The organism is Nocardia sp. Root136 (assembly GCF_001427185.1).
In the GTDB taxonomy this organism is placed as follows: Bacteria; Actinomycetota; Actinomycetes; order Mycobacteriales; family Mycobacteriaceae; genus Nocardia; species Nocardia salmonicida.
In genome coordinates this window covers 1-914,284 of record NZ_LMFE01000001.1, presented here as the reverse complement: position 1 = coordinate 914,284, position 914,284 = coordinate 1, and the positions used below count along the sequence as shown (strand labels likewise).

Below are 914,284 nucleotides of genomic sequence, written 5' to 3'. Positions count from 1 at the left end.
GACCGGACCTGGGCCGACGAACTCGTCGGCGACGACGGCACACCGTTCGACATCGCGGCGAAAGCCGAAGTGCTGCGGCGGATGACGGCGCCGGTCGAGCAGTTCATGACCTTCGACGCGGCGGGCCAACATGCCTGGGACAACCGCGATCTCGACCCCGCCCTACACCGCCACGCCTATCTGGAGGTATTGCGCGGTTCCGGCCTTCCCGACACCCAGGCGACGCGCCTCTACGAACGCCTCATCGACCCGCTCACCTGGACTCCGTACCCCGACACCGGCACTGTCCTGAAATCGCTTGCCGCCCAAGAAATCCCGGTCGGCATCGTCAGCAATATCGCCTTCGACATCCGCCCCGCCTTCGCGAAGCACGGCTGGACGGACCTGGTCGGTGCGATGACCCTGTCCTACGAAGTAGGCGCCATCAAACCGAACGCCCAGATCTTCCGTGACGCCACCGACCGCCTCGGCGTCGACCCCGAACGTGTCCTCATGATCGGCGACAGCGCCGAAGCCGACGGCGGCGCCACCTCCCTCGGTGCCCGCTTCGCGCTTGTCGACGCGGTCCCCACCATCGATCGCCCCCGCGCCCTCATCGACGCACTCGCCGAACACGGCATCCGAACTGCCGACTGACCGCATGCGGGCGACTCGTCGATCGATAGTCGTGCCCGGCAACCGACTCCTATGCCCCGGTCGAGACGCCCGCGGACGCTTACAGCCGTGCGAACCAGCGCGAGGCGCAGGTCAGCGTTCGCGGGTGAACCAGGCCCGGGCCGAGGGCCGAATCAGCATCCCCGCGACCGCGGCATTGGCGACGACGCCGACCACGCCCGGCGGCAGCCCGGTGAGAATGCCCGTCGACGACACCAGGCACGCCAGCACCGCGACCGCGATCGCCGCCTTGCGCACCAGATCGCCACCCTGCCGGAACAACAGCACCAGCGGAACCAGCGCGAAGGACGGCAGATACCCGGCGAGCAGCGCGCCGAGCGAGCCGCCCAACGCCACCGTGATCGCGATCAGCACCACACCGACAGCGGTCGCTACCGCGGCGATCAGCCGCGCCCCGCGCACCGTCCCCGGCATGGCTCCCTGCGGGGACGCCTCGTCGTCGTACAGGTCATCGCCGGTTTGCGGCAGGGCGGCGGCATTGCTCATCGGACGTCCTTTCGGGCACATAATCCGAGCACTCACGCTACACAGGCGGGCGCACAGCTCCCCGGCGACCTCGCGAGCAGGTTTGCGCCGGCCCCGACCCGCCGACCACAATGGCCGTCGTCCTGATCTCCTTGCCGCCCGGTTCGGACGGTTTCGTCGCGCCCGGGTAGGGCTGAGTCCGTGCGGCGTCGCTGGACGCGGAAAGCATTGTGCAAGAACGGTTTCGGTGCCGGTCAAGGGTCGCCCGCGCCAGTCGGCGCCTCGGCGGTGCGGACCTGTCGGAGTCCCTCGCTAGGCTGGATGGGTGGCAGATCCCGCGACGTACCGGCCGGCGCCGGGCACGATCCCCGTCGAACCCGGTGTGTACAAGTTCCGGGACGTGCACGGGCGGGTCATCTATGTCGGCAAGGCCAAGAGCCTGCGGAGTCGGCTGAATTCCTACTTCGCCGATGTGTACTCGCTGCATCCGCGTACCAAGCAGATGGTCACCACGGCGGCCGCCGTCGAGTGGACGGTGGTGTCCACCGAGGTGGAGGCGCTGCAGCTCGAATACAACTGGATCAAGGAATTCGATCCTCGGTTCAATGTGCGCTACCGCGACGACAAGACCTACCCGGTGCTCGCGGTGACCCTCAACGAGGAGTATCCGCGGCTGTTCGTCTACCGCGGGGCACGCAAGAAGGGCGTTCGGTACTTCGGCCCCTACGCCCACGCCTGGGCGATCCGCGAGACCCTCGATCTGCTGCTGCGGGTGTTCCCCGCGCGCACCTGCTCCAACGGAGTATTCAAGCGGCACAACCAGATCGGGCGCCCCTGCCTGCTCGGCTACATCGACAAGTGCTCGGCGCCCTGTGTGGGCCGGGTCAGCGCCGACGAGCACCGCCAGATCGTCGAGGACTTCTGCGATTTCCTGTCCGGCAAGACCGACAAGATGGTGCGCGCGCTCGAACGCCGCATGCACGAGGCCGCTGAAGACCTCGACTTCGAGAACGCCGCCCGTCTGCGTGACGACGTACAGGCGCTGCGCCGCGCGCTGGAGAAGCAGGCCGTGGTGCTCGGTACCGGCACCGACGCCGATGTGATCGCCTTCGCCACCGACGAACTCGAAGCCGCGGTCCAGATCTTCCATGTCCGCGACGGACGCGTGCGCGGCCAGCGCGGCTGGGTCGTCGACAAATCCGGCGACGCGCTCGACGTCGCGGAATCGGGCACCGAGATGGCGGCCCTGGTCGAACAGTTCCTCACCCAGTTCTACGGCGAACAGGCCGCCATGGCCGATCAGAACGGCGACGCGGCCATCGTCGTCCCGCGCGAGGTGCTGGTGCCCGAACTGCCCGCCGACGCCGAGGAGATCGGCGAGTGGCTCAGCGAGATGCGCGGCTCGGCGGTCTCGCTGCGCATCCCGCAACGCGGCGACAAGAAGGCGCTCGCCGAGACGGTGCAGCGCAACGCCGCCGAGGCACTGGCCCAGCACAAGCTCCGCCGCGCCGGTGACCTCACCTCGAGATCACAAGCGCTGCAAGACATTCAGGACGCACTCGAACTCGACAGCGCCCCGCTGCGGATCGAATGCGTCGACATCAGCCACGTGCAGGGCACCGACGTGGTCGCCTCGCTGGTGGTCTTCGAAGACGGCCTGGCGCGCAAGTCCGACTACCGCCACTACGCGATCAAGGAGGCCGCGGGCGACGGCCGCTCCGACGATGTCGGCAGCATCGCCGAGGTGACCCGCCGCCGCTTCGCCCGCCTGGCCCGCGACCGCGAACAACCCGTCGAGATCGAACCCGACGAGGTAGACGAACCCGCCTCACGCCCCGGCATCGACCCCACCACGGGCCGCCCGCGCCGCTTCGCCTACCCGCCCAACCTCTACGTCGTCGACGGCGGCGCACCCCAGGTCGCCGCCGCCGCCGAGGTCCTCGACGAACTCGGCATCACCGACGTGGCGGTGATCGGCCTGGCAAAACGCCTCGAAGAGGTATGGGTGCCCGGCGAAGCAGACCCGGTGATCATGCCGCGCAACAGCGAGGCGCTGTTCCTGCTGCAACGCGTGCGCGACGAGGCCCACCGTTTCGCCATCACCTTCCACCGCAGCAAACGCTCCCGTCGGATGACGGCATCGGCACTGGACTCGGTGCCGGGCCTCGGCGAGACGAGGCGAACGGCCCTGGTCACCCACTTCGGCTCGGTCGCCAGGATCAAGGACGCGACTGTCGAGGAAATCACCTCGGTGCCCGGAATCGGAGTATCGACGGCGAAAGCAGTGCTCGCGGCACTCAACAGTCCGTAACCGCGACGGCCGGGATCGCAGGACGCAAGATTGCGTGTGCCGTACGTTGTGTGTCTGCGCCCGATACCCGAACCGGTGCGGGATGATCGAAAGGCACCCAGAAACGGATCCGGTAGGACATGACACGCGTCGAATCAAATAACAATGCGGGGGCGGCACCCGGTCAATCCGGGACGGTCACCGACACACAGCAACCAGTAGAAGTGGTCATCGTGACCGGCTTGTCCGGCGCGGGCCGCGGCACTGCCGCGCGCGTGCTGGAGGATCTCGGCTGGTACGTGACCGACAACCTACCGCCCGAACTGATCGGGCGAATGATCGAACTAGGCGCCGCCGCCGACCCGCCGATCCGTCGGCTCGCGCTGGTCATGGACGTGCGCAGCCGATTCTTCACCGGTGAGCTGTCCGGCGTCACCGAGCAGTTGCGCGGCGCGGGCATCCGCACCAGAGTGCTGTTTCTCGAGGCGTCCGACGATGTGCTGATCCGGCGATTCGGCTTCGCCCGACGCCGTCATCCGCTCCAGAGCGACAGCCCCGACGGGACGCTCTCGGCCGGTCTCACCGCCGAACGAGCCAGGCTGGCCCCGGTCAAGGGCGCCGCCGACCTCGTCATCGACACCACCGAGCTGTCGATCCACCAGCTGCACCGCAAGCTGGAGGAGGCATACGGCGCGGGCGCGCCAGCCGCACTGCAACTGACCGTGCAATCATTCGGCTTCAAGTACGGTGTTCCCCTCGACGCCGACATGGTGTTGGACGTGCGATTCCTACCCAACCCGCATTGGATTCCGGAATTGCGGGAACACACAGGACAGGAGTCGGTGGTCAGCGATTACGTGCTGTCCAGGCCCGGTGCGCGGGACTACCTGCAGACCGGCAAACACCTGGTCGACTTGACGACGACCGGATACCGCCAAGAGGGGAAGCGATACATGACCGTGGCAGTGGGGTGCACCGGCGGCAAACATCGCAGTGTCGCTATCGCCGAGGCACTGGGTGAGCGCATCGGCGCCGATACCGGACACGCGGCGGTGGACGTCGTTCGCGTCGTGCACCGGGATCTGGGGCGCGAATGAGTGGAACCGAAGCCGATCCAGCCGTTGTCGCGTTGGGCGGTGGACATGGGCTGTACGCGACATTGACAGCGGTGCGCAGGCTGACGCGGCGGATCACCGCCGTGGTCACCGTCGCCGACGACGGCGGATCGTCCGGTCGGCTACGCGCCGAGCTCGGCATGCTCCCGCCGGGAGATCTGCGGATGGCCCTCGCGGCGCTGTCCGAGGACGCCGGCGACGTATGGACCACGACGGTGCAGCACCGCTTCGGCGGCACCGGCGCGCTCGCCGGGCACTCGGTGGGCAATCTGATCCTGGCCGGACTCACCGACATCCTCGGTGACCCGGTGGCCGCGCTCGACGAGGTGGGCCGCCTGCTGCGGATCACCGGCCGGGTGCTGCCGATGTCGCCGATTCCGCTCGACATCGAGGCCGAAGTATCGGGCCTCGAGTCGGATCCGCGGATCGGCCGGTGTGTACGCGGTCAGGTTGCGGTGGCGACCACGCCGGGTAAGGTCCGGCGGGTGCGGCTGATTCCGTCCGATCCGCCTGCCAGTCCCGAGGCGACCGCGGCCATCGAAGACGCGGATGTTGTTGTGCTGGGACCTGGTTCGTGGTTCACCAGCGTCATTCCGCATGTCCTCGTGCCGCAATTGCACGCGGCGCTGGTACGCACGGAGGCACGCAAAGTGCTCGTACTGAATCTGGCGGCCGAGCCCGGCGAGACCGCCGGCTTTTCCGCGGAACGTCATCTGCATGTATTGTCCCAGCACGCACCGGATTTCGCGGTCGACGATGTGCTCGTCGACTCGGCGTCGGTGCCCGAGGGGCGGCAACGGGAACATGTGGCAAGAGCCGCCGAACAGTTGCGTGCACGGGTAACGTTCTGCGATGTCGCCGAGCCGGGAACGGATCGGCATCATCCCGGAAAACTTGCCGCCGCACTGGATCAGCTGATCCGGTCGCCGCGGTCGCAACTGGCAGGGCTTCGAGTCGAGGGACGACACAGTGTCTCAGATGTGCGTTCCGGGTCGGTGGGAAAGGAGCGCGTCTCGTGGCGATGACAGCCGAGGTGAAGGACGAGCTGAGCAGGCTCGTGGTATCGCAGGTCAGCTCGCGCAAAGCGGAGCTGTCGGCGTTGCTGCGGTTTGCGGGCGGTCTGCACATCGTGGGGGGAAGGGTGATCGTGGAAGCCGAGGTGGACATGGGGTCCATCGCCCGGCGACTGCGCAGAGAGATTTTCGAGCTGTACGGATACGGCTCCGACGTGCATGTGCTCGGCGCGGGCGGGTTGCGTAAGACCTCCCGCTACGTCGTGCGGGTGTCGAAGGAAGGCGAGGCGCTGGCGCGCCAGACCGGGTTGCTCGACGTGCGCGGACGTCCCGTTCGCGGACTGCCCGCACAGGTGGTCGGCGGCAGCATCGGTGACGCCGAAGCGGCATGGCGTGGCGCGTTTCTCGCGCACGGTTCGCTCACCGAGCCGGGTCGTTCCTCGGCGCTCGAGGTGAGCTGCCCCGGGCCGGAGGCGGCATTGGCGCTGGTCGGCGCGGCGCGCAGGCTCGGCATCACCGCGAAGGCGCGCGAGGTGCGCGGCACGGATCGGGTCGTCGTGCGCGACGGCGAGGCGATCGGCGCCCTGCTCACCCGCATGGGCGCGCAGGACACCCGGCTCACCTGGGAAGAACGGCGGATGCGCCGTGAGGTGCGGGCCACCGCCAACCGGCTCGCCAATTTCGACGACGCGAACCTGCGTCGTTCGGCGCGTGCGGCTGTCGCGGCCGCGGCTCGGGTGGAACGGGCGCTCGAGATCCTCGCCGACGATGTGCCCGAGCATCTCGCCGCGGCGGGCAGGCTGCGGGTGCAGCACCGGCAGGCCTCGCTCGAGGAGCTCGGTCAGCTGGCCGAGCCGCCGATGACCAAAGACGCTGTCGCCGGCCGGATCCGGCGCCTGCTGTCGATGGCCGACCGTCGTGCCAAGGACCTCGGCATCCCCGATACCGAGTCCGCGGTGACAGCGGAACTGCTCGACGACGCGTAATAGGAATATCGACAGACTCCGCACGCCGAAAGGTGTGGCGAATCCGACGATTAAGGCAGAGCGGTCATCGATGACCGCTCTGCCCTCTATTCTGGGGGCTCCGCAGGCCTGAGGCCGGGGAGCTCACAACTCACAGGTGGCTGTCGTGAAAGGCTGGCGCGGCTACTACTGTGGTTACCGTCGGAATGAATCCGCTTGAAAGCTGAGGAGCGATAACGTGACTGTCCGGGTAGGTATCAACGGCTTCGGTCGTATCGGACGTAATTTCTTCCGTGCGGTGGAGGCGCTGAAGGCCGTCGGCGAGACCGATATCGAGATCGTCGCGGTCAACGACCTCACCGACATCAACACCCTCGCTACCCTGCTGAAGTACGACTCGATCCTGGGTCGTCTGCCGCAGGATGTCTCCGTCGAGGGCGACACCATCGTGGTCGGCGAGCAGCGCATCAAGGCGCTCGCGATCAAGGAAGGCCCCTCGGCGCTGCCGTGGGCCGACCTGAACGTCGACGTGGTCGTCGAGTCGACCGGCATCTTCACCGCCGCCGAGAAGGCCAAGGGTCACCTGTCCGCGGGTGCCAAGAAGGTCATCATCTCCGCGCCCGCCACCGGCGACGACATCACCATCGTGATGGGCGTCAACGACGACAAGTACGACGGCAGCCAGAACATCATCTCCAACGCCTCCTGCACCACGAACTGCCTCGGCCCGATCGCCAAGGTGCTCAACGACTCGTTCGGCATCGTGAACGGTCTGATGACCACCATTCACGCCTACACCCAGGACCAGAACCTGCAGGACGCGCCGCACAAGGACCTGCGTCGCGCCCGTGCCGCGGCCCTGAACATCGTGCCCACCGGCACCGGCGCCGCCAAGGCCATCGGCCTGGTGCTGCCCGAGCTGCAGGGCAAGCTCGACGGCTACGCGCTGCGCGTTCCGGTCCCGACCGGCTCGGTCACCGACCTGACCGCGACCCTGGCCAAGCCCGCCACCATCGAGGAGATCAACGCCGCGATGAAGGCCGCCGCCGAGGGCCCGATGAAGGGCATCCTCAAGTACAACGAGGACCCGATCGTCTCCAGCGACATCGTCACCGACCCGCACTCGTCGATCTACGACGCGCCGCTGACCAAGGTCATCGACAACCAGGTCAAGGTCGTCTCCTGGTACGACAACGAGTGGGGCTACTCGAACCGCCTGGCCAACCTGGTCGATCTCGTCGGCAAGTCGCTCTGATCGCGATGACAGTTCAGACACTGCAGGATCTCCTGACCGAGGGTGTCGAGGGCCGGGGCGTGCTCGTGCGCTCCGACCTGAACGTTCCCCTCGACGACAACGGCCAGATCACCGACCCGGGCCGCATCATCGCCTCGGTGCCGACCATCCAGGCGCTGATCGATGCCGGCGCCAAGGTGGTCGTGATGGCGCACCTGGGCCGTCCCAAGGGCGAGCCCGACGCCAAGTTCTCGCTCGCTCCCGTGGCGGCGAAGCTGGCCGAGCTGCTGGGCCGCAACGTCCAGCTGGCCGGTGACGTGGTGGGCTACGACGCGCTCTCGCGCTCGGAAGGCCTCACCGACGGCGACGTGCTGCTGCTCGAGAACGTGCGCTTCGACCCGCGCGAGACCAGCAAGGACGACTCGGAGCGGGCCAAGCTCGCCGCGGCGTTCGTCGAGCTGGTCGGCGACGACGGCGCGTTCGTCTCCGACGGTTTCGGCGTGGTGCACCGCAAGCAGGCATCGGTCTACGACGTGGCACAGGTGCTGCCGCATTACGCGGGCACCCTGGTCGCGGCCGAGGTCGAGGTGCTGCGCAAGCTCACCGAGGACCCGGCCCGTCCGTACGCCGTGGTGCTCGGCGGCTCCAAGGTTTCGGACAAGCTCGCGGTGATCGAGGCACTGGCCCCCAAGGTCGACACCCTGGTGATCGGCGGCGGCATGTGCTTCACCTTCCTTGCCGCGCAAGGACTTCCGGTCGGCGGCTCGCTGCTGCAGACCGAGATGATCGACACCTGCAAGTCGCTGCTCGAGCGCTTCGGCGACGTGCTGCACCTGCCGGTCGACATCGTGGTGGCGGACAAGTTTGCGGCCGACGCCGACACCAAGACCGTCGCCTCGACCGAGATCCCCGACGGCTGGCTCGGCCTCGACATCGGCCCCGAGTCGGTGTCGCGGTTCTCCGCGCTGCTGACCGAGGCCAAGACGGTGTTCTGGAACGGCCCGATGGGCGTGTTCGAGTTCGACGCGTTCGCCGCGGGTACCCGTGGCGTCGCCGAAGCCATCGTGACCGCCACCTCCAAGGGCGCGTTCACCGTGGTCGGCGGTGGAGACTCGGCTGCTGCCGTGCGCTCCCTCGGACTGCCCGACGACGGCTTCTCGCACATCTCCACAGGTGGCGGCGCTTCCCTCGAATACCTGGAAGGCAAAGAGCTGCCCGGTATTTCGGTGCTGGAGGGCTGAGCGATGGCAACACGGAAACCGCTCATCGCGGGCAACTGGAAGATGAACCTCAACCACCTCGAGGCCATCTCCCTGGTGCAGAAGGTGGCGTTCGCGCTGCCGGAGAAGTACTTCGCGAAGGTCGACGTGACGGTGATTCCGCCGTTCACCGATCTGCGCAGTGTGCAGTCGATCGTCGACGGCGACAAGCTGCTGATCACCTACGGTGCGCAGGACGTCTCGGCATACGACTCCGGTGCCTACACCGGTGAGATCAGCGCGGCGATGCTGGCGAAGCTGGGCGCCACCTTCGTGGTGGTCGGGCACTCGGAGCGTCGTCAGTACCACCACGAGGACGACGCGACCGTGCTGGCCAAGGCCAAGCAGGCGCTGAAGTACGAGATCACCCCGATCGTCTGCATCGGTGAGGGTCTCGGCGTCCGGGAGGCGGGTACGCACGTCGAGTACAACCTCGAGCAGCTGCGTGGTTCGCTCAAAGGTCTGACGGCGGAACAGATTTCGCAGGTCGTCATCGCCTACGAGCCGGTCTGGGCCATCGGCACCGGCAAGGTAGCCTCGGCGGGCGACGCGCAGGAAGTGTGCGGCGCGATCCGTGGCGAGCTGGAGAAGCTGGCCTCCCCGGAGATCGCCGCCGGTGTGCGCGTGCTCTACGGCGGCTCGGTGAACGCCAAGAACATCGGCGAGCTGATCCGTCAGCCCGATATCGACGGCGCGCTGGTCGGCGGTGCATCGCTCAAGGGTGACGAGTTCGCCACCCTGTCGGCGATCGCCGCGGGCGGGCCGCTGCCCTGATCGGGTACTGAACGCCGAAGGGCCGGAAACCGTTGGGTTTGCGGCCCTTCGCTTGTCGTGCGCTGCGAGGCTACTGCGCGCGCAGGATGAGGCCGTAGCCGTTGTCGTTGCGCAAGGTCAGAGTGGCCGCGTCGATGGTGGCGGTGGTTCGGCCGTCCAGCGCGCGCAGTACGTTCTGCTCGACCTCCATCACCTCCGGCGGGCACATCATTCTGGTGGTGGCGAGGGCGAAGTTCACCGCGTCGCCGGGGCCGACGCCCGCGGTTCCGGTGATCCGATTGCACCCCGCGAAGCCGTTGACGGTGCCGCCGTCACCGATGGTGATATTCGGGCTCACCTGGTCGAGGGTGGTCGAGCGGATCTGCGCGTCCGGGGTGAGCATGGTGGTGACCACCCAGGTGGTACCGGTCAGGGGCTTGTCGGGGCTCACGATCTTCTTGTCGGTGAGATGGACGGTGACGGACTTGCCCGTCAGCGTGAGCTGATCACCGTCGAGGCGCCAGGTGGGGTCGGATTCCAGGAAGGTGTTCTGCCAGGCGTCGGCGCCGTCACGGCCGTCGGTGCACGCCATCAGGGTGCTCGCCAGCGGCGAGGTGTGCACGATGTGGTTGCTCAGGTCGACGGTGCCGCCCGCGGAGTTGCAGCCGGAGTTCGCCGAGATCCGGCCGTCGGTGAAGGTGAGCGTCATCGGACCGCCGCCCGGGATCTGGTCGCCGACGACCTCGGTGGAGACGTAGGTGCGGTCCATCGGCGTGGCGGTGTCGTCCACCGGTTCCTTGTCGGCTGACCCGCACCCGGCCGCCACGGTGCCGACCAGTGCGAGCAGAACAGCCAGAGGACGAGGTGATATCCGCATGGATCCGATGGTACGGACCACCCCGAACGCCACGGCGCGGTGTTCGGGGTGGTTCGCGAACTCGTTACCTACCCGGCCGCGTCGCCCGAGCAGATGGCGCTCGCGAATTGGCCGCTGGCCTGGTCCTCGGCGATCACTGTGCCGCCGACGGTGATCTTGCAGGAGACCGATCCGCCGTCGGCCCCGGAGAGCACGCTCAGCGAAACGAACTTCACCAGCCCGGTGACCGTGACCTCCTTGGACCACGGCAGCGTCACATCGGATTCCTGTGCGACATCCAGACTTCCGTCGGAATAGGTCACCGTCGAGGTCCCGGTGCCACCGGCCTGATAGGAGACGGTGACCTCCCGGCTGACCTCGTTCTCGATCTCATTGGCAACGGTGCCGACGAGCGCGACACAACCGCCGACGATCAGCAGCAGGACCACCAGGACACCACCGAGCACCCACGGCCATACCTTCTTCTTACGCGGCGGCTGCGGGTAGCCACCCTGCTGGGGGTAGCCACCGCCAGTCGGTTGCTGGCCGTACGGCGGCGGTTGCTGGCCATAGGGCTGCTGCGGATGGCCGGGTGGGACAGTCATGCGGTTTCCTCCGTGTGGTGCGGGCTCTCCGAACGACACGGGAGCTCTGTACTGATCGCTCGAAGGCGGCCAGAAGGTAACACCGCATCGAAAAATGGCGGGGATATTGTCTTGAAGCACAGGGCATCTGGTGGTTCAGGGTGATCGGTCGCAGCAGGCGGTCGCGGCAGCGCACCGTTGTCGCGGCGGAGACTGCGTGCCGGGGCTCGGTGGTCGCCAGGGATATGCTCGACGCGTGGGCACTGTGGCGGCGGAGCGGATCTCGACCTGGGCGCCGTTGCGTTCGCCGGTGTTCAGGGCGCTGTGGATCGCGCAGCTCGTGTCCAATCTGGGCACCTGGATGCAGACGGTCGGCGCGCAGTGGATTCTCGTGGATCAACCGAACGCGGCGGCGCTGGTGTCATTCGTGCAGACCGCGCTCACCCTGCCGGTGATGTTGCTGTCGATTCCGTCCGGAGTGCTGGCCGACCTGGTCGACCGGCGCAGGTTGCTGATCGGCGCGCAGGCGGGCATGGCTCTCGCCTCGCTCACCCTCACCGTGTTCACCGCCACCGGCCACACCACTCCCGCGGTCCTGCTCAGCCTGCTGTTCCTACTCGGCTGTGGGCAGGCGCTCACGGCTCCCGCGTGGCAGGCGATACAGCCCGAGCTGGTGCCGCGCGACCAGATCACGTCGGTGGCGGCGCTGGGCAGTATGAGCGTCAATATCGGTCGAGCCGTCGGGCCCGCGGTGGCTGGGGTGATCGTGTCGATAGCGGGGCCGACCGTGGTGTTCGGGTTCAACACGGTGTCGTTCATCGGCATCGTCGTGGTGCTGCTGGTGTCGAAGTGGCCGACGCGAACGAGCCCGCTGCCCAGTGAACGGCCGCTCGCGGCATTGCAGGCGGGCACCCGGTTCATCCGCGCCGCGCCCGCGATCAGGAGGGTGCTGTTCCGTGCGAGCCTGTTCATCGCCCCCGCCAGCGCGGTGTGGTCGCTGCTGCCGGTGATCGCGCACGACCGCCTCGGACTGTCGTCGTCCGGCTACGGTCTGCTGCTCGGTGCGCTCGGGCTCGGCGCGGTGTGTGGCGCGCTCGGATTGTCGCGCCTGCGGGTCCTGTTCACCCCCACCCAGCGACTCGCGCTCGCCGCGGTCTTGTTCGGCCTCGGCGCGGTCGCGGCCGCGCTGGTCCAGAATGTGGTGCTGGTCCTCGTGCTGCTGGTCGGGGCCGGGCTGGCGTGGCTGCTGGCGATGTCGACGCTGAACTCGACCATGCAGTTGCTCCTGCCCGCCTGGGTCCGCGCCCGCGGTCTGTCGGTGTACATGCTGGTGTTCATGGGTGGGCAGGCGATCGGGTCGCTGCTCTGGGGCCTGGTCGCCGGTGCCTACGGTGCCGTGACGGCGCTGCTGATCGCGGCGGCGATGCTGGCATGCTGCGCCGTGAGCACCCTGTGGTGGCCGATCCGGCACAACGTCGAGGAGATCGACCTCTCCCCGGCGGCGTACTGGCCCGAGCCGCAACTCGTCGTCGAGCCCGAACCCGCGGACGGCCCCGTCCTGGTGATGCGCGGCTACGACGTGCCACCCGGCGACGTCGCCGCCTTCACCGAGTCGATGGCGCTGGTCGGGCGATCCCGGCAGCGTACGGGCGCGATGGAATGGCGGCTCTATCGCGATGTCGGCACCGTCGACCGCTTCGTGGAAGCCTTCGTCGTGCGGTCATGGGCCGAGCACATGCACCAGCATCAGGTGCGTCTGACCGCCCGTGATCGGGAGATAGAACAGGCCGTCGTCGAGTACTCCGCGGGCCCCCAGACGGTCTCACACCTGGTCGCCGTCGAGCCTGGTTAGACCAGTCGGTCCCGCACCACCTAGGATGAACGTCATGTCGCTGTTCCTCGATATCCTCCTTGTGATCACCAGCTTGCTGTTGGTGCTGCTGGTGCTGCTGCACCGCGCCAAGGGCGGCGGCTTGTCCAGCCTCTTCGGTGGCGGCGTGCAGTCGAGCCTGTCGGGCTCCACCGTCGTCGAGAAGAACCTCGACCGGATCACCATCTTCGTCGGCGTTGTCTGGTTCATCGCGATCCTCGGCATCGGCCTCGAGATCAAGTTCGCCTGAGTTCGCTCTACGTTCTGCCCTACCGACCAGCGCACAGCATGTCGGTAGGGTTGTTTCCGCGACCTACGGGGGCGCTGCGCCGGTATCGGTTCTCGACCTAGCCCAGTAGCAGACGCCGTGCGGCGGTCTCGATCGCTGACTCGCTCAGCAGCACAGTGTCCGCGGCGGGACCGAGTGGGACGAAGCTGTCCTCGCTGGTGACTCGGGCGAGCGCTCCACGGTAGCCCGTGTCGATCAGCGCCGCGTAGACCGATTCGGAAACTCCACCGGTGCTCCGGGTTTCATCGGCGACCAACACCTTTCCGGTGGCTTCGGCGTGGTGGATCAGGTCGGCGACCGGTAGCGGATTGAGCCAGCGGAGATCGAGCACCCGTGCGTGAATTCCTTGGGCGGCAAGGCGATTCATCGTGCGCAGACTCATCGGGACGCCGTTGCCGAAGGTGACGATGGTGAGGTCGGTGCCTTCGCCGTAGGCACGGGCATCGCCGATCGGGATGTGGTCGGTGGTGGGGGAGGCCAGCCAGGCTTCGTCTCCGGGGTGGAGATCTTTGGTGTGGTACAGCGCAATCGGCTCTACGAACACGCATACTCGGCCATCGACTCGGGCCGCTGACACGCAGGTGCGCAGCATCGCAGCCGCGTCGTCGGCGCGCGCGGGCACCGCGACGAGGACGCCGGGGATATCGCGCAGCGCCGCGAGGGAATCGTCGTTGTGGAAGTGGCCGCCGAAGCCCTTTTGATAGGCGAGGCCGGCGATGCGCAGGACCATCGGATTGCGGTATTGCCCGTTCGAGAAGAACTGCAGTGTGGCCGCTTCGCCGCGGATCTGATCGGCCGCGTTGTGCACGTAGGCCAGGTACTGGATCTCGGGGATCGGGATGAATCCGGCCAATCCGGTACCGAGCGCGGTGCCGAGGACGGACTGTTCGTCGAGGAGGGTGTCGAAGACCCGGCGCGCTCCGAACCGCTTTCTGAGTCCTTTCGTGACGCCGTAGACGCCGCCCTTGCGTCCGACGTCCTCGCCGAATACCAGGACATCGGGATCCTTGGTGAGGAGTTCACCGAGGGTGTGATTGATCGCCTGCGCCAGTGTCATCCGGAGGTCGGTTGTCCCGGAGGGATCGGGAGGCCGGGGCGACGCTTCACGAGCCCGTTCGTCAGCCGCCGACTGTGGAGAGGGCATCGGCGGACCGAGTCGGGTGACATCGTCGCGGATCGCGGTGGGATGAGTCGGCGCGAGCGGCGCGATCACGGCCGCGGCGGAATCGAGCCGCGCTTCGTGAACCACCTCGTCGGCGGTCTCGCGCACGCGCGCACCGATCCGCTCGTAGCGCTCGAGGAGATCGCCCGCGTCGGCGGCACCCGCCGCGATCAGGTAGCGGGAGGTGCCGAGAAGGGGGTCGCGGGCGAGGTCGGCGGCGATATCGGCCCGACCGCGATAGGCGGACTCGACATCGGATCCCGCGTGGCCACCGAGTCGGACCGTGCGCAGGTGCAGGAATACCGGCACCCGCCAGGTCCGCGCCAGGTGCACCGCGTCTTCGGCGGCACCGAGAACGTCGGGCAGGTCGCAACCGTCGGCGGCGAGGTAGGTGAGCCCCGGCCGCGGGCCGTAGGCCCGTTCGATCCAGTCCGGGGCGGTCGGCACACTGATACCGAGGCCGTTGTCCTCGCAGACGAACACCAGCGGCATTTGCACGCCCTGATGGGCGGCATGCAGGGCGGCATTGACCGCACCGACCGCCGTCGAATGGTTCGCCGACGCATCGCCGAAACTGCACACCACCACCGCGTCAGCGGGCCACGGACACGAAACCCCTTGCTTCGCGGCCCGATCCAGCGCGAAGGCCAACCCCACCGCACGCGGCAGATGCGAAGCGATGGTCGAGGTCTGCGGGATGATCGACGCCGCCGCGCTCCCGATCACCTTGTGCCGACCACCGGAAATCGGATCAGCGGCCGCCGCCACAACCCCGAGCAGCACGTCCCGAATCGGATCCAGCCCCGGAATCTGCTTGCATCGCTGCACGAAAAAGGCCGCCGACCGATAGTGCAACAACGCCGGATCATCGACGCGCGCCGCTGCCGCCACCGCCGCATTCCCCTCATGCCCCGAGGACCCGATGCTGTAGAACCCCTGCCGAGCGGCCCCCAACCGCCGAGCGGCCAGATCGAGATGCCGACTGGCAACCTGCGATTCGAACAATTCGATCCCGAACGCGGCATCGATGGTCTCGATCGGCTCGATCCGGTCGGGCACAGCGAGACTGTCCATCGCGGCCCGAAACGCCCCATCGAGGTCAAGCGAACCCAGTGCCACCGTCACAACTCCTCGCCCGCTGTCGAGTCGACGTCCGAACCGTCGGCATGCCAAGAAAGCTACTGTGATCCTCGATGAACGACGGGCAATTCCCGCCAGAAGCGCGCAACTGCGTTATCCGCTGACGAACATCGATCTCGTAGGTGGAACTCGTGTGTGGGGGGATCCGGGTGCGCGGTAGTGTCCGGTGTTCATGTGGGACGGCGATGGAGGGCATTGACTACGCCAGGTGGGCCGGGAGGTCAGTGGGGGTATCCGCAGCAGCCGTACCCGCCGCAGCCGTACCCGCCGCAGCAGTACGGGCAGCCGCATCTTCCGCCGCAGCAACCGCAGTACCAGCAGCCGCCTGCTCAATTCGGTGCTCCACAACCGAATTACGGTGCGCCACAGCAACTGCCGAGTCCGGTCGCACCACCGGAGAGTGCGGCGGTGCAGGCTTATCTGGCGGCCGTCGCTCACCACATGAATATGGGCGGCCTCCAGGTGAGCCGGAACTGGATCGGCCCGGTGCTTTCCCTGATCGGTATCGGCGCGGTGATCAAGAGTTCGCTGAACCCGATCGAACTGGCCGTCTGTGTCGGCCACGCGGGTGAGATCTCACCCGCGACGGTTGCCGGATTCACCCGGCAGGTAGATGAATTCGCCCGCTCGATCCGCCGCCCCAGCGCATTCGCGGTGAAAGGTAGCGCGTGCGCTGTCGCCGCGTTGATCTCCGACCGAGTACACCCGGCCAGTTTCGGCGCCGTGACCAATAAAGCCATGAGCTACGGCACCGTCGTGGTGCCCGCCGTCATCGACCTGGGCAACCGTCAGATGATGATCGCTCAGAATACTCCCGTGCTGGGATTCGCCATGTGGAGCACCGTGCGCGGTAAGGCCGGTATGTACCTCCCGGATCCGCGCGCGGTCTCGGGCTGACAGTCCCAGGGCACCGAACCGAATCTCACTGTCCCCGTACGACAATCGCCGTGATCATCGTTCGCCCGTCGCGGACGGTGGTGGTGATGAGTTGGGTGTAGAGCAGGTCTTCTGCCGACGTGCCGCCGGGCCGACGTTCGGTCAGATCGAGTTCGTAGTTGTCCGGACCGATCTGGTTGATCTGGGCGCAGTAGGTGGTTCCGCGCGGGACGTGCTCGTCGATGCCGCGCTGAATGGTCGGGGCCGAACCGACGGTGTCGGCCTCGGGCGCCACAAACGACCGCGCCTTTTCACCATCGCGGTCGCTGTAGAACGCGTACTCGAAGCCGAGGATCGCGCCGGGACCGGAGTTGTGGTCACCCGGACCGCGGCCGATGGTCAGGCTGCCGCGCTGTTCGTCGGCGCAGGGCAGTGGTCCAGCCGTCTTCCTGGTCGTCGGCGGGCTGGTGGCGGCGATGAGCACGGCTTCCTCTGGTTCGCTGTCTCGACCTGCCACGACGTAGGAGAGCGCCGCCACGCCGACCGCGATCGTTGCCACCGAACCCAGAACGACGAAGCCGATCCTGCTGCGACCCGTGTTCTGTGGCTCGATCCTCTTGTGCGCCTGGAACTGCGGGGGTGGCGGCGGAATCATCGGCTCCGGATCGGCCGGTCGCCACGAAGTCGGCGCGTACCCCGGCACAATCGCGGCCGGATCAGGCCCGAGTACGTCCAGTGGTGGACCGAACGGTAACCCCGAACTCCCGTCCTCCCGCGGTCCTGTGGAAGCCACCCATCACCCTTTCCCTTCCCATGCCGGCACCTCGCATCCGACCCAAGCGCTACCTCAGCGCACGGGGGCACGGCACCACCACAGGTCGGCAACCCATGATGTTCCCGGTTGGCAACTCGTCCCCCCGCCACACCGATCGCCCGACATTTTAACCAGGCGCTGTCGCGAAACGGCTGGGCGGGAACCGCATGTTTCCGAAAGCGGACCGGTGAGCCTTCCTGCCAGGGTTGCTCTACGCCGCCGCGAGAGCGGGTGGTGAGCGAGCGCCAGGAGGCACAGCATGCGAGGCAGAGTTCCCTTACGGATGCGGGTGTTGTCCGCGCTCAATAGTGGGCCGGATTGGGATTCGATCACGCCGACCGAGATCGTCGAGCTGCGTGGGGCACAGGAGAAGTTGCGTCGGTCCGCCATCGGGACGTTCATCACCGGTAAGCCGGACCGGGGTGCGCGCAGCACCACGCACACGCTCGAACTGCCCGGTCGTACCGTGAATGTTCGGGTGCATCGACCGGTCCGCGAGGGTTCGGGGCTACCCCTGATCGTCGCGTTCCACGGTGGCGGATTCATCAGTGGCGTTCCCGAGCAGGATGATTGGCTGCTCAGCCACCTGGCTGCCGAGTGTCCGGCGGTGGTCGCTTCGGTCGACTATCGGCTCGCGCCGGAGCATCCGATTCCCGCCGCTGTCGAGGATGCCCGCGCCGCGGTGCCGGAACTTGTCGCCCAGGCGGGGCAGTGGGGTGCGGAGGGAACTCGGCTCGCGCTACTCGGCAGTAGCGCGGGCGCGACGCTCGCGGTGTTGACCGGCTTCGAGACGCGTGCGCTACGGACGCAGGTCTTGATCAACCCGCAACTCGATTGGACCGACGGGGTGTTCGACTATCCCTCGTTCACCGAGAACGCGGACAGCCCTACCGCGACACCAGCCAATTGCCGTGCGGTGCAACGTATCGCGCTGCCCGAAGGCTTCGATGCGCGGACGATATCGCCGATGTTCCACGACGACCTCGCCGGTTCGGCCCCCACCCTCATCCTGTCCGCTGGACTGGATCCGCTGGAAGATCAATCGCCCGCCTACGCCGATCGTTTGCGCAAGGCCGGTGCCGAAGTGACGCTGACCCGCTATCCCGAAGCGACAAACGGCTTCTCGAGCATGCAGGGCCTGATCCCGGCCGCCGGACCCGCCCGCTCGGAGATCCTCGACTATCTGCGAAGCCACCTGGCTGTGCGTTCGGGAGTGCGCCGATGACCACCATCAGCGAACAGCCGACTCGAACAACGCGTCTCACGAGCCTGCTTCGGCCGTATCTCGGCAGCTTCGGCGCGGTGGTGATCCTGCAGGTCGTCGGCGCCGTGGCGGGGCTGGCTCCCTTGCTGGCAGTCGTCGAGCTGGGTCGTACCCTGTTGTCGCCCGGCGAGGTCGACCGCGCTCATGTGTGGTTCGTCGTGCTGGCCGGAGCGGTGGGCCTGCTCGTCCGATTGCTGTGTACCGCAGCCTCTTCGGCGATCGGACACCAGCTCGACGATCGAGTCCAGCTGTCGCTGCGGCGGCAGTTGGCCGATCAGCTGGGGCGGGTGCCGATCGGCTGGTTCGCGCGGCATCGCACCGGTGAGCTGGCCAAGATCGTGGGCGACGACGTGAGCGCTGTGCACCCGTTCATCGCTCACGCGCCCGGCGAATTGGTGTCGGCGTTCGTGGTGCCGCTGGTCTCGCTGATCTACCTGTTCACCGTCGACTGGCGGCTCACCCTCATCACCGGGATCCCGGTGGTGCTGGCCATCGCACTGGTCCCCCTGATGATGACCCCGAGTCGGCTACGCGAACAACAGGATTTCGACACCGCGATGGGCGTGATCGCCAGCTCGGTCGTCGAGTTCGTCCAGGGCATCGCGGTGGTGAAGGCCTTCGGCGGGTCCGAGCGCGCTCATCGCAGATTCCGCACCGCCACCGACGATTTCGCTGACATCTTCCTGCGGATGGTGCGTGGTCTGGCGGGTATCGCGGCGGGCATGCAGGTGGCGTTGTCGCCGCCGTTCGTGCTGCTGGTCGTGCTGATCGGCGGTGCGGCGCTGATCACGAACGGTGGGATGGCCCCGGCCGATCTGCTGCCGTTCCTGCTACTGGGCATCGGCCTGACCGCACCGGTGGCGGCACTCGGGCACGGTTTCGACGATCTCCAGGCCGCTGGGCGCGCGGCAGGCCGGATTCGCGATGTTCTCGACGAGGCGCCGCTGCCCGAGCCGACCCAGCCGAGGGCACCGCGGGGGCACCGGCTGGAGCTGCGCGGGGTCCGGTTCGGCTACGACGCCGAACACGAAGTGCTGCGCGGGATCGACCTGGTGCTCGAACCCGGCACCGTGACGGCGCTCGTCGGGCCGTCGGGCAGCGGCAAATCCACCCTGGTCCAGTTGCTGCCGCGGTTCTTCGATCCGGTCGAGGGCACCGTCTCCCTCGGCGGAGTCGACCTGCGCGAACTCGGCAGCCGCGAGCTCTATCGGACGGTCTCGTTCGTCTTCCAGGATGTGCGACTGCTGCGCGCGTCGGTCGCGGACAATATCGCCCTCGCCGTCCCACAGACGGACCGCGACAACGTGATTCGGGCCGCCCGCCTGGCGAATATCCACGACCGCATTCTCGAGTTACCGCACGGGTACGACACGGTGATCGGCGATGACACGGAGTTGTCCGGTGGTGAGGCGCAGCGGATTTCGCTGGCGCGGGCCCTACTCGCCGATGCGCCGGTGTTGGTCCTGGACGAGGCGACCGCCTTCGCCGACCCCCAGACCGAGCAGGCGGTGCGCCAGGCGTTGACATCGCTCGGTCGCGACCGGACCCTCCTCGTGATCGCCCACCGGCTGGAAACGATCGCCGATGCCGACATGGTCGTGATGCTCGACAACGGCACGATTGTCGAACGCGGCCGACCCGCCGATCTGCTTGCCCAACAGGGAAAGTTCGCCGACTTCTGGCACTCGCACCGAACGGTGACCGCGGAATTACAGGGAGACCCACGATGATTCGCATGCTGTTGCGCGTGCTCGGACCCGAATACGCCGGACCGGTCCGGCGCACCGTCGCGCTGATGACCGTGACCGCGGTCGCCGAGGGATTGTCCTACGCGCTGCTGGTTCCCGTGCTGCGGTCGCTGTTCGGCGACGATCCCGCCGGCGCGCGCCCCTGGCTGATCGCACTGGGCATCGCTGTCGCCGTCTACGCGATGCTGCGCTACCGCAGCGACCTCTCCGGTTTCCGCGTGGGGACCACGCTGCTGCGCGGGGTGTACTACCGGCTCGGTGATCATCTGACCCGCCTGCCCATCGGTTGGTACACAGCGGGCCGCGTGGGGGAGGTGTCGGTGCTCGCCAGTCGTGGTGTGCTGCAGGCGTTGAGCGTGCTCGCACACCTGATGGCGCCGCTGATCTCCGCCGCTGTGACGCCGTTGACGATCATCGTCGTGATCTTCGCGTTCAACTGGCAAATGGGCGCGGCCGCCGCTGTCGCTGTGCCGATCGTGGCGGCGATCCAGGTCTGGTCGGGGCGCGCGATGGCGGCCGACGACGCGCAGCGGCACGAACGTGACCACGACGCCGCGCAACGCGTCATCGAATATCTCCAGGCGCAGCCGGTGCTGCGGGCAGGAGGGCGCACCGCGCAACGGTTCGACCTGCTCGACGATTCGCTCCAGGAAGTCGCGCGTACCTCGCGCCGTCGCGCCTTCACAGCGCTGCCCGGAATCCTCGGCCTCTCACTCGCGGTGCAAACAGTGTTCACCGGGCTGCTGGCCCTCGGCACCTACCTCGCCCTCGACGGAAACATCGGTGCCGCAGAAGTTTTGGCAATCCTCGTCCTCGCCGCCCGCTGCGCCGACCCGCTCCTGTCGCTCGCCGATATCGGCGGCCAACTCCGCAGCGCCCGATCGGAACTGGTGCGCCTCGAAGCACTCCTGCGGACCGAAACCCTGCCCGAACCCGCGACTCCGCTCGAGCCGAAAGCCCACGACCTGTCCTTCGATGCCGTCACCTTCCGGCACGGCGGTCGCACGGTACTCGACGATGTATCGCTGACGGTTCCTCGCGGTCAACGGTTGGCCGTGGTCGGGCCGTCCGGAGCGGGCAAAACCACGCTCCTGCAACTGATCGCCCGCTTCTACGACGTCGATGCGGGCACCGTACGCATCGGCGGCGTCGACGTGCGCTCCATCGGCACCGACACGCTGATGGCCCAGTTCGCCATCGTCTTCCAGGACGTCTACCTCTTCGACGGCACGATCGAAGACAACATCCGCCTCGGCCGCCCCGACGCCACCGACGAAGAGGTGAGGACCGCGGCCGGTGCGGCCCGCCTCGACGAGGTGATCGACCGACTCCCCGGCGGCTGGGCAACGAACGTCGGCGAAGGCGGCACAGCGCTGTCCGGCGGTGAGCGCCAACGAGTCTCGATCGCCCGAGCCCTCCTGAAGAACGCCCCGATCGTCTTACTCGACGAGGTGACCTCGGCCCTCGACCCCCTGAACGAGGCAGTAGTCCATGAGGGCATCGAACGCCTGATGGCCGGGCGAACCGTCGTGATGGTGGCCCACCGCCTCCGCACCGTCCGCCGCGCCGACCGCATCGTCTTTCTCGACAACGCCCACATCGCCGAAGACGGCACCCACGACGAACTCCTCCACCGAGCAGGCCGCTACGCCGACTTCTGGGCGAGCTCCCTGACCCCGGTCACCTGAGCTTCCTCGAGTTCGGCTGTTATCGCGGCCAGTCCCCCCAGTCATCGGACAGGATCAGATTGTCGTCGGGCAGCCAGCTCCCCGGCGCGATTCCAGTGCCGCTACCGGGCTCGCCCCACGATGCGAACGGATCGGCGGGGACGAAGTCGGTCTCCGCTGGAGTCGGCTCGGCACCCGGTGGTCTGCTCACCGGGTAGACATCGCCACGGACGGGCTCCCCGAGGTCGCGCGAGTCACCGGTGATCGGTGCTGCGTCGGTCGTGTCAGAAGCGGTGCGGACAGGATCGGGTGGAATAGAACGCTGATTCGGCGGCGCGGGACGGCTTGCCCTCGGTAGCGGTACAAAGGTGACCGGATCAAACTCCGAGAGAGTCGGCGGCGCGGCGGGTCGCCGACGCGGCGTCGGAAGGATTGTCGGCTGGGCGTGGCCCGGTTCTTTGCGGTCGGTTCGCGGCAAGGGATGCTGTGGTGCTGCAACAGATTCAGGGTTGGTGCGGGGCCGAGCTAGTTTGTCAACGACCTGCTGGCGGTCCTCGTGCAGGCGTGGATCGTTGCTCAGCGCCGCCACTGCCGCCCGCATGGTGGTGGCAGCCTCGGTGACTGCTTCGCGGTGTAGTTCGACGATCAACGAAACCACTACCGCCGCAGCGAGATCGGCGCCACTGTCACCCAACTCGATGCTGTGGATTGTGCCGTTCGCACCAGCTTCAAGGCGAAGAGCCCCATCGGCGCTCACTGCCCGGCCCCTCGCGTCGGTGAGCGCCCGTTGGAGCTTCTCGATATGTCCCGAGACCGGGTCGACGTCCTCCATGCGTTGAAACCTTCTATCCGACTTGCCGCTCCGCCGCCGGCATCACAGTGCAGCTTCGTTCGCGTGACCCAGCGGTCAACCGGTCACGTGCTGACTGTATCGGGGCTGGAGCGAGTACGTCGACGCGTTGCGTCCGTTGACATTGCGTGGCCCGGTCCCTGTCGTTACGGTGACGACCGAAGGGAACTACGGGGGAATGGGGAATCATGGCTGGCGCATCGGATTTGGATCTCGATCCGACACGGACACAAGAGCTTGCGACCACACTCGGCAAGGTCGAGGCCGAGATGACCGATGTCTTTACCGGCGAGACCGGCGAAGCCGCTGTGACCTTGCCGGGAACAAAGGTTCCTGACGTGTCGACAGCGGCGATCGGGAAGGTCGTCAAGGCGGCCAAGACGCTGATCGCGGACTATGACGCGCTGTCGAAGGCGACATCTGCTGCGGTCGCCGAATTTCAGAACACGGACACGCAGAACGCGGGCGATATCGCGGCGCAGCAGGCGGCGCTGGCATGACGACGCTGGGCACCGAGGAGCAGAAGTCGGAGGCCGCAGACGCTGAAACCCTGACCGTTGCACAGGTTCTGGCCTGGGAACCCGCCACGCTTGCCGCACGGGGTGACGCGTGGTCCGCCCAGGCGCAGAAGCTGACGGCGTTCGATGACACGCAGTATCGTGCTGTGGACGGCAGCCGGGATTTCTGGACGGGCACTGCGGCGGACGCGATGCGGACAAGGCACGAGGAGATCCGAACTACCACTAGGATTTTCATCACAGCATTGCAGGACGGTGCGACTGCGGCGCATTCGGGTGCGAGCACGCTGGACGCGGCGAAAACTGCTCTGCTGAATGCCGTGAAGTCAGCGGAATCCAATGGGTACGAAGTTGCTGACGACGGTACTGTCAAGATTTCGACGAGTACTCATCAAGCACTGTTGTCGCAATTGCCTGACGCAACGTCCTATTCGGTCGCGGCGGGAGCTCTCCAGGTCGATGCGGATGCGTCGACCACCGCTGTGAAGCAGGCATTGGAGAACGCGGGTGCAGCCGCTTCTTTGGCGCAGACGGCGATCGAGGAAGCCTTCGCCGGACTCCCCGAGAACCCTGACACTGGTGTGGTATTTCAGGTACCGGGTTTGCCTCAGCCGCCCGGGGGATGGAGTTCTGACCCCGCACGACGTATGGCCCAGGAAATTGCATACGGGCATGCGTGGACGAAGCACAATGACGATTTCAAGGGAATGACGCAAGATGATTTGGCAGAGAAGGTCTACCTGATCATCTCTGGCTCACAGATGGAGCGGCTCGGCAAAGACTATAAGGGTGATCCGGTGATGATGAGCTACGACGGTTTCATCGTTATCGTGGATCCGAACACAACCGATCACGGCACCGTCTACAGGCCCAAAGACCCGTTAAGTGAATTTATTCGACTAACTGGTCAAATCGAGGACCCATCCCTTGGTGACGGTAAAGATGGGACGCGCACAGGATCGCAACCTCCTGGCGGTACCGGGGGTACGCAGTCCGGAAAGACTGGTGCCAAGTAAGTGGCCGGGGCTCAATCGAAGGGATCTACGGTGGAATACGACATGGCGGCGCTCAGTCTTCGAGAGCGCGACTTCATCGACGCATCTCTTGCGAGCTGGACGGGGATTTCGACGCGCGCACCGATACCTGTACGCGCGCTCGGATATTCGAATCGAGATCATTTCGATGACGAAGTGGACAGGTTGCGTCGAACTATCTCTGCTGGCGAGAAACTGTCCGAGGTCGACACGGCTCGCGTTTTGTTCCTGAGCGAACTGGCCTTCGGAAGCGACCTATTCGGAGCCGGCGTGGAATTCCGCTTGGTCAGCTCATTTTCCGACGCCGAGGGCATCGCTGTACTTCGGACACTGCAGCGCAAGCTGTACACGCATTCAGGCGCGCGCTCGCTGTTCAATCCCGAGCTTTATGCGCCGCGTGACGATTAGCTGACGGCTATCATGCGTTCGCCGGTCGGGACAACTACGCGCCGCCGAATTCGGTGCGCAAGCACCCGTGACTCGGTCACCTGACTTGAACGAAGCCGGGCCCCGGACACGGGGCCCGGCTTCGTCAGCGGGTTATTCGTCGTCGAGCAGCAGACCCGTCGCTGCGGGTTCGTCGATCACCCAGGTGGTCGACTCGATGCCGACCGCGCCGGCCGACGGGATGTCGTCGGGGGAGGCGCCGTTGACGGCGGCGGCCACCGCGGCGGCCTTGGCTTCGCCGCTGACCACGAGCATCACGTGGCGGGAGCGGTGGATCGTGGGCAGGGTCATCGTGATCCTGGTCGGCGGGGGCTTCGGGCAATTGTGCACGGCGACAACGTATTCCTTGGTTTCCTGCACTGCGGGAGAGTGCGGGAACAGGGAGTCGATGTGGCCTTCGGCGCCCATGCCGAGGACGGTGAGGTCGAACTCGCCGCGTTCGTCGAGTTCGGTGTGCACGAGCTGGGCGTAGGCGGCCGCGGCTTCCTCTGGGGAGCCGTAGGCGCCGTCGGAAGCAGCGATCGGGAAGACGTGCGCCGGGTCGAGCGGGACGAAGTCCAGCAGCGCCTCGCGGGCCTGGAGTTCGTTGCGGTCCTTGTCGCCGTCGGGGACGAAACGCTCGTCGCCCCAGTAGACGTAGAGGGTGGACCAGTCGATGTCGCCGGGGGACTGCCGGACTCGCTCGAGCAGGCGGATGCCGTCGCTGCCACCGGTGAGCGAGACCGACGCGTGGCCGCGTTCGGCCTGGGCGGTGACGATCACATCGACGAAGCGCTCGGCGGCCGCGTCGGCGAGAAACTCGGCGTCGTCGTGGATCTCGATCGTGTTGGCGGGGAATTCGGCACCGAGGTCGTCGTGCACGTCTATGTGGTCACTCATAGGTCACCTTCTCGATTCCGGCGAGCGCCTCGGCGTAGATCTCGTCGGCATCGAGCCGACGCAGTTCCTCGGCGAGACAATCGCGAGTTTCCCGGCGTGCCAGCGCGATCCGCTGGTCGGGTTCGCCGGTGCGGGTCAGCGTTGCCGTCCTTCCTAGTTGCGGGCGTTCGATGGCGATCGAATCGGTGGCGCGCTGGATCTCCACCTTCAACTCCCCGGTCTTGCGGATCACCGGGCAGTGCAGACGGGACGCCAGCCAACCGGCCAGGGTGTCGAGCGCGGGTTCGGAGGCCAGGCCGGACACGGTCACCGAGATGACCGGTTCGAACGGCGGCTCGTCCAGCGCCGCGGCCAGCAGTGCGCGCCAGTAGGTGATGCGGCTCCATGCCAGATCGGTGTCGCCGGTCGCGTAGGAGTCGCGGCGCTTCTTGATCGCGGCCTGTGGATCGCGGGCGTAGGTGGCATCGGTGATGCGGCGCTTGGCCAGCCTGCCCACCGAATCCATCGACGGGAAGTCCGGCGCGCCACGCGGCCACCACGCCACCACCGGGGTGTCGGGCAGCAGGAACGGGGTCACGACGCTGCTCTCGTGGTTCACCAGCGCGCCCTGCAGGCGCAGCACGATCACCTCGGCCGCACCGGCGTCGCCGCCGACGCGGATCTGAGCGTCGAGGCGGGTCTCGGCATCGCGGTCACCGCGGGCCAGAACGATGACGCGGCAGGGATGTTCGCGGCTGGCGTCGTTGGCGGCGTCGATCGCGTCCTCGGCCTCGGAGGAGTCCAGGGTGCACACCACCAGGGTGAGCACCCGGCCCTGGGTGATCACGCCGTTGGTCTCGCGCAACTGCACCATCCGCTTGCCGACATCGACGGTGTTGGTATCGGGCATGTCGACGATCACGGACGCCGCCATTCCCGCCCGCTGCGCGCGAGCATCTCATCGGCCGAGGTGGGACCCCAGGTACCGGCCTCGTAGGGTTCGGGTTTGCCGCCCGCGGCCCAGTGCGCGAGCACGGGATCGAGGATGCGCCAGGACAATTCGACCTCCGCGTTGACCGGGAACAGCGACGGCACGCCGAGCAGCACGTCGAGGATCAGCCGTTCGTAGGCCTCGGGGGAGGACTCGGTGAACGCCTCGCCGTAGCTGAAGTCCATGTTCACGTCGCGCACTTCCATGCCGGAGCCAGGGACTTTGGAGCCGAAGCGCAAGGTGATGCCCTCGTCCGGCTGCACCCGGATGACCAGCGCGTTCTGGCCGAGTTCCTCGGTCATGGTCTGGTCGAAGGGCAGGTGCGGCGCGCGCTTGAACACCACCGCGATCTCGGTCACCCTGCGGCCGAGGCGTTTTCCGGTGCGCAGATAGAACGGCACACCCGCCCAGCGGCGGTTCTCCACGTGCAGGGTGAGCGCGGCGTAGGTCTCGGTCCGCGACTGCGGATCGAAGCCTTCTTCTTGATGCAGGCCGACCACGTGCTCGCTGCCCTGCCAGCCCTCGGTGTACTGCCCGCGCGCGGTGGTCTCGTCCAGCGGCGCGACGAGTTTGGTGGCCGAGAGTGCCTTGATCTTCTCGGTGGTGAGCTGCATCGGCTCGAAGGAGGTCGGCTCCTCCATCGCGGTCAGCGCGAGCAACTGCAACAGGTGGTTCTGGATGACGTCACGCGCGGCGCCGATCCCGTCGTAATAGCCTGCGCGACCGCCCAATCCGATGTCCTCGGCCATGGTGATCTGCACGCTGTCGACGTAGTTGGCATTCCAGATCGGCTCGAACAACTCGTTGGCGAAGCGCAGCGCCAGAATGTTCTGGACCGTTTCCTTGCCGAGATAGTGGTCGATGCGGAAGACCTGCTCTTCGGGAAAGACCCGGTTGACCAGGGCGTTGAGTTCCTTGGCGCTGGTCAGGTCGTGGCCGAACGGCTTCTCGATCACCACGCGCCGCCACGGGGTGTACCCGTCGGGGTCGGGGGTGGCCTGAGCCAGATTGTGCTCGGAGAGCTGATCGAGCACCACGGGGAACATATTCGGCGGAATCGACAGGTAGAAGGCGTAATTGCCGCCGGTGCCGCGGGTCTGATCGAGAGTGTTCAGGGTGTCGGCGAGCGTCGCGAAGGCCGCGTCGTCGTCGAAACTGCCCTGCACGAACCGCACCCCCTCGGCCAGGTGGTCCCAGACCTCCTGGCGGAAAGGAGTGCGCGCGTGCTTCTTCACGGCCTCGAGTACTACCGAGGCGAAGTCTTCGTCGGCGTAGTTGCGCCGAGCGAAGCCGACCAGTGCGAAACCAGGGGGAAGTAACCCCTGGTTCGCCAGGTCATAGATGGCCGGCATCAGCTTCTTGCGGGACAGATCTCCGGTGACACCGAAAATCACCATGCAGCACGGGCCCGCGATGAAGGGGACCCGTTTGTCGCGTTCGTCGCGCAGCGGGTTGTGCCACAGCCCCGCCGCCTGATCCGTCGATGCTGTGCCGGCCATCGTGTTAGTTGCCCTCCGCAGCGACGCCGAGCGCGCCGGTGGTTGCCTCGATCAGTTCGCCCCAGGCACTCTCGAACTTGTCGACGCCTTCGCGCTCGAGCAGCGCGAACACATCGTCGAGATCGATACCGACCGCCGCCAGGTCGGCGAAGACCTGGGCGCCTTCGGCGCCACGGCCGCTGAGCGTGTCGCCCCGCACCTCGCCGTGATCGGCGAACGCCTGCAGGGTCTTCTCCGGCAGGGTGTTGACCGTGTTCGGGCCGACGAGTTCGGTGACGTAGAGGGTGTCGGGGTAATCCGGGTTCTTCACCCCGGTCGATGCCCACAGCGGCCGCTGCCGGTTGCCGCCCTGTGCGGCCAGGTGGTTGTAGGTGGAGGTATGCGCGCCACCGTCGAACACATCCTGGTATTCGGCGTACGCCAGCCGAGCGTTGGCCACACCGGCCTTGCCGCGCAGCGCGAGGGCCTCCGGGGTGCCGATCGCCTCGAGGCGCTTGTCGATCTCGGTGTCCACGCGGGAGACGAAGAACGAAGCGACCGAGTGGATCTTGGCCAGGTCGTGGCCGACGATCTTGGCGTTGCGCAGGCCGTCGAGATAGGCGCCCATCACCGCGCGGTAGCGGGGCACCGAGAAGATCAGCGTCACGTTCACGCTGATGCCCTCACCGATCACCGAGGTGATCGCGGGCAGGCCCGCCTCGGTGGCCGGGATCTTGATGAACAGGTTCTTGCGGTCGACGATCTTCCACAGCTCGATCGCCTGGGCGACGGTCTTGTCGGCGTCGAAGGCGAACCGCGGGTCGACCTCGATCGATACGCGCCCGTCCACGCCACCGGTCGTTTCGAACACCGGCGCGAGCACGTCGCAGGCGGCGCGCACGTCGTCGGTGGTCATCGTGCGGATCGCCGCGTCGGCGTCGGCGCCTTGGGACGCAAGGTCTTTGAGCTGCGCCTCGTAGGCGTGGCCCACACTCAGCGCGGCCTGGAAGATGCTCGGGTTGGTGGTGACGCCGACGACGCCGCGGGTCGCGACCAGTTCGGCGAGGTTGCCGGACTGGATGCGATCACGCGAGAGATCGTCGAGCCACACCGAGACGCCCGCGGCCGAGAGCGCGGCGAGATTCTCGTTCTGTGCCATGGTTCTTACCCCTTCACCTTGTCGGTGGAACGCAGTGCCGCGCGGACGACGGCATCGGGGGTGATACCGAATTCGCGGTACAGAGTCTTGTAGTCGGCCGACGCGCCGAAGTGATCGATGGACACGATTTCGCCCGCGTCACCGACGAATCGGTACCACGGCATCGCGATACCGGCTTCGACCGCGACCCTTGCCCGCACCGACGGGGGCAGCACTTCGTCGCGGTATCCCTGATCCTGCACGTCGAACCACTCCACACACGGCATCGAGACCACACGGGTCGGGATGCCCTGCTCCTCCAGGGTAGTGCGCGCGGCGACCGCGAGGTGGACCTCGGAGCCGGTGCTGATGAGGATCACTTCCGGGGTGCCGGTGGATGCCTCGGCCAGCACGTAGCCGCCCTTCTTGACACCCTCGTAGCTGGTGCCCTCCAGGGTGGGAACGTCCTGGCGGGTCAGCGCCAGTGCGGACGGGCCGTCCTGCTGCGGCGACTCGTACACCGGGAAGTGCGAGGTGTGCTCGTCGGAGTCACGCTCGAGGATCGTGCGCCAGGCGTGGACGGTCTCGTTGGCATCGCCAGGGCGCACGACATTGAGGCCGGGGATCGCGCGCAGCGCGGCCAGGTGCTCGACCGGCTGATGGGTCGGGCCGTCCTCGCCGAGGCCGATGGAATCGTGGGTCCACACGTAGATCGCGGGCACCCGCATCAGCGCGGCCAGGCGGACGGCCGGGCGCATGTAGTCGCTGAACACCAGGAAGGTGCCGCCGTAGGGGCGGGTGGGGCCGTGCAGCGCGATGCCGTTGAGGATCGAGCCCATCGCGTGCTCACGGATACCGAAGTGCAGGGTGCGCCCGTACGGGTTGGCCTTCCACGCACCGGTGGAGATCGACTCGGGGCCGAAGCTCGGCTGGCCGGGCATCGTGGTGTTGTTGGATTCGGCCAGGTCGGCCGAACCGCCCCACAGCTCGGGCAGCTCGTCGGCGACCGCGGCGAGGAACTTGCCCGATGCCTTGCGGGTGGCCATGCCCTTGGGGTCGACCTCGAAGCTCGGCAGCGCCTCGGTCCAGCCCTTGGGCAGGGTGCGGGTCTGCAGGCGATCGAACAGCGCCTTGTTCGACGGGTTGGCCTCGGCCCACTCGTCGAAGCCCTGCTGCCACTGCGCCTGTGCCTGCGCGCCGCGGGCCAGTGCCTTGCGGGTGTGCTCGATGACGGCCGGGTCGACCTGGAAGGACTTCTCCGGGTCGAAGCCGAGCGCCTTCTTCACCGCGGCGACCTCGTCGGGGCCGAGCGCGGCGCCGTGCGCGCCGCCGGTGTTCATCTTGTTCGGGGCCGGGAAGCCGATGATGGTGCGCAGGATGATGATCGAGGGCTTGGACGTCTCGGCCTTGGCCGCGTCCAGGGCCTTCTCGATGGCCACCACGTCTTCGCCGCCTTCGACGATCTGCACCTGCCAGCCGTAGGCCTCGTAGCGCTTGGCCACGTCTTCGGTGAAGGCGATGTCGGTGTCGTCCTCGATGGAGATCTCGTTGTCGTCGTAGATCACCACGAGGTTGCCCAGCTGCTGGGTGCCCGCGATCGAGGAGGCCTCGGCGGTGACGCCCTCCTGCAGGTCGCCGTCGGAGGCGATCGTGTAGATGAAGTGATCGAACGGGCTGGCGCCCTCGGCGGCGTTCGGATCGAACAGCCCGCGCTCACGTCGCGCGGCCATCGCCATGCCGACCGCGGAAGCCAGACCCTGACCCAGCGGGCCGGTGGTGATCTCGACGCCGTCGGTGTGGCGGAACTCGGGGTGACCCGGGGTGAGCGAGCCCCACTGGCGCAGCTGCTCGAGATCGGTCAGCTCCAGGCCGAAACCGGCCAGGTAGAGCTCGATGTAGAGGGTGAGGCTGGAATGCCCACAGGACAGCACGAACCGGTCGCGACCGACCCAGCTCGGGTCCGCGGGGTTGTGGCGCATCGTGCGCTGGAAGAGGGTGTAGGCGACCGGCGCGAGGCTCATCGCGGTGCCGGGGTGCCCGTTGCCCGCCTTCTGCACGGCGTCGGCAGCGAGTACCCGGGCGGTGTCGACGGCCTTGGTGTCGATGTCCGTCCAGTCGCTGGGGTAGTTCCGCTGAGTGAGGGCGCGAATGTCGTCTGTGACTGGCACGACCGTGGTTCTCCTGACCTAGGTTTCGTCGACGGCGATAGCTTGGCTGCGGCGATGATGATCGAAGCGGGTCGCACGCGGCCGGGGTGCGTACCGATGTACAGGAATACCCTAGTGGTGCTGTGACACCGGATCGGCGCGAACCCTGGCAGTGAGTCTAGTGCGGATCGCCGCATACCGGCGGTGTGCGGTGTCGACCGTCGCCGCGACGCACGCGAGGCTCGTCGCGGTGCCGTTCACCTGCGCGTCGATACGGGTTCACCGCCGCGTGGGCCCGGGATACGCGGTCGCGACGAGTAGTGACCGCGCCCACGGTGGCGGGGGTCTGGCGCGGAGCGGCAGGTGAGTGGGTCTACCATCCTCTGTAGTAGTGGCCGCGCCGCAGCCGCGCGCTGCTCGTTCCATTACCGGATGCGAAGCGAAGCACAGCGTGCGAGGAGAAACAGTGCGGATCGGTCACGAGCCGGGTAGTAGCGGTGCGCACGGAACTTCGTCGACGGCCCTGGCCGACCGCCTCGCGGGCGACAGTCTGGCCGCGCGAATCGTGCGCAAGCCCCTTGCCTATATCGCGCTCACCAAGCCACGCGTCATCGAGCTGCTGCTCGTCGCGACCATTCCGACGATGCTGTTGGCCGACCGCGGCACCGTCGACATCCGGCTCATCCTGGTCACCCTGTTCGGTGGCTGGATGGGCGCGGCCAGTGCCAACACCCTCAACTGTGTCGCCGACGCCGACATCGACAAGGTGATGAAGCGGACCGCGCGGCGGCCACTGGCCCGCGATGCGGTGCCCACCTCGCACGCGCTCGTGTTCGGCGTCGCGCTCGGCGCGATCTCCTTCGCCTGGCTGTGGTGGCAGGCCAACCTGCTCAGCGGCGCGCTCGTCGTCGCGACGATCCTGTTCTACGTTTTCGTCTATACCAAGGGCCTCAAGCGCCGGACCTCGCAGAATGTGGTGTGGGGCGGCGCGGCCGGGTGCATGCCCGCTCTGGTCGGCTGGTCCGCGGTGACCGGCGATATCGGCTGGCCCGCACTGGTGCTGTTCGCGGTGATCTTCTTCTGGACGCCGCCGCACACCTGGGCGCTGGCCATGCGCTACAAGGAGGACTACCGCGCGGCCGGTGTGCCGATGCTGCCGGTGGTCGCCACCGAGCAGGTGGTGACCAAGCAGATCGTCATCTACACCTGGTTGACGGTGCTGGCGACGATGGCGTTGGTGCCCGCGACGGGTGTGATCTACGCGGCGGTCGCGCTGGTGGCCGGTGCCTGGTTCCTGCTGATGGCGCACCAGCTCTACTCCGGGGTGCGCCGTGGCGAGTCGGTGAAGCCGCTGAAGTTGTTCCTGCAGTCGAACAACTACCTGGCGGTGGTGTTCTGTGGCCTGGCCGTCGACTCGGTGCTCGGGTGGGACACGGTGGGCAGCCTCGTCGGGCTGTAGGACATTCTTTCGCGACAGTGGCCGGGCAGCGATGCCCGGCCACTGTCGTTTCCGGACCCGGTCACGCTCGTCGGGTCAAGGGCAGTGTCGGGTGAACGTCACCAGCGATGTGCGAGGTGGCCGTCGGGTCGGATCAGGACGGCGGTGCCGGAGGTGGCCGCGTAGGCGGTGAAGGCGTGGCCGTCGGTGTCGACGAGTGTCGTGAACGTGGGGCGGTCGGGGTCGGATGATCGGTCGCCGGGGGCGTCGAACCGGTGGATCTCGACGGTGTGGATGTCGGGATCATCGAGGGATGCGGCGTCCGTCGCAGCGGGCCCGGGCGTCGGGGCGAAACGCAACAGGGTGGCATGCGGGCCACGGAAGAGGTCGAACAGGCGGATCGGTCGGCCGGACTCGTCGTGTAGTGGGGCGTCCGGTGCTCGGTCGCCCGCGACGAGAGGGCCGTGCTCGGTGGGGGAGCGATAGGTGATGCCGAGCTGGCGGGTTTCGGGGCCGCGCCGCATCGCGTCCTCGTCGCCGTCGACGAGTTTGTCGAGGAGTTCAGTGCTCAGGCCGAGGATTCGGGCCGCGACCGTGCGACGTTCGGATTCGTAGGTGTCGAGCGGGGCGGGGTCGCCGCCGAGCGCGGCGGCCAGTTTCCAGCCCAGGTTGTAAGCATCCTGGACCCCGGTGTTCAAGCCCTGGCCGCCGGTGGGCGGGTGGACGTGGGCGGCATCGCCCGCGAGGAGCACCCGGCCGTCGCGGAATCGTCGCGCGAGTCGAATGTTGGGACGCCACACCGTGATCCAGGACAGATCGCTCAGCACCAGACCTGCCTCGGGGCCGTGGCGGTCGGCGAGATCCTGCAGTGTGGCCAGATCGGGGGAGCGGTCGTCGGCCAGCGGGGCGGCGAACTGGAAGCGCCGGGCGCCCGGTAGCGGAGACAGGGCGAAGCCGGTCATCGGCTGGTCGGCCGCGGCGGCGAACCAGTAGCCGTACTCGTGATCGAGGGCGTCGGCGCGGACATCGCCGAGCAGCATCTTGATCGAGTCGTCGGTGCTGCCGTCGAACACGATCCCGAGGCGCTTGCGCACCGCGCTCGCGCCACCGTCGGCACCGACCAGGTAGCTCGCGCGCACCGTCTCCGGTGCGCCGTCGCGGTGCAGTGTCGCCGTGACACCGGTGTCGTCCTGGGTGAAATCGACTAGCGCCGTGCTGAATTCGACCGTCACCCCGAGCTCGGCGAGCCGTGCCCGCAGGATCGCCTCGGTGTCGGACTGGCCGAGCACCCAGGCATTCGGATACGGCACGTCCGGTGTCGGCTCGACCGGTTCGGCCATGCGGCGCTCGCCGACGAAGGCTCCCGCGAAGTAGGCGCGCATCACCGGGAGCTCGCGCCCGGCCGCCAGCACCGCGTCGATGACGCCGAGATCGTCGAAGACCTCCAGGGTGCGCGGTTGCAGGCCGTCCCCGCGCGATCCCTGGAACGGCGAAGCGGCCCGGTCGACGATCCGGACGTCCACGCCGCGCCGAGCGAGGTCGATGGCGAGGGTGAGACCGGTCGGGCCCGCACCGGCGACGAGTACCTGTTCTGACATGGGAAATACCTCCTGAACAAGAACTGAACTGACATTCAGTGAATATGAATTCAGTTTCAGTGTTGGTACCGTGCTTGTCAAGGAGGTGATGTCCGGTGGCGGGCAGCAGGCGCGAGAAATCCGCGGAAACCGAGCAGGCGCTCAAGGACGCCGCCCGGCAGGTCTTCGCCGAACACGGCTACCTGAACGCGAAGATCACCGACATCACCACCGCCGCGGGCCGCGCCGCGGGCTCGTTCTACAACCACTTCGCGAGCAAAGAGGAACTGCTGCAAGCGCTTCTGCGCGATATGGCCGTCGCGAGCGACGAGCGCGCGGCCGATCCCGAGCACAACGGCGACTTCACCGATCCGGCGGCAGTGCGATACCACGTGCGCGGCTACTGGACCTTCGCCCGCGAACACGCCTCGGTCCTGCGCGCGATCGGGCAGGCGGCGCTGGTCAGCCCGGACTTCGCCCGGATCATCGCCGGGTTCGGCGCGGAGCAGCGCGCCGACATCGCCGATCACGTGGCGGACTTCCCGGAACGCGGACTACGCCTACCGGGAACGGTCGACGCCAGCCTGGCCATGATGTTCGCGGCGGTCGACGGGATGTTGCGCATGGTCGAGGACGGTTCGGTGACCCTCGACGACGAGGAGGCGATCGAGTCGATCACCCGCTTCGTGTACCGCGGCCTCACGGGCCGCGACTACTGAACCGAGCGCAGGGCCGGACACCGCAGTGCCCGGCCGGCGTCGGCTAGGGCAGCAGTACGATCGAGCCGGTGGTCTTGCGGTCGGCCAGGTCGCGGTGCGCCTGGGCGGCATCGGCCAACGGATAGGTGGCGCCGATGCGGAGGTTCAGGGTTCCCGCGGCGATCCAGTCGAAGACATCGGTCGCGCGCCAGAGGAATTCGGTGCGATCACGGGTGTAGGCGCCCAGCGACGGGCGGGTGAGCCAGAGGGAACCGGCGGGGTTGAGGCGCTGGGGGTCGAAGGGCGGGACCGCGCCACTGGCTGCGCCGAACAGGGCGAGGGTGCCCCGGACGCGGAGCGAGGCGAGGCTGGCTTCGAACGTGCTGGCGCCGACGCCGTCGTAGACCGCGGCGACGCCGATGCCGTCGGTGAGGTCGCGCACGCGGGCGGCGAGGTCGTCGTCGTAGCGCAGGACCTCGGTGGCGCCCGCTTCGCGTGAGAGCTTTTCCTTGGCGTCGGTGGAGACCGTGGTGATGACCCTGGCGCCCTTCGCGACGGCCATCTGGGTGAGCAGCAGGCCGACGCCGCCCGCGCCCGCGTGGACGAGTACCGGGTCGCCGGGTTCGGGGGAGAACACCGATTCGGTCAGGTAGTGGGCGGTCATGCCCTGCAGGAGGGCAGCGGCCGCGACGGCGGGTTCGACGTCGTCGGGCACCTTCACCGCGACGGCCTCGTCGACGGTGACCAGGTCCGCGTAGCTGCCGGGCGCAGACGCCCAGGCGACTCGGTCGCCGACGGCGAACTCGGTGACGTCCGAGCCGATCGCCACCACGATGCCCGTGCCCTCGGAGCCGGGAAGGTAGGGCGTCGCCTGCGGGTACTGGCCGGTGCGGAAGTAGATGTCGATGTAGTTGACGCCGACGCCCTGGGTCTCGACCAGTAGCTGACCCGGCCCGGCCTGCGGGTCCGGCACCTCGACGTACCGCAGGACCTCGGGACCACCGTGCTCGGAAACCTGAATCGCGCGCATGAGTCCCCTTTCTACACCCCGTGTTCCGGACCACTCGGGGCTGGACTGGAAACTACCTGCCGGTAAACTCACCGCCATGAGTACAACCGCCGCCCCCGAGGCCGTGAAGGTGCCGGCCGAGGTCGAGAAGTCCATCGTGAAGTTCCTCGCCCAGCACGGTGGTTCGGGAACGGCCGTGCTGCAGTACATCGGCAAGCAGGGCGTGCGGATCACCCTGGTCGGCGCCGACGGCATCCTCGGCGACCGGGTGGTCGGCGATATGGCGATCGCGAAGGCGCTCGTCGAGCGCGTCGACGGCCTCGCCGAGACCGACGAGTGGAGCCGTGAGCTCGGCTCGATCGTCACTCCCGCCCCGACGCACTGGGCCAAGATGGCCGGCTGGGTCGCCCGTCAGACCAAGTTCCCGAAGGCGCGTAACTGGAAGTTGCTCGCCGGCGCCTGACGGCCACTGACGAGAAAAGCCCGCGAATCGCACTGCGACGCGGGCTTTTTCGCTGTTCGAGGTGGTCGGATGTCAGCGCGGGGAAGTCTGCGACAAGGCAGGCGCGTCGATCTTCTCGCGCGTACGCAGTGACGCCCACAGTGCGGCGGTCGCCGCGGTGCAGGCCGCGGCCCCACCGACGTGGATGGCGACGAGCGCGGCGGGCACATCGGTGAAGTACTGGACGATGCCGACGAGTGCCTGCGCCAGCACCAGCCCGAGCAGCACGAACAACCGCTTGCGGATGGCCGCCGACATCCCGACGGCGTACAGGCCGAAGGCGAGCCCGATCAGCAGCGCGAGGTAGCCGATCAGCAGCTGCGAGTGCAGGTGCACCAGCGTGACGATCTCGACTTCCAGTCGCTCGACCTGTCGGTCGATGCTCTTGTCGCCGGCATGCGGTCCGGCCGCGGTGACCAGCGTGCCCGCGATGAGCACACCCGCGAGCGCCACGCCGGACAGCGCGGTGAGCCAACGCAGGGGAGCGGGCACCTGGACGGTCTCGATGCCGTCGTCGGGTTCGCTGATCTTGGCGTACAGCACCACCGCGAGCCACACCATCGCCATCGAGGCGAGCAGGTGCACCGCCACGGTCCACCACAGCAGGCCGGTGCGCACGGTGATTCCGCCGATCACGGCCTGCACGACGGTGCCGCCGGGCATCAACCAGGCGTAGACCAGAACTTCCTTGCGCCTGCGCGCCCGGACGACGGCCAGCACGATCAGCGCGGCGCACAGCGTCACCGCGAACGTGAGCAACCGGTTGCCGAACTCCACGGTCTGGTGCAGGACCGGCACTTCCGACACCCCGATGGGGGTGAAGCTGCCGGGGAAGCACTGCGGCCAGGTCGGGCAGCCGAGGCCGGAGGCGGTGACGCGCACGATGGCGCCGGTCACCGAGATGCCCGCCTGGCTCAGGATCACCGCGACGGCGATGAGCCGCTGCACCCGCAGCGAGGGGAGCGGTAGCCGGTCGACGAGGCCAATGAAGGCGCGATACAGCACGTCAGGAATGGTACCGGCCGAGAATTCGGCGCTGATACCAGGGCTACTACAGTGCGTCGTTGGTCACGTCAGTGGAACCGGAAGAGCCGGGTCGCGAGCCACCCGCACACCACGCCCCACACCGCGAGCACCGCCACCCCGAACCAGTCGATCGACCCCGTCAAGGCCGTGTCCAGCGCGAAAGCCAGCGCACCGGACGGGATGAGCCGCGCGATCACGGTCAGCGCGGTGGGCAGGGTGTCGCCCACGAGGACCAGGCTGGCGATGCCGAGCATGATGAACCACAGGATATTGGCCAGCGCGAGCACGACCTCGGCCTTGAGCGTCCCGCCGAGCAGCAGTCCCATCGCCGCGAAGGTGGCCGTGCCGAGGGCGATCACCAGCGCGCCGAGGGCGAGTCCGCCGATACCGGGCCGCCATCCCAGCGCGATGCCGATCGCGCCGAGCAGTATCGCCTGCAGCACCACCACGATCAGCACGGCCGCGCATTTGCCGGCGATCACGCCCCAGCGGGGCAGCGGTGTCGCGCCGAGCCGTTTGAGGGCGCCGTAGCGGCGGTCGAAGCCGACGGCGATGGCCTGGCCGGTGAACGCGGTCGACATCACCGCGGTCATCATCACCATCGGCACTATCCGGTCGACCCGGTGCTCGCCGAGGTCGCCGAACGGCAGCAGGGTGAGCCCGATGAGCAGGGTGATCGGGATGAACATGGTGAGCAGTAGCTGTTCGCCGTTGCGCAACAACAGTTTCAGCTCGAGCCCGGTCTGTGCCGTGAGCATCGCCGCCCGCGTGGCGGGACGCGGGTCGGGCGTGAAGGTGCCGGGCCGGAAACGGCTGGTGGTCTCGCTCATCCGCGCAGGTCCCGTCCGGTCAGTTCGAGGAAGACGTCTTCGAGGCGACGCTGGTCGATGCGGATGTCGGTGGCCAGCACGTCCATCCTGGCGCACCACGCGGTGACCGTGGCCAGCACCTGCGGGTTGATCTCGCCCTCGACGAGATAGGTGCCCGGCGTCGTCTCTCGCGGCGAAAAGCCTTCGGGGAGAGCCGATGTCAGCAAGTTCAGGTCGAGTTTCGGTGGGGCGCAGAACCTCAGCTGGCCTGCCGCGCCATGAGCGGTGACCTCGGCTGGAGTGCCCTGGGCGACGATCTGCCCGTGATCGATGATGACGAGCTGATCGGCGAGCTGTTCGGCCTCGTCCATCATGTGTGTGGTGAGCACGACGCTCACTCCGTCGCGGCGCAGGGCGTCGATCAGTTCCCAGACGATCAGCCTGGCCTGGGCGTCCAGACCGGCGGTGGGTTCGTCGAGGAAGACGATCTCGGGCCTGCCGACCAGCGCGCAAGCGAGTGCGAGCCGCTGTTGCTGACCACCCGACAGACGTCGATAGGGGGTGCGGCGATTGTCCTGCAGTCCCAGTGTCGACAGCAGCCAATCGGGATCGATGGGATCGGCCGAGTAGGCCGCGACCAGATCGAGCATCTCCCCGGCGCGGGCGCCGGGATAGGCGCCGCCGCCCTGGAGCATCACGCCGATGCGCGGACGCAACTGCTCGGAGTCGGCGATCGGGTCGAGGCCGAGGACGCGCACCGTGCCCGCGTCCGGGCGCACGAAGCCTTCGCACATCTCGACGGTGGTGGTCTTGCCCGCGCCGTTGGGGCCGAGCAGAGCGAACACCTGGGCGGGCTCCACGTCGAACCGGAGACCGTCTACTGCGGTGGTCTCGCCGTAGCGCTTGACCACACCGTCGACGCTAACGGCGGGTCCAGGGCGACTTGTCACGACTGCGCCTCGCTGACGCTCGGCTCCGTCGCGCCAAAAGGTGCTGTGCCCTTGGTTCGCTCGCTGCGCTCCCTCACGTTGTCACACGGTAAGCCGTGCCCTCCTGTGACGGAGCCGACACCCCCGCCTGCGCCCGCCATGGCAGCGTGTGCCGGGTGAGCGCGAAGAACAGCGCGAAGCACACGACGGCGGCGAGCGCGGCGCCGATGATCTGGAAGACCTGGAATTCCGCGCCACGCGGCATCACCAACATCGAGACCACCGCCGAGAACGCGACAGCGGGCACGCGGAACACCGGCTGGGTGGCCCACGCGGCCAGCGGCACGATGGCCCAGAGCAGATACCAGGGCTGGACCACCGGAAACAGCAGCACGATCGCCGCGAGCGAGACGCCCATCGCCCCGACCGGATGCAGCCTGCCCATGCTGGTGGCGACGAGCATGCGGACGGTCACGAAGACCGCGACCAAGCCCGCGATCGGGCGGGTGATCGAGAGCAGTGCGGTGGTGTGATCGCCGAGGCCGAGCAGTACGCCGCCGAATCCGGTGACGATTCCGATGATGGTCGGCAGCGACATCCAACTCCGGACGGCGTTGGCGACGCTGAGGGTGTGGACCCAGCCGAAGCCGAGACCACTGGCGAATCCGATGAAAAGCGTTGTCGCCACGGCGATGACGCCCAGCAGCGCGGCGGCCTTCACGATGGCGACGAACGAGCCGCCCCAGCGTCTGGCCAGTGCCATCCCGACGAACCCGAGCGCGATGATGGAGGTGAGTTTGATCGACGACGACAGCGTGATCACCACCGCGCCACCGATCAGCAGCCCGTAGGCGCGGGCATCGAACGGGGGCAGATTCGTGGCCGTCAGCCGGTCGGGTCTGCCGCCCTCGCCGTAGACCGCGCGGAGCATGAGCTCCACACCGGCCAGCATCAGGCCGAGCATGAGCGCGTCGTTGTGCACGCCGCCGACCAGGTGGAACAGCACCAGCGGATTGGCCGCGCCGAGCCACAGCGCACTCACCGGCGCGACCCCGCAGCGCACCGACAACCGCGGCAGCGCCCACACGATCAGCGCCACACCGGCCAGCGCCAGCAGCCGGTGCACCCACACCCCGGCGATGATGTTGTCCCCGGTCAGCTCCGCGATACCGCGCCCGATCCACAGGAACAGCGGACCGTACGGCGCGGGCGTATCACGCCAGATCGTCGGCACGTTGTTGGTCAGCACATTGTCGATCCCGAGCCCGGCGACCGGGCCCTCGGAATAGGGGTCGATGCCGCGCGCGGCGATCTCGCTCTGTGCCAGATAGGAATAGACGTCGTTGCTGAACATAGGCGGCGCCACGGACAGCGGAATGATCCACAGCAGCAGCGTGCGATCCAGCTGCGAGCGGCTCAGGCGGTGCAGTGGCGAACCGGCGAGCCCGCCGATGGCGAAGCGCCCCAACAGCAGCCACGCTCCGATCACCAGCGCGGTGCCGAACATGCACATCGCCAGTGAGCCGGTGTGTGCGCGCGCGAAGATGCCGAGGACGCGAACGCCCGAGACCGGATTCTGATGCACCGGTTGGGCACCGATGCCGAGCGCCGCGATCGCCATGAGCACCGCGCCGGTCGCGCCCATCAGCCGGATCCGGTCCAGTTGCGCGCGTTCGCGCTTGTCGAGCCCGGGGACCTCGGTCTCGTCGCGATGCAGCACCGCGACGGTGTGATCGGGCGCCGACACGTCGAGCCCGAGGGCTCTACGCCCGAACGCCAGTGTCTTGCGCGCCGCGCCCTCCAGTACTGCCACGAGCTCAGAGCCTAGTGGGCACGGGGGCGGGCGCGTCCGACAGTCGTCTCGCGCGGGGTCGCACCGAATTACCTGGGCGCTTGGACGGGGGTCGGCGCGGTCACGGCCGGTGGTCCCTCGAACACCGGCTGCGAGCGCAGCGAGAGCACCGAGGCGATGATCACGGCCACGCAGACCACCACGACCGCGCCGAGCGCCGCCCAGCCGATGCGCTGCGCGGACCGCTGATCGCGGGCCGACAGCCAGCCGGGTACGAACAGGATGCCGAGCGCGCTCAATGTGCCCGCGGCCAGACCGCCCAGGTGACCCCACAGCGAGATCCCCGGGATCGAGAAGCTGATCAGCACATTCACGCCGATGACCACCAACATCGGAGTCGGGCTCTGGCGCAACCGGATCAGCGTCACGGTGACGGCGCCGAACAGGCCGTACACCGCACCGGAGGCGCCCGCGGTCGCCGTCACCGAGTCCGACAGCGCCATCACCGCGGCCGATCCGCCCAGCAGCGAGACCAGGTAGACGCACCCGAACCTGACCCGGCCGAGTACCTGCTCGAGGTCGCGCCCCACGACGTAGAGCGCGAACATATTGACCAGCAGATGGATCGCGCCGTAGTGCAGGAACCCCGACCCGAGCAGTCGCCACCACTCGCCGTCGGCGACCAACAGCGGCACCAGGACGAACTCGCGGAACACCGACGACCCGCGATAGTTGTCCATCGGGCTACCGGCCTGGGCTGCGGTGATCACATAGACCAACACATTGACCGCGATCAACCCGTAGGTCACATACGGAACCGCCGCGCCTGCACGCGCCCCGCCGACGGTCCGCACCGGGCGCACATCCTGCTGCCCCTGCCGCACGCAGTCGACACAGTGCTGCCCGACCGCGGCCGGGCGCAGACATTCAGGACAGGCGGGCCGCCCGCATCGCGTACACGCGAGTCCGGTAGGCCGATCGGGATGACGGACACACGTGGGTGTGAGCGGGTTCGACACCCTGCCATCGTGCCAGACCACGCCCCGAACCCGCCTCGTTCGCCACAGCGCACCTGGACCGTCGATCACTTCCGTTGTGGTGCGAATATCGTCGGCGAGCAACGCCGTGAGAGCGTGGTGAAGCACTCTCCGGCACCGGGTGCGGAGCGGGTGATCGCGGTCGAAGACCTGTGCGATGGGTCACCCGACCACGCGTCGGTGATCGGTCCGTAGGGGCCGCACCTGGGGTTTTGCCGGGCGGGAGAGTGCCCCGATGATCTTCATCGCAGGTCAGGGCACCCTTTGTCAGGTGACCCTTATTAGATTTAAGGAAGTAATTCCGCCACACTGGTGTTGTGAAAACCGTGGGTTTGCGGACAGGCGTGGAAAGTGACGGTCGTAAGACGACCGGCGCTCGGTCGTCCGCTGTCCCCGCGGCGACCGCGCACGAAGGGCAGACCAGGGCGGCCATCGTCCAGTTGCTGCTCGAGCAGGGGCCCATCACCGCGACGGCGATCGGCACCGAACTCGGTCTAGCGCCCGCCGGGGTGCGCAGGCACCTCGACGCGCTCATCGACGCGGGTCAGGCTCGGGCGAGCCGCTCGGCGCCGTGGCAGCAGAAGGGGCGCGGCAGGCCGGCCAAGCAGTACCAGCTCACCGCGGCAGGCCGGGGCAATCTCGGTCACGCCTACGACGATCTGGCCGGGGCGGCGATTCGTCAGCTCGGTGAGATCGGTGGCGACGCCGCGATCGCCGAATTCGCCCGCAAGCGGGTTCGCGTGATCGTCGACGGCATCGAGCCCGTCGCCGACCACACCGCACCGGTGATCGAAGCGAAGGTGGAGGAGATCGCGGAAGCGTTCGCCGAGGCCGGTTTCGCCGCCACCACCCGTCAGGTCGGCGCCGGTGTGCAGATCTGTCAGCACCACTGCCCGGTGGCCCACGTCGCCGAGGAGTTCCCGCAGTTGTGCGCCGCCGAATTGGACGCTTTCCGCGACCTGCTCGGCACCCACGTGCAGCGACTTGCGACGATCGCCAACGGCGATTGCGCCTGCACCACCCACGTACCGCTGGTCGCGGTGCCGAAGATCCCATCCGCCGCACAGCCCGCGGCGGGACGAACGAACGACTCCGGAAGGAGTGCCGAATGACGACCTCGACCGACCAGGTGCAACCGCTCACCCAGGACGAAACCATCGCCTCGCTGGGCACCTACGGCTACGGCTGGTCCGACTCCGATGTGGCAGGCGCCAGTGCCCAACGTGGCCTGTCGGAGGCTGTCGTTCGCGACATCTCGGCCAAGAAGAGCGAAGAGGAGTGGATGCTCGACATGCGCCTCAAGGCGCTGCGCATCTTCGATCGCAAGCCCATGCCGAACTGGGGTTCCAACCTCGACGGCATCGACTTCGACAACATCAAGTACTTCGTGCGCTCGTCCGAGAAGCAGGCCGAGAGCTGGGAAGACCTGCCCGAGGACATCAAGAACACCTACGACAAGCTGGGCATCCCGGAAGCGGAGAAGCAGCGTCTGGTCTCCGGTGTCGCCGCGCAGTACGAGTCCGAGGTCGTCTACCACTCCATCCGCGAGGACCTGGAGCAGCAGGGCGTCATCTTCCTCGACACCGATACGGCGTTGAAGGAGCATCCGGAGATCTTCCACAAGTACTTCGGTTCGGTGATCCCCGCCGGTGACAACAAGTTCTCCGCGCTCAACACCGCGGTGTGGTCGGGTGGCTCGTTCATCTACGTGCCGCCGGGCGTGCACGTCGACATCCCGCTGCAGGCCTACTTCCGGATCAACACCGAGAACATGGGCCAGTTCGAACGGACGCTGATCATCGTCGACGAGGACGCCTACGTCCACTACGTCGAGGGTTGTACAGCCCCGATCTACAAGTCCGACTCGCTGCACTCCGCGGTCGTCGAGATCATCGTGAAGAAGGGCGGCCGCTGCCGCTACACGACCATCCAGAACTGGTCGAACAACGTGTTCAACCTGGTCACCAAGCGCGCCAAGGCCGAAGCGGGCGCCACCATGGAGTGGGTCGACGGCAACATCGGCTCCAAGGTCACCATGAAGTACCCGGCGGTCTGGATGACCGGCGAGCACGCGCACGGCGAGGTCCTCTCCGTCGCGTTCGCCGGCCCCGGCCAGCACCAGGACACCGGCGCCAAGATGCTGCACCTGGCCCCGCACACCTCCTCGACCATCGTGTCGAAGTCGGTGGCGCGTGGCGGCGGTCGCGCGTCGTACCGCGGTCTGGTCCAGATCAACAAGGGCGCCCACGGTTCCAAGTCGACCGTGAAGTGTGACGCGCTGCTGGTCGACACCATCAGCCGCTCCGACACCTACCCCTACGTCGATATCCGCGAGGACGACGTGACGATGGGTCACGAGGCGACCGTCTCCAAGGTCTCCGAGGAGCAGCTGTTCTACCTGATGAGCCGCGGCCTCACCGAGGACGAGGCGATGGCGATGATCGTGCGTGGCTTCGTGGAGCCGATCGCCAAGGAATTGCCGATGGAATACGCATTGGAACTGAACCGGCTCATCGAGCTGCAGATGGAAGGGGCCGTGGGCTGATGTCGACGCTCGAGACGCCGATCCAGAATCCTGGCGCGGGCGCCGCGGTCAACAAGGGCGAGGTCTTCACCTCGTTCGACGTCGACCAGTTCGAGATCCCCTCGGGTCGCGACGAGGCGTGGCGGTTCACCCCGCTGCGTCGGCTGCGCGGCCTGCACGACGGCACCGCCGTCGCCGATGGTCAGGCAGTGGTCGAGGTGAGCGAGGTCGCCGGAGTCACCGTGGAAACGGTGGGCCGCACCGACTCTCGTCTCGGCCAGGCCGGTACCCCCGCCGATCGTGTCGCCGCTCAGGCCTATTCGGGTTTCTCCGAGGCGACCGTGATCACCGTCGGCCCGGAAACCGAGGTGTCGGACCCGGTGACGGTCACCATCACCGGTCCCGGTGAGGGCAAGACCGCCTACGGTCACCTGCAGGTACGCCTGGACAACTTCGCCGTCGCCACCGTGGTCATCGACCAGCGCGGCAGCGGAACCTACGCCGAGAACGTCGAATTCGTGCTCGGTGACAGCGCCAAGCTCACCGTCGTCGCGGTCCAGGAATGGAACGAAGACGCCGTGCACGTCACCGCGCATCACCTGAAGCTCGGCCGTGACGCGAACCTGCGCCACGTGTCGGCCACGCTGGGCGGCGACCTGGTTCGGCTGTCGGGCACCGTGCGCTACGCCGGTCCCGGTGGCGAAGCGGAGCTGTTCGGTCTGTACTTCGCCGACGCGGGCCAGCATTTCGAGCAGCGTCTGCTGGTCGATCACTCCGAGCCCAACTGCAAGTCCAATGTGCTGTACAAGGGTGCGCTGCAAGGCGATCCGTCCTCGCACAAGGGCGACGCTCGCACGGTCTGGATCGGCGATGTGCTGATCCGCGCGGCCGCCGAGGGCACCGACACCTACGAGGCGAACCGCAACCTGGTGCTCACCGACGGCGCGCGCGCCGACTCGGTGCCGAACCTGGAGATCGAGACCGGCGAGATCGCCGGTGCCGGACACGCCAGTGCCACCGGCCGTTTCGACGACGAGCAGCTGTTCTACCTGCGCGCTCGCGGCATTCCCGAAGACGTCGCCCGCCGCCTGGTGGTGCGTGGCTTCTTCTTCGAGATCATCCAGAAGGTCACGGTCCCCGAGGTCCGGGAGCGGCTCGAGGCGGCCATCGAGGCCGAGCTCGCCACTGTCGGTATCTGACACCACTTACTGCAACGAAGGATTCGAATTCGATGACCACCTTGGAAATCAAGGACCTGCACGCCGAGATCACCACCCCCGAGGGTGAGTCGAAGCAGATCCTCAACGGCGTCGACCTGACTGTGAAGTCGGGCGAGACGCACGCCATCATGGGCCCCAACGGCTCGGGCAAGTCCACGCTGTCCTACGTGATCGCGGGCCACCCGAAGTACACCGTCACCCAGGGCACCATCACCCTCGACGGTGAGAACGTCCTGGACATGTCGGTCGACGAGCGCGCCCGCGCCGGCCTGTTCCTGGCCATGCAGTACCCGGTCGAGGTCCCCGGCGTCTCGATGTCGAACTTCCTGCGCACCGCCGCCACCGCCGTCCGCGGCGAGGCCCCCAAGCTGCGCACCTGGGTCAAGGAGGTGAAGGAGTCGATGAAGGAGCTCGATATCGACTCGGCCTTCGCCGACCGCTCGGTGAACGAGGGCTTCTCCGGTGGCGAGAAGAAGCGTCACGAGGTCCTGCAGCTGGGTCTGCTCAAGCCGAAGATCGCGATCCTCGACGAGACCGACTCCGGTCTGGACGTCGACGCGCTGCGCATCGTCTCCGAGGGCGTCAACCGCTACAAGGAGCGTACGGACGGCGGCGTGCTGCTGATCACCCACTACACCCGCATCCTGCGCTACATCAAGCCCGACTTCGTGCATGTGTTCGTCAACGGCAAGATCGTGGCCGAGGGTGGCTCCGAGCTGGCCGACGAACTCGACGCGAACGGGTACGAGCGCTTCACGTCCGCGACCGCTGGAGCCTGATATGACCGCTACGGTGCCCGCCCTCGACGTGGCCCGGATCAGGGCCGACTTCCCGATCCTGCACCGCACGGTGCGGGACGGGAAACCGTTGGTGTACCTGGATTCCGGTGCCACCTCGCAGCGTCCGCTGCAGGTGCTGGACGCCGAGCGCGAGTTCTTGCTCACCCGGAACTCCGCGGTGCACCGCGGTGCGCATCAGCTGGCGGAGGAGGCGACCGACTCCTACGAGCAGGCGCGTGCCGATATCGCCCGCTTCGTCGGCGCGGATCCCGGCGAGATCGTGTTCACCAAGAACGCGACCGAGTCGCTGAACCTGGTGGCCAACGCCTTCGGTGACGACCGGTTCCCCTACAGGGTCGGCCCCGGCGACGAGATCGTCATCACCGAGCTCGAACACCACGCGAATCTCGTTCCGTGGCAGGAGCTCGCGCGCCGCACCGGCGCCACCCTCACGTGGTACGGCATCACCGACGACGGCCGCATCGATCTGGACTCGCTCGAACTGTCGCCCGCGACAAAGGTTCTCGCGTTCAGTCATCAGTCGAACGTGACCGGTGCCGTCGCTCCGGTGGACGAGCTGATCCGCCGGGCGAAGGCTGTCGGTGCGCTCGTCGTGCTCGACGCCTGCCAGTCGGTGCCGCACATGGCGGTGGACTTCCACGAGCTCGGTGTCGACTTCGCCGCGTTCTCCGGTCACAAGATGCTCGGCCCGATGGGCGTGGGCGGACTGTACGGCCGGCGCGCGCTGCTCGAGGAGACGCCGCCGTTCATCACCGGTGGGTCGATGATCGAGACCGTCACCATGGAGAAGACCACCTACGCGCCGCCGCCGCAGCGCTTCGAGGCGGGCACGCCGATGACCTCGCAGGTCGTCGGGCTGGCCGCCGCGGTGCGCTATCTCGAGGAACTCGGCATGGACGCGATCGCGGCCCACGAGCACGCGCTCACCGGCGCCGCGCTCGAGGGTTTGTCCGGTATCGACGGTGTGCGGATCGTCGGGCCGGTCGAGAACGTCGATCGCGGTGGCGCGGTGTCGTTCGTGGTCGACGGGATCCACGCCCACGACGTGGGCCAGATCCTCGACGACCAGGGTGTCGCCATCCGGGTCGGACACCACTGCGCCTGGCCGCTGCACCGCAGGTTCGGTGTCGCCGCCACCGCGCGTGCCTCGTTCGCCGTCTACAACACCCTCGATGAGGTCGACGCACTGGTCGCGGCCGTGCGGAAGGCCAAGACCTTCTTCGGAGTTGCCTAGATCATGCGTATGGAACAGATGTACCAGGAAGTGATCCTGGATCACTACAAGCACCCGCACCACCGCGGGCTGCGGGAACCGTTCGGTGCGCAGGTGCACCACGTGAACCCGACCTGCGGTGACGAAGTGACGATGCGGGTGCAGATCGACGACGCCGGCGAGGTCGCCGACGTCTCCTACGACGGCCAGGGCTGTTCGATCAGCCAGGCCGCCACCTCGATCCTCACCGATCAGGTGATCGGGCTGCCGGTGCAGCAGGCGCTGAAGGTCGTCGACTCGTTCAGCGAGATGATCTCCAGCCGCGGCACCGTCGAAGGCGACGAGGACATGATCGGCGACGGCATCGCCCTCGCCGGTGTCAGCAAATACCCGGCGCGGGTCAAATGCGCGCTGCTGGGGTGGATGGCGTTCAAAGACGCTGTCGTGCAGATCAGTTCGGCCGAGGAAACCAAGGCACCGATGGGAAATGGGGAGTCTGCCACATGAGTGAGAGCACCGATACCGCACAGATCCCGGAAGCCGCGGAGGCAGTCGAGGTCGACAAAGCCGTCGAGGCCGTCGAGGTCGAGTTGACGGCCGAACAGATCCAGCACGTCGAAGACCTCGAAGAGGCGATGCGCGACGTCGTCGACCCCGAACTCGGCATCAATGTCGTCGATCTCGGCCTGGTCTACGGCCTTTCGGTCGACGCGGAGAACATCTGCACCCTCGACATGACGCTCACCTCGGCGGCCTGTCCGCTGACCGACGTCATCGAGGACCAGTCCCGCAACGCGCTGGTGCGCAGCGGTCTGGTCGAGGACCTGAAGATCAACTGGGTCTGGATGCCCCCGTGGGGCCCGGACAAGATCACCGATGACGGCCGCGAACAGCTGCGCGCCCTCGGCTTCACGGTGTAGCACTGTGCTTTTCGGGCCCGGATCCTTGATGGATCCGGGCCCTTGGCGTTTCGGTGTGATCATTCGCCGACAGGTCGAAGTGTGATCTTTCTCGGTTCGGTTGGCCATGACCGGGCGATCAGTGATGATCTTGAAGGTTCCGGACTTTCGGAACTGTTTTCAGAGGAGATCTTTCGAATGAGTTTCATGGGTAAGGCCGGCCTCGCCGTTGCGGCGCTGGGTCTTGCGGCCGGGTCGGTGTTCGGCGCCGGTTCGGCGAGCGCGGCGGGCGACCAGTGGGCATCGATCGCTGTGAGCGACGGCCAGGCGATCTATGGCACCAGCGTCAACCAGGCCGACGTCGAGTCAGCCGAGTCCGCCGCCGTCGCCGACTGCTACTTGGCGGATTGCCAAGCTGTGCTGACCTGGGCAAACGGCTGTGGCGTCTTGGTCGAGAGCAACAAGGCCCTCGCGTGGGCGTCGGGTGCGACTCGGGCAGAGGCCGAGCGCAAGGCCTTCGACCAGCTGTCGACGTGGACGCCGACCGCGGTGCTCGCCAACACCGGCTCGGCGAACCTGAGCGGTGCCCACGTTGTCGACGCGATCTGCACGGTGAACGCGCGCTGATCATCGCGTAGCGAACGGGCCCGAATCCCTCGAAAGGATTCGGGCCCGTTTCGTTGTGTACTAGGCATTTTCAGCTGCGGAGACGGCGTCGATCCACGCGCTGATCATGTCGGCCGTGCCGGCGATGATGGCCTCGAGTTCGACGTCGTCCAACTCGACCGAACGCAAAGCGGTGGCGAAACCGGCGTTGAGCACGACGAAGGCCATCACGTCGATGTCGACGTGCTTGATCGGGCCGATGATCTGGAGGATGTAGAGCTTGATGAGCATCCGCAGGCGGGGTTCGAATTCGGGGATGCCGCTGCCGTGGAACTGCAGATCGGCGACCAGGGCCCGCACGAGCGGCCCGTTCGCGACGAGGATGTCCACGGCCGAGCGGATCAGGTCGACCACGGCATCGCGGGGGGATTGGTTCGCGCTAGCGGTCAGCAGCTGGCTGTAGCGCTCCTCTACCTGCAGAAACAGGCTGTCGTTGAGCTCTTTGACGATCTCGTCGCGATCGTTGAAATACCGGTAGAGCGTGCCGATGCTCATGCCCGCTTCGGTCGCGATCCGATTGGTCGAGGTATTGCCGATCCCGCGGGTGCCGAAAAGATGAGCGGACACCGTGAGAATGCGGGTTCTGGTTTCCTTCGCCCGGTCTTGCTTGGGTCGTTTGCGCTGCTTATCGGCTTGCGGGGGCATTTTCGGACCTCGACGGAAAGAAGAGTAGAAGGTGAGCTGTCGCTCACCCTACAGTCATGATCACAGAGAAACCGAAGTGCGGGTCATCACATGGGCCAACACGACGGAGGCACAACCACTACCGGCGGCGCCGGGGTGTAGAAGGAGGAGTCGACGATGACGATCTCACTGGACGAGACGGCCCTGTGGCAGCCTTTGCGTGATGTGCGGACGATGACCAGCCGATTGGTGGGCCACTTCGTCGACAATGTCGCGACCTGCCGGACGCTACCCGGCGATGTGATCTCCGGCGATGTCACCTCGGTCACCCGGATGTGTCTGGAAATCGTCGGCGGAATGCTGGACGGCCGCGACGAGGAAGTGAAACTGAACCGGCTCGCGGTGGCGGCGGCGGGATGGGCGCGCGAAGGCGTGCCGATCGACACGATCCTGCACGCCTTCCACGAGGGTTTCCGGCTCTCCTTCGACGCGGTCTACGACGAGGTAGCCGACGCCGACCGGGCGAGCCTGATCCACGGCTTCCGGCGGGTGGTCGAGATCTCGGACCTGTTGTGTACCACCGTGACCCGTTCCTATATCCGCGAGCATCGCGAGGCGGTCGGTGAACATCACACGGCCGTGCACACTCTCACCTCGGCGCTGCTGGCCGGTCAGTCGACCGTCACCATGGCGCGCGAGGTCGGCATCACCGTCGCCGACGCGTATTCGGTACTCGCCCTGTCGATCGGGCAGCATCCCGACGAGCTCGATCCGCGCGTGAACGGCGCGGTGGTGGCGCGGCGCAAGCTGCGGCGGGTGCAAACGGCGCTGGCGCACCGGTGTGGTGAGCAGGTGTTGTCACTGCTGTCGGTCGACGGCGGCACCCTGCTGATCCCGGCCGATCTGTTGGTCGACGAGCAGCTCGACGCACTGGTCGAGGTGCTGTCGCGGGCCGCGCACGTCGACGTCACGGCGGCGCTGGTGCCCGCCACCACCGAGGAGATCCCCGACGCGGCACAGCGTGCCCACGAACTGCTGGACATGGTGGAGCGGCTCGACAGCGCCCCCGGCCTCTACCGCTTCGGTGACCTGGCTTTGGAATACCAGCTCACTCGCCCCGGCCCCGGCCGCGCCCGTCTCGGCGAGCTGCTCGCTCCCCTCGACAACCACCCCGAGCTCTACGAAACCCTGCGTGTGCACATCGCCAACAACATGAACCGCCAGCGCACCGCTCGCCTGCTGCACATCCACACCAACACCGTCGATTACCGCCTGCGCCGAGTAGCCCAACTCACCGGCCTCGACCCGGCCCAGTCCTCGGGCCTGTGGCAGCTGCGCTCCTCGATGATCGCCCGCAGCTTCCACACCGGCGCCGGCGACCGATCCACCGTCGCCGAAACCCGAATCCCCCGCCGCCCCGCCCCTCACCCCTACCCCGATCTGGACGGCATCCGCACGGCCTGACCCGACCACTCGAGTGGACAGCGCCTGGTCGCGATCTATGGTTACATAGACCAAAACCAGGAGGGGTGATGGCTGTCGAATCTGTGGAGCAGTTGTGTCAGGTGATCGCGCAGGGTATTTCGCCGAAGTACCTGGCGTTCTGGGGGCACAGCCCACGTCGTGACGGAACGATCGGGTCGAGCAGCCTGAGCCAGTGGTGGCCCGCGACGTTCACCGTCGACGGCGTGGAATTCGCCGGCGCCGAGCACTACATGATGTGGCGCAAGGCGATGCTGTTCGATGATCCGGCCACCGCGGCGAAGATCCTCGGGGCCGGTCATCCGAGCCAGGCGAAGAAGCTCGGCAGGCAGATTCGGAACTTCGACGACAATGTGTGGGAGCGCGCGCGGTTCGACATCGTCGTCGCGGGGAGCGTGGCCAAGTTCGGCCAGGATGACGCGCTGCGGCGATATCTGGTCGGTACCGGCTCGCGAGTGCTCGTCGAAGCCAGTCCGGTGGACCGGATCTGGGGTATCGGGTTGGCCGCCGACGATCCGGGTGCGACAGATCCGCTGCGGTGGCGGGGGCTCAACCTGCTCGGATTCGCGTTGATGCGGGCGAGGGAGGAGTTGCTTCGCCAGTAGGGGTTTCGGTCCGCCGCTACTTGTCGGAGGGCGTTGTTACGCTGTGGCGGACGAGCGGTTCGGGAGGAATCGGGCGTCACGACACGCGAGAACTGTTGTCGCCGAATATGTTTCGGCGCTATGACCGGTTTCGCCGAATGGTTGTCGTCGCGATGCCGGAAAGCTATTTCCGGGGGAGTGGGCGGGCCGTTCATGATGGGTTCGGCTTCGAGGTGCGGAGTCGACATTTCGACGGGGAGAATCTCTGATGTCTGTTGTGGGCAAATATGCCCTCGGTGTGGCTGCCATGTCCGCGGTGGCCGCGTTCACCGTGGTGAACGCGGGGGCTGCTTCCGCGGGGGCCAGCGGTGTGGCGATCGCCGAGGTGCCGGGGTACACGGTGGTGTCGCGCGATGGTGGTTTCCAGGCCGCGGCGGGCGACCTCTATGGGGCGCTGGCCTTGTCGGCGGGCCAGGCCGTGGTGGCCTCGGCGGTGAATTACGGCAGCTGGGCGGCGGCGAGCCAGGCCGCGCTCGATGAGTGCGGTGTGCGCGACTGCCAGGTCGTCGTCGAGTTCCGCAATGCCTGCGGTGCGGTGGCGCAGGGCGCGGACTACCGCTTCGGCTGGGCGTGGGATCACTCCCTGGCCGCGGCCGAGCGCTCGGCGGTGGATGTACTCGGCGTCAGCGCGGCGCCGTTCCCGGATCCGGGCTCGGCCTCGCCGCGTGCGGCGAGCGTCATCCTGTCGGCTTGCACGGCCAACATCTAGGAAATCTCCGAAAGTAGTGGCACGGACCGATGGGGTCCGTGCCACTACTGATTTCAGCGGCGCAGCACCTTCCTGGCGAGCCAGTTGCCGAAGAACTGCACACCCTGCACACCGACGATGATGATCAGCACCGCCACGATCGTGACCTGCCACTGGAACTGCTGATACCCGTAGACGATGGCGAAGTCACCGAGTCCGCCGCCACCCACCGTGCCCGCCATCGCCGAGATATCGACGATCGAGATCACCACGAAGGTATAGCCGAGGATCAACGGCCCCAACGCTTCCGGGATGAGCAGCGTGAGAATGATCCGCAGCGGTCCCGCACCGACCGCACGCGCGGCCTCGATCACGCCGGGATCGACCGTCACCAGGTTCTGCTCCACGATCCGGGCGATCCCGAACGAGGCCGCGACGATCATCACGAACAGCGCTGCCTCGGAGCCGATCGTGGTGCCGACCACCTCCAGGGTGACCGGGCCGAGCGCGGCCAGCAGGATGATGAACGGAATCGGGCGCACCACATTGACGAACACATTGAGCACGAAATAGATCGGCGCGTTCGCCAGCAGTCCACCCTTGCGGGTGGTGTAGAGCGCGGTCCCGAGCATCAGTCCGATCACGCCCGCGACGACGAACGTCACGCCGACCAGGTAGATCGTGGTCCCGATCGCTTCGAACAGCGTGGGCCGCAACTTCTCCCAGTTGGTCTCCATCAGCCCGCCTTCCGTTCCAGGTCGGCGACCACGCGATCCAGCGCGGCATCGGGCCCGTGCAGCGCCAGGGTGACGCTGCCGAACGTCTTGTCCTGCAACGTGCTCACCCCGCCGTAGACGATCTCGAAACGCACGTCGGCGGCGGTAGCGGCGGCCAGTGCCGCCCCGATTCCGCTGTGATCGTCGATGTCGACGGTCACCAATCGGCCGCCGTGCAGCTCCCGCAAGCGATCCAGTTCCGTCGCGTCGGGCCGATTGTGCAGCACCGTCGCCACGAAGGAGCGCGTCGGCGCGGCCTGGGGTGCGGCGAAGACATCGAAGGTGGCGGCCAATTCGACGATCCGGCCTTCGGCGAGCACCGCCACCCGGTCGGCGACCGCGCGGATCACATCCATCTCGTGGGTGATCACCACGATGGTCACCCCGAGTTCGGCGTTGATCTTCTTCAGCAGTCGCAGCACCTCACCGGTGGTTTCCGGGTCCAGCGCGGAGGTGGCCTCGTCGGCCAGCAACAGCGAGGGCGAGGTGGCCAGCGCCCTGGCGATCCCGACACGCTGCTTCTGCCCGCCGGAGAGCTGATCGGGGTAGGCGCGCGCCTTGTCGGTGAGTCCGACGAAGTCGAGCAGCTCGGCCACCCGTGCCTTGCGCTCGGCTCGCTTCCAGCCCGCCACCTTCAGCGGATATTCGATATTGCCCGCGGCAGTGCGTGATCGGAACAAGTTGAACTGCTGGAACACCATGCCGATATCGCGGCGCAGCTTACGCACCGCCGACTCCGGCACCCCGGTGATGGGGGTGCCGGAAATCGTGACGGTGCCCGAAGTCGGCTTGTCCAGCGCGTTGATCAGCCGTACCAGCGTGGACTTGCCCGCCCCGGAATAGCCGATGACGCCGAAGATCTCACCCGGTTCGATCCGCAGATCGATGTTCTCGAGTGCGGTGTGCCGATCGCCGCCGCTGCCGAAAACCTTGGTGACGGAACGAAATTCGACGGCGGCGGGTTGCCCACTCACTTGGTCGTGCGGATGCCCTGCTGCACCCGGTCCAGGATCTGTTCGAGCTCGGCGCCGGGACGGTTCACCGCGACCGCGGTGCCCTTGGTGACCTCGGCGTGGGCGGTGGCCACGGCCGGGTCCTTCCAGATCTCGACCAGCTTCAGATACGTCGGGTCGGTCTTGTCCTCGGCGCGGCTGACGATCACATTGATATACGGCTCCGCCGCCGGATTGTTCGGATCATCTTTGTACAGCGCCGATTTCGGGTCGACGCCCGACCGATCGAGGAAGGTGTTGTTGATCACCGAGCCGTCTACGGAGGGCAGCGACAGCGCGGTCTGGGCGGCGTCGACCGGGGTGACGCGCACCTTGGAGGCCGCCTTGTCGATGTCGGCGGGGGTCGGCTGGACCGAGGTGCCGGTGATCTTCAGCAACCCGGCGGCCTGTAGCACGAACAGCGCACGCGCCTGGTTGGTCGGATCGTTGGGGATCGCGATCTCGCCGCCGGCCGGGATGTCGGCGAGGGCCTTGTGCTTCTTCGAATACAGACCCAGCGGAACGATGTAGGTCGAGCCGATCGGGGTGAGCGTATCCGAGCTCGCGACGTTGTACTGGCCGAGGAACTGCAGATGCTGGAACAGGTTGAGGTCGATCTGTTTCTGCGACAGCGCCGTATTCGGCTGCTTGTAATCGGAGAAGTTGGTGACCTTCAGTGTGATGCCCTGCTCTTTCGCCTTCTGTTCGAAGACCTCGAAAGCCTTGTCCTTGTCGGTGGTGCCGATCCGCACGACCGTGCCCGACTCGTCATCGGAACCGCACGCGGTCAGGGTGAGGGCCGCGGTTGCTATCAGCACTGGGATCGCCAGTGTCCGACGGAATTTCACTTGTACTCCCGAATCGCTCGCAGAAGATGAACTCGGTCATCCAAGCTGTCGGCACTACCCGTCGACAACGGTTTGACTTGCCATGAGCGAAATCCTCGCAAATAATGGGACGCCCGTCTAACTTGCGGACAATGCGAATCCTGCGCCGTGTCCGGCCCCGGGGATCAGCGCAGCGGGTGTTCTATCGAGAGTCTCCCGCGGCGGACGAGGTCGCGTTTGGTGATCGGCGGCAGCGTGGCGTCGTCGTCCGGGGCGGCGGGGTTGGGCCGCACCAGCAGGGTGACGGTCGCGGCGGGCACGAATCCGCTGCTGGTCATCAGCGAGGCCGAGGCGCTGTTGCGGTCCTCGACATCGGTGACGATATGGCGGGCGCCGCGCGCGAACAGCGCCTCCGAACACACGTTCACCAGCCGCCGCGCGATCCCGTGGCCCTGCATATCGGGGGCGACCGCGATCCACTCCAGATACGCCCAGTCGTCGCGATGCTCGAACTCCATCGACCCGAGGACAAAACCGACCACCCGGTCGGAATCCAGGGCCACCCAGCAGGCGTTGTCGGGGCTGTCGAGGTGCTCGGCGACGGCCGTGAGCGACCATGACGTGTACGGCTTGATGGTGGTGTCGAAGACCTGATGGCCGAGGTCGAGGACTTGACGCAGGTGTCCCAATCCCATCGGCACGACAGCGATGGCGGTGTCCATGGTCGCCAGTGTGCCCTACGCGCCCTTGCGGGTCGCGGTCTTGGACGCGGTGGATTTGCTCGTGGCGGCCTTGCGCGGCGCGGCTTTCTTGGCCGCCTTCTTCGCAGCTTTTTTCGCGGGCGCGGCCGGGGCGGCTTCCCGGCGACCGCTGGCCTCGAGACTGCGTTGCAGCGCGGCGACCAGATCCACGACTTCGGCGTCGGCCTGCTCGGCGGGCTCGGTTTCGGCGGCGGGCTCGACCTTGCCGGTGCCGCTGGCAATGGCCTCGTCGAGAAGCTTCTGCAGTTCGATCTGGTATTCGTCGGTGTATTCGGAAGGGTCGAAATCGCCCGACATCGACTCCACGAGAGTTTCGGCCATCTTCAGTTCCTGCGGGCGCGGGGCAGGCGCTTCGTCGAGCGAGGGGAATTCCACGGCGCGTACCTCGTCGGGCCACAGCAGCGTCTGCAGGACCAGCACGCCGTCACGCACGCGTAATGCGGCCAGGCGAGTCTTCTGGCGCAGCGTGAAATGCACGAGCGCGGTCTTGTCGATGCGTTCGAGGGTCGCCGCCAGCAACTGATAGGCCTTCGGCGTCGTGGAATCCGGTTCGAGGTAGTAGCTCTTCTCGAACAGCACCGGGTCGATCTGATCGGACGGCACGAATTCCAGCACCGGAATCTCGTGCTTCTCCGCAGCGGGGAGTTTCGAGAAATCGGCGTCGGTGAGCACGACCTGCTCACCATCCGGCGAGGTATAGGCCTTGTCGATATCGGCGAACTGCACGGAATTGCCGCACACCTGACAGACCCGGTCATATTTGATCCGGCCCCCGTCCTTGGCGTGGACCTGATGGAACCGAATGTCGTGGTCCTCGGTCGCGGTATAAACCTTGACCGGGACATTCACCAGCCCGAAAGCGATCGAGCCCTTCCAGATCGACCTCATGCAACCCATCATTGTCGATAGGTAGCGCGCAGGTGAGAAAGCGCTCCCGAATAGGTGCGGGCCCGTGATCCGGCAGTGTTCGAGATCATCACGTCTGATCCAATCAACGGGTGCGTGTGGAAGTGATTGTTTGCGGGCTCGGTCCGGCGGGCCGAGCTGTTGCTCATCGTGCGCTGGCGGCGGGCCGCGATGTCACGGTGATCGATCCGCACCCGGGTCGGGTGTGGACGCCGACCTATGCGGCATGGGCCGATGAATTGCCCGGGTGGCTCGATCCCGGCGTAGTGGCGGCGACGGTGGACGCGCCGACGGCCTGGGCGGTGGGCGAGCATCGGATCGACCGCGTCTATCAGGTGTTCGATACGGCGGCACTGCAATCGTCGTTGACGTTCGACGGGGCGACCGTGATCGCGGACCGGGTCGTCGAGGTGGAGGCGCGATCGGTGCGGACGGCGGGTGGACTGACCCGTACCGGTCAGGTGGTCGATGCGCGAGGATTGCCTCGGTCGTCGCGCCGGGCGGAGCAGACCGCCTACGGCGTGGTCGTGGCCCGAACGGGACTCGAGCCGACGCTGTTCATGGACTGGCGTCTCGACAACGGCGCCGACCCCGTCGACCCACCGTCGTTCCTGTACGCCATTCCGCTCGGTGCCGACACCGTGCTCCTCGAAGAAACCTGCCTCGCGGGCCGACCAGCGCTCTCGCCGGAGGTGTTGCGGCGCAGACTAGAACATCGGTTACAAGCGCGGGGGATCGCGCTCACGGGAGCAGAACCTGTTGAGCGAGTGCGCTTTCCGGTGCAGGGAGGCAAGCCGGGAGGTGGTCGATTCGGCGCCGCCGGTGGCCTGACCCATCCCGCGACCGGGTACAGCGTCGCCGCCGCACTCGCCGCGGCGGACACCGTGGTCACGGGTGGCACGGTGTGGACTCCGCAAGCGCGGGCCGTAGGTGCCCTGCGTCGCGCGGGATTGCGTGCGCTGCTGGCTCTCCCGCCCCACGAGGTCCCGGTGTTCTTCGAGGTCTTCTTCGGATTGCCCGCTCCTCTCCAGCGCTCCTATCTGTCCGGCCACGGCGACCTTCGCGGCACCCTCGCCGCGATGCGCGCGCTGTTCGCCGACCTGCCTCCGACTCTGCGCCGCACTGTCATGACCTCGGTCGTCGGTGCGGTCGGTCGGTAGTCGAAGCGTGCTGGTGGCCCGGCGCGAAACGGTGTGGCGCAGGCTCCTCGGCGTTCACCGCACTCGGCCGGGACAGCCCCTGCGGCCGCCGGCGGGGCGATCGGGATCGTCGCCGTGGCGCGGTGGTCGAGACCGGTAGCTGACCGGGACGAACAGGGGTGTGACGGAGGCCCGGCGGTACCGCCACGAAGTTGCTACGATCGCTCAGCGAACGCGCCGACCCGCCAACAGGATCGGGCCGACGAGGCGGACCGGCCGGAAGTATTTCCAGCTCCCACACGTCGATGTGCGTGCCGCGCAATTGGCGTGACGAGTTAGGGGACAATCCGGTGTTCGAATTCACCAGGCGGCGCAGCTGCTGGGTGCTCGGCGTTTTCGCGGTGCTCGCGGTGGTGCTCGGCGCGCTGGGAGCCACGCTGTTCGAGCGGGTGGAGGGCGGCGGATACACCGACTCCGGCAGTGAATCCAGCCGCGCGCTCGAGGTGTTGGGTGAGGAGTTCGGGCAGGCGCCGCCGAACCTGCTGTTGCTGGTGGAGACCGAGTCCTCGGTCGAGGACCCCGAATCCACCGCGGCGGCAACGGCACTGGTCGCCAACCTGCAGGAACGCGCCGGCGTCACCGAGGTGATGTCGTACTGGACCTCCCACCAGGCCGCGCTGCGCAGTGTCGACGGCAAGCAGGGTCTGATCGTCGCGAGCGTGCTCGGCAGCGAACGCGAGATCGACGAACGCGTCACCGCCATCTCCGAAGAGCTGACGGGCGAACAGGGATCGTTGCAGGTCAGGGCGGGCGGATTTGCCATGCTCATGCACGAGACGGTGCAGCAGAGCAAGACCGACATCGCCAAGGGCGAGGCCATCGCCTTCCCGCTCACGCTGATCGCGCTGCTGTTCGTCTTCGGCGGTCTGGTCGCCGCGAGCCTGCCGCTGCTCGTCGCGATCGGCACCGTGATCACCACCATGGGCGCGCTGTGGTTGCTCACCCTGTTCACCCCGCTGTCGGTGACCGCCACCAATGTGGCGACGCTGCTGGGCCTCGGTCTGGCCATCGATTACAGCCTGTTGATCGTCAACCGCTACCGCGACGAACTCTCCGAAGGCCGCACCCCGGCCGGTGCGGTGGCCACCACCATGCGTACGGCCGGTCGCACCGTCGCGTTCTCCGCGCTCACCGTCGCGGTGGCGCTGGCCGGGTTGCTGTTCTTCCCGCTGCTGGCTATCCGGTCGATGGGGTACGCGGGCATCGTCGTCGCGGCGCTGGCCGCGCTCGTCTCGCTCACGGTGCTGCCCGCCGCGCTGTTGCTGATCGGCACGCGCATCGACAAAGGTCAGCTCGGCTGGTGGTTCCTGCGCGCCCCGCGCCCCGCACCGGGTGAGGGCGCCTGGCACAAGCTCGCCACCGCCGTGATGCGCAAGCCGATCTCGATCGGACTCGCTGTCACCGCACTGCTGCTCCTGCTCGGCGCGCCGTTCCTCGGCGTGAACCTCGGTTTCCCGGACGAACGCACGCTGCCGGAATCGATGAACTCCCGTCAGGTCACCGAGATCGTGGCGCGCGACTTCGGCGAGAGCGACCAGCACACACTCGTCGCGGTGCTCCCCGACAGCGCGTACAGCGCCGCGGGACTCGACACCATCGCCCGCGATATGTCCGACCTGGACAATGTCCGTCGCGTCGACACCGCCACCGGCAGCTACGCCCAGGGCGGGCTGCTGCTCGAGCCCACCGCGGCGAACTCGCGATTCCGGGTCGAGAAGGCGGTCTACCTGTCGATCGTGTCGAGCACCGGCGACAGTGATGCCCTCGCCGACCTGGTCGAGCAGGTGCGCGCGGTGCGGACGCCGAGCGAACTGCTGGTCGGCGGTGTGGCCGCGGCCAATGCGGACTCGGTCGCGGCCATCGAGAACGAACTGCCGTGGGCGCTCGGCTTCGTGGTGATCATGATGCTGATCGTGCTGTTCGCGCTCACCGGCAGCGTGGTGCTGCCGGTGCTGGCGGTGATCCTCAGCGCGCTGAGCCTGACCGCGACGTTCGGTGCGCTGGTGTGGATCTTCCAGGACGGGCACCTGTCGGGGGTGCTCGGCTTCACCGTCACCGGGGATCTGTCCGCTACGGTCCCGGTGATGTTGTTCGCCGCCGCCTTCGGGCTCGCGATGGACTACCAGGTGTTCCTGCTGTCGCGGATTCGGGAGGAATACGACCGCACCGGCAAGAACGAGACAGCGGTCGCGCTCGGCCTGGAACGGGTCGGGCGCATCGTCACCGCCGCCGCGATCCTCATCTCGCTGGTGTTCCTCGGCTTCCTGGCCTCCGACATCACCTTCATGAAGGCGTTCGGCATCGGCCTGCCGTTGGCGGTGATCGTCGACGCCACCCTCGTGCGCGGGTTCCTGCTGCCCGCCGCGATGAAGGTGCTCGGCGACGCGAACTGGTACGCACCGGAATTCCTGCGTCGCCTGCACGACCGGTGGGGCCTGGACGACAGCGGTGCGGCGCGCTCGCCGAAACGTGAAGTGGTGGTGCGTGATCCGCTCGCCGCCAGGCCGGAGGAGATCGTCGTCGCGGATCCACTCGCGCGGGCGGAGGCGGCGCGGGCGGAAGCGGCCCGAGCCGAGGCCGAGCGTGCCGACGCGGCGCGGGCCGAGGACGGTGCGCGGGAGAACTCGCGGGCGCAGGAGAGTGTTTCGGTCTCGACGGGAAGCCGCGAGACCTCGGTCTGACAACACATCGCAGGGGCGGGCAGCGCGGAATCGCTGCCCGCCCCTGCGCGTTTCAGATGCCGCCGGTGGACAGGAACCCGCCGTCGACTCGCACACAATCACCGGTGATCCACGCGGCCTCGTCGGACACCAGGAAGGCGATGAGCCGGGCCACATCCTCGGGCACGCCGAGTCGCTTCATCGGGTACACGCTCGCGGCCCGCTCCTCGTCGTCGGAGTACAGCGCGTCGGCGAACTTGGTCTTGACCACGCCCGGCGCCACCGCGTTGACACGGATCTTGGGGCCCAGCTGCCAGGCCAGCTCCTCGGTGAGCCGGATCAGCGCCGCCTTCGACGCGCCGTAGGCCGAGATGACCCCCGACGACCGGATACCCGCGACGCTGGCCACGTTCACCACGGCGCCGCCGTGCTCGGCCATCCACGCGCGGTAGGCCTGCTGCACATAGCCGAGCGAGGCCACCACGTTCACATCGAAGATCTTGCTGACGCCACCCAGATCGGCGTCCATCAGCGGACCGTAGACGGGGTTGATGCCGGTGTTGTTGATCAGGATGTCGAGCGAGCCGTACTCGGTGACGGCCCTGGCCACGGCCTCCGCGCGCGCGTCGGCATCGCCCGCGTTGCCGGCGAGAAAGCTCACCTGGCCCTGGTGGCCCAGCGCGCGCAGCTCGGTGGCCGCGGCCTCCAGTGGTTCGGGTTTACGCGCGGTGATCAGCACGTTCGCGCCCCGGCGCATCAGTTCGGCCGCGGTCGCGAGGCCGATGCCGCGACTGGCTCCGGTGACGAGAGCGGTACGGCCAAGGAGATCGGTAGTCATGGCATGAGAGTAACCACGCTCACATCGGGCAGCGCCGGGTGCGGCTTCCTGAGGTGTCGACGGTAAAATAAGTGGTTCTTGCCGATATGCCTTTCCCGTTTGTCTTACTCTGAGGAGAACTCTGTGATCACGGCGACCGACCTGGAGGTCCGGGCCGGAGTCCGCACCCTGCTCTCCGCTCCTGGGCCGGCGCTGCGGGTGCAGTCCGGCGACCGGATCGGACTGGTCGGTCGTAACGGTGCCGGGAAGACCACCACCCTGCGCATCCTCGCGGGTGAGGGTGAGCCGTACGCCGGCAAGATCACGCGTTCCACCGATATCGGCTACCTGCCGCAGGACCCGAAGGAAGGCGATCTCGATGTGATCGCCAAAGACCGGGTGCTCTCGGCGCGCGGGCTCGACATCCTGCTGCGCGATATGGAGAAGGCCCAGGTCGAGATGGCCGAGGTCGCCGACGATGCCGCCCGCGACAAGGCGATTCGCCGGTACGGACGCCTCGAGGACCAGTTCTCCTCGCTCGGCGGCTACGTCGCCGAAAGCGAGGCGGCCCGCATCTGCAACAGCCTCGGCCTGCCCGACCGCGTCCTCGATCAGCAGCTGCGCACCCTCTCCGGTGGTCAGCGTCGCCGCATCGAGCTGGCTCGCATCCTGTTCTCCGCCTCCGACGGCTCGGGCGGGCGCTCCGACCGCATCCTGCTGCTCGACGAGCCGACCAACCACCTCGACGCCGACTCCATCACCTGGCTGCGCGGGTTCCTGCAGAGCCACGACGGCGGCCTGATCGTGATCAGTCACGACGTGGAACTGCTCGGCGACGTGGTCAACAAGGTGTGGTTCCTCGACGCCGTGCGCGGTGAGCCCGACGTCTACAACATGGGCTGGAAGAAGTACCTCGACGCGCGCGCCACCGACGAGCAACGCCGTGTCCGCGAGCGCGCCAATGCCGAGAAGAAGGCGGGTGCGCTGCGTCAGCAGGCCGCCAAGCTCGGCGCGAAGGCCACCAAAGCCGCTGCGGCACACCAGATGGTGCGTCGCGCCGAACGATTGATCAACGACCTCGACGATGTGCGCGTGAGCGACAAGGTCGCCCGCATCCGGTTCCCCGAGCCCGCGGCCTGCAGCAAGACTCCGCTGATGGTGAAGGACCTGACCAAGCTCTACGGTTCGCTCGAGATCTTCACCGGCGTGAACTTCGCCGTCGACAAGGGCAGTCGCGTGGTGGTGCTCGGGCTCAACGGCGCCGGTAAGACGACCATGCTGAAACTGCTCGCCGGTGTCGAGACGCCGACCGCGGGCGGCGTCGAGCAGGGGCGCGGGCTCAAGGTCGGCTACTTCGCCCAGGAGCACGACACTCTCGACGACCAGGCCTCGGTGTGGGAGAACATCCGCCATGCCTCCCCGGACGCGGGGGAGCAGGAGCTGCGCAGCCTGCTCGGCGCGTTCATGTTCACCGGTCCGCAGCTCGACCAGCCGGCAGGCACGCTGTCCGGCGGTGAGAAGACCCGGCTGGCGCTGGCCGGGCTGGTGTCCTCGGCGGCGAACGTGCTGCTGCTCGACGAGCCGACCAACAACCTCGACCCGGTCTCGCGTGAGCAGGTCCTCGAGGCGCTGCGCACCTACGCGGGGGCCGTGGTGCTGGTGACGCACGATCCCGGCGCGGCCGAGGCGCTCAACCCGGAGCGGGTCATCCTGCTTCCTGACGGCACCGAGGACCACTGGTCGGCGGAGTACGCGGAGCTCATCGATCTCGCCTGATCCCTCAGGGCCCGGAGGCGGTAGCGCAGCGTCACCACGCAGGGCCCCGGCGTCAGGCGAAGATCAGACATCGCATAGAGCCGGTGTGTCGCGCATGAATCGCGGTGGCAGGGAGGAACTCGCGGGGATCGCGTGAGTTTGATCACTGTTTCCGTTGATCACCGAGTGTGGAGTGTCTAGCCTGGAGGAAGTGCTCGGCGACTCGGAGGAAGCCATGAGCGACAGTTCCAGACAGGCCGCTAGGTCGGCCAAGGGTAAATCGACGATCGGCAAGGCCGCACTGGGCAAGGGAACCCGGGTCACGGGCAAGTCCCGCGACCGGTTGCAGTCCCAGTTGAAGAAGCAGTACGAGGCGGGCGCGTCCATTCGCTCCCTGGCCAGGTCCACCGGCCGCTCGTACGGCTTCATCCACAATGTGCTGGTCGAGTCACACGTCGAACTGCGTGGGCGCGGCGGCGCCAATCGGCGCAAGAATCCGGCCGACTGAGCGGGGCGTCGTCGACGGAGCCGCTACCAGCCTGCGACGGCTCCGTCGCCGCGGACCAGCAGATTCGCCAGGCTGGCGAACAGCGGCAGTCCCGTCTTGATCTCGAGGTACGCGAACTGCCCCTGCGGGTTCACCTCGAGGAAGTAGTACTCGCCATCGCTGCCGAGGCGGAGGTCGACCACGCCGAAGCTGAGTCCGAGCGCGCCCATCAGGGTCGCGAGGGACTTGCTCACCGAGGCGGGTAGCCGATCCGGTGCGAAGGCGACGGAGGTGTCGAGACGGGAATCGATGCGGCCGACCCCCGACTGTGAATCGATGCGCACACTCCACTCGACACCGTCGACCCACACCACCCGCAGATCGCAGCTGGCCTCCACGTAATCCTGGAACGTGGTCGGCGTCGAACGGATCGAGTCGAGCCGGTTCAACTCGGGTCGGGTGATGATCCTCGTCTCGGAGAACTCGCCACGCCCGGTGCCGGTGCGTTTGTATACCACTGGACCACAACGGGATTCGACGAAACTGCGCGCCTCGTCCGGGTCGTTGGTGATCAGCGTTTCCGGGATCGTGAAACCCGCCCGCTGCGCGGTTTCGAGCTGCACGATCTTGCGCGAGGCGGTGCGCTCGGCGGCCGGATCGTTGACCCAGTACGCCGGGATCGACCACAGCATGCCCTGCAGGAATCCGTCGCACTCGGCCTGGCGGAACTCGTCGTCGGCGGCGCGTACGCCGGTGGGGACTTTGCACGGGTGCGGCCTGCGCCACCACACCGCGCGCACGTCGTCGAGACCGTGGATGTGTGACATCGCGCGGTTGGTGCCCGCTTTGTCGAGCCGGAAACTCCCTGTCTCGGACGGAAAGTCGCGCAAGTCGAGTCGGATCGGGTCGAGGCCGTGGAGTTCTCGCAAGGTCGACGCCAGCGCATCGGCGTGCAGGTCGTCGGTTTCGGAGACGATGAGAACGGCGTCGGTCGCGCCTTCCATGACTTCCGCGCCGTTTCAGTCGAGGCTGTCGCAGTTGATGCCGTCGCGGAAGGTGAACGTCGCTCCGGTGGCACCACCTCGTTCGGCGATGCGCAGTTTCGCCGCCCAGCTGCGGGTGGCGCGGGCCAGCTGCTCGTCGTCCAGCGCCTCCGACGGTTCCGGTGCGAGAGTGATCGGTCGGTCGACCAGATCGACGCGCATCCGTCGGGTGAAATCGGCGGTGGCGCCGGGGCGGATATCGACCCGTACCTGACGTTCACCCGCGCCCACGCGGTCTTCGGTGAGTCGTACGACGTCGTTGCGGTCGAAAGTCCAGGTTCCACCGTCGACGCGCACCGAGATGTCGTGATCGGACTCGGCCACCAGCAATCCGCGCAAGGCGGGGCCCCGATCTCGGGACGACGCGGTAGCGGGGAGGTGGATGGCGTCGGTCATGGGCGCTCACTCCGATCTTTTCTCGTCTGCTCGCGATTTGCCAGAACCCCAAAAGGTGCTTCGGATCATAACGTGAACAGGTGGCCCGCCGAGCGGGTTCGCGAGATTTGCGGAGTGCCGGGCAAACCGCCGAGCGGCGCGTGATCGCCTTGCCGGGAAAGAATTTCGGACAACTCGGATGTTGCAACTGTGTTCTCACGGGCAATCCGGCAGCAAACATATCTGACAACCGGCGGGCGCCCCCGAGTCTGTGCCGGAGGGCGCCCGCCGCGCCGCGTGCGGTCGCTAGAGTCCGAGCAGCTCGGGATTCTCGGCGAGCTCGCGGAAGTGTTCGGCCGGTTTCGCGACGAGCCGACGGGTCGTCAGATCCATCGCGCCCGCCACAACGGTGATCTCTGCGGCGACCGTACCGTCGAGCTTGATGATCTGGTGGTGGAAGCGGAAGACCTTCTCGCCTTCCTTCCAATCGAACACGCAGGTCACCGTGACCTCGTCGCCACCGCGCAGCTCGCGCTTGTACTTGATGGTGGACTCGAGCACCACCGCGCCGACGCCGCTGGCGATGAACTTGTCCTGCGCGATCCCCGCCGCGCGCATCAGCTCCCACCGGGCGTGCTCGCCGTACTGGTGGTAGACGGCGTGATTGAGGTGGCCCTGGGTGTCGAGCTCGTAGCCGCGGACGAGGACCGGTACGGAGAACGTCATACGGCGTATAACCGGCCGCTTCCGACTCGTTGTTCCCGATCGGCGTGCAATCTCGGCCACAGTGCGACCGGGAACCGCATGACGGATCAGCCCCGTTGGGCGTTGCGCTCGGCCCACCAGGCGGGCGCGTCGACGAAGTGGTTGTCGAATTCCTCTTGGGCGGCGACGAATTCGTCATGAGCGGTTTCGCCGCGGAGGAGTCGGTCGAGCAGACGGAAGTACTCGAAGCGTTGCACGCCGGGCATCAGTGCGATCAGGATGCGCGCGCCACTGTCCGGGGTGGCGCCGAACGCGTGCGGCATCTGCCGCGGGACGACTAGCGAGCCGCCCGCGCCGACGGTGAGGATGCGGTCGCCCGCCATGACCTGGAGTTCGCCGTCGGCGACGTAGAACAGCTCGTCGGAGCGAGTGTGGAAGTGCGGGGCGGCGCCATCGGCGCCCTGGGTCATGGTGACTTCGAGCGTGCTGACCGCGCCGTCGCTGGCGTTCGCGTCGGTGAGCAGGCGCATGCGCACGTTCTCGGTACCCAGGGTCTCGGCGTCCCCGGGCAGGCAGAGGGCGATCTCGCGGGTGTTCGTCATGACCATTCCGTTCGTCGGTTGATAGTTCGGTACCGAACTATATCCCAGCGAATAGAATGCTGTCCATGGATGAACGTGAGCCGGATGTGGTCGACGCGATCACGGCGCAGTGGCAGCGGGAGCGACCCGATCTGGAGCTGGAGGCGATGGCGGTCTTCGGCAGACTCGGCAGGCTGATGAACGTGGCCACGGCGCGGATCGAAAGCGTTTTCACCGCACACGGTTTGCAGCGCGGCGAGTTCGATGTGCTTGCGGCACTGCGTCGTTCGGGCGCACCCTTCGAACTCAACCCGTCGGTGCTCGCCGATACCTTGATGCTGTCGCGGGCGGGGATGACCGGGCGTATCGACCGACTCGAAACTGCGGGCCTGGTTCGCCGCGTCGCCGATCGCGAGGATCGACGCGCCGTGCGGGTGGCGCTCACCGATCAGGGCAGGGCGCTCGTCGACACGGTGGTCGTGGCGCACACCGAGAACGAGACGGCGATGCTGGCGGTACTGAAGCCGGCCGATCGTGTCGCCCTGGACCGTATCTCGCGAACCTTGCTCAGCGGTTGGGCGAGCTGACCCGCCGATCCCGGTCGGGGAAATGACCTCCGGAGAATTTCCCGCCGCGCGCAATCGGCGAGGGCTCGACGCGGCCATGGGCTCCTCCATGGCCGCGTCGAGCCTGACTCAGGATTCCTTGCGTCGCACCGAGGCTTCGACGAGATCCAGTACGGCGGAAAGGTTTTCGTTGGTGTGACCCGAGGCGATGCGGGCGATCAACCCGTCGAGGACCAAGTCGAGGTAGCCGAGGAGGACATCGGTGGGGACATCGTCTCGGAGGGCGCCCGCTGCTTTGCGGCGCTCGAGGCGGGCCAGGGTCGCGGCGGTCAGTTCGGCCGAGCGTTGGGTCCAGCCCGCGCGGAATTCGGGGTCGGTGCGGACTCTGCGCGCGATCTCCAGGCGGGTGCCCAGCCAGTTGAATTCCTCCGGGCGGGCGAGCATATCGCGCATCACCTGGACCAGGCCCTGATTGGCGGCGACTTCGGCCATGCGTTCGGCGTCGTCTTTGGCCAGGGCGAAGAACAGGGCGTCCTTGTCGCGGAAATGATGGAAGATCGCGCCGCGGGACAGGCCGATGGCCTCTTCCAGGCGGCGCACGGTGGCGCCGTCGTAGCCGTATTCGGCGAAGCAGCGTCGTGCACCGTCGAGGATCTGGCTGCGGCGGGCGGCGAGGTGGTCGTCGCTGACCTTGGGCATGATTCCTCCAGCTAGCGGATACACGGACCCCCGCCCCGGCGAACCGAGACGGGGGCTGTCGCATTATTCAGGGGGCAAGCGAATGCCCTTGTGGCGCAACACCTTACGGTGTTGCGCCACCGGGTCGAACAATCAGCCGCGGATCATGTTGCGCAGCACGTACTGCAGGATGCCGCCGTTGCGGTAGTAGTCGGCCTCACCGGGGGTGTCGATGCGGACGACCGCGTCGAACTCGGTGACCTTGCCGTCTTCCGCGGTGGCGGTGACCTTGACGGTCTCGGGGGTGACACCCTCGTTGAGGGCGGTGATCCCCGCGATGTCGAAGGTCTCGGTGCCGGTCAGGCCCAGCGAGGCAGCGGACTGCCCGGCCGGGAACTGCAGCGGCACAACGCCCATGCCGATCAGGTTGGAGCGGTGGATGCGCTCGAACGACTCGGTGATGACGGCCTTCACGCCCAGCAGGCTGGTGCCCTTGGCGGCCCAGTCACGCGAGGAGCCCGAACCGTATTCCTTGCCACCGAGCACGACCAGCGGGATGCCCGCGGCCTGGTAGTTCTGCGAGGCGTCGTAGATGAACGCCTGCGGGCCACCGTCCTGGGTGAAGTCGCGGGTGTAACCACCCGAGACGTCGTCGAGCAGCTGGTTGCGCAGCCGGATGTTGGCGAAGGTGCCACGGATCATGACCTCGTGGTTACCGCGACGCGAACCCAGCGAGTTGTAGTCCTTGCGGGCCACACCGTTGGCGTCGAGGTACTGCGCGGCGGGGGTGCCGGGCTTGATCGGGCCCGCCGGGGAGATGTGGTCGGTGGTGACCGAGTCGCCCAGCAGCGCCAGCACGCGAGCGCCGGAGATGTCGGTGACGGGGGAGGGATCCATCGACATGCCGTCGAAGTACGGTGCCTTGCGCACATAGGTCGACTTCTCGTCCCACGCGAAGGTGTCGCCCTCCGGTGTCGCCAGACTCTGCCAACGCTTGTCACCGTCGAAGATGGTGGCGTAGGAGTTGCGGAACATGTCCTGGCTGATCGAGGACTTGATGGTGTCGTCGATCTCCTGGGCCGAGGGCCAGATGTCCTTCAGGAAGACATCGTTGCCGTCGGTGTCCTGGCCGAGCGCGTCGGTCTCGAAGTCGAAGTCCATCGTGCCCGCGAGCGCGTAGGCGATGACCAGTGGCGGGGAGGCCAGGTAGTTCATCTTCACGTCGGGGGAGATGCGACCCTCGAAGTTGCGGTTGCCCGAGAGCACCGCGGTGACCGAGAGGTCGTTGTCGTTGATCGCGGCCGAGATCGCCTCGGGCAGCGGACCGGTGTTACCGATGCAGGTGGTGCAGCCGTAGCCACCGACGAAGAAGCCCAGCTTCTCCAGGTAGGGCCACAGACCGGCCTTCTCGTAGTAGTCGGTGACGACCTGCGAGCCCGGGGCCATGTTGGTCTTCACCCACGGCTTGGTCGCGAGACCCTTCTCCACCGCGTTGCGGGCGAGCAGGGCGGCGCCGAGCATGACCGACGGGTTGGAGGTGTTGGTGCAGGAGGTGATACCCGCGACGACCACCGCGCCGTGATCGAGGACGAACTTGTTGCCGTCCTCGCCGACGACCTCGATCGGCTTGGACGGACGACCCTTGGCACCGTTGGCCGCGGAGTGCGCGGGGGTGTAGGTGTCGTCGGCGGCGCTGGCCGACACCGCGGTCGAGTCCGAGGCCGGGAAGGACTCGTCGACGCCCTCGTCCAGCGCGGTGAGCTCACCCTCGCCGACGTAGTTGACGATGTCGGAGCGGAACGCGTTCTTGGAGTCGCTGAGCAGGATGCGGTCCTGGGGACGCTTCGGGCCCGCGATCGAGGGCACGACGCTGCCCAGATCGAGCTCGAGGTACTCCGAGTACACCGGCTCGCGCTCGGCGTCGTGCCACATGCCCTGTTCCTTGGCGTACGCCTCGACGAGCGCGAGCTGCTCGTCGCTGCGGCCGGTCAGGCGCAGGTAGTTGATGGTCTCCTCGTCGATCGGGAAGATCGCGGCGGTGGAACCGAACTCGGGGCTCATGTTGCCCAGGGTGGCGCGGTTCGCGAGGGGGACCTCGGAGACGCCCTTGCCGTAGAACTCGACGAACTTGCCGACGACGCCGTGCTTACGCAGCTGCTCGGTGACGGTGAGCACCACGTCGGTGGCGGTGACGCCCGGCTTGATCTCACCGGTCAGCTTGAAGCCGACCACGCGCGGGATCAGCATGGAGACGGGCTGGCCGAGCATCGCGGCCTCGGCCTCGATGCCGCCGACGCCCCAGCCCAGCACGCCGAGGCCGTTGACCATGGTGGTGTGTGAGTCGGTGCCGACACAAGTGTCGGGGTAGGCCTGGCCGTTGCGGACCATGACCGTGGGGGCCAGGTACTCGATGTTGACCTGGTGGACGATGCCCATGCCCGGGGGGACGACCTTGAAGTCGTCGAAGGCGCCCTGGCCCCAGCGCAGGAACTGGTAACGCTCGCCGTTGCGCTCGTACTCGAGGTCGACGTTGCGCTCCAGCGCGTCGGCGCGGCCGAAGACGTCGAGGATCACCGAGTGGTCGATGACCATGTCGGCGGGCGAGAGCGGGTTGACCTTGCTCGGATCGCCACCGAGGACGGTGACGGCCTCACGCATGGTGGCGAGGTCGACGATGCAGGGCACGCCGGTGAAGTCCTGCATGATCACGCGCGCGGGGGTGAACTGGATCTCGACGCTCGGCTGTGCCGAGGGGTCCCAGTTCGCGATCTCGCGGATGTGGTCGGCGGTGATGTTCGCGCCGTCCTCGGTGCGCAGCAGGTTCTCTGCCAGCACCTTCAGGGCGTAGGGCAGCTTCTCGGTGCCGGGAACAGCCGAGAGACGGAAGATCTCGTAGGAGTTGCTTCCGACCTCGAGCGTGCCTTTGGCGCCGAAGGTATCAATCTTCGTCACGTCAGCTCCACTCATGTGTGAGGGTGTGCCGCCGGCGGGGCTGTGCCGGCGGCTCGCGTCTTCGGAGGGGGTATCCGGCGCCGTGAGATGCCGAATTCCTCGCCGTACGAGCCTAACAGTACGCTTGTCCTATGAAATACGCGGGGGCCGTCGGTGGTGCCGTGCAGGCGTAGTCGAGCGCCGCGTCGCGTACTGTGCCTGACGAGCGAAGTCGGGGAAGACGCAGTGACGCTCACCTTGGCAGTGTTGGACGCCCGTCGCGACACCGGCGACTGTGGCTCGACAGACCGGATGGAAGATGACCACTTTTGCGCCGATGGCGGCCGAGCTGCCGCCGAACACCGTGCTGAGCAGCGTCGCGTCCGACCTCGCCGACAATCACGTCGCGGCCCCCAAGGGTCAGGATCAGGAGAAACTGGCGGCGATCGTCGCGCAGGCGCGATCCGAGGGGATCCCGCTCAGCGTCGTCATCGTTCCCGGTAATCCCGGCCATGACTCGAGCCTACGTGATCTGGCCACCGAGGTCGGCGAGAGCACGCACGGCACCGTCGCGGTCTTCAGCGACGACTGGCTCGGCACCTACAGCGACACCATCAGCCGGGTTCGGCTCGAGTGGGCCGAGGATTCGGCCAAGTACAAGGGCAACCATCCGGAAGAGGCCGTGCAGGCCTTCGTGGACCGGCTCGAGCAGCCGGAGGGGGTCTCCTGGGGCGCCATCACCGCGGTGTTGATCAGCCTCATGGTGCTGGTGATCGCCGGGCTGTACCTGGTGAAGGTCCGCCGCGGTCCCGATGCGGACGCAACGGCCGTCGTGCCACCACGCGTCGACGCGAGTTCCACCAACTAACTGGTTTCACTCCAGTCACATTTCCAGACCAGCGGTCTGTTTTCTGGGGTAGAAAACTGTCCCGCGTCGCGCAAATTCCGAGCAATCGATGAATTGTTGCCGCGCGCCACTGTGACGGATGTTTCCTTTGGGAACCATGTGTCGTACGGTTGCGATGAACGCGATCGTGAATGCAGTGGTACAGGGGGCATTGGTCGACTCTTGTGGTCGGTGTTTCGGCTGATGCGCCAGTGGCGTATGTCGAGTCGAGATGCTCGGAGGTACCGTGCGGAGTGCGGGCAGGCGGGACGAACCAGGTCTATTACGAATAGCGATCGGTTTGCTGGCGGTGGTGGCAGTGCTGCTCGCCGCGGGACCGGTCGCTGCGGTACCACCCCCTCCACCTAATCCGTCCGACGGTGAGATCGCCGGCGCGGGCGCCCAGGTCGACGCGCGGGTCAGCGAGATCGGCGGGCTGATCAATCGCGTCGCCGCGGCCGATCAGCAGTTGCGCGAACTCGATGACCAACTCGCGGGCAAACGCGAAGCGGTCAACCAGGCGCTCGTCGACCTGCAGACCGCACGCGACGCCGCCGACGCGGCCGCGGCCGCCGTCTCCGACAGCCAGACCCAGCTGGCCGACGCGGGCGTGAAAGTCGGTGTGGCCCGCCAGGATTTCGATCAGGTCGCCACCCAGGCCTACGTGCGCCCCGCCAACAGTTCGGTCGTCACCTACCTCGCCTCCTCGACCCCCGATGCCGCGATGGACCGCGCGCAGGTGCTCGGCATGGTGTCGAAGAACCAGCGACAGGTGCTCGACGGTCTGCGCCGCGCCCAGGTCGCCCAGGCCAATCAGAATTCCGCCGCGCGCCAGGCCAAGGCCGACGCCGATACCGCCGCGGCGGGCGCGGAACAGAAGCGCGACGCCGCCCAGACCGCGGTGAACATCGCGAAATCCGAGTTCGACACCCAGGCCGTGGCCCGCGACACCCTGAGCCGCGACCGCAGCGCCGCCCAATCCGCCCTCGACGTAGCCCGCTCGACCGTCGCGGGGCTCCAGAGCCAACGCGAGATCTTCCTGACCTGGGACGACCAACGTGAAGCCGAGGTGCTCGCCCTGCTGGCCGCGGCCAACGCCGCCGCCTCCCGCGCCGCGGCCGACAAGGCCGCCCGCGACCGTGCCGCCCAGCTCAACGAGGGTCAGCGTCCGCACGCCGACCTCGAGTCGACCCCGGCCTCGCCACGCAAAACCAAGCCGCGCCCGTCACAACCACAGGTCACCGGTTCGGCGGCGATCGAAACCGTGGTCGACCGCGCGATGTCGCAGCTCGGCGTCACCTACGCCTGGGGCGGCGGCGACGAGGACGGACCCACCCTCGGCATCCGTGACGGCGGCACCGGTGACGCCCACGGCGACTTCGAGAAGATCGGCTTCGACTGCTCCGGCCTGATGCTCTACGCCTTCGCCGGTATCGGCGTCTCGCTGCCGCACTACAGCGGCTACCAGTACAACGCGGGCACCCGAGTCGACGTCGAGGATCGCGAACGCGGCGACATGCTGTTCTGGGGCCCCGGCGGCAGCGTGCACGTGGCGATGTATCTGGGCAACGGCAAGATGATCGAGGCCCCTGAATCCGGGGATGTCGTGAAGATTTCCCCGGTCCGTGAAGACGGCATCATGCCGTACGCGGTGCGCATCGTCACCGACTGAGTGCGTATCGTCGCTGGTAGGGGTGAAATCGGTGCGGCGTGCGCCACACCGACCGCCGCGCGTGAGTGCCGTCACGAGGATGACGAATCCCCGTCTAGTACTGGCCGGTTGCGGCGCACCGGGCGATTCAATGGAATAGTTGGTGCCGCACGCACAGGACCAAAGCGAAAGCGGGGATGTTGGTGACTTCGACGGAAGGTGTGAGCGGGCCGAAGCTGGCGAAGGACGCCGGTACGGCTGCGCCGAGCACCCTGGAGCGTGACGTCCAGACTCTCGAGAAGGCGATCTACGAGGTCAAGCGGGTTATCGTCGGTCAGGATCGGCTCGTCGAGAGTTTGCTCGTCGCCGTGCTGGCACGCGGACACGTGCTGCTCGAAGGTGTGCCGGGCGTCGCGAAAACTCTTGCGGTGGAAACCTTCGCCAAGGTCATCGGCGGCTCGTTCTCCCGGGTGCAGTTCACCCCGGACCTCGTGCCCACTGACCTCATCGGTACCCGCATCTACCGGCAGGGCCGCGAAGAGTTCGACACCGAGCTCGGCCCGGTGGTCGCGAACTTCGTGCTCGCCGACGAGATCAACCGCGCACCCGCCAAGGTGCAGTCGGCACTGCTCGAGGTGATGGCCGAGCGCAAGCTGTCGATCGGCGGCAAGACCTACCCGATGCCCGATCCGTTCCTGGTCATGGCGACCCAGAACCCGATCGAGAGCGAAGGCGTGTACCCGCTGCCCGAGGCGCAGCGCGACCGCTTCCTGTTCAAGGTCGTCGTGGACTACCCCTCGGTCGAGGAAGAGCGTGAGATCATCTACCGGATGGGTGTGAGCGCGCCCGAGCCGAACCAGATTCTCGACCCCGAAGACATCATCCGCCTGCAGAAGGTGGCCGCCAACGTCTTCGTGCACCACGCGCTCGTCGACTACGTGGTCCGCGTGATCACCGCGACCCGCACGCCCGCCGACTTCGGCATGGACGATGTGGCGAGCTGGATCTCCTACGGCGCTTCCCCGCGCGCGAGCCTCGGCATCATCGCCGCGGCCCGCTCGGTCGCGCTGATCCGTGGCCGTGACTACGTGGTGCCCCAGGACGTCGTCGAGGTGATCCCGGACGTGCTGCGCCACCGCTTGGTGCTGTCGTACGACGCGCTGGCCGACGAGGTTTCGCCCGAGGACGTCATCAAGCGCGTGCTGCAGACCGTCGGCCTGCCGCAGGTCGCCCCGCAGGCGAACGGTCAGGCTGCCCCGCAGCAGCCGCCGGTGCCCCAGCCGCCCCAGCCCCAGCCTGTGCCGCAGGCGGTGAACGGGCAGCAGTCCCAGCCCGCCGGCTCCGTCGCGCCCCAGTGAGTGCGCCGGAACCCGTTGTCCGCGTGCCCACCTCGTCTCACGCCCCGCCGTCGTTCCGTGCCGGTGAACTGACCGACCCGAAGCTGTCGGCCGCGCTCAAGACCCTCGAGTTGACCGTGCGGCGTCGCCTCGACGGCGTGCTGCACGGTGATCACCAGGGGCTGATCCCCGGTCCGGGTTCGGAACCGGGGGAGGCGCGGCTGTACCAGCCGGGTGACGATGTGCGACAGATGGATTGGTCGGTCACCGCCCGCACCACCCATCCGCACGTGCGGCAGATGATCGCCGACCGCGAGCTGGAGACCTGGCTCGTCGTCGACCTGTCGTCGAGCCTGGACTTCGGTACCGGGCGGGTGCACAAGCGCGATCTCGCGATCGCGGCGGCCGCGGCGATCACCCACCTCACGTCGGGCGGCGGCAACCGGATCGGCGCCGTGGTGGCGACCGGTCAGGACCTGGTTCGCATCCCCGCGCGCAGCGGACGCATGCACGCCCAGACGCTGTTGCGCGGCATCGCGACCACCCCGCACGCCCGCGACGGCGTGCGCGGTGATCTCAAGGCCGGGATCGAGTCGCTGCGCCGTCCGCAACGCAAACGCGGTCTGGCCGTGGTGATCAGCGATTTCCTCGGTGACGTCGACTGGCAGCGCTCCCTGCGCGCGATCTCCGCCCGCCACGACCTGCTGGCCGTGGAAGTGCTCGATCCCCTGGATATCGCGCTGCCCGACGGCGGCGACGTGGTGTTGCACGATCCCGAATCGGGCCGCACCCGCGAGTTCAGCGTGACCCCCACGCTGCGTGCCGATTTCGCGGCCGCGGCCGGAGCCCAGCGTGAGCAGGTGGCGCAGGCGCTGCGCAGCTGCGGCGCGCCGGTGCTCACCCTGCAGACCGATCGGGACTGGATCGCCGACGTGGTCCGGTTCGTGTCCACCCGGCGCCACAGCCTCGGCGCCCCGAGCGGGCGGGTGCCTCGCCAGTGAGTATTTCGCATTTCACGGCCGTTGTCTGGCTCGGTTTCCTCGCGGTCGTCGCCCTGCTCGTGCTCGGCTACGTGCTGGTGCAGCGCGCCCGGCACAAGCGGATGCTGCAGTTCGGCAACATGGCCATCCTGGAGCGAGTCGCCCCGTCGCGACCGAGCCCGATGCGCCATGTCCCGATCGCGTTGATCCTGGCGGGCCTGGTGCTGCTGACGATCGCCGCGGCCGGTCCGACCGCCGTGCAGAAGGTGCCGCGTAATCGCGCGACTGTTGTTCTGGTGATGGATGTTTCGCTGTCGATGGAAGCCACCGACGTGGAGCCGAACAGGTTGCAGGTCGCGCAGAAGGCAGGCAAGGATTTCGTCGACGGTCTGACGCCCGGTATCAACCTCGGTTTCGTCACGTTCGCGGGGACGGCCTCGGTGATGGTGTCGCCGACGACCAATCGCGAGGCAGTCAAGCACTCGATCGACAACATCAAGCTCGCCGAGCGCACCGCCACCGGTGAGGGCGTCCTCACGGCGCTGCAGTCCATCGACACCCTGGCCGCCGTCCTCGGTGGCGCCGAGACGCCACCGCCTGCGCGGGTGGTGCTGATGTCGGACGGCAAGCAGACCGTGCCCGACGACAAGGACGTCGACAACCCGCGGCACGGTTTCACCGCCGCGCGCCTGGCCAAGAACAAGGGCATCCCGGTCTCGACGATCTCCTTCGGCACCGAGTGGGGCACGGTCGAGATTCCGGACTCCGACGGCAAGGGTTCGCAGCGGGTGAAGGTGCCGGTCGACAACGACTCGCTGCGCGAGATCGCCGAGCTGTCCGGCGGCGACTTCTACACCGCGTCGTCGCTGGCCGAACTCACCGCGGTCTACGACACCCTCGAGGAACAGATCGGCTACGAGACCACGCGCGGCGATGCGAGCAGGCCGTGGCTGTTGTTCGGCATGCTGGCCATCGCGGCGGGAGTCGTGGTCAGTTTGCTCTATCGTCAACGTCTGCCCTAGCTCCCACCGCCCCCGCGTTGTGAGCTGTCGCAACGGCGCGACCCTGACGCGGGGCGCACGAATCGGAACAGATAGGTTGAACCCTATGTCGAACGTCACATCCCGGTCGGTCCTGGTCACCGGCGGTAACCGCGGTATCGGTCTCGCTGTCGCGCAGCGCCTGCAGGCCGACGGCCACAAGGTCGCCGTCACCCATCGCGGATCGGGGGTTCCCGAGGGTCTTTTCGGTGTGAAGTGCGATGTCACCGACAGTGATTCGGTCGATCGTGCGTTCACCGAAGTCGAGGAGCACCAGGGTCCGGTCGAGGTGCTGGTCGCCAATGCGGGCATCACCGACGACACCCTGCTGATGCGCATGACCGAGGACCAGTTCGAACGGGTCATCGACGCCAACCTCACCGGCGCGTTCCGCTGTGCCAAGCGGGCCAATCGAGCCATGCTCAAGGGTCGCTGGGGCCGGCTGATCTTCCTCGGCTCGGTGGTCGGAATGGCAGGCCAGGCCGGTCAGCTCAACTACGCTGCGTCCAAGGCCGGCGTCATCGGCATGGCGCGGTCGCTCACTCGGGAGCTGGGCTCGCGTTCGATCACCTCCAACGTGGTCGCCCCGGGCTTCATCGAGACCGATATGACCGCGGACCTGCCCGAAGATCTGAAGACCATGGCGAAGAAGTACATTCCGCTGCAGCGTCTCGGCCAGCCGGAAGACATCGCCGCTGTGGTCAGCTTCCTCGCTTCTGAGGACTCTCGCTATGTCTCCGGTGCAGTCATCCCGGTCGACGGCGGCATGGGCATGGGTCACTGATCCGACAAAGGTGCTGTCGTCCACGTCGACGGCCGCTATTGCATGGGTCACTGATCCGCTAACAGACCGCACCGCGCCACCGACAAGGTGGCAGCAACCCACACTGATTTCAGGAGAACCGAAAACTCATGGGCGGACTGCTCGAAGGCAAGACCATCCTGGTCACCGGCATCATCACCGACTCGTCGATCGCGTTCCACGCGGCCGCGATCGCGCAGGAGCAGGGCGCGAGGGTGATCATCACCGGTATTCCCGACCGCCTGCGGCTCATCGACCGCATCGCCAAGCGGCTGCCGCAGGAAGTGCCGCCTGCCATCGGCCTCGACGTGACCAACGAAGAGGACCTGGCCGCCCTCACCGAGAAGCTGCGTGAGATCGCGCCCGAGGGCGTCGACGGCGTGCTGCACTCGATCGCGTTCGCGCCCCGTTCGATCATGGGCCCCGGCGCGCTGCCGTTCCTCGAGGGCCCCGGCCCCGATGTCTCCAAGTCGTTCGAGATCTCGGCCTGGAGCTACGCCTCGCTGGCTCGCGCCGTGCTTCCCGTGATGAACGAGGGTGGCTCGATCGTCGGCATGGACTTCGATCCGCGCGTGGCCATGCCGTACTACAACTGGATGGGCGTGTCCAAGGCCGCGCTCGAGTCGGTGAACCGTTACGTGGCGCGCGAGGTGGGTGCCGCCAAGAAGATCCGTTCCAACCTGATCGCCGCGGGCCCGATCAAGACCCTCGCCGCCAAGGCCATCGCGGGTACCGCCACCGACGATGCCAAGCAGCTCGTCCAGCTCGACGAGTACTGGGACGGCGCGTCGCCGATCGGCTGGGACGGCAACGACCCGCGCGCGGTCGGCAAGTCGATCGTGGCGTTGCTCTCGGATTGGCTGCCCGCCACCACCGGCTCGATCATCTACGTCGACGGCGGCGCCAGCCACAACATGTGGTTCCCGGAGAACATGTCGCTGAGCTGATGCCGGACGCCCTGCTGCTGCTGTCCTTCGGTGGCCCCGAAGGTCCCGAGGACGTGATCCCCTTCCTGGAGAACGTCACTCGGGGCCGCGGGGTGCCTCCGGAACGCCTCGCCGAGGTCGCGCAGCACTACCTGCATTTCGGCGGGATCTCGCCGATCAACGCGTTGAATCGGCAGATCATCACCGCGCTCGAGGCCGACCTCGCCGATGCCGGGCTGGATCTGCCGGTCTACTTCGGCAATCGCAACTGGCATCCCATGGTCGAGGACACCGTCGCGCGGATGACCGCCGACGGCGTGCGCTCGGCGCTGGTCTTCACCACCTCCGCGTGGGGCGGGTATTCCGGTTGTCGCCAGTACGACGAGGACATCACCCGGGCCCGCGCGGCCGTCGGTGCCGGTGCCCCGGAGCTGGTGAAACTGCGCCAGTACTTCGACCACCCGCTGCTGATCGAGTCCTTCGCCGACGCGATCACCGCTGCGGTGCAACAGATTCCGGCCGATCGGCGCAGCGGCGCGCGCCTGGTTTTCACGGCGCACTCCATTCCCGTCTCCGCCGACACCACGGCGGGCCCACCCGCCGACGGTGGCCGCCTCTACAGCAGGCAGGTCGCGGAAGCCGCCCGATTGTGTGCCGCGGCAACCGGTTTCGCCGAGTACGACGTGGTGTGGCAATCGCGTTCGGGCCCACCGCAGGTGCCGTGGCTCGAACCCGACATCGTCGACCACCTGGATGTGCTGCACGGCAAGGGCATCAACGCGGTGGTGGTGTGCCCGGTCGGTTTCGTCTCCGATCACCTCGAGGTGATCTGGGACCTCGACAACGAAGCGTCGGCCAGGGCCGACGAACTCGGGATGGCTTTCGCCCGCGCGGGGACACCCGGCACCGACCCGCGGTTCTCCCGGATGATCGTCGAATTGATCGCCGAACGGGTGAGCGGCGGTCCGGTGCGTGAACTCGGCGAAGTCCCGGGTTACGGCTGCACCGTCGACGGTGCCCTGTGCGCGCCCGGCTGCTGCGAACTGCCCGCGCGCCCGGCTCGTCGCTGAACACAACCGGATAACCATTCACCGGTAGCCCCCGGTTCGAGGAGTAGCCTTTTCACAGTTGCGCTCGACTGATCGGAGGATTTCCGATGATTTCGACACCGCCGCGCCGCGCCGCCGGGCTCGCCCTGGTGCTGACCGCCGCCGCGCTCGGCCTGACCGGGTGTGGCAACGACTCCGGCTATCAAACCCAGCCCCCACAGCCCACCGAACCCACGATTTCGCAGGCCTCGGTGCAGGATCTCTGCGGCATTCTCGATGGACAGAAGGGCACGTGGAAGGCACTGGGCCCGCCGGTCGCGCGGGTGGCGTTCACCGGCGCGGTGAGGTTGTGGACAGTGAACGACACCGTCGCCAATGCCGCCATCGCCTACAACCGCCGCATCGTCGACACCGTCACCATCCGCACCTGTCCGCAGGTGCGCGACGCCACGCTGAAGTCGCTCGATGTCCCGGATCTGAAGGTCGCCCTCGGCGGATTCTGAACTGGCACTTCCCACTTCGCGTCGGCTCTGCGTTAGCATCGCCCGCAGACCTTCGCCCGGAGGTCTGCGTGACGCTACGGGGAGGGTCCGATGAACTATGCCGAGATGACGATGACCGCACTATCGCGGGGAGGCGGTCTTCTCGCAGGCGATCGCGTCCGCGCGGGCGATGCGGAGGCGGTGCTGGCCCGTCGTGGGGGCGGTAGCAGCGTGAGCGTCGGGGGCGGTGGGGTTCCGGAGTGGGTCTGGTATCTCATCATCGCCGCGATCGTGCTCATCGTGTTGGTCGTAGTGATCCGCGCGTTCAGTGGTTCCTCGAATCAGGCTGCGCCACACCAGATGCCGCCACCGCAGCAGATGGCGCCCCAGCCGTATCCGGCCCAGTATCAGCAGCCCTACCCGCAGCAGCACCCGTCCGGCCCCGGCTACCCGCAGGCCCAATACCCGCCGCAGTATCCGCAGGGTCACTACCCCCAGCCGTATCCGCAACAGCAGCCGATGCCGTACCCACAGCAGCAGGCGTACCCGTACCCACAGCAGATGCCGTACCCACAGCAGCAGCCGTACCGTCGCTGACGAATCGGGGTCCGGCGGGCGCCGCCGGACGTCGGCGAACGCGGTAGGTCTAGCCGTCGCGGCGGGCGGCGGCGTGGACCGCGACGAGGCGGGCCTCACGGATCGTGTTCCACAGCGGGCGCAGCAGGGATTCGTGCGCGCCGATCGCGGTGGCCGAGGTGGGCGAGGACGCCGGTTCGTGCTGAGCGACGGTGAGAATCGCGGCTACGTGATCGGCGGTATCGAGAATCCGCTTGGCGCGCAGCGGGATCGAGTCGGGATAGGCGTGACGTGAGTAGGCCGCGAGCTGAGCTTCGATCTGCTCGCGCGGATCGTCGTCGCCGTTGCCGACCGAGGTGGTGTGCAGTTGCATGAGGGCGTCGGCGGCGTCGCGGACCGATTCGCGCATCGTGTACTCGGCCTCGCCGAGCGACATGTCGTGACCCACGATGCGGGGGAGGTCGACGCCGTAGACGGTCCACTGCAGGGTTTCGTCGTCGTCCCACTGTGGGATCAGGCCGGTGCCCGGCTCGCCGGGAACACCGAGCAGCAGGCCTTCCTCGGCATCGATCGCGTCGGCCGCGAACGCGGTGCCGACAGGCAGCCCGCGCACATCACCCGCCGCGGGCAGGACAAGGCGCAAGTGCGCCCCGGCCGGCGCCATCGCCTCGCGGATCACCTTGAGCAACGGCATGGCGCCGGTGCCCGCTTCGCCACGTGAGGTCCACGGCAGATCGGTGCGTCCGCCGGTGACCGGGTCGCCCGCCGCGATGGTGTGGCGCGGCGCCCAGGCATGCAGTGCCTCCAGCACGTCGTCGGGCGCGCTGGTACCGGCCAGCCAGGAGCCGGCCCACAGCGTCAGCGTGGCACTGGGAGAGCACATAATCATCGAGCATAAAGGTTCCGCGACAATCGCGTGCGCGCACCGAGCTCGTCGATGTTGCCTACGCAGGTCGCGGTATTCGGCGCGAGGACCCGCCTGACCTGCTGTGCGTTCACTCGGGCTCGGTCACGAAGTCGATGAGCCGTTCGACGGCCCCGATGAGCGGGGCTTCCAGATCCCGGAACGAGTCGACCGCATCGTAGACACGGCGCCACCCCTGCTGCGGTGTTCCCCAGCCCAGGCGCGCGCAGATTCCGGTCTTCCAGTCCTCGCCGCGCGGCACCGTCGGCCAGGCGTCGATGCCCAGTGCGGCGGGACGGACCGCCTGCCAGACATCGATGTAGGGATGGCCGGTCACCAGTACATGCGGTCCGAGCCCGGTGGTCAGGTGCGTCTCCTTGGAGCCGGTCACCAGGTGGTCGACCAGCACCCCCACCCGTGCGCCGGGACCCGGTTCGAATTCGGTGAGCCGGGCGCCGAGATTGTCGAGACCCTCCAGGTGCTCGACGACCACGCCCTCCACCCGCAGATCGTGGCCCCACACCCGTTCCACGAGCGCCGCGTCGTGCACGCCCTCCACCCAGATCCGGCTGGTTCGCGCGACCCGCGCGCGCAGGCCGTCGACGCGGGTGGAACCCGACGCCGACCGGGTGGGCTGTTTCGTCGCAGCGGCGGTGGGCTTGGTCAGCGTCACCGGTTTTCCGTCGATCAGGAAGGCCGCTTCCCGCATCGCGAACAACCGCACCGCACCGCGCGCGTCCTCCAGCTTCACGAACTCGCCGTCGTAGCTGCGATCGAAACCGACTACGGCGCCGCAGAATCCGCTCGCCGCGTCCTCCACCACCAGGTCGCGCTCGGCCCGCACTGTCGGCACCGGCTTCTTCTTGGTCCGATCGTGTCCGGAATAGATATCGCCGTAACTGTCTCCTGCACTCACGTCCCGAAACTACCGCGCTCGCAACGTAGTGCGCTGCACCGCCGCACCGGTCGAACCGATCACGCGAGGCCGCCCGCAAACCGGTCATCGGGGCTAGGCTGGCAATGTGGCCGCAATAGTCTGGCTGATCGCGGGCATCGTTCTCGCGGCGGCGGAAATGCTCACCGGGGATCTCACGCTGCTCACGCTGGGCGTGGCCGCACTCGGCACGGCGGGCGTCAGCGCCGCGACCGATCTACCCGTGTGGGGCGACGCGTTGGTGTTCGCCGCGATGGCCGGTGTGCTGTTCGTCGGGGTGCGCCCGCTACTGCGCCGCAAGTTCGGTACCCCGCCACCCACTCCGACGAACGCCGATGCGCTGCCGGGCAAGTCGGCCCTGGTGCTCGAGCAGGTCGCGGAATATTCGGGGCAGGTCAAGCTCGGTGGCGAGGTCTGGACCGCGCGTCCGCTCGACCCGAGTGACGTGTACGAAGCCGGTGTGACTGTCTATGTGATGAAGATCGATGGCGCGACAGCCGTCGTCTGGAAGGGTCCCTAGAACATGGTTGCCTTGATCGTGGCCGCCGTCCTCGTCCTGTTGGTCGTGGTGGTGGTTTTCAAATCGATCGCGCTCGTCCCACAGGCCGAGGCGGCGGTGATCGAACGGCTCGGGCGGTATTCGCGCACCGTGTCCGGTCAGCTGACGTTCCTCGTCCCGTTCGCCGATCGCGTCCGCGCCAAGGTCGACCTGCGCGAGCGGGTCGTGTCGTTCCCGCCGCAGCCGGTGATCACCCAGGACAACCTCACCCTGCAGATCGACTCGGTGGTGTATTTCCAGGTCACCAGCCCGCAGGCCGCCGTCTACGAGATCAGCAACTACATCGCCGCGGTCGAGCAGCTCACCGTCACCACCCTGCGCAACGTGGTCGGTGGCATGACCCTGGAAGAGACGCTGACCTCGCGCGATCAGATCAACAACCAGCTGCGCGGCGTGCTCGACGAGGCCACCGGCCGCTGGGGCCTTCGGGTGGCCCGGGTGGAGCTCAAGTCCATCGATCCGCCGCCGTCGATCCAGGAATCGATGGAGAAGCAGATGAAGGCCGATCGCGAGAAGCGCGCGACGATCCTCACCGCCGAAGGTAACCGCGAAGCGCAGATCAAGACCGCCGAGGGCGCCAAGCAGGCGGCGATCCTGACCGCCGAGGGCGGCAAGCAGTCCTCGATCCTGTCGGCCGAGGGCGAACGCCAGAGCCGCATCCTGCGCGCGCAGGGTGAACGCGCCGCCTCCTACCTGCAGGCGCAGGGTCAGGCGAAGGCGATCGAGAAGGTCTTCGCCGCGATCAAGAACGGCAAGCCGACGCCGGAACTGCTTGCCTACCAATACATGCAGACCCTGCCGATGGTGGCCAAGGGCGACGCGAACAAGGTCTGGCTGGTCCCCAGCGATTTCGGCAAGGCCCTGGAGGGTTTCGCCCAGAACTTCGCCACCAAGGGCGAGGACGGTGTCTTCCGCTACGAGCCGTCCACCGACGAAGCCCCGGTGAAGATCGAGGACGACTCCGACGTAGCCGACTGGTTCGAGACCGCCTCCGACCCGAAGATCGCCGAGGCCGTCCGCGCCGCGGAAGCCACCGCGCGCACCCCCGTCGAAGGTTTCGATATACCGGTGCCGCGCCCGAAGACCTCGGTGGCCAAGTCCGCCGACCCGGAGCTGCCGACCCCACCCCCGATCGCCCCGCAGGAACAGTCGGCGCCGCGCCCCGACGACCCGTACGGTCGCCCCTGGCAGCCGCCCCATCACGGCTGATCCTGTCGGATCCGAGCAGATGATCACGGCCCCGGTGCGGTACCGCACCGGGGCCGCTGCTGTTGTGCGGTAGCGCTACTCAGTGGGGGAGTGGGAGGAGTTCGACGAGGGAGCCTCGGCCGGTGCCGGGCGGGAGGATGGCCAGGGCTTGGCAGGCGATGAGGCCGGCCAGGTGGGGGGTGTGCGCGGGGCCGGTGCTGCGCCAGACGCCGCCGGGGTGTTGTTGGACGCCGACTATGCGGGTGGCTTCGCCTTCCATGACGCCCGCGTCGGAGAGGCGGCCCCACATGGTGGGGCCAGGAGAGCGCAGCGTGAGGGCGTCGACGATGGCCGGACCGACAGCCAGGAGGGCGGCGACGGCGGCGAAGGGGTTGCCGGGTAGGCCGAGGAGGACTCGGCCGTCGGGGAGCTGGGCCACGAGCGTGGAGCCGCCGGGGCGGATCGCGATGCGTTCGACGATGATGCGGGCGCCGAGGTCGGCGAGCAGGGTGCGCAGGTGGTCGGCGGCGCCGCGGCCGGTGGCGCCGACCATCACGACCAGGTCGGCGTGGGATTTCAGGGTGAGCCAGGAGCGCATGAGGTCACGACTGTCGGCGAGGTGCCACAGGCCGGTGCTCTCGATATCGCAGCAGCGCAGGAACTCCGGCAGCACGGGGCCGAGCGAGTCGCGGGTTTCGCCGGGGCCGAGCGGGCCGACGGCACGGATCTCGTCGCCGGTCATCACCACGTCGGCACGCAAAGGTCCACGCACGGTGACGGTTTCGGCCTCGGCGCTGAGCGCTGCCGAAGCCAGCGCCGCCGAGACGCGGGCGCCCGCACGAGCCAATTCGGTTCCACTGCTCCAGTGTTCGCCCTGGCGGCGGGTGTCGTCGCGCACCGGCGCACCGGGCGCTCGCATCACTACCGGCTTACCGGACACGGTCGTGGTCACGATGTGTTCGTCGCGCAGGGTCGCTGTGGTGCCGAGGGGGGTGGCGGCGCCGGTCGCGATCCGCACCGCCTCGCCGGGCGCCAGCACCACCGAGCAGCCACGTCCGGCGTAGCTGACCTGCTGGTGCAGCCGCCACCACGGTCCCGGGCCCGCGACCGCGTAGCCGTCCATGGCGGCGCTGTCCACGCGTGGCAGGGGAGTGCCCGCGGCCAAGGCCATGGCCAGGGTCGCCCCGACCGCCTCGGCCACGGGGCGCTCGCGCACCGCGATCGGTTCGAGGTCCGCGGCTATCTGCGCGCGCACCCGACCCAGCCCACACTGCACTGCCGGAACTACGCCCACCCGTGCGCTCGTCACCACGTCTCGCCTTCCGAGGACCCAACACCGACACTGCGACCTCATGGTGCGCACCAGCGATTGCCTGCGATTTTCTGGGCAGTTGCCTCGCGATGACGTTGTGCTCACGCGAGCGGAGGCCGCTCGGTGCGTAGTTCGGCGTCACGTACCTGCCCGGCGGTCTCGAGTCGCCTGCGGGAGGGGTCCCGGGCGCTCAGACGCCGGGGTGCCGAAGCGACCCGCGTGTTCGGGTGTCGGACAGCTGCGTCGCCGCCGGTGGTGTCCGGGTCACGCCTCGGTGAGGGCGTTCGCGAGTTCGGCGGCACGGTCGGCGATGGCAGTACCCAGTTCGGCGGTGGTCGCGGTGCCGCTCAGGTCCGGTGTGCGGACCGTGCCCGCGGCGAGCACATCGCAGACCGCCCGGTCGACGGCGGCGGCCGCGGCGTGCTCGCCGAGGTGCGACAGCAGCATGGCGCCGGCGAGGATCTGGGCCACCGGGTCGGCGATGCCGAGGCCCGCGATGTCGGGCGCGCTGCCGTGCACGGCCTCGAACATCGACGGTGCGTCCGCCGCGGGGTTGATATTGCCCGAGGGGGCGAGCCCGAGTCCGCCGGTGACGGCCGCGGCGAGGTCGGAGAGGATGTCGCCGAACAGGTTCGAACCGACGATCACGTCGAGGCGGTCGGGGTGGAGCACGATTTCGGCGGCGAGGGCGTCGACGTGCATCTGCCGCGTCTGGACCGCCGGATACTCGGCAGCGATGCGCTCGAAAACGCTGTCCCAGTAGGGCATCGAGTGGATCAGGCCGTTCGACTTCGTCGCCGAGCAGAGCTTTCCCGAGCGTTCGGCGGCACGGTCGAAGGCGTAGCGGATGATCCGTTCGCAGCCGGTCCGGGTGAACACCGATTCCTGCAGGACGAATTCGTCCGGCCTGCCCGGGTTGTGGATGCCGCCGATCTCGGAGTACTCACCCTCGGAGTTCTCGCGCACGATGAGAATGTCGAGGTCCTCGGCAGTGCGGTCGCGCAGTGCCGATTCCGTGCCGGGCAGCAGCCGCACCGGCCGCAGGTTGACGTACTGAGCGAAGGCGCGCCGCAGCGGAATCAGCAAGCCCCACAGCGAGATATGGTCGGGCACCCCGGGGAATCCGACGGCGCCCAACAGGATCGCATCGAACTGCGCGAGCTGCTCGGGCCCATCGGGGGGCATCATCGCCCCGGTCCGCAGATAGTTCTCACAGGACCAGTCGAACTCGGTCCAGCTGATCCCCGGCAGGACCCGGTCGAGCACCTTCACCGCCTCGATCGTCACGTCGACGCCTATTCCGTCACCCGGAATGGTCGCGATCCGGTACGTGCGCACGCTGTCTCCCTAAACCTTGACGCCGATGTATTTGGTCTCGAGGAATTCGTCGATCCCGGTGGTCCCGCCCTCGCGTCCGAGCCCCGATTCCTTCACTCCGCCGAACGGTGCGGCCGGATTGGAGACCACGCCCTGATTCAGGCCGACCATCCCCGTCTCGAGAGCTTCGCAGACGCGCAGCCCGCGTCGCAGGTTCTCGGTGAACACGTACGCGACCAGCCCGTAGGGGGTGTCGTTGGCACGGGTGATCGCTTCGTCCTCGGTGTCGAAGACGCCGATCGCGGCGACCGGACCGAAGATCTCGGTGTGGCACAGCTCCGCGTCGTCGGGCACGTCGGTGAGTACGGTCGCCGGGTAGAACGTGCCCGATCCTTCGATCGCCGTGCCACCCAGCAGCACCTTCGCGCCGCGTCGGCGTGCGTCGGCCACGAGATGCTCGACCTTGGCGACGGCGTCGGCGTCGATGAGCGGCCCCACGACAACGCCCGGCTCGGTGCCGCGGCCCATCGGCAACGCCGCCATCCGTGCGGCCAGTCGTTCGGCGAACTCGTCAGCGATGCCGCGCTGCACCAGAATGCGGTTCGCAGCCGTACATGCCTGGCCGATATTGCGCATCTTGGCGGCCAGCGCGCCCTCGACCGCTTCGTCGAGATCGGCATCGTCGAACACCAGCAGCGGCGCGTTGCCGCCGAGTTCCATGGAGGTGCGCATGACGGTGCGGGCGCACTGTTCCAGCAGGAGTTTCCCGATGGCGGTCGACCCCGTGAAGGAGAGTTTGCGCGAGCGGGGATCGGCGATGATCGGTGTCATCACCGCGCCGGGGTCGGCCGTGGTCACCACATTGACCACACCGGCGGGCACGCCCGACTCGGACAGAATCTCCGCGAGCGCCAGCATCGACAGAGGCGTCTGTTCGGCCGGTTTCACGACGCAGGTGCATCCGGCGGCCAAGGCGGGCGCGATCTTGCGGGCGCCCATGGCCATCGGGAAGTTCCACGGCGTGATGAGCAGGCTCGGCCCCACCGGCTGTTTCGTCACCAGAAACCGTGAGCCCCCCGTCGGCGCGGGCATGTATCCGCCGTCGAGGCGGACGGCTTCCTCGGCGAACCAGCGGAAGAACTCCGCGGCGTAGGCGACTTCGCCGCGCGCCTCTGTCACCGGCTTGCCCATCTCGAGCGTCATGATCAGGGCGAGGCGTTCGGTATCGGCGAGAAGTGCGCGGTGCGCGCGCATCAGGATGTCGCTGCGGGTGCGTGCCGGGGTGTTCGCCCAGTCCGCCTGCGCCTCGGCCGCTGCGGTGAGCGCGTCGAGTCCGTCGGCCGGGGTCGCGTCGGCCACCGCGCACAGCCGCACGCCGGTCGAAGGATCGAGGACGGGCAGCGTGTCGGGGGAGTCGCGCCATCCGCCACCGATGAACAGCCCTTTCGGGACGCTGTCGATCGCGGCGCGTTCGGCGGCGCTCAGGTTGTCGAGCAGCTGTGCGCTGCCCCCGGACTCGTGTGTAAGGAGCCCTCGTTCCTCGCTCATTCGCCTGCCCTGCCTCCCGACGCGGTGGATCAACCATTGCTGTGACCCCTGCCGCCATGTTATGCATATTGTCAACAATCCGACAATAGACAATCTGGGGAGTCCTTGATGACCGAGCTGTCTCCCGTCCTGAAGCAGGCCACGCCCGTTCACGTCGATCACGGCGCAGGCTGCTACCTCTACGACACCGACGGTCGCCGCTACCTGGATTTCACCGCCGGGATCGGCGTCACCAGCACTGGCCACTGCCATCCCACCGTGGTGGCGGCCGCGCAAGCCCAGGTCGCCAAGCTGATCCACGGGCAGTACACGACGGTGCTGCACCGGCCGCTACTCGAACTCACCGAGCGTCTCGGCACCGTGCTGCCCGAGGGGCTGGACACGCTGTTCTTCGCCAACTCCGGCAGCGAGGCGGTCGAGGCGGCGCTGCGCCTGGTCCGCCAGGCCACCGGACGGCCGAACGTGATCGTCTTCCACGGCGGTTTTCACGGCCGTACCGTCGCTGCCGCGACCATGACCACCTCGGGGACCCGGTTCTCGGCGGGCTTCAGCCCGCTGATGTCGGGTGTGCACGTGGCCCCGTTCCCGACCGCTTTCCGCTACGGCTGGAGCGAGGGGGAAGCCACCGACTTCGCCTTGCGTGAGCTCGACTATCTGCTCGCCACCCTCACCTCGCCCGTGGAAACCGCCGCGTTCATCGTCGAACCGGTGCTCGGCGAGGGCGGCTACATCCCCGGCAACACCCGGTTCTTCCAGGGCCTGCGCGAGCGCGCCGACCGGCACGGGATCCTGCTGGTCTTCGACGAGATCCAAACCGGCTTCGGCCGGACCGGAAAGTTCTTCGGCCACCAGCACTTCGACGTGCGCCCCGACGTGATCACCATCGCCAAGGGTCTGGCCAGCGGCTTCCCGCTGTCGGGCATCGCGGCGTCGCGGGAATTGATGGCGAAGGCCTGGCCGGGGTCCCAGGGCGGAACATACGGCGGAAACGCGGTGGCCTGTGCCGCCGCCGTGGCGACTCTCGAGGTCATCCAGACCGAGGGGCTGGTCGACAACGCCGCCATGCGCGGCACGCAGTTGCTCGCCGGTGTCCGGGGGATCGCCACCAAGGCGATCGGTGATGTCCGCGGTCTCGGCCTGCTCGTCGGCGCCGAATTCACCACGGCGACAGGTGAACCCGACACCGCGACCGCGACGGCCGCGCAGAAGTCGGCCGTGGACAAGGGCCTGCTGCTGCTCACCTGCGGCGCGCACATGAATGTCGTACGCATGATCCCGCCGCTGATCGTCACCGACAGCCAAGTCGAGGACGCCCTGGCCATCTGGTCGGAGGTCCTCGCCGAGCTGTAGTCCGCCGTGGTCCCGCTCGGGCATCGAGCGGGACCACGCGCCGACGCAGCTCCGCTCGCACCGCACAGGAAGCAGGATCGATGGCCCGCTACATCAGCATCACCCTCACCAAAGCCGGCGTCACCTGCCGCGCTCGCCTCCTCGACGACGAAGCCCCGCTCACGTGCGCCGCCGTCTGGGATGCGCTGCCCCAGGAGGGCGACGCCTTCCACGCCAAGTACGCCCGCAACGAGGTCTATGCGCTGGTGCCGCGCATCACCGCGGCGCCACATCGCGAGAACCCCACTGTCACTCCGATTCCCGGCGACGTCTGCCTCTTCGACTTCGAACCGTGGGAAATCGGCAACCCCGCCTACGGCTACGAACCCGGCTCCGCCGCCCACCATGCTCAGGGCGCCACCGACCTGGCGCTGTTCTACGGTCGCAACAACCTGCTGATCAACGGCGACCTCGGCTGGGTGCCCGGCAGCGTCTTCGCCTCCATCGAGGACGGCCTCGCGGACTTGGCGGCAGCCTGCAACGGCCTGTGGTTGCGCGGCGTCGAGGGCGAGACGTTGGCTTTCGCCCGCGCATGAACAGACACCGGGGTCGTGCTCGGCACGACCATTCGGCATAGTCGCCGCGACGCCGTCGGCACGATCCGGCGGCGTCGCGGCGACTACCTGATTCAGGAGTTCAGCACGAACTCGGCGTGCCTGGCGACCGCGAGGATCAAATCGTCGGAGTGCCGTGGTCCGACGATCTGCATGCCCACCGGCATCCCGGCGCGCGTCGTGCCGACCGGAATGCTGATGGCGGGCTGCTGCGTCATGTTGAACGGGTAGGTGAACGGGGTCCAGTCGGGCCAGCCGTGGAGCCCGCTGCCCGGCGGCACATCGTGTCCGGCTTCGAACGCGGTGATCGGCATGGTCGGGGTGATCAGCACGTCGTAGGACATGTGGAAGGTGCCCATCGTGATGCCGACCTCGGCGGCGACGTGGCGGGCGTCGAGATAGTCGACGGCGCTGACGGATTCACCACGCGCCCACGCCGCACCCAAACCGGCATCCACCTTCTCGCGGGAGCCGGCCGGGAACTTCGACAGCATGGTCGCCGCACCCGCGGCCCACAGCGTTTCGAAAGCCGCACGCGGGTCGGCGAATCCGGGATCGACCGCGTCGATGGTCAGATCGGCCTCGGCCAGCCGCGCGACCGCGCGCTCGACGATCTCGGCGACCTCGGGGTCGACCTGGGCGTACCCGAGCGTGGCGGAGTAGCCGACCGACAGCCCACGCACATCCCGCTGCATCTGACTGCGGAAGGTCGTGAGGGTGGGCGCCAGCGCCGTCGGGTCCCGCGGATCGGGCAGCGAGAGGATGTCCATCAGCAACGCCGCGTCCTCGACGGTGTGCGTCATCGGTCCGGCGTGCGCGAGAGGGCCGAACGGGCTGGCCGGGTAGAGCGGAATCCGCCCGTGCGTCGGTTTGAAACCGACGATCCCGCAGAACGACGCCGGAATCCGGATGCTGCCACCCCCGTCGGTGCCGACCGACACCGGCGTCATCCCGCCCGCGACCGCTGCCGCGCTGCCCCCGGATGACCCGCCCGCGGTCGTCGTGGGATCGGCGGGATTGCGGGTGATTCCGGTCAGCGGACTGTCGGTGACACCCTTCCAAGCGATCTCCGGCGTGGTCGTCTTCCCGACGAACACCATCCCGTCCTCGCGCAGCCGCGCGGCGACCGGACTGTCCACCGACCATGGCCCGCTCGCGTCGATACAGGTGGAACCGCGCAGGGTCGGCCAGCCCTCGGTCAGAAAGATGTCCTTGATGGATATCGGCACGCCGTCGAGTAACCCGCGCGGATTGCCGGACTGCCAGCGCGCCTCGGAGTCCTTGGCCTGTACCAACGCCCGATCCGGATCGACCAGGCAGAAGGCGTTGAGCGCGCCGTCGCGGGCGGCGATGGCGTCCAGGCAGGCTTGCGTGGCCTCGACGGGGGAGAGCTGCCTGGCCGCGTAGGCCGAGACCAGCTGCACCGCGGTCATCGCGGTGGGATCGGTGGGAAGATCGGGGTCGGGCTGCGTCATGGCGGGGCTCCTTCAGCCGGGCACGTACCCGAGCGTCTTGTCGACAACGTTGTCCAGCGGCAGACCGGCTGCCCACCTGCCGAAATTGTCGGTGAATGCGCGGACGATCTCGGTGCGCCAGCCGTGGAAATCGCCCGAATTGTGTGGCGTGAGCACCACGTTCGGCAGATCCCACAGCGGATGACCGGCGGGCAGCGGCTCCGGGTCCACCACGTCCAGTGCGGCCGCGGCGATCGAACCGTTGCCGAGCGCGGCGACGAGATCGTCGGTAACCACTAGTTCCCCGCGCCCGACATTGACAAACCTCGCATGCGGCTTCATCGCCGCGAACGCGGCGGCGTCGAACATGTGTCTGGTCTCGGCGGTGAGTGGCGCGATCGCGATCACGTAGTCGGCACCGGGCAGTTCGGCATGCAGATCGTCGCTGACAGTGCCGAAATCCGGGTCGCCGGTGCGGGCGCGACGTCCTACCGCGCGCACCGTCATCCCGGTGGCGCGCAACAATCGCGCGATGGTCCGGCCGATCGAACCGGTGCCGACGATCAGCGCCGTCGCCCCGGCCACGCGTTCGGATTCCCGGTGGCGCCACTCGTGCCGCTGCTGCAGCCGGATCGATCCGGGGAGGTCCTTGGCGAACGAGATGATCTGTCCGAGAACGTATTCGGCGATCGCGGTGTCGAAGACATTGCGGGTATTGGTGACCACCACATCGGAGGCGCGCAGTTGCGGAAACATCACCGGGTCTACGCCGACGCCGCCCATGTGCAGCCAGCGCAGGCGATCGGCGCTGGGCCACGCACCGGGTACGGCGCGAGTCTGGAAGTCGTAGACGAACAGCACATCGGCGCCGCGCAGCGCTTCGGCGAGCCCGTCGGCCTCGGTGTAGCGCACGTCGGCGCGCTCGGCAACGGGGGCCATGAGGTCCGATTCGGGCACGCTGTCACGATGTAGGACGGTGACAATCGGCCCGTTTTCCACATTGACACCGTACGATCAGATCGTATGATTGTCAACAATCCGATCGTGTTCGGAGGTCTGCCCGGCTGAGCGCGAGAGGGGCCGCAGTGGAGTTCAGCTTCCCGGACATCGAGGGGCCGGTTGCCCAACGAGGCATCGGCGTGATCGCGCCGTTCGACCTTGCCCTCGAACGGGAATTATGGCGGTGGGCTCCCCTGGAGGTGAGTCTGCACCTGGCCCGCACCCCCTATGAACCGGTGCCGGTGTCGCTGGCCATGGCCGAACTGGTGTCCAATCCGCTGCACCTCACCGCGGCGACGCACGACGTGCTGCACGTGGAGCCGGAAGTCGTGGCCTACCTGTGTACGTCGGGCAGCTTCATCAACGGCCTGGCCTACGAACGGTCTCTGCGGGAAGCGATCTGCCTGGCGGGCGCACCCGACGCGGTGACCACCTCCGGCGCCCTGGTGGAAGCGATCAAGCACCTCAACATCACCCGCATGTCGGTGATCACGCCCTACGACGAGATCCTCACCGGCAAATTGCACGAGTTCCTCGACGAAGCGGGTTGCACCACGATCAAGTCCGATCACCTCGGGCTCGGCGGCGGTATCTGGAAGGTCAACTACCGCACCATCGCCGAGCGGATTCTCGGCGCCGACGACCCCCGCTCCGAAGCGATCTTCGTCAGCTGCACCAACCTGCCGACCTACGACGTGATCGAGCCACTCGAACAGGCACTCGGCAAACCCGTCCTCACCGCCAATCAACTGACCATGTGGGCCTGCCTCGGCCGGATGAAGCTGCCCATGATGGGGCCAGGAAAGTGGCTGGTCAATGTCTTCTGAACGGAGCGAGATGCACACGCCGACAATCGGATTCATCTACCCCGACCACGCCGCCGAAGACGACTACCCCCGCGCGGCGGCCCTGCTCGACGCCGCCTTGCCGGTGGCCCACATCTACGGCACCGATCTGCACGCCGTCCCCGAACTGCTCGATCTGGGCAGCCCGGAGAAGCTGAGCCACGGTGCGGCGCTGCTCGCCCCCGAGGCACCGGCCGTCGTCGTCTGGGCTTGCACCTCGGGCAGTTTCGTCTACGGGCCCGAAGGTGCCCGCGGTCAGGTCGAGCGCCTGGCCGAGGCGGCCGGAGTGCCCGCCTCCAGTACGAGTTTCGCGTTCGTCGAAGCGGCGCGGGCGCTCGGTGTGCGACGGGTGGCCGTCGTCGCGAGTTACCCCGAGGACGTGGCGAAGTTGTTCGTCGAGTTCCTCGCCGACGCGGGGATCGAGGTGGTGTCGATGTCGAGCGCGGGCATCGACACCGCCGCGGAGGTCGGCACCCTCACGCCGGACCAGGTCCTGACCCTGGCCGTCACCAACGACCACCCCGACGCCCAGGCGCTGCTCATCCCGGATACGGCCATGCATACTCTCGAGGTGCTTCCGACACTCGAAGCCGCGCTCGGCAAGCCGGTGCTGACGGCGAACCAGGTCACCATCTGGGAAGGGCTGCGACTGGCCGGGGTCACCCCGTTCGTCCCCGCGCTCGGCGCGTTATTCGCGGAGGGGAGTCGGCATGTCGATCATTGATTTCGAGCCGGTCAACCAGCAGTCCACCGCGGAGATGATCGCCGACCGGCTGCGCGAGGCGATCATGCGCGGTGCGCTCGGCCCCGGCGCCCAACTCGGTGAGGCTGATCTGGCGACCAGTTTCGGCGTCTCCCGCGGACCCGTGCGCGAGGCCATGCAACGCCTCGTCCAGGAGGGCCTGCTGTTCAGCATCCGCAACCGCGGCATCTTCGTCATCGAACTCACCACCGACGACGTCGTCGACATCTACCGCGCCCGCACCGCGCTGGAAGGCGGCGCGCTCGACCTCATCCTCGACGGTCGCCGCGAGATCGCCTATGCCGCACTGCAATCCAGCGTCGCCGCCATGCGACTCGCCGCCGAAGTGGGTGACGCACCCGGTGTCTCCGACGCCGACCAGGCCTTCCACGAAGCCCTCGTCACCGCCGCGAACAGCCCACGCCTCGTCCGCGCCGCCCGCACCCTGCTCATCGAAACTCGCATGTGCCTCGGCGCCCTCCAGACCACCTACCCCGACCTGCGCGAACAAGCCCGCGAACACGTCGAACTCCACGAGGCGATCGGCACCGGTTCACCCGAGCGTGCGCGCGCCCTTCTCGTGGAACACATGGACGACGCGGTTCGCCGCCTGGGCGACCGCTAGCCGGGTGCGCCGGGTGCGCCTCGGGGCAGAATGGACCCGGTACGGACATCCCGACTCGCACCAGGAGTTCTCGTGGACAGCGAACAGCGGACACGCGCGCAGGCTTTTGTCGATCTACATCGCGCGGGTTGCTTCTTGTTGCCGAATGCCTGGGACGCGGGCAGCGCGCGGATGCTCGAGTCGGTGGGATTCCCGGCGATCGCCACCACCAGCGCGGGCGTCGCGTTCTCCTTCGGCCGTCCTGATCACGACTTCTTCACCGAGCACGGTGCGCACGGGCGCGTTGATCGGCCGACGATGATGCGGCGGATCCACGAGATCACCGGTGCCGTGCGGGTGCCGGTCAGCGCCGACCTCGAGGAGGGGTACGGGCCGGACGCGCAGGAAGTGGCGACCACGATCTCCCTCGCGATCGACGCCGGTGCGGCGGGCGGCAATATCGAGGACTTCACCGGCGACCGCACCACCCCGCTGTTCGACGAGGTACACGCGGTGGACCGGGTCCGCGCGGCGCGCGCGGCGGTGGCTGCCAGCGGCGAGCCGTTCGTACTCGTCGGTCGCACCGACGCGCTGCTCGTGGACGCGGGTCTCGACGAGGCGATTCGCCGCGCCAACTCCTACCTCGCCGCGGGTGCCGACTGCGCCTTCGTCCCCGGGGCCGCCGACGCCGCCACTATCGCCACCCTGGTCGAAGCGCTCGACGGCCCACTCAATGTCGTGATGGGACTGACCGGTGGTGCGCTGTCGATGGCCGAGCTCGCCGACCTCGGCGTCCGCCGGGTCACGGTTGGCGGCAGCATCGCCCGCCTGCTCTACCGCCACCTCCTCGACGCGGCGACCGAGCTCGCCGAACACGGCACTTTCACCTACGGCGACACCCAACTCACCCAATCGGCTCTCAACGCCCATTTCGCCGACCGCGCCGGGTGAACGCGCCGTTCGTTCGCGCTCGGTGATCTCGATCAGGAGGTGGGTCGGGCGCCTCGGAGGTCGAGGAGCATGCCGAGGTAACCCAGTTCCTGGCTCTGGGACTGGGCCATCGCGCGAGCGGCCTGTTTCACGGGGCCCGAGGCGAGCAGGGTGTCGGCGGCGCGGGCCATCGTGATTCCGCCCGCGTGGTGGCGGTACATCAGTTGCAGGAAGAGGGTTTCGGCGTCGGCCGCGCGCGCCGCGGCGAGGATGTCGAGGTCGGCGGTGGTCGCCATGCCGGGCATCGTGGTCGGCCCGGTGGTCGAGTGGTGGTGGGTTCGCGCCATCCAGGTCATCGGGACGTCGGCGGTGGGGGCCGCGCCGACGAGTTGGGTCCAGCCGAGCAGGGTGCCGATTTCCACGCGCTGGGTGTCGGCGATCTGGTCGGCCAGTCTGCGTACAGTGGGATCGGCGGCCGGGTCGAGGCGTTCGGTGAGGATGAGCGCCTGCTGGTGGTGGGCGGTCATGTCCTGGACGAATCCCAGCTCTGTCGCGGTGAGAACCGGTGCGGGCGTTGCTGTCTCGGTGACGAAGAGCGGTCGCAGTGCCGCGCCCAGTGCCAGCAGGAACAGCGCGGCCGCACCGGCGAACGCCAGCCTGATCACCCGACCCACGGTCACGACCCGACCGTGGACTGCTGATTCGCGGGCGGTGTGTACACCTCGTTGTCGAGCTGCAACACCATGAACCCGTTGTCGGAGCAGGTGACATAGAGCTGATCGCCCCGCCACTCCGGCGGGGAGAGACACCAGTCCGTGGACAGGTCACCGAACGCGATGTCGCCGGCCCGAGCGGTGAGCACCTGCGCCGGATCGAACAGACCCTCGGCCATCGACCGCAGCGCAGCCGGAGCACTCATCACCGGAATTCCGATGATCGAGGCCAGCGCGTGGGGCGAGTTCCAGATCTCGAGGTTACGGCCGGTGCGGGCAGGCGGATTGAAGTAGGCGATCTCGCGGATCTCGCCGGGATCGCGGACATCGAACACCCGGATACCGGAGGAGACCCAGCCGCAGGCCAGCGCGGTCGGGTTCTCGGGACGGTCGGCGGCGCAGTAGTGCGATTCGTAGGAGAACGCCGAACCACCCATGGAGGAACCGACACCCGCGTCGATATTGTCGGGCAGGTTGATCTCGAGTTTGATCTTCGCGGTGATGCGCGGCGCGCTGTCGTCGGACACGTCGATGAGTTTCACTCCGCCGGAACCGCCCTCGTCGACGGTGAACAGATGGGGCACGCCGTCATAGGTCACGGGCACGCTGTGCTGGGTGGCCCAGCCGTCGGTCCAGAACGTCCGGCCGAGATGCGGCACCTGCGGATTCGGATCGCGTCGCTGGACCGCGCTCACATCGAGCACGGTGAATCCACTGAGCGCGGAGATGTAGAGCCGGTCGCCGTCGGGACTCACACCGAGTCCGTGTGCCTCGATTCCGGTCAGTCCCTGCCAGATCACCCGCGGATTCGCCGGATCGGTGAGATCGATCGCACTGAGGAAACCGGGCACCAGGCCCGAGGCCCAATACGTGCGGCCATCGGGGGAGAAGCCGCCCTCGTGGGTCGTGATCGGCAGCGGCATCAGCAGATTCGAGCCGGTTCCCGGATTGAGCAGACGTGGATGCGCGCAATCGGAGATGTCGTACACCGAGAGGTATCCGGCCCCGATGCCGACCGGCACACCCGTCCCGACGAGCAGTTTTCGAGTGGTGTTGACCTTCAACGTCTCCCAGGTCCCGGCCAGCATCGCGGGTTCGGCGAGGGTCGCGGTCAGTCGCGGATTCGCCGGATCGGAGACATCGAGCACCTGAACGCCCGGGTGTTCGCTCAGCATGTTGCCGGGGAAGAACGTGCCCATGTAGGCGCAGTGTTCGAAACTGGTGGAGGTGATGCCCGCTCCGCGGCCGGCGTAGCCCCCGATCATCGACATATTGCAGCGATAGCCCTGCGTGCTGCGCCCACTGTCTCGGTCACCGGCGGGCACATCGCCCTGCAATCCGGTTTCCGGCAGCGAACCGGGCCCACAGTCGGCGCGCGGCACCGCCGTTCGACCCACATCGAGGAATTCCTGCACCGTGCCGGTCAGGTCGGCGCCGAAATCCGCTGACGCACCCGACGGCAGTCCGAGCGCCACGAGTGCGGTGATCGCGGCCGCTGCCACGTACCGCACCAGCGAATGTCGCCGGTGAATCGACTGCGGCGGGCCCGTCCCGGTGTCGCTCGGCCCGGACGCGGGTTCGGCGTGGGGTCGTGTGTCGGTGTGCGGACCTGGTGGCATCGTTGCCCTCCCCAATCAATGATGCGGACAACGTAACTGGCTCAGACAGTTGTGCCGCATCACGAATAGTAGGCCGTACGAATGGTTGCCGAAGGGTATTTCGGGGAACAGGGGTTTGGGCGGGGCTCGTGCTTCCCTCGGGCCGCCGCCGATACGCTGTACGGTTGCTCTGCACGACAAGCACGTCTGTAAAGGCGGGGAGTTTCCGCGATCGGAGAGGACTCGGATCCATGTCGAACGATGTCGTAGGAAGTTCCGGCGCCGCACCGCCGCCCGGCGGAGAGGTAGCCGGTGGATCGCCGGGCAAGCCCCGGCTGGATCTGCTCATCTTCTGCGCCACCGCGATCGGCGCACTCGCCTTCGTCGCCTGGGGTGTCCTCGACGACGAGGGCCTCGCCTCCGCGGCGAGCACCGCGCAGAAGTGGGTCATCACCAATACCGGCTGGTTGTTCGTGCTCACCGCGACAGCGTTCGTCGTCTTCGTGATCTGGCTGGCAATCAGCCGCTTCGGCCGGATCCCGCTGGGCGCCGACGACGAGAAACCCGAATTCCGCACCGTGTCATGGATCGCGATGATGTTCAGCGCGGGCATGGGTATCGGTCTGATGTTCTGGGGTGTGGCGGAACCGCTGTCGCATTTCGTGAATCCGCCGCCGCACACTGCGGCGCCCGGCTCACCGGCGGCCGCCGAGATCGCCATGGCCACCACACTGTTCCACTGGACACTGCACCCGTGGGCGATCTACGCCGTCACCGGCCTGGCCATCGCCTACGGCACGTTCCGAAAAGGCCGCTCGCAGTTGATCTCCGCGGTGTTCCGGCCGCTGCTCGGCCACCACGCCGACGGAATCGGTGGTCGCGTCATCGACATGATGGCGATCTTCGCGACACTGTTCGGTTCCGCCGCCTCCCTCGGCCTGGGCGCCCTGCAGATCGGCGCGGGCATGGAGTTCAACGGATGGATCGACGGGATCGGCAAGCTCGGTCTGGTGGCGATCATCTCGGCCCTGACCGTCGCCTTCGTCCTGTCGGCGGTCTCCGGGGTGGCACGCGGCATCCAGTGGCTGTCCAACATCAATATGGTGCTGGCCCTGGCTATCGCGGCGTTCGTGTTCATCGCAGGCCCGACGCTGTTCATCCTCAATATGCTGCCGACCTCGATCGGTGACTACATCGAGGCCCTGCCGACCATGGCTTCGCGTACCGGTGCGGGCGACGAGGCGATGCAGGCGTGGCTGTCGAGTTGGACGATCTTCTACTGGGCCTGGTGGATCTCGTGGACGCCGTTCGTCGGCATGTTCATCGCGCGGATCAGCCGCGGCCGCACCATCCGTCAGTTCGTCACCGGCGTGCTGCTGGTGCCGAGCGTGGTCAGTCTGGTGTGGTTCGCGATCTTCGGCGGAGCGGGCATCTTCGAGCAGACGGAGAACGGTGACCTCACCGAACCCGACGGCTCGGTCGACTCCGACTTCGCCCTGTTCCACCTGCTCGACCAATACCCGATCACCTCGGTGACCACGGTCGTCGTGATGATCCTCGTCGCGATCTTCTTCGTCTCCGGCGCCGACGCGGCCTCCATCGTGATGGGCACCCTGTCCGAACGCGGCAGTATCGAACCGTCGAAGTGGGTCGTCATCTTCTGGGGTGCGGCTACCGGCGCTGTCGCCGCGATCATGCTGGCCATCGCCGATTCCGACAATCTCGGCGGAGCGCTCACGGGCCTGCAAGCCTTGACCACGGTGGTGTCACTGCCGTTCCTGGTGGTGATGGTGGCGATGTGCGTGTCGCTGTACAAGGACCTGAGCGATGACCCGCTGATTCTGCGGATGGACCGTGGCATCGAACTGGTCGAGGGCGCCGTCGACCAGGGCACCGAACTGCACGAAGGCGATTTCGCGCTGGTCACCGAACCGGCGGTGGACGAGCCTTCGGCCCTCGACAAGAACGAGCGTCGCATCGTCTCCGACGATCGAGGCTAGGCCGTAGCGTCTGATCTGGCCTGCGCCGAGGACAACTCGGCGCAGGCCAGTCGCATGCGGCCGCGCAGCGCGTCAGCGGATTCGGCGATCGCGGCCTGGGCGCGAACGTATTCGGCTCGGCCGTTGGGGGTTTCGATGCGGACCGGCTCGTAGCCGAAATCGGAAAGGTCGTAGGGACTGGCTCGCATGTCGAGTTCGCGTGCGGTGCAGGCGAGTTCGAAGCAGTCGAGGAGCAGATCGGAGGAGATCAGTGGGGCGAGTTTGAATCCCCACTTGTACAAATCCATGTTGGCGTGCAGGCAGCCGGGCTGTTCCCGTTCCACCTGATCCGCGCGGGTGAGCGGTTCGACATTGCGACCCACCGCCTCCGGGGTGAAGAACCTGAACGCGTCGAAATGTGTGCACCGCAACGACATCGACTCCACCACCTCGTCGGTGCCCGCGTGGCCCAGACGCAGCGGAACCTGCTGGTGGCGCACCTCGTCGGTGCGATAGACCATGGCCCACTCGTGCAGTCCGAAGCACGACAATTGCGCCGGGCGCCGAGCAGTGGCGGTGAGCAGCCTCGAAACGAACTCGATCGTGTCCCGACGCTTGGCGAGATAGGCCGGATCGGCCGTGAACACACCCCTATCGTGCACAAGCTCGTGGTATCCCCGCGCACCCCGGTAATCGCCCGCATCACGCAGCGCGATCCCGAACCCCGGATGCCACCGCCGCAACTGCGCAGGCTTGTTGCCGTAGTACGTGAAGAGAAAGTCCACGACCGGATGGGTGGTTCCTGCCGCACGGCGTTCGAGATAGGGACCGACTAACCGATCGAGCCGATGACGGTGTGCGCGCGCGGCGTCCCGCCACTCGACCGCCGGCAATACCCGCAGGTCGAGAGCGTGGTCGAGATTGTCGCGTGCGCTCACCCAGATATTCTCGCGCACCGTTTCTGCTCGGTGGATTCGCCCTCGATCAGGTGTTGCGGTGGCCACTCCGCTCACCCCACCCTTCTCATGAAGTGAGCGGTCCACCGGCAGCGCGCCAGTCGATCAGGCCACGGCTCATGTTGACCGCTTCGAAGCCGTTCTCGACCAAGAGGTTCGCCGCGCCCGCGGAGCGAAGGCCGCCGGTGCAGAAGGTGATGAGCAGACGGTCCTCGGGGAGGTCCCTACACAGCGTGGGGAGCACCTCGAGCGGCATGTGCACGGCACCGGGGATGTGCACTCGATTCCACTCGAAGTCACGGCGGACGTCCACGATGACCGCGCCCTCCGCGACAAGGCGCACCGCCTCGGCGGCGCTGATCGCCGGGGGTCGGCGTAGGTAATGACGGAAGCTCACGCGCAGCACCTCGCTCCGTGTACGAGAGGGAAGGTGCCCGGCGCGGCATCGAGGCGAGACAGTGGCAGACGCTCCATAACCTTCAGCTTAACTGAAGGTTGTTCAGCGGGGCGGCCTGTCTTGCCGGCGACGCCCTGGTCGTCGGTCAGTCGTCAGGGGAGGCGCGGCGGTTGCGTTTGGTGACGCCGCGCCGCTTCTTCGCGGAGATGCGACGCTCCTTCGCGCCGCGCGAGGGCTTGGTAGCGCGGCGAACGGGTGGCGGGGCGGCTGCGGCGTCACGCAGTAACGAGGCCAGGCGTTCGCGGGCGGCGGCGCGGTTCTGCAGCTGTGCGCGTTGTTCCGACGCGGCGATCGTGAGAACCCCGTTGACCAGGCGGGTGGCCAGGCGCTCGAGCATCCGGGTGCGCAGCCACTCCGGCACCGAGGGCGAGTTCGCGAGGTCGAACGACAGCTCTACTCGGCTGTCGGTGGTGTTGACGTGCTGGCCTCCTGGACCAGACGACCGTGAGAACCGCTCCCGTAACTCGGACGCGGGGATCACCAGCGCCCGAGTGACGGTCAGGTCCTCTGCCATGATTCGACGCCGCTTCTTCCACGCGACACCACACCGGGCGCGCTGACGGGAGCGGCGAGTGATCCGGCGAGCATGTCGATGATCTCGCCCCATGCCCGCGCATCGCCTGCCCGCGCATCCCCGACCTCCGCCGCGCGTTCGTGATCGGCCAGGAGCGCGAAAAGCATGGTGGTCAGCGCCCGCAACCGCCGCACCCGCAACCGCGGTGGCAAGGTGGCGAGTTCCCGGTCGAGGCCCTGCATGATGACGCGCACCGAAGTGCGTTCCGCACTATCGAGATTGGTCGCATCGGAGACGGCCGGATGTGGGTGGATCTGCTCGAGGAATCGCGCGTAATGCCGAATCCCGTGCCGCTCACCGAGCTCGAACATCGGCACCACAAGGGCTTCGAGCAGCCCGTGCAACCCTGGCGGGCGACCCGACCCCGCTTGTTCGGCGAGTAATTCCAGCCGCCGCACCTCCAGCGTCGCCAGCCGGAACTCGACCACCGCTTCGATCAGCCCGTCGCGGGAGCCGAAGTGATACTGGATCGCTGAATTGTTCCGCTGACCTGCGGCAGCGGCGATATCGCGCAGCGGTACCGACCGTCCGTGTTCCGCGATCAGACGCTCCGCCGCGACGATGATGCGTTCCCGCGCTGCTGTCCCTGCCACAGTCCGCACAATAGTCGCTCACCAGCAGGTATGAGAACTTGTACTTGACAATTAAGCGCCAGTTCTTAAAGATTCCTGTGACCGCGACCACACGCGGCCATATCGGAGAGGAGCTTTTCGACATGATCCTGGATACCTTCCGGCTCGACGGTCGCGTTGCCATCGTCACCGGAGCGGGCCGCGGAATCGGCGCGGCCACCGCGCTCGCGCTGGCCGAAGCCGGCGCCGACGTCGCCATCGCCGCCCGCACCACCGAGCAACTCGACGAGGTCGCCGGGAAGATCCGCGCCCTGGGCCGCCGTGCCGTCACCGTGTCGGCGGACCTGTCCGACCTGGCCGCGGTGAAAGCCTTCGCCGACACCGCCGCCGCCGAACTCGGCCGCATCGACATCGTGGTCAACAATGTCGGCGGCACCATGCCCAATACCTTCATGACCACCTCCCCGGAGTTTCTGGAGGAGGCTTTCCGCTTCAATGTGTCCACCGCGCATGCCCTCACCCAGGCCGCGGTGCCGTACCTGCTGGAGTCGGACGGCGCATCGGTCGTCAACATCTCCTCGATGATGGGGCGCACCGCCGGCCGTGGCTTCCTCGCCTACGGCACCGCCAAAGCCGCCCTCGCGCATTGGACCCGGCTGGCCGCCACGGACCTGTCCCCACGCATCCGCGTCAATGCCATCGCGGTCGGTTCGGTACTCACCTCCGCGCTGGATGTCGTGGCGCGGCAACCGGAAATCAAGGCGGCCATGGAAGGCGCGACTCCGCTGGGTCGACTCGGCGAACCCTGGGAAATCGGGGCTGCCATCGTCTACCTCAGTTCACGCGCCGGCGGCTACATCACCGGCAAGATTCTGGAGATCGACGGCGGCATCGAAAGCCCCAATTTCGAACTCGGCCTGCCCGACCTGTGATCCACGCCCACACAAAGGATCTGACATGACCTACCGCGTCATCCAATGGAGCACCGGAAATGTCGGTGCGCGAGCATTGCGTTCCATCATCGCCCGGCCTGAACTGGAACTCGTCGGCGTCTGGGTGTCGAGCTCCGCCAAAGCGGGTAAGGACGCGGGCGAACTCGCCGGGCTGTCTGTCGAAACCGGCATCACCGCCACCACCGATGCCGATGCCCTGGTGGCCATGAAACCCGACTGCATCGTGCACACCGCCATGGCCGACGACCGGCTGATGGAATCGGTCGAGGATCTGAAACGGTTCCTGCGCGCCGGGATCAACGTGGTCTCCAGCAGCCCAGTCTTCCTGCAGTACCCGTACGGAACCCTCCCTGACGAGGCGATCGCCCCGATCATCGCGGCCGCCGAGGAGGGCGGCGCGTCCCTGTGGGTCAACGGCATCGATCCCGGCTGGGCCAACGACTGGCTTCCGCTGCTGCTCTCCAGCGGCTCTGAGCGGATCGACCGCATCATCTGCTCGGAGATCATGGACTACTCCACCTACGACAATCCCAAGGTCGTCTTCGACATCATGGGTTTCGGCAGCGAGCTCGACGCCCTGCCCATGCTGCTGCAACCCGGCGTCCTGACCCTTGCCTGGGGCAGTGTCGTCCGACAGCTCGCCGCTGCTCTCGATATCGAACTCGACTCCGTGACACAACATTTCGAACGGCTACCGGCCACCGAAGAACTCGCCGTGGGCAACCGCACCATCGCGCAGGGCGCCGCGGCGGCGCTGCGCTTCCAGGTGCACGGCATCCGTGCCGATCGCGAGGTCCTGACTCTCGAGCACGTCACCCGCCTGCACCCCGACCTGGCTCCGGATTGGCCACAGCCCACTGGAACGGGTTGCTACCGGGTCGAGATCCAGGGCGAACCGGATTATCAGCTGGACCTACAGCTCTCCAGCAACGGCGACCACGCGCTCGCCGGAGTGGTCGGTACCGCCGCCCGCCTGGTCAGCGCCGTCGCCGCCGTGGTCGAAGCCCGCCCCGGCCTGCTGACCGCCACCGATCTTCCCCTCACCACCGGCCGTGGACTGATGTAGCGGGGCTCGGATCGGTGACTCGCCGCGCCGCAATCTAGAACACGTTATAGTTCGTCTTCTAGAACACGTTATAGGCGGCGGCGATGCGGTCGGCCTCTGCTCGGAAGGTGAGACAAGTGCGGGCCTGGGACGATGCAGCCGATGTCGTGGTCGTCGGATACGGCGGTGCGGGAGTGGTCGCGGCGCTGGCCGCGCGGGAATCCGGCGCCGAGGTCCTGGCCCTGGACCGGTACCTGGGTGGCGGCGCCACGACGCTGTCGGGTGGCATCGTGTACGCGGGCGGCGGCACGTGGGTGCAGCGCGAAGCGGGCATCGATGACGACGTCGACAACATGCTCGCGTACCTGGAGGCCGAGGTCGGCGACGCGGTGAGCGCCTCGACGCTGCGCCGATTCTGCGAACAGTCCGCGGCGATGATCGACTGGCTGACCGAGCACGGCGTGCCCTTCCAGGCGTCGGTGTGCCCGTACAAGACGTCGTACCCCACCGATGACTACTACCTGTACTACTCGGGCAGCGAAAACTCCGGCCGCTACCGGGATCTCGCGAAGCCGCGCCAGCGCGGTCACCGCGTCCACGGCCCCGGTGTGTCGGGCAAAGCGCTGTTCGGGCCGTTGGCCGAGTCGGCGGCCGCGCATGACGTCCGTGTCCGGACCGGCACCAGGGTGGCACGGCTCGTCGTCGAGGAGGGTCGGGTGACCGGCGTCGAGGCGGTCACCATCGACGGTGCGCCCGCGGCGGTACGGCGCCGATTCGCCGCGCTCGCCCGCATCTCGGCGAAACCCGGTGTGTACCACCAGGGTTTGCGCCGGGCGGTGGAAGTGCTGCTGGCCCGGATCGAGCGCAAGTACGGACGGCCGGTCAGGATCCAGGCGAGATCCGGCGTCGTGCTCACCACGGGTGGGTTCATCGCCAATGGCGAGATGGTCGCTCGGCAAGCTCCCGAATATCCGTGGTCGCAAGGACTGCCGCTGGGTAGCGCGGGCGACGACGGCAGCGGCATCACCATGGCGCTCGACATCGGCGCGGCGAGCGGCAAGATGGACGCGCTGTCGACGTGGCGTTTCATCGCCCCGCCCAGCGCCTTCTTCGGCGCTGTCGCGGTGAACTCCCTCGGCAGGCGCATGATCGACGAGTCCCGCTACGGCGCGGCGCTGGGCGCGGCCATCGCCGCCAGTCCGGGCCACCGCGCCTGGTTGCTCATCGACTCCGACCTCGAGGCCGAGGCTCGCAGGCAGATCGGCACGCAGTCGGTGTGGTTCCAGCGCATGCAGACCGAGCGTTTGCTCCGGATCGGGCGCGTCACCGGCAGCACCGTGGAGGAGGTGGCCGCACGTGCCGGGATCGACCAGTCCGCGCTGCGTGAAACCCTCGACGCGCACAACCGGGCTATCGAGCAGGACCGGCCCGATCCGTTGGGCAAGCCCGACGACATCCGTCGTCCGATTCGTACCGGACCGTTCACCCTGCTCGACATCTCGTTCAAGGCGCGGCTGACCTACCCCATGCCGATGCTCACCCTCGGTGGTCTGCTGGTGGACGAGGACACCGGCGCTGTGCGCCTCGAGACCGGGGGAGTCGTTCCGGGACTCTTCGCCGCGGGGCGCGCGGCAGTCGGCATCTGCTCGAACTCCTACGTCAGTGGACTGTCGCTGGCCGACTGCGTCTTCTCCGGGCGGCGGGCGGGCATGCACAGTGCCCCGGCCGCTTCCGTGCAGGTGAACACTCTCGGGTGATGCCGGGCCCGGCGTCGGAGATCACGCGAGCGTCCGATGCGGCGGGCCGTCGGCGCGATCGAGAGCGGTGACGAACGTGCGCACCTGCGCCAAGGCGGCGACAGCTTCCGGGACGGCCAGGTATCCCGCCTGGAAGACGTGCACTTGGCCGGCCCAGACCCGCAGGTCGCAGTGCACACCGATGCGGCGGGCGGTCGCCGCGAGGTGTTCGGCGTCGGCCTGCAGGATCTCGAGGCCGCCGACTTGGATGAGCATCGGCGGAAATCCGGGGACGATCCCGGCCGCGACGTCCAGGCGGGGATCGGCGAGGTCGGCTCCGGCGAGGTACATGCCGATCAGCCGGTGGGCGGTGGTGGCCGAGGCGTACGGGTCACGCAGGGCCGGTTCCTTCGTGGCGGCCAGTCCCATGGTGAGGTCGGCCAACGGCGAGAACAGCACCAGCCCCGACGGTTGTGGAAGTCCCCGGCGGGCGAGCTCGCCGACGAGGGCCAGCGCCAGGTGCCCGCCCGCGGAATCTCCCGCGACGACGATATCGGCGGGTCGATGTCCGCGGGCGAGCAGCCAGAGGTAGCCGCGCACCGCGTCCTGATGCGCTGCGGGGAAGGGGTGTTCGGGTGCGAGCCGGTATCGCAGGGCGAAGACGGGGCGTCCGCAGGCGCGACCCACCCGCGAGATCAGACCGCGGTGGGTGCCCGGCGAACACGAGAAGTACGCACTGCCGTGCAGGTAGTAGACGATCGGTTCCTTCGGTTCGGGTAGTGCGTTCACCCACTCGCCGCGCACCGAGACATCGGCGTCTGCCCGTTCGTGCACGGGAAAGCGTGCCACTGTCCACGACGGCATAACCAGGCGCAGCCCGTGCATCGCCGATCGTCCGATGCGGGTGCCTGCCCGAGTCGCGGGAAGCAGCGAGCCCAATCGGCGCACTGTCAGCAGCATGACCGCGGCCACGGCCCGGCTGGCGCGCGACGGTGTCGCGTCGAGATATCGATCCATGGCGCACATCATGCGCGGACAACGGGGCAACTGACAAGAAGTCATGTCAAAACTTCTCGAGATCCTGTACGTTGCTGACATGACACCATGTCAAATCGAGGACGCGGAGGTATCGCTGACATGCGACGGCCAGTAACAGGGCGGGTCATCGCGGTGACCGGCGGTGCCCGTGGGATCGGAAGGGAGATCGCCGCGCAGCTCGCACGGGCGGGCGCGCGCGTCGCGATCGGCGATATCGACGGATCGGCGGCCCGCACCACCGCCGCCGAACTGGGTGCGCGGGTGCGGGGATTCGACCTCGATGTCGCCGACCGGGCGTCGTCCGCGGCGTTTCTGGCCGCGGCCGAGCAGGGGTGGGGTCCGCTCGATGTGCTCGTCAACAATGCCGGGGTCATGTGGGTCGGCCCGTTCGACCGGGAACCCGAGGCCGTGCGGCGGCGACAGTTCGACGTGAATGTGCACGGCGTCGTCAACGGGGTGACCCTCGCCGCACCGGCCATGCGCGCCCGCGGCGCCGGGCACATCGTCACCGTGGCCTCCGCCGCGTCGAAGCTCGCCCCACCCGGTGAGTCTTCCTATGCCGCGACCAAGCACGCGATTCTCGGCTACCTGACCGGGGTGCGCGCCGAATTGCGCGACAGTGGCGTCGACCTCTCGGTGATCATGCCGACCGTGGTGGACACCGAATTGGCGACGGGCACCGACAACGGCGGGGTGGCATTGCTCCAGCCCGCCGACGTCGCTCGCGCGGTCGTGCGGGTGATCGAGCGCCCCCGATTCGAGGTGACCGTCCCCGGCTACATCGGACCGCTACTGCGCTTGGTCAACGTGCTCCCTGGCTTCCTGCGGGATCGTGTGCTGCTCGCCATGGTGCCGGATCAGGTTGCTGCCGTTCATGATTCGTCGAGCCGGTCCGACTATGAACACCGGGTCTATGACCCTGCCTCCACTCCTACGTCAGGAAATTCGCGATGACGACAACCGATGCTCGCGGCGATGTCCGGCCGATTCCGGAGTTCGCCGGGGTCCACGACGTGTGGCCGCGCGGCGACCGCCTCGAAGCCGTGCGCGAGGCCGCAGGCCGCTATCGCGAGCGGTTCCTCCGACAGGGGCAGGTGCGCGCGATCAAGAGCTTCGACATCGCCGCCGCCCCGTATCCGCAGCGGTTCGCGTTCCAGGGCTATTCGATCGGGCCCAACCCGATGATCTCGATCATCAACCGGATGTTCGTGGTCCAATTCGAGGGATTCGACGGCGCGCTGCGAACACTGGTCTGGGAGCCCACCGTCGCGGCCGGGTCGGGCAAGGCCCCGTTCTACGCGAAGCTGCAGAAACTCTCGCGCACGCTGCGCGCGGACTCGCTGTTCGTCAAGTACTACAACGATCCCGAGGCGGTGCTGCCCCGACTCGGTTTGCGCGGCGAGGATGTCGACTACGTCAGCTTCGACCATCTGCACGTGCAGGACGTCCGCATGATCATGGGTAGCGACCGGACGATCGACGGTGAGGCGGGCCCGCGTGACTCGCTGTTCCCGAACGCGCGGATGCTCGTGCAGCGCAAGGAACTCGGCACGCTGGAATCGGTGCACCCGATGCAGTGGGCATGGTACGTCGACGGCGGCATGGATGGCGTGCCCGCCGAGCGACTGCAAGTCCTCGACGGTGACGTCGAATTGGGTGTCGGGGTCAGCCTGCTGTGGACGCCCGGGCACACCGACGGAAATCACTCGCTGTGTGTGAACACGCCCGACGGCGTCTGGGTGTCTTCGGAGAACGGGATGGCGGCCGACAGCTGGCAACCGGAATTGTCCAAGATTCCCGGGGTCCGGCAGCAGGCCGCGTTCTACGGCCGCGAAGTCGTGCTCAACGCGAATACCCTCGAGGACTCGCTGGATCAGTACGATTCCATGGTCAAGGAGAAGACCATGGCTTCCCGGTCGCCGCGCGATTCGCGCTGGTTGCAGGTTGTGCCGTCGTCGGAATGCGCGAACTGGAAGCGTCAGTGGCCGGTCGTGCCGACCTTCACCCACGGTGGACTCGACTACGGGACGATCACGATACCGCCGCGCGCCACCGTCTGACGCGGTGCTCGCTACCTCGCCCGATTCTGATAAGGGTTCATGTCGGAATCGGGCGCCTGGATAGGATGGAGGCTCCGGAAGTCGGGTAGACGGATGCGGGAGGATTGTGACCGAGACCGAGACCGCGTCGCGCCGTTACGGCGGGCGGGACAAAGCGAGTCGAAGCGCTGAGCGTCGAGCCGCTCTCCTGGCGGCCGGCCTGGAACTCTTCGGCACCATCGGCTATCCGGCGTCCTCGGTGAAGAAGATCTGCGATCGAGCGGGTTTGACCGAACGGTACTTCTACGAGTCCTTCACCCATCGCGAGGCATTGCTGAGCGCGGTCTACGACGGTGAGATCGAACAGGTCCGCACCGCCACCCTGGCGGCGCTGGCGAGCGCTGAACCCGAGCTGGCTCCCCAGGCGCACGCCAGTGTCGAGGCTTTCGTCCGAACCGTGGCCGCGGACCCTCGTCGTGCCCGTGTCATCTTCATCGAGGTCGTCGGCGTCAGTTCCGCACTCGAGGTGCACCGCCGCGCGGTCATGCACGAATTCGCCCAGCTGATAGCCGGTTTCGCCGAAGCCTATTTCCACATTCCCGCCACTGAGCGGCTGGCGATCGCGGCGATGCTGTTCGCCGGCGGCATGACCGAGCTGATGGTGGACTGGACGCTGGCCGACACACCGCTGCCGCTCGACGATCTGATCGACGTCGCCGTGAGCATCCTGATCCACGGCCTCGGAACCCTCGATCCCCTACCCGCCGAACAGTCGTAGTCGAGCACCTTGCGGGACAAGCGAATCCCGCTCAGTCGGCGCGTCCGAATTCCTTGCGATAGTGCTCGGACAGTGCGGGGTAGTAGTCCTCGAAGTTCACCGTGGCCGGGTCGCGGTCGGCCTCGGCGGCGACCAGCCGGTCGAGGTAGTAGTCCCAGCCCGGTCCGACGTTCTCCGCCATGGCGGGGTCGGGCACGATCTGGGCGAAGGTCAGGGTCGTGATGCCGCCTTCCTCGGCGAGATCGAGGCGCAGCTGCCAGTGTTCGGGGTTCTCCCCGTCGTAGGGCATGGAGGTGGTGACCCGCAGCCGGCGCGGGGCGTCGCATTCGTCGATCCGGAATCGCTCGGCGGGCATCTCGTCCTCGAAGAGCATCTGGAACTTCACCTCGCCGGTCGTCGGGTCGCCGGTCCAGGTGCCGAGCCAGCGCGCGAGTCGCTGCGGCTCGGTGACGGCGGCCCAGACGTCCTCGATCGGCGCGCGGAAGGTTCGGGTCCATTCGCAGTAGGTGCCGTCGGCGAGGTCGCGGCGGTGTCCGGTCGCAGTGGGGGTGGTCATGCGGTCTGCTCCTTGTCGGTGCTGGTGGTGCCTCGGCGTTCCCGAGTGGTACGGCGTACTTCGAGGTCGAGACCGTCGAGCGCGTGCTCCGGAATCGGCGGTCGGATCCGCTGCAGCTGCGCCAGATAGTCGTGCAACGGTGCGAGCCCCGCGGGGGCGAGGCGATAGTGGCGTTCGCGACCGTGCTGTTCGGCGCAGACCAGACCGGCATCGGCGAGTATCCGCAGGTGCTTGCTGATCGCCGGCCTGCTGATGGGGTATTCCGCGGCGAGATCGACGACCCGGGCCGGTGCGCCCGCGAGGCGCTCGAGTAGGTCTCGGCGCACGGAGTCGGCCAAAGCCTCGAATACGTCCACCCCTTAATTGGTAACCGATTGGTTACCAATAGTCAAGCGTCGACCTCGGGTGGTGACCGACTGATAGCACAGGACACGGCCCGACCAATGGGTCGAGCCGTGTCCCGGTGTATCTGTGTGTGGACCTGTCACCACGTGTGTCGTGCGCGAGATCGGTTGGCGCAGGTCCTATTCGGCGAGGCGGTGGGTTCCGTCGCGCACGGTGCCGACGAACTCTTCGATCAGGTCCTCCAACGCGACCACGCCGACGGTGTTGCCGCGACTGTCGACCACCCGTCCCAGATGGCTGCTGGTGCGGCGCAACCGGGCCAGCGCTTCGTACAGCGGAGTGCCGGTGCTCACGGTGGGCAGTGGGCGGATGTCGGTGCGGGGGATGACGGTGTCGGGGCCCGCGTTGTCGTCGGCGACCTCGTCGAGGACATCCTTGATGTGCAGGTAGCCCACCAGGGAGCCGTCGGAGGCGGCGACCGGATAGCGGGAGAAGCCGGTTTCGGAGACCGCCGCTTCCACCTCACCGAGGGTGGTTCCGTTGCCGATCAGCGGTACCGATCTGGCTTGGGCCAACGGGACCATCACATCGCCGACGATCTGTTCGGAGGTACCGAGGGCCTGGGTGAGCCTGCGGTGTTCTTCCTCGTCGAGCAGTCCCTCGGAGCGGGATTCGCCGATCATCTCGGCCAGTTCCAGCGTCGAGACCGTGGCGTCGAGCTCGTCCTTGGGCTCGATCCGCAGCATCCGCAGCGTCATGTTCGCGGCGAGGTTGTACAGCGCGATCAGCGGTCGGGCGATCCGCAACCACATCAGGTGGATCGGCACCAGCAGCAGCGCCGACCGTTCCGGGCCCGCGAGGGCGATGTTCTTCGGCACCATCTCGCCGAGCAGGATGTGCAGGATCACCACGATGGTCAGCGCCAGCGTGAAGCCCACCGGATGCAGCAATTGGTCCGGCAGACCGAGCAATTCGAACGGCCGCTCGATCAGGTGCGCGATCGCGGGTTCGCCCACTCGGCCGAGCAGGATCGAGCAGATGGTGATGCCGAGCTGGGCCGCGGCCAGCATGATCGACAGGTTCTCACCTGCTTCGATCACCGTTTGGGCCTTCTTCTTCCCTTGCGCGACAAGGGCTTCGAGGCGGTCGCGGCGGGCCGAGATGAGCGCGAACTCCGCGGCGACGAAGAACGCGTTACCTGCCAGGAGTACGACGGTGAGTAAGATTCCGAACAGGTCACCCATGAGTGTTCTCCCGTGCCGAGAGGTTGGCCGCGTCGACGGGAATCAGCCGAACACGGTCGATACGCCGTCCGTCCATTCGTTCCACGCGGGCGATCCAGCCGCCGCCGGAACCGCGGGATGCGGGCAGTACCACTTCGTCACCGGTCACCGGGATGCGGCCGAGCTGGGCCAGAACCAGCCCGCCGAGGGTCTCGTATTCGCCCTCGGGTGCGTCGTAGCCGGTCGCGCGCGACACCTCGTCGATGCGCATCAGGCCCGAGCAGTCCCAGCCGTCGGAGACCCGGCGCACATCGCGCTCCTCCTCGTCGTGCTCGTCGCGCACGTCGCCGAGGATCTCCTCGATCAGGTCCTCCATGGTCACCATGCCCGCGGTGCCGCCGTATTCGTCGACGACCAGTGCTACCTGCATGCCGTCGGCGCGGACCCGCTCCAGGACTTCGTCACCGTCCAAGCTGGCGGGCACGATCGGCACCGCGACGGCCAGCTTGCTGAGCGGGATCTGCTTGCGCAGTTCGCCCGGATGGGTGAACGCCTGCTTGACGTGCACCACGCCGAGGGTGTTGTCGAGGTCGCCGTCGACCACAGGGAACCGGGAGTAACCGGTGCGCGCGGCGGCGGCGATGAGATCGGCGATGGTGTCGTCGCGGTCCAGCGATTCGACCTTCACCCGTGGCGTCATCAGATCCTCGGCACTGCGCTCACCGAATTCCAGCGAGCGGTCCATCACCTGCGCGGTGCGCTGATCCATCGCGCCGCGCATGGCGGAGGTGCGTACCAGCGAACCGAGTTCCTGGGGCGAGCGGGCCGAGCGCAGTTCCTCGGCAGGTTCGATGCCCAGCCTGCGAACCACCCAGTTGGCGGCGCCGTTGAGAAAACGGATGAGCCATTTGAACAGGGCGGAGAACCCGATCATCGGACCCGCGGTGACCCGGGCCACCATCATCGGCTCGGCGATCGCGATGTTCTTCGGCACCAATTCGCCGTAGATCATCGACAGCGATGTCGCGATGATCAAGGCCAGCGCCAACGAGACACCGTGCGCAGCGCTTTCGCTCAGTCCGATGCCGTCGAGCAGCGGGTCGAGCAGTCGGGCCAGCACGGGTTCGGCGATGTAGCCGGTGATCAGGGTGGTGATGGTGATGCCGAGCTGGGCGCCGGAGAGCTGGAAGGACAGGGTGTGATGAGCCTGTTTCACCAGCCGTGACTGGGTGTCACCTTCGCGCGCGGCCGCTTCGACGGTGCTGCGTTCGAGGGCGGTGAGGGAGAACTCGGCGGCGACGAACAGGGCCGTTCCGAGGGTGAGGGCGACGAAGCCGAGCAGGCTGAGCACGGTCAGAACGACGGACATCCTCAGCACCACCCGAGGGGTGCGACAGGGAAACCGGGAGATCGAACGGACGCTGCGGAAAGGAGGACGCCGGGTTTGTCACCCGGCTCCGTAGAGGAGCCCTCCTGTGTGGCGCCCTTGGACGCGGGTGACAACTGGATCCTTTCGGGGCGGGAGTCGAGCATGTGCCGTGATCGGCTACTCCATAGTAATCGGTGCCCTCCCATGATGTGTCAGCGGCGCGGCCTCGGACACGGCGACGGCGGCCGATCGAGGGTTCGATCGGCCGCCGTCGCGGGGTTCACCAGCCGCTGGGCAGCGGCCGACCTTCGGCGAAGCCTGCCGCGGACTGCACGCCCAGCACGGCTTTGTCGTGGAATTCCGGCAGTGAGCGAGCACCGGCGTAGGTGCAGGAACTGCGCACACCCGAGCAGATGTGGTCGATGAGGTCCTCGACACCGGGGCGCTCGGGATCCAGGCGCATCCGCGAGCTGGAGATGCCCTCCTCGAACAGCGCCTTGCGGGCGCGGTCGAAGCTGCTGTCGGCGGCGGTGCGGGCGGCGACAGCGCGCTTGGACGCCATGCCGAAGCTCTCCTTGTACTTGTTGCCGTCACGGTCCACGCGCAGGTCGCCGGGGGACTCGTAGGTGCCGGCGAACCAGGAACCGATCATCACGTTCGACGCACCCGCGGCCAGCGCGAGGGCCACGTCGCGAGGGTGCCGAACGCCACCGTCTGCCCAGACGTGCACGCCGAGTTCCTGTGCGGCGGCGGCACATTCGGCCACGGCGGAGAACTGCGGGCGACCGACGCCGGTCATCATGCGGGTGGTGCACATGGCGCCGGGACCGACACCGACCTTGATGATGGTCGCGCCCGCCTCCGCCAGATCACGCGTGCCTTCGGCCGAGACCACGTTGCCCGCGACCAGGGGCAGCCCGAGGCCGAGATCGGCGACGGTGCGCAACGATTCGAGCATCTTGGTCTGGTGGCCGTGCGCGGTATCGAGCACGAGCACGTCGGCGCCCGCCTCCGCCAGCGCCTTCGCCTTGGCGGCGACGTCACCGTTGATGCCCACGGCGGCGGCGACGCGCAGCTTGCCCGCTTCGTCGACGGCGGGGGTGTAGATACCCGCGCGGACGGTGCCGGTGCGGGTCATCACGCCGGCGAGCGTGCCGTCGGTGTTGGTGAGCACGGCGAGCCGGGCATGGGCTTCGGCGAGACGGTCGAAGATGTCGCGCGGGGACGCCTCGACGGGCACCTGGACGAAATCGGTGAAGGCGACCTCGCGCAGGCGCGCGAACCGGTCGACATCGGCGCAGGCGGCCTCGGTGACCACACCGACCGGCTTACCGTCCTCGACGACCACGACGGCGCCGTGCGCACGCTTGTGCATCAGCGCCACCGCGTCGGACACCGAGCGATCGGGGTCGAGGGTGACAGGGGTGTCGGCGGTGAGCGAGCGGCTCTTGACGAACGCGATGGTGTCGGCGGCCGCCGGGATCGGCAGGTCCTGGGGGAGCACCACGATGCCGCCGCGGCGGGCGACGGTCTCGGCCATCCGCTTGCCCGCGACCGCGGTCATGTTCGCGACCACGAGGGGGATGGTGGTACCGGACCCGTCGACGCTGGCCAGGTCCACATCGAACCGGGACGCGACCTCGGTCCGGTTCGGGACCAGGAACAGGTCGTCGTAGGTCAGGTCATACGGCGGCTGGGGTCCCGGAAGAAATCGCACTTGATTGATAGTAGCCCTGTGAGCACCGCGGTGGGCAATCTCGGCGATGTGTCAGCGCGCGGGCTCGGCGGCGACCGCCCTGGTCTGACACAGGGCCACGGTCGCCGCGCACATCACGACGACGCAGACACCGACGACGACCAGGCCGAAACCGTTGGTGCGCAGGTGTTCGTTGAGGGCGGTGAGCCCGAGGAACGCGGCGGCCAGCGGTTCGGCGATGGTCGCCGCGGGCAGTGAGGCCGACAGCGGTCCGGCTTGGAACGCGCGCTGTTGCAGGTATACGCCGAGCAGTCCCGCGGCGACCAAAGTCCAGGTCTGCCACCCGCCGAGCACCGCGCCGATCCCGTCGCCGAACAGGGTGACCACGCGGTCGGTGAGTGCGGCGGCCATGCCGAACAGGGCGCCACCGGCGAGACCGAGCGCGAGCGCCTGCCCCGATCGGCTGCTGATCATCAGTCCGGTGACGGTCGCGGCCACGACGACGCCGAGCAGAATCGCCAAGGGCACCAACCACTCTCGGAAGGGCGCGGTGTCCTCGCCCGCGGTCGGATCGCCCACGATCAGGAACAGCACGAGCGCCGTGACGAGGATCAGGGCGATCGTGGCGGCACGCGCGGTGATCCGCTGCCCGTTCAGTCGTGCCGACAGCGGGAGCGCGAACACCAAGGCGCACACCAGAATCGGTTGCACCACCAGCACCGCGCCGAAGGTCAGCGCGAGAACCTGCATCCCGTAACCACCGACATCGCCGACGATTCCGGACCACCACCGTGGGCTGCGGAGCAGACCGCCGACGAGGGACGCGTCTTCGGGCACCGCCGCGGCCGCCCGCTGCTGGGCTACGGCGCCCACCGCGATCAACATGGCCGCGATCAGCGCGCACACGATGGTGGCGATCTCATGGTTCGTCACGGGCTCAGTGTGCGGGATCCGGTCCTGCTGGGCGCTGATCCACGACGGGAAGTCGTGGTGTTCGACGCACCCGGAAACAGACGCGTGGCCGAACCGTAATCGGTTCGGCCACGCGATAACTCAGTTTGCCGTGCGGTTGCGGGTCACGGCGGGAGACGCCGGACGCGCGGCGCGACGACGAGAATTCGTCGGCGTGTCGCCACTGCGGGCGTGTCCACCGGCCCCCGCGGGCTTGCGGCTACGCGACTCGTGTGCCGGACGCTCGCGACGCGGAGCGCCACCACGTCCCGCCTCGGCGGCAGGTGCGCCACCGGTGCGCGGACGACGGGTGCGCCCGCCGCCGGTCGCCGACCGAGTCGGCTGCGCTGGTGCGACCGGGGCAGCCAGTGCGATACCGCTGGGCTTGCGGGCGCCGGTGATCTCCACCAGGTTCCGGTCGCCGGGGCGCACGTCGACACCGTCGGTCCGCACGCCCGCCTTGCGGGTCATCGCGGCGACGTCCTTGCGCTCCTCGTCGGTGACGAGGGTGACCACGACGCCGTCTTCACCGGCGCGCGCGGTGCGGCCCGCGCGGTGCAGGTAGGCCTTGTGCTCGGCGGGCGGGTCGAAGTGCACGACCAGCGAGACGCCGTCGATGTGGATGCCGCGCGCGGCGACATCGGTGGTGACCAGCACCGGCACCGACCCGTCGGCGAAGGCCGCCAGGGTACGCACACGGTTGTTCTGGGCCTTGCCGCCGTGCAGCGAGCCCGCGTCGACTCCGGAGCCGCGCAGCTGCTTGGCCAGGCGGTCGGCGCCGTGCTTGGTGCGCACGAACATGATGGTCAGGCCCTCACGCGCGGCGATCTCGGTGGCCACGGTGCGCTTGATGTTCTTGTCGCGCACGTAGAGCAGGTGGTGGGTCATGGTGCTGACCGACGCCTCGGCGGGCGCGGTCGAGTGGGTCACCGGGTTGTGCATGTAGCGCTTGACCAGCTTGTCCACGTCACCGTCGAGGGTAGCCGAGAACAGCAGTCGCTGGCCCTGCTTGGGGGTGCGGTCGAGCAGCCGGGTGACCTGGGGCAGGAAGCCCATGTCGGCCATGTGGTCGGCCTCGTCGAGCGCGGTGATCGACACGTCCGACAGGTCGGCGTTGCGCTGCTTGATCAGGTCGTCGAGGCGGCCGGGGGTCGCGATGAGCAGGTCGACACCGCGCGCCAGGCGATCGGCCTGACGCTTGATCGGCGCTCCACCGACGACGGAGGCCACGCGCAGGCCCAGCGCGCGGGCTGCCTCTTCGAGGGCCTTCTCGATCTGGGTCGCGAGTTCGCGGGTCGGCACCAGCACGAGACCGCGCGGGCGGCCCGGCTTGGAGGGCGAACCCTGGGCCAGGCGGGTCAGCATCGGCAGGCCGAAGGCCAGGGTCTTGCCCGAGCCGGTCGGGCCGCGGCCGAGCACGTCGCGCCCGGAGAGGGCGTCGCCGATCGTGGCGGCCTGGATGGGGAAGGGCTTGTCGATGCCCGCGTTGCGCAGGGTCTGCACCAGTTCGACGGGCAGGCCGAGTTCGGCGAAGGTCGGTTCGTTGGGCACGGCAGAGTTGGTCAAGGTGGCCTTTCGTTGGGCTGCGAATCGCGCCGAACGATGATCGGCGCCGATTACCCGAATACGCGCCTCGGCGTGAACGGGGTGCGGCCCAGCAGGAAGGACCGGTCTCCCAGGATAGGCGTGTTCGGCCTCGGGTGGGTAAACAGGCTGGTCAGGTCGGCGGTTGTGGCAACCTTTGTTCCGCTGGGAGACGCCGACCGACAGCGTGGTCGGCGCGTCGCGAACGCGGAGCGGCGGTGGTGGTTGATCGCCAGGTCAGCCGTGGAAGAGCCGGTTGAGTTCCTGCAGCCACGGCACCGCGACGGCCAGTGTCGGTACGACCAGAATCGCGGCCGAGCCGAGGTAGGCGGCGGTGGCGACTCTCACGTCTCCGGTGGTGCTCGCGAGCCGCTGGATGCGGATGAGCGTGCTCGGTCCGCCCGCGGCGAGCGCGCCCTGCGGTGCGGTGGACTTGGCACAGGCGATCAGGGCGCGGGCGAGGGGCTTGGGGCCGGTCACCTTCACGGCGGAGTCGTCGGCGAGTAGTTCGATCAGCAGTTTCACCTGGCCGAGCGCGGCCTTGCTGCGGACCACGCGGGGAAACGCCTCGTGGACGGCGGTGAACGCCTCGAGCACCAGGTCGTGGCGTGCGCGCAGATGCGAGCGTTCATGGCTCACGATGGCGGTGACCTCGGAGTCGTCGAGGTTGGTGAGCGTGCCTTCGCTGATCACGACCCGCTGGCGTAGACCAGGCAGGCAGTAGGCGATGGGTTCGGTGGCGGCCAGCACGCGGATATCGGCGGCGCGGCGCACCGGGCCGCTCTGATCGAGCAGGTCGACCAGCATGCGATGGCGGGAACGGCGGCGGCGGGTGTGTATACCGACTCGCACGATCGAGAACATCAGTCGGGCGCCGACCATCAAAGTCAGCGCGAAGACCAGCACATACAGCGTCCACAGGGGCAGACCGAGCGCGTCGATCTCCTGGGTGGGCGAGGTGGTCGGCCTACCGTCGGGGCCGGGGACGAGCAGCAGGCTGGCGATGGCGAGCCCGGATCCGAACGCGCTGAGCACGGCGGCCAAGGCGATCGCCTGCCACAACACCAGTGCCGCGCGCGGGCTGCGGTGCACCCAGGTAGCGCGACTGAGCAGCGCTGGTACCGGCCCTGCGAGAAGCAAGGCGAGACCAGCAAAGACTGCCGCGGTTGCGTTCATCGACTCTGCTCACTGCGTTGTGGGGCCAGGGGCGCTCACTCCATTGTGAGAGCCGCCAGGGAGTCTAGCCGCTGTTTTCGTCGGATTCGAGCTTGGCGAGTGCCTCGCGCAGGGCATCGGCCTCGTCTTTGCCGACCTGCTCCACGAAATGCACCAGTGCCGCAGCCCGACTACCTGCGGCGTCGGCCTGTTGCAAGGCGTCGACCATCAGGCTCGCGACGAGTTCGTCGCGGGTGTGAACCGGTGCGTATCGATGGGCGCGATCGTCGCGTCGCTGCACGACCAGATCTTTCTTCGCCAGTCGTTGGAGCACCGTCATCACCGTGGTGTACGCGAGCTCGCGCCGCGCGGCCAGCGCTTCGTGGACCTGCCGCACCGTCAGTGGCTCATCGGCCGACCACAACTGGTCCATGACCGCTTTTTCGAGTTCGCCGAGACCTGCCATCCCACCGATTTTACGGCCTCAACGACAAACATGCGTACTACAGATTGTCGTAACGGGGTGTTTGCTGTGTGTCATTCGTCATAGTCGGCCGCGCCGTACACATGTCGGGTGCCGATCGGGACGACCATCGGCCGCCCCGAGACCGGATCCGTGAGCACCGTGGCTTCGAGCCCGAACACCTCGGCCAGCAGGTCGGCAGTGACGATGTCGGCCGGTTTGCCCCGCGCGACGATCCTGCCCGCGCGCATGACCACGAGCTCGTCGCTGTAGCGGATGGCGAGGTTGAGATCGTGCAGCACCATCACCACCGTGCGCCCGTACTCGGCGTGCAGCCGGTCGACGAGGTCGAGGACCTCGAGCGAGTGCGCGAGATCGAGGTAGGTGGTGGGTTCGTCGAGCAGCAGGATGTCGGTGCCCTGGGCCAGCGCCATGGAGATCCAGGCCCGCTGACGTTGGCCGCCGGAGAGTTCGTCGAGGGTGCGGTCGGCCAGGTCGGCGATGCCGGTTTGGGCCAGCGCGGCGGCGACCTCGGTCTCGTCGTCGGCCGACCACTGCCGCAACCAGGACTGATGCGGATGACGCCCGCGCGCGACCAGGTCGGCGACCGTGAGCCCCTCGGGCGCGACCGGTGTCTGCGGCAGCATGCCGATCACCCTGGCCACGTCCTTGGTCTTCATCGACGAGATGGCCTTGCCGTCGAGCACCACCTGGCCCTCGCGCGGGCGAAGCAGCCTGCCCAGTGACTTCAACAGTGTCGACTTGCCGCAGCCGTTGGGTCCGATGACGGTGGTGACCACGCCGGGCGCGATGTCGAGGCTGAGCTCGTCGACGATCACCCGTTCGCCGTAGCCGAGGGATACGGCGTCGGCGCCGAGGCGATGGACGGGGCTGGTCATGAGAGCGTGGCCTTCCGATTCATGCGGACGAGCAGGTAGAGCAGGAACGGTCCACCCAGCGCGGCTGTGACGATACCGACCGGTAGGTCGACGGGCAGTAGCGCGCGCGAGACGACGTCGGCGCCCGCGACCAGGGCGGCGCCCGTCAGCGCCGAGGCGATCAGGGGCTCGCCCGCGGTCCGCAGCGCCATTCTCGCGATCTGCGGTGCGGCGAGGGCGACGAATCCGACCGGCCCCACGGCGGCGGTCGCCACCGAGGCAGCCACGACCGACGCGCCGATGAGCAGTGCCTGCTGCGACTGGATCCGCACACCGAGCACCCGGGTCGAGTCCTCGCCGAGGCGCAGCGCGGCCAGCGTGCGCGCCGACACCAGCGACACCGCGGTCACCACCGACAGGGCGATGACAGCGGGCACGACCCTCGACATATCGGCGCCGTTGAGCGAGCCGGTGAGCCAGAGCTGGGCACGGGCGGCATCGGTCAGGCTGGCGCGGGTGAGCAGCCAGCTGATCACCGACAACAGGACCGCGTTCACGCCGATGCCGATGAGCACGAGGCGGAATCCGGTGACGCCGTGTTCACCGCCGCTCCCGCGACCCCAGGCCAGGAGATAGATGACGACCGCGGTCAGCAGGCCGCCGGTCAGCGCGGCGATCGGGGCTCCGACGGTCGCGATCAGCCCGGTGGTCGCACCACCGCTGCCGACCAGCACCGCGACGGCGCCGACGCTCGCGCCGGTGGTGATGCCGAGCACGTCCGGCCCGGCCAGTGGGTTGTGCAGGATCGACTGCATCAGCGCGCCCGACAAGCCGAGCGCGGCCCCGACGACCACGGCTGTCAGCGCACGCGGCAATCGCGATTCGATGATGATGAAGCGCTGCGATCGGGTGCCGCCGCCGCCGAGCACGTCGAGTACGCGACCCAGGGGGATATGGGTATCCCCTACCGCGATGTCCAGGCAGAACAGTACGAACACCGTGACCACCAGCGCCAGCACGATGCCGAACACGACCGGCCGCAGCACCAACGACACCGGCCCGACCCGCAGCGCGGGACGCACCTTGCGCAGCTCGGTCACCGCTCGATCCGTTCGGTCGGCGCGCGCGGGTTCGGCGGCTACCCGGTCGGCGGCCTTGTCCATCTCGACCTCACTCACAGCGACACCAACTTCTTACGACGCACCAGGGCGATGAAGAACGGCGCGCCGATCGCGGCCAACATCACCCCGACCTGGAGTTCGCCGGGCCGTGCGATCACCCGTCCGACGACGTCGGCGACGAGCAGCAGCAGGCCGCCGAGCAGCCCGGAATAAGGGATCAGCCACTTGTTGTCCGGTCCGGTGATGGTCCGCGCCATGTGCGGAACCACCAGCCCCAGAAACGCGATCGGCCCGATCGCCGCGGTCGCCCCGCCGCTGAGCAGCACCACCGCGAACAGGCCGAAGGCCCGCGCCCGAGTGACGTCGACGCCGAGTCCGCGGGCGACATCGTCACCGAGGCTCAGCAGATTCAGGCTGGGTGCCGCGGCCACGGCCATGCCGACGCCGACCACCAGAAACGGCAGCACCTCCCAGAACACTTCCGCTTCGCGCCCGGCCACATTGCCGACCACCCAGAACCGATAGGTATCGAGCGCCGCGTTGTCGAGCACGATGATCGCGTTCGTCATCGCCTGGAGGAAGGCGGTCACCGCCGCGCCGGCCAGGATCAGGCTCAGCGGACTCGCCTTGCCCCCGCCGATCGAGGAGACTCCGAACACGATCACCCCCGCGAACGCCGACCCGGCGAAGGCGAACCAGATGTATTGCGCGGGTGCGGTGAACCCGAACAGGAAGATGCTCAGCGCCGCGAGAAAACCGGCGCCCGCATTCAGTCCTAACAATCCGGCATCAGCGAGCGGATTCCGGGTATACCCCTGGATGAGCGCGCCCGCGACGCCCAACGCCACTCCGGCGAACAGGGCCAATGCGGTGCGCGGCAGACGCAGCTCACGCACGATTTCCTCGGCGGTGGAGCGGGCCGGGCAGTGGAACGGGCCGCCGACGCAGCCGAGGGCGTGTGTGACGGCGTCGAACACCGTGGTGGGTGCGAGCGAGCGGGTGCCGATGGCAATGCTCGCCACCACCGCCACGGTGAGCAAGACAACGAGCAGCAGAAGCCCGGTCAGACGACGACGTCTGACGGTGCCAGGGTGGATCACGGCGACGAACTTCTCCTGCCTCGAAACCGGACATGACTTGTGAAGTCTGGTAAGCCTAACCTATGTTCCGAGACATCATCGTCACGGGAACCAACGTTCGAGGAGGTTCGATGTCCGAGCCCGTCACCACCGCCACTTCCCGCACCACCGCCGCGTTCGACCGCGCCTGTGCCAGGTTGCAATCGCTGCAACCCGAGCATCCGCGCGTGTATGCCGTCGCGGCGATGAGCGGGCAGGGCAAACGGCGATGGTGGCATGTGCCCAACGGGCTCTCGGAGGGCCGCGTCGAACTGATGTACCGACGTCACGCCGCGGAAATGATCAACGACGAGATCGCCGCCGAAGTGGTGGCCACCGCGCTCATCCACGCCGTAGCGGGTCGGGTCACCGCCCTGTTCGTCATGGACGCGCAGGCCTGGGACCCCGGCCGCGACAACCTGTGGATCCACCACGACAACGACGGCGGCATCGACTGGGCGGGGTTGACCGACACCGGGATTCGCGTCGTCGACTGCGATCCCGAACCCGGCGCGGTCGCCTTCCCCTGCGAAGCCGCCATGGCGGTCTGGCTCGCCCACCGCTGTGCCTCCTCGCTGATCCCGTTGCAGTCGGTTCTCACCCGCTGCTCCGGTCTGCCCGCTCGCCGTTTCTGGACCCTGGTCGGTGAATCCATCATCGGCGCAGCGACTTACGTCCCCGATCTGGCGCGCGCCGACGTGTCCGCGGGGGCGCGGCGTGGCCAACTCCTGCTCGGCGCGTTCGAGGAACGCGGCCTCCCGGTTCGCCGCAGCAGTTGCCTGCAGCGCTGACGAGAGCGCTACTCGGACAGGCGATCACCAGGGTTTCATGGTAGGCCGAGGGCTGTCGCCATCATCGGCCATGAGGCGTGGAGGTCGTCCTCCCAATAGCCCCAGGAATGAGTGCCGGTCGGGCGGATGTTGTAGGTGATGTTCGTGCGGCCGAGTTCTCGTGTCCGCTGTGCCAGATTCGCCGTGCAATAGGCCGTCGCGGCTTCGATGCCGCCGCCCACGAGCATCTGATTCGTCAGAATCGACGTCGGGTTCTTGCCGCTGATGTGCACGCGCGGATTCGACAGCGTGTCGTGTGGACCCGGCAATCCGCTGCCCGCGGAGATGTAGATCGGAATATTCGGCAACCGATGGGCTTGCACGTAGGGATCGTGCTCGCGCCATGCGGTGTCGTTATCCGGACCCCACATGTTCTCGGTGTTCCCGCCGCCCATTCGCACCACCAGGGAGACGAAGGCTCGGCCGATCGGATCGCTGGTCATCGCGCAGCCGCTGTAGGCGGAGACGCTGCGGTACAGCTCCGGTGCCTGGATCGCGAGATCGAGGACCGAGGTTCCCGCCATCGAGATGCCGGCCAGGGAATTGACGCCGTTCGTACCGAAGGCCGCGTCGATCACGGGCGGCAGTTCCTCGGTGAGGAACGTCGTCCACATGTTGTTGCCGTTGTTCTCGAGGTTCTTCGCCAGGCCCGCGTCCGGGCGTCGCCAGTCGGTGTAATAACTGAACGCGCCTTCCATCGGGATGACGACATTGACATGCTTGTCGGCGAAGAACCCGCCGGCATCGGTCTGCCCCGGCCAATTGGCCGAATCCTCGCCGCCGCCCGCGCCGTTGAGCAGATACAACGTCGGTGCGGGCGCCGAGGTGTCGCTCGGCCGCAGCACCCGCAACGCGATCGTGCGATCCATCGCGGGGGAGTAGACGCTGATATCGGCGACCCGGTCGGTCTGCGTCCGGCTCACCAACCGCGCGCCGGGGTCGGCCGATGCCGTGGCGTCTACGAAGACGGGCGTCGAGGCGACTGCCACGGCACAGACGGCCGAGATGATCGCGCGGAGCATTACGTTCTTCATCGTGTTGCGAGCCTGTTCGGGTGGTCATTACCGGCGGTATCGGATGTGATGCCGGTAACTTATCTCCCCCGGGGAAGTGTGGCAAGCTGATGTTTCACTCTTCCGGTCCGCGACGCTGTCAATGCTCCTCGGGTCGGCCGCGCCAGATACGGGCCGGAATTCCGCTGACCAGATCCCGGCGCCGCAGCACTTGGATCCGCCACGGGTCGAGGCGAAGTACCTGGAACGACGGGTCGTCGGGTCCCTGCCAGAACTGCGCTGGGTCGTAGCCCGCGCCGGGCGGACTGCCGTGCCGATACAGGTCCCACACATGTGCTCGCTCGCCGGGATCGTCGGTCCATTCGGCGACCGCGTCGACGGCGACGGTGTTCTGTGCCGGGCTCCAATAGGAGAACGTCACGTGCGGATTTCCCGCGATGTGGGCCGCTTTCACCGGGGTGCGGTAGGTCCCGAGCCAACCGACCGGGTGGTCGGCGACGGTTTCCCAGACCGGAATCAGGACGCGCGACCGCGGCCTGCCCAGGTTGTCGACGGTGGTCATGGTCGCGTAGTTGACGGCGCCGACGATGGCGTCGAAATCGGGCTGGAGATCGGCGAAGGCGCGAACGTGGGCGCGGGTGCGGTTGCTCACTGCTGCTCCTCGAGACGTTCGAGCACGACGACCGGAATCGGTTGTGCGGCCGGTCGGGCGTGGTGCCGGTAGACGTCGGTGCGGCGGCCGAGGGTAGTGAGGACGAGGTCGGTGGCGAGGTAGCCGCGGACATGGTCGGTCACCCAGGGATCGGGGCTGTCGGTCACGGTGTGAGTCATGGGTTCACCGTGCGCCGACGGCCTTCGGACGGACTCAGGATCGACTTCGGGCCCGCTCGGCGTGCAGCGTCCGGGGGTCGGCGGTCCGGCCTGCGTCGAGTTCGGTGGCGTACCGGTCGGCGCCGATGTCGGCGACGATGCGTTCCTCGATGCGGTCGACATCCCCGTGTTCGGCCTCGGGTAGTGGAGCGCCGGTGGACCGGCGGAGTGTGTCGGCGGCTCCGAGCAGCTGGGCGGCGTGCGCGGAATACCCTGCGAGCGAACGGGCTCCGGCGAGACCCTCCAGCGCGAGCGCGTGGGCCCGGGGATCGCCGGTGCGCAGAGCGGAGTCGAGTCCGCGGAGATGGCGCTGTTCGGCTTCGTCGGAGTCTCCGGCGAGTTCGGCGGTGAAGCCGAGTTCGGCGAGGATCAGGGCGGCGCCGAAATGCGACCCGGCTCGCAGATGCCAGTCCAGCCAGGTGCCCAGATACTCGCGGGCCGCGGCCAGGTCGCCGCGGCGCCGGGCGACGAGGCCGAGCCCGAGTACCGCGGATTCCTCGCCGACGAGGTGTCCCTGGTCGACCGCCACCCGACGGGCCCGCTCGTGCAGCTCGGCGCTGCGGTCGAGCTCGCCGCGCAGCAATGCGATCCGGCCGAGCGAGGTGAGCCGCTCGCCGACTTCGGTCCACAGGCCGAGTTCTTCGGCGGTGGCCAGCGAGCTCCGGTGGTAGTCGCGGGCGGCATCGAGGTCGCCGGTCACCTCGGCATGGCTGCCGAGCAGGAATCCCGCGATGGCCTGACCCCAGCGATCACCCACCCTCGCGAACAGATCCCGGCTCCGTTCGGCGTGCTCGCACAGTCCGGTCAGGTCGCCGTGGGCGAACGCCTCCCTGGCCAGTGATACCGAGGCCGCCGCGACACCCCAGTCGTCGGCATTGTCGGCGAAGGCATTTCGTAGGGCGGCCGGGTCGTCCATGCCCTGGTGGGCGGCGAATCCGGAGTACACGTGCGCGAGATACCAGCGGGCGCGCAGTTCCGCCGGTGTCGGTCGTTCGGTCACGGTAGGCAGTGTGTCGACGGTGCGGCCGACCCCGACTTCGAGCGCATCGCGCCACAGCAGCGCCACCCGTCGCGCGGCCGGGTCGGTCTCGCCGGGCACCGCGAGGGCGGTTCCCAGCGAACGGATGCCCTCGGCGAGGCGTCCCCGCATCACCCAGTACCAGGCGAGCGCGTTGACCAGCCGCAGCGCATCCACGGATCTGCCAGCGGTACGGGCGGTGTCGAGCGCCCGGCGCAGATCGGCGGATTCGGCGTCGAGCCGCGACAGCCAACGACGCTGGTCTCCGGTGCGCAGGTGCTGGTCGGCGCGTTCGGCGAACGCGAGGTAGTAGGCGAGATGGCGCAGCCGCGTGGCGGATTCCTCGCCGCTGTCGCGCAGCTGTTCGGCACCGTAGGCGGCGATGGATTTCAGCAGGCGGTAGCGCGGGCGGACATCGGCGGCGGGTGTGATGATCAAGGAACGATCGACCAAGCGGGCCAGCAACTCCGCGACCTCGGTACCCGCGATGGCGCCACCCGCGCAGACCTCCTCGGCCGACTCCAGCGTGGCGCCGTCGGCGTGGGACGAAAGTCGCCGCAGCACCGCACGTTCGGGCTCGTCGAGGAGTTCCCAGCTCCAATCGATCACCGCACGCAGGGTGCGCTGCCGATCCGGTGCGTCCCGATAACCGGACGACAGCAGGGTGAAGCGGTCCTCGATCCGGTCGGCGAGGGTATGCACGCCGAGTGCGCGGACCCGGGTCGCCGCCAGTTCCAGTGCCAGCGGGAGGCCGTCGAGACGGGTGACGATGGTGGCGATCGCGGCGGCATTGTCGTCGGTGACAGTGAAGCCGGGTGCGCTCGACCGAGCACGTTCGATGAAAAGCTTTGCGGCAGAAGATGTTTCCGCTGACTCCATGTCGCCCGGGGTGGGAACGGCCAACGGTGTCACGTGCCAGATGTATTCGCCCGCGATGTTCAGCGGCACCTGACTGGTGACCAGCACCCGGAGGTCGGGAGCGGCGGCCAGCAGCCGTGACACCACCGTGGCGGCGGCGTCGGCGACGTGCTCACCGTTGTCCAGCACGAGCAGCAGTTGCTTGCCGCGCACCGCCTCCGCGAGATGAGCGATTTGAGTTCCGTTGTCGGGCAAAGGAAATGGGCTCGAACCCGCGGAATCGTCACGGACTTCGAAGGCGGCCGCCACGACCTCGGTGAGTGTCGTCAGCGCGCTGTCCGGATCGTCTCCGAGGCACAGCCCGGCGAGCTCGACGAACAAGACGCCGTCGCGCGCGGAATGCGCGGTCGCGGTCGCCAACGCGAGACGGGTCTTGCCCACTCCGCCCGGTCCGGTGAGGGTCACCAGCCGTTCGGCGCGGATCAGCGCCTCGATCGCGGCCAGGTCGTCTTCGCGCCCGATGAGCGAGGTCACGGGGACCGGCAGTGCGGGGCGCGGTGTCACGCGTGCCGCGGGTGCGGGCCGAACCGGTGCACCGAGGGACGGATCCTGTTCCAGCACAGCGCGATGCAGGGCGGCGAGCTCGGGGCTCGGGTCGAGACCGAGTTCCTCGGCGAGGTGTTCGCGCAGGCGCCGATAGGAATCCAGGGCCTCGCCGTGTCGGCCCGACCGGTACAGCGCCAGCATGTGGGCCGCGCGCAGCCGTTCGCGCAGCGGATGGAGCGCGGTGAGCTCACCGAGTTCGTCGGCGACCTGATCGTGCTCGCCGAGCGTGATCCGGGCTCGCGCGAGTTCCTCGAGGGCCGTGAGTCGCTGTTCCTCGAGTCGCAGCATCGGTATCCGCGCGAAGTCGTGATCGGCGAGGTCGGACAGCACCTCTCCGCGCCATAAACTCAGTGCGTCAGCGAGAAGCGCTGCGCGAGTAGCAGTATCGTCGGCGGCGCGCGCCTGGTGGAGCAACTGCCGGAATACCTGGGAGTCCACCGCGGCCTCGGCGACCTCGAGGAGATAGCCGGGGGAGCGCGACACCAGCAACTCCCGCCCGCCCGCTTCGGCGTCGCCGAGGACACGGCGCAACTGTGAGGCCCGAGTCTGCAGCGAACCTGCCGGGTTGGCGGGCAACGCCGTACCCCACAGATCCTCGACGAGCCGGTCGGCGGGCACGATCCGACCCGGTTCCACCAACAGCGCGCCGAGCAGGACCCTCACCTTGAGTTCTGGAACCCGGACGACTTGTCCCTCGTCGGTCCAGACCGCCAACGGACCGAGCACTCCGAAACGCATGTCACCCACCCTAAACGGCCCCGGTACGGGTTCGGCGATGCGCGGCATCGGGCTGCGTCGAGCCCCGAAACACGCTGCCGTGGCGACGGCAGCTCGAGGTCGCCTGGAGTCGGCCCGAAGGGTTCCCGAAGTGTGGCCCGGCACTGTCGGTCCCAGTTCGAATCCTCCTCGAAGGGAAACTCCTGATGTCCGCGTTCACCGATATCCCCGAGCGGGCAGGTACCCGCCAATGGCTGGGACTTGCGGTCCTGCTCCTGCCGACGGTGCTGCTGTTCCTCAGCATGACCGTGCTGTTCCTGGCCACCCCCTATATCGCGGCCGACCTGTCGCCCAGTAGCGGCCAGCTGTTGTGGATCAACGACATCTACGGGTTCGTGATGGCGGGGTTCCTCGTCACCATGGGCACCCTCGGTGACCGGCTCGGCCGTCGCAGGCTGCTGCTGGCCGGTGCCGCGCTGTTCGGCGTCGCCTCGGTCCTTGCCGCGTTCGCTCCCGGCCCCGACCTGCTGATCGCGGCGCGTGCGCTGATGGGTCTCGGCGCGGCCGCCGTCATGCCTGCCACGTTGTCGCTGATCACCACGATGTTCCGCGACGACCGGCAGCGCGCCACCGCCATCGGTCTGTGGGCGGCATCGGTGTCGGCCGGTGTGGCGCTGGGCCCACTGCTCGGCGGTCTGCTGCTCGACTCGCTGTGGTGGGGTGCGTCGATGCTGATCGGCGTGCCGGTGATGGCGCTCGTCGTGCTCGCGGTGCCGGTGCTGATTCCGGAATACCGGGCGCCCGAGGCGGGTCGGCTCGACCCGATCAGCGTCGCCTTGTCGCTGGCCGCGCTGCTGCCGTTCGTCTACGGCGTGAAGAAGCTGGCCGAGACCGGATTCGCCGCCGAACCGGTGCTCACCGTGCTCGCCGGTGTGGTGTTCGCGGTGGTCTTCGTGCGCAGGCAGCTGCGACTGTCGGACCCGCTGCTCGATGTGCGGCTGTTCGCGAACCGGACCTTCAGCGGCTCACTCGGCGTGTACATGCTCGCCGCCATCGCGCTGGGCGGGGTGTATCTGCTGTTCACCCAGTACCTGCAGTTGGTCGCCGCGCAGTCGCCGCTGCAGGCCGGACTGTGGATCCTGCCCGCCGCGATCGCGCTGGTCATCGTCTCCACCGTGACCCCGGCCATCGCTCGTCGTGTCCGTCCCGCGTATGTCATCGCCGCGGGGCTCGCGCTGTCGACCGTCGGCTACCTGGCACTCACCCAGGTCGAGAGTGTGGCGGGGTTGCCGCTGCTCATCGTCGGCTTCTACATCCTGTACCCGGGCATCGCCCCGGCCATGGCGTTGATCCCCGGCCTGGTCATCGGTGCGGCACCCGCGGAGAAGGCGGGCGCGGCGTCGGCGGTGGACAGCACCGCCAGCGATCTGGGTGTGGCGCTGGGTGTCGCCCTGCTCGGCAGTATGGGCGCGGCGGTCTACCGCGCCGGAATGTCGGGTGAGGCGGGCGCTGCCGCGGAAACCCTGCCCGGCGCACTGAGTTCGGCCGAGTCCCTGCCCGCCGAGGTCGCCGAGTCCGTCGTGGCCGCGGGCCGGGAGGCGTTCACCAACGGCCTCAACGCCGCGGCCTGGACTGCCGCGGTGCTCTCCGCGGCGGGTGCGGTGCTGGCGGTGGCGCTGCTGCGCCGGATCCCGGCCGGTGCCACGACAGTTCCGGAAACCGAAGAGGGAGTGGATGTCTCGATCGGCGATGGTGTCGCCGAGCGTGGCACCGTCCCCGCCTGACCTCCTGCGGGAGTCCCGGACCAGCGATCCGCAGCGCCTGTCGGTGCTGCGGATCACTGGTGTCAGTTCCGAGTGTGGTTGCACCGCAGTGCATTTCAGTGGCCGCTAGTTTTCGGGAGTGGTGCGACCGGTGACGATCATGAGCAGTTCGGCGGCCGTTCCGCTGACCGTCGTTCCCGTACCGGCCGTCCATCCGGTGTCGGTCGCGGCGAGGGCGTATCCGGTGAGTCGAGTCCGCGCGTGAAACGGTCCCCCCATCGTCCAGACCCGCTCCAGCGACAGCTGCGCCGCCGCTGTCGGCATCACCCGCTCGATTCCGAGCGGGACGGCGATGTCCTGCCCGTGTACCAGCAGATCCATCAGCCGGTCGATCGGTGTGGTGCCGATCGGGATGACTCTGGAGTCGATCGTGGCGTGCAGTTCGGCGAGCAACTCTGCGGTCGATGTTCGATCGGCGAGCCGGACGGCGGTGTCGTGGATGAGACGGTCGGTATTGCCGCGAGCGCGGATCAGGTTCACCACCAGGGAGGCGATCGTGACCCGGGTGGCCAACACGAGATGGGCCACGACGTCGCGAACGCGCCACCCCTCGCACAATGTCTCGGCGTCCCACGCCGATTCGGGCAGCTCGCGCAGCAAGGCGACCAGGGTGGTGCGCTCCTCGGCCACCGCCTGCCAGATCGTGTCGTTCATCGTGTCGTGTCCGGTCATCGTCGAGTCTCCTTCGCGTGGGCGTCGTCGGTACCGTAGGAGTTCCACCGAGGTGGAGGTGCCAGCGAAAGTGACTCACATCACATATCTGACGATCGGCGAGCTAGCCGCCCGCACCGGCGTCGCGGTGCGAACGGTCCGGTACTACTGCGACGCGGGCCTGCTGGATGCGGCGCGCTCGCCCACCGGTCACCGGGTGTTCGAACCCGGTGCGGTCGATCGGCTCGTGCTGTTGCGCCGGTTGCGTTCCTTCGGCATCGGACTCGCGGCGATCGAAGACGTTCTGGACGGCACCCGGTCGATCGCGGAGGTGATCGCCGCCGAACGGGTCGCCGTCGACGACGAGCTCGACGCGCTGAACCGTCGCCGGGCGCTACTGCGCGCCGTCGAATCGGCGGCCCCTGACAGGCACGGCGAACACTTGAATCTGCTTGCCGCCGTGGTCGATCCGCGTGCCGCCCACGACGTGCTCGTCGCGTTCTGGCGCCGCCAACTCGCGCCGCTACCGACCTCGGCCATCGACGGATTCCTCAGCATGAACGTCCCAGAACTGACTGTCGACGCTCACCCCGGACAGCTCATCGCCTACGCGGAACTGATTGCCGCCGTAGTGAATCCAGACGTCGCCACCGCCATGTACGACACCATCCGCCACCGCGGTACCCCCGGAATCCGCGACGAACGCCGCCTACTGTTCGACGTAGCCGATGCCTGCGTGGCCGTCGCGCCTCTCGTCGCCGCAGGCCGCCCGCCCCGGCCCGGTGCGGAACTCGACCACTACGTCGGCATCCACGCCACCGCCCGCGGCCGCCGCGACACCTCGACCTTCCGCCGCCAACTCCTCACCGACGCCGCGGGAGCAGACCGCCGAATCCGCCGATATTGGTATCTGACAACAACTTTCACCGGTTCCGCCGTCACTACCGGCGCCGCCCAGCTCTGGCTCTTCGACGCCCTGACCACCTCGGTGACGCGAAAAGGGGAGGCCGATGGCCGGCCTCCCCTTCCTCGAAGCAGAACTCAGGGAACAACTTCGACGATGTCGCCCGGTTCCAGCCACTCGTAATGCGCCTTCGCGCCTTCCGGGGTCAAACGGATACAGCCGTGGGACTGCTCCTCGGTGGGTCCGATGTGATAGGCGATATCGCCGTTGAAGAAGACCGCGTATTCCATGGGGGCGTTGTGCAGGGTGCTCCAGTGGAACGGCTTCTTGAACGCCACCTTGAACACTCCGGGGGGCGTTTCGTAGCCGGGACGGCCGTGCGACATCGGGCTGGGCCCGAAGGTGACCTTGCCGTTGTCCATCAACCACGCGTTATTGGTCGACAGTTGCAGGCACGCACGCGCTTTCTCGCTGCACGGTGCCACCACGGGCTCCGGCGGCGGCGCGGGAACGATGGCGGGCACGCCGGGCACATCGGGCCCGCCGGGCCACAGTGGTTCGGCCTGTACGGGTGCTGCGACCGCGGCCCCGACCACGGCCACACACATCGCCGCCTGCACGGCCCACCGGGGAATACGACTACTACTCACGAAATCTTGCCTCTCTCGCCGCGCCCACCCCTGGTCGTCGTACGCCCAGAACATGAGCTTTCACCATCGACACAAGCCTCGGAAACATAGGAGGTACAGCGATCATGGAGTATTACGATCGTGTTGAGCAAGCCCTGGGCGCGGCTACCGGCGCGTCACATGCCGAGGATCGATTCGTGGCACCGCGGCGCGGTCTGACGACTCTTCAGTGACGGTGCGCGCCGGGCGTACTCGGTGACCCGGTGGCGTTATTCGCGGACGAATCATCGGCCGCGGAACGGCAGGAACTTGACTACTTAGGTAAGCCTGACCTACTATGATCTCGGCGTACGGATGAGCCGGTGGTCCCGAGGGCTGCGGTCGACTCCGCCATCCTGCCGCGGCGGGCTCCGTTTTCGAGCGGAGCTCGCCGCTACGTCTTACCGGCTGCCGCGCAGGTTTTCGGATGGTGTAAACCGGACCGTATGAGCGAAACGCCCCTGTCCCTGGCCGATGTCACCCCCGAGTTGATGACCAAGGCCAGCGAAGGCACCTTTACCGACCTCATCGGCCTGCGCTACACCGAGGTCACCCCCGACCGGGTGCGCGGTGAATGGACGGTGCGCCCCGAGCTGCACCAGCCCGCCGGTATCCAGAACGGCGGCGTCTACTGCACCATCATCGAAACCCTCGCCAGCGTCGGCGGCGGCGTCTGGTTCGGTGAGCGTGGATCGGTCGTCGGCGTCAACAACAACACCGACTTTTTGCGCGCCGTCCGTGAGGGCGTCCTCACCGGCGAGGCCACCCCGATTCACCGCGGCCGTAGCCAGCAGCTCTGGGTCGTCGTCATCACCGACGCCGACGGTCGCACTGTCGCCCGCGGCCAGGTCCGCCTCCAGAACCTCGCGGCATAGCAGTCCCGTCGAATAGGGGGGAGGTTGCCCGTCAGTCGACGGTCGTGACCCGCCACCCACCACGGCCGAGTACGTCCACGACCAGCGCGCCGATATTCCAGGCGTCGTCGTCGCCGCGGTGGTGTGTGCCTTCGAGAGGGATGTCGGCGATTCGGAGTGCGTGGTCCATGCCCGGGCGGCGACGCAGGTCGTAGGACTCGGCGAACACCTGTTTGGCGTTGGTGTGCTCGGGGCCGAACGGGTACTCGACGCCGGTCGCCGCGCACTGGGTGCGGAACTGCTTGCGGTCGTAGTCGCCCCAGCTCGCCCACGGCCGCGCGCCCGCCGCGAACTCGCTCCCCAGTAGACGGCACGCCTCGCCGAACTCGACACCCTGATCGACCTGCTCCTGGGTGAGCGTGGTGAGCTCGGTGCAGAATTCGCTCACCGTGGACCGGGTCGGCCGCACGATGATCCCGTGTTTGCCCACCCTGGTTCGGGTGGCGAGATCGACCACGGTGACCCCGATCTCGATGATCTCGTTGGTCTGCCCGGCCGGTGGGTCGCCGGCCCAGCAGGTGGCTTCCACATCGACCACGTTGAGCAGGCCGGTCCATTCGTTCATGGATGCGACGGTACGGGCGCGCGATGGTGCATTCCAGCGGATATTCGCGGGGGCGTGGGTCCGGCGGAGCGGGCGCGATTGCCGCTCGGTCGGTGACGCGGCCGCTTCCTGGTCGAGTGATGGGCCCTTCGTTAACATCTCGTTAACCACCTCGGGGTCGTCCCCGGTCGTGCTCGGCGGCGGTCGCCGTGTGGACGCGGGACATGCCAGAATGTCGCTCACCGACCACGACCCGCCGAGGAGAGAACGCATGCGCCTGTCGCCGCACGAGCAGGAACGGTTGCTGCTGAGTTATGCGGCCGAGCTGGCGCGCCGGAGGCAGGCGCGGGGGCTGAAGCTGAACCATCCCGAGTCGATCGCCTTGATCACCGATCATGTGCTCGAGGGGGCGCGGGACGGACGGACCGTGGCGGAACTGATGTCTTCGGGGCGGTCGGTGCTCACCCGTGCGGACGTGATGGACGGGGTGCCCGAGATGATTCACGACGTGCAGGTCGAGGCGACGTTTCCCGATGGGACCAAGCTCGTCACCGTGCACCACCCGATCGGATAGGCGACGCGCATGATTCCCGGTGAATATCTCTGTGCCGAGGGCACGATCGAGTTGAACGCGGGCGCGGTGCGCGTCGAGCTCGAGGTGGTCAATACCGGCGACCGTCCCGTTCAGGTGGGCAGTCATGTGCATTTCCCGCAGTCCAACGCCGCGCTGGAGTTCGACCGCGAGGCCGCCTACGGGCACCGGCTCGATATTCCGGCCGGCACCGCGGTGCGTTTCGAACCCGGTCTGCCGCAGCGGATCTCGCTGGTTCCGCTCGGCGGAACCCGTGAGGTCCATGGCATCAGCATGAACCCGCCGGGGCAGTTGGATGCAGATAATTCACCGCGACGTCCGGAAGAGAGTCGATGACCGAACTGAGCCGTGCCCGCTATGCCGAACTGTTCGGGCCGACCACCGGCGACCGTATTCGCCTGGCCGACACCGACCTGCTCATCGAGATCACCGAAGACCGCAGTGGCGGACCGGGTCTCGCCGGTGAGGAAGCGGTGTTCGGCGGCGGCAAGGTACTGCGCGAGTCGATGGGTCAGTCGCGCGCCACTCGTGCCGACGGCGCCCCCGACACTGTCATCACCGGTGTCGTCATCATCGACCACTGGGGCATCATCAAGGCCGACGTGGGCATCCGCGACGGCCGGATCTGCGGCATCGGCAAGGCCGGTAATCCCGACACGATGTCGGGCGTGCACCGGGACCTGGTCGTCGGTCCGTCGACCGAGATCATCGCGGGTAACGGCCGCATTCTCACGGCGGGTGCCATCGACTGCCACGTCCACTTCATCTGCCCGCAGCTGATGGACGAAGCGCTCGGCGGCGGCATCACCACCCTCATCGGCGGCGGCACCGGCCCCGCCGAGGGTTCCAAGGCCACCACCGTCACGCCGGGCTCCTGGCATCTGGCGCGGATGCTGGAATCATTGGATCACTGGCCGATGAACATCGTGCTGCTCGGCAAGGGCAACACGGTCAGCCACGAATCGATGTGGGAGCAATTGCGCGGCGGCGCATCGGGTTTCAAGCTGCACGAGGACTGGGGTTCCACCCCTGCCGCGATCGATGCCTGCCTCACTGTCGCCGATGCGGCGGGCGTGCAGGTGGCGCTGCACTCGGACACGCTGAACGAGGCGGGCTTCGTCGAGGACACCCTCGCCGCCATCGCGGGCCGCGGCATCCACGCCTACCACACCGAGGGTGCGGGCGGCGGCCACGCGCCCGACATCATCACTGTCGCTTCACATCTGAACGTGCTGCCCAGCTCCACCAACCCCACCAGGCCGCACACCGTCAACACCCTCGACGAGCACCTCGACATGCTGATGGTGTGTCACCACCTGAGTCCGTCGATCCCCGAGGACCTGGCCTTCGCCGAATCACGGATCCGCCCGTCCACCATCGCCGCCGAAGACCTCCTGCACGACCTCGGCGCCATCTCCATGATCGGCTCGGACTCCCAGGCGATGGGCCGCATCGGCGAGGTGGTGATGCGCACCTGGCAGACCGCCCACGTGATGAAGCGCCGCCGCGGCGCCCTGCCCGGCGACGGCGCGGCCGACAATGCCCGCGTGCAGCGCTACATCGCCAAATACACGATCTGCCCGGCGGTTTCGCACGGGCTCGACGACGAGATCGGTTCGATCGAAGTCGGCAAACTCGCCGATCTGGTGCTGTGGGAGCCCGCGTTCTTCGGCGTCCGCCCGCACGCCGTCCTCAAGGGCGGCATGATCGCCTGGGCCGCGATGGGCGACGCCAACGCCTCGATCCCCACCCCGCAGCCGGTACTTCCGCGCCCCATGTTCGGCGCCGCGGCCCCCGCCGCCGCGGCCACCTCGCTGCACTTCGTCTCCGAGCAGGCCATCGACGACGGCCTCGCGAACCGCTTGAACGTGCGCCGAAAGCTGGTGCCGGTCAAGAACGCTCGCCGCGTCACCAAGGCCGACATGCCACACAACGACGCCATGCCCCGCATCGAAGTAGACCCCGACACCTTCACCGTCCGCATCGACGGCGAAGTCTGGGCCGAACAACCCGCCACCGAACTCCCGATGGCCCAGCGCTACTTCCTTTTCTGAACCGGCGCCGGGGTGGGCTAGGCTCGTCGCGATCCGAGCGGGGGTGTCGGCACGCCTTCCGCCGCAGAGCGCCGGGGATCCGGCGGGAGGGGAAAACACAGCATGGACGACCTGAACAACGCCGCCGCGGAGCTCTCGCGCTGGGCGGAGGACCTGGAACAGAAAGCGCAGCGCTACCAGGAGCTGCACGCCAAGATGACCTCGGTGAGCGTCACCGATACCTCGGCCGACGGCCGGATCAGCGTCACCGTGGACGCCAACGGATCGACTACCGCCATCACCCTGGCCGCCGCGGTGCGCGGCATGGATCCCACCGCCGTGGCGACCGAGCTCATGGCCTGCACGCACCGTGCCCAGGCGCGCTTGCGTGACCAGGTCACCGGCTTGGTCCACGAGACGGTAGGCACCGACGAGGCAGGGGAGGCCATCGTCGGCCAGTACAGCGATCGGTTCCCCGACCTCGACCCGACCTCGTCGGCACCGGTCCCGCCGCCGCCCCCGCCCACCGCACCGGCCGCCCCCGCGACGCCGTGGCCGTCCGAGCCCGACGCTCCCGCGACCCGTAAACCCGACCGTGACCGGGTGGTGGCGCCCGAGGAGCCGACCGACGAGGACTTGTTCTACCAGCGCAAATCCTGGTTGCAGTAGCCACCGCGACAACCCGGCACACATCCGAGGGAACCGAACGGGGTCGGGGCGCGTCCAACTAGATCGAGAGCTGCGGACTCGCCCGAGTTCGCCGGAGGAGGGATTCTGCGTGACCAGTCTGGTGAATGTGAATCTGGATGCGATCAGGGCGCAAGCCTGCTCGGTGGACGGCGTGTCCGGCGGGGTCGCCAAGGCGCTCGAGGCGGCCAACTATCTCGCCCATGCCGACGACGGCTACGGCCTGCTCGTGAAGCCGTACGCGGTGAGCACCCTGAACGCGCTCCACGACGAGATCACCGAGGCACTGGCGCAGCTCGAGACCCTCAGCGCGGAGATGCCGGGCAAACTCCGCACCGCCGCCGACACCTTCGAAACATGTGACACCACCAGGGCGGGCGATCTGACGGGCAAGACCGCCGAGATCGAAAGGAACGTCTGACCATGGCCGACGGACCCAACGCGGCGGGCACGTTCCTCAACGAGAATACGATCCTGCCGGGCACGGTGAGCACCTTCGACGACGGCGAGGCACCGAAGAACGACCTGCTCCAAGAAGGCGTCGACTACCGGGACAGCTACTACCAGGAAAACAACTTCCTCTTCAGCAATGTGGGCAAACCGACGGGTGGGGAGGAGCCCGACGCCGGCATCATGAAAGGCACGCTCCAGGGCGACACCTGGGAGAACGGCCTCGGCCTCTACCAGGCGATCACCGGCGACGGAGCGATCATGGACAAGGTCGGCGCCATCTCCAAAGCGGCCGGTACCGCCGGTGATTGGGCGTCGACGGCATCGATGTTCGGCAAGGCGATCAAGGGCACCTCCACGCTGGCGAAGTTCGACCCGTTCAACTTCCTCGGCGCGCAGTTGATGAGCTGGATGCTCGAACACGTCGAACCGGTGCGCAAATCATTGGAATCGATCACCGGCAGCCCGGATATGGTCCAGGCGTATTCGGATTCGTGGAAAGCGATCGCCGAGAGTCTGACGAAGACCGCAGAGGACTGGGCAACCGCGCTCGACAGCGGAATCGGCGAATGGGCGGGCGCCGCTGCCGAGGCCTACGTGGCCGCTGCGACGGAGCTGACGGGCAAGATCGCCGAGAAAGCCGCCGTCGCCGAGGTACTGGCGGAGTGCAACGAGGCTATGAAGGGCATCGTCGAGACGGTGCGGGAGATCGTGGTCGAGATCTTGAGCAATCTCGCCGGCATGCTCGCCGAGATGACCGCGCTGCTGATCGCCTCCGCGGGTACGGCCACCCCCGCACTCATCGCTCGGGCGCTGTTCGACATCTCGATGGCCACCATGACGGTTTCCCAGATGCTGGTGCAACTGTCGCAGGCACTCATCGACACCAAGATGCTGGCCCAGAGCGCGGTGAAGATCATCCGGGGCGTCACCGAGGTCGAGACCGCGAAGTAGCGCCCGGGCTCGCTGCGGAAGCCGGTGTCGGCCCGCGCTCGGTGGCAGACTGCCGATATGACGACCAACGATTGGACCGATGTCGACAGCTATATCGTCACCACCCTCGTGGGTGACGAGGGCGTGCCCGCGCTCACCGCCAACGCCGACGCGGGACTGCCCGCCATCGATGTCTCCCCACCCCAGGGCAAATTGCTGAACCTGTTGGCCCGCACCGCGAAAGCGCGCCGGGTGCTCGAGATCGGCACGCTCGGCGGGTACAGCACCGAGTGGCTGGCGCGCGCGGTCGGCGACGGCGGTCTCGTCGTCACTCTCGAATTCGAACCACGTCACGCGAAGGTCGCGCGGGAGAACCTGGACCGGGCCGGGGTGGGCGATCGGGTCGAGATCCTGGTCGGCGCGGCGCTGGACACCTTGCCCGGCGTCGCCGAGGATCTGACCGAGCCGTTCGATCTGGTCTTCATCGACGCCGACAAGGTCAACAACTCCAACTACGTCCAGTGGGCGCTGCGCCTGACCCATCCGGGCTCGGTGATCATCGTCGACAACGTGGTGCGCGCGGGCGCGGTGGCCGACGAGCAGACCGAGGACCCGAACGCACGGGCCAGCCGCGACCTGATCGAATTGCTCGCCGCCGAACCGAGCGTCGATGCGACCGTCATCCAGACCGTCGGCGCCAAAGGGTGGGACGGTTTCGCCTACGCCGTGGTCACCGGTCCGAATTCCTGATCTTCACCGCCCGGCAATGCGGATGGTCATTGCCGGGCGTCCGGGATTCATGAGGGTGTTGTTCGCTGCCGCTAGCGTGGGAGTGTTCGACTTCAGGAGCCGCCGTCATGGAAATCCGTCATCTCGTCTCGTTCATCGCGCTCGCCGAAGAATTGCATTTCGGGCGCGCGGCGCAACGTCTGCATCTGACCCAGCCGAGCCTGAGCGCCCAGCTACAGAAGCTGGAGAAATCCCTGGAAGTGCAGCTGGTCGCGCGCAACTCGCACGAGGTGCGCCTGACGCCCGCCGGCCGGGAGTTCGAGCTGCAGGCCCGCCAGATCGTCGCCCAGCTCGACCGGGCCGCCAAGGCGGCGAAGGCCACCGCCGCCGGGCGCGCGGGCAGCCTGAACATCGGCTACAACCTGCCCGCCAGCAAACACGTGCTGCCCGAGGCGCTGGCCCAGCTGACCGACCGCCACCCCGGTATCTCGGTGTCGTTGTGGGAGAAGCGAACCGGGCCGCAGCTGGCCGCCCTGGCCGACGGATCCCTCGATCTGGCCATGGTCTACGGCCACCCGAGCACCGCCGATTTCCGGTACCGCCGGCTGCTGCACCGGATCCCGCTGGTGGCGGTGGTCGGCCGACAGCACCGTTGGGCCCACCGCTCGCACGTGCCGTTCGCCGAACTGCGCGATCAGGAGTGCGTGCTGTTCGCGCGTGAGCAGTGCCCGGCGATGTACGACACGATCCTGCGATCGGCGGCGCAGACCCGGATCTCGTTGAACATCACCCATATCGCCGATGATCCCGGCGCCACCGCCCACATCGTGTCGGTGCGCCCACTGGTCGGTTTCGCCTCGCTGCCACGGGCGGTGTCGGCGGGTATGGGCACCGCGAGCACCGACGCGGTGGCACTGAAACTGGTCGATCCGGTCCCGACCCTTGATCTGCACGTGGTGTGGCGGGCCGACGAGCAGAATCCGGCGGTGGCGATGTTTCTGGATTGCCTCGCGTCCACGGCACCTGCCCTGGACGACGACCAGGTCTTGACGGGGTGAGGTCGTCGTTCACTTCAATCCCGATCGCACGAACGCGTTGACGATGTGGCGTTGCAGCACCAGGTACAGCAGCAGCACCGGCAGGCAGGCGAGCCCGGCCAGCGCCATCATCGGCCCCCACTGATCACCTTCGGTGCCCATGAAACTGCGCAGCCCGAGCTGCAGGACACTGTTGGACTGACGCAGGACGACCGCGGGCCAGAAGTACTCGTTCCACGCGTTGATGAACAGCAGAATGCCGAGCGCGGCGAGTGCGGGCCGCAGATTCGGCACCACCACGGTCCACAGGATCGACCACGACGAGCGTCCGTCGATCTTCGCGGCCGCGATGAGTTCCTTCGGGAACGCCGACATGTGCTGGCGCAGCAGCAGTACCGCCAGCGCCGAACACAGCGTCGGCAGCACGACGCCGATCAGGGTGTTGATCAGGCCCAGCTGGTTGAGCAGGATGTAGTTGGGCAGCATCGTCACCTGGAACGGCACCAGCCACACCCCGACGAACGCCAGATACAGCAGGTTCTGCAGCGGGAACGTGTAGATGGCGAACGCGTAGGAGGCCAGCAGCGCGATGAGGAGCTGGCCTGCCGCCGAGAGCACCGCGACAAAGAACGTATTGGCGATCAGACCGGCGATGTCGACCTTCTGCGCCGCGTCGAGGTAGTTGGCCGTCGACAGCGGCCACGGGATCGGGGACAGCGAGGTCACGTCTTCCGGTCTGCGCAGCGACGTCGCGAACAGCCAGTAGATCGGGAACACGCACACCAGTGCCGTCGCGGCGAGCAGTAGATGGCTGCCCGCCCCGCGCAGTCGTTCAATCATCATGGACAGCAACCTTTTCCGAAATCCAGACCAGCAGTGCGGCCACCAGACCGAAGCCGAAGAACAGCAGCACACCGGCCGCGGCGCTCAGACCGGCGTCGAAACTGTGGAAGGCGTAGTCCCAGAGCAGGTAGTAGATATTGGTGGTGGCCTGCGCCGGACCGCCCTGGGTCATCGAGTCGATGAGCGGGAAAGTCAGGGTGGGACTGAGCAATACGGTCGTGAGGACCAGGAACAGCACGGTGGGGGAGAGCAGCGGCAGCGTGATCCAGCGCCGGATCTGACCGGGTGAGGCGCCGTCGACCCTGGCCGCTTCGTCGTAGTCGCCGCTGATTCCGGCCAGCCCCGCCCACACCACGAGCACCGCGAAGCCGATCAGGTGCCAGGCGGTGATCGCGATGATCACGCCCTGCGCGGTCGCGGTCTCGTACACCCAGTTGCGGTCGGAACCGGTGACCTGGGCGAGGAAACCGGTCCCCGGATGCAGCAACCAGCGCCACACCGCGGCCGCCGCGACCGGCGCGACCAGGAACGGCGCGAACACCAGTGCCTGATAGATCGTGCGCGCCCGGCCGGTGACCCGCCTGCTCGCCATCGCGATGACGACCGGCAGGACCACCGTGAACGGCAGCAGACCGAGGATCAGTGTCCCGGTGCGCCCGAGAGCGCCCCAGAACGCCGGAAGATCCAGTAGCCGTTCGTAATTCGCGGTACCGACCGGTGTCATCGGAGCCGTCGGCAGCAGGTTCCACGAGTACGTGGACAGTTGCAGGGCCTGCACCAACGGTTGATAGGTCCACACGACCAGCAGGAACAGCGCCGGACTCAGGTAAAGATACGGCGCGACGAACCGGGCCACCCGGCGTCGGGTGAGTGGGCGGCGCACCGGCTTCGCCGCGACCGGCGGTGTCGGCGAAGCCGGCGCATCGATGACGAACATCTACTTCACCGCCGCCCTGGCGGCGACGATCGCGGCGATCTGCTCGAGCATCTCCGATTCCGGCCGGTCATAGACCGTGGGCGCCGGGGCTGCGTCGATCGCGGTGGCCAGCACCGTCGACGCCATGACGTCGATGCGGCTGTACCCGAATCCGACGAATCCACGGTGCCTGCCCGCCGGTGCCATCGCGTCCACCCGGTAGGCCATCGCGGGACCGATCCACACCGGGATCCCGGCCAGCGCCGACGCGCCGGTGAGGTGGTTGTGTCCGCACAGGATCATCCGGACATCGGTGCCCGCGACGACCTCGGCCAGCTGTTCGGCATCCTTGAGCCGGAGGAAGTCGAGGGTGGCCAGGGGGGAGCGCAGCGGCGGATGGTGCACCACCAGCACGGTGCCGTGCGGGGCAGGGGTGCGCAGAATGCCTGCCAGCCAGGCCAGCTGCTCCGGCTCGAGCTTGCCGTCGTGCTGGAACGGCGTAGTGCTGTCCAGCACGATGATCCGCACTCCCGCGACCTCGACGCACTGATCGTGCGGAAGATCAGGGTCCACGGAGTCGCGGTCGAGCAATTCGACGCCGAAGGCGGTGCGTTCGTCGTGATTGCCCATCGCGTAGACGATCTCGGCGCCGAGGTCGGCCGCGACGGGCTCGACGGCGGCCCGCAGCCGCCGGTAGGCCTCGGGTGATCCGTTGTCGCTGAGATCGCCGGAGAAGATCAGCACGTCGACGCGCTGCCCGAATTCGCGCAGCCGGTCGAGCACTACCGTCAGGTTGGCGGCGGTGTCGACGCCGTGGAGCAGTTCGCCCTCGGGCCGCAGATGGGTGTCGGTGATCTGGACGATCGTGAGTTCGCTCATGACTTCGGCATGAGTTCGGTGCCCGCGGTGCGGGCCGCGGTGAGCGTCGACTGCGGGTCGGCGCCCTGGAACACGACGGCTTCGACGGCGTCCATCATGCCGTCACGCATCTGCAGATAGTTGTTGCCCGGCATGGAAACCCACGGCTCCATGGCGGCCAGCTGCGCCACGTTCGGGCGCAGCAGCGGGTTCTGATCGGCCCATTCCTTCAGCCCACCGGCCTCCTCGAGCAGGCCGGTCCGCAGCGGCAGGTAGCCGATGTTCTGCGCGATCTTCTTGTAGGAATCCTCGCTGGTGAGGTGCTTGATCAGTTCCCACGCGGCCCGCTGCTTGGCCGGATCGTTGGACAGGATGTGCAGGCCCGCACCGGAATTGGTGGGAACGGCCTGCTTGGTGCCGAAGCCGGGCATCGGCGCCGAACGCAGGTCCCACTTGCCCTTGGATCCGGTGACGAAAATGCTCTGCAGCGCGCTGGTTTCGAGCATCATGCCGATCTCGCCGCGGCCGAACGCCTCGTAGCCCTGCTTCTGATTGAGCTTGGGCATGCTGCCGGTGTTCACCAGGTTCTGTGCCATCTTGGTGACCTCGACGGCAGGTGCGTCGGCGAAGGTGAGGGAGTTGCGGTCCTCGGAGATCACGCGACCGCCGTTCGAGCGCACCAGCGACTGGAAGCACCAGTCCTTGGCGGTCTTGGTCAGGCAGTCGATGTAGACCCCGCCCTTGCCGGTGCGGTCGGCGATCGCCTTCGCGGCGGTGGTGACCTCGTCCCAGGTGGTCGGCGGCTTGGCGGGATCGAGACCGGCCTCGGTGAACAGCGAGGCGTTCAGGTACAGCACGGGCGTGGAGAAGACGAACGGAACGCCATAGGTGTGGCCGTCCCAGTCGTCGAGCGTGCGGGCGCGCGGCGCGTACGCGTGGCGGGCGCCGTCGAAGTTCTGCTTCACCGCCGGCGCGCCGACCAGCTGGTCTAGGGGCTTGGCCTTGAGCTGGTTGATGGTGAAGTCCAGATCGGAGAAGCCGAGCTGGGCGACATCGGGCGGAGTGCCTGCCACCATCTGGTTCTGGATGCTGGAGACGGTGTCGGTCGCCGGGTTGGGGCTGTTGCCCTGGGGCTTCTGCGCGGTGACCTTGATATTGGGGTGCTTGGCGCTGAAGTCGGCGATCAGGGCGTTGAACGTGTCGGTCCAGGCGCCGGCAACGCCGTAGCTGTAGGACTCGAACACGATCGAAACCTGCTGGTCGGCAGCCAGTTCGGGGATCTGCGCGGTGGAGGTGGTGTCGGTGGACCCGGTGGTGCCGAGGCCGCAGCCGGTGAGAGCGAGGGCGGTGGTGAGTGCCACGCCCAGCGCGGGCAGTGTGCGTTTCATGATGGAACTCCTCATCGGGGTGGTGCCGAGATCAGGGGACGGGAACAGCGGCCGCGTCGATGGCCGCGTCCGAATGGGGCTGGGGCGCTTGCCACGTGAGCCGCAGGCCGGTATCGGGGTCGAACAGGTGGATGTCGGCGGGGTCGACGCGGCAGGCGATGTCCTCGCCCACCCGGACACCGGCCGGACGTGCCGCGCGCACGCACAGACCGGAGTCGAGGTGCACGAGTTCCTCACTGCCGAGGTTCTCCACCATCCGTACCCGGCCGCGGACATCGGTCGAGGTGTCGTCGATCCGCAGGCGTTCCGGACGGATTCCGGCGACGACGGCGGTGGCGCCGCCGGAATCCTCGGCGATGTCCAGTGCGGCGTCGATGCCGTCGGCCATCACCTTCATGTGGCCGTCGCTCGAGGTGACGACGGCGGGGAACAGGTTCATCGGGGGCGAGCCGAGGAAGCCGGCGACGAAGGTCGAACGCGGGCGGTCGTAGAGCTCCTCGGGGGTACCGCACTGTTCGATGCGGCCCTGGTTGAGCAGTGCGATGCGCGTCGCCATCGTCATCGCCTCGACCTGGTCGTGGGTGACGTAGAGGAAGGTCGCACCGAGGCGCTGGTGCAGCGCGATCAGTTCGGCGCGGGTCGCGCTGCGCAGTTTCGCGTCGAGGTTCGACAGCGGTTCGTCCATCAGGAACGCGCCGGGATCGCGAACCATGGCGCGCGCCAGCGCGACTCGCTGCCGTTGCCCGCCCGACAGCGCGACCGGGCGACGCTCGAGCAGCGCCGAGATCTCCAGCGTCGTCGACACCTCGGCCACCCGCTGCGCGATCTCCGCCCGTGGTCTGCGCCGGGCCCGCAACGGAAACCCGATGTTCTTGGCCACCGAAAGATGCGGATACAGCGCATAGCTCTGGAACACCATCGCCAGATCCCGCCGCTGCGGCGCCGCGTCCGTCACATCGGTGCCACCCACGAGAATCCGCCCCGCGCTCGGCTCCTCCAGCCCGGCGATCATCCGCAACAGCGTGGATTTGCCGCAGCCACTGGGGCCGAGCAACACCATGAATTCACCATCGGCGATGTCGAGACTCACCTCGCGCACCGCGTACTCGGCATCGAACTTCTTCGACACCGCTTCGATCTGCAGTCGTGCCATGCGCCCAGTGTCGAGCCCGCTACGGCGCGCGCGCCGGGGCGATAGTGAACGTCGATCGGTCCAATCGTCTGGGCACTACCGAGACGACTGAACGGCACTGTCAGTGCTGGTTGTCCAGCAGCGCGGATTGCTTCAGCGCAGGCGGACCGGTAGTTCGAGGAGGCCGCGGATGAGGGTGCTGGTCTGCCAGTGGAGGTCGGCGGTGGGGGACAGGGTCAGGTGGGGGAAGCGGTGGAGCAGGGCGGTGAAGGCTATTTCGGCTTCTACGCGAGCCAAGGGGGCGCCGACGCAGAAGTGGATGCCGTGGCCGAAGGCGAGGTGGCCCGCGGTGGGGGTGTCGGTGGCGAGGGTGTCGGGGGCGGGGAAGCGGGCGGGGTCGCGGTTGGCCGCCGAGAGGGCGACGTAGACGATTTCGCCTTCGGGGATCTCGACCCCGCCCAGGGTGACCGGTTCCGCGGTGAAGCGGGCGGTGGACATGTCGACGGGGCCGTCGAAACGCAGGAATTCCTCGACGGCGGCCGGCACCCCGGTGTGGTCGGCGCGCAGGGCCTGCCACTGTTCGGGATTGCGGAGCAGGGCGAGCACCCCGTTGCCGATGAGGTTCACGGTGGTCTCGTGGCCCGCGACCAGCAGCAGGAACGCCATCGACACCAGTTCATGATCGGTGAGCCGATCGCCCTCGTCATCAGCGAGCACCAGCTGGGACAGCAGATCCTCGGCGGGCTCGGACTGCTTGGTGCGCACCAGTTTCGCGAGATAGCCGACCATCGCGGCCGACGCGGCCGGACGCTCGTCCTCCTCGCCCTCACCGACCACGGTGACCAGAGCCTTCGTCCATGCCTGGAAGTCCGCGCGATCCTCGAACGGGACGCCGAGCAGCTCGCAGATCACCGTCACCGGAAGGGGATTGGCGAACTCGCTCATCAGATCGACCTCGTCGCGCTCGCTCATCGCGTCCAGCAGCGACTCGGTGATCTGTTCGATGCGTGGGCGCAGCAACGCTACCTGGCGGCTGGTGAAAGCCTTGTTCACGAGCTTGCGCAGGCGGGTGTGCTCGGGTGGGTCGGTGGCGAGCATATGGCTCAGCAGCGCGACGATGTTCGGGTCCGTCGCCGTGGTGTCGCGCTTGCTGTGCAGGATCGCGTCGATCCGGACGACATCCTTGCGGAATCGCGGGTCGGCGAGCGCGATCTTGGCTTCGGCATAGCCGACGACAACCCAGCGGACGACTTTGTCGGGGAAGCGGACCCGATGCACGGGACCCTCGGCGCGCCACCGGCGGTACTGCGCGTGCGGATCGTCGAAGAAGTCGGCGTCGATGGACTCGACAGGGGCGGAGGCGGTGAGGTCGGCCATCGAATCGACGGTACCCGCGCCGGGCGGGATGCGCGTCGACGTCGGAAACGACAGCACGGAAATCCTTGTGGCAAGCGCGAATCCGTGGTGCAGACCACGTGTCAGGTGGTGTGCGGGTCCGTGCTCGACTCGATCGACGCCAGAAAGCTGTGGAGCAGGTCGGTGACGGCCTGTGGTTGTTCGAGGGAACTCGAATGCCCACACTCGGGGATCGTGTGGAGTTGGGCGTGTGGGATGAGCGAGGCGATCTGGCGGGCATGCGGAACGGGGGTGGCCGCGTCATCGGCGCCGACGATGATCTGGGTGGGGACGGTGATCGCCGCGAGTTCGTCGTCGACGGCGCCGCGTTCGGTGACACCGTGGACGGCGTGGCGCAGACCGACGCGGTCGACCCCGGCCAGGCGACGCGACCACTCGCGGACAACTTCCTTGCCGGTGTCGGAAGCACGGAAGGAGGGGCCGAACATATGAGGGGCCACCCGGCCCGCGATGGGGCGGATGCCGAACCAGCGCAGCGCCCACGCGAGGCGGTGGTATTCGCCGATCTTGGTGGGATCCTCGGCTCGCGCGCCGGTATCGAGGAGGGTCAGCGACCGCAGCAGGTCACCGTGCCTGGCGGCGAGTCGCTGACCGACGAAGCCGCCCATGGACAGTCCCACCCAGTGCACGGGTCCCACGTCGAGAGCGTGGATCACACCCACCGCGTCGGTGGTGAGGGTGTCCATGTCGTAGCCGTCGGCGGTGGGTGGGGTATCGCCCTGACCGCGCCAGTCGAGGGTGACGCAACGATAGTCGCGTCGCAGTACCTCGACTTGGGCGCGAAACATCCAGCCGCCGAACAACAATCCGTGGCCGAAGACCACGGTGGCGGCATCGGGTCGACCCGAGGGAACGCCGGTGTCGGTGACGGCGATCGGAACACCGTCGACGTGGATGATCGGCATGAGATCACTCGCTCCCGGTGCTCAGGCCGCCGCGAGACGCACGTTGCGCATCGTCACCAGCGCTGTGGCACACAGGACTTCGCCGGATTCCTCCACCGAGAACACATCGGCGGCGGCGATCGTGAGCAGCGCGCCGGGCTTGATCACCCGCCCCCGAGCGACCACCGTCGGGCCTTTCGCGGGCGCGAGGATCTTCACGGTGTAGTCGATGGTCATGTTCACCCAGCCGACAGGCAACAGCGTGCCCGCGGCCGAACCTGCGGCGAAATCGGCGAGCGAGCCGAGGACTCCGCCCTGGAAGAAGCCGTCGTGCTGGGTGAGTTCGCGGCGGTGGGGTTGCACGATCTCGACATCGCCGAGCTCGACCTTGCCGAAGTGGAAACCCAGGTGGGCGGCGGCGGGCATGGACAGCACCACGCTGGGAACCAGCTGTGCGAAGTCGGGGTTGGGCGGTGGACCGTCGCTGCTCGTCATGCGGCGAATCCTGCCCGCTGACGCCGCGCGGGAACAGTCGATCGCGGAGATTTCGCCTGCTGTTGGGGGTCTGGAAAGAGTCCGGCCGGGCGGGGCGAGCGAGAGCGGCCTCGTCGCACCGCCCGGCCGAGAGCTCAGCGAGTTCCGGCGTGCAGGACCACTTTGCCGTTGCGACCGGGGGTTTCGGAGACCACGGCGGCCTGGGCGGCCTGATCGAGCGCGAAATCGGCCTGGACATCGAGGCGCAGGGTGCCATCGGCGGCGAGGGTGACGAGTTCGGTGATCAACCGGGCGTAATCGGCGCGGTCGATGTCGGAGCTGCGCTGCTGGCCCCAGAACCCTTTCACCACAGCCTGTTTGAAGATGACGGCACCGGTGTCGATGATCAGCGGCTTGCCCGACAGCGCGCCGAAGGAGATCAGCTCACCGCGCGGGGCGAGCAGCGCCATCAGATCGCCCGCGGCGGGCCCACTGACCTGGTCGACTGCGCGCACGATCGGTTCACCACCGGTGATGTCGGCGCCCTTGGCGAGCCAGCCCACCGACTCGGTATCGAGCACGGGACCGTAGCCGAGCTGTTCGAGCGCCTGCACCGAGGACTGGCCGCGGACCAGGCTCAGTACCCGCACGCCGCGCTCCTTCGCGAACAGGTTGAGCAGTCGACCGACCGCGCCGTTGGCGGCGTTCACCACGATCCACTGACCGGACGTCACCTGCAGGTCGTCGAGCAGCATCAGCGCGCTCAGCGGCATGGCCAGTAGCTGGCAGGCGGTCTCGTCGGGCACGGAATCCGGCATCGGCACCGCCTGTGCGGCGCGGGCGACGAAGGAATCCGCCCAGGCACCACGCACGCCGGCGATCGCTACCCGCTGCCCGACCTGGAGGGTGTCGACGCCGGGGCCGATCGCCTCGACGACACCGGCGGCCTCGGTCCCCGGGATCGCGGGCAGCGGCGGCCGGTAGCCGTACACGCCGCGGATGATCGCCAGATCGTGGTTGTGGATCGGCGACAGCGACATCGCGATCCGCACCTCACCCTCCCCTGGTTCGGGGGTCGGCACCTGCTGTGCGGTGAGCACGTCCTTCGGTTCGCCGAATTCATCGATGACAACTGCCTGCATGTCCGCCTCCGTGGTGGTTGCGAGTCCCTGCCGAGCGTGATCGTGCTCCATTGTGGCACCGTGGCGGTCGTGGGCCGCTCAGGTGGTCGTTTCGGCCCGGCTGTCAATACGCCGCAGGGCTGACAGCGGATCACTCCGGTACGGGGGCGAAAATAGCTCGTACGGTGGACGAATGCGGGCGGTCGGCGTGCGTACGCTCGGTTCATGGCAGACGCACTCGGAACACGCTCGCCCGCAGTGCGATTCGGATCGCGTATCGCCGAGGTCGACATCCTGCGCGGGTTCGCCCTGTTCGGGATTCTGATCACCAATGTGATCGTGGCGACCTCGCTGTGGTCGGTGGTCGGCACTCGCGAGGACCCGGTGCTGCGCTTCGGGGGCACCGCCGGTCTGCTGGTGCGTGCCACCGTCGACGCACTGTTCACCGGGCGGTTCTATCTGCTGTTCGCCTTCCTGTTCGGATACTCGTTCACGCTGCAGATCGCGGCCGCCCACCGCGCGGGGGCTTCGCCGGTAGGGCGGTTGCTCCGACGGTGCGCCGCGCTGATGGTGATCGGTCTCGTACACGTCTACCTGCTGTGGATCGGCGACATCCTCACCCTGTACGCGTTCCTGTGCCTGGTCCTCATCGCGCTGCGTAAATTGCGACCGCGAACGGCGGTGATCGTCGGGGTGGTGCTGTATGTGACCTGGTCGGCATGGAGCTTTCTGCCGGGAGAAAACAGTCTTCTCGCGTTCGGCGACTTCGTCGACCTGCCCGCGATCTCCGCCGACTACACCGACACCTTCGCTTCGACGTTCTCCGCGCAGACCGCCCTCGCGCCGGTCTTCCTGCTGCTGATCTGGTTCAGTCAGGGCGTGCCGAGCCTGGCGATGTTCCTGATCGGCATGGCGGCGGGCAAACGAAACCTGTTCGCGGACCCGGACACACTGCGCCGCTGGGCTCTTCGCGCACTCGTGATCGGCTTCGGCCTCGGATTGCCGATCTCGGCGATGACCTTCGCCGAGACGATGACCTGGTGGCATGCCCCCGCCGTGATCCACGGCCTCCAGATACTGGTGAACCCGGCCATGACGTTCGCCTACGTCGCCGTGATCCTGCTGGCAGCACAGTCCGCCCGCCTCGGCCGCTACACCGCCCTACTCGCCCCGGCCGGGCGCATGGCCGCCACCAACTACATCGGCCAGTCGATCGTGCTGATGCTCGTCTACACCGGCTATGGCCTCGCCCTCGCCGACGACTTCGCCCCACCGGCGGTCATCGCGATCGCCGTGCTCACCTTCGCCGGCCAGCTCTGGCTCAGCGCCTGGTGGCTGAGTCGCCATCCGTACGGGCCGGTGGAATGGGTGCTGCGGGCGGCGACGTACTGGACTGTCCCAGCCTGGCGGAAGTAGTCGGCGAGCGTCAGTCGCCGGCCTGTGCCGGGCGGTGGAATTCGGCCCGCCAGCGGTTGAGCCCCGACGTGTCGGCGCGAGGGACGGATTCCACGCGGACCTGGGTCAGGTCGGGGGCGGTGAACGAGTCGATGTCGGCGCGGGTGAGTGGCCATGGCGGGCCGACGGTGGCGGGGGTCTTGCTGATGTCGGCGATGACGAGCAGGGTCGCGCCGGGGGCCAGGAGGTCCCGGATGCCGGTGATGGCGGGGGCCCGCACGTCCAGGGGTAGGGATTGGACGGTGATCGACTCGATGACCAGGTCGAAGGCGTGGTGCCAGGACGCCGGTGGGTTGAGCAGATCGGCGACCTTGTAGGTGACAGGCGAATGCGGGAACCGGGCGCGGGCGCCGCGGATCGCGCTGGGGGAGACGTCGAAAGCGGTGGTTCGGATCCCTTGAGCGGCAACGAATTCCGCGTCGGTACCGTAGCCGCAGCCGATCACCAGGCCCCTTGCGCACTGGGGGAGGGAGGCGCTGCGCAGCCAGTCGACCAGCAGCGGATTGGGCTCGGCACGGTCCCACGGGACGACCGAGGTCCCCGCCGCGGCCTCGGCGTAGAGCGGTTCGAACCATCCGGTCGGATCGTTCGCGGCCAGTGCCTGAGCGGCGAGGCGACGATCGGCGGACGGCTGCGCGTCGGTCATAGGTCCAGTCTTCACCACCGATGACCACCGTGTCGTCCGACATTCGCCCGACTCGCCCGACGGTGAGTGATCTGGTCGATTGATCACCAAGCCCTGGTGGTGGAAACTTCGGCCGAGTCACCACCGCCAGGGCGCGAAGCCTCAGGGGATCAACACGACTTTGCCTGTGGTGGAACGGGATTCGAGGGCGTGGTGGGCGGCGGCGGCCTCGGCGAGGGGGAATTCGGTCAGTGCGGGGCGGAACAGGCCGGTGCCCGCGGCGGCGAGGGCGCGTTCGGACAGGATGCGCAGGTCACCACCCGCACGCTCGATCATCGGCGGGCCGAGCACGCTGGGGGAGGTGATGCCGCGAGCGGCGGTGTCCACTTGCGTCGGTGCACCGGCGGACCAGCCGAAGACCAGGTGGGTGCCGCCGGGGCCGAGTAGGTCGACGGCTGCGTCGGCGACCGGGCCGTCGACGCCGTCGAAGACCACGGTCGCGGTCCGTCCGCCCAGCTGGGCCAGCACCTTCTCCGGCCAATCCGCCAGCGTGTAGTCGACCGCGATGTCGGCGCCGTTGTCGCGCACCATCGCCACCTTGTCCGGCCCACCGGCCAGACCGACCACCGTCGCGCCGACGGCAGCGGCGTACTGGACCAGCAGCGTGCCGATCCCACCGGCCGCCGCGGTCACCACCGCGACGCTGTCGGCATCGAGTTCGGTGAATTGGAGGATGCCGAGCGTGGTGCGCCCGGTGCCGACCATCGCTACCGCCGCGGAGACGCTCACGCCCTCCGGAATGGCGAGCAGCCGTTCGGCTTCGGTGACAGCGAGCTCGGCGTAGCCACCCGGGGCAGTGCCCAGATGAGCGACCACCCGTGCGCCGAGCAGACTGTCGTCGACGCCCTCGCCTACCCGGTCCACCACCCCGGCGACCTCGCGGCCGGGGACGGTCGGCAGCTCGGGCACCGGGAACGGGCCGGGCTCACCGCGGCGCAACGCGGTGTCGACCAGATGGACACCCGCGGCGGCTACCGCGATGCGCACCTGGCCCGGGCCCGGTTCCGGATCGGGGATCGACTCGTGGCGGAGGTTCTCGGCGGGACCGAATTCGTGGAGCTGGATCGCATGCATGAAATCAGTCTTCAACCTGAACGGTGCTCGAGGTCAAGACCGGTTCGGCGACTCCGGGGCTCGACGGGCCGCGCGGGCGGCGAAGCCGTCGCAGAGCGCCTCGAGGCCGAGGAACAGCAGGTCCTCGGAGGTGAGATCGCTCACCCCCGCGCCTTCCAGTTCGGCCAGCGCCGGCGGCACGGGGAAGGAGGGTGTGCCCTCGAGGAGGTCGCGCAGTCCGTTGGTGTCGTCGGTCGCGGTGCGCTTCTCGGCGAGTAGCGCGCCGCCGACCACGGGCAAGCTGGCGCCGGAGATGTAGTTCCAGACGGAGAACCCCATCGTGGTGGCCTCACGGGCGGTCACGTCGAGTTCGCGCAGGCCCTCGACCAGCCAGGCCAGGCTCGTCAGGCCCTGCGGGCCGAAGCTGTAGCGGGGGACCGCGAAGGTGAGCAGTACCCAGGGGTGCTGCTGGTAGAGCTGCCAATCGACCTCGGCGGCGATGCGCACCCGGTCGCGCCACGTCCACCCCCGACCGGCCGGATCGGGATAGGGGTGGCGGGCGGCGATCTCGTCGGTCATGGCCGCGATGAGTTCGTCCTTGTTCGCCACGTGCCGGTACAGCGACATGGTGCCCACCTCGAGGCGGTCGGCGATGCGGCGCATCGACACCGCGTCGAGTCCGTCGGCGTCGGCGAGGGTGATCGCGGCGTCGACGATCGCGGTGCGGGTGAGCTTCGCCTCGGTCATCCCATGACTCGCTTTCGTAATACAACCTTCATGCGTACACTGTACCCAGCTCCCGCGTACGGCGTACGCACACCGTGGAAGGATGTCGGAAGATGACGAAGCTGGAACCGGCGGTGCCCACCGTAGTCGCCGGTGGACGCCGCGCATGGCTCGGATTGGGCGTGCTGCTGCTGCCGGTGCTGCTGGTGTCGATGGACATCTCGGTTCTCTTCCTCGCCATGCCGACCCTCACGGCCGACCTGGACCCCACTGCCTCCCAGCAGCTCTGGATCCTCGACATCTACGGGTTCATGCTGGCGGGTCTGCTCATCACGATGGGCAACCTCGGCGACCGGATCGGCCGACGCAATATCCTGCTCGTCGGCGCCGCCATCTTCGGCGTCGCGTCGGTGCTCGCCGCGTTCGCGCCCACCGCGCCGGTTCTCATCGCGGCCCGAGTCCTGATGGGCATCGGCGGCGCGACGCTGCTGCCGTCGAGCCTGGCGCTGATCTCCACCCTGTTCCCCGACACCCGGCAACGGGGCACCGCGATCGGCATCTGGACCGCGTTCTTCGCCGGTGGTTCGGCGGTCGGGCCGATCATCGGCGGTGTACTGCTGCACCACTTCTGGTGGGGCTCGGTGTTCCTGATCAACATTCCGGTGCTGGCGATTCTGTTGATCTTCGGGCCGATCCTGCTGCCCGAACATCGCTCCGCCGCGCTGGGGCCGATCGATCTGCCCAGCGTCGCGCTGTCCATCGGCGGCATCCTGCCGTTGATCTACGGGATCAAACACATCGCCGCCGAAGGGCTGGACGCGGTGTCGTTGGTGATCGCCGTGATCGGCGTCGGACTGCTCGTGCTGTTCGTGCGCAGGCAGCGTCATCTCGCCGAACCGCTGCTCGACCTGTCGTTGTTCACTCGGCCGCTGTTCCGGGTGGCGATCGGGGCGAGCATGGCGGGCATGATGTCGCTGGCCGCGCTGAGCTACCTGACCAGCATCTACCTGCAGTCGGTCACCGGTCGCGACCCGTTGGCCGCCGCGCTGCTCGGCGTTCCGATGGCGATCGCGGTGTTCGTGTGCTCGATGAGCGGCGCGCGCCTCGGGATGCGGCTGGGCGTGCGGGCCACCTTCACCCTCGCGCTGATGCTGTCGGCGATCGGCAACCTGATGCTGCTCGGCGTCGGTGTCGACGGCGGCCTCGGCTGGTATATCGCGGGCTCGGTGATCGCCGGTATCGGTTACGGCTTCTCGTTCACACTGGTTTCGGATGTCGCGGTGTCGGCGGTGCCCGTCGAGCGGGCGGGTTCGGCGGTCGGTATCTCCGAAACGAGTTTCGAACTCGGCAACGCGCTCGGTCTCGCCCTGCTCGGCTCGGTGGCAGCGTTGGTGTTCCGCTCCGGCGGGGACTTCGGCGAGACCCTGGGCGACACCCTCCTGCAGTCATCCGGTGACGACGGGCTGATCCACGCGGCCCGCGAATCCTTCGTCAGCGGAATGCACATCGCGACCACCTGTGGCGCGCTGTTGCTGATCGCGATGGCGGTGCTGGCCTGGCGCTCGACCCGCACCGAGACGGCGACCGCCGAGGCGCACTGAATCGGAACGGCGGGTCGAGCACGACCACCGGTCGGAGTGATCACCGCCACGGTGTGCCGTGCTGGTCGGCCTCACCGGGCGGACGTCCAGGTTCGTTGCATAGGATCGTCGGATGCGAAACGAGGGTGCGGCGGGACTGGCGACATTGCTCGCCCTGGCCGATTCGCGCCTGCCCATCGGTGGACACGTGCACTCCGGCGGCGTCGAGGAAGCTGTGTCGTCGGGGTTGCTGCGCGACAAGGCGAGCGTGGAGCTGTATCTGCGGCGCCGGATCTCGACGTCGGGACTCGTCACGGCATCACTGGCCGCCGCGGTGTGTGGCGGGTCGCTCACGCCCGAACGCGCCGAGCTCGAGGCGGATGCTCGCACCCCGTCGCCCGCCGCGCGCACGGCATCGCGCGCGCAGGGCCGTGGGCTGCTCCGCCTGGCCAAACAGCTGTGGCCGCACCATGATTGGGCCGCTGTAGGACCGCGCCCCCATCTGTCGACGGTGTTCGGCATGGTCGGCGCCGCGAGCGAAGCGAGTACCGACCAGCTGGCCGGCGTCGTGGTCTACACGACGCTCACCGGTGCCGCCACCGCCGCGCAACGACTGCTCGCCCTCGATCCCGCCGCCATCGCCGAGAGCACCCTGCGCCTGGCACCGCTGTGCGACCGGATCGCCGCCGAGGCCGCCGCCGGGCTCGCCGCACTGTCGGATCCACTGCAGGACGCGCTCGCCGAACGTCACCTCCACCGCGACATGCCGTTGTTCGCATCCTGACCCCGAACCCCGAGAAGGAGCTCCCATGCCTCCCCATCTGATCGATGGCGAACCGCACGATCACAGCCACGACCGACCCAAGCGCGACCGCGCCGCGGGTGAGGCACTGCGCATCGGCATCGGTGGTCCGGTCGGCTCCGGCAAGACCGCGCTGGTCGCCGCCCTGTGCAGGCAACTGCGCGACGAACTGTCCCTCGCGGTGCTGACCAACGACATCTACACCACCGAGGACGCGGACTTCCTGCGCCGCCACGCCGTGCTGCCCGACGAGCGGATCACCGCCGTGCAGACCGGTGGTTGCCCGCACACCGCCATCCGCGACGACATCACCGCCAACCTCGACGCCATCGACGACCTCGTCGCGGCCAACCCGCCGCTGGATCTGATCCTGGTGGAGTCCGGCGGCGACAACCTCACGGCCACTTTCTCTTCCGGCCTGATCGACGTGCAGATTTTCGTCGTCGACGTGGCCGGTGGCGACAAGGTGCCGCGCAAGGGCGGCCCCGGCGTCACCTTCTCCGACCTGCTCGTGGTGAACAAGACCGACCTCGCCCCGCTGGTCGGCGCCGACCTGGGCGTGATGGAGCGCGACGCCGCCAAGGTGCGCGACGGACGCCCCACCGCGCTGGTCTCGCTGACCGACGACCCGGCCGCCACCCCGGTCCTGGCCTGGGTACGCGAGCAACTGCGGGTCGCCGCCGAACAGGACACGGCCGCCGGCGTTGCGCACTGAACTCAGCATTGTCGCCGCACCGGGCAGACTGCCCCGCATCGACGCGGTCGGCGGCCTGGCCGGGCGGCACACCGGCGTCGACACCGTGCACCTGATCGGTACCGCGGCCACCCCGCTCGGTGGCGACGAACTCGACATCACCATCGTCGTGCGCCCCGGTGCGCGGCTGGTGGTTCGTTCGGTGGCGGCGACGATCGCCCTGCCGGGTGCGGCGACCATGTTGTCGAATGCGCACTGGCGCTTCGAGATCGGCGAAGGCGCCGAACTCGACTTCGATCCGGAACCGACGATCGTGGCCGGAGGCGCACGCCATCACACGGTGACCACGGTGCAGGTGGCACCCGATGCGCGACTGCGGCTGCGGGAGCGGGTGCAAGTGGGCCGCAGTGGCGAGGACGGCGGCGGATGGCGCGGTGACCTGCTGGCCGACATCGGCTCGGTCCCGTTGCTGCGGCACCGGCTCGAACTCGGCGCGGGTGCGTCGACCGATGATCGGCTCACCGCACCACGTGCGCTCGACAGCGAGCTGGTCTATCCGGATGACCGCCCGGTCTGGTCGGGCAGTGTGGACGAGGTTCGGCTCCCGCTGGCCGCGGGTGGTTCACTCGCCACCCGGACGACCAGCCGACTGCGCGCGCTCGCGATCGCCGACGCCTAGCCGGGGAAATGGCGGTGGGAGCCGAGCCGATGGCCCGACTCCCACCACTGGGAATTCGATCAAGCGGAGACGAGCTCGGCTCCCGTATCGACGGCCTCGGGGGCCGCCGCACGCGGCGGTGCCAGGAAACCGCTTGCCGCGCCTACCGCCGCACCGATACCGGCGCCGACCACGGTGATGGGGATCGACACGGCCATGTACGCGGCCATACCACCCAGGATCGGGCCCGCGACCAAGCCGACCGGAAACAGCGGGAGTCCGGCGACGAGCCCGGCCAACGCCCCGCCCGTGCTGGCCATCATCGCGAACGGCATCGCCACGGTGGAACCGACCGCCGCGCCCCTGGCAGCCGAACCCAGGGTCTCGGCAGCGATCCGATCCGAGCGGCTGCGCTCGAGACCGACCGAGTCGAGGAACGTCGCCAGGTTGGCCTCGGTATTGGCCGCGGCGTCGTTGATGTGGATCGAGGTGTCCACCGGCACGAAGTCCGGTACCGGAATCTGCTGGTCACCGAAGCGGAACTGGCCCGGCGGCGGCAGGATCGGCGGCACCGGCGCGACCGCGGTCGGTGCGTGCAGCGGTCCCACCGGGGACAGGTAGTCCATCTCCGGCCCCGTCCGCGACCACTGCAGCGCGCTGCGGGTGTTCGCGGGCATCGGCTGGCCCACGTAGGGGGTGGCGTTGGGCGCCACCGCGTCGAACTCCGGTCCGGCCTGATGCTCGGGCTGTGTCACCGCCGCTTGCGCGGGATCGGCATTCGCGGTGCCCGTGCCGATCAGGGCCATGACCAGGGGGACCGCTCCGGCTGCGACGACCGAACCTACCTTCTGTCGCTGCAAATTCGGCGCCCTGTGTTTCCCCGTCGCCATAGATCACCTTTCATCCTGGGGATTTGGTCACACATATGACCTCCGACATTCGGACCGGTGCTCGAGTCGGATGGGTCCGAAACGTCGGCAACCCGCAATATCGGTACGCGGAAAGGTGACCGGCACGACGAAGGCCGGGTGGTTCGACGGAACCACCCGGCCTACGTCGAGCTTGTGTCAGCCGATCTTGCGCTGTTCGGCGGTGAGCGGTTCGGCGGTGGCGGGCGGCGCGCCCACCTCGGCCGCGAGTTCCCTGGCCTCGGCCTGATCGGCGTTGACCTCTTCGATCGCGAGCCGCGCGAAGATCCACTGTTCGGTCGCCGCCATCTGACCGCGGTTGCGGCCCAGGAACGACACGAACCAACCGATCACCGTGACGATTCGGCTGCGGTAGCCGACCAGGTAGTACAGGTGCAGGGCCAACCAGGCGAGCCAGGCCAGGAACCCGCTGAACTCGAGCTTGCCGATCTGGCAGACGGCGTCGAACCGCGAGATCGTGGCCATCGAGCCCTTGTTGAAGTACTTGAACGGCTTGCGTTCCGCCGGAGTCTGACCACCCAGCCCGGCCTTGATCGCCTTGGCCGCATACACCGAACCCTGGATGGCGCCCTGTGCCTGCCCCGGCACGCCGGGCACCGACATCAGGTCGCCGACCACGAACACGTTCGGATGACCCTTGACGGTGAGGTCGGGCTCCACGATGACGCGCCCCGCCCGGTCGACCTCGGTGCCCTCGGACCGCTCGGCGATCATCTTGCCCAGCGGGCTGGCCTGCACGCCGGCCGACCACACCTTGCACACGGCCTCGATCCGGCGGGTGCTGCCGTCGGCGTCCTTGACGATGACGCCGTGCGCGTCGACATCGGTCACCATGGCGTTGAGCTGGATCTCCACCCCCATCTTCTCGAGCCGCTTGGCCGCCTTGGCACCCAGTTTGGGCCCCATCGGGCCGAGCACCGCGCCAGCGCCCTCGAGCAGGATGACGCGCGCGTCGCGGGGATCGATGGTGCGGAAGGTCCCGTCGAGGGTGCGGTCGGCGAGTTCGGCGATCTGCCCGGCCAATTCCACGCCGGTGGGACCCGCGCCGACGACGATGAAGGTCATCAGCCGGTCGCGCTCTTCCTGGGTGGTCGCCAGCTCCGCCTGTTCGAAGGAGCCGAGGATGCGCGCGCGCAATTCGAGTGCGTCGTCGATGGTCTTCATGCCGGGCGCGTAGGTGGCGAAGTGGTCGTTGCCGAAGTACGACTGCTGGGCGCCGGTGGCGACGATCAGGCTGTCGTAGCCGGTCACGGTGTCGCGGTTGAGTAGTCGCGAGGTGACCTTCTTGTTCGCCAGGTCCACGTCGATGACGTCACCCAGCAGCACCTGCGCGTTCTTCTGCTTGCGCAGCACCAGGCGCGTGGCCGGGGCGATCTCGCCGGTCGAGAGGATGCCGGTGGCCACCTGGTAGAGCAGCGGCTGGAACAGGTGGGTCGACGTCTTGGAGATGAGCGTGATGTCGACATCGGCCCGGCGCAGATGCCGGGTACCGAACAAACCGCCGAACCCGGAACCGATCACCACAACGTGGTGCCGCTTCTCGACAGACTCAGTGCTCATCGTCGCGCTCCTCGACAGACTGGGGTGGGCCCCGCGGTGGTGGTGACAGGGTTAACCGTAGTCGGCTCCGGTTGTGACGTCGCAACAAGAACTCGATCGTGGCGTGTGATGCGGCGTCTCATCACAGACAAGATCGACGATACGGGACGCGCCGAGTCAGCGACCTGCGAGAAGGAGCTCGGCCACTCGGGTGTCGGTCTCGGCGCCGTCGGTGTAGCCGCCCGCTGCGCCGAGTGCGTTCATGATCGAGAGCGTGTACCGCTCGCCCGCCCCGGCGACGCCGACCGAGTTGACCACCCAACCATCGGCTTCGGCCGACCAGCCGTTCTTCAGGCCGGGCCGCATCGACGAACCCGCGCCCCACACTCCCCAGTGCTGATTGGAGTCGACCGCGCGCATCCGGTCGAGCAGGTAGGCGAGATCGTCGGGGTGCATGGTGTCGAGGATGGTGTTCATCAGCCGATCCAGGTCGGCGGCCGTGCACTTCTGGAACGACCAGTCCGGGAACAGCGCGGTCGTGGTCGGCTGCGGGATCAGGCTGACCATGCCGTAGGCGCGGAACGCGTTGTTGTAGGCCATCCGGTCGAAGCCGATGTACTTCTGCCACAGCACGTCGGTGGCGTGGTCGTTGGAGGTGGCCAGCATCGCTTCGATGTTGAAGCGGTCGTCGGGGGACAGGCCGATGGCGCCGACGCGGGCCCGGTTGAGCAGATCGGCGGCGATGGCCAGTTTGATCGTGGAGGCGGTCCAGACCTGGTTCTCGGCGTGTTCGTTGGCGTAGATGCCGCCGGTCTTGCGGTCGCGCAGCACATAGCCGACGGCACCGGGGCGACCGGCTAGATAGGCGTCGGCCCGCGCGATCCGGGAGCTCATGTCGGCGTCGAACCCGGGCACCGACACCTGGGTCAGCGCGGGTGGCGCGGCATAGGCCGGAGCCACGAGTACGGGGACGCCCGGAGTGAGGACGGCGGCGGCGGCGAGGAGACAGGCTGTTGCTGCTACTCGGGAAACGGCACGAGGGGAAGGAGAACGGTCACGCACGATGGACCACACTCGCACACCGAACGCCCGAGCGCACTACTTCACCTCAAATCCGGCCCCCGGCGACAGCGCTGTTGCGGCGCACGGGAATTGCGTGTCAGTGATGCGCGGCGTGCGGTGTGGCGATGGTGCAGCCGTTGAGGCGATGGCAATGCTCGAACGCTTCGCCGTGCCGGTCCAGCGGCCACGAATGCAGTACCTGATCAGGCCCGTAGCGCCGGGAATTGACCAACTCCCAGCGCGCGCCCACTCGGCGGACGACGAAGCCGCCGCCGGGAACCAGGGGAAACACCTGCGCGATCATGAAACGAAACCAGCCTTTCGCCCGCGGCCGTACTGTCCCACCCGAACGGCAACGATCCCACGGTCGGCGTCGAGGGTGCCGCAGGCGTGGCCGGGACGCCTTGGGGTGTGGCGTATTTCACTAGCCCGGTCCAGTGGTGGTGGCGGGGTCGCGCGATTGCGGGTCGGTCGCTGGGCGTATAAACAACGGATGCCGTTGCACCTCCATCGCGCCGAACGCGCCGACGCGCTGGCCGACGGACTGGGGCGTTTGCTGGGGGCGGTGCCCGCCGATCCGTTCGTCGCGGATGTGGTCGCAGTGCCTGCCAAAGGGGTGGAGCGCTGGTTGGCGCAACGGTTGTCGGGTGTGCTCGGTGTGGTGGATGGCGGGCGTGGCCAGGTCGGTGACGGAATAGCCGCGAATATCGCCTTTCCCGCGCCTACCGCGCTGGTGGCCGAGGTGCTGGCCGGTGCGAGCGGGATCGGGCCCGCCGACGATCCGTGGGCCGGTCAGCGACTGGTGTGGACCCTGCTGCGGGTGATCGACGAGATCGCCGACCAGCCGTGGGCCGCGGTGCTGGCGCGTCATCTCGGCCTTCCCGGGACCGATCACCGAGTCGGCAGGCGCTACGCCACCGCCGCCCACCTCGCCGCGTTGTTCGACTCCTACGCGGCCCAACGCCCGCAGGTGCTGCTCGACTGGACCGCGGGCGCGGACACCGACGGTGCGGGCGGGCCGGTGCCCGACGATCTCGCGTGGCAGCCGCAACTGTGGCGCGCGCTGCGTACAGCGGTCGATGCCCCGAGCCCGGCCGAACGACTCGCTGACGCCTGCGCCCGGCTCCGCGCCGCGCCGGACTCGATCGACCTGCCCGAGCGACTCTCCCTTTTCGGCCTGACCAGGCTCCCCGCCGACCAACTGGCCGTCGTCACCGCCCTCGCCACCCACCGCGACGTCCACCTCTGGATGGCGCACCCGAGCCCGGCCATGTGGACCGCGCTCAGTGATGCTCGCGCGGTCGTCGGCGTCGAGGCGAACGACGAGGGGAGGGTCGGGAGTGGAGTGCGTCCGCGCGCCGACGACCACACCGCCGATCTGGTCTCCCACCCCCTGCTGTCGGGACTGGCCCGCGACGTCCGGGAGCTGGAACAGCGCCTGAATCCGTTGTTGGACAGTGACACTCACCTTCCCGGTGAGACAGCCACACACTCGCTGCTCGGTGCCGTACAGACTGCCGTGCGTGCCGACCGCGCCCCCGAACCGGGCGCGTCGCCGGACGGGAGCGTCGAGGTCCACGCGTGTCACGGCCCGGCGCGGCAGGTGGAGGTGCTGCGGGATCTGCTGCTCACGACGTTCGCCGCGGATCCGACGCTCGAGCCGCGCGACGTGCTGATCATGTGCCCGGACGTGGAGGCGTTCGCGCCGCTGGTGCGGGCGGCGTTCGGGCAGCGCGGCACCGGGGTGGACCTGCCGGTCGAGGGTGAACATCCGGCGCACCAGTTGCGGGTGCGGCTTGCCGATCGCGGGCGGGCGGTGACCAACCCGATGCTGGCCGTGGTGATCGAGCTACTCGACCTGGCCGACGGTCGCGTCACGGTGACGCAGGTGCTCGACCTGGCGGCGAGCGAAACCGTGCGCCGCCGTTGCGGGTTCGACGACGACGACATCGAACGGCTGCGCGAGTGGGCGGCCGAGTCGGGCGCGCGGTGGGGGATCGGGCAGCGTCAGCGCGAGGCGTTCGGCCTCGCCGATTTCGCCCAGAACACCCTCAACGCCGCGGTGGACCGCATCCTGCTCGGCGTCACCGCCGACGAATCCGGTGACGACTGGCTCGATCTGGCGCTGCCACTCGACGATGTCGACTCCAACGACGTCGACCTCGCGGGCCGCTTCGCGGAGTTCATCGACCGACTCGCGGTCTGTCTGCGCGACCTGCGCGGCCCCCGCCCGGCCGTCGAATGGACCGCCGTGCTGCTGCGCGCCGTCGAACTGCTCACCGATGTGCCCGACGCGCATTCGTGGATCCGCACCGAAGCGCGCCGCGAGATCGTCGCCGCCACCGAACACGCGGGCGACACCCCGCTGCGCCTGGCCGACGTGGCGGTCCTGCTGACCAGTCGTCTGGCAGGCGGCCCCGGCCGCGCGAACTTCCGCACCGGTGAACTCACCGTGTGCACCCTCGTGCCGATGCGGTCGGTGCCGCACCGCGTGGTGGTGCTGCTCGGCCTCGACGACGACGTCTTCCCGCGGCCCGGCAGTGTCGACGGCGACGACCTGCTGGCCCGCGACCCGCTGGTCGGCGAACGCGACGCGCGCAGCGAGGACCGCCAACTCCTCCTCGACGCCGTCATGGCGGCAGGCGACACCCTGCTGGTCCTGCACACCGGCGCGGACCCGGTCACCGGCGCCGCGCGTCCGCCCGCCGTCCCGGTCGCCGAACTCCTCGACGTGCTCGCCTGCCACGTGGGACCGGCAGCCATGGACGCCGTGCACATCCGTCACCCCCTGCAGGCCTTCGACCGCCGCAATTTCGCCCCCGAGAACCCCCGCAGCTTCGACACCGTCGCCCTGGCCGGTGCGCGCGCCGCCGCCCGCCCGTCACGGCCGCGGCCACCGCTGCTCACCGCGCCGTTGCCGCCCGCTCCCGCCACGGATGTCGCACTGGCGGAACTGATCTCGTTCGCCGAGCATCCGGTGCGCGCGTTCCTGTGGCAGCGGCTCGGCCTGCGGGTGCCCGAGGAATCCGAGGACATCGCCGATCAGCTCCCGATCGAACTCGACGGCCTGGCGAAATGGGACCTCGGCGAACGAATGCTGACCGCCCGCCTCACCGGTGCCGACCCGGCGGGGCTGCGCGCTGCCGAATGGCGTCGGGGAACATTGCCCCCCTTCGGTTTCGGGGCCAAGGTGCTCGACGAAGTGGAGGGCACGGTCGACACTCTCGTCCGTACCGCACTGCCCGACTACGAAGCGGCACCGCGCGCCGTCGACATCGCCATCGACCTCGGCAACGGCCGGACCCTCGCGGGCACCGTGCCCGAGGTCCGTGGGGAAACCCTGGTGCGCACCACCTACTCACGTCTGGCGCCGAAACACCGGCTCGCATCCTGGGTTTCGCTGCTGGCCCTCGCCGCCACCGAAGACCGATCGTGGCAGGCGATCAGTACGGGGCGAGGTCAATTCCGTAGCAGGCCGGTGGCCAGATCGGTGATCACCGCACCCGAAGCGCCTGCCGCACTGGCGATCCTGCGTGACCTGGTCCGGTTGCGCGACGAAGGGCTGTGCGAACCGCTGCCCTGCGCGCCCGCCGCCACCGCCGCCTATGCCGAGCGCCGATTCCGCGGTGACAGCGTGGCCGACGCCCTGCTCGCGGCCGAACACTCCTTCGACGGCGGCCCCAACGGGCCCGACAAGTTCGGTGACCACACCGACCGCTACCTGCGCTATGTGTGGGGCCGCGCACCCCGATTCGCCGGTCTCGCCACCGAACCCAGCCGACCGGGTGAGCCGGAGAGCACCCACTTCGGAGCCCTCGCGCGCCGCTGGTGGGCGCCGCTACTCGCCGCCGAGAGTCAGGGACAGCCGTGACGGGCACCGTATCGGCACCGACCGCGTTCGACGCCACGGGTCCGCTGCCCCAGGGCACCACCGTGCTCGAGGCCAGCGCGGGCACCGGCAAAACGCACGCCATCGTCGGGCTCGCGGTGCGCTACGTCGCCGAGGCGGGTATCGCGATCACCGAATTGCTCCTGGTCACGTTCAGCCGGGCGGCCACCCAGGAACTGCGTGAACGCACCAGGGATCGTTTCGTCACGGTGGCGACCGCACTGGCCGAGCCCGACACCGCACGCCACCACCAGGACGAACTCGTCCGGGCGATGGCCGATGCCGACCCCGCGACCGTGCGGCTGCGCAGGCACCGCTTGCTCACCGCCCTGGCTGATTTCGACGCGGGCACCATCGCCACCACCCACTCGTTCTGTCAGCGGATGCTCGACGAACTCGGTCTGGCCGGTGAACACGATCCGGGCGCCCGGCTGGTCGAATCGGTGGACGAACTCGTCGCCACCGTGGCCGACGACCTGTATCTGGCCCGCTACGCCCGTGACCGCGCCCCCTTCACGGTGCGCGATGCCCATACCCTGGCGCTGGCGGCGGTGCACGACCGCCACGCCGACCTCGCGCCGCGCACCGACGGTGCCGCGGGGGAGCGTGTCGCCTTCGCGAGCGCCGTGCGCGCCGAAACCGAACGCCGCAAACGCCGTGCGGGACTGCGCGATTTCGACGATCTGCTCGTGCTGCTGCACGATGTGCTGGCCGACCCGGACCACGGGCCACGCGCCTGCGCCAGGATCAGGCAGCGGTACCGGGTGGCGCTGGTCGACGAATTCCAGGACACCGATCCCCTGCAGTGGGACATCCTGCGCCTGGCCTTCCACCAGCACGCCACCCTCGTGCTGGTCGGCGACCCGAAGCAGGCCATCTACGCCTTCCGCGGCGCCGAGGTGCTCAGCTATCTCGACGCCGTGGCGCTGGCGGACCGCCGCAGCGAGCTCACCCGCAACTGGCGCAGCGACGCCGGACTGCTGCGCGCCATCGACCACCTGTGTGGCGGTGCGGAATTGGGTCACCCCGAGATCAGCGTGTATCCGGTCACCCCGACCCGCCCGACGACCCGCCTGCACGGTGAACCCGAGACGATCAGTCCGCTGCGACTGCGGGTGCTGCCTCGGACCGGGGCCGGTCCGCGCAATCGGTCGGGGTTCCCGTCGGTGGGCAGACAGCGCGCCAAGGTCGCCGACGACCTGGCCGCCGATATCGTCACCCTGCTCGAATCCGGCACCGCCATCGACGCCAAACCCCTACGCGGCGGGGATCATTCGCTCAGCGAGGTCGGTGACGGCCGGGTGCGCAGGCCGATCGGGCCCGGCGATATCGCGGTGCTGGTCCGCACCCGATCCCAGATCGACGTGGTGCGTGCGGCGTTGGACCGGGTCGGGGTCGCCTCCGTCCTCGCCGGTGGCACCAGTGTCTTCGCGACCGCCGCCGCGACCGACTGGCTGTGGGTGCTGCGTGCCCTGGAACAGCCGCATCGCGGTGACCGGGTGCGCCTGGCCGCGTGCACACCGATCCTCGGCGTGACCGCTGCCGAGATCGACTCGGGCGGTGCCGATCTCGTCGGCCGGGTCTCGACTCAGTTGCGCGACGCCGCGCGATTGTTCGCGCGCGCCGGATTCGCCGCCGTGTTCGACAAGCTCGCCACCGAAACCGATCTCGCGCCGCGCCTGCTCGCGGTGGACAACGGCGAACGCGAACTCACCGATCTGCGCCACCTCGCGCAGCTGCTCGACGAGGTCGCGCTGGCCGAGGGGCTGGGCCTGACCGCGCTCACCCGCTGGCTCGCCGACCGCGTGCGCGACCCGGAGGCCGGCAGTATCAGCGGTCGCAGCCGAAGGCTCGATCGGGACGCGGCGGCCGTGCAGATCGCCACCGTGCACGCCAGCAAGGGCCTCGAATTCCCCATCGTCTACCTGCCTTTCACCTGGGACAGCGCCAAGAATCCCTATCCCGCGACGCTGCTGTTCCACGACGACAACGGCACCAGGGTTCTCGATATCGGCGGCAAGGAGGCCCCCGGCTACGGTGAGCGCCAATTGCGGTGCGAGGCCGAGGAGTCGGGGGAGGAACTGCGGCTGCTGTATGTGGCGCTGACCCGGGCGATGTGCCAGGTCGTCGCGTGGTGGGCCCCCGCGGTGACCACCGGCGCCGCCCCGCTGCACCGCATGATGCTGGGTCGGCGGCCGGGTTCGGCGCAGGTACCGCGCCGGGCGGAGATCCCCGCCGATACCGCTGCGGCGCAGAGGATTTCCGAGTGGGCCGCCTCGGCTACGGACGTGATCTCGGTGACCATGGTCGATCGCCCCGAGGATGTGGCGCCCCGGCGGGTGCGCACCGAGCTGCCGACCGGTGAGCTGGCGGCCGCGGGGTTCACCCGCGCGCTCGACCAGCAGTGGCGGCGCACCTCGTACTCGGCGCTCACCGCCGGCGCGCACGACGCGCCAGGGGTGAACGACGAGGAACCCGAGGACGGCCCGGGTCCTGACGACGAGCCGACCGAGGCGCCGGTCGACGCCCTCACCGGCAGCACGGCCGCTCCGTCGTTGATGAACGATCTGCCCTATGGCGCCGAATTCGGCACGCTGGTCCACGGCGTTCTCGAAACGGTCGATACCTCGGTGCCCGATCTCGCCGCCGAGGTCCACCGACGGTGTGTCGAGGCGGTCGAGCACACGATGGCCGAGCTCGACGTCGACCTCCTGTCGTCAGCGTTGCTCGAAGTCCTGCGCACCCCGGCCGATTTCGGCTCCCTGGCCGCCGTCGCGACCCGGGACCGGCTCAACGAACTGGAATTCGAACTGCCGCTCGGTGGCGGCGATGCCCCCGGTGCGCGCTCGGCGGGGATGCACGCCATCGCCGCGCTGCTGCGCACCCACCTGCCCGCCGACGACGATCTTGCCGGGTACGCCGATCATGTTGCCGCACTGCCCGATACGGTGCTACGCGGCTATCTCACCGGCAGCATCGACGCCGTCCTGCGGGTGCCCGACGGAACGGGTGGGCTCCGCTATCTCATCGTCGACTACAAGACCAACCGGCTCGGCACCGGCGACCTCACCGTCGAGCACTACCGTCGCGACCACATGGTCGCGGAGATGATCCGCTCGCACTATCCGCTGCAGGCGCTGCTGTATGCCGTTGCGCTGCACCGTTATCTGCGCTGGCGGCTGCCGGACTACGATCCCGCCCACCATCTGGGTGGGGCCAGGTATCTGTTCGTGCGCGGCATGATCGGCACGTCGACACCGCCGGGCCACGGTGTTTTCGATTGGTACCCGTCCGCGCGACTCGTTGTCGCGCTGTCGGATCTGCTCGCGGGGCAGCGATGACCTCTATTCAGGTGGCGCAGCGGGGGACCGGGTTGCTGCGGGTGTTCAACGAAGCGGGCGTCCTGTCCGCCGCCGACGTGCACGTGGCGGTGCGGTTGGGTCGGATGGGGCGCGAGGACAGCGAGGACGTGCTGTTCGTGGCGGCCCTGGCCGTGCGCGCGGTGCGCTCCGGATCGGTGTGTCTCGAGCTGGCTCGAATGCGTGAGATCGGCATCGACGCCGACGAAACTCGCGACGGCGCCACGGGAATCGACCCGGCGACCCTGCCGTGGCCGGACATCGATCGGGTGCTCACCGCCCTGCGTCGCAGTCCGCTGATCCGCGGCGGGCAGTCCGGTCCGCTGCGCCCGTTGCGGATCGTCGAAGCCGACGCCGAGGGCGGCGCGCTGCTCTACCTCGACCGGTACTACCAGCAGGAACAGACTCTGCGGCGAGTGCTCACCGAACGCAGTGCCGACCACCCCGCGATCGATACCGAACTCGTGCGCGCACAACTGGATCGGCTCTTCGCCGACCCCCTCGGCGACGGTCCCGACCGGCAACGCTTGGCCGCGGCCCTCGCCGCTACCCACTGGACCACCGTCGTCGCCGGTGGTCCCGGCACCGGCAAAACCCACACCATCGCCCGCATCTTGGCCCTGCTCACCGCCCACCGCGGGGCCTCGCCGAAGTTGCCCGCCCTGCGTATCGCCCTCGCCGCACCCACGGGCAAAGCGGCGGCCCGGCTGCAGGAAGCGGTGCGCGAACAAGCCGCCGTCCTCGGCCTGCCCGAACTCACCGCCTCGACCCTGCACCGTCTGCTGGGCTGGCAACGTGGCCGCACCACCCGATTCCGCCATCACGAACACAACCGCCTGCCCTACGACGTCGTGGTGGTCGACGAGACCTCGATGGTGTCGCTGACGATGATGAGTCACCTGTTCTCGGCCCTGCGCCCTGATACCCGCCTGGTGCTCGTCGGCGATCCCGACCAACTCGCCTCGGTCGACGCGGGTGCGGTGCTGGCCGACCTCGTGGCCGGACCGGTCAGCGGTGCGCCGAACGAGGCGCTGCGTGCGGTGCTGGGTGAGGTCGAGCTGCCCGAGGTGGTCGACCCGAGTTCGGCGGCCTCGGTGCCCGGTGCGCAGGCGCCCTCGCTCACCGACCTCGAACAGCGGCGTCTGCAAGGCGGGATCGTTCGATTGACCAGGGGTAGACGGTTCGGCGGGCGCATCGCCGACCTGGCCGTGGCCGTTCGCGCGGGCGACGCGGACGCGGCGCTGGCCATTCTGCGGGCGGGCGGGGACGATGTGTCGCTGTGCGCCCCCGACGACACCCGCGCTGTCCGGGCGGATGTGACAACCGCAGCCCTCGCCGTCACGGCCGCCGCCGAGGCGGGCGACGCGAGCGGGGCGCTGACCGCGCTGGAGTCGCATCGATTGCTCTGCGCCCATCGTCAGGGCCCCTTCGGCGTGGAACGCTGGGACCGGATGGCCGCCGAGTGGGCCGCGGCCGGTGGCGCGGGACCCGAAGGGCCGCAATCGGTCTGGTACCCGGGCCAGCCGCTGCTGGTCACCGCCAACGACCACGAGGCCCGGATCTACAACGGTGACACCGGCGTCATCATCCGCCGCCCCGACGGCTCGCTGCGCGCGGCCCTGCAACGCGGCAGCGAGCCCTATCTGGTCCACCCGACTCAATTCCCCGCCGTGGTCACGGTTTTCGCCATGACCATCCACCGCAGCCAGGGCAGCCAGTACGACACCGTCTCGGTTGTGCTCCCCGAACCGGAATCCACGCTGCTGACCAGGGAACTCCTCTACACAGCCATCACCAGGGCCCGTACTCACGTCCGCATCATCGGCACCGAGGACTCCATTCGCGCCGCGATCGGCCGCCGCGTTCTGCGAGCGAGCGGCCTGTCCAGAACCGTTGCGCCACAGGAATAGTCGCTGTCGCGCACCGGCCTCGGACGTGTTGCTCGAAGTCGCGGTGCGCGGTCGCCCGTGGTGCGCGACCGCATCCCGATGCGTCAGCGAGCTGAGCTGCGCGACCAGTTCCAGGACCACCACTGGTCGTCGTCGAGGCCGTCGAGGACGGGGGTCTCGATCCGGGTGCGGAGGTTGTCGGGCAGCGGGTCGAGGGCGGGGAGGATATCGGGGGAGAGGTTGCTCAGGTAGTCCGCGTCCAAGCGGCCGCTGGTCTGCCAACGGTCGATATTGCGTTCGGCGACAAGGTGTTCCGGGTTCAGCAGTGCCAAGGCGATGAGGGTGCCGAGTGCGGTGCCGATCGCGGCGCGCGGCACCCAGCTCCAGCGCAGTCGCGCGATGGCGATCAGCACGAGGACGTAGACGAGGCCGACCCAGAGCTCGCACGTCGTCACCAGCAGTCGCAGCACAGTGAACCCGTAGGCCTGCTGATAGGTCCACATCCGGCCGAGCGCGGAGCACACGATCACCAGCGCCAGCACGCTCACCGCGCTCAGCAGGACGCGCAGCGACCGGCGGTCGGCGGCGGTGTCCTGCACCGACCAGTGCAAGACGGCCAGAATCACGGCCAGCGTCAGAATGCTCACCGCCGACAACTGCCAGAACCCGCTGCGCGCGTACTCGGCGTAGGTCAGACCCGCGGTGCGCTGCACGTAATCGTCGCCGCCGAACAGCGCGACGAACTGCGCGCCGACGAACACCGCGAACAGCACGGTCAATGCCCCGACGGGCAGCATCCACTCACTACGTGACCACAGTCGCACCGGCCGCACCGAATCCGCCGCGTGCGCAGGCGGCCCCGCGAGCAGATACAGCGCGGCCAGCACGCCCACCGTGACGACCGCGAACAGGAAGATCCACCGCCACGCCGCCGGACCGTCCACGGTCGGCACGAGCAAGTTCAACAGCTTCGCGAAGGTCGCGTCCGCCCCGCCGAGCAGTGGCACGAACACCACCAGCAACGCGGCGGTCGCGGCTACCGACACCCCGTACCGACGGACACCGGAGGTCCCCGTCGACCGCGACTTCCGCAACCCCGAGAACGCCCACGGCACAGCGCCGAACGACGCCAACGGCACCGCGAACATGTCGTGCACGATGCCACGCACACTGCGCCGTCCCAACACCGCCAACGACCCGGCGACACACGCCGCGATCACACACAGCACGAACAGCCATCCCGCCGCCCGGACCGTCCCCACGCCGAGCAGCACAATCGCCGCCGTCGCCCACCAAGCCCGATCACCGATCGAAACGGAGTGGGAAGCGACCTCGTTCGACGACGTTGCGCGGCCGGCAGGTGCCGTCGCGGCGGACGGGTCGTCGCCAGCCGAAGCCGAATCAGCAGTATTCGCAGCGAGTTTCGCGGACTTCACGCTGTTGTCGGCCCCGCCAACCGTGGGTCGGTCGCTCGTGGGATCGGCCGATCGATCGGTGGGCGTGCGTTCGTCGTTCGTCGCGGCGTTCGCATGCGTGGCATCGTCGCCCGTGCCGGTGTCCACGGTGCGGCCTGACTCGGTACCTTCAGTGGCTGCCGCGGCTCCCTCGGTGTTCGACGCGGCGAGAGCGTCGGATGCTGAAGGTGGCAGTGGCTCAGCAGGTTTCGTGCCAAGACCTTCGGCCGTGGTCGGCACCGCCCCGGGCGGAGTGATCACAGGGGGCTCTCCGGCCGTCGGAGAGGAATGCGATGGGCTCTCCTCGGGCGTTCCGCGCGACCGGGCGCGATAGTCGACCGCGCAGAGGGCCCCGGTGATGGCGACACCCGTGACCAGCCAGCCGATGCCGGGACGGTCGAGCGGGATCACGGTGGCCCCGACGATTCCGGCGAGGGCCGCGGCCGGGAGGACACCGGGTGGGCGCGCTACGCGCTGCCAGCGTGGGGGGACAGGCGGAATGGGCGGTGGCATGGCGATGACCGGCGACATAGTCGACCAAGCGGCGGCTCGTGCGGCGTCGGGCCCCGGATAAACGGTGGTGCGGCTCGCGGCGAGCAGGGTCGCGAACGGCACCGAGTCGGCGGGGCTCTGTGTCGCAGGTGATGTCCCGTCCGGCGCCGTGGTCTTGGTGAGCACAGCAGTCGACTGGGTACCGGGGCTTGTCGCACCGCCACCCACCTGCGGATCGCTCCCGGCATCGGATGAAACACCGGAGTCGGGCACGCTCGGCTTGTTCGCTGGGTCGTTTGCCGACTTCCCGGATCCCGTTGTGCCGCTGCCTGTTGCGGCGCCACCTTCGACGGCGCCGGGAGGCGAAACAGTCGTGGTCGTCTCGGTGCCGTGCTGACCGGTAACGGCCTGTGTAGCGGCATTTCGGCTGTCAGCCGGGATCGGTCCCTCGGCTATCGGCTTGTCGGACATGGGTTTCCCCTCCTGGAGGTGTGCGGATTCGTCCCGGCACCGAGGTGCCGGGAGGGGTGATGTGGATGTAGGGGTCAGTCCGTGGGGAGGACGACGCGCATGCGGGAGCCGGGGTCGGCGACGGCGATGGAGCCGCCGTGTAGGTCGATCACCCAGCGGGCGATGGCCAGGCCGAGGCCGGTGCCGCCGCCGTCGGTGCGCCCGCCACGGGTGAAACGGTCGAAGACGGTGGCGCGCTCGGCTTCCGGAATGCCGGGGCCGTCGTCCTGGATCTCGAGGACGGTTCCCTGGGGTCCGGTCGACGCCGAGACGCGGACCTCACCGCCGGACGGACCGTGCCTGGCCGCGTTGTCGAGCAGGTTGAACAGCACCTGGTGCAGGCGCGCCCGGTCGGCGAACACGGTCGCGCAGGCGGGTTCGATCGAGGTGGTGAACCGGACACCGCGGCCGAGCGCGGCGGTCATCACCTCGGCTTCGGCGATCACCTCCGCCAACAGCGGTGTCAGCGGCAGGATTTCGCGATCCAGCGTGAACGCCCCCGCCTCGATGCTGGACAGGTCGAGGAGTTCGGAGACGAGCAGACCGAGGCGTTCGGTCTGGGCCAGCGCGGTGCGCAGCGTCGCCGGGTCGGGTTCGCTCACCCCGTCGACCAAGTTCTCCAGCACGGCGTGCAGTGCGGTCACCGGGGTGCGCAGCTCATGGGACACATTGGCGATGAGGTCACGACGTTGCCGGTCGGCGGCGGCCAGGTCGGCGGCCATCTGGTTGAACGCCGTCGCCAGCTGACCCACTTCGTCCTGCGAGGTTGCCCGTACGCGAAAGCTGTAGTCGCCCTGAGCCATCCGCCGAGCAGCCGCGGTCATCTCGCGCAGCGGGCGGGTGATCCCGTGCGCGAGGAACTGTGAGGTGAGCAGCGCGATCCCGATCGCGGCCACAGTGGTGCGCGGCGGCAGCCAGCCGATCTTCAGCCGGAAGTACCCGAACGCGACACCGCCCGAACACAACATCAACACGGCCAGTTTGAGCTTGATCGACCGCAGTCGGTCCAGTGGCCGCGGCAGCACGTCGGCGATCCGGTCCATCAACGCCGCGGTGCGTTCCGGCGCCGTCATCGGGCGTCCAGGGCATACCCGACACCGTGCACGGTGCGGATGAGATCGGCGCCGAGCTTGCGTCGCAACGCTTTCACATGCGAATCCACCGCCCGGGTGCCCGCCGCGTCGGACCAGTCCCAGATGTCCTCGAGCAGCCGTTCCCTGGCGAGTACCGCCCGCGGACGTTGCGCGAGTCGCGTCAACAAGTCGAATTCCAGTGGGGTGAGCCGTGCCTCGGTGTCGCCGCGCCACACCCGGCGCTCGGCGAGATCTATGCGCAGATCACCGACGACGATGCTGTTGTCGCCGCGCTCGGCGGCCCGTTCCACGCGCCGCAACAGCGCGTGCACGCGGGCGGCGAGTACCCGCATCGAGAACGGCTTGGTGAGATAGTCGTCGGCGCCGACACCGAGCCCGATGAGCTGGTCGGTCTCGTCGGTGCGCGCGGTGAGCATGAGGACGGGCACCGGGCGCTCGGCCTGAATCCGACGGCACACCTCCAGCCCGTCGAACCCCGGCAACATCACGTCGAGGACCACCAGATCGGGTTCCCCCGCGAGGGCCGCCGCCACCGCGGCGGGCCCGTCGTGTGCCAGGTCGACGGTGAACCCTTCGGCCCGCAACCTGGCAGCCACGGACTCGGCGATCGTCACCTCGTCATCGACCACCAGGATCCGGCGTACCGCCTGTCCTGTCCCGCCCCCACTGTTCTCCATGGTGCGACCCTAGCGAGCGGGTGTGGAGGGTTGCGTCGCCAAATGTGGAGATTCTGTGTGGAGTGCACCGCTGCCGCGGAACCCGAGGCGCTACGGATCCGGGAAGAGACCGGGCAGTTCCATCGCGTAGGCGAGATCGTCGCGGGTGCCGAGGGTGACCAGCAGGACACGGATCATGGTCACCCTGGCCTCGGACGCCAGCGCCGGATCGGGCTCGCTGCCCGGCTCGCTGCCCGCGGTGAGCCGGTAGACGATGTATTCGCACACGTGCAGCGCCGCGTCCAGGTCGAGCGGTGCGGGCACCGGGCGGCCGAGGTCGCCGAAGGTCTTGCGCACCAGATCGCGGATATCGTCGAGCGCGCGTTCGCGGTAGCCCGAGACGACCGAAGCGGGATCGTGCAGCTCGGCGAACAAGGGGCGCAGCATCGGGCCGTGCCCACGGGCCCAGTCCACATACGCGTCGATCAGCCGGATGCCCAGCTGAACCGGCTCGTCGGTCCCGGCGAGTGCCTCACGGATGCCGCCGACGAGGCCGTCGTTGGACGCGTCGAGCACCGCGTGCAGCGGCTCGGACACGTTGCCGAAATAGCGGTAGAAAGTGGGTCTGGCCAGCCCGGCCTCTTCGATGATCTGGGCCACGCTCAACCCGCGCGAGCCGGTGCGCGCGAACACCGCGGCGGTCGCCTCGACGATCCTGGCGCGCACTTCCTCGGCCTGCTCCTGGGTCTGCGGCGGGCGCCCGCGACGTACCGCCGTCGATTCCTCGGTCATCGCACCTCCCTCACCGCTGGTGAACACACCTTGAAAGCTTGACACGAACCCTGGCGCTGGCATTAATCTAACACTAGTGTTCAGTAAATAACCTGAACGTGCGCGACCTGTTCCGCGCGATCCATCTGTTGAGGAGAAGGGCCGACAATGACGACAGCCCCAGAGCTGACCGCCGAACCCACCGCGCTGCCCACCGCGCTGGTCAAGCCCCTGTTCGAACGCGGAGTCGCCGGCGGCGCCCCGTCGGTTCCGGTCTTCGCCCCGGCTACCGGCCACAAGATCGGCGACCTGCCGCAGTCCTCGGTCGCCGATATCGAGCGCGCCTTCGCCGTCGCCAGGCACGCGCAGCGCGACTGGGCCAAGGTGGGCGTCAAGCAGCGCGCCGAGATCGTGCGCCGCTTCCACGACATCGTGCTCGCCGAGCAGGACACCATCCTCGACATCGTGCAGACCGAGACCGGCAAGTCCCGTCCGCACGCCTTCGACGAGATCGCCGACGTGGCGCTGAACGCGCGCTACTACGCCACGGTCGCCCCCAAACTGCTCGCCGAGCGCAAGCCGCGCGGCGTGCTGCCGGTGCTCACCTCGGTCGAGGTGCACAACCGGCCCAAGGGCGTCGTCGCGGTCATCTCGCCGTGGAACTACCCCCTCGCGCTGGCGGCCTCCGACGCGCTGCCCGCCCTGCTCGCGGGCAACGCGGTCATCGCGCGCCCCGACAACCAGACGGCGCTCACCGCCCTGTGGGCCATCGATGCCGCCGAGCGGGCCGGGCTGCCGCGCGGTCTGTGGCAGGCGGTGCTCGGCCGTGGCCGCGAGATCGGCGGCGACGTGATCGCGCGCGCCGACTACGTCGACTACACCGGTTCCAGCGCGACCGGCCGGACCATCGCCCAGCAGGCCGGCGAACGTCTGATCGGCTACTCCCTCGAACTCGGCGGCAAGAACCCGCTGCTCGTGCTGGCCGACGCCGATGTCTCCAAGGCGGCGAAACTGGCTGTGCGCGCGTGCTTCTCGTCGGCCGGTCAGCTCTGCGAGTCGATGGAACGCATCTACGTCGACGCCTCGGTCTACGACCAGTTCGTCGCGGAATTCGTCGGCAACGTCAAGAACATGTCGCTCGGCGGCGAACTCGACTACAGCCGGGACATGGGTTCGCTGACCTTCCAGCGTCAGCTCGACACCGTCAGCGGCCACGTGGACGACGCGGTCGCCAAGGGCGCCAAGGTGCTCGCCGGTGGCCGGGCCCGCCCGGATCTCGGTCCGTACTTCTACGAGCCCACCGTGCTCGCGGACGTCGCGCCCGGCATGACGGTCTTCCGCGAGGAGACCTTCGGCCCGGTCGTCTCGGTGTACAAGGTCGACTCCGACGAGGCCGCCGTCGAGGCAGCCAACGACACCGCCTACGGCCTCAACGCCAGCGTGTGGAGCCGGGACGTGAACCGTGGCAAGGAAGTCGCCGCCCGGATCAACGCCGGTTCGGTGAACGTGAACGAGGGCTTCAGCGCCGCCTGGGGCAGCGTCGACGCGCCCTCGGGTGGTCTCGGCATCTCCGGTCAGGGGCGTCGCCACGGTCCGGAAGGCCTGCTGAAGTACATCGACACCCAGACCATCGCGGTTCAGCGGCTGCTGCCGATCGCGCCGCTGCCCGGAATGTCCGAGCAGATGTGGGCCAAGACGATGACGGTGGTTTTCGGTGTCATGAAGACACTGCGCCAGAAGTAGCCGAACACGAGCAGGGGTAGGTAGCGAGAGATGAAGTTGGAAACGGTCGCAGGCAAGCGGGTTCTCATCACCGGCGCGGCGATGGGGCTCGGGAAGTTGTTCGCCGAGAAGGCCGTTGCCGAAGGCGCCGACGCGGTCGTGCTGTGGGATATCAACGAGCTGGCGCTGCGCGAGACGGCGGCGCAGCTGACCGCCGCGGGCGGCAAGGTGCACCACTATGTGGTGGATGTGTCCTCGCCGGACTCGATCCGCGAGGCGGGCGAGGCGGTGCGCAAGGAAGTCGGCGGCATCGACATCCTCGTCAACAACGCGGGCATCGTGCGTGGCAACACCTACTTCTGGGAAACCGAGAACCGCGCCGACATCGACAAGACGATGGCGATCAACTCGTTGGCCCCGATGTACGTCACCCTGGAGTTCCTGGCAGGCATGGTCGCCGGTGCGGGCCAGGCGCGCGTGCTCAATATCGCGTCGTCGGCCGGTCTGGTCGCCAACCCTCGCATGGCCGTCTACGCGGGGTCGAAGTGGGCGGCGCTGGGCTGGTCGGATTCGGTGCGTCTCGAGCTCGAGCAGGCGGGCCACGACCACGTGAAGGTCACCACGGTCTGTCCGACCTACATCAACACCGGCATGTTCGACGGCGCGAAAGGCATTCTGTTCACGCCGATGCTCGAGCAGCACGAGGTCGTCGACACCTCGTGGTCGGAGATGAAGAAGGGCGGCGCCCTGGTGGTGCTCCCGTGGACCTCGCGGATGAACCGGGCACTGACCGGTCTGCTGCCGATCAAGGTTCGCGACTTCTACCTGAACGCGGTGGGCGTGTACCACTCGATGGATCAGTTCACCGGGCGCAAGTAGGCATTCGGTGCGGGTGCCCCCGTCGACCGGTCGCAAGGCGATCGTTCGACGGGGGCATCGTCGTTTTCGGGTGGTGTGGTGGGGTCGCGATCAGCGAGGATCTCGGGTACCGACGACCACGGTGGCGTAGTACTCCTCGGACTCCGCCACACGGGGTACGAGACCGTGCGCGGTGAGCACCGAGCACGCGATATCGACCTGTCCCGCACCGGTTTCCACCAGCACGGTGCCGCCCGGCGCCAGCCATGCGGCCGCACCCTCGGCGACCCGCCGGAATATATCGAGCCCGTCCTCGCCACCGTCGAGCGCGGCCAGCGGCTCGTGCTCGCGTGCCTCCGGCGGCAGGTCCGCGACCCGGGCACTGGGCACATACGGTGTGTTCGCGAGCAGGATGTCGATGCGCCCGCGCAGGTCACCCGGCAGCGCGTCGAACAGATCGCCGCCGAACACCGGTGCGCTCATCGGCGCGAGATTCTCGCGGGCGCAGGCGACGGCCACGGGGTCGATATCAGCGGCGACGAGCTCGACGTCGCAGCCCCGCGCGGTGAGCTCGGTCGCCGCGCTCAGCCCGAGCGCCCCACAGCCACAACACAGGTCGACCACACAGGCTCGCTTCGTGCCGGGCGCGACACCGTCGACCGCCTGCTCCACCAGGAACGCCGTGCGCTGACGCGGCACGAAAACGCCCGGTCGCACGCCGACCCGCAGTCCCCGGAATTCCACCCAGCCGAGCAGATATTCGAGCGGAGTCCCCGAGACCCGTTGTCCCACCAACGCGTCCAGTCGGCGGGGATCACCTGCCGCCGCCTCGATCAACAGCGTGGCCTCGTCCTCGGCGAACACGCATCCCGCATGCCGCAACGTCACGACCACCTCGGGAAAACCGGAACCGCTCATGCGCCGATTGTTCCTGACCTGGCAAACGAATTTTCACCGCAGGCGGTGGTCGCGGCGCAACGGCTCAGCGCGAAGTGTCCAGTTCGAAGGTGCGGGTCGCGTCGAGGTAGATCCCGCGCTGGGCACTGCGCGCGGGCGGGGGCAACTGGGAAACCAGCTGCTCGAGCGAGGTCATCGCCCCCACCACATGCGTTCCCGCCACGATGAAGTCGGCGACCGCGCGGCGAATGTGGTTCGGGGAGGTCACCACCACCGCGCTGGTCGCACCGAGATCGCGCAGCAGCCTGGTGCTGAACAGCGCGTTCTGCACCGTCGACCCGGCCCGATCCTCCACATGGATCCGATCGCCGGGCAGCCCGCGCGCGGTCAGCCAGCGCCGCATCGCCTCGGCCTCGGAGATACCGTTCTGGGGATTACCGCCGGTCACGATCACCGGGGAGAACGGCGCGGCGATCGCCTGCATCCACGCCGCGGTGAGCCGGTTCTCCAGCTCCGGTCGCAGCGCGCCGTCGGGCAGCAGGCCGTAGCCCAGGACCACGATGCCGGTCTGCGGACCGACCAGCGCCGGCAGCGGGTTGGGCAGGGTGGCGGCGGCAGCGGTCACCGCGTGCAGCACGTGGTTGGTGCGTGCCGCCATGCCCGCGTCGATTCCGCCGAGCCTGGTCAGTGCGTCACCGACCGCGGCCGGATCGCCCGCGTAGTGCGACCAGATCGCCTGGAGGGCGAGCGCGTCGGCATCATGGGGATCGGCGGCGATGAGGGCGCGGAGGTCGGCACGTCCGGCGGCGTCGTCACCGTCGGTGAAATGCCGTTGCGCCGAGTTGTAGAGCGCTGTCACATCGGCTTCCGCGGCGGCTGGGCCCACGGTGACGCCCGTCAATGCGGCGGTCGCCAGGACGGCGGCGGCCAGTTGTTTCCAGTTCCTCGAGATCTTCAAGTCAGTCGCAACCCTTCCCGCGAACGGTTCGGTACGTGCTGGCAGAGCAGAGCTGCCGACACCCTACGGCCGTTCATCCGGCGCCCGGTGGATCTCGACCAGCTTGCGCGCGTCGCGGCCCGGCGGCAGGCTGTCGGCCCGGCGGCGGATAAGGTGACTCACCGTGGATACCGCTTCGCTGACCGGCAAGGAACTCGCCGCCGCCATCAACGCCGACTCGAAGGAGCGCGCGGCCGCGCTCACCGCCGCGGGCACCGCGCCGACGCTGGCGCTGATCGTCGCCAACGACGACCCGGCGAGCGCCTGGTACGTGAACTCCCTGCGCAAGGCCGCCGAACGACTCGGAATCGCCTGCGAGCGCATCGATCTCGGCGCCGACGCGAGCGCCGAGACGATTCGCGCCGAACTGAGCGCGCGCAGCGCCGACCCGGCCACCGATGCGATCATGCTGCAGACCCCGCTGCCGGTCGGCGTGAACCTCGACGACGTGAGTTCCGCGATCGCCGCGACCAAGGATGTCGACGGCGTCAGCCCGCTGTCGCTCGGCCTGCTCGCCTCCGGCCTCGACGGATTCGTCCCCGCCACCTCCGAAGCCGTCGTCGAGCTGCTGAAGCATCACGGCATCGCGCTGCAGGGGCGTCTCGTCACCGTGGTCGGCCGCTCCAATATCGTCGGCAAGCCGCTGGCTCAGCTGCTGCTCGCCGAGAACGCGACCGTCACGGTCGCGCACTCACGCACGGCCGACCTGGCCGCGGTCACCACCCCCGCGGACATCGTGGTCGCCGCGGCGGGCCGGATCGGCCTGGTCACCGGCAAGCACATCGGCGAGGGTGCGGTGGTGATCGACGTGGGCACCAACGAAGCCGAAGACGGCGGCATCGTGGGCGACGTCGACGCGGCGTCGGTCATCGGCAAGGCTGCGGCGCTGAGCCCCGTTCCCGGTGGTGTCGGCCCGGTGACCACCGCGCTGCTTATGCGCCATGTGGTCGTCGCCGCCGAAAAAGCCCGCGCCTGAACACTTTTCGCGATCGACTCGGCACCGCTGAGCACGCTCGGGTCGGTCGACATGGGCCGGTCGGCCGACCAGCCCCGCCACTGAGGGTTCGGCTGCCGTGGTCTCGGGGCGAGAGCGCGCCGAGACCGGCCCGGCCCGGCCTGGCCTGGCCACGCCGCGGTAGACCACAAACCGCTCTGCGCGCCCGGAGAAGACCTTGTCGGTGCCGAGGCCGCGTCGTGAGGCGGGCCTCGTCCGGGTCTAGCGCGGTGCCGCTCCGAACGAGGTGATCAACGTTTTGTTGCCGATCTCGGCGGTCCCCACCAGTTGGGGTGTGTAGGTGCTCGGCGCCGAATCCGGTCGGAACGCGGTGATCTTGACGAGGTATTGATCGGCGAAGGCGCCCGGGGTGATCTCCACGCAGTGCGTGGTGCCCACCGGGGTGGAGTCGATCCCGGCCTGGATGGCAGCCGCGGAGGGCGCGACGGCATCGGAAGCCACGAGGGTCCGCGCCTGATCACCGGACCGCGCCACGTAATAGGCGTATTGGAAGGCCAGGATCGCCGCGATGCCGGACTCGGTGCCGCCCGCGCCGTTGCCCCGGGACATGGCGCCGATCTGTTCGGTGGGGCACTCGGCCGTCACCGGGCTCACCGAACTCGGGGCCAGGGGAGTGCTCGCCGCCGTGGATGTCGGTGCGGGCCCGCGCAGTTGGACGTAGGTGCCGCCGAGAAGGACGGCGCCTGCCACCGAGGCGACCAGCGGTGCGACCCATCGGGGCACGCGCCGTCGCTTGGAGCGATCGATCATCCGCGCGAAGACTTCGTCGTTGCCGTTGTAGTCGGGTGCGGTACGCGAAGGCTCATCCTCGCCACCGTGGTCCTCGGAAGGGGCGTGTGCCGAAAAGGCGTCCGTGTCGGGGTAATCGGGTGCGGGGCGTGGTGGGAAGGTGTCCGTGCCACGGTAAGGGGAGGCCGGGCGCGGTGGGAAGGTGTCCGCACCGCGGTAATCGGACGCGGGGCGCGGTGGGAAGGTGTCCGCACCGCGGTCCTCGGGTGTGGAACGCGAATGCTGAGTCACCGCAGCGCCGTAGCTGGGTGTGGGATGTTCGAGCCTCGCCCACCCCGGGGTCGGCGAGGTGATGATCGGCAGTTGATCGGTGTCGGGTCCGTTGTCGCTCATCGAGAACGGGGTGTCCGGGAGACGGTGACGCGCACCGGGATCGAATTTTCCGCCGACAACGGGCAGCCGATCGGTGACGGTAGCGTCCGCCGGAACGACCCCACTGGTCTCGGCCTCTCGAATGGCGGCCGCCGAGATGACCGGAATACCGGCCGGTGTCGTGGGTCCACCTTCGATGCGATGACGGGCACCGCTCGTCGGCTGCTCGCTCAGCCGACGAGGCCGTGGCGCGCCGAGGTCGCGTGAGCGCCGAATCGGGGTGACAGCAGCGAGCGGAGCACCTGCCGATCCCGGGTCGTGCTGTCGAGCCCCGATCGGTCTGTGCGCATCCGGTCGATCCATCGCCCCACCTTCATCAGGCTCGTCGCCGTCAGGGTATGTCCCGCAACGATTTCGTTACGGGCACGATACTGCCCTGACGGCGCGTTCGCCGAATGCCACGAGGGAAAATGTTTACCAGTGGATATAGACCTCGTCGCCGATGCCGACATTTTCGAAGTACCAGGCGGCGTCGTCGGGGGCGAGGTTGATGCAGCCGTGGCTCACATTGGCGTTGCCCTGCGAGTCCACCGACCACGGCGCCGAGTGCACCATCACGCCACCCCAGGTGAGGCGCACGGCGTATTCACCGTCGACGATGTAGCCCTCCGGGTCGTCGAGCGGAATGCCGATCGTGCGCGAGTCGAACACCACCGCCCGATCCTTCTCGAGCACGCTGAAGGTGCCGGTGGGCGTCTCGAAACCGGGCTTGCCCATCGACGCGGGCATCACCCGCACAACCTGTCCACCCTGGCTCACCGTGAAGGTGTGCGTCGAGAGATTCGCCTCTGCGTACGTGCCACCGCCGTACTGGGTGCGCTGGCCTCCGATCAGATCCGCGGACGCGGCTCCCGACCAGGATGCGGCTAATACTGCCGCCATGATCGCGACGAACAGGAAACGAAATGCGCTCCTCATAAACGCCACCCCTTCACTCACTCGTAGGCGGATTCCAAGTCTAGGCCGCCATGATCAACTCGACCTATCGAAGTGGTAACGGCCGTCGGGTCCACCGGTGTGTCGTCTTGCGTTCACGCAGGTCGGGGCCTCGATGAAACGTTCTCACTTCGAGATCGGTGATGCCGAGCGCCCCGGTTGTGGTACCGGGGCCGGTTCGGCGGTGCGCGCGGCATCGAATTCGGCTCTGGCGGCGGTGATCTCTGCGTGGTGTTCGACCACCCAGGCGCCCATCGCCTGGCTGATCCGCCCCAGATCCGCCCCGAGCGCGGTGATGCCGTATTCCACTCGGGGCGGCATGGTGGGGAACACCTCGCGCCGGACCAGGCCGTCACGTTCCAGGTCGCGCAGTGTGCGGGTGAGCACCTTCTGGGTGATGCCGTCCAGGCGTCTGCGCAGTTCGTTGAAACGCACCGGCCCGCCCGCCTCGCGCAGGCTGCCGAGCACCAGCAGGACCCATTTGTCGGCGAGTACCGACAGCAACTGCCGCGCCGGGCAGTCGCGAAGGAACGCCTCGACCGAACTCTGCTCACCCACGGTATCCATGAGGTACCACGGTATCCGAAAGGTGCCTACTGCCGCTGGGACACCGGTCGGCGCAGACTCGACGGTATGTGGCAGATCGAGCAGAGATCATTCGGCGGACCCGACGTCTTCGAGCGCGTGCAGGCGCCGCGCCCGACGCCGGGTCCGGGGGAGGTGTTGGTGCGGGTCGTGGCGACCAGCGTCAACGCCGCGGACTGGAAGGTGCGCAGCGGCCTGATCCGGAGCCTGGGTGAGCCGCCGCTCGTGCTCGGACTCGATGTGTCCGGCGTGGTCGCGCAGGTGGGCGACGACGCGACGCTGTTCGCGCCGGGAGAAGCGGTGTACGGCATGGTGTTCGGCGGCGCCAACGCGGAATACGTGCTGGCGCAGGAGAGTCGGCTGGCGCGCGTCCCCGTCTCGATCGACCCGGTCCACGCGGCCGCGCTTCCGGTGGCCGGGGTCACCGCCTGGCAGGCACTGGCCTCGGTGCGGTCGGGGGAGCGGGTTCTCGTGCACGCGGCCGCCGGCGGGGTCGGGCATCTGGCAGTGCAGATCGCCGCCCGGCGCGGCGCGTGGATCGCGGCCACCGCGCGCAGCGGCAACCACGCCTATCTCCGTGGACTCGGCGTCACCGAACCGATCGATTACCCGACCACCGACTTCACCACCGCGGTGCGCGAGGTCGACCTGGTGCTGGATCTGATCGGCGGCGACTACACGGATCGGTCGTTGACCGTGCTGAGCGATACCGGTCGGGTGGTGGCCGCCGAAGGTCCGCCGACACATCCCGATTCGCGAGTGCATCGGCTCTATGTCGATCCGACGACCGCCGCGCTCGACGAGCTCGCGGCGGCGGTCGACCGCGGCGAGCTGACCGTCGACATCGCTGAGATCCTGCCGATCACCGAACTCGCCGCCGCGCATCGGCGCAGCGAATCCGGCCGGGTCCGCGGCAAGATCGTGCTCACCGCGGACCGCTGACTCAGCCCCGTACGGCGTGCAGCACGTCGCCGTGCAGGGCGTCGGCGCGGGCCGCGATGGTCTCGACGTGCAGCAGAGCAGCGGCGAAGTGGTCGCCGAGGTCGGCGGGCAGGGACCCGACGTTGATCTCGATATTGAGCTGCGAGCTCATCGCCGCGGCGCGGGCGGCGTCGGCGGCGGCACCGATATCGGTGACCACGTTGGGATTGCCGATCGGCAGCAGTTCGGCCGCCAGGGAGAGGATCTCGTCGGCCTCGTCGACTACGGCGGCCGGTACGCGCGCGGCTTCGACGAGGGCGGCGTTGATCGCCGCGGTGCGGGCGGCGATCTCGGCGTCGGTGTCCTTGGGCAGCTTGTAGGCGGCGCCGACGGCGGTGAACGCGGCGGCGTCGGCATCGGCGAGAGCGAGCGACCTGGCCACCGCGGCATCGGCGGCCAGAATGATCTGGTCGATCACCGGCCGGTTGTCCGCGTCCTTGGCCCGAGTGGTGTAGCGCGCCACCATCGCCACCAGCGCGGCGGCCTGCGCGGCATGCAGCGCGGCCACGGCCCCGCCACCGGGGGCGGGCACTTTCGCGGCCAGCTCCGACAGATAGTGCTCCAAGGTCACCGAACCGAAGGAGGGGGCGATCTGCTGCGGCGACACGGTGGGCTGCGACACGACGGGGTGGCCTTTCGATGCGGCGAGAATTGCGTGGAATCTTCTCCCAACGCTACCGCGTGCCCGCCCACGCACCCCGCTCGACCAGCACCTGCGCCGACAGACCGACCGGTCGGGGTCGGCGCGTCGTCCGGGGCTATGTTGGGTGCATGCGGATCGGATTGAGCATCAACTACACGGACGGTTTCAAGGAGACGGCGGCCGAGGTCGCCGACCTGGAACGCGCCGGCCTCGACATCGTCTTCGTGCCGGAGGCGTACTCGTTCGACGCGGTGAGCGCGCTGGGCTTCCTGGCCGCTCGCACCGAGCGAGTGCAGCTGGCCTCGGGCATCCTGCAGCTCTACACCCGGACCCCCAGCCTCACCGCGATGACCGCGGCGGGCCTGGACTACGTCTCCGACGGCCGGTTCATCCTCGGCATCGGCGCCTCGGGCCCGCAGGTCATCGAGGGCTTCCACGGCGTTCCCTACGACGCCCCGATCGGCCGCACCCGCGAACTGCTCGAAATCTGCCGCACGGTGTGGCGCCGCGAGAAGCTCAACTACCAGGGCAAGTACTACCAGATCCCGCTGCCCGCCGAGCGTGGCACCGGCCTCGGCAAAGAGCTCAAGCTGATCAATCACCCGGTGCGCTCGGACATTCCGGTGCTGCTGGCCGCGCTCGGCCCGAAGAACGTGGAGCTGGCCGCCGAGGTCGCCAACGGCTGGCAGCCGATCTTCTTCCTGCCGGAGAAGGCGAACGACGTGTGGGGCGACGCGCTCGCCGCGGGCAAGGCCAAGCGTGATCCGGCGCTGGGCGAGCTCGACATCTTCGCCGGTCCCGCACTGGCGATCGGTGACAACGTCACCCCGCTGCTCGAGTTCGTGAAGCCGCACCTGGCGCTCTACATCGGCGGCATGGGCGCCAAGGGCAAGAACTTCTATCACACCCTCGCCACCAAGTACGGCTACGGCGAAGCCGCCGATCGCATCCAGGAGCTGTACCTGGCAGGCGACAAGCAGGCCGCCACCCAGGCCGTGCCCGACGAGCTGGTGCGCGACGTGTCGCTGATCGGTCCGGAGAGCTTCGTGAAGGAGCGCATCGCGGCGATGGCCGAGGCGGGCGTCACCACGCTCAATGTCACGCCGATCGCCGAGAACGCGGCAGGACGGGTGAAGCTGATCGAGCAGCTGCGCTCGCTCTGCTGACACCCACCGACGACAAACGCGCCGCCGTCCGGAGATTCCCGGGCGGCGGCGTGTTGTGTTGTGTCAGGACGTGAACGACGCCAACGCGGCATCCAGGGTGGTGTGCATGGCGAACACCTGGTCCAGGCTCGTCATCTTCAGCTGACGACTGGTGGCAGGTCCGTCGGCCACGACCGCGATCGAGGTGGTCTCGCCTGCCCGCTGATGCGCGGCGACCAGCGTCGCCATGCCTGCCGACGCCAGGAACCCGACCGCGGTCAGGTCGATCACCAGCGCCGCCGGTTTCTCGGCCAGGATGGCCTCGATGGTGGTGTCGAGGGCGGGTGCGGTCGCCAGGTCGACCTCGCCGGTCACCGTCAGCACCGTGACGCCGTCGTGTACCGCCGTCGTGGTGGTCATCGTGTCCGTGAGTGGATACGCGTCTCCGGAAGAGTTGGTCACTGTTCAACAACACACAACTTCGCCCGAATACGCAAGCCACCGGGGTGTTCGCCGCTCGATCGCCATGATCGGCCGCGGTCGCGCCGAGGTACTCGACCGCGAGTGTGCGACCGTCGTCGACCTGCTCGGCCAGCGCCTTTAGCGGCAGAACCGCGGTCGGACGTGCGCCGATGGGGCCCGAACCCCGTCGGCAACCGCGCGTCGGGTTCTCAGGCCTCGCCGCCGCCGAGGCCCGACAAACGAACGTGGCGAGCCTCGGACGCGGCGTTGAGGCCGATGATCTCCACCTGCTTGCCCTTGTTCGCGTACTTGGTGGTGATGGCGTCGAGCGCGGCGACGGTGGAGGCGTCCCAGATGTGGCTCTCGGACAGGTCGATCACGATGTTCGCCGGATCGTCGACGTAGTCGAACTGGTAGACGAGATCGTTGCTGGAGGCGAAGAACAGCTCGCCGCGCACCTTGTAGACGCGGATGTCGTCGGCGGTGGGCACCGACACGACCTCGGTGAAGTGCGCGACCCGGTGCGCGAACGCCACCATAGCGGTCAGTACCCCGACGATCACGCCGTAGGCCAGATTGTGCGTGACGACGGTGACGAGCACGGTCACCAGCATCACCGTGGTCTCCGCGACGGGCATGCGCCGCAATGTCTTCGGTGCGATGGAATGCCAATCGAAGGTCCCGACCGACACCATGATCATCACCGCGACCAGCACCGCCATCGGGATCTGCGCCACCAGTCCGCCGAGTCCGACGACCAACCCGAGCAGGAAGACACCGGCCAGGAACGTCGAGATCCGGGTCCGCGCTCCGGAGACCTTGACGTTGATCATGGTCTGGCCGATCATCGCGCACCCGCCCATCCCGCCGAAGAACCCGGTGACGAGATTGGCCACGCCCTGGCCCCAGCCCTCGCGGGTCTTGTCCGAATGCGAATCGGTGATGTCGTCGACGAGCTTGGCCGTCATCAGCGATTCGAGCAGACCGACCAGCGCCATCGCGAGCGCGAACGGCGCGATGATTCGCAGTGTGTCCAGATTCCACGGCACGTCCGGTATCCCGAGCGAGGGCAGGCTCTTCGGCAGCGCGCCCTCGTCACCCACATTCGGGACATCCAAGGACAACGCCATCGTCACCGCGGTGAGCGCCACGATCGCGACGAGCGGCGCCGGCACCGCGGTGGTCAGTTTCGGCAGCAACACCAGAATCGCCAGGCTCGCCGCCAGCATCGGATACACCAGCCAGGGCACCCCGATCAGGTAGGGGAGCTGAGTGAGAAAGACCGAGATGGCCAGCGCGTTGACGAACCCGACCATCACGCTGCGCGGAATGAAGCGCATCAACCTGGCCACCCCGACCACGCTCAGCACGATCTGGAACACCCCTGCCAGCAGCACCGTCGCGATCAGATAGTCGATCCCGTACTCGCGCACCACCGGCGCGATCACCAGCGCCACCGCGCCCGTCGCCGCCGAGATCATCGCGGGCCTGCCGCCGGTGAACGCGATCGTCACCGCCATGGTGAACGAGGCGAACAGCCCCACGCGCGGATCCACCCCGGCGATGATCGAGAACGAGATCGCCTCGGGTATCAGGGCCAGCGCGACGATCAGTCCGCCCAGCACTTCGGTCCGTAGTCGTCTCGGGCTGCGTAGCGCCGCGAGCACCGAGATGTCGTCTCGATGTGATCGAGGTGCCGTCGCGGCCATCCTGAACTCCGTTCCCTGACAGGTGCCGGGTGATCCGGCAATCGCTGACCTCAACTATGCGTCAGGTCGGGGACGTGGCTGGTGTACGAGGGTGTGCAGGGTAGGGGCTGGTGTTATTCCGATGTCGTCGTACTGTGAGGGCGTGAACATCGATGTGACGCCTTTACCGGGAATCGGCGTATGCAAGGACTTTCCGCTGGCGGAGGCGCGTCGCCGGATCGGCGTGATCGAGCATCGTGACGGCTCCGTCGATCTGGTTGTCTCGCGCGCCGGTGACTATGACTCGACGACGTCGATTCCGCTGTCGGACACCGAGATCGGCGTGCTCGCCGGGTTACTCGGCGCCCCGCAGGTGGTGCAGAAGACGCGGGAGACCCACAGCGCGGGCGAGCTGTCGACCAGGCAGTTCGCGATCGACCGCGGCAGCCCCTTCGACGGTCGCCCCCTGCGTGACACCGAGATGCGCACACGTACCAAGGCCTCGGTCGTCGCGGTGGTGCGCGCGGGTGAGGTAACTCCTTCACCGGGGACCGATTTCACCTTCGTCTCCGGTGACCTGGTCGTCGTGATCGGCACCGACGAGGGCCTCGACGCCGCCGGAAGGCTGCTCGGCGCGGGCTGAGAATCCATACGGATAGTAAAGGGCAGGTAAGGTATCCCTAGCTGAGGTTAGGTGATCCCATGAATGTAGAAGTGACGTCCCTGCCGGGAATCGGTGTCCGCAAAGAGTTTTCACTGTCGAAAGTGGACCGCCGCATCGGCATCGTCGACCACCGCGACGGTGGTACCGACCTGATTTTCACCAAGGTCGGCGACCCCGATTCGACCGTCCAGATTCCACTGTCCGCGGTCGAGGCCCGCACGCTGGCGAGCCTGCTCGGCGCACCCCAGTTGGTCGCGCAGCTGCGCGAAGAACATCGCGAACTCGACGGAGTGAGCACGCGATCGATGTTGGTTCCGCCGAATTCGCCGTACGCGTCGCGGCGGCTGGGCGATACCGAGCTGCGGACCAGGACGCGCGCGTCGATCGTGGCGGTCCTGCGCGCGGGGCAGGTCCTGGCCTCGCCGGGACCGGAGTTCGTGTTCGCCAGTGGCGATATGGTCGTCGTGGTCGGCACGAATGCCGGGTTGGACGCCGCCGCTTCGATCCTCACCGACGGCTGAGCCGGTGGAGATCAGTGGAACCGCGCTGGCACTGATCCAGCTGGGGGCTGTGTTCTTCGGGTTGGGCGTACTCGGGCGCATCGCGGCTCGCATCGGCCTCTCGCCGATCCCGCTCTACCTGCTCGGGGGTTTGGTCTTCGGTACCGGCGGGCTGATCGAGCTGCACGAGGTGGAGGACTTCATCCACATCGCCAGCGAGATCGGCGTCGTGCTGCTGCTGTTGTTGCTCGGGTTGGAATACACCGCCGGTGAATTGGTCACCGGCATGCGCAAATCGTGGCCGGCGGGTCTGCTCGACCTGGTGCTCAACGCGACCCCCGGTGTGATCGTGGCGCTGATGCTCGGCCTCGGGCCCACCGGGGCGATCGCGATGGCCGGCGTCACCTACATCTCCTCGTCGGGCATCGTCGCCAAGGTGCTCAACGACCTGGGTCGACTGGGCAACCGGGAGACGCCGACCGTGCTGTCGATCCTGGTGTTCGAGGACCTGGCGATGGCGGTCTATCTGCCGGTGCTCACCGCGGTGCTGGCCGGTGTCGGGTTCGTGGCCGGGATGACCACCGTGGGAATCGCGCTGGTCGCGGTGACGGTGGTGCTCGTCGTCGCGCTGCGCTACGGCAGATATGTCTCGGCGATCGTGGCCAGTGAGGATCGTGAGATCTTCCTGCTCAAGCTGCTCGGTTCGGCGCTGCTGGTGGCGGGTATCGCCTCGGCGGTGCAGGTGTCGGCGGCGGTCGGCGCGTTCCTGCTCGGCATCGCGATCTCGGATTCGACCGCGCACGACGCCACCAAGATCCTCGAACCGCTGCGCGACCTGTTCGCGGCGATGTTCTTCGTGCTGTTCGGTTTGAGCACCGATCCGTCGACGATCCCGCCGGTGCTCGGCTGGGCGGTGTTGCTGGCGGTGGTCACGACGGTCACCAAGATCGCCACCGGGTGGTGGGCGGCCAAACAGGCCGGGGCGTCGCAGCTCGGCCGAGCCCGCGCTGGTACCGCCCTGGTCGCGCGCGGCGAATTCTCGATCGTCATCGCCGGCTTGGCCGTGGCAGCGGGCGCGGTACCCGCCGAATTTGCCGCCCTGGCCACCACGTACGTGCTCCTGATGGCCATCATCGGACCGATCGGTGCCCGTATCGTCGAGCCGGTCATGCGGTTGGTGGTCGGTCGCAAACAGCCGGTGAAGGTGGATCCGCTCGCGGAATGACGGCGCGTCGAGGCCCCCGGTTCGATGCGGGGGCCTTCGTTGTTCTCAAGGCTCGATCAGTCCGGCGCGAATGGCGTACCTGGTCAGGTCGAGCCGGTCGCGCAGGCCCAGTTTCTGCAGGATATTGGCGCGATGCCGGTCGACGGTCTTCGCGCTGATCACCAGCTCGGCGGCGATCTCGCGCGCGGAGTGCCCCTCGGCGATCAGCTTGAGTACTTCCTCCTCACGGGGGGTGAGGATCGTTTCCGGCAGCGCGGAGCCCTGCCGGGCGAGTTGGAGGTAGTCGCGCACGAGGGCGGTGACCGCGCCGGGGTAGAGGAACGATTCACCACGCATCGTCGCCCGGCACGCCTCGATGAGGTCGCGATCGGCCACCGACTTCAGCACGTAGCCGGAGGCGCCGGCCTTGAGCGACTCGAAGAAGTACTGCTCGTTGTCGTACATCGACAGCATCAGGATGCGTACCGGATGGTTGTTCCTGGTGATCTCGCGAGCGGCCTGGATGCCGGTCATTCGCGGCATGGCGATATCGAGGATCACCAGGTCGATGCTGTCGTCGGCGAGCGCGGTAACCGCGTCGAGTCCGTTGGCGGCCTCCGCGACGACGAGCAGGTCCGGCTCGTTGTCCAGGATCATCCGCAGACCGCTGCGCACCAGCGCGTGGTCGTCGGCCAGCAGGATCCGAGTGGGCGCGCTCATGCCGGTACCTCGTCACGAGCCGGGACCGGGATGACCAACTCGACCGCCGTGCCGCCCGACATCGGGGAGGTGATGGTCAAGGTCGCGTCGATCAGCATGGCGCGCTCGCGCATTCCACGGATGCCCGCCCCGTCCTCGACCGCGCCGCCGCGACCGTTGTCGGTGACCTCGAGGATCACGGTGTCCTCGCGTGCCGCGATCAGCAGGGTCACCTCGTCGGCGCCCGCGTGGCGCAACACGTTCGTCAGGCTCTCCTGCGCGACCCGATAGCAGACGAGTTCGATATCGGGGTCGAGGCGACTGATCGCGGGGTCGACCTCTCGACGCACGGAAATGCCTGCCGTGCGGCTGAATTCGTGACACAGCGCGGTGATCGCGCTGTGCAGACCGAGGTCTTCGAGCACATCGGGCCGCAGCCGCGAGGCGATCCCGCGGACCTCGTCCAGACACCCACGCACCGTTTCCTGCGCCGCCTCGACCTCCGCACGCAGCTCGGCGGGCGCCCGGTCCACGACGCGTTTGAGCCGCAACAGCGCCACGGTCAGGCTCTGGCCGATCTCGTCGTGCAGTTCGCGGGCGATGCGCCGACGCTCACCCTCCTGCGCGGCCAGCGCGGTGCCACCGGCCACCGACCGTTCGGCTTCCAAGCGGTCGAGCATCGCGTTGAAGGTCTCGATCAGCTGATGGAAGTCCCCGCTCGCACCGCGCTCGAGGCGGACCGCGCGCCGGGGCGGGTCGACGCGGCGCATGGAGGCGACCAGCTCGTCGAGCGGAGCGAGTGAGGTGCGAAGGGCCACGGCGTTCGCCGTGAGGATCACCGCGAGTCCGATCACCAGCACCGGCACCTCGGTCAGGCGCAGCCGGGCCGACACCGTGGCCGGGGAGAGGGCCAGGATCAGCGTGCCGAGGGTGAAGATCACGCCGTTGAGCAAGCAGATCCGCCAGAACAACGCCGTCACCGGCGTTCGGATTCGCCGCGAGCGTCCTGCTCGCAGCGCTGCGAGACGGTTCATGACACCAGCATGCTGGCGCCCTCACGTTCTGTCCATGGTGCCCAGCACCCATCCCGCACCCGCTAACCCCGCCGGACCGGTCGACGAAATGGGTGTCACGGCCGATAGTGCCCGTGAACTGGGCGAACCAGACTCGGATCAGACGCTTTCGACGAGCCGAGGAAGGACCGCCGGCCATGGATATCGACCGGACGACGATCCCGGGAGCAGGTGTGCTGCACAGCTTCCACACTCGCCACGGCACCCGCTTCGCCCTGCTGACGCACTCGTCGGGAGCGCGACGCCTGCTCGCCTACACGAGTGGCAGCGACGAACCCACGGTCGACATCGAGCTGGAGCCCGACGAAGCCGATCAGGTCGCCGAGCTCATGCATTCGCGGCCGTTCGGTGACCGGCTCACTCGCCTCGAACAACGGCTCGACCTCCTGACCGGACGGAAGGCACACCCGTGAGCACAGTCGAATCCCCCCGGAGCCATGCCATGCGTGCACGCGATATCGCGATGAACCTGCCGACCGTCCGTATCAGCGACCCCGTCGCCCGCGCGGTCCGGCTGATGGTCGTCAACCGGTTGCCGGGTCTGATCGTCGTCGACGAGCTGGACCGGCCGGTGGCGGTCCTGCCCGGAACCCAGGTGCTGCGCTTGGCGATTCCCGCCTCCTACCACGACGACCCGACGCTGGTGCGCACGATCGACGAGGTGCACGCCGACCTGTTCTGGCAGGAACCGGGCAGCCTCACGGTCGGCGACTGTCTGCCCGACGGCGCGAGCAAACCGGTCACCGTCACCCCCGACGCGACCCTGCTGGAAATCGCGATCCTGATGGCGCGCAAGCACAGTCCGCTCATCGCCGTGGTCGACCGCTCGCGCACGTTGCGCGGCGCGATCACCCTGGAACGGTTGCTGACCAGCCTCGCTGTCGTCGGCCCCGGCGACTGAACGCCACGCCGCGCATGGCCGCAGCGCTTGCCGTCGTCATCTTCGTGGTCGCCTTCTTCTTCATCGCCACGGAGAAAGCCGACAAGGTCAAGACCGTACTGATCGCCGCGGGCGCGATGGCCCTGCTCGGCCTGATCCCCGGCGACGAAGTCTTCTATTCCGCCCACGAGGGCATCGACTGGAATGTCATCTTCCTGCTGCTCGGGATGATGATCATCGTCGGTGTCATCAAGCAGACCGGCCTGTTCGACTACCTGGCGATCTGGTCGGCCAAACGCTCGCGGGGCAACCCGTATCGCCTGATGGTGATGCTGATGTTGATCACCGCGGTCGCGTCACCGTTTCTCGACAACGTCACCATCATCATGCTGGTCGCCCCGGTGACGCTGGTGGTGTGCCGACGCCTCGGCCTCGCCGCGCAACCGTTCCTGATCGCCGAGGTGCTCGCGTCCAATATCGGCGGCGCGGCGACGCTGATCGGCGACCCGCCCAACATCATCATCGCCAGCCGGGCCGGGCTCACGTTCAACGACTTCCTCGTGCACATGGCGCCGATCGTGGTGATCACCTTCGTGCTGTTCGTCGCGCTGACCCGGGTGCTGTTCCGCTCGGCGCTGCGCACCGATCCCGCCTCGGTCGACACGGTGATGGCGTTGCAGGAACGACGCGCGATCCGCGATCCGAAACTGCTGGTGCGCTCGATGATCGTGCTCACCGGCGTGGTCGTCGGCTTCTGCCTGCACAGCGTGCTGCATGTCGCGCCGTCGGTGATCGCGCTGGTCGGCGCGGGCATCATGGTGCTGGTCTCCGGCCTCGACATCGGCGACATCCTGCAGGAGGTGGAGTGGCCCACGCTGGTGTTCTTCATGGGCCTGTTCGTGATGGTCGCCGGCCTGGTGCACACCGGGGTGATCGCCACGATCGGCGACGCCGCGATCGGGTGGGTGGGTGACGACTACTTCCTTGCCGCGACCGCCCTGGTCTTCGGTTCGGCGATCCTGGGCGCGTTCGTAGACAACATCCCCTACACCGCGACCATGGCGCCGGTGGTCGAAGACATCGTCGCGGGGGCGCCGGATCCGGCTACCGGCCGATCGCTGTGGTGGGCCTTCGCTTTGGGCGCCGACTTCGGTGGGAACGGCACGGCGGTGGCGGCCAGCGCCAATGTGGTCGCACTCGGGATCGCCGCTCGCGCGGGGCAGCGGATCACCTTCTGGCAGTTCACGAAGTACGGCATCTCGGTCACGATGCTCAGCAGCTTCATCGCCTGGATCTACGTCTGGATCCGCTACTTCTGAGCCGTTGTCCCGCAACGGTTCTCACACGAGACGTACATGCTGAAATCGCTACGCCTGCAGCTGTTCTGCCGGTTGGACCTCGGTGAGTCCACGCAGCGACTCGGGCAACGGGCTCTGGTGCACGACACCGAGACGCTGGGTGGCGCGAGTGAGCGCGACATAGAGTTCGGCGGCGCCCCGTGGTCCGTCGGCGAGGATTCGCTGCGGATCCACGACGAGCACGGCGTCGAACTCGAGGCCTTTCGTCTCCGACGCGGGCACCGTGCCGGGTACACCCGGCGGGCCGATCACGATGCTCGTCCCCTCGCGGCCCGCCTCGCTTCGCACGAATTCCTCGATCGCCGCGGGCAATTCGTCGGCGGTGATCCGGCGGGACCAGGGTGCGACACCGCAGGACCGCACGGAATCCGGCGGTCGGACGTCGGGTGCGAACTCGGCGAGCACATCGGCGGCCACCGCCATGATCTCCGCCGGGGTGCGGTAGTTCACCGTGAGGGAGCGATAGATCCACCGGCCGGGGACGTAGGGCTCCATCATCGTGGCCCACGAGGTCGCGCCCGCCGCCGACCGGCGGTGCGCGAGATCGCCCACGATCGTGAACGAGCGGCTCGGGCAGCGCCGCATCAGCACCCGCCAATCCATCGCCGACAGTTCCTGGGCCTCGTCGACCACCACGTGCCCGTAGGTCCAATCACGGTCCGCCGCGGCACGGTCGGCGAGTTCGCGGGTGTCGCGCTCGAGGAAGCGTTCGGCGAGATCTTCGCCGAAGAGCATGTCCTGGGCGAGCAGATGGTCTTCGTCGTCCATCAGGTCTTCGCGGCTGATGAGAGTGTCCAGAACGCCCGCCGCGTACTCGGCCTCGGCTTTGCGTTCGCGCTCGGCGGAGTCGTCGGCGGCCTTGTCGCGGCCGAGCAGGTCCACCAGTTCGTCGAGCAGCGGCACGTCCGACACCGTCCACGCGCCACCGTCGGCCCGCCAGAGCACCTCGTCCGCACCGGCCGCGCGCAACCGATCGTGCGACGAATACAGCTCGGACAGCACGGTTTCCGGGCGCAGGATCGGCCAGCACCGATCGATCGCCGCGGTGAACTCGTCGGTCTCGGCGAGCTCGCGGAGCAGGTCGGCCCGCAGTTGTTCCCACGCCTCGGTGTCGTCACGAGTCAGCCACCCCTCGCCGATCCGAGCGATCGCGCGTTCGGTGAGGACGTAGGTGATGATCTCGGTGAACACCGCGCGCGCCTCGTTGTGCGGACGGCCGCTCTCTCGCGCTTCCTGTCTGGCCCACTCCGCGGTCGCGGCGTCTATCCGCACCGTCACGTCGGTCAGCGCGATCGTCAGCGGCGCCTCGGGCAGGCGCTGACGATCCGCGATCGTCGCCGCCAGGATGTCCAGGATCGGCAGCGAGCCCTTGAGACGGGCGGCTTCGGGGGCATCCTCCGCGCTCGCGTGCAACCCGGGCACGAGGTCGGCGGTAGTCGCGAACACGACATTCGTCTCGCCCAGCGAGGGCAGTACATGGGCGATGTGGTTCAGGAAGGCCGGGTTCGGGCCTACCACCAGCACACCCTGGCGCTCCATCCGCCTGCGCTGGGTGTAGAGCAGGTAGGCGACGCGGTGCAGGGCCACCACAGTCTTGCCGGTCCCGGGACCGCCCTCGATCACGGTCACGCCGGGATGCTCGAGGCGGATGATCTCGTCCTGTTCGGCCTGGATCGTCGCGACGATATCGCGCATCCCGTCCCCGCGGGGCGCGTCGACGGCGGCGAGCAGGGCGGCGTCCGCGCCGCCCTCGCTCCCGTCCGGTCGGCCGAGCACCTCGTCGGTGAAATCGACCACCTGACGGCCGCGAGTATGGAACTGACGACGCCTGCGCATGCCCTCCGGAGTGGCCGCGGTAGCGACGTAGAACGCGCGCGCCGCGGGGGCCCGCCAGTCCAGCAGCAGCTGTTCGAGCTCGTTCGACTCGTCGAACAGCCCGATCCGGCCGATATAGGAGCGCTCGCCCGATGCCGCGTCGAGTCGGCCGAAACACAGTCCGTTGTCGGCCACGTCGAGGCGCTGTACTTCTTTGCCCAGCGCCCGCACCTCGTTGTCGCGCTCCATGGGGGAGTCGCCCTTGGAGCGCAAGGCCGCGCCGTAGCGGCCCTTCACCCGTGCCCGCTCGGCATCGAGGCGCGAGTACAACCCGGCGACATAGCTCCGCTCGGACCGGCGTTCCTCTTCGTACCCGTGCGCTGACATAGGCCCCTAACTGTACTTTTCCGCTGCGACCGGATGATTGTGCAGCACCCACGGGGCCTTGCCGCAAGTCCCCACATGCGCTATATAGTGAAAGTGGAAAGAGCCCCGGCGATGCCGGGGCTCTCGTCTTGTCCGGGCTTGTCAGCCTTCCTGCACATCTGCCCGTACCTCGTCAGCCCCCACTGCGTCATCGCACCGAGGTGGTGTTCGTGTGGTCGGAGGCGCCCGGCGATCAGGGACTCGCGAATATGATGGGCGGCAAGGTATTCCATTCTCAAGACTCGAAATACCCGGAGCATCTATGTAATTGCGCAATGACATTCGATCAGGGAGATAGTCGAACTGCTCTCTGCGCAGTTGTATTACCGGCTACTTATCGGCGGCACTGGTCTCGCCGAAACGCCGGCCGTTGTCGAGTGCATTCTCGATGAGCTTCGACCTGCCTGATGAGGCGGTGACATGTGCGCAATCGTTCTCCGAAATTGTTACCCGATCTGAATGAAATCTGACTGTAGCAAATCGAAAGATATCCAAAAAATGGGGTCTGAACTGGGTGTATGTCGGATTGTTCGACCGGGTTCGGTTTTGAGTTATCACTGTTTCATGACGATGTGCGCGCAATGCCGGATAGGGGCTGTACGTTTGGGGCTCGAGAGTTTCGCTGGGTTCCATTCAGGTAACGGAGAGGGCGGAAATGGCTACAGTCACGCAGCCGTCGGGGCCGCACACCATGATCTCCCGACGTGATTTCTCCGCAGCGAAAACAGCGATGACGCCGTCGGGTCTGGTGACTCTCGGGTTGATCTTGCTGATTCCCGTATTCATCACGGCGGGGCCGATTCTCGCGTTGGCGTTGATCGCGCGAAATAACGGTGTCGGCTGGTCCGGCGGGGTGCTCTTCGGGGCCATCGCGACCGTCGTCGTCATGTCGGCACTGGCCTCGGTGTGGGCATTCCGCCTCGCGTGGCAGCGCGGTTCCGCCGCCGCGCGGCAGCACTCGTTCGGTTCTTCTCTCGCGCGGTAGGAGGTCGACACATGCAGACGCAACGACAAGCGGCGACGCCGCTCATCGAACCGCCCGCAGCCACCGCTGCGAACGAATGCCGCCGCCTGCGCATCGTCGCCCGGATCGAGTCGCCCGACCTGTGGGACTCGACCGCCGCCCGCCTGCTCGACTGCGCGCGTCGGCGCTGGCAGGGCAGACCCGATATCGCCGATCACCCGGCCCTGCGCCGTTGGTCGCAGATCCAGGACTCCCAGCAACGGCCGGAACAGCCGTGCCTGCGCACGCTGTTCGCCGCCTTCGCCTCGGGTTCGCTGGTCGGCGGTGATCCCTGCGCCGACCTCGCCGCCGCGGTCATGCTCCTGTCGAGCTGCCCCGCCGAAGCGGTTCAGCAGGCCGACCCGCTCAACGATCAGCACACGGTGCGCTTCTCGGTGTTCGCCTACCGCGAAGACGACCTTCCCCTGGCCGAAGACATGATCACCACCGCCGTCAAAACCTGCGGCACTCTGCTGGCTCGTCGCTGCACGATCATGCGCCCCCCGGCTCGTTCCACGGCTCCGCTCGTGGACCATCCGATGCCGGACCAACTGGTCCTCGGCAACCTCGGCAGTACCGCCGCCCGCTGACCCGCTCCAGTTGCGTGACCGATCGGCACACGGTGTCTGATCCTACGTGTGGTCGGTGGCGGACTGCCTCCGCGTCCTGGTGCGTGTCTAGCGAAACTAACAGTGCTGCAGCGTATTTCAATGTGACAGCCGCCGTGAGTTCGGATCGTCGTGCGTGCGGCGAGTCACATCCCGATCGCTTCTCGGCTCGCGGGAAGGCACTTCGGATTGTATGGTTCAGGCAGAGCTGCCCCCGTCGCCGGAGCTGTTGACGACCTGACAGTTCGTGTCAATCTGGTCTGAATCGCCTGTGTATCAACAACATTGACGTTGTGGCTCCGAAGCGACCGCGAGCCGGTCGATCCCGAGGTGTCTCGACTTCGGGTGCCCGGCGAGCCATGAGTTCGCGCCCGGATGCCCCGCGACGACGCGGAAGCCTTTGTCGTGCAGGCGATTACGCCGCACAAAGGTGAACGTCGGCGGTCCACAATTGCTGTGTTGCCCGCCCACAAATCTTGTAAACCATTGTGGTACAGCACAATTGTCGGATCCAAACCTGGAACATGTTGGAATGCTTGACATCTCGAGCTTCCTCCACAAAACTACCCGTCGGTAGCCAGCGAACGGGACGCTCGACCCCGTCGGCTGCGAGAGGTGACTCCCTACGACTGCCCCACCGGAAATGTCCGTAAACCCGTGTCCGGCAGTCGCCGGGGAACCTCTCCGCATCGTGATCACACCAAAGGAGCTCAGCGCTATGGATAATCCCGCGCTACCCGCAGCACAACACTCCGGTGACCAGCACTCAGGCGACCGAGTGGTGGTCATGCCAAGGCCGGCCGGACCGGCCGAGCAACTGGCGCTCGTCACCGAACGGCTGCGGGAACTGCTCATCACCGGTGAAGACTTCGACGCGATCTACACCCACATCCTGGCCGCGCCCGGCAAACGCGTGCGGGCACGGCTCGTCCTGGCCTGCGCCGGCCTGCTGCCCGATGCCATCGATACCGCGGCCCCGCTGCGCGACGCCGTCGACCTCGCCTGCGCGATGGAGATGCTGCACGAATCCTCGCTGGTCCACGACGACATCTGCGACGGCTCGCTGCTGCGCCGTGACGCGCCGTCGGTGCCCGCCGCGTTCGGTGTCCGCACCAGCGCGCGCGCCGGATTTCACCTGGCAGGCGCCGCGATGCAGGTGGTCGCGCGGGTGCTCACCGACAATCCGGAGGCCTTCGCGCGGGTCGGTGAGGCACCCGGCATCACCTACGCGGATCGGCTCTCCGACCTGTCCTACGGCCAGCTCATCGAGACCCTGCCGCCCTCGATCGACGAGCTCGCGCTGCGCCGCCACTACGAACTCGTGGCCGGGGCCAAGACCGGCACCCTGTTCCGGCTGTCCTGCTCCTACGGCGGCACCGCGGGCGGAGTCGATCTCGATCGGCTGCACGCCCTGATGGAGTACGCCGACCAGCTTGCGCTCGCCTTCCAGATCATGGACGACGTCCGCGACATCGAGGGCGGACCCGGCCTCGGCAAGGACGCGGGCGGTGACCTCGAACGCCGCGTGCCGACCTGGCCGGTCATCGAATGGCTCGGCACGCGACCCGGAGCCCGTGAAATGTGGCTGGACGCGGAGATTTCCAGCGCGACCCTGCAAGAAGACCTGGTCGAGAGCGGTGCGACCAAAGCCGCCCGCCTGGTCGCGATGGACGCCACCGAGAAGGCCACCCGCGCCCTCGACGTCTTCCCACCTTCCCTCGCGCGCGACGACCTGCGCGAGCTCCTCGAGCAGGTGATATCCCGATGAACACACCACGCCTTCCCCTCCTGATCCGTGGCCTGCGGCACCTGCGTCGCGCACCGGATCTGGCCGCACTGCGAGCCGCGCGGACACCGCGGGAGCTGGCCGCGCTCGCCCTGATCCCCGCGGGGCGCAACCTCGGAATCGCCGTCACCCTGCTGCCCGCGACGTTGCGCGACGAAGCCACCGCCGCGCTGCTCGCCTGTCGTGTCCTCGACGCGTTCGAAGACCTCAGCGACCGCGCGGTGGCCAGCGGCGCCGTGCTGGCGGCGGCGGATTACCTCAACGGTGTCAGCGACATCCTCCCGACGCCGCTACCCGCGCTCGAGGGCGAGATCCGCGACAGCGAAGCCGTCGATCGGGTACTCGCCGAGCGCATCGCCGACATCAGGGCGCTGCTCACGGCATTGTCCGAGCACGGCCGCGAGCGTGTCGGCCACGTGCTCACCGATGTCGGCCGGGTCATGGCCCGCAATATCGACGCACCACTGACCCGCGTCGCCTACAGCGAGGGCGTGCTCGGCCGGATCACCCACTACGCGTGCGCCCTGGTCGCCGAAGATGTGCTGCCCGAAGCGGATCTGCGCGAGCTCACCGGCTGCGTCGCCGTGATCGCCCAGTCGGCCAACGACCTGCGCGACAACGAGCTCGCGATCTACGGCGCCGCCGACCGCGACGAACTCACGCGGATGGTGATGCTGCGCCAGCTCACCCCCGCCCTCGGTGGCTTCGCGCTACTGGCCAAGCTCGGTCCCGGCACGCCGAGTGTGGGCGCGCGAGCGGCGATGGCGTACATGACGATCACGACCTCGGCATTCCTGTGCCGTGCCGTCGACGCGCCGCCTGCCTTTCGGCGCCCGGTCGCCGCGGCCGCGCTGGCCGCCGCCTCACCGGCGTACTGGACGAAGATGCTCGAGCGGGTGCGCCGCAGCGGCGACGCCGCGATCCATCAAATGCTCGACGCCTCACCGGATTTCACCACCGGCTCGGCTTCGGCGTCGCAGGTGCTCGGTGCGGGCGATCTCGCCTCGACGGAAACCTCGTTGATGCCGTTGATCGTCGACACCACCTTCGCGCTGGTGCACACGCTGCCCGAAGGCCGCTTGACCGGTGAACTCTCCGATTCGGCGATCCGCACCATGATGATCGCCGATCACCTGGCTTTCGGTGCCATGGAGCGGGTGCCGAGCCACGAACCCGACGCGATCCGGGCGCTGGCCACACGGCTGCAGCTCGCCGCTCTCGACAACAGCAGCCACCAGTAATCGAGGAACACCTCCTCGATGATCGTCACTACTAGCGAAGGAGCTCTCCTATGAGCACCGGAACGCCCGTCGCGCCCACAGAGAAACCGCCGTTCAGCCGGCGCGTGTTCAAACTCGAGCACGCATCCAACGTCGGCCCGCTGCTCCACATCGCGTTGTGGATGGGCATGACCTCGGCCGCGCTGTTCATACCAGGCACCTCGACCTGGTACCTCGCGGTACCGCTGATCATCGTGCTCTCGCTGCTGAACCTCTCGCTGACCATCGGCGTGATGCACATGCACACCCATCGCCCGCTGTTCGTGTCCAAGTTCCCCAATCGAGTGGTCGACATCCTGTGCTGCCTGCCCGGTAACCTGACCGCGGCCGAGATGCGCGAGGTGCACGTCCTCAACCATCACCGGTTCAACGACGGTCCGGGTGACGTCACCGCGACCACCGGCTTGGACAAGGGCATCGGTGCCCTCTGGTACTGGGTCCGCTACGGCATGGTCGTCAAGATCCACACGGTGCGTACGGTTTTCGCCGCGAACCCGGCGCCGCGTCGCCGGAAGACGCGCCACCAGTTCATCTTCGACCTGGCCGTGTACGCGGTCGTGATCGGTTCGGTCTGGTACGTCGCGGGCTTCGAGAAGTTCGTGCTCTTCTACTGGGTGCCGTTCCTCATCACCCAGGTCAACGCAGGCTACTTCGCCTGGCTGAGCCACGCCCCCGCGCGCGGATTCACCGACGAGCCGAGCACCTCGCTGAACAACGCTGGCAACATCCTCAACTTCCTGATCTTCAACCAGGGCTACCACAGCGTGCACCACCGCTACCCGGGCATCCACTGGAGCCAGATCCCCGACAAGCTCGACTACATGCGCGACGTGAACCCCGGCGTCATCGTGCCGTATTGGATGGTGGCGCAGTCGGGTTGGCGTCTGGTCGTGCCCGGCGGCTTCCTCAACGAGGGTTACGGCAACAAATGGAAGGCGCGTCTGGAGACGCGTTTGGAGGCGGGCACCGTTCGTTCGCGTTTCCTGCCGTGGTTCGCATGGATCTGATGACACCGCAACAGGTTCGGGGCGTGGTGAAAACCCCCTCGCGGCTCGTCCCGTTCCTGTTCTCCTTCGCCGTCTACGGTGTCGCCGGAATCACGGTGCCGCTGATGCTGCTGTTCGCCGGCGGCTGGTGGTTGCCGAAGACGGTGGACAAGGGACCGCACCTGTCCACGGTTCCGGCGATCGCGATCGACCTCGTGCTGCTCGCGCTGTTCGCGCTGCAGCACTCGGGAATGGCTCGGCCCTCGTTCAAGGCATTCATCACCCGCTGGGTGCCCGAGGCGCTCGAACGGACCGTCTACATCATCGGCGTGTGCCTGGTGATGTGGGTGATCATGCTGGCGTGGCAGCCGGTGCCGCAGGTGCTGTGGTCGGCCGACGGTGCGGTCGGGGTGGCACTCGACACCGGATTCTGGATCGGTTTCGTGCTGGTCTACGCGGCTACCCTGTTGCTGAACCACTTTCACCTGCTCGGCATCAGCCAGGCCTACCGCCAGTACGTGATCCAGGTACCGGACGCGACGGTCGACCGCCTGCAGGTGAACGGCGTCTACAAGCTGGTTCGTCATCCGCTGATGACCGGTTTGCTGGTGTCGTTCTGGTTCGCCAGTGAGTTCACCGTCGGGCATCTGGTGTGGGCTCTCGGGCTGACCGGGTACATCCTGCTCGGAACCTACCTCGAGGAGCGCGATCTCATTGCTCGGTTCGGTGCGTCCTATCGTGCCTACGCCGCGCAGGTGCCCGCGTTCTTCCCGTCCGTGCGCGCCATTTTCGGCCGATCGTCTCGGTAACCGGCACGGCCGGGCCGAGTCTGGAGAGGAATCGTCGTGAACAGTCCCGTTCGAGAACGTACTGAACACAGCTCCACAGCGACCGGCCCGGTCCGTGGCGTGGGTCGGGCCCACGCCAAGGCGATCCTGCTGGGCGAGCACACCGTGGTACACGGCACGCCCGCCATCGCGTTCCCGCTGCCGACCCTGTCGGTGCGGGCCATCGCGCGTCCCGGCACGCCGGGCTCTGTCATCGAGGTTCCCGAAGGACATTTCGGGTTCGTCGCAGGCAACCCGAACGCCGTGGAGAACTCGCTGTCCGGGCCGCGCGTCGCGGTCGAGGAGGCGTTGCGGCGCTGGGGCCTGACCGGTCACATCGCCCATGTGGTGATGGAGTGCGATATTCCACTCGCTCGTGGGCTCGGATCGAGTGCGGCCTGCGCCGGTGCGGCGGTGCGCGCGGTCGCCGACCTGCACGGCCGGACCGTCGATCCGGTCACGCTCTACGAACTCGTGCAGTGCGGTGAACAGGTCGCGCACGGCAGGGCCAGTGGCATCGACGCGAGCGCGGTGCTGGCCGACGGCCCGATCCGGTTCCACGAAGGAACCGCCACCGCACTCGACATCGGTCTCGACGCCGCCCTGGTGATCGCCGATACCGGGGTGCCCGGGTCCACTCAGCACGCGGTCGGGGGAGTACGCCGCACGCTCGAGCGCGATCCGTGCTCCGCACGGCGACTCCTGGCGAGGGCGGACGAGCTGATCAGCGGTGCCGCGGCAGACCTCTCGGCCGGGCACGCCGACTCGCTGGGGCGAGCGATGCTCGACTTCCAGGACCTGCTCGCCGAACTCGGCGTCAGCACCCCGCACATCGACACCCTGGTCGCCGCGGCGCTCGACGCGGGCGCCTACGGCGCCAAACTCACCGGCGCAGGCCTCGGCGGCTGTGTCCTCGCGCTCACCGAGACCGGCGACGCCCGCACCGTCAGCGCCGCATTGCGCCGCGCGGGCGCGGTACAGACCTGGACGGTCCCCACCCGCAGTCTGCGGTCCGGCGCACAGTCCCTATCCGCCTCGACATCGGAACACGGTGCCAACCCATGACTTTCACTCCCGCATCACCCGCGGCCACCGAACGTGGCGCCGTGACCGGGCCGTCCGCCGAGGCTGTCGCGGTCGCGTATCCGAATATCGCCCTGGTGAAGTACTGGGGTAAGCGGGACGAAGAGCTGTTCCTGCCCGTCACGGGCAGCCTGTCGATGACCCTCGATATCTTCCCGACCACCACCTCGGTGCGGCTGATCGACGGACCGGCCGATGTCGTCGAGTTCAACGGTGTCACGGCGACCGGCGCCGCACGCGCCCGCATCGAAAAGTTCCTGGATCTGGTGCGAGCCAAGGCAAATCGTGACGACCGTGCGATGGTGGTCACCGCCAACGCCGGGCCGACCGGCGCCGGTCTGGCCTCCTCGGCGAGCGGGTTCGCGGCGCTGGCCACCGCCGCAGCGGCCGCCTACGCGCTCGACGCCGACCCGCGCGCCCTGTCGCGACTGGCCCGACGCGGCTCCGGTTCCGCCTCGCGCTCGATCTTCGGTGGATTCGTCGTCTGGCATGCCGGCGAGGGGGAAGGCGAAGCGGGGGACCTGAGTTCGTACGCGGAGCCCATCGGCGGTGACGAGCTGGACCCGGCCCTGGTGGTCGCCGTAGTGAACCAGGGCGCGAAGGCCGTCTCGAGCCGTGTCGCGATGCGGCAGACCACCGCCACGTCACCGTTCTATCGCCCATGGGCGGAATCGTCGGTGCTCGATCTGGCGGAGATGCGCAAAGCTGTCGCACGGCAGGATCTTCCCGCGATCGGGGAGATCGCCGAGCGCAATGCCCTCGGCATGCACGCCACCATGCTCACCGCCCGCCCCGGAATCCGTTACCTGTCACCGCATTCGATCGCCATCCTCGACGCGGTACTCGCGCTGCGTGCCGACGGGATCATGGCGTACGCCACGATCGATGCCGGCCCGAATGTCAAAGTGCTGTGCACCCGTGCCGACGCGCCACGGGTCGACGCTGTATTGGACGGCCTCGGCGACTTCGTCACCACCCGGACCGCGCACATCGGTCCCGGCGCGTCCCTGACGGCGCCCGGTGCGGGTGGTGATCGATGACCAGTTGTCGCGCTCCCGGCAAGCTCTTCATCGCCGGTGAATACGCCGTGGTCGAGCCGGGACACCTCGCGGTGCTCACGGCGGTCGATCGCTACGCCACCGCCACGGTGACCGGAGTGGATTCCGGCCAGGACATCACCCTGTATTCGGATCTGGACGGCGGGATCGCCCTGTCCTGCCGTCGTCACGGTGACGAATTGATACCCACTCCCGATGCTGTTGTGCCAGCGGCATTTTCCTACGTTTTCGCGGCGGTTTCGGTAGTGCACCGTCTACTCGTCGAGCGTGCGATCCCCGTATCGTCCTTCCGCCTGAGCGTCACCGCCGACCTCGGCGACGCCGACGGTCGCAAGTTCGGCTTGGGTTCCAGCGCGGCCGTCACGGTGGCCACTGTCGCCGCCCTCGGGCAACACTTCGGCCTCGGCCTCGATCCGATGGATCGCTACCGGCTGGCCATGCTCGCCACCATCGCGGTCAACCCCCGCGCCTCGGGCGGCGACATCGCCGTGAGCACCTGGGGCGGCTGGCTCGCCTACCGGTCCCCGGACCGCGCGCAGGTGGCGGCATCACTGGCCCGCGACGGCGTGGAGGCAACCCTGCGCGCACCGTGGCCAGGCCTGTCGGTTCGCCCGCTGCCCACCCCCACCGAGCTCACCTTGCAGGTCGGCTGGACCGGAAACCCGGCCTCCACGCCTGCCCTGGTCGCCGGCCTCGACGGTGACCGCACCACCTTCCGGGCGCACAGCAACGAGTGCGTCGAACGACTCGTCGTCGCCATCGAGGCCGACGACTCCCAGGCCGTGCGCCTCGAAATCGACAGCGCGCGAACACTGCTCGCCGACCTCGACGCGGTGTCGGGTCTGGGGATCATGACCCCGCGTCTGCACGCGCTGTGCGAGGCGGGCGCCGCGGTCGGCGCTGCCGCGAAACCCTCGGGTGCCGGGGGCGGGGACTGCGGTATCGCGCTCATCGAGCGCACCCGTCCCGGCGCGATCGCCGAACTCACGGGCCGTTGGATCACCGCCGGAATCCGCCCGCTGCCCCTGCGGACCCACCCAGTCGAAGGGGACCATCGATGATCGCCGATCGCAAGGACGACCACGTCCGCCACGCGGTGAACCACCAACGCCAGGCCGCCGGGAGCAGTGACTTCGACTCCGTCACTTTCGTTCACCACGCCCTCGCGGGCATCGACGCCGACGAGGTCTCCCTCGCGGTCGATATCGCTGGAAAGCATTGGGAAACACCACTGTTCGTCAACGCGATGACCGGTGGCAGTACCAAGACCGGCGAGATCAATCGCCAGCTCGCCATCGCCGCCCGCGAGACCGGGATCCCGATCGCCTCCGGATCGATGAGCGCCTACTTCCGTGATCCGTCGGTCGCGGGCACCTATCGCGTGCTGCGGCAGGAGAATCCGCACGGATTCGTGATGGCCAATGTGAACGCGAACGCGACGATCGACCAGGTGCGCAGCGCCGTCGACCTCCTCGAAGCCGACGCGTTGCAGATCCACCTCAACGCCGTGCAGGAAGTGGTCATGCCCGAGGGCGACCGCTCGTTCGGCACGTGGCCGCAGCAGATCGAACGCATCGTCGCGGCTACCGCCGTGCCGGTCTTCGTCAAGGAAGTCGGGTTCGGACTGAGCAGGCAAACCGTCACCTGGCTGCGCGACGCGGGCGTGTCCGTGGCCGACGTGGGCGGGCGCGGCGGTACCAATTTCGCGCGCATCGAGAACGATCGGCGAGTCGGCGGCGACTTCGGGTTCATCGAGAGCTGGGGCCAGTCCACCCCGAACTGCCTGCTCGACTGCGCCGACCTCCCCGGCATCGATATCGCCGCGTCCGGCGGCATCCGCTCGCCACTGGACATCGCGCGCGCACTCGCGTTGGGCGCCAACGCGACCGGTGTCGCCGGTGCGTTCCTGGAAACCCTGGTCAGCCACGACACCGCCGCCCTGGTCGACAAGATCGGGATCTGGCTCGACCAACTGCGCACCATCCTCACTGTGCTCGGCGCCCGCACGCCGGCGGATCTGGTCGGCGCCGACCTGCTCATCACCGGTGAGGTCGCGAGCTTCTGCCAACTTCGCGGTATCGACGCCGCGGCACTTGCCCACCGGAGCCCCTGGTGGCGTGAATCCGAACATCGAGAGGGAGTCACCCATGAATGACATGTCGTACGCGGCGGTGCCGATGCAGTGGGTGGGACCTGTGCGCATTACCGGAAACGTCGTCGACGATGCCGTCGACGTTCCTCTCGCCACCTACGAGACCCCGCTGTGGCCTTCGGTCGGGCGCGGCGCGCGGATCAGCACCCTGGCGGAGAAGGGCATCGTCGCGACGCTGATCGACGAGCGGATGACGCGCTCGATCCTGTTGGAGGCCGACGACGCGTACACCGCCTACACCACGGTCCAGCAGTTAGAAGGCCGCATGGCCGAGCTCCAGGAGGTGGTCTCGGGCAGTAGTCGGTTCGCGCGGCTCATCGACCTGCACCATCAGATCACCGGCAACCTGCTGTTCCTGCGCTTCGAATTCACCACCGGTGACGCGTCGGGCCACAACATGGCGACCCTGGCCAGCGATCACCTGATGGATCACATCCTGTCGACCATGCCCGGTGTGCGCTACGGCTCGATCTCGGGCAACTATTGCACCGACAAGAAGGCCACCGCGGTCAACGGCATCCTGGGTCGCGGTAAGAACGTGATCACCGAACTGATCGTCCCCCGCGAGGTGGTCGAGCAACGGCTGCACACCACCGCAGCGCAGGTGGTGCAGCTCAATATCCGCAAGAACCTGATCGGCACCCTGCTGGCGGGCGGAATCCGTTCCGCCAACGCGCATTACGCCAACATGCTGCTCGCGTTCTATCTGGCCACCGGTCAGGACGCCGCCAATATCGTCGAAGGATCCCAGGGCATCACCCATGCCGAGGATCGCGACGGCGACCTCTACTTCTCGTGCACCCTGCCCAACCTGATCGTGGGCACGGTCGGCAACGGCAAGCACGCGAGTTTCGTCGACGAGAACCTGGAACGCCTCGGCTGCCGTGAAGACCGGCAGCCCGGCGAGAACGCCCGACGCCTCGCGGTGATCGGAGCGGCCACCGTGCTGTGCGGGGAGCTGTCGCTGATGGCGGCACAGACCAATCGCGGTGAATTGATGCGCGCCCATACCCAATTCGAGCGGTCCACCACGAGCAACGGAATCTCACGATGACAACTACGCCGGTCGGTATCCACGACCTTTCGTTCGCCACCACCCATTACGCTCTCGATCACGCCGTCCTCGCCGAGCGACTCGGCGTGGATCGCGACAAGTTCTACCTCGGCATCGGCCAGGAGAAGATGAGCGTCGCCGCCGCCGACGAGGACATCGTCACCATCGCCGCGGCCGCCGCCAAGCCGATCCTGGAACGGCACGGCACCGACAACATCCGCACCGTGCTGCTGGCCACCGAGACCGGCGTCGACCAGTCCAAAGCCGCTGCGCTGTACCTGCATTCGCTGATCGGGCTGCCCAACGCCGCCCGTGTCGTCGAGCTCAAGCAGGCCTGCTACGGCGGCACCGCCGGGCTGCAGTTCGCGGCGGGCCTGATCGCCCGCGACCCGTCGCAGCGGGTGCTGGTCATCGCCGCCGACATCGCCAAGTACGAACTCGACACCCCGGGTGAGCCGACCCAGGGCGCCGCCGCCGTCGCGATGCTGGTCACCGCGGATCCGGCGATCCTGGCACTCGACCCGATCTCGGGCCTCTACAGCGCCGACATCATGGACTTCTGGCGCCCGAACTACCGCACCGAAGCCATCGTGGACGGCAAGACCTCGGTCAACGCCTACCAGAAGGCCGCCCAGGAGGCGTGGACCGACTACCGCCGCCAGGGCGGTCGTGAACTCGGTGAGTTCGCCGCGTTCTGCTACCACCAGCCCTTCACCAAGATGGCCTACAAGGCGCACCGGCACCTGCTCGAGAGCCAGGGCCACACCGCCGATGCCGACGCCATCGAGGCCGCGATCGGCGCCACGACCACCTACAACCGCACGGTCGGCAACAGCTACACCGCCTCGCTCTATCTCGGCTTGGCCTCGCTGCTCGACCACGCCGACGACCTCACCGACAAGGCGCTGGCCATGATCAGCTACGGGTCGGGCAGCGTCGCCGAATTCTTCAGTGGCACCGTGCAGCCCGGCTACCGCGAGCACCTGCGCACCGAGGCGAACCTGGCGGCGATCAGCTCGCGTGAGCTGCTCGGTTACGAGCGCTACCGGGACCTGCACGAGGCCACCTCGCCCAGCGACGGCGCCTACCACGCCATGGTCGAGGAGACTCGCCGCCCGTACCGGCTGGCCGCCGTCTCCGGTCACAAACGCATCTACGAATCCCGCTGAGGTCGCCCCATGAGCAGTAACGACACACGCCACGTCCAGGTCATGATCGTGGGCAGTGGGCTGTCCGGCCTCGGTACCGCCATCCGGCTGAGCCAGCGTGGCCTGTCCGACTTCGTGGTCATCGAGCGGGGCCCCGATGTCGGCGGGACCTGGCGCGACAACACCTACCCGGGTGCGGGCTGCGATGTGCCCTCGCACCTGTACTCGTATTCGTTCGCGCTCAATCCTGATTGGTCCCGGTCGTTCTCGCCCCAGCCGGAGATCGAGCAGTACCTGCGCACCGTGTCCGAACGCTACGGCGTTCGAGACAAGCACATCTTCGACTGCGCGCTGACCGCGGCCCGCTGGAACGATGCCGACCGCCGGTGGGATATCGAGACCAGTAAGGGCACCTTCACCGCCGACTTCATCGTCTCGGCGGCGGGCGTGCTCGCCGAGCCGAAGCTTCCGGATATCAAGGGCATCTCGAGCTTCGAGGGCGAGGTCTTCCACTCCGCGCGCTGGAACCACGACGCCACTCTGACCGGCAAGAAGGTCGCCGTCATCGGCACCGGATCCTCGGCGGTGCAGATCGTCCCGTCGATCGCGCCCGAGGTGGAGCACCTGGACGTGTACCAGCGCACCGCCACCTGGGTGATGCCGCAGATCTCGCGGCCGTACCTGGGGCTGGAACGATTCGCCTTCAAGCGGATTCCGGGTCTGCAACGGTTGATCCGGGCGCTGATCTACATCACGCGTGAGCTGTTCGTGATCACGCAGGTGAAGTACCCGTGGACCGGCATCGTGCTGGAAACGGTCGGGCGATTCAAGATGCGCTTCGAGATCCGGGACCCGGAGCTGCGGCGAAAAGTGCTGCCCCAGCACCGGATCGGCTGTAAGCGCATGCTCGTGTCGAACAAGTTCTACGGCGCGCTCGATCGCGACAACGTCGACGTCGTCACCGACGGCATCGCCGAGGTTCGCAGCGGGTCGATCGTGTCCGAGGACGGCACGGAGCGGGAGGTGGACGCCATCGTGCTCGCCACCGGTTTCCACGTTGCCGATTCGCCGACGTTCAACCTGTACACCGGTCGCGACGGCCGGACCGTGTCCGAGGCGGCCGATGCCGAGGGCTACCAGATGTACAAGGGCACGACCGTCTCGAATTTCCCGAACATCTTCTTCATGCTCGGCGCCAACTCCGGGTTGAACTACACCTCGCTGATCTACATCATCGAATCCCAGATCAACTACATCGTCGACGCGATCACCACGATGGAGCAGCGCAACCTGCAGTCCTTCGAGGTCCGCCTGGACGCGCAGGTCGAATACAACAACAAGCTCCAGCCGAAGATGGCCCGCACCGTGTGGGTCAACGGCGGCTGCACCAGCTGGTTCCTCGACAACCACGGCAACAACTCCGCGCTGTGGCCGGACTTCAGCTTCAAATATCGGCGCATGGTGCGGAAGTTCGACATCGACGCCTACGACACCACCACGAAGACACTGTGACCGCATCGCAGGGGCGCCACACCCGCGTCGCGATCATCGGTGCCGGGTTCGCCGGGTTGGGTGTGGCTATTCGCCTGCGCCAGTTGGGTATCACCGACGTCGTCGTCTTCGAACGCGGCAGTGATGTCGGCGGTACGTGGCGTGACAACACCTATCCCGGCGCCGGGTGCGATGTGCCCTCGCAGCTGTATTCGTATTCGTTCGCCCCCAATCCGGACTGGACGCACTCGTTCTCGACACAGCCGCAGATCCAGCAGTACATCCAGGACGTGGTCGACCGGCACGGGGTCCGCGATGCGGTCGTTCTCGAGTGCGAGGTCACCGACGCGCGGTGGAACGACGCAGGCGCGCGATGGGAGATCCAGACGAGCGGCGGCGCCTACACCGCCGAGATCATGGTGTCGGCGGCCGGCCCGCTGAGTGCCCCGAATCTGCCCGATATCAAGGGCATCAACACTTTTCGTGGTCCGATCTTCCACTCCGCGCGCTGGGATCACGAGTTCGAGCTCACGGGCAAGCGCGTCGCGGTCATCGGCACCGGCGCGTCCGCGATCCAGATCGTGCCGTCGATCGCTGGCGAGGTCGCCCGGCTCGACCTCTATCAGCGCAGCGCGCCGTGGGTGCTGCCGCGCATGGGCCGCAAGTACACCTGGCTGGAGCGGCTGTACTACCGGCGAGTTCCGGGTGCGCAGCGGCTGGCCCGGCTCGGGGTGTACTGGGTGCGTGAGTCTTTCGTGCTCTGGCAGTCCAAGTATCCACCGCTCGCCGACTTCTTCTCGTTCGGTGCGCGGATCAAGATGTGGTCGGTGATCCGGGATCGGGAGCTGCGCCGCAAGCTCACCCCCGGCTACCGTCTCGGGTGCAAGCGCATGCTGATCTCGAACGTCTACTACCCCGCGCTGGCCCGCGACAATGTCGAGGTCGTCGTCGACGGCATCGCCGAGATCCGCGAACAATCGATCGTCGCCGACGACGGCACCGAACGCGAAGTCGACGCCGTCGTGCTGGCCACGGGCTTCCGGATCACCGACTCGCCGACCTACGACCTGATCAGCGGGCGTGACGGGCGCACCCTGTCGGAGGTATTCGGCGCCGAGGGCATCAGCGGGTACAAGGGCACGACCATCGCGAACTTCCCGAATCTGTTCGTGATGATCGGCCCGAACTCCGCGTTGAGCTACACCTCGGCGGTGTTCACCATCGAATCCCAGATCAACTACATCATCGACGCCGTCACGACGATGACGACCGGTGGCCTGCGCAGCGTCGAGGTCCGCGAGGACGTGCAGGCCGCCTACAACCGGGACCTGCAGAAGAAATTCGACGGCACCGTCTGGAACACGGGCGAATGCACCAGCTGGTTCGTCGACGAGAACGGCCACAACGCCACGCTGTGGCCGGATTTCAGCTACCGGTTCCATCGGATGCTGAAGACCTTCGACGTCGAGGCCTACGAGACGTCCCGGTCAGAATGAATTCTGCCGCGAGCTGACGGTCGGCGGCCGCGAGGAGGCCCGCAGCGGGTTCGCGGTGGGGAAGGTGATCGAGGGCAGGGTCACCCACATGCGCACCCGGGTGCCGGTCTCGTCGTGGTCGAAGGTGAGATCCTCGGTGAGTACCCGCATCATCTCCACGCCGCGACCTCGGTAGCCGGGGTCGGTAGGAGTGGGGATCCAGCTGCCGTGGTCGGCGATCTCCAGGACCACCCGGTCGCCGTCGCAGCGGGCCGTGAGACCGACGCGGCCGGGTTCGGTGTCGCGGTAGGCGTGTTCGACGCTGTTGCTGCAGGCCTCGTTGGCCGCGGCGACGAGGTCGGCGGCCAAATCGTGCGGGACCGCGGCGGTGGCGAACCAGCGGTACAGACCACGGCGCACACCGGCCAGTTCGGTCGCGGCAGCGGGAAAGTCGAGGCTCAGCGGCTCCGGGGGCTGCCGGTAGACGACCATGGCGACGTCGTCGTCGTAGCCCGCGGGCGGGCACAGCCGCGACAGCACCGCGTCGGCGACATCGCGGGGGAGTGCGGCACCGGTCTCGCTGAGCACGTCGGCGATCTTGACGAAGCCCTCGGCGATGTCGTACCCGCGCTGTTCGACGAGGCCGTCGGTGAACAGCACCAGGGTGGCGCCCGGTGGGAGCGCCGTGGTGGCTTCCGGCCTGCGTGGGGTATCGAAGGTGGCCAGGGGGACCGCGCGTCCGCCTTCGAGGATGCGGCCCGGTCCGCCGGGCGGTGCGAGGACGGGCGGCATGTGCCCCGCGTTCGAGTAGCGCACCATCCCGCGCTCGGGGTCGAGCACGGCCGCGCACACCGTCGTACACATGGCGCCGGGGATCCGGGAGGCCACGGCGTCGAGTTCGGCGAGCAACTGTGCTGGTCCGGCGCCACGCAGCAGCAGAGCCCTTGCCGCGGTACGCAATTGGCCCATCACCACGGCGGCGGACAGACCACGACCGACGCAGTCGCCGACGACGACGCCGATGGTGCCGTCGCGCAACGGCACCACGTCGTACCAGTCGCCGCCGATCTCGAGCGGCGGCAAGGCGGGTTCGTAGTGCACCGAGAAACGGGGCGGCAGTTCGATCGGCCCGAGCATCGCCCGCTGCAGGGTGAGCGAGGTGGCGCGGGCCTGGTCGAAGTTGCGGGCGCGCTGGAGCGCGACGCTGAGATGACCGACGAGCAGTGAGTACAGAGCCCAGTCGGCGGCGCTGACCGCGCGTGGCGCACCGAAGCGCACCCACAGCGCCGCGTCCCCGGTCTCGCCGAGCGGTGCGACGACCGCGTCGACCCCGCCCTCGTCACCGGTGATGGCCGAGAGCCCACGGGCGGACTGCCTGCGTGAGCGGTCGAGCAGGGCCTGGGTGTCGTCGTCGAGCACGACGGGGCCGTCGGCGCGCGGGCCGCTCTGCCGCATCGGCGCCACGGTGAATTGTGATGCGATACCGATGGTTTCGGGTGTCGGCTCCGCTTCTTTGCTCGACGGTGTCACGCCGCAGGAGTAGACATCGGGGCGTCCGGTCCGGCTCGGCCAGATCGCGACCAGCGCGGTCTCGGCGCCCATGGTCCGGCGCAGTTCGTCGAGTCCGACCGCGAGGACCTCCACCATGCTCGTCGCCGCGCCGACGGCGGTGGCCAGGCGGGAGGCGGCCTGGTCGCGGGCCTGCGCGTCGTGTTCGGCGGTTACATCGCGCACGGTGCCGACGAAGATCCGTTCGTCGTTCTCCTGCTTCACCAGCGAGCTGGCGCTCACCGCCAGCCAGCGTTCGCGGCCGTCGCGATGACGCACCGGCATCACGAATCGTGAAGCCTCCGTGCCGATCTGGGGGTATCCGGCGCGATCGGTCAGAGCCCACGGATGGGGCAGCCGGAACGGCACCTCGGTGGCGCCGTATCCGGTGAGCACCCCGAACGCGGAGTTCACCTCGACGATGGTGCCGTCGTCGTCGGCGACGAAGAACCCGTCCTGCAACGATTCGACCAGCGCGGTGCGAAAGGCGTCGCGGCCCTCGAGATCCTCGGCGCGGGAACGCTGTTGCTCGTAGCGGCGGGTGCCGTCGAGGTAACCGCGGGTGGCGATGTCCAGTGCCGCCATGGTCTGCAGCAGGAATTCCAGTGCTACCTCGGCGCGGCGCGGATCGGCCTGCGTTTCGCTGTCCTGGGCAACAGCGCGGAAGTGATGCTCGGTGAGATCGAGCAGGCTGATGCCTTCGACGAGGGCCCGTCTGCCGAGGTCGTATCCCTCCGAGAGGCCGGCCTGGCCTGGCGCGGCGACGTGGCGGCGCATCGCCGCCGAATAGTCGTCGAGAAATGCGACCAGGACCGCGCTCATCGGCAACCTCTCATCAGCCCGCACGCATTGGTGCGATGTCGGGGCCTCACGGGCACGGCCCGCGGAAACGTGCCGCGAGCACCAGTGCGTCGTCGGTGTCCTTCGCATCGCGAGCGAGCAGATCGCCCGCGATGGCGGTGGCGGTTTTGGCCAAGTCGAGCGATTCCGGGCCGACCGCGACGATTCCGTCGGTCGCCATCAGCAACAGATCGCCGGGGCGGATCGGCAGGGTCTGCGGCTGCAGGTGCGAGGGCAACCGATACCCGACGATGCCGCCGGTGAGCAGCATCGTCGCCCGCAGCTCCGGACCGGCCGGGCCGAGGGTGAGCAAACGCGAATCGACGTTGCCCACGCCGAGCCATTGCAGCGTCTCGCCCGGCTCGATCAGCGCCAATGACACTGCGGCGCCGCGGGTTTCGACCATCGCGCGATGGCAGAGCACCATCAGCACGTCCAGCGGTTCGCCGCAGTTCTCGGTGAGGATGGCCATCGCGCGATCGGCGGCCTCGGCCGCGGGCGCACCGTGACCGAGCCCGTCGAGGACCGCGAACAGCACGCCGGCGCCGGTGTCGAGCACGAGCGCGCGGTCGCCGGAGACGTCCTGGCCGGGCAGAGCCCGGCCGGCCGTCGACCACTCCATGCGCCCGATGATCCCGTCCTCATGCAACGTCGGGTACCCACTTCCACATCTCGATCAACGTCCCGCGGCCCGGGGCGGAATCGATGGTGAGGCGGTCCATCAGTCTGCGCGCGCCGGGCAGCCCGAGTCCGAGTCCGCGGCCGGTGGAATAGCCGTCTTCCAGCGCGCGGGGAATGTCACGGATGCCGGGGCCCTGGTCCTCGGCTTGGATCACGAGCGCGCGGCGACCTTCGCGCAAGTCGATGAGCAACCTGATCTCGCCGCTGCCCGCGTAACTGGTGATGTTGCGGGCGATCTCGGAGATGGCGGTGGAGATCATCGTGCGGTCGGTGAGGGTGAAACCGAGGTCACCGGCCAACTCGCTCCCGGCCTGCCGGGCGGTGACGATGTCCTCGGACACCTTGACCGCGATCGCCACCTGCTCAGCGGCCACTGTCGCGACCGTCTCGTCGCCGCGGGTGCCGATTCAGCCAGGAGAGGCCTTCCTCGAGATCCAGCGCGGTGTGCATGTCTTCGAATGTCAGGCCCAGTTGCACCATGGCGAAGGCCACCTCGGGCTGCAACCCGACGATGACGGTTTCCGCGCCGCGCAACTGGGTCATGTGCGCGATCGTGCGCAACGAGCGCGCGGCGAAGGAATCCATCACGTCGATGGCGGTGACGTCGACGATGATGCCGGTCGCGCGGTAGCGACTGACCTGCTTCATCAGGTCGTCCTGTAACCGCTCGGTGTCGGCATCGGTCAACGCCGACTGCACGGACGCGATCAGGTACGTGCCCTGCTTGAGAATAGGTACCGGCATGGTGGCTTGGTCAGCGCCCGTCCCGCTCGCTCAAGCGTTCGGTGACCCGGGAGACCTCGTACCCGAGTAGACGCTCGGCCTCTTCGATACCGCCCTGCAGGTCGCCGACGGCATTCATCTTGGACAGATCGAGGCCGATGGTCACCAGGGTCAGCGCGATCTCCGAGGACAAGCCGGTGATGATCACGCTGGCGCCCATCAGGCCGGACGCGTCGACGGTCTGCACGAGGTGGTTGGCCACCACGGAGTCGATCGCGGGCACACCGGTGATGTCGATGACGACCACCTTGGCGCGATTGGCGCGGATGGCGCGCAGCAGCTGTTCGGTGAGCTGGCGGGCGCGCTGGGAGTCGAGCACACCGATGATCGGCAGGATGAGCAGCTGCTCGCGCACCTGCAGCACCGGGGTGGACAGCTCGCGGATGGCCTCTTGCTGGCGGCTGATGACGCGCTCGCGCTCCTGCACGAACGACACGGCCACGGTGTTGGCGATGCGGTTGGCGGCCGGTTCGTAGGCGTCGAGCACGCGGTTGAGCAGCTCGAAGTTGGACTGGTACTTCTCGAAGAGGCTGCGCGCCAGCACATCGCGCAGCAGCAGCACGATGCCGATGACCTCGTCGGTCTCGACGCCTCGCGGAATGATGCGCTCGGACAGGTCGCGGGCATAGGCCTGCAGTGCCTCGACGCTACCGGTGACGAGCACCTCGACGTAGTTGTCGTACATCGACGTCGCCTCGGAGAAGATCTCCTCCGGGGTCATCGCGGTCAGCAGTTCGGCCTCGGTGATACGCCGTGCCCACTCTTCCCGCAGCCCGGTGCGGTTCTGCCGCAGATGCTCGACCAACTGCGGGAGCAGGTTGTCGAGCGGTTGCGCCGGCAGCGAATCCGCCGAAAGACTCGTGGACACCTCGGACATGGAAACCCCTGCCCCTTTCGACGACGGACGTTTTCGGTGCGCACAGTGCGCGTTGAGCCTGAGCCTACTCATACCCCCTTCCTGGTGCTGCCCAAACGTGGCGCGCCCGGCTATTCCGGGGCGAACCCGCGTTCCAGTGCGCGCAGCGCCTGATCCAGATACACGGTGAGGTCGGTATCACCGCGCTCGAGCCACGCGTCGAACGCGGCACGCGCGGCGGCCAGGGTGGTGCGCCCGATGGCGAGGGGGATCAGGTCGCCCGCACCCGCCCCGAGGCGGCTCGCGGCGAACTCGCCGACGGCGTGCTCCCACGCGTCGTAGTGTGCCCCCGCGCCCGCCGAGAGGGCGGGGACCCCGGACACCAGCCGCATCCTGGTGCGCAACTCGGGGATGTCCTCGGCGCGATATCTGTTGGCCGCCACCACGATTCGGCGGACCGCCGCCATCATCGGCTCGTCGGCCGGGACGGCGGCGAACGCGGCGCGAAGGTCGTCGACCTCGTTGTCGAACTGGTGCCACAGCACCTCGGCCTTGGTGGGGAAGTAGCGGAAGAAGGTGCGCTCGCTCACCCCGGCCTCGGCGGCGATGCGTTCGACGGTGACGTCGTCGAACCCGTATTCGGCGAACAGCTTCATCGCGATCACCTCCAGCTCGCGACGGGTGGTGCGCGGCGGACGCCCGCGGTGCCCCGACGGCTTCGGAATCGACATCGGTGCGCGCGGCGGCGGGGCGGACATGGATACAGGATAGGGACTCGGGGAGCTTTCGACCTGCACGAGCTATTGATTATGTCAGTGACTGACGTTAATGTTGGCGCCATGTTCGTGGCGCACCTCACATCGCCCGAGGCAGGTGTGCGCGCCGCCGAGGGAGTGATCCTGGTCATTCCGCTCGGTGCGACCGAGCAGCACGGCCCGCATCTGCCCCTGTCGACCGACAGCGATATCGCCTCGGCGGTGTGCCTGCGAGCCGCCGCCGAGCGTCCCGACGTGCTCATCGCGCCCGCCGTGGCCTACGGGGCAAGCGGCGAGCACGCGGGGTTCGCGGGCACCTTGTCGATCGGGCAGGCGGCGCTGGAACTGCTCGTCGTCGAACTGTGTCGCTCCGCGACGGACACGTTCTCACGAATCGTGCTGGTCAACGGGCACGGCGGCAATGTGGAAACGCTGCGCCGAGCCGTCGCCTTGCTGCGGTCGGAGTCGCGCGACGTGCGGGTGTTCTCGCCCGGCTACGGCGGCGACCCGCACGCCGGGCGCACCGAAACCTCGATCCAGCTCGCGCTGAGTCCCGAGCTGGTGCGCACCGAACTGGCCGAGCCGGGGGACTGCCGCCCGCTGGCCGAACTGCTGCCGCTGCTGCGCGCGGGCGGAGTGCGGGCAGCCAGTCCCAATGGAATCCTCGGCGACCCCACCGGATCGAGTGCCGACGAAGGCGCCGATCTGTTGCGGGTCGCCACGACCGCATTGCTGGAAGACCTGCGCCGATGGTGGCCGCAGGATCATGAGGAAGGACCCCGATGAATCCCTGGTTCGAGACCGTTGCCGAGGCGCAACGGCGCGCCCGCAAGCGCCTGCCGAAATCGGTCTACGGCGCGCTGATCGCGGGTTCGGAACGCGGACAGACCATCGAAGACAATCAGACCGCGTTCACCGAACTCGGTTTCGCCCCGCACTGCGCGGGCCCGATCGGCGAACGTGACCAATCGACCACGGTGCTGGGCCAGCAGGTCTCCATGCCGGTGCTGATCTCGCCGACCGGCGTGCAGGCGGTGCATCCCGACGGTGAGGTCGCCGTCGCGCGCGCCGCGGCGGCACGCGGAATCGCCATGGGGCTCAGTTCTTTCGCGAGCAAGCCCGTCGAGGAGGTCATCGCCGCCAACCCGTCGACCCTGTTCCAGCTGTACTGGTGTGGCAACAGAGACCAGATCCTCGAGCGGATGGCCAGGGCGAAGAAGGCGGGCGCGGTGGGCCTGATCCTCACCCTGGACTGGTCCTTCTCGCACGGCCGCGACTGGGGCAGCCCGGTGATCCCGGAATCGCTGAACCTGCGCACGATGATGAAATTCGCGCCGCAGACCCTCGCGCGCCCGCGCTGGCTCGCGACCTACCTGCGCTCGGGCAGCATTCCCGACCTCACCGCACCCAATATGGCGGTCGGCGGCGGCGCGGCGCCCGGGTTCTTCGGCGCCTACGGCGAATGGATGCAGACACCGGCGCCCGACTGGGACGATGTCGCCTGGATCTGCGCGCAATGGGACGGTCCGGTGCTGCTCAAGGGCGTGATGCGGGTGGACGACGCCTTGCGCGCCGTCGACGCGGGCGTCGCGGGCATCTCGGTGTCCAACCACGGCGGCAACAACCTCGACGGGACCCCCGCCGCCATCCGCGCGCTGCCGGTACTCGCCGACGCGGTGGGCGACCAGATCGAGGTGCTCCTCGACGGCGGCATCCGGCGCGGCAGCGATGTCGTGAAGGCGGTGGCGCTCGGTGCGCGTGCGGTGCTGATCGGGCGCGCGTACCTCTGGGGTCTGGCGGCCAACGGTCAGGCCGGTGTCGAGAACGTACTCGACGTCCTGCGCGGCGGCATCGATTCCGCGCTGCTGGGTCTGCGCAAGACCTCGATCACCGACCTGACGCGCGACGACATCGTGATCCCGGCCGGTTTCGAGCGCGCGTTGGGGGTGGGTTCGGGGCAAAACGACTCCGGCAACCGGGATTTCACGACCGACGCAACGGTCGTCAGCGGCGCCGCGTCTCGTTAGTATCGGCGGTTGGGCAGCACCGCCGGAGGGGGATTTCGTGAGTGTGGTTTCGGATATCAAGGGTTCGCGTCGGCGAATCATGATGTCGCGCAGCGTGTCCTACACGCTGCCCGCCGTGGTGGCGGTGGCACTGGTCTCGGCCGGATGTGGCACCGCCACCCCGAAACCGGCACCGCGCGCGGCGTCGGCCACGCTCACGACCACCTCGAAGCCCCCGACGACGACGTCCCGGACGGCCACCACGACCGCGGCCGCCGCCCAACCGGCGTCCGTCGGGGTCTGCGTGGATACGACGACCAACGTCCGGGTGGCCGACGATCAGTGCGACACCGCGAGCGCCAGGTACTCGCGCTTCTGGTACCAGCACACCGATACCTTCGTGTACCCGGCGATCGGCGTCGCCGTCGCGCTGGCGGCGGGCAGTTTCCTGCGCCCGAGCACCGGTGAGGTCTTCGATCGCGGCGCACCGACCAAGGGCGGCACCGTCGCGCGCGGTGGTCTGGGCAAGACCCGCCCCGATTCCTCCGGCGGGGGCGGCGGCAGCGCCGGGTCCTAGTCCTCGCCGGGCGCGGCGGTTTGCAGGCGACCGACCGGGTCGTCGGCCTTCGCGCCGCGGTGATGGTCGACGAGCACGTCGTAGATCTCCGCGAGGGTGGCGAGCTGGTCGCGATCCAACACGTCGATCATGTGTTTGCGCACGCTGCGCACATGCGCGGGCGCGGCCGTGGTGAGTAGTTGTCCGCCGGTCGGGGTCAGCTTGGCCACGGTGCGGCGCTGGTCGTGCGGCATCGTCTCGCGTGAGACCAGGCCGCGCTTCTGCATGCGGGTGATCTGGTGCGAGAGCCTGCTCTGCGACCATTCGAGCGCGCAGGCCAGATCGGCGAAGGTGAGCCGCTGGCCCGGTGCGTCGGCTAGATAGACCATGACGGAATACTCGACATAGCTCAGGTTGGCTGCCCTGCCTGCGTCACGTCCGATCGCCGCGGCGATCAGGTCGCGGGTCCGGACATAGCCCAGCCAGGCACGCATTTCGACATCATCGAGCCACTGTGGATCGGTCACGATCGAGCTCCAGATTCTGAAGGTGCAGGCTTCGGATTGAACGGTGCACTCCCGCCACCGCCCGGGAGAATGGGTAGCACCGTTTGGGTTGAACGTGCAACCTCGATATTGGTTAGGGTCAGTCAGGAACCTCACATAGGGTTGCCTAACCGCCGTGCGGGTGTGGGTGGTCGTTAGGCTGCGGATTGCTTTGTGACCAGCCCTGCCTGGTGCTCCGCAGTGTTGCGGTGCCCGCCCTGCCCGAAGGAGTGCGATCCGTGACCGCGCCGGAGTTCCGCTATTCCGATCTGCTTCCGATCGGCGCCGACGAGACGCCCTACCGCCTGCTCACCAGCGAGGGGGTCAGCACCTTCGAGCACAACGGGCGCACCTTCTTGCAGGTCGAGCCCGAGGCGTTGCGGCTGCTGACCGAGACGGCGATCCACGACATCAGCCACTATCTGCGGCCCGCGCACCTGCGCCAGCTGCGCAAGATCATCGACGACCCCGAGTCCTCGGGCAACGACCGTTTCGTCGCGCTCGACCTGCTCAAGAACCTCAACATCTCCGCCGGCGGCGTGCTGCCGATGTGCCAGGACACCGGCACCGCGATCGTGATGGGCAAGAAGAGCGAGGGCGTGCTCACCGGTGTCGACGACGCCGAATGGCTCAGCCGCGGCATCTTCGACGCCTACACCAAGCTGAACCTGCGCTACTCCCAGCTCGCCCCGATCACCATGTGGGACGAGAAGAACACCGGCACCAACCTGCCCGCCCAGATCGAGCTGTATTCGACCGAGGGCGACGCCGACAACCCGGTGTACAAGTTCCTGTTCATGGCCAAGGGCGGCGGCTCGGCCAACAAGTCGTTCCTGTACCAGGAGACCAAGGCCGTCCTGAACCCCGAGCGCATGCTCGAGTTCCTCGACGAGAAGATCCGCTCGCTGGGCACCGCGGCCTGCCCGCCGTACCACCTCGCGGTGGTCATCGGCGGTACCAGCGCCGAATTCGCCTTGAAGACAGCGAAATACGCCTCGGCGCACTACCTGGACAACCTGCCCACCGAGGGCTCGATCACCGGTCACGCGTTCCGTGACGTCGAGCTCGAGGAAGAGGTCTTCCAGCTCACCCGGGAGTTCGGCATCGGCGCGCAGTTCGGCGGCAAGTACTTCTGCCACGACGTGCGCGTGGTCCGCCTGCCTCGCCACGGCGCGTCCTGCCCCGTCGCGATCGCCGTGTCCTGCTCGGCCGATCGCCAGGCGCTGGCCAAGATCACCAAGGACGGCATCTTCCTGGAGCAGCTGGAAACCGAACCGGCCCAGTACCTTCCGGAGCAGACCGCCGACATCCTCGGTGGCGACGTGGTGAAGATCGATCTCAATCGCCCGATGGACGAGATCCGCGCCGAGTTGTCGAAATACCCGGTGAAGACCCGTCTTTCGCTGACCGGTCCCTTGGTCGTGGCCCGCGACATCGCCCACGCCAAGATCAAGGAACGCCTCGACGCGGGCGAACCCATGCCGCAGTACCTGCGCGACATGGCCGTCTACTACGCGGGCCCGGCCAAGACCCCCGAGGGCTATGCCTCGGGCTCCTTCGGCCCCACCACCGCCGGTCGGATGGACTCCTACGTCGACCAGTTCCAGGCCGCGGGCGGCTCCATGGTCATGCTCGCCAAGGGCAACCGTTCGGCCCAGGTCACCAAGGCGTGCCACGAACACGGCGGCTTCTACCTCGGTTCCATCGGCGGCCCCGCCGCCCGCCTCGCCCTCGACTGCATCAAGAACGTCGAGGTCCTGGAATACGCCGAACTCGGCATGGAAGCCGTCTGGAAGATCGACGTCGAAGACTTCCCCGCGTTCATCGTCGTCGACGACAAGGGCAACGACTTCTTCGCCGAGACCTCCAAGCCCATCGCCCTGCGCGTGCGCACCCGTTCCAAGGAACGCGTGTAGTCATCCGGCTCCGATACCCCGGTATCCGCTGCGGCGGGTGCCGGGGTTTCGTCTGTTTCGCGGGCCCGACGACGCCTGTCACCCCGGTGTAATGTGACGCCCGACATACGGCGGACAGGGGTGCGGATTGGCGAGCGGTTCAGTGCCGAGGGGGCGGGTGACGCGCAGCGCGAAGTTGGGGCAGTTCGCCGCCGGCCAGGCCATGCGGGAAGTCGGGCGGCGGCTGTCGATGATAGGCCGCACCGACGAGGCGCGGGAGGTACTGGCCGAGAGGTCGGCGATGATGAAGGCCCAGCAGATCGTCGCGGTCCTGGGGAGCATGAAGGGCTCGGCGATGAAACTCGGGCAGATGGGGTCGGTGCTCGATCTCGACTTCGTGCCCGAAGCCCATCGAGAGCAGTTTCGTGCCCAGCTCGCGGCCCTGCAGGACCGGGCGCCCGCGATGCCGTTCTCGACGATGCGGCAGGTGCTCGAGGACGATCTCGGTCCCTTGTCTCGGACCTTCGCCGAGTTCGGTGAGACAGCGATCGCGGCGGCGTCGATCGGCCAGGTGCACCGGGCACGACTGCACGACGGGCGTGTCGTCGCGGTCAAGGTGAAGTATCCCGGGGTCGAGCGCGCCGTCCACGCCGATATCAGCAATCTCGAGTTCCTCGCCAAGATGGCGAGAACGGCGCTGCCGAGCTTGGCCGATACGGGCGTGCTGGAGGAGGTCGCCAGCAATCTGCGCAGCGAACTCGACTACGAGCGCGAGGCTCGAACTCAGCATCGGGTCGCGCAGCGCTATAGTGGCCATCCCTTCATCACCGTGCCCGACAGCATCGAGGAATTCTGTACGCACAACGTGCTGGTCACCGAATTCGTCGAGGGGCATCCCTTTTCGCATATCCAGACCCTGCCCGCCGCCGAACGTGACCGGCTCGGTGAACTGATCTATCGCTTCTATATCGCCGGTCTGTTCGCCGACAACGAGTTCTGTGGCGATCCGCATCCGGGCAATGTGCTGTTGGCCGCCGACGGAAAACTCGCCTTCGTCGACTTCGGTCTCTACAAGGAGATGGACCCCGACCACGTCGAATTCGAACGTGATGTCCTGCGGGCAGCCGCGGAAGGCCGGGGCGAGGATCTGTTCGCGGCGTGGGTGGGTAGGGGGATCATCGACCCCGATTCCGCGGTCACCGCGGAGGAGAGTCTGGCCTACGTCTGGGCCGCCACCGGCTGGCACCTGCTCGACGAGGCCGTCACGATCACCCCCGAATTGGCGACCGGCGCACTGCTTCTCGCCATCGATCCGCGCTCGTCGGACTTCCAGGGCATGCACAAACAGCTGCTGCCGCCCGAGCATGTGTTCTCCCGCCGCGCCGACCTGTTCACCTTCGCCACCCTCGGTCAGCTGCGCGCCACCGCCAACTGGCATCAGCTCGCCCGCGAATGGCTCTACGACGAACCTCCGCAGACCGAAACCGGCCGGGTGATCGAGCAGTGGCGCCTCGGTCTCGGCGACCGGTCGGGTCGATAGAATCCGCCTATGAAAACTGTGCTCGGCCGCGCGGCCGACCGGATCCTGGTGACGATGACGGCCGCCGCCGCAGTGACCGCCGTCGGCATCGGCACCGTCGGCGCCCAGCCCGAGCCGCGCGAACAGTTCCAATCGGCAGCGGGCACCGAAGGCCTCGACCCACCGCTCGCCGCCGCCTACACCCTCGCCGAGCAGCAGGCCCATGCCGAGGATGTGCCGCTGTCGATCACCTCCGGCCATCGCACCTACGAGCAGCAGCAATGGCTCTGGCAGGACGGCCTCGCCACCTACGGCAGCCCCGAGGAAGCGCGCCGCTGGGTGCTGCCGCCGGAGGAATCCACCCATGTCTCCGGTCACGCCGTCGATGTCGGCCCGCAGGTGGGGGCGCAGTGGCTCGAGGCCAACGGCAACCGGTGGGGGCTGTGCCGCACCTTCGACAACGAGTGGTGGCATTTCGAGTTGGTCACCGCGCCCGGCACACCGTGTCCGCCCCGGGTACCGGACGCGAGCCAACGCTAGAGCGGAACAGTTCAGCGCAGCGCGCCGAAGAATGTCCGGATGTCGGCGACGTGGGCGACGGGTTCCTCCATCGCGACGAAATGGTTGCCCGGATTTCCCGTCGGCCAGTGGGTGATCTTGTTGCCCCGGTCGGCGAGGGTGCGCATGAGCGGTGAACCGCCACCGTAGACGCCGGTCGGCACCAGGTTCTGGTCGGTGGGCCAACTGAATCCGCCACCGTCGCGCAGTCCGTCGTACATGGGCCAGGACGAGGTGCCGGTGGTCTGGGTGAACCAGTACAGGGCGATGTTGGTCAGCAGGTGGTCGCGCTCGATCACGTCTTCGGCGCGGTCGGCCATGTAGGCGAACTCCTGGAACTTCTGCATCATCCATGCCAGCAGTGCGACCGGCGAATCGTTCCAGCCGAGGGCGAAGGTTTGCGGCGCCGCCCGCAACAGGGCGTGGTGGTCGACGCCGCCGGTCATCCACTGCTGCATTTCCGCCCATTGCGCGCGATCCTCGGCCGACATCGCGGGCACGTCTGCCTCGGTCGGCATGCCGATCCCGCCGTCGAGATGCACGCCGATCACGTGTTCCGGGGCGGCGAGCGCCATCTCCGGCGCGATGTAGGCGCCGAGGTCACCGCCCTGCGCGCCGTAGCGGTCATAGCCGAGGCGGTCCATCAGAGTGGCCCACATCGCGGCGACCCGTGCCGTGGTCATTCCGGTTTCGCGCGGCGCCGCCGAGAAGGCGAAGCCGGGGACGGACGGGATCACCACGTCGAAGGCGAGCGCGGGGTCGAGGCCATGGGCGCGCGGATCGGTGAGTGGGCCGATGGTGCGGGTGAACTCCACGAACGAGTTGGGCCAGCCGTGGGTCAGCAGCAGCGGCACCGCGTCGGGCTCGGGGGAGCGAACGTGCACGAAATGGACGTCGAGGCCGTCGATCTCGGTGATGAACTGGGGAAACGCATTCAGCGCGGCTTCTTGTGCCCGCCAATCGAATTCGTGCACCCAGTACTGGGCGAGCTCGCGCAGGTACTCGGCTGGGATGCCGCGCTCCCAGCCTTCGCCCGGCAGTTGAGCCGCCCAGCGCGCCCTGCTCAGCCGGTCGTGCAGGTCGTCGATCTCGGACTGGGGGATGTCGATGCGGAACGGGCGAATGGTGCTCATCGGTACTCCTCGGTGTCGGTGTGATTCCGACGCTACGAATCATCTAGGACAACTTCGGTCCTAGATATCCGGCAGAATCGAGAACATGACCGACACCGCCGCCCGCCTGCTCCGTTTGCTCTCCCTGTTGCAGATGCCACGGGAGTGGCCCGGCAGCGAACTGGCCGATCGGCTCGGCGTCACCGACCGGACCGTGCGACGCGATGTCGACCGGCTGCGCGAGCTGGGCTACCCGGTGGTCGCGGCGATGGGTGCGGCCGGTGGGTACCGGCTCACCGCAGGTTCGGCGCTGCCGCCGTTGATCCTCGACGCGGACGAGGCGGTCGCGGTGGCTGTCGGGCTGAGAGTCGCTGCGGGACAGGCGGTCGCGGGCATCGAGGACGCCTCGGTACGGGCCTTGACCAAGCTCGAGCAAGTTCTGCCGGCGAAACTGCGCAGACGGGTGCGCGTGGTCGGTTCGGCGGTCACGGTCCGCGCGGGCGAGGGCCCCACCGTCGACCCCGAGGTACTCACCACCCTCGCCGCCGCTGTCACCAACCGAGAACGCCTGCGCTTCACCTACCGTGACGCCACCGGCGCCGAATCCCGCCGCCACACCGAGCCCGCCGGTGTCGTCGCTGCGGGCCGCCGCTGGTACCTCGTCGCCTACGATCTCGACCGCGACGCCTGGCGCAGCTACCGAGCCGACCGCATCGAAACCCCCCACCCCACCGGCGCCCGCACCACCCCCCGCGACCTCCCCGCCGCCGACCCGGCCGACTACGTCGCAGGCCGCCGAACCGACTGGGCCACAACCGAATACCACGTCGACGTCACCATCGAAGCACCACACGGCCGCGTCGCGGGCCGCCTCGGCGAAGAACCGGACACCTTGCACGCCGCCGACGACGCCACGTGCCGCCTCACCGCCACCCGAGACGACGAGCCTGCATGGCTTGCCACCCAGCTGACCACCCTCGGTGTCCCCTTCCACGTACACAATTCGCCAGAACTGGCCGCGAGTATGCGCACCCTCGTGCACCGCCTGACCGCCGCCTTGCCGACCGGGTAACCCGGCCACGATCGCGCCCTCGCCGAGCCGGTCGCAGAGTAGGTTATGGCTATGGCCGAGCAACCCTCGAACCCGCACGACGCCTTCGCGCGCCACATTCTCGGTCGAACGGTCAACGCAGCCTCGGAATTACGCGCTGTCCTGCCCGAACACATTGTGCAGCGGGCGAACTGGAATACCCTTCGTTTGCTCCCGGGTAGTTACGTCTCACCGCAACTGCGGTCGCGTTACAGCGACCTGCCGTTCTCGGTCGAACTCGACGGCGACGACGCCATCATCTACGTGCTGATCGAACACCAGAGCAGCAGCGACCATCTGATGCCGCTGCGACTGATGGAGTACATGGTCAACATCTGGACCCGCTATGTCGACGCATACCCCAAGACGCGAACACTGCCGATTGTCGTTCCGGTGGTGATCCATGCGAGTCCGCGCGGGCATCGATGGGCGGCACCGACGGAGCTTTCGCAACTGTTCGCCGCCTCCGTGCCGCTGCTGGATTCATTGGGTGATGTGGTCCCGCGGATGCGGTTCATTCTCGACGACATGGCGAGCGTCGACCTGGCCGAGCTACAGAAGCGGCCACTGACGCCCGCGGTACGGGTGATGTTGTTCCTTCAGCGCCACGCCTCCGGCAGAACAGACCTGGGGATCACGATGATGCCACTGGTTCCGGACCTGTCCGCCATGGCGGAAAGCCCGGACGGTGACCGTGACCTGCAAGCTGTGGTGACGTACATTATGACTGTCGGCGAAACAGATCCGTCGGACTTCGACCCGCTGATCGAGCGGCTCGAACCGCGGGCGAAGGAGGTCATTGTGACTACCGGGGAGATGCTTCGCGCTGAAGGCGAAGCCAAGGGTGAAGCCAATCTTCTGATCCGACTGCTCGGGCGTAAGTTCGGTGAACTGTCCGAATCGACCATTCGTCAGGTCAGGGCGGCGAGCCCCGGCGAACTGCATCGCTGGGCCGACCAGATTCTTACCGCGTCGACCATCGAGGACACTCTCGCCTGAGTCGTTGCGGCTGCTGCCGAACAGCGAGTTCCTGGCCCGCAGAAATCAGCACCGGCGGATCCGCGGATGCCCGAAATGGAAGTCCTCCCGCCATGGAAGCTGTGACCTCCGCCTTCGATCGGACCGAGATTCTCGACCTACTCGATTTGCTCGCCCAGACCCACGATGTCCTCGAGCGGGCGCGACCGGTCACCCGCGCCTCGTAGGCGGCCGCGTGCCTACGAGGCGGCTCCTGACCGCAGGTGTCACGCGCTCACTGCGCTACGGCACCCGAACGGATCAGGGGCGGGCGGCGAGGGCTTCGACCTCGAACAGCACATCGGGAGTGGCGAGGCTCGCGACGCCGATGAGGGTCTGAGTGGGTGGGGTCGTGCCCCAGTTCGCCTGGACAGCGGCGGCGATGGGGCCGAGTTTGGTGACGTCGTGATGCACGACGTAGGTCCGGAGCTGGACGACGTGGCCGAGGTCGAGGCCGTGGGCGGCCAGTGCGGTGGCGATGTTGCGGAAGGTCTGGTCGACCTGGTCGGTGAAGTCCGGGGAGACGACCGCGCCGTCGGGTCGGGAGCCGTACTGACCCGAGACGAGAATTAGCTCCGTTCCCGCGGGGACGACGGCGGTGTGGCTGTAGCCGAAGGGAATCGGATCGTGCAGGCCGTCGGGGTTGACGACGGTGTGGGTCGGGCGGGGTGCGTGCTCGGTGTTCGTCATGCCGATGAACCTGCCAGGAATACACGACATCCTGTGTCGTGTATTCCTGGCATAGTTTTTCCCATGCGAGCTGACCGGTTGGTCTCCCTGGTGCTCCTGCTGCGTCGCCACGGTCGGCTGTCGGCCGAAACTCTCGCGCGCGAGCTGGAGGTGTCCACCCGCACCGTGCTGCGCGACATCGAGGCGCTGTCCACCGCCGGCGTCCCTGTCTACGCCGAACGCGGCAGGCACGGCGGTTTCGCGTTGCTGCCCGGGTTCCGGACCGAGCTCACCGGGCTGAATCACGACGAGGCGCTGGCGTTGCTGATCGCTGGATCACGGCGTGGCGCACAGGCCTTCGGGCTCGGCTCGGCGCTCGCGTCGGCCATGCTCAAGGTGGTCGACGCGCTGCCCGAGAACTATCGGGAGATCGCGAGCGACGCGGCCGAGCGGTTGCTCATCGACCCGGAGACCGACCTCCTGTCGCGGCGGCTGGACACCGAGGACCTGTCCGACACGATCGTGACCGAGGTCCGGCGCGCAGTGCTCGCCGGACACAAGCTGCGCATCAACTACGCGGCCGTCGGCCATTCCGCCGAATGGCGCACGGTGGACCCGATCGGCCTGGTCACCGTCCGACGCCAGGGCTATCTGCTCGCGACGAGATCCGGCGCGGACCGCACCTACCGACTGTCGCGGATCGTGGCCGCCGAGGAGCTCGACGAACCCGCACAGCGACCGGCCCGGGTCGATCTGGATCAGGCATGGCAGCAACGCAGCGAGCAGTTCCGCGCCGGTGGCGATCTGGTCACCGTGCAGGTTCGGGTGAACCCGACGCGGCGCGAGGAACTGGTCGGCACCGCGCTGGCCGTCCACAGCGAGGAAGCGGACCACGATGGCGTGCTGCGGCTGGAGGTCACCTTCCAGGATTCCAGACATGCTGAGTGGGCGATGTGGCAGCTCGCCACTGACGCGGAGGTGCTGACCCCACCGTGGTTGCGCACTTCTCTGCGCAAGCGTGCCGCCGCGCTCGTCACGTGCTACGAAACGTCATCTGGCAGTTGACGGGCCGCAGGGACCTGCGAGTTCAGCCCACCGATGCCGGTTCGCCGGGCATGCCCTCCAGTGTCAACCCGCCCTCGATGGTGTTGGGAACGCGACGGCGGTTGGGGGAGCCCAGTGCCGTGGTGAGGTCGCCGCCGTCGTGCTCGGCGAGGAGCTCACCGCTGTCCCAGACGAGAAGTGTCGCGCTGACAGTATTCTCGGCGGTGGAATGAGCCAGGTCGTAATGCGCGCAGCCGGGGACGTGGGCGTAGGTGATCCACAGGTCGTAACCGGTCATGAACAGGTCGAGGTCGAATTGCACGCTGAGGCTGAGCAATTCGCTGCGACCGTTGTCGTCGACACCGGCGAAGGCTTCGTCGAGGGCCAGCAGGCGGGGAGCCTGCGGATCGGCCGAGTCGAGCATCACGTGGGCGGCGGCGAAGAGGGGAAGGTGCAGCGAGACCGACTGTTCACCGCCGGAGAGGGCGCTGTGGCGGGCGACGGTGAGTTTGTCCTCGGTGCCGTCGCCGGAGATGAGGGTGAAGGAGAAGACTCGCCAGGTGCGGTAATCGAGGGTGGCGGCGAGGATTTCGGGGTACGAGCGTTCCGGGTGCGCGGTGCGGGCGGCGCGGATCTCGGCCGCGAAATGGGCGCGGACCGAGCCGAGGTCTTCCGAACTGAGGGCGGTGGTGTCGCGGTCGAGGAGTTTGCACATCGAGCGAGCTGACTCCGACAGTCCGTCGGCGAGGATCCAGTGCACGCCGATGGTGTTGCCCGACGACATCCGCCGCTGCTTCATCTCCGCGCCCATGCGGGAGATGAGTTCGCGAGCGTCGGTGGTGCGTTCGTGGATCTGCTGGGCCAGGCCCGTGAGCAGCGCGTCTTCGAGGATGCGGCGTTCGGCGTCGGTGAGCAGTAGTTCCTGGTCACGGCGGGCGGCGTCGATGCGGGCGGCGAAGTCGGCGAGTGCGGCCTGACCGTTCTCGTCGTGGACGGCGACGACGGTGAGCCCGTCGGCGGCGTCCCAGTTCAGGCGGTAGTCGCGACCGGATGCGGTGAGCGCGGCGTCGAATTCCTGGAGTGCGCTGGTCACCGCGGACCGCGTGGACTTGCGACCGGCCTCGGTGGCGCGCACCTGGCTGGTGGCGGTGTCGAGGTCGGCGAACAGGGCCGCCACCTCGTCGGGCAGCACCATCGGGTCGGTTTCCGGGCCCGCGGCGACGATGCGGTACTGCAGCTGTTCCGGGGTGGACCACGCGGCATCGCTGCTGGGCCAACGGTGTTCGACCGAGGCGCCGAGCAGGCTCAGCAGGTCGGGCCGGGCGTAGGGGGCCAGCGAACGCACCTCGCCGAGCACCTCGGTGAGCGCGGTGGCGAGCGCTTCGTTGGCGGTGCGATAGGCGGCCTCGGCGTCGCCGACCGCCTCGATGGCGGCATTGGCGGCCTTGCGCGCGGCCCGCTGTTCGGCCTTGGCGGCCTCGATGGCGCCACGGGCCAGCTCGAGGTCACGGTCGATGTCGGCGGCGCCGGCGCCCAACGCCTCTCGCAGCGTTTCGAGTTTGCGTTGCTGTTCGGTATAGCCGAGCCGGGCCGCCTCGGCCTCTTCGGCGAACGCCTCGGCCAGTGCCCGCGCTTCGTCGTGCCGGTCGGCGCCCTCACGTTCGCGTTCACGTTCCCGCTCGTGCTCGGCGCGCAGGCGGAGCAGTCCGGTGCCGGTGTTCTCGAAATGCCGGATAGCGGCGGCCAGCGCGTCGAGTTCGCGCGCCTCGCGGGGGGTTCGGTGTGCCGCGGCGGCGGCGCGAACCTTCTTGTCCAGGGCCGCGACTTCGGCGACGGCCTGGTCGAGTTCGCGCTCGGCCTGCGTCGCGGCCTCCACACGTGAACGCATCAGACCGGCCGTCTCGGCTACGGCACGCAAAGCGGAGGTCACCGCCGACGGGCGCGGCAGAGCCTTCGCGGCTGCCGACAACGCGGCCAATTGCGCAGTGGCCGAAGCGTCTTCGGCTCGCGCGGCGTCGTGCTCGGCAGCGGCGGCCTCGATCGCCGCCTCGATCTCGGCGAGCCGGGACTCACGCCTGCGGGCTCGCGCGGTCGTCCCTATGAACTCGGCCTCTGGCTTGTGGTGGTGGCCGACGAGAACGCCCTGTCGGAAAGATCCGGCGAGGCCGACCACGACCTGCGGGGTGTCGGCCGTGGTCAGCGCGGTGAGCGTGGCCCCGGTGCACGCTGCGCCGGGGGTCGCCGTGGCGCGCGTCGTCGGGTCCGGGTCGGCGTCGTGGACGGCGATAGAGGCCAGCACGGCGGCGACAGTCTCGGTGGGAACCGTGAGCGCGGCGGAATCCTCTTCGACGACAAGGACATCGGCGAGCGTACGGCCGAGTGGACGCTGGTCGACCGGTAGCGGGAGCAGGAAGTGGTCGGAGTCGATGTCGACGGGCAAGGTCGGGCCGCAAATCCAGCTGTCGAGCAGACCGCCGGACTGCAGCGCCGCTTCGATACCAGCCGCATCCTGCGGGGACACCGAGTCGGCGAAGCGCACCAGCTGCCAGAGTGGAGCACCCGGAAGTCCTTCTCGGACAACGGTTCTGGTGGGGTGCGGTGGGGGAGCGTCGTCGCGCTGGGCGGCGATCTGTGTTCGTTCGGCAGCCAGTGCGTCGAGGCGGGCGGCAGCAGCGCTCGTGCGGGACCGAGCCTCCTGGCGGCGGGTGCGAATCTGTTCCTGCAGCGGCTCGCAGCGCTCGGCCAGAACCTCTGATGCCGAGGGAATGTCGGCCACTCCCGCGCCGGCCAAGGCGGTGTCGAGCGCCTCGAACAAGCCTGCGGCACCTCGGTCGGCCGTGGCGTCGGCCGACCCGCTACGGGCGTCTTCCTCGGGAACACCTTCGAGTTCGGTGACCGGTGCGAAAACCTCGGTGTTGGTGTGCCACCAGGTACGCAGGGCCGCCGCGGATTCGCTGCGGGCCAGGGCAACCGCCGCTTCGGCGTGGGCCACTTCCGCGGCGGCGGAGTCACGCAGTTCGATCGCGCGTTCGGCGAGGCGTTCGGAACGGGTGCGGTCCGCGGCGGCGGTTTCCCACTTGCCCAGTGCCTTTCGAACGGCGCGGACATCGGCGTCGCGCTCTTCGGCGTGGCCGCGGACAACCACGGTGAACTGGTCGCCGCGGCCTTCGGCGCTGGGCGGAGTCCATTCGATGCCTGCTTCTTCGGCGGCGGCGCGGACCGCGTCTTCGCCGCGGACGAGGGCGGCTGCCGCGGTGCGCACCGCTTCGGTGGCCCGGGAGGCTTCTTCGGCGCGGCGTTGCAGGGTATGTGCGGCTTCGGCGGACTTGTCGCGGTGGGCCGCGGCGGAGGTTTCGAGGCGGCGGACGGCGTCGGCCAGGTCGTCGAGTTGCTGTTTGCCCTCGTAGGCGCTGGAGCGTTGGAGGTTCTCGCGGTCGGCGATGGCCTGTTCGTAGGCGTGATCGGCGTTTTCGGCTCTGGTCTCGGCTTCGGTGCGGTCGGTGTCGCGACGGGTGCGCAGGGCCGTCGCGGCGAAGAGCGCGGTGGAGGCGTTGGTGACGGCATCGAGACGGGTACGGAGCTGGTCGACATCGGTTTTCGCCTGTACCGCGAGGTATTTGCGGTACACGTCGACGAAACGGCGGGTGGCGGTGTCGGCCTGGACGAGGCCGTCGAGGGTCCGGCCGACCTCTTCCATATCGCTGAACGAGCGAGCGGCGTCGAGGATCAACTGCTCGTCGAGGGGGCGAAGGCCGTCGGTGAGGGCCTGGGAGAGCCCACGGGGGTCGAGGTTCTTGGCGAGCTGGGGCCTTCGCAGGGTGAGGATCAGGTTGATCAGCTGGTCGTAGCGCTGCACGCCGAGCCCGAACATGCGCGCGTCGATCGCCGCGCGGTACTCGACGGGACGGTCGACGATGGCGTCGCTGCCGATCTGCTCGGCCAGTTGCTTACGGGTGAGCGGACGGTCGTCGGGGCCGATGAGGGAGAAGTCCACCCCGGCGCGGCCGTCGGCGACGAAGTACCAGCGGGTCACCTTGTCCGAGGAGCGGGTGGCGCGCATGCCGATGCCGACGGTGACGGTTTCGGGATCGTCCCAGCTGCCGCGCGCGAACTCCATCCACACATACGAGTAGGCCGACTCCTGCTTGCGGTACAGCAGATTCGACTTCATGGTGCGTTCTTCACCGGCGAACGGGTTCAGCCTGCGCGGTTCGATCCGCCCGTCCAGCACGAACGGGAACAGCACCTCGAGCGCCTTGGTCTTACCGGAACCGTTGGGTCCGCGCAGCACCAGACGGCCGTCGGCGAAACTGAACTCCTGGTCGCGGTAGTCCCACAGGTTGACGATGCCCGCCCGGGTCGGGACGAACCGCACTCCGCCGTGAATGAGTGACATGCTCAGACCCCTGCCTCTCCGGTGCTGCCGTCGGTATCGGCGGCGGTGACGAACAATTCCTCGGCCTTGCGCACTCGCACGGTGACCACCGCGCCCCGATATCTGGCCAGTGCGGGCAACACCAGCAGCCCGTCGTCGACCGGCCGGATCAGCCGCAGCTTGGCGAGCAGCGCGAGCACCTCGGTGGTGAGCCCTCCGACATCGGCCTGCCATTGCGCGGCGAAGGTCGCGCCGTAGCGGTCGGTGAGCGCGATGACCGTGGCGCGTACCCAGGCGTCGTCCAGGAACGGATAGGTGACCGGTTCGGGAGAATCGGTCTCATCGTCATCGAAATCTGTTGCGGCAGTATTTATTTCGATGTCGTCGGCGAGCGGAGCGAACACGCCCGCAGTGGGAATGGACGCATCGAGTTGCTCGAGCAACGTGTTGTCAGGGGTGAGCGCTCCGGGACGACGGGCGACCGGGTTGTCGATGTCGAGAACCGCGTCGGCGATCTCACCGATCAGTAGCAGCGCCACCTGTGCCAGGGTGCCGGTGCCGGGGAAGCGGGTATCGGACAGTCGACCCGAGGTGTCGATCAACGCCACACCCTCGGCCCGGCGTTCGGCCCGCAGGCCGGTGCAGTATTCGACCTCGCCGATCAGCCGGTCCTGGCCCAGTAGCGCCCGCTCGGCGTCCGACAGTTCGTCGAGATAGACGATCGGGCGCTCGACCAGTGCCCGGCGAACCCGGCGGGCCTGATCGGGCGATGCCTGGTCGGCATCATCGGCCAGCAAACCGCGCACGCTGTGCAGGTGTTGGAGTGCTCGCGGCGGCCGGAACAGGGCGAACACCACCGGTCGGTCGATGTCGTAGAGCGCCTCGCCCGCCTCCGGGTCGCTGGCCCAGCCCCCCGCGTCGCCGTCGGCCAAGGTCAGCGCGCCACGCGCGCCGAGCCAGCCGACGGCGTCGACGAAGGCATCGCGATCGGCGGCCCGCTCGGTCGACAGGTCGAGGCCCTCGATCCGGCTCGCGTAATCGGCGACGTGCTCGGCCAATTCCGAGAGGGTGATCTGGTCGCCCGCCCGGCCGAGGGCGGCCAGCGCCAACGACAGGTAGGCGTAGCGGCGACGGTCGAAGACACGATCGTTGACGCTGCGGGCGGGCCGGGCGTCGTCGAGTCGATCGTGGACCGGGTAGAGCCGGGCCGTGGTCTCGGTGACTTCCAGTCGGTAGCCGAACAATTCGGCCAGGTCCTCGCGGAGCTCGGTCGCCCAGCGACGGATCAACGGCAACGCGATCCGATCGGGGTAGACGCGGGTGACCAGGTGATTGGCCAGCATCACCCGCGCCGCCCGCTGATAGCTGTCCAGTGCCAGCGCGTCGATCCGTTGCCGCTTCATCGCGCGACCCCCCGTCGCGCCGAACCGCTGCGCACCTCGAGGCGGCGATTGTTCAGATGCAGCAGCCCCACCGCGGTGCGGATCACCGTCGACCCGTCGCACGGCCGCACCGTCAACGTCACACCGTTGTCGGAACCTGTTGTGCCGTCGACGTTTCCGCTCACCGGCACCCAGGCGGTGGAGGCCGCGTCGAGCAGGCGCAACAGCACCTCCGTCTCGCGCTGATCGAGCACCCGCTCGTGCACATTGCCCTTCGACAGCGAGGCGGCGGCCGCGGCCCGGTCCCGCTGCGCCGCCAGTTGGGCCTCGCGCAACCGCCGCACGCCCGCGTCGTTGCGCGCGATCCGGGCGGGGGCGCCCGCAGTGGGTGCGCGCCCGGTCTCGGCGAGGGTTCGCGAGATCTCCAACGGCGGTGCTTCCCACCAGGAACGGCTGGTCGGGATCAGCTCCGCATCGGGATGTTCCAGTGACAGATGGCGCGGCTTGCCGAGCCCGAACACCGCGTCGTAGAGCGCGTGCGCACCGCCCGCGGTGGGAGTGGCGACGAACCATTCGGCCAGGTGCCGCAACGCCGACTCCCGACTGATGCCGCCACGGCGGGTCTCGGTGACCCGGCGCAACAGCGACAGCACCGCTGCGATCGCGCTCATCGTCGCCTCGCGCAGCCGGTCGGCCTCACACGTTTCCGACGACTCGGTGCCCGCGGCGACGAACCAGGTGCGCAACCCGTCCCACCGCGAACGCCAATCCGCTTCGCGCTCGGCCAGGCTCAGCAACACCCGCTCGTCACACCCGGCCGCGCGACCGATCAACTGCTCGACTCCGGTCTCCTCGACCTCGCCGATCGCCGCGGCCAGGCGCGGCGCGAACCGGGCCAGATCCATGCTGAACTCCCGCATGTGCGCCAGCAACGCGTCCTTGTGCGCGAGAAAGGATTCCGGGGTGATCTCGGTCGTGCGCACCAGATCGCCCAGCGACAGATAGAAATGCGCGGCCCGCGCGGCCATGTCGGTGAGCGCGGCGTCGAGCCTGCGCAGGGTGGTGTAGACCCGCTCGGCATCGCCGTCGCGGTTGGCTGCGGCGAGCGTGCGCAGGTCGGCGAGCAACTCGGGGAGCACGAGCCGCGACAGCGACGCGTCCTCCATGCGGGCCGCGAGCACCCCGGCCACCGCTCGGTAGGCCTGGAAACCGGCCTGCGCGAACTGGTAGACGTAGTGCCGGTTGCGGTACTCGGCCAGCGTCGCCGCCCGGGTGCCGTCGTAGCTGCGTTCGAGCACACCCCAGCGATGCAACTGCTCGAGCAGGGGGCCGATCTCGACCGCGGGCAGTGGGACACCCGCGGCCGCCTCGACCCGGCCGCCCGCCTCGACCCGGGAAATCCACTCCGCGACGTCGTCGGCGTGCAACAACACCACGTAGGCGGCACGAGCGCTGTCGAAGGCGCGCAGCACCCGCAGGTAGTCGGCGCGCTTCTCGGCGGTCGCGAACGAGAACAACCGCAGACGTTCGTCCCACAGGGCGGGTACGGCGCTGGGCAGGCCGTCGGCGGAGTCGGTCACCGTAGACAGGTTAGTGGTGGCCTTCCCGTGCTCCGCCGGACCCGTCCCCGATCGGCGTGGCATCGCCGGGCGAACTCATCCGACATTGAGCGATCGCAGCTGCTCGAGGAACGTTTGGGTGCGCTGATCTCCTGGGTAGCGTTCGATGATCTCCCTGGCCGCCTCGCCCGCGATCCACGCCAGCGACGGCAGCGACTTGCGACCCGCGGAGAACGCCGCGACGCCCTCTTCGACCGCGCGCTCGAGATCGCGGTCGCGCACCGCGACGACAGCCAGGGTCAGCCGAGCCTCGGAGACCCGCATGGGGTTGCGGACCGAACCGTCCGGTCGGGTCGAATCGCTGATCACCTGCCGGGCGTAGCGTTCGGCCAGTCGATCCTGGCCGGCCACTCGGCAGCAGTCCATCGCGTAGAAGTCGAATTTGGTGGCGTCGACGACGAAGTGGTTGTCCAGATCGGCCGGGTGACCCATCCGCGACAGAATCGCCTTGCCCTCGTCGAGCGCGGTCTGCATCGCGCGACGGTCACCGAGTCGAGCCCAGCCCTTGGCGCGCTGCGCGGCCAACTGCACCCCGACACTCGACGACGTGGTACCGGCCATCGCCTTCTCCGAGACATCGATCGCGCCACGAAAGTTGCCCTGTGTCAACGCGAACCACGCCGACATCTCCGCCGCCCACCCGACGATCTCCGGATTGCCCGCTTCCCGACCGAGGGAATCGGCGGCCCGGCGGGTGGCTTCGGCGCCGCCTCTGCGGCCGAGGTCGTAATCGACGCAACCGACCAGCAACGCCACCCAGCCCGCCAGCACGAGGATCTCTCGATGCTGGCTCAGCGTCAGTCTGCCGTCGAGCAGCGAGGTGATCCGGCGCAGCCACGCGGTCCCCTCGGTGTGCAGCGCATGTGGGTCGGCATAGGCGTATTCACAGCACAACCGTTCGGCGGTGATCCGCACCGCGTCCAGTGTGGCGCTGTTGACGTCGGACATCCTGAGTCGTCCGATGAACTCCAAAGTGTCCATACCGGTTGCCGATAACAGCTCGTCATCGCGGTTGGGACGGGACTTCGGGAAGAACGCGGCGGGGACGGTGTCGAACGCGGCCGCGATGATCGGCGCGTAGAACTCGTCAGGTCGCGATTCCCCGGATTCCCAGCGGCGCCAGTTGCGCAGCAAGGTACTGTCCGTCGGCAGGTTGTGGGAGGACTTGGCACGCATCGCGCGAACTGCGTCGCCTTGCGACCACCCCCTCGCGTCACGTTCCGAGCGCATCCGAACAGCCCATACGGGTCGATCATCAGTTGCGGTCACGGCGGTAGTATTCCACCAGTTAACGTTCGGCGTCCCGGATAGGGCATGTAGATGTCATCGGATTGACATCTGCTGCCGGGGGCCGCGAGTGTTCATGATGTAAGCAGGTGCTCGGCATGACAACCGGGTTCCCGCTTTGCAGGAGAGCTTGCAGGGCAACGCAGTACCCCCGCGTGGCGCACCGCGCGACGCGGGGGGACCGGTAAACAACAGGTCCGACAACAGAACAGCGATCCCAATCCAACGGAGGTTCGGGTGGAAGCGTTGATCTATGGATACTTGCGGGACGATTTGGCCGATGGCCAGAGCGACCAATTGGAGGATGCGCTACGCAGCCTCGCGCGCACCGCGGGCATGTGTTTCGCCGCGACGTTCCACGAAGCACCCGCGGGTGACGGTGCGGCGTTCGCCGAACTCACCCAGGAACTGAAGCGGGCCGATGCCCACCACGTGGTGGTGCCGTCACTCGATCACCTTGCGGGCCAGACGATTCCGCGTGACCTGCTGATCGCGAAGCTGGCGCACGAGGCGGCCGCTCAGGTACTGACCCTGGAGCGTTAGCCATGGGATCCGACGCATGCGCCGATCCACCATCTCGGTAGCGGCCGGGCAGGCCTGCCGAGATGCCCGGCAGGCAGAACCGACACCTCGGCGATCCGCCGCGCTGCCGTCGCGGCGTGCACCCGATCGATATCGCAGTCGATGTCGATCGGGGAGTGTCGCCGCTATGAGCCGGGTACCTCGCCGTCGTCGCGGCGGTGTCAGGGTGAAATGCCCGCCCGGAATGGGGATTTCGATGCCGTGAGAGTACTGGGCCGCCGATTCCGATGGTAGGTAGGCCATTCGGGCAGCAGCCTCGGTACGTCCGAACATCACGAACAACCGCGGGCCCGACGAACTCCCGGTGTACGAGGGCTACAGGCCGAAGCTACCCGGACCGCGCCTGCGCAGGTATTTCTCGAATTCCGCCGCGATGGCGTCGCCGTCGATCTTGGACATGGTCTCGTTGAGGTCGATCGCCGCGTCGCCGCGCTCCTCGAGCGAGCGCACGTACTCGCTGATCTCCTCGTCGCCGAGGGTCATCTCGTTGACCGCGGCTTCCCACTCCTCGGCCTGTTTCGGCAGCTCGCCGAGCGGGACCTCGATATCGAGGACGTCTTCGACCCGATGCAGCAGCGCGATGGTCGCCTTCGGGTTCGGCGGTTGCGACACGTAGTGCGGGACCGCGGCCCAGAACGACACCGCGGGCACACCGGCCTTCACACACTGGTCCTGCAACACACCGGTGATCCCGGTCGGGCCCTCGTACCTGGTCTGTTCCAGACTGAACCGCTCGGCGGCCTCGGGACTGTAGGCCGAACCGGTCACCGGCACCGGCCGGGTATGCGGAGTATCGGCCAGCAGCGCGCCGAGGATGACCACGGTCTCCACACCCAGTTGCTCGATGAATTCGAGCAGGTCGTCGCAGAAGCTGCGCCATTTCATATTCGGTTCGATGCCGCGCAGCAGCACCACGTCACGGTCGCTGCCGGGCGGGGAACACACCGACAGCATCGTCGAGGGCCACTGGATCTCCCTGGTCACGCCGTCGACCTGGCGGACCGTCGGCCGGTTCACCTGGTAGTCGTAGTAATCCTCGGAATCGAGCTCGGCCAGCGGCTCGGCATCCCAGATCAACTCCAGATGCTCGATGGCGCCACTGGCGGCATCGCCGGCGTCGTTCCAGCCCTCGAAGGCGGCAACCATGACGGGATTGCGCAAGGTCGGCAGTTCCGTCTCGGGGGTCTCACTGGCATCCACCCGGTCAGCCTAGTGTCTCGTTCGAATTGTTTTGCGGTGACCGACGGTGTTGCGTGTTTCCGCCGCGGACAGTGGCGCAGGCCACTTGATTCACCCACAGTGGTCTTGTTCGTCGGGGGCGCCCTCTAGTCTTGAATCATGTCTGCGTCCTTGCCCACCGGGTTCGATACCACGCTCCTCGATACGCTGCGGCGGCGTGTCGTCATCGGCGACGGCGCGATGGGCACGATGTTGCAGGCCGCGGATCTGTCGCTCGACGACTTCCGTGGCCTAGAGGGTTGCAACGAGATCCTCAACGACACCCGCCCTGACGTGCTCGCCGAGATCCACCGCGCCTACTTCGCCGCAGGCGCGGACGCGGTGGAGACCAACACCTTCGGCTGCAACCTGCCCAACCTCGCCGACTACGACATCCAGGACCGGATTCGGGATCTGGCCGAGCGCGGCACCCGTATCGCCCGCGATGTCGCCGACGAGATGGGTCCCTCGGCCGACGGTACTGCGCGTTATGTCCTGGGCTCGATGGGCCCGGGAACCAAGCTGCCGACCCTGGGTCACGCGCCGTTCGTGTCGCTGCGTGATGCCTACACCGAGGCCGCGCTCGGCATGCTCGACGGCGGCGCCGACGCCATCCTCATCGAGACCTGCCAGGACCTGCTGCAGGTCAAGGCCGCGATCACCGGCAGCCGCCGGGCGATGATCGCCGCCGGTCGCCGGATCCCGATCATCACCCACGTCACCGTGGAGACCACCGGCACGATGCTGGTCGGCAGTGAGATCGGCGCGGCGCTGACCGCGCTGGAACCCCTCGGTATCGACATGATCGGTCTGAACTGCGCGACCGGGCCCGCGGAGATGAGCGAGCACCTGCGGCACCTGTCGCGGCACGCGAACATCCCGGTGTCGGTGATGCCGAACGCCGGTCTGCCGGTGCTCGGGGCCAACGGCGCCGAGTACCCGCTCGACCCCGAAGAGCTCGCCGTCGCGCTGAGCGGGTTCGTCTCCGAGTTCGGGCTGTCGCTGGTCGGTGGTTGCTGTGGCACCACCCCCGAGCACATCCGGCAGGTCGCCGAGGCGGTGCGCGAAGTCGAGAAGACGCTGCCGCCGATCGCCGATCGTCGCCACCCCGAGCACGAGCCTGCCGTGTCGAGCATGTACACCGCTGTCCCGTTCGAGCAGGACGCGTCGATCATGATGATCGGTGAGCGCACGAATGCCAACGGCTCCAAGGCTTTCCGTGACGCGATGCTGGCCGCCGACTGGCAGCGCTGCCTCGAGATCGCCAAGGACCAGACCCGCGACGGCGCGCACATGCTCGACCTGTGCGTCGACTACGTGGGCCGTGACGGCGCCGAGGACATGAACGAGCTGGCTTCGCGGCTGGCGACCGCCTCGACGTTGCCGATCATGCTCGACTCCACCGAAGTGCCGGTGTTGCAGGCCGGTCTGCAACATCTGGGCGGTCGGTGCGCGGTGAACTCGGTGAACTACGAGGACGGCGCCGGCCCGGATTCGCGGTTCCAGCAGATCATGCGCCTGGTCTCCGAGCACGGTGCCGCTGTCGTCGCGTTGACCATCGACGAAGAGGGTCAGGCGCGCACCGCCGATCACAAGGTCGCGATCGCCGAGCGGCTCATCGACGACATCACCGGCAACTGGGGCCTGGCCGAGTCCGACATCATCATCGACACCCTGACCTTCACCCTCGGCACCGGGCAGGAGGAGTCGCGCAAGGATGGTGAGGAGACGATCAAGGCCATCCGCGAGCTCAAGCGCCGCCGCCCGCAGGTGCAGACCACCCTTGGCCTGTCGAATATCTCCTTCGGTCTGAACCCGGCCGCCCGGCAGGTGCTGAACTCGGTGTTCATGCACGAATGTGTGCAGGCGGGTCTGGACTCGGCGATCGTGCATGCCTCGAAGATCCTGCCGATGAGCCGGATCCCCGAGGAGCACCAGCAGGTCGCCCTCGACCTGATCTATGACCGCCGCGGCGAGGACTACGACCCGCTGCAGAAGCTGATGGCGCTGTTCGAGGGTGTCTCGACGGCATCGTCGCGGGCCTCGCGTGCGGAGGAGATGGCCCTGCTGCCGTTGTTCGAGCGTCTCGAGCGGCGCATCGTCGACGGTGAGCGCAACGGTCTGGGCGATGATCTGGACGAGGCGATGCAGACGGTGCCGCCGCTGCAGATCATCAACGAGACGCTGCTGTCGGGCATGAAGACCGTCGGCGAGCTCTTCGGTTCGGGGCAGATGCAGCTGCCGTTCGTGCTGCAGTCGGCCGAGGTGATGAAAACCGCTGTCGCGCACCTGGAACCGCACATGGAAGCCACCGACGACGCGGGCAAGGGCCGCATCGTGCTGGCGACGGTGAAGGGCGATGTCCACGACATCGGCAAGAACCTGGTCGACATCATCTTGTCCAACAACGGCTACGAGGTCGTGAACCTGGGCATCAAGCAGCCGATCGCGACCATCCTCGACGCCGCCCAGGACAAGAAGGCCGACGTGATCGGCATGTCCGGGCTGCTGGTGAAGTCGACGGTGGTGATGAAGGAGAACCTCGGCGAACTCAACACCAAGGGTGTCGCCGAACAGTTCCCGGTGCTGCTCGGTGGCGCCGCGCTGACCCGTTCCTACGTGGAGAACGACCTGACCGAGGTCTACGACGGCGACGTGTACTACGCCCGCGACGCGTTCGAGGGCCTGCGGTTGATGGACGAGATCATGACCGTCAAGCGCGGCGGTGGCCTCGATCCCGACAGCCCCGCGGCGATCGCGGCCAAGGAGAAGGCCGCCGAGCGCAAGGCCCGCCACGAACGGTCCAAGCGGATCGCCGCCGAGCGCAAGGCCGCCGAGGTGCCGATCGTGGTGCCCGAGCGTTCTGATGTCGCCGCGGACCTGCCGGTGCCGACGCCGCCGTTCTGGGGCACACGGGTGGTGAAGGGTCTGCCGCTGGCGGAGTATTCGGGTCTGCTCGACGAGCGGGCGCTGTTCCTGGGCCAGTGGGGTCTGCGTGGTCAGAAGGCCGGCGAAGGGCCGACCTATGAGGACCTGGTGGAGACCGAGGGTCGTCCGCGGTTGCGTGCCTGGCTCGAGCGACTCGCCACCGAGGGAGTGCTCCAGCACGCTGCCTTGGTCTACGGGTATTTCCCCGCGGTGTCCGAAGGCGACGAAGTCATCGTGTTGACCGAGCCGAGTCCTGATGCGCCGGAACGGTATCGGTTCACCTTCCCGCGTCAGCAGCGCGACCGGTTCCTGTGCATCTCGGACTTCATCCGCTCGCGGGAGAAGGCCCGTGAGACCGGACAGGTCGATGTGCTGCCGTTCCAGCTGGTCACGATGGGTCAGCCGATCGCCGACTTCGCGAACGCGCTGTTCGCCGCCGACAACTACCGCGACTACCTCGAGGTGCACGGTGTCGGTGTGCAGCTCACCGAGGCGCTGGCCGAGTACTGGCATCGCCGGGTGCGCGAAGAGCTGACCGTCGACGGCAAGTCCGTGGCGGCCGAGGATCCCGCCGACGTGCAGGACTACTTCAAGCTCGGCTACCGGGGCGCGCGCTACTCCTTCGGTTACGGCGCATGCCCTGACCTGGAGGATCGTGCCAAGCTGGTCGACCTGCTCGACGCGGGCCGGGTCGGGGTGACGCTCTCGGAAGAGCTGCAGTTGCATCCCGAGCAGTCGACGGACGCGTTCGTGCTGCTGCATCCGGAGGCGAAATACTTCAACGCCTGACACACTGCAGGCACGAGATAGAGGCGTCGGCAGATCGGATCGGTCCCGCGGGCCGGTCCGTTTGTCGTTGTGGCGCTTGTGAGTATGGTCACGATGGGGCGCCGGGTCCACGGGCCGGGCTGTCTCGCAACAGGATCGAAGCAGTTCAGCACGTAGAATTCTCGAAAAGTTTCATCCCGCTGTGGCGCGGAGGGCGAGACGACTCAGCGGTAAGCAGGAGGGGCACAGATATGACATCGGATCGGTTGATCGCGGGACGCTATCGACTCACCGACCCGATCGGCACGGGCGCGATGGGGGTCGTGTGGCGCGCCACCGACGTCCGGCTGCGGCGCACCGTCGCGGTGAAGCAGGTTCTGCTCGCGCCCGGTCTCACCGGTACGCAAGCGCTGGAAGGCAAACTGCGCGCGATGCGCGAGGGCCGGATCGCTGCCCGCCTGCACCACCCGAACGCCATCACCGTCTTCGATGTCGCCGAAGAGGACGGCCAGCCGTGGCTGGTCATGGAGTACATGAACGCGCCGAGCCTCGCGGCGAAGCTGGCAGGCGGAGTGACGCTGCCCCCGATCGAGGTGGCGGGGATCGGCGCCCAGGCCGCCGCGGCGCTGTCGGCGGCCCACGACGCCGGGATCATGCACCGCGACGTGAAACCGGCCAACCTGCTCGTCGGCGACGACGGCACGGTCAAGCTCACCGACTTCGGGATCTCGCACGCGACCGGCGACGTCACCGTCACCGCCACGGGGTTCCTCGCGGGCACCCCTGCCTACCTGGCGCCCGAGATCGCCCGCGGCGACAGCCCGAAGCCCGCCGCCGATGTGTTCGCCCTCGGCTCGACGCTGTACGCGGCCTCCGAAGGCGCTCCGCCGTTCGGTGAGGGCGACAACCCCCTGGCTGTGCTGCACGCCGTCGCGCGCGGCGTGGTGCCCGAGCCGAAGAACGCGGGCCCGCTGGCCCCGGTCCTGATGTGGCTGCTGACCGCGTCGGCCGATGATCGGCCGACGATGGCGCAGGCCCGCATCGCGCTGGAAGACGTTGCCGCGGGCCGGGTTCCGGCACTGCCCGCCTCCGCGACGAAGATCCTGCCGGTGGGTGAGGCGGCGACGACCCTGATTCCGCAGCCCGGCGCCCCCGCGAACGGGGGAGCGGCGGCGAAGTCGGGTGCGGCCGCGTTGTTCGGCAGCGGTCTGGCAAGGGCCAAGGCTGCCCGCTCGGCCATCTCGGGCCGAAATTCGACCGGCGCGTCCTCGGGTGCGCCGCAGGCATCGGACGTGAGCGGAACCCCGGCAGCGGGCGCGGTCGCCGACGTAGCGGGCCGACCGGACGGAGCAATCGGCCGAGCGGCGGCAGGCGGGGTCGGGCAGGCAGGCGCGGTGCGGCAGGCAGCGGCAGGCGATCCCGGCCTCGTTCGGCCGCGTGACGCCGCGTTCTCGGCCGCGGACGGTGTCGAACGTGCCGGTGCCCAGGCCCAGTTGCGCGCCATGGCGGCAGCCGGGCCGACGGACGGTTCCGGCCTGCATCCGGCGTTCCCCGTCCCACCGTCGCGCACCGACCGCGCGAACAACAGTCGCGCCGTGCTGCTCTTGGCCGCGGCCGTCGCTGCCTTCACGGTCATGCTCGTCGTGCTGGTGGTCACCCGCGACCGGGGCCGCGAGCCCGATCAGCAGGCACAGACCCCGGCATCGCCGGTCACCGTCACGACGATGGTCGACGGCAAGGTGAGCACCGTCGTCATCGTGCCCGAGCAGGAAACGATCACCGTGTCGGCTCCGCCCGCCGCCGTGCCCGGCGGTGCGACGACCTCCGGCGCGACCCCGACCAGCACCTCGGCAAAGCCCACTCCCACCACGCCGAAACCGACCAGCACGACCGTCACCACCACACCGTTCGGCCCGCCCACCCCGGACCGGATCAACCAGTTCATCGCCGGGTACTACGGCATGCTGCCCGGCAATATCGGCGGGGCGTGGGCGCAACTCGCTCCCGGGTACCAGGCGCAGACCGGCGGGTTCGGACAGTACTCGTCGTTCTGGTCGTCGGTGCGGTCGGTGACTGTCGGCTCGATCACCCCCAGCGGGCCCAACCGCGCGGTCGTCACCCTCACCTACCAGCTCGCCAATGGCACCGTGACCTCGGAGAACCGCTGGATTCAGGTCGCGGGCGACGCGGGCAACCTGCAGATCGCCGGATCGGGCGTCTGAGGCGAACCCGTTACGCTGAACGGGGCTCGGCGACTGCCGGTCACCGGGTGACATGTGATGAGAACGAGGCGAGTGAACAGGTGAGCGCGCGACCGGCCGCGGTGCTGTGGGACATGGACGGCACGCTGCTCGATTCGGAGAAGCTGTGGGACATAGCGGTTCGTGAACTCGCCCGCGAGCACGGCCGTGAGCTGACCGACGAGGTCCGCCACGCCCTGATCGGCGCCTCCGGTCCGAACGCGCTGCGCATGCTCTTCGACGGTATCGGCGTGGTGCCGACGCCGGAGACGATCGTCGAGGCGGGGGAGTTCCTCGAGCGCCGGGTGACCGAGTTGATGCTCGGCCCGATCCCGTGGCGTCCCGGCGCCAAGGACGCGCTGGCGATGGTGCGCGAGGCGGGTATGCGGTGCGCGCTGGTGACCAACACCAAGCGCTCGCTCACCGAATACGGCCTCGACACTCTCGGCCGCGACTACTTCGACACCTCCGTCTGCGGCGACGAGGTGGCGCACGGCAAGCCCGATCCGGCCATCTACCGCCGCGCCGCGCAACTGCTGGGGGTCGACCCGAGTGACTGTGTCGCGATCGAGGATTCGCCGACCGGCTCGCTCGCCGCGCAGGGCGCGGGCTGCGGTCTGATCGTGATTCCGTGCGAGATCGCGGTTCCCGAGGCGCCGGGGCGGGTATTTCGTGAGTCGCTGGTGGGCCTGTCGGTAGCGGATCTGCGCGCCGCACTCCACGCCCGCGTCTGAAAATGATGAGGGCTCACCGTGATAGGGCGTAATAGCCTACCGTGATAAGACCGAAATCTGGGTAGAATCTGTGAAAACTGTTGCCGCACAGTTGAATTCGCACGATTGTGATCTTCCCGGGATATGCCCGATTTGTCGAAACCGCGAGCGCGCGCCCGAATATTCCCGCAAACTGAGTACATGACGGGCACGCGGGGGCTTGACGAAATCGTCGACATCGCACGGTATCCACTCACCGATCTCGGTGGTTCGGGCAGGCAGGCGGCCATCGAGGCGGCTCGTGCCGAGCTGGCCGAGGACGGCTGCACGGTCCTGCGTGAGTTCATCCGGCCGCAGCTGCTGGAGACGCTGCGCACCGAGGGGGAGGCGATCGCACCGCACGCCCACTACAAAGTGGAGCGGGTCAACGCCTACAACATTCCCCTCGACGCCGACCTGCCCGCCGACCATCCGGCGCGGATCGTGCTCGACCGCGGCAATGCCTTCGTGGCCCGCGACCGCATCCCCGCCGAGGCGCTGATCCAGCGTCTCTACACCGATCCGGTGTTCCAGCGGTTCGTCGCCGACTGCTTCGAACTCGACGATCTGCACGAATTCGCCGACCCGCTGGCCGGTTTGTGCCTGAACGTGGTCGAGCCGGGGATGTCGCATCCGTGGCATTTCGACACCAACGAATTCACCGTCAGCATGCTCACGCGCAAGCCCGAAGCCGGCGGCGTGTTCGAGTACTGCCCCAATATCCGCGACCCCTACGCCGAGCATCTCGACGACGTCCGTGCCGTGCTCACCGGTGACGGCGCCCGGCTCATCCGCTCGCTGGAACTGCGCCCCGGCGACCTGCAGCTGTTCAAGGGCCGCTTCTCCCTGCATCGAGTCACCGAGGTGGCTGGTGCGGGGCAACGACATTCGGCGATTTTCGCCTACACGGACCGACCAGGGGTGATCGGCACGGTCGAACGCACCAGACAGTTGTTCGGCCGTGTCCTGCCCGACCATGTGGCCGCCGCGGCCGACGCCGTCCGAGGTGACCGACTGCTCGACTGAGAGGAACCGCCCATGTCCGTTCCGTTGCACACCACCGGCAAAGCATCCTTCGACGACATCTACGAAAGTCCGGATCCGCGAGCATATTTCGAGCGGATGAACGATCTGGACTACCGGATCCCGGAACTGGCAAAGCCGCACTTCGCCGAACAGCTGCGTCAGCTGCGGGCCGCACGACCGGACCGGATTCCGACCGTGCTCGATCTCGGGTGCTCCTACGGGGTGAACGCGGCACTGCTGCGCGCCGACACCACCGTCGACGAATTGGCCGGGCACTACCGCGATCACGCCGACACCGACAAGATCGGGCTGATCGCGGCGGACCGGGAGCGGTTGCGCGGCGATCTCATGCCCGACGTACGCTTCATCGGGATGGACGCCGCACGCCCGGCGCTGACCTACGCCCACGCCGCCGGACTCCTGCACGACTACGTGCACGCCGACCTCGAGGCCACCGAGCCCACCGAGGCGCAGCGGCGTGTGCTGGCCTCCGCCGATCTGGTGATCTCCACTGGATGCGTCGGCTACATCACCGAGAAAACCCTGTCCAGGGTCGCCCAAGCCGATCCGCGCAAGCGACCGTGGATGGCACATTTCGTGTTGCGGATGTTCGATTTCGGTCCCATCGCCGAGGAACTGGCCGCGCTCGGCTATCGCAGCGAGCAGCGTCCCGGTATGTTCCAGCAGCGGAGGTTCGCCTCGGCACAGGAACGCGAACAGGTGCTGGATGCGTTGGCGGCCAAGGGAATCGACACCACCGACCACGAAGCCGAAGGCTGGCTCTACGCCAACCTGTTCCTGTCCCGCCCGCATCCCATCGAGACCTGAGGACTTGGATTGAACCAACCCACGTTCGCCGCCGAAGACACGCTGCCCCGGGTACCGCTGCCGACACTGGATGACAGTTGCGCGCGGTTCCTGCAGTGGTGTCAGCCACTGCTCGGCGCCGAGGAATACGCCACCACCGAGGGCGCGGTAGCCGAGCTGCTGCGCCCCGGTGGGGCGGGGCGCGCCCTGCATGCCGCACTGGCCGAATACGACGCCACCCCCGGCGTCGGCAGCTGGCTCGACGAATTCTGGCCGTCACGGTATCTGGGCCGTCGGGACCGGATCGCGATCAACGCCAACTTCGTGTTCCTGTTCCGTGACGACACCCCCCTCGCGGCGTCGACCGTCGCCGGGCAGGCCGAGCGGGCAGCCGCGATCATCGGCGCGGCTGTCGATTACAAGCTGGCGCTGGACGCGGAGAAGATCCCGCCGGTGACCCAGCGCGGCCAGGCGCTGTCGATGTGGCAGAACAAGTACCTGTTCTCCGAGACCCGGATTCCGGGCGAGATCCAGGACAGCGTCCGCAAGCCCTACAGCTCGGAATGGCCGGGTCCCTCGGACGCGCGCCATATCGCGGTCTTCTACCGCGGCAACATCTTCCGGATGGATGTCGTCGGACCCGACGGTGCGCCGTACGCGTTCGACGACGTGGTCGACGGGCTGCGCGCGGTGATCAAGGGCGGCACCAAGCCCGCCGCGACCGACACCTCGGTCGGGCATCTCACCACGAAAGCCCGTGCGGCATGGGCGCGCAGCCGGGAAGTGCTGCGCACCGAGCCCGCCAACGTCGTGGCGTTCGACGCGGTGGAGACGGCGTTGTTCTCGGTGTGCCTGGAGGACTTCGCGCCCCGCGACGAACTGCACGCCAGCGATCAGCTCCTGCACGGCGACAGCGGCAACCGCTACTTCGACAAGTCGGTGTCGTTCATCGTCTTCGCCGACGGTCAGGCCGGCATCAACGTCGAGCACTGCGGGCTCGACGGCACCACCGTGCTGTCGTTCGTCGACGCGCTGCTCGAGCGGACCACCCAGGACCACGCGGCGACCAGCGGGGCGCAATCGCAGGGGTTGCCCTCGGTGGAGCCGATCGAGTTCGTGCTCGACTCGGCCGCCCGCGCCGACATCGCCGCGGCGGGCGCCGACTTCGCCCGCTTCGCCGCCGACACCGCCACCTCGCTGGTGTCGTTCGACGACTTCGGCACCGGCGAGGCCAAGAAGCTGGGCATCTCACCCGATGCCTTCGCTCAGCTCAGCTACCAGCTCGCCCACCGGCGCAGCAAGGGCCTGACCGGCGCGACCTACGAATCCATCGCCACCCGGCAGTTCCGCAACGGTCGCACCGAGGCCATGCGCGTGGTGACCCCGGAGATGGTGTCGTTCGTCGACGCGATGGTGTCCGCGGAGGCCGACACCGCGACCAGGCTGGCCGCGGCGCGCACCGCCGCGGCCGCCCACGTCGCGCGGGCGAAGGAATGCCAGGCCGGGCAGGCGCCCGAGCAGCACCTGTGGGAACTGGAGTGGATCCAGCGTCGTCGCGGCGAACAGCTCGGGGTCGCTGATGAGCGGATCGCGCTGTTCGACAGCCCCGGCTGGACGACCATGCGCGACGACTACCTCTCGACCAGCTCGGCCCCGTCGAAGTACATCCGCTACTTCGGCTTCGGCTCGACCAGTCCGCGCTGCATCGGCATCGCTTACGTGCTGCTGCCGGATCGGTGGAACATCTACCTGGCCACGCCGAAGTCGGTGGCCGACCAGATGTACGCCTTCGCCGACCACCTGCGCACGGCAGTAGCCGACCTGCGCGAACTGCTCGCCGAACCGGTGTGATCGTTTCCCGGCGTGCCGCACCTCGCGGTGCGCCGGGAAAACCGCTGGGTCGGGTATGAAACAATCTCTACTCGTGAAGAACTTCGAATCCCTGTTCGCCGAGCTGACCGAGCGTGCCCAGACCCGTCCCGAGGGGTCCGGCACCGTGGCCGCGCTGGACGCAGGCGTTCATTTCCAGGGCAAGAAGGTCCTGGAGGAGGCCGGCGAGATCTGGCTGGCCGCCGAGCACGAGAGTGATGAGGCGCTCGCCGAGGAGATCTCCCAGCTGCTGTACTGGGTCCAGGTGATGATGCTGGGTCGTGGGCTGAAGCTCGAGGACGTGTACCGACATCTGTGACGGCTGATCCGTCCTGATCGACACTTCCTCCACTTCCCCCGAAAGGACCCCCATCCCATGTTGCGCGTCGCCGTTCCCAACAAAGGCTCGCTCTCGGAATCCGCCACCTCCATCCTGAGCGAGGCCGGATACCGCAAGCGGACCGATTCGCGTGATCTCACCGTTCTCGACCTCACGAATCAGGTCGAATTCTTCTTCCTGCGTCCCAAAGACATCGCCATCTACGTCGGCTCCGGTGAGCTCGACCTCGGCATCACCGGTCGCGACCTGGCCCTGGACTCCGGCTCCCCGGTCAGCGAGCGGCTCTCGCTCGGTTTCGGCCGCTCCAGCTTCCGCTACGCGGCCCCGGCCGGCGAGGACTGGAAGGTCGAGGATCTGGCGGGCAAGCGCATCGCCACCTCCTACCCGAACCTGGTGCGCGCCGACCTCGCCCGCTTCGGCATCGAGGCCGAGGTGATCCGCCTCGACGGCGCGGTCGAGATCTCGATCCAGCTCGGTGTCGCCGACGCCATCGCCGACGTCGTCGGCTCCGGGCGCACGCTGCGTCAGCACAACCTGGTCGCGTTCGGTGAGTCCCTGTGCGACTCCGAAGGCGTCCTCATCGAGCGCACTGGGTCCGATCGCGACGACCGCGCCCGCAATCAGCTCATCAACCGCATCCAGGGCGTCGTCTTCGCCCAGCAGTACCTGATGCTCGACTACGACTGCCCCAAGTCGCTCTTCGATCAGGCCGTCGCGATCACCCCGGGCCTCGAGTCGCCGACCGTTTCGCCCCTCACCGACCCCGACTGGGTCGCCGTGCGTGCGCTCGTTCCGCGCAAGCAGGGCAACGAACTGATGGACCAGCTGGCCGACCTCGGCGCCAAGGCCATCCTCGCCACCGACATCCGCTCCTGCCGAGCCTTCTGAGCCTGATGAGCTGAAGGGCGGGCCCATCCAGGGCCCGCCCTTTTCTGCATGGCGATCGCGGCACGTAGCTATTCGCCGTAACGGTCGTATGCTTCGAACTCGCCGAAACCGTCGTGCAGCCAGCCCAGGTCACGCCAGGTGCCCGAGCCGTCGAGCGGGCCCTCGTAGACGATTTCCAGATAGCTGCCGGGATGATGATCGTCGAGTCGCAGACGCCGGCCCCGGCTGAACAGGAACAGCGACACGCTGATGTCGGGCCGTCCGTCGATGTACTTCATCCCGAGAACTCCCTCCCACGCCACCTGGAGGGTCGGCCCAGCGGGCGCAGGGCTTCGGATGAAGCACGCGAACCCATCCGGTGTCATCCCGCTGGAGTCGACGATGGTGACCTGCTGGCCGAGATGCGCGGCAAAGGAAGCAGCGAGGAGGTCTATGGTGGAGTCTCCTCCGCCGGAGGGTGAATCGTGCTCTTGGCCGCTGTCGGTCGTCACTGCCAGTTGTTTCCTTCCCAGCTCGCCCGGTCGGGAAATACCACTTCGTCGATATCATCGCGGAGGCGGATCTCGACGTAGTCCGGGTCGTTCGCCCAATTCTTGTCCGCGTTGACAGGTCGCTTCCGAATCCCGGGACGCCCGTCGATCAAACCATAGGCGGTGACGACCGAGCTCTTGTTGCCCGCTTCCGTGATCACCACCGAACCCAGACTGTTCGTCGTGTCCCGCTGGCCCGCACGGAAGTAGATGTCGACCTGGCGGGTATAGGGCTCGCCGGTTATATGGTTCGTTCCGTGGTAGGTCCCGCTGAAGATCCGATCCGGGTTGTTGAGTATGGATGCCTGAACCTCGCGGCTGACCATGTGCTTGTCCCAGGCATGCCCGGGTCGGCCGCCCTCGTACGGGGCAGGCGCGTCGGAGAGCTCGTCGGGTGTGACCTGTCTACGGAAATTCTCGAACCGTTCGCACGCGGCCGGTGTCAGCCCTAGTGGGTCGATGAACCGGAGCGGGTTGGTGGTGTAGGCGTAGGGATTGGGTGCTGGGGACAGACCGAGTGGGTCCGCTGTGAGGTACTGGCCGGTGTCCGGGTTGTAGTACCGGAACATGTTGTAGTGCAACCCGGTTTCGGGGTCGTGGATCTGTCCGGGAAAGCGCAGCGGTGAGCTCGCCTTTCCGCGCCAGGTGGTTCGGCCCCAGAGGTCGGCGCCCGCGGTGGCCGCAGGGTGAGCGGTGCCGGGATCGATCAGTTCGGTCGGGGCGCCGACCAGGTCGGTGATGATCGCGTAGAACTCGCGGTCGATCGCGGCCCCGTCGGTCGACTGTGTGAGTGGGGCGTGCGAACCGGGCTGATAGTGCCAGCGAGTGGTAGCGGCGCGGGTGGCCTGCTCGATGAGATGTAGACCGTCCCAAACGTAGTCGACGCGTTCGAGGACGGCACCGCCGGTCGTCAGCTGCTGTTTGGTGGTGCGGCGGCCGAGGGCGTCGTAGGTGTAGTGCCACCACTGATGGTCAGGGGTCCAGACGTCGGTGAGCTGGTCGAAAGCGTTGTATCGGTAGTGCCAGACGTCGGGTTTGCGAGAAAGCCGGACGGTGGTCTTGCGAATCAGGCGTCCGGCGGGGTCGTAGTGGAAGCGCGTTCGGCCGTCGCGGACGAGGAGGTTGTCGCGATATTCGCGACGGTCGTCGTCGGCAGGTGGGATACGCGACGCAGACGCCTGCGAAGTCCCGGCCGCGGGAGTGGACGAGCTGACGATATTGCTGAGTGCGTCGTAGGCGTAGCGTTCGGTGGGGGCGCCGTCGGTGGACACAGCGGTGACTCGGCCGACCGCGTCGAGACTGTAGTCGCGGTGGACGAGGTCGGTCTGTGCACGGGCGATGGTGTGGGTGGTGAGGTAGCCGTCCGGGCGATAGGTGAATTCGTCGCGGCGGAGCCGGTGCGGTGCGGGCCTGGTGGTCGACCCCGAATCGAACGAAACCGCTTGCGCCGGAAACGCGGTAACCTCCTGGTCGGCCAACTGGCCGAGGCCGGAGTGTCCCCGTGTTATCGCCAGTTCGCCGATCCGCCAGCTGGTCAGGCGCCCCAGGGGGTCGTAGCCGAAGGTGATGTCGTGGCCGCCGGCGCTGAGACGGTCCATGCGACCGACGAAATCGTGGTGCCACCTCGACACCGCGCCCGAGGGCGTGGTTCGCTGGATTCGGTGACCGCGATCATCGTGTTCGAACAGCATCGGCGGTTGGTCGTCGAGTCGCTGCGAGGCGAGACTTCCCGCTGCGTCGTAGGCGAATTCGAGTGCATGGGTGGCGGTCGCACCGACACCGTTGACGGCGGACAGGACACGTCCCGCGGGATCGTGGGTGTAGCGGATCCAGTCGTCGTCGGTGGTGATCTCGGTGACGCGGCCGAGAAGGTCGTGGCGGAAATGGCGAGTCGTGCCGGTGGCGGGAGTGATCGCGGCGAGTCGTCCGGCACGGTCGAGGGTGTATCGGGTGGTCGCCCCGTTGTAGTCGGTTTCCGCGACAAGTCTTCCGGCGCTGTCGTATTCGTAGGTCCAGTGTTGGCCGATCGGGTTGTGAACGGCGATCAGGCGGCGTTCGGTGTCCCAGGTGTACCGGGTGATCGAGCCGTCGGGATCGATGCGGGAGTGCAGGAGATCGAAAGTCCCGTAGGAGAATCGGGTGAGGCCACCGACGCGGTCGGTGTGTGTGAGTGTGTTGCCTTCGCCGTCATAGGTCCACGTTTCGCCGTGGCCGTCGGGATCTGTTCTGCGGAGCAGATTTCCGGTGGGAGTCCAGTCGTAGCGGGTCACCGCACCTAGGGAATCGGTGATCTGGACAGGTCGACCGGCGGCGTCGCGCCGGAAATGGGTTACCGCGCCGTCCGGTTCGGTGACCTGGGCGACGAGACCGGCGGCGTCCACCTCGATGGTGGTTCGGGCGCCGTTGGGTTCGACAACGGTGGCCAGCGCGCCGTTCGGGTGGTAGGTGAATTCGGTGCGATCGTCGTCGGTGGCGCCGACGACGGCAGTGAGGTCGCCGGTGGCCGACCATTCCTGGCGCGAGATCGAACCGTCGGGGGAGGTGATCGTGGTGGGACGGTTGCGCCAGAGATAGTCGATTTCGGTGGAATATCCGTCGGGTCGAATGATTGTCGTCGGATCGCCCGCGCCGTTGTATCGGTACTGGGTGGTTGCTCCATCCGGTCCGGTAATGGTCAGTGGCCTGCGGTCGGCGTTGTAATCGATGTGGGTATGGCCGCCGGCGGGGTCGACGAGATCGCGCAGTTGCAGTTCGCGGTCGAAACCGTGGGAGGTGGTGGCGCCGAGCGAATCGGTGACGGCGGTGAGGCGGCCGGCGCCGTCAGGAAGTTGCCGATAGATGTAGTCACAGTTCAGCATTCCCGCGGTTCCGCGCTGGAAGGCGACTCGACCGAACTCGTCGTAGGAATTGACCATCTGATTGCCGTTGGAGTCGGTCCACGACGTCATCCGGTGTTCGGCGTCGTAGGTGTAGCTGGTCGTTGCTCCCACGGCGTCGGTGACGGCGATCAGATCAGCGTCGGCGTAGGTGAATTCCAGTACCGGCGTGGCGAACTCGCCCAGATCGGGTTCGTCCGAGATCAGCGAGAGTCCGGTGATCCGCGTACGGTCCGAGTCGATGCGGACCCGATATCCGCCCGAGTGTGTGACCTCGACCGGTACCCCATCGGCGTCGTAGTGGAAACGAAGGCGGTTGTGGTGCCGGTCGGTGATGGCCGAGATCGCGTAGTTGCCATGTCGAGCTTCGAGACCGTCGTGTCCCGGCTCGGGTGCGAAGTGCCAGATCACCTCTCGCCGCTGATCCCACACGCGATAGCCGCCGGTGTCGGTGCGGGTCAACGACCATTGCTGCCCTTCGGTGAGCGGCTGCGTCGCAACGCCGACCTCGGAGTGCGGGTAGGCGAGCATCATCGCGTTCTCGCCGATGAAGGTGACACCTGCGTCCTCGACGACGATCCGCGCGTCCAACGTGCTGGACCACGACGGGCCGAACCAGCGACCGAACCGGTAGTTCGAATGGTGTGCCCGCTGCAGCGTCATCGGCAGGACAGCTGGCAGGTCGAGATCTGTTTCAGGAAGCAGGAACTCGCCGGTGCCGATGTCGACGGGGTCTTCGGAACAGGTCTTCTGGTCCGGTGTTCGATCGGATTCCGCACCGGACTCCCGCGCGTGCTCGTGCGCGTCGCGATCGGCATCGGCGCGATCCTGCGCCGTCCGGCGGTCAGGATCAGCGTCGCGGTCCGTTTCGTGATCACGGTCGGGGGTGCGATCTCTGGGGGAGTCGGGGTCGTGATCACGCTCGGGAATTCGCTTGGTGGGTGAGGTGCTGTCCCGGTCGCGATCCGGGGTGCGATCGGTGGGGGAGTCGCGGTCGGTGTGCGTGTCGGGGTCGCGGTCAGGGGTGCGGTCACGGGGAGTGGCCGGATCGTTCGGCCCTCGGTCGGGGGTGCGGTCGGTGTGTTTGGTCGGATCACGGTCGGGCGTACGATCTTTCGGCGCCGGTTCATGCTCGGGGGAGCGTCCGTCAGCGCGGTCGCGGGGTTTGTCCGGGTCGTGGTCCGGTCCTCGGCCGTCGGAATCTGGGCGTGCACGGGATGGCGATTCGGCATCTGCGCGTGTTGGCGTGTGCCCTGGTGTCGACCTGGTCGGGGAATCCGGATGGGGTCCGGCGGCCAGTGGCGAATGCCCGTTCGCGCGTCCGGGAGAGTCGGGCGCCGTGCCTGCGCGCGGAGAGTCGGGCGTCTTGTGGGGTTCGGTGCCTGGATCATGGTGTGGCCGTTGTGGTGTCGAATCGACGCGGGGTGATTGCGGCGGATGGGACGGCCCGGCCGGGGTCGCGCCGGGATGGGTGCGCGCTGGGTGTGCGTCGGGAGTCGGTCGGGGTGCGGGGCCGTTGTCGGGGTTGATGCTGTGGCCGGGTTGCCAGCCTGCGGCAGGTGGCGTGGGGCTCGAGGTCTGTGGCGTCGGATCCGTGCGCACAGTCGGTCGGGAATCGATGTCGGACGGGGCGTCGTTCGTGTGCGGCGCTCGATCAGCGGTGGGGTTCACCCGGTTGTCCGACGCCGAGCCGTCCTCGCGGGATGTTCGGTCGGGATCACTGTGCTGAGTCGGTGCGGTGTGCTGATCCCTGTGCGGTGTCGTGTCGGCATCCGCCTGCGAGCGGGTCGAGTCCCCGTGCGGTGTCGCTGGCGAATTCGGATTCGTGTGGTGAGTCGACGCTGGTTCGGTGCGTTGGTTCGGTGTGTGGTCGGTGTGTTGAGTCGGCGTTGGATCCGTGCGTTGAGTCGGGGTGCGATCGGTGTGCTGATCGGGGGTCGGATCGGTGCGCTGCGTCGGTGTGTGGTCGGTCTGTTGGGTGGGCGTCGGGTCGGTGCGTTGGGTTGGTGTGTGGTCGGTTTGCTGGGTGGGCGTCGGGTCGGTGCGTTGGGTTGGTGTGTGGTCGGTTTGCTGGGTGGGTGTTTGATCCGCGCGTTGGGTGGGCGTCGAGTCGGGGGTCGATGTGCCTGCCGCTTCCGGGCGCGGTTCCGGTCGACTCGTCTGCGGGTCGGCGTCGGGGGTGCGGTCCGGTGCTCGAGTGGGTTCGGGCTGCCGGGTGGGTTCGGGATCGGGTCTGCTGCTGGTGGGTTCGGTGCTCGGTGACGGCTGGTCGCGGTCTGTCCGGGCCGGCGGTTCGGAGTGGCGCGGCTCGGTGTGTTCCGGTGTCGGCGAGTAACCGTCTCCGGTGTCCTCGGCGCGCGGGGTCGGTGCTTCTCGTTGCGATGCACCCTCGACCGGACGCCCTTCCGGCGCCGGCCCTCGATCGGAATCCGGAAGGCCGGCGCCTTGCCGTTCGCCGGTCTGCCCCGTCGGGTCGTTCTGCCTGGTCGGGGTGCCTTGGCCGGTCGGGTCCTGACGGTGCGAGCTCGGGTTGTGCAGGCTCGGACCGGAACCGCCGTCGGGAAGTCGTCGGCCCGCATTGGTGACCTTCTTCAAGGCACTGATGGCGACTTTCGCACTACCCCCACCACCGGTGGCGGCGGTGAGCAGGGCATCGCCGGTGAGCGCACCGACGAACTCGAACGGGTTGGCCCTGGCATCCTTCAGGATCGCGTCGACGGTCGCGCCGGGATCTGCCACGGCGACAACGAGTCCGGTGCCGAGATTGGACAACCCTTCGACGTAATCAGCCGGGTGGGTGATGTTGTAGATGTCGGTCGGGTTCACCTGGCGCACGAACTGCACGAGCCCGGTCAGGCTGGTCAGCAAGCCGGCGTAGAAATTCAGCGCTCCGTGCTCGAGCACACCACCGAGATCGGAGATATTGGCGATCCACCGTTCGCTGAAAGGGGGTTCCTTCGGTGCCTTCTCGGTAGCCGCTGCCAGTGCGCCGTCCGCGATCGACGCACCGTTGTCCCGCTGAATTCGGGCGCCACGCAAGATCTCTCGCGCTTCGTTGCGCAGGGATGTCCAGGTGTCGACCAGCGGATTCTGCGCTTGCTGCTCGCCGGTCAGCGAGTTCCACCAGTTCTTCTGCCGGACTTCCTCGGCGTGGGCGGCCTTCCATCGTTCGATGGCGGTGCCCGCCTTGTCCTGTGCGGTTTTGACCTCGTTCTGCCACGCTTCCATCGCGTCGGCCGCCGCGGTCATGGCATCGCCGCCGTCGAACCAGAGTTTCGGCTGTTTGTCGTAGACCTCGTTGAACGCGTCCGCGCCCTTACCGGTCCAATCGGCAGCGTCGATCTTCTGCAGCGCCTGACCGGTCGACTCGATCGCCGCGGCCATCTTCTTCAATGTCTCTGCGGTGGACCCGATTTCGGACGGCTCGCCCAGGATCAGTTCTTTGGGATCATCGGTCTGGCCGAGTTCCTCCTCTTCGACATCGCCGCCGGTCGCGGAGGCGATGTTGTCGCCCAGATCGTCGAGTGCGTCGTCGACACTGTCCAGCCCGACATACCCGGCCGCGTCGCCGACCACGTCGAGGCCGTCGTCGATGACCTGACCCGCACCCTCGACGAGATCCTCGACACCGTCCTCGATCGCGCTTCCGACTTTGTCGATGAAATCGCCGAGTCCCACGGACTACTGCCCTCCTTGCTGCTCTTTCATGATGTCGGCTGCCTGCTGGGCGGCACCGGTGTTCCAGCCGGGCGATTCACCGCTGACGAGGCCGCTCACCGGGCTGACATTCGCCAGCGCCTGCGGACCGACCGTCTCGACCACCTTCATATTGTTCTGAATGGTCTGGTTGGCGTCCTGAAACGACTTCATGCTGTAGTCCGCGTTGCGGATGTGGTTGAAGGAGTTGTCGGCGAAGGTATCGCCCCAGGAACGCTTGGTGATTTCCTCGTCGGAAAGATGGGGGTTGCCTGCCAAGTGCGTCCACATCTTCTTGAGTGTGCCCTCGGCCTTGGTATCCATTTCGTCGTACCGGCCTGCGGCCAAACCGAGCGTTCGGGCGATCGAGTTGCCCCCTTGGACCAGGGCGCGCACACCCCAGGACCACCGTTCGGTGAACTCCTCGAAGGTCTTCTGCACCGTGTGTTTGCCTGCTTCGAGGGTCGAGAGCGTCAGCAGCGCGAAGCCTCGGCCCATATTGCCCGTCTCGCCGATCCCCAATTCCGACAGCTGACCGATGGTGTCCTCGATACCTTTCGCGGCCTGCTGCAGCACCGCGGGATCGATCTCGAGCTTCGTCATCGCACACCCCTCCCCATTCGTCGATTACCCGGCGACATCCGGCGGAAACGCCATGGGCGCCGAACCCACGATGTCGATCGCGATTCCGGCGGGTTCGGTGCGGGAGTCGACGTATTCCTGTAGTCGACGGCCGAACAGCCAGTGATGGCGGTATTCCCGGTCCGCGTCGATGCCGTTGTCCTGCAGATGACCGCGAGTCACCATGAATCGGGCGTACTCCTCGATGCTGGTGAAGGCGCACAACCAGTCGACGCCGCCCACCTGAGAGAAGAAGACGCGGTCATCTGCCGTCAAGGGAACGAGGAGCGCGGCCTGTCGGAACGCGGCAAGCAGAGCCGCCGGCTGCCCGAATCCCGCATAGAACGCGGCGATTTCAGCGCGTAGACGGTCGCGGCCGTCGCCGTCGGACATCATGTCAACCTCCCCCGCTGTGCCGCAATCGCTTTCATCCGCGACAGACATCCTACGGGCATGATTCTGTCATCGGAAAGCCACGGAAGTCGGGGCGGCTGTACGCCGACTGTTTACTTCGCGGAGAAGCTTTCGAGCGCCTCGCGGATGAAGCACAGGGGGCACACCGGGTCGAACGGAGGCGTCGGCGCGCCGCCGATCACGGGCTGGGCCACGGCAGGCCCTTCGATCGAGTCGGCAGAGGCGATGGTTGGACAACTTGCCATCGCCAGCGTGATCGCTGCGGTGGCAACAACTTTGGACAATGCGCGGATCATTTCTTCTCCTCGGCTGCCGGGTTCTATGGTCGTTGTCGACCGGATTCTACGGGTGCTACCGCAGGACCGGCAGCGATGTTCGCCGGTAGGGTCGATGGACGGGCCTTGCCCGGGGAAGCGGTGCGCCGCCTGCAAGAAGAAGAGGAACGTCGCCTGCAGTAGGCCTGCCTCTCGTACATCATGCAACCGATCATTCGGTCAGCGGCGAGATCCGCTCAGGCTGAACGCAATCGGTGTGCCTTCGCGATTCCGTTGCTACCTTGCGTTTTCTCGATGAGGAACAGCAAGGAGTCACCGTGTCGCAGACACAGCCCGAGCCTCGGCCGGGCAGCGCATTCAGCTGGAACGAAGACTGGTTGGCGACCGTCGTCGGGCTCGTCCTGATCGGCCTGGTGCTGGTCGGAGCGATCCCGGATTGGCTGGTGCCGTGATGGGGGAGGCCAGGACCACGTCGGAAACCGCGGCGTTGCAGGCGAATTCGCGGCCTGCGGTGCGCGACATCGTGGCCGGGATCCTGCTGGTGCTCGCGCTGGGCGCGTTGACGCGGTTCTTCGACACTCATGTTCCGCAGTGGGCCGCGGATACGCCCTTCAAGCGGGTCGCGAAGACGGTCGAGTATCCGGTGTACGCGATCGCGATCGGGTTGATCGGCAATGTGGTGCTGAGCAAGATCGGCTTGCGGGACCGGCTTTCGGCGGGGTTCCGGACCGAGTTCTTCATCAAGACCGGGGTGGTGCTGCTGGGCGCTTCGATCAATCTGAAGATCCTGGTCACGGCGGCCGCGCCGTCGATCGTGCAGGCGCTGGCGTTGATCACCATCGTCTTCGGGTTCACCTGGTGGCTGGGCGGGGTGCTCGGGCTCGACGACAAGCTGCGGGCGCTGCTGTCGTCGGCGGTATCGATCTGCGGGGTGAGCGCGGCCATCGCGGCCGCGGGTGCGGTGCAGGCGCGACGCGAGCAGATCGCCTACGCGGCGTCGCTGGTGATCATCTTCGCGTTGCCCTCGATCTTCCTGTTGCCCTGGCTCGCTGACATTTTCGGGCTCTCCGATGCGGTGGCAGGCGCGTGGATCGGTGGCAACATCGACACCACCGCCGCGGTGGCTGCCGCGGGTGCGCTGGCGGGTGAGCAGTCGTTGCAGATCGCGACGATCGTCAAGACCACTCAGAACGCGCTCATCGGTCTCGTAGCGATCGCTCTCACCGCCTGGTTCGCGTTCCGCGTGGATCGCACCGAGGGCGCCGCCCGTCCGAGTATCGGGGAATTCTGGGCCAGGTTCCCTAAATTCGTGCTCGGATTCATCGCCGCCTCGATCATCGGCACGCTGTATCTGCAGTCGGTCGACAAGAAGACGGGTGCCGCGCACATCGCCGTCATCAACGACCTGCGCACCTGGTTCCTGATCCTGGCTTTCGTCTCCATCGGCCTGGAGTTCTCGCTGCGCGGGTTGCGCGAAGCCGGCTGGCGGCCGATCGTAGTGTTCGGATCGGCGGCGGTCGTGAATCTCGCTGTGGGCCTGGGTCTTTCGGTGCTGCTGTTCCGCGACTTCGCGGTCTGAGTGCCCGCCGCGGGCAGCCTCAGGAATCAGCCCGGCTGCTCGCGGTCGCCTCGGCCTTGATCTGTTCGAACTGCGCGCCCATCCGCGCGGCCAGGGCGGTCGCGGCCGAGAGCGGACGGACCATCACCATCAATTCGTCGATCTTGCCGTCCTCGTCGAGGTGGACGAAATCGCACCCGGTGAGTTGCTTGCCGTCCACGGTGGCCTCGAACACCAGCGCGTGATCGCGCCCCTCGCCGATCTCGCGCACATAGCGGAAGTCTTCGAAGACGCGGATCACCGCACGCAAGATGGCCGCGGTGATGGCCTTGCCTGGATAGGGCTGGAAGGCGACGGGGCTGGTGAAGACCACATTCTCGGCCAGCATTGCCTCGATGGCCGCTTCGTCGCGCGCTTCGACCGCGGTGCGGAAAGGATGCATCTGTCAGCTCCTCTCATATTCAACGAGTTGCATAGGGTGTTCGCAGCTTAACCCGGACAACCGCGCCCATGTGCCGATGCGGGCAGTTCGGTCGTCACACGTCTTCGGGGAGACGTTCGGTCACCAGGTCGGCAGGGACCGGGGCCTGGACCGGCCACCCCGGGTAGGGCGGCGGCGTGCCGCCGTATTCGGGGCACAGGGGTTTGAAGTCGCAGTACTTGCACATCGAATTGCGCGTGGGCGGGAAGTCCCCGGTTCGGCCCGCGTCGATGATGGCTTGCCAGAGCGCGGTGAGGATGCGCTGGAAGCGGTCCAATTCCTCGCGCTCGGGTGTGTAGGTGAGAATGTTCTTGTCGGCCAGATAGATCAGGCGCAGTTGGGCCGGGACGATGTCGCGGGTGCGCAGGATCATCAGCGCGTAGAACTTGAGCTGGAACAGCGCTCGCGCTTCGTGCAGGGGGCCGGGGGAGCGACCGGTCTTGTAGTCGACAACGCGCAGCAGGCCGTTGGGCGCCACGTCGATTCGATCGACGAAACCGCGCAGCGGAATTTCGCCGTCGAGGTCGACCTCGACCCGTTCCTCCAGCGCGTGTGGCTCGAATCGGCGCGGGTCCTCTAGCTCGTAATAGCTCGCGACCAGCTTGCGCACCTCGTCGAACAGCGCCTCCGGGCCGCCCTCGGCGACGAGCTCGTCCACCCCGTCGCGCTCCGCGCGCACACGCTCCCACGCCCCCGGGACCAACTCGGCGGCCCGCGCCGGCTGACGCTCGGCCGCGGGCAACCCGAACAGATCCTCGAGCACCGCGTGCACCACGGTCCCGCGCACCGCCGCTCGCGACGGCGGTTCCGGCACCCGATCGATCGCCCGCAACCGGTACTTCAGCGGACACTGCTTGAAATCGCTTGCCCGCGAAGGAGACAACGCCGGACGCGACCGATGGACCGGCGCGTCGGCGGTGTCGTCGGTCAGGGGCACGGACAAGGGCACGGACATGTTTCGCAGGTTAACCGCACACACCGACACGATCGCGCGGCCGCCGCGAAACAGCTGACCCGTCGATCGCGCGGATCGCCGCGCCTGGCAGGCTGACAGGTCCATTCGAAGAACGGGAGATCAATGACGGCCAGACGAACCGGTCCATTCGCTATCGGGGACCGCGTGCAGCTGACCGACGGTAGGGGACGCCTCTTCACCGTGGTGCTCGAAGAGGGTAAGGAATTCCACACCCATCGCGGCGGCATCAAGCATGACGACCTCATCGGCAACGACGAGGGCACCGTCGTGAAGTCGGTCAACGGCACCCCGTATCTGGCTCTTCGCCCGCTGCTCACCGACTATGTGCTGTCGATGCCGCGTGGCGCCGCGGTGATCTACCCCAAGGACGCCGCCCAGATCGTGCACGAGGGCGATGTGTTCCCGGGTGCGCGGGTGCTGGAAGCCGGCGCCGGTTCGGGTGCGCTGACCTGCTCGCTGCTGCGCGCGGTCGGTCCCGAGGGCGAGGTGATCTCCTACGAGATCCGCGACGACCATGCCGAGCACGCCGTCCGCAATGTGGAGACCTTCTTCGGCGAGCGGCCGGCGAACTGGTCGATCACGATCGCCGACGTGGCCGAGTACGAGGGCCCGCAGGTCGATCGCGTCGTGCTCGACATGCTGGCGCCGTGGGACGCGTTGCCCGCGGTGTCGAAGGCGCTGGTTCCCGGTGGGGTGCTCGTGGTGTACGTCGCCACCGTCACCCAGCTGTCCAAGGTGGTCGAGGCGCTGCGTGAGCAGGAATGCTGGACCGAACCGCGCTCGTGGGAGTCGATGGTGCGTGGCTGGCACGTCGTCGGTCTGGCCGTGCGGCCTGAGCATCGCATGCAGGGCCATACCGCGTTCCTGGTGAGCGCGCGGCGGCTGGCCGAGGGCACCGTTACGCCCAAGCCGCAGCGGCGCCCCTCCAAGGGCTGATCACGCACGGGTGAGCAGGCGCGCGGCCAGCAACGCTGCCGCCGCGCCTGCGAACCAGCGCCAACCGTCCACGGTGAGGCCCCATCGGGTGGCCTGCAGGATCGCGAGCCCCGCCGCGATCACGGCGAACACGGTGGCGGCCGAGCGGACACCGCGCACCGCGGCAACCGGCCCGTCCCACCAGCGCAGGGGAGTGTTCTCCAGGCCGCGCAAGGCGAGGAACAAGGCGCCGGTGAGCGCGGCGGTCGCGGTGAGTTGCACCGTCGTGAGCAGCCAGAACCCGGACTCGGTCGGCGCGGTGCGGTGAACGCCCGCCAGATGGCTGAGCACGAGCACGGTGAGCAGGGCGGGCATGTGCCACAGATAGAGCGTCATAGCCCCGGTGTTGCCGATGACCGTCGCCCACCAGACCCGAGGGCGCGCGGCGAGACGGCGCAACCAGGGCGCTACCGCGACGGCGGCGCAGCACAGCACCACCGCGTGCCCGGCCAGCAGCAGTGACGGCGGCGCCAGATTCGACAGTCGCTGGCCCGGCACGGTGACCATGCTCGTCTCGTACGGTCCGAGCACCACCAGCAGCACATCGGCTGCCAGCACCACGCAGGCCAGCACCGCCGCGGTCCGCCTGGACAGGAGATCGCGCAGATAGCCGATCCCGAGCACCGCGGGCACCAGCCAGACGATCAGATTCAGGTAGCCGAGCTCCATCGGCCCACCGGTGAGCCGCACCGCGTCGACGGCCGCCGTGATCACCACGATAACCGCGACCACAGCGAACATCCGGCGACCACTGGTGACCCGCGCCGCGAGCAACGGCACACACGCCAGTACCGCCAGATACATCCCGAGAAACCACAGCAGCTGCACGCTCGTCACCGCGAGCGGACGCTGCCATCCCGGCGCGAGCACCAGATCGGCCGCCACCAGCAGCATCGCCGAGGCGCCGACGAAGTATCCGAGCGGTCGTACCAGCCGCTGGGTGCGCCGGAAAAGCCAAGCGCCCCACGATGTCCCGGGCCCGAGGCCGCGCGCACCCGCGGCGACCCCCGAGAAGAAGAACAGCGGAAGCACTTGAAGAACCCAGGTGAGCGGCTGCAGCATCGGCAGGTCGGCGAGCACGTTGCCGAAATGCACCTCGGTGCCCGACACCGTCACGGTCAGCATCAGGCAATGGCCCGCGACGACCACCACCAGTGACGAAATGCGCAGCAGGTCCAGGAACCGATCACGATCGGCCGGGGTGTTCGCGGTGACCATCGCGACGCTGGGGACAACACTCATGGCACGACGATCGCAGGAAACCACCCGTGGGCACAGCGCGGAACTACCCGTTCGTCGGGTGGAACTACTCGAGCGTGCGCCCGCACGTCGCGCCGCTCGGAAGTCCTACCCACGGGACGTTCACCGTGAGTGATCTCGGTGGCCTACGCGGCTCGCAGGGCGTCCGCGCTGTCGCGGAGGTGCTTCGCCGTCATCCGGTCGTGCCGATCGATCAGGCGGGCGTGCAGGGAGCCTGCGCGAAGCCGAGCAGCAAGCAGCCGCTGGCGTCGGACAGCTTCCAGGTGCCGCCCTCTTTCTGCCAGGTGACCGGGAACGCGGGTGCGGTGCCGTGGGGGGAGGTGATCGTCACATCGGCGGTGGCGGTGTCACCACTGGTCGCGACGTTGTCGACGGCGAAGGTCAGGGTGTAGCCGGCGAGCATGCCGTTCATCTGATCGATGTTGGACTTGTGAGCGTCGCCGTTGACGATCAGTTTCGCCTTGTCGTCGGTGGATACTCCGGGATCGGCGAACTTGATCAGAGTCGCCTTCAGGGAATCAGCGGTAGGTGCGGCGGCGTTGTCACCCGAAGGTGCCGGAGTTGCCGAAACGCTGGACGGAGCGGCGGCGATACTGGTACTGCTCGTGGTGGCATTCGTCGAGGAATCGTCGGAGTCGCCGCAACCGGTCAGTCCGACGGTGACGGCGAGCGCCGCTGCGGCGGTGGCGACGGCGACACGGATCGTGCGGGGAGGAAGGAGCATGGACAGCAACCTTTCGACTCGTTGGGCGAGTGCCCCGTACGGGGTGTTAGGGGAGCCTAACAGGTGCAAATGTGTGGTTGATGTCGTACCGACCGTACAAGATGTGATCACGACGAAACCATGTCGGAAAGCGAGAACGGACCGCGCCCGGTAGCGTTGATAGACCGGGACTGGGAGGAGCAGCATCATGAGCCCCAACGAGAATTCGGATTCGGCGGCCTGGCGAGAGCTCGAGGCGGTACGCGCCGAGTCGGCTGCTCTTCGCAGGCAACTCGCCGATTCGCCGGATCGCGCACGCGAATTGGAAGCCAGGATCGATTCGCTGACCATCCGCAACGGCAAGTTGATGGACACGCTCAAAGAAGCGCGCCAGCAACTGATCGCTTTGCGGGAAGAAGTCGATCGCCTCGGCCAGCCGCCGAGCGGCTACGGCATCGTCATCCACGCCTACGAGGACCAGACGGTCGACGTCTTCACCTCCGGGCGCAAGATGCGGTTGACCTGCTCGCCCAATATCGACGCTGACGCACTGGAATACGGCCAGACCGTGCGCCTCAACGAGGCGCTCACCGTCGTCGAGGCCGGGAACTTCGACGCCATCGGCGAAATCGGCACGCTGCGTGAGATTCTCGACGACGGCAGACGCGCCCTCGTGGTCGGCCACGCCGACGAAGAGCGGGTGGTGTGGCTGTCGGGTCCGCTGTCCAAGATCGCCGAATACGACGACATGGCCGACCCCGATTCGCCGATTCGCAAACTGCGGCCAGGTGATTCGCTGCTGGTCGATACCAAAGCGGGCTTCGCGTTCGAGCGGGTTCCCAAGGCCGAGGTCGAAGACCTTGTGCTGGAAGAGGTTCCCGACGTCGACTACACCGACATCGGTGGTCTCGGCCGTCAGATCGAGCAGATCCGCGACGCGGTGGAACTGCCGTTCCTGCACAAGGATCTGTTCCGCGAGTACGCGCTCCGCCCGCCCAAGGGTGTGCTGCTCTACGGTCCGCCCGGGTGCGGTAAGACGCTGATCGCCAAGGCGGTGGCCAACTCCCTCGCCAAGAAGATCGCCGAATCGCGTGGTCAGGATGCCAAGGAAGCCAAGTCGTTCTTCCTCAACATCAAGGGCCCCGAGCTGCTCAACAAGTTCGTCGGCGAGACCGAGCGTCACATTCGCATCATCTTCCAGCGGGCGCGCGAGAAGGCCTCCGAGGGCACCCCGGTGATCGTGTTCTTCGACGAGATGGACTCGATCTTCCGCACCCGCGGTTCCGGTGTCTCCTCCGATGTGGAGACCACCGTTGTGCCGCAGCTGCTTTCGGAGATCGACGGTGTGGAGGGGCTCGAGAACGTCATCGTGATCGGCGCGTCCAATCGCGAGGACATGATCGACCCCGCGATCCTGCGGCCGGGCCGTCTCGATGTGAAGATCAAGATCGAGCGTCCCGACGCGGAATCGGCGCAGGACATCTTCTCGAAGTACCTCACCGAGACGCTGCCGCTGCACGAGAGCGATCTGCGCGAGTTCGACGGCGACAAGCAGGCGTGCGTCGAGGCGATGATCGAGAAGGTCGTCGAGCGGATGTACGCCGAGAGCGACGACAACCGGTTCCTGGAGGTCACCTACGCCAACGGTGACAAGGAGGTCCTGTACTTCAAGGACTTCAACTCCGGCGCGATGATCCAGAACATCGTGGACCGGGCGAAGAAGTACGCGATCAAGTCGGTGCTCGACACGGGTAACCCGGGTCTGCGGATCCAGCACCTGTTCGACTCGATCGTCGACGAGTTCGCCGAGAACGAGGACCTGCCCAACACCACCAATCCCGATGACTGGGCCCGGATCTCGGGCAAGAAGGGCGAGCGGATCGTCTACATCCGCACGCTCGTCACGGGCAAGAACGCCTCGGCCAGCCGGGCGATCGACACCGAGTCCAACACCGGTCAGTACCTGTAGTCACGATCTGCGAAGGCCGCGCCCCGGTGGGGCGCGGTTTTCGCGTTTCTGTTCACTTTTTTCGCCGAAACGCTGCGCGACGACAAGTGAATAGGGCACGCTTCACTTGTTCGTTTCACCTGATGAGGACATACGAGGAGCGTTGACATGGCCGGTTCCGCCGCTGAATTGCTGACCGAGATCATCCTGCAGACCATCCAGAACCTGTTCAGTTCGATCAGCGCCGGCTGATCGACCCAGCCCCACGACGAGGGCCGCGTCTCCCGAACCCGGAGACGCGGCCCTCGGTCGTTGATCAGCCCTGTGTGGTGGTCACGGCATTGAAGACCACATCGGCCACGGGGGTGCCGTCGGCGCCGCCACCCGCGACGCCCGCATCGGCGACAGTGGTCAGCGCGTCCAGACCCTCGGTGATCGTGCCGAAGGGCGTGTAGTTCGGGGGCAACTGGGTGTCGCGGTAGACCAGGAAGAACTGGCTGCCATTGGTGGCGGGGCCCGCGTTGGCCATCGCGATGGTGCCCGCCGGGTAGACCGCGCCCGCGAGGTTCTCGTCGCTGAACTTGTAGCCGGGCCCGCCCATGCCGGTGGCGGTGGGGTCGCCGCACTGGAGCACGAAGATGCCCTGGGTGGTGAGCCGGTGGCAGCGGGTGTGGTCGAAGTAGCCCTCGCTCGCGAGGAAGGCGAACGAGTTCACCGTGCGCGGAGCGGCGGCGGCATCGAGCGCGATCGTGACGGTGCCGCAGGTGGTCTCGAGGGTGGCGGTGTGGCTCGCGGCGGTGTCGATGGTGAGCGCCGGTTCGGTGGGCCACTGCTTGCCGTTGGGCTGACCCGCCGCGGCAGGTGCGCAGCCGGGGATCACGGCCTGATGATTCGGTACGGTCTGCGCGGCGGGGGCCAGTGCCACCAGAGCGGCCGCGGCGATGCCGATACCGAAGAGCGCGCGAATGAAGGGTCGGTCCTGCGAAATGCTGGTCACCTTGGCGGGATCTCCTCGAGGGCGGGTGCTACCGGACGATGTACCGCGCATCCTGCCAGCCGCACCGGCCCGCGTGGGGAGAGACCACCGGATCCGGTCCGCTCGTCGTGTGATCGACACAGAATTCCGTGCATTCGGGCCGATCGGCAGGCGATAGGGACTTCGCTAGCGGGCCCGCAATCGCCACAGCGTGGTCGTCTCGGCGGTGCGAGCCGCGGCGAGGGGGTCGTCGCGATCGGTCGCGCGGGGATGACGTGGACGTGTGGTGAGCTTTCCGAGCACATAGAGACCCGAGTCGTCGAGCAGGCGCGGTATGTGGTCGGCCGGGCGCAGGCCGAGTAGTTCGGCGAGGTCGGACAGCACCAGCCAGCCCTCGCCGTGGGGGGTGAGGTGCGCGCGCAGGTCGCGGGCGAACTCGGTGAGCATCGACTGATCCTGGTCGTAGACACCACGTTCCAGGTCCGAGGTCGGCACGCCGGGCAGCCAGGGCGGATTGCACACCACGAGATCGGCGCGGCCGGGCGGGTACAGGGCGGGTCCGGTCACGGCGATCATCCGGCCGAAGCCGAGCCGTTCGGCGTTGTCCTTGGCGCACCGCAACGCCCGCGGGTTGATATCGGTGGCGACGATCTCGGGGACGCCGCGGGAGGCGAGCAGCGCGGCCAGCACGCCGGTGCCGGTGCCGAGATCGAACGCGGTGCGGATCTCGGGATCGAGTGGCGCGTCGGCGACGAGATCGACGTATTCGCTTCGGGTGGGCGAGAATACGCCGTAGCCGGGGTACACGCGCGCTCCGAGCGCGGGCACGTCGACACCCTGCTGTTGCCAGCGATACGCGCTCACCACACCGAGCAGTTCAGTGAAGGTGACCACGCGTTCGGCGTCTGCCGGGCCGTACGCCGCCGTACACGCCGCCGCCACGTCGGGCGCCCGGCGCAGGTCGAGGTCGTAGCCCGGGCCGAGGCGGATCAGCAGACTGCCGAGAATGCCCGCCCGCGTCCGCCTTTTGATCCGTTCGTGCTCGTAGAGCGCGCCGAGATCGCCGGTAGCGGGCTTCTTCGCCGGCTTGCGATCGGCGCGTCGGCCCAGCGCCTGTAACAGTTGGCGACCATTGTTGTAATCGCCCTGCCACAGCAGTGCCTCACCCGCCCTGATGCGGCGATACGCGTGATCGGCCGAGAGTCGGTCGTCGGCGGTGGTGACGAGGCGCGGTGCGGGCGCGCCGTTCTCCGAATGCCAGACGGCGGTGTACTGACTGTGGTCTTCGGTCCATGCGATGGTGGACATGGCTGCTCCCGGTGATCGACGGTACTGGTGACTCGACTACGCCGACGTCGGACGCGACGCCGACTCTCGGTCGGTCGCTACGGCGTCGAAATGCGCGCGACTGCGTCGCCGAGTGCCATGTCGAGCGTCACCACTGCTGCCTTTCCGGGGGAGGGGTCCCTCATTCTGCCGTATCGGCCCAGGCTGACGTCATCTAGGGCGCGGTTCCAGGCCGTACGTGCTAAATTCTGACCATGCGGCCAGAAAATAAGCCGGATGGACAACAGCGCTCGTTCATCGAAGAGGCGCGACGGCGGCAGATCATCGCGTCCACCGTCGAGGTGATCTCCGAGGTCGGGTACAGCAACGCGTCCCTGGCCCGGATCGCCGAGCACGCGGGGATCTCCAAGGGCGTGATCTCCTACCATTTCGACGGCAAGGACGAGCTGATGTCACAGGTCGTGATCCAGCTGTTCGTCTCCGGTGCCGAGTTCATGTCGCCGTTCGTCAGCGCGGCGATCGCCGACGGCTATCGCGCCGTCCTGCACGCCTACCTGTCGTCGAATCTGCAATTCATCGACGACAACAAGAGCTACGTCGCCGCAGTCGGCGACATCGTGGTCAACCTGCGCGGCCCGGACGGTTCGCTGCGATTCGACACCCCCGACGGTGACCGGGAGATGATCGCGCCGCTGGTCTCGGCGCTGGCCGAGGGGCAGCGCGCCGGCGAGTTCGGCGACTTCGACCCGACCGTGCTCGCGCGTCTGATCCGGGACTCGATCGACGGCATCGCGAACCGGGCGGTGCGGGAACCCGATTTCGATGTGCGCCACTACCGCACGCACCTCATCCGGATGTACGACGCGGTGACGAGTAAGGACGACGACCGATGACAACGACAACGGAATCGACGGAACCCGGTGCGACACGGGAGGTTCCGCCCTTCGCGGTGCTCGGTGTCGGCGCGATCGCGCTGGTGTCCGCGATCGGACTGTTCGCCGTGCTCGGGCAGTACGGCTTCTTCGGCGACGAGCTGTACTTCCTCGCGGCGGGCGGGCACCACCTGGCGGTCAGCTACGCAGACCAGGGCCCGCTGCTGCCGCTGATCGCTGCGCTGATGGATTCGATCGCACCCGGTTCGCTGGTGGCGCTGCGACTTCCGGCACTGCTCGTCACGGTGGCGGGCATCGTGCTCGCCGCGGCGATCGCGCGGGAATTCGGCGGCGGACGCGGTGCGCAGCTGATCAGCGCGGCCGCGTACGCGACGTCACCGTTTCTGTTCGTGCAGGGCAGCCAGCTCTCCACCAATGCGATCGACGGGCCGCTGTGGGTACTCATCACCTGGCTGCTCGTGCGCTGGGTCCGGACTCGCGCCGATGTGCTGCTGATCATGGCTGGGGTCGTCACCGCGATCGACATGCAGGTCAAATGGCTCATTCCCTTCTTCTGGATCTGCGTCGGGATCAGCGTGCTCGTCTACGGACCCCGCGATCTGTTGCGCAGGCCCGCACTGTGGATCGGCGCCGCGATCACCGCGGTCGCGATGGTGCCCAGCCTGCTGTGGCAGGCGGCGAACGGGTGGCCGCAGCTCGAGATGGGAGCGGTGGTGAGTGCGGAGCAGGAGGCGATCGGTGGCCGGTTGGCCTTCGTGCCTCTCGCCCTGCTCGCGGCCGGGCTACTCGGCGCGATCCTGCTGGTCTACGGCACGGTGCGGTTGTTCCGCGCCGAATCTCTGCGGCCCTACCGGTTCTTCGGCCTGGTTGTCTTGTTGCTCGTGGTCGCGTTCCTGGCGACCGGTGGGCGGTCGTACTACGCGGTCGGCATCTATCCGGTCGCGATGGCGGCCGGGGCCGTCGGGCTGGTCGAGGCCAGGGTCACCTGGCAGCGGATCGCCGCGGTTCCGGTGATCGGGCTGTCTGTGGTTCTCGCGGCGTTGTCGCTGCCCTGGCAGCCGGAATCCTCGATCCCACCGAGCACCGGTGGCGTGGATCTGCTGCTGCACGGCAAGTTCGGCTGGTCCGACCTGGCCGCGTCGACCGACCTCGCCTACCGGGCGCTGCCCGAGGACGAGCGGGCACGTGTGGTGATCGTCGCCCAATCCTATTGGCAGGCAGGGGCTCTCGACACCTATCGACAGCAGTACGGCTGGCCTGCGGTGTACAGCCCCAATCGCGGGTACGGCTACCTGGGCACACCGCCGGACTCGGCGACGACGATTCTCTACGTCGGCGGGGAGCTCGAGGAACTGCGCGAGAGCTTCGGGTCGGTGACGCCGGTCGGGCGATCCGACGCCCGGCTCGGCTACGAGGGCGCCACCCGTGACGTGACGATCTGGCGGTGCGAACAACCGGTTCGACCCTGGTCGCAGCTGTGGCTCGACCTCCGCACGATGTAGTGCGCGATGACGGGTCAGGATCGGCGAATGCGCCGATAGGTCGGGGTGGCGGCGGCCGCGGCGGCGAGTTCGGCGGCCAGCCACGCGATGTCGGTGTCGCCGAGGCCGCCCAGCGTCAGCCGCAGATGGTCGGTGGCGGGCCGCGCGCCCGCTTCGAACGGTCCGCCGGGCGCGGCCTTGATGCCCGCCGCGGCGAGGCTGATCATGGCGGCGTTCTCGTCGGAGACCGGGAGCCATACATTGATGCCGTCGCCCGCCGCCACGATCACCTCGTGCCGGGCCAGCGCGCGACGCAAATCGGTAGCGCGCCTGCGGTATTCGAGTCGCGCACTCTCGACGGTGGCGCGGGCATCGGGATCCTGGAGCATCGTCGACAGCACGCGCTGGAGTAATCGGCTGGACCACCCCGGCCCGAGCATCCGGCGTTCGACCACCGGATCGAGCAGTGCCGCGGGCCCGCCCGCGACGGCCAGCCGCAGATCGGCGCCGTGGGACTTGGAGTAGGAGCGGATGTAGACACCGCGATCGGGGAAGTGCGCGGCGAGCGAACGCAGCGTGGTGGTGGCGATGCCCGCCGAGTGGTCGTCCTCGATGATCAGCGCAGGCTGCGGGCCGAGTAGAGCGGTCAGCTCGCGCACTCTGGCGGCGTCGAGGGAGGCGCCGGTCGGGTTGTTGGCGCGCGGCTGCAGGATCACCGCGCGCGGTGCGGGGCCGTCGAAGGCGCGGGCGAATTCCTCTGGCCGGAAACCGGATTCGTCGAGACGGACGGCGACCGGGCGCGCGCCGAGGCGGGCGAGCAGATCGAGGAACGGCGGGAAACACGGGTCCTCGACGATCACCGGATCGCCGAAACGCACGTGGGCGGCGAGCAGCCGGTCCACGGCATCCAGGGCGCCGTCGAGGACGGTCAGCCGTTCGCACGGCCACGGCCAGTCCGCGCGCAGCGTGTCGGCGAGCGCGGGCAGCACCGCCTCGCCGAGATAGTGGGCCGACAGGTCGCCCGGCGCGGTATCGCGCGAGAGCGCGTGCAACGCGGCGGCGAGGTCGGGCAGCAGCGCCGGGTCAGGGGTGCCACGCGACAGGTCGATACGAAAGGCCTTGTCGGAGGGCGAGTGCAGGCGCTGATACCGGCCGATCGGCGCCTCCCGCTTCTCCCCGACGAAGGTGCCCGCCCGACCGCGCGCGGTGATCGCGCCGGTCGCGGCCAGCGCCCGCCACGCCTGACTGACGGTGGCGGGGGAGACCCGGAGTTCGCGGGCCACCGCACGCACCGTGGGCAGTCGGGTGCCCGGTGCGAGGTCGCCGGAGCGGATGCGGCGGCCGAGGGCGGCGGCGATTCCGGCGGCGGTTCGCTCGTCGAGGTCCCCGGCGAAATCCGCGGGCAGTGCGGTCGGCGAGGCTTCGGTCATCGACTCATTCTGCGGGTCGTGCGTGGCCGATCCGGGGCGCACCGCCAACGTTTACGGCACCGAAACTGTTTCCGCGCACTTGTAACACAACAGAATCAGTTGAAGGTGCAGTATAACAAAGCATGGGAATCGTCAGAGCGGCGCTCGTCCAGACCAGCTGGACTGGTGACAAAGAATCAATGGTCAAAGTTCACGAGGACTACGCCAGGGCGGCGGCGGCGCAGGGGGCGCAGGTGATCTGCTTCCAGGAGTTGTTCTACGGCCCGTATTTCTGTCAGCTACAGGACGCCAAGTTCTACGAATACGCCGAATCGGTGCCGGGCCCGACCACCGATCGAATCGCCGCCCTGGCCGCCGAATTGAACTTGGTGATCGTGGCGCCGGTGTACGAGCGCGAGATGGACGGGCTGCTCTACAACACCGCGGTGGTGATCGACGCCGATGGTTCCTATCTGGGCAAATACCGCAAACACCACATACCGCAGGTGACCGGCTTCTGGGAGAAGTTTTACTTCCGCCCGGGCAACCTCGGGTGGCCGGTGTTCGACACCGCGGTCGGCAAGGTCGGCGTCTACATCTGCTACGACCGCCATTTCCCGGAGGGCTGGCGGGCGCTCGGCCTCGCGGGCGCGGAAATCGTGTTCAATCCGTCGGCGACGTCGCGAGGGCTTTCCAGTTATCTGTGGAAACTCGAGCAGCCCGCCTCGGCGGTGGCCAACGAGTATTACGTCGGCGCGATCAACCGCGTCGGTATCGAGAGCGAATACGGCGACAACGACTTCTACGGGACGAGCTATTTCGTCGACCCCGAGGGGAAGTTCGTCGGCGAGGTCGCCTCCGATACTTCGCCGGAATTGGTTGTTCGTGATCTCGATATGGATCTGATCAAGATCGTTCGCGAGAGATGGGCGTTCTATCGCGATCGTCGCCCCGATGCCTACGGACCGTTGGTGAACCCCTGATGCGCACTTTCATCCACGGCGGGACGGTGGTGAGCGCCACCGGGTCCCAGCTGCTCGACGTGCTGATCGAAGATGAGACGATTGTCGCTGTCCTGCAACCGGGTTCGACCGCGCTCGGCGCCGATCCGGCCGCCGACGCCGAGACGGTGATCGACGCGACCGGCAAGTACGTGATCCCCGGTGGCGTCGACGGGCACACACACATGCAGCTGCCGTTCGGCGGCACCGAGGCCAGCGATACCTTCGAAACCGGGACAAGGGCCGCGGCCTGGGGCGGCACCACCACGATCGTCGACTTCGCCGTGCAGAAACCGGGCCAGCGGGTGCAGGACACCCTCGCCGAATGGCACGGCAAGGCCGCCGGACAGTGCGCGATCGACTACGGGTTCCATCAGATCATCGGCGATGTCAACGACGAATCCCTCAAAGGGATGAGCGAACTCGTCGACGAAGGCGTCACCAGCTTCAAACTGTTCATGGCCTACCCGGGCGTCTTCTACTCCGACGACGGCCAGATCCTGCGCGCCATGCAGACCGCGGGTGACCTCGGTGCGCTGATGATGATGCACGCGGAGAACGGCATCGCCATCGACGTTCTCGTCGAACAGGCTCTCGCCCGCGGGAACACCTCGCCCTACTTCCACGGCACCAGCCGCCCGTGGCAGATGGAAGAGGAAGCCACCCATCGCGCGATCATGCTGGCGCAGTTGACCGGCGCCCCGCTGTATGTGGTGCACGTATCGGCCAAGCAGGCGATGGAACAGATCGCGACGGCGCGCGACAAGGGCCAGAACGTCTTCGCCGAGACCTGTCCGCAGTATCTGTACCTCTCGCTCGAAGAACAGTTGGGCGCACCGGGTTTCGAGGGCGCCAAATGGGTCTGCTCCACGCCGTTGCGCTCGCGCGCCGAGGGGCATCAGGACGAGCTGTGGCGGTTCATCCGCACCGGTGACGTCACCGCGGTGAGCACCGACCACTGCCCGTTCTGCATGAAGGACCAGAAAGAGCTCGGCGTGGGCGATTTCAGCAAGATCCCGAACGGGATCGGCGGAGTCGAGCACCGGATGGACCTGCTGTTCCAGGGCGTCAAGGACGGGCGGATCTCGCTCGAACGGTGGGTGGAGGTCTGCTGTACCAACCCGGCCCGGATGTTCGGCATGTATCCCCGCAAGGGCGTGATCAGCCCGGGTGCCGACGCCGATGTGGTGATCTACGACCCCCACGGTCACACCAGCATCGGGCTCGGCAAGACCCATCACATGAACATGGATCACTCCGCGTGGGAGGGCTTCGAGATCGACGGACACGTCGACACGGTCCTGTCCCGCGGCCGGGTGATCGTCGACGACGGCGCCTATCACGGTCGCGCCGGGCACGGCCGGTTCGTCCGTCGCGGCCTGTCTCAGAACCTTCTGTAGAAACCAACTGCCGAAACGGAGAGTGCCGATGGACATCGGAGTCGTCCTGCAGTGCACACCACCCTCGTCGCGGGTGATCGAACTGGCCAGAGTGGCCGAGACCCACGGGTTCTCGCATGTGTGGACCTTCGACTCGCACCTGCTCTGGCAGGAGCCCTACGTGATCTACAGCCAGATCCTGGCCGCCACCCGCAAGGTGATCGTCGGTCCCATGGTCACCAATCCGGCCACCCGGGACCAGACGGTGACCGCGTCCGTCTTCGCCACGCTCAACGAGATGTACGGCAACCGCACGATCTGCGGCATCGGGCGCGGCGACTCGGCGGTCCGCACGCTCGGCGACAAGCCGACGACGTTGGCCACCCTGCGTGAATCGGTCGAGGTGATCAGGGAACTCGGCAACGGCCGCAGCGCCCGCGTCGGTGACCTCGAGGTGCGGTTCCCGTGGGCCGCCGATTCGCGGCTCGAGGTGTGGGTGGCCGGATACGGACCGAAGGCCCTCGCGCTCACCGGTCAGGTCGCCGACGGGTTCATCCTGCAACTCGCCGACCCCGACATCACCGCATGGACCATCGGCAAGGTGCGTGCCGCGGCGGCGGCGGCAGGCCGAGATCCACTGTCGGTGAAGATCTGTGTCGCCGCGCCCGCCTATGTCACCGATGGATCGCAGGCCGGACTGGAACACGCCCGCGACCAGTGTCGCTGGTTCGGCGGCATGGTCGGCAACCACGTCGCCGACATCGTCGCGAAATACGGTACGGGCGGCGATGTTCCGGCGGCGCTGACCGACTACATCGCGGGCAGGCAGGGCTACGACTACAACCAGCACGGGCGCGCGGGCAATACCCAGGCCGCCTTCGTACCCGACGAGATCGTGGATCGGTTCTGCCTGATCGGGACCCCCGACGAGCAGCTCGCCAGGTTGTGGGAGCTCGAGAAGCTCGGCGTCGGCCAGTTCGCGGTATATCTGCAGCACGACGCCAAAACGTCGACGCTCGAGGCTTATGGCGAGCAGGTACTGCCGCGGCTGAATCAGCAGGTCACCGCGATCGAAGCGGCCGGTCTGTCGTGATCGCCGATCGCACGCCGGTGTGGGCGTCGAACACCGGCGCGCACGGTATCGCCGGACGATGGCCGGGGGGAGGGCGTCGGTGAGCACGGCGACCATCGATCCGGTGACAGCTGTTGTCCCGCAGCAGATTCGAGCATCCACCCCTGGTCGGACCCGGTTGCTGCGCGCGGTCTACGCGGTGAGCGCGTTCGTCCTCGTGGCGGTGATCTGGGAGCTGGTGAAGGTGCTGGTGCCCGCCGACGGCGTGAGCATCGCGGGCACCCGCGTACTCCCTCGCACCAGCGACGGCGCGCTCCCACACGTCTGGGCGGTGTTCACCGTGCTCGGCGACCCGGACGGCAAGGGCACCGTCGGTGAAACACTGTTGCGCACAGCGATGTTCACGCTGGGTCTGTCCTTGCTGGCGCTGCTGCTCGGCGCTGTGGTCGGCGTGGCACTGGCGGTCGCGATGCAGCGGTTCGGCTGGCTCGAGCGCGGCCTGCTGCCGTATGTGGTGCTCTCGCAGACGGTTCCGCTGATCGCGCTCGCGCCGCTGGTGGTGGCGTGGGGCGGCAAACTGTCCATCGGCGGTGAGCCGTGGCGGCCGTGGATGAGCATCGTGGTGATCGCGGCCTACCTCGCCTTCTTCCCGATCGTTATCGGGATGCTGCGCGGGCTACAGACGCCGTCGGCGGCTTCGGTCGAATTGATGCGCAGCTGCTCGGCCGGTTGGTGGGCGACGTTGACGCGCTTGCGGTTTCCCGCCTCGGTTCCCTCGTTGATTCCGGCACTCCGGCTGGCCGCCGCGGCGGCGGTGATCGGCGCGGTCGTCGCCGAGATCTCGACCGGTACCGCGGGCGGGATCGGGCGCCAGATCATCGTGTTCTCCCAGCAGGCCACCGGCGATGCGGCCCGGCTCTACGCCGCTGTCCTGGCCGCCGCGCTGCTCGGCGTCGTCCTCACCGCCCTGGTCGGACTGGTGGAGCTGGCACTGCGTCGCTACAGCCACCCGCCCGGCACCAGCACATCGAGCGAGGACTGATGAGTGAAGCACCCATGACCACCTCGGGCACCGATCCCGGCTCTGCGGTGTCACCGGTCGCTGCCGCGGTCGAACTGAGAGACCTCGGCAAGACCTTCGCGGCGGGTGCCGTGACAGCACTGTCCGATGTCTCGCTCACTGTCTCGGCGGGCGAATTCGTCTCGCTCATCGGGCCTTCGGGCTGCGGCAAGTCCACCCTGCTGCGGATCATCGCCGACCTCGAGACGCCGAGCAGCGGCGCTGTCACCGTGCACGGCAAGTCCGCGCGCCAGGCCCGGATCGACCAGGACTACGGCATCGCGTTCCAGCAGGCCGGCCTGCTGGAATGGCGCACTGTCGCAGCCAATGTCGAACTGCCCCTCGAACTGCACCGGGTAGCCAAAGCGCGACGCAAGGCACGCAGTGCCGAACTGCTCGCCATGGCCGGGCTCAGCGAATTCGCCGACCGGTACCCGGCCGAACTGTCCGGCGGCATGCAGCAGCGCGTCGCCATCGCCCGCGCGCTGGCCCGCACACCGTCGCTGCTGCTGATGGACGAACCGTTCGGCGCGCTCGACGAGATGACCAGAGAACACATGCAGGGCGAGCTGCTGCGCATCGCGGGGGAGACCGGCGCCGCCGTCGTGTTCGTCACCCACTCGATTCCCGAGGCGGTGTACCTGTCGGACCGGGTGGTTGTGCTGTCCGCGCGACCAGGCCGGATCAGCGACATCGTGTCCACCGGTGGCTGGGATCGACAAGCGGGCAACGATGTTCGCGCGTCCGGTGAGTTCTTCGCCGCTGTCGCCGCGGTGCGCGCGGCACTGCGCGGCGACACGACCGCCGATGGACAGGATCTGCGATGAAGACCTGGCTGCCACCACTAGTAGTCGGTGTTGTCGTCCTGGCGTTGTGGCAGGTGCTCACCGTGGCGGCGGGCGTGCCGTCGTTCCTGCTGCCCGCGCCCAGCGCGATCGCCGCACAGTTCGCCGAGAACGCGGGCCGCATCCTGGATGCTTCCCTGGCCACCGGCACGAACGCGCTGATCGGGTTGGTCGCGGGCACGATCCTCGGCCTGGCCGCCGCCGTCCTCGCGGTGCGGTTCCAGCTGATCGACGGGCTGCTCACGCCGTTGGCCGCAGCCGCCGCCGCGGTGCCGATCGTGGCGCTGGCACCCCTGCTGAACTCGATGTACTCCACGACCACCGAGACACCGCGACGGCTCGTCGTCACCATCGTGGTGTTCTTCCCGGTCTTCGTCAGCACCGCGCGCGGGTTGCGTCAGGTGCCGAAGGTGCAGGCCGACCTGATGAGCTCCTACGCCGCGTCGGGCTGGCAGATCACCCGCACCGTACGGGTGCCCGCCGCGCTGCCACACCTGTTCACGGGTTTGCGGATCGCCGCGCCCGGCGCGGTCATCGCGGCCATCATCGCCGAATACTTCGGCGGCCTGCAGAACGGGCTCGGTAGCCGGATCACCTCCGCCGCCGCCAACACCGCCTATCCGCGGGCGTGGGCCTACGTCGTCGGCGCGATGTGCGTCGGCCTCGTGTTCCTGGCCGCCGTCCTGCTGCTCGAACACCTCACCCGCCGACCCCGAACCCCACTGCTGTCCACGATCCGATGAGGGAGATCCGTCCATGAGCAAGACCGCACTCCGGTTGCGTACCGCGGTGGCGCTGGCCGCTGTGGCCGCTGCCGCGCTGACCGGCTGTAGTACCACCGACAGTGGTTCCGAGACCACCGCCGACGGCCTCACCAAGGTGACCTTGCAGCTGCAATGGTTCAAGCAGGGGCAGTTCGCCGGCTACCTGGCCGCCGTCGACCAGGGGTTCTACAAGGAACAGGGCCTGTCGGTCGAGATCCTCGACGGCGGCACCGACATCGTCCCGCAGACGGTGCTGGCCCAGGGCCAGGCCGACTACGCGGTCGCCTGGGTGCCCAAAGCCCTCGCATCGCGGGAAGCGGGCGCCGGGATCACCGAGATCGCGCAGGTCTTCCAGAAATCGGGCACCAAACAGGTCTCGTTCAAGTCCGAGAATATCGCCGGGCCCGCCGCGCTGCGCGGTAAAACCGTCGGAAACTGGGGCTACGGCAACGAATTCGAGCTCTTCGCCGGGATGACGAAGGCAGGCATCGATCCTGCCAAGGATGTGAAACTGGTCCAGCAGCAGTTCGATATGAACGCCTTCCTCGCCAAGGACATCGCCGCCGCCCAGGCCATGTCCTACAACGAGTACGCCCAGCTGCTCGAAACCAAGAACCCGGCCACCGGAAAGCTCTACACCGCAGACGATTTCACCACCATCGACTGGAACGACGAGGGTGTAGCCATGCTGCAGGACGCCCTGTGGGCCAACACCGAGAAACTGAAGGACAGCGAGTACCAGGATCAGACGGTCAAGTTCCTGGTCGCCTCGCTGAAGGGTTGGGCGTTCTGCCGTGACAACCTCGACAAGTGTCGCGACATCACCGTCGCCGCGGGCGCCACGCTCGGCGCGGGACACCAGCAGTGGCAGATCAACGAGGTGAACAAGCTGATCTGGCCCGCACCCGCGGGCATCGGCGCCATCGACAAGACCGCGTGGGATCGCACGGTCTCGATCGCGAAGAACACCAAGAACGCCGAGGGCGCAACGGTTCTCACCAAGGACCCCGACGCCGACGCCTATTCCACCGAGTACGTCACCAAGGCTCTCGACCAGTTGAAAGCCGCGGGCGTCGACGTCATGGGCGCGAGTTACCAGCCTGCTCAGGTCACCCCGACCGAGGGCGGGAAGTAGCCGCGCGGTGTGCTCACTGCGGGGTCAGCCCGATGACCACGCCGCCCTGCTGCCAGGTCTGGTAGATGTCGGCCTTGGACGGTTCGCCGTCGGCGAGATAGCCGATGCCGTTGAATTTCGCGTTCTGCTTGTTGTCGCGCGCGATCACCGCGAACAGTTCGATGACGTCGCTCTCGTCGGTGTAGACAGTGGCGGTGAAGGTTTCGGGCGCGCCGCCACGCGACACCCGCACTTGTGCGCCGCCCCGCAGATTCTTCACCCAGGGGCGCAGCGCGGTGCCGATCAGCAAGGCGCCGTCGTGCACGGTGTAGGCGATCGGGACGTCGTAGACGGCGCCGGACTTGCGGCCGACCACGTGCAGGGTGGCCAGCCGCTTGCCGACGACGCCGGACAGTACCGGCACCTTCAGCAGGCTGCGGATGAGGGTATTGAGCTTGTTCTGATAGGAGCGGAGAGGTTCAGGACCGGTGGTCGTCGGTGTGCCGTAAGGGTTCTCGGGGGGTGCGGTGTCGCTCATGGTTTCCAGTATCGCCACGTGCGGCCGCGCCCGCACGGCACGTGACTACGCTGCCGATATGACATCTGGGCAGACCGAGATCTGGCACAACCCGCGCTGCACGAAGAGCCGCAATGCCACCGCGCACCTCGACGCGGCCGGGGTGGAGTACACCGTGCGCCGCTACCTCGACGATCCGCCGACGGTCGAGGAGTTGCGGGCGGTGCTGGCGCGCCTCGGCGCCGAGCCGTGGGACATCACGCGCACCGGCGAGCAGATCGCCAAGGATCTCGGGATGGCGCAATGGGGTCGCGCCGAGGCGGATCGGGAGCAGTGGCTGACCGCGCTGGCCCAGCATCCGAAGCTGATCCAGCGCCCGATCGTGCTCACCGCGGACGGTGGCGCGGTGGTTGCTCGCGACGAGGAATCCCTGCGCACGCTGGACTGACCTCGGCGACCGGTGGCCTGCCGTTCGGAAGGCTTGGTGGTCGTCTATCGAGTCAGCGGCGGGGGCCGTCGCCTGCGGTGAGCAGGCCGTCCAGGACGACTCGCGTGTCGGGAACGAAGGGCCACGCCGGATCACGCAGGTGCGCACGCAGTTCGGCATCGGTCCACCACCAGCCGTCCACGATCTCGGACGGCTGGTGGACGATCGGACCGTCGTAGCGGTACTCGTACGCGAACAGGTGGCAGCGCAGTGCGCGGCCCGCCCAGTCGCCGTCCCAGGACGCGGTGGCGCGCAACGGAAGTACCGTGCCCGCGGGGACACCGATGCCGAGTTCCTCGCGCAGTTCGCGGATCGCGGTGTCGGACGGGTGCTCGCCCGCGTCGACCACGCCGCCCGCGAGGCAGTCGTGCATGCCGGCGAAGACGAGTTTGGTGTCGGTGCGCCGATGGACATACACCCGGTCGCCGTCGACAGACCGGACCAGCACGCCCGCGCTGGCGTGCCAGAGTCCCTCGCGGTAGACGGTGCCTCGATCGGCCTCGCCGATCACCAGCCCCTCGGCATCGTAGACGGCGAGCAGTTCGGCCTCCGGATTCGCTGACACCCGCCCGAGGGTAACCGCCGCGAGTGTCCATCCCGCGATTCACCGTTTCCGGCGCTGTGGCTTCACCCCCGGTCGCGGCGCGGCGGCGCGGGCCGCCGCGGTGACCAGCGCCTTCTTCGCGGATTCCTCGGCGGCGAGGGTGCGCCGGATCAGATACTGCTGGCCGCAGGTCCACAGGGCGTTGGTGGCGAAATAGGTGAGCACGACGACCGGCAGGACGGCACCGCCGATCAGCGCACCCGCCGGGAACACCCACAGCGACAGGTTGCGCATGATCGCGGCCGTGCTGTTGTCCCCGACCGCCGGGGTGAGCCGGGCCGTGAAGTGCGTGGCGAGGGCGGCGATCAGCACCAGCGGGACGGCCAGGACGGCCACCGCGACGAAAACCTCACCCGCGCCGCTGAGGGTCGCCGACAGTGGTGCGCCGAACAGCCTGGCATCGAGGAACGCGCGGACTTCGGGTGCGCCGAACAGGTAGTTCGCGGTGGCTTCGTTGAGCTCCACCGGAAGTGGGCTGTCCGTCGAACTGAACGGGCCGACCGCGTAGGTGCCGGTCCGATCGAACGAGCGCAATACATGGAACAGGCCGAGGAAGACGAGTCCCTGGGCGATCAGCGGGACGAATCCGGCGAACATGCTGACGCCGTGTTCGCGATGGAGCAACCGGATCTTCTCGGCCTGGACGCGCGGGTCGTCGCGATGGGTGCGGCGGATGGCGTCCATCTGCGGTTGGAGGGAACGCAGGACTTGCTGGGACCGGGCTTGCCGGAGCGCGGTGCGCACGAGTAGCGCGCGGACGGTGACGACCAGCGCGACCACGGCGAGTAGCCACGCGAGACCACTGGCCGGGCCGAGCGGAATCGCGAAGAGTTGGTGCCAGCACCACAGGACCGCGGACACGGGAAAATAGACGACATCGAGCATGACGGGACGACCTGTCCGTGAAGCGTGCGCGAACGCACGAAAAGGGGAGTGGGATCACGAAATCCGACAGGCGGCGCCGACGGCGCGGCACCTGTCAGTGGTGAACGATCCCCGGTGCTCGTGGACGTGGACGACCGGCGGCATCCGGATTGCTCTGTCGCAGAAAGGAACCGCGCAACCGGCGCTGTGCCGACCGCGGCGGGCCCGCGTACGCGACCCGAACCGGTAGCCGACTGCGGCCGGTGACCGCGACCAGCGCGCACACCATCGCGGCGGCGACAGCACCGAACGCGAGCATGCGCGTGGCCTCACCGCCGGGCGTGGAGATGAGCACGAAGGCGGGCAGCACGCACGCGAGAACCGCGTACGCCATCACCATCGCCCGTGCCTGCATGTCACCGAGCATACCGACGGATGGGGCGAGGGTCGCTGCTATGCCTCGAGCGCGAAGGGTGGGGTGCCGATGCCGGTGACGCGGAGATTGCCCCACGGGTCGCGTTCGGTGAGGTGTGCCGCCGCGGGTTCGCGGCCGGGCAGGACGAGGAAGGCGGATGCTCGCGTCGGTTCGGGCAGGGTGGTGGTCTCGGTGGGATCGAGGCGGCCGTACCAGTGGTAGCGGCCGTCGATCGGGTCGAGGTGGCCGGTGAGGGTGGCGAGGACGGAGTATTCGGCTCCGGGTAGATCGAGGACGGCCGGTCCGGTGTAGTCGTGATCCGGATGCCGGTCGGCGGCGACGGTGATGTCGAAATGGTGGGGTTTCGGGCGGCCATGGCGACGCATGCTCGGCGTCGGGTCGAGCCGACGGTGGTATTCGTGCTGGGTGCTGGCCCGCACTTCGATTCGAGTGCCCGATTGCCGCTGAAGAGCGCGGACCCAGGTGGCGACGAGATCGACTCGGACCGACTGGGCGACCGACGGTTCCTGGACGGCGGGTTCGGCACCGCCGACGAAGAACAGGTTCGGAAAGCCATGGGTCGCGATGCCGCGAAAGGTGACCGGAGCGGGCGACCACGCCACGTCGAGTGTGCGGGCCTCGCGTCCCGTGACCGGCAGTCGGACCCCCTCGGACTGGGCGCCGACGGGACGGTCTGCGGCTTCCGGTGCGAAGTCGGCGCGGAGTCGCCTGGTGGTGTCGGCGGTCAGAATCACCACCCTCGCCTGGGCGGGCTCGTCTTCGACCAGGCGGATCAGCCAGTGGTCCTCGTTCTCGTCGAAAACGAGTTCGTCGACATCGACCAGGCGCCGGGGGACCGGCCGATCCTCGCGATACAGCCACCTGTGCCGCGACGTCCGGCGCTGTCTGCCGACCGGAGATCGCGACCGATCGCCTGCTGAAACCGGTTCGTAGACACATACTCCGGCGATACCGGCCGCCCGCAGCGCGCGCACGATCGCCCCGGATTCGGCGCCGATGACAGCGACGCTCACAGCAGACCCACCGCCCGCCACCGCCTACGTCCGACCGATCCGATCAGCCCGTGCTGACCCAGGAACGTCACCAGTTCCGCCGCCCCGGCCGCTCTGGATTCCCGCGCCCTCGGATTACCCAGTGCGGCTCTGCGTGCCTGTCGACCGTCGAGTCCGGCGCGAATGTACAGATGCCGGTTGGTGACCAGCGAGACGAACAGCGGTCCGGCCACCGCCACGCACAAGCGGATATAGGCCCGCTCACCCGCCGACATCGTCGGCACTCGCCGAGCCAGCGCGTCCCTGGCGAAGCCGATGTGGCGGGCTTCCTCGGTGACGTGGACGCGCATGGCCCGCGCGACGATCGGCTGCAACTGCGGATCGTCGAGCATCCGCCGCTGCAGTGCGTCGAAGATCTCCTCACCGACCAGCGCCGCCACCCACACCATCGGGCCGTGCAGCACGGCGGGCAATGCGGTGATCGCGAGCCGCGCCGCCGGACGCGGCCAATACGGGCGGGCCTCGACCCGCTCGATGAGCTTGCCGAACATCATCATGTGCCTGCACTCGTCGGCCATCTCGGTGAGCGTGTAGTGCGAGGTCGCGGACGTGGGGTCGCCGCGGAGCAGTTCGCGCAGCAGCAGTCGGTTGAGCAGGTTCTCGAACCAGATGCCGACCGAGAGCACATTGGCCAGTTCCTGGCGGGAGAGCTCGCGCTGCTGGTCGGGTGTCATCGCGTCCCACAGATCGGTGCCGTAGAGCGAGACGACGCGCGGGGGCAGGAACAGCTTCGCCGGGTCGAGAGGTTCGGCCCAGTCGATGTCGACCACCGGGTCATAGGATTTTCGCACCGAGCCGATCAGCAGGCGCTGGGCGAAGGAATCGCGCGGGGAGGCGGTAGCGTGGGACATCGCGGGCTCACTCTCGGCGGAACGTGCCACGCTAGGTGTTACAGCGTGTATCACCAAGGTTAGTGGAACGCCGTGTCACGGTCAATATCCGCACGGGTATCGTTGGCACTGTGACTGCACCATCCGCGCACGCCGATCAGACCGCCGCCGACGGTCGCGCCACCCGCTGGCACGGCCACAAAGAGCGCCGCCGCGCGGAGATGATCGATGCCGCCATCGAGGTGATCGAGGAACACGGTCTCGAGATCTCGGTGCAGTTGATCGCCGAACATCTGGCACTGCCTCGACCGGTGGTCTACCGCCATGTCGGTGGCCGGGCCGAACTCGACGCGCTGTCGCGGCAGCGGATCCTGGAACTGCTGCTCGCGGAGCTGCTGCCCGCCCTGCAGTCCGAGGGCTCACTCAAAGAAGCCGTACGCGGCGCCATCGGCACCTATCTCGGCTGGATCGAACGCCACCCGAATCTGCACCGCTTCCTCGGCGACGCGGCACCGCAGGGCGCGCCGAGTCTGAGCGGCGCGGGCCGCGCGGTGGGCGGACAGCTCGCCGATATCTTCGCGGCCACCCTGGCCCGGTTCGGTATCGACCCGGCGCGCGGTCGGCCGATGGCATTCGGCATGGTCGGGCTCGTCGACGGCGTGGTGGCGAGTTGGCGTGCGGAATCGGAACCGGTTCTCACCACCGAGCAGGTGCAGGGCATTCTGACCGAGTCGGTGCTGTCGCTGTTCGAGGGCAATGCGCGCAGTCTCGGTGTTCCGCTGCAACGGGATTCGCTCATCGCCGACCTGCTCATCGCGCCGGACGCGGCTCCGCCGCCCGGCGAGCGCCTGCGCTGACTCAACCGGCCAGCGCGCGATAGGTTCGATTCCACAGCCACTCCACGGGGCCGCGCTCGAATCGGCGCAACCACAGGTGGGCGAAGGTGATGATCGCGGCGGCGACGAGCAGATAGATCGCCACGGTGAACGGCACTCTCGCCGAGTCGGACACCCGTGCCGCCAGGCCGAAACCCCAGCCGTAGCACAGTATTCCGGCGATCAGGTTCTGCAGGATGTAGCAGCTGAGGGCGGTGCGGCCGACCTCGCTCAAGCGGGTGCCCGCGAATCCGACGCGGGGCCTGCGCAGGTAGAACTCGGCGACCGCCGCCAAGATCGCGAGGGCGACGAACGGCGCCGTCCCGTATCGCGTGAAGAAGATGAAGTCGCCACCGCCCACGATGCCGACTCCCAGGTCCAGCGGCGCGGCGACCGCGAACCCGATCACCATGAGCCCGCGGCGAATTCGCGCGCCCTCGGGCCGGAAGACGCCCGCGCGGAACAGCCGCGCGCCGACCAGGAACAGCGCGATCGACATCGGGAACACGAAGATCGTCTCGAGCCGGAAGAGCAGGGCGTGGTCGATACGGAACAGCACCAGATCCCAGAAGGAGCCGTCCGCATAGGGATTCGGGTCCAGCGGTGCCGAGTCGGCCTCTTCGTACTGTGGTGCGAAGGCGAACGCCGCCGCGATCAACGTCAACATCGTCACGTGGACCGATGCGGCGATGATCACCCACCGGCGTTGTGCCCGTTCGCTTGTCGCGAGGATGTACGCCACGGCGAGGCCGGTCAGCGCGTAACCCATCAGTACGTCGAACTCCGCGACGAACAGAAAGTTCAGCAGGCCGTCGAGGAACAGCAGTCCCGCACGGTAGGGGTACTTGCCGGGCCACGGTCGCCCTCCCCGCCGCGCCGACCCCTGCTGGATGGCGAGCCCGATCCCGAACATCACCGTGAGCAGGCCGAGGAATTTGCCCTGCGCGAGTTGCTGGAGCACCCGTTCGGACCACATCCAGGCGTTCTCGGGGGTCGCGCCGAGCTCGTCGAGGTAGCCGACCATGCCCGCCGAATCGGTGAAGATCCAGATATTGGTACCGAGAGTGCCCAGGATAGCGATGCCGCGCAGCACATCCAGCGCGATCATGCGAGCGGGCCCGGGCGCGGCGGGCGCTTCGGTGGCGGGTGCGACGGCGTCGGTCATGCACCGAGTATCAGTGCGACCACCGGCCCTGCGGATCGCTCACGAGGACGATTCCATGGTCCCCCTCTTGGGGGACGTTCCCGGCCTCCCACGGCCCCGCTGGGCGGAGATGCGGGTGCGGGTCGGGCCCGTCGCCTAGGCTCGTCTGCATGCAGCGCATCATCGGAATCGAGGTCGAATACGGCATCTCGACCCCCACGGAGCCGACGGCCAACCCGATCCTCACCTCCACGCAGGCCGTTCTCGCCTATGCCGCCGCCGCGGGATTGCCGCGAGCCAAGCGAACCCGGTGGGACTACGAGGTGGAATCCCCGCTGCGTGACGCGCGTGGATTCGATCTGAGCCGGATGAGCGGGCCCGCCCCGATCATCGACGCCGACGAGGTCGGCGCGGCGAACATGATCCTCACCAACGGCGCCCGGCTCTACGTCGACCACGCCCACCCGGAGTACTCCGCACCCGAGGTCGTGGATCCGCTCGACGCGGTCATCTGGGACAAAGCGGGCGAGCGGGTGATGGAGGCGGCCGCCCGGCATGCCTCGAGCGTGCCAGGCGCACCCCGGCTGCAGCTGTACAAGAACAACGTCGACGGCAAGGGCGCTTCCTACGGCACCCACGAGAACTACCTGATGAGCCGCGACACCCCGTTCAGCCACATCATCGCGGGCCTGACGCCGTTCTTCGTCTCCCGCCAGGTGATCTGTGGTGCCGGCAGGGTCGGCATCGGCCAGTCCGGTGACCACGCCGGTTTCCAGCTGTCCCAGCGCGCCGATTACATCGAGGTCGAGGTCGGCCTCGAGACCACGCTCAAGCGCGGCATCATCAACACCCGCGACGAGCCGCACGCCGACGCCGACAAGTACCGGCGACTGCACGTGATCATCGGCGACGCCAACCTCGCCGAGATGTCGACCTACCTCAAGGTCGGCACCACCGCGCTGGTGCTCGACATGATCGAGGGCGGCGAGGACCTCTCGGAGTTCCAGCTGGCCCGCCCGGTCACCGCCGTACACCAGATCAGCCACGACCCGACGCTGCGCGCCACCGTCGCCCTCGCCGACGGCCGCGAGCTGACCGGCCTTGCGCTGCAACGGCTCTACCACGAGCGGGCCGCCAAGTTCGTCCACCGCGAAGGCAACGACGACCCGCGCGTGCTCGACATCCTCGACAACTGGGCGATGGTCCTCGACCTGCTCGAGCGCGATCCGATGGAGGCCGCGCACCTGCTCGACTGGCCGGCCAAACTGCGCCTGCTCGAGGGTATGCGCACCCGGGAAGGGCTGGGCTGGGCCGCGCCGAAGCTGCACCTGATGGACCTGCAGTACTCCGATGTGCGCCTGGACAAGGGGCTCTACAACCGACTGGTCGCGCGCGGGTCGATGAAGCGGCTCGTCAGCGAGCAGCAGGTGCTCGACGCGATGACCAATCCGCCCACCGACACCCGCGCCTACTTCCGCGGTGAGTGTTTACGCCGGTTCGGCGCCGATATCGCCGCCGCCAGTTGGGATTCGGTGATCTTCGATCTCGGTGGTGATTCGCTGGTGCGGATTCCGACGCTGGAACCCCGCCGGGGCACGAAAGCGCACGTAGGAAAGCTGCTCGACGCCTCGCGCACCGCCGCGGAACTGGTCGAGCAGCTCACCCACTGACGCGTTGCGGGGCACGACCGCGCGACAATACGATCGCTATCGACCACCTTGTCGGATCGGCTCGGTAGGGTTGTGGGACACACACGATCATCGTGATGAGGAAGAGGAGGTCGGCTGCCATGGCACAAGAGCAGACCAAGCGCGCCGGGGGTGGCGACGAGGACGAGGGCCCCGAGGGCGTCGACGCGGCAGGGCAGGAACGCCGCGAAAAGCTCGCGGAGGAAACCGACGACTTGCTCGATGAAATCGATGACGTGCTCGAAGAGAACGCCGAAGACTTCGTGCGGGCATATGTGCAGAAGGGCGGCCAGTGACCCCAGGTGACCCCTTGCGCCTCCACGCGGGGCGGGCTCTCTCCTCGTTCACCGAACATCTCCGCATGCACGCTCCGGACCTGTTGCCCGCCAACAGGTTTCCGGCCTCGGATCTGACCGCGACGAAGGACTTGGCGCCGCACGGCACCACCATCGTCGCGGTCACCTACCGTGGCGGCGTGCTGATCGCGGGCGACCGCAGGGCGACCATGGGCAACCTGCTCGCCAGCCGCGACACCGAGAAGGTGTACATCACCGACACCTTCTCGGCGGCGGGCATCGCGGGCACCGCGGGTATCGCGATCGAGATGGTTCGGCTGTTCGCGGTGGAGCTGGAGTACTACGAGAAGATCGAAGGCGTGCCGCTCACCTTCGACGGTAAAGCCAACAAGCTGTCGAAGATGGTTCGCGACAATCTGCCTGCCGCGATGCAGGGTTTGGCCGCGATCCCGCTGCTGGTCGGTTTCGACGACCAGATCCTCGACCTCGACCGATCCGGTCGCATCGTGTCCTACGACGTGGTCGGCGGGCGCAGCGAGGAGCGGTTCGGCTACACCGCCGTCGGCTCGGGTTCGATGTTCGCGAAGTCGTCGCTGAAGAAGCTCTACCAGCGCGGCATCGATCAGGATCGGGCCCTGCGGATCGCGGTGGAGTCGCTGTTCGACGCCGCCGACGACGACACCGCCACCGGTGGTCCCGACATGCTGCGCGGGATCTTCCCGACAGCGGTGGTGATCGACGCCGACGGTGCGGAAGAGATCGGCGAGGATCGTCTCGCCGAGATCGCCCGCGGTGTGATCGCCGACCGGGAAGCCGCGGAAGAAGGGGGCGCCGTCCGATGACGCTGCCGTATTACGCCTCGGCCGAGCAGATCATGCGCGACAAGACCGAGCTCGCCCGTAAGGGCATCGGTCGCGGTCGCAGCGTGATCGTGCTGGTCTACGCCGACGGCGTGCTGTTCGTCGCCGAGAACCCCTCGGCGACGTTGCACAAGGTCAGTGAGCTCTACGACCGCATCGGATTCTCCGCGGTCGGAAAGTACAACGAGTTCGAGGCCCTGCGCCGCGGCGGCATCCTGCAGGCCGACCTCAAGGGTTACCAGTACGACCGGCGCGATGTCACCGGGCGTGGGCTGGCCAACCTGTACGCGCAGACCCTCGGGTCGATCTTCACCGATCAGCTCAAGCCCTACGAGGTGGAGATCTGCGTCGCCGAGGTGGGGTATCTCGAACAGTCACCGACTTCGGTGCTGTACCGGATCACCTTCGACGGGTCCATCGTCGACGAACGCGAGTACGTCGTCATGGGCGGCACCACCGAGCCGATCCTGACCCAGCTCAAAGCCACCTACAAGCCGGGTCTGTCCCTGGACGACGCGTTGAAGGTGGCGATCGGCGCACTGCTGGCCGGTCAGCCCGAAGCCGACAAGGACAAGCGTCCGCTCGGTGAGGCCTCCCTCGAGGTGGCCACGCTCGAGCAGCAGCGGCCGCGGCGGGCGTTCCGTAGGCTGCAGGGCCCGGCCTTGGAGGCGGCGCTCGCCGCGTCCAAGTCCAAGCCCAAGCCGGTGAAAGAGGCGAAGCTGCCAGAACCCGACGACGACGCGGGGAAATAACCCACCGTCACGATCATGATCGGGCCTGCGAATCACTCCGGTTCGCAGGCCCGATCTCGTCGTGTGCGCGGCGGTCGTTCGCTGTCCGAATCGTTGTGAACACGTATGCGAATGGGATGTCAGGAGCGCCGCGCGGGCACTGGTCATGGCTGTAGTGTCGATAGTGTGCAGCGACGAATCATGGGGATCGAGACCGAGTTCGGTGTGACATGCACCTTCCACGGTCACCGTCGGCTGTCCCCCGACGAGGTAGCCCGGTACTTGTTCCGCCGGGTGGTGTCCTGGGGCCGTAGCTCCAATGTCTTCCTTCGCAACGGTGCCAGGTTGTACCTCGACGTCGGATCGCATCCCGAGTACGCCACCGCCGAATGCGACAGCCTGGTGCAGTTGGTCACCCACGACCGGGCAGGCGAGCGGGTACTGGAAGACCTGCTCATAGACGCCGAACAGCGCCTCGCCGAGGAAGGCATCGGCGGCGACATCTACCTGTTCAAGAACAACACCGACTCCGCGGGCAACTCCTACGGCTGCCACGAGAACTTCCTCGTGGTCCGCGCGGGCGAGTTCTCCCGGATCTCCGATGTGTTGCTCCCGTTCCTGGTCACCCGCCAGCTCATCTGCGGGGCGGGCAAGGTACTGCAGACGCCCAAGGCGGCCACGTTCTGCCTGTCGCAGCGTGCCGAGCACATCTGGGAGGGCGTCTCCTCGGCGACCACTCGCTCGCGCCCGATCATCAATACCCGCGACGAGCCGCATGCCGACGCCGAGAAGTACCGGCGTCTGCATGTGATCGTCGGCGACTCCAACATGGCCGAACCGACCACCATGCTCAAGGTGGGTACGGCCTCGCTGGTACTGGAGATGATCGAGGCGGGGGTGTCGTTCCGCGATTTCGCCCTCGACAACCCGATACGGGCCATTCGCGAGGTCAGCCACGATCTCACCGGCCGTCGTCCCGTGCGCCTGGCCGGCGGGCGTCAGGCCAGCGCCCTCGAGATCCAGCGCGAGTACTACGCCCGCGCGGTCGAGCACCTGCGCAACCGCGACCGCGATCCGCAGGTCGACGCGGTGGTGGATCTGTGGGGTCGCACCCTCGACGCGGTCGAGGCGCAGGACTTCGCCAAGGTCGACACCGAGATCGACTGGGTGATCAAGCGCAAGCTGTTCCAGCGCTACCAGGACCGCTACAGCATGGAGATGTCGGATCCCAAGATCGCCCAGCTGGATCTGGCCTATCACGACATCAAGCGTGGTCGCGGTGTGTTCGACCTGCTCCAGCGCAAGGGTCTGGCCAAGCGGATCACCGAGGACGACGCCGTCGACGCCGCGGTGGACACCCCGCCGCAGACCACGCGGGCCAAGCTGCGCGGTGACTTCATCACCGCCGCGCAGGAGGCGGGCCGCGATTTCACCGTCGACTGGGTGCACCTCAAGCTGAACGATCAGGCGCAGCGCACGGTGCTGTGCAAGGATCCGTTCCGATCGGTCGACGAGCGCGTCGACCGGCTGATCGCCTCGATGTAGGCGAACCCCTCAGACGGGGGGACCACGACGGAACCGGTGGCGCATGGGAGCGATTGCGTAGGCGCCACCGGTTCCCTCGTGTGTAGGGCGGCTCAGTCCGCGGTGACGACCGTCGCGTACGTAGCGTTGAGCCCGGCAATGAACGCGGTGAGCGCCAATTCGAAACTGTCGTCATCGATTTCGTCGGCGATCGCGCGCAGCAGGTGGGCCTGGTTCAGGTGCGGGTACCGGTCGCGGTAGACCTGCACGTCGTCGGCGAACCCGCCGGCGAACGAGCCGACCGTCGAACCCATGACCAGGTAGCGGGTGGCCGCGCCGATCATGGTGGCGTAACGCGGTGGCCAGCCCGCACCGACCAGCCCGCCGTGCACGGCGTCGGCCGCGCGAAGATTCTCGGCGCGGCGCCCCGGGCCCGTTGCCAGGTACGGCACGAAATTCGGGTGGGTGGCCAGTGCCGCGCGATAGCTGCGTGCCCAGTCGGCGAGTGCTCGATCCCAGCTCACCGTGTCGAAGGTCGAGGTGTCGACGAGGCTCATGATGCCGGTGGCGATGTCGTCGAACAGCTCGTCCTTGTTCGGGTAGTGGCCGTAGAGCGAGGCGGCCTGCACGCCGAGTTCGGCGCCCAGCTTGCGCATGGAGACCTCGGCGAGCCCGTCGCGGTCGATCAGGACCAGCGCGGCGTCGCGAATTCGCTCGCGGCTCAACAGCGGTACGCGCGGCCTCGCCATGCGCTCCTCCATCTCTCGTCGGGGAATCGAACGGTATCACCGATGCCGAAAACGACCCTTGATTAACCGAACGGCGTTAGGATACGGTGCCCGAGTAAACCTAACGCCGTTTGGTTCAGGAGTGGTCCCGTGGATTTCCAGCTCACCCCCGCGCAGTCCGACCTGCGCGAACTCGCCCGTACGTGGGTGGACAAGGAAGTCGTGCCGTACGCCGCCCAGTGGGATCGCGACGAATCGGTGGATCCGGCGATCGTCGGCAAGCTCGGCGCGCTGGGCTTCCTCGGCATCGGGATCGCCGAGGAATACGGTGGCTCCGGCGGCGACACCTTCGACTACTGCCTGCTGCTCGAGGAGCTCGGGCGCGGTGACAGCGCGGTGCGCGGCATCGTGTCGGTCTCGCTCGGCCTGTTCGGCAAGTCGATCGCCGCGTACGGCACCGAGGAGCAGAAGCAGCGGTTCCTGCCGGGAATCTGCGCGGGTGAGCAGCTCGGTTGTTTCGCGCTGACCGAACCCGGCACCGGCTCGGACGCGGCGAACCTCGACACCCGTGCGACACATGACGGTTCGGACTGGGTCCTGTCCGGCACCAAGATCTTCATCACCAACGGCACCTGGGCCGATCACGCGCTGGTCTTCGCACGGACCGGCGGCCCCGGGCCCAAGGGCGTCACGGCGTTCGTGGTACCCACGGACGCACCGGGTTTCGGCCGGACCGAGATCAAGGGCAAGCTCGGTCTGCGCGGCCAGGCCACCGCCGAACTCGTCCTCGACGGGGTTCGGGTGCCCGACGCGCTGCGCCTCGGCGAGGAGGGGCAGGGCTTCCGGATCGCGATGTCCGCGCTCGACAAGGGCCGCATCGGGGTCGCGTCCGGGTGTGTCGGGCTGGCGCGGGCCTGCCTCGAAGCCGCGGTGCGTTACGCCGGTGAGCGTGAACAGTTCGGCAAGCCGATCGCCGGCTACCAGTTGGTGCAGGAACTTCTGTCCGATATCGCCGTCGATACCGACGCCGCACGGCTACTGGCCTGGCGTGCTGCCGATCTCGCCGACCGCGGCGAACCTTTCGGCACCGCCGCGTCGATGGCGAAGTTGTTCGCCTCCGAGGCGGCGGTCTCCGCCGCCAACAACGCGATTCAGGTGTTCGGCGGCTACGGCTACATCGATGAATACCCCGTCGCCAAGTACCTGCGCGACGCCCGCGTGCTGACCCTCTACGAGGGCACCACCCAGATCCAGAAACTGCTCATCGGGCGCGCCCTCACCGGCGTGAATGCCATTGTCTGACACAGGAGTACGACCCGTGATCCACCGAACAGCCCTCGTCACCGGGGCGGCCCGCGGCATCGGCGCGGCGACCGCCGCCCGCCTGGCCGACGACGGATTCGCCGTGGCCGTCGTCGATCTCGACGCCGACGCCGCGGTACTGGCCGCCGGGCAGATCAACGCGGCGGGCGGCACCGCGATCGGCATCGGCTGCGACGTCGCCGACGAGGCGCAGGTAGCCGCCGCCGTCGCGCGCACCGTGGCGGACTTCGGCTCGCTCGACGTCCTGGTGAACAACGCGGGCGTGCTGCGCGACAACCTGCTGTTCAAGATGTCGGTCGAGGACTGGGACACCGTCATGGCGGTGCACCTGCGCGGCGCGTTCCTGTGCTGCAAGGCCGCGCAGAAACACATGGTGGACAACGGCGGCGGCGCCATCGTCAACACCTCGAGCGTCTCGGCGCTCGGCACCCGTGGTCAGGCCAACTACGCGGCGGCGAAAGCCGGCATCCAGGGCCTGACCCGCACGCTGGCCATGGAACTCGGCCCGTTCGGGATTCGCGTCAACGCCGTGGCGCCCGGCTTCATCGCCACCGAGATGACCGCGGCCACCGCGGCGCGCAGGGGCATGAGCGCCGAGGAGTTGCAGGCGAAGACCGCCGAGATCACCCCGCTGCGCCGGGTCGGCCTGCCCGCCGACATCGCGAATGTGGTCGCCTTCCTCGCCTCCGACAATGCCGGGTTCGTCACCGGACAGACCGTGTATGTCGACGGCGGACGTCGTCTCTAGATTTCGGAGGACCATCATGCAGAGAACAGTTTTCAACGACGAGCACGAGGCATTCCGCAAGACCGTGCGCGCGTTCATCGAATCGCAGGTCGCACCGGTCTACGACCAGTGGTACGAGGCGGGCATCGTGCCGCGCGAGTTCTACGGCAAGCTGGCCGATCTCGGTGTGTTCGGGATCGAGGTGCCGGAGGAATACGGTGGCGCCGGCATCGAGTCGTTCAAGTTCCAGGCGATCCTGCTGGAGGAAACCACCCGCGCCGGTGTGTCTTTCGGTGGTTCGGGCGTGCACGTGGGCCTGTGCCTGCCGTATCTGAAGAATCTCGCGACCGAAGAACAGAAGCAGCGCTGGCTGCCGGGGTTCGTCTCGGGCGAGATCATGTTCGCGATCGCGATGACCGAGCCCGGCACCGGCTCCGACCTCGCCGGAATGCGGACCACGGCGCAGCTTTCCGAGGACGGCACGCATTACGTGCTCAACGGTTCCAAGACGTTCATCACCGGTGGTGTGCACGCCGATCGGGTGATCGTGTGCGCGCGGACGGCCCCGGCCTCGGAAACCGATCGGCGGCACGGGATCTCGCTGCTCGTCGTCGATACGAACTCGCCGGGATACGCGGTGGGCCGCAAGCTGGACAAGCTGGGTCTGAAGGTGTCCGACACAGCCGAGCTGTCGTTCACCGACGTGCGGGTCCCGGTCTCGGACCTGCTGGGCGAGGCGAACCAGGGTTTCAGCTACCTGGGCCAGAACCTGCCCCAGGAACGGCTCTCGATCGCGCTCGGCGCCTACGCCCAGGCCAAGGCGGCGATCCGGTTCACCCTCGAATACACCAGGGGCCGCAACGTTTTCGGTCAGCCGGTCGCGCAGTTCCAGAACACCAAGTTCGAACTGGCCGCCTGTCAGGCCGAGGTCGACGCGGCCGAGGCGGTCGTCGACCGGGCGCTGGAGGCTCTCGACCGCGATGAGCTCACCGCCGCCGACGCGGCCTCGGCCAAACTGTTCTGCTCCGAGGTGGCCTCGCGGGTCATCGACCGCTGCCTGCAGTTGCACGGTGGCTACGGCTACATCAACGAGTACCCGGTGGCCCGCCTGTACGCCGACAACCGGGTCAACCGGATCTACGGCGGCACCAGCGAGGTGATGAAGATGATCATCGCCAAGGACATGGGCTTGTGACGGGCGCCGCGTATCTGGTCGACGGCGTGCGGACGCCGTTCGGCCGGTACGGGGGCGCGTTGGCCGACGTGCGCCCCGACGACCTTGCCGCGCACGCGATCGCGGCGCTGGTAGCGCGCCTGCCGAGTGTGGATTTCGGCGCCGTCGACGATGTGGTGTTCGGCTGTGTGAACCAGGCGGGTGAGGACAATCGCAATGTCGCGCGGATGGCGGCCCTGCTGGCCGGGTTGCCGGTGACCGTGCCCGGTATCACCGTCAACCGGCTGTGCTCGTCCGGTCTGGACGCCGTGGGCTCCGCGGCCAGGGCGATCCGGTCCGGTGATGCGGACCTGGTGATCGCCGGTGGGGTGGAATCGATGACCCGGTCGCCGTATGTGCTACCGAAAAGTGGTGCGCCATGGGACCGTTCGGCGCAAATAGCCGACACCACGATCGGCTGGCGGTTTGTGAATCCGCGGATGCGCGAGGCGCACGGCACGGACACGATGCCCGAAACCGCCCAGAACATCGCCGACGAGTACGGCATCGCGCGTGCCGATCAGGACGCGTTCGCGTTGCGCTCGCAGCAGCGGGCGGCGCGGGCGATCGACCGGGGCAGGCTGGCGCGCGAGATCACCGCGGTGCCGGTGCCGCGGCGGCGCGGTGAACCGGTGCTCGTCGACCGGGACGAACATCCGCGCGAGACCAGCGCGGAGTCGCTGGCGGCGTTGCGGGCGGTGGTGCCCGGCGGATCGATCACCGCGGGCAATTCCTCGGGGATCAATGACGGCGCCGCCGCTCTGCTCCTGGCCTCCGAGGACGCTGTTCGTCGGTACGGTCTCACCCCGCTGGCACGGGTCGGGGCGGTGGCCGCGGCCGGTGTCGCGCCGCGAACCATGGGTATCGGGCCGGTGCCCGCCGTCGAAAAACTGCTCGCCCGAACAGGTGTGGGAATCGGTGAGATCGATGTCATCGAGCTCAATGAAGCCTTCGCCGCGCAGGCCCTCGCGGTGTTGCGCGGGCTCGGCCTGCCCGACGACGCCGAGCATGTCAATCCCAACGGGGGTGCGATCGCGCTCGGACATCCGCTCGGTGCCAGCGGTGCGCGGCTGGCGCTCACCGCGGCGCTCGAACTCGTCGAACGCGACGCGCGCCACGCGATCGCCACCCTGTGCGTCGGCGTGGGACAAGGCCTCGCTGTCCACCTCCATCGCTTCGAACACTAGGAAGACCGTGAACGCCACTCTGTCCCTGGCGAGCATCCTCGCCGAACCAGCCCGTCGCCGACCGAACCACCTCGCCCTGATCGAAGGCGACACCCGCATCACCTTCGCCGATCTGTGGCGCCAGGCCCGCGAACAAGCAGGCGCCCTGATCGCGCGTGGAGTGAAGCCCGGTGACCGGGTCGGGCTGCTGTGTCCGAACACTGCCGACTTCCCGCGCGCCTACTTCGCCATCCTGGCCGCGGGCGCGACGGTGGTGCCCGTGCATCTGCTGCTCACCGCGCCGGAAATGGAGTACGTGCTGCGCGACAGCGGCGCCTCGTCGCTGATCTGTCATCCGATGGTCGCTGCCACGGGTACCGAAGCCGCTCGCAACGCGGGCATCGATGTGGTGGCGCCCGAAGACCTGGTCGGCGAGGCGATTGCGAACTTCGTCTCCCGTGGTCCCCTCGATACCGCGGTCGTCTTCTACACCAGCGGCACCACCGGAACGCCCAAGGGAGCCGAACTCAGCCATCTCAATATGGTGATGTGCGCGACGGTGAACACGTTCGACGCCAATGAGATCCACCGCGACGACATCGCACTCGGCGCGCTGCCGCTGTTCCACGTGTTCGGGCAGACGGTGTCGATGAACTCGCACTGGCGGGTCGGCGGCACCCTGGTGCTGATGCCGAGATTCGATGCGGTCGCGGCTATTTCGCTGATGGCGGCCGAGCGGGTCAACCTGTTCCACGGTGTGCCCACCATGTATCTGTCGCTGATCGAGGCGGCGGCATCGGCACCGCGATTGCCGGAGCTGAAACTGTGCATCAGCGGTGGCGCCGCACTGCCCGTGGCCGTGCTCGAGGAATTCGAGAGCGTTTTCCACGCGCCGGTGCTCGAGGGATACGGCCTGTCGGAGACCTCGCCGACCGCCGCGGTGAACCAGCCGTGCTTCGGCACCGAAGCGGGCACCGTGGGACATCCGGTGTGGGGAGTCGACGTGGAGATCGCCGATCCCGCGATCGCCGATCGCATCGAGTTGCTGCCCATCGGCGCCGTGGGGGAGGTGGTGGTGCGCGGGCACAACGTGTTCAGCGGCTACACCGGCAGGCCGGAGGCGACCGCGGCGGCCGTGATCGACGGCTGGTTCCGGACCGGCGATCTCGGTACCCGCGACGAAACCGGCCGGGTGCGCATCGTCGACCGGATCAAGGAGATGATCCTGCGCGGTGGCTTCAACGTCTATCCGACCGAGGTGGAAGCGGCCCTCATGCGGCACCCGCACATCGCGCAGGTCGCGGTGATCGGCGTGCCCGACCCGCACTACGGTGAGGAGGTCGTGGCGGTCGTCGTGCCGGACGGCGCGCTGACCGAGCAGGATGTGATCGACTTCGCCAAGGCGCAGGTCGCGAAGTACAAGTACCCGCGCCGCGTCGAATTCGTCACCGAGCTACCGCTCGGTCCCACCCACAAGGTTCTCAAGCGCGAACTGCGCCAACGTTTCGGAGGAGCGGCATGACAACGGATTTCGCCGATTTCGACGCCGTGCGCGCCGCGGTCGGAACCGAACTGGGCCCCAGCGAGTGGGTCACCATCGACCAGCGCCGCATCGACCTGTTCGCCGAAGCCACCGGCGACCACCAGTGGATCCATGTCGACGCCGAACGCGCCGCCGCGGGCGCGTACGGCACCACCATCGCCCACGGGCTGCTCACCCTGTCGCTGATCGTGCCGATGACCCAACAGATCATGAGCGTCAGCGCCGCGAAGGTCGGCATCAACTACGGCTTCGACCGAGTTCGTTTTCTCACGCCTGTTCCCGTCGACAGCCGCATCCGCGCCCATCTCACCCTCACCGAGGTCACCGAAGTTCCCGGCGGCGTCCAGATCCATCGCCACGTCACCGTCGAACTCGAGAACGCGCCCCGCCCGGCGTGTGTGGCCGATTCCATCGCCCGCTTCCTCCTCTGACTAGCGGAGTTCTCCGCTGATGACCCATAGATGGCCGAACGGGTCCTCCACCCGGCCCTGGCGCTTGCCGTAAGGGCGGTTCTCGACGGGGATCACCAACTCGGCGCCGTAGCGCACCATCCGGTGCGCTACGGCGTCCGGGTCGGCAACGGTGAGCTCGAGCAGGACGGGCGAGCCGCCCAGCGATCGGGGATCGGACCACCCCCACTCCTCGACACTCTGCGCCAAGGCGAAGACGACAGCGCCGAGCGTGAGTTCGGCATGGTTCACCACGCCGTGGTCATCGGCGACTCGAAGACGCACCTCGGCTCCGAGGGCTTCGGTGTAGAAGGTGATCGCTGCCTGCGCATCGGAGACCAGCAGCTTGGGGACCAGGTGGTTGTTCATCCCTCCATGCTCACCGAGTGGGGCGTTGTCGGCCTTGTAGATTTCGGCCCTCTTCGTCGAGCCAGTCGGTGGGCGTGGTGTTCATGAGGTCGCGGAAGTCGTGCACGAGGTGGCTCTGGTCGTGGTAGCCCGAATCGGCTGCCACTTGCGCCCAGGTGGCAGCGCCTGTACCCGCACGGCCCACCGCGGACTCCATACGGGCGACGCGCGAGGCGAACTTCGGGGTGATCCCCAGGGAGCGTCGCATCACGTGGCGCAATCGCCGGGGGCTCAGGTGCACCTCGTGCGCGAGATCGTCGATCGAAGCCGTCCCGCTACCGGCTCGGATCAGGTCCAGCGCTCGGTAGGCGTCGTCGGCTCGGGTGTCGGGATCGGTGCGGTACAGCTGGTCGAGGAGCCGGATTCGCAGCAGCGCCTCGCGGTGACCGACGGGACGGTCCGCCAACTCCTCGCACAGCGAGTTCACCCACGGCACAACAGCATCGGCGATGACACCGCCCGCGTCCACCTCGCTCAGCGGCATGCCGATCAGCCTGCGCAAGGCCGCGGCCGACAACTCGACATAGGCCGTCGGCTGCCCCGGCATCAGGGTCGTGACCGGCGTCGCGATCCCGGGCCGCATCAATCCGGCCACCACCGCCTGGGCGTTGAGGGTCCGTCCGTCGTAGTCGACCTCGATCGGGGCGCCGAGGCTCACGACCAACCGCGCGGACAGCGTGGGAACGGCGCGATGGGGACGAGCGCGACCGACGTGCTCGCTGAGCGCCACCACGCCGATGCCCGCGGCACGGCATGTCAGACGTAGGTCCACCGTCACAGTGTCTCATCCACCGACCGGAACTAGCCCTCGGCGAGTATGCGCTCGACGGTGTCGACCTTGGAGTTCAGAGCGTCGGTGACGCCGGGGCGGAGGTCGGCCTTGAGGACCAGACTGCAGCGCGGGGCGGTGGCGAGGATGGCGTCGGTGGCGGCCTTGATCACCGCCATCACCTCGTCCCACTCGCCTTCGATGGTGGTGAACATCGCGTCGGTGCGGTTCGGGAGGCCGGAATCGCGGACCACGCGAACGGCCGCGGCGACAGCTTCGCCGACCGAGCCGTCGGCGTGGGCGGCACCGCTGGGGGCGACGGAGAAGGCGACGAGCATCGTGGGTCCTTTCGATGGGGGCGCTGTCCATGGTCCCCGGCCGCGGCACAACTGTGCGCCGACGCGCGGGGTAGAGGGCGCGACCATTACCCTCTATCGGGTGGCGATATCCAAGGTCGAGCGGCTGATGAATCTGGTCATCGCGCTGCTGTCGACCAGGCAGTTCCTGAGCGCGGAACGTATTCGCGCCAGTGTGGCCGGTTACGAGGACTCCGCGACCGACGAGGCGTTCAGCCGGATGTTCGAGCGCGACAAGAACGAACTGCGCGACTTGGGCATCCCCTTGGAAGTCGGTCCGGTGGGAAGGTTCTCGACACTCGAGGGGTATCGGATCAACCGGGACGCCTACGAGCTGCCCGATATCGACCTGTCCAGCGAGGAAGCCGCAGCGGTCGCCGTCGCGGTGCAGATGTGGGCCTCGCCGGAATTGGCGGGCGCGGCCGAGGGCGCGCTGTTGAAGTTGCGCGCGGCCGGTGTCACCGTCGAGACCGACAACGTCGGGGTGTCGGTTCCCGCGGTGCCCGCGCGCACCCGCGGGTCGGAGCCGGTGTTGCGGGAACTGCTCGCCGCGATCGATGCGGGCCAGGCGGTGCGTTTCGGCCACCACAGTGCCGTCACCGATCCGTTCGTGACCCGCGATGTCGAACCGTGGGGCGTGGTGACCCGGCACGGGCGCTGGTACCTCGTCGGGCACGACCGCGAACGTGACGCCGTTCGCACGTTCCGGCTGTCGCGGATCGGTGGCCAGGTGCGGCCGTACGGTCCGGTCGACGCGGTGCACAAGCCCGCGCACACCGATCTGCGCGCGATCGTCGACCGGGTCACCGGCGATGCCCCCGTCACCGGGTCGGCCACCGTGTGGGTCGCCAAGGGCCGTGGGCGCGAATTGCGCCGCATCGGCACCGAAGTCGAGACCCGCGATCTGGGCGGTCGCCCCGGCTCGGTGCTCGAGGTGCCGGTCCGATCCAGGGACTGGGTGGCCCGGTTGATCACCGGCCTCGGCCCCGATGTCCTCGTTCTCGAACCACCGGAACTGCGCGCCGATGTGATGGACCGGCTACGGTCGGTACTCGACCACACGGAGGTCACGTCGTGAGTTCGCGCCTTTCCCTACGACTTTCGCGCCTGCTGAACATGGTGCCGTACTTACTCGCGCACCCGGGTATCAGCGCGGCCGAGGCCGCCGCGGAACTGGGTGTCACCACCAAACAGCTGATGAGCGACCTCAACCAGCTGTGGATGTGCGGTCTGCCGGGCTACGGCCCCGGCGATCTGATCGACCTGTCGTTCTCCGAGGAGAGCATCGAGGTCACCTTCTCGGCCGGGATCGAACGGCCGCTGCGGTTGACCTCCACCGAGGCCACCGCGCTGCTGGTGGCGCTTCGCTCGATCGTGGAGATGCCGGGCATGGTCGACCCGACCGCCGCGCACGCCGCCATCGCCAAGATCGAATCGGCGATCGCCAGCACCGATGCGGTGGTCGCGGGCAAACCGGTCGAGGTCCCCGTCGAGAAGCCGGTGGTCGCGACCGTGCGCGCGGCGCTGGCCGACGCGCGGGCCCTGCGCCTGGTCTACTACTCCGCCAGCCGCGACGAGGTGTCCGAGCGCATCGTCGACCCGATTCGGGTGGTGCTGGTCGACAACAACAGCTACCTGCAGGCCTGGTGCAGGCAGGCCGAAGGCGTTCGCCTGTTCCGGTTCGATCGGATCGAGGACGCCACCGAACTCGACGAACCGGCCCACCCGCCGAGCCACGCCGCCACCGACGCGGCCGCACTCGACCTGTTCCAGGACGACCCCGACGTGCCGCTGGCCCGGCTGCGGATCCGCGCCGATTACGCGTGGGTGCTCGACCAGTACCCGATGCACCGCATCGAATCGCGCGCCGACGGCAGCATCGAGGCGGGTATGCGCTTCGCCTCGCCGGACTGGATGGCCCGGCTGCTGCTCGGCTTCGGGACCGGCGTCACCGTGCTCGGGCCACCGGAACTGGTGACGGCGGTGCGCTCGCGCGCCGACGCCGCCCTGGCCGCCTACGCGGCCGCCGGACTGGTGGGGGAGACCGAACCCGCGTGAGTCAGCGAGTACTTGTCCTCGGTGCGGGCAGCGTCGGGGTGTTCATCGGCGGTCATCTGGCCGCCGCGGGCATGGACGTGATCTTCGTCGGTCGTCAGCGGATCCTCGACGACATCGCCGAGCACGGCCTGCGCCTGACCGATCTGGACGGCGGTTCGACCGAGGTCGCGCCCGACCGGTTCGGCCTCGCGCTCGAACCGGACGAACCCGAGTTGGCCGACCTGGTCCTGGTGACCGTGAAATCGGCCGACACCGCCGCCGCCGTTCGTGCCGTCGCGGGCCGATTACGCCCCGGCACGCCGGTGGTGAGCCTGCAGAACGGCATCGGCAACGCCAGCGTGATCAGAGAGATCCTGCCGACCAGCATCGCCCTGGCCGGGATGGTGATGTTCAACGTGGTGCACAGCGGTCGCGGGTGTTTCCACCGCGCCAGCGAAGGCGACGTCGCGATCCAGGACGACAAGGTCGTCGACCGCTTCGCCGACGGTTTCCGGGCGGCGGGACTGCCGCTGCGCCGCCACCGCGACCTGCGTCCGGTGCAATGGGCGAAACTGCTGCTCAATCTGAACAACCCGATCAACGCGCTGTCGGGCAGACCATTGCGCGAGGAACTCGCCGAACGCGACTACCGCCGCTGCCTCGCCCTCACGCAGTCCGAAGCCCTCGCCGTGATGAACACTGCGCGAATTCGGCCCGCGCAGCTCACCCCCGTTCCACCCGAGTTGATGGTGCATCTACTGCGTGTTCCCGACTCCGTCTTCCGGCGGGTGTTCGGCCGGGTGCTCGCCATCGACCCGCTCGCGCGCTCGTCGATGGCCGATGACCTGGCACTCGGCCGGCGCACCGAAATCGCATGGCTGTGTGGGGAAATCGTGCGCCTCGGCGAGATGGTGGGACATCCCACGCCGGTCAACCGGAAGTTGACGGAACTGATCAGGATCGCCGAGTCCGGCGATACCGCACGGTTCACCGGAAGCCGGTTGCTCGCCGAGCTGACCGGGGCGGCGGTCGCTGTCGCGGATTGAACGCGTGGCGAACACCGATGCGGCTGGGCGTCCGCCACGGTCCGAACACAGGTAGCATCGGTAATCACCACAGTCTTTGGAGGTATCTGATAATGGGCACGTTCAGCTGGACGCACCTGCTGATCATCGCGTTGCTGTTCGTTCTGCTCTTCGGCGCGAAGCGGCTTCCCGACGCGGCACGCGGTCTGGGCCGCTCGCTGCGCATCTTCAAGAGCGAGGTCGGACAGATGCAGGCGGAGTCGGCGACGTCCGACGCACCGCAGACCACCACGTCCGCCCCCGCGCCGCCGCAGCAGTTGTCCGCGTCCGCCCCGCAGGCGCAGACCCCGATCGTCGAACCGCAGCAGGGCCACAAAACCCTCTGACCTCGGCCATCACCCCGGGACGGATGCCACCGCCCCGGGGCGAAGTGCTGTCTGGTCACAAGTTGCCGCCGAGCATCCGCCGAACCGAGGGTTAGAGGCCACCACCCACCATGCGCATCCCGTTCGATCCCCGGCGCACCAAGCGCAGGACGAATCCCGACGGCACCATGTCGTTGGTCGAGCACCTGCAGGAACTGCGCACACGGCTGCTGCTCGCGCTGGCCGCGATCGCGGTGACCACCCTGATCGGCTTCTTCTGGTACGCGCACACTCTCTTCGGGATGGAGAGCCTGGGCGAAATCCTGCGTGGCCCCTACTGCGCGCTGCCCGCATCGGCGCGGGCGAGCCTGACTCCCGACGGCGCCTGTCGATTGCTCGCTACCGGACCATTCGACCAGTTCATGCTCCGGCTGAAGGTCGGGTTCACCGCCGGTGTGGTGATCGCGACGCCGTTCTGGCTGTATCAGCTGTGGGCGTTCATCACCCCGGGGCTGTACGCCAAGGAGCGCAGGTACGCGGTCGGGTTCGTAGTCACGGGCTCGGTGCTGTTCGTGTCGGGCGCTGTGCTGGCCTATGTGGTTGTCTCACACGCCTTGTCGTTCCTGATGACCATCGGCGACAACGTCCAGATCACCGCGCTCAGCGGTAATCAATACTTCGGGTTCATCATCCAGTTGCTGATCATCTTCGGCGTCAGTTTCGAGACGCCGTTGATCATCATCGGGCTGAACCTGGTCGGGGTGCTGCCCTACACCAAGCTCAAGGCCTGGCGGCGCGGGATGATCTTCGGCCTGTTCGTCTTCGCCGCGATCGTCACCCCGCAGGACCCGTTCTCCATGCTCGCGCTGGCGATCGCGCTGACCGTGCTGTTCGAGTTCGCGGTGCAGTTCGCGCGGTTCAGCGACGCCCGCAAGGCGCGCCGGGAGGCGAAGGAGGGCTGGGGCCCGCTCGACGACGAACAAGCCTCACCGCTGGAGAACCCCGAACCCGTGGCGGCCACCGATCCGGTGGGCGAGCCGGAGAAAACCACGCGCCCGGTGTCGGACTACTCCGATACGCTCTGAGGGGTGACCGACACTCCGGGGCTGCCCAGCGAACTGGCGAAATTCGCCGGTGAAATCTCGTTCGATCTGGACCCCTTCCAGAGCACCGCGTGCGCGGCGTTGGAAGACGGGCACAGCGTGCTCGTGTGCGCCCCCACCGGTGCGGGCAAGACGATCGTCGGTGAGTTCGCCGTACACATGGCGCTCGCCTCGGGCGGAAAGTGCTTCTACACCACGCCGATCAAGGCGCTGTCGAATCAGAAGTTCGCCGATCTCACCGCCCGCTACGGCCGCGACAGTGTCGGCCTGCTCACCGGTGACCAGTCGATCAACCCCGGCGCGCCGGTGGTCGTGATGACCACCGAGGTGCTGCGCAACATGCTCTACGCGTCCTCGGACTCGCTGCACGGACTGTCCTATGTGGTGATGGACGAGGTGCACTACCTGGCCGACCGATTCCGTGGCGCGGTGTGGGAGGAAGTGATCCTGCACCTGCCGCCGGATGTGCGACTGGTGAGCCTGTCGGCGACGGTGTCCAACGCCGAGGAATTCGGCGCGTGGATGGAAACCGTGCGCGGTGACACCGCGGTGGTGGTCGACGAGACCAGGCCGGTGCCGCTGTGGCAGCACGTGATGGTCGGTCGGCGGATGTTCGACCTGTTCGACACCAAGTCCAGCGATCGCAAGGTCGTTGTCGACGAAGACCTCGTACGGTTCATCCGTCAGCGCGAGAGCGCCGACCGGATGCACGGCTACGGCGGGCCGCGCGGTCGTGGCGGTCGCGGTGGCAACTTCCGTCCGCTGCCCCGACCGGATGTCCTCGCTCGCCTCGACGAGGAAAACCTGCTGCCCGCGATCACGTTCATCTTCAGCCGCGCGGGCTGTGACGGCGCGCTGGCCCAGTGCCTGCGCGCCCGGCTCGATCTGAGTCGGCGCGGTGAGACCGAGCAGATCGACGAGATCATCGAGAAGCACACCGGCGATCTGCCCAAGGGCGATCTGGAGGTACTCGGCTTCTGGGAGTGGCGCGAGGCGCTGCACCGCGGCCTCGCCGCCCATCACGCGGGCATGCTGCCCGCGTTCCGGCACACCGTCGAGGAACTGTTCGTCAAGGGGCTGGTGCGCGCGGTGTTCGCCACCGAAACCCTGGCGCTCGGCATCAATATGCCCGCTCGCACCGTGGTCCTCGAGCGCCTGGTGAAGTTCAACGGTGAAACCCACGCCGAGCTCACGCCCGGCGAATACACCCAGCTCACCGGTCGCGCGGGCAGGCGCGGCATCGACGTCGAGGGTCACGCTGTGGTGCTGTGGCAGCCCGAGGTCGACACCAGTGCGGTCGCGGGTCTCGCCTCCACTCGCACCTATCCGCTGCGCAGCTCGTTCCGGCCCGGCTACAACATGTCGATCAACCTGATCGACCGCATGGGCGCCCAGGAGGCTCGAACCCTGCTCGAACGGTCGTTCGCCCAGTTCCAGGCCGACCGGTCGGTGGTGGGGCTCGTCCGTGGCATCGAACGCAACGAGGGCGCGCTGCGCAAGCTGGAGAGTCAGCTCGGTGGCGTCGGCGGCGATTTCATGGAGTACCTGTCGCTGCGCGACCGGATCAAGCAGCGTGAGCGCGATATCCAGCAGCAGGGCCGAGCCGATCGGCGCGGCGCGGCGGTGAAAGCGCTGATCGGTTTGCGTCGCGGCGACGTGGTGTCGATCCCGGTGGGCAAACGTTCCGGGCTCGCGGTGATCCTCGAACCCGACCAGACCCCCGGCGACCCGCGTCCGCTGGTGCTGACCGAGGACCACTGGGCCGGGCGCGTGTCCGCGGCCGATTTCCCGGAGCCCGCCGAAGCGCTGGGGCGGATGGATCTGCCGCGCCGGGTCGACCACCGCACCGCGCGCATTCGCCGCGATCTGGCCTCGGCGTTGCGCGGCACCGGGATCTCGGCTCCGCGCAGGGGCAAGCGCAACGACCGTGTTCGCGGCGGCGAAGATCGTCAACTCTCGACGCTGCGGCGCAGCCTGCGATCCCATCCCGCGCACGATCGTCCCGATCGCGAGCAACTGAGCCGCACCGGCGAGCGGTATTCGCGGCTCGCCCGCGAGACCGAGACGATGCGCCAGAAGGTTGCCGCGACCACGAACTCGCTGGCGCGCACCTTCGACCGGATCGTCGGACTGCTCGAGGAACGCGGGTTCGTCGCCCACGGTGAGGTGACCGCCGACGGCAGGCGACTGGCCCGGATCTATGCCGAAAGCGATCTCGTGGTCGCCGAGGCCTTGCGTCAGGGTCTGTGGCGCGGGCTCGGGCCCGCCGAGCTCGCCGCGGTGGTATCGACGCTGGTCTACGAATCGCGCCAGGAGACCGGCCTGCTGACGCCTGCGGGGCCGACCGATCCGATCCGCCGGGCGATCGCGGCCACCATCGAAGTGTGGTCGGACCTGCGCTCCGACGAGGCGCGACACAAACTTCCGCCCACCCGCGAACCCGATCTGGGGTTCGTCACCGGGGTGTACAAATGGGCGCGCGGTGACGCGTTGGCCGAGGCGTTGCTGGCCAGTGGCGACCAGGGCACCACGATGTCGGCGGGCGATTTCGTGCGGTGGTGCAGGCAGGTGATCGACCTGCTCGATCAGATCCACAACACCGCCGACGACCCCGAGGTCGCGTCCACCGCGGCCAAGGCGGTGCGCGCCGTGCGGCGGGGTGTCGTCGCGGTGGACGCCGCGTAGTCGGGACGTCTGTGATTTGATTTCTTCGCGTACCGACCGTGAGGCGGATGTCGTGCGAATGCGGCAGGCCCGGCGCGGGGGGCTACCGTATGGACTAATAATGCGAGTGGAGGCGAGTGGATGAGCGGCCCTTACGGACCGAACAACCCCGGGGAGGGGAACAACGATCCCACCCAGCACTGGGGGGGTCAGCAGGGGGCCGGTGGCGCCGGTCCCACCCAGCACTGGGGCGGCGCGCAACAGCCGCCGCAACAGGGCGCCCAGCCCACCCAGCAGTGGGGCGATCCGAACCAGCAGCAGCCGCAGCAGCAGTGGGGACAACAGCCCCAGCAGCCGCAGCAGCCGTGGGGTCAGCAGCCGCAGCAGGGTGGCGTGCCGCCGCAGCAACCGACCGGACCGCAGCAGCAGTGGGGTCAGACCCAGCCGCCTCCGCAGGACTGGAACAACCAGGCCGCCAACCCGCAGCAGCAATGGGGACAGCAGCCGCCGCCGCAGCAGCAGTGGGGGCAGCAGCCCGCACCGCAGCAGCAGTGGGGCCAGCAGCCGCAGCAGTCCTCCGGTGGCAAGAGCAAGGGTCTGATCATCGGGCTCGTCATCGCGGGCGTGCTCGTCATCGCCGCGGTCATCGGCCTGCTCCTGGTCGTGTTCTCCTCCGACGAACTCGACAACGTTGCCGTGCAGGACGGTGTCTCGCGCGTGCTGAAGGACTCCTACGGCATCGCCGACGTCTCCGATGTCAGCTGCCCGTCCGGTCAGGCCGTCGAGGTCGACGCGACCTTCACCTGCGACCTGAAGGTCAGCGGTGAGGCGAAGAAGGTCACCGTCAAGATCACCAAGGACGATGGCACCTACGAGGTCGGCCGCCCCAACTAGGCGCTCGCACTACGTTTTCCGGGCCGTCCGCGACTACGCGGGCGGCCCGGTGTCGTCGACCGGGGCGACCGCTGGCTCGCCTCGGCCGGGTCAGTCGGCGTGTGCCGCGGTCAAGGCGGTGACCAGCCGGGTGATCGGGCTCTCGGCGTTGTGCGCGGTAGCCAATGCGAGCAGCCGGTCGGGGTCGACGGGGGTGGCGGGCAATACATCCGGACGCGACAGGATGACATCGGCGTCGCGGACCACCCGCACCACCGGTGCGGCAACCTTCAGATAGTCCTGCGCGGCAACGAGTTTCGCGCGCACACCCTTGGCGATATCGGAACCCGGATCGGCGACGGCGTCCATGAGCGCGTCGAGCGAGCCGAACTTCGTGATCAGTTGGGCGGCGGACTTGTCGCCGATGCCCGCCACACCGGGCAAGCCGTCGGAGGCGTCGCCGCGCAGCGTCGCCATGTCGGCGTAGGCCGGGCCCGCATTCTGTTCGGGCACACCGTATTTCGCCGACAGCTCCGCGGGCCCGAACAGTTCGGCCTTGGCCAGGCCACGGCCGACGTAGAGCACCCGGACCGGTGGGGCGGGCTCGTCGCGCACCAACTGCAGCAGGTCGCGGTCACCGCTGACGACGACAACCGGATCGGTGCGCTCCCTGCTCGCGAGGGTGCCGAGCACATCGTCGGCCTCCAGACCTTCCGCGCCGCCGGTGGCGATGCCCGCCGCGGCCAGCACCTCGAGGATCATCTCGACCTGCGGGGTGAGGGTGTCTGGCACCTCCTCCGCGCCGGGCGCCGCACTGGTGCTCGTGTCGAGCCGATGCGCCTTGTACGAGGGCACGAGGGCCACCCGGAACGGAGGGCGCCAATCGAGATCGAGACCGACGACGAGCCTGCTCGGGCGATGCTTGGTGACCAGCGAGGCCACCATGTCGGTGAATCCGCGCAACGCGTTCACCGAGCGGCCGTCCGCGCCCCTGAGCTTGTCGGGGATGGCGTAATAGGCGCGGAACCAGAGGCTGGCGCCGTCGAGGATCAACAGGGGTCCACGGGTGCTCTCGTCAGCGGTCACCCGCTGATTGTGCCCCGAGCCACCGACACCGTGCCCGTGGCCGTGCCGACGGGCTTCGGTGGCTGGCGTCGGCTCGGGGCGGGTAACGTCGGATCCTATGAGCGCGCACACGGATGCCAGGTTCGCGGCGAAGGTCTACGGTCAGCGTCTGGAGCGGGCGGTCGAGTTGATGCGGGCGGCGCATCTGGACGCCCTGCTGATCACTCCGGGCCCCGACCTGCGCTACCTGATCGGTTCGGCCGCGGACTCCTACGAGCGGCTCACCTGCCTGGTGATCCCGGCCGACGGCTCGACGCCGGCGGTAGTGATCCCGAAACTCGAGTTGGCCTCCCTCAGTGATTCCGCGGCGGGCGAACTCGGCCTACGGGTACTGGACTGGGTCGACGGCGTCGATCCGTACCAACTGGTTCGCTCGATCCTGCATGCCGGTTCCCGTATCGCGGTCGCCGACGCCATGCCCGCCCTGCACCTGATCCCGCTCGCCGAATCGACCACCGGGCTGCCCGCCTCGGCCACACCGGTGCTGCGTGAGTCGCGAATGATCAAGGACGACGCCGAGATCGACGCGCTGCGCCGAGCGGGCGCTGCCATCGACCGCGTGCACGCGCGGATGGGCGAATTCCTGCGGGCGGGTCGCACCGAGGCCGAGGTGAGCGCCGACATCACCGCCGCGATCGTCGAGGAAGGCCATACCGAGGCGGCGTTCGTCATCGTCGGCAGCGGCCCGCACGGCGCCGACCCGCACCACGAGGTATCCGATCGCGTCATCGAACAGGGCGACGTGGTCGTTATCGATATCGGCGGCCCGGTCGAGCCCGGCTACTACTCCGACTCGACCCGCACCTACGTGCTCGGAACCCCGAGCCCGCAGATCGTCGAACAGGTGGCGGTCCTCGAGGCCGCCCAGGCCGCCGCGATGGCGGCGGTGCGGCCCGGGGTGAGCGCGGAGTCCATCGACGCCGCCGCCCGCGCCGTGCTCACCGACGCGGGCCTCGGCGAGGCGTTCATCCACCGCACCGGCCACGGCATCGGCCTGTCGGTGCACGAGGAGCCCTACATCGTGGCGGGCAACGACCTGGTGCTCGAACCGGGCATGGCGTTCAGCATCGAACCCGGCATCTATTTCCGCGGCGAATGGGGCGCGCGGATCGAGGACATCGTGGTCGTCACCGACAACGGTGGGGAGTCGATGAACAACCGGCCGCACGGTCTGACGGTGTTGTAAGCGGCACAGGCTATTTCAGCGTGCTCGACGACAGCACTCGGCGCACCTGGATCGCGACGACGACCCGTGTCGGATTCTCGCGCGGCACCCGGTAGCGCTCGGTGTAGCGGCGCACGGCCTCGGCGACGTCGGCGCTGTCGTCGAGCACCGTGGCCGGTCCTTCGAGGGTGAGCCAGCGCGGCCCCTCGACCTGGCTCACCGCCGCGTAGCCGCCGCGTGCGGCATTGCGCGCCTTCACCGACGCGCCGTCGGTGATCACGCGGGCGATCCCGCTCTCGGGATCCCAGGTGAATCCCACCGCGACCACGTGGGGGGTGCCGTTGGCGCGCAGCGTGGTGAGCGTGGCCAGGTGCCGCTCGGTGACGAACTCGAGTGCGGCGGGGGACAGCTGTGCGGTGGTGGTCGGCATACCGGAAACGGTAGCCGGGCCGACCAGCGGTGACCCCCTCGGGTTTCGGGGCGGGCCGAATCCGACCACCTCGGCCGGATGACAGACTGGCGCCATGGGAATGCAGCAGAACGATGGGCCGGTCCTGGTCCTGGGCGGGCGCAGTGAGATCGGCCTCGAGGTGGCGACCAGGCTGGCACCCGGACGGGTGGTGATCCTGGCGGCTCGTCGCGCCGACGCGTTGGACGCCGAGTCCGAGCAGGTGCGCGCGGCGGGCGCGACCGCCGTACACACCGTGGAATTCGACGCCGACGAGACGGCCACCCACGCGCCGCTGCTCGACAAGCTCGCGGCCGAGCACGGCGGCATCGCGACCGCGGTGCTCGCGTTCGGAGTCCTCGGCGATCAGGACCGTGCCGAACACGACCCGGCGCACGCGGTGGCCGTCGTGCACACCGACTACGTCGCCCAGGTCAGCGTCCTGACCACCCTGGCTGACCTGATGCGCGCGCAGGGCTCCGGGCAGATCGTCGTCTTCGGCTCCATCGCGGGCGTCCGCGTGCGCCGGGCGAACTATGTCTACGGTTCGGCCAAAGCGGGCCTACACGGCTTCGCCAGCGGCCTCGGCGACGCCCTGCACGGCACCGGCGTGCAGCTGCTGCTGGTGCGCTCGGGCTTCGTGATCGGCCGAATGACCACCGGTATGGACCCGGCCCCCATGTCCAGTACCCCCGGCCAGGTCGCCGACGCCGTCGTCCGCGGCCTCGGCAAGGGCGCGACCCGAGTGGTGGTTCCCGGTCGGCTGTCGCTGGCATTCTTCGTGATGGGCCTGATCCCGCAATCCGTCTGGCGCCGGATGCCACGGTGACCGAGACGGAAGCCGCCGGCTGGACCGGCGAGCCGATCATCGTGGCAGGCATCGGCGCCGATGGCTGGTCCGGGCTGGGGCAGACGGCCCGACAGGCGGTCAGCGACTGCGACGTGGTGTTCGGATCCCCGCGTCAATTGGCGCTGCTCCCGGCGAGCGATAGCGAACGTGTGCCGTGGCCGACGCCCCTGTTGCCCGCGCTGCCGGAGTTGTTCGCGCGCAACGCCGATCGACGCATCGGCGTCCTGGCCAGCGGTGATCCCATGTTCTACGGCATCGGTGTCACCCTGGCCCGCCGGTTCGGCCCGGCGGCATTGCGGGTGTTCCCGCAGCCCTCCTCTGCATCGCTGGCGTGCGCCCGGCTCGGGTGGCCACTGGCGGAAACTCCGGTGGTGAGCGTGGTTGCCCGGCCATTGCCCACCATCCTGCCCGAATTGTCCGAAGGCCGGAGGATTCTCGTTCTCAGCGAGGACGAGACCACGCCGAGCAGAATCGCGGAATTACTGCGCGACAACGGGTTCGGCGCCTCGACCGTGACCGTCCTCGAACAACTCGGCGGCCCCGCCGAACACCTGCGCGCCGGTCCCGCGGCCGCGTGGCCGCACCCCGGTGGCGACCCGCTCAACATCGTCGCCATCGACTGCCGTGCCGATCCCGACACGCGCCGCGACACGCGCCTGCCCGGCTTGGCCGACGCCGCCTTCGCCGGTGACGGCCAGCTCACCAAGGCCGAGGTCCGCGCGCTCACCGTCACCGCTCTCGCCCCCACACCGGGGGAAATGCTGTGGGATATCGGCGGCGGCTCGGGCAGCATCGCCATCGAATGGTGTCGCACCCATCCGCTGTGTCGCGCCGTCACGTTCGAACGGCTGCCCACTCGTCGCGAACAAATCGCGACCAATATCGACGCGCTCGGGGTGCCGGGAATAACGATCCGCGGCGAAGTGCGCTCAGAGTTAGCCGAAGAAACGATCACGGCGCCCGACGCCATCTTTCTCGGTGGCGGCCTCACCCAGGACGGCATGTTCGAGCAGTGCTGGCAACGCCTGCGCCCCGGCGGCCGCCTCGTCGCCAACGCGGTCACCGCGGAATCGGAAGCGCTGCTGCTCGACTGGTCTGCCGGGTTCGGCGGGACCCTGCGCAAATTCCAGATCTATCGAGGCGAACAGCTCGGCGGGTTCACCGCCTGGCGACCGCACCTGCCGGTCGCCCAGTGGATTGTCCGAAAACCCGCTGGTCGCCGGAGTATGGACCAATAAGCCCGATCACGATCAGATCACGCGCAGATCACGATGAATCCGTCGTCGCAGGGTCCGCGCGCCGGAAAAGTTTCGGACCGAACGTGTAGAACCGAGGGCTCGGGGGTAGGGTCGTTGCCGTTCCGGGTAATCCCCCGGTTCGTTTTTCCACGATGGAGAGTTACATGAAGTACTCGAAGTTCGATGGCGATGCTGGTGCCGATGATTTCGGAGGGTTGTCCTGAGAGTTCTGATCCTCGGCGGCACCGGTGAAGCCAGGGAGTTGGCGCGCAGAGCGTCCGGCGAGCGTGGACTCGACATAGTGTCCTCCCTCGCGGGTCGGGTCGCCAACCCGCGGCTGCCGGTCGGAGCGGTCCGCGTGGGTGGGTTCGGTGGTGTCGAGGGCCTCCGAACGTGGCTACGCGAGAACGCGATCGACGCTGTCGTGGACGCCACCCATCCCTTCGCCGCGAAAGTGAGCGCGCACGCGGCCACGGCCGCGGCCGACCTGGACATCCCCGCGCTGCATCTGCGCCGCCCGGAGTGGGTGCAGCGGCGCGGCGACCTGTGGACCAGAGTGCCCGATCTCGCGTCGGCGGCCGCGGCTCTGACCGCCCGCGACGAACAGGTGCTGCTGACCATCGGCCGCCAGGGGGTCGGCGCGTTCGTCGGGTGCACGGGGCACGGCTTCGTCATCCGCTCCATCGACGCCCCCGAAGTCCCGCTGCCGCCGCGCTCGAAACTGCTGCTGGCGCGTGGGCCGTTCACTTTCGACGAAGAACTCGTGCTGATGTCGCGGCATCGCATCGATGTGCTGGTCACCAAGAACAGTGGCGGTGAGCAGACCGAGGCGAAGATCTTCGCCGCCCGTACCGCGGGTCTACCGGTGATCATGGTCGACCGGCCGCCGCTGCCCACGGGCGCGGTCACCGTGGCCGAGGTCGGCGACGCCGTCGAGTGGTTGCGCGAGTCCGCCTCGCACCGGGTGCGCTGAACTCGGTCAGTGAGGCTGTGGCGGTGTGAAGATCGTCGGCAACTGGTCGAACCAGTGCAGAACCGCTCGCTCGTAGGCGATGCCGAACTCGAGGGTCGCGCGCTGGTGCGGCGCCAGGGCGGTTTCGTCCTCGTCGAGGTAGCGGTCGAGGCGATCTTGATGAATGTTCTTGTTGGCGGCGATGATTCGATCGCGATGAGCCGGATCCAGGTGTTCGCCGAAGGACAGCGTGAGCAGCAGCGGCACCCGGATGGTCTCGGCGCCCGGATCGCGCCCGATCCACTCGGCGAACGCGTCGCGCCCGATATCGGTGATCCGGTACGGCGTGCGCTCCCTGGCGCCGCGTTCGCCCTTGGTCACCAAGCCCGCCGCGTCCATCGTGGACAGTTCGCGGTAGACCTGGCTCTGTGTGATGGTCCAGAAGTCGCCGATGCGTTGCTGGGCCTGTGTGGCGAGATCCCAGCCCGACTTCGGGCCCTCGTGCAGGAACCCGAGTAGCGAGGCCGCGGTGGAGTTCAGCGGGCGGCGTCGTGTCGCGATATCGGTCAACGGTCAACTCCCTTCGAACTACATTCCTAAGTGGAATGTTACGCCTGAGTGGGCGGTCCACCAATAGTGCCGGTGTTGCGGTGTGTTCGCCGGACCGGGGTGCGGCGATGGTGCTCGCGCGCTGAGCACCACCGCCGCGGTGATCGACCCGTCAGGCTCAGGCCAACGCGAGGTTCACGACGTCACCATCGGCCAGTTCGTAGGACGCCAGGGTATTGGAGTCCTCGAGCTTGACCTCGCTCTCGGTGACGAGCTGCTGCTCGGCCGCCGGAACGCCGGTCTGCTCCTGGATGAGGGCCTTCAGGTCCTTGACGGTCGCCGTGGTGTCGACATCGACCGCGATGGGCTCGCCGTCCAAGCCGTTGACCGTCAAAGTGATGCTGGTCGCGTTCTCGGCGAGGGGAAGCCCGGGCAGACTCGGCAGGCCGGGCAAGCCGGGTGCCGCGGGAGCGGCGGGTGCCGCAGGCGCGGCTGGCGCTTCGGGAGCGGCGGGTGCCGCGGGTGCTGCGGGTGCTGCGGGCGGGGCCGGTGGGGCCGGCTGGGCCGACGCGATCCCGGCGACGGGAACCGCCATGGCGGCGGCGATCAGACCGACCGTCACGCCGCGCCGTAATCGGGTACCGAGGGCGTTCTGTGCGTGGTGCTGAACTCTCATCGTGGTGAATCCTTTCATCGTCCACGGGGGACGCGTTGGGGAATCGAACCAGGAAACGAGCTGTCACACTGTTGTGCTTACGGGCAAGCCCGCGGAACCAGTGTGCCATCGCACGTGCGTCTCGTCTGGCCGTGCAGACCGTGCGGGCCGCCGAGGATCGCGGTGGGTGCGGTCGGCCGTGGGGTCGCCGGAGTGGCCGCCGTGCGGATTCGACGGCCGCTCGGCGCTGGTACCGACCGTGCGGTTTGCTGATTGTCCGGTGCGGACTACCGGCTCTCCACCGACCCGTACCTGCGCGAGGTGAAAACGCGGGTGCCCTCCGGCGTGTCGAAGGTGGTGGTGGTCGAGGATCCGATGATCAGCAAGGTGCGCATGTCCACCTCGTCCGGCTCGAGCTCGCCCAGGGTGGTCACCCGGACCGATTCGGTCGGCCCGCCGACATCGCGGCCGAGCACCACCGGCGTCTGTGGTGGGCGATGTTCGAGCAGCACCTCACGCATGGCGGCGACCTGCCAGCGCCGTTGCGAGGAGGCCGGGTTGTAGATCGCGATGGCCATGTCGGCCGCAGCCACCGCCGAAAGGCGTTGTGCGACAACATCCCACGGCTTGAGCCGGTCCGACAGCGAGATCATCGCGTAGTCGTGCCCGAGCGGGGCGCCGACGCGGCTCGCCACCGCGTTGGCGGCTGTCAGTCCGGGCAGCACCCGCACGGGGACGTCCTTGAACTGCGGCTCGGCCGACACCTCGAGCACGGCCGCCGCCATAGCGAAGACGCCGGGGTCGCCGGAGGAGACGACCGCGACGCGAGCGCCGCGCTTGGCGAGGTCGAGCGCCATCGCGGCCCGCTCGGATTCGACCTTGTTGTCGCTGGCGTGCCTGCGCTGACCGGTCCGCTCGGGCACCCGATTGATGTAGGTGGTGTACCCGACGAGGTCTGTCGCCGCGGCCAACGCGGCGCTGACCTGCGGCGTCGTCCAGTCCGCGGCACCAGGACCGAGACCGACCACCACCACTTCGCCGGGTTCGACATCGGGCGCGGTCGTCGCGCCACTGGACGCTGCGGCCGCATCGTGGGCGGCGGGCCGCTCGTGGGAATTCGCGCCGCGAGCGGGAATCGGAGTGGTGGGTGTCGGACCGGGGACGAGGGTGATCGAGAAGTACGGCACGTCCGCCTCGTCGACGTCGGCCGCGGCGAGTACCCGCTGACGGGTGCTGCTCGCACGTTCAACGTAGTACGCGTCCTTCAGCCGACCGGAATCCGACAGCGCCTGGCGCACACCGGGAAACGTGCGACCCAGCTTCATGATCGCGGCGGCGTCGGTCTCGCGCAGGCGCTCGGTCAGCTCGTCGACGGGCATGGTGCCGGGCAGCACCGTGAGCACCTGCTCGCCCTCCACGAGGGGAGTGCCCAGCGCCGCCGACGCCGCGCTGACCGAGGTGATGCCGGGAACGATCTCGGCATCGAACCGATCGGCCAGCCGCCGGTGCATGTGCATATAGGAGGAGTAGAACAGCGGATCACCGGCGGCGAGCAGGGCGACGGTGCGCCCCGCGTCCAGGTGGGTGGCCAGCCGCGCGGCCGCCTGCTCGTAGAACTCGTCGATCGCGCCCTGATACCCACCGGGATGATCGGTGGTCTCCACCGTCACCGGGTAGACGAGGTGCTCCTCGATCTGCCCCGCGCGCAGGTACGGCGCCGCGATGGCGCGGGAGATGCTGCGCCCGTGCTTGGCGCTGTGGAACGCGACCACATCGGCTTCGGCGATGAGCCGGGCGGCCTTCACCGTCACCAGTTCGGGATCGCCGGGGCCGAGGCCGATACCCCACAATTTGCCGGTGCTGATCTCACTCACTCCTGTTCGCTCGCAATCGCATTCAGTGCCGATGCGGTGATCGCGCTGCCGCCCCGCCTACCGCGCACAGTCAGATATTCGATCCCGCCGAAGTCGATCAGCGCCTGCTTGGATTCGGCGGCCCCGATGAACCCGACCGGAATGCCGATGATCGCGGCGGGTCGCGGCGCACCGGCGTCGAGCATGTCGAGCAGGTGGAACAGGGCGGTCGGTGCGTTGCCGATGGCCACCACCGCACCGTCGAGCTGGTCGCGCAGGAGTTCCAGCGCCGCCACCGAGCGGGTGTTGTCCAGTCGCGCGGCGAGTGCGGGCACCCGAGGATCGGTGAGGTTGCACAGCACCGCGTTGTCGGCGGGTAGGCGCTTGCGGGTCACCCCCGAGGCGACCATATTGGCGTCGCAGATGATCGGCTTACCGGCGTGCAGCGCGGCGCGTGCGGCGGCGACCACGCCGGGGGAGTAGGCGATATCGGGGGCCAGGTCGACCTGCCCGCAGCCGTGGATCATTCGCACCGCTACCCGCTCGACATCGGCGGGGAAACCGGCGAGATCGGCCTCGGCGCGGATCGTCGCGAACGAGCGCCGATAGATCTCGGCCCCGTCGGTGAGGTAGCTGGCACGCACATCGGACATGCCGGTAACCCTAGAACCTGGGTCTGACGTGGTGTCCGGCGGCTCAGGTGCGGGGGCGTTCGAGAATGCGTGACATCACCAGCGAGCTACGGGTGCGCCCGACGCGCGCGTTCTCCCTGATCCGTTCGACAGTCACCTCGATCTCGGCCATGTCGGTGGCCATCACGTGCACGAGCGCGTCGGCCTCACCCGCGATCGTCCACACTCCGACGACCTGCGGAATCGGTTCCAGGGTGCGGCGCAGCTCGGCCGGGGAGATGTTGTCGCGGTAGTAGACCTCGACATACGCCTCGGTCTTCCAGCCGAGCGCGGCCGGGTTGACCTGGGCGGTGAACCCGGTGATCTGCCCGCTCGCGACCATCTTGTCCACCCGTCGCTTCACCGCGGGCGCCGAGAGGCCGACCACCGAACCGATCTCCTGGAACGAGGCGCGGGCGTGGACGAGCAGCTCCGCGAGAATCCGCCGATCGATATCGTCCACGTCGCTCCTTCGCCTTCTCACGCAATGATTCCCCATTCTCGCACTGATATGCGCAACGAAACGGTGTTCCCCGTGCAATGGAACGGCGATTACGGTCGGAGAAACCATCCGCGCAGCCACCAGGAGTCCTGATGACCGCCGCTAGCCCCCTTCGTGTATCTGCGCCGGCGCGGACCGCCTCGCCGCGCCGCTACGTGCTGTGCCGCCCCGACCATTTCGAGGTCACCTACGCGATCAACCCGTGGATGGACCCGGCCGAATCGGTCGACCGGGCCCGCGCACTCGCCCAGTGGGAGATCCTGCGCGCGAGGCTGGAAGCACACGGGCACACGGTGGAAACGGTGCCCGGCGAACCCGGCCTGCCGGATATGGTCTTCGCCGCCAACAGCGGCATCGTGATCGGTGGACACGCGCTCTCGGCACGATTCGCCCACCCCGAACGCGCCGCCGAGGGCCCCGCCTTCCATCAGTGGTTCGCCGCCCGCGAACTGCGCGCACTGGCCGCCGCGGCCGAAACCAACGAGGGAGAGGGCGACTTCGCGTTCGCCGGGCAGCGGATTCTGGCCGGCGTCGGGTTCCGCTGTTCGTTGTCCGCCCACGCGGAGGTGGAGCGGTATTTCGACTTGCCCGTGGTCTCGCTCGAACTGGTCGACCCGCGCTTCTATCACCTCGACACCGCGCTGATGGTTCTCGACGACACCACCGTCGCCTACTACCCGGCCGCGTTCAGCCCCGCCGCTCGCGACCTGCTCACCGCGCTCTACCCGGCCGCGATCCTCGCCGACGACAACGACGCGCTCTGCTTCGGTTTGAACGGACTCAGCGACGGTGAACACGTCTTCCTCGACCCCGGCGCCACCGGGCTCATCGCGCAGCTGCGCGAGCGCGGGTTCGTTCCGGTCCCGGTCGACATGTCCGAACTGCGCAAGGGCGGCGGCGGCGTGAAGTGCTGCGTGCTCGAGCTGCACACCCGCCGCGACACGACCGTGGGTTAGCCGAGCGGACGCGCTCGGCTGGTCGGCGCCGCACATCGGTGGCGAATCCGTTCGTGGAGGTGAATACGCACGCGTAGCGCGGTGGGCACACTCGTACTCGGTGCCGGCGAGCCGCTCGGCCGTTACCTGCAGGGTGGACATGGGAAGCCCTCATAGCGAGAAGGCAAGGGTACGAGAGGTTTCGGGATCGTCGATCGAGTTTCGCTCGGCCGCCGAAGCGGCTCAGGGAGCGGTTGCCGCGTCGTCGACCTCGATGCGATACCCGTGGTCGGTGGCGACGACATCGGTCACGGGTCCGCGCGGGCGACCGCAGCAACGGTCGCATCCGGACCAGTGCTGGCGACCCGCCACGGTGACGGCTTCGGCCGCGACGAGTTCGTTCCGCGCGGGCGGCCGATACTCGGAAGCCTCGGCGGCGGGCCGGACGCGATCGGATTCGATGGCGGCGGCCAGGTCGGCGCGGACATCGGTGCGTGATTTCGCGCAGCCGGGGCGTCCGGCGCAGGCGCTGACCCGCAGCCACGGGGAATTCGCGTCGAAGATCAGCCCCATGGGCGCGAGCACCCGCACCACGGTTTCGGCGGGTCCCTCGTCGAGGTCGGTGATCACCAGGCTGCGCCACGGGGTGACGAAGACGGGCCGTTCGACGGCGGCCAGGAATTCGGTGGTTCTGGCCGACAGGGTGCCCAGCGGTACCCCGGCGCCGAGCGTGACGAGGCCGTTCTCCTGGTCGAGCCAGCCGATCGGAATGTCATGTGTCGCACCGAGTTCGAGCGGTTCGCCGACGGGGGAGCGGTTCAGCGTCTCGACCACCGATTCGACCCCGCCCGGAATCTCGTGCAGTCGCCACTGTCCCGAATCGCTGGTTCCCCGCAGATCGAGGAAGCCGCGCGCCGCGTCGAGCATCACCTCGACCGCCTCGCCCGCGGTGATTCGAAGTCCGGTGTCGGCGCCCGCCAGCAGCAGGGCGAACTCGTTCTCGCCCACCGCGTGGATGCCGATGTCGCCGTGCAGCGTGCTCACATCGCCGCGTCCGTCGTCGAGGGTGAACAGCACTCGCCCCGGCAGCTCCGCCAGCAGCGGGTCGCCGCGCAATCCCGTGTCGAGGTCGACCGCGAGCCCGTGGACGTCGGCGAACCCGCCGACTCGGCCGGACAGCGGTGAGGCCACGATATTGCGTACCCGTTCATGGGTCTCGCTGGGCAGCAGTCCCGCCGCACCCAATCGCAGCGCGAGTTCGGAGGCGTCACGGACCTGGCGCAGCTGAATGTTTCCCCGCGAGGTCAGCTCGAGGTTCCCGTTGCCGAGATCGCGTGCCGCATCGGCCAGCGCCTGCAACTGCGCCGATTCCAACCGTCCGCCCGGCACACGAATTCGCGCCAGTGGCCCGTCGGCAGCCTGATGCAACCGCAGAACCCCTGGACAAGAATCGGGCGCACTCCTGGTCATGATGTTCCAGCCTACGACGCGCCGACTGTGCCCCGAACCTCAACCGTGGTCGAACCACCTTCCCTCCGCCGACCGTCGCTGTCGACCGGCCGTGGCCGGGCTTCGTCGGTGTGACGAGGCCGACTCGCGTGACGGGGCGGTTCGGGGGTATTCGCCTAGGGTGAGTGGCGGATCCTTCGCCAGCCGAGCACTGACAGGAGAGCCGCCACATGCTGCGTGAATTCGTGGACAAGCGTGTCGTTCCCGCACTCGACAGAGCCGCGCAGGCACAGGCGCCCGTGGTGCATCGGTATGTGGGATGGCTGGGCAGTCGCCACCCGGAGGAAGCGCCGGTCGAGATCGTGCAGCGGCTGTCGCGTCAGTACCTGCTGGTCGTCACGGCAAGCGGCGTCGCCGTGGGGCTCACCGCCGCGGTGCCCGGCGTCGGCACCGTGCTCGGTCTGGCGGCGACCGGGGTGGACACCGTCGTGTTCCTCGAGGCGTCGTCGGTGCTGTCCGTCGGCGCCGCCGCGGCGTACGGCCTGGATCCCGACGACTCACGGCAGGCGCATCTGATGTCGAAGGTCGTGCTCGGCGAGGCGGGCACGAAGGTGCTCGACGAGACCGCGGGCCACAAGAAGGGTCAGTGGCTCTCGGTGGTCACCGACCACATTCCCGTGCTGGCGAGCATGCCCGATTCCCCGGCCAAACGATTCATCGTCAACTACCTGGTCAAACGCACCTTGCTGTTGTTCGGCACCCTCGTCCCCGCGGGTATCGGTGCGGTGATCGGTGGCGTCGGCAACAACGCACTCGGTCAACTGGTGATCGCGAACGTGTACCGACATCTCGGCACCGGCTCCCCGGAAATGGTCGCCGCGGGCACCGACCGATAGACGACTTGACCTTCGACTCACTCGAACCCCGATCATGAATCGGTGCCCGACACCGAACTGATCACCATCGGAGCCTTCGCCCGCGCCTGCGGCCTGAGCACCAGCGCCCTGCGCTTCTACGCCGACGCGGGCGTCCTCGCCCCCGTCGTCGTCGACGAGGTCACCGGCTACCGCTACTACGCCCCGGAGCAATCCGCTCCCGCCCGCTTGCTGCGTCACCTGCGCGCTATCGACATGCCGCTGCCCGCCGTGACCGCCCTGCTCGCCGAACCCGACCCCGCCCGCGCGCTCGTCCTCCTCGACGAGCACCTCGTCGACCTGGACCGGCACCAGGGCGAGGTCCGCGCCGCCGCCGCGGCCGCCCTCGGCGCGCTTCTGGCCACCCACGGATCGACGTCCGGAGGCGGGGACGGGCATTGCGACCAGGTCTCGGTGCCGACCGATGATCGAGGCAGTGCTCGATCGCCGCTCGGCACCGCGCAAGGCCTCGAGAGGGGGTCGCCCCGGACGCGCGACGACGTGTGGGTGAGCGGACCGGTGCTGGCGGCGGCGATCGACCAGGTAGGGACAGCTACGGTCGCCGATCCCGATCTGGCGGTCCTCGACACGATCTTGTTCGAGACCGACGGTCAGCAGCTGATCCTCACCGCGACGGACCGCTACCGCCTGGCCACCCGCACCGTCCGCCCCGCCCGGTTCGGTCCCGCGGTCTGGGCCGCGACGGTGGACGCCGAGGACCTCCGTGCGGCCGCGTCCTGGTTGCGTCGCCGGCACTCTGTCGCGATTCGCCCCCATCACGATCGTGTCGAATTCCGCATGGCGACAACAGATTCAGTCGACCGAGGCCGCACCGAAGGAGGTGGCGAGCCGACGACGCGCCACGCCGCCCAGCCGGACGATACCCGACGCTTCTGCCGCCGATCGACCCACGACTTCCCCGACTACCGAGCGATGCTGGCCGCGCTCGCCCCGGTGCGAACCCGAGTCGTGCTCACTCGTGCGGCGCTGCTCGACGCCATGGAACACCTCGACTCGCCCACCGTGGTCCTGCGCACGGCTTCCACGGGCACGGTCTCCCTGACGACCTCGAGCCCGTGGACGGAGCACACCCCGACAGGCACCGCTGCGGCGGGCGACCCTGTCGCGCAGGAGAGTTCGAGCGCTGCGGCCGCTGCGTGCGAGGCATCGGAACGGGGCGCGGTGCGGCACATCCCGCACGCGAGAGCCACCGGCCCCGCCATGACGATCCATTTCGCCGTCACCACCCTCTACCCGGCCGTCGCCACCGCCGTCGGACCCGACGTGATGCTCGACCTCATCGCCCCCGACCAGCCTGTTCTGATCCGCTCGGCCGACGACGGAGACCTGTCGACGTTGGCCATGCCGCGCAAACCCGAACCCACCGAGGGGACGTTCCGATGACCACCGCCGACCCGATCATGACCCGAATCACCCAGGGCGTCAGCGACTTCCGCGCCGGCGACCCCGATCGCGCCCGCGCCGGCCTGCTCGCGGTGTGGGCCGACATCGGCCCCGCCGGTGACCCCCTGCACCGTTGCACCCTCGCCCACTACCTGGCCGACACCTACGACGACCCGGCCGAAGCCCTCGTCTGGGACGTCCGGGCCCTCGACGCCGCCGACACCCTCACCGACACCCGGCTGAACGACCACCATGCGGGCCTCCAGGTCGCCGGCTTCTACCCCTCGCTGCACCTGAACCTCGCCGACAACTTCCGCCGCCTCGGCGCGTTCCCCGCCGCCACCCGACACATCGAAGCGGCCCGCGAACGCCTCGACATCCTCCCGGACGACGACTACGGCGTCCTGATCCGAGGCGCCTGCACGGGGGTCGCGGCGGCGATCGCCGCCGAGGACACCACCCGCCGACCCACTCACTGACACCGGCCTCCATCACGTCGCTGGGCGTGACCGCCGAACACTTCGGCAACGCTCTCGGGCGATGCGCGCGCCACCGCCTGCTGATCAATCGTCCAGCGTCAGGGGGCGGCCTGGAAAGTTGTGGGTGGGGTGGGCCCAGTAGCATCGTCTTGCTCGGCGGGCGTCGAGGAAACCGGTGGAAATCCGGTGCGGTCGCGCCACTGTGAACAGCCAGACCCTCTCCGGCGAGCACCGCAACCCCGATGGGCGCGTAACCCGAGGAAGGTCTCACCCTGTGATCCTGCTGCTGTCCACCTCCGACACCGACCTGCTGAGTGCCCGCGCGAGCGGCGCCGAGTACCGCTGGGGCAATCCCGCCCGGCTGCTGGTCGAGGATCTGCCGGAACTGCTCGACGGCGCGGACCTGGTGATCGTGCGAATCCTCGGCGGCAAGCGCGCGTGGGAAGAGGGCCTCGACGCGATTCGGGCGAGCGGGGTGCCGATGGTGGCGCTCGGCGGCGAGATCGCGCCCGACGCCGAGCTGATGGAATGCTCGACGGTGCCGGTCGGCGTCGCGGCCGACGCGCACAACTACCTCGCCGCGGGCGGGGCCGAGAACCTGCTCCAGCTGCACAACTTCCTGTCCGACACGGTGTTGCTGACCGGCCACGGCTTCGAACCTCCCGCGCAACTGCCCACCTGGGGCGAACTCGACAGGTCCCCGCGGATCCTCGAACCGCACGCCCCGACCGTGGCCGTCGTCTACTACCGCGCCCAGCACCTCGCGGGCAACACCGCCTACATCGAGGCGCTGTGCAAGGCGATCGAGTCCAAAGGCGCACGCCCGCTGCCGGTGTACGCGGCCTCGCTGCGCACCGCCGAACCCGAACTCCTCACCCTGCTCGGCCGTGCCGACGCCCTCGTGGTGACCGTTCTCGCGGCGGGCGGCAGCAAGCCCGCGACCGCCTCGGCCGGTGGTGACGACGAAGCCTGGGACGTGGCCGCGCTCGCCGCCCTCGACGTGCCGATCCTGCAGGGCCTGTGCCTGACCAGCGGCCGCGCGCAGTGGGAGGCCAACGACGACGGCCTGTCGCCGCTCGATGTGGCCACGCAGGTCGCGGTGCCCGAATTCGACGGGCGCATCATCACGGTGCCGTTCTCCTTCAAGGAGTTCGACGCCGACGGGCTGTCCGCCTACGTTCCCGATCCCGAACGCTGCGCGCGCGTGGCGGGGATCGCCGTGCGCCACGCCCGCCTGCGTCACATCCCCGCCGCCGACAAGCGGATCGTGATCATGCTCTCGGCCTATCCCACCAAGCACGCCCGCATCGGCAATGCCGTCGGCCTCGACACCCCCGCGAGCGCGATCCGCCTGCTCACCGAATTGCGCACCGCCGGTTACGATCTCGGCGATATCGACGAGATCCCCGGCCTGGTGGCACGCGACGGCGACGCGCTGATCCACGCGCTCATCGCCGCGGGCGGTCAGGATCCGGAGTGGCTGAGCGCCGAACAGTTGGAAGGCAATCCGATTCGCATCGGCGCCGCCACCTACACCCGGTGGTTCGAGTCGCTGCCCGAGGACCTGCGCGAGGCCGTGGTCGAGGCGTGGGGGCCGCCGCCGGGCGAACTCTACGTCGACCGGTCGGCCGACCCCAAGGGTGAGATCGTCATCGCCGCACTGCGTTTCGGCAATGTGGTGCTGATGGTGCAGCCGCCTCGCGGGTTCGGCGAGAACCCCGTGGCCATCTACCACGACCCCGACCTGCCGCCCAGCCACCACTATCTCGCCGCCTACCGCTGGTTGTCCGCGCCCGACGGTTTCGGCGCCGACGCGATGGTGCACCTGGGCAAGCACGGCAACCTGGAGTGGCTGCCCGGCAAGACTCTCGGCATGTCCGCCTCCTGTGGCACCGACGCGGCGCTGGGCGATCTGCCGCTGATCTATCCCTTTCTGGTCAACGACCCCGGTGAGGGCACCCAGGCCAAGCGCCGTGCCCACGCCACCCTCGTCGATCACCTGATCCCGCCGATGGCGCGTGCCGAGACCTACGGCGACATCTCCCGGCTGGAACAGCTGCTCGACGAGCACGCCAACATCTCCGCCCTCGACCCGGCAAAGCTGCCCGCCATCCGCCAGCAGATCTGGACCCTGATGCGTGCGGCCAAGATGGACCACGACCTCGGCCTCGCCGAACGCCCCGAGGAAGACGTCTTCGACGACATGCTCCTGCATGTCGACGGCTGGCTGTGCGAGATCAAGGATGTCCAGATCCGCGACGGTCTGCACATCCTCGGCCAGGCCCCCGAGGGCGACATGGAACTCGACCTGGTGCTGGCCATGCTGCGTGCCCGCCAGCTGTGGGGCGGGGAACAGAACGTGCCCGGCCTGCGAGAAGCCCTGGGGCTGAGCGAAGCCGGGGACGAATCGCGTGAACGCGTCGACGTGGTGGAAGCCCGCGCGCGCGAACTCCTCGGCGCACTGCAGGCGACGGACTGGTCGGCGGGCGCGGTCGAGACCCTGGTGAAGGACTTCGCCACCGCGATTCTCGCCGGGGGAGTGAGCGACGCGGCCGACGAAGCCGCCCGCCTCGACGCGGTGACGACCGTCCTGCGGTTCGCGGCCACCGAAGTCGTGCCGCGCCTGCGCGAAACCCGCATCGAGATCGCCCGCGTCCTGCACGCCCTCAACGGCGGTTTCATCCCCGCGGGCCCCAGCGGGTCGCCGCTGCGCGGTCTGATCAATGTGCTGCCCACCGGCCGCAACTTCTACTCCGTCGACCCCAAGGCCGTGCCCTCGCGGCTGGCCTGGGAGACCGGTCAGGCGATGGCGGAATCGCTGCTCGCCCGGTATCTGGCCGACCACGGCGAGTACCCGAAGTCGGTCGGTCTGTCGGTGTGGGGCACCTCGGCGATGCGCACCTCCGGCGACGACATCGCCGAAGTCTTCGCCCTGCTCGGTGTTCGGCCGGTGTGGGACGAGGCGAGCCGCCGCGTCACGTCCCTCGAGGTGATCTCGCTCGACGAACTCGCCCGCCCGCGCATCGACGTCACCGTCCGCATCTCCGGCTTCTTCCGCGACGCGTTCCCGCACGTGCTGGCCCTGCTCGACGACGCGGTCCGCCTCGTCGCCGACCTCGACGAGCCCGCCGAGTCGAATTACATTCGCGCGCACGCCCAGTCGGATCTGGCCGAACACGGCGACACCCGCCGCGCCACCACCCGCATCTTCGGTTCCAAGCCCGGCACCTACGGCGCGGGCCTGCTACAGCTCATCGATTCCAAGAGCTGGCGCACCGACGACGACCTCGCGCAGGTCTACACCACCTGGGGCGGCTACGCCTACGGGCGCGACCTCGACGGCGCCCCCGCCGCCGACGACATGCGCACCGCCTACAAGCGCATCGCGGTCGCCGCCAAGAACACCGACACCCGCGAACACGACATCGCCGACTCCGACGACTACTTCCAGTACCACGGCGGCATGGTCGCCACCGTCCGCGCGCTGACCGGCAAGAACCCCGAGGCCTACATCGGCGACTCCACCCGTCCCGACGCCGTGCGCACCCGCACGCTCTCGGAGGAGACCGCCCGCGTCTTCCGCGCCCGCGTGGTGAACCCGCGCTGGCTCGAGGCCATGCGTCGCCACGGCTACAAGGGCGCCTTCGAGATGGCCGCCACGGTCGACTACCTGTTCGGTTACGACGCCACCACCAATGTGGTCGCCGACTGGATGTACGAAAAGCTCTCCGAGAGTTACGTGTTCGACGATGTGAACCGCAAGTTCATGGAGCAGTCCAACCCCTGGGCCCTGCACGGCATCGCCGAACGGCTCCTGGAAGCGGCCGAGCGCAAGCTGTGGGAGCACCCGGAACAGGAAACGCTGGACAAGCTGCGCCAGGTCTACCTGGAAACCGAGGGTGAGCTGGAGTGACCGGACTTGCCGCAAAACTGCAACACGTTCTAGTCTGAGGCATGGTGTGCCGCCGCGATCCCGCCCGGCGCCCGCGGAGGAAAGGGGCACGATGAGTACCTCCCCTGGCTATTTCACGCACGCGGACGGCGTCTACACGCCGATGCGGTACTCGCTGAGCCTGTGGTCGCCCAGCACGCTGTCCGGGCCACCGGTGTGCGGGTTGATGGCGCGCGAAGTGGAAGCGCGCTACTGTTCCGAAGGGTTCGCCCCGGCGCGACTGACCATCGATCTGCACCGTGCGGTGCCCGCCGTGCCGTTGACGGTCGCCAGCGAACTGGTGCGCGACGGGAACCGGGTCCGTTCGGCGACGATCGTCGCGCGCGCCGACGGCGAGATCGTCGCTCGCGGCAGCGCGCTGCTGCTGAAGCGTTCGACCCAGCCGCCGGGCGAGGTCTGGCGCCACGACCGCGCTCGCCCGGTGCCGCCGCCGAACGTGCTCGCCACCATCGACGAGGTGATGCACCTGTTCGGCAGTGACGGGCAGGGCTGGTCGGCGAATATGACCGAACATCAGAACGACACCCGCAAACGCAAGTGGGTACGCAATATCCCCGTGGTCGCGGGGGAGGAGTCGTCGCCGTTCTGCTACGCCGCGATGACCGGCGAGCAGACCAGCCTGGTCACCAACTGGGGCACCGAGGGAATCGGTTTCATCAACACCGATGTGTCGATCACGTTCTCGCGCATGCCCGTCGGCGGCGAGATGGGTATCGAGGCGGAGAGCCACCTCAGCGACGACGGGATCGCGGCGGGTGCCGCGGTGCTCTACGACGAGCAGGGCGCGTTCGGCATCTGCACGACCACCGCGCTCGCCAACGAGCGCAGGCAGATCCGCGGCGACGTCATCGACGAGCTGTCGGAGTCGTTCGTCGCGGAGGCGGTCAGGCAGCCACAAGTCCGGTGAACGCCGTCACGACGGCCTCGCGCACAGTGCGCCGGTCGTCGTGGTGGTAACCCAGCGTGGCAGCGGGCGGCCGGGAGCACCGGCGCCGGCTGGAGGCTCAGGCGGAAATCAAGGTCACGATGAGTTCGTCGGCGATCGACTCCGCCTTCACCATGCCCGTGCCCAGGTACAGGGTTGCCGCACGGGGGCGGCCGTCGGCCAGTGGCACCACCGAGACCGCGTCGACGCGGCGGCCCGTGAGTTCGTCGTACGGTGCCTCGTCGGTGACGTCGAAGGCGGTGTACTTGCCGGAGTTGGCGACGTATTCGATATTGACCGGGTCGACCAGCGGCTCGAACGGGTCCCGCCACGGTGCTCCACCGATGCGCAGTTCCGCGCCGTCGGTACCGGCGTCGAAGAGCAGAGTAGAACCGTTATGGAAGGTGAATTCGATCGGACCCTCGGTGCGGTCGACCTCGTCACCCAGGACATAGAACATCCGGCGGACGGTGACGATGGTCCCGTCGACCGCGGCATTGAGCGCGGTGCGGTCGTACTCATCGGTGTCGGACATAGGTTTTCCTCTGCAGCGGTCGATGCCGGGCGGAGGAACAATCATGTCGCCGCGCGCCCACCGCACGCAACTCGGCCCGGCGTGTTCGTCCCCCGCGCGAGACGGCGCCGCCCCGCTCGTAGAGTGGATCCCATGGTGGACGACGACACCACCGACGCGGTGGAACGCGCGGCCGAGCTGCTGAGCGGTCGCCGCACCGTGGTGATCTCCGGAGCGGGCCTGAGCACCGACAGCGGGATTCCCGACTACCGCGGCCCCGACTCACCGGCGCGCACGCCGATGACCTATCAGCAGTTCGTCGGTGACCCGGTCTTCCGGCAACGGTATTGGGCACGCAACCACATCGGCTGGCGGCGAATGGACGCCGCTCGGCCCAACCCCGGTCATCGTGCCCTCGCGCGGCTGGAACGGGCGGGTGCGGTGTCGGGGGTGATCACCCAGAACGTGGACCTGCTGCACACGAAGGCGGGGGCGCGGCGGGTCATCGATCTGCACGGAACCTACGCGCGAGTGCGGTGCCTGAATTGTGCGAATCTGATCTCGCGAATGACGCTCGCGCAACACCTCGAAGCCGCCAATCCCGGTTTCGCGGAGAATGTTTCGGCGGGGGCGACAGGTATCGAAGTGGCGCCCGACGCGGACGCCGTGGTGACCGATACCGACCGATTCCGGATGGTCGACTGCATGGCGTGTGGCGGAATGCTGAAACCCGACATCGTGTATTTCGGGGAGAACGTTCCGCCCGATCGGGTGGAAGCCGCTTTCGACATGGTCGAACAGGCGCGGGCGATACTGGTGGCCGGTTCCTCACTGACGGTGATGTCGGGCCTGCGGTTCGTGCGGAGAGCCGCGAAAAACGGTGTGCCAGTGGTGATCGTGAATCGCGGGCGCACTCGCGGCGACGAACTGGCCACCCTCCGAATCGACGCGGGGTGTTCGGAAACTCTGTGCGCGCTCGCCGAACTCGGCTGCTGAATTCGCGTCCGCCGAACTGACAGTTCCCAGCGCCGCGGCTCTCGTTTCCCGGTGAAATGATCGATAACTTGATCCCTCGGTGACGGCGGCAAATCAGACGTGGGTAAGCTCGGCGCACCAGTGCATGAAGAGTTCCACCCGCGGCGCAATGTTTTCCTCGCAGCGGGGTTGTCGGCCCTCGTGTGGGCCGAATGATCGACCCCCACTTGCCAGCCGATCAGAACCAGGGCTTCTTCCATGACCGATACCGTCGTTGCCGAATCACGCCTCACGCACCGCCAGACACTCACCATTCTGTCGGGCCTGCTATTGGGGGTGTTCCTCGCCGCGCTCGATCAGAACATCGTCAGCGTCGCGATCGTCCGCATCGCGAACAGTCTCGACGGGTTCGATGAACAGGCATGGGCGACAACGGCATACCTGATCACCGCCACCGTCACCACGCCGCTCTACGGCAAACTCGCCGACATCTACGGGCGTAAACCGTTCTATCTGCTGGCGATAGCCCTGTTCGTGATCGGCTCGGCGGCCTGCTGCTTCGCGACCACCATGTACCAGCTGGCCGGGTGCCGCGCCTTCCAGGGTTTGGGCGCGGGCGGGTTGATGTCGCTGGCGTTCACCATTGTCGGTGACATCGTGCCCCCGCGCGAACGGGTCCGCTACCAGGGGTATTTCCTCATGGTGTTCGGCATCGCGACGGTGCTGGGCCCGGTGGTCGGCGGATTCCTGTCCGATTACGAGAGTCTCGGCGGCATCGAGGGCTGGCGCTGGGTGTTCCTGGTGAACGTGCCGGTCGGGGTGCTGGCGTTCCTCGTGGTCGCGAAGGTGCTCAACGTGGGGCACACACGCCAACAGAGCCGGATCGACTGGTTCGGTGCGATCACGCTCATCGTGGGTGTGGTGCCGCTGCTGATCGTGGCCGAGCAGGGTCGGGTGTGGGGCTGGACCGAGCCGAAATCGCTACTCTGCTACGGCATCTGCGTGGCCGGTCTGCTGCTGTTCGTCCTGGTCGAATTCCTGATGAAGGACTCGGCGCTGATCCCGCTGCGGCTGTTTCGCAGTTCCACGTTCAGCATCGCGATTCTCGGTGGGTTCCTCGTCGGTGTCGCGATGTTCGGCGCGATCACGATGGTGCCGCAGTATCTCCAGGTCGTGCGTGGTTTCTCGCCGACCGAGGCGGGTCTGCTGATGTTGCCGCTGGTGCTCGGGATCATGGTGGGCGCGCAGATATCCGGGCTGATCACGAAAGCCACCGGGCGCTACAAAGTGCTGCCGGTACTCGGCGCGCTGATCCTGGCGATCGGGTGCGCGCTGTTCGCGCGGGTCACCTACAACGGTCCGCTGTGGCAGCCGCTCGCCTTCAGCGCGATCATGGGTTTCGGCCTCGGCTGCTGCATGCAGACGCTGATCATCGCCGCGCAGAACGCCGTCGGGCGCACCGAGATGGGCGTGTCGACCGCGGCGGCCACGTTCTTCCGTCAGCTGGGCGGGACGCTGGGCGTCGCGGTGTTCCTGACGGTGCTGTTCGACCGGTTGCCCGGTTCGATCCTGGAAGCCTTCGGTGGGAGCCTGCCCGCTGGTTTCGACGGGGCGCAGCTCGAGGGGTTGTTGAGCAATACCAGCGGCATCGCCACCCTGCCCGACGAGTTGCGCATCCCGATCCTCGAGGGATTCACCGACTCGATGCACAGCGTGTTCCTGCTCGCCGCCGACCTCGCGGTGGTGGCCTGCCTGGTGCTGGTGTTCATGAAAGAGATTCCGCTGCAAGAGGATCCGGCACCGGAGGAGCACGACGATGCCACCCTGCTGCGTGATGTGAGCCTGCACGACGCGCACGAGATGGCCGGGAAACTGCACCCCGTCTCGAGCGGTCGGGTGATCGCGGGACTGTTGCGCCGCGACGACGCGCGTCCGGTGCCCGCCGCCACGCTCACCCTGATCGACCAGCACGGGCGCCAGGTGGCCCGCGGTAACGGCGACGCCGACGGCGCGTACGTGATCGAGGCGCCGCGACCGGGCAACTATGTGCTCATCGCCGCCGCGGCCGGCCATCAGCCCGAGGCGGTGAGCGTGTCGATCGGCGAGCGCGCCCAGCACGTCGACCTGATGCTGACCGGCGCGGGCGAACTCACCGGGATCGTGCGGTCGGCGCGTCGCGGCGAACCGCTCTGGGGCGCCACAGTCACGCTCACCGATCCCGAGGGCGAGGTGGTGGGCGCGGCGATCACCGGCGAAGACGGTACCTACGTATGCCGCGACGTCGTGAGCGGCACCTACACCCTGGTCGCGGTGGCCGACCACATGCGTCCTTCGGCGGTCGCGCTGACCGTGCCGGAGACGGGTTCGCTACAGCGCGATATCGACCTCGAACCGATGGCGATTCTGCTCGGCTCGGCCTGGGTGGACGGCGAGCGCCCCGTCCCCGACGTACAGATCACCGTGCTGGACTCGGGTGGCGATCCGGCGGCGACGGCGCGCACCGACGAGAAGGGCCGGTATCTGGTCCCCGACCTGCCCGAAGGGGAGTACACCGTCGTCGCGCGCGGATACCCACCCGTCGCGAGTCAGGTCTCGGTGACGCGCGGCGAGATCACGCACGATGTGACGCTGGGATACGACAACGAGGAGTCGATGAACCGCCGGTAGGCGGTCGAGGTCGACGCGGGACGGTCAGGCGGACTCGGCGACCTGCTCGTCGCGGTAGGACTCGGCCAGTTCGGCCAGGGGGATCGAGAGGGCCTCTGCCAGGCCGACGACAGTGCCGAAGGCCGGGGAGGGCAGTCGGCCCGACTCGATCTTGCGCAGCGTCTCCGGTGAGATGCCGGCTCGCAGGGCCACCTCGGCGAGGTCGCGATCGCCGCGTGCGGTGCGAAGGCGGCGGCCGAGACGGCGGCCTGCTTCGACCTGCGCGGGGCTGAGCGGGAGACGGACCATGCGACCGATGGTATGTCCTCGCGAACGGGTTGGCCAAGTTGAGTAGGGATCTCCGTTTCGCCTCGCCCGGGGCGGTGTCGGTGGTAGGTGTCAAGGGAGGATATCGAGGTTCGAAAGGCATGGGAATGACACGACGGTTCGAGGGCAAGGTCGCTTTCGTCACGGGAGCGGCGCGCGGGCAGGGCAGGGCGGAGGCGGTGCGTTTCGCCGAGGAAGGCGCCGACGTGATCGCGATCGACGCGTGCGCGGAGTTCGCCAGCACCAGCTACGCGGGCGCGACGGAGGCGGATCTGGCCGAGACCGTGAAGCTGGTCGAAGCGGCAGGCGGCAAGATCGTCGCGAGCAAGGTCGACGTGCGCGATTTCGACGCGCTCTCGGCGGCGCTGACGGCGGGCATCGAGCAGTTGGGCAGGCTCGATGTGGTGGTGGCCAACGCGGGGATCTGTTCTGCGGCGATGTCGTGGGAGATCACCGCCGAGCAGTGGCGCGAGACCATCGACGTCAACCTCACGGGCGTCTTTCACACCGCGAAAGCCGCTGTGCCACACCTGATCGCGCAGGGCGAGGGCGGTGCGATGGTGTTCACCAGTTCGGTGGCGGGCATCAAGGGCATTCCGTTCACCGGCCACTACGTCGCGACCAAGCACGCGATCACGGGGCTGGCCAAGACGATGGCGAACGAACTCGGCGCACACCGGATCCGGGTGAACACCATCCACCCGGCGGGCGTGGCGACCGGCATGCAGATCAACGAGATGGGGCCACTGTTCGAGGAGTACGGTGCCACCCTCGCGCCCATCTTCATGAACGCGCTCCCCAGCCACATCTGTCAGCCGGAGGAGATCGCGGCGACCGTGGCGTGGTTGTGCTCGCACGAGGCGAGTCAGATCACCGGAGCGCAGATCCCCGTGGACATGGGCAACCTGAACCGCTGAGATTGGTATTTTTATACCGGCGCCGCTAGTGTCGGTATGAAAATACCAATTGGAGGCGTGATGGTGGAGTTGAAATCGCCCGCGGAGATCGAGCGCATGCGGGTGACCGGCCGGTTCGTCGCGGACGTGCTGGCCGGGGTGCGCGACCGCGCGGCGGTCGGGGTGAACCTGCTCGAGCTCGAAGCGTATGTGCGGGAACGGATTCGCGAGCGCGGCGCGGTGTCGTGCTACTGGGACTACTCGCCGTCGTTCGGGCGCGGACCGTTCCGCAATACGGTGTGCCTGGCAGTGAACGATGCTGTGCTGCACGGACTTCCGCACGACTACGTGCTGCGCGACGGAGACCTGCTGACGGCTGACCTGGCCGTGTCGATCGACGGGTGGGTCGCCGACTCGGCGATCTCGTTCATCGTCGGGGGCCCGGCGCCCGCGGACGAGCGCCTGGTGCGAGCTACCGAGGAAGCTCTGGCCGCCGGGATCGCGGCCGCGCAGCCGGACAATCGGATCGGTGACATCTCCGCCGCGATCGCGAATGTCGCACGCGGGTACGGATATCCGGTCAACACCGAGTTCGGTGGGCACGGACTCGGGCGGACGATGCACGAGGATCCGCATATCGCCAACGACGGCAGGGCGGGCCGCGGGTTCCGGCTGCGACCCGGCCTCACCGTGGCGATCGAGCCGTGGTTCGCGGCGAGTACCGCGAAGGTCTACACCGACGCCGACGGATGGACCATCCGCTCCGCCGACGGCTCTCGCTGTGCGCACAGCGAGCACACCATCGCCGTCACCGCCGACGGCCCGCGGATTCTCACCTCGCAGGACTGACCTGCCGTTCCACGCCGGCTATCCGCGTCGGATGTCGACGAAGGCGTTGTCGGTGAGCACCGGAACCGTGGAGTCGGCATCCCGTTCGATCGCGATGGCCACATCGTCGGCGAAGCCGATCGCGGCGAGTTCGCGGCCGGACGCGCAGTCGACGATCGAGGCGCCGACGTCCGCTGTCGCCTGGAATGCGTTTGCCGCCGTGTGTGCTTCGGGGGAGAGTGTGGTGAGACCGCGATCGATCAGCGCGGCGGCGAGCGCACCGGCGCCGAGCCAGTCCTCGAGCGCCGGTCGCACGGTATCGGTGCCCGGCCAGTGCTCGCCCGAGGCGATGATCGCGATCGGTTGATCGCGAGTGCCCCAATGGTGGGCGACGAGCCAGTCGGCGACCGCACTGACATTGCGCAGGCACGCCGCGACGACCGGCGTCCCCTCGACCGCGGCGGCGATGGTGGAGCCGTTGGGCGAGGGCAATACCAGTCGGGAAGTGAACGGTGCCCGCCGGATCGCCGCCGGCGACAACGACCACGGACCGGCCTCGCGCCGTCCGACGGCCAGTTCGGCGGCGTTCTCCTCGGCGAAGACCCGCGCCGAGTCATCACGCCACCGATACGGGAACACCGCGGTACCCGCCGCGGTAGCCACCGACACCGACGTCGTGAACGACAACACATCGATCACCACCAGACATCCGGCCCCCGGTCCGAGCACCGCCGCCCCGGTCCGCCCCCAATCGACCCGAATCCCGAACCCGTCCTGCTGCGCCCACTGCGGTGCCGATCGCACGCTGACCTCCCGATAGCCGAATCCGCTAGTGCACCACGAAGATCGGCATTACGCCACTGCTCGCCGCACGCTGCGCGAAACCCCGATCGATCCGGGTTCTCGGTAGCCTGTCGAGCGAGTGGCTAACGGGCGAAGTACTGGCCCGGCGAGGTGCCGACCGCTCGGCGGAACGCGGCCACGTAGGCACTGGCACTGCGGTAGCCGACCCGGGCGGCGATGCGGGTCACCGGTACACCGTCGGCCAGGGGCGTCAGCGAGGCGGCCAAACGGATCTGGGTCCGCCACTGCGCGAAGGTCATGCCGGTCTCGGCACGGAACGCTCGGGCCAGGGTGCGGGAGCTGGCCGCGGCGTGCGGACCCCAATCTGCGAGGGTGCGGTCGTCGGCCGGATTGTCGAGCAGGGCCTCGGCGACCACGCGAGCTCGTGGGTCGGTCGGCAGCGGTGCGCCGATCGGGATGACGTCGACCGGCTTGCCGGACCGGACGGTCTCCCTGGCCGGTCTGGAGATCGACCCGGTGCTGGCCGTGCGTCTACGCACCCGATTCGCCGGAGATCTGCGGGTGGTGGACGGTGACGCGACAGCGATGCCGTTGCCGGACAAGGAGTTCGACTCGGTCGTGTGCTTCACGATGCTGCATCACGTGCCGTCACCCGCTCAACAGGACGACCTGTTCGCCGAAGCACTGCGGGTATTGCGACCGGGCGGTGTCTTCGCAGGCTCGGACGGCCTCGACAATCGGCTGTTTCGGCTCCAGCACCTGGGTGACACGTGTGTGCCGGTCGCGCCGGATACCCTCGCCGACCGACTGGCATCGGCAGGCTTCACGGGTATCGACGTCGAAACCGGTCGTGCCATGTTCCGTTTCCGGGCCGAGCGGCCCCGCTGACCGGCCATCGGTCGAGGTGTTCAGCGGAGGAAGGAGGGAGTGAGGTCCAGTGCGGCAGGCGGGCGGAGGCGGCGGAGGGTGCCGTCGATGCTGGTGACGTAGAGGGACCAGGCTCCGGTGATGGGATCGGGGGCGAGGCGGGCCGAGGTGGGGCCGATGGGCGGCGGGGTGGGAAGGGGTCCACGCGGGGTGGTCCAGCCGGTGGCGAGGGTGCACCAGGTGCCCGTGGTCGGGTCGACCTGGTAGACGCTGCCGGAATAGTCGCCGGTGACGAAGGCGAGACCGGCGGCGGTGACATCGAGGTCGTCGAGTGCGGGCAGCAGGCCGTCGTTCACGGTGGCGATGGGGGTGGGCCGGTCGGGGGCGTCGAGGGGGACTCGCAGGAGTTGGGAGGTCGCGACGTCCTCGGTGATCACTGCCTGGTGGTCGGGTGCGAGTGCGAGGCCGTTGGGGCGGGGCACGGGGGACCAGGCGAGGGTGAATTCGCCGGTGGCGGGGCGGTAGCGGCTGATGCCGACCGGGGGCCAGGGGACGGAGAGCTGGGAGATGAGCAGGTCGCCGTCGGGAAGCATCAGTAATCCGTTGGGCTGCACCAGATTCGGAAGCAGAACGGTGACTTCGCCGGTGCTGAGGTGGAGTCGGCTCAGGGTGCCGCCGCCGTTCGGTGTGGTGCCGTCGCCGGTGACGAAATAGAGGTCCTCGCCGATCAGCCGCAGCCCGGCCGGGTTGTCCAGGCCGGTGCAGACGGTGGTGACCTGCCCGTCGGCGGCCACGTGCAGGAGCTCGCCGCGAACGATGCCACTGAGGTAGAAGCCGCCGCGGCCGTCGTCTTCGAGATTCTCCAAGCCGCCGAGATCGGCCGCCAGCACCTCGGCGTGCCAGCCGTCGGCGCACGATGGCGCACCGGCCTGTGCGGTACCCATCGGGCCGACCCCGAGGGCGGCGGCAACCGTGACTGCTGTTGCCAGACAACGGGTCCGCCGCCGACGGGTGGTGCGTTCCTTCGATCGACCGCGCATGGTTGAAGCCTACTGGCCGACCGGACGCCAGGCCGGTTCAGTCGGTCGGGGTCGGCACGGCCGTGAGTAGATCGTCAGTGATCGACGCGCGCTCCTCGGCGGTCAGTTCGACGCTGTCGAGTTCGGATTTCCAGTGTGCGAGCCGGTCGCTGTCCTCGGCGATGACGGCGAGTTCGGCGAGGGCGGTGTAGGCGCGAGCCCGGTCGAGCGCGTGCGCGGTGGTGCCGAACCGGCGCAGGCCGGTTTCCAGAACGCGGGTGGCCGCGCGGTCGTCGTTCTTGAAATCGCGCAGGATGCGGGCGTTGTCGAGCACCCGGGCCAGGCCTTCGAGCTCGCGCGAGCCGCCGTACTCGAGTTCCATGGGCTCGTCGCGCTGGATCACGAGGACGGTGTTGCCGACCGGGTCGACCAGGGAGAACCGGGACTGACCCGGACGGAATCGGGTGATCCGCGGACATCCCTTGCTCGGAATCCTGCCGTAGTGCGCGCGCAGTGCGGCCGTGTACTCGGCGTGACGTGCCGCCACGTCGTCGACCATCACCAGCGCGCCCGCGTGCTCCACCGGCAGCTCGATGCCCTTCGGCGCGGGTGCGAAATGCAGCGCGCAGCCGTGTTGTTCGATCGCACCGTAGACATAGGGGCGGGTTTGCTCGTGGGTCACGGTGTAGCCGAGCGCCCGGTAGAACTCGAGGGTGCTCGGCAGGTCTCCGCTCCACAGCAGGGGTACCGCGGTATCGGTCATCGTCGGCCTTTCGCCAGAGAGTCGATTCGCTTCCGAGGCTACGAAGACTTTCGTGCGCGCGCCCATAATCTTTCGACCGGCCCCGCGCCCATTAGGCTGCGGGCATGACTAACCGCCTCGGCGAACTGGCGACCGCGAATTACGTACTCCTCACCACCTTCCGCAAAGACGGCACACCGGTCGGAACGCCGCTGTGGGCTGTAGCCCGCGAGGACAAGCTGTATGTCTGGACGGTCACCGACAGCTGGAAAGTGAAGCGCATCCGGCGCAATCCGGAGGTGACGCTGCAACCGTGCAACGCGCGCGGAGCCGCCCACGGCGCCGTCGTCACCGGGACCGCCCGACTGCTCGACGCCGCCGAAACCGAGCAGGTGCGGTCGGGGGTGCGCCGTAAGTACTGGCTGACCGGCCCGCTGGTGATCCTCGCCAGCAATCTGCGCCGCGGGAAAGCGGGCACGATCGGCATCGAGATCACTCCGGCCTGATCCCGTTCCCGGAATCAGTACCTAGTACTGGCGGTATCGGATACCGTGGGGGTTCACTCGCTCTTCGAGAGGATCCCCATGGCCGAGAAGCGCCGCCGCGCCGTTGTCGTCGCGGGTGCTCGCACCCCCTTCGTGCGCGCGTTCACCGACTTCACCCGCCTCGACAGCATCGCCCTGGCCGGTGCGGCCGTCCAGGGGTTGATCGAGCGGACCGGGATCGCGCCCGGCGAGATCCAGTCGATCGTCTGGGGCGGGGTGGTCCTGCCCAGTCACGCGCCGAATATCGCGCGTGAGATCGCCCTGGACCTGAACCTGGACTTCGGTTGCGAGGGGTACACGGTCACCCGCGCGTGCGCGTCCGGTCTGCAGGCGGTGACCTCGGCGGCCGCGGCGATCGAGCGCGGCGAGTACGACATCATGATCGCGGGCGGTAGCGACTCCACCAGCAATGCCGAGATCAAGCTGCCGCAGAAGGTCGTGCACGCGGTCGCGCCGGTGGCGCTGGGCAAGCCCAAGGCGATGGACTACTTCGACGTGGTCCGTCAGCTCGCGCCGTTCACCGACATCCTGCCGCGTCAGCCGAAGATCTCCGAGCGCACCACCGGCGAGGTGATGGGCGAGTCCGCGGAGAAGATGGCCCGCATCAACGGGATCTCGCGCGCTGATCAGGACGCTTTCGCCGCCCGATCGCACCAGCGTGCCGCGGCCGCGATCGCCTCGGGACGTTTCGATGACGAGGTCGTGCCGGTCACCACCCCGTCGGGCACGCTGATCGACGTCGACGGACTCGTCCGCGCGAACACCAGTATCGAGAAGCTCGCCACCCTGAAGCCGGTGTTCGAGAAGAACGGTACGGTCACCGCAGGCAATGCCAGCCCGCTCACCGACGGTGCGTCGGCGGTGTTGCTGATGAGCGAGGAGAAGGCGCGCGCCCTCGGGTTCACCCCGCAGGCCGCCTTCCGCTCCTGGAGTTTCGTCAGCGTCGACCCCGCCGATCAGGTCCTCATCGGTCCCGCGATCTCGATGCCGCGCGCCCTCGACAAAGCGGGCATGACCCTGGCCGATATCGACCTCGTCGATATCCACGAAGCCTTTGCCGCGCAGACTCTTTCGGTGCTGCGCATGCTCGAGAGCACCGACTGGGCCAAAGCCCGGCTCGATCGTGACGAGCCCGTCGGCTCCGTCGACATCGACAAGCTGAACGTGCACGGCGGCTCGATCTCGCTGGGTCATCCCTTCGGCGCCACCGGTGCCCGCATGGTCACCACCATGGCCAACGAACTGGCCCGCACGGGGAAAGAGACCGCACTGCTGGGGATCTGCGCGGCAGGCGGCATCGGCGCGTCGGCGGTGCTCGAGCGGGTCTGATCAGGTCAGTCGGGCGCACCGGGGCGGGGACGGTGCGCCCGGATGTCCACCGGACGTCCATCGGGGTCCTCGGCCGTCATCGTCCACTGGGTGGGCAGTGTTTCGATCGGGCCGACCGGCAAACCTGCCGCTGCGAGGCGATCATGGACCGCGCGAAGTTCCTCGAGCGTGCCCACGCGCAAACCCCATCCCGCGCGGCCGAGTGGATCGCGATCGGTGCGCGGCGCGGTGGTGGTCTCCACGAGCATCAGGTGGTCGGCGCCGCCGACGTCGACGACGGCGATCCGAGGGTCGGCCGGGGTCGCAGCCCGCTCGAAAGCCGTTGTCGCGCCGAGGAGTTCGGTGTAGTACCGCACGAGCCGATCGAGGTCGGCGGTGGCGAGCGTCAGATGATTGATTCCGAGAAGATCAGGCATGGTCAATCCAGACTAGCGGCGTAGCACGGCCGAATATCGGCTCAGCGCGGCGGCGGCGTCGAGCATGGCGATGCCCTGGGCGGTGAGTCCGGCTCGCCAGTCGGCGAGGGCTTTCGCCAACGCTTCGGTGCTGCCCGCGGCGCGGATCTGTCCGACGACGGTGGCGATGTGGTCGAGGCGGTAGTGGCCGCGGCGCAGGATGTGCGCCAGTTCGGCATCGCGGAGATCGGTGGGGCCGTAGCGGCGATACCCGGTGGCCGGATCGCGGTCGGGGGAGAGGATGCCCGCCGCTTCCCAAGCTCGGAGGGTGGCCGGGGTGATTCGGAGGTGATGGGCGAGTTCGCCGATGGTTCTCGTGCCCGCTGAAGGTGTTGTCTCAGAGCTCGATTCGGCGATCAAGTGGTCGACGGCTCGGTGTACCGAGGTGAGGGTCTCGCGGTCACGCAGGAGCCTGCTGTGCCCGCGGTCGATGATCGTGAGGGCCTTGTCGAGGTCGTCCTCGTGCAGTGCGCGCATGATGTCGCCCGCGGTCGCGTGGCCGTAGGCGGGGATCAGGGTCAGGTAGGTGCGCAGCGCTGTCGCGTGCAGTTCGGTGTAGATCCGATAGCCGGTGGGGGTGCGCTCGGCCGGTGGGAGGCAGCCGTCCTGTTCGTAGTTGCGGACTGCCTGGGTCGAGATCGCGTGCTCGCGGGCTAGGTCGGACGGTCGTAGGGTTCTCACTGTTTTGAGACTTTACGACATAGTGTGCGAAGAGTGCCTGATCAAGTCTCAACCGTTCTTTCAACGATACGATTGATAGATATGAGTCAGAAAATCAGCGACTTCGTCCGCTCGTCCTGTGAACTGCTTGCGCTCGGGGAACCGACGCACAAAGAACCCGGCTTCGCGTCGGTCCGCAACGAACTGTTCGTCGAGTTGGTGGCCAGTGGGTTCCGATCGATAGCTCTCGAAACTGATCGGGTTGCCGCGCTCGCCGTGGACGAGTTCGTTCGAGGCGGCCACGGTGCCTTCGACGAGGTGATGCGAACAGGCTTCTCGCACGAATTCGGCGAACTCGCAGGCAACCGGGAACTGGTCGCTTGGCTGCGCGACCACAACGCGGGCCTCCCCGCCGAAGATCAGGTCGGCTTCTACGGATTCGACGCCGCGATGGAAACGATGAGTGCGCCCAGCCCACGGACCTATCTCGAATTCGCCCGCGACTACCTGGAGCTCGACTTCGACATCAGCGGACCTGCCGGCAGCGACGAGCGATGGAGCCGCGCCGAAGCGGTCCTGGACGCGAACGTCTCGCCCGGTACCACCCCCGAGGCCGAGCGGTTGCGGGTGATCGCCGACGACCTGCTCACCCTTCTCTACACGCGCGCGCCGGAGCGGATCGCCGCCACGTCGCTCGCCGAGTGGCGAAGGGCGGAAGTCCATCTCACCGCCGGACTCGGCTTGCTCCGCTATCACCGGCAGGCGGCTCAGCCGACCGAGGACGGCGTGCGATGGAACAGCCTGGCCGCCTCCCGCGACGCACTCATGGCCCAGAACCTGCTCGACATCCGGTCCATCGAAGCGCGCCGTGGGCCGACCCTGGTGTACTCGCACAACCTGCACCTGCGGCGCAACACCAGCGTCATGCAGATGGGGTCGATGGAGCTCGTCTGGTCCGGTGCGGGGGCGATCGTCGGATCGCTACTGGGGGAGCACTACGGGGTGATCCTCGGCAGTCTGGGACGCAGTGACGGCCTGGAACTCGCCGAACCCGCGCCGGGAACCTTCGAACACACGCTGCAGAACCGCGTCGACACATGGGGTCTGGTCCCGGCGGCGCAAATCGGACCCGGACGAACCCGCACCGACGTCACCCAGGAGCAGGGATACTTCCCGCTGGACACGGACACCGTGGACACGACGGATACGATCCTGCACCTCAGCGTGGGTCGGGCTCCGACACCTGTCAGCTAGCCGAGTGGCGCGGTGACGAACCCACCAATTCCTCCAGGTAGGAGGCGACACCGTCCTCGTCGTTGGTCGGGAGCACCCGGTCGGCCAGCGCGATGACCTCGGGTACCGCGTTGGCCGGGACCAGCGCGGTGCCCGCCCAACTCAGCATGGCGACATCGTTGAGCGCGTCCCCCGCGGCCGCGACCTCCGAGAGGTCGATGCCGTCGAGTGCGCACAATCGGGCCAGCGCGCTGGCCTTCGACACACCCTCCGCCGCCATCTCCATGTACGCCGCACCGGAGTGGGTCAGCTCCACTCCGGTGATCCCCACCGCCACCGCCTTGCGGTACAGCTGCGCGCCGGGTAGTTCGGGATGACGGGCGACGATCTTCACCATCGCCTCGACGCCCGTCGGCAAGGTGTCCGACAATTCCATCTCGTGCGGGTTCCGGTGATGGTCGGTGAACTTGCACAGGGCGGCATAGGCGGGCTCGGCGACGAACCGGGTGGCGCCCACATTGGCGAAGACGACACCGGGAATCAGCGCGCGGATCTGCGCCATCACCGCACCCGCCGCGCCGGTGTCGATCGAGACGGTGTCGATGATCTCCGGTGTGCCGTCGGCGAGGTCGAGCAGCACAGCGCCGTTGGCGCACACCGCTTTACCGCGGAAACCGCACGACTGCGCCAACTCGTGCACCGAATGGCGGGCACGCGCCGTCGCCCACACCACCTCGATGCCCGCGGCCTGCGCACCGGCCATGGCCTCGGCGGTACGCGGCGAGACGGTGCGATCGGAGCGCAGCAAGGTGCCGTCGAGGTCGGTGGCGAACATCCGGATACCAGTCACCCGATCATGCTTTCACGCGCCGACCACGGCGAAGTCGGTCGACCCGATGCGCGCCAGCACCCGCTAGGTGGCCTGGCTCACCGACGACATGTGGAAATCGGGGATACGCAGCGGGGGCATGGCGGTGCGGGTGAACCAGTCCTTCCACTCCCGGGGGAGGGTGATCTCGGTGGCGCCCGCTTCCGACACCCGCCGCAGCAGGTCGAGCGGACTCTCGTTGAAGCGGAAGTTGTTGACCGCACCGGTCACCTGGCCGTCCTCGACGAGGTAGACGCCGTCACGGGTCAATCCCGTGAGCAGCAGCGTGGCGGGGTCGACCTCGCGGATGTACCAGAGGCAGGTGAGCAGCAGGCCGCGTTCGGTGCGCGCGATCATGTCGTCCAGCGACGCGTCGCCGCCGCCGGTGAGCAGCAGGTTCTCGCCGGGAACTGTTGCGGGGGCGGAGAATTCGGCAGCCGTCGCGCGCGGATAGACCAGCGATTCGATGACGCCGTCGCTGATCCAGTCCACCCGCTGCGCGGACAGTCCGTTGTCGAACACCGACAGCGACTCCGACGACGACGGCGTCGCCACGAACGGCCGGTACTCGAGACCGCTCGCATTCGGGTCCGAGAACAGGGTCAGCGCGATGTCGCTGAGCCGCTCACCGACACGCGTGCCACCGGCGCGGGAGAACGCGGTGTGGCCTTCGTGCGCACCACGGCCCTCCATGCTCCACGCCAGATAGATCATCAGATCGGCGACCGCCGACGGCGGCAACAGGGTCTCGTAGCGGCCCGCGGGCAGCTCGATGCGGCGCTTGGACCAGTCGAGGCGCCGCGACAGCTCGGCCAGCAGACCCGGGGTGTCGACGTCGGTGAAGTCGGCGGTGCCGACACCCACCCACGCGCTCGCCAGATCCTTGCCCTCGCCCCGCTTGCCGTTGATCTCCACCGAACCGGTGGGCTGACTGAACCGTCGGCGGATACCGGTCGAGGTGCCCAACCAGGTGGTGTGCACCTGGTGGTGAGCGAAACCGTAGAGGCGATCGGTGCCGTCGAATCCGGTGGACAGCTCGCGCGCCAACCCGGTGAACACCGCGATCTCGGTGGCGCCGGGCGCCTGATCCCAGGTGGCGGTGTCGTCGTCGGTGGGTTCGAGCAGCGGCATCGCGTCGCGGGCGGGGGCCGCCGTGCGAGCGGCCTGCTCGCTGGCGCGTACCACGGCCTCGATCTCAGTGGGGTCGACGCTGGTGGAGCTGATGGAGCCGACCCGCGCGGTGTTCGGGCCGTCACGGAACACCGAGATCACCGCCCAATCCCGCGAGATCGACGAACCGTTGGTGGTCATCGAATTGCCGGCCCACCGCAGCGACGCATCGTGCGCGTCGGTGACGATCACGATCGCCTCGTCGGCTTTCGACGCCGCCAGCGCACGCTCGACCACCGCGCCCGCCGGGAACAGACCCTCGTTCACTGACCGCCCTCCGTCCGGGTATTGAGAATGTTGACCCCGCGCACCAGCACCGACGGGCAGCCGTGGCTCACCGCCGCCACCTGACCGGGCTGTGCCTTACCGCAGTTGAACGCGCCACCGAGCTGCCAGGTGCTCGGTCCGCCGATCGCTTCCATCGACCCCCAGAAATCGGTGGTCGTCGCCTGGTAGGCGACATCGCGCAGTTGCCCGTCCAGTTCGCCGTTGCGAATGCGGAAGAATCGCTGACCGGTGAACTGGAAGTTGTAGCGCTGCATATCGATCGACCAGCTTTTGTCGCCCATGATGTAGATGCCGTCCTGCACCCGCGAGATCAACTCGGCGGTGCTGGTGTCGCGTTCGGGATCGGGCTGCAACGACACGTTCGCCATCCGCTGGATCGGAACATGGTGCGGCGAATCGGCATACGAGCAACCGTTGGAGCGGTCGAGGCCCAGACGTGGGGCGAACACGCGGTCGAGCTGGTAGCCGACCAGGACGCCGTCGCGCACCAGATCCCACTGCTGGCCCGCCACGCCCTCGTCGTCGTAACCGACGGTGCTCAAGCCGTTGACCTGGGTGCGGTCACCGGTGACGTGCATGATCGGCGTGCCGTACCGCAGCGTGCCGAGCTGATCGGGAGTCGCGAACGAGGTACCCGCGTACGCGGATTCGTAGCCGATCGCGCGGTCGTATTCGGTGGCATGGCCGATGGATTCGTGGATCGTCAGCCACAGGTTCGTCGGGTCGATCACCAGATCGGTGGGGCCCGCGACAACGCTGGGCGCCTTCACCTTCTCGGCCAGCCAACCGGGGATCTGGGCGAGTTCGCCCGTCCAGTCCCAGGTTCCGTCGGCACCGGTGACGTATTCCCAGCCGCGACCCGCGGGCGCGGCCAGGGTGCGCATCGTCTCGAACACCCCGGACGCGGAATCGACGGTGACCGCGGCCAACTGGGGGTGCAGGCGCACCCGCTGCTGGGTGATCGACGAACCCGCGGTGTCGGCGTAGAACGTCTGCTCCTTGACCTGCACGACCGAGGCGGTGACATGGTCGACGCCATCGGCGGCCGACAAGCGTTCCGAATAGTCCTGCAGCAGCGCCACTTTGTCGGCCGTCGGCACCGCGAACGGGTCGAGATCGTAGGCCGAGACCCATGAGACGTCGTCATAGCGCGGCTCGTCGGCCAGTTCGACGCGCTCCCGATTCAGCGAACGCAGTGCCCTCGCCACGGTCACCGCGCGGCGCGCGACCTCGGCGGCGATCTCGGGCGTGAGCGCGGCATGGGAGGCGAAACCCCAGGTGCCGTCGACGATCACGCGCACCGCCAGCCCCAGCTCGGTGGAGTCGGTGACGGCTTCGACGCGACCGTCGCGCAACCGGATCGACTGTGACACCAAGCGTTGCACGCGCAGATCGGCATGCTCGGCCCCTGCCGCACGGGCCGCCGACAGCGCGGCTTCGGCCAGGGTAACGAGCCCGAGCGCGCGGAACTCCGCATCCACATCTCTGGAAGTCGTGGTATCCCTCACCGCACCTACGCTAACCGGTGCCACCGACACATGTGCGCCGCAACCGCTTCCGGCGCACCGTCATGTCGGTTGTCGTCGTGACGCGCGGACTCCGGTCATCCCGCGAGCGACGCCGAAAATGCCGTAGGGTCCCCGCCGTGCCGCCATCTGCCCTGCGTGATCGAAAAAGGGAACGAACCCGTCGTGCGATCCTCGTGGCCGCCGTCGAATTGTTCGAGGCCAGAGGGTATGAGGAAACGACCGTCGCCGAGATCGCGGCCGAGGCCGAGGTCGGCACCCGAACCTTCTTCAACTACTTCGCGAGCAAAGAAGATCTGCTCTTCCCCGAGAGCGATGAACGGGTGCGCGCGGCGGTCGCCGCCATCGCCACGCGTCGGCCCGGTGAGCGGCCGGTGGAAGTGTTGCTGCGGGCCCTGCGCGCCGCGGGCGACAATCCCGGCGAACGCCTCGTCGACGACATCAGCTCGCGGGTGGCCGCGCTGCGGGCGCGGGTCTCGCGCACTGTCCCCTCGGTGAGTGGTCGTGCCGCGCACGCGCAATTGGTCGCGCAGCGCGAGATCGCCCATCAGTTGCACCTCGCGTTCCCGCACGAACTCGACGAGGTCGGCGCCGCGGCGCTGGTCGGCGCCGTGGTCGGCGCGGTATCGGGGGCGCTGACCGTACTGTTCCAACAGCCCCAGCACGGCGTCGACGACGGCGAACGCCTGCACCGCAAGATCCACGAGACCACCTCACGGGTCCTGCAGCCCTGGCTGGCCGCCTCCGCGCCGTCGGAGCCGGTGCGCTAACCGAACTGCTGCCACCCCAAGCGGATCACCATCACCACGACGACGACGAGCAACACGATCCGAACGAACTCGGCGCCCTTGGCCAATGCCATCCGCGAACCGATCAGCGCACCGATGACATTGGCCACCGCCATGCCCGCGCCCAGGCCCCACAGGATGTGGCCGGTCGCGCCGAGGAACAGCAGCGCACCCACGTTCGACCCACAGTTGATCACTTTCGCCATCGCCGCCGCCCGCACGAACTCGGTGCCGAGCAGTGTCGCGAAGGTGATGATCAAGAAGGTGCCGGTGCCCGGTCCGAGCAGCCCGTCGTAGAGGCCGATCAGTCCTGATGCGAGGCCGACGACCAGGATCACCTTGCGCCGCGTCGGCGGATGGGTGGCCATCGTCAGGCCGACCGAGGGACGCAAGGTCACGAACACCGCCACGCCCACGAGCACCACCATCACCAGGGGGATGAACAGCTCGCGGTCGATCAGCGAGACCGCCGCCGCGCCGCACGCGGCGGTGATCGCGGCGATCACCGCACCGGGCAGCAGGACCTTCCACTGCATCGGCACCCTGCGCGCGAAGGTCGCCACCGCGGTCGCGGTACCCGCCAGGGCGGCGAGCTTGTTGGTGCCGAGCGCGGTCTGCGGTGCGATGCCGGGGACGACGAGGAACAGCGTCGGCAGAATGATCAGCCCACCGCCGCCGACCACGGCGTCGACCCAGCCCGCCGCCGCGGCGGCCACCAGTAGGACCGTCCAGTCTCCGAGTTGCACGCGTCCAGGCAATCAAGATCACGGCCGGAAAGCCAGCCGGGGCTACGCTGGCCCCGTGCGCCGGTTCAGCCTGTGGCTACGCGGACGACCCATCGTCGCCGACTCGATTCTCGCGGGATTGCTCCTGCTGCTCGACGCCCTCGGGGTGGGCGACGAACGCAACAAGGTCGTCTATCTGTTCTTCTCGGTGATTCTGCCGTTGCCGCTGATCCTGCGCCGGGTGTACCCGCGGGCGGTCTCGGCGGCGCTGCTGGTGTTGTCGCTGCTGAACACCCTGATCGGCTACCTGACCGATGAACACTCCGCCGACCACGTCGCCTTGATCGGCCTCGGGGTGATGCTCTACACGCTCGTCGCCTACGTGGGCCGACGTGAGGGCCTGATCTTCCTCGCCTTCCTCGCGCTCGACATGGCGTTGTCGGTCCTGTTGCTCGACCAGCCACGGGGTGGAGATCTGGCGATGGCCGGGCTCATCTACGCGCTGTGCTGGACGCTGGCCGAGTTCAACGGCGCCCGGCACGCCTACGACTCCGAGGTCGCGGCCCGACTCGCGGTCGCCGACTACGACAAGGAACGTCGCGCGCACGACGCGGTCGCCGCCGAACGCACCCGCATCGCCCGCGAACTCCACGATGTGGTCGCGCACGCGGTGAGCGTGATCATCGTGCAGGCCGACGGCGCCAAATACGCCCTGCGCGAGGACCCCGAAACCGCTGAACGCGCGCTTGCCACCATCGCGGGGACCGGGCGCGAGGCCCTGCGCGAGCTGCGCCGCACCGTCGCGCTGCTGCGCACCGAGCACGCCCCGGAACTGCTGCCCCAACACGGCAGCGCGGGTATCGCGAAGCTGGCCCAGATGATGCGCGAGGCGGGTCTGGCCGTCGACCTCGAACTGACCGGTGAACTCGACGACATCGCCCCCGAGGTGAGCCTCGGGCTGCACCGCATCGTGCAGGAATCGCTCACCAACACCCTGCGCCACGCGGGAACAGAGCCGAAGGCCGTGGTCCGGGTGCAGCGGCGCGACGAGGACATCCTCGTCGAGGTCACCGACAGCGGCGGCGTTCCCGCGCAGGTGAGCCCCGGCGCCGAGATTCCCGGTACCGGGATGGGGCTGGTCGGGATGCGCGAACGAGTCGCGGTGCTGGGAGGCACCTTGAGCGCGGGCAGGCTCGACGACGGCCGGTGGCGGGTGCGGGCCGACCTCCCGCTGCGCACCGAAACGGACTGACCCACTCGCTGCCCCCCCCGTGCGAAATAACGGAGCCGCGCTGCGCGGCGGTGCCGATTAGGGTGGGGCAATGCCGATCAGCGTGCTCGTGGTGGACGATCAGGAACTCATGCGGATGGGCCTGAAAATGGTGCTGGGCGCACACCCCGACATCGAGGTGATCGGCGAAGCGGGCAACGGAGACGAGGCCGTGCGGCGGGCCAGCGAACTGCGCCCCGATGTGGTGCTGATGGATGTGCGGATGCCCGTCGTCGACGGGGTGACCGCCACCGCGCGGATCGTGGCCGCGGGCGAGGGTGTGCGGGTACTCGTGATGACCACCTTCGACCTCGACGAACACGCTCTCGGTGCCCTGCGCGCCGGCGCGAGCGGATTCCTGCTCAAGGACACCCCGCCCGAGGACCTCATCTCGGCCATCCGCAGCGTCGCAGGCGGTGACGCGGTGGTGTCGCCCAAGGTCACCAAGCGTTTGCTGGACCGGCTCGTCGCCGAGGACCCGACGAGTCTGCGCGACCCGAAGATTCTCGACGTCCTCACCGCCCGCGAACGCGAGGTGCTCGAACAGATCGCGGTCGGCCGCTCGAATGCCGAGATCGCCGCGGCGCTGTTCCTGTCGGAGGCGACGGTGAAGACACATGTCGGCCGGGTGCTCACCAAACTCGGCTTGCGCGACCGGGTGCAGGCGGTGGTGCTGGCCTACGAAACCGGGCTCGTCCGGCCCGGTGGCTGAACACGCGGTCCCGCTCGGGAGAAAAATCGGGCGCTCGTGCGTTGACGGGATAGATCGTCCGAAAGGATCGCCATGACCGCCCTGCTGTTCGTCCTCTACCTCGTCGTCGAGATCGCCGCCCTCGTCGGTCTCGCCCAGCTGATCGGCATCGGCTGGGCGCTGGTCGCGCTGGTCGCGGTGTCGGGCGTGGGGTTGGTGCTGCTCGGACGGCAGGGCAGGCGGGTGTTCGACCGGTTCCGGCGGGCCTCACGCGGCGAGGTGACCGCCGAGAGCGCGGTGGCCGACGGCGTGATCGTCGCCACCGGGTCGGTGCTGCTGTTCGTGCCGGGCCTGGTCACCGGACTCGTCGGCCTGCTCGCGCTGTTCCCGCCGACCAGGGCGCTGCTGCGACCGGCGCTGGAGAAGCTCGGTACCCGGCGCTTCGGTCCGTTGCCCTCGTTCGCGCCCTCGCCGTATCGCGGGATGGTGGTCGACGCCGACGGCGATGTGGTGGACGGCACCGTGGTCGGGCAGTGGTACGACGACGGTCACACCGCGGGCCCGCGCGCGCTCGGCCCCGCCTGAATTCGACAAGGCTCCGAGCGACATGCCCGCGCTCGGCGGCGAAGGGTCTACAGTACCGACATGGCCACCGAGCAGATCACCGTCACGGTGAGCGAGGAACTGGCCGACGCGGTGCGTAGAGCGAGCGCCGCTGCCGGACAGTCGATGTCGGACTTCACCACCGCCGCATGGCGGTTGGAACTGATCGCCGTGGAGGCGGGTGGGCACTGTCCCGCCGGGTTCGGCGACGCCGAAGTGCGCGCCGCGCTGTCGCTGCCGACCTGACCCACTCGCCGCCCGGCTGAGACTGTCCCTGCCGAGGTGACGATCCACCGATACGGCAGACTGGGACATCGTGAGTACCCAGTTGCTGATCGGTGGTCGTTTCTACAGTTCCAGTTCCCCGGACGCGACCGCGATGGCGGTCACCGACGGCACCGTGGTGTGGCTGGGCGCTGAAGCGCCTGGACGCGCGATGCATCCCGATGCGGAGATCGTCGACCTCGACGGTGCGTTCGTCGCGCCCGCGTTCGTCGACCCGCATGTGCACGTCACCGCGCTGGGACTGCAGCTGACCGGGCTCGACGTGAGTGGCGCCAAATCTTTGACCGAACTGCTCGAGACGGTCCGCATCCACGCCGCGAATCAGCCGGACGGGGTGATCATCGGCGAGGGTTGGGACGACACCACCTGGCCCGAACAGCGTTCGCCGACGGTCGCCGAACTCGACGAGGCCGCCGGTGCGGGCAGGCTCGTCTACCTGGCGCGCGTCGACGCGCATTCGGCCGTGGCGTCCTCGGCGCTGCTCGACGCGGCTGGCGAGCTCGGCGACGGATATCAGCGCGGCGAACTGTTGCGTGCCGACGCCCACCACCGGGTGCGCACGGTCGCCCTCGCGGAACTCACGCGCGCCCAGCGAGATTCGGCGCGCAAGGCCGCTCTGGACGCGGCGGCCGCACACGGCATCGTCGCTGTCCACGAATGCGCGGGGCCCGATATCTCCGGCCGCGACGACATCCGTGAACTGCTCGCGTTCGAACACGGCGTGGCCGTGCGCGCCTACTGGGGTCAGGCCGTGCGGACCGCGGACGAGGCGCGCGCCCTGATCGCCGAGCTCGGGGTGCACGCGCTCGGCGGCGACCTGTTCGTCGACGGTTCACTCGGCTCGCACACGGCACTGCTGCGCGCGCCCTACGCCGACGCGGCGGGCTGCGGCAAGAGCTTCCTCGACGAAGACACCGTCACCGCGCATCTCCACGCGTGCACCGAGGCCGGCATCCAGGCGGGCTTCCACGCCATCGGCGACGCCGCCATGGATACCGTCGTCGCCGGATTCGCCCGTGTCGCAGCCGAACTCGGCGGTCCGGCGATCGCCGCACGCGGGCACCGGGTGGAGCACGCGGAGATGACCGACGCCGCCGCGATCGAACAGCTCGCCGCGCTCGGCGTGATCGCCTCCGTGCAGCCCGGCTTCGACGCCGCCTGGGGCGGACCCGACGGGATGTACGCGACGCGCCTGGGCGCCGAGCGCGCCGCGGGCCTCAACCCCTTCTCGGCGATGGCGGCGGCGGGCATCTCCCTCGCCATCGGTTCCGACGCACCCGTGACCGCCATGAAACCGTGGGAACAGGTGCGCGCGGCCGTGCACCACCGCACCTCCGGCCACGGACTGTCCCCGCGCGCCGCCTTCGCCGCCGCCACCCGCGGCGCCTGGCGAGCGGGCGGCGTCCGCGACGGCATGGCGGGCACGCTGGTCCCCGGCGCCCCCGCCTCCTACGCCGTCTGGGACGCGGGCGACCTCGTTGTCGCCGCGGCCGCCGATACCGTGCAGCGCTGGTCCACCGACCCCCGCTCCCGGGTCCCCGGGCTCCCACGCCTGGACCCTGGTGCCGAGTTGCCGACCTGCCTGCGCACCGTGCGCGACGGCACCACGATCTACACCGCCTGACCGCCGTCGGCACCGCGCCAGCAACGAATCACGGAGCAGCACACCATGATCGACCCCGCCACGGCCCATCCCGACGCCACGACGTCCGACGTCGCCGACACGGACAAGGGACAGAACTCCACGATGATGCTGCGAATGCTGGTGGCGACGGCGGGTGGGTTGTTGCTGTTCGGCAGCTTCCCGCCCCGCCCGTTCTGGTTCCTCGCGCCGGTCGCCATCGCCCTGCTCACCGTCGCGGTGCGCGGGCCGGGCAAGCTGCGTGGTGGGTTCGGCTACGGGATGCTCGGCGGGCTGGCGTTCTTCGTGCCGCTGCTGCCCTGGACCGGGATCTATGTCGGGCCGGTGCCGTGGCTGGCGCTCTCGACGGTGTGCGCGTTGTACTTCGGACTGTGGGGCGTGCTCGCTCGCTGGTTGAGCGCACTGCCGGGCTGGCCGGTGTGGCTCGCGCTGGCGTGGACCGCGAGCGAGTGGGTCAGGTCGAGTTTCCCGTTCGGCGGATTCCCGTGGGGACGTGTCGCGTTCGGGCAAGCCGATGGTTGGTATCTGCCGCTGGCCGCCTACGGTGGTGCGCCGCTGGTCGGCTTCGCGGTCGCGCTGACCGGCACAGGTCTGGCTGCCCTGTCGCTGCGCCTCGTCGCCTGGGCGCGCACCCCCGCGCCGCGCGCGAGTACCCGCGCCGCGCGCATGGGATTTGCCACCGCCGTGGTGACCGTGGCTATCATGCCCCTGGCCGGAGTGATCCTGCGGCCGACGCTGCCCGACCCGGATGCGGGCACCCGGACGATCACGGTCGCCGCCATCCAGGGCAGTGTGCCGCGGCTCGGGCTCGACTTCAACGCCCAGCGCCGTGCGGTGTTGGACAACCACGTCCGGCGCACCGAGGAACTGGCCGACGCCGTCACCCGCGGACAGGCCGCACGGCCCGACATCGTGATCTGGCCCGAGAACTCCTCCGATATCGATCCACTGCGTAATGCCGACGCCGCCGCGGAGATCACCGAAGCCTCGGTGAAGATCGGCGCCCCGATCCTGGTCGGCGCAGTCCTGGTGAATGGTGACCGCACGACCACCAACTCGGTGATCGTGTGGAACGGCACGGCCGGCCCGGGCGAGCGGCACGACAAGAAGATCATCCAGCCGTTCGGCGAATACCTGCCGATGCGTGGTTTCTTCCGTTTGTTCTCTTCCTATGCTGATCGTGCGGGCTATTTCGTGCCGGGTAACGGTGATGGAACAGTGACGGCCGCCGGTGTTCCGATCGGTGTGGCGACCTGCTACGAGGTCGCTTTCGATCGAGCATTTCGGGAATCTCTCGCCGCGGGCGCCCAACTGCTGACAGTGCCGACCAACAACGCCACGTTCGGTGAGAGCGAGATGACCTATCAGCAACTCGCCATGTCGCGGGTGCGCGCGGTCGAACACGGGCGCGCGCTGGTGGTCGCAGCAACCACGGGAGTCAGTGGGATCATCACCGCTGACGGCGTGCTCAGGCAGCACACCGAGCAGGTCGTCCCCGCCGCGCTGGTGGCTCAGCTACCTTTGCGCGACGCGACGACAATCGCTACCCGAATCGGTGTATGGCCCGAACTGGCGTCCGTTATCCTGTCCGCGATCGGCGTCGGGCTGGTATTTCTTCGACGCCGCCGAGTGAATCCGACGAAGGCTGTGCGGATTTCGGACAATTCTGAATAAGCGGTTTGTTTCAACCCGGGGGAAGCGGCACCAAGTTGCAGCTGCAGGGGCGTAATCCAAAGAGATCAAAATAAATCCATCTCGGTAGCCATCCGGCTGCCGGAGTACTCCGAATCATGGGCGTGGTAAAGCCACGCCCTGGGTCCTCGTGTGCCCGGGCGCTGCTCGGGGAGTTGTGACACAAGGCAGAAACGGAGTGCTTGATGAGTTCTTTGGCCACCGACCACGTCAGCTCGAGCGTCACCGACGAGGACCCGGGCCAACCGTTCGCCCTCTCACCCGGTCAGACAGCACTGTGGTACGCGCAACGGATCCGGCCCGACATCCCGCTCACCATCGCTCACTACGTCGAACTGCGCGGTGATCTCGATGTCGGGAGGCTGCTCTACGCGGTGGAGCGCTACGGCGCGGAATCCCAAGTGGGACATGTCCGCCTACTCGAGATCGACGGCGTACCCCACCAGCGAGTGGATCCGACCTGGCGGCCCGGCTGGGCTCGGCTCGATCTGCGCGGCGAATCCGACCCGCGCGCTGCCGCGCTGGGATGGATGAACTCCCACGCCAGCACCCCGATCGACATGGAGCACGAGCCCCTCACCATCAATGTGGTGTTGCGGGTCGGTGACCGGGAATGGTTCTGGTACGAGCGCGGACACCACATCGTCATCGACGGTTACGGTGCGATGAACGCGCTCTCGCGCACCGCCGAGATCTACACCGCCGTCGGCGAGCAGCGCGAACCGTCGGTGTCACGGGCCGCCGCGCTCGTCGACCTCTACGCCGACGAATCCCGTTACCGGGAGTCCACCCGGTTCCGCGCCGACCGCGAGTACTGGATGGAACAGCTCGCCGGCGTGGGCGAACCGATGACACTGTCGTCGGTCACCGCCGCGGGCGATAGCCACGACGCGGGTCGCCACCGAGCCACCGCGGTGCTCGACACCGACCTCGACACCCTGCTCACCGACGCGATCGCCACCCACGGTTCGGCCAACTCGGCGCTCATCGTCGCCGCACTCGCCGCCTACGTCCGCTCGGTCACCGGTGACCCCGATGTCGTACTGAGTCTGCCGGTTTCGGCCCGTACCACTGTCGCGCTGCGCCGTTCGGCGGGCGTGGTGTCGAACGTGGTGCCGCTGCGGGTCCGGTTCGACGAGCACACCACCGTCGCCGACGTCGTGCGCCAGACCGAACTGCAGATCACCGGCGCGCTGCGGCACCAGCGCTACCGCTCCGACGACATCCGTCGCGACTGCGGCTACTCCCGCGACGCGCGTGGTTTCTTCGGGCCGATGGTCAACATCATGCTGTTCCACGACGAGCTGAAGTTCGACGATATCGCCGGTCAGGTCAACGTTCTCGCCACCGGACCCGTCGAAGACCTCTCGATCAACATCTACAACGGCGACGGCGGCCGCATCCAGCTCGACTTCGAGGCCAACCCGAAGCTCTACGGCGAGTCCGAGAACGCTGCCCACCACTCCCGCTACCTCGACTTCCTCGCGCGCTTCCTCGCTGCCGAACCGACCACCCCCACCTACACGCTCACCGCGATCACCGCCGCGGAGAACGACAGGGTGCTGCGGGAGTGGAACAGCACCGAGATGCCGATGCAGGCCGCGACCCTGGTCTCGCTGTTCGAGGAGCAGGTCCGCCGTAGCCCGCATGCCGTCGGTCTCGAATTCGGTGACCGCACCATCGGATACACCGAACTCGGCGACCGGGTGAACCAGCTGGCGCGCGAACTCATCGCCCGCGGCGCGGGCCCGGAGACCACCGTCGGTGTGTGCCTGCACCGCAGTATCGATCTGGTCGTCGGGATCTACGCGGTGCTCGCGACCGGCGCGGCCTACCTGCCGCTGGATCCCGAGCATCCGGTCGATCGCATCGAAGCGGTGGTGACACAGGCGGATCCGGTGTGTGTACTCACCGCGGATCGCGACGGGGTCCGGCTGCCCGCGGGCACGGTCCGGATCGATCTGGACGCCCTTGACGTGAGCGGCAACGATGTCGCGCCGATCACCGATGCCGACCGTCGCGCGCCCTTGCGGCCCGAGCACCTCGCCTACGTCATCTTCACCTCCGGCTCCACCGGTAAGCCCAAGGGCGTCGGCGTCACGCATGCCGCGATCGTGAACCGGTTGCGCTGGATGCAGGCCGAATACCCCATCGATCACACCGACGCGGTCCTGCAGAAGACCCCGGCCACCTTCGACGTGTCGGTGTGGGAGTTCTTCTGGCCGCTGCAGGTCGGTGCGCGCCTGGTGGTCGCCGCTCCCGAAGGGCATCGCGACCCGGCCTACCTGGCGCGAATCATCACCGAAAGGGCTATCACCACAGCACATTTCGTGCCGTCGATGCTGTCGTTGTTCGTCACCGACCCGCGCGTGCGCGGCGGGGCGGGACTGCGCCGGGTGTTCTGCAGTGGCGAGGCGCTACCGGGCGCCACCGTTCGCGATTTCCATGCCGCGCTGCACGGTCCCGACGGGGGACCGGAACTGCACAATCTCTACGGGCCCACCGAGGCCGCGGTCGACGTCACCTACTGGCCGTGCCCGGCCGACGCCACCACGGTGCCGATCGGTTCGCCGGTGTGGAACACCCAGACCTACGTGCTCGACGCGCATCTGCGACCGGTGCCGCCCGGTGTCGCGGGCGAGTTGTACCTGGCCGGCGTGCAGCTGGCTCGCGGCTACCTCGGCCGCCCCGACCTGAGCGCCGACCGGTTCGTCGCCGATCCGTTCACACCGGGGCAGCGGATGTATCGCACCGGTGACCTGGCGCGCTGGCAGATCGCCGGCGGTGTCCTGGAATACCTGGGCCGCACCGACTTCCAGGTGAAGATCCGCGGACTGCGGATCGAACTCGGCGAGATCGAATCCGCGTTGCTCGCCCAGGACGGGATCGCCCGCGCTGTCTGCGTCGCTCGCGCCGGGCGTACCGGTGACGACGAACTCGTCGCCTACGTGGTCGCCGCGCGGGGCGCCTCGGCGCCGGAGCCCACCGCCCTGCTCTCGACACTGCGCCGCGGCCTGCCGTCCTACATGGTGCCCTCGGCGCTGGTCGTTCTCGACGAACTGCCGTTGAGCGCCAACGGCAAGGTCGACCGCAAAGCGCTGCCCGCGCCGGAGGTGGGCGTGCGGGTCACCGCAGGCGCCGCGGCGCCGCGGACCGAACTGGAATGCGCACTCGCGGAGATCTTCACCGAGGTTCTCGCCTTGGACGGCACCGCGATCGGTGTCGAGGACAGCTTCTTCGACCTCGGCGGCAACTCCCTGGTCGCCGCCCGCGCGGTCGCCAGGATCAACACCACCCTGGACGCGAACCTCACCATCCGGGAAATGTTCGAGTCGCCCAATATCGCCGCGCTGGCCGCCTATATCAGCACCCATCGGCCCGAAACCTCCACGCCGAAACTGGTTCCCGTGCGCAGGCCCGAACTGGTGCCGCTGTCGCTGGCCCAGCAGCGGCTGTGGATCCTCAACCGCTTCGCCGAACACGCCGCCGCCTACAACATGCCCTTGGCCCTGCGGCTCACCGGACATCTCGACCTCGACGCGTTGCGCGCGGGTCTGCGTGACGTCCTGGACCGTCACGAGAGCCTGCGCACCAGTTTCCCCGAGGGCCCCGACGGCCCGTACCAGCTCATCCACCCGGCGGCCGGGGTGGAACCCGAACTCACGCCGGTGGACGTGTCCGCCGCCGAGATTCCCGCGCTGGCAGCGCAGGTGGCGGGGCGCGGTTTCGATCTGCGGACCGAGACACCGCTGCGGGTCGCGCTGTACCAGGTCGGCGCCGAGGATCACCTGCTGCTCGTGGTGCTGCACCACATCAGCGGTGACGGCTGGTCGGTCGCCCCGTTGGCCAGGGATCTGATGGTCGCGGTGTCGGCGCGCGCGGGTGGCGCCGCACCCCAGTGGGCGGCGCTGCCGGTGCAGTACGCCGATTTCGCGATGTGGCAGCGCGAACTGCTCGGTGAGGAAAGCGACCCCGAAGCGCCCATCGCGCGTCAGCTCGTGCACTGGCGCGGCGCGCTGGCCGGGCTGCCTGATCAGCTCGACCTGCCGCTCGATCGGCCGCGGCCGATGCAGCGTGGCACCGGCGGAGACACCGTCGAATTCGTCATCGACGCCGAAACCCGGCGTGCGGCAGCCGAACTCGCGACCGGTCGCGGGGTGAGCATGTTCATGGTGCTGCACGCGGCGCTGGCCACCCTGCTGGCCCGGCTGTGCGCGAGTACCGACGTCACCATCGGTACGCCCATCGCGGGCCGGTCCGATCCGGCGCTGGACGAGCTGGTCGGCATGTTCGTCAACACCCTGGTGTTGCGCACCGACGTGAACCTCGATGCCGGGTTCGACCGCATGCTCGACCTGGTTCGCGAGACCGATCTCGATGCCTTCGCCAACCCCGACGTACCCTTCGAACGACTCGTGGAACTGGTCAACCCCGATCGCTCGACCAGCAGGCATCCACTGTTCCAGGTGATGTTGTCCTACGACCGCACTCCGGAGCTGAGCGTCGAATTGCCCGGTGTCACAGCGGAACTGGTGCCGATCGAGATCGGTGTCGCCAAATTCGATCTTCAGCTCGAGGTGCGCGACAACCACGACGACGGACCACTGCACGCCGAATTCGGTTTCGCCACCGACGTCTTCGATCGCGCCACGGTGGAGGCCATCGCCCGGCGGTTCACCACGCTGCTGGCCGCCGCCGTCGCGACCCCCGACACGGCCGTGGGCGACCTCGACGTGCTCGACCGCCGCGAGATCGCCCGACTGGTTCCGGTGGCCGGTGCGCCCGCCGAACCGGCCTGCACGCTGGCCCGGCTGCTCAGCGACACCGCACAACACCTGCCCGACTCGGTGGCGGTGCGCTACCTCGGCTTCGACACCACCTACCGGGAGCTCGACGAGTGCTCGAACCGGCTGGCGCGCAGCCTGATCGCGCACGGTGCCGCCCCTGAATCGGTGGTGGCCGTCGCGCTGCCGCGCAGCCTCGAGTCGATCATCGCCATCTGGGCGGTCGCCAAAACCGGCGCCGCGTACGTGCCCGTCGATCCCGCCTACCCGACCGAACGCATCGCGCACATGGTCGGCGACTCCGGCGCCACGCTCGGGCTCACCCTGCCCGAACACCTCGCCGCGCTGCCCACCATCACCGGCAAGCACCGGCGGTCACCGGAGTGGATGGTGTTCGGGACGGCCGATTTCGAGGCCGACTGCGCGGTCCGCTCCGCGACCCCGCTGTCCGACGCCGACCGCAGGAATCCGATGCGGGCGGGTCAGCCCGCCTACCTCATCTACACCTCGGGCTCGACCGGCATCCCCAAGGCCGTCGTGGTCACCCACGCGGGTATCGCCTCGCTGGCCAGCGAACAGACCCAGCTGTTCAAGGTGACCGAGCACGCGCGCACCATGCACTTCTCCTCGCCCAGCTTCGATGCCTCGGTGCTCGAACTGCTGCTCGGGTTCGCCGCGGGCGCGACGATCGTGGTCGCCCCGGCCGATCTCTACGGCGGCGCGGAACTGGCCGGTTTCCTGCGCTCGGAACGCATCACCCACGCGTTCATCACCCCCGCCGCGCTGGCCACGGTGCCCGCGGGTGAGTTCCCGGCGCTCGGCACGGTGATCGTCGGCGGCGAGGCCTGCTCGGACGAACTCGTCGACGCCTGGGCCACGAAATACCGGATGCACAACATGTACGGCCCGTCCGAGGCCACCGTCGCGGTCACCGCGAGCGCCGCCATGGTGCCGGGGGAGCCGGTGCCGCTGGGCGCGCCCGTGCGCGGCATGCGGTTGTTCGTCCTCGACGGCAGGATGAACCCGGTGCCGCCGGGGACGCCGGGCGAGCTGTACGTCTCCGGGCCCGGTCTGGCTCGCGGGTACCTCGGCAAGTCGGCACTCACCGCGCAGCGATTCGTCGCCAATCCGCACGGGCGAGTCGGCGAAAGGATGTATCGCACAGGCGATCTCGTGGTCGCCGATAAGACCAGCCGTCTGCGTTTCCTCGGTCGCGCCGACGATCAGATCAAGATCCGTGGCTTCCGCGTCGAACTGCGCGAAATCGACCACGTGCTGCGCGAACACCCGGGTGTGCGGTCGGCGCTGACCATTGTCCACGTCGACGAGCAGGGGCAGCAGCGGCTCGCGTCCTATGTCACCGCCGACGGCCCGGTCGAACCGGCCGCCCTGCTCGACACCGCCCGCGGCAGGCTGCCCGGTTACATGGTGCCCGCCGCGCTGGCGGTGCTCGACGCGATGCCGGTCACCCCGGCGGGAAAACTGGACCGAAAGGCGCTGCCCGCACCGGAATTCGTGGTCAACGGGGGGTCGCGCGCGCCGCGCACACACCTCGAGATGCGGGTGGCCGCGGTGTTCACCGAGATTCTCGGTCGCCCGATCCCCGGCGCCGAGGACAGCTTCTTCGACATCGGCGGCAACTCGCTGCTGGCCACCCGGCTCGCCGCCGCGCTGCACGCCGACTTCGAGGTGGACCTGCCCGTACGCCAGATCTTCGAGGCGCCGACCGTGGCGGGCATCGCCCGGCTGATCACGGAAGCGCCCCGGACGCAGCGGGTGGCGCTGGCGGTACACACCCCGCGCCCGGGACGCATACCACTGTCGTTGCCGCAGCAACGACTGTGGTTCCTGAACCGATTGTCCCCCGAATCCAGCGCCTACAACATCGCATTCGTCTTGCGAATCGGCGGAGATCTGGACGTCGACGCGCTGCGGGGCGCCCTCACCGACCTGGTGGAGCGTCACGAAGTACTGCGCACGGTGTTCCCGGAAGACCTCTCCGGCGCCCAGCAGGTGATCCTGCCGCTCGCGCAGGCGATGCCGGTGATCGAGGTCGTCGACTCCGCACCGGATCGGGCGCAGGCGGCGCTGACCGCGCTGGCACGCCAGGGATTCGACCTCACCCGGCAGACGCCGTTGCGAGTGTCGTTGCAGCGCACCGCATCCGACGAGCACCTGCTCGGCGTCGTCGTGCACCACATCGCCGCCGATGGCTGGTCGCTCGGCCCGCTGACGCGTGATCTCGCCATGGCGTACGTGGCGCGGACCGGCGGCACCGCCTTCGAGCACGCGCCGCTGCCCGTGCAGTACGCCGACTTCAGCCTGTGGCAGCGGGCCGTGCTCGGTGCCGAGGACGATCCGGACAGCATCACCGCCACCCAGCTCGCGTTCTGGCGCGAAACCCTGTCCGAGCTGCCCGACGAGTTGCCGCTGCCGTTCGACCGCCCCCGTCCGGTCGAACCGACGGGGACGGCGGGCACCGTCACCTGCCAGGTTTCGGCGCCGCTGCAACAAGCACTGGCCGAGCTGGCAGGCGATACCGGTGTCAGCCTGTTCATGGTCGTGCGCTCTGCCCTGTCGGTGCTGCTGCGCAGCATCACCGGCGGACGCGACATCCCCATCGGCACTCCGGTCGCCGGGCGTACCGACATCCAGCTCGACGACCTCGTCGGCATGTTCGTCAACACCCTGGTGCTGCGCTCCGACGTCGACCCCGACCGCAGCTTCACCGAACTGCTGCACGCCGACCGCGACAGTGAGCTGGCCGCCCTCGCCCATGCCGATGTGCCGTTCGAACGCGTCGTCGACGCGCTCGGCCGGGAGAGCAGGGCGAGCAACCGGCACCCGCTGTTCCAGGTCGCGTTGAGCATGCAGGACAACCGCACGCCGACGCTGGAACTGCCCGGTCTGCGGCTGGACGCGCGCGAACTCGACATCGCGCTGGCCAAGTTCGACCTGGAACTGCGGGTCGCGCCCGCCGACGAGGACGGGCTGCGGTTCGAGTTCGTCTACGCCGCCGAACTGTTCGACGCCGCCACCATCGACACCCTCGCCGATCGGTTCGTGCAGATCCTCAACCAGGTGACCGCCGACCCGCAGCGGCTCGTGTGCGATCTTGACCCGCTCACCGTGCTCGAACATCGCGATCACGTCCCGGCCCAGGGACCGGCCGCGGTCACGCCGGTCATTCTGGCCGACATTCTCGACGGCGCGGCGACGAAGTATCCGCGTCGGCCCGCGCTGCGCTGGTTCGCCGGGGGCAGTGTCAGCGGGGAAGTGGGTGAGCTCGACTACGCCGAAGTCGCCGACCGGGCACACCGGCTCGGTCGGGCTCTGATCGCTCGCGGGATCGGCACCGGCGACCGCGTGGCGGTCGGTCTGACCCGTTCTCTGGACTGCGCCCTCGCCATCTTCGGCGTCGCGGCCTCGGGTGCGGCGTTCGTCCCCGTCGACCCGCGCTACCCGGCCGACCGGGTGCGGCACATGCTCACCGACTCCGGTGCAGGCGCGGTCATCACCGTGCGCGCCGACGCGGACGCACTGCGCGAGGCCGCGGGCCCGATCGACACCCAGTGGTTGCTGATGGACGACGACGAGCTGAACGCCGAACTGGCGGGCTACGACGGGGTCCGGATCAGCAATGCCGAGCGGATCCGTCCGGTACGCACCGCAGACCTGGCCTATCAGATCTACACATCCGGCTCCACCGGCCTGCCCAAGGGCGTCACCGTCACCCACAGCGGTCTCACGAGCCTCGCTCTCGACCTGCGCGAACGCATGGGTCTCGATCGGTTCTCCAGGACGTTCTTCTTCTCCACGCCCAGTTTCGACGTCTCGGTGCTGGACATGCTCCTTGCCGTCTACTCGGGCGCCGAGATGGTGATCGGCCCGATCGACATCTACGGCGGCGACGAACTCGGGGCCCTGCTCGAACACGAGCAGATCACCCACACCTTCCTGACGCCCGCGGTGCTGGCCTCCATCGATGCCACCCGCCACCCGCTGCCGATGCTGCGCGGTCTGATGGCCGGTGGCGAGGCGGTGCCACCGGACCTGGTGGAGAACTGGGCGCCGGGTCGGCGGTTCGTCAACGCCTACGGGCCGACGGAGTTCACCGTCATCGCCGCGATGTCGGAGCTGCGGGTGGGTGTCCCGGTGGCCATCGGAACGCCGGTGCGCGGTTCTCGGGCTCTCGTGCTCGACGAACGGCTGCGGCCGGTTCTCACCGGAGTGCCGGGTGAGCTCTACATCGGTGGCGCCGGTATCGCCCAGGGCTATCACGAGCGCTACGGCCTGACCGCCGGACGATTCATCGCCGATCCGTTCGGCCCGGCGGGCAGCCGGATGTACCGCACCGGCGACGTGGTGCGCTGGACCGCGGGTGGCGAGATCGACTACCTCGGTCGCAGTGACCATCAGGTCAAGGTGCGCGGTTTCCGGATCGAACTCGGCGAGATCAGCGCCGTGCTCGGCAGCCATCCCGAGGTCCGCTTCGCGCACACCGAGGTGCGCCGGATCGCCGGCGACGATCGGATCGTCGCCTGGATCCAGTTGAACGAGGGCATCGACCCGGCCGAAGTGGCCGGGGTGAAGCGTCATGCGATGGTCCGGCTGGCCGGGCACATGGTTCCGGCCTCGCTGAACCTGATCGATGAGGTGCCGCTCACGCCGGTCGGCAAGCTGGACCGCACCGCACTGCCCGATCCGGAATTCACCGCCACCGCGGGCCGGGCGCCACAGACCGAAGCCGAGCGGACCGTCGCGCGGGTGTTCGAGGATCTGGTCGGGGCGAGCGAGGTCTGCGCCACCGACAGCTTCTTCGATATCGGCGGCAACTCGCTGCTGGCCACCCAGCTGGTGGCCCGCCTGGCCGCGGCCAGCAATGTGCGCCTGGAAGTGCGCACCGTGTTCGCGACGCCGACTGTCGCCGAGCTGGCCGCGCTCATCGAATCCGGACCGTCCGGCGACGAGTACCGGCCGGACCTGGTGCCGCAGCGCCGACCGGAACGGATTCCGCTGTCGGCGGCGCAGCGCAGGCTGTGGTTCCTCAACCGCTTCAACGCGGGCGCCGAGGGCGAGAGCCAATCGTCGGGGGCCTACAACATCCCGGTCGTGCTGCGTCTGCACGGCACGGTCGACCTCGATGCACTCATCGCCGCTTTGCACACGGTGCAACGTCGGCACGAGACGCTGCGCACGGTGTTCCCGGAAAGCTCGGGGGAGCCCGAGCAGTTGGTGCTCGACCCGGCGATCGCCGCCGTCACCCTGTTCCACGCGACGGCCACCGTCGGCGAGGTCGCGACGGCTGTGACCCGTTTCGTCACCCCGGGATTCGACCTGTCGGCCTCGGTGCCGATGCGGGCGGCGCTGATCAGCGTCGACCACACCGGTCAGTCGGCGCCGACCAAGGCCAAGTTCGCCGTCGCCCGGTCGACCGAGCATGTGCTGGTGCTGGTCGTGCACCACATCGCGATGGACGGCTGGTCGCTGGAACCGCTCGCCGCCGAAGTGGCCGCCGCCTACCGTGGCATCCAGATCGGTGAACCGTTCGGCGAACAGATCCCGCAGATCCAGTACGCCGACTACACGCTGTGGCAGCAGGACCTCCTCGGCACCGAGGACGATCCTGATTCGCTGATCAGCAAGCAGCTCGAGCACTGGCGCGGCGTGCTCGACGGCCTGCCCGAACTGCTCACCGTGCCCGCCGATCGGTCGCGCCCGCCGGTGCCCTCCTATCGGGGCGGCACCGTCGACTGCGCGGTCGACGCGGCGACTCACCGGGCGCTGCGCGGCATCGCCACCGCGAACAACGTCAGTATGTTCATGGTGTTGCACGCGGCCCTCGCGGTGCTGCTGCACCGGGTCACCGGCACCGAGGACATCGCCGTCGGCACCGCCAGCGCGGGCCGTGGGCATCCCGCGCTCGACGCGATGATCGGCATGTTCGTCAACACCCTGGTGTTGCGCACCGAGGTGGCCGACGAGCGCGCGTTCATCGACCTGCTGCGCACCGTGCGCGACGGAGACCTCGACGCCTTCGCCAATGCCGACCTGCCCTTCGAACGGCTCGTCGAAGTGGTCAACCCGGCGCGCTCACAGGCACATCACCCGCTGTTCCAGGTGATGCTCTCGGTGCGCAACAGCCCCGTGCGCATGCTGGAACTGCCCGGCCTGCGGATCGAAGCGGTCGACGCCGACGCCGGTATCGCCAAGTTCGACCTGCAGTTCACCTTCACCGAAACCCAGACCGCCGACCGGGTGGGCGACGGCATCAACCTGTCGGTGAACTACGCGGCCGACCTGTTCGACGAGGTCACCGCGCGCAGGCTCGGTGACCGTCTGGTCCGGCTGCTCACCGCCGTGGCCGCCGACCCGAACACCGCGGTCGGCGACCTGGCCTTGCTCGACGCGGTCGAGTGGACCGCGCTGGCGCCGGTGCACGGCACCCGCGCTGAGCAGCCGGTGACACTGCCCGCGGTCTTCGGTGCCGCCGTGGCTCGCTCGCGCGACGGCGTCGCGTTGTGCGCCGGCGACACGGTGGTCACCTACGACGCGCTCGACCGGTGGACCAACCGGCTCGCCCGCGTTCTCATCGATCAGGGCGTCGGGCCGGAAACCCTGGTGGCACTGGGTATTCCGCGTTCGGTGGAATCGGTCGCGACCATGCTCGCCGTCGCCAAGGCGGGCGCCGCGTTCGTGCCCGTCGACCCGAACTACCCGGCACAGCGGATCAGCCACATGCTCACCGATTCCGACGCGGCACTGGGTCTGACGCTGCTCGAGCATCGTGATCGGCTGCCCGCCGACACCCGCTGGCTGGTCCTGGACGATCCGCAGACCAGGGCCACCGTGCTCGGCACCGACGACTCGCCGATCATCGACGCCGAACGCATTCGCCCACTGCGCCTGCACAATCCGGCGTACGTGATCTACACCTCGGGCTCCACCGGGACACCGAAGGGCGTCGTCGTCACCCACGGTGGTCTGTCGAATTTCGCCGCCGAGACCGCCGACCGTTTCGATGTGCGTCCCGGCAGCCGGGTGCTGCACTTCGCCACCCCGAGCTTCGATGCCGCCATGCTCGATATCCTGTTCGCGCTCGGTGGTGCGGCGACGCTGGTGATCTCCCCGGCCGGGGTGGTCGGCGGCGAGGATCTGCGGCAGGTGTTCATCCGGGAACGGATCACCCACGCGTTCGTCACCACCGCCGCGCTCGGCACCGTCGACCCGGCGGGCGTGCATTCCCTTGCCCACGTGCTCACCGGTGGTGAAGCGCTGCCGCCGGAACTGCTCGCCCGCTGGGCGCCGGGGCGCAACTTCTACAACGTGTACGGCCCCACCGAGACGACCATCGTCACGTTGATGCCGCAGGCGATGAACCCGCAGGGTCCGATCACCATCGGTGGGCCGATCCGCGGCGTCGCGGCGACCGTGCTGGACCGGCGCCTGCATCCGACGCCGATCGGCGTCACCGGTGAACTGCAGTTGGCAGGCTCGGCGCTGGCCCGCGGCTACCTGAACCGGCCGGGCCTCACCGCCCAGCGGTTCGTCGCCGATCCCTATGGCGCACCGGGCGAACGGATGTACCGCACGGGCGACCTGGTGCGCTGGCGCAACGGCGCGAAGTCGGCGCTGGACGTGGAGTACGTCGGCCGCACCGACCATCAGGTGAAGGTGCGCGGTTTCCGGATCGAACTCGGCGAGATCGACGTCGCGTTCGCCCGGCACGCCGATGTCGAGCTCGCGCTCACCATCGGTCACACCACGCAGGCCGGGGTCACCGCGCTCGTCTCGTATGTGAAGGCGCGCAACGGGTCCGCGCCCAGCGTGCCCGATCTGCTCGCCCATGTCGCCGGGCACGTGCCGAACTACATGGTCCCGCAGGCGATCATGCTGCTCGACGAGGTCCCGCTGAGCCCGGTCGGCAAGCTCGATCGCGCCCGGCTGCCCGAGCCGGTGTTCACGGCGTCCGGTGGTTACCGCGCGCCCGTGACCGCCGCCGAGAGGGCACTGTGCGCGGTGTTCACCGAGGTGCTCGGGGTGGAGCGGGTCGGCGCGGACGACGGGTTCTTCGAACTCGGCGGCAACTCCTTGCTGGCCACCAAAGTCGTTGCGGCACTGCGTGAACAGGGCTACGAAATGCCTGTCCAGATGATGTTCGGCGACGCCACCCCCTCGGCCATCGCGGCCAAGCTCGACGGCGCCGACCCGGAGGCGGTGATCGAGGCGGCGACCAGCCCGGTGCTGCCCATCCGCCCGTCCACCAGCCCGCACGACACCCCGCTGTTCTGCGTGCACCCGGCGATCGGTCTGGCCTGGTGCTACGCGGGACTGCTCGCTCATCTCGCCCCGCAGCGCCCGGTATACGGCCTGCAGGCCCCGCACGTGTCCGGCGAGGACAGCTTCACCTCGATTCCCGAAGCCGCCGGACACTATGTCGCCCATATCAAGTCGATCCAGCCGCACGGTCCCTACCACCTGCTCGGCTGGTCGCTCGGCGGCCTGATCGCGCAGGAGATCGCGGTGCAACTGCAGGAAGCGGGTGAAGACGTCGCACTGCTCGCGATGATGGACAGCTACCAACTCGGCGATCGCTGGCTCGACACCTCGATGCCCAGCGTCGCCGATATCCTCGGTGAGTTCGGCGCCGACCTGGTCGACGGCGCACCGTTGCCCGCCGACCTCGACCTGCACGAAGCGGCGGATCTGCTACGGGCACAGGCGGGCCCGTTCGCCGCGCTCTCGGTGGACCACCTGCAACGCCTCTACACCGGGTACGCCGACGGCACCGTCATGGCAAACCGGTTCCGGCCGCGCACCTTCGACGGCGATCTCGTGTTCTTCACCGCCACGGCGGACGAGATCAACGCCGCCGATCCGAGCCGGTGTGCCCAAGCCTGGCAGCCGTTCGTCACCGGCAACATCCACAACCACGACCTGCCCTGCAGGCACGCGGCGATGACCACACCGGAATCGCTGGCGGCGATCGGCCCCGTGCTGCATCGCCACCTCGACGCGATCCCGGAGATCACCGTGTGCGGCAGCGGCCAGAAGGAGATGCATCCGTGAGTCTCGCGGTAGAAGTGCGTGGCCTGGCCAAGAGTTACGGCAAGGTGCGCGTCCTGAAAGAAATCGATTTGGAGATCCCGGCGGGCACCGTACTGGGGCTGTTGGGTCCCAACGGCGCGGGCAAGACCACCACCGTGCGGATCGTCACCACGCTGTTGCGACCCGACGCCGGTTCGGTGCGGGTCGCCGGTATCGACGTGCTGGCCGATCCGGCCACCGCGCGCACCAGGATCGGGTTGTCCGGCCAGTACGCGGCGGTCGACGCGAACCTGACCGGTTACGAGAACCTGCGCATGGTGGCTCGCCTGTACGGGATGGGCCGCAAGCAGTCCGTGGCCCGCGTGGAGGAACTGCTCACCGCGTTCGGGCTCGACCACGCGGCGGGCAGGCGGGCGGGCACCTACTCCGGCGGTATGGCACGTCGTCTCGACCTGGCCGGTGCGCTGGTGGCGCGACCGCCGGTGGTGGTGCTCGACGAACCGACCACGGGCCTCGACCCGCGTGGCCGCCTCGACATGTGGCAGGTGATCGGCGATCTCGTCGACGACGGCACCACCGTCCTGCTCACCACCCAATACCTCGAAGAGGCCGACCTGCTCGCCGACCGGATCACCGTCATCGACAAGGGCACCGTCATCGCCCGTGGTTCCGCCGACGAACTCAAGACCTCCATCGGCGGCGACCGGCTCACCGTCACCCTCGCCGCCGGGCAGAGCCCGTGGCCCGCGATGTCGGTGCTGCACCAGGTGGGCGTCGGCGAACCCCTCCACGACCCCGGCAGCGACGAGGTGTCGGTGGTTGTCGGCAACGGGTCACGCACGATGGTCGAAGCGCTGCGACGCCTCGACGACGCCGGGGTCTGCGTCCTCGACGCGACCGTCGTACGCCCGACTCTCGACGATGTCTTCCTGTCGCTCACCGGCACCCCGGCCGAGCCGATCCCCGAACCCGAAACCGACGATGTGCAAGAGGAGGTCCTGTCGTGAGTGCCCCCGAGGTCACGGTGGACGAGTACGAAACCCGCGACCTGCCGGTCCAGTCGACCACCCCGCGGTCGGCAGGCACCGAGGAGATGGAACCACGGGCCCGGTTCGTGCGTGACAGCGCGATCGTCGCCTACCGCAACCTGCTCACCATCCTGCGAGTGCCGACGCTGCTGGTCACCGCCACCATTCAGCCGCTGATGTTCGTGTTCCTGTTCGCCTACATCTTCGGTGCCTCGCTCGGCGGCGATCAGTACCGCGAATTCCTGCTGGCGGGCATCTTCACCCAGACCGTGGCGTTCAATGCCGCGTTCACCACCGTCGGGCTGGCCGGTGACCTGCAGAAGGGCATCATCGACCGGATGCGGACGCTGCCGATGTCGCGGCTGGCGGTGTTGATGGGGCGCACCCTGTCGGACCTGGTCGTCAATATCGTGAGCCTTGGCGTGATGTCGATCTGCGGGTACATCGTGGGCTGGCGCATCCACGGCAGCTTCGGCGACGCCGTGATCGCCTTCTCGATCATCTTGCTGTTCGCGTTCGCGATGTCGTGGGTCGGCGCCCTGACCGGTCTGGTCTCGCCGACGGTGGAAGTGGCCCAGAGCGCGGGCCTGATCTGGCTGTTCCCGCTGACGTTCATCTCCTCGGCGTTCATCTCCGCCGAAACGCTGCCCGGACCACTGCGCGCCATCGCCGAATGGAACCCGATCACCGCGGTCTCGGCAGCGGGTCGCAAGCTCTTCGAGAACGACTCGCCCCCCACCTTCGTCCCGGCGACGGGCTGGGCCGCGGAGAACTGCATCCTCTACGCGATCATCTGCTCGCTGGTCATTCTGGCCATCGCGATGCCGGCCGCCCTCCTGCAGTACCGCAAGGTCGCGAGCCACTGAACAAGCCCTCGAACGCCGAAGGCCGCCTTCCCCGGTGGGGGAGGCGGCCTTCGGCGTTGTGCGGTCGAACCGTCTTACCCGCGGCGGCGGGTCTTCAGGATGTCGAGGCGCTCCTTGAGCAGCTCCTCGAGCTCCTCCTTGCTGCGACGTTCCAGCAACATGTCCCAGTGGGTGCGCGGCGGCTTGACCTTCTTGGTCTCCACGGAGGTGCCCTCCATGAGCTGCCCCTCCTGGCCGTTACGGCACAACCAGGTGGGCGGGATCTCCGCGTCGTCGGCGAACGGGACGTCGAATTCCTCACCGTTGTCGGTGCGGTAGCGGGCGATCCGGCGCGGGGCCAGGTCGTGGTCGCGATCGGTCTCGTAGCTCACCGCTCCGAGCCGACTGCCCCGGAGTACGCGATCTGCCATGTGTGCTCCTGTAATTTTTGGCGGCTTGCGCCGCGGGTTCCTGTGCCTGTCGGCGGCTTGCGCCGCTGTTCTCGGCGCCGAACTCGCCGAGAACAGGTCGTCGTAGTACTACGTCAACGCACGGGAAGTCTGAACTGTTCCATTGTAGTCGTAGGGCTGGACAGGCCGGTCGACCCCCGAATCGCGCGGCGTCGCCTCGACCGACATCGGGTGGGTGCCCGCTCAGCGAGACCTGAACCGGCGAAGACCGGCACGGGCCGATAGGGTTTCCGATCATGTCGCGCAGTCGCCTGCTGTCCTGCCTGTGGTGCGGGCGGGAGATCGTGGATTCGGAGTCGGGTCGGCGTCGCCGCTATTGCCGCCAGTCGTGCCGCCAACGTGCCTATGAACACCGCAGCAGTCTCAAGGGGACCGGGATTCCCGAGGACGCGGTCGTGCTGACCGCGCAGGAAGCCGCGGATCTGGCGGATCGGTGGTTCGCGGCGCGGTGTGCGGCCGAGGACGTGGCGACGGCGGTGGGCGAGGGCGCCTCCCCGGCGGAGTTGGCGCAGCTGAGCGCGACGTTGGTGCAGTTGGCTCGGGAAGCCGAACGGCTCCGCTGAATGTGCGAAACCCCGTGCTTCCCACTGTGATTCGGTGGGGCGACACGGGGCCTCGGCATCGGGCGGGCGACAGCGGCGTCAGGTCGACAATGCCTCGCGCGAACGCAGGTACACGGCCGTGACGCCGCCTGCGACGAACAGCGCGAGGGCCGCTGCGGCGCCGGCGGTCGCGAGGTCGGGGCTGGTGAGGGCCTGTCCGCGCAGCGCCTGCCAGGCCACGAGCGTGAGCAGTCCGAAGTAGCCGAGGACGGCGACCACGAGCAGGGCAGCACGGGTCGTTTCGGTGCGCAACCAGGCGTATCGAGGCGCGAGGGCGACCAGGACGACGGCGAGCAGGAGCAGCACCTGGATGCCGTGCAGGCCGACGAAGTGCGGGATGCGCAGGTCTCCGCCGATGGTGCTCCAGTGGGTGATCGGCATGCCCGCGGCACTGTCACGTGCTGTATCGCCGGGCCGCACCGTGTGACCGGCCACCAATCCCACCACGGTGCCATCGGCCTGGCGGACGAGCTGCGGCCCGGTGAGCCCCATCAGGTACCCGAGTGCCATCCCGGTCACCGCCAGCCACAGCCCCGCCTTCAACGCGATCCTGGTCGGCCGGTCGGCCAGCTTCTGCCAGGAAATGATGACCGCCAGGACGAGATTCGCGAGGAACAATCCGGGCACGCCGGAGGCGAACACCTGCTGCCCGATCTCGTTCACCGGATCAGCGGAGTCGTTGAAATGGCTGAACGTCCCGCGTGCCGCCTGCATCGCGATGAACCCCACATCGACGACGCCGGTGATCGCGAAGACGGTGCCCAGCCACCAGGTGGCACGCCGCCCGCGATGCGGCAGCCGCAGAATCCAGGCCAGGGTCACGCCGTAGAGGGCGAAGGCGAGGCCGAACTTGGCAGGCTTGAGCCACACCGACTCGCCGAGCAGCAGCCGTTCGTCGACCACCATCCCGACGAGCGACACCACGACCAACGCGGCCATGAGCGCGGAATTCACCAGCAGCGGGCCGTGCCAGGGGACGCGGTCGGTGCCCTCACGCGCCGGGTGGAACTCGAGCCGGGACAGGGTGTGGGTGAGATCGATCGTCGCCATGGATCGAAGGTAGAAATCCGGTGCGCCACACCACGTCCCGCTGCGGAACGGTTCGACTCCGATACCGGGGTACGGGTCGTCCCACCCGAGTTCTAGGGGTTGTCTCAGATTCCCATGCGCCAGATCGCGGCATCGACCGCCCGGGGGGAGACGAGCGCGAGTGCCTGCAGAACGCGGGTGTAGGTCGGGTACAGCTCGACCGGGCGAGTCCGGATCGCGGTGGTGATCCAGTCGGCGGCCTCCTCGGCCGACAGCGCCGCCGCGTCGGCGTATTTGCCGGTGGGTGCGATCATCTCCGTGCGGACCAGCGGATAGCCGATCGTGGTGACGTGCACGCCGCGACGCCTGGTCTCCGCGCCGAGGCTGCGTCCGAACGCGCCCAGCGCGGCCTTCGACGCGTGATAGGCGGTGAACAGCGGCATCGACCCGGCGGCCACGCCCCACGTCGCGACATTGATGATGTGCCCGGTGCCCGCGTCGAGCATCGACGGCAGCAGTCCCATCGTGAGCCGCGTCGCCCCGAAGTAGTTCAGCGCCATGGTGCGCTCGTAATCGTGGAACCGGTCGGTGGTGTCGGCGGCGCCTCGGCGGATCGAACGGCCCGCGTTGTTCACCAGCACGTCGACGGTCCCGAACTGCTCGAGCAGGGCCTTGGCCAGTGCGTCGTTCTGCTCGGCGTCGGCGAGGTCGCAGGTGATCATCTCGGCATTCCCGCCGTCGGCGCGGACCGCGTCGCGCACCTCGGCCAGTGGTTCGGCGTTCCTGGCGACGAGAACCACCCGCGCCCCTTCCCGGCCGAGGGCGTGCGCCGCGGCTTTACCGACACCCGAGGAGGCTCCCGTCACCACGACGGTCTTGCCCGCGATCTCCTGCCGCTCACCACGGACCCATCGTGCGAGCATGCCGGGCAGTGCGGGCGGGTTGAGCAGCACCGATTGTGCGACTTCGGCGAACACGGGGGACTCCTGTCGAGTCGAGCGGTGGGGACGAACAGCGAATTTACTTAATAGTAAATTACAAAGTGGCCAATTGAGTGTCAACCGGCGGGGGGTCGAATGGTTGGATGGCTGGGTGAGCACAGCCGGTACCAAGGGCGTCCCGCGCCCCGAGCGTGAACAGCAGATCCTCGACGCGGCTGTCGCCGAAATCGGCCGTGTGGGTTACGCGGGGCTATCCCTCGCCGATGTAGCGCAGCGCGCCGGAGTGTCCAAGCCGCTGGTGTACACCTATTTCCACTCCAAGGACGGGCTCTACATCGCCTGCGTGGACCGGGCGGCGGGTGTGCTGTTCGACGCGATCGAGTCCGCCATCGCCGGGGCCGGTGGTCTCAGCAAGGCCGAACGTACCCTCGACGCGATCTTCGTCGCGCTGGAGCCGCGCCCGCACGACTGGACCGTGCTCTTCGATCGATCCCACCCCGACGACGGACCTGCCGCCGACGCCGTCCGCGCCGCCCGTCGCCGGATCGCCGCCCAGGCCGCCCGCGGTGTCGCCGACGCCATCGGTGCCGTCGAGCTCACCGACCCCACCGACCTTTCCGCGCTGACCGATGTCTGGATGGGCGCGGTGACCTCGCTGGTCCTGTGGTGGTTGCGCCACGCCGATCAGACGGCCGCCCAGATGACCGCCCGCAGCCACCGCCTGATCGGCGCTCTCCTGACGGCCCCACGCTGAACGCGATCCGCACCCCGACTACCGCCGGGGTACGGATTCAGGTGTGCGACAGCCACTTACGAGGCAGCCGTGGTCGCTCCGGCAGGCGGGAGCAATTCCGCGAGCAGTGGGGCCCATTCGTAGCGGCGTTCGGGGAAGCAGCGCTCGAGCAGATCCCGCATGATCGACGGTGCGATGGAGGCGCCGGGAGACGCGCCGAGGAGCCCGGCGATGCTGCCGTCGGCACCGGAGACAAGTTCGGTGCCGAATTCGAGTACTCCGCCGCGTCGACGATCGGGTTTCACCAGCTGGGCGCGCTGCCCGGCCTGGATCAAGGTCCAATCGGCGGGGTCGGCGGTCGGGTAGAAGCGTTGCAGCTGTGCGAACTTGCGTCGGGGTGAGGCCAGCAGTTCGGTGACGAGGTAGCGGACCAGATCGAAGTTCCGCAGGCCGACCGCGAGCAGCGGGACGATATTGTGCGGGCGCAGGGTGGTGAACAGGTCGGTGAGCTTGCCGTGGCGCAGCAGTCGGGTGCTGAATGTCGCGTAGGGACCGAACAGCAACGCGCCCGCGCCGTCGACCTCGCGACGATCCAGATGCGGCACCGACATCGGCGGTGCGCCCAGCGCGGCCTGGCTGTAGACCTTGGCGTGATGCTCGGCGACGACCTCGGGATTGTCGGTCCGCAGGAACTGCGCACCCAGCGGGAACACTCCGTACCCCCGCACCTCCGGCAGCCCGGCCCGCTGCAACAGCCGCAACGCGTATCCGCCCGCGCCGACGAACACGAACCGGGCCCGCACCTGGAATCGCCGTCCACTGTCGAGATCCCGCCCGCGCACGGTCCACAGTCCGTCCTTGCCGCGGGTGAGACCGGTGATCTCACGATGCATCCGCACCGCGTTGCCCGCCGCGCGCATCGTCGACAGCAGCGATCTGGTCAGCGCGCCGAAGTCGACATCGGTGCCCGCGGCGTGCCGGGTGGCCGCCATCGCCTCGTCGTCGGCCCGACCGCGCACGAGCAGCGGTGCCCAGTCGGCGATCACCGCGCGGTCCTCGGTGTACTCCATCTCCGCGAACGCGGGCAGTTCCCGCAGTGTCGCGTAGCGCTGCCGCAGGTAGGCGATGTCGGCCTCGCCGAACACCGCCGTGACATGCGGTGTCGGGGTGAGGAATGTGGCGGGCTCCAGCTCGCCACGGTGAGCCAGCGCGGACCAGAACCGGCGCGAGAGCGCGAACTGGTCGGCGATCACGGCCGCCTTGGCGCCCTCGCTCGGGTCGGGCATGTAGTTGAGCTCGCACATCCCGGAGTGCCCGGTGCCCGCGTTGTTCCACGGATGACTGCTCTCGGCCGCCGGTTCGCCGAGGCGCTCGAACAGCGCGATCGACCAGTCCGGCGCGAGCGTGCTCAGCAGGGCGCCGAGCGTGGCCGACATGATGCCGCCGCCGATCAGCACCGCGTCGAGAATGTCTTCGCCACTGCCGGATTCGGGCCGGAGGGGTGTGGTGTCGTTCATTGTCGAACCTCCCGTGAGCTGTGTTCCTCTATCGTCACGCCGGGAGTAGTAATCCGTCCAACACGGAATTGCCGGGGATATGATCCGGATATGGATGATTCGTCGGAGTCGGGAGCGCAGGCGCTGGCCCCACTTCTTTCCGCCTTCGACGCGGCAGCCGAAGAAGGTCACTTCACCCGGGCCGCCCAGCGTCTCGGCGTGCCGCAGTCCTCACTGAGCCGCCGCGTCAAGACGATGGAGCACCTACTCGGAGTGGCCCTGTTCCAGCCGGTCGGACGCGGCGTCGCGCTCACCCCGCAGGGGCGTGACCTCTACGAACGCACGCGCGGACTGGTGCGCGCACTCGACGACGCGGTACACCGGGTGCGTGCCGACGCCGACCCCGACAGCGGCCTGGTGCGTTTCGGCTTCCCGCTCACGCTGGGTCCGGTCAGCATTCCCTCGCTGCTGGCGCAGTTCCACACCCGCGCGCCGCGGATCCGGCTGCATCTGGTGCAGGCGCACGGCGAGGCGTTGGCCGAGCAGGTCCGCGACGGCAGGCTCGACCTCGCGGTGATGATCCCGCCCCCGTCCGACCTGCCGACGGTCGACCTCGGACGTCAGCGCATCGACCTGCACGTGTCGCGCACGCATCCGCTGGCCAAGCGCACCCACATCGACCTCGCCGAACTGGCCGAGGAGGCGTTCATCGCGAACCCGCCCAGTTATCAGCTGCGCACCCTGCTCGATACCTGGTGTGCCGCAGCGGGTTTCACTCCACGAGTGGTATTCGAGATCACCGAGTTCGAGACTCTGCGCGCCCTGGTCGCGCTCGGGCAGGGGGTCGCGCTCCTGCCTGCCGCGGAGGTCGACAATCCCGACCTGGCGGTGATCCCCATCGATGGCGAACGCGACCGCGAGGTCGGCCTGGTCTCGGGAGACCATGACTCGACGCTCGCGGTCGCGCGGCTTCGGGAATTCTTGATCGCGCGTCGGGCGGCGATCAGTGGGTGAGGATCAGTCCTGGGCGACGCCGGCGTCGATCCCACGCGCGGCGAGCCACGGGTGCGGGTCGATCGGGGCGCCGTAGAGCGAACCGTCCGGCACGTGCACCTCGTAGTGCAGGTGGGGGCCAGTGGAGTTGCCACGGTTACCGACGGTGGCGATGGTGTCACCGGCGTTGACGTGCTGACCGACCTGAACCAGGATGTCGTTCACGTGGCCGAACACGCCGATGGTGCCGTCGTCCTGCTGGACGCGGACCCACAGGCCGAAGCCCGAAGCCGGACCGGCCTCGATCACGGTACCGTCGGTGACGGCGAAGATCGGTGCGCCGATCGGGTCACCGAAGTCGATGCCGTTGTGCGCGGTGCCCCAGCGAGCGCCGTAGTAGGAGGTCAGCCTGCCGCTGACCGGGCGAACGGTCTGCGGGCGCGGCGGCGGCGGGGGAGCGATGAACGGCAGCGGCGGCAGTTCAAGGCCGACCGCTTCGCGGTGCTCTTCCCACGGGATCGGGGCGGAGGCGGGGGTCTCGCCCTGCGGGCCCTGGGCCTCGGCAGGGGTGTACGCGGTGAAGCGGTACGGTGACTGGCCCGTGTTGATGGCCTCGGTGGCATCCGCGGCGATCGTGGTAGTGGGGACAGGGCTCTCGGGCTCACTGAAAGTGGCGACGGAGGTACCCACGAGTGCGGACAAAGCCACCGCACCCGCGACCACGCCTCCCCAACGACCTGCGAAGGCGTCGGAGACTCGAGCAGATAACGGGTTGGTCACGAACATGTTTTAGAACGTAGCTAAACCGTAACCTTCGCGGCGAATCCTGTGGCTGCGATCACGAAGCGGCAAAACCCCAGTTGATCTATAACAATAGCCTAACGATAGCTGGCATCCTCGGACTCACCGGGTGAAATGTCGCTGGTCAAGATCGTTGCCGAAATATCGCATCCCGGGGACACTGATTCAGTGGACGCTAACGGAGTCCGTGCCATCACGGCGTTATCCGACCCCACCCGGCGCGCGATCTTCGAATCGTTGCCGCAGGGTCCCCGCTCGGTGGCCGACCTCGCCACCGCCACCGGAATCACCAGTTCAGCCGCGTCACAGCACCTGCGCGTGCTACGAGAGGCCCACCTGGTCCGCATGCGGCGAGACGGGAACCGGCACCTCTACTCCCTGGACCCCCGCGGCCTCAACGATGCCCGCGACTACCTCGACAAATACTGGCCGAGCGCGCTGGCGGCCCATGCCGCCGCGCTGCGGGACGCGGTCGGTGACGACCCGGCTCAGCCCACTCGGCGGTAGCGCGACCTGCCGGATTCGGCCCAGGCCTGCTTGTCCAGCTGCATGTCGACCGCCGAGATCACCTCGGGCACTCCGATCCGCAGCAAGCCGGGGTCGGGTGAGAGCCCGTCGGGATCGCCGACCTGTCCGGCCCACAGCACCGCGTGCCTGCCGAGCAGGTGTGCGGGCGGGCCGCCCCGGCGCGGCGGTGTCGGACCGAACAGCAGCACGGTGCGGGTGCCGAACGCCGTCGCCAGATGCGCGACACCGGTATCGCCGCTGATCACTAGGGCGGCTTCGGCCACCGTCGCCGCGAGATCGGTGAGGTTCTGCCGCCCCGCGAGGACGCGGTCGTCGGGCAGGCCCGCCTGCGCGGCCACCTGTCGAGCGATGTCGTGTTCGAACGGGTCGCCGGTGAGCACCACGTCGCGGCCGAGCACCAGTAGGTGCCGCACCACCGCGGCGAATCGCTCCGGCGGCCACCGGCGCGCGGGCGCGCCCGCGCCGATGTGGACGACGATGCTGTCGCGGCGGCTGATCGAGGCCACCGGCGGAACCAGCCCGAGGTTGCGTCGATCCGCGTCGATGCCCTCGCCTTCGAGCAGACGGCACCACCGGTCGACCACATGCGCCTCCGGATCCCAGCGCGGACCGGCGAGCTTGGGTAGGGCGGGCGTTCGATGACCGATGATCCGTTCGGCCCCGGTATCGGCCAGCGCTCGTGCGCTGGCGCCGTCGTGGCCGTGCAGGTTCACCGCCAATTCGGGCGCGGGACCATCCCAGATCAAGGCGGCCGGATCGGCGGTGGCGACGAGTTCGTCGACCGAGGAGATCAGGTCGACGATCTGCTCCAACCGATGCGGGGCCGCCAAGACGATCCGCTTCCGTGGTTCGGCCCGGCGCAGGGCACGCAGAGCCGGGACCGCGGAGAGAAGCTCACCGAGGCCCCGAGCTTGCAGCACGAGTACAACCGACACATTCTTCATCTACCCGAGACGGTCGCCGACCAAACTTTTCGCCAGGGCAACGATGTGACGGGCCGGTGCGACGGCCGCGGCGGGCGAGGTACCCGATCGCGACACGATTACAGCCCCAGCTATTTTCCGGAAAACCGGAGCGACCGGGCATAACATCTCGTTATGACGACAAATACCGTGCTAGGGAGCCCGTTGACGGCTCTTGCCAAGAAGACCTGGCAAACAATTCTGGTCACCGGCCTCCTCGCGGTGGTCCTGGGCATCATCGTGCTCGTGTGGCCCGGTCCGTCACTGCTCGTGGCGGGCATTCTGTTCGGTATCTACATGGTTGTCAGCGGCATCTTCCAGCTGATCGCCGCCTTCACTCATCTGCCGAGCACCAGCTTTCGCGTGCTGTCCTTCATCAGCGGTGTGCTGTCGCTGATCATCGGCGTCTTCTGCTTCCGCGACGACCTGACCTCGATCGTGCTGCTCGGGCTGTGGATCGGTATCAGCTGGCTGTTCCGGGGCGTGGCCGTGCTGTTCGCCGCGATCTCGGACCCTGGCGTGCCCGGCCGCGGCTGGCAGATCTTCTACGGCATCATCAGCGCGCTGGCCGGTGTCGTCTTGATCGTGTGGCCGATCTCGTCGCTGTCCACGCTGGTCTGGGTCGTCGGCATCTTCCTGATCATCATCGGTGTCATGGAAGTGATCACCGCCTTCGGTGTCCGCAAGGACGCGCATCTGCTGGACCAGCAGGTGGTCTGAGCCTCCCACGGAAAAGTTCGTCTGAACCGGCCGGTGCCTTCGGGTACCGGCCGTTTTCGTCTGAACTACGCTTCGCACCCATGGAATTCGTTTACAACCTGGTGGTCGTCACCCATCTGCTCGGCATGGCCGCGGTGGTCGGTGGCTACGTCGCGGGGCGCCCGGTGGTGTCGGAGCTGATGGTGTGGGGCGCTCGCGCGCAGCTGATCACCGGCGTGATCCTGGCCGGGATGGCTTCGGGCATCGACTCGCTCGACAAGGAGCCGGATACGGCGAAGCTGGCGGTGAAGCTGGCGGTCGCGGTCGCGGTGGCCGCGTTCGCCGAAATGGGCAGGGGTGATGCGAAGCGGGGCAAGCAGATCGACTGGATGACCGACGCCGCCGGTGGCCTCGCGATCGTGAACGTGCTGGTCGCGGTTCTCTGGACCTGAGCGGGGACAGCGGCATGCGATTTCTCGGCATCCACCACATCGCGATCATCGCGACGGACTACGCCCGCTCCAAGAGTTTCTATACCGAAACCCTCGGCGGCGCCGTCATCGACGAGAACTACCGGGCCGATCGCGATTCGTGGAAACTCGACATCGAGCTGTCCGGCGGAGTTCGCATCGAACTGTTCTCGTTCCCCGACCCGCCTGCCCGTCCGAGCAGGCCGGAGGCGGCGGGCTTGCGGCACCTGGCGCTGGCGGTCGCGAGCGTGCCCGCTGCCCTCGACGAACTGCGGGCACGTGGCGTCCGGACCGAGGAATTGCGCACCGATGAACACACCGGCAAGCAGATGGCCTTCTTCTTCGATCCGGACGACCTGCCGCTCGAGCTGTACGAGGCGTGATCAGTCCGTGGAGCGGGCCCGTCGGGTCAATTCGACCGTTGCCGCGCGCAATTCGCTGATCTCCGACAGCGGCGCGGCGTAGCCGACCCGGGTGCGCGCCACTCCACGGGGGGATTCCACGCGCAGGTCGAGGCCGTAGCGGTCGGCGCGCTCGCAGGTCGCGGCGATGGCGTCGGGGAAGCCGCCCAGCTGCTGGGCCATCGCCAGCAGCGCTTCGGCGTGGTCGGCGTTGAGGTGCGCGATGCCGGGCGCTGCGTGCGCGACGATCGGGTCCGGCTGTGCGGCAAGGTAATCGGCGGCCGAGGCCGAATCCATCCGGCCGTAGCCGCCGACCCAGCGCACCCGTTCGATCCGCAGTACCCAGAGGGTGAAGTCGCTGTAGTCGATGTAGTACTTGGCCGCCGGGATCGCCGCCAGGTGGGCCGCGCGGGCGGCTTCGGCCTCGGCGCCGGTCGGCCGTTCCACGAAACCCGCGAGGGTGATCCTGGTGCCCGCGAGGGGGTCGGCGGGGATGTCGGGCGTGACGATCGCGATGCTGGCGCGCGGATCGGCGGCCAGGTTGCGGCCGTGTTCGGCCAGTCGCGACACGCTCAGAACCGGTGCGCCGTCGAGCAATCCGTAGGTGATGAACGAGGCCCATGGTGCGCCGTCGGCGGTGAGGCTGGCCAGGGTGCCGGTATTGGTGCCGGCCGCGATTGTTCTGGCTTCTTCGGCCGGCGAGGGGCGGGCCTCGTTGGCCAGGGGAGCGGTCGGCAGCGGAATGGCAGGTGCGTCGCCCGGATCGCCGTGGTCGAGAGTCATGGCCACAGCGTATCCACCTGACGCGAGCGGCGGGGTGTGCTCGACAACCAGCTGTGCAGCGCATCGTAGACAGCGTCGTGATTGAGCAGGCTGAAGTGGTTGGCCCCGGGGATGTGCAGGCCGTTGACCGCGTCGAAATCCAGGCGCCTTGTCCGTCCGCGTCCCGACCCGCTGCCGGTGAGAACCATGCCGTCGCCGATGATCACGCCGAGTGGATGCTTCGGGCTGTGGGTGATGGTCGTGGTGACGAAGTAGTGATCGACGCCGGCGAGCAGCGGCACTTCCTTGACCGCCCGTGCGCGCAGGGTGTCCACATCGAGGTCGCGCCAGTCCTCGTCGACCAGCGAACCTTGACGCAGGTCCCGGATGCCCGCGCTACGCCTACGCAACAAGGTGCTCAGCGGCCGGGTCTCGGGCAGTCGGTCCAGTGCGGCCGAGGCGTAATGCACGAACTGTTCGAGCGGCGCACCGTGGTGCGGGGAACCGAGGCAGACGATTTGTCGCACCGATCGCACCCACGCCTCGCCCGACTCCTCGGCCTGATGGCAGGCGCTACGCATGATCAGCCCGCCCATCGAGTGTCCGACCAGGCAGATCTCGTGCACCGGCATCGGCCAGCTGTCGACCAGACGGGTCAGCAGGGCGCTGAGCTGGGCGGCGTTCTCGGAGATGTGCAGGCCGGAATTGAAGCGGACGAAGACCGGTATGTAGCCGAGATCGGCTTCCAGTCGCTCGCCGTAGGTGGGGCGGTGACCCAGGCGCCAGGAGTGTTCGGTCTCCACGAGGCCGTGCAGGAGCACGACCAGCCGGGTCGTCGGCACCGGGACGTGGGCGGCGAACTCTTCGGGCGGAACAGGGACGCCGTCGATGCGAAAGGTCATGGGGGAGGAGAGGATCGGGGTCTCGTCTTCCAGGGTGTCACCGATCAGCCCCTGGATCGCGGCCAGTACGCCCGAGCCCCACACCGTGCGCGACGGCGCGGTGACGCCGGGCAGCGTCACCGCGCTCGCGACCTCGCCGACGACGAATCCGGTGCCGCTGACGGCCGCGTAGATGCCGTCGGTGATGGCGTCGTGCACGATCTTCACCGGAGCCGCCGCCGGTCCGACGCCGAACCGCACCGCCGCGAACACCCGATCGGAGATAGCGCGGTGGATGGCCGCGATCCCGTCGACCGCACCGACGAACTCGTCACCGGCGAGCCGCGTGAGCGCCTGTACTTCGGCCTGGGATTGGGGGAGCTGCTCCGTCACAGTCTTGAGAGTACAACTGTGCACTGAAAGGCGTCAGATCTGGGGGCGGCTTCGAGACCTGCGACGATGCCGAGCCGCCGGGTCTGGGGTGGGTCACAAAGTTAATGCTGATACAGCGATATGCGCATTAATGAATGTAGTCGCGCCAGGATGACTGAGGGGTCGGCTACGCCGACCGGGCTCGGGACGGCGGGAGCCCCGCCGTCCCGGCGATCACGGCCGGTGCATGATCGCGTACCAGAGCGCGCCCATCGTGCCGAGCACGAACAGGGGGGAGATGACCCAGGTCTCGACCCGGTTCCCGGTCCGTTCGATCAGCGGCACCCTGGTACGCAACGGAAACGGCCACAGCAGTCGGCAGCCCCGGTCGGTCAGGCAGTCGCCGAGCAGGTGCGCCAGACACCCGAGGCCCACACAGATCGGGAGCCACACCGGCCGATCGACGATCCAGTGATCGACGGCGAAGGTCCCCGCCGTGGCGAGCACGATCACCGTTCCGTAGGTACGCACACTCTTGCCCGGCGGGCACAGGTGCAGCGAGCGCACCGCCAGCGCGAGGAGGAAGAACACCAGGCCCAGCGTGAACGGCCGCCCGAGATAGTGCTCGCCCGCCCAGGTCGCCGCGACCGCGACGACGACGAACAGCAGCGAATGTGTTCCGTGACGATGCCCGCCCGACGCCCAGGAGATGAAGCGGCACAGGTGATGTGACACCGGGCCGAGCACGTGGGAGATGGTGCCGCTGGGATGATCCGCGTCCGGCAGCAACGCCGCACCCGCGGTGAGCAGCGTGCCCATGATGAGCTCCGCGATGCCGAATCGCGTTGTCTCGCTGTCGAACAGGGGGAAAGCGGCGACGGTGAGTGGTAACGCCGCGGCAGTACCTGCCCAGGCCAGCGCCCCACTCGTCGCATGTGAATGTCCTAGCACCCCGTAACGTTAGAGTACGTCACGACTTCGGCGCATATGCCGTGGACAGCGCCGGAATGCGGGGCCCATCAAGATCGTTGGGGCAGGGGAGCTATCCGACGAGAGTGCCACGATGAACGCTGTCAACGTCCATTCGCGGGGTATCGCTCGAGTTAGTCGCTGCCTCGAGCGGAATGGTTGCCGGGGTGGGTGAGCTGCTGGTTCTATCGCCCGGTGACCGAAACCATCGACGTGCCACGCATAGTCCACGCCTCCCGCGACATCGCGGCGAGCCCCGCCGCGATCTTCGACCTGATCGCCGATCCCGAGCAGCAGCCCCGCTGGGACGGCAACGACAACCTCGCGCAGGCGAGCTCGGGCCAGCGGGTCCGCGCGGTCGGTGACGTGTTCACCACGACGCTGACCAACGGTGCCGACCGTGACAACCACATCGTGGAGTTCGAGGAGGGTCGTCGCATCGCGTGGAATCCGTCCGAGCGTGACAAGACCCCGCCCGGACACCTCTGGCGCTGGGAGCTCGAGCCGATCGACGAGACCCACACCCGGGTGACCCACACCTACGACTGGACCGAACTGCACGACGAGCTGCGTCAGGTGCGGGCCAAGGCCACGACCGCCGACAAGCTGCAGGCGTCGGTGGACCGGCTGGCCGAGCTCGCCGAGTCCTGACGACAGCGAAAACACCCTGCGACGCACAGTGCGTCGCAGGGTGTTTCGCTGTTCGGATCAGGCTGTGACGTCGAACCGGTCCAGGTTGCTCACCTTGGTCCACGCGGCGACGAAGTCGTGCACGAACTTCTCCTTCGCGTCGTCGGTCGCGTAGGCCTCGGCCACCGCTCGCAACTGCGAGTTGGAGCCGAACACCAGATCGACCCGGCTACCGGTCCAGGTGACCGCGCCGGTGGCGCGGTCGCGGCCTTCGTAGACGTTGTCGTCGGTGGCCGACGGCGTCCACTCGGTACCCATGTCGAGGAGGTTGACGAAGAAGTCGTTCGTCAGCGCCCCCGGGGTTTCGGTGAACACACCCAGCGACGAGGACTGGTAGTTCGCGCCGAGCACGCGCAGACCACCGATCAGCACGGTCATCTCCGGCGCGCTGAGCGTGAGCAGGTTCGCCTTGTCGATGAGCAGGAACTCCGCGGGGATCTGCGCGTCCTTGGACACGTAGTTGCGGAACCCGTCGGCCGCGGTCTCGAGCGCGTCGAACGACTCGACGTCGGTCTGGTCCTGGGTCGCGTCGGTGCGGCCCGGCGTGAACGGCACCGTCACCGGGAACCCGGCGGCCTGGGCGGCCTGTTCGACACCGACCGCACCGCCGAGGACGACCAGATCGGCGAACGACACCTGCACGCCGCCGCCGGCGTTGAACGTGTCCTGGATGCCCTCGTAGACCCGCACCACCTGGGCGAGCTCGTCGGGCTGGTTGACCGCCCAGCCCGCCTGCGGCTGCAGCCGGATCCGGCCACCGTTGGCGCCGCCACGCTTGTCGCTGCCACGGAACGACGAGGCAGCCGCCCATGTCGTCGTCACCAGCTGGGCGATGGAAAGGCCCGAGGCCTGGATCTGGCCCTTGAGGGCGGCGATCTCGGCGTCGCCGATGACCGGGCCGTTCTGGGCGGGAACCGGGTCCTGCCAGAGCAGCTCCTCGGACGGCACCAGCGGGCCGAGGTAGCGCACGACGGGGCCCATATCGCGGTGGGTGAGCTTGTACCAGGCGCGTGCGAACGCGTCGGTGAACTCCGCAGGGTTTTCCAGCCAGCGGCGGGTGATCGGCCCGTAGATGGGGTCGAACCGCAGCGACAGGTCGGTGGTCAGCATGACCGGCGCGCGCTTCTTGCCCGCGATGAACGGATCGGGCACGGTGTCGGCGCCCGCGCCGTCCTTCGGGATCCACTGATGCGCGCCCGCCGGGCTCTTCGACAGCTCCCACTCGTACCCGTAGAGGGTTTCGAGGAAGTTGTTGTCCCAGGTGATGGGGGTGCTGTTCCAGATGCCTTCCAGGCCGCTGGTGATCGCGTCCTCGCCGACGCCGGTGCCGAAGCTGCTCTTCCAGCCCAGCCCCTGCAGTTCCAGCGGCGCGGCTTCCGGTTCGACCCCGACCAGGTCCGCGTCACCCGCACCGTGGGTCTTACCGAAGGTGTGCCCGCCCGCGATGAGTGCGGCGGTCTCCTCGTCGTTCATCGCCATCCGGGCGAAGGTCTCGCGGATGTCGACGGCGGCGGCGAGGGGATCCGGATTGCCGTTGGGGCCTTCGGGATTGACGTAGATCAGGCCCATCTGGACCGCGGCGAGCGGACGGTCGAGGTTGCGTTCACCGGTGTAGCGTTCGTCGCCGAGCCAGGTGCGCTCGGGACCCCAGAACACGTCTTCCTCGGGCTCCCACGCGTCGACGCGGCCGCCACCGAACCCGAAGGTCGGCAAACCCATCGACTCGAGCGCGACATTGCCGGTGTAGACGATGAGGTCGGCCCAGGAGAGCTTGCGGCCGTACTTCTTCTTCACCGGCCACAGCAGGCGGCGCGCCTTGTCGAGGCTGGCGTTGTCGGGCCAGCTGTTGAGCGGGGCGAAGCGCTGCAGGCCGGCGCCCGCGCCGCCCCGGCCGTCACCGACCCGGTAGGTGCCCGCGGAGTGCCAGGCCATCCGGATGAAGAACGGGCCGTAGTGGCCGAAGTCGGCGGGCCACCAGGACTGCGAGGTCGTCATGACCTGCTCGATATCGGCCTTCACCGCCGCCAGGTCGAGGGTGGCGAATTCGGCCGCGTAGTCGAAGTCTTCGCCCATCGGGTTCACCGAGGGCGGATTCTTCTGCAGCAGTGTGAGATTGAGCTGGTTCGGCCACCACTCGGCGTTCGCTCCGCGCGCGTCGGTGGAGGCGAACGGACGATGCATGACGGGGCAACCACTGTCACCGGCTTCCGTGTTGGCTTCCGCGATAGGTGGGTGTTCCTCGGGCACGGTGAATCCTTTCAGGAGAGTGATGGTGATGTCGTGCAGTCGGGGCACCTGCCCCAGTAGATGACTTCTGCCTCGTCGACGACGAAACCGCGGTCGTCGAGGGGAGTCAGACAGGGCGCGTCGCCGACGGCGCACTCGACATCGACGATCACCCCACAGGATCGGCACACCAGGTGATGATGGTTGTCACCGACGCGGGTCTCATAGCGCGCGACGGTGCCCATCGGCTGGATCCGCCGGAGCAGTCCGGCGCTGGTGAGTGCCCGCAGTACGTCGTAGACGGCCTGCTGGCTGACGGCCCCGAGGGTGGCTCTGACTCGGCTCAGAATGGTGTCCGTGTCGGCATGCGGATGCTGGTGCACTGCGGTGAGCACCGCCAGGCGTGGCGCGGTGACGCGCAGTGAGGCTGCGCGCAGCATCTGTTCGAAGTCCGATGTGGTGGACACATTCCAAATTATGACTCATTCCAGATTACGAGGGAAGGGTTTTCCGGAATAAGTTGGGATGACATCTCGGGCAATCCACGCAATACTGGCGGGGAGACCGGCTCGGGGAGGCTGGTTCACGATCATGGGGTGGGAACAATGTCGAGTCGTCAGTGGTATGCCGTGTCCGCGATCGCGGCGGCCCTTCTGGTAGGTGGATGCGAGTCGGGGCAGTCCGTCGACGCCGCGCCGACGAGCAGCTCGTCGAAGGCCACCACGACCGTGCGCGCGAGCACTCCCGCGGCGCCGGTACTGAACCGTCGAGGCGAGAACGGTGCGGTGGTCCAGCAGGACGGGCTGGTCGGTGCGGGCAAGCTCGACATCGTCAACGGCAACAGCGACGACTTCGCGGTCGTGGTCACCAACGGCGATCCCAAGAAGCCACAGGCCACTATCTACGTCCAGGGCAATTCCAACGCCACGCTCAACGGTATCGACGGCACCTACTACGTCTATCTGAAGACCGGAAAGGATTGGGACGAGGCGACGCTCGCCTTCACCCGCGAGCGCGAGTTCCAGAAGTTCGACGACCAGTTCGACGGTGACTCCGACTGGGAGATCACGCTGCAACCCTCGATCGGTGGCAATGCCAGCACCAGCGACGTACCCTCCTTCTGAGCGCGAAGGAAGGCGACAGAACTGTGAACTGTGCCAAGGAATGTCCGCTCCGCCTGCGCGTCGACTAGCCTGCCGGGTGTCCGTTCCCCGAACGAAGGTGATTCATAGTGACTTCCGTAGTCGATGTCCCGCCCGTCGATGCCCCTGATACTGCGTCGAAGGTAGGGCACTACTACCGGGTAGAGGGTGTCTACGAGGTCGGCCGCGAGAAGATCCGCGAATACGCTCGCGCGGTCCAGGACTTCCACCCCGCGCACTGGGAGGACGAGGCGGCCGCCGCGCTCGGCTACCCGGGTCTGGTCGCGCCGCTGACGTTCGTGTCCATCCCCGCTATGGCGGCCAACAGGCTGCTGTTCGAAACGGTGGTGGTCGGCTACGACATGTTCGTGCAGACCGAGCAGGTCTTCGAACAGCACAAGCCGATCGTGGCCGGTGACCGCCTCGTTGTCGACGTCGAACTGTCCTCGGTGCGCACGATCGCGGGCAAGGACCTGATCACCGTCACCAACACCTTCGTCGACGAGCTCGGCGAGACCGTCCACATCATGCACACCACTGTCGTGGGCATCACCGGTGACGACGGGGTCGATCCCGCGATCACCGCCGCGGTGGAGAACATCATGGTGCACGGCGTGAGTATCTACAGCGCCGACAAGAACGCCGTCGTGGAGACCACGCTGCGTCCCGAGGGTGAGGTTCCGCTGTCGGTCGAGGGCGGTGCCCGCGTTCCGAACACCACGATGTCGTTCGACGAACTGACCGTCGGCGACGAACTCCCGCTGCGTGATGCCCGCATCTCGCGCGGCGACCTCGTCAACTACGCCGGTGTCTCCGGTGACGTCAACCCGATCCACTGGGACGAGAAGATCGCCGAGCTGGCCGGCCTGCCCGACATCATCGCCCACGGCATGCTGACGATGGGCCTGGGCGCGGGCTTCCTCTCCACCTGGTCCGGGGACCCCGGCGCCGTCACCCGCTACGGCGTTCGCCTGTCGACCTACACGATCGTCGGCAGGGAAGGCGGCCAGGTCGAATACGTCGGCCGCGTGAAGTCGCTGGACCCGGCCACCCGCAGCGCGGTGATCGCCATCGTCGCCAAGTCCGGCGGTCGCAAGATCTTCGGCCTCGCCACCGCGAACCTGCGCTTTCGCTGAACCCGACGCGGTGGACCCGGATTCCTGATCGGGTTCACCGCGGCGCGGCGGCGACCTCGGATCGCGGTGTGGCGTCCGGGATTTCGATCCCGACCGGGTTCACTCGCACCCACGTGCTGTTGACCGCCGAGGTGCCCGACAGCGGGTCGGTGCGGGCGGGGTCGTGCAACAGGTTGACATTGGCGCCCGGCAGTCCCGCCGCGACGGTCCAGCCGACCCCGGGTTCGCGATGCCCCCATCCGTGCGGAATCGCCACCACCCCGGGGCGAATATCGCCGCTGATCTCCACCGGTACCTCGATCGAACCGACGGGGGATTCGATCGTCGCCGGATCGCCGTCGGCAAGACCACGGGCGGCGGCGTCGTCGGGGTGGATGAGCACGGTGCAGCGGTCACGGCCCTTCACCATCGACGGGATGTTGTGCAGCCAGGAGTTGTTGCTGCGCAGGTGGCGCCGTCCGATGAGTTGCAGGTCGTAACCGGGTTCGGGCGTCGCGATCGTCTCGTCGAGGACCGTGCGCACCGCCGCCAGGAAATCCTCGGGCACCAAGTGCGTCTTGCGGTCTCTGGTGCCGATCAGCTCGGGCAGCCGTGGCTGCAACGGGCCGAGGTCGACACCGCCCGGTGTGTCGCGGATCTTGCTGAGCGTCAACCCTTTTCGTCCGCGGCGCAGGACGCCGTAGGGGCCTGTCGCGACGGCCGCCGCCGTCAATCGCAGGGGACTGAGCTGTTCGAACGCGGCGTTGAGCGCGCGTCCGGCGAACCGTCGTCCCGGCAGCGGTACCAGTTCGGTCACCAGCCGGGCCAGGATCTGCCAGTCCTCGAGTCCGTCGGCCGGTGGATCGAAGACCTTGGCGTCGTAGCGGGCGTTGTTGCGCACGCTGAATATCGGGAACAGCAGGCTCAGTTCCTCGCGCTCCAGCGCCGAGACGGGCGGCAGGATGAAGTCGGCGTGCCGGGTCGTCTCGGTGACGTACATATCGACCGCCACGTAGAAATCCAATGATTCCAGCGCGGCGTCGAGCTTGTCCGCCTGCGGAGTCGAGAGCACCGGATTGCCCGCGTAGGTGATCATCGCCTTGATCTGGCCCGGTCCGGGGGTGAGGATCTCCTCGGCGAGGACCGCGACCGGCAGTTCGCTGCGGAACGACTTGTGCGCGCCGGACCGGTCGGTCCACGCGCCGTGGCCCATCGGCAGGTACTTCGCGTAGCGGGCGGCGTCGACGGCCGGGGAAGCGAACATCTGACCGCCTGCCCGATCGAGATTTCCGGTCACCGCGTTGATCGTGTTGACCAGCCAGTGGGTGAGCGTGCCCGTCACCTGCTGGCACACCCCGATGCGGGCGTACAACACCGCGGAGGGCGCCGCCGCGTGGTCACGGGCCAGCCGTCGGATCGTCTCGGCGTCGACGCCGGCCAGCGGCGCCATGCGTTCGGCGGTGGTATCGGCGACCAGGTCGGCGAGCTCGTCCCAGCCGGTGCAGAGCGACCGCACCGCCCGTTCGTCGCACAGTTCCTCGACGATCAGCACGTGCAGCATCCCGAGCAGCAGGTAGATATCGCCGCCGGGACGGACCGCCACGTGCTCGTCCGCCAGCCGGGCCGTCTCGGTGCGGCGCGGGTCGATCACGACCACGGTGCCGCCGCGTGCGCGGACGTTCTTGATCCGCGTCTTCGCGCCGGGCATGGTGGTGATCGACCCGTTGGATACCGCGGGATTGGCGCCGAGCACCACCAGTCGGTCGGTGCGATCGATATCGGTGACCGGCATGAGAACGTTCGAGCCGAACATCCGCCACGCGACGAATTCCTGCGGGAACTGATCGATCGAGGACGCGGAGAAGAAGTTGCGGGTCAGCAGGGCGGTCCGAAGCAGCGCTCCGTACATCACCGAGGAGCTGTGGGCGGCGGGGTTACCGATGTACATCCCGGTGGCGCTGGGGCCGTGCGCGGACCGGACCGCGCGCAAACGCCGGCCGATCTCTCGGAATGCCTCGTCCCAGCCGACGGGCTCGAAGGTGTCGCCGACGCGGCGCATCGGTGTCCGCAGCCGGTCCGGATCGTGGTGCAGACCGCCCATGGCTGTCGCTTTCGGGCAGATGTAGCCCTTCGACAGCACGTCGTCAGGATTGCCTTCGATGCGGGTGACCTGCGAATCCTCGACGGTGACCAGAATTCCGCAGTGTGCCTCGCACAGTGTGCATTGCCGTGCAATCGTCGTGCTGTCCACAGCTTTCCTACTTTCCGCTGAGCCCGGTCCTGCCACGGTAGCGCGACCGGGTGCTCGGCATATCCGTCTACGGTCGGATTTCCGCGCAGCCTGGCGAGCGGGCGTAATATCGTTTGCGATACGAAGGGCCTTCCTTTCCGCTCGGGTGAGGAGCAGATGCGATGCGTTCCATAGTTCGTCTCGGCTTCGCGGCCGCCGCGGTCACGGTCGCCGGGATCGCCGGGCAGGCCACCGCCGCCGCCCAGCCCACCTATTACGACCCCGTCATCACGCCGTGCAGTCACCTGTTCCGCACCCCGCTCGTACCGCCGCGCCCCGGCACCGACGTCTATTGGAGCCCGTTCGGCACCTCGAACATCGTCTGCTTCGACGACGGCACCGGGATGGAGCGCTACTACCAGCGAGACCCATGGGGTCGCTGGCACGACGTGAACGAACTGACCCCCGGTCACTTCTTCTACGTAATCTTCGATTCGTCGGTTCCGGACCACGCGAGCTGGGGCTGAGCGGACCGAGGGACGCGGCCGGCGACATCGTGGTCGCCGACCGCTCGGGGTCAGGCGGAAACTGCCGCGCCCCCGGAGTTCTCGGTCGCCACCGGAGTGGTGACGTCGCCGGGCGATTCGACTGCCTGCCCGGACCGTACGGCGAAGCCGATGAGCCCGGCCAGGACCGCGACCGCGGCGGTCACGTACCAGGCGCGCTGGAAGGCGTCGAGCGTGGCAGCCGGGGTGTTCGGGGTACCGAGTAGGGCGACGAGCACCGCGACGCCGATGGCGAGACCGAGTTGGCGGGCCATGCTCAGGACAGCCGATCCGGTCGCGAAGCGTTGCGGGGGAAGGGTTCCCGCGCCTACCGCGAACGCGGTCGGCAGGGTCAACCCGACGCCGAGGCCGGTGAGCAGCATCCCGCCGAGTAGGCCACCCACGTAGTCCGGTGACAGTTCGGCCGCGCGCGCCCACCACAGGAGCCCGCCGCCGAAGGCGAGCCCGCCTGCCGCGATCACCGGGCCCGAGCCGATTCGGGCGATGAGCTTGCCCGCGGCGACGGCGACGAACGGGACGACCAGTGGGCCGGGCGCGATCGCCAGACCGGTCTGCAAGGCCGACCACCCCCACACGTTCTGCGCCCAGAGCGTGACCGAGAGCAGCATGCCCGCGAACGCGATCTGGAACACCAGCGAGTTCGCCCCCGCGAGCGTGAAATTCGGGACCCGAAGCAGGGCCGGGTCGATGATCGGGCTGTGATGACGGGCTGAGCTCACCGCGAAAACGACACCGAGCGCGATCGCGACGCCGAACCCGGCGAGGACCCCGGCGGAGGTCCAGCCCCACTCGGGACCTTCGACGACGGCCAGGATCAACGATCCGACCGCGCCGATCAGCGCTCCCGCGCCCAACAGATCGGGCAGCGGACCACCCGCCGCGGGCGGGCACGGCAGCTTTCGCACGCCGATCGCGAACGCGGCCGCGCCGATCGGCACGTTCACGAGAAAGACCCAGCGCCAATCGAGTTCGACCAGCAGCCCGCCGAGGACCGGGCCGAGCGCGGCGCCGAGGCCGCCGAACGCGACCCACAGCCGAACCGCGCCGGCGCGCCGCTCCGGTGGCGTCGCGGCGAGTACCAGCGCGAGCGAGGACGGCGTGAGGAGCGCGCATCCCACGGCCTGCACAACGCGGAAAGCGATGAGCGACTCCACGTTCCAGGCCGCCGAGCACAGTGCCGACCCGATCACGAAGATCGCCAGTCCGGTGAGGAACGTGCCGCGGTTACCGCTGCGGTCACCGAGCCGACCGGCCGGAACGAGCAGCGCGGCGAAGACGATGGCATAGAGATTGAGCACCCAGGACAGCTCGGTCAGTCCGGCGCCGAAGTCGGCTGCCATGGCAGGCATGGCGACATTGACGATGAACAGGTCGAGGCTCGACAACAGCACGCCGATGGAGACGATGGCGAGCACCAGGCGTGGATTCGTATCCCGCGACGGGGCAATGGATTTCATGATCGAGCTCTCGTTCAGCCGAGGACGCGGCGGGTCTGACGGGCGGTGGCGAGCAGAACGCCCTCGCCGTCCCAGATATCGGTGTCGTCGACCGACCAGCCGTCCCCGGAACGGACGTTCGCGGCGCGGACCAGCACGGGCGTGTCGCCGGGGTGGGTGAGATCGGCGTGTAGTTGCAGCGACAGGGTGACGGTCGGGACGGCGACCGGCGCGGTGAGCAGCGGGAACAGGCCGGGTGGGAGCGCGTCGGCGAGGACGGCCAGACTCGGCGCGTCGAGGGGCAGCGCGGGGTCGAGTCCGATCCAGGCGCACATCATCGCCTCGTCCGCACCGCTGAGGGGCAACGGACCCGCGGCGGGTCGGATGACGAAATGCGTGCCGACGGGGACGATCTCGGGCGGCAGCTGGAACAGCGCGCAGTCCTGTGGCGCCGCCACGACGGGCGCGGGCCGGGCGCTGTGGGCCGGGATCGCTGTCGCACTGGTCGCGCCGAGAGTGATGGTGGCCGCCGCGACCGGCGCACCGTCCTGTTCGGCGATCACATCCAGAATCGTCGTGCTGCGCCCGACGGTGTGTTCGGTGGCGCGCAGGGTGAACGCGCCGGTCGCCGGTCTGCCGAGGAACCGGACATCGGCGGCGCGCACGGGGTAGTCGCGCGAGCTCGCCTGCTGGGCGACCTCGATCAGCAGCCCGGCGAGCGCGCCGCCGTGTGGGCCCGTCCAGCCGCGCCACGAATCGTCGACCACGGCATGCCACCGCCCGGATTCCGTGGCAGTGAGGGCGAATTGCGCGCCGAGACCCCCAGTGAGTTTCATCATGCAACTCACGATAGATCGGTGAGTTCTTTCATGCAACCGACTATGCTGGGGTCATGCGGCGCACCAGCTTCGAAGACATGAACTGCTCCATGGCCCAGTGCCTGGAGGTGGTCGGGGAGTGGTGGACCTTGCTGATCGTGCGCGACGCCCTCTTCGGCGTGACCCGGTTCGACGACTTCCGTGACCGGCTCGGCATCGCCCGCAATGTGCTCACCCAACGCCTCGAGGGCCTGGTCGAACACGGGATCATGACCAGGGAGCCCTACCAGGACAATCCCGTCCGCTACGACTACCGCCTGACCGCCAAAGGTCGCTCCCTGTGGCAGGTGGTGACCGCGATGCGTCAGTGGGGCGACGAATGGGCTGCCCCGAACGGCGCCCCGGTCGAGGCGCTGCATCGCGGCTGCGGCCACGTCGCCACGATCGAGCCGGTGTGCTCGCACTGCGGGGAGCGGGTCCGGGGCCGCGATCTGAAGCCGGTGGACGGCCCCGGCGCGGGCGACCGGTCCCCGCTGCCCGCGTCGCTACGCGGGTAATACGCGATCTCTCGTTCGTCGGCCCGGCCGAGTCGGCCGAATATCCCTGCGGACGGCCCGTTCCGTGAATTCAGCCGCGTAGGCCGCGCAGGGCGGTCTCCACCACGCGATCGGCGAAGTCGGTGGTCAGTGTGCCCGTGCGCAGTAGCCATCGGTCCATCAGTGGGCCCCAGATCATCGCGATGGCCACGTCGAGGTCGATGTCGGCGGCGATCTGGCCCGCGGTCTGCGCGGCGGCCAGCCGTCGGCGTTTCAGATCGTCGACGGGGCCCTGGAGTCGTTCAACGTAAGTCGCGGCCAGGGCGGTGTCGTGCATGATGGCGCTGGTCAGGCCGCGCAGGGGGAGATCGAAGCGGGGGTCGGCCAGTTCGGCGACGGTGGCGCGCAGGACGAGTTTCAGATCCGCTTCCAGGTCGCCGGTGTCCGGCAGGCCGGGTGTCGCGTCGTCGCCGGTCTCGCTGAGCATCAGGAACGCGTCGAGCAGGACGGCGCCCTTGGACGGCCACCACCGGTAGATCGTCTGCTTGCCGACGCCGGCCCTGGCGGCGATCGCCTCGATGGTCAGCTTGTCGTAGCCGATCTCGCCCGCCAGCTCGAAGGCGGCGGACAGGATCGCGCGCCGAGATCCCTCGTTGCGCCGGGTCGCGTCGGCCGTCGGCCGTGGTGTGGGGTTCACCTGCTGACTCATGGCGCCATCCTAGCAATTGAAGAGACGAGACGTTGCGTCTTGACACGACGGCGAGTCGAGGGCATCCTCGAATCATCAGGCGAGACGCAACGTCTTGTCTAGGCAAGGAGGATCGCCATGACCACCACCGGTACCACCACATCCCGTATCTGGTTCGTCACCGGAGCCAGCCGCGGTCTCGGCCGGGCTTTCGCCGAGGCCGCGCTGGCGGCGGGGGACCGGGTCGCCGCCGCCGCGCGCACCGGATCCGCACTCGACGAACTCGCCGCCGCCCATCCGGGCCGGGTCCTGCCGTTGACACTCGACGTCACCGATCGCGGTGCGGTACACGAGGCCGTCGATGCCGCCGTCGCGCACTTCGGTCGTCTCGACATCGTGGTCAACAACGCGGGCACTCTGTCGATGGGCATGATCGAGGAATTCACCGAAACCGAGGCCCGTGCGCAGATGGAGGTCAACTTCTTCGGCGCGCTCTGGGTGAGCCAGGCGGTGCTTCCGCACCTCCGTGCCCAGCGTGGCGGGCACATCGTGCAGGTCTCCAGCATCGGCGGACTGGCCGGGTTCCCGCTGTCGGGAATGTACGCCGCGAGCAAATTCGCGCTCGAGGGCATGAGCGAGGCCCTGGCGATGGAAGCCGCGGAATTCGGTGCGCGCGTGAGCATTCTGCAACCGGGCGGGTACTGGACCGACCTGTATTCGGCGATGGCGAACACCACACCGATCGAGGCCTACGCTCCGCTGCGCGCACAGTTGGAGGCACAGTGGGCCGAAGGGTCGGTCGACAGCGAACCGGCCCTCGCCGCCGAAGCGCTGCTCAGGCTGGTCGGCGCCGAGGAACCGCCGCTGCGCCTGCTGCTCGGAAACATGGTGTACGACTTGGCCTTCGACCTCGCGCGAGCCAAGATGGCCACCTGGTCGGCATGGGAGCAGACCAGCCGAGCCGCGGAGCGGGCAGTCGCCGCGCCGGGCTCGGCCTAGCCGCTCAGGTGGTGACGGGAGTCCGTGCGGCGCGATCGATCAGGTACTCGACCAGGTGCGTCAGCACCGCCTTGGCCGAGGGCCGATCGCGCGCGTCGCACAGGATCACCGGCGTGTTCGGGTCGAGGTCCAGCGCGTCACGCACCTCGTCGACCGTGTAGCGCGGCGCGCCGTCGAAGCAGTTCACCGCGATCAGGAACGGCAAGCCGCGCCGCTCGAAGAAGTCGACAGCCGCGAACGAGTTGCTCAACCGCCGGGTGTCGGCCAGTACGATCGCGCCGAGGGCGCCACGGCACAGCTCGTCCCACAGGAACCAGAAGCGGTCCTGTCCGGGCGTACCGAACAGGTACAGCACCAGATCCCGGTCGATGGTGATGCGACCGAAGTCCAGCGCGACTGTGGTCGTGTGCTTCTGCTCCACGCCCGACAGATCGTCGACACCGGTGCTGACCTCGGTGATCAGCTCTTCGGTCCGCAGCGGCGCGATCTCGCTGATCGCGCCGACCATGGTGGTCTTGCCGACGCCGAAGCCGCCGGCGATGAGGATTTTGACCGAGGCGGCCATGTGCTGGTCGCCTGCGGACGTCGGGTCAAAGTTTTCGGATGCCATCCAGAACCGCTCGCAATATGTTGAGGTCACCGGCACCGGCCTCGGCCGATACCGGAGCCCGGAAGATGAGGTGGCCCTCGGCGATGAGATCACCGACGAGGATCTTGGTCACCGCCAGAGGCAGTTTCAGCACGGCCGAGACCTCGGCCACCGACTGCGGACGTTTGCACAACTGTGCGATCGTCGTGTACTCGGGTTCTGGTTTGCGCAGGGTGGGGGCGGGATGCACTGCTACCACCACCGTGAGCATGTCCAGGTCGTGCGCCGCACCCATGGTGCGGCCGCGGGTCACCGCGTACGGCCGGACCAGGGGTCCGGCCGCGTCGTCGAACCACGGATCGCCGAGTCGAGTCATTGTCGAAACTTTCTATAGCTGCGCATGCCCGTGCCGCGGCTCCGTCGACAGATAACTGCCGACCCGCTGCACGGTGAGATTCATTTCGTAGGCGACCATGCCGAGATTGGCCGACTCGTTGGCTTGCAGTGCCAGGCAGGCGTTTTCGCCTGCGGAGGTGACGAAGAGCACCGCTCGATCGAGCTCGATCACCGCTTGGCGCACACCGCCACCGTCGAACCGGCTACCCGCGCTGCGCGCGAGACCGTAGAGGGTCGAGGACATGGCTGCGAAGTGTTCGGCATCTTCACGCTTCATCTGCGAGGAGCGTCCGAGCAGCAGTCCGTCGGTGGACAGCACAACCGCGTAGCGGACCCCTGCCAGCCGGTCGACGAGATCGTCGAGTAGCCAGTTGAGATCACCGGGGGAAGAGTTCACCTCAGCCTTCCTGTTCGTCCTGATTCGATGTGGTCTGTTGCTTGCGACCCTGGCGGGTGCCGTTCTCGATCGCGGACATGATGTCGCGCGCCTGTTCTGCGGAGCGGGGACGCTCGGGTGCGCGTGGCGCCTCGGCGGCCGGCTCGGTGAGTTCGGGTGCCAGATTCGTCTGCCTGCTGCGCCGCGGCAGTGCGGGACGGTCGTCGGAGCCGGTGTCGTAGCGCGGGTTCTGCACGGGGGGCGCCTCCGGGGCCGGCGCCATCGGACGCGGGGTCGGCGGGTCGGCGACCAAGGTCGCGACGGGCGCCGGAGCCGCTTCGAGGGCGGCGACCGGTGCCGATGATTCCTGCGGTGCGGGCAGACCACGCCGCAGCGGGCCGGTCGTCGTGGGCGGCGTGCCCGCCGAATCGGCCTCGCCCGCCAGCAACTGCTGGGGGATCAGCACGATGGCACGGATGCCGCCGTAATCGGATTCGCTCAGCCGCACCGACACACCGTGTGCCAGGGCCAGCCGGGCGACCACGAACAGGCCGAGGCGCGAGTCCGAGGACAGCGTGCCGACACCGAAGTCCGGCGGATCGGCCAGCATGGTGTTGTAGCGGACCAGGTCGTCGTCGCTCATGCCCATGCCCTGGTCGGTGATCTCGACGACCACCCCCTTGCCGACGACATTGCCGCCCGCCTCGACCCGCGACTGCGGCGGGGAGAACGCGGTGGCGTTGTCGACGAGCTCGGCGAGCAGGTGCACGAGGTCGGCCACGACGGTGCCGACGACGTTGACGTCGGGCAGCTTGGTGACCCGCACGCGCGCGTAGTCGAGCGTTTCGCCGATGGCGCTGCGCACCACGTCCATCACGGGCACCGGCTGACGCCATTGGCGACCAGGTCGACCGCCGCCGAGGATGATCAGGTTCTCGGCGTTGCGGCGTTCGCGGGTGGCCAGGTGGTCGAGCCGGAACAGCGTCTCCAGCAGTGCCGGATCCTCTTGGCGGCGTTCGGCTTCGTCGAGGATCTCGAGCTGGCGGTGCACCACGATCTGGCTGCGGTGGGCGATATTGAGGAACACCGCGCGCACACCCTCACGCGTGCGGGCCTCGTCGACGGCGGCACCGATCGCCGCCGCGGCGGCGTGCTCGAAGGCCTTGGCGACCTGACCGATCTCGTCGTGCCCGAAGTCCAGGGTCGGGGAGGTATCGCTCGACTCGACCTCGCCGCCATCACGCAGGACGCGCATGGTGGCAGGCAGCTTTTCGTCGGCGAGCTGCAGCGTGGCAGTGCGCAGGCTGCGCAGGCGGCGAATGATTCGATTGGCGAGGACCAGCGCGACCAGGAAGGCGAGCACACTGAGGGCGATGACGCCGCCGCCCGCCGCGGCCGCGGTCGCCTCGGCGCGCTGCGAGGAATCCTTCGCCAGGGTCTGGATGAACCTGTTGTGACCGGTGTAGACATCGAGCAGCGTCCGGTTGACGCTGGCCGCGGCGCTCTGCCATTCGGCGGCGGGCATCGGCAGCGCGGGCGGGGTGGCCGCCTTGGCAGTGCTCGTGGTGACCGCGGGAGTGGAGAAGCGCGCGATGATCGCGTTGTCCATCTGGGTCAGTTGCTGCCACTGCGCAGAGGCGGTCAGCGCGACGACAGCGTTGCGCTCGGCTTCGGGGAGCTCGAAGGTGAGGTTGGCGAGTTCGGTGCGGTAGAAGCCACTCTGGCGGATGAATTCGTCGACCCCGACAGCGAAGTCGCCGTCGGCCGCGACCAATGCCGAACCGAGCGCGTTGCCGCGTGACATGGCCTCGATGATGTTGAGCAGGCGCAAACCCTCACCCACACCGGAGGACACGGTCGCGTCGGGCGCGGCGAGCACGGCGATCTTGGTGCCCTGGACGAACTTGTCGACCACCAGATTGAAGAACATGTAGGCGTCCGTGGCGGGCAGCATGCCCGCGTCGGCGCCGCCGCGCATGGCTTTGAGATACTGCTGGGAGGTGGCGAATTCGGCCTGACTGTCGCCGATATCGGCGCCGTCGACGGCTTGCATCTGCTGCACGATCTGGTTGAGCTTCGCGAACGCGGCGTCCGTACGCGTGCGCGCGGCGGGCAGCGCGGGTGTCACGGTCATGTCGCCGGCGACCAGCGACATCGTGAGGTGGCGCTCGGACTGGATCGACTCGACCATTTCCTGCGTCGAGGGGCCGGCTTGCTGGAGCTCTGTGGCCCACGCCTTGGCCTTGTTGCTCTCGTTGACCAGATAGCCGGCGGTACCGACGCCGACGACCACCAGGGTCAAACTGGGTACGAGAGCAATCGCCAGAATCCGGGTGCGCACACCGAGTCTCGCTAAGAACATCGCCACAACGTAACGGAATCGTTGCAGTGTTGTCGTGTGTGTCTCGGTGAGCGAGACGCGATTTGGTTTGCGCGGGAACGCATTTGCTATATGGGTCGAAGACGAAAAAACGGCGAGCTCACCCCACCGGCTGAGCCGCGATGGCCCAGTCGGCGGGGGCTCGCCGCGACCTGGCAGCGCCGGGAAAGATGCTGCCAGGTCAGGTTTTCGGGGGTGCCGCTACAGGGTGCGGTCGGCGCCCGTTCGCGGTGGCGGCCCGGCCGCCAGCGCCGCGTTCTCCGCCGCGGTCAGCAGCCTGGCGCGCAACACGAATCGCATGCCCTGACCGGCCTCGAGCGAATCCTCGGCGGCCTCACCGCGCGTCACATCGACGGTGAGGTGGGTATCTTTCCAGCATTCGAACTGTGCCGCGCTGATCCAGAATTCGGTGTGCCAGCTGAGTCGGCCGAGCAAAATGTCGGCCTTCTCGATCGGGAACTGCTTGGCCGACAGGCACACCGGTGCGCTGTCGTCGTCGCAGCCATCGCCGGCCTGGCGGAACAGCACCGGGCCGTTGTCCTCGATGAGGCGGCGGAGCAGGGTCTGGGCGCGCTCGGTGATCTCCACACGGTGGATTCGATTCTGCATCAGAACATCCCGAGTCTCGTCGTCGAATAACTGACCAGCAGGTTCTTGGTCTGCTGGTAGTGCCCGAGCATCATCGCGTGGTTCTCCCGGCCGAATCCCGACTTCTTGTAGCCACCGAACGCGGCGTGGGCGGGGTAGGCGTGGTAGCAGTTGGTCCAGACCCGGCCCGCCTTGATGCCGCGGCCGAGTCGATGGGCGGTGTTGATATCGCGGGTCCACACGCCCGCACCGAGACCGTAGAGAGTGCCGTTGGCGATGCGGATCGCTTCGTCGACGGTATCGAAGCGGGTGACCGCGACGACCGGGCCGAAAATCTCCTCCTGGAAGATCCGCATCGTGTTGTCACCCTCGAAGACGGTGGGTTCGATGTAGTACCCACCCGGTAGACCGTCGACCTTGCGTGCTTCCCCTCCAGTGAGCACGCGGGCGCCTTCGGCTCTGCCGATGTCGAAATAGGACAGAATCTTCTCGTACTGGTCGTTGCCGGCCTGTGCGCCGATCATCGTCTCGGTGTCGAGCGGATGACCGGACACGATAGCCTCGGTGCGGGCGATGGCGCGGGCGAGGAACTCGTCGTAGATCGACGAGTGGATCAGCGCGCGCGACGGGCACGTGCACACCTCACCCTGGTTCAGGGCGAACATGACGAACCCCTCGACGCACTTGTCGAGATAGTCGTCGTCGGCGGCCATCACATCGGGTAGGAAGATGTTGGGGCTCTTGCCGCCGAGTTCGAGGGTGACCGGAATGATGTTCTCGCTGGCGTACTGCATGATCAGCCGTCCGGTGGTGGTCTCCCCGGTGAAGGCGATCTTGGCCACGCGCGGGCTCCGCGCCAGCGGTTTGCCCGCCTCGACGCCGAAACCGTTGACCACGTTGAGAACTCCGTCGGGCAGCAGATCGGCGATGAGTTCGACGACGAGCAGCAGCGACGCCGGAGTCTGCTCGGCCGGTTTGATCACCACGCAGTTGCCCGCCGCCAACGCGGGGGCGAGTTTCCAGGCGGCCATCAGGATCGGGAAGTTCCACGGAATGATCTGCCCGACCACGCCGAGCGGTTCGTGGAAGTGATAGGCGACGGTATCGGCGTCGATCTGTGACAGCGATCCCTCTTGGGCGCGAAGCACTCCCGCGAAATAGCGGAAGTGATCGATGGCCAGGGGCAGGTCGGCGGCGAGAGTCTCGCGAACCGGTTTGCCGTTGTCCCAGGTTTCGGCCACCGCCAGCGGTTCGAGACTGTTCTCGATCCGGTCGGCGATCTTGAGCAGGATGTCGGAGCGCTCAGTGACCGAGGTCGCGGCCCAGCGCTCGGTGGCGCGGTGCGCGGCCTCGAGCGCCATGTCGATATCGGCGGCTGTGGAGCGGGCCACCGCGCAGAAGGTCTCACCGTCGACCGGTGAGGTGTTGTCGAAATAGCGGCCTTCGACAGGGGGAGACCAATCACCTCCGATGAAGTTGTCGTATCGGGCGGCATAGCTGACTATGCCGGTGTCCGATCCGGGTTTGCCGTAGATCATGCGCCTCGCTCCTCGCGACCTCTGCGTGGTGCCCCACACTATGGTCGGCGAAGGTTGGTACGAGGTTGGTGACGGTGTTCGCGCAGGTCAGCCTTGGCGTGCGGTGAAAAGTCGGGCCGTAACCACGGCGCGGCGGACGTCGTCTCGCGGCAGTAGCCGCAGGGCATGCTCGTGCACGGCGACATCGCCGGGGCACCGCTGCCCGAACGCGACCGCGTGCTCGGGACGGTCGCTGCCCAGCACGGCATTGCGGATACCGACGTCGAGGTGAGCGCGCCACTGTTCGACGCCGGGCAGATCCGAACCGGGCAGCAGTGGCCCGCGATACAGCCACAGCGCCGAGGTGAGGTCGCCGCCCTCGATGGCCGCCAGCAGATCCACCGCGTCGCAGGACACCTCGCCGGTGAGCATGTAGCGCCGGTTCGTGATCTCGCCGCGGGTGGCGCGGCGCAGGTGCGACACATCGGCTTTGAGCGTGTTCAGCGACACCGCCCGCTCACCGTAGACCGCGGCGTGGAGCTGTTCGGGGGTGTAGCCGTCGGGTTCGAGCGCCAGCAGAGCCAGGATCTCGAGTTGGCGTGGCGGCAGCGGTACCGGGCGTCCGTCGCGTAAAAGTCTTGCCGCGCCCAGGCATTCGAGCCGCACACCCGGCGCGGGCGTCGGTGCTTCCGCACGGAGCATCGTCTCCACGGCGGTGACGAGCGCGCGGACCGAGGTCATCACCATCGGATGCGAGCGTTCCCAGGTCGAGGACAGATCGAGCACACCCACCGTTCGACCGTCGGGGCCGTGGATCGGCGCGGAGTAGCAGACCCAGCCGTGCAACGCGGCGACGAGATGCTCCGCGGAGAACACGGTGACAGCCCGGTCGTCGTGCAGGGCAAGCGATAACCCGTTGGTGCCCATATGACTTTCGTCCCAGACCCCGCCCGGCGCGAAGTTCACCGCTTCCCCTTGGCGGCGCAGCGTACGGTCGCCCGCGGTCCACAAGATGGTGCCCGATTCGTCACTGACGACGGCGAGATAGCCCGATTCCTCGGCCATTCCGCGCAGCTGGCCCGCGAGTTCGGTGACGGGCCTGCGCAGCGGGGATTCCGACCAGCGGTCGCTGATGTCGTTGAATCCGGGCGCGACTTCGGTGGCGGGGTCTACGGTGTGCAGTGAGCGCTGCCAGGATTTGGCGACATCGTTGCGCACGGCGCCGGTGTCGCGGGGCAGGGTCAGTGGGCGTGAGGGTGCCGCCAGACGGTTCCACTGTTTCTCGAGCTCGACGCGGTAGTCCGAGAGCCGTTCGGGCCGGTGTGGGCCGGCGATCGGATTGTCGGGGGCGTCTGGTCGGGCTCGTCCCAGGTCTTCGCCCACGTTCACTCCCTGCTCGTCGGTGACGCACCGTTCCAGCGACGAGAACGGGTGTGGCGCTTACTGTCTATCAGCTGTGCCGCCGCCGTGGGAACGTTTGTGCCGAGGACGGCCAGGTCATCTGTCGCTGACCTGTCGTGTCGGCTTGACGCCGACTATTTGTTCAGAAAGATCCCGGCGATGTCGGCGTTCTTGATCGGAGTGTCGACATTGCGCTGGGTCGCGCACAGCAGGTCGACCTGCACGATCATCGAATCGACCACGGTGCCCGCGGGCTCGTTGTCGTTGCCGGTCTGCTGCTTGATCGCCTTGGTGATGGTGATCCGCTTGGTGTTCGCGTCCTGGTTGACGTAGTCGCGGCAGCTGGTTTCGCCACCCTGGTTGAGTGCCCGCTCGACCTCGGTGCAGCCGGTGGCCAGGGCCGCCAGCACCGCGACGCCCACCGCGACGGCGCCGGTTCGGGTGTTGGCAGCCATGTTTCCTCCTGGAATGGTTCACAGCGCGCGCCTGCGCGTCGGGGACAGCTTAGGTGGTGGTGCTCAGGCGCGGTGGATCCGCAGGGGAACCCGCAGTTCGGCGGCGGTGAGCGAGCCGTGATGGCCGACCATGATCGATTGCAGCGGTTCGGCGCCGGACCGCACGACACCGCCGTCGCCGCCGGCGACCACGACGAGATCGCCGATGCGTGCGGCTGCGTCGCGGGTGAGGATCGGGCCGAACCAGCCCGCGTCGATCGCCTCCTCGCGGGTGCGGACCAGGAACCCGGCGCCGAGCACGCCTCGCCAGGTGTCGGCGACCGCAGTGCGGTCGTCGGTGTAGACGTGGCGGGCGCGCGGTTCACCGCCGAGTGCCAGCACATTGTTCGACAGATGCGGGTGGGTGTCGAAGTCGATGCGCTCGGCGAGTTCGACCATGCCGTGATCGGCGGTGACGACGAGCGCCGAGCGCGCGGGCAGACGGGAGGCGATCTCGGCGGCGATCCGGTCGACATTGGCGAGCTCGAACCGCCACGCGCGGCTGGCGGGTCCGCGGGCGTGGCCGGTGGTGTCGAGCTCCGAATGATAGGTATAGACAAGGGTTTTCGGTGCGGAGGTGAGGGCGGTCAGAACGCCGTCGACGAGATCGCCGACCGAGAAGGCCGTGCGGAATCCGCCGCCGCGCCACCCGGCCAGGGTCAGGCCGGAGCCGTCCTGATAGCTCGGCGCTACCTGCACGGCGGCGATGCCCGCGTCGGTGGCCCGCTCGAAGATGGTGCGGTGCGGCTGAATTCGGTCGGGTGGGAAGGCGGTGAGCGCCTCCACCTTGGGTCCGGCGCCGATGAGTTGCCAGCGCAACGAATTGAACAGGCGCTCCTCGCCGGGCAGCCGCATGCTGTAGCCGACGATGCCGTGCTCGCCCGACGGCAGTCCGGTGCCGAGGGTGGTCAAGCTCGTTGCCGTGGTGCTGGGGAAACCGGCGTCGAGGGTGACCTCGGGCAGGCTCGTCAGGAACGGCGCGGCAGCGGATTCGGCGGCCAGGGCTTGCGCGCCGAGTCCGTCGACGAGCAGGACGCAGACCCGGTCGACATCGAGCTCGAGGCCGAGCCGGTCGGTATCGCCGGGCGCGCCGAGGCAGGTCAGTACCGAAGGGAGTAGATCGGAGAGTGCGGCTGTGCCGTAACGCGGTGTCAGCAGGAGATCGTCGCTCACGCCTGTCCTGTTTCGAATCGGCTGATCAGCCCGTCGCGTAGGACGAACTGCCAGGTGGTTCGCATCGAGCCCCACCGGCTGTTGGTGTAGTCGGCGGTGAGTGCGAGGCCGTCTTCGGAGTCGACTGTGTCCACGACGAGATGTCCGTTGCTGCTGAAGATCTCGGCCTCGGTCCACTGCGCGAGATTGCGTTCGACGCCGTCGTCGGACATCGTGGCGTCCTCGGTGAGCACGCCGTAGAACTGGTCGGTGTCCTGCGCGTTGAGCGCGTCGACGAACGCCTCGATCACGGGATCGAGTTTCGCGGTGCCAGACATCGGGCCTCCTGCTCGAATCGGCTACGCATCGACAAACACGGTCGTACCCACTCTAGGGCAGCGCGCACGCCGGTTCGGCGGAATATCGTCGGTGCGTCAGGCGCGTGGCGGGCCCGGGGTGATCAGCGCGGTGAATGTGTGCATGATCGTGTCGACGAGCTCGGGCGCGTGGGTGCCCATTTGTTCGCTGCGCTTTTCGAGATGACCGTCGAGCCATAGCGACGCCAGTCCGTGGGCCAGCCCCCACCAGGCGACGGCGAGGGTCTCGGCGCGGTCGGCGGGGATGGCGCCGACCGCGACGCATTCGGTGACGGTGTCGACCAGGACGTTGAAGGCGGCGTCACCGGCCACGTGGGCGTCGGGGTGCTTTTCGGGTTGGGACAGTTCGGGGCGGAACATCAGCCGGAACTGGGCGGGGTGATCGCGGGAGAACCGCACGTAGGCCGCACCGAGTTCGGTGAGGGCCGCCAGCGGGTCGGGCGTCGTAGCCCTGGCGGTGGTCATGTAGGAGGCCAACTGTTGGAAGCCGTCGATCGACAGCGCCGAGAGCAGTGCGGCGCGGTCGGCGAAATGGTGATAGGGCGCGCCGCTGCTGACCCCGGCCTCCCTGGCGACGCGGCGCAGGCTCACCGCGGCCAAGCCCTCGCTCTCGATCAGGCGCAGGGAGGCGTCCATCAGCGTGGCGCGCAGGTCGCCGTGGTGGTAACTGGTGCGCTTCACCCTCACGAGGGTAGGCGAGACCCGGGCCGGAATTGGCACTGGACAGGAAATCTATGCAGTGTTTAGATTAATTGAGCATCGCTTAGATGCACGCTCCACCGAATCGACGGAATGGATGACCACCATGACCACTCGGGTACTCGTCACCGGCGCGACAGGTTTCGTCGCCGGCCACTGCATCGCCGAACTCCTCGACCACGGCTACGCCGTCCGCGCCACCGTGCGCGATCTCGCCGCGCACGTCACCCGCGCCCACCTCACCGAGCTCGCGCGCCGCACCGGTGGTGACCTGGAATTCGTCGCGGCCTCCCTCGGCGACGACGCGGGCTGGGCCGCGGCGGTCGCGGGTTGCGACACCGTGCTCCACGTCGCGTCACCGTTCCCCGCCACCCCGCCCGACAACGAGCAGGACCTGATCGAACCCGCGGTACAGGGCACCCTGCGCGTGCTGCGCGCCGCGGCGGCCGCCGGTGTTCGACGCGTCGTGCTGACCTCCTCGGTCGCCGCCGTCGCCTACGGCCACGACGTGGACGAGGTGCGCACCGAGGACGACTGGTCGGTGGTCGACCGCATCCCCGCCTACCAGAAGAGCAAGACCCTCGCCGAGCGGGCGGCCTGGGAGTTCGTCGAATCCCTGCCCGCCGCAACCGGTCTAGAACTGGTGGTGGTCAACCCCGGCATGATCCTCGGCCCGCTGCTCGAAGCCAGGACCAGCACCTCCCACGAACCGGTCCGCCGCCTGCTGGCTCGCGATGTGCCGGGTTCGGTGAAAACCGGCTGGACCCCCGTCGATGTCCGCGATCTCGCCGTCGCACACCGGCTGGCGATGGAAGTACCCGAGGCCGCGGGCAATCGATACATCTGTGCGACCGATCCCCTGTGGATGGGGGAGTTGGCTCGCCTGCTGGCTCGTGACTACGCCGCCGAGGGTTTCCGTGTGCCGACCCGGGTTCTGCCGAACTGGGTGATCCGCCTCGTCGCCGTGTTCGACAAGGGTGTCCGCTTGACGGTGCCGGTCCTCGGTCGCACCGAACACGTCAGCGCCGACAAGGCCCGCCGCGAACTCGGCTGGACCATGCGCCCGATCGAGGACACCGTCCGCGACACCGCCGACAGCCTGATCGCCTTCGGCATCGTCACCGCTCCCGGCCGGCCCGCGAAGTCATCGCATGCCGCAGTCGGAACTCGTTGAGCGGGAAGGGAACGCTCGGCACGCACCTGGTCTGTGCGGGTCAGGTCTGAAGTCAACGCCATTCTTGGCGTTGCAGATCCAGGATGACCGGATGCATCAGGGTCGAGACCTCGGGGTCCACCGCCCGGCGGTCCGGTGGGAACACGGTGGCCGCGGTGAGGGTGGTGTCGTCCAGGGAGCGCAGCGGGCCGGGGGAGCGCAGGGTCGGGGTCGGGGGCGCGGTGGCCGAGGCCAGCACGAAGCCCCAGTCGCCGAAGCTCGGGACGTCCACGTGGTACGGGGTGGTGTGCAGTCCCGCAGAGCGCAGGGTGGCGTCGATGGTCCAGAAGGAGCGCGGGGCGAAGAAGGGCGAACCCGATTGCACCACCATGCGGGCGCCGGGCGCGAGGACATTCGCGGCCATCGCGTAGAACTCCTGCGAGTACAGCTTGGCGACCGAGGTCTGGTCCGGATCGGGCAGGTCGACGATCACCGCGTCGAAAAGACCTGGTGCACTGCGTAACCAGGCGAAGGCGTCGGCGTTGACCACCGTGACGCGTTGGTCGTCGAAGGCGCGGCGGTTGAGATCGGTCAGGCGGTCGTCGGTGCGGGCCAGGTCGATCATCGCCGGATCGAGTTCGACCAGCGTCACCTGCGCGATGTCGGGATAGCGCAGGATCTCGCGCAGCGCGAGGCCGTCGCCGCCGCCGAGCACCAGCACCGCACGGCGCGGGCCGGACAGCACCGGGTGCACCAGCGCCTCGTGGTAGCGGTATTCGTCGATCGAGGAGAACTGGAGTCCGCCGTTGAGGTAGAGCCGGGTGTCGGTGGTGGCGAACGGGGAGAACGATTCGGTGAGCACGATCTGCTGATAGGGAGTGCGCGTCTGCCACACGATCGGGTGGGCGAACAGGGCCTGCTGCGCGGTCGCCTCGAAACGGTCGGCGTAGAGGTAGCTGCCGGTGAGGCCGCAGGCGACCGCGACGGTGGCGGCGATCAGAGTGTGGCGGGCGCCGCGGGTCATCTTGTCGCGGAAGAAGAAGAACGCCAACGCGAGTCCGGCGACGGCGTTCACGACCCCGACCACCAGGCTGCCGCGGATCTGGCCGAACACCGGCAGCAGCAGGAACGGAAAGGCCAATCCGCCCAGGAGCGCACCCACGTAGTCGGCGGCGAACAGGTCGGCGACCGCGCTACTGGCCTCCTGCTCACGGATGTCCTGCAGCAACTCCATCAGCAACGGGATCTCCGCACCGACGAGCATGCCGATCACCGCCGCCGCCAGGACCAGCGTGCCCGTATAGATGTTCAGCCATGCGTAACTGGCGTACAGGGCAGCTACCGACAGCCCGCCCACCACGGCCAGCGCCAACTCCACCGCCACGAAAGCGGCAGCGGCACGAGACCGCAACGGTTTCGCCACCAGCGCGCCGACACCCATCGAACACACCATCACGCTCAAGGTGATCGACGCCTGGGCGGCGGTGTCGCCGATGAGATAGCTGCCGAGGGTGACCAGCGACAGCTCGTACACCAAACCGCATGCCGCGCACACGAAGACGGTCGCCAGCAGCGCCGCCCTGGCCAGGCGGTGCCGTGGCATCAGGTGAGGCTCGCGGCCACCACCAGCGCGACCGCGACATGCGCCGACGCCGTGACCCACACCGCCGGGTGTGGTTCGGGGTCGGCGACGACGGCCCGGAAGTCACCGGGAGTGAGCGCGTCGAGCAGCACGAATGCCACCGCCATCGCGGCCAGTCCGATCACTCCGTAGATCGCGCTCGCCAGCAGGGCCTCGGCGATCTTGCCCTCGGAGGTCCAGATGGCCACGGCCACGATGATCCCGACTCCGAACAGGTTCGAGGCGAGCAGGATCGAGGCATTGCGGTTGCGTTCGATCCAGATCTGGGCGCGCAGGTCGCCCGGGGTGAGCAGGTCGACGACGCCGAAACCGACGGCCATCAACACGATTCCCACCGCGGTATAGGCGAGCGCGGCGCCCGCGTTCGCCGCCAGGTCGGCGAGCATGAGGGTCCTCCTGTGCTGAGCGGACGAGATGAACGCCCGGGTTGTCGGGCGACGATGCGCCCGAATGATCTACTTGCCGCCGTTGTCGCTGCCGCCGCCGCGGTAGTCGCCCGCCGCGGATCCGCTGGTCCAGCCGTAGCCGCTGACGTGGCTGTGATGGCGGCGAGTGCCGTTGGACAAGCTGTCGACGAGGACGAGGGCGCCACCGGCATGCGGTGACACCGCGACGAGATCGTTGTCGAATCGCAGATAGTGGTTGTCACCGGTATTGCGCTTGTCGCGCGGATCGGTGGCTTTCGCGATCGTCGCGGCCACCGCGGCAGGGGTGGCGGCGGCGAGGTAGGCCAGACCGTTGTTCGTCTGGTCGAGTTGTTGCGCCCGCCGGTACTTCTCGGCGACGAACTCGCGCGGATCCTCGTCGTGGGTAACAACGACAACGACGATGACTGCCACGATCACCGCGACCACCGTGACCAGGCTCGCGATGATCCACCGGGTGCGATTCATCGACGCGACCCCCCGAACCCGATGCGCCACAAAGCTGTCGGTGATGCGTTGATGACCGGCCCTCCCCATCGAAAAATCCTGCCGGACTGTATCACCCAGGTCGGCGGACACACCGCATCGAACCGGACAATACGGATTCGCTCAGCGCGGCCGTTGCCACCGCAGGGTGTAGCGCCACATCAGGCGGCGGTGGATCTCGGCGCCGGGAAGGTGTTCGGCGGCGGCGGACCGTATTTCGGCGAGGGTTTCCCGTGGAGCGGCCAGGGTGACATCGGGCCCGCCGTGCGAACGGTGTCGCCACCGATCGAGTCCCCAGATGGCGGGTAAGAGGGGTAGATAGTGGAAGTCGCTGACCGGGTGCATCTTCCACAGACCTACCACTGCGAGGGTGCCGCCCGGAGCGACCAGGTGACGCAGCGCGGTGATGCCGTCGCGCACGGGGACGTGGTGCAGCGTGGCGACGGCGGTGACCACGTCGAAGGTCTGGTCCAGGTCGCGGAAGTCGGCGTGTTCGAGGTGGACGTTGGGTGCGGCGGGGGCGTTGGCGATCACCTGGTCGTCGATGTCGACCCCGAGCACCGCATCGCAGCGGGTCGCGAGTTTGCGGGCGAGTAACCCGTCACCGCAGCCGATATCCAATGCCGTGCGGGCGTTTTCGGGCACCTGCTCTAGGACCCAGGGGTGGTATTGCGTGTTGTGGTTCCAGTAGGGGTCGGTCGGCATGACCGGTCAACGCGCCGGGTCTCGGATGGGTTCCGGAACACTACTGGTCGAGCGCCGCGTGGGCGGACAACCACCCGGCGAACTGGGTGAGGTCGTCGAGCACCACATCGGCCCCCGCGGCCCACAAGCCCTCGGCGTCGTAGGGTCCGGTCGTGACGCCGACGGCCACCACACCGGCGGCCTTGGCGCCGCGCATGTCACCCGCGTGATCGCCGACGAAAACATGGGCGGCCTCTGCCCGCAAGACTTCGGCCTTCCCGGTCGACCACAGATCACCGGCGAGGCGATCGACCTGCCAGCCGAGGTGATCGACGTGCAGTCGCGCGTGCGGCTCGAACTTGCCGGTGACGACCAAGGTCCGCCCACCGCCGGTGCGCACGGCGGCCAGGGCGTCATCGGCCCCGGGCAGCGCGGCGATGTGGCCGACGACGTCCGGGTACAGCTCGCGGTAGCGGGTGACCAGATGGGGGATCAGATCGTCGGGCGCGCCTGCCTCACCCAGCAGTGTGGCCAGCGGCGGACCGAGGTGCTCCGCGAAGTGCGAGCCGTCCATCGGAAGATCGAACTCGCGCGCGAGGGTGTCGATCGCCAGGGCGACGCCCGGACGTGAGTCGATGAGAGTCATGTCCAGGTCGAAGCCGACGGTGAGAGTCACGGTGCCGAGCCTATCGCCGACCGTTCCCAACCCTATCGATCGATGTCCGCACCTGCCCCGAACTGCACTGATTCACGTGGAACCCCGGCTGCACTCGATGCCGAAAACGGTTGGGGGAGTGCGGTGCAGCGAAGCATGATGTGCGTCACGGCATTTCGGACCTACCAGTTGGTAATCGGAAAATCGGCAGGTCATGACCGTATCGAAAGACGCCGAAAGGTGTTGAGCCATCCCGTCGCTCGACCGATGGCAGATAACGCAACGGTGCAGCGACTGCCAATCGGTACGGTGAACTACCTGCGCGGCGCTACCTGACCCGGGCCGCGCCCCGAGGCATCAGCTACTGGCGGCCGCGGTGAACGGCGCGATCGTGGGCACCGACACCGGTCGCGACGGATGCGTCCACACACCCTTGCGCTCCAGAATCGGCAGCACACCTTCGCCGAACCAGTACGCCTCCTCCAGGTGCGGATACCCGGACAGGATGAACTGGTCGATCCCGATCGCGGCGTATTCGAGCAGGCGATCGGCCACCTCGGTGTGCGATCCGACCAGCGCGGTACCCGCGCCGCCGCGCACCAGGCCGACGCCCGCCCAGAGATTCGGGGCGATCTCGAGTCCGTCGGTGCGACCGTTGTGCAGCTGCGCCATGCGTCGCTGCCCCTCGGAATCGCTCTTGGCCAGGTTCGCCTGCACCCGTTCGATCTCGCCGGGGGAGATGCCGTCGAGCAGGCGGTCGGCCTCGGCCCACGCCTCGGCGGCGGTATCGCGGCTGATCACGTGGATGCGCAGGCCGAAGTCGACCGTGCGGCCTTCGATCGCGGCCAGTCCACGGATCCAGTCCAGTTTCTCGGCGACAGCGTCGACGGGTTCACCCCAGGTGAGGTAGGTATCGGAGTAGCGGGCGGCGATCGGTCCGGCCGGACCCGACGAGCCGCCGAAGAACACCGGCGGAATCGGGTCGGGACGAGTGCTCAGGATCGCGTCCTTCACCTGCAGATGCTCGCCGGTGAAGCTGAACGGCTCGGTCCGCGACCACAGCTCTCGCACGATGTGCAGGAACTCGCCGGTGCGCGCGTAGCGCTGGGTCTTGTCCAGGAAGTCGCCGTAGGCCTCCTGTTCGCGCTGCTCACCGCCGGTGACGACATTGAGCAGCAGGCGCCCGGCCGAATGACGCTGGAACGTCGCCGCCATCTGCGCGGCCAGGGTGGGGCTGGTCAGTCCGGGGCGCAGCGCCACCAGGAACTTCAGCGTCTCGCTGGTCTGCACCAGCATGGCGGTGGTCAGCCACGCGTCCTCGCACCAGGCGCCGGTGGGTGTGAGCACGCCCTCGAAACCGTTGTCCTCGGCGGCGGCGGTGAGCTGATTGAGATAGCGCAGCGTCGCGGGACGATCACCGGACATGAAGCTGCCGTGTCCGCCCGCCATCAGGCCGCGCGAGTCGCCGTAGGTGGGAAGGAACCAGTGGAACGACAGTCCGCGTTCGGTCATGTCCGCCTTTTTCGTTGCAGTGATGGGGCCTATCGATGCTGACCGGTGCGCGAGCCCCCGTCACGGATTCCGATCACCGTGCGCGCAACCCACGACACGCCGCGGCGTCACCACACCGAACTAGACGTAACTATGCGAAACACGTAACCTCGATACAGGCTCGGGCGACGGTGCGCGGGTCGGCGACCCTACGAAACGAGTTCCTCAATGACGCGGCATGTCGACGTACTGATCATCGGCGCTGGCCTGTCCGGAATCGGCACGGCCTGTCACCTCACTCGCGAGCAGACCGGACGCAGCTACGCGATCCTCGAGCGCCGCGAGAACATCGGCGGCACCTGGGACCTGTTCAAGTACCCCGGCATCCGCTCGGACTCGGACATGCTCACCTTCGGTTTCGGATTCCGTCCCTGGATCGGCACCAAGGTGCTCGCCGACGGCGCCAGCATCCGTGACTACGTCGAGGACACCGCCAAGGAATACGGCGTCACCGACCACATCAGCTTCGGCCGCAAGGTCGTCACCGCCGACTTCGACCGCGGCACCGCCCTGTGGACCGTGCAGGCTGTGATCGAGGCCACCGGCGAGACCGAGACCTGGACCGCCAACTTCGTCGTCGGCGCCAGCGGCTACTACAACTACGACAAGGGCTACCAGCCCGACTTCCCCGGTCAGGACGACTTCAAGGGTCAGATCGTGCACCCGCAGCACTGGCCGGAGGACTTGGACTACGCGGGCAAGAAGGTCGTCGTCATCGGTTCCGGTGCGACCGCGATCACGCTGATCCCGTCGATGGCCGACACCGCCGCCCACGTCACCATGCTGCAGCGTTCGCCCACCTGGATCCAGGCTCTGCCTTCCGACGACCCGGTCGCCATCGGTTTCAAGAAGTCGCGCGTGCCCGACGCCGTCGCCTACAAGATCGGCCGCGCTCGCAACATCGCCCTGCAGCGCGCCAGCTTCCAGCTCTCGCGCACCAACCCCGAGCTGGCCAAGAAGCTGATGCTGGCCCAGGTGCGCCTGCAGCTCGGCAAGAAAGTGGACCTACGCCACTTCACCCCCAGCTACAACCCGTGGGATCAGCGCCTGTGCGTGGTCCCCAACGGCGATCTGTTCAAGGTGCTCAAGAGCGGCAAGGCCGACATCGTCACCGACCGCATCGCGAAGTTCACCGAGAAGGGCATCCTGACCGAGTCGGGTCAGGAGCTCGAGGCCGACATCATCGTCACCGCCACCGGCCTGAACGTGCAGATGCTCGGCGGCATCACCCTGACCATCGACGGCACCCCGGTGAAGTTCAACGAGACGGTCGCCTACAAGAGCGTCCTGTACTCCGATATCCCGAACTTCCTGATGATCATCGGCTACACCAACGCCTCCTGGACGCTGAAGGCCGACCTCGCCGCCGCCTACCTGTGCCGGGTGCTCAACATCATGCGCGACCGCGGCTACACCACCTTCGAGGTGCACGCGAACCCCGAGGACATCGCCGACGAGTCGCTCATGGGCGGCGCCCTCACCTCGGGCTACATCCAGCGTGGCAACGACGCCATGCCCCGCCAGGGTGCCCGCGGCGCCTGGAAACTGATCAACAACTACTACCGGGACCGCACGCTGATGCACAAGGCGCCGATCGAAGACGGCGTGCTGCAGTTCACCAAGACCGGCACCACCGTCAAGCCCGGCGAGAAGGTCGCCGGAGCGTAGACACCGAACTCGAAAGGCCCGCCACTACGAACCGTGGCGGGCCTTTTCTTTGCCCGCGATCGGCCGGTTTCCTTCACCCGGGCGAACTTTCAGCCGCTCCCGTACTATCGCGATCGAAGACACCGCCCGGGGAGATGAAGGAGGACGGTGTGGGATCTCGCCTACCGGCGACCATCCGTGACGCGGGGACGTGGCTGCGGCGATTCGCCGCGACGACACCAGGTGTGATCGGGGTGGTCCTCGTCGTGACCACGGTGGCCTGTCTGGTTGCCGGATCGACTGTGGGCCAACAGCTCGACGCGAAGATCGTACGTACCGAACAGGTGCTGGATCGGACCGAGCCATTGGCCTTCGCCGCGCAGAGTCTGTATGTGTCGCTCTCGGCCGCCGACGCGGGCGCGGCGACGGCCTTCCTGTCCGGTGGCATCGAATCACCGCAGGTACGAGACACTTACGAGCAGGCACTCGCCGATGCCGCCGCCGCACTGGCGGAAGCGACAGCCGGCGCCGCCGACGCGCAGACCAGGGCGATCGTGGCCCGCATCGCCGCCGACCTGCCGACCTACACCGGCTTGGTCGAGACCGCGCGCGCCAATAATCGTCAGGGCTTTCCGGTGGGGTCGGCGTATCTGCGCCAGGCCTCGGATCTGATGCAGACCTCGCTGCTGCCCAATGCCGAACAACTCAGCAAGGCCCGCTTCGCCGCCGTGCGGGAGGACCAACAGCGCATCGGCACGCTGCCATGGACGAGCATCGTGCTCCTGGTGCTCGTGCTCGCGGTGTGCGCGGTCGGGTCGATCGTGTTGCTGCGCCGGACCAACCGTCTGGTGAACACCGGTATGGCCATGGCGGGGCTGGCCGCCCTGGTGGCGTTGCTGTGGACCGCGGGCGCCACCCTGACCGCCGCGCAACTGCTCGACAACGGCAATTCCGGCGCCGGTGCGCGCGTGGAGAACCTGGCGGGCGCCCGCATCCTGGCCCAACAGGCCCGCACCGACGAAACCCTGGCCCTGATCACCCGAGGCGACATCACCGCCACGGAGAAGGCCTTCCATACCCACAGCGGCGACCTGCGCGGGCGTCTCACCGCAGCCGGTGGCGGCGACTCCGATGCCGAACGCGCGCTGACGAATTGGAGCGCGGGACACAACGCCCAGCGCACCGCCTACGAGAAGGCCGACTATCCCGGTGCGGTCACCCAGGCGATCGGTACCGGCCCCGACAGCTCGGCCACCAGCTTCGCCCGCCTCGACCAGGAACTGCGCGACGACCTCGCCCAGGCGCGCGACGACCTGCGCGACGGCGTCGCCGCCGCGGCAACGTCGTTGACCCTGAGCCCCTTCGGCACCCTGTTCCTGCTCCTGGCCGGGGCAGGCGCGGTGATCTCCGGACTCTGGCCACGACTGAAGGAATTCCTGTGAGGCGCCCCCTGCTGGTCGTGCTCGCCGCGGCCCTCGCGCTGGCCGCGGGCTGCGCCGACGCACCCGAACCGACGACCATCGCCGCCACCGTCGTCGCCCCGCCGCTGCCCGGCGCCGAAGCGATCATCTCGGCCCCGGCCGCCGAAGGCACCGGAACCTGCGATACCGAGGCGACTCTGGCGCCGACGACCCAGCCGCGACCGGGTGCTATGCCGGTGGGATCGGCGATGGCCGCGATCGTGGCCAACGGCAGGCTGCGTGTGGGTGTCGATCAGAACACCTACATGTTCGGGTTCCGCAATCCGTCGACCGGCAGGCTCGAAGGTTTCGATATCGACCTCGCCAGGGAGATCGCGCGCGACCTGTTCGGTGACCCGGACAAGATCGAACTGCGCTCCGTCACCGCGGCCGACCGGATCCCGCTGCTGCAGGAGAAGAAGGTCGACATGATCGTGCGCACCTTCTCGGCGACCTGTGAACGCCGCCGCGAGGTCGACTTCTCCAGCGTGTATTACCGTGCGGCGCAACGTATCGCGGCGCCACACGGCGCGGGCATCACCAACGGCACCGGGCTCGCGGGCAAGCGGGTGTGCGTGGCGAAGGGCACGACCGCGGCCGCACCGCTGTTCACCCTGCCGACGCCCCCGAACGTGCTCGGCGTGACCAACTGGACCGACTGTCTGGTCGCCCTGCAGCAGGGCACCGTCGACGCGATCAGCGGTGACGAGCCCATCCTGGCGGGTCTGGTCGCCCAGGACCGCAATCTCGAGGTCGTCGGCGACCCGATCGGTGCGGGCGCGTACGCGGTCGGCGTGCCGCGCGGCAGTGACGAACTGGTGCGCTTCGTCAACGGCGTGCTCGACCGCGCCCGCAACGACGGCACCTGGCAGCGGATCTACACCCAGCACCTGTCGACCCTCGGCGCCTCGCAGGGCCCACCGGTGCCCCGGTACGTCGGATGACCTGGCCGATACTCGGCGTGCTTGAGATCGATCGTGAACTCACCGGGCGCACAGCGGAACTGGCGAAGGTGACCACGACCTTGCTCGAGCTGGACCGCCATCCCGGCCTGGCACTGGTGCGGCGCTATCCGCCGACGGGGGAGACCGCACGCCGTTGGGCGCCGGTGGAGAAGGCGCTGGGCGAACTCTGGGAAGACCTGGGGCGGGTGCGCGCCATCCTCACCGAAGCCGAGGCGGTGCGGGCCGGGCGCGGCAAGGTCGACGAGCGCGCACGCGGGCGGCTCACGGAGCTGCTGCGTGGCCGCCCACACGAAGTGGCGAGGATCCCGATTCCCCTGGCGCAGCGCGGTCTCACCGGCCCCAGCGAGACCATCGTGACGGTCGGCATCGCCGATTGCCTCGACCGGATGCGCGCCGCGTTCGCCTTCGTTGCCCCCTTCGCCGACGAGATCGCAGCGGTCGACGAGAAAGTGCTGGGCGCGCTCGCCCCCCTGCAACAACGCGTCGAACAGGCGCGCGGCGCACTGGACGCGGCCGGCGAACCACTGGCCACCCTCCTGCGCCGCGCGGGCACCGACCCACTCGGCTTCGGGCCAGGCGAGATCGAGACCGCCCTGGCCTCACTCACCGCCCTGATCGACACCGAATCCGCCCGTCACAGTGACTATCTCGCTGTAGCCGCCGACCTGCCAGGCGCGGTCGCCGCCTTGCGTGCGCGACTGGCCGATCTCGGCGAACTCCAACATCGCGCCGACGACACCGCGACCCAGGCCGAGCACAAGGTCGCGACCGGCGAGCTGCCCGACAGCGGCGAACCGGCCACCAGGCTGGGCGCCGAACTCGACGCTCTCGGCGATGCGCCCGACCGTCCGACGGTCCAACACCTCCTCGCGCTGCGTGTGCGGACGGCCGACGCCACCGAAAAGGCCACGCAGCGAGACGAATTGGCGCGCGGACTGCTCGACCGGCGCGCCGAACTACGCGGCAGACTCACGGCCTACCGCGCCAAGGCCTCTCGGCTCGGCGTGAGCGAGGACCGTGATGTGCTCGCGGCCGACCGGATCGCGGCCGGTCTACTCACCCGAACGCCGTGCGATCTGGCCGCGGTCACCCGGGCGGTCGCGGACTATCGTTCGATCATCGGGGAGAAAGCGGGGCGGACAGCATGACGTGTAGTGAACCGGGGTGCGGCGGCGCGATCGAGGACGGCTACTGCGCACTGTGCGGTACCGCGCCCGTCGCGAGCCCACCACCGGTGCATCAGCCCGAATCCGTGGCCAACGGCCGGTCGGGGCGCACCACGGCGCAACCACGCGGCGGCAACCGTCAGGCGCCACCTCCGCCCGTGCCGGTCCCCGGTGCCTGTGGCGAAACCGATTGTGACGGAACGATCGTCGACGGCTACTGCGACACCTGCGGTACCGCTCCGGCTTCGGTGACAGGCCCGCTGCACAGCCCGTCCGCGTCGACGGTCAGCGCGAGCGGGCGCACCTCGAGTCGCTCGGTGCGAACCCGGTCGGGCTCGGCGCGTTCGGCCGCGCGTGGCCGGCTCGGCGCCGGACTCGTCGAAGTACCGCCGGTCCCGCGCGTCGACCCGGCCACGGCCGTGCTCGCCGATCCCCAGGTGCCCGAATCCGACCGCTTCTGCGGCAAATGCGACAAGCCCGTCGGCCGCGGTCAGGCGGGCGTTCCCGGCCGGACCTCCGGGTTCTGCCCGCACTGCGGCACCCGCTACTCGTTCGTGCCCCGGTTGCGGGCAGGCGATCTCGTCGGCGGCCAGTACGAGGTGGCGGGCGCGCTGGCCCACGGCGGACTCGGCTGGATCTATCTGGCCACCGATCGCGCCGTCAACAAGCGCTGGGTGGTCCTCAAGGGCCTCATCGACACCGGCGACCCCGACGCGCTGGCCGCCGCGCTGGCCGAGCGCCGCTTCCTCGCCGAGGTCGACCACCCCAACATCGTCAAGATTCACAACTTCACCGAACACGCCGACGCCGACGGCGAACCCGTCGGCTACATCGTCATGGCCTATGTCGGCGGCACGTCGCTCAAACAGATCCTGCGCGCCTACCGCGCCGAGACCCAGCGCTATCTGCCGCCCGCCCAGGCGATCGCCTATGTGCTGGAGATGTTGCCCGCCCTCGGCTATCTGCACGCTCGTGGCTGGGCCTACTGCGACTTCAAGCCCGACAATGTGATGCAGACCGAGGAACGCCTCGAACTGATCGACCTCGGCGCGGTCATCGCGATGGACGATCGCACCAGCCCCATCTACGGCACCCTCGGCTACCAGGCGCCCGAGATCGCCGAAACCGGGCCGACGGTGGCCACCGAGATCTACACCGCGGGCCGCACATTGGCCGTGCTGATGATGCGGGTGCCCTCCGTCGACGGCAAGCTCGGTCCGATACCCGGCCCCGACACCGAACCGCTACTGGCCGAACATGATTCGCTGCACCGCTTCCTGCAGCGGTCCACCGACCCCGACCCGCTCGCGCGCTTCGCCTCGATGAGCGAGATGGCCGACCAGCTCACCGGTGTCCTGCGGGAAGTGCTGGCGACCGGCGACGGCATCCCACGTCCGGGCATGTCGAGCCAGTTCGGTCCCGCCCGTGCCGTCTTCGGCATCGACAGCGTCACACCCGAACCCGCCGCCCTCATCACCGGCCTGCCCGCTCCGCTCGTCGACCCCGGCGACAGCGGCGCCGCCCTGCTGGCGACCACCGATGCCGCGACCCCGGCCGAACTCGAGCAGGCGCTCACCGCGGGACTGCGCGCGGTGGTCACCGGAGCGGGCGAGTCGGTCGAGATCCCGCTGCGACTGGTCCGCGCCGAACTCGAAGCAGGCGACGCGGCGGCGGCACTGAACCGGCTCGCCGCCTTGGACGCCGAGCTCGAATTCGACTGGCGCCCGGTCTGGTATCGAGCCCAGGCCGCCCTGCTCACCGGCGACTACTCCGCCGCCGCAGCGGATTTCGAGTCCGTCTACGCCGCGCTGCCCGGTGAGCCCGCCCCGAAACTCGCCTTGGCGGCCGCACTGGAACTCGGCGCCGAGGCCGGCGGCAGCGCGAACGCCTTCGCGCTCAGCCGTGTGTCGGCGCTCTACGACGTGGTCTGGCGGACCGACCACACCTTCCTGTCCGCCGCCTTCGGCGCCGCGCGACTGCGTCGTATCAGCGGTGACCGCACTGGCGCGGTAGCGGTCCTCGACCAAGTCGACCGCACCTCCTCGATGTTCACCGAGGCCCGGGTCTCCGCCGTCGAAACCCTACTGACGCACCGTGATCCGGCCGACCTCGACGAAGCGCTGCTCCGCCGCACCGGCGAGCGCGTCGACCAACTGCGCCTCGACTCGCGCAAACGCACCGCGCAGGTGCGCATGTTCGTCCTCGAGGCGGCACTGAACTGGATCCGGTCGGGACAGCAGCCGAGTACACCAGGCAAGCTGTTGGACGTGGAATTCACCGAGCAGGGCGTGCGGACGGGATTGGAACGATGCTTGCGGACACTGGCGCGCGAGGCCGACGACATGTGGACCCGATTCGTCCTGGTGGACCAGGCGAACTCGGTGCGCCCGAGGACCACCCTGTGACGGCGCCGGGTTGTGCCGATTGCGTGGGCTCGGCACGGGCGGGACACCGCTTCTGCGAAGGCTGCGGTCGCGAACTCGGCGTGCGCAAAGTCGCACTGCCCGTGCATGATCCGGTCGAGGTGCCGCAGTGCTCCACCTGCGGGGAACGCCGCTACGAGGGCGGCTACTGCGTCAAGTGCGGCAGCCCCAAGCCCATGCCCGATCGCTTCGAGGAAGACCTCGGCGCGGTGTATGTCCTCACCGACCGCGGAATCAGCCACTCCCGCAACGAAGACGCGGTCGCGGCCGCGGTACGCGAGGGCGACGGCATCCGGGTGATCGTGGTCAGCGACGGCGTCTCCACCTCCCAGGATCCGCAAGCCGCCTCGGGCAATGCCGCCCGTACCGGCGTCGACGCCGCCTTGGCGGCCTTGGCCGAGGGCAGGCCCGACTCCGACGCCGCGATGGCGGGCTTGGCGGCGGCGACCGCGGCGGTGCGCGGCATGTCACGCACCCCCGAGTACGCGCCGTCGTGCACCTACGTCTCGGCGATCGTGCGCGAGACGAACCTGGGGACCGACATCACCGTCGCCAATGTCGGTGACAGCAGGGCCTTCTGGCTCGCCGCGGGCGATCCCACCGCCTCGCGCCGACTCAGCATCGACGACTCGTGGGCCCAGGCCCTCGTCGACGCGGGCGCCCTCGACGAGACCGCCGCGATGAACGACCCGCGCGCGCACACCCTGCTGCGCTGGCTCGGCGCCGACGGTGGCGAAGCACCGTGGTCGGCGAACTGCCTGCAACGCATGCTCGCCACCGAACCGGGCACGCTGCTGCTGTGCAGCGACGGCCTGTGGAACTACCTGCCCGAGGCGGTCGCGCTCGCCGGCTTCACGGTGGAGACCTCGCCGCAGGCCGCCGCCCGCGCGCTCGCCGACTTCGCCTTGAACAGCGGGGGCAGCGACAACATCACGGTCGCACTGGCTCCGGTGCCCGTCGCCCTATCGCACCAACCAGGAGTGTCATGAGTTCCCCTGAGACAGCCGGTATCTCGATCGCCGTCGACCAGAACGAATTCCTCGCCGAAGGTGTGAGCGTGGTGGACGCGGTGCTGACGGTGACCACCGGCCCCGAACTCGCCGTTGTCGCGACGCCGCCGCCGCGCCTGGAGATCCTGATCATCGACTGTTCGGGCTCGATGGGTAACAAGCGCAAATTCGAGAACGCGCGCAACGCCACCCGCACCGCCCTGGACGAGATCCCCGACGGCACCGCGTTCGCCATCATCGAGGGCACCGAGGCGGCCCGCCTGATCTACCCGACCGACAACACCATGTCCGCGCCCGCCGACCGCGCCCACCGCGGCTCGGCCCGTCGGGCCCTGGATCGGTTGCGACCGGACGGCGGCACCGCGATGGGATCATGGCTGGCGCTGGCCCGCCAGGTCGCCGCCGCGCACCCCGGCGCGCAGGCACACGCGATTCTGCTCACCGACGGCAAGAACGAACACGAGACCCCGCAGGAACTCGCGACCGAACTCGACCGGGCCGAAGGCCTTTTCGTCTGCGACTGTCGCGGTGTCGGCGACGACTGGGTCGCCGAGGAAGTGCGCAAGATCGCCCAGAAATTGTCCGGTGACGCCAATATCGTCGCCGACCCGAAGGACCTGGCCGCGGACTTCGCCGCGATGATGCGCTCGTCGGCCGCCCGGGTGATCCCGGAACTGACCCTCAAGGTCTGGACCCCCGCGGGCGCTCGGGTGCGCATGGTCAAACAGGTCTCGCCGGTGCTCGAGGATCTGACCGGACGTCGCACCGATGCCGGTGCGCAGGTGGGGGAGTACCCGCTGTCGTCGTGGGCCGCCGAGGAACGCGAATACCACGTGCAGATCGAGCTGGAACCGGCCGCGCCGGGCCGGGAGAAACTGGCCGCGCGATTGAGCGTGCTGGCCGGCGCCGAGGTCCTCGGCCAGGGTCTGGTGCGCGCCGTCTGGACCACCGATTCGACCCTGTCGACCCGCATCAGCACCCGCGTCGCCCACTACACCGGGCAGGTCGAACTGGCCCAGGCCGTCCAGGAGGGTTTGGCTGCCCGCCGCAACGGCGATGTCACGACCGCGACCGCGAAACTGCGGCGCGCGGTGGAACTTGCCGCTGCCTCGGGCCACGAATCCACCGCCAAGCTGCTGCGCGGTGTGGTCGAAGTCGAGCACGACGGCACCGTGAAGCTGCGCGGTCAGGTCGCCGCGGCCGACGAACTCGCCCTCGACATCCGCTCGACCAAAACCGCGCGGGTGCGGCCGGAGGGCGGCTGACATGCCGATGTGCGCGGACGGACACCAGTCGCGGTCGACCGACTACTGCGATGTGTGCGGCTCGGCGCTCGGCGCTTTGCCCGCGCCTGACCCGGCAGTGCTGCGCCTGTGCCCCCACTGCCACGCGCCGACCAGCGGGCGCTTCTGCGAAGGATGCGGCCACGATTCCGCCCTTCCGGCACCGCCTGCGACGTCGCGGCCGGGTGATCGACCGGAATCGGCTGTCCCGTCCAGCGGGTTCGACCCGACCATGATCGCTACCGGCGCGCCGCCGGACAGCGGTCGGTCCAGGATGTGGGTCGCGCGGATCTTCGCCGACCGCGAGTTCTACGCGCGTGTCCGAGCCCGCAAGGGACCCGATGCCGAACGTGTCGAATTCCCTGACTTCTATCCCGAACGCCGAATCGCTTTGCGCGGCACCCAGTTCCTGATCGGAAAACGATCGGCTTCGCAGGGAATCGTGCCCGAGATCGATCTCGGCATCGCCCCCGCGGATATCGGAGTCTCGCGCGCGCATGCGATGATCCAGGTCGATCAGGGTGGCGCGCTCACCATCACCGACCTCGGTTCCACCAACGGGACCAGTCTGGACGGCGCCGAATCTCCGATCACCCCACAGCAGGCGATCGCCCTACGCGAAGGCAGCCGGATCCACGTCGGCGGCTGGACCACCATCGCGATCACCTCGGAACCGTAGACGCATCTGTTCACCAAACCGTAGGGTCGGGATCATGACGAAGTTCGACGGGAAGACCTGCCTGATCACCGGTGCCGCCAGCGGCCTCGGCCGCGCCACGGCATTCGCGGCCGCCGCCAAAGGGGCGTCTCTTGTCCTCACCGACATCACCGCCGACGCACTCGCCACCACCGCCGAGGAACTGCGCGCGACCGGCGCGACGGTGCATCTCGCGCACGCGGCCGACGTCAGCGACCATTCCGCGGTCGTCGGACTGGCCGCCCACACCTTCGAGGCCGTCAGCCATGTCGACATCGTCATGAACGTGGCGGGCATCGCCACCTGGGGCACCGTCGACAAGCTCACTCCCCAGCAGTGGCGCCGCACCGTCGATATCAACCTGATGGGCCCGATCCACGTCATCGAGGAGTTCGTGCGCCCGATGATCACCGCGGGGCGCGGCGGTCACCTGGTGAACGTGTCCTCGGCGGCGGGCATCTTCGGCCTACCGTGGCACGCTCCCTACAGCGCCACCAAGTTCGGGCTGCGCGGCATCTCCGAGGTGCTGCGTTTCGACCTGCGCCGCCACAAGATCGGCGTCAGCCTGGTCTGCCCCGGCGCGATGGCCACCCCGATGGCCGACACCATCGACATCGCCGGCGTCGACCGCGACAACGCGGCCCTGCAGAAGGCGATCGGCCTGTTCATGCGCCACGCCGTCACCCCCGACCAGGCCGCCACGGCCGTCGTCAAGGGTGTCGAACGCAACCGCTACTGGGTCTACACCTCCCGCGACATCCAGTTCGCCCACTGGGGCCAGCGCTACTTCCCCTACGGCTACACCCTGGCCATGCGCGGCCTGAACACCGCGATGACCAACTACGCCGAGAAGAACGCCCTGGTCCGCTAGACGAGGTCGCTGGGGTCGGTATTGGCCCCACACAGGATCACGCACACCCGTTCGCCGGGTTCGGGCCGATAGGCCGGGCCCGACCCGATGTCGAGCAGCGCCGCCATCGCGGTGGCCGCGCCGTTCTCGACGACGATGCGGTGTGCGTCCCACAACTGCTTCCTGGCCGCGCGGATCGCCTCGTCGGGCACCAGCAGCGAGCGCACACTCGGGTGCTGGGCCGCGGCCAGGGCCATCGCGGACACGCTCGGCGCACCGAGGGAGTCCGCGGCGATCGAGTCCACCGTGACGTCCACTGGGCGACCTGCTTCGAGCGCGGCGTTCAGCGATCGACAACCCAGAGGTTCGACGGCCACCGTACGAATCCCGAAATGCTGTGCGGCGATCGCTGTTCCGGTGAACAACCCACCGCCACCGACGGCGACGAGCACCGAATCCAGATCGGGTATCCGCGCCTGGATCTCGCGCATCAACGTGCCCGCACCCGCCGCGACGAGTGGATGGTCGTAGGCGTGCGCGGCCAGCGCCCCACTGGTCCGGGCGAACTCCCGGCATGCCGCCAGCGCCTGCTTGTATTCCGGACCGATCAGTCGAACCTCGGCGCCGTAGTCACGAAGTCGACCAATCTTGACCGGGGGAGCGGTCTCGGGCAGAAACACCGTCGCGGGCACCCCCGCTTCGCGCGCCGCCCACGCACACGCCATTCCGGCATTGCCGCCTGAGGCGATCGTCACACCCGCGTCCGGCAACGTCCCCGCAGCGGCGTGCGCGCGCACGAAATTCTGCGCACCGCGCGCCTTGAAAGTGCCGGTGAACTGCAGGAATTCCAGTGCGAACCAGAGTGGGTCCGGCCCTGGTCCAGCGGGTGCGACGGTGAGTGGGCGAACCAGTCCGTCGATGCGCGCCGCGGCGGCTTCGATGTCGGCGAAAGTCGGGGTCACGCTCACGACTATGCCACCGGATCGGCCGCGCCGAACGGGCTGTTGACCGGGTGAATTGTTACGACGGGTTTACGCCGGGACCAGTCTGGGTACATAACAAACCGGTAACAAGCTCGAAGGCGGGATGGCGTGTCGGTCTGGGGACGCGAAATTCCCCAGTGCATCGGCACACGCCCGGCGTGTCAGCAAAGGATGTGCACAGTGAGCGCGAACCTGATGATCGTGGACGACGACGTCCAGATGCGCGGCGACCTGCGTCGCGCGATGGAGGACGAGGGGTATGCCGTAGCCGAGGCAGGCGTGCCCTCCGACGCCCTCGATCGGCTGCGAAACGACGGGCCACCCGATCTGATGATCGTCGACCTGATGCGCGGCGAGGCCGACGGCTTCGACTGCATCAGGGAGATCCGTCGCGACCATGACGTACCGATCATCGTGATCAGTACCCGTTACGACACCCACGACGTGGTCGCGGCCCTGGAGGCGGGGGCCGACGACTTCGTGAGCAAGCCGTTCGAAATCAAGGAGATCACTGCCAGGATGCGCGCGCTCCGCCGTCGCGCCCGCATCACCGCCGATCGCGACACGACCCCCGAGGCCGTCCTCGACGCCGATCCGCACGCGCCGCTGGTGCTGGCGGCCGACGCGGGCGCGGTGCGCCGCGGTACCGAGGAGATCCACCTCACAGTCACCGAATTCCGGTTGCTGTGTGAACTGGCGGAGACCCCCGGTCGGGTGCTGAGTCGATCCGTGCTGCTCGAAAGAGTGTGGGATCAGGGCTTTTTCGGTGACGAGCGGATCGTCGACGTCCACGTGCGACGCCTGCGCACCAAGATCGAACGCGACCCCTCCGACCCGCGCATCGTGGTTACCGTGCGCGGTCTCGGGTATCGCCTCGATGTGCAGTCGTAGTAAACGATTCGTCATACAACCGCAAAGAGCTCGACACAAAGACCGCAAAGTCAGCTGGGCACCTTAGATATATGACAACGTCCACCAAGTCCATCGAGCCGGCCGCTAGGGTGGCGGCCCCTGGTTCGGAACCGAGATTGCGTCATCCACGACTGGGCGACGGCGCTCAGCTGTGGCGGATCGCCCGTGATTCGCAGGTACTCGACGTCAATTCCAGTTATGCGTACCTGTTGTGGTGTCGCGATTTCAGTGCGACCTCCTTGGTCGCCGAGAGTGACGGTCAGCCCGTCGGTTTCGTCATCGGATATGTGCGTCCGGAAGCGCCGGACACGCTGTTCGTCTGGCAGATCGCCGTCGACGCGCAATGCCGAGGCCGCGGCTTGGCCGCCGCCATCCTGCACGCACTGCTCGATTCGGTAGCAGCGGCAGGAATCACCACCCTGGAAACCACGATCTCACCCGGAAACACCGCGTCACATGCGTTGTTCTCCGCGGTGGCCCGGGAACGCGGTGCCGATCTACGCACCGAGGACCTGTTCGAAGAAAACGATTTCCCCGATTCACACGAGGCAGAGCTGCTGTATGTGATTTCACCGGCTCAGCGCCAGGAGGAACGACGATGATCACGACCACCGACACCAGCATTTTCGAGGCTATGGAATCGAACGTGCGGGGATACTGCCGTGACTGGCCGGCCATCTTCAGCACCGCCGAAGGCGCCTGGTTGCGCGACGAGCAAGGCCGCGAATACCTCGACTTCTTCGCAGGCGCCGGCGCGTTGAATTACGGACACAACAACCCGATTCTGAAGAAGGCGCTGCTGGAATATATCGGCAGCAATGGCATCACCCACGGTCTGGATATGTCGACCGTGGCCAAACGCGAACTACTCGAGACCATCCGCGACAATCTGCTGTCGCCGCGTGGCCTCGACTACAAGGTGCAGTTCCCTGGGCCGACCGGCGCGAACGCCGTCGAAGCCGCGCTCAAACTGGCCCGTAAGGTCACCGGGCGCAAGACCATCCTGAGCTTCACCAATGCCTTCCACGGCATGACTCTCGGCGCGCTGTCGGTTACCGGCAACGCCGCCAAGCGGGCCGGCGCCGGTGTGCCGCTCGAGCACTCCACCCCGATGCCCTACGACGGCTACTTCGACAACACCATCGAGGACTTCGGCTGGATGCAGCGCGTCCTCGACGACAGTTCCTCGGGTTTCGATCGCCCCGCCGCGGTGATCGTGGAGACCGTGCAGGGTGAGGGCGGTGTCAACCTGGCCCGTGCCGAGTGGCTGCGCCACCTGGCCGGTCTGTGCGCCGCGCGCGACATCCTGCTCATCGTCGACGACGTGCAGATGGGTTGCGGACGCACCGGCCCCTTCTTCTCGTTCGAGATCGCGGGCATCACCCCCGACATCGTGACGCTGTCCAAATCGATCGGCGGCTACGGCCTGCCGATGGCGCTGGTGCTGCTCAAGCCCGAGCACGACCAGTGGGCCCCCGGTGAGCACAACGGCACCTTCCGCGGCAACAACCCCGCCTTCGTCACCGCGACCGCCGCCCTGCGCGAGTACTGGTCCGACGACAAGCTGGCCCAGCGCACCGCCGAGAACGGCGAATACGTGGCCCGCACGCTGAACGCGGTCGCGCAGCGGCACGAAGGGGTGTCCACCCGTGGTCGCGGCATGGTGCACGGCATCGTCTTCGACGACCCGTCGCAGGCGGGCAAGGTGTGCCGCACCGCGTTCGAACAGGGTCTGCTGGTGGAGACCTCGGGTTCGATGGACGAGGTCGTGAAACTGCTGCCGCCGTTGACACTCGGCAGCGACGAACTCGATCAGGGCCTGTCGGTGCTGGTCTCCTCGATCGACACCGTCTGTGGTGGTGCCGCATGATCGTGCGCACCACAGCGGAGATCACCGGTACCGAACGTGATGTGGCAGGGCCCGGTTGGCGCAGCAAGCGCATCGTGCTCGGCGGCGACAAGGTCGGTTTCTCCTTCCACGAGACCACGATCGAGGCAGGCACCGTTCACAAGTTCCACTACCAGAACCACGTGGAGGCGGTGTGGTTGGTCGAGGGCGAGGGCAGTTTGCACGATTTCGACAACGAGACCGACTACGAGCTGGGCCCGGGCTCGATGTACCTGCTCAACGGTCACGAACGTCACCAGGTGACCGCCCGCACCCAGTTGCGGATGCTCTGTGTTTTCAATCCGCCGGTTACCGGCCGCGAGGTACACGATGAGAACGGGGTGTATCCGCTGATTATCGAGGAGGATGGCGCCAGTGTCTGATCAGCTCGACCGCTACCCGACCCGGTTGTCCGAGCCGGCCCCGCACATCGAGCGCACCGATCCGACGGTGTGGGGCCGGGTCACCTCGCCCGAGCTGACCGGATTCGAGGCGAACGGTTTCGCGACGATCCCCGATCTGCTCACCCCCGACGAGGTGGCCGCGTTCGGCGCCGAGGTCGGCCACCTCGCGTCCGACCCGGTGCTCTACGGCGACGCACGGGTGATCGTGGAACCCGTTGCGGGACAGGTCCGTTCGGTGTTCCAGGTACACCAGCTCAGCAAACCGATCGCCGAGCTGGTCGCCGAATCGCGGATCGCCGGGCTCGCCGAGCAGATCCTCGGTTCGCCGGTGTACCTGCATCAGACCCGGGTGAACTACATGCCCGGTTTCGGCGGTAGCGGTTTCGGCTGGCATTCCGATTTCGAGACCTGGCACGCCGAGGACGGCATGCCGACCCCCCGTGCGGTGAGTCTGTCGATCGCGTTGACCGACAACTACCCGTTCAACGGCAGCCTGATGCTGATGCCCGGTTCACACCGCACCTTCGTGCCGTGCCTGGGCGAAACGCCGAGCGGTCACTATCGGGAGTCGTTGCGCGAGCAGCTAATCGGGGTCCCGACAACGGACGACGTCACGTTCCTGGCCGCCCGCTACGGCATCACCCAGTTCACCGGGCGGGCCGGTTCGGCACTGTTGTTCGACTCCAACATGATGCACGGATCGTCGAACAACATCACCCCGTTCCCGCGCTCGAACATATTCATGGTGTTCAACAGCGTGGAAAACGCCCTGGAGGAGCCCTTCGCGGCCCCCCAACGCCGCCCGCAATACATCGCGGCCCGCGATTTCACGCCGATGCGTGAGGTCGCCCCGGAAGCTGTCGGCGCACTGGCGGACCAGGCAATTTAGGCAGCCACACGGCCGCCGCTCGCGAATCATCGCGGGCGGCGGCTTTGTCGTGCCCGCGACACCTAGGGCAGCTCGGACAGGGCGGTGAGGGAGGCTGCCGCTCGTGGGTCGTCGTGGGCGGCGGTTTTCCACCATCGTTCGGCGGCTGCCCGTTCGCCCTGTTGCAAGAGGAGTGCGCCGAGATCGTAGGCGGCGCCGCTGTGGCCTGCCTGGGCGGCCTGGGTCCACAGGGCGCGGGCCGAATCCTGTTCGCCGCGTTCGTGCATGGCGGTTCCGAGGTCGTGCAGGGCGGCGCCGACGCCTTGGTCGGCCGATCGCGGGGGAGCCACGGGGTAGGCGGGTGCGATGGCGACGTCTGTCGGGGGGTCGAGGTTCGCGGTGTGGGGTGTCGGCTCCGTGGATTCGGACGGCAGATTCGGTTCGGTGGTCCCGGCGGGTGACGTCGGCTCGGCCGCGTCGACGGGTGTGCTGGGTCGGTCGGGTTCGGTTGGGCCCGTGGTGAGCTCGACGACCAGTTCGTTGAAATCGGGTGTGCCGGGTCCGGTGCTGCACCACAGCGTCGACGCTCCGTCGGGGAGCAGGTCGACGACCACGCCGTAATTGCCGGTCCAGGACTGGTGTGTGCCCGACTCCGCCACCCAGACGGGCGTGAGAGTGAACAGTGCGTCGGGTGCGTCGGCGGTCACCGAGATGTCGATGCCGTCGGCGAGCGCTTCGTACCAGATGTCGACGCCCGCCAGCGATCTCCCGTCGAGGTTCACGTGCCCGTCGTGCACGGAGAGCCCCAAGCCGAGGCCCGTCACGTCCTCGGGTGCCATCACCGACAGTGCGCGCAGATGCAGCGCCGTCGTCCCGGCGGGTAGCGCCTCGGCATACATCGGATAGACCGCCGCACCGCACCATTCGATCGGATCGGCGCCCTGATAGCGCTGATCGAGCGGTACCGATTCGCCAGGGCGTTGCGCGCCGGGGTCATTCATCGGTGGCACCCACCCTTTCCACTGTCACACCCCCTCGCGGCGCCAGATGGTCCGCGGTTGCGCGCTACACCGTACTCGCGTCTACGGGCGGCCGTGGCCGATTCACGACAACATCGCCGGTGAATACGAGAGTGCCCCGGTGAGTGCGTCGACCTGGTCCGGATCTGTGTGTCCGGATGTCGGGCAACGGGATTCGCCGGGGCGTGACCCGACTGATCGGGCGTGGCGTCACACCGTCAGACGGCGACCGATTCGCCGATCTCCTCCTCGACCGCGGCAGCCGCGATCGGTGTCGGCGCGTGCCGTGCCTCGTGGCGACCCGCCACCACGACCAGCACCAGACCGACCACCAACCAGGCGAACAACCCGAACAGGCGGGAACCGAACCCGGCCCCACCGTCGAAATAGAGCAGGTCGCGCAGACCTTCGACGAAGTCCGCGCCGTTCCAGAACGAGTGCAGCGCACCGAAGAAGCCGTTCTGGAGTTCGGGTCCGTAGACGCCGCCGGAGGTGGTGAAGTTCAGCATCACGAACAGGGTGATCAGGGCCAGGGTGGTCCAGCGCTTCAGGAACGTGTGCAGGCCGATACCGATCAGGATGATGCCCGAGGCATAGAGCCAGGCGATACCGAACACGCTCGCGAAGTCGCTGTCGATCACGCCGAATACCGGACCCGCCACCAGAACACCGATGAGGCTGACCACCAGCGCCGTCACCACACCGACCGCCGCGCGCACCCGTATGCGCAGCATCGCCCCGGCGGCGCCGATCACGGCGACGCTGCCGTACGCGCCGACGCTCAACGCGACCAGCAGGAAGAAGATGCCCTGACCCGTCGGATCACCGTCGGCCTTGGTCGTCACATCGGTGACCACCAGCGGCACGCCCTGATGATCGGACACCGACCGGAAGGCCAGCTCCGCGGCCATCGCGCTGGTGTCGGAGCTCGCCGTGGCGACGAGCAGTTCCGGCTTGTCGGCGTCGGGCACGTAGGCGCCGATGAGCTCGCGGTTCTGCAGCGCGCTGACCGCGGCCGCGCGGTCGGGCACGGTGACCATGTCGAGGCCGGCGCCGCCCTTGTCCTTCATCGTCTGCGCCAGCACCATCGTCTGCGGGGAGTCGCCGACGACCGCGAGCGCCATATTGTTCGGCTCGGGCTGGTGGAACGCGCCCAGGTAGGCGAAGGCCATGCCGAGGCACATCAGCAGCGGCGTCAGCAGATGTCCGGCGAGGTGGCGGAACTGTGCGCGAGTCATCGAGGAGAATCTCCAAACAGTTGGTAAATGCAACTATGTATGGTTGTATGATACAACTATGAATGCGCGGAGCACAAGAACCCAGGCTGTCGACACCATTCAGCGAGAGCTCACCGCCTTCGCCCGGCGCGCCCGTGGCCGCGCCGCCGAGCTGCATCCCGAGCTGAGCCTGGTCGCCTACAGCATTCTCGACCTGATCCTCGAACGCGACGGTTGTCTGGCTACCGATCTCGCCGAACAGTTCCTGCTCGACAAGTCGACCGTCAGCAGGCAGGTCGGCGCGCTGGAGAAGCTCGGTTACCTCGAACGGGCGGTCGACCCCGGCAATCGGCGCAATCACGTCCTGCACGCCACCCCTGAGGGCCGAATCGTCGCCCTAGAGGCCGAACGCCGACGTCGGGAGGCCTTCCAGGCGCGTTTCGCCGACTGGACGGACGAGGATGTCGCGGCCATGGCCGGTTACCTGACCCGCTACAACCGCGGCGACTGACCAGCCCGGTATTCAGCGCGATCGGTCCGTCGGCGGGCATCCGGCTGGCTATTGCGCGCGTCACCCCGGCCGATGGGCGGTGCCCCGGCAGCGCACGTGAGTCGGTATAGTCGCCGCGGATGAGTAGTGACACCACCCACCCCGTGCAAGAGCGTTCACCACGCCCGATCAATCGAGCATGGTGGCTGGTGCCGGTGCTGCTCACCATTGTCTCGGTCGTCTGCGTCAGGACGCCGATCTGGCCCTTCGAACGCTATTCCGACGGGTTCATCGATCTTCAGGTCTACCGCCTCGGCATCGAGGCGATGCGCGACGGCGCCGACATGTACGGCCAGCTGCCCAAGACCACGATCGGCATCGGTCTGCCCTTCATCTACCCGCCGTTCGCGGCCATCGCGCTGGCGCCGTTCGCGCTGCTGCCGTGGGGCACGGCGAAGATCCTCTACGTCGTGGTGTCGATCGCCGCCGTCGCCTGGACCCTGTACCTGGTTGCCCGCCGCTACCACCCCGACCGCAAGCAGGTCGCCCTGCTCGTCACCGCCTGCGCGCTGCCGCTGGCGATGCTGCTGGAACCGGTCCGCTCGACCATCGACTTCGGTCAGGTCAACCTCTTGCTGATGGTGCTGGTCGCCACCGACTGCCTGCTCCCGAAGACCCGCTACCCCCGCGGCATGCTGATCGGCCTCGCCGCCGCCATCAAGCTCACGCCCGCCGCCTTCGTGCTCTACTTCCTGGTCCGCAAGGATTACAAGGCCGCCGCGACCGCCGCGGCCACCGGCGCGATCGCCACCATCGCCTCGTTCGCTTTCCTGCCCACCGAATCCACCCGCTACTGGTTCGGTGGCCTCGGCAATGTCTCGGGTCTGAGTGGCTCGGCCTTCCATACCAATCAGTCGATCCAGGCCGTCATGGCTCGCCTGCACATCACCGGCCTGCCCTTCGATGTCCTGTGGCTGGTGCTGGGTGCGCTGCTGCTCGTCCTCGTCGTCGCCGCGATGCGCAAGGCTGCCGACGCCCCGGCGATCGCCCTGTCCCTCAACGCGGTCTTCACGCTGCTGCTGTCGCCGATCTCGTGGTCGCACCACTGGGTCTGGATCGCGCCCGCGTTGCTCGCGATGGTCTGCCACGCCCGCACCCTGCCCGTCGCCGGCGCCCGAGGCTGGTACGCCACGGCTGTCGCCGTCGCCGCGGTCTTCGTGATCGCGCCGCACAGCTTCCTGCCCGACGGCGAACACCGTGAGACCTCGTGGACCTGGGATCAACACATCATCGGCGACACGTACGTGTGGTTGGCCGTCGCGCTCGTCGTCTTGTTCCTCGTCACCGGACGTCGGCCCGCGCAGCCTGTGGCCGAGCCCGCGGCGGTCGAGGAACACGTGCGCGTCGCCTGACTATCAGGGGAAACCGGCGGCTCTGTCCCGTGTCGGGTGGTAACCGAGGGCTACCGGGAGCGGATAGGCGGCGATATCGGGGTGTGCGATGTCGGCCAGCTGTCGCAGGCTCGAGTCCAGTCCGGACTGGATGGCGTGACGAAGCACGACCACATCGGCGTCCCGCAATACCTGGCCGTGCAGGCTGGTTCCAAGCGTCGCGCGGGTAACGTCTCGCAGCTGCTCGACTTCCACGGTGAAGGCGACAGCGACCCCGGTTACCCCGCCGCACGTCATCGTCCAACCGAGGGTCGGGCGGTATTCGGTGACGACCAAGCGCACGTCGTGGATCATGTAGAACATCTGAACCTGTGCGGCGAGTTCGCGACCGGCGCCGACTCGATCCGTTGCCGGGCCGGTCCAGGCGTGGAGTTCGGACATCCACGAGACGATGTGCTCCGGCTGGGACAACAAGTCCCACAGCTTTTCCGGTGAAACAGCCAGGGAGACAGTGCCGCTGACGCGCACCTGGTCCAAGCCGTGTGAGGGTGTGGTGTCGGACGTGATCAGTACCTCGCCCTGACGCCTGCGATTACTCCGCTGGGCCATGATCCCCCACTTCATCAAGACCTCGCGTGCGATGCTCGCACGTCGACGCCGAGGAGAAAATGCCGAGCGGTGGGTAGACAGACAGGGTGTTGCAGGTGCCGCGCTGCACCGCCGGTTTCCCGGCTACCACTCCTGAAGGGTTTTCCTTGTCCCGATCGGCGTGCATGAGACGCTAGCCGATCGGGTCGGAATGTCTACCCGGACAGAGGATCTCGCGTGCAACACCATAACGTCAGGGCTTCCTTCGTGGTGAGTCACCATTCCTCCGTGATTCACGCGGGGCGAAGCTGTGCCGCTCAGATGCCGACCGGTCGCCTCAGCTGGTGACGGAGGCTTCGCGCTGGAGTTCCAAGGCGATGTCGATGAGCTGGTCTTCCTGGCCGCCGACGAGTTTGCGTTTGCCCGCTCGGACGAGCATTTCTGCGGCGGAGACGCCGTAGCGTTCGGCTTGGCGTTCGGCGTGCTTGAGGAAGCTGGAGTACACGCCCGCGTAGCCCATCATCAGTGATTGGCGGTCGAGTAGGCATTCCTGGGGCATGGCCGGGCGGACGACGTCTTCGGCGGCATCGGCGATGGCGAAGAAATCGACACCGGTGGTGATGGCGAGTTTGTCGGCGACACCGACGAACGCTTCGACGGGGGTGTTGCCCGCGCCGGCGCCGAAGCGGCGGGTGGACCCGTCGATCTGGGTGGCTCCCGCGCGGACGGCGTAGACGGAGTTGGCCACGGCGAGGCCGAGGTTTTCGTGGCCGTGGAAGCCGACTTGGGCGTCGGTGCCGAGTTCGGTGACGAGGGCGGCGACGCGGTCGGAGACTTGTTCGAGGACCAGCGCGCCGGCGGAGTCGACGATGTAGACGCATTGGCAGCCTGCGTCGGCCATGATCCGAGCCTGTTTCGCGAGGGCTTCGGGGGGTTGGGTGTGCGACATCATGAGGAAGCCGACGGTTTCCAGGCCGAGGTCGCGGGCGTAGCCGAAGTGTTGGATGGAGACGTCGGCTTCGGTGCAGTGGGTGGCGATGCGGCAGATGGAGGCGCCGTTGTCCTGGGAGATCTTGATGTCTTCTTTGACGCCGACGCCGGGCAGCATGAGGAACGCGATTTTGGCGTTCTTGGCTGTGTGGGCGGCGATGGTGATGAGTTCTTGTTCGGGGGTTTTGGAGAATCCGTAGTTGAACGAGGAGCCGCCGAGGCCGTCGCCGTGGGTGACTTCGATGACGGGGACGCCGGCACCGTCTAGGGCGGCGACGATGTCGCGGACTTCGGTGGTGGTGAATTGGTGGCGTTTGTGGTGGGACCCGTCACGCAGGGAGGTGTCGGTAATCCGAATGTCGAGATCGGCAGAGAATGGCATGGTCGAGTCTCCTTACGCCCGGCTCGGCTGCGGCGAGCGCAGGGCCTCGGGGGTGATGGTGTCGAGGGCTGATGAATCGGTCATGATCACACCCGAGTCGACAGGATCTGTTCGGCCATGACTTCGCCGACGCGGGTGGCGGCAGCGGTCATGATGTCGAGGTTGCCCGCGTAGGGCGGCAAAAAGTCGCCTGCGCCTTCGACTTCGACGAACACCGATACCTTCGCCAGCCCACCGGAGACGACGGAGGGTTCGTCGAACTGGGGTTCGTTGAGCAACCGGTAGCCGGGCACGTACTGCTGGATATCGGCGACCATTCGATGGATCGACGCAGCGATCGCATCGTGGTCGGCATCGTCGGGAATGGCGCAGAAGATGGTGTCGCGCATGATCATCGGCGGTTCGGCCGGATTCAAGATGATGATCGCCTTGCCGCGCTGCGCACCACCGATGGTTTCCACGCCACGGCTGGTGGTCTTGGTGAACTCATCGATGTTCGCCCTGGTGCCGGGGCCTGCGGAATTGGACGAAACCGAGGCGACGATCTCGGCGTAGGGCACCGGCACGACGCGGGAGACGGCGGCGACGATCGGGATGGTGGCCTGGCCACCGCAGGTGATCATGTTGACGTTCGGCGCGTCCAGCAGCGAGGCCAGGTTCACCGGCGGCACCACGGCCGGGCCGACCGCGGCGGGGGTGAGGTCGACGGCGCGGATGCCGAGTTCGGCATACCGCGGCGCGGCGGCGCGGTGGACGTAGGCCGAGGTCGCCTCGAACACCATGTCGGGCTTCTCGTCCTGGGCGAGCAGCCAGTCCACACCTTCGGCAGAGGTTTCCAGGCCCAGCCCGCGAGCGCGTTTGAGCCCTTCGCTGTCGGGGTCGATGCCGATCATCCAGCGTGGCTCGATGGCTTCCGAGCGCAGCAGCTTGTAGAGCAGATCGGTGCTGATGTTGCCGGATCCTACGATCGCGGCGGTGACGGAACCGTGGGACACGGTTGGCCTCCTCGAGGAATAGCGGCCGGGCGGGCCGGCGGGGGTGGGGTCGGCTCAGGTGAACGACAAGCGGACAGAGCCGAGTCCGGTGAAGTCGGCGAGGAAATCGTCGCCGGGTCTGGCGTCGATCGCGCGGGTACAGGAGCCGGGCAACACGATGTCACCGGCGGTGAGCCGCACCCCGAAGGTCGCGACCTTGCGGGCCAGCCAGGCGACCGCGATCGTCGGATCGCCGAGGACCGCGTCGCTGCGGCCTTCGGCGACGACCTCACCGTTGCGGGTGAGCACGGCGTCGATCGCGGTGATGTCGATGTCGCCCGGGGCGACTCGCTCCTTGCCGAGAACGAACCCGGCCGAGGACGCGTTGTCGGAAATCGTGTCGGCCAGCCCGATCTTCCAATCGGTGATCCGCGAGTCGATCAGCTCGATCGACGGGGCGTAGGCGACGGTCGCGGCGAGGACATCGGCTTCGGTGCAGTCCTCGCCGGGCAGGTCCGCGCCGAGGATGAACCCGACCTCGACCTCCACCCGGGGAAGCAGGAACGTCGAGGTGTCGACGGGGACGTCCTCGAAGACCTCCATATCGGCGAGCAGGTGACCGTAATCGGGCTCGTCGACGCCCATCATCTGCTGCATCGCCTTCGACGACAGCCCCACCTTGTGCCCGACGACTTTCCCGCCGTCGCCGAGCCTGCGCCGGATATTGAGCAGCTGGACCTCGTACGCGTCCACCACATCGATGCCCGGATACCGGTCGACGATGGGGGACACGGCCACCCGGTCCAGCTCCGCCCGCGCCAGTTCGGCGGCGAGCTCGGCGCGCATGCCGGTTGTCAGCATCCTGGCTCCCTCTTCTCTTCTGGTGATTCCACCCCATGCTCGTGGCCGAGACGGCGCACCGGGGCGGGCTCTCCCGCTGGATGGACAGGAAATTGCGAGGCCCTGCCCGGGATCGCCGCACACGCGGCCACCAGTACGACGGTCATCGCCGCGATGGTCGAGAACACGAGATGTGTTGCGGCCGAAAGTGATTGCGGCGACGGCTCACCCACGTCACCGAGGCGCGCGTTGACGATGGCGCCGAACGCGGCGACCCCCACCGCACTGCCAAGTGACCGCGCGAACAGAGTGGCCGAGGTGACCACGCCGCGTTCGGTCCACTGCGCGCTCGTCTGCGCCGCGATGAGCGTGGGTGTGGCCACCAACCCCATGCCCGCGCCGACCACGAAACACGAGACGGCGACCTGCCACAGCGCCGAGTTCTCGTCGAGGAGCAGCGTCGTCGCCGCGCCGATCGCCGCCACGGTACTACCGAGCACGGCGCAGGTGCGAAAGCCGAAGCGCAGGTACACCTTTCCCGCACGAGCCGCCGCCAAGGGCCAGCCGAGGGTGAGCGCGCCGGTGACGAGCCCCGCGACCAGAGCGCTCGTACCGAGCACGCCCTGATTGAACATCGGCACATAGGTGGTGAACCCGAACAGCAGCGCCCCACCGAGCATGGCCGCGACACAGCTCGCGACCACCACCCGCCGGGTGAACACCCACAACGGCAGAATCGGCTGCGCGGCCCGCGCTTCCACGACCACGAACAGCGCGAGCGACAGCGCGGCGCAACCGAACACCGCGAAGCCGACCGGCGACCCCCACGCCCAGGCGTGCCCACCTTCGAGCAGTCCGAGCACCAGCGCCCCCGCCCCGAGCGTCAACAGCACCGCTCCCGCGTAGTCGATGCGCCGACGACGCCGGGGTACGGACTCGTGGAAGTTGCGGACCAGCATCCACGCGGCGAGCGCGGCCAGCGGCAGGTTGACCAGGAAGATCCACCGCCAGCCGAGGTAGTCGGCGCAGATGCCGCCGAGCAGCGGCCCCGTCACCGACGCCACCGCCCACACCCCGGCCAGATAGCCCTGGACCGTGGCACGTTCGGCCAGCGTGTACAGGTCACCGGCGATGACCATGGTCGTCGGCTGAATAGCGCCGGCGCCGATGCCCTGGACGGCGCGGAACACGATCAGGGCGAGCATGCTGCTCGCCGACCCACACAGTAGGGAGCCGAGCGCGAACACCGCGATGCCGAACAGCATCACCGGCTTGCGACCGAACGTGTCGGCGAGCGCGCCGTAGATCGGCACGGTGACCGCCTGGGCGAGCAGATAGATCGTGAACAGCCACGGGAACAGCGTGAAATCGCCGAGACTGTCGGTGATCGACAGCACCGCGGTCGCCAGGATCGTCGAGTCGAGCGCGACGAGTCCGGTGGCGAGCATCAGCGAGGCCAGCACCGGCCCACGGTCCGAGCCGAATCCGACATCGGATCGCGCGGTATCGGTTGCCACAGCACACCTTTCGCCTCAGAAGCGGATACGGACCTGGTCGGTGCGCGGACGGGCCTGGCAGGCCAGGGCGTAGCCGGCGTCGATGTCCTCCTGATCGAGGATCGCCGCGTTGGTCATGGTCACCTCGCCGTCGACGACGGTGCACGCGCACGAACCGCATTCGCCCTCGCGGCAGGAATAGGGGACATCGAGTCCGTCGGCGAGCATCACGTCGACGAGGGTGCGCGAGCGCGGCCAGCTCAGCGCGTGCACCGTCCCGTCGAGCTCCACCTCCACGCGCGCGGCATCCTCGGCGTCGGTGGGGTCGAGTGGCGTGGGCTCGGCGAAGGGATCACCGGACAGCGAGACGAATACCTCGGTGGTGACGCGCTCGCGCGGCCATCCGGCGCCGGTCAGCGCCTCGGTCACCGCCGACATGAACGGGCCCGGCCCGCACACGAACGACTCGAAGGACGGATACGGCGCGGCGAACTCGGCCAGCTGGGAAGCGGTCGGCAGGCCCTGTAGGGATTCGAGCCAGTGCACCAAGGTGATTCGGCCCGGATATCGCGCGACGAGGTCACGCAGGGCATCAGCGAAGATGACCGATTCCTGGTCGCGATTGGCGTAGAACAGCACCACCCGGCCCGCGCCCTGCGCCAGGGCCGAGCGCAGGATCGACATCACCGGTGTGATGCCGCTGCCCGCCGCCCACAACAGCAGATCGGTGTCGAGGGAGGCCGGCGTGAAGGTTCCTTGCGGTGGCAGCACGTCGAGGGTGTCGCCGACAGAGATGTTGTCGCACAACCAGTTCGAGCCGTAACCGCCGGGCGTGCGTTTGACCGTGACCTGCGGCGGATCGCCCGTGAACGGCGAACTCGCCAGCGAGTAGCAGCGCGCCACCGCCTCGGTCCGCTCGCTCGGGATACGCAGCGTGAGGAACTGGCCAGGCCGATAGGCGAAGCGGTCGGCGACCGCATCGGGCACATCGAACACCAGCGAGCGGGCGTCCTCGGTCTCCTCGATCACCGCTGACACCCGCAGCGTCACAACCCGCGAGCCACGCGGAACGTCGACAGTCGCCCTCGTCACTGGTGTCCTCCTCGATCACAGAACCGGCGTTGCGGAGCAACCGTCGCAGGCCCGACGACATTGCGGAGCCCATGGCTCCCGGTAGCCGGGAGATCGCCGCGCACAGCCCGCTGACCGGGAAGACCAGGGCGGACACGGTGGCCGACGACCCTAGCGTCGGGCTCGTGGACACCAGATATTCCGGGGGCGCCCGATGAACCGCATGCAGAACACCGTCGCGCTGGTCACCGGCGCGGCCGGGGGAATGGGGCGCGCCCATTGCCGTCGGCTGGCCGAGGAAGGCGCCGACATCATCGCCCTCGACATCGAGGCCGCCGCGGACGAATTAGCCCAGACAGCACGGGAAGTCGAGTCGGTGGGCCGCCTGTGCGTCACCGGCGTCGCCGACGTGCGCGATCAGGCGCAGCTCGATGTGGCCGTCGCCGACGGCGTCGCCGCACTGGGCCGCCTCGACGTGATCGTGGCCAACGCCGGCATCTACACCGACCTCGGCCTGTCCTGGGAACTGTCGGACCAGGCCTGGCAGCGCACCATCGACATCAACCTCACCGGCATGTGGCACACCGTGCGGGCGGCCGTTCCGGCTCTGACCGACGGCGGCTCGGTCGTGATCGTGAGCTCCACCAACGGCATCGTCGGCGCGGCCGCGGCCGCGCACTACTCGGCGAGCAAGCACGCCGTGGTCGGCCTCGCCCGCACACTGGCCAATGAACTCGGCCCGCGCGGGATCCGGGTGAACACGGTGCATCCAGGCTCGGTCGCGACGCCGATGATCCTCAATGCCGCCGTGTACGCCAAACTGCGCCCCGACCTGCCGAATCCGACCCGCGAGGACGCGGCGGAGGCGCTCGCCCGCCGCACGATTCTGCCCGTTCCGTGGGTGGATCCGGTCGACATCAGCAATGCCGTGCTCTTCCTCGCATCCGACGAGTCCCGTTACGTGACGGGAATCCAACTCGTGGTGGATGCCGGACTTACTCAGAAGGTGTGACATGGGACGGGTTTCGGGCAAGATCGCGCTGATCACCGGCGCCGCGCGCGGCATCGGCCGCGCACAGGCGATCCGGCTGGCCGAGGAAGGCGCCGACATCGTCGCCGTCGATATCTGCGGGCCGGTCGAGACCGTGGTGTCGCCGGGAGCGACCCACGACGACCTCGCCGAGACCGTGCGCGCGGTCGAGGCGACCGGCGCGCGGATCGTCGCCGCGACCGTCGACGTCCGCGACGGCGCGGCGCTGCGGGCCGCGGTCGACGCCGCGACCGAGCAGCTGGGTGGCCTCGACATCGTCTGCGCCACCGCCGGAATCAGTTCCAGCGGCGGCGCACTGGAACTGACCGAACAGCAGTGGCAGACGATGATCGACGTCAACCTGACCGGCGTGTGGCAGACGTGCAAGGCCGCCACCCCGCACCTGATCGCGCGCGGCGGCGGCGCGATGGTCCTGACAAGCTCTATCGCCGGGCTTCGCGGCTTGGTCGGCGTCGCGCACTACACCGCCGCCAAACACGGGGTGGTGGGACTGATGCGTTCGCTGGCGAAAGAGCTGGCCCCGCACCATGTCCGGGTGAACTCGGTGCATCCGACCAATGTCGACACCCCGATGATCCAGAACGACATGGTGCGCAAGGTGTTCCGGCCCGACCGGGACAACCCCACCCGCGAGGAATTCGCCGAGGCGGCCGTGACGATGAACATGCTGCCCATCCCGTGGGTCGACCCGGTCGACATCGCCAATGCCGCCCTGTTCCTGGCCTCGGACGAGGGCCGCTATATCACCGCGGTGACGTTGCCCATCGACGCGGGCAGCACCCAGCGCTAGCGCACTAGCAACGTTCGTACTGACGCGCGAAGGGCTCCGACTCCGGGGCGACCTCGCGCTCGGATGCCGGGCAGCCGCCGACGAGGACGGCGAGTCTGGGGCCATCGCGCGTCACGATCGTGTAATCGACGACTGCGCCGGGTCGGGCCAGGTAACGAAGGTGCCGGTCGGCGAGTTGCGTTGCCTGCGCGGTGCTGAGTTTCTCACCGACGGGCGGGAATACCGTGACGTCCAGGGTGCGGCCCGCTGCGTCGGGCGGGTCGAGCACCGACACCTCGGTGAGAAACGGCCGCCAGTCCCCGGAAAAGGAGTCTGTCATCCGGTGGATCTTGAACATGGTCGAGTCGCCTCGGTAGTGCGGCGGCAGTAGCTGAGCACCCATGGCGCGCACGACAGACGCGGTCTCGGCTGGTGTGACGCCGTCCTCGCGCCGCACGTCGAGTCGGGATGTGTAGTAGGAGTTGTGGCCGTACGGGTGGTACTGGAACGCATGTGACGCGTCGGTCACTCCAGGAAGGGCCTCGATGGCCGTCTCGATCACCCGGGACCAGCGGTCACTTCGGGCGGGGCATGGACGTGGAAGCGAACGCGGCATACACCTGGACCCGAGTGTCAGCGGCCGATACCGGTGCGGAGATTCGCTCGGCCTGATCGGGCCCTTGCGGAAAGAGCGAACATCCAGTGAGCAGGACTGCCGCCATCATCGACACGATGGTGGGCACGGTGAAGCGCATGACAGTTCATCCTGCCAGCAGTCGGCTGGGGTCAGCCGTGAAGACTGAAATGCGCGGGCTGCCAATGGCGGCCCGCGCATTGTGCTGGTTCAGTGTGCGGTGTCCTTGCGGGTGAGGAAAGCCAGTACGGCCGACTCGAATTCGTTCTTGCGTTCGATCATCGCCCAGTGCCCGCAATTCGGGAACACGTGCAGTTCGGCGCGCGGGATCGTGCGCATCGGGATCAGCGCCATATCGAGGGGGCTCACCCGGTCGTCACGGCCCCAGGTGATCAGCGTGGGCGCCTGCACCTTGTGCAGCATCGCCCACGGTGGTGGGGCGTCGGAGGCTTCCATGGCGCGGACCATCATCGCGAACGCGGCCTTGCTGTACATCCGGCGGGCGCTGTCGAGGGTCGCGGGATCGGTGGCCTGGGTCCAGCGCTGCTCGATCAATTCCTCGGTGACCATCGCCGGGTCGTAGACCATCGAGTGCAGCCACTGGACCAACCGCTCGCGGGTGGGTTCCTCGGTGAACTCCTGCAGCAGCTTGATGCCCTCGCCGGGGCCGGGGCTGAAGAGGTTACGGCCGATGCCGCCGATCGTCACCAGCTTGCCGACCCGCTCCGGATGGGCGATGGCGTAGTTGAGCGCCACGCCGCCGCCCATCGAGTTGCCGATGATGTCGACGCTGTCCAGGCCGAGCGCGTCGACGAACCGGACCACCGCGTCGAGCGCGGTGACCATCGGATGGCCGCCGAAGTCGTCGCTCACCCCGAAGCCGGGGAATTCCAGGACGAGACAACGGAATCGGTCCGCGAAGGTGGCGAGATTGGCGCCGAAGTTGCGCCACCCGGTGACGCCGGGCCCCGATCCGTGCAGGAGCAGCAGCGGTGGGCCTTCGCCCGCCTCGTGGTAGCGCAGGACACCCGCGTCGGTGGTGATCTCGCGCAGCGTGCCCTCGTAGCTCAGGTCGGTCACGCGTGGGTCCCGCCGTCGATGCGGATCTCGGTGCCGGTGATGAAGGCGCCGTCCTCGGAGACGAGCATCGCGATCACGCCCGCCACCGCCGTCGGGTCACCCATGCCCGCGCCGCCGGACTCGCGGTCGGTCGGCAGGACGGGAGACAGCTTGGAGAACAGTGCCCAGTCGGAGTCGGCGGGCACGTATCCCGGAGTGGCGTCGGTGATTCCGGACTTGATGCTGCCGGGCGCGACGCAGACCGCGCGCAGGCCCTTGCCGCCGTACTCGAGGGCGATGGCGTGGGTGAAGGACTGGATGCCGCCCTTGCTCGCCGCGTAGGCCGCCATGTACGGGTGCGCGAACGCGGCCGAGGTGGAGCTGAAGTTCACCACCGTCGCACGCGGGTTGGCCAGCAGCGCGGGCAGCGCCTCGCGGACCACCAGGAAGGTGCCGGTGAGGTTCACCCGGATGATCAGGTTCCACAGGTCGAGGGAGGTCTGTTCGGTGTGCGAGGCGCGCAGGATGCCCGCCGCGTTCACCAGCGAATCCAGTCCGCCGAGGTTCTCCACTGAGGCGCGCACGCCCTCGACCACCGACTGTTCGTCGCCGATATCGATCACCAGGGTGGTGAGCCGATCCGCGGTGCCGCGCTCGGCAGCCTGTGCGCTGGTCGCGGCGAGGCCGTCGGCCGACACGTCGGCGGCGACCACCGTGGCGCCCTCGTCGAGCAGCCGCAGCGCGGTGGCCTGGCCGATGCCCGATGCGGCGCCGGTGACCAGCGTCCGGTGGTTGTCGAGTCTGTTCATGGGGTTCTCTCCTGGTCTGGGTGTCAGCCGAGTCGGCCGGGAACCGGTTCGTGGCGGAGCTGATCGGTCGCCAGCGCGCCTGCGCGGACGGCGTCCTCGATGGAATCGCGCAGGGCGGGGCAGGTGGGGATCCAACTGCTGTGTTCACCGAGCGCCGCGCGCCGAGCGAACTCGGGGCACGCGGACTCGGCGTCGTCGAGCCACTGGATGCTGGTGTGGCTCGGACTGAACTTCTCGGCGAGCACCTTGTTGCCGCAGGAAGCGCATTCGACGGGTTCCATTCTCGCCCGCCTCATCGCTCGCCGGCGGCATGACGCGCGCCGATATAGCCGAACACCATGGCCGGACCGATCGTCGCTCCCGCACCGGCGTAGTCGTTGCCCATCACCGCGGCGGAGGTGTTGCCCGCGGCGTAGAGGCCAGCAATGGGCGAGCCGTCGGCGCGCAGCACCTGGGCGTCGGCGTTGTAGACCAGTCCGCCCTTGGTGCCGAGGTCGCCGATCCGCACCCGCAGCGCGTAGTACGGACCCTTGTCCAGCACATCGAGCGCGGGCGTGGCCAGGGTCGGGTCGCCGTAGTAGTTGTCGTAGGCGCTCACCCCGCGACCGAAGTCCGCGTCGTGCCCGTCGCGGGCGAAACCGTTGAAGCGCCCGACGGTGTCGCGCAGACTGTCGACGGGAACGCCGATCGCCGCGGCCAGTCCCTCGATGTCGGGCGCGGTCTGCATCAGGCCGCTCGTCAGCCAGGAGGACGGGAACTTCTGGCCGGGCACGATACCGCCGATGGGGTAGCGGCTCTTGGCTTTCGCGTCGAAGATCAGCCAGGCCGGATCGTGGCCGCCCTTCAGCTGGGCATGCACGAACGTCACATACGGCGACGCCTCGTTGGTGAACCGCTTACCCGTGTTGTCGACGATGATCGAGCGCGGGATGGAGCGCTCCGACACCAGCACCTGATTGATGCCGTCCGGCCGCTGGAACGAGGGCATCCACCAGGCGTCGTCCATGAGATCGACTGCCGCGCCGACCTGCTCGCCCGCGATGATGCCGTCGCCGGTATTGTCCGTCGACGCCGCGCTGAAATTGTCGCGCCCGCCCTCGGGCAGGTGGTCCTTGCGCATGGTCTGGTTGTACTCGAAACCGCCGGTGGCCAGCAGCACGCCGTCGCGCGCTCTGATCCGGATCTCGCGGCCGTCGCGCTCGGCGAGCACGCCGAGCACCGCGCCCGTGTCGTCGGTGATCAGCGAACGCAACGGGGTGTCGAGCCACAGCGGCACTCCCGCATCGCGTACCGCCAGCCGCAGCCGGGCGATCAGTGCCCGGCCGAGCGTGTCCATGTGCCTGCGCAACACGATCGCCTTGATCGCCCGCAGGCCGGTCAGCAGCGCCGTCCAGCGCGCCCGCCAGGTGCGGGTCACCATATTGAGCTGGACGAAGTCCTTGGAGGTGATGAACAGTCCGGGCGGCGTCGCGAGCGCGGCCGGACGCAGGAGATCCTCGTCCGCGCCGAGCTGTTTGAGATCGACCGGCAGCGGCTCGATGGACCGGCCCGCGGGCCGTCCGCCGGGTGCTTCGGGGTGATAGTCGGAATAGCCGGCGCACCACTGGAATCGCAGGTGCGGGCTGGTCTCGAGGAAGGCCAGCATGCGCGGGCCCTCGTCGATGAACGCGTCGAGGTTCGTCGTCGGCACCCGGTCGCCGACGACGGCGTCGAGATAGGCGCGCACGTCGGCGCGGGAATCGCCGAGGCCCTCGCGCAGCAGCGTCGGGTTGTTGGGCACCCAGATGCCGCCGCCCGAGAGCGCGGTGCTGCCGCCGTAGACCGAGGCCTTCTCGATGACCAGGGTGTCCAGGTCGCGATCGGCGGCGGCGAGCGCGGCGGTGAGCCCGCCCGCGCCGCTGCCGACGACGAGGAAACCGACCTCGTGATCCCAGTGTTGTTCGGTCGCAGTCATGTCCGCCTCGCTCAGCCGACGACCATGTCGTCCTGGGACCAGAACGCGCGCATGCTCACGATGCGGGCGTCCTCGTCGAAGGTCATGACATCGATCGGGTCGAGGGTGAAGGTCTGCTCGCCGAACTTGGTGACCACCCGGAAGCTGAACGCGGCGCTGTCGCCCGCGACGCGGAGGGTGAACAGTTCGGTCGAACGCTCGAGCGGCTCGATGTTCTCGTAGAACTTCGTGATCGCCGCGTGCCCGATATGCGGCTCGGTGCCGACCGGGTCCTCCACCGTCGCGTCCTCGCGGTAGAGGGCGACGACGTCGGCGGCCGTACCGCTGCCGACGGCCTCCACATACTTGCGCACCGTCGCGCGAATGTCGTCCGCTGAAGCCATCGTGTCGCTCCTGAAATGTCGAAAGGGATGAGTCTGTGAACCGAACCACATGCGGTGGCCCGGATGCCCCGGTCTCTCCCGACCAGCGGGAGAGACCGGGAATAGGTCATTCGCCGAGGATGTGCCGAACGGCGAGGTGGCTGAACAGCATGGACGCGCCGATCGGATTGCCGCCGCCGGGGTAGACCTCGCCGCTCACCGCGGCCATGGTGTTGCCCGCGGCGTACAGGCCGGGAATCGGTTCGCCGTCGCGGCCGAGTACCCGCGCCGCGCTGTCGGTGCGCAGACCGCCCTTGGTGCCCAGATCGGAGATGCCGAACGCCGCCGCGTGGTACGGGCCCTTCTCGATGGTCACCAGCGGCGGTTCGCCGTTGGTGAAGGCCCGGTCGTAGGCCTCGTCACCCCGCCCGAAATCGGGATCGACGCCGGTGGGGACCATCGCGTTGAACCGCTCGACGGTGGCCTCCAGGTTCGCCGCGGGCACGCCGATCTTCGCGGCGAGCTCGGCGAGGGTGTCGGCGGTGTGCCACAGCCCCGCCTCGACGTACTTCTCGGTCTCGACCATGGAGACGTTGGTGGCCTTGATCGGGGGCACCTCGCCTTCTTTGTCGTCGTAGATCATCCAGAACGGCAGGGTCAGCCCGCGCTCGCGCATCTGCCGGATGACATCGCGCCCGAGCCGGTCATACGGAGCGGACTCGTTGACGAAGCGATGGCCGTCCTGGTCGACGAAGATGCCGCCGGTGAACCACAGCGCGAACGCCGAACGCCCGTCGGGATGGGTCAGCCCGGGCGACCACCACGCCTGATCCATCAGATCGGTATCGGCGCCCGCCGCGATGCCCGCCTGGTGCGCCCTGCCCTGATTTCCCCAGGGCCCCATCGTGTCCCGTGCCCGGCCCGGCACGCCGTAGTGCTCGCGCAGTGCCTCGTTCTGCTCGAATCCACCCGCCGCGAGAATCACGCCGCGCCGCGCGCGGATCGCGATTCTGGCACCGTCGCGTTCGACGATCGCGCCGGTCACCACCCCGTCCTCGACCACCAGTTCCACCAGCGGCGAATCCAGGTGCAGCCGCGCGTGCGGGTAGCTCGAGATCGCACGCAGCATCCGCCCGATCAGCGCCTGCCCGCCGATCAGCAGGTCCTGCGGGGGAGCGCCGAGCCGGTCGGCGTCGAGCGTTCCGCGCAACGATTCGCGCAGCGGACCCATCTCCGCGGCAGGCAGCGGCGTCGGCATGATGTGGCGCTGACCGTCGAGCCGGGCCTTGGGAGCCTTCCCGAAGTAGTCCGGCCACGGCAGCACCATGAACGCGAAATGGTCGTCGGCTTCGAGGTATTCGATGAGATCGCGACCCCGCCGGACGTAGGTCTGCTGCAACTCGTCCGGGGTGCGGTCGCCGACCACGGCGCGGTAATACGTCAGCGCGTCGTCGATGGTGTCGTCGGTGCCCGCCCGCTCGAGCACCGGGTTGCAGGGAAACCACACTCCGCCGCCGCCCGAGTACGCCGTCGTGCCGCCGAACTTGTCGGTCGCCTCGACCACCGCGACGCTGAGTCCCTCGCGGGCCGCAGTGTAGGCGCCGGCCAGGCCACCGCCCGACCCCGCGACCAGCACATCGACCTCGTCGTTCCAGTCCACCACTGTTTCCTCCTGGTACCACCTCGAATTGCGCTCGACGGTAGGCCCGCCGCCGGTGGCCGTGGGGCCGATCTCCCGATCACCGGGAGGGCATCGATCCGCGAATGTGCCGGTCAGCGGGAAGGGGACCTGCTCGAACGGTGCGCGCGTCCTTAGCGTCGCCGCAGAGAAACCGGTCTCCATCGAAAGGTAGGCACTGTGAACCCCGAGACCCCATCGGCACCAGCGAAAGGCCCGACCGACGTCGACGTGGTCGTCGTCGGTGCGGGCATCGCCGGCCTCTACGCGCTGCACCGCTTCCGCGGCAGCGGCCTCACCGTGCGGGTGTTCGAAGCCGGTGACGGCGTGGGCGGCGTCTGGTACTGGAACCGCTATCCGGGCGCGCGCTGCGATGTCGAGAGCGTCGACTACTCGTACTCCTTCGACGACGCCCTGCAACAGGAATGGAACTGGAGCGAGAAATACGCCACCCAGCCCGAGATCCTTTCCTACCTCGAGCACGTCGCCGATCGCTACGACCTGCGTCGCGACATCGAATTCGGTACCCGTGTCACCGATATCGTGCTCGACGAGCAGACCCTGCGCTGGCAGGTCGCCACCGACACCGGCCGCGCGGTCTCGGCCCGGTTCGTCGTGCTGGCCACCGGCCCGCTGTCGAACGCGAACACCCCGGCCATCGACGGACTCGACACCTTCGCCGGGCAGATCCTGCACACCTCGCACTGGCCGCACGAGGGGGTCGACCTCACCGGCCGCCGGGTCGGCGTGATCGGTACCGGATCCTCCGGCATCCAGACGATCCCGTGCGTGGCCGAGCAGGCACAGCGGTTGCACGTGTTCCAGCGCACCGCCAATTACAGTGTGCCCGCTGGTAATACGCCGCTGACCGAGCAGGATCGAGCGGCGCAGAAGGCGAACTATCCCGAGCGCAGGCGGCTGTCGATGGCCAGCGGCGGCGGTTCGCCGCATCAGGCGCATCCGGATTCCGCGGTCGCGGTGACCGATCGGGAACGGCGCGAGGCCTACGAGAAGCGCTGGGCGCTGGGCGGTGTGCTGTTCAGCAAGACCTTCCCCGACCAGCTCACCACCCTCGCCGCCAACGACACCGCGCGGGAATTCTGGGAGGAGAAGGTGCGGGCCGTGATCGAGGACCCGCGTGTCGCCGATCTGCTCGTTCCGCACGACCACCCCATCGGCACCAAGCGGATCTGCACCGATACGAACTACTACCAGACCTTCAACCGCGACAATGTCGAGCTGGTCGACCTGAAGGCCACGCCGATCACCCGGATCGACGCCGCGGGCGTGCACACCACCGACGCGCACTACCCGCTCGACACCCTGGTGCTAGCGACCGGATTCGACGCGATGACCGGGTCGGTATCGCGGATGAACATCGTCGGCCGGGGTGGCGAGACACTCAACCAGGCGTGGCGGGAAGGGCCGAAAACCTATCTGGGACTGGGGATGACGGGCTTTCCGAACCTGTTCAACCTCACCGGGCCCGGCAGCCCGTCGGTGCTGGCCAATATGGTGCTGCACTCGGAACTGCACGTCGACTGGGTGGCCGAGGCCATCGGCTTCCTCGACGGCAGGGGGGCGGTGGCGCTCGAGGCACGCCGGGACGCGGTGTCGGAGTGGGTGCTCGAATGCGTCGACCGGGCCGCGGGAACGCTGATGACACAGGCGAATTCGTGGTATCTGGGCGCGAATATCGAGGGCAGGCCGCGGGTTTTCATGCCGTTCGTCGGCGGCTTCGGCGTCTACGGGAAGATCATCGCCGAGGTCGCGGCCGCCGGGTACAAGGGTTTCGACGTCATCGAGGCGTGACACACGACGACGGGGTGGTCCGCATGGACCACCCCGTCGTCGTCGGATCAGGACGCGAAGCCGCCGAACCCGCCCTTGTAGAACAGCAGTGGCTCGGCGCCCTCGGTGGCCCGCAGGTCACCGATGCGGGCGAGCACCACGGTGTGGTCGCCCGCATCGTGCTCGAGCTCGACGGTCACCTCGATCTGGGCCAGCGCCCCGGCCAGCGCGGGCGCGCCGTTGCCGGCCCTGTCCCACTCGACACCGGCGAACTTGTCGGCGCCGCTCACCGCGAACTGGCGACACAGCGCGCTCTGGTCCTGCGCCAGGATGTTGATGCACAGGGCGCCCGCCTCGCGCAGCAGCGGCCAGCTGGTCGAACTCTTGGCCGGGCAGAACGACACGTACGGCGGGTCCAGCGACACCGATACCACCGACTGACAGGTGAAGCCGAGCGGTCGCGTGCCGTCGTGGGCGGCGATCACCGCGACGCCGGTCGCGAAGTGACCGAGCACTCTGCGTAGGTCCGCGGGGGCCGGGATACCTGCGTCGACGACGACGTTGTCCGCATTCATAGGGGTCCTTCCGAACGGAATTCGATGTTTCCCAGAATCCGGGAAGATCGGGGCGCGGCTCAAGACGGCCTCCCGGTCAGCGGTTGTTGACGGGTGAATTCCGACAATGCCGGTTGCTAGCATTCAGCAATGGCTACCCCTGACCCCGATACCGGCGTGCCGAATCTGCCGCCGACCAGCTGGGCGGTGCTCGCCATGCTCTCGTACGAGGAGGAGATCTCCGGCTACGACCTGAAGAAATGGGCCGATTGGAGCCTGCGCTACATCTATTGGACCCCGTCCTACAGCCAGATCTATGCCGAGCTGAAGAAGCTCGAGCAGCACGGCTTCGCGAGTTCGCGCCTCGACCCCGACAACACCATGCGCGCCAGGCGGCTCTACCAGATCACCGCGGAGGGTCGGGCCGCGGTGACCACGTGGTGGAACAAGGCGCCCGTCGATCCGTCGGTGCTCAAACACCACGTGCTGCTGCGCGTCATGTTCGGCCATCTCGGGTCCCCGGATCGGCTCAAGCAGATCCTGCACGACCATATCGCCGATGTCGACAAACTCGCGCAACGCGCCGCGATCGATGCCGAGGCCGCGAAATCCGAACCGGGCTGGGCTTATTCGCAGCTGGTACTGCAATGGGCGCAGCGCCATTACGCGACCGAACGCGACCTCGCCCAGCAGTTGATCGATGACATCGACAACGCGGCCACCACATTGGCGGACGCCGAACACGACGACCGCGCCGAATACCCCCATCCGACGCCGGGACGTTGGCGCGAGATCGAGCAGCGTGTGCGCGCGGAAGAACTCGAGCAGCACGACCCGGCAGACTAGGCCGTGTTTCCAGTCCTGGCTCAGATCTTGAAGCGTCCCGCGAAGGCTCGCAAGGGAAGGTCCGCGCTGGTGATGATTCCGGCGGGCGCCGCGACCACCGAGGTGATGGCGTTGAGTGCGGGCAGCCCGGTCACGGTCATGCCGATCGAGGCGAAGTTGCTCGGATCCGACAGGTCGAACCCTTTGCGAGGAAAGATCATGTGCTTGCTGTAGATGTTGGGATCGCCGGTCACCTCAGTGATGTAGCAGCCCTTGATATTCCACGCCGGATCGGTGTGCGGGGTCATTTGCCATTCGAGATGTGATTCCACCCGCGCGACTCCGTCGACCATGCCCTGGTACTTGATGTAGTTGGCGCCCAATGACCCTTTCGGCAGGAAGTACCAGCCGAGATCGACGTCCTCGGTGCAGGCGCCGAGTTCGTACCCGAACCGCACTTCATCGAGTGCGAGGCCGAAGGCATCGGCCATCAGGTAGACGGCGTCGGCGAAGACCGCGGTGTATTTGTGCAGCGATTCCCCGATGGTGGGATCGTCGATCGGGCGCCCGTACCCGACGGCCTTCCAGGTGTCGACCGAGTGGTGACACGAGACGTCGACCGATTCGGTGACGGTGATGTTCTCGATCTCGGAAACATCGGCGGTATGCACGATTCCGAGGATCTGACTCAGTCCCGGATTCATGCCGGTGCCGTAGAAGGTGGCATTGCCGCGCTCGCACGCGGCCGCGATCACCTCGCTGACCTTCCTGCCGGACGGGTGCGGATGGTTGGTGTCGCGGTGGAAGCCGGTGATCCAGTCCGCGGTGGTCACCACATCGATGCCTGCCTCGAGGACTTTCTCGTAGAGGTCCTCGTCGGGAAATACGCCGTGAAAGGTGAGCACGTCGGGTCGTGCGGCGATGATCTGCTCCACCGAGTCGGTGGCGGTTACTCCGATCGGACCGATTCCGACGATCTCCCCGGCGTCGCGTCCGATCTTGTCGGGCGAATAGCAATGCAGTCCGACCAGTTCGAGATCGGGATGCTGTTGGATGCGGCCGATCATCTCGGTGCCGAGATTGCCGGTCGCCACTTGGAATACACGGACTCTGCCGGAGGTGCTCATGATGTGAATCCTTGTGTCGCGGGTCGCTGGTCGAGAGCTGTGGCTGCGCCGTTGTCGGGATAGAACTGGGCGGCCCACGCGCGCAACGCGGTGAACCCGTCGAATTCCTTGCGCGACAACGCTGGTGGGTCGGAATAGCGCTGATGAGCCCAAATGTGGATATCGGCGGCGAACTGCTCGATCACGTAGGCGGCCATCGTCTTGCCGTAGGCGCTGATCTCGGAGCTGTCGTCGCCGGGTTCGCGTCCGATCCAGACGGTGAAGCGGACGTCGCAGGTGGCATCGTCGACCGGTGTCACCGCGGGCATGGTGCGGTTGTCGACCATGCCCCAACTCTTGGTGACCGTGCAGCCAAGGCCCGCGTTGATCGATTCGACTCCGCTGTTGACGTCGTTCTCGGCGATGCCGGCGTCGAAGGCGATGGTGAAGTCCACGAACGACACCGGCCCGGAGAAGTCGTGGCGAGTGAAATTCGGGACGAACGGTGTTTTGTGCACGAACGTGAAGTGGGCGAAGTCGACACCGTTCTCCAGCACGTACTGCGGATGGAGTTCCAGCTGCGGCCGATAGAGCGTCGCGACGGGTACCGGCTGGTAGTAGTCCCGGGCGGTCTTGTCGTCGTCGAAGTCCGCGAAGATGTCGGGCACCTCGAAATAGGGGGCCCGGCCCTGGGTGTCGTACCAGATCCACACCGCCTCGTTGCGTTCCACCACCGGATAGCTGCGGATGCGACGACCCTTGTTCGGATGGCTCTCGTACGGGATGCAGACATTGCGCCCTTCGCGGTTCCATTCCCAGCCGTGGAACGGGCACACCAGATTCTCGCCCTCGACATGCCCGCCGTAGCCGAGGTGGGCGCCCAGATGCTCGCAATAGGCGTCGAATACCGCGATCCGGCCGGAAGTCGAACGCCAGGCGACCATTTCGCGCCCGAAATACTTCATCCGGTGGACGGCGCCTGCGGTGATCTCGGCGCACCACGCCACTTGGAACCAGCCTGTCGGCTCCATGGGCAGGGGTGTTTTGGCCATCGGAATCCTCCAGAGGCACCCGGTGCGTGCCGACGCGGTCATGGGCTGTTCGGTGTGATGCCGACCACAGAACGAAATTAGAATAGAACCCTCTATCAAAAAATACAAGAGGGTTCGGTGAAACTGGAACGGGCAGCTCGGAGCGGCTAGAGTCGAGCCTCGTGACAGAACCGGCGATCGGTGGGCGACGCGCGAACAGGCGTGGTATCGAATCGCGAGACAGCATGATCAAGGCGGCTATCGCGTCGTTGGCGACCGGCGATCCCGCGGCGGTATCGGGCAACCGCATCGCTCGCGATATCGGTGCCACCTGGGGTGTGGTCAAGTACCAGTTCGGTGATATCGACGGCCTGTGGGCCGCGGTGCTGCGCTACACCGCCGACAAGCGCGGCGACCTACCCGCGAATCTGCGGCCGGACGGGACATTGCACGACCGCGTCGCTGCCCTTGTCGACGCCATGGCCGTCGGCCTGCGCACGCCGGAATCACTGGCCATCGAGACGTTGCGCGCCGCGCTACCGCGCGAGCAGGCCGAACTCGAACGCGAGTTCCCGCTCACCGCCGCGGAATTGTCGTCGTGGAAACCGAACTGGGACGATGCGTGTCACCGTGCGTTCGCGGATCTGGGGGTCGACCCGGTCAGGGTGCGGCAGGTGGCCGCGCTGATCCCCGCCGCGATGCGCGGCATCACCTCCGAACGCACGCTCGGCACCTACGGCAACCTCGAGGATGCCCTCGCCGGACTCACCGGCAGCATCGTGGCCTACCTACAGACCTGAGCCAGGCGCGCCCGATCGCGGGTAGCGTCGCACCGAAAAGGAGAGAAATCATGATCGCAGTCATCGCCGAGGTCACCGTCAAAGCCGGTGCGGGTGCGGAGTTCGAAGCCGTCGTCGCCGATCTCATCGAACAGATCAAGGCCAATGAGCCGGGCAATCTGACCTACCAATTGGTGCGTTCGCGCACCGATGCCGAGCACTACCGGTTCTTCGAACTGTATGCCGACGACGCCGCTGTCGAAGCCCACGGCCGGTCGGACCATTTCCGCGCGGCGGGCAAGTTGATGGCTCCCTTGCTGGCGGGTGCGCCGAAGATCGAGTACTTCACCGCGGTCTGAACCCGAACCGCCGCGCCGACGACAGGACCATCAATCCGTCGTGCTGGCGTGTGCCGCGATAATCCGCCAGCCATGCGTATCGTCGTGCAACCAGGAACGGGTGTAACGCATCCTGGCTCCGAAAGGCTCGCCGTTGACGGTCCCCTCGACGGTCCCGAGAAACCAGGTCACCCCGGCACGTCCGTCGGTGAGTACGCTCAACTCTTCCTCGACCAAGGCCGTCATCACCTGCGTCCGGGTGCGGTGAAGCTCGAGGTCATCGGTCTTGGTGTAGGTGTCCGCGCCGAAGGTGAAGATCAACCGGTCATCCAGCAGATGATCCAGCGCCTGCACATCACCAGCAAGTTGTGCTGCCTGCAACCGGCGCTCAGCGTCGCGTAGGTTCTCCATGCGCCTCACCCTGCCAGCCGATGTCGTACTCGCGCCACGATGTTCGCGCTCGGCTGAGACCGTGGCGACCGGCGCGCGAAGTGGCCTCGAAGAATTTCGGGGGTCGGCCGAGGCTAGTGGTTTCGCTCGCCCCGGCCATCGGCGGATCCCGGGAGGTCGAGCACCTCGCGCACCATGGCCCAGATCTCTTTGCGCGCGGACACGGTGGCGGCCAGCGACGGGATGCTGAGGAATCCGTGGAACAGCCCGTTGTAGCGGCGATGCCGGACCGCGACACCGTCGGTCGCTAAGCGCTGGGCGTAGGCGTCGCCTGAGGCGCAGGGTGGGTCGAGTTCAGCGGTGATCACGACGGCGGGCGGTAGACCGGCGAGTGAGTCGGCCCTGGTCGGCACGAGGCGAACGTCGTCGGTACCGTCCGGGGCGTAGTTCTGCCAGTACCACCGCATCGCGCTGGTCGTGTTGTAGTGGCCGGTGCCGAAACGCCGGTAGGACTCGGTCTCGAGATCGTCGTCGATCACCGGATAGATCAGGATCTGCGCCGCGAGCCGCGGACCGCCGCCGTCTCTGGCGGCGATGGCCACGGTGGCCGCGAGATTGCCGCCCGCGCTGTCACCGGCCAGCGCGATCCGCGACGGATCGCCGCCGTAGGCGCCGGCGTTCTCCGCGGCCCACCGCAGCGCCGCGAACATGTCGTCGTGCGCCGCGGGGCCGGGATGCTCCGGTGCGAGCCGGTAGTCGACCGAGATCACCAGCGCGCCGACACCGGCCGCCATCGAGCGGCAGAACTCGTCGTGGCTGTCGAGATCGCAGAACACGAAGCCGCCGCCGTGGGCGAACACGATCACCGGCAGGGCCCCACCATCGTGATGGGGACGGAACACGCGCAGCGGCAGCGGGCCGCCGGGTCCGTCGATCGTGAGGTCGCGTGCTTGGCGCATCTCGGGAAGTCGTTGCAGCGGAGCGCGTCTGGCGCGGATCGCGGCGCGCACATCGGCCGCGGCCATCGTGGCGACATCGGGGAATCCGGCGTCGAGCGTGGCGAGCATGGCCGCGACCTCCGGATCGGGAACCGCACCCGGCCCGGTGGTCGGGAAAGTTCGCACAGTCACTGGTCCTCCTGGTCTTCGGCGACGCGATCGGCGGTCGAGCACGTCGTCGGCCTCACCGTAGGACCGGTCCGGCGCGATCCGAACCGCGTTCTCCCACTGGGCGGAAACACCAGGTCGATGCCCGTCGACTCGGTCGACCGATTGTCGTCGCGGATGCGTCACTTGTTGTTCGGATTTGCGATGGTCGGTGCGCGGTGACCGGTAGTGGCGATGTGGTGGGCGGCGAGGTAGGCGAAGACGATCGCGGGTCCGATGGTGGCGCCGGGTCCGGCATAGGTGTGGCCCATGACCGGTGTCGCGGTGTTGCCCGCGGCGTAGAGGCCTTCGATGACGGTGTGGTCGGCGCGCAGGACTCGGCTGTGTGTGTCGGTGACCAGGCCGCCTTTCGTACCGAGGTCGCCGGGCACCAGACGGGCGGCGTAATAGGGGCCGGTGGCCAAGGCGCCGAGGTTGGGATTGGGATGTTGACGGGGGTCGCCGTAGTAACGGTCGTAGGCGCTGTCGCCTCGACCGAAGTCCTCGTCGACACCGGTGCGGGCGAAGGTGTTGAACCGGTTCACCGTGCCGGTGAGTCGCTCGGCGGGCACGCCGATCTTGTCGGCGAGTTCGCCGATGGTGGCGGCGCGGGCGAGCACACCGGCATCGAACCAACGCCGGGGCAGGGGTTGCCGCGGGGGAAGACCTGCGAACAGGTAGCGGTTGCGGTAGCGCTGGTCGAAGATCAGCCAAGCGGGCAGGTTTTCCGCCGGACCGTCGCCCTGTCCGTGTACTCCGCCGTACATGCGGTGTACGGCATCGACATAGGGCAATGATTCATTCATGAACCGTTGGCCGCGGTCGTTGACGATGAGGCTGCCGGGCAGATTCCGTTCAGCCAGGCAGAACCACGGTTGACGAGGTAACGGGATCGATGGTCCCCACCAGGAGTCGTTCATGAATCCGGTCGCCGCGCCCACAGTGGCACCGGCAGCGATACCGTCGCCGGTGTTGGCGGCGGCGCCGACGGTCCACTCCGAGCCGATGGGTGCGCGCTGATGTAGTTGACGGAGAGCAGAATTGCGTTCGAAGCCGCCACACGCCAAGATCACCCCGGCTCGCGCGGTGATGCGGTGTTCACGGCCGCTACGGCGCACGATCGCGCCGGTGACTCGGTCATCGGCGCGGATCAACTCGAGAAGCGGGGTGTCGAGCAGCAGCGGGACCCCGGCGTCGAGCATCCCTGTCCGCAACATGGCGCTCAACGCCTGGCCGCGAGCGAGTAGGTGACGGCCTCGGACGCGAGCGGTGAGCCAGCGGGCGGCGATTCGGATCGCGTGCCAGGGCGCACGGGGATTGCGCAACCCGAGGTGGATCTGACGGAAGTCGGCCTGGGTGAGCACGAAATTGCGGGGGGCCTTGGAGTAATCGGGTTCGAGGGTGGCCAACTCCGCACCAAGCACTCGGGCGTCGAAGGGGGAAGGTTCTATGGAACGCCCGTGGCTGCGACCACCTTCGGCCTCGGGGTAGTAGTCGCTGTAACCGGGCACCCACCGCATCCGCAGCGGGCTGTGGGCAGTGAGGAAGTCGAATACCTGCGGCCCGTGGTCGATGTAGGCGTCGATCTTGTCCTTGTCGACTGCTGGGCCGATGATGTCGGTCAGATAGGTGCGCGCGGCCTCGAGGTCGTCATCAGGTGCTTCCCGGCGCAGAACGGTATTGCCCGGAATCCAGACGCCACCTCCGGACCTGGCGGTGGATCCGCCCCAGTGGGTGGCCTTTTCGACGACGAGTACTGAAAGCCCCTGGTGGGCGGCGGTGATCGCGGCGGTCATCCCGGCGGCGCCGGAGCCGACCACCAGTACGTCGACGGTGTCGGTATCGCTGTGTTCTGGGTGCATGGCTGGTGTGGATTCCTATCTGTGAAATACATTGGGAGCCAGGGAGATCAAGCCTCGGCGCTACGCCATCGAGGGCCATGAACTGCGGTCAGCGCGGATTCCATACACATCGGCAGCGACGTCGCCGGGTCTTGTGCGTCGCGTAGCCATTGCAGGAGACCGAACTCCGCGGCCGCGAGCATCAGATGCACCAACAGTCCCGGCGTGGGATCGGCCTCGGGATCGCGTGACATCCGGTTGGCGACGAGTTCGACCAACCGGACCCGATGATCGGGCGGGACCAACGTGACCCGCTCCAGCAGGTGCGGTGCTGTCGTGAACGCCGCTCGCCACTGATCGAGCTCTTCGACCGCCATGGACGTCGAGCGCGCCAGGATCGCCCCGGCCAACGCGATATCGGCCGGCTCGTCTCCGGGCCGGGCCTCTAACAGGCCGGCGATACCGGCACCTCCTTCCCGCACCGGTTCGAGCAGCAGATCCTCCTTGCTCCGCACATGCCGGAAATACGTACTCGGCGAAACCCCCGCCTCCGCCGCGATCTGCTCGGTGGTCACCGCCTCGAACCCCGACCGTGCGAACAACCCGTAGGCCGCCCGCTGAATATCGTCGCGAACCCGACGACGTTGCCGATCGCGCAATGACACCGCCCACCACCCTTCGAGAACCGTGCGACAACTATCCGCCGCATCATTGGTGAAAGTATCACTCGATATGACAGTCACTGTCAACATGGTTCTTGGTGTCAATTAGTTGGGCACGAATACGCCCTAACGAGCCTCGGGTTCGAGCGACCGGCCCATGGCCACGTTCTCCCACTGGGCGGAAACACCAGGTCGATGCCCGTCGGCGGCTGCCTACGGTCGGCGGATGGAAGCCACGAAGGTCTACGTGATCGACACCGTAGTGACGAAGCCGGGCCGCGCCAGAGAATTCGTCGACGCCTATCTGCGTGACTACGCGCCGGGCGCGCGGGAACGCGGCATGGTGCTGGAGCGGATCGTGGTGAGTCCGCCGGTGTGGTTCCCGGACGAGTCGAACACGGTCATCGCGAGTTGGGTGCTCGAGGGTGCTCAGGGCTGGTGGGCGATGACCTGGCAGGGGCGTCCCGACGAGTCGGTGCGGCAGTGGTGGGCCGCGGCGGCGGACTTGATCGTCGAACGGACTCGCGCCACCGGTGCGCTCGCCGCCGATGTCGACAGGCTCGGCGATGTTTGAGGTGACGCGGCTGGTGCATCTCTCGCCCGACGTCGCCTCCTGCGCACGTGACCGGTTGATGACCGGGCTGCGTGGAATCGCCGCTCCGGTGGCGCGCCGCGTGTTGGTCCAACCCACGTTGCCGGGAGTCCGCAACGGCGGTGATGTCCTGGTGCACTTGCGCTTCGACGAGTCCGCCGACTGGACGGGGACCACTGCCGAGGTGGACGCGTTGCTGAGCGAGAGCCCGGTGGCCCACGTCGACGGCGTCGAATATCAAGGCGGCACAACGGGTATCGCCGAACCGGATGCCACCGGATCGGTGTACCGGGTCCTGCTGCTACGCGTCGCGCCGGGCACACCGCGCACGACGATCGAGCGCTTCGAAGCGGACCTGCTGCGGATGCCCCGCTATCTCCCGAGCATCCGGTCCTGGCAGTTGAGTCGGGTCACGCGCGGTACCGGATCCTCGCCGTGGACGCATGTCTGGGAACAGGAGTTCATCGACCTGGACGGTCTCACCGGTCCCTATCTGATGCATCCCGTCCACTGGGCACACGTCGACCGATGGTTCGATCCCGAATGTCCCGAAGTGATTGTCCGCGACCGTATCTGCCACAGCTTCTGCGTGAACAGTCCGGCCTGACCCCTCGCGCCGGTCGCCGCCCGAATCCGGGCCGGCGACTCGGCGAGGTGATGGATCAGGCTGTGCGCGGACCACGCTGATCCGCGTACGGACGTGCCGCCGGGCCCACCCCGAGCGGGCGGGGATGCTGCTGCAGCGTCGGATGCACCCGCACCCGGCCGTCGTCGACGTGGCGCCAGATATTGAGCGCGGTCGTGCGCACCGGCGCGCTGAGACGGTGATCGAACAGCATCCGATCCAGCGGCCCGCACACCGACACCGCCGCCACGGCGGCCTCGCCGAGATCGCCGATGGGCGCCGCGATACAGCCGAAGCCCGGCAGTGATTCCTCGCGTTCGACGGCGATTCCGTGCGCGCGCACCTTGTCCAGCTCGGTGTCGAGCTGGGCCTTGGTGGTGATCGAGTAGCGCGTGCGCGCGCCGGCCTGGCCTGCGAGGGCGTCGGCGACGCGGCGCTCGTCGGAGTAGGCCAGGATCGCTTTGCCGACCGCGGTGCAGGCGGCGGGGCGCCTGCCGCCGACCCGGGTGGGCACCACTGCCGACAGTTCGCCGCCGACCTTGTCGAGGTAGACGACGTCGGGGCCGTCCAGCACGGCCAGGTGCACGACGAACCCGGTGACCCGGTGCAACTCGTGCAGGAACGGCATCGCCGCACGGTGCAGACGGTCCTGGTGCACCGCCAGCGAGCCGAGCTCCATCAGCCGGATGCCGAGCTCGTAGTCGCGCCCTTCACGACGTAGCCAGCGCAGCTGCACCAGCCGGTCGAGCATGCGATGCGCCGAGGACCGGGGTAGACCGGTGCGCCGGACGATCTGGGCGAGGGTGAGCCTGCCCGGGCCGTCGAAGGCGTCGAGCAGCAGGGACGCGCGATCGAGGATCGCGCTCGGGGTGGTGGCCTCGGCCTGGATGACCATGAGCTCTCCATTCGGATCTACGAGCTGATGCCCACTCGCATATTTCGATTAGGCATATACCTATTCATACCATCCGTTGTGGTCGTTGTCACATGATTCGGCAGGTCCATATCAAGACGACGGCCCCCGGTCCGAGCGATGAGCTCGGGCCGGGGGCCGTCGTGGGTCGGGCGCGGGGTTACATGGCCGCGAGCGGCTCGCTTCCGGACCAGTCGTGGCCCCAGTAGCTGTCGGCGGTGATCTCCTCTGCGCTGTAGGAGGTCTCGTCGACCCGCATGCCTTCGGTGCCGAACTCGATGTCCCAGCCGCCGGGCGCGCGGACGTAGAACGAGACCATCTTGTCGTTGGTGTGCCTGCCCAGCGTGGACGACACCGAGAAGCCGTCCTTGGTCACCCGGTCCAGCGCCTGACCGACAGCGTCGAGGCTGTCGACCTCCACCATGATGTGCACCAGGCCGGGCGCGCCGCCGTGCGGAGCCGGGCACAGCGCCAGGCTGTGATGGCGTTCGTTGACGCCGAGGAACCGCACCCGCATCGGGCCGTACTCCGGCGGCGCCGGGATCCGGAAGGCGCCACGCGGCAGGAACCCGAGCACGTCGGTGTAGAAATCGAACGCGCCGTTGGGGTCCATCGTCGGCAGCACGACATGGCCGAGGCCCTGTGCGCCGGTGACGAATTTCGCGCCGAACGGCGTCACCACCGGACTGTGGTCGAGCACCGCGCCGTGGAACACCTCGAGGGTGGCGCCGGTCGGGTCCTGGAAGGTGATGACCTCCTCGACCCGGCGCGCGTCGGCCTCCTCGACCGACAGCGGTTTCACCGCGATCCCCGCCGCCGTCACGGCTTCCTGCACGCGGAGCAGGGCCGCGTGGTCGCGCACTTCCCAGCCGATCGTCACGATGGCGTCGCTGTCACCGGGCACGATCGTGATCCGCGCCGCGCGCTCGTCCATGCGCAGATACAGCGCGTTCTCGTCGGGCCCGCTGCCCTGCGCGAAGCCGAGCACCTCGAACGCGAACTTGCGCCAGCGGTCCATGTCGGCGGTCTGGATCTTGACGTAGCCGAGGCCTTTGATGTCTGTCATTTCCGTTGTCCTTCTCGGTATTCGGGTCAGATCATCGAGCGCAGGTTGTCCGCGGGCTCGAGACCGAGGGAGCTGACGGCCGAGGCGTGATACACCGTGCTCGGCACGTGGATGGCGTGGGCGAGGCCGACGTGCGCATCGCGCCAGTAGCGCTGCAGCGGCTTGTCGATCCGCATGGCGTTGCCGCCGGAGCGGGCGAAGATCTGGTCCACGGCGGTGACCGCGCGCCAGGCCGCGCGGACCTGGGTGCGCCGGACCGCGGCCCGCTCGGCGAAGCCGATCTCCTTGCCGGCGTCGACGGCGTCGAAGATCTTGTCGGCGTTCGCGAGGAGTTCCTGGCGCGCGGCGTTGATGTCGGCGGCGGCCTCGCCGATGGCGAACAGCACGTACGGATCGTCCTTGACGGCGGTGCCCTGCGCGCCGACCCGGTCGCGCTGGTAGTCCAGGTGTGCGGCCAGCGCGCCCTCGGCGATGCCGACCACCGCGGAGCTGATGCCCAGCGGGAACATCGTCGACCACGGCATCTTGTACAGCGTCTCGGTGACCCCGTACTCCTTCTGTGCGGTGCCGTCGATGACATGGTCGCCGTTCATCACCCGGTAGTCGGGCACGAACGCGTCCTTGACGATGATGTCCTTGGAGCCAGTTCCCTTGAGGCCCACCACATTCCAGGAGTCCTCGACGATCTGGTAGTCCTGGCGCGGCAGGATCATGTGCAGCATCGTCGGCGGCATGGCCATCTTGCCCTCGGCGTCACCGAGCATGGCGCCCAGGAAGATCCAGTCACAGTGGTCGGTGCCGGAGCTGAACTGCCAGCGGCCGTTGAAGATGTAGCCGCCGTCGACCGGACGGGCGATACCGGTCGGCGCGTAGGGCGAGGCCATCCAGGTGTCGTGGTCGTCGGCCCACACCTCGTCCTGCACCTTCGGGTCGGCGAAGGCCAGCTGCCACGGGTGCACGCCGACGATGCCGGCGATCCAGCCACTGGCCGGGTCGAGCGCGGCGGTAGCCATCACCGTCTCGGCGAACTCGCGCGGGTGCGCCTCGTAGCCGCTGTACTTCTTGGGCTGGAGCAGGCGGATCGGGCCCGCCGTCTTCAGCAGCTGGGCCGTGGCATCGGGCAGCTGCCCGAGACGCTCCGCCTCCGGTGCCTGCTCGCGCAGCTGGTCCGCGATGGCGGCGATATTGTCGAGAACTCTGGTCATCTCCGATGATGCTTTCTGTTCGTGGTGGGGTGAGGGATCAGGACATGGTGTCGATGACGGCGCCGCGGGCGATGTTGTCGGCGACCTCGGCTTCCCAGCTCGTCACCGCGCGGTCGGTATCGATCTCGAACTCGAACCGCTTGGTCATGTCCTCGGTGACGTCGTCGACGTCGACATAGAACTGCTTGTACCAACGGCGCAGCTGATACACCGGGCCGTCTTCCTCCGACAGCAGCGGATTGTCGATGGGCGCCTTGTTCTTCCAGATCTCGACGTCCTGCTCGAAGCCGTACTCGACGCCCTGCGCGAACTGCGCCGCCATCGCGTTCGCGTCCTCGTCGGACATGCCCGCCGGCTTCTTCACCATCGCGCCGTACTGCAACACGAACGAGTTCTCGTCGACCGGGTAGTGGCAGTTGACGAGCACGGTCTCGATGGTCATGCCCTGCGCCTCGCTCCACAGCCAGTCGAGCATGTAGGACGGACCGAAATACGACGCGTCCGAGCGCAGGGTGGAATTCGGGTCGTCGTAGCTGGTGCCGACCGTGATATCCATGCGCGGGGTCGAGCGCATGTACTGGGTGGCGACGTGACCCTCGAAGACGTTCTTGAAATAGCGCGGGAACGAGTAGTGCACGTAGAAGAAGTGCGCCATGTCGACGACGTTGTCGACGATCTCGCGACAGTGCGAGCCCTCGATCAGAATCGAATTCCAGGTCAGGTCGGTCCATTCCGGGGTGCCGTAGCCCTCGATCTCGGGAATGGTCACCTCGTCGGTGGGCTTGCTGCCCTGTGGGTCGTGCCAGACGTAGAGCTGGCCGTTGCGCTCGAGCGTCGGCCAGGTGCGCGTCTTGGCCAGCGGCGGGACCCGGCGCGCGTACGGAATGGCCGTGCACTTGCCGTTGCCGCCCCAGCGCCAGTCGTGGAACGGGCAGGCGATCGAGTCGCCCTTGATGGTGCCGTGGGCCAGGTTGCCGCCCATGTGGCGGCAGTAGCCGTCGAGCACGTGCAGCGCGCCGTCGGATTCGGACTGGAACACCACCAGCATGGTGCCGAAGGCCTTCACCTCGTGCGGGTTGCCGTCGCGGAACGACGAGAGCAGGCCGAGGCAGTGCCAGCCGCGCGCGAAGCGGGTGGGCGCGGCAGCAGCCTCGATCTGTCGGTAGTCGGCGGCGTCGGGTGTTCGGCCGTTCGGCGGGTTCTCCGGCATCGAAACCTCCATGTTCGGACGGAGTGGGGATGAGCTGCGCCGATGGTCGCGCTGTGTGTGGGTGTTCGCGCCGTCGCGTTCCCGGTCAGCGGACATGTTTTCGGCGCGGTCGACCCGGCGTCCCGATGAGTGGGAGCGGAACCGATCACAACGCGCGCGGCGGTCCTACCGTGACGGCATGCTCCTGGAAACCGATGCCATCCGGCTGTTCGCCGAGGCGGCGCGCTCGCACAACCCGGCCTACCGGCTCGCCGATCGGCCGGTGGTGCCGCCGACCTTCCTGCCCGCCGACGGATTCGCCTCCGGCGTGGGGGAGCGGGTCGAGACCGACCACCGGTTCTTCGGTCCGCCGCCCCGCGCGGGTGACCAGCTGACCGCGATTCGCGCGGGAGCCACCACCGACCAGCCCGCCGCCGTCGCCACGGAGTCGCTGACCCGATACTTCGACCGCACCGGCGGTCTGGTCGCCGAGTCGTGGGCAGCGGCGGAAACCTTTGCGGGCGAGCAAGTGTCACCACAGGCCGCGGCCCTGTTGGCGACCTATGCCACCGACTGGCTCGGGGCCGAGGCGATCCGCCGATTCCGCACCAGGTCGGTGCGACCTCTGCCGCCCGGTGACCTCATGTCCTGTTCGGGGCGCGTCACACAGAGCTATGTGCAGGACGGCGAATCGCGCGTCGATGTCGCACTGGCCGGCGCCGATGCCGCGGGCAACGTCGTCGTGCGGGCGTGGGCGACGTTCGCGGTGACCGATGACGCGACCCCGGACCTGGCCGGGCGGCCCGCAAACGGGTAGTCGACTACTCGTGAGGATGTCTCCGGCGGCGGCGACGATGGTGTTCGAACTACCGACACACCACGTCCGCCTGCTGGAAGGGGCATCCGATGACCGCCAACGTGGCTACCGCGTCGACGAACGGTAGCGCGAGCGACACGCTGCGCACCGGATACGACCCGGACTTTCTCGGGCCCAGGGTCGAGGTCCCGGAACTGGATGCCGCGGTCCGCGCTGACGCGGTTCGCCTGGACGGCTCCGACGTCATCGACTACACGCACTTCTCGTTGGCGTTGAGCACGCCGCGACGGTTCGCGTTCTGGGTGGCCTGGAACATCGACGGCGCCGCGATGCGGAAACTTCCCCGCACCGGCATCGACTTCGTCAAAGATCCGCGTATCCCGGCCGAGGTGCAGGTGGGAAACGAACTGTACCAACGGAATCGGCTCGATCGTGGACACCTGGCGCGGCGCGCGGATCTGCTGTGGGGCACCGAGACCGAAGCCGAGCAGGCCAATATCGACTCGTTCTTCTACACCAATATCACCCCGCAGATGGACGACTTCAACCAGAGCAGTCGCGCGGGGGTGTGGGGGCAGCTCGAAGACGCGGTCTTCGCCGACGTCGACATCGACGACCTCAGGGTGAGTGTCTTCGGCGGACCCGCCTTCCGCGCCGACGACCAGGTGCATCGTGGCGTGGCATTGCCGCGGGAGTACTGGAAGGTGATCTGCTTCGTGGCGGGAAACCGGCTGCGGTGCAAGGCGTTTCTCCTGACCCAGCACCTCGACGAACTCGAAGCGCTCGCGCTCGACGAGTTCCGCGTCTTCCAGGTAGCGGTGCCCGAGATCGAACAACGAGCACGCTGCCGATTCCCCGCGGCCCTGCACATCGCCGACACGTTCGTGACCCAGGAGTCGGTCGACCACCGTCGCCCGCTCGAGTCGACGGCCGACATCAGCTGGTAATTCCCACCGGACGCCGAGGACGGCAGGGTCAGGACGTCGCGGCCCGCTGCGCCGCGACGCGCGCCCACACCTGCGGATCGGTGCGCGGGCCGCCCGGCGTGGCTGCGCCGTATCGCTGGATCTGGGCGTTGATGTCCAGCGGCGCGGTCAGCGAGGTGCCCGGCGCGAGTGCGGCCTCGACGTGTTCATCGGGGACCAGCCAACACACCTCGAACTCGATGCCGTCCGGGTCGCGGGCGTAGAGCGCTTTGGTCGACCCGTGGTCACTGGCCCCCGTCAGCGCGTGCGCCGCCGCCAGGCGGTCCCGGACGGCTACGAGCTCGGACAAAGTGTCCACTTCCCACGCGACGTGATAGAGCCCGACCGAGCCCGTGGGCCCGGCCGCGGGTGTCCTGGCCTGGAAGAGCCCGAGGTCGTGGTCGTTGGCCGAGCCAGGGGAGCGCAGAAACGCGCCGCCGGGAAATCCTTCGGGGAGCCGCTCGAATCCGAGCACGTCCTCGTAGAACGCGATACTGCGCGGCAGATCCGCGACGAACAGCACGATGTGGTTGATTCCCGGCATCTCCGGTGGCCTCCTCGATCGAAAGTTCTCGCCTCTTGACAGTCCCACGCCGGTGGCGGCGACACCACTGGATGACCGGTAAGCGGGAGACTTCTTGCCCACCGTCGCCGCCCGCCCCGGGGGAGCGCTGTTCAGTCCGGTGTGGAGCCGGGCAGGTGCGGATCCATCCATCGCAGCATCCGGTCGACCGAATCCGCGCAGTCGCCCTCCGAGCCGGATTCGGCCCACTCGATCAGCGCGGCGAAGGTGGCGGACTGGTAAGCGGTCGCCATGGCCCGGCAGACGGCGGCGGGAGTGCCGGGCAGTCGGCTGGCGAGGTAGCCCGACAGCGTATCGATCCACGGCCGGTAGATCCGGGGAGCGGTCGCGGCCAGCTCGGGTTCCGAGGAGATCAGCCGCAGCCAGCCCGCGGCCAGCTCCTGGATTTGCGGATCGCGGGACACCGATTCGACGATCGCGGTCCGGACGACCACCGCGGGCGGCTCCTCGGGGGCGGCGGCGCCGAGTGCGGATTGCAGACGCTCGGTCGCAGGCGCGACGCCGATCCAGGCGATCTCGGATCGGGACGAGAAGTGCCGCAACAGGGTGCGGGTGCTGATCCCCGTGGCCTCGGCGAGATCGTTCCAGCTGGTGGTGGCGAAGCCGCGGTCGGCCCACAGACGCAGCGCGCCGGCCGACACGGCCCTGGTGTCCAGCACCGAGGGACGGCCGGGGCGGCGGGGCGCTGGCTGGGTCACCACGAAAGCCAAACAGTTTTGGCGAAGTGTGTCAATATCGGTGAGACCTCACCGAAAAACAGGAGAAACAGTATGGATTTCGTCAACTTGTCCGCGATCGTCACCGGCGGTGCGTCGGGTCTCGGCTTGGCGACCGTGCAGGAACTGCACGCCAAGGGCGCCAAGGTCGTCATCGTCGACCTCCCCTCGTCCAACGGTGCGGCCATCGCCAAGGAACTGGGCGAGGGCGCGGCCTTCGCGGCCGCGGACGTGACCGATGAATCGGCGGTTGCCGCGGCACTCGACGTCGCCGAATCGCTCGCGCCGCTGCGGATCGCCGTGAACTGCGCGGGCATCGGCAACGCGATCAAGACCGTCGGCAAGAAGGGCGCGTTCCCGCTCGCCGATTTCACCAAGGTGATCAACGTCAACCTTGTCGGCACGTTCAACGTGATCCGGCTGGCCGCCGAACGCATGGCGGGCACCGACCCGGTCGGTGAGGAGCGGGGCGTGATCATCAACACCGCCTCCGTCGCCGCCTACGACGGCCAGATCGGCCAGGCCGCCTACGCCGCGTCCAAGGGCGGCATCGTCGGCCTGACCCTGCCGATCGCGCGTGACCTGGCGAGCTTCAAGATCCGCGTCGTCACGATCGCGCCCGGACTGTTCCGCACTCCGCTGTTCGAGACGCTGCCGGAGGAGGCGCTGCAGTCCCTCGGCGCGCAGGTGCCGCATCCCTCGCGTCTGGGGCAGCCCACCGAGTTCGCCGCGCTGGCCCGCCACATCGTGGAGAACCCGATGCTCAACGGCGAGACCATCCGCCTCGACGGCGCCATCCGGATGGCGCCGCGCTGAGTCGATCTGTGCGACAACGGCATCCGGCCGGGCAGTGCGCCCGGCCGGATGCCGTTGTCACTCGGCCGCCCCGGTGATATTGCGGGCCATCCCGCCGAAGATGATCGCGTGAAAGGGACTGAGGGACTTCCAATAGAGGTGCCCGGCCAGTCCGTGTGGTTCGAACAGGGCACGCTGACGGTAATGCGCGCCGCCGCCGTCGGCCGGGGTGACCGACAGCTCGAGCCAGCCTCGTCCGGGCACGCGCATCTCCGCGCGCAAGCGCAGCAACCGTCCGCGGTCGAGGTGTTCGACCCGCCACCAGTCCAGCGCCTCGCCCACGTGTAGGCGATGTGGGTCGCGCCTGCCGCGGCGGAGGCCGACGCCGCCGGACAGGCGGTCGATCCACCCGCGCAGTGCCCAGGCCAGCGGGAAGGAGTACCACCCGTGTTCACCGCCGACGGCTTCGACGACGGCCCACAGCGTGGCCGGGTCGGCGGTCGTGTCCCGCTCGCGCACATCGCTGTAGAGCGTGCCGCCGGACCAGTCCGGATCGGTGGGCAGCGGATCGGACGGGGCGTCGGCCAGGCCGGCATCCGACCATCGGGTGGGCACGTCCCGATCGCGAATGCGGTGCAGTGCCAAGCTCACCGCGCCGAGATAGGATGTGAGCCCCTCCGGCGGGTCGGGGATGTGGTCGGCGATGCGGTGCTCCGCGCAGACCACGTCGTTGACAAGCGATTCCATCAGCGGCACGGCGAGTGCCTTCGGTACCGGGGTGACCAGGTTGACCCACTGCGCCGACAGCCACGGCGTGAGTACCGGCACCGGCAGGATCACTCGCCGGGGCAGCCCCGCCGCCACGGCGTAGCCGCGCATCATGCCCTCATAGGTGAGCACATCGGGCCCGCCGATATCGAAGGCGTCGTTGACGGTGTCGGGGAGGTCGGCGGCGCGCACCAGGTAGTGCAGGACATCGCGCACCGCGATGGGCTGGATCCGGCTGCGCACCCAGCGCGGCGTCACCATGACCGGTAGCCGTTCGGTCAGATACCGCAGCATCTCGAAACTGGCAGAGCCCGAACCGATGATCACCGCCGCCCGCAACACCACGGCGGGCGTCGGTGCGTCCAGCAGGATCTGTCCCACCTCCGCACGTGAGGCGAGGTGGCGCGACAACTCCTGGCCGCTGGGCGTGATGCCGCCCAGATACACCGATCTGGTCAGGCCCGCCCGTGTGGATTCGGCCGCGACCAGGCGCGCCGCCTCACGATCCACGTTCTCGAAATCGGCGCGGCCCAGGGAATGGACGAGGTAATAGAGCACTTCCTGTCCGTCCAGCGCGGCACGGACGTCCTCGGCCCGGGTGACGTCGCCGCGCACGACCTCGACCTGTTCCCGCCACGCGGCGTCGACGAGTTTGCCCGGGTCACGGGCCAGCACCCGGACCGTGTGCCCGGCATCGAGCAGTTCCGGAACGAGTCGGCCACCCAGATATCCGGTGGCGCCGAACACTACACAGCGCATAGCGGTTCACTCCTGTCCGACGAGTCACAGCACGGGGTTCGACAAGACATCGACGGCCTCCTCGAGAGAGCTGAGCCGCCGCCCGATCACGACGTCCGTCCAGCCGGGACCGGCGGACATTACCGGACCTTGCCCCGCGATCGCGTGAAGCGCGGCGGGTGCCGCGGTCGCGGGCGTCTGCGACCACAGCACGACGACGGCGGGACGCGTTCGCCGCGACAACGACTGGGCCAGCGCGTCGTCGGGCACATTCGCACCGAGAAGCAGTGCGGCCCTGCCCTTCTCGGCGAGTGCGGCACGCAGAATCTCGAGCGGCAGCACATGGTGTTCGCCCGCGGTACAGGCGAGGACGACCTCCGGCTCTCGACCCGCATCGGTCAAGGGCGGGACACAGCGATGCAGACTGGTCGTGATCGCCCACGACAGCAGATGTTCGACGTCGATGTAGCCGCGGCCCTCCTGCTGACGAGCCACGATGTGCTCGAAGGCGGGTCGGCACAGCTGGTTCCAGGTGGGCACGACGCCGTGATGGGTGATGTGCGCCGCCAGCAGGTCCAGCAGCCGGGAGATGTCCATGTTCTCGGCGGCGATGATCACCGGATCGACCGCGCCGAGCTCCGGCTCGGGGGCGCGCACGGTGCGCGCGGCCTGCGCGGCGCTTCCCGGAGTGGCGCCGGCCCTGACCAATTCGACCATTTTGGTGGCCACGGCCAGGTCGGCACCGGTGTAATGGCGGTGCCGACCTGGCAGATGCCCGCGCGGGCCGAGGTCGTAGCGCTGATTCCAGCTGCGCAGGGTGGCGACCGGAACTCCCAATAGGCGCGCGACGGTGCCGACGGTCAGCTCCGTCGCCGCCTGAGGGCCGTCCGGCGTGGCCGTCATGGCCGGTGAGCACCCCGTTCGAGCACCGGCCGGGTTCTCCCGCGACGCTCGTAGACAGCGCCGGCCAGACACAGCAGTCCCCACGTCGAGGTCACCGCGAGAGTCTTGCCGAGTTCGGGACGGCCCCTCAGCGCGTAGGCGAACACGGCGGTATCGGCGGCGTCCGAGCCGATCCGCACGAAGGCGGCCACGGTGCGCGCACGGGCGCCGGTCGCCATGACCGAGGCGAGCCCGGAGAGCACATCGCGCAGCGCGACAGAGCGGGCCAACGCGCGCAGTTCGGGTTCCTCGCCGGTGCCGAGCCCGCTGGGTCGCAGCAAGATCTCGGGACGGACGGTGACCGCGACGCCGTAGGCCGCGGTCGCGACGCCGAGGATCCGGGAGGGCGTGGTCGGGTTCATCGCGCCACCACCGCATCGAGCTCGGCCGACGAGCGCCGCCGAAGGATCAGTTGCAGCGCATCCAGGTACCCGGAGCGGAAGCCGGCTTCGGAGTAGGCGAGATACAACCGCCACATTCGCTGGAAGACCTCGTCGAAACCCAGTGCGGTGACCTGGGCGTCGGCGGCGGTGAACCGGTCCTGCCACAGTCGCAGGGTGTGCGCGTAGTGCTGTCCCATCGCGCTCCGATCCACCTGTTCCAGGTCGGTGTGGCGCGAGAGCAGTTGCGCCAGTAGTTCTTCCGAGGGGAGGAAGCCGCCGGGGAAGATGTACTTCTGCACCCAGGTGTGGGTCGCGCGGCTGGCCAGCATCCGATCGTGCGGCATGGTGATGACCTGCACCGCGACGTGACCACCCGGCGCGAGCAGTCGCTCGAGCACGGTCAGGTAGTCCGCCAGGTACTCGTAGCCGACGGCTTCGATCATCTCCACCGAGATCACCGCGTCGTAGCTGCCGTCGACATCGCGGTAGTCGCGCAGTTCGATCGTCACGCGGTCGGCGAGGTCGGCCGCGGCCACGCGCTGCTGGGCCAGCACGAGCTGTTGCGCCGAGAGCGTGACGGAGCGGACGGTCGCGCCGCGCTGCGCGGCTCGGATGGCGAGTTCGCCCCAGCCGGTACCGATTTCGAGCACGGAGCTGCCCGGTCCGACGTTCGCGGCGTCGAGCAGGCGGTCGATCTTGGCGTGCTGGGCGGCGGCGAGGTCGTCCCACTCCGGGGCGGGGTCGAGCCGGTCGAACAGCGCCGACGAGTACGTCATGGTCGCGTCGAGGAACGACGCGAAGAAGTCGTTGGACAGGTCGTAGTGGTGCGCGGCATTGCTGCGGGCACCGGCGGGCGTGGCCCTGGTCCGGCTGGGTTGTCCGGGCAGGAAGAGGGGACGCAGTGCTTGCAGCGGCGCGGGGACCAAGGCGCTCAGGTCCGAGGCCAGCACGGTGAGGACTGCCGTCGGGTCCGGTGCCGACCAGTCGCCCGTCATGTACGCCTCGCCGAATCCGATGAGGCCGGTCGCGCCGAGCCGGGTGGCGAACGCGTCCGGGTCGTGCAGGACCATCCGCGGGGCCGTCGGGTCGTCGACGCCGCCGCCGAACATCGTGCCGTCGGGCAGTTCGACCCGCAGCGCGAGCCGTTGCGCGGCCCGGCGGAACAAGGCCGCCGCCACCAGCCGACCGGCGCCGGCGCGGACCCCGCGAGGCACCTCGGCCAGGTGCGGCCATCGGTCGACGAACGCGGTGACGGGCGGCGCACCGCAGGTGGAGATGGTGGTCATGACAGAGCCTCCTGGGAGAGATGCGGTGTGCGTGGCACGATCGGCAGACCCCGATGCCACAGGCGTAGGCCCTGCCATCGGATGCGCGCGGCGATGCGCCAGGTTTCGATCGGGTGCGCGAGAACCGCGCTGGTCACAGTGCGGCGGGTCGCGGGGCGGACGAGGCCGCGGACGGTGGCGTCGAAGGTGGACCGGCCGTCCGGTCCCTCGAGCGATATCGCCAACCGCAGCCGGGTGTCGGGAACCGGGAGACGCAGGCGGTAGCGCCCGGTCACCGGGTTGAACGGCGAGACGTAGAACTCCTTGGCGACCGACGGATTCGGCTCCGGCGAGACGAGATAGCGATGGCGTTCACCGTAGGTGTTGTGCACTTCGGCGAGCACGCACCGCAGGGCGCCGGTGTCGTCGTGGCACCAGAACACGGTGAGCGGATTGAAGACGTAGCCGAAGATCCGCGCGTTGGCGAGCATGAGTATCTGTCCGCCCCGCAGATCGATGCCCTGCTGGGCGAGATGGTCGACGACGTTGTCGCGCAGCGTGGCCGACGGATCACCGAGATGGTCGCGGGCATGGAAGCCGGCGAACGGTCGCAACGGCCAGGGCAGGCTCGGCAGTTCGTCGAGGTCCACGAGCCAGCTGTAGCTGCGATACGCGAACAGGTGCCGCACCGGTTCGCGACGCGAATGGCGGATCACCGTGCGTACCAGCCGGGCTCGGGTCATCGCACCTCCTGCTTGACCGCCGGGGCGTCGGCGGGACGCGGTTGCCACACACCGCCGATGCGTTCGGCCGCGCGCAGCCCCGACAGCGCGCCGTCCTCGTGGAATCCCCACCCGTGGTAGGCGCCGGCGAAGGCCACGGTCTGGTCGCCGATCTCGGACAGCCGCCGTCGGGCGGCCATCGAACGCGGCGTGTACTGCGGGTGTTCGTAGGTCATCGTGGCGACGACCGTGTCCGGCGCCACCCGGTCGTCGTCGCCGAGGGTCACCAGGAACCGGCGATCGACGGTAGCGGGCAGCCGGTGCAGCCGGGTCAGGTCGTAGCTCACGAGCACCCGGTCCGGCGAGGAATCACAGTGCGGCAGTCGGTAGTTCCACGACGCGCGGGCCGCGGTGCGGCGGGGCAGCACGGACTCGTCGGTGTGCAGCACGGTGTGGTTGGTCGAATAGGTCAGTGCGGCGAGGATGTCGGATTCCGCAGCGGTCGGCCGATCCAGCAGCCGTAACGCCTGACCGGGGTGGGTGGCGATCACGGCGGCGTCGAAGTGGTCCACCCGATCGGCGTCGTCGCGCACCTCGACCGAGCCCGCGGCGCGGTGGACGGCCCGCACCGGCACCGCCGTGCGCACCTCCTGTACGCCCTCGGCGACCGCTCGCACATAGGTGGCCGAGCCGCCGGTGACGGTGCGCCAGGTGGGCGAGCCGAACACAGTGAGCATGCCGTGGTGATCGAGGAAGGTGAACAGGTAGCGGGCGGGGTAGCGCAGCGCGAGATCCGGCGGGCACGACCAGACCGCCGCCACCAGGGGAACCAGGAAGTGCGCGGTGAAATAGTCGGAGAAGGCGCCGGCTCGCAGGAATTCGCCCACGGTGCGCAGGTCGTCGCCGTGGTCGATGTCCAGTTCGGCGCGGGCCAGGCGGTGGAAGCGCGTGATCTCGCCGAGCATCCGCAGATAGGAGCCGCGGGTCAGGGACCGCGGCTCCGGGAAGATCCCGCGCAGCCCCTTGGCTCCGGCGTATTCGAGTCCACAGCCGTCACAGCGGATCGACATCGACATGTCCGAGTCCTGCGTGCGCACGCCCAGCTCGCCGAACAAACGCTGCAGGGTCGGGTAGGTGCGGTCGTTGTGCACGATGAAGCCGGAATCCACGCCGAGCCACTCCCCGGTGCCGTCGGCGCGGGAATTCACCCGATGGGTGTGGGCATGGCCGCCGAGGCGAGCATCCGCTTCGTAGAGCACGACTTCACAGGTGCGGGCGAGCACCCAGGCCGCGGTGAGGCCGGCGACCCCACTGCCGATCACGGCCACCCGACGTCGATCACCGGTCATCGCTTGTCGCTTCCCCGGACCGCGACCGGTAGGTCCGGCGAATCGGCGAGGTGTCGTTTCCTGCTGGGCGAGGTGGGGGTCATGACGTCCTCCGGAGTTCGGTCGGCCGGCGGACTGTCCGGCTCACACTTTCGACGCTACCATTGAAACGACGCACAAACGATGCATAGCTTGTCAGTCGATCGATCAGGCAGGGGCGCACGATGACCACTCACCTTCCGAGCTTCATCGACTCCGCACTCGACCGCACCGTCGTCCCCGGCTACAGCCGGATCGGCTTCCAGGTGCGCAGCCGAGGGTGGCCGCCGTTCGCGCCGCAGGCACTGCGGGGCCGGACCGCCATGGTCACCGGTGCGAACTCCGGCATCGGCAAGGCGATCGCCGCCGGTCTGGCCGAACTGGGCGCCGCGGTCATCTTGGTGGTGCGCAATACCGCGCGTGGGATCTCCGCGGCCGCGGAGATCGCCGAGGCTGTTCCCGGCGCCCTCGTCCAGGTGCGGCGATGCGATGTCGCCGACCTGGCGGACGTGCGGGATTTCGCCGCCGATTTCGTCGGCCGGGCCGACCAGGTGGACATACTCGTCCACAACGCGGGAGTCATGCCAACCACCCGCACCGAGAGCCGACAGGGATACGAGCTGTGTGTGGCCACGCACGTCCTGGGACCGCTGCTGCTCACCGAAATGCTCTCACCGGCACTGCAGCGCGCAGGGGACGCGCAGGTGATCCTGATGTCCTCGGGCGGCATGTACGCCCAGGCCGTTCATCCCGACGATCTCGAGTACCGCACCGGCGACTATCGCGGCGCCACCGCTTACGCCCGCTCGAAGCGGATGCAGGTCGCGCTCACGCCGATGCTGGCCGAACGTTATTTCGGAGCGGGCATCGCGGTGCACGGCATGCATCCCGGCTGGGTGAACACTCCGGGTGTCGCCACCTCGCTGCCCAGGTTTCGGGCGCTGACCGGCCCTTTGTTGCGCACGCCCGCCCAGGGTGCCGACACCGCGATCTGGCTCGCCGCCACCGACGGCTTGCCGTCCGGACTGTTCTGGCACGACCGCATGCCGCGGCCCGAGCACTACTCGCGGCGCACCATGGAGTCGGTCGCCGACCGCGATCGGCTGTGGGAGTTCTGCGCGAGTGCGACCGGCGTGACCGCGGGCAAGCCCTGATCGCAGCGCTCGAGGTAACGATGCGACTTCGATGCGATAAAGGGATGGGTCATGGTTGCGGAGGCCGTGCGGAGTGAGGCTCGGTTCGACAGATGAGCGGGCGCTGCCGCGACCTTTGGGATGGGTCGAAGACGGCGGAGGGTGCCTTGATGCAGAATGTGAAGGTGAACGATAGGCCTGAGACGAAGTGTGGGGTGTTGGCTGCTGTGGGACCGATAGCTGTCGCGACACCTGTCCGCGGTTAGTTCGATGTCGGCAGGAAACCGGGGCAGGGTTCACGATGGGACCTGATGAAGACCGTTTCGATGCGGTGGAGCGGCTGCGTCGGAAATGGGAAGAAGCCAAGGCCGCCGAGGACGGTTCCGGTGCGGCCGCGGGCGCTGCATCGAATGTCGTCCGGCTGCCGAGACTGCCGCGACGAGGTCGGGAGAAGGTCGACGAAGCTCGACCTCGGCCGTGGCCCGCGGAGGAAGTCGACGATCCGGCGCCGACCCGACCGGTGACCCGAGCGGAGTTGCAGGGCGAGACGGGTGCGTGGCTGTTCCATGGGGCGGCGCTGTCCGCGGCGCAGGCCGACGAGAACCCCGAGCACGAAGGCAATGTCATAGATTTCGGAGCGTCGCGTCGGAAGCGTACGGGGGCCGATTCTTCGCCCGGGCGTGCTCGGCCGAGGGCGATGCCGCGCAGAATCGGGACCGGCGACAATCCCGGCGGCGAGGCAGACACCGCACCGACGGACCGGCCCGAGCGGTAATCGCGCGGATCAGGCGATCCCCAGCACGCTCTCGGGTGCCGGGGCGAACGTCGACTCGAAATGACGGATGAGGTCGTCCGGGGTGGCGGGGGAGGCTGGGGAGGCGGCGTAGCCGAGGTAGCCGTCGGGGCGCACGACATAGGCCGCGCCGGCGGCACAGTGGTATCGCCGGGCGAAGTCGCCGTCGCTGTCGCGGATGACCGGGAGGATCGTCGGGGCGATGGTGGCCCCCGGACTCGCGACGAGGTAGATGTCGAGATGGTCGTCGGTCAGTTTCCGGAGCAGCCCGGCGTGGCGTTCCATCTCGGTGAGAGTGGCTGTGTCGCAGGTGTTGTCGACGTACCGGAGCAGCGTGTGCCCTGGTCCGGCGAGCAGCGGGAACAGGCGGAAAGGTGACGTCACGCCGTCTCTGGTCAGCCCGGTCGCGTCGGGAGCGCGGCTGCCCGCGAGGGGAGACCGCGCGCCGGTGGGGGATTCGGTGACGATGGGGCTGTCCCGGTAGTCGATCAGCAGCTGCGCCTCGCGCAGCAGAACCCGTTCGGGGTCCGACTCGTCGACGCCGATCCCGTCGCGGGCATGCCGGACGGTGCGGCCGACCACCTCCTCGCCGACCGGCCTGCGCTCGGCGTCGTAGCTGGCCAGCAACGACGGCGCGGCCACCTCGGCGACAGCCAGCGCCAGCTTCCACGCGAGGTTGTGGGCGTCCTGGATACCGGTGTTCATGCCCTGGGCGCCTGTGGGCGGGTGGATGTGGGCGGCATCGCCCGCGACGAAGACCCGTCCCCGACCGTAGGCGTCGACGATGCGATGGCTGATCCGGAAGACCGAGGACCAGCGTAGATGTGAGGCGGTCGTCGGCTCGGGTGAGAGCCGGTCGAGCACCGCCTGGATATCGGCCAGGCTGGGGCCGGGCCCGGTGCCGAGTCCGTGCTCGATCTTGTCGCCGCCGACGGAGGTATCGATCTCGAGTTCCGGGGGCACCCGCATCGACACGCGGTAGCGGTGGTGACCAGGCAGCGGGATGCACACCAGTACGTCGTCGGTGACGCCGTTGTTCTGGTGCATCGACCGCACGTTGTACCCGTGCGGTTGTGACCAGTCCAGCTCGACATCGCCGAGCATGTACTGCTCGTCGAAGGCCGCACCCTCGAACGTCAGACCCAGCGTCTTGCGGACGGTGCTGTGCGCGCCGTCGCAGCCGACCAGATACCGTGCCCGCACCGTGTGCTCGCCCTCGGGTCCGGCGAGCACGGCATCCACACCGTCCTCGTCCTGGGTGAACCCGACGAGCCGGACCCCACGCTCCACGCGCGTGCCCAGCGACTCGAGGTGTCGGCGCAGGATCCGCTCTGTCTCGTACTGGGGCAATCCGAGAAACCCGAAAGGGATCTCGGGTGGCAGCGTCAGATCCATTCGGTCGGCCTCGGCGCCGTTGATGTACACGATCTGACCGCGCATCAGGATCCCGGCGTCGAGGACCTCCCGCAGGACGCCCATCGCCTCGAACACTTCCAGCGTGCGGGGTTGGATGCCCACCGCTTTCGCGTACTGCGGCGGATCGGATTGCGCGTCGACGATCCGGCACCGCACACCGTGTCGGACCACCTCCACGGCGGCCGCCGACCCCACCGGACCTGCGCCGACGATCAGAACATCGGTATCGAACATGCGACATCACCTCGCGCTGGAAGCCCCCGCCTCATGTTGGTCCGCTGATCGTACGCCTGGCGCCGACCCGCGAAATCCCTCGTACGAACGGGTCGCGAGTCCTTCTCGGACGCAGCCGATATCGGCATGTGCTGCGACGATGCACCGAGTGCCATCCAGAGAGGTACTGGTTACCGTACTCGGTGGTATGGTCGCTCGCGCGGTGCCCGCAACGATGCGGGCCAGGGAAGGGCTCGAGCATGGAACATCCGATCGAACGCCGTCGATTCTTGCGGGCGGCCGGAGTGGGCCTGCTTGCCGCGGCGCTGGGGGAGTCGCGGGTCGGCGCGGTCCCCACCGCGCCACCGGGAGTGCGCAGTCCCCTGCTGTTCCACCCCCCGGCGGTCGAGCCGTTCGTCGACGAGATGCCGCGACTGCCCGTGGTGCGGGGCGACCGGCTCGAACTCGTCGCCGAGACCACGACCCACCGGTTCCACCGTGATCTGCCGCCGTCGCCGTCGCTGGGCTACAACGGCATGAGCTATCTGGGCCCGACCGTCGAGCATCCGGCGGGCACCCCGCTGCGCCTGCGTTTCGCGAACAGGATGACCACGCACCCGCTCGCCGCCGATATGGACACCAGCCTGCACGGCGTCGCCGAGAGTTTCCGCACCACACCGCCGTCGTCGCTGCATCTACACGGCGGGGTGACGCCGCCCGACAGCGACGGGCACCCCGAGCAACTCGTCTATCCCGGCGGCGACATCGACCACGACTTCCCGCTGGCGCAGGACACCGGCCACCTCTGGTATCACGACCACGCCATGGGCATCACCCGCGTGAACGTCTACGCCGGGCTGGCCGGAATGCTGTTGCTCCGCGACGAGTTCGACACCGGCGGACCCGACAACCCGCTGGGCCTGCCCGCGGGCGAGTTCGAAGTGCCGCTGGTCCTGCAGGAGAAGCTGTTCACCGCGGACGGGCGCCAATCGGTCCGGTCGACACCGGTGGTGCCCGAAGGCGGCTGGGAAGGTGGAGCCGTCGGCGACATCGGCCTGGTCAACGGCAAGATCTGGCCGTATCTACCGGTCGCGCGTTGCCTCTACCGCTTCCGCGTACTCAACGCCGCGTCGTTCAGCGTATGGAATCTGTTCTTCGGCAACCGGATGCGGTTCTGGGTGATCGGCAACGATCACGGCCTGCTCGACGCGCCGGTCGCGACCCACGAGCTGCGGCTGGCGCCGGGTGAGCGGGTGGATCTGCTGGTGGACTTCGCCGAACTGGCCCCGGGCGAGACCGTCGAACTGCGCAACGACGAGGCGCCGGTGTCCCAGGCCGCGATCCTCGGCGAGGTCGCGATGCCGCGGTTCTGTCAGTTCCGGGTAGAGGATCGGCCCGGCTTCGCGGGCGGCGTGCCGGAACGGTTACGCGGCGGAGCCGGACTGCCGCCGCTGCTGCCGCCGATCGAAACACCGACGGTGATCCGCGATGTCACCGTCAGCCAGCCCTACGAGCTGCGCGTGCCGCCCGCGATCATGTCGCTGAACAATCTCACCTTCAGCAGTCCCGATATCGAGATGCCGCGCCAGGGCGCCGTCGAACAGTGGAACATCATCAACATCACGCCCGATCCGCACCCGATCCACCTGCACCTGGTCACCTTTCGCATTCTCGGCCGGACCCCGCTGCGCACCGTCGACTATCAGCTGGCCCATCCGCAGCCGCCCGTCGGCCAGAAATGGGCGCCGTCGGCCGACGGATTCCTGGCCGGTCCGATGGTGGCGCCGCAGCCGTGGGAGGCGGGCAACAAGGACATCGTGCGGGTCGACGGCGGCACTGTCACCAGCATCATCGTGCGGTTCCCGACCGTGGCGGAACTGGGTTTCGACCCGGACGCGCCGTTCCCGCGCCGGGTCGCGACCGAACGCGTCGGCGCGGATACCCATACCGGTCACCGCGCGCCAGACCACGCCGGTCATCAGCACGACGACCTGCGCGGATACGTGTGGCACTGTCACCTGCTCGACCACGAGGACCACGACATGATGCTGAAGTACCGCATCGTGCCGTGACGGTTCCGTACTTTCAGGTACGGAAAGAGATTCGACATAGTATGGTCGACATCGATCGCAGTCAGCGAGCGGATGTCAGATCAGGAGGCCGACAGTGGTCGATGCCGTCGAATGTCAGGTCGAGCACACCCGCTCCGGGCCGCCGGTGAAGTGCCCCACCGCCTTTCGCTATTGGGAAGCGCGCGACGCCCCGCTGGTGCGTGGGCTCGAGCGCGTCTTCACGACCGTCACCAGGCAGCGGCTGTTTCCCAGCGACGAGCAGGCGAGTGCGCTGTGCGAGGACCTGTTCACCGGTGACCCGGTAGCCGAACGGTTCGTCGCCGAGGTGATGCACGGTGCGATCGGGTCGAAAGCCGGGCGCGCGATGCTGGAGACGGCGCTGGCCGAGGGCATCGATGCGGTGCCGGACGCGCCGGAATCCATGCGCGCGTTGTTCGCCGAGTTCGAGACGGTGCCCGACTGGGTGGTGCCCGAACTGGTGGAACAGGGCGCGGCGATCTGGCGGCGCTGGGGCACCATGCTTTTCAGCTTCGCCGGTGCCGAGACGCTCGAGATGTACACCGAGGCCGCGGTCGCGACGCCACTGTCGCTCGCGGGTGGCTACGCGGGCGACAGCGCCCTGCGCCGGTTCCTGGAGACCACCCGCTTCTGGATCGACGTCTCCGCCCCTGACGCGCTACTCACCCCGGGTTCGCCGGGCCGGGCCACCGCGCTGAAGGTGCGGGTCATGCATGTCTCGGTGCGCGCGAAGGTCGCGGGCCACCCCGAATGGGACCTCGAACGCTGGGGGCTGCCGATCAGCCAGACCTACCAGATGCTCACCCTGTTGGCGGGCAGCGTGACGCCCGGCCTCGGCCTGTGGGCGCTGGGCTATCAGACGACGCCGTCGGAAATCCGTGCGCTGCTGCACTTCCAGAAGTACATGGGTCACCTGCTCGGCGTGCGGGTGCGCTGGTATCCGGAGACGGTCCTCGACGGACTGCGGGTACTGGCGATGACCATCGTGTCGCGGTCCTACGACGCCGGACAGCACGGGACGGAACTGATCGAGTCCTATCCGGCGGCCTTCGCGCCCCGCGACGGCCACCGTGGTCTGACCCTGTGGCGCGAGAAGTACAACTACCGGATCAATTCCGTGTACTCCGCGATGTACATGGCCCCCGGCACCCGCCGTCACTACACCATGCCACCCGCGTTCCCGTGGATCCTCATCCCGATCCTGCGCTTTCCGCTGATCACCGCGATGGAGATCGTGCGCCGGATCTGCCCGCCGTTCGCGCGGGCGCACGAAAAGCTGATGCTCGCCCATCGCGAGAACTGGTATCGAGCCCAGATGCAGGGCCGCACAGCGGCGTTCGACGCCAGCGGCGCCCTGCGCCGATGAACCCACCGAAAGCAGCCATGAATACCGCAGACATCGTCGAAGTGTGGAACGGGCCGGGACGTCGCGACGGCGAACTGACACCGGTCGAGCCGCGCCACAACGGGTTACATCCCTCACCGAGCAAGCTCGCCTTCGAACACTGGTACTTCGACGCGCACCTCGACACCGGCCACGTGGTGATCGGCTTCCTGACCAAACGTCGACCCGAGGACCTGCCGTTGGCCCGGCCCTGGGTGGAGATGATGGTCTACGCCCCCGACGGCACCCGCCGCCAGGTGTCGCGGCGCTATCCGCACTCGGCGACCTCGTTCTCGCCCGACGCCTGCGATGTGCGCGTCGGCGCCAACACCGCGCGCACCGAGTTTCGCGACGACGGCCTTCCGGTCCATCACCTGCGGATGGCCGAGGACGGTCTCGTCTTCGACCTGCGGTTCCACAACGAGGTCCCCAGCTGGATGCCCGGCAAGGGTGAAACCCGTTTCGGCAGTAAGGATTCCTTCGGCTGGATGGTCGCCGCGCCGCGTGCCGCGGTCACCGGCTCGATCGAAATCGACGGCGTGCGACACGAGGTCACCGGACGTGGGTACCACGACCACAACTGGGGCGTCGGCGACATGAAGAAGATCATCGAGCGCTGGCACTGGGGCAGGCTGTACGTCGAGGACTACTCGCTGCTGTTCGCCTCGGTGCTCACCCAGCAGCGCCGAGGTGGACACGAGATCAGCCCGCTGATGCTCGCCCACCATGCCGACATCGTGCTGTCCACCGGCGAGACCGTCCTCACCGAGGGGCCCGCGCGCTTCGACGCCACGGCGGGGCGGAACTACCCCGAATGGGTCGCACTGCAGGTGCCCGGAAAACTCGAACTGCGCCTTGACGTCGAGCGGGTCATCCATGCCCACGACCTGCTCGACGATCTACCGATCGTGCGTTCGCGCCTGGTCAAACCCCTGGTGCACCGCTTGGTCGGGCACCCGGGCTACTTCCGATTCGAGTCGAGCTTCGACCTGACCGTGCACACCGAGAGCGGACCGCAGCGACGCACCGGGACCACGCTGCACGAACTGGTCGCGCTGACATGACCCTCCGCGCCGTGCTCACCCGGCGCGGAACCCGTTGCGGCGCACCCCAGATCAGCGGGGCGATTCGGTGCTGGTGATGAACCGGAAGAACTCGCGGCGCTGATCCTCGGTCGGCACGGGTAGGTTCTGGTTGCCGTGCACGAAGCCGATCCCGGCGAAGCACATCAGCCCCGCGCGCATCTCCGCCTGTTCCGCCGAGAATCCCATATCGACCAGGGTCTTCGACAGGGTGTGGAAGATCCGCTGATCCAGCGCTTTCACCGCCTCGGCCACCTTGGCGTTCGTGCGCGCCCAGTCGCGGACCGCGAGCTCCACCTGCCAGACCCGCTCCCCGGTGAGCAAGGCGCCCATCCGGGCCAATCGCTCCTGCGTCGGCAGTTCGTCGAGGTCGGTGAACCCGCGGGCCGCGTCGTTCTGATCGGCGCACCAGAACTGCGCGGTGGTCTCGAGCAATTGGTCGATACCGTCGAAATGCCAATAGAAGCTACCTTTGGTGACGCCGAGCTCATCGCAGACCTTGGCGATGGTGATGGCGGCGACGCCGTCGCGCAGCAGCACCCCCAGTGCCGCGTCGGTCCAGTCCTCGACGCCGAGCCTGCGCGCCGCCCCCCGCGCGGCCGCCGCTTTGCGTTTGGACACCGGCGCCGTCGGCCGGGTGTTGCCTGGCTCGTCGGTCATGGTCGTCTCCTCTCGGCTCGCGGCTGGAACCATACTTAACCGTACAGTTCAACCTACCAAAAGGTATGGTCGCGTGACGCGGTTCAGTCCGGCCGGATCGCCGTCCAATCACGGATCGCGGCAACGAACTCCTCGGGCGCGTCGGACTCCACGTAGGTTCCGGCTCCCTCCACGATCACCGTCTTGTGTTGGGGGAAGGTCGCTTCCAGGCGATCGCGCTCCTGGGGACGGAAGGCGATGTCGGCGTCACCCCACACGATCAGCGTCGGCAGGTGGGCGAGATCCGCGAGCCCGGCCTCGACCTCGGCGAAGAAGTCCCGGCTGGCGAGGACTCGCCCGGGAAGTACCGCGGAGGCTTGCCGTCGCTCGGGGGTGCCGAGAGCCCGGCGGTAGTGGGTCATCTCGGCTGCGGTCGGCTTCCGCCTTCGGTGGCCGGTGGGGATGAACGCGTTGACGAGGAGGTTGAGCCGCCGAACCAGGAAGCGGACCGCGGGTCCGCCGATGACGCGGGAGAAGGCCTCGAAGTGCAGCACGCCGTTCACCGGCCACGCCCAGGTGTTGGCAAGCACCAGCCGATCGAAGACTCCTGGCCGTCGCTGTGCTACCGCTAGGCCGATCAGGCCGCCCCAGTCCTGCGCGACCAGGGTGACCTGCTCGAGGTCGAGGGCGTCGACGAAAGCGGTGACGACCTCGGCGTGCTCCTCGGGAAGGTAGCGGTAGCCGGCCCTCGGCGTGGACAGCCCGAAACCCGGGTAGTCGAGGGCGACGCACCGGAAGTCGTCGCGCAGCGCGCGGATGACGTCGCGCCAGAGGAACGACCAGGTCGGGTTGCCGTGCAGCAGCAGCAGTACGGGGCCCGACCCCTCATCGACGTAATGCACGGTGTGTCCGTCGATCTCGACGAAACGGCTCTCGAACGGGAACAGTTCGTCGTCGACCCAGGCGGGACGAGCACTCTCGGTGGTATCGGCCATGGCGGGCACCCTCTCGGCTCGGGTCTGCGGTATGCTTGAGAATCTCACGTGCACTGGATAAATTCAAGTAGAAGGATGTCATGCGTAGCTACGGCCAGTACTGTGGGCTCGCCCGATCACTCGAGGTCGTCGGTGACCGGTGGAATCTGCTCATCGTCCGCCAGCTCCTCATGGGTCCCGCCCGCTACCGGGATCTGATCGAGGGGCTCCCCGGCATCGCGACCAACCTGCTCGCCGACCGGCTGCGCGATCTCGAGAGCTCGGGCGTGGTCGAGCGGCGACTGACAGGTCAGGGCAGCGTCGTCGAGTACGCCCTCACACCTTGGGGTGCCGAGCTACGCCAGCCGATCGAGAGCCTGATCCGTTGGTCCACCCCCCTGATGGTGCGCGGCCCCGAGGGCGACGCATTCCGCCCCGAGTGGCTCGCCCTAGCTGTCCCCGCCCTGCTCGACACCCGGGTCGAGGCCCGCCCCTCGGCGACGATCGGCCTCGAGATCGGCGCTCTCTTTCAACTCCGCGCGACCGGCTCCGGCTTCGAGGTCGGCCGGTACGACGGCGGTGACCTCGATGCCACCGTCCGTGCCGACCCTGCCTACATCCTCGGCCTTGCCGCCGGCGCCCTCACTCTCAGCGACGCCCTCGCCCTCGGACTCGTCGAGATCGAAGGCGACGAGTCCGTTGTCCGCGCTGTCTTCGCCGCCTGACTGGGGAGACAGAAACGGCCCGAAGCCAAAGGGCTTCGGGCCGTGCACTGGGGTTGTATCAGTTAACGCGATACACCGCGACGGCCGGTGACCAAACCGACGAGGAACAACAGGATGACCGCGCCGGCGATGCAGGTGAAGAAGCTGAACCACAGTCCGCCGCCGTTGACATCGACACCGAACAGTTTGAGCAGGAACCCGCCGAGCAGTCCGCCGACCACACCGACAACGATGTTGAGCAGGATCCCTTGCTGGGCATCGGTTTTCATGATCTTGCTGGCGATCCATCCGGCGAGTCCGCCGATGATGATCCATCCGAGAATTCCGAGACCGAGCATGGTCTACTCCCATCATCTGTACGTGCCGGCGAGCACCCGGTGCGGGCCCTCGCTCTCCGTGGCGGCATACCCCGGCCTCGTGCGGTCAATCAGGCCGGCGTGAAATGGTGTGTGCCGTGCTATTTCTGGATGGTTCGGGCGAGGATGCCGAGGGTGGCTCGCAGTGCCGCCTCGGGGATGATCGGGAAGATGGCCGCCTCGCGGTAGCGGGGCGCGATCTTGCTCCAGTCGTAGTACGAGGTGACCAGTGTGCCGGTGTCGTCGGCCTCCAGGCGATAGCCGTACAGGTGCTCGATCGGCGGCTTGATGGCGCCCGAGATCGTCCATTCGAGGTGGGCGTCCTGCTCGAATTCGGTGATGATCACCGTCACGTCGTATTTGCCCATCGGCAGGTCGTTGAGCGACTCACGGTCCATGTGCACGACGAACTCGTCGCCGACGCCGGTGACAGGCTTTCCCTCCGCCGATTGCAGCATGCCCGAACTGTCGATCGCTACGTGCCCTTCGGGGGAGCACAGCAGCGTGAAGATTTCCGCGGGTGACGCGGTGATATGCCGCTGGACCTCGAACCGTTCTACCGTCATGACCTCCACCCTCGCACACGGGCGTTCTCGAGGTGTTCACGTCACCGGCGACGATCTCCTCAAAAGGTGCGCGGCCAGGGTGGATCCGACTCCGTGCAGGACGATGCTGCCGAGAACCGTCATGACCATGACGGTCAACACCGGTTCGCCGTACTGCTCGGGCAGCAAGTTGAACGCGAGCAGCCCGAAGATGATCGAGGGGGTACCGCGCGGACCGATCCATCCCAGGAGTAGGACTTCTCGCCGGGGAACCTTCGATCCCAGGAGGGAAATCGCGACGGGCACCATGCGCGCCACCGTGAGTACGGCGACGCAGAACACGATCAATCGCCAGTCGACTTCGCCGGCGAGCGCGACTACGGCGGCGGCGCCGAAGGCGAACCACATCTGGGTGGTGAGCAGGAATCCGACGTCGTCGATCAGTTGATGGCCTTCGGCGAAATTCTCGGACTGACGGCGGAGGTGATGGAACAGGACTCCGCACAGGAACGGGGCGACGAATTCGTTGCCTCCCAGTTCGTGCACCACCGCGAACGTCAGCAGCGGGGCCGCGACGACGACCATCCGCTCGGACTGCGTGGTCATCAGCCCACGCCGTTCGGCCGCGTTGACGGTGGTTCCGAGGACGAAACCGATCGCGACGCCGACCATGATCGCCACGGCGACGGCCCATGCCGCCGAACCGAGGGCTCCGAGCACGGTTTCCGACGGCGCGGTGCCCACGGCGAGGGCCACGCCGAAGAACAGCACCGGCGCCAGGATCCCGTCTTTGTAGCCTGCTTCGATATTCAGTACATCGCGTACCCGCTCGGGCACCCGCTTGTCACGCAGGATCGACGTGGCGGGCGAGAAATCGGTGGGCATCACCACGCAGGCGATCACCAGAAGCAATGCCCATCCGGCGGTGGGGAACAGCCAGGAACCGAGCAGCATGGCCGCGGCGATGCTCAGCGGTAGCGCCACCACCATCATCCGGACAACGACACCGGGATGGCCGCCGAGCAGTCGGCCGCGTGCTTCGGAGGAGTCGATGAACAGCAAGACCGCGAGGATGATCTCGGCGACCTCCAGCGCGGCATGCGCGTCGAGGACTTCGGCAACGTGGTCGTACGACGCGAAACCGACGACGATCCCGGCGGCGACGACCACCATCGGCGCGGTGATGCGGTGCCGCTCGAACCACCCGGCCAGCATCGCCCACACCACGAACGCCGACGACACCGCGAGAATCACTCCGGTCACCAGGACAGCCTGCCAGAACAAAGGGCTTCCACACGGGGCGACACCCGCCGTCGTCGGCGGCTGTCGAGTTAGCCCGATCACTTGCCTTCGCGGCCAGGTCCCCACGATCACAGCCGCAGGGTTCCTGTTTCCTGTTCTTCGTCCTGCACACCGGCTGACAGCCGGACTGCTCAGAGCTGCGATTGCACCTCGGCGGCGATGAGTTCGAGGTGGTCGAGGTCGGCGAGATCGAGGATCTGCAGATAGATCCGGCTCGCGCCGATCTCGCGGTAGCGGGCGATCTTGTCGACGACCTCGTCGGGCGAACCGGCCAGACCGTTTTCCTTCAGCTCGTCGACCTCGCGGCCGATCGCGGCGGCCCGGCGCGCCACCTCGGCGTCGGTGCGCCCGACACAGGCGACCAGGGCGTTGGAGTACACCAGTTCGTCGGTGCGCCCGGCCGTCCGTACCGCGGCGCGCACCCGGTCGAACTGGGCGGCGCTGTCGGCGATCGAGGCGAACGGCATGTTGAACTCGGTGGCGTAGCGGGCCGCCAGGCGCGGGGTGCGGACCTTGCCGTTGCCGCCGATGATCACGGGTACCGGATCCTGCACCGGCTTGGGCAGGGCGGGGGAATCGGTGAGCTGGTAGTGGACGCCGTCGAAGCTGAACGTCGCCCCCGGCTTGGTCTCCCACAGACCGGTGACGATGGCCAGCTGCTCCTCGAGCAGACCGAACCGATTGTCCGGGAACGGAATGCCGTAGGCCGCGTGTTCGGCGGCGAACCAGCCGCTGCCGAGACCGAGTTCGACCCGCCCGCCCGACATCTGATCCACCTGGGCGATCTGGATGGCCAGCGGTCCCGGCAGCCGGAAGGTCGCGGCGGTGACCAGGGTGCCGAGCCGGATCCGGGAGGTGTCCCTGGCCAGCCCGGCCAGGGTGATCCACGCATCGGTGGGGCCGGGCAGGCCCGAGGCATCGCCCATCGCGAGGTAGTGATCGGAACGGAAGAACGCGTCGAAGGCGAGTTCCTCGGCCGCGCGCGCCACCGACAGCAACGTGTCGTAGTCGGCGCCCTGCTGAGGCTCGGTGAAGATGCGGAGGTCCATGATCACCATCGTGCCCGATGCGTGCGGGGTCCGCCCGGGCACCGGGACAGGCACGAAGATCCGCGCATCTCAGCTACGGAAATCGTCGAAGTCGAACCCGGGCGCGACCACGCAGCTGACCAGTACTTCCGCGTCCGCGCAGGGTCGTGCGGCCTGCCAGTGGCCCGCGGGCACGAGCTGCTGGACGTGGTGCCGCTGTTCGATGTCCGGGCCGAGGATCACCCGCTCGGGTGTGCCCGGTGTGTCACCGTCGCCGCCGAGGGACAGCTCCAGCGGCCCGCCCCTGTGCCACATCCAGAGCTCGTCGGAGCGCACCGCGTGCCAGATCGACTGTTCGTCCGGGGGCAGCAGGAACAGGATGCCGGTCGCGGCGACTCGCGGGCCCGGATAGCCCTCGGGCACGAAGGTGTGTGTGCTGCGCCAGGTTTCGCGGAACCAGCCACCTTCGGGATGCGGAAGAAGGTCCAGCGTCGCGGCGGTCGCGGGCCGGTGCAGCAACTCCGTATGGCGACCGGCGGGACCGCGGCGAGCCCAGCGGATGTCACCGACGGCGGAACGGGGAACGGTGTCGCTGGTGGGGGAGACCTCGCGCGGGGTGAGCACGAGAACGGGTGTGGTCGTCGGCACCAGGTCGGCGACCGCGAGCGCGGCCTCGTCGTCATCTGCCCAGCGGATCTGCTCATTGTCGACGTGGAGTCGGTCGCCCGCGCTCAGCCAGGCATCGAGCGTGGTGACGATTGCCGGGCCGGAATCGGTGGGCTTGCTGCCGGTGGAGGTCATAGGTGAGTCCCGTCGGAGTACGTCAGGTGGACATGTCGGTCCTACCATCGGTCGCGGGACGAGCCCGACGCGGTCCGGACCTGCACGTCGCTCAGGGTAGCGGCCGCACGGGTGCATGACGACGTGAGCCGCTGCTGTGGGCGCTCACACGAGATGCCCACAGCAGCAACGTCACTCAGGCGTCGACGGAAACGGTGGCCGACCGCAGATCGGGAAGGCCGAGGTTGTCTCGCAGGGTCGTTCCGGTGTATTCCGTGCGTAGCGCGCCCCGGTCTTGGAGCAGCGGGACCACACGGTCGACGAATTCGTCCAAGCCGGTGGGGACGAGGTGCGAGCCGAGGATGAAACCGTCGGAGCCGTCGTTGTTGACGAATTCGTCGATCTTCTCCGCGACCTGGGCCGGGGTGCCCACGATCGGGCCGCGCTCGAACTGGTCGATCACCGTCTCGCGCAAGGTCAGCTTCTTGGCCTCGGAAACCTCGCGCAGCCGCTTGACCGTGGCGAAGCGATCCTGGTGCAGGAAGGCACGGCCCTGGATGAACGACGGCGCATCGGGATCCGGCTCGATGTCGGGGATCGGCCCCTCGGGGTCGTAGCCGGACAGATCCCGGTTCCAGATCTGTTCGAGCAGGATCAGCGCGGTCTGTCCGGTGACCTGTTCGTTACGGACCGCGTGGTACTTCTCGATCGCCTCGGCTTCGGTGTCGCCGAGGACGAAACTCGCCGACGGCAGGATCTTGATGTCATCGGCCGAGCGCCCGGCCGCCACCGCGCGCGCCTTGATGTCGCGATAGAAGTCCGCGGCCTCGGGAAGCTTGCCGTAAGGGGAGAAGATGGCGTCGGCATTGGCCGCGGCGAAATCGCGGCCCTGCGGCGAGACACCGGCTTGCAAGATCACCGGCCTGCCCTGCGGGCTGCGCGGCACGGTGAAGCGGCCGGAGATGTCGAACTGCCGACCACGAAAGGCGAACGCACCGGCATCGGGTCTGGCCAGGAATCGACCGCTGTCCTTGTCGGCGACGATGTCGTCGACGTTCCACGAATCCCACAGTGCGCGAACCGCATTCAAAGTCTCCTCGGCCCGCACATACCTGTCGGCCGGATCGAGGAAACCGCCGCGGCGGAAGTTCTGTCCGGTGAAGGCGTCGAAGGAGGTGACCACGTTCCAGGCGGCGCGTCCGCCGGAGAGGTGATCGAGGGTGGCGAATTGGCGGGCCAGTTCGTAGGGCTCGTTGAATGTGGCGTTGATGGTGCCCGCGAGGCCGAGGTGCTCGGTGACCGCGGCGATAGCGGCCAGCACGCCGAAGGTGTCGGGACGGCCGATGATGTCCTGGTCGAAGATCTGGCCCGCGCGCTCACGCAGGATGAGACCCTCGGCGAGGAAGAAGAAGTCGAACTTGCCGCGTTCGGCCGTGCGCGCGGTGTGTTCGAAAGAGCTGAAATCGATCTGGCTGCCCGCCTGGGGATGCCACCAGGCGGTGTGGTGGTTCACGCCGCCGAGGTAGGCGCCGAGGATGACCTGCTTGCGGGGTGTACTCATCGGTGGGACCTCACACTCTGGCGTAACGGTTGGGCACGGTGGTCGACAGACCGAGCAGGCCGCGCAGGGAATCCTCGGGGTAGCTGGTGCGGAACACTCCGCGCTGCTGGAGGGCGGGCACGAGTCGGTCCGCGATAGCGGCCAGGTCGTCGACAGCCACACCGGGACGAAGCCGGAACCCGTCGACACCCCGGGCGTCCCAGTCGGTGAGCAGATCGGCGAGTTCCTCGGCGCTGCCGGTGAAAATGGCCGCGTCGGAGGTGAATTCGGCACCGGACTGATCGTTCAGGCGGGCCAAGCGTTGCGCGCCGGTGTCGTCGTCGGTGTCGAGGAAGACGACCAGGTCGGCGTACACCCGCAGTGGTTCGCCCACCCTGGTCGCACCAGCGGTCGCGACCTGTCGCAGGATTTCCGCCGGTCCGTGCTCACGCGTGGGTGTGATGAAGACGAGATCGGCTGCCGCCGCCGCGAATTCGTAGACGCGTGGGGCGTGGGCGAGTGCGGTGACCACCGGCTGACCCTGTGGTGGGCGCGGGGTGATGGAGGGACCGCGGACGTCGAAGAAGCGACTTTCGAAGTCGATGTAGTGCAGCTTGTCGCGGTCGATGAAGCGGCGGGTGGCGACATCGCGGATCTCGGCGTCGTCCTCCCAGCTGTCCCACAGGCGGCGCACCACCTCGACGGCGTCGGTGGCCTCCTCGAACAACGCTTCGGCGTATTCGGGGAGCCTGCCGGTCGCGATGATGTCGGCGAACTCGGCGGGTGTCGGTTCGGTGATCTCGCGCCGCCCGAAGTGCTCGGCTTCCTCGGTACCGGCCGAGACCCTGACCTGCCAGCCCGCGCGGCCGCGGGAGGTGTAGTCGAGGGTGGCGAGCGCGGTGGAGACGTGGAACGGCTCGGTATGGGTGGTCGTCACCGTCGGGATGAGTCCGATGTGGCGGGTGATCGGGGCGAGCGTAGCGGCGATGAGATGGGCGTCGAGCCGGGCGCGGACCTGGTCTACGGCGTTGTCGTCGCGGGCGTGCAGGGGACCGGGGACGCGCAGGCTGTCCTCGATCGTGACGAAATCGAGCAGACCACGCTCCGCGGTGCCGACCAGGTCGGTCCAGTAGCCGGCGCTGAACAATTCGGTGGGCCGCGAGTTCGGTGCTCGCCAGGCGGCCGGGTGCCAGCCCGCGCCGTCGAGCGCGACACCCAGGTGTAGTGGGTTCGGTGCCATCGTCTGCCATTTCTGTGGTTCGGTGAACGGTGCCTGGTGCAACGCTCGATGCCGGGCACCCGCTGCGCGCCGGGTACGAGTGCCGCAGTTGTCTGACGGGCGGCAGCACGATGCCGCTCTCCATCACAGGTGGCCAGCGGGGGTGGCCGGGAGAATGCGAACGGCCGCGGCGACGACGTCAACCGTTGAATTCAGCCCGATCGACGGGAAATAGGCTGTCGCTCCACCCTTTCGTCGAACGCCGCGCACCTGTAGATCCTCGTCACCTGACTTATCTCACCGACGTCTCGCTCTCCCGGAATTTATCTCGGGCAGCAACCCGTCTGCGCAGGTGACACCGGTGAAACCCGGTGTAAGCCGGAGGTGGGTACAGGCTTTCGCTCGTCGGGCGGGTCGATACTTTCGACGTGAAGACAGCGCAGGACAACTCGAGCGAGGAGTTACTCGTTCGAGTGCGTGACTATGCGGAGCAAGTGTTGAGACCCGCCACGTTGTCGACCGACAGGGACGGGGTTCTCGCGGACCGCATCGACGAACTACGCGACCTCGGCCTGCTCAACGATCTGGCGCCGGGCGAATTCGGTGGGCTCGCGATCGACCGCGACACCGGGTACTCCGGTGTCGGTGCTTGCCGCACGGACTCTGCGCGCTGACCCGCTGATCACCACCGAACGGAACCACCGAACATGAGTCTCGAATTCCTCTGGTACATCCCCAATCAGGTCACGCCCGGCCACCGCGGCGAGCCCGTGGCCGCCGACCACAACAGCCTGGACACGCTGACCACGCAGGCGAAGGCGCTGGAGGCGCACGGCTGGAAGGGCGCGCTGCTCGGCACGGGCTGGGGCCGCCCTGACACCCTGACCGTCGCCGCGGCGCTGGCGGCCAGGACCGAGTCCTTCGAGCCGCTCATCGCGATCCGGCCCGGCTATTGGCGCCCGGCGAACTTCGCCTCCGCCGCGGCCACGCTCGACCACCTCTCCGGTGGCCGGGTTCGGGTGAACATCGTCTCCGGCAAGGACGATCTGGCCGCCTATGGCGACAGTGAGGGCGACCAGGCCGACCGCTACGCCCGCACCAAGGAGTTCCTCCAGCTCGTCCGCAAGCTGTGGACCGAGGAGAACGTCACCTACCGCGGCGAGCACTTCCAGGTCACCGACTCCACGGTGGTGCCCCGCATCGAGCAGCGCGGCGAACGCCGTCATCCGACGCTGTACTTCGGCGGCGCCTCGGAGGCGGCGGAACGGGTCGCCGCGACCGAGGCCGACGTCCAGTTGTTCTGGGGTGAGCCGCTGGAAGGGGTGCGTGAGCGCATCGAACGGTTGCGCGCGCTGAGCGCCGAGCTGGGCCGTGAACACGCACCGCTCGAATTCGGCTTGCGCATCACGACTTTCGTCCGCGACACCACCGAGCAGGCGTGGGCCGACGCCGAGGCGAAGGTCGCGGAGATGGCGAAGAACAGCCAGGGCGCCTCGAATCCACACCGCCGCACCGCTGTCGGCCAACAGCGACTGCTCGACCTGGCCGCGCGCGGCGAGGTGCTCGACGACAACCTCTACACCGCGCCGGGCAAATACGGTGGCGGCGGCGCGGGCACCACCTGGTTGGTCGGTTCCGCCGAGGATATCGCCAAGTCGCTGCGCAAGTACCGCGATCTCGGCATCACCCACTTCGTGCTGTCCGACACCCCATATCTGCGCGAGATCGAGCGTCAGGGTTCCCAGCTGCTGCCGTTGCTCGGGGAGTGAGTGCCACCCCTGTCCTGACCGTCGACCCGGTGCGCAGTCGACGGTTCCGGCTCATCGCGGTCTTCGCGGTGACCCAGACCGTCGGCTACGGCGCGATGATCCAGGCGTTCACGGTGCTGCTGGTCCCGATGTCTCAGGCACTGGCGGTCTCACGCACCGAAATCGCCGCCGCTGCCACCATATCCACGCTGATCGGGGCGTTGGCCGCGGTGCCGGTGGGCAATCTGCTCGACCGCTACGGTGGACGGGCCTTGATGACGGCGGGCTCGGCGCTCGGCGTCGGCGCGGTTCTGCTGTGGTCGCAGGCGCAGAGCCTGGCCCAGCTGTACGCGGCATTCACATTGATCGGGTTGGCACTGGCCACCTCCACCTACGAGGCCGCGTTCGCCGTTCTCGTGGTGGCCACCGAACCGGAACACCGGGATTCGGCGATCGTCGCGGTGACCACGGTAGTCGGACTGGCCACCAGCCTGTACTACTTCTTCGCGGGCTGGCTCGAGACGCAACTCGGCTGGCGCACAACACTGGTGGTGCTGGCGATCGGTTTCGCGGTGATCGTGGTACCCGCGCACCTGTGGGCGGTACCGGGCCGGGCGTCGCACACCAGCCGGGTCGCGCAACGCACCGGCGTTCGCCTCGGTGACGCGCTCCGTGACCGCAAATTCTGGCTGCTGGTGGTCTCTTTCGTCGCCCAGAGCGGGTCCACCTCGGCCTTCCTGCTGATGATGGTCACCTACTTCCGCGACATCGGCTATTCGCCCGTGTCCGCCGCCGCCCTCCCGATCGCCGTCGGCGTCACCCAGATCGCAGCCCGACTGGCCCTGGCCCCGTTGGCTCGCCGCTTCGGGATGACCAGCGTGACAGGGGTTTCCTTCGCCCTCCAAGGGGCGGGATTGCTGGCTCTACCGCTGGCAGGCACCTCACTGCCTCTCACGCTGGCCTGCATCGTCGCCTTCAGTACCGGCTACGGCACCAGCGTGATCGCCCGGCCCTCCATCGTCGCCGACAGCTTCGGCGTCCCCCAGTTCGCCGGCATCCTCGCCGTGATGACAGTCCCGATCGCGCTGTCCCGTGCGGGCGCGCCCTTGGCCGCCACCTGGCTCGGTGACTGGCGACTCCTGGTAGCCATCGGGCTCGCCGCCCTCCTTGCCGCTGTCGCGCTGATCCCGCTGTCGCGCACACCTCTGGTCGACCACCCGCTGGTCCCGACCCAGGACGCGGTCACCGGGCCCAACTGCGGCGCGACCCCGTAACAGACTGGTAGCGAAACGGCCGCCCCGCTAGAACGTGAGCGGGGCGGCCGTTGGACTGCGGTGGGGTTGTAAGGGGAGTTTGTAGGTGGTCGACGAGTGCTCACGACACCGAGATGCTCGGTCACCGCCGCGACGCTGCCGAGCAGGACGAGCAGATCGATCCCGGTGTCATCAAGGACAGGTTCGAGTGGAATCCGGACAGGGTCGGTGCCTTCCGATCAGAGCTTCAGGCCGGTGCCGTGGACACCGTGCTCCTCGATGAGGGCGAGCTCGTCGGCGGTGAAGTCGGGGAAGTTCAGTGCGGCGGTGTTGTGGTCGAGCTGGGCCACCGAACTCGCCCCGATCAATGCCGAGGTCACCTCGGGACGGCGCAGCACCCACTGCAACGCCAGCTGGGCCAGCGACTGCCCGCGCGCGGCGGCGATCTTGTTCAGCTCGGCGGTGCGTTGCCGGTAGGTCTCGTCGATGACATCGGGGGACAGGAAGGTGCTGTTCTGCGCGCGAGCGCCCTCGGGGATGGTCTCGAGGTACTTGTCGGTGAGCAACCCCTGGGCCAGCGGCGAGTAGACGATCACGCCGAACCCGTCCTGGGTCGCGGTGTCGAGCAGACCGTTCTGCTCGGGGCGGCGATCGTAGATCGAGTAGCGGGCCTGGTGGATCAGCAGCGGGACACCGGCGGCGCGCAGCTGCTCGGCGATCTCGTGGGTGCGGTCGGGCAGGTAGTTGGAGATACCGACATAGAGCGCCTTGCCCTGCTGTACCGCGCTGACCAGCGCGCCCACGGTCTCCTCCAGCGGGGTGTCGAGGTCGGGGCTGTGGTGGTAGAAGATGTCGACGTAGTCGGTGCCGAGATCGCGCAGGCTGTGCTCGAGGGAGTTCAGGATCGACTTACGCGAGCCGCCGCGCAGGTACGGGCTCGGCCCGATCGCGTTGCCCGCCTTGGTGGACAGCACGATCTCGTCGCGGTACGGCGCGAGGTCCTTGGCGAGCACCCGGCCGAAGTTCTTCTGCGCGCCGCGGTGCGGCGGACCGTAGCGGTCGGCGTTGTCGAAGTGGGTGATGCCCAGATCGAAGGCGTGCAGGATGATCTCGCGCTGCGTGGCGAAGGCGTAGTCGGTGCCGAACTTCTGCCACAGCCCGAAGGAGAAGGCGGGCAGGTCGAGGCCAGATGCACCGGTGCGCCGGTACGGGACCTTCTCGTAGCGGTCTTCCGCGGCGGTGTAGGTGCGGTCGAAGTGGCCGTGGCTCATCAGGTTGGATCTTTCTCTCGGTGGGAGAGGAAATCCCTTCTCCCTCAGTGATGTCCGTGCCTCGGCAGCTGCACCGAGCGGCCGCTCAGACCGACGTCGGCGCTTCGTTCGTGATCGTCGGTTTCCAGCCCAGTTCGGGAGCGATCAGGTGCACGGTGTCGTGCAGGATCTGCTCGTAATCCTCACGGTGGAATTCGTAAGGCAGCTCCAGGCGCAGCTCAGAGGTCTGCGCGAGCACCGGGTCGGCCCGCAGCTGTTCCAGGATCTGCTCCGCGGTGCCGACGATGTCCGGCGCGAACAGAATTCGGCGTTCACCCTGCGGGCCGAGAGTGCGGTCGTGGCGGCTCGCGGCGTAGGCGCGGTAGCGCTCGCGGGTCGCGCGGTCGGCGCTGTCGAACGGCACGATCACGCGTCCGACCGCCACACGGGCGGGTCGAGCCGGGTCGATCAGGCGGCGATAGTCCGAGATCAGAGTGAGCTGGGAGGTGGTGAAATCGTCACTGGCGTCGCCGAAAACGACGTTGCCGCTGAGCAGATTCAGTCCGTTCTCCGCGGTCCAGTGCACGGATCGGATACTCCCGCCGCCGTACCACACACGGTCGGCCAGGCCGGGGCTGTGCGGCTGAAGGCGGGGACGCTGGGTGTTGCCCGGCGAGTGGATGACGGTGTCGGCGTCGCCGAGGTAGGTGCCGCGCAGGTTCTCGAGCAGGCGGGCGACGCGGCCGTAGGACAGGTCGAAGCTGCGCCAGTCGCCGTCGAAGACCAGGTCGCCGATGAGGTCGGCGTGCGGCGGGATTCCCGCGCTGAAGCCGGGTTGCAGCCGACCCTTGGACAGCACATCGGCCAGCGACAGGTCCTCGGCCAGCCGGAACGGGCTCTCGTAGCCGATCGGAATGACCGCGGCGCCCAACTCCACTCGACTGGTGCGCTGGGCGGCGGCGGCCAGGAAGACCGCCGCCGAACCCACGCCGTGCTCGAGGTGACGCTGCCGGATCCACGCACCGTCGAAGCCGAGCCGCTCCCCGAATTCGAACAGTCGCAGCGTGTCCTCCAACCCGGTGTACGGGTCGTCGTCGAGGTAGTTGCCCGGCGTCAGGAACGCCAATGTGCTGATGCGCGGTGCGCTCATGCCTGACGCTCGTAGGGGATCTTCTCTCCTGCCTCGACCGCGATCGGGAGCCGGTTCTCGGCGGGCGGCAGCGGGCAGGTCGCCAGATCGGTGTAGGCGCACGGCAGGTTGACCGCTCGATTGAAGTCGAGCACGACCGTGCCGTCAGCCGCCGGAGTGGAAACCTGCACGATGCGATTGGCGGCGTAGGTGGTGACTCCGGAAGTGGTATCGGTGAACAGCACCGACAGGTCGCCGGGGTTCCTGCCGGGGAAGGCGGTCAGCCGCAACGGCTGACCGTCGATGTCGAACTCGACCTGCCCCGGTGCCTCGTAGACGTGCTCGAGCCCTTCGACCGAGGCGCCGACCGTGGTCGATCGCGGCTGCTCGAACCGAACGTAGCGACCCGTCACCACCCACTTCGGGTCCGGAGCATACGCGGGCGTGCCCCGAAACGCGGTGCGCAACTGGTTGTTCGGGTGCCGAGGACGCACGATGTCGTTGCCGCCACGGCGGGCGACCTCGATCACCGCATCACCCCACACGGCGTTCACCCCGTCGCGCTCGGCGATCACGCCGAACTCGTAACGGCCGCGCACCGGCGTCCCGTCGACAACCAGCTCTTCACCCTCGTCGAGAACCACGACCACACCGTCGACACCGGTGGACCAGGTGCCGGGCGCATCGGTGAACCGCTCCGGGATCTCGGTGAGCCAGTGCAGGTTCGTGATGGCCAGGAATCCGTGCCGGTCGGACAGGCGCGCCTCCTGCTGACGGTGCCATTGCTGCCAGTCGGCCGTGAAAGCGTCTACCTCGGCGACCGGGGTTTCCTGTGTAGCCATGCCATCGATACAACCCGACACCACCGCCGCCGAACAGAATTGCGCTCATCCCGAACGCAAGTCACCGATCAGCGCCCTTCTCGTTTTCGCTCTGTTGCCCGTCGGCGGTCGGAGGACCAGCTCACCTCGTTGAATCGATACCGCGATCGGCAGTCGCGCCGGTGGTCTCCAAGATCGTCGCGGCGACCAGGTGCGGGTCATCGACCATCGGGACATGACCGACACCTGGCAGGATTCGGTAGTGCGCGCCCGGTATGCGTTGCCGGGCGACGGGCCCGTAGATCGCGGCAGGCAGAATTCGATCGTGTTCGGACCAGGCGAGCGTGATCGGGCAGGGGAGTGGGTCGAGCGGCGCGATTTGCTCGTCGGTGCTCAACAGGTCCGCGGTCACCGTGCACTCGAGCAGATCGCGAGCAATGTCGAGGGCGGCTGCGGGGGTGGCGCGGTCGCCCCGAATTGCGATGTCGCGCAGTACGATCCGTCGGACCAGGGATGAACGCAGCCCCAGGGGCGCCAGGGGTCGTGCCAGCTTCGCGAGGGTCAGTCCGTTCGCGATTTTGCCGGTCGAATCGGAATGAGTCGTACTGCCCGAGTCCCAGAACCCGGCCGGGGACAAGGCGCAGACGGTGACAGCACGGCCGCGGCGCGCCAGTTCGATGGCCATCCAGCCGCCCAGGGAGTTGCCGGCGATGTGGACCTGGTCGAGGCCCCTGGCGTCGAGGTCGCGTTCGACGTTGTCCACGAGGTGGGCGCATCGCGCTGGGCGCAGAACCGCGGGCGGCCCGCCGCGATGGCCGAGCGCGGTGGGGCTGATGATCTCGTGATGTGGGGCCAGAAGCGGAACCACCTCGGTCCAGGCGCGTTCGGACATCGTGACGCCGTGCAGGAGTAGTAGTGGGGTGTTGCTGGGCATGGTCGTCCTTCGGATCGGTGAAGAGGCAGCGCACGCGGTCAGCCGACGACCGCTGGGGTGAGGTCTCAGTATTCGGCGGTGTGCCAGGCGGCCGCGTCGGTGTTGCGTGACACCCGACGCAGCAGTGCCACGAGGGTCTGTTGCTCCTGCTCGTCGAGGCCCTCCAGCAACCGACGGTCCCGTTCGACGCGGCTGGGCAGTTCGGCATCGACGAGTTCGCGTCCGGCCGCGGTCAGCTGGAGCAGCACCACCCGGCCGTCCCGTTCGAACGGTAGACGTTCGAGCAGCCCGATTTTCGCCAGCCGGTCGGCGTGTTTGGTGGTCGCGGCGCCGCTGGTCATGGTCCGCGAGGTCACTTCACTGGCGCGTAGTGGGCGCTCGGCGCGGGCGAGGACGCACAGGATCTCGAAGTCGCCGCGGGTGACGCCCCTCGGTGCGAGCGCCCGATCGAGCTGGTGCAGCGCCAGCGAGCTGATCCGGTTGATGCGCCCGAGCACCTCGATCGTCGAGGTGTCCATCTCGGGATAGGTCCGGGCCCATTCGGCTCGGACGCCGTCGACGAAGTCGGGGGAGGTGTCGCCCATGCGCTCATCTTAGGCGACCAGTTTCACATTATTTAAGATATGTTTTACAAGTAAAATACCTTTAGGGTGGAGCCGTGCCTACCGCGACTCCCGACCTGCAGACCTCGACCGCGGCCACGTCTACCCGGCTGCGGCACTCCGGTGGTGCGCTGGCGCACTCGGTCGCCGTCTCCACGTGGCGGCGGGCACTCGAGGTGCGGGCTGCCGACGCGACCGTGGCGGTCTCGATGCGCGTCGGCGCCGCCGCCGCGCTGGTGTTCGTCGGCTGTGGTCTCCTCGATCTGCGCCAGTACGCCGGCTTCGCGGTACTCGGCGCGCTGGCGTCGGCCTTCGCTCGGCACGAGCCGATGGTTCGGGTCGTGGCCAAGGTGAGTCTCGTCGGCGGGCTGCTTGTCGCCTTCGTCGCGGGCGGAGGGCTGCTCGCGCTCGCGCACGTGCCGATCTGGGCTGAGGTCGCGCTGATGTCGGTCGGTGCCGCCGTCGCGGCGATATCGGTGTCGGCCTTCCGGATCACCGGCCCCGGCCCGGTGATTCTCGTCTTCGCGGCCACCGCGGCCGTCGGTTATGTGACTGCGATCGGCGATCTCGCCCGGGTGTGCCTGGCCGCGGCGATCGGTGCCGCGGTGGGACTGCTCGCGCAAGCGGCGCCGCTGCTGGTGCTGCCGCTCGGCCCGGCCCGGCTGGCCGTGGCGCGGGCGCTCTCGGCCGCGGCCGCACTCGATCGCGACGGGTCTGTCGAACCCGCCCGCTTCGCGATCGCCCAGGCTCGGGAGAAGTTGGCGCTCAGCGGTGTTCGCGGAAATGACTCGGGGCACCACCGTGACCTGATCGCGCTGCTCGACGAGGTGGAAACCGCGGTCGACGAGTGGGCGGCGGGGGACCCGGCACGGCTGTTCGAGGTTGCCGGTCACGAGGCCGAACTGCGCAGGATCAAGCGTCGCAGCGCGATCTTCGGCAACGGCGCGACGGTCGAGGTGTCCGCGCTGCCGCGGCCGGAGGGGTTCGTGGCAACGGGTCTGTCCGGACTGCGCTCGCGCATGGTTCTCGGCAATGCGGCGCGCATCGCCCTCGCCTCGGCCGGCGCGGGGTGGTTCGCCGCGGCGGCCGGTCTCGACCATCCGCTGTGGGCGTCGATGGGCGCGATGGCCGCCATGCAGGGCGTCTCGTACGCGCTGACCGTGCAACGGGCGATCCAGCGTCTGCTCGGCAACGTCGGAGGCGCGATCATCGGGGCGCTGCTGATCGCGGCCGGTCTCGGGTACTGGCAGACGGTGGTCATGATCGTGGTTCTGCAGGTGACCGCCGAACTGATGGCCACCCGGAACTACGCACTCACCTCGCTCTCGGTGACACCGATGGCGTTGCTCATGGTCGGCCTCGGGGCACACCTCTCGCCCGATATCGGCGTCAGCCGGATCGTGGACACACTGATCGGCGTCACGGTGGGTGTCGTCGTCGCGGCCGTGACCATCAGTCGCACGGATCGGCAGCACCTGCCGACATCCTTTGCGCAAGCACTACCACGATGACCGTTTCAGCGAGTACCCAGGACCGAGCGAATCTCTTCGACGAACTCGACCACGCGAAGGACCAGGTGCATACCAAGCCCCACCCGTAACCTTGGCTACACGCCGCCGCGCTACTGGCAGTTGAACCGAACACCTGTGTGGCAGTAGAGGATTCAGTGGCAGGGTTCGGTCCGCGCATGCCGCCGGGACGCGGGTGCCGGCGATTCCGAGTTGGGCGCCCACATTGTCGCCGAGCGAAGCCGAGCTGGCCGAGCATCTCGCCCCCGATGCCTGCCACGCCCAGCGGTGGCTGAACAGTCTTCTCACCGAACCGGCCCGCACAATCGCCCGCTGACGCGACTCGGGGGCGCCGGTTGCCCACTGTCGTGGAGCCGACCCGCGCGCGTTCTCCGCCGAAACTGGAACGGATCTTTGCTGAGCATGGGGCCGAGGGCGTCGTCGGACACCTCGAATGCGGCAGCCAGGCCGTCGGCGACGTAGCGGCGTCGGGTGGCTCGTCGGTGCCGCAACTCGGCTCACAGGAATTCAGACCGTGGGTTGCATAATGACGTGGTGCATTCTGGTGATGGTCTGTTCGATCGACGCCTGTCCGACCGCGCGCGGGAAGTGATCCGCCAAGGTGCCGAGATCGCGCTGAACGCGCCGGATGAATGGCTCGACGAGCTCTATGACGCCACGCTGCTCAAGACCAGCCTTCGCGCCATCGCCGGGGATCCGTTGCTGGCCGAGGCGGTCCGGCGCGTCAATCGTGCAAACCTGCTGCACTGGGCATCGGCCAATGTGGCCGATCCGGGGATGCCGGTGCCGATCAACCTCGGCGCCGACCAGATCGCCATCGTTCGCGACCTGGTCCGCCGTGGGTTGAACGAGGCCGCTCTACAGGCATATCGCGTCGGTCAAGACGTCGCCTGGCGACGGTGGATGTCCATCATCTTCATCCTGACGACCGACCCGTTCGAGCTACAGGAGGTCTTCGAGGTTTCCGCCGTGTCGATCGCCGGTTTCGTCGACGGCACCATCGAGGCGATCACCGAGGTCATCGACGACGAGCGGGACGAGCTGGCACGTGGCTCGTATGCCGAACGGCGAGAGATGATCTCGCTCATTCTCGAAGGCGAACCGATCAATGTCGAGCGTGCTTCGATCAGGCTCGGATACCGGCTCGATACGACCCATACCGCCGCCATCGCCTGGAGTGGCATTCCCGGCGCCGAGCTGGAGGAACCGCATCGGGTGACCAGGGCGCTCGCGCAGGCCGCCGGTGCGGCGACGGCACTGAATCTGCTCGCCAGCGCGGCCACCCTGTGGGTGTGGGTGCCGGGCCCCACCCCGCCCGATATCGCGACCCTGACCGATGCGATGGACCATATCCCCGGGGTGCGAATCGCCATCGGCTCGACCGGTCGAAACGTCGCGGGTTTCCGGACGAGTCACCTCGACGCGCAGGCCGCGCACCGAATCCTCGCCCGCCCGCACAGCACGCGGCGTCTGGTCACCTTCGGCGAAGTGCAACTGACCTCGCTGATCACCGAAAACGGTGCTCAGGCCGACCGTTTCATCAAGTACACCCTCGGCGAGCTGGAACATGCCGACAGCGAACTACGCGAATCGGTACTCGTCTACATCAATGAGCAATGCAACGCCACCCGCGCCGCGGCCCGCCTGTTCACCCACCGGAACACGATTCTGCGCAGGCTCGCCCGCGCGGACGAGTTACTGCCTCGTCCCTTGGCGGACAACAGCGTGCACGTCGCGGTCGCGCTGGATGCGCTGTACTGGCGGCAGAGCACGCCACAGCCGATGTGAGCTCGGTACGGATTACTGCGCCGCGCCTACCGGGGTGAGGCGGTGAGTGCCGCGCAGGCCCTTGAGGGTGGCGTCGCGAGGGGTCCCGATCGTGAGATCTGTCGTGCTGCCGATGGCTTCCAGTACCGGCTCGCTGACGAGGACTTCGCCGCCCTCGGCCTGTGCGGTGACGCGCGCCGCCATGGCGACGTTGCGGCCGAACAGATCGTCACCTCGGCGGACCGAGGAACCCATGTGGATGCCGATCCGGACTCTGAAATCGGTGTGGCCGCGCGATGATTCGGCGTCCTTGGTCAGCGCCGCCTGGATGGCGAGTCCGCAGGAGACTGCCCGCTCCGGCGCGGCGAAGGCGATCATGTACCCGTCGCCTTGGTTCTTGACCACATGGCCGGCCTGGTCCTGCACGCAGCGCTCGACGAGACGGTGGTGGCGATCGAGCAGCTTGACCCAGGCGCGGTCGCCGAGTTGTTCGTTGAGTGCGGTCGACTGCTCGATGTCGGAGAACATGATCACCACGTTGCCGTCCGGTGTCAGCCGTGCCAGGTCGGGGCGCTCGACCCGGGCCCAGCCGGCGAGGTCTTCGATGGAGGTCAGCACGGCGGCACGAAAGCCTTTGGCGCGCACCAGGTCCGCGGCCTGCCAGGCCGTCCGTACCGCCTCGCGACCGCCCACCATCAATCGCTGCGTGGTCGTCGACCGACGCGGGGATCTGCGCTTTCGCCGACTGCGGGCAAGCAGGATCGACAGGGTAATCAGGCCGGCGGCCTCACCGGCGGCGACCAGTGCGAGCACGGTGATCACGACTGTGGTCATCGGGCGAACCTCGGCGGAGTAGCGTAGCTGGTCGAACCCTGTAGCGGCTGCGCGCCCGAGCTGGTCACGGCAAAATAGTACACACGCGTTCACTCGAATTCGACACGGTGTGCGCGATGCTTGCCAGCGGTGCGGAGCATGAGGTGGGCGCCTGCGCGGCGTGGGCGGTCGGACTCCTTCTTTCCGTCGAACCCAAGGCTTGTACAGCTGCAATGCCTTTAGTGCGTGAACCCGGGTGCCGGTGGATCCCGCGACTGCGAGGCATGGCGGAGGTCGCGTCCGACGCGACGCGAACTGCGGCCATCGGGTCGATTCGATACCATCTCGGTGTACAGGTGGTGTCCGTGATCGACGACCGTTGATGCATAGTGCACAACGCGGATTCGATTCGGGTGCGAATCGCCATTGGAACGCGGGGTGTCGAGACCGCACGATGGAGCGCAAACACCGGAAAGTAGGAAATGTGCCCATGCCCGACAGCGTCCTGTCGGCCCGGATCGTGACGGTGGGAGGTCGGCCCTCGGTCGACTGTCTTCCCCCCGTGTCAACGATTTCGGGCAAGATCATGAGCCGATTCGTCGTCGACAGCGCACTACCCGCGAGAGTGCCCTTGGCGGCCCTGCGTCGCGATGTCACCGCGATGGTGAAGGCATGCCTGGAGCTGACCGCGCGGCTGTTGACTGGCGCGGACGCTTCGAAACCGTTGGACGATGTGCGTTTCGGCGTCATGGAATGGGCGCAAGAAGGTGTCCCCATCGACGCGATGCTCGAGGCAGTGCACACCGGCACTCAGATGGTGTTCGACCATCTCGTCGCACAAGCCGGGTCCGCCGGGGATCACGTGGCCGTGGCCGACGTGGCGCACGTGTTCGCCGGGCTCTCCAGCCGATTGGCTACCGCGATTTCACAGGCGTACTCGGGGGAGACGCGAGCGGCCGTGGACGACGACGTCGACGCTCTGGCCGCGGCCGTGATGGCCGGGAACGCGACACCGGCCATGGCCCGTGCCTGCGGGGTGCGGCTGGCCGAGAACTACGTCGTCTTCGCCGTGGCGTTCGTGCCACACCAGGAAGAGGCGGAGCCGCACCTGGATCGCCAGATCATCTCCCAGCGAACAGTTCGCCGAGTCAGAGCCGAGGTGTCGCGCCATGGCGGTGACCACGCGTTGATGCAGATGGGAGCCGGCACCGCGACCCTGCTGATTCCGCAGGACCACTTCGACCCCGCAGCGGCAGAGCAGTTCGTCGAGCACCTCGTCGCGGCGGCGCGGACGCGGGTACGTGCCACCTTCGTGTCGGTGGGAATCGGTGGCATTCGCGAAGCGGTCGAGCGCGTGCACGCGGTACTCGACATCATGCGTCGACTGCGCCGAGACGGGCTCGAGCACTTCGAGGGCCTGTCGCTGGAGTATCAGCTGTCCAGGCCGGGCGCGGCGGGGCGGCACCTTGCCGCGACGTTGGACCCACTCGACAAGCATCCGGTGCTGCTGGAGACGTTGAAGGCTTATCTCACGACCCGCTCCACGCGCCTGCGTACGGCGCATGTACTGCACGTACACCCCAACACCGTCGACTATCGGCTGAACAAGATCGCCGAGATCACCGGGTTGGACCCGCTGCACTCCGACGGGCTCTGGCGCCTGCGTTCTGCCCTCGTGGCCCGCATGGTCGGTGTCGGCGAGCAGGAGCCGGTCGAGCGCGGCGACCCCGATCAGCCCGCGCCCGCCGCGCAGGCTTGCTGATCACCTGCGGGTCGGTGCGCTCGGCATAGGCCAGTCCAGCGGTATTCCCAGGATGGCGCCCACCTCGCGGATCGCCGCCATCACCGCGTGGATCCCGTCGAATCCCTGCGCGAAGGCTTCGGTGCGCTCGTCGATACGGAACGGGCACAGGTAGGTCTGGGGGCGATCGGGATCTTGGCGGGGCCGTCCGATCGTGATCACCACCGGCCCCGCGGCCGTGTTGACGGCCCGTGCCCCCAGCTGCGAACCGAACTCTCTGGCCTTCGCCGCGGATCCTGCGGACTCGCCGATACGTAGGGGAGGAGCCTCGGGTTCTCTCGACGGGTCCGCGTCGGTCGGTCGAACTGCCGAGCCGACTCGGGCTGCCGCGTTCGGAATATCGATCAGTGCGGCGTAGATGGCGGCCAACCTGTCCGGGCCGTGGGCTCTGCGCGCTCGGGCACCTTCGACGTGGTAGGTGCACTGCCAGCGTTGCGTCGTGTGGTCCTGGTGGGGATCGGCGATCTCTACGCGCAGCTCCCGTTCGCCGGTTTTGAGGACACTGGCTATCGCTACCTCGTCGAGTGCACTGGTCACAAGATCCTCCTGATGGTCGTCGCTGTTGCGGGTCGCGTGCGATGCCCACCGGAACGGGTTGGTCAACGCTCACAACGCCGACGGAGTTCGCTGTGCCCTGGTACATGGATGGGTGCGAGTCCTCAACCGGCCTCTTCGGACAGTTATCTATCTCACACAAGTGGCATGCTCGCTGGTACGGCTCACAAATGCGCCACTAGTAGCCGCTAATTAGCCATATAACTTCCTCGGTAGCCAACCGTTTTCTGCGAATATTCGGTAGGTTGACCACCGGCACAGAACAAGTTCGACAGGGGGGTCGATGGACGAGTACATGAGCAATACCCCGCGATCGCTCGACGGCGAAGGCGATGATCAGGTAGGACGGATTGTCGAACGCGGCTCGGATTTAGATGTCGAGTCATATGACAGTGAGACCGCTCATCTGCGCGACGTTGTGGATCAATTGGAATATGCGGTACAGGTCTGTTCGCAGGAGCGCATTCCGCTTCCCTTCGTATTGAACGAAGTCGAAAAGGCGCTCGGTGTGGTTCTCGACGATCTCGCCGCCGACTGGCACACCGACCTCCGTCTTCATCTCGTCGATTATGTGACCGCGGCATTCGCGAAGGACCACCTACAGCCACCGCTTACCTGACGACGACCTCGGCAGTCGTACCCACATGGCCGGTTCTCGATCTCAGGCGACACCGTATCCGTCTTCCGGATACGCCGATGACCGCTGGTTACGGGCTCGACGTGCGGCTGCCACGCGGCGAGTCATGATGTCCGGCAACCGCTTTGCGATCTCGGCGTCGTCGCACCATGCACAGCTTCGAAGTTCGTCGTCCTGAAGCGATATCGCCGAGACCTCGTCGGCGGTCAGCACTGTGCCGTCGAAGATCATCATTACTCCGTCATCGGGATATAGGCCTGGCGGAACCCGATCCACCACCAACAGCCGCCCTGGCGAGACGTCGAGGCCGAGTTCTTCGCGGACTTCACGGACAACGGCCGTATAGGGCGATTCGCCGGCCTCCACGACACCGCCCGGAATCTCCCAATAGTCCTTATAGGTCGGTTCGACGAGCAGTACCCGGTTCAACTCGTCGACGAACAACGCACCGGCACCCATCCGTTTGCGTGGGAACTTCGCAATGTCTTCAATTCGTTCGGACTTCATGAGGCACAACACTATCCGCGCTCATTACACGCAGGTTTGCTGTCGAACTCGCCGAAGGTCATGGGCAACGATTTGGGGAAGCGACGTAACCTCGGAACCACGGTGACGATCGAAGCGAGAGTGCGCGCGAAGGGAGAAGCAGATCATGGTCGTGGCAGAGCAGCTTGCTGAGGTTGCCGAACGGTGTGGGGTGACGGTCGCTGTCGCCGAATCGTTGACCGCGGGCAACGTTGCCACGGCGTTGGGAGCCGCACCGGATTCCGCGGTGTGGTTTCGTGGCGGGGTCGTCGCCTATGCCGCAGAGGTCAAACGGCACGTACTCGGGGTTCCTGATGTGCCGGTGGTGTCCGAGACCGCGGCGAGAGCGATGGCCGAGGGAGTGCGATCGCTGATGGACGCGGACATCGCTGTTGCCACCACCGGTGTCGGCGGCCCTGATCCGCAGGACGGCGAGGCTGCCGGTTCTGTGTGGTTCTGTGTGGTTTCGCGCAGCGATGCGCGGGCGAGTCACCGGCAATACGACGGTGATCCGGCGGAAGTTGTCGCTCTATCGGTGCAGTACGCGATCGAGTTGCTGCTATCGATGGCGAAAGCGGTTCACTCGCAAGACATTGACGGCGACCCGCCGTCGGGAGCTGGTACCGGGCCTGAGCTGCAACCCTGAGACCGGCGGAAGTCTGTGGAACCCTTCGGATCTCGGTTTGTCAGCCCGACGCCGAACCACACCCGCGCGAGTGTGGGTGTGGTTCGGGATGGGTCGGCTGTCAGCAGTCGCCGGTGCCCGCGTTTCCGGGAGCGCCGTTGACCAGGCCCGCGCCGCCGCTGCCCGCGGTGCCGCAAGCGCCGAGGGTGCCGTTGCCGGTCTGGGCCCCGCCGTTGCCGCCGTCTCCTCCGGCCCCGCCGGTACCGAGGATTCCGGTGCCGCCGTTGCCGCCGTGCGCGCCAGCGCCGCCGCTGTTGTTCGCGCCCGAGGCGTCGCCGCCGTTGCCCGCCTTGCCGCCCGCGCCGCCGGTATCGACGGCAAGAGCGTCGCCGCCGACGCCGCCGTTGCCGCCGGACGCCCCGTCGGTGCCCGTGGCGCCGGTCGCGCCCGCACCGCCGTTGCCGCCTTCGCCGCCTGCGCCACCGGATCCGCCGTCGGGACCACCGAGTCCGCCGTTTCCGCCGAGCCCGCCCGCACCCAGAACGCCGAGTCCACCACTACCGCCGTTGCCGCCCGCCCCGCCCGCGCCGCCGCCGTAGCCGTCGCCGCCGTTGCCGCCGTGACCACCCGGGCAGTTCTCGGTGCCTTGGCTGCCGTTGCCGCCACTGCCACCGGCAGGCTGCGAGGCGGTGCCGGGAGCGCCATCGGCGCCGTTCACGGTGTTGCAGGCGGCGAATGCGGGCGGTGCCACGGCGATCATGGCGCTGCTGGTCAGGACGAGACCGCCGAACAGTGCGGCGATACAGGTCCGTGCGCTGCGAGTTCTTGGCACAATACTGCTCCCCTATTGTCGAACGCTGCGGCCGATATAGCGAAATCGGCCATCGGGGGCGCGCGCATCATCGATCGGCCGATACGGTCGGAATCAAGGTGAATGCCCAGCGCGTCGCGGCGCATTCACGGGTGATCGCAGTGATCGGGCCGCCGCCAGCTGTAATCCGTTGCTGCCGAGATATTTACGAATGACAGTTTCGGGAGGCGAATATATTCTCGCCTCTGCTGGAGAGCCGAATCGAGCCTACGCTTGTAGTGCGACGTTTACTACTACCCGCGGCACCTGGGCAATTCACGAATTCTGTTTTCGGACAAGAGGAGAAGAAAAAGACTGGTTCTTGCCTGGTGGGCTGGCTAGGGTCCGTGTGCATGAGTGGCGAAGTGATCATCGTGACCGGCCCACCCGCTGCGGGAAAGACGACTGTCGCCCGCCTTCTCGCCGATGCGGCGGGTGCTCCGACGGTGCATCTCGAGACCGACCTGTTCTACCGGTCGATCCGCACAGGATTCGTCCTGCCGTTCCTTCCAGAAGCGCACCGACAGAACGAGGTGGTGATCGAGGCGATCGTCGTGACAGTCGCGGCCTACGCACGCGGCGGCTACGACGTCATCGTCGACGGGATTGTGGGGCCATGGTTCCTGCCACAGTTTCGGGCGCTCGCCGACGACGGTGGGCCGGCCATTTCCTATGTGGTCCTGCGACCTGACTTGGCCACCACGGTGTCTCGCGCGAGGCATCGCGTAGGAGACGAGTTGAAGGATCTGGAAGCGATCAGCGGCTTGCACGGCGCGTTCTCCGACATCGGAGACCTCGAGCAGCACACGATCGACACCGGGGGCCTGGATTCTGCGCAGACTGCCGACCGGGTGAGACGGGTTCTGGCCGACGGCACGCACCGGCTGGCCTGAAGCGAAATTGCTCGATCTGGAGTCGGCAACCACGCCGACATCCTTTTCCTCGATCGATCGACCGTCGCCCGCGCCGTCGCCCGCTTCGCGCAGTCCGATACCGATCGGGCCTGCTGAGACAGCGGCGCGGGAGGCAAGCGCATTCGCTGCCTCGGTCGGCTGAGCCGAACTACGCCTGGATGACCTCGATCCCCACCATCGCGTTGAGTGAGTCGCAACTCGCCCAGGACTGGTTCTGCCCGTACTGCGCGGGGCCGTACTTCCAGTAGACGAACGGCACGGGCCACGCGACACAGGTGAGCTTCACTTGATGCCAGGTCGGCAGCTCGCAGTTTGCCATCCCGCCGGTGTTGAAGACGTTGTACACGTGGCAGTTGGCCTGCCACACCGGTACGTCGGCTTGGGCTACGCCGCCACCGACGAGCGCAGCGGCAGCAGTGGCGGTGACAACAACGGCGCCAGCAGCGAGTCTCTTCGCAGAAAGCATGTCGAACCTCCTGAAATCGATGTTGTCTGAAAAATCGCTAGGTGGTCGAAAGTGTTACTCGACATATCCATGGTGGCGCCTTGGTGTCCGTCTCAATAAGCTAACTATCTGCGCCTTCGATCGACTGTCCTGTCAGTTTTCAACTGGGTCGCGGGCGATTGAAGGTTGTTTGCCACAGCCGTCGACGGAGAACCTGCGTTCGGTACTCGAGATCGACGCACCGCACCTGATGATGCAGACCCACCCCTAGCGGGTCACGAGGGTGATCACCGACGCTGTCGCCGAATTGGGTTGACCAGCAACACTGTTCACCACTACGAGAAGGGCGTCATCATGTCAGGCAATCCGTTGGGTATCTCGCTCGAGCAGGCAGCACAGGAGTTCGTCGATGCGACGTCGCAACCGCCGTTCCTGTACCAACTGACCCCGGAAGAGGGGCGCAAGGCGGTGGATTCGGTTCAGGATTCGCTGATCTCCAAGCCCGAGATCGACGAGGAGTGGGTCACCGTCGAAGGCGGCCCGACCGGCTCGGTGCGGGTGCGGATCGTCAAGCCTCGTGGCTCGACCGAGACGTTGCCCGTCATCGTCTACACCCACGGCGCGGGCTGGGTGTTCGGTGACGCGCACACCCACGACCGGCTGGTGCGCGACCTCGCCGTCGGCGTGCACGCGGCCGTCGTGTTTCCCGAATACGACCGCTCTCCCGAGGTGCGGTATCCGGTGGCCAACGAACAGTCCTACGCCGTCGCGACATGGGTTGCCGCTCATGGCGGTGAGAAGGGGCTCGACCAGTCACGCATCGCGATCGCGGGCGATTCGGTCGGCGGCAATATGGCCATCGCGCTGACCCTGATGGCCAAGGAGCGTGGCGACGTCTCCTTCGTGCAGCAGGTGCTGTTCTACCCGGTCACCGACGCCAATTTCGACACCGGCTCCTACCAGGAGTTCGCGGAAGGCTATTTCCTCACCCGTGAGGGGATGAAGTGGTTCTGGGACCAGTACACCACCAGCGCGGAGGACCGAGCCCAGATCACCGCGTCGCCGTTGCGGGCGAGTACCGAACAGTTGGCCGGACTTCCGCCCGCGCTCGTGATCACCGGCGAAGCCGATGTCCTGCGCGATGAGGGCGAGGCCTTCGCCGCAAAGCTGCGCACGGCAGGCGTAGCGGTGACCCAGGTGCGCTACGGGGCGATCATCCACGATTTCGTGATGGTCAACTCTATGCACGACACTCACGCCGCAAAAGCGGCCGTGGCCCAGGCGATCGCGACCCTGCGCGCCGCGTTCGACATCGCCTAGCCGTCCTCGCAATGGTTCTGCCCAGTGGTTGCACCGGAAGAGACTTCCTGATTTACCGGTGGTCAGCGGAAATTGCCGGTGTCGATCGCCGTTAATCCCGGGTCGCGGTGACATTCGGTCGTATCATCACCGAACTGCTGTAGCGCGGCTCCGGTTCGGCAGTGAATGCGTGTGCCGGTGAATCGTTGGTCGAATCACAGGGGAACAAATGAATTCCACGCGTGGGCACGACCGACATCGGACCACTGAGGATCCCCCGTCGCGCGACACAGCCGCCGACCGCCACCAGGAAAGTTCGGGCGCGCGACGGGGCTGGGAGCCCGCGAAACCTGCGTTTCGGCGTCGGGGGCTGACCTTCGGTGGGGCAGTGGGAGCGTTGGTGCTGGTGTGGTTGTCGCTGACGCCGTCATTACTGCCCAGAGGGCCGCTGTTCCAAGGAATTGTCACCGGCGCCGCGGCGGTGTTCGGATACGGTCTCGGCGTCGCCGTCGCCGCGCTGCTGCGGTGGATGCTGCACCGGCAGCCCAGGCCGACGCGTCCGGCGTTGTGGTGGGGGCTGGGAGTCGTCGCCGGCCTCGGTTCCATTGCCGCCCTCGCCTGGTTCGCGGATTGGCAACGCGACCTGCGTTCGCTCATGGGAGTGAGCGGGCTTTCCTGGCAGGCCTATCCGATCATCGTGGTGATCGCCGTCGTGACGTTCGCGGTGTTGATCGCGGTGGCGAGGGGGTGCTGGGCGTTGTCGCGATGGGTCGGTGGGCTCCTGGGGCGGGTGATGCCCACTCGCGTCGCCGCGGTGCTCGGCGGTGTGCTGGTCGCCGTGGTGGCTGTCCTCGCGGTCAACGGGGTGGTGGCCGACGTCGCGATGTCGCTGCTCAACGAAACGTTCAAGGCCGTCAACGAGAAGAGTGCGCCGGAGACGGAAGAACCTGTCGTCGCGGAGCGCTCCGGCGGTCCCGGCTCGCTGGTGGCGTGGGACTCGCTGGGCAGGCAGGGGCAGATCTTCGTGTCCAACGGGCCGACCGCGCTCGAATTGACCGCATTCAGTGGAAAGCCCGCGCGTGAGCCGATCCGTGTCTATACCGGGTTGGAATCCGCGGAGACCATCAGTGCCGAAGCAGATCTCGCGGTTGCCGAATTGCGACGTGCGGGTGGATTCGAACGCTCGGTCATCGGAATAGGGACCACGACCGGAACCGGGTGGATCAACGAGTCGACTGCCTCGGCCTTGGAGTATGTGGTCGGCGGTGACAGCGCGTTGGTGAGCATGCAGTATTCCTATCTGCCGAGTTGGCTGTCCTTTGTCGTCGACCAGGAACGTGCGCGCCGAGCCGGCCGCGCATTGTTCGAGGCTGTTCACGCCGAGTGGGACACACTGCCGGTCGATCGTCGGCCGAAACTGGTGGTCTTCGGCGAAAGCCTCGGATCCTTCGGTGGTGAAGCGGCGTTCTCCGGTATCCAGGACATGGCGGCCCGCACCGACGGGGTCTTGTTCGTCGGCCCCACCGCCACCAACCCGGTGTGGCGCGACGCCACCGCGCGACGGGACCCGGGTTCCCCGCAATGGCTGCCGATCTACCGCGACGGGAAGACCGTGCGATTCGTCGCCGACGCACCCGACCTCGCCCGTCCCGAACCGGCGTGGGGCTCGCCCAGAGTGGTCTACCTCCAGCACGCCTCCGACCCGATCACCTGGTGGACACCGCAACTGCTGTTTCAGAAACCGGACTGGCTCCACGAGGAACGTGGTCGCGATGTCCTGCCCAGCACCCGCTGGATCCCCGTCGTCACGTTCCTGCAGGTCTCGGCGGACATGGCTGTCTCGGTCGACGTGCCCGACGGACACGGTCATACCTTCCAGGCTGTGATCGCCGATGCCTGGGCCGCGATCCTGGCACCCCCCGACTGGACCGCGACCGACACCGAGCGATTACGAGAGATCCTGCGAGGCACCGAGTGAACACCATCCGATACCGAAGAGGAGAAGGATTCCGATGAACAAATCCGCCGACAAGCCGTCCCTGCTGCGTCGCGTCTCACCGACGCAATGGGTCGCGATCGGAATGAGCATCCTTGCCATCATTTTCGTCTTCGAGAACAGAGGAAAGGTATCTGTCGAGTTCCTGTTGATCACGATCAGTTCCCCGATGTGGCTGATCCTGTTGACGATGTTCATCGTCGGCTGGGTCGCCGGAGTTCTCACCACCCGTCGCGCCCGTCAATGAGTTCTCGCGTGCCGCTGTCGTCGGCGGTACCGGGCGCCGTTCAGTCGGTCGACTCGAGCTGCTGCTTGAGGTTGCGCAGGGTGCGGTGGATGTTCTTGCGCTGGAACTGCACGAAGGTGTCGCCGCCGGTGGCGATCCGGTCGAAGACTTGAACCACCGCGTTCGGCCAGGACTTGCGATCGTCGTGCCAGGTCTCGGTGACCCGGGTACCACCGTCGGCCGCCTCGAATCGGTACTCCCAGGTCGCGATACCCCCGCGAAGCCATGGCCGTCGCACGCCGATCGCCTCGACCCGAAACGCGAACACCTTCCCGGGCACTGCCGCGATCACCACGCAACGGGTCACCCAGCGAGCGAAGCCCCGCTTGTTGAATCCTTCGAATTCCATTCCCACATAGGTGGACTCACGCGCCTGGGTGACCCGTGCTCCGCGGTTCTCCGGACTCCACCGACCCATCAGGGTCGGATCGCTGACTTGCTGATAAACAGACACCGGATCGGCAGCGATGTCGATGCTGTCGAGGACGGTCGTGGTGCGACTCATGGACTCGAACCTATCCGACCGAGCGGGTGCTTCCGACGAGAGCGGGTGTCAGTTCGCTCGAGTTCGATCCTGCGTGGTGAGGTGCTGTGACGTCATGGCCGCGTGAGCTCGGTGACCGTGCCGAGGAAACTGGTGACGTACAACGCGTTCGGGTCCCATCCGGGTCCGGATCCGAACCGTGCCGACGAGGACAAAGGCAGGCCGGCCGCGATCGCGCAGGTCTGGCCGGTGTCCACATCGACCTGCTGAATACTGCCCGCCACGTTCAGTGCCACGTAGACCTTTCCGTCCGGGCCGACGGTCAGATCATCGGCCGAGTTCAGTGGTCCGGCGCCCGGAATCACCGCCTGTCGCGGTGGGCTGTCGGGGGCGGCGTAGTCGACGGCGGCGACCACCGAGGTGGGGTCGAACGTCGTCGAGACGATGAGCCGGTGGCGTTGTCGGTCGAACGCGAGGCCGTTGGTGGAACTCAGCGACGGTGCGTACGGTGTCGCGATGTTGTCACCGGTGACGCGGGTCAGGGTGCCCGCCCCGATGTCCCTGCTGACGACGAAGTCGCCATTCGGCAACTGGGCCAACCCGTTCGGCATCGTCAGGCCGGTGGCCACCGTCGTCACGGTGCCGTTGTCGAGGTGCAGTGCGCCGATCGTGCCGTCGGTGCGGCCGGTGAGTGCGGCGGTGGCAGTGTTGCCCGTTGTGAAATAGGCGGTGTCGCCGACGAGCAGGATGGCGCCGGGGCCGTCGATACCGTCGACAGCGACCGATCGCGCGCCGTCAGCGCCGAGGCGTTGCAGGGAACCGGCCGATCCAGTGGCGGATTGCTCGGCCAGCAGCAGGTTCCCGCGACCGTCGAACCCGAGGTTCTCGAGTACCCCGTAGCCCGCCGCGACGGTGTGGCGAGTCCATTGCGGGCACGAAACCGGTTCGGCGGAAGCCGTATTCGCGACGGGAAGGACGGCGGCTGTCGCGGTGACCGCCATCGCGGCGAGTGCGCGAGACGCGGTGTGGGAGAAGGTCATCGGTTCCTCGGGGTCGAGCCGGTGGCCCGGGTAGCTCTGCCGCCGACGAAGGCGGCGTTGTCGACAAGATCGGCCCCAGCCTATTGGGGTTACCGCGGGAATCGTACGGAAACGGTTCTGGTCCCGTAAGCAGGCAGCAGCGATGCCCGCCCATTCGACGACGGCGCCGATCATGCTCTCGACGCGACCTCACCCGAACAAGAGGTGCGCGCGACGGGACGCCCGGCTAGCAGCCGTTTCCGCTGCGGGGCGTCCCGCCGTGAAGAGTTCCCTACTGCCCTGCTTCGCAGTCGATCCATTCCATGTAACCGCTGCCCGTGACCGGACGCTGACCCTGCCAGGTTCCCCGGTAGGTATAGGCGCCGACGTAGCCGCGGCCGTGCCCGTAGCGGAGCGGACTGTCGACGTCGGCGTCGAAAGCCAGGATCTCCGCACCGGCCGCGTCGCGCACCCGCCAGCGAAGTTGCCGGGGGACCCGCATCGTGCGGCCGAGCGGATCGACCAGTGGGTGCTCCTGATACGACAGAACCGTCATGGCGACATCGTCGTACACGCGCGTTGTTCCGTCGAGGCACCGCACGTACGCGAGCAAGCAGGCGACCGCGCCGGCGGCGCGTACTTCGGTCAGTAGCACCTGGGTCGAGCTGTCGAGGTTGATGATCTGATAGGTGAAGAAGTCGACGGGGAGCTTGCGTCGTGTCGAGAGTGCCTGTGCCGTCAGCGCTTGCGGTGACATGCAACGGGCGTATTCGAACGTGCACAACGTCTGATCGATGGCAATGGTGGCGCCGGTGTTGTCGGTCAGGGTTCCGGTGGCGGTGGCGAGCAGGCTGAGGTGGTCGTAGAGCGGAGTGCGAACGAACCACGAAACCTGTTCCGTCGCTCGGATATCGAGGCTCACCTCGAAATTGTCGTAGTGACCGCGGACGTGGAAGTGGGGAAAGGCGCCGGTGATGCTGAGGTCGCGGCCCCAGTCGAGGCGGGAGCCGTCATCGGCGAAAGAGCAATCACGGCCGGTGTCGTAGGCGCGGTAGTGGTGCTGTCCGTCGGCGGCGGTGGACGACAGGACGGTGGCCGTGTCGCGGGCATCATCGGCGGCGAGGTAGTCGTTGTCGAAGGCCAGCGCACCGGTTGCGCCGATCAAGGTCATCGTGTTCAGGTAGCGGTGGGGGCCGGGTAGCTCGGGGAGGAACACCCCGTAGTGCGTCCATGCCCACCGCCGAGACCCGGCGTGCGGTTTCATCATCTCCGGGGTTTCGAAAGGCATGGTCGACCCCGGAATGCGCGAGTCGATACGCGGCAGGACGGCGTCGAGGATCGGGCGTGCGAGGCGATCGAGTACGCGCGATCGACGGTCGGCGGCGGGAGGCCGCGAAAGTGCCGTGGAGTGTTCCATGAGCGCCATTGCTCCTTTGCTGGACCGCCGGGCTCGCGCCTGTCGGTCCGGGTCACAGGTATGTGTTACTTATGGTCACGTGTACAATTGACTGATTGGTAAATTACGCGCGAGAGGCCGAGCCGTCAAGAGTCCCGCCATCGTTCCGGCCGCGCCGATCGACCTGCTCGTGGCTGTTTGCCCTGGGTAAAGGCGGGTAGACGTATCTCATGAATCAGTCGTTGGTCGCGGTGTGTAGTACCAGGTCATGAGCGGTGATATCGACGGGGTCATCGTGGTGGTTCCGGCCCGTAACGAGGAGCGGCTGCTTCCTCGGTGTCTCGCGGCTCTGGAACGCGCCGTGCGCCGAGTCGATGTGCCGGTTCGGGTGCAGCTCGTGCTCGACGCCTGCACCGATGGCTCGGCACAGGTCGCTTCGACAGCCGAGGTGCTGACGGTCAGCGAGCGCAATGTCGGGGCCGCGCGACGGCGAGGATTCGAGCACGCGGGCGCGGCGTGCGATGCCCGAACCTGGTTTGCGACCACCGACGCCGACTCCGAGGTTGAAGAATCCTGGTTGTCGGCCCAACTCGATTACGCGCGAAGGGGTTTCGAGGTGGTGGCGGGCGTGGTGGCGGTGATGCACTGGGACGCGCACTCGGCGCAGGCCCGACGGATCTACGAGCACGAATACCGTGTGCCGGGGCCGGACGGTCACGGTCATCTCCACGGCGCCGCGCTCGGCTTCCGGGCCGACGCGTACTGGGGAGTCGGAGGTTTCCGCGCGCTGCGCACCGGTGAGGACGTGGATCTGGCCGTTCGGCTGCAAGCCGCCGGGGCCAAAATTGCCTGGGCAGAGGACGTGTGCGTCACCACCTCCGCCCGGCGAAGAGGTCGCGCGCCACACGGATTCGCCGAGCATCTGCGCAGGCTGGGACGTGACGAGCCGCAGGAGGTCTCGTGACGTCCGTGGACGGTTCCGTCGTCGGCCCACGCGCGACTGGCGAGCCGCGGATCGCGGCGGCGATGAAGTCGCTCGCGAGCTCGGGACGGCTGGATCTGCCGTTGCCGGGCTCGGGACGAACTCTCGAGCGATGGCGTGCCCTGGCCGAAATCGCCTATGAGGACACGGTTCTCGGCCGACTGGCCGAGGCACACGCCGATGCCGTGGCGATCATGGCCGAGCTCGGCGGTGGTGGCGTGGACGCGGACTGTCCCGCCGCGCCGTCCGGCGAGATCTGGGGCGTGTGGGCCGCCGAACCGCCTTCCCCTGTCCTGCGAGCACGCACGATGTCCGACGGTTGGGTGCTGGACGGACGCAAGCTGTGGTGCTCAGGTGCGAGCATGTGCACGCACGCACTGGTCACGGCCGTCGCGGACGGGCAGCGAGCGCTGTTCGCGGTGCCACTCGACCGTGCTGTCGCCCAGCCGGTGCCCGAGACCTGGCGTGCGGTCGGAATGAGTGAATCCGACTCCGGTGCTGTCGATTTCGACAACGCCGCGGCCAGGATGGTCGGTGCTCCCGGCGAGTATCTGAGCCGTCCCGGATTCTGGCACGGCGCGATCGGCGTCGCCGCCTGCTGGTACGGCAGCGCGTGCGCGGTCGCCGAAGCGCTGCATCGGCACGCGGCCGCCGGACGCGCCGACGACCATGCGCTCGCCCACCTGGGCGCGGTCACCTCGGCGCTGTCCGCCGCGCGCACCAGCCTTTCCGCCGCCGCGCACGCGATCGACGCCGATCCGCGAGACACCGCCGGTGGGGGTCGAGTCCGGGCCCGGACCGCGCGTGCGGTGGTCGAGCAGGCCGCGACCGAAACCTTGGACCGGGTCGGGCGCGCGCTCGGCGCGGGACCGCTGTGCGGCGACAGCGCCCATGCCCGCCGGGTCGCGGACCTGACCGTGTACCTGCGCCAGAGTCATGCCGAACGCGATCTGGCCGCCCTCGGCCGTGACCAGGCGGAAAAGGAGTTCTCATGGTTACCCGGCCGCTGATCGATACGCAAGGTCCCGGTGCGGACGAAGGTGTCTGGGCGCGGTGGCGGGCGAGTCGACCCGAACTCCCGATCCACGGCTGGCGGCACCTCGTCGTGGTCGCGCCGCATCCCGACGACGAGGTGCTCGGAGCGGGCGGGCTCATCGCGCAGCTGCGATCCGCCGACATCCCGGTCACGCTGATCGCGGTCACCGACGGTGAGGCCTCGCATCCGGGCTCACCCACCCACACCCCTGCCGAGCTGGCCGCTCTGCGTATCGAGGAATCGCAGAACGCGGCCTACGAGCTCGCTACCGGAGCGCCGATGCGGCTCGGTATGCGCGACGGTGGTCTCGCGGAGCAGGAGACCGAGCTCACCGATCTGCTCACCTATGTCCTGTCCCACCTCGGTGGACCAGGAGTGCGGTGCGCGGCCACCTGGCGCCACGACGGTCACCCCGACCACGAAGCCGTCGGCCGCGCCGCCGCCACGGCCTGCGGCAACACCGCGACCGAGCTGCTCGAGTACCCGGTGTGGATGTGGCACTGGGGCAGTCCGGAGCATCCGAGAGTGACCTCGGAGAATGCCCTCGCACTACCGCTGTCGCCGTCGGCGGTCGCGGCCAAGGCTCGGGCGATGGCGCAGCATCGCACTCAGATCCGCCCGCTGTCGGATCATCCGGCGGACCGACCCGTCCTGCCCGCGCATGTCCTCCAGCGCTTCACCGCACCGGACGAGGTCTTCTTCCAGTGAGCGAAACGTCCATGCCGCCGGGCTATTTCGATCGGATGTACGCCCACGACGACGACCCGTGGCGCTTCACCACCCGCTGGTACGAGCAGCGCAAACGTGCGTTGACGATGGCGATGCTGCCGAAGGCACACTATCGAAGAGGGTTCGAGCCCGGCTGCTCCATCGGTGTGCTCACCGAGGAGCTCGCCGGTCGCTGCGATCATCTGGTGTGTACCGATATCGCTGAGCGTGCACTCGACGCCGCGCGATCGCGTCTGGTCAACGCACCGGTGGAGTTCCGGCTGTGGGGTCTGGGGCAGCCGTGGGAGGCAGAGGATTTCGATCTCATCGTCCTGAGTGAAGTCTGCTATTACCTCGACATCGCGAGTCTGCGCGACGTTTTCGAGCAAGCCGTGACGCACCTCGAGCCAGGGGGCACCCTGCTGTGCGCGCACTGGCGCCACGTCGTGGCGGATTACCCGCTGACCGGCGACGACGTCCACGCGATCGCCCACCAGACCGCGGGCCTGTCGGCCTCGGCCCACTACGAGGACGAGGACCTGCTCATCGACGTGTTCGCGGCGTCGACCCGGATCCCACCCTCGGTGGCCGAGGTCGAGGGCCTCGTCTGATCCGGTCGAATTACCGCAGCCGGGCGGGGAATCCCGCGCGGGCAGGGGTGTCGGCGCGATCGGATAGCATCCCCGGTACTACTTTCGGTCCAGCAACCGGCCGGCGGAGTCAGTTCGCGCAGTGGGCGCCTGTGATCGGAGGCTTTCGTGCACACCCTGGGTTCTGTGCTGTCCAGGTGGGGAGGGGTAGGTCTGATGTGGTGCGAGCAGGCGACTCTCGGCTGTGCCGGCGGTGGTTGTGGTGCGCAGTGACGCGTTGAACGCCGATCTCTTCGCGGCCGGGCCCGGATCGCGGCGTCAACTCCACATACTGCTGGTCGAGGACGATCCCGGCGACGCTTTGCTGGTAGAGGAGATGGTCGCGGACCTGTCTCCGCGCCCGCACCTGGATTGGGTACGCACCCTGACCGAGGCAGGCGAGCGCCTACGCACCGACGTCCCCGATTGTGTGCTGCTCGATCTGCATCTCCCCGACGCGGACGGACTCGAGGCGCTGGCCGGGATCCGCGTTCGCAACGACCAGGTCCCTGTCGTGGTGATGACCGGACTCGACCAAGAGCGCACCGGGCTGTTCGCGTTGGCCTCCGGCGCGCAGGACTACCTGGTCAAGGGTCGAGTCGACCCGGAATTGTTCGGGCGCGCAGTGCGTTACGCGATCCAGCGCAAACAGGCCGAACTCACCAGCGCGGCCCTGCAGGCCAGTCAGATGCGGGCGCAGGAGAACTCCCGACTCGAACGCGGACTGTTGCCGACCCCGCTGCTGGGTGCCGACCCCGCGGTCGAGGTGGTGTCGCGGTATCGACCCGGTCGTGACCACTCACTGCTCGGCGGCGACTTCTACGACGTGGTCCAGGACCCGACCGGCATCGTGCACGCCATCATCGGTGACGTCTCCGGCCACGGTCCCGATGCCGCGGCGACCGGGGTCGCCTTACGGCTGGCGTGGCGCACGCTGGTGTTCAGCGGTGTCACCGGTGCCAGGCAACTGAACCTGCTCGAGGAAGTGCTGCTCGCCGAACGCGCCGATCAGCAAACCTTCGCCACCGCAACCAGCTTGGTACTCGACCCGGCGACCCGAGAGGTGTCGGTACGCCGCGCGGGACACCCCGGCATGCTGCGGTGCACCGGTGCCGGACTGAGTTGGATCGAGGTGCCGGGCGGACCGGCCCTCGGTTTCGTCCCGGGCTACGCGCAGTGGCCCGCGCACGAGGTGGCACTCGCGGACGACGCGGGACTGATGCTGTTCACCGATGGCTTGTTCGAAGGACGTGTCGGCGACGGCAGCACCCGCCTCGGCGAAGACGGATTGTTCGAACTGGCACAGACACTGCCCACCGAGCAGCCCGAGACCTTCGTCGACGCGCTGATCGGACAGGTCGCGGAGCTGTCTTCGGCGGCCGGCGGTTTGGATGACGATGTGGCCATCCTGTATTTGCGGTGGAGTGATGCGATGAGGCGGACGACGTGACGAGTAGTACATCAGCCCGGTCCGGGTCGGTCCGCAAGATGACGGCACAGGGCTGGTTCCAGCTAGTGTTCGTGCTGATGATTTTGGTGGTGATCTTCGGTGCCGCGGCGGGCGCGCAGGTCATCGCGCACACCACCCGGGTCACCGATCGTCTGCTCTCCGAAACTCTGCCCGCGGCCACCGAAGCCCATCGGCTGCAGGGTGCGCTGCTGAATCAGGAGACGGGCATCCGCGGCTACGCCATCACCGGCGACCCGCAGTTCCTCGAGCCCTACGACCGAGGACGCCAGGAGCAGACCCGCGCCGCGGACCGCTTGCGGGAGCTGCTCGTCGGCCATCCGGGATTGCTCGCCGACCTCGCCGCGGTCGACCTCGCCGCCCAGCGGTGGCAAGCCGACTTCACCGATCCGGGTACCGGGGCGGTGTCGTCTCGCGCGGGCATCGGTCTCGACGCCGCCACGGGAGCGGTGCGCAGAAAAGCGCTCTTCGACGCCGTGCGCGGGACCTTCGCGGTGCAGAACGACCATCTCACCGCGGTCGTCGACAGCGACTCCGCCGAGCTGGCGAGCGCACGCACCACGCGCAACATCGTGCTCTCGGGCATCGTCGCTGTCTTCCTGCTGACCGGGGTGCTGCTCACCGTTCTGGTCCGGCGACTGGTGGTTCGGCCGCTGGGCTATCTCACCGAGTCGTCGCGGCGGGTGGCCGCGGGGGAGTTCGACGCCCATATCGATGCCGTCGGCCCTTCCGATATCGCGTTGGTGTGCGAGGCGGTGGAGAACATGCGCCACCACATCGTCGCCGAGCTCGACTCCGCACGCGTCCAGGAAGCGGTACTGCTGCGGCAGAAGCAGGATCTCGACGTCCAGGCCGAGGAACTGCGCCGATCCAACACCGAATTGGAGCAGTTCGCCTACGTCGCGTCCCATGATCTGCAGGAGCCGCTGCGCAAGGTGGCCTCGTTCTGCCAGCTGCTCGAGAAGCGCTACGGCGACCAACTCGACGATCGTGGCAAGCAGTACATCGATTTCGCCGTCGACGGCGCCAAACGCATGCAGGTGCTGATCAACGACCTGCTCACCTTCTCCCGCGTCGGCCGGATGTCGGAGGGCACCGAGCCGGTGGGCCTCGATCAGACCCTGGACGAGGCGGTGGCCGCGTTGTCGGCGACCATCGAGGAATCCGAGGCCGTGATCGAGCGCCCGGAGGCGCTGCCGGAGCTCGTCGGGGAACCGACCCTGTTGGCCATGCTGTGGCAGAACCTCATCGGCAACGCCATCAAATTCCGCAAGCCCGACCTGACTCCTGTGGTCCGGGTGACGTGTGCGCCCAGCGCCGACGACGCCGAGGAATGGGAGTTCTCGGTGTCGGACAACGGGATCGGCGTCGCAGCCGAATTCGCGGAGAAGGTCTTCGTCATCTTCCAGCGCCTACATCCGCGAGATGCCTACGGCGGCACCGGGATCGGACTGGCCGTGTGCAAGAAGATCGTGGAATTCCATGGCGGCCGGATCTGGCTCGATACCGACTATCGTGACGGCACCCGCCTGTGCTTCACCCTGCGGGCGGCCGCGCCCGCGACCACCGCTGTATCCATCGAGAACGAGGTATTCGCATGACCGATCCCGGCCAGCCGGTCGACATCCTGCTCGTCGAAGACGACCCCGGCGACGAACTGATGACGCGGGAAGCCTTCGAGGACAACAAGATCGGCAACACGCTGCACGTGGTCAGGGACGGCCAGGAGGCGCTGGACTTCATCTATCGCACCGGCGCGTACGTCGACGCTCCACGGCCGGATCTGATCCTGCTGGACCTGAACCTGCCCAAGTACGACGGCAGGCAGGTGCTGGAGAAGATCAAGGCCGATCCGGAGCTGTCGCACATCCCCGTGGTCGTGCTCACCACATCGGCGGCCGAGGAAGACATTCTGCGCAGTTACAAACTGCACGCGAACGCCTACGTCACCAAGCCGGTGGATCTCGACCAGTTCATCGCCGCGATCAGGCAGATCGATGAGTTCTTCGTGCAGGTCGTGCGGCTCCCGCGAGTGCGGGAGCCGCGACCTCGGACCTAGTGCGCGTTCGGCTCCGCGGCGATCGCCGCTTCCAGGGTGCCGTAGACCGCGAGCAGCTTGTCGAGCCCGGTCAGTTCGATCGGTCGCGCGACCTCGCGGGAGGCGACCACGCGCAGCTGATAGGGCGCGGCCTTGGACACGACCAGCAACGCGCTGAGCCCGGCCGAGCCGAGGAAGCCGACCTGGGTCATATCGACCACCAGCGTCTTGCCGCCCTGCTGTGCCTTCTCCAGCACCGCTTGCAGCTGGGGCGCCGAGGCCATGTCCACCTCACCACGAACGGTAAGGATTTCGAAGTCGTCTTGTGCCCGTGTCTGCACGTCGAGGTCTCGGAAGCCGCCTTCTACACTCACCGAAGGTCTCCCCGGTTGCGATTCGCCACTTTTCTACCTCTTACCTCTAGCTTCGCCGGGTCGGCGAATGTGCGAGCGATTCTTGCCCCAGCAACCTACCCCATCCACTCGGGCCACAAACCGTTGCGCAGCACCGGGGTACCCTGGCTCGGACGTATCCGCCCGGCCGCTGTGAGAGGGCATTCTCACGCCCGGAAGTGGCATACCCGAGTACTGCACGGGTACTGCCAATGGCGCGGGGGTTCTCGCGGATTCGTTGGACGTCGAGATGAAGAGGGAGGCATCAGGTGACGACGCACCCATCTCGGCAGAAGAGCGCCGTGAAGCCGTTCGAGATCGATTTCTCGGCAGACGCCGCGCGATTGGCCGAAGTACGTCACGCGCTGCAGGCGTGGCTGGCGGAGGTGCCGGTCGACCCGAACGCGGCCTACGACATCGTGCTCGCCGTCGGTGAGGCGTGTACCAACGCCGTCGAGCACGGTCACCGTGGCGACGGCGGCACAGTACGCGTTACCGCCGTGCTCACCGAGACCCATGTCCACACCGTCGTGACCGACGGGGGGAGCTGGTTGACACCCGACCCGGACACCGATCAGTCACGTGGACGTGGGATGGGCATCATGCGTGCCCTCAGCAGTGAATTCGAGGTCAGTACATCGGCGGCGGGCACCGTGGTGGACATGCGGTTCGCTCGGGCCTGAGACGCCCTGGACCTACGCAGCGCTCATTCGCGCAGGGTCTGCCTCGGTGGTCGACCGTAGCGGTGGCGGTAGGCCGTGGCGAAGCGGCCGGGATGGGTGAAGCCCCACCGGTAGGCGATGGTCGCGACAGTCTGGCCGTCACCCGGCAGCGCGGCGCCGAGTTGTTCGTGTGCGGCCGCCAGCCGCAGTTGCTGCAGGTACTCGAGCGGCGTCGTGTCCAGATGACGACGAAAGGCCAGCTGCAGGGCGCGCGGAGTGACAAAGGTTGCCGCCGCGATATCGGTGATCGCGATTCTTTCACCCAGATGCGACTCCATATAGGCGATGGCGCGGCGCACGGTGTGGGGGTGAGCGTCGTGCCGATCGGTGGCGTTCGGCTCGTTCTCGGCGGTCGTCGGCATGGTGGCCAGCACCGTCGCGGCGAGATAATCCGAGGCCGCCGTGACGGTGAGCGGGCTGTTCGCTGCGTCGGGGTCGGCGGCGATCTGCTGCAGATGGGTGATCACCCGTCGCAGCCGGTTTCCGGCCGCGACCGTGACCGGACGGTGCCCGTCTACCCGCACTCGTGCCCCGCCGTCGGCGGTGGCGACGCGGTCCAGGACCGCGGGGTCGAACATGGTGATGTCGTAGCGGCTGGTTCGGATGACACCCGAGTAGGGCAGGTCATGCGGGGTGAGCAGGCCTGTCTGCCCGGGGGTGAAGGTGTCGGGGCCGTCATCGTGATAGTTCTCTTCGATCCGGCCGCTGTGCACGGTGACGAGGCAGACCCGGCCCAGCGGGTCGGCGTCGTAGGCCATGTCGAAACCCAGCTCGAGCTGGTCGAAGTTGATCGAACCGAGCACTTCGCGACGGATCCGAGTGCGTACCTGGTGCGGGCCGTGATTGCTGATCTGCACCCTGGTGTAGGCATTGTTGAGGAACTCCTCGGTCACCGCCAGGTCGTCGCTCTCGAAATTCAGGCTCTGCACGACGCTCCCTCCGTGGACACACGATGACAGGGGCACGGCGGAGACGGCGGGGCGCCGGACAACCGCGCCCGATGGCTACTCACCCTCCATATTACCGGCTCGAGAATTGGCGACGCACCCGTTGTTCTGCCCTCGGCGCACCGCGTGTCGCGGGTGCGGCGCCTGGGTCGCCGAGACGAAATACGAAAGCGGGTCACCGCGATTCAGGACCGATTGCGAACAACTGGGTACCAGGACGGCTCCGGAGCCATGCGGTTTGCCGGGCCGCGTGCTGGAATAGGTAGCCGGCCCGATCTTGAGCCCACAGGACTGTTGGCAATGCACTGCTCCATGGTGCTGAAGAATCGAGTCTTTTGAACAATCGTCCCGACGAAACCCGCTCGCCCGCAGCCGACGACCCGGCTGCCGATCTCTGCCGCCGCTTGGATGCCGTCTCGGAATCCGCAGGCCAGGTCATCGTGCTCCATGCTCGCGGGGAGATCGACGCCTATACCCTCCCACGCTGGCGCAGCCTGCTCGAGTCCGCTGTCCCCGAGTCCGCCGAGGGCGGACATCTCGTCGTCGACTTGGACGAGGTCACGTTCCTGTCGGTACGTGCCGTGATGGTCCTCACCGATCTAGCCCAGCATCTGGACCGACGCGGCATCGGAATGCATCTCGCCGACGGGCGTGCTGCCACGACCATCGCGCGCGTGATCGACCTCGCCGGAATGACCGAGTGGATTTCGATCCACCGGGACGTCGCCACGGCCCTCGCCGCTACCGCCGGTCCGCGCTCCGACACCTGATCCTGGTGCTGCTGGGCTCGATCGGCCGAGCACGAACGGAACGCCCCGCACTCTTTCCGAGTGCGGGGCGTTCCGTTCGTGCATGGCGGACAGGGGAGTCCTGGCCGCTGCCGTCAGTGTGTGGCGGGTCAGATCCCAGCGTCGGGGCGCGGGATGTCGCCGCGCCACGCACCGGTCGCGTGACCCTCGCTCTCGATGAACTGCTTGAAGCGCTTCATGTCACCGTTCACTCGGTGCTCGAGCACGCCCAGTTTGTCGGCAGCGGTTTCGACGAAACCCTGTGGGTCGACATCCATCTGCGCCGTGACGCGGGTATGGGTGTCGTCGAGCCGGTGGAATGTGATGACTCCGGCATGGTCGGGTCCGCTGTCGGATTTCCACGCGACTCGCTCGTCCGGGTGCTGTTCGGTGATGGTGGCGTCGAACTCTCGTGTCGACGGGCCGACGTGGATGCGCCAGTGGGTGTGGCGGTCGTCGAGCTGACTGACCTGCTCGACTCCTTCCATGAACTGCGGAAAGGTTTCGAACTGCGTCCACTGGTTGTAGGCCGTACGGATCGGGACGTCTACATCGACAGTTGCGGCTACCGTGCTCAACGGGTACTCCTTCCCCAGCCTGCCTGCGTCTTGCCGTCACAGACTGGATTCGGTCACAGCTGCAAGCCTTCGAAGCCCTGCAACTCGTACAGTGACTGCCTACCCGGGGCCCGAAAGCGCAAACAGGAGTACGGCGCTCAGGCGCGGCTGTTTGGGATGCGGATTTCGAGGTAACACGACGGTGCGGCCGTCGGCCGCGAGCCGTTCACCATATCGTCGAAGGAGGAGTTCATGGACCGCCTGGACATTGTCGCTCAGTGGCGTCGGGACATCGCGATCGCCGATAACGACGGTGACGCCGCCGTACGGCATCTACACGGCGACGTGGCGGCGGTGATCGGGGTCGAGGGGCAGCATGGACTGACCACCGAGAAAGACGAATCCGGTCGACGTACCGGGACTCACGGCGAGGATTGAGACCTCGTCAGTCAGGTCGAAAGCGGTTCAGGCGATGTGTGCGTGAGGCCGACCAGTCGGCGCGCCTCGGGTGGTTGGCGGTTGCCGGGACCGTCGACTGGGTCAGCGTCCGGACGGGACGCGCTGGCCCCGGCAACCGCCCGCCGGCCGGTCAGGAGTTCGGCCATCCCGTCCCCGGCGGCGGTCTGTGGTTCTATCTGCAAACCGGCAGATACCCGAGCACATCGGGTCCAAACCGAATCCACCGGACTTGCCGTCAGGTGGGTGCTAATCGGTAGGCCAGGTCCCGGTCAGAGACTTGTAGCCGGTCGCGCCCGCGCGGTCCACGGCAGCCTTGACCAGGCCGAAGACCGCGCCTTGCAGCGCGGCGGCGAGCAGAACCTCACGCCAGGTGTGGTCGCGGGCAGTCGCCGATGGCGGTTGTTCGCCGCCGGCCACCACACCCCAGACCCGGTTGAACACCGCCCCGGCGGCGATGCCACCGAGCACCCCGACGGCCATGCCGAGGGGTCGATACAGCGTCTTCATGACCGCCGCCGCCGGGCCAGCCACCAGATCAGTGCCGTGGCGGAGATCGCGGCCGCGGCCACCGGAATCGGATTCCGGCGAGCCACTTCAGCCGCCTGCTTGCCACGTTCGGTCACCGGCTCGGGAACCGAGGACTCGACCTTCTCGGCCGCGTGCCGGGTCTTCTCCTTGGCGACGGCCTGCACCTGTTCTGCCTTGTCCCGCGCCTGGTCGGCGGCGGCCAGTGCCTGATATTTCGCGTCGGTCACCCGGTCCTTGGCCGCGTCGGCCGCGTCGTGGACCTTGTCCTTCGCGCGTGCGGGTACGTCCAGCTTGTCGGTCAACTCGGCGACGGTCTCGCCGAGTTCCTGCCGTGCCTGTTCGCGGTCCCGGCGCAGTGCCTCCGGATCGTTGGGCTCGTTCATCGCTTACTCCCGTCCTTGACGATCTCGATGTCTTCCTTGACGCTCTGCATCGCTTCCCTCGGCACCGGCGGCGCGGCTTCGGTGACATTCTTTTTGCCGAGTAGTCCCAGCCCCGCGCCGACCACGACCAGCCCCGCGCCGACGATCAGGGCGGCTGCCCAGTTCGGCAGCACGAGCGCGAGCGCGAAGACAGCGGCGGCGGTGAGGGCGATGCCGCCGTAGAAGGCGACGAGTCCTCCGGCGCCGGCGATTCCGACGCCGCGAGCGATTCCCTTTGTGCGGTCCTGCATCTCGACGCGGGCGAGCGCGATCTCGTCGCGCACCAGGCGGGTGATCTGCTGGGTGGCGTCGTCGACCAGCTCGGCCACCGAGCGATCGGGTGGTCCGGTGTGCGTGTCAGCCATGGCATTACCTCCTTATTCGGGTGAATCTCGCGGGGGGAGGACGGGTTCGTGGTCGGGGTCCTGGCCCTGTTCGATGCGGCGGCCGCGAGCCAGTTCGGCGTCGAATACCGCGCCGAGCAGTACCGCGACATTGCTGAGCCACAGCCACACCAGGAAGACGACGGCACCGGCCAGCGAGCCGTACACCTTGTTGTAGGAACCGAAATCGGCCAGGTAGAGGGTGAAGCCGGCCGAGGCGGCGATCCACACCAGCACCGCGAGCACGCTGCCGGGCGAGAGCCACCGGAATCCCGGCTGTTGCGCGTTGGGCGCGGCCCAATACAGCAGGGCCACTCCGAGACTGACGAGCACGGCGAGTACCGGCCACTTGACGATGTCCCAGATCAGCACGCCGACCGAACCGATGCCGAGCCACTCACCCGCCGCTTCGGCGAAGCGGCCGGTGAACAGCACCCCGACCACGCACACCGCGATCAGCAGCACCATCACCGCGGTCAGCCCGACGCGCAGCGGCAGCGTCTTCCAGATCGGGCGGCCCTCTTCAGTGTCATAGACCGTGTTGGAGGCCCGGATGAAGGCCCCGATATAGCCGGAAGCCGTCCACAGCGCCGTCACCACACCGACGATCGCCAGTGGGCCCGCCAGCGAGCGGGAGCCCTGCAACTCCCGGATGGCGTCGACGAGCAGTTCGGTGCCGGGACCGGGGCCCAGTTGCTCGATGGTCTGTATGAAGGAGTCAGTCGCCGAGGGATCGAGCAGCCCGAGCAATGCGGTGAGTACGATGATGCCGGGAAAAATCGACATCACGCTGTAGTAGGTGAGCGCAGCGGCCCAATCGGTCACATTGTCTTCCATGAACTCGGCCACGGTGCGGCGCAGCACGCCCCACCACGACCGCCACCGCAGCGCCGAAGGGCCCTGCGACCAGTCCTGCGCCACGGGCTCGCGCTCGGCAACACTCTCCGTCATCCAGATATCCTCCTGATCGTCGGCCGCTTACCCGGTATCGGAGAGGTCAAACGGTGGTCCGGTCCGTCCGCGAGTTCGTCTGTGTACCAGCCGGTTTCACAACGAATCGGCACGGCGGTACCTGCTGGATGCCGCACGGTGCCCACCCGCGATTCAGAATCCGACGAGTCCCGAGGCCAGATCCACGGTGTCGATGATCTGTGTGACCTGCTGGCGTGCGTTGGGGCACTGGTCGCGCGTGACAGCGTCGATCGCGTCGCGGTCGCGGGCGACGGCGATATTGATCGCACCGTTGCGCAGTGCCCAGATGTGGACCACACCGTTGAACCTCACGCGAGCGATGGCACTGCCCTGTTGGCGCCAGCTAGCGAGATCGGCCCACAACGTGTCGCACAACTGCGCACCGGCGGCTGGACCGATCACCAGCCCGTTCGCCGTGTCCCCGTTGGTGCCTCGCGATTCGGTAGTCGTCGCGCAGGCAATGACACCCGCCGATATGAGAACGCCCAACAAGGCGCCGCGACCCGCGGGGTGGACGCGACGGCGGGCTCGTCTCATGAGCATCGGGCTCTCTTTCATCCGGGAACACGAGGTGGTTCACCGGTCGAATGCCCGCGTCTCGGGAGCCGAATCGGAGATCGTCCTGCGAGATATCAGGTCGCGGGCTGGGCGCTGTCGTCGGTGCGGCCGCGACGGCTGCCGGTGTAGGCACTTTCGCGCAGCCAGTTCACTGCCTGGGGGATCATCGTGACGTCGGCCGGTCGGTTGAGGATCGGATCGAAGAAGTCGGTGCGGTGTTCGCCGGGCTCGGCTCGCCGCAGGTCGAGTTCGCCGACGATCTCGGGTGGGCGGCCGATCCCATCGGCGACGAGCGAGAATCGGATCACCTGGTCGTCGAGGTGATCGTCGAGGGCTCGCAAGGACGCCGTATTCGGTAGGTCGTCGGGGTCGAGCGGTTCGGCGAACAGCCAGACCGGTGATGCGTCGGCGAATCGGTAGGGCAGGAGGGTGCCGAAACGGGCGCTTGACCAGGCGCGGGCGGGGGTGATGACGAACCGGCCCAGCGTGCTGGTGCCGGTCGTTGCCAGCGCGAAGTCCCAGGGACGCTCGTCGCGATCGAGTACCCGGAACGCCAGGCCGAGCACATCGGGTACCCCGCCGGGACTGCCGACGCCTTTCGACACCCGGGCGATGACCGCTCGGTCGCCGGGACCGAACCACGGCACGTAGTCGCTGGTGGCATGGAACCGGCCCGCGAGGCGGATGCCGCGGGGGTGGAACACCCGTGCGTGCCGAATCCGCGCCCCCGTCTGGAAGGCGGTGCGGACAGCGGTGGTCGGCAGTTCGGCGATACTGTGCCTATCGATCATCGGCGCTGGTCTCCTGTCACGGTGGTGGCGGTGGTCTTTCGCCCGGCGCGGTACGACGAGCCCATAAGGTGCGCCTACCCAGGGAAACGGCGGCCAATCGCTGTTCGCCGGTTCGGCACAACAGTTCGGCGTCGCTCGAGCTACCGCTGTTCCGTGAACGCCCGACGAGACTCCTCGTGCAGGATCGCAAGAAGTTCCTCTTCCAGCGCGACGAATTCCGGGGCGGTGATCGTGGACAACCCCCGCGGCCGCGGCAGGTCGATGCGCAGTTCGTGGCGCACGGTGGCCGGGCGCGCCGACAGGACGATCACCCGGTCCGACAGGTACACCGCCTCACGGACGTCGTGGGTGATCATCAGGACCATCCAGCGGTAGCGCTGCCAGACCTCTTGCAACCACGACTGCATCTCGGTGCGAGTCAGTGAGTCGAGCGCGCCGAAGGGTTCGTCGAGGAGCAACAGTTCACGCTCCTGGACGACGGTCCGCAGCAGTGCGGCTCGCTGTCGCATTCCGCCCGACAGTTGCGACGGGCGGGCGTCCTCGAAACCGGACAGGCCGAAGACCGGGAACAGTTCGCGGGCGCGGCGCCGGGCCTCCGTTTTCGGAACACCCTGTACCCGCAGGCCGAGGATGGTGTTGTCGAGGACGGTTCGCCAGGGGAACAGCAGGTCCTTCTGCGGCATGTAGGCGCAGTGCGCGGCGGTGTCCTCGCCGTCGGCCGCGCGGAAGCCGACGCTGCCGGAGTCGGGGGATTCGAGTCCGGCCAGCATGTTGAACACGGTGCTCTTGCCGCAACCACTCGGCCCGATGACGGTGACGAACTCGCCCGATCGGACGGTGAACGAGACCCCGCCCAGCACCGCGAGGTCCGGGCTGTGCCGACCGGGCTGCGGGAACGACTTGGTGAGGTGGTCGACGACGATGCGGTCGTCCCCGGCGTCAGTCACGTCGGCTCCTGTTCTGCTCGCGCGACCACGGCGCGACGAGGCGTTCGATCACGAACGTCGACAGGTACAGCGTGATGCTCAGCAGCGCCGTGACCAGCACCGCCGCCAAGACCAGGTCGGTGCGGAACGAGTTCTTCTGCAGGCTCATATAGATGCCGAGGCCGACGCTCGCGCCGACATACTCGGCGAACACCGCGCCGACGACCGCGTAGGTGATGCCGATCCGCAGCGCCGTGAAGAACCGCGGCAGCGCGGACGGCAGTCGCACATAACGGAACTCCTGCAGCCGGGAAGCGCCCATACTCCGCAGCAGCGCGCCCGCGTCACGGTCGGCCGCGGCGAAGCCCTCGATCAGGCCGATGGCCATCGGGAAGAAGGTCACCAGCGCGACCACCAGGATCTTCGGCAGGAGACCGAACCCGAACCAGATGATCATCAGCGGCGCGATCGCGACGATCGGCACGGTCTGCGACGCGACGAACAGTGGCACCAACGCACGCCGCAGCCAGGGCGAGAAGTCCACGATCACCGCCAGCACCCACGCCAGCGTCAGCGACACCGCGAACCCGACAAGCGTCACCTGCAAGGTGGCGGCCGCATGCGAGATGATCTCGTCCCGGTGTGCCCAACCCTGCTGGACGACCCGCAGCGGTGACGGCAGCACCTGCGGACGGACACCGCTACTCGTGACGTAGACCTGCCAGATCGCGACGAGCACCGCCACCGTGACCAACGACGGCACCGCCCATCGGATGCCGGCCCAGCGAGCCGTCCCGCCGTCGTCGCCGGTGGGCACCAACGACGACGCGGCTACGGACAGCTCACGGGGTGGCGAGGTACTCATTGGTGAAATAGGTCGACCAGTCGGGTTCGGTGGTCAGCGGCTTTCCATCCGAGCCGGTCAGCAGACCGCCCCGATACAGGAAGCCGGAGTTCGCCGACCATTGCTGCACCGTCTGGGTGCCCACCTTGCCGCCGGCGTCCTTCATGAACTGCGCGGCCAGCATGCGCTGGCTCTCGAAGACCAGCGCCTCATCGTTGAACGCGCCCGGATTGGCATCGATGAGATCCTGGGCGGCCGCGTCCGGATTGTCCGCGGCGAACTGGTATCCGCGTTGCAGCGCCTGCACGAATTTCGCGGCGCGGTCGGGGTTCTCGGCCAGCCAGCCCTCGTTGGCATCGATCACGATCGCGTACGAGTCCGGGAAACCGAAGTCGGTGTACCGGAAGTACCGCATCGGGGTGCCGTGGTGTTCGGCCTCGATCCCTTCCCACGCCAGATACGAGACGGTGAAGTCCGCCTTGCCGGAGTAGACCGCTTCATACGCCGACGAACCCAGCACCACCGAGGTGAAATCGCCGGTGCCGCCGTCGTTGCGGATGACCTGCTGCAGTGCCTCCCGCTCGCCCGGGTCGCCGAAACCGGCGTAGGTCTTGCCGTCGAGGTCCTTCGGCCTGGCCAGGTCGGCGCGGTCGGCACGCACGCCGATGCCCGTGGCCCAGTGCTGCAGCGGGGCGAGCACCGACTTGACCTGCGCACCCGAAGCGCGGGCGAAGGTCGACGAATTGTGGGTGCTGATCCCGAATTCCGCGTTTCCGGCATCGACCATCGTGTCGACCGAGGTGTTGTTGTACGGCAGGACCTGTACATCCAGACCGGCGTCGGCGAAGTAGCCGCGCTGCAACGCGACGTAGAGCCCGACGTGGTTGGTATTCGGCGTCCAGTCCAGCGCGAACCGGATGGTCTGATCGGAACCGCCGCCCGAACCACAGGCGGTGAGCAGCGACAGGGTCGCGACGACGGTTGCCATGACCGCGAGCCCGCGGCGCAGACGCGCGCTCATGCGGCAGGCCAGGGCTGCGGGTGCAGGGCGGTGTCCCAGAACATCAACTCGTAGCGCACAGCGAGGATGAAAGCCTTCTCCATCGCCGCCCGCTCGCGCTCGCTCGCCGACTCGGCAGCGGCGTCGACCAGCGATCGGGCCGTGGCCGCGGACTGCTGGAACTCCGCTGCGCCGTAGGTGGTGACCCACTGGGCGTACGGGTGGGCGGAGTCGGCGGCGATCACCTTCGCGGCGCTCGCGGCCAGGTCGCGCCCCACTTCGGCGTAGATCCAGAAACAGGGCAGCGCGGCCGCCGCGGCGACGGCGTAGGACTCGGTCGCGGCGGCGGCGATCAGGAAGGAGACATAGGCCAGGCAGGTTTGCGAATGCTCCGGCTCGCCCTGCCGCGGAGGCAGCGCGCCACCGGTGAGCATCTGATCGTGCATGGCCGACTCGACAGCGGCGGCGTTCGCGGACGAGGTCGCCCAGAAAGCCGCGGTCTGCGGGTCAGGCGACTTCGCGGCGAGAATCGCCAGCGCCTTCGAGTACCCGGTGAGATACAGCGAATCCTGTTCGATGTACGTGCGGAACACCTCGAGCGGCAAAGTGCCCTCCCCGAGGTGCCGCAGGAATTCCAAGTCGTCGATCGCACCGCGCAGGACCTTGGTCCGGTCCCAGAGGTGATCGGTGAACAAGTCTGTATTCGTGGTGTGGGCGTGCAACACCGTGACATCCCTTCGTCAGCATTACCTGAACAGGTTCGGCGGGTCTGTTCTCAGCCTCGCGGTCGCGAGACACCCCGTGTCAGAACTCGACCGACACTAGCAGCGCCCGCCGACACGCGGGCTCGGCGCGGTTCCGCGTGTAGCCCCGGTCACGGTGGTAGGTGTTCGGCGGCGGACCGGCACCCAGTAACTTGCCTGCCAAGGAGTCCGTCTTTCGCCTCCATCGAACCCGCCGAACGAAGAGAGCTGATCTCAATGTCGACCTCTACCGCGCGTGCGCACATCGGTGTGACCGGCCTGGCCGTGATGGGCAGCAATATTGCCCGTAACTTCGCCAAGCACGGCTACACCGTCGCGCTGCACAACCGTTCCGTCGCCAAAACCGACGCGCTGCTCGCCGAGCACGGCGGCGACGGCGATTTCGTCCGCACCGAGACCGTCGAGGAGTTCGTCGCGGCGCTGGAGAAGCCGCGGCGAGTGTTGATCATGGTCAAGGCGGGCGAGGCGACCGACACCGTCATCGCCGAACTCGCCGACGCGATGGAGCCGGGCGACATCATCATCGACGGCGGCAACGCCCTCTACACCGATACGATTCGCCGCGAGGCCGCCCTGCGGGAACGCGGCCTCAACTTCGTCGGGGCGGGCATCTCGGGCGGTGAGGAGGGCGCGCTCAACGGTCCCGCGATCATGCCGGGCGGACCGAAGGAGTCCTACGAGTCGCTCGGCCCGCTGCTGGAGTCGATCGCCGCGCAGGTCGACGGCACCCCGTGCTGCACCCACATCGGCCCCGACGGTTCCGGGCACTTCGTCAAGATGGTGCACAACGGCATCGAATACGCCGACATGCAGTTGATCGGCGAGGCCTACCACCTGTTCCGCGATGCACTCGGTTTCGACGCCAAGCAGATCGCGGACGTGTTCACGCAGTGGAACTCCGGGGATCTGGAGAGCTACCTGGTCGAGATCACCGCCGAGGTGCTCGCCCAGACCGACGCGAAGACCGGCAAGCCGCTGGTCGATGTCATCGTCGACGCGGCCGAGCAGAAGGGCACCGGCCGCTGGACGGTCAAGTCCGCGCTCGATCTCGGTGTTCCGGTGACCGGTATCGCTGAGGCGGTTTTCGCCAGGGCGCTGTCGGGCTCGCGCGCCCAGCGCAAAGCCGCGGTGGGACTCGCATCGGGCACCCTCGCCGACAAGCCCACCGATGTCGAGCAGTTCACCGAGGACATCCGGCAGGCGCTGTACGCCTCCAAGGTCGTCGCCTACGCACAGGGCTTCGACCAGATCGCCGCGGGCAGCGCCGAGTACGACTGGGATCTGCACCCCGGTGACCTGGCCACGATCTGGCGCGGCGGCTGCATCATCCGCGCCCGCTTCCTGAACCGGATCAAGGACGCCTACGAGCAGGACCCCGCCCTGCCGAGCCTGATCCTGGCACCGTATTTCCGCGAGGCGATCGAGACGGCCATCGACAGCTGGCGGCGCGTGGTCTCCACCGCTACCCTGCTCGGGATTCCGGTCCCGGCGTTCGCGTCCTCGCTGTCCTATTACGACGCACTGCGCGCGGAGCGGCTACCGGCCGCGCTGACCCAGGGCCAGCGCGACTTCTTCGGCGCGCATACCTACGAGCGCGTCGACGCAGAGGGCAAATTCCACACGCTGTGGAGCGGTGACCGCAGCGAAGTGGTCGCGGACTGAGCTCTGACCAGGGTGCGGTGAGGGACTGACGGTGAACCTGTCCTGTACCGCTGCGCGGAGCAACCGCGCAGCGGTACAGGCAGTGGAACTGGATGCCCAAACCGAATTAGGGATTGCACGTCTATTGATTCGCGTGCGGGCAGCGATGTGAAATCTCGACTGCTGAATGAACTAATTGAGACAGTGTTCAGTGGAAATATTTTCCAGAGGATTGCCGACGACCGCTGCGGGTGTGGGAGATAATGCAGTGGTGAGTACCGAGAGCATCCAGACCAACGCTCGCCCGAAGCGTCGCAACGGGCCCCGGCTTCCGCCGGACGAGCGTAGAACGCAGCTGCTCGACGCCGCGCTCCGTGTCGTCGGCGATGCCGGACTCGCGAATTTGACCATGCAGGCGGTTGCCAAGGAGGCCGGCGTGGCCAAGCCGGTGCTGTATGCGATGTATCCCACCGCGCCGGAGCTGATGGCGCACCTGCTGCACCGCGAACACGCACGGGGAATGGGTCAGGTCTCCGCTGCTATGCCGCGTGACCTGCAAGAATCCGACCCTGATCGCGAGTACGTCGCGGCCGTGATGGCGTTTCTCGAATCCGTCGCCGCCGCCCCGACCCGCTGGCGCCTGATCCTGCTGCACAGCGACGGTGCGCCGACCGACTATCGCGAACTGCTCGGCGCTGCCCGCGACAAGCTCCTCGATCAGTGTGTCGATCTGCTGACCGCGGGTTTCGCTGTGCGCGGTGGCCCGCACGAGGTCGATGTCGAATTGATCGCCCACGTCATGCTCGGGTTCACCGAAGTACTGGGACGAATGGTGCTGTCGGATCCGCAACGCTTTCCGCCCGAACGATTACGCCCCACTGTCCGGTCCATGATCCGAACGTTGCCGGACAGGCCGGGAGCCGAATTATCCGGTGATGCGGACAGCGATGCTCAGCCCGATTGAGTGTGAGGTCGAGAAGCCGGTAAATCCGCTCACCGAACACAGGGTGAGCGGATTTACCGGCTGACTAACGCAGTTCGATATCGGCGATAATCAGCACGGGCCAAGCGATTATCTGGCCGATCGCGGAGAACAATCGGTCGAGCCCGTGCAAGTCGCTCAGATGGCTGTCGTGGGTGATCAACCAGATCACACCGATCGCAATATAGGGAATGCCGCCTGCGATTGCCAGGTACATCATCTGACGGATACTGAGCCGGCGTTCCAGTAGCTTTGTCACCATTGTCGTTCTCTATTCCGTTGTCAGGCGATGTCGCCGAGGATCGGCTGCGATTCGATGAGTCCCTCATCGGAGGGAGCGAGGCCGTTCGTCAACACGCGGTCGCGTTGTTTCGCGCGAAGTGCGTGGTGGGCTTGCGACGGGATGTCGTATCCATATTTCTTCTGAGCCTGCCGGGGCGTCGTCGTCACCGGATTGTTCGGCGTCAATTCGAGCAGCACCGGTGCCGCCACCGGCACCGTCGTCGGCGAGATCAGCTGCAGCAGGAGCAATTGCAGCCGAGTATTGAAGCTGACCACTGTCATCGCCGCGCTCAGCCAGGGCAGGACGAGGAGATCGAGAACGCGTCCGGTCGGTAGTCCGGCCATTTCCCGCATCCAGCGCGGCATCGTGGCCAGTGTTCCGCGGCGCAGGAATGCCGCGACGATAATGAACAGTGGTCGCAGCACGAGCGGCATCGGCGGCAGCATCACCTCGGCGTCGAGGAGATGATTCATCGCCTTCTTCGCGATATCGGATCCGATGAGTTGCGGACGCATGCGTTCGAAGTACCGCGCCACGCCTTCGCGTGTACGGGGAACATCTGCTGGATCGCAGGTCTGGAGTTCGGCTGCCCGGGCGCATTCGTGCCAGTATCGGGACTCGTCGTCGGCGCTGAGCCGTCCCGGTCCGTACTTCTCGTAGGCGATCAGCAGGGAGTGCCAGGCGGTGAGGTGAATCCACAACTGTGACTGCGGGTCATTCGCGTCGTAGTACTTCCCGGTCACCGGATCGATTCCCACGGCCTTGGAATGGATCTTGACCAGGATGTCGGCCGCGCTGGCCGTGGACCGACTGTCGGCGAACATCACCATGGCGAAATAGCGCAGCGTGCGGTCGTAGCGAGTGCGGGGGCGGCTGTAGATCGCACCGGTGGTGTCCACGGCCGCGATCAGTGCGGGGTCGAGTTCCTCGATGACGACTGCTCGCTGGAAGCCGATGGTCAACCCGGTCGGGTAACTCCATACCCGCCAGGCGACGGAGTCGGGTCCGAAGAATCCGTAGTCCTCGGCCGGCGTGACCTCCGGTAGCGACAACCATGCGCGTAATGCTGCCATGCGGTTCTCCCCATATTCTTTGCTGTCGGTCGCGAGCTATCAATATAATTACTACTCGCGCGTAGTTTTCAAGTAAGACGATAGCAGTCCGTACCACGGGCCGCTACGGTTCGCGCTGTGTTCTCGACCGAAATTCGGCTGTGAATGCCGAACGGGTGCGCCATTCCTCAACCGGCAGAACATTTTCGGCAGGGGGTCAGGACCGCACGGCACTCATCGCGCGGGCGAGTAGCCACACGCAGATCGCTATACCTATCGCCGCACAGGTCAGTAGCAGGACGGACGTCACGGCGTAGGCGGCCCAGGTAGGCAGCACCTGTTCGAGCCCACGGACGAGGGCCGCCAGGGCGAATATTCCGCCGAGGATCGAGGTGACTGCCGCGATGGTCATGGCGAGCCCGGCGACGAGGTCAGTCGCAGCCGTCCGGCCAGCGCGGTCGCCAGGCGTGCGCTCCGTCGCCGGTATCGGCGCGCGGTAGAGCTGCGCAACGCGTCGGCCAGGAGCGATTCGGTACGGGGAGAAGCGGTTCGGTCGGTCATCGGGCATCCTCTCGATCAGCGCGACAGCGTCGGGGTGCTGACTTCGCTGACGAGCCAGCGGTCGAGGTCCTTGCGCAGCGACATGCTCACCGAGAGCTGTCCGGGAGCGGGCTCGCCCTTGGTGCCGAGGCTGGTGATGGTCTGATTGATGACGGCCACCGCCGTCGCGGACGTCTCGTCGGCGGACTCGATGGCGCAGGTGACGTTGCCGACCGTGGAGACCACCTGCCCCTGAGTGAGCACGTCGCGCAAATCCTTGCTGGTGGCGTCGAATTCGGTCTTCCAGCTGCCGGTGGCGCCTGCCAGCACGGCGGCGAAATAGGTGTCGAGGTCCTTGGCGTCGTAGCGAGCCAGCGTCGGGGCGTAGGTGCAGGCCGCCGCGTGTGCGGAGTCGCGCGCCTGTTCACGGGCGCGGATGCGGTGGTTGTCCACGGCGAGGAAGGAAGCGGCGGCGACAGCGGCGATCGTGATCATCGCGGCTGCCGGGACCACGAAGCGGCGCAGGGTAATTCGCCGAGGTTCCGTGGTCGGCTCGGTGGTCTCGGAGTGCGAGTCGTCGGTGGTCATGGATACGTCCTTCGGCGGTAGGAGTCAGTTGGCGGGCAGGGGGACGGAGAGCTCGTCGCCGGTGACGCCGGGAGGCGGGCCCGATCCGTTGTCGGGTCCGGCGGGGCGCGGCGCGTTGGCCGAGCCACGGACCTGCAGTTCAGGATGGCTGGTGACGCAGTAGTTGTAGAGGCGGCCACGGCCGTCGGAGACCCCGGCGGGGGAGACCGGAATGGTCTCGTACTCGCAGGTGGGACGCGGCCAGATGTCCGCCATGGTGTGAAAGGCGTTGTCGTGGGCCGGGACTCCGAGGGCGACCACACCGGCGCGCAGGGCGGGAAACAGTGCTGTCATGGCCGGGGTACGCAATCGAGCCGCTCGGGTGATGGCGACGAAATTGGTCACCAGGCTGGTCAGCGGGTCGCTGGTCTCGGTGAGCACACCGCCGAGGGTGGCCAGCCTGCCCGGACCGTCGTCGAGAAGTTTGCGCACCTCGTTGTCGGCGGCGTTCATCTGGTCGAACAGCGCGCTCGACCCGCGGACCAGGGTGGCGAGGTCGGGCTGGGCATGCGCGGTGGTGTCGGCGATGACCCGCAGATTGCGAATCAGCTCGGTGGTCTGCGGGAGCAGACCGGTGAGGCCGGTCATCGCCTGGCTGAGACCGCTGATCACAGTGCGTAGCACATCGGGGCCGCCGAGCAGCGCACGATCGAGCTCGTCGACGATCACCGTGAGCCGATCCGGGTTCATCCCGGCGATGAGGGATCCGGTGTTGTCCAGGAACGAGTCGATCGTGACCGGGGTGCTCACCTGGTCGGCAGCCACCGTCGCACCATCGGCCAGGTAGGGTCCCGCGCCGGTGGTCGGCCGGAAGTCGAGATACTGTTCGCCCGCTGCCGAAAGACGCCCGATCGCAACCGGCGTTCCGACGGGAATGGTTGTGGCGCTGTCGATCTCGGCCTCGGCGAGGATGCCGACGCCGTCGAGCACGATCGCGCGTACCGCGCCCACCCGCACCCCGCGCACGGTGACGTTGCTGTGCGGGAGCAGGCCGCCGGAGCTGTGGAGCTGGACCCGCACGGTGTAGGTCGTGTGCAGTGGCCGCACGCCGACGACGTCGACGGCGATGTAGCCGGATCCGATGACGAGCATCCCGATCATGCCGAGCATGGCCCCGGCGGTCTTGTGGCGCTCGGCCCAGCGTGCCAGCCGGACGACGAGGGTGGCGGCGCGCGGGATCATCGATGGCCTCCCTGCAGCCGGCCGAGCACCCGAGCCAGGACCTGGGCGAGGCTGCCGACGAACGCGGTGACGTCGGTGCCGTCGGGCAACCTGCTGCCCTCGGTGTCGGTAAGCGCGCCGATGTCCAGATACGAGATCCGAGCGGCGACAGCCAGACTCGACCCCTGCATCGACGTCCGCGCCACCGGGCCCAGCGTGTTGAGCCTGTCCAGCGTGGTGCCCAAGTTGTCCCCCATCCGAGTGAATCCGGTCATCAATGCCTGCACGCTGTCGAACAGGCTGAGGAATTCGGGACCGGTGGTCGAGGTGAAGTCGCCGAGCGCGGCGGTCACCGTGGACACCTTCGTCGTGAGATCGGTGATGGCGCGGTTGTTCTCGGCGAGCACGGCGATCAGATCGGGGAAGGTGTCGGCCGCCTGACCGAGTTCGGCCTTGCGGGCGCGCAGGGTGGAGGCAAGCCCGTCCAGTCCGTGCAGGACCGAATCGATCTGGCCGGTGCGCTGATTCAACGCGCCCAGCGTCGCGGTGAGTTCGGTGAGCAGGTGCGACAGCTGGGGCCCGCGTCCGCCGACGATCGCGTTCAGTTCCGAGGTGATGCGGGCGACCTGATTCATCGCACCGCCGTCGAGCAGCATCGACATCGCCATCATCAGCTCTTCGACCGACGCGCCCGCCGACGTGTGCTCGCGGTCGATGACATCACCGTCGGCGAGCAATGGAGTCCCTGGCCGGTGTTCCGGCAGCACGATGGCGACGTGGATATCACCCAGCGGGGTCGGTTGCCGCAATTCGGTACGGGTGCCCCGCGGTAGCGCGATATCGCGGCGCACCTCGAGCTCGACATCGGCGAGGAAGTTCGTCGTATCGATTTTGGTGACCACCCCGACGTCGGTGCCGCCGATCTTGACCCTGGCCCGTTCGGGCAGATTGAGCGCGTTGTCGAACACCGCGTGCAAGCGGTAGGACGGCCCGTCGACACCGGGGCGCGGCAACGGGACATTGTCGACGGTGACCGTGCACGAGCACACGCTGAGCGCGGCCAGCGCGGTGACGGTGAGGCGGGCGGCTCTGCTCATTCGGACAGTCCGAGGAGCGCGGCGGTCAGACCGAAGTCCGGACCGAAGTCCATGAGTTTGCCCGTCCGGCAGCCGTCGGCGCGCAACGCGACCCGCGCGCACAACAGCGACAGAGTCTCGTTGTCCAGCAACGATTTATCGGTGAGCAGATGGAGCCGCAGCACCTGCTGGTCGGTGCTGACCGCGCGGGCGAAGTTGTCGGCCATCAGCGGCGTCACATCGACGATCTCGGTGAGGCCGCGTGCGTTGTCGCGCATCTGGCCGGTGATGGTGACCAGACGGCTCACCGCGTCGGTGAGTGGCGCGCGATTCTCGGCCAACACCGTGGAGGTGTTGGCGATGAAGTCGTTGACCTGAGTGAGCACCGCGGCCAAGCCCGGCGCCTGTTCGGCGAGCAGGGCGACGAGCTCGGTGAGTCGGCCGCTGAAGTCGCGGACCGTCTGGTCGTTCCCGGCGATCATCGTGGTGAGCTCGTTGAGTTCGACGATGGTGCGCGAGATCTGGTCGCGATTGGCCAGCGACACCTCGAACGTCGTGGAGAGGGCGTCGAGGGTTTCGCGAATTCGGTCACCGTTGCCGTCGAGCATCGGAAACAGCACCCGGCTGGCCATCGGGCCGTTCGCGTTGTCGCCCTTCAGCGCCTCGCCGAGCTGTTCGAAGTTTCGCAGAATACGATCGAGCTCCACCGGAGTCCTGGTGTGCGCCAAAGGTATATGGGCGCCATCGGCGAGTGCGGGCCCTTCGCCGGTGTAAGTGGGAGTCAATTCGACGTGGCGGTTGGTGATGAGCTGAGGGGAGACCAGGGCGGCCATGACGTTCGCGGGCAGCTCGACGCCCGGCTCGATGGTCATCGCGACCTCGACGAAGGCGCCCTTGGGCTCGATCGCGTCGACTCGCCCGATCGGGACTCCGAGGACCGACACGTCATTGCCGACGAACAGGCCCGCGGCGCCTTCGAAGTCCGCGGTGAGGTGGACGGCATCGGAGCGTAGCGACACCGGGATCGACGAACAGCCCGCGCCGATGCCGGTGACGATCACCAGTGCCAGGCATTGCAGCAACCCGCGCATCAGTTGCACCCTTCTACCGCGTCGGCCAGGCACAGCCAGTTGTCCGGGAACAGCCACGGCATGTAGATGTCGCCGTAGGGTCCCTGGGCGAACGAGTTGTTGAATTGGCGGACCGCCACCGGCATCACCTGATACAGCGCGTCGAGGTGTTCGCGATTCTTTTCCAGACCCTGCGACATGGTGTTCAGGTTGTGGATGAGCGGGCCGAGTCTGCCGCCGTCGTCGATGCCCATGCCCTGCAGGATCTTCGAAGCTGCGGCGATGTTGTCGAGTAGCTCTCTGATCAGATCGCGACGCCGGACGACGGAGTCGCCGATCGCCTGACCATTGGTCAGCAACACCAGCACACTGTTCTGGTTGTCGGAAATCAGCCCGGAGACCTGATCCATGCTGCCCAGCAGCTGATCCACCTCGTCGCGCCGCGAGGCGATCACCTTGGCCAGCGCGCCGACGCTGTCGAGCGCCTGGGCGGTGAGCGCCGGTGAATCGCCCAGCTGGGTGCTCACCGCGTCCAGGCCGGCGCGCAACGCGTTCGGATCGAGTCGTTCGAGATGCTCGAAGGAATTGCGATATTTCGGATCGTTCACGACTTTGGCCAGGTTGTAGGGAACGGTGGTGGCCGACAACGGGATTCGGGAACCAGGCAGGTGCCCCTCGGCCCCCGGATCGAGTTCGACGTGCATCTTGCCGAGAATGGTCGACATCTTGATCGCCGCTTTCGCATCGTGACCCACGGAGAGGTCGGGCCGCACACTCATCGTGACCAGGACACGATCCCGCTCGAGCCGCACGGCGGTGACCGTGCCGACTTCGATCCCGGCCACGTCGACGCTGTTGCCTGTCCGCAGGCCCGCGGCCTGGGCGAATTCCGCGTGGACGGTGTCCTCACCGAGGTGGGCGCGCGAGAGTATCCCGGATCCGAGGACCAGCACGATCACCGTGACCCCCGCCGCGATACCGAGGGCGAAGTACCGGTTGCGGAACGCATCGAGCAGGGTCGTGCGGACAAGGGAGAACAGGAATGTGATCATCGGCAGACCTCCGAGTGTTCGTTGCCGCCGACCTGGGAGAACAGTCCGCGGGGGAACAGCACGCCCCACAACGAGACGTCCAGGCTGCAGACGTAGGTATTGATGTAGGTGCCGTTGCCGCTGATCCGGGCCAGACCGGCCAGGATCAGCGGTAGTTCGATCGCCGACTGGTCCAGCCGCGCACCATTGGACAGCAGCAGGTCGACGCCTTCGCTCGCCTGTCGCTGTGCCTGTGCCATACCCGGTGCGACCCTGGTGATGAGATCGGTGAGTTTCGTCGTCGACTCAGCGATCCCCGTGACCGAATCCTCGAGTACCGCTCCCTGTTCGTACAGCCCGCTGACCAGCGCCCGGGACTGGGTGATCAGCGTCTCCAGCTCACCGCTGCGGTTGGCCAGGCTGGTGATCACATCGCTGAGGTTGGTGATCACCGCACCGAGGATCTCGTCGCGTTCGGAGAAGGTCGCGGCCAGTGCGGCGGCCTGGGTGATCAAGGCCGACAACGACACTCCGTCACCTTGCAGCGCCTGCACCAGGGTTTCCGACAGCGAGTTCACCTCGTCGGGTTGCAGCAGGCTGAACAGTGGTTCGAAACCCGACAGCATGGCGGAGACGTCGAACGACGATTCGGTGCGCTCCAGGGGAATAGAGCCGCCCGCGGGGAGTGGTTCACCCGCCGATTCGCCCACGGCCAGCGCGACGTAGCGCTGTCCGATCAGATTCTGATAGCGGATCATCGCCTTGGTGGTGGTGCTCAGGTGCTGGCGAGACTGCACCGACAGGGTCACCTCGGCGTTGCGGCGGTCGACCAGATCGATCGCGTCGACCCGGCCGACGCGCACTCCGGCGATGCGCACGTCGTCGCCGGTGCGTAAGCCGAGCACATCGGTGAAGGTGGCGCTGTAGCGATGGGTGTCGCCCGGCACCGAACGTTGCAAGGTCGACCAGATCGTGTAGGTCGCGATCATGGACAGCGCGACGAAGACGGCGAGCCCGAAATACGTGTTGCGCGTGCGCATCTCAGTGACCTCCTGAGGACGGCGGTGCGACCGTCACGGTCGCACCGGTGAGCACGGAGCCGAGCAGGAGCTGCTGCGTGGTGTTCGGGCGTTTGCCCAGGAACGCGGCCACCGCGGCGGGGCCGGTCAGCGCGACCGGTCCGGCTCGGCCGGGCGGTGGTGGGGCAGAACGTGCCGGGACGGTGATGCCGGGAATCACCAGACCGGGCAGCGAGAGTCCGGGGATGTTCGGCAGCGCCGGAATATTCGGCAGGGTAGGCAGTGCCGGCATGGTGGGAATCGGCGCGGGCCCCGCGGAGGACAGCCAGCCCGGGATCAGCTGTGCCGGATACGACTGTGGCGCTGGGGAATCCGGGATGCTGCCGGTGTCGCACCGTGGTCCCGCCTGGCTGCCGTAACGCGGGCAATCGGCCGCGGTGTATTGGCGGAACGGGGTGAACGAGACCGTGACGTCCCATTGCATCTGCTTGCTGGGTCCCCAATTGAACACGGTGGCAAGGCGACTCAGGGAATCACCGAGTGCGGTGACGGTTTCGCTCAACGCCGACGGATCCGCCGCGAGCGCGCCGAATGTCTCGTCCAGTCCGACGACGAGCTCCTTGCCCGCGTCCGGGTTCCGGGCGAACAGAGCCTGGGTCGCGTCGGTGGCAGTACCTGCCGAGGTGAGCAGTGCGATCACCTGGTTGCGGCGAACGGTGATCGTGTGCGCCGTCTGCACCGATTTGCCGAGGGCGTCAGCGAGTTCGGGCGCCGACTGGTTCACCGCCGCGGTCGCCGCCCCGAGATCGCCGAGCAGATCACCGATGCCGGGCAGCGCGCGGACCTCGGTGATCCACTGGTCGAGCCGTTCGATCGTGGAACCGGGCATTCGGGTATCACCGTCGAGTGCCTCGGCCAGGGTGGCCAGCACACGGGCGAGTTTGGCGGGCTGGATGCGGTTCAAGACGTCGCGCAACGTGGTCAGCGTGGTCTGCAGGGCCACCGTGGCGCGGCTGGTGTCCTGCTCGACGACGGAACCTGCCCGCAACGGTGTCGCGGCCGGGCCGTTGTCCACGAGTTCGACCGAGGTGACTCCGAAGATGTTGGCCGGCACGACACGGGCCGTCACCGAAGCCGGAATGGCCCCGGCAGCAGCAGGCTCCAGGTCCAGGCCCACCCGCTGGCTCAGCCCTTTCTCGGCGATCTCGACCGCCGACACCGTGCCGACCAGCAGCCCGCGAAAGCGCACGTCGGCGCGAGCAGGCAGGCCGTCGCCGGTACTGGTCATCAGTGCCGTCACCGCGACGGTTTCCTCGAAGTGGCCCGCGTAGCGCAGCCCGAGCAGTGCGACGACGCCGGACAGACTCAGCGCCATCGCCACACCGGCCACGCTCAGCCGCCCGCGCGACCAGCCGCGTCCACTGGGATCCGGATACATTTCAGTCTCCTATCCGGAGATTCGGATACCGGAGTCGACGCCCCAGATCGCTAGTGTGAGAAGCAGATTGAGGAAAACGACGACGATGATCGTCATCTTGATCGCGCGCCCGGCCGCGACTCCGACGCCTTCCGGCCCGCCCGCGGCGATATAGCCGAAGTGGCACTGGATAAAGGTGGCAACGAGCACGAACGCGACCGCCTTGAGGACCGAGTACACGATGTCGCCCGGGTCCAGGAACTGGTGGAAGTAGTGGTCGTAGGTGCCGATGCCGTTGTCCCCCAAAAAGAACGCCGTGACCTTGGTGGCGAGGTAGGCGGTGGCCATTCCGACGCTGTAGAGCGGCAGGATCGCGACCGCGGCGGCCAGCATGCGGGTGGTGATGAGGTAGGGGAGTGGGCGGATCGCCATCGACTCGAGCGCGTCGATCTCCTCGGCGATCCGCATCGAGCCGATCTGGGCGGTGAACCGGCAACCCGCCTGAGCGGCGAAGGCGATGGTGGCCAGCAGTGGGGCCAGCTCTCTGGTGGTGGCGAAGCCGGAGATCGCGCCGGTGAGCGGGCTCATCGTCAGCAGATCCAAGGCGGTATGCGATTCCATTCCCACGGTGATGCCGCCGAAGCCACACAGAATCAGGATCACCCCGACCGTGCCGCCACCGACCACCAGCGCGCCGTTGCCCCAGGTGACGTCGATGATCAATCGCACCACCTCTTTGCGGTAGTGCCGAAGGACGAACGGAATGGCCAGCAACGACTCGACGAAAACGACTCCCTGGTGACCCAATCTCGCGTTCGCCTCGGTGAGCGGGGTGGTCGCGGCCTTGGCAGCGCGCAGCGGACGCAGCAGGGGCGGTAGGTAATTGGTCATCTCAGAGCACCTTGGAAGGGAACACGGTGTTGTAGATCTGGGTGAGCGCGATATTGGCCGCGAACAACACGATCGCCGAACTGACCACCGCGGAGTTCACCGCGTTCGCGACACCGCCCGGGCCGCCTTTGGTGTTCAGGCCGCAATCACAAGCGATGATCGCGGTGAGCGCGCCGAATACCGCTGCCTTCACCAGCGCGACCAGCAGGTCGCTCGCGACGGCGAACGAGGCGAAGGTACTGATGTAGGAACCGGGTGTGCCGTCCTGAATGAAGATGTTGAACAGGTAGCCGGTGGCGAACCCGACGAACACCACGAATCCACACAGCAGAATGCTCACCAGCACCGCGGCGAGCAGGCGCGGCGCGACCAGCCTGCCGATCGGATCGACGCCCATCACCCGCATGGCATCGATCTCCTCGCGGATCGTCCGGGAACCGAGATCGGCGCAGATCGACGAACCGACCGCGCCCGCGATCATCAGGCAGGTGACCAGCGGCGCACCCTGACGGATGATGCCGAGGCCATTGACCGCCCCGATGAAGGTCGTCGCGCCGACCTGGCTCACCAGCGAACCGATCTGGATCGACACGATGGCCGCGATAGGGATGGCGACCAGGAGCGTCGGGGTGGCTGAGACACCTGCCATGAAAGAGCTCTGACGGAGGAATTCCGACAGCGGAAAGCGCCGGTGAACCAGCGCTCGGACCAGCTCAGCGCTGGCTTGCCACGCCATGGTGACCTGTCGGCCCGCGGTCTCGACGGACTGTCGCGGATGGTCGCGCCACCAGTCGAGGCAGAACCGGACAATGAGCTCTAAATCGGTTGTTGCAGTGGATTTATCGTCTATCGATACCATCTCGATCACCCCGTGTTCAATGCGGTCGCCGAGCTGCTCGACCGGATCCGACCCTCTGATCTACACGGATGTATAAACAATTTCTACGCACCCGTAGTCAGCTGTCTGGGACTGTAGCAAGTCGATGCTCCGAACGCCGCCGAATCGATGCATGATCGGGTGGTGAGTGTGCAAATGCTGGATGTGCGGCAACGCGCGTCAACGCTGAGCAGCCCGCCGCGAGCGCGAACGGCCGCGTCGGAGCCGGGAAATGGGCTGGTCCGGGGCCACACTGGAAGTCGTGGACATCGACTCCCCTGGCAACGTCCCGCCTACCACAATGCCGAAGTGGCTGCCTCGGGCAATGGTGCTGGCCCTGGTGTTGTTCGGGCTGTTCCTGCTCGCGAACTGGGCGTTTCACCGACTGACCGGAATCCTGATCATCCTGGTGGTCGCGTTCTTCATCTCCCTGGCGATGGAACCGGCCGTCGCGCTCCTGGTGCGACGTGGTCTCCCGCGCGGGCTCGCCACCGGCCTGGTCTTCGTGGGCACCTTCGCCTGTGTGCTGGCCTTTCTCGCTGCGCTGGTGACGCTGCTGGTAGAGACGGCCACCAACTTGGTCCATGAATCGCCACGCCTGCTCAACGAGGGCGTCGACCGGGTCAATCACATCTTCGGTCAGCACTTCACGATGCACGACCTCAGTCAACGGCTGATGCGCGAGTCCGACCTGCTCGAGAGTTACGCCCACACCGCCGCCGACAATGCCTGGGGCGTGTCGACCACCGTCTTGGGCGGTCTGGTCCAGATCCTGAGCATCGCCCTGTTCAGCGTCTATCTCACCGCGGGCGGTCCGAAGGTGCGGCGCACCGTCTGTTCTCTGCTTCCGCCCTCCCGTCAGCAGACCTTCCTGCACGCCTGGGACCTCGCCATCGACAAAACCGGCGGCTACCTGTATTCACGGGTGCTGCTGGCGATCGTCTCCGCGGTCGCGCACGGGGCGTTCCTGGCATTGCTCCACATCCCCAACCCCATCGCCCTCGGCGTGTGGTTCGGCGTGATCTCCGCGTTCATCCCGACCATCGGCACCTACATCGCCGCGACCGTTCCGGTGTTCGTGGCGCTGACCGTCGATCCGATGGACGCGGTGTGGATCATCTTGTTCGCGATCGTTTACCAGTGGTTACAGGACTATCTGCTACAACCGCGGATCACCGCGCGCACCGTCGACGTCAATGCCGCGGTCGCGCTGTTGGTGGTCCTCGCCGGTGGCGCACTACTCGGAGCAGTCGGTGCGCTACTGGCCATCCCGGCCACCGCGACAGTGCAGGCGTTCCTGTCCGAGTACGTCAAGCACTTCGCGGTGACCGAGGATCCGCGCATCGAACAGACGACCCCGCGCCGCAAACGGACAACGACCGCACCGACCGAGGACTGAACCGCGTCCCGGCAGATGGCTTCGGTCCAAAGCCTCGATCTCGGCGGTCGCAAGCAAATGTGGGTACACCCTCGAGGCATGCCGACCCCCAAAAACGGCAGGTCAACTGGGCGATTTGGTTTCCGACAGCGCGTCGGATAATCTTTTGGCACACCAGCAAGTCCGGGTGGCGGAATGGCAGACGCGCTAGCTTGAGGTGCTAGTGCCCGTATTAGGGCGTGGGGGTTCAAGTCCCCCTCCGGACACAACCAGTACGCCCACGGGTGGGGTCGCTTCGGCGATCACCACCCGTGTTTTGTCTCTATAGGTGAGTTTGAGCCCGAGCTGGCGGTAGACCACATTTTTATCGTCGGGCTCAGCTCGACGCAGGGCCGCGAGCATCCCGCCGAGACCCTCGACCAGATCCCGAATGTCTCGACGGGTCAGCCGCGGATACTGACCGGCAGTTTGCTCCAAGGTCGCGAGCCTGTTCGCCGCGACCTGTCGCTCGGCCTGTGTTTGTCTGGTCCATCCTGCGACAGTGACAGGATCAGCGCCCGCGTCGAGTGCATCGCGGTACCGGGCCAGCTTTCGATCGAAATCGCTGATGAGCCGTCTCGTCGTCTCGAGTTCGGGCGATCGGTTAGGTTGTGCGCCCTCCATAGCTGCCAGCGAGACCTCGATCTGTTCTGGGTTGAAGACCTGAGCTAGCCAGTGGTCGAGGGGTTCGGTCAACTGATCCTCGCGGAGATACACCGACGGTTGGTGGTCGATCTCGTTGGCGATGGCGTACTCGGAGGGATAACGGCAACGATAATGTGGTCTGTCGTGATTCCACGTGCCTTGCATCAAGCGACCACAGGTTTCGTGGGACAACAGACCTTTGTAAGCGTAGGGGTGCTTACGCCGCTGGGTCGCCCGACCTGTGGATTGCGGCCCGCGTGAGGCCAACCGGAGCTGCACCTGGTCGAACACCGATCGATCGATCAGCGGTTCATGCGCGAGCTGATCGGAAAACACCCACTGCGACTTCGGATTCCAGGTGAGTCGTGTCTCGTGGCCCAGGGCGACGTCCTCGACATCGATGAGTGTTTCCTGCTTGCGTTGCCTGTTCCAGACGGCATACCCGGTGTAGCGCGGGTTGGTGAGAATCGCCCGGATGGCACTTTTCGACCACGCGGCCCCTTCGCGGTGGCTGTTGCGTGCACGGTCGTGTGCTGAGGGGCAATCGATCTCGGCGGAGGTGAGCAGCTGCGCGAGGGCGAATACGCCCACGCCAGAAAGGTATTCGCTGAAGATTCGTTGCACGACCGGTGCTGCGATGGGGTCGGGTTCGAGTCGGTGCAATCGTTTGCCGTCGGCAGCTTTGCCCGGATGCGGGTGTGGGCCTGCGTCGGCGAGTCTGTATCCGTAGGGCGGTCGACCGCCGAGGTATCGACCCTCGATCTGCGCTTGTGCTGCCATGGCGGCGCGGACTCTGATCTTGATCCGGTTGCCTTCGCCTTTGGACATGCCACCGAAGACCGACATGATCATGTCGTGGGCTTCGGAGTCCGGGTCGATTTGTCCGCCGACTTCGGGTACCCAGGGTTGGACGCCATAGTGGGCGAAGACGGGGAAGGTCAGTCCGAACTGGTTGCCGTAGAAGGCGGGTTGTGGTTCGCCGATCACGACCGCGTCGAAGCCGCGGTCAGGGTTGCTGAGTAGTTCGAGAAGTCGGCTGGCCTCGGGCCGTCGCTTCCACGGGATCGAGCGAGACTGGCCGATGTCGAAGAACTCGGCGACAACCAGGCCGTGGCGCTCGATCAACGCATTGGCGCGCCCTAAGGGATGTCCCGTAAGTCGTTGAGCTGCAAAGGCAGCCTCGGTTCGCCAGCGCCGCTGAATTCATCGTTGGAGGCTCGCCGTGCCCGCCGGCTGCGACCCAAGATGACGGTGGCTCCGTTGCACTGGGCGTGCGCGAGGAACGCGCGACGCAATTCGTCGGGCTCGACATGCCGTGATCTGTTGCGTGCGCGACGACCTGCCGCTCATGGAGGCAGGGAAGAAGCCAGCGCAGGTCCGGCCCGTGGATCCCCCGGCAACGTTTGCTGCGCGAGCTCGCTTGGGAAATCGGTCGAGCGGGCCCGTGTCGACCCGACGACGTTGCACCGACACCGGCGTGTTCGTGGGGTCCAGCGATCAGGGGCAGGTCAGTCAGCTCTGGGACGCCACCACGGCGGCGGGGCGATGCCGGTGCGATGGGCGGCGACACGAAGGTCGGTTTTGGTGTGCACCGCGTATCCGGCCGCCTCATACTTGCTCTTGACCCGGCGGAGGTAGATATTGACGGTGTTGACCGACAACTCCAGTACTTCCGCGATGCCGCGGGCAGTTTCTCCTGATGCCCACAACGCCAGAACGTCGCGTTCGCGAGGGCTCAGTTCGGGCTCGAACTCGTGAAGGTCTGTGTCCGCTGTCGGAGTGGATCCGCTGACCGTGCCTCCTTGCGCTGCGGTCCAAATGGCGTTGGCGATCACCGCGTCCGCCTCGGACTTATAGACCACGCCCAGCACCCCCGTCCGCGTTGCTTCTCTGACGAGATCTGGCCGTGCTCCCGAGGTGATAACCAGTACTCGGTTGCCGGAATCGTTGAGCCGGGCAACGTTTTGGGCGGGTGTGGAACTATCGCCGAGGAGTAGCGCCAAGATCACCAGATCGAAGACCGAGGGTTCAGCAAGCAGAGCTGGGACCGAACGGTAGTGTGCCACCGTCGCTGTGACGGCGAAGTCGGGCAAGGTCGAGCTCAGACCACGCACCCAGATCGCATGGTCGTCGACAGCGGCAATCTGCAGGTGTTTGCGAGATGCGTTGGGCACGGTGCTCCTGTTCGAACGGCTGTGGAAGGTGCGCCCGTGGGTGGGGCAAACATACTGGCGCGCAGTGTGTTTCGGTGCGCGGTTGCCGCCAAGTTACGTCGACTCGCTGGTGTTTGCTCGATTGAAACAAACACAAAGATCAGGGTTGGTGGCGGAGAGGGTAAGTCGGACCAATTGGTCACTGCCCTTACCGTGCACCGTGCAGTGGACCTGGAGTAGCAGTGCTCAGGGGCGTCGGTTGCCCAAATCACTCGCGGATGACTATGGCTTAGACGACCTACAGAGGTGCAATCACTGTTCTAGGGCTACAGGGCGCGCGGGCTTTGCCCGAGTGGGCTGCGAGCGGGAAGCCAAGCGCGATGCTCGGGTAGCCCGCCGATCAAGCCCGTGAACCGGTAGGCCGGCAGTGCGTCCCGGGTGCGGCTAGACAGCAACGCCTAACCCAAGGATCCTGCGCCATGGCCAATGTGTACGAAGCGCACTAACGATGTCACCTAAAACTGGCTACTGGTGAGATGTGTTGGTGCACAGATAGTTTTGTCTACGGCCTGCGTCGGGCGAGGGTGCCGACGATATCCGGGTGAGTGCAGACGCATCGGCCGAACTACGGGTGTCGAGCGAGTAGCCGTCGCTGGTTGGTGGGATCGAGTTGGTGAATTCAGAGGAGTGCCGTGGAAGACCGTCGTACGAGAGCAGCCGAATACCTGGATCAGATGGTTCGTGAAACACTTCCGACGGCGCCCATCTTGTCGGATGTACTCGCCGGCAGGCTCGAGCAGCAGGATATCGTCTTCATCGCTGTTCGCCACTACGCTGAGATCAGGACTTTCATCGATATCAAACTGCCGAGCCGTATGCGCCTGTGTCCTCTCGAGGCGGCGTCGGCGAAGAAGTTCTTCGCTCACGTCTACTGCGAAGAGCAGGGCGATTTCGTTGCTGGTGCGGATCATGCCAGTCTCTTCGAGCGATTCTGCATCGCGCTCGACATCGGACGCGATGTGCTGGAATCCGAGTTCCAACGCTACTGGCCGAACTATCAGAATCTGTTGAACGAGTCACCTTCGCGGCGGGTCGTTCTGCGAGAGCTCGCGATCTCCTACGCATGGGAGTCGGTCGCGCCTCGAATCGCTGGCCCGCTGACCAAGTCGGTAGCAGCTGTCGTCGATCAAATGAAACTGGCCGGAACCTACCGTGACGCAGCAGAGGAGTATTTCGCAGAGCACATCGAGATCGACGAGTCCCACGGCAAGGAAGCGCTCGAAGCTCTCCTCGACTACGTCGACACCGACGAGGACATGGAGTTCGCCGGGGAGCATATCCGCCGAACCCTCACGACCGAGAACCCCTGGGTCCTTCCGCTGACATGATCGAAACCGGCCTGGGTGACAGGAACTGGGAAATATGGATGGGTTCGCCTCCGAGTATTTGCTTCGCTTCGGGTATTGGGTCATCTTCGGAGCCCTCGCGGCAGAGAGCACGCTGATCGCGGGCTTGGTGATACCGGGAGTGGCTGTTCTAGTCCTGGCAGGCTTTCTGGCTGGCATCGGGGAACTGTCGATCGGATTGGTGCTGTTCTCGGCTGCCGCCGGGGTACTTGTTGGTGACAACGGCGGCTACCTCCTCGGTCGGCACGGGGTGACGCGGATACCCATGGTGCAGAAGATCTTGCAAAACCGTTCGACGCATGCAGACTCGATTCGTGAGGGAATACGTTGGCGATATGTCTTCTTTCAATTCCCGATGCCGTTGAGGGTCGCTCTTCCTATTGTTGCAGGGGCAGTGTCGTTGAGTTTTCGTCGATGGATTGTGCTGGACTTGCTGGCAACTGCCATTTTCGTAACTGTGGTCGGCGGGATCGGTTGCGGTATCGGAATTGCAACAGGTCGCGTCGGTCAGGCTGACGTGGTCTCCAGTTATCTCAACTATGCATTTGCAGTGCTGTTTGTAGTATGGGTATCGGTATTCGGCATGAAGGCTCTGAAGGTATGGAAGTCGGGAAGGTGAAAGAAATGGCCGAACAAATCGGGCCGGTCTCGACTGAATTCCAGCGAACTGTTTTGGTGGCTCCACGCCGCAACAGGAATCTCGTACGAATCACTCGGTTGTCGCTGGGTGAGTCACGTCCTGGTCTTATCTTTATTCCAGGTTTTCTTTCGACAGAATATACGTGGTCGGCAGTGCTGTCGCAGCTGGTCCAGGATTACGACATTCTCTATGTCGAGACGCACGAGAAGACGGCCCGCGGCCATTGGGGTGCTTCTGCCACTGCATTCGAGATCCCCCGAATCGCGGCAGATCTGGGCGAGGCGCTCGCGACTGTCGCTGAAATCGAGACCTGCGGGGCTGTGGCGGCATCGACCGGCGCCAACTTGCTCATCGAAGCCGTCGCGGGAGCGGCACTACCCGAGCCTGCCTGGAGCGTGCTCGTGCTTCCTCACGAACGTGTCCCGTTTCCTGGCTGGGTGAGCTTGACCCGGTGTATGCGTGGATGGATGGTCCAGTTGTTGCAGACGACCATCGTGGCTGTACTCGAATGGAAGCGGCGATTGATCGGCCTGACGAGGAAACAGCGCGGGGCGTTGTATGCAACCCGCAGTGCTGAAGCATTGGTGGTTCGCGCTGCGGCGCTCGAGTGGCGCACGTACCAGCTCGATCTGTCCAAGGTCGAGAAACTCCGCTCGCCGACGCTCGTGGTTGCGGCATCGCAGGATCCGATGCACAGCGTGAACTCGGCGCGCACGATCGCAGGTCGCATCGACGCGACGTTTATCGAAGTCCGCTCCTTCAAAGACGCTCATGATACGCCGCTAGTAGATGGGATTCGTGGGTGGAGATCACAAATACAGGCAGGTGAGCAATGACAGAGAAGAAAATCTTGTCCTATGACGATATCCGAGTATTCGAGTCGGAATATCTCGCTGGCGGGTTCAAAAATGATGATATCCGAATCGACGCGATCGAGATTGACGGCGATTCCCTCAAGGCTAGTTGCTCGATGGTCTCCCATTACATCCCGCCAGATGGAGGATTCCATCTGTCCGTCCCCATTGCCTTCATGGCGGTCGCGCAGATCGTCATCGCCTGGTCGCACATCGAAAATGGGCTGACGAAGAAGGAGTCCGAGGTGTGGTTGACCAGGTTCGACCTGCGGTGCGCCAAGCCTGTCACGAGCACCACCGGAATCTCGATCAGGATCGCGCGAACGGCGAAAAGGGCGATGAACGGCGGGGTGTTCTACCTCGGCAACGTCGATATCGCTGACGGTTCGTTCAAGGGGAAGGCGTCGTTCTTCCTGCCGTTGATTGCTGGGGTGGCAGCGCTGTGAAAAGCTGATGGAGGGAGCGTACCTTTCGTGGACTATCGATATTCTTGTCTTTGTTCGAGGAAAGATTGTGTCCGGCGAGGCTGATTCGACCACGCGTGAGCACGCACTTCCTCGGCGGAAGTCCACGACCAACAGTGGAACTGGCTACCGATCCCCGCAATAACGGCTGATAGAGAGATCGCTAATGAACGCAAACGAGGTTGATTCGGACGTATTTCCGATATTGCTTCGCCAGACACGCGACAGGATCTGGGAAGCTAGCAAACAGGGTCCGTTTTGGCAGCTGGTTACATCGGGCGAGGGACTGAATCCATTCCTCTACGCCCTAGTTCTTCGCGAGTTGTACTTCTGCATCCGGCACGCAACCCAGTCTCTCGGCATCGGAGCAATGCTGTGTCGGACCGGTGAGTCCGAGATCGCGCGCTTCGCGTACCGTCACGCGGCAGACGAAGTCGGCCATGAGCATCTGATCGAGGCTGACCTGGTGGCGTTGGGGACGGAGCCGGGGTTTCTCGACGTTGATCCGCTCCTCGACACCCAAGCTTTCATCGGCTACACGTACTACCTTTCGATGCACCGCGGAGCTCGGTCGCGACTTGGAATGACCTACTGGGCCGAGGGAAGCTACGGCAATTTCGGCTCGCTGCTGACCGCGTTACCCTCTGCTCTGGGGCTGACTCCGAGTCAGTGCACCTTCCTGACCTCACACGCAATCCTCGACGTCGACCACTTCCGAGCGGTCGAGTCGATGATCGACTCGACCTGTACGACTCGGGAGGCGCGGGACTCTGTGATATCTACGCTGGAAACCTCCTTGATACTGTTCGGTCGTGTGCTCGATGGCGTCGCCGAGGTGTTCAGATCGGGTTCCGCAGAGCGCATCTTCCAAAAGACTCCTGGCGCTTTGTAGCCGAAGTCGACCTGGATGGCCGCCGCTTGGTGCCGATGCGAGTGCTGCGGTCATTGTCCCGACGACGTCGCCGTTGTTCAGTGGGTAGTAATCCAGCGGGCCGCCGCTCCACATTCACCGACTGGCGACACATCGCTGCGCGGGGCAGAGGCAGCAGTGTTACGTTGCGTAGAACAGTCAGGGGGCGCTGTGGATCGGCGTCCATCTAGTCGCGGCCGGATGTTGGCCGATGCGCGGAAGGAGCCGGGTCGCGGTGATGTACCAGGCCCGTTTTCGATCGCGCGCCATGACTCGCGCCGATCCGGTCACCACTGGCGGCTGGATCCATCCCCACGGCGGGGCAGTCGGCGGAAAACGTACTGCTCGCGCACGACGTTGCCGTCCACGCTCTGACCGACAATTCGGGTCTTCCACTCGGTGCGGGCAGGTATGTCCATTCTGTCGAGAGGTTGAGCATCGGTACGATGGATGATCCAGCGTGTGGCCTGGCTGGCGACTTCCCGGGGTCGTGCCCCTGACGGTCTTCCTCGCGTGCCAGATCATCAGTCTCGATTCGATAGAAGCCGACTTCAGTGCACGCCTTATCGACCGATTTAAGAATCTTTCGGCTCGAATTATCCCGATCTGCCAGCGCGACAATTGGGAACTTCCTACCTGGTTCGGCTTTGGCGAAGTGCTGCACGTAAGCCTCTGGAATGAGATGGTGCCGAGGTGTCATGCTTCGATTCTCCTGCCCGCGACAAGCAATTTGTCCTTGCGTCCACCGGTCGCTGGGGGTTGCGTGTACCGCCCGGATGCAACTGGCGACGACACCCAGCGTAAGTGTCGTTCTGCTGTTGCAGCTTTCGATGAACATGATGCCGACGACGAGGATGCTGGGGGCCTAGGGACTCGAACCCCGGCCGCCAGAACCCCACGCATCGGTTTGTACGGAAACTCAGATCGCGTAGTCATCGACTACGGCCAAGCGCTCTTCTGGCGACCTGTTCTTTATCACCGCTTCCATCTATGGCACACAATGCCCGCCGGTTGCCGGATGGCTCGCCCGTAGTGTGCACTGTTCCCAGTCGGGAGCTGTTGCCACAGTGGGGGGTACTCCGACCAGACCTCCGGCCTGGAAAAGCTGATCGTCGGCTCACCGGACGCGGAATCCCGAGAGCAGCCGTCCACAGGCAGCGGCGACTGATTCGAAAAGGTCTGTTGCCGAGAGCCATCGCTGCGGGGTTGACCGTCGGTGATGGATTTCTGCTGAGCCCACGTCGATGTAGGCGGTAGGCAAATCCGCGAGGTTCTTCGCGAGTGCGGGCGACACACATTCCGGCTGTCGTTCGTTGGGGTGAGTACTGCGTTCCAGCCGAAAGCGTTCGCCTCACGCGACCAGATAGTGGGCTCCCTGAATTGATGGCTCGAGGGGTGTCATTTCGATGGTCGAGGGACGGGGGTTCGAAAACTTCGAACCCAGCGGGGGCTGGCTCGCCGACTTGCGACAGCTCGCCGACAGCTTCTACCAGACGAGCCTCGCTCACCCGGAGGCCGCAATCCTCACTCTTTTTCGAGTCACCGGCGGGGTTCACGAAATCGAAGCGGTCGAGACGATTCTCGGTATCTTGCGGGCGCCGGGTTCGACGACGCGGACGCGGTGCGCTACTACCACGCCCTGTCCGACACCGTGATCAGCCATTCGTTGATGGCCGCATCATGGGCGGCGCTTGAGCCTGCGCAAGTCGAAGCCGAAACGGCAATGTGGCGCACGATTTACCGCTCAGCTGATGCAAGTCGGTATCCCAATGTCGCTGCTACCGGCGCACACCTGACGCGCATCCAGACCTCGGCATTCCACACCACGCTCGACCTGCTTCTCCAGGGCATCGCTGCAGCGCGGCCAGCGCCCGGCTAGCGTCGACGATCCCCACCTAGCCGTTACCGAGGTCCGGGGTCGGGACACAACCGCGCCCCGGTGCCATCGATTGTGTCGGTGACATCCGGGGCGCGGAAGGGTGGATCAGCCCAGGTCCGGGTGGCCGACCCACTCGATGATCGTCCAGCCCTTCTGCGGGCTGCCCTCGAGGACGACGCGGCCGCCGTTACGCATCGGATCGGTGCCGAGTTTGCTCGTGTCGGCGTTGTCGGCGTTCATCATCGACCAGAACATGATGGTGCCGCCGTGCGAGAAGATCACCGGGTTGGCGCAGTTGCGGCGCTGCACATCGAGCAGTGCCTGATCGACGCGGGCGTCGAACTCGTTGCCGTCGATGGAGCCTGGAATCCGTGCGTTCAGGTCGCCGGAGAGCCACTTGATCGGCGCCTGTAGATATCCGGACATCGCCTGGGCCTCCGGGGTGCCCTCGTACTGGCCTGCCTCGATCTCCCGGAAACCGGGCTGAACGTTGAGGCTCAGGTCCTGCTTGGCGACGGTCGGTGCCGCAGTCTGCTCGGTACGCACCATGTTGGACGCGAAGGCGCAGTCGTAATTCTTGTCGGCCAGCTGGATGGCCAGGTTGTCTGCCTGTGTCCGGCCGCGTGAGGTCAGGTCGGGTCCGGGCACCTTGGTGTCGATCAGGCCGGAGGTGTTACCGAGGGACTCGGCATGGCGCACCAGGGTGATGACCATGTCGCCGCTGCTGCCGGAGCTGCTGCCAGAGCTTCCGAAGTCGATATCGGCGGACGCGACGCCGGTGGTAGCGGTTGTGGCCGCGACCGCCATCACCGCAATGGACAATCGAAGAGATCGGATTCGCATGGGTGGGAATGCCTTTCATCGTGGCGAACGCCCATTCAGGTATGTCGAAGAACCGGAATTTGGGGTGTCGCGTCTCACAGAAGCAGCTATTTGCCCGAATCGAATACGGGCTCTCCCAGTCATCGGGATCTTTCGTGCACTGGACCGCGCGCAGGCGAAACCACCGGTAGCGGAGGTGCGAGCGGTATGTCGACTCACGCGACCCGCTCACCCGGCCGTTTCGATGCCTCCGATCCCGTCAGGCGACCTGGGAGGATCACTCCGTCCCGCTCAGGCGGATCATGGCTGAACTGGCTGCTGGGTGGCGCGACGAGCCTGTCCGGCGGCAGGGCACACAGAGACCCTAGGGACCAAGATGCAAGGCAACTGGTTTCACGGCGCAGCATTCTACCGCTGCCTGCTACTCCGTGAATATGCCGTCGCGAATAATCTCGAACACCCCACCAATGTTCTTCTCAAAGAAGACCTCCTCATCGAACCCCCTCGATGACTTGCTCGCTGAGATCTTCGCAGCCGACCGCGTAGAACGGACGCTGATGCAGTTGGAGACCACACAGTCAGACGTCGGCCATCGTCGGTGGTCGGGTCGACCGGTGATCGAAAGTAGATGCAAATCGGGTGTTCGGCGTGCAAACGTACAGGTGAATTAGTGTGCTCCCCGCACGAGCGGGGCCCCAGCTGATGACAGCGCCCGCCGCGATGGCGAAGTGCTCCCTGCGTGAGCTGGATGAGCCCGTCGACCGGACGTTCGGCGGCTGCCCCCACGGAAACCCCACACTTTTGACCGGATCAATGCAAATTCATGCGAAACGATGAGAGGTGTCGATTCGCGAAAGGTCTTGGTGCTGAGCAATATTAGGCGCTGATGGGTAGTGTCTGGACAACTGGAACCCGCGCCGGAGAGATCGGCAGGTCGAATCCATACGCCAGGGTCGACCGGCGGCCTGACCACCGATAGCCATCTCTAATCGGCGGCCAGCACGAGTGGTGGCACACCACCGGAACCTGGAAAACATTGGGCACTGAGTTCGTCACTCCTCGAGTGACGTCCGCCGGCGCGGGTGGCGGTGGGATCGGTGTGTCGGGTCGTGCGCTCGTGGCGAGACGAGCGGCTGACGTCCTGGCGCGGCCGATCAGCGGGCGTAGGGAATTTGCTGTTCGTTCTGGGCTCAGCGTTGGAGGGCGCGGAGTGCGGGGGCGACCCAGGTCGTGAGGTAGGCGCGCAGCTGCGCACCGTGCCGCGGCGGGCGACCGGGGTCGATGACGAAGGACTGCACGATCCTCAGCATGTGCTCTACGAGTTCATCGAGGCGAGCATCATCGATGCCCGCGCGCCCCCAATCGACTGCGAAGCGTTCGAGAATGGAGCGGCCGAAGGTCAGTGCGGTATCGGAGGTGACACTCGGGGAAAATGCGCCCGCGCGGCCAGGGCTCAACAACAAACCGAGATACCGGTCGGTGGCGAGGCGTTCGAGGGTGTATGCGATCCCTTCGACCACGGCCTCAGCGGGATCGGTGAGGTGGTCCAGATGCGCGGCGAGGACATCGAGAAACCGACCCGTTTCCGCCAGGGCAGTGGCGGTCAGCAAAGCGTCGGCATTGGCGAAATACCGGTACACAGTTTGACGGGTGACACCGAGGTCGCGGGCGATCTCGGCCATGGTGAAATCCCCGCCGCTGCGTTCGATGGCCGCACGGGCGGCGCCGATGATGCGCGCGATGGCTTCGGTGTCATCGGCCGGAGTGGTCCCCGACCAGCCGTGCGTGCGCATCGATTCCTTCCGGGCCGGTGATCGTGTTCTGCCGACCCTATCGTCCGCGCCGAGGTCGGCGGGCGTCCCGTTCCGTCGAAATTGACCATACAGTTTGATAGATATGTATGGTCAACTCATGACCACTCAGATCGAACCCGGCGCCGCCGGGCTGACCGAGGACCTGACCCGCCGCGCCTTGGGCTTGGTGCTCGACCACACCACCGATATGGCGCCCGCTCCGCTACGGGTGCCGCTGCACTACTACAGCGACCCGAAGATCGCCGAGATCGAGCAGACCCAGATCCTGCGCCGCACACCGCTGATGATCGTGCCCTCGGCGCGCATCCCCGCCCCGAACGACTACGTGGTGCGCACCGTGCTCGAAGATTCACTGCTGGTCACCCGCGACCGCGACGGCACCACGCATGTGTTTCTGAACTACTGCCGACACCGCGGCGCGCAACCGGCATGTGGCTCGGGCAACGCCACCCGCTTCACCTGCCCCTATCACGCCTGGACCTACCGCAACACCGGCGAACTGGCCGGGGTCCCCGGCAAAGAGGGCTTCACCGGCATGGACCGCGCCGACTACGGATTGGTCGAGCTACCCAGCCAAGAACGCCACGGGTTCATCTGGGCAGTGCTCTCCGCCGAGGGCTCGATCGACATCGACGCCCACCTCGGTGCGATGGGACCGGAACTGGCGCAGCTGAACTACGCCTCCTACGGTTACCACGACGAGCGGGAATTCACCTCCGAAGTCAGCTGGAAAGGCGCACTCGAGGCCTTCGCCGAGAGCTACCACTTCCCCTTCGTGCACGGCCAGAGCGTGATCGGCCAGAACACCGTGGCCAACACCTCCACCCACGACGCCTTCGGCCGCCATCACCGTATGGGATTCCCGTTCAACTGGATCACCGCGCTCGAGGCCGATCCGAGCGGATCCTGGGACCCGCTGATGAACATGGGCGTCATCTACTGGGTCTACCCGAACCTTGTGCTGGCCAACAGCCCTGTCGGTGTCGAGATCCTGGACATGCTGCCCGCAGGCGCCCCGACCCGCTGTACCGTCCGCCACAGCTGGATGGCCAAGATCCCCGCTACCACCGACGAGCAACGCGCCGTCTACGACGACATCTACGCCCAAGTCCACGCCGCGGTTCGCGACGAGGACTTCGCGATGCTGCCTCAATGCGGCGAAGGAGTTCGCCGCGGCCAGCACGATCACATGATCATCGGCCGCAACGAAATCGGCGTCCAGCACATGATCAAAACCCTCGCCGCCGAACTCGGCATCGCACTGGACTGACAGCGAAACAGGACACCGATGACCACCCAACATCCACCTCGGCCTCCTCAGCTGGACTCACCACTACTTCCGAGGATTTCAGCAGAGCCCAAGTTTGGATCTCCCGCCGCAAGCAGGGCTTGCTGGTCGGCACACGGTCTCCCCGCGGCCAGCGATGCTACGACGATGATCGCGTCCATCGGGTGGCGCTGGTTCAGACCTTCCTGGCCGTAGGAATGTCGAGCAGAACCATCGCTGAGATGATCCCCTGCATGGCGGAGCCCACCCTGAATAGAGCCGGCAAGCCATGACCGCGATGAATCAGGCGCTGATAGTGCGGAGTCCACGGGACGAAACCGGACATGTCGGCCCGCTCACCACTGCGGGGTGCGGTGGCAAGATCCTCCTTCTATCAGCCGACGACCAGGCAGAACGGGTGACCGGCCGGATCCAGCAGCACCCGCCACCGGTCGCCGCCCGGCTGGTGGTCCGGCCTGCCCGCGCCGAACCGCAGCGCCAATTCCTGTCGCCGAGGTCAGTGGTCGGGCGCAACAACGACTCGCGGCGTTGATCGCCACACTGCGAGGCGTGACTCTGGACTGCGCCGATCCCCAGGAAGTGGCTACGCGGGTTGTCGGCATGGTCATCAGGGTTCCTGACCGGTCGCGGCGATGACAATCTCGCGGATGGTGACGTTAGGTGGTTGTCGGTATGCGTAGGCGATGGCTTCGGCGACGGCGTTCGGATCGAGGGCGCCGCCGACGGACTTCTTCCACGCTTCGTAGTCGGTCCTGAACTGCTCGTCGCTGACGTCGGAAAGCAATTCGGTCTCCACCGCGCCCGGGGCGATAGTCACCACGCGCACACCGGAGACGGCGACTTCCTCGCGCAGGTTCTCGGACATGGCGTGCACCGCGAACTTGGTGCCGACGTAGGCGACGCGATTGCGGAAGGTCTTACGGCCTGCGAGGGAACTGACGTTGATGATCGTGCCGGTGCCTCGGGCGATCATGCCGGGCAGGACAGCCCGGGTGCCGTAGAGGAGACCCTTGATGTTCAGATCGATCATCCGGTCCCATTCCTCCACCGGCTGCTCGGCGATCCGGCCGAGCAGCATCGCGCCCGCGTTGTTTACCAGGGCGTCCACCGGCCCGAACCGCTCCTCGGCGTCGCGGACAGCGGACTCGATGGCGGCCCGGTCGGTGACATCGACGCTGCGGCACAACGTGTTCGGCAAGCCCAGCTCTTCCAGCTTCGCCAGGCGGCGAGCCAGCAGCAGCAGTGGATGGCCATCGGCGCACAGCAGCCGGGCGGTGGCGGCGCCGACACCGGAGCTGGCGCCGGTGATGACGATCAGAGGCTTCGGCACGGTGGTCGAGAGTCCTTTCATGGCTCAGCCGGGACGGCTGAGGGGGCGAAGGCTGCCGGGTAGTTGTCGTGCCGAAAGCGGTGCAGTGCTTCGATTTTCTGGTCGAGGGTGGCGTTCATGCCGTAGTAGAGGACCCAGGGCTTGGTCACCATGTGGGTGATGCCGGCAGCTTCGGCTTCGAGGTAGCGGTCGGTGCCCCAGGCATCGGTCAGTGGGGCCAGGATCGAGAAGGTGTCGAAGGGCAGGCCGTGTTCGGTGCGGTAGCGGCGCAGGGTTCCGGCGACCTCGATGGCCTCCTGGACGGTCATGCGGTCGCCGATCCAGCCGTCGTAGCGGGCGGCCCTGCGGAGCGCGAGATCGGTGAGGCCGCCGAACATTACGGGGATCGGCGGTGGGGTCGGGGTCATTTCGAGGCGGGGCGTTGTGTAGTAGCGGCCGCTGAATTCGGTCCAGCCCGGTAACCACAGTTCCCGCATCAGGTCGACCATTTCCTCGGTGCGTTTGCCCCTGCCCGAGAATTCCGCGTTCATCAACTCGAATTCCTCGGCACACCAGCCTGCGCCGAGGCCGAGTTCGACGCGACCGCCGCCGAGGACCGCAGCGGTGGCCACGGCCTTGGCCACGGTGTACGGATCACGCAGGGCCGCAACGTAAACGGTGGTGATGAAGTGCAGGCGACGGGTACAGGCGGCCATGGCGCCGATCAGCACCCACGGGTCGGGCCACTCGGTGAACGGCTCCCAACGGCGTCGACCGTCGTCGGAGTAGGGGTACGGCGTGGCGAGGGTTTCGAAGTTGACGACGTGATCGGGTACGGCGATCCCGGCATACCCGAGTTCGTCTGCGGCCTTCGCGATCTCGACGATTTCGGGGATCTCGACCAGTGCCAGGCTGAGGTAGAACTTCATCACCATCGGACCGGCAGTTTCGTGAGACCGCCGGTGAAGATCTCCTCGCGTTCCCGCAGCGCCGCGGGCTCGACGGCGAGGGTCATGGTGGGGAATCGGGAGACGAGCTGGCCGAAGGCGATCTGGAGTTCGATGCGCGCCAGTGGCGCGCCGATGCAGTAGCGGGCGCCGTAGCCGAACAGGAAGTGCGCGGACTCCTGGCGGGCGATATCGATCTTGTCGGGATCGGTGAAGATCGTCGCATCGTGGTTGGCCGAGGCGATGCCGAGCAGCACCAGGTCACCCTCGCCGACCTGCACGTCGCCGATCTCCAGGTCGGAGCGCGCGTAGCGGGGCATGCTGCTGGCATTGCAGGCGCGCAGCAGTTCCTCGGTGGCGGTGGCGACCAGCGCCGGGTTCTCGTGCAGCTTGCGCCACTGGTCCGGATTCTCCAGCAGCATCAGCACTCCCGCGCCGATCTGCACGGCGGAAGTCTCGTGGCCGGCGAACAGCAGTACCATGGCGTGCATGGCGATCTCGTCGTCGGTGACGTCGTCGACGGCGCACAGTCGCGACACGACGTCGTCACCGGGCTTGCTCCGCTTGTTCTTCACCAACTGCAGGCAATACGAGTACAGCCCGGTGTAGCCCGCCTCCACTGTGGCCTTGTCGCGGACGTGCCCGACCTGCTCGGTCCATTCGCGGAATTCAGCGCGTTCCTCGTAGGGCACCCCGAGCAGCTCACAGATCACCAGCAGTGGCAAGGGCAGCGACAGTGCGGACTGTAGATCGGCCGGAGAACCCTGCTCTTCCATGGCATCGAGGAGTTCGGTGGTGATCTGCTCCACCCGCGGCCGCAGCTCCCGCATGCGCTTGGGTGAGAAGTGCGGTTGCAGCAGCGACCGCATCCGGGCGTGATCGGCGAGCTCGGTGTCGAAATTGCCGATCGGCCCGCCGGAGAACGCCGCCTGACCAAGGCGCGGCGCGGTCTCGGGGGTGCGGTGTGACCGGCCGAGCCGTGGATCGGTGAACAGGTCCCGGACCTGGTTGTATCCGGTGGCGAGCCAGGCGGCGTCGCCGGTGGGCGTGGCGACCTTGGTGACCGACGGGACCGTGGCTCCGGTGACGGGGCAGGTGCCGACTTCGGGGGAGTTCTGCATGACGAGCTCCTTCAGAGGGATGGGTTGGTTTGCGCGGCGTGGGCAGAGCCGATGCCGGTTTCCACGGTTTCGAGAATCGAGAGCCATTGCCGCACAATCTCGTTCGCCTGGTCCGCGCCGAGCCCGCCGGCGGGTGAATGCACCGAGTAGTGCACGCGCTGCACGCCGTCCTGTCGGTAGCCGCCGAGCAGCATGGCCAGATCGAAGGTGCCGAGCCGGGCCATATCGCGCGAGCGGGCGGTCGGCACGTAGCCGCCGAGTTCACCGACGAAGTTGAAATAGAACTTGGGGTTGTTGAAGCTGCTGAACTTCTCGGTGAGATCCGGGTTGTACCAGCGCAGCAGCAGGAAATCCTCGGGGGCCTGCGGGTATCGGTCCATGGCGTGCCGCATGCGGGCGGCGTGGCTGCCCGCGAGCGTGGCAGGCAGCCACGGGTAGTCGTCGGACAGCCACCCGACCGTGCGGCCCAGATCGGTGCCCGGCCGCAGCCGGGCGTAGCGGCCGTGCTTCTGCACCTGGATCGGGCGTGGCACACCGAGCACATCCTCGACGGCCAGCCCGAAAGCGATCAGCATGACGCGGGTGTAGGTCGAGTCGAAGGCCGCGGGTAGCTCCTCGAACAGCCGATCGGCGAGCGCGCCGTCGATCATCGCGTCGATGTAAACCGGTTCCGGAGTGTCCGGCCGGGAGATCCGCGACGGCTCGGGATCGCTGGTGGAGAACCAGTAGTCGAGTTCACCGAGGCGGGTCCTCGAGTACTCCTCGAGGAACGTCGCCCATTCCGAAGTCGTGGTGCTCTCCGGTTCCAGCGCGATATCGTCTGCCCCGGATTCCCATTGGCTGACATAGCTGGCGGCATCGCCCCACACGATCCACAGGGCCACGGCATCACAGGCCACGTGATGCACAGTGAGCAGCAGGATATTCCCATGGGCCGGTCGTGTGCACAGCGCCGCGGTGACAACGCGCCCGGATTCGAGGCCGAGGCGGCCCTCGTTCACCGCGGTCTCGCGGGCGATCAGATCTCCGAATTCCGCGGCGGCGACCTCGCTGATATCGACTGTGCGCACATCGATTCGGGTGTCGTCGATATCGCCACCGGACGCGGGCAGGATCTCCCAGGCCGCGGTCGGGCCGTAGGTGTAGCGGCTGCGCAGCGTCTCATGGGTGTCCATGAGCGCGTTGATCAGGCCGCGCGCGTCGTCCGGGCCCATCGCGGTGGGCACCGGGATCGGCATGGTGATCCCGAACGCCGCCGGACTTTTGTCCCACATCAGGAATCGCTTGGCGGCAGCGGGCAGGCGCCCGGGGCGGAGTGTGGTCATCTCGGCTACTTTCTCGAACTGGATGGTCAGAACGGAGTGGTGTTGAAAGGCCGTCGGGTAGTAGTGAATGCGCGATTCAGGGCCGCGACGGCGCCGGTCGTGAGCTCTTCGACGCCTCCCGCGCGCTCCAGCTCGGCAACGGTGTGCGCCCCGAAATAGGCGGTGGTCAATTCCAGCGGCCCGATCCGGGCATCCGCGCGCGCACCGTCGGCCGCAGGCTCCCAGCGCCCGACCCCGCCGGCGATCTCCAGCGCATAGCTGCCCGCGCTCATCCCCCACGGATCCGCGACCTCGAGCACGCCGTGGAAGTCCGCCGCGAACGCCCGCAGTCCGATGGCCTTGGGCAGGTTGAGGATCCACCCCCACACGCCCGCGTCCACGCCGCGCACGGCGGCGGTGCGCGGGTCCGCCAGCAGCAGCGGCGTTGGATCGTCCAGCGCGGTGTCGAGGTGAATCTCGGCGTATTCACCGTGCCCGAGCAGGCAGCGCAGCAGTTCCCGATGCGCACTGAGGGTGACCGCACAGAAATCCCGGACGACCACGGTGTCGCCGACGAGGTCGTAGATGACATACCCGTCGGGGTGCACGAGGAGGAACGCGTCGTCGCCGAAGCTGCTCGGCCAGAAGAACTCGCTGCGCGCCAGCGCGCCGGGGGTCATCTGCTGCCAGCGGGCGTAGATCCGGCGCAGCTCGCTCAGCGTCTCCGGCAACCCCACCTCCCGCACCGAGGCCGAATCCGGTTCTGCCACCCGTAGTTTCGAATGTCTCCGGTCGATGACCAGATGCCTGGTGTAGGTCGTCACGCCGAGGTAGGCGTAGTTGCCGCCGGGCCCCGGCATGGCCGCGAACACATCCGCGCCGGTCTCGCCGGCGACGGCCATCAGCTCGGCCTGCACTTTGGCGTAGATGCCGCGCTTCTGATGCGTCGTCGCCACCATGCCCTGCGCGCACGCCGCCGCCTCGAGCTGCGCGCCGCCCGGCACCGTGACGGTCGTGCGCATAATGGCCGCGGTCCCCACGATGCGCGGCGCCCGCGGCTCGGTGACGTCCTCGATCACCGCGATGTCCTGGAGCTGGAACTGCTGCTTCCAGGCGTCGAAGTTCTTGGTCTTCACCCCGCCGAATGCCCGTGCATACCGGTCACGGAGTGCGTCCCAATCGGATTCGACCGCCCTGCGGGTGCTGATGCCGTCGATGGTGCGGGCCGCCCAGTCCGCCATCAGTTCCGATGTCATGCGAGAGTTCCTTTCGCCGTGAGGGATTCCGCATCCGCACGCACCTTCGCCAGGGCGGCGAGTAGATCCTCGATATCGCCGCGCTCGCCGAGCAGGACGCTGTGGTGCACGAGCAGGGTGTGGTCGCGGTAGTGATCGGCGCCCGGGTAGGCCCGACCGGCCGCGCGCTCCGCGGCCCGGTTCCAGGAGTGCGCGAACCGCGGCTTGGTCTGCGGGCGCAGCAGCGCGCTGCGGTGCAAGGGATCGCGCGGCGGATAGACCTTGGTGCCCAGTTCCGCGGTGAGCGCGGCGGCAACGGCTTCGACGGGCGCGTCGCAGAAAGTGCCCGGGTGGAACCGGATTCCGTACTCGTATACGGTCCTGCGGTCGACCTGCGCGGGCACGGGAACCGGGGTGAGGCCCGCGATACCGGCCAGGCCTGCCGCTAGTTCCTTGGCGCGGATCTCGCGCTGGGCGTGCTGGTCGTCGAGCCGCCGCAGCTGATCGAGCAGCACGGCGGCGGTCAGTTCCGACATGCAGTAGTTCGCGCCCATGACGGTGCCGAGTTCGACCAGCTCGTACTCCCCGGCGACGGGATCGTGGGAGGTATATCCGCGGGAGTCGGCGCGCAACATCAGCATACGCTCGTACAACTCCGGGCTGTCGGTGATCGCCGCTCCGCCCTCACCCCCGGCGAGGGTCTTCGCCGCGCCCATGCTGAAGACGCCGATATCGCCGAACGTTCCGACAGTCCTTCCGGCCCAATGGGTTCCGTGTGCTTGCGAGCAGTCCTCGACCAGGGCCAGTCCAGCGGAGCGCACCACGTCGACGACTTCGTCGAGGCGCACGGTCGTGCACGCCAGATGCACCGCGATGACCGCCTTGGTGCGCCCGGAGATCGCGGCACGAATGTGTTCGGCAGTGAGACAGCCGGTTTCGGGATCGACATCGACCAGAACCGGAAGCGCACCCACCCGCAGTACCGCCGACGCGGGCGCCACCCAGGTCATGACCGGCACGATCACCTCGTCACCGGGGCCGATACCGAGCGCCTCCAGCGCGATCACCAACGCCCCGGACCCGTGGTCCACGCTGACCCCGTACGCCGCACTGGCATACCGGGCGAAGGCCGCGCCGAAGATCCGCTCCCGTGACTTACCGCCGGTGGGGCTGTACCAACTCACCGACCAGCGGTCCGACCGCAGCGCGGCCACCAGTTCCCGCTCGGTGCGCTCGTCGTACTGCGGCCACCGCGGCCACGCCCTGCCCGCACGCACCGGTGCGCCACCATGAATCGCCAGCATGCGCCCGCCCCCTCACACGCCGACCGCGCGAGCGGGAACGGCCGTCTGCGCGATGACTTCGAGCGCCTCCCGGATCTCGATGAGCGAAACATGCACCAGCGGAAGATCTCCGGTGAGCTCGGGCCTGCCCAGTGCCCGCAGCAGCACGAACGGCACCGCCTCCGGCCGCGCCTCGAGGTAGCCCTTCTTGTTGTCATCGGCCACCACCGCCAGCACATCGGCGACCCGAACGGCTTCGGGCAGAACGGGTTCGACCCCGAGCCCGGTCACGATCTCGTAGTGTGTGCTCACCTCGTCGTCGGAGAGCCACCCTCGCGCATGGGAGATGTGCGCGGCCACCAGCATCCCCAGGGCAATCGCCGTGCCGTGCGGAATACCAGCCGCGCCACGGGCTTTGTGATCGCAGATCTCGATGGCATGGCCGACGGTGTGACCGTATTCCAGGACCAACCCCGAGCCACGCTCGAAAGTATCGTTGCGAGTAACCGCGGACTTCGCGGCAATGCTCGCATCGAGCAACCACAGCAGATTGTTCGGCGTCGCGAAATCATCGCTCGCGATGACCGCCCGCAACTGATCCAGCGCCGCCGGCTGAATCGCCAGGCAATTCTTCGCCATTTCGCACAGCCCGGAACGCAATTCACGCTCGGGCAGCGTGGCGAACAGTCGCACGTCGGTGTAGACGGCCGTCGGCGCATAGAACGTGCCGATGTGATTCTTGCCGACACCGCTGTTGATCGCCTGCTTCAGCGACAGCACCGAGTCCATGGCGGCGATGGTCGTGGTCGGCACATGCACCAGCCGCACCCCACGGAACAGCAGATTCGCCATCAGACCCGCGAGATTGCCCGGTACGCCCCCGCCGAAGGACACCACGATCGAGCGCCGGGTGATGCCCGCCCGCAGCGCCGCCTCCAGGTGATCCGACAGGCACGACAGCGTCTTCATCGATTCGCCGGCGGGGTGTGTGAGGATGATCGACGGGACACTCTTCGACAATCTTTCGATTTCCCTGGCGTGCAATCCGGCCAGTTCATCGTCAGTGACGATGACCAGCTTGTCCGGGCCGAAACTCGCTATCGCATCCGCGATCTCGGCAATACAGTCTTCGCCGAAGTAATAGGGAATCGATTGCTCACCGATAGTGATCGTGCGTGAACGCAGTCCCGCTGTGCCGGAATACGGTGCATTGCTTGCCATTTCCGTGCTCACTCCCGCTGTGGTGCCATTCGCGAATGAATTGACCGGCTTCGATGCCGCATCCGCATTTCAAATATCGAATGTGAGGTCTCGATTTGGCAACCTCTGGGAGACCCCAGTCAGGTGCGCACCCACACGCCGGTACCACCGGCCGGGTGCGTGCTTCGGTGCGGTGCTATCGGCAGGGGTGGTGCGAAACGGCGGCTCGCCTCGAAATCCGGCGCAGCGGCGGCCTATCCTGAGGCGAACGATCTTGGCGGTGAGTACGGACGACGGGAATGTTGGTGACTGACAACGACATCGGCGCGGACGCCGACAAGCTGCGGGCCCCGACGCTGGCCGACTTCGTCCGAGAACGACGTAGCCGCCCCTGCGCCGATCACCCGACCGGCTTGACCCGCAAGCAGCTGGCCGAGGCCACTCATGCCAGCCTCGGCTATTTCGCGAAGATCGAGCAGGGTGAGGCGCTCAATCCCGGTCCGGCCGTGCTGGATTCGCTCGCTTCGGTGCTGAAACTGGAGCTGGCCGAGCGGATTCACCTCTATCACCTCGCCCAGCAGCGGCCGGTGCTGCCGAATCCGCAGGTGCTGCGCCGTGACGACGCCGAGGCGCGGTCGGTGCGCGCCACGCTCGACGCGCTGCTCCCTCATCTGGCGGCCGCCCTCGACGACGGCTGGCGCATCGTCGACTGCAATGCGGCCTTCGACGCCGCCCTGCCCGGCCTGGCCCGCAACGGGCACGTGCTGCGGTGGATGTTCACCGATCCGCGGGCCCGCATCGTCGTCGAGGAATGGGAACGGGAGGCGGGCCTGATGGTCGGCCGCTTCCGCGCCTACGCCGCAGGCGCTCCCGATCGCGAGGACATCGACACTGTGCTGCGCGACCTCGGCGAGCAACCGGACTTCCGGCGATTGTGGGCCGCCGGGCACGTCCACATCGGCCGCCAGGACCCAGATTTCACACTCCGCGATCCCAAGACCGCCACCGTCTTCGATGTCCGCGTGCAGCGCTACCGGGGTACCGCGCCCGGACCGGCGCACCAGCTGTTCATCGGGCTGGTGGAGTCAGGAGCGCAACAGCGAGCGTTAGTGCAATCCGTCCAGAAAACTCCGCAGTAGCGGATTCACCTCGTCCGGATGCGTCAGATTCGGTGTCAGCGACGCCCCGGCGATGGTGTGCACCTCGGTCGGCCTGCCCAGCGCGCGAGCCATCTCATCCATCTCCCCGGCGTCATTGGCCTGATCGGCCATCCCGCGGATGACCAGCGCCGGACACTCGATATCGCCGAGCAGCTCGAGCACCGAATCCCGATTGACCAGACACTCGCCTGCCAACCGGGCGCGCACCCGGTCCGACGCCAGCCATTTGTCCCGCCACGGCTTTTGATCCTCCGCGCCTGCCCCGATCATCAGCGAAGACACCATCTTGACGGTCGGCGCCAACGGCACGTCGCCGGTCCAGGCATCGAATACCTCCCGATATCCGACCTTGCGCCGCGCGGGCATGGCCGCGGCTGTGGACCCGATGACGATCAACCCGTCGACCCGGGAATGCGCCAGCAGGGCCATCCGCAGTGCGGTGAATCCGCCATGCGCGACCCCGCCGACCACGACGTGCTCCAGTCCGAGCGCATCCACCACCGCCCACGCATCCCGCGCCAAATCCCAATAGCTGAACGGAGTTCCGGGGTCTTCGCTAGGCCCGTGCCCCCGCGAGTCGATCGCGATCAGCCGATAGTCCGGCGTCAGCGCCCGCACCTGTGGGGCGAACATCTCCTGATCCATGAACAGGCTGTGTCCCAGCACCACCACTCGCCCGTCGCCCCCGGTATCCGTGTAATGAATCCGCACGCCCCCACTTGTGACAAACGGCATTCGCCCACTCTCCACTCGATCCAGACAACCGTCCCACGCTATCGCACACACGGACGAACGAGACCATGTGCCGCTATGAAAGGCACTACGCTGGAATGGAATTGGTGCGCGTGCTCGCCCCGCGCGACCGGGCGCGCGGGGCGATCCGTACTGCGGCCCGGGATCGAGCGAGGCTTGGGTCCGCGCGGTGTCGGCCGCTCAGGTGCAGACGAGGTTCTTGTAGGCCCCGAGCGTTTCGCGGATCGAGGGCGTGACGAGCAGGTCTCGGTCCAAGGTCGCCCACAGGTACCCGGCATGCGCGGAGAGGTGGATGGGTTCGGTGGCTTTCACGTCGACGGCGAAGTGCAAGCGTCTCGCCGTGGGGCAAAATCTCGTCATACATCGGTGTCGACATCGGTGGATTCACCAACCTTCGTCAGGGTGGAGTGAACGCGTGGGCCTCCACACCATCAGTGGTGACCGCATACTCCATTGTGCTCGGTGCAGGGTTCATTCGGACATGTTCGGCGCCAAATATTTTCGTGCGAACGCACTGAGTTCCTGCGTGACGCTGAGCCCTGCGGCGGGGGTGACTGTCGGGCTGGTTCAGCACCACTTCTCGAGACCGAGGACGGCCTGCGCACCGCGGTGGCGCAGCTGGTCGTCGACTATTACGCGCTGGCATACACCGCCGACGGCGACAAGCCGGCGCTCTCCGTGGCCGTCAACTGATCGAGAGCGGTCGAGACTCGCCGGGACAGTCGCTGTGCGTATTCCTCAGTGGTGTCGCATTTTTCGGCGCCCCGACCCAGCGCATCTGGACAACGATATCCAAGTCGGTCCGTCGCAACCCCCCGAAATCAGGGGGTCTCGATCCATGTCTAAATACCCGTGTTTCACATTAGGCTCACTCGCATGCTAGTGAAACGCTTTGTTGCCCTTGCCATCGCGGTCGCCGCGTTCGGCGCCGCCTCCACCGGACTCGCCATCGCCGTGCCCGAAACACCGACGCAGCCCACCATCAGCCACACCGCCGCAGCCGAACCGGTCGTCCTACAGACCGGCTCGGCCGTAATCGATCTCCTCGCGTATATCGCTGCGGGCTGCATCGGCAGCTGGAGCCCGGCCCCGCCCGCACACTGCGTCTGACATCGACCAGGCGGGCCCGTCGGACGATCCGCGGGCCCGCTCCACTGAACGCACGCTCATGCCGATTATGTGTCGTGCGCTATTGCAGGAATTTTGTGTGCGGGTGCCCTGCGGCGGCTCGTCACGGAGGGGTCGGTGAATCCGGCGAGAAGTTGCTCCGGCGCGATCGCAGGCGGCCGAACCGCGCGCAGGCGATGTAGATTGCATCGCGAGGAACTCCTTCGGAGGCCCGAACGAGTTCGTCGAAGGCTGGCTCGGCCGAAACCTGGAGCCGGTCTGGCAGGGACTGGTCGCCGACGCTCAGCGTGGGCTGTTCCGACTCCGGTAAGCCGCGACGCTGGCCCGGTGTGCGCAGGTTCGGGTGCAGTACTGCTTCGAGCCGTTGCGCGAGAGATCTCGCCGCGATGTCTTGTGTCGGCCTTCGACGTCGGCGCTACCGATCGTCTCGACACGGTGGTTATGGGACGCGGATCAGCAGTGTTCGTATTGACGTACATAAGGCTGCGACTCCGGTAGGACGGTGTATCCGGGTGTCTGGCAGCCGCCGACCACGACCTCGAAAAAGGGGCCCATGGAGTAGGCGGGGCCGTTGGGTGTGTGGATCGTGTAGGCGACCGCCGCGCCGGAGCCTGCCAGATAGGGAAGATGCAGATCGGCGAGTTGTGTGGTCTGCGCGGCGCTGAATTCCGTACCTACGGCAGGGAATACGGTGACGCCCAGTGTGCGGCCTTCAAAAGGCGGGTCGTAGACCGACACCCGAGCGAAGAACGGGATGGGTTGATCGGTCAGGAACCACTGCCACAGGTCGAGTTCGTCATTGGACGGGAAGCGAGGGGTGGGTTCTTGGTGGGGGGTGACGCGATCATGGGGCCATGGATACGACCCGGGGCTCCGTTGCGAATGATTGGTGAACCCGCGCTCCCGCTCATGAACGGTAGATACGGTCCACTGGTTGGACGCCAGTTCGGGGAAGTCCCGGATGATTCGGCGCATTGCCGCGATGGCGCGGTGCGGTTCGCTCTCGGAGCCCGCCCGGATGTCGATAGCGTTGGTGATGCGGTCCGCGAAGCCGCCGCTCGAGTCCCAGTGCACTTCGGTGCCCGCAGCCCATAGTCGCGCCCAGTTGTTTGCGGCGTTCGCTTCCGTGCTCACGTCACGGCCGAACATCCAGTACGCGGAATAGGAGTCCGCCATCCGGTCGATGGTGACCGTTATCGGGTCGCCTTTGAAACGGCGCGGAAGCGGTTGAGCGCCCATGACACTCACCACAGACGCGGCCTCGGCCGGTGTGGCGTCGTCGCGGAGCCGCACGTCGAGTTCGGCGGTGAAATGCCTGCCCTTGTAGTGCTCGAAGCGGTGTGATGCGTCGGTCACCCCTGGAAGGGCCCGGATGGCCGTCTCGATCTTACGTGACCAGCTGTCATGCTCGGCCTGGTCGCGTCCTCGATCGAAATAGCCGCATCCGGTCAGCAGGACAGCCACCATCAGCAACCCGAGGGTGGGCACGGTAGAGCGCATAGCGTTGATCTTGCCAGCAATTGGCGTCACAGCGCTGCCGCCGACGCGCCCCCAGTTCTGTGGCCGGATTGCGAGAGTTTCGACGCAGCTGGGGAATTGCGGTGGCGTAGCGACCGGGGGGGCGAGCGACGGAATGGGACGGCCCGACCCGACGCTCGCCGCGCCTCGCCCACCCTCCCGCCCCAGCTATCTGCAGACTGCCATTGCTCGGTCCAATTTCCTTGGTGAGGTACCTTCCTCCGCGCATCGGGTTCCCTCGTCGATGAGTTCGTCCTGATGCTGGGTGTCCCGGCTGGTATCTGGCTGTTGGTGCGCTCCGTCGATCAGAAGAAATGATCAAGGCCGACGCCCTGTAATGCCGCGACCCGCGCGATCCCGAGGGCTGCGGCACCACCCGACGAGATGCACTCAACTGCCGATGAGCGTGAGTTGTGTTTGATCTCTTGGTCACTGTCACGGAGCCGACACATACAAGGACGGTCGGAGGTAGCACGGCAGGGCATCGACCGCTCAGCTGCTGCGATCATGTAGGCACGATCAGAACTTCTGACAGAAGAGCGAGCCCGTGCAGATCACAGCTGAAAACGCCCCGGCGTTCCTGGACAGGTTCATCACCTTCTACGACGGTGTCATCCTCGGAGTCTCCATCCAAGCCGCACCCGAAGGGCTGGCGACGGTAAGGGTCGATCTCCAGGCGATGGATAGGACTGAACCTGTCCAACGCTCCGACGCACGGCAGTACGGGTGGTGCCACGTCCAGCTGACCGTTTACAAGGCGTACGAATATAGATTTCTGGAGAGCAGGAAATACCCGAATCGAGTGCTCTCCGATGGCATGGCAGTCGCGGCGTCGCCGACAGAATTCGTGCTTGACCTCGACCCAGGTCCCGACGAGTGGAGTCCTACTCAGGTGCATCGTGACGGCGAGTATTCCAAGCAATACGTTCTGGGTGAGCGCTGCGACTACGAGGTGACGAACATCCGATAATGCCGCTGGGCGCGCGGTCACGAATGTCCGCTTCTGCCGATTACCGTTCGGTGCGGAAGGCACTCGGCCGCTGGGCGAGGTCTAAGTGCACCACTGCAGGTGAGTGGCTGGCGGATTGGTGCCCTGCTGTCCCGTATCGGGAAGGCGACGCCGTGTGGGCGGCAGGGCCCCGGCGGCACGGATCGGCTTCCGAAGCAGCTCGGTCCGGCACAGCGAAGTTCGGCGGCAGTAGCGGTGCGCTTTCGGCGGAGCGCGTGATCGATCGTCAGGACGAGCAGGGTGTGGTCGAGATCCCAAAGGACGAATCGCGGAGATTCTGGAGTGCCGAGTCGCCCACGGCTGAGGCCCGGGTCGGTTCACCGCGCTTCGCCGAGGCTCGGGGTCCGCCGCCAGATCAGGGTGAGACCGTCGACAGTGGCGGCGAATTCGGCGGCGGTGGCATCGGCCGAGTTCAGCAGGACGTGGACGCTCATGGTGATCTGGGCTGTCGCGATACGGCGCGGCTCGGGCAAGCTCCACACGGTCGTCGAAGTAGACGTAGAACGACTTCCCGGGCAGAACCGATCTCAGTGCGTCACGGCGTCGGCGGAGCGGTCACCGAAGGGATGTCGCCAGGTGCGTGCGCTCGCACTACGCGGTGTCTTCGCGAGCACGGTCCCCTTCTCCTTCGGTTCGGCCGAAGGACGGAAGGTCCGCCTGCTCGTGCCGGTGCGACGGGCGAGCCGAAGATCGGCCTTGGTCTGACGCAGGCAACAACGTGCCCGACGTTGCGGTGATGTGGTAGCCGAGCAGGCTGAAGTCGTCGCTGAGTGTGTGGGCGGGTCCGCTGTTGCTCAGTACGCCCGCCGTGCCGATCACCACCGCGGCGATGAGCAGGACCAGGCCGAGGAAAACAATCATGACAGTCTCCGAATCCGGTTACACCGGTATGCGTGTGGTGCCGCTCGCCCGCCGGCCGCGTGCGAGTCGAGTCGATGAGCGGACCGACGATCGGGATGCCATAGGTGCACAGCGACCGGCGTCACCGCCCTTCACTGTGTGGGATACCCCGATCCGAGCGGGCGACGCAGCTGCCGGGGCGCGATTGTCGAGATGTCACCGCTGGCGATCGGAAGGCTGGTCCCCGAAAGCNACTGTGTGGGATACCCCGATCCGAGCGGGCGACGCAGCTGCCGGGGCGCGATTGTCGAGATGTCACCGCTGGCGATCGGAAGGCTGGTCCCCGAAAGCCTCACCGCGGGTCCGCGATTCGGGGTGGTACCGGCAGGGTGGGGTCGGCGAACCGCCGCAGCACGGCACGGCGACGACCCGCGCACGTTGCTGCTCACAGCACCGGGCTGGGTGAAGACCGATCTGGGCGGCCCCAGCGCACGCCTGAACATCGACGAGTCCATGCCATGCCATGGGCGCGGGCTCGGAAAGCGCCCCACAGAAACCCCACACTTTTGACCGGAATGAACGCGAATCCATGGGAATCATTGAGAACGGTCGTTTCGTGAAAAAGCCTGGTGCTGAGCACTATTGGGCACTGATGGGTTGGGTCTGGACAATTGGAACCCGCGCCAGGTGGTCGCCGGTTCAAATCCTGTCAGCCCGACAGTGAAAACCCCTCTGATCTGGGCCGGAGGGGGTTTCCTGTGTCTCACGACTTGACGTGTCTTGCACGGTATGTACGTTTATTGCACATGAATTGCTTCAGAGAGCCTGATCGAGGGGCGTGCTGAGTCCGGATTCACGTCTACTGCGGCCAACTCGGTGGCGATGAGGATAGGTGTGCGGGCCGCCACCAGGGCCGATCTTCTCGGGAGATGTCTGCTCGGTCGGGGCGATCTGTGGTGGTTACAGGCCTATGCCGGTGCGGAGGGTCGGCCAGGAACTGTGGAGTGCGTCTTGCCAATACGGCCATGCGTGGGTGCCGAACAAGGTGTAGCGCACGGTCGGTGTCAGGCCGGCGGTGCGCATGATCTTTTCGACGGTGCGGGTGCAGTTGAGTGCGCCTTCCTCGAGGCTGATCGCGCCGAACAGGTCGATCGGGTAGGAGAAGCTCGGGTCGAAGTCGACGTCGGCGGGGCCTGGGGTGCCGCTGCCGACCGACATGTAGACGGCGGTTCCGCGGAGTGCGTCGAGGTGTTTGGTCGGGTCGTGCGCGGCCCATCCCGGGTCCAGTGAACCGCCCCACATGTTGTCGGGATTGCCTCCGCGGTTGTGGACGGCGGCGCGCACCATCGGCTGTCCGACGTCGGAGGTGAGTAGGCAGCCGCTGTAGACACCGATGGCTCGGTAGAGTCCGGGGTTGCGGAAGGCCAGTGTGGCCGCGGCGTGGCCGCCCATCGACAGTCCCGCGATCGCGTTGGTGCCGTTGCCCATCAGTTCTCGGTTGATCAGCGGTGGTAGTTCGCGGGTGAGGAAGTCTTCCCATCGGTTGTGTCCGAGGACGGTGTCGTTGTCGAGCCAGTCGGTGTAGAAGGCGCCGCCACCGCCGATCGGCATGACCACGTTGACGTTCTTGTCGGCGAAGAACCGGGTGACGTCGGTGCGTAGGGTCCAGGTGCTCTGGGTTTGGTCGTCGCTGGCGGCGTTGCCGTCGAGCAGGTACAGGGTTGGGCGTGGGGCTGTGCCGGTGGGGTGCAGGATGTCGAGCCCGACGACGCGGCCCATAGCTGGGGAGTAGACGTAGAGCTGTTCCCAGCGGTCGTTGCGGGTGATGCGGTGGTCCACTGTGGGGGTGGCCGCGGAGGCGACACCGGGTGCGGTGAATGCGGCGACGATGCCGAGGGTGGTGACCAATCCGAGTAGTCGGCGGTGCAGTATGCGGAGTCGAGCAGGTGATGCTGTCATCAGGTCCTCTCGGCCCCGGTCGGTTGCCGGGCCGCAAGGTTAACCGGTGAAATCTCGAATCACGTTACGGTGGAACAGGTTCGGCTGCGGAGCGCAGTCTTCGGCGACGCTGAATGTGACGAGCATCGCCGCAACTTCCGCCCGCGCTCCGAGAAGCCCCCCACCCACACGGCCAGCATCTATCGCATGGTCGCCCACTCACACGGCATGGGCCTGAGCTTCCTGACCATGGCCGACGCCATGCTGCAGACCAACTCGGTTTCCTTTCCCCTGCGCGAGCTGGCGATCTTGCGCATCGGCCAGGTCTACCGAGCGCCCTACGAACTGCACCATCACGAGAAGTTCGCGCGCGGTCGGGCTCAGCGAGGACGCGATCGCCGCTGCTGCCACCGGGGCTGGCGAAGGGCTCCGACCCGAAGAAGCTGCCGTGCTTCGCTGGACCGACACGATCCTCGACGAGCACGCACTCGGCGAGGTGGCTCGGGCAGAGGCGCTAGAACTGTTCAGCGTCACCGAACTAGCCGATCTCGTCCTCGCCGTCGACTTCTACCAACTCGTCTGCAGCGTCCTCAACACCTTCTACGTCACCACCGAGGGCGAATCATAAGGCGCAGCGAGTCCTGAACAACGATGCCCCGAGCTCGAACGTGCTCGGGGCATCAGCAACGCCGATTTGCCCGCCCACGGTTCACCTTGGACCCACAGATACCGCTCGTCGCCTCGACAGAATTGTTCCAGCATGGCGCGCTCGGAGAGCAGCGCTGAAGAATACTCGTCCGCGGTGGGGGCGGTACTGGATGAAATCGGAGTCGAAATGGCATCGGGCACCCATCTGTCCGATCAGTGGCGCTTCATCCTGCTGGGAAACCGAATTCAGCGGAGTTCGGCTTTCACACGGCAAACCAATGGGCGCACAACACAACCAGGCCCTCGCCATTCGATTATTTATCACAGAATGATTGCGCGCCGGATCGGTGGCCGCCACATCCCTCGAGTCCAGGGTCTAACGGATATCAGGTAAGTCTGGGGCGGCACGGCGGCCGCCAAAATCCCGCGGGCCTGGAACCGTGCGAGGTTCAGCGTCAGAGCTGTGTCGGCGAGCACGTATGCGCGCAGGTGCGCGGCGGGCACGAGGTTGACCGCCGGGGCGGCGAGGTCGTGGAGGTGGGTGATCATCGCCGGATCCAAACGGTATCCGCGCGAGATGTCTTCCAGGCTGTTCTTGTGCGGGTATCGAGATTCCACGTTCGATGCGCTGGAGATGGGAGACGCTGATTCTGACCGTAGCTGCAGCCTGATCGCTTTGATGGCGTCTGTTCCGTTGCGGTGGAGTTAGGTCTGGTCGCGAAGTCTTCTTTGCCATAGCGTGGGATACCACGACCCGACGAAATGACGTTGCGGCCATCGGCGCGTCGTCTCCTGTCGGATGGACGGCTGCGCGATATTCAGACCATTGCCATTGAGCAGATTCATGAATGGACCAGGCAGATTGCCGTTATATCCGCGCGACCTGGATAGGAGCAGCTGGTGATCGAGCAGATGAAGGCCGTGCAGTACCGCGAGGTGGGGGCAGCGCCGGAGGTCGTCGAGATCCCGAAGCCTGCTCCCGGACCAGGTCAGGTGTTGCTGCAAGTGACAGCGGCAGGTCTGTGCCACTCGGACGTGTTTGTCATGGGGCTTCAGGCCGAGGAGTTGATGTTCCCGCTTCCGCTCACTCTGGGGCACGAAGGCGTCGGCGCAGTCGTGGAACTCGGCGCGGGAGTCGGGACGGTGAAGGTGGGCGACGAGGTGGCCGTGTACGGACCGTGGGGATGCGGCCGATGCGCGAAATGCGCGGTCGGGAAGGAGAATTACTGTCTGCGCGCGGGTGAACTGGGGATCTTCCCGCCGGGGCTGGGAGCACCCGGGGCCATCGCGGAGTTCTTGATCGTTGACAGTGATCGGCACCTGATCCCGCTCGGTGGTCTCGACCCGGTGCAGGCGGCTCCGCTCACTGACGCGGGGTTGACGCCCTACCACGCGGTCAAGGCGGTATTGCCGACGTTGGTCCCCGGATCGACGGCGGTGGTGATCGGGGCAGGGGGGCTGGGCCACATAGCGATTCAGTTGTTGCGGGCGCTCACAGCCGCTCGTGTCATCGCGCTCGATGTGAGTGACGCGAAGCTGGCCCTGGCCCGTGAGGTGGGTGCGCATGAAGCGCTGCTGTCCGATAACGATGCGCCCGAGCATGTGCGGAGATCGACGGGCGGGAAGGGCGCGGAGGCGGTGTTCGACTTCGTTGGTGCGGAGCCGACGGTCGCCATCGCGGGCAAGTGCGTCGGTGTGGAGGGCAGGGTAATGATCGTCGGAATCGGCGGCGGTAGCCTGCCGGTCGGTTTCGGCTCGCTGCCCTACGACGCGGCGGTCGCCGCACCGTACTGGGGCAGCCGAAGCGAACTGCTGGAGGTGTTCGAGTTGGCTCGGGCGGGCCACATCTCCGTGCACACCGAGACCTATCCCATCGACGACGCTCCCACCGCCTACGAGCATCTTCGCCAGGGAAAGGTGCGGGGCCGCGCTGTGATTCTGCCCCAAGCCTGACAACTCGCCTCGCTTTCTCGGAGGGCTCTGACTGTGGTCCGATAGGACCGAAAGCCATCATTCGTGGCAGCACTGAAGAAGTACTATCGGCGGCTGCCCGGCGCCGCGATCCACCGCTCCATCAACGCGACCCACATCTCCGATACCGGCCAACTCGCACGGTCCGCTTGACATGCCGGACTCGGTGAGCTCTACGATCGAGACCGATGACTGACGGCCATGTGGACGGGCGCACACTGCGGTATCGGCATCGCCGACCCGAATTGCTGGCCGCGGCCACGGAGTACGTGCTCGATCACGGCATCGACGACCTGTCCTTGAGGCCCGTCGCCGCCGCGCTCGGGGTATCGCACGCGACACTGCTGCGTCACTTCAACTCGAAAAACGAGCTTCTGCTGCACATCGGGGAAAAAATCCGCAGCGACTTCGTTCGGTCATGGCAGCAGGACGAGCACTTCAACACCGCGACGTCGGCTGCTGAACTGGTGCGCATGGTGTGGACGAGGTTGTGTGAGCCCAAGGAGCAACGCCAGTTCATTCTGTTGTTCCAACTGGTCGGTCGCGTGGCGCGTGTTCCCGCCGAGGCCGAAGCGCTGGCGCCGTCGTTCGTCGACGACTGGCTGGCTCCGATCGAGGAACGTCTGTGTGCCGATGGTTGGCCTGCGAGCGAGGCGCGAAACGTTGCCACTCTCGTCTTGGGGCAGATACGTGGACTGCAGTTGGACTTGCTTCTGACCGGAGATCGCACTCGTGTCGATGCCGCGTTCGACGCGGCGATCGCGATGATGCACCGCCCTCGGAGGTCTTGACATGGTCGGACCAGGTCCGACGTCGACCTCGGCAGTGATGCCGTACCAATCGGTTTGCCTAACCGATTGGTGCGGCTATGATCGCGCGGTATGCGGATCGACGAATACCGGAGCTTCGACGCACTGGGTCTAGCTGAACTTGTCAAAGCCGGTGAGGTGACGTCCAGCGAACTACTCGACGTCGCCCGGCGACAGGCGGAGACGTCGAACAGTCGCCTCAACTCGATCATCCGATTCATGGACGCCGAGGCGGATCGCCGCGTCACCGAGGAATTGGTCGGCCCCTTCGCCGGTGTCCCGTTTCTGATCAAAGACATCGCGCAGGACTATGCCGGCTTGCCCAGCAGCAACGGGTCTCGCTCGTTGGCACGGATCCCGGCCCTCGAGCACTCGACGGTGGTGCAGAGATGGATCGATGCGGGCCTGGTCATCTTCGGAAAGACCAACACTCCCGAATTCGGCGCCAAAGGCGTCACCGAGCCCGAACTGTTCGGTCCCACCCGCAACCCGTGGAATCTGGATCGATCGCCTGGCGGCTCGTCCGGGGGTTCGGCCGCGGCGGTGGCCGCCGGAATCGTTCCCGTGGCCGGAGCCAATGACGGCGGCGGTTCCATTCGCATCCCCGCTGCCTGCTGTGGACTCGTCGGCCTCAAGCCAGGGCGAGGGCTGCTTCCGTCGGGGCCCGATGTCGGCGAAGCCATGCACGGGGCCGCGGTCCAGGGTGTGGTGTCCCGCTCGGTGCGTGACACCGCCGCGATGCTCGATGTCCTCAAAGGCGGCGAACTCAGCGGTCCCTATCTTCCCGCCGTTCCGGTCGAGACGTTCCTCTCGCAGGTCGGTGCCGAACCGGGGCGGCTGCGAATCGGAGTTTGTGTCTCCTCGGCGATCAACTCCTCGCCTCATCCGGAGGCTCGAGCCGCTGTCGACGCTGCGGTCCAGGTGCTCACCGACCTGCATCACCGAGTCGAGATCCTGGACAGTCCACCGGTCGACGATCGAGCACTGGCCCGGGATTTCCTGCTGACCTGGTTTACCTACCTGGCGTGGGAAGTCGCCGATGCCAAGCGCCGATCTGGTTGCGGCGAAGAAGGTTTCGAATTCGACACCCGCTTGATGGCTGCGTTGGGGCGGGCTTACAGCAGTGTCGAGTACGTCGATGCTGTCATGCGTCGCCATGATCATGCTCGGGCGCTATCGAGCTACTTCGACAGCTATGACCTGCTGCTGACACCGACGCTGGCAGATCTTCCGCCCCGAATCGGCTCGCTCGACACGCAGCGTTCACTGCGCCTGGCCGGAGAGTTGCTTCTGAAGTCGGGGACTGCGGGCCTTCTGCGGCATTCCGCGCTGACCGATCGGCTCATTCACAGCAATCTGAGTTGGACTCCGTACACTCAGTTGGCCAATGTGACGGGACGGCCAGCCCTGTCGCTGCCGCTGCATTGGACTGCGGACAACATTCCGATGGGTGTGCAATTCACCGCGCAATTGGGTGGTGAGGCAATGTTGCTGCGCTTGGCTGCGCAGCTCGAGCAGGCTGCGCCGTGGTTCGACCGACGCCCGATAATGTAGTCGGCAAACACTTCGACGTCCTTCACGCGCTTCGAAACCGGCCAGTACGGTGGCCGCGCGCCGTTTCGAAATGTTCCGTGGGACTTCGAGATATCAGCGAAGTTATCCGCGGCGCCGGAGTCAGCTTGATCTGCGGGTCGGTGTCGAGACGTTGACCGAGCAGGGAGGCGTTGGAGAAGTCCGGCGGCGGTGTCGCACCGGTCCAGCGCAGTTCGGAAGTCAGGGATCAAGTTCAGGCCTGCTACCCCGTGTGCCGGCCGCAGCCTGGCGAGTCAACCGATCTTCGTCAGTCCGAGTAGTGCGGCGGTGAGYCCGTAGTCGGGGCCGAAGTCCTGGACGTTCCCGGTGGTGCGGCAACCATCGGGCCGCATCTGGATCCGCTCACAGAACACACTGACGATCTCGCCCGACAATGCGGTGCCGATCAGCGCCTGATTGCGCATGAACCCTTTCTCCTTGTCCATGGCGCCGTCGATGTTCTCCATGAGCAGCGGCACCACGTCGACGATCTCGATCATCGCGCCCGAGTTGGCACGCAACTGGTTGGTGACCGTGGTCAGNATGGCGCCGTCGATGTTCTCCATGAGCAGCGGCACCACGTCGACGATCTCGATCATCGCGCCCGAGTTGGCACGCAACTGGTTGGTGACCGTGGTCAGGCCCGTCAGCGAGGCGGCCAGTTCTTCCTGATGCCCGGCGAAGGTCGTCGAGGTGTTGTTCAGGAACTGRTTGAGCTGGTCGAGGGTGGCCTGCAGGCCGGGYGCCTGGTCGGCGAGCAGTCCCGACATGGCGGTCACCCGGTCGCTGAAGTCGCGCACGGACTGATCGTTGTCGGCCAGCATCGTCGTGAGCTCGTTGAGCTTGATGATGATGTTGGAGATGGCGTCCTTGTTGTCGACGCCGACCTTCAACGCACCCGAGAGCGCGTCGAGGGTTTCGCGGATCTTCTGGCCGTTGCCGTTGAGCACCGGGTAGAGCACCCGGCCCGACAGCGGGCCGAGACCCTCCTGGCCGGGTTCGGGCTTSARGGCGGCGGCGAACTGGTCGATGGTCTTGATCATCGTGTCCAGCTCGACCGGTGTCCTGGTCCGCGCCTTGGGCAGGTGATCGCCGGACTTCAGCGTCTCACCGCCGGTGAAGGGCGGGCTCACCTCGATGTGRCGGTCGGTGACGATCGARGGCGAGATGATCGCGGCGATCGCGTCYTTCGGGATCTTGACGCCGGCGTCGATGGTCATGTGGACCTCGACGTAGGTGCCCTTGGGCACGATCTTGTCGACCTTGCCCACCGCGAGGCCGAGGACCATGATCTCGTTGCCCTCGTACATGCCCGCGATGTTCTCGAAGTCGGCGGTGATCTCGTCGAGGGTTTCGCGGATCTTCTGGCCGTTGCCGTTGAGCACCGGGTAGAGCACCCGGCCCGACAGCGGGCCGAGACCCTCCTGGCCGGGTTCGGGCTTGAGGGCGGCGGCGAACTGGTCGATGGTCTTGATCATCGTGTCCAGCTCGACCGGTGTCCTGGTCCGCGCCTTGGGCAGGTGATCGCCGGACTTCAGCGTCTCACCGCCGGTGAAGGGCGGGCTCACCTCGATGTGACGGTCGGTGACGATCGAGGGCGAGATGATCGCGGCGATCGCGTCTTTCGGGATCTTGACGCCGGCGTCGATGGTCATGTGGACCTCGACGTAGGTGCCCTTGGGCACGATCTTGTCGACCTTGCCCACCGCGAGGCCGAGGACCATGATCTCGTTGCCCTCGTACATGCCCGCGATGTTCTCGAAGTCGGCGGTGATCTCGGTCGAGCGGCCGAGCCCGTCTTGGGCGGTCAGCGCGGAACAGCTCAGCGTCATTGTCGCGGCGGCGGCCGCCGCGAGAATGCGAAACCGTCTCTTCACGGTGCTGTGTGCAAGCCCCACGGGGTGTTCCTTCCGGCCATTGAAGACACGTACACCTCGGCAGCCGCGTCCACGGGTCACCAAACTGACGAAATAGTCACAGATGATTATTTGATCAGTCAAGTAGGCGGAGGAATTCTCACAACCGTGCGGGCTCTGGCTTGTGATGTCGGCGGATCCCCGCAGGGCTGGGATGTCTTCGCTGTCGTGAACGCTGGCTAGCACTGACGCGCTGCTGCCTCGACCACGGCAGTGAAGGCATCGGCCGCTGTCGTTGCTGCCCGGTCGGGTGCTGGCCCCGCTTCTCGATCGCGCGACCCGGCTCCAGACCCGGCGTACTGGTCGGCGGACACCGAATCATCGGAATGTGGGTTCGCTGAGTACTCGACCCGAGCAGGGCGGGTATCCCGCTCGGGGCGCGGCTGCGGGTGATCTACCTTGGCGGCAACAATTACGGCGCACGTCGGGTACGCGCGGACCCGACGCCGTATGCCTTGGCCATGACGGCCTCGATTACGCTGCGCGGTAACAATCTACGGGCCAGGAACACAGCCGGTGCGTTGCTGCCGACGGCATAGAGCGGCAACGTCTGTTCGGCTTCGACAGCTTCGAGCACAGTGCGGGCGACCTCGTCCGCCGTTGTTCCCTTGGCTTCTTTCGCATCGAGGACGGCGATCGCCGAGGTGAACTGTTCGATGTAGGGGGAGTCGCTGCTGATGTATTTGGTGCGGCGTCCGGATATTCCGGTCGCGATGGAACCTGGTTCGACGGTGGTGATGTCGATTCCGTACGGTTTCAGTTCATACCGTGCGGCTGTTGCGAAGCCCTTGAGGGCTGCCTTGGTTGCGACATAGGACGATCGGTAGGCGAGGGGGAAGCTCGCGAGCATCGACCCGATGTTGACGATCCTGCCGCGACGCTGCTGTCGCATCCCCGGTAGCAGTAACTGAGTCAGTTCGATGGCACCGAAAACGTTGAGCTGGAACAACCTCTGCACCGCATCCATCGGTAGCTCTTCGAGCGGTCCGCATTGGCTCTCACCGGCGTTGTTCACCAAAACGTCGACGGCTAGGTTGTCGAGCGCGTCGATGAACCGGGCGATCGAGCCACGATCGGTGAGATCCAGGTCGCGGTAGTCGACGCCCGGTACGGGATCGGTCACGGTTGAACTGTCGCGGCTTGTCCCGAGCACGCGGTAGCCGCGAGCAACCAAGGCGGTGGCGACGGCCCGTCCTATTCCGGAGGACGCCCCGGTGACGATCGCTGTCTTCATGCCGACCTCCTATCTGCGGGGACGAGCTCGAGCGGAAGACGTTCCAGCCTGCGAATGATGTTGTTGACGGCCCACTTCGGCGTGCCGACCAGCTCGATGCGTTCGACACGATCGGCCAGTGCCCGCAGCATCGACGTGGTTTCGAGCCGTGCCAACGACCGGCCCGCGCAGCCGTGCACACCCCAGCCGAAGCCGAGCTGGCGGGCCGCGTCGCGGGTGATGTCGAAGGACTCGGGCTGATCCCATTCGGCCGGGTCCCGGTTTGCGGAGGCGAAGAGCACCAGTACGCGGCTGCCACCCGGGATTTTCACCCCACCGATGTCGGCGTCGCGCGCGGCCGTGCGTGAGAACGCGCGCAAGGGCGGTTCGATCCGCACGACCTCGTTGACGGCTTGGGGTATCAGGCCCGGATCCGATCGCACGGCCCGCCACTGCGTGGGGTTCTGTGAAAACAGGTAGAGCGCACTCGAGATCGCGCCGATGGTGGTGTCCAGCGACGGGGCCAGGTAGTCGATCATGAGCGCCGGGCACGATTTCTTGTCGATCCTGCCCTCGTCGGCGGCGCGGAAGACGTCGCTGCCCATGCTGTCGTCGAGAACCGATCGATCGCGTGCGACGCGGCGGGCGAAGGCCAGCATCTCCGAGGCCGCCTTCGCCGCGCCGACGGAGTGCCGGTTGATCGGACCCATCGAGTCGAACGTCGCACTGGCCCAGCGCAGCAGTTCCGCGCGCCCGTCGTGCGGCCAGCCGATGAGATCCGGGACGACCGAAAGTGGCAGTGCGGTCGCCAGATCGTCGACCCCGTCGATGCGGTTGTTCGCCAACGCCTTGTCCACGACGCTTTCGGCGAAGCGCTCGATGCTGTCTGTCACTTCCCGGAGTGCCTTGGGCGTCAGCCGGTGTGCGAGAACGGACCGTTTGGTGGCGTGTTCTTCTGCGTCGCTGTTGAGGGTGGTGCCCCGGCCGAGGCGGTTGGCGACGGGGTTCAGCGACACCCCGCAACCCGAGACGAAGGTCGCGTCGTCTCGGAGGACGGCCTTGCACTCGGCGTATCGGGAAATCGCGAAGATGCGCTGGCGCGGTAGCCACACCACCGGGCCGGCCGCGCGCAGCGCCGCATAGTGCGGGTACGGATCGAGGATCGCCTCGGTACTGAAGAGATTCTCGCGATATCGCGGGATAGAAATGTCAACCGCCATGGGAACTCCTGTGCGTGGAAATAGAGGACAGTGCGGGGCAGCTCGGTACGCGAGTGTGTAGGGAGGGGACCGATCGGGAGGTCGCCAGCACGGTTTTGTCCGGTCGCACGATCGCAGCCGTCGCGCGTCCGCGGCGCAGCCATTCGCCGAGCTCGGAGGACGCCGGTACCGCCAGGATCGCGGCGCCGCGTCGGTCGAGTTCGGTCCGCTGCTCGCGGGTGAGCGGGGTGGTCGCGAGGAAGAGGAAGCGTCCGGCGGCGATCTCGTCGACCCGCCTACCGCCGTCGACGACGCAGTTCGGACACAGCGAGCCGGCCAGGCTGCGCGGCTGAATCGCTTGTCGCGTAACGAATATCGACCGGGACAGGCGCGGGGTGGCGCTGTCGGTGACCTTGGATCTGAGGAGGGGAATGTGGCCGAGGAGCGGCACCACCCGCTTGCGGATCACCTGCCCCGCCGCCACCCCACTCGTCATCGCCCGTCCGACGGCGACGGCCAGGCCGATCATGGATGCGACGTGCGGTTCACGTTCGGATTGATAGGTGTCGAGTGCGTCGTCGGGCAGTTCCGCTCTCGAGAAGGCGACCAGTTTCCAGATCAAGTTATGGGCGTCACGCAGGCCCGCCCCCATGCCCTGCCCGATGAACGGCGGAGTGAGATGCGCGGCGTCACCGAGCAGGAAGATCCTGCGGTCACGCCATCGGTCGACTACTTGGGCGCGGAAGGTGTACTCGGTGGACCGGATCAGCGTCAGCTCGGGATCGCTCACCTCGCGCAGCCAGGGGGACACGAGCGGCTCGATGGTGTCGAGCGTGGCGTACTGGTCCGCGGTTTCGTCGTCGCGGAGCCGGAACTCCCAGCGGTAGCGTGACGCGCCGATGCGCATGTACGTCGCGGCGCGTTCGGGATCGCACACCTGGTGGACGCCCTCCCACTGGCTGAGATCGGTGTCGGTGGCGATGTCGACCACCAGCCACCGCTGTTCGAAACCCAGGTCGCGCATCCGCGAACCGATCGACGCGCGCACGGCGCTGTTGGCGCCATCGCAGCCGAGGACGAATTCCGCTGTGACAGCTCGTCGTTCGCCTGTCTCGGCATCGCGGTATCTCACGCGAGCGCGATCACGCAGGTTCGCCACCTCGAGCACTTCGCACCCACCCCGTATCCGCACGCCCTCGGTCGCGGCCACCCTGGACCGCAGCACGCGCTCGAGATCTGGCTGGTCGAACATGTTGGCCTGCGGGAACCCGTGCGGCATCCGGTCGGGGTCGCGGTCGAATTCCGCGAGCGTGGTGATGGCGGAGTCGACCAGCCGAAGGCCGCGGCCGGGGCGGGAGATTCCCGTGAACTCCTCGCCGAGTCCGAGGTCGGCCAGTACGCGGTACACCTCGTCGTCGAGATGCACCGCTCGCGGTTGCGGGTACACCTCGTCCCAGCGATCGACGATCAGGCACTCGATGCCGTACCGCGCCAGCAGTAGTGCGGCTGTCATGCCGGTCGGGCCCGCGCCGACGATCACGACCGGGTAGTGCTCGACCAGGCCTCGATCAGTGTCCATGCCGCACCGTCGTGCGCTGAATGCCGAGGTCGAGCGCGCCGTCCGGGGTCGAGACGGTCAGCTCCACAACATCGCCGTCTTGCAGATAGCGCGGATTCGACGCCTGCTTGTTGAAGAAGATCTTCCACTTGAGCGCGGGCGGTACCAGCGACCCGAGGATCTCGATGGGCTTGGCGGGAGCCTTCAGGGCTGTTCCGCCGGGGGTGCCTGTCAGCAGTAGATCGCCCGCGTCCATGCGCTGGAATCGGGTGAGGGCGCGCAGGGTTTCGAGCGGACTGTAGATCATCTCTGCCGCCGTGCTGTGCTGGCGCACTTCACCATTGACACGCAGCGTCAGGCAGAGGTCGTGGAACCTGTCGAATTCACCCGCCTCGAGCAGCAGCAACACCGGGCCGACCGGTGTGAATGTCGGATACGACTTGCCCTCGTAGAACTGGGTTTTGGGCAGCTGGACGTCGCGGGCGGACACATCGTCGGTGATGACCAACCCCGTGATGAAGTCGCCGATGTTCGAGCTGTCGAGTTCGGTGCCGACGGGCAGCGTCGCGCCGAAAACGAGCCCGATCTCGATTTCGTAGTCCAGCAACCGCACGTGCGCCGGTTTGACGATGTCGTCCTCGGGACCACTGATGGACCCGGACGATTTGCGGAAGAACGTCAGCGGCACGGTCGCCGGGTTCATCCCTGAATCCTTCACGTGCGACACGTAATTGGTCATCTGCGCGACGACCCGACATGGCGTGGTCACGGGGGAGATCAGCGCCAAGTTCTCCACCGACATGGTGTCGCTGCCCCTGCGCGCTGCTTCGATCGCGGCTCGGTGGACCAGGAGCTCGCCCGTGGTCGTGGCGTCGGTGTCGATTCGGACAGCGCCGTCCGGGGTCAGTACCCACCACGCGTCGGTGGTACGCAGCACGGAAATGCTCATGAGTTGGCTACTTTCAGCAGGCCCCGCAAGCGCTGGGCGTCGAATTCGTTGTCTCGGTGCAGCGAAGAGAAGATGGACCGGAGTTCCCGCAGCGATTGGCGGCCCGGTGCTGTGCCGAGGAAGTCCTTGGTCGCAGGCGGGCCCCACTGCGCCAGGCCCGAGGCCGTCATCGGCGCCCAGCCGGGTTCCAGCGAGCTGTCGAACAGGTCGCCGTCGCTGAAGTGCTCGACCAGGAAACCGTCGGGATCGCGCCAGTAGTCGAAGATCTGACTGCCCTGGATATGCCGTCCGATACCCCAGGATCGGCGATACCCGCGTTCGGCGAGGAACTCGCCACCGGCCGCGAGCGCGTCGAGGTCGCACACCTGATACGCCGAATGCACGTATCGATCCGAAGGGCCCAGTGTCATGGCGAGGGTGTGATGGTCGGTGGGCGTGTTCCCGCGATCGCAGCGGATGAAGGCCATCACCGGCCCGCGTTCGCGCTGCCCGTCGTAATACAGGAAGTCGCTGACGATGAGTCCGAGATGCTCCAGATACCAGTTCAGGTTCTCCAGGTAGCGGGTGCGCGCGAGGACGACATGGCCGAGCCGCTCGACCCCGGCAGGCACACGCGGTGGCCGCTGCGTCGCATTGATCCGGGCGGCGGACTCACCGACGTTGAACGGATGGGCACGCTGGCCCGGCAGCTGCGGCAGCCGGCGTGCGCCGGCCACCACGCGCACGGTCTTGCCGCCCGGATCGTGCAAGGTGACGCCGATGCCGCCGATACTCTCGGGCAGTCGCTCCACGCGACGACCCGTCACCTCGGCGAGCCTGAGCACATCGGACTCCTCGCCGGCCAGGAACGCCGCGCCGACGAAGCGGGTGCGAGCACCCTTGCGGATGATCACGCATGCCGTACCCGCCTGCGTGCCGCGCAGGTGGATCTCCTCCGAGGTGCGGTAGGTGACAGAGAACCCGAAGGCCAGCGCGAATGCCTCGGCCTTCAGCAGATCGGGCTTGCGGAACTCGAGCCAGGCGAGGTCGGCAACCTTGATGATCGGATTGCTGATACGGCCGGGGTGCTCGCCCGGCAGTGCACCCTGATCGACGTGCAGGTCGCGATGTGCGTCGCTGCGGACCTCCGACATCTCTCGACTCCTCCTCCATGCGCGGCGACTTTCTGACGATATCGTCACCTATGACTGTATAGTCAGTCAAGGGTTCTGAGGGAGTCGTCAGATTTGAAGGCGATTAAGATCGCGGCAGCTGAAACCACTGCCAGAAGGTGACCAACGAAGATGTCCGCCACAGCGAACAGGCTCGAACGCCGCAAGGCTCTCACCCGCTCGGCGCTGATCGCCGCCGGGCAACGCTTCATCGCCGAGGGCAGGCTCAACGCGCCCATCCTCGAGATAACGCAGGCCGCGGATGTGGGAATGGGCTCGTTCTACAACCACTTCGACAGCAAGGAAGAACTGTTCGTCGCGGCGGTCGACAGCGCGTTGGAGTCGCTGGGCGACTACCTCGACTCACTCACGACCGACCTCGCCGATCCGGCGGAGATCTTCGCCCAGTCCTTCCGGATTGTCGGCCGACTGTTTCGGCTACAGCCTGATCTCAGCCGGGTCCTGATCAACTCCGGCGCCTCGCTGATCGAATCCGAGCACGGCCTCGCGCCTCGCGCCGCACGAGACATCGCCGCCGCGACACAGGCGGGACGCTTCGTGGTCGACGACACCGATCTGGCGATGGCGCTGGTGACCGGATCACTGCTCGGCCTCGGACGCCTGCTGCTACAGCAACCCGATCGCGATTGTGCCGTGACCGTGGACGAGATGACCTTGGGAATACTTGTCGCACTCGGCCTCTCGCGTGACGATGCCCAGGAATTGTGCAGCAGACCAGTGCCGTTGGATGCCGAGACCGCGACCGACGCTCCGAGGTGAAGGACCTGGCGGCGATTACCGCGACTGCCCTAGGCGTAGATGGCGAGGCAGCGCCAGAGAGGATGGAGTCCGAGCGGGCAAACAATGGTTCGGATGGGTCGTGTGCGATGCGGCCGGTCTGTCCATTCGACGAGCCGGGGCAAGGCGAGCTCCCTCCCGAGGGCGCCGGCGGGGGGTCGTCGTCGGTCAGCTGGGGACCGACCAGTCGCCGGTTGTCGAACGAATGGGTGAGTTGCGCGGCACTCATCGCGCTGACGGCAGCCGGGCGACGCCACGACGGATACCCAGGCGGACCAGCACGGGCTCTTGGCTGAGCACTGACGTCGACGTCGACGACTCGACTCGGCGCGGCTCAGCGGTGGGGGACCAGGGCGGGGAAGTGCTCGATCTGTTCTGCGCCAACGGAATTGCCGCCGTCGCACGCAAGTTTCTCGGTCACCGTCAGGACCGCCCGGACGGTGACTGCTGATCGGTGCTGGATGCTGGTTTCGCGACCGGAAGGTACTTGGTCCAGTCGATCCGGGCGAGCATGACGACACCGACGAGGAGCCCGATTTGGACGGCGATACCGTAGGGCGTGGTGAACGATGAGGTGAGGGTTTCGCCGAGACTGCGCTCGGCGACCCCGGCTACGCCGATGTACAGCGAAAAACTCACCAGTCTGCCCACAACGTGCGCGGTGGTGAGCGGAACGAGACGTAGACCCATGAGTCCGGCCGCCTCGAACATCTGCGCTGACGGTAGCGGAGAGAGAAGAAAGATTCCGATCGTGGCGAACCTGCGGCCACGACGACCGGTGAGATAGTCGCTGGCGGCCCGCAGGTTGGCTGTGCGTCGCGGGCTGAGGTGACTGCGGGCGCGACGGGTGGCGGCGGCTAGGACATAACGCCCCGCACCCGAGGCGACGGCCGCACCGAGGACAAGCGGGACCGGATCGAGGTTCCAGTTCAGCCCGAAGAACACCACGAGCAGCGCGTTGGGCGGCCCGAAGGCGGGCAGCAGGTTCACCGTGAACATGACAGCGATTACAAGGAGCAGTTGGGGGACTGTCGTGCTCATGACGGCTCTTTCGTCAGGGTTCTCCAGAACAGAGCCGCCTCAGCGACGGGTGGCGAGTCTACGCAGCCGTTCGTGTTCGAGGACGAACACGGCGATGCTCGCGGTGAAGCTCAATGCGGTGGCGATCGCCCCGAGCGTGGTCCAGCCGCCGAACCCGTACCCGGCTGCCGTCAGTGTCGATGCGAGTCCGACTGTTCCGGTGAAGAAGAGCAGAATTCCGGGAATGTTGTAAGGATCGGCGAGGCTCTCGCCCGGCTTGCTGTGGTAAGCCGAGCTGGAAGTGATATCGCTCACTGTGCTTCCTCCGATGTTGTTGCGTCGGAACGGGATATTTCCGCGGTCCGTCGACAACTGTCTCTCCGCCCCCTGCCCGGTGGTGAGAGGCGTTGGTCCCTGGCGGCTTCGACCAAAGTCATTTGGGAGAAATTGGTACTCCCGATGGTGCCTGTCGGCCCTTACCTCACCGTGGCAGGGAGGGCGAGGGTTGCACTACCGGCAGATCGCCGTGTCACGCGGTTCGGATCGCGGAAGGAGATCGGAAATGTACTGGTACGACCACGATGTCAGTGGCTGGGGATACGCCTGGATGGGCATTGGAATGATCGCTCCCGCCGCCACATCGGGCAGCCCGTCCCCGGCAGTCGCAGTTTCCAGGTGTGGATCGAGACTCTCGAGTCAACATGAGATGTCGGCGGCGTCAACGGTGTGGGTAACCGTTCTCACTGCACCGGCCAGCCCCTCTGGCGGGGAATCCGGTAACGCACTTGGCCCCCAGCCCGTGACAGGCGAAGGTGCGTTCGACACCCATCATTGACGACCGAGGTGCTGGCTGGACTCGATTCCATTGCGGGCGAGCCGCACACCGATTCCTCGATCACGCACCCGATCCCGCAGCTGCCGGTCGTCATAGGCCTTGTCCGCGTGTAGCTTTCCCGGCTTTCGACACCTCGGACCACGCCGGGAGCAGAGCTTCGGCGTCGGGAGTGGTCGCCGCCGGGACTGCCACCGCGATGGGTATGCCCGAACGGCCGGACAGCTTGTGCAGTTTCGAGCCTGACTCGCCCCTATCGACCGGATCCGGCCCGGTCATCGGGCCCCCTTTTTTTGCCCGTGTTTTGCTGGTCGCACCACGGGCGGCGGAGGCCGTCGCAGCCCGGAGCCGCGTGCGGGCACACCCCACCTGCCGCTTCCGCTGGCATTGGGGGACCCATCCGCCACGCGCTCATCGGCGGGCGGATGCTCGGTGGTTCGAGACGCTTGGGCGGGTTCACCGTGCGGGCCGAGACAGCAAGGCCGAGGCGGGGCTGTGTTCGGGAACCAACACCACGGGCCGTTGGCCGTGATGGATCAACTGGGCCGACACCGACTCCCCGAGTAAACGCTCGACCAGCGATGCTAAGCCGTGGCGTGGGGCGCCGATCACGATCATCGCCGCGTCGTTGGCGTCGGCTATCGAGCCCAGCAGATGCGCGGGGTTGCCTCGATGTGCGTGGTAGGACCAGTTGCCGGGCAGTGCGGCCAGCATCGAGCACGCGTACGCGCGTTCGCGCTCGACCACCTCGGCGATCGCGCGGTCCCAATCGGCGGCATCGGGGTCGATGGGCAGGTCGTCGGTATCGATGACGTGGGCGACATGCAGGTACGCGTTGAGCGCGGCAGCCAACCCGATCGCGTAGTCGAGCGCGATATGGCTGGCGTTGTGCCGGTCGAACCCGACCACGACATGGGCCGCCGGGACGGTCGGTCCTGCGGGGCCGTCCACGCGCAATGGCTCTCGCCAGTCCCGGTCACCGGGTTGCCGATGCTGGGATTCGCTCATTGCCTTCTCCTCACCATCCGGCCGATGCCAGTCCGGCTGCGCCCGCTAGGACGGTCAGCGCCAACGTTCCGAACGCGTTTGCCGCGGCGGCTCGATAGCGTTGGCGTTGGATCAGGGACCCGGTCACGTTGACGACGACCGTCGCCCACGGGAACTCCGATGTCCGTCTCGACCGGATCATCCCATCGAGAACGAACCGCGCCACCGCACCGGCACTCCCAGCCAACCCAACCCATAGCACCATCAATTCTGCTCCTCACCGCGCCGCGAGGCCATCCATGTACCCGTGGCGATCCCGACCGCCGTCGCCACCATGCCCGCGATTACCGTGCCGAGGGCGTAGGTGATCGCGGACCATGGGTGATGGCCACGTAGCAGAAGATCGGTGTCGACCGTGAGGGTGCTGTAGGTGGTGAACGAACCGATGACCCCGGTGCCTATGCCCAGGCGAACGCGTTGTCGCCACCCGGAATCCGGCCCCAGCCGGGCCAACGCTTCGAGTAGTCCACCCAGGACGAACGCGCCGAGGGAGTTGATGGCGAACGTGGTCACCGGCCAGTGCCCAGGCACGCGGCGGATCTGTAGCTGGGTGATGTCACCTTTCGCCGATAGCGCTCGTCGGTGGTACCGCTGGGCGGCGTCGGATTCACCTACAACCAACGCTGGAACTCGCTGGCGCGACCACGCGGGCGACTACCACTACACATCTCGAACGCTACTGCGGGGGAGATCGGTGGATCCCACCGCTCGTGCGCTTGGCGTTGCGTCTGATTTCGGTTGTCGCCGAGCCTCGCACTACAAGGCGTGCCGGTTCGAGGCTCGGGCGACAGAACCAGGCTGACGTCGCAGGTCAGGCACGGGTTGGCAGCAACTCCGCGATGAGGGCTTCGACGCGGTTCTTGATCTCGTCGCGGATCGGCCGGACCGAGCCCACGCCCTTGCCCGCGGGGTCTTCCAGGACCCAGTCGCGGTAGCTGACACCGGGGAACGACGGGCAAGTATCCCCGCATCCCATGGTGATCACGACATCGGAGGTTTCCACGGCGTCGTAGGTCAAAATCTTCGGGGTCTGATCGGAGATGTCGATCCCGAGTTCGGCCATCGCCTCGACAGCGGAGGGGTTGATCGTCTCGGCGGGCGCGCTGCCTGCGGATCGGACCTCGATCGAGTCGCCGGCGAGGTGGGTGAGGAATCCGGCGGCCATCTGGGAGCGTCCGGCGTTGTGGACGCAGACGAATAACACGCTGGGCTTGGTGGTCATGTGGGGCAATGCCTTTCAGTTGGCAGGGAGATCGAGTTCGGCGAGCAGGTGGCGGACGCGGGTTTCGATCTCGTCGCGGATGGGGCGGATCGCGGTGATGTCGAGTTCGGCGGGGTCGTCGAGGTTCCATTCCTCGTAGCGGCGGCCGGGGTAGAGGGGGCAGGCGTCGCCGCAGCCCATGGTGATGACCACGTCGGCGGCCTGGATGATCTCTTCGGTCCACGGCTTGGGGAACTCGGTCGTGATGTCGATACCGACCTCGGCCATCGCCGCGAGCGCGGCGGGGTTGATCTCGTCGCCGGGTTCGCTACCGCCGGACCAGGCCACGGCCCGGTCACCGGCGAGGTGGGTGAAGAACCCGAGCGCCATCTGTGAACGCCCGGCGTTGTGGGTGCACAGGAACAGCACGGTCGGGGTGCCGGTGTGGGCTTTGCCTTCGACGCGGGCCAGCGCGTGCAGGCGTTGGCGGGCGAAGCGTTCGGCCAGCAGCGGCAGGTAGTTGATCACGGTCGCGCGTCCGGCGAACTGGTCGTAGGACGAGTACAGGAACCGTTCGATCGTTTCGATGCCGAAGGTGCCGTCGAACTCGCGCTGCAGGTGGGTGGCGGCGGTTTTGAGGGCGAGTTGCTGGTCGATGGTCAGGTCGTGACGGGTGTGGAAGGGGGCGAGAGGGCTGTCGCTCATGTGGGTGTCCGTTGCTAGGCGGGGGTGGTGAGTTCGGTGAGCAGAGTTTCGACGCGGGTGGTGATGTCGTCGCGGACCAGGCGCATGCGTTCGATGCCGTCGATGCCGCGTTCGGAGGGTTCGTCGATGTCCCAGTTGATGATTCGCACACCCTCGACCGGTTCGACGTGGGCTTCACTGCCGAGGGTCACGACCAGGTCGACCGAGCGGAGCAGGGCCGGGTCGATCGGTTTCGGGATTTCGGCGCGGATATCGACGCCGACTTCGAGCAACGATTGCGCTGACAGGGCGTTGACCGAGGTGCCGGGTGTGGTTCCAGCGGAATGGATCTCGACCCGATCCTCGGCGACGGCGCGCATCAAACCGGCGGCCATCTGGGATTTGCCGCCGTTCTTGACGCACACGAACAGCACGGACGGTGTTGAGCTCACCGCGGCGTCACCGCTTCAGTACTGGCGACCGCCGTGGTCGTGGGCCGGAATCGCTTACGCAGCGCGAGGGAGACATAGACCAACCCGACCAGGACCGGGACCTCGATGAGCGGGCCGACGACACCGGCGAGAGCTTGGCCGGAGGTGACGCCGTAGGTGGCGATCGCTACCGCGATAGCGAGTTCGAAGTTGTTGCCCGCAGCGGTGAACGCCAACGTGGTGGTGCGTTCATAGCCCAAGCCCAGGGCCGCGCCCATGGCGTAGCCGCCGCCCCACATGATCGCGAAGTAGGCCAGTAGCGGGATCGCGATGCGGACGACGTCGACCGGATGGGAGGTGATCTGGTCGCCTTGCAGCGCGAACAGGATCACGATGGTGAACAGCAGCCCGTAGAGCGCCCACGGGCCGATCTTGGGCAGGAACTTCGATTCGTACCAGTCGCGGCCCTTGGCGCGTTCGCCGAGGCGGCGGGTCAAGAACCCTGCCAGCAGCGGGATGCCGAGGAAGATCAGGACCGATTTCGCGACCTGCCAGGGGGAGACGTCGATGGTGGTTTGTTCCAGGCCGAGCCAGCCGGGCAGGACCGCGAGGTAGAACCAGCCGAGGACAGCGAACATGAAGACCTGGAACACCGAGTTCAACGCGACGAGGACGGCGGCGGCTTCGCGGTCACCGCAGGCCAGGTCGTTCCAGATGATCACCATCGCGATGCAGCGGGCCAGGCCGACGATGATCAGCCCAGTCCGGTATTCGGGCAGGTCGGGCAGGAACAGCCAGGCCAGGGCGAACATCAGCGCGGGGCCGAGGATCCAGTTCAAGACCAGGGAGCTGATCAGGAGTTTGCGGTCGCCGGTGACCGAGTCGAGGCGGTCGTAGCGGACTTTCGCCAGGACCGGGTACATCATGATCAGCAGTCCGATCGCGATCGGCAGCGAGATGCCGTCGATTTCCACGGAGCTCAGGGCGTCACCGAGGCCGGGGATCATGCGCCCGAGTAGTAGTCCGGCGGCCATCGCGACGCCGATCCAGACCGGTAGGAATCGGTCGAGGGTAGACAGTTTGCCGACGACGGCGGGGTGGTCGGTGGTGGTCGCGCTCATGCGTTGGCTCCCTGGGTGGTGCCGCTCTCGACGAGCAGGACTTCGGAGAGCCGTTGCAGGGCTGCGGGGACGACTCGGTAGTACACCCAGGAGGCGCGGCGTTCGCTGTCGAGCAGCCCGGCTTCGCGCAGCACTTTGAGGTGGTGCGAGATTGTGGGCTGGGTCAGCTCGATCCCGACCGACAGGTCACACACGCAGGCTTCTTGGCTCTCACGCGAGGCGATGGCGCTCAGTAGTCGCAACCGGACGGGATCGGAGAGTGCTTTGAACACGCTCGCGAGTTCGGTGGCGTGGGGTTCGGTCAGGGGCTCGCGCACCAGGGGCGCGGCGGAGCACGCCTGCACGGGCGTCACCACCAACTTCGACTTCGACATACGCCTATATTGACCGATATCGATACAGCGAGACAAGCGAACAGCCGGTGAACACCACAAGGGTGTGATTCCGGCGACGTCCGTCGGTGAGTTGTTACCGACAGGAGCGTCCGGTGCAGGTGATCAGTTCACCGAGGCGGTGGTCGAGGTCGGTGATGATGTCGGCGTGCGCCGCGCGGCCTTGGGGGGTTTTGATGAGGTTGGTGAGTTGGTAGGGGTCGGCCTGCAGGTCGTACAGTTCGTATTCGCGCTGATCGAGGGGGCGTTCTCGGTCGTACCAGCGTACGTAGAGGTACCGGCGGTTGCGCACGGCGCTCCAGGACGGCATGTCGAGTGCGTACATGACGGGGGTATCGGTGCCGGGGATTTGTTCCTGAGCGATTCCGTTGCGGCCGTTGTCGCCGTTGCCACCGTATTCGGCGGCGAAATCGGTGCGCCAGCCGATGGTGTCGCCGGACAGTACGGGGGTCAGGGACCGGCCGTCGACCTGGTCAGGGATGGGGATGTCCGCCCAGTCGTAGAGGGTGGGTGCGAGGTCGATCGACAGGGCCATGGCGTCGCTGCGGCCGGGGCGGATACCGGGGCCGCTGATCGCGAGGGGCACTCGCAGGGATTCTTCGTAGGGGGCCATTTTCTGGGTGAGGCGGTGGGCGCCGAGGCTGTAGCCGTTGTCGGAGGTGAAGATCAGGTAGGTGTTGTCGAGTTCGCCGGTTCGTTCGAGGGTTTCGACGATTCCGGCGACCATTTCGTCGAGTGATTTGAGAGCGCCGAGGCGGTTGGTGTAGTCGATGTCGTTGGTCGCGGCGATGGTCGCGGCCCTCGCGTCGGCGGTGTCGATCAGCCATGAGGGTTTGTCGGACACGTCGGGTTCTTGATAGTTCGGTGACCGCGGGGCGGGGGTGGGCTGGGTGCCGGTCAGGTGGCGGGGTGCGGGCGGGATCGGGAAGTGGGGGGAGGTGGAGGCGGCGTACCAGAAGAACGGCTGCCCGGAGGCGGCGGCGTCTGTGAGGAACCGCTCGGACTTGGCGCGGATCACGTCGGTTTGGTAATCGGCCGGTGCCACACCGTATTTCACGCGGGTCCCGTTTTCGTTGAGGGTGTAGTTGTAGCCGGAGTACAGGAAGTTGTCGACTCCGGCGTTCCAGTCGTCCCAGCCGGGCGGGATGTGGCCGGGGTCGTGTTCGAGGCCGTTGAGGTACTTCCCGGCCATGCCGGTGCGGTATCCGGCGTCGTGCAGGGTAGTGGCGATGGTGTGGGATTCGTTGCCGCCCGCGCGGAAGGCGTCGAAGCCACCGACCTCGCCGGCGTTGGTGAGGACACCGGTGTTGTGCCCGTATTCGCCGGTCAGGATGGAAGCGCGGGCCGCGCAGCAGATCGGCATCGGCGCGAAGCCGTCGGTGAACTCCACGCCGCGGTCACGGATCAGTGCCGCGGTGCGCGGCATCGCCTGCCACACCGGGGTGGTTGCCGCGTCCAGGTCGTCGGCCAGGATCATCACCACGTTCGGCCGCTGGTCTCCGGCCACCGGCGAGGCCGACGCCGTGGAGACGCACCCGGTCACCGTGAGCAGGACCGCGGCCGCCGCGGTCAGGAAACGACGCGACAAGCGACGTGCGCGCATTGAGTTTCTCCTCGAGAGGGGCAACGGGGTGTTGGTTTTCTTCGCGTCCGGCGTGGTGGTTCTCCATCGAGATTAATTCGACGACCAAGCGGACTCGGCACGGCGGCACCGTTCCTCACCGAATTGGCCCCGTACCGGTGTTGTGCCATCTGATGGTCGACTCGGATACCTCTCGCCCTGGCAACACGGCCACGTGCCGGATCTGTACAAACCCGGCATCCGTGGGATAATATTAGGCTAGCCTCACCGAACATCGGGAAGGCTACTTTCATCCCGAGCTTGTCCGGAGAGGCCGCCCGTGTACGTCTGCAACTGTTTCGCGGTGACCGAGGAGGACGTCCGCCGACACATCGCCGACGGCGCGTGCACACCTCGAAGGATCGCCTCGGCGTGCAAAGCGGGCACTGATTGCGGATCGTGCGTGCGCCGTATCCAAGCGCTGCTCGCCCGCACCGCCTTGCACCGCGAGTACGAATCCGGCGCCGAGAACCTCGACGAGGTCGCTTAGGTGTTGGGCTGCTCGATCAGCTGCGCGATATAGAGCGGTTCGCCGAGCTTCTCCACCAGCTCCAATTGCGTATCCAGGTAGTCGATGTGGTGCTCCTCATCAGCGAGGATCGACTCGAAGATATTGGCGGAGGTGATATCTCCCTTGGTGCGCATCACCTCTATCCCACGCCGCAGCCGGTCGATGGCCTCCACTTCGACCTCTCGGTCGGCCTGGAACATCTCGGTCACGGTCTGCCCCACACGAACATGGAACAGCCGCTGATAGTTGGGCAGACCGTCCAGGAACAGGATCCGGTCGGTCAGGAGCTCCGCGTGCTTCATCTCGTCGAAGGACTCGGAGCGGGTGTACTTGGCGAGCTTGGTCCAGCCGAAATTTTCTTGCATCTTCGCGTGCAGGAAGTACTGGTTGATCGCGGTCAACTCCGCAGTCAACTGTTCGTTCAGAAACTCGATCACTTCAGGATCGCCTTGCATGGGCCGAACTCCTTCCGGAAACGAATCGGGGCGATGCGCATCATCGCAGCGCGGCCCGGCGCAGTCCAGTAAGTCCACACTTGGTCGCGGCCGCGCGTTCTCTCCGACACACGCTGTAATCACGCGATTCGCAAGCCCTTTCGATGCTCATCGACCAACCGCGATCTCGAGATCCGAAGTGGGCACGCGATCAACGCGACACCTGTTACCGAGGCAAATTTCCTGGACGAGGCACTAGCCATCAGGGGGCGGTTCAGGCATTGGAGTCGAAGGCACCTGGTATTTCGTAGATCGCGCCGGTGAAGGTGGCGGCGAACAGACGGCCGGCGGAGAAGCCGGTCGTACCGCGACCGTAGGTGACGACGCTGGTCGACGGGGCCGCGGTGCCGAGGACGCAGTACTGGCCGGGTGAGTCGATGCGGACAATGCGGCCAGAGAGGTTGAACGGGACGACGGGGCGATTCTGTGAGTCCAAGGTCAGCCCGTCGGGTGTACCGAAGGTGTCGGTGCCGGACAGGTCCAACAGCGATTGTGGTGCGCCGGGATTCGCGGTGGGTATCCGGCTGACGCCAGGGTTGACGAAAGTGCGTGAGATATAGAGGTATTCGTCGTCGGTGTCGAGCACGGCACCGTTGGCGCTGGGGAACCTCGCCCAGTCCGCCTGCACCGCGCCGTTCGGGCTGACGCGGCCGACGAAGTTTCCGAAGTCGTTGGTGGCGTAGACGGTTCCGTCGGCTGCGACATCCATGCCGTTGGCGGCGCTGAGGCCCGAGGCGAACGGTGTCACCGCACCGGTATCTGGGTCGACCTCGACGATGCCCGCCAGCTGGACCAGGTCGCCGATGACGACCCGGGCGTCCGCGCCGTAACCGACTAGCAGTTTGCCGTCTCGGGTCCAGGCGAGCGCACCGGCGCCGCCGCTGGGCACGGTGGCGATGACTACCGCAGGGGCGCCGGGGGCATCGATCCGCAAGACGTGTCCGCTCACGAGGTCTGTGGCGTACGCGCGGCCCTGCGAATCGACGATGAGACCTTCCACGGCACCCGACACAGCGCCCACCTGCACCGCCGATTGACCGGCGCCCGGGCAGTCGGCGGCAGCTTGCGCGTTCGGTGCGGAGATGGCGGTCGCGGCAATGAACGCCGCTGCTGTGATGGGTAGGACAATTCGATGCAGGGCCTGCACTCGTACCTCGCTACGTCGGGTGGCTCTTTGGTCCGGATGAGGTGGAACTACTTGTCGACCTGCCTGCAGACTTCGGTCACATTTGCCGGGGACAAGGATGGCTGCACAGCGTCGATTGTATTCGTGCGATCCAGGGTTGCCGATCGCCACGCGATCGGCGGAGTCGGAAACTACCGCGACCCGATTATCCGTCACATCGATGCTCGGCCTTCTTCGATGGTCGGTTGTGCAGGCCCGGCCGCACCTTTCTCGCGAGGTGTGCACAAGCGCGACCGGGCGGCACGCGCTCTCTTGCCGGTCCGGCGCGAGGCTGCTTGTGCCACTTGCTAATACGGTCAGGAGGGTCTTACCGAATCTGTTTGCGACTGGGAGTGGCTCCGTGGGACGAGATCTGAAGCATCGAGGGTGGATACTGCCCCGCGACGTGGCGGCGGCGCGTGGGTGCACGGGGAAAGGCTCGCCTCGACCGGGAGCCCGGTCGAGGCGAGCCGAATCGCTCCACGGCCAGATCGGTAGCCCCGCGTGTCGACAGTCAAGACCGGCGTTTCAGGCGCATGGATCGGGCCCCTGATCGAGAAGGCCGAGGGTTCGAGTCCGGCTCGCTTCGGTCGCTGAGTGGGACCCGTGACGCCCAAGCCGCGAGTGTCTATATCGGGAACTGGATTCCTATCAGGTGGGATCCATGAGGGAGTCCCCACCCGCGGCATACGAGGCTCACCGGGCAGTCTGTGTCCAGGTGACAGGCAGTTCGTGGACGCCGTAGATATTCATGTCGGTTCTGAGCTTCACCTCCGCGGCGGGGATGGCTAGTTGGAGCGTCGGGAAGCGGCGGATCAGCCCCGCGAAGCCCGCGCGCATTTCGATGCGGGCCAGCTGGTGGCCGAGGCAGTGGTGGGCGCCGTGGCCGAAAGTGAGGTGGCCGCGGGCATTGCGGTGCACGTCGAGTGTGTCGGGGTCGTCGAAGTGTCGGGGGTCGTGGTTGGCGGCGAGAAGGGAGACGACGACGGTCGAGCCCTTGCCGATGGTCTCGCCGGCCAGTTCGATGTCCTCGGTCGCGTAGCGGTAGAAGATGTCGGCCACCGACAGGTAGCGCATGAGCTCTTCGACGCCGCCGGCCAACAGTTCCGGGTCGGCGCGCAGCGCGGCCAGCTGCTCGGGGTGTTCCAACAGCGCGAAGGTGCCCAATCCGAGCATGTTGGCGGTGGTTTCGTGGCCGGCGAGTAGGAGCAGGAAGGCGACACCGGTCAGTTCGTCGATGGTCAGGTCGTCGTCGCGGGCCAGGTCGGACAGGATGTCCTCGTCAGGGGCCGCGCGTTTGCTCGTGACCAGTTCGGCCAGATACGTGCTCAACGCGATGTAGGCGGCCATCTTCTGTTCGATCGGCTGGTCCTTGACCAGGAACTGGGCGGAGTTGACCTGGAAGGTTTCCCGGTCGGCGTAGGGGACACCGAGCAATTCGCAGATCACCAGCGACGGCACCGGCAATGCGAACACCTTGACGAGGTCGACAGGTGGGGTCAGCTGTGCCATCAGCTCGAGCTGCTGCTCGGCGATGTCACCGATGTGCTCTTCGAGCTCGCGCATCCGCTTCACGGTGAAGGCGCCGACGAGCTTGCGCCGCAACCTGGTGTGGTCGGCGCCGTCCATGGTGATGAACATGCCCGGGATCTGCGGGGACGGTTCGGTGGGGGCGGGCATGCCGGGAATGTCTTCCACCGTGTGCAGTACGCCGATGTCCTGGCGTGAGCTGAATCGGGTGTCGGCCATGAGCTGGCGGACGGCGTCGTAGCCGGTGACGAGCCAGCCCTGGTGTCCGTCGGGGAATACCAGCGGACTGACCGGGCGAACGTCACGCAGGGTGCTGACTGCGCTCGGCGGGTCGAAGGGGCCGGCGTCGCGCTCGATGGGGAGGCCATGCGGGGTGGGGATCGTCATCGAATGTCCTTCGTGTCGAGGAGGTTGGTCAGGCAGCTACGGCGTGCTGAATGATGATGTTGCCGAGGGCATTTCGTGCGATTACGTGCACGGTGTTGTCGGACGATCCGGCGGGAGCGAGCTGGTTGTGCACCGTGCCGCGCTGGGTATCGGCTTCCAGCCGCGCCGCGCTGCCCGGCGCGATTCCCACCGACAGCTCGCCGAGCGAGGTTTCCAGTCGCAGTACGCCATCGGTGGCTTCGACGATGTGAATATCGCCCTTGGCGGTCTTGGCAGTGACCGAATCGGTCGGGCGCTCGATGGTGATGTCGCCGAGGGAGACCTCGAGTTCGCACCGGCCGAGTTCGCCGATGCCGAGCACTCGGCCGACGCCGGTGGTGCTCGTCAGCTGGGAGCCGGTCGGCACTTCGATGGTCACCTCGACCGACGGGTTACCGCCGAACGGGGTGTTGGTGCGCCAGCTCTTGGGCGTGTGCACGGTCAAAGTGCCTGCGGTGAAGTCGATTCGGGTCTGTTCGGCAGCGCGGACGTCGGCCTTCTTCGATGCGTCGGCGGGCCGGACCTCGACGACGGTGTCGGTGCGGTCGGTGGCGATCACGGTGACGTTGCCCGCGAGGACCTCGATGATGACGGCGATCGGGGCGGGGGTCTGGAACGTGGTCATTGTGGTGCTCCTTCGAATGCTGTGTTGCTGACAGGAACTACTGTCGCGGGTCACGCTGATGCGGCACTGACACCGAGCTGACACCGCCGCTGACGCCGCGTCATGCCTGCTCGGAAGCCGAATTTCCAGACGAATTCGGCTCTTTCGTCAGGCAGTGGCAGTGTGCGGTCGGTGGCGACGGCAGAATGGCCGGGTGCAGATCAGGATGCTGGGACCGCTCGAGATCCACACCGATGACGGCGTATCGATCGATGTGCCGGGTGCTCGGTTGCGTGCGTTGCTGGTCGCCCTGGCACTCCAACCTGGCCTCGTCGTCCCCAAAGCGGCACTGGTGGACTGGATCTGGGGTGAGCAGCCGCCCGCCGACGCGGCGAATTCCTTGCAGGCGCTGGTTTCTCGGTTGCGGAAGTTGTTGCCGGAGGGATCCCTCGATGGACAGCCCGGCGGGTACCGGCTGACGGTTCGACCCGGCGCCGTCGACGCCGTGCGGTTCGAACAGCTTGTCGAGCAGGCCCGCGGCGGTGCCGATACCCAACGGGCGCCGCTGCTCCGCGAGGCCGTCGACCTGTGGCGCGGCACGATCATGCAGGACGTCGCCCTGCCCGACAGTGCGGCGTTCGACGCGCTGATCGCCCGGTTCGAGGGGTTGCGCCTGGCCGCGATCGAGGATCGCTACGAGGCCGAGATCCGCCTCGGTGGTGGCCCTGAGCTGGTCGCCGAGCTGACCGAACTGGTCGCCCAGGCCTACCGGCACATCGACGTCGCGACAACCATGCTCGGCACCGACGCCGACCAGCCCAATGTCAGTGCGGTACTACACGATCTGCGCGGCTATCTCGCGGCAGATATCGACGAAGCCCGTGCACAACACACTGCCGCTTTCCACGCGGCATCCGCTGCCGGTCACGCACCCCTGATCGCCCAGATCCTCGTCGGTGTCGCCGCCCTCGCGCTGCGTGCCGATCACGACGAGCAGGCCGCGCGATTGCTCGCGGCCTGCGCGGGAGTTCGCGGGCTGACCGACCGCTCTCACCCGGACATAGCCCGGATCGAGCAGCAGGCGCTCGGTCGCCTCGGGGAGGCACGATTCACCGCAGTGACAAGGCAGGGTGCGCAGGCGAACTGGCATGAATTGGCCACGGCCGCACTCGCTTCCTGAACCTGGCCGAGGAACACCCCATCAAGTCCGCCACCAAAAGTGGATGCCGAATTTGCCAACGCTCTGCTATCACCCGGCACACCGGGCTCCACGCATGCGGCGACCACGCGGCCCGCCTCGCCTCCGGCCTGGTGCACGTTGGAACAGTGGGCGAGTTGGTCCTCTGTGACGCGTCGCTGAATTCTCGACCGGAGTCGAACAGTGCACCTTTCGCGGCTGGGCCCTGCGCCTTGCCGGATACCAGCTGTGCGCCAACATCACTCGGCGGTACATAGGGGTTGGACGCGACACCACCCCGAACAGTTCCTAACCGTGATGGAAGGCACAGCAGGACTCCTCTCCGAAGATTGGAACTGATTCTTCTCAGTCCAACACTTCAAGGCCCGCCACCTCGATGAATGGCAGAACCTGGCCAACATCGAGGGAAAGAACTGGCGTGACGTCGCAGATATGGCGATCGAGAAGTCGTTGACCGCCCCGGACAAGAGCGGCCCGGCCGGTGGCAGCAAGTACTGCTATTCCGGGCAGATCTACCTGGTCAACCATGTCAACGGGCGGATCGAGAAGACCGTTCAACCCACCGTTATCGTGGGCGGGGACGGAACGATCATCACAGCGTATCCAGGAGGCGGGTGCCGTGGCTGACCCCACTGTCGAACAGCTGTCCGAATCGGTAACCACGGCTGGCGCGGACTGGGGAGCGGAGATAGTGAGAGGCCCGCTCGGTCGCTTGCAGATCATCCGCCGCCACGGCGAACTGCTCTATGTGCCCGTGGAATTCGCTGTCACCGACGCCGAGTTGCGGGCCTACTATCGCCGCATCGCCGAAGAAGCTGAGCGGGGTGCGGCACCGGAACCGGCGTGGGAGTGGTGGATGACGCTGATGTCGACGCACCTCGCTGAAGCACTCCACGACCTGGACCGTGAAAAGCGGCCCTGCGTCGTCATCGTCGGTGACACCGGATTCGCCGCCACCCCGGTCTATTCCGATGATTGAGTGAGCCTTCCTCACGTCGTTTGAACTCGGTTGTTGCACTGCGCGAATGACCTAGTGGGCACCCGATCCCGCCCTGCGCAGGCGGGCCGGTCAGTAGAAGACCGGTCCGGGCACGCCACCGCCTGCCGCGACGGCGTCGCCGGTGATGGCGATGCTGCGCGGGGAGGCGAGGAAGGTCACGACATCGGCGACCTCGCTCGCGTCGATCACTCGGCGAATCGAGTTCTTGGCCAGTTGGTCCTCGAGAGTCGCGATATCGACGCCGTCCTGTTCGGCCTGCGTGCGGAGCCGGTCATCGAGCCGTTCGGTGCGGGTGAGTCCGGGATGGACGACCGTGACGTTGACGCCGTGCGGGCCGAGTTCGTCGGCGAGGTTTTTGGTCAGCGCCGACACGCTGACGTTGCGGATGGTCTGGCCGATCGAATTCGCTTGCCGCGCACCCAATCCGCTGATATTGATGATGCGCCCCCACCCCTGCGCGACGAGGTGCGGTGCGACCGCCCGTGCGGTGCGTAGATAGCCGAGCACCTTGATCTCGATCTCGCGTCGCACGATATCGTCGGTGGTGGCCTGCAGATCGGTGTTCGCGCCCGCACTCCACGCGGTGGCCGCGGAGTTCACCAGGATGTCGACACCACCGAGTTCCTCGACTGTCCGCCTGACGAGATGCTGGACTTGCGCGTCGTCGCCGGTGTCGGTCGGTACCGCGATCACGCGCCGCCCCGAATTCCGGCCGATGCTGTCGGCCGCAGCCTGGAGCGGTTGCGGCGAGCGCGCCGCGAGCACGACGTCGACGCCTTCGGCGGTGAGCCCGCGCGCGATGGCGAGCCCGATTCCCTTGCTGGCGCCGGTGACGATCGCGCGCTTTCCCTGCAGTCTCAGATCCACGTGCTCGACGCTAACGACATCGGGCTCGTCGGTGAGCGGTCCAGCTCGAGCTGATCGCAATCCGTTGACCGATGCCGTCGGGTACGGATGCCGCATGACTCCACACATGGTTTCTTGCAAGGCATTTCCGGCGCGTTGAGCGCGAGGCTACGGCTGGTGGTGGATGGGGTCTATCCAATGCACGGCTTCGAATTTCTCGATCGGCTCGATCTGGTTGGAGTCCTGCCGGGCGTCGCCCAGCGCCCGACGATCCAGCGAAACGTTGCTTTCCGCCACAGTGCTGGCGATGCTGCGGCACGGTCCACCCCGGGCTGGTTACTTGCCAGCGATACCGAGTGGCAGCTCGAAGTTCCAGAACAGCAGGTTGGTGTGCGGACCATGACGATTCATGCCGCAGGCCACAGGCCCGCAGCGCGGAGCCAGACTACTCGGTCGGCTGCGCGCCACTACCTCCGACCACCGGTATACCGACTCCCGGGTGATCAGTGCGATCATCGAGCACGCGCCATGCCTGCCCGGCTTGCCGTTGCGACAGGTGAGAGAAGGACCGACATGGCAGAGCACGAGCGAGCCGAGAAGGTCGGCACCGTCATCCCTGACGGTGGTGTCCACCCGTCGATGGGGGTGGAGGAGGAGTTTCTGCTCGTTGATCCCTCGACCGGGCACCCCATCATGTCCAGCCTCGCGGTTGTCGAGGCGGCGGAAAGCTGCGGTGTCCGGCTTCACTTGGAGTACACCCAGTGTCAGGTCGAGACCAACTCGGCGGTGTGCGGGCACACGCACGAACTACGGACGCAGCTGGCCGAGATGCGGTCGGCGGCCGCCGATGCCGCCGCGCAGTGCGGCGCGCAGTTGCTGGCGGTGGGCGTGCCGATGCTCGGTTCGGCCGTGTTGCCGATCACAGACCTTCGTCGGTACCGCACTATAGCGAGCAGGTTCGACGATCTTGCGGGGACGCGGGGAGTCTGCGCCAGCCATGTCCACGTGGGCGTACCCGACCGGGAAACCGCAGTACAGGTCAGCAACTATCTGCGTCCGTGGCTACCGGCGCTGCTGGCGCTGACCGCCAATTCCCCCATCCATGGCGGCGTCGATACCGGGTTCGCGAGCTGGCGGTCGATCATGCTCGCGCGGTGGCCCTGTTCGGGGCCCCCGCCGTGGTTCGCCTCGGTCGAGCACTACGACGCGGTCGTAGAAAAGATGATCGGGAGTGGTGTCATCCTCGATGAGGGGATGATCAATTGGGATGTGCGGCCGTCAGCTCATCTGCCGACCATCGAGGTGCGAGTCAGCGACGTCCCCGCGACTGTCGAGGAGACTGTGCTGCTCGCGACGTTGGTACGTGCGCTGGTGATGACGGCTTTGCGGTCCATAAGCGAGGGTGAGTGCGCCCCGAAAACCACCGCGGCGGCGCTGCACGCGGGGTACTCCATGGCCGCCCGCGAGGGGTTGACCGGGCGCGGGATCGATGTGGCCTCGGACCGCGTGATTGCGGCGCGTGACCTGCTCGGACTGTTGATCTGCCATGTCCGATCCGCCCTGGAAGAACTGGGCGAATACCATGCGGCGGTGACGATGCTGGCCGAGGTCCTGCGCTGTGGTAACGGAGCGAGCCGGCAACGCCGGGCCTTGCACAGCCGCAACAACGTGAGCGATGTGACCGCGATGGCCGCGCGGAGCACCCTGCAGTTCGGCGGGGCCGATCTGTCCAGCGGTGCCGACGTTCACTCCGTGTGGTCGGACAGCCCGAGAGTTGCAGTGATGAGCGAACTGTCCTGAAGCCGACCGACCCACATAAAGCCATCGGAGTGCTGCCTGATGGTCACGGTTCTCGTGTCAACGCCGACAGCTGATCGCGACGACTCAGAATGCTTGTGGGCCGATTCGTTCCACCGCGACGAACACCGACAGTGCCAGCAGCACGATGGTCATCGCGACGTTCGACCATTCGCCGCGGCGTCCGTGCGTGATGGCCGCGCCGGCCATGATCGCCGCGAGGCCGATGGCGGCCGCGGGCACCAGCCAGGTGGCGATGTCGAACACGCCGGGCAGGATCAGGCCGAGTGCACCGGCGACTTCGGCCGCGCCGATGAACTTGATCAGGCCTTCGGGGAATGACTCGGCCCAGCCCATTTTCGGGTCGGCGACGAGCTGTTCTTTGGTTTTGGCGAGTTTCATCGAGCCGGCCATGAGAAACATCGCGGCCAGCAGGCCGGAAACGATCCAGACGACGATATTCATGCCGCGACTCCGGTCTGCAAGGGGCAGCAGGGCGCCGACCCAGGCCTCGACCTGATCGAGTATCAGGTTCGCGCTTTCATCGTACTGCGGCACGGGACGGCAATCGATGGAGTTCTCGAAGGCGGCATGGAATCAATGCCGATTCATGCGAATCGTTGAGAAGCGTCGGTTCGCGAAAGAGTTTGGTGCTGAGCACTGTTGGGCCCTGATGGGTATCCCGGCAGTCACGAAGTGGTCCGGCTCCGACGCGCCGACGCGCGCGATCACGAGATGCTTCCGCGCCCTCCGGATACAGGCGACGAACGCCTCCATGAGATGAGCGTTGCATTCCTTGTGGTCGCCGATCATCAAGCCGGTGAGCCGCGGACGGCCTTTTGCACACCTTTGCGCAGGTGTGGGATGGTGGTGGTGAAAGGATGGACGTGACTGCGACGACGCACTCGACCACCGTCGGCCTCGGGCCGCGCGCACTGGCCAACCGGCGACGCATCGTCGCTGTGGCCGGGGACGAGTTGCTGCGAAATCCCCTGGCGAGTATGGAAGACATCGCCGTCGCCGCGGGGATGGTCCGCCGCACCCTCTACGGTCATTTCCCCACCAGGGAAGCGCTGATCGACGGCATGCTCGACGAGGCCTTCGAACAGGTCGGTCGCGCACTCGACGGTATCGACACCGCGCAACCGCCCGCCCGGGCGACCGCGGATATGGCGGTCGCGCTGTGGGCTGTCGGCGACGAGTTCCAACTGCTGCTGCGTCTGGACGAAGCCGGGTCGCGGGCCCGCATGGCCGACCGGCTCGCGCCCGTCCGCGCCCGGCTGATCACGTTGATAGCGGCTGGTCAAGCCGACGGAACCTTCGCTGGTCACCTTCCGCCCGCAGCGTTGGCCAGGGTACTCACGGCGCTGGTGCTCGAGCTGCTGAAGGCGCACAGCGATGGTGAATGGGGCGATGCCGAAGCCGCGCGTGACGCTGCCCTGGCTTGCCTGATCGCGGTCGGCGTCGACCGTTCCGGTGCCGCGGAGATCGCCCGGTCCGCCGTCGAGGTCGCGCAGCACTGATCGCAGTCGTCGGGCGATCGCTCGTCGAAACGACTTGTCCCCGAATGGATTCAAGGGGTGTTCTCCGGCACGAACCCGGGTGGGTGTGAGTCCCTTCACGAGTTCTTGCACATCGGTGTGCAATAGACGTAGTTTCACAGCTACGTGTAATTGCACGAAGGTGTGAAAATGTCGAAGGAGCGGGATATGACCAGCCAGGTGGCAACTGTGCGCATGGCGTACGCGACCAAGACCTCCACCGGGGGTGCCCCCGTCGATGTGTCCTCGTGGACGCTGCGCGGTGTGGGCGCGATCCGCGTCCTGTACGGCCTCGTCCCGTTGGCCACGCTGATCCTGGGGACCGATGTCGGCACCGGAATGGCCGTGCCTGTCTTCGTCGTGGTCGGCCTGGTGTCCGTCTTGCTCGGCCTGGCCACCGTTGCGCTGACTCCTCGGCTACTGAGCCGCGACGACGCTGTCCTGACCGCCGTCGGCGTCGACGCGATCCTCGTGGTCCTCGGCGTGGCCGCGCTCATGGTGGGCTGGGATCAGTTCACGGTCGCCGCCGCCGCGGTCGTCCTCGGCGGGGTGGTGATCGGGGCGTTGTCCGCGGCGGTCGTCGCGATCGTCACGGCGGTGCGCGAAGCCTGATCCGCTGACGCGGTGTGAAGTGCCCGAGCGGCGCCCCCGGAATTCCGGAGGCGCCGTTCGTGATTGGATGCGGCGTGGTTCCTTGCCAGTGCAGGGCTTCGAGGGTGACGGTGATGTGAACGCTGGATCGTTCGAGGGGAAAACTCGGCGATAATGACGGTTGTGTGACGCACGGTGAACCAGGCGTACGATCTGGTCACGAGTGATAATGCCCCGCATGGAGTCCACCCAGCATCTCGTTGGGAAGCTACAGTGCTGCACAGGTGGCAGGAAATGCCGCGACATCGTATCTGTCGTTAGCGATGCCGAACAAGGTCGAGCAGGATGCGGAGCTCGCGTTGGCGGACATGAACAATACGAACTCTCCATGGGGAAGGTCGCTGGTTATGATCGACGTGGCCGAAAGGTGGCGGGATGCCTCGCAGTTGAAGGGCGTCCGGGATGCGTTGGCCGGTAAGGACGTTGAGAAGTGACCGGAAATTTGGACAGCCTTCGTCCCCGTCCGCTCGAAAACGGCCCGCTCGGCTACTATTGGTTCCTGACCTTCGATCATGCTTCGGAGCTTCATTCGCGGACCGAAGAATGCCAGCAGGCTATCGATCCGGCGTACTTCAAGACAACGCCGATCGACGGCCTTCACCTGACGTTGGATCGAATTTCTCGCCCTTACACGTGCACGTTCGAACAACGTGCTGCTATTGCAGTAGCTGCGCAGAATGCCTGCCGAAACCTGCGGCCGTTCAGCTTTTCCGTTGATCGGTCGACCAACATAGGTGGTGCGATCGGCTTCGTTATCTCACCCGCGGCGCCGGTGACGGAACTTCGTGACGCGCTGCGTGCGGCAACGATCTCCGTTTTGCCGCAGGCGTCGCTGGAAGAATCTATGTCGGATCCCCACGTGACGATCGCATACCCAGTTTTCGAAGGACTGGAAGAAATGGCTGCCGCGGCCGCAGCGACGGCTGGCAGTACTCTCCACGGCTTCGACGTTGTGACCACCGAGGCTGCGCTGGTTTCACTCGAACTTCGGGACAACTCCTACACGTGGGATGTCATCGAACGGGTCGAACTGGGTCGGGGGCAGCCGAAGCCGTTCGGCTGAAGCGGGATTCCCGGTTATGCGCCGTCGACCCTTTTCCGGAGGGTGCCCGATGACCACACGTCGCTGCAGCGCGTGCTGTGCATTCGGAATCCGGTCACCGCACGATGAGGGTCGGCCGGCCCCGACCTGGTCCTTCATGGATCTCGGCGTAAGTCGCTTTGGGGCGAACCGTCCGTCTCGGTCGAGAGCACCACATCCGCGACCGTCGTCAAATGTGGACGGCCGCCGTCGGTGCTCACCTGCTCCAGCACGAGGCGGCTGGTCCGACCGCGCAGATGCAGCGTCGCTATCTGGTTGCCGAAGAAGGGGCCGGTGATCCGACTCCACTCGACCGACACCGGGGGAACGGTGGACACCCGGTTCAGGAGGAAACGCGTCACCCGTTCGGCCGCTCGACTCCACGAGACGCGAAAAATCACCTTCATGGCGGTCGGAACGTAGTTGTGCATCGGCGAACAGGTCAGCTGGTAGACCCGGGATCTCACGGCGTCGGGGAACTGCGCTTGCGCGGCATAGGCGTGGTGAACGTCGCCGGACAGCACGCAGATCGTGGCGGGCGCCCGTCCTGCCGGGCCGCTGCACTGTCCGCGCCCGACGCGGGCGACGAGCCGGGCGAGCCGGTCGAACGAATCTCGGAAGGCGGCCCAATGTTCCAGATCCGCTGAGCGCCGCAATCTTTCGGACCATCCGGCCACACGTCGGCCCCGCACCCCTGAGGCCATACGCTCATTCCACGACTCCAGGTCGTGGAGGGCGCGCGGCAGCAGCCACGGGAGCGAGGTCCCCAACAGCAGGTGGTCGTAATCGCCCTCGGTCTGTTGTTCGATCCACGAGAACTCGGGCTCGGAGACCATCGACCGCGTGCCGCCGCCGAGAATGCGACCGCACCGTGAATCGATGACGAGCAGCCGGGTGGTGCCGAGATCGCGGCGGTACGACCATAGCGCCCCCTTGGCGCCGTCGGCTTCTTCGTCCGCTGCGGATGCGAAATCGCGGAGCAACTCCGCGCAGTCGCCGCCCTCGGATCGGATCCGCTGGTAGAGCTCGTTGTCGGCCAGGGCTGCGGGCGAGAGGTTGCCCAGGTGCTGGTAGATCCAGTACGACGACAACGCGCCCACGATGCGTTCCTCCCACCAGTCGGTGGCCTCGATCTCGTCACGCCACGATCTCGAGGTGTTCCAGTCGTCGATGACGTCGTGGTCGTCGAAGATCATCGATGACGGAACCGTGGACAGCAGCCAGCGCACCTGCGGGTCGGACCATGACTCGGAATAGAGCCACGTGTACTCCTCGAAGTTGCGGATCTGGGCGCCCGGGGGTTGGTCGAGGTCGTGCAACTCGTCGATGCGACGGAGGATCTCCGGGGACAGCTCATCGGCGTAGACCTGGTCGCCGAGCAGTACCAATGCGTCGGGCAGATCTTCGGGTGGGCGTTCCATGACTCGCCGCGCATAGGCGTCGAGAGCGTCGGCGTCGAAGTGGTCGTCGTCCTGCGTCGCCGTCGGTGTGGCGAATCGGCACGAGCCGAAGGCGAGGATCAGATCGGCGTCGCCGCTGAGCGTGCGAATAACGGACGGGTACGGGGCGTCGGGCAGCGGCCAGACGCGCTCCCCATCGAGACCGACCTCGTACCGCGTGACGGAACCGGCCGCCAGTCCGGTAATCAGGACGAGAGCGTAGTGGTGTCCGGCGATGGTCCAGGTGTGTTCGCGGTGGCCGAGGACCTCGACAGTGCACGGTGCCGACGTCTCGACCCAGACGGTGGCGTCGCATTCGCCGACGTGACGCAGCAATGGACCCAGAACCAGCTCGGTCTTACTTTCCGGCAGTCGTGCCATCAGTCCAGACTATGTCGTAAACCGGCTGTCGAGCGGGGCATTCTGCCCCTCATCTCTTGCCGGGCGGATCCGTCGGATCCGATCAACGCTACGACTGCGGTCGGAACGAGGGCAGCCAGTGGTGCGGCTGATTCAGCGCGGTCAGCGGTTGCGGTAGGCGGCGAGGCCACCGAGATCTTCGTTGGCGATGAATACCGAACTCACGTTGAGCAGGGCGTGTTCGACGTGGTCGGGGCAACCCCACGCCGCGTCACCCCAGGAATCAGCGACTTTGATCTCGGCCGGTTCGCTACACCCCGCGGACCCGCCGAGCTCGCAGTGCTCAGGACGCGGCACAGCCGCCAGCGCGGCTGCGGCACTGTGCATTCGGGCGCTGAGTTCGGCGGCCGCCTCGGCGCGCTGCTCGGCCTCGGTACGTAACTGGTGTTCGGTGCGCAGGGCTGTGGCCAGCTCTTCGCGCGCGGCTTCGGCTTGTGCCTCGGCAGCTGCTTTCGCCTGCTCGATGTGATGGCGCTCGATGGCCAGACCCGCGGTGTCGGCGAAGACCCGAGCGAGCGCGAGATCGCTGTCCTGCGGGGAGCGCGGGCTGCGGTGATACATGGCGAAGGTTCCCAGCAGGGTGCTGTCGCGGGCCAGAATCGGCGTCGACCAGCACGCCGCCAACTGCGCGCGCCCGGCCAGCGCCCGGAAGTCGGCCCAGAAGGGATCGGTGCCGATATCGGTCACAATGACCGGTTCGCGCCGATGCGCGGCGGTGCCACACGAGCCAACGCCTTCGCCGGTGGCGATCCCGTCGATGGCTTCGTTGTAGAAGTCGGGCAGGCTCGGCGCGGCACCGTGGCGTAGATGTCGCCCGTCCGGGTCGGCGAGCAGCACCGAGACCAGTACCTGTTCGGGTGCGAGATCCTCGATCGCGCGCGCCATGCCGTCCAGAACCTCGGCCAGGGGCGCTTGGCGGGCGATCTGTTCGACCAAGGCGCGCTGCTCGGCCATCAGCCGGTGCGCGTGTTCGAGTTGGGTGGTCTCCACACCGATCAACCGGATCCCGATCACCGACCCCTCGTCGTCGCGCAGTGGTTCGTAGCTGAAATCGAAGGAGGACCGGACCTTGTGGGCGCGGGCGCCCAGCAGGACCGGAACGGCATGACTGGTGTGGGGTTCACCGGTGCGATAGACCTGATCCAGGACGGCGAGAACACCGTGCTCGATTAGTTCGGGCACCAGCTCGGCGAGCGGAATCCCGGTGTGTGCGGGGTCTTTTCCGATCGCGGCGAAGAACGCAGGGTTGGCCGTGTCGACCAGATGCTGCGGGCCCGCGAGCGAGACGAATACAGCGGTGGACTGCCCGAACAGTTCCCGCAGGTCCTGCTCGCTTGCCGAATCCGGCACGCGGGCATCGGGTTCGGTTCGGTTTCGGGCGGGGGTTGTCACGACGTGCCTCTCGTCTGCGGAAGAGTGGCTTGATCACCCAGCATCGACGAGGCACCACCAGTGCCGAACGCTACCGGGCTTGCCGCAGGGTTGCCAACGGGGTGGTCGCGTGACCAGTCAACAGGTCGTGCGGGATCATCGCGGCCGCCAACCCTATGACGATGCCACCCCCTATTGAGTGTTGCTAAGTACTGGTAGTCGGCGTTACTATCTACTGGTAGTTAGTGTCACTGAGTAGGTAGAGGAGGTGCGTCGTGGGCAAGCAGATGACGGAAATGCTCAAGGGCACGCTCGAGGGCATAGTGCTCGCGATCTTGTCGGTGCGGTCCGCCTATGGCTACGAAATCACCGCGTGGCTGCGTGATCAGGGCTTCTCCGACATCGCCGAGGGCACCATCTACGCCCTGCTCGTCAGGATCGAGAAGCGAGATCTGGTCGACGTGGAGAAGGTTCCGTCGGAGAAGGGGCCGCCGCGCAAGGTGTACACCCTCAACGCCGCGGGCCGGGAATACCTCGACGAGTTCTGGGGGACGTGGAGCTTCCTCGCAGGACGGCTGGAGCAGCTCCGCGAAGGAGGAAAGTAGACATGGTCAAACGTTGGATCGAGAAGGTCACCGGACCGTTCGAGGACAAGCGGCGCTATCGGCAGTACAAGGAACGGGTCAAGCAACTCCCGCCGAGTTATCGCACGACGGTCGAGGCATTGGACCGGTACCTGATGTACCGCGGGGCGATCACGAACGGTGACGTCCTGATGGAAATGGCGGAGGACCTCGCCGATCTGTTCGAGCAGAACGCCGCAGCCGGCGTTCCTGTTCGGGCGATCGTCGGCGAGGACCCGGTGGAGTTTGCGGAGACGTTCCTGGCGAACTACTCCGACGGTCAGTGGATCGACACCGAGCGGCGACGACTGACCGCCGCCATCGAACGCGTCGAGCAGGAAGAAGGGGGGTCGCGCTGATGTCGACACAACCGGCAATTCGCGTGCAGGGCCTGGAGAAGTCCTTCAAGGACTTGCGCGTCTTGCGCGGCGTGGACTTCGACGTGGCGCGGGGCAGCATCTTCGCGCTGCTCGGCTCGAACGGGGCAGGCAAGACAACCGTCGTGAGAATTCTGTCCACGCTGCTCAAAGCCGATGCGGGAGCGGCCGCGGTCTGCGGCTTCGACCTGGCCACGCAGCCGGAGAATGTGCGCGAGTCCATCAGTCTCACCGGCCAGTTCGCCGCCGTCGACGAAATCCTCAGCGGGCGTGAGAATCTCGTGCTGATCGCGCATCTGCGCCGCCTCGACAATCCGGGTGCGATCGCCGATGAGCTGCTCGAGCGGTTCTCGCTGACCGAGGCCGGGGCGCGGAAGGTGGCGACCTATTCGGGCGGCATGCGCCGTCGTCTCGATATCGCCATGAGTCTCATCGGGAACCCGCCGGTCATCTTCCTCGACGAGCCGACGACCGGGCTCGACCCGCAGTCACGGATCGAGGTGTGGAAGACCGTCAAGGGACTCGCCGACAACGGTACGACAGTGCTGCTCACCACGCAGTATCTGGACGAGGCCGAACAACTCGCCGACCGGATCGCGATCCTGCACAAGGGGCGGATCATCGTCAACGGCACTCTCGCCGAACTCAAAGGACTGCTGCCACCCGCGAAGGTCGAATACGTCGAGAAGCAACCGACACTCGAGGACGTCTTCTTCGCCATCGTCGGGGACGACAGCACCGTCGACGTCGACGAGGTCGCAGCGTCGGCGCCGACAAGTAAGGAACAGCGATGAATACCCGATTCTTCGGCGACACCGGCTACCTACTCGGCCGATCCCTGCGCCACATCGCGCGCAGCCCGGACACCATCATCACCACTGCGATCACGCCGATCGCGATGATGCTGCTGTTCGTCTATGTGTTCGGTGGTGCGATCGACTCGGGGTCGGAATCGTATGTGAACTACCTGCTGCCGGGCATCCTGCTCATCACGATCGCATCGGGTATCTCCTACACGGCCTTTCGGCTCTTCCTGGATATGAAGAACGGCATCGTCGAGCGATTCCAGTCGATGCCGATCGCACGGTCGTCGATCCTGTGGGCACACGTGCTGACCTCGCTGGTCGCCAATCTGATCTCGGTGGTGATCGTCGTGGTGGTCGCCGTGCTCATGGGTTTCCGGTCGGGGGCGGGAGTGCTGGCGTGGCTCGCGGTCGCGGGGATCCTGGGGCTGGTGACCTTGGCATTGACGTGGCTGGCAGTCATCCCCGGCCTCACCGCGAAGTCCGTGGACGGTGCGAGCGCGTTCTCCTACCCGCTGGTCTTCCTCCCGTTCATCAGCTCGGCGTTCGTGCCCACCGACAGCATGCCCGGTCCGGTGCAAGCCTTCGCCGAACACCAGCCGGCGACTTCCATCGTCAATACGATCCGGGACCTGTTCACCCAGCAGCCCGTCGGCGCCGGTATCTGGGTCGCACTGGGGTGGTGTGCCGGCATACTCGTCGTCGCCTACTTCGTCGCCACGGCTACCTATCGCCGCAAGGTCTCCTGACCCGCGGGCGGCTGAACGCTCGAGCGATGTCGAAGGAACTGTGCGTCCAACACAATTCGCGGGCCGACGCTCAGAGATTCAGACGTCGATGTGGGAGCCCATGATGACGGTGCGATCGCGGGGTAGGGAGAAGTAGTCGGCGGCGTCGGCAGTGATGTGGGAGGTGGCGATGAACAGTCGTTTGCGCCACGTGGCCATGGTCGGTTGGTCGCCGCGACGGAGTTCGATCTTGGAGACGAAGTAGGAGGCGCGATCGAGGTCGAGTCTTCCTTCTGTCGCCGAGGCCTCGAGATGCCGCAACGCCGCGGGGACATCGGGACGTTCGGCGTAGCCGTAGCGGGCGGTGACGTGGATGATGCCGTCGTCGCCGTGCCCGAGATGGTCGATGGTGAGCCGTTCGGTGAACGGGACACGGGGAACGGGGTCGGTGGCGATGCTCACGATCGCGACATGCTCGTGTCGGACGTGGTTGTTCTCGACATTGGCGCGCATGGCCAGCGGGGTCGTCTTCTTGCCCCGGTTGAGGAAGATCGCGGTGCCGGGAACCTCGACCGTCCTCGGCTGTCCTTCGCGGAGTTCGTCGACGAATTCCTGCAGCGAGCCTTCGCGTTGTTCGCGTGCCGCGGTGACGATGTCGCGGCCGCGTTCCCAGGTGGTCATCACCGTGAACGCGATGACGCCGATGAGTAGCGGGAGCCAGGCACCGTGCACGATTTTGGTGAGGTTCGCCCCGAGGAACAGCAGATCGATACCCAACAGCGGCACCGCACCGAGCGCGAGCAGCCAGAACGGGGTACGCCAACGTGCGCGGGCGACATAGAAGAACAGCAACGTGGTGATGGTGATGGTGCCCGTGACCGCCATCCCGAACGCGTAGGCGAGGGCGTGGGAGCTGCGGAACGCGAAGACCAGGACCAGGACTGAGACCATGAGCAGCCAGTTGATCCACGGGACATAGATCTGACCGATGGTGGATTCGGAGGTGTGCACGATCCGCAGTCGCGGCAGGTAGCCGAGTTGAGCGGCTTGGGAGGCGACGGAGAACGCGCCGGTGATCACGGCCTGAGCGGCGATGACCGTCGCGGCGGTGGCTAGCAGGACCATCGGGAGTCGACCCCAGCCGGGGACGAGTAGGAAGAACGGGCTGGTGATGTTCGCTGGGTCGGACAGGATCAGCGCGCCTTGGCCCATGTAGCTGAGCATGCAGGCCGGGAACACCAGGAACAGCCAACCTCGGGCGATCGGTCGCCGCCCGAAATGACCCATGTCGGCGTAGAGGGCTTCGGCGCCGGTCACCGCGAGGACCACCGCGGCGAGCGCGAAGAACGCGATGTCGAAGTGGCCGAACAGAAATCCCAGCGCGTAGGTCGGTGAGATCGCCTTCAGGATCTCCGGATTGTCACTGATGCCCGCGATCCCGGCTACCCCGATCGCGGTGAACCACGCGATCATCACCGGCCCGAATACCCGTCCGACGACCGCGGTTCCCTTGCGCTGCACCAGGAACAGGATCACGATGATCACCGCGGTGATCGGGATGATGAACTCCTCGAACGAGGGCTCGACGATCTTCAATCCCTCGACCGCCGAGAGCACCGAGATCGCCGGGGTGATCATCGAGTCGCCGAAGAACAACGAGGCACCGAAGATCCCCAGTGCCGCGAGGAAAGCCGCGGTCCGCTTACCGCCCGGCGCGCTCCAGCGCCGCAACAGCGTGATGAGCGCCATGATGCCGCCCTCGCCGTCGTTGTCGGCCCGCATCGCCAGCGTCACATAGGTGATCGTCACGATCACCGTCACCGACCAGAAGATCAGCGAGACGATCCCGAAGACGTTGTTCTGGTTCACCGGCACCGGATGCGGGTCGGCGGGGTTGAACACCGTCTGCAGGGTGTAGATCGGGCTGGTGCCGATGTCACCGAACACCACACCCAGCGCGGCGACGATCGCCGCCAGACGCACGACTTCACGCCCGGTCCCGTGTCCGGTCGGGGCCGATGAGGCGGTGGTCGGTGTTTCGGTCACAGGCCGTCCTTCCGTAGCGAGCACCCGACGGGCGACGCGGTCGTGACGATATCGCCTTCGCCCGCGATTCGATCGTGCGACAAGTGAACTATTCACGATCTTTGCGGATCGACTCAGCCGTCGTGTTCGACGACTCGAACGTCACCTGCCACCACACGACCGGAGTCGGGTCTGGTTTCGAGCTTGTTCGCGCCTACGCAGCACACCGCTATTCGGATTCCAGCCGTCCCAGCGGGTGGGCGGGCGTGAGTACGGTCTGGGCGGTGGTCCAGCCGCTGTGATCGATACCGGCGACGTGACGGAGGTAGGCGAGGGTGACCTGCTGTATCAGCGCGACCTGGTCGGGGTTCTCGTCGGTGGTCTCGCTGACGTGTTCGCCGGAGATACCGCCAAGGAAGTGCTGGCCGCCGAACACGGTGAGCAAGCTCTTGTTCGTCCGGCTCAGCGTGTAAGGGTCGGTCGTCCAGGTCGGCCCGCGGGTGGTCAGCGGGAGGTTGTCGTCGTCGCCGGCGATCACCAGGCCTGGGGCGTTGATGTGCGAGAAGTCCTGGTCGCGCAGCCACGGAAGATGTTCGCGAGCGAAGGCCGTGAGTTCTGTGCCGCCGCGTCCCGCGGTGGCGAGCTGGATGCTGGCCATGACTCGTGGGTCCGAGAGGTCTTCCGCGATCCCGGTTTCCGGGTCGGTGACGCGCAAGCCGACCAGGATTCCCGCGGTCTGCCCACCGAAGGAATTCCCCGCGGCGATGATCCGGTCGTGGTCGACTCGACCGCGCAAACCGGGCACCGATGCCGCCAATACGGAAAGATCGTCGAGAATTCGCTTCATGTCCTGCACACGGTGACGCCACAGTCGCGGCTTGCGCGGATCCTCGGCTGCCAGGGCGAACCGCTTCGAGTCCAAGTGCGTAGCCTGGACGACCACGAATCCGTGCGAGCTCCAGTAGTCGACCAGCGGCCCGTAACCGTCCATGTTGGAGCCGAACCCGTGCGCGAAGAGCACGACCGGTAGGTCATCGCCGGTGACCGGGGCGGAAACCCGCACCTGGAGGTCTTCACCACGGCCGGATATGGGCACCCTGAGCGGTTTGACGGTGACGGTCGGTGTGGGTGCGGGGTCGGCCAGGCCGGTTGCGGGGTGAATGACCATGAGTGACACATTCTTTCGGTTCTGTCACGCGGCGCGCTAGATCGCGGGTGCGTGCTTCGGGCAGGTAGCCGGTGGTGAGCTGCCGGGACTTCCGTCGCGGATGGGTACCTCGACTACGCTAAAACTTGACGTCGGTGTCAGAGGCAAGCGGTTGTGTCATGGATCACGCGAAGGGTTCGAATGCGTATCGGCGAATTGGCTCGCCGGACCGGGGTTTCAGCCCGGGCCCTGCGGTACTACGAACAGCAGAACCTGCTGCGTGCCGAGCGTAGTTCCAGCGGTCAGCGCCAGTACTCCGACACCGCCGTGGATCAGGTACTGCTGATTCAGCAGTTGTATGCCGCGGGCTTGTCCAGTCGAACCATCGGCGAGCTCACGCCGCATCTGGTGAACGGCCGCGCTACCCCCGCCCTACTCGGTCGCCTCGAGGTGGAGCGTGATCACTTGCGCCAGAGCATCATCGAACTGGAGCGCACCGAACAACACCTTGATTCGGTCATCTCGGCTGTCTCGGCCAATGTGAGCACCGGCGCGGTGTGCGGTCGAGAAACCCGGGCACAGGGGTGGAACGGGACCTAGCCGATCCCGCCGTCGGAGAAGTTGGGAGACATGACGAGGACCGAGGGGGCGACCGCGTCGCCGCCTTTGCCGATGATCAGGTCGAGACGGCCGTCGCTGAGATGGTCGAGGGTCGCGTAGTCCTCGGCTGAACGCACCGGATCGGTCAGTGAGAGCACCGCGACGGTGGTCACCAGCCGAATGCGGCGAGTCCGCGCGGCGATGTGGGACAGGATGACCGCGGAGGATGACGAAAGCAGCGCGGATTGTGTCGCTCACCGACGCCGAACGCGTCGTAGCCGATGTCCTCGGCCGATCGGGCCAGTTCGACGACCTCGCGGAAACGGGCCCGTTGGCTCAGCGGCTGCTGGGCGAATCCGGTGCTGTGCTCGGGAACCAGGCCTTTGCCTTTGGAGTAACGAGCACAGTCGGCTCGGTACCGCCGTAGATCTCGACGCGTTCGCGAAGACATTTTGGAGCCGATTGTCGCCGGATGAGCCCGGCACCGAGCACAATTGAGAAGGAGCCACCACCGAGTGGCTCCGACGACACGCGGCTACGCTGCCAGACCGAAGGTTGGTGAATCCACCGATGGCGATACCTATGTACGACGAGGTCCTACCGCGCGGCGAACGCGATGGATTCGGACTACGCGTCGGCGCGATCATCGACCGTGGCGGAGAAGTGTTGCTACTGGAAGTCAACAGCACCGGCCCCATCCGCCTCACCCACAAACTCCCCGGCGCCACGGTGGGACACGGAGAATCAGTCGCCCAGGCGCTCGTGCGGGGAGTCCGCGAGGAAACCGGCCTGACCGTCACCGACATCCGACATCACGTCGGCGACTTCGACTATCTGTCCCCAGCCGGAAAACCGGTGCGACGTCTACACTTCGCCGTCGACGTGAAAGCCACCAGCCCCATCCGCCTCTCGGAGCACGCCGGGTATCTGTGGGTGTCATTGGACCGAGAGCTGTTCGTCACGCCCTCGATCCGCAACATCCTCGGGACATACAAGACTCTCCCTGCCCCCTGAGCGACCGACATCGGACGGCGGGTGCCGGTCAGTGCGCTGAGTGCGGCCACCGCTATCGAGGACCGCGAGCTGTCCTCGATAGCGGCTCCTGGCCGACGGCTCTATTGTCTGGAGTTGGCCCGACTGCCTGCCATCACCTCAGGTGCCGGGCGAAGAACCGGTTCGCCTCCTCGCCGGCATGCTGAGGGACGCCGGTGTGCCCGCCCATATTGGCGTGCAGCGTCTTCTCCTCGGAGCCGAAGGCGTCGAACAGGTCTAGTGCCATTTGCCGGTCGTTTCCTTCGTCGTCCCATTGCAGCAGGACGTGCAGCGGAATGGTGACCTGCCGGGCCTCCTCGAGGATGGCGCGGGGCACGAAACTACCGGCGAACAGGACGGCAGCCGCGATACGCGGCTCGACCACCGCCAGCCGGGTGCCGATGGAGATCACCCCGCCCGAGTAGCCGACCGGGCCGCCGATCTCGGGCAGCGAGAGAAGGGCGTCCAGGGTGGACCGCCATTCCGGCACCGCCTTTTCGACTAGCGGCAGGACGAGCCGGTCGACGATCTCGTCGTCGACCGGCTCACCTGCCGCCACCGCCCGTTGCAGGTCGATGCGGGCCTGATCGGCAGCGGCCGAACGTGGCCGGCCACCGCTGCCGGGGAGCTCGATGGTGGCCACGGCGTAGCCCTCCGCCACGGAGTGCCGGGCCCGGGCCAGCAGTCGCGGGTACGCCGTGCGCAGTCCGAGGGGAGGGGGGCTGACCAGGATCAGCGGCATCGGTGTAGATGCGGATCCCGGCGTCCACAGGATTCCTGGGATCTCGCCGAGGGTGAACTCGCGCTCGAGGATGTCGTCGTCGAGACGCTGTTCGGTAGTGAATTGCATGGTCGTGCCTTTCGGGGAGTGCTGTAGAACGGCGCTCCCGGACGACCTATCGCCCGACCGTGACCCCAAGGGGGAGCACCCATGTCGATACTGCGTTCACGGGTACCACCTCCTCATTCTCCGGCACGGACTCCGGAAAGGTAGCAGTGGTCGCAGTCGTTAGCCAACGGGTTTTTCGATGGCTCCGAGTCGGACGCACTCGACTCAGCAGATGCGGACGTTGGTGACCGAGCGCCCAGCGGCATTTCCGTGTGTTCGGTTTACGTGGTGCCGTCGAGCTCGCGAGTAGACGGCAGACAGGCCTCGGCGATTGTCACGGTGATCGTCTGCGGGATAGGGAAATCCAGCTCTCGACCGGCTCGTCCGTCGTGGCCGTGCCAGATTCCCCCGTAAGGGAGAGTGTCTGCCTGCCACAGCACGACAGTCGGCGCGAAGAACGGAGCGAGCGTGGCAAACGACGCTGCGCCGGGTCCACACCTGCTCGCCGCGCGAAGCGCCCGGGGTAACGACAGTAACCAGTTAGCCGATGGAACAATGAATCCGAAGCCATCTCGTGCAATCGCCCTTGCAGCAATCGCAGTTGAAAGGCTGAAATGTCACACCGGAAACTTGCCAAGATCTCCCTTGCCGCGAGCGCGGTAGTAGCCGCCCTCATCGCCACCAGTGCCCCTGCCGCAGCCTCGAATTACATCCCCGTCGAGCTCCCCATGACCACCACGGGCGCCTACGGCTTCGGCTGCTCCGGCGACGTCTGGGCAGTAGGCAATGTCTACCCCGACGGCGACGTCCCCGGCACCGTAGACCTCCAACTCAAAGGCTGGCTGAAGGTCTTCGGCGTCCCCGCTCCCTGGTGCACCCTGGCCCCCACGGTCCACTGGCGCAACCTCGATACCGGTGCGGCCGGCCAAGCGTCCACCGCACTCGGCGCCTGGCAACCCTTCTTCTGGTCGGCCCCCGTAGTAGGCAACCTCCGCCTCGTAACCGGCCCCGGCCAAGTCGAATTCACCCTCACGACCGACCTTCCTCACACCCCGAGCGTCACGAACTTCCGGGTGTACTGACACGGACCGCGCATACATCCGCCAGGACAAGCGTCGACGGGAGATCTCGGCGACTATCGCCGCCCTTGCGAACAACGCAATGGCGGCCAGGATGCTACGACGGTGGCCTACTCGCGCGCCGAACAGCAACAGCCCGCTCCGATGATCGCGCCGAAGTGTCTTCTTGCCGGTGGAACGGCCTGTGCCGAGATTGCTGACCGATGATGACGACCGGAACCTTCGCTGCGCCGAGGACCGCTCCGCTGACCGACCTGCGGGTGACCCGGGTGATACCACTGTTGTGGCTGCCGAGGACTATCAACTGTGCTCCGGCGGATTCTTGCACCAATCGGTGCGCCGGCTCGTCATGGGCGACGAGCCGAGTGACATCGACGTCGGGAAATTCCTCCGGGTAGCCCGCGAGGGTTTCCGCCAGCAGTCGGTGGGCGGTCTCGGCTATCTCGGTTGTGCGAGGTCCGGGGTGCGGATCGTTCCACAGTGAGATCGCGACGAGCCCGACGCCGCGGCGAGATGCCTCGCCGATCGCGAACTCGACAGCGCGGTGGCTCGCGGGCGAGCCGTCCACGCCGACCAACACCGGCAGGTGTCGTGACTCGGGCGGTTGGGGGCCTGGAATGACGGCCAAGGGGCAGCGCGGTCGGCGGGCCAGCGCGCTACTGACAGAACCGAGCAGGGTGCGCTCGAATACGCCGAGCCCGCGAGCGCCGACGACCAGAAGCTGGGCGTGGCGTGCGCGGCGACGCAACGTCGAGATCGGGGAGGGGCTGACCAGTGAGGTACGCACCGTCAGCGGATACGGTGCCGTCTCGGCGTGCGCGGCCGCTCTCGCCGCGGCCAATGCGGCTTCGCCCGCCTCGCGGAATCCCTGGTGGTGCAGAGTGAACACGCCAAGATGGTCGCCCAGGTCCCAGCCCGAACTCATCGCGTGGACGGCGTGCAGTGGGGCGCCGCGCAGCATCGCGGTGCGCGCCGCCCAACGGACCGCGCTCGATGCCGATTCAGAACCGTCGACCCCCACGACGACGGGGCGGGTGGTGGGTGCGGTCATGGTGTCGGTCTCAATTCCCGGTGGCGGGCCTGGTGATGATGAGCGGGCATTCGGCGCCGTGCAGTACCGCCTGGGCGACAGAGCCCAGAGTCATGCCGGCGAACCCGCGGCGGCCGTGGCTGCCGACGACGATGAGCTGTGCGGTGGCCGCGGCAGTGAGGATCGCCTTGGCGGGCACCTTCTCCGTGACGACGCGCTCGACGGAGACGTCGGGGTACTTCTCGGCGTATCCGGCCAAGCTTTCCGACAGCACCGCTTCGGCCTGGGTCTGCATGGTGGTGCGTGATTCGTAGTGATAGAACTCCGACCAGGTATGGACCGCCACCAGATGTGTGCCCCGCTGGGAGGCCTCGTCGAAGGCGATGGCGATGGCGTCGACACTGCAGGCTGAACCGTCCACGCCGACCACTACCGCGCCGGTGTCGGACACCGTTTCCGGGATCACCGCCACCGGGCATTCGGCGTGACGGGCGAGCGAGGTGCTCACCGAGCCGAGCAGCGTGCGGCGGAATGCGCCCAGCCCACGGCTGCCGACGACAACGAGCCGAGCCGACCTACTGAGGTCGCGCAGCACGGCAACCGCGGAACCGGACACCGCGGCGGTGGAGATGACGGTCTCGGCGATGGGGGTCGGGATCTTCGCGGCCGCTGCCGCAGCAGCGGCGACGATGGATTCACCGTGAGTGCGTAGCTGTTCGGCATCGAAGATAGGCCCGACAAGGCCCGGCCCGTAGTCGACCGGGACATCGATGGCATAGGCGATCTGCAGCGGGGCACGGTGGTGCGCGGAGTACTCGGCAGCCCAGCGTAGGGCGACAAGAGACTGTTGCGAGCCATCGACGCCGACGACGACCGGCTGATTCGGGATCCCAGGAGTGAACATGATGTCGCCTTTCTGTTTTCTCCACTGTGCGCTGGGGTCCTCGGAGCGCAGCAGGGTCGGAGGGCCCGTGCCGAGAGGCACTAGGTCGTCGGAGAGAGCACCCCGACCGGGGACCTGCGGGGGCGAATGGCTCTGGGAGGGTGACGGCGTTGGGAGCAGGGTGAAGACAGAACCGTTCACCCACTCGACAAGGCAGGTTTTGCGATGAAAACCGATACCCCTCTCGATGTCGACACGTCGGCAGATCCCGCGTCGGTGAGCACATTGCTGGCCGACTACCTGCACACCCAGCGCGAGACGATCCTGGATGGTCAGATCACTGTCGAGACGCACGACGATCCGGACTCGGTGTCGGACATGGTGATCGCGTCCAGGCGTGCCCGTAGCGCCCTGAGCGCGCACCGGAGAACCGTTCACACCGAGCCGGAGGTGCGCAGAGTGATCGAGGAACTGCGCTGGTTCGGCATCACTGTCGGCGCGGCCCACGAGCTTCGAACACAGTCGGCGCGATTGCACGCCGCCGTAGATGTGCTGCGTCCGCGCTATGTTCGCGGACCGGTGCCCGCCAGGATCACCGAATACTTCGGGGAGCGAACCAGACTCGCGTGGCTGGCCGCACGCGACCTGCTCGGCTCGCCCAGATTTCCCGCCATGATCGAGGACCTGATGGCCGAAGAACGGTTGCTGCGCAGCGGCATCGTGATGGGGATCGACGACGTCGACAACGCGGTGGTGCTGCGTGCTCTACTCGATCGGGTCAGATCGCGCAGGCGCGCGGTCGAATCCACAGGGGAGGAAGACGCCCGCGACGCCGCGGTCCACGCACTACGCAAAGCGATCCGCCGCACGCGCTACTACCTCGAGAGTGTCCACGATCTCGCTCCGTCGCGCACCGCGCAGGCATGCGACGGCCTGGGTGTCGTGCAGGACCTGCTCGGCGAACACCAGGACGCGGTGGTGGCCAAACATCACCTGATCCAGATCACCAGGGAAGCGGAGAACGCGGGGGAGTCGACGTTCACCTACGGACTGCTGCTGCAACGCGAAATCGACCGGACCACCCGGTATTCGGAGGAACTGCCGTCGGCCTACTGGCGATCGTTGCGCGATGCCAGGGTGATGGCGGACGTGCACGCGAAGGACTGAACGGCTCAGTCCAGCGGTGCTGTCCAGCGCATCTTGGTGCCGCCCTGTGCCTGGGGTGCGATGGTGAATGTGCCGCCCATTTCCGCGGCGCGAGCGGCCAGGTTTGCCAGGCCGCTGCGGCGGGTGGTCGCGGGATCGATGCCGGTCCCGTCGTCGGTGACCTCGATCGAGACCTCATCGCGCACAATGAGTTCCACCCCGACGGTGCTCGCCTTCGCGTGCCGCACGACATTGCTGACGGCCTCGCGCAGAACGGCTTCGACGTGGTCGGACAGTGGCGGTTCGAGCACCGTCACCGGTCCGGCCAGCCGCACGGTGGTGCGCAGGCCGGTCTCGTCGGTCATATCGGTGATGATGTCGTGCAGGCGTTTGCGGTAGGTCGAGGAGTCGGTGGCGGTGTTGCTCTGTAGATCGAAGATCGAGAAACGGATGTCCTGGACGATGGCCTGGATGTCGTCGATGGTCTCGTCGAGACGACCCCGCACTTCGGTTGATCTGGCCCGCTGCATCGTGCCCTGCAGTGACAGCCCGACGGCGAAGAGTCGCTGGATGACGTGATCATGCAGTCCGCGGGCGATCCGGTCGCGGTCGGCGTAGACGTCGAGTTCGCGCATTCGGCGTTGGGTGTCGGCCAGTTGGAGCGCGACGGCCGCCTGGTCGGCGTAGGTGGTCATCAGCGCCTGGTCGATCGCGCTGAGCTGCGCGGCGCCGGCCGGAAACACCGAGGTCAAGACGCCGGTGACCGAGCCGTTCGCGCGTAGGGGCAGGGTGAGGACCGGCCCGAAATTCGCGACCGAGTCGAAGATCGGATTATGGGCGGGCGTATCGGCGGCGACGGTGCGCCCGGACCGGAATGCCTCGGCCGAGTGCGAATCGTCGAGGGGGATGTGCTTGCCGATCAGAGTGTCGGCGTCGACACCGGCGGCGGCGACCACCACGAGTTCGGTGAGTTCGTCCTCGGGGACATCGGGGTCTTCGGGCAGTGCGAGAAACGTGCAGGCCGAACCAGTGAGGGCATGTCCACGCTCAGCGACGAGAGCGAGTACGTCATCGGTTGGACTACCGGCCAGCAACTCGGTGGCCACGTCGCGGATGGCCTCCAGCCATTGCTGGCGAACGCGCGATGCCTCGTAGAGGCGGGCATTCTCGATCGCGATTCCCGCAGCGGCGGCGAGCGCTTGCACCACCACTTCGTCGTCTTCGGTGAATTCCAGACCGCCCGCCTTCTCGGTCAGATACAGATTGCCGAAGACCTCGTTGCGCACCTTGACGGGCACGCCGAGGAACGTCCGCATCGGCGGGTGGTTGGCGGGGAAGCCCACCGAGGACGGGTGATCGGAAAGATTGGACAGCCGAATGGGTTTCGGGTCTGCGATGAGCACGCCGAGCACGCCGTGTCCGCGGGGCAGGTCGCCGATCAGTACCCGGGTGCGGTCGTCGATGCCCTCGTAGACGAATTCGGAGAGTTGGTTGCTCGCTTTGTCGGTTTCTCGGACGCCGAGGGCGCCGTAGCCGGCATCGACGAGTTCGATCGCGGTGTGCACGATGGTGCGCAGGGTGTTGTCCAGATCCAGGCCCGCGGTGATCACGAGCATGGCTTCCATCAGTCGGTCCATCCGGTCGCGGACGTCGACGATCTGGGTGATCCGGTCCTGTACCTCGGCGAGAAGTTCACGTAACCGCAGTTGAGACAGGGTCTCGGTCACCGGAAGCCGACCGCTCGCCCCCGATATGTTGTCCATAGGGCGCATTCTTCCACGTCGGCGTGGGTGGCGACGACAGTCATTCGCGCTGTTCATGACGCAGGTCGGCCGCGATCACCGCGGCCTGGGTCCGGCGCTCGACGCCCAGCTTCGTGAGAAGTCGCGAGACGTAGTTCTTGACAGTCTTCTCGGCGAGGAACATGCGGGCGGCGATCTGCCGGTTGGTCAAGCCCTCGCCCAGCAACGACAGCAACGTGCGTTCCTGGTCGGTCAGTGTCGAGAGCGGGCCGGTCTTCTCCGCGGCCTCCGAGCGGAGCTTGGACATCAGGGCAGCGGCGGCGCGGTTGTCGAGCAGTGACTTGCCCTCGCCGACCTCGCGTACGGCGCTGATCAGCTCCAGGCTCCGTATGTCCTTGACGACATAACCGCTCGCGCCCGCGAGGATGGCGTCGAGCATGGCCTGTTCGTCGGTGAACGAGGTCAGGATCAAACAGCGCAGATCGGGCTCGGCCGAGAGCAGCTCACGGCACAGTTCGATGCCGTTGCCGTCAGGTAGTCGGACGTCGAGCACCACGACATCGGGGCGCAGTGCGGGGATCCGCGCGAGTGCGTGCGAGCACGATCCCGCCTCGCCGATCACCTCGAGGTCGGGTTCGAGGGCGATCAGGTCGCTGACGCCGCGCCGGACGATTTCGTGGTCGTCGACCAGGAATACCTTGATCATCGGTGACTCTTTCTCGCGTCGGTGTGGGACCTTGCTCCCATCATCCGCTGCTTCGGCGGCCGATAGATCACTGTATTGCTCGAGCGGCACCACGATCACCGCGTTGCCTTCGGTAGCTCGGGTCGGGTGGCGGCCAGCTTTGTGGCCCACGCGGTCGCCCGCTCGCGTTCTCCCGGTGTCAGTGGGCCGGTCATGGCGGTGACATGGAAGTCGGCGGGTGCGACGGCGAGCTGGTAGCCCAGGGCCCGCAGCCGTTTGCCGATGCCTTTCGCCGCCGAACCCGGCAGCCACGGGGGATGAGCGACCTTGGTGCCGAACGCGGCGGCCGAGCACGGTGACGAAACGGGCAGGGCGGCGTCGAGCCACTCACGAACGCCGATCTCGGTCTCGATCGGGGCCGTTGTCCGAGTAGCCGCGTCCTGGCGGGTCGTTTCGCGGCTGAGCCCGAAGGCGTGGGTCGGCCCGCCGACGACGAGCAGATCCACCTGTGATGCTCGGTGATTCACCGCCTCGGCGACCGGGCACAGCTGCACCTCGTAGTCGGGGCGAAGACCGTCGGCGATGGCCTCGGCCACCGCGGCGGTATTGCCGAACATGGATTCATAGACGATCAGTGCGCGCATGCCGTTCCCTTTCATCGATGGGTCTTCAGTGGTGACGCGGGGCGTGATGGGTGAGCGGCGGAGCGCCGAGGGTGGCGACAGCGACGGCGAGGATCACGCACACCGGCTGCAGCCAGCTGAATTCCTGTAATACCAACAGCTGCAACAGGATCCAGCCGATCAGCGCGCAGGCGGCGACCATCGCCGTCTGCGAGAGGTCGCGGTCTGCGTGGGCGGCGGTGAGGGCGACGACCGTCATCGGCAGGCCGACGACGAGGGCAAGCATCACCCCGGCCAGGATCGGGCTCTGCCACGGCAGCCGGCTCTCGGCTGTCGGCCCCAGTGTCAGCGCCCCGGTGATGAGGGCGAGCGAACCTGCGAACGCCCACGTCGCCAGGATGCCGGTGATCAGGCACAGGACGGATCGACGAGGGTCGAATCGTCGCAGGTAGGTGGACATCATGGGTAGAGCCTCGCGCGTTCGGGCCGGTCACCGGCAGGGCCGAAGGTCCCGCGCACCAGGGACCCGAGTCCCGATCCGGGGCCGATAGGCCCGGCTCCGCAATGACCTTGTCCCCTGATGCCGTGCGCTGAACCGGACGATCCTTGAATCCGAGAGCGCGACCGGCCCACAGTCGCGACGACGAGAGGATCGACGATGACTGACAACAAGCAGGGGACGAGCGGACGCGGGTCGGTGCTCGCCGCGGTCGACGGTTCGGCGAACTCCTACCAGGCTGCGGCGTGGGCGGCGGCCGAAGCTGCCCTGCATCACCTGCCACTGCACATCCTCACCTCGGGCGCGATTCAGACCGGGTTCGGCCCAGGCATGTCACTGGGCGAGGCGGACCTCGAGTGGCTGCGCGTGGACGCTGAGCGGGTCGTCGGGGAAGCTGAGCGGGTGGCCCGCGCCGCTGTGCCCGATGAAGATCTCGCGATCACCACCGAGGTCAGTTTCGAGTTGGCCGCGCCGATGCTGATCGAACGTTCGCGATCGGCGCGGATGCTGGTGGTCGGCAGCCGTGGGCTCGGCGCGTTCCAGCGCGGACTGCTCGGCTCGGTCAGCCGTGCGGCCGCCCAGCACGCGCATTGCCCGGTGGCGGTGATCCACGGCATCGCCGCGATCGATCCGGTCTCGGCGGGGCAGCCGGTGCTGGTCGGGGTCGATTGCAGCCCCAACAGCGTGCCCGCGATCGAGGTCGCCTTCGACGAGGCGTCACGTCGCAAGGTGGAGCTGGTCGCGGTACACGCGTTCAGCGACGCCAGCGAGCTCGATCTCCCCGCGTTCGGTTGGGAGATGGGCAGGCAATCGGCCGAGGCCGATCTCGCCGAGGCGCTGGCCGGTCACGCCGAGCAGTATCCGGACGTACCCGTGCGACGGATCGTGGTCGCCAATCGCCCGGTCCGCACGCTGGTCGACGAATCGGCGTCGGCGCAGCTGCTGGTGGTCGGCAGCCATGGCAGAGGCGGGTTCTCGAGCATGCTGCTCGGTTCCACGAGCAACGCCCTGCTGCACTCGGTGGAGATCCCGACGATCGTGGTACGCGCCTGAATCCACGTCTGTGTCCGTACCTGGCCGGTGAACTCGCTGGTTATCCAGCTCACATAATTCGCATCTAAGATGCGAATTATCGTAAGTTCAGGTCATGCAGCTCACCCGGTTCACCGACCTCGGACTTCGCGTCGTCATGCGACTCGCGGTGGTCGGCAACGGTGATCGTCCAGGCAGCCGCGAGATCGCCGATGAGTTGGTGGTGTCCTACGCCCACGTCGCGAAGGTGATCACCCGGCTGGCAGAACTCGGCATCGTGGACGCCCGTCGCGGACGCCGCGGCGGCTTGGCCATCACCGAACTCGGGCGCGATGCCTCGGTCGGCTGGCTGGTGCGGCGCCTCGAAGGCGAAGGCGAAGTCGTCGAATGCGAGGGGGCTCACCCGTGCCCGTTACGGACCGGCTGTCTGCTGCGGTCGGCGCTGCGCAACGCTCAGGAAGCCTTCTTCGCGTCCCTGGACACTCTCACCATCGAAGACCTCACCCGAAACCCCACGCGCACAGTGCTACTCGCCCTACCCCGGGTGGGCAGCCCGAGCTACGAGACCGCCGCAACGAATGGAGAATGACATGCTCTCGGTCACCACGAAGGAGACCATCCGCGCAACACTGCCTGCCGTCGGCGCCGCGATCGGCGAGATAACCACCCTCTTCTACGACAAGATGTTCGCGGCCGACCCGGGGCTCGAACGTGACCTGTTCAACCGCGGCAATCAGCAGCAAGGTGACCAACAGAAGGCACTGGCCGGCGCGATCGCCGCCTTCGCCGCGTTGCAGCTCGAACCCGATCAGGCACGGGTCGATCTGATCCTGTCGCGGATCGCGAACAAGCACGCCTCCTTGGGAATTCAGCCCGCGCAGTACCAGATCGTGCACAAGTACCTCTTCGAGGCCATCGTCGAGGTGCTCGGTGACGCCGTCACCGCCGAGGTCGCCGCGGCGTGGGACGAGCTGTACTGGCTGATGGCCGAGACGCTGATCGTGATGGAGCGGGGGCTTTACCGGCGGGCGGGTGTCGTCGACGGTGACGTCTGGCGACAGGCGCGGGTGCGCGAGCGGCGTCAGGAATCCGACGACGCCGTCTCCTTCGTCCTCACTTCGCTGGACGGCGCTCCCTTACCGTCCTTCTCGCCGGGGCAATACCTCTCGGTGGGCGTTCACCTCGAAGACGGCGCGCGCCAGATCCGCCAATACAGCCTTTCCTCGGCACCGGCGGGCGGGGACTGGCGCATCACCGTCAAGCGGGTCGATGCCCATATCCGGCCGGACGGTTCGACCACTCCGGCCGGCGAAGTGTCGAACTTCCTGTACCGCAACGTCTTCGAAGGCGATGTGCTCGATGTGACCACCCCGTTCGGTGATCTCGTGCTCCAGGACGACGACGCACCGCTGCTGCTGATCTCCGCGGGCATCGGATGCACCCCGATCATGGGCATGCTCGGCCATCTCGCCGAGACTGCCGACCGGCGCCCGATCTCGGTGATCCACGCCGATCGCGCGCCGAGCAGCCACGCCCATCGCGCCGAACTGGCCGAGCTCGTCGACCGGCTGCCGTTCGCCGTCATGCACCGCTGGTACGAGGATCTCGGCGCACGGAGTCCCGAGAACGGACTCCGGGAAGGCCGCGCCGACCTCGGTGAGATCACCGTCGCCGAGGGCACCCGCGCATACCTGTGCGGGCCACTGCCCTTCATGCTCGACGTGCGAGAGGTACTGCTGGACAAGGGCGTCGCGTCCGAGAACATCCACTACGAGGTCTTCGGACCGGACCGCTGGGCGCCCGCCCTGACCTAGGGGCGGCCATGTGATCGGTAAGCCGATGGGTCATCGCACGGTGAGGACGTCGGCCAGTGGTCTGCGTGGAGTGGACTCCGGTCGCTGCTCGTCGGGTGCGGTGCCGATCCGGACGACGACCTGGGGTATCCCGGGGTGGCCGATCAAGCTGCTCAGCAGCCGCCTGCCCGAGGTTGTTTCGGTGATATGGGTGAGTGCGCAGGTAGCCATTCCCGACGCCGTGCATTCGAGCAGGACCGCCGAGAGCGCCTCGCCGGTACGCAGCCAGGTCGCGGGCGTCTCGCCGGTCGCGGTGAGCACGGCCAGGCGTGCGTGGTCGTGCATCTCGCCGCGTCGGGCCGAAGGTCCCGGTGTCGGGTACTTCCGAGCCACCCCGACTCGGGCGAGCTCGGACTCCGAGATCAGCGCCGAGGGTGGAACACCTTCGGGTGTGCCCGGATGGCCTGCCCACCAACGCAATTCGGCTTGGTACTCCATGTCGTAGCGACGCAGGGCGTCGGATTGCTCGGACGCGAGGGAGAGTCGGGCGCGCGCGTCCTCGTCGAGGACATCGAGAGTGACCTCATAGGAGGAGATGAGGTCCTCGAGTGCCAGGCGGACCGAACCCCACCCGATCGGTTCGGTCATCGGCAGCCGATCGGAGAATCGGCGTGAGATCGCATCGGCGCGGCGGAAAACACCGATCGGCGGGTCCGGCCACCGCAGGAATTCCAGGGTGGCCAGCAGATCCGGCCGGGTAGGGTCGGGGAACCGGAGGGTGTCGGTGCGCCAGCCCTCGGCCGCGAACGCGGTCCGCACGTGGTGCAGGACCGCGCCGCAGCTGATCATCGACTGACGTCCGTGCGGATCGGCGGCTGTGAGCTGCCGGTCGGTGTCACGAAACAGGTGCAGCCGGGCGCCGTCGAAGACCCACCGCCACGGCTGGGTGTTGTGGACCGACGGCGCGCGACACCCGAGACGGATGGCCGCGCGGATCGTGGGATGGTCAGGGACTACGAGGACTGGTTCGTCGTTCATAGCATCGAGTCTCGTCCTTGCCGGGTGTTTGCCGAGACGGTCTTTGCGCCTGTTCGGCGGGGACCAAATGCCCTCATCGGCGTGTCAGTCGTGGTGTACGACCATCACGGGGCACTCGGCGTGCTGCACGAGCCAGTTGCTGGTCGAGCCGAGCAGCAGACCGCGGAATCCACCCCGTCCGCGACTGCCGACGACCACGAGCTGCGCGGTCTTCGACCATTCGGCCAGCCGTTCGCGGGCCCCGAATACCTCGACTTCACGACGTACGGTGACGTCGGGGAATTGCTCGCTCCAACCGGCCAGCCGTTCGGCCAGTAGGGCGGCCTCGCCGGTCTCGAAGTCGGCGATCGGCAGCGACAGATAGCTGGAGCCGCCGAACTCACCGCGCGAGAGATCACTCCAGGCGTGCACGGCGACCAGTTCGGCGCCGCGTAGCGAAGCTTCGGCGAACGCGGCGCCGATGGCGGGTTCTCCCACGCTGCTGCCGTCGACACCCACGACCACCGGCCCCGTCAGCCGGTCCGGGTCGGGCCCGCGCACGACGACCACGGCCCCGTGCGCGTGCGAGGCCACCGCGAGCAGTGTCGAACCAAGGTGCGCGATCGAGCCTGCCCATGCCGCCGCCCCGACCACGACCAGGTTCGCCTGCGCCGATGCCGCGATGAGAGCACGGGCAGGGTTGGCGTGGGCGAGCTCGGTGGTCACGGTGACCTCCGGTGCGGCCTCTCGCGCGTCGCAGTCGGCCATGGCGATCACCTTCTCGGCAGCGTGCTGGAGATCTTGCATAGTGGCGAAGATGAACGCGTCGTATGCGCTACGCGGAGTTCCCTGCGCGATCGGCCCGGTGCAGTGCACGATGTGCAGCGCGCGCCCGCGATCGGCGGCTGTGCGGGCGGCCCAGCGCACCGCGGCTATCGATCCGGGCGAGCCGTCGGCTCCGACAACGACCGCGGCGTCGGTGTCGCGGTGCGGGGTTTCGCTGTGCTGCGTCATGGGTTCGTGCCTTCCTGACTGGTGCGTTGCGGCGGGGGAGCGATCAGGGATGGACGACAGTGACCGGGGCGCGTTGCAGCTCGAGCGCGTCACCGATCCTGGTCGACCATGCACGCACTGCCTGCCAATCGCGCAAGTCGCCGTAGCGGGCGCCACCGAGCATCCGGTACATCGTCCTGGCCCGCCACGAGACGCCCTCGCGTTCGTACCGGCCGGCGAAGGGGGTGTAGTCGCGTGGACGCAGCGTGCGGATCGCGGCGGCGATCTTGGGCGGGACCTGCCGTCCGACCCAGCGCCCGATCGGTCCGCGCAGTGCGGGGCCGAGTCCCACACTGAACAGCCAGACGTCCTTGTCCACCAAGGTGTTCAGGTTGTTGCGAAGATACGCGGAGGCCTCGGGCAGTAGATCCATGTTATGGATCGCGCTACCGATGACGAGGGTGTCGATACCCGAAAGCTCGGGTGCGTGCTCGATGTCGTGCAGTTCGGCGTGAGCGCCGCGGGCGACGAGATCGTCCCAGACGAACTCGGCGATATCGCGGGTCGAGCCCTGGGCGGTCGCGTACAGAACGGCGATGCGGGGTGTGGGTGTCGTGGTCATGATTTCAGCATCGCGCGACTGCACGGCTGCGGATCAGAGCCGTCATGCCCGCAACGAAGGGACCAATGGCACCGCTGACGGCGGTGGTGACCAACGCGGGACGGGCTGGGACTTTCGGCTCTGCCGGCGGGTAGCGCGACCGGGAAACGATCGAGTGATGACCGACGAGGCTGCCATCTCCATTTCCGGGCTGACGAAATCTTTCGGCCGCACGCGGGCGCTCGACGCACTCGACCTGACCGTTCGCGCCGGCGAGGTGCACGGATTCCTGGGGCCCAACGGCGCGGGGAAGACGACGACTATTCGCGTCCTGCTCGGGTTTATTCGCGCCGATGCGGGGACGGTACGAGTGCTGGGGTGCGATCCGTGGGCCGACGCGGTCGCTGTCCACGCCCGGCTCGCGTATGTACCGGGGGAAGTCACGCTCTGGCCGGGCATCACCGGCGGCGAGACGATTGATCTGCTCGCGAAGCTGCGCGGTGGTATCGATCCGCGTCGGCGTGCCGATCTGCTCGCCCGGTTCGAACTGGACCCGACGGTGAAGGCCCGCGCCTATTCCAAAGGCAACCGGCAGAAGGTCGCCCTGATCGCCGCCCTGGCCTCGGACGCGGAACTGCTGTTGTTCGACGAACCGACCGCAGGCCTGGATCCGTTGAAGGAAGCCGAGTTCCAGCGCTGTGTTCGCGAGCTTGTGGCGCAGGGGCGCACGGTACTGCTGTCGAGCCATCAGCTCGCCGAGGTCGAGGCGCTGTGCGACCGGGTCAGCATCGTCCGCAACGGCCACACCGTCGACAGCGGTTCGCTCGCCGAGCTGCGACACCTACAGACCACCTCGATCAGTGTGGAGACCGATCGGCCCGCCACCGCGCTCGCTGCCGTGCCGGGGGTGCGCGGGCTGACTGTGGACGGCAATCACGCTCGCTTCGACGTCGAGACCGTGCACTTCGACGGCGTGCTGCGCGCACTCGCCGACCTCGGTGTGCTCGCGATGACCAGCACCAAGCCGACCCTCGAGGACATCTTCCTTCGTCATTACGCGGCCGAGCCCGACGCCACGGTCGTTGTGTCGTGAACACCACGACCGCCTCCTCACCGACAGCGGGAGTCGCCACGCTGGCGCGCTTCGCGCTGCGCCGCGAGCGGTTCGCGCTGCCGTGGTGGCTGTTCGGGATCGGTGCCTTGATGGCGTTGCAGTCGGTGAGCAGCCAGAACTTCTACGACTCGCCCGCGAAGCTGGCGCAGTTGCGCGCCACCATGAGCGCTAACGCCGCGGTCGTCGCGATGGGCGGACCGACGAGGTTGCTCGAGACCGTCGGCGGCGAAGTGGTCTTCGAGATCTTCGCCTATCTCGCGGTCGTCGTGGCGTTGATGAACATGTTCGTGATCTGCAGGAACACGCGCTCCGACGAGGAGGCGGGGCGCGCCGAGCTGATCAGGTCGTCCCGGGTGGGACCTCAGGCGTCGGTCGTGGCGGCCCTCGTCGTCGCCGTGGTCGCGAATCTCGGTGCGGCGCTGGTCGTTTTCGTCACCGCAGCGGCGACCGGGCTGCCCGTGGTCGGTTCGGCCCTGGTCGGGGCCGCGGTCGCGGGTCTCGGGTTCACCGTCGCCGCGGCGACGACTGTCGCGGCACAGGTTTTCGAGAATCCGCGCAGCGTCTATGGGGCGATCAGCGCGTCGGTCGCAGTGGCGTATGTGCTGCGCGCGATCGGTGATGTGGGAAACGACGCGATTGCCTGGATCTCGCCGATCGGCTGGGGCCAGCGCACGTACCCCTTCGTCGACGATCGATGGTGGCCGCTGCTGTTGTTCGCCGCGACATCGGCGGTGCTGATCGCGGTGGCGTTCGCGTTGTCGCGGCGGCGGGATCTCGGTGCCGGGCTGTTCGGGTACCGGACAGGTCGCGCCACGGCATCTCGTCTGCTCGGCTCACCTGCCGGTCTCGTGTGGCGCCTGCAACGTGCGACCGTACTCGGTTGGTGTCTCGGGGCTTTCGTGCTCGGTGCCGCCTATGGATCCTTTGCCGACAGTATCGAGCAGTTCATCGCCGACAACCCCGAGATCGCCGCCTACCTGACGGGAAACGCGCGCGACGCGGTCGATTCCTATCTCTCGCTCACGCTGTCGATCATCGCGCTGCTGGCTGCTGCCTACGGGGTGTCGGGTGTGCTGCGCGCACGGTCCGAGGAGAACTCGGGACGGGCGGAGGTGGTGCTGGCGGCACCGGTCGGGCGTGTGCGATGGCTGTCCGGATATCTCGCAGTGGCGATGACCGGCAGTGCTCTCGTACTGGTGGCCGGAGGGTTGGGCGATGGGCTGGCCTACGGCATGACCATCGGCGATCCGCTGCAGTCTGCGCGTCTGGCCGCATCGGCCCTCGGTTATGTCCCCGCGGTGTGGGTGATCGTGGCGGTGACGGCCGCCGCCGTCGGCTGGGTACCACGGCACGCGGGCGCGGTGTCCTGGCTGTTCTACACCTATGTGGCTGTGGCGCTGATCTTTGCCGATGCGTTCGAGCTGCCCGCGTGGTTCGCCACCATTTCCCCCTTGCGCTACACCGCACTCGTCCCGCTGGAGGATGTCGATCCCGTGGTGAGCCTGGCTCTGCTGGCGGTGGTCGCGGGAGCGACCGGAATCGCCTGGGCCGGGTGCCGGCGCCGTGATCTCAGCCGATGAAAGGACACCGCACGCGTACGCCGCCGTGGGTGGCTCGGAAGACATTGCTGTGGTGGTCGTTTCGAGACGTGACGAACACAGATCGAGGAGGTCCCGATGCCCGTCGAAGCGGGAAAGCTGATGTGGCGCCGCTGGATCGTCTTTGTCACCGTCGGGGAGTTTCTGGGCTTCTCGGTGCCGGCGATCGTCGCGGCGTCGATGTGGGATCGCGCCGGATGGTCGGCGACAGTGTCGTTGCTGGTGGCAGGCGTGGGCGAGGGCGTGGTGCTCGGGTGGTTCCAAGCCAGGGCACTTCGCCCCACGCTTCCTGACATTCCCGGCCACGCCTGGGTCGCGGCGACGGCGATCGGCGCATCGGTCGCATGGTCGGTGGCGATGGTGCCGGTGAGCACCGATGGTTTCGCTGGTTGGCCGAGAGCGGTGGCGATAGTGGCGCTGGGTATGAGCGGCGCCGTGGTGGTGACGGCCATCGGGGTGGCTCAGTGGGTGGTCCTGCGTCGACATCTGACCGGAGCCGGCTGGTGGATCGGCGCGACCGCGCTGTCCTGGGCGGCCGGGCTGGTGGCCTTCGTGCTCTTCACCAGCCCCCTGTGGCACCCGGGGCAGCCGACCGCCGAGACAGCCCTGATCGGTATCGCAGGGGGATTGCTGATGGCCTTTGTCATGGCGTGTGTCTCGGGGCGATTCTTGGTGTGGCTTTTGCGCGCACAGGCCGGCCGTGGGCAGTGATTCGACCAGCACGGGGTCACCCGCGGGGAGACTCGCGGGTCGGCTCGTCACAGCCCTGTCGGATAGGTCTCCGGTGCTCTCGCCGCGCTCCAGCGGCCGGTGGGCTCGAGGGGCTCCAGGGCGGTGGTGCGGTCGATGTGGACGATCGCGTCGAACTGGTCGGCGGCGCGGGTGTGGAAGTAGTGGCTCTGCCGCTCGGTGCTGGGGGCGTAGACGACGCCGATGGCCCGCTGCAAGCGCGCCTGCCCGAGCGCACGCGCGGCGGCGTTGCCGGTGTCCATCCGCACCATGAACTCACCGGCGCCGGTGTCGTGCAGCAGTGTCTCCATGCTGGACGGCAGTGCGGGGCGGACGGTTTCGTGGATGGCCGAGCCACCCCACTCCTGTGCGGCGGTGACCGATCCGTAGTAGGTACTGAAGCCGATCGTTGTGCAGTGCGCACCGTGACGTTGCCGCATCAGCTGTCCGATCGTCACCTGGCCTTCGGCGCCCAGTTCGGTGGCTCGAGCGTCGCCGACATGCGAATTGTGGGCCCAGATGACGATTTTCGGAGTCCGACGGCTGCCGTGTAGGTGCTGACGAAGATGCTCACGCAGTGCGTCGAGAGTGTCGGCCATGTGTTCGTCACGAAGATTCCACGACGCGGTGTGGTTGCCGAACATCGTGCGGTAGTACCGCTCGGCGTTGCGGACCGACCACGCGTTGCGCAGGGCATCGAAAAGCTCCTCGGCGGCGATCGGGTCCGCGCCCGTCTCGGTCAATGTCCTGCGCTGGAGTTCGACCAGCTGCGTGACAACCTGGTCTTCGCAAGATCTGCCCGCGCCGAAGGCCGCCCCGTATCCGTAGGCCTGGCCGTCCTCGTTGCTGGTCTGGTCGAAACAGCCGTATCGCGCCTTGGCTCGTCGGGCGGCTCGGAGGTCGGCTCGTTCGAGGTAGCGCACCACTTCGTTCCTGGATCGATGCAGGCTGTAGAGGTCCAGACCGTAGAACCCGGTGGTGGGCTCGTCGGCGCGCACGTGGTCGTCGTTGTGGTCACGCAGCCAGCCGACGAAGTCGCGCACTACCGTATTGCGCCACATCCAGGCGGGGAACCGCTGGAATCCGCGCAGAGCTTCTTCCGCGGTGGTGTCGTTTCCACGCGCATGGACGTAGCGGTTGACGCGCGCTGCGTCAGGCCAGTCGGCCTCCACCGCGACAGCGTCGAATCCCCGCTGCTCGATCAGCCATTTCGTCATCTCGGCACGCGCGGAATAGAACTCGTGCGTTCCATGGGTGCTCTCGCCGATCAACACGATGTTCGCCGTACCGATCAGATCGTCGAGTTCGCTGTGGGAGGGAACGCCCGCGGGTGCGCCGATCGCGCATGTCCGAATCGCACGCACCGGGTCGGTCGCCGATGTCGCGAGCCCGGTCGTCGGGGTGGACATGAGCTTCTGTACCTGGTCGTCGGTGACCTGGGTGAAATCCCAGTACGACGCGCCGACGGCATGAAACGGCGACGGTATCGTCGCGCACACCACTTCATCGACCATCGCGCCGAGTTCCCGGCACGTCGATTCCGGTGCTGCGGGGATCGCGACGACGATGCGCTGAGGTTCTTGCGTTCGAATCGCGTCGATCGCGGCGAACATGCTCGCGCCGGTGGCCAGACCGTCGTCGACGAGGATCACCGTTCGCCCGGTGACCTCGAGCGGGCCTCGGTCATCGCGATAGGCGACCTCTCGTCGTGCGAGCTCGTCTGCTTCGGCGTCGGCCACGGCGCGGACCTGTTCGGAGGTCAGGCGCAGTGCCCGGACGACATCGTCGGCGAGGACTATCCGGCCTCCTGTCGCGAGCGCGCCGAAGGCGAACTCCGGGTTGCCGGGGACGCCCAGCTTGCGCACCACCAGGGCATCCAACGGTGCGTCGAGGGCTGCTGCCACCTCCCAGGCCACCGGAATTCCACCGCGCGGCAGCCCGAGCACGATCACATCATCCTGGTCCCGGTAATGCCCGAGCAGTTCCGCCATGGCCCGTCCGGCCTCTCTGCGATCACGGAAGATCCGGCGGGAATCCTCGCGCAGTGCGATCGGGTTCATTGTTGCCTCGATTCGGTTGCTTGCTGCGTCAGGTGTTCGCTCTCGCCGCACGATGTCGCCGAGAAGCCGAACTGGGCTCGGAGTTGCGCAGGTGGAATGCGATCTGGATGACGCCGTCGCTGCGGTGGGCCGAGATCGGGAGGTAGGAATCGATGATGAGTCGCATGGCTTTCGAGTTGGTCGGCACCACCTCGGCGATGAACCGGTCGAGGCCGCGGGCGCGGCCCAGCGCGGCGAGCCGATAGAGCAGGTCGGTGCCGATGCCGTGGTGTTGTTCGTCGGCGGCGGCGACCATGGCAATCTCCGCGCTGACGCCGTCGTCGAGGACGACGAAATTCGCCACGCCGATGAGATCGTCGTCGATGAAGGCTCCGACAGCGCAGTGCGTGCGATCGTTCGACGCGATCGAGCCGACCACTCGGTCGAGGTTCTTGGGCGGTGGCCCGAAGAACCGGAAGTAGCCGTCGGTGCCCGCTGGATCGGCGTGAAGTTCGAGCACCGCGGCCCGGTCGCTGGGGCGGAGTTTCCGGAAGTCGATGTTCGACGTCGCGGTCGTCATGGCTGCTCGGCCTTCGTCTGCGTGACGGTGACTTTCAGCGCGCCCGTTTCCGCGGCCCGCGCGAAAGTGTCGTAGGCGTCGGCGAATTCGCTCATCTCGAAACGGTGGGTGATCATCGGGGTGGGATCGAGATGCCCGGATCGGATCAGCTCGATCAGGCGCGGGGTCGAGTCGGTATCCACCAGACCGGTGGTGATGGTCAGATCCCGGCTCCACAGGTTCTCGAGATGGAGCGAGGCGGGTGCACCGTGCACCCCGATATTGGCGACGTGACCGCCGGGACGCACGAGATCGACGGCCAGTTCGAAGGTTTCGGGTACACCGACTGCCTCCATTGCCACATCGGCACCCCGACCACCGGTGAGCTCGGCGACCCTGGCGCGCACATCGTCGCGGCCGCTGTTGAGCACCGGCTCGGCACCGAGTTCGCGCGCGGCCGCCAACCGGGTGTCGGCGAGATCGATGACGATGATGCGGCTCGGGCTGTAGAGCCGCGCGGTCATGACCGCGGCCAGGCCGATCGGCCCCGCGCCCACGATGACAACTGTGTCGCCGGGCCGCACCCTGCCGTTGCGCACGCCGACTTCGTAGCTGGTGGGCAGGATATCGGCCAGCATGAGCATCTGCTCGTCGCTGATACCGGGCGGGATCGGGTGGGTCGACATATCGGCGAACGGCACGCGCACCGATTCGGCATGGGTGCCATCGATTTCGTGGCCGAGCAGCCATCCGCCGCCGCCGGTGCACTGCCCGTAGCGGGCCTCGCGGCAGGACGCACAGCTTCCACACGCGGAGATGCACGACACGAGAACGCGATCGCCGACCCGGAGGGTGCGCACAGCGCTGCCGACAGCGGCAACGGTTCCGACGGCCTCGTGACCGAGAATCCGTCCGCGCTCGACCTCGGGCACGTCACCCTGGAGAATGTGTAGGTCGGTCCCGCAAATGGTGGCTGTGTCGACGGTGACGACAGCGTCGGTGCTGTCGAGGATCACCGGATCGGGGACCTCGCGGCGGTGCGGACGTCCTGGGCCGTCGTAGACCATGGCGAACATCGAAGACTCCTTTCGGATCAGAATGCGCTATGACTCATGACCATGCGCTCGGCACGGGTTCGGATGCCCGAGAGCATCTTTCGCTCCATGATCAAGCTGCCCGGTTCGGCGACGAGCCGGGTGAACAACCGTGAGCTCGGCGACGCTCCGGTCAGTGAGATGAGATTGCGGCTGATCAGCCGGGTACCAGCGGGTTCGGGGTAGAGGGTGAATGACCAGACCCAGTTGCCGTCCTCGGAGCTGAACACGAGCGACCGGTCGGTTTCGAGCACTCCGATCCGCATCCGGGGGCCGTTCGTGCCGAGCGCGATCACGTCGCCGAGTGCCGGATGCTGGAATTCGGGCAGGATCTCGTCGGCGCTGTGCATGTCGAGGCCGAGGAGGTTCTCGATCCAGTCGTAGGTATACGCGCCGCCGCGCCCGGGACCGATCTGCACGAGCCACGGCCAGATCGCCGCTGGGTCGGCCGCGACGGTGATCGCCCTAGTTGTTCGAATATCAGGGTTGGAGAGCAATTCGTCGCCGGGCATTGTTCGCTCCGCTTCGTCGCGGGTCGCGCCCCAGGTCGCGATCCGTTTTCGCAGGAGAGCCGAATATCCGAGCGCGAGTCCGGCGACGTAGGTCGCGGTACCGATGGTGAAAGCTGTGGTGTTCTTCATCGCGGGTCCTCGACGGCCGGGTGCGCGACCATGACGGGGCAGTGGGCGTGCTGGACAAGCCAATTGCTGGTCGAACCGAGGACGAGACCGCGCAGCCCACCCCATCCGTGGCTCCCGACGACGACCATTTGCGCCGAATCCGACCAATCCTGCAGGCGGTGGCGCGTCTCGCCGCCGTAAACCCGATGCGTCACAATGACATCCGGGTACTTCTCGTTCCAGCCGGCCAGGCGCTCGGCCAGCAGCGCTTGTTCGGATGTCGTCAGATCCTCGACGGCGAACTCGCCGGCGAATTCACCATAGGACGTGTCATTCCACACGTGGACGGTGACGAGCGGCGCGGTGCGTTCGGACGCTTCGGTGAACGCCGCGGCGATGGCTTGCTCGCTGGTCGGGCTGCCGTCGACTCCGACGACGATCGGCCCGGTATTGCGGGGCAGCGCGCCGTCGCCGGTGTCGTTGACCACCACGATCCGGCCCGAGCCGTGGGCGGTGACGGCCAGCAGCGTCGAACCGAGATGCGCGAGCGTGCCGACATCCGGTGTCGCTCCGAGCGCGACGAGATAGGCATGGTGCGACAGCGCGATCAGCGTTTGCGCCGGGTGGCCCGCGTCGAGTTCGGTCCCGATCACCAGTCCGGGTGCGATGTCGTGAGCCATGCGCTGGGCAGCCGCGAGGACTTCGGTGCCCTGGGTGCGTACTTCGTCGATGACCGACGGTGCGACGACGGCATAGGGATTCACTGCCGCGACGTGCGCCAGATCGAGTCCGTGCACGATCAGGAGGCGGCGGCCCCGGTCGGCAGCCGTCTGCGCGGCCCAGCGAACGGCGATGTCGGCGGCCTCCGATCCATCGGTACCGACGACGACGGCGGATGTCGCGAGCTCGTGCGCGTGGTCGGTGAGATGAGTGCTCATGATGAGTGCCCCAATCGACGTGTACGGTGCGGATACTTCGACGGTAGGAAGCGCCGCGCCGGATGACTGCTGGCGTAGGTCCCCGACCGAAGGGCCGATCGGACACAGTTTCGATATCGACCGCCCACGCCTGTCGGTTGTGCTCGGCACGTGCGAGGCTGGACACCGGCAGCGATCGACGAGCAGACCTTCGGAGCGATCACATGATGCGAGTCTGGCGAGTCCGACGACCCGGTCCCGTCGCGACCGGGCCCCTTCGGATGGGTCGCGAGCCGGTTCCCGTGCCCGAGCCTGGGGAGTTGCTGGTGCGGGTCTTGTCCTGTGGGGTCTGCCGCACCGACCTGCACGTCGTGGAAGGTGATCTGCCTGTGCACCGGCAAGGAGTGACGCCCGGGCACGAAGTGGTCGCCGAGGTGGTTGCCGTTCCGGACGGCTGCACCGATGTCGCGGTGGGTGATCGCGTCGGTGTCGCGTGGCTGCGGCACACGTGTGGTCACTGTCGTTATTGCCGGCGTGGCGCCGAGAATCTCTGTCCGCGCTCGCGCTATACCGGATGGGACGCCGACGGCGGCTATGCCGAATTCGCCACCGTACCTGTCGAATTCGTGCTGCCGTTGCCGACAGGGTACGACGACGAGGAGTTGGCGCCGTTACTGTGCGCCGGCATCATCGGCTATCACGCGCTCGTGCGCGCCGAGGTCCCGGAGGGTGGTGTGCTGGGCATCTACGGCTTCGGCGGTAGTGCCCACATCACCGCGCAGATCGCGATCGCGCGCGGTGCGCGGGTGCATGTGATGACCCGCGGTGTCGCGGCCCGGGAACTGGCGCTCGCTCTCGGTGCCGACTCGGTGCAAGAGGCCGCGGACGCTCCACCTGAACCCTTGGATTCGGCGATCCTGTTCGCGCCCGCCGGCGAATTGGTGCCGCCCGCGCTCGAGGCGCTCGACGGCGGCGGCACACTCGCCGTCGCCGGCATCCACCTCAGCGATATCCCCGCACTGAACTATCAGCGACACCTGTTCCGGGAACGCCAGATTCGTAGTGTCACATCCAATACCCGAGCTCAGGCCCGCGAGTTTCTCGCCCTCGCACAGCAGCACCGGCTGGTCGTGTCGACTCATCGGTACCCGCTCGACCACGCTGACCGCGCACTGTCCGATCTGGCTCAGGGCCGGTTCGATGGGGCAGCGGTCCTCGTGCCATGACGCGCCACTCGTCGAATGACGCGGTGTCGTTGTGTTCTGCCACCGTCATGGTGCCGTGAGTTCCAACCCGGCAGTGTGGTGGGTGCCGCTGTGCCAGGCGCCGAGGGCAACCGCGACGGAATCGGCGAGGGGCCCGGTGGTGTCCACGGTGACCGCTTCGGGCCACGGCACCGCAGTCGCTGCCATGGCATCGGCGATGGCAGAGGTCGCATCCGATTCGTGCGTGCGTCGGTGTCCGATTCTCTGATGCGCCAGATCGGTGGGACAGACGCAATGCAGGGAAACGAGATCGGCCGATACCGCGTCGGCCATCTGAGTGGCGTGTCGGCGATTGTCGGGGTCGATCCAGCTCGCGTCAAGGATCACCGACACCCCTGACGTGAGTAGAACCCTTGCCCGCCAGAGCAATTCGTCGTAGACGCGGGCCCGTCCGGCGGCGCAGTAGCGGCCGGCGCCGAAGCGACCGACCTCCTCGTTCAGCGCTCCGACCCGAGCCAATTCCTTGCGAACGTGGTCGCTGGCGAAGACGACCGCGCCGGTGGCCTCCGACAGTTCCGCCGCGACCGTCGACTTGCCCGTTCCGGGCAGCCCGCCGATCAGGGTGAGCCGTACTGTCGCCCGTTCCAGTCGTCGGGCGGCGATGGACAGGTGTTTGCGTAGTCGCGGGCCTGCTGCGGGCTCGCCTTGTCCGAGGCGGATCAGATCCACCTTCGCCCGGACCGTCGCCCGGTAGGCGATGTAGTGATCGCGCAACGAAGTGGGCGCGGGGTCGCCCGCCGCGCGGAGATAGTCAGCGACCAAGCGATCGCCGAGTTCGGCGTGACCGAGGAAGTCGAAGTCCATGGCCAGGAACGAGATGTCGTCGCACCGGTCGACATAACGCAATCGGTCATCGAAGTCCAGGCAATCGAGCACCCGAAAACCGTCCGGCAGGTCGAAGATGTCTTCGGCGAGCAGATCGCCGTGGCCGTCGACGATGCGGCCATCGTTGATCCTGTTGTCCAGCAATGATGTTCGACCGTCGAGGTAGCGCATTGCCCGGTGATCGATGCGCTCGACCATCGGGAGGTCGACGAGTTCTCCCGAAGCTTCTCGCAACGGGCTGAGCAAGGATCGCCACCGAGCGCGCAGCGCGTCGGCGGAGCCCTCACGGTCGATCTCGGAACTGCGTCGGGCACGGTCGTGGAACCGGACCAGCAGGCTGACCAGGGCGGGCAGATCGACCGGGGGTTCTTCGTCCCCGGCGGTGAGCAGGTTCGACAGTCGTCGGTCCTCGGGCATCCGGCGCATGACCAGGACCGGCTCGGCGGGCCCACCCCCGACGTCGCTGAGGTGCGCGACGCCGAGGTAGACATCCGGCGCCAGCCGCCGGTTCAGTTCCAGCTCACGCGCACAGGCGTCTTCGCGCAACGCTACGGTGCTGAAGTCGAGGAAGTCGGTGCGCAGCGCCTTCTTCACCTTGTACGCGCGATCACCACAGAGCAGTACGACGCCGGAATGTGTCTCGTGTACCCGCGCCGGTACCGGGATGATCACGGCTGTGCTCAGTTCTCCGCGACGAGCGAGGCGCCCGCCGTGGCACCGCCGTCGAGCACGAACTCCGAGCCGGTGGAGAAGGTCGCCTCCGTCACGATGAAGCCGACCATCGCGGCGACCTCGTCGGGCTCACCGAAACGGGGGAGCGGTTGTCCTGCGGCGATACTCGGGTCCATGCCCGCGGTCATCGGGGTGCGGATGGGCCCCGGATGGACCGAGCACACACGAATGCCCGCGTCGCCGAGTTCGATCGCCGCGGCCTTGGTCAATCCGCGCAGTCCCCACTTGCTGGCGACGTAGCCGGAGATTCCGGAATAGCCGATCAGTCCGGCCGTCGAGGAGACGTTGACGATGACGCCGTCACCCGCGGCGCGCAGCCGTGGCGCGGCCAGGTGCATGCCGAGCCAGGAGCCGACCAGATTGACGTCGAGAACGTGGCGGAACTGGCTGGGCGATTCGGTCTCGACGCCGCCGAAGTCGAGGATGCCCGCGTTGTTGACCAGGACCGCGAGTGGTCCGAATGTCGCTTCGGCGTCGTCGAGCACACGGCGCCACTCGTCCTCGTCGGTGACGTCGAGGTGGCGGAAGATCGCTTGCGAGCCGAGCGCGTCGGCAGTGGCCGCGCCGTCGCGCTCGAGCAGATCCGCGACGACGACGCCGGCTCCGGCCTTGGTCAGTGTGCGTGCGACGGCGGCACCGATACCGCGCGCACCGCCGGTGACGACGACGCTGCGGCCATGAAGATCGGACATGATCGAACCTTTCGTAGGGGTGTTCAGGAAACCCGGGAGTTCAGCGATGGTCGGAAGGGTTCGTGGCGAGTGCGTGGTCGAGGAGGACCCGCCGTTCGGCGGCGGCGACGACCCGGCGGGTGTCGGCTATGGCGTCGGGGGTTACCGAGATCGAGGTGATGCCCCACCGCACGAGGTTCTCGGCGAAGGCTGGATGATTCGACGGCGCCTGGCCGCACAGCGAGGACGTCACGCCGAGCCGACGTGCGGTGGCGATGATGTGTGAGATCGCTCCCAGCACGGCGGGATCGGATTCGTCGAAAAGCTCGGCGCACTGCTCGGAGTCACGGTCGACGCCCAACATCAGCTGTGTCAGATCGTTGCTCCCGATGGAGACGCCGTCGATCCCGAGCCCGATGTATTCGGGCAGCCAGTGCACCACCGAAGGCACTTCGGCCATCACCCATCGGTGCAGTCCGCGCTGGTGGCCGAGCGGGCTGGCGTCGATGAGTTCGAGGCAGGCCTCGAGTTCCCACCGGGTACGGACGAAGGGGATCATCACGTGCAAGTTGGGGTGGCGTTGCCGAGCATGGGCCAGCGCGGCCAGCTCCACCGCGAAAAGATCGGGTTCGCGAATGTAGCGATAGCAGCCGCGGTAGCCGATCATCGGATTGTGCTCCACGGGTTCGTAGTGCTCGCCGCCACGCAGAGCGCGGAACTCGTTGCTGCGGAAGTCGGTGGTGCGGTAGACGACGGGACGTGAGCCGAAGGGCTCAGCGATGCGGCACAGCGACTCGCTCATGCGATCGATGAACAGCTGCTGCTCGCCGCGGGCGATGAGGTCGCGGGGGTGGCGCCCGTCCAGTGCTTCGGTCAGCAGGGTTTCCGCCCGGAGCAAGCCGACACCGTCGACGTCGCCGGCGGCGATCAGCGCGGCGCGCTCGGGGGTCGCGAGGTTGACGTAGATCTTGGTCGCGGTGGGTGCCGAGGCAGGGGGCGCCGGTCTCGGGGTGGTGGTCGCCGCGACGTCGTGGCGGCCTGCGGTGACTTCACCGGTGGAGCCGTCGACGGTCACCAGCGTGCCGTCGGTCAGTGTCGTCGTGGCGTCTCGAGCGCCGACGATGCACGGGATCCCGAGTTCTCGGGCCACGATGGCGGCGTGGCAGGTCATGCCGCCACTGTCGGTGACCACCGCGGCCGCCCTGGCCAGGGTGGGTAGCCAGTCCGGGTTGGTCATCGGCGCGACGAGCACCTCACCGTCGCGTAGCAGCGATCCCGTGTCCGGTGTCGCCAGCACTCGCGTGTGTCCTGACGCCGAGCCGGGCGCCGCACCCACGCCTCTGATGAGCACCTCGCGCGCGGAACCGCGGGTACTCGGCGGCTCGGTCGCGCCGGTCGGTGTGGTGATCGGCCGGGCCTGGACGATCCAGAGATCGGTGTGATCGAACGCCCACTCGATGTCTTGCGGGATACCGTGGTGATGGGCGGCGATGGCGAGCGCCGACGCGGCGACAGCGCGGGCCTGCTCGTCGGTCAGCACCGGGGTTCGTGCGTCGGCGTCTGACAGCTCGATCCGCTGATCGCCGTCGGGCCCGGCGACCACAGCGAATTGCTGGTGTCCGCGACGGGTGTGGAGCAGAGTCGGCCCATCGGCGTCGAGCAGATAGGTATCCGGCTCGACCTCGCCGGAGACCACCACCTCACCCTGGCCCCTGGCCGCCTCGACGACCACACGATCCAGTCGCCCTGTCGTCGGATCGGCGGTGAAGGCGACCCCGGAGCGTTCGGCGGCGACCATTCGCTGCACCACCACCGCCATCACCGGTCGCCCGTGCATCCCGCGCCGTGCTCGATAGGTGAGTACCCGCGGGGTGAACAGCGAGGCCCAGCAGTCGATCACCGCGTGTAGCAGCGCGTCGTCGCCGCGCACGTTGGTACGGGTCACGTTCATTCCGGCGAACGAGGCGCTTGCGCCGTCCTCACCGATCGCCGAGGACCGGACCGCGACCGCCACCTCGTCACCCAGCGCGTGATAGGCCGCCAGGACGGGTGCGCGGACTGTGTCGGAGAGTTCGGTGGCGCGGACGAGTGCTCCCATCCGGTCGCACAGTGCGATGACGGCCGCGGCGTCGGCGGTCGATGCCAGGGCCTGGCCGTGCAGCCGGTCCAGTTCGGCGCCCGCGGGGCCGTCGGTCAGTGTGTGCTCGTAGGAGGCCGCGAGGATCACGAACCCCGCTGGGACCGGGAGCCCCGCGGCGACGAGTTCGCCGAGATTGGCGCCCTTGCCACCGGCTCGGTCGGCGTCGGCCAAGCGCAATCCACTGAATTCGGTGACGAATTCACCCATGTCGTATCCCCTCGTTTCCGGCTGGTCGTCGGTTGGTTCCCAGCGTCGTCGGCTCCCGGATCGGTCGATACGGCCGAAGGTCCTGACGGGGTTGGCATTGGTCCTCGCCCGCCGGGCCGTGCGGACGGGTCCGGACCGAATGGCAGGGCCGGACAGGTCCCCGTCGGCGGGGACAACAGCACGACCTCCACGCGGACGACAACGACGTCGATCAGGTAGCGGTTACCGACACAACGAGGTGACGGCGCCGCTCGTGCGAGAGGTTTCACACCGCGTGCGTCGAAGGGGTCCGACCGATCCGATGCCGGTGTCGACGAGCGCGCAGCATCTTGTGCGCGGTGTCGGCCACCAGCAACGCTGGTATCGCGCAGGCCGCGAGCAGCCAGCCCAACGCGGTAGGAGCGGTGCCGCCGAGCAGGCGCGGCAACGGCGGCACCCAGAGAAACACCGCCAGCAAGCCGAGTTCGATCGCCACTGTGTAGAGCAACAGCGGGTTGCCCTTCCACCCGATCGCTCCGACCCACCGCGATTCGCTGCGACAGGCGAAGGCGTTCGCCAACTGGCCGAAGACGATGGCGACGAACAGCGCCCCCGATGCCGAGGCGAGTACTTCGACATCCACCTCGGCACCAGGACTCCAGCCCGCCACCGCGAGTACGGTCAGGAACGCGATCATGCCGATGCCCGCTTCGGCGGGACCGAGAACGCCGAACACTCTGCGTAACAACCGTGGATCGATGAGTGCGCCGATCTTCGCCCGCCCGGACATCGTGCGTCTATTCGGCGGTTCCGCACCGAGTGCCAGCGCGGGCAGCATGTCGGTGCCGATGTCGAGGGCGAGCACCTGCAGGACGGTGAACCCGAGCGGAATGGTGCCGCCGCTGGCCGCCCACAGGGCAAAGGGCGCGAGTTCGGCGACATTGTCGGTGAGGTGATAGGTGAGGAACCGTCGAATATTGGCGAAGGTCGCGCGCCCGAGCCGGACCGCCGCGACGATGGTGCCGAAATGGTCGTCGAGCAAGACCAGATCGGCTGCCTCGCGCGCGACGTCGGTCCCGGATGCGCCCATGGCGATGCCGATGTCGGCGGTGCGCAGGGCAGGACCGTCGTTCACGCCGTCGCCGGTCATCGCGACCACGTGGCCTCGCTGCTGCAGGGCCGCCGCTATCCGCAGCTTCTGCTCGGGCGAGACTCGTGCGATCACCACACCGCCTCGTTCGAGCAGATCTGCCAGCCGCGTGTCGTCGGTGGGCAGGTCCTCGCCCACCACCACGACTCGGTCCGGGCCGAACAGCCCGACCTGCTCGGCGATGGCGGCGGCGGTGCCGGGATGGTCACCGGTCACCATCGCCAGCTCGATTCCAGCGCTGCGACAGGCCGCGATCGCCTCGGCCACGTCCTCGCGCGGCGGGTCCTCGAGCCCGATCACTGCCAGCAGCCGCGCCTTCGGGCGAGCTTGCTCGGCTCGGGCAACGGCGATGACACGTAGACCACGCTCGGTCATTCCGGTGATCTGCGCGGCGAGGGCGTCGCTGTCGTTGTCGTTGTCGCACAGCGCGAGTACCGCTTCCGGTGCGCCCGTGATGTGCTCACCATCGGCATCGATCACCGAGGCGCGACGAGTGTGGGAGTCGAATGGTGTCCGTTGGTCGGGCGGCGGCGGTTCGCCGGCGCCGATGCCCGCGGCGAATACATGCACCGCAACTTCCATCGGGTCGCCGATCGGTGTCCACTTCCCGTCCCGCCGCTGGGCGTGGGCATCGGGCGAACAGCGGGCGGCGGAATCCGCGGCCGTGCGCGCGGCGCGGAGCGCGGCGTCGGTCCCGTGCAGTCTCCTGGCGGGTTCGTATCCCGCGCCGTCCACCGTCACCGAGCCGCACGGTGTCCAGACCTCGACCACCTGCATCTCGTTGCGGGTCAGCGTGCCGGTCTTGTCCGTGCAGATGAAGGTGGTCGCGCCGAGCGTCTCGACCGCTTCGAGCCTGCGGACCAGCGCATGCTCGGTCGCCATCCGCTGTGCGGCGCGCGCGAGCGACAAGGTCACCGTCGGGAGCAGACCTTCGGGGACGAGAGCGACGGTGACTCCGATGGCGAACAGCAGGCTTTCGGTGAGGTCGCGCCCCAGTGCGGCGAAGACGCCGAACGACACCACCCCGACGAGTACCGCGATGAGCGCGACCAGCCGCACCACCCGATGCAGCTGACGGGTCAGCGGGCTCGGCGGCCGGGTTGCCTGCTCGGTGACGGCGGCGAGTGCGGCCAGGCGGGTGGCCGATCCGATCGCACGCACCTCCGCCTCGCCCTGCCCGGTGACTATGTAGGTGCCGGCCAGTACCGGTTCGTTCATCATCCTGGCGATCGGTTCGGCCTCGCCGGTCAGCATCGATTCGTCGGCGGCCAGCTGCCGCGACGCGCGCACCGTCGCGTCGGCGCAGACTCGATCGCCCGGCTCCAGAACCAGCAGGTCACCCACCACCAGGGTGCGCGATTCCACCGTCACGACGTGCCCGTCGCGCCGCACCCGAGCCTGCATCGGGAGTAGCGCGCGCAGGCCCTCGGCGGCGCGGTCGGCCCGGAACTCCTGGACGAACGCGAACACACCGTTGAGCACGACGACGCAGCCGATCGCCACTGCGAGCACCGGCATGCCCGCGACGAGTGCCAGGACGGCGGCGACCCACAGCATCGCGGCGAAGAAATGTGTCAGTTGCGCCGCGAACTGCGCGACGCGGTTCGGCCTGGGTGGCTCGGGCATGGTGTTGGGTCCGTCACGCCGATGCCGCAGGGTCGCTTCGGCGTCGGTCAGTCCCGGCCGGTCGACCGTTATCGCCATAGCGGCCTCCTTTTCGCTGGTCCGGCGGCTGCCATGGCCCAGTCTGTCGAGGCGAACCCGGACGCGGCTACGGCCGAAGTGCCCTGCGAGAGGACAAAAGGACACAACTAGGGGGTGGGCTGAGCCGCCGCCACGGCGACGACCAACGGCACTCGCGGCGGGGTCTGTGGTCCCTGGTCGCGCCCATCGGATCCTTGGTCGAATCGACACACGTTCGATTCGACGAGCAGGAGATGACCATGACCCACCACGACCCGCTGGCTCCGACGGTCCACACCGCCCATGTGTGGTTGCACGCTGTCGCCGAGAGCCTCGACACCGAGGACCGCCGTTTCGCATTGCGCGCACTACGTGCGTGGTTGCACACCGTGCGCGATCGGATCGGGGTCGACAGTTCGGCGCACTTGTCGGCCCAGCTGCCCGAACTGCTTCGCGGCGTCTACTACGAGAACTGGGTACCGAGCCATGTGCCGGTACGGCACGGCTTGCGTGAGTTCCTCGCTCAGTTCGCCAGGGAGGCCGGTGTTGCACCCGCCGAAGTGCCCGCGGTCGTTGCTGCGGTGACCTTCGCGTTGGAGGAGCTGTTCTCGCCGGGCCTGCTCAGCCGTACATTCGCGGCAATGCCGCAGGAGCTGTATCGCCTCTATTACGGGGCGAGTTCGGATATCGCGGGCCGGGTACACCCGGTCGAGGACCTCGACGGCGCCGAAGAATCGGTGCCGGGCGACCTCGTCGCGCGGCTGGAACGCCGGGTTCTGGCCCTGACCGACGCGGTCGCGGCACTCAGCGCGGGCCTGGCACAGCTGCCCACCGACCCTGCCGATGACACGCGGGCCGCCGACGCGGCGCGGCGTGCGCACGACCTGCTGCTGGCGGGCGGTCTGGTCGGCCCGGATCACCGGTCGGCGTGATCGTGGATGAACCGCTCCTGTCGAATGCTGTCAGTGGTTTCCGCGAGTCGAGATGTAAGTCGAGGCGACAACCATCAGCGCGAAGATGATCGCGATCAATACGGCGGCGAGTGGCCAGTTCATTGTTGTTCCTTTCGTGGTCGGCGAATCAGATCGGGCGGTGTCGAAGGCGGTAGGCGAGGGCGCACACGGCGAGTCCGAGCACACCGAATAGCGGCTGGAGCCAGTGGAATCTGCCGATGACAAGCGGTTGTACCGTGACCCAGCCGATCAGCAGCAGACCGCTGGTGAAGGCGATCGGCACCATATGTAGGTCGGCGCGCAGAGTCGCAATGGCGGTGGCCGACATCGGGAGACCGACGATCAGTGCGAGCATGCAGCCCGCGAAGAACGGACTGGCGAACGGGAGGTGCTCGGTCACCTCCGCACCCAGATCGGCACCGCCTCCGGCGAGACCCACGGCACCGGCGAATGCCCACAGCGCCACGAAACCGGACGTGCCGATCAGCGACGTGCGCACTGCGCGATCCGACTTGCGTTCGCTCAATGTGGACATTACTTCCTCCGGAATATGGGCGAGAGGCGGTTCGACAAATGCCTTGCGGCACAACTCGATTGTTGTCGCCGTCCCCCTGTTCAGCCGAGGGTCTGAAAGCCCTTCTCGGGGTGACCAAGGTCTTCCCTGTTCCCCTCGTCGGATATGCGCACGATATCGATATCGGCGGTCAAAGATTCGAGCGTCGCGGGGTCGAAGACATCGGTACCGGGAAGTACGACGGTTGCCGCCGCCGCGGCAACGCCGACCGCGCAGGCGTCCAGCATCCGGTCTCCGCAGCTCAGCCGATACGCGACCGCGGCGACCAGGCTGTCACCCGCGCAGGCGTCGCTGCGCGCCGGTGACGGCAGCCTCGGCGCGGCCAGCTCGTAGTGGGCGCGACTGTCGGAACAGACCGCACCGAGCGCACCGACCGTGGTGATGACGTGCTCGCAAGCGCCACGTTCGAGCAGCAAGGTGTTCACGGCGCGCGCGTCGGCGAAGGTCGTGACGGGATGTCCGAGCAGCGCGCCCGCCTCGGTTCGGTCGAGCCGGAGCAGGAAGACCCGCTCGCGCAACATCGTCGTCAGTTGTGCCCCGGCGATGTCGGCGATGAGCCGCGCGCCGCGGGCGCCGACGGTGCGGGCGACAGCGGCGCTGAAATCCTCACTCAGGCCGGGAGTCGCGCTCCCGGAGAGGACGAAATAATCGCAGCGCCCGGCGATTTCGGCGATCGTATCGAGACAGCGTTGTTGCTCGGTCCTGGTAAGGACCGGGCCGGGCGCCACGATGTGATAGCTGCGCCCCTCGGCGTTGTCCGCGAGCACGAATGCCTCACGGGTGTCTTCGGCGATCTCGATGGATTCGTGCTCCAGCTCCTCGTCATCGAGCAGTCGTTCCAGGCGTGCGCCGGTTTCGCGGCCGCAGGTGTGCACGGCAACGGCCGCGCCGCCGAGTCTCCGAACACAGCGAGCCACGTTGATCCCGCCGCCGCCGCCACGAATCGAGTGCACCTGCGCGCGGGACTTTCCCTCCGGTAGCAGGTGCGCGACGACGAGCGAGAGGTCGACGGTGGGATTGACGGTGAAAGTGGCGATCGGCACCGAACGCGGCGAGACGGGCATGACGTCAGCGTCTCGCGCTCGAGGGGCGCGCTGTCAGAGACACATATGCCCGGACGAGGCCCACGAGCACGAGTGCTTCGGCGCCGAGTACGCAAGTGAGCAGCCCGTTCATGGTTGTCCTTTCGACGCGTCGGTCAGGCTTGGACGGTGACGGCCTGGGCAGAGGAGGCCGCAGCGAGTCGACGTATTCCGGTGATGACGACGACGGTTTCGTTGCCATGGTGCCAGCGTCGCTCGAGACCGGGGCAGGGGAGCAGAGCAATGATGCCTGTGAGAAGGGGACCAAAGGCACCGTCGCCACAGTGGTGACCATTCGCGGTCGGCCCCGGGACTTTCGGCTCTGCAATCGGCGCTTGCCGGGGGGCGACGATCAAGCCATGGCAATCAGTCCCGTACTCGCCCCGGTGCGGGGCCACAGTCTCCCCGGGCCATACCGGATGCTGATCGGAGCCGAGCAGATGACGACTTCCACATTCCAGATCGACGGCATGGTGTCGCGGACGGCCAGGCTGTGGCGGTGCCGACCCTGGAACGCCAATCCGCTCATGCGCTGGCCCGACCGATTGCTGGCTGCGGTGCGCATACTCGTCGCCGTCCTGGTGTTGGTTTCGGTGCCGGTGGCCGGCGCGGTGGGAACGATCACCTACACCGACGACGCCGCTGATATCCGCGCACAGCGAGCGGGTGCCACTGTCGTGACTGCTCTGGTCCTGCAACGCCCCGAGCGCACCCCCGCCCACCTGTACCGCGCGCGGGTGAGCTGGCCGGGCGCCTCCGGCTCGTCGGTTGCCACGGTGACGGTGGTTCGTAAGATCTCCGAAGGCGACCGGATCCCCGTGTGGGTCAACGCCTCCGGTAATCCGATTCCCGATCCGCGAGCACCGTCCGCAGCCGTGATGAGCGGAATAGGTGCCGCCATGGTGATTCTGATCGGCGTGGGGTTCACCGGGCTGTGTCTGATCTTTCTCACGGAATCACTGGTGACCCGGCTCCACTCGATCGCCTGGGACCGGCACATGTCAGCACCGTGATCGGCCGCGGTCACCGCAATTCGGGCTCAGACCAAAGGCACTCTCGCGAGGGCCGCAAGCCCCTGACAACCGCTGGTATCCGAAGCCGATGATCGAACCCCTACCCACATCTGATCCCGCTCTCACATCAGGGTATTTCGGCGGCCGGTGATGGACTATTTGCACTTCCCGTGACCGAGCTTTCGCGCAAGGATCGATTCAGTGGCAGCGCCACAGTCCCATCCGGTGACAAGCTGTCACGACCGTCCACTTCGAGGTCGACTGATGACAGAACTACGTCCCCTGGACATGGGGTTCATGGAGCTGGAGGACACCGATCGCCATATCAGCCTCGGCATCGGTGCCGTGGCGATCATGGCTGGGCCGGTACCGACCCGCTCGGCATTCGACGCGATGCTCGCCGAGGGCGTCGATCGCAATGAACGTCTTCGGCAGCGAGTCCGCCGGTCGCCGCTGGATTTGACCGCGCCGGTGTGGGAGCAAGACCCCGACTTCGCGTTGGCACACCATATTCGCTGGACGGCGCTGCCCGGCGCGGGCGATGAGCCGACGCTGCGTGAGCTCGTCGCGACCGAGCTGGAGGAGAGGCTCGACCGCGACCATCCGCTGTGGCAGTGCGTGGTCGTCGATCGAGTATCCGGAGGCCGCTGGGCGTTGATCGTCAAGGCACATCACAGCATGGTCGACGGTGTCTCGGGGATGAGCTTGTTCGAGCGACTGTGTGATCCGCCCGAAGACAGTGTCTCGAAACGCACTGTCCCGTCCCGCGGTTCAGGCGTCGGCCTTGTCGATCGACTGGTCAGGGGCGTGCGGGACCCGTGGGCGGTGCCGCGCTTCGCCCTGACCATGGCGCGCGGTCTGCTTCCGGTGGTGGGCGCGGCGATCTCGCCGGCACTCTCGTCGTCGTTGAACGGTCCTCTCGGCCGACAGCGCCGGTATGCGATCGCCAGAGCGTCGCTGACAAATGTCCACGCGATCGGCACGAGTTTCGACGTGACCGTCAACGACGTGGTACTGGCCGCTGTCGCGTCGGCCTACCGCACCGTGCTGTCACGGCGTGGCGAGGAGCCGACGGCCGGCAAAGTCCGTGTTCTGGTTCCGGTGTCGGTGCGTGCTCCCGGCGCCGAGGAGATCACCGACAATCGGGTGTCTGCGATGATCCCGTATCTGCCGATCGAGCTGGCCGACCCCATCGAGCGGCTGGCCGCTGTCCACGAACGCATAGCGCGACATCGTGCCAGGGGGGAGGCCGGTGCGCAGAGCTCGCTGCTGGCGATGGCCGAGTGGGTGCCCCATGCCCTGGTCGGGTGGACCTTCCGGCTGGCGGGGCATTTCCCGCAGCGCAGTGTCGCCGCATTGGTGACCAATGTTGTCGGCCCCCGCCGCCGACTGACTTTCCATGGGCGTGAGGTGCTCGAAATCCTGCCGTGTGTCCCCCTCGCGATGCGCCTGCGCACAACTATCGCAGTCCTCAGCTATCGCGACTGCCTCATCTTCGGAATCACCGGCGACTTCGACACCACACCTGATATCGACAGCATCGCCGACGGCATCGAACGCGAGATCGCCGACCTATCGGCACGATCGAGCCGAGCCGACCTCGGCGATTCTCGCTGACTGTCCGGGCCCCGTGCGCCGAGCGTGTCGGATCGCGCGCAACCCGGTTCGGCGCGCTCGTACACATCGGCCGAACCACTGCGCTTCCCCCGTTGAAAGCGACCGGACACCGGAACGACAGGCACGCCCCCGACACCTATCCGACCGCGGTGTGCGGCGCCGCGCCGAGCGGGACTTCCCACGTTTGTCCCGCCTCGAGTACCCGCTCGCTGCCCTCGATGCCGACCCGGATCGGCCCCGCGGTGCTGGGGTGCAGCCGCAACCGCACACCCGTGTGGGTGACCGTAACCGTCAGCGGCTGACCACGGTAGGAGATGGTGAACTCCGCCGCGGGTAGCTCGGCAGGAAGGACCGGGTGCAGTCGCAGCATGTCCTGGCGCGTTTCGATGCCGCAATAGCAGCGCAGCACCATGTCGGCGGTGCCGGCCATCGCGCCGATGTGCACGCCCTCGCGAGTCGTGCCGCCCTGGGTGTCGGCCAGATCGGCGTCCAGGGCGCGGATGAACAGCGACCACGATGCCTTCCGGTCGGTGCGAGCCAGCACCCAGGCGTGCGCGAGGCGGCTGAGCGTCGAACCGTGGCTGGTTCTGGCCAGGTAGTACTCGACGGTACGAGGGATGGATTCCGGAGGAAGGCGATAGTCGAGCCGTTCGAGCACATGACGCAGTTCCTCTGCCGAGAACAGGTAGAACAGCATCAGCACGTCGGCCTGCTTGGACACCTTGTAGCGGTTGGTCGTGTCGCCTTCGGTCTGCAGGATCAGATCGAGTCGTTCGATGTTGCCGTAGCGCGCACGGTAGGAGTCCCAATCGAATTCGTCGAGCTCCTCGTATCCTTCGAACTGGCTCATCACCCCGTCTCGATGGAACGGCACGCGCAGTCGCCGACTGACCCGATCCCAGTGTGCCGGTTCGTCGGACCGCAGTCCCAGCCGATTCCACAGGGGAGCGCAGTCGCCGCCGTCGAGGAGCCCGACCACCTCGCGGGCGCGCGCCAACGTCCACGCGGCTAGGACGTTGGTATAGGCGTTGTTGCGCAGCCCCCGCCCCGGCGATCGCGGATCTCCGTCGTGGTACTCGTCCGGGCCCATGACTCCCTCGATATCGAACCGGTCCGCGCCTGGGTCGTAGACGGCCATCGAGGCGAACGACCGAGCTACCTCGATCACGATCTCGGCGCCGACATCGACGAGGAATCGTTCGTCGCCGGTGCTCTGGTAGTACTGCCAGATGCTGTAGGCCACGGCCAAACCCACATGGCGTTGCCGGGAGGAGTGGTCCGGCATCCATTGCCCGTTGCGGATGTTGAACAGCTCGCTCGGTGCCTCTTCCCGGCCGTCGCTGCCGCTCTGCCACGGAAAGAGGGCACCGTCGAGACCCGCTGCCCGCGCGGCGTCGCGGGCGCGGTCGAGCCGCGCGTAGCGGTAGCGCAGTAGCGCTCGGGTGAGCTCCGGCTGCCGCAACGTCAACATCGGATAGACGAACAGCTCGTCCCAGAAGACGTGTCCCCGATACCCCTCGCCGTGTAGTCCTCTCGCAGGCACACCGACGTCGAGGTCGCTCGCCGAGGTGTGCACCGCCTGCAGGACGTGGAATACGTGAAGGTTGAGTGCGAGGTTGCGGTCGTGGTGGTCGCCGAGGGCGATGGCGAAGCGATCCCACAGCTGCGCCCAGGCCGCGACATGGGCATCACGGAGCTCGGCGACATCCGCGACGCGGGCGATCCGATCCGCGGCGGCGAGCCCGGCGGCGGAGATACCGCGATCCCGGGAGGTGCTCACGGCGGCGACCTTCTCGACGGTGACCGGATTCGCCGGGCCGATCCGGGCGGTGACGACGAATCCCGGGCGGGAACTGTCACCGCGAAATCGGCGCTCGAGGACCGTCGCACCGACCCTGGTCCGCGCGGCCGTGGCGATCGTGAGACCCGACTGTGTGGTAGCTGTTTCGTACAGGACCGTCTCCTCGTCGAGCCTTCGATGATTTCCCGGAACCAGATGGTGTGCGGCCAATGCTCGATCGGCGCCGACGTTGCGGTTGCTCACGCTGCCCTCGATCACGGATTCGACGACCACTTCGCCGTCCCAGTTGTGGGCCTGAATCGTCAGTTCCAGCACCGCGACGTGTGGATCCGCCATGGAGTGGAACCGTCGAGTGGTCACCGTCGTCTGCCTGCCCTGGCTGTCCTCGTACCGGTCGAGGCAGGTGAGGACTCCCGCGCGAAGGTTCAGGTCCTGGTGGTGGCTGACCATTTCCGGTAGGCCTGGTCGAAGGACCGTTCCGTCGGAGTGCCGGACGGTGACGTACGCCCAATTCGGCGCGTTGACGAGGTGTTCGGTCTCGACAACCCGCTCGCCCACCGTCGAGGTCAGCCTGTTGTAGATCCCGGCCAGGTAGGTGCCGGGATAGTGCACCCCGTCGGGCGTAGTTCCCGGTGTGGCGCCGCGGCTGGCCCAGTATCCGTTTCCGGTGGTGCACAACGCTTCTCGCGTGCCCTCCTGAGTCGGGTCGAAGTCGTCATAGATGAGGTTCCAGCCGCCGGAATTCGCTGGTGCCGCTCCACCGCACCAGCGTGTCGAACTCGCGGGGATCGGGTCGGAGTTCGACGAGGTGAGGGCCAGGTCGGACAGATCGGTGACGATGACGTCGGCGCCGACCTTCGCGAGTCCGGCGCCCGCGCCGGTGCGATCGACACCGATGACCAGACCGAACCTGCCCGCGACGGCTGCCTGTACCCCGGCCGTCGCGTCTTCGAGCACCACCGCGTCGATCGGCTCCACCCGGAGCCTGCGCGCGGCCTCGAGAAACATCGCGGGATCGGGTTTACCGGGCAGTGCCTCCTGTAGCGCGTCGTTGCCGTCGACGCGCACGGTGAACGACTCGGCCAGACCTGCGGCGTCGAGCACGGCGGCACAGTTGGAACTCGCGGTGACCAGCGCCGTCGGCACCCGGGCCGCGCGGAGGCGCGCCAGCAGTGCGGCGGCGTCCGGAAAGACACGCACGCCCGATGCGGCGATCTCGGCGGCGAACAGATCCTGCTTGCGCGCGGCGAGTCCGGCCACGGTCAGACTGCTCGGCGCATCCTGCGCCGACCCCTCGGGGACGCTCATACCCCGGGAGCGCAGGAAGGATCGGACTCCGTCACTTCTGCTACGGCCGTCGACGAACCGCCGATAGTCGGCCTCGATATCGAACGCGGGGATCGGGCGGTCGGTCAGCTGAGGTAAGACCTCGTCGAAGAGTCGCTTCCATGCCGCGGCGTGCACGGTCGCGGTGTCGGTGACGACGCCGTCCATGTCGAACACCACCGCGCCGTATCCGTTGGCGGTCCTGCCTGCCGATCTCGGCAGGTTCTCGAGGCGCATCACCCTGCCCGACAGTCACTGGACCCGAGCACCCGAATTCGTTCACCATGCACAGTTCGATCCTGCCTCGACGACACGACGCAGCGGAAGTGCTGCAGGAGGGCTCGCCGATGACCTGAAGTCCCTCCGAACGGGGTCATCGTGCTCTTATCCCGCTCCGGTGCTGCTGAGACCGTGGAAAGACAGACCATCGACGAAGGACGGACACCATGGAGCGCGGACTGCCCGATGACAACACCGTGATGGCGGCGCTGAGGCTGGCCGGGCGCGCCCCGTCCGTGCACAATGTGCAGCCCTGGCGCTGGCGCATCGCCGATGAGAGCATCCACCTCTACCTCGACCCGCGGCGTGCGCTGCCCGCGACCGACCCTGATCAGCGCGACATCGTGCTCAGCTGCGGGGCGGCATTGCATCATCTGTCCGTGGCGCTCACGGCGATGGGGTGGGCGCCGGTTGTTCACCGGATCCCCGACCCCGCCGCCCCGGACCACCTGGCTGCGGTGACTCTGCTGCGGCGCCGACCGACCTCGCTCGACATCGAGATGAGCAAGTCGATCACTGCACGCAGGACCGACCGCCGCCACTACACGTCGTGGCCGGTTCCGCCGGGATACCTGAGTCTGTTCGCCGAGCGGGCGATGGAACTGGGCGCGATCGTGCGACGCATCGACGACCGCGAACGGGTGAAAGCCGCCGCCGCGCACGCGGGCAGCATTCATGCCGATGACGAGTCGTATCGGTTCGAACTCGCGATGTGGTCGGGGCGCCACGGCAGTGCCGACGGCGTCCCCGCCCGCAACGTACCGCCCGCGCATCCGGCGGACGAGTTCCCGCCGAGGACCTTCGCGGCGGCCGAATTCGCCGATCCGGCAAGCGAACCCGATCAAGCCGAATTGCTGGTGCTCGGCACCGGTGCCGACGATCGGCGGTCGAGGCTGCGGGCGGGCGAGGCGCTCAGCAGCATGCTGTTGACGGCAACCGGAATCGGCCTGGCCACCTGCGTGCTCACCGAACCGCTCGAGATCGCGGGACAACGCGCACTCATTCGTCGAGATCTGCTGTTCGGCACCGCTTATCCGCAGGCCATCGTCCGGGTCGGTTGGGCACCGACAAGTGCTGATTTCCCGCCCGAAACGCCCCGTCGACCGATCGCCGACCTGTTGATCCGAGACGCGGAGGATTCCGATGACCGGTGACCCCAGGCCCGACGTCGAGACTGTCCGCGCTGTTTTCGACCGTGCCGCTCGCGCGCCTTCGCTGCACAACAGCCAGCCGTGGCGCTGGCGCTGGGACGGCACCGCCGCGGCGCTCTACGTCGACGCCGGCCGGTTGCTGCCCGCGACGGACATGTTCAATCGGGAAGGCATGCTCGGCTGTGGGGTGATGCTGAACCACGCCGACGTCGCGTGGAACGCCGCGGGGTGGGAGCCTCGCGTCACCACGTTCCCGGAGCCCACGGTTCGCTCCCACGTCGCCTCACTCGAACCTGTGCGCCCGCACGTGCCTTCCGAGCCGGAACTGCTTCTCGCCCAGGCGATCGAACGGCGCTACACCGACCGGACACCGATGGCACCGCCCACAGATCGGCTGGTGACGCAAGAAATACTGGAGTTCCTCGGACACCGATCCGGCACGACCATCATCTTTCTCGACCCGCCTGCCGTGCACGCGCTACGCGGGATCTCCGCGACAACTGCCGGGTTGCGTCGCTACGACCCCCTGTACCAAGCGGAGCTGAGCTGGTGGGCCGCAGCTCCGGATGCGGGCAGGGCCGGCGTGCCCGCCGCCACACTGCCGGCGGCCACCGACCGCTCCCGGGTGCCGGTCGGCCGCGAATTCCCTTCCGGGACTGTAGAACCCGCAGGTGATGGCGATGACGAGGCGATGGTAGCGGTGCTGTCGACGCCGGGAGATTCGGCGGAGGACCTGCTCGACTGCGGGCGTGCGTTGTCGGCGGTACTGCTCGAATGCACCGTGCGCGGTCTGTCCACCTGCACCATCACACATGTCGTGGAACTGCCCTCCGCCCGGGCCGCCGTGGCCGATCTGGTGGGCCTGCGGTACCCGCAAGTTCTTGTGCGCATCGGCACCGCGCGGACAGATCCGCCACCCCGAACCCCACGCCGCCCCCTTGACGACTTTCTCGATATCGGCACAGCCGACCACCCCAACGGAGGAAACAATGAAAATCGATGACGCATTCTCGATCGCCAAAGACGCGCTGACCGTCGAGCGGGTCTACGCGGAGCCGGTGGAGCGCGACGGCACCACCGTCATCGGCGTCGCCGCGGTCTCCGGCGGCGCGGGCGGCGGCGGATCGGACCCCGAAGGTCAGCAGGGTTCGGGAGCGGGCTTCGGGATAGGTGCGAAACCGGTCGGCGCGTTCGTGATTCGCGACGGTCGGGTGCGCTGGCAGCCCGCTGTCGATGTCAACCGGCTGATCGCCGTGGTCGGTGCCGTCGCACTCGCCGCGCTGATCGTCGGGGCTCGCTTCGCGCGCCGGCCCTAGTTCTGTCCGCGGTCCGCCCTACCACTGTCACGGTAGGGCGGACCGATTCTTGTCACCCGCCGACGTGCCTTTGGTACTCCCGAATGGTGGCGCTCGGCCCTGCCCGCGGGTGGCCGTCGGGAGACATAGTGACGGTAACGATCGCAAACGCGCAGTGAGCGTTTCATTCCGAAGGAGACCGCGATGAATTGGTACGACCACGACGTCAATGGTTGGGGATATGCCTGGATGGGCTTCGGGATGCTCCTGTTCTGGGGGCTGTTGCTCGCGGGATTCGTGCTCGCGCTCCGGTACCTGTTCCGGCTCGACACCGATCGAACCGCACATCCGGCGGCTACCGGTGCCGAACACGTGCTGGCGGAGCGCTTCGCACGGGGCGAGATCGATGCGCAGGAATATGCCGACCGGCTGGCGGTCCTGCGTTCGACCGCCCAGCGATAGCCGGCCGACGAGCTCATCGAGGAGACCATGATGCGAACGAACAGAAACGACACCGGAGCGCGACGATGATCGCCGACGTCGCAACACGATGGATGATGGTCGTCGTCGGCGCCGTTGCCGCGATCGGTCTCATCGACGCCGCGACCGGCCGCAATCGGGACCTGGTGGTGGTTTCGGTGCCATCGTGGTGCTGAGTATCGCGCCGTCGCGCAGCGACTTCCGGTCGCCGCACTGCTCGAACGACTCGGACTCGGCGACGCCGTCTCGACCATCGCGGAGCACAGCAACGACGGCACCGAGGGCGTTGACGACGCGATGACCGAGGTGATCACCGAGCTCGACCACATCATCTTCGAAACGCATGGGTTCCTGAGCGGGTATCGTCTCGGCGCCCATGACCACCACACCGTCGGTGACACGATCGGTGCTCCCTGGCGACGATCAGCCGATTCGTTTCGGCCGTCGGCTGCCACCGCACCCGGTCGTCTCGAACGACGAAGGCACCAGATCGGAATACATCAGTCACCTCTGCCGCTGGTTCGCGGCGTCTTCGGCTCGGCAGGGCCTGGTGGTCTCAGGTGCTCGGTGATCCATATCGCCGACAAATAGGACTCCCATTGGGCGAGTTGGCTGCCGGTCGCCCGGCGCCCGGGCGTGGACATGTCGGTGACGCGGTGTTCGCACCGCATGCTCGCGGCCGCGGAACGGTTGTGCGCCAGCACTTGTCGATCTCCGCCGCCGATCAGAAACAGAGTCGGAGCGGTGATTCGGGCCAGCCGAGCACCTGCCAGGTCAGGGCGCCCGCCCCGGACGACAACAGCCTCGATTCTGCTGTGTGGTTCGGAGGCAGCCCACAGGGCCACGGGCGCGTCTGAGCCGAGGCCGAAGTAGCCGACAGGGAGGTCGCGGCACACGGTCGTCCAGAGCCAACGCCGAGCGGCGGTCAATCTGCTGCCGAGAAGGCGGACGTCGAAAATTCTGTCGACGTCGCGTTGTTCGGTCGGCAACAGCAGATCGACGGCTACCGAGGCGAGTCGGTGGCTTGCCAGGGCTTGGGCAAGGACCACGTTGCGTCGGTCGCTTCGTGTACTCCCGCTACCGTGGGCAATGACGACTACTCCGAGTGCCTGCGGTGGCACACGTAGCCGTCCGAGCAAGTCGATCCCTGCCGCGTCGATCGTCACTTCGAGGTCGTACGCGAGAACAGGATCCACGTTGTGAGCGAGAGTCACCGTTTCCTCCTGAGTCCGACAACAGTCAGTCTCGATCCGCGCACGTGGCGGTGAAAAGTGCCACAGGTCGCCAACCCATGAGTCGCACGGCCCTCGAACCCTGGGAACGTGGACGGATGGACGAGTCGGTCGCGGTCACCTGAGCCGACAGGGATTCCCTGGTCTCTGAGGATGCCCGCTCCCGCAGTGACAAACGACCATCCGGGCAGGGGCGCCGGACCCTAGCCCCGACCGCCCGGATCTTGATCGGATCGAGGAGTCCGAAACAACAGCTGAGGAGCCGAACATGAGTAGTCTGCCTGCCCACCGTCACCGCTTGTTTCCCGCGGTGAACGACTGGCTGACCGGGTTCCCGCCGGTCGAGAACCTCCGCCCGCTCTTCGAAGGCCGACTCATCAAGGTCGAGGAGGAGCTCGCTGACAACAAATACCTGCTGCGAGCAGAACTCCCTGGTATCGATCCGGCGAACGACATCGCCGTCACCGTGCGGGAGGGCGTGCTGACCATCACGGCCGAGCGTAGCGAGCGTAAGGAAACCAAGGGACGCACCGAGTTCGGGTACGGCTCGTTCACCCGCTCGATCGCCTTGCCCGCAGGTGCGGCCGAAGACGACATCTCCGCCAAGTACGACCAAGGCATCCTCACCGTCTCGATCCCGGTGACCGAGCCCGAGAAGGCACAAGAACGTCATATCACCGTCGAATCGGGCGGATAAGAGCAGCTCACCCGAGTGGCAGACGAGGGACACGCGTCGTCTCGGGCTCCGGGTGAGAAACGTCCGATCACCCGTTCGTAGCGGGACCGACGGCGAGTGCCACGGCGAGAGAGCGGATCCGATCATGGCGGTGACAAGGAAACCAGCAAGGAGGCACGTCATGCATGCGAAACCAGGCGACTGGCTCGTCATCGAGGGACATACCGTCGGCTGCGCTGTCCGGCGGGGGCTGATCGAGGAGGTCCACTCAGCAGACGGGTCTCCGCCCTATCTGGTGCACTGGACCGATGACGGTCATCGGGCGCTGACCTTTCCCGGACCTGACGCTTATGTGCTCACCGGGTCGGAATTGCGGGCACAGGAGGAGGTCGCGGCCGCGCGGTTCTCCTCGATGCAGCATCAGCCGAGCCATCCGGTCTGAGCGCGGTGAGCTGCGGCCGATCGGCTACCGGAGGAAGATCACTTCGATGAGGACGAAGGCCGCCACCGCGAAGATCAGAGAGGCGAACCACTTCTGTAGCCGGGTGGTGTCGACGTGCTTTCCGTAGCGGCCCGCGACGAGTGATCCGCCGATGGCCGTTGCGGTGAACACTGCGGTGACGCGCCAATCGAGGCTGAGATCGCCGAGGTAGGCCAGGAGTCCGGAGCTCGAATTGGCGGTGACGATCACGAGAGATGTGCCGATCGCCACGGACATCTCGATGCCGAGCAGGAGGACGAGGGCAGGGACGATGAGGAATCCTCCGCCCACGCCGAAGAGTCCGGTCAGGAATCCGACGCCGAGGCCGACCGGAACGGCGCGGGAGGTGCAGCGGCGCCAATCGATGGTGGATCCCTCCACGCGGCAGGCAGTGCCGATTCCCCCCGTGCCGGACATCATTCGAGCTCCGGCGGCGATCATCACCACCGCGAATCCTGCCAGTGTCAGTGGTGCGGGAAGAGCTCGGTTCATCGCACTGCCTGCGAACGCGGCCGGTAGTCCGGTCAGGGCGAACATGCCTGCGACTCGCCACTGCACTCGGCCGGACCGGATTTTGGGGATGGCGCCGAACAGTGCGGAAACGCCGACCACGAGCAGTGACATCGGCACCGCCTGCCCGAGCGGGATCCCGAGTCCGTAGACGAGCCCTGGGACGGCGAGAATCGAACCGCCGCCGCCCAGCAGGCCGAGCAGAATCCCGATGACGGCCCCGAGGACCACGGAGACGAGGATCGTCATCGGCGTCTCCTGCTCAGGTGCTATCGCGGGAATGGATGTGTCGTGGAATTCAGCCGCCGGCGGTGAGTGCGTCGATCGCGGCCTGCAGGCGTCGGCCTGCGTCGTCGGCGATCGCCGCGAGGGCGGGTTCGCCGGTGACCTGCACCAGCAGTTCGGGGTTCATCGCCTCCACCAGGACCGTGCCTTCCTCGGCCGCGCTGTCGCGCACGATCACATTGCAGGGCAGAAGCAATCCGATCTGTCGGTCGACCTCCACGGCCCGATGCGCCAGCGGCGGATTGCAGGCGCCGAGGATCAGATACCGTTCCATGTCCACGTCGAGCTTGGCCTTCATGGTGGCCTTCATGTCGATCTCGGTGAGTACGCCGAATCCTTGTTCCTGCAATGCCGCTCGGGTTCGGGCGACGGCATCCTCGAACGACGTTTCCAGTGTGGTGGACAGTGCCAGGTTCATCGGTGGGTCTCCGTTCTCGTTGGTGTGGATTCCGGGGGTCTAGCGGGTGGTCGGCTGAATTCGGCAGCTGGCGCGTTCGAGGCCGACTTTTTCCATGATCAGGCTGGCGGGGCACCATCCGACCATCGAGTAGAAGACGAGATTGGCGCCGACGAAACCGGTGAGCAGCAGCCACCACGGCGAGAAGACCGCAGCTGAGGCCACGCTCGCCAGCACGATCACGCCGGCCATCAGCGGCACAACTCGTTCTACAGTCCAGCCCTGATGGCGGGGGAGCTTCGGCACGGGCGTTTCCCTTCTCGTGGATCTGTCAGGCCAAGGCGAGGAAAAGCTTCTCGAGCTCGGCCTCGCTCATGGGTTGCTTGCCGTCCGCGGACTCCCCGGTCAGGCATTCGCGCAGTCCGCTGGCGACGATCTTGAAGCCCGCTTTGTCCAACGCGCGCGAGACCGCGGCGAGCTGGGTCACGACGTCTTTGCAGTCGCGCCCGTTCTCGATCATCGAGATCACCCCGGCGAGCTGCCCGTGTGCGCGGCGCAGCCGATTCAGTACCAGCGCGATACTCTCGTCGTTTCCGACCATGACGATTCCTTTCCTGAGGCCTGCCTCCACTATACCCCAGGGGGTATGCAGGGTGGAGTGATCCACGCCATGCATACCCCCATCGCGTCAGCTGTGGGAGAAGCTGATCTTCGGCAGCACGCGGCGCAGCCACGCCGGTGACCACCAGGCGGCGTGCCCTGTCAGTCGCAGGAGTACCGGCAGGAGCATGAGCCGGATGAACACCGCATCGAGCAGCACGGCGACACCGAGGATGATGCCCATCTCCTTGGGTGGCAACGGCTCGGCGAAGGCGAAGGTGAAGAACACCGCCACCATCACCGCCGCGGCGGCGGCGATGATTCGGCCCGAATGCGCCAGCCCCATGACGTGCGCGTGCTCCGGGTCGCCCGATTCCTCGTAGTGCTCCTTGGCCGTCGCGAGCAGGAATACCGTGTAGTCCATCGCGATGGCGAAGATCATCGCGAAGAAGAACACCGGCCCCCAACCGTCCAGGAAGCCCTGCGGGGTGAAGCCGAGCAGGCTCGCGCCGTGTCCGTCCTGGAAGATCAGCTTGGCCACGCCGAACGCCGCCGCGGTCGAGAGCAGGCTCACCACTGTGCCCAAGATCGCGATCAGCGGCGCCTGCAGTGCGACCAGCAGCAACGCGAAGCCGAGCACGAGGATGACGCCGATGACCAACGGCAGATAGTCGTTGAGGGCCTGCTGGAGGTCCAGGTTCTCCGCCGGGGCGCCGCCGACGAGTGCCTGCGAGGGCAGGTCCGCGCGCAGTTGGCCGAGGATCGCGCCCATCGCGTTGTCGGAGGGGTCGACGTTCGGGATCGCCTGCACCATCGCGTAACCGGAGCCGTCCGCGCTGGACGTCGGCGGGGTGACCATGGCGATTCCGTCGGTCGCCCGGGCGGCAGCGGCGGTCGCCTCGGCTTCGGCAGCGGGGGCGATGATCTGCAACATGCCAGGAGCGCCTTCGCCCATCTGGGCCTGGATGAGCTCATAGCCCTGGCGAACCGGTGCGTCGGTCGGCACGACCTGGATCGACGGCATGGCTACCTTCAAGTCCAGCACCGGAATCGACAATGCTGCCAGGATCAGCAGCGAGCCGATGGCGAAGGGCCACGGATGCTTGTGCAGCAGTCTGCCCCAGGACTCGAAGCGCGCCGACCGGTGCTGCTGGCGTTTGGCGTAGGGCAGCGAACCTGCGTTGATCTTGGGCCCGAGCTTGCCCAGCACCGCCGGGAGCAGCGTCAAGGTGGCGGCGAGGACGAACGCGACCGCGAGCATGATGCCGACGGCCATGGTCCGCACCGCGGGCGCGGGCACGAGCAGCACGGCGGACAGGCTCACCAGCACGGTCAGTCCGGACAGGACGACCGCCTTGCCCGCGGTGTCCATCGTCTCGGCGACCGCGGCGCGGGAGTCGCCGGTCTTGCTCAACGCGTCACGGAATCTCGCGACGAGGAACAGGGCGTAATCGATACCGAGAGCCAGGGCGAACATCATGGCGAAGTTCATGGCCCACACCGAGATCGGCGTGGCCGAGTTGAGCAGCACCAGCCCGCCCGCCGACGCGATCAGCCCGGCCAGTGTGAGCAGCAGCGGCAGGCCCGCGGCGACGAGCGAGCCGAACGCGAGCACCATGATCGCCAGCGTCACCGGCCAGGAGAACATCTCCGCCTTGATCATCGCGTCGTGGTTGGCTTTGTTGAAGTCGCTCCACAGCGCGGACGCGCCGGTGGGGTAGACCTCGACCCCGTCCTTCGACAGCGCCGTCAACTGGCCTTTGAGATCGTCGACAGCCTTGACCATTTCGTCGGTGCTCGCGTTCGCACCGGCGATCAGCACTCCGGTGTGGCCGTCCGGGCTGATCGACATCCCGGGCTGCGGCGCGATCACCGCACCGAAGCGGTCGTCGCCCTGGAAGATGGCGGTCGCCTCGGCGAGCACCTGCTGCACCGCGGGATCGGAGACCGTGCCGGTATCGGAGTGCACGACCACTTGCACGGCGGCAGAGGAGTTCCCGCCGAAATGCTGCTGTGCGAGCTCGCGGACCTGAACCGATTCCGACCCGTTGGCCTGCCAGCCGGCGCCGGCCAGCGAACTGAACACGCTCGGAGCGGCGGCGCCGAGGGCGACCAGGGCGATCAACCACACGCCGAAGACCCACTTCGCGTGCGTGGTCATCGTTGCTCCCATGCGGGCCAACGCGCCGCCCGGCTCGGTCGGTGGGGCGGACCCCGGTGCCTGCTTCGTCGTCGGCGTTCGACCGCTGACGACCGCGTTGTTGCTGCTCATGTCACTACTCCTTATACGGGAGGGGGTATATTTCGGGGCGCGCTGGGCCCACGGGAAATGTGGTGAGTCACCGCGTCTGGTCGGTGCTATCCAGTTCGGCGGTTCACGGAACGTCCCCCGCGGGCATGTGGATCACATCGCGCTCGGGCTCAGCGGCCGAGGATGCGAGCGAAGAACCCCGGCTCGTTCGCAGGTGTGGACTCTTTCTTGCAGTCGCAGCGGCGGGACGCGGGGATGGATTTCATGACGCTGCTCACGTGGGACCCGCAGCCGCCCCATGTTGTCTTCTTGCAGTTCGGGCAGGTGACGGGATAACACATGGGGCCTCCTCGGAAATGGGGAATCAGGCAATAATACCCTGGGGGGTATCAACCAGGGGGTGTCGGTGGCCGCAGGCCTCGGGGTTGATGCGTGCTCGAGTGTATACCCCCCGGGGTACTTGCATACCCTAGGGGGTATATGTCACTCTTGTCCACATCAGCAACGAAGAGCCCTTGTTCGGATTGGAGGAAGCGTGATTCTCGAGCAGTACTACATCGAATGCCTGTCCCATGCCTCGTACCTGATCGGTGACAAGAGCACCGGCCGGGCGATCGTCGTCGATCCGCGCCGAGACGTCACCGAATATCTCGAGGACGCCCAGCGGCACGGGCTCACGATCGAGGGGGTGATCAACACCCACTTCCACGCGGACTTCGTCTCCGGCCACCTCGAGCTGCTCGAGGCCACGGGGGCGTGGATCGGTTTCGGTACCGCGGCGGAAACCGACTATCCGATCCGGCGACTCGCGCACGGTGAACATGTCTCGCTCGGTGAGGTCGATCTGGAGGTGCTGTCCACTCCGGGGCATACCTGGGAATCGATCAGCCTGTTGGTGCGCGAAACCGCGTCGGCCCGCCCGACGGCCGTGCTGACCGGCGACTCTCTGTTCATCGGTGACGTGGGTCGACCCGACCTGGTGAACCTCGGCGACGGTTCGACCTCGGACCTCGCGCGTGCCATGTACCGGACCATCCATCAGACACTGCTGAACCTGCCCGACTCGGTGATCGTCATGCCCGCGCACGGTGCGGGCTCCTCGTGCGGGAAGAACCTGTCCACGGAATTGACCTCGACGATCGGTGAGCAGCGGCGAACCAATCCGGCGGTCCAGCCGATGAGTGAGGACTCGTTCGTCGCGCTGATCACCGACGGCCAACCGGCGGTCCCGCAGTACTTCCACGTCGACGCCGCTCTGAACAAACAGAATCGGGCAGTGCTGGATCGTGATCGCAGCATCCCGGCTGTCACGGTGGAACAGTTACTCGGCGAGTTGGATCGCGGTACGCGCGTTCTCGACGCCCGGAGCCCGGACGACTTCGCCGCGGCGCATGTGCGCGGGTCGGTGAATGTCGGTTTCGACGGTCGGTTCGCCGAGACCGGCGGAATGGTCGCCGAGATCGGCGACCGGATCGTGCTGATCACCTATCCCGGCGAGGAACAGGACGCCGCGTTGAGACTGGCGCGAATCGGGTCCGACGAAGCGGTCGGGTATTTCAACGTCGAGCACGACGGCGTCTTCCCCGCCGAACTGACGCATCTGCTTCAGGCTGCACCCAGGACGACTGTCGAGCAGTTGCGCGAGTTGCTCGGCGATGGTGCGGTCACTCTTGTCGATGTCCGCAATCCCGGCGAGCGGGAGTTCGGCGTCATTCCCGAGTCCAGGTCGATTCCGTTGGCGCAGTTGCGTTCTCGGATCGGGGAGCTCCCTACCGGGGTGCCGATTGTCGTGCACTGTGCGGGCGGGTGGCGCTCGAGCGTCGCGGCGTCGTTGCTCCGATCGTCGGGCATCGAGCAGGTCAGCGACCTGATCGGTGGTTACAACGAGTGGGTCGATCACTACGCGGCGGCCTGAATTCGGCGACGCCGACACAATGCCCCCCGTCTGTGGTTTCACCTCGCGGCCCGTGGTCCCGCGGACAGGCACGCGGGATCGGCGAAGACATGGACTCCCGCGTGCGCTGGCGGCGGATCCACACCCGGCGCACGGCGGATTCCGGTCAGCTGCGTCCTCTGACCCCGAGTCGACCACCCGGCCGCCTTGGGATCATCTCCGGCGACATCATCGACAACCCCGGCGCGAGTGTCCTTCAGTCGGACAGGCGCAAAGCCTCCACCGGGCAACTGTCGACCGCCAGCCGCACGTCGTCGAGTTCGGCTTCGGCTACCCGGTCCGTCAGCACCGTCACGGTGCCTTCGTCGTCGACCCGAAAGATGTCGGGCAGCAATGCTTCGCACATGCCGTGGCCCTCGCAACGGGTGCGGTCGGCGGCGATCTTCATGCGGACACCGAGGCGCCGAGGCGTTCGAGTCGGATGGGTAGGCCATCCAGGGGGACAGGGCCGGTCGCCCAGCCCATCGGCGGCGTGTAGTCGGCGGGCACGGTCCAGCGGTAGTGCAACAGCATGCGGTGCATGATCGCCTTGACTGTCATACCGCCGAAATAGAGTCCGATGCATTTGTGCGCGCCGCCACCGAACGGGGCCCAGGTATAGCGGTGAGCCTTGTCCTCGTGCCGTTCGGCCGTGAACCGTTCGGGATCGAACACGTCGGGGTCGTTCCACCAGCGGGCCTGACGCATGGCCGAGTACGAGCCGATCATCACCAAGGTGTCAGCGGGGACGAACTGACCCTGGATCGCGGTATCCCGCACGGTTTCGCGGACCTGCTGCCCGACAGGGGAGTACATCCGCAGAATCTCTTTGAAGACCAGATCCAGGGTCGGCAGCCGGTCCAGATCGGCATAGTCGAGTGACTCCTTGCCCAACGCCTGCGATTCGGCGCGCAGCCGGTCCTGCCATTCGGGATGCAATCCGAGTTGATACCCCATCATCGACACCGCGATCGTGCTGGTGTCGTGCGCGCCGAGCAGGACGAAGATCAGATGGTCGACGATGTCCTGATCGGTGAATGTATGGCCCTCCTCGGACGCGGTGCGGCACAACACGCTGAACAGATCCTCGCCATTTCCCGCGCGTTTGGCAGGCAGTTCGCGACGGCAATAATCCTCCAGCACTGCGCGTCCGCGCAGTCCGCGTGCCCACAGACCGCCGGGCAGATTCGTGCGCACCAGCGCCTGGCCGCCACGTACCGCATCGATGAACGCGCGCTCCAGCCCGGCGGCCTCCGACCCGAGATTCGCCCCCATGAACACTTCCGAGGACAAGCCGAGCAGCAGGCGTTTGGCCGCCGGATAGAGCTGGAAATCGCGATTCGGTGTCCAGTCGCGCATACCGCGCTCGATGGCCGGGCTGGTGATATCGAGATAGCCGACCAACCGCGGCCGGGTGAAGGCCTGCTGCAGAATCCGACGGTGGTAGCGGTGTTCCTCGAAGTCGCGCAGCAGGATGCCGCCGTGGAAGAACGGGCCGATGAAGAAGGTGTAGCCGCGCTGTGCGGAATACACCTTGTCACGGTCGGCGAGTACCTCTTCGGTGGCCTCCGGCCCGGCGACCATGACAACGCGTCGCCCGACGAGTCCGGCCCAGTGCACCGGCCCATACTTGTCGAAACGGCGGCGGGCGAATTCGAGACTGTCGCTCATCGCGGGTATGGCGTGCCCGATGAGCGGCACACCGTAATCGCCCATGATCGGACGTAATCCGCTGCCGGGCAGCGGGTCTGCCAGCGCGCGGGTTTGCGAAGGATATCGTTCGGCGAGAGCGGATACGGCGGATTTGGCCCGTCGGCCCAGGGTCGACATCATGTTCGTTGTCCTCTCGCACCGTTGCGATGTGGTGTGACTTGGAACATACAGGAATCAGTCGTTTCCGTAAACGATTGATTCCTATTTCCTGTGCGGCATACTGAGGGCTGTGACACGGGCAGCGACCGGCATCTATCGCGGCACCTCGGCCGAACAGCGACGCGACGAACGCCGCCAGCGGCTGATGGACGCTGCCCTCGACATCATCGGCACCCAGGGCTGGGCTGCGACCACCGTGCGCGGAGTCTGCGAACAGGCCAAGGTCGGTCCGCGATTCTTCTACGAGAGCTTCGACGACCTCGACGCACTCGCTGCCGCCGTACACGACGAGATCATCGAAACCGCGATCCGCAGCTCATTGGACGCACTCGCCGCCGCACCGGATGACATCGCAGCCAAAACGCGGGCAGCCGTCACCGCCATCCTCGAATCCGTCGTCGACGACCCCCGCCGCGCCCGCATCGCTTTCGCCGAGGCGCACGGCAGCGAAATCCTGATGCGCCGCCGCGCCGCCGCCATGCGCACTATCGCCGACGTCGTCGCCGAACAGGAACGCGCACTGCTCGACCCGCCGGCCGGCAGCGAAACCCTGGTCAGTGCGGTCTCGCTGATGATTACCGGCGGCGCCGCCGAATTGGTCCTGGCCTGGCTCGACGGCGGGATGGATATCAGCCGCGACGAACTGATCAACCTGTGCGTCGAATTCGTGCTGACCTTTGCCGACAACCTGGCCACGATGGCCGCCCGATTGGCGCATTGAATGCGCGCACGGGACGGTGGAGCCTTGGGCTGCTAGGCCCCGGCGCTGGTCAGTTCGGCCCGGGTCGACCGGAGGCGGCAGTGAGGCTACGGACGAGCAAGTCGATGATCGCTCGCTTGCCCGCGTCGTCGCGCTGGTGGGTGAGGAGTCCTTCGATGACGAAGGTGCCGATGGCGGACATGGCGGCGAGGTCGGTCTCGGTGACTCCGGCCGTGCGGAGGTTGTCGGCGAACAGCGCGTCGGCCACCTGGTGGAAACCGGCGTGCCAAACGTCGATGGCGGGGGAGGCCGCTACGCGGGAGTGCACGGTGTTGACGAGCCCGTGCAGCTGTTCCAGCTGGTCGACCACCCACAGCAGCCGCTCGTTCAACGAGAGGCCGTCGATCTCCGCGTAGGTGGCGAGTGCCTCGGCCAGGATGCGGTCGAGGACCGCGATGAGCAACTCGTCCTTGTCCTGGAAGTACCAGTAGATCGTATTGACCGTGACTCCCACGCTTTTGGCGATCCGCGCCGTGGACGCCGATTCGAAGCCGTCATCGATGAACAGGCGCTGCGCGGCGGCGATGATCTCCTCGCGCTTCTCCGCGCGGTCCTGCGGGCGTCGATTCCTTGGCACCTGACCACCCTATCTTGAACATCGCTCAAGAAATCGTTAGGCTTCTTGAGCGACGTTCAAGAGATCACGAGATGAGGCTGGTTCCCATGGACACCGACAACGCGGCCGCCGAGCTGCGACGGCTCGATACCAGCGGCCTGCTTGCCCTGTTCACCACCCTGGAAGCCCCCACGATCGCCGAGATCGACGGCGAGTACACCGCCGCTCTGCTGGCCCAGCCGAACCTGTTCGCGGTGGTGACCGGAAAGGTGGCCGTGGCCAACCCGCTCGGTCCGTGGCTGTGCAAGGCGTTCCGGCCCGTGGATGAGAACGGCGGGCGCGGCTACAACACTTTCGCCGAGTTCGGCCAGGTCCGGCAGCGCTACCCGATGCGCACGCTGTTGGCCCCGTCCCGCTACGACGGTGCTCCGGCCTACACGCTCATCTATCGCGCCTACGCCTCGATGTGTGGGTCGATCAACATGGTGGACGAGGTGCGGCGTGCCGCGCCCGGCGTCTACCTGGGCATGGGCACCTGGGGATTCACCGACGCCCAGCGCCGCGTGCCCCGGCCCTTCCTGCTGACCGGCCCGGTCGGCTCCTACCGCGGCGACATCGGCGAAGCCCGGCACGACTTCGCCCCCGGCCCCCGCGAGCTGCCCGGCCCACCCGCCTGAACACCGCCCACCTGTCTGCCACCATCCGAACGAAGGACCCATGACCACATCTCCCCGCACCGCGCTGATCACCGGCGCGTCCGCCGGCATCGGCGCGACGTTTGCCCACCACCTGGCCGCGAACGGCTATCAACTGCTGCTCGTGGCCCGCCGGGTCGATCGTCTACAGGAGCTCGCCTCACAGCTGACCGAACGCCACGATGTTCGCTGCGAGGTGTTCGCCGCCGACCTCACCGACCCCGCCGCACCCGCCGCGATCGTGGAGTACGCCGACCAGCAGGGCTTGGATGTCGACGTCCTGATCAACAACGCGGGACTGTCGGGCAAGACCGCGTTCGCCGACACCCCATGGGACGCCCTGGCCGACGAGATCCAATTGATGGTGACAGCCCCGACAGAACTCGCCCACCTGGTCATCCCCGGCATGAAGAAGCGACGCTGGGGCCGCATCGTCAACCTGTCCTCGGTCGCCGCGTTCGCTCCACCCGGAGCCAGCCTGCTCTACACCGGCATCAAGTCCTACGTCCTCAACATGTCGCAATCCCTCGACATGGAACTCAAACCCCACGGCGTTCACGTCACGGCCCTGTGCCCCGGCTTGACCCACACCGAATTCCACGACGTCATGGGCACTCGCGACAAAGCCGACCATCTGCCCCGTATCCTCTGGCAGCAGCCCGAAGCCGTCGTCACCGAGGGCTGGGACGCGGTGATGAAAGGCAGACCCGTGTGTGTCCCGGGCATCGTCAACAAGATCTCCGCCGCCGCTATGAAGCCCCTGCCCAACCGCCTGGGCTACCTCATCGGAAAGACCTTCAACCCATTCAAGAACAGCTGACGCCGCTCACTCGCTGTGAGTGACGGCCTGGCCACCTGGCCGACCCCGCGGTGACACGAACTTCCGGTGTACTGACACGGACCGCACGTGCATCCGCCAGGGGCCGACGCCGTCGCACGCTGCTCACCCCGTCGGCTGCCAGGTGTACTCGTATTCGGGGACAGTGAATCCCGCCTCGAAGGTGACGGTGCCGGAACCGGTTCGGTGCCAGCCTCTGCTCTCGTAGAACTTGATGGCGGGTGTGTTCGCGGTGAGGACCTCCAGGTAGACCGGCCGGTCGGGGTAGGTAGCGGCCGACCAGCTCAGGCCCGACTCGATGAGGCCGGTACCGATACCGACGCCGTGCGCATCGGGGTGTGCGTGGAGGTTGTCGAGCAGGACTCTGCCGTCTTCGGTCGGACGGAAATAGGCGAAACCGATGACGGTGGAATCCTTCTCGGCGACGAACACACCCGCGGTGACCGGCTCGGACAACAACGTGCGCCAGCGGGTGGAGTGATCCGAGTCGACCGGGCCGTCGAGGTACTCGTCAGGAAAGATGCCCGCGTAGGCGATGCGCCAACTGGCGGTATGGAGAGCGGCGATGGCCGCAGCGTCGGCGGAGCCACCTGTGCGAATCAGCATACGGTCGAGCATGGTCCATGATCGCCGGCCCGGCGATCATGGACGTGCCGGTCGGACCAGTAGCGCGGTGAGTCGGCGGACGATCGGCAGGACGAGCAGCAGGATGGGGAAGGCGATCGGCCAGGACACCGCCCAGGAGCGCAGCCACAGCACGGCGTTCATGCCGTCACTCATGAGGGTGCTGATCAGGGAGACCAGGCAGGTCATGAGCAGCGAAAGCAGCAGTGGCAGAACCACACCGGCGGCGCGGGCGGGAAGTTTGAAGGAAGACATCGTTGCTCCGTAAACGGCTATCAGGCAACAGCACCACCGGGTGGTGGGCCGGAGCGTTGATTGACGTGAACGCTTACGGCGATGTGAGATCGCGAAGTCGATATTAAACACAGGCCGACGGCGAGCGCAATGGTCAAGACCTGGTGCTCGTTCAGCCCCGCGCAAGGAGTCGTATGTTGCACAGCATGGAGACGCTGTACAGGCAGTTGGCAGGCCAGTTCGCGGAGCGGGTCGCCCACAGCGATTCCGCCACAAGGGAACTCGCCTTCCTCAACGGAGTCGCGTTGAGATTGTGGGTCGAGAACGACGTTGTCCATGCCGAACTCGATTCGCTGCAGGGTGGTCCGGAGTTGTGGATTCTGCGTCCTGGCAGTGATGACATCGACGACTTCGTCGATGCGGTCGCTGACGCTGTCGGCTGCTGAACCGTGGCGTCTGCCCAAGTATCCGGAGGGGCAGAATCGGCAGCCGTCGTCTACCCGGTTTGCTGCGGGGGAGGAGTGAGATCGCGCGGCGGCGGTGTCGGCCGGCCGGGCGAGCGAATCGTGACGCCTGGCCAGGAAACGCCGCGAACTCCACCGGGGCCGCGCGCGACGCGGATTCCTTCGGCGGTGATCCGAGGACGGTAGATGGTTGCGCGGTGACCGAATGCCGGGTCGAGATCGATGGAGTTGAACAGCCCCATTCTCGTCAACCACAGTGACGCGCGAACTACTTCGTCCTCGGTGAGCGATTCGCCTGGCCAACAGACCGATGCCCCGACGACGAAGGCGCCGAGCACCGGTACCGGGTTGTCGAGGAGGTCTTCGTTGTGTGCCCATTTCAGCACCGCCTCGCGCGCAGCCCATTGCCGGTCGGAGCACCCGGGCGTCGTTCGCGCCGTGCTGTCCAACCGCAGCATCGCGGGCTTTTCCATCACGTCACTCCTCATTTTCCGAGCCGAGTGGCTCGTGACTATCGGTGAGCCGACGGTGCCCGGCCGGTTCCCCCGGCCGGGCCCGCTGGCGCGAGCTGTCAGTCCTGCTCGGCGGCGCGCTGGCGCGCTTCGTTGACCGACGCCTCGAGTCGCGCCTTCTCGGCTTCGGCTTCCTTCTCCGCGACCTCGCGCTGAGCATCGGCCTTGTCCTGTTGTGCACGGCCTTCGCGCTGCAACGAGTCGTTGCCCACCACGGCGCCCGCGACCTCCTTGGCCTTGCCCTTCACGCCCTCGACGACGCCCTTGACTCCGGCCTCTACTCCGCTGTCGTTGTCAGACACGACTTTCCCTTCGATCGGCCCAGCACTTCCCCGTGTGACGCGAGCGAAACCCGGGGTCGGCAGCTCCACGGCTGCCGTTTACAAGATAAACATATTTCGGTTTACCTTGTAAACCCTTGTGACGATCACTACGCGACGGGGTGCATTGAAATCAGTCGGAACTTGCCGGTATTCTGGGGTTATAGCGGCGTGCTGGACAGCCAGGGCCGAAGATTTTGACAGGAGCTCAGCCCTGAGCGAGGACACGATCGACTCGGGCGCCGAGCTGCGCGACAACGGTCAACGGGACGGGGGCGCTCGTCGCTCCCCGCGGCTGGATCGCGTCTTGATCCTGGAATCAGCGATTGCACTGATCGATGAGGAAGGCTTGGCGCATCTCACGATGCGCCGTCTGGGCTCGTGGCTCGGCGTCGAGGCCATGGCCCTGTACCGGTACGTTTCCGGGCGGGACGACCTGTTGGCCGGCGTGGTCGATCACCTCGTCGACCAGCTCTACGATCAGAACCTGATGGAGCCCGACGATGAGGGCGGCAGCTGGCAGGGCTACCTGCAGCGCCTCGCGCACGGTGTGCGCCGCGTCGCCATCGAGCATCCCGAGGTCTTCCCGTTGATGGCCGCGAGTCCACCGCAAGCGCCTTGGCTGTGCCCGCCGCTGCGCAGCCTGAACTGGATGGAATCCTTCCTCGAAACCATGCTTCACTATGGCTTCGACGACCGTCAGGCAGTCCAGATCTATCGGTCTTTCGCCACGTTCCTGCTCGGGCACCTCCTTCTCGAGGTAGCGACGATGGGGGTCGAGTTGAGCCCGATCGCCACCGCCGAGCCCGGACAGCACGAATCGTCGGATCTGGCCGACTACCCCCACGTCTATCGCCTGCAGCGCCAACTGGCGGCCAATCGCGCGGCCGACGAGTTCGAAGAATCTCTCGAGGCACTGCTCGATCGGCTCGAAGCGATGCGCCGCGCCCGACAAAGTCCCTGAGCGGCGGCTCGACGATGTCGTGCAATCTTTCGGCGAGATCGAGTAGTTCGTGGGCTTGCTTTGCCGCCCCGGGGATTTGGTGGGTGGGGGCATGGGCGAGCGCTGCCCGCAGTGGTGTCGCAGCTGCGGCCTGCAGGCGGTCGAACAGGTTCTCGGCAGCGGTGGTGTCGTCGCTGTCATCGGGGATCAGTACCGTTCCGCCGCCTTCGCTCAGCTGTGCCAGCGGCGAAATGCTGGCGCAGGACGCGAGTTCCTCGTGTAGTCGGCGCAACCACCCACGAGCCTCGATCTCGCTGAGGTCGGGATCGTCTGGATGTTCGGACGCGGCGGCCAGCGCGAGTACCGCGTAGTACTCACCGATCTCGAATCCGCGGCCCCTGGCCCACGCGGGTGTCGCTGACCCGGCTATCAGAGCTGAGCTCAGTGTTTCGGATTCACCGGTGTGCCCGCTCGCTTCGGTGCGGACGTAACGGAGCTGGTGGTCACCGCCGCGCCGACCCCACCGCGAGCAGCGCGAGGCCGGGCACCAGAACGATCGCGATCAAACTGGCGCGAACGCCGAACTTTCCTGTCACGGCCGTGCTTTCGGACCGCCATGCGAGCAGATCTCGGAGGGTCCTTCTAGAAATCACCATCAATATCCGATCGCCGGAGTGTGAATCCGGAACGAGTGCCGATAATCCTCGCGCAGTCTTACCTCCAGCCGACCTGGGCCGATAGGACGTTTCGTCCAAACCGCCACGGAACGACATGGTCACTTCGGCCAATTCGCGAAGTGGCCTCGGCTACCTCGAGTACCGGCTCGCGCGGGACAGGGCAGCGCTGGACCGCTCGACGTTGTGAAGCGTTGGGGCAGAACATGATCAGTCAACGAGCGCGGAGTGGGAGATCCGGATACCAACTGTCGCAACACAACACACAGATGATTGATGTCGATGTAGCATAACTGGCGAGCGGGGGGCTCGAATCTGGTCCCGCAGTGGCTCCCTTGCTTGTCGCGAAACTGTTCTGCTGCCGTGAAATACACCAATTCGACAGGAGATCGCCATGCCAGAAGCTCGCCCGAACCGCCTGCGTCTGCTCGCCCCCGATCAGGAAGCCGCCGCGTCGGCCGTCGTTTCCGATCTGCTCACCGGGAACACGGCCGGTGTCCCCGACTACTTGGTCGATGACATCGCCGCCGTCCGCGGGCGATGCCGGTTCGCTCAGGTCCAGATTCCCGGCTACGACGGCGATCTGCTCGACGGGATGGCCGCCTGGCCGACCAGCGGTGGCCCCCATCCGCTTGTCGTGCTCCCCGCCGGCTTGGACCCGGCGGGCTGGAAAATGTACTCAGGGGCGCTGATCAGGCTGCTCATGCGCGGCTACGCCGTCGTTGCCTATACCGAGCGCGGCTTGCCCGGTTCCGGTGGTGAGCTGACGGTGGCCGGTCCCGAAGACGTCGCAGACGGCTCGCTGGTCATCGATTGGGCGCTCGAGCACCCGGAAATCCAGGCAGATCCGGAGCGTATCGGCCTGGCGGGCATCTCCTACGGCTCGGGTATCGGCCAGCTGGTCGCCCAGTCCGATCCGCGCGTGAAAGCGGTTGTCGCCCTGAGTACATGGGCCGATCTCGGCGAAGCGTTGTACGACAACCGGACCCGCCACATCCTCGCCGCCGAAGCGCTGGCGGCGATCAGCGAGAACCCCAGCGCCGAACTGGTGAAGGTACTCGAGGACTTCCGGACGAACACCAATATCGACGGTGTGCTGGATTACGCACGACGGCGGTCACCCGCCCACATTCCGGATGAGCGCCGCCCCGTGCCGACCTTCTTCACCAGCTACTGGCACGAGACCATTTTTCCCCAGAACCAGCTGCTGAGCTACTTCGCCGAGTTCCCCGGCCCCAAGCGCCTGGATCTGGCCATCGGAGACCATGGGGCAGTGGAGATCCCGGGCTTGCTGCTCGGTGTGTACACCCGCACCACCGAGGCCGCATACGACTGGCTCGACCACTATCTCAACGGTGTCGACAACGGCATCGATGACGATGGTGTCGTGCACACCGAGACTATGCACAGCTTCACCGTCTCCTCCTCGGTCGGTGTGGAAGATTGGTCGTCCAACCCGATCCGCACCTACCACCTCGCCGCACCTGCGAGCGGATCCGGCGATGGTGCGCTGGTGCTCGACCCGCCCTCTGACTTCAGTCGGAGCGTCCGTTCCGGTGACCCGAATATCCGCGCCGTGAATCAACTGGTCATGGATGGCTTCCGTGAACGGCTGCTCATGCCCGTGCGTCACAAGCTCGCCGAGGTCGACCGATCCGCCGCAGCGGTGTGGACGAGCGCCCCGCTCCCGTCGCCGCATCACATCGCGGGCATCCCGCGAATTCGTTTGACGGTGACTCCCACCACCAAGGCCGCCACCGTCGTCGCCTACCTCTTCGACCTGGACGTGGTCACCGGCAACCTGAAGATCATCACCCATGCCGCGACCACCGTGAGCAACGTCGTACCGGAACATCCCACCGCGGTCGAACTGCGCTTGCAGGCCACGGACTATCGAGTTCCCGCCGACCACCGGCTTGCCGTCATCCTCGCCACCGAGGACCCCTTGTACGCCGGCGAAACCGAACCCGGCACCGTGGTGACACTGTCCGCCTTCCACGGTGCCGCGGCTATCGATATCCCGATAGCCGACTGATAGCTTCGGCGACTGATTGCCCCAGGACAGCGCGGTCTCGGGCAATCAGTCGCCCCGAAGGGCCAAGGAGGAGTTCAGCCCGCGAGCACGAGTTGGTCGTCGGTGGTCTGGGCACGCAGATCCCTGAGCAGTCTGGTGAGTTTGCGAGACACGCTCATCTGGGAGACGCCGAGGCGTTCGGCGATCTCGCCTTGGGTGAGTGTGTCGTAGAACCGCCAGATCAGTAGCTGGCGGTCTTCCGGCGACAACTGTGCCAGCAGGGGCGCGACGGTGATCGTGTCTTCGGTCAGTTGGTAGCGAGGGTCTTCGTCGCCGAAGGTGTCGGCGATAGTCATGCTGGGATCGCCGTCGGTGTCACGGGCTGGGGTGTCGAGGCTTCGCGTCTGGAAGGCGTTGGCCGCCACCAGAGTGCGGGCGACATCGGTGACCGGAACATCGAGTTCGGTCGCGAGCTCTTGGGCGGTGGGGGAGCGATGGAGTCGACGGGTCAACTCTTCGGTCGCTGCCCGGACTTTGCCCTGTAGTTCTTTTTCGCGACGCGGAACGTGCAACGGCCAGATGTGGTCGCGGAAGTGTCTACGCACTTCACCCATGGCGGTGGGGACCGCGAAACCCAGGAACGGTGATCCGCTGGTCACGTCGTAGCGGTCGACAGCCATGACCACGCCGAGCCGCGCGGTCTGGAGCAGATCGTCGAACACTTCACCGCGGCCGGTGTACTTGCGAGCGATGTGCTCGGCGAGCGGGAGGCAGATCTCGATGATCTCCTCACGCAGAGCGTCGTGTTCGGGGCTGCGCGGGTCGGTCAGCGCCAGGTGTACGAACAAGGGTTCGGCGTGTTCGTAGGTGGGGCGGGTGGCGGTGGTGGACATGCGGATCAGCTCCTGATGTTCGTAATGCTCAACGGGGGGAGGTGACTAAAGGCGGTGAAGGCCCGGCATTTTGGAGGACATCGTCATCGCGGCGCCCAGGCCGGCGGCGTCCGGGGAGGCGACGGTCGGCGACTGGGTCGAGGCGGCCAGGCCCAACGGAAGCAACACGCAGGTCGCCAACAGGATGGCTGTGCTGGTCGGGTCCATGCTCGGCGTACTCGGTGCCCGATGACGTGAGTTGGTCATGAGCTCAGGGTTGACCGCCGTGGAGGCGAATAAACCGGAATATGTCGATGATGTTGAGACGGCGACAGTTTCGGAAATCTGGATTGAAACACCCGTCCAATGGGAAGGCGTCAGTTCACGTCTCGCCCCATCCTGCCCGGAGCGTTCGTGCGCGGCTCGGGCATCGGCGAGCGCGAACGTGCTGTCGATCGCGACGCGGACCGTGCCCGCGTCGAGCGGGGCGTCCCGGTTCGGAGCGCTGTGCGCCGTTCGAACGGGCGGCTCCTGGTGTAGTCGATGCACCCGTCGGCAGGCGCCGATCGCGGTCGGACCAACTCGGAATGTCGACGGTCCGATCGAGCTGGCGGGTTGCTGGCGGCGGTGGTGCCGTCGAGATCGGCGTGGCCCGGGTCATCGACGAATACGGCCAGATCCGCGGCGTCGCGTCGATCAGTCAGGGAGCGGGAGCAGGACGATCGACCAGCGGCGATACCTTTAGGTGGTGAAACGGTCACCGGAAACGGATTCCTCGGTCCGGATCATCGACGTCGTGATGGAGATGTTGATGTCGGACGGGTACGACGAGCTGCAGCTCAAGGAGGTTGCTCGTCGGGCCCAGGTTTCGCTCGCGACGGTGTACAAGAAGTTCGCCACCCGTGACGAGCTGATCGTCGCCGCTGTCACCCGCTGGATGGCGATCAACAGTTACGCCGAGCTGGAGCTGCCTGTCGCGGGCGAATCGCTGCGCGACGGGTTGGTCCGCGTCATACGACACGTCTTCGAGCCATGGGAACGCAATCCCAGGATGCTCGAGGCCTACCACCGCGCGCGCCGGGGCATCGGTGGCCGTCAATTGGACGCCCAGGGCGTCAGCGCCGTGCTGCCGGTCGCCGCGATGTTGTTCGAGGGCTACGACGCCGCTTACGTCGAGGACATCGGACTGATCGTCACCAATATGATCTACGCGTTGACCGGGCGATTCGTCGACAAGGAACTCGACGTGACCGAGATCCTGCCCACGCTCGAACGAGCGATCGACCGCTTGACGAGCAATAGCGTGGCTCCGCCGGAGAGCGTCCGCGCGACCGACGGCACGGCAGGCTCGCCGTTCCCGGTGTATCCGTCGCTGGCCGGTCCCTACGGACCGGACCGCTAGATACCAGCTGGTATCTCGGATGCCCGCGCGCATAACCCTACTGACCTGCGGTTGAACGAATTCTGGCACCGCACGTCAATGCACAATCGCTGTGATGTAGATCACAAGTTAGTTGGGTGAGACTGCTGTCACATCGGGAGTAACCGGATTACCGTGTGGTCGGCAGGGGCTCCGAGCGGTCGCATTTCGGGCGCGGGGGCGTACCTGTCGAGATCTTCAGATTCGAAGTTTGGATGGGAAGCCCATGGCCGCACAATTCGTCGATTCCGCGCACTGGAGAGCCCACGCCCGCCGACATCCCTTGCGATATCGCCTGGCCATCGTCGCGCCGAATGCCCTGGAAGTCGTTCGCTACGCCGGGGGCTGGCTCTTCGATCGGACGACCGCCGGGTGGGAGGTGACCGTACTGGTCGACGACCACTCCGACGACCGCCCGTTGCAGATCCTGGGTGCGACAGTCCTCGATATCGAACAGTCGCTGGCCGCACCGAAACACGACACGTGGCCGCATGCTGTGGCGGTACCCACCCAGATGTTCGAGGACTGTCGTGTTCGCGACGGAATTCTGGACTGTCTCGACCACCGTTCGGCCGAGCTGTCGCTGTGGGGCGGTGCTCTTCCGGCCGAACTCGAGGATCGGGTGAGAATCACACACCATCGAGTGAGCCGCGCTGCGCGCGCTTTCAAAGCGTGCGCCTTGGCAACGGCGGGATTCCCCGCCGAAGAAGTCGGCCCCACCGAAGTGTTCCGTGTCAGCGCGCCACGGGCCACTGCTGGATTGGTCCCCACGAGTTGACTATGGCAACGGCCGAGCGTGAGATAGCCGACTGGGCGCGCGGCTACCTCCGCCGGCACCCGATTGCCGCCTTGGAAACGGTCGGCGGCCAATTCGTCCTCGGTATGCGTGCGTTGCGGTTTCTCGCCATCGATGTGGTCACCGGCCGATTCGCGTTCCAGGAGTTCGTCCGACAGGCCGCGTTCATGGCATCGTCAGCGGCCCTGCCGACGATCTTTGTCGCCTTGCCCATCGGGGTGACGCTGTCCATCCAGTTCGGGTTGCTGGCCGGACAGGTCGGCGCCACCTCGCTCGCCGGCGCGGCGAGTGGGCTCGCGGTGATCCGGCAGGGGGCGCCGATGGTCGCGGCGCTGCTGATGGCCTCGGCAGTCGGCTCGGCGATCTGCGCGGATCTCGGCTCGCGCAAGATCCGCGACGAGCTGGACGCCATGGAGATCATGGGCGTTTCGGTGATCCGCCGCCTGGTCGTGCCCCGGCTGGCGGCCGGGGTGCTGATCGGGGTGTCGCTGACGGGAATCGTCTGCTTCGTCGGCTTTCTCGCGGGTTACCTGTTCAATGTCTTCGTCCAAGGCGGGGCACCGGGAAGTTTCGTCGCGACCTTTTCCTCCTTCGCGACAGTGGACGATTTGGTGCTGACCATGATCAAAGCCGTTGTCTACGGAGCGATCGTCGCCGTGGTCGCCTGCGAGAAGGGGTTGACGACCAAGGGCGGACCAGCGGGCGTGGCGAATTCGGTCAACTCGACAGTGGTCTCCTCGATCCTGCTGCTGATGATCGTGAACGTCGCCTTCACCCAGCTGTACATGATCCTGCTGCCACGGCAGGGGTTGTAATGGCCGCGCAGTACTATCCGCCGGGGGTCAGGCCGATCTACCGAGCCGCGGTCCGGCTGGGTTCCGGGGCCATGCGTGTCGGCCACATGGGGACGTTCCTGTTTCGGGCACTGTTCTCGATCCCGGTGATGCTGCGGCACTACCGCAAGGAATTTCTGCGCATCCTGTCCGACATCACCTGGGGCAACGGTTCGATCGTCGTCGGCGGCGGTACCGCGGGCGTCATCATCGTGCTCGGCGCGGCGGGCGGCGCGATCGTGGGCCTGGAGGGCTACAACGCGCTGCACCTGCTCGGCATGGAACCCACCGTCGGGCTGATCGCCTCGACCGCGTCGACCAGGGAATTGGCGCCCATCATGGCCTCGCTGGCCTTCGCCGCCCAGGCGGGCTGCCGGTTCACCGCGCAACTCGGGGCGATGGGGATCGCGGAGGAGATCGAGGCGATGGAAGCGATGGCCATTCGCGCCATTCCCTATCTGGTCAGCACCAGGATTCTGGCGTCGGTGGTCGCGATGTTTCCCCTGTATCTGGTGTGCCTGGCCGCCAATTATCTGGCGGTCGAAGTGGTGGTCGGCCTGTCCGGCGGTCTGTCGGCGGGCACCTATCAGCACTACTTCCAGTTGGTGCTCAACGGCCCCGACATCGTGTACTCGCTGATCAAGGCGATTCTGTTCGTGATCCTCACCTCGACGATCCAGTGCTACTACGGCTTCTACGCCGCAGGCGGCCCCCAGGGCGTCGGCACGGCGGCGGGCCGGGCGATGCGCGCGTCGATCTCGGTGATGATCCTCGTCAATCTGTTGTTGACCGTGGGTCTGTGGGGCATCGGTTCCAGCGCACGGCTGGGAGGGTAGATGTCGGCGACTCTGTTCGAGAAGGACGGGCGTGGTCCAGGCGCCTTCTCGCTGCTGCTGCGTGGCGTGCTGCTCATCGCGCTCGCGGTGGCTGTGGTCACGGCGCTGTTGATGAAGTCGACGGGCCGCTTCGACGCCAAGGTGGAAGTGGTCGCCATGCTGGATCAGCTCGGTGACGGCCTACCTGACCGATCCGACGTGAAGTTCCGTGGTCTGCTGATCGGCACCGTGGCTGCGGTGACGCTCGCCACCGACGGCGGTCCGAATCGGGTCGAGTTGCTGCTCGACCCGGCCTACGCGTCGAGCGTGCCGAGCACGGTCACCGCGCGGGTGGTGCCGAGCAATGTCTTCGCGGTGTCCTCGATCCAGTTGGTGGACAACGGGCCCGGCCCCGCGCTGACCGCCGATACCGAGATCGCCCAGGACCGCAGCCTCGCGACCGTCCAACTCCAGACCGCCCTGACCAAGCTGCGCGAGATCATCGCCGCCACCGGGCGGGTCGGATCCGACAGCACCGTCGGCATGCTCGCCGCGGTGGCGCAGGCCACCGATCGGCGGGGCGGCGACATCGTGCGCGCCGGTGGCCAACTCGACCGGATCACCAGGGATTTCGACGCGCTCCTCACGCCCGACGGTGGTCCGTCGACCCTCGGCGCGATGGCCGAGGCGGTGCACGGCCTGAACGCGGCGGCCCCTGATCTGCTCGATGCCCTGCACTCCGCTGTGCTTCCGCTACGCACGGCCGCCGAACGCGAGGGTGAACTTCTGAACCTGCTCTCGGCGGGCAACAACACCCTGTCCGCGGTGGGCGGCGGCCTGACCCGACATACCGATCAGATCGTCACCGTGACGAATGATCTTGTCCCGGTACTCGATGTGGTGGGCGAGGGGGCCGCCGGCTTCGCGCCGATCGTGGTCCGGATCAAGACGATCTCGGATCTCTGGTTCGCCGAGTTCTGGAACTCCGACACCCAGATGGGCACCGGGAAATTCCAGTTCCGATTGAGCCCACACACCGCCTACACCCGCGCGGACTGTCCTCGATACGGCGAGTTGGCCGCGCCGAGTTGCGCCACCGCGCCGACTGCGATCCCCGAACAGGAGTTGTCGCCCAGCATGAATCCGCGGTCGTATCCGGTGCCCCAGCTGAGTCCGGAGATGCAGGATCTGATCCGCCGGATTCTGGGCGGGGAGGCCAATGCCGCGGAATCGGTACTGGCCCAACTGCTCTCCGACGCTCCACTGCCGTTCGGGGGCGGCCGATGAGCTTTCGTCGTTCACTGATCGGGCTGAGCCTGTTCTTGATCGTGTCCCTCGGACTGATCTGGGTCACCTTTGTCACGCTGCACCGGGGCGTAGACGGCACTGCGAGAACGTATTCCGCGGTCTTCAGCGATGTCACCGGCCTGCGGGTCGGTGACGACGTGCGGATGGCCGGAGTGCGGGTGGGCCGCGTCGACGGGATCGCGCTGGTCGGCAACCGCGCCGAGGTGCGGTTCCGAGTAGAGGAACAACAGAAGGTCTTCGGCAATACGAAGGCCTCGATCACCTATCAGAACGTCATCGGCCAGCGTTACCTCGGCCTGGCGCTGGCCGACTTCGGCGAGCCACAGGAGTTGTCGCCCGGTGGGAAAATCCCGCTCGAACACACCGAACCCTCGTTCGATATCTCGGTGCTGCTCAACGGGTTCGAGCCACTGTTCGGCGGTTTGGATCCACAGCAGGTCGACAATGTGACCGGTGCGCTGATCACCGCGCTCCAGGGCGACAACACCTCGCTGGTCCTGCTGATCGCGCAGATCTCCACCCTCGCCGAGTCCGTCGCGGGGCCGGATCAGGTGCTGGGCGCGGTGATCACGAACCTGAGCCAGGTAGTGGGAGATCTGGCTGCGCACAGCGGCCAGGTGAGCACTCTGCTCACGCAATCACGGTCGATCATCGACGGGCTCTCGCGCCACCGCGACGAGCTGCTTGGGTCGTTGACGACAGTCGCGTCGGTGACCGGTCGCCTCGCTACCGTCGTCGACGACGTGCGGCCACAGCTGAACGAATTCCTCACGCGCGAACCGGGATTCACCAAGCACTTCGAGCAGAACAAGGACAGTTTCGCCTACCTGGGTTTCAACCTGCCCGCCCTGCTGAAGGGGCTGGCCAGGGCGAGCCAGGAAGGGTCCTACCTCAACACCTACCTGTGCAACATGGGTGTGACTTTCCTGCCCGCGCTCGCCACCCTCGTGCCGACCATCGTCGCGCTGGCCTCGCCGACCGGCACCATCCGACAATCACCGATCTGCAGGTGAGGCAATGACATCGAAACATCCGTCGAAGAGCATGCTGGGGCTGATCGCGCTCGGACTGTTGCTCGCCGTCGTCGCCGGGGCGGTGGGATTCAATTCCCTCGGCGTCGGGCAGCAGCGCTACGACGTCGAGTTCGCGCAAGCCGCGGGTCTGCGCGTCGGCGACGGGGTCACCGTCGCCGGCGTCTCGGTCGGCACGGTCTCGGGTCAGCGGCTGGCCGGTGACCGGGTGCTGGTCACCCTGAGCGTCGACCGATCCGCCGCGCTCGGCGCCGACACCCGCGCCGCCATCAAACTGACCACCCTGCTCGGAGCCCGCTACGTCGAACTGACTCCGGCGGGCGAGGGCGAGATCGCCGATCACCGGATCGGGTTGACCCACACCGCCGTTCCCTACGATCTGCAACAAGCACTCGACAACGCCACCGCGACGTTCGAACAGATCGACGCCGGTCGCATCGCTACCTCGCTCGACGCACTGGCCGACCAGCTCGACGGCGTGCCGACAGTATTGCCCGGACTACTGGGCAATCTGCGCTCGCTCGCCGCGCTGCTCGGCAGCCGCCGCAACGAGCTCGGCGCGCTTCTGACGGGCGTGCAACAGCTGACCACCGTGGTCAACGCCCAACAGGGCGACCTTTCGGCCATCGTGACCAAGGGCCGCGACCTGGTCACCGAGATCCTCGCCCGCCGCGGTGCGCTACAGACCCTGATGGATTCCACGCGGCGGCTGGCGGATCAGGTCAGGGTCTTGGTCGTCGAGGACCGGCCGAAGATCGACGAACTGCTGCGCGGTTTCGACGGATTGCTCGGCAGCCTCGCCCGCCACGACGATCTGCTGCGCAACATCCTGCAGATCCTGCCTGTCCCCATCCGCAATTTCGCGAACGCCTCTGGCACTGCCAACGAGGTCGACTTCACCGCGCCGGCCGGGCCGCTGATCGACTCCTGGATGTGCGCGCTGAGCGGTCGAGCCGACCAGGTCGCGCTGGCACCCTACTTCCAGGACTGCAAATGAGAAGACTTGTCACGCTGGTCAGGATCGTGCTGGTACTTGCACTCGGCGCGCTCGCCGGTTGCGCGGGCAGCCCGGACGATACGAATCGGGCCATCACCGTGACGGCCCGATTCGACAACGGCGCCGGACTCTACGTCGGTAATGCCGTCGCCGTCCTCGGGATGCCCGTCGGTGAGGTCACCGCGATCACCCCGCGCGGTTCGCACGTCGAGGTCACTATGCGTGTCGAGGGCGAGGTGCTCATCCCGGCGGACGCGACCGCGGTCACCGTCTCGACCTCGGTACTGACCGATCGCCACGTCGAGTTCACACCGGCCTATCGCGGCGGCGCCACCCTGGCCGATCACGCGCAGCTCGGCCTCGACCGCACGCGAACCCCCATCGATTTCGACCGCTTGCTCGGCGCCGCGGACGGGATGGCCGCGCAGTTGGCGGGCGCGAGTCCCGATACCGGTCCGATCGCGCGGCTGCTCGATGTGTCCGCGCAGATCGCCTCGGGCAGCGGTCCGGAGCTGCGGGCCACCATGAACGAACTCTCCGGCGCACTACGACTCGGCGACGACGAGGGAGCCCGGACCCAGGCGGCGATCACCGACATCGTCGAGCATCTGGCGATCCTGGTTCGCGCCGCGGCCGACAACGATCAAGTGATCCGGGAATTCGGCAGTGCCACAGGTCAATTGAGTGCGGTGCTGGCCGAGCTCGGGATCGGCGCGGGTGACACCGGCGCACAGATCGTGCAGATCATGCAGCAGACCGACGACCTGCTCACTCAGAACAGCGAAAGCCTGAGTTCCACCGTGAACAACGCGACGACGGTGACTCGCGCGCTCGCGGACTACCGCGAGGAGGTCGCCGAGTTCATCGACGTGACGCCGCTGTTGCTGAACAACGCCTACAACGCCATCGATGTCGACTACCGCGGTGTCCGGGTGCACGCTCTGCTGGACAAGGTGTTCTTCGACGGCCAGTTGGTGAAGGAGGTGTGCAACGTTCTCGGGCTGCGCCAACTCGGTTGCAGCACAGGAACATTGCAGGACTTCGGGCCGGACTTCGGTATCACCGACATGCTCGAGGCGATGTCGAGGTTGCCGCGATGAGACAACGATGGTCGTCCGCGTGGACTCTGTTGCTCGCCGGTGCGGTGCTGGCGACCGTGCCCGGCTGCTCGGTGGGCCTGGGTGATCTGCCCTTGCCCGCTCCCGGCGTCGGTGGCGCCAGCTATACGATTCACGCCGGTTTCGCCAATGCGCTGAACCTGCCCGAGCAGGCGAAGGTACGGGTGCTCGGCGCCGACGTCGGCCAGGTCGAGCGGATGTCGGCGCGCGACTACACCGCGGTGGTCACGATGCGCATCCAGCACGGGGTGATCCTGCCGGTGGGTACCAGGGCCGAATTGCGCACCGCGACACCGCTCGGCGATGTCTTCGTCGCGCTCACCCCACCGGACGCCGCCGCGCCCGGGGGGCCGCTTCTCCAGGACGGCGACACCATCGCACTGTCGTCCACCCAGGCCGCGGCCACCATCGAGGAGCTGCTGACGACGGCGTCGCTGCTGGTCAACGGTGGTGTAATCCGGAATTTGACCAACATCGTCAACGGCCTCGGTCAGGCTGTCGGCGACCGCGGCGCGAATCTCGCCGCGCTGCTGGACAGATCGACGAGGGTGGTGCAGGCCCTCGCCGCGCGATCAGCCGATATCCGCACGGCACTCGTCGAGGTCGACGAGCTCACCCGGCAATTGCAGGCTCAGCGTCGCCCGCTCGGCGAGTTGGTCGATGTCGCGGGTCCGGCGCTCACGATCATGACCGACAGTTCCCAGCAGGCGTTGGGGCTGATCCGGCAGGTCGATCAGATCAGTAGGGAACTGGCGAAGTTCCCCGCCATCGACGGGACCGCCGCAGTCGGCATGGTTGCCGATATCAACCGGCTCTCGGCGGGGCTCAATGCGGCGTCGACCGATCCCAATGCCAGTCTGGCGGCGATGAATTCGATCCTCGGGCCGATCATCAAGGTCACCAACGGCACGTCCGCGCACGTGAACGCCGATCTGCAGGACGTGACGATCGGTGCGCTGCCCGACCCGGCGCACCCCGGTGATCCGGGCAGCCGGGTACCGGACGCGAGTGACTGGCAGGCACTCGTCGGCACTCTGACCTACACCTTGCTCAAACTGCAGCAGCGCGTGACGGGAGCGGGGCGATGAACATCCCGGAGCGCACTCGACAGGTGCTCGGCGTGCCCGCTCGCGTAGTCGTCGCGTCGGCCAGGTTCGGCAGCAGGTATCGCTCGCCGCTGTCGAGCGGTGCGCTGCTGGTGACTCTGGTCGTCGGCATCGCGTATCTGATGTTCGGTGCGCTCGGTGTCGATCCGACGGCGGCCACGATGACCGTTCGGGTACACCTCGCGCAGTCCGGTGGGCTGCTGGCCGGGCAGAACGTCACCTTGCGCGGGGTACCGATCGGCGAGGTCGCCTCGATCGAACTGACCTCCACCGGGTTGGTGGCCACCGCGGCGATCGACGCGGATGCGCTGGTGCCCGCCGACGGTGCGGTTCGGGTCGCGAGTCTGTCGTTGGCCGGTGAGCAGTATCTCGACTTCCGACCGGCGAGGGACGATGGTCCTTACCTGACCGACGGCACCGAGATCGAGGTCGAGCGGACCTCGACGCCGGTACCGCTGTGGCAGACCCTCGCCCAGCTGGATACCACGCTCGCACAGGTGGATCCGGCGCGGCTGGCGGTGATCGTCGAGGAACTCGGGGTGAGCGAGCAAGGTCCGCGCAAGCTCGCCGACATCATCGACGGCGGAATCTTCCTCGTCTCTACGTTGGATTCGGTGCTGCCCCAGACGGTGAGCCTCTTGCGAGACAGCCGGACGGTGCTCGCCACCGCCGCCGATGCCGCACCGGGGCTCGGTGAATTCGCCGGCGACGCGTCGGAATTGATGGCGGGCGTCGAGGCGAAGACCGGGGGATTCGTCGATCTGCTCGGCGCGGCCCCGGGAACGCTGGGCGCGCTGGACGCGGTGATGGCGCAGAACTCGCGCGGTGTGGTCGACCTGCTCGGCAACCTCGGCACGGTGGCGGACATGGCCAACTCGAGAGTGCCCGCGCTGCAGGAGTTCTTCTTCCCGACAGAACGCCCCGGATCGACGCTGGGCAACCTCACCGCGGCGTTCCACGACGGGGGCCTCTGGGGGCTGGTCAACCTCTACCCCCGCTATTCCTGTGACTACAACCTGCCGCGGCATTCGCCGTCGCGGCCCGACTTTCCCGAGCCGTACCTCTACACCTACTGCCCGAACGAGGATCCGTCCGTTCTCGTCCGTGGCGCGCGCAACGCGCCACGCCCACCGGGCGCACGTATCCCCGGAGCACCGCCGCCGGGGCAGGCGGCCGACACCCAGGCGATCCCGACTCCACTCGGTCCATGGTCCATCCCGCTCACCTTCGCGGGACCGGAGCTGCCGACACCGGTACCGCGGTGACCGGGCTCAGTGACTCGCACCGCACACCACCACGCAAGGAAGCGCTATGAACGACACAGACACCAAGACCAAGACCGACACTGACACCGACACAGAGATTCTCGAGCCGAAGGCAGCGAAGTCGTCGACGGATCCGGGCGAGACGCCGGTAGCCGATGAGCCCGAGCAGACCGGGCCGACGACCCGGCACCGGCTGGTGGGGATCGCCCGTCGGATCGCCGTGCCCGTCACGGTGTCGGCCGCCGTGGTGGCGCTGCTGGCGGCCGGGTTCTTCGGCTGGAAACTGGACCAGAAGTCCGACACCGATGCCGCCGCCGAAGCCGGGCTCGCGGCGGCGCGGGCCTACGCCGTCACTCTGACCAGCGTGGACTCCAACAACCTCGATCGTGATTTCGCGGCGGTGCTCGACGGGTCGACCGGCGAGTTCAAGGACATGTACACCCGGTCGAGCGGACAACTTCGGCAGTTGCTGTTGGAGAACAAGGCGACCGGCACCGGAACCGTGCTCGACGCCGCGGTGAAATCGAAATCCGAGACCAAGGTCGAAGTGCTGTTGTTCATCGATCAGACGGTGACCAATATCGCCGCCGCCGATCCTCGCGTCGACCACAGCCGGGTCCAGATGACGATGGAACTCGTCGACGGACGCTGGCTGGCCAGCCGGGTCTACCTGCCTTAACTCCCTCCCCCTCGATAGCGCGGTATTCCGTGCTGCCTGGTGGGAATGGGGTTCTCAAAAATGAATATGGTTGTTACCCTCGAAGTACGCGCCTTTGTCGCGGCTTCCCGATCGTCTGGAGTTCTCCGTGACCGATTTCGATACCGTGAACTATTTCACCGACCCGGATCTCATTCCTGATCCACATCCCTATTTCGATCATCTGCGGGCGAAGTGCCCGGTAACCCAGGAACCGCACTACGGTGTGTACGCCGTCACCGGATACGAGGAATCGGCTGAGGTGCTGAAGGATTCGTCGATCTTCTCCTCGGCCGTCGCGGTCGGCGGACCCTTCCCGCCGCTGCCGTTCACGCCGGTCGGCGACGATATCAGTGAGCTGATCGAACAGCACCGGACCGAGTTGCCGATGTATGAGCACATGGTGACGATGGACCCGCCGCAGCACACCTTCGCGCGGTCGGTGTTGAATCGTCTGCTCACACCGGCCCGTTTGAAAGAAAACGAAGAATTCATGTGGCGGCTGGCGGACCAGCAGCTCGACGAATTCGCCGATGCGGGCCATTGTGAATTCCTTTCCCAGTACGCCAAGCCGTTCGCGCTATTGGTCGTCGCGGATATGCTCGGCGTGCCAGAGGTCGATCACCAACAATTCCGTGTCGTGCTCGGCGCGCCCCAGCCGGGCGCCCGACCCGGTGCGATCGACAACGAAGCTCTCTCCAGCAATCCGTTGGCCTGGCTGGACGAGAAATTCGTTTCCTACATCTCGGATCGCCGAAACGAGCCACGCGAGGACGTGCTGACGTCGTTGGCGCTGGCGAAATATCCGGACGGCACCACACCGGAGGTCCTCGACGTGGCGCGGTCGGCGACCTTCTTGTTCGCCGCGGGGCAGGAGACCACGGCCAAAGTGCTGGGTGCCGCGGTGCGGTTCATGGGCGATCACCCTGACGTGCAGCAGCGATTGCGCGAGGATCGCAGCTTGATCCCGAACTTCATCGAGGAAACCCTGCGGATGGACGCGCCGGTCAAGAGCGGGTTCCGGCTCGCGCGCCGCGCTACCACCGTCGGTGAGGTGGACATCCCGGCCGGCGGATTGGTGATGTTCTGCCCCGGCGCGGCCAATCGGGATCCGCGCCGATTCGAGGATCCGCACGAGTTCCGCCTCGACCGCGACAACTTCCGCGAGCACATCGCGTTCGGCCGCGGCGTGCACACCTGCCCGGGCGGTCCGCTCGCGCGCGTGGAGGGCCGGGTCTCGATCGAGCGAATCCTGGACCGCCTGCTCGACATCGAGATCAACGCCGATCAACACGGACCGGTCGGCGCGCGCACCTACGGCTACGAACCCACGTTCCTGCTCCGCGGACTCAGCGAACTGCACATCAACTTCACTCCCCATTCCTGACCACGACAACAACGACAGAGGTAGGTAACGATGACCGGACGGGTCGAAGGCAAAGTCGCATTCATCACCGGAGCGGCGCGCGGTCAAGGCCGCAGTCACGCGGTGCGATTGGCGCAGGAAGGCGCGGACATCATCGCCATCGATGTCTGCAAACAACTCGACAACGTGCCGTTCGCGATGTCGACCCCGGAGGATCTGGCGACCACCGCCGATCTCGTCCGGGGCGAGGGCAGGCGAGTGGTCACCGCCGAGGTGGACGTGCGTGACTACGACGGGCTCAAAGCTGCGGTCGACGGGGCGGTCGCCGAACTCGGGCGGCTCGACATCATCGTCGCCAACGCCGGGATCGGCAACGAGGGCGGCGCGCTGATCGACCTGCAGGAGAACCTGTGGGACGACATGATCGACGTCAACCTGGGCGGGGTCTGGAAGTCGGTGAAAGCCGCTGTCCCGCATATGATCGCCGGTGAACGTGGCGGTTCGGTGATCCTGACGAGTTCGGTGGGTGGGCTCAAGGCCTACCCCAACATCGGCCATTACGTCGCTGCCAAGCACGGTGTGGTCGGGCTCATGCGGACCTTCGCGGTGGAATTGGCGCAGCACTCCATTCGCGTCAACTCGGTGCACCCCACGCATGTGAACACGCCGATGGTGATGAACGAGGGCACCTACAAGCTGTTCCGTCCCGATCTGGAGAGCCCGGGCCCCGCCGACCTCGAGCCGATCGCCAGGATGTTCCACGTGCTGCCGGTGGCCTGGATCGAGCCCGAGGATGTCAGCAACGCGGTGCTGTACTTGGCCTCGGACGAGGCTCGCTTCGTCACCGGTGTGCCCCTGCCGATCGACGCGGGCGGAATGCTCAAGTAGTCACCCCGGCCGCGCCGACCGCGGTGGTCGGCGCGGCCCCGAGAAACAACGAAGACGGAGAACGGTCATGAGGGTGTCGGTCGACGGGACCAAATGTGAAGGCCATGCCCTGTGCGCGGGTATCGCACCGACGGTGTTCGAGGTGAACGACGAGGATCTGGCCGTGGTGGTAGACGAGAACCCCGGTAGTGCAACACAATCCGAGGTTCGCTCGGCGGCGTCGGCTTGCCCGACGATGGCGATCGTGTTGCGCGAGAGCTAGATCCGCTCAGGCGGCAGTGTCGTCTGCGACCGCGCCACCGGTCATGGTGGTGCGGGTCGCGGGCCCGGACCACCCGCACGGCAGCTCACACGTCGCCACGACGAGGCGTTCGACGCGACCGTCGAGCGACTTGCGCACCATCTCCGCCGCACCCGCGGGATAACCGCAGCTCTGGCACTTTCCGTAGTAGTCGAGGATCGGTCGGACGCTGATGTGAATGGTCGGGTGCACGGTTCTCCTCCAGCCGTTCAGTCGAGAAAGAGGTCGAGTGTCGGAGTAGCGCCACCGCCGTAACCGGACAGGTCCTCGACTCCGGACGCGGTGAGTACCTCCGCGTCGATGTAGCAGTTCCCGCTGGTCTCGCGGGCAGGCCGGGACAGGATCTCGATCGCGGCGTCGGCCATGATCTCGGGGCTGCGCGCGGACGAGATCAGGCTTTCGCCGTCGGCCATGTTCGCGACCGCCGAGGTGGCGATATAGGTCTGGGGCCATAGGCAATTCGCCGCGATGCCCGCGTCGGCGAACTCGGCTGCCCAGCCGAGCGAGAGCAGGGTCATCCCGTATTTGGACAGTGTGTAAGCGGGGTGGGCGCCGAGCCAGTACGGGTTCATATTCACCGGCGGTGACACGGTGAGGATGTGCGGGTTCGCCGAAGCGCGCAGGTACGGCAGGCAAGCTTTGGTCAGCAGGAACGTGCCGCGCAGATTGATCTGCTGCATCAGGTCGAATTTCTTGGCCGAGAGGCTCTCGGTCGGTTCGACGCCGATCGCGCTGGCGTTGTTCACGCAGATATCGATGCCGCCGAATCGCTCGACGGCCAGGTCGACGGCGCGCTGCACGTCGGCTTCGTTGCGCACATCGCCGACTACGGCGACAGCCTTTCCGCCCGCGGCCTCCACCTCGGCCACGGCGGTGTGCACGGTGCCGGGTAGCCGCGGGTGCGGCTGCGAGGTCTTGGCCAGCAGAACCAGATTGGCGCCTTGTCTCGCGGCGGCCAGCGCGATCGCAAGACCGATCCCGCGGGAGCCGCCGGAGATGACCAGTGTGCGGTCGGTGAGTACGGCGTTCTCGCTGGACATCGGTCTCCTCAGTGCTGGGTGATTCCGCTGATTGACGCAGCGTTCCTCCTCGATGGTATTGGCATTCTCATTTTTTGCAAGTACCGTATTCACTGATGAACGATCCGATACAGACCTCGTCCGGCATCCCGCTCTCGCCGGTCTACGGACCGGCGGACCGAGCTGCCGAACCGCCCGCACCGGGCGGCTACCCCTTCACGCGCGGCAACTTCGCCTCCGGTTACCGGGGGCGGCTGTGGACGTTTCGCCAGTACTCCGGATTCGGCACGGCGGAAGAGTCCAATCGTCGCTACCGCTACCTCCTCGACCAGGGCGGAACCGGATTGTCGGTCGCCCTGGATCTACCGACCCAATGTGGTTACGACTCCGACGATCCGGAGGTGACCGAGGAGGTCGGTCGAGTCGGCGTCGCGGTGGACACCCTCGCCGACGCCGAAGTCCTCTTCGACGGCATGCCGCTGGACAAGATCAGCACCAGCTTCACGATCAACGGCACCGCCGCGATCTTGCTGGCGTTCTATGTGGCGGCGGCCGAGAAGAAGGGCGTGCCCCGCGAAAAGCTCACCGGCACGATCCAGAACGACATTCTCAAGGAGTACGCCTCGCGCGGCACCTGGATCTGGCCGCCGGAACCGTCGCTGCGGCTGATCGCCGACACCATCGAATTCTGTGCTGCCGAGGTGCCGAGGTTCAACGCGATCTCGGTGGCGGGCGCGCACTTTCGCGACGCGGGCGCCAACGCCGTGCAGGAGATGGCGTTCACCCTCGCCGACGGTGTCACCTACTGCGACACCGTGCTCGAACGCGGCCGGATGACGATCGACCAGTTCGCCCCGCAGATTTCCTTCTTCTTCTACACCCACGGTGACTTCTTCGAGGAGATCGCCAAATACCGTGCGGGACGCAGACGGTGGGCCACGATCGTGCGCGAGCGCTACGGGGCCACCACTGACAAGGCGTCGATGTTCCGCTTCGGGTGCGTCGCCGGCGGTGCCTCGCTGTACGCGCCGCAGGCGCAGAACAACCTGGTCCGGGTGGCCTACGAGTCGATGGCCTCGGTGCTGGGCGGGGTGCAGTCGATGTTCACCGCGGCCTGGGACGAGCCCTTCGCGCTGCCGAGCGAGGAGTCCGCCACGCTCGCACTGCGCACCCAGCAGATCCTCGCCTACGAAACCGGGGTCACCCGGGTCGCCGACCCGCTGGGCGGTTCCTACTTCGTCGAGGCGCTCACCGACGCGACCGAGGCTCGCATCATCGAGATCATGGACGATCTCGAGCGGCACGGCGGCATGGTCCGTTCGATCGAGGACGGCTACCTCCAGGGTCTGATCGCCGATGAGGCCTACCAACTCCACAAAGACGTCGAGGCGGGCACCAAGCCGGTTGTCGGGGTGAACCGGTTCGTCTCCGACGAGCCCGCACCCGAGATCGCGACCTACGAACTCGATGCGGAAGGCCGTGACCTGCAGCTGAAACGGCTCGCCAGGGTCAAGGCCGAACGCGATGCCGTGGCCGTCCGGTCCTGTCTCACCGCCTTGTCCACGGCCGCCGAAGGAAACGAGAATCTGATGCACTACCTGATCGAGTGCGCGAACGCGTACTGCACGGTGGGGGAGATGACCGCCGCGCTCAAGAGCGTGTGGGGCGAGTTCCAGCAGCCGGTGGTGTTCTGATGACCGCGCGCGTGCTGGTCGCCAAACCCGGCCTCGACGGCCATGATCGCGGGGCCAAGATCGTCGCCCGTGCACTGCGCGACGCCGGGTTCGAAGTGGTCTTCACCGGCATCCGTCAACGCATCGAGGACATCGTTTCGATCGCGCTGCAGGAGGATGTCGCCGTCGTGGGGCTGAGCATTCTCTCGGGTGCGCACGTGTCGCTGACCACGCGCACCGTCGAGGCGCTGCGGGCGGCCGGCGCGGGCGATATCGCCGTGATCGTCGGCGGCACCATTCCGCAGTCCGATGTCGCGCGGCTGCTCGAAGTCGGAGCGTCGGCGGTGTTCCCGACCGGCACCTCGCTCGACACCCTTGTCACCGAGATCCGGGCGCTCACGAACACCCCGTCCCCGACCTGAGGGTCGGGTCGGTCGCAGCGGCGTCGACCATCGTGGTCGCGCGAAAAGTAGTGGAAGACGGAGGAATTCGTGCGTATCGGAGTGATGATCGGGCCAGAGAAGGGTGATGCGGCCCGCAAATTGTCGCGGATGCTCGACGACATCGCGTGGGCCGAATCGGCCGGGCTGGACACCGCGTGGATACCCCAGATCCCGACCGACTTCGACGCGTTGATCACCATCGCGTTGATGGGACAGGCGACCACCCGGATCGAGTTGGGTACCGCGGTGGTGCCGCTACAGGCCCAGCACCCCATCGCCCTTGCCCGGCAGGCGCTGTCGGCGCAGGCCGCGGCCGGCGGACGGCTGGCGCTGGGTATCGGTCCCTCACACCACTGGATCGTGGCCGACATGCTCGGGCTGCCCTACGACAAGCCGGCTGCCTACACCGCAGACTACCTCGAGGTGCTCAACGCGGGATTGCGCGGGCCCGGCACGGTGGACGTCGAGAACTCGACCTTCACGGTGCACAATCCGCTCGACCTCGGGCCGGTGGCTCCGGTGCCGGTGCTGATCGCCGCGCTCGGTCCGGTGATGCTGCGCATCGCGGGCGAGCAGGCCGACGGGACCATTCTCTGGATGGCCGACGAACGTGCGGTGGGGGCCCACGTCGTCCCGCGGATCACGAAGGCGGCGGCCGAGGCGGGCCGTCCCGCGCCGCGCGTGGTCGCGGGTCTCCCGGTCTGCCTGTGTCGTCCCTCCGAAGTCGAAGAGGCCAAGGCGCGGGCGAATCGCATTCTCGGCGAAGCCGAAGTCTCACCGAACTATCAGCGTCTGCTCGAAACCGGCGACGCTCGCGACATCGGCGACATCTGCCTCGCCGGTGACGAGAGCGCCATCGCCGCGGGGCTGCGCCGGTACGGCGACGCCGGGGCCACCGATCTGTCGGTGCGACTGCTGCCGATCGGTGATACCCGTGACGAGCTGGTCGCCTCCAAACGGCGCACCAGGGAGATGATCGCCGCCCTGGCAAAGGACTTACGGTGATCGGGGCGCGGAGCGAGCGCGTCGGGTCAACGGGTGGGCGCGTCGAGCCGGGCGCGACCGAAGGGCCGCTGTCGGGCATTCGGATACTCGAGGTGGGCACCATGCTCGCCGGTCCGTACGCCACCATGATGCTCGCCGATCTCGGCGCCGAGGTCACTAAGTTGGAGCCGGCGGGCGGCGACATCTCACGGCAGGTGGGCGACAGCTATTTCGCCAGCCTCAATCGGGGAAAGCGCAGCATCAGCATCGACCTGACCACGGAGCAGGGCCAGGACCAGCTCGGCGCGCTGGTGACGAACGCGGATGCGCTGCTGGTGAATTTGAAGCCGTCGGCGATCCACCGGCTCGGCCTGACCTACGCGGCGTTGCGGCGGTGGAACGAGCGCATCGTCTGTGTGGCGATCACCGGGTTCGGCTTGGACGCCGGTGACGATCCGGCCTTCGACTATGTCATCCAGGCGGCCACCGGCATCGCGGCGCTCACCGGGGACCCGGCGGGCCCGCCGACGCTGCCCGGCTACTCCTCGGCCGACAACTCCACCGGCCTGACCGCGGCGCTGGGCCTGCTCGCGAAGATCGTGTCCGGTGTCGGCGGCCAGGTGGAGGTGTCGCTGCGCGATGTCATGCTCTCGCAACTGAACTACCACGCCTCGGCCTATCTCAACGACGGCAAGGCACCGCTGCGTCGCCCGTTCGGCGCGCATACGTATTACGTTCCCGCGCAGATCTTTCCGACGGCCGACGGGTACCTGGCGCTGTTCATCACCCATGACGGCTTCTGGCAGCGCTTCGCCGAGGAGGCGGCGGTCACGGGATTCGCCACCATGGCCGAGCGGGCGGGTCGGCGCGAGGAGGTGCTCGCCGTCGTCACCACCGCGCTCGCGGCGGACACCGCGGTGGGCTGGGAATCGCGGCTGCGACCGCTGGGTATCCCGGCGGCTGCGGTCCGGACTCTGCCCGAGGCGTTGGAGGCCACGCCGGAAGTGTTGGTACACGCGGGGCCACATCGACTGGTGGGCAGTCCGATTCGGATCGCCGGGTATGAGCCCGCGTACGGTCCGCCACCCCGCTTGGGCGAGCACAACGACTGAATACCCGCCGAACTCGGAGATTCTTGGAGCCAGGGGGAGACGGAACCCGGGACCTGGACAGGTCCCGGGTTCCGTCGTCGCTACTCGTAGCGGACGGTGGTCTCGGCCGTGTCGGGGATCGCCTGGCAGGTGAGCACATAGCCCTCGGCCACCTCGTCGTCGGTGAGCGCGTCGTTGACGCGCATCGTCGCCGAACCATGGGTGAGTACGGCCATGCAGGTCGCGCAGTTGCCCGATTCGCAGGAGAACGGCGGGGTGAGGCCGCCGCGTCGCGCGCTTTCCAGCAGCGTCTCGCCCGCATTACGCGGCACCGTCACCTTCTTGCGGCCGAGGATGACCGTGACCGTGCCCGCCGTGTCGGCGGGGGGCGCCGGTGTGGCAGGTTCCGGCTCGATCCCGGCTATCGGTTCGGCCGTGGGGATCGGTTGGGCCGCGCCGAATCGCTCGCTGTAGACGGCGCCCGGCCCCGGCAGGGCGGTCTCCACCATCGCCATGAAGGCCTCCGGCCCGCAGATGTAGCTGTCGCCCACGGTGTCGGCGCCGACGAAAGCGCGGACGGTAGCGGGATCGAGCAACCCGCTGTCGGCATCCAGATGCCGGAGCACCTCGAGCCGAGTGGGATAGCGCGCGACCAGATCGTCGAGGGTCGCGTCGAAGATCGCGGACGCCCGGTCGCGATCGACGCAGAGCAGGCGCACCCGCCGATCGGTCGTTGCCAGCGCGCTCTTGGCCAGCGAGAGGACCGGGGTGATGCCACTGCCGCCGGAGAAGCCGAGCAGTGGACGTTCGCTCTCGCGCAGACAGAATTTGCCTGCCGGCCTGCTCATCTCGACCACGTCGCCTTCGCCGAGGTTGTCGATCAGCCAGTTCGACACCCGGCCGCCGACGACCCGTTTGACCGTCGTCATGAGCTCGGCGTCGGTTTCGGGCGCGCTCGACATGGAGTACGACCGGAACAGCTCGACGCCGTCGACCCGCACCCGGAATGTGCAGAACTGGCCGGCCAGGTAGGACACCGGGCCCTCGTGTGGAGCGAGCACGAAGGTGCGGGCATCGGCTGTCTCCTTGATGATCCGGGTCACCGTCGCGCGTTGGAACAGGGGAGTTCTCGCCATGGACCGGCTCCTTCTGGTATGAAGATTCTTATGGAAAGAGAATACTATTCTCTCTTGCAATATGGGATCTTCTCAATCCCGGCCGCGGAGGCGAGATGAACGACCGGATCGCACTCAGTTTCGACGATCGGCACTACACGCTCACCGAGTTGGACGGGCTGACCGCGGGGCTGGCCGAGACCTTGACCGATCACGGTGTGCGGCAGGGGGATCGGGTGGCGCTGATGGCGTCGAACCGGCCGGAATTCGTGGTCGCGGTGCGCGCGATCTGGCTGGCGGGCGGCGCGGTGGTGCTCATCAGCCCGGCGTGGAAGCGTGGTGATGTCGAGCACGCGCTGGCTGTCACCCGGCCTGCCTTCGCCGTCGGCGACCAACCGGTGCTGGCGGAGTTGATGCCGATGCTCTCACTCGACGCACCGATCACGCCCGGCGCCGCTACCTTCCCCGTACCTGTGCCACAGGACGACGCGGTGCTCGTGTTCAGTTCGGGCACAACGGGATTGCCGAAAGCGGTCCGCCACACCCACGCGTCGTTCGCGGCCGCGGTGGAACACTGGCGGGTGGCGCTCGGCTTCACCGGCGACGACCGGATTCAGATCGCCACCCCGCCCTCGCACATCCTCGGGCTGCTCAATATCGTGCTGGCGCTGCGCACCGGTGCCTGGATGCGTCTGCATCGCCGGTTCGACCTGGACCGGATGCTGCACCACATCGAGGCCGACCGGATCACCGTGGAGATGGCGGTCGCGCCGATCGCGCTCGCGATCGCGTCCCATCCCGATCTCGAGTCCTACGACCTGTCCTCGCTGCGCTACATCATGTGGGGCGCGACGCCGGTGACACCGAGCGTCGCCGAGACCGTCACGCGCCGTACCGGAGTCGCGTGGGTGCCCGCCTACGGCGCCAGTGAGCTTCCGGTCATCGCCTGTAATCCGCTCGACGGCGCGCGCTTGGACAGCGTGGGCCGTCCGGTGGCCGGCGTCGAAGTCCGGGTGGTCTCGACGACCACCGGCGACGAAGTCGAGACCGGCGAGACGGGCGAGATCCAAGCTCGCTCTCCGTCGTCGATGGCCGGGTACCTGCCCGACGATGCGACCGAGGCGGCCTACGCCGACGGCTGGTACCGCACCGGCGATGTCGGCTATCTCGACGACGACGGTTGGTTGCGGCTGACCGACCGGCTCAAGGAGATGATCAAGGTGCGCGGTTTCCAGGTGGCGCCCGCGGAGGTGGAAGCCGTTCTGCACGGACACCCGGCGGTCGCCGACTGCGCGGTGTTCGGCGTCCCCGATCCAGCCGACGGCGAGACGATCGTCGCCGCCGTCGCGACCGCGGAACCGGTCGATGCCGAGGAACTCATCGCCCTGGTCGGCACCCGTCTCGCCTCCTACAAACGGCCGCGCCGAGTGGTGTTCGTGCCCGAAATCCCGCGCCTGCCCTCCGGCAAGGTGCTGCGCCGAGTACTGAAGGAGCGTCATGGACGTTCGTCTGACCTCTGAACAGCGGCAGCTGCGTGACGCCGCTGCCAAACTGGCCGACGACCTCGGCCCCGGCTCGGTCAACGACCTGGCCGACGAACAGCGGATCGCGCGGCTCGAGCAGACGGTCGCGAGCACCGGCTGGCGCGCCCTGCGCTCCGACGGCGCCTCCGGCGTCGAAGTGGCCATCGTCGCCGAGGAATTCGGCCGCGGACTGGTCGACGTGCCGTTCCTGGGTCCGCTCCTCGCCGACGACCTCTGGTCGCCCCCCGAATCGGTACCGCACTGGACCGTCGCCGTCGACGACCGCGCGATCGACGCGCGGGGCGCCCGGCGCGCCCTGATCGTGCGGGGCGAGTCGATGCTGGCCAGCTCGGTCGCCACCGCGTCGACCGGCGCCGATCAGACCCGGGCCGAGGCCGCGCTCACCGGCGTTCCGAAACTGCTGGGCGAACTGTCCACGGCGCAGGTCACTCAGTGGCGAGCGCTCGCGCTCGTGGCCACCTGCGCCGATCTGGTCGGCACCGCGCGCGGCGCGCACGCACTGGCCACCGATTACGCGAAAGTCCGTGCGCAATACGGCAAGACGATCGGCTCCTACCAGGCCGTCGCCCATCTGCTCGCGGAGGGTCTCGCGCTGATCGAAGGTTCGGTGAGCGTGCTGCGGCACGCGGCGTGGGCCGTGGACGCGCTCGACCCCGAGCGAGCCGTGCAGGCGGCCGTGATCGCCAAACTCTACTGCGCCAGAGCGGCACTGACCGTGTGCGAGACCGCGGTGCAGGTGCACGGCGGGATCGGCAACACCTGGGAGTGCCTGGCGCATCTGTATCTACGGCGGACGCTGACGTCCACCGAGCTGTTCCCCACGAGCCTGGAGGAGATCGACCGTGGACTTTCGTGATTCGCCGGAGGAAGCCGCGTTCCGAGAACGCCTGCGCGAGTGGCTGTCCGGTGTCGCGGGTCAGTTCCCGACCTCGGGGGACGAGTACTGGGCCAAGCAAGGTGAATGGCACCGAGCGCTGCACGAAGCCGGGTTCTTCGGGCTGTCGTGGCCGCGAGAACACGGCGGCCACGAACTGCCCCCGGTCTACGACGTCATCCTCGACGAGGAACTCGCCCTGGCCGGCGCACCGCCGCGACCCAGCCTCGGCTACCTGATCCAGGGCCTGGGCAGGCACGCGAGCAAGGAACTGCAACAGCGCTTCCTGCCCGGCATGATCGACGGGACACAGCGCTGGTGCCAGGGGTTCAGTGAACCGGACGCGGGCTCGGACCTGGCCGCGCTGCGGACCACGGCCACCCGCGACGGCGATTCCTATGTGCTCCAAGGGCACAAGATCTGGACGAGCTATTCCGATGTCGCGGACTGGTGTCTGCTGCTGGCCCGCACCGACTCCGAAGTGCCACGGCACAAGGGCATCTCGGCCTTCGTTGTGTCGATGAAGCAACCCGGCGTGCAGCAGCGACCGCTGCGGATGATGAGCGGGATCACCACCGAATTCGGGCAGGTGCACTTCGACGGCGCCCGCGTGCCCGCCGACCAGATGGTCGGATCCCCCGGTGACGGGTGGGCCCTGGCGATGACGGTGGTCGGGCACGAACGCGAGCCGTCGACGCTCGGCTACGCCGCCCGATACGGCAAGCTCGTGCGGCAAATGGCGGCCAGGACCTCGGGTCCGCTGCCCGCCGACCTGGCCTGGGCCGCGGTGCAGACCGAGATGTTGCGCCTGCACGTGCGCCGACGACTGTCCGAACAGCTCGACGGTGTCTCGCACGGGCCAGAGGGCTCGCTCGACAAATTGCTCATGACCTGGGTGGAGCAGTCGGTCGGCCACGCGGCCCTCACGGTCGGGGGCACCCGCGATCCCGAACTGCTCAGCGCCTACCTCTACAGCCGCGCGCAGAGCGTCATGGGCGGGACATCGCAGATTCAGAAGAACATCATCGCCTCGCGCATTCTCGGATTGGGAGCATGACCATGTACGACCTGCCTGCCGAAATCGACGTTCGCGCCGAGGGCCCGCTGCGGATCATCACGCTGAATCGGCCCGACGCGCTCAATGCGGTCAACGACGACCTGCACACCGGACTCGCGCACCTGTGGCCGCGACTGAGCGAGGACCGCGAGGCCCGCGTCGCGGTGCTCACCGGGAGCGGCAAAGCCTTCTCGGCGGGTGGCGACTTCGGCTATCTGGCCGAGCTGAGCCGCGACGCGGATCTACGCGCCAAGACGATCGCGCACGGTCGCGACATCGTGCTCGGCATGGCGCGCTGCCGGATTCCGGTGATCGCGGCGGTCAACGGTCCCGCCGTCGGCCTCGGCTGCAGCCTGGTCTCGCTCAGCGACATCGTCTACATCGCCGAGACCGCCTATCTCGCCGATCCGCACGTACAGGTCGGGCTCGTGGCGGCCGACGGCGGTCCGCTCACCTGGCCGTTGCACACCAGCCTGCTCTTCGCCAAGGAATTCGCGCTCACCGGCGCGCGAATCCCGGCCGCGCGGGCCAGGGAGATGGGCCTGGTCAACCACGTCGTCGCCGATCCGATGGCCGAGGCGCTGGACTGCGCGAAGCGCATTCTGGAGTTGCCCAGGCAGGCGGTGGAAAGCACCAAGCGGCTGCTCAATCTGCACCTGGAACGGGCGGTACTGGCCAGTCTCGACTACGCGACGACCGCCGAGGACCTGTCGTTCCAGACGGCGGATTTCCAGGCCACCATCGAGCGACTCACCGCGGGAAAGAAGTAGTCGGCCGAGGTGTCGGGGGAGTGGCCGATGAACAGTCCACTGTCGAACGACATCGCCGAATTGATCGCCACGGCGCGCGCGGGCTCCATCCGCGCCGCCGGGCGGCTGCTGAGTCTGGTCGAGAGCCCGCAGCGCGAACACGTGCTCGCACAGCTCGAGTCCGTCCCGGTGCGGGTGATCGGGGTGACCGGGCCGCCGGGGGCGGGTAAGTCCACCACCATCGCGGTGCTGGTCGCGGGCTATCGCGCGCGCGGGCTGCGGGTGGCGGTGCTCGCCGTCGACCCGTCCTCGCCCTACTCCGGGGGTGCGCTCCTGGGCGACCGGATCCGAATGTCGGCGCATATCAACGACTCCGGCGTCTTGATCCGCTCGGTCGCCACCCGCGGGCACCTCGGCGGGCTCGCCGCCGCCGTGCCCGCGGCGATCCGGCTGCTCGGCGCGCTCGGCTACGGTCTGATCCTCTTGGAGACGGTCGGCGTCGGGCAGTCCGAGATCGAGATCGCCGCGGTCGCCGATCCGACCGTCGTCATTCTCAATCCCGGTGCGGGCGACGCGATTCAGGCCGCCAAGGCCGGTCTGCTCGAGGTCGCCGACATCCTGGTCGTGAACAAGGCCGACCGCGCCGGCGCCGCGCAGACCGCGCGGGAACTGCACATCGAGACCGGGCTGCCGATCCTGACGCTGGTCGCCTCTCGCGGCACCGGAGTCGAGGAGCTGATCGAGGCGATCGAGACGCACCATCGGGCCGATACCCCGGCGCGTGGCGCTGCCCGCGCCCGGGCGCAGATCCTGTCGCTGGCGCAGTCGCGGCTGCGCGGTCACTCCGGTCTGGCCGACCTCGCCGCCGCCGTGGCCGCCGGTCACCGTGACCCCTACACCGCGGCGGAACAGTTGCTGGCCGAGGCGAGCGCGGTCCCGGCCGTCGACCCGTCGCGGTGAGGATGCTCGCCGCGACGGGTCGGGGTGCTCACCCGCGCTGCGCTGCCGGTTCCGCCGAGGCAGCCTGTGCCGAAACCGACTGGGCCGCATCGGAATCGAACCGCACGAGCGCTTCCTGCGCGAACGAGGCGACGAGTTGACCCGCCGCGGTGAGTACGTCACCACGGCCGAAGCACCGTCCATGCGCCACCACTGGACTGTGCTGGCGCAGCAGCAGCCAGTCGTCGGTGCGGAACGGGCGATGGAACCACAGGGTGTGCGCGGTGACGGCGGAGGTGAACGCGGTGCCGTTGCCCCGCTGGCTCACCCCGTCGAACGGACGCAGCGCGGTGCCGATGAGGTTCAGATCGGTGGCGTAGGCGGTCAGCGCGGGGGCGAGTTCGGGGCCTACCGTCGGGGTGCGCATCCAGAACTCGTACTCGGGCATGGCGGCAGCGGTGGAGTTCAGATCGTCGAACGCGCGGGTTTCCCAGGGCAGCAGGTCGAAGGTGACCCGGTACTCGGGAGCGAGGAGCGCGGCGACGTCCTCGATGTGCTGCGTCTGTGGGCCGTCCTCGGCGACGTGCATCGACACCGCGGCGCTGGCGACCACCCGCGCGGATTGCCTGGCCAGGATCGACAGCGTGGCGAAGGACCGTCCCCGGTGCTGGCAGGAGACCTCGTACCGGACCGGCTCGTCGTAGCTGCCCTCCCTGGCGAACAAGGTGTGGACGGACTTGACCTGCTTGTCCGGACAGGCGAGTTCGGCTGCCCGGACGAACTGCCCGAGGATCTGGCCGCCGAAGAGCCTGCGGTAGTTCAACGGCAGATTGGGACCTTCGAACGCGGTCGGCGGCTCACCGGGAACCGTGGTGCCGGGGGCGTTTTCAGGTGCGACGGTGCCTTCGGTTGCGGCGGTGTTCCCGGTGTGCGGTGACACGCGGAGATCGAGGCTCGCGAGCAGGTTGTTCCAAAGATCGGCCATGCCCGAATTGTAATTCATCCTCTACCTCTATGAGAATTATATTCTCAGCGCGCCGGTGACGCCGGACGCGCAGAAATCCCAGACTTCCTCGGCGGTGACCGGGCGCATCGTCGAATCATCCTGGGCGCCACTGGACTGGGCGGTGAACATGACGGTCTGCATCGTCATGGCGGCGACCCGGCGTGGATTCAGACCGGGCCGCAGCGTGCCCGCCGACGCCGCGTCGGTCACCAGATCGACGAACAGTGACAACAGCGGCGCGTGCGCGACTTTCACGTGGGCGGGATGAGTGACCAGCAGTCGCGGTGCGAAATCGGTGAACAATGGGTGGCGGTCGCTCGGGTCGGAGCGGCACAGCGAGAACAGCAGCCGCACCGCGACCCCGAGTCGCGCCAAAGGGTCGGCCTCGGCCGCGGCAGCGTCGCGGATCTGCTCGGCCGTGCGCAGCAGCGCGTCTTCGAAGAGCGCGAGCAGCAGCTCGTGCTTGCCGTCGAATTGCAGGTAGAAACTACGCAGCGACTGACGTGACCGCTCGACCACTTCCTGCACGGTGAAGTCAGTACTGCCGTTCTCGGAGATGATCGCCTGTGCCGCGTCGAGGAAACGTTGTACCCGCTGCTCGGCCCGCTGCCGGGTGGACTTGATCGAGCGTTCCACCGCACGTTGTTTCCAGGCGGGCTCCACGCGCTCACTCATAGCTGCACCAGTCGTGCGGCCGAACCCGCGGCACGCACGGTCGCGCCCGCCTCGCGGATGAGTTCGCGCGAACTGCCGAGCAAACCGTCGAGGATCAGGACCCGCCGGATGTGGCGATGCAGATCGTGTTCCGCGGTGAAGCCGATGCCGCCGAGGGTCTGCTGGCAGTGCCGGGCGGTCGTCAGCGCGGCCCGGCCCGCGGCGGCTTTGGCGAGCAGGCACCCGAGGTCGTCGGCGGCGGCCACGAGAGTCGCTTCGGCGCCTTCGACGGCGACCAGGGTCTCGGCGAGTCGGTGCCGGATGGCCTGGAACGAGGCCACCGGACGACCGAACTGGACCCGGTCGACGGCATGGGTGCGGGCAAGGGTGAGCATCGCCCGGCTCGCGCCGGTCAGCCACCAGCCCAGCGCCCGACGGCCCGCGGCGAGTGGGATCTCGGCGCCCGTCGATAGCTGTCGGATGGGCAGGTCGGCGTCGAGGAGCTCGGAGTCCGGAAGGGATGAGCCGTTGTGTTCCCACTGGACCCAGGTGCCCCCGGCGAAGGGGAGGGGGACGGGCCCGTCGGCAGGCCGACCGGCGGCGGCATGGATGACGTCGTTGAGCAGCGGTGCGTGCGAACCGGTCTCACCGAGCAGCCGAAAGACCAGGGGCACAGTGGAATCAGGTGCTTCGACGAGCATGTCGTGCCAACCCAGGTCGGTGAGCGCGGTGTAGAGATCCGCACCCGAGGCGTCCCGCATCGTCTTGCGCAATGTCTGAGCCAGCAGGTCGAGTTCGGCAGCATCCACGGTTTACTCTTTCCCCAGGTCGAGCAGTCGGCGCGCGATGATGTTGCGCTGGATCTCGGCGGTGCCGCCGTAGATCGTCGCGGCGCGCGAGTACAGGTATTCCGCGCGCAACGGCGAATCGGCGAGCTCGATGACACCGGGCGACAGGTCGCGGATGGTGTCGAACAACTGCTGCTCGGCGGTGGCGAGCAGCACCTTGTCGATGGAGGTCTCCGGCCCGAGTTTGCCGCCCGCGGCGAGGCGCTCCTGCGTCGCCAGCGACCGGCAGCGGATGGTGTGCAGAGCGAGGTAGGCGGCACCGAGGTCGGCGTCGTCGCCGCCCGCGTCGCCGCCGGGGGTCTGGGCGAGCAGTTGGTCGAAACGCGTGTAGAGATAGGCGATTCGGTGCCAGAAACAGGTGGAGCGTTCGTGCGGGAGCAGATCCATCGCGACCCGCCAACCGTCGCCCGGTCGGCCGAGCATGCGGTCGGCCGGAACGACGACATCGTCGAAGTAGACCTCGGCGAACTCGTCGATGCCGTGCATCGTCCGCAACGGCCGCACGGTGATGCCAGGGGAGTCCATGTCGACGAAGAAGGCGGTGATCCCGTCGTGGCCGATTCCGGTGCGGGTCAACAGGACACAACGCGCCGAGTACTGGGCCAGGCTGGTCCACACCTTCTGCCCCGAGACCACCCAGTGGTCACCGCGGAGTTCGGCCTTGGTGCTCAGTGAGGCGAGATCGCTGCCGGAGCCGGGTTCGGAGAACCCCTGGCACCACTGCTCACGACCGCTGAGCAGTAGCGGCACCATCTGCGCCGCCAATTGCGGTGTGGCGTAGGAGATCATCGTCGGCGCGAGCACCTCGATCATCGAATAGATGCCGGGCTCGGCGAGGTCGCGGGTGGCGACCTCTTCGCCGAGGATCGCGCGCAGCACCGCGGGCCCGCCGAGGCCACCTACCTCGGCGGGCCAGCCGTACCGCATCCAGTCCGCGTCGTAGAGCGCGCGCCGGACTCTGGCCAGTTGCGCGACCTGCGCGTCGAGCGAGTGGTCCGGGCCTGCGGACAGGTCGTTGTCATCGAGCCAGGACCGCAGGCCGGCCCGAAAGTCGGTGCGGTTCACGCACTCGGTCGTTCGAAGGCGTGCGGGCGGCCGGAATCGTGGTCGCCGTTGCGACGGATGAAGGTCATGGCCCTGGTGCGCAGCCGCCAGCCCTCGTCGGTGCGCGCGTAGGTGTCGCTGTAGTAGCCGATGCGCATGTCGTGGGTCGACTGGTCGATGAAGCACAGCGGCTGGGTGCCGCTGGCGGTGTCGCCGTCGAGCTCGAGCGCCGGAGTTCCGGTGAGGAACAACCCCTTCGGCGCGGCGGCGACGAGATCGGGGAACTCGTCGAGCGGATAGGTGTCGCCGAAGGCGCTGTAGTTGCCGTCGGGGGTGAACACCGAGATCAGGCCCTCGATATCACCTTTGGTAATGGTGACCGCGTACCGTGCGAGCAGCTGTTCGAGCTCGATCACGTCGTCATTTCTGGACAAAGACTTTTCCGCCTTTCATCACGAACCGCACCCGTTGGGTGACGGTGATGTCCTGGAGTGGGTCGCCGGGGACCGCGATGATGTCGGCGAGCAGTCCCTCGGCCAGTCGGCCGCGGTCGGTGACATCGATCAGCTCGGCGGCCGTGAGGGTCGCGGCGCGCAGCACGGCCAACGGGCTCATGCCACGGTCGACGAGCGCGACCAGCTCGTCGGCGTTGCGGCCGTGCGGGATCGCGGGGGCATCGGTGCCCACCGCGATCTTCACCCCGGCCTTGTAGGCCGCCAGCACCGACGTGCGGGCGAGCGGGAACATCTGGGCCGCCTTGGCCTGGAGTTCCGGTGGCGCTTTGGACACGTCCATGGCGTCGGCCAGGCGGGTGGTCGGCACCAGGTAGGTGCCGCGTTCGACCATCAGCGCGATGGCGTCGTCGTCGATCAGGAAACCGTGCTCGATGCAGTCGATTCCCGCTTCGACAGCGGCGCGCACCGCGTCGGCGCCGTGGGTGTGCGAGGCGACCCGCAGGCCGCGCCGATGCGCCTCGTCCACGATCGCCCGCAGTTCCTCGGACGAATAGTGTTGCGCCCCTGGTGCTCCGGTCAGCGACATGACCCCGCCGGAGACGCAGACCTTGATCAGCTGCGCGCCGTGCTTGATCTGGTACCGCACCGCCTTGCGCACCTCGTCGACACCGTTGGCGATGCCCTCCTCGATGCTCAGTTCCAGCACATGCGGCGCGAACGCGGCGAACATCGTCGGATCGAGATGTCCGCCGGTCGGGGTGATCGCGTGCCCGGCGGGCACGATGCGCGGGCCGTCGACCCAGCCCGCGTCGATGGCCTTGCCGAGCGCGACGTCGAGCAGATAGCCGCCGGTCTTGACGAACAATCCGAGGTTGCGCACGGTGGTGAACCCGGCCCGCAGCGTGCGGCGGGCGTTGCCCACCGCACGCAGCATCCGCAGCGGCGGATCATCCTGAACGCTGGAGGCCAGCCCGGTCTCGCCGCGCCCGCCCATCAGGAGATTGACCTCCATGTCCATCAGGCCGGGCAGCAGGACGGCGTCACCGAGGTCGATGATCTCGCCCTCGGGGGGACCGCCGACGCCGACGATCCGATCACCGTCGATCCGGATCACTCCAGGTCGGACGATCTCGCCGGTGTCGATGTCGAGGTATCCGGCGGCCAACAGCGTCAGCATGATCAGACCACCGGCTCCCGGATCAGGTGGACCATGGCGGCGCCGGAGTCGGGCACCCGCGCCTGCTTCCAGACCTCGATCGGGAAGGACACGTTCACCAGCGACTGCATCAGGTGCAGCAGCGCACGGGCGTCGTCGGGCAGGTCGTCGAGCGGGAACTTGTCGCAGTAGGTGATCGCGGCTTCCAAGCGGGGGAACGCGATGTCGTAGAACTCCTGCATCACCGGCATGCTCGAGGCGAGACGCTTGGCGTAGCGCTCCGGCTCGGTGGGCAGCACCCAGTCGGCGAACCGCTCCAGATCAGCGAATTCAGTGGGCAGCACTGGCATCTCGGTACTCCTTGACCTTGTCCTTGGCGACCTTGTGCAGGTGGCGCAGCAAGATCTCCTGATCGTTGAGGGGGAATTCGGACACGATGCGAGTGGCCAGCATCGTCTGGGTGGCTTCGAGGGTGTTCGCGTCCTGCAACGCGTACTCCTTGAAGGTGACCGCGGCCAGCTCCTGGCCCAGGCGTTCGCGCGCGGTCTTCGGGGGCACGAAGTACAGGTTCGCCTCGAAGATGTGCTTGTCCACCGCGGTCGGCCAGTAGTGGTAGGTGAGGTACCAGCCGGGCTCCCAGAACAGCAGCGACATGTTCGGGAAGATCTCGAACTCGTCGACGCCCCAGGCCCGGTGGCGGGCGGGGTTGATCCCCTCGGGCAGCGGATCGAGGCCCTCGATGTCGGGCTTGTCCCACGGTCCGAACAGACCGCTGCGCAGCACGCGCTCGATCGGCTTGACCATGTTCAGGTCCTTGGGCGGGGCCATGCCGCCCCACGAGGAGATCATCGAATGGGGACTCTGCAACTCGTAGTGCAGTGCCTCGTAGCCGACTCCGGCCAGCTTGTCGGCCTCGTCCTTGACCGCCTGCTTCATGTGCAGGATCGGTGCGTGATAGAACTCGGCGAACGCGTCGATGAACAGCTTCCAGTTGCTGCCGATTTCGGCCCGGTAGCTGTAGACCTCGGTGAACTCGTGGAACGGATACCCTTCGACGCTGCCGACGAGCGTGCCGAGGTAGTCGGTGAGCGGTGCGGCGTCCTCGTCGAGGTTGACGAAGATGAACCCCTCCCACACCTCGCAACGCACCGACTTGAGGCCGTAGAGCTGCTTGTCGAGGTCGAAGAACTCCTTCTCCTGCTGAACGAAGTTCACCTCGCCTTCGAGGCTGTAGCGCCAGGCGTGGTATTTGCAGGTGAACTGGCGGCACGTGCCCGAGGTTTCCTCGTTCGGGAAGTCGTCCCAGACCAGCTTGTTGCCGCGGTGGCGGCAGATGTTGTGGAACGCCCGCACGACCTCGTCGGTGCCCTTGGCGATGATGAGCGAGGTGCCGACCGAGGGCAGTTCCCTGGTGAAGTAGCTGCCGACGCGCGGAAGTCGTTCGACCCGACCGATATTGAGCCAGGTCTTCTTGAAGATGGCGTTGCGCTCGTCCTCGTAGAAGTCCGGGTCGATGGAGTCGGTGTAGTCGACCGGCTCGGTGCCGAGCTCGGGATAATGCTCCGTCCAGCTACCCGCGGTCGGTTTGGTGAAGTGGGACAAGGGGTTACCTTTCCGTTTGTTCGACTTCGACGCCGAAGGTGTTGAAAGCCATGGCCAACATGCCGTAGCCGCCGACTGTGAAGACCAGATCCATGCACTGCCGCTCGTCGAGGTGCGCGCCGAGGGCGGCCCAGGTCGAATCGGACAGGTTCGATGTCGTATCGAGTTCGTCGGTCGCGTCGAAGACCACGCGGTCGAACTCGGTGGTGGGGGTAGCGCCCTGCGCCGCCGCGATATCGGCGGCCGTCACGCCGGACTCGCCGGCCATCTCCACGTGATGGGCCCACTCGTAGGCGCAGCCGCGTCGATGGGCGACGCGCAGGATCGCCAGTTCGCGCACCCTCGCCGGCAGCGTCGACCGGAACAGCAGGTGCACACCGAGACTCAGGTAGGCCTTGGTCAGGTCGGGGTGGCGGACCAGTGTGGCGAGTGCGTTTCCGGCGCCTGCCGGGTTCTGCCGGTCCCGGGGGAGCAGACCGGACAGGGCGCGCTGAACCTGCTCGTCCCATTGGTCCGCCGGCAGCGGGGGTAGGCGCATACTTCCTCCTCTCGATTCGGAGAATCACATTCTCACATTTGAACTGTAAGATTTCCACGGGTTGGCCGGATAGTCAACGAATCATTGATTCTCGCTGAGGGAGAAGCTAGTTTTCATAGGGAGAGAGCGATGTAACCTCAGGAAGGGAGATCCACCATGACCGCAGTGCCACTGCGTCCCGGTGATCAACTCGCGAGCACCGTCTGCGGTACGAGGGTTGTCGTGATCCGGGTACCGGCCAACCGGACGCCCGCAATCGCTTGCGGCGCGAGTCCGATGGTCCCCGCGGCCAGCGCCCGGGCTGTCGTAGCCGACGGCACGCCGGTCACGTTGATCGGCAAGCGGTATGTGGACGCCGAAGAGAACGTCGAGGTGCTGTGCATCGCGGCGGGTGCGGGCGCGTTGAGCTGCGACGGCGAGCCGATGACGGTCAAGGCGGCCAAAGCGCTGCCTGCCTCGGACTGATGGGGGAATCGCCTATGTCTGGCGGGATGAGTTTCGCGCTGAGCGAGGATCAGCAGTTGATCCGCGACTCGGTCGCCGAGCTGATGAAGAAGTTCGACGACAAATACTGGATGGAACGCGATCAGGCGCACGAGTTCCCGACGGCGTTCTACGACACGATCGCGGCGGGCGGGTGGCTCGGCATCACGATTCCGCCGGAGTACGGCGGGCACGGTCTAGGGATCACCGAAGCGTCGCTGTTGCTCGAAGAGGTCTCCCGCTCCGGCGGCGGGATGAACGCCGCCAGCGCGATTCATCTGTCGATCTTCGGCATGCATCCGGTGGTGGTGCACGGATCCGAGGAGCTCAAGCGGCGGACCCTACCGCGCATTGTCAGCGGTGATCTGCACGTGTGTTTCGGGGTCACCGAACCGGGCGCGGGCCTCGACACCACCCGGATCAGTACCTTCGCGCGGCGCGAGGGTGATCACTACGTGGTCAACGGGCGCAAGGTGTGGATCTCCAAGGCCATGGAGTCGGAGAAGATCCTGCTGCTCACCCGCACCACCCGCTACGACGACGTCACGAAGAAGACCGACGGGATGACGCTGTTCCTCACCGATCTCGACCGCACCAAAGTCGAGATCCGGCCGATCGCCAAGATGGGTCGCAACGCCGTCACCTCGAACGAACTGTTCATCGACGATCTGCAGATTCCGGTCGAGGATCGGGTCGGCGACGAGGGAATGGGGTTCAAGTACCTGTTGGACGGACTGAACCCCGAACGGATGCTGATCGCCGCCGAAGCGCTCGGCATCGGCCGGGTCGCCCTCGACAGGGCCGTGCGCTACGCCGGTGACCGCGAAGTCTTCGGCAGGCCGATCGGGATGAACCAGGCCATCCAATTCCCCCTCGCCGACTCGCTGACCCATCTCGACGCCGCCGAGTTGGTCCTGCGCAAGGCCACCTGGCTCTACGACAACGGCCAGCCGTGCGGTCGCGAGGCGAACACGGCCAAATATCTGTGCGCGGAAGCGGGTTTCACCGCCGCCGATCGCGCGCTGCAAACCCACGGCGGGATGGGTTACGCCGAGGAGTACAACGTCGCCCGCTACTTCCGCGAGGCGCGCGTGATGAAGATCGCGCCGATCAGTCAGGAAATGATCCTGAACTACCTGGGATCGCACACGCTGGGAATGCCGAGGAGCTACTGAATGACTGACAAGACAACACTTTTCGATCTGACGGGTCGATCGGCACTGGTCACGGGTGCGGCAGGCGGCATCGGCGCCGCGGTCGCGCGGGCCTTGGCTACCGCGGGCGCCGCGGTGCTGGTCACCGATGTCGACGGCGCCGCCGCGGCCGTGGTCGCGGAGAAGATCGTGGCCGAGGGTGGCGTCGCCCGCAGCGCGGCCCTCGACGTGCGCGACAGAGCGTCCGCGGATGTCGCCGTCGCGGCGGCGGCCGAGCTGGCCGGGGGCGTCCTGCACATTCTGGTGAACAACGCCGGCGTGACCGATCCCGCCATGTTCGCCCAGACCACCGAGGAATCGGTGCTGCGACTGCTCGACATCCACCTGCTCGGTACGTTCCGCTGCACCCAGGCCGCGCTGGCGAAACTGGCGACCGACGGGACCGGCCGGATCATCAACGTCACCTCCTCGGCAGGCATCGTCGGCACGCTCGGCCAGGTGAACTACTCCGCGGCCAAGGCGGGGATCATCGGCGTCACGAAATCCCTGGCGCGCGAGCTCGCCCGCAAACAGATCCTGGTGAACGCGCTCGCCCCGCTGGCAGCCACCCCGATGACCAGCACCCTGCGCACCGACGAGAAGTTCTCCGCGCAGATGTTGAACCGAATCCCGTTGCGGCGCTGGGCGGAACCGGACGAGGTGGCGGGCGCGTTCGTATTCCTCGCCTCGGATGCGGCTTCCTTCGTCACCGGGCAGGTGCTGCCGGTCGACGGCGGCATGGTGATGTGATGGCCGCACACGCGGCGACGGACCCGGCGCCGTTGGCCGGTGTCACCGTGGTGGCGCTGGAACAGGCGGTGTCCGCGCCGATGTGCACCCGCACCCTGGCTGATCTCGGGGCGCGGGTGCTGAAGATCGAGAACCCGGACGGCGGCGATTTCGCACGCCATTACGACGATGTGGTCGACGGTCTCGCGGCGCACTTCGTCTGGGTCAATCGGGGCAAGGAATCGGTAGCGCTGAACCTGAAATCGTCGGCCGGAATGGAAGTGCTGCACCTGCTGCTCGACCACGCCGACGTGCTCGTTTCCAACCTGGCCCCCGGCGCGACCGCTCGGCTCGGCATCACACCCACCGACCTGGCGCAACAGCATCCCGACCTGATCGCGGTCGAGATCGACGGCTTCGGCGCCGGTGGTCCGCTGTCGGGCAAACGCGCGTACGACCTGCTGGCACAAGCGGAATCAGGGGTCTGCGCCGTCACCGGACTACCGGGCGCGCCCGCCAAGCCCGGTCCACCGGTCGCCGATGTCTGCGCCGGTCTGTACGCGACGATCTCGATTCTGGCCATGCTGTCGGCGCGAGATCAACGCGGTCGCAGGGGCGCGGCGGTCAGTGTCAGCCTGTTCGACACGATGGCCGAGGTGATGGGCTACCAGCTCACCTACACCCGGCACTCGGGCATCGATCAGCAGCCGCTCGGCATGAGTTCGCCCGCGGTGGCGCCCTACGGCGCGTACCCGACCGGTGACGGGCAGACCGTGGTGCTCGGCACCACCAATGACGGGGAATGGCAACGATTCGCGCGCGAACTGCTGGGGCGACCAGATCTCGCCGTCGATCCGAGGTTCCGGACCAATCCCGACCGGGTTCGCCACCGCGAGGAGCTCGACGCCGAGATCGGCACCTGGTGCGCCCGCCACGACCTGGCCTTCCTCCAGCAGGCCGCCGACACCGCGGGCATCGGCAACGCCCGCTACAACACCCCGAGCGAAGTGCTGGTCCATCCCCAGTTGACCGACCGTGATCGCTGGCGCCGGATCGACACCCCGGTCGGCCCGATCCCGGCGCTGCTACCGCCGCCGATCATCACCGGGTTCGACCCGCCCATGGGTGCGGTGCCCGCGCTCGGCGAACACACGAACGCCGTGCTCGCCGAGTTCGGTCTCACCGATGACGAGATCGGACTGCTGCGCCTGCACGGTCTCATTACGTCGGCCGTGCCCTGATGACGGTGGGGGACAAGGACAGTGACGGGCTCGACGAGCAGGTACTGCTATCCGAAGATCGGAACGGGGTGCGCACGCTGACCCTGCATCGCCCGCGTCGCAAGAACGCGATCAACCGGGAACTGTGGGTGGCCCTGCGCGTGGCGCTGGATGCGGCGGGCCGTGATCGCGACGTCCGCGCGCTCGTGCTCACCGGTGCGGGCGGGGCGTTCTGTTCGGGTGCGGATATCTCCGCGCCCGACCCCAGTCATCCGATCCACAAGTTGCGCGCGCTCACCGAGGTCGCGCTGTTGCTGCACGAGTTGCCGATTCCCACCATCGCCAAGGTGCGCGGGGTGGCGGTCGGCGCGGGCTGGAATCTGGCACTGGGCTGCGATCTGGTGGTCGCGGAACCGGATTCGCGGTTCTCGCAGATCTTCACCCGCCGTGGGCTGTCGCTCGATCTCGGCGGGTCCTGGCTGCTGCCCAAACTCGTCGGGCTCCAGCAGGCCAAGCGGCTGGCGCTGCTGGCCGAGATGATCGACGCCGCGCAGGCGCACGCGCTGAACCTGGTGACCTGGGTCGTCGCGGAGCCGGAGCTCGATGCCTTCGTCGTCGAGCTCGCCGAACGGCTGGCCGCCGGACCGCCGGTCGCGCTGGCCCAGACCAAGGCGCTGCTGAACGAGGGCGCCGACCGCACCCTGCGCGACGCATTGGCCAATGAGGCTCGCGCACAGGGGGTCAACTTCGCGACCGCTGACGCACCGGAGGCGTTCGCGGCATTCGCCGCCGCCAGGGAGCCGCAGTTCACCGGCCGCTGGGCGCTCGCCCGGCAGGCCGAACCAACGATGACTAGTTCGAATGGAGAGCGCGATGCGTGAGGTAGTAGTGGTCGAAGCGGTGCGCACGCCGTGGGGCAAGCGCAACGGTGGCCTGTCGGGGATCCATCCGGCGGACCTGTCCGCGGTCGTGCTCAACGCACTGATCGAGCGCACCGGGATCGACCCGTCCGTCATCGATGACGTGATCTGGGGCTGTGTTTCCCAGGTCGGTGACCAGTCGAGCAATATCGGACGGTACGCGGTGCTGGCCGCCGGATGGCCGGAGAGCATTCCCGGCACGACGGTGAACCGGGCCTGCGGCTCGAGCCAACAGGCAGTGGATTTCGCTGTGCAGGCGGTGATGTCGGGTCAACAGGACGTCGTCGTGGCGGGCGGGGTGGAGGTGATGAGCCGGGTACCGCTGGGTTCGGCGAAAGCCGGCGGGTCCCCGTATGGCCCGAAAGCCCTTGCGCGCTACCCGGACTTCTCGTTCAACCAGGGCATCTCCGCGGAGCTGATCGCTCAGAAGTGGGGACTGACGCGGCATCGGCTCGATGAGTTCGCCTCACTCTCGCACGAGCTGGCCGCCGCCGCCCAGGATCGAGGCGCGTTCGACGCACAGCTCGTGCCCGTCGATACCGAGGGCGCCACGGTGACCGCCGACGAAGGCGTGCGCCGCGGGACGAGCCCCGAGACCCTCGCCCGGTTGAAACCGGCCTTTCAGGACGACGGAGTCATCCACGCGGGCAACTCCTCCCAGATCTCCGACGGTGCCGCCGCCGTGCTGGTGACGACACCGGAGCGCGCCCGCGAGCTGGGGGTGACACCGCTGGTGCGTTACCGCGCGGGCGCGGTCACCGGTGCCGACCCGGTGCTCATGCTGACCGGTCCGATCCCGGCGACCGAGAAGGTCTTGCGTAAAGCCGGTCTGGATCTGTCCGAGATCGGCGTCTTCGAGGTGAACGAGGCGTTCGCGTCGGTCCCGCTGGCCTGGCTCGCCGAAACCGGCGCCGACCCACAACTGGTCAATCCGCTCGGCGGTGCGATCGCGCTGGGTCATCCGCTCGGAGGTTCGGGAGCGGGCCTGCTCGCCCGGATGGTTCATCACATGCGCGACAACGGAATTCGCTACGGCCTGCAGACGATGTGCGAGGGCGGCGGCACCGCCAACGCCACCATCGTCGAACTGGCAGCCTGACCACAAGGAGATATCGGTGCGCCGAGACATCTACACCGAGGACCACGAAGCTTTCCGCGGGCTGGCGAGGGAATTCATCGAGAAGGAGATCGCACCCCACTACGCCGAGTGGGAAAAGGCCGGGCAGATGCCGCGAGAGATCTTCGAAAAGCTCGGTGCGCTCGGTATTCTCGGCGTCGCGATCCCGTCGGAGTACGGGGGAGCGGGGCTGCGGGACTATCGCTACAACGCCGTCCTGCAGGAGGAAGCGGCCCGCGCGTTGGTGACCCTGAGCACGGTGCGCACCCAACTCGACGTCATCCTGCCCTACTTCCTGGAATACGCCGACGAGCAGCAACGCGAACGCTGGTTTCCCGGCCTCGCGAACGGTGCGTTGCTCACCGCCATCGCGATGACCGAACCGGGCACCGGCTCCGATCTGGCCGGAATGCGCACCTCTGCCGTTCGCGACGGCGACGACTATCTGCTCAGTGGCGCGAAGACTTTCATCACCGGCGGCCTGCTCGCCGACTTGGTGATCGTGGTGGCACGGACCTCGACCGACCCGGACAACCGGCGCGCGGGTCTGACACTGCTGGTGGTCGAGGACGGCATGCCCGGATTCGAGCGCGGGCGGGTTTTGGACAAGATGGGCTGCAAGGTGCAGGACACCGTCGAGTTGTCGTTCGACCAGGTTCGAATCCCCGCGGCGAATCGACTCGGGGCCGAGGGCGCGGCTTTCGGCTACCTCGGCAACAATCTGTCGCAGGAACGGATGACGGTCGCCGTCGGCTCGGTCGCCCAGGCGCGGGCCGCGATCACCGCGACGATCGACTATGTCAAAGAGCGCAAGGCCTTCGGGAAACCGGTCTCGTCCTTTCAGAACACCAAGTTCGAACTCGCCGCGATGTCGGCGGAACTCGAGGCCGCGCAGACCATGGTGGATCGTGCCGTTCTCGATCTGGTGGCGGGCGAACTGTCCGGCCCCGACGCCGCCCGCGTCAAATTGTTCACCACCGAAATGCAAGGCCGGGTGGTCGACCGCTGCCTGCAACTGTTCGGTGGCTACGGCTATATGACCGAGTACCCGATCACACGGCTCTACACCGATGCGCGGGTGGCCCGCATCTACGCCGGAACCAGCGAGGTCATGAAGGTGATCATCGCCAAATCCCTCGGTCTGTAAGGGATGAGCGGAACTGCCCCACGACCACCGTTGCCGTGGGGCAGATCCCGCTGACCTTGAATGTCACCGGCGCGCGATCACACATTCCTCGATGAAGGACATGACCTTGAGGTGATACGCGGTCGCCGAGTGCCCCATGCTCAGGTTGTGGCCGCTGTCGGCTTGCTCGTTGAGCACTACGCGCGGCGCGGACGTGAACAGGGCGGCGACCTCACCCAGCGCGATCGGGTCGGTGCGCCATACCCTCTCGTAGGCGCCCACGGTGAACTGGACCGGAACGCTGACGTTCGCGGCGAGGCGCGCGAAATCGTGCGTCGCCCACCGCGGCATCACGGTGGCCTCATAGGCGGGGCCGGGTGACGCGATCGCCGCACCGCCGAAGATCTCGGTGGGATACAGATGGCTGGGCTGCCAGAGCAGTTCGCGCAGGCGGTCGCCTCGACCGGGTCCCCCTGCCGTCAGGCTACTGATGGCATCGGGATGGTGTTCTCGGCCGGTTCCCGCCAGTTCGATACCGAGCAACGTCGCGCCGCGCTCGTCGGCGGCCATGCGTACAGCCAACTCGCACCCGGCCGAATGCGCGAGGACGAACAGCCCCGCGCCGCGGGGCCGCGTCCCGAGTATCCGCTCCACGACGGCATAGGCGAGGTCGACGCGTCGGGTGGCCGGCGCGATTTCCCTCGCGTGCGGTGCCGAACTGCCGTAGCCGGGGCGGTCGATCGCGAGCACGGTGAACCCGAGCGCGGGTGCGGTCCGCAGCAGCGACAGTCGGGGATGGCCGGGGCAGTCGAAGTAGGCGGAGGTGGTCACGCCCCCGTGCACCGCGATGATGACCGCACGAGGATCGGCGGCCTCGGCCAGCAGCGCCGACATCGGGACACCGTCGATATCGACGGTGTGGGAGCTGATCGGGACGTCGTGCGGTAGCCGCACCAGATCGGACCCGGTACTGGTCATAGCTTCGGGTCACTTTCGCAGAGGGTGGGCACGACGGTGAGATGGCCGGCCTCCGCCGAGACCAGTACGGCGCAGGCGGCGATCGTCATGTCGGGCAGTACCGCCTTGGCGTAATGGAAGAAGCTCGCGCGCAGGCGCTGTGCGACGGTGGCGTTGCCGTTGGTCGGCGATGGCGATGGGGGATGCATCTCGATCAAGGAGACTCTCCATTCAATATGGGAGAACCTTACTCTCGCAACGAATTTTCCCGCAAGAGGGGTCATCTACATGCGGTTAGGCTTGCCGGAAGAGGGCATTTCCGCTTCCTTGAAGCTGCTGTAGTGTCGGGCTTCGGCACCGCATTGTGGTCGAATCGGCCGTGCGATTAGAATACATTCTCTAATATGAGAATGAGATTACCATCTAGGTCGGGAGAGCACGATGCCGTTGATCGCTTCGGTCGGTACCTATCTGCCGTGCTGGGGTACCGCCGAAAAGCGCGTACCCGGTGACGACGAGGACGCGATCACGCTCGCGGTCGAGGCGGGTCGGGCCGCGATCGCCGCCGGGTCCGGGGTGGAACACGTCGTGCTGGTCAGCCGGGATCTCCCGCTGCTGGAAGGCGGCAATGCCGCGGTGCTGCTGGCGGGACTCGGCTTGGATTCCGAACTCGAGGTGACCGAGCGCCTCGGCGGCGCACCCGCCACCCTGGACGCCCTCGGTTCGGCGCGGCCGCGGACTCTGGTGATCGGCGTCGACCTCGATCCAGCTGGTGCGGCCGCCGCGGTCACGGGCGAACGGGGGTTACAGGTGCGGACCGTGGCGCGCGTCGCACGGAGCCTGCCGGTCCGGGCTCGCTATGCCACCGGCGTAGTGCACGACTACGGCGACCCCCGACTGTTGCGTGAACGTGGACTACTCGGGTCACTGGCCGCGTCCTGGCTCGACACCCCCGTCGCGGTGGCAGGCGTCGATCACGAACAGGCCGCCGATCTGTGTGTCGGTACCCCGCCGCCGCTGCCGACGTTGGGCGCGAGTTCTGGATTGTTCGCCTTGGCGGCGATGGTGGATGCGGGCCAGGCGGGCCCGCTGGTCGGCGTGGAGCAGGGGAGTCTGTCCGCTGTCACGGTCGCGGCGGGCCTGGTGCCGGTGCATCGACAGGAACCGGAGCCGCGCGGCAAACCCCTGGCCACGTTCGTGCCCGGTGCCGACATCCCGATCTCCCTGGCCGCCTACGAGCGCGCCTTCGAGGCGAAAGTGCGCTGGGCCGCCGGTCGGCACGCCGACACCGACGAACTGGATTTCCCGCCCCGATATCGGGTCGACGACGACGGTGCGCTGCGCACCGACTACACCCTGGTGCCGTTGCCCCGGACCGCCGTCGTTTACACGTCGGTGACGGTGCATGTGCCGGTGCCGGGGCTGAAGACGCCGTATTCGCTGGTCATCGTCGAACTGGACGAGGTCGGTGTGCGCGCGCTGGTGAAGGTGACCAGCGCCGAACCGGGTTCGGTGGCCATCGGCGACCGCGGCCGCATGGTGCTGCGGCGGGTGGCTGTGCGGTCCGGAGTGCCGGACTACGGCTACGCCTTCGAACCGGAAACCCTCGAACGACAGGAGTCGGCAGCATGAGAAGAGTTGCCATCGTCGGCGCCGGAATGACGCCCTTCGCCGAGCATTTCGCGCTCGGTATCAAAGATCTGGTGCCGATGGCCTTCGCCGACTGCGCGCGCAGCATCGACAAGGGCTTGCGCAAGTCCGATATCCAGGCCGCCTGGTTCGGCGAGCTCGGGACCGCCGACGGGTTCGCCTCCGGCATTCTCGCCGACACCCTCGGCCTGCCCGACATTCCGGTGACCCGCGTCGAAAACGCCTGTGCCACTGGGCACGACGCGGTCCGCAACGCCCTGCTCGGCATCGCCTCCGGCGCCATCGACGTCGCCCTGGTGGTCGGCGCGGACAAGCTGCGCGAGTCGGCGTCCAAGGACATGCTGTGGGAATGGGAGGCGATGACCCGCGACATGGCCTGGGACTACCCGCTCGGGCTGGTCGCCCCTGCCGGGTTCGCACTGCACGTGGCCAGGTACCTGCACGAATCGCCTGCCACCCGCGAACACATGGCCATGGTCGCGGTGAAGAATCACAAGCACGGTGTTCGAAATCTCAAGGCGCGGTTGCGCTTCGAGATCAGTATCGAGGAAGCCCTCGCGGCCCCGACGGTGGTCACCCCGTTCGGACTCTACGATTGCGCGCCGCAGAGCGACGGAGCGGCAGCTCTCGTGCTGGCCGCCGAAGACGTGGTGGATCGCTACACCGACCGCCCGGTGTGGATTCGCGGGGTGGGCCTCGGCATGGATTCGGTGATGCACCAGCACAAGCGGGACATGACGACTTTCCCCGCCACGGTCCGCGCGGCCAAGCAGGCTTTCGGGATGGCTGGGTTGACGCCGTCGGACATCGATGTCGCCGAGGTGCACGACTTCTTCACCGGCATCGAGCTGATGAGCTACGAGGATCTCGGGTTCGCCGACCGGTTCGAGGCCCACAAGCTCGTCGAAGCGGGAGTCACCAGCGTCGGCGGCGCACTACCGGTGAATCCCAGCGGCGGCTTGAAGTCGAAGGGGCACCCGCCGGGCGCCACCGGCGTCGCTCAGTGCGTCGAGCTGTTCGAGCAGTTGCGCGGCGACGCGGTGAACCAGGTCGATGGGGCGCGAATCGGCTTGGCGCACTCCATCGGTGGTCCCACCGCGGTGGCGGCTGTGACGATCCTGGCCGGGCCGGACGCTCGAGGCGCCTCTCAGCCGTAGATGATTCGTCCGTCGACGACGGTGGCCGCGATCGGTGGGTTGGGCAGGATCGCGGTCACGTCCTCGGGTGCCACCGCCAACAGCGTCAGATCGGCGACTTCGCCGGGTGCGATGGTGCGCGGCGCGGCCGGCCGTTCGGGTCGGCCGATGAACAGGCTCACCGCCGATCGAAGTGAAAGGCGCTCGGCCACATCGCGACCCGAATCCCGGTCGACGGCGGCGTGGACGAGCCGCCACGGGTCCGCGCCGCCGAACGGGGCGTCGGTGCCCGCGGCCACACCCACCCTCGCCTCCAGCAGGGACCCGAGCCGCCACAGATCCGGACGGTCCTCGACGGGCACCTCCCGTCGGTACTGGTCGCCTCGTTCGACCAGGAAATGTGGCTGGGTCACTACCGGTACCCGGTTCGTACGCAACCACGCCATCGCCTCGACCGGGATGATCGCACCGTGCTCGATGCGATCGCCGAGACGTACGCCCGCGGCGTCGAGGGCGGTCATCGTCAGAATCAGTTGGACCCTGGTCACACAGTGCACGGCCACCGATCGGTCCGCGGCGTGGATCTCGCGGATGCGAGCGATGAACTGATCGAGGGTCGGCAGGGCCGTGTCGTCGAGCAGAATCTTGGTCGGCCCCAGGGAGAACCGCAGGATCCCCGGGGCGGTGATGGCGGGCGGTGCCATGCAATGAACTCGTTGCTGAATGCGGCCACTGGCCACATCACGGGCGAAATCGTCGATATCGGTTTGCCGCAGGCCGGGGGTAGCGTCGGTGACGCCGGTGATCCCCAGTGCCGCAGCGCGCGCGCTGACCGTGGTGAGATCGACGGGCCGGGTGGCGATCTGGGCACCGAGCCAGGCATCCATCCGCCAGAGTCGGCCGTTGACCCGGCCGTCTAGGTCGCGTTCCACCCCTGGCTGTGTGCAGCGCTCCAGCTCTACCGCCGCGCAGGCAGGCGAATTGAGCGTCCAGAGGGCACCGGAGCGGTGTTGTATACGGACCGGCCGCCCCGGGATCAAGCGATCGAGTGCCCACCGGTCCAACTCCCCAGCTGCCGACTCGTGGTAGCCGACGCCGCGGATCCACACTCCCTTCGGCAATGTCGCGTCCGCCTGCCGCAGCCGAGCCGCCAGATCGTCGACGGTGCGGATCGCCAGGGGGTCGAGCTGGAGTGAATCGGCGGACGCGGCCAGGGAACGCAGGTGCACATGGTGGTCGTGCAGGCCGGGCAGCAGCCACCCGCCGTCCGCGTCGATGTCGTCCTCGCCGGGAAGCGGTCGTAGCCCGGTTCCACATTGGGTGATCGACCTACCGTGCCACCGAACATCGGTGTGTTCGGTCCCGAATATCCGAGCTCGTCGGATGAGCATCAGGCATCACCCGGCCACAGTGGCGCGGGTGCGGCGACGGTGCTGCGTCGTTGTGTCGGTGCGCATTCCACGATCCACTCGTCGCCGTGTCCGCGGACCGAATGAGGTCCGTGCGTGATCGGCGGCGCGGCCGCGAAAGCCGCCGCCGTGGCTTGCATGGACAGGTCGATCAGCACGCCACCACCGCTGTGGCGTGCGCAGGCCACCGCCAGCGCAGCGCAGACACCCGAGAGCGGATCGGCGATCGCGTCAGCGCAGAAGACCGGCTCGCCCTCGTGGCGCCCGACCAGGCCGCCCGCTACCGCGGCGTCGTCACCGAAGGCCACCCGCATCGGTTCGGATCGGCCGTAGCCGGTGAGGCTCAACCAGATCTGCCCGTCGCGGTGCGGGCGGTCCTCGGGTGCGAGGCCGAGTTGAGCCAACGCCCGTGGGCGGGACGCCTCGAGCACGATGTCGGCTGAATCGAGCAGTTCTCCCAAGGCTTTTCGGCCCGCCTCGGAGCGGAAGTCGATGGTGCGGAATTCATGTCCGGCGTGCAGCCAGTCGAAGAACCGGGGATCACCGACGCGGGCGCCGTCGGGCCGGTGCGCACCCTCCACCTTGATCACCCGCGCTCCGGCCAGACCGAGTATTCGCGCGCACAGCGGACCCGCCCACATCGATGACAGATCGACGACGACGAGACCACGCAGCGATCGCGCGGCGACCGGTTCGGCGATGCGAGAAACGCGCCATGGCAGCACTTTTCGCGGCATGGTGAGCACAGATGCCGGAACGCCGAGCAGTTGCGCTCGTTGCACCAGGTCGGCCGCCGACGACCGTGCTGCTGCCGCCTCGAGCGCGGTCCACGGATCTCCGTCCACGATCCCACCGAGAATCGCGGGGACGGCGTCGATGTCGTCGGGGCGGCTCAGCGTCAGGGCACACCAGCCGTCGGTGGTACGAAGCAGCCTGCTCGTGCCGTTCGTCGACCTGCGCCCCGCTCGCCGCAGTCCCGCTCGCCGAGCCCTGCCGGTCAACGCGACCGCCGGGTCGAGGTCGACGCGGTCGCCGAGGTCGTCGGTGATCCACGACAGCGCGCGCAGCGCTGCGCGCAGCAGGCTGTAGGCGGGTGCGGGGGACAGGACCGGTGCGGCATCGTGGCCGGTCAGCGCCATCGCACCGGAACCCGCCCAGGCCAGTATCGGGCAGTCCACGGCGGCGGGAAAGTCGTCGGGGACGGTGTGGGTGGTCAGGGTGCGGATCCACTCGTCCACCACCGCGTGTGGTGTTCGGTTGTCCGCCTGGGGATCTGATCGCACGTCAGCGCTCCGCATCGGCCACCTGATCGATCAGGCCCCAGTTCAGTGCCGTAGAGGCATCGAGTCGCTGTTCGGTCAGCATCAGCCATGCGGCGCGCCAGCGCCCGATCCGCCGCGGCACGCTGACGGTGCCGCCCGCGCCGGGTATCAAGCCCATCCGCACCTCGGGGAAACAGAAGGACGTTTCCGGGGTCGCGGTGACCGTTTTCGCGAAGGCGGCGATTTCGGCACCCGCACCGATGCACGGGCCGTTGGCGCGGACGACGAGACGGTCGGCGATCCGATCGAGCGCCCGCCACGGTGCGTGATCGAGTCGCACCAGATAGGCGGCGACTATGTCTGTCGCCGAGCCGAATTCGGCCAGATCACCACCGCTGCAGAACACGGGGCCCTCGCCACTGAGTTCGACCGTCGCGATGCTCGGGTCCGCGACTGCCACCTGCGCGGCGGCGAGAAGTTCCTCCCGAAGCCGCGTGCCCAGCGCATTGCGACGCTGCGGGTGATCCAGCACGATCGACAAGTGGTCCGCGCTGCGCCGCAGTCGAACCAGAGGGCGATCGGTAGCGGGTGCGGGCTCGGCGGGTCCGCGCTCGACGAGCCATCGAGCGAATTCGGGGCCGGCGAGCAGCATCGAGTAGGCCGCGGCCTCGGCGGCCAGCGCGGGCGTGGTGTCGCGTTCGATTCTCGCGCGAAGCAGATGGCCGCAGACGAGCGCGGCCCGCGGCGATCGAGCGACAGCGGCACGCAATGACGCAAGGGCGGCATCGATGTTCGCCACGCAGACCACCTCCGAACGGAGGGCCGAGGTCGGACGGTCGGTCAAGGTCAGCGTGGTGGCGGCCAGGACGGGCCCGATGGTCACGGAAGGTGGTCGCCGCAGAACCCCGACGACGAGCGACGTCGACTCCCGGATTCGAGCGGCCGTCGCCAGCACCGACTCGGGGGACGCGGCGCCGAGGTCGTCGAGCTCGAGCACGACGAGCGGCCTGGTAGGCGCTCCTGAATCCGAGAGCGCGAGCCCGTCGTCCAGCAGCGGATCGATCATCGACTGGGCTGCCGGTCGGCGAGGGTGCGTCGGACGTGGAACTTCTGCACCTTGCCGCTCGCGGTCCGTGGGAAGTCCTCGACCTGGTGCAACTCCTCGGGCCACTTCTGTTTGGCGACACCGGCCCGGTCGAAATGTGCCCGCATCTCGTCGATGGTCGGCAGCAGGTGGCCTGTGCGCAGCCGCACTACGGCGGCGGCGTGTTCGCCGAGGCGGGCGTCGGGCGCGGCGACGACGACCGCCTCCGCGATCCCGGGCATGGTCAGCAAGATCTCCTCGACCTCGAGGGCGCTGATGTTCTCGCCGCCGCGAATGATGATGTCGGCCTTGCGATCGGTGATGGTGAGGTATCCGTCCGCGTCGAGTTCGCCGATATCGCCGGTGTGGTACCAGCCGTCGGCGTCGAAGGCCGCGGCGGTCAGGGCGTCGTCGGTGTAGCCGAGGCACAATTCCGGTCCGCGACTGAGGATTTCGCCGTCCTCGGCCAATCGGATCTCCACGCCGGGTAGGACGTTGCCGTCGGTGAACAGGCGTTTGTCCGATGCGGCGGTGACCCGTGACCCGGTGATCGAGGGGTGTTCGGTGCTGCCGTAGGAGCGGAAGACCGTGATGCCGAGATCGTCGAGCCGGCGCGTGACCGCCGCGGGCACCGATGACCCACCCAGGCCCGCGTACTTCATCCGGGGCAGATGCGCGTCGGAGAAATCGGGATGATCGAGCAGGCTGGTGACGAAGTACGTCGCGCCGCCGCCGACGGTGAGTCCGTCGCTGCGCATCAGCGCCAGGACGAGCTTCGGATCCCATACATCGGTCAGATTCACCGGTGACCCGTCCAGCACCGGAATCAGGAAGGCGTTGACCATGCCGATGAAGTGCCCGACGGGGGCCGCGGTGAGTTGTTTACCGCGTTCGGGCGGGTACCAGGCGGCCAGCTGCCGGGTTTCGTGACCGAGGGTCTCGTGGCTGTGCACCACGCCTTTGGGTGCGCTGGTGGTCCCCGAGGTGAAGGCGATCAGCGCGGGGCCCGCCGGATCGGTCGCCAGGAACCCGGGCATCGGGTCATCGGCGAGCAGCTCGTCGAAGTCGCGTCCCACGACGCCGACGATCGGGATGTCGGCGCAGAGATCGGCCTGGTACTCCAGGCGCCCGAACCTGTCGGCCGTGATGAACACCCGTGGCGCGGTCGCCTCGAGAATGTAGGTGAGTTCCTTGCGGCCGTAGAAGTGCACGATGGGCACCACCACAGCGCCGAGGAAGGCCGAGGCCCAGAAGGTCGCCGCGGCCTCCATCCAGTTGGGCAGTTGGAACGCCACGACGTCGCCGGGACCGACTCCGCGAGCACGCAGGCCGGCGGCGAGACGCCGAGCCCGATGCTCGACCTCGCCGAAGGTGCCCGACCAGGGACGCTCGGCCGAGTGCACCCGGAACTCGGTGTCCGGTGCGGCGGCCAGACCGCGCGTGAGCAACTCGCCGATCGGTTCGCCGGTCCACCACCCCTGTGTTCGGTAATGCTCGATCAAGTCGGCGGGAATGCTGCGCACGTGAGACTCCAATGCCCGATCCGAGGTCCTGCGGCGATGATGTTATTCTCTGAAATCAAGAATGACAATCTCGCGATGGGAGAATCTCAGATGGTCGACCTCGAGTTGGATGAGGGTGTCGCGGTCGTCACGATCGATCGACCACAGGCCCGCAACGCCATCGCGCCGAGCACCATGGACGAGCTCGACGACGCGCTCGACAAGGCGAAAGGCGCGCGCGCCCTGGTCATTCGAGGGGCCGGTGACCGCGCGTTCGTCTCCGGCGGCGACCTGAAAGAACTGAGCGCGCTGCGCACCGAGGAACAAGCCGCCGCGATGGCGTGGCGGATGCGGTCGATCTGCGACCGGCTGGCGAATTTCCCCGCCCCGGTGATCGCCGCGCTGAACGGGCATGCGCTCGGCGGCGGTGCCGAAGTCGCTGTCGCCGCGGACATCCGGATCGCGGCCGACGACATCAAGATCGGATTCAACCAGTCCGCCCTGGCGATCATGCCCGCCTGGGGTGGGGCCGAGCGGCTCGCCGCCCTGGTCGGCAAGAGTCGGGCATTGCTGCTCGCGGGTGCAGGGACCATTCTCGAGGTGGCCGAGGCCGAGCGACTCGGGCTGGTGGACCGGGTACTGCCACGGGCCGATTTCGAGGCGGGCTGGCGTGCGGCGGCCCGTTCGCTGGCGACCGCGCAGGCCGGCGAGATCAAGCGAGTCGTCGCCGGGGTGTCGGCGCAGGAGGCCGTCGACGCCTTCGCGCGGTTGTGGGTGGCCGATGAGCACTGGGTCGCCGCCGACGCGGTGCTCACCCGCCGCACCACTTAGCCCGCGATCACCCGTCGGCGGGCAGAAACGGAACAAGCGCCGCCTCGGCGGGCACCGCGAACGAGTTCAGGGCCATCGCGAGCATCGTGTACGTGCCGACGACGAACACCAGATCCATCAGCTGGTGTTCGTCGAACTCGGTCGCCAGGGCGTTCCAGGTGTCGTCGCGCACCACGCCGTCGGCGAGCAGTTCGTCGACGGCGGTGAGCAACCGCCGATCGGTCGCCGACCACCCCGGTGCGGCCGGGCCCTCCGGGATCCGGGTGATCTCCTCGGGTCCCAGACCCGCGCCCGCGGCCAGGATCACGTGCTGTGCCCACTCGTAGCCGCAACGCCGGACCGCCGCCACCCGGAGCACGAGCAGCTCCCGCTGCCGGGCCGTGAGAGTGGAGCCGGACAGGAAATGGCCGGTGAAGGTCAAGAACGGTTTCGCCAGCGCCGGGTACCTGGCCAAGGTGCCCAGGAGATTGGCGCCGGTCTGGCGGCCGCCGGACGGCTCGGCCCCGGTGGCGGCGGCGCTGCGGAATCCGGCCAGGAAGGTAGTCATCTCGGTGGACCATTCCGCCGTCGGAAGAGGCGAGATGCGTGGCTGCGCGGGATCGTCCGTCGCGGTCATGTGTTGCGCCCGCCGTTGACGCCGATGACCTGGCCGGTGAGATAGCCTGCTTCTTCGCTGACCAGGAACGCGCAGGTGGCGGCGACATCGGCGGGAGTGCCGATCCGGCCGACCGGGGTGCGCGCGATCTGGGCGTCGACGTCGATGAACCCGCGCTCCTCCGTTCGGCGCAGCATCGGTGTGTCGATGAATCCCGGCGGGATGGTGTTCACCGTGATCCCCCGCTTGGCGAATTCGAGCGCCAATACCTTGGTGAGGCCGACCACGCCCGACTTCGCCGAGACATAGCCCGCCAAACCGGCTGCGCCACTGTGGATACTCGACGACGAGATGTTGACGATGCGGCCCCAGCCCTGCTCGATCATGTCCGGGATCACCGCCTGACAGCAGTCGAACGTCCCGGTGAGATTGATCGCCAGGGCCCGGCTCCAGGCCGCCGCGGTGATGTCGAGGAACGGGCCGTCGAGGGTCAGTCCGGCGCTGTTCACCAACACCGTCGGGCGGCCGAGGCGGGCGCGTACTTCGGCGAGACCGGCATCGATGGCCGTGCGGTCGGTGACATCGACGGTCAGGCCGATGGCCTTGCCCCCGGCGTTCTCGATCTCCGCCGCTGCCGCCTCGGCCGCGGCACCATCGATGTCGAAGATGGCGACGAGCGCGCCGTCCGCGGCCAGCCGGGTGCTGATCGCACCGCCGATCCCGGAGGCGCCGCCGGTGACAACGGCAGTGCGAGAACTCATTTGATCGCCTCCTCGCCCCGCAGGGTGGTGCGGTGCATCCGGCGAGGTTCGCGCCGGTCGAAGGCGCAGGCCCGGTGGACCAGGCCGCGGTTGTCCCAGATCACCAGGTCGCCGACCGACCAGGCATGGCGCAGCACACGATCCGGGGCCGTGGCTCGCTCCTGGAGTTCGGCCAGCAACGATCGGCCCGCTGCGGTGTCCATGCCGAGAACGTGCGAAGCGGTCGCTCCGAAAACCAGTGAGCGACGCCCTGTTTCGTGCTCCCACACCAGCGGATGTTCGCGGACGGTCCGCGAGGCCCACTCGCTCAGCTGTTCCGCGGTGGGTTCCGGGTAGGTCAGTCGCTGGATGGCCTCGAAGGTATGGACCACCCGCAGTCCGGCGAAATCCCGCTTCTCGGTGTCGGAGAGAGTGTCGTAAGCGGCGTAGGTGCTGGCGAACTCCGTTTCGCCGCCCTCGGTGGCGATCACGTGGGCACTGAGCATCGACGCCTTCGCCGGGATGGCGTCCAGCGCCCCGTCCAGGTGCCAGAAATCGTTGCTGGCGAAGTACTCGGCATTCGGATTGTCCGGGTCGAAACTGATCTGCATGACATCGGGATTCGCGTAGAGCGGGAACTGCACCAGCTCGCCCAGGCGGCGCCCGAACGCCGCCTGCGCCTCGTCGCCGATGTGCAGTTCGCGAAACAGCAGGACGCCGTGCTCTTCGAGCGCCGCCATGCACGCCGCGGGGATATCGGGGTCGGTCAACAGCCGGTTGATGTCGGCGTCGAGCACTTCGACGCCGACCGTGTCGCTCAGCTTCTTCGTGGCAAGGGTTGGCATCGCGCTCCTCATTCTTCCGGCGGTGCGTACCCGAGTACGCCCTTGATCTCGAGGTAGTCGTGGAAGCCGAATTCGCCCCATTCGCGACCGTTGCCGCTCTTCTTGTAGCCGCCGAAGGGGACCTCGAAGTCGAACCCGTCGTTGATCGAGACCGACCCCGCTCTGATCCGGCGGGCCACCGCACGCGCCCGCGCCAGGTCGGTGCCTGCGACGAAGCCGGCCAGCCCGTAGTCGGTGTCGTTGGCGATGTCGACGGCGTGATCGAGATCGTCGTAGCCCAGGATCGTCAGAACCGGCCCGAAGATCTCCTCGCGGGCGATGGTCATGTCGTTGGTGACCTCGGCGAAGACCGTGGGCCGCACGAAGTAGCCGGTGCTCAGGCCCTCCGGCCGCCCCGGCCCGCCTGCCACCAGTGTCGCGCCTTCGCCGATACCCTTCTGTATCAGCGCCTGGATCTTGTCGAACTGCGCGCCCGACACCACGGGGCCGATGGCGAAATCGCCCAGCGGATCACCGACGGTGACCCCCTCGGCCGCGCCACGGGCGACCTCGATCGCCTCGGCCATCCGTGCATGCGGCACCAGCATGCGCGAGGGCGCGCTACAGGTCTGGCCCGAGTTGAGCATCATGCTCACCACGCCCTTGCCGACGTTCTCGGCGAAGGCGTCGTCGTCGAGAATGATGTTGGGGCTCTTGCCGCCGAGCTCCTGGGTGACCCGTTTGACCCCGGCCGCCGCGTTGCGCGCGATGTCGATGCCCGCCCTGACCGACCCGGTGAAGGAGACCATGTCGACGTCGGGATGACTCGTCAGCGGCACGCCGACGGCGAGGCCGTCGCCCTGCACCAGATTGAACACCCCGGCGGGAACGCCTGCGGCATCGAGGATCTCGGCAAAGATCTGCCCCGTGAACGGTGCCAGTTCCGAGGGCTTGAGCACCATCGTGCAGCCGGTGGCCAGCGCCGGGAACACCTTCACCGCGATCAGGTTCAGCGGCCAATTCCAGGGGGTGATCAGCGCGCACACCCCGATCGGCTCCTTGACGATCAGTGAGGCGCCGCGCTGTTCGTCGAAGCGGAACCGTTCGAGGATCTCGATCGCGGTGCTCAGCTGGCCCGCCCCCAGATCCACCTGGAATCCGTTGGCCAGGGCGGCCGGTGCCCCCAATTCCTCGATCAGCGCCGCCCCGAGGTCGGGGGCGCGCTTCTGATATTCGGCGAGGACGGCGCGCAACAGCGCGATCCGTTGCGCGGGATCGGTGCTCGACCAGCCGGGGAAGGCGGCGCGCGCGGCGGCGACCGCACGGTCCACATCTGCCGCCGTGCCGACGGCCACGGTGCCGCACACCTGTTCGGTGGCCGGGTTCACCACATCCATGGTGCGCGGCTCGGCGGGGTCGATCCACTGTCCGTCGATATAGAACGTCAGATATTCACGCATGATTTCCTCACTGAGTTCCTTCCGCATACCAGGTGCGGAATTCGTCATAACTCGGCATTTCTTCCGAATTCGCCTTGGGGTCGACCGCGACATGGATGACGCCAGGTCGTCCGCTGGCGTAGGCGCGTTTGATGGCGGGGGCGATGTCCTCGTCGCGTTCGACGTATTCGCCGTAGCAACCGAAACCCTCGGCGACCTTGTCCAAGCGGGTGTTCGTGCTCCAGTGGACGCCGGTCTCGAGCGAGCCCTGGCCATAGGTGCGCTTGTAGACGCCGACCTCGAGTCCCCACGCGTAGTCGACCGCGACCACGCAGACCAGCGGAAGGTTCAGCCGCGCCGCGGTTTCCAGTTCGGCGATGTGGAACTGGAACGAGGAATCGCCGGTGATCAGCATCAGCGGCCGCTTGCCGCCGTCGGCCACACCGGCGCCGACGGCGTACGGCAGGCCGGTGCCCAGATGCCCGAAGTTCTGATTCCACATCACGTCATGGGGTTTGGCCTGGGAGTAGGTCCAGCCGAAGATGGTGGTCGCGCCGCCGTCGCGCACCATGATGCCGTCGGCCGGGAACGACTTCGTCGCCTCCACGATCAGCCGAGCCGGGTGCACCGGCGACATCCCCGACGGCGCGGTCTCGGCCAGTTCGGCGAGCTGGGCCGCGTCCTGTTCGATCCAGCCCGCGAGCTCGGGTGTGGGGGTGCGCGGGGTCTCGCGCAGCGCCTCGACCAGCTGCGGGACGATCGCGCGCAGGTCGCCGACCAGCGGCACGTCCACCGACCGGTTCACCCCGATGGCCTCGGGGTCCTGCTCGACGAGGATCCACTTGCGGTGTGCCTCGTTGGCGACCCAGTGCCTGCCGCGACCGTAGTGCACCGGCTCGCCCAATTCGGTGCCGATGGCCAGGCACAGATCGGATTTCACCACCGCGTCGATCGCCGCCGCCGAGAAACCGTACGGGAAGGTGCGGTCCTCGAGCCCGGGGATGAAGGAGGTGCCGCCCGAGGTCTGGATGACCGGGCAAGCCATGGCCTCGGCGAGCGCGCGGACCGACGCGCCCGCGCGCGTGGTGTGCACGCCATGCCCCACGAGCAGCACGGGCTGGCTCGCCGCCCTGATGTACTCGACCGCCTCGGCGATCCGGTCCGGACCCGCTGTCTGCCCGACCAGGCGATAGGCCGAGGGCGCCAGCGCGGGAGCGACGTCGAGTTCTTCCTGGATCACGTGCGAGGGGTACTCGATGTACACCGGGCCCGGGGTGCCCGAGAGCGCCTTGCGCAGACCCTCGCGGATGACCTCGTCGGTCTGGTCGGCGTATTCGATACTGGCGCAGTACTTCACCGACGGTTCGAACAGCGCGGCCTGCTTGACGAACTGGATACGGCCGCGCCGCACCCGCTGCTCGGTGATCCGCGCGCGCTGCCCGCCGAGGAAGATGACCGGCGAGTTCTCGACCTTGGCGCACATCATCGCGCCGGCCAGATTGGCGACGCCGGGGCCGAGCGTGCCGATGCACACCGCGGCTTTTCCGGTCATCCGGGAGACGGCCTCGGCCATGAAACCGGCGGACTCCTCGTGGTGCGGGGCCACCACCTGCCAACCGCGCTCTTCGGCGAGATGGAACATGTGCACGAAGTTCGGATCGGGAATGCCGAAGAGGGTGTTGATGCCTTCGGCCTCGAAGAGTTGCAGAATGCGTTCGTAGACTTTAACCGACATGCGTGCTGCCCTCCATGGCTGTCGCGAAGCTCTTGGTGATGTGGTCGAGATGGCCGGAGGGAACCACCGGCAGGATCCACGGATTCTCGGTCGCGCGGATCGCGTCGATCCGCGCGCCCACCTCCTCGATCGACCAGGACGGTTGATACACCCCGGGGGTCTCGGCGATGAACGCTCGCGCCACCCGTCCGGCGATCGACACCAGCATTTCGCCGGTGATCGAACAGGATTCGTGCGCGAGCCACCCCACCACCGGCGCCGCCAGCTCCGGGTCCATGGGCGGGTAGGCCGAGGTGTCGATGCCCTCGGCAAGGCGGGTGAGCGCGGCGGGAACGATCACGTTGCAGCGGACGCCGTGCTCGGCGCCCTCGAGCGCGACCACGTTCGACAGTCCGATCAGACCTGCCTTGGCCGCGCCGTAGTTGGCGACCCGGTGGTTGCCGTACAGCCCGCCGATCGACGAGGTGAGGACCACCCGGCCGTATCCGGCGGCGCACATCAGCCCGAAGGCGGGCCGCACCACATGGAACGCGCCGCGCAGGTGGACATCGAGCACGGCGTCGAAGTCCTCGTAGGTCATCTCCGAGAGTGGCGCGTACCGGTTGTTGCCCGCGTTGTGGACGATGATGTCGATCCGGCCGAAGGCGTCGAGCGCGGTCCGCACGATCGCCTGACCGCCCTGCGCGGTCGCCACCGAATCGGTGCAGGCCACCGCCGCACCGCCGGCGTCGGTGATCTCGCGGACCACTGCCTCGGCGACCCCGACGTCGCCGCTGTCGCCGCTGATGGTGCTGCCGGGGTCGTTGACGACGACCCGGGCCCCCTTCGCGGCGAGCAGCAACGCGTAGGCGCGGCCCAATCCTCTTCCGGCGCCGGTGATCACGGCGACTCTGCCCTCGAAACCCAACTCAGACATGGTGCGCTCCGTTCACCGCGCTCCTCATCGGGCCGGTTCGGGCGGGGTGCCGAGGGCAAGGCCGGGCAGCTCGCCGGTGTCGCGCCACGCCTGGAGCAGATCCTCGAAGGCGTAGAACCCGGGCCAGTACGGGTCACCGAGGTGGGAGCGGATCTGCTGCTCGCCCTCGTTGTTGTAGTAGCCGGGGGTGCACTCGCGCTGAAAGTTGCTGTTGTCGATCGCGCTCTCGCGCACGGTGGTGCACCACTGCTCCTGCGCCTCGGCGGTGGGTTCCACCGTGGTCGCGCCACGGGCCAGCGTTTCCTTGATGATGTAGGCGATGTGGGTGGCCTGCTGCTCGAACATGGCCGTCGTGCTCGCGGTCACCCCACCCTGGACGAAGCCGGTGAAGAACTGGTTCGGGAAGCCGGTGGTCATCGTGCCGTGCAGGGTGCGATATCCCTTGGCCCAGTGGTCGTAGAGCGAGAGCTCGTCGCGGCCCGCGAAGGGGGCGATGCCGAAGCGCCGGTCGAGGTCGGTGGTGATCTCGAAGCCGCTGGCGAAGATGATGCAGTCGACCTCGTGTTCGACACCGTCGGCGACGATGCCCCCGGCGGTGATCCGTTCGACGCCCTTGGTGCCCGACACGTCGACGAGGGTGACGTTGGGGCGGTTGAACGTCGGCAGATAGTCGTCGTTGAAACAGGGCCGCTTGCACAGGAATCGGTAGTACGGCTTGAGCGCCTCCGCTGTGGCCGTATCGGTGACGACGGCATCGACACGGTCGCGCACCCGCTGCATCGCCTGATAGTCCAGCAGCTCCCGCAGCTCCATGAACTTCTCCGGCGTCAGCTCCGCCCAGCCGCCGGTGCGGTCGAGGTGATCGCGCACATTGCGGCTGACCTCGGTCCATCCGTCGCAGACCAGATCGTTCTGACCGGGACCGTAGGCTTCGAACGCGCCGGTGTGGAAGTTGCGACGCAACTCCTCCTGCCAACCCGGCTGCAAGGTCTGTGCCCACGCGGGGTCGGTCGGCACGTTGCCGCGCTCGTAGATGTAGGACGGGGTGCGCTGGAAGACGGTCAGGTGCTGCGCGGAGCGGGCGAGGTGGGGGATCGACTGCACCCCGCTGGCGCCGGTGCCGATGATCGCCACCCGCTTGTCGGCGAGTTTGTCCAGGCCGCCGCGCATGTCGCCGCCGGTGTAGTCGTAGTCCCAGCGCGCGGTGTGGAAAGTGTGGCCCGCGAAATCGGCGATCCCGGGGATGCCGGGAAGCTTGGGCCGGTTGAACGGGCCCTGGCACATGATGACGAAGCGCGCGCGGATCTCGTCGCCCCGGTTGGTGCCGATCCGCCAGCGCTGAATCGATGCGTCCCACGCCATCGAACGGGTCAGCGTGCCGAAGATCGCCTTCTCGTAGAGCCCGAAGTGCTTGCCGATGCGTTGGCAGTGCTCGAAGACCTCGTCGCCGAAGGAGTACTTCTGTTGGGGGATGTAACCCACTTCCTCGAGCAGCGGCAGGTAGCAGTAGCAGTCGGTGTCGCACTGGATGCCGGGGTAGCGGTTCCAGTACCAGGCGCCGCCGAAATCACCGGCGTGCTCGATGATGCGGAAGTTCTCCACCCCGGCACCGGCGATCCGGGCCGCGGTGACGAGTCCGGCCAGTCCGCCGCCGAGGATCGCGACATCGATGTCCTGCGAGATCGGCGGCCGCGCTACGACCGGGGTGTAGGGATCGGACTCGTGGTACTCGGCGAATTCCGCCTCGGCCTCCACGTACTGCTGCTGGCCCTCCGGGCGGATCCGCTTGTCGCGCTCGGCGAGATACCTCGCTCGGAGCGCGTCGCGATCGACCTCGGGCGTCTGCGTCGGTTCGCAGGTGTGCATGGCGAATTCCTCGGTGTGATGCGGTGTTTCGGGTGAGTGGGGCACGGGACTCAGGCGAGATCGCGCGGTGCGCCGGTGCCCATGTAGGTGGCCAGGTTGTGGTGCAGGTTGACGACGCTGCGTTCGCGGTACGGGTTGGGCTTGGGTCCGGAGAACCCGCGCGTCTTCATGCCCCGTTGAACCGCGGCCATGTTGGAGAAGTCCTGGGGCAGCACCGTGCGCCACGCGGGATCGTCCTCGGCGGTGTATTCCCACTCGGTCTTCGGTTCCTGGCCCGCTGGGAACAGTTCGTAGACCGCGGCTTCGAAGATGCACTTGTCCGGGTCGTAGCCGAAGGGCCTGGCGCTGTAGCAGAGCATGTTGTTGAGCGCGTGACCGATCTGGAAGTTGGGAAAGATCTGCCATGCGGTACCGGCGGCGGCGACCACCTGCGGGTCCACCGTCGGCCACACCACTCCGCGGTCGGCGTCGTAGTTCCTGGCCGATTGCAGCCAGTGCTTGAGCACCTGATCGGCCGGCGTGCCCTCCGGCAGTTCGGCTACCAGGCGATTCGCGGCGTCGACCAGGGTCCTCGTGGTGTTGGTGTTGGCGTTCTCCCAGGTGAAGTTCTGTAGTTCGGCCGTGGACATGCGGGCGTCCGGCCCGGCCCCGAGCCGCAGTTTCGCCTGGTTCTCCTCCATGCCCTTGGGTGCGTCGTAGCCGATGTTGCTGTGCTTGCCCTGGGCGCGCGACCATCCGAGGAAGTTGCCGAAATTCATGAACTCGGGGTGGGTGTAGGGCACGTGGTAGGTCTCCATGAAGGCCTCCAGCGCGACCTTCCAATTGCAGTCGAAGACCAACCAGCGCCGCCAGCGGTAGCGCATGTTCTCCAGCTGGAACGGATCGAGCAGGCTCGCGGCCGGTTCCAGATAGTCCCGCAGCGATTCGGCGTCGGGGTCCATGGTGATCCAGATCCACCCGCCCCAGGTGTCGACCCTGACCTGGGAGAGCCGAGTCTTGTCCGGGGTCAGACCGCGCGGCCAGTCCTGCTGCTCGGCCGCGAAGGTGTTGTTGCCCTCCAGGTCGTAGCGCCAGCCGTGGAAACCGCAGACGAATTGCTTGCAGCTGCCGTGTGTATCGCGCGAGTACGGGGCGGTGTCGACCAGCCTGCGACCCCGATGCGAGCAGACGTTGTAGTACGCGCGAAGGGTGTCCGGTCCCGACCGCGTCACGATGATCGAGTCGTCGAGGATGTCGTAGGTGAGGAAATCTCCGACCTTCGCCAACTCCTCGACCCGGCCGACCTGCTGCCACACCTTGGCCCACAGTTTGTCGCGTTCGGCGCGGGCGTACTCCTCGGACAGATAGGCCTCGACGCCGATGGTGCGCGGCGTCGACAGCGCTTCTTCGGTTGCGGCGACCGCGGATTCGATGTTGTCGACAGTGTCGGTCATGGCTTCTCCTCACGGGTGATGGCGGCTCGGAACGCGGCGTCCTCGAGGAACAGGGAGGTGTGGTCGGCGTCGAGGTGGGTCCACTTGAGGTCGAGCCCGCCGTCGACCAGCAGGGTCTGGCCCGTGATGTAGGTCGACAGGTCCGAGAGCAGGAACAAGATCGCGCCCGCCTGCTCGTCGGGTCGACCGCGTCGACCCATGGCGATGGCCCGGCGGTCCCGCTCGGCGTCCTCGCCGACATAGGTGGCCGAGGCCGGGGTCTTGGTCACTCCGGGGGCCACGGCGTTCACCCGGATGCCGTCGGCGGCGAGTTCCACGGCCAGCGTCCGGGTCGCGGCCACCAGCGCGGCCTTGGCTGTGCCGTAGCCGATATGGAAGGGCGCGGTGTTCATCCCGCTGATCGAGGAGATCGAGACGATCGAGCCGGGCCGCTGTCGTGCTTTCAGTTCGGCGGCCACAGCCTGACTCATGAAGAACATCGTTTCCAGGTTCTGGGTGAACAACGCGCGCCAATCCGCGCGGCTCACCCGCAGCGCGGGCATCCACGTCGCCGGCGCGGCGCCGCCCGCGACATTGACCAGCCCGTGCAGCTCGCCCTCGGTTGCGCGGATCTGCGCGAGCACCGTGGCGATGCCGTCGTCGGTCGAGGCGTCGGCGGCCACCGGAACAATCGAGAGCCCCTGCGCCACCAGCGGGTCGAGGTGGGTGGCGAGGTTGTCCGGAGATCGGCTCACCGCGATCACGGTGGCCCCGGCCCGTGCGACCATCTCGACCACCGAGGTCCCGATCCCGCCGCCCGCCGCACCGGACACGACGACGACGCGTCCGGTGAGATCGGTCGGCACGGCCCGGCTCATGTCGTGCGTCGCAGCGCGAGCACGCTGCCCTCGGCGTCGGCCGACAGATACAGCGTGCCGTCGGGTCCGGCGGTGATCCCGGCGAAGGGGCCCTGCGGTCCGGAGAACGGCGGCAATCCGCGCAGCGGCTTGGGCGTGACTCCGGGCGGAGCGCCGACCGGCAGGTTCTGAGCGAGCGTGGTGCGCACCTTGGTCGCGAGATCTACGCTGATCAGCGACTTGCTGCCGACATCGACGACATAGAGTGCGCCCTCGCGCACCAGGATTCCCTGGGGCTGTTCCAGACCGTCCACCACCGTGTCGACGTCGGCGCTGCTCACCGAAACGATGCGTCCCGCACCGGATTCGGCCACCAGGCAGGTCCCGTCCGGTGTGAACGCGACGCCGATCGGCTGGTGCAGGTCGGCGGCCAACTGTTCGACGCGGCCGCCGGATCGCACGGCCAGCACCCGGCCCGTACCGAACTCCGCGGCGACGATGTCACCGCTGGGTGCGACCGCGACACCGTAGAGCTGGTCGAGTTCGTCGGCCAGCACCTCGCTCTCCTGGGTCGCGGGCCGGTAGCGCGTGATCTGACCGCCCGAGGTGGTGACGATGAATTCGCCTGCGCCGACGGCGGTTACGCCGCGGATGAAGCCTGGATAGCCGGGGCTGAACAGCATCCCCACCGTCTCCGGCGCGCCCCCCGGCCGCAGGACATAGAAGTAGGTGCCGTCGGCGACGTAGAGTTCGCCGTCGCTGTCGACGGTGAGATCCAGCGGCCAGTTCAGGCCGCCGGGCAGGGTCGTGCGGGTCTGCCCGCCGTCGAGGATCTCGGTGATCTCGCCGGTGAAATTCGAGACGAACAGCCTGCCGTCGACGAAGGTGCAGTTGTCCAAACCGGGGTTCAGCGTGGCCAGCACGGTGCGCTCGCCGGTGCGGGGATCGATGCGCAGCACCTCGCCGGTACTGACCTGGGTGGACACGATATTGCCCGCCGCGTCGAACTTCACCGAGTCCGGGACACCGAGATCGCCCACCACTCGTTCGGGTTCACCGCCGAGCGGGTCGATGCGCCAGATGTCGTTGGTGCCCATCACCGGGTAGTAGAGGAGCCCGTCGGGACCGACCTCCATGGCGTTGGGCATCGCGAGGTTCTCCGCGAGAACGCGGGGCTCACTGCCGTCGGTGAACAGTTCCATCAGTCGCCCGCCGACACGACATTCGTTGACGAACAACCTGTTCTGATGCACGGTGATGCCGTTCGCGCTCGGCAGGTCGTCGCGCAGGACCCGAGTGTGGCCGTCGGCGCCGCGCATGCTGACGCGCCCGTCCATCACCTCGGTGGCGAACAGATTGCCCTGGTCGTCGAAGGCCAGATCGTCGGGCGCGATGATGTCGCCGCCCTTGGCGCTGATCGTCTCGAGTCGACCGGTCGTGATGTCGAGTGCGCTGATCTGGCTCCCGGTCACCTGGGCGACATAGACGCGCCCGTCGGGGCCGGTGCGCAGACCGTTCGCGCCGAAGAGCCGGCTCGGCGGAGTGAGGCGTTCCAGGCTCCACCCTTCGGCGAGGCTCATTGCTGTGGTGTTGATGTAGCGCGCCCCTTGCGTCACGGTGGGGCCTCCTCCGGGGTGAGAGCGTCGGGGTCCGCGAGGGGTGGCGTCGCACTCGGCCGGATCGCCGGATCGTGATGCGGACCACTTCGTCGGTGGATCGGAGCCTGCCAGCAAGTGGTGAGCATTACAAGTATTGTTATCCTTGTAAGGATTGTTTAGCATGCGCGACGAGAGAGAATCGCAATCTCATTTGCTGCAAGTAGCACTCTACCGCTGTTGACGTGCGCTTTTGTGGAGAATTGTCAGGAGATCTGGGCGCGAGTGGGCGCCGAGTCCGGCGGCAAGGGCGGCGAGGCGAGGCTGGTGTCCGTCAGCCGGGGTGAACGCAGTGGCGTGCGGCCGCTGAGCGTCGTGGCGCTAGCGACGGCACGGCAGGGGTGAATGTTGTTGTGCCCCGCCGTGAATCGGCAACCCGCGTCAGCCTGATTCGAACGCGCGAAGTCGAAGGGAGCTCGACCGGGCCCGCGGGTGCGGCTAGATACGTGCGCGGTGGCTGGACTGGATCGACTGGCGTGACATGGCCGACGAAGCGTTGACGACGCCGCCGTCGAAACGTTCGAGCACCACTGCCTGCGTCGCGGCCAGGTGTGCGCGCGCCAGCCGCTCGGCCTCCTCCGCTCGACCCGCAGCGATCTCGTCGACGAGCCGGCGATGGAAGCGCACGGCGTCTTGCGCGTCGGCCTCGGAGGGGTACTCGCCGCGTCGAGTCGTCGCTTCCGCCCAGGCTTGCTCCTGTGCCGACCACAGGGCCACGAGCGTGCTGATGACGTAGCGGACGGTCACGTTCGGCGTGAACGAGACGACGAGATCGTGGAACTCGCGGGCGGATTGGGTGAAGGCCACGCCGTCGCCGACCATGGTGGCCGAGGCGTCGACGGCGGCCTGGAGGGCGGGGACGACCACTTCGGCGCGGTCCTCGCGCCGGGCGCATTCGGCGGCACACATCGGCTCGAGCGCCTGTAGTCCGGATGCGAGATCGCCCAGCGTCACCCGGGCGCCCTGGAGGGCGAGGCCGAGGTGATAGGCCGCCGAGACCTCGTCGGGTCGGTGTACCTCGGCGCCGCCGACATTGCCGCGGCGGACGGTGACCAGGCCCTCGGTCTCCAGGATGCGCAGCGATTCCCGGATCGAGGGATAGCTGACGCCGAAGTCCTTGACCAGTTGATCCTGGGTCGGGAGACGGTAGTTGTCGTCGGAGAGGATGTGGTCGCGCAGTTCCGCCGCGACGGTTTCCGCGATGCGGCGCTGCGGAACCCGGCCCCGTCTCGGGGTGGTCAACGAACCCGCCGATCGTCCATGGCGGGAGTGTAATTGATCGCGGGTCAACCATTCAAGTATTGCTATCCTTATCGTGTCAAATATTGCTATCCTTATGAGGATTAACTACAGTCTGATCATGGATTTCACGATGGGTACGGCTGCCGCGGACCTGCGGGGGGAGCTGCGCCGACTGGTGGATGAGCACGTCCCGGCTGATTTTCTGGGGGCCTTCACCGACGATCCGGCCGATTTCGCTGCTGCCCAGCGGTTTTCCCGTCTGCTCGCCGAACGGGGTCTGCTCTGTCTGGCCTGGCCCGCCGAGTTCGGCGGCCGCGATGCCTCGCTCTGGGAACAGACCGTGGTGCGCGAGGAGATGTGGGCGCACCACGAGCCGCGCGGCGCGCAATACATGGGCGTGAACTGGGTGGGGCCGACGATCATGCGACACGGCACCGCGGCCCAGCAGCGGACCCATCTGCCCCCGATCGCGCGCGGGGAGGTGATCTGGTGTCAGGGTTTCAGCGAGCCGGATTCGGGCTCGGACCTGGCGTCGTTGCGCACCGCGGCCCGCCGCGACGGTGACGGCTGGCGGATCTCCGGTCAGAAGGTCTGGACCTCCTACGCTGCGATGGCTCAGTGGTGCTTCCTGCTGGCCCGGACCTCGACCGGGGAACGCAAGCAGTCCGGTCTGACGATCTTTCTCGTCCCGATGTCCAACCCGGCCATCGTCGTTCGCCCGATACGCTCCATGATCGGCCCGCACCACCTCAACGAGGTCTTCTTCGACGATCTGCGGGTCACCGAAGCCGATGTGCTCGGCCCGGTCGACGAGGGCTGGAAAGTGGTCCAGGAGGTGCTGGCCTTCGAGCGGGTCGGTATCGCCCGCTACGCCCGGTGCGAACGTCTGCTGCGCGCCGCGCCCACGGCGCTCGGGGACCGGTGGGACGAACTGCCGGCCGAACTGCGTGGCCGGTGGGCGCGCATGCTGACCCATTGCAGGCGGGCTCGGTTGCTCGCCTATCGGGTGCTCTCGCTGCAACGTGTCGGCCGGGTACGTCCCAGCGACGCCGCGGCCTATCGGATTGCGGTGACCACCCTCGACCAGGACAGCGCCGAGGTGCTGGTGGAGATCGCCGCCTACGCCGGATCGACCGAATCCTCGAATGATGAAGGGCTCCAACGTTTCCGCCGCGAGTCCGAGGAGCACTGGCGCTATTCGCAAGCCGCGACCGTGGCTTCGGGAAGTATCGAGATGCAGCGGATTCTGCTGGCCCGAGCATTGCTGGCGGTGTCGTGAACATCGATCTGAGCGCGGATGCGCTCGAGTTCGGCTCGCAGGCCTCGCGCGCTCTGGAAGCGGCGGGCGGTGATCAGTTGGTTCAGCTCGCGGAGCGTGAACCGGGCAGGCGCTCGAGTCTGGTCGCGCCGGTGCTGAGTGGACTGGGTGCCTGGGACCTCGACCCGCGCAACGATGCCGACGAGCTGGAGGCGGCGGCGGCGCTGTGCCGCAGCGCGGGCTATTGGGCTGTGCCCTATCCGCTGGCCGAACGGCTCTCGCGGCCCGCCGATCTCGAGGTCGACGGCCTGCTCGTGATCGCCGACCACCGCCCGGAGGCGCCCGTCGCCGACCTCGAATTGCGGTGGGCGGCAGTGACATTGTCGGGCCGCCGCAGCAGTGTGGCGGTAGGACCGTCGCGGTCGCCACGCGGCTCGTCGTTCGTGACCTCGCTCGAGCTGGGATATCTCGACGACGACGGCGCGGCCGACGTGGCACTCGGGCTGGTGCTGCCGTGCTGGACATTGCTCGGCATGCTCGACCGCGCGATGGATCTCACCCGCGCCCACGTGCTGCTGCGTGAGCAGTTCGGCAAGCCGCTCGCGCAACTGCAGGGCGTGCAGTTCCAGCTCACCGAAGCCGAGGTGGAGCGCACCGGTCTCGACGTGCTGGCGAAGTACGCGCTGTGGAGCATCCAGGTGGGTCGCGACGAGGCACTCGACGACGCGCTCGCACTGCGGTCGGCCGCGATCGAGGCGGCCGAGATCGTCTTCCGGGTTGCCCACCAGTTGCACGGCGCGATCGGCTTCTGCGACGAGTCGACGCTGTCGTGGCTCTCGCGCTACAGCTTGCCGCTGCGGCGTTTGCCGCTCGGATTGTCGGGCACCGGCGACGCGTTGACGCGGCGCATCGGGCGCACCGGCCTGACCGGTTTGTTCGACGAGGACCCCGCGGCGGTGACCGGGTGAACTACGACCTGCCCGACGAACTGATCGTGGAACGCGACGGCCCGATCCGCACCGTGGTGATCAACCGACCCGGTGAGCTGAACGCGGTGAACAAGGTTCTGCACTGGGCGCTCGCGAATGTCTGGCGGCAGCTCGCCGCCGATCCCGAAGCCGGGGTCGTGATCCTCACCGGGGCGGGCCGGGCTTTCAGCGCGGGCGGCGATCTCGACTGGATCACCTCGTTTCTCGACGATCCCCTCGCACGCGACGAGAGCATCAGAGAGGGGGCACAGATCATCGAGGAGATGCTGCGCTTCCCGCTGCCGGTGATCGCGGCGGTCAACGGACCGGCGGTAGGGCTAGGCGGCAGCCTCGCGGTGCTGTGCGATGTGGTGCTCATTTCCGAGCGGGCATATCTGGCCGACCCGCATGTCGCGGTCGGCCTGGTCGCCGGGGACGGCGGGGCCGCGTTCTGGCCGTTGCTCACGCCGATCCTGCGGTCGCGGGAGTTCCTGTTCACCGGTGATCGGATCAGCGCGGCCACCGCCGTCGAGCTCGGGCTCGCCACCCGCAGCACCGCCCCCGACGCCCTGCTCACCGAGGCGCATGCGCTGGCCCGACGGTTGGCCGCGTTGCCGCCCGAGGCCGTGCGCGGTACCAAACGGATCGTGAACATGTATCTGTCCCAGGCGCTCGGTGGTCCGATGCAGGCCGGTTTCGCTGCGGAGGTCGCGACCATGGAGTCCGCCGCGCACCGTGACCGGCTGCGCGCGCTGCACGAGCAGGCGCGCAGCCGGTGACGGGGGAGTCCCGGACCCTCGACGACTGTCGCACCGAGGTCCGACAGTGGTGCCGGACGAACATTCCCGTCGACTGGCGCACAGCCCAGACCGGCGTCTCGGACCGGGAGTTCGTCGAGTTCCAGCAGTCCTGGTTCCAGCGATTGCGGGCAGGCGGGTTCGCGGTGCCGCACTGGCCGAAGGAATACGGCGGCGGGATGTCGTCGGCCGAGCAGGTGGTGCTCTATCAGGAACTCGCCGCCCACGACGCGCCCCGGCTGGTACTGGCTTTCGTCTCGATCCACCACGCGGCGGCCACGCTGCTCGCCGCGGGGACCGACGAGCAACGCCGACGCCACCTTCCGGCCATCCTGGACGGCGAGATCTGGTGCCAGGGCTTCTCCGAGCCCGGCGCGGGCTCGGACCTGGCCGCGCTCGCCACCACCGCGCGCCGAGGACCCGACGGTTATGTCGTCAACGGGCAGAAGCTGTGGGCCAGCGGCGCGCAGTACGCGGATTGGTGCCTGCTGCTCGCCCGCACCGATCCCGATGCGCCCGCGCGACAAGGCATTTCGTATTTTCTGCTGGATATGCGGTCACCCGGCGTCGAGGTCAGGCCCATCCGTCAGGCGACGGGGGAGTCGCACTTCTGTGAGATCTTCCTCGACGACGTGGTCATCGCGACCGACCGCCTGGTCGGCCGGGAGAACACCGGGTGGCAGGTCGCGCAGCGAACCCTAGGCGCCGAACGCGGGATGACGATGCTGGAACTGGCCGAGCGACTCGGCAACGGTGGTTTCGGCCGGCTGGTCGAGAGCTGTCCGCTCGACGACCCCGTGGTGCTCGACCGTCTCGCGGCACTCGAGATCGAGCTCACCGGGCTGCGCGCCCTGTGCGCCGACTTCGTCGCCGAGGCCGCGCCCGGACCGGCCGACGCGTCGATCGTGAAGCTGTACTACAGCGAGTTGCTGCAACGCATGACCGACTTCGGCACCGAGGTGGCGGGTCTGGCCGCGCACACCGAGTTACGAAAGCCACTGTCGAGCGGCTGGGAGTCCGGCGCCTGGATGCTGGATTTCCTCGGTTCGTGGGAGTGGACGATTCCAGGTGGCACCAGCGAAATCCAGCGCACCATCATCGGCGAGCGCGGCCTCGGCCTACCTCGCGAGCCCAGAGGGAAGTGATGAACTCGAACCACACCGACGACCTCGCCGAGCTGCACGCCGAGGTGGCCGCGGTAGCGCGGGAACTGCTCGCCGACTCCGCACCCCGCTGGGCGACGATCGCGCAAGCGGGCTGGCCGGGGCTGGAAGTATCGGCGGCGTTCGACGGCGCCGACGCCGGCTTCGCCGAGGTCGCCGTGGTTCTCACCGAGATCGGTCGGGCCGCCGCGTCCGGACCGTACCCGGCGGTCGCGGCGCTCGCTGTCGGAGCCCTCGATCATGCTGTGCCGACACCGGATAGGGACCGACTCCTGCGCGAGACCGCTGTGGGATCCGTCGTCCCGATCGTGGCGCTGGCTGCAGAAGGCATGGAGGAGAAGCTGTTTCGGATCGAGGACTCACCGCGTGGGCCGCTGCTGCGCGGCGCGGCGGATTTCGTCCTCGACGCGCCCGGCGCGGGGCGGCTGCTGGTCCCCGCCGTCGATCCGGCGGGCGAGGTCGTGCTCGTCGACCTCGACCCTCATGCGCGCGGGCTGCTCGTCACCGAGCGACCGGTGCTCGACGCGACCCGGCGCCTCGGCGACATCGTCGCCGAGGATGTCGCGGTGTCGCCGGAGTCGTTGTGGCACTTCGAAGACGGCTATCGGTGCGATGCGCTGGGCCGGTTGCGTGATCGGGCCGCCGTCGCGGTGGCTTGCGACAGTCTCGGCCTGAGCCGGGCGATGCTCGACGCCACCGTCGCCCACGTCGCGGTGCGAGAACAGTTCGGCCGCGCCATCGGGTCTTTTCAGGCCGTCAAGCACGCGTGTGCCGACATGCTCGTTCAGGTGACGGTCGCGGCGAAGCTGGTCGACGCCGCGGTACGGGCCCAGACAGTCTGTGCCTCCGGTGCCGATGCGGCGACCTCGGCCTCGATGGCCAAGTCCTACGCGTGCGCGACGGCGGTGGATATCGCCGGCAAGGCGATGCAGTTGCACGGGGGAATGGGCTACACCTGGGAGAGCGGCATCCATGTCTATCTCAAGCGAGCCGCGCTCAACCGGTCGCTGTTCGGTTCGCCCGCCCAGCATCGCGCCCGGCTGGCCCGGCGGTATTCCGTTCAGACGCCGCACCGTTGGGGCGCCTGAACGGCAAGTCGCTCACGACCGCAGGCGGGCCTCTGCCAGCTCGCGCAGGTCGCTGGACTTGATCTTGGCGCTCCCGGTGAGCGCGATGTCCGCGTCGTCGAAGAACAGCACGTGCCTCGGCACCTTGTAGCTGGCGAGCCGGTCCCGCAGGAAAGCACGGATCTCCTCGGCGAGCGGACTCGCGCCGTCGTGGGGCACGATGCACGCGACAACGACCTCGCCGAGCGTCGGATGAGCGACGCCGACGGTGCGGGTGACCTTCACTCCGGGATGGTCGTTCAGGGCGGCGTCGACCTCGAGCGGCGAGACGTTGGCCCCGCCGGTCTTGATGATGTCGGTGAGCCTGCCCTCCCAGTACAGCCGACCGATCTCGTCGAGGTAGCCGCCGTCGCCGGTGTGGAAGTATCCGTCGGCGTCGAAGGTCTCCTCGCGGCGGACGCCGAGATAGCCGAGCATCAGAGTGGGGCCCTTGACGCAGATCTCGCCGCGCGCACCGCGTGCCGTCAGGGTCCCGGTGAGCGCGTCGACGATCTTGATCGTCATGCCGGGCAGCGCGATACCGCTGCTGCCCGCATGCACCTCGGTCGGCGTATCGGCCGGGAAACAGGTGGCGATGGTGAAGGTTTCGGTGCACCCGTAGGCGCGGCCGGGTTCGAACCACTTCGTCGACACCGTCGGGTGTCGCGCGATCGGGGTGTGGAAGTCCACGAACCGCATGCCGCTCAGATCGACGGTGTCCCAGTTGGGCGCACCCTCGAGTTGGGCCCACTGGTGCGGCCAGGCGACCGGGAAGTTCACCCGCCGCGCGGCCATCAGCTCGAGCGCCTCGACGGCCTCGAAGGTCGGTTGCAGGACGAGGGCGCCCCCCGCGGCGAGCGTCGAGCCGAGCGCCTGCGCGAAATTGCCGGACCAGAAGAAGCCGTTGGCGGCCCAGCACCGCACGTCGTCGGCGGGCCCGAAGCCGAACAGGCGCTGGAAACGCCACATCTGGATCGTCACCCCCGCATGGGCGCTGAGGATGCCCTTCGGGGTGCTCGTCGAGCCCGAGGAGAAGAACAGCACCGCGGTATCGCTGGGCCGCACCGCCGCGGCGGTGGCCTCGACCAGTTCGCGAGCGGTGCCCCGACCACGGTCGAGAAACGCGTCCCACGTGTCGATCGCGGTGCCCGCCGCCGCCTCGCCGATCATGGCCAGTCCGCGCAGGAAGGGGTATGCCGCCGAGTGCAGGGCGCCCGGCGTCGCCTCGGCGATCTTCGGTTCCAGCTCGGTCAGCACCGCCGCGAAGTCCTTGTCGGCCACGGTGCGCTCGAACAGCAACACCGAGACGCTGGACTCGCGAAGCAGGAAATCCAGCTCGGCGCGCGTCGAGAAAGTGCTCAGGGCAACGGCGACGCCGCCCGCGAGCGCGGTGCCGAACACCGCGGCGAGCCACTCGGGACGGTTGGTCATCAGGACACCGACCCGGCCGTCCTTGCCGAGACCGCAGGCGCGCAGCGCCATGGCCACCTCGACGGCCCGCTCCCACAGATCGCTGTAGGTCCAGCGGATGTCGCCGTCGGCGGTCCGCGCGAGCACCGCCTCGCGGTCGCCATATCGCTGGGTCACCTCCCGCAGGAACCCGGGCAGGGTGAGCGGTCCGAGTCCCGGTTCGGTACTCAGATCGGGACCCGTCACGAGCGAAACAGCCTGTGCGGATACGGTTTCGGACTCCACGCCCATCATCGGCCTCTCTGCGTATGTCTCGGCGCCGTCAGAACGGCAGCTCGACCTCGGCGGTGCAGTCCACCAGCACGCCGAGGTCCTGATTGGTCAGGCGCAGCTTGATCTGCACGATCGGAACGCCCCACGCCGACTCCGCGTCCTTACCGATCACCTCGGCGTCGAAGTAGGTCACATCGCCCTCGAAGGCGGGCAGGCGGAAGTTCGCCTTGGAATGGCGAACCATGCCGTCGTAGCCGGCCCAGTAGGCGAGATAGTCGGTGCACCAGGCGCCCATGGTGGCGCCGTATCCGTAGGCACGTGCCATCCCGACCTCGCTGGCCTTGTCCGCGTCGATATGGCCACGCGACGGTCCGACATAGAGGCCGTCGCGCTTGCGCGGATCGATCTTGGCCCCCTCCTCGTCGAAGGCGAAGCCCTCCACCCAGCCCGGATCCTGATACACCCAGGGGTCGGCGATGCCGGGCGGGGCGACCCAGCCGAAGGTGCCCCAGATGTTGAACAGGAACGCCCGGTACTCGGTGGTGAAACTGGCGACCGTGTGCGGTCCGATCACCCTGCGCGGCAAGGTGTCTCCGACCTTCACCTCGTCGAAACGCGGCGAGACGCCGTGTCGATTCGACATCAACCAGTCGGTGCGCAGCGCGTCGACCGAGGCGAGTTCGGCAGGGGTCCAGCTCTTCACCGTGCCGTACTGGTTCTCGTAGAGACCGCGCTCGGCGGCCTGGGCGGCGAGATAGCGGATCGCGGTGGACCGTTCGCGCGCGACCAGCACGCCGTGCTGATTGGTGTGGGTGGTGTCGCCGCGCGAGAACATGGTCGGCCCGGCGAATTTCGTGTCGGCGACCTTGTAGTCGTGGAAGCGGCGCTGCTGGAACAGGGTGTCGCCGGGGCGAACCGGGCAGCCGTAGAACCACCATTCCTCGCCACCGAAGATCAGGTGACTGCCGGGAATGTGGCCGACGCACGCGGGCGCCGCGCCGTGCCCGTAGTCGAGGGCGACGGCGATCGACTGCGGCGCCACGAGTCCGCCGAAGCGGGACTCACGGGCGAATTCGTGATCCCAGTGCACCGGATTGGGGTAATCCATCGCCATCACCCAGCGACGAATGTCGGAGGTACTGCACGGATCCCACAGTTGGCCGCCGCCGATCGGCTGGCCGACCCGGTGATCGACGTCGGACAGGTCGAGTTCGGTGATCGCGGGTCGGCTCGGCTTTGTGCTCACAACTGCTCCTGAACTATCGATTGACGTCGACGACGATGCGACCACGCACCGTGCCCGCGATGAGTCGTTCGGCGGCGGCGATCGTGTCGGCCAGCGCGATCTCCTCGACGATCGCCTCGATGGCGTCCGGCGCGAGGTCGCGGGAGAGCCGGGACCAGGCCGCGTCTCGCCGCGATCGCGGCGCCATGACGCTGTCGATGCCGTACAGGGTGACCCCGCGCAGAATGAACGGCGCGACCGAGGACGGGAAGTCCATGCCCTGCGCCAGCCCGCACGCGGCGACGGCGCCGCCGTAGCGGGTCTGGGCGCAGGCGTTGGCCAGGGTGTGACTGCCGACCGAGTCGACGACGCCCGCCCAGCGCTCCTTCTGCAGCGGCTTGCCGCCCGCGGCCAGTTCGGCGCGGTCGAGCACCGTGGTTGCGCCGAGGTGACGCAGATAGTCGGCCTCGTCGGTCTTTCCGGTCGCGGCGGCCACGGTGAAGCCGGCCGCGGCGAGCAAGGCGATCGCGATGCCGCCGACCCCGCCGGTCGCGCCGGTGACCAGGACCTCGCCCTGCTCGGGTCGCACGCCGTGGTCGAGTAGAGCGCTCACGCACAGACTCGCGGTGTAGCCCGCGGTGCCGATCGCCATCGCCTGGCGGGAGGTGAACGCGGCGGGCAGCGGTACGAGCCAGTCGCCGTCGAGGCGGGCGCGCTGGGCAAGGCCGCCCCAGTGGGTCTCCCCGACGCCCCAGCCGTTGAGCACCACGCGGTCACCCTTGGTCCAGTCCGGGTGCGCGCTGTCGGTGACGATGCCGGCGAGGTCGATGCCGGGCACCATCGGAAAGCTGCGCACCACGGGGGATTTGCCGGTGATCGCCAGTGCGTCCTTGTAATTCAGCGTCGAGTACTCGACCTCGATGTCGACGGTGCCGTCCGGGAGCGCGGATTCGGCCACGCTCGTCAGCGCGACTCTTCGTCCCGCATCGTCTTTTTCGATCAGCACCGCGGAGAATATCGCCGCCATCGTGTCGTCCATGGCGAGCACATTACTTCAATCCTATTAAGGATAGCAATGCTTGACTGTTCAATGGTCAGCGTGCGGTCCAGCCGCCGTCGACCACGATCGTCTGGCCGGTGACGTAGCTGCCCGCGTCGCTCGCCAGCCAGGCAACGGCCCCGACGATGTCCTCGGCGGTGCCCTCCTTCGGTAGCGGAGTGTTGCGCCGCAGATACGCCGCGGCGCGCTCGCTCTCGTAGAGCGGTCCGGTGATCTCGCTGCGAAAGAAGCCCGGCGCCACCGTGTTCACCCGGATCGAATGCCGTGCCCACTGCACCGCGAGTTCGGCGGTGAGCCCGGACAATCCGGCCTTGCTCGCGGCGTAGGACGCCTGCGGGATGCCGGGGATGCCGACCCGGCCGCTGATCGAGGAGATGTTGACGATCGTGCCGCGCCCGAGCGTGCGCATATGCGGAAAGACCTGCTGCGACAGCCGCAACGGCGCGACGAGGTTGAGGTCCATGGTCGCGCGGATGGCGTCGACAGGTTCGTCCTCGGCGCGTTCGGTGGTGAACATCGTGCCTGCGGCGTTGATCAGGATTTCCGGTGGACCCAGTTCGGCGACGACCGCGGGGACGATCGCCTCCAGTCCGTCGGCGCCGTCGAGCTCGGACAGATCGCACGCGACGGCGAATCCGTCGATCCGGTCGGCGATTTCGGTCAACCGGTCCCTGCGCCGGGCCACCACCGCGACCCGGGCTCCGAGTGCGGCCAGGGTCGATGCCACCGCGGCGCCGAGGCCCGACGACGCGCCGGTCACTATCGCCACACGGCCGTCGAGGTCGAAAAGTCTTGCGGCCGTGCCGCGATCGGGTGTCATGACGGTGTCCTCAGGCTTGCGTGGAGTGTGGTCGTCGGGCGGCGAGTGCGGGCAGTTTCGTCCGCTCGACCTTGCCCATCGCGTTGACCGGCAGGGCGTCGACCACGGACCAGATCTCGGGCACCTTGTACGGCGAGAGCTCCCGCCGGCACAGTGCGGTGAGTTCCGCGACATCGATCGCGACACCGCCGCTCTCGATCACGGCGGCGACGCGGTGGCCGAGCCGGTCGTCGGCGATGCCACAGACCGCGACCTTGGCGACAGCGGGGTGCGCGGCGATGACTCGTTCCACCTCGAGCGGATAGACGTTCGCCCCGCCCCGGATGATGACGAGCTTCTTACGGTCGAGCACCGTCAGCCAGCCGTCCGCGTCGACGGTCCCGATGTCACCGGTCGGGATCGGACCGGGGTCCGGTGCGCGGATGCCCTCGGGTTCCCAGTAGCCGAGCATCGGTCGCCACCGATTCGCCCACGGTCCGGTGGTGGTGCCGCTCAGGCGCAATTCGCCGAGCTCGCCCGCCGGGAGCCGGTGGCCGTCGTCGTCGTAGGCCGCGACGGTGTACTGCGGCAATACCTGCCCGCAGGTTCCAGGACGCGGCGGGGTTCGCGGCGGGTCGATGGAGACGACGGTCGGCGCCTCGGTCAGGCCATAGGTGACGCGGGGGAGGAGCCCGTGCGCCGCGTGGAACGCCTGGCGCAGCGATTCCGGGGTGTCGCCGCCGCCGCTCCACACCTCGGTGAGTGAGCTGAGATCGAGATCGGGGCGGCGGGCGAGATCGTAGAGCTGGGCGGGCGCGCCGTTCCACACGGTGATCCGCCGTGTGGCGATCCAATCGGCGACGCCGTCGACGTCGCGGCGGTTCATCACCACTGCGCATCCGCCCGCCTGTGCGGTGAGCAGAGTGGACAGGACCATGAGATTGAGAATGGTGAGCGGAAAGCTGTCACCCTTGCGCAGTTCGGGGCCCCAGCCACGCGTGGCGACGAGTGCCGCGCCGGGCAGGAGCAGGTTGCGCTGGCTGTGCACCACGGCTTTGGGCTGTCCCGACGTGCCGCTGGTGAAGGCGATGGCGGCAGGCGCGTCGACCTCGGTCTCGACGGGCGGTGCCACCGTGCCGGTGGCCATCAGCTCCGCCCATCGGTCGGAATCGACGCACGCGGACGAGGTCACTCGGCACTGTGCCCCCGCGAGTACGACCATCGGAGCGCAGAGGTCGTCAAGGTAGCGCTGCTCACTTGCCGTGAGTGCCTCGCCGATCCCCGCCCAGATCGCGCCGATTCGCTGCGCGCCGTGAAACGCCGCGACGATGTCGAGGTCGTTGGGCAGGCAGGCGGCGACCCGGTCGCCGGGTCGCACACCGAGCGACCACAGCGCCCCCGCGGCCCGGTCGGCCCGATCGTCGAGTTCGGCATAGGTCCAGACACCGGAAACCGCTTCCACCGCCGCGGCGTCTGGGCGGTCGCGGCGGGCGGCGTCGAGTACCGCGGCGATGGTCCCGGTCGTGCGCCGCGGCCGGTGGGAGCTCGGTGGGTCATGGCTGTCGATGTCGTCCACGATTCTTTCCTCACTATTCTTATAATGATTCATACTATAGGCTCGGTCCCGCTGTCCCGGAGTGCGCGCGAGCTCCTGGACATGGCTTCCGCCGATGCCGAATCCTCCCGGCCGCCAACGTCTCCCGGCTGCCGGTTCCCTGTGACGGAGGAGAGGTCGAGCCGTGATGGCACCTCGAACAACGACGCGCTCCGGACCACTGTCCGAGCTGCGTGTCCTCGATCTGACCGCGATGGTGATGGGCCCCTACTGCACCCAGATCATGGCCGACATGGGCGCGGACGTCGTCAAGATCGAACCGCCCGCCGGGGACAACACCCGCTACATCTCGGTCGGCCCCGACCCGACCATGGGCGGGGTGTTCGTCAATGTGAACCGGGGCAAACGCAGTGTGGTCCTGGATCTGCGATCGGAGTCGGGCAAGGACGCGTTGCGCGCACTGATCGCCGACGCCGACGTGTTCGTCCATTCGATGCGCGCCACCGCGATCGCCGGACTCGGATTCGACTACGCCGCGGTGTCGGCGATCAATCCGTCGATCGTCTACACCAACTGCTACGGGTACGGCCGGCGCGGCCCCTACGCGAACTTCACCGCCTACGACGACACCATCCAAGCCGAGAGCGGCCTGCTCTCCGCGCAGGAGCAGCTGACCGGAACGGCGGGCTACGTCGGCACCATCCTGGCGGACAAGGTGGCCGGGTTGACGGCGCTGTACGCCACCACCATGGCGTTGTTCCATCGGGAGCGGACCGGGGAGGGCCAGGAGGTCGAGGTCGCCATGTTCGAGACCATGGCCGCGTTCATGCTGGTGGAACACGCCAACGGCGCGCTGTTCAGCCCACCGCTCGGTCCCGCCGTGTACCCCCGCGCTGTCACGCCGAATCGCAAGCCCTACCGAACCAGCGACGGCGGCTATGTCTGCGCGCTGGTCTACAACGACAAGCAGTGGTCGGCGTTCGTCGACGCCGTCCAGCCGCCGTGGGCCGGACCGCATTTCGCCACCCTCGCCCAGCGCGCGGCCCGGATCGACACCGTCTACGGCCTGCTGAGCGAGACGTTCGCCGAGCGCACGACGCAGGAATGGCTCGATCTGCTGCACGCGCTGGATATCCCGGCCGCCCCGGTCCGCACTCTCGACGAACTCTTCGACGATCCGCACCTGAACGCGGCCGGATTCTTCGAGACGGTCCAGACCGAGTACGGCGCCGTCCGCTTTCCTGGCCCGCCGACCTGGTTCTCCCGTACACCCGGCCGGATCGCCGCCGGCGCGCCCGGACTCGGCGCCCACACCACGGAAGTACTCGACGAGCGACAGCCCCATCGAATCGACCGAAGAATTGGAGAAGCAATGACCAGTATCGGAGAAGCCTTTCGCGCGCGTTCCTGGCTCTTCGCGCCGGGCGACAGCAGGCGGAAGATGGAAAAGGCCGCGGCGAGCGCGGCCGACATCGTCATCTTCGACCTGGAGGACGCCGTCCGCGACGCGGCGAAAGCCCAGGCCCGCACGATGATCGCCGATCTGCTCACCGCCCGCCCCGCGGACGCGAGCAGGCTGTGGGTGCGGGTCAACCCGCTCGACGGTCCGCACACCCTGGCCGATCTGGCGGCCATCGTCCCGGCCGGGCCCGGCGGCATCATGCTGCCCAAGTCGCGCGGTCGTGCCGATGTCGAACTCCTCGACCACTATCTGAGCGCGCTGGAGGCAGCCGCCGGAATCGAACAGGGCTCGACCAAGGTCATCGTGTTGGTGACCGAGACCGCCGAAGCTATGTTCACCACCGGCTCCTACCGGGGAGCGCCCCGGGTCGTCGCGATGACCTGGGGCGCGGAGGATCTCGCCGATTCGGTCGGCGCCGCCGAGAACCGAAACCCGGACGGGAGTTACGGATTCACCTACGAGCTGGCGCGGAGTCTGTGTCTGCTCGGCGCCACCGCCGCCGGGGTAGCGGCGGTCGAGACCATCCAGGGCGATTTCCGCGACCTGGTGGGACTGCGCGCCAGAGTCGAGCGGGTGCGCCGCGACGGTTACAGCGGCATGCTCGCCATCCATCCCGATCAGGTCGAGGTGATCAACGCGGCGTTCACCCCGTCGGCCGCGGAATTGGCCGCGGCCCAGGAGATCGTCGACCTGTTCGCCGCCCATCCCGGTGTCGGTGCCATCGGTCATCGCGGCGCCATGCTCGATCGTCCGCACCTGGCCCGCGCGCAGGCGCTGTTGGCGTCGGGCGGACGCGCGTGAGCGTCCGCGCCGAGGTGACAGATCTGGATCTGGGTCGATACCTGCGCCACGGCGACCGCATCGTCATCGGTCAGGCGTGTGGTGAGCCGACTACTCTGGTCGAGGCGTTGATCGCGGGTGGCCGCGAGATCGGCGGGCTCTCGGCGTTCATCGCCACCAGCTTCTCGGGACTGTTCACCCCCGAGACGGCCGACAGCTTCGCCCTGTCGAGCATGGGAGCGATCGGCACGTTGCGGTCGATGACCAAGGCGCACAAGCTGACCGTGATCCCGTGCCACGTGGGCCGAGTCGCGCCGATGATCGAGGCGGGCACGATCGGGTGCGACATCGCCTTCGTCCAGGTGAGCCCGGCCGACGCGCACGGCAACCACAGCCTCGGGCTGATCAGCGACTACGTCCGGGCCGCGGTCACGAAAGCGCGCGTCGTGGTCGCCGAGGTGAACGAGCGGGTGCCCTACACCCACGGCGCGCTGCTCGCGAGCTCCGACATCGACTGTGCCGTCAGGGTTTCGCGGGCGCCGGTCACCGTCGCGCCGACCGCCGCCGACCCGACCGACGACGCCATCGCGGGACACGCCGCGCACTACATCGGCGACGGCACCGTCCTGCAGGTCGGTGTCGGCGCGGTGCCGGACGCGGTCCTGCGACTCCTGCACGATCGCACGGATCTCGGCGTGCACTCGGGCATGATCGGCGACGGCGTCGTCGATCTCATCGAATCGGGCGCGATCACCAACGCGCGCAAAGGCATCGACCCAGGAGTGTCGATCACCGGGGCGCTGATCGGCACCGAACGGCTCTATTCCTTCGCCCACCGCAACCCGCTGATCGGCATGCGCGCCACCTCCTACACCCACGACGCCGCCGTGCTGTCGACCCTGGACAACCTGGTCTCGCTCAATTCGGCGCTCGAGGTCGATCTGACCGGCCAGGTGAACGCCGAACAGAGCGGATCGGCCTATCTCGGCGGCACCGGTGGTCAAGTGGACTTCGTCCGCGCCGGCCTGCGCTCACCGGGCGGGCACGCCGTGATCGCGCTGCCCGCCACCGCGAAAGGCGGCACGGTCAGCCGAATCACCGCGCAGCTGTCCGGGCCGGTGACCACCGCGCGCAGCGAGGTGGACGTGATCGTGACCGAGTTCGGCGCGGCCGAACTCGCGGGCAGGTCGGTGGCCGAGCGCGCGCGCCGACTGATCGCCATCGCCCATCCCGACTTCCGGGCGGAGCTCGACCGGGCCGCCCACCTGATCCAGCAGCGAGGTTTCTGATGAACGACGCCGTGCTCTTCGACGCCAGGGCCGACGGCATCGCCGTGATCACCCTGAACCGACCGGAAACCCGCAACTGTCTGGCCGCCGATGTGCGCGCGGGTCTGTACGCAGCGTGGGATCGCTTCGAGCACGATCCCGCGCTGCGCGTGGCCGTGCTCACCGGCGCGGGCGACAAGGCGTTCTGCGCCGGCGGCGATCTCAAGGAGATGGTGGACACCGGGATGCGGGTGCCGCCGCCCGAGATGTTCCCGCTGCCCTACGACACCGTCGAGCTGTCCAAGCCCACGATCGCCGCGGTCAACGGCGCCGCGTTCGCCGGTGGCTGGATGATCGCCCAGGCCTGCGATTTGTGCGTGGCGAGCACGGCGGCGACGTTCGCGATCACCGAGGTCAAAGTAGGGCGCAGCTCGCCGTGGGCCGCGCCGCTGATTCATATGATCCCGCAGCGGATCATGATGGAACTGCTGCTCACCGGCGCGCCGATCACCGCGGGCCGGGCCTACGAGGTCGGCCTCGTCAACCGCCTCGCCGAGCCTGGCGCGGTCCTGACGGCGGCACTGGAACTGGCCGCCGAGATCCTGCGCGGCGCGCCGCTGTCGGTGCGGGCGGCGCGGGACACGGTCATGCTGGCCACCGAGATGGGGCGGTCCGACGCGCTGCGGGCCGCCAAGACCGCCGCCGTCGAGTGCTACGACAGTGCCGACGCGCAGGAAGGTCCGCGCGCGTTCGCGGAGAAGCGAACCCCGATCTGGCTGGGCCGTTGAGGCATTCAGCTGCTGCCACGACATATTCGGCTGGTGCACCGGGAAATTCGGCACGTGCCCGTGGGCCGAATCCGGGTGAGGGGAATGCGGTTCCCTCAGCCCGGTTCGGATGCCCTCGGTGGTCGTTCCATCGACCGTCGCGAGCGTCAAGGCGTGCCGGCCGTGGTCATTTCGGCGGGAATCGCAGCGCGCCGTCGAGGCGGATCACCTCGCCGTTGAGGTAGTCGTTCTCGATGATGGACTGCACCAGCTGCCCGTATTCCGGCGACTGCCCCATCCGCTTGGGATGCGGTACCTGCTTGCTCCAATACACCTCGAGCTGCTCGGCCGCCTTGCCGTAGGCGGGAGTGTTGAAGGTGCCGGGGGCGATGGTGACCACGCGAATGCCCAACGGGGACAGGTCGCGGGCCGCGACCAGGGTCATCCCGACCACGCCACCCTTGGCCGCGGCGTAGGGGAGTTGACCGATCTGACCCTCGTAGGCGGCGATCGAGGCTGTGTTGATGATGACGCCGCGGCTGCCTTCGTCGAGCGGTTCCTGCTTGGCGATGGCGGCGGCCGAGAGTCGCAGCACATTGAACACGGCGGTCAGATAGAACTCGATCGTGGTGCGGAAGCCGTCGAGCGCGAGGGGGCTGCCGTCTTTGCCGACGAGTCGTCCGCCGCTGGCGGGACCGCCGTGCGTGTCGACCGAAATCCGCAGCGGGCCGAGGGATTGCGCCTCCTCGATGGCGGCCTGCACGGACTCCTCACTGGTGGCATCGGTGTGCACGTAGCGGATGCCGAGTTCGTCCTCGAGTTCCTTGCCCTTGTCGTCGGCGACGTCGGCGACGACCACCTTCGCCCCCGCGGCGTGCAGGCGGCGAACGGTGGCCGCCCCGAGCCCGCCGGTGCCGCCGACCACGATGGCGGAACTACCACTGATATCCATGTTGTTTCCCTCTCTTGAAATTAACACTCTCTTGCTGTGAGAATAATGTTCTCATGAACATTGGCATGATCCTAGACATGGCCGCCTCGGCCGGGAGTCGATCGGTGATCACGGTCGACGACCGCTCGCTGTCCGCGGCAGACCTGCTCGACCGCGCCCGGCGAGCGGCCCCTCGCTTCCATGAGCACCCCGCGGTGCTGTATCTGGGCACGAACCACCTGGCCTATCCGGTAGCGCTGTTCGGCGCCGTGCTGGCCGGTGTGCCGTTCGTGCCGTTGAACTACCGGCTCGGCGACGCCCAGCTGAGCGCACTGCTCGACCGACATCCGGGCGCGCTGATCTTGCGACCGGAGGACCTCGACGCCCTGGTGGCCGTCGACCCCGCGCAGCCGGGCCCGCTGGAGCTGCCGACACCGTGGGACGCGGACTCGGTGGCGGTGATCCTCTACACCAGCGGCACCACCTCCGCGCCCAAGGCGGCGCTGCTGCGGCACCGGCATCTGATGGCCTACCTGCTCAACACCGTGGAGTTCGGCGCCGCCGCGACCACCGATGCGACGCTGGTGTCGGTGCCGCCGTATCACATCGCGGGGCTGACGAATCTGCTCTCGAACCTCTACGCCGGACGCCGGGTGGTCTACCTGTCCGCGTTCGACCCCGCCGAGTGGCTGGCGACCGTTCGCCGGGAACAGATCACGCAGGCGATGCTGGTGCCGACCATGCTGGCCCGCATCGTCGGCGAGGTCGAGGGGCCCGACGCGGGCACCCCGACCCTGGCGACGCTGGCCTACGGCGGCTCCCGGATGCCGCGCCCGGTCCTGGACCGCGCGCTTCGGGTGTTCCCCGAGACCGGCTTCGTCAACGCCTACGGACTCACCGAGACCGCGTCTTCCGTCGCGGTCCTCGGGCCGGAGGATCACCGTGCCGCCGCCACCTCCGACGACCCGCTCGTCCGCGACCGGCTCGGTTCGGTGGGTCGTCCACTTCCCGGCATCGAGTTCGAGATCCGCAGTGCCGCAAATGAACCCGTAGCGGTGGGGGAGCCCGGGCTGGTCTTCGTCCGTGGTGAGCAGATCTCGGGCGAATACGGCGGACGCAGCGCCCTCGACGCCGACGGCTGGTTCCCCACCGGCGATCTCGGCAAGCTCGACGACGCCGGCTACCTGTTCATCGAGGGTCGCGCCGACGACACGATCATCCGAGGCGGGGAGAACATCGCACCGGCCGAGATCGAGGACGTGCTCCTCGAATACCCCGGCATCACCGAGGCCGCGGTCGTCGGCGTGCCCGATCCGGAATGGGGTCAGCGCCTGGTCGCGGTGGTCGTCGGGGTCGGCGACGAGGCGCGGATCAAACAGTGGGTCAAAGAGCGGCTGCGCTCGTCCAAGACACCCGACGTCATCGTGTTCCGCACCGAGCTGCCCAAGACCGACACCGGAAAACTATTGCGACGCAACCTTGTTGCCGAATTGGAGGACACCCGTGCCTGAAGCAGTCATCGTCTCCGCGCTACGCACGCCCATCGGGACCGCACGGAAGGGGACAATGCGCGACACCGACGCCTTCACGCTGGCCGATCATGTAGTCGCCGCCGTGGCCGACGGCCTCGATCCGAGCCGAATCGACGACGTCGTTCTCGGGGAAGGCCGCTACGGCGGCGGAGTGCTGGCCCGGCACGCCGCGGTCACCGCCGGGCTGACCACAGTGCCCGGCCTCGCCACGAACCGGCACTGCGCGGCGGGGATGGCGGCGGTGCAGTCCGCCGCGGCGAGCATTCGCGCGGGCATGGACCGGCTCGTCATCGCCGGTGGCGTGAACTCCGACTCCACCGCGCCGCGCCTGCGTTTCCGGGTGGGCGAGGACGAATGGCTCGAGCCCTGGACCTCACCCAGTCACCCCGATCGTCCGGATGCGCCGAATCTGGACATGTCCATCACTGTCGGCTGGAACGCGGCGGTCAAAGCTGGTATCTCGCGCGCGGAAATGGACGCCTGGGCGCTGCGCTCGCACCGCAATGCCATCGCCGCCATCGACGAGGGGCGCTTCGCCGACGAGATCGTGCCGATCAAGACCCCGCACGGCCTGTTCGAGGTCGACGAGCACCCACGGCGCGACACCACGCTGGAGAAGCTGGCCGGGTTGAAGGTTCTGCACCCGGAGATCGAGGGTTTCAGCATCACGGCGGGCAATGCCGCGGGCGCCAACGACGGCGCCGCGGCGCTGGCCATCGCCAGCGATCGTCTCGGGCTGCCCGCGCTCGGTGTGATCCGGGCCTGGGCATCGGTCGGGGTCGACCCGGCCGTCACGGGGCTGGCGCCCATCGAGGCGATCGCGAAAGCTGTTTCCCGGGCCGGTATTTCGCTGTCCCAGGTGAGTTTGTTCGAGATCAACGAGGCGTTCGCCGTGGTGCCCCTGGCCACGATCAAGGCACTCGACATCGACCCGGACCTGGTCAATGTCAGCGGCAGTGGATGCTCGCTCGGTCATCCGGTCGCAGCGACCGGTGCCAGGATGATCGCCACCCTGGTGCACGAATTGCGGCGGCGCGGTGGCGGCTTCGGTATCGCCGCGCTGTGTGCGGGCGGCGGAATGGGTTCGGCGACAGTCGTCGAGGTGGCGGCGCCATGAACGGTGACCGGGTGGCCGCATCGGCCACCCGGTCGGTTCAGGCCTTGGCGAACCCGAACGCGCAGAAGTCCCAGACTTCACCCGCGGTGATCGGGTGCGCGGAGTCCTCGTCGGTACCGCCCGCCGACTGTGCGGTGAACATGACCGTCTGCATCACCACGGCGGCCATGCGGCGCGGGTTGAGGTCATCGCGCAGCGCACCGGCCTCCTTGGCCTGTTCCATCAGGTCGGTGAACAGGCTCAGCAGTGGCGCGTGCGCGATCTTGACCTGGGTGGGATGCGAGACCAGCAGTTGCGGCGCGAAATCGGTGAACAGCGGACGCTGCGCGACCGGGTCGGGCCTACACAGTTCGAACAGCAATTCGACGGTGACCCGAAGACGGTCCAGCGGTTCGGTCTTGCCCTCGGCGGCCGCCGCCAGCTGATCCGCCGTCCGGTTCAGCGCGTCCTCGAACAGAGCGAGCAACAGCTCGTGCTTGCCGTCGAACTGCAGGTAGAAGCTGCGCAGTGACTGACGCGAACGGTCGACCACTTCTTGGACGGTGAAGTCGGTGGTGCCCTTTTCGGTGATGATGGCCTGCGCCGCGTCGAGGAACTTTTGCACCCGCTGCTCGGCGCGCAGTTTCGCCCCGCGGATGGACCGCTCGACGGCCCGCTGCTTCCAGGCGGGCTCTTCGCTGACGCTGGTCACGGTCGCCTCCATCCTCGGTTATGTGTGCAGAACATGGATGCACTGTACCGGAGAACGTCATATCCAACGGTGGTGAGCCCTGCGTGTCCGCGATCTTGGAGACCATTACTTTCTTCTGAAGAGAATGCTATTCTCCCTATTGTTAATGACGGTAGCTGGCAAGGAGGCCCTCCGGATGCTCGTGGAGTTCGACTCCGATCAACGGCTGTGGCAGGAGACTGTCCGCGCCGTTCTCGCCAAGGAGTGTCCGCCCGCACTGATCCGTGCGGTCGCGGACAAGGACGCCGATCCTGCCCCGCTGTGGCATACCTATGTCGAGCTGGGCTGGACCGAATTGACCGATGCCACCGACGCGGTGGAACTGGCCATCGTGCTCGAGGAGCTGGGCCGGGCCACCGATCCGACGCCCTATCTGGCGACGATGAGCCAGTTCGCCCCGCTCGCGGCGGAATTCGCGCAGGGCCCTCGCTCGGGGACGGCCGTGTTCACCGGTGTCACGGTGCAACGCGACGGCTCGGACTGGGTGCTCAACGGCACCGGCCACCACGTCCTCGACGGTGATCGAGCCGAGCAGTTCGCGGTCGTCACCGATGTCGGGGTGTTCGTCGTGGAGGCTTCCGAGGCGATCGCCCGGCGCACAGCGGTGTTCGACCCGGTCCTGCACCTCGCCGACGTGAGCTTCGTCGGGGTGCGGGTGCGCGACGAGCGCCGCGTCACCACCGTGCCGGAACGTGCTCGCCATCTCGCCCTGACCGGTCTGGCACTGACCATGGTCGGTGCCTGTCAGCGCATTCTGGACCTGGTGCTCGAGCATGTGCGCACGCGTCAGCAGTTCGGCGTCGCGCTCGGCTCGTTCCAGGCGGTCAAGCACAAGGCCGCGGACATGCAGATCGCCATCGAACGGGCAAGGGCGCTGGCTTATTTCGCGGCGCTGACCATCGCCGCCGATGATCCACGCCGCCGGATCGCGGCCTCGATGGCCAAGGCCGCCGCCGGTGAATGCCAGTCCCTGGTGTTCCGTCACGGTGTGCAGTTGTTCGGCGGCATGGGTTTCACCTGGGAAAACGACCTGCAATTCGCGCTCAAGCGGGCCAAGGCCGGCGAGCTGCTGCTCGGCGGCGCGCACACGCATCGGGCGCTGATCGCCGAGGAGTACCGTGCAACTGACTTTTGACGCCGACGTCGAAGCCTTCCGGGCCGAATTCGTGGCCTTCCTGGCCGAGAACCTGCCCGACTCGGCGGTCGCGGGAGCGGACCGGGCTGGTTCCAGCGCCGATATTCCCGGCTGGGCTCGCGAGTGGCAGCGTCGCCAATTCGACAGCGGCTGGCTGCTTCCCGGCAACGCCCCGGAATACGGCGGCCGCAACGCGACCCTCGTGCAGCAGTACGTGCACCTGCAAGAGCTGTCCAAGCGGCACATGTATCACAGCTTCAACCCCCAGGGGCTCGGCATCATCGCCGCCTCGTTGCTGTCCTTCGGCACCGAAGAGCAGAAGAAGAACTGGGCGGTGCGGATCCTGCGCGCCGAGATCACCGCGGCGCTCGGCATGAGCGAACCGGGCGCCGGGTCCGATCTGGCCGGTCTGCGGACCCGCGCCGTGCTCGACGGCGACCACTTCGTCGTGAACGGGCAGAAGGTCTGGACCTCCGGAGCCCACGACGCCGACGTGCTGCTCACTTTCGTCCGTACCGACCCGGACCTCCCCAAACACAAGGGGATCAGCGTGCTGCTGATCCCGACCGACACCCCGGGGGTGACGCGGCGGCCGTTCGCCTCGATCTGCGGTCCGCACGACCTGGACTTCAACGAGGTGTTCTTCGAGAACGTGGTGGTGCCCGCGGAGAACCTCGTCGGCCCGCTGCACGGGGGCTGGGGTGTGGCCAACGGTTCGCTCGGCCACGAGCGCACACTGCTGTGGCTCAGCTTCGCCGAGCGGCTGCGGGAACTGATCGAAGACTTCCGGCCGAGCACGGTGCTAGAGCGCGACCACTACGCGACGATGGTCATGGACAACCAGGCCTTGCGCCTGCTCGGCTCGGCGGCACTGGCTCGCGCGGCCCGCGGCGACCAGGACGTCGCCGCGCTGTCGGTGCTCAAGGTGTTCGGCTCCGAGGCCGTGCAGAGCGCGGCGGAGCAGACCCTGCTCGCGGCGGGCTCGGACGGGCTCGTACACCCGGCCATGACCGCGCCGTTCAATCCGCTGAATCTGGACAACTTCTCGTGCAGTTGGTTCGAGCGCTACGCGCGTAGCTTCGCGGGCACCATCGCCGGCGGCACCTCGGAAATCCAACGCAACATCATCGCCGAGCGTGTGCTCGGTCTCCCTCGGAGCTGAGGAGCTCGCTGTGTACATCCGCTACGAAGTCGCCGACAAGATCGCGACCATCACTCTGGATCGGCCGGAGGCGGCCAACGCCCAGAACTCGGACCTGCTCGACGAACTCGACGCCGCGTGGACCCGCGCCGCCCAGGATCCCGAGGTCGCGGTGATCGTGTTGCGCGGCGAGGGTAAACACTTCTCGGCCGGTCACGATCTGAAAGATCGCTGGCCCTCCTCCGACGACATCACCCTGGAGTGGATCTACCAGAACGAGAGCCGACGCTACCTCGAGTACTCCCTGCGCTGGCGCAATGTGCCCAAGCCGTCCATCGCCGCGGTGCAGGGCCGGTGCATCGCCGGTGGACTCCTGCTGTGCTGGCCGTGCGACCTGATCGTCGCCGCCGACGACGCGCTGTTCTCCGACCCGGTCGTGCTCATGGGCATCGGCGGCGTCGAATACCACGGGCACACCTGGGAACTCGGCGCGCGCAAGGCCAAGGAGATCCTGTTCACCGGCCGCGCGGTGACCGCGACGGAGGCCGAACAGGTCGGCATGGTGAACAAGGTGGTGCCGCGGGCCGAGCTCGACGAGCAGACCCGCGCGCTCGCTACCCGGATCGCCGCGATGCCGTCGTTCGGCTTGCGGCAGGCCAAACGCGCGGTCAACCAAACTCTCGACGTCCAGGGCTTCTATGCCGCCATCCAGTCCGTCTTCGATGTGCACTCGACCGGTCACGGGAACGCGTTGAGCGTGAACGGCTTTCCGATCCTGATGGCGCTGGACGAGATGAAACAGAAGATCGAGTGATCCGTCGCTCATGGAGAGAGGTTCCACCAATGCGAAATACACTGCGCCGCAAGGCGATGGCCTGTTGCGGTCTCGTGGCGATCGCCGTCGTCACGGTCACCGGCTGTGGCTCCGACGACGAGGGTTCGAGTAGTTCGTCGACCACCTCGGCGGTCGCCACCTCGGCCACGACCGCGGCGGCCGACCCGGCTGCGGTCAAGTCCATCACCGATGCCTACGTGCTGTTCTTCGACGGCAAGGCGCCGGCGGACAAGAAGGTCGCGGTCGTCGAGAAGGGCGCCGCGTTCACCCCGCTGCTGCAGGCCCAGGCGGCCAACCCGCAGGCCCAGAGCACCTCGGTCACCGTGGGCGGGGTGAAGCTGATCGACGCCGACAACGCCGACGTCACCTATTCGCTGCTCATGAACGGCACCCCGGTGCTTCCCGATCAGACCGGTCAGGCGGTGCGTGAGGGCGGCCAGTGGAAGGTCGCCGCGGCCACCTACTGCGCGTTGATGGCGATTCAGGGCGGTACCTCGCCGGCTTGTTGAGGTAGCCGAAACAGTGTGGCGCTCAGCGGTTTTCCGCTGGGCGCCACACGTGTGCGCGGGGTGTGGCGAACGGCTGTCGATCACCGCCGCAAGGATTCGACATCGATCTTTCGTCAAAGTGTTAACTTTATTCTCTCTGAGTGAGAAGATGATTTCCGATATGGAGAGCGTCGACCATAGACGCCTCGTTCGATGAGGAGCAGGGCTCGGCCGCCGAGCTTGTGTCAGGAGGACATCGGTGAGATCGCAGCGAATATTCGTCGCCTTGATGGCGACTACCTTGTTGGTGGCGGGCTGTAGCGGCCGCACCGGCAGTGGCGTCGAAGAGACCGCGGCACCGGGCGGTAAGGCGGTGACGAGCGAGTTCGGTGATCTGACCGGCGTCTGTCAGTCCGGCACGTCGACGAGTTCGCCCGCGCAGGGGGTGACGCCGCAGCAGATCGAAGTCGGTGTGTTCACCGACATGGGCTTCACCAAGAACCCCGAACTGGTCGATGCCGCCAAGGTCTTCACCTCCTGGTGCAACGACAACGGCGGAATCAACGGTCGCAAGCTGGCTTTCAACATCCGTGACGCGAAACTGCTCGAGGTCCGCCAGCGGATGCTGGAAGCCTGCCGCGAGGACTTCGCGCTGGTCGGTGGCTCCGCCGCACTCGATTCCCTCGGGGTCAAAGATCGGCTCTCCTGCACGCTGCCCGAGTTCCCCTCACAGGTGAGTCAGGCCGAGAACACCGGTTCGGATCTACAAGTGGGGTCCGGCGCTTCCTCCGCGCGCCCCTACGACACCTACGCGGGCATGCATCAGTGGCTGTTCAAAGAGGCGTACCCGGCGTCGGCGGCCGCTGTCGGCATCATCGTGGCCGACTCGCCGGTGGTGAAATCCATGGCGGATCGGTACGGGGAGTCGCTGCCCGCCGAGGGCGCGACCCTGATCTACAACGACCTCTACCCGGCGGCCGGAGTCTCGGATTGGACGCCCTACGCACAGTCCATCAAGGCGAAGGGTGTGAAGGGTCTGATCTTCCTCGGTGACTTCCGCAGCCTCGCCAAGCTCGAGGATGTGCTCACCAGCATGGACTACAAGCTGGACTGGGTCGACGTCACCAGCAACGCCTACACCCCCGCGTTCCTCGAACTCGCCCGCACGTCCCTGTCCGCCCAGAACAACTTCGCCGACCTGTCGGGGACGGTGCCGCTGGAGTCTGCCGACAGTGCCCCCGCGGTGCAGCGGGCGAAGGATCTGTACGCCCGGTACGCACCCGACGGGAAACTGACCTACAACGGGCTGCGCTCGCTGATCCAGTGGCTGTTGTTCGCGAAGGCGGCTTCGAGCTGCGGTGACAACCTCACCCGCACCTGCGTCGTTGAGACCGCGCGCAAGGAGACCGCGTGGACCGCGGGCGGTTTGCAGGCTCCCGCCGACATGTCGACCCACACCGTGCCGCCCAAGTGCTTCAACGTGATGAAGGCGACCGCGCAGGGCTGGACGATCGCGGACTTCAAGCCCGACACCGGCCCGTTCCGCTGCGACATGAAGCCCTACGTCTATACCAAGGAATACGGCCGCCCGCTGACACTGGCCGACGTCGGCAAGAGCATGAGCGACGTCAAATAATGGAGCAGTTCATCGCTTTCGGCATCGTCGGGCTCAGTACCGCCGCGATCTACGCCATCATCGGTAGCGGCCTGGTCCTGACCTTCACCACGACCGGTGTCTTCAACTTCGCGCACGGCGCGGCGGGCATGATGTCGGCCTTCGTGTACTGGCAGTTCACGGTGGGCTGGGGCGTGCCGACGCCGATCGCGGTGGCCCTGGTGCTACTGGTGTTCGCGCCACTGTTCGGGTTGGCGTTCGCGCAGGCGCTGGCGCCGACCCAGGGCCTCGGCGATGCCGAGAAGCTGGTCATGACGGTGGCGTTGCTCAGCGGCCTGATGCTCACCGCGCGCTGGATCTGGAATCCGGACGTGGCGCGCACCCTGCCGCGGTTCTTCGCCGAGCAACGACCGCTGCACCTGGGATCGGTGACCATCACCTGGCATCAGGCGTTGACCATGGTCGTCGCGGTGGCGGTGGCCGTTGCCCTGCGTATCCTGCTGTACCGGACCAGAACCGGCGCGGAGATGCGGGCAACCGTCGACGATCGGGCCCTGGTCGGGCTCACCGGCGCCGACCCGCAGCGTGCCAACCGGGTGGCCTGGATGCTCGGCATCGAGTTGGCGGCCGTCGGCGGCATCCTCATCGCGCCGATGGTGGCCCTGGACGCGGCGCAACTGTCGTTGCTGATCGTCAGCGCCTACAGCGCGGCGATCTTCGGGCGGCTGCGCAGTCTGCCGATGACCTTTCTCGGTGCGGTCGTCGTCGGCTGCCTGGAGAGCTACCTCACGGGGTACCTGCCGCAGAACGAGTATCTGCCCGGATTGCGGTTGGCCGCGCCCGCGCTGCTGCTGCTCGTCGCGCTGCTGTTGTTCCCGCACGGGCGGTTGCGTGGGCGTGATCGGCGGTTGAGCCCCGTGCCGCTGCCGACCGTGCGTGGTTCGGCCGTGTTCGCGGTCGTCGTCGCGGTGGTCGGGGTCATGCTCGCTACTTTGCTCAGCGAAGCGGATCTGATCACCTACGGCCTGATCTTCGCCTTCGGGGTGATCGCGCTGTCGTTCGTCCCGCTCGCCGGTTTCGCGGGCCAGATCTCGCTGTGTCAGTTGAGCATCGCCGGGATCGGCGCGGTTGCCTACGCGCATCTGGGGGCCGAGGGGCAATGGTGGGCGTTGCTCGCCGCCATGGCGATCGCGGGCGCCGTCGGCGCGCTGATCGCGTTGCCTGCGCTGCGGTTGTCCGGGGTGTATCTCGCGCTCGGCACGGCCGCGTTCGCGGTCGTGCTCGACCGCTGGATCTTCACCCTGCCGTCGTTCGAGGTGTTCGGGGTGCGGATCGCCCTGTTCGATCAAGGATCGGTGGATCTGGTCGGCCCCAGCCTGTTCGGGATCCATTTGACCAGTACCGCGCAGGTGACCGTCTTCGCTGCGGTCGTGCTCGGGCTGGCCGGATTCGGGGTGGCGATGCTGCGCCGCAGCCGACTCGGCAGACGGTTGATCGCCCTGCGCGACAGCGAGGCCGCCTACGCCACTCTCGGAGGGAACCTGCTGGCGGCCAAGATGCTGGTGTTCTCGCTGTCGGCGGCGATCGCCGGACTCGGCGGGGCGCTCTACGGCATGCAGTTGCGGTCGGTGACCGCCGAACAGTTCGGATTCGTCGCCGGCCTGCCGATCTTCCTGATCGTGGTCATCGCCGGGCTCGGTGCGGTCGGCAGCGGCTTGTTCACCGGCGCCGTCTATTCGGGACCGCTCAACGCGATTCCCGTGCTGTTCCCGGCGCTGACGAACCTCGTCCACGTATTGCCCGCGCTGGGTGGTATCGCGTTCAGCGGTGGATTCCTCGGCCAGGGCGCGTTGGCGCATATGCGCCGCGAATGGGCTGCGGCACTGCGTGATCGGGTCGCGATGGCGGTGCTGATCGGTGGCCTGGCCCTGCTGTGGGCGCTGCGCGTGGGTGACGTCGTCAACGGCTACGTGTTCACCGCCGGCGCGCTGATCGCCGCCATCGTCGTGCCGCGCTGGGCGAATCGGCGTAACCGTCCGCCCACGCCCGCGCAGGTGCCGGTCGAATGGCTCGGCATCGAACGGCCGTGGACCACAGCAGACAAGGAGATGCTCGATCGTGGCATCACTACTCGAAGTTGAGGAGGTCTCGGTGACCTTCGGTGGTCACCGCGCCCTCGACCGAGCCGGGCTGTGCGCCGAGGCGGGCCGGGTGACCGGCCTGATCGGTCCGAACGGCGCGGGCAAGAGCACCCTGTTCGACGTGATCTGCGGGTTGCGGCGACCGGTGACCGGCCGGGTCACGATGAACGGCCGCAATGTCACCCGGCTCGGGCCCGCCCGCCGGGCCGGGCACGGGCTGGCACGGACCTTTCAGCGGCTGGAACTGTTCGGCCGCTTGAGTGTTCGCGACAATCTACTGGTCGCCGCCGAGCTCGGACGACACCGGCGCGAGGCCGCCAGGATCGTCGACGAACTCCTCGGCAGGCTCGGCCTGGACGAGGTCGCCGACACCACCGCCGACGAGCTGCCGACCGGCACCGGTCGGCTGGTCGAGGTGGGCCGGGCGATGGCGGCCCGGCCCAGCGTGGTCCTGCTCGACGAGCCGGCGGCCGGCCTCGACCACACCGAAACCGAGCGGTTCGCCGCGTTGTTGCGGTCGCTGGCCGACGACGGTGTCGCGGTTCTGCTCGTGGAGCACGACATGGGCCTGGTGATGAACGTCTGCGATCAGCTCTACGTGCTCGACCTCGGCAAGATCATCAGCTCCGGTCCGCCCGAGGTGATCCGCCGTGACGCCGCCGTACTCGCCGCCTACCTAGGAGAAGGATGACCTTCGCACTCGAACTACACGGTGTCCGTGCGGCTTACGATGCGATCACCGTGCTGCACGGGCTCGACCTGCGGGTCGCCGCGGGCGAGGTGGTCGCGTTGCTCGGGCCCAACGGTGCGGGCAAGACGACCACGTTGCGCGTCGCGGCCGGGGTGCACGCGGTCACGACCGGCCGACTCGTGCTCGGCGGCCGAGACGTCACCGGGGCCGACCCTCGCGATCTGGCCGCCACCGGGGTCTGCCTGATCCCCGAGGGCCGCGGCGTGTTCCCCAACCTGTCGGTCCGCGACAACTTGCTGATGATGACCTTCACCGGCAAGACCCACGCCGAGATCGAGGAGGTGGCGTTCAGCCGATTCCCGATTCTCGCCGAGCGCGCCGATCAGATCGCGGGCACGATGTCGGGCGGCGAACAGCAGATGCTCGCCCTTGCCAGAGGATTGGCCACCGATCCCGCCGTGCTGCTGCTCGACGAACTGTCCATGGGCTTGGCCCCGTTGGTGGTCGAGCGACTCTACGAGCAGGTCGCCGAGATCGCTCGGCAAGGCGTGGCGGTGCTGGTGGTCGAGCAGTTCGCCGCCGCTGTGCTCGACATCGCCGATCACGCGGCCGTGCTGGTGCGTGGCCGCATCGAATACCAGGGGCCCGCCGACGGCGAACTCCGCCGCGAACTGGCCAACCTCTACCTAGGAAGTCAATGATGACCGAAACACGTGCCGACCGCTTCGCCCGCGAACTGGCCGAATTGAAGATCCCCGATCCGGCCGCGGGTCGGGGCAGTCTGTGGCTGCGCCTCGGCGCCGCCCTGATGGTGGCGGGCCCGGCGCTGGCCGTGATCGCCTATTTCCTGGCGCACAACACCTCTGATCCGCTCGCCCAGCGCGACGCGCTGGCGCTGGCGCTCACCGGAGTGGCGGGCAGCGTCGTCGGCGCCGCATTGTTCGTGCGCTACTCGCTGACCGGTGTTCTTCGCTTCTGGATGGCGCGCCAGTCCTACGACCTCGACCGGCTCGGGGATCGACTGTCGGAGAACCGGATTCAACTCGACGACACGGCCGCAGCGGCTCGATGAGGATCTGATCGGGAGCGCCCCGGGGTGGGGAGCGCCCCCGATCAGCGGTCCTCCCCGCGGGGTCCCCGCTCGTCGAGGAACGACAGGACGCCATCGGCATCGGACTCGGTGCTGATCACCGACTGCCAATGGCTGAGTCTGCGGGTGTCGCGGGCGGTGTCGGTGCGGGCCACCCGTGCCGGTTCGTCGACAGCGTCCGGGTCCAGCGGCACGGCGGCCATCGTCTCGGCCAGCGCCAACGCGGTCTCGAAGACCTCATCGGGCGCGGTGACCGTGGCGACCAACCCGACCCGGAGCGCCTGCTCCGCGGTGATCAGTTCCCCGCTGAGCAGCAACGCCACGGCGGGGCCGAGCGCGATCTTGGCGCCGACCCGCGCATTGCCGCCGCCAGGGGACAATCCGCGACCGGTCGCGGGGAACCCGAACTTCGCCGTGGCCGAGGCGATGATGACGTCGCTGCCGAGTAGCAGTTCCAGCCCGCCGCTCACTGCGGTGCCGTTGGCCGCACCGACCACAGGAATGCTGTGCCGGCCCATGGCCAGTCGGACGAACGCGGCGTACGGCGGACCGGTGAGGAAGTCGGCGCGGTCGGTGAAGGCTCGGGGATCGGTTCCGGCGCAGAAGACGCGATCACCGGCCCCGGTGAGCAACAGCACCCGGACCGTGGGATCGGCTTCGGCGGCGATCAGCGCCGCGCCGAGCCCGTCGATCATGGTGCGGGTCAAGGCATTGCGTGACGCGGGCCGGTTCAGGCGCGCGATCATCACATGGCCGTGGCGGCCGAGCAGGAGCTCGGCGCCGTCGGCCGAGGTCATGGCCTGCGCTCCGAATCGAGGAATTGCGCGTCGATGGCGGTGTCGAGTGCGCCCATGGGCGCGCCGAGTTCGGCGGCCAGCATGCGCACCACGGCGACGTCCTTGCGGATGAATTCGCCGACCGAGGCCCTGAACGCGGCCACCGAGCCCTTGGCCGCGACGCTCGCGGCGGCGCGGCTGGCCCCGCTGGCGTGCTGGAGGGCCGTGAGTACGGTCGATTCGTCCACGCCGAGTCGGGCGGCCAACTGGACGGCTTCGGTGACCAGGCCGAGTTGGGCCGCGAAGAGCGCGTTGTTGACCAGCTTCACCCGCTGCCCCGTGCCGAGTGGGCCCACGTGCAACACCGGGTCGCCGTAGCATCGCAACACGGGTCCGGCACGGGCGACGGCCTTCTCGGTGCCGCCGGCGAACAGGGTGAGGGCGCCCGCGTCGATATCGGGTGGTCCGCCACTGATGGGAGCGTCCACGACGCTGATATCGCGAGTAGCGGCCAGCGCGGCGACATCTTCGATGGTTCGTGGGCTACCGGTGGTGTGCACGATGAGCACCGACCCTGCCGGCATGCTCGACAGCAACGGAGTGTCGAGACAGACTTCACGGACCTGATCATCGGTGAACACGCAGATCACGACCGCGGCGGCCCCGGTGCCGACCGCCGCGGTGAACGACACCGGCTCGGCGCCCGACGCGGTCACCCGCTTGCGCGCCCCGCTGGACCGCCCGAGCGCGCGCACCTCGTGTCCGGCCGCGACGAGGCGGCGCACCATCGGAGCGCCCATTCGCCCCACCCCGACGAACCCCACCCGAAGGGCAGTCACCGAGCGTGACCGATCAGGTTCAGCGTGGCATCGGCCGCGGTCAGCGCCACACCGGTGTCCGCGTCGGACCCGGTCGCGAGATCGGCGAGTAGCTGGATGTCCTTGCGCAGCGTGTGCCCGGCGTGCTCGCCGATCCGGGCCATGGTGCCCGCCAGGATGCGGCCGAGGGCGAAACTGTTCGCCGACCCGTGCGCGATCACCTCGCCGAGCTTGGCCTCGTCGACACCGAGGTCGCGGCCGAGCGCCAGGGTGCTCGCCGAGGTCGCGAGATTGGCGGTGAACAACAGATTGTTGAGCAGTTTGGTGACCTGGCCTGCCCCGATATCGCCCAGGTGCACAACAGGATCGGCGTAGGTCTCGAACACCGGTCGACACAGATCGACCGCTTCGGTCGGGCCGCCGACCATGACGAGCAGACGCCCCTGGGCGACCGCGGGCGCGCCACCACTGACCGCCGCGTCGATCAACGTGACACCCAGTGCCGCGGCCTTGTCGGCGAGTTCGCGGCAGGTGTCGGGATGAATCGTGCTGTGCACGGCCACGATCGCGCCCGGAGCCAGTCCGCCGAGTACCCCGTCCTGGCCGGTCAGGACGTCGCGGATGTCGGCGTCGTTGCCCACGCACAGGCAGACCAAGTCGCTGGCCTGGGCGAGGGCGCGCGGTGTGTGCGCGACTTCGGCCGTGGTCTCGGCGAAAGGCTCGAGCGTGGCGGGTCTACGGGCCCACAGGGTGGTCCGGTACCCGGCCGCCACGATCCGCTGCGCCATCGGCGCACCCTGACTACCCAATCCGATGAATCCGACGCGCATCAGCGCACCTCCAGTTCGAATGTGCCGCTCACGCAGTCTGTTCGGGCTGTGGACGCCAGAACAGCGCGAGCAGTCCCGCGGTCGACACGACGGCTACGCCGAGGGCGATGCCGCCGCCCGCCCAGCCGGTGACGGTGATATCGGCGGCATGGTCGATCGACAGCCGCCCCGGTCCGAGGAAGGCCAGCGCCAGCGCCACCACCGCCAAGACGAGCACGTACTCGTACCCCTCCTTGAACACGAAGAATCCGTTCGCCCGGTGCGCGAGCAACCCGGCGACGAGCATCACCGCGATCACCGCCGCGCACGCCAGTGGCGTACCGAGGCCGAGGATCAGCAGCACGCCTGCCCCGACCTCGGTGAGCACACTCGCCCATGCCTGCAAGACGCCGTTGCGCAGGCCGAGGCCGGCGAACCAGCGGGCCGTGCCCGCGATCCGGCCGCCACCGAGCCAATGATTGAGTCCGTGCGCGATCATCGTGGCGCCGACGACCAGCCGCAGCAGGGTCGGCGCCACATCGGTGACATCCATGGGTTACCTCCTGAGCCACGACTGCGCGGCTCGATCGAAATCAGTTCTCGCTGGTCAACAGGAGCACACCGCTGGGCGTCAGACCACCGCTGCTGGTCACCGCGACCCGCGCACCGGCGACCTGTCTCGGCCCGGCGTCCCCGCGCAGCTGGCTGACCGCCTCGTGCAACAACCCCATGCCGTGAGTCCGGCCGTGCGAGAGCTGGCCGCCGTGGGTGTTGAGGGGGAGCAGGCCGTCGCGGGCGATGTTCTTGCCGCCGTCGAGGAAGTCCTTGGCCTCGCCGATCCCGCAGAAGCCGAGTGCTTCGATCCAGGACAGGCAGTTGAAGGTGAATCCGTCGTACAGTTCGGCGACATCGACATCGGCCGGGCGTAGTGAGGTACGCGACCACAGGTGCGCGGCCTGGCCGAGGACCTGCGGTTCATGGGTGAGGGTGCTCTGGTCCCACTCGATCCGTTCGAGGATCTGGGTACCGACCGCGGCCACCCGCACCGGCGGCTTGGCCAGATCCGGTGTCGTGTCGATCGCCGAGACCAGCACGGCGACAGCCCCGTCGCAGGGGACGTCACAGTCGTAGAGCCCGAAGGGCGTGGTCACCGGTCTGGCCTCGAGGTAGTCCTGCATCGTGAGCGGATCGCGATAGACAGCGGTGGGATTCAGCTCGGCGTTGGCGCGTTGGTTCAGTGCGATCCAGCCCAGCGTTTCCCTGGTGGTGCCGTAGCGGTGGAAATGCCGTTGGGCGTTCTGCGCCAACGTATGCGCGGCCGAGGTAGCGCCGAAGGGCATCATCCAACTCGTCGTCCGGCCGCCCGTCGGCGTGATCTTGCCGGTGCGGATCAGCTCGTTGTACGTCGCCTCCCACACGGTGCGGAAGCACAGCACGTGCCGGGCCAGACCGCCGGCGACGGCCAGCATCGCCGCGATCACCGACCCGCCGGGACCGAAGGTCTCGAAACCGCCGTTGTACCAGGTCGGTCGGAGGCCGAGTGCGGCCTCGAGCGCGCTCACCCCGCCCTCGCCGAAACCACCGACATTGCCGCCACCGGGATAGGTCGACAGGCCGTCGATGTCGGCCATGGTGAGACCGGCATCGGCGACGGCGCGCTCGCACGCTTGAATCGTCAGCGACAGCGGCGAAACCATCAGGCGCCGACCGATATCCGACATGCCGATGCCGGTGATGGCGACCTTGTCCTCGAACTTGTCCCGGCCGATCATCGGCCGTACGTGCTCGCCGAACCGGTGCGGCTCGATCTCGTCGGTGGGCAGGGGCGCGGGTTCCGGCTGCTCGGCGGTGGGCCGGAACAGCGGCAACCACACGTCCGCGTCCTGTTCGAAGACGACCTCCATTCGCATCCCCAGCACGAGGTCGGCCGGATCGCAGCCCACCACATTGGTGGTGAGCCGGACCCGGGGATCCTCCTCGACCGCGACCTGGGCCACGACATACGGCGCGGTCAGCCCCGGCACGCTGAACCGTTGGTTGACGGTGAAGCCGATGAGTGTGGCGAAGCCGGAGACATCGCGGACACCGAGGGTGTGCCCGTGGCAGTACCGGCACACCGGCTGCGGTGGATGGAGCAGGGCCGCGCAAGAACCGCACTCCTGGATCCGCAGGCGACCGTCGGCGCCTGCGGTCCAGAAGAATTCGTTCTCCGCGGTCACCAGGGGCAGTGGCCGCCCCGATGCCTCCGACATCTCGTTCCTCACTGTGTGCCGGCGTCCCGCTGGGCCGTGACGGGTGCCGCGAGTTGCTCCTCGTCGCAGATCTTCTGCAGTTTCACCAGCGTGTCGTCGAGCCCGAGCCCGAGGCGTGGTCCTGGGGTGAACGTCGCCGGAAGGTGCCGCATGCCCTGGATGACCCCGATGGTGTCGTAGTGCACCGTGGTTTCGGGATCGCAGCGGTAGTCCGGCATCCGGTCGAGAACGGCGAGCAGCATGCGCTTGAACACGGTGCGCGCCACGTTCGAACCGATGCACCGGTGGACGCCGAGCCCGAAGCTGTAGTGCCGGTTGCGTCGTCGGTCCAGGATGACCTCGTTCGGGTCGTCGAAGACGGCCGGATCACGATTGGCCATCGCCCACGACAGCCACACCCGGTCGCCTTCCTTGAACTCGGTGCCGACGACCTCGCAATCCTCGGCGATCGTGCGCCCGTCGCCCGGGGCGGGCGTGTAGTAGCGCAAGAATTCCTCTGTCGCGGAATCGAGGAGATCGTCTCGCTCCCGGCTCAGCGTCTCGCGCTGGTCCGGGTTCTCCGACAGCCACTCCAGGGCATGGGCGGTGAGCGCGGTCGTGGTGTCGAAGCCACCGCCGATGAGCAGCCCGAGCATGCCGAGCATTTCCATATCGGGAAGCGGTTCGCCGTTCATCGTCGCGTTGTTGATCGCGTTGATCAGGCCGGGTCGTGGGTTCTCCCGGATCTCGAACAGATTCTGCAGCAGATCGATTCCCATCGTCCGGTGCATCTCCGCCACCCGCGGATACTCTGGGGAGTCCGGCGGGGTGTACACCGACGCATGGGCCGGCTCGTTGTAGATCGTCCAATTCGCGAGCGGGATGCCCAACATGCCCAGCGTCAGCACGGCGGGCACGATATTGGCCAGCTCGTCGACGAAATCGATCCGCCCCGACTCGATCTTCTCATCGATCGCGGCACGCACGATCTCGTCGATGAACGGGATCCAGCGGGCGACGGCGGCGGGGGACAGGTAGGGGTTCAGCGCCGAACGCACCTCGCGATGCTCGGGCTCGTCCATTTCCAGGATGCCGCCCCGAACCCCGCTGGCCCGTGGGGCTTTCGGAATGGAGATGCCCTTGTAGCCGCGCCGCACCCCGGCCGTATCGTGGTCGTTGGAGATGTGCGGGCAGCGTGCGAGTTCGAAGACTTCACGGTTGCCCGCCGCGACCCAGTGCCCGTCGTGGGTGTCGGTCCAGGCGATCGGGCATTGTGCCTGCATGGATTCGGTGGTCGCGACGAATTCGTCGCGGTATCCGGGGGCGAATCGATCGAACGAGAAATTCGGTTTCTTGCGTGCCTCGTCGGTCGCCACATCGTTGACGCTCATGGCGGTGTCCTCTCAGGAAATAGCGATGGCGCGTTCCGGGCAGGAGTGAGCTGCTTCGCGCACCTGCTCCTCCTGGTCGGGCGAGACATCCTCGCTGACCGGCGACGAATGGCCGTCGAACTCGCTCAACTCGAATGATTGGGGAGCGGTCATCGCGCACAGGGTATGGCCCTGGCAGCGCTCTGAATCGACTCGAACCTTCACAGCGGGAATTCCTTTCAGGCGTGGTAGTCGTACCACTTCAGATATCCGCCCGCGTCCACCCGCAACTGCGTGCCGGTGATGAAACGGGACTCGTCGGATGCCAGGAACAGCACCGCGTCGCTGATGTCCTCGGGCTCGACATAGGGGACCGGCATGGCTTGCATGGTGTGGAAGGCGGGTTCGGCGTCCGCGCGGGTCGGATGCTCGAGATCGGGACGGAACGAGCGGTACATCGGCTCGCTCTGCAACATCGGGGTGTTGCAGTTGGTCGGGTGAATGACGTTGGCGCGGATCTTCTTCGGCGCGATGTGGGTGGCGAGTTCGTGCACGATCATCGACAGCGCGCGCTTGGCGACCATGTACGCGACGCCGCCCGGATCCTTGCCCGGCTGGTCCACCTTGCTGATATCCATCAGCGCGGCGAGGGAGCCGGTGGCGATGATCGAGGCGCCGGCTTCGAGATGGGGCAGCCCGGCGTGGATGGCGTTGAGCACGCCGGTCAGGTTGGTGTCGAGCACATCGGTCCAGGCCTGCCACTGCGGCTCACCCTTCATCCCGGCGATTCCGGCCTGAGCCACCACGATGTCGAGGCGGCCCAGCTCCTGCACCCCGTGCGCGACGGCGTCGCGCATCTGTGCGGCGTCGCGCACATCGGCCTGGACGGTGACGATGCGCCGCCCCGATTTCTCGACCAGTCGGGCCGTTTCGTCCAGGTCCTCCGGACGCGACAGCGGGTATCCAATGGAGTCGATGTCCTGACAGATATCGACGGCGATGATGTCGGCGCCCTCGGCGGCCAGACGCACCGCATGACTGCGGCCCTGGCCTCGTGCGGCTCCGGTGATAAAGGCGACCTTGCCCTCGACGCGTCCCACGGGGATTCCTTTCGGTGTGTGCGGTGCCCACCGGAAGGTGAGCCCGTTGTCTGGATTGGTACGGCTAGGTGTTGCGTCCGCCGTTGACGCCGAGGATCTGCCCGGTGATGTACCCGGCGCTCTCGGAGATCAGGAACGAGCACGCGGCGGCGATGTCTTCGGGTTGCCCCACTCGCCGCACGGGGGTGCGCTGGATGTGGTCGTCGATCGTGCCGCCGAGCAGCTTGGCCGACTCGGCCTTGCGCAGCATCGGGGTGTCGATGAAACCGGGCGGGACGGCGTTGACCGTGATGCCCACCGGACCGAGTTCGAGCGCCAACGACTTCGTCAGCCCGTTCACCGCGGACTTGGCCGCGACGTAGTGCGCCATGAACGGTTGACCCGAATGTGTGCTCGACGAGGAGATGTTGACGATGCGTCCCCATTTGGCCTCGAGCATGTCGGGCAGGACGGCTTGAATGCAGTGGTAGACGCCGTTGAGGTTGACGTCGACCACCCGCTGCCACTGCGCGAAGTCGATATCGACGAATCGGCCGGTGCCGTCGAGCCCCGCGGCGTTGACCAGGATCGTCACCGGACCGAGCGTGGCGCGGACCGCGTCGAGCGCGTCGCGCACCTGCTCGGGATCGGCGACATCGGCGGCGTGGGCGAATTCGGTTTCGGTCGGCCGCAGATCGAGGGTGGCGACGTGATACCCGTCGGCCCTGAGTCGTTGCGCGACAGCGAGTCCGATGCCGGAGCCGCCGCCGGTGACCACTGCGGTTTTCACGCCCACGCCTCCTCGCCGGCGAGGGTGGTCCGGTGCAGCTCGCGTTCGGAGGACGCCTGATAGGGCAACGCCCGGTGCAGGATTCCGGTGTTGTCCCAGATCACCAGGTCGCCGACGGACCAGTCATGGGTGTAGCCGAAACGCTCCTGTGTCGACCAGTCGAGCAACTCGTCCAGCAGCGCCCGACCTTCCTCGGGATCCATGCCGACGATGTGATCGGCCGTGGCGCCGATCACCAGGGACTTGCGGCCGTCCGCGCGCTCCCAGACCAGGGCCGTCTCGTGGGAGGGCTGGGTACGCCAGTCGGCGACCTGTTCGGGTGTCGGATCAGGGTGCACCAGTCGCTGCGACGCTTCGAAGCTGTGCACCACCCGCAGCCCCTCGTAGCGCTTGCGGTCCGCTTCGGGGAGGTTCTCGTAGGCGGCGTAGGTGCTGGCGAACTGGGTGCCGCCGCCTTCCATGGCGACATGGCGAGCGGTGAGCACGGTGGCCTTGGCCGGCACCTCGTTGGTGGTGTCGTCGATGTGCCAGAAGAACGTGCCCTCCAGGTATTTGGCCGCCCGGTTCTTCGCGGGATCGAGGGTGATCGTGAAGATCTCCCGGCCGCCGGGGGCCAACACCGTGCCCAGCTCGCGGCAGAACGCGAGTTGCGCGTCGTCGTCGAGGTGCAGACCGCGCACGACCAGCACACCGCGCCATTTCAGTGCCTCGAGGCACCGGCTGACCACCGTCTCGTCGTGCAGATCGGCGACGCCCGTGACTTCCACCCCGATCGTGGGACGCAGCGCTGTAGTGTGGATCACAAGAATCTCCCTTCCAGTTGCGAGAACCGTACTCTCGCTGAGAGTTCCTTCGCAAGGCCTGATATCGCCCTTTTTGCGAAGGGCGTGCTGCTGATCGGGGCGTGGGTCGCGGCATTCGGCTGATACGCGCCGAAGTGTATGGATATATTGTTCTCTTGAAGTGAGAATCACATTTCCAACGCTCAGCGAGGAGACGGGATGTCATCCCAGGACACGGACTCGGTCGGCGCGTCGGCGCCGACCACGGCAGTCACCAAGCGGTTGCTGATAGACGGACAGCTGGTCGAGGCGGAACACACGTTCGCCTCGCTCAATCCCGCGACCGGCGAGGTATACGGCTACGCGCCCGAAGCCACGCTCGAACAGACCGAGGCGGCCATCGCCGCCGCCCGTCGAGCCTTCGACACCACCAGTTGGTCGACCGATGCCGCGTTCAGGGCCCGCTGCCTCGACCAACTCCATCGGGCACTGCTCGACAACGTGGAGGACCTGCGCGAACTGACCATCGCCGAGGTCGGCGCCACCCGCCGCCTCACCCACGGCAACCAACTCGACTTCCCGATCGAGATCGCTCGCTACTACGCCGATCTCCTGCCCGCGTACTCGTTGACCGAGGAACTCGGCGAGCTCGAGATCCGTGGTGAGCGCCACCGGCGCTGGATCGAAAAGGAACCGGCCGGAGTCGTTTCGGCGATCGTGGCCTACAACTACCCACACCAGTTGGCCCTGGCCAAACTCATGCCCGCCCTGGCCGCCGGCTGCACGGTCGTGCTCAAGGCAGCCCCCGATACGCCGCTGGCCACGCTCGCACTCGGTGAACTGATCGCCGAGCACACCGACATCCCGCCCGGCGTGGTGAACGTGTTGTCGGCCGCCGATGTCGCGATCGGCAAGCTGATGACCACCCATCCCGACGTGGACCTGATCACCTTCACCGGCTCCACCCCGGTCGGGCGCCAGATCATGGCGGCGGCGAGCGAATCGCTCAAGCGGGTCTTCCTCGAGCTGGGCGGCAAATCGGCCATGGTCCTGCTCGACGACGCCGACTTCGCCACCACGGCCGTGTTCGCCGCGTTCACCATCTGCACGCACGCCGGACAGGGCTGTGCGCTCACCTCCCGGCTGCTGGTGCCGCGGGCCCGCCACGACGAGATCGTCGAGCTGGTCGCCACCAATCTCGGCTGGGTCAGCAGCGGCGACCCCAGTGACCCGAAAACGTATATGGGGCCGTTGATCAGCGCGAAACAGCGCGACAAGGTGCACGGCCTGGTCGAGCGCGCGGTCGCCGCCGGAGCCACGTTGGTCACCGGTGGCACCAAGGTCGACCCGGGCTTCTTCTACGCGCCGACCCTGCTCGCCGGTGTCGACCCCGACAGCGAGATCGCCCAGGAAGAGGTCTTCGGACCGGTGCTCGTCGTGATTCCCTACGACGATGACGACGATGCCGTGCGCATCGCCAACAATTCGATCTACGGCCTCTCCGGTGCGATCTTCAGCGCCGATGCCGACCGTGCGCTCGCGCTCGCCCGGCGGATCCGCAGCGGTACCTTCAGCATCAACGGCGGCAACTACTTCTCGCCGGACGCACCCTTCGGTGGTTTCAAGCAGTCGGGAATCGGCAGAGAAAGCGGCGTCGCCGGGCTCGAGGAATTCCTGGAGAGCAAGACCTACGCCGCGGTAGTCGGGTTGAGCGAAGCGTCGGGCGGGGCCGAGTAGTGCGGCCGCTGGAGGGAATTCGCGTACTCGAGGTCGCGATGTACGGCTTCGTGCCGTCGGCGGGAGCGGTGCTGGCCGATTGGGGCGCCGATGTCATCAAGGTCGAACACGCGGTCACTGGCGATCCGCAACGCGGCCTTCGACAGATCGGGCGCTTCCGGGTCGATGGTGACCCCAATCCCAATGTCGAACATGCCAATCGGGGCAAACGCAGCATCGGCGTCGACATGTCGGTGCCAGAGGGGCGCGAGGTTATCCACGAGCTCGCCCGTGGTGCGGATGTGTTCCTCACCAGCTTTCTGCCCCAGGCGCGCACGAAATTCGGGATCGACGTGGACGACATCCGCGCCGTGAACCCGAAGATCGTCTACGCCCGCGGCAGTGCGCTCGGCCCACGCGGCGCGGAGTCGGACAAGGGCGGGTTCGACATGACCGCCTTCTGGTGCCGCGGTGCGGTCGCCGCCACCATCACCCCGCCGGGCACCGAGGGCATGATCTCGCCGCCGGGACCCGCCTTCGGCGACACCATCTCCGGGACGAACCTCGCGGGGGGTATCGCGGCCGCGCTGCTCAAGCGGGAACGCACGGGCGAGCCGTCGGTGGTCGATGTCTCGCTGCTCGGCAGCGGTCTGTGGGCGCTGGGCCACACCATCGCCCTCTCGGCGCATCTCGGGCAGCCGATGGTGGCACCGGTGCCGGGCGCCCATGGCGCGCCGACCAATCCGCTCTCGGGCCTGTACGCCACGGCGGACGGTCGCTACCTGTCGCTGGTGATGTTGCAGCCCACCAAATTCTGGGCTGATGTGTGCCGTCATATCGGCCGTCCGGAGCTGGCGTCGGACCCCCGGTTCGGCACCGCCGCGGATATCGCGGCCAATACGCAGGAGGCTGTGGCGATCCTGCGGGAGGCGTTCGCGAGCGCAACCCTCGCCGAGTGGACCCAGCGTCTGACCACCCTGTCCGGACCGTGGGCGCCGGTGCAGGACAGCCTGCAGGTCGGCGACGACCCGCAGATCCGGGCCAACGAATACCTGGTACGAGCCGGTGAGCTCGAATTGGTCTCCAACCCGGTGCAATTCGATGTCACCGCGCCCGAGTTGGCGCCCGGCCCCGAGTTCGCCGCGCAGACCGAGGAGATCCTCCTCGAACTCGGACTGGACTGGGAACGGGTCATCGCCCTCAAGACAGCGGGCGCGATCACCTAGGGCAATCTCCGGCGGCGGCCGCTCGGTCGCCGCCGGAGCCCTCTAACGGCCGTGCTGGACCTGATCGAACGGTAGACCCCGGTCGGCGGCCGCCTCGCGGGGCATGCCGAGTACCCGCTCGCTGATGATGTTGCGAGCCATCTCGGTGCTGCCGCCGGCCAGACTCCATGCCTGCCGCATCAGGTAGTCCTGTCCGGCCCGGCCTGCTCCGGCGTCCTCGACGTCCGCACCGGTGGCGGCCGCGGCGCCCGCGATCCGCACCGCCATATCGGCTTGCAGCCACGAATTCTGGGCGCTGAACAGGCGGACCATCGATCCGGCCGCGGGCACGAGCGCCCCGGCCGCGATGCCGCGGGTCACGCGGGCGATCAGCTGATCGTGCACCATGTTCAGCGCCCGCGCCTCGCCGATGTCTTCCCTGACCCGAGGATCGTCCAACTGTCCGGTCCGTCTTGCCAATTCGATGAGCGCGGACACGTCGCGCCCACTGTGGGTCTGGACACCGCTGGCGTAGGGCGACGCGCCTCCGACCGCGCTGCGCTCGTGGCTCAGCAGCCGGTTCGCGGTCGCCCAGCCCGCGTCGACCTCGCCGAGCACCGCATCGGCGGGCAGCACGACATCGTCGAAGAATTCCTGGCAGAACTCCTGCGACCCGTCGACCTGGGTGATCCGCTGGACGGTGACACCCGGCGCGTGTACCGGAACCAGGAACATGGTGAGCCCGGCGTGTTTGGGCACCCCCCAGTCGGTGCGGGCCAGGCACAGACCGTAGTCGGCGGCGTAGGCCCCTGAGCTCCAGATCTTGGCGCCGTTGAGAACCCAGGTATCGCCCCTGCGTTCGGCGCGGGTGGTCAGTCCGGCCAGGTCCGAGCCACCGCGCGGTTCGGACAGGAATTGCACGAGCAGTTCCTCACCACGCAGCACCGCCGAGAGATGGGTGCGCTTCTGTTCCTCGCTGCCGATGTCCAGAATCGTCGGCGCGCAGATGGTCAGGGTCGGGATGTTGAGTGCCAGCGGCATTTCGTAGGCGCGCGACTCCTCGCTGAACACCCGCTGATGCGCGGGCGTCAGGCCGAGCCCGCCGTACTCCTTCGGAAAGCAGATCCCCGCGAAGCCGCCGTCGTACAGGAGGCGTTGCAGCTGTTTGGCGCGTTGCCAGGAGGCCTCGGACTTACTGGTCTCTCCGTGCTGGTTCGGTGGTGCGGGCGTGAAGTTGTCCGACAACCACCGTCGGGCGCGAACGCGGAACTCGTCGACGGGCTCGAGATCGGCGGTGCTCTGTTCGGTCATGCGACCTTCCTGTCCAGGAGATCGGTGAGGCGACGCCGATGCTCCTCCGGCGTTCCGTACAGCGCGCGCCCGAGGGTGACCCGCCGCAGGTAGAGATGGATGTCGTGTTCCCAGGTCACCCCGATACCGCCGTGGATCTGCACGCAATCCTGGAGCAGGCCGGGGGCGACAGCGCCGATATAGGACTTCGCGACACTGACGGCTTCGGCAGTTCTGATCGGGTCGCCGTGGAAGGAGTTGGCAGCGGCCCACGCTGTGGCACAGCAGGCCTCGAGCGAGGTCTTGTGTTCTGCCGCACGATGTTTGAGCGCCTGATAGGACGCCAACTGCCGACCGAAGGTGTAGCGATCCGACATCCACTGCACGGTCAGTTCGAAGGCGTGCTCGGCCGCGCCGGTCGACTCCGCGGCGGTGAGCGCGGCGGCGACCTGCACCTGGGTATCCAGTGCCGAGGCGGTCTCGCCCGGATAGCGCTGGACCACCGCGTCGTCGCCGACCACGACATCGACGAAGGAGACCTTCGCCGTGCGGCGTACGAGGTCGAGCGTCCAGGTCGGGATGACGGTGACCCCCGGTGCGTCGGCGGCGATCAGGACCTGGACCGGTCCGTCGGGACCGCGGGCCGACACCAGGAACACGTCCGCCTGATCGCCACACTCCACCCGGTCCTTGACACCGGAGATCCGGAAGCCGGTGCCCTCCGGCACCGCGAGGGTGTCGACCGCCGCGGCTTCCAGTCCGTGCCCCGGCTCGTAATGTGCCCAGGCGGCGATGGTGTCACCACTGCACACCGTGGCGAGCAGGTCCACGAAGCGGTTCTGCTCCCTGACCAGGGAGGTCAGCACCGCACTCGTGGTGACGAGCGGGCCCGGTGCGCAGGCCCGCCCGAACTCCATCGCGACCAGTGCGAGGTCGGCCATCGGCACCGCCGAGACCGATCCGCCGCCGAGCCGCTCCGGGACCAGCGGTGCGGTCCAGCCCAATTCGGCACCTTGCCGCCACCACTCGCGATCGAACCCGACGCCGGACGCGGCGAGGTCGCGCACGACGTCGAGGGGAACGGATTTCGCGAGGAATTCGCGGGTGGTCGAGCGGAACAACCGCTGGTCACCGGAGAGCTCGAAGTCCATCAGAGTGATTCCCAGACAGTCACTTTCATGGCTGCCGGGTCGATGGACGGGCTGAGCTGGATGCGCCCGTCAGCGGAGCGGGCCTGGATTTCCTTCAGCACCGGACCGGCGTCGCCGTCGATATCGTAGTCGGCCAGATAGGCGAATTCCGGGGGCTGCCCGCCTACCGGTTGGGCGCGAAATCGGTTGCAGGACTTGACCCCGGGTATCGCCAGCATGTCGGGGATGTGGACCTCGGTGTACCAGGTGTTGTATTCCTCGTCCATACCCGCGCGCGGACTGGAGAAAACGATCAGGTGCATGACAACGTCCTTCGGTTGTTCGGTTGTTCGGGTGATCAGCTGATGTGCTGGGCGGCATAGCGTTCGGCCCATTCCGCGCGAGGCCGGATGGTCAGGTCGACATCGCGGGCCTTGTTCCGCAGTGCCGCGACCGTCGCCTCCTCGCGGGAGATATGGGTGAAGGGATCCCAGTTGAGGAATCGGCAGGCGTTCTGCCAGGTGATCTGACGGATATCGCTGTCATCGGCGCCGGCGCTGGTGAGTTCTTCCAGGACGAATTCCGGGGCATCGGGAAACAGCGAATCCGAATGCGGGTAGTCGCACTCCCACGCGATGATGTCGATGCCGATCTCGTGGCGCATCTTGAGCGAATTGCGGTCGGTGACATAGCAGGCCATGACGTGCTCGCGGAACACATCGCTCGGCATCCGGCCGCCGAAGTCGCGGCGCAGCCATTTCTGATTGGTGTAGTGGCGGTCGGAGCGGTCGAGGTAGAACGGAATCCACCCGATCCCACCTTCGGACAGCGCGACCTTGAGACCGGGATAGGTACGCAGCGCCGGACCCCACAGCAGATCCTGGATCGCGATCTGGGACACCGTCGGCGCGAGGCACATGAGGTTGTCGATCGGCGCGTTCGGCGCCAACCGCAGCGCCCCGAAACCCTGTCCGATGTGCAGGTTCATCACCAGCCCGGTATCGGCGAGCGCGGCCCAGACCGGGCCCCAGTACTCGCCGTCGTGATAGGAGGGCAGTCCGTCGATGTGGGGGAGTTCGGGCATGGTGACGCCGCGGAATCCTTTGGCGGCGACCCGGTTGATCTCGGCGACGGCCAGCGCCGGTTCCCACAGCGGGAGAATGGCATTCGGAATGAACCGGCCGGGGTAGGTGGCGCACCATTCATCGATGTGCCAGTCGTTGTAGGCCGAGATCACCGCGATGGTGATCTCGTCCTTGAACTGGCTCAGGTGTCCGGCGCTGAAGCCGGCGAAGGTCGGAAAGCACATCGAGGACAAGATGCCGTTGGCATTCATGTCCGCCACCCGGCTGTGGATGTCGTAGACCCCCGGACGCATCTCGGCGTAGCGGGCCGGATTCTTGTCCCACTCTTCCTTCGGCCACCCCACCACCGCGTTCAAGCCGGTGACACCCACCGGCTTACCTCGATAGACCCACTGATCGACGCCCTGGTCGTTGGTGATCAGTTTCGGGATGTACTCGGCGTGCTTCTTGGGCGTGTGCCGGGCGAACATATCGGCAGGCTCGACCACATGGTCATCGATGCTGACCAGGATCATGTCGGTGAAGTTCATGGAGGGTTCCTCGGAGTCAGGCGAATACGGTTAACGCAGTTGGTCTTTCATGACCTTGCCGGTGGCGTTGAGCGGTAACTCGTCGAGGAACCGCACGGATCGGGGTGCCTTGAAGCCGGCCATCCGATCGCGGGCCCACGACACCAGTTCCGCCTCCGACACCGGGCTTTTCGCGACGACGAAGGCACGGCCGACCTGTCCGAGCCGCTCGTCGGGCACGCCGACCACAGCGACCTGGGCCACGGCGGGGTGTTCGAGCAGGAAGGCCTCGACCTCGGCGGGATAGGCATTGAAGCCGCCGACGATGAACATGTCCTTCTTGCGCCCGTTGATCCGCAGGCGGCCGTCCAGGTCGAGACTGCCGAGGTCGCCGGTGTGCAGCCATCCGTCGGCATCGATGGTCGCCGTGGTCGCGTCCGGATCGTCGAAATAGCCCTGCATGACGGAGTATCCGCGGACGAGCACTTCGCCGTCCTCGGCGATGCGCACCTCCACGCCGTCACACGGGGTTCCCACGGTGGTCGCGACTTGCTCGAAGCTGTCGCCGGGACGGGACGCCGTCGCGGTTCCGGCTTCGGTGAGCCCGTAGCCGGTCATGATCGATTGGAACGGCAGTTCGGTCTTGACCCGCCTGATCAGTTCGACCGGAATATCGGCGGCCCCGGTGACCGCGGTCCGCAAGGACGACAGATCGTGGGTATCGGGAGCGTCGAGCAGGGCGTGATACAGGGTGGGTGGCCCGGGGAGCATCGTCACCCGTTCACGTTCGACGAGTTCGAGCACCCGATCGATCTCGAACACCGGCACCGGCAGGATGGTGGCGCCGCGGATCAGCGAGCTGATCACCCCCGCCTTGTAGCCGAAGGTGTGGAAGAACGGGTTGACGATCAGATAGCGGTCACCCTCGCGCAGGTCGGCCAGATCGCACCATTCCGCGTACAGCCGCAGGGTCTGCCGATGATTCATCATCACGCCCTTGGGGCGACCCGTGGTGCCCGAGGTGTAGATGATGTCGGCGATGTCGGTGCCGTTCATCGTCCGTTCGAAAGGTTTACCGCTGGCGAGGAAGTCCGATTTCAGATCGATCACCGGGACGCCCTGCGGGCCCGTGTAGTCCGTCCCGAGGAAGCCCTGCTGCACCAACAGCAGCTCGGCGCCGCTGCGCCGCACGACGTCGGCGGCTTCCTCGGCCTTGAATCGGGTGTTGATCGGTACCAGCACGCCCCCCGCGGTGACCAGCCCGAACGCGGCGATGATCCACTCGGCCGAGTTGGGTGCCCAGATCGCCGCCCGATCGCCCTTCTCGATGCCCGCGGCCGCGAACGCACCCGCGGCCCTGCGCACTCGGTCCGCGAGGTCGGTGAAGCTCAACCGCAGTGGTCCGTCGACGATCGCTTCGGCATCCCCGAAGCGATCGCCGGCGCTCAGGACCATCTGCGGGATGGTCTCCCATGTCATACCTTCAGCAGCCTCGCGAGGTTGCCACCCATGATCTTGGCCTGGTGTTCCAGGCTCAGATCCTTGATCTCATGGATGTAGCGCGCAGGCTCGGCCAAGCCCTCCGGATGCGGGTAGTCGGAGCCGAACAGGACGTTGTCCACTCCGATGAGGTCGGCGATCCCGCCGAGATCCTCTTCCCAGAACGGGCTGACGAAGATACTGCGTTTGAGCGCCTCGACCGGGTCCTGATGGCCGAAGCCCTCCGGCGCCTTCTTGGCGACATCGGCCAGATTCTCCAGCAGCGGCGCCAGCCACGACGCGCCGTTCTCGATGACCGCCACCTTGAGCTCGGGGAAGCGGAACAGCGCGCCGTGGCACACCCACGACGCCACCGCGTCCTGGATCGGGCGCCATTCGGTGGTCATCCGGAAGGTGTTCGTCTGGAACGGCAGCATCTCCAGGCTGGAGCCCTCCCACTCGGCGTTGTGGCGCGAATAGCCGCTGTCGGAGGAGTGCATGGTGACGAGAATGTCGTGCTCGACCACCCGCTTCCAGAACGGGTCGAACTCCGGCAGCGCGAACGAGCGCATCCCGCGCAGACCGGGGACCGGGGCCGGGCGCACCAGAATGGCCTTGGCGCCGTGCTCGACGCACCAGTCGAGCTCCTCGATCGCCTTCTCGACGATGGGCAGGCTCACCACCGGGACGGTGAAGATGCGGTCCTTGTAGACGAAATTACCGTCCTCGCCCCAGGTTTCGAGCAACCACCGGTTCAGCGAGTGAATCACCGCGTGGATCAGATCGGGGTGGTGACGCATCCGCTCTTCGACGAGGCTGGCCAGCGTGGGAAACATCAGCGAGCGATTCAGCTGCAGCTCGTTCATGAGCTCCAGACGCGCGCCCGGCTCACGGAAGGCCGGGATAGAGCGCATCGACTTGCCGAAGATCTCCCGCTTGCTCTTGCCCTCCGGATTGCCGTTCTTGAAGTAGTCCTCCATCGCGCCGGGACGGGCGACAACCTCGAACGTGGGGTTGGGAATGTACTCGCTGATCTGGCCGAGGACCGCAATCTTGGTGCGCCCGTTGATCTCGACGTACTTGATGGTCCCCTCGTACTCCGCAGGGAGGAACTTGGTCAGCGCCTCCTTGGTTTCGTAGAGGTGGTTGTCCGCGTCGAACAACTGATACGGCAGATCCAGCTGCGTCATGAGAGCCTCCTTGTTGGGTTATGAGAATCATATTCTCACAAGATGCGCATGGCAATATTCGATAGCTACATTTGCGCCCATACCGTCTTGGTCTGCAGGTAGGCCTCGAGCCCCGCCTTGCCTGCTTCGTAGCCCCAGCCCGACTGCTTGTAGCCGCCGAAGGGCATGGAGTGGTCGAACACCATCTGGCAGTTCAACGAGACGGTGCCGGCTTGCAGCTGTTTGGCCAGTCGATGGCCACGGCCGAGGTCCTTGGTCCAGACGGTGGCGGCCAGGCCGTAGGTGCTGTCGTTGGCCATCGCGACGACCTCCTCTTCGGTGTCGAAAGGCAGGATCGTGACGATCGGGCCGAAGATCTCCTCGCGGTAGAGGCGGCTGGTGGCGGGGTCGACACCGGTGGCCACGGTGGGGTGCACGAAGTACCCGGTTCGATCGAGACGCTGACCGCCGGCCACGAACTCGACGCCCTCGGATTTGCCCTGATCGACATAACCCAATACCCGAGTGAGCTGCTTGGCGCTGATCAGCGGGCCTGCCATGGTGCCCTCTTCCTTGGGCCCACCCATCTTCATGTTGTCGGCCAGGTTCGCGATGCCCGCCACGACCTTTTCGTAGGAGCCGCGCTGCACGAAGACGCGCGAACCGCACACACACGCCTGGCCCGAATGTACGAAGGCGCCGAATCCGGCCATCATGATCGCCATATCGAGATCGGCGTCGTCGAAGATCAGCACCGGTGATTTGCCGCCGAGTTCGAGGGTGATCTTGTTGAGGTTGCTCGCCGCCGAGGCTTGCACGATCGCCCGGCCGACTTCGGTGGAGCCGGTGAAGGCGACCTTGTCCACGTCCGGGTGCGCGGTGATCGCCGCGCCGGTGGTGTGTCCGTGGCCGTTGACCAGATTGACCACGCCCTCCGGTACGCCGGCCTGGGCCAGGAGCCGGTCGAGTACCAGCGCCGAAAGAGGAGTCTCCTCGGCGGGTTTCACCACGCTGCTGCACCCGGCCGCGAGGGAGGGAGCGACCTTGGCGCAGTAGTTGAAGACCGGCCCGTTCCACGGGAAGATCAGCCCCACGACATCGTAGGGCTCCTTGAGGGTGTAGCCGTGCTGTCGCGATTCCACGCCGGTGAGCCCGCCGGCGTTCACGTCGTGAGCGATGCCGTCGATCTTGGTGCACCAACCGGCGTAGTAGCGGAACCATTCCGAACCGATGCCAACGGTGAGCGCGGCCTGGTTCTGTGGGATTCCGGCGTTGGCCGATTCGAGGTCGGCCAGCAACTCGGTGTTCTCGTCGATCAGATCCGCGACGCGCCAGAGGATCTTGGCCTTCTCGCTGCCCGCCAGGTTCTTCCAGATGCCGGATTTCGACGCCGCTTTCGCCCGTGCGACGGCGTCGTCGACGGCTTCGGCGCCGCCGTCGGTGAATTCGGTGAGCTGTTCCTCGGTGACGGGATCGACGACGGGGATCGCGTCTCCGGTGCCCGGTCGGTTGCGGATTTCGTCCAGCACATTCTGCACGGTCATGGTGTAGCTCCTCGCGTGTCAGCGGTGTTCTCGAGCGCAACGGATTCGGTACGCGCAATCCACCGTCGTCGCTAGGTTAAGCGCATAACCATCGGGGTGTCCAGACCCCGAACGGCCTCTGGTGAGGAACCGGGAAGCTAGGTGGAAGCCCGCACGATCAGGTGGGCGACATCGGTCGGTTGGGGAGCGGGCGGTGCCGGATATCCCAGTTCGGTGAGGACAGCGGCGATCGCGGCGTCGGCGACCGCGGCGGGGTTGTACTCCACCGTGGTCAGCGGCGGATCACACAGCGCCCCCATGGGATTGGCGTCGATGCCGATCACGGCGAGGTCGTGCGGGCAGCGCAAACCCGCCTCCCGGAGACCGTGCAACACCAGACCCGCGATCTCGTCGCTCTGCGCGCAGACCGCGCTCACCCCGTCGCGCACCCAGCCGGTGACCACCTCGGCCGCATTGCTCGCGGTGACCTCGTCCACCGTGATCGGCGGCAGGTCGTGCGCGCGCGCGGCGTCGACGATTCCTTGGAGCCAATAGTCGCCGAGGGCACGCCATTTGGCGACGTCGGTGCGCCCGAACGCGATCCTGCGGTGCCCACGCGAGACCAGGTGATCGACGCGCAACGCCCCGACGGTGAGCAAAGGGTCGCCGAGCGCGGGCAGCAGCCCGATCTCGATCAGGGGCACCTTCGCGGCCTGCACCTTGCCGCGTGCGTCACTGCTCAACGGGAACAGGCTCACTACCGCGATCGGATCGAGGTTGTCGATCGCGTCGATGACTCGCTCGTGGTCCTCGGTCTCGAAGATCTGCACCTGGAGCAAACCGTGCTGCGCCAGTGCGGTGGCCATCAGGCTGCCCGCCTGAATCGGCATGTCGCCCACCGCGACCCGTGGCAGCACGGAGAGCACCACCCCGCTCCCGCCACGCGCGAGGTTGCGCGCGGCGACATTGGGGCGATAGCCGAGTTGTCCTGCGGCACGGTAGACCGCTTCTCTGGTGCGTGCGGAGATCCGTTTGCCCGCGGAGTTGTTCAGGACGTAGCTGACGGTCGCGGTCGACACGTTCGCCAGCCGGGCGACGTCGGCGTGGGTGGGCCGCGCGCTTTTCCCGACGTTCGTCGCGTCACGATCGGGAGCGGGAGCGGCCATGGACTCATGATGGCACCGTCACCGCGGACCTGGCGTGTAGGGGCCGCCGTACGGAGTGGGAACGGTCTGCGGTCCCACCGGGGCAGGCTCGGCGGTCTGCAGGGGGTCGGCGGGCGGTGCGCCGGGCACGGGGTCGTTCGGCGGGCGCGGAGCGTTGCGCGCGCCGCGCGGCATGAGGGTGGGATCCGGGTCGGTGCAGTCCGCGTTGACGTAGGGCTGCGCGTAGTCGGGCACGGAGCCGGGCCGCCGCGGCACGTTGTAGTCGCAGGCGTAGCGGGGGTAGATGCTGGCCAGTGCCCAGACTCCGCCGTCGTGGAACGCCGAGGCCACCGCGTCGAGAGCCGATCCGGCGCGTTGGCGGGGAAAGAAGAACTCGTCGAGTGCGGGGATCCGGGAGTAGGCGACCTGCGAGACAGTGACGAGGTTGCCCAGCAACTGCACCATCGTCGGAGAGTTCTGCGCGAGGATGGTGTCGAGCTCGGTCAGCATCGGCGGTGTCTGGGCGAGCAGCTGTTCGTAGCCGCCGGTCATCGACGCCATGCCGCCGAGCACGCCCGCGAGATTCGCCGATGTCGACCGCAGCGAAGTGCGCCCGTCGTGCAGGGTCGCGACTACGACTCGGCTGTTGCGCAGCAGGTTCACGGTGTTCGGCAGCACGGTGTCGAGCGTGGAGATGAGGAACGTGCCACCGTCGACGATCGCTGCCAGTTTGTCGGGGCCCGCCGGACCGACGCCCAGTTCCCGCGAGATGGTCGCGAGCCGGTCGGGATCGATCTGGGCGAGGGTGCCGCTGAGGCTTTGCAGCATGTCCGACATCGGCACCGGGGTGGAGGTGCGGTCGGCGGTGACCAGCGCGCCGTCGCTCAGATAAGGACCCTCGTTGCTCGCGGGCAGGAAATCGAGATACTGCTCGCCGGCCGCCGACAGCGCCGCGGCCCGCACCTGCCCCGACACCGAGATCCGGACATTTTCGTCGATGGCGGCGACGGCGACCACCTTCTCGTCCACCACCTGAACCGAATCGACGCGCCCGACGCGCACACCACGCACGGTGACTTCCTGGCCGGGCAGCAACCCGCCCGACTGAGCGAGTTCGACTCGCACGCGATACGGGTGATCGAGTGGATCGACGCCGAAGGTGAACAGGACCAGGTGCGAACAGGCGCCGGTGAGAACGACGAGTAGTCCGAGTAGCGAGACCGCGGACCGATGGCGATGCGCGGCGCGGACGACCTCGACGAGTGCGCGGGCCGGTGGTTCGATCATGCTCCGCGGGGTCATCGTGGTGTTCCTGTCAGCCGACCGCCCAGCCGATCGATCATGTGTTGGAGCGAGCCGACGAACGCGGTCCAGTCGGTGATATCGGGAGCCCTGCCGCCAGGCCCGCCCGGATTCGCGGGATCGGGAATCGCCAGCTGGGTGACGTCGACCGCCACGTGCCCGTTGGGGCCACTGATCATCTTGAGCACGATCTTGATCATGTCGTTCACCGTGTCGAGGTCGGCCTCGGGATTGAGGGCCGCGGCGTTGAGTCCGGCGGCCAATTGGTTGATGTTGGCGGCCATGCTCGTGGTGTTGGTGCCTGCGACACTGGGGAACCGGGCCAGCTGGGTGGCGATCGTGTGCACGCGATCCACCAGCGTGACCACCGAGTCGGTGTTCTCGGCGAGGACTTCGATGGCTGGTCCGGCCGCGGCGACGGTGTCGGCGAGCGTGGTCTGCTGGGCTGCCACGGTCCCGCTGAGGTCGGCCGCGGCGTGCAGCACGCCGTTGATCTGGTCGGTGCGGTCGGCGAGGCTGCTCAGCAGTGCTCGGGTCTCGTCGAGCAGCGCGGCGAGCCGGTCGCCGCGGCCCCCGACGTGGTCGCTGAGCGCGGCGACGACGGTGGTGAGGTATTGGATCGTGCCGCCGTTGACCAGAAGTGATGCGCGAGTGAGCATTTCCTCGATCGTCGAGGCCGCCGAGGTCGACTCCAGCGCGATCGTGCCGCCGTCGCCGAGCATGGCGGTGCCGGGCTCGACGATCGGCGGCGGCTTCACCGCCACGAAGACATCGCCCATCGGTGTGGCAGATCGCAACTGGGCCGACGTGCCGACGGGCAGCCGTACCGACGAGGTGATGCGGAGCGTCACCTCAGCCGTGTAGTCGCGGGCGGACATCGACTCGACCTGGCCGATGTCGGCGCCGTTGAGCGTGACCTTCGCCTTGACAGGAAGGTTGAGGGCGTTGGAGAAGGTGGCGGTGAGTGTGTAGGTGTCCCCACCGAGCCCCGGTGCGGGCAGCGGCAATTGGTCGAGCCCCACGGCACATCCGGTGGCCGACAAGGTGAGCGCGGCGGCGACCCCGAGCCTGAGCACTGTCCGGTTGCGAGGTGTCATCGACCGCTCCTTCCCGCGATTCCCGCCAGGATGGCGGTGATACCGAAATCCGGTCCCATGTCGCGCATGGTGCCGGTGGCGCAGCCGTGGTTCTGCAGTTGCAGCAGATTGCAGACCTCCTTGACCATTTGGCCGTCGAGCAGCAGCCGGTTGACGTCCACACCGGCGCGTAGCGCGCGGACATTCGGGTCGACGGAGTTGTAGGCGTTGTCGACGACCATCGGGAACACGTCGAGGAACTGGGCGAGGTTGTAGTCGTAGGCCGCCAGGGAACCGGTCACGGTGTTCGCGTTGGTGACGAGGCCGGAGATAGTGCCCTGGTGGCGCCGGAGCAGCTCGGTGACCTGGCCGATGATCCGGTTCAGCGCCGCGCCGGTCGAGCCGGTTCCCAGCTGTTGATCGGCCAGGAAATCGCTGAGCTGCGCTACGGCACCGCCGAATTCGCGCAGCGTCTGATCATTGCGCGCCGCCGCCGCGGTCAGCTCGTCGAGATTGGTGACGACGGTGGTGATCGCATCGCGGGTGGCGGTCCCGTTGTCCGCACCCAGTTGCAGCGCACGGGAGAGCTCACCGAGCGCGGCCCGCATGTCGTCGCCGTTGCCTCGGGTCGCGGCGGACCCCAGGCCGATCAGGTCGGCGACCGGGCCGGCACCGTTGCCGTCACCACCCAGTGAGGTGGACAACTTCTGCGCCATCGACAGCAGGGCATCGAACTCGACCGGCGACTTCGTCCGCGCCGGATCGAGCACCGCGCCCGAGGGCAAGGTCGGCCCGCCGCGGTAGACCGGGGTGAGTTCGATGTGGCGGTCGGTGAGCAACGAGTCCGAGATCGTCACCGCCTGCACATCGGCGGGCAGCTGGATCGAGCTGTCGATTCGCATCTCGACTTCGACCTCGGTGCCGTGGGCCTCGATCCGAACGATGCGCCCGACACGCATTCCGAGCACCGAGACCGGGTTGCCCTCGTACAGGCCGTTGGCATTGGCGAATTCGGCGGTGATGGTGGTGGTTCCCGTGTCGGACCCGACCGAGCAACTGGTCAGGCAGGCGGCGGTTACCACGATCGCGGCCAGTTTCAGGCTGGACAGCAGTGTGTTCATCGGCAGTCCTGGAGATAGGGGGCTCGGCCGGACTCGACGGCGACGGCACTCAACGCGCACATCCACGAGTCGACGAAAGCGCCGTCGGGGGCGTTGGCGTTCAGTTCCGCGCCGGTGCCGGTGGCATTGGCGAACATGCGCCAGGGGACCGGAAGGATCTGCAAGATACTGCGCAGCAGGTCGTCGTGGCCCGCCATCATCGCGGTCATGTCGCGCAGGTCGGTCAGCAGTTGTTCGATTTCGGCGTTCTCACCGACCACGATCGGTTCGAGCCGCTGGACCAGCGTGGTGGTCGCGGCGAGCAGTCGACGCAGCGCGTCCTGGCGGGCGAGGATCTGCCGCAGCACGGCGCCGCCCTGCCCAACCACCGAGCCGAGTTCGGCTTGCTGGGTATGGATCACGGTGCTGACCTGGTCGGTACTGGTGAGCAGGGTGCCGATCTGGTCGCGTCGGGTCGCGATGACGTTCGACAGCGACCGGATGTCGCGCAGGATGCCAGGGACCAGCGACGGCAGGCCGTCGAGCCCCTGCGACAGCGATGTCATCGACGCGGCGATCTGGTCGGCGTCGAGTTCGTCGAAAGTGGTGGTCGCGTCCTGCAGGGCGGTCTCGAGGTCGTAGGGAACAGTGGTCTGGGACAACGGAATCCGATCGTCGCGCAGTTCGCCGTTGCCGGATGAGCGCAACTCGATATAGCGCGAGCCGAGCAGCGTGGTCAGTTTGATCGCGGCCGCGGCATCGGCGCCGAGGGCGACCTCGTCGTCGACCGACAAGCTCACCTCGACATGGTCGCCGGCGAGCCGGGTGCTGGTCACCGTGCCGACGGGAATGCCCGCCCACGTCACCGGGTCACCGGCGGCGATCCCCGCGGCCTGCGCGAAATCGGCCCGCACAGTGCGTGTGCCGAGGTGTAGCGAGTTGACCACGACCAGCACGAGCAACACCAGCACGACGGAGAGCACGGCGATGAGGCCGGTCCGTAGCGACCTGTCGGTGGCGATCGCGCCGGAACCGGCGGCGCCCGGGCGTGGCAACAGAGAGGAAAGGGCGCGCAGTGGATTCTTCATGGTCCTACCTACAGATCGCGGAGTGCTGGGGTCGGCCGGTCGGGGAGGCGGCGCCGAGGATCTGCGCGATCACGGGATCGATGCCCGGGATGATGCTGAAACTGATGTCGCAGACATAGGCGTTGACGAAAGAACCGGCGTCGGTGGCCCGGATCATGGACTGGAACAGCTGCGGGAGATTGAAGCCGAGGAACGCGAAACGTTCCTTGCCGTCGACGAAATGACGCGCGAAGCCGGGTTCGCGATTCATGAACTCCGTCAGCGACGGGCCCGCGCCGTCGATGACAGCGGCGGCGTCGGAGACGACCGTGGAGATCTGCGCGGTCTGGTCCAGCAGTGTGTCGCGCCGGGTTTCGAGTGCGTCGAAGATCTTGCGGGTCTGGGTGAAAGTCGTCTGCAGCCCGGCGCTCTGCCCGGCCAACGTGGTCATCACCGCCGACAGGTTGTCGATCAGCGTGCCCAGGATCTGGTCGGGCCCGGCGAAGGACTGCACCAGGGTCGCGGTCTCGGTGATCAGCGCGGCGACCGCGCCGTCGTCGCCCTGGAGCGCTCGGATCAACGCGGAGGTCAGATTGTCGACGTCTGCCGGGTCGAGGGCGCTGAACAACGGCTGGAATCCGTTGAGCAGCCCCGACAGATCGAAGGACGGTTCGGTGCGATCGAGCGGGATCCGCGCGCCGGGCGCCATGGGCGTCGGATCGCCGGATTCGGCTCTGCTCAGCCCGAGGTAGCGCTGCCCGATCAGATTCTGATAGATGACCGAGGCGATCGTGTTGCCGTACACGGGCTGACCTCGCTGGATCCGGAAGTCGACCTCGGCGTGCGGGCCGAGGATGTCGATGGAGTCGACCCGGCCCACTTGTACTCCGGCGATCCGGACGTCGTCACCCACACGTAGTCCCGAGACATCGCTGAAGACAGCGGAATAGGAGTGCGTGTCGCCGCTGACGTCGCGTTGCAGAGTCACCCGGACCATCCAGATCAGCAGCGCGGAGACGAGCAGAAAGGCGGTCAGTCCGGCGAGGTCGCGTTTGTGTTTCACCGTGGTTCTCCGGCGGCTGATGGGGCCGGCACGGTCAGACCGAACAACTCGGCGAGGCCGGCGGCTTCCCGTGGCAGACCGAGGCTTTCGGCCAGAATGTCGCGCTGGTCGAGCGTGTTCACCGGTTGGTCGGCGGCGCCGATGACCGGTGGACCCGCGGCGGGTCCGTTCTCGCAACTCGCACCAGCGAGTTCTCCGTAGCGCGGACAGTCGGTCCGGGTGTATTGCTTGTGCGGAGTGAGTTCGACGATCACTTTGGCGGTGCCGGTCTGGGTGTCGGGTTGCCAGAAGTCGTGCGCGAACACGTGCGCGATCCGGGTTTGCGAGGTCGTCATCTGGACGAAGTTGCCGCTGCCCGCGGCGAGAATCTGTAGCACGGGGCCCAGCCTGGAGTTGAGGTCGATGATGGTCTCGGTGCGGTTGTTCAGCGCGGTGCCGACCGTTTCGGTGGTCGCGATGCCGCCGGTGAGCAGTTCGGTCAAGCGGACTCGCTGCTCGGCGACGCTGCGCATCGGCCCGACCGCGCTGTGTAGCGCGGCGAGCAGATCGGGTGCCGATTCCTGCAGTCCGTGCACAGCCTCCGACAGTCCGGTGAGCAGCGCGGGGGAGTCGTCGACGCCCGACAATTCGCCCTGGTAGGCCCGCACGATGCGCGCGAGCTGGGCGGCCGCTGCCAGCGCGTCCGCGCCGCGGCCACGGGTCGCCCGTTCGACGGTCTCCAAGATCCCGACGGTGGGATCGGCGTCGGGGCGTCCCACGGCGTCGACGATGCGGCTCAACGCGGTGAGCGAGGTCTGCAACTGCACGCTGGCCTTGCTGTGGTCCTCCGGTATCGACGCTCCTGACCTCAGCGCGGGGCCCGGTCCGTTGTCGATGAGCTGGACCGAGGGCACCGCGAACACGTTGCTGGGGACGACGCGCGCCGTCACCGTCGCCGGAATCGCGGCGGCGTGCGAGGGGATCAGTTCGATGTGAACCTTGTTGGGGTGGCTGCCGTCCGAGGCAACCACGTCCTGCACACTCCCGACCAGCACGCCGTGATATTTGACATCGGATCGTTTCGGCAACCCGTCGCCCACGTCGACGAGCATCGCGGTCACCGCGACCGTCTCCGCGAACGCGCCTTCCGAGCGGGCGACCATCGCCGCGACGGTGGCGACGACGACGGTCAGCGCGGCCATCCCGCGCACGAACAACTTGGTATTGCTCAGGTGCCTGTCGTCGGATTCGAACACTATCGACATCGCACTACCCACTGATCCTGGAGCCGGCGTCGAATCCCCACAGCGCCAACGTCATCAACAGATTCACCGAGATCATCACGGTGATGCTCGCGCGCATCGCCCGACCTGCCGCGACACCGACTCCTTGCGGCCCGCCGCGCGCGTAGTAGCCGAAGTAGCACTGGATCGTGGTGGTGATGGTGACGAACACGATCGCCTTCAACAGCGAGAACACGACGTCGGTGCCGCTGAGCACCAGGTCGAAATAGTGGGCGTAGGTTCCGAACGATTGTCCGCCGACGAGCCCGACGAACAGCTCGACGGCGAGGTAGTCCGCGGCCAGCGCGGCCAGGTACAAGGGGATCACCGCCACGATCGAGGCGATCAACCGCGTCGAGACCAGGAAGGGGATCGGGCGGATCGCGATCGCGTCGAGGGCGTCGATCTCCTCGGCGATCCGCATCGCGCCGAGTTGGGCGGTGAACCGGCACCCCGCCTGCGCGGCGAAGGCGATCGACGCCATGATCGGAGCGAGTTCACGGGTCGCCGCGGTCGCGGCGATCATTCCGGTCGCGGGCTCCATGCCGAGCAGCTTCAACGCGTTGAAGCCCTCGATGCCGACGATCCCGCCCGCGGCGGCGCCCAGGATGATCATCACTCCCGCCGTTCCACCGCCGACGATGAGCGAGCCGTTACCCCAGGTCACATCGGACAGGATGCGCAGGGATTCGCGGCTGTAGTGGCGCAGGGCAACGGGTATCGAGACCACCGCGCGCACGAAGAAGGTGAACATATGCCCGAATCGGATGACACCGTGCCACGGCCCGGCCGCCACTCTGAGCGCGACCCGCACTCCGGGAGGGCGATACACGCTGGCCATTACAGGGTCGTCCTCGGGAACAGCATCGTATAGATCTGGGTGAATCCGAGATTGACGACCATCAGCACCACGATCGACGCCACCACGGCGGCATTGACCGAATTCGCCACGCCACCTGGCCCACCCCGGGTGTTGAGGCCCTTCTCGCACGCGATGACGACGACGATCACGCCGAACACCGCGGCCTTGACCATCGCCAGGTACAGATCACCGGAGGTGGCGAAGGAGGAGAAGGTCGCCATGTAGCTGCCCGGAGTTCCGTCCTGGACATAGACATTGAACAGATAGCCGGCCAGAAATCCGACAAAACAGCTGACTGCGGTGAGCGCCATCGCGATGAGGATCCCGGCGGCCAGTCGCGGCACCACGAGCCTGCGCAGCACCGAGACCCCCATCACCTCCATGGCGTCGATCTCCTCGCGGATCTTGCGCGAGCCCAGATCGGCGCACAGCGCCGAACCCACCGCTGCCGCCAGCAGAATCGCGGTGACCAACGGCGCCGACTGTCGGATCACGGCCAGGCCGCTCGCGGCACCGGCCAGTGCCGTCGCACCGACTTGTCCTGCCAGCAAACCGAATTGGATGGACAGGGTCGCACTGATCGGCACCGCCACAGCCACCGTCGGCAGCAGGGAGGTCTTCACCATGAACGCCGCCTGCGTGACGAATTCGTCGAAGGGAAAGCGCCGCGCCACGATGTCGGTGGCGAGATAGCGGAATGCGTCCCGGCCGAGTTCGACCTGTCTTCCGACGGTGTGCAGCGAGGCGATCGGGTGTCGCCGGGAGTATTGCTTCGACCAATCCTTGATCTCGGTGACCGCGGATGCGTTGGGTTCCACAGCGAACCTCCTCTTTCCGGTGTAGATGTCTCGCTAGCGCGGTGTGGGCGCGGCGAGTTCGCGAAGAGAGGACAGGAACAGTTCGTCCATGTGCGGGCTCAGTTCGCTCAGGGTCGCGGCGTTGGCATGGCCCGCGGATCCGAAGACGCGTGCGAGGGCGTCGGCGGGCGTGGTGGAGCCGATGGACAGGCACAGGCAGGCCACGCCCTCGGCGCGCAGCTCCTCGAGTGCCTTCGCGGCATCCGCTTCGGCGTAGCGACCCTCGTAGCCGTCGTCGTAGGGACAGCCGTCCGACAGCACGACCAACAGCCGATTCTGCGTACCCGCTTGATTTTTGAGAATCTCGCCCGCGCCGCGGATGCCTGCGCCCAGACGGGTGTAATTCGAGGGCTGAAGCTGATTGAGTCTGGCTCGTCCGACGGCGCCGAACCGCTGATCGAAGGTTTTGATCGCGGGCAGGTACACCGCGTGGCGGCCCTCGGAGCGGAAGGCGTACACCGCGACACGATCGCCGAGCTCTTCGAGCGTGACGGCCATGGTCGCGGCCGCTCGCCGCTGATGTTCGTGCACGGACAGGCCCTCCAGATCGGCATCGGTGGCCGATCCGGACGCATCCAGCAGGATCATCACGCCGAGATTGCGCTCGAGCTTGCGGTGTTCGAGGTACACGTTCTCCGGGCGCGAGTATCCCGAACGCAGATCGACGAACAGATCGATGAGCGCCTCGATATCGAGTTCGTCACCATCGGGGCGCCCGCGCAGCACCTTCGGGCCAAGGCCCACCCGAGCCAGCCGCCGTCTGAGCACATCGTCTTCGGGCACACGTGCGGCCGAGATATCCGTGGGGACCGTCAGCGGGAAATCGACGACTCGGCACCATTGCGGTTTGTAGCGGTCGTTGAATACGTCCCACTCGGGATAGAGGGCACCGCCGATTCCGGCGGCGGCGCCGGGCTTGTCGGCATCGGTGAACTTGATCCGGGTGGGCAGCGGCCGGGCATTCGGTCCGACCATCCGCGCCCGGCGCACCGCACTGACCGGCGCTTCGGCGCCGGCGGGCCCGTCTCCGTCGGACCGTGAGTTGCCCATCGTCTTGCGGAAGAAATCCATCACCGACTTGCCGCTGAAGAGGGGATTCTCGAAGAGTTTGAGAATCTTGCTCTCCTCGGACTTCTCGACGTTGTCCTCGACCTCGTCGTCGGCCTCGGGTATCTCGCTGAGATCGAATTCCAGGCGCAGCTCTCGGTCGCTCGCTCGCCCGCCCGGGCCAGGATCCGACGCCACCAACTGGGAGGGTTTGATGGTGCCGAACCACTCCGGTGGCTCGTCGACTTTCCGCTTTCCCTTGGCCGCCGCGAGTGATTCCGCGGCGCTCGCTGTACTCGGTTCTCCCTCGAGATCGAGTCCGGCGGCGAGTGGAAGCCGCCCAGCCAGTTCGGCGAGCACCCGATGGCCTTCGAGGGCCAGGTAGCGCCGCGCTGTCGATGGACGCCCCCGCAGTGACTTCACCAGTGCCGGATCCAGGCTCCCGGCACCGAGCAGCGCGCTCTGCACGAGTACTTCGCGACGCTGCTCGGTGCCGGTGCCGGTACCGTCGCCCGAAACGAACACGATCTGCCCATTCGTATACGGCGTCCCGCCCGCCGGCAGCTCTGCGATACCCACAGACCTGCCGGCGAGGTAGGTGGCGAGGAGCCGGTATCGCTCCGGCCCGCTCGGATCCTTGTCGATCATGGCCGCGGCAGCACAGCGTCGACGAGTTCGCCGAGGGCGGCAACGATATCCGCGTCATCGGACAGCGCCTGCACCACCGCCGATTGCACGGCGGTGCGTAGGTTCAGCCCGCCCGCGACGAGGCCACCGGCGAGGATCAGCATTCGCGTGGAGGACACCTCGCGCAGCGGCGAGTTGTCCAGGTTGCGGATGGCGCTGCCGACCGCGACCAGTGCCCGCGCGGTCTCCTCGTCGACCCCGGCTTCGTGGGCGATCACCTCGCGCTCGATCTCGGGGGGCGGGAAGCCGAGTTCGATAGCGACGAATCGCTGCCGAGTCGACTCCTTCAGATTCTTCAGAACGCTCTGGTAACCAGGGTTGTAGGAGATCACCAGCTGGAACCCGGGTGCAGCGGGCAATGTCACCCCGAGCCGGTCGACCGGAAGTTCGCGGCGGTGATCGGCGAGCGGATGGATCACCACGGTGGTGTCCTGGCGCGCCTCCACGACCTCGTCCAGATAGAAGATGGCGCCCGACCGCACGGCGCGCGTCAACGGACCGTCCACCCAGACCGTTTCGCCGCCCTTGAGCAGGAAACGGCCCACCAGATCCGCCGAGGTCATGTCCTCGTGGCCGGCGACGGTGATCAGGTCCCGGCCGAGCTCCGCGGCCATGGTTTCCACGAAGCGGGTCTTACCGCAGCCCGTGGGGCCCTTGAGGAGAAGCGGGAGCCCGCCGACGGCCGCCGCGCGAAACACCGCTACTTCGTCACCGACCGCGCGGTAGAACGGTGCCTGCGGAACGTCGAGTACAGCGCTGGATCGACTGGTCATGTCAGTTTCCTTTGTCGGTGTCGGCGAAGGGAATGATCTTCGGCAGCTCCGCACCGTCGGGCAGGACGAGTTTGCCGGTCGAATCTATGTAGCCGCTGTGCCGGAAGGGAACCGGCAGATCAGGATGGGGGCAGAGCCGGTCGGTTCCTTCGCCGCAGATACCCATGTTGAAGTACGAGCGCTTCTGGATATCCTCGGGCCACGGATCGGTGTGCAGGGCGAAGAATTGAGCGGGAAGGTTGTAGCCCACGAAGAAGAATGTGCTGACGGCCGCGAAGATCGCGAGGAAGCGCGTGAACTGTTGCCTGACGAATCCGCCGTGGATCTGATCCAGGCCACGCTCGACGATGGTCCGACCACGGTCGTCGGTGAAATAGCGCAGCGAGCAGAGGCCGGCCTGAACTCCGCCCCACATGAGCCCTTCGTACAGCGGCCACTGATAATAGGTGCCGGCGTTGATCGACCATGCCTGGAGTGCGCCGGGGTAGGTGAAAAGACCCATCGGCATCAGGAACAAACCTTCGATGACGAGATCGAAGAAGAATGTCCAGACGAGCAGCACGCCGATCAATCCCATAGTGCTGATATTCGGGAACCGCTGCTTGGTCTTTCGCATCACCCAGCATCCGAGAATCGTGCACAGCAGGACGCCGTAGGAGTAGCCCGGTGCGTTCATCAGGATCGGTTCGGCCATCATGGCGCCTGGTTCGCCATAGGATTGCCAGCCCGGCACATCCTGCACCCACGAGCCCCTGTTGAACATCCAGGTGTTGTACGTACTCCACGTATTGAAGTAGTTCAGCAGTGGATCCTGGAAGAACATCAGGCCGCAGGCCACGAACAGCATGCCGTCGAGGGTTATTCGCCGCTCCCGTAGCCACGGCCGGATGATGAAGAAATACATGCCGATCGGCAGACCGAGAAGAATCACCGCGGTCCAGACGGTGAGAATCACCTTCATGAAAGTCGGCGGATCGCTCGGTCCTGTGGGCACGCGTTCGAAATTGGGGCCGGTGATCCAGCGCAGCCACACATATATCTGCAGGGCGAGAATCAACCCGCCGAGGGTGGCCCAGATCTTGACCGCATTGCTGGTCGATTGAACTTTCGCGCCGAGGGTGGCCACGTTGCCGAGCGGCTCGGTGACGGTGGTGCCCTTTTTCGGCTCCGACGGTCCGCTCACAGCGCACCTCCTCGGTGAATGGTCGGGGTCCGACGCGCGTCGATACGCTCGAAATTCGGAATGGAATCGGCGATGGCCGTGGAAGTCGATGAGGGAGTCATCGGTCACTCTCCTGAAGTATCCGTACGACTCGAAATATACCACTGAGAATCTGAGATACTAGGGGGTTTCTAAGATTCGTGGCATAATCGCTGATATGGCTGAGCGTTGGACCCGAGAGCGGAGACTCGAGCACACCAGGGGGCTGCTCCTGGAGGCCGCCGAAGAAGTATTTGCCGAAAAGGGTTTCGCGGCGGCAACACTCGATGACATCGCCCACGCCGCCGGCTACACCAAAGGCGCGATCTACAAGCACTTCGCCACCAAGGAAGAACTGTTCCTCGGGGTGAACGATCGATACATGCAGCGCTACTTCGATACCTTCACCGAGGTGCTGGCGGCCGCCTCGAGTGTGGGAACCGAAGAGTTGGACCGAGTCGGTGAGCTGTGGCGCCGGCTGGGCGCCGACCGCGGTACCGACCATGCCGCCCTCGGTATGGAATTCACCCTGTATCTGCTGCGCAACCCCGAGGTTCGGGCACGGGTGGCAGTCCGGCGGGAAGAGACCGTAGAAGCTCTGGGGCAGTTCATCATCGAGAATCTCGACCGATTGGGCGCGACCACGCTGATCCCGCCGATGACGATGGCGAGGGTGCTCATCCACACGACGCCCTCCGTCGTACTCGGCACCGAACTCGACAGCGTCGACCTCTACGGGCCGATTCTCGAGATGTACATGTCGGCTATCAAGCTGCCCTGACCGCGCATCCCTGCCTCCGCCCCGATCGCTCACGAGCTGCGGATTCCGCTCGGCGGGGCGGCAGCGCGGGCGGAATCGATGTGCGGCACTGTGGCATTCGTCGACGAGCGAATCGAGAGCGACACCGTGTCGAGGTAGCCTTCGAGACCCTCGGTTCCGAACTCGCGGCCGATGCCGCTGTTCTTGACTCCGCCGAACGGTGCCACCGGATCCATGCTGTAGGGCTCGTTGATGCCGAGGGTGCCCGCGCGCACTCGGCGGGCGATCGCCGTGGCGCGCTCGATGTCGGATGACCACACCGAACCCGACAGCCCGTACTCGCTGTCGTTGGCGAGGTGGACCGCGTGTTCGTCGTCGGTGTAGGCGATCACGCTCAGAACGGGACCGAAGATCTCCTCCTGCGCGATCCGCATCGAGTTGTCCACGTCGGCGAACAGGGTGGGCCGGACGTACCAGCCGTGCTCGACGCCCTCGGGCAGGTCGGTGCCGCCGACGATCAGACGGGCTCCTTCGCGCTGCCCCAAGTCGATGTACTCCAGAACCCGCTGCTGTTGGCGGTGCGAGACCATCGGACCGATTCGGGTCGCTGGATCGAACGGGTCTCCGACCGTGAGGTTTTCGATCACGCTCGCCAGCGCGTCGACGAATTCGTCCCGGCGGCGGTGGGGGACCAGCACGCGGGTCTGGGCGACGCAGGCCTGTCCGCTGTTCATCAGCCCGGCCACCATCATGCCGGTGGCCACGGCGTCGGGATCGGCGTCGTCGAGCACCACCGCGGCGGATTTGCCGCCGAGTTCGAGGCTGACCCTGCGCAGTGCCGCACCGCATACTTCGGCGACCTGCCTACCCGCCCCGGTGGATCCGGTGAACGAGACCTTGTCCACGCCCGGGTGCGAGACCAGGTACCGGCCGACTTCGCGCCCCGCGGGCAGGATGCTGACCACCCCGGGGGGCAACCCGACCTGGTCGAGGATCTCGGCCATATGGTGCGCGTCCAGCGCCGTCTCCGGAGACGGCTTGAGCACCACCGTACATCCGGCGAGCAGCGCCGGAATCAACTTCCCCACGAGCAGGAACATCGGCATGTTCCAAGGAATGATCGCGGCCACGACCCCGACGGGTTCGTGGCCGACGACCACGTCACGGCCGAGGAACCCCGCTCTGGTCTCCTGCCAGCGGTAACCGGCGGCGATGTCGGCGAAGGCGCTGATCATGATGCCGGGCAGCTTGGCGTGCGCCGAGCGCGAGAAGGTGATCGGCGCACCCATTTCGGTGGTGATCAGTTGTGCGAGTTCGTCTTCACGTGCGCGGTAGCACCGCGCCAACTCGCGGACGATCGCCACGCGCGCCTGTGGGTCCATACGAGGCCATGGCCCCGTGTCGAACGCCTCGCGCGCAGCCGCGACCGCACGATCGACATCCGCGGTCGTCGGGTCGGCGACCCGCGCGATGACCTGCTCGGTGTGCGGCGAGATCACCTCGATCGTCTCGCCGGCGGCGGGGTCGACCCATTGCCCACCGATATAGAGCTGATGACGTGGCGACATTGCTACCTCGGATCTGATGCGCATTCGAGTTGCGGGCGAACGGTTTTCACGGCTTCTTGTGGACGCGGCCGTCCTTCATCACGAACCGCACATCGTCGAGAGTGGTGATGTCGACGGTGGGGTCGCCGGAGACGGCGATGATGTCGGCCAGCAATCCAGGTGCCAGCCGCCCACGGTCGTCGACGCCGATCAGTTCGGCGCTGGTGATCGTGGCCGCGCGCAGCGCCTGCGCCGGTGTCATGCCGCGGTCTACGAGTGCCCACAGTTCTTTGGCATTGCTGCCGTGCGGGACCGCGGGCGCGTCGGTGCCACAGGCGATCTTGACCCCGGCACGGATCGCCTTGCGCAGCGTCTCACGCGCCCGAGGAAAGACCTCGGCGGCCTTCTTCTGCAGTGCCGGAGCGGCTTTGGAGACATCGAGGCCCTCCGACAGATAACTCGTCGGTACCAGATATGTGCCCTGCTCCACCATCAGCGCGATGGTGTCGTCCTCGGCGAGGGAACCGTGCTCGATGCAGTCGACCCCGGCCCGCAGGCAGGCGCGGATTCCGGCGTCACCGTGGGCGTGCGCGGCGACGCGCACACCGGCGCGGTGCGCTTCGTCGACGATCGCGGCCAGCTCCTCGTCGGAGTACTGCTGTGCTCCGGCGACGGTGCCGTGCGACATCACCCCGCCCGATGCCGAGATCTTGATGACCTCGGCACCGTATTTGATCTGGTAACGCACAGATTCGCGGACCTGCGGCACGCCGTTGGCGCGGCCTTCCTCCACCGTGATCGGCATGATGTGCGGGGCGAGCCGCTGAAACATCGTGGGATCGAGGTGGCCGCCGGTCGGCGTGATGGCGTGTCCGGCCGAGACGATGCGCGGGCCTTCGAGCCAGCCCTGTTCGATCGCGCGGTGCAGATCCACATCGAGCAGATAGCCACCGGTCTTCACCATCAGACCGAGATTGCGGACCGTGGTGAAACCGGCGTGCAGGGTGACGCGGGCGTTCACCGAGGCGCGCAATGTTCGATACACCGGGTCGTCTTGCACACCGTGCATCGGGTTCGGCAACCCCGAGGGAGTGTCGGGCCCGCCGATGAGCAGGTTGACCTCCATATCCATCAATCCGGGCAGCAGCGTGAGCTCACCCAGATCGATGACCTGCGCGCCCGCGGGTACCTCGACCGGATTGATCGCGGTGATCCGGTTGCCGTCCACGACGATCACCGCCGGCGTGTGCCGCTGCCCGGTCTCGACCTCGACCCACGCCGCGGCACGCAGCACGACGACCTGCCCGCTCATAGGCTCGGCTCGATGACACAGGTCAACGACGCGGCCCCGGTGTCGGGTATGCGCGGCTGTCGCCACACTTCGACGGGGAAGGACACCTGAATCATCGAATACAGCAGGTACATCAGGTTCTTCGCGTCCTCGGGCATATCGTCGATCGAGAACTTGTCGCAGTAGGTGAGCGCGTCTTCGGCCCGCGCCGCGATCACGTCGTAGAACCGTTGCATGTCGGCCATCGTGGAATTCAGGCGCTGGTCGTTGCGTTCGGTTTCGGAGGGCAGACACCACACCGAGGCGAACTGCTCGAGGTCGGCGAATTCGGCCGGCAGTAGAGGTGTGCTCATCGCTTGGCCTCCGTGCCCTCGCGCTGATAGTCGCCGACCCAGTCCGCCGCGACCTTGTGCAGGTGCCGAAGCAGGATTTCCTGGTCGTTGAGCTGGAATGTGGTGACCGCGCGGGATTCGAGCATGAGCTGGGTCGCCTCCAGCGTCGAAGAATCCTGCAGCCCATACTCTTTGAAGGTGACCGCGGCCATTTCGTGGGCGACGCGGTCGCGCGGGGTGCGGGCGGGCGTGAAGTACAGGTTGCCCTCGAAGATGTGCGTATTGTGCGAGGTCGGCCAGTACTGGTAGGTGAGATACCAACCCCCGGACCAGATGAGAATGGTGAAGTTCGGCCACAGCTGGAACGAATCCAGCCCCCAGGGTTCGCAGCCCGCGGGGTTGAGCCCGGCCGGCATCGGACCGAGATCCGGGACATCCCACGGACCGAACAAGCCACTGCGGGTGATGTCTTCCATCGGTTTACGCATCGCGGCGTCGAGTTCCCAGGTCACCACACCGGAGGTGCTGACCAGCCGATGCGGTCCGTCGAGCTGGTAGTGCGGTGCTTCGAATCCGGCCTGCTGCGCGGCGACGGAGAAATTATCCGGCGTCTGCTTTCCGTGCAGGATCGGTGCGTGGTAGAACTCCTGGAAAGCGTCCAGGTAGAGCTTCCAATTGGCGCCGACCTCGGCCCGGTAGGAATAACGTTCTGTCAGTTGGTCGAACGGGTATCCCTCGAGACCTGTCACCATCGGGCCGAGGAACTCTCGCAGTGTCTGACGCGGTTGCGCGGCCAGATTGACGAAGATGAATCCCGACCACACCTCACAGTGCACGCGCGCGAGCCCGAGGTTGTCCTTGTCCAGGTCGAAGAACTCGCCTTCCTGCTGCACGAAACTCAGCGAGCCGTCGAGTCCGTAGCGCCAGCCGTGGTACTTGCAGGTGAACTGGCGACACGTACCGGCGGTTTCCTCGCGGGGAAACTCGTTCCACACCAGCTTGTTTCCCCGATGCCGGCAGATGTTGTGGAAGGCGTTGACGCTGCCGTCGCGATCGCGCACCAGGATGATCGAGGAATGCGCGGCGTGGATCTCCCTGGTGAAATAGCTGCCGGTGCGCGGCAGTTGTTCGATGCGACCGACATTGAGCCAGGCACGTTTGAAGATCGCGTCGCGCTCGAGTTCGAAGAACTCCGGGGAGATCGAGTCCTCGTAGGACATCGGGTCGGTCCCGAGTTCTGGGTAGTGCTGAGTCCAACTACCCTCTGCGGGTTTGGGCCAACGAGCCATGATGTTCTCCTGAAAGGCTGTATCGGTGGGCTATTCGATCGGTTCTTCACCGAGCACCGTGGTGCGCAACATCTCTCGCGGAGAACCTGCCGGGTACGGCGCGGCGCGATGGATGACCCCACGGTTGTCCCAGATCACGGTGTCGCCGACAGCCCAGGTGTGCCGGTAGACGCGGTCGGGAGCGGTGCAGCGGCCCAGCAGTCCGTCGAGCAGTGCCCGGCTATCGTCGGCGGGCATCCCGACGACGTGGTCGGTCGAGGCGCCGAGGACCAGCGATCGGCGTCCGGATTTGTGGGTCCAGATCAGTGGGTGCTCTTTGGTCGGACGTCTGCGCCACGCCACCAGTTGGTCCGGTGTCGGGTCCGCGGTCACGCCACGCTGCGACGCTTCGAGTGAATGCACCACACGCAGGGACCGCAGAGATGTTCGTTCCGCGGCGGTCAAGTCGTCGAAAGCCTTGTAGGTGCTGGCGAATTCGGTCTCACCGCCGCTGGCGGCGACGGCCTTGGCCGTGAGCACGGTCGCCATCTGTGGATACGCGTCGTCTTCGGGCGTGCAGCCGTCGATGTGCCAGTCGAAGGTCGCGCGCAGGTAGCTCGCCGACGAGTTCTTGGCGGCGTCGAGGCTGACCCGATAGATGCCCTCCACCGGATGATGTCCGGGTGAGGTATCCACCTGCCCGAGCGTGCGGCAGAACGCTACCTGGGTTTCCGGGTCGAGATGCAGATCACGAAAGACCAGCACCCCGTTCTCCTCGAGGGCTGTCATCACGGCCTCGGCGACGCGGTCATCGTCGAGCAACTGCTCGCGGCGTACGCCGATGACCTCTGCTCCGACGGCGTGCCCGAGTTTCTCGATGGTAATCGTCATGGTGGAGTTCCTTCGTGTCCTACGGCCAGGGCCCTGTGACGCGTGCGAGTTCTGCGTCGGCGCTGTCGACGGGCTTGGGTTGTTGGAAGATCTCGACTGCCATCGCGACCATGACCAGCGAATACACCAGATGAAGCAGGTGTATGGCGTCCTCGGGTAATTCCTCGAGGGGGAATTTGTCGCAGTAGGCGATAGCGTCCTCGACACGCGGAAAGCACGCGTCATAGAAGCCGATCAGCTCTTGCATGGGACTGGCAAGGCGGCGGGCGTAGCGTTCGGATTCGGTCTTCAGACACCACGTGACGGCGAACCGTTCGAGGTCGGCGAAGGCAGGCGGCAGCATTGTCGATGTCATCGCTCACCGGCTCCGGTGAGATCGTGGCGGTACTCATCGACCCAGTCGGCGACGACCTTGTGGAAATGACGCACCAGGATTTCCTGATCATTGACCGGGAAATGAGTCATGCCGGCCGTGCGATATGCCGATTCGAGCGCGGTCTGTGTGCCGGTGAGCATGCCGGCGTCTTGGAGGGCGAACTCTTTGAACACCACCGAGGCGACCTCGTGTTCGACTCGTTCACGGGCCGTGCGTGCAGGTTGGAAGCACAGCATTCCCTCGAACCGGTGGGAGTTGTAGGAGGTCGGCCAATAGCGGTAGAGCAGATACCAGCCGCGATAGATGAGGATCTCGATGTTGGGAAAGATCTGGAAGTTGTCGATACCCCACGGCTCGACCCGACCAGGATTCAAGCCCTTGGGTGGCTCGCCCAGATCCGGCGACTCCCACGGGCCGACCAGGCCGCTGCGGGTGATCCGCTCGATCGGATACATGAACTCCGCCGGCATCGTCCAGCGTCGCGCACCGCCGGTGGAGACCATCCGATGTGGGCCGCCGACCTGGAAATGCGCACACTCGAAACCTTTCCCGGGGGTGCGCACGGCGCTGGGGACCTGCTGCGAATGCAGGCCGGGGACGTGGTAATACTCCTGGAACGCGTCGGCGAACAACTTCCAGTTGCTCTGGTTGTCAGCCTTGAATTCGTACCATTCGGTCATCTTGTCGAACGGATAGCCATCCAGATCGGTGATCATCGGGCCCAGGAATTCGCGCAACGTCTGCCGCGGCGTGGCATCGAGATTGACGAAGATGAATCCGGCCCACACGTCGCAGTGCACCGGAGCCAGACCGAGCTCCGCTTTGTCGAGGTCGAAGAACTCGCCCTCTTGCTGCACGAAGCTCAGGGAGCCGTCGAGTCCGTAGCGCCAGCCGTGGTACTTACAGGTGAACTGGCGGCATGTCCCCGCGGTCTCCTCCCGGGGAAACTCGTTCCAGACGAGTTTGTTGCCGCGATGGCGACACACATTGTGGAACGCGTTGATGGCACCGTCACGATCGCGCACCACGACGATCGACGTGCGCGCGACATCGAGTTCCTTGGTGAAGTAGCTACCGGTCTTCGGCACTTGCTCGACCCGACCCACATTGAGCCAGGCGCGCTTGAAGATGGCCTCGCGCTCGAGTTCGAAGAACTCCGGCGACACCGAATCCTCGAACGACATCATCGATGTACCCAGCTCGGGGTAGTGCTGGGTCCAAGTGCCTTCGGTGGGTCTCGGCCATTGATGGGGCGTAGCCGGTTCGTCTACGACTTTGCTCATGATCGTTCCTCCCGTTCCGGGTCCGGTTGCAGGGCAACACTGTTCAACACCATCGCCAGGCACAGATACGAGCCGGCGACGAACAACAGCTCGATCAGTTGCCGATTGTCGAAATGGAGTTCGAGCTGTGCCCAGGTGGCGTCGTCGACGCGATGCTGATCGAGTAGTTGGTCGGTCATCGCCAGCAGCGAGCGCTGCACCGGCGACCACACCGGTGCTCGCGGTCCGGAGCGCACCCCGACGATCTGCTCCTCGGTGAGGCCGAGGGCCGTGGCGATCCGAACATGCTGTGTCCATTCGTAATCCGACCGGCTGCGCCACGCGACCCGCAGGATCACCAGTTCGCGGTCTCGTGGGTCGACCGTGGGGCGCTCGATCAGCAGGCCGTTGTAAGCCAGCCACGCTCCCGCCAGTTCGGTGTGATGGGCCAGCACCCCGAGAATGCCCGGCATAGCTGGGGCGTCGGGTGCTCCGGAGAGGTACCGATCGGCCGATTTGACGTGTCCGCGGAACACGGCTCGCGTGTTCTCGTCCCACTCCCGTACCGGCAGCGGCGCCAGTCGAGGAACGGTGGAATGTGTCATATCACCGACCCGCCGTTCACTCCGAGGACCTGCCCGGTGATGTAGCCGGCCTGCTCCGAGCACAGGAACACGCACGCAGCGGCGATGTCCTCGCCGGTTCCCAGGTGCCCGACTGGGATCGCCTCGGCCATCCGGGCGCTGTCGGGCAGATGCCCGGCGGCCTGCGACTGGCGCGACATCGGCGTATCGATGCCGGAAGGCGGAATCGTATTGACCGTGATTCCCGCGGCGGCGTATTCGCGCGCCAAGGCCTTGGTCATCGAGAGAACGGCGCCTTTGGACGCGGTGTAGTGCACCATGCCCGGCGAGCCGCGCTGCGCGCTCGACGACGAGATCGTCACGATGCGACCCCAGCCGGCCGCGACCATGTCCGCGACAACGGCTTGGGCGCAGTGGAACACCCCGTTCAGGTTCACGTCGACGACGCGATTCCACGCCTGCGGTGTGATCTCGGTGAACGGCGCGAAATCGACGGAACCCGCACTGGTGACAAGGATTTCGATCGCGCCGAACTCGACGCGAACCTTGCCGATCGCCTCGCGGACCGCGTCGCGATCGGTGACATCGACCGCGCAGGCCATTGCCGTCGCACCGGTGGCACGCAACTGCTCGGCGACTCGCTGCGCGGCCGCGCCGTCGATATCGAGAACCGCGACTCGATGTCCGGAATCGGCGAGCCCCACGCAGATCGACTCGCCCATACCGGACGCTCCGCCGGTCACCACCGCAACCCTGGCTTGTGTCGACCGGCCGCGTACCGGCTCCGAAACCGTAGTGGCTGTGCTGCTCATATCCGTGTTCCTCTGCTCGTCGGCAAGGTGGGCGATCGCCGCCAGGGCGCGATGGCGCCGTCGTCGGCGCGGGGGAGGCACTTCCTCCGTGGAATGGGGTGGTCGCGATGGGCCGGCCGTCGGTGGGCTGCCGCAACGACCGACGAGGTATGTTCCTTATTTAATCGAGTGCTCAATTTGAGCGAGTGATTAAGATATACGTGACGGCGCTCACGACTGTCAAGAGTCGGAATCGCGAACCGGCCTTGCTGACGATCACGGCCCACGCGGCCGTAAACTGGTGAACCCCAACACCGCTGGGCGCCGTCCGATCATGAATCGCGATCCACGCGGCAGGCCGAGCGCCTCTCGCACGACAGACAGGTCTCCATGTGAAGCCCGAGCGCAGCTCTGACGCCGAGAACTCCACCTCCCGCTCCGCACTGCTGGACGCGGCCGAGCACATCATGCTGGAGGAGGGCTACGCCGCCGTCAGCTCACGCCGACTCGGAACCAGAGCCGGGGTGAACCCCGCCCTCGTCTACTACTACTTCGACAACATGGACAACCTGTTCGTCGAGCTTTTCCGGCGAGGGGCCGACCGGAGCTACGAACGTCAGCTACGCGCACTGGAATCAGCGCAGCCGCTGTGGGCGCTGTGGGACTCCATTCATGACCAGTCGCACACCGCTCTGACCATGGAATTCGTGGCCCTGGCAAACCACAGGAAAGCGATTCAGGCCGAGATCGCCGAATCCTCCCGGCGATTCCGCTCGCTCCAACTCGACGCGGTGGCAAAGATCCTCGCCGACTACGGCGCGAGTGCGGTCCGTTACACGCCCGGCGCCCTCGTGCTGCTGATGTCGAGCATCTCCCGCTTTCTTCGGATGGAGGAGGCCTTCGACGTCGACACGGGCCACGCCGACGTCATCGACCTCATCGAGTCGTTCCTGCGTGAGCTCGAAGGGGAGCGTCGGGGTCGGGTGCGGTAGCCCAGCCGCCGGGGGTGAGCGGCGGCTTCGGGCGCTCTTCACTGATTCGTCCGATTCCGGGTCCGAGCCCTCCTCGAGTGGTACCGTCTGCGACCAGTAACACGGTTACTACTCGAGAAAGGCGCCCTCTCGTCGGGGCGACAACAGCACTTATGATCACTTTTTCTGCCCGTGCGCATCGACGCGCCGGACTGATACTGGCTGCCGCGCTGCTGGTGTCGCTGGGCGCGGTGAGCGCGCATTCCGCGCCGCCCGCGACCCGCGCCGACTGTCTGCCCGGTTCGGCGCCCGAATCCGGTTTACAGGGCGACGTCCCCGCCGCCGACCGTGACAGCGGTCGTTCTCGGGACGGATTCCGTTGCAACATGCGCTTACTCGGCGCCGCGGGCGGCCGGGGCGGTGGCATCACCTCGGTGACCTTCGAACACTGCGCCTACGTCGGCACGTTCTTCTCCGGTGATCTGCGGAGTCCGGACGCCGGCGTGCACGTCCTCGACGTGCGCGATCCGGCCGCACCCGTGCGCACCGCCACACTGACCGAACCAGCGATGCTGGCGGGAACCTGGGAGAGTTTGAAGGTCAACAAGACCCGCAAGCTGTTGGTCGGTGCGGGCGTGCCCGCCCTGGTCGGTGCGGGCTTGCTCTCGGTCTACGACATCAGCGACTGCGCGCATCCGCGCCTGCTCAACCCGGGCACCGGGACCGATCTGTCCCTGCCGCTGCCGATCACCGCCCACGAGGGCGGCTTCTCTCCGGACGGCCGCACCTACTGGAGCTCGGGTACCGCGCCCGGCCTACTCAGCGCGGTCGACCTGACCGACCCGGCGAACCCGCGGGTCGTGTGGCAAGGGCTGCCCGGCCTTTCCATGCACGGGATCGGCGTCTCGCCGGACGGCAACCGTCTCTATCTGGCGAACAACATGGGCGGGATGAAGATCCTCGACATCAGCGCGGTCCAGCGGCGCGATCCCGCACCGCAGGTGCCCGAGCTCGCCGATATGACGTGGTCGGATGGTTGGGCGACACAGCACACCGTCCCGGTGACCTACGGGGGAGTGCCCCATGTGTTCGCCGTCGACGAAGCCGGGTCCGGTGGTGTGAAACTCATCGACGTCTCCGACGATCGTCAGCCGCGGATCACCGGCTCGATCAAGCTCGAGATCAACCTGCCCGAGCACCAGGACGCCATGCTCGCTTCGGCGGCGGGCGGGTCGCTGTTCTCCTACGACGCGCACTACTGCGCCGCCGACCGGCCCGCCGATCCCACGGCCTTGGCCTGCGGCTGGACCTCGTCGGGAATCCGCGTCTTCGACGTGCGCGATCCCGGAAAGGTCACCGAGATCGGCTATTTCAACCCACCCGCCCGCACCGGGGACAGTGCCGCACTGTCGAACTCGCCGCACGCGCTCGCCTCGATCATCGGCCTGCCGCTGCTGTCGGCGCCCTCGGTCGCGCAGGCGATCTTGCGGGGCGAATTCGATCCGGAGCAGGCGCTGAGCCCACGGACCGGCACGGTGGCCTTCGGGGACCTGTCGACCGACTGGTGTTTTTCGCCTCCGGAGTGGCGCGGAAATCAGCTCTGGACCACCTGCGCCGACAACGGGTTCCTGGCGCTCGAGCTGTCACCGCAGGTCTACACCCCGCCGCCTGATCAGAACTCGACCACCGGATCATGAGCTGGCGCAGCGGTTTCCGCTTCGCCGCGTTGGGTGCGCTGGCACTGCTGCTGCTCGCGATGGGCGCGGCCCTGCGGCCTGTATTGCCCGCTGACACCACCGCCCCGAGGGTTCTGAGCGAGACCGAAATCGGTTTTGTTCAGGACATGGTGGCCCACCATGGGCAAGCTCTGCTGCTCGCTCAGCGGCTCCACGCCGACGCCGATCCGTTCGTCATCGGCCTGGCCCGGCAGATCGCCGACAGTCAGCGCACCGAACTGGGCATGTTGCTCGGCTGGCTCCGCTTGGCGGGCGCGCCCGTCGTCAACGAGCGCCCGATGGCATGGATGCCGGATTCCGAAGACGGACACCGACATTCGGCTGATCACTTGGCCCGATCGATGCCGGGGACGGCCTCGGCTACCGAGCTGGACGAGTTGGCCGCCGCGCGCGGTGGCCAGGCCGAGATCACTTTCCTGCGCCTGATGCGGCGCCATCACGCCGGCGGCATCGACATGGCGACCGCTGCGGACGCCCTGCTCACCGGCGGTGAGGTCGAACGCTCGGCCCGCGAGATGGTGCGCACCCAGGGGCAGGAGATCGGACTGATGTCCCTACTGCTGGACCGGCGCGGGAACTGACCCGTGCCCCGGACAACACACGATGAAGGTATTGCTATGTCTACGATGACACGCCGTTCACTACTCGGCGGTGCCGCCGCTGCGGGGTTGCTGCTCGCTTCGGCCCGTGGCGCCGCCGCGCAGAACCCGATCGCCGCCCGCACCGGGGGTGTCCCGCTGACCGAGGAGGAGCGTCGGGTGGTGGTGATCGGCTCCGGATTCGGCGGCGGTGTCACCGCGCTACGGCTGGCCCAAGCCGGGGTGCCGGTGCTGCTGCTCGAGCGCGGAAAGCGCTGGGTCACCGGGCCGAACGCGGAGACCTTCCCCCGGGCCACCCAGCCCGACAAACGGTTGCTCTGGCATCGTTCGAGCCCGACGCTGTTCGGTACGCCACTGCTGTTCGAGCCCTATACCGGCCTGGTCGAAGCGGTGCCGGGTGCCGGGATGACGGCACTGTGCGCGGCCGGACTCGGCGGCGGATCGCTGGTCTACCAGGGCATGTCACTGCAGCCGACCCGTGAGGTATTCGAAACCCACTTCCCCGCCGGGCTGGACTGGAAGCGGATGGACGAGGTGTTCTACCCGCGCGTCGCGCGCATGCTCGGCTTGGCCACCGCGCCGGACGAACTGGTCAACAGTGGGCCCTATGCCGCCGCACGGGTTTTCGCCGAGCGAGTCCGCGGCGCCGGAATGCCGCTGTCGAAGATCCCGATGCCGATCGACTGGGACTACGCGCTGGCCGAGCTGCGTGGGGAGATGAAACCGTCCTACACCAACGGTGACGGTGCGATGGGCGTCAACAACGGCGGCAAGCACACCGTCGATGTCACCTACGTCGCCGCCGCCGAGGCGACCGGAAAAGTGGACGTGCAGACCCTGCACGAGGTCACCGATATCGAACGTGCTCCCGATGGCCGCTGGGTGGTGCGCGTCGACCGGGTCGACACCAACGGCGTCGTCCAGGAGAACAAGGTCATCACGACGGGCACGCTCGTACTGTCCGCGGGCAGCCTCAACACCACGCGCCTGCTGGTGCGGGCCGGGGCCACGGGTGCGATCCCGGATCTCCCCGACGCACTGGGCAAGGGCTGGGGCACCAATGCCGACCGCATCTACGTCTGGCGTGATCCGGGCGCGAATTTCGGCTCCCCGCAAGGTGGTCCGGTGGTCTACGGCAGCAAGAACTGGGACGATCCGCGGTCGGCGTTCACCGTCATCCAGGCTTCTCTCCCGCCGCTGTCGCTGGACGCGGGCAGCACCATGTTGGTCGGCTACGGCGTGAGCGAGGGACGCGGCGAATTCGTCTACGACGCGGGTTCCGACGCCGCGACACTGCGCTGGCCGTCCGACGGCGATCGGGCGATCCAGGACGGCCACATCGACCCCGCTGTTCGCCGAATCGCGGGACCGGACGCGCAACTGATCGACACCAACGCGATCTTCCCGTCGACCTGGCATCCGCTCGGCGGCGCGAACATGGACAGTGTGTGCGATCTGGACGGCCGGGTGCTCGGCCAGCGGGGGCTCTACGTGCTCGACGGAGCCCTCATGCCCGGCAACACCGCCGCGTGCAACCCGTCCATGACCATCGCCGCGATCGCCGAACGCGCCTTGGATGTCCTGGTGCGCACTGATGTCGGTGTGGTGATCTGAGCGAGGCGCCGACGCGGATCAGCGCCGGCGGGCCGATCGTCGTCGACCTGTACGGGGACGAACGGCCCGCTCGGCGCGGATACCGCGGTGCTACGCCTGACGTTCCATGGGCGCAGCCGCGGCACGTGCCGCCAGGAAGTCGTCGACGATGCGGGCGCAATCCTGGTGAGTCGAGGCGCGCAAGCCGATGAGCTTCGCGAAAACGAGCGGACCGACCAATTGCGACAGAACGAAGTAGGTGTCGAATTCGCCCAGTTGCCGACGGGCATCGGGGGTATCGAGCACCTGGTCGAACGGCACCCGATACTGGTCGATGATGCGCTGGCTGAGCGAGGTGATGGCCGGATTGTCGGTGTTGCGGTCCGCGCCGGTCGCCAGCCACGCCAATGTCGACACCTGTAGTGGCGCATCACGAATCGCGTCGGCCTGCCGCTCCAGCAAAGTGATGAGCCGATCCCGCAGCGGGCCTCCCGGCGGAGTCTCCACTACCGGTGGCAGCAAACGTTCGATGGTGGCCGCCCGCAGTTGCATCGCATTGTCGAAATGCCGGTACAGGGTTGTTCTGGCGACCTTCGACAACTTGGTGACGCCCTCGATGGTCACCGCCTCCACTCCACCGGCCTGCAACAGGTCGGCAGCGGCATCGAGCAGGCGGGCGCGCGAGCGAGCCTTGCGTGGGTCGACTTCGACGTCGTCGGATCCGCTCATGTAGCCCAGTATTCCTCCGTCCAGGCAGATAACCTCATCGGCCTGCCTCCGGCAGTGTGGTTGTGCTACAAGTTGTAGCGTAGCAATACTAATAGTATCGGAGGCCCGATGGATTCCACCGGAAGTGTGCGATTGTCCGCGGCCCAGCGCTGGCTACTGACACTGTCCTGTCTGGCGGTCGTTCTCGTCACCTCCTCGATGGCGGCGCTGTACACGGCATTGCCGGAGATCGCGGCCGCCACGGGTGCCAGTCAGGCCGAACTCACCTGGATCGTCGACGGGTACACCCTGGCGCTGGCCTGCCTCGTACTGCCTGCGGGTGCGATGGGCGACAGGTACGGGAGGCGGGTGGTCCTCATCGTAGGACTGTTCATCTTCTCGCTCGCCTCGGCGGCGCCGCTGATCCTCGACACCCCGATCTGGCTGATTGCCGCGCGAGCCCTCACGGGAGTCGGCGCCGCGCTGGTCATGCCGTCCACGCTGTCGATGTTGACCGCGGGATTCCCGGCGGAACGGCGAGGCAGCGCGATCGGACTGTGGGCCGGCGTCTCGGGAGTCGGCGCGATTCTCGGTATCCTCGGCTCGGGTATCCTGATCGAAAGTTGGTCCTGGGTCTCTATTTTCGTCGGGATGGCCGTTGCCGGCGCGGTGCTCACGGTGGCAGCCTTCACCGTGCCCGAATCGGTGGACACATCCAGGCCCGCGATGGACCCGCTCGGCGCGGTCACCAGCGCCCTGGCAATCGGCGCGATCGTGGTCGCGGCGATCGAAGTGCCCGCGCGTGGCTGGCTCGATCCGATGGTGATCGCCGCGACCGTGATCGGGCTGACCCTCGCCCTGGCTTTCGTCGTCATCGAGAAGCGGGTCACTCATCCGTTGATCGACATCCGGCTCTTCGCCGACCGAGGCTTCGGTAGTGGCACTGCGATAGTGACATTGCAGTTCCTGGTGACCTTCGGCCTGTTCATGCTGATCGTGCAGCATCTTCAGCTCATCATGGGCTACCGGCCGCTGGTCTCGGCACTGGCGCTTGCCCCGATGGGTATTCCGATGGTGGTGATCTCCGCGTTCGCACCCCGGCTGGCGGAGCGGATCGGATTGCGAATCCCCACTTTCGCGGGGTTGTTGGCAATCGGGGGCGGTCTGCTCATGATCGCGCAAGTCGACGCCCAGACCTCCTACCTGGATCTACTCGGCCCGCTGTTGCTGATGAGCGCGGGGATCGGGTTGTGTACCGCGCCCGCCACAGCCGCGATCGTCGACGGCACCCCGGTGGAGAAGCACGGTGTCGCCGCGGCGGTCAACGACGCGGCCCGCGAAGTCGGCGCAGCGATCGGTATCGCGATAGCGGGCAGTGTGCTCGCGGCGGGTTACGGCCAGCGCATCGCCCCCGCACTGCCCAATCTCCCCGAGGCCGCGCGCGAACCCGTCGGCGACTCACTCGCGGCGGCGCTGCAGGTAGCCGAGCGTGCGGGTCCACAGGCGCAGCCCCTTGTCGATTTCGCGAAGTCCGCGTTCATCCACGGTATGCACCAATCCGCCACAGTGCTGGGCTTTCTGACCATCGGCGCGGCCGTTCTCATCGCCGTCTGGACACCGGGCCGACGCCACGCCGCTGCGCCCGTCGCCACAGGCCCTGACGATTCGCACCGAGAGGTCATCATCGAGTCCGGGGCGAACAGTGGGTCTTCGAGTTCCGAGAGGAGTTGAGGCGCGTTCTGTCCGGCCCTCGGTGGAGATCCAGTGTTGTCGTTCGTCGAAGGCCGCCTGTCGACGTAGGGCACGCTTCTATCGAAAAACGGGTGTCGACGGTGAGAAAATAATAGCCTAAGGCTATATAAACGCAGACTTTGGGCGCGCCTATCGCAGATCTCGGGCACTTCGGTGTATGCCTGGAGAACTGGGATATTTGGGATAAAACGCCTGATTATCCCGTATTTTCTGCCGAAGTCATCGGCCGCCGAACCTTGTGTGTACGGTCTATCCCGTTCAGGCAATCGAGTGCTGTACGTCACGGAGGGGTGCAATCTTGGGGAGGCGAATGTGCAAGTGTTCCGCAGTTCTGACAGGAGCGGTCGGCGCGGGGCTGGTATCGGCGCCGGTGGTATCGGCGTTGCCGACCGCTGAGGTGGCCGTCGGCGACTTCTACAGCACGCCGATGCCATTGCCCGATGTGGCGGCGGGAGCGATCATCCGGACGGAGCCCGCGCATCTGGCCCTGTCTGTTCCGGGTCAGCCGGAGATGATTCCCGCATCGGCGACGCGAATCATGTATCGCAGCAACGACACCCATGACGAGCCGACCGCTGTGGTCGGGAGTTATCTGGATCCCGCAGCGCCATGGACCGGGCCGGGTGAGCGACCCTTGGTCGAGTTCGACGTGCCGGCGTTGTACGCGCTGCTGGCTCGCGGGATGGCGGTCGTGATGACCGGCTACCAAGGTCTCGGCACGCCCGCCGTGGACGATTTCCTCAACCGGAAGTCGCACGGGTATGCCGTGCTCGACGCCGCGCGGGCGGCATCGGCGCTGCCCGGCAACGGCATCGGTGCCGGTGCTCCGGTCAGGCTTAACGGGTATTCCCAGGGCGGTTCGGCCACGGGTGCTGCCGCCGAACTGCAGCTCGGGAATCAGGCCCCGGCTGTGCCGGTGCTCGTAGCGTCGAGCCGCAACGATGACGTAGCGCCGTGCGGCACAGTCCGTTCGACGGTGGAGCAGTGGTGCGCAGCTGGTGCGAACGTCGAACTCGACGCCGACCTCCAAATGCCCGCGATCGCAGGCACCGCCCCTGACCACGTGGTGTCGTTCTTCCCGGGCTGGAAGGGTCGCAGCGATGGATGATCGATCGGCTCGCGGGTCATCCCGCACCGACCAACTGCCCGAGGCTGCCTTGACTCCGACATTTCGATGAGGATGTCGATGCGGGTGCCGCGACCGCGGCACCTGTTCGGGCGGTACTTGATGCCGGCGGCAGATCCGAAACGATTCCTCTGGGCATTCGGATTGCTGGCGCCGGTGTGCGCGCTGCTGCCCTCACAGTTGGTGATGCGTACCGGTTTGTCGATCTTCTGGTGGATCGAACCGATTATCGTGCTGTTCGTGATTCCGGTGCTGGATCGACTTGTCGGTGAAGACGGCCACAATCCCAGCGACGAGGATTACGAAGAACTCGGTGCCCACCGCTTCTACCGGTGGTGTACCTACCTGTTCCTCCCGATTCAGGTCGCTGCCCTGGCGATCGCCTGCCACCTGTGGGCAGGTCCGGAACTTCGATTCGTCGACAAGCTGGGGCTGGCCGTGACCGTCGGGTTCTTGGCGGGTATCGGTATCAACGCCGCACACGAACTCGGTCACCGGGTCGAGCGGCTCGAGCGGTGGCTGGGCAAAGCGGCGCTGGCGCAATCGGGGTACGGGCATTTCTACGTCGAACACAATCGGGGCCATCATGCTCGGGTCGCCACGCCGCAGGACCCGGCCAGCGCGCGGTTGGGAGAGTCGTTGTGGGAATTCCTGCCCCGTAGCGTGATCGGGGGGTTTCGGTCAGCGCTCGAACTGGAGCAGGAACGGCTGCGACGCCAGCAACGCTCGTGGTGGAGCCCGCGCAACAATATTCTGCAGTCGTGGACGATGACGTTGGTGCTGTTCGGCGGGCTCGTCGCGACGTTCGGGCCGAGTGTCTTGCCGTATCTCGCCATTCAGGCGGTGATGGGCGTTTGGCTGCTCGAGACGGTGAACTACGTCGAGCACTACGGCCTACTCCGACGTCGATTGCCGAACGGTCGGTGGGCGCGCTGCTCGCCGGCCGACAGCTGGAACTCCGACCGTCTTGTCACCAATATCTTCCTGTTTCACCTGCAGCGGCACAGCGATCATCACGCCAATCCCGGGCGTCGATATCAGACCCTGCGCACCGCGCCCGAGGCCCCGCAGCTGCCCGCGGGCTATGCCACCATGATCGTTATGGCGTCGGTGCCTGCACTGTGGCGGCGCACCATGGATCACCGGGTCCTGGCGCATTACGACGGCGACCTCACCCGTGCCAATACGATGCCCGGCCGCACTACGCGTGCGAGGCGCGGGTCGAAGTGATCGCGAGGAAGGCTGTCGCCGCGCGGTGCGGGATTAACTACAGACTGGTGGGCTCGCCGAACACCGCTCCGCTGTCGTCGACTTCGGGTGTTCTGGCCTGCACGTAGGTGTATTGGCGGATGGTGGCCGGGCCTACGCAGTTGTCGACTTTGATGTGGAAGTCGCGGGCCACGATCTGGACGGTCTTGCCCGGGATGAGCGGCTTGCCCTCACCGATATCGATGTTGGTGATGTCGCCGGGCTGCAGTGCCAATTCCAGGAACAGACCCGGGTCCACCGCGATGGAAGGAATGATGCCGTTGAACTCCTGAACCTGCGCCGATTCGACCTCCTGTGATTGTCCGGACTCCTGGGTCTCGATCTCCACCGACTCGCCGGTACTCGACCGCTCGACAGACCGTGACTGCGCCTGCTCTGTCGCCTGCCGCTGCGCCTGCTCCGTCGCGTAGTTCTGCTGCGGCCCCTCGAGCCCGAATTCCGTGGTGGGATCGACGCCAGGAACCACGGCATCGAGCCTGGCCGCACAGCCGACCGAGTATCCGGTCTTGAGCACGCCCTCGGCCTGCCCGTCGAGCCGTCCGTAGGCGACAGTGGAGACCAACGCTTCACGGCTGATGGGGGAGTTGTTCAACGGCGCGATTCGATAGATGACCTCGTCGTGTGTGCCGACAGTGAAACTGCCTATGGCCGACTCGAAAGTCTTCTCGTGCGGTGGCAGATTGACGCTATCGGCATGTGCGGTCGGCTGCGACAAAATGGCCAGCGCTGAGGCGGCACAGCTCACTCTCCGGATGATTCGCAACATGACCCCGGACACTAGTGACACCGACGGCCGTTTCCCCTCGTCACGCGGGCGCGTGTCCCGACCGATGCAGCTTCTTGTTCCCTTGTTCATCCGGCACCCGTACCGGTTCGGTCGATCGACGTCGTGGTCGCTGTCAGAAGCCGCCCACGGGCGGTGGTCCGGACAGCAGGTTCCGGACTAGCTGTCCGGTCCGGCCTCGTGCCCAGGACGACCATGGGAGCGGCGGGCTTCTTTCATCTCGGCCTCGTACAGGTGGGTGCGGCCGTCGACGAGTTCGTCGCGGATCTCGCGCTCTATCTGCCGGAACCGCGCGTAGTAGCCCTCGTCGTATTCCTCCACGATCTGGAAAGTCCACCGGCCGGGCAGCACGTTGCGGCCGACGAGCTCGGCGGCCAGCTTCTCGGCGAGCCGATGGTGGCCGGCCTCGCGCAGCATGTCCACCGCCTCACCGAGAGCGAGATCGGCACCGCCGGTGAGTTGGTGGAAGCTGTAGAGGTGCCCGCGAGCCCGTTCGGTCGTCTCCAACGCCTCCGACAGCTTGCCGACCGCTGCCACTGTCGAGGAGTTGACCCCGACGGGTCGCCGATGCCTCTGTGCAGGCTGATCGTTGTCAGTCATACCCCGAGGCTATCGCCGATTCTCCGATGTGGGCGCAGGGTCGCGGTGACGGCGCTGTACATGGTGGTTTTGATGGCGGCCAGCGTTGCCGGATTCTTGCCGAGGACGGGGGTGATCCGGTCGACGGCGGTGGTGAGGACCTCGGTTTCGGGGGCGGTGGCGTCGACGAGACCGACGGCCAACGCTTCCGGTCCGCGGAAACGGTGCCCGGTGGTCATGGCGGTCACCGCGGCTTGGGAGCTGAGCTTGGCCTGGATGAGGTCGGCCATGCCGGGGGTGAAGGGAATGTTGATGTCGACCTCGGGGAAGCAGCAGTAGTCGCGGTCGTCCCGCATCACACGATAGTCGTGGGCCAGGGCCGGCATCGCGCCCGCACCGAAGGTATGGCCGTTGACCGCGGCGATGGTGGGCAGCGGAAAAGTCAGGATGCGGGCGAACAGTTCCTGGACGCGCCCGACGTACCAGTCGGCGCGATGGCCGTTGGCCATGAGCCAGTCCAGATCCAGGCGCGGTCGAACACGCGGCGCGACAGATTTACGAACAGCTCGGACAGGGTCTGATCGAGTCGGCGGAGCTCCTCGGCGAGGTCGTCAGGGATCTCGCTGGAACCGGGGAGTTCCCGGCGATGCACGGTCAGCAGGAAACGTCCTGAGACCGGTTGCCGCACAAGGAATTCGGCGGGGGTATCGGCGGTGGCGGCAGACCCCAGTAGTGCCGCCTCGGACCTGCGTGGCCACGGTCGTGTCGTGGCCGGGGAATTGGGTAGAATCCAAATATCCGCGATCGGTCCCGTGGAATGTTACAAAGCGCCGAATCGCTTGTGCGGCAACATAATTGACGACGTAGAGTCGTCGACACAGCGAAGTCGTTCTCTTCAGATGACCGATCGCCGGACAATGGCGTTTTCGTGAACGGTCTGTGCAGGTTTTCCCGGCCGTACCCACATTGTCCCCGTCGTGTCGACGTGACCATCCATGGATCGTGACGTCCGAACTCACTGTTCCAGCGCAAGATCAGCGCACCGTATGCCTCCGTGCCGCGACGCTACGGATCTGTCCGCAGGTTCCTGGCGTGAGGTTCGAGGCCTCAGATCAGGGGGAGGTCAACTGACCCGTCTCGATCCTGTCAGCCCCAGTGAACCATCCGGGGATCTCACCGCCATGTGGCCGCACCAAAGGAATTCAGCGTTATGGACAATCCCGCGCTACCCGAAGTCCGCCGTAACGATGCTCGTTCGACGGGGAACCCGCAGCACCAGGGCGAACCCGTCGCGCTGATGTTCAGACATCCGAGTGCGACTGAGCCGATCGCCGAATACCAGGGCTCCGCGACGCGCGAACTGCTCACGCTGGTCAACGCGCGACTGTACGAAATCCTCATCAGCGGTGGTGAATTCGACGATATCTGCAGGCACATCCTCGCCACTCCCGGAAAGCGGGTTCGGGCACGTCTGGTTCTCGCGAGTGCGGGTCTGCTCGTGACCGACGCGTCCGAACCCAGTCGCGCCGCCCTCGATCTGGCCTGCGCGATGGACATGCTGCACGAGTCCTCGCTGGTGCACGACGATATCTGTGACGGTTCGCTGCTGCGCCGCGGCGCGACCTCGGTGCCCGCCGCGTTCGGTGTGCGCATCGCCGCCAGAGCAGGATTCCACATAGCAGGTGCTGCGGTGCAACTGATCGCGCAGGTGCTTGCCGACAACCCGAGAGCGTTCGCTTGTCTGGGTGAATTGCCCGGCGTGACGTATTCCGACGGGCTGTCGGAGCTGTCATTCGGCCAGCTCATCGAGATGCTGCCGCCCGCGGTCGAGGCGACCGCGCTGCGCCGGCATTACCGACTCGTCGCCGGCGCCAAGACCGGCACCTTGTTCCGATTGTCCTGCTCCTACGGCGGCACCGCGGGCGGCGCCGATCACGATCGCCTGCGAGCGTTGATGACATACGCCGATGAGCTCGCACTCGCGTTCCAGATCATGGACGACGTCCGCGATATCGAGGGCGGTCCCGAACTGGGCAAGGACGCAGGTGGTGACCTGGAACGACGGGTTCCGACCTGGCCGGTGATCGAATGGCTCGAGATGCGCGCCGGAGCGCGGGAGATGTGGCTGTCCGCGGACACCTCGAGCGCGACCCTGCAAGCCGATCTGATCGACAGCGGGGCCACCGGAGCCGCGCGCGCGGTTGCCCTCGACGCCACGCAGAAGGCGAGCGCCGCGCTCGATATCTTCCCGTCATCGTCTGCTCGCGACGACCTCCATGCACTGCTACAGGAAGTGATCACCCGATGAGACAGACCAGAATCGGATCACTCGCCCATGGATTTCGACACCTGCGCCGCGCACCGGATATGGCCGCGCTACGGGCCGCCGCCTCGCCGGAGGAGCTGGCCCGGCTGGCGCTGATCCCCGCCGGTCGCAACCTGGGTATCTCGGTGAGCTTCCTGCCCACGCATCTGCAGGCAGAGGCCACCGCCGCCCTGCTGGCTTGCCGAGTTCTCGACGCCTTCGAGGATCTCAGTGACCGCACGATCGCGAGCTGTGCCGTGCTGGACGCTGCGGACTATCTCAACGGCAACACAGATACGAAGCCTCCCGCACTGCCATCGGTCAGCGCGGAAGCCCGCGACAGCGAAGCAGTCGACCGGCTTCTGGCCGAGCGCATCGGCGACATCAGGGCTCTGCTCACAGCGCTGTCACCGGCCGGGCGCACGCGTGTCGGCGCGGTGGTCATCGATGTCGCACGGGTGATGGCCCGCAACATCGACTCGCCGCTGCCGCGGGTCGCCTACAGCGAAGGTGTGCTCGGCCGGGTCACCTATTACGCGTGTGAACTCGTCACCGAACCCGTTGTGCCCGAGGCGGATCTGCGCGAACTGGCCGGCTGTCTGGCCATCATCGCCCAGTCCGCCAACGACCTGCGCGACAACGAGTTGGAGATCTACGGCGTCGCCGACCGTGGGGAACTGAAGCGGAAGGTGATGCTCCAGCTCCTGGTGCCGGCGCTGGGCGGCTTCGCCCTGCTGGCCAGGCTCGGTCCCGCCACGCCGAGTTTCGGTGCGCGGGCGGCTATGGCGCACATGACCATCACCACGACCGCCTTTTTGTGCGGTGCCGTCGACGCGCCCCCGCCCTTCCGCCGCAAGGTCGGCGCCGCGCTCCTCGCGGCGGCCTCGTCGAAGTACTGGACCAGGATGCTGGATCGGGTGCGGCGAAGTGTCGACGTGGCAGTCCACCGAATGCTGGACGACTCACCGGAATTCGGCGACGGGACGAACACGGCGACCGAGGCGCTCGTGGTCGGCGACCCGCTGTCGATGCCGACCTCGCTGGTACCGCTGATCGTCGACACCACCTTCGCCATGGTGCAGACCCTGCCCGAAGGCGCGCTGACCGGCGAGCTCACCGACGCCGAGGTTCGCACCATGTTGATCGCCGACCACCTGGCTTTCAGCGCGATGGAACGCGTGCCACCACACGACCCCGACGCACTGCAAGCCCTCGCCACACAACTCCAACTCGGCGCCCTCGACACCGGCGGGGGCGATCGGTAGACCAGCGTTCAACGCACTATCTCTCGGACGAACCGCTCGCCGATCCACTACCCAGAATGCACAGCGGATTCGCCACCATGGCCGCCTGTGCCGAACCGGACGACGAACCGGTGATCCCGGCCTCGACCGGTGGCGTATTCGGCACCGGTGCTGACGGGTTGCCCGAGCCGCCCGTCAGCATCGACGCGCCGTCGAGATTCGCGGGAGCCGAGACATCGAGCAGATCCAGAACGGTCGGTGTGATGTCGGCGAGGGTGTATCCGTTGTTCTGCGTTCCCGCCGCGAACCCCGCTCCCCGCGCGATCACGAAACTGGCTGTCTCGTAGGCACTCTGCCCGCCATGCCCCCCGTCCGGCTTGTGTCCGTGGTCGGTGGTCACCAGGATCGTCCACCGCTCGTTCGAATGTGAGGCCGCTCGGGCGTCCACCGCGGCGGTGATCTGCCCGACCAGGCCGTCGACTCGGCCGATGGCATCGCGATAGGCCTGCGGCCAGACTCCGCGCAGCGTGTGACCCACGATGTCCACCTGATCGAGGTGTGTGAACAGCAGATCGGTCGCCTCCTCGGTGATGGCCGAGACCACCTCCGCGGTGGCCTGGGAATCGGCGGTGGTCTCACAGACGCCCGCACCGGTGGGATCTATCTGGGTGACGGCCACCCGGTCGGCCTGCGGGCTGCCGGTGCGCGCGATCATGCCGATCTTGTCCCAGGTCCCGATGGAAGCCGTCGACAACGCCGGGCGCTCCCGCTCCACCTGGGTGAAAACGGTCGGATACTGTGCGAAAGGTCCTGCGTTGCAAGTGGATCCGTTGTCCTGGATCCCGTGCTTGGTATCCCACACGCCGGTCAGCGCCGTTGCCCACGAGACGCACGACATGGTGGTGTGCGGGGCGATGGAGGTGCGTGCCAGGGTGCCCTCCGCGGCCAGGCGGTCGAGGTTGGGGGCATCGGCCGCCGACACCTCACTCCACAGTGTGCCGTCGATGCCGATGACCACGACCTTGTTCACGACCGGAGCCGCGGGGGCAGGCGCTGCCGCGGCGAAGGGGACAGCGGCCAGGGCGGCGGCAGCGAGTATGCGGTGAGTACGAGACATGCGCGGCACCGTAGTTGCCGAGCGACGGCGGCACCCAGCAAATTGGACAATTGACCGATACGGTCCCGCCCACTGGGAAATCCTCGTCGTGGCGCGCCCTTGGCGTGCGGTGAATTTCCGAGCCATTGCCGTGTGAGGTCCGGTTGATTGCCATGGGCTATCGCTCCCTGTCGACGCAGGAAACGGCCGTAGGGTCGTCGAATATGAGCATTCGTCTCGGATACCAGATGCCTTACTTCGGCTACGCCGCCTCACCGCGCGAACTGTTCCCGCAGGTCATCGCGCAGGCGCAGGAGGCGGAGGCGGCCGGATTCGATGCCGTGCTGTTCATGGACCACTTCTATCAGGTCTATGGGCAGCCCGATGACTGGATGCTGGAGGCCTACACCGCCCTGGCCGGGTTGGCCACCGTCACCGAGCGAATCCAGCTGGCCACCCTGATGACCTGCAACACCTACCGCAATCCGGCGCTGCTGGCCAAGATCGTCACGACGCTCGATGTGATCAGCGGCGGCCGCGCGGCCCTCGGCATCGGCGCGGGCTGGTTCGAGCAGGAGCACCTCGGCTACGGCTTCGAATACGGCAGTTTCACCGAGCGGTTCCAGCGGCTGGACGAGGCCCTGCAGATCATCTCGCCGATGCTGCGCGGGCAGCGGCCGACCTTCCAGGGCAAGTGGTACCGCGCCGAGAACGCGATCAACGAGCCGCACGTGCGTGACGACCTACCGATCCTGCTCGGTGGCGGCGGTGAGAAGAAGACCTTCGGCCTGGCCGCGCGGTACGCCGACCACCTGAACCTCCTCTGCCACACCACCGACCTACCGCGGAAATTGGCCACATTGCGACAGCGCTGCGAGGAAGCCGGGCGCGACCCGCAGACCCTGGAGACCAGCTTCCGCGCGGTCGTCGTCGTCGACGAGAACGGCGACCGCGCGCGCAAGCTGGCGCAGGAGTTCATGCAGCGCGATGTCGTGGTGGTGATCTCGGAAGACAGCGTGTTCGCCGGCACCCCCGACGATGTGGCGGAGCAGGTCCAGCGCCGCATCCTCGATCACGGGGTCGACGGCATCATCGTGAATATGGTCGCCAACGGTCACGAGCCGGGCATCCTCGAACTGGCAGGCAAATCCCTGAGCCCACTGGTGCACGGCTGAGTCGCGGCTGTTCCGTCTGGCAGGCGGGGCGTGGCGCGGATTGATGCCCCGCCGAGGAGGTCGCCGTGCTTATCGAGTCGACCTGGTGCGGCGAACGTCTCGGCTCGGAAAGAGGCTGTCCCACAGTCTTGTCGGGGTGCGTTCGGGATCCATCAGCTCGTTTTCCGCCAGGACGCTGTCCTCGTCCGCGACGGTATCGGGGTCGAATCGGACCAGGGTGCGGCCTTCGCCGCGCAGCGCTTCGACGGTGCGCACGAGCGAGGATGTTTCGGCGAGGGTGGCGTCGAATTTCGCGGGGTCGGCGTCGAGGTGTTCGCAGAGCAGGCGGCGGCGGATGCCGAGGATGGTGTCACGGAGGACTTCGCCGTCGGCGGTTGTCGGGGTGACCTCGACGGCGAGGTCGCATTCGGTGTCGAAGCCCATCGATCGATTGTTGAGGTTCGATGATCCGACCCGCAGCAGGCGGTCGTCCATCACCAGCACCTTGGCGTGGACATAGATGGGCGCACCGGCGGCGGTGACCGGGTAGTAGACGCCGAGCCGGTGGTGGATGTCGGCTTTCCACAGCAGATGCAGGAGGCGTCGCCGGGCGCCGTCCATGGCCGCTTGCTCGAGCCAACCGTCGGCGTTGCGGGGGAGTACCAGCACGATCTCCGGGCCGTTCGGTTCGCGCAGGCGCGCGGCGATCGCCTCCGCGAGGGTGCGCGACGCCAGGTACTGGCTCTCGATGTACAGCGCGCGGGTGGCGCCCGCGATCGCCGCGCGATACAGCGCCTCGATCTCACGGACCTCGGTGCGGTCGGCGAGTTCGGGGAGAGTTCGGGCGATTCCCACGTCGACGGAGCGCATCGTCGGCTGCAGGTCTTCCGGCCACGGCGTGTCCCCGGCGATCTCGTCGACCGGGCTCAGGTCTTGTCCCGTGGCCGATTTCCATCGGGCGGCGGCCAGTTCGCCGATCGCCTTCGCCGCGGCGCCGTCCACGGCGGTGGTCGCATCGTGCCAAGGGCCGTAGCGGTCGTCGTTCGGCGCGGTGCGGTAGGTGTTGTCGTCGCGGTGGTCGCTGGTGTCCCAGCGGTCGACGGTCATGTCGATGCCGCCGCAGAACGCGAGTTGGTCATCGATCACGATGATCTTCTGATGGTGCGCCGCGCCGACGGGGTGCGCTCCGTCGATTTCGAAGTGCAGGCGTCGGTCGGTCATCCAATTGACGACGAAGATCGGTGTCATCCCCCGGCCGATCGCGGCGAACGCACCGACATTCCATTTCAGCAGGTAGATCTCGAGATCCGGACGTTGCTTCGGCAGCCAGGACAGGAATTTGCCGAGTCGATCGGGCCCTTCGAGGGTCTTGCCCTGCGGTTCGAACTTGATTCGGGTGTCGAAGTCCCAGCCGATCAGCACGATGCGTTTGCGCGCCCGCAGCATCGCGGCCTTGGCGTAGCGGAAGTAGTCCGCCGCGTCGATGATGCAGGCCAGGCGATCTGCCTGGGCGATCTGCCAGCAGGTTTCGCCGGGAGTGAGGATTTGTCGCTCGTCGCTCATGTGTCGTCAGTCCCGTCGTTCGGCACCCGTCCCCGCAGGTGAACGATTCACAATACTGGGTGGGCCGCCGACCGCTCGGGGCCGCTACCCGCCGCTCCGGGCGACGACACGTCGCCGTTGCTGCGTGCCTGCCTGATGTCGGGGCCGAACCGTGTGAATCTTGGGTGTTGTACCCAGGCGTGATCAATCTCAGACCCAGTATTCGATGCATAAACGATGCAAAATGCGGGAGTTGATGCCACAATGGGAGATGTGGATGCAGAGCGAACAGCTATCGCGATCCAGCACTGCCGAGCGTCGCCGAGCGAGGACGGTTCCGCGCAGTTCGCAGGGTGGCTCGACCGTACGCAGGGCTCGGTACGCGATCACGTCGATGAGTTCGTCCGGGCGCGTTGCGCGGCGGAACTGGACCCAGAAGGGTTCTCGCTCCCCGGTCGGCTGATGATCGATTTCGCGTCGGGCGGCAAGTGCGTACGGTCGGTGTTCGTCTATCTCGGCTGGCTGTGTGGTGGTCTCGGTGAGTCCGAACCCGCGCTGCGCGCGGCCGCCAGCGCGGAGCTCCTGCACGCGTTCGCGCTCGTGCAGGACGACGTGATGGACGAGTCCCAGGTCAGGCGGGGGCGGAAGTCGGCACATCTGCGGCTCGCCGCGTGGCATACCGATCAGGGGTTGTCCGGATCGTCGGCCCGATTCGGTGAGTCGGCGGCGATCCTGCTCGCCGACCTGTACCTGGTGTGGGCCGAGCGCATGCTGCGTGAAAGTGGCGTCGGTGCCGCCGCGTTGGATCGCGCATGGCCACGTTATGACTCGATGCGCAGCGAACTGGCGGTCGGCCAGCTCGCGGATTTGTCCAACGACGCGAACCGCGTTCCGACCTTGGACGCGGTGATGGACATCGCGCGCCGCAAGTCCGGCAACTACACCGTGCGCCGACCCCTCGAGCTGGGTGCGGCAATGGCCGACTGCGACGCGACGGTGATGCGCCTTCTCGGTGAATACGGCGAAGTGATCGGGGAGGCATTCCAGATTCGCGATGACCTGCTCGGCATCTTCGGCGACCCCGCGACAACCGGCAAACCGACCGGCGACGACGTCCGAGAACGGAAGGCGACCACCGTGATCGCGCTGGCTGATCAGCTGGCCGAGCCGTCGGACCGTGCCCGGCTACGAGATCTCTGGACGAAGAAGGTCATCGATGAGCGCGACGTGGCGCTCGCACAGGCGGTGGTCACCGACAGTGGCGCGGCACAGTGCGCTGAACAGATGATCGGCGACCGCGTCGACCATGCGCGTCGGCTGCTCGACGTCGCCGATCTCGAACCGTCGGTGGCTGATGCTCTGCACCGAATGGCGCTGCTGTGCACCCACCGCACGCACTGACCGTCGTCACCACCGACTGAAAGGGAACGATGCGAACGATCTCGGGAAGAACCGATGAGGTGATCGTCGTCGGCGCCGGTCTGGCGGGTCTGGCCGCGGCGTTGCACCTGGCCGGACGCGGTCGCACCGTCACGGTGGTGGAGCGTGAGATGTTCGCCGGTGGTCGAGCGGGACGCCGCGATGTCGATGGGTATCTGCTCGACACCGGGCCGTCGGTGCTCACCATGCCCGATATCGTCGCCGACACCCTTGCCGCGGTGGGAGAGGATCTCGACTTCCGGTTGGACCTGTTGCCGGTCGTTCCCGCTTACCGCGCGCACTTCGCCGACGGCAGCGGGCTGGATGTTCACAGCGACGCATCGGCGATGGAAGAGTCGGTTCTGGCATTCGCCGGCCCCAGGGAAGTCGACGGGTATCGCCGAATGCGCGCGTGGATGAGCGAGCTGTACCGCGTCGAATTCGATCGGTTCATCGCCGCGAACGCCGATTCCCCCCTCTCGTTGCTGACACCCGCGCTCGCGCGGCTGATCGCATTGGGCGGATTCCGACGCCTCGACAGGGCGATCGGATCTTTTCTGACCGACGAACGACTGCGCCGAGTGTTCACCTTCCAATCGCTCTACGCGGGGGTGTCGCCACAACGAGCGTTGGCGCTGTATGCGGTGATCTCCTACATGGACACGGTGGGTGGGGTCTACTTCCCGCGCGGAGGAATGCGCGCGCTACCGGAGGCCCTGGCCGCCGCCGCTGTCGATGCCGGTGTGACGTTCTGTTACGGCGAGACAGTTCACGACCTGGAACGGCGCGGTTCCCGGATCACCTCGGTGCTCACCGACCGCGGTCGTCGAATCCCTTGCGATGCCGTTGTTTTGGCGACTGAACTGCCCACCGCCTACGAGTTGCTCGATCGCGCACCGCGCCGTCCGATCCGCTGGCGCCCGGCACCCTCTGCGGTCGTCATGCATATCGGAATGCCCGCCACGGTGCCGACAGCACACCACAACCTCGTCTTCGGCGAAGCGTGGAAGCAAACCTTCGACGAACTGATCGGTGCGGGGGAGTTGATGTCCGACCCGTCGCTGCTGGTGACCCGGCCCACCGCGACCGACCCCGCCCTCGCTCCGCACGGGCGCGATCTGTTCACCGTTCTCGCTCCGGTACCCAACCTCTACCGCAGCAAGGAATTGGATTGGGATCGCCGCGCCACCGCCTACAGCGAGGAGCTCGCGGCGATCGTCGAGGACCGTGTGGTCCCGGGCTTCGTCGAAAACGCCGAGATCATGCACGTGGATACTCCCGCCGATTGGGAACGGCAGGGCCTGCTGGCCGGCACTCCGTTCTCACTCGCGCATACCTTCGCCCAGACCGGCCCCTTTCGTCCCGCGAACATGCCACGCGGCACGGCCAATGCGGTGCTGGCCGGCTGCGGCACCGTGCCCGGCGTCGGCGTGCCGACGGCCCTGTTGTCGGGCCGTCTCGCCGCCGACCGCGTCACCGGCACGGTGTCGACCTCGCGGACCTCGACTGCGACCAGGAGTGATCGACGATGATGCACACCGAACTCGACGCCGCCGGCATCCGCGCTGCGGGGCTGCGGGAGTCCTATCAGCGATGCCGGGACCTCAACGCGCGCCATGGACGCACGTTCTTCCTCGCCACTCGGCTGCTCGCGCCCGCCCAACGGCCCGCGATCCACGCGCTCTACGGCTTTGCCCGGTGGGCCGACGACATCGTCGACGAACCCCCGGCCGACGCCGCCGCCGGCTCTGCGGCGGCACGACTGGACGCGGTGGCGAAGGACCTGCACGACAGTCTTTCCGGGACCCCCGGAGACGACCCGATCCTTGCCGCGCTTGCCGATACCGCCGCCAGATACCAGATCGACCACGCCTTGTTCGACGATTTCCTCGACTCGATGCGCATGGATCTGACGGTGACCGACTACCCGGACCGGGCCGCGCTGGATCGCTATATGCACGGTTCGGCAGCGGTGATCGGGCTGCAAGTACTGCCGGTGCTCGGCACCGTGGGCGCACAAGCCGATGCCGCCCCGTACGCGGCGGCGCTGGGAAAAGCGTTCCAGCTCACCAACTTCCTTCGAGACATCGCCGAAGACCTCGACCGTGGCCGGGTGTATCTGCCTGCCGACGAGCTGGCCGCTTTCGATGTGGATCGCGCCCGGTTGCAGTGGTGCCGGACGAATCGCCGCACCGACACCAGGGTGCGATCGGCCCTGTCCGCACAACATGCGATTGCCCGAGACTGGTACCGATACGCCGACGCCGGAATCGAGCTGCTGCACCCGGTGTCGCGACCCTGTGTCGCCACCGCGGCTGTGCTTAACTCGGAAATTCTCGACCGCATCGAGGAAACCGAGTTCGCGGTGTTCACCGCACGCGCCACCGTGGGCAACGCGCGTCGCACCCGGGTCGCCGGTTCGGCGTTGGCTCGCGCGTTGTGGGCGCGGCGAGGCGGGCGCGCACGCGCGCTGACAAAAGCCGAAGGGGCGACGTGATCTCTCGAACTCGGCGAAAAAAGGCGGTGCGGGTCATCCAACTCGGCGGGATCCGGGACTAGTTTGTGCTGTGAGTACCTGATGCCTCGGGATCCCTGAGCAGATGGACCGATGGTTTCGCCGTTTGGACCGCGTGTTGTTGACCGAGAGTTAGGTGACACGATGGAACGCTGGCAATACCTGATCGTCATGGGACTTTGCCTGCTGGTGACCCTGCCGTTGGAGTCTTTCGGTGGCGGGGTCTATCGGCGCCCCGCCCGGCTCGCCCGATGCGTGCTCCCGGTGGCCGCCGTGTTCCTCGTCTGGGACGCGATGGCCATCGCTGCCGACGTCTGGACCTACAGCCCGCGCTATCTGACAGGCTGGACGCTGCCGCTGGCGATACCGGTCGAGGAACTGGTCTTCTTCCTCGTCATTCCGCTGTGCGCACTGCTCACCTACAACGCGGTCGAGACGATTCTCCAGCGGCTGCACCCCACCGAGTCGTCCTCGGCCCCCTCGGAGCGGACCCGGTGACCGGCCTCGGTTATACGCTGCCCGCGCTGGTCGCGGTGGTCCTCGTCTGTGTATGGGAACTCGCGTTCCTCCGGACAGGGCTGTTCCGTCGGCCCGGCTATTGGCTGTCGATGATCATCGTGCTCGGCTTCCAGATCTTGGTCGACGGCTGGCTCACCAAACTCACCGCACCGTTGGTTCTCTACGACGCCGAACACATCACCGGGATCCGGTTCCCGTGGGACATCCCGGTCGAGGACTACCTGTTCGGCTTCGCCATGGTCACCGCGGTCCTGCTGCTGTGGGAACGCGAACGAATCCGGGATCGGAAAGGTGTGCGCTTGTGAACGACTCTCGAATCGGTGTCGACGGGCTATCTCGCGACGAGGTCCCCACTGCCTTCGACGCGGTCGCCGACGATTACGACCGCCTTGTCGCGGTGAATCCCGGCTATCACAAACACCTGCGCACCTCCGCGCGCCGGATGCAACTTCCCGACCGCGGGGCAGGGCTTCGATTGCTCGACGCAGGCTGCGGGACAGGTGCTTCCACCGCCGCGTTGTTGTCGGTCGCCCCGAAAGCGGAGATCGTCGCTGTCGACGGATCGGCACAGATGCTCGCACGAGCGCGTGCCAAGACATGGCCCGATTCCGTCCGGTTCGTGCACAGCCGCATCGAGGATATCGAGGCCGCGGGCATCGTCGGCCCCTTCGACGGCATCTTCGCCGCCTATCTCGTGCGCAATCTCGCAGACCCCGACGCCCAGCTCCGCGCGTTCGCCGCACTGCTACGCCCTGGCGCCCCACTGGGGGTGCACGAATACTCGGTGGCGGAATCGAGGTGGGCCCGCATCGTCTGGAACACGGTGTGCCGCACCATCATCGTGCCCGCCGGATGGATGCTCAGCCGCGACGCCACGCTGTACCGACACCTCCAACGAAGCGTCGTCTCCTTCGACAGCACGTCCCGATTCCGAGAACGGCTGCGCGAGAACGGCTTCACGGCTGTCTGCAGCGAAACCGTCCCAGGCTGGCAGCACGGCATCGTGCACACGTTCCTGGCGACCACCCATCGTTCTCAGTACCTGGATGGAGTCGAGCGCTAGTGGACGCAGCTATCGGCCGCGATCGGCGCATCGTTCACCATGCCGCCGCCCGTCCTGTCGGTCGTGAGCCGGGCACCCGCCCGTACGTGGTTGTGGTCGGCGCGGGCATCGCCGGGCTGACCGCCGCTACCGGGCTCGCCGAACGCGGCATCGAGGTCGAGGTGATCGAAGGCCAGGAATATCTCGGTGGTCGCGTCGGCGGGTGGACCGACGCCCTTCCCGACGGCACCACGATCGCGATGAACCGTGGTTTCCATGCCTTCTTCCGGCAGTACTACAACCTGCGGCAATTGTTGCGCCGTACCGATCCCTTACTGCAGCGCATGACGCGCGTCGACGACTATCCGCTGGTGGATGCCGAAGGCCGACGCGATTCGTTCCGTCGCCTGCCGCTCACACCGCCGTGGAACGCGCTCGCCTTCGCGGCGCGCAGTCGCACGTTTCCGCTGCACGAGTTGTGGCGACTCGATGCCAGGGCCGCGGCTCCGTTGGCGATGGTGTCGGTGCCCGCCATCTACGAGCAGTTGGATCATGTGGACGCGGAAACGTTTCTGCGGAAGATCAAATTTCCCGTCGCCGCACGCCATCTCGCCTTCGAGGTCTTCTCCCGGAGCTTCTTCGCGCCGCCGACGCAGATGTCAGCCGCCGAATTGGCTGCCATGTTCCACATCTACTTCCTCGGATCCAGCGAAGGGCTGCTCTTCGACGTGCCGACGTCGAACTACGACACCGCACTGTGGTCGCCGCTGAGCGAGTACCTCGCAGCGCGCGGAGCGCGGATCCGCACCGGAACGACCGTCACCCGGGTGCAGACGGGCGGAAACCGAACCTTCCGAGTCCACGACGACGTCGGCGGCGTCGTCGATGCCGATGCGGTGGTGCTGGCGACCGACGTCGCCGGGCTGTGTCGGATCGTCGCCGACTCCCCGGATCTCGGCGATTCCGACTGGCGCTCACGGATCCATGCGTTGCGCAGCGCCCCACCGTTTCTCGTCCATCGCCTGTGGCTGGATCGGCCGGTCGCGCAGGAGAGACCGGCGTTTCTCGCCACCGGCGGGATGCCTCCGCTGGACAACATCAGCGTCCTCGACCGCTACGAGGATCAGGCTCGCGACTGGGCCGAGCGGCACAACGGTGCGGTGGTCGAACTGCATGCCTACGCAGTGTCCGAGGTTCGGACACCGGAGTTCGAGCGTGAGATCCGCGGACAGCTTCTCGCTCGACTTCACCACCTCTATCCCGAGACAGCCGAGGCGCGAATCGTCGGTGAACAGGTGTTGTGGCGACAGGATTGCCCCCTGTTCGGAGTAGGCGACCACGCCGCCCGCCCCCCGGTTCGCACGCCGCACGACAAGCTGATGCTGGCCGGGGACGGCATCCGTATCGACCTGCCTGTCGCGTTGATGGAACGTGCCGCCACGACCGGCTGGACCGCGGCGAATGCCCTGCTCACGCAATGGGGCCTGTCCGGGCACGACCTGTACACCGTGCCCACGACCGGACGACACGCGGTGCTGCGCCGTCTCGCCGCGCGCGAAATGTCGAAAGCGGCGATCCAGGAGGAATCTGTATGAGCGACAGGATCTTTCAGCGCTGGCCCACCGGCTGGCCGGTACAACCTGTCGATTCCGAACGGTGGTCTGCCCAGAATCCCACCTACCGCGACGCCGACCCCGCTGTCATCGGCGCAGCACTCGAACGGTCGCAGAACCGTCCCTCCGGGAACTGGTACGTCTTCGGCGCGAGCCGTGACGTTCGAAACGATCGGCCTTTCGGTGCCACAGTCGCCGGCGTAGAGCTCGTGGCCTGGCGCGACCAGCAGCAGCGGCTGCTGGTCGGACCCGGCGCATGTCCGCACCTCGGTGCGCCGCTTGCTCAGGCGAGAGTCGACTGCGGGGCGCTGGTGTGCCGCTGGCACGGCCTACGGCTCAGCGGGGACGATGGACCAGGCTGGGCAGCATTGCCGTGCCACGACGACGGGGTTCTGGTCTGGGTCCGACTCGACCACATCGGCGCCGAACCGCCGTTGGACGCGCCGGTCATCGGTGCTCGTCCGGCCTCGAATCGCGCGATCTCGGCGGTCGCCACCGTGACCGGGGTGTGCGAGCCCGCCGACATCATCGCCAACCGGCTCGATCCCTGGCACGGGTCCTGGTTTCACCCCTACTCGTTCGCCCATCTCGAGGTGCTCGAATCTCCTGCGGCCGAACCCGGCGCCGCCGACTCTGTCGAACGGTTCGTCGTCGCGGTCACCTTCCGGGTCGGCGGTCGGCTCGGCGTCCCCGTACACGCCGAGTTCATCAGCCCGGAACCACGAACGCTGACGATGCGCATCATCGACGGCGAAGGACAGGGCAGTGTCGTCGAAACCCATGCCACTCCGCTGGGCGTCGGACCTGACGGACAGCCGCGCACGGCCGTCATCGAAGCAGTGGTCGCGGACAGCGGCAGGCGTGGCTTCCGCGTAGCCCGACACGCCGGCGCCGCGCTGCGGCCGCTGATGGCACACGCCGCGACCCGATTGTGGCGTGACGATCTCTCCTACGCGGAGCGTCGCTACCAATTGCGCACTCGGCACCGGAGCGGGTGAACACGAAAGTGTGCATCATTTCTGCATCATTTGCACGATCGCGTCCGTTTCGCTCCTAGGATCATTGGAGGTGACAACCGCATGTCGGCGACCACTCGGCAACTCCTGATCAGCTCACGGAATTGCCCTCGCACCAGCCCGTACGAGCCTTGGGTGCATCTTCTCCTCTGGCCGTCGGCAACCTGGACGAAAGTTCGATGACCGTCGGAAATCGTGGTGGCGAACCCCGCCGCCTCGTCGGAAGGAGAAAGCGAGTGAACACGATGAGAAGCAACACGAGAGTAACCGTGGCAGCGGTAGCGGTGTCAGCGATGGCGATGTTCGGTCTGGCAGCGTGTTCGTCAGACGATTCGTCATCGGACTCGACATCGACGTCGATGGCGACAACGTCATCGATGTCGACACAATCGATGGCGCCGACTTCGGGTGCTGCGGCAGGGGCCACCCTGGTGGGTCCGGGCTGTGCGGAGTATGCCGCGCAGGTCCCGACCGGGCCGGGGTCGGTCGAGGGTATGTCCGAAGTACCGGTGACGGTGGCGGCGTCGAACAATCCGCTGCTCACCACCTTGACCGCCGCGGTATCGGGTCAGCTGAATCCGCAGGTCAACTTGGTCGACACGCTCAACGGCGGCGAGTTCACGATCTTCGCTCCGGTGGACGCGGCCTTCGCCAAGGTCGATCCCGCGACCATCGAGAGCTTGAAGACCGATGCACCCACGCTGGAGAAGATCCTTACCTATCACGTGGTGCCGGGCCGGATCGCGCCGGACGCCATCGTGGGTACGCAGACAACGGTGCAGGGTGGCACGGTGACGGTCACCGGCTCCGGTGACAATCTGAAAGTCAACGACGCCGCAGTGCTCTGCGGTGGCATCGATACCGCCAATGCCACGGTCTACCTGATTGATTCGGTTCTGATGCCGCAGTGAGAATCTCGTCGATATCTCGACGAGACACAGTGAAAACCTCTCTAGGAGATTGACATGAAGATTCACCATTACGGGCGAGCAGCCGGAATCGGCTTCGGCGCGGCCATCGCGATCGCGGGTGTGATCGCGATGGCGCCGACTGCCGCCGCAGCGCCGGTCGACTGCCGCGTTCCCGGCGCGGGCATGATCGAGAATTCATCGGACACTTCGGAATGCGCCGCGTCGAGCGTCGGCGGAAGTGCCGCTGCCGCGTTCGGAGTCGATGGATCCGCTGCGGCGTCGGCGGGGCCACAGGCGCTCGCTCTCGCGATCGGCGTAGGTGGCGGCGCGGCAACCTCGCAAGCACAGGGCCTGTCCGGGCCGGCCGCTCTCGCGTTGGGTCCAGGATCGACGGTCGACGCCAGCGGTGTGCGGCCCGGACTGGCGCTCGGGATCGCCGGTGCCGGTGCAAGTGTCACCATCGACGGGAAGACCACGCCGACCTGCGTGGGTGGCCCGGCGCTGGCCGGTGACTTCCAGACATTGCAAGGCTGCGTCTCCCTCGGGTGACTCGTAAACGACCGGGTGGGTAGCCGATACCACCACTCCTCGAGCGTCGAACCTGTTGCGCGCCAGCCTTTGTGGATTCTGTAGGTGTCATCCGGAGCCGCGCGAAACCTCGCGCTGCGCGCGCCCCTAGGGTGCGCGCAGCGCGGGCGGACTCGGACGCTGTCGGTGGTCGCCACACCTGCGCCAATCGCACGCGCACAGTACCGACGTTCAGTTTCCGCGAAGGTGGCGTAGTGAACGAGAAGTGTCGTCGCGAATAGTGCTGGGTGAGTACCCCTGTCGCCATTGCCCGCCGCACGACACGGGTATCGCGGTAACCGATCCTTCCGGCCACGGACTGCGTGGTCGCACCCTAGGTGCCGAGGAGGATATCGGACATCAGGTGCTCAATTCGGGCAGCGCCGCATTCGGGATGGTCGGTTCCCATCAATTGCTCCAAGTCGACGACGAGGGCGAGTGCTGCGTGGACGAGGACTTGGGCGTGCGCGGGCGGTAAGGAAGGCCGGGCGGCGGTGACGAATTGGGCGCAGGCCTCGATGGCGAGTCGTTGACGGTGGTTCATCGTCGCGCCGTCGGCAGCCGGGAGATTGGCGCTCTCGGCGTGGTACACGAAGGACAGTCCGGGCTCGGAGATCGAATCCTGGACATAGCTCTCGATCAGCTGGGTCAGCGCGGCATGTGGGTCGCTGTCGGAAGCAGCGGTCACGGCGGTCGTGATTCGGTCGAGACGACGATGGAATACGGCGGTGAGCAGGTCACCTTTGCTGCGGTAATAGCGGTAGAGCGCCGACGCGGAAGTCAGCCCGGACGCTGTCGCGATGTCCTCGACGCTGACGACGGGGTAACCGCGTGTACGGAACAGTTCGACAGCTCGGAACATCACCAATTCGTGGTGGTGCCTGCGCACCGCAGGAAGGTCGGTGTCGGCGGGCACCATGGTCGGAAGCGTCGTGCCGACAATCGTTTTGCAGGTCGTGGCCAGAATCTCGGCCAGCTCGGGGGCCGGGACGCGGGTGCGGTGGTCGCAGACACTGGTGATCACACTCATCAATGCACTGGTGATGACGGAGCGTTCCGCGTCGGACAGTTCGGGTCGCATCTGCTCGATCCGATCGCGCAAAGCGGCTTCGGTGGTGGCGACCTGATCCAGCAGAACGCGCCGGTCGTCGTCGTCGAGGTAGCGGTGCTGCCATCGCAGCAGCGCACCGCAGCCCCGGTTGGCGAGCGCGGCACCGATCATGGCGTCGACGGTGAAGTCGAACTTGCGCTGAGGATCCCAGTTCCTCGCAACTTCGGGCAGGCGCACCACCCGCACTCCGAGTTCGCTGAGCCGTAGCGTCTCCTGCCGGAACAGGCTGTATTTGCTGGGAAAATGCCGATACACAGCGGCGTGGCTGATATCCAACTCGGCGCCGATTTCGTTCATGCTCACGCCGTGCAGTCCTCGTGCGCCGAATGCTTCGGCGGAGACCCGTGCGATGTGCTCACGACGGTCGGCAGGCCTGCGCCGGACCGGCGCAGGGCTACTCGGCTTCGGTGGGGGACCAGGCGCTGTCTTTGCTGTGTGAACTCTACCAACGGCCATGCCCCGACAGTAGTGGTGGAACACGTTCCGCAGCGGGTTCAACGGCATCTGCGCAGGAACTGAATCGAAGGTCACATATGGGAAGCTCCCCACCGGCAAAAGACCATCCAGTCTGCACCTCATGTGTCCACGTGGTCTAGGAACGTCGTCTCATACATCAGAAGTATGGGTAACTTGATCCTGTCATTCAGTGGCGCTGTTCGAGCCCGACGGCGTCTCGTAGTCGATCTGCGGCCGCTCGGAGTTCGGGATCGGTGGACGCGGAGGAATCCAGGAGCGCGGCCAGTGCCTCGGCGATGACATTGAGTTTCTCTTGCGCGGCCTCGCTCGCGCGGCGGCCGGCGTTCTCGAGCAGTACCACCAACAGCAGCGTGAAGACGCTCGCAACGGTGTGAATGGCGACCTGCCACGTTTTGAGGTCCGTCCACCACGGCAAGCTGATCAGCCACGCCGTGACGATTCCGGCGCAGACGAAGAAGAACGGGGCCTGGCTCACCCGCAGCTCTGCCTGCTCGACGAATCGGTCGAAAGGCGAGCGGCGATCACCTCCGCCACGGCTGCGCGCGGCTTCACTGCGGCGGCGCTCCATCATCGAATTCTAGGCCCATCTCACCCCCGTCGCAGCAGGACCGATGTCGCGGTCGGACATTCCTTCATCTGTTCACTTGGACAGATAAAGGGCGTAGTGTTCTGAAAGGTGAACGGCAGCACCGTGGCAATGCATATGAGCGACGGGATCGTCGATGCGCCGACGTCGCTGATCTTCGCGGGGATCGCGGCGGTGGGACTCGGGCTCGCGGGCTGGCGAGCACGGGCTGAACTCGATGAGCGTGCCGCGCCGATGGCCGGGCTGGTGGCCGCGTTCATCTTCGCGGTCCAGATGGTGAACTTCCCGATCCTGCCCGGTGTGAGTGGTCACCTGCTGGGTGGGGCGCTGGCCGCGATTCTGGTCGGGCCCGCTCTCGGGGCATTGTGCGTGGCGGTGGTGCTGGTCGTGCAGGCACTGCTGTTCGCCGACGGCGGGCTGACCGCACTCGGCACCAACATCACGAACATGGCCCTGATCGGCGTCGGCGTGGGATATCTCGTCGCTCGGGCCGGGACAGCGCTGCTGCGCCGGCGGAGCGACACCGGGATGGGTGTCGTGGCGTTCGTCGCCGCTTTCATCGGAACACTGTGTGCCGCTATGGGTTTCGTCGTCGAATACGCAATCGGCGGGGCTGCGGGCTCCACGGTCGGGGCGGTCGCGGGGTTCATGTTCGTCACCCACACGTTGATCGGGGTCGGCGAAGGCATCATCACCGCGATCACCGTGGTGGCGGTGGTGAGCGTACGACCCGATCTGGTCTATGTGCTGCGGGCCGCCGGTCCGGTGTCCGCGACAGCGTCTCCCGCTCGCGTGCGGTTGTCCTTCACCGGTTTCCTGTGGGTGTTCGCCGCGACCTCGGTGTTCGTTGCCGGGGTGCTGTCCTATGCCGCGAGTTCACAGCCCGACGGGCTCGACGCCACCACCCGACGTGGGTGCTCCACGGTCGAGGTGAACGGGGCCGAGGAACTGCATGGTGAGTGCATCGCGCAGAGCGCCGAGGAGCACCGGTTCGTTGGCTCTCCGCTGGCGGACTACGCGATCGACGGCAACAGTGATCTGGCCGGTCCGGCAGGCGTCGTCGGTGTCGGAGCCGCCTTCGCCGTGCTGCTCGCGGTGGCCCGCACAATCCGGATCGGCCGAAACGGATCGCGCCCGGCGGCCCGCACGGGTGACGTCGCGGCGCGGTCGGATACGGAGCGGGAGTAGGTGAGCGCCTCGGTCCACCGGCTGTATCTGGCGGGGAATTCACCGGCGCATCGGACGCCGACCGAGGTGAAGATCGTCTGCGCGGTGGTTACGGTGTTCGCGGTCGTGGCGACGCCACGGGAGTTGTTGTGGCCGTTCGGCTGTTATGCCGTGGGCTTGGTCGCGCTGTGGCTGTGGTGGGGAATCGGGCTGCGCTGGATCGCGCCGCGTCTGCTGATCGAGTTGCCGTTCGTCGTGTTGGCGATCCTGCTGCCCTTCGCCGCCGGGCAACCCCGCACCGAGGTTTTCGGGCTGTCGCTGTCGGTGACCGGCCTCTACGCTGCGTGGGGCATTATCGCGAAAGGCACTATCGGCGTGGGCATCTCACTGACCTTGGCCGCGACGACGAGCGTGCGTGCCTTGCCCGAAGGACTGACGCGGCTGCGCGTTCCCGGCACGATCGTGATGATCGTGGTCCTGATGCTGCGCTATGTCGACGTGCTGGTCGACGAGGCGGCGCGGATGCGGCTGGCACGGATCTCACGCGGCGACGACCCACGCACACTGCGCCAAGCCGGTGCGACCGCACGCGGCGCGGGCACTCTGTTCCTGCGATCCTACGAACGCGGCGAACGAGTTCATCTGGCCATGCTGTCACGCGGATTCGACGGCACCGTGCCCGATGTCGGCACCCCGCCTGCCACCCGCGGGCAATGGCTGCTCGGCTGCCTGCCCGCGGCCGCCGCGATCGCGGTCTGCGCGGGTGCTTGGATGGTGCGGTGACCGAACCGACAACCCCGGCGGTGCGTGTGGTCGACCTGACGTTCGCCTATCCCGACGGGACCGGCGCGCTGAACGGGGTGAACCTGGAGATCGCGCCAGGGGAGCGGGTGGCCGTTCTCGGGCCCAACGGCGCGGGCAAATCCACCCTGATGCTGCATCTGAACGGGGTACTCACCGCCACCTCGGGGGAGGTGCACATCGGCGGGATGCGGCTGGACCGCACCAGTGTTCGCGCCATTCGGCAACGGGTCGGGGTGGTGTTCCAGGACCCCGACGATCAACTGTTCATGCCGACCGTGGAACAGGACGTCGCGTTCGGGCCCGCCAACTTCGGTGTCCGCGGCGACGCCCTGGCCGAACACGTACGGGAGGCGCTGGACGGGGTGGGGATGACGGATCGGGCCGGGCGTTCACCGGCGCACCTGTCGCTCGGCGAACGCCGCCGGGCCGCGCTGGCTACGGTGCTGTCGTGTCGACCGGAGGTCCTCGTCCTCGACGAGCCCGCCGCCAACCTCGATCCGGTGGCCCGCCGCGAACTCGCCGAGATCCTGTTGTCGCTGCCGACCACCATGCTCGTGGTGACCCACGACCTGCCCTACGCGCAACGGATCTGCGAGCGGGCCGTCATCCTCGACGCCGGCGAAGTCGTCGCCGACGGCCCCACCGCCGACATCCTCGGCGATGCCGCGCTGCTCGCCGCGCACCGGCTCAGCTGAGCCGGTGCCGACCATCGCGTGGGTGGGTTGCTCAGGAGTAACCTGAGCGATGGGTTCACCCTCGACGAGCCGAGACTGCGATGCACGAAATGGCGATCACCCAGAGTGTCATCGACGCCGTATGCGAACACGCGGCGGGTGCACAGGTGCACAGCGTGCTCCTGGAGGTGGGCGTGCTGTGCGCGGTCGTTCCGGAGGCGATGCGGTTCTGCTTCGAACTCGCTGCCGAGGACACCCTGGCCGAGGGTGCGCGCCTCGAGATCGACGTGGTACCCGGCCGGGCGGGCTGCCGAAGCTGTGGCGCGGAGTTCACCGTGCTCGAGCCGATCGCACTGTGCGAGTGCGGCAGCGCCGATGTCGAGATCAGAGCCGGGCACGAACTCCGAATCCGCTCGATGGAAGTGAGCCGAGAATGTGCGCAACCTGTGGATGTGGCGACGACGACGCCGCGGTGATCACCCTCCCGCACGAACACGAACACGAACACGAACACGAACCGCACGGCCACAGCCATGGTCACGGCGGCGATCACGTGCACCTGCCGGTGACCGAGACCATCACCCTCGAGCAGAAAGTCCTGGCCAAAAATGACCTGTTGGCCCAGCGCAACCGCGAATGGCTCGCCGCCCGCGACATCCTGGCGCTGAACATGACCAGCTCGCCCGGCGCGGGCAAGACCACGTTGCTCGAACGCACGATCCGCGAGTTCACCGAGGTGCCGATCGCGGTGATCGAGGGCGATCAGGCAACCCTGCTCGATGCCGAGCGGATCGGGGCGACGGGCTGTCGGGTCGTGCAGATCAATACCGGCGCGGGCTGTCATCTCGACGCCGAGATGACCTACCGCGCGCTGGAGTCACTCGATCCCGCACCCGGCACGCTGCTGTTCGTCGAGAACGTCGGCAACCTGGTGTGCCCGGCATTGTTCGACCTCGGTGAACGCGGCAAAGTTGTGGTTATCTCGGTGACCGAGGGCACCGACAAGCCGCTGAAGTATCCGCACATGTTCGCCGCGGCCTCTCTGGTCCTCGTCAACAAGATCGACCTGCTGCCCTATGTCGACTTCGACCTGGACAAATGCCGGGAATACGCGGCGAGGATCAACCCGCACGCGCAGATCCTTCCACTGTCGGTGACCAGCGGTTCCGGCATGGCGCGGTGGTACGACTGGCTCCGTCGGCAGCGATCGGCAACTATTGAGGATCACTCACCGGCGACATAGACTGACGTGATCAGGATCACAGCGTAGGTTCCCGCGAGCCTGCGATCTCGCTTCAGAAAGTGGCGCAGCCCATGCCTACCCAGGAAGCAATCAAAGCAGAACAGGCCCTGATCCATGTGCTGTGGATCAACGCGGGCCTCAGTTGTGACGGTGATTCGGTCGCGCTGACCGCCGCGACGCAGCCCAGTATCGAGGAGATCGCGCTCGGCGCTCTTCCCGGCCTCCCACAGATCGCGGTCCACTGGCCGTTGATCGACTTCGAATGCGGTCCCACCGGCGGCGCCGACGATTTCCTCGAATGGTTCTTCAAAGCCGACCGTGGTGAACTCGAACCGTTCGTGCTCGTGGTGGAAGGTTCCATCCCGAACGAACAGCTCCACGAGGACGGCTACTGGTGCGGTTTCGGCAACGATCCCGCCACCGGACAGCCGATGACGACCAGTGAATGGCTCGATCGGCTGGCCCCGAAGGCCACCGCGGTGGTCGCGGTCGGCACCTGTGCCACCTACGGCGGCATCCACGCCATGGCGGGTAACCCCACCGGCGCGATGGGTGTGCCGGACTACCTCGGCTGGGACTGGAAATCCAAGGCCGGAATCCCGATCGTGTGCGTGCCCGGGTGTCCGGCCCATCCGGACAACATGTCCGAAACGCTGACCTACCTGCTCTACATGGCCACCGGACAGGCCCCGATGATTCCCCTCGACGAGGCGCTGCGCCCGAAATGGCTGTTCGGCGCCACCGTCCACGAAGGCTGTGATCGGGCGGGCTATTATGAGGAAGGCGACTTCGCCGACGAGTACGGCTCCCCGAAATGCATTGTGAAACTGGGATGTTGGGGCCCGGTGGTCAAATGCAACGTCCCCAAGCGGGGCTGGATCAACGGCGTCGGTGGCTGCCCGAACGTGGGCGGCATCTGCATCGGCTGCACCATGCCGGGATTCCCGGACAAATTCATGCCGTTCATGGACGAGCCGCCCGGCGGCAAGATCTCCGCGACGGCATCAGGGCTGTACGGGTCGGTGATCCGCAGTCTGCGCCACATCACCGGACGCACGGTGGACAAGGAGCCGCGTTGGCGGCACAAGGGCGAGAAGCTGGAATCCGGCGCCACCCGCACCTGGTAGGAGGCGATTGGAATGACTGCCATCATCCCCGAGCCGTCACACAAGCGGATCGATCCCGACAGCCTGGTCGAAATGGCCTGGGACCCGATCACCCGCATCGTCGGCAGCCTGGGAATCTATACCAAGATCGATTTCGAGAACCGTGAAGTGGTCGAGTGTCACAGCACCTCGTCCATCTTCCGCGGCTACTCGATCTTCATGCGGGGCAAGGACCCCCGCGACGCGCATTTCATCACCAGCCGCATCTGCGGGATCTGCGGCGACAATCACGCCACCTGTTCCTGCTATGCCCAGAACATGGCCTACGGGGTGAAACCGCCGCACCTGGGCGAGTGGATCGTCAATCTCGGTGAGGCCGCGGAATACATGTTCGACCACAATATCTTCCAGGAGAATCTGGTCGGCGTGGATTTCTGCGAGAAGATGGTCGCCGAGACCAACCCCGGCGTCCTGGCCCAGGCGGAGAAGACCACCGCACCGCATTCGGCCGAGCACGGCTATCGCTCCATCGCCGACATCATGCGCGCGCTCAATCCGTTCACCGGCGAGTTCTACCGGGAAGCGCTGCAGGTCAGCCGCTACACCCGGGAGATGTTCTGCCTGATGGAGGGCAGGCATGTGCACCCGTCGACGCTGTATCCCGGCGGTGTGGGAACCGTCGCGACCATCCAGCTGATGACCGACTACATGACGCGCCTGATGCGCTACGTCGAATTCATGAAGAAGGTCGTGCCGATGCACGACGATCTCTTCGACTTCTTCTACGAGGCGCTGCCGGGCTACGAACAGGTCGGACTGCGGCGCACCCTGCTGGGTTGCTGGGGCTCCTTCCAAGACCCTGAGGTGTGCAATTTCGAGTACAAGGACATGGAGGAGTGGGGTCGGCGGATGTTCGTCACCCCCGGCGTGGTCGTCGACGGAAAACTGGTCACCACGTCCCTGGTCGACATCAATCTCGGTATCCGAATCCTGTTGGGCAGTTCGTATTACGACGACTGGACCGACCAGGAAATGTTCGTGAAGACCGACCCGCTCGGTAATCCGGTCGACCGCCGTCACCCTTGGAACCAGCACACCAACCCCAAGCCACAGAAGCGCGACATGGACGACAAGTACAGCTGGGTGATGTCGCCGCGCTGGTTCGACGGCACCGACCATCTGGCCCTCGACACCGGCGGTGGGCCGCTGGCGCGGCTGTGGTCGACGGCGCTGGCCGGGCTCGTCGACATCGGCTACGTGAAGTCGACCGGGCACAGCGTGCAGATCAACCTGCCCAAGACCGCGTTGAAGGGCCCGGTCAGCTTCGAATGGCAGATTCCCGCGTTCGGCAGCAACACCATCGAACGCAACCGCGCCCGCACCTACTTCCAGGCTTACGCCGCGGCCAGTGCGTTGCACTTCGCGGAGCAGGCGCTCGTGGAGATCCGAGCGGGACGGACCAAGACGTGGGAGCACTTCGAGGTACCCGACGAGGGCATCGGCTGCGGGTTCACCGAGGCGGTGCGCGGGGTCCTGTCCCACCACATGGTGATCAGGGACGGCAAGATCGCGAACTACCACCCGTATCCGCCGACGCCGTGGAATGCCAACCCCCGCGACAGTTTCGGCACGCCGGGACCCTACGAGGACGCGGTGCAGGGCCAACCGATCTTCGAGGAGAACGACCGCGAGCACTTCAAGGGCATCGACATCATGCGTACTGTGCGCAGCTTCGATCCCTGCCTGCCGTGCGGTGTGCACATGTACCTCGGCAACGGCAAGTCCCTGGACAAACTCCACTCGCCGACCCAGACGCTCACCGGGGAGTAACGGTGATGCCGGATCGTCCGGGGGAGCACGACGAGGCGGCGTTCGACCCGGACCGGTGGCGCGGCGCAGGCGACCGGATCGAGACCCTGCTGAACGCGAGTTCGGCGGGTGGCGTCGTCGCTCGCGAGCGTGCCGAGCAACTGGTGCGAGAGGTCGCCGACCTCTACGGTGCCGGGCTGGCGCGCGTCCTGGACCTGGTCGATGGTGGCATCCGTGAGCGACTCGTCGCCGACGATCTGATCGCGAGTCTGCTGCTGGTACACGGCCTGCATCCGCACGACGTGCACACCCGGGTCCGCGCGGCACTCGACAGCGTGCGCCCCTACCTGGGGTCCCACGGTGGTGACGTGGAACTGCTCGGCGTGGCCGACGGCGTCGTGCGCCTCGAACTGTCGGGCAGTTGTCGCACCTGCCCCTCCTCGTCGGTGACCCTGGAACTGGCGGTGGAGGACGCGGTGCGCGCCGCCGCGCCGGAGATCGAGTCGATCGAAGTGGCTGCCGCGCAACCGGAATCGACGGATTCGTTGATCTCCGCCGATTCGTTGTTCGCTCGGGTGCACGCCGACCCCCACCCGGTCGAGTCGCAGCACGGGAGCTGGATAGCGGTTCCGGAACTGGGAGAACTCGGTGCGGGCGAGGTCGGTGGCTTCGTCATCGGTGGGCAGACCGTGCTCGCCTGCCGAGTCGGTGACGATCTGTTCGTCTACCGCGATCACTGTCCCGCCTGCGACAACTCGCTCGCCGGCGCGGTTTTGCATCGCCGGATGGGTTTCCCGGTCGGTGACGCCGTGTTGCGCTGCCCGACCTGCCGGGCGCACTACGACGCCGTCCATGCCGGTGCCAGAGTCGACGGCGAAGGACATCTGGAACCACTGCCGGTGCTGGTACGCGCCGGGGAGCTCTCGGTGGCCGTGCCCGTGGGGGTGGCCGGGTGAGTTCTGGGCTGGGGGTGCTGCGGCGCCTCACCGTCGACCGCAAACCCGCCGTCCCGGCGGGCGAGCGATGTGAGATGTGCGCCGAGGCCATCGCCGAAGAGCATCAGCATGTGGTGAATGTCGAAGGGCGCCAACTGTTGTGCGTGTGCCGGGGCTGCTATCTGCTGTTCACCGACCAGAACGCGGTCCTGCGATACCGCGCCGTGCCCGACCGGTACCTGCGCTTCCCTGACTTCACCATCGGCCACGGCGAATGGGACGCGCTCGAGATCCCGGTGGGCCTGGCGTTCTTCTTCGACAACTCGGCGCTGGGCCGCACCGTCGCGTTCTATCCGGGACCGGCCGGCGCCACCGAATCCGAACTGCCCCTCGACCAATGGCGCACGGTGCTCGAGCGGCACCCGGAGATCGCTGTCGCGGTCCCCGACGTGGAGGCACTGATGATCCGGGTCCCCGAGCGGGGCACCGCCGAGGCAGCCTGCCTGCTGCTGCCCATCGACACCTGCTACGAATTCGTCGGCCGGATGCGGATGCTGTGGCGCGGATTCGACGGCGGTCAGGACGTGCACCGCTATCTCGACGAGTTCTTCGCCGCGGTCTCGGCGCGTGCGCGACCGGGTGGTGTGTGATGTGCCCGGCCTACTCGACGACCTTCGCGGTGCTCGACATCGCGCCGGAGCCCTATGCCGCGACGCCGACGCTGTCGGCCCGGATCGGCATCGCGGTACTCGGTGAGGAACCGGTGCACGCCATCGCCCTGCGCGCGCAGGTGCGGATCGAACCGCACCGCCGCGGCTACACCGACGAGGAGAGCGCGGGCCTGGTCGACCTGTTCGGCCCACGCGAGCGCTGGCGCGACACCCAGCGCTCCTTCCTCTGGATGCACTGCGCCACCATGGTTCCCGGCTTCCACGGCGGCGCGCAAGTTGACCTGCCGATGCCGTGTACCTACGACTTCGAGGTGAGCGGCTCCAAATACCTGCACGCCCTACGCGAGGGGACAGTGCCGCTGATCTTCCTGTTCAGCGGCACTGTCTTCATCCGGGGCTCCACCGGTTTCGCGGTGCAGCAGATTCCGTGGGACCGCGAGGACAAGTTCGAGATGCCGGTCTCGGTCTGGGACGACATGATGGCCACGAACTTCCCGAACTCGGGCTGGGTGCGGCTGCGGCGCGAGACCCTCGACGCGCTCGCCGCGTACAAATCCAGCCACGGGATGCTCGGTTTCGACGACGCGGTACTGCGCCTGCTCGACACTGCCGAGGAGGACCCATGAGCATCGAGCTGACCAGATCGCAGGCCAGGGCACGCGCGGTCGCCGACGCGGTGCTCTACGAGGGCTACCTGCTGTACCCGTACCGGGCCAACTCGCGAAAGAACCAGTCGCGCTGGCAGTTCGGTGTCCTGGGCCCCACCGGGGCGGCCGCGGCCGGACTGGGCGAGGACCCGGAACTGTCGGCCCAATGTCTGCTCGACGCGGATGAGCTCGACGCGGACGCGTCCGCCTCGGTCACGCTGACCGTACGGTTTCTACAGCTGCAGCGTCGGACCGTCGAGGACGCCGGGAACACACCGGTCGCCGAGCTCGTCGCCGACGGCCGATCGTGGATCAGCTGGGACGAGGCGGTCGAGCGCGAACAGGTGATCGGTCCGCTGCCGCTGACCGATTCGACCGCGCGGCTGACGATTCCGGCAGGCACCGACTTCGAGACGATCCCCGGCCCCGACGGCGCACCGGCCGGACGACTGGTCCGACACCGCGCTCACCTCGACGCGGAAGTCCAGCTGACCGTGGACCGTGACGAGCGCTTTCTGCGTCTGAACCTCACCCTCCGCAATACCGGCACCCCCGCGACCGACCAGTATGACGCCATCGCCCGCTCCCTGATCGGCGCGCATATCATCGCCGAAACCGAAGGCGGCCAATGGGTTTCCCTGCTCGAACCGCCACCCGACGCTGAAGCGGCCGTCGCCCGATGCGCCCAGCACCGGTGTTTCCCGGTGCTGGCCGGGCCACCCGGCGACCACAGCATCGTGCTGATCTCGCCCATCATCCTCTACGACCACCCCGAGATCGCCGAGCAGAGCGAGGGACCGCTGTTCGACTCCACCGAGATCGACGAGATCCTCACCCTGCGCGTCATGACCATGACCGACGACGAGAAGGCCCAGGCTCGCGCGACCGACGAGCGGGCGGCGCAGATCATCGACCGTTGCGACGCGATGACACCGGAGGCATTGCAGCAGCTGCACGGTGTCCTGCGGAATCCGCACGCCGAGCAGGCCGCGCTGATCCCCGAGGTGCCCGACGGCGTCGACTGGTGGGACCCGTTGGCCGACAACGCTGTTCGCCCCGATACCGACGCGATCATGGTCGGCGCGGTCCGGGTCCGCAACGGCAGCAGGGTGCGCCTGCATCCGTCTCGGCGCGCCGATGCCCACGATCTGTTCTACGACGGCCGCACCGCCAAGGTCGTCTCGGTGCACGCCGATGTCGACGGGCAATCCCACGTCGGCGTGGTCATCGAGGACGACCCCGCCGCCGAACTGCACGAATGGTATGGCCGGTACCTGTATTTCGCCCCGGAGGAGATCGAACCGCTCGACAGCCAACGAGAATGAGAGAAGAGGTCAATCATGGCCACGATAGGAATGATCGCGGTGGCGCTCGCCGCCGTGGCGGCAGCCGCCGCCGCGGTGCTCGGCGTGCGTTCGATACCGGATGTCCAGCGCTACCTGAAGATGCGCCGGATGTGACATGACGGCGCGGGTGCTCGTTGCGGGGATCGGCAACATCTTCCTCGGCGACGACGGCTTCGGGCCCGAAGTGGTGCGGCGACTACCGCCGCACGGCGAGACCGTGCGCGTGGTCGACTACGGCATCCGCGGCATGCACCTGGCCTACGACCTGCTCGATCCGTGGGATGCGCTGGTACTCGTCGACGCCGTCCCCGACCGCGGCGCGCCCGGCACCCTCGCGGTCTTCCACGCCGAACCCGACCCAGCGGGCGCGGCGCAGCTCGACGCGCACGCCATGAACCCCGACGCGGTGTTCGCGAGCGTCCGCGCGCTGGGCGGAACCCTGCCACCGACCGTCGTCGTCGGCTGCCAGGTCGACTCGGTGGAGGAGGGCATCGGCCTGTCCGATCCGGTAGGTGCCGCGGTCGATCCTGCTGTCGAGGCGGTGATAGCGGTCCTCGCGCGACTGGTCGCCGATCCGCACGAGTCGATCGCGGACCCGCCTGAGCCGGTCACCGACTCGCACGGGCCTGTCGCGCCGTCGAACCGATCGGAGGGGTGAACCATGTGCCTCGGCATCCCCGGGCAGGTCGTGGAGATCCTCGACGGCTACCACGGTCAACTCGCCCTGGTGACGGTCTCCGGCGAGGACCGGAAGGTGAACATCGGCCTGCTGGAGCAGGATCCGGTCCGTCCCGGCGACTGGGTGATCATCCACATGGGCCTGGCCGTGGAGAAGACCGACGAAGCCGGGGCGGCCACCGCGCTGGCCGGGCTGAACCTGCTCGGACGAGGTGAACAGCCATGACCGCCGGCCGGCAACGCCGCCGCCTCGTGGTCCGCGGCGTGGTTCAGGGCGTCGGCTTCCGGCCCTTCGTCTACACCACCGCCGCCGAGCTGTCCCTGTCCGGGTCGGTGGCCAACGACAGCTCTGGCGTGATAATCGAAATCGAAGGCGCCCCTGCCGATCTGGACGAGTTCGCGCGACGCCTGCGCGAGCACCCACCGCCGCTGGCCGTCGTCGAATCGGTCGAGCAGACCCCCGTCGCGCTGCACGGCGGCACCGGATTCCGCATCGCCGACACCACCCGCGACGGCGGCGGCCGCACCCTGGCCTCACCCGATGTCGCGATCTGCGCCGACTGCGCCACCGAACTCGCCGATCCCACCGACCGCCGCTACCGCCACCCCTTCATCAACTGCACCAACTGCGGTCCCCGGTTCACCATCATCGCCGAACTGCCCTACGACCGATCCCGCACGTCGATGGCCGACTTCCCGATGTGCGACCGCTGCGCCGCCGAATACACCGACTCCACCGACCGCCGCTTCCACGCCCAGCCCATCGCCTGCCCGGACTGCGGCCCCCGTCTCGGTTACCTCGGCCCCGCCGGCTCGCCGGCCGGTACCCATGGCACCGCGCACCCCACCACCGGGCCTGATGAGCCACTGGACTCGGCGCGAAACCTGTTGCGCGACGGCGGGATTCTCGCGGTCAAAGGCATCGGTGGTTACCACCTCGCCTGTGATGCCACGAACGAGCGTGCCGTGGCCACCTTGCGGGGTCGAAAGCGGCGCGGCGACAAGCCTTTCGCCGTCATGGTTCCCGACCTCGCCACCGCCCGTGCGATCGCGGAGGTCGACGACACCGCCGCGGTGCTACTCACCGGCCCCCAACGCCCCATCGTCCTGCTCGCCCGCAGGCCACTTCCCGCCACGGCGGCGTCCGACGCCGACTCGCGAGTCGTGTGCGACCGCGACCCCATCGACCTGGCGCCTTCGGTCGCGCCCCGCAACCCCGACCTGGGCGTCATGCTCGCCTATACACCGCTGCACCTGCTGCTGTTCGGCTTGTCGGGCGACCGGCCCGCCCCGCGGGTGCTCGTGATGACCTCCGGCAATCTCGGCGGCGAACCGATCTGCTTCGACGACTCCGATGCCCGCACCCGGCTCGCCGAACTCGCCGACGGCTGGCTGTCGCACGACCGCCGCATCCTCACCCCCTGCGACGACTCGGTGGTGCGTGTCGTCGACGGCATCGAACTACCCCTGCGCCGCTCGCGCGGCTATGCACCCCTCCCGCTGACCCTGCCCGTCCCGGTACCGCCGATGCTCGCTGTCGGCGCGGACATGAAGAACACCTGCGCGGTCGGCGAAGGCCGCTATGCCTGGCTCAGCCAGCACATCGGCGACATGGACGACCTGGCCACCCTGCGCGCCTTCGACTCCGCCGCCGAGCACCTCGCGGAACTGACCGGGGTCCGACCCACCCAGCTCGTCGCCGACGCGCACCCGCGCTACCGATCCACCACCTGGGCGCGCACCCACGCCGCAGGCCGTCCGGTGCACACCGTGCAGCATCATCACGCCCACATCGCCGCGGTCATGGGCGAACACGGACTCGGCGCCTCGGACACCGTCACCGGGATCGCGTTCGATGGCACCGGATTCGGGCCCGACGGCGCCATCTGGGGCGGTGAAGTCCTGGCCGCCGGCTACAAGGGCTACCGGCGGCTCGCGCACCTGCAGTACGTGCCGCTCGCGGGTGGGGATGTCAGCGTGCACCGGCCCTACCGGATGGCGCTGGCGCATCTGTGGTCGGCGGGACTGGACTGGTCGGACACGATCGCCTCGGTCGCTGCCTGCCCCGACGACGAACGAGCGGTGCTGGCACACCAATTCGGCTCCGGCTTCGGGTGCACCCCGACGTCGAGCATGGGACGGCTCTTCGACGCCGTGTCCTCGCTGGCCGGGGTCCGCCACATCGTCGACTACGAAGCCCAGGCCGCGATCGAACTCGAGGCCCTCGCGCGCGCCGCCGACCCCGGCTCGCGCAGCTACCGGTTCGGCCTCGACCACACCGCCGACCCGGCGGTGATCGACCCGGCCCCGGTCGTGGCCGCCGTGGTCACCGACGCCGATCACGGCGTCCCGGCCGCCGTGATCGCCGCGCGTTTCCACCACGCCGTGGCGGCGCTGGTCCTGGACCTGGCTCTGGATTTCGCACCGCGCCCGACGACCGTCGCGCTCTCGGGTGGGGTGTTCCAGAACGCGTTGCTGCTCTCGGCGGCACGCACCACGCTGCGCGACAACGGATTCCACGTCATCACTCATCGCCGACTGCCGCCCAACGACGGTGGTCTCGCGTTCGGACAACTACTCGCCGCCGGTGCGGGTTGAGCGAAAGGAGAGCAGCGATGTGCCTGGCAGTCCCGGGAAAGGTGCTCAGCCTGCACGAACGCGACGGCACCATGATGTCGGTCGTCGACTTCGGCGGCGTGCACAAAGACGTGTGCCTGGAATACATTCCGGACGCGGCGATCGGCGACTACGTCGTGGTCCACGTCGGCTTCGCCATCCAGCGCCTCGACGAGGAATCGGCGTTGCGCACACTGGCCGAATTCGAGCACCTCGGTGTGCTCAACGAGGAGTTCGGCGACGGGTTCGCCCTCGCCGCCAAACAATCCGGGCTCCCCGATCCCACGGCGGAACCGGCAGCGACCGACTCCGGCGACGACACGGAGGTGACGTCATGAAGTATCTCGACGAATTCAGCGATCCCGACCTGGCGAAGAAGCTGCTCGACCAGATCCGCGCGACCACCTCCCAGCGGTGGGCCATCATGGAAGTCTGTGGCGGACAGACCCATTCGATCATCCGCCACGGCATCGACCAACTGCTGCCCGACGAGATCGAGATGATCCACGGCCCCGGCTGCCCCGTGTGCGTCACCCCGCTCGAGGTGATCGACAAGGCGCTCGAGATCGCCGCGCAGCCCGGGGTGATCTTCTGCTCCTTCGGCGACATGCTCCGGGTACCGGGTAGCGAACGCGACCTGTTCCGGGTCAAGAGCGAAGGCGGTGATGTGCGAGTGGTGTACTCACCACTGGACGCGCTCACCATCGCCAGACAGAACCCCGATCGGCAGGTGGTGTTCTTCGGCATCGGCTTCGAGACCACCGCACCGGCCAACGCGATGACTGTCTATCAGGCCAAAAAGCTGGGCATCGAGAACTTCTCGCTGTTGGTCTCGCACGTGCTCGTCCCACCTGCCATCGCCGCGATCATGGAATCGCCGAAGTGCCGGGTCCAGGGCTTCCTGGCCGCCGGGCACGTCTGCAGTGTCATGGGCACCGAGGAGTACCCGCCGCTGGCCGACAAGTACGGAGTGCCGATGGTGGTCACCGGCTTCGAGCCACTCGACATCCTGGAAGGCATCCGGCGCACCGTGACTCAGCTCGAGGACGGCAGACACCAGCTCGAGAACGCCTATCCCCGTGCGGTCCGCGCCGAAGGAAACCTCGCCGCGAAGACGATGCTCACCGACGTCTTCGAGGTCACCGACCGTGCCTGGCGCGGCATCGGCGTGATCCCCGACAGCGGCTGGCGTCTCTCGGAACGCTACCGCGCCTACGACGCCGAGCACCGGTTCGCGGTCACCGACCTGCACACCGAGGAATCCTCGATCTGCCGCTCCGGCGAGGTACTGCAGGGACTGATCAAGCCGCACGAATGCGCCGCTTTCGGCAAGCAGTGCACACCGCGAAACCCGTTGGGGGCCACCATGGTCTCCTCCGAAGGCGCCTGCGCGGCGTACTACCTGTACCGGCGCCTCGACCTGCCCTCGGAGGTGGCTCATGCGTGAGGACAACGTGGCGGCCGGAGTCGACATGGACAGCTGGGTGTGCCCGATGCCGCTGCGCGACTCACCGACCATCGTGATGGGCCACGGTGGCGGGGGAGCGATGTCGGGCGAACTGATCGAGCACCTGTTCCTGCCCGCGTTCGGCTCCGCGGCCGAAGCGGGCATGGGCGATTCGGCGGTGCTCGCCGTGGGTGGGGTGCGGTTGGCCTTCTCGACCGACTCCTTCGTCGTCAAACCCCTGGCTTTCCCCGGCGGGTCGATCGGGGACCTGGCCGTCAACGGCACCGTCAACGACCTGTCCATGGCGGGCGCGCGGCCGATGGTGCTGTCCACGGCGTTCATCCTCGAAGAAGGCACCGCACTCGCCGAGATCGCCCGGGTCGCCGAGGCTGTCGGCACCGCCGCCCTCGCGGCAGGGGTCAAGCTGGTCACCGGCGACACCAAGGTAGTCGACTCCGGCCACGGCGACGGCATCTTCATCAACACCGCGGGCATCGGCATCATCGACGACGGCATCGACATCCGCCCGCAGCGTGCCCGCCCCGGCGACGTCGTCCTCGTCAGCGGTGACATCGGGGTGCACGGCGTCGCGGTGATGAGCTGCCGTGAAGGTCTCGAATTCGGCACCACGGTCTGTAGCGACACCGCCCCGCTCAACGGTCTGGTCGCCGCGATGCTGGCCACCGGCGCCGATGTGCACGTGCTGCGTGACCCGACCCGCGGTGGGGTCGCGGCCACGCTCAACGAGATCGCCGGCGTCGCGAAAGTCGGTGTGGCACTGGATGAAAGGAAGCTTCCGGTGCCCGATGCGGTCCGCGATGCGTGTGGGTTGCTCGGGCTCGATCCGATGTATGTCGCCAACGAGGGCAAGCTGGTCGCCTTCGTCGCCCCCGAGGACGCCGACCGGGTGCTCGCGGCGATGCGGGCTCATCCGCTGGGCGCTCGGGCCGAAGCCATCGGCGTGTGCGTCGAGGAGCATCCGGGCATGGTGGTCGCTCGCACCGCCCTCGGCGGCACCCGGGTGGTGGATCTGCCCGCCGGAGAACAACTGCCACGGATCTGCTGACAGGAGGCGCGATCATCGACGGGACCGAGATGTTCGCCCGCTACGCCTACGCGCCCAATCGGCTCGGCTACTGCGGTCCCGCTGACGCGCGGGCGCTGCACAACGGCTCGGCCGCCGAGATCCGCGCGCTGGCCAGGCAGTTCTCCGGAGCCTGGCCGTACCTGCGGGCGATGTCGCGACTGACCGGCATCGCAGATCCGCTCGACCGACGGCTCGTCGAGTCCTATTGGCTCGGTGGCGGGATCGGCGCCGACCTCGACGCCGGCGCGTTCACCACCGAACTGCTCGCGATCATCGCGCCGATGGCCGGACACTACTGGTCGTATCTGAACACCGACCTTGCCGAGGAAGCCGCCGCCAACCACGGATTCCATGTCTTCGGTGTGTATCCGTGGACCCGGCTGCTGGGACGTGGCGCCGACGAGCACCCGATCCGCATCCTGGACAGCTGCCGCATCACCTGGGGGACCGTGGTGGCCCGCGAAGGCGGCGCTGCTTCCGTCCGGTGTCGGCGGTTGGTCCTGGACGGTCCGCTCCTGCGGTTGTCGGGTCCAGTACTGCACCGCGCCGAGGTGGATGATCACCTCGCGACCGAGGTGGCGGTCGGCGACCGGGTCGCCGTGCATTGGGAGCGCGTGTGTGGCCGCCTCGATTCCGATCAGACACGGGCGCTGGCCACCAGTACCGCACGGCAACTGCGGGTGACCAACCGCCGGTTGACGGACACCGCGCGTACCGTTCGACGGTAGTCGTTTTCAGCGAGGACGGTCCGCGATGACGGGTGCCGTCGAGGTCGATGAGGAGCCGGTTGTGTCGGGCACGTTTGTCGTTGCTGCTCGAATTCCCATGGGGCGGGAGGCATTCGAGCAATGGCTGGAGACGCCGGCGCCGGGGGCGGAGGTCATCGAGAATCATGGCGCGATGTATGACCGGTGGTTCTGGGACGGGAAGTCGCCGGATTGGCGGCAGGCCGAGGAGGGGGTGACGCCACGGGAGTATTTCGCCGATTGTTTCGGAGAGGACGCCGGCGGGCTGACCTATGTTCTGACGTATCGGGAGGGAGCGCTCGAGGCGTATCTGATGCACTTCGGGTTCTGTGAGTCGAACATCTATACCGCGCTGGTGATGCTCGCCGCGGCGGGGCGGTTGAGCTCCGAGGTGGCGCCGAGCACGGTGTTGTTCTGGGCCGAGACCAGCGGATCGATGTTCGCGGCCGATTCGGACGGGTGGCTGGCGACGCTGCTGGTGGGTGTCAACGGGGCGCGGTTCGCAGCCGATATCGATCTCACGGCGACGATCGCGGAGCTACGGACTGCCGAGGCGAGCTACTTCGATCTGCTCGTCCGGTTGGCGGAGGTAGAGGAATCGGTCGGCGGAGAGTCGAGTTTCGCCGCGATCGCGCGTGATCCGCGGTATGTGGATGCCGCGGTCCTCGCCGGGAACTGAGCGGGGGACTTCGTCGGACCCGGACGCCTGCGATGAATTCCGGACGCGGGCGACGTCAGTACTGGCATGACGACACAGACGCTCGCCACGGCCGAGAGCAACCTCACCTATGACGTACACGGGCCGCTGCCCACTACCGACGGCCGACCGCCGCTGTTCATGATCGGCTTGCCGATGGACGCCAGTGGCTTCACCACCTTGACGTCGTACTTGCGCGATCGCACGGTGATCACCTACGACCCGCGCGGTCTGGGTCGCAGCACCCGTACCGACGGTCGGATCGACAACGTGCCGGCGGTGCACGCCGAGGATGTGCACGACATCATCAGCGAACTCGGCGTCGACTCGGTCGAGATGTTCGCCAGCAGTGGGGGTGCGGTCGTGGCGCTCGCCCTCGTGACCGCCTACCCCACGGATGTGACGACGCTGGTGGCACACGAGCCACCGTTGATCCCGGTACTTCCCGACGCCGCGGCCGCCGAGCGCGCTCGTGCCGGTTTTCGAGATGCCTACGTGGCGAAGGGCTTCGGCGCGGGCATGGCGAGCTTCATCGCGATGACTTCATGGCAGGGCGAGTTCACCGAGGACTACTTCGACCAGCCCGATCCAGATCCCGCCCTGTTCGGCCTGCCGACCGAGGACGACGGCGCGCGCGAAGACCCGCTGCTCTCGGACCTGTCCTGGGCCGTGAGTAGCTATCGCCCCGACCTCGCTGCGCTCGCCGCTGCCCCGACACGGATCGTGGTCGCGGTGGGCGAGGAATCCTCGGGCACCTTCACCGCCCGCACCGCGGTGCGGCTGGCCGAGCTTCTCGGTCAGCACGCGACGGTGTTCCCGAGCCACCACGGCGGCTTCGCCGGCGATGAATTCGGTTACCCCGGCCAACCAGAAGCCTTCGCGCACAAGCTGCGTGAGGTTCTCGACACGAGGAGCTGACGCGCGCTGCCCGGTGCCGGGGGAGCGGGCTCGCTACAGTCCGTCACCCGGGCACGGCTTCCGCCTCGCCGATTTGGCCGATGATCACGAGAGCCTGCCTCAGCAGGAGAGTCTGCTCGTCGGAGAGCTTGCTCAACTGCCCGGCGAGCCAGGAATCACGGGCCGAGACCTCATCGGTCACCAGTGCCTGACCAGCTCGCGTGACCGAGACGACGACCTGTCTGCCGTCGGACGGATGGGGGCTGCGCATGATCAGTTCCAGCTCGGCCAACGCGTTGACAGTCCGCGTCATCGACGGCGGCCGCACCCGTTCTCTGGTGGCGAGCGCACCCGGTGACATCGCGCCGTCGCGAACGAGTGTGGTGAGCGCCGAGCGCTGGACCAACGAGATCTGCGAGTCGGCGTGGTGCAGGCGCAGTAGGCGATCGAGCCTCATAGCGAGCAAGGACAGAGCTCCGGCCACAGCCGCGGTATTCGAGTTCGGTGACACAATCATGAACTTTACGAACAAAAGTGCCCGCTGTCCCCGTCTGGGGACAGTCGTGACCATCTCCTGAGCTGCTCGCTGCTGAGAAGAGACCGAACCCGAGGCCGTGGTGCGCACCGGAAAGCTCCCGGCAACAGCCGGCCTGACCGACCTCTGTCGTCGCGTACAACGTTTCTCGGTGCCTTCGAGAACGGTTGTGTGTGCACGTGATTCGGAAATTCTACTGTCTGATCAGTACTTTGTCGGATGGCCGCGCGACCGTATTTGCCATGGTGGCAGCGGGTGTCGCCTTCGGATCACGCGACAGCGCGTCCGACGCCGCCGCGCCGGAGTGGGGGAAGACGATTGTCGCCCGACTGGAATCGGACACGAGTTTTCAGGCCATCCGCGCGCCCATCGGGTCGATCAACAGTCATTGATGCTGGGCGCGTGTATATCCCGCGCGCCCTAGACTGTCTCGGCACAGCGGTGCCCGCTGTCTTCGGTTGGGGTAGGAGCTGTGGTGATCCAGGCTGTTGTGTTCGATGTCGGCGAGACCCTTGTGGACGAGACGAGGGAGTACGGCACCTGGGCGGACTGGTTGGGCGTACCCCGCCATACCTTCGTCTCCGTGTTCGGCGCGGTGATCGCCCGAGGTCTGGACTACCGAGAGACCTTCCAAGTGTTCAAGCCAGGGTTCGATCTGGATCAGCAGCGCCAGGCCCGCGCGGATGCAGGCAAGCCCGAATGGTTCGGCGAGGACGACCTCTATCCGGATGTGCGTCCTGCCCTGTCGGCCCTCCGCGAGTTGGGTGTCTGGGTGGGCATCGTCGGGAACCAGACCGTACGCGCGGGCGGCCTGCTGCGTGGGCTCGATCTGCCGACCGACTTCATTGCAACCTCCGATGATTGGGGTGTGGCAAAGCCCGATGTCGCGTTCTTCGACAAGGTTGTCGAGGCCGCCGGATGCTCGGCTGAACAGATCATCTACGTCGGTGACCGCATCGACAACGACATCACCCCGGCCATGAGGGTCGGGATGCGAACCGCCTACATCCAGCGCGGGCCATGGGGCTGGATTCACAAGGATCGGCAGGATGTGAAGGAGCTTTCGGACTGGCGAATCCTCAGCCTGTCCGAGCTCCCCGACATCGTGAAGGCTGAGCGCTAGCCTTACCCCAGATCCTCCCCAGAGGCTGAGATCGCGGGATCAACGCGTACGCGGTGGAGACGCGACACCCGGCAGCCACCCCGAATGCGAAGCACAGGCCCACAGCGCTCGACCTTTGCGCCCATCGGGGACACGACGCAGGTCACGGATCGACCGGAAGGCCCTAATCAGTCTGCCCTCCTGCACCCGCCAAGGCCCAGTTACGAGCACCCATAGTGATTGAAGGCGCGCTGCGGGAGGCAACACGGTCTGCAAGAATCCGTGAGTATGGGTGAGACACACGCGGGACTAGTTGTCTGGGATGTCGACGGAACACTGATCCCCGCAGACTTGCGCTGGCTCCGGCGGGCCGTGGCGAGCACATACCACCTTGACGAGTCCGACGTCGTCTTCCCCGCTTCGCGCGTGCACGGCTACACCGACGAATCGATCGTCGTCGATACCGCCATTGCCTCCGGGGTCACTGAAGAGGCGGCGGAAGCCGGATTTAACCGTTACCCCGCCGTCGTGATGGATGTCATGTCACAAGGTGAGGCGGAACTTGCCCGTGACCAGCCTGCGTATCCCGGCGCTGCTCGCACCATCACAGTTTTGGCGGAACACGGGTACGTCCAGACGGCGCTCACCGGAAACCTGCGGGTCTCAGCCGAATTCAAACTTGCGGTTGCGGGCCTTGACTCACATCTCGACCTGGACATCGGCGCTTTCGGTTCGGATGCGCGAGACAGGTTCGACCTGCCCGCCTTCGTTGCCGACCGATTCCGAGCAAGGTTCGGGTATCCGCTCGACCCGACACGAACAGTCATCATCGGTGACGCGCCGAACGACATCGCGACCGCGCGTCACGCGGGATTCGGTGTCGTCGCCGTCGCACACAGACTGACATCCGAAGCGCTGTCGGAGCATTCACCCGATGCGATCGTCGACCGACTGGAACCGGACATGGTCTTGCAGGCGATCCGCGCGACCCTGAGGTCGATCAGTAGCCGTTGATGCTGTCGACCCGTTCCCGCATCGCGAGGACGGGCCGCTCATTGTGCCAGGGAGCCATCCGCTCGATTGCTCTTTGCGCACGCTCGAGGCCGCGATGATTACCCATGGCCGCCAGTGCGTCGTAAGTGTCGCCGAGAAGACGGCAGCCCTCTTCCAGTTCGCCGGACAGCACGTAGGCGCTGGCGAGGTCTACTCGCGTGGCGAGATCGACGTTAGGGCTGTTCCCCTCAGGTGTGTTCAACGCTTCGGTGAGTGCCGCGATCGCGCGCGTAGGTTGGCCGAGGAGGAGTTGGCACGTGCCGACATAGACCTGAATGCGAGTGGTGTTCCAGTCGTTGAACAACCCCGCACGATCGTTCTCATCGATGTCCTCGGCGGCACGTTGGGCACGAACCAGCGCCTCCTCGCATTCCTCCCGCAGTTCCAGCACTGCATAGGCTTGCGCCTGCTCAGCCCCGATCCGTGCTCGCGCGGCGGGCGGTAGAAAATCGGAGACGTTGGCGGCCTCCTTCAGTATTCGGAGCCCGATAACCACATCACCGTCCGAGCTGATCAACGTTGCAGCATCGGATCGTAGGTTGCTTTCGAATATGCGCGCGATCCCACCCATCGTTTTGTCTTGCAACTGGTCCGCGAGCTTTCGGGCGAATGCGCAATGTGTGAGAGCCATCGACCTGTCACCGATGGCGCTCCAAACCCGGCTCGCCACAACCGATGTTTCCGTCAGGAGCGCCCCCGCGCGCTGCTTGCTTCGATCGTCTGTCGCAGCACGGAACAGGGCGGCTACGGCGTCTCGATGAGCTTCGATCGGTCCGATCAGGGCATCAGGGCCGATGCTTTGACGCTGCTCAGCCAGTAGATCGGTGAGGGCCGTGAAACTGCTGATGGACCTTTCCGATACAGCGTGCGATCGCATCAGCGATGTGGGCGAACCGGAATCGAACGCTCGGTCTGGACCCAACTCGGAAGAGGCCGGCAATCCGGCCGAACCGGTTTGCGGCTCGGCGACCACCGGATTCGAACGTTGGCGGGATCGGTGTCTAGTGCTTTTGGCTTCGGCGCGGATCGCAACGAGGTCGCCTTTCGCGCCGACTGCGGTGTCGATCGCGGCGATCAGTTCCTGAGACGGCAGATTGGCGTCTTCCCACTCCGCCATTGAGACGTACTGACGTGTGTAGCCGGTCGCGGCGGCCAGTCCGCGCTGGCTGAACCCCGCATCGAGGCGTCGGCGTTTGATCTCCCGCGCAAGATGATTCGCGATGTCACCCGGCGTTTGCTCGGGCTCGGTCGTCGGATCTGTCATGAGTGCCCCTCCACTTGCGGGTCGGTTCGGGCCTACCGCGCAGCTATGGCAAATCGCTTGCCTCACCATTTGCCACCTTTCCGGCCAGTGTAGGTAGCCCGTTTCCTAGATGTGGGTAACGGAACCACCCGGCCCGGATCGAGCGGAGACCGAACGATGGCAACTACTGCCCGACGCGGCGTGCACCTAGAGGAAGCTGCCCCAGCGCGCGCCACCGGTGGGGCTCCCAAGAGACCGACCGATGACCGCATTCGTGAGGTTGCCGTAGCCGAGCATTGCCGCCAGATTACTGAGTCAACTGAGGTGGCCCGATGACAACCACACTGGATGCCGAGGTTCTCGCCATCCTCCGACCCGGTGGACTGCTGACCGCCGACACGATCGCTCGCAACCTGAACGTACCGCCGTGGCGTGTGGTGCGCGCCCTGCATGCGTTGCGCCGCAACGGCGATGCCTTCCAGAACAGGCAGGCCGAGTGGCAGATTGCGGCCGGGCAGCGTCGGCCCGAAAGGCAGAGTGCGCGATGAGCTACCTCACCCCCGCCACGCCCGTGCCACGGCCGTCGATCAGCGAACTCGTCAGCATGCTCGAGGCTATGCGCGAAGCCGGGTGGCTCACAAGTGCGCCCGCTTCACCCATGGTCGAGGTGAGCAGCCCACGTGCTCCCGTGACCGAGTTGCCCGGGGAGAGTCGATGACTCAGGCCAGACCACCCGCCTATGCAGAAACCCCGCGGTCACGCTGCGAGTTCTATCGTCGCGTGTGTTCGCTGCCCACCGTGATCGACCCGGCGACGGGCCGGATCACGATGCAGGCAGGGTTCGTCGGTGCGGTGATGATGCCCACCGACCTCGCCCAGCGGGTCAAATCCACACTCGACTTTCGTGGCCTGGCACCATTGCCGATCATCGGCCACCCGCGCGCCCGCATGTGGACGTTTCTGGTGCGCTCCGATATCCGGCCGATCGGAGACCCGGCCGACGTGGCTCGGTTGTGGAAAGCGCGGGTCGTGGTGATCCGAGACGGCGACATCGGCTTACCGTCCCCAGCGCCGGACACGTTGATGGTTCGCACCTGGGTTTCTCCGGCCATCAGCAAGTTCCGGCCATCGGGGGCTGTCATTCTCGAATGCGTCCGAGACTGCCTGCCACGGTCGAACTCCCGGTGAATGAGGACGGTCGCTCACCGCGTCCCGAAGAGCCCGATATCCACCTCACGATCCAGTTCTCCTGCGTTCGAGTGGATTTCGTCGCGTGCCTGACCGCCGCGTTGGTGTTCGTATGTGATGTGACAGCCCGTCGGCCCGGCACAGTTGTCGTCGATTTCAGGCACTGCGCGGGGCTGCCACGGCTACCGAACGAACGCTTGTACCTGCTGCCCTGACCCCTGATCCGGCGACTCGGGACTCGCTCTGAACCGATATCCACTGCAAGGGAACCGAATACACGTTCGCGCCGTCTAAGTCATTGAAGGGACTTCCGCGCCGTTGGTGTGGAGGAACATTGGGAGAATCAATCTGTGCAGCAGCGTGGCCAGTTCTACCAAACACGGTCGCCAGCAAGCGCAGTCACGACAGGAGTCGTACTCGTGCGAATGACCTTTGACGCGCAAGCGAACGCCGCGATGATCTACCTCGAAGGCCGTATCGGAGCGGGGGAAGCTGTGCGGCAGCAGACCGTCACTGTAGAAGGGGCAGATATAGTCCTGGACTTCAGTTCCGATGATCTACTGCTCGGAATCGAGATCATCGGCGCACGAGCGATTATCCCCGCCGAGGCGCTCAGCGCAGCCGAGCAGCTCGGCTGAGTCGCGGGCTCTATTGCCGCGATATTGCCGCGATCAAGCTGAGATCGCGTCACTTCCTTCCAACCTCAAATCCGCTGCTTCGCAACAAATTGAGCCATCAACAATTCGACAGCGGTCGACGTCGAGGCCGTCCTCGGCCGATCGAAACCAGGGTATGGGTACCAACTGAACCCGCACCCGACTGCGGCGGCGTCACCTCGACCGGCATTCAATCCTGCTGCACCACAACAGCAATCACAATCGTCGACGCTAGACGCGGCAGGAGCCCGCAATGACCACCACCGACCCGTCCGCACTGATCGACCCGTATCGGTCCACCCCCGCACGCCTCCACAACGCGATACTCGGCGGGAAAGACCACTACACTCCCGACCAGGCGCTAGCCGCCACTCTGGCAACAAACAAGATCACGCTCGCGATCACCGAATCCCGGCGGTTTGCCCTGCGCGCGGTCGAGTACCTGATCGACCATCACGGCGTTTCCCAGTTCGTCGAACTCGGCTGCGGCTACCCGCACGCCCCGAACATCCATGACATCGCCGGACACCGGAACGGCACCACCCGGATCCTCTACATCGACAACGACCCCGTGGTCGCCGCCTACGGCCGTGCGATGCTGGCCGGACCGAACCGGTTCTTCACCGATACCGATATCACCGATACCGCGACCGTCCTCGGCGATATCAGTGCCGTGATGGACACGGCGAGACCGATCGCGGTGTGCGTGTCGGGCACCGCGGAACTGATCATTGACGCTCCCGCCGTGTTCGCGGCGCTGACCGACCGTCTTTCGGCCGGGACCTGGATCGTGTTCACCCACATCACCGATGAGGTGTACGGCCATCAGATCCACTCAGCCGCGCAGGCTTTGCGCGCTGCGGGCATCGCCTACCACCCACGCGGACGCAAAGAGATCACGGCCATGCTGACCCGGTACCGACTCGTCACGCCAGGCTTGGTCGCGCCACACCAGTGGCCGCCCATCTCTGTCAGCGGCGACGAGGTGCGCGCGCTCTTCGCCACACCACGACCCCGCACGGCGTGGGATCTGAGTGCCTACGCCGCAGTGGGCCAGCTCCAGCAGTGACCGCCCACCCCGCTGCAAGTGCGGTGTGTGGTCGGGCTCAGTATTGAGGATCCGCCCGGCACTCGCTCACGGACCGTGCGGTCGGGGCAGTGCCGTCGCCCTGATCGAAACGCCACTGTGTGATCGAACCCGCTGGGCGCCATCGCAGGTCGTGGCCGTCCGGTACGGCTTCGTAGACCGAATCGCGACCGCTGACGAGTTGCTCGCCCACGCAGGAGTCGTTGTAGCTGGTGCCCGGCTGGATGGCTCCCGCGCTGAAACGGCCGGTGGGATCGGTGGCGGCGCCTGGATTGGCGACCCTGCTCGTCGGATGCGCCGACGCCCCGCGATCCCAGCGCATATCTCCGGTCAGCGATCGGCCGCAGGTGAAAGTCCAGCCACCGGCGCCGACGGTGGTTCCCTGTGTGTAGGAGGTGTCCGCCCACAAACAGCTGCCTGCGGTGTCCGCGGACGCGACTCCCGCCGAGAGTCCGAGCATGCCCGCTACCGTGACGACCGATGCCAGTGCGGCGATCCCGCGACGCCGTCGAACGGCTGCTGAAATAGTCTGATTACCAACGGTTTCCATTCTTCAATGGTCTCGTCGGGGCTGGCCGGACACATCAGGTCCCGACCCGGAGCTTCGCCTCAGGGATTCCCCTCGGTGTCCTTGCGGCCGGGGCGACCCCGCTGTCCCACCGTGCGGGCACCGACTGTCGGGCAGGTCACCACGAATCACCCTCGGCGGCAAGGAAAGGCACGGCGAGACGGAGAAGTTCCGCCGGTCGGTCCAGGGGAATTATGTGTCCGCAGTCGGGGATGAGGTGGCCGATCAGATCGGCGGCGATCGGGCGGAGTTGACGCTCGAGAGTGGCACCGACCGGGTGCGCGCCGATGGCGAGTGTCGGCACCGTGAGTGGGCCGGTGGCGACGGCGTCTTCGATCTGACGAGCGCTGATCGGGAGGGCGCGGTAGTAGTCGAAGGCGCAGCGAAGGGCCTCCGGTTGCCGAAAGGCGTCGACGAAGGCATCTCGAAGATGTTGTGGTGCACCGTTTCCGCGTGTTCCCGTGTCGAGGAACCATTCGATGTACTCGGCTTCGTGGCCGGTGAGTACGGATTCGGCGAGGCCGGGGACAGCGTGAAAGCCGAACCACCACGGTGGGCCCGCTGCCAGGAATTCCTCACAGCCCGGAAGGCGACCGAGTAGCGACTCCATGAGAATCAGGCGTCGGATCCGGTCCGGACGTCGCATGGCGAGCAAGAACGCGACCGGGGTGCCCGCGTCGATGGCCACTACGGCGGCAGACGGTTCGTCGAGAGCGTCGAGGATTCCTTCGATATCGGCGGCGAGTGTGCCCGCGTCGTACCCGTTCGGCGCCCGACTGCTGTCACCGAGCCCTCGCAGGTCCGGTGCGATGACACGATGGGCTGTGGCCAGCGGGCCGATGATCTCGCGCCACAGTTGCCAGGTGTGTGGAAAACCGTGCAGGAGTACGACAGCCGGACCGGAACCCGCTGTCGCCACGTTGGCGTAGATGCCGTTGGTGGGAATCTTGTGCAGAGTGACGCCTGCGGGCGGGGAATCGAGCATCGAGGCCTCCTGGTTACGATTGGTTACCAGCAAACGGTAGGAAACCTATGCTGGGCTGCCAAGAAGGCACTTTCCCGAAAGGTGGTGAGGTCGAGGTGACCACCCGACCAGAGCGCGGCGATGTCTTCGATCCGCAGTGCCCGACGCGTCAGCTACTGGACCGCATCGGGACGAAATGGACGTCGATGGCGGTCAAGGTGCTCGCGGACGCCGCGCCGCAGGAAGTGCGGTTCGCCGACTTGCGGCGGCGGATGCCGGGAGTGTCGCAGAAGATGCTGTCGGTGACACTGCACAGCCTCATCCGTGACGGCCTGGCCACTCGCCGGGTCGAGCCGACCGTACCGCCGCGCGTGCATTACCAACTCACCGAACTCGGCTTGTCGCTGGAGATTCCGCTGGCCGCGCTGCGCGCCTGGGCCGAGGCGCACATGCCCGAGATCGACCTGGCCAACGCGGCCGCCGACAGCAGCGTATAGCTGTCCGGTGAACCCTCTGTCAGCCGAGCACGTGCGATCGGAGGTCGGCCGCCCACTCCACGTATTCGACGTGCGCACCATCGGGGTGGCGCGCGTACACCACCCGATCTGTCGCCGAGACCACCGGTCCGCGGGTGATCGCGCCGCCGATGTCGGTGACGAATCGCTGGGCAGCGTCGAGGTCGTCGACGATCACCGGTCCGACGGTGTCGCGGTACCCGCTGAGGGCGTCCTGCGGCCCGGCGATGGCGCTTCGCCGAATTGCATCGGTCGGTCGACGGCATCAGCTACAAGATGCTCACCCAGACCCTGCGGGGGTTGGAGGCTGACGGGATCGTCGCCCGCCACGACCACCACTCCGCCAACCCCCGCGTCGACTATTCGCTCACCGCGGCCGGTATCGACCTACTCGCGACCGTGCACGAACTATGTGGCTGGTCGCGCACGCATCTGGAATCACTCCCGCCGCGCATCCCACCGTCGACCCACGCTGACCGATCGACGGGCACAGCACGGCTCAAGCCGGAATGTATTCGGCCGCGACGTCGAGAATCCAGGTGACACCGAAGCGATCACTGAGCATCCCGAAAGCGGGCGCCCACTGAGCTGGGCCGAATGCCTCGATCACCGTCGCGCCCTCGGCGAGGCCTTCCCACAGTGCGCCGACCTCGTCGACGGTCTCGCCACGCACGGAAAGGAAGAACCGCTCCTCGGTGATGGTCGTGCCGTTCTCACGGCGGGTGGTGGGCGTGGCCGCAGCAGGGGTGTCCTTGCCGGGCACGTCGTACGCCATGACTCGGAACCCGTTGTCGGCAACGAGCTGACCGAACACCACCTTGGTCGCGTCGGGCAGTTCGGCCGGCATCCCGAAGTCCGCGTAGGTGACGAGGGTGAGCTGACCCCCGAACACCGACTGGTAGAACTCCAGGGCCGCACGGGCCTGACCGTGGAAGTTCAGGTGGGCAACAGCGTTGACCGTCATGGTGATCGGTGTCCCTTCGAGTGGTTTTCGCCGCCGGAGGGCGACGAATTCCACCCTGTCACCGGTAGAGGACAGTGAATGTCCTCTACTCGTGGCAATCTGGGAACCATGCCGACATCCACATCGACGGCGACCTCCCGCCGCCTGCTCTCGCTGCTGTCTCTGCTGCAGGTCCGGAGGGACTGGACAGGCGGTCTGCTCGCCGAACGGCTCGATGTCAGCGGACGTACGGTGCGCCGCGACGTCGATCGCCTGCGCGAGCTCGGCTACCCCATCCAGGCGATCAAGGGCCCCGAGGGCGGGTACCGGCTGGAGGCAGGCAGTGAGCTACCGCCGCTGTTGTTCGACGACGAGCAGGCTGTCGCGCTCGCCGTGGCGTTGCGGATCGCGGTTGGGACCGGTGCGGGTATCGAAGAAGGTGCCGCGCGAGCCCTCGCGACCGTGCGGCAGGTCCTACCGTCGCGGTTGCGGGCGCGAGTCGACGCGCTCGAGCTCACCGTGGGCGGTGTCGAAGTCCAAGTCGATACCCGTGTCCTGGTGGAACTGAGCACCGCGATTCGTTCCGGGGAGGAAGTGCGGTTCGACTATCAGGGGTCTGCGAACAAGTCCGAAGTGCGCCCGCCCCGCCGGGTCCAACCCCACCATCTCGTGGTCCGGAACGGACATTGGTATCTGCTCGGGTGGGACCCCGAGCGTGCGGACTGGCGGAGCTTTCGTGTCGATCGGATGGCTCTGCGCGTCCCCAACGGCCCGCGCTTCGCGGCTCGGGAAGTGCCAGGTGGCGACGTCGTCGCGTTTCTCTCCGCACGGTTCAAAGGCTCTGAGAATGCCGATGTCTGGCCGTGCAACGGCGAGGCAATCCTCGATCTCCCGGCCACGCGGGTTGCACCGTTCGCCGGCGACGCGATCGTGGAGGCGTTCGACGACGGGCGAACCAGGCTGTCGATGGGTTCGTGGTCTTGGGCGGCGCTCGCCGCGGCACTGGCGCGTTTCGACGCCGACATCGAGGTTGTCGGCCCGCAGTCGCTACGTGATGCCTTCGCCGCTCTGTCCCGTCGCGCGGACCGAGCCGCGCAGGGGAGCCCATGAACCGGGGGATAGCTGAAGGGACAGCTCGAGCCCCGGCCGATCCGATGATCGGCCGGGGCTCGAGACAGGTCAGTGCAGGTCGAAACGGTCGTTGTCGGCCACCTTGACCCAGGCCTCGATGAAATCGTTCACGAACTTCGCGCCCGCGTCCTTCTGCGCGTACACCTCGGCCACCGCGCGCAGCACCGAATGCGAGCCGAAGACGAGATCGTTGGCCGTGGCCGTCCACCGCTTCTCACCGGAACGCCGGTCGACACCGTCGTAGACGTTCTCCGACGACTCCGACACCTGCCACTCCGTGCTCTGATCGAGCAGGTTCACGAAGAAGTCGTTCGACAGCACGCCCGCCCGGTCGGTGAAGACACCGTGTGCGCTGCCACCGTAATTGGCGCCGAGCGCGCGCAGGCCGCCGATCAGCACGGTCAGCTGCGGCGCGGTCAGGTCCAGCATGTACGCGCGGTCGAGCAGCAGCCGCTCGAGCGGAGCCTTCTCGCCGGGGCGCACGTAGTTGCGGAACCCGTCGGCCCGAGGTTCGAGTACATCGAAGGTGTCGACATCGGTGTTCTCCTGGGTGGCATCGGTACGCCCGGGGGAGAACGGCACGGTGACCTGGTGACCGGCGTCGCCTGCGGCCTTCTCGATCGCCGCCGAACCGGCCAGGATGATCAGGTCGGCCAGCGACACCTTCTTGCCGCCGGTGGCCGAGGCGTTGAAATTCTGTTGGATCTGCTCGAGGACCGGCAGCACCTTCGCCAGCTCGGCGGGTTCGTTGACGTCCCAGTTGCGCTGGGGCTCGAGCCGGATCCGGGCGCCGTTCGCGCCGCCGCGCTTATCGGTGCTGCGGAAGCTGGCCGCCGCCGCCCATGCCGTCTTGACCAGTTGCGCGATCGACAGACCGGACTCGAGGACAGTGCTCTTCAGCGCGGCGATGTCCTGCTCGTCGATCAGTGCGTGGTCGACGGCGGGAACCGGGTCCTGCCACAGCTGCGCCTCGGGCACCCAGGGGCCGAGATAGCGACTGAGTGGACCCATGTCGCGGTGCAGCAGTTTGTACCAGGCCTTCGCGAACGCCTCGGACAGCTCTTCCGGGTGCTCGAGCCAGCGGCGGGTGATCTCGGCGTAGATCGGGTCCTCGCGCAGGGCCAGGTCGGTGGTCAGCATCGTCGGGGTTCGGGCGGGACCACCGAATGGATCAGGGATGAGGCCTTCGCCCGCACCGTCTTTCGGCTTCCACTGCCATGCGTCGGCGGGGCTCTTGGTGAGCTCCCAGTCGAAACCGTAGAGGTTCTGCAGGAAGCCGTTGCTCCACGACGTCGGGGTGGCGGTCCACACGACTTCCAAGCCGCTGGTGATCGCGTCCTTGCCCTTACCCGTGCCGTAGCCGCTCTTCCAGCCGAGGCCCTGCTGCTGCATCGGGGCGGCTTCGGGCTCGGGGCCGACCAGGCTGGCGTCACCCGCGCCGTGGGTCTTGCCGAAGCTGTGACCGCCGACGATCAGGGCGGCGGTCTCCTCGTCGTTCATCGCCATGCGAGCGAAGGTTTCGCGGATGTCGCGTGCCGCGGCCACCGGGTCGGGCCTGCCGTTCGGCCCTTCCGGGTTCACGTAGATCAGACCCATCTGGACCGCGCCCAGCGGCCCCGACAGCTGGCGCTCGCCGCTGTAGCGTTCGTCGCCGAGCCAGGTGTCCTCCGGCCCCCAGAACATTTCCTCCGGCTCCCAGATGTCGGGCCGGCCGAAGCCGAAACCGAAGGTCTGGAACCCCATCGACTCGAGGGCGACGTTGCCGGTGAACACGAGCAGGTCGGCCAAGGAGATCTTGTTGCCGTACTTCTGTTTGACCGGCCACAGGAGGCGACGAGCCTTGTCGAGATTGGCGTTGTCGGGCCAGCTGTTGAGCGGGGCGAAACGTTGCGCGCCTTGACCGCCGCCGCCACGACCGTCGGCGATCCGGTAAGTGCCCGCAGCGTGCCAGCTCATCCGGATGAACAGGCCACCGTAGTTGCCGTAATCGGCGGGCCACCAGTCCTGCGAATCGGTCAACACCGCGGCGATATCGGCTTTGAGGGCGTCGACGTCGAGCCCGGCGAATTCTGATGCGTAGTCGAAGTCTTCGCCCAGCGGGTTGGACTTGGACGAGTGCGCGTGCAGGACCGAGACGTCGATCTGTTCGGGCCACCAGTCCTTGTTGGTCCGAGGGCGCTGGTCGGGCTTCGCAGTGGGCGAGGGGATCGCCGGGTTCTCGCTCTCACTGGTGCTGTGCGTGTCGGTGTCAGGAGCAGGCGGGCGGCTATCGGAGGTCACGATATTCCTTCCTGGACGGACTTACGGGCTGCGAGTGGCGTCGGGTTCGGAGGGCGTTCAATTCGCGCAATCAGGGCACAGGCCCCAGTAGATGACTTCGGCTTCGTCGATCGCGAAGCCTAGGTCGTCGGAAGCGGTCAGGCAGGGTGCTTCGCCGACTTGACAGTCGACATCGCCGATCAACCCGCACACCCGGCAGATGAGGTGATGGTGGTTGTCGCCGACCCGGGTCTCGTAACGGGCCAGCAGGCCGCGAGGCTGGATGCAGCGGAGCAGGCCCGCGGCGGTGAGAGTGCGCAACGAATCGTAGACGGCCTGGTGCGACACCACCGACAGGCGGGACCGCACGGCACGGATGATCGAATCGGTGTCGGCATGCGGATGTTCATGAACCACGCTCAGCACGGCGACTCTCGGTGCCGTCACGCGCACCGAAACTCCCCGCAGCATGTTCTGGAACTCCACGTCCGTGGGCACGCTCGCAGTTTTCCTCGTTTTCCGACTTCAGACAACTATCGGACCGGGCCGCGTTGCATTCGCGTTCCGACGGATCGGCCGAATACGGGTATAGGAACCAGCCGACTGATCAATGCCCGCGAGGATCTGTCAGCGCCAGACCTTCCTTGGCCTTGATCCGCCGATGCTCGAGCAACAGCCACGCGACGCCGCCGCCAGCCAAGATCACCGCGGCGATGCCCGCGATCGTGGCCCAGCCGGCGAAGCCGTATCCGGTCGCGGTCAAACACAGTCCCAGCGCGATGATTCCCATCGCGCACAGGATGATGCCGGGGAAGTTGTAGCCGTCCTCGAGGCCCTCGCCTGCGTGACTGCGGGTTGTGCGAGCGTCGTCGGGAAACTCCCCACCGGACACTTCGGAGCGCTTCTCTACGGGGCCATGGTGCTGATTCGAAGACGTCATCACTGTTCCCTCCGGCTGGTCGGCTTTGGGTCGGCAGTACCCGATGCACCGAGGCTCAATCCGCCTCGGACCTCCGTGCCGGTCAGACCCGCGGCTGGCCGGAGGCGCCGTTTCCCCTGTCCTCGGCGGTGGTGCGACGCCATTCGCGGGGTGTGATGCCGTAAGTCACGCGGAATCGTCGGGTGAAGTGCGACGCGTCGCGGAAGCCCCAGCGAAGGGCGATCATCGCGATGGAGCAGTGGCGGAGCCGGGGGTCGGCGAGATCATCGCGAATGCGGTCGAGCCGTTGACCGATGATCCACTGGGCGAGGCTGTAGTCGGCGGCGGCACAGAGCTTGTACAGGTGCCGCAGGGAGATATGGAGAGCGGCGGCGATGCGGGCGGCGTCGAGTTCGGGGTCGGCGAGGTTGCGGCGCACGTAGTTGCGGATCTCGGCGAGCGCGATCTCCGAGGGCAGGACCGCGCCGTCGTGGCGGTCGGGTTCGGTGGCCGACAGCAACAGTCCGCGGATCAGGTCGATGCTGGCGGAGCCGGTCAGGCGTGCGGTCGGATGGGTGCTCAGAGCATCTGCCTGCCGCGTCATTTCGATGATGTGACCGGACACGAGTCGATAGAAGGGGCTGCGATGCAGGTGCGGTGCTGCCCGGCGGATGCGTTCGACCGGGAGGTCGAGTTGATCGAGGGGAACGTGGAGGCAGGTCGACCCGCCGTCGCCCACCCATCGGAAGTCGTACGGCGCGTTGAGGTCCATCAGGTGGAGGTCGCCGACGGCGAGTTCGCGTTGCAGACCGTCTTGCTCGTACCGGGCCGCACCTTTCCCGTGCACCGCGATGGCCAACATCGGCGACGGAGTCGTGCGGATCTGCTTGGGCGTACGGACCAGTCGGATGCCGGACATATCCGCACGAAAGATGTTGGCATCACCGAATTCCCACACATCGAACTGGGCGTGCGTGCGACCATCAGGATTCTCGTGCACCACGTTGCACGGCGCGGATGCTTCCTGCATGGCGGTGGTGATCGCGTGGGCGCGTTCCGCCGGCGCGACGAAGCCGGTATCGAAAACAACGGCCATGATCCCGCCCTCCTGATGGACCGGAAATGCTCCGCCTGATCGTGGCACGATCCGCGCTGCACAATCAGCCTGGAAATCGTGCACGCCGAGTCCAGTTTGCCTGGTCGGAGCGCTTTACGCTCACCCGATGTGCCTGTGCGTCGGCACCGAGGTGGGAGGTTTGCGTGATGGGGCCCCTTGGTCGAGCTGATGTGCTCGACCACCTCGACGAGTTCATCGCCGCCGCGCGCAACGGTCTGGGGCACGCGGTGATCCTGCGGGGCGAGCCCGGAATCGGCAAATCGGTGCTGATCGAGTCCATGATCGAGTCGGCTCACGGGTTTCGAATCCTGCGTTCGGATGGCTACGAGGCCGAGGCCAATCTGCCGTATTCAGGGGTGCAACGCCTGGTCGGATCGCTCGACGTCGACGGAACGCAGTTACCCGATCCCGAGCGGGAGGCATTGCGAGTCGCGTTCGGGATCTCGGCGGGTGCGGTGCCGGACCGGTTCCTGGTCGGTCGGGCGGTGCTCGGCCTGCTGGGGATCGTCGGTCGCGGTGGGCCGGTGCTGTGCGCCGTCGATGACGCGCACTGGTTGGACCGTGAGTCTTTGGACGTGTTGGGTTTCGTCGCGCGCCGACTGCATGCCGAAGCGGCGGTGGTCGTGTTCGCGTCGCGGGCCGACGACGATGTCGACGTCCGCCTCGGCGGAGTGCCGGTGCTGCCGGTCGAAGAATTGGCGCGCCCCGCGGCCATCGAGTTGCTGACGTACTGGTTCGACGGAGCGCTCGATCCGCGGGTGGCGGCCGACATCGTCGACGAGGTCGGCGGAAACCCACTCGTCCTGACCGACCTGGCGCGCGAACTCACGGCCCGCCAGCTCACGGAGTCGAGTTTCGCTCCCGCACCGCTCGGCGCGGGTTCCCGGCTGGAACAGTTCTACCGACGCGCACTGGAGTCGTTGCCCGAGGCCTGCCGAGAATGGATTCTGGTGGCGGCGGCGGAATCCACCGGAGACCTGAAGTTGGTGGATCAGGCGACCGCTCTTCTCGATATCGACGAGAGTGCGGGTGAGGCCGCGGACGTCGCCGGACTGGTTGTCATCGACGGATCCGTGCGATTTCGGCACCCGCTGGTTCGCGCGGCCGTGTACGGCGGTGCGACAGCCGCCGCGCGTCGGCGTGTGCACGGTGCGCTCGCGCACGCGGCGCAGGCATCGGGATTGATCGATATCGAGGCGTGGCACGCCGCCGCGGCGACCGCGCGCCCGAACGCGTCGGTCGCGCAGCGGTTGGCCGACGCCGCGGAGCGGGCAACGCGCCGCGGTGGTCTCCTCGCCGGCGCGAGCCTGTTGGCTCGTGCCGCGGAGCTGAGCGAGGACCCCGGGTTGCGCGACGAGCGGTTGCTCGCCGGCGCCGAATCGGCCGCCGCGGCGGGTGCCGCGCGATTCGCCTTCGACCTGACCGATCGCATCCCTGACCCCGCCGTCCTCGCACCGGTCGCCGCAGGTCGGCGGCTGTTCGTCCGTGCCTCGCTCGCCCTGTTCCTCGGCGACTCAGCGGCGATTCCGCTCGCATCGAGTCAACTGAGCGCGGCGGCGGAGCTGTTCCACGGCCACGACTCGCACCGCGAGCACCTCGCACTGCTGCGCGCCTTCGACGCGGCGCTCAGCGCCGAACGATCGGTGGCCCCAGGCACCTTTTCTGAGCTCGGGTTGCGGATGCGTCTCGCGGCGGCCGACGCTGAACCGGGCGTGCGCGCGGTGCTCACGGGTCTGTGCGGCTTGATCCTGCGACCATGTGGCGAATCGGCGGCCGCGAATCGGACGGCACTGCGCATGCTGGGCGAACTCGACGATCGGCAAGTGCTGGATTTCAGCATGGCAGGGGTGGTGCTCACCAGCGCCCTCTGGGACGAACGTGCCCGCAACGACTGGCTCGACCGGAGCGAGCGCATCGCCGCCCGCACGGGCGCACTCAGAGAGTTGGACACGTTGCTGTGGATGCGGTCGCTGACCGATCTCGATCGTGGTGATGTCACCGCCGCGGGCCGGGCGATCGCGCGCGTCCGGGAACTGCGCCAAGCGATGGGATATCCGGCCGAACATGTCGTCAACGGCGCCTATCTCGCCTGGACGGGGGAGCCGACTTCGGTGGTCCTCCAGGTCGCCGAGCTCAACCTGGCCGCCGGGTTCGGTGGCGCGCACACCGCCACGATGAACGCGCTCGCCATCCGCAACCTCGCCCAGGGGCACTATCAGGATGCCTACGCTCTGCTGGCGCCGTATGAAGCCGACCGATTCATGCAAGTCACACCGCACCAGCTCCCCGAGTACATCGAAGCGGCGGTGCGCGCCGGCCACACCGCCGATGCCGAGCGGGTCACCATCGAATTCGTCGCGTTCGCCGAGGACATCGACTCGCCGTGGGCACGTGGCGTCGCGACGCGGTGCCGCGCGTTGATCGCACCGGCAGCGGACGCGGAGCAGCTCTACTTGGCCGCCATCGCCGCGCTGACCGAGACCGACACCCCGATCGACCTGTTTCGCGCCCACCTCCTGTACGGCGAGTGGCTGCGCAGACAACGCCGGCGTGCCGAAGCCAAGGTTCAATTGCATACTGCCGCTGCCGGATTCGCTCGCTTCGGTGGGTCGGCCTTCGCTGAGCGCGCGGCACGCGAACTCGACGCGTTCGGCGAGCGGGCACAGGTCAGCGGCGCGGCTGCCACGGTCGGATTGACCGCCCAGGAGTCGGAGGTCGCGACACTGGCGGCGGCGGGGCACACCAATGCCGAAATCGCGGCCACCATGTTCCTCAGCGCCAATACCGTCGACTATCACCTGCGCAAAGTCTTTCGAAAGCTGGGTATCTCGTCGCGCCGCCAGCTCCGCGAGCATCTGCCGCCGGCCACCCGCTGACCTGAAGAACTACGTGCGACACGTGGTTCGCCCGTAGGCCGTCATGACCCATCGTGGACACAGTGCTTCGCACCTGTCCTCGAGGAGGCCGCAATGTCCACGATCACCGCCGATGACGGCATACAGATCTTCTACAAGGACTGGGGGCCGGTCGACGGGCACGCGGTACTGCTGAGTCACGGCTGGCCGCTGAACTCTGACGCGTGGGAGAACCAGGCGCTCTTCCTGGCCGAGCACGGATGCCGCGTCATCGCCCACGATCGCCGCGGACACGGCCGTTCCACGCAGTCCTGGAACGGCAACGACATGGACACCTACGCCGACGACCTCGCGACGCTGCTCGACACACTCGACCTGACCGAGGTCACCCTGGTCGGCCACTCGACCGGCGGTGGTGAAGTGGTGCGCTACACCGCCCGTCACGGGTCCACGCGCGTGGCGAAACTGGTCCTCGTCTCCGCCGTGCCGCCCTTCATGTCGCGCACCGACGACAACCCCGAAGGCCTGCCGGTCGAGGTATTCGACGCGATCCGCGCCGGCGAACGTGCCTCGCGTTCGCAGCTGTACCGCGACCTCGCCGACGGCCCGTTCTTCGGACACAACCGTCGCGGCGACGTTCCACAGGGCGTGCGCGACGCGTTCTGGTTGCAAGGGCTCGCATCGGGCCATCGCGGCGCCTACGAGTGCATCGCCGCGTTCTCGGCCACCGACTTTCGTGGCGATCTCGCCGAGATCACCGTGCCGACGCTGGTCATCCACGGCGACGACGACCAGATCGTCCCCATCGAAGTCGGTGGCCTGCGCTCGGCGAAGCTCATCGCCGGCGCCGAACTGAAGATCTACGAGGGCGCGGGTCACGCGCTTCCCGACACCGAGAGACACCGACTGTCCCAGGACTTGCTCGACTTCATCGAGTCCTGATCGCCGAAACGGAGCACAGCGACATGAACCAGCCGAAACACACCGCCAAGCCGCCCATCGTCCTCATCCACGGACTCTGGATGACACCCCGGAGCTGGGACACCTGGGCCCAGCGCTACCGCGACCTCGGACACCAGGTCATCGCCGCGGGGTGGCCCGGCATCGGCGATCGCGCCCCGGCCGAGGTCAGGGCGGATCCGAGCGCGCTCGAAGGCGTCGGCATCGTGGAGATCGTCGACTTCTACGCCGATCTCATCGCGTCACTGCCGGAACAGCCCGTGATCATGGGCCATTCGTTCGGCGGGATCTTCACCCAGATGCTGCTCGATCGCGGCCTCGGCATCGCCGGGGTCGGCGTGGCGCCAGGACAACCGGCCGGCGTTCTGGCACTGCCGTTCTCGACCTTGCGCACGGGACTGCCGGTGTTGTCGAACCCGTTCCGTAGCGGCAAAGCCAGCCCGATCTCCAAGCGTCATTTCCACTACACCTTCGGCAATGACCTCACTCGCGCCGAATCCGACCTGGAATGGGAAGCGAGCGCGGTGAATTCGTCCAACCGGGTGTTCTTCGAGGGTGTGCTGTCGCTGCCGAAGAAGAAGTCGGGCATCACCGCTGTCGACTTCCGCAAGCCCGACCGAGCACCGCTGCTGCTCGTCTCCGGCGGAATCGACCACGTCGCCCCGCCCGCCATCCAGAAAGCCGCCCTCCGCAAATACGCACAGGGCACCGCACTGGTCGAGCGGGTGGAATTCCCCGATCGCACCCACCGGCTCGTGAGCCAGGACGGGTGGGAAGAAATCGCCGACTACGCCCTGGACTGGTCGCTGCGGCACGCCGTGACCCGATTCCCGCAGGCGACATAGCAGCCACCGTGGGCGTCAGAATCACCCATATCGGCGGGCCGACCGTGCTCATCGAGATCGACGGATGGAACATCCTCACCGATCCGACCTTCGACGATCCGGGACAGCGCTACGACTTCGCCCTCGGAACCTCGTCGGTGAAGACAATCGGTCCGGCGATCCGCGTGACCGACCTGCCCGCGATCGACGTCGTGCTGCTCTCCCACGACCACCACGCCGACAATCTCGACCACCGCGGGCGCGCACTGCTGCACACCGTGCCGCGGGTCATCACCACGTCGAGCGGCAGTCGCCGTCTCGGACTCGCGCATGCCGAGGCGATGGTGCCCTGGCAGGAAACCGTCCTGCGCGCTCCCGGCCGAGCATCGCTGCGGGTGACAGCGACGCCGAGCCGACATGGGCCACCGCTGAGCCGGGTTCTGGTAGGTGAGAACCTCGGCTTCGCGATCCAGCGGCCGTCGCAAGCGCAGGTGGCGGTGTGGATGTCAGGGGACTCGGTCTATTTCCGGGGACTCGAGCAGGTCGCTCGCCGTCTCGACGTCGATATCGCGCTGCTGCACATCGGCGCCGTCCGATTCGGGCTCACCGGGCCGGTGAAATACACGATGGACGCTCGCGATGCCGCCCGGTTCATCAGGCTGCTCGGACCACGCATCGCACTTCCGGTGCACTACGAAGGCTGGTCCCATTTCAGCGAAAGCCACGATCGCGCTCGCGTGCGATTGCTCGAGGAATCCGAGGGCGTGCACCACCGGGTGCAGTGGCTGCCGCTCGGGCAGGCTGTCGAATTTCCCTCTCCCACTGGACCGCTCGCGCACTGAGCGTTACCGAAAAGGTGATCGATCATGTCGTCTCATGTCCCGAATCCGCGCCGCCGTCGGCTGCTGAGCGTCTTGGCCGCGACAGTTGTCGCCGTCAGTCCAGCGCTCCCGACGCTCGCGACCGCCGATCCCGGCGAGCCCACGTTGGTGCTGGTGCACGGCGCGTTCGCCGACGCGACCAGCTGGGACGGGGTGGCCGCCGAGCTGCGCTCGCGCGGCTATCCGGTTGTCGCAGTAGATAATCCGCTGCGCGGTCCGCACAACGACGCGCAGGCGCTTCAGGGTGTTCTCGACAGTATCGAGGGGCCGGTCGTACTCGTCGGACACTCCTACGGCGGGGCCGTTATCACCAACACCCACGACCCCAAGGTCATAGCCAACGTCTATATCGCGGCCTTCGCGCCGGCTCAGGGCGAATTCGTGCAGGGCCTGCTCGACCCGATCCGCTTCCCCGGCAGCCAACTCCTGCCGCCCGCACTACAGGTTCGGGTAGTGGACGATCCCACCGGCATCGCGGGCCGAAATGTCGACGGCTATATCGGCGCGTCGTATTTCCACAAGATTTTCGCCCAGGATGTGAGTGCGCAGACCGCTGCGGATATGTATGCCCATCAACAGTCGGCCGCGTTGAACGCCAATCTCGAACCCTCGGGTACGCCGTCATGGGCGACCACGCCCAGCTGGTACCTGATCTCGGGCCAGGACAACGTCATTCCAGCTGCCGCCCAACGATTCATGGCAGGTCGCGCTGCCCCGGCCACAACCAGAGAGATCGGCGCGTCACACGCATCGCTGGTCTCCCAGCCCGGCGCCGTCGCCGACACCATCGTCGAGGCCACGAACTCGGTTCGATAGCCGACCGGTCCCGAGGGTCTGGATCGTGTCCGAATAACTGCGACCGTGTGATTCTCGGGGCAATTCGGTGTGACGTAGCGCACGCTACTATTCGGGTGTTGTTGTGGGTCGACTCCCGAATGGAGAACACCATGGCCGAGACCGATTACATTGTTGTCGGCGCGGGCAGCGCGGGGTGTGTGGTCGCGCGCAGGCTCGCCGAAAGCGGCGCGTCCGTGGTGCTGCTCGAAGCCGGTGGGGTGGACAACAAGGGCTGGGCCAAGATGTTGTTCCAGATCCCGGGGGCGATCAACGTCATGCACTCGACGCCGCAGCTGAAGAAACTGTTCGATTGGGGCGACAAGTCGACGCCGCAGCGCAACGCGCTCAATCGCGAGATCCCGATGACGCGCGGTCGGGTGCTCGGCGGATCGAGCTCGGTCAACGGGATGCTCTTCGTGCGGGGCAACAGGAAGAACTTCGACGACTGGGCCGCCGAAGGCTGTCACGGATGGTCCTACAAGGACGTCCTGCCGTACTTCAAGCGGATGGAGGACTGGGAGGACGGCGCGAGCGAATGGCGTGGGTCCGGCGGTCCGATCAAGGTCACTCGCCAGCACACCCTCACCGACGCGGCGCACGCATTCATGGACGCCACCGCGACGCGGCTCGGCGTGCCGAAGCTCGACGACTACAACGGCGAGAGCCAGGAAGGCGTCGCGGTCTTCCAACAGAGCGCCTCGAAAGGTCGGCGGTACTCCACCGCTGAGGGCTACCTCCATCGGGATTCGCTACCCAATCTCACCGTGCTCACGAAGGCGAGGGCGACCAAGGTCGTCATCGAAGGCTCCCGCGCGACGGGCGTGGAAATCCTGGTCGAAGGCGGCAAGCGGGTGATCCGAGCATCTCGCGAGGTCGTCCTGTCGGCTGGCACGTACGGGTCGCCTCAGCTGTTGCAGCTGTCCGGGATCGGCCCGGCCGCGCACCTGGCAGAGCACGGCATCTCCGTCAACGCGGATCTGCCGGTCGGCGACAATCTGCACGACCACCTCTTCGTCCCCTTCTCGTTCACGATGAAATCAGCGTTGCGCAAGCCGACGGCGCCGTACTTCCTGCGTGGACTGGCGACCGAACGCGTGCGTCCGGGATCGTCGTGGGCGGCTGGTTCCTCCTTCGAATCCGTCGCCTTCGTGCGCACCTCGCACGCGCGCGAGATTCCCGACCTGCAACTACTCAGCCTCTTCTGGGTATATCCGTCACCGAATCAGGACTCCGACAAGCGCGTCGTCCCGGCCACCAAACGGCCGGGGCAGAGCGTTTTCCCCGCGCTCATCTACCCCGAGAGCCGGGGGACCGTCCGGTTGGCATCGGCAGATCCCACGGCCGCGCCGCTGATCGATCCGGCCTACCTGACGGCGCCGAAGGACACCGAGGTGCTGCTCGAAGGCATCGCCATGGTCCGCGAGATCATGGCGGGAACCGGCGACAACGAGGGCGAAATCGTTCCGGGCGCGCAATTCACCGGTGACGCGGCGATGCGCGAAGAACTGCCGAATCGCATCCACACCGTCTATCACCCGGTCGGGTCAGTCCGAATGGGTATCGACGAGCGGGCGGTGGTGGATCCGCAGCTGCGAGTGCGCGGAATCGACGGACTGCGCGTCGCGGACGCGTCGATCATGCCGAGCGTGACAGGTGGCAACACCAACGCGCCCACGATCATGATCGGCGAGAAATGCGCGGACCTGATCCTGAACGGCTGAGCGTCAGGACAGCCAGTCGTCGAGGTGGGGGAGTTCGGTGGCTACCTTGCCGGTGAAGTGGGGTGGGCGCTTCTGGAGGAAGGACATGATGCCTTCGCGTAGGTCGGCGCTGGAGAAGGCGTAGGAGATGAGGCGGGCATCGAGGGTGAAGACGTCGTCGGGGGTCTTGTCGCCGGACATGGCGACCAGGCCGCGGCGGATGGCGGCGACGGAGACGGGGGCCACCTGGGTGGTCAGCTCGGCGGCGAGCGCCCGGGCGGCGGGCAGCAGGTCTTCGGTGGCATGCAGGCTCGTGACCAGGCCAGCGGCGAGAGCTTCGTCGGCGTCGAAAACGCGGCCGGTGATCATCCACTCCTTGGCTTTGGCCAGGCTGACGATGCGGGGCAGGAACCAGAGCGAACCACCCTCGGGGAACAGGCCCCGGCGGGCGAAGACGAATCCGAAGCGGGAATCGGTTGCGGCAAGGCGGAAGTCGGCGGCGAGGGTCATGGACAGGCCGACGCCGATGGCGGCGCCCTGCATGGCGACGATGACGGGCTTGTTCAGGTCGGTCATCGGGCGCACGACCCGGGTCGACCATTCAACCCATTCGGGGTCGGTGACATCCTCATCGGATCCACCCGCTGTCAGATCCATGCCGACGCAGAAGTCTCGCCCCGCGGCGGCGAAGATCACCGCACGAACATCGTCGTCGCGATCGGCTGCGGTGAAGGCAGCGCCGAGCTCGTCGGCCATCTCGGTGGTGAAACCGTTGCGTGCCTCGGGGCGATTCAGCGTGATGGTGGCAACGGCCGCATCCACGCTGTAAGTGATGGTCTTGTAAGTCAATTCGACTCCTTGGTTCAGCGTCTGCCGGATGCGGCGGAAACGAGCAACTCGACCATGGCGGCGGCCTTGCCGGACTGTGGCGGATCACCGGTGATGATGTCGCTCCAGACGAAAGCTTCGCCGACGCGCACGATCGCATAGGCGAGATCGCGGACTTCGATGCGCGGATCGAGATCGGGCAGGTCGGTCAGTCGTGAGGCGACCCAGTCGATCATGCCGCCCTGGACGACGGTGTAGCCCGAAGTCAGCACGCGCAGGCCGTATTCCGGGTCGTCGGCGACGAATCGGGTGAGTGGTTCGAAGGTGCGGACCGTATCCGCGAGGGTGCCGAAGTTGCGCACGAAGCGTCCGGCGGGATCATCGGACACGCTGGCGTCGCGCGCCTCGACGCGACCGATCGCCTCCGCGATGATCCGCCAGACCACTTCACCGATCACGACTTCCCGACTACCCCACCAGCGATACAGCGTGGCGCGGCCGATCCCCGACGCACGGGCCAGCTGTTGCATGTCGATGCGGCGGCCCTCGAGGAACCACCGGTGCGCGAGGTCGATGATGTCCTCGCGCACCGTGCCGCTGGTCACGACTACGGCCTCGTCAGCTCGGCGTAGCGGGCGAGGTGGTGGTCGGTGGATCCGAATTCGTGCTCGATCGCGGTCAGTCGTTTGAAGTAGTGGCCGATAGCGAGTTCTTCGGTCATGCCCATCGCGCCGTGCAGCTGGACGGAGTTCTGGCCGATGAACCGAGCGGCGCGACTGACGGTGACCTTGGCCGCCGACGCCGCCCGCGCCCGGTCCGCTGGTGCCGCGTTCAACGAGTAGATCGCCAAATAGGCTGCGGCAATAGCCTGTTCGAGCTCCATGTACATGTCGACCATGCGGTGTTGCAGAACTTGGAAGCTGCCGATCGGCTGACCGAATTGCTGGCGTTGCTTGGCGTATTCGACGGTATCGGCCAGCACCTTGCGCATACAGCCGACCGCTTCCGAGGCGATCGCCGCGATCGCCTCATCGGCGGTGGCCGCGATCGAGGACCATGCGTCGCCTTCGGCGCCGAGCAGCGCGGCGGCGGGCAAGCGGAATTCGGTGAAGGTGATATCGGAACCGACACGATCATCGATCGTCCGGAAGGAGTGGATTTCCACCCCGGCAGGCGGATTCGCCGCATCGAATTCGGTGAGGAACAACGAGATACCGGATTCGTCGCGCCGAGCACCGGCGGTGCGTGCGCTGATGATCAGATGGGTCGCCAACGGCGCACTGGTCACGACGGTCTTACTGCCGTCGATCACCCATGAGTCACCGTCGCGGCGCGCGGTCGTCGACAGATCGTGCATCGTGTGACCCGACGTCGGCTCGAGTGCGGCGAACGCGGTGCGCGCCGTACCGTCCACGATCTGGCGCAGCAGCGCATCGGCAGCCGAGCCGCCGGAGCGTTTCAGCAGACCCGCCCCGACTACGACCGTGTCGACATACGGTTCGACGACGAGCGCGCGCCCGAGTTCCTCGGCGATGACCATCATCTCGATCGGTCCACCGCCCATACCGTCGACATCCTCGGGCAGGGTCGCACCGAGAATGCCCAGCTCCTCGGCGAAACCGCGCCACACAGCGGGCTGCCACCCCGCGTCGGACTTGACCGCGCTGCGACTCTTCTCGAGGTCGTAGCGGGCACCGAGGAATCGGGCCACCGAATCGCGCAGGAGTTCCTGCTCTTTGGTGAAGGTGAAGTCCATCAGAGCCCCAATGCTGCCTTGGCGAGGATATTTCGCTGAATTTCGTTGCTGCCCGCGTAGATCGAGCCTGCCCGGTCGTTGAAGTAGCGCAGCGGTGCGACGGCCTGCCATTCATCGCCGCTGCGGTAGCCGTCGGCCGGTGGCTGGAACTCGGCGATCGGGCCGCCGGGTTTCGTCGCGTGCGGTTGGTACACCCGACCGCGCGGACCTGCTGCCTCGAGCGCCAATTCGGTGATCTTCTGGCTCAGTTCGGTGGCCAGGATCTTGAGCATCGACGAGGCGGGGCCGGGGTTCTTGCCCTGCGCCATCACCGACAGCGTTCGGTACTCGAGGATCTCGAGTACTTCGGTGCGAATCCGCGCCTCGGCCAACTTCGCCGCGAAGGTGGCGTCATCGATGAGCGGATTGCCGTCCGGACCGGTCTGCCCGGCTGCCGCGGTAGCGACTTCCTGGGCCATGACCTGCAACATGGGCGACAGTGCCCCACCACGTTCGTGGACGAGCAGATATTTCGCCACGGTCCAGCCGTCGTCGATCTGGCCGAGCACATTGCTTTTCGGCACTCGGACGCTGTCGAAGAAGACTTGATTCTGGACCTGCTCGCCGGAGGTCATGACCAGCGGGCGGATTTCGATGCCCGGTGAGGTCATGTCGATGAGCAGGAAGGTGATGCCCTGCTGCTTCTTTCCCTCGCGTGAAGTGCGGACCAGACAGAAGATCCAATTCGCCTCGGTGGCGTGGGTGGTCCAGATCTTGCTTCCGGTGCACACGAAATCGTCACCGTCGTCGACGGCGGCCATCGTCAGCGATGCCAGATCCGACCCGGATTCCGGCTCCGAATACCCCTGGCAGAAGAACACCTCGCCGGTGAGGATCCGTGGCAGGTAGTACGCCTTCTGCTCGGTGGTTCCGAAGGCGACGATCGCGGGCGCGACCATCCTGATGCCCATCGGCGACAGCGCGGGCGCACCGGCCTGCATCAACTCCCGGCCGAAGATGTAGTGCTGGGTGAGGCTCCAGTCGCAGCCGCCGTATTCGCCAGGCCATGCCGGTGCCGCCCAGCCGCGCTCATGAAGAATGTGCTGCCACTTCATGCTGGCTTCGTGATCCGGATAGACGCTTGTCGCCAAGCGTCCGGCGCGGCGTAGTTCGGGTGTCAGCTTCTCGTCGAGAAAGGCCCGAACCTCGTCTCGAAAGGCCATATCGGCCGCTGACCAGTCATAATCCATCAACCCTCCCGGAGGGATGTGCGCCATTGTGTCCGTGCAGACCTGCGGCAGTGTGAGACACAATGTACTTCTGTCTCAGCGCGGAATCAACTGGTTCGGAGGCGTCAGTGCTCAGAATGGTCATTCACTTAGTTGCGCCGACGCCGCTGCGGGTACCGAGGTATTCGCGGACAGCGTCGACGGCGCGGACCGCGCTCTCGACGGCGGCTTCCATCGTCGAGGGCATCCCGGTCTCGGTCCAGTCTCCCGCGAGGAACAGGCCCTCGATCGGCGTGCGCTGTGGCAGGCGCAGCTCGTCGAAACCGGGCTGCGCCGAGAAGGTGGCCTGCGGCTGGTGGATGACGTGAGTGCGCAGCACCTCGGCTTCGGCGACCTCGGGGTAGTGCTTGGTCAACGATTCCAGTGCCGCCGCGGTGAATTCGGCGTTGGGCAGATGGACGACATCCCACGAGGCGCTCACCGCCAGCGAATAGCAGTGCCCCGCCTCGGTCTCGACGCCGTGCATGCCGGTGGTGTCGAAGACCCACTCGATGGTGGTGTCGCGCAGATTCTCCGCGAGCCTGCGCATCTTCAGTGGGCGATCCAGCCAGACGTAGACGCTCGAGATCGGGGCAGGCTCGATCTTGCGTACGGGGGTGAAATGGTCGTACTGCCCGAGCCGTCCGCGATCGAGGAGTGTCGTCAGCGACCACGGCGGCAGCGTGAGAACCGCCGCGTCGACCTCGATGACACGCCCGTCGGAGAGTTGCACGCCGGTGAGCCCGTCGTCGGTGATCTCGATATCGGCGACACCGGCACCGACGACGATCTCGCCGCCGCGCGCCCGCAGATAACGCTCGGCGGGCGCGACGAACAACTCGTGCAGGCTCACTCGTGGCCAGACCGCGTCGCCTGCCCTGGTGTTGCCCGACAGCGCGCGTTTGCCGATCCAGTGCAGGGTCTGGACGAAGATGGAGGCCGACACCCGCTCGGTCTTCTCGTTGAGTAGCCCGATCACGAACTGGTCGAGCACCAACGCGCGCAACGATGCCGGTGCGCCGATCTGGGTGAACCAGCGATCGACGGTCAGATCGTCGAGTTCCGGTGCCGGGCGCAGCGCGGCGCGGGCGATCCGCGCCCAGGTGCGGAGGGCGGCGGGTCGCTCGCGCAGCGGGATCGGCGGCCACACCATCCAGGACAGCCCGACGGCGCGACGCAGCGTGCCGGGCAACCAGGTGGGCGCGCGCAGGGTCAGCAGCCGGTCGGGCCCGGTCCTGATCGCGAAAGGTGGTGCGTCCCAGCGGAGTTGATCTCGCGTGCCGATGGTGTCGACGTAGCGCAGCAGCGCGTCGTAGCAACCGGCGAAAAGGTGCTGGCCGTTGTCGACTCTGCCTTCGATGCCGGGCACCTCGAACGAGATCGTGCGACCGCCGAGCCGTCCCCGCTTCTCGACGAGGGTGACCCGGTGACCTGCCTCCGCGAGCCAGACCGCGGTGGCCAATCCGGCCAGGCCCGCGCCCGCGACCAGGATGTGCGGGGATTCTTGCTGCCCCATCGGTACCTCCGGACAATCGATGAATGCGAGAATGAATGAGAGAATATTTTCGTCATACTCGCATAACGTCGACGTGTTCGTACAGAGCCGAACCCGCTCGTGCGGAACGGAACTCGCCTCATGATGGCTCGCGTATGGAGGCGAGGTGCTCTCGGGCGAACGAGGGCACCTCGTGCGTGGTTCGAGGGGGCTGATCCGCCCCGTTGATCAGGGTCGGGTTACGCGCTTGCGCCGCAGAAGACTGTCGGGGCCCAGGATCTGTTCGACGACGACGAGGAAGATCTCGGTCGACTCGTCCACGAGCTCGTCTCTGGTCAAGTCGAGTGTTCCGTTGAGCCAGCCGTAGACGGTCTCGTACAGCCCGCCGACGAGGTGCATCGCGGCGAGCTCGCCGTATGCCCCCGCGGTCGCGGTGCTCTCCGGACCGAGTCGCTTGTTCACTGTCGCCAACACCAGGGCGGCGAAGCTGCGGATCGTCGCGGTGCGTCGCTCGTTGAGGACGGGATTGAGCTGGGCCTCGGTAAAGGCGATGCGGATCAGACGCGGATCGTCGGCGACCGCTTGCAGACCCGCGGCGATGGCCGCGTGCACCTTGTCGCGCAGGGGGTCGGGTGCCGCACGCACCCGACCGGCGATCAGGTCGGTCAGCTCGCCGATGGCCTGGTCGTAGACCTCGGCGACGACGGCGTCGAGGTTGGTGAAACTCTCGTAGAAGTAGCGCTCGGTCAGTCCGGCCTGGCGGCAGAGACCGCCGACGGTGAGTCGAGCGGAGCCCTGGGTGCCGACGATCTCCCGGGCGGCCTCCAGGAACGTGGTCCGACGCTGTGCGCGCCGCTGTTCGGCAGGCACGCCCGCATACGCACGATCCTTCACCATGCGCCGAGTCTGCCACAAAGCCTTGTCAGATTTCCAAATCTGCGGCATCCTATTGTCAGATTTGAGCGAGGAGAGAGAATCATGACCGAGGCATTCATCTACGAGGCGATCCGCACCCCGCGCGGGCGCGGCAAGAAGACCGGGGCCCTGCACGGCGTCAAGCCGCTCGATCTGGTGGTCGGGCTCATCGACGAACTGAAGACCCGCCACCCCGGACTCGACCCGGCGGCGATCGATGACATCGTGCTCGGCGTGGTGTCGCCGGTCGGCGATCAGGGCGCCGATATCGCCAAGACCGCCGCATTGGCGGCCGGTCTGCCCGACACCGTCGCCGGTGTGCAGCTCAACCGGTTCTGCGGTTCGGGCCTCGAGGCCGTCAACACCGCCGCCCAGAAGGTTCGCTCGGGCTGGGAGCAGCTCGTCATCGCCGGCGGCGTGGAATCGATGTCGCGGATTCCGCTGGGCTCCGACGGCGGCGCGTGGGCGATGGACCCGGCCACCAACTACAGCACCTACTTCGTGCCGCAGGGCGTCAGTGCCGATCTGATCGCCACGATCGAGGGCTTCAGCCGCGAGGACGTCGACGCCTTCGCGGTGCGGTCGCAGCGCAAGGCCGCCGCGGCCTGGTCGGGCGGCTACTTCGCCAAATCCATTGTCCCGGTGCGCGATATCAACGGCGCGGTGCTGCTCGACCACGACGAGTTCATGCGCCCCGACACCACGGTGGACAGCCTGGCGGGGCTGCCCCCATCGTTCGCGGCGATGGGGGAGATGGGTGGCTTCGACGCCGTCGCCCTGCAGCGCTACCACCACGTCGAGAAGATCAACCACGTCCACCACGCAGGCAACTCCTCCGGCATCGTCGACGGTTCGGCGCTGGTCCTGATCGGCAGTGAATCCGCCGGTGTCGCCGCGGGCCTCACGCCGCGCGCCCGAGTGGTCGCCGCCGCGGTGAGTGGCGCCGATTCGACGATCATGCTGACCGGGCCGGTCCCGGCGACCGAGAAGGTCTTGGCGCTGGCGGGGCTCACGGTCGATGACATCGACCTGTTCGAGCTCAACGAAGCCTTCGCGTCGGTGGTGCTCAACTTCCAGAAAAAGCTGAACATCCCCGACGAGAAGCTCAACGTCAACGGCGGCGCCATCGCCATGGGCCACCCACTGGGCGCGACCGGCGCCATGATCACCGGAACCATGGTCGACGAGCTCGAGCGTCGGGGGGCGCGTCGCGCGCTGATCACGCTGTGCATCGGCGGCGGCATGGGCATCGCCACCGTCATCGAGCGCGTCTGAGCGTCGGATCGATACCGAAGGAAAACGAAAAGCAATGACTGACAACATGATTGCCTGGGATCTCGGCGCCGACCGGGTGCTCGTGCTCACCATGGACGACCCGAACCAGTCCACCAACACGATGACCGAGGCGTTCGCCCGCGACCTCACCGCGACCGTCGACCGGCTCGAGGCCGAGAAGGACAGCTTCGACGGCGTCATCCTCACCTCGGGCAAGGACACCTTCTTCGCCGGTGGTGACCTGAACCTGCTGATGAACGCGACACCGGAGACCGCCCCGCAGATCGCGCTCGGCCTCGACACCTACAAGGCCGCGTTCCGTCGGCTCGAGACACTGGGCAAGCCGGTGGTCGCCGCGATCAACGGCACCGCGCTCGGCGGTGGCTTCGAGGTCGCGCTCGCCACCCACCACCGGATCGCGCTCGACGCCAAGGGCAGCCTGCTCGGCTTGCCGGAGGTCACCTTCGGGCTGCTGCCCGGCGCGGGTGGCGTCACCAGGACGGTGCGGCTGCTCGGCATCACCAACGCGGTGCTCAATGTCGTCGGGCAGGGCCAGCGGATGAAGCCCGCCAAGGCGTTGCAGGTCGGGATCATCCACGAGGTCGCCGCTACCAGCGACGAGATGTTCGCGCAGGCCCGTGCCTGGATCACGGCCAACCCCGAGGCCGCGCAGCCGTGGGATGTGAAGGGCTACAAGATCCCCGGCGGCACCCCGTCGAGCCCGGCGGTCGCGGCGAACCTGCCCGCGTTCCCGGCCAACGTGCGCAAGCAGCTCAAGGGTTCGCCGATGCCCGCACCGATCGCGGTGCTCGCCACCGCGGTGGAGGGCGCGCAGGTCGACATCGACACCGCGTTCGCGATCGAGACCCGCTACTGCGCCAACCTGATCTGTGGCCAGGTCTCGACGAACATGATCAAGTCCCTGTTCTTCGATCTGGGAACGATCAACAAGGGCGGCAGCCGCCCCGAAGGCTTCCCCGTGCGCACGCCGGAGAAGGTCCTCGTGCTCGGCGCGGGCATGATGGGCGCGGGCATCGCCTATGTGCAGGCTCGCGCCGGCATGCAGGTCGTGTTGAAGGACGTCACCATCGAGGCGGCCGAGCGCGGAAAGGCCTACTCGCGCAAGCTGCTCGACAAGGCGCTGCGCAAGGGTGCGATCACGCAGGACAAGTACGACGAGATCCTCGGTCGCATCCATCCGTCCGCGGATCCGGCCGACGCCGCGGGCTGCGACTTCGTGGTCGAGGCGGTGTTCGAGGATCCGAGCCTGAAGAAGAAGGTGTTCGGCGAGATCGAACACCTGGTGAACTCCGATGCTCTGCTCGGGTCCAACACCTCGACCCTGCCGATCACCGATCTGTCCACCGGCGTGAAGCGGCCCAAGGACCTCATCGGTCTGCACTTCTTCTCCCCGGTGGACAAGATGCCACTGGTCGAGATCGTCGTCGGCGACGAAACCAGCGACGAAGCCATCGCCCGCGCCATCGACTACACCCTGGCGATCAAGAAGACGCCGATCGTGGTCAACGACAGCCGCGGCTTCTTCACCAGTCGGGTCATCGGCCAGTTCATGGACGAGGCCATCGCACTGGTCGCCGAGGGCGTGCACCCGGCCTCGGTCGAGCAGGCAGCCACGCAGGCCGGCTACCCGGTGGGCGCGTTGGCGCTGGCCGACGAGATCAATATGAAGCTGGCGCAGAAGATCCGGCGCAGCCTGAAGGAGAACCTGCTCGCCGAAGGCAAGGAGTGGGTCGACTCGAAGGCCTACCCGCTCGTCGACGCGATGGTCGACGACTTCGATCGTCCGGGCCGACTCGAGGGTCGCGGCTTCTACGAATACGACGCCGACGGCAAGAAACTCGGCCTGTGGCCGGGACTAGTCGAGAAGTACACCCGTGACGATCACGGCATCGCGTTCATCGACATGCAGGAACGGATGCTGTTCGCCGAATCCCTCGATACCGTGCGGTGTTTCGACGAGGGCGTGCTGCGCACCGTGCCGGACGCGAATATCGGGTCGATCTTCGGCATCGGGTTCCCGGCCTGGACCGGCGGCGTGATCCAGTACGTCAACCAGTACGCGGGCGGCCTGGCCGGATTCGTCGCGCGGGCCGATGAACTGCGGGCCGCCTACGGTGAGCGGTTCGAGGTCCCGGAGTCGTTGCGGGTCAAGGCCGCTGCCGGGGAAACGCTCGGCTGACCTATACGACGAACAGAACCCCCCGTCGCCCGGTTTTCCCGGGCGGCGGGGGGTTCTGTGTCGGAGCGGCTACAGGGAACGGGCGATCAGTTCCTTCATGATCTCGTTCGTTCCCGCGAGAATGCGAAGCACCCGCGCGCTGGTGAAGATCTCCGAGATCGGGTACTCGGTCATGAATCCGTACCCGCCGAACAACTGCAGGCACCGGTCGGCCACCACGCTCAACTGATCGGTGAGCCAGTATTTCGCCATCGACGCCGTGGCCACGTCGAGTTCGCCCGCCAGGTGTCGGGTGAGGCAGTCGTCGAGGAAGACGCGACTGATTCGGGCGATGGTGGCGCACTCGGCGAGCTCGAACTTGGTGTTCTGGAAGCCGAGCAGCGGCTTTCCGAATGCCTGCCGATCCTTGGTGTACGCGACGGTCATCGCCACCGCGGCCTCCATCGACGCCACAGCCATCACCGCGCAGACGAGTCGCTCCTGCTGGAGCAGCGTCATCATCTGATAGAAGCCTTGCCCCTCGGCCTCGCCGAGCAGGTTGCCGACCGGCACCCGCAGGCCGTCGAAGAACAGTTCAGCGGTGTCCTGGCCGGTGCCGCCGATCTTGGACAGGGTGCGCCCGCGGGTGAAGCCGGGGGTGTCGTCACCGACCTCCGCGAAGATGAGCGAGACCCCGGCGGCGCCTTTGTCGGGGTCGGTCTTCGCGGCGATGATCACCCCGTCGCAGAGCGCGCCGTTACTGATGAACATCTTCGAACCGGTGATGACGTACTCGTCGCCGTCGCGCACCGCCCTGGTCTGGATGTTCTGCAGGTCCGAGCCCGTGCCCGGTTCGGTCATCGCGATCGAGAGCAGGCACTCGCCGCTGGTCACCTCGGGCAGAATGCGCCGCTTGAGCTCCTCGGAGGCGAACTCGACGAGATAGGGCGCGATGATCCCGGAGTGGATCGAGATGCCCATGGACGTATCGCCTGCCCGCGATTGGGCCTCGATGATCGCCGCTTCATGGGCGAACGTGCCGCCCCCACCGCCGTACTCTTCCGGCACGGACGGGGCGAGCAACCCGAGCTTGCCTGCCTTCCGGTACAGGTCACGGTCGGGGTGGCCCTGCTGTTTGTACCGCTCGGCGCCAGGAAGCACCTCCTTCTCGAAGAACTTCGTCGCGAGTTCGCGAACAGCCACGATCTCGTCGTCTACCCAGCCCGCTTGTGCGGTCATCAGTGCCTCCCAGGACGCCATCTTCCTCAATCTGCGAAAACAGATTGTCAGATATATTGGCAGAACGTCAACAGTGAGCCGCACGCGGTCCGGGTCGTTGCGATCAGCGCCGACCTCGGGTGCGTCGGTAGGCGGCCGGTGTGGTGGCCGTCCAGCGTTTGAAGGCGCGGATGAAGGGCCCCGCCTCGGTGTAGCCGAGCCGCGCGGAGATCTCCTCGACCGAGAGCGCGGTCGCGGCCAACATGTCCTCGGCCAGACCGCGCCGTGCCTCGTCGAGCAGGACGCGGTAGCTGGTCCCGTCCGCGGCGAGATGTCGTCGTAGAGTGCGGCCGGTGATACCGAGGTCGTGGGCGACCGCGTCCAGCGACGGCGGTATCGCCATCCCCGCGCTGCCGCTGCCTGCCAGGAGGTGGTCGCGAACGTCGGCCGCTATCCCGGTGCGGGTGGTCCGGCGGTCGATCAGCTCACGGCATTGCGCCAGACACAGTGCCAGCGTGGCCTGATTCGCCTGCGGCAGTGGCTGGTTCAAGGTTTCGGTGGAGACCGAAATGCTGGTTTCGGTGTGCGCGTACCGAGGGTGTACGCCCAGGATCGCGGCGATCTGGTCCCCGTAGGCGGGTTCGGGGAAAGCGAACCGCGCGTGGTGGATGTCGACCGGTCGGCCGAGTAGGTCGCCGAGCACTCGATGCATCGCGAAGGTGTCGCGCTCGACGAGGAATTGCCGTACATCCTCCGGGATCCGATCATGTCGGATCCGGGCGATCATCTGCTGGTCGTTGACTTCCACGACCGGTGTACAGAACGCGAAGCTCAGCTGAAAGTAACTCAGCGCCAAGGAGATCGCCTCGCCGAGGGTGGGACTGGTGATCCAGGCGTAGCCGTAGATGCCGAAGGCGCTGATGCGATAACTCCGACCCACCTCGATGCCGAGCGCGGGCCTGGTTCCGAGTTCGCGCAGCAGATTGCGAACCACCAGCAGTTCCGTGCGGGCATCGATCTGGCGCTCGGCCGAGTCGAGGTCGGCGACGGACAGACCGGTGCCGCCGAGGATGGACGTGGCATCGGCGCCGTGCTCGACCGCGAACCGATACATCACGGCGACACTGGCGACACCCCGTGGGAAGTCCCACGTGTCCACTTCTGGCTCCTGCCGCGCGCGCATGCCCCCAGTATGGCCTGAAATGTCAATTTTCTGTCCGCGCGCGTCCTCGTCACCGCGTCGACGGCGACCTACCGTTGACCCGAGATATCCATGACTCGAGGAGCTTCGCTATGCGCATTCGGACAACGCCGTCCGCTGTCATCATCGGCACCGGGTTCGGCGGCCTCGGCATGGCGATGGAACTGCTGCGCCATGGTTTCGATGACCTCGTCATCCTGGAGCGGGCCTCGGACGTGGGCGGCGTGTGGCGGGAGAACACCTACCCGGGCGCCGGTTGCGATATTCCGTCCCCGCTCTACTCCTACTCCTACGTGCCGAAATCCGATTGGCCCAAGCGCTTTTCGGGACAGTCCGATATCCACGCCTATCTGCGTGAGGTGGCGCGCGACAACGGTCTGCTCGAACGGATCCGGTTCGAGTCCGAGGTGACCGAAGCCGAGTTCGACGATGCGAGCGGGACATGGACGGTGCGCACCGCCGACGGCTACGAGGTGACCACCGACGTGCTGATCTCCGCGGTCGGCCAGCTGTCGCGGCCCGCGCTGCCCACCATCGCGGGCATCGGCTCGTTCGACGGACCCGCGTTCCACTCCGCGGAGTGGGACCACAGCATCGACCTGACGGGCAAGCGGGTCGCGGTGGTCGGCACCGGCGCCAGCGCGATCCAGTTCGTGCCCGCCATCCAGCCGCAAGTGGCGGCGCTGACGCTGTTCCAGCGCTCGGCGGCGTGGGTGCTGCCCAAGCCCGACGTCGAGTACAAGCCGTGGCATCACCGGATGTTCGCGGCGGTGCCGCCGGTCCGGCTGGCCGAGCGGTTCGCGGTCTGGGCGCTGTGTGAGTTCCTCTCGCTCGGCATCGCCGATGTCCCCGCGATCAGGGGCCTGGTCACCAAGATCGCGGTGAATCATCTGCGCAAGCAGGTCACCGACCCGGAACTGCGCGCGAAACTGACGCCCGACTACGCGCCCGGCTGCAAGCGCGGGCTGTTCTCCAACAACTACTACCCGGCGCTCACCCAGCCCAACGTGCGGGTGGAGACGACCGAGATCGCCGAAATCGTGCCGACCGGCGTGAGAACCGCCGACGGTGTGCTGCACGAAGTCGACGTGATCATCTATGGAACCGGGTTCAAAGGTACCGAATTCCTGTGGCCGATGAAGATCCACGGCGCGAACGGACGCAAGCTCGAGGATGAATGGCAAGGCGGTGCCCGCGCCTATCACGGCATGTCGGTGCCGGGATTCCCGAATATGTTCATGGTGTACGGACCCAATACGAACCTGGGCGTCGGCTCGATCGTCTACATGATCGAATCGCAGGCTCGCTATATCCGCCAGGCATTGCAGGAACTGTCCCGCAATCCGGCGCACACTCTCGATGTCCGGCGTGCGGTGGCCGAGGAATACGACGTGAAGCTGCAAGCCCGGCTCGACCGTACGCCGTGGGGTCTGTGCTCGAGCTGGTACCGCAACGCCGCAGGCCGGATCACCAACAACTGGCCGGGCGCGGTCGTGAGCTACCGACTGCAGACCCGAACACTGCGCCCCGAGCACTATCACCTGCGTACCGGCACGACAACGACCGCGGGCCAGTGATATTCGCCGACCAGAACTCACCGGAGGATCATCGATGAAGCTGACGAACGGCGCTGTGGCCGACGTACGCGAGAAGTTGACGGCGGTGCGTCGACTGCACCGAACCGGCCTGATCGACCTATGGCGACCGCGCCGGATCAAGCGCATGATCGCGCTCAACAACTCCTACGGCCCCCAGGCGGCGATGATCAGCGCCGGGGCGGCCGATCGGCCCGACGAACCCGCGCTGACCGACGAGCGCGGGGTGCTGACCTATCGCGAGCTCGATGAGCAGTCCAACGCCCTGGCGCACGGTTTGCTCGGGCAGGGCCTGCGTGGCGGCGAGGTGATCGGCGTGCTGGCGCGTGACCATCGTGGCCTGGTGCTGGCGATGGTGGCGGCGGGCAAGGCCGGGTTGCGCCTGGCCATGCTGAACACCAGTTTCGCCAAGCCGCAGCTCACCGAAGTCGCTGTGCGGGAGAAGGTTCGCGCGATTCTGTTCGACAGCGAATTCGCCGGACTGGTCGATGCGCTGCCCGTGCACATGCCACGAATCCTCAGCTGGGTCGATGCGGAACACACGCTGCCGCCGGGCGCACTGACCATCGCCATGCTGGTGTCGGCGAACAGCAGTGACCCGCTGCCGCCGCCGGACCGGCCCGCCGGCTTCATCATCCTCACCAGCGGCACCACGGGTCTCCCCAAGGGTGCGCCGCGGACCAAGGTATCTCCGTTCGCCACCGCACTCGTCGTCGACCGGGTGCCGTTTCCGCGCGGCGGGGTCGTGATGATCGCGACCCCGGTCTTTCACACCACGGGGATGGGCACCTGGACGATAGCCAGCGCGCTCGGCGCACACATCGTGCTGCGGCGCCGCTTCGACGCGAAAGCCACGTTGGCAGCGATCGAGAAGCATTCGGTCGAGATGCTGGTCGCGGTGCCGACCCAGTTGAACCGCATTCTCGCGCTCGGTCCCGAGACCATCGCCGAGTACGACACCTCGACGTTGCGCACAGTTTTCGTCGGCGGCGCGCCACTGCCACCCGACCTGGCGACCCGATGGCAGGACGCCTTCGGCGACGTGCTCTACAACGGGTACGGCTCCACCGAGGTCGCGATCACCGCTGTCGCGCAGCCGCACGAATTGCGGCGTGCGCCAGGCACTGTCGGCCGGGCTCCGGTTACCGCGCGTATCGCGCTCTACGACAGCGAGGATCGCCGGATCACCGAGGCGAACGTCTCGGGGCGCATCTTCGCTCGCACCGTCGCCCCGTTCGAGGGCTACACCGACGGGAAGACCAAACAGATCATCGACGGGTACATGTCGACCGGGGACATGGGCCACTTCGACTCCGACGGGCTGCTGTTCATCGACGGCCGCGACGACGACATGGTCGTCTGCGGCGGCGAGAACGTCTATCCGCTGGAGGTGGAGAATCTGCTGATGGGTCGCGCCGATATCGCCGACGTCGCGGTGATCGGTGTCGACGACGCGGACTTCGGACAGCGATTGCGCGCCTTCGTCGTTCCCGCCACCGACCACAGGCCGGACGTGCAGGAGATCAAAGACTACGTCAAGGACAATCTCGCCAGGTACAAGGTGCCCCGTGACGTGGTGTTCCTCGACGAGCTCCCGCGCAATCCCACCGGCAAGATCGTGCGCAAGGCGCTGACCGAGTATGTCGTCGACGGGCATGTGGGCCGAGGAGTGACGCCATGACCGAGTACGACTACGACGTGATCGTGATCGGTTCCGGGTTCGGCGGCAGCGTCACGGCCCTGCGGCTGACCGAGAAGGGCTACCGCGTCGGCGTTCTCGAATCCGGGCGGCGGTGGAATCCCGAGGATTTCCCGAAGTCCAATTGGAATATCCGCAAGTCGCTGTGGATGCCCCGGCTCGGCCTGACCGGACCGCAGCGCATCAGCGTTCTCGGCAAGTGCGCGGTGTTCAGCGGGTCGGGGGTCGGGGGAGGGTCGGTGATCTACGGCAACACTCTCTATGAGCCGCTGCCCGCGTTCTACGAAGATCGCGCGTGGTCGCACATCACGGACTGGAAGTCGGAGTTGGCGCCCTACTACGATCAGGCCAAACGGATGCTGGGCGTGCGATCCAATCCGCGCGTCGGACCCAAAGACGCAGTGCTGCTGACGATTTCCGAGCGACGCGGGGTGGCCGACACGTTCCACCGCACGAATGTCGGTGTCTTCTTCAACGAGGGCGAGGAGGGCACCGAGGTGCCCGATCCGTATTTCGGTGGTGCCGGCCCGACGCGCGCGGGCTGCATTCATTGCTCCGAATGTCTGACCGGGTGCACGCACAATGCCAAGAACACCACCACGGTGAACTATCTGTACCTGGCCGAGCGCAACGGCGCCGTGGTGCACCCGCTCACCACGGTCACCTCGGTGCGGCCCGACGGCGACGGCGGCTATGTCGTGGACACCATGCGTTCGGGCGGTATCGTCCGCAAGGATCGGCGCACGTTCACCGCGGGCCAAGTCGTCTTCGCCGCGGCCGCTCTGGGAACCCAGAAGTTGCTGCACCGCATGAGAAACGACGGTGTGCTGCCGGAGTTGTCGCCACGGGTCGGTGAGCTGACCAGAAGCAATTCCGAGGCGGTGGTCGCGGTGTGCAGTCGTAGTCGCTACGACATGTCCCAGGGTGTAGCGATCACCTCCTCGATTCATCCTGAGCCGCAAACCCATATCGAGGTGTGCTCGTACGGCAAGGGGCACAACGCGCTGTTCACCCAGGGCCTGCCGATGATCGACGGCGGCGCCTTCCGGGTGCTGCGGCTGCTGCTCATGATGCTGGCGCATCCGCTCCAGTTCATCCGGCTCAAGAATGTCTATCGCGCCGCCGAGCGCTCGGTCGTGCTGCTCGTGATGCAATCGCTGGACAACTCGCTGACGTCCTATCTGAAGGGGCGACGTCTGGTCACCAAGCAGGGGTCGGGAGAACCGAATCCTGAGTGGATCCCGATCGCGCACGACATCGCTCGCGAGTACGCCGCCGAAATCGACGGTGACGCGGGAAATCTGATCACCGACCTGCTCGGCATTCCGGCCACCGCGCATTACATCGGCGGCGCCACGATCGGCGACTCCGCCGACACCGGTGTCGTCGACCCGTGGCAGCGGGTCTACGGATATCCGGGCCTGCACATCGCCGACGGCAGTGCGGTCACGGCCAACCTCGGGGTGAACCCGTCGTTGACCATCACCGCGCAGGCGGAGCGTGCGATGGCGTTCTGGCCCAACAAGGGCGAGGCCGACCCCCGTCCCGCGCTGGGTTCGGCGTACGTCCGCGTCGCACCAGTCATTCCGAAGCAGCCCGCTGTCCCCGCTACCGCGCCCGCCGCATTGCGCTACTCGCTCGGGGGCTGAGGTCTCGTCATCGTTCGACATCGCCACATCGGCGCTGCGTGCACGCGGGCATATCATGTCAGCGAGAGCTAGACGAACTCGCACGCAGCGCGTCGAACAAAGGGCGAGACGACGAGCACACAGGCAGACGGGCCACGGGCGGGCTCGCAGCGGCGCCAGGTCAGGCGCAGGCCGAAGAACAGGCGCGCCCAGATCGCGGCGGAATCGGCGGCGGCGTTCGGCGCGCACGGGTATCACAGCGTCAGCATGGACGACATCGCCAAGCGGCTCGATATCAGTCCGACCGCGCTGTATCGGCACTTTCCCAGCAAGTACGCGCTGTTCCGCGAAGAGCTCTTCCGGTTGGCGGGGCTCATGGTGCGCGCCGCCGAGCTGCCCGAGGACGCCGAGAAGTGGTCCCCGCGCGAGCGCGTGGACCACTTCCTCGACTCGATGATCACGATGACGATCACCAATCGGACGACAGTCGGGCTCGCCCGGTGGGACCGTCGCTACCTCGAGCCTGCCGACTACGAACTGTTCATCGCCGAGTTCACCTCGTCGATCCGCGTTCTGCGCGCCCTGATCGGCCAGGTACGCCCTGAACTCAGCGGGCACGATCGCGCGGTCCGCGCGGTGTCGATCTTCGCGCTGACCAGCAGTATCGGCGACCACCATGTCAGCGTGCCCGCGCACACTCTGGCCGCACTCCTACGTTCTGCCTGCTGGGCGGTCATCGATGCCGATCTGACCCCGCCGCGGATCTGCGCGGACGAGACGAAGCCCGACGCCGACCCGCAGCTGTTCAAGCACGAGCAGCTGTTGCGTGCGGCGGTCACGCTCTTCCACGAGCGGGGCTACCCGAACGTCAGCATGGAAGATATCGCCGTCGCGGCGAACCTGTCGGCGGCGTCGGCGATATACCGCTACTACCGTGGCAAGAGCGATCTGTTGAGCTCCGCGTTCCGCCTGGCGGCCGATCGCGTATCGACGGCGATCACCCCCGCGGTACTGGCCGCCGATACCCCAGGGGAGGCGCTCGGTGTGCTGATCGACCTCTACGTTCGCGACTCGTTCGCCGAACGTGCCCTGGCCTTCGTCTACTACGCCGAGTTCGGTCACATCGACCCCGCCGATCAGGTCGCGCTGCGACACCTGCAGCAACTGATCATCACCGAGTGGGCCGAGCTGGTCGTCGGGGCGCGCCCGCAGCTGACGATGGGTGAGGCGCGCATCCTCGTGCACGCTTGCTTCAGCCTGGTCGTCGACCTCGTCCGGATCTTCGGCGACGGGGGGATCTGCCCGCAGGAGAAGGTGATTCGGCTCCTCGAGACGGTCGCCCTCGGTCAGCCGTTACCCCGCTAGTGCCCAGCCGCGGGCGACGGCGAGGGCGCCCGACCGCACGGCCGGGCGCCTGATATGTCAGAGACCGTAGGTTTTGCCGATGATGTCGCGCTGGATCTCGCTCGTGCCACCGAAGATGGTCGAGACCAAAGCACCACGCACGTGCTTTTCCATGTCGAACTCGCGGGCGTAACCGTAACCACCCATCATCTGCATCCCGGCCAACGCGACCTGTTTGGAGGTTTCGGTGGCCTTGAGCTTGGCCATCGACGCCTCCCGGGCGAAGGTCTTGGTCGGGTTNCGCCGAGCGCGGCAATGACGAGTGCGGCCGCACGTGCTTTTCCATGTCGAACTCGCGGGCGTAACCGTAACCACCCATCATCTGCATCCCGGCCAACGCGACCTGTTTGGAGGTTTCGGTGGCCTTGAGCTTGGCCATCGACGCCTCCCGGGCGAAGGTCTTGGTCGGGTTCGCGTCCACCGCGGCAGCGACGCTGTAGACCAACAGTTTGGTGCACTCGATCTCGGTCGCGAGGTCAGCGACGCGGTGACGCAACGCCTGGAACGTCCCGATCGGCCTACCGAACTGCTTACGCTCACTGATGAACTGCAAGGTGTCGTCGAACGCGCGTTCGGCCGCGCCCAAACTCATCGCGGCCAGGATGAGCCGTTCGAAGTTCAACCCCGTCATCARCTGCCGCCACCCGTTGCCGACCTCACCCACGACCGCGTCTTCGGGCAGTAGGCAGTCGGTGAAGTAGAGGTCGTTGGTTTCTTTCTGGTTGCCCATCAACTCGATCGGGTTGATCTTCAACCCCGGGGTACCGGCGGGTACGTGGAACATGGTCAAGCCCTCGTGCTTGCCGCCGCTACGGTCGGTGCGGGCCACGAGCAGGATGTTCTCGGAGATATGGGCGTTGGAACACCAGGTCTTCTGCCCGTTGATCAACCATCCGTCGGTGGTCTTCTCCGCGCGGGTGGTGATGTTACCGACGTCGGATCCGGCTTCGGGTTCTGACATCGAGATCGACTGCGACGCACCACGAACGATCCCGCGCAACACGGTGTCTTTCTGTGTTTCGGTRCCGAACTTGGCGTAGGCGCCGCCGGTGATCAGGGTCGGTCCGATCGCACCGATCGGGAGCAGYCCGCGCATGGCTTCCTCGAGCAGGATGCACATGTCGACCATCGTGGCRTCGGARCCACCGTATTGTTCGGGCACGGTCAGGCCGAGCCAGCCGAGTTCGGCCATCTTGGCGTAGAGACCGGCGTGGTGTTGCTCGGCGTCGTGTTCGGTCAGCGCGTCACGCTTTTCCCTGGTACCTGCCTCGCGTTTGGCGAACGCGGCGACCGCCGCCGCGAAATCCTGCTGTTCCGGGCTGAATTCGACGCCCATAGTGAAGTTCTCC

Annotated in this window: 888 protein-coding genes, 1 tRNA gene, 8 pseudogenes and 1 riboswitch (1 of these 898 cut by a window edge); of the genes and pseudogenes, 439 read left to right on the top strand and 458 right to left on the bottom strand. The window is 67.4% G+C overall.

Going from position 1 to position 914,284, the window contains the following annotated elements; translation table 11 throughout:
* Positions 1-636, top strand: the 3' portion of a protein-coding gene (locus ASD42_RS04400; RefSeq protein WP_056810492.1) for an HAD family hydrolase. It extends 57 nt beyond the left edge of the window; 636 of the gene's 693 nt are visible here — the last part of the coding sequence; its start codon lies beyond the left edge, outside the window; its stop codon occupies positions 634-636.
* 111 nt (positions 637-747) lie between these two features.
* Here the strand turns inward: ASD42_RS04400 and ASD42_RS04395 are convergent, their stop codons facing one another.
* On the bottom strand, positions 748-1,161 hold the full coding sequence (locus tag ASD42_RS04395; protein ID WP_056810489.1) for a hypothetical protein: 414 nt from the start codon (positions 1,159-1,161) through the stop codon (positions 748-750).
* A gap of 304 nt (positions 1,162-1,465) precedes the next feature.
* Here ASD42_RS04395 and uvrC point away from each other — a divergent pair, with 304 nt between their 5' ends.
* From uvrC to tpiA, 7 genes are all read left to right on the top strand, one after another.
* Complete coding sequence (gene uvrC / locus ASD42_RS04390) at positions 1,466-3,451, top strand: excinuclease ABC subunit UvrC (protein ID WP_056810486.1); 1,986 nt, start codon at positions 1,466-1,468, stop codon at positions 3,449-3,451.
* Positions 3,452-3,570: 119 nt separating this feature from the next.
* Positions 3,571-4,527 carry an RNase adapter RapZ gene (gene rapZ / locus ASD42_RS04385; protein WP_062983068.1) on the top strand — a complete coding sequence of 319 codons (957 nt, stop codon included), beginning with the start codon at positions 3,571-3,573 and terminating at the stop codon, positions 4,525-4,527.
* Positions 4,524-5,570 carry a gluconeogenesis factor YvcK family protein gene (locus ASD42_RS04380; protein ID WP_056810479.1) on the top strand — a complete coding sequence of 349 codons (1,047 nt, stop codon included), beginning with the start codon at positions 4,524-4,526 and terminating at the stop codon, positions 5,568-5,570. Before rapZ ends, ASD42_RS04380 begins: the two co-directional genes overlap by 4 nt.
* Entirely contained in the window at positions 5,561-6,544 is a 984-nt protein-coding gene (gene whiA, locus ASD42_RS04375; RefSeq protein ID WP_056810477.1) for a DNA-binding protein WhiA, read from the top strand. Before ASD42_RS04380 ends, whiA begins: the two co-directional genes overlap by 10 nt.
* A 217-nt stretch (positions 6,545-6,761) precedes the next feature.
* Entirely contained in the window at positions 6,762-7,778 is a 1,017-nt protein-coding gene (gene gap / locus ASD42_RS04370; RefSeq protein ID WP_056810475.1) for a type I glyceraldehyde-3-phosphate dehydrogenase, read from the top strand.
* A gap of 5 nt (positions 7,779-7,783) precedes the next feature.
* On the top strand, positions 7,784-8,998 hold the full coding sequence (locus ASD42_RS35110; RefSeq protein WP_056810472.1) for a phosphoglycerate kinase: 1,215 nt from the start codon (positions 7,784-7,786) through the stop codon (positions 8,996-8,998).
* Between the two features lie 3 nt (positions 8,999-9,001).
* Entirely contained in the window at positions 9,002-9,790 is a 789-nt protein-coding gene (gene tpiA / locus ASD42_RS35105; protein ID WP_056810470.1) for a triose-phosphate isomerase, read from the top strand.
* Positions 9,791-9,860: 70 nt separating this feature from the next.
* Here tpiA and ASD42_RS04355 read toward each other — a convergent pair whose 3' ends face one another.
* Together ASD42_RS04355 and ASD42_RS04350 are read right to left on the bottom strand one after the other, a co-directional pair.
* Positions 9,861-10,646, bottom strand: coding sequence for an META domain-containing protein (locus ASD42_RS04355; protein WP_056815395.1), 786 nt, complete (start codon positions 10,644-10,646; stop codon positions 9,861-9,863).
* 68 nt (positions 10,647-10,714) lie between these two features.
* A complete protein-coding gene (locus ASD42_RS04350; RefSeq protein ID WP_056810467.1) occupies positions 10,715-11,230 on the bottom strand; it encodes an MmpS family transport accessory protein in 516 nt (171 codons plus the stop codon).
* Positions 11,231-11,465: 235 nt separating this feature from the next.
* Here ASD42_RS04350 and ASD42_RS04345 point away from each other — a divergent pair, with 235 nt between their 5' ends.
* Together ASD42_RS04345 and secG are read left to right on the top strand one after the other, a co-directional pair.
* The gene (locus ASD42_RS04345; RefSeq protein WP_056810461.1) at positions 11,466-13,061 is read left to right on the top strand and encodes an MFS transporter; all 1,596 of its coding nucleotides are present in this window, start codon (positions 11,466-11,468) and stop codon (positions 13,059-13,061) included.
* 34 nt (positions 13,062-13,095) lie between these two features.
* Entirely contained in the window at positions 13,096-13,329 is a 234-nt protein-coding gene (gene secG / locus ASD42_RS04340) for a preprotein translocase subunit SecG (RefSeq protein ID WP_056815392.1), read from the top strand.
* Positions 13,330-13,426: 97 nt separating this feature from the next.
* Here secG and ASD42_RS04335 read toward each other — a convergent pair whose 3' ends face one another.
* Positions 13,427-15,604, bottom strand: coding sequence for a thiamine pyrophosphate-dependent enzyme (locus ASD42_RS04335; protein WP_056810459.1), 2,178 nt, complete (start codon positions 15,602-15,604; stop codon positions 13,427-13,429).
* A gap of 261 nt (positions 15,605-15,865) precedes the next feature.
* Here ASD42_RS04335 and ASD42_RS34250 point away from each other — a divergent pair, with 261 nt between their 5' ends.
* Entirely contained in the window at positions 15,866-16,567 is a 702-nt protein-coding gene (locus ASD42_RS34250; RefSeq protein ID WP_131816934.1) for a hypothetical protein, read from the top strand.
* Between the two features lie 25 nt (positions 16,568-16,592).
* Here the strand turns inward: ASD42_RS34250 and ASD42_RS04325 are convergent, their stop codons facing one another.
* The gene (locus ASD42_RS04325) at positions 16,593-17,339 is read right to left on the bottom strand and encodes a hypothetical protein (RefSeq protein ID WP_131817208.1); all 747 of its coding nucleotides are present in this window, start codon (positions 17,337-17,339) and stop codon (positions 16,593-16,595) included.
* A 280-nt stretch (positions 17,340-17,619) separates the two neighbouring features.
* Here ASD42_RS04325 and ASD42_RS04320 point away from each other — a divergent pair, with 280 nt between their 5' ends.
* The 3 genes from ASD42_RS04320 to ASD42_RS04310 are packed head-to-tail and all read left to right on the top strand — an operon-like array spanning position 17,620 to position 22,060.
* Positions 17,620-18,585, top strand: a complete 966-nt coding sequence (locus ASD42_RS04320; RefSeq protein ID WP_084787000.1) for an alpha/beta hydrolase — start codon at positions 17,620-17,622, stop codon at positions 18,583-18,585.
* A complete protein-coding gene (locus ASD42_RS04315) occupies positions 18,582-20,354 on the top strand; it encodes an ABC transporter ATP-binding protein (protein ID WP_056810451.1) in 1,773 nt (590 codons plus the stop codon). The genes ASD42_RS04320 and ASD42_RS04315 overlap by 4 nt, the downstream gene beginning before the upstream one ends.
* The gene (locus tag ASD42_RS04310; protein WP_056810449.1) at positions 20,351-22,060 is read left to right on the top strand and encodes an ABC transporter ATP-binding protein; all 1,710 of its coding nucleotides are present in this window, start codon (positions 20,351-20,353) and stop codon (positions 22,058-22,060) included. Before ASD42_RS04315 ends, ASD42_RS04310 begins: the two co-directional genes overlap by 4 nt.
* A gap of 19 nt (positions 22,061-22,079) precedes the next feature.
* On the opposite strand, the gene ASD42_RS04305 is transcribed toward ASD42_RS04310, so the two are convergent.
* Positions 22,080-22,871: a YbaB/EbfC family nucleoid-associated protein gene (locus ASD42_RS04305; RefSeq protein WP_056810447.1), complete on the bottom strand. Its 792-nt coding sequence runs from the start codon at positions 22,869-22,871 to the stop codon at positions 22,080-22,082.
* A 206-nt stretch (positions 22,872-23,077) separates the two neighbouring features.
* Between ASD42_RS04305 and ASD42_RS04300 the strand changes: the two genes are divergently transcribed.
* The 3 genes from ASD42_RS04300 to ASD42_RS04290 are packed head-to-tail and all read left to right on the top strand — an operon-like array spanning position 23,078 to position 24,849.
* On the top strand, positions 23,078-23,389 hold the full coding sequence (locus tag ASD42_RS04300) for a hypothetical protein (RefSeq protein ID WP_056810443.1): 312 nt from the start codon (positions 23,078-23,080) through the stop codon (positions 23,387-23,389).
* Positions 23,386-24,423, top strand: coding sequence for a WXG100 family type VII secretion target (locus tag ASD42_RS04295; protein ID WP_056810440.1), 1,038 nt, complete (start codon positions 23,386-23,388; stop codon positions 24,421-24,423). Before ASD42_RS04300 ends, ASD42_RS04295 begins: the two co-directional genes overlap by 4 nt.
* A 30-nt stretch (positions 24,424-24,453) precedes the next feature.
* Positions 24,454-24,849 carry a hypothetical protein gene (locus ASD42_RS04290; protein WP_056810436.1) on the top strand — a complete coding sequence of 132 codons (396 nt, stop codon included), beginning with the start codon at positions 24,454-24,456 and terminating at the stop codon, positions 24,847-24,849.
* A 132-nt stretch (positions 24,850-24,981) separates the two neighbouring features.
* Here the strand turns inward: ASD42_RS04290 and pgl are convergent, their stop codons facing one another.
* Genes pgl through tkt form a run of 5 tightly spaced genes read right to left on the bottom strand, consistent with a single transcriptional unit; the run spans position 24,982 to position 31,521 of the window.
* Positions 24,982-25,767 carry a 6-phosphogluconolactonase gene (gene pgl / locus ASD42_RS04285; RefSeq protein ID WP_084466206.1) on the bottom strand — a complete coding sequence of 262 codons (786 nt, stop codon included), beginning with the start codon at positions 25,765-25,767 and terminating at the stop codon, positions 24,982-24,984.
* Positions 25,760-26,668, bottom strand: a complete 909-nt coding sequence (opcA, locus tag ASD42_RS04280; protein ID WP_174552041.1) for a glucose-6-phosphate dehydrogenase assembly protein OpcA — start codon at positions 26,666-26,668, stop codon at positions 25,760-25,762. The genes pgl and opcA overlap by 8 nt, the downstream gene beginning before the upstream one ends.
* Entirely contained in the window at positions 26,665-28,236 is a 1,572-nt protein-coding gene (gene zwf, locus ASD42_RS04275; RefSeq protein ID WP_056810428.1) for a glucose-6-phosphate dehydrogenase, read from the bottom strand. Before zwf ends, opcA begins: the two co-directional genes overlap by 4 nt.
* 4 nt (positions 28,237-28,240) lie before the next feature.
* Entirely contained in the window at positions 28,241-29,374 is a 1,134-nt protein-coding gene (gene tal, locus ASD42_RS04270) for a transaldolase (protein WP_056810426.1), read from the bottom strand.
* 5 nt (positions 29,375-29,379) lie between these two features.
* Positions 29,380-31,521 carry a transketolase gene (tkt, locus tag ASD42_RS04265; protein WP_056810422.1) on the bottom strand — a complete coding sequence of 714 codons (2,142 nt, stop codon included), beginning with the start codon at positions 31,519-31,521 and terminating at the stop codon, positions 29,380-29,382.
* A gap of 502 nt (positions 31,522-32,023) precedes the next feature.
* On the opposite strand from tkt, the gene ASD42_RS04260 reads away from it, so the two are divergent.
* Positions 32,024-32,959, top strand: a complete 936-nt coding sequence (locus ASD42_RS04260) for a heme o synthase (RefSeq protein WP_235569431.1) — start codon at positions 32,024-32,026, stop codon at positions 32,957-32,959.
* Positions 32,960-33,057: 98 nt separating this feature from the next.
* Here the strand turns inward: ASD42_RS04260 and ASD42_RS04255 are convergent, their stop codons facing one another.
* A complete protein-coding gene (locus tag ASD42_RS04255; RefSeq protein ID WP_056810417.1) occupies positions 33,058-34,536 on the bottom strand; it encodes an FAD-dependent monooxygenase in 1,479 nt (492 codons plus the stop codon).
* A 95-nt stretch (positions 34,537-34,631) separates the two neighbouring features.
* Between ASD42_RS04255 and ASD42_RS04250 the strand changes: the two genes are divergently transcribed.
* Entirely contained in the window at positions 34,632-35,234 is a 603-nt protein-coding gene (locus ASD42_RS04250; protein WP_056810415.1) for a TetR/AcrR family transcriptional regulator, read from the top strand.
* A gap of 43 nt (positions 35,235-35,277) precedes the next feature.
* Here the strand turns inward: ASD42_RS04250 and ASD42_RS04245 are convergent, their stop codons facing one another.
* The gene (locus ASD42_RS04245) at positions 35,278-36,243 is read right to left on the bottom strand and encodes a quinone oxidoreductase family protein (RefSeq protein WP_056810413.1); all 966 of its coding nucleotides are present in this window, start codon (positions 36,241-36,243) and stop codon (positions 35,278-35,280) included.
* Between the two features lie 76 nt (positions 36,244-36,319).
* On the opposite strand from ASD42_RS04245, the gene ASD42_RS04240 reads away from it, so the two are divergent.
* A complete protein-coding gene (locus tag ASD42_RS04240; RefSeq protein WP_056810410.1) occupies positions 36,320-36,685 on the top strand; it encodes a hypothetical protein in 366 nt (121 codons plus the stop codon).
* Between the two features lie 72 nt (positions 36,686-36,757).
* Here the strand turns inward: ASD42_RS04240 and ASD42_RS04235 are convergent, their stop codons facing one another.
* The 5 genes from ASD42_RS04235 to ASD42_RS04215 all read right to left on the bottom strand — a co-directional run bounded on the left by ASD42_RS04235 (position 36,758) and on the right by ASD42_RS04215 (position 42,320).
* Positions 36,758-37,729: a COX15/CtaA family protein gene (locus tag ASD42_RS04235; protein WP_056810406.1), complete on the bottom strand. Its 972-nt coding sequence runs from the start codon at positions 37,727-37,729 to the stop codon at positions 36,758-36,760.
* Between the two features lie 68 nt (positions 37,730-37,797).
* Entirely contained in the window at positions 37,798-38,580 is a 783-nt protein-coding gene (locus ASD42_RS04230; protein ID WP_056810403.1) for an ABC transporter permease, read from the bottom strand.
* Positions 38,577-39,509, bottom strand: coding sequence for an ABC transporter ATP-binding protein (locus tag ASD42_RS04225; protein WP_056810401.1), 933 nt, complete (start codon positions 39,507-39,509; stop codon positions 38,577-38,579). The genes ASD42_RS04230 and ASD42_RS04225 overlap by 4 nt, the downstream gene beginning before the upstream one ends.
* 73 nt (positions 39,510-39,582) lie before the next feature.
* Positions 39,583-41,301, bottom strand: a complete 1,719-nt coding sequence (gene mptB / locus ASD42_RS04220) for a polyprenol phosphomannose-dependent alpha 1,6 mannosyltransferase MptB (RefSeq protein ID WP_056810399.1) — start codon at positions 41,299-41,301, stop codon at positions 39,583-39,585.
* A gap of 68 nt (positions 41,302-41,369) precedes the next feature.
* A complete protein-coding gene (locus ASD42_RS04215) occupies positions 41,370-42,320 on the bottom strand; it encodes a rhomboid family intramembrane serine protease (protein ID WP_056815387.1) in 951 nt (316 codons plus the stop codon).
* On the opposite strand from ASD42_RS04215, the gene ASD42_RS34245 reads away from it, so the two are divergent.
* The 9 genes from ASD42_RS34245 (at position 42,309) to ASD42_RS04175 (ending at position 49,600) form a co-directional block, all read left to right on the top strand.
* Positions 42,309-42,512, top strand: a complete 204-nt coding sequence (locus ASD42_RS34245; RefSeq protein WP_156677381.1) for a hypothetical protein — start codon at positions 42,309-42,311, stop codon at positions 42,510-42,512. The genes ASD42_RS04215 and ASD42_RS34245 overlap by 12 nt on opposite strands.
* A gap of 122 nt (positions 42,513-42,634) precedes the next feature.
* Complete coding sequence (locus ASD42_RS04210; protein ID WP_056810398.1) at positions 42,635-43,429, top strand: helix-turn-helix transcriptional regulator; 795 nt, start codon at positions 42,635-42,637, stop codon at positions 43,427-43,429.
* Positions 43,426-44,862 (top strand): Fe-S cluster assembly protein SufB, encoded by a 1,437-nt coding sequence (sufB, locus tag ASD42_RS04205; protein ID WP_056810396.1) that lies wholly within the window; start codon positions 43,426-43,428, stop codon positions 44,860-44,862. The genes ASD42_RS04210 and sufB overlap by 4 nt, the downstream gene beginning before the upstream one ends.
* The gene (sufD, locus tag ASD42_RS04200) at positions 44,862-46,040 is read left to right on the top strand and encodes a Fe-S cluster assembly protein SufD (protein ID WP_056810393.1); all 1,179 of its coding nucleotides are present in this window, start codon (positions 44,862-44,864) and stop codon (positions 46,038-46,040) included. The genes sufB and sufD overlap by 1 nt, the downstream gene beginning before the upstream one ends.
* A 32-nt stretch (positions 46,041-46,072) precedes the next feature.
* Entirely contained in the window at positions 46,073-46,840 is a 768-nt protein-coding gene (sufC, locus tag ASD42_RS04195; RefSeq protein ID WP_056810390.1) for a Fe-S cluster assembly ATPase SufC, read from the top strand.
* A gap of 1 nt (position 46,841) precedes the next feature.
* Entirely contained in the window at positions 46,842-48,095 is a 1,254-nt protein-coding gene (locus ASD42_RS04190) for a cysteine desulfurase (RefSeq protein WP_056810388.1), read from the top strand.
* 3 nt (positions 48,096-48,098) lie between these two features.
* The gene (gene sufU / locus ASD42_RS04185; RefSeq protein ID WP_056810385.1) at positions 48,099-48,581 is read left to right on the top strand and encodes a Fe-S cluster assembly sulfur transfer protein SufU; all 483 of its coding nucleotides are present in this window, start codon (positions 48,099-48,101) and stop codon (positions 48,579-48,581) included.
* Positions 48,578-48,994: a metal-sulfur cluster assembly factor gene (locus ASD42_RS04180; RefSeq protein WP_056810383.1), complete on the top strand. Its 417-nt coding sequence runs from the start codon at positions 48,578-48,580 to the stop codon at positions 48,992-48,994. The genes sufU and ASD42_RS04180 overlap by 4 nt, the downstream gene beginning before the upstream one ends.
* A gap of 81 nt (positions 48,995-49,075) precedes the next feature.
* Positions 49,076-49,600 carry a DUF4189 domain-containing protein gene (locus ASD42_RS04175; protein ID WP_235569306.1) on the top strand — a complete coding sequence of 175 codons (525 nt, stop codon included), beginning with the start codon at positions 49,076-49,078 and terminating at the stop codon, positions 49,598-49,600.
* 60 nt (positions 49,601-49,660) lie between these two features.
* On the opposite strand, the gene ASD42_RS04170 is transcribed toward ASD42_RS04175, so the two are convergent.
* The gene (locus ASD42_RS04170) at positions 49,661-50,284 is read right to left on the bottom strand and encodes a TetR/AcrR family transcriptional regulator (protein ID WP_056810377.1); all 624 of its coding nucleotides are present in this window, start codon (positions 50,282-50,284) and stop codon (positions 49,661-49,663) included.
* A 156-nt stretch (positions 50,285-50,440) separates the two neighbouring features.
* On the opposite strand from ASD42_RS04170, the gene ASD42_RS04165 reads away from it, so the two are divergent.
* The 3 genes from ASD42_RS04165 (at position 50,441) to ASD42_RS04155 (ending at position 53,098) form a co-directional block, all read left to right on the top strand.
* Entirely contained in the window at positions 50,441-51,727 is a 1,287-nt protein-coding gene (locus ASD42_RS04165; protein ID WP_082844153.1) for a PucR family transcriptional regulator, read from the top strand.
* 68 nt (positions 51,728-51,795) lie between these two features.
* Complete coding sequence (locus ASD42_RS04160; RefSeq protein ID WP_056810371.1) at positions 51,796-52,350, top strand: NADAR family protein; 555 nt, start codon at positions 51,796-51,798, stop codon at positions 52,348-52,350.
* Positions 52,351-52,597: 247 nt separating this feature from the next.
* Positions 52,598-53,098, top strand: a complete 501-nt coding sequence (locus ASD42_RS04155) for a DUF4189 domain-containing protein (protein ID WP_063893561.1) — start codon at positions 52,598-52,600, stop codon at positions 53,096-53,098.
* A 53-nt stretch (positions 53,099-53,151) separates the two neighbouring features.
* Here ASD42_RS04155 and ASD42_RS04150 read toward each other — a convergent pair whose 3' ends face one another.
* The 5 genes from ASD42_RS04150 to ku all read right to left on the bottom strand — a co-directional run bounded on the left by ASD42_RS04150 (position 53,152) and on the right by ku (position 57,321).
* Complete coding sequence (locus ASD42_RS04150) at positions 53,152-53,814, bottom strand: methionine ABC transporter permease (protein ID WP_056810363.1); 663 nt, start codon at positions 53,812-53,814, stop codon at positions 53,152-53,154.
* Complete coding sequence (locus ASD42_RS04145) at positions 53,814-54,827, bottom strand: methionine ABC transporter ATP-binding protein (RefSeq protein ID WP_056810360.1); 1,014 nt, start codon at positions 54,825-54,827, stop codon at positions 53,814-53,816. Before ASD42_RS04145 ends, ASD42_RS04150 begins: the two co-directional genes overlap by 1 nt.
* Positions 54,824-55,693, bottom strand: coding sequence for a MetQ/NlpA family ABC transporter substrate-binding protein (locus tag ASD42_RS04140; protein WP_056810357.1), 870 nt, complete (start codon positions 55,691-55,693; stop codon positions 54,824-54,826). Before ASD42_RS04140 ends, ASD42_RS04145 begins: the two co-directional genes overlap by 4 nt.
* Before the next feature lie 164 nt (positions 55,694-55,857).
* Positions 55,858-56,394 carry a GNAT family N-acetyltransferase gene (locus tag ASD42_RS04135; protein WP_056810354.1) on the bottom strand — a complete coding sequence of 179 codons (537 nt, stop codon included), beginning with the start codon at positions 56,392-56,394 and terminating at the stop codon, positions 55,858-55,860.
* A 15-nt stretch (positions 56,395-56,409) separates the two neighbouring features.
* Positions 56,410-57,321 (bottom strand): non-homologous end joining protein Ku, encoded by a 912-nt coding sequence (ku, locus tag ASD42_RS04130; RefSeq protein ID WP_056810351.1) that lies wholly within the window; start codon positions 57,319-57,321, stop codon positions 56,410-56,412.
* Between the two features lie 116 nt (positions 57,322-57,437).
* Here ku and ASD42_RS04125 point away from each other — a divergent pair, with 116 nt between their 5' ends.
* Together ASD42_RS04125 and ASD42_RS04120 are read left to right on the top strand one after the other, a co-directional pair.
* Positions 57,438-58,499 carry a lycopene cyclase family protein gene (locus ASD42_RS04125; RefSeq protein WP_442938621.1) on the top strand — a complete coding sequence of 354 codons (1,062 nt, stop codon included), beginning with the start codon at positions 57,438-57,440 and terminating at the stop codon, positions 58,497-58,499.
* Between the two features lie 329 nt (positions 58,500-58,828).
* Positions 58,829-61,219 (top strand): MMPL family transporter, encoded by a 2,391-nt coding sequence (locus tag ASD42_RS04120; protein WP_084787105.1) that lies wholly within the window; start codon positions 58,829-58,831, stop codon positions 61,217-61,219.
* A gap of 52 nt (positions 61,220-61,271) precedes the next feature.
* On the opposite strand, the gene ASD42_RS04115 is transcribed toward ASD42_RS04120, so the two are convergent.
* The gene (locus ASD42_RS04115) at positions 61,272-62,036 is read right to left on the bottom strand and encodes an SDR family oxidoreductase (RefSeq protein WP_056810343.1); all 765 of its coding nucleotides are present in this window, start codon (positions 62,034-62,036) and stop codon (positions 61,272-61,274) included.
* Positions 62,037-62,159: 123 nt separating this feature from the next.
* On the opposite strand from ASD42_RS04115, the gene ASD42_RS04110 reads away from it, so the two are divergent.
* Together ASD42_RS04110 and ASD42_RS04105 are read left to right on the top strand one after the other, a co-directional pair.
* Positions 62,160-63,791, top strand: a complete 1,632-nt coding sequence (locus ASD42_RS04110) for an ABC-F family ATP-binding cassette domain-containing protein (RefSeq protein ID WP_056810334.1) — start codon at positions 62,160-62,162, stop codon at positions 63,789-63,791.
* Positions 63,792-64,005: 214 nt separating this feature from the next.
* The gene (locus ASD42_RS04105; protein WP_056815384.1) at positions 64,006-64,278 is read left to right on the top strand and encodes a helix-turn-helix domain-containing protein; all 273 of its coding nucleotides are present in this window, start codon (positions 64,006-64,008) and stop codon (positions 64,276-64,278) included.
* A 23-nt stretch (positions 64,279-64,301) separates the two neighbouring features.
* On the opposite strand, the gene ASD42_RS04100 is transcribed toward ASD42_RS04105, so the two are convergent.
* The 4 genes from ASD42_RS04100 to ASD42_RS04085 all read right to left on the bottom strand — a co-directional run bounded on the left by ASD42_RS04100 (position 64,302) and on the right by ASD42_RS04085 (position 66,982).
* Positions 64,302-65,261 (bottom strand): MvdC/MvdD family ATP grasp protein, encoded by a 960-nt coding sequence (locus ASD42_RS04100; RefSeq protein WP_056810331.1) that lies wholly within the window; start codon positions 65,259-65,261, stop codon positions 64,302-64,304.
* A gap of 15 nt (positions 65,262-65,276) precedes the next feature.
* Positions 65,277-65,696 (bottom strand): hypothetical protein, encoded by a 420-nt coding sequence (locus tag ASD42_RS04095; protein ID WP_056810329.1) that lies wholly within the window; start codon positions 65,694-65,696, stop codon positions 65,277-65,279.
* A 285-nt stretch (positions 65,697-65,981) separates the two neighbouring features.
* Positions 65,982-66,401 (bottom strand): acyl-CoA thioesterase, encoded by a 420-nt coding sequence (locus tag ASD42_RS04090; protein WP_056810328.1) that lies wholly within the window; start codon positions 66,399-66,401, stop codon positions 65,982-65,984.
* 86 nt (positions 66,402-66,487) lie between these two features.
* Positions 66,488-66,982 carry a cupin domain-containing protein gene (locus ASD42_RS04085; RefSeq protein WP_084787104.1) on the bottom strand — a complete coding sequence of 165 codons (495 nt, stop codon included), beginning with the start codon at positions 66,980-66,982 and terminating at the stop codon, positions 66,488-66,490.
* 65 nt (positions 66,983-67,047) lie between these two features.
* On the opposite strand from ASD42_RS04085, the gene ASD42_RS04080 reads away from it, so the two are divergent.
* The gene (locus ASD42_RS04080) at positions 67,048-67,548 is read left to right on the top strand and encodes a MarR family winged helix-turn-helix transcriptional regulator (RefSeq protein WP_174552034.1); all 501 of its coding nucleotides are present in this window, start codon (positions 67,048-67,050) and stop codon (positions 67,546-67,548) included.
* Positions 67,549-67,656: 108 nt separating this feature from the next.
* Here ASD42_RS04080 and ASD42_RS04075 read toward each other — a convergent pair whose 3' ends face one another.
* Complete coding sequence (locus ASD42_RS04075) at positions 67,657-68,226, bottom strand: TetR/AcrR family transcriptional regulator (protein ID WP_056810327.1); 570 nt, start codon at positions 68,224-68,226, stop codon at positions 67,657-67,659.
* Positions 68,227-68,358: 132 nt separating this feature from the next.
* Positions 68,359-71,172, bottom strand: a complete 2,814-nt coding sequence (acnA, locus tag ASD42_RS04070) for an aconitate hydratase AcnA (protein WP_056810325.1) — start codon at positions 71,170-71,172, stop codon at positions 68,359-68,361.
* A gap of 283 nt (positions 71,173-71,455) precedes the next feature.
* On the opposite strand from acnA, the gene ASD42_RS04065 reads away from it, so the two are divergent.
* The 10 genes from ASD42_RS04065 (at position 71,456) to ASD42_RS04020 (ending at position 80,886) form a co-directional block, all read left to right on the top strand.
* Positions 71,456-72,004, top strand: coding sequence for an Rv1476 family membrane protein (locus ASD42_RS04065; protein WP_056810322.1), 549 nt, complete (start codon positions 71,456-71,458; stop codon positions 72,002-72,004).
* A gap of 250 nt (positions 72,005-72,254) precedes the next feature.
* Positions 72,255-73,694: an NlpC/P60 family protein gene (locus tag ASD42_RS04060; protein ID WP_056810319.1), complete on the top strand. Its 1,440-nt coding sequence runs from the start codon at positions 72,255-72,257 to the stop codon at positions 73,692-73,694.
* A gap of 176 nt (positions 73,695-73,870) precedes the next feature.
* A complete protein-coding gene (locus ASD42_RS04055; RefSeq protein WP_056810316.1) occupies positions 73,871-75,031 on the top strand; it encodes an AAA family ATPase in 1,161 nt (386 codons plus the stop codon).
* Between the two features lie 23 nt (positions 75,032-75,054).
* Positions 75,055-76,011 carry a DUF58 domain-containing protein gene (locus ASD42_RS04050; protein ID WP_056810314.1) on the top strand — a complete coding sequence of 319 codons (957 nt, stop codon included), beginning with the start codon at positions 75,055-75,057 and terminating at the stop codon, positions 76,009-76,011.
* Positions 76,008-77,012, top strand: a complete 1,005-nt coding sequence (locus ASD42_RS04045) for a VWA domain-containing protein (protein WP_056810311.1) — start codon at positions 76,008-76,010, stop codon at positions 77,010-77,012. The genes ASD42_RS04050 and ASD42_RS04045 overlap by 4 nt, the downstream gene beginning before the upstream one ends.
* An 85-nt stretch (positions 77,013-77,097) precedes the next feature.
* The gene (gene fabG1, locus ASD42_RS04040) at positions 77,098-77,814 is read left to right on the top strand and encodes a 3-oxoacyl-ACP reductase FabG1 (RefSeq protein WP_056810308.1); all 717 of its coding nucleotides are present in this window, start codon (positions 77,098-77,100) and stop codon (positions 77,812-77,814) included.
* A 128-nt stretch (positions 77,815-77,942) separates the two neighbouring features.
* Positions 77,943-78,779 (top strand): NADH-dependent enoyl-ACP reductase InhA, encoded by an 837-nt coding sequence (gene inhA / locus ASD42_RS04035; RefSeq protein WP_056810305.1) that lies wholly within the window; start codon positions 77,943-77,945, stop codon positions 78,777-78,779.
* Positions 78,779-79,828 (top strand): ferrochelatase, encoded by a 1,050-nt coding sequence (locus ASD42_RS04030; protein ID WP_056810302.1) that lies wholly within the window; start codon positions 78,779-78,781, stop codon positions 79,826-79,828. Before inhA ends, ASD42_RS04030 begins: the two co-directional genes overlap by 1 nt.
* 86 nt (positions 79,829-79,914) lie before the next feature.
* Entirely contained in the window at positions 79,915-80,310 is a 396-nt protein-coding gene (locus ASD42_RS04025; protein WP_056810299.1) for a hypothetical protein, read from the top strand.
* Positions 80,311-80,400: 90 nt separating this feature from the next.
* The gene (locus ASD42_RS04020) at positions 80,401-80,886 is read left to right on the top strand and encodes a hypothetical protein (RefSeq protein ID WP_056810296.1); all 486 of its coding nucleotides are present in this window, start codon (positions 80,401-80,403) and stop codon (positions 80,884-80,886) included.
* Positions 80,887-80,935: 49 nt separating this feature from the next.
* Here the strand turns inward: ASD42_RS04020 and ASD42_RS04015 are convergent, their stop codons facing one another.
* Together ASD42_RS04015 and ASD42_RS04010 are read right to left on the bottom strand one after the other, a co-directional pair.
* The gene (locus ASD42_RS04015; RefSeq protein WP_056810293.1) at positions 80,936-81,748 is read right to left on the bottom strand and encodes a hypothetical protein; all 813 of its coding nucleotides are present in this window, start codon (positions 81,746-81,748) and stop codon (positions 80,936-80,938) included.
* A 112-nt stretch (positions 81,749-81,860) separates the two neighbouring features.
* Entirely contained in the window at positions 81,861-82,685 is an 825-nt protein-coding gene (locus tag ASD42_RS04010) for a DUF3097 domain-containing protein (protein ID WP_056810291.1), read from the bottom strand.
* 106 nt (positions 82,686-82,791) lie between these two features.
* Between ASD42_RS04010 and ASD42_RS04005 the strand changes: the two genes are divergently transcribed.
* Entirely contained in the window at positions 82,792-83,223 is a 432-nt protein-coding gene (locus ASD42_RS04005) for an NfeD family protein (RefSeq protein WP_056810288.1), read from the top strand.
* A gap of 3 nt (positions 83,224-83,226) precedes the next feature.
* Positions 83,227-84,471 (top strand): SPFH domain-containing protein, encoded by a 1,245-nt coding sequence (locus ASD42_RS04000; protein ID WP_056810285.1) that lies wholly within the window; start codon positions 83,227-83,229, stop codon positions 84,469-84,471.
* A gap of 79 nt (positions 84,472-84,550) precedes the next feature.
* Here ASD42_RS04000 and ASD42_RS03995 read toward each other — a convergent pair whose 3' ends face one another.
* The 3 genes from ASD42_RS03995 to ASD42_RS03985 all read right to left on the bottom strand — a co-directional run bounded on the left by ASD42_RS03995 (position 84,551) and on the right by ASD42_RS03985 (position 88,627).
* Positions 84,551-85,759, bottom strand: coding sequence for a molybdopterin-binding protein (locus tag ASD42_RS03995; protein ID WP_235569304.1), 1,209 nt, complete (start codon positions 85,757-85,759; stop codon positions 84,551-84,553).
* A gap of 267 nt (positions 85,760-86,026) precedes the next feature.
* Positions 86,027-87,100, bottom strand: coding sequence for a tartrate dehydrogenase (locus ASD42_RS03990; RefSeq protein ID WP_056810279.1), 1,074 nt, complete (start codon positions 87,098-87,100; stop codon positions 86,027-86,029).
* Positions 87,101-87,109: 9 nt separating this feature from the next.
* The gene (locus tag ASD42_RS03985; RefSeq protein WP_200950375.1) at positions 87,110-88,627 is read right to left on the bottom strand and encodes an NAD-dependent succinate-semialdehyde dehydrogenase; all 1,518 of its coding nucleotides are present in this window, start codon (positions 88,625-88,627) and stop codon (positions 87,110-87,112) included.
* A gap of 108 nt (positions 88,628-88,735) precedes the next feature.
* On the opposite strand from ASD42_RS03985, the gene ASD42_RS03980 reads away from it, so the two are divergent.
* Positions 88,736-89,977 (top strand): aspartate aminotransferase family protein, encoded by a 1,242-nt coding sequence (locus ASD42_RS03980; protein ID WP_056810276.1) that lies wholly within the window; start codon positions 88,736-88,738, stop codon positions 89,975-89,977.
* An 80-nt stretch (positions 89,978-90,057) separates the two neighbouring features.
* The gene (locus tag ASD42_RS03975; RefSeq protein ID WP_056810274.1) at positions 90,058-90,552 is read left to right on the top strand and encodes a DUF3830 family protein; all 495 of its coding nucleotides are present in this window, start codon (positions 90,058-90,060) and stop codon (positions 90,550-90,552) included.
* Positions 90,553-90,644: 92 nt separating this feature from the next.
* Here ASD42_RS03975 and ASD42_RS03970 read toward each other — a convergent pair whose 3' ends face one another.
* Together ASD42_RS03970 and ASD42_RS03965 are read right to left on the bottom strand one after the other, a co-directional pair.
* Positions 90,645-92,045 carry an amidase gene (locus ASD42_RS03970; protein WP_082844151.1) on the bottom strand — a complete coding sequence of 467 codons (1,401 nt, stop codon included), beginning with the start codon at positions 92,043-92,045 and terminating at the stop codon, positions 90,645-90,647.
* Positions 92,046-92,057: 12 nt separating this feature from the next.
* Positions 92,058-93,023 (bottom strand): D-2-hydroxyacid dehydrogenase, encoded by a 966-nt coding sequence (locus tag ASD42_RS03965; RefSeq protein ID WP_056810271.1) that lies wholly within the window; start codon positions 93,021-93,023, stop codon positions 92,058-92,060.
* 86 nt (positions 93,024-93,109) lie between these two features.
* On the opposite strand from ASD42_RS03965, the gene ASD42_RS03960 reads away from it, so the two are divergent.
* The 4 genes from ASD42_RS03960 to ASD42_RS03945 all read left to right on the top strand — a co-directional run bounded on the left by ASD42_RS03960 (position 93,110) and on the right by ASD42_RS03945 (position 96,165).
* Positions 93,110-93,850, top strand: a complete 741-nt coding sequence (locus ASD42_RS03960) for a maleate cis-trans isomerase family protein (RefSeq protein WP_056810269.1) — start codon at positions 93,110-93,112, stop codon at positions 93,848-93,850.
* Positions 93,851-93,860: 10 nt separating this feature from the next.
* Positions 93,861-94,592 carry a maleate cis-trans isomerase family protein gene (locus ASD42_RS03955; RefSeq protein WP_056810265.1) on the top strand — a complete coding sequence of 244 codons (732 nt, stop codon included), beginning with the start codon at positions 93,861-93,863 and terminating at the stop codon, positions 94,590-94,592.
* A complete protein-coding gene (locus ASD42_RS03950) occupies positions 94,579-95,235 on the top strand; it encodes a GntR family transcriptional regulator (RefSeq protein ID WP_056810261.1) in 657 nt (218 codons plus the stop codon). The genes ASD42_RS03955 and ASD42_RS03950 overlap by 14 nt, the downstream gene beginning before the upstream one ends.
* Positions 95,236-95,307: 72 nt before the next feature.
* On the top strand, positions 95,308-96,165 hold the full coding sequence (locus tag ASD42_RS03945) for an isocitrate lyase/PEP mutase family protein (RefSeq protein WP_200950373.1): 858 nt from the start codon (positions 95,308-95,310) through the stop codon (positions 96,163-96,165).
* 32 nt (positions 96,166-96,197) lie between these two features.
* On the opposite strand, the gene ASD42_RS03940 is transcribed toward ASD42_RS03945, so the two are convergent.
* A complete protein-coding gene (locus tag ASD42_RS03940; protein WP_056810255.1) occupies positions 96,198-96,824 on the bottom strand; it encodes a DUF305 domain-containing protein in 627 nt (208 codons plus the stop codon).
* A complete protein-coding gene (locus ASD42_RS03935; RefSeq protein ID WP_235569303.1) occupies positions 96,821-98,476 on the bottom strand; it encodes an LVIVD repeat-containing protein in 1,656 nt (551 codons plus the stop codon). Before ASD42_RS03935 ends, ASD42_RS03940 begins: the two co-directional genes overlap by 4 nt.
* A gap of 230 nt (positions 98,477-98,706) precedes the next feature.
* Here ASD42_RS03935 and ASD42_RS03930 point away from each other — a divergent pair, with 230 nt between their 5' ends.
* The gene (locus ASD42_RS03930; protein WP_082844149.1) at positions 98,707-100,455 is read left to right on the top strand and encodes a BCCT family transporter; all 1,749 of its coding nucleotides are present in this window, start codon (positions 98,707-98,709) and stop codon (positions 100,453-100,455) included.
* On the opposite strand, the gene ASD42_RS03925 is transcribed toward ASD42_RS03930, so the two are convergent.
* The 4 genes from ASD42_RS03925 to ASD42_RS03910 all read right to left on the bottom strand — a co-directional run bounded on the left by ASD42_RS03925 (position 100,452) and on the right by ASD42_RS03910 (position 103,014).
* Positions 100,452-101,372, bottom strand: a complete 921-nt coding sequence (locus tag ASD42_RS03925; protein WP_371852117.1) for a 3-methyladenine DNA glycosylase — start codon at positions 101,370-101,372, stop codon at positions 100,452-100,454. The genes ASD42_RS03930 and ASD42_RS03925 overlap by 4 nt on opposite strands.
* Before the next feature lie 85 nt (positions 101,373-101,457).
* Positions 101,458-101,787, bottom strand: coding sequence for a rhodanese-like domain-containing protein (locus ASD42_RS03920; RefSeq protein ID WP_056815357.1), 330 nt, complete (start codon positions 101,785-101,787; stop codon positions 101,458-101,460).
* A 145-nt stretch (positions 101,788-101,932) separates the two neighbouring features.
* On the bottom strand, positions 101,933-102,361 hold the full coding sequence (arfB, locus tag ASD42_RS03915) for an alternative ribosome rescue aminoacyl-tRNA hydrolase ArfB (protein WP_056810250.1): 429 nt from the start codon (positions 102,359-102,361) through the stop codon (positions 101,933-101,935).
* The gene (locus ASD42_RS03910) at positions 102,346-103,014 is read right to left on the bottom strand and encodes a TetR/AcrR family transcriptional regulator (RefSeq protein WP_056810246.1); all 669 of its coding nucleotides are present in this window, start codon (positions 103,012-103,014) and stop codon (positions 102,346-102,348) included. Before ASD42_RS03910 ends, arfB begins: the two co-directional genes overlap by 16 nt.
* A gap of 122 nt (positions 103,015-103,136) precedes the next feature.
* Here ASD42_RS03910 and ASD42_RS03905 point away from each other — a divergent pair, with 122 nt between their 5' ends.
* The 3 genes from ASD42_RS03905 (at position 103,137) to ASD42_RS03895 (ending at position 106,748) form a co-directional block, all read left to right on the top strand.
* The gene (locus tag ASD42_RS03905) at positions 103,137-103,925 is read left to right on the top strand and encodes an SDR family oxidoreductase (protein ID WP_056810243.1); all 789 of its coding nucleotides are present in this window, start codon (positions 103,137-103,139) and stop codon (positions 103,923-103,925) included.
* Between the two features lie 25 nt (positions 103,926-103,950).
* A complete protein-coding gene (locus ASD42_RS03900; protein ID WP_056810239.1) occupies positions 103,951-105,012 on the top strand; it encodes an NAD(P)H-dependent amine dehydrogenase family protein in 1,062 nt (353 codons plus the stop codon).
* Positions 105,013-105,095: 83 nt separating this feature from the next.
* Positions 105,096-106,748: an FAD-binding protein gene (locus ASD42_RS03895; protein ID WP_056810229.1), complete on the top strand. Its 1,653-nt coding sequence runs from the start codon at positions 105,096-105,098 to the stop codon at positions 106,746-106,748.
* A gap of 21 nt (positions 106,749-106,769) precedes the next feature.
* Here ASD42_RS03895 and ASD42_RS03890 read toward each other — a convergent pair whose 3' ends face one another.
* Complete coding sequence (locus ASD42_RS03890; protein WP_084787101.1) at positions 106,770-107,744, bottom strand: alpha/beta hydrolase; 975 nt, start codon at positions 107,742-107,744, stop codon at positions 106,770-106,772.
* A gap of 120 nt (positions 107,745-107,864) precedes the next feature.
* Between ASD42_RS03890 and ASD42_RS03885 the strand changes: the two genes are divergently transcribed.
* The 3 genes from ASD42_RS03885 (at position 107,865) to ASD42_RS03875 (ending at position 110,582) form a co-directional block, all read left to right on the top strand.
* On the top strand, positions 107,865-108,719 hold the full coding sequence (locus ASD42_RS03885; RefSeq protein ID WP_056810226.1) for an SDR family oxidoreductase: 855 nt from the start codon (positions 107,865-107,867) through the stop codon (positions 108,717-108,719).
* Entirely contained in the window at positions 108,716-109,825 is a 1,110-nt protein-coding gene (locus ASD42_RS03880) for a hypothetical protein (protein WP_056810225.1), read from the top strand. The genes ASD42_RS03885 and ASD42_RS03880 overlap by 4 nt, the downstream gene beginning before the upstream one ends.
* Before the next feature lie 106 nt (positions 109,826-109,931).
* Complete coding sequence (locus tag ASD42_RS03875) at positions 109,932-110,582, top strand: TetR/AcrR family transcriptional regulator (RefSeq protein ID WP_056810222.1); 651 nt, start codon at positions 109,932-109,934, stop codon at positions 110,580-110,582.
* A 31-nt stretch (positions 110,583-110,613) separates the two neighbouring features.
* On the opposite strand, the gene ASD42_RS03870 is transcribed toward ASD42_RS03875, so the two are convergent.
* From ASD42_RS03870 to ASD42_RS03815, 12 genes are all read right to left on the bottom strand, one after another.
* A complete protein-coding gene (locus tag ASD42_RS03870) occupies positions 110,614-111,138 on the bottom strand; it encodes an SRPBCC family protein (protein ID WP_056810219.1) in 525 nt (174 codons plus the stop codon).
* Complete coding sequence (locus ASD42_RS03865; protein ID WP_056810216.1) at positions 111,135-111,494, bottom strand: ArsR/SmtB family transcription factor; 360 nt, start codon at positions 111,492-111,494, stop codon at positions 111,135-111,137. Before ASD42_RS03865 ends, ASD42_RS03870 begins: the two co-directional genes overlap by 4 nt.
* A gap of 168 nt (positions 111,495-111,662) precedes the next feature.
* On the bottom strand, positions 111,663-112,727 hold the full coding sequence (locus ASD42_RS03860; protein WP_056810214.1) for a hemolysin family protein: 1,065 nt from the start codon (positions 112,725-112,727) through the stop codon (positions 111,663-111,665).
* Positions 112,720-114,075 carry a hemolysin family protein gene (locus tag ASD42_RS03855; protein WP_056815351.1) on the bottom strand — a complete coding sequence of 452 codons (1,356 nt, stop codon included), beginning with the start codon at positions 114,073-114,075 and terminating at the stop codon, positions 112,720-112,722. The genes ASD42_RS03860 and ASD42_RS03855 overlap by 8 nt, the downstream gene beginning before the upstream one ends.
* A 280-nt stretch (positions 114,076-114,355) precedes the next feature.
* Positions 114,356-115,792, bottom strand: a complete 1,437-nt coding sequence (locus ASD42_RS03850) for a GuaB1 family IMP dehydrogenase-related protein (RefSeq protein WP_056810211.1) — start codon at positions 115,790-115,792, stop codon at positions 114,356-114,358.
* Between the two features lie 51 nt (positions 115,793-115,843).
* Complete coding sequence (locus tag ASD42_RS03845) at positions 115,844-116,704, bottom strand: DMT family transporter (protein WP_200950372.1); 861 nt, start codon at positions 116,702-116,704, stop codon at positions 115,844-115,846.
* A gap of 120 nt (positions 116,705-116,824) precedes the next feature.
* Positions 116,825-118,288: a DEAD/DEAH box helicase gene (locus ASD42_RS03840; protein WP_056810208.1), complete on the bottom strand. Its 1,464-nt coding sequence runs from the start codon at positions 118,286-118,288 to the stop codon at positions 116,825-116,827.
* A gap of 255 nt (positions 118,289-118,543) precedes the next feature.
* Entirely contained in the window at positions 118,544-119,482 is a 939-nt protein-coding gene (locus ASD42_RS03835; RefSeq protein ID WP_056810205.1) for a M56 family metallopeptidase, read from the bottom strand.
* Between the two features lie 64 nt (positions 119,483-119,546).
* Complete coding sequence (locus ASD42_RS03830; protein ID WP_281220972.1) at positions 119,547-119,936, bottom strand: BlaI/MecI/CopY family transcriptional regulator; 390 nt, start codon at positions 119,934-119,936, stop codon at positions 119,547-119,549.
* Positions 119,937-119,998: 62 nt separating this feature from the next.
* Positions 119,999-120,823: an ABC transporter ATP-binding protein gene (locus ASD42_RS03825; protein WP_056810199.1), complete on the bottom strand. Its 825-nt coding sequence runs from the start codon at positions 120,821-120,823 to the stop codon at positions 119,999-120,001.
* Positions 120,820-121,965 carry an iron chelate uptake ABC transporter family permease subunit gene (locus ASD42_RS03820; protein WP_084787100.1) on the bottom strand — a complete coding sequence of 382 codons (1,146 nt, stop codon included), beginning with the start codon at positions 121,963-121,965 and terminating at the stop codon, positions 120,820-120,822. Before ASD42_RS03820 ends, ASD42_RS03825 begins: the two co-directional genes overlap by 4 nt.
* Before the next feature lie 11 nt (positions 121,966-121,976).
* Positions 121,977-123,023 carry a FecCD family ABC transporter permease gene (locus tag ASD42_RS03815; protein WP_056810197.1) on the bottom strand — a complete coding sequence of 349 codons (1,047 nt, stop codon included), beginning with the start codon at positions 123,021-123,023 and terminating at the stop codon, positions 121,977-121,979.
* A gap of 110 nt (positions 123,024-123,133) precedes the next feature.
* On the opposite strand from ASD42_RS03815, the gene ASD42_RS03810 reads away from it, so the two are divergent.
* The gene (locus tag ASD42_RS03810; RefSeq protein ID WP_056815345.1) at positions 123,134-123,832 is read left to right on the top strand and encodes a hypothetical protein; all 699 of its coding nucleotides are present in this window, start codon (positions 123,134-123,136) and stop codon (positions 123,830-123,832) included.
* Between the two features lie 35 nt (positions 123,833-123,867).
* Here the strand turns inward: ASD42_RS03810 and ASD42_RS03805 are convergent, their stop codons facing one another.
* The 4 genes from ASD42_RS03805 to ASD42_RS03790 form a co-directional block, all read right to left on the bottom strand.
* Positions 123,868-124,905 (bottom strand): alpha/beta hydrolase, encoded by a 1,038-nt coding sequence (locus ASD42_RS03805; RefSeq protein WP_063893558.1) that lies wholly within the window; start codon positions 124,903-124,905, stop codon positions 123,868-123,870.
* Between the two features lie 118 nt (positions 124,906-125,023).
* Complete coding sequence (locus ASD42_RS03800) at positions 125,024-125,536, bottom strand: pyridoxamine 5'-phosphate oxidase family protein (RefSeq protein WP_056810195.1); 513 nt, start codon at positions 125,534-125,536, stop codon at positions 125,024-125,026.
* Entirely contained in the window at positions 125,533-125,715 is a 183-nt protein-coding gene (locus ASD42_RS03795; RefSeq protein WP_056810192.1) for a hypothetical protein, read from the bottom strand. Before ASD42_RS03795 ends, ASD42_RS03800 begins: the two co-directional genes overlap by 4 nt.
* Before the next feature lie 34 nt (positions 125,716-125,749).
* Complete coding sequence (locus ASD42_RS03790; RefSeq protein ID WP_200950371.1) at positions 125,750-128,974, bottom strand: AfsR/SARP family transcriptional regulator; 3,225 nt, start codon at positions 128,972-128,974, stop codon at positions 125,750-125,752.
* A 185-nt stretch (positions 128,975-129,159) separates the two neighbouring features.
* Here ASD42_RS03790 and ASD42_RS03785 point away from each other — a divergent pair, with 185 nt between their 5' ends.
* Positions 129,160-130,737: an MFS transporter gene (locus ASD42_RS03785; RefSeq protein WP_056810189.1), complete on the top strand. Its 1,578-nt coding sequence runs from the start codon at positions 129,160-129,162 to the stop codon at positions 130,735-130,737.
* 105 nt (positions 130,738-130,842) lie between these two features.
* Here the strand turns inward: ASD42_RS03785 and ASD42_RS03780 are convergent, their stop codons facing one another.
* Entirely contained in the window at positions 130,843-131,448 is a 606-nt protein-coding gene (locus ASD42_RS03780) for a maleylpyruvate isomerase family mycothiol-dependent enzyme (RefSeq protein ID WP_056810185.1), read from the bottom strand.
* Between the two features lie 70 nt (positions 131,449-131,518).
* Here ASD42_RS03780 and ASD42_RS03775 point away from each other — a divergent pair, with 70 nt between their 5' ends.
* Positions 131,519-132,514 carry a MerR family transcriptional regulator gene (locus ASD42_RS03775; protein ID WP_200950370.1) on the top strand — a complete coding sequence of 332 codons (996 nt, stop codon included), beginning with the start codon at positions 131,519-131,521 and terminating at the stop codon, positions 132,512-132,514.
* Here the strand turns inward: ASD42_RS03775 and ASD42_RS03770 are convergent.
* Positions 132,469-132,981: a L,D-transpeptidase gene (locus ASD42_RS03770; protein ID WP_235569300.1), complete on the bottom strand. Its 513-nt coding sequence runs from the start codon at positions 132,979-132,981 to the stop codon at positions 132,469-132,471. The genes ASD42_RS03775 and ASD42_RS03770 overlap by 46 nt on opposite strands.
* A gap of 509 nt (positions 132,982-133,490) precedes the next feature.
* On the opposite strand from ASD42_RS03770, the gene ASD42_RS03765 reads away from it, so the two are divergent.
* On the top strand, positions 133,491-133,874 hold the full coding sequence (locus ASD42_RS03765) for a PaaI family thioesterase (protein WP_056815339.1): 384 nt from the start codon (positions 133,491-133,493) through the stop codon (positions 133,872-133,874).
* A gap of 31 nt (positions 133,875-133,905) precedes the next feature.
* On the opposite strand, the gene ASD42_RS03760 is transcribed toward ASD42_RS03765, so the two are convergent.
* Positions 133,906-134,478: a 3'-5' exonuclease gene (locus ASD42_RS03760; RefSeq protein WP_056810180.1), complete on the bottom strand. Its 573-nt coding sequence runs from the start codon at positions 134,476-134,478 to the stop codon at positions 133,906-133,908.
* A gap of 250 nt (positions 134,479-134,728) precedes the next feature.
* On the opposite strand from ASD42_RS03760, the gene ASD42_RS03755 reads away from it, so the two are divergent.
* From ASD42_RS03755 to ASD42_RS03720, 8 genes are all read left to right on the top strand, one after another.
* Positions 134,729-135,031 carry an urease subunit gamma gene (locus ASD42_RS03755; protein ID WP_056810177.1) on the top strand — a complete coding sequence of 101 codons (303 nt, stop codon included), beginning with the start codon at positions 134,729-134,731 and terminating at the stop codon, positions 135,029-135,031.
* Positions 135,032-135,040: 9 nt separating this feature from the next.
* A complete protein-coding gene (locus ASD42_RS03750; RefSeq protein ID WP_056810174.1) occupies positions 135,041-135,385 on the top strand; it encodes an urease subunit beta in 345 nt (114 codons plus the stop codon).
* Positions 135,382-137,103: an urease subunit alpha gene (locus tag ASD42_RS03745; RefSeq protein WP_056810170.1), complete on the top strand. Its 1,722-nt coding sequence runs from the start codon at positions 135,382-135,384 to the stop codon at positions 137,101-137,103. The genes ASD42_RS03750 and ASD42_RS03745 overlap by 4 nt, the downstream gene beginning before the upstream one ends.
* A 102-nt stretch (positions 137,104-137,205) precedes the next feature.
* Positions 137,206-137,751: a YbaB/EbfC family nucleoid-associated protein gene (locus ASD42_RS34240; protein WP_056810167.1), complete on the top strand. Its 546-nt coding sequence runs from the start codon at positions 137,206-137,208 to the stop codon at positions 137,749-137,751.
* 109 nt (positions 137,752-137,860) lie between these two features.
* A complete protein-coding gene (locus tag ASD42_RS34750; protein WP_056810165.1) occupies positions 137,861-138,190 on the top strand; it encodes a type VII secretion target in 330 nt (109 codons plus the stop codon).
* A 2-nt stretch (positions 138,191-138,192) separates the two neighbouring features.
* On the top strand, positions 138,193-139,173 hold the full coding sequence (locus tag ASD42_RS03730; RefSeq protein ID WP_056810162.1) for a hypothetical protein: 981 nt from the start codon (positions 138,193-138,195) through the stop codon (positions 139,171-139,173).
* Positions 139,174-139,230: 57 nt separating this feature from the next.
* Complete coding sequence (locus tag ASD42_RS03725) at positions 139,231-139,902, top strand: O-methyltransferase (protein ID WP_056810160.1); 672 nt, start codon at positions 139,231-139,233, stop codon at positions 139,900-139,902.
* Positions 139,903-140,009: 107 nt separating this feature from the next.
* Positions 140,010-140,939, top strand: coding sequence for a LysR family transcriptional regulator (locus ASD42_RS03720; protein WP_056810157.1), 930 nt, complete (start codon positions 140,010-140,012; stop codon positions 140,937-140,939).
* A gap of 9 nt (positions 140,940-140,948) precedes the next feature.
* Here the strand turns inward: ASD42_RS03720 and ASD42_RS03715 are convergent, their stop codons facing one another.
* From ASD42_RS03715 to ASD42_RS03675, 9 genes are all read right to left on the bottom strand, one after another.
* Positions 140,949-141,761 (bottom strand): carbohydrate ABC transporter permease, encoded by an 813-nt coding sequence (locus tag ASD42_RS03715; protein ID WP_056810154.1) that lies wholly within the window; start codon positions 141,759-141,761, stop codon positions 140,949-140,951.
* Positions 141,751-142,698, bottom strand: coding sequence for a carbohydrate ABC transporter permease (locus ASD42_RS03710; protein ID WP_063006398.1), 948 nt, complete (start codon positions 142,696-142,698; stop codon positions 141,751-141,753). Before ASD42_RS03710 ends, ASD42_RS03715 begins: the two co-directional genes overlap by 11 nt.
* Positions 142,699-143,556, bottom strand: a complete 858-nt coding sequence (locus ASD42_RS03705; protein WP_056810150.1) for a metallophosphoesterase family protein — start codon at positions 143,554-143,556, stop codon at positions 142,699-142,701. It lies immediately after the preceding gene.
* On the bottom strand, positions 143,553-144,923 hold the full coding sequence (locus tag ASD42_RS03700; RefSeq protein ID WP_174552037.1) for an ABC transporter substrate-binding protein: 1,371 nt from the start codon (positions 144,921-144,923) through the stop codon (positions 143,553-143,555). Before ASD42_RS03700 ends, ASD42_RS03705 begins: the two co-directional genes overlap by 4 nt.
* A 31-nt stretch (positions 144,924-144,954) precedes the next feature.
* Complete coding sequence (locus tag ASD42_RS03695) at positions 144,955-146,076, bottom strand: ABC transporter ATP-binding protein (protein ID WP_056810143.1); 1,122 nt, start codon at positions 146,074-146,076, stop codon at positions 144,955-144,957.
* Positions 146,077-146,208: 132 nt separating this feature from the next.
* A complete protein-coding gene (locus ASD42_RS03690) occupies positions 146,209-147,489 on the bottom strand; it encodes a cytochrome P450 family protein (protein ID WP_235569299.1) in 1,281 nt (426 codons plus the stop codon).
* 44 nt (positions 147,490-147,533) lie between these two features.
* A complete protein-coding gene (locus ASD42_RS03685) occupies positions 147,534-148,376 on the bottom strand; it encodes an alpha/beta fold hydrolase (RefSeq protein ID WP_056810140.1) in 843 nt (280 codons plus the stop codon).
* Between the two features lie 21 nt (positions 148,377-148,397).
* The gene (locus ASD42_RS03680) at positions 148,398-148,850 is read right to left on the bottom strand and encodes a PaaI family thioesterase (RefSeq protein WP_056810137.1); all 453 of its coding nucleotides are present in this window, start codon (positions 148,848-148,850) and stop codon (positions 148,398-148,400) included.
* A gap of 134 nt (positions 148,851-148,984) precedes the next feature.
* On the bottom strand, positions 148,985-149,971 hold the full coding sequence (locus ASD42_RS03675) for a zinc-binding dehydrogenase (RefSeq protein WP_056815336.1): 987 nt from the start codon (positions 149,969-149,971) through the stop codon (positions 148,985-148,987).
* Between the two features lie 204 nt (positions 149,972-150,175).
* Between ASD42_RS03675 and ASD42_RS03670 the strand changes: the two genes are divergently transcribed.
* Positions 150,176-151,366: a DUF418 domain-containing protein gene (locus tag ASD42_RS03670; protein WP_056810134.1), complete on the top strand. Its 1,191-nt coding sequence runs from the start codon at positions 150,176-150,178 to the stop codon at positions 151,364-151,366.
* A 10-nt stretch (positions 151,367-151,376) separates the two neighbouring features.
* Here ASD42_RS03670 and ASD42_RS03665 read toward each other — a convergent pair whose 3' ends face one another.
* The 3 genes from ASD42_RS03665 to ASD42_RS03655 form a co-directional block, all read right to left on the bottom strand.
* A complete protein-coding gene (locus ASD42_RS03665; protein ID WP_056810131.1) occupies positions 151,377-152,051 on the bottom strand; it encodes a class I SAM-dependent methyltransferase in 675 nt (224 codons plus the stop codon).
* Between the two features lie 141 nt (positions 152,052-152,192).
* On the bottom strand, positions 152,193-153,164 hold the full coding sequence (locus ASD42_RS03660) for a zinc-binding dehydrogenase (RefSeq protein WP_056810128.1): 972 nt from the start codon (positions 153,162-153,164) through the stop codon (positions 152,193-152,195).
* A 33-nt stretch (positions 153,165-153,197) separates the two neighbouring features.
* Complete coding sequence (locus ASD42_RS03655) at positions 153,198-153,890, bottom strand: TetR/AcrR family transcriptional regulator (RefSeq protein ID WP_056810125.1); 693 nt, start codon at positions 153,888-153,890, stop codon at positions 153,198-153,200.
* A gap of 92 nt (positions 153,891-153,982) precedes the next feature.
* On the opposite strand from ASD42_RS03655, the gene ASD42_RS03650 reads away from it, so the two are divergent.
* The 4 genes from ASD42_RS03650 (at position 153,983) to ASD42_RS03635 (ending at position 157,624) form a co-directional block, all read left to right on the top strand.
* The gene (locus ASD42_RS03650) at positions 153,983-155,470 is read left to right on the top strand and encodes an MFS transporter (protein ID WP_056810122.1); all 1,488 of its coding nucleotides are present in this window, start codon (positions 153,983-153,985) and stop codon (positions 155,468-155,470) included.
* Between the two features lie 112 nt (positions 155,471-155,582).
* Positions 155,583-156,233, top strand: a complete 651-nt coding sequence (locus ASD42_RS03645; RefSeq protein WP_056810119.1) for an urease accessory protein UreF — start codon at positions 155,583-155,585, stop codon at positions 156,231-156,233.
* A gap of 25 nt (positions 156,234-156,258) precedes the next feature.
* Positions 156,259-156,966, top strand: coding sequence for an urease accessory protein UreG (gene ureG, locus ASD42_RS03640; RefSeq protein WP_056810116.1), 708 nt, complete (start codon positions 156,259-156,261; stop codon positions 156,964-156,966).
* Positions 156,956-157,624, top strand: coding sequence for an urease accessory protein UreD (locus ASD42_RS03635; RefSeq protein ID WP_056810113.1), 669 nt, complete (start codon positions 156,956-156,958; stop codon positions 157,622-157,624). The genes ureG and ASD42_RS03635 overlap by 11 nt, the downstream gene beginning before the upstream one ends.
* A 59-nt stretch (positions 157,625-157,683) precedes the next feature.
* Here ASD42_RS03635 and ASD42_RS03630 read toward each other — a convergent pair whose 3' ends face one another.
* The 4 genes from ASD42_RS03630 to ASD42_RS03615 form a co-directional block, all read right to left on the bottom strand.
* A complete protein-coding gene (locus ASD42_RS03630) occupies positions 157,684-158,463 on the bottom strand; it encodes a hypothetical protein (RefSeq protein ID WP_235569298.1) in 780 nt (259 codons plus the stop codon).
* 207 nt (positions 158,464-158,670) lie between these two features.
* A complete protein-coding gene (locus tag ASD42_RS03625; RefSeq protein WP_056810109.1) occupies positions 158,671-160,092 on the bottom strand; it encodes an NAD(P)/FAD-dependent oxidoreductase in 1,422 nt (473 codons plus the stop codon).
* Between the two features lie 156 nt (positions 160,093-160,248).
* Positions 160,249-160,965: a hypothetical protein gene (locus ASD42_RS03620; protein ID WP_056815334.1), complete on the bottom strand. Its 717-nt coding sequence runs from the start codon at positions 160,963-160,965 to the stop codon at positions 160,249-160,251.
* A 265-nt stretch (positions 160,966-161,230) separates the two neighbouring features.
* Positions 161,231-161,437, bottom strand: a complete 207-nt coding sequence (locus tag ASD42_RS03615) for a hypothetical protein (RefSeq protein WP_056810106.1) — start codon at positions 161,435-161,437, stop codon at positions 161,231-161,233.
* A 189-nt stretch (positions 161,438-161,626) separates the two neighbouring features.
* Between ASD42_RS03615 and recC the strand changes: the two genes are divergently transcribed.
* Genes recC through recD form a run of 3 tightly spaced genes read left to right on the top strand, consistent with a single transcriptional unit; the run spans position 161,627 to position 170,291 of the window.
* The gene (recC, locus tag ASD42_RS03610; RefSeq protein WP_056810103.1) at positions 161,627-165,004 is read left to right on the top strand and encodes an exodeoxyribonuclease V subunit gamma; all 3,378 of its coding nucleotides are present in this window, start codon (positions 161,627-161,629) and stop codon (positions 165,002-165,004) included.
* A complete protein-coding gene (locus ASD42_RS03605) occupies positions 165,001-168,363 on the top strand; it encodes a UvrD-helicase domain-containing protein (RefSeq protein WP_056810100.1) in 3,363 nt (1,120 codons plus the stop codon). The genes recC and ASD42_RS03605 overlap by 4 nt, the downstream gene beginning before the upstream one ends.
* Complete coding sequence (recD, locus tag ASD42_RS03600; RefSeq protein ID WP_056810099.1) at positions 168,360-170,291, top strand: exodeoxyribonuclease V subunit alpha; 1,932 nt, start codon at positions 168,360-168,362, stop codon at positions 170,289-170,291. Before ASD42_RS03605 ends, recD begins: the two co-directional genes overlap by 4 nt.
* Positions 170,292-170,374: 83 nt before the next feature.
* Here recD and ASD42_RS33635 read toward each other — a convergent pair whose 3' ends face one another.
* From ASD42_RS33635 to ASD42_RS03580, 4 genes are all read right to left on the bottom strand, one after another.
* Positions 170,375-172,687 carry a DUF4153 domain-containing protein gene (locus tag ASD42_RS33635; RefSeq protein ID WP_235569296.1) on the bottom strand — a complete coding sequence of 771 codons (2,313 nt, stop codon included), beginning with the start codon at positions 172,685-172,687 and terminating at the stop codon, positions 170,375-170,377.
* Positions 172,688-172,761: 74 nt separating this feature from the next.
* On the bottom strand, positions 172,762-173,799 hold the full coding sequence (locus tag ASD42_RS03590; protein WP_056810094.1) for a HAMP domain-containing sensor histidine kinase: 1,038 nt from the start codon (positions 173,797-173,799) through the stop codon (positions 172,762-172,764).
* The gene (locus tag ASD42_RS03585; RefSeq protein ID WP_156677380.1) at positions 173,796-174,497 is read right to left on the bottom strand and encodes a response regulator transcription factor; all 702 of its coding nucleotides are present in this window, start codon (positions 174,495-174,497) and stop codon (positions 173,796-173,798) included. Before ASD42_RS03585 ends, ASD42_RS03590 begins: the two co-directional genes overlap by 4 nt.
* A 90-nt stretch (positions 174,498-174,587) precedes the next feature.
* Positions 174,588-175,268 carry a TetR/AcrR family transcriptional regulator gene (locus ASD42_RS03580; protein WP_056815327.1) on the bottom strand — a complete coding sequence of 227 codons (681 nt, stop codon included), beginning with the start codon at positions 175,266-175,268 and terminating at the stop codon, positions 174,588-174,590.
* Between the two features lie 147 nt (positions 175,269-175,415).
* Between ASD42_RS03580 and ASD42_RS03575 the strand changes: the two genes are divergently transcribed.
* Together ASD42_RS03575 and ASD42_RS03570 are read left to right on the top strand one after the other, a co-directional pair.
* Positions 175,416-176,990, top strand: coding sequence for a succinic semialdehyde dehydrogenase (locus tag ASD42_RS03575; protein WP_056810091.1), 1,575 nt, complete (start codon positions 175,416-175,418; stop codon positions 176,988-176,990).
* Positions 176,991-177,020: 30 nt separating this feature from the next.
* The gene (locus ASD42_RS03570) at positions 177,021-177,848 is read left to right on the top strand and encodes an SDR family NAD(P)-dependent oxidoreductase (protein WP_056810088.1); all 828 of its coding nucleotides are present in this window, start codon (positions 177,021-177,023) and stop codon (positions 177,846-177,848) included.
* Positions 177,849-177,938: 90 nt separating this feature from the next.
* On the opposite strand, the gene ASD42_RS03565 is transcribed toward ASD42_RS03570, so the two are convergent.
* Together ASD42_RS03565 and ASD42_RS03560 are read right to left on the bottom strand one after the other, a co-directional pair.
* Positions 177,939-178,745 (bottom strand): putative protein N(5)-glutamine methyltransferase, encoded by an 807-nt coding sequence (locus tag ASD42_RS03565; protein ID WP_056810085.1) that lies wholly within the window; start codon positions 178,743-178,745, stop codon positions 177,939-177,941.
* Between the two features lie 64 nt (positions 178,746-178,809).
* A complete protein-coding gene (locus ASD42_RS03560) occupies positions 178,810-179,682 on the bottom strand; it encodes a YdcF family protein (RefSeq protein ID WP_056810083.1) in 873 nt (290 codons plus the stop codon).
* A 163-nt stretch (positions 179,683-179,845) separates the two neighbouring features.
* On the opposite strand from ASD42_RS03560, the gene ASD42_RS03555 reads away from it, so the two are divergent.
* Complete coding sequence (locus ASD42_RS03555) at positions 179,846-180,697, top strand: bifunctional 5,10-methylenetetrahydrofolate dehydrogenase/5,10-methenyltetrahydrofolate cyclohydrolase (RefSeq protein WP_056810080.1); 852 nt, start codon at positions 179,846-179,848, stop codon at positions 180,695-180,697.
* 240 nt (positions 180,698-180,937) lie between these two features.
* On the opposite strand, the gene ASD42_RS03550 is transcribed toward ASD42_RS03555, so the two are convergent.
* The 3 genes and pseudogenes from ASD42_RS03550 to ASD42_RS03540 all read right to left on the bottom strand — a co-directional run bounded on the left by ASD42_RS03550 (position 180,938) and on the right by ASD42_RS03540 (position 183,400).
* The gene (locus tag ASD42_RS03550; RefSeq protein ID WP_056810077.1) at positions 180,938-182,200 is read right to left on the bottom strand and encodes a hypothetical protein; all 1,263 of its coding nucleotides are present in this window, start codon (positions 182,198-182,200) and stop codon (positions 180,938-180,940) included.
* 111 nt (positions 182,201-182,311) lie between these two features.
* Positions 182,312-182,683: pseudogene (locus ASD42_RS03545) on the bottom strand (L,D-transpeptidase); the annotation flags it as partial.
* Positions 182,684-182,959: 276 nt separating this feature from the next.
* Entirely contained in the window at positions 182,960-183,400 is a 441-nt protein-coding gene (locus tag ASD42_RS03540; protein ID WP_056810071.1) for a winged helix-turn-helix transcriptional regulator, read from the bottom strand.
* 66 nt (positions 183,401-183,466) lie between these two features.
* On the opposite strand from ASD42_RS03540, the gene ASD42_RS03535 reads away from it, so the two are divergent.
* Positions 183,467-184,360, top strand: coding sequence for an NADP-dependent oxidoreductase (locus ASD42_RS03535; protein ID WP_056810069.1), 894 nt, complete (start codon positions 183,467-183,469; stop codon positions 184,358-184,360).
* A 1-nt stretch (position 184,361) separates the two neighbouring features.
* Here the strand turns inward: ASD42_RS03535 and ASD42_RS03530 are convergent, their stop codons facing one another.
* The gene (locus ASD42_RS03530; RefSeq protein WP_082843764.1) at positions 184,362-185,021 is read right to left on the bottom strand and encodes a cyclodeaminase/cyclohydrolase family protein; all 660 of its coding nucleotides are present in this window, start codon (positions 185,019-185,021) and stop codon (positions 184,362-184,364) included.
* A gap of 149 nt (positions 185,022-185,170) precedes the next feature.
* On the opposite strand from ASD42_RS03530, the gene ASD42_RS03525 reads away from it, so the two are divergent.
* On the top strand, positions 185,171-186,208 hold the full coding sequence (locus ASD42_RS03525) for an LLM class F420-dependent oxidoreductase (protein WP_056810067.1): 1,038 nt from the start codon (positions 185,171-185,173) through the stop codon (positions 186,206-186,208).
* 63 nt (positions 186,209-186,271) lie between these two features.
* On the opposite strand, the gene ASD42_RS03520 is transcribed toward ASD42_RS03525, so the two are convergent.
* Both ASD42_RS03520 and ASD42_RS03510 read right to left on the bottom strand, forming a co-directional pair.
* Entirely contained in the window at positions 186,272-186,607 is a 336-nt protein-coding gene (locus ASD42_RS03520) for an STAS domain-containing protein (protein WP_056810064.1), read from the bottom strand.
* A 251-nt stretch (positions 186,608-186,858) separates the two neighbouring features.
* Complete coding sequence (locus tag ASD42_RS03510; RefSeq protein WP_056810058.1) at positions 186,859-188,358, bottom strand: SulP family inorganic anion transporter; 1,500 nt, start codon at positions 188,356-188,358, stop codon at positions 186,859-186,861.
* A gap of 142 nt (positions 188,359-188,500) precedes the next feature.
* Between ASD42_RS03510 and ASD42_RS03505 the strand changes: the two genes are divergently transcribed.
* The 3 genes from ASD42_RS03505 to ASD42_RS03495 are packed head-to-tail and all read left to right on the top strand — an operon-like array spanning position 188,501 to position 190,726.
* On the top strand, positions 188,501-188,980 hold the full coding sequence (locus tag ASD42_RS03505; protein WP_056810056.1) for a cation:proton antiporter regulatory subunit: 480 nt from the start codon (positions 188,501-188,503) through the stop codon (positions 188,978-188,980).
* Between the two features lie 59 nt (positions 188,981-189,039).
* On the top strand, positions 189,040-189,522 hold the full coding sequence (locus ASD42_RS03500) for a cation:proton antiporter regulatory subunit (RefSeq protein ID WP_056810053.1): 483 nt from the start codon (positions 189,040-189,042) through the stop codon (positions 189,520-189,522).
* A 10-nt stretch (positions 189,523-189,532) separates the two neighbouring features.
* Entirely contained in the window at positions 189,533-190,726 is a 1,194-nt protein-coding gene (locus tag ASD42_RS03495) for a cation:proton antiporter (RefSeq protein WP_131816960.1), read from the top strand.
* 45 nt (positions 190,727-190,771) lie between these two features.
* Here the strand turns inward: ASD42_RS03495 and ASD42_RS03490 are convergent, their stop codons facing one another.
* Entirely contained in the window at positions 190,772-191,425 is a 654-nt protein-coding gene (locus ASD42_RS03490; RefSeq protein ID WP_056810047.1) for a response regulator, read from the bottom strand.
* Positions 191,422-192,438, bottom strand: coding sequence for a sensor histidine kinase (locus tag ASD42_RS03485; protein ID WP_056810044.1), 1,017 nt, complete (start codon positions 192,436-192,438; stop codon positions 191,422-191,424). Before ASD42_RS03485 ends, ASD42_RS03490 begins: the two co-directional genes overlap by 4 nt.
* 176 nt (positions 192,439-192,614) lie before the next feature.
* Here ASD42_RS03485 and ASD42_RS03480 point away from each other — a divergent pair, with 176 nt between their 5' ends.
* Genes ASD42_RS03480 through ASD42_RS03470 form a run of 3 tightly spaced genes read left to right on the top strand, consistent with a single transcriptional unit; the run spans position 192,615 to position 194,676 of the window.
* Complete coding sequence (locus ASD42_RS03480; RefSeq protein WP_056810039.1) at positions 192,615-192,890, top strand: hypothetical protein; 276 nt, start codon at positions 192,615-192,617, stop codon at positions 192,888-192,890.
* A 29-nt stretch (positions 192,891-192,919) separates the two neighbouring features.
* Entirely contained in the window at positions 192,920-193,378 is a 459-nt protein-coding gene (locus ASD42_RS03475) for a CBS domain-containing protein (RefSeq protein WP_056810038.1), read from the top strand.
* Between the two features lie 14 nt (positions 193,379-193,392).
* Positions 193,393-194,676, top strand: coding sequence for an ArsB/NhaD family transporter (locus tag ASD42_RS03470; protein WP_156677379.1), 1,284 nt, complete (start codon positions 193,393-193,395; stop codon positions 194,674-194,676).
* 48 nt (positions 194,677-194,724) lie between these two features.
* Here ASD42_RS03470 and helR read toward each other — a convergent pair whose 3' ends face one another.
* On the bottom strand, positions 194,725-196,917 hold the full coding sequence (gene helR / locus ASD42_RS03465; protein ID WP_056810032.1) for an RNA polymerase recycling motor ATPase HelR: 2,193 nt from the start codon (positions 196,915-196,917) through the stop codon (positions 194,725-194,727).
* Between the two features lie 694 nt (positions 196,918-197,611).
* On the opposite strand from helR, the gene ASD42_RS03455 reads away from it, so the two are divergent.
* The 14 genes from ASD42_RS03455 to ASD42_RS03390 all read left to right on the top strand — a co-directional run bounded on the left by ASD42_RS03455 (position 197,612) and on the right by ASD42_RS03390 (position 212,928).
* Entirely contained in the window at positions 197,612-197,941 is a 330-nt protein-coding gene (locus ASD42_RS03455; RefSeq protein WP_156677378.1) for a hypothetical protein, read from the top strand.
* Between the two features lie 11 nt (positions 197,942-197,952).
* Entirely contained in the window at positions 197,953-198,549 is a 597-nt protein-coding gene (locus ASD42_RS03450) for a hypothetical protein (protein WP_056810024.1), read from the top strand.
* 736 nt (positions 198,550-199,285) lie between these two features.
* The gene (locus ASD42_RS03445; RefSeq protein WP_235569295.1) at positions 199,286-200,335 is read left to right on the top strand and encodes a polyprenyl synthetase family protein; all 1,050 of its coding nucleotides are present in this window, start codon (positions 199,286-199,288) and stop codon (positions 200,333-200,335) included.
* Positions 200,332-201,594, top strand: coding sequence for a hypothetical protein (locus ASD42_RS03440; RefSeq protein ID WP_056810021.1), 1,263 nt, complete (start codon positions 200,332-200,334; stop codon positions 201,592-201,594). Before ASD42_RS03445 ends, ASD42_RS03440 begins: the two co-directional genes overlap by 4 nt.
* Positions 201,595-201,644: 50 nt before the next feature.
* On the top strand, positions 201,645-202,640 hold the full coding sequence (locus ASD42_RS03435) for a fatty acid desaturase (protein WP_056810018.1): 996 nt from the start codon (positions 201,645-201,647) through the stop codon (positions 202,638-202,640).
* Positions 202,640-203,428, top strand: a complete 789-nt coding sequence (locus tag ASD42_RS03430) for a methyltransferase family protein (RefSeq protein ID WP_235569294.1) — start codon at positions 202,640-202,642, stop codon at positions 203,426-203,428. The genes ASD42_RS03435 and ASD42_RS03430 overlap by 1 nt, the downstream gene beginning before the upstream one ends.
* A 36-nt stretch (positions 203,429-203,464) precedes the next feature.
* Positions 203,465-204,511, top strand: a complete 1,047-nt coding sequence (gene mvk, locus ASD42_RS03425; RefSeq protein ID WP_056810013.1) for a mevalonate kinase — start codon at positions 203,465-203,467, stop codon at positions 204,509-204,511.
* On the top strand, positions 204,508-205,569 hold the full coding sequence (gene mvaD, locus ASD42_RS03420) for a diphosphomevalonate decarboxylase (protein WP_056810011.1): 1,062 nt from the start codon (positions 204,508-204,510) through the stop codon (positions 205,567-205,569). The genes mvk and mvaD overlap by 4 nt, the downstream gene beginning before the upstream one ends.
* Positions 205,566-206,648: a phosphomevalonate kinase gene (locus ASD42_RS03415; RefSeq protein WP_056810008.1), complete on the top strand. Its 1,083-nt coding sequence runs from the start codon at positions 205,566-205,568 to the stop codon at positions 206,646-206,648. The genes mvaD and ASD42_RS03415 overlap by 4 nt, the downstream gene beginning before the upstream one ends.
* Entirely contained in the window at positions 206,645-207,742 is a 1,098-nt protein-coding gene (gene fni / locus ASD42_RS03410; RefSeq protein ID WP_056810006.1) for a type 2 isopentenyl-diphosphate Delta-isomerase, read from the top strand. The genes ASD42_RS03415 and fni overlap by 4 nt, the downstream gene beginning before the upstream one ends.
* Complete coding sequence (locus tag ASD42_RS03405; RefSeq protein WP_200950368.1) at positions 207,735-208,793, top strand: hydroxymethylglutaryl-CoA reductase; 1,059 nt, start codon at positions 207,735-207,737, stop codon at positions 208,791-208,793. The genes fni and ASD42_RS03405 overlap by 8 nt, the downstream gene beginning before the upstream one ends.
* Entirely contained in the window at positions 208,790-209,962 is a 1,173-nt protein-coding gene (locus ASD42_RS03400; RefSeq protein WP_056810003.1) for a hydroxymethylglutaryl-CoA synthase, read from the top strand. The genes ASD42_RS03405 and ASD42_RS03400 overlap by 4 nt, the downstream gene beginning before the upstream one ends.
* Positions 209,963-209,971: 9 nt before the next feature.
* A complete protein-coding gene (locus tag ASD42_RS03395; RefSeq protein WP_056809999.1) occupies positions 209,972-211,453 on the top strand; it encodes a flavin-containing monooxygenase in 1,482 nt (493 codons plus the stop codon).
* Positions 211,450-212,928, top strand: a complete 1,479-nt coding sequence (locus tag ASD42_RS03390) for a flavin-containing monooxygenase (protein WP_056809996.1) — start codon at positions 211,450-211,452, stop codon at positions 212,926-212,928. The genes ASD42_RS03395 and ASD42_RS03390 overlap by 4 nt, the downstream gene beginning before the upstream one ends.
* Here the strand turns inward: ASD42_RS03390 and ASD42_RS03385 are convergent.
* From ASD42_RS03385 to mftR, 6 genes are all read right to left on the bottom strand, one after another.
* Positions 212,920-215,277: a SpoIIE family protein phosphatase gene (locus ASD42_RS03385; protein ID WP_056809994.1), complete on the bottom strand. Its 2,358-nt coding sequence runs from the start codon at positions 215,275-215,277 to the stop codon at positions 212,920-212,922. The genes ASD42_RS03390 and ASD42_RS03385 overlap by 9 nt on opposite strands.
* A gap of 46 nt (positions 215,278-215,323) precedes the next feature.
* On the bottom strand, positions 215,324-215,917 hold the full coding sequence (locus tag ASD42_RS03380) for a SpoIIE family protein phosphatase (RefSeq protein WP_165610319.1): 594 nt from the start codon (positions 215,915-215,917) through the stop codon (positions 215,324-215,326).
* A 19-nt stretch (positions 215,918-215,936) separates the two neighbouring features.
* Complete coding sequence (locus ASD42_RS03375) at positions 215,937-216,350, bottom strand: ATP-binding protein (protein WP_056809992.1); 414 nt, start codon at positions 216,348-216,350, stop codon at positions 215,937-215,939.
* Positions 216,340-216,720 carry an STAS domain-containing protein gene (locus ASD42_RS03370; protein ID WP_056809990.1) on the bottom strand — a complete coding sequence of 127 codons (381 nt, stop codon included), beginning with the start codon at positions 216,718-216,720 and terminating at the stop codon, positions 216,340-216,342. Before ASD42_RS03370 ends, ASD42_RS03375 begins: the two co-directional genes overlap by 11 nt.
* A 10-nt stretch (positions 216,721-216,730) precedes the next feature.
* Positions 216,731-217,636 (bottom strand): STAS domain-containing protein, encoded by a 906-nt coding sequence (locus tag ASD42_RS03365; protein ID WP_056809988.1) that lies wholly within the window; start codon positions 217,634-217,636, stop codon positions 216,731-216,733.
* A gap of 110 nt (positions 217,637-217,746) precedes the next feature.
* Entirely contained in the window at positions 217,747-218,373 is a 627-nt protein-coding gene (gene mftR / locus ASD42_RS03360) for a mycofactocin system transcriptional regulator (protein WP_235569293.1), read from the bottom strand.
* A gap of 81 nt (positions 218,374-218,454) precedes the next feature.
* Here mftR and mftE point away from each other — a divergent pair, with 81 nt between their 5' ends.
* Genes mftE through ASD42_RS03345 form a run of 3 tightly spaced genes read left to right on the top strand, consistent with a single transcriptional unit; the run spans position 218,455 to position 220,953 of the window.
* Positions 218,455-219,156: a mycofactocin biosynthesis peptidyl-dipeptidase MftE gene (gene mftE / locus ASD42_RS03355; RefSeq protein ID WP_056809986.1), complete on the top strand. Its 702-nt coding sequence runs from the start codon at positions 218,455-218,457 to the stop codon at positions 219,154-219,156.
* On the top strand, positions 219,153-220,397 hold the full coding sequence (gene mftD / locus ASD42_RS03350) for a pre-mycofactocin synthase MftD (protein ID WP_056809984.1): 1,245 nt from the start codon (positions 219,153-219,155) through the stop codon (positions 220,395-220,397). Before mftE ends, mftD begins: the two co-directional genes overlap by 4 nt.
* 37 nt (positions 220,398-220,434) lie before the next feature.
* On the top strand, positions 220,435-220,953 hold the full coding sequence (locus tag ASD42_RS03345) for a hypothetical protein (protein WP_056809982.1): 519 nt from the start codon (positions 220,435-220,437) through the stop codon (positions 220,951-220,953).
* On the opposite strand, the gene ASD42_RS03340 is transcribed toward ASD42_RS03345, so the two are convergent.
* A complete protein-coding gene (locus ASD42_RS03340) occupies positions 220,950-221,459 on the bottom strand; it encodes a MarR family winged helix-turn-helix transcriptional regulator (protein ID WP_056809980.1) in 510 nt (169 codons plus the stop codon). The two genes, ASD42_RS03345 and ASD42_RS03340, sit on opposite strands and share 4 nt — an antisense overlap.
* Before the next feature lie 257 nt (positions 221,460-221,716).
* On the opposite strand from ASD42_RS03340, the gene ASD42_RS03335 reads away from it, so the two are divergent.
* The 3 genes from ASD42_RS03335 to ASD42_RS03325 all read left to right on the top strand — a co-directional run bounded on the left by ASD42_RS03335 (position 221,717) and on the right by ASD42_RS03325 (position 225,431).
* Positions 221,717-223,393, top strand: coding sequence for a fumarate hydratase (locus ASD42_RS03335; RefSeq protein WP_174552038.1), 1,677 nt, complete (start codon positions 221,717-221,719; stop codon positions 223,391-223,393).
* 157 nt (positions 223,394-223,550) lie between these two features.
* The gene (locus ASD42_RS03330; RefSeq protein ID WP_439956279.1) at positions 223,551-224,912 is read left to right on the top strand and encodes an ABC1 kinase family protein; all 1,362 of its coding nucleotides are present in this window, start codon (positions 223,551-223,553) and stop codon (positions 224,910-224,912) included.
* Between the two features lie 9 nt (positions 224,913-224,921).
* Positions 224,922-225,431, top strand: coding sequence for a M15 family metallopeptidase (locus ASD42_RS03325; RefSeq protein ID WP_235569292.1), 510 nt, complete (start codon positions 224,922-224,924; stop codon positions 225,429-225,431).
* 11 nt (positions 225,432-225,442) lie between these two features.
* Here the strand turns inward: ASD42_RS03325 and ASD42_RS03320 are convergent, their stop codons facing one another.
* On the bottom strand, positions 225,443-226,582 hold the full coding sequence (locus ASD42_RS03320; protein WP_056809976.1) for an epoxide hydrolase family protein: 1,140 nt from the start codon (positions 226,580-226,582) through the stop codon (positions 225,443-225,445).
* Positions 226,583-226,667: 85 nt separating this feature from the next.
* Between ASD42_RS03320 and ASD42_RS03315 the strand changes: the two genes are divergently transcribed.
* Positions 226,668-227,633: a helix-turn-helix transcriptional regulator gene (locus ASD42_RS03315; RefSeq protein ID WP_056809974.1), complete on the top strand. Its 966-nt coding sequence runs from the start codon at positions 226,668-226,670 to the stop codon at positions 227,631-227,633.
* Positions 227,634-227,678: 45 nt separating this feature from the next.
* Positions 227,679-228,650, top strand: a complete 972-nt coding sequence (locus ASD42_RS03310; protein WP_084503610.1) for an Rpn family recombination-promoting nuclease/putative transposase — start codon at positions 227,679-227,681, stop codon at positions 228,648-228,650.
* Positions 228,651-228,929: 279 nt separating this feature from the next.
* Here the strand turns inward: ASD42_RS03310 and ASD42_RS03305 are convergent, their stop codons facing one another.
* The gene (locus ASD42_RS03305; RefSeq protein ID WP_056809970.1) at positions 228,930-229,358 is read right to left on the bottom strand and encodes a RidA family protein; all 429 of its coding nucleotides are present in this window, start codon (positions 229,356-229,358) and stop codon (positions 228,930-228,932) included.
* 63 nt (positions 229,359-229,421) lie between these two features.
* Between ASD42_RS03305 and ASD42_RS03300 the strand changes: the two genes are divergently transcribed.
* Positions 229,422-230,402 (top strand): helix-turn-helix transcriptional regulator, encoded by a 981-nt coding sequence (locus ASD42_RS03300; protein ID WP_056809968.1) that lies wholly within the window; start codon positions 229,422-229,424, stop codon positions 230,400-230,402.
* Positions 230,403-230,424: 22 nt separating this feature from the next.
* Here the strand turns inward: ASD42_RS03300 and ASD42_RS03295 are convergent, their stop codons facing one another.
* From ASD42_RS03295 to ASD42_RS03280, 4 genes are all read right to left on the bottom strand, one after another.
* A complete protein-coding gene (locus ASD42_RS03295) occupies positions 230,425-234,777 on the bottom strand; it encodes a TIGR02680 family protein (RefSeq protein ID WP_056809966.1) in 4,353 nt (1,450 codons plus the stop codon).
* Between the two features lie 2 nt (positions 234,778-234,779).
* A complete protein-coding gene (locus tag ASD42_RS03290) occupies positions 234,780-236,159 on the bottom strand; it encodes a TIGR02678 family protein (RefSeq protein WP_056809964.1) in 1,380 nt (459 codons plus the stop codon).
* On the bottom strand, positions 236,156-237,661 hold the full coding sequence (locus ASD42_RS03285; RefSeq protein ID WP_056815298.1) for a TIGR02677 family protein: 1,506 nt from the start codon (positions 237,659-237,661) through the stop codon (positions 236,156-236,158). The genes ASD42_RS03290 and ASD42_RS03285 overlap by 4 nt, the downstream gene beginning before the upstream one ends.
* A gap of 132 nt (positions 237,662-237,793) precedes the next feature.
* Positions 237,794-238,933 carry a hypothetical protein gene (locus ASD42_RS03280; protein ID WP_056815295.1) on the bottom strand — a complete coding sequence of 380 codons (1,140 nt, stop codon included), beginning with the start codon at positions 238,931-238,933 and terminating at the stop codon, positions 237,794-237,796.
* A gap of 348 nt (positions 238,934-239,281) precedes the next feature.
* Between ASD42_RS03280 and ASD42_RS03275 the strand changes: the two genes are divergently transcribed.
* Positions 239,282-239,587, top strand: a complete 306-nt coding sequence (locus ASD42_RS03275) for a hypothetical protein (protein ID WP_056809962.1) — start codon at positions 239,282-239,284, stop codon at positions 239,585-239,587.
* Between the two features lie 354 nt (positions 239,588-239,941).
* Here the strand turns inward: ASD42_RS03275 and ASD42_RS03270 are convergent, their stop codons facing one another.
* Entirely contained in the window at positions 239,942-240,772 is an 831-nt protein-coding gene (locus ASD42_RS03270) for a PAC2 family protein (RefSeq protein WP_235569430.1), read from the bottom strand.
* 192 nt (positions 240,773-240,964) lie between these two features.
* Here ASD42_RS03270 and metH point away from each other — a divergent pair, with 192 nt between their 5' ends.
* The 8 genes from metH to hisG all read left to right on the top strand — a co-directional run bounded on the left by metH (position 240,965) and on the right by hisG (position 252,462).
* Entirely contained in the window at positions 240,965-244,561 is a 3,597-nt protein-coding gene (gene metH, locus ASD42_RS03265; protein WP_056809957.1) for a methionine synthase, read from the top strand.
* A 230-nt stretch (positions 244,562-244,791) separates the two neighbouring features.
* Entirely contained in the window at positions 244,792-246,762 is a 1,971-nt protein-coding gene (locus ASD42_RS33630; RefSeq protein ID WP_056809955.1) for a serine/threonine-protein kinase, read from the top strand.
* An 80-nt stretch (positions 246,763-246,842) separates the two neighbouring features.
* Complete coding sequence (locus ASD42_RS03255; protein ID WP_268793498.1) at positions 246,843-247,514, top strand: HAD family hydrolase; 672 nt, start codon at positions 246,843-246,845, stop codon at positions 247,512-247,514.
* Positions 247,515-247,694: 180 nt separating this feature from the next.
* The gene (locus tag ASD42_RS03250) at positions 247,695-248,558 is read left to right on the top strand and encodes a HalD/BesD family halogenase (RefSeq protein WP_056809952.1); all 864 of its coding nucleotides are present in this window, start codon (positions 247,695-247,697) and stop codon (positions 248,556-248,558) included.
* A 12-nt stretch (positions 248,559-248,570) separates the two neighbouring features.
* Positions 248,571-249,386, top strand: a complete 816-nt coding sequence (locus ASD42_RS03245) for a hypothetical protein (RefSeq protein ID WP_056809950.1) — start codon at positions 248,571-248,573, stop codon at positions 249,384-249,386.
* A 9-nt stretch (positions 249,387-249,395) separates the two neighbouring features.
* Positions 249,396-251,216 carry a choline/carnitine O-acyltransferase gene (locus ASD42_RS03240; RefSeq protein WP_056809949.1) on the top strand — a complete coding sequence of 607 codons (1,821 nt, stop codon included), beginning with the start codon at positions 249,396-249,398 and terminating at the stop codon, positions 251,214-251,216.
* A 55-nt stretch (positions 251,217-251,271) separates the two neighbouring features.
* Positions 251,272-251,553 (top strand): phosphoribosyl-ATP diphosphatase, encoded by a 282-nt coding sequence (locus ASD42_RS03235; RefSeq protein WP_174562637.1) that lies wholly within the window; start codon positions 251,272-251,274, stop codon positions 251,551-251,553.
* A 57-nt stretch (positions 251,554-251,610) separates the two neighbouring features.
* Positions 251,611-252,462, top strand: coding sequence for an ATP phosphoribosyltransferase (hisG, locus tag ASD42_RS03230; protein WP_056809945.1), 852 nt, complete (start codon positions 251,611-251,613; stop codon positions 252,460-252,462).
* A gap of 68 nt (positions 252,463-252,530) precedes the next feature.
* On the opposite strand, the gene ASD42_RS34235 is transcribed toward hisG, so the two are convergent.
* The 5 genes from ASD42_RS34235 to ASD42_RS03205 form a co-directional block, all read right to left on the bottom strand.
* On the bottom strand, positions 252,531-252,953 hold the full coding sequence (locus ASD42_RS34235; RefSeq protein WP_156677377.1) for a hypothetical protein: 423 nt from the start codon (positions 252,951-252,953) through the stop codon (positions 252,531-252,533).
* The gene (locus ASD42_RS03220) at positions 252,950-259,546 is read right to left on the bottom strand and encodes a putative T7SS-secreted protein (protein ID WP_056809941.1); all 6,597 of its coding nucleotides are present in this window, start codon (positions 259,544-259,546) and stop codon (positions 252,950-252,952) included. Before ASD42_RS03220 ends, ASD42_RS34235 begins: the two co-directional genes overlap by 4 nt.
* Before the next feature lie 3 nt (positions 259,547-259,549).
* Complete coding sequence (locus tag ASD42_RS03215) at positions 259,550-260,167, bottom strand: hypothetical protein (RefSeq protein WP_056809939.1); 618 nt, start codon at positions 260,165-260,167, stop codon at positions 259,550-259,552.
* A 24-nt stretch (positions 260,168-260,191) separates the two neighbouring features.
* Complete coding sequence (locus ASD42_RS03210; RefSeq protein ID WP_056809937.1) at positions 260,192-260,581, bottom strand: SseB family protein; 390 nt, start codon at positions 260,579-260,581, stop codon at positions 260,192-260,194.
* A gap of 110 nt (positions 260,582-260,691) precedes the next feature.
* Positions 260,692-260,895 (bottom strand): hypothetical protein, encoded by a 204-nt coding sequence (locus tag ASD42_RS03205; RefSeq protein ID WP_056809935.1) that lies wholly within the window; start codon positions 260,893-260,895, stop codon positions 260,692-260,694.
* 296 nt (positions 260,896-261,191) lie between these two features.
* Here ASD42_RS03205 and ASD42_RS35590 point away from each other — a divergent pair, with 296 nt between their 5' ends.
* Together ASD42_RS35590 and ASD42_RS03200 are read left to right on the top strand one after the other, a co-directional pair.
* Entirely contained in the window at positions 261,192-261,326 is a 135-nt protein-coding gene (locus tag ASD42_RS35590) for a hypothetical protein (protein WP_266290015.1), read from the top strand.
* Positions 261,326-262,453 carry a YeiH family protein gene (locus tag ASD42_RS03200; RefSeq protein ID WP_056809933.1) on the top strand — a complete coding sequence of 376 codons (1,128 nt, stop codon included), beginning with the start codon at positions 261,326-261,328 and terminating at the stop codon, positions 262,451-262,453. The genes ASD42_RS35590 and ASD42_RS03200 overlap by 1 nt, the downstream gene beginning before the upstream one ends.
* 19 nt (positions 262,454-262,472) lie before the next feature.
* On the opposite strand, the gene ASD42_RS03195 is transcribed toward ASD42_RS03200, so the two are convergent.
* A complete protein-coding gene (locus ASD42_RS03195) occupies positions 262,473-262,874 on the bottom strand; it encodes a nuclear transport factor 2 family protein (protein ID WP_056809932.1) in 402 nt (133 codons plus the stop codon).
* Positions 262,875-262,968: 94 nt separating this feature from the next.
* The gene (locus ASD42_RS03190; RefSeq protein WP_056815291.1) at positions 262,969-263,868 is read right to left on the bottom strand and encodes a RecB family exonuclease; all 900 of its coding nucleotides are present in this window, start codon (positions 263,866-263,868) and stop codon (positions 262,969-262,971) included.
* A 123-nt stretch (positions 263,869-263,991) separates the two neighbouring features.
* On the opposite strand from ASD42_RS03190, the gene ASD42_RS03185 reads away from it, so the two are divergent.
* A complete protein-coding gene (locus tag ASD42_RS03185; protein WP_056809930.1) occupies positions 263,992-264,825 on the top strand; it encodes a tRNA (adenine-N1)-methyltransferase in 834 nt (277 codons plus the stop codon).
* Here the strand turns inward: ASD42_RS03185 and ASD42_RS03180 are convergent, their stop codons facing one another.
* Both ASD42_RS03180 and ASD42_RS03175 read right to left on the bottom strand, forming a co-directional pair.
* Complete coding sequence (locus ASD42_RS03180) at positions 264,826-266,106, bottom strand: acyltransferase family protein (protein WP_056809928.1); 1,281 nt, start codon at positions 266,104-266,106, stop codon at positions 264,826-264,828. It abuts the gene before it with no gap.
* A gap of 211 nt (positions 266,107-266,317) precedes the next feature.
* Positions 266,318-266,848: a hypothetical protein gene (locus ASD42_RS03175; protein ID WP_056809926.1), complete on the bottom strand. Its 531-nt coding sequence runs from the start codon at positions 266,846-266,848 to the stop codon at positions 266,318-266,320.
* A gap of 187 nt (positions 266,849-267,035) precedes the next feature.
* Between ASD42_RS03175 and arc the strand changes: the two genes are divergently transcribed.
* Positions 267,036-268,796, top strand: a complete 1,761-nt coding sequence (gene arc / locus ASD42_RS03170) for a proteasome ATPase (RefSeq protein ID WP_056809924.1) — start codon at positions 267,036-267,038, stop codon at positions 268,794-268,796.
* Positions 268,797-269,091: 295 nt separating this feature from the next.
* On the opposite strand, the gene ASD42_RS03165 is transcribed toward arc, so the two are convergent.
* Complete coding sequence (locus ASD42_RS03165) at positions 269,092-269,772, bottom strand: peptidylprolyl isomerase (protein ID WP_056809922.1); 681 nt, start codon at positions 269,770-269,772, stop codon at positions 269,092-269,094.
* A 165-nt stretch (positions 269,773-269,937) separates the two neighbouring features.
* Positions 269,938-271,059: a methyltransferase gene (locus ASD42_RS03160; protein ID WP_056809920.1), complete on the bottom strand. Its 1,122-nt coding sequence runs from the start codon at positions 271,057-271,059 to the stop codon at positions 269,938-269,940.
* 233 nt (positions 271,060-271,292) lie between these two features.
* Here ASD42_RS03160 and ASD42_RS03155 point away from each other — a divergent pair, with 233 nt between their 5' ends.
* The gene (locus ASD42_RS03155) at positions 271,293-271,931 is read left to right on the top strand and encodes a TetR/AcrR family transcriptional regulator (RefSeq protein WP_056809918.1); all 639 of its coding nucleotides are present in this window, start codon (positions 271,293-271,295) and stop codon (positions 271,929-271,931) included.
* The gene (locus ASD42_RS03150; RefSeq protein WP_056809916.1) at positions 271,928-273,433 is read left to right on the top strand and encodes an ArnT family glycosyltransferase; all 1,506 of its coding nucleotides are present in this window, start codon (positions 271,928-271,930) and stop codon (positions 273,431-273,433) included. Before ASD42_RS03155 ends, ASD42_RS03150 begins: the two co-directional genes overlap by 4 nt.
* Before the next feature lie 14 nt (positions 273,434-273,447).
* Here ASD42_RS03150 and ASD42_RS03145 read toward each other — a convergent pair whose 3' ends face one another.
* Positions 273,448-274,842, bottom strand: coding sequence for an aminotransferase-like domain-containing protein (locus tag ASD42_RS03145; RefSeq protein WP_056815287.1), 1,395 nt, complete (start codon positions 274,840-274,842; stop codon positions 273,448-273,450).
* Between the two features lie 122 nt (positions 274,843-274,964).
* Between ASD42_RS03145 and ASD42_RS03140 the strand changes: the two genes are divergently transcribed.
* The 7 genes from ASD42_RS03140 (at position 274,965) to ASD42_RS03110 (ending at position 282,077) form a co-directional block, all read left to right on the top strand.
* On the top strand, positions 274,965-275,804 hold the full coding sequence (locus ASD42_RS03140) for a nitrilase-related carbon-nitrogen hydrolase (RefSeq protein WP_056809914.1): 840 nt from the start codon (positions 274,965-274,967) through the stop codon (positions 275,802-275,804).
* Entirely contained in the window at positions 275,804-277,222 is a 1,419-nt protein-coding gene (gene hydA, locus ASD42_RS03135) for a dihydropyrimidinase (protein WP_056809912.1), read from the top strand. The genes ASD42_RS03140 and hydA overlap by 1 nt, the downstream gene beginning before the upstream one ends.
* Positions 277,223-277,250: 28 nt before the next feature.
* Positions 277,251-278,294: a TIGR03842 family LLM class F420-dependent oxidoreductase gene (locus ASD42_RS03130; RefSeq protein WP_056809910.1), complete on the top strand. Its 1,044-nt coding sequence runs from the start codon at positions 277,251-277,253 to the stop codon at positions 278,292-278,294.
* 79 nt (positions 278,295-278,373) lie between these two features.
* A complete protein-coding gene (locus ASD42_RS03125) occupies positions 278,374-279,315 on the top strand; it encodes an ABC transporter permease (protein ID WP_235569290.1) in 942 nt (313 codons plus the stop codon).
* The gene (locus ASD42_RS03120; RefSeq protein ID WP_084786995.1) at positions 279,315-280,160 is read left to right on the top strand and encodes an ABC transporter ATP-binding protein; all 846 of its coding nucleotides are present in this window, start codon (positions 279,315-279,317) and stop codon (positions 280,158-280,160) included. The genes ASD42_RS03125 and ASD42_RS03120 overlap by 1 nt, the downstream gene beginning before the upstream one ends.
* A complete protein-coding gene (locus tag ASD42_RS03115) occupies positions 280,157-280,921 on the top strand; it encodes an ABC transporter permease (RefSeq protein WP_056809906.1) in 765 nt (254 codons plus the stop codon). The genes ASD42_RS03120 and ASD42_RS03115 overlap by 4 nt, the downstream gene beginning before the upstream one ends.
* A 13-nt stretch (positions 280,922-280,934) precedes the next feature.
* Entirely contained in the window at positions 280,935-282,077 is a 1,143-nt protein-coding gene (locus ASD42_RS03110; RefSeq protein WP_056809903.1) for an ABC transporter substrate-binding protein, read from the top strand.
* 13 nt (positions 282,078-282,090) lie between these two features.
* On the opposite strand, the gene ASD42_RS03105 is transcribed toward ASD42_RS03110, so the two are convergent.
* Positions 282,091-282,594: a nitroreductase/quinone reductase family protein gene (locus ASD42_RS03105; protein WP_131816944.1), complete on the bottom strand. Its 504-nt coding sequence runs from the start codon at positions 282,592-282,594 to the stop codon at positions 282,091-282,093.
* A 58-nt stretch (positions 282,595-282,652) separates the two neighbouring features.
* Here ASD42_RS03105 and ASD42_RS03100 point away from each other — a divergent pair, with 58 nt between their 5' ends.
* Positions 282,653-283,021: an arsenate reductase family protein gene (locus ASD42_RS03100; RefSeq protein ID WP_056809900.1), complete on the top strand. Its 369-nt coding sequence runs from the start codon at positions 282,653-282,655 to the stop codon at positions 283,019-283,021.
* A 52-nt stretch (positions 283,022-283,073) separates the two neighbouring features.
* On the opposite strand, the gene ASD42_RS03095 is transcribed toward ASD42_RS03100, so the two are convergent.
* From ASD42_RS03095 to ASD42_RS03075, 5 genes are all read right to left on the bottom strand, one after another.
* Entirely contained in the window at positions 283,074-283,625 is a 552-nt protein-coding gene (locus tag ASD42_RS03095) for an NUDIX hydrolase (protein WP_056809899.1), read from the bottom strand.
* Between the two features lie 39 nt (positions 283,626-283,664).
* Entirely contained in the window at positions 283,665-284,549 is an 885-nt protein-coding gene (gene yidC / locus ASD42_RS03090) for a membrane protein insertase YidC (RefSeq protein WP_056809897.1), read from the bottom strand.
* A gap of 94 nt (positions 284,550-284,643) precedes the next feature.
* Complete coding sequence (locus ASD42_RS03085) at positions 284,644-284,943, bottom strand: DUF6412 domain-containing protein (protein WP_056815280.1); 300 nt, start codon at positions 284,941-284,943, stop codon at positions 284,644-284,646.
* A gap of 38 nt (positions 284,944-284,981) precedes the next feature.
* Positions 284,982-285,977, bottom strand: a complete 996-nt coding sequence (locus ASD42_RS33390) for a DUF4873 domain-containing protein (protein ID WP_063893556.1) — start codon at positions 285,975-285,977, stop codon at positions 284,982-284,984.
* The gene (locus ASD42_RS03075; RefSeq protein WP_056809895.1) at positions 285,974-286,867 is read right to left on the bottom strand and encodes an AurF N-oxygenase family protein; all 894 of its coding nucleotides are present in this window, start codon (positions 286,865-286,867) and stop codon (positions 285,974-285,976) included. The genes ASD42_RS33390 and ASD42_RS03075 overlap by 4 nt, the downstream gene beginning before the upstream one ends.
* A 110-nt stretch (positions 286,868-286,977) precedes the next feature.
* Here ASD42_RS03075 and ASD42_RS03070 point away from each other — a divergent pair, with 110 nt between their 5' ends.
* Complete coding sequence (locus tag ASD42_RS03070) at positions 286,978-287,703, top strand: TetR/AcrR family transcriptional regulator (protein WP_056809893.1); 726 nt, start codon at positions 286,978-286,980, stop codon at positions 287,701-287,703.
* Position 287,704: 1 nt separating this feature from the next.
* Here ASD42_RS03070 and ASD42_RS03065 read toward each other — a convergent pair whose 3' ends face one another.
* The gene (locus ASD42_RS03065) at positions 287,705-288,886 is read right to left on the bottom strand and encodes a DUF418 domain-containing protein (RefSeq protein ID WP_082843758.1); all 1,182 of its coding nucleotides are present in this window, start codon (positions 288,884-288,886) and stop codon (positions 287,705-287,707) included.
* Between the two features lie 149 nt (positions 288,887-289,035).
* On the opposite strand from ASD42_RS03065, the gene dop reads away from it, so the two are divergent.
* The 5 genes from dop to pafA all read left to right on the top strand — a co-directional run bounded on the left by dop (position 289,036) and on the right by pafA (position 293,985).
* On the top strand, positions 289,036-290,535 hold the full coding sequence (gene dop / locus ASD42_RS03060; RefSeq protein WP_056809891.1) for a depupylase/deamidase Dop: 1,500 nt from the start codon (positions 289,036-289,038) through the stop codon (positions 290,533-290,535).
* A gap of 119 nt (positions 290,536-290,654) precedes the next feature.
* Entirely contained in the window at positions 290,655-290,849 is a 195-nt protein-coding gene (locus tag ASD42_RS03055) for a ubiquitin-like protein Pup (protein WP_019047503.1), read from the top strand.
* Positions 290,846-291,691 (top strand): proteasome subunit beta, encoded by an 846-nt coding sequence (prcB, locus tag ASD42_RS03050; RefSeq protein ID WP_056809888.1) that lies wholly within the window; start codon positions 290,846-290,848, stop codon positions 291,689-291,691. The genes ASD42_RS03055 and prcB overlap by 4 nt, the downstream gene beginning before the upstream one ends.
* Positions 291,688-292,461 carry a proteasome subunit alpha gene (gene prcA / locus ASD42_RS03045; RefSeq protein ID WP_063893555.1) on the top strand — a complete coding sequence of 258 codons (774 nt, stop codon included), beginning with the start codon at positions 291,688-291,690 and terminating at the stop codon, positions 292,459-292,461. Before prcB ends, prcA begins: the two co-directional genes overlap by 4 nt.
* A 165-nt stretch (positions 292,462-292,626) precedes the next feature.
* Positions 292,627-293,985 carry a Pup--protein ligase gene (gene pafA / locus ASD42_RS03040; protein WP_194824832.1) on the top strand — a complete coding sequence of 453 codons (1,359 nt, stop codon included), beginning with the start codon at positions 292,627-292,629 and terminating at the stop codon, positions 293,983-293,985.
* Between the two features lie 92 nt (positions 293,986-294,077).
* Here pafA and ASD42_RS03035 read toward each other — a convergent pair whose 3' ends face one another.
* Entirely contained in the window at positions 294,078-294,713 is a 636-nt protein-coding gene (locus ASD42_RS03035) for a TetR/AcrR family transcriptional regulator (RefSeq protein WP_056815272.1), read from the bottom strand.
* Between the two features lie 129 nt (positions 294,714-294,842).
* Between ASD42_RS03035 and ASD42_RS03030 the strand changes: the two genes are divergently transcribed.
* Genes ASD42_RS03030 through ASD42_RS03005 form a run of 6 tightly spaced genes read left to right on the top strand, consistent with a single transcriptional unit; the run spans position 294,843 to position 301,095 of the window.
* Positions 294,843-295,994, top strand: coding sequence for an acyl-CoA dehydrogenase family protein (locus tag ASD42_RS03030; RefSeq protein ID WP_056809884.1), 1,152 nt, complete (start codon positions 294,843-294,845; stop codon positions 295,992-295,994).
* The gene (gene fabG / locus ASD42_RS03025; protein ID WP_056809882.1) at positions 295,981-296,763 is read left to right on the top strand and encodes a 3-oxoacyl-ACP reductase FabG; all 783 of its coding nucleotides are present in this window, start codon (positions 295,981-295,983) and stop codon (positions 296,761-296,763) included. Before ASD42_RS03030 ends, fabG (ASD42_RS03025) begins: the two co-directional genes overlap by 14 nt.
* A 16-nt stretch (positions 296,764-296,779) precedes the next feature.
* Positions 296,780-297,937: an acyl-CoA dehydrogenase family protein gene (locus tag ASD42_RS03020; RefSeq protein WP_056809880.1), complete on the top strand. Its 1,158-nt coding sequence runs from the start codon at positions 296,780-296,782 to the stop codon at positions 297,935-297,937.
* Positions 297,934-299,142 (top strand): 3-oxoadipyl-CoA thiolase, encoded by a 1,209-nt coding sequence (gene pcaF / locus ASD42_RS03015; RefSeq protein WP_056809876.1) that lies wholly within the window; start codon positions 297,934-297,936, stop codon positions 299,140-299,142. The genes ASD42_RS03020 and pcaF overlap by 4 nt, the downstream gene beginning before the upstream one ends.
* 7 nt (positions 299,143-299,149) lie before the next feature.
* Positions 299,150-300,643: a long-chain-fatty-acid--CoA ligase gene (locus ASD42_RS03010; protein WP_056809874.1), complete on the top strand. Its 1,494-nt coding sequence runs from the start codon at positions 299,150-299,152 to the stop codon at positions 300,641-300,643.
* Entirely contained in the window at positions 300,640-301,095 is a 456-nt protein-coding gene (locus ASD42_RS03005; RefSeq protein WP_056809872.1) for a MaoC family dehydratase, read from the top strand. Before ASD42_RS03010 ends, ASD42_RS03005 begins: the two co-directional genes overlap by 4 nt.
* Here ASD42_RS03005 and ASD42_RS03000 read toward each other — a convergent pair whose 3' ends face one another.
* From ASD42_RS03000 to ASD42_RS02990, 3 genes are read right to left on the bottom strand one after another with little or no spacing between them, the layout of a single operon-like run.
* Complete coding sequence (locus ASD42_RS03000; RefSeq protein ID WP_056809869.1) at positions 301,096-301,482, bottom strand: VOC family protein; 387 nt, start codon at positions 301,480-301,482, stop codon at positions 301,096-301,098. It lies immediately after the preceding gene.
* A 10-nt stretch (positions 301,483-301,492) separates the two neighbouring features.
* Entirely contained in the window at positions 301,493-302,293 is an 801-nt protein-coding gene (locus ASD42_RS02995) for a helix-turn-helix domain-containing protein (RefSeq protein ID WP_056815269.1), read from the bottom strand.
* A 29-nt stretch (positions 302,294-302,322) separates the two neighbouring features.
* A complete protein-coding gene (locus ASD42_RS02990; protein WP_056809867.1) occupies positions 302,323-302,628 on the bottom strand; it encodes a thiamine-binding protein in 306 nt (101 codons plus the stop codon).
* Between the two features lie 100 nt (positions 302,629-302,728).
* Between ASD42_RS02990 and ASD42_RS02985 the strand changes: the two genes are divergently transcribed.
* The 7 genes from ASD42_RS02985 (at position 302,729) to ASD42_RS02955 (ending at position 310,734) form a co-directional block, all read left to right on the top strand.
* Complete coding sequence (locus tag ASD42_RS02985; protein WP_082843757.1) at positions 302,729-303,724, top strand: helix-turn-helix transcriptional regulator; 996 nt, start codon at positions 302,729-302,731, stop codon at positions 303,722-303,724.
* Positions 303,721-304,704, top strand: coding sequence for a helix-turn-helix transcriptional regulator (locus ASD42_RS02980; RefSeq protein WP_056809863.1), 984 nt, complete (start codon positions 303,721-303,723; stop codon positions 304,702-304,704). The genes ASD42_RS02985 and ASD42_RS02980 overlap by 4 nt, the downstream gene beginning before the upstream one ends.
* Positions 304,701-305,729 (top strand): 2-dehydropantoate 2-reductase, encoded by a 1,029-nt coding sequence (locus ASD42_RS02975; protein WP_056809861.1) that lies wholly within the window; start codon positions 304,701-304,703, stop codon positions 305,727-305,729. Before ASD42_RS02980 ends, ASD42_RS02975 begins: the two co-directional genes overlap by 4 nt.
* 92 nt (positions 305,730-305,821) lie before the next feature.
* Positions 305,822-306,094 carry a Sec-independent protein translocase subunit TatA gene (tatA, locus tag ASD42_RS02970; RefSeq protein WP_056809859.1) on the top strand — a complete coding sequence of 91 codons (273 nt, stop codon included), beginning with the start codon at positions 305,822-305,824 and terminating at the stop codon, positions 306,092-306,094.
* A 110-nt stretch (positions 306,095-306,204) separates the two neighbouring features.
* On the top strand, positions 306,205-307,158 hold the full coding sequence (gene tatC / locus ASD42_RS02965) for a twin-arginine translocase subunit TatC (protein WP_056809857.1): 954 nt from the start codon (positions 306,205-306,207) through the stop codon (positions 307,156-307,158).
* 3 nt (positions 307,159-307,161) lie between these two features.
* Complete coding sequence (locus ASD42_RS02960; protein ID WP_056809855.1) at positions 307,162-309,861, top strand: DEAD/DEAH box helicase; 2,700 nt, start codon at positions 307,162-307,164, stop codon at positions 309,859-309,861.
* A 120-nt stretch (positions 309,862-309,981) separates the two neighbouring features.
* Positions 309,982-310,734: a DUF4333 domain-containing protein gene (locus ASD42_RS02955; protein ID WP_056809853.1), complete on the top strand. Its 753-nt coding sequence runs from the start codon at positions 309,982-309,984 to the stop codon at positions 310,732-310,734.
* 90 nt (positions 310,735-310,824) lie between these two features.
* Here ASD42_RS02955 and ASD42_RS02950 read toward each other — a convergent pair whose 3' ends face one another.
* Entirely contained in the window at positions 310,825-311,799 is a 975-nt protein-coding gene (locus ASD42_RS02950) for a 5'-3' exonuclease (protein ID WP_056809850.1), read from the bottom strand.
* Positions 311,800-311,896: 97 nt separating this feature from the next.
* On the opposite strand from ASD42_RS02950, the gene ASD42_RS02945 reads away from it, so the two are divergent.
* Positions 311,897-313,024, top strand: a complete 1,128-nt coding sequence (locus ASD42_RS02945) for a M24 family metallopeptidase (RefSeq protein WP_056809848.1) — start codon at positions 311,897-311,899, stop codon at positions 313,022-313,024.
* Positions 313,025-313,034: 10 nt separating this feature from the next.
* Here ASD42_RS02945 and ASD42_RS02940 read toward each other — a convergent pair whose 3' ends face one another.
* Complete coding sequence (locus ASD42_RS02940) at positions 313,035-313,433, bottom strand: TIGR03618 family F420-dependent PPOX class oxidoreductase (RefSeq protein WP_056809846.1); 399 nt, start codon at positions 313,431-313,433, stop codon at positions 313,035-313,037.
* A 94-nt stretch (positions 313,434-313,527) separates the two neighbouring features.
* Between ASD42_RS02940 and ASD42_RS02935 the strand changes: the two genes are divergently transcribed.
* The 3 genes from ASD42_RS02935 to ASD42_RS02925 all read left to right on the top strand — a co-directional run bounded on the left by ASD42_RS02935 (position 313,528) and on the right by ASD42_RS02925 (position 316,512).
* A complete protein-coding gene (locus ASD42_RS02935; protein ID WP_156677375.1) occupies positions 313,528-314,280 on the top strand; it encodes an SDR family NAD(P)-dependent oxidoreductase in 753 nt (250 codons plus the stop codon).
* Positions 314,259-315,539, top strand: a complete 1,281-nt coding sequence (locus ASD42_RS02930) for a bifunctional cobalt-precorrin-7 (C(5))-methyltransferase/cobalt-precorrin-6B (C(15))-methyltransferase (RefSeq protein ID WP_056809844.1) — start codon at positions 314,259-314,261, stop codon at positions 315,537-315,539. The genes ASD42_RS02935 and ASD42_RS02930 overlap by 22 nt, the downstream gene beginning before the upstream one ends.
* Before the next feature lie 220 nt (positions 315,540-315,759).
* Positions 315,760-316,512 carry a cobalt-precorrin-6A reductase gene (locus ASD42_RS02925; protein WP_056809842.1) on the top strand — a complete coding sequence of 251 codons (753 nt, stop codon included), beginning with the start codon at positions 315,760-315,762 and terminating at the stop codon, positions 316,510-316,512.
* A 6-nt stretch (positions 316,513-316,518) separates the two neighbouring features.
* On the opposite strand, the gene ASD42_RS02920 is transcribed toward ASD42_RS02925, so the two are convergent.
* From ASD42_RS02920 to ASD42_RS02900, 5 genes are all read right to left on the bottom strand, one after another.
* Positions 316,519-317,061, bottom strand: coding sequence for a PadR family transcriptional regulator (locus tag ASD42_RS02920; protein ID WP_056809840.1), 543 nt, complete (start codon positions 317,059-317,061; stop codon positions 316,519-316,521).
* Between the two features lie 157 nt (positions 317,062-317,218).
* The gene (locus ASD42_RS35100) at positions 317,219-317,716 is read right to left on the bottom strand and encodes a ubiquitin-like domain-containing protein (protein WP_162256190.1); all 498 of its coding nucleotides are present in this window, start codon (positions 317,714-317,716) and stop codon (positions 317,219-317,221) included.
* 266 nt (positions 317,717-317,982) lie between these two features.
* Positions 317,983-319,560 carry a precorrin-3B C(17)-methyltransferase gene (cobJ, locus tag ASD42_RS02910; protein ID WP_056815264.1) on the bottom strand — a complete coding sequence of 526 codons (1,578 nt, stop codon included), beginning with the start codon at positions 319,558-319,560 and terminating at the stop codon, positions 317,983-317,985.
* A 5-nt stretch (positions 319,561-319,565) separates the two neighbouring features.
* Positions 319,566-320,201, bottom strand: a complete 636-nt coding sequence (locus ASD42_RS02905; RefSeq protein ID WP_056809835.1) for a precorrin-8X methylmutase — start codon at positions 320,199-320,201, stop codon at positions 319,566-319,568.
* A gap of 43 nt (positions 320,202-320,244) precedes the next feature.
* On the bottom strand, positions 320,245-320,718 hold the full coding sequence (locus tag ASD42_RS02900) for an Lrp/AsnC family transcriptional regulator (protein ID WP_235569287.1): 474 nt from the start codon (positions 320,716-320,718) through the stop codon (positions 320,245-320,247).
* A 95-nt stretch (positions 320,719-320,813) separates the two neighbouring features.
* Between ASD42_RS02900 and ddaH the strand changes: the two genes are divergently transcribed.
* Positions 320,814-321,677 (top strand): dimethylargininase, encoded by an 864-nt coding sequence (gene ddaH, locus ASD42_RS02895; RefSeq protein ID WP_056809832.1) that lies wholly within the window; start codon positions 320,814-320,816, stop codon positions 321,675-321,677.
* Between the two features lie 222 nt (positions 321,678-321,899).
* Here the strand turns inward: ddaH and cobG are convergent, their stop codons facing one another.
* Entirely contained in the window at positions 321,900-323,126 is a 1,227-nt protein-coding gene (gene cobG, locus ASD42_RS02890; RefSeq protein WP_056809830.1) for a precorrin-3B synthase, read from the bottom strand.
* A gap of 209 nt (positions 323,127-323,335) precedes the next feature.
* Here cobG and ASD42_RS02885 point away from each other — a divergent pair, with 209 nt between their 5' ends.
* The 5 genes from ASD42_RS02885 to ASD42_RS02865 all read left to right on the top strand — a co-directional run bounded on the left by ASD42_RS02885 (position 323,336) and on the right by ASD42_RS02865 (position 330,761).
* Complete coding sequence (locus ASD42_RS02885; protein ID WP_056809828.1) at positions 323,336-324,001, top strand: hypothetical protein; 666 nt, start codon at positions 323,336-323,338, stop codon at positions 323,999-324,001.
* A gap of 42 nt (positions 324,002-324,043) precedes the next feature.
* Complete coding sequence (locus ASD42_RS02880; RefSeq protein ID WP_056809826.1) at positions 324,044-325,423, top strand: DNA polymerase III subunit beta family protein; 1,380 nt, start codon at positions 324,044-324,046, stop codon at positions 325,421-325,423.
* A complete protein-coding gene (locus ASD42_RS02875) occupies positions 325,420-325,902 on the top strand; it encodes a hypothetical protein (RefSeq protein WP_056809825.1) in 483 nt (160 codons plus the stop codon). The genes ASD42_RS02880 and ASD42_RS02875 overlap by 4 nt, the downstream gene beginning before the upstream one ends.
* A gap of 274 nt (positions 325,903-326,176) precedes the next feature.
* Entirely contained in the window at positions 326,177-329,815 is a 3,639-nt protein-coding gene (gene cobN, locus ASD42_RS02870) for a cobaltochelatase subunit CobN (protein ID WP_056809823.1), read from the top strand.
* A gap of 91 nt (positions 329,816-329,906) precedes the next feature.
* The gene (locus tag ASD42_RS02865) at positions 329,907-330,761 is read left to right on the top strand and encodes an acyl-CoA thioesterase domain-containing protein (RefSeq protein ID WP_063006466.1); all 855 of its coding nucleotides are present in this window, start codon (positions 329,907-329,909) and stop codon (positions 330,759-330,761) included.
* Positions 330,762-330,858: 97 nt separating this feature from the next.
* Here the strand turns inward: ASD42_RS02865 and ASD42_RS02860 are convergent, their stop codons facing one another.
* The gene (locus ASD42_RS02860; protein WP_056809820.1) at positions 330,859-331,314 is read right to left on the bottom strand and encodes a hypothetical protein; all 456 of its coding nucleotides are present in this window, start codon (positions 331,312-331,314) and stop codon (positions 330,859-330,861) included.
* A 132-nt stretch (positions 331,315-331,446) separates the two neighbouring features.
* On the opposite strand from ASD42_RS02860, the gene ASD42_RS02855 reads away from it, so the two are divergent.
* Together ASD42_RS02855 and ASD42_RS02850 are read left to right on the top strand one after the other, a co-directional pair.
* Positions 331,447-332,289: an NAD-dependent protein deacetylase gene (locus ASD42_RS02855; RefSeq protein ID WP_056815261.1), complete on the top strand. Its 843-nt coding sequence runs from the start codon at positions 331,447-331,449 to the stop codon at positions 332,287-332,289.
* A gap of 237 nt (positions 332,290-332,526) precedes the next feature.
* The gene (locus tag ASD42_RS02850) at positions 332,527-334,935 is read left to right on the top strand and encodes an MFS transporter (protein ID WP_056809817.1); all 2,409 of its coding nucleotides are present in this window, start codon (positions 332,527-332,529) and stop codon (positions 334,933-334,935) included.
* 24 nt (positions 334,936-334,959) lie between these two features.
* Here the strand turns inward: ASD42_RS02850 and ASD42_RS02845 are convergent, their stop codons facing one another.
* On the bottom strand, positions 334,960-335,223 hold the full coding sequence (locus tag ASD42_RS02845; RefSeq protein WP_056809815.1) for a helix-turn-helix domain-containing protein: 264 nt from the start codon (positions 335,221-335,223) through the stop codon (positions 334,960-334,962).
* Between the two features lie 119 nt (positions 335,224-335,342).
* Here ASD42_RS02845 and ASD42_RS02840 point away from each other — a divergent pair, with 119 nt between their 5' ends.
* The gene (locus ASD42_RS02840) at positions 335,343-336,158 is read left to right on the top strand and encodes a mycofactocin-coupled SDR family oxidoreductase (RefSeq protein ID WP_056809813.1); all 816 of its coding nucleotides are present in this window, start codon (positions 335,343-335,345) and stop codon (positions 336,156-336,158) included.
* A gap of 60 nt (positions 336,159-336,218) precedes the next feature.
* Entirely contained in the window at positions 336,219-336,986 is a 768-nt protein-coding gene (gene map, locus ASD42_RS02835; RefSeq protein ID WP_056809811.1) for a type I methionyl aminopeptidase, read from the top strand.
* Positions 336,987-337,004: 18 nt separating this feature from the next.
* On the opposite strand, the gene ASD42_RS02830 is transcribed toward map, so the two are convergent.
* Positions 337,005-337,769: a 2-phosphosulfolactate phosphatase gene (locus tag ASD42_RS02830; RefSeq protein WP_084786993.1), complete on the bottom strand. Its 765-nt coding sequence runs from the start codon at positions 337,767-337,769 to the stop codon at positions 337,005-337,007.
* Positions 337,770-337,891: 122 nt separating this feature from the next.
* Complete coding sequence (locus ASD42_RS35095; RefSeq protein WP_056809809.1) at positions 337,892-338,185, bottom strand: helix-turn-helix transcriptional regulator; 294 nt, start codon at positions 338,183-338,185, stop codon at positions 337,892-337,894.
* Between the two features lie 40 nt (positions 338,186-338,225).
* Here ASD42_RS35095 and ASD42_RS35090 point away from each other — a divergent pair, with 40 nt between their 5' ends.
* Complete coding sequence (locus ASD42_RS35090; protein ID WP_056809807.1) at positions 338,226-338,657, top strand: class I SAM-dependent methyltransferase; 432 nt, start codon at positions 338,226-338,228, stop codon at positions 338,655-338,657.
* A 20-nt stretch (positions 338,658-338,677) separates the two neighbouring features.
* On the opposite strand, the gene ASD42_RS02815 is transcribed toward ASD42_RS35090, so the two are convergent.
* Together ASD42_RS02815 and ASD42_RS02810 are read right to left on the bottom strand one after the other, a co-directional pair.
* Positions 338,678-339,676 (bottom strand): SMP-30/gluconolactonase/LRE family protein, encoded by a 999-nt coding sequence (locus ASD42_RS02815; protein WP_063893554.1) that lies wholly within the window; start codon positions 339,674-339,676, stop codon positions 338,678-338,680.
* Between the two features lie 37 nt (positions 339,677-339,713).
* Positions 339,714-340,418 carry a hypothetical protein gene (locus ASD42_RS02810; protein WP_056809803.1) on the bottom strand — a complete coding sequence of 235 codons (705 nt, stop codon included), beginning with the start codon at positions 340,416-340,418 and terminating at the stop codon, positions 339,714-339,716.
* A gap of 104 nt (positions 340,419-340,522) precedes the next feature.
* Here ASD42_RS02810 and ASD42_RS02805 point away from each other — a divergent pair, with 104 nt between their 5' ends.
* A complete protein-coding gene (locus tag ASD42_RS02805; RefSeq protein ID WP_056809801.1) occupies positions 340,523-340,903 on the top strand; it encodes a PPOX class F420-dependent oxidoreductase in 381 nt (126 codons plus the stop codon).
* 78 nt (positions 340,904-340,981) lie between these two features.
* Positions 340,982-342,271 (top strand): acetyl-CoA C-acyltransferase, encoded by a 1,290-nt coding sequence (locus tag ASD42_RS02800; RefSeq protein ID WP_056809800.1) that lies wholly within the window; start codon positions 340,982-340,984, stop codon positions 342,269-342,271.
* A gap of 5 nt (positions 342,272-342,276) precedes the next feature.
* Here the strand turns inward: ASD42_RS02800 and ASD42_RS02795 are convergent, their stop codons facing one another.
* Together ASD42_RS02795 and ASD42_RS02790 are read right to left on the bottom strand one after the other, a co-directional pair.
* Entirely contained in the window at positions 342,277-342,687 is a 411-nt protein-coding gene (locus ASD42_RS02795; protein WP_056809798.1) for a VOC family protein, read from the bottom strand.
* Positions 342,688-342,699: 12 nt separating this feature from the next.
* Entirely contained in the window at positions 342,700-343,407 is a 708-nt protein-coding gene (locus ASD42_RS02790) for a TioE family transcriptional regulator (RefSeq protein ID WP_056809796.1), read from the bottom strand.
* Positions 343,408-343,488: 81 nt separating this feature from the next.
* On the opposite strand from ASD42_RS02790, the gene ASD42_RS02785 reads away from it, so the two are divergent.
* Positions 343,489-344,640, top strand: a complete 1,152-nt coding sequence (locus tag ASD42_RS02785) for an erythromycin esterase family protein (RefSeq protein ID WP_056809794.1) — start codon at positions 343,489-343,491, stop codon at positions 344,638-344,640.
* On the opposite strand, the gene ASD42_RS02780 is transcribed toward ASD42_RS02785, so the two are convergent.
* The 3 genes from ASD42_RS02780 to ASD42_RS02770 all read right to left on the bottom strand — a co-directional run bounded on the left by ASD42_RS02780 (position 344,633) and on the right by ASD42_RS02770 (position 348,453).
* On the bottom strand, positions 344,633-345,469 hold the full coding sequence (locus ASD42_RS02780) for an HAD family hydrolase (RefSeq protein WP_056809792.1): 837 nt from the start codon (positions 345,467-345,469) through the stop codon (positions 344,633-344,635). The two genes, ASD42_RS02785 and ASD42_RS02780, sit on opposite strands and share 8 nt — an antisense overlap.
* A gap of 63 nt (positions 345,470-345,532) precedes the next feature.
* Entirely contained in the window at positions 345,533-346,912 is a 1,380-nt protein-coding gene (locus ASD42_RS02775; RefSeq protein WP_056815256.1) for a TldD/PmbA family protein, read from the bottom strand.
* A gap of 8 nt (positions 346,913-346,920) precedes the next feature.
* Positions 346,921-348,453 (bottom strand): TldD/PmbA family protein, encoded by a 1,533-nt coding sequence (locus ASD42_RS02770; RefSeq protein ID WP_056809791.1) that lies wholly within the window; start codon positions 348,451-348,453, stop codon positions 346,921-346,923.
* 137 nt (positions 348,454-348,590) lie between these two features.
* On the opposite strand from ASD42_RS02770, the gene ASD42_RS02765 reads away from it, so the two are divergent.
* Complete coding sequence (locus ASD42_RS02765) at positions 348,591-349,241, top strand: TetR/AcrR family transcriptional regulator (protein WP_371852058.1); 651 nt, start codon at positions 348,591-348,593, stop codon at positions 349,239-349,241.
* On the opposite strand, the gene ASD42_RS02760 is transcribed toward ASD42_RS02765, so the two are convergent.
* Positions 349,238-350,005 carry a TSUP family transporter gene (locus ASD42_RS02760; RefSeq protein WP_056809787.1) on the bottom strand — a complete coding sequence of 256 codons (768 nt, stop codon included), beginning with the start codon at positions 350,003-350,005 and terminating at the stop codon, positions 349,238-349,240. The genes ASD42_RS02765 and ASD42_RS02760 overlap by 4 nt on opposite strands.
* Before the next feature lie 55 nt (positions 350,006-350,060).
* Between ASD42_RS02760 and ASD42_RS02755 the strand changes: the two genes are divergently transcribed.
* The 9 genes from ASD42_RS02755 to ASD42_RS02715 all read left to right on the top strand — a co-directional run bounded on the left by ASD42_RS02755 (position 350,061) and on the right by ASD42_RS02715 (position 371,893).
* Positions 350,061-351,236 (top strand): sensor histidine kinase, encoded by a 1,176-nt coding sequence (locus tag ASD42_RS02755; protein WP_056809785.1) that lies wholly within the window; start codon positions 350,061-350,063, stop codon positions 351,234-351,236.
* Positions 351,237-351,306: 70 nt separating this feature from the next.
* On the top strand, positions 351,307-351,966 hold the full coding sequence (locus ASD42_RS02750) for a response regulator (RefSeq protein ID WP_056809783.1): 660 nt from the start codon (positions 351,307-351,309) through the stop codon (positions 351,964-351,966).
* A 72-nt stretch (positions 351,967-352,038) separates the two neighbouring features.
* Entirely contained in the window at positions 352,039-352,530 is a 492-nt protein-coding gene (locus ASD42_RS02745; RefSeq protein ID WP_056809781.1) for an FxsA family protein, read from the top strand.
* A 60-nt stretch (positions 352,531-352,590) separates the two neighbouring features.
* The gene (locus ASD42_RS02740; protein WP_056809780.1) at positions 352,591-352,794 is read left to right on the top strand and encodes a hypothetical protein; all 204 of its coding nucleotides are present in this window, start codon (positions 352,591-352,593) and stop codon (positions 352,792-352,794) included.
* A 70-nt stretch (positions 352,795-352,864) separates the two neighbouring features.
* Positions 352,865-354,457, top strand: coding sequence for an amidohydrolase (locus ASD42_RS02735; RefSeq protein ID WP_084786992.1), 1,593 nt, complete (start codon positions 352,865-352,867; stop codon positions 354,455-354,457).
* 123 nt (positions 354,458-354,580) lie between these two features.
* The gene (lnt, locus tag ASD42_RS02730) at positions 354,581-356,149 is read left to right on the top strand and encodes an apolipoprotein N-acyltransferase (protein WP_056815253.1); all 1,569 of its coding nucleotides are present in this window, start codon (positions 354,581-354,583) and stop codon (positions 356,147-356,149) included.
* A gap of 203 nt (positions 356,150-356,352) precedes the next feature.
* On the top strand, positions 356,353-370,020 hold the full coding sequence (locus ASD42_RS02725; RefSeq protein WP_200950365.1) for an amino acid adenylation domain-containing protein: 13,668 nt from the start codon (positions 356,353-356,355) through the stop codon (positions 370,018-370,020).
* On the top strand, positions 370,017-371,006 hold the full coding sequence (locus tag ASD42_RS02720; protein ID WP_056809776.1) for an ATP-binding cassette domain-containing protein: 990 nt from the start codon (positions 370,017-370,019) through the stop codon (positions 371,004-371,006). Before ASD42_RS02725 ends, ASD42_RS02720 begins: the two co-directional genes overlap by 4 nt.
* An 86-nt stretch (positions 371,007-371,092) precedes the next feature.
* The gene (locus ASD42_RS02715) at positions 371,093-371,893 is read left to right on the top strand and encodes an ABC transporter permease (protein WP_056815247.1); all 801 of its coding nucleotides are present in this window, start codon (positions 371,093-371,095) and stop codon (positions 371,891-371,893) included.
* Between the two features lie 74 nt (positions 371,894-371,967).
* On the opposite strand, the gene ASD42_RS02710 is transcribed toward ASD42_RS02715, so the two are convergent.
* A complete protein-coding gene (locus tag ASD42_RS02710; protein ID WP_056809774.1) occupies positions 371,968-372,303 on the bottom strand; it encodes an RNA polymerase-binding protein RbpA in 336 nt (111 codons plus the stop codon).
* 275 nt (positions 372,304-372,578) lie between these two features.
* Between ASD42_RS02710 and ASD42_RS02705 the strand changes: the two genes are divergently transcribed.
* Positions 372,579-372,905 (top strand): hypothetical protein, encoded by a 327-nt coding sequence (locus ASD42_RS02705; RefSeq protein ID WP_056809772.1) that lies wholly within the window; start codon positions 372,579-372,581, stop codon positions 372,903-372,905.
* A gap of 78 nt (positions 372,906-372,983) precedes the next feature.
* Here ASD42_RS02705 and ASD42_RS02700 read toward each other — a convergent pair whose 3' ends face one another.
* On the bottom strand, positions 372,984-373,994 hold the full coding sequence (locus tag ASD42_RS02700; protein WP_056809770.1) for a hypothetical protein: 1,011 nt from the start codon (positions 373,992-373,994) through the stop codon (positions 372,984-372,986).
* Positions 373,995-374,098: 104 nt separating this feature from the next.
* On the bottom strand, positions 374,099-374,950 hold the full coding sequence (locus ASD42_RS02695; RefSeq protein ID WP_082843740.1) for an SDR family oxidoreductase: 852 nt from the start codon (positions 374,948-374,950) through the stop codon (positions 374,099-374,101).
* A 115-nt stretch (positions 374,951-375,065) separates the two neighbouring features.
* Between ASD42_RS02695 and ASD42_RS02690 the strand changes: the two genes are divergently transcribed.
* Positions 375,066-375,668, top strand: a complete 603-nt coding sequence (locus ASD42_RS02690; RefSeq protein ID WP_056809768.1) for a TetR/AcrR family transcriptional regulator — start codon at positions 375,066-375,068, stop codon at positions 375,666-375,668.
* A gap of 56 nt (positions 375,669-375,724) precedes the next feature.
* Here the strand turns inward: ASD42_RS02690 and mqo are convergent, their stop codons facing one another.
* Complete coding sequence (gene mqo, locus ASD42_RS02685) at positions 375,725-377,164, bottom strand: malate dehydrogenase (quinone) (RefSeq protein WP_056809766.1); 1,440 nt, start codon at positions 377,162-377,164, stop codon at positions 375,725-375,727.
* Positions 377,165-377,254: 90 nt separating this feature from the next.
* Between mqo and ASD42_RS02680 the strand changes: the two genes are divergently transcribed.
* Complete coding sequence (locus tag ASD42_RS02680; RefSeq protein ID WP_056809764.1) at positions 377,255-378,157, top strand: LysR family transcriptional regulator; 903 nt, start codon at positions 377,255-377,257, stop codon at positions 378,155-378,157.
* Between the two features lie 3 nt (positions 378,158-378,160).
* Here the strand turns inward: ASD42_RS02680 and ASD42_RS33385 are convergent, their stop codons facing one another.
* Entirely contained in the window at positions 378,161-378,826 is a 666-nt protein-coding gene (locus ASD42_RS33385; protein WP_235569286.1) for a M23 family metallopeptidase, read from the bottom strand.
* 279 nt (positions 378,827-379,105) lie between these two features.
* Between ASD42_RS33385 and ASD42_RS02670 the strand changes: the two genes are divergently transcribed.
* Complete coding sequence (locus ASD42_RS02670; RefSeq protein WP_056815240.1) at positions 379,106-379,444, top strand: ArsR/SmtB family transcription factor; 339 nt, start codon at positions 379,106-379,108, stop codon at positions 379,442-379,444.
* On the opposite strand, the gene ASD42_RS02665 is transcribed toward ASD42_RS02670, so the two are convergent.
* Positions 379,426-380,400, bottom strand: a complete 975-nt coding sequence (locus ASD42_RS02665; RefSeq protein ID WP_063816377.1) for a glycosyltransferase family 9 protein — start codon at positions 380,398-380,400, stop codon at positions 379,426-379,428. The genes ASD42_RS02670 and ASD42_RS02665 overlap by 19 nt on opposite strands.
* A 162-nt stretch (positions 380,401-380,562) precedes the next feature.
* Between ASD42_RS02665 and ASD42_RS02660 the strand changes: the two genes are divergently transcribed.
* The 3 genes from ASD42_RS02660 (at position 380,563) to gloA2 (ending at position 381,979) form a co-directional block, all read left to right on the top strand.
* Positions 380,563-381,147: an HdeD family acid-resistance protein gene (locus ASD42_RS02660; RefSeq protein WP_056809760.1), complete on the top strand. Its 585-nt coding sequence runs from the start codon at positions 380,563-380,565 to the stop codon at positions 381,145-381,147.
* A gap of 80 nt (positions 381,148-381,227) precedes the next feature.
* Positions 381,228-381,578 carry a hypothetical protein gene (locus tag ASD42_RS02655; RefSeq protein ID WP_056809758.1) on the top strand — a complete coding sequence of 117 codons (351 nt, stop codon included), beginning with the start codon at positions 381,228-381,230 and terminating at the stop codon, positions 381,576-381,578.
* A 14-nt stretch (positions 381,579-381,592) separates the two neighbouring features.
* Complete coding sequence (gloA2, locus tag ASD42_RS02650) at positions 381,593-381,979, top strand: SMU1112c/YaeR family gloxylase I-like metalloprotein (RefSeq protein WP_056809756.1); 387 nt, start codon at positions 381,593-381,595, stop codon at positions 381,977-381,979.
* Here the strand turns inward: gloA2 and ASD42_RS02645 are convergent, their stop codons facing one another.
* The 3 genes from ASD42_RS02645 to ASD42_RS02635 form a co-directional block, all read right to left on the bottom strand.
* Positions 381,980-382,780: a HugZ family pyridoxamine 5'-phosphate oxidase gene (locus ASD42_RS02645; protein WP_056815237.1), complete on the bottom strand. Its 801-nt coding sequence runs from the start codon at positions 382,778-382,780 to the stop codon at positions 381,980-381,982.
* Positions 382,777-384,033, bottom strand: coding sequence for a lipase family alpha/beta hydrolase (locus ASD42_RS02640; protein ID WP_056809754.1), 1,257 nt, complete (start codon positions 384,031-384,033; stop codon positions 382,777-382,779). Before ASD42_RS02640 ends, ASD42_RS02645 begins: the two co-directional genes overlap by 4 nt.
* 213 nt (positions 384,034-384,246) lie before the next feature.
* On the bottom strand, positions 384,247-384,963 hold the full coding sequence (locus ASD42_RS02635; RefSeq protein WP_056809752.1) for a metal-dependent hydrolase: 717 nt from the start codon (positions 384,961-384,963) through the stop codon (positions 384,247-384,249).
* 213 nt (positions 384,964-385,176) lie between these two features.
* Between ASD42_RS02635 and ASD42_RS02630 the strand changes: the two genes are divergently transcribed.
* A complete protein-coding gene (locus tag ASD42_RS02630) occupies positions 385,177-385,632 on the top strand; it encodes an SRPBCC family protein (RefSeq protein WP_056815234.1) in 456 nt (151 codons plus the stop codon).
* Between the two features lie 57 nt (positions 385,633-385,689).
* Here the strand turns inward: ASD42_RS02630 and katG (ASD42_RS02625) are convergent, their stop codons facing one another.
* Positions 385,690-387,918, bottom strand: a complete 2,229-nt coding sequence (gene katG, locus ASD42_RS02625; RefSeq protein ID WP_056815231.1) for a catalase/peroxidase HPI — start codon at positions 387,916-387,918, stop codon at positions 385,690-385,692.
* Positions 387,919-387,929: 11 nt separating this feature from the next.
* Entirely contained in the window at positions 387,930-388,337 is a 408-nt protein-coding gene (locus ASD42_RS02620) for a Fur family transcriptional regulator (RefSeq protein ID WP_387218796.1), read from the bottom strand.
* Between the two features lie 165 nt (positions 388,338-388,502).
* Between ASD42_RS02620 and ASD42_RS02615 the strand changes: the two genes are divergently transcribed.
* Positions 388,503-389,021 carry a hypothetical protein gene (locus ASD42_RS02615; protein ID WP_131816947.1) on the top strand — a complete coding sequence of 173 codons (519 nt, stop codon included), beginning with the start codon at positions 388,503-388,505 and terminating at the stop codon, positions 389,019-389,021.
* 107 nt (positions 389,022-389,128) lie between these two features.
* A complete protein-coding gene (locus ASD42_RS02610; RefSeq protein ID WP_056809747.1) occupies positions 389,129-390,175 on the top strand; it encodes a fused (3R)-hydroxyacyl-ACP dehydratase subunits HadA/HadB in 1,047 nt (348 codons plus the stop codon).
* A 34-nt stretch (positions 390,176-390,209) separates the two neighbouring features.
* Here the strand turns inward: ASD42_RS02610 and ASD42_RS02605 are convergent, their stop codons facing one another.
* Positions 390,210-392,405, bottom strand: a complete 2,196-nt coding sequence (locus tag ASD42_RS02605; protein ID WP_056809745.1) for a molybdopterin oxidoreductase family protein — start codon at positions 392,403-392,405, stop codon at positions 390,210-390,212.
* 161 nt (positions 392,406-392,566) lie between these two features.
* Between ASD42_RS02605 and ASD42_RS02600 the strand changes: the two genes are divergently transcribed.
* Positions 392,567-392,911, top strand: coding sequence for a hypothetical protein (locus ASD42_RS02600; protein ID WP_056809743.1), 345 nt, complete (start codon positions 392,567-392,569; stop codon positions 392,909-392,911).
* A 50-nt stretch (positions 392,912-392,961) separates the two neighbouring features.
* Here the strand turns inward: ASD42_RS02600 and ASD42_RS02595 are convergent, their stop codons facing one another.
* Together ASD42_RS02595 and ASD42_RS02590 are read right to left on the bottom strand one after the other, a co-directional pair.
* A complete protein-coding gene (locus ASD42_RS02595) occupies positions 392,962-394,407 on the bottom strand; it encodes an MFS transporter (RefSeq protein WP_084786990.1) in 1,446 nt (481 codons plus the stop codon).
* A 14-nt stretch (positions 394,408-394,421) separates the two neighbouring features.
* The gene (locus ASD42_RS02590; protein ID WP_056809741.1) at positions 394,422-395,225 is read right to left on the bottom strand and encodes a thioesterase family protein; all 804 of its coding nucleotides are present in this window, start codon (positions 395,223-395,225) and stop codon (positions 394,422-394,424) included.
* A gap of 53 nt (positions 395,226-395,278) precedes the next feature.
* On the opposite strand from ASD42_RS02590, the gene ASD42_RS02585 reads away from it, so the two are divergent.
* The gene (locus tag ASD42_RS02585) at positions 395,279-395,761 is read left to right on the top strand and encodes a winged helix-turn-helix transcriptional regulator (RefSeq protein ID WP_056809737.1); all 483 of its coding nucleotides are present in this window, start codon (positions 395,279-395,281) and stop codon (positions 395,759-395,761) included.
* A gap of 70 nt (positions 395,762-395,831) precedes the next feature.
* Here the strand turns inward: ASD42_RS02585 and ASD42_RS02580 are convergent, their stop codons facing one another.
* Positions 395,832-396,449 (bottom strand): TetR/AcrR family transcriptional regulator, encoded by a 618-nt coding sequence (locus ASD42_RS02580; RefSeq protein ID WP_056809735.1) that lies wholly within the window; start codon positions 396,447-396,449, stop codon positions 395,832-395,834.
* Between the two features lie 117 nt (positions 396,450-396,566).
* Between ASD42_RS02580 and ASD42_RS02575 the strand changes: the two genes are divergently transcribed.
* Positions 396,567-397,427 carry an SDR family NAD(P)-dependent oxidoreductase gene (locus tag ASD42_RS02575; protein WP_056809734.1) on the top strand — a complete coding sequence of 287 codons (861 nt, stop codon included), beginning with the start codon at positions 396,567-396,569 and terminating at the stop codon, positions 397,425-397,427.
* A gap of 4 nt (positions 397,428-397,431) precedes the next feature.
* Here the strand turns inward: ASD42_RS02575 and ASD42_RS02570 are convergent, their stop codons facing one another.
* The 11 genes from ASD42_RS02570 to ASD42_RS02520 all read right to left on the bottom strand — a co-directional run bounded on the left by ASD42_RS02570 (position 397,432) and on the right by ASD42_RS02520 (position 407,378).
* A complete protein-coding gene (locus ASD42_RS02570; protein WP_056809731.1) occupies positions 397,432-398,037 on the bottom strand; it encodes a GTP-binding protein in 606 nt (201 codons plus the stop codon).
* Positions 398,018-398,392 carry a DUF742 domain-containing protein gene (locus tag ASD42_RS02565; RefSeq protein ID WP_056809730.1) on the bottom strand — a complete coding sequence of 125 codons (375 nt, stop codon included), beginning with the start codon at positions 398,390-398,392 and terminating at the stop codon, positions 398,018-398,020. The genes ASD42_RS02570 and ASD42_RS02565 overlap by 20 nt, the downstream gene beginning before the upstream one ends.
* A 12-nt stretch (positions 398,393-398,404) precedes the next feature.
* Complete coding sequence (locus ASD42_RS02560) at positions 398,405-398,809, bottom strand: roadblock/LC7 domain-containing protein (RefSeq protein WP_056809728.1); 405 nt, start codon at positions 398,807-398,809, stop codon at positions 398,405-398,407.
* 1 nt (position 398,810) lies between these two features.
* On the bottom strand, positions 398,811-401,150 hold the full coding sequence (locus ASD42_RS02555; RefSeq protein ID WP_056815228.1) for a sensor histidine kinase: 2,340 nt from the start codon (positions 401,148-401,150) through the stop codon (positions 398,811-398,813).
* Positions 401,151-401,369: 219 nt separating this feature from the next.
* A complete protein-coding gene (locus ASD42_RS02550) occupies positions 401,370-401,777 on the bottom strand; it encodes a DUF779 domain-containing protein (protein ID WP_056809726.1) in 408 nt (135 codons plus the stop codon).
* A complete protein-coding gene (exaC, locus tag ASD42_RS02545) occupies positions 401,777-403,294 on the bottom strand; it encodes an acetaldehyde dehydrogenase ExaC (protein WP_056809724.1) in 1,518 nt (505 codons plus the stop codon). Before exaC ends, ASD42_RS02550 begins: the two co-directional genes overlap by 1 nt.
* A gap of 87 nt (positions 403,295-403,381) precedes the next feature.
* Positions 403,382-404,656 (bottom strand): transcriptional regulator, encoded by a 1,275-nt coding sequence (locus tag ASD42_RS02540; RefSeq protein ID WP_235569285.1) that lies wholly within the window; start codon positions 404,654-404,656, stop codon positions 403,382-403,384.
* Between the two features lie 152 nt (positions 404,657-404,808).
* On the bottom strand, positions 404,809-405,129 hold the full coding sequence (locus tag ASD42_RS02535; RefSeq protein WP_056809722.1) for a hypothetical protein: 321 nt from the start codon (positions 405,127-405,129) through the stop codon (positions 404,809-404,811).
* Between the two features lie 63 nt (positions 405,130-405,192).
* Positions 405,193-406,341, bottom strand: a complete 1,149-nt coding sequence (locus tag ASD42_RS02530; protein WP_082843736.1) for an alkaline phosphatase family protein — start codon at positions 406,339-406,341, stop codon at positions 405,193-405,195.
* Entirely contained in the window at positions 406,338-406,658 is a 321-nt protein-coding gene (locus tag ASD42_RS02525; RefSeq protein ID WP_056809719.1) for a nuclear transport factor 2 family protein, read from the bottom strand. The genes ASD42_RS02530 and ASD42_RS02525 overlap by 4 nt, the downstream gene beginning before the upstream one ends.
* A gap of 96 nt (positions 406,659-406,754) precedes the next feature.
* Positions 406,755-407,378, bottom strand: a complete 624-nt coding sequence (locus tag ASD42_RS02520; protein WP_056809718.1) for a TetR/AcrR family transcriptional regulator — start codon at positions 407,376-407,378, stop codon at positions 406,755-406,757.
* 124 nt (positions 407,379-407,502) lie between these two features.
* On the opposite strand from ASD42_RS02520, the gene ASD42_RS02515 reads away from it, so the two are divergent.
* Positions 407,503-408,570, top strand: coding sequence for an NAD-dependent epimerase/dehydratase family protein (locus tag ASD42_RS02515; protein ID WP_056815219.1), 1,068 nt, complete (start codon positions 407,503-407,505; stop codon positions 408,568-408,570).
* Positions 408,571-408,622: 52 nt separating this feature from the next.
* On the opposite strand, the gene ASD42_RS02510 is transcribed toward ASD42_RS02515, so the two are convergent.
* The 6 genes from ASD42_RS02510 to ASD42_RS02485 form a co-directional block, all read right to left on the bottom strand.
* The gene (locus ASD42_RS02510) at positions 408,623-410,152 is read right to left on the bottom strand and encodes a polyamine aminopropyltransferase (RefSeq protein ID WP_056809716.1); all 1,530 of its coding nucleotides are present in this window, start codon (positions 410,150-410,152) and stop codon (positions 408,623-408,625) included.
* A complete protein-coding gene (locus tag ASD42_RS02505; RefSeq protein ID WP_056809714.1) occupies positions 410,152-410,577 on the bottom strand; it encodes a DUF350 domain-containing protein in 426 nt (141 codons plus the stop codon). Before ASD42_RS02505 ends, ASD42_RS02510 begins: the two co-directional genes overlap by 1 nt.
* 69 nt (positions 410,578-410,646) lie before the next feature.
* The gene (locus tag ASD42_RS02500; RefSeq protein WP_162256189.1) at positions 410,647-411,084 is read right to left on the bottom strand and encodes a DUF4247 domain-containing protein; all 438 of its coding nucleotides are present in this window, start codon (positions 411,082-411,084) and stop codon (positions 410,647-410,649) included.
* Positions 411,085-411,225: 141 nt separating this feature from the next.
* On the bottom strand, positions 411,226-411,807 hold the full coding sequence (locus tag ASD42_RS02495; protein ID WP_056809710.1) for a class I SAM-dependent methyltransferase: 582 nt from the start codon (positions 411,805-411,807) through the stop codon (positions 411,226-411,228).
* Positions 411,808-411,847: 40 nt separating this feature from the next.
* Complete coding sequence (locus ASD42_RS02490) at positions 411,848-412,462, bottom strand: HAD family hydrolase (RefSeq protein WP_056815217.1); 615 nt, start codon at positions 412,460-412,462, stop codon at positions 411,848-411,850.
* A gap of 336 nt (positions 412,463-412,798) precedes the next feature.
* Positions 412,799-413,953 carry an LLM class flavin-dependent oxidoreductase gene (locus ASD42_RS02485; RefSeq protein ID WP_056809707.1) on the bottom strand — a complete coding sequence of 385 codons (1,155 nt, stop codon included), beginning with the start codon at positions 413,951-413,953 and terminating at the stop codon, positions 412,799-412,801.
* A 207-nt stretch (positions 413,954-414,160) separates the two neighbouring features.
* Between ASD42_RS02485 and ASD42_RS02480 the strand changes: the two genes are divergently transcribed.
* The 9 genes from ASD42_RS02480 (at position 414,161) to ASD42_RS02440 (ending at position 425,514) form a co-directional block, all read left to right on the top strand.
* Positions 414,161-415,660 carry a flavin-containing monooxygenase gene (locus ASD42_RS02480; protein WP_056809705.1) on the top strand — a complete coding sequence of 500 codons (1,500 nt, stop codon included), beginning with the start codon at positions 414,161-414,163 and terminating at the stop codon, positions 415,658-415,660.
* Positions 415,661-415,809: 149 nt separating this feature from the next.
* Complete coding sequence (locus ASD42_RS02475; RefSeq protein ID WP_235569284.1) at positions 415,810-417,081, top strand: hypothetical protein; 1,272 nt, start codon at positions 415,810-415,812, stop codon at positions 417,079-417,081.
* Positions 417,078-418,043, top strand: coding sequence for a glutamate ABC transporter substrate-binding protein (locus ASD42_RS02470; RefSeq protein WP_056809700.1), 966 nt, complete (start codon positions 417,078-417,080; stop codon positions 418,041-418,043). The genes ASD42_RS02475 and ASD42_RS02470 overlap by 4 nt, the downstream gene beginning before the upstream one ends.
* Positions 418,044-418,060: 17 nt before the next feature.
* Positions 418,061-419,212 carry a hypothetical protein gene (locus ASD42_RS02465; protein WP_235569283.1) on the top strand — a complete coding sequence of 384 codons (1,152 nt, stop codon included), beginning with the start codon at positions 418,061-418,063 and terminating at the stop codon, positions 419,210-419,212.
* Positions 419,209-421,635, top strand: coding sequence for a serine/threonine-protein kinase (locus ASD42_RS02460; RefSeq protein ID WP_063893551.1), 2,427 nt, complete (start codon positions 419,209-419,211; stop codon positions 421,633-421,635). The genes ASD42_RS02465 and ASD42_RS02460 overlap by 4 nt, the downstream gene beginning before the upstream one ends.
* On the top strand, positions 421,632-422,642 hold the full coding sequence (locus ASD42_RS02455) for a protein phosphatase 2C domain-containing protein (RefSeq protein WP_063893550.1): 1,011 nt from the start codon (positions 421,632-421,634) through the stop codon (positions 422,640-422,642). Before ASD42_RS02460 ends, ASD42_RS02455 begins: the two co-directional genes overlap by 4 nt.
* The gene (locus tag ASD42_RS02450) at positions 422,639-423,928 is read left to right on the top strand and encodes a VWA domain-containing protein (RefSeq protein ID WP_056809695.1); all 1,290 of its coding nucleotides are present in this window, start codon (positions 422,639-422,641) and stop codon (positions 423,926-423,928) included. The genes ASD42_RS02455 and ASD42_RS02450 overlap by 4 nt, the downstream gene beginning before the upstream one ends.
* Before the next feature lies 1 nt (position 423,929).
* A complete protein-coding gene (locus ASD42_RS02445; protein WP_056809693.1) occupies positions 423,930-424,625 on the top strand; it encodes an FHA domain-containing protein in 696 nt (231 codons plus the stop codon).
* 34 nt (positions 424,626-424,659) lie between these two features.
* Positions 424,660-425,514 (top strand): SDR family oxidoreductase, encoded by an 855-nt coding sequence (locus tag ASD42_RS02440; protein WP_056809690.1) that lies wholly within the window; start codon positions 424,660-424,662, stop codon positions 425,512-425,514.
* Here the strand turns inward: ASD42_RS02440 and ASD42_RS02435 are convergent.
* Entirely contained in the window at positions 425,511-426,455 is a 945-nt protein-coding gene (locus tag ASD42_RS02435) for a threonine/serine dehydratase (protein WP_056815211.1), read from the bottom strand. The genes ASD42_RS02440 and ASD42_RS02435 overlap by 4 nt on opposite strands.
* Before the next feature lie 201 nt (positions 426,456-426,656).
* Between ASD42_RS02435 and ASD42_RS02430 the strand changes: the two genes are divergently transcribed.
* From ASD42_RS02430 to thpD, 5 genes are all read left to right on the top strand, one after another.
* On the top strand, positions 426,657-427,367 hold the full coding sequence (locus ASD42_RS02430; RefSeq protein ID WP_056809688.1) for a response regulator transcription factor: 711 nt from the start codon (positions 426,657-426,659) through the stop codon (positions 427,365-427,367).
* Between the two features lie 71 nt (positions 427,368-427,438).
* The gene (gene ectA, locus ASD42_RS02425) at positions 427,439-427,990 is read left to right on the top strand and encodes a diaminobutyrate acetyltransferase (protein ID WP_084786989.1); all 552 of its coding nucleotides are present in this window, start codon (positions 427,439-427,441) and stop codon (positions 427,988-427,990) included.
* Complete coding sequence (ectB, locus tag ASD42_RS02420) at positions 427,990-429,258, top strand: diaminobutyrate--2-oxoglutarate transaminase (protein ID WP_056815209.1); 1,269 nt, start codon at positions 427,990-427,992, stop codon at positions 429,256-429,258. Before ectA ends, ectB begins: the two co-directional genes overlap by 1 nt.
* Complete coding sequence (locus ASD42_RS02415; protein WP_056809684.1) at positions 429,255-429,659, top strand: ectoine synthase; 405 nt, start codon at positions 429,255-429,257, stop codon at positions 429,657-429,659. Before ectB ends, ASD42_RS02415 begins: the two co-directional genes overlap by 4 nt.
* The gene (thpD, locus tag ASD42_RS02410) at positions 429,643-430,569 is read left to right on the top strand and encodes an ectoine hydroxylase (RefSeq protein ID WP_056809682.1); all 927 of its coding nucleotides are present in this window, start codon (positions 429,643-429,645) and stop codon (positions 430,567-430,569) included. The genes ASD42_RS02415 and thpD overlap by 17 nt, the downstream gene beginning before the upstream one ends.
* A 62-nt stretch (positions 430,570-430,631) precedes the next feature.
* On the opposite strand, the gene ASD42_RS02405 is transcribed toward thpD, so the two are convergent.
* Together ASD42_RS02405 and ASD42_RS02400 are read right to left on the bottom strand one after the other, a co-directional pair.
* A complete protein-coding gene (locus ASD42_RS02405) occupies positions 430,632-431,549 on the bottom strand; it encodes a hypothetical protein (RefSeq protein ID WP_056809680.1) in 918 nt (305 codons plus the stop codon).
* A 236-nt stretch (positions 431,550-431,785) separates the two neighbouring features.
* Positions 431,786-432,805 (bottom strand): hypothetical protein, encoded by a 1,020-nt coding sequence (locus ASD42_RS02400; protein ID WP_056809678.1) that lies wholly within the window; start codon positions 432,803-432,805, stop codon positions 431,786-431,788.
* A gap of 58 nt (positions 432,806-432,863) precedes the next feature.
* On the opposite strand from ASD42_RS02400, the gene ASD42_RS02395 reads away from it, so the two are divergent.
* On the top strand, positions 432,864-433,295 hold the full coding sequence (locus tag ASD42_RS02395; protein WP_056809675.1) for a MarR family winged helix-turn-helix transcriptional regulator: 432 nt from the start codon (positions 432,864-432,866) through the stop codon (positions 433,293-433,295).
* Between the two features lie 119 nt (positions 433,296-433,414).
* Positions 433,415-434,686: a glycosyltransferase 87 family protein gene (locus tag ASD42_RS02390; protein ID WP_056809674.1), complete on the top strand. Its 1,272-nt coding sequence runs from the start codon at positions 433,415-433,417 to the stop codon at positions 434,684-434,686.
* A gap of 3 nt (positions 434,687-434,689) precedes the next feature.
* On the opposite strand, the gene ASD42_RS02385 is transcribed toward ASD42_RS02390, so the two are convergent.
* The 6 genes from ASD42_RS02385 to ASD42_RS02360 form a co-directional block, all read right to left on the bottom strand.
* A complete protein-coding gene (locus ASD42_RS02385; RefSeq protein WP_162256188.1) occupies positions 434,690-435,274 on the bottom strand; it encodes an SRPBCC family protein in 585 nt (194 codons plus the stop codon).
* A 316-nt stretch (positions 435,275-435,590) separates the two neighbouring features.
* Positions 435,591-436,625 (bottom strand): 4-hydroxy-2-oxovalerate aldolase, encoded by a 1,035-nt coding sequence (gene dmpG, locus ASD42_RS02380; RefSeq protein WP_056809670.1) that lies wholly within the window; start codon positions 436,623-436,625, stop codon positions 435,591-435,593.
* Positions 436,626-436,711: 86 nt separating this feature from the next.
* Positions 436,712-437,620 carry an acetaldehyde dehydrogenase (acetylating) gene (locus ASD42_RS02375; RefSeq protein WP_056809668.1) on the bottom strand — a complete coding sequence of 303 codons (909 nt, stop codon included), beginning with the start codon at positions 437,618-437,620 and terminating at the stop codon, positions 436,712-436,714.
* A gap of 54 nt (positions 437,621-437,674) precedes the next feature.
* Positions 437,675-438,460: a 2-keto-4-pentenoate hydratase gene (locus tag ASD42_RS02370; RefSeq protein WP_056809666.1), complete on the bottom strand. Its 786-nt coding sequence runs from the start codon at positions 438,458-438,460 to the stop codon at positions 437,675-437,677.
* Complete coding sequence (locus ASD42_RS02365) at positions 438,454-439,956, bottom strand: MDR family MFS transporter (RefSeq protein ID WP_056809664.1); 1,503 nt, start codon at positions 439,954-439,956, stop codon at positions 438,454-438,456. Before ASD42_RS02365 ends, ASD42_RS02370 begins: the two co-directional genes overlap by 7 nt.
* Positions 439,957-439,971: 15 nt before the next feature.
* Complete coding sequence (locus ASD42_RS02360; protein WP_056809662.1) at positions 439,972-441,027, bottom strand: ferredoxin--NADP reductase; 1,056 nt, start codon at positions 441,025-441,027, stop codon at positions 439,972-439,974.
* A 193-nt stretch (positions 441,028-441,220) separates the two neighbouring features.
* On the opposite strand from ASD42_RS02360, the gene ASD42_RS02350 reads away from it, so the two are divergent.
* Both ASD42_RS02350 and ASD42_RS02345 read left to right on the top strand, forming a co-directional pair.
* Positions 441,221-442,018 (top strand): mycofactocin-coupled SDR family oxidoreductase, encoded by a 798-nt coding sequence (locus ASD42_RS02350; protein ID WP_056809656.1) that lies wholly within the window; start codon positions 441,221-441,223, stop codon positions 442,016-442,018.
* Position 442,019: 1 nt separating this feature from the next.
* Positions 442,020-442,847 carry a mycofactocin-coupled SDR family oxidoreductase gene (locus tag ASD42_RS02345; protein ID WP_056809655.1) on the top strand — a complete coding sequence of 276 codons (828 nt, stop codon included), beginning with the start codon at positions 442,020-442,022 and terminating at the stop codon, positions 442,845-442,847.
* 4 nt (positions 442,848-442,851) lie between these two features.
* Here ASD42_RS02345 and ASD42_RS02340 read toward each other — a convergent pair whose 3' ends face one another.
* The 7 genes from ASD42_RS02340 to ASD42_RS02305 all read right to left on the bottom strand — a co-directional run bounded on the left by ASD42_RS02340 (position 442,852) and on the right by ASD42_RS02305 (position 449,307).
* Positions 442,852-443,355 (bottom strand): hypothetical protein, encoded by a 504-nt coding sequence (locus ASD42_RS02340; protein WP_056809654.1) that lies wholly within the window; start codon positions 443,353-443,355, stop codon positions 442,852-442,854.
* A gap of 315 nt (positions 443,356-443,670) precedes the next feature.
* On the bottom strand, positions 443,671-444,540 hold the full coding sequence (locus tag ASD42_RS02330; RefSeq protein WP_056809650.1) for an alpha/beta fold hydrolase: 870 nt from the start codon (positions 444,538-444,540) through the stop codon (positions 443,671-443,673).
* On the bottom strand, positions 444,537-445,328 hold the full coding sequence (locus ASD42_RS02325; RefSeq protein ID WP_056809649.1) for an SDR family NAD(P)-dependent oxidoreductase: 792 nt from the start codon (positions 445,326-445,328) through the stop codon (positions 444,537-444,539). Before ASD42_RS02325 ends, ASD42_RS02330 begins: the two co-directional genes overlap by 4 nt.
* A 23-nt stretch (positions 445,329-445,351) precedes the next feature.
* Entirely contained in the window at positions 445,352-445,609 is a 258-nt protein-coding gene (locus tag ASD42_RS02320; protein WP_056809647.1) for a hypothetical protein, read from the bottom strand.
* A gap of 11 nt (positions 445,610-445,620) precedes the next feature.
* Positions 445,621-447,282 carry an FAD-binding protein gene (locus ASD42_RS02315; protein ID WP_056809645.1) on the bottom strand — a complete coding sequence of 554 codons (1,662 nt, stop codon included), beginning with the start codon at positions 447,280-447,282 and terminating at the stop codon, positions 445,621-445,623.
* 11 nt (positions 447,283-447,293) lie between these two features.
* Entirely contained in the window at positions 447,294-447,665 is a 372-nt protein-coding gene (locus tag ASD42_RS02310; RefSeq protein ID WP_056809643.1) for a nuclear transport factor 2 family protein, read from the bottom strand.
* A 106-nt stretch (positions 447,666-447,771) separates the two neighbouring features.
* Positions 447,772-449,307, bottom strand: coding sequence for an FAD-binding protein (locus ASD42_RS02305; protein WP_056815206.1), 1,536 nt, complete (start codon positions 449,305-449,307; stop codon positions 447,772-447,774).
* A gap of 195 nt (positions 449,308-449,502) precedes the next feature.
* Between ASD42_RS02305 and ASD42_RS02300 the strand changes: the two genes are divergently transcribed.
* Positions 449,503-451,134 (top strand): flavin-containing monooxygenase, encoded by a 1,632-nt coding sequence (locus ASD42_RS02300; RefSeq protein ID WP_056809641.1) that lies wholly within the window; start codon positions 449,503-449,505, stop codon positions 451,132-451,134.
* A 47-nt stretch (positions 451,135-451,181) separates the two neighbouring features.
* Here the strand turns inward: ASD42_RS02300 and ASD42_RS02295 are convergent, their stop codons facing one another.
* Positions 451,182-451,688 (bottom strand): flavin reductase family protein, encoded by a 507-nt coding sequence (locus tag ASD42_RS02295; protein ID WP_056809639.1) that lies wholly within the window; start codon positions 451,686-451,688, stop codon positions 451,182-451,184.
* A gap of 129 nt (positions 451,689-451,817) precedes the next feature.
* Here ASD42_RS02295 and ASD42_RS02290 point away from each other — a divergent pair, with 129 nt between their 5' ends.
* Complete coding sequence (locus ASD42_RS02290) at positions 451,818-452,513, top strand: PadR family transcriptional regulator (protein ID WP_056809637.1); 696 nt, start codon at positions 451,818-451,820, stop codon at positions 452,511-452,513.
* A 20-nt stretch (positions 452,514-452,533) separates the two neighbouring features.
* Here the strand turns inward: ASD42_RS02290 and ASD42_RS02285 are convergent, their stop codons facing one another.
* Both ASD42_RS02285 and ASD42_RS02280 read right to left on the bottom strand, forming a co-directional pair.
* A complete protein-coding gene (locus tag ASD42_RS02285; protein ID WP_056809635.1) occupies positions 452,534-453,619 on the bottom strand; it encodes an NAD(P)H-dependent amine dehydrogenase family protein in 1,086 nt (361 codons plus the stop codon).
* The gene (locus ASD42_RS02280; RefSeq protein ID WP_056815203.1) at positions 453,616-454,650 is read right to left on the bottom strand and encodes a Rieske 2Fe-2S domain-containing protein; all 1,035 of its coding nucleotides are present in this window, start codon (positions 454,648-454,650) and stop codon (positions 453,616-453,618) included. The genes ASD42_RS02285 and ASD42_RS02280 overlap by 4 nt, the downstream gene beginning before the upstream one ends.
* 161 nt (positions 454,651-454,811) lie before the next feature.
* On the opposite strand from ASD42_RS02280, the gene ASD42_RS02275 reads away from it, so the two are divergent.
* Both ASD42_RS02275 and ASD42_RS02270 read left to right on the top strand, forming a co-directional pair.
* Complete coding sequence (locus ASD42_RS02275) at positions 454,812-455,429, top strand: TetR/AcrR family transcriptional regulator (protein ID WP_056809633.1); 618 nt, start codon at positions 454,812-454,814, stop codon at positions 455,427-455,429.
* A 50-nt stretch (positions 455,430-455,479) separates the two neighbouring features.
* On the top strand, positions 455,480-455,767 hold the full coding sequence (locus tag ASD42_RS02270) for a putative quinol monooxygenase (protein WP_056809632.1): 288 nt from the start codon (positions 455,480-455,482) through the stop codon (positions 455,765-455,767).
* A gap of 30 nt (positions 455,768-455,797) precedes the next feature.
* Here ASD42_RS02270 and ASD42_RS02265 read toward each other — a convergent pair whose 3' ends face one another.
* From ASD42_RS02265 to ASD42_RS02250, 4 genes are all read right to left on the bottom strand, one after another.
* Positions 455,798-456,157 carry a nuclear transport factor 2 family protein gene (locus ASD42_RS02265; RefSeq protein WP_056809629.1) on the bottom strand — a complete coding sequence of 120 codons (360 nt, stop codon included), beginning with the start codon at positions 456,155-456,157 and terminating at the stop codon, positions 455,798-455,800.
* A gap of 113 nt (positions 456,158-456,270) precedes the next feature.
* Complete coding sequence (locus ASD42_RS02260; protein ID WP_084786988.1) at positions 456,271-457,266, bottom strand: alpha/beta hydrolase; 996 nt, start codon at positions 457,264-457,266, stop codon at positions 456,271-456,273.
* Between the two features lie 158 nt (positions 457,267-457,424).
* A complete protein-coding gene (gene kstD / locus ASD42_RS02255; protein WP_056809628.1) occupies positions 457,425-459,143 on the bottom strand; it encodes a 3-oxosteroid 1-dehydrogenase in 1,719 nt (572 codons plus the stop codon).
* Positions 459,144-459,190: 47 nt separating this feature from the next.
* Positions 459,191-459,787, bottom strand: coding sequence for a TetR/AcrR family transcriptional regulator (locus ASD42_RS02250; protein ID WP_056809626.1), 597 nt, complete (start codon positions 459,785-459,787; stop codon positions 459,191-459,193).
* A gap of 223 nt (positions 459,788-460,010) precedes the next feature.
* On the opposite strand from ASD42_RS02250, the gene ASD42_RS02245 reads away from it, so the two are divergent.
* The gene (locus ASD42_RS02245) at positions 460,011-460,358 is read left to right on the top strand and encodes a hypothetical protein (RefSeq protein ID WP_056809624.1); all 348 of its coding nucleotides are present in this window, start codon (positions 460,011-460,013) and stop codon (positions 460,356-460,358) included.
* The gene (locus ASD42_RS02240; RefSeq protein ID WP_056815199.1) at positions 460,351-460,983 is read left to right on the top strand and encodes a Dabb family protein; all 633 of its coding nucleotides are present in this window, start codon (positions 460,351-460,353) and stop codon (positions 460,981-460,983) included. Before ASD42_RS02245 ends, ASD42_RS02240 begins: the two co-directional genes overlap by 8 nt.
* Positions 460,984-461,038: 55 nt before the next feature.
* On the opposite strand, the gene ASD42_RS02235 is transcribed toward ASD42_RS02240, so the two are convergent.
* The 4 genes from ASD42_RS02235 to ASD42_RS02220 form a co-directional block, all read right to left on the bottom strand.
* A complete protein-coding gene (locus ASD42_RS02235; protein WP_056809622.1) occupies positions 461,039-461,896 on the bottom strand; it encodes an IclR family transcriptional regulator in 858 nt (285 codons plus the stop codon).
* 178 nt (positions 461,897-462,074) lie between these two features.
* Positions 462,075-462,980 carry a biphenyl-2,3-diol 1,2-dioxygenase gene (bphC, locus tag ASD42_RS02230; RefSeq protein WP_056809620.1) on the bottom strand — a complete coding sequence of 302 codons (906 nt, stop codon included), beginning with the start codon at positions 462,978-462,980 and terminating at the stop codon, positions 462,075-462,077.
* 26 nt (positions 462,981-463,006) lie between these two features.
* Positions 463,007-464,185, bottom strand: coding sequence for an acyl-CoA dehydrogenase family protein (locus ASD42_RS02225; RefSeq protein ID WP_056809617.1), 1,179 nt, complete (start codon positions 464,183-464,185; stop codon positions 463,007-463,009).
* Positions 464,186-464,222: 37 nt separating this feature from the next.
* On the bottom strand, positions 464,223-465,395 hold the full coding sequence (locus ASD42_RS02220) for a Rieske 2Fe-2S domain-containing protein (protein WP_056815197.1): 1,173 nt from the start codon (positions 465,393-465,395) through the stop codon (positions 464,223-464,225).
* Between the two features lie 178 nt (positions 465,396-465,573).
* On the opposite strand from ASD42_RS02220, the gene ASD42_RS34840 reads away from it, so the two are divergent.
* The gene (locus ASD42_RS34840; RefSeq protein ID WP_056809615.1) at positions 465,574-466,191 is read left to right on the top strand and encodes a hypothetical protein; all 618 of its coding nucleotides are present in this window, start codon (positions 465,574-465,576) and stop codon (positions 466,189-466,191) included.
* Between the two features lie 89 nt (positions 466,192-466,280).
* On the top strand, positions 466,281-467,138 hold the full coding sequence (locus ASD42_RS02210; protein ID WP_056809613.1) for a DNA/RNA non-specific endonuclease: 858 nt from the start codon (positions 466,281-466,283) through the stop codon (positions 467,136-467,138).
* A 28-nt stretch (positions 467,139-467,166) separates the two neighbouring features.
* Here the strand turns inward: ASD42_RS02210 and ASD42_RS02205 are convergent, their stop codons facing one another.
* Both ASD42_RS02205 and ASD42_RS02200 read right to left on the bottom strand, forming a co-directional pair.
* On the bottom strand, positions 467,167-467,700 hold the full coding sequence (locus tag ASD42_RS02205) for a VOC family protein (RefSeq protein ID WP_056809611.1): 534 nt from the start codon (positions 467,698-467,700) through the stop codon (positions 467,167-467,169).
* Positions 467,701-467,831: 131 nt separating this feature from the next.
* On the bottom strand, positions 467,832-468,437 hold the full coding sequence (locus ASD42_RS02200; RefSeq protein ID WP_235569282.1) for a TetR/AcrR family transcriptional regulator: 606 nt from the start codon (positions 468,435-468,437) through the stop codon (positions 467,832-467,834).
* A gap of 72 nt (positions 468,438-468,509) precedes the next feature.
* Between ASD42_RS02200 and ASD42_RS02195 the strand changes: the two genes are divergently transcribed.
* Entirely contained in the window at positions 468,510-469,271 is a 762-nt protein-coding gene (locus ASD42_RS02195; RefSeq protein WP_056809607.1) for a 3-hydroxyacyl-CoA dehydrogenase, read from the top strand.
* A 57-nt stretch (positions 469,272-469,328) separates the two neighbouring features.
* On the opposite strand, the gene ASD42_RS02190 is transcribed toward ASD42_RS02195, so the two are convergent.
* From ASD42_RS02190 to ASD42_RS02165, 6 genes are read right to left on the bottom strand one after another with little or no spacing between them, the layout of a single operon-like run.
* Positions 469,329-470,777: an SDR family oxidoreductase gene (locus tag ASD42_RS02190; protein WP_056809605.1), complete on the bottom strand. Its 1,449-nt coding sequence runs from the start codon at positions 470,775-470,777 to the stop codon at positions 469,329-469,331.
* A gap of 24 nt (positions 470,778-470,801) precedes the next feature.
* A complete protein-coding gene (locus ASD42_RS02185; RefSeq protein WP_056809603.1) occupies positions 470,802-471,659 on the bottom strand; it encodes a MerR family transcriptional regulator in 858 nt (285 codons plus the stop codon).
* On the bottom strand, positions 471,656-472,060 hold the full coding sequence (locus tag ASD42_RS02180) for a hypothetical protein (RefSeq protein WP_056809602.1): 405 nt from the start codon (positions 472,058-472,060) through the stop codon (positions 471,656-471,658). Before ASD42_RS02180 ends, ASD42_RS02185 begins: the two co-directional genes overlap by 4 nt.
* Positions 472,057-473,367 carry a class I SAM-dependent methyltransferase gene (locus tag ASD42_RS02175; RefSeq protein ID WP_056809600.1) on the bottom strand — a complete coding sequence of 437 codons (1,311 nt, stop codon included), beginning with the start codon at positions 473,365-473,367 and terminating at the stop codon, positions 472,057-472,059. The genes ASD42_RS02180 and ASD42_RS02175 overlap by 4 nt, the downstream gene beginning before the upstream one ends.
* On the bottom strand, positions 473,364-474,089 hold the full coding sequence (locus ASD42_RS02170; RefSeq protein WP_056809598.1) for a DUF1365 domain-containing protein: 726 nt from the start codon (positions 474,087-474,089) through the stop codon (positions 473,364-473,366). Before ASD42_RS02170 ends, ASD42_RS02175 begins: the two co-directional genes overlap by 4 nt.
* Positions 474,086-475,417, bottom strand: a complete 1,332-nt coding sequence (locus ASD42_RS02165) for an NAD(P)/FAD-dependent oxidoreductase (protein ID WP_056809595.1) — start codon at positions 475,415-475,417, stop codon at positions 474,086-474,088. Before ASD42_RS02165 ends, ASD42_RS02170 begins: the two co-directional genes overlap by 4 nt.
* Positions 475,418-475,620: 203 nt before the next feature.
* Between ASD42_RS02165 and ASD42_RS02160 the strand changes: the two genes are divergently transcribed.
* The gene (locus tag ASD42_RS02160) at positions 475,621-476,589 is read left to right on the top strand and encodes an SDR family NAD(P)-dependent oxidoreductase (protein ID WP_056809594.1); all 969 of its coding nucleotides are present in this window, start codon (positions 475,621-475,623) and stop codon (positions 476,587-476,589) included.
* Between the two features lie 280 nt (positions 476,590-476,869).
* Complete coding sequence (locus tag ASD42_RS02155; RefSeq protein WP_056809592.1) at positions 476,870-477,343, top strand: hypothetical protein; 474 nt, start codon at positions 476,870-476,872, stop codon at positions 477,341-477,343.
* A gap of 9 nt (positions 477,344-477,352) precedes the next feature.
* Here the strand turns inward: ASD42_RS02155 and ASD42_RS02150 are convergent, their stop codons facing one another.
* Entirely contained in the window at positions 477,353-479,011 is a 1,659-nt protein-coding gene (locus ASD42_RS02150; RefSeq protein ID WP_056809590.1) for an FAD-dependent monooxygenase, read from the bottom strand.
* A 239-nt stretch (positions 479,012-479,250) separates the two neighbouring features.
* On the opposite strand from ASD42_RS02150, the gene ASD42_RS02145 reads away from it, so the two are divergent.
* The 3 genes from ASD42_RS02145 to ASD42_RS02135 all read left to right on the top strand — a co-directional run bounded on the left by ASD42_RS02145 (position 479,251) and on the right by ASD42_RS02135 (position 483,528).
* Entirely contained in the window at positions 479,251-481,062 is a 1,812-nt protein-coding gene (locus ASD42_RS02145; protein WP_056809588.1) for a multicopper oxidase family protein, read from the top strand.
* Positions 481,063-481,156: 94 nt separating this feature from the next.
* Positions 481,157-482,446 carry an oxygenase MpaB family protein gene (locus ASD42_RS02140; RefSeq protein ID WP_235569281.1) on the top strand — a complete coding sequence of 430 codons (1,290 nt, stop codon included), beginning with the start codon at positions 481,157-481,159 and terminating at the stop codon, positions 482,444-482,446.
* A 17-nt stretch (positions 482,447-482,463) separates the two neighbouring features.
* The gene (locus tag ASD42_RS02135; RefSeq protein WP_084786986.1) at positions 482,464-483,528 is read left to right on the top strand and encodes a lipocalin-like domain-containing protein; all 1,065 of its coding nucleotides are present in this window, start codon (positions 482,464-482,466) and stop codon (positions 483,526-483,528) included.
* Positions 483,529-483,579: 51 nt separating this feature from the next.
* Here ASD42_RS02135 and ASD42_RS02130 read toward each other — a convergent pair whose 3' ends face one another.
* Both ASD42_RS02130 and ASD42_RS02125 read right to left on the bottom strand, forming a co-directional pair.
* Positions 483,580-484,206 carry a TetR/AcrR family transcriptional regulator gene (locus ASD42_RS02130; protein WP_056809585.1) on the bottom strand — a complete coding sequence of 209 codons (627 nt, stop codon included), beginning with the start codon at positions 484,204-484,206 and terminating at the stop codon, positions 483,580-483,582.
* Positions 484,207-484,289: 83 nt separating this feature from the next.
* Positions 484,290-485,180: an alpha/beta fold hydrolase gene (locus ASD42_RS02125; protein WP_056809583.1), complete on the bottom strand. Its 891-nt coding sequence runs from the start codon at positions 485,178-485,180 to the stop codon at positions 484,290-484,292.
* An 80-nt stretch (positions 485,181-485,260) separates the two neighbouring features.
* Between ASD42_RS02125 and ASD42_RS02120 the strand changes: the two genes are divergently transcribed.
* A complete protein-coding gene (locus ASD42_RS02120) occupies positions 485,261-485,884 on the top strand; it encodes a winged helix-turn-helix transcriptional regulator (protein WP_056809581.1) in 624 nt (207 codons plus the stop codon).
* Positions 485,885-485,946: 62 nt separating this feature from the next.
* On the opposite strand, the gene ASD42_RS02115 is transcribed toward ASD42_RS02120, so the two are convergent.
* From ASD42_RS02115 to ASD42_RS02085, 7 genes are all read right to left on the bottom strand, one after another.
* Complete coding sequence (locus tag ASD42_RS02115) at positions 485,947-486,222, bottom strand: GlsB/YeaQ/YmgE family stress response membrane protein (RefSeq protein ID WP_056809579.1); 276 nt, start codon at positions 486,220-486,222, stop codon at positions 485,947-485,949.
* A 119-nt stretch (positions 486,223-486,341) separates the two neighbouring features.
* Entirely contained in the window at positions 486,342-486,806 is a 465-nt protein-coding gene (locus ASD42_RS02110; RefSeq protein WP_056809577.1) for a hypothetical protein, read from the bottom strand.
* A 36-nt stretch (positions 486,807-486,842) separates the two neighbouring features.
* On the bottom strand, positions 486,843-488,048 hold the full coding sequence (locus tag ASD42_RS02105) for a cation:proton antiporter (protein ID WP_156677372.1): 1,206 nt from the start codon (positions 488,046-488,048) through the stop codon (positions 486,843-486,845).
* Between the two features lie 170 nt (positions 488,049-488,218).
* Positions 488,219-489,136 (bottom strand): LLM class F420-dependent oxidoreductase, encoded by a 918-nt coding sequence (locus ASD42_RS02100; protein ID WP_056815190.1) that lies wholly within the window; start codon positions 489,134-489,136, stop codon positions 488,219-488,221.
* A gap of 69 nt (positions 489,137-489,205) precedes the next feature.
* Positions 489,206-489,634, bottom strand: a complete 429-nt coding sequence (locus tag ASD42_RS35085) for a cupin domain-containing protein (protein WP_235569428.1) — start codon at positions 489,632-489,634, stop codon at positions 489,206-489,208.
* A 457-nt stretch (positions 489,635-490,091) separates the two neighbouring features.
* Positions 490,092-491,456, bottom strand: a complete 1,365-nt coding sequence (locus ASD42_RS02090) for an NtaA/DmoA family FMN-dependent monooxygenase (protein ID WP_056809573.1) — start codon at positions 491,454-491,456, stop codon at positions 490,092-490,094.
* Positions 491,457-491,466: 10 nt separating this feature from the next.
* Complete coding sequence (locus ASD42_RS02085; RefSeq protein WP_056815187.1) at positions 491,467-492,675, bottom strand: LLM class flavin-dependent oxidoreductase; 1,209 nt, start codon at positions 492,673-492,675, stop codon at positions 491,467-491,469.
* Positions 492,676-493,082: 407 nt separating this feature from the next.
* Between ASD42_RS02085 and ASD42_RS34835 the strand changes: the two genes are divergently transcribed.
* Genes ASD42_RS34835 through ASD42_RS02070 form a run of 3 tightly spaced genes read left to right on the top strand, consistent with a single transcriptional unit; the run spans position 493,083 to position 495,676 of the window.
* Positions 493,083-493,328 carry an acyl-CoA dehydrogenase family protein gene (locus ASD42_RS34835; protein ID WP_056809571.1) on the top strand — a complete coding sequence of 82 codons (246 nt, stop codon included), beginning with the start codon at positions 493,083-493,085 and terminating at the stop codon, positions 493,326-493,328.
* Between the two features lie 33 nt (positions 493,329-493,361).
* Positions 493,362-494,423, top strand: coding sequence for an LLM class flavin-dependent oxidoreductase (locus ASD42_RS02075; protein ID WP_056809569.1), 1,062 nt, complete (start codon positions 493,362-493,364; stop codon positions 494,421-494,423).
* Positions 494,420-495,676 carry an MFS transporter gene (locus ASD42_RS02070; RefSeq protein WP_063893549.1) on the top strand — a complete coding sequence of 419 codons (1,257 nt, stop codon included), beginning with the start codon at positions 494,420-494,422 and terminating at the stop codon, positions 495,674-495,676. Before ASD42_RS02075 ends, ASD42_RS02070 begins: the two co-directional genes overlap by 4 nt.
* Before the next feature lie 218 nt (positions 495,677-495,894).
* Here the strand turns inward: ASD42_RS02070 and ASD42_RS02065 are convergent, their stop codons facing one another.
* From ASD42_RS02065 to ASD42_RS02045, 5 genes are all read right to left on the bottom strand, one after another.
* The gene (locus ASD42_RS02065) at positions 495,895-496,926 is read right to left on the bottom strand and encodes an aldo/keto reductase (RefSeq protein WP_056809567.1); all 1,032 of its coding nucleotides are present in this window, start codon (positions 496,924-496,926) and stop codon (positions 495,895-495,897) included.
* Positions 496,927-497,011: 85 nt separating this feature from the next.
* On the bottom strand, positions 497,012-498,055 hold the full coding sequence (locus ASD42_RS02060; protein WP_056809565.1) for an LLM class flavin-dependent oxidoreductase: 1,044 nt from the start codon (positions 498,053-498,055) through the stop codon (positions 497,012-497,014).
* Positions 498,052-498,876 (bottom strand): DUF1684 domain-containing protein, encoded by an 825-nt coding sequence (locus ASD42_RS02055; protein ID WP_056809563.1) that lies wholly within the window; start codon positions 498,874-498,876, stop codon positions 498,052-498,054. Before ASD42_RS02055 ends, ASD42_RS02060 begins: the two co-directional genes overlap by 4 nt.
* 121 nt (positions 498,877-498,997) lie before the next feature.
* On the bottom strand, positions 498,998-499,789 hold the full coding sequence (locus ASD42_RS02050; protein ID WP_056809561.1) for an alpha/beta fold hydrolase: 792 nt from the start codon (positions 499,787-499,789) through the stop codon (positions 498,998-499,000).
* Between the two features lie 65 nt (positions 499,790-499,854).
* Entirely contained in the window at positions 499,855-500,373 is a 519-nt protein-coding gene (locus ASD42_RS02045) for a MarR family winged helix-turn-helix transcriptional regulator (protein ID WP_056809560.1), read from the bottom strand.
* A gap of 74 nt (positions 500,374-500,447) precedes the next feature.
* On the opposite strand from ASD42_RS02045, the gene ASD42_RS02040 reads away from it, so the two are divergent.
* Positions 500,448-501,902, top strand: coding sequence for an FUSC family protein (locus ASD42_RS02040; protein WP_235569280.1), 1,455 nt, complete (start codon positions 500,448-500,450; stop codon positions 501,900-501,902).
* 552 nt (positions 501,903-502,454) lie between these two features.
* Positions 502,455-503,708, top strand: coding sequence for a PucR family transcriptional regulator (locus ASD42_RS02035; RefSeq protein ID WP_056815181.1), 1,254 nt, complete (start codon positions 502,455-502,457; stop codon positions 503,706-503,708).
* A 12-nt stretch (positions 503,709-503,720) separates the two neighbouring features.
* Here ASD42_RS02035 and ASD42_RS02030 read toward each other — a convergent pair whose 3' ends face one another.
* Positions 503,721-504,521, bottom strand: a complete 801-nt coding sequence (locus tag ASD42_RS02030; RefSeq protein ID WP_056809558.1) for an adenylate/guanylate cyclase domain-containing protein — start codon at positions 504,519-504,521, stop codon at positions 503,721-503,723.
* 541 nt (positions 504,522-505,062) lie between these two features.
* Between ASD42_RS02030 and ASD42_RS02025 the strand changes: the two genes are divergently transcribed.
* The gene (locus ASD42_RS02025; protein ID WP_056809555.1) at positions 505,063-506,262 is read left to right on the top strand and encodes a PucR family transcriptional regulator; all 1,200 of its coding nucleotides are present in this window, start codon (positions 505,063-505,065) and stop codon (positions 506,260-506,262) included.
* On the opposite strand, the gene ASD42_RS02020 is transcribed toward ASD42_RS02025, so the two are convergent.
* Entirely contained in the window at positions 506,263-506,838 is a 576-nt protein-coding gene (locus tag ASD42_RS02020; protein ID WP_156677371.1) for a DUF6968 family protein, read from the bottom strand.
* Positions 506,839-507,139: 301 nt separating this feature from the next.
* Here ASD42_RS02020 and ASD42_RS02015 point away from each other — a divergent pair, with 301 nt between their 5' ends.
* Positions 507,140-507,475 carry a hypothetical protein gene (locus ASD42_RS02015; RefSeq protein WP_056809550.1) on the top strand — a complete coding sequence of 112 codons (336 nt, stop codon included), beginning with the start codon at positions 507,140-507,142 and terminating at the stop codon, positions 507,473-507,475.
* Positions 507,476-507,517: 42 nt separating this feature from the next.
* Here ASD42_RS02015 and ASD42_RS02010 read toward each other — a convergent pair whose 3' ends face one another.
* On the bottom strand, positions 507,518-508,000 hold the full coding sequence (locus ASD42_RS02010) for an NUDIX domain-containing protein (RefSeq protein WP_056815179.1): 483 nt from the start codon (positions 507,998-508,000) through the stop codon (positions 507,518-507,520).
* A gap of 145 nt (positions 508,001-508,145) precedes the next feature.
* On the opposite strand from ASD42_RS02010, the gene ASD42_RS02005 reads away from it, so the two are divergent.
* Positions 508,146-508,664 (top strand): CinA family protein, encoded by a 519-nt coding sequence (locus ASD42_RS02005; protein WP_056809548.1) that lies wholly within the window; start codon positions 508,146-508,148, stop codon positions 508,662-508,664.
* A gap of 100 nt (positions 508,665-508,764) precedes the next feature.
* On the opposite strand, the gene ASD42_RS35585 is transcribed toward ASD42_RS02005, so the two are convergent.
* Positions 508,765-509,475: a hypothetical protein gene (locus tag ASD42_RS35585; protein ID WP_056809547.1), complete on the bottom strand. Its 711-nt coding sequence runs from the start codon at positions 509,473-509,475 to the stop codon at positions 508,765-508,767.
* Between the two features lie 371 nt (positions 509,476-509,846).
* Here ASD42_RS35585 and ASD42_RS01995 point away from each other — a divergent pair, with 371 nt between their 5' ends.
* A complete protein-coding gene (locus ASD42_RS01995; RefSeq protein ID WP_056809545.1) occupies positions 509,847-510,386 on the top strand; it encodes an AAA family ATPase in 540 nt (179 codons plus the stop codon).
* 169 nt (positions 510,387-510,555) lie between these two features.
* Here the strand turns inward: ASD42_RS01995 and ASD42_RS01990 are convergent, their stop codons facing one another.
* The gene (locus ASD42_RS01990; RefSeq protein ID WP_056809542.1) at positions 510,556-510,873 is read right to left on the bottom strand and encodes a hypothetical protein; all 318 of its coding nucleotides are present in this window, start codon (positions 510,871-510,873) and stop codon (positions 510,556-510,558) included.
* 333 nt (positions 510,874-511,206) lie between these two features.
* Here ASD42_RS01990 and ASD42_RS01985 point away from each other — a divergent pair, with 333 nt between their 5' ends.
* The 3 genes from ASD42_RS01985 (at position 511,207) to ASD42_RS01975 (ending at position 514,394) form a co-directional block, all read left to right on the top strand.
* Positions 511,207-512,172, top strand: coding sequence for an alpha/beta hydrolase (locus ASD42_RS01985; protein WP_056815175.1), 966 nt, complete (start codon positions 511,207-511,209; stop codon positions 512,170-512,172).
* 367 nt (positions 512,173-512,539) lie between these two features.
* Complete coding sequence (locus ASD42_RS01980) at positions 512,540-514,129, top strand: alpha/beta hydrolase (RefSeq protein ID WP_063893546.1); 1,590 nt, start codon at positions 512,540-512,542, stop codon at positions 514,127-514,129.
* Positions 514,130-514,163: 34 nt separating this feature from the next.
* The gene (locus tag ASD42_RS01975; protein ID WP_056809538.1) at positions 514,164-514,394 is read left to right on the top strand and encodes a DUF1049 domain-containing protein; all 231 of its coding nucleotides are present in this window, start codon (positions 514,164-514,166) and stop codon (positions 514,392-514,394) included.
* Between the two features lie 40 nt (positions 514,395-514,434).
* Here the strand turns inward: ASD42_RS01975 and ASD42_RS01970 are convergent, their stop codons facing one another.
* The 3 genes from ASD42_RS01970 to ASD42_RS01960 form a co-directional block, all read right to left on the bottom strand.
* On the bottom strand, positions 514,435-514,938 hold the full coding sequence (locus ASD42_RS01970) for an SRPBCC family protein (RefSeq protein ID WP_056809536.1): 504 nt from the start codon (positions 514,936-514,938) through the stop codon (positions 514,435-514,437).
* A gap of 92 nt (positions 514,939-515,030) precedes the next feature.
* The gene (locus ASD42_RS01965; protein WP_056809533.1) at positions 515,031-515,957 is read right to left on the bottom strand and encodes an SMP-30/gluconolactonase/LRE family protein; all 927 of its coding nucleotides are present in this window, start codon (positions 515,955-515,957) and stop codon (positions 515,031-515,033) included.
* A 271-nt stretch (positions 515,958-516,228) separates the two neighbouring features.
* On the bottom strand, positions 516,229-517,353 hold the full coding sequence (locus ASD42_RS01960) for a DUF6670 family protein (RefSeq protein ID WP_056815172.1): 1,125 nt from the start codon (positions 517,351-517,353) through the stop codon (positions 516,229-516,231).
* Between the two features lie 247 nt (positions 517,354-517,600).
* On the opposite strand from ASD42_RS01960, the gene ASD42_RS01955 reads away from it, so the two are divergent.
* From ASD42_RS01955 to ASD42_RS01925, 7 genes are all read left to right on the top strand, one after another.
* Positions 517,601-518,296 (top strand): glycosyltransferase, encoded by a 696-nt coding sequence (locus tag ASD42_RS01955; RefSeq protein ID WP_056809532.1) that lies wholly within the window; start codon positions 517,601-517,603, stop codon positions 518,294-518,296.
* A 62-nt stretch (positions 518,297-518,358) separates the two neighbouring features.
* Positions 518,359-519,324: an acyl-CoA dehydrogenase family protein gene (locus ASD42_RS01950; protein WP_056815169.1), complete on the top strand. Its 966-nt coding sequence runs from the start codon at positions 518,359-518,361 to the stop codon at positions 519,322-519,324.
* A complete protein-coding gene (locus ASD42_RS01945) occupies positions 519,306-520,058 on the top strand; it encodes a PIG-L deacetylase family protein (protein WP_063893545.1) in 753 nt (250 codons plus the stop codon). The genes ASD42_RS01950 and ASD42_RS01945 overlap by 19 nt, the downstream gene beginning before the upstream one ends.
* Positions 520,055-520,669 (top strand): class I SAM-dependent DNA methyltransferase, encoded by a 615-nt coding sequence (locus ASD42_RS01940; RefSeq protein ID WP_056809530.1) that lies wholly within the window; start codon positions 520,055-520,057, stop codon positions 520,667-520,669. The genes ASD42_RS01945 and ASD42_RS01940 overlap by 4 nt, the downstream gene beginning before the upstream one ends.
* Positions 520,670-520,910: 241 nt before the next feature.
* A complete protein-coding gene (locus tag ASD42_RS01935; RefSeq protein WP_268793495.1) occupies positions 520,911-522,137 on the top strand; it encodes a PP2C family protein-serine/threonine phosphatase in 1,227 nt (408 codons plus the stop codon).
* 77 nt (positions 522,138-522,214) lie between these two features.
* On the top strand, positions 522,215-523,756 hold the full coding sequence (locus ASD42_RS01930) for a sensor histidine kinase (RefSeq protein ID WP_235569279.1): 1,542 nt from the start codon (positions 522,215-522,217) through the stop codon (positions 523,754-523,756).
* Positions 523,753-524,214, top strand: coding sequence for a response regulator (locus tag ASD42_RS01925; protein ID WP_056809526.1), 462 nt, complete (start codon positions 523,753-523,755; stop codon positions 524,212-524,214). The genes ASD42_RS01930 and ASD42_RS01925 overlap by 4 nt, the downstream gene beginning before the upstream one ends.
* On the opposite strand, the gene ASD42_RS01920 is transcribed toward ASD42_RS01925, so the two are convergent.
* A complete protein-coding gene (locus ASD42_RS01920) occupies positions 524,211-524,567 on the bottom strand; it encodes an STAS domain-containing protein (RefSeq protein WP_056809524.1) in 357 nt (118 codons plus the stop codon). The genes ASD42_RS01925 and ASD42_RS01920 overlap by 4 nt on opposite strands.
* A gap of 287 nt (positions 524,568-524,854) precedes the next feature.
* Between ASD42_RS01920 and ASD42_RS01915 the strand changes: the two genes are divergently transcribed.
* Entirely contained in the window at positions 524,855-525,268 is a 414-nt protein-coding gene (locus ASD42_RS01915) for an ATP-binding protein (RefSeq protein WP_082843722.1), read from the top strand.
* Positions 525,269-525,291: 23 nt separating this feature from the next.
* On the opposite strand, the gene ASD42_RS01910 is transcribed toward ASD42_RS01915, so the two are convergent.
* A complete protein-coding gene (locus ASD42_RS01910) occupies positions 525,292-526,236 on the bottom strand; it encodes an AraC family transcriptional regulator (protein WP_056809520.1) in 945 nt (314 codons plus the stop codon).
* A gap of 353 nt (positions 526,237-526,589) precedes the next feature.
* On the opposite strand from ASD42_RS01910, the gene ASD42_RS01905 reads away from it, so the two are divergent.
* On the top strand, positions 526,590-527,024 hold the full coding sequence (locus tag ASD42_RS01905; protein ID WP_056809519.1) for an STAS domain-containing protein: 435 nt from the start codon (positions 526,590-526,592) through the stop codon (positions 527,022-527,024).
* Between the two features lie 128 nt (positions 527,025-527,152).
* Here the strand turns inward: ASD42_RS01905 and ASD42_RS01900 are convergent, their stop codons facing one another.
* Positions 527,153-527,620: an SRPBCC family protein gene (locus ASD42_RS01900; RefSeq protein ID WP_056809517.1), complete on the bottom strand. Its 468-nt coding sequence runs from the start codon at positions 527,618-527,620 to the stop codon at positions 527,153-527,155.
* 231 nt (positions 527,621-527,851) lie between these two features.
* On the opposite strand from ASD42_RS01900, the gene ASD42_RS01895 reads away from it, so the two are divergent.
* Positions 527,852-528,037, top strand: coding sequence for a hypothetical protein (locus ASD42_RS01895; protein ID WP_056809515.1), 186 nt, complete (start codon positions 527,852-527,854; stop codon positions 528,035-528,037).
* 267 nt (positions 528,038-528,304) lie between these two features.
* On the opposite strand, the gene ASD42_RS01890 is transcribed toward ASD42_RS01895, so the two are convergent.
* From ASD42_RS01890 to ASD42_RS01845, 10 genes are all read right to left on the bottom strand, one after another.
* Positions 528,305-528,565: a DUF4235 domain-containing protein gene (locus ASD42_RS01890; RefSeq protein WP_056815158.1), complete on the bottom strand. Its 261-nt coding sequence runs from the start codon at positions 528,563-528,565 to the stop codon at positions 528,305-528,307.
* Positions 528,562-528,969: a DUF3618 domain-containing protein gene (locus ASD42_RS01885; RefSeq protein ID WP_056809513.1), complete on the bottom strand. Its 408-nt coding sequence runs from the start codon at positions 528,967-528,969 to the stop codon at positions 528,562-528,564. Before ASD42_RS01885 ends, ASD42_RS01890 begins: the two co-directional genes overlap by 4 nt.
* Positions 528,966-529,373 carry a phage holin family protein gene (locus ASD42_RS01880; protein ID WP_056809511.1) on the bottom strand — a complete coding sequence of 136 codons (408 nt, stop codon included), beginning with the start codon at positions 529,371-529,373 and terminating at the stop codon, positions 528,966-528,968. Before ASD42_RS01880 ends, ASD42_RS01885 begins: the two co-directional genes overlap by 4 nt.
* A gap of 12 nt (positions 529,374-529,385) precedes the next feature.
* Positions 529,386-530,342 (bottom strand): YihY/virulence factor BrkB family protein, encoded by a 957-nt coding sequence (locus ASD42_RS01875; protein WP_056809509.1) that lies wholly within the window; start codon positions 530,340-530,342, stop codon positions 529,386-529,388.
* 153 nt (positions 530,343-530,495) lie between these two features.
* Entirely contained in the window at positions 530,496-530,675 is a 180-nt protein-coding gene (locus ASD42_RS34215; RefSeq protein ID WP_131816831.1) for a hypothetical protein, read from the bottom strand.
* A 320-nt stretch (positions 530,676-530,995) separates the two neighbouring features.
* Positions 530,996-531,712 carry a hypothetical protein gene (locus ASD42_RS01865; RefSeq protein ID WP_063893544.1) on the bottom strand — a complete coding sequence of 239 codons (717 nt, stop codon included), beginning with the start codon at positions 531,710-531,712 and terminating at the stop codon, positions 530,996-530,998.
* Positions 531,713-531,852: 140 nt separating this feature from the next.
* On the bottom strand, positions 531,853-532,659 hold the full coding sequence (locus ASD42_RS01860) for an ABC transporter ATP-binding protein (RefSeq protein WP_056809505.1): 807 nt from the start codon (positions 532,657-532,659) through the stop codon (positions 531,853-531,855).
* Positions 532,652-533,503 (bottom strand): ABC transporter permease, encoded by an 852-nt coding sequence (locus tag ASD42_RS01855; protein WP_235569278.1) that lies wholly within the window; start codon positions 533,501-533,503, stop codon positions 532,652-532,654. The genes ASD42_RS01860 and ASD42_RS01855 overlap by 8 nt, the downstream gene beginning before the upstream one ends.
* Positions 533,481-534,503: an ABC transporter substrate-binding protein gene (locus tag ASD42_RS01850; RefSeq protein WP_056809503.1), complete on the bottom strand. Its 1,023-nt coding sequence runs from the start codon at positions 534,501-534,503 to the stop codon at positions 533,481-533,483. The genes ASD42_RS01855 and ASD42_RS01850 overlap by 23 nt, the downstream gene beginning before the upstream one ends.
* Positions 534,500-535,207: a TenA family protein gene (locus ASD42_RS01845; RefSeq protein ID WP_056809502.1), complete on the bottom strand. Its 708-nt coding sequence runs from the start codon at positions 535,205-535,207 to the stop codon at positions 534,500-534,502. Before ASD42_RS01845 ends, ASD42_RS01850 begins: the two co-directional genes overlap by 4 nt.
* A riboswitch (TPP riboswitch) is annotated at positions 535,198-535,294 on the bottom strand. (Overlaps the previous gene by 10 nt.)
* 168 nt (positions 535,295-535,462) lie before the next feature.
* Here ASD42_RS01845 and gndA point away from each other — a divergent pair.
* A complete protein-coding gene (gene gndA / locus ASD42_RS01840; protein ID WP_056809500.1) occupies positions 535,463-536,908 on the top strand; it encodes an NADP-dependent phosphogluconate dehydrogenase in 1,446 nt (481 codons plus the stop codon).
* 250 nt (positions 536,909-537,158) lie between these two features.
* Positions 537,159-537,851 carry a TetR/AcrR family transcriptional regulator gene (locus ASD42_RS01835; RefSeq protein WP_235569277.1) on the top strand — a complete coding sequence of 231 codons (693 nt, stop codon included), beginning with the start codon at positions 537,159-537,161 and terminating at the stop codon, positions 537,849-537,851.
* A gap of 64 nt (positions 537,852-537,915) precedes the next feature.
* On the opposite strand, the gene ASD42_RS01830 is transcribed toward ASD42_RS01835, so the two are convergent.
* The 13 genes from ASD42_RS01830 to ASD42_RS01775 all read right to left on the bottom strand — a co-directional run bounded on the left by ASD42_RS01830 (position 537,916) and on the right by ASD42_RS01775 (position 548,895).
* Positions 537,916-538,131: a hypothetical protein gene (locus ASD42_RS01830; RefSeq protein WP_056809498.1), complete on the bottom strand. Its 216-nt coding sequence runs from the start codon at positions 538,129-538,131 to the stop codon at positions 537,916-537,918.
* Between the two features lie 20 nt (positions 538,132-538,151).
* Complete coding sequence (locus tag ASD42_RS01825; protein ID WP_056809496.1) at positions 538,152-539,225, bottom strand: oxygenase MpaB family protein; 1,074 nt, start codon at positions 539,223-539,225, stop codon at positions 538,152-538,154.
* 196 nt (positions 539,226-539,421) lie between these two features.
* Positions 539,422-539,616 (bottom strand): hypothetical protein, encoded by a 195-nt coding sequence (locus tag ASD42_RS34210; RefSeq protein WP_156677370.1) that lies wholly within the window; start codon positions 539,614-539,616, stop codon positions 539,422-539,424.
* Positions 539,613-539,765: a hypothetical protein gene (locus ASD42_RS34205; protein ID WP_156677369.1), complete on the bottom strand. Its 153-nt coding sequence runs from the start codon at positions 539,763-539,765 to the stop codon at positions 539,613-539,615. The genes ASD42_RS34210 and ASD42_RS34205 overlap by 4 nt, the downstream gene beginning before the upstream one ends.
* A 15-nt stretch (positions 539,766-539,780) precedes the next feature.
* Positions 539,781-540,332, bottom strand: a complete 552-nt coding sequence (locus tag ASD42_RS01815; protein ID WP_056809493.1) for a hypothetical protein — start codon at positions 540,330-540,332, stop codon at positions 539,781-539,783.
* Positions 540,333-540,356: 24 nt separating this feature from the next.
* A complete protein-coding gene (locus tag ASD42_RS01810; RefSeq protein ID WP_056809491.1) occupies positions 540,357-541,553 on the bottom strand; it encodes an MCE family protein in 1,197 nt (398 codons plus the stop codon).
* Positions 541,550-542,629, bottom strand: coding sequence for an MCE family protein (locus ASD42_RS01805; RefSeq protein WP_056809489.1), 1,080 nt, complete (start codon positions 542,627-542,629; stop codon positions 541,550-541,552). The genes ASD42_RS01810 and ASD42_RS01805 overlap by 4 nt, the downstream gene beginning before the upstream one ends.
* Positions 542,626-543,699: an MCE family protein gene (locus ASD42_RS01800; protein WP_056809487.1), complete on the bottom strand. Its 1,074-nt coding sequence runs from the start codon at positions 543,697-543,699 to the stop codon at positions 542,626-542,628. Before ASD42_RS01800 ends, ASD42_RS01805 begins: the two co-directional genes overlap by 4 nt.
* Positions 543,699-544,730, bottom strand: a complete 1,032-nt coding sequence (locus ASD42_RS01795) for an MlaD family protein (RefSeq protein ID WP_056809485.1) — start codon at positions 544,728-544,730, stop codon at positions 543,699-543,701. The genes ASD42_RS01800 and ASD42_RS01795 overlap by 1 nt, the downstream gene beginning before the upstream one ends.
* On the bottom strand, positions 544,727-545,749 hold the full coding sequence (locus ASD42_RS01790; protein WP_056809483.1) for an MlaD family protein: 1,023 nt from the start codon (positions 545,747-545,749) through the stop codon (positions 544,727-544,729). Before ASD42_RS01790 ends, ASD42_RS01795 begins: the two co-directional genes overlap by 4 nt.
* Before the next feature lies 1 nt (position 545,750).
* The gene (locus ASD42_RS01785) at positions 545,751-547,166 is read right to left on the bottom strand and encodes an MlaD family protein (RefSeq protein WP_056809481.1); all 1,416 of its coding nucleotides are present in this window, start codon (positions 547,164-547,166) and stop codon (positions 545,751-545,753) included.
* A 9-nt stretch (positions 547,167-547,175) separates the two neighbouring features.
* Positions 547,176-548,036 (bottom strand): ABC transporter permease, encoded by an 861-nt coding sequence (locus ASD42_RS01780; RefSeq protein ID WP_056809479.1) that lies wholly within the window; start codon positions 548,034-548,036, stop codon positions 547,176-547,178.
* 1 nt (position 548,037) lies between these two features.
* Positions 548,038-548,895, bottom strand: coding sequence for an MlaE family ABC transporter permease (locus ASD42_RS01775; protein ID WP_056815149.1), 858 nt, complete (start codon positions 548,893-548,895; stop codon positions 548,038-548,040).
* Between the two features lie 280 nt (positions 548,896-549,175).
* On the opposite strand from ASD42_RS01775, the gene ASD42_RS01770 reads away from it, so the two are divergent.
* Both ASD42_RS01770 and ASD42_RS01765 read left to right on the top strand, forming a co-directional pair.
* Positions 549,176-550,312, top strand: a complete 1,137-nt coding sequence (locus ASD42_RS01770; RefSeq protein WP_235569276.1) for an AI-2E family transporter — start codon at positions 549,176-549,178, stop codon at positions 550,310-550,312.
* Positions 550,313-550,472: 160 nt separating this feature from the next.
* A tRNA-Leu gene (locus ASD42_RS01765) sits at positions 550,473-550,557 on the top strand.
* Between the two features lie 685 nt (positions 550,558-551,242).
* Here the strand turns inward: ASD42_RS01765 and ASD42_RS35075 are convergent.
* Positions 551,243-551,638, bottom strand: a pseudogene (locus tag ASD42_RS35075) (recombinase family protein); the annotation flags it as partial.
* Between ASD42_RS35075 and ASD42_RS35070 the strand changes: the two are divergent.
* Complete coding sequence (locus tag ASD42_RS35070; RefSeq protein ID WP_056809475.1) at positions 551,633-551,998, top strand: hypothetical protein; 366 nt, start codon at positions 551,633-551,635, stop codon at positions 551,996-551,998. The pseudogene ASD42_RS35075 and the gene ASD42_RS35070 sit on opposite strands and share 6 nt — an antisense overlap.
* A gap of 485 nt (positions 551,999-552,483) precedes the next feature.
* Here ASD42_RS35070 and ASD42_RS01755 read toward each other — a convergent pair whose 3' ends face one another.
* A complete protein-coding gene (locus tag ASD42_RS01755; protein ID WP_056809474.1) occupies positions 552,484-553,149 on the bottom strand; it encodes a response regulator transcription factor in 666 nt (221 codons plus the stop codon).
* A gap of 671 nt (positions 553,150-553,820) precedes the next feature.
* Between ASD42_RS01755 and ASD42_RS01750 the strand changes: the two genes are divergently transcribed.
* The 5 genes from ASD42_RS01750 to ASD42_RS01730 all read left to right on the top strand — a co-directional run bounded on the left by ASD42_RS01750 (position 553,821) and on the right by ASD42_RS01730 (position 557,384).
* A complete protein-coding gene (locus tag ASD42_RS01750) occupies positions 553,821-554,516 on the top strand; it encodes an iron-containing redox enzyme family protein (protein ID WP_056809473.1) in 696 nt (231 codons plus the stop codon).
* Positions 554,517-554,550: 34 nt separating this feature from the next.
* On the top strand, positions 554,551-555,153 hold the full coding sequence (locus ASD42_RS01745) for a DedA family protein (protein ID WP_056809471.1): 603 nt from the start codon (positions 554,551-554,553) through the stop codon (positions 555,151-555,153).
* A 5-nt stretch (positions 555,154-555,158) separates the two neighbouring features.
* Entirely contained in the window at positions 555,159-556,010 is an 852-nt protein-coding gene (locus tag ASD42_RS01740) for an alpha/beta fold hydrolase (protein WP_156677368.1), read from the top strand.
* Positions 556,007-556,474 (top strand): hypothetical protein, encoded by a 468-nt coding sequence (locus tag ASD42_RS01735; RefSeq protein ID WP_056809466.1) that lies wholly within the window; start codon positions 556,007-556,009, stop codon positions 556,472-556,474. Before ASD42_RS01740 ends, ASD42_RS01735 begins: the two co-directional genes overlap by 4 nt.
* A gap of 184 nt (positions 556,475-556,658) precedes the next feature.
* A complete protein-coding gene (locus ASD42_RS01730; protein ID WP_056809465.1) occupies positions 556,659-557,384 on the top strand; it encodes an iron-containing redox enzyme family protein in 726 nt (241 codons plus the stop codon).
* A gap of 205 nt (positions 557,385-557,589) precedes the next feature.
* On the opposite strand, the gene ASD42_RS35805 is transcribed toward ASD42_RS01730, so the two are convergent.
* Positions 557,590-558,102 carry a DUF4238 domain-containing protein gene (locus ASD42_RS35805; protein WP_162256187.1) on the bottom strand — a complete coding sequence of 171 codons (513 nt, stop codon included), beginning with the start codon at positions 558,100-558,102 and terminating at the stop codon, positions 557,590-557,592.
* Positions 558,103-558,808: 706 nt separating this feature from the next.
* On the opposite strand from ASD42_RS35805, the gene ASD42_RS35800 reads away from it, so the two are divergent.
* On the top strand, positions 558,809-559,057 hold the full coding sequence (locus tag ASD42_RS35800; protein ID WP_056809463.1) for a TetR/AcrR family transcriptional regulator C-terminal domain-containing protein: 249 nt from the start codon (positions 558,809-558,811) through the stop codon (positions 559,055-559,057).
* Positions 559,024-559,281, top strand: a complete 258-nt coding sequence (locus ASD42_RS34745; RefSeq protein WP_162256186.1) for a hypothetical protein — start codon at positions 559,024-559,026, stop codon at positions 559,279-559,281. The genes ASD42_RS35800 and ASD42_RS34745 overlap by 34 nt, the downstream gene beginning before the upstream one ends.
* A gap of 105 nt (positions 559,282-559,386) precedes the next feature.
* Here the strand turns inward: ASD42_RS34745 and ASD42_RS01720 are convergent, their stop codons facing one another.
* Entirely contained in the window at positions 559,387-560,124 is a 738-nt protein-coding gene (locus ASD42_RS01720; protein WP_056809461.1) for a histidine phosphatase family protein, read from the bottom strand.
* 1,169 nt (positions 560,125-561,293) lie between these two features.
* Entirely contained in the window at positions 561,294-561,896 is a 603-nt protein-coding gene (locus ASD42_RS01715; protein ID WP_056809459.1) for a TetR/AcrR family transcriptional regulator, read from the bottom strand.
* A gap of 118 nt (positions 561,897-562,014) precedes the next feature.
* Between ASD42_RS01715 and ASD42_RS01710 the strand changes: the two genes are divergently transcribed.
* Both ASD42_RS01710 and ASD42_RS35795 read left to right on the top strand, forming a co-directional pair.
* Entirely contained in the window at positions 562,015-563,187 is a 1,173-nt protein-coding gene (locus tag ASD42_RS01710; protein ID WP_056815146.1) for an aromatic ring-hydroxylating oxygenase subunit alpha, read from the top strand.
* Entirely contained in the window at positions 563,070-563,477 is a 408-nt protein-coding gene (locus ASD42_RS35795; RefSeq protein ID WP_131817309.1) for a MerR family transcriptional regulator, read from the top strand. Before ASD42_RS01710 ends, ASD42_RS35795 begins: the two co-directional genes overlap by 118 nt.
* Positions 563,478-563,578: 101 nt before the next feature.
* Here the strand turns inward: ASD42_RS35795 and ASD42_RS33595 are convergent, their stop codons facing one another.
* From ASD42_RS33595 to ASD42_RS01675, 8 genes are all read right to left on the bottom strand, one after another.
* On the bottom strand, positions 563,579-563,686 hold the full coding sequence (locus tag ASD42_RS33595; RefSeq protein WP_235569275.1) for a VOC family protein: 108 nt from the start codon (positions 563,684-563,686) through the stop codon (positions 563,579-563,581).
* Positions 563,687-563,812: 126 nt separating this feature from the next.
* Complete coding sequence (locus ASD42_RS01705; protein WP_056815143.1) at positions 563,813-564,535, bottom strand: SDR family oxidoreductase; 723 nt, start codon at positions 564,533-564,535, stop codon at positions 563,813-563,815.
* Positions 564,536-564,552: 17 nt separating this feature from the next.
* Positions 564,553-565,443, bottom strand: a complete 891-nt coding sequence (locus tag ASD42_RS01700) for a TIGR03619 family F420-dependent LLM class oxidoreductase (RefSeq protein WP_056809456.1) — start codon at positions 565,441-565,443, stop codon at positions 564,553-564,555.
* Positions 565,443-566,582: a cytochrome P450 gene (locus ASD42_RS01695; protein WP_056809454.1), complete on the bottom strand. Its 1,140-nt coding sequence runs from the start codon at positions 566,580-566,582 to the stop codon at positions 565,443-565,445. Before ASD42_RS01695 ends, ASD42_RS01700 begins: the two co-directional genes overlap by 1 nt.
* 11 nt (positions 566,583-566,593) lie before the next feature.
* The gene (locus tag ASD42_RS01690; protein WP_056809452.1) at positions 566,594-567,907 is read right to left on the bottom strand and encodes a condensation domain-containing protein; all 1,314 of its coding nucleotides are present in this window, start codon (positions 567,905-567,907) and stop codon (positions 566,594-566,596) included.
* Between the two features lie 26 nt (positions 567,908-567,933).
* Complete coding sequence (locus ASD42_RS01685; protein ID WP_084786983.1) at positions 567,934-569,142, bottom strand: GNAT family N-acetyltransferase; 1,209 nt, start codon at positions 569,140-569,142, stop codon at positions 567,934-567,936.
* The gene (locus ASD42_RS01680) at positions 569,139-570,425 is read right to left on the bottom strand and encodes a DegT/DnrJ/EryC1/StrS family aminotransferase (protein WP_056809448.1); all 1,287 of its coding nucleotides are present in this window, start codon (positions 570,423-570,425) and stop codon (positions 569,139-569,141) included. Before ASD42_RS01680 ends, ASD42_RS01685 begins: the two co-directional genes overlap by 4 nt.
* Before the next feature lie 12 nt (positions 570,426-570,437).
* The gene (locus ASD42_RS01675; RefSeq protein WP_056809447.1) at positions 570,438-571,625 is read right to left on the bottom strand and encodes a 2-deoxy-scyllo-inosose synthase; all 1,188 of its coding nucleotides are present in this window, start codon (positions 571,623-571,625) and stop codon (positions 570,438-570,440) included.
* A gap of 284 nt (positions 571,626-571,909) precedes the next feature.
* Between ASD42_RS01675 and ASD42_RS01670 the strand changes: the two genes are divergently transcribed.
* Positions 571,910-572,743, top strand: a complete 834-nt coding sequence (locus tag ASD42_RS01670) for a helix-turn-helix transcriptional regulator (protein ID WP_162256185.1) — start codon at positions 571,910-571,912, stop codon at positions 572,741-572,743.
* Here the strand turns inward: ASD42_RS01670 and ASD42_RS01665 are convergent.
* Both ASD42_RS01665 and ASD42_RS34190 read right to left on the bottom strand, forming a co-directional pair.
* A complete protein-coding gene (locus ASD42_RS01665; protein WP_063893542.1) occupies positions 572,711-573,499 on the bottom strand; it encodes an alpha/beta fold hydrolase in 789 nt (262 codons plus the stop codon). The two genes, ASD42_RS01670 and ASD42_RS01665, sit on opposite strands and share 33 nt — an antisense overlap.
* A 198-nt stretch (positions 573,500-573,697) precedes the next feature.
* The gene (locus tag ASD42_RS34190; RefSeq protein ID WP_156677366.1) at positions 573,698-573,847 is read right to left on the bottom strand and encodes a hypothetical protein; all 150 of its coding nucleotides are present in this window, start codon (positions 573,845-573,847) and stop codon (positions 573,698-573,700) included.
* 132 nt (positions 573,848-573,979) lie between these two features.
* Here ASD42_RS34190 and ASD42_RS35065 point away from each other — a divergent pair, with 132 nt between their 5' ends.
* Positions 573,980-574,210: a hypothetical protein gene (locus tag ASD42_RS35065; protein ID WP_235569274.1), complete on the top strand. Its 231-nt coding sequence runs from the start codon at positions 573,980-573,982 to the stop codon at positions 574,208-574,210.
* A gap of 183 nt (positions 574,211-574,393) precedes the next feature.
* Positions 574,394-574,627: a hypothetical protein gene (locus tag ASD42_RS01660; protein WP_131817310.1), complete on the top strand. Its 234-nt coding sequence runs from the start codon at positions 574,394-574,396 to the stop codon at positions 574,625-574,627.
* 300 nt (positions 574,628-574,927) lie between these two features.
* Here the strand turns inward: ASD42_RS01660 and ASD42_RS33590 are convergent, their stop codons facing one another.
* Positions 574,928-575,068, bottom strand: coding sequence for a CGNR zinc finger domain-containing protein (locus tag ASD42_RS33590; RefSeq protein ID WP_200950412.1), 141 nt, complete (start codon positions 575,066-575,068; stop codon positions 574,928-574,930).
* Between the two features lie 30 nt (positions 575,069-575,098).
* Positions 575,099-576,145 carry a hypothetical protein gene (locus ASD42_RS01655; protein WP_056809438.1) on the bottom strand — a complete coding sequence of 349 codons (1,047 nt, stop codon included), beginning with the start codon at positions 576,143-576,145 and terminating at the stop codon, positions 575,099-575,101.
* Positions 576,146-576,710: 565 nt separating this feature from the next.
* Here ASD42_RS01655 and ASD42_RS01650 point away from each other — a divergent pair.
* Entirely contained in the window at positions 576,711-577,133 is a 423-nt protein-coding gene (locus ASD42_RS01650) for a hypothetical protein (protein WP_056809436.1), read from the top strand.
* 356 nt (positions 577,134-577,489) lie between these two features.
* Here ASD42_RS01650 and ASD42_RS34185 read toward each other — a convergent pair whose 3' ends face one another.
* The 4 genes from ASD42_RS34185 to ASD42_RS34180 form a co-directional block, all read right to left on the bottom strand.
* Positions 577,490-577,645, bottom strand: coding sequence for a hypothetical protein (locus ASD42_RS34185; protein WP_156677365.1), 156 nt, complete (start codon positions 577,643-577,645; stop codon positions 577,490-577,492).
* Between the two features lie 118 nt (positions 577,646-577,763).
* On the bottom strand, positions 577,764-578,033 hold the full coding sequence (locus tag ASD42_RS01645) for a hypothetical protein (RefSeq protein WP_056809434.1): 270 nt from the start codon (positions 578,031-578,033) through the stop codon (positions 577,764-577,766).
* A 939-nt stretch (positions 578,034-578,972) separates the two neighbouring features.
* Complete coding sequence (locus ASD42_RS01640; protein ID WP_056809432.1) at positions 578,973-579,971, bottom strand: alpha/beta hydrolase; 999 nt, start codon at positions 579,969-579,971, stop codon at positions 578,973-578,975.
* 198 nt (positions 579,972-580,169) lie between these two features.
* Positions 580,170-580,361: a hypothetical protein gene (locus ASD42_RS34180; RefSeq protein WP_131816931.1), complete on the bottom strand. Its 192-nt coding sequence runs from the start codon at positions 580,359-580,361 to the stop codon at positions 580,170-580,172.
* Between the two features lie 37 nt (positions 580,362-580,398).
* Between ASD42_RS34180 and ASD42_RS01635 the strand changes: the two genes are divergently transcribed.
* Entirely contained in the window at positions 580,399-580,578 is a 180-nt protein-coding gene (locus ASD42_RS01635; protein ID WP_056809430.1) for a hypothetical protein, read from the top strand.
* Between the two features lie 341 nt (positions 580,579-580,919).
* Here the strand turns inward: ASD42_RS01635 and ASD42_RS01630 are convergent, their stop codons facing one another.
* Positions 580,920-581,216, bottom strand: coding sequence for a hypothetical protein (locus tag ASD42_RS01630; RefSeq protein WP_056809428.1), 297 nt, complete (start codon positions 581,214-581,216; stop codon positions 580,920-580,922).
* A gap of 294 nt (positions 581,217-581,510) precedes the next feature.
* Between ASD42_RS01630 and ASD42_RS01625 the strand changes: the two genes are divergently transcribed.
* The 3 genes from ASD42_RS01625 (at position 581,511) to ASD42_RS01615 (ending at position 584,932) form a co-directional block, all read left to right on the top strand.
* Positions 581,511-582,551, top strand: a complete 1,041-nt coding sequence (locus ASD42_RS01625) for an NAD(P)-dependent alcohol dehydrogenase (protein WP_056809426.1) — start codon at positions 581,511-581,513, stop codon at positions 582,549-582,551.
* Positions 582,552-582,757: 206 nt separating this feature from the next.
* On the top strand, positions 582,758-583,360 hold the full coding sequence (locus ASD42_RS01620; RefSeq protein ID WP_056809424.1) for a TetR/AcrR family transcriptional regulator: 603 nt from the start codon (positions 582,758-582,760) through the stop codon (positions 583,358-583,360).
* A gap of 90 nt (positions 583,361-583,450) precedes the next feature.
* Positions 583,451-584,932 (top strand): amidase, encoded by a 1,482-nt coding sequence (locus tag ASD42_RS01615; RefSeq protein WP_056809422.1) that lies wholly within the window; start codon positions 583,451-583,453, stop codon positions 584,930-584,932.
* Between the two features lie 561 nt (positions 584,933-585,493).
* On the opposite strand, the gene ASD42_RS35060 is transcribed toward ASD42_RS01615, so the two are convergent.
* From ASD42_RS35060 to ASD42_RS01585, 6 genes are all read right to left on the bottom strand, one after another.
* Positions 585,494-586,782 (bottom strand): MCE family protein (locus ASD42_RS35060; RefSeq protein ID WP_442938649.1); only part of this gene is annotated, 1,289 nt, incomplete at its 3' end.
* Between the two features lie 496 nt (positions 586,783-587,278).
* Positions 587,279-588,100 carry an SDR family oxidoreductase gene (locus ASD42_RS01605; protein ID WP_056809421.1) on the bottom strand — a complete coding sequence of 274 codons (822 nt, stop codon included), beginning with the start codon at positions 588,098-588,100 and terminating at the stop codon, positions 587,279-587,281.
* On the bottom strand, positions 588,097-589,299 hold the full coding sequence (locus ASD42_RS01600; RefSeq protein WP_056809419.1) for a cytochrome P450: 1,203 nt from the start codon (positions 589,297-589,299) through the stop codon (positions 588,097-588,099). The genes ASD42_RS01605 and ASD42_RS01600 overlap by 4 nt, the downstream gene beginning before the upstream one ends.
* Positions 589,289-590,857, bottom strand: coding sequence for a bifunctional 3-(3-hydroxy-phenyl)propionate/3-hydroxycinnamic acid hydroxylase MhpA (mhpA, locus tag ASD42_RS01595; protein ID WP_056809417.1), 1,569 nt, complete (start codon positions 590,855-590,857; stop codon positions 589,289-589,291). Before mhpA ends, ASD42_RS01600 begins: the two co-directional genes overlap by 11 nt.
* Positions 590,847-591,785: a fumarylacetoacetate hydrolase family protein gene (locus ASD42_RS01590; protein ID WP_056809414.1), complete on the bottom strand. Its 939-nt coding sequence runs from the start codon at positions 591,783-591,785 to the stop codon at positions 590,847-590,849. The genes mhpA and ASD42_RS01590 overlap by 11 nt, the downstream gene beginning before the upstream one ends.
* Positions 591,782-592,918 (bottom strand): VOC family protein, encoded by a 1,137-nt coding sequence (locus ASD42_RS01585; RefSeq protein WP_056809413.1) that lies wholly within the window; start codon positions 592,916-592,918, stop codon positions 591,782-591,784. The genes ASD42_RS01590 and ASD42_RS01585 overlap by 4 nt, the downstream gene beginning before the upstream one ends.
* 150 nt (positions 592,919-593,068) lie before the next feature.
* Here ASD42_RS01585 and ASD42_RS01580 point away from each other — a divergent pair, with 150 nt between their 5' ends.
* Entirely contained in the window at positions 593,069-593,716 is a 648-nt protein-coding gene (locus ASD42_RS01580) for a TetR/AcrR family transcriptional regulator (protein WP_056809409.1), read from the top strand.
* Positions 593,717-594,157: 441 nt separating this feature from the next.
* On the opposite strand, the gene ASD42_RS01575 is transcribed toward ASD42_RS01580, so the two are convergent.
* From ASD42_RS01575 to ASD42_RS01525, 11 genes and pseudogenes are all read right to left on the bottom strand, one after another.
* A complete protein-coding gene (locus tag ASD42_RS01575) occupies positions 594,158-594,775 on the bottom strand; it encodes a hypothetical protein (RefSeq protein ID WP_063893541.1) in 618 nt (205 codons plus the stop codon).
* A 39-nt stretch (positions 594,776-594,814) separates the two neighbouring features.
* Positions 594,815-595,069 (bottom strand): hypothetical protein, encoded by a 255-nt coding sequence (locus tag ASD42_RS01570; RefSeq protein ID WP_056809405.1) that lies wholly within the window; start codon positions 595,067-595,069, stop codon positions 594,815-594,817.
* A 519-nt stretch (positions 595,070-595,588) separates the two neighbouring features.
* Positions 595,589-595,738: pseudogene (locus tag ASD42_RS35790) on the bottom strand (IS5/IS1182 family transposase); the annotation flags it as partial.
* Positions 595,739-596,042: 304 nt separating this feature from the next.
* Positions 596,043-596,594, bottom strand: a complete 552-nt coding sequence (locus ASD42_RS01565) for a universal stress protein (protein WP_056809404.1) — start codon at positions 596,592-596,594, stop codon at positions 596,043-596,045.
* Positions 596,595-596,837: 243 nt separating this feature from the next.
* Positions 596,838-597,164, bottom strand: coding sequence for a fluoride efflux transporter FluC (locus ASD42_RS01555; RefSeq protein ID WP_327152840.1), 327 nt, complete (start codon positions 597,162-597,164; stop codon positions 596,838-596,840).
* 280 nt (positions 597,165-597,444) lie between these two features.
* On the bottom strand, positions 597,445-597,855 hold the full coding sequence (locus tag ASD42_RS01550) for an arsenate reductase ArsC (protein WP_056809401.1): 411 nt from the start codon (positions 597,853-597,855) through the stop codon (positions 597,445-597,447).
* A 15-nt stretch (positions 597,856-597,870) separates the two neighbouring features.
* On the bottom strand, positions 597,871-598,539 hold the full coding sequence (locus ASD42_RS01545) for an arsenate reductase ArsC (protein WP_056809399.1): 669 nt from the start codon (positions 598,537-598,539) through the stop codon (positions 597,871-597,873).
* Positions 598,540-598,553: 14 nt separating this feature from the next.
* Positions 598,554-598,970, bottom strand: a complete 417-nt coding sequence (locus tag ASD42_RS01540; RefSeq protein WP_084786978.1) for an arsenate-mycothiol transferase ArsC — start codon at positions 598,968-598,970, stop codon at positions 598,554-598,556.
* Complete coding sequence (gene arsB, locus ASD42_RS01535; protein WP_056809395.1) at positions 598,967-600,070, bottom strand: ACR3 family arsenite efflux transporter; 1,104 nt, start codon at positions 600,068-600,070, stop codon at positions 598,967-598,969. Before arsB ends, ASD42_RS01540 begins: the two co-directional genes overlap by 4 nt.
* Positions 600,067-600,444, bottom strand: coding sequence for an ArsR/SmtB family transcription factor (locus ASD42_RS01530; protein ID WP_056809393.1), 378 nt, complete (start codon positions 600,442-600,444; stop codon positions 600,067-600,069). Before ASD42_RS01530 ends, arsB begins: the two co-directional genes overlap by 4 nt.
* A gap of 94 nt (positions 600,445-600,538) precedes the next feature.
* A complete protein-coding gene (locus ASD42_RS01525; protein ID WP_084786977.1) occupies positions 600,539-602,065 on the bottom strand; it encodes a sulfatase-like hydrolase/transferase in 1,527 nt (508 codons plus the stop codon).
* A 298-nt stretch (positions 602,066-602,363) separates the two neighbouring features.
* On the opposite strand from ASD42_RS01525, the gene ASD42_RS01520 reads away from it, so the two are divergent.
* Entirely contained in the window at positions 602,364-602,573 is a 210-nt protein-coding gene (locus ASD42_RS01520) for a (2Fe-2S)-binding protein (protein WP_056809392.1), read from the top strand.
* Here ASD42_RS01520 and bfr read toward each other — a convergent pair.
* The 4 genes from bfr to ASD42_RS01500 all read right to left on the bottom strand — a co-directional run bounded on the left by bfr (position 602,570) and on the right by ASD42_RS01500 (position 606,834).
* Positions 602,570-603,049 (bottom strand): bacterioferritin, encoded by a 480-nt coding sequence (bfr, locus tag ASD42_RS01515; RefSeq protein WP_056809390.1) that lies wholly within the window; start codon positions 603,047-603,049, stop codon positions 602,570-602,572. The two genes, ASD42_RS01520 and bfr, sit on opposite strands and share 4 nt — an antisense overlap.
* A 253-nt stretch (positions 603,050-603,302) precedes the next feature.
* Positions 603,303-604,226 (bottom strand): SMP-30/gluconolactonase/LRE family protein, encoded by a 924-nt coding sequence (locus ASD42_RS01510; RefSeq protein ID WP_235569421.1) that lies wholly within the window; start codon positions 604,224-604,226, stop codon positions 603,303-603,305.
* Between the two features lie 723 nt (positions 604,227-604,949).
* Positions 604,950-606,170: a cytochrome P450 gene (locus ASD42_RS01505; RefSeq protein WP_056809387.1), complete on the bottom strand. Its 1,221-nt coding sequence runs from the start codon at positions 606,168-606,170 to the stop codon at positions 604,950-604,952.
* Between the two features lie 28 nt (positions 606,171-606,198).
* Positions 606,199-606,834 (bottom strand): DUF4097 family beta strand repeat-containing protein, encoded by a 636-nt coding sequence (locus ASD42_RS01500; protein WP_056809385.1) that lies wholly within the window; start codon positions 606,832-606,834, stop codon positions 606,199-606,201.
* 193 nt (positions 606,835-607,027) lie between these two features.
* On the opposite strand from ASD42_RS01500, the gene ASD42_RS01495 reads away from it, so the two are divergent.
* From ASD42_RS01495 to ASD42_RS01485, 3 genes are all read left to right on the top strand, one after another.
* The gene (locus ASD42_RS01495; RefSeq protein ID WP_056809383.1) at positions 607,028-607,993 is read left to right on the top strand and encodes an AfsR/SARP family transcriptional regulator; all 966 of its coding nucleotides are present in this window, start codon (positions 607,028-607,030) and stop codon (positions 607,991-607,993) included.
* Between the two features lie 450 nt (positions 607,994-608,443).
* Positions 608,444-608,638: a hypothetical protein gene (locus tag ASD42_RS01490; RefSeq protein ID WP_056809381.1), complete on the top strand. Its 195-nt coding sequence runs from the start codon at positions 608,444-608,446 to the stop codon at positions 608,636-608,638.
* Entirely contained in the window at positions 608,631-608,990 is a 360-nt protein-coding gene (locus tag ASD42_RS01485) for a hypothetical protein (protein WP_063055794.1), read from the top strand. Before ASD42_RS01490 ends, ASD42_RS01485 begins: the two co-directional genes overlap by 8 nt.
* A 90-nt stretch (positions 608,991-609,080) precedes the next feature.
* On the opposite strand, the gene ASD42_RS01480 is transcribed toward ASD42_RS01485, so the two are convergent.
* A complete protein-coding gene (locus tag ASD42_RS01480; RefSeq protein ID WP_056809377.1) occupies positions 609,081-609,878 on the bottom strand; it encodes an SDR family NAD(P)-dependent oxidoreductase in 798 nt (265 codons plus the stop codon).
* Positions 609,879-609,992: 114 nt separating this feature from the next.
* Here ASD42_RS01480 and ASD42_RS01475 point away from each other — a divergent pair, with 114 nt between their 5' ends.
* A complete protein-coding gene (locus ASD42_RS01475) occupies positions 609,993-611,657 on the top strand; it encodes a carboxylate-amine ligase (protein WP_235569267.1) in 1,665 nt (554 codons plus the stop codon).
* 84 nt (positions 611,658-611,741) lie between these two features.
* On the opposite strand, the gene ASD42_RS01470 is transcribed toward ASD42_RS01475, so the two are convergent.
* Positions 611,742-612,212, bottom strand: coding sequence for a DoxX family protein (locus ASD42_RS01470; protein ID WP_235569264.1), 471 nt, complete (start codon positions 612,210-612,212; stop codon positions 611,742-611,744).
* 329 nt (positions 612,213-612,541) lie between these two features.
* Between ASD42_RS01470 and ASD42_RS01460 the strand changes: the two genes are divergently transcribed.
* From ASD42_RS01460 to ASD42_RS34170, 4 genes are all read left to right on the top strand, one after another.
* On the top strand, positions 612,542-613,177 hold the full coding sequence (locus ASD42_RS01460) for a TetR/AcrR family transcriptional regulator (protein WP_162256184.1): 636 nt from the start codon (positions 612,542-612,544) through the stop codon (positions 613,175-613,177).
* A 186-nt stretch (positions 613,178-613,363) separates the two neighbouring features.
* Positions 613,364-613,807 carry a hypothetical protein gene (locus tag ASD42_RS01455; RefSeq protein WP_056809371.1) on the top strand — a complete coding sequence of 148 codons (444 nt, stop codon included), beginning with the start codon at positions 613,364-613,366 and terminating at the stop codon, positions 613,805-613,807.
* 263 nt (positions 613,808-614,070) lie between these two features.
* Positions 614,071-614,280, top strand: a complete 210-nt coding sequence (locus ASD42_RS34175; protein WP_156677363.1) for a hypothetical protein — start codon at positions 614,071-614,073, stop codon at positions 614,278-614,280.
* Positions 614,277-614,909, top strand: coding sequence for a 2'-5' RNA ligase family protein (locus ASD42_RS34170; RefSeq protein ID WP_156677362.1), 633 nt, complete (start codon positions 614,277-614,279; stop codon positions 614,907-614,909). The genes ASD42_RS34175 and ASD42_RS34170 overlap by 4 nt, the downstream gene beginning before the upstream one ends.
* 134 nt (positions 614,910-615,043) lie before the next feature.
* Here ASD42_RS34170 and ASD42_RS01450 read toward each other — a convergent pair whose 3' ends face one another.
* Together ASD42_RS01450 and ASD42_RS01445 are read right to left on the bottom strand one after the other, a co-directional pair.
* Positions 615,044-616,747 (bottom strand): alkaline phosphatase D family protein, encoded by a 1,704-nt coding sequence (locus tag ASD42_RS01450; protein WP_056809369.1) that lies wholly within the window; start codon positions 616,745-616,747, stop codon positions 615,044-615,046.
* Positions 616,748-616,888: 141 nt separating this feature from the next.
* Positions 616,889-618,178, bottom strand: a complete 1,290-nt coding sequence (locus ASD42_RS01445) for a GAF domain-containing protein (RefSeq protein ID WP_056809367.1) — start codon at positions 618,176-618,178, stop codon at positions 616,889-616,891.
* 254 nt (positions 618,179-618,432) lie between these two features.
* Here ASD42_RS01445 and ASD42_RS01440 point away from each other — a divergent pair, with 254 nt between their 5' ends.
* From ASD42_RS01440 to ASD42_RS01425, 4 genes are read left to right on the top strand one after another with little or no spacing between them, the layout of a single operon-like run.
* Positions 618,433-618,762, top strand: coding sequence for a PadR family transcriptional regulator (locus ASD42_RS01440; RefSeq protein WP_056809366.1), 330 nt, complete (start codon positions 618,433-618,435; stop codon positions 618,760-618,762).
* Positions 618,763-618,764: 2 nt separating this feature from the next.
* A complete protein-coding gene (locus tag ASD42_RS01435; protein ID WP_056809364.1) occupies positions 618,765-619,139 on the top strand; it encodes a DUF1048 domain-containing protein in 375 nt (124 codons plus the stop codon).
* Positions 619,139-619,951: an ABC transporter ATP-binding protein gene (locus ASD42_RS01430; RefSeq protein ID WP_056809361.1), complete on the top strand. Its 813-nt coding sequence runs from the start codon at positions 619,139-619,141 to the stop codon at positions 619,949-619,951. Before ASD42_RS01435 ends, ASD42_RS01430 begins: the two co-directional genes overlap by 1 nt.
* Positions 619,948-620,709, top strand: coding sequence for an ABC transporter permease (locus ASD42_RS01425; protein ID WP_056809359.1), 762 nt, complete (start codon positions 619,948-619,950; stop codon positions 620,707-620,709). Before ASD42_RS01430 ends, ASD42_RS01425 begins: the two co-directional genes overlap by 4 nt.
* 78 nt (positions 620,710-620,787) lie before the next feature.
* On the opposite strand, the gene ASD42_RS01420 is transcribed toward ASD42_RS01425, so the two are convergent.
* Both ASD42_RS01420 and ASD42_RS01415 read right to left on the bottom strand, forming a co-directional pair.
* Entirely contained in the window at positions 620,788-622,734 is a 1,947-nt protein-coding gene (locus tag ASD42_RS01420) for a potassium transporter Kup (protein ID WP_056809357.1), read from the bottom strand.
* Positions 622,735-622,942: 208 nt separating this feature from the next.
* A complete protein-coding gene (locus tag ASD42_RS01415) occupies positions 622,943-623,881 on the bottom strand; it encodes an alpha/beta hydrolase family protein (RefSeq protein ID WP_056809356.1) in 939 nt (312 codons plus the stop codon).
* A 180-nt stretch (positions 623,882-624,061) separates the two neighbouring features.
* Between ASD42_RS01415 and ASD42_RS01410 the strand changes: the two genes are divergently transcribed.
* The gene (locus ASD42_RS01410; protein ID WP_056809354.1) at positions 624,062-624,460 is read left to right on the top strand and encodes a MerR family transcriptional regulator; all 399 of its coding nucleotides are present in this window, start codon (positions 624,062-624,064) and stop codon (positions 624,458-624,460) included.
* Here ASD42_RS01410 and ASD42_RS35785 read toward each other — a convergent pair.
* On the bottom strand, positions 624,457-624,633 hold the full coding sequence (locus ASD42_RS35785; RefSeq protein ID WP_413232894.1) for an LLM class flavin-dependent oxidoreductase: 177 nt from the start codon (positions 624,631-624,633) through the stop codon (positions 624,457-624,459). The two genes, ASD42_RS01410 and ASD42_RS35785, sit on opposite strands and share 4 nt — an antisense overlap.
* A gap of 53 nt (positions 624,634-624,686) precedes the next feature.
* On the opposite strand from ASD42_RS35785, the gene ASD42_RS35780 reads away from it, so the two are divergent.
* Together ASD42_RS35780 and ASD42_RS01400 are read left to right on the top strand one after the other, a co-directional pair.
* Positions 624,687-624,887: a hypothetical protein gene (locus ASD42_RS35780; protein ID WP_442938604.1), complete on the top strand. Its 201-nt coding sequence runs from the start codon at positions 624,687-624,689 to the stop codon at positions 624,885-624,887.
* A 143-nt stretch (positions 624,888-625,030) separates the two neighbouring features.
* Positions 625,031-625,474, top strand: coding sequence for an NUDIX hydrolase (locus tag ASD42_RS01400; RefSeq protein ID WP_063893539.1), 444 nt, complete (start codon positions 625,031-625,033; stop codon positions 625,472-625,474).
* Between the two features lie 133 nt (positions 625,475-625,607).
* On the opposite strand, the gene ASD42_RS01395 is transcribed toward ASD42_RS01400, so the two are convergent.
* Positions 625,608-626,342 carry a dienelactone hydrolase family protein gene (locus ASD42_RS01395; RefSeq protein ID WP_056809348.1) on the bottom strand — a complete coding sequence of 245 codons (735 nt, stop codon included), beginning with the start codon at positions 626,340-626,342 and terminating at the stop codon, positions 625,608-625,610.
* Positions 626,343-626,935: 593 nt separating this feature from the next.
* Here ASD42_RS01395 and ASD42_RS01390 point away from each other — a divergent pair.
* A complete protein-coding gene (locus tag ASD42_RS01390) occupies positions 626,936-627,403 on the top strand; it encodes a hypothetical protein (RefSeq protein WP_156677360.1) in 468 nt (155 codons plus the stop codon).
* A gap of 94 nt (positions 627,404-627,497) precedes the next feature.
* Here ASD42_RS01390 and ASD42_RS01385 read toward each other — a convergent pair whose 3' ends face one another.
* Entirely contained in the window at positions 627,498-628,451 is a 954-nt protein-coding gene (locus tag ASD42_RS01385; RefSeq protein ID WP_056809345.1) for a universal stress protein, read from the bottom strand.
* 10 nt (positions 628,452-628,461) lie between these two features.
* Positions 628,462-629,334 (bottom strand): universal stress protein, encoded by an 873-nt coding sequence (locus tag ASD42_RS01380; protein WP_056815129.1) that lies wholly within the window; start codon positions 629,332-629,334, stop codon positions 628,462-628,464.
* 204 nt (positions 629,335-629,538) lie between these two features.
* Here ASD42_RS01380 and ASD42_RS01375 point away from each other — a divergent pair, with 204 nt between their 5' ends.
* Positions 629,539-630,480 carry a CHAD domain-containing protein gene (locus ASD42_RS01375; RefSeq protein WP_056809344.1) on the top strand — a complete coding sequence of 314 codons (942 nt, stop codon included), beginning with the start codon at positions 629,539-629,541 and terminating at the stop codon, positions 630,478-630,480.
* Positions 630,481-630,485: 5 nt separating this feature from the next.
* Here ASD42_RS01375 and ASD42_RS01370 read toward each other — a convergent pair whose 3' ends face one another.
* The 4 genes from ASD42_RS01370 to ASD42_RS01355 all read right to left on the bottom strand — a co-directional run bounded on the left by ASD42_RS01370 (position 630,486) and on the right by ASD42_RS01355 (position 633,972).
* Positions 630,486-632,222: a sensor histidine kinase gene (locus ASD42_RS01370; protein ID WP_056809342.1), complete on the bottom strand. Its 1,737-nt coding sequence runs from the start codon at positions 632,220-632,222 to the stop codon at positions 630,486-630,488.
* Positions 632,223-632,262: 40 nt separating this feature from the next.
* Positions 632,263-632,907 carry a response regulator gene (locus ASD42_RS01365; protein WP_056815128.1) on the bottom strand — a complete coding sequence of 215 codons (645 nt, stop codon included), beginning with the start codon at positions 632,905-632,907 and terminating at the stop codon, positions 632,263-632,265.
* Positions 632,908-633,002: 95 nt separating this feature from the next.
* Positions 633,003-633,530: a flavodoxin family protein gene (locus ASD42_RS01360; RefSeq protein WP_056809340.1), complete on the bottom strand. Its 528-nt coding sequence runs from the start codon at positions 633,528-633,530 to the stop codon at positions 633,003-633,005.
* A gap of 25 nt (positions 633,531-633,555) precedes the next feature.
* On the bottom strand, positions 633,556-633,972 hold the full coding sequence (locus tag ASD42_RS01355; RefSeq protein WP_056809338.1) for a hypothetical protein: 417 nt from the start codon (positions 633,970-633,972) through the stop codon (positions 633,556-633,558).
* 195 nt (positions 633,973-634,167) lie between these two features.
* Here ASD42_RS01355 and ASD42_RS01350 point away from each other — a divergent pair, with 195 nt between their 5' ends.
* The 3 genes from ASD42_RS01350 (at position 634,168) to ASD42_RS01340 (ending at position 636,854) form a co-directional block, all read left to right on the top strand.
* Positions 634,168-635,061, top strand: coding sequence for a universal stress protein (locus ASD42_RS01350; RefSeq protein ID WP_056809336.1), 894 nt, complete (start codon positions 634,168-634,170; stop codon positions 635,059-635,061).
* 94 nt (positions 635,062-635,155) lie between these two features.
* On the top strand, positions 635,156-635,629 hold the full coding sequence (locus ASD42_RS01345; protein WP_056809334.1) for an RrF2 family transcriptional regulator: 474 nt from the start codon (positions 635,156-635,158) through the stop codon (positions 635,627-635,629).
* 1 nt (position 635,630) lies between these two features.
* On the top strand, positions 635,631-636,854 hold the full coding sequence (locus tag ASD42_RS01340; RefSeq protein ID WP_056809332.1) for a globin domain-containing protein: 1,224 nt from the start codon (positions 635,631-635,633) through the stop codon (positions 636,852-636,854).
* Between the two features lie 30 nt (positions 636,855-636,884).
* Here the strand turns inward: ASD42_RS01340 and ASD42_RS01335 are convergent, their stop codons facing one another.
* From ASD42_RS01335 to ASD42_RS01325, 3 genes are all read right to left on the bottom strand, one after another.
* Complete coding sequence (locus tag ASD42_RS01335) at positions 636,885-637,871, bottom strand: Acg family FMN-binding oxidoreductase (RefSeq protein ID WP_056809330.1); 987 nt, start codon at positions 637,869-637,871, stop codon at positions 636,885-636,887.
* An 84-nt stretch (positions 637,872-637,955) separates the two neighbouring features.
* Positions 637,956-638,864: a universal stress protein gene (locus tag ASD42_RS01330; RefSeq protein WP_063002812.1), complete on the bottom strand. Its 909-nt coding sequence runs from the start codon at positions 638,862-638,864 to the stop codon at positions 637,956-637,958.
* A gap of 43 nt (positions 638,865-638,907) precedes the next feature.
* Positions 638,908-639,465, bottom strand: coding sequence for a flavodoxin domain-containing protein (locus tag ASD42_RS01325; protein WP_056815122.1), 558 nt, complete (start codon positions 639,463-639,465; stop codon positions 638,908-638,910).
* A 157-nt stretch (positions 639,466-639,622) separates the two neighbouring features.
* On the opposite strand from ASD42_RS01325, the gene ASD42_RS01320 reads away from it, so the two are divergent.
* The 3 genes from ASD42_RS01320 to ASD42_RS01310 all read left to right on the top strand — a co-directional run bounded on the left by ASD42_RS01320 (position 639,623) and on the right by ASD42_RS01310 (position 642,867).
* A complete protein-coding gene (locus ASD42_RS01320; RefSeq protein ID WP_056809326.1) occupies positions 639,623-640,537 on the top strand; it encodes an ABC transporter ATP-binding protein in 915 nt (304 codons plus the stop codon).
* Positions 640,534-642,138 (top strand): ABC transporter permease, encoded by a 1,605-nt coding sequence (locus tag ASD42_RS01315; RefSeq protein ID WP_056809323.1) that lies wholly within the window; start codon positions 640,534-640,536, stop codon positions 642,136-642,138. The genes ASD42_RS01320 and ASD42_RS01315 overlap by 4 nt, the downstream gene beginning before the upstream one ends.
* A 96-nt stretch (positions 642,139-642,234) precedes the next feature.
* Positions 642,235-642,867, top strand: a complete 633-nt coding sequence (locus ASD42_RS01310) for a hypothetical protein (RefSeq protein ID WP_056809322.1) — start codon at positions 642,235-642,237, stop codon at positions 642,865-642,867.
* A gap of 47 nt (positions 642,868-642,914) precedes the next feature.
* Here ASD42_RS01310 and ASD42_RS01305 read toward each other — a convergent pair whose 3' ends face one another.
* The 5 genes from ASD42_RS01305 to ASD42_RS01285 are packed head-to-tail and all read right to left on the bottom strand — an operon-like array spanning position 642,915 to position 648,135.
* Entirely contained in the window at positions 642,915-644,945 is a 2,031-nt protein-coding gene (locus ASD42_RS01305; RefSeq protein WP_056809320.1) for an erythromycin esterase family protein, read from the bottom strand.
* Positions 644,946-644,973: 28 nt separating this feature from the next.
* A complete protein-coding gene (locus ASD42_RS01300) occupies positions 644,974-645,504 on the bottom strand; it encodes a GNAT family N-acetyltransferase (RefSeq protein ID WP_056809318.1) in 531 nt (176 codons plus the stop codon).
* Complete coding sequence (locus tag ASD42_RS01295; RefSeq protein WP_056809315.1) at positions 645,501-646,559, bottom strand: zinc-dependent alcohol dehydrogenase family protein; 1,059 nt, start codon at positions 646,557-646,559, stop codon at positions 645,501-645,503. Before ASD42_RS01295 ends, ASD42_RS01300 begins: the two co-directional genes overlap by 4 nt.
* 17 nt (positions 646,560-646,576) lie before the next feature.
* Positions 646,577-647,218, bottom strand: coding sequence for a hypothetical protein (locus ASD42_RS01290; protein WP_056809313.1), 642 nt, complete (start codon positions 647,216-647,218; stop codon positions 646,577-646,579).
* The gene (locus ASD42_RS01285) at positions 647,215-648,135 is read right to left on the bottom strand and encodes a universal stress protein (RefSeq protein WP_056809311.1); all 921 of its coding nucleotides are present in this window, start codon (positions 648,133-648,135) and stop codon (positions 647,215-647,217) included. Before ASD42_RS01285 ends, ASD42_RS01290 begins: the two co-directional genes overlap by 4 nt.
* 206 nt (positions 648,136-648,341) lie before the next feature.
* Here ASD42_RS01285 and ASD42_RS01280 point away from each other — a divergent pair, with 206 nt between their 5' ends.
* A complete protein-coding gene (locus ASD42_RS01280; RefSeq protein ID WP_056815119.1) occupies positions 648,342-649,340 on the top strand; it encodes a zinc-binding alcohol dehydrogenase family protein in 999 nt (332 codons plus the stop codon).
* Positions 649,341-649,385: 45 nt separating this feature from the next.
* Here ASD42_RS01280 and ASD42_RS01275 read toward each other — a convergent pair whose 3' ends face one another.
* The 4 genes from ASD42_RS01275 to ASD42_RS01260 all read right to left on the bottom strand — a co-directional run bounded on the left by ASD42_RS01275 (position 649,386) and on the right by ASD42_RS01260 (position 656,787).
* Positions 649,386-650,876 carry a bifunctional aminoglycoside phosphotransferase/ATP-binding protein gene (locus ASD42_RS01275; RefSeq protein ID WP_156677359.1) on the bottom strand — a complete coding sequence of 497 codons (1,491 nt, stop codon included), beginning with the start codon at positions 650,874-650,876 and terminating at the stop codon, positions 649,386-649,388.
* Positions 650,877-650,884: 8 nt separating this feature from the next.
* Positions 650,885-651,628 (bottom strand): SDR family oxidoreductase, encoded by a 744-nt coding sequence (locus ASD42_RS01270; protein WP_056809308.1) that lies wholly within the window; start codon positions 651,626-651,628, stop codon positions 650,885-650,887.
* 40 nt (positions 651,629-651,668) lie between these two features.
* Complete coding sequence (ppsA, locus tag ASD42_RS01265) at positions 651,669-653,954, bottom strand: phosphoenolpyruvate synthase (RefSeq protein ID WP_056809306.1); 2,286 nt, start codon at positions 653,952-653,954, stop codon at positions 651,669-651,671.
* A gap of 265 nt (positions 653,955-654,219) precedes the next feature.
* Positions 654,220-656,787, bottom strand: a complete 2,568-nt coding sequence (locus tag ASD42_RS01260) for a cation-translocating P-type ATPase (protein ID WP_056809304.1) — start codon at positions 656,785-656,787, stop codon at positions 654,220-654,222.
* A gap of 239 nt (positions 656,788-657,026) precedes the next feature.
* Between ASD42_RS01260 and ASD42_RS01255 the strand changes: the two genes are divergently transcribed.
* Positions 657,027-657,698 (top strand): DUF2267 domain-containing protein, encoded by a 672-nt coding sequence (locus ASD42_RS01255; protein ID WP_235569262.1) that lies wholly within the window; start codon positions 657,027-657,029, stop codon positions 657,696-657,698.
* Between the two features lie 148 nt (positions 657,699-657,846).
* Here the strand turns inward: ASD42_RS01255 and ASD42_RS01250 are convergent, their stop codons facing one another.
* Positions 657,847-658,254 (bottom strand): hypothetical protein, encoded by a 408-nt coding sequence (locus ASD42_RS01250; protein WP_056809302.1) that lies wholly within the window; start codon positions 658,252-658,254, stop codon positions 657,847-657,849.
* A gap of 80 nt (positions 658,255-658,334) precedes the next feature.
* Positions 658,335-659,357, bottom strand: a complete 1,023-nt coding sequence (locus ASD42_RS01245) for a 1-phosphofructokinase family hexose kinase (protein ID WP_056809300.1) — start codon at positions 659,355-659,357, stop codon at positions 658,335-658,337.
* A gap of 458 nt (positions 659,358-659,815) precedes the next feature.
* On the opposite strand from ASD42_RS01245, the gene ASD42_RS34165 reads away from it, so the two are divergent.
* A complete protein-coding gene (locus ASD42_RS34165) occupies positions 659,816-660,388 on the top strand; it encodes an Rv1733c family protein (protein ID WP_156677358.1) in 573 nt (190 codons plus the stop codon).
* Between the two features lie 264 nt (positions 660,389-660,652).
* Positions 660,653-662,005, top strand: a complete 1,353-nt coding sequence (locus tag ASD42_RS01235) for a wax ester/triacylglycerol synthase family O-acyltransferase (RefSeq protein WP_056809296.1) — start codon at positions 660,653-660,655, stop codon at positions 662,003-662,005.
* Between the two features lie 136 nt (positions 662,006-662,141).
* Here ASD42_RS01235 and ASD42_RS01230 read toward each other — a convergent pair whose 3' ends face one another.
* Positions 662,142-665,369 (bottom strand): beta-phosphoglucomutase family hydrolase, encoded by a 3,228-nt coding sequence (locus tag ASD42_RS01230; RefSeq protein WP_056815113.1) that lies wholly within the window; start codon positions 665,367-665,369, stop codon positions 662,142-662,144.
* A gap of 209 nt (positions 665,370-665,578) precedes the next feature.
* Here ASD42_RS01230 and ASD42_RS01225 point away from each other — a divergent pair, with 209 nt between their 5' ends.
* The 4 genes from ASD42_RS01225 to ASD42_RS01210 all read left to right on the top strand — a co-directional run bounded on the left by ASD42_RS01225 (position 665,579) and on the right by ASD42_RS01210 (position 668,319).
* On the top strand, positions 665,579-666,565 hold the full coding sequence (locus ASD42_RS01225; protein ID WP_056809294.1) for an Acg family FMN-binding oxidoreductase: 987 nt from the start codon (positions 665,579-665,581) through the stop codon (positions 666,563-666,565).
* The gene (locus ASD42_RS01220) at positions 666,555-667,565 is read left to right on the top strand and encodes an Acg family FMN-binding oxidoreductase (protein ID WP_063893538.1); all 1,011 of its coding nucleotides are present in this window, start codon (positions 666,555-666,557) and stop codon (positions 667,563-667,565) included. The genes ASD42_RS01225 and ASD42_RS01220 overlap by 11 nt, the downstream gene beginning before the upstream one ends.
* A complete protein-coding gene (locus ASD42_RS01215) occupies positions 667,552-667,878 on the top strand; it encodes a spore germination protein GerW family protein (RefSeq protein ID WP_056809293.1) in 327 nt (108 codons plus the stop codon). The genes ASD42_RS01220 and ASD42_RS01215 overlap by 14 nt, the downstream gene beginning before the upstream one ends.
* A 183-nt stretch (positions 667,879-668,061) precedes the next feature.
* Positions 668,062-668,319, top strand: a complete 258-nt coding sequence (locus ASD42_RS01210) for an SHOCT domain-containing protein (RefSeq protein WP_056809291.1) — start codon at positions 668,062-668,064, stop codon at positions 668,317-668,319.
* A 129-nt stretch (positions 668,320-668,448) separates the two neighbouring features.
* On the opposite strand, the gene ASD42_RS34160 is transcribed toward ASD42_RS01210, so the two are convergent.
* Both ASD42_RS34160 and ASD42_RS34155 read right to left on the bottom strand, forming a co-directional pair.
* Positions 668,449-668,682, bottom strand: coding sequence for a hypothetical protein (locus ASD42_RS34160; RefSeq protein WP_156677357.1), 234 nt, complete (start codon positions 668,680-668,682; stop codon positions 668,449-668,451).
* A 155-nt stretch (positions 668,683-668,837) separates the two neighbouring features.
* Positions 668,838-669,551 carry a dienelactone hydrolase family protein gene (locus ASD42_RS34155; protein ID WP_156677356.1) on the bottom strand — a complete coding sequence of 238 codons (714 nt, stop codon included), beginning with the start codon at positions 669,549-669,551 and terminating at the stop codon, positions 668,838-668,840.
* A gap of 286 nt (positions 669,552-669,837) precedes the next feature.
* On the opposite strand from ASD42_RS34155, the gene ASD42_RS01200 reads away from it, so the two are divergent.
* Positions 669,838-670,266 (top strand): Hsp20/alpha crystallin family protein, encoded by a 429-nt coding sequence (locus ASD42_RS01200; RefSeq protein ID WP_056809288.1) that lies wholly within the window; start codon positions 669,838-669,840, stop codon positions 670,264-670,266.
* A gap of 160 nt (positions 670,267-670,426) precedes the next feature.
* Positions 670,427-670,687 carry a DUF1918 domain-containing protein gene (locus tag ASD42_RS01195; protein WP_056815107.1) on the top strand — a complete coding sequence of 87 codons (261 nt, stop codon included), beginning with the start codon at positions 670,427-670,429 and terminating at the stop codon, positions 670,685-670,687.
* Between the two features lie 24 nt (positions 670,688-670,711).
* Here ASD42_RS01195 and ASD42_RS01190 read toward each other — a convergent pair whose 3' ends face one another.
* From ASD42_RS01190 to ASD42_RS01170, 5 genes are all read right to left on the bottom strand, one after another.
* Positions 670,712-671,485: a sulfite exporter TauE/SafE family protein gene (locus ASD42_RS01190; protein ID WP_056809287.1), complete on the bottom strand. Its 774-nt coding sequence runs from the start codon at positions 671,483-671,485 to the stop codon at positions 670,712-670,714.
* A 49-nt stretch (positions 671,486-671,534) separates the two neighbouring features.
* A complete protein-coding gene (locus ASD42_RS01185; protein ID WP_056809285.1) occupies positions 671,535-671,939 on the bottom strand; it encodes a DUF302 domain-containing protein in 405 nt (134 codons plus the stop codon).
* A gap of 39 nt (positions 671,940-671,978) precedes the next feature.
* Positions 671,979-672,224 carry a YgaP family membrane protein gene (locus ASD42_RS01180; protein ID WP_084465259.1) on the bottom strand — a complete coding sequence of 82 codons (246 nt, stop codon included), beginning with the start codon at positions 672,222-672,224 and terminating at the stop codon, positions 671,979-671,981.
* Positions 672,225-672,249: 25 nt separating this feature from the next.
* Positions 672,250-672,519 carry a metal-sensitive transcriptional regulator gene (locus ASD42_RS01175; RefSeq protein ID WP_056809283.1) on the bottom strand — a complete coding sequence of 90 codons (270 nt, stop codon included), beginning with the start codon at positions 672,517-672,519 and terminating at the stop codon, positions 672,250-672,252.
* 87 nt (positions 672,520-672,606) lie between these two features.
* Positions 672,607-674,790, bottom strand: coding sequence for an MMPL family transporter (locus ASD42_RS01170; protein ID WP_056809281.1), 2,184 nt, complete (start codon positions 674,788-674,790; stop codon positions 672,607-672,609).
* A gap of 514 nt (positions 674,791-675,304) precedes the next feature.
* Between ASD42_RS01170 and ASD42_RS01165 the strand changes: the two genes are divergently transcribed.
* The gene (locus ASD42_RS01165; protein WP_056809279.1) at positions 675,305-676,684 is read left to right on the top strand and encodes an MBL fold metallo-hydrolase; all 1,380 of its coding nucleotides are present in this window, start codon (positions 675,305-675,307) and stop codon (positions 676,682-676,684) included.
* Positions 676,685-676,919: 235 nt separating this feature from the next.
* Here ASD42_RS01165 and ASD42_RS01160 read toward each other — a convergent pair whose 3' ends face one another.
* Positions 676,920-677,111 (bottom strand): ferredoxin, encoded by a 192-nt coding sequence (locus tag ASD42_RS01160; RefSeq protein WP_056809276.1) that lies wholly within the window; start codon positions 677,109-677,111, stop codon positions 676,920-676,922.
* A complete protein-coding gene (locus ASD42_RS01155) occupies positions 677,108-678,535 on the bottom strand; it encodes a cytochrome P450 (RefSeq protein WP_327152837.1) in 1,428 nt (475 codons plus the stop codon). Before ASD42_RS01155 ends, ASD42_RS01160 begins: the two co-directional genes overlap by 4 nt.
* 109 nt (positions 678,536-678,644) lie before the next feature.
* On the opposite strand from ASD42_RS01155, the gene ASD42_RS01150 reads away from it, so the two are divergent.
* A complete protein-coding gene (locus ASD42_RS01150) occupies positions 678,645-679,295 on the top strand; it encodes a TetR/AcrR family transcriptional regulator (RefSeq protein ID WP_056809275.1) in 651 nt (216 codons plus the stop codon).
* A 49-nt stretch (positions 679,296-679,344) separates the two neighbouring features.
* Here the strand turns inward: ASD42_RS01150 and ASD42_RS01145 are convergent, their stop codons facing one another.
* Positions 679,345-679,911: a TetR/AcrR family transcriptional regulator gene (locus ASD42_RS01145; RefSeq protein ID WP_056809273.1), complete on the bottom strand. Its 567-nt coding sequence runs from the start codon at positions 679,909-679,911 to the stop codon at positions 679,345-679,347.
* An 86-nt stretch (positions 679,912-679,997) separates the two neighbouring features.
* On the opposite strand from ASD42_RS01145, the gene ASD42_RS01140 reads away from it, so the two are divergent.
* Both ASD42_RS01140 and ASD42_RS01135 read left to right on the top strand, forming a co-directional pair.
* Complete coding sequence (locus ASD42_RS01140; RefSeq protein ID WP_156677355.1) at positions 679,998-680,567, top strand: hypothetical protein; 570 nt, start codon at positions 679,998-680,000, stop codon at positions 680,565-680,567.
* 40 nt (positions 680,568-680,607) lie between these two features.
* The gene (locus tag ASD42_RS01135) at positions 680,608-681,405 is read left to right on the top strand and encodes an SDR family NAD(P)-dependent oxidoreductase (RefSeq protein WP_056809269.1); all 798 of its coding nucleotides are present in this window, start codon (positions 680,608-680,610) and stop codon (positions 681,403-681,405) included.
* Positions 681,406-681,528: 123 nt separating this feature from the next.
* Here ASD42_RS01135 and ASD42_RS01130 read toward each other — a convergent pair whose 3' ends face one another.
* A complete protein-coding gene (locus ASD42_RS01130) occupies positions 681,529-682,029 on the bottom strand; it encodes a GNAT family N-acetyltransferase (RefSeq protein WP_056815098.1) in 501 nt (166 codons plus the stop codon).
* A gap of 36 nt (positions 682,030-682,065) precedes the next feature.
* Complete coding sequence (locus ASD42_RS01125; RefSeq protein WP_056809267.1) at positions 682,066-682,302, bottom strand: DUF2798 domain-containing protein; 237 nt, start codon at positions 682,300-682,302, stop codon at positions 682,066-682,068.
* A gap of 185 nt (positions 682,303-682,487) precedes the next feature.
* Between ASD42_RS01125 and ASD42_RS01120 the strand changes: the two genes are divergently transcribed.
* Positions 682,488-682,727, top strand: coding sequence for a hypothetical protein (locus ASD42_RS01120; protein ID WP_063055752.1), 240 nt, complete (start codon positions 682,488-682,490; stop codon positions 682,725-682,727).
* A gap of 50 nt (positions 682,728-682,777) precedes the next feature.
* On the opposite strand, the gene ASD42_RS01115 is transcribed toward ASD42_RS01120, so the two are convergent.
* Positions 682,778-683,218 carry a hypothetical protein gene (locus ASD42_RS01115; RefSeq protein ID WP_056809263.1) on the bottom strand — a complete coding sequence of 147 codons (441 nt, stop codon included), beginning with the start codon at positions 683,216-683,218 and terminating at the stop codon, positions 682,778-682,780.
* Positions 683,219-683,316: 98 nt separating this feature from the next.
* On the bottom strand, positions 683,317-683,559 hold the full coding sequence (mbp1, locus tag ASD42_RS01110) for a microaggregate-binding protein 1 (RefSeq protein WP_056809261.1): 243 nt from the start codon (positions 683,557-683,559) through the stop codon (positions 683,317-683,319).
* 247 nt (positions 683,560-683,806) lie between these two features.
* Between mbp1 and ASD42_RS01105 the strand changes: the two genes are divergently transcribed.
* Positions 683,807-684,541: a TetR/AcrR family transcriptional regulator gene (locus tag ASD42_RS01105; RefSeq protein ID WP_082843951.1), complete on the top strand. Its 735-nt coding sequence runs from the start codon at positions 683,807-683,809 to the stop codon at positions 684,539-684,541.
* 1,047 nt (positions 684,542-685,588) lie between these two features.
* Positions 685,589-687,229 carry a CocE/NonD family hydrolase gene (locus ASD42_RS01100; RefSeq protein ID WP_056809260.1) on the top strand — a complete coding sequence of 547 codons (1,641 nt, stop codon included), beginning with the start codon at positions 685,589-685,591 and terminating at the stop codon, positions 687,227-687,229.
* A gap of 74 nt (positions 687,230-687,303) precedes the next feature.
* Here the strand turns inward: ASD42_RS01100 and ASD42_RS01095 are convergent, their stop codons facing one another.
* Positions 687,304-688,101, bottom strand: a complete 798-nt coding sequence (locus ASD42_RS01095) for a SigB/SigF/SigG family RNA polymerase sigma factor (RefSeq protein WP_056809258.1) — start codon at positions 688,099-688,101, stop codon at positions 687,304-687,306.
* A 45-nt stretch (positions 688,102-688,146) separates the two neighbouring features.
* Complete coding sequence (locus tag ASD42_RS34740; RefSeq protein WP_162256180.1) at positions 688,147-688,347, bottom strand: hypothetical protein; 201 nt, start codon at positions 688,345-688,347, stop codon at positions 688,147-688,149.
* Positions 688,348-688,828: 481 nt separating this feature from the next.
* Between ASD42_RS34740 and ASD42_RS01090 the strand changes: the two genes are divergently transcribed.
* From ASD42_RS01090 to ASD42_RS01025, 14 genes are all read left to right on the top strand, one after another.
* On the top strand, positions 688,829-689,482 hold the full coding sequence (locus ASD42_RS01090) for a TetR family transcriptional regulator (protein WP_235569261.1): 654 nt from the start codon (positions 688,829-688,831) through the stop codon (positions 689,480-689,482).
* A 301-nt stretch (positions 689,483-689,783) separates the two neighbouring features.
* Positions 689,784-690,278 carry a hypothetical protein gene (locus ASD42_RS01085; RefSeq protein WP_056815092.1) on the top strand — a complete coding sequence of 165 codons (495 nt, stop codon included), beginning with the start codon at positions 689,784-689,786 and terminating at the stop codon, positions 690,276-690,278.
* 2 nt (positions 690,279-690,280) lie between these two features.
* Entirely contained in the window at positions 690,281-691,111 is an 831-nt protein-coding gene (locus ASD42_RS01080; protein ID WP_056809256.1) for an MlaE family ABC transporter permease, read from the top strand.
* Positions 691,111-691,965 (top strand): ABC transporter permease, encoded by an 855-nt coding sequence (locus ASD42_RS01075; protein WP_056809254.1) that lies wholly within the window; start codon positions 691,111-691,113, stop codon positions 691,963-691,965. Before ASD42_RS01080 ends, ASD42_RS01075 begins: the two co-directional genes overlap by 1 nt.
* The gene (locus tag ASD42_RS01070; RefSeq protein ID WP_056809252.1) at positions 691,966-693,231 is read left to right on the top strand and encodes an MlaD family protein; all 1,266 of its coding nucleotides are present in this window, start codon (positions 691,966-691,968) and stop codon (positions 693,229-693,231) included. It begins immediately after the preceding gene.
* Positions 693,228-694,265, top strand: a complete 1,038-nt coding sequence (locus ASD42_RS01065) for an MlaD family protein (protein ID WP_056809250.1) — start codon at positions 693,228-693,230, stop codon at positions 694,263-694,265. Before ASD42_RS01070 ends, ASD42_RS01065 begins: the two co-directional genes overlap by 4 nt.
* Positions 694,266-694,269: 4 nt before the next feature.
* Positions 694,270-695,280 carry an MCE family protein gene (locus ASD42_RS01060; RefSeq protein WP_056809249.1) on the top strand — a complete coding sequence of 337 codons (1,011 nt, stop codon included), beginning with the start codon at positions 694,270-694,272 and terminating at the stop codon, positions 695,278-695,280.
* Positions 695,277-696,380, top strand: a complete 1,104-nt coding sequence (locus ASD42_RS01055) for an MCE family protein (protein WP_056809247.1) — start codon at positions 695,277-695,279, stop codon at positions 696,378-696,380. The genes ASD42_RS01060 and ASD42_RS01055 overlap by 4 nt, the downstream gene beginning before the upstream one ends.
* A complete protein-coding gene (locus ASD42_RS01050) occupies positions 696,377-697,486 on the top strand; it encodes an MlaD family protein (protein WP_056809245.1) in 1,110 nt (369 codons plus the stop codon). The genes ASD42_RS01055 and ASD42_RS01050 overlap by 4 nt, the downstream gene beginning before the upstream one ends.
* On the top strand, positions 697,483-698,769 hold the full coding sequence (locus ASD42_RS01045) for an MlaD family protein (protein ID WP_056809243.1): 1,287 nt from the start codon (positions 697,483-697,485) through the stop codon (positions 698,767-698,769). Before ASD42_RS01050 ends, ASD42_RS01045 begins: the two co-directional genes overlap by 4 nt.
* Positions 698,770-698,815: 46 nt before the next feature.
* Entirely contained in the window at positions 698,816-699,448 is a 633-nt protein-coding gene (locus tag ASD42_RS01040; RefSeq protein WP_056809241.1) for a hypothetical protein, read from the top strand.
* A gap of 127 nt (positions 699,449-699,575) precedes the next feature.
* On the top strand, positions 699,576-700,853 hold the full coding sequence (locus tag ASD42_RS01035; protein WP_056815089.1) for a cytochrome P450: 1,278 nt from the start codon (positions 699,576-699,578) through the stop codon (positions 700,851-700,853).
* Between the two features lie 30 nt (positions 700,854-700,883).
* Positions 700,884-701,720, top strand: coding sequence for a mycofactocin-coupled SDR family oxidoreductase (locus ASD42_RS01030; RefSeq protein ID WP_056809239.1), 837 nt, complete (start codon positions 700,884-700,886; stop codon positions 701,718-701,720).
* Between the two features lie 67 nt (positions 701,721-701,787).
* Positions 701,788-701,982: a ferredoxin gene (locus ASD42_RS01025; protein ID WP_056809238.1), complete on the top strand. Its 195-nt coding sequence runs from the start codon at positions 701,788-701,790 to the stop codon at positions 701,980-701,982.
* A gap of 6 nt (positions 701,983-701,988) precedes the next feature.
* Here ASD42_RS01025 and ASD42_RS01020 read toward each other — a convergent pair whose 3' ends face one another.
* Together ASD42_RS01020 and ASD42_RS01015 are read right to left on the bottom strand one after the other, a co-directional pair.
* The gene (locus ASD42_RS01020) at positions 701,989-702,213 is read right to left on the bottom strand and encodes a hypothetical protein (RefSeq protein WP_056809236.1); all 225 of its coding nucleotides are present in this window, start codon (positions 702,211-702,213) and stop codon (positions 701,989-701,991) included.
* A 17-nt stretch (positions 702,214-702,230) separates the two neighbouring features.
* Positions 702,231-703,061, bottom strand: coding sequence for an SDR family oxidoreductase (locus ASD42_RS01015; protein WP_056809234.1), 831 nt, complete (start codon positions 703,059-703,061; stop codon positions 702,231-702,233).
* Between the two features lie 95 nt (positions 703,062-703,156).
* Here ASD42_RS01015 and ASD42_RS01010 point away from each other — a divergent pair, with 95 nt between their 5' ends.
* From ASD42_RS01010 to ASD42_RS00995, 4 genes are all read left to right on the top strand, one after another.
* Positions 703,157-704,734, top strand: a complete 1,578-nt coding sequence (locus tag ASD42_RS01010) for a methylmalonyl-CoA mutase family protein (RefSeq protein WP_056809232.1) — start codon at positions 703,157-703,159, stop codon at positions 704,732-704,734.
* Positions 704,734-705,135 (top strand): cobalamin B12-binding domain-containing protein, encoded by a 402-nt coding sequence (locus ASD42_RS01005; protein ID WP_056809230.1) that lies wholly within the window; start codon positions 704,734-704,736, stop codon positions 705,133-705,135. The genes ASD42_RS01010 and ASD42_RS01005 overlap by 1 nt, the downstream gene beginning before the upstream one ends.
* A 69-nt stretch (positions 705,136-705,204) precedes the next feature.
* Entirely contained in the window at positions 705,205-706,161 is a 957-nt protein-coding gene (locus ASD42_RS01000) for an LLM class F420-dependent oxidoreductase (protein ID WP_056809228.1), read from the top strand.
* A 68-nt stretch (positions 706,162-706,229) separates the two neighbouring features.
* Complete coding sequence (locus tag ASD42_RS00995; RefSeq protein WP_255284399.1) at positions 706,230-707,252, top strand: CaiB/BaiF CoA transferase family protein; 1,023 nt, start codon at positions 706,230-706,232, stop codon at positions 707,250-707,252.
* 80 nt (positions 707,253-707,332) lie between these two features.
* On the opposite strand, the gene ASD42_RS00990 is transcribed toward ASD42_RS00995, so the two are convergent.
* Positions 707,333-708,367, bottom strand: a complete 1,035-nt coding sequence (locus tag ASD42_RS00990) for a ferredoxin--NADP reductase (protein WP_056809226.1) — start codon at positions 708,365-708,367, stop codon at positions 707,333-707,335.
* Positions 708,368-708,462: 95 nt separating this feature from the next.
* Here ASD42_RS00990 and ASD42_RS00985 point away from each other — a divergent pair, with 95 nt between their 5' ends.
* Genes ASD42_RS00985 through meaB form a run of 5 tightly spaced genes read left to right on the top strand, consistent with a single transcriptional unit; the run spans position 708,463 to position 713,530 of the window.
* The gene (locus ASD42_RS00985) at positions 708,463-709,866 is read left to right on the top strand and encodes a class I adenylate-forming enzyme family protein (RefSeq protein ID WP_056809224.1); all 1,404 of its coding nucleotides are present in this window, start codon (positions 708,463-708,465) and stop codon (positions 709,864-709,866) included.
* Positions 709,844-710,746, top strand: a complete 903-nt coding sequence (locus ASD42_RS00980) for an acyl-CoA dehydrogenase family protein (protein WP_056809222.1) — start codon at positions 709,844-709,846, stop codon at positions 710,744-710,746. The genes ASD42_RS00985 and ASD42_RS00980 overlap by 23 nt, the downstream gene beginning before the upstream one ends.
* On the top strand, positions 710,733-711,821 hold the full coding sequence (locus ASD42_RS00975; protein ID WP_056809220.1) for an acyl-CoA dehydrogenase family protein: 1,089 nt from the start codon (positions 710,733-710,735) through the stop codon (positions 711,819-711,821). Before ASD42_RS00980 ends, ASD42_RS00975 begins: the two co-directional genes overlap by 14 nt.
* Positions 711,822-711,823: 2 nt before the next feature.
* Entirely contained in the window at positions 711,824-712,591 is a 768-nt protein-coding gene (locus ASD42_RS00970) for an enoyl-CoA hydratase/isomerase family protein (protein WP_056809218.1), read from the top strand.
* 27 nt (positions 712,592-712,618) lie between these two features.
* Positions 712,619-713,530 (top strand): methylmalonyl Co-A mutase-associated GTPase MeaB, encoded by a 912-nt coding sequence (gene meaB / locus ASD42_RS00965; RefSeq protein ID WP_056815084.1) that lies wholly within the window; start codon positions 712,619-712,621, stop codon positions 713,528-713,530.
* Positions 713,531-713,558: 28 nt separating this feature from the next.
* Here the strand turns inward: meaB and ASD42_RS00960 are convergent, their stop codons facing one another.
* The 9 genes from ASD42_RS00960 to ASD42_RS00920 are packed head-to-tail and all read right to left on the bottom strand — an operon-like array spanning position 713,559 to position 720,812.
* Positions 713,559-714,494 carry an acyl-CoA thioesterase gene (locus ASD42_RS00960; protein ID WP_082843949.1) on the bottom strand — a complete coding sequence of 312 codons (936 nt, stop codon included), beginning with the start codon at positions 714,492-714,494 and terminating at the stop codon, positions 713,559-713,561.
* A 36-nt stretch (positions 714,495-714,530) separates the two neighbouring features.
* Entirely contained in the window at positions 714,531-715,190 is a 660-nt protein-coding gene (locus tag ASD42_RS00955; protein ID WP_056809217.1) for a TetR/AcrR family transcriptional regulator, read from the bottom strand.
* A complete protein-coding gene (locus ASD42_RS00950; RefSeq protein WP_084787090.1) occupies positions 715,187-715,930 on the bottom strand; it encodes an acyl-CoA dehydrogenase family protein in 744 nt (247 codons plus the stop codon). Before ASD42_RS00950 ends, ASD42_RS00955 begins: the two co-directional genes overlap by 4 nt.
* 51 nt (positions 715,931-715,981) lie before the next feature.
* Entirely contained in the window at positions 715,982-717,082 is a 1,101-nt protein-coding gene (locus ASD42_RS00945) for an acyl-CoA dehydrogenase family protein (protein WP_056809213.1), read from the bottom strand.
* A complete protein-coding gene (locus ASD42_RS00940; protein WP_396952615.1) occupies positions 717,079-717,477 on the bottom strand; it encodes a nuclear transport factor 2 family protein in 399 nt (132 codons plus the stop codon). The genes ASD42_RS00945 and ASD42_RS00940 overlap by 4 nt, the downstream gene beginning before the upstream one ends.
* A gap of 4 nt (positions 717,478-717,481) precedes the next feature.
* Positions 717,482-718,693: a metal-dependent hydrolase family protein gene (locus ASD42_RS00935; protein WP_056809209.1), complete on the bottom strand. Its 1,212-nt coding sequence runs from the start codon at positions 718,691-718,693 to the stop codon at positions 717,482-717,484.
* 2 nt (positions 718,694-718,695) lie between these two features.
* The gene (locus ASD42_RS00930; protein ID WP_056809208.1) at positions 718,696-719,022 is read right to left on the bottom strand and encodes a hypothetical protein; all 327 of its coding nucleotides are present in this window, start codon (positions 719,020-719,022) and stop codon (positions 718,696-718,698) included.
* A complete protein-coding gene (locus tag ASD42_RS00925; protein ID WP_056809206.1) occupies positions 719,003-720,274 on the bottom strand; it encodes an aromatic ring-hydroxylating oxygenase subunit alpha in 1,272 nt (423 codons plus the stop codon). Before ASD42_RS00925 ends, ASD42_RS00930 begins: the two co-directional genes overlap by 20 nt.
* 4 nt (positions 720,275-720,278) lie before the next feature.
* Positions 720,279-720,812 carry a carboxymuconolactone decarboxylase family protein gene (locus ASD42_RS00920; protein WP_056809204.1) on the bottom strand — a complete coding sequence of 178 codons (534 nt, stop codon included), beginning with the start codon at positions 720,810-720,812 and terminating at the stop codon, positions 720,279-720,281.
* A gap of 156 nt (positions 720,813-720,968) precedes the next feature.
* Here ASD42_RS00920 and ASD42_RS00915 point away from each other — a divergent pair, with 156 nt between their 5' ends.
* Genes ASD42_RS00915 through ASD42_RS00885 form a run of 7 tightly spaced genes read left to right on the top strand, consistent with a single transcriptional unit; the run spans position 720,969 to position 727,621 of the window.
* Entirely contained in the window at positions 720,969-721,277 is a 309-nt protein-coding gene (locus ASD42_RS00915; protein WP_056809202.1) for a hypothetical protein, read from the top strand.
* A 14-nt stretch (positions 721,278-721,291) separates the two neighbouring features.
* On the top strand, positions 721,292-722,470 hold the full coding sequence (locus tag ASD42_RS00910; RefSeq protein WP_165610377.1) for an acyl-CoA dehydrogenase family protein: 1,179 nt from the start codon (positions 721,292-721,294) through the stop codon (positions 722,468-722,470).
* The gene (locus ASD42_RS00905) at positions 722,471-723,238 is read left to right on the top strand and encodes an SDR family NAD(P)-dependent oxidoreductase (RefSeq protein WP_056809198.1); all 768 of its coding nucleotides are present in this window, start codon (positions 722,471-722,473) and stop codon (positions 723,236-723,238) included. It abuts the gene before it with no gap.
* A complete protein-coding gene (locus ASD42_RS00900) occupies positions 723,238-724,458 on the top strand; it encodes a CaiB/BaiF CoA transferase family protein (protein WP_056809196.1) in 1,221 nt (406 codons plus the stop codon). Before ASD42_RS00905 ends, ASD42_RS00900 begins: the two co-directional genes overlap by 1 nt.
* Positions 724,458-725,318, top strand: coding sequence for an enoyl-CoA hydratase/isomerase family protein (locus ASD42_RS00895; protein ID WP_056809195.1), 861 nt, complete (start codon positions 724,458-724,460; stop codon positions 725,316-725,318). The genes ASD42_RS00900 and ASD42_RS00895 overlap by 1 nt, the downstream gene beginning before the upstream one ends.
* The gene (locus tag ASD42_RS00890) at positions 725,311-726,456 is read left to right on the top strand and encodes a thiolase family protein (protein ID WP_056809193.1); all 1,146 of its coding nucleotides are present in this window, start codon (positions 725,311-725,313) and stop codon (positions 726,454-726,456) included. Before ASD42_RS00895 ends, ASD42_RS00890 begins: the two co-directional genes overlap by 8 nt.
* A 16-nt stretch (positions 726,457-726,472) precedes the next feature.
* Entirely contained in the window at positions 726,473-727,621 is a 1,149-nt protein-coding gene (locus ASD42_RS00885) for an acyl-CoA dehydrogenase family protein (protein ID WP_056809190.1), read from the top strand.
* A gap of 63 nt (positions 727,622-727,684) precedes the next feature.
* Here ASD42_RS00885 and ASD42_RS00880 read toward each other — a convergent pair whose 3' ends face one another.
* Together ASD42_RS00880 and ASD42_RS00875 are read right to left on the bottom strand one after the other, a co-directional pair.
* On the bottom strand, positions 727,685-728,578 hold the full coding sequence (locus tag ASD42_RS00880; RefSeq protein WP_056809188.1) for an alpha/beta fold hydrolase: 894 nt from the start codon (positions 728,576-728,578) through the stop codon (positions 727,685-727,687).
* A complete protein-coding gene (locus ASD42_RS00875; RefSeq protein ID WP_056809187.1) occupies positions 728,575-728,775 on the bottom strand; it encodes a hypothetical protein in 201 nt (66 codons plus the stop codon). Before ASD42_RS00875 ends, ASD42_RS00880 begins: the two co-directional genes overlap by 4 nt.
* 223 nt (positions 728,776-728,998) lie before the next feature.
* Here ASD42_RS00875 and ASD42_RS00870 point away from each other — a divergent pair, with 223 nt between their 5' ends.
* Complete coding sequence (locus ASD42_RS00870; RefSeq protein ID WP_056809185.1) at positions 728,999-730,189, top strand: Zn-ribbon domain-containing OB-fold protein; 1,191 nt, start codon at positions 728,999-729,001, stop codon at positions 730,187-730,189.
* On the top strand, positions 730,186-731,364 hold the full coding sequence (locus ASD42_RS00865; protein ID WP_056809183.1) for a thiolase C-terminal domain-containing protein: 1,179 nt from the start codon (positions 730,186-730,188) through the stop codon (positions 731,362-731,364). Before ASD42_RS00870 ends, ASD42_RS00865 begins: the two co-directional genes overlap by 4 nt.
* Here the strand turns inward: ASD42_RS00865 and ASD42_RS00860 are convergent.
* The 4 genes from ASD42_RS00860 to ASD42_RS00845 are packed head-to-tail and all read right to left on the bottom strand — an operon-like array spanning position 731,355 to position 736,621.
* On the bottom strand, positions 731,355-732,734 hold the full coding sequence (locus tag ASD42_RS00860) for an amidohydrolase family protein (protein WP_056809181.1): 1,380 nt from the start codon (positions 732,732-732,734) through the stop codon (positions 731,355-731,357). The genes ASD42_RS00865 and ASD42_RS00860 overlap by 10 nt on opposite strands.
* The gene (locus tag ASD42_RS00855) at positions 732,734-734,035 is read right to left on the bottom strand and encodes a CoA transferase (protein ID WP_056809179.1); all 1,302 of its coding nucleotides are present in this window, start codon (positions 734,033-734,035) and stop codon (positions 732,734-732,736) included. The genes ASD42_RS00860 and ASD42_RS00855 overlap by 1 nt, the downstream gene beginning before the upstream one ends.
* A 1-nt stretch (position 734,036) precedes the next feature.
* A complete protein-coding gene (locus tag ASD42_RS00850; protein ID WP_056809176.1) occupies positions 734,037-735,080 on the bottom strand; it encodes an enoyl-CoA hydratase/isomerase family protein in 1,044 nt (347 codons plus the stop codon).
* Complete coding sequence (locus ASD42_RS00845; protein ID WP_056809174.1) at positions 735,077-736,621, bottom strand: AMP-binding protein; 1,545 nt, start codon at positions 736,619-736,621, stop codon at positions 735,077-735,079. Before ASD42_RS00845 ends, ASD42_RS00850 begins: the two co-directional genes overlap by 4 nt.
* Before the next feature lie 90 nt (positions 736,622-736,711).
* Between ASD42_RS00845 and ASD42_RS00840 the strand changes: the two genes are divergently transcribed.
* Complete coding sequence (locus tag ASD42_RS00840; RefSeq protein ID WP_082843938.1) at positions 736,712-737,431, top strand: enoyl-CoA hydratase/isomerase family protein; 720 nt, start codon at positions 736,712-736,714, stop codon at positions 737,429-737,431.
* 7 nt (positions 737,432-737,438) lie between these two features.
* Here ASD42_RS00840 and ASD42_RS00835 read toward each other — a convergent pair whose 3' ends face one another.
* From ASD42_RS00835 to ASD42_RS00785, 11 genes are all read right to left on the bottom strand, one after another.
* Positions 737,439-738,047: a carboxymuconolactone decarboxylase family protein gene (locus tag ASD42_RS00835; RefSeq protein WP_056809172.1), complete on the bottom strand. Its 609-nt coding sequence runs from the start codon at positions 738,045-738,047 to the stop codon at positions 737,439-737,441.
* The gene (gene fabG, locus ASD42_RS00830) at positions 738,044-738,787 is read right to left on the bottom strand and encodes a 3-oxoacyl-ACP reductase FabG (RefSeq protein WP_056809170.1); all 744 of its coding nucleotides are present in this window, start codon (positions 738,785-738,787) and stop codon (positions 738,044-738,046) included. The genes ASD42_RS00835 and fabG (ASD42_RS00830) overlap by 4 nt, the downstream gene beginning before the upstream one ends.
* Positions 738,784-739,611, bottom strand: coding sequence for a TauD/TfdA dioxygenase family protein (locus tag ASD42_RS00825; protein WP_056809168.1), 828 nt, complete (start codon positions 739,609-739,611; stop codon positions 738,784-738,786). Before ASD42_RS00825 ends, fabG (ASD42_RS00830) begins: the two co-directional genes overlap by 4 nt.
* An 8-nt stretch (positions 739,612-739,619) precedes the next feature.
* The gene (locus tag ASD42_RS00820; protein ID WP_056815078.1) at positions 739,620-741,050 is read right to left on the bottom strand and encodes an aldehyde dehydrogenase family protein; all 1,431 of its coding nucleotides are present in this window, start codon (positions 741,048-741,050) and stop codon (positions 739,620-739,622) included.
* Positions 741,051-741,057: 7 nt separating this feature from the next.
* Positions 741,058-742,764, bottom strand: a complete 1,707-nt coding sequence (locus ASD42_RS00815) for a thiamine pyrophosphate-binding protein (RefSeq protein WP_056809166.1) — start codon at positions 742,762-742,764, stop codon at positions 741,058-741,060.
* Positions 742,754-743,680, bottom strand: a complete 927-nt coding sequence (locus ASD42_RS00810; RefSeq protein WP_056809163.1) for an SDR family NAD(P)-dependent oxidoreductase — start codon at positions 743,678-743,680, stop codon at positions 742,754-742,756. The genes ASD42_RS00815 and ASD42_RS00810 overlap by 11 nt, the downstream gene beginning before the upstream one ends.
* 24 nt (positions 743,681-743,704) lie before the next feature.
* Positions 743,705-745,546 carry a flavin-containing monooxygenase gene (locus ASD42_RS00805; RefSeq protein ID WP_056815077.1) on the bottom strand — a complete coding sequence of 614 codons (1,842 nt, stop codon included), beginning with the start codon at positions 745,544-745,546 and terminating at the stop codon, positions 743,705-743,707.
* Between the two features lie 50 nt (positions 745,547-745,596).
* A complete protein-coding gene (locus tag ASD42_RS00800) occupies positions 745,597-746,979 on the bottom strand; it encodes an aromatic ring-hydroxylating oxygenase subunit alpha (RefSeq protein WP_056809161.1) in 1,383 nt (460 codons plus the stop codon).
* Entirely contained in the window at positions 746,976-747,824 is an 849-nt protein-coding gene (locus ASD42_RS00795) for an SDR family NAD(P)-dependent oxidoreductase (RefSeq protein WP_442938602.1), read from the bottom strand. The genes ASD42_RS00800 and ASD42_RS00795 overlap by 4 nt, the downstream gene beginning before the upstream one ends.
* 8 nt (positions 747,825-747,832) lie before the next feature.
* Complete coding sequence (locus ASD42_RS00790) at positions 747,833-749,395, bottom strand: SMP-30/gluconolactonase/LRE family protein (protein WP_056809157.1); 1,563 nt, start codon at positions 749,393-749,395, stop codon at positions 747,833-747,835.
* A 513-nt stretch (positions 749,396-749,908) separates the two neighbouring features.
* Positions 749,909-750,712: a FadR/GntR family transcriptional regulator gene (locus ASD42_RS00785; RefSeq protein ID WP_056809155.1), complete on the bottom strand. Its 804-nt coding sequence runs from the start codon at positions 750,710-750,712 to the stop codon at positions 749,909-749,911.
* Positions 750,713-750,830: 118 nt separating this feature from the next.
* Between ASD42_RS00785 and ASD42_RS00780 the strand changes: the two genes are divergently transcribed.
* Genes ASD42_RS00780 through ASD42_RS00760 form a run of 5 tightly spaced genes read left to right on the top strand, consistent with a single transcriptional unit; the run spans position 750,831 to position 755,986 of the window.
* Complete coding sequence (locus tag ASD42_RS00780) at positions 750,831-751,991, top strand: acyl-CoA dehydrogenase family protein (protein ID WP_056809153.1); 1,161 nt, start codon at positions 750,831-750,833, stop codon at positions 751,989-751,991.
* Positions 751,988-752,938: an acyl-CoA dehydrogenase family protein gene (locus ASD42_RS00775; protein WP_056809151.1), complete on the top strand. Its 951-nt coding sequence runs from the start codon at positions 751,988-751,990 to the stop codon at positions 752,936-752,938. The genes ASD42_RS00780 and ASD42_RS00775 overlap by 4 nt, the downstream gene beginning before the upstream one ends.
* A complete protein-coding gene (locus tag ASD42_RS00770; RefSeq protein WP_056809149.1) occupies positions 752,935-753,717 on the top strand; it encodes an enoyl-CoA hydratase/isomerase family protein in 783 nt (260 codons plus the stop codon). The genes ASD42_RS00775 and ASD42_RS00770 overlap by 4 nt, the downstream gene beginning before the upstream one ends.
* Positions 753,714-754,880 (top strand): acyl-CoA dehydrogenase family protein, encoded by a 1,167-nt coding sequence (locus ASD42_RS00765; RefSeq protein ID WP_056809148.1) that lies wholly within the window; start codon positions 753,714-753,716, stop codon positions 754,878-754,880. Before ASD42_RS00770 ends, ASD42_RS00765 begins: the two co-directional genes overlap by 4 nt.
* Positions 754,880-755,986, top strand: a complete 1,107-nt coding sequence (locus ASD42_RS00760; RefSeq protein WP_056809146.1) for an acyl-CoA dehydrogenase family protein — start codon at positions 754,880-754,882, stop codon at positions 755,984-755,986. Before ASD42_RS00765 ends, ASD42_RS00760 begins: the two co-directional genes overlap by 1 nt.
* Before the next feature lie 12 nt (positions 755,987-755,998).
* Here the strand turns inward: ASD42_RS00760 and ASD42_RS00755 are convergent, their stop codons facing one another.
* From ASD42_RS00755 to ASD42_RS00735, 5 genes are all read right to left on the bottom strand, one after another.
* Positions 755,999-757,660 carry a class I adenylate-forming enzyme family protein gene (locus tag ASD42_RS00755; RefSeq protein ID WP_200950363.1) on the bottom strand — a complete coding sequence of 554 codons (1,662 nt, stop codon included), beginning with the start codon at positions 757,658-757,660 and terminating at the stop codon, positions 755,999-756,001.
* A gap of 76 nt (positions 757,661-757,736) precedes the next feature.
* Positions 757,737-758,933, bottom strand: a complete 1,197-nt coding sequence (locus tag ASD42_RS00750; protein WP_056809142.1) for an FAS1-like dehydratase domain-containing protein — start codon at positions 758,931-758,933, stop codon at positions 757,737-757,739.
* A 13-nt stretch (positions 758,934-758,946) separates the two neighbouring features.
* Complete coding sequence (gene acuI, locus ASD42_RS00745) at positions 758,947-759,951, bottom strand: acrylyl-CoA reductase (NADPH) (protein ID WP_235569258.1); 1,005 nt, start codon at positions 759,949-759,951, stop codon at positions 758,947-758,949.
* 55 nt (positions 759,952-760,006) lie between these two features.
* Positions 760,007-760,792: an SDR family NAD(P)-dependent oxidoreductase gene (locus ASD42_RS00740; protein WP_056809140.1), complete on the bottom strand. Its 786-nt coding sequence runs from the start codon at positions 760,790-760,792 to the stop codon at positions 760,007-760,009.
* Positions 760,793-760,802: 10 nt separating this feature from the next.
* Entirely contained in the window at positions 760,803-762,347 is a 1,545-nt protein-coding gene (locus tag ASD42_RS00735; protein WP_235569257.1) for a class I adenylate-forming enzyme family protein, read from the bottom strand.
* A 166-nt stretch (positions 762,348-762,513) separates the two neighbouring features.
* Here ASD42_RS00735 and ASD42_RS00730 point away from each other — a divergent pair.
* The 4 genes and pseudogenes from ASD42_RS00730 to ASD42_RS00720 form a co-directional block, all read left to right on the top strand.
* Positions 762,514-763,659: pseudogene (locus tag ASD42_RS00730) on the top strand (CaiB/BaiF CoA transferase family protein); the annotation flags it as partial.
* Positions 763,660-763,698: 39 nt separating this feature from the next.
* Complete coding sequence (locus ASD42_RS33570; protein WP_084787089.1) at positions 763,699-764,589, top strand: HpcH/HpaI aldolase/citrate lyase family protein; 891 nt, start codon at positions 763,699-763,701, stop codon at positions 764,587-764,589.
* Positions 764,586-765,857: an acetyl-CoA hydrolase/transferase family protein gene (locus ASD42_RS00725; protein WP_084786974.1), complete on the top strand. Its 1,272-nt coding sequence runs from the start codon at positions 764,586-764,588 to the stop codon at positions 765,855-765,857. Before ASD42_RS33570 ends, ASD42_RS00725 begins: the two co-directional genes overlap by 4 nt.
* Positions 765,857-766,624 (top strand): enoyl-CoA hydratase-related protein, encoded by a 768-nt coding sequence (locus ASD42_RS00720; RefSeq protein ID WP_056809138.1) that lies wholly within the window; start codon positions 765,857-765,859, stop codon positions 766,622-766,624. Before ASD42_RS00725 ends, ASD42_RS00720 begins: the two co-directional genes overlap by 1 nt.
* Positions 766,625-766,790: 166 nt before the next feature.
* Here ASD42_RS00720 and ASD42_RS00715 read toward each other — a convergent pair whose 3' ends face one another.
* A complete protein-coding gene (locus tag ASD42_RS00715; protein ID WP_056809136.1) occupies positions 766,791-767,555 on the bottom strand; it encodes an SDR family NAD(P)-dependent oxidoreductase in 765 nt (254 codons plus the stop codon).
* A 53-nt stretch (positions 767,556-767,608) separates the two neighbouring features.
* Here ASD42_RS00715 and ASD42_RS00710 point away from each other — a divergent pair, with 53 nt between their 5' ends.
* Positions 767,609-769,045 (top strand): class I adenylate-forming enzyme family protein, encoded by a 1,437-nt coding sequence (locus ASD42_RS00710; protein WP_056809134.1) that lies wholly within the window; start codon positions 767,609-767,611, stop codon positions 769,043-769,045.
* The gene (locus tag ASD42_RS00705; RefSeq protein ID WP_056809133.1) at positions 769,038-770,183 is read left to right on the top strand and encodes a thiolase family protein; all 1,146 of its coding nucleotides are present in this window, start codon (positions 769,038-769,040) and stop codon (positions 770,181-770,183) included. The genes ASD42_RS00710 and ASD42_RS00705 overlap by 8 nt, the downstream gene beginning before the upstream one ends.
* Positions 770,184-770,220: 37 nt before the next feature.
* On the opposite strand, the gene ASD42_RS00700 is transcribed toward ASD42_RS00705, so the two are convergent.
* On the bottom strand, positions 770,221-770,874 hold the full coding sequence (locus ASD42_RS00700; protein ID WP_174551921.1) for a TetR/AcrR family transcriptional regulator: 654 nt from the start codon (positions 770,872-770,874) through the stop codon (positions 770,221-770,223).
* 175 nt (positions 770,875-771,049) lie between these two features.
* Between ASD42_RS00700 and ASD42_RS00695 the strand changes: the two genes are divergently transcribed.
* The 9 genes from ASD42_RS00695 to ASD42_RS00655 all read left to right on the top strand — a co-directional run bounded on the left by ASD42_RS00695 (position 771,050) and on the right by ASD42_RS00655 (position 780,031).
* Entirely contained in the window at positions 771,050-772,048 is a 999-nt protein-coding gene (locus ASD42_RS00695; RefSeq protein ID WP_056809128.1) for an acyl-CoA dehydrogenase family protein, read from the top strand.
* A complete protein-coding gene (locus ASD42_RS00690; protein WP_056809126.1) occupies positions 772,032-773,210 on the top strand; it encodes an acyl-CoA dehydrogenase family protein in 1,179 nt (392 codons plus the stop codon). Before ASD42_RS00695 ends, ASD42_RS00690 begins: the two co-directional genes overlap by 17 nt.
* Before the next feature lie 10 nt (positions 773,211-773,220).
* The gene (locus ASD42_RS00685; protein WP_056815067.1) at positions 773,221-774,003 is read left to right on the top strand and encodes an enoyl-CoA hydratase; all 783 of its coding nucleotides are present in this window, start codon (positions 773,221-773,223) and stop codon (positions 774,001-774,003) included.
* Positions 774,004-774,032: 29 nt separating this feature from the next.
* Entirely contained in the window at positions 774,033-774,533 is a 501-nt protein-coding gene (locus ASD42_RS00680; protein WP_056809124.1) for a hypothetical protein, read from the top strand.
* Between the two features lie 268 nt (positions 774,534-774,801).
* Positions 774,802-776,148, top strand: a complete 1,347-nt coding sequence (locus tag ASD42_RS00675) for an ABC transporter substrate-binding protein (protein WP_056809123.1) — start codon at positions 774,802-774,804, stop codon at positions 776,146-776,148.
* Entirely contained in the window at positions 776,148-778,268 is a 2,121-nt protein-coding gene (locus ASD42_RS00670; RefSeq protein WP_056809121.1) for a branched-chain amino acid ABC transporter permease, read from the top strand. The genes ASD42_RS00675 and ASD42_RS00670 overlap by 1 nt, the downstream gene beginning before the upstream one ends.
* On the top strand, positions 778,246-778,959 hold the full coding sequence (locus ASD42_RS00665; protein ID WP_056809119.1) for an ABC transporter ATP-binding protein: 714 nt from the start codon (positions 778,246-778,248) through the stop codon (positions 778,957-778,959). Before ASD42_RS00670 ends, ASD42_RS00665 begins: the two co-directional genes overlap by 23 nt.
* On the top strand, positions 778,956-779,660 hold the full coding sequence (locus ASD42_RS00660) for an ABC transporter ATP-binding protein (RefSeq protein WP_056809118.1): 705 nt from the start codon (positions 778,956-778,958) through the stop codon (positions 779,658-779,660). Before ASD42_RS00665 ends, ASD42_RS00660 begins: the two co-directional genes overlap by 4 nt.
* Complete coding sequence (locus ASD42_RS00655) at positions 779,660-780,031, top strand: hypothetical protein (protein ID WP_200950362.1); 372 nt, start codon at positions 779,660-779,662, stop codon at positions 780,029-780,031. The genes ASD42_RS00660 and ASD42_RS00655 overlap by 1 nt, the downstream gene beginning before the upstream one ends.
* 41 nt (positions 780,032-780,072) lie before the next feature.
* On the opposite strand, the gene ASD42_RS00650 is transcribed toward ASD42_RS00655, so the two are convergent.
* From ASD42_RS00650 to ASD42_RS00605, 10 genes are all read right to left on the bottom strand, one after another.
* The gene (locus ASD42_RS00650) at positions 780,073-780,846 is read right to left on the bottom strand and encodes an enoyl-CoA hydratase/isomerase family protein (RefSeq protein WP_056809114.1); all 774 of its coding nucleotides are present in this window, start codon (positions 780,844-780,846) and stop codon (positions 780,073-780,075) included.
* Positions 780,843-781,664, bottom strand: coding sequence for an NAD(P)-binding domain-containing protein (locus ASD42_RS00645; protein WP_235569249.1), 822 nt, complete (start codon positions 781,662-781,664; stop codon positions 780,843-780,845). The genes ASD42_RS00650 and ASD42_RS00645 overlap by 4 nt, the downstream gene beginning before the upstream one ends.
* Positions 781,661-782,473, bottom strand: a complete 813-nt coding sequence (locus tag ASD42_RS00640; RefSeq protein ID WP_056809109.1) for an NAD(P)-dependent oxidoreductase — start codon at positions 782,471-782,473, stop codon at positions 781,661-781,663. The genes ASD42_RS00645 and ASD42_RS00640 overlap by 4 nt, the downstream gene beginning before the upstream one ends.
* 28 nt (positions 782,474-782,501) lie before the next feature.
* Positions 782,502-783,005: a DoxX family protein gene (locus ASD42_RS00635; RefSeq protein WP_056809107.1), complete on the bottom strand. Its 504-nt coding sequence runs from the start codon at positions 783,003-783,005 to the stop codon at positions 782,502-782,504.
* A 40-nt stretch (positions 783,006-783,045) separates the two neighbouring features.
* On the bottom strand, positions 783,046-784,704 hold the full coding sequence (locus ASD42_RS00630) for a thiolase C-terminal domain-containing protein (RefSeq protein ID WP_056809105.1): 1,659 nt from the start codon (positions 784,702-784,704) through the stop codon (positions 783,046-783,048).
* Positions 784,705-784,712: 8 nt separating this feature from the next.
* Complete coding sequence (locus ASD42_RS00625) at positions 784,713-786,074, bottom strand: cytochrome P450 (protein WP_056809102.1); 1,362 nt, start codon at positions 786,072-786,074, stop codon at positions 784,713-784,715.
* A 12-nt stretch (positions 786,075-786,086) separates the two neighbouring features.
* Positions 786,087-786,278 (bottom strand): ferredoxin, encoded by a 192-nt coding sequence (locus ASD42_RS00620; protein ID WP_056809101.1) that lies wholly within the window; start codon positions 786,276-786,278, stop codon positions 786,087-786,089.
* Positions 786,279-786,292: 14 nt separating this feature from the next.
* Entirely contained in the window at positions 786,293-787,153 is an 861-nt protein-coding gene (locus tag ASD42_RS00615; RefSeq protein ID WP_056809098.1) for a mycofactocin-coupled SDR family oxidoreductase, read from the bottom strand.
* A 64-nt stretch (positions 787,154-787,217) separates the two neighbouring features.
* Positions 787,218-787,922 (bottom strand): SDR family NAD(P)-dependent oxidoreductase, encoded by a 705-nt coding sequence (locus ASD42_RS00610; RefSeq protein WP_056815064.1) that lies wholly within the window; start codon positions 787,920-787,922, stop codon positions 787,218-787,220.
* Positions 787,919-788,725, bottom strand: coding sequence for a TauD/TfdA dioxygenase family protein (locus ASD42_RS00605; RefSeq protein ID WP_056809096.1), 807 nt, complete (start codon positions 788,723-788,725; stop codon positions 787,919-787,921). The genes ASD42_RS00610 and ASD42_RS00605 overlap by 4 nt, the downstream gene beginning before the upstream one ends.
* A gap of 198 nt (positions 788,726-788,923) precedes the next feature.
* Here ASD42_RS00605 and ASD42_RS00600 point away from each other — a divergent pair, with 198 nt between their 5' ends.
* Together ASD42_RS00600 and ASD42_RS00595 are read left to right on the top strand one after the other, a co-directional pair.
* The gene (locus ASD42_RS00600) at positions 788,924-790,441 is read left to right on the top strand and encodes an aldehyde dehydrogenase family protein (protein WP_056809094.1); all 1,518 of its coding nucleotides are present in this window, start codon (positions 788,924-788,926) and stop codon (positions 790,439-790,441) included.
* A complete protein-coding gene (locus ASD42_RS00595) occupies positions 790,441-791,646 on the top strand; it encodes a CaiB/BaiF CoA transferase family protein (RefSeq protein ID WP_056809092.1) in 1,206 nt (401 codons plus the stop codon). The genes ASD42_RS00600 and ASD42_RS00595 overlap by 1 nt, the downstream gene beginning before the upstream one ends.
* A gap of 42 nt (positions 791,647-791,688) precedes the next feature.
* On the opposite strand, the gene ASD42_RS00590 is transcribed toward ASD42_RS00595, so the two are convergent.
* From ASD42_RS00590 to ASD42_RS00500, 19 genes are all read right to left on the bottom strand, one after another.
* Positions 791,689-792,936 carry an acyl-CoA dehydrogenase family protein gene (locus ASD42_RS00590; RefSeq protein ID WP_056809089.1) on the bottom strand — a complete coding sequence of 416 codons (1,248 nt, stop codon included), beginning with the start codon at positions 792,934-792,936 and terminating at the stop codon, positions 791,689-791,691.
* Positions 792,933-794,066: an acyl-CoA dehydrogenase family protein gene (locus ASD42_RS00585; protein ID WP_056809087.1), complete on the bottom strand. Its 1,134-nt coding sequence runs from the start codon at positions 794,064-794,066 to the stop codon at positions 792,933-792,935. The genes ASD42_RS00590 and ASD42_RS00585 overlap by 4 nt, the downstream gene beginning before the upstream one ends.
* The gene (locus tag ASD42_RS00580) at positions 794,066-794,368 is read right to left on the bottom strand and encodes a DUF4286 family protein (RefSeq protein WP_056809085.1); all 303 of its coding nucleotides are present in this window, start codon (positions 794,366-794,368) and stop codon (positions 794,066-794,068) included. Before ASD42_RS00580 ends, ASD42_RS00585 begins: the two co-directional genes overlap by 1 nt.
* Positions 794,369-794,403: 35 nt before the next feature.
* A complete protein-coding gene (locus tag ASD42_RS00575) occupies positions 794,404-795,660 on the bottom strand; it encodes an amidohydrolase family protein (protein WP_056809084.1) in 1,257 nt (418 codons plus the stop codon).
* Positions 795,661-795,690: 30 nt separating this feature from the next.
* Positions 795,691-797,118 (bottom strand): FadD3 family acyl-CoA ligase, encoded by a 1,428-nt coding sequence (locus tag ASD42_RS00570; RefSeq protein ID WP_056809081.1) that lies wholly within the window; start codon positions 797,116-797,118, stop codon positions 795,691-795,693.
* A complete protein-coding gene (locus ASD42_RS00565) occupies positions 797,115-798,308 on the bottom strand; it encodes an amidohydrolase family protein (protein ID WP_056809080.1) in 1,194 nt (397 codons plus the stop codon). The genes ASD42_RS00570 and ASD42_RS00565 overlap by 4 nt, the downstream gene beginning before the upstream one ends.
* Positions 798,309-798,373: 65 nt before the next feature.
* Positions 798,374-799,831, bottom strand: coding sequence for an aldehyde dehydrogenase family protein (locus ASD42_RS00560; RefSeq protein ID WP_056809078.1), 1,458 nt, complete (start codon positions 799,829-799,831; stop codon positions 798,374-798,376).
* Positions 799,832-799,968: 137 nt separating this feature from the next.
* The gene (locus tag ASD42_RS00555; protein ID WP_056809076.1) at positions 799,969-800,976 is read right to left on the bottom strand and encodes a LacI family DNA-binding transcriptional regulator; all 1,008 of its coding nucleotides are present in this window, start codon (positions 800,974-800,976) and stop codon (positions 799,969-799,971) included.
* Positions 800,977-800,994: 18 nt separating this feature from the next.
* Entirely contained in the window at positions 800,995-802,257 is a 1,263-nt protein-coding gene (locus ASD42_RS00550; RefSeq protein WP_056809074.1) for an MlaD family protein, read from the bottom strand.
* A complete protein-coding gene (locus ASD42_RS00545; protein ID WP_063893536.1) occupies positions 802,254-803,354 on the bottom strand; it encodes an MlaD family protein in 1,101 nt (366 codons plus the stop codon). The genes ASD42_RS00550 and ASD42_RS00545 overlap by 4 nt, the downstream gene beginning before the upstream one ends.
* On the bottom strand, positions 803,351-804,454 hold the full coding sequence (locus ASD42_RS00540; RefSeq protein ID WP_131817126.1) for an MCE family protein: 1,104 nt from the start codon (positions 804,452-804,454) through the stop codon (positions 803,351-803,353). Before ASD42_RS00540 ends, ASD42_RS00545 begins: the two co-directional genes overlap by 4 nt.
* Positions 804,451-805,521 (bottom strand): MCE family protein, encoded by a 1,071-nt coding sequence (locus tag ASD42_RS00535; protein WP_084786973.1) that lies wholly within the window; start codon positions 805,519-805,521, stop codon positions 804,451-804,453. Before ASD42_RS00535 ends, ASD42_RS00540 begins: the two co-directional genes overlap by 4 nt.
* 4 nt (positions 805,522-805,525) lie before the next feature.
* Positions 805,526-806,563, bottom strand: coding sequence for an MCE family protein (locus ASD42_RS00530; protein WP_056809070.1), 1,038 nt, complete (start codon positions 806,561-806,563; stop codon positions 805,526-805,528).
* Positions 806,560-807,807 carry an MlaD family protein gene (locus ASD42_RS00525; RefSeq protein ID WP_056809068.1) on the bottom strand — a complete coding sequence of 416 codons (1,248 nt, stop codon included), beginning with the start codon at positions 807,805-807,807 and terminating at the stop codon, positions 806,560-806,562. The genes ASD42_RS00530 and ASD42_RS00525 overlap by 4 nt, the downstream gene beginning before the upstream one ends.
* Before the next feature lie 4 nt (positions 807,808-807,811).
* Positions 807,812-808,666, bottom strand: a complete 855-nt coding sequence (locus ASD42_RS00520; protein WP_056809066.1) for an ABC transporter permease — start codon at positions 808,664-808,666, stop codon at positions 807,812-807,814.
* A complete protein-coding gene (locus ASD42_RS00515; protein WP_235569238.1) occupies positions 808,666-809,505 on the bottom strand; it encodes an MlaE family ABC transporter permease in 840 nt (279 codons plus the stop codon). The genes ASD42_RS00520 and ASD42_RS00515 overlap by 1 nt, the downstream gene beginning before the upstream one ends.
* Before the next feature lie 33 nt (positions 809,506-809,538).
* On the bottom strand, positions 809,539-811,239 hold the full coding sequence (locus ASD42_RS00510) for a nitric oxide reductase activation protein NorD (protein ID WP_056809063.1): 1,701 nt from the start codon (positions 811,237-811,239) through the stop codon (positions 809,539-809,541).
* A complete protein-coding gene (locus ASD42_RS00505) occupies positions 811,236-812,051 on the bottom strand; it encodes a CbbQ/NirQ/NorQ/GpvN family protein (RefSeq protein ID WP_056809061.1) in 816 nt (271 codons plus the stop codon). Before ASD42_RS00505 ends, ASD42_RS00510 begins: the two co-directional genes overlap by 4 nt.
* A gap of 1 nt (position 812,052) precedes the next feature.
* Positions 812,053-813,234 (bottom strand): spirocyclase AveC family protein, encoded by a 1,182-nt coding sequence (locus tag ASD42_RS00500; protein ID WP_056809059.1) that lies wholly within the window; start codon positions 813,232-813,234, stop codon positions 812,053-812,055.
* Positions 813,235-813,430: 196 nt separating this feature from the next.
* Between ASD42_RS00500 and ASD42_RS00495 the strand changes: the two genes are divergently transcribed.
* Positions 813,431-814,033 carry a TetR/AcrR family transcriptional regulator gene (locus tag ASD42_RS00495; RefSeq protein ID WP_056809057.1) on the top strand — a complete coding sequence of 201 codons (603 nt, stop codon included), beginning with the start codon at positions 813,431-813,433 and terminating at the stop codon, positions 814,031-814,033.
* A gap of 29 nt (positions 814,034-814,062) precedes the next feature.
* Here the strand turns inward: ASD42_RS00495 and ASD42_RS00490 are convergent, their stop codons facing one another.
* From ASD42_RS00490 to ASD42_RS00450, 9 genes are read right to left on the bottom strand one after another with little or no spacing between them, the layout of a single operon-like run.
* Positions 814,063-815,580: an aldehyde dehydrogenase gene (locus ASD42_RS00490; RefSeq protein ID WP_084786972.1), complete on the bottom strand. Its 1,518-nt coding sequence runs from the start codon at positions 815,578-815,580 to the stop codon at positions 814,063-814,065.
* Positions 815,581-815,626: 46 nt separating this feature from the next.
* Complete coding sequence (locus ASD42_RS00485) at positions 815,627-816,871, bottom strand: metal-dependent hydrolase family protein (protein WP_056809055.1); 1,245 nt, start codon at positions 816,869-816,871, stop codon at positions 815,627-815,629.
* Complete coding sequence (locus ASD42_RS00480; RefSeq protein ID WP_056809053.1) at positions 816,868-817,203, bottom strand: hypothetical protein; 336 nt, start codon at positions 817,201-817,203, stop codon at positions 816,868-816,870. The genes ASD42_RS00485 and ASD42_RS00480 overlap by 4 nt, the downstream gene beginning before the upstream one ends.
* Positions 817,200-818,471, bottom strand: coding sequence for an aromatic ring-hydroxylating oxygenase subunit alpha (locus ASD42_RS00475; RefSeq protein ID WP_056809052.1), 1,272 nt, complete (start codon positions 818,469-818,471; stop codon positions 817,200-817,202). Before ASD42_RS00475 ends, ASD42_RS00480 begins: the two co-directional genes overlap by 4 nt.
* A gap of 30 nt (positions 818,472-818,501) precedes the next feature.
* Positions 818,502-819,341 carry a TauD/TfdA dioxygenase family protein gene (locus ASD42_RS00470; protein ID WP_056809048.1) on the bottom strand — a complete coding sequence of 280 codons (840 nt, stop codon included), beginning with the start codon at positions 819,339-819,341 and terminating at the stop codon, positions 818,502-818,504.
* A 19-nt stretch (positions 819,342-819,360) separates the two neighbouring features.
* Positions 819,361-819,684 carry a hypothetical protein gene (locus tag ASD42_RS00465; protein ID WP_413232890.1) on the bottom strand — a complete coding sequence of 108 codons (324 nt, stop codon included), beginning with the start codon at positions 819,682-819,684 and terminating at the stop codon, positions 819,361-819,363.
* Positions 819,685-819,692: 8 nt separating this feature from the next.
* A complete protein-coding gene (locus ASD42_RS00460) occupies positions 819,693-821,000 on the bottom strand; it encodes an aromatic ring-hydroxylating oxygenase subunit alpha (RefSeq protein ID WP_056809045.1) in 1,308 nt (435 codons plus the stop codon).
* Positions 820,997-821,584 carry a carboxymuconolactone decarboxylase family protein gene (locus ASD42_RS00455; RefSeq protein WP_056809043.1) on the bottom strand — a complete coding sequence of 196 codons (588 nt, stop codon included), beginning with the start codon at positions 821,582-821,584 and terminating at the stop codon, positions 820,997-820,999. Before ASD42_RS00455 ends, ASD42_RS00460 begins: the two co-directional genes overlap by 4 nt.
* A complete protein-coding gene (locus ASD42_RS00450) occupies positions 821,581-822,375 on the bottom strand; it encodes an SDR family NAD(P)-dependent oxidoreductase (RefSeq protein ID WP_056809041.1) in 795 nt (264 codons plus the stop codon). The genes ASD42_RS00455 and ASD42_RS00450 overlap by 4 nt, the downstream gene beginning before the upstream one ends.
* A 371-nt stretch (positions 822,376-822,746) precedes the next feature.
* Here ASD42_RS00450 and ASD42_RS00445 point away from each other — a divergent pair, with 371 nt between their 5' ends.
* From ASD42_RS00445 to ASD42_RS00430, 4 genes are all read left to right on the top strand, one after another.
* On the top strand, positions 822,747-823,346 hold the full coding sequence (locus ASD42_RS00445) for a TetR/AcrR family transcriptional regulator (protein ID WP_056809039.1): 600 nt from the start codon (positions 822,747-822,749) through the stop codon (positions 823,344-823,346).
* 152 nt (positions 823,347-823,498) lie between these two features.
* On the top strand, positions 823,499-825,022 hold the full coding sequence (locus tag ASD42_RS00440) for an LVIVD repeat-containing protein (RefSeq protein ID WP_056809036.1): 1,524 nt from the start codon (positions 823,499-823,501) through the stop codon (positions 825,020-825,022).
* Complete coding sequence (locus tag ASD42_RS00435) at positions 825,019-825,642, top strand: DUF305 domain-containing protein (protein ID WP_056809034.1); 624 nt, start codon at positions 825,019-825,021, stop codon at positions 825,640-825,642. The genes ASD42_RS00440 and ASD42_RS00435 overlap by 4 nt, the downstream gene beginning before the upstream one ends.
* Before the next feature lie 36 nt (positions 825,643-825,678).
* A complete protein-coding gene (locus ASD42_RS00430) occupies positions 825,679-827,274 on the top strand; it encodes a GMC oxidoreductase (RefSeq protein ID WP_056809033.1) in 1,596 nt (531 codons plus the stop codon).
* Positions 827,275-827,364: 90 nt separating this feature from the next.
* Here the strand turns inward: ASD42_RS00430 and ASD42_RS00425 are convergent, their stop codons facing one another.
* The gene (locus ASD42_RS00425; RefSeq protein WP_056809031.1) at positions 827,365-827,982 is read right to left on the bottom strand and encodes a TetR/AcrR family transcriptional regulator; all 618 of its coding nucleotides are present in this window, start codon (positions 827,980-827,982) and stop codon (positions 827,365-827,367) included.
* A 108-nt stretch (positions 827,983-828,090) separates the two neighbouring features.
* Here ASD42_RS00425 and ASD42_RS00420 point away from each other — a divergent pair, with 108 nt between their 5' ends.
* From ASD42_RS00420 to ASD42_RS00410, 3 genes are all read left to right on the top strand, one after another.
* Complete coding sequence (locus ASD42_RS00420) at positions 828,091-829,692, top strand: MFS transporter (protein WP_063893535.1); 1,602 nt, start codon at positions 828,091-828,093, stop codon at positions 829,690-829,692.
* A 331-nt stretch (positions 829,693-830,023) separates the two neighbouring features.
* Positions 830,024-830,821: a lipase family protein gene (locus ASD42_RS00415; RefSeq protein WP_084465270.1), complete on the top strand. Its 798-nt coding sequence runs from the start codon at positions 830,024-830,026 to the stop codon at positions 830,819-830,821.
* 120 nt (positions 830,822-830,941) lie between these two features.
* Positions 830,942-832,069 carry an alkane 1-monooxygenase gene (locus tag ASD42_RS00410; protein WP_235569237.1) on the top strand — a complete coding sequence of 376 codons (1,128 nt, stop codon included), beginning with the start codon at positions 830,942-830,944 and terminating at the stop codon, positions 832,067-832,069.
* A 37-nt stretch (positions 832,070-832,106) separates the two neighbouring features.
* On the opposite strand, the gene ASD42_RS00405 is transcribed toward ASD42_RS00410, so the two are convergent.
* From ASD42_RS00405 to ASD42_RS00390, 3 genes and pseudogenes are all read right to left on the bottom strand, one after another.
* Positions 832,107-832,874 carry an MspA family porin gene (locus tag ASD42_RS00405; RefSeq protein ID WP_162256183.1) on the bottom strand — a complete coding sequence of 256 codons (768 nt, stop codon included), beginning with the start codon at positions 832,872-832,874 and terminating at the stop codon, positions 832,107-832,109.
* Between the two features lie 177 nt (positions 832,875-833,051).
* Complete coding sequence (locus ASD42_RS00395; protein WP_056809023.1) at positions 833,052-833,492, bottom strand: hypothetical protein; 441 nt, start codon at positions 833,490-833,492, stop codon at positions 833,052-833,054.
* Positions 833,489-833,998: pseudogene (locus ASD42_RS00390) on the bottom strand (enoyl-CoA hydratase/isomerase family protein); the annotation flags it as partial. The pseudogene ASD42_RS00390 and the gene ASD42_RS00395, both read right to left, overlap by 4 nt.
* A gap of 683 nt (positions 833,999-834,681) precedes the next feature.
* Between ASD42_RS00390 and ASD42_RS00385 the strand changes: the two are divergent.
* Together ASD42_RS00385 and ASD42_RS00380 are read left to right on the top strand one after the other, a co-directional pair.
* A complete protein-coding gene (locus tag ASD42_RS00385; RefSeq protein WP_056809021.1) occupies positions 834,682-835,779 on the top strand; it encodes a polyprenyl synthetase family protein in 1,098 nt (365 codons plus the stop codon).
* The gene (locus ASD42_RS00380; RefSeq protein WP_056809014.1) at positions 835,776-837,041 is read left to right on the top strand and encodes a hypothetical protein; all 1,266 of its coding nucleotides are present in this window, start codon (positions 835,776-835,778) and stop codon (positions 837,039-837,041) included. Before ASD42_RS00385 ends, ASD42_RS00380 begins: the two co-directional genes overlap by 4 nt.
* Positions 837,042-837,057: 16 nt before the next feature.
* On the opposite strand, the gene ASD42_RS00375 is transcribed toward ASD42_RS00380, so the two are convergent.
* Complete coding sequence (locus tag ASD42_RS00375) at positions 837,058-838,137, bottom strand: alkaline phosphatase family protein (RefSeq protein ID WP_200950361.1); 1,080 nt, start codon at positions 838,135-838,137, stop codon at positions 837,058-837,060.
* 203 nt (positions 838,138-838,340) lie between these two features.
* Between ASD42_RS00375 and ASD42_RS00370 the strand changes: the two genes are divergently transcribed.
* Positions 838,341-839,291, top strand: a complete 951-nt coding sequence (locus ASD42_RS00370) for an LLM class F420-dependent oxidoreductase (RefSeq protein ID WP_056809012.1) — start codon at positions 838,341-838,343, stop codon at positions 839,289-839,291.
* 69 nt (positions 839,292-839,360) lie between these two features.
* Here ASD42_RS00370 and ASD42_RS00365 read toward each other — a convergent pair whose 3' ends face one another.
* Positions 839,361-840,833: a phospholipase D-like domain-containing protein gene (locus ASD42_RS00365; RefSeq protein ID WP_056809009.1), complete on the bottom strand. Its 1,473-nt coding sequence runs from the start codon at positions 840,831-840,833 to the stop codon at positions 839,361-839,363.
* A gap of 243 nt (positions 840,834-841,076) precedes the next feature.
* On the opposite strand from ASD42_RS00365, the gene ASD42_RS00360 reads away from it, so the two are divergent.
* The 10 genes from ASD42_RS00360 to ASD42_RS00315 all read left to right on the top strand — a co-directional run bounded on the left by ASD42_RS00360 (position 841,077) and on the right by ASD42_RS00315 (position 850,396).
* Positions 841,077-842,213 (top strand): polyprenyl synthetase family protein, encoded by a 1,137-nt coding sequence (locus ASD42_RS00360; protein ID WP_082843930.1) that lies wholly within the window; start codon positions 841,077-841,079, stop codon positions 842,211-842,213.
* A gap of 29 nt (positions 842,214-842,242) precedes the next feature.
* Positions 842,243-843,763 (top strand): phytoene desaturase family protein, encoded by a 1,521-nt coding sequence (gene crtI, locus ASD42_RS00355; RefSeq protein WP_056809007.1) that lies wholly within the window; start codon positions 842,243-842,245, stop codon positions 843,761-843,763.
* A complete protein-coding gene (locus ASD42_RS00350; protein ID WP_056809005.1) occupies positions 843,760-844,728 on the top strand; it encodes a phytoene/squalene synthase family protein in 969 nt (322 codons plus the stop codon). Before crtI ends, ASD42_RS00350 begins: the two co-directional genes overlap by 4 nt.
* Positions 844,729-844,890: 162 nt before the next feature.
* On the top strand, positions 844,891-845,244 hold the full coding sequence (locus tag ASD42_RS00345) for a lycopene cyclase domain-containing protein (protein ID WP_056809004.1): 354 nt from the start codon (positions 844,891-844,893) through the stop codon (positions 845,242-845,244).
* A complete protein-coding gene (locus ASD42_RS00340) occupies positions 845,241-845,570 on the top strand; it encodes a lycopene cyclase domain-containing protein (protein ID WP_056809002.1) in 330 nt (109 codons plus the stop codon). The genes ASD42_RS00345 and ASD42_RS00340 overlap by 4 nt, the downstream gene beginning before the upstream one ends.
* Positions 845,567-846,328, top strand: a complete 762-nt coding sequence (locus ASD42_RS00335) for a class I SAM-dependent methyltransferase (protein ID WP_235569234.1) — start codon at positions 845,567-845,569, stop codon at positions 846,326-846,328. The genes ASD42_RS00340 and ASD42_RS00335 overlap by 4 nt, the downstream gene beginning before the upstream one ends.
* Positions 846,328-847,902, top strand: coding sequence for a hydroxysqualene dehydroxylase (locus tag ASD42_RS00330; protein WP_056809000.1), 1,575 nt, complete (start codon positions 846,328-846,330; stop codon positions 847,900-847,902). Before ASD42_RS00335 ends, ASD42_RS00330 begins: the two co-directional genes overlap by 1 nt.
* The gene (locus tag ASD42_RS00325; RefSeq protein WP_156677354.1) at positions 847,899-848,918 is read left to right on the top strand and encodes a Rieske (2Fe-2S) protein; all 1,020 of its coding nucleotides are present in this window, start codon (positions 847,899-847,901) and stop codon (positions 848,916-848,918) included. Before ASD42_RS00330 ends, ASD42_RS00325 begins: the two co-directional genes overlap by 4 nt.
* 263 nt (positions 848,919-849,181) lie before the next feature.
* A complete protein-coding gene (locus ASD42_RS00320; protein ID WP_056815045.1) occupies positions 849,182-849,847 on the top strand; it encodes a fasciclin domain-containing protein in 666 nt (221 codons plus the stop codon).
* A 54-nt stretch (positions 849,848-849,901) separates the two neighbouring features.
* Entirely contained in the window at positions 849,902-850,396 is a 495-nt protein-coding gene (locus tag ASD42_RS00315) for a DUF6764 family protein (RefSeq protein WP_056808997.1), read from the top strand.
* A gap of 352 nt (positions 850,397-850,748) precedes the next feature.
* Here the strand turns inward: ASD42_RS00315 and ASD42_RS00310 are convergent, their stop codons facing one another.
* Positions 850,749-851,981: a TetR/AcrR family transcriptional regulator gene (locus tag ASD42_RS00310; protein WP_063893594.1), complete on the bottom strand. Its 1,233-nt coding sequence runs from the start codon at positions 851,979-851,981 to the stop codon at positions 850,749-850,751.
* 187 nt (positions 851,982-852,168) lie between these two features.
* On the bottom strand, positions 852,169-852,570 hold the full coding sequence (locus ASD42_RS00305; RefSeq protein ID WP_056808993.1) for a low affinity iron permease family protein: 402 nt from the start codon (positions 852,568-852,570) through the stop codon (positions 852,169-852,171).
* Positions 852,571-852,678: 108 nt separating this feature from the next.
* Here ASD42_RS00305 and ASD42_RS34820 point away from each other — a divergent pair.
* The 22 genes and pseudogenes from ASD42_RS34820 to ASD42_RS00205 all read left to right on the top strand — a co-directional run.
* A pseudogene (locus ASD42_RS34820) lies at positions 852,679-853,356 on the top strand (energy-coupling factor ABC transporter permease); the annotation flags it as partial.
* Complete coding sequence (locus ASD42_RS35040; RefSeq protein ID WP_235569407.1) at positions 853,333-853,776, top strand: PDGLE domain-containing protein; 444 nt, start codon at positions 853,333-853,335, stop codon at positions 853,774-853,776. The pseudogene ASD42_RS34820 and the gene ASD42_RS35040, both read left to right, overlap by 24 nt.
* On the top strand, positions 853,777-854,538 hold the full coding sequence (cbiQ, locus tag ASD42_RS00295) for a cobalt ECF transporter T component CbiQ (RefSeq protein WP_056808991.1): 762 nt from the start codon (positions 853,777-853,779) through the stop codon (positions 854,536-854,538).
* Entirely contained in the window at positions 854,535-855,254 is a 720-nt protein-coding gene (locus ASD42_RS00290; RefSeq protein WP_056808989.1) for an energy-coupling factor ABC transporter ATP-binding protein, read from the top strand. The genes cbiQ and ASD42_RS00290 overlap by 4 nt, the downstream gene beginning before the upstream one ends.
* A gap of 80 nt (positions 855,255-855,334) precedes the next feature.
* On the top strand, positions 855,335-855,709 hold the full coding sequence (locus ASD42_RS00285) for a hydrogenase maturation nickel metallochaperone HypA/HybF (RefSeq protein WP_056808987.1): 375 nt from the start codon (positions 855,335-855,337) through the stop codon (positions 855,707-855,709).
* Complete coding sequence (hypB, locus tag ASD42_RS00280; RefSeq protein ID WP_056808985.1) at positions 855,667-856,476, top strand: hydrogenase nickel incorporation protein HypB; 810 nt, start codon at positions 855,667-855,669, stop codon at positions 856,474-856,476. Before ASD42_RS00285 ends, hypB begins: the two co-directional genes overlap by 43 nt.
* Positions 856,477-856,547: 71 nt before the next feature.
* On the top strand, positions 856,548-857,603 hold the full coding sequence (locus tag ASD42_RS00275) for a hydrogenase expression protein HypE (protein WP_056808983.1): 1,056 nt from the start codon (positions 856,548-856,550) through the stop codon (positions 857,601-857,603).
* A gap of 12 nt (positions 857,604-857,615) precedes the next feature.
* Positions 857,616-859,412: a nickel-dependent hydrogenase large subunit gene (locus tag ASD42_RS00270; protein WP_056808981.1), complete on the top strand. Its 1,797-nt coding sequence runs from the start codon at positions 857,616-857,618 to the stop codon at positions 859,410-859,412.
* Between the two features lie 5 nt (positions 859,413-859,417).
* Positions 859,418-860,347: a NifU family protein gene (locus tag ASD42_RS00265; protein WP_056815044.1), complete on the top strand. Its 930-nt coding sequence runs from the start codon at positions 859,418-859,420 to the stop codon at positions 860,345-860,347.
* A complete protein-coding gene (locus ASD42_RS00260) occupies positions 860,344-860,976 on the top strand; it encodes a DUF5947 family protein (protein ID WP_174551923.1) in 633 nt (210 codons plus the stop codon). Before ASD42_RS00265 ends, ASD42_RS00260 begins: the two co-directional genes overlap by 4 nt.
* Positions 860,976-861,623: a DUF6084 family protein gene (locus ASD42_RS00255; RefSeq protein WP_056815040.1), complete on the top strand. Its 648-nt coding sequence runs from the start codon at positions 860,976-860,978 to the stop codon at positions 861,621-861,623. Before ASD42_RS00260 ends, ASD42_RS00255 begins: the two co-directional genes overlap by 1 nt.
* Positions 861,620-862,969: a hypothetical protein gene (locus ASD42_RS00250; RefSeq protein ID WP_056808979.1), complete on the top strand. Its 1,350-nt coding sequence runs from the start codon at positions 861,620-861,622 to the stop codon at positions 862,967-862,969. The genes ASD42_RS00255 and ASD42_RS00250 overlap by 4 nt, the downstream gene beginning before the upstream one ends.
* A 15-nt stretch (positions 862,970-862,984) precedes the next feature.
* Positions 862,985-863,104: a DUF6893 family small protein gene (locus ASD42_RS35775; RefSeq protein ID WP_371852078.1), complete on the top strand. Its 120-nt coding sequence runs from the start codon at positions 862,985-862,987 to the stop codon at positions 863,102-863,104.
* Between the two features lies 1 nt (position 863,105).
* Positions 863,106-863,648 (top strand): hydrogenase maturation protease, encoded by a 543-nt coding sequence (locus ASD42_RS00245; protein WP_056808977.1) that lies wholly within the window; start codon positions 863,106-863,108, stop codon positions 863,646-863,648.
* Positions 863,649-863,651: 3 nt separating this feature from the next.
* Entirely contained in the window at positions 863,652-863,894 is a 243-nt protein-coding gene (locus ASD42_RS00240; protein ID WP_056808975.1) for a HypC/HybG/HupF family hydrogenase formation chaperone, read from the top strand.
* Positions 863,891-866,266, top strand: a complete 2,376-nt coding sequence (gene hypF, locus ASD42_RS00235; protein WP_056808973.1) for a carbamoyltransferase HypF — start codon at positions 863,891-863,893, stop codon at positions 866,264-866,266. Before ASD42_RS00240 ends, hypF begins: the two co-directional genes overlap by 4 nt.
* 17 nt (positions 866,267-866,283) lie before the next feature.
* Positions 866,284-866,622 (top strand): HypC/HybG/HupF family hydrogenase formation chaperone, encoded by a 339-nt coding sequence (locus ASD42_RS00230; RefSeq protein WP_056808971.1) that lies wholly within the window; start codon positions 866,284-866,286, stop codon positions 866,620-866,622.
* Positions 866,619-867,731, top strand: a complete 1,113-nt coding sequence (hypD, locus tag ASD42_RS00225; RefSeq protein ID WP_056808969.1) for a hydrogenase formation protein HypD — start codon at positions 866,619-866,621, stop codon at positions 867,729-867,731. Before ASD42_RS00230 ends, hypD begins: the two co-directional genes overlap by 4 nt.
* On the top strand, positions 867,724-868,797 hold the full coding sequence (hypE, locus tag ASD42_RS00220) for a hydrogenase expression/formation protein HypE (protein WP_056808967.1): 1,074 nt from the start codon (positions 867,724-867,726) through the stop codon (positions 868,795-868,797). Before hypD ends, hypE begins: the two co-directional genes overlap by 8 nt.
* A 29-nt stretch (positions 868,798-868,826) precedes the next feature.
* A complete protein-coding gene (locus ASD42_RS00215) occupies positions 868,827-869,546 on the top strand; it encodes a DUF6390 family protein (RefSeq protein ID WP_056808965.1) in 720 nt (239 codons plus the stop codon).
* A 25-nt stretch (positions 869,547-869,571) separates the two neighbouring features.
* Positions 869,572-870,243 (top strand): hypothetical protein, encoded by a 672-nt coding sequence (locus ASD42_RS00210; RefSeq protein ID WP_056808963.1) that lies wholly within the window; start codon positions 869,572-869,574, stop codon positions 870,241-870,243.
* A gap of 66 nt (positions 870,244-870,309) precedes the next feature.
* Positions 870,310-871,179 carry an alpha/beta fold hydrolase gene (locus ASD42_RS00205; RefSeq protein WP_056808961.1) on the top strand — a complete coding sequence of 290 codons (870 nt, stop codon included), beginning with the start codon at positions 870,310-870,312 and terminating at the stop codon, positions 871,177-871,179.
* Between the two features lie 43 nt (positions 871,180-871,222).
* Here ASD42_RS00205 and ASD42_RS00200 read toward each other — a convergent pair whose 3' ends face one another.
* Positions 871,223-871,615: a MarR family winged helix-turn-helix transcriptional regulator gene (locus ASD42_RS00200; protein WP_082843946.1), complete on the bottom strand. Its 393-nt coding sequence runs from the start codon at positions 871,613-871,615 to the stop codon at positions 871,223-871,225.
* A gap of 320 nt (positions 871,616-871,935) precedes the next feature.
* Between ASD42_RS00200 and ASD42_RS00195 the strand changes: the two genes are divergently transcribed.
* The 3 genes from ASD42_RS00195 to ASD42_RS00185 all read left to right on the top strand — a co-directional run bounded on the left by ASD42_RS00195 (position 871,936) and on the right by ASD42_RS00185 (position 873,809).
* Positions 871,936-872,085, top strand: a complete 150-nt coding sequence (locus ASD42_RS00195) for a hypothetical protein (RefSeq protein ID WP_156677353.1) — start codon at positions 871,936-871,938, stop codon at positions 872,083-872,085.
* Between the two features lie 98 nt (positions 872,086-872,183).
* Positions 872,184-872,816 (top strand): HAD family hydrolase, encoded by a 633-nt coding sequence (locus ASD42_RS00190; protein ID WP_235569233.1) that lies wholly within the window; start codon positions 872,184-872,186, stop codon positions 872,814-872,816.
* A gap of 267 nt (positions 872,817-873,083) precedes the next feature.
* Positions 873,084-873,809 (top strand): HAD family hydrolase, encoded by a 726-nt coding sequence (locus tag ASD42_RS00185; RefSeq protein WP_056808955.1) that lies wholly within the window; start codon positions 873,084-873,086, stop codon positions 873,807-873,809.
* Here ASD42_RS00185 and ASD42_RS00180 read toward each other — a convergent pair.
* Positions 873,796-875,112: a helix-turn-helix transcriptional regulator gene (locus tag ASD42_RS00180; RefSeq protein ID WP_056808953.1), complete on the bottom strand. Its 1,317-nt coding sequence runs from the start codon at positions 875,110-875,112 to the stop codon at positions 873,796-873,798. The two genes, ASD42_RS00185 and ASD42_RS00180, sit on opposite strands and share 14 nt — an antisense overlap.
* Positions 875,113-875,423: 311 nt before the next feature.
* Here ASD42_RS00180 and ASD42_RS00175 point away from each other — a divergent pair, with 311 nt between their 5' ends.
* The 4 genes from ASD42_RS00175 (at position 875,424) to ASD42_RS00155 (ending at position 878,004) form a co-directional block, all read left to right on the top strand.
* A complete protein-coding gene (locus ASD42_RS00175; protein WP_056808951.1) occupies positions 875,424-875,639 on the top strand; it encodes a hypothetical protein in 216 nt (71 codons plus the stop codon).
* Positions 875,640-875,871: 232 nt separating this feature from the next.
* A complete protein-coding gene (locus tag ASD42_RS00170; RefSeq protein WP_056808949.1) occupies positions 875,872-876,279 on the top strand; it encodes a hypothetical protein in 408 nt (135 codons plus the stop codon).
* A 425-nt stretch (positions 876,280-876,704) separates the two neighbouring features.
* Positions 876,705-876,917 carry a DUF2283 domain-containing protein gene (locus ASD42_RS00160; protein ID WP_056808945.1) on the top strand — a complete coding sequence of 71 codons (213 nt, stop codon included), beginning with the start codon at positions 876,705-876,707 and terminating at the stop codon, positions 876,915-876,917.
* A gap of 271 nt (positions 876,918-877,188) precedes the next feature.
* Positions 877,189-878,004: an SAM-dependent methyltransferase gene (locus ASD42_RS00155; protein ID WP_056808943.1), complete on the top strand. Its 816-nt coding sequence runs from the start codon at positions 877,189-877,191 to the stop codon at positions 878,002-878,004.
* A 37-nt stretch (positions 878,005-878,041) separates the two neighbouring features.
* Here the strand turns inward: ASD42_RS00155 and ASD42_RS00150 are convergent, their stop codons facing one another.
* Positions 878,042-878,572, bottom strand: coding sequence for a hypothetical protein (locus tag ASD42_RS00150; RefSeq protein ID WP_156677351.1), 531 nt, complete (start codon positions 878,570-878,572; stop codon positions 878,042-878,044).
* A gap of 136 nt (positions 878,573-878,708) precedes the next feature.
* Positions 878,709-879,575 carry an alpha/beta fold hydrolase gene (locus ASD42_RS00145; RefSeq protein WP_056808940.1) on the bottom strand — a complete coding sequence of 289 codons (867 nt, stop codon included), beginning with the start codon at positions 879,573-879,575 and terminating at the stop codon, positions 878,709-878,711.
* 95 nt (positions 879,576-879,670) lie between these two features.
* Here ASD42_RS00145 and ASD42_RS00140 point away from each other — a divergent pair, with 95 nt between their 5' ends.
* Entirely contained in the window at positions 879,671-880,051 is a 381-nt protein-coding gene (locus ASD42_RS00140; RefSeq protein ID WP_056815030.1) for a winged helix-turn-helix transcriptional regulator, read from the top strand.
* A gap of 19 nt (positions 880,052-880,070) precedes the next feature.
* Here ASD42_RS00140 and ASD42_RS34145 read toward each other — a convergent pair whose 3' ends face one another.
* Positions 880,071-880,247 (bottom strand): VOC family protein, encoded by a 177-nt coding sequence (locus ASD42_RS34145; protein ID WP_156677350.1) that lies wholly within the window; start codon positions 880,245-880,247, stop codon positions 880,071-880,073.
* Between the two features lie 62 nt (positions 880,248-880,309).
* Between ASD42_RS34145 and ASD42_RS33560 the strand changes: the two are divergent.
* A pseudogene (locus tag ASD42_RS33560) lies at positions 880,310-880,612 on the top strand (winged helix-turn-helix transcriptional regulator); the annotation flags it as partial.
* Here ASD42_RS33560 and ASD42_RS00135 read toward each other — a convergent pair.
* On the bottom strand, positions 880,569-881,033 hold the full coding sequence (locus ASD42_RS00135) for a VOC family protein (protein WP_056815027.1): 465 nt from the start codon (positions 881,031-881,033) through the stop codon (positions 880,569-880,571). The pseudogene ASD42_RS33560 and the gene ASD42_RS00135 sit on opposite strands and share 44 nt — an antisense overlap.
* 108 nt (positions 881,034-881,141) lie before the next feature.
* Between ASD42_RS00135 and ASD42_RS00130 the strand changes: the two genes are divergently transcribed.
* On the top strand, positions 881,142-882,122 hold the full coding sequence (locus ASD42_RS00130; RefSeq protein WP_056808938.1) for a helix-turn-helix transcriptional regulator: 981 nt from the start codon (positions 881,142-881,144) through the stop codon (positions 882,120-882,122).
* A 69-nt stretch (positions 882,123-882,191) separates the two neighbouring features.
* On the opposite strand, the gene katG (ASD42_RS00125) is transcribed toward ASD42_RS00130, so the two are convergent.
* The 4 genes from katG (ASD42_RS00125) to ASD42_RS00110 all read right to left on the bottom strand — a co-directional run bounded on the left by katG (ASD42_RS00125) (position 882,192) and on the right by ASD42_RS00110 (position 886,417).
* Entirely contained in the window at positions 882,192-884,423 is a 2,232-nt protein-coding gene (gene katG, locus ASD42_RS00125) for a catalase/peroxidase HPI (RefSeq protein WP_056808936.1), read from the bottom strand.
* 57 nt (positions 884,424-884,480) lie between these two features.
* Positions 884,481-884,873: a Fur family transcriptional regulator gene (locus ASD42_RS00120; RefSeq protein ID WP_174551928.1), complete on the bottom strand. Its 393-nt coding sequence runs from the start codon at positions 884,871-884,873 to the stop codon at positions 884,481-884,483.
* A gap of 136 nt (positions 884,874-885,009) precedes the next feature.
* On the bottom strand, positions 885,010-885,342 hold the full coding sequence (locus ASD42_RS00115) for a hypothetical protein (RefSeq protein WP_062980812.1): 333 nt from the start codon (positions 885,340-885,342) through the stop codon (positions 885,010-885,012).
* 82 nt (positions 885,343-885,424) lie between these two features.
* The gene (locus ASD42_RS00110; protein WP_056808930.1) at positions 885,425-886,417 is read right to left on the bottom strand and encodes a helix-turn-helix domain-containing protein; all 993 of its coding nucleotides are present in this window, start codon (positions 886,415-886,417) and stop codon (positions 885,425-885,427) included.
* A 167-nt stretch (positions 886,418-886,584) separates the two neighbouring features.
* On the opposite strand from ASD42_RS00110, the gene ASD42_RS00105 reads away from it, so the two are divergent.
* The 6 genes from ASD42_RS00105 to ASD42_RS00080 all read left to right on the top strand — a co-directional run bounded on the left by ASD42_RS00105 (position 886,585) and on the right by ASD42_RS00080 (position 894,516).
* Positions 886,585-889,314, top strand: a complete 2,730-nt coding sequence (locus ASD42_RS00105) for a LuxR C-terminal-related transcriptional regulator (RefSeq protein WP_063893531.1) — start codon at positions 886,585-886,587, stop codon at positions 889,312-889,314.
* 93 nt (positions 889,315-889,407) lie between these two features.
* Positions 889,408-890,235 carry an alpha/beta fold hydrolase gene (locus ASD42_RS00100; protein WP_056808926.1) on the top strand — a complete coding sequence of 276 codons (828 nt, stop codon included), beginning with the start codon at positions 889,408-889,410 and terminating at the stop codon, positions 890,233-890,235.
* A gap of 23 nt (positions 890,236-890,258) precedes the next feature.
* A complete protein-coding gene (locus ASD42_RS00095) occupies positions 890,259-891,098 on the top strand; it encodes an alpha/beta hydrolase (protein ID WP_056808923.1) in 840 nt (279 codons plus the stop codon).
* An 8-nt stretch (positions 891,099-891,106) separates the two neighbouring features.
* Positions 891,107-891,919 carry an MBL fold metallo-hydrolase gene (locus ASD42_RS00090; RefSeq protein WP_056808921.1) on the top strand — a complete coding sequence of 271 codons (813 nt, stop codon included), beginning with the start codon at positions 891,107-891,109 and terminating at the stop codon, positions 891,917-891,919.
* 24 nt (positions 891,920-891,943) lie between these two features.
* Positions 891,944-892,774, top strand: a complete 831-nt coding sequence (locus ASD42_RS00085; RefSeq protein WP_056808919.1) for an alpha/beta fold hydrolase — start codon at positions 891,944-891,946, stop codon at positions 892,772-892,774.
* Between the two features lie 131 nt (positions 892,775-892,905).
* On the top strand, positions 892,906-894,516 hold the full coding sequence (locus tag ASD42_RS00080) for a GMC family oxidoreductase (protein WP_056815022.1): 1,611 nt from the start codon (positions 892,906-892,908) through the stop codon (positions 894,514-894,516).
* 3 nt (positions 894,517-894,519) lie between these two features.
* Here ASD42_RS00080 and ASD42_RS00075 read toward each other — a convergent pair whose 3' ends face one another.
* The 6 genes from ASD42_RS00075 to ASD42_RS34735 all read right to left on the bottom strand — a co-directional run bounded on the left by ASD42_RS00075 (position 894,520) and on the right by ASD42_RS34735 (position 900,718).
* Positions 894,520-895,344 (bottom strand): enoyl-CoA hydratase-related protein, encoded by an 825-nt coding sequence (locus tag ASD42_RS00075; protein ID WP_056808917.1) that lies wholly within the window; start codon positions 895,342-895,344, stop codon positions 894,520-894,522.
* A 14-nt stretch (positions 895,345-895,358) separates the two neighbouring features.
* Entirely contained in the window at positions 895,359-895,928 is a 570-nt protein-coding gene (locus ASD42_RS00070) for a QsdR family transcriptional regulator (RefSeq protein WP_056808916.1), read from the bottom strand.
* Between the two features lie 2 nt (positions 895,929-895,930).
* Complete coding sequence (locus ASD42_RS00065) at positions 895,931-897,079, bottom strand: acyl-CoA dehydrogenase family protein (RefSeq protein WP_056808913.1); 1,149 nt, start codon at positions 897,077-897,079, stop codon at positions 895,931-895,933.
* On the bottom strand, positions 897,079-898,308 hold the full coding sequence (locus ASD42_RS00060) for an acyl-CoA dehydrogenase family protein (protein WP_056808911.1): 1,230 nt from the start codon (positions 898,306-898,308) through the stop codon (positions 897,079-897,081). The genes ASD42_RS00065 and ASD42_RS00060 overlap by 1 nt, the downstream gene beginning before the upstream one ends.
* Before the next feature lie 124 nt (positions 898,309-898,432).
* On the bottom strand, positions 898,433-899,842 hold the full coding sequence (hpnE, locus tag ASD42_RS00055; protein ID WP_056808910.1) for a hydroxysqualene dehydroxylase HpnE: 1,410 nt from the start codon (positions 899,840-899,842) through the stop codon (positions 898,433-898,435).
* 207 nt (positions 899,843-900,049) lie between these two features.
* A complete protein-coding gene (locus tag ASD42_RS34735; protein ID WP_063893592.1) occupies positions 900,050-900,718 on the bottom strand; it encodes a TetR/AcrR family transcriptional regulator in 669 nt (222 codons plus the stop codon).
* Between the two features lie 78 nt (positions 900,719-900,796).
* Between ASD42_RS34735 and ASD42_RS00045 the strand changes: the two genes are divergently transcribed.
* Both ASD42_RS00045 and ASD42_RS00040 read left to right on the top strand, forming a co-directional pair.
* Positions 900,797-902,011 (top strand): acetyl-CoA C-acetyltransferase, encoded by a 1,215-nt coding sequence (locus ASD42_RS00045; RefSeq protein ID WP_056815019.1) that lies wholly within the window; start codon positions 900,797-900,799, stop codon positions 902,009-902,011.
* A gap of 34 nt (positions 902,012-902,045) precedes the next feature.
* Positions 902,046-904,211: a 3-hydroxyacyl-CoA dehydrogenase NAD-binding domain-containing protein gene (locus ASD42_RS00040; RefSeq protein ID WP_056808906.1), complete on the top strand. Its 2,166-nt coding sequence runs from the start codon at positions 902,046-902,048 to the stop codon at positions 904,209-904,211.
* Positions 904,212-904,280: 69 nt separating this feature from the next.
* Here the strand turns inward: ASD42_RS00040 and ASD42_RS00035 are convergent, their stop codons facing one another.
* Positions 904,281-905,429 (bottom strand): acyl-CoA dehydrogenase family protein, encoded by a 1,149-nt coding sequence (locus tag ASD42_RS00035; protein ID WP_156677349.1) that lies wholly within the window; start codon positions 905,427-905,429, stop codon positions 904,281-904,283.
* A 103-nt stretch (positions 905,430-905,532) separates the two neighbouring features.
* On the bottom strand, positions 905,533-906,567 hold the full coding sequence (locus ASD42_RS00030; RefSeq protein WP_235569232.1) for an AraC family transcriptional regulator: 1,035 nt from the start codon (positions 906,565-906,567) through the stop codon (positions 905,533-905,535).
* A 134-nt stretch (positions 906,568-906,701) separates the two neighbouring features.
* Between ASD42_RS00030 and ASD42_RS00025 the strand changes: the two genes are divergently transcribed.
* The 4 genes from ASD42_RS00025 (at position 906,702) to ASD42_RS00010 (ending at position 912,896) form a co-directional block, all read left to right on the top strand.
* On the top strand, positions 906,702-908,186 hold the full coding sequence (locus ASD42_RS00025; RefSeq protein ID WP_056808900.1) for a flavin-containing monooxygenase: 1,485 nt from the start codon (positions 906,702-906,704) through the stop codon (positions 908,184-908,186).
* Positions 908,187-908,220: 34 nt separating this feature from the next.
* The gene (locus tag ASD42_RS00020) at positions 908,221-909,885 is read left to right on the top strand and encodes an acyl-CoA synthetase (protein ID WP_056808899.1); all 1,665 of its coding nucleotides are present in this window, start codon (positions 908,221-908,223) and stop codon (positions 909,883-909,885) included.
* Positions 909,882-911,552, top strand: coding sequence for a GMC family oxidoreductase (locus ASD42_RS00015; protein ID WP_056808897.1), 1,671 nt, complete (start codon positions 909,882-909,884; stop codon positions 911,550-911,552). Before ASD42_RS00020 ends, ASD42_RS00015 begins: the two co-directional genes overlap by 4 nt.
* Before the next feature lie 246 nt (positions 911,553-911,798).
* Positions 911,799-912,896, top strand: coding sequence for a TetR/AcrR family transcriptional regulator (locus tag ASD42_RS00010; protein ID WP_235569231.1), 1,098 nt, complete (start codon positions 911,799-911,801; stop codon positions 912,894-912,896).
* A 57-nt stretch (positions 912,897-912,953) separates the two neighbouring features.
* On the opposite strand, the pseudogene ASD42_RS33550 reads toward ASD42_RS00010, so the two are convergent.
* Positions 912,954-913,175: pseudogene (locus ASD42_RS33550) on the bottom strand (acyl-CoA dehydrogenase family protein); the annotation flags it as partial.
* Position 913,176: 1 nt separating this feature from the next.
* Positions 913,177-914,271 (bottom strand): acyl-CoA dehydrogenase family protein (locus ASD42_RS00005; protein ID WP_156677436.1); only part of this gene is annotated, 1,095 nt, incomplete at its 3' end.
* Positions 914,272-914,284 lie beyond the last annotated feature (13 nt).

Bases quoted from the DNA above. Each gene is read 5' to 3' on its own strand.
- ASD42_RS04395 (WP_056810489.1), bottom strand. From the start codon at position 1,161: ATGAGCAATGCCGCCGCCCTGCCGCAAACCGGCGATGACCTGTACGAC.
- rapZ (WP_062983068.1), top strand. From the start codon at position 3,571: ATGACACGCGTCGAATCAAATAACAATGCGGGGGCGGCACCCGGTCAA.
- ASD42_RS04380 (WP_056810479.1), top strand. From the start codon at position 4,524: ATGAGTGGAACCGAAGCCGATCCAGCCGTTGTCGCGTTGGGCGGTGGA.
- ASD42_RS35110 (WP_056810472.1), top strand. From the start codon at position 7,784: ATGACAGTTCAGACACTGCAGGATCTCCTGACCGAGGGTGTCGAGGGC.
- tpiA (WP_056810470.1), top strand. From the start codon at position 9,002: ATGGCAACACGGAAACCGCTCATCGCGGGCAACTGGAAGATGAACCTC.
- ASD42_RS04355 (WP_056815395.1), bottom strand. From the start codon at position 10,646: ATGCGGATATCACCTCGTCCTCTGGCTGTTCTGCTCGCACTGGTCGGC.
- ASD42_RS04350 (WP_056810467.1), bottom strand. From the start codon at position 11,230: ATGACTGTCCCACCCGGCCATCCGCAGCAGCCCTATGGCCAGCAACCG.
- secG (WP_056815392.1), top strand. From the start codon at position 13,096: ATGTCGCTGTTCCTCGATATCCTCCTTGTGATCACCAGCTTGCTGTTG.
- ASD42_RS04335 (WP_056810459.1), bottom strand. From the start codon at position 15,604: ATGGACAGTCTCGCTGTGCCCGACCGGATCGAGCCGATCGAGACCATC.
- ASD42_RS04320 (WP_084787000.1), top strand. From the start codon at position 17,620: ATGCGAGGCAGAGTTCCCTTACGGATGCGGGTGTTGTCCGCGCTCAAT.
- ASD42_RS04315 (WP_056810451.1), top strand. From the start codon at position 18,582: ATGACCACCATCAGCGAACAGCCGACTCGAACAACGCGTCTCACGAGC.
- ASD42_RS04310 (WP_056810449.1), top strand. From the start codon at position 20,351: ATGATTCGCATGCTGTTGCGCGTGCTCGGACCCGAATACGCCGGACCG.
- ASD42_RS04305 (WP_056810447.1), bottom strand. From the start codon at position 22,871: ATGGAGGACGTCGACCCGGTCTCGGGACATATCGAGAAGCTCCAACGG.
- ASD42_RS04300 (WP_056810443.1), top strand. From the start codon at position 23,078: ATGGCTGGCGCATCGGATTTGGATCTCGATCCGACACGGACACAAGAG.
- ASD42_RS04295 (WP_056810440.1), top strand. From the start codon at position 23,386: ATGACGACGCTGGGCACCGAGGAGCAGAAGTCGGAGGCCGCAGACGCT.
- pgl (WP_084466206.1), bottom strand. From the start codon at position 25,767: ATGAGTGACCACATAGACGTGCACGACGACCTCGGTGCCGAATTCCCC.
- zwf (WP_056810428.1), bottom strand. From the start codon at position 28,236: ATGGCCGGCACAGCATCGACGGATCAGGCGGCGGGGCTGTGGCACAAC.
- tal (WP_056810426.1), bottom strand. From the start codon at position 29,374: ATGGCACAGAACGAGAATCTCGCCGCGCTCTCGGCCGCGGGCGTCTCG.
- ASD42_RS04255 (WP_056810417.1), bottom strand. From the start codon at position 34,536: ATGTCAGAACAGGTACTCGTCGCCGGTGCGGGCCCGACCGGTCTCACC.
- ASD42_RS04245 (WP_056810413.1), bottom strand. From the start codon at position 36,243: ATGCGCGCGATTCAGGTTTCCGAGCACGGTGGTCCCGAGGTCCTGCGG.
- ASD42_RS04240 (WP_056810410.1), top strand. From the start codon at position 36,320: ATGAGTACAACCGCCGCCCCCGAGGCCGTGAAGGTGCCGGCCGAGGTC.
- ASD42_RS04230 (WP_056810403.1), bottom strand. From the start codon at position 38,580: ATGAGCGAGACCACCAGCCGTTTCCGGCCCGGCACCTTCACGCCCGAC.
- sufB (WP_056810396.1), top strand. From the start codon at position 43,426: ATGACGACCTCGACCGACCAGGTGCAACCGCTCACCCAGGACGAAACC.
- sufD (WP_056810393.1), top strand. From the start codon at position 44,862: ATGTCGACGCTCGAGACGCCGATCCAGAATCCTGGCGCGGGCGCCGCG.
- sufC (WP_056810390.1), top strand. From the start codon at position 46,073: ATGACCACCTTGGAAATCAAGGACCTGCACGCCGAGATCACCACCCCC.
- ASD42_RS04190 (WP_056810388.1), top strand. From the start codon at position 46,842: ATGACCGCTACGGTGCCCGCCCTCGACGTGGCCCGGATCAGGGCCGAC.
- sufU (WP_056810385.1), top strand. From the start codon at position 48,099: ATGCGTATGGAACAGATGTACCAGGAAGTGATCCTGGATCACTACAAG.
- ASD42_RS04180 (WP_056810383.1), top strand. From the start codon at position 48,578: ATGAGTGAGAGCACCGATACCGCACAGATCCCGGAAGCCGCGGAGGCA.
- ASD42_RS04170 (WP_056810377.1), bottom strand. From the start codon at position 50,284: ATGCCCCCGCAAGCCGATAAGCAGCGCAAACGACCCAAGCAAGACCGG.
- ASD42_RS04165 (WP_082844153.1), top strand. From the start codon at position 50,441: ATGACGATCTCACTGGACGAGACGGCCCTGTGGCAGCCTTTGCGTGAT.
- ASD42_RS04160 (WP_056810371.1), top strand. From the start codon at position 51,796: ATGGCTGTCGAATCTGTGGAGCAGTTGTGTCAGGTGATCGCGCAGGGT.
- ASD42_RS04155 (WP_063893561.1), top strand. From the start codon at position 52,598: ATGTCTGTTGTGGGCAAATATGCCCTCGGTGTGGCTGCCATGTCCGCG.
- ASD42_RS04150 (WP_056810363.1), bottom strand. From the start codon at position 53,814: ATGGAGACCAACTGGGAGAAGTTGCGGCCCACGCTGTTCGAAGCGATC.
- ASD42_RS04135 (WP_056810354.1), bottom strand. From the start codon at position 56,394: ATGGACACCGCCATCGCTGTCGTGCCGATGGGATTGGGACACCTGCGT.
- ku (WP_056810351.1), bottom strand. From the start codon at position 57,321: ATGAGGTCGATCTGGAAGGGCTCGATCGCTTTCGGGCTGGTGAATGTC.
- ASD42_RS04115 (WP_056810343.1), bottom strand. From the start codon at position 62,036: ATGACTACCGATCTCCTTGGCCGTACCGCTCTCGTCACCGGAGCCAGT.
- ASD42_RS04105 (WP_056815384.1), top strand. From the start codon at position 64,006: ATGAGCGACAGTTCCAGACAGGCCGCTAGGTCGGCCAAGGGTAAATCG.
- ASD42_RS04100 (WP_056810331.1), bottom strand. From the start codon at position 65,261: ATGGAAGGCGCGACCGACGCCGTTCTCATCGTCTCCGAAACCGACGAC.
- ASD42_RS04095 (WP_056810329.1), bottom strand. From the start codon at position 65,696: ATGACCGACGCCATCCACCTCCCCGCTACCGCGTCGTCCCGAGATCGG.
- ASD42_RS04090 (WP_056810328.1), bottom strand. From the start codon at position 66,401: ATGACGTTCTCCGTACCGGTCCTCGTCCGCGGCTACGAGCTCGACACC.
- ASD42_RS04085 (WP_084787104.1), bottom strand. From the start codon at position 66,982: ATGACGAACACCCGCGAGATCGCCCTCTGCCTGCCCGGGGACGCCGAG.
- ASD42_RS04080 (WP_174552034.1), top strand. From the start codon at position 67,048: ATGGATGAACGTGAGCCGGATGTGGTCGACGCGATCACGGCGCAGTGG.
- ASD42_RS04075 (WP_056810327.1), bottom strand. From the start codon at position 68,226: ATGCCCAAGGTCAGCGACGACCACCTCGCCGCCCGCCGCAGCCAGATC.
- acnA (WP_056810325.1), bottom strand. From the start codon at position 71,172: ATGAGTGGAGCTGACGTGACGAAGATTGATACCTTCGGCGCCAAAGGC.
- ASD42_RS04065 (WP_056810322.1), top strand. From the start codon at position 71,456: ATGACCACTTTTGCGCCGATGGCGGCCGAGCTGCCGCCGAACACCGTG.
- ASD42_RS04060 (WP_056810319.1), top strand. From the start codon at position 72,255: ATGCTCGGAGGTACCGTGCGGAGTGCGGGCAGGCGGGACGAACCAGGT.
- ASD42_RS04055 (WP_056810316.1), top strand. From the start codon at position 73,871: ATGTTGGTGACTTCGACGGAAGGTGTGAGCGGGCCGAAGCTGGCGAAG.
- fabG1 (WP_056810308.1), top strand. From the start codon at position 77,098: ATGTCGAACGTCACATCCCGGTCGGTCCTGGTCACCGGCGGTAACCGC.
- inhA (WP_056810305.1), top strand. From the start codon at position 77,943: ATGGGCGGACTGCTCGAAGGCAAGACCATCCTGGTCACCGGCATCATC.
- ASD42_RS04030 (WP_056810302.1), top strand. From the start codon at position 78,779: ATGCCGGACGCCCTGCTGCTGCTGTCCTTCGGTGGCCCCGAAGGTCCC.
- ASD42_RS04025 (WP_056810299.1), top strand. From the start codon at position 79,915: ATGATTTCGACACCGCCGCGCCGCGCCGCCGGGCTCGCCCTGGTGCTG.
- ASD42_RS04020 (WP_056810296.1), top strand. From the start codon at position 80,401: ATGAACTATGCCGAGATGACGATGACCGCACTATCGCGGGGAGGCGGT.
- ASD42_RS04015 (WP_056810293.1), bottom strand. From the start codon at position 81,748: ATGTGCTCTCCCAGTGCCACGCTGACGCTGTGGGCCGGCTCCTGGCTG.
- ASD42_RS04000 (WP_056810285.1), top strand. From the start codon at position 83,227: ATGGTTGCCTTGATCGTGGCCGCCGTCCTCGTCCTGTTGGTCGTGGTG.
- ASD42_RS03985 (WP_200950375.1), bottom strand. From the start codon at position 88,627: ATGAGCGAGGAACGAGGGCTCCTTACACACGAGTCCGGGGGCAGCGCA.
- ASD42_RS03980 (WP_056810276.1), top strand. From the start codon at position 88,736: ATGACCGAGCTGTCTCCCGTCCTGAAGCAGGCCACGCCCGTTCACGTC.
- ASD42_RS03975 (WP_056810274.1), top strand. From the start codon at position 90,058: ATGGCCCGCTACATCAGCATCACCCTCACCAAAGCCGGCGTCACCTGC.
- ASD42_RS03970 (WP_082844151.1), bottom strand. From the start codon at position 92,045: ATGACGCAGCCCGACCCCGATCTTCCCACCGATCCCACCGCGATGACC.
- ASD42_RS03955 (WP_056810265.1), top strand. From the start codon at position 93,861: ATGCACACGCCGACAATCGGATTCATCTACCCCGACCACGCCGCCGAA.
- ASD42_RS03950 (WP_056810261.1), top strand. From the start codon at position 94,579: ATGTCGATCATTGATTTCGAGCCGGTCAACCAGCAGTCCACCGCGGAG.
- ASD42_RS03935 (WP_235569303.1), bottom strand. From the start codon at position 98,476: ATGCCACCAGGTCCGCACACCGACACACGACCCCACGCCGAACCCGCG.
- ASD42_RS03930 (WP_082844149.1), top strand. From the start codon at position 98,707: ATGTCGAACGATGTCGTAGGAAGTTCCGGCGCCGCACCGCCGCCCGGC.
- arfB (WP_056810250.1), bottom strand. From the start codon at position 102,361: ATGGCAGAGGACCTGACCGTCACTCGGGCGCTGGTGATCCCCGCGTCC.
- ASD42_RS03905 (WP_056810243.1), top strand. From the start codon at position 103,137: ATGATCCTGGATACCTTCCGGCTCGACGGTCGCGTTGCCATCGTCACC.
- ASD42_RS03900 (WP_056810239.1), top strand. From the start codon at position 103,951: ATGACCTACCGCGTCATCCAATGGAGCACCGGAAATGTCGGTGCGCGA.
- ASD42_RS03895 (WP_056810229.1), top strand. From the start codon at position 105,096: ATGCGGTCGGCCTCTGCTCGGAAGGTGAGACAAGTGCGGGCCTGGGAC.
- ASD42_RS03890 (WP_084787101.1), bottom strand. From the start codon at position 107,744: ATGGATCGATATCTCGACGCGACACCGTCGCGCGCCAGCCGGGCCGTG.
- ASD42_RS03885 (WP_056810226.1), top strand. From the start codon at position 107,865: ATGCGACGGCCAGTAACAGGGCGGGTCATCGCGGTGACCGGCGGTGCC.
- ASD42_RS03880 (WP_056810225.1), top strand. From the start codon at position 108,716: ATGACGACAACCGATGCTCGCGGCGATGTCCGGCCGATTCCGGAGTTC.
- ASD42_RS03870 (WP_056810219.1), bottom strand. From the start codon at position 111,138: ATGACCACCCCCACTGCGACCGGACACCGCCGCGACCTCGCCGACGGC.
- ASD42_RS03860 (WP_056810214.1), bottom strand. From the start codon at position 112,727: ATGGGTGACCTGTTCGGAATCTTACTCACCGTCGTACTCCTGGCAGGT.
- ASD42_RS03855 (WP_056815351.1), bottom strand. From the start codon at position 114,075: ATGTCCGTCGTTCTGACCGTGCTCAGCCTGCTCGGCTTCGTCGCCCTC.
- ASD42_RS03835 (WP_056810205.1), bottom strand. From the start codon at position 119,482: ATGAACGCAACCGCGGCAGTCTTTGCTGGTCTCGCCTTGCTTCTCGCA.
- ASD42_RS03825 (WP_056810199.1), bottom strand. From the start codon at position 120,823: ATGACCAGCCCCGTCCATCGCCTCGGCGCCGACGCCGTATCCCTCGGC.
- ASD42_RS03820 (WP_084787100.1), bottom strand. From the start codon at position 121,965: ATGGACAAGGCCGCCGACCGGGTAGCCGCCGAACCCGCGCGCGCCGAC.
- ASD42_RS03810 (WP_056815345.1), top strand. From the start codon at position 123,134: ATGTCCGAGCCCGTCACCACCGCCACTTCCCGCACCACCGCCGCGTTC.
- ASD42_RS03805 (WP_063893558.1), bottom strand. From the start codon at position 124,905: ATGAAGAACGTAATGCTCCGCGCGATCATCTCGGCCGTCTGTGCCGTG.
- ASD42_RS03795 (WP_056810192.1), bottom strand. From the start codon at position 125,715: ATGACTCACACCGTGACCGACAGCCCCGATCCCTGGGTGACCGACCAT.
- ASD42_RS03790 (WP_200950371.1), bottom strand. From the start codon at position 128,974: ATGCGTTTCGGAGTGCTCGGTCCGTTGGCGGTCTGGACCGACGAGGGA.
- ASD42_RS03785 (WP_056810189.1), top strand. From the start codon at position 129,160: ATGTCCGCGTTCACCGATATCCCCGAGCGGGCAGGTACCCGCCAATGG.
- ASD42_RS03780 (WP_056810185.1), bottom strand. From the start codon at position 131,448: ATGACCGGACACGACACGATGAACGACACGATCTGGCAGGCGGTGGCC.
- ASD42_RS03765 (WP_056815339.1), top strand. From the start codon at position 133,491: ATGACCAAGGCCAGCGAAGGCACCTTTACCGACCTCATCGGCCTGCGC.
- ASD42_RS03760 (WP_056810180.1), bottom strand. From the start codon at position 134,478: ATGAACGAATGGACCGGCCTGCTCAACGTGGTCGATGTGGAAGCCACC.
- ASD42_RS03755 (WP_056810177.1), top strand. From the start codon at position 134,729: ATGCGCCTGTCGCCGCACGAGCAGGAACGGTTGCTGCTGAGTTATGCG.
- ASD42_RS03750 (WP_056810174.1), top strand. From the start codon at position 135,041: ATGATTCCCGGTGAATATCTCTGTGCCGAGGGCACGATCGAGTTGAAC.
- ASD42_RS03745 (WP_056810170.1), top strand. From the start codon at position 135,382: ATGACCGAACTGAGCCGTGCCCGCTATGCCGAACTGTTCGGGCCGACC.
- ASD42_RS34240 (WP_056810167.1), top strand. From the start codon at position 137,206: ATGGACGACCTGAACAACGCCGCCGCGGAGCTCTCGCGCTGGGCGGAG.
- ASD42_RS03730 (WP_056810162.1), top strand. From the start codon at position 138,193: ATGGCCGACGGACCCAACGCGGCGGGCACGTTCCTCAACGAGAATACG.
- ASD42_RS03725 (WP_056810160.1), top strand. From the start codon at position 139,231: ATGACGACCAACGATTGGACCGATGTCGACAGCTATATCGTCACCACC.
- ASD42_RS03720 (WP_056810157.1), top strand. From the start codon at position 140,010: ATGGAAATCCGTCATCTCGTCTCGTTCATCGCGCTCGCCGAAGAATTG.
- ASD42_RS03715 (WP_056810154.1), bottom strand. From the start codon at position 141,761: ATGATGATTGAACGACTGCGCGGGGCGGGCAGCCATCTACTGCTCGCC.
- ASD42_RS03710 (WP_063006398.1), bottom strand. From the start codon at position 142,698: ATGTTCGTCATCGATGCGCCGGCTTCGCCGACACCGCCGGTCGCGGCG.
- ASD42_RS03705 (WP_056810150.1), bottom strand. From the start codon at position 143,556: ATGAGCGAACTCACGATCGTCCAGATCACCGACACCCATCTGCGGCCC.
- ASD42_RS03700 (WP_174552037.1), bottom strand. From the start codon at position 144,923: ATGAAACGCACACTGCCCGCGCTGGGCGTGGCACTCACCACCGCCCTC.
- ASD42_RS03695 (WP_056810143.1), bottom strand. From the start codon at position 146,076: ATGGCACGACTGCAGATCGAAGCGGTGTCGAAGAAGTTCGATGCCGAG.
- ASD42_RS03685 (WP_056810140.1), bottom strand. From the start codon at position 148,376: ATGCCGATCATCCACGTCGACGGTGTTCCGATCGCCGTCACCGACACC.
- ASD42_RS03680 (WP_056810137.1), bottom strand. From the start codon at position 148,850: ATGACGAGCAGCGACGGTCCACCGCCCAACCCCGACTTCGCACAGCTG.
- ASD42_RS03675 (WP_056815336.1), bottom strand. From the start codon at position 149,971: ATGCAGGCAGTTGTCATCGATGAATTCGGCGAACCGAAGGACGTGCTC.
- ASD42_RS03670 (WP_056810134.1), top strand. From the start codon at position 150,176: ATGGCAGACGCACTCGGAACACGCTCGCCCGCAGTGCGATTCGGATCG.
- ASD42_RS03665 (WP_056810131.1), bottom strand. From the start codon at position 152,051: ATGACCGACGCGCAGCCGTCCGCCGATCGTCGCCTCGCCGCTCAGGCA.
- ASD42_RS03660 (WP_056810128.1), bottom strand. From the start codon at position 153,164: ATGCATGCGATCCAGCTCCACGAATTCGGTCCCGCCGAGAACCTCCGC.
- ASD42_RS03655 (WP_056810125.1), bottom strand. From the start codon at position 153,890: ATGACCGAGGCGAAGCTCACCCGCACCGCGATCGTCGACGCCGCGATC.
- ASD42_RS03650 (WP_056810122.1), top strand. From the start codon at position 153,983: ATGACGAAGCTGGAACCGGCGGTGCCCACCGTAGTCGCCGGTGGACGC.
- ASD42_RS03645 (WP_056810119.1), top strand. From the start codon at position 155,583: ATGCGAAACGAGGGTGCGGCGGGACTGGCGACATTGCTCGCCCTGGCC.
- ureG (WP_056810116.1), top strand. From the start codon at position 156,259: ATGCCTCCCCATCTGATCGATGGCGAACCGCACGATCACAGCCACGAC.
- ASD42_RS03625 (WP_056810109.1), bottom strand. From the start codon at position 160,092: ATGAGCACTGAGTCTGTCGAGAAGCGGCACCACGTTGTGGTGATCGGT.
- ASD42_RS03620 (WP_056815334.1), bottom strand. From the start codon at position 160,965: ATGAGCTCCCGGATCGCGCGGGCCGACGCCTATCTAGCCGGTCGCCCC.
- ASD42_RS03615 (WP_056810106.1), bottom strand. From the start codon at position 161,437: ATGATCGCGCAGGTGTTTCCCCTGGTTCCCGGCGGCGGCTTCGTCGTC.
- recC (WP_056810103.1), top strand. From the start codon at position 161,627: ATGCCGTTGCACCTCCATCGCGCCGAACGCGCCGACGCGCTGGCCGAC.
- recD (WP_056810099.1), top strand. From the start codon at position 168,360: ATGACCTCTATTCAGGTGGCGCAGCGGGGGACCGGGTTGCTGCGGGTG.
- ASD42_RS33635 (WP_235569296.1), bottom strand. From the start codon at position 172,687: ATGTCCGACAAGCCGATAGCCGAGGGACCGATCCCGGCTGACAGCCGA.
- ASD42_RS03590 (WP_056810094.1), bottom strand. From the start codon at position 173,799: ATGACGGCGCCGGAACGCACCGCGGCGTTGATGGACCGGATCGCCGAC.
- ASD42_RS03585 (WP_156677380.1), bottom strand. From the start codon at position 174,497: ATGGAGAACAGTGGGGGCGGGACAGGACAGGCGGTACGCCGGATCCTG.
- ASD42_RS03580 (WP_056815327.1), bottom strand. From the start codon at position 175,268: ATGACCGAGGAATCGACGGCGGTACGTCGCGGGCGCCCGCCGCAGACC.
- ASD42_RS03575 (WP_056810091.1), top strand. From the start codon at position 175,416: ATGACGACAGCCCCAGAGCTGACCGCCGAACCCACCGCGCTGCCCACC.
- ASD42_RS03570 (WP_056810088.1), top strand. From the start codon at position 177,021: ATGAAGTTGGAAACGGTCGCAGGCAAGCGGGTTCTCATCACCGGCGCG.
- ASD42_RS03565 (WP_056810085.1), bottom strand. From the start codon at position 178,745: ATGAGCGGTTCCGGTTTTCCCGAGGTGGTCGTGACGTTGCGGCATGCG.
- ASD42_RS03550 (WP_056810077.1), bottom strand. From the start codon at position 182,200: ATGGATCGACCGGATGCGCACAGACCGATCGGGGCTCGACAGCACGAC.
- ASD42_RS03540 (WP_056810071.1), bottom strand. From the start codon at position 183,400: ATGGATACCGTGGGTGAGCAGAGTTCGGTCGAGGCGTTCCTTCGCGAC.
- ASD42_RS03535 (WP_056810069.1), top strand. From the start codon at position 183,467: ATGTGGCAGATCGAGCAGAGATCATTCGGCGGACCCGACGTCTTCGAG.
- ASD42_RS03525 (WP_056810067.1), top strand. From the start codon at position 185,171: ATGCGGATCGGATTGAGCATCAACTACACGGACGGTTTCAAGGAGACG.
- ASD42_RS03520 (WP_056810064.1), bottom strand. From the start codon at position 186,607: ATGACCACCACGACGGCGGTACACGACGGCGTCACGGTGCTGACGGTG.
- ASD42_RS03510 (WP_056810058.1), bottom strand. From the start codon at position 188,358: ATGGCCGCGACGGCACCTCGATCACATCGAGACGACATCTCGGTGCTC.
- ASD42_RS03500 (WP_056810053.1), top strand. From the start codon at position 189,040: ATGAATGTAGAAGTGACGTCCCTGCCGGGAATCGGTGTCCGCAAAGAG.
- ASD42_RS03490 (WP_056810047.1), bottom strand. From the start codon at position 191,425: ATGAGCGCGCCCACTCGGATCCTGCTGGCCGACGACCACGCGCTGGTG.
- ASD42_RS03485 (WP_056810044.1), bottom strand. From the start codon at position 192,438: ATGAACCGTCTCGCAGCGCTGCGAGCAGGACGCTCGCGGCGAATCCGA.
- ASD42_RS03480 (WP_056810039.1), top strand. From the start codon at position 192,615: ATGGATATCGACCGGACGACGATCCCGGGAGCAGGTGTGCTGCACAGC.
- ASD42_RS03475 (WP_056810038.1), top strand. From the start codon at position 192,920: ATGCGTGCACGCGATATCGCGATGAACCTGCCGACCGTCCGTATCAGC.
- ASD42_RS03470 (WP_156677379.1), top strand. From the start codon at position 193,393: ATGGCCGCAGCGCTTGCCGTCGTCATCTTCGTGGTCGCCTTCTTCTTC.
- helR (WP_056810032.1), bottom strand. From the start codon at position 196,917: ATGTCAGCGCACGGGTACGAAGAGGAACGCCGGTCCGAGCGGAGCTAT.
- ASD42_RS03455 (WP_156677378.1), top strand. From the start codon at position 197,612: ATGGCTACAGTCACGCAGCCGTCGGGGCCGCACACCATGATCTCCCGA.
- ASD42_RS03450 (WP_056810024.1), top strand. From the start codon at position 197,953: ATGCAGACGCAACGACAAGCGGCGACGCCGCTCATCGAACCGCCCGCA.
- ASD42_RS03445 (WP_235569295.1), top strand. From the start codon at position 199,286: ATGGATAATCCCGCGCTACCCGCAGCACAACACTCCGGTGACCAGCAC.
- ASD42_RS03440 (WP_056810021.1), top strand. From the start codon at position 200,332: ATGAACACACCACGCCTTCCCCTCCTGATCCGTGGCCTGCGGCACCTG.
- ASD42_RS03435 (WP_056810018.1), top strand. From the start codon at position 201,645: ATGAGCACCGGAACGCCCGTCGCGCCCACAGAGAAACCGCCGTTCAGC.
- ASD42_RS03430 (WP_235569294.1), top strand. From the start codon at position 202,640: ATGACACCGCAACAGGTTCGGGGCGTGGTGAAAACCCCCTCGCGGCTC.
- mvaD (WP_056810011.1), top strand. From the start codon at position 204,508: ATGACTTTCACTCCCGCATCACCCGCGGCCACCGAACGTGGCGCCGTG.
- ASD42_RS03415 (WP_056810008.1), top strand. From the start codon at position 205,566: ATGACCAGTTGTCGCGCTCCCGGCAAGCTCTTCATCGCCGGTGAATAC.
- fni (WP_056810006.1), top strand. From the start codon at position 206,645: ATGATCGCCGATCGCAAGGACGACCACGTCCGCCACGCGGTGAACCAC.
- ASD42_RS03405 (WP_200950368.1), top strand. From the start codon at position 207,735: ATGAATGACATGTCGTACGCGGCGGTGCCGATGCAGTGGGTGGGACCT.
- ASD42_RS03400 (WP_056810003.1), top strand. From the start codon at position 208,790: ATGACAACTACGCCGGTCGGTATCCACGACCTTTCGTTCGCCACCACC.
- ASD42_RS03395 (WP_056809999.1), top strand. From the start codon at position 209,972: ATGAGCAGTAACGACACACGCCACGTCCAGGTCATGATCGTGGGCAGT.
- ASD42_RS03385 (WP_056809994.1), bottom strand. From the start codon at position 215,277: ATGAGCGCGGTCCTGGTCGCATTTCTCGACGACTATTCGGCGGCGATG.
- ASD42_RS03380 (WP_165610319.1), bottom strand. From the start codon at position 215,917: ATGGAGTGGTCGACGGCCGGCCGGGCTCTGCCCGGCCAGGACGTCTCC.
- ASD42_RS03370 (WP_056809990.1), bottom strand. From the start codon at position 216,720: ATGCCGGTACCTATTCTCAAGCAGGGCACGTACCTGATCGCGTCCGTG.
- ASD42_RS03365 (WP_056809988.1), bottom strand. From the start codon at position 217,636: ATGTCCGAGGTGTCCACGAGTCTTTCGGCGGATTCGCTGCCGGCGCAA.
- mftR (WP_235569293.1), bottom strand. From the start codon at position 218,373: ATGTCCGCCCCGCCGCCGCGCGCACCGATGTCGATTCCGAAGCCGTCG.
- mftE (WP_056809986.1), top strand. From the start codon at position 218,455: ATGTTCGTGGCGCACCTCACATCGCCCGAGGCAGGTGTGCGCGCCGCC.
- mftD (WP_056809984.1), top strand. From the start codon at position 219,153: ATGAATCCCTGGTTCGAGACCGTTGCCGAGGCGCAACGGCGCGCCCGC.
- ASD42_RS03325 (WP_235569292.1), top strand. From the start codon at position 224,922: ATGAAAACTGTGCTCGGCCGCGCGGCCGACCGGATCCTGGTGACGATG.
- ASD42_RS03320 (WP_056809976.1), bottom strand. From the start codon at position 226,582: ATGAGCACCATTCGCCCGTTCCGCATCGACATCCCCCAGTCCGAGATC.
- ASD42_RS03315 (WP_056809974.1), top strand. From the start codon at position 226,668: ATGACCGACACCGCCGCCCGCCTGCTCCGTTTGCTCTCCCTGTTGCAG.
- ASD42_RS03310 (WP_084503610.1), top strand. From the start codon at position 227,679: ATGGCTATGGCCGAGCAACCCTCGAACCCGCACGACGCCTTCGCGCGC.
- ASD42_RS03305 (WP_056809970.1), bottom strand. From the start codon at position 229,358: ATGACGAACACCGAGCACGCACCCCGCCCGACCCACACCGTCGTCAAC.
- ASD42_RS03300 (WP_056809968.1), top strand. From the start codon at position 229,422: ATGCGAGCTGACCGGTTGGTCTCCCTGGTGCTCCTGCTGCGTCGCCAC.
- ASD42_RS03295 (WP_056809966.1), bottom strand. From the start codon at position 234,777: ATGTCACTCATTCACGGCGGAGTGCGGTTCGTCCCGACCCGGGCGGGC.
- ASD42_RS03290 (WP_056809964.1), bottom strand. From the start codon at position 236,159: ATGAAGCGGCAACGGATCGACGCGCTGGCACTGGACAGCTATCAGCGG.
- ASD42_RS03280 (WP_056815295.1), bottom strand. From the start codon at position 238,933: ATGCGTGCCAAGTCCTCCCACAACCTGCCGACGGACAGTACCTTGCTG.
- ASD42_RS03270 (WP_235569430.1), bottom strand. From the start codon at position 240,772: ATGGTTGCCGCCTTCGAGGGCTGGAACGACGCCGGCGATGCCGCCAGT.
- metH (WP_056809957.1), top strand. From the start codon at position 240,965: ATGTCTGCGTCCTTGCCCACCGGGTTCGATACCACGCTCCTCGATACG.
- ASD42_RS33630 (WP_056809955.1), top strand. From the start codon at position 244,792: ATGACATCGGATCGGTTGATCGCGGGACGCTATCGACTCACCGACCCG.
- ASD42_RS03250 (WP_056809952.1), top strand. From the start codon at position 247,695: ATGACGGGCACGCGGGGGCTTGACGAAATCGTCGACATCGCACGGTAT.
- ASD42_RS03245 (WP_056809950.1), top strand. From the start codon at position 248,571: ATGTCCGTTCCGTTGCACACCACCGGCAAAGCATCCTTCGACGACATC.
- ASD42_RS03235 (WP_174562637.1), top strand. From the start codon at position 251,272: ATGAAACAATCTCTACTCGTGAAGAACTTCGAATCCCTGTTCGCCGAG.
- hisG (WP_056809945.1), top strand. From the start codon at position 251,611: ATGTTGCGCGTCGCCGTTCCCAACAAAGGCTCGCTCTCGGAATCCGCC.
- ASD42_RS03215 (WP_056809939.1), bottom strand. From the start codon at position 260,167: ATGACGAAGCTCGAGATCGATCCCGCGGTGCTGCAGCAGGCCGCGAAA.
- ASD42_RS03210 (WP_056809937.1), bottom strand. From the start codon at position 260,581: ATGATGTCCGACGGCGACGGCCGCGACCGTCTACGCGCTGAAATCGCC.
- ASD42_RS03205 (WP_056809935.1), bottom strand. From the start codon at position 260,895: ATGATCCGCGCATTGTCCAAAGTTGTTGCCACCGCAGCGATCACGCTG.
- ASD42_RS03200 (WP_056809933.1), top strand. From the start codon at position 261,326: ATGGGGGAGGCCAGGACCACGTCGGAAACCGCGGCGTTGCAGGCGAAT.
- ASD42_RS03195 (WP_056809932.1), bottom strand. From the start codon at position 262,874: ATGCATCCTTTCCGCACCGCGGTCGAAGCGCGCGACGAAGCGGCCATC.
- ASD42_RS03190 (WP_056815291.1), bottom strand. From the start codon at position 263,868: ATGTCCGTGCCCTTGTCCGTGCCCCTGACCGACGACACCGCCGACGCG.
- ASD42_RS03185 (WP_056809930.1), top strand. From the start codon at position 263,992: ATGACGGCCAGACGAACCGGTCCATTCGCTATCGGGGACCGCGTGCAG.
- ASD42_RS03180 (WP_056809928.1), bottom strand. From the start codon at position 266,106: ATGAGTGTTGTCCCCAGCGTCGCGATGGTCACCGCGAACACCCCGGCC.
- ASD42_RS03175 (WP_056809926.1), bottom strand. From the start codon at position 266,848: ATGCTCCTTCCTCCCCGCACGATCCGTGTCGCCGTCGCCACCGCCGCA.
- arc (WP_056809924.1), top strand. From the start codon at position 267,036: ATGAGCCCCAACGAGAATTCGGATTCGGCGGCCTGGCGAGAGCTCGAG.
- ASD42_RS03160 (WP_056809920.1), bottom strand. From the start codon at position 271,059: ATGTCCACCATCGCATGGACCGAAGACCACAGTCAGTACACCGCCGTC.
- ASD42_RS03155 (WP_056809918.1), top strand. From the start codon at position 271,293: ATGCGGCCAGAAAATAAGCCGGATGGACAACAGCGCTCGTTCATCGAA.
- ASD42_RS03150 (WP_056809916.1), top strand. From the start codon at position 271,928: ATGACAACGACAACGGAATCGACGGAACCCGGTGCGACACGGGAGGTT.
- ASD42_RS03145 (WP_056815287.1), bottom strand. From the start codon at position 274,842: ATGACCGAAGCCTCGCCGACCGCACTGCCCGCGGATTTCGCCGGGGAC.
- ASD42_RS03140 (WP_056809914.1), top strand. From the start codon at position 274,965: ATGGGAATCGTCAGAGCGGCGCTCGTCCAGACCAGCTGGACTGGTGAC.
- hydA (WP_056809912.1), top strand. From the start codon at position 275,804: ATGCGCACTTTCATCCACGGCGGGACGGTGGTGAGCGCCACCGGGTCC.
- ASD42_RS03130 (WP_056809910.1), top strand. From the start codon at position 277,251: ATGGACATCGGAGTCGTCCTGCAGTGCACACCACCCTCGTCGCGGGTG.
- ASD42_RS03120 (WP_084786995.1), top strand. From the start codon at position 279,315: ATGAGTGAAGCACCCATGACCACCTCGGGCACCGATCCCGGCTCTGCG.
- ASD42_RS03115 (WP_056809906.1), top strand. From the start codon at position 280,157: ATGAAGACCTGGCTGCCACCACTAGTAGTCGGTGTTGTCGTCCTGGCG.
- ASD42_RS03110 (WP_056809903.1), top strand. From the start codon at position 280,935: ATGAGCAAGACCGCACTCCGGTTGCGTACCGCGGTGGCGCTGGCCGCT.
- ASD42_RS03105 (WP_131816944.1), bottom strand. From the start codon at position 282,594: ATGAGCGACACCGCACCCCCCGAGAACCCTTACGGCACACCGACGACC.
- ASD42_RS03100 (WP_056809900.1), top strand. From the start codon at position 282,653: ATGACATCTGGGCAGACCGAGATCTGGCACAACCCGCGCTGCACGAAG.
- yidC (WP_056809897.1), bottom strand. From the start codon at position 284,549: ATGCTCGATGTCGTCTATTTTCCCGTGTCCGCGGTCCTGTGGTGCTGG.
- ASD42_RS03085 (WP_056815280.1), bottom strand. From the start codon at position 284,943: ATGCAGGCACGGGCGATGGTGATGGCGTACGCGGTTCTCGCGTGCGTG.
- ASD42_RS03075 (WP_056809895.1), bottom strand. From the start codon at position 286,867: ATGTCCCACGCTACCGCCTCCCCGCGCGATTCCTTCGCCCAGCGCCTG.
- ASD42_RS03065 (WP_082843758.1), bottom strand. From the start codon at position 288,886: ATGACCGACGCCGTCGCACCCGCCACCGAAGCGCCCGCCGCGCCCGGG.
- dop (WP_056809891.1), top strand. From the start codon at position 289,036: ATGCAGCGCATCATCGGAATCGAGGTCGAATACGGCATCTCGACCCCC.
- ASD42_RS03055 (WP_019047503.1), top strand. From the start codon at position 290,655: ATGGCACAAGAGCAGACCAAGCGCGCCGGGGGTGGCGACGAGGACGAG.
- prcA (WP_063893555.1), top strand. From the start codon at position 291,688: ATGACGCTGCCGTATTACGCCTCGGCCGAGCAGATCATGCGCGACAAG.
- ASD42_RS03035 (WP_056815272.1), bottom strand. From the start codon at position 294,713: ATGGCGAGGCCGCGCGTACCGCTGTTGAGCCGCGAGCGAATTCGCGAC.
- fabG (WP_056809882.1), top strand. From the start codon at position 295,981: ATGCCATTGTCTGACACAGGAGTACGACCCGTGATCCACCGAACAGCC.
- ASD42_RS03020 (WP_056809880.1), top strand. From the start codon at position 296,780: ATGCAGAGAACAGTTTTCAACGACGAGCACGAGGCATTCCGCAAGACC.
- ASD42_RS03005 (WP_056809872.1), top strand. From the start codon at position 300,640: ATGACAACGGATTTCGCCGATTTCGACGCCGTGCGCGCCGCGGTCGGA.
- ASD42_RS03000 (WP_056809869.1), bottom strand. From the start codon at position 301,482: ATGAACAACCACCTGGTCCCCAAGCTGCTGGTCTCCGATGCGCAGGCA.
- ASD42_RS02990 (WP_056809867.1), bottom strand. From the start codon at position 302,628: ATGCTCGTCGCCTTCTCCGTCGCCCCCAGCGGTGCCGCCCACGCCGAC.
- tatA (WP_056809859.1), top strand. From the start codon at position 305,822: ATGGGCACGTTCAGCTGGACGCACCTGCTGATCATCGCGTTGCTGTTC.
- tatC (WP_056809857.1), top strand. From the start codon at position 306,205: ATGCGCATCCCGTTCGATCCCCGGCGCACCAAGCGCAGGACGAATCCC.
- ASD42_RS02955 (WP_056809853.1), top strand. From the start codon at position 309,982: ATGAGCGGCCCTTACGGACCGAACAACCCCGGGGAGGGGAACAACGAT.
- ASD42_RS02945 (WP_056809848.1), top strand. From the start codon at position 311,897: ATGAGCGCGCACACGGATGCCAGGTTCGCGGCGAAGGTCTACGGTCAG.
- ASD42_RS02940 (WP_056809846.1), bottom strand. From the start codon at position 313,433: ATGCCGACCACCACCGCACAGCTGTCCCCCGCCGCACTCGAGTTCGTC.
- ASD42_RS02935 (WP_156677375.1), top strand. From the start codon at position 313,528: ATGGGAATGCAGCAGAACGATGGGCCGGTCCTGGTCCTGGGCGGGCGC.
- ASD42_RS35100 (WP_162256190.1), bottom strand. From the start codon at position 317,716: ATGAGAGTTCAGCACCACGCACAGAACGCCCTCGGTACCCGATTACGG.
- ASD42_RS02905 (WP_056809835.1), bottom strand. From the start codon at position 320,201: ATGTCCGATGTGCGTGCCAGCTACCTCACCGACGGGGCCGAGATCTAT.
- ASD42_RS02900 (WP_235569287.1), bottom strand. From the start codon at position 320,718: ATGGGGAATCATTGCGTGAGAAGGCGAAGGAGCGACGTGGACGATATC.
- ddaH (WP_056809832.1), top strand. From the start codon at position 320,814: ATGACCGCCGCTAGCCCCCTTCGTGTATCTGCGCCGGCGCGGACCGCC.
- cobG (WP_056809830.1), bottom strand. From the start codon at position 323,126: ATGACCAGGAGTGCGCCCGATTCTTGTCCAGGGGTTCTGCGGTTGCAT.
- ASD42_RS02885 (WP_056809828.1), top strand. From the start codon at position 323,336: ATGCTGCGTGAATTCGTGGACAAGCGTGTCGTTCCCGCACTCGACAGA.
- ASD42_RS02875 (WP_056809825.1), top strand. From the start codon at position 325,420: ATGACCACCGCCGACCCGATCATGACCCGAATCACCCAGGGCGTCAGC.
- ASD42_RS02865 (WP_063006466.1), top strand. From the start codon at position 329,907: ATGAGTACCTCCCCTGGCTATTTCACGCACGCGGACGGCGTCTACACG.
- ASD42_RS02860 (WP_056809820.1), bottom strand. From the start codon at position 331,314: ATGTCCGACACCGATGAGTACGACCGCACCGCGCTCAATGCCGCGGTC.
- ASD42_RS02855 (WP_056815261.1), top strand. From the start codon at position 331,447: ATGGTGGACGACGACACCACCGACGCGGTGGAACGCGCGGCCGAGCTG.
- ASD42_RS02850 (WP_056809817.1), top strand. From the start codon at position 332,527: ATGACCGATACCGTCGTTGCCGAATCACGCCTCACGCACCGCCAGACA.
- ASD42_RS02845 (WP_056809815.1), bottom strand. From the start codon at position 335,223: ATGGTCCGTCTCCCGCTCAGCCCCGCGCAGGTCGAAGCAGGCCGCCGT.
- ASD42_RS02840 (WP_056809813.1), top strand. From the start codon at position 335,343: ATGGGAATGACACGACGGTTCGAGGGCAAGGTCGCTTTCGTCACGGGA.
- map (WP_056809811.1), top strand. From the start codon at position 336,219: ATGGTGGAGTTGAAATCGCCCGCGGAGATCGAGCGCATGCGGGTGACC.
- ASD42_RS35090 (WP_056809807.1), top strand. From the start codon at position 338,226: ATGACGTCGACCGGCTTGCCGGACCGGACGGTCTCCCTGGCCGGTCTG.
- ASD42_RS02815 (WP_063893554.1), bottom strand. From the start codon at position 339,676: ATGCGCGGTCGATCGAAGGAACGCACCACCCGTCGGCGGCGGACCCGT.
- ASD42_RS02810 (WP_056809803.1), bottom strand. From the start codon at position 340,418: ATGACCGATACCGCGGTACCCCTGCTGTGGAGCGGAGACCTGCCGAGC.
- ASD42_RS02805 (WP_056809801.1), top strand. From the start codon at position 340,523: ATGACTAACCGCCTCGGCGAACTGGCGACCGCGAATTACGTACTCCTC.
- ASD42_RS02800 (WP_056809800.1), top strand. From the start codon at position 340,982: ATGGCCGAGAAGCGCCGCCGCGCCGTTGTCGTCGCGGGTGCTCGCACC.
- ASD42_RS02795 (WP_056809798.1), bottom strand. From the start codon at position 342,687: ATGCCTGATCTTCTCGGAATCAATCATCTGACGCTCGCCACCGCCGAC.
- ASD42_RS02785 (WP_056809794.1), top strand. From the start codon at position 343,489: ATGAGTCAGAAAATCAGCGACTTCGTCCGCTCGTCCTGTGAACTGCTT.
- ASD42_RS02750 (WP_056809783.1), top strand. From the start codon at position 351,307: ATGCCGATCAGCGTGCTCGTGGTGGACGATCAGGAACTCATGCGGATG.
- ASD42_RS02745 (WP_056809781.1), top strand. From the start codon at position 352,039: ATGACCGCCCTGCTGTTCGTCCTCTACCTCGTCGTCGAGATCGCCGCC.
- ASD42_RS02740 (WP_056809780.1), top strand. From the start codon at position 352,591: ATGGCCACCGAGCAGATCACCGTCACGGTGAGCGAGGAACTGGCCGAC.
- lnt (WP_056815253.1), top strand. From the start codon at position 354,581: ATGATGCTGCGAATGCTGGTGGCGACGGCGGGTGGGTTGTTGCTGTTC.
- ASD42_RS02725 (WP_200950365.1), top strand. From the start codon at position 356,353: ATGAGTTCTTTGGCCACCGACCACGTCAGCTCGAGCGTCACCGACGAG.
- ASD42_RS02715 (WP_056815247.1), top strand. From the start codon at position 371,093: ATGGAACCACGGGCCCGGTTCGTGCGTGACAGCGCGATCGTCGCCTAC.
- ASD42_RS02710 (WP_056809774.1), bottom strand. From the start codon at position 372,303: ATGGCAGATCGCGTACTCCGGGGCAGTCGGCTCGGAGCGGTGAGCTAC.
- ASD42_RS02705 (WP_056809772.1), top strand. From the start codon at position 372,579: ATGTCGCGCAGTCGCCTGCTGTCCTGCCTGTGGTGCGGGCGGGAGATC.
- ASD42_RS02700 (WP_056809770.1), bottom strand. From the start codon at position 373,994: ATGGCGACGATCGATCTCACCCACACCCTGTCCCGGCTCGAGTTCCAC.
- mqo (WP_056809766.1), bottom strand. From the start codon at position 377,164: ATGAACGACACCACACCCCTCCGGCCCGAATCCGGCAGTGGCGAAGAC.
- ASD42_RS02680 (WP_056809764.1), top strand. From the start codon at position 377,255: ATGGATGATTCGTCGGAGTCGGGAGCGCAGGCGCTGGCCCCACTTCTT.
- ASD42_RS02660 (WP_056809760.1), top strand. From the start codon at position 380,563: ATGACGACAAATACCGTGCTAGGGAGCCCGTTGACGGCTCTTGCCAAG.
- ASD42_RS02655 (WP_056809758.1), top strand. From the start codon at position 381,228: ATGGAATTCGTTTACAACCTGGTGGTCGTCACCCATCTGCTCGGCATG.
- gloA2 (WP_056809756.1), top strand. From the start codon at position 381,593: ATGCGATTTCTCGGCATCCACCACATCGCGATCATCGCGACGGACTAC.
- ASD42_RS02645 (WP_056815237.1), bottom strand. From the start codon at position 382,780: ATGACTCTCGACCACGGCGATCCGGGCGACGCACCTGCCATTCCGCTG.
- ASD42_RS02620 (WP_387218796.1), bottom strand. From the start codon at position 388,337: ATGCTGCGCGCAGCCTCACTGCGCGTCACCGCGCCACGCCTGGCGGTG.
- ASD42_RS02615 (WP_131816947.1), top strand. From the start codon at position 388,503: ATGTCGAGTCGTCAGTGGTATGCCGTGTCCGCGATCGCGGCGGCCCTT.
- ASD42_RS02600 (WP_056809743.1), top strand. From the start codon at position 392,567: ATGCGTTCCATAGTTCGTCTCGGCTTCGCGGCCGCCGCGGTCACGGTC.
- ASD42_RS02595 (WP_084786990.1), bottom strand. From the start codon at position 394,407: ATGAAATCCATTGCCCCGTCGCGGGATACGAATCCACGCCTGGTGCTC.
- ASD42_RS02590 (WP_056809741.1), bottom strand. From the start codon at position 395,225: ATGATGAAACTCACTGGGGGTCTCGGCGCGCAATTCGCCCTCACTGCC.
- ASD42_RS02585 (WP_056809737.1), top strand. From the start codon at position 395,279: ATGCGGCGCACCAGCTTCGAAGACATGAACTGCTCCATGGCCCAGTGC.
- ASD42_RS02580 (WP_056809735.1), bottom strand. From the start codon at position 396,449: ATGAGTCAGCAGGTGAACCCCACACCACGGCCGACGGCCGACGCGACC.
- ASD42_RS02575 (WP_056809734.1), top strand. From the start codon at position 396,567: ATGACCACCACCGGTACCACCACATCCCGTATCTGGTTCGTCACCGGA.
- ASD42_RS02570 (WP_056809731.1), bottom strand. From the start codon at position 398,037: ATGGCATCCGAAAACTTTGACCCGACGTCCGCAGGCGACCAGCACATG.
- ASD42_RS02565 (WP_056809730.1), bottom strand. From the start codon at position 398,392: ATGACTCGACTCGGCGATCCGTGGTTCGACGACGCGGCCGGACCCCTG.
- ASD42_RS02555 (WP_056815228.1), bottom strand. From the start codon at position 401,150: ATGTTCTTAGCGAGACTCGGTGTGCGCACCCGGATTCTGGCGATTGCT.
- ASD42_RS02550 (WP_056809726.1), bottom strand. From the start codon at position 401,777: ATGCAGAATCGAATCCACCGTGTGGAGATCACCGAGCGCGCCCAGACC.
- exaC (WP_056809724.1), bottom strand. From the start codon at position 403,294: ATGATCTACGGCAAACCCGGATCGGACACCGGCATAGTCAGCTATGCC.
- ASD42_RS02535 (WP_056809722.1), bottom strand. From the start codon at position 405,129: ATGGCTGCCAACACCCGAACCGGCGCCGTCGCGGTGGGCGTCGCGGTG.
- ASD42_RS02525 (WP_056809719.1), bottom strand. From the start codon at position 406,658: ATGTCTGGCACCGCGAAACTCGATCCCGTGATCGAGGCGTTCGTCGAC.
- ASD42_RS02515 (WP_056815219.1), top strand. From the start codon at position 407,503: ATGACCACTCGGGTACTCGTCACCGGCGCGACAGGTTTCGTCGCCGGC.
- ASD42_RS02510 (WP_056809716.1), bottom strand. From the start codon at position 410,152: ATGCCACGGCACCGCCTGGCCAGGGCGGCGCTGCTGGCGACCGTCTTC.
- ASD42_RS02505 (WP_056809714.1), bottom strand. From the start codon at position 410,577: ATGCTCGCCGACCTGGCGGCGAACGCGGGCGCCGCGCTCGCCTATACC.
- ASD42_RS02500 (WP_162256189.1), bottom strand. From the start codon at position 411,084: ATGAATCGCACCCGGTGGATCATCGCGAGCCTGGTCACGGTGGTCGCG.
- ASD42_RS02495 (WP_056809710.1), bottom strand. From the start codon at position 411,807: ATGCCGACCGACCCCTACTGGAACCACAACACGCAATACCACCCCTGG.
- ASD42_RS02485 (WP_056809707.1), bottom strand. From the start codon at position 413,953: ATGACCGAACGCGGACTGTCGTTCCACTGGTTCCTTCCCACCTACGGC.
- ASD42_RS02480 (WP_056809705.1), top strand. From the start codon at position 414,161: ATGACGCGGCATGTCGACGTACTGATCATCGGCGCTGGCCTGTCCGGA.
- ASD42_RS02460 (WP_063893551.1), top strand. From the start codon at position 419,209: ATGACGTGTAGTGAACCGGGGTGCGGCGGCGCGATCGAGGACGGCTAC.
- ASD42_RS02450 (WP_056809695.1), top strand. From the start codon at position 422,639: ATGAGTTCCCCTGAGACAGCCGGTATCTCGATCGCCGTCGACCAGAAC.
- ASD42_RS02445 (WP_056809693.1), top strand. From the start codon at position 423,930: ATGCCGATGTGCGCGGACGGACACCAGTCGCGGTCGACCGACTACTGC.
- ASD42_RS02440 (WP_056809690.1), top strand. From the start codon at position 424,660: ATGACGAAGTTCGACGGGAAGACCTGCCTGATCACCGGTGCCGCCAGC.
- ectA (WP_084786989.1), top strand. From the start codon at position 427,439: ATGACAACGTCCACCAAGTCCATCGAGCCGGCCGCTAGGGTGGCGGCC.
- ASD42_RS02415 (WP_056809684.1), top strand. From the start codon at position 429,255: ATGATCGTGCGCACCACAGCGGAGATCACCGGTACCGAACGTGATGTG.
- thpD (WP_056809682.1), top strand. From the start codon at position 429,643: ATGGCGCCAGTGTCTGATCAGCTCGACCGCTACCCGACCCGGTTGTCC.
- ASD42_RS02405 (WP_056809680.1), bottom strand. From the start codon at position 431,549: ATGAATGACCCCGGCGCGCAACGCCCTGGCGAATCGGTACCGCTCGAT.
- ASD42_RS02400 (WP_056809678.1), bottom strand. From the start codon at position 432,805: ATGACTCGCGCACAGTTCCGCCACCTCGCCGGACATCTGCTGACGCCG.
- ASD42_RS02395 (WP_056809675.1), top strand. From the start codon at position 432,864: ATGAATGCGCGGAGCACAAGAACCCAGGCTGTCGACACCATTCAGCGA.
- ASD42_RS02390 (WP_056809674.1), top strand. From the start codon at position 433,415: ATGAGTAGTGACACCACCCACCCCGTGCAAGAGCGTTCACCACGCCCG.
- ASD42_RS02385 (WP_162256188.1), bottom strand. From the start codon at position 435,274: ATGGCCCAGCGGAGTAATCGCAGGCGTCAGGGCGAGGTACTGATCACG.
- dmpG (WP_056809670.1), bottom strand. From the start codon at position 436,625: ATGCCATTCTCTGCCGATCTCGACATTCGGATTACCGACACCTCCCTG.
- ASD42_RS02370 (WP_056809666.1), bottom strand. From the start codon at position 438,460: ATGCTGACAACCGGCATGCGCGCCGAGCTCGCCGCCGAACTGGCGCGG.
- ASD42_RS02350 (WP_056809656.1), top strand. From the start codon at position 441,221: ATGAACCGCATGCAGAACACCGTCGCGCTGGTCACCGGCGCGGCCGGG.
- ASD42_RS02345 (WP_056809655.1), top strand. From the start codon at position 442,020: ATGGGACGGGTTTCGGGCAAGATCGCGCTGATCACCGGCGCCGCGCGC.
- ASD42_RS02325 (WP_056809649.1), bottom strand. From the start codon at position 445,328: ATGAACAGACTCGACAACCACCGGACGCTGGTCACCGGCGCCGCATCG.
- ASD42_RS02320 (WP_056809647.1), bottom strand. From the start codon at position 445,609: ATGGAACCCGTCGAATGCGCTTCCTGCGGCAACAAGGTGCTCGCCGAG.
- ASD42_RS02315 (WP_056809645.1), bottom strand. From the start codon at position 447,282: ATGACTGCGACCGAACAACACTGGGATCACGAGGTCGGTTTCCTCGTC.
- ASD42_RS02310 (WP_056809643.1), bottom strand. From the start codon at position 447,665: ATGGCTTCAGCGGACGACATTCGCGCGACGGTGCGCAAGTATGTGGAG.
- ASD42_RS02295 (WP_056809639.1), bottom strand. From the start codon at position 451,688: ATGAATGCGGACAACGTCGTCGTCGACGCAGGTATCCCGGCCCCCGCG.
- ASD42_RS02290 (WP_056809637.1), top strand. From the start codon at position 451,818: ATGGCTACCCCTGACCCCGATACCGGCGTGCCGAATCTGCCGCCGACC.
- ASD42_RS02285 (WP_056809635.1), bottom strand. From the start codon at position 453,619: ATGAGCACCTCCGGCAGAGTCCGTGTATTCCAAGTGGCGACCGGCAAT.
- ASD42_RS02280 (WP_056815203.1), bottom strand. From the start codon at position 454,650: ATGGCCAAAACACCCCTGCCCATGGAGCCGACAGGCTGGTTCCAAGTG.
- ASD42_RS02270 (WP_056809632.1), top strand. From the start codon at position 455,480: ATGATCGCAGTCATCGCCGAGGTCACCGTCAAAGCCGGTGCGGGTGCG.
- ASD42_RS02265 (WP_056809629.1), bottom strand. From the start codon at position 456,157: ATGGAGAACCTACGCGACGCTGAGCGCCGGTTGCAGGCAGCACAACTT.
- kstD (WP_056809628.1), bottom strand. From the start codon at position 459,143: ATGCACCCAGAACACAGCGATACCGACACCGTCGACGTACTGGTGGTC.
- ASD42_RS02245 (WP_056809624.1), top strand. From the start codon at position 460,011: ATGGAAGCCACGAAGGTCTACGTGATCGACACCGTAGTGACGAAGCCG.
- ASD42_RS02240 (WP_056815199.1), top strand. From the start codon at position 460,351: ATGTTTGAGGTGACGCGGCTGGTGCATCTCTCGCCCGACGTCGCCTCC.
- ASD42_RS02235 (WP_056809622.1), bottom strand. From the start codon at position 461,896: ATGGTCATCCAGGCCGAGGCCACCACCCCGAGCGCGATCCTCGATCGC.
- bphC (WP_056809620.1), bottom strand. From the start codon at position 462,980: ATGACAGACATCAAAGGCCTCGGCTACGTCAAGATCCAGACCGCCGAC.
- ASD42_RS02225 (WP_056809617.1), bottom strand. From the start codon at position 464,185: ATGACCAGAGTTCTCGACAATATCGCCGCCATCGCGGACCAGCTGCGC.
- ASD42_RS02220 (WP_056815197.1), bottom strand. From the start codon at position 465,395: ATGCCGGAGAACCCGCCGAACGGCCGAACACCCGACGCCGCCGACTAC.
- ASD42_RS34840 (WP_056809615.1), top strand. From the start codon at position 465,574: ATGCTCCTGGAAACCGATGCCATCCGGCTGTTCGCCGAGGCGGCGCGC.
- ASD42_RS02210 (WP_056809613.1), top strand. From the start codon at position 466,281: ATGACCGCCAACGTGGCTACCGCGTCGACGAACGGTAGCGCGAGCGAC.
- ASD42_RS02205 (WP_056809611.1), bottom strand. From the start codon at position 467,700: ATGCCGGGAATCAACCACATCGTGCTGTTCGTCGCGGATCTGCCGCGC.
- ASD42_RS02195 (WP_056809607.1), top strand. From the start codon at position 468,510: ATGGATTTCGTCAACTTGTCCGCGATCGTCACCGGCGGTGCGTCGGGT.
- ASD42_RS02190 (WP_056809605.1), bottom strand. From the start codon at position 470,777: ATGCGCTGTGTAGTGTTCGGCGCCACCGGATATCTGGGTGGCCGACTC.
- ASD42_RS02185 (WP_056809603.1), bottom strand. From the start codon at position 471,659: ATGACGGCCACGCCGGACGGCCCTCAGGCGGCGACGGAGCTGACCGTC.
- ASD42_RS02180 (WP_056809602.1), bottom strand. From the start codon at position 472,060: ATGAACCCGACCACGCCCTCCCGGATCCTCGGCGTCGCGACCGCGGCC.
- ASD42_RS02175 (WP_056809600.1), bottom strand. From the start codon at position 473,367: ATGACCACCATCTCCACCTGCGGTGCGCCGCCCGTCACCGCGTTCGTC.
- ASD42_RS02170 (WP_056809598.1), bottom strand. From the start codon at position 474,089: ATGACCCGAGCCCGGCTGGTACGCACGGTGATCCGCCATTCGCGTCGC.
- ASD42_RS02165 (WP_056809595.1), bottom strand. From the start codon at position 475,417: ATGACCGGTGATCGACGTCGGGTGGCCGTGATCGGCAGTGGGGTCGCC.
- ASD42_RS02160 (WP_056809594.1), top strand. From the start codon at position 475,621: ATGACCACTCACCTTCCGAGCTTCATCGACTCCGCACTCGACCGCACC.
- ASD42_RS02155 (WP_056809592.1), top strand. From the start codon at position 476,870: ATGGGACCTGATGAAGACCGTTTCGATGCGGTGGAGCGGCTGCGTCGG.
- ASD42_RS02150 (WP_056809590.1), bottom strand. From the start codon at position 479,011: ATGTTCGATACCGATGTTCTGATCGTCGGCGCAGGTCCGGTGGGGTCG.
- ASD42_RS02145 (WP_056809588.1), top strand. From the start codon at position 479,251: ATGGAACATCCGATCGAACGCCGTCGATTCTTGCGGGCGGCCGGAGTG.
- ASD42_RS02135 (WP_084786986.1), top strand. From the start codon at position 482,464: ATGAATACCGCAGACATCGTCGAAGTGTGGAACGGGCCGGGACGTCGC.
- ASD42_RS02130 (WP_056809585.1), bottom strand. From the start codon at position 484,206: ATGACCGACGAGCCAGGCAACACCCGGCCGACGGCGCCGGTGTCCAAA.
- ASD42_RS02125 (WP_056809583.1), bottom strand. From the start codon at position 485,180: ATGGCCGATACCACCGAGAGTGCTCGTCCCGCCTGGGTCGACGACGAA.
- ASD42_RS02120 (WP_056809581.1), top strand. From the start codon at position 485,261: ATGCGTAGCTACGGCCAGTACTGTGGGCTCGCCCGATCACTCGAGGTC.
- ASD42_RS02115 (WP_056809579.1), bottom strand. From the start codon at position 486,222: ATGCTCGGTCTCGGAATTCTCGGATGGATCATCATCGGCGGACTCGCC.
- ASD42_RS02110 (WP_056809577.1), bottom strand. From the start codon at position 486,806: ATGACGGTAGAACGGTTCGAGGTCCAGCGGCATATCACCGCGTCACCC.
- ASD42_RS02100 (WP_056815190.1), bottom strand. From the start codon at position 489,136: ATGGACCTCCGCATCTTCACCGAGCCTCAGCAGGGCGCCGACTACGAC.
- ASD42_RS02090 (WP_056809573.1), bottom strand. From the start codon at position 491,456: ATGAGTACACCCCGCAAGCAGGTCATCCTCGGCGCCTACCTCGGCGGC.
- ASD42_RS02085 (WP_056815187.1), bottom strand. From the start codon at position 492,675: ATGGCACCGAACCCACTACACCTGGGTGTCGCGCTCGACGGCGCGGGC.
- ASD42_RS02075 (WP_056809569.1), top strand. From the start codon at position 493,362: ATGAGTCTCGAATTCCTCTGGTACATCCCCAATCAGGTCACGCCCGGC.
- ASD42_RS02065 (WP_056809567.1), bottom strand. From the start codon at position 496,926: ATGAGCCACGGCCACTTCGACCGCACCTACACCGCCGCGGAAGACCGC.
- ASD42_RS02060 (WP_056809565.1), bottom strand. From the start codon at position 498,055: ATGAGCGCACCGCGCATCAGCACATTGGCGTTCCTGACGCCGGGCAAC.
- ASD42_RS02055 (WP_056809563.1), bottom strand. From the start codon at position 498,876: ATGGCTACACAGGAAACCCCGGTCGCCGAGGTAGACGCTTTCACGGCC.
- ASD42_RS02050 (WP_056809561.1), bottom strand. From the start codon at position 499,789: ATGCCCAGCAACACCCCACTACTACTCCTGCACGGCGTCACGATGTCC.
- ASD42_RS02045 (WP_056809560.1), bottom strand. From the start codon at position 500,373: ATGGGCGACACCTCCCCCGACTTCGTCGACGGCGTCCGAGCCGAATGG.
- ASD42_RS02030 (WP_056809558.1), bottom strand. From the start codon at position 504,521: ATGACCACAGTCGTGATCACCGTGCTCGCACTGGTCGCCGCCGGTGAG.
- ASD42_RS02015 (WP_056809550.1), top strand. From the start codon at position 507,140: ATGGACGAGTACATGAGCAATACCCCGCGATCGCTCGACGGCGAAGGC.
- ASD42_RS02010 (WP_056815179.1), bottom strand. From the start codon at position 508,000: ATGAAGTCCGAACGAATTGAAGACATTGCGAAGTTCCCACGCAAACGG.
- ASD42_RS02005 (WP_056809548.1), top strand. From the start codon at position 508,146: ATGGTCGTGGCAGAGCAGCTTGCTGAGGTTGCCGAACGGTGTGGGGTG.
- ASD42_RS01995 (WP_056809545.1), top strand. From the start codon at position 509,847: ATGAGTGGCGAAGTGATCATCGTGACCGGCCCACCCGCTGCGGGAAAG.
- ASD42_RS01990 (WP_056809542.1), bottom strand. From the start codon at position 510,873: ATGCTTTCTGCGAAGAGACTCGCTGCTGGCGCCGTTGTTGTCACCGCC.
- ASD42_RS01985 (WP_056815175.1), top strand. From the start codon at position 511,207: ATGTCAGGCAATCCGTTGGGTATCTCGCTCGAGCAGGCAGCACAGGAG.
- ASD42_RS01975 (WP_056809538.1), top strand. From the start codon at position 514,164: ATGAACAAATCCGCCGACAAGCCGTCCCTGCTGCGTCGCGTCTCACCG.
- ASD42_RS01970 (WP_056809536.1), bottom strand. From the start codon at position 514,938: ATGAGTCGCACCACGACCGTCCTCGACAGCATCGACATCGCTGCCGAT.
- ASD42_RS01965 (WP_056809533.1), bottom strand. From the start codon at position 515,957: ATGACCTTCTCCCACACCGCGTCTCGCGCACTCGCCGCGATGGCGGTC.
- ASD42_RS01960 (WP_056815172.1), bottom strand. From the start codon at position 517,353: ATGGAACACTCCACGGCACTTTCGCGGCCTCCCGCCGCCGACCGTCGA.
- ASD42_RS01955 (WP_056809532.1), top strand. From the start codon at position 517,601: ATGAGCGGTGATATCGACGGGGTCATCGTGGTGGTTCCGGCCCGTAAC.
- ASD42_RS01950 (WP_056815169.1), top strand. From the start codon at position 518,359: ATGAAGTCGCTCGCGAGCTCGGGACGGCTGGATCTGCCGTTGCCGGGC.
- ASD42_RS01945 (WP_063893545.1), top strand. From the start codon at position 519,306: ATGGTTACCCGGCCGCTGATCGATACGCAAGGTCCCGGTGCGGACGAA.
- ASD42_RS01930 (WP_235569279.1), top strand. From the start codon at position 522,215: ATGATTTTGGTGGTGATCTTCGGTGCCGCGGCGGGCGCGCAGGTCATC.
- ASD42_RS01925 (WP_056809526.1), top strand. From the start codon at position 523,753: ATGACCGATCCCGGCCAGCCGGTCGACATCCTGCTCGTCGAAGACGAC.
- ASD42_RS01895 (WP_056809515.1), top strand. From the start codon at position 527,852: ATGGACCGCCTGGACATTGTCGCTCAGTGGCGTCGGGACATCGCGATC.
- ASD42_RS01890 (WP_056815158.1), bottom strand. From the start codon at position 528,565: ATGAAGACGCTGTATCGACCCCTCGGCATGGCCGTCGGGGTGCTCGGT.
- ASD42_RS01885 (WP_056809513.1), bottom strand. From the start codon at position 528,969: ATGAACGAGCCCAACGATCCGGAGGCACTGCGCCGGGACCGCGAACAG.
- ASD42_RS01880 (WP_056809511.1), bottom strand. From the start codon at position 529,373: ATGGCTGACACGCACACCGGACCACCCGATCGCTCGGTGGCCGAGCTG.
- ASD42_RS01875 (WP_056809509.1), bottom strand. From the start codon at position 530,342: ATGACGGAGAGTGTTGCCGAGCGCGAGCCCGTGGCGCAGGACTGGTCG.
- ASD42_RS01865 (WP_063893544.1), bottom strand. From the start codon at position 531,712: ATGATCGATAGGCACAGTATCGCCGAACTGCCGACCACCGCTGTCCGC.
- ASD42_RS01855 (WP_235569278.1), bottom strand. From the start codon at position 533,503: ATGAGTACCTCGCCACCCCGTGAGCTGTCCGTAGCCGCGTCGTCGTTG.
- ASD42_RS01850 (WP_056809503.1), bottom strand. From the start codon at position 534,503: ATGAGCGCGCGTCTGCGCCGCGGGCTCGCGGTCATGGCAACCGTCGTC.
- gndA (WP_056809500.1), top strand. From the start codon at position 535,463: ATGTCGACCTCTACCGCGCGTGCGCACATCGGTGTGACCGGCCTGGCC.
- ASD42_RS01830 (WP_056809498.1), bottom strand. From the start codon at position 538,131: ATGGTGACAAAGCTACTGGAACGCCGGCTCAGTATCCGTCAGATGATG.
- ASD42_RS01825 (WP_056809496.1), bottom strand. From the start codon at position 539,225: ATGGCAGCATTACGCGCATGGTTGTCGCTACCGGAGGTCACGCCGGCC.
- ASD42_RS34210 (WP_156677370.1), bottom strand. From the start codon at position 539,616: ATGACCATCGCGGCAGTCACCTCGATCCTCGGCGGAATATTCGCCCTG.
- ASD42_RS34205 (WP_156677369.1), bottom strand. From the start codon at position 539,765: ATGACCGACCGAACCGCTTCTCCCCGTACCGAATCGCTCCTGGCCGAC.
- ASD42_RS01815 (WP_056809493.1), bottom strand. From the start codon at position 540,332: ATGACCACCGACGACTCGCACTCCGAGACCACCGAGCCGACCACGGAA.
- ASD42_RS01810 (WP_056809491.1), bottom strand. From the start codon at position 541,553: ATGATCCCGCGCGCCGCCACCCTCGTCGTCCGGCTGGCACGCTGGGCC.
- ASD42_RS01805 (WP_056809489.1), bottom strand. From the start codon at position 542,629: ATGAGCAGAGCCGCCCGCCTCACCGTCACCGCGCTGGCCGCGCTCAGC.
- ASD42_RS01800 (WP_056809487.1), bottom strand. From the start codon at position 543,699: ATGCGCGGGTTGCTGCAATGCCTGGCACTGGTGATCGTCACCGGCATC.
- ASD42_RS01795 (WP_056809485.1), bottom strand. From the start codon at position 544,730: ATGATCACATTCCTGTTCTCCCTTGTCCGCACGACCCTGCTCGATGCG.
- ASD42_RS01790 (WP_056809483.1), bottom strand. From the start codon at position 545,749: ATGCGCACGCGCAACACGTATTTCGGGCTCGCCGTCTTCGTCGCGCTG.
- ASD42_RS01785 (WP_056809481.1), bottom strand. From the start codon at position 547,166: ATGTATCCGGATCCCAGTGGACGCGGCTGGTCGCGCGGGCGGCTGAGC.
- ASD42_RS01780 (WP_056809479.1), bottom strand. From the start codon at position 548,036: ATGACCAATTACCTACCGCCCCTGCTGCGTCCGCTGCGCGCTGCCAAG.
- ASD42_RS01775 (WP_056815149.1), bottom strand. From the start codon at position 548,895: ATGGTATCGATAGACGATAAATCCACTGCAACAACCGATTTAGAGCTC.
- ASD42_RS01745 (WP_056809471.1), top strand. From the start codon at position 554,551: ATGGATGGGTTCGCCTCCGAGTATTTGCTTCGCTTCGGGTATTGGGTC.
- ASD42_RS01740 (WP_156677368.1), top strand. From the start codon at position 555,159: ATGGCCGAACAAATCGGGCCGGTCTCGACTGAATTCCAGCGAACTGTT.
- ASD42_RS01735 (WP_056809466.1), top strand. From the start codon at position 556,007: ATGACAGAGAAGAAAATCTTGTCCTATGACGATATCCGAGTATTCGAG.
- ASD42_RS01730 (WP_056809465.1), top strand. From the start codon at position 556,659: ATGAACGCAAACGAGGTTGATTCGGACGTATTTCCGATATTGCTTCGC.
- ASD42_RS35805 (WP_162256187.1), bottom strand. From the start codon at position 558,102: ATGACACCTCGGCACCATCTCATTCCAGAGGCTTACGTGCAGCACTTC.
- ASD42_RS35800 (WP_056809463.1), top strand. From the start codon at position 558,809: ATGGTCGAGGGACGGGGGTTCGAAAACTTCGAACCCAGCGGGGGCTGG.
- ASD42_RS01720 (WP_056809461.1), bottom strand. From the start codon at position 560,124: ATGCGAATCCGATCTCTTCGATTGTCCATTGCGGTGATGGCGGTCGCG.
- ASD42_RS01715 (WP_056809459.1), bottom strand. From the start codon at position 561,896: ATGCGCACGCACGGCTGGTCGGGGACCACTCCGGCCGATGACACCGAA.
- ASD42_RS01710 (WP_056815146.1), top strand. From the start codon at position 562,015: ATGACCACTCAGATCGAACCCGGCGCCGCCGGGCTGACCGAGGACCTG.
- ASD42_RS35795 (WP_131817309.1), top strand. From the start codon at position 563,070: ATGCGGCGAAGGAGTTCGCCGCGGCCAGCACGATCACATGATCATCGG.
- ASD42_RS01700 (WP_056809456.1), bottom strand. From the start codon at position 565,443: ATGAAGTTCTACCTCAGCCTGGCACTGGTCGAGATCCCCGAAATCGTC.
- ASD42_RS01695 (WP_056809454.1), bottom strand. From the start codon at position 566,582: ATGCAGAACTCCCCCGAAGTCGGCACCTGCCCCGTCACCGGAGCCACG.
- ASD42_RS01690 (WP_056809452.1), bottom strand. From the start codon at position 567,907: ATGACCACACTCCGCCCCGGGCGCCTGCCCGCTGCCGCCAAGCGATTC.
- ASD42_RS01685 (WP_084786983.1), bottom strand. From the start codon at position 569,142: ATGACATCGGAACTGATGGCGGACTGGGCGGCCCGCACCATCGACGGC.
- ASD42_RS01680 (WP_056809448.1), bottom strand. From the start codon at position 570,425: ATGCTGGCGATTCATGGTGGCGCACCGGTGCGTGCGGGCAGGGCGTGG.
- ASD42_RS01675 (WP_056809447.1), bottom strand. From the start codon at position 571,625: ATGGCAAGCAATGCACCGTATTCCGGCACAGCGGGACTGCGTTCACGC.
- ASD42_RS01665 (WP_063893542.1), bottom strand. From the start codon at position 573,499: ATGCCGTTTGTCACAAGTGGGGGCGTGCGGATTCATTACACGGATACC.
- ASD42_RS01660 (WP_131817310.1), top strand. From the start codon at position 574,394: ATGCTAGTGAAACGCTTTGTTGCCCTTGCCATCGCGGTCGCCGCGTTC.
- ASD42_RS01655 (WP_056809438.1), bottom strand. From the start codon at position 576,145: ATGCGCTCTACCGTGCCCACCCTCGGGTTGCTGATGGTGGCTGTCCTG.
- ASD42_RS01645 (WP_056809434.1), bottom strand. From the start codon at position 578,033: ATGATTGTTTTCCTCGGCCTGGTCCTGCTCATCGCCGCGGTGGTGATC.
- ASD42_RS01640 (WP_056809432.1), bottom strand. From the start codon at position 579,971: ATGACAGCATCACCTGCTCGACTCCGCATACTGCACCGCCGACTACTC.
- ASD42_RS01625 (WP_056809426.1), top strand. From the start codon at position 581,511: ATGAAGGCCGTGCAGTACCGCGAGGTGGGGGCAGCGCCGGAGGTCGTC.
- ASD42_RS01620 (WP_056809424.1), top strand. From the start codon at position 582,758: ATGACTGACGGCCATGTGGACGGGCGCACACTGCGGTATCGGCATCGC.
- ASD42_RS01615 (WP_056809422.1), top strand. From the start codon at position 583,451: ATGCGGATCGACGAATACCGGAGCTTCGACGCACTGGGTCTAGCTGAA.
- ASD42_RS01605 (WP_056809421.1), bottom strand. From the start codon at position 588,100: ATGAAGACAGCGATCGTCACCGGGGCGTCCTCCGGAATAGGACGGGCC.
- ASD42_RS01600 (WP_056809419.1), bottom strand. From the start codon at position 589,299: ATGGCGGTTGACATTTCTATCCCGCGATATCGCGAGAATCTCTTCAGT.
- mhpA (WP_056809417.1), bottom strand. From the start codon at position 590,857: ATGGACACTGATCGAGGCCTGGTCGAGCACTACCCGGTCGTGATCGTC.
- ASD42_RS01590 (WP_056809414.1), bottom strand. From the start codon at position 591,785: ATGAGCATTTCCGTGCTGCGTACCACCGACGCGTGGTGGGTACTGACC.
- ASD42_RS01585 (WP_056809413.1), bottom strand. From the start codon at position 592,918: ATGTCGGAGGTCCGCAGCGACGCACATCGCGACCTGCACGTCGATCAG.
- ASD42_RS01580 (WP_056809409.1), top strand. From the start codon at position 593,069: ATGTCCGCCACAGCGAACAGGCTCGAACGCCGCAAGGCTCTCACCCGC.
- ASD42_RS01575 (WP_063893541.1), bottom strand. From the start codon at position 594,775: ATGAGCACGACAGTCCCCCAACTGCTCCTTGTAATCGCTGTCATGTTC.
- ASD42_RS01565 (WP_056809404.1), bottom strand. From the start codon at position 596,594: ATGAGCGAATCCCAGCATCGGCAACCCGGTGACCGGGACTGGCGAGAG.
- ASD42_RS01550 (WP_056809401.1), bottom strand. From the start codon at position 597,855: ATGACCACCAAGCCCAGCGTGTTATTCGTCTGCGTCCACAACGCCGGA.
- ASD42_RS01545 (WP_056809399.1), bottom strand. From the start codon at position 598,539: ATGAGCGACAGCCCTCTCGCCCCCTTCCACACCCGTCACGACCTGACC.
- arsB (WP_056809395.1), bottom strand. From the start codon at position 600,070: ATGAGCGCGACCACCACCGACCACCCCGCCGTCGTCGGCAAACTGTCT.
- ASD42_RS01530 (WP_056809393.1), bottom strand. From the start codon at position 600,444: ATGTCGAAGTCGAAGTTGGTGGTGACGCCCGTGCAGGCGTGCTCCGCC.
- ASD42_RS01525 (WP_084786977.1), bottom strand. From the start codon at position 602,065: ATGCGCGCACGTCGCTTGTCGCGTCGTTTCCTGACCGCGGCGGCCGCG.
- bfr (WP_056809390.1), bottom strand. From the start codon at position 603,049: ATGCAAGGCGATCCTGAAGTGATCGAGTTTCTGAACGAACAGTTGACT.
- ASD42_RS01505 (WP_056809387.1), bottom strand. From the start codon at position 606,170: ATGACGATCCCCACCCCGCATGGCCTCCCCATCGAGCGCGACGCCGGC.
- ASD42_RS01500 (WP_056809385.1), bottom strand. From the start codon at position 606,834: ATGACCACGTTCCAGACCCCCGCCCCGATCGCCGTCATCATCGAGGTC.
- ASD42_RS01490 (WP_056809381.1), top strand. From the start codon at position 608,444: ATGGCGATCGAGAAGTCGTTGACCGCCCCGGACAAGAGCGGCCCGGCC.
- ASD42_RS01455 (WP_056809371.1), top strand. From the start codon at position 613,364: ATGACCAGCCAGGTGGCAACTGTGCGCATGGCGTACGCGACCAAGACC.
- ASD42_RS01450 (WP_056809369.1), bottom strand. From the start codon at position 616,747: ATGGCACGACTGCCGGAAAGTAAGACCGAGCTGGTTCTGGGTCCATTG.
- ASD42_RS01435 (WP_056809364.1), top strand. From the start codon at position 618,765: ATGGTCAAACGTTGGATCGAGAAGGTCACCGGACCGTTCGAGGACAAG.
- ASD42_RS01430 (WP_056809361.1), top strand. From the start codon at position 619,139: ATGTCGACACAACCGGCAATTCGCGTGCAGGGCCTGGAGAAGTCCTTC.
- ASD42_RS01425 (WP_056809359.1), top strand. From the start codon at position 619,948: ATGAATACCCGATTCTTCGGCGACACCGGCTACCTACTCGGCCGATCC.
- ASD42_RS01415 (WP_056809356.1), bottom strand. From the start codon at position 623,881: ATGGTCATTCACCCCGCAACCGGCCTGGCCGACCCCGCACCCACACCG.
- ASD42_RS01410 (WP_056809354.1), top strand. From the start codon at position 624,062: ATGCGTATCGGCGAATTGGCTCGCCGGACCGGGGTTTCAGCCCGGGCC.
- ASD42_RS35780 (WP_442938604.1), top strand. From the start codon at position 624,687: ATGACGAAAGCAGCGCGGATTGTGTCGCTCACCGACGCCGAACGCGTC.
- ASD42_RS01400 (WP_063893539.1), top strand. From the start codon at position 625,031: ATGGCGATACCTATGTACGACGAGGTCCTACCGCGCGGCGAACGCGAT.
- ASD42_RS01395 (WP_056809348.1), bottom strand. From the start codon at position 626,342: ATGCAATTCACTACCGAACAGCGTCTCGACGACGACATCCTCGAGCGC.
- ASD42_RS01390 (WP_156677360.1), top strand. From the start codon at position 626,936: ATGTCACACCGGAAACTTGCCAAGATCTCCCTTGCCGCGAGCGCGGTA.
- ASD42_RS01385 (WP_056809345.1), bottom strand. From the start codon at position 628,451: ATGACCGCACCCACCACCCGCCCCGTCGTCGTGGGGGTCGACGGTTCT.
- ASD42_RS01380 (WP_056815129.1), bottom strand. From the start codon at position 629,334: ATGTTCACTCCTGGGATCCCGAATCAGCCGGTCGTCGTCGGCGTCGAT.
- ASD42_RS01375 (WP_056809344.1), top strand. From the start codon at position 629,539: ATGAAAACCGATACCCCTCTCGATGTCGACACGTCGGCAGATCCCGCG.
- ASD42_RS01370 (WP_056809342.1), bottom strand. From the start codon at position 632,222: ATGGACAACATATCGGGGGCGAGCGGTCGGCTTCCGGTGACCGAGACC.
- ASD42_RS01365 (WP_056815128.1), bottom strand. From the start codon at position 632,907: ATGATCAAGGTATTCCTGGTCGACGACCACGAAATCGTCCGGCGCGGC.
- ASD42_RS01360 (WP_056809340.1), bottom strand. From the start codon at position 633,530: ATGCGCGCACTGATCGTCTATGAATCCATGTTCGGCAATACCGCCGCG.
- ASD42_RS01355 (WP_056809338.1), bottom strand. From the start codon at position 633,972: ATGATGTCCACCTACCTGCGACGATTCGACCCTCGTCGATCCGTCCTG.
- ASD42_RS01350 (WP_056809336.1), top strand. From the start codon at position 634,168: ATGACTGACAACAAGCAGGGGACGAGCGGACGCGGGTCGGTGCTCGCC.
- ASD42_RS01345 (WP_056809334.1), top strand. From the start codon at position 635,156: ATGCAGCTCACCCGGTTCACCGACCTCGGACTTCGCGTCGTCATGCGA.
- ASD42_RS01340 (WP_056809332.1), top strand. From the start codon at position 635,631: ATGCTCTCGGTCACCACGAAGGAGACCATCCGCGCAACACTGCCTGCC.
- ASD42_RS01335 (WP_056809330.1), bottom strand. From the start codon at position 637,871: ATGAACGACGAACCAGTCCTCGTAGTCCCTGACCATCCCACGATCCGC.
- ASD42_RS01330 (WP_063002812.1), bottom strand. From the start codon at position 638,864: ATGACGCAGCACAGCGAAACCCCGCACCGCGACACCGACGCCGCGGTC.
- ASD42_RS01325 (WP_056815122.1), bottom strand. From the start codon at position 639,465: ATGACCACGACACCCACACCCCGCATCGCCGTTCTGTACGCGACCGCC.
- ASD42_RS01320 (WP_056809326.1), top strand. From the start codon at position 639,623: ATGACCGACGAGGCTGCCATCTCCATTTCCGGGCTGACGAAATCTTTC.
- ASD42_RS01310 (WP_056809322.1), top strand. From the start codon at position 642,235: ATGCCCGTCGAAGCGGGAAAGCTGATGTGGCGCCGCTGGATCGTCTTT.
- ASD42_RS01305 (WP_056809320.1), bottom strand. From the start codon at position 644,945: ATGAACCCGATCGCACTGCGCGAGGATTCCCGCCGGATCTTCCGTGAT.
- ASD42_RS01300 (WP_056809318.1), bottom strand. From the start codon at position 645,504: ATGACGACCGCGACGTCGAACATCGACTTCCGGAAACTCCGCCCCAGC.
- ASD42_RS01295 (WP_056809315.1), bottom strand. From the start codon at position 646,559: ATGTTCGCCATGGTCTACGACGGCCCAGGACGTCCGCACCGCCGCGAG.
- ASD42_RS01290 (WP_056809313.1), bottom strand. From the start codon at position 647,218: ATGAAGAACACCACAGCTTTCACCATCGGTACCGCGACCTACGTCGCC.
- ASD42_RS01285 (WP_056809311.1), bottom strand. From the start codon at position 648,135: ATGAGCACTCATCTCACCGACCACGCGCACGAGCTCGCGACATCCGCC.
- ASD42_RS01280 (WP_056815119.1), top strand. From the start codon at position 648,342: ATGCGAGTCTGGCGAGTCCGACGACCCGGTCCCGTCGCGACCGGGCCC.
- ASD42_RS01270 (WP_056809308.1), bottom strand. From the start codon at position 651,628: ATGTCCGATCTTCATGGCCGCAGCGTCGTCGTCACCGGCGGTGCGCGC.
- ppsA (WP_056809306.1), bottom strand. From the start codon at position 653,954: ATGGGTGAATTCGTCACCGAATTCAGTGGATTGCGCTTGGCCGACGCC.
- ASD42_RS01260 (WP_056809304.1), bottom strand. From the start codon at position 656,787: ATGGCGATAACGGTCGACCGGCCGGGACTGACCGACGCCGAAGCGACC.
- ASD42_RS01255 (WP_235569262.1), top strand. From the start codon at position 657,027: ATGACCCACCACGACCCGCTGGCTCCGACGGTCCACACCGCCCATGTG.
- ASD42_RS01250 (WP_056809302.1), bottom strand. From the start codon at position 658,254: ATGTCCACATTGAGCGAACGCAAGTCGGATCGCGCAGTGCGCACGTCG.
- ASD42_RS01245 (WP_056809300.1), bottom strand. From the start codon at position 659,357: ATGCCCGTCTCGCCGCGTTCGGTGCCGATCGCCACTTTCACCGTCAAT.
- ASD42_RS34165 (WP_156677358.1), top strand. From the start codon at position 659,816: ATGACGACTTCCACATTCCAGATCGACGGCATGGTGTCGCGGACGGCC.
- ASD42_RS01235 (WP_056809296.1), top strand. From the start codon at position 660,653: ATGACAGAACTACGTCCCCTGGACATGGGGTTCATGGAGCTGGAGGAC.
- ASD42_RS01230 (WP_056815113.1), bottom strand. From the start codon at position 665,369: ATGCGCCTCGAGAACCTGCCGAGATCGGCAGGCAGGACCGCCAACGGA.
- ASD42_RS01225 (WP_056809294.1), top strand. From the start codon at position 665,579: ATGGAGCGCGGACTGCCCGATGACAACACCGTGATGGCGGCGCTGAGG.
- ASD42_RS01220 (WP_063893538.1), top strand. From the start codon at position 666,555: ATGACCGGTGACCCCAGGCCCGACGTCGAGACTGTCCGCGCTGTTTTC.
- ASD42_RS01215 (WP_056809293.1), top strand. From the start codon at position 667,552: ATGAAAATCGATGACGCATTCTCGATCGCCAAAGACGCGCTGACCGTC.
- ASD42_RS01210 (WP_056809291.1), top strand. From the start codon at position 668,062: ATGAATTGGTACGACCACGACGTCAATGGTTGGGGATATGCCTGGATG.
- ASD42_RS34160 (WP_156677357.1), bottom strand. From the start codon at position 668,682: ATGCGTTTCGAAGATGATGTGGTCGAGCTCGGTGATCACCTCGGTCAT.
- ASD42_RS01200 (WP_056809288.1), top strand. From the start codon at position 669,838: ATGAGTAGTCTGCCTGCCCACCGTCACCGCTTGTTTCCCGCGGTGAAC.
- ASD42_RS01195 (WP_056815107.1), top strand. From the start codon at position 670,427: ATGCATGCGAAACCAGGCGACTGGCTCGTCATCGAGGGACATACCGTC.
- ASD42_RS01190 (WP_056809287.1), bottom strand. From the start codon at position 671,485: ATGACGATCCTCGTCTCCGTGGTCCTCGGGGCCGTCATCGGGATTCTG.
- ASD42_RS01185 (WP_056809285.1), bottom strand. From the start codon at position 671,939: ATGAACCTGGCACTGTCCACCACACTGGAAACGTCGTTCGAGGATGCC.
- ASD42_RS01175 (WP_056809283.1), bottom strand. From the start codon at position 672,519: ATGGTCGGAAACGACGAGAGTATCGCGCTGGTACTGAATCGGCTGCGC.
- ASD42_RS01170 (WP_056809281.1), bottom strand. From the start codon at position 674,790: ATGAGCAGCAACAACGCGGTCGTCAGCGGTCGAACGCCGACGACGAAG.
- ASD42_RS01160 (WP_056809276.1), bottom strand. From the start codon at position 677,111: ATGAAGATCGCCGCCGACCGCACCCGTTGCGAGGGCCACGGCATGTGC.
- ASD42_RS01155 (WP_327152837.1), bottom strand. From the start codon at position 678,535: ATGATGTCGACCCTGGGCCGACGGGCCAAATCCGCCGTATCCGCTCTC.
- ASD42_RS01140 (WP_156677355.1), top strand. From the start codon at position 679,998: ATGGACACCGACAACGCGGCCGCCGAGCTGCGACGGCTCGATACCAGC.
- ASD42_RS01135 (WP_056809269.1), top strand. From the start codon at position 680,608: ATGACCACATCTCCCCGCACCGCGCTGATCACCGGCGCGTCCGCCGGC.
- ASD42_RS01130 (WP_056815098.1), bottom strand. From the start codon at position 682,029: ATGCTGATTCGCACAGGTGGCTCCGCCGACGCTGCGGCCATCGCCGCT.
- ASD42_RS01125 (WP_056809267.1), bottom strand. From the start codon at position 682,302: ATGTCTTCCTTCAAACTTCCCGCCCGCGCCGCCGGTGTGGTTCTGCCA.
- ASD42_RS01120 (WP_063055752.1), top strand. From the start codon at position 682,488: ATGGAGACGCTGTACAGGCAGTTGGCAGGCCAGTTCGCGGAGCGGGTC.
- ASD42_RS01115 (WP_056809263.1), bottom strand. From the start codon at position 683,218: ATGGAAAAGCCCGCGATGCTGCGGTTGGACAGCACGGCGCGAACGACG.
- ASD42_RS01100 (WP_056809260.1), top strand. From the start codon at position 685,589: ATGCCAGAAGCTCGCCCGAACCGCCTGCGTCTGCTCGCCCCCGATCAG.
- ASD42_RS01095 (WP_056809258.1), bottom strand. From the start codon at position 688,101: ATGTCCACCACCGCCACCCGCCCCACCTACGAACACGCCGAACCCTTG.
- ASD42_RS34740 (WP_162256180.1), bottom strand. From the start codon at position 688,347: ATGACCAACTCACGTCATCGGGCACCGAGTACGCCGAGCATGGACCCG.
- ASD42_RS01080 (WP_056809256.1), top strand. From the start codon at position 690,281: ATGGCAACGGCCGAGCGTGAGATAGCCGACTGGGCGCGCGGCTACCTC.
- ASD42_RS01075 (WP_056809254.1), top strand. From the start codon at position 691,111: ATGGCCGCGCAGTACTATCCGCCGGGGGTCAGGCCGATCTACCGAGCC.
- ASD42_RS01070 (WP_056809252.1), top strand. From the start codon at position 691,966: ATGTCGGCGACTCTGTTCGAGAAGGACGGGCGTGGTCCAGGCGCCTTC.
- ASD42_RS01065 (WP_056809250.1), top strand. From the start codon at position 693,228: ATGAGCTTTCGTCGTTCACTGATCGGGCTGAGCCTGTTCTTGATCGTG.
- ASD42_RS01060 (WP_056809249.1), top strand. From the start codon at position 694,270: ATGACATCGAAACATCCGTCGAAGAGCATGCTGGGGCTGATCGCGCTC.
- ASD42_RS01055 (WP_056809247.1), top strand. From the start codon at position 695,277: ATGAGAAGACTTGTCACGCTGGTCAGGATCGTGCTGGTACTTGCACTC.
- ASD42_RS01050 (WP_056809245.1), top strand. From the start codon at position 696,377: ATGAGACAACGATGGTCGTCCGCGTGGACTCTGTTGCTCGCCGGTGCG.
- ASD42_RS01045 (WP_056809243.1), top strand. From the start codon at position 697,483: ATGAACATCCCGGAGCGCACTCGACAGGTGCTCGGCGTGCCCGCTCGC.
- ASD42_RS01040 (WP_056809241.1), top strand. From the start codon at position 698,816: ATGAACGACACAGACACCAAGACCAAGACCGACACTGACACCGACACA.
- ASD42_RS01030 (WP_056809239.1), top strand. From the start codon at position 700,884: ATGACCGGACGGGTCGAAGGCAAAGTCGCATTCATCACCGGAGCGGCG.
- ASD42_RS01025 (WP_056809238.1), top strand. From the start codon at position 701,788: ATGAGGGTGTCGGTCGACGGGACCAAATGTGAAGGCCATGCCCTGTGC.
- ASD42_RS01015 (WP_056809234.1), bottom strand. From the start codon at position 703,061: ATGTCCAGCGAGAACGCCGTACTCACCGACCGCACACTGGTCATCTCC.
- ASD42_RS01010 (WP_056809232.1), top strand. From the start codon at position 703,157: ATGAACGATCCGATACAGACCTCGTCCGGCATCCCGCTCTCGCCGGTC.
- ASD42_RS01005 (WP_056809230.1), top strand. From the start codon at position 704,734: ATGACCGCGCGCGTGCTGGTCGCCAAACCCGGCCTCGACGGCCATGAT.
- ASD42_RS00990 (WP_056809226.1), bottom strand. From the start codon at position 708,367: ATGGCGAGAACTCCCCTGTTCCAACGCGCGACGGTGACCCGGATCATC.
- ASD42_RS00985 (WP_056809224.1), top strand. From the start codon at position 708,463: ATGAACGACCGGATCGCACTCAGTTTCGACGATCGGCACTACACGCTC.
- ASD42_RS00980 (WP_056809222.1), top strand. From the start codon at position 709,844: ATGGACGTTCGTCTGACCTCTGAACAGCGGCAGCTGCGTGACGCCGCT.
- ASD42_RS00970 (WP_056809218.1), top strand. From the start codon at position 711,824: ATGTACGACCTGCCTGCCGAAATCGACGTTCGCGCCGAGGGCCCGCTG.
- meaB (WP_056815084.1), top strand. From the start codon at position 712,619: ATGAACAGTCCACTGTCGAACGACATCGCCGAATTGATCGCCACGGCG.
- ASD42_RS00960 (WP_082843949.1), bottom strand. From the start codon at position 714,494: ATGGCCGATCTTTGGAACAACCTGCTCGCGAGCCTCGATCTCCGCGTG.
- ASD42_RS00955 (WP_056809217.1), bottom strand. From the start codon at position 715,190: ATGAGTGAGCGCGTGGAGCCCGCCTGGAAACAACGTGCGGTGGAACGC.
- ASD42_RS00950 (WP_084787090.1), bottom strand. From the start codon at position 715,930: ATGCGGGACGCCTCGGGTGCGGATCTCTACACCGCGCTCACCGACCTG.
- ASD42_RS00935 (WP_056809209.1), bottom strand. From the start codon at position 718,693: ATGCTGACGCTGTTGGCCGCCGGATACCTCGACATCGACACCGGCGAG.
- ASD42_RS00930 (WP_056809208.1), bottom strand. From the start codon at position 719,022: ATGCCAGTGCTGCCCACTGAATTCGCTGATCTGGAGCGGTTCGCCGAC.
- ASD42_RS00920 (WP_056809204.1), bottom strand. From the start codon at position 720,812: ATGCGCCTACCCCCGCTGCCGGCGGACCAATGGGACGAGCAGGTTCAG.
- ASD42_RS00915 (WP_056809202.1), top strand. From the start codon at position 720,969: ATGACCGCAGTGCCACTGCGTCCCGGTGATCAACTCGCGAGCACCGTC.
- ASD42_RS00910 (WP_165610377.1), top strand. From the start codon at position 721,292: ATGTCTGGCGGGATGAGTTTCGCGCTGAGCGAGGATCAGCAGTTGATC.
- ASD42_RS00905 (WP_056809198.1), top strand. From the start codon at position 722,471: ATGACTGACAAGACAACACTTTTCGATCTGACGGGTCGATCGGCACTG.
- ASD42_RS00900 (WP_056809196.1), top strand. From the start codon at position 723,238: ATGGCCGCACACGCGGCGACGGACCCGGCGCCGTTGGCCGGTGTCACC.
- ASD42_RS00895 (WP_056809195.1), top strand. From the start codon at position 724,458: ATGACGGTGGGGGACAAGGACAGTGACGGGCTCGACGAGCAGGTACTG.
- ASD42_RS00890 (WP_056809193.1), top strand. From the start codon at position 725,311: ATGCGTGAGGTAGTAGTGGTCGAAGCGGTGCGCACGCCGTGGGGCAAG.
- ASD42_RS00880 (WP_056809188.1), bottom strand. From the start codon at position 728,578: ATGACCAGTACCGGGTCCGATCTGGTGCGGCTACCGCACGACGTCCCG.
- ASD42_RS00870 (WP_056809185.1), top strand. From the start codon at position 728,999: ATGCCGTTGATCGCTTCGGTCGGTACCTATCTGCCGTGCTGGGGTACC.
- ASD42_RS00865 (WP_056809183.1), top strand. From the start codon at position 730,186: ATGAGAAGAGTTGCCATCGTCGGCGCCGGAATGACGCCCTTCGCCGAG.
- ASD42_RS00860 (WP_056809181.1), bottom strand. From the start codon at position 732,734: ATGCTCATCCGACGAGCTCGGATATTCGGGACCGAACACACCGATGTT.
- ASD42_RS00850 (WP_056809176.1), bottom strand. From the start codon at position 735,080: ATGATCGATCCGCTGCTGGACGACGGGCTCGCGCTCTCGGATTCAGGA.
- ASD42_RS00840 (WP_082843938.1), top strand. From the start codon at position 736,712: ATGGTCGACCTCGAGTTGGATGAGGGTGTCGCGGTCGTCACGATCGAT.
- ASD42_RS00835 (WP_056809172.1), bottom strand. From the start codon at position 738,047: ATGACCGCGACGGACGATCCCGCGCAGCCACGCATCTCGCCTCTTCCG.
- fabG (WP_056809170.1), bottom strand. From the start codon at position 738,787: ATGAGTTCTCGCACTGCCGTTGTCACCGGCGGCGCCTCCGGGATCGGC.
- ASD42_RS00825 (WP_056809168.1), bottom strand. From the start codon at position 739,611: ATGCCAACCCTTGCCACGAAGAAGCTGAGCGACACGGTCGGCGTCGAA.
- ASD42_RS00820 (WP_056815078.1), bottom strand. From the start codon at position 741,050: ATGCGTGAATATCTGACGTTCTATATCGACGGACAGTGGATCGACCCC.
- ASD42_RS00815 (WP_056809166.1), bottom strand. From the start codon at position 742,764: ATGTCGGTTAAAGTCTACGAACGCATTCTGCAACTCTTCGAGGCCGAA.
- ASD42_RS00810 (WP_056809163.1), bottom strand. From the start codon at position 743,680: ATGTCTGAGTTGGGTTTCGAGGGCAGAGTCGCCGTGATCACCGGCGCC.
- ASD42_RS00805 (WP_056815077.1), bottom strand. From the start codon at position 745,546: ATGCACACCTGCGAACCGACGCAGACGCCCGAGGTCGATCGCGACGCG.
- ASD42_RS00800 (WP_056809161.1), bottom strand. From the start codon at position 746,979: ATGACCGACACTGTCGACAACATCGAATCCGCGGTCGCCGCAACCGAA.
- ASD42_RS00790 (WP_056809157.1), bottom strand. From the start codon at position 749,395: ATGAGCCTCGCCGAAGGGTGGAGCCTGGAACGCCTCACTCCGCCGAGC.
- ASD42_RS00780 (WP_056809153.1), top strand. From the start codon at position 750,831: ATGGATTTCACGATGGGTACGGCTGCCGCGGACCTGCGGGGGGAGCTG.
- ASD42_RS00760 (WP_056809146.1), top strand. From the start codon at position 754,880: ATGAACTCGAACCACACCGACGACCTCGCCGAGCTGCACGCCGAGGTG.
- acuI (WP_235569258.1), bottom strand. From the start codon at position 759,951: ATGGACGACACGATGGCGGCGATATTCTCCGCGGTGCTGATCGAAAAA.
- ASD42_RS00740 (WP_056809140.1), bottom strand. From the start codon at position 760,792: ATGACACCCGATCGCGGCACGGCCGCAAGACTTTTCGACCTCGACGGC.
- ASD42_RS33570 (WP_084787089.1), top strand. From the start codon at position 763,699: ATGACCAGTATCGGAGAAGCCTTTCGCGCGCGTTCCTGGCTCTTCGCG.
- ASD42_RS00720 (WP_056809138.1), top strand. From the start codon at position 765,857: ATGAACGACGCCGTGCTCTTCGACGCCAGGGCCGACGGCATCGCCGTG.
- ASD42_RS00715 (WP_056809136.1), bottom strand. From the start codon at position 767,555: ATGGATATCAGTGGTAGTTCCGCCATCGTGGTCGGCGGCACCGGCGGG.
- ASD42_RS00710 (WP_056809134.1), top strand. From the start codon at position 767,609: ATGAACATTGGCATGATCCTAGACATGGCCGCCTCGGCCGGGAGTCGA.
- ASD42_RS00695 (WP_056809128.1), top strand. From the start codon at position 771,050: ATGCTCGTGGAGTTCGACTCCGATCAACGGCTGTGGCAGGAGACTGTC.
- ASD42_RS00680 (WP_056809124.1), top strand. From the start codon at position 774,033: ATGCGAAATACACTGCGCCGCAAGGCGATGGCCTGTTGCGGTCTCGTG.
- ASD42_RS00675 (WP_056809123.1), top strand. From the start codon at position 774,802: ATGGCGACTACCTTGTTGGTGGCGGGCTGTAGCGGCCGCACCGGCAGT.
- ASD42_RS00670 (WP_056809121.1), top strand. From the start codon at position 776,148: ATGGAGCAGTTCATCGCTTTCGGCATCGTCGGGCTCAGTACCGCCGCG.
- ASD42_RS00660 (WP_056809118.1), top strand. From the start codon at position 778,956: ATGACCTTCGCACTCGAACTACACGGTGTCCGTGCGGCTTACGATGCG.
- ASD42_RS00655 (WP_200950362.1), top strand. From the start codon at position 779,660: ATGACCGAAACACGTGCCGACCGCTTCGCCCGCGAACTGGCCGAATTG.
- ASD42_RS00650 (WP_056809114.1), bottom strand. From the start codon at position 780,846: ATGACCTCGGCCGACGGCGCCGAGCTCCTGCTCGGCCGCCACGGCCAT.
- ASD42_RS00640 (WP_056809109.1), bottom strand. From the start codon at position 782,473: ATGCGCGTCGGATTCATCGGATTGGGTAGTCAGGGTGCGCCGATGGCG.
- ASD42_RS00635 (WP_056809107.1), bottom strand. From the start codon at position 783,005: ATGGATGTCACCGATGTGGCGCCGACCCTGCTGCGGCTGGTCGTCGGC.
- ASD42_RS00630 (WP_056809105.1), bottom strand. From the start codon at position 784,704: ATGTCGGAGGCATCGGGGCGGCCACTGCCCCTGGTGACCGCGGAGAAC.
- ASD42_RS00625 (WP_056809102.1), bottom strand. From the start codon at position 786,074: ATGAGCGTCAACGATGTGGCGACCGACGAGGCACGCAAGAAACCGAAT.
- ASD42_RS00600 (WP_056809094.1), top strand. From the start codon at position 788,924: ATGTCATCCCAGGACACGGACTCGGTCGGCGCGTCGGCGCCGACCACG.
- ASD42_RS00590 (WP_056809089.1), bottom strand. From the start codon at position 792,936: ATGACCGAACAGAGCACCGCCGATCTCGAGCCCGTCGACGAGTTCCGC.
- ASD42_RS00585 (WP_056809087.1), bottom strand. From the start codon at position 794,066: ATGGACTTCGAGCTCTCCGGTGACCAGCGGTTGTTCCGCTCGACCACC.
- ASD42_RS00580 (WP_056809085.1), bottom strand. From the start codon at position 794,368: ATGCACCTGATCGTTTTCTCCAGTCCGCGCGCGGGTATGGACGAGGAA.
- ASD42_RS00575 (WP_056809084.1), bottom strand. From the start codon at position 795,660: ATGAACTTCACCGACATGATCCTGGTCAGCATCGATGACCATGTGGTC.
- ASD42_RS00570 (WP_056809081.1), bottom strand. From the start codon at position 797,118: ATGACATGGGAGACCATCCCGCAGATGGTCCTGAGCGCCGGCGATCGC.
- ASD42_RS00565 (WP_056809080.1), bottom strand. From the start codon at position 798,308: ATGACGCAGCTGGATCTGCCGTATCAGTTGTTCGACGCGGACAACCAC.
- ASD42_RS00560 (WP_056809078.1), bottom strand. From the start codon at position 799,831: ATGACCGTGCAGAATGTGCTGGACGAAATCCGCAACCGACCGGGCACC.
- ASD42_RS00555 (WP_056809076.1), bottom strand. From the start codon at position 800,976: ATGGCCGCTCCCGCTCCCGATCGTGACGCGACGAACGTCGGGAAAAGC.
- ASD42_RS00550 (WP_056809074.1), bottom strand. From the start codon at position 802,257: ATGACCCCGCGGAGCATGATCGAACCACCGGCCCGCGCACTCGTCGAG.
- ASD42_RS00545 (WP_063893536.1), bottom strand. From the start codon at position 803,354: ATGACACCTCGCAACCGGACAGTGCTCAGGCTCGGGGTCGCCGCCGCG.
- ASD42_RS00540 (WP_131817126.1), bottom strand. From the start codon at position 804,454: ATGAACACACTGCTGTCCAGCCTGAAACTGGCCGCGATCGTGGTAACC.
- ASD42_RS00535 (WP_084786973.1), bottom strand. From the start codon at position 805,521: ATGAAGAATCCACTGCGCGCCCTTTCCTCTCTGTTGCCACGCCCGGGC.
- ASD42_RS00525 (WP_056809068.1), bottom strand. From the start codon at position 807,807: ATGTCGATAGTGTTCGAATCCGACGACAGGCACCTGAGCAATACCAAG.
- ASD42_RS00520 (WP_056809066.1), bottom strand. From the start codon at position 808,666: ATGGCCAGCGTGTATCGCCCTCCCGGAGTGCGGGTCGCGCTCAGAGTG.
- ASD42_RS00510 (WP_056809063.1), bottom strand. From the start codon at position 811,239: ATGATCGACAAGGATCCGAGCGGGCCGGAGCGATACCGGCTCCTCGCC.
- ASD42_RS00505 (WP_056809061.1), bottom strand. From the start codon at position 812,051: ATGACCAGTCGATCCAGCGCTGTACTCGACGTTCCGCAGGCACCGTTC.
- ASD42_RS00495 (WP_056809057.1), top strand. From the start codon at position 813,431: ATGGCTGAGCGTTGGACCCGAGAGCGGAGACTCGAGCACACCAGGGGG.
- ASD42_RS00490 (WP_084786972.1), bottom strand. From the start codon at position 815,580: ATGTCGCCACGTCATCAGCTCTATATCGGTGGGCAATGGGTCGACCCC.
- ASD42_RS00485 (WP_056809055.1), bottom strand. From the start codon at position 816,871: ATGAGCGGGCAGGTCGTCGTGCTGCGTGCCGCGGCGTGGGTCGAGGTC.
- ASD42_RS00480 (WP_056809053.1), bottom strand. From the start codon at position 817,203: ATGAGCACACCTCTACTGCCGGCCGAATTCGCCGACCTCGAGCAGTTC.
- ASD42_RS00475 (WP_056809052.1), bottom strand. From the start codon at position 818,471: ATGGCTCGTTGGCCCAAACCCGCAGAGGGTAGTTGGACTCAGCACTAC.
- ASD42_RS00470 (WP_056809048.1), bottom strand. From the start codon at position 819,341: ATGACGATTACCATCGAGAAACTCGGGCACGCCGTCGGAGCAGAGGTC.
- ASD42_RS00465 (WP_413232890.1), bottom strand. From the start codon at position 819,684: ATGCTGCCGCCTGCCTTCGCCGACCTCGAACGGTTCGCCGTCACGTGG.
- ASD42_RS00460 (WP_056809045.1), bottom strand. From the start codon at position 821,000: ATGAGCAAAGTCGTAGACGAACCGGCTACGCCCCATCAATGGCCGAGA.
- ASD42_RS00455 (WP_056809043.1), bottom strand. From the start codon at position 821,584: ATGACACATTCCACCGTTCCTCGACTGGCGCCGCTGCCGGTACGGGAG.
- ASD42_RS00450 (WP_056809041.1), bottom strand. From the start codon at position 822,375: ATGAGCAGCACAGCCACTACGGTTTCGGAGCCGGTACGCGGCCGGTCG.
- ASD42_RS00440 (WP_056809036.1), top strand. From the start codon at position 823,499: ATGATCACTTTTTCTGCCCGTGCGCATCGACGCGCCGGACTGATACTG.
- ASD42_RS00435 (WP_056809034.1), top strand. From the start codon at position 825,019: ATGAGCTGGCGCAGCGGTTTCCGCTTCGCCGCGTTGGGTGCGCTGGCA.
- ASD42_RS00430 (WP_056809033.1), top strand. From the start codon at position 825,679: ATGTCTACGATGACACGCCGTTCACTACTCGGCGGTGCCGCCGCTGCG.
- ASD42_RS00425 (WP_056809031.1), bottom strand. From the start codon at position 827,982: ATGAGCGGATCCGACGACGTCGAAGTCGACCCACGCAAGGCTCGCTCG.
- ASD42_RS00420 (WP_063893535.1), top strand. From the start codon at position 828,091: ATGGATTCCACCGGAAGTGTGCGATTGTCCGCGGCCCAGCGCTGGCTA.
- ASD42_RS00415 (WP_084465270.1), top strand. From the start codon at position 830,024: ATGTGCAAGTGTTCCGCAGTTCTGACAGGAGCGGTCGGCGCGGGGCTG.
- ASD42_RS00410 (WP_235569237.1), top strand. From the start codon at position 830,942: ATGCCGGCGGCAGATCCGAAACGATTCCTCTGGGCATTCGGATTGCTG.
- ASD42_RS00405 (WP_162256183.1), bottom strand. From the start codon at position 832,874: ATGTTGCGAATCATCCGGAGAGTGAGCTGTGCCGCCTCAGCGCTGGCC.
- ASD42_RS00395 (WP_056809023.1), bottom strand. From the start codon at position 833,492: ATGACTGACAACGATCAGCCTGCACAGAGGCATCGGCGACCCGTCGGG.
- ASD42_RS00385 (WP_056809021.1), top strand. From the start codon at position 834,682: ATGGACAATCCCGCGCTACCCGAAGTCCGCCGTAACGATGCTCGTTCG.
- ASD42_RS00380 (WP_056809014.1), top strand. From the start codon at position 835,776: ATGAGACAGACCAGAATCGGATCACTCGCCCATGGATTTCGACACCTG.
- ASD42_RS00375 (WP_200950361.1), bottom strand. From the start codon at position 838,137: ATGTCTCGTACTCACCGCATACTCGCTGCCGCCGCCCTGGCCGCTGTC.
- ASD42_RS00370 (WP_056809012.1), top strand. From the start codon at position 838,341: ATGAGCATTCGTCTCGGATACCAGATGCCTTACTTCGGCTACGCCGCC.
- ASD42_RS00365 (WP_056809009.1), bottom strand. From the start codon at position 840,833: ATGAGCGACGAGCGACAAATCCTCACTCCCGGCGAAACCTGCTGGCAG.
- ASD42_RS00360 (WP_082843930.1), top strand. From the start codon at position 841,077: ATGGGAGATGTGGATGCAGAGCGAACAGCTATCGCGATCCAGCACTGC.
- crtI (WP_056809007.1), top strand. From the start codon at position 842,243: ATGCGAACGATCTCGGGAAGAACCGATGAGGTGATCGTCGTCGGCGCC.
- ASD42_RS00350 (WP_056809005.1), top strand. From the start codon at position 843,760: ATGATGCACACCGAACTCGACGCCGCCGGCATCCGCGCTGCGGGGCTG.
- ASD42_RS00345 (WP_056809004.1), top strand. From the start codon at position 844,891: ATGGAACGCTGGCAATACCTGATCGTCATGGGACTTTGCCTGCTGGTG.
- ASD42_RS00325 (WP_156677354.1), top strand. From the start codon at position 847,899: ATGAGCGACAGGATCTTTCAGCGCTGGCCCACCGGCTGGCCGGTACAA.
- ASD42_RS00320 (WP_056815045.1), top strand. From the start codon at position 849,182: ATGAGAAGCAACACGAGAGTAACCGTGGCAGCGGTAGCGGTGTCAGCG.
- ASD42_RS00315 (WP_056808997.1), top strand. From the start codon at position 849,902: ATGAAGATTCACCATTACGGGCGAGCAGCCGGAATCGGCTTCGGCGCG.
- ASD42_RS00310 (WP_063893594.1), bottom strand. From the start codon at position 851,981: ATGGCCGTTGGTAGAGTTCACACAGCAAAGACAGCGCCTGGTCCCCCA.
- ASD42_RS00305 (WP_056808993.1), bottom strand. From the start codon at position 852,570: ATGGAGCGCCGCCGCAGTGAAGCCGCGCGCAGCCGTGGCGGAGGTGAT.
- ASD42_RS00285 (WP_056808987.1), top strand. From the start codon at position 855,335: ATGCACGAAATGGCGATCACCCAGAGTGTCATCGACGCCGTATGCGAA.
- hypB (WP_056808985.1), top strand. From the start codon at position 855,667: ATGTGCGCAACCTGTGGATGTGGCGACGACGACGCCGCGGTGATCACC.
- ASD42_RS00275 (WP_056808983.1), top strand. From the start codon at position 856,548: ATGCCTACCCAGGAAGCAATCAAAGCAGAACAGGCCCTGATCCATGTG.
- ASD42_RS00270 (WP_056808981.1), top strand. From the start codon at position 857,616: ATGACTGCCATCATCCCCGAGCCGTCACACAAGCGGATCGATCCCGAC.
- ASD42_RS00265 (WP_056815044.1), top strand. From the start codon at position 859,418: ATGCCGGATCGTCCGGGGGAGCACGACGAGGCGGCGTTCGACCCGGAC.
- ASD42_RS00255 (WP_056815040.1), top strand. From the start codon at position 860,976: ATGTGCCCGGCCTACTCGACGACCTTCGCGGTGCTCGACATCGCGCCG.
- ASD42_RS00250 (WP_056808979.1), top strand. From the start codon at position 861,620: ATGAGCATCGAGCTGACCAGATCGCAGGCCAGGGCACGCGCGGTCGCC.
- ASD42_RS35775 (WP_371852078.1), top strand. From the start codon at position 862,985: ATGGCCACGATAGGAATGATCGCGGTGGCGCTCGCCGCCGTGGCGGCA.
- ASD42_RS00245 (WP_056808977.1), top strand. From the start codon at position 863,106: ATGACGGCGCGGGTGCTCGTTGCGGGGATCGGCAACATCTTCCTCGGC.
- ASD42_RS00240 (WP_056808975.1), top strand. From the start codon at position 863,652: ATGTGCCTCGGCATCCCCGGGCAGGTCGTGGAGATCCTCGACGGCTAC.
- hypF (WP_056808973.1), top strand. From the start codon at position 863,891: ATGACCGCCGGCCGGCAACGCCGCCGCCTCGTGGTCCGCGGCGTGGTT.
- ASD42_RS00230 (WP_056808971.1), top strand. From the start codon at position 866,284: ATGTGCCTGGCAGTCCCGGGAAAGGTGCTCAGCCTGCACGAACGCGAC.
- hypD (WP_056808969.1), top strand. From the start codon at position 866,619: ATGAAGTATCTCGACGAATTCAGCGATCCCGACCTGGCGAAGAAGCTG.
- hypE (WP_056808967.1), top strand. From the start codon at position 867,724: ATGCGTGAGGACAACGTGGCGGCCGGAGTCGACATGGACAGCTGGGTG.
- ASD42_RS00215 (WP_056808965.1), top strand. From the start codon at position 868,827: ATGTTCGCCCGCTACGCCTACGCGCCCAATCGGCTCGGCTACTGCGGT.
- ASD42_RS00210 (WP_056808963.1), top strand. From the start codon at position 869,572: ATGACGGGTGCCGTCGAGGTCGATGAGGAGCCGGTTGTGTCGGGCACG.
- ASD42_RS00205 (WP_056808961.1), top strand. From the start codon at position 870,310: ATGACGACACAGACGCTCGCCACGGCCGAGAGCAACCTCACCTATGAC.
- ASD42_RS00200 (WP_082843946.1), bottom strand. From the start codon at position 871,615: ATGAGGCTCGATCGCCTACTGCGCCTGCACCACGCCGACTCGCAGATC.
- ASD42_RS00195 (WP_156677353.1), top strand. From the start codon at position 871,936: ATGGTGGCAGCGGGTGTCGCCTTCGGATCACGCGACAGCGCGTCCGAC.
- ASD42_RS00185 (WP_056808955.1), top strand. From the start codon at position 873,084: ATGGGTGAGACACACGCGGGACTAGTTGTCTGGGATGTCGACGGAACA.
- ASD42_RS00180 (WP_056808953.1), bottom strand. From the start codon at position 875,112: ATGACAGATCCGACGACCGAGCCCGAGCAAACGCCGGGTGACATCGCG.
- ASD42_RS00175 (WP_056808951.1), top strand. From the start codon at position 875,424: ATGACAACCACACTGGATGCCGAGGTTCTCGCCATCCTCCGACCCGGT.
- ASD42_RS00160 (WP_056808945.1), top strand. From the start codon at position 876,705: ATGACCTTTGACGCGCAAGCGAACGCCGCGATGATCTACCTCGAAGGC.
- ASD42_RS00155 (WP_056808943.1), top strand. From the start codon at position 877,189: ATGACCACCACCGACCCGTCCGCACTGATCGACCCGTATCGGTCCACC.
- ASD42_RS00150 (WP_156677351.1), bottom strand. From the start codon at position 878,572: ATGGAAACCGTTGGTAATCAGACTATTTCAGCAGCCGTTCGACGGCGT.
- ASD42_RS00145 (WP_056808940.1), bottom strand. From the start codon at position 879,575: ATGCTCGATTCCCCGCCCGCAGGCGTCACTCTGCACAAGATTCCCACC.
- ASD42_RS00135 (WP_056815027.1), bottom strand. From the start codon at position 881,033: ATGACGGTCAACGCTGTTGCCCACCTGAACTTCCACGGTCAGGCCCGT.
- ASD42_RS00130 (WP_056808938.1), top strand. From the start codon at position 881,142: ATGCCGACATCCACATCGACGGCGACCTCCCGCCGCCTGCTCTCGCTG.
- ASD42_RS00120 (WP_174551928.1), bottom strand. From the start codon at position 884,873: ATGCTGCGGGGAGTTTCGGTGCGCGTGACGGCACCGAGAGTCGCCGTG.
- ASD42_RS00115 (WP_062980812.1), bottom strand. From the start codon at position 885,342: ATGACGTCTTCGAATCAGCACCATGGCCCCGTAGAGAAGCGCTCCGAA.
- ASD42_RS00110 (WP_056808930.1), bottom strand. From the start codon at position 886,417: ATGGCCGTTGTTTTCGATACCGGCTTCGTCGCGCCGGCGGAACGCGCC.
- ASD42_RS00105 (WP_063893531.1), top strand. From the start codon at position 886,585: ATGGGGCCCCTTGGTCGAGCTGATGTGCTCGACCACCTCGACGAGTTC.
- ASD42_RS00100 (WP_056808926.1), top strand. From the start codon at position 889,408: ATGTCCACGATCACCGCCGATGACGGCATACAGATCTTCTACAAGGAC.
- ASD42_RS00095 (WP_056808923.1), top strand. From the start codon at position 890,259: ATGAACCAGCCGAAACACACCGCCAAGCCGCCCATCGTCCTCATCCAC.
- ASD42_RS00085 (WP_056808919.1), top strand. From the start codon at position 891,944: ATGTCGTCTCATGTCCCGAATCCGCGCCGCCGTCGGCTGCTGAGCGTC.
- ASD42_RS00080 (WP_056815022.1), top strand. From the start codon at position 892,906: ATGGCCGAGACCGATTACATTGTTGTCGGCGCGGGCAGCGCGGGGTGT.
- ASD42_RS00065 (WP_056808913.1), bottom strand. From the start codon at position 897,079: ATGGACTTCACCTTCACCAAAGAGCAGGAACTCCTGCGCGATTCGGTG.
- ASD42_RS00060 (WP_056808911.1), bottom strand. From the start codon at position 898,308: ATGGATTATGACTGGTCAGCGGCCGATATGGCCTTTCGAGACGAGGTT.
- hpnE (WP_056808910.1), bottom strand. From the start codon at position 899,842: ATGGGGCAGCAAGAATCCCCGCACATCCTGGTCGCGGGCGCGGGCCTG.
- ASD42_RS34735 (WP_063893592.1), bottom strand. From the start codon at position 900,718: ATGGTGAAGGATCGTGCGTATGCGGGCGTGCCTGCCGAACAGCGGCGC.
- ASD42_RS00040 (WP_056808906.1), top strand. From the start codon at position 902,046: ATGACTGACAACATGATTGCCTGGGATCTCGGCGCCGACCGGGTGCTC.
- ASD42_RS00035 (WP_156677349.1), bottom strand. From the start codon at position 905,429: ATGACCGCACAAGCGGGCTGGGTAGACGACGAGATCGTGGCTGTTCGC.
- ASD42_RS00025 (WP_056808900.1), top strand. From the start codon at position 906,702: ATGCGCATTCGGACAACGCCGTCCGCTGTCATCATCGGCACCGGGTTC.
- ASD42_RS00020 (WP_056808899.1), top strand. From the start codon at position 908,221: ATGAAGCTGACGAACGGCGCTGTGGCCGACGTACGCGAGAAGTTGACG.
- ASD42_RS00015 (WP_056808897.1), top strand. From the start codon at position 909,882: ATGACCGAGTACGACTACGACGTGATCGTGATCGGTTCCGGGTTCGGC.
- ASD42_RS00010 (WP_235569231.1), top strand. From the start codon at position 911,799: ATGGACGACATCGCCAAGCGGCTCGATATCAGTCCGACCGCGCTGTAT.